The organism is Streptomyces sp. SCSIO 30461 (assembly GCF_037023745.1).
Lineage (GTDB): Bacteria > Actinomycetota > Actinomycetes > Streptomycetales > Streptomycetaceae > Streptomyces.
The window spans coordinates 2,100,001-3,022,746 of the sequence record NZ_CP146101.1 but is presented as its reverse complement, the minus strand read 5'-3'; the positions used below and the strand labels follow the sequence as shown (position 1 = coordinate 3,022,746).

General features: G+C 69.5%; 697 protein-coding genes, 1 tRNA gene, 2 rRNA genes, 62 pseudogenes and 1 riboswitch (2 of these 763 cut by a window edge). Of the genes and pseudogenes, 360 read left to right on the top strand and 402 right to left on the bottom strand.

What is annotated here, in order from left to right; genetic code table 11:
* From V1460_RS13315 to V1460_RS13290, 6 genes are all read right to left on the bottom strand, one after another.
* On the bottom strand, positions 1 to 212 hold the start of the coding sequence (locus tag V1460_RS13315) for a GMC family oxidoreductase (RefSeq protein WP_338673935.1). It extends 1,405 nt beyond the left edge of the window; 212 of the gene's 1,617 nt are visible here — the first part of the coding sequence; its start codon is at positions 210 to 212; the stop codon falls past the left edge of the window.
* Between the two features lie 14 nt (positions 213 to 226).
* On the bottom strand, positions 227 to 1,141 hold the full coding sequence (locus V1460_RS13310) for a cyclase family protein (protein WP_338678027.1): 915 nt from the start codon (positions 1,139 to 1,141) through the stop codon (positions 227 to 229).
* A gap of 14 nt (positions 1,142 to 1,155) precedes the next feature.
* Positions 1,156 to 2,541, bottom strand: a complete 1,386-nt coding sequence (locus V1460_RS13305) for a chloride channel protein (RefSeq protein ID WP_338673934.1) — start codon at positions 2,539 to 2,541, stop codon at positions 1,156 to 1,158.
* A gap of 64 nt (positions 2,542 to 2,605) precedes the next feature.
* Positions 2,606 to 2,884 carry an SHOCT domain-containing protein gene (locus V1460_RS13300; RefSeq protein WP_338673933.1) on the bottom strand — a complete coding sequence of 93 codons (279 nt, stop codon included), beginning with the start codon at positions 2,882 to 2,884 and terminating at the stop codon, positions 2,606 to 2,608.
* Positions 2,885 to 2,926: 42 nt separating this feature from the next.
* Positions 2,927 to 3,391, bottom strand: coding sequence for a DUF6325 family protein (locus V1460_RS13295; RefSeq protein ID WP_338673932.1), 465 nt, complete (start codon positions 3,389 to 3,391; stop codon positions 2,927 to 2,929).
* 122 nt (positions 3,392 to 3,513) lie between these two features.
* Positions 3,514 to 3,966 carry a GAP family protein gene (locus V1460_RS13290; protein WP_338673931.1) on the bottom strand — a complete coding sequence of 151 codons (453 nt, stop codon included), beginning with the start codon at positions 3,964 to 3,966 and terminating at the stop codon, positions 3,514 to 3,516.
* A gap of 20 nt (positions 3,967 to 3,986) precedes the next feature.
* Here V1460_RS13290 and V1460_RS13285 point away from each other — a divergent pair, with 20 nt between their 5' ends.
* Entirely contained in the window at positions 3,987 to 4,235 is a 249-nt protein-coding gene (locus V1460_RS13285) for a hypothetical protein (RefSeq protein WP_338673930.1), read from the top strand.
* A 16-nt stretch (positions 4,236 to 4,251) separates the two neighbouring features.
* On the opposite strand, the gene V1460_RS13280 is transcribed toward V1460_RS13285, so the two are convergent.
* The 4 genes from V1460_RS13280 to V1460_RS13265 all read right to left on the bottom strand — a co-directional run bounded on the left by V1460_RS13280 (position 4,252) and on the right by V1460_RS13265 (position 8,007).
* On the bottom strand, positions 4,252 to 5,094 hold the full coding sequence (locus V1460_RS13280) for an ATP-binding cassette domain-containing protein (RefSeq protein WP_338673929.1): 843 nt from the start codon (positions 5,092 to 5,094) through the stop codon (positions 4,252 to 4,254).
* The gene (locus V1460_RS13275) at positions 5,091 to 6,164 is read right to left on the bottom strand and encodes an ABC transporter permease (protein WP_338673928.1); all 1,074 of its coding nucleotides are present in this window, start codon (positions 6,162 to 6,164) and stop codon (positions 5,091 to 5,093) included. Before V1460_RS13275 ends, V1460_RS13280 begins: the two co-directional genes overlap by 4 nt.
* Positions 6,161 to 7,138 carry a sugar ABC transporter substrate-binding protein gene (locus V1460_RS13270; RefSeq protein ID WP_338678026.1) on the bottom strand — a complete coding sequence of 326 codons (978 nt, stop codon included), beginning with the start codon at positions 7,136 to 7,138 and terminating at the stop codon, positions 6,161 to 6,163. Before V1460_RS13270 ends, V1460_RS13275 begins: the two co-directional genes overlap by 4 nt.
* Positions 7,139 to 7,287: 149 nt before the next feature.
* A complete protein-coding gene (locus V1460_RS13265) occupies positions 7,288 to 8,007 on the bottom strand; it encodes a GntR family transcriptional regulator (protein WP_338678024.1) in 720 nt (239 codons plus the stop codon).
* A 208-nt stretch (positions 8,008 to 8,215) separates the two neighbouring features.
* On the opposite strand from V1460_RS13265, the gene V1460_RS13260 reads away from it, so the two are divergent.
* The gene (locus tag V1460_RS13260; RefSeq protein WP_338673927.1) at positions 8,216 to 9,220 is read left to right on the top strand and encodes a Gfo/Idh/MocA family oxidoreductase; all 1,005 of its coding nucleotides are present in this window, start codon (positions 8,216 to 8,218) and stop codon (positions 9,218 to 9,220) included.
* A 208-nt stretch (positions 9,221 to 9,428) separates the two neighbouring features.
* Here the strand turns inward: V1460_RS13260 and alc are convergent, their stop codons facing one another.
* Entirely contained in the window at positions 9,429 to 10,556 is a 1,128-nt protein-coding gene (alc, locus tag V1460_RS13255) for an allantoicase (protein ID WP_338673926.1), read from the bottom strand.
* 4 nt (positions 10,557 to 10,560) lie between these two features.
* The gene (gene allB / locus V1460_RS13250; RefSeq protein ID WP_338673925.1) at positions 10,561 to 11,898 is read right to left on the bottom strand and encodes an allantoinase AllB; all 1,338 of its coding nucleotides are present in this window, start codon (positions 11,896 to 11,898) and stop codon (positions 10,561 to 10,563) included.
* A 204-nt stretch (positions 11,899 to 12,102) separates the two neighbouring features.
* Between allB and V1460_RS13245 the strand changes: the two genes are divergently transcribed.
* Positions 12,103 to 12,936 (top strand): IclR family transcriptional regulator, encoded by an 834-nt coding sequence (locus V1460_RS13245; protein WP_338673924.1) that lies wholly within the window; start codon positions 12,103 to 12,105, stop codon positions 12,934 to 12,936.
* 21 nt (positions 12,937 to 12,957) lie between these two features.
* Here the strand turns inward: V1460_RS13245 and V1460_RS13240 are convergent, their stop codons facing one another.
* From V1460_RS13240 to V1460_RS13230, 3 genes and pseudogenes are all read right to left on the bottom strand, one after another.
* Positions 12,958 to 13,671 carry a class I SAM-dependent methyltransferase gene (locus tag V1460_RS13240; protein WP_338673923.1) on the bottom strand — a complete coding sequence of 238 codons (714 nt, stop codon included), beginning with the start codon at positions 13,669 to 13,671 and terminating at the stop codon, positions 12,958 to 12,960.
* A 515-nt stretch (positions 13,672 to 14,186) separates the two neighbouring features.
* Positions 14,187 to 14,705 carry a GNAT family protein gene (locus V1460_RS13235; protein WP_338673922.1) on the bottom strand — a complete coding sequence of 173 codons (519 nt, stop codon included), beginning with the start codon at positions 14,703 to 14,705 and terminating at the stop codon, positions 14,187 to 14,189.
* 460 nt (positions 14,706 to 15,165) lie between these two features.
* Positions 15,166 to 15,468, bottom strand: a pseudogene (locus V1460_RS13230) (DUF5955 family protein); the annotation flags it as partial.
* 298 nt (positions 15,469 to 15,766) lie between these two features.
* Here V1460_RS13230 and V1460_RS13225 point away from each other — a divergent pair.
* Together V1460_RS13225 and aceB are read left to right on the top strand one after the other, a co-directional pair.
* Complete coding sequence (locus V1460_RS13225) at positions 15,767 to 16,390, top strand: nucleotidyltransferase family protein (protein ID WP_338673921.1); 624 nt, start codon at positions 15,767 to 15,769, stop codon at positions 16,388 to 16,390.
* Positions 16,391 to 16,582: 192 nt separating this feature from the next.
* On the top strand, positions 16,583 to 18,214 hold the full coding sequence (gene aceB, locus V1460_RS13220) for a malate synthase A (protein WP_338673920.1): 1,632 nt from the start codon (positions 16,583 to 16,585) through the stop codon (positions 18,212 to 18,214).
* Positions 18,215 to 18,293: 79 nt separating this feature from the next.
* On the opposite strand, the pseudogene V1460_RS13215 reads toward aceB, so the two are convergent.
* From V1460_RS13215 to V1460_RS13185, 7 genes and pseudogenes are all read right to left on the bottom strand, one after another.
* Positions 18,294 to 18,617 (bottom strand): annotated as a pseudogene (locus tag V1460_RS13215) (oligopeptide/dipeptide ABC transporter ATP-binding protein); the annotation flags it as partial.
* A gap of 121 nt (positions 18,618 to 18,738) precedes the next feature.
* The gene (locus V1460_RS13210) at positions 18,739 to 20,919 is read right to left on the bottom strand and encodes a hypothetical protein (RefSeq protein WP_338673919.1); all 2,181 of its coding nucleotides are present in this window, start codon (positions 20,917 to 20,919) and stop codon (positions 18,739 to 18,741) included.
* A 245-nt stretch (positions 20,920 to 21,164) separates the two neighbouring features.
* Positions 21,165 to 22,568, bottom strand: coding sequence for an 8-oxoguanine deaminase (locus V1460_RS13205; RefSeq protein WP_338673918.1), 1,404 nt, complete (start codon positions 22,566 to 22,568; stop codon positions 21,165 to 21,167).
* Between the two features lie 188 nt (positions 22,569 to 22,756).
* Complete coding sequence (gene pucL / locus V1460_RS13200) at positions 22,757 to 23,704, bottom strand: factor-independent urate hydroxylase (RefSeq protein WP_338673917.1); 948 nt, start codon at positions 23,702 to 23,704, stop codon at positions 22,757 to 22,759.
* Between the two features lie 6 nt (positions 23,705 to 23,710).
* Positions 23,711 to 24,688, bottom strand: coding sequence for a 2-oxo-4-hydroxy-4-carboxy-5-ureidoimidazoline decarboxylase (gene uraD / locus V1460_RS13195; RefSeq protein ID WP_407077447.1), 978 nt, complete (start codon positions 24,686 to 24,688; stop codon positions 23,711 to 23,713).
* 100 nt (positions 24,689 to 24,788) lie between these two features.
* Entirely contained in the window at positions 24,789 to 25,127 is a 339-nt protein-coding gene (locus V1460_RS13190) for a helix-turn-helix domain-containing protein (RefSeq protein WP_338678022.1), read from the bottom strand.
* A 53-nt stretch (positions 25,128 to 25,180) separates the two neighbouring features.
* Positions 25,181 to 25,438, bottom strand: a complete 258-nt coding sequence (locus V1460_RS13185; protein ID WP_338673916.1) for a hypothetical protein — start codon at positions 25,436 to 25,438, stop codon at positions 25,181 to 25,183.
* A gap of 126 nt (positions 25,439 to 25,564) precedes the next feature.
* Here V1460_RS13185 and V1460_RS13180 point away from each other — a divergent pair, with 126 nt between their 5' ends.
* The 4 genes from V1460_RS13180 to V1460_RS13165 all read left to right on the top strand — a co-directional run bounded on the left by V1460_RS13180 (position 25,565) and on the right by V1460_RS13165 (position 31,155).
* Positions 25,565 to 26,434, top strand: a complete 870-nt coding sequence (locus V1460_RS13180) for a TIM barrel protein (RefSeq protein WP_338673915.1) — start codon at positions 25,565 to 25,567, stop codon at positions 26,432 to 26,434.
* A gap of 77 nt (positions 26,435 to 26,511) precedes the next feature.
* The gene (locus V1460_RS13175) at positions 26,512 to 27,429 is read left to right on the top strand and encodes a 2-hydroxy-3-oxopropionate reductase (RefSeq protein WP_338673914.1); all 918 of its coding nucleotides are present in this window, start codon (positions 26,512 to 26,514) and stop codon (positions 27,427 to 27,429) included.
* A 312-nt stretch (positions 27,430 to 27,741) separates the two neighbouring features.
* Complete coding sequence (locus tag V1460_RS13170; RefSeq protein WP_338673913.1) at positions 27,742 to 29,208, top strand: catalase; 1,467 nt, start codon at positions 27,742 to 27,744, stop codon at positions 29,206 to 29,208.
* A gap of 324 nt (positions 29,209 to 29,532) precedes the next feature.
* A complete protein-coding gene (locus V1460_RS13165) occupies positions 29,533 to 31,155 on the top strand; it encodes a phospholipase D-like domain-containing protein (protein ID WP_338673912.1) in 1,623 nt (540 codons plus the stop codon).
* Positions 31,156 to 31,576: 421 nt separating this feature from the next.
* Here the strand turns inward: V1460_RS13165 and gcl are convergent, their stop codons facing one another.
* On the bottom strand, positions 31,577 to 33,355 hold the full coding sequence (gcl, locus tag V1460_RS13160; RefSeq protein WP_338678021.1) for a glyoxylate carboligase: 1,779 nt from the start codon (positions 33,353 to 33,355) through the stop codon (positions 31,577 to 31,579).
* A gap of 329 nt (positions 33,356 to 33,684) precedes the next feature.
* On the opposite strand from gcl, the gene V1460_RS13155 reads away from it, so the two are divergent.
* A complete protein-coding gene (locus tag V1460_RS13155; RefSeq protein WP_338673911.1) occupies positions 33,685 to 34,497 on the top strand; it encodes a hypothetical protein in 813 nt (270 codons plus the stop codon).
* Positions 34,498 to 34,826: 329 nt separating this feature from the next.
* Here V1460_RS13155 and V1460_RS13150 read toward each other — a convergent pair whose 3' ends face one another.
* The 4 genes from V1460_RS13150 to V1460_RS13135 form a co-directional block, all read right to left on the bottom strand.
* Positions 34,827 to 36,455, bottom strand: coding sequence for an AMP-binding protein (locus tag V1460_RS13150; protein WP_338673910.1), 1,629 nt, complete (start codon positions 36,453 to 36,455; stop codon positions 34,827 to 34,829).
* Between the two features lie 159 nt (positions 36,456 to 36,614).
* Entirely contained in the window at positions 36,615 to 37,301 is a 687-nt protein-coding gene (locus V1460_RS13145) for a YoaK family protein (protein WP_338673909.1), read from the bottom strand.
* A gap of 172 nt (positions 37,302 to 37,473) precedes the next feature.
* Positions 37,474 to 37,998: a GNAT family N-acetyltransferase gene (locus V1460_RS13140; protein WP_338673908.1), complete on the bottom strand. Its 525-nt coding sequence runs from the start codon at positions 37,996 to 37,998 to the stop codon at positions 37,474 to 37,476.
* A gap of 81 nt (positions 37,999 to 38,079) precedes the next feature.
* Positions 38,080 to 39,621: an AMP-binding protein gene (locus V1460_RS13135; RefSeq protein WP_338673907.1), complete on the bottom strand. Its 1,542-nt coding sequence runs from the start codon at positions 39,619 to 39,621 to the stop codon at positions 38,080 to 38,082.
* 260 nt (positions 39,622 to 39,881) lie between these two features.
* Between V1460_RS13135 and V1460_RS13130 the strand changes: the two genes are divergently transcribed.
* On the top strand, positions 39,882 to 41,036 hold the full coding sequence (locus V1460_RS13130; protein WP_338673906.1) for a magnesium and cobalt transport protein CorA: 1,155 nt from the start codon (positions 39,882 to 39,884) through the stop codon (positions 41,034 to 41,036).
* Positions 41,037 to 41,258: 222 nt separating this feature from the next.
* Here the strand turns inward: V1460_RS13130 and V1460_RS13125 are convergent, their stop codons facing one another.
* Together V1460_RS13125 and V1460_RS13120 are read right to left on the bottom strand one after the other, a co-directional pair.
* Positions 41,259 to 42,377: a tyrosine-type recombinase/integrase gene (locus tag V1460_RS13125; protein WP_407077446.1), complete on the bottom strand. Its 1,119-nt coding sequence runs from the start codon at positions 42,375 to 42,377 to the stop codon at positions 41,259 to 41,261.
* A gap of 186 nt (positions 42,378 to 42,563) precedes the next feature.
* Entirely contained in the window at positions 42,564 to 42,875 is a 312-nt protein-coding gene (locus tag V1460_RS13120) for a helix-turn-helix domain-containing protein (RefSeq protein WP_338673904.1), read from the bottom strand.
* Positions 42,876 to 43,928: 1,053 nt separating this feature from the next.
* Here V1460_RS13120 and V1460_RS13115 point away from each other — a divergent pair.
* Positions 43,929 to 44,468: a nucleotidyltransferase domain-containing protein gene (locus tag V1460_RS13115; RefSeq protein ID WP_338673903.1), complete on the top strand. Its 540-nt coding sequence runs from the start codon at positions 43,929 to 43,931 to the stop codon at positions 44,466 to 44,468.
* Here V1460_RS13115 and V1460_RS13110 read toward each other — a convergent pair.
* The 5 genes from V1460_RS13110 to V1460_RS13090 form a co-directional block, all read right to left on the bottom strand.
* A protein-coding gene (locus tag V1460_RS13110; protein ID WP_338671464.1) for an IS3 family transposase occupies positions 44,465 to 45,699 on the bottom strand; the annotation gives its coding sequence in 2 pieces (ribosomal slippage) (positions 44,465 to 45,420 and positions 45,420 to 45,699; 1,236 coding nt in all). The genes V1460_RS13115 and V1460_RS13110 overlap by 4 nt on opposite strands.
* A gap of 191 nt (positions 45,700 to 45,890) precedes the next feature.
* On the bottom strand, positions 45,891 to 46,232 hold the full coding sequence (locus tag V1460_RS13105) for a PPC domain-containing DNA-binding protein (protein ID WP_338673902.1): 342 nt from the start codon (positions 46,230 to 46,232) through the stop codon (positions 45,891 to 45,893).
* 27 nt (positions 46,233 to 46,259) lie between these two features.
* Positions 46,260 to 46,490: a hypothetical protein gene (locus V1460_RS13100; protein ID WP_407077445.1), complete on the bottom strand. Its 231-nt coding sequence runs from the start codon at positions 46,488 to 46,490 to the stop codon at positions 46,260 to 46,262.
* Positions 46,491 to 46,586: 96 nt separating this feature from the next.
* Positions 46,587 to 47,075, bottom strand: coding sequence for an SAM-dependent methyltransferase (locus V1460_RS13095; RefSeq protein WP_338673901.1), 489 nt, complete (start codon positions 47,073 to 47,075; stop codon positions 46,587 to 46,589).
* A gap of 71 nt (positions 47,076 to 47,146) precedes the next feature.
* Positions 47,147 to 48,535 carry a Tat pathway signal protein gene (locus tag V1460_RS13090; protein WP_338673900.1) on the bottom strand — a complete coding sequence of 463 codons (1,389 nt, stop codon included), beginning with the start codon at positions 48,533 to 48,535 and terminating at the stop codon, positions 47,147 to 47,149.
* 188 nt (positions 48,536 to 48,723) lie between these two features.
* Between V1460_RS13090 and V1460_RS13085 the strand changes: the two genes are divergently transcribed.
* The 5 genes from V1460_RS13085 to V1460_RS13065 all read left to right on the top strand — a co-directional run bounded on the left by V1460_RS13085 (position 48,724) and on the right by V1460_RS13065 (position 51,748).
* A complete protein-coding gene (locus V1460_RS13085) occupies positions 48,724 to 49,218 on the top strand; it encodes a DUF6415 family natural product biosynthesis protein (protein ID WP_338673899.1) in 495 nt (164 codons plus the stop codon).
* Positions 49,219 to 49,354: 136 nt separating this feature from the next.
* On the top strand, positions 49,355 to 49,810 hold the full coding sequence (locus V1460_RS13080; RefSeq protein ID WP_338673898.1) for an ATP-binding protein: 456 nt from the start codon (positions 49,355 to 49,357) through the stop codon (positions 49,808 to 49,810).
* Between the two features lie 98 nt (positions 49,811 to 49,908).
* On the top strand, positions 49,909 to 50,334 hold the full coding sequence (locus tag V1460_RS13075) for a DUF6415 family natural product biosynthesis protein (protein WP_338673897.1): 426 nt from the start codon (positions 49,909 to 49,911) through the stop codon (positions 50,332 to 50,334).
* Complete coding sequence (locus tag V1460_RS13070; RefSeq protein WP_338673896.1) at positions 50,328 to 50,483, top strand: hypothetical protein; 156 nt, start codon at positions 50,328 to 50,330, stop codon at positions 50,481 to 50,483. Before V1460_RS13075 ends, V1460_RS13070 begins: the two co-directional genes overlap by 7 nt.
* Before the next feature lie 35 nt (positions 50,484 to 50,518).
* Complete coding sequence (locus tag V1460_RS13065; RefSeq protein ID WP_338673895.1) at positions 50,519 to 51,748, top strand: DUF6302 family protein; 1,230 nt, start codon at positions 50,519 to 50,521, stop codon at positions 51,746 to 51,748.
* A gap of 989 nt (positions 51,749 to 52,737) precedes the next feature.
* Here V1460_RS13065 and V1460_RS13060 read toward each other — a convergent pair.
* Positions 52,738 to 54,207: a peptide deformylase gene (locus V1460_RS13060; protein WP_338673894.1), complete on the bottom strand. Its 1,470-nt coding sequence runs from the start codon at positions 54,205 to 54,207 to the stop codon at positions 52,738 to 52,740.
* Between the two features lie 216 nt (positions 54,208 to 54,423).
* Between V1460_RS13060 and queC the strand changes: the two genes are divergently transcribed.
* The 29 genes and pseudogenes from queC (at position 54,424) to V1460_RS12915 (ending at position 82,884) form a co-directional block, all read left to right on the top strand.
* Complete coding sequence (queC, locus tag V1460_RS13055) at positions 54,424 to 55,134, top strand: 7-cyano-7-deazaguanine synthase QueC (RefSeq protein WP_338673893.1); 711 nt, start codon at positions 54,424 to 54,426, stop codon at positions 55,132 to 55,134.
* A complete protein-coding gene (locus V1460_RS13050) occupies positions 55,131 to 55,832 on the top strand; it encodes a 6-carboxytetrahydropterin synthase (protein WP_338673892.1) in 702 nt (233 codons plus the stop codon). Before queC ends, V1460_RS13050 begins: the two co-directional genes overlap by 4 nt.
* Positions 55,829 to 56,545 carry a 7-carboxy-7-deazaguanine synthase QueE gene (locus tag V1460_RS13045; protein WP_338673891.1) on the top strand — a complete coding sequence of 239 codons (717 nt, stop codon included), beginning with the start codon at positions 55,829 to 55,831 and terminating at the stop codon, positions 56,543 to 56,545. Before V1460_RS13050 ends, V1460_RS13045 begins: the two co-directional genes overlap by 4 nt.
* A complete protein-coding gene (locus tag V1460_RS13040; RefSeq protein WP_338673890.1) occupies positions 56,457 to 56,984 on the top strand; it encodes a DUF6884 domain-containing protein in 528 nt (175 codons plus the stop codon). The genes V1460_RS13045 and V1460_RS13040 overlap by 89 nt, the downstream gene beginning before the upstream one ends.
* The gene (locus tag V1460_RS13035) at positions 56,981 to 57,550 is read left to right on the top strand and encodes a phosphoribosyltransferase domain-containing protein (RefSeq protein ID WP_338673889.1); all 570 of its coding nucleotides are present in this window, start codon (positions 56,981 to 56,983) and stop codon (positions 57,548 to 57,550) included. The genes V1460_RS13040 and V1460_RS13035 overlap by 4 nt, the downstream gene beginning before the upstream one ends.
* Positions 57,551 to 57,601: 51 nt before the next feature.
* Positions 57,602 to 58,300, top strand: a complete 699-nt coding sequence (locus V1460_RS13030; protein WP_338673888.1) for a PIG-L deacetylase family protein — start codon at positions 57,602 to 57,604, stop codon at positions 58,298 to 58,300.
* Positions 58,300 to 59,004 carry a WbqC family protein gene (locus tag V1460_RS13025; RefSeq protein WP_338673887.1) on the top strand — a complete coding sequence of 235 codons (705 nt, stop codon included), beginning with the start codon at positions 58,300 to 58,302 and terminating at the stop codon, positions 59,002 to 59,004. The genes V1460_RS13030 and V1460_RS13025 overlap by 1 nt, the downstream gene beginning before the upstream one ends.
* Positions 59,004 to 59,603: a GTP cyclohydrolase I FolE gene (gene folE, locus V1460_RS13020; protein ID WP_338673886.1), complete on the top strand. Its 600-nt coding sequence runs from the start codon at positions 59,004 to 59,006 to the stop codon at positions 59,601 to 59,603. Before V1460_RS13025 ends, folE begins: the two co-directional genes overlap by 1 nt.
* 134 nt (positions 59,604 to 59,737) lie before the next feature.
* Positions 59,738 to 60,289, top strand: a complete 552-nt coding sequence (locus tag V1460_RS13015) for an SUMF1/EgtB/PvdO family nonheme iron enzyme (RefSeq protein ID WP_338673885.1) — start codon at positions 59,738 to 59,740, stop codon at positions 60,287 to 60,289.
* Positions 60,286 to 61,389, top strand: a complete 1,104-nt coding sequence (locus V1460_RS13010) for a glycosyltransferase family 4 protein (protein WP_338673884.1) — start codon at positions 60,286 to 60,288, stop codon at positions 61,387 to 61,389. Before V1460_RS13015 ends, V1460_RS13010 begins: the two co-directional genes overlap by 4 nt.
* The gene (locus V1460_RS13005; RefSeq protein WP_338673883.1) at positions 61,386 to 62,189 is read left to right on the top strand and encodes a reverse transcriptase domain-containing protein; all 804 of its coding nucleotides are present in this window, start codon (positions 61,386 to 61,388) and stop codon (positions 62,187 to 62,189) included. Before V1460_RS13010 ends, V1460_RS13005 begins: the two co-directional genes overlap by 4 nt.
* 20 nt (positions 62,190 to 62,209) lie before the next feature.
* Complete coding sequence (locus V1460_RS13000; RefSeq protein WP_338673882.1) at positions 62,210 to 63,583, top strand: glycosyltransferase family 4 protein; 1,374 nt, start codon at positions 62,210 to 62,212, stop codon at positions 63,581 to 63,583.
* Positions 63,580 to 64,404 (top strand): 5'-3' exonuclease H3TH domain-containing protein, encoded by an 825-nt coding sequence (locus V1460_RS12995; protein ID WP_338673881.1) that lies wholly within the window; start codon positions 63,580 to 63,582, stop codon positions 64,402 to 64,404. Before V1460_RS13000 ends, V1460_RS12995 begins: the two co-directional genes overlap by 4 nt.
* Complete coding sequence (locus V1460_RS12990; RefSeq protein ID WP_338673880.1) at positions 64,401 to 65,171, top strand: HAD family hydrolase; 771 nt, start codon at positions 64,401 to 64,403, stop codon at positions 65,169 to 65,171. The genes V1460_RS12995 and V1460_RS12990 overlap by 4 nt, the downstream gene beginning before the upstream one ends.
* A 63-nt stretch (positions 65,172 to 65,234) precedes the next feature.
* The gene (locus tag V1460_RS12985) at positions 65,235 to 66,545 is read left to right on the top strand and encodes a hypothetical protein (protein ID WP_338673879.1); all 1,311 of its coding nucleotides are present in this window, start codon (positions 65,235 to 65,237) and stop codon (positions 66,543 to 66,545) included.
* Positions 66,546 to 66,948: 403 nt separating this feature from the next.
* Positions 66,949 to 68,946, top strand: a complete 1,998-nt coding sequence (locus tag V1460_RS12980) for an ABC transporter ATP-binding protein (RefSeq protein ID WP_338673878.1) — start codon at positions 66,949 to 66,951, stop codon at positions 68,944 to 68,946.
* Positions 68,940 to 69,062 carry a hypothetical protein gene (locus tag V1460_RS12975; protein WP_338673877.1) on the top strand — a complete coding sequence of 41 codons (123 nt, stop codon included), beginning with the start codon at positions 68,940 to 68,942 and terminating at the stop codon, positions 69,060 to 69,062. The genes V1460_RS12980 and V1460_RS12975 overlap by 7 nt, the downstream gene beginning before the upstream one ends.
* Positions 69,063 to 69,174: 112 nt before the next feature.
* Positions 69,175 to 70,554 carry an MFS transporter gene (locus tag V1460_RS12970; protein ID WP_338673876.1) on the top strand — a complete coding sequence of 460 codons (1,380 nt, stop codon included), beginning with the start codon at positions 69,175 to 69,177 and terminating at the stop codon, positions 70,552 to 70,554.
* Positions 70,551 to 71,807 (top strand): methyltransferase, encoded by a 1,257-nt coding sequence (locus V1460_RS12965; RefSeq protein WP_338673875.1) that lies wholly within the window; start codon positions 70,551 to 70,553, stop codon positions 71,805 to 71,807. The genes V1460_RS12970 and V1460_RS12965 overlap by 4 nt, the downstream gene beginning before the upstream one ends.
* Before the next feature lie 56 nt (positions 71,808 to 71,863).
* Entirely contained in the window at positions 71,864 to 72,823 is a 960-nt protein-coding gene (gene hemC, locus V1460_RS12960; protein ID WP_338673874.1) for a hydroxymethylbilane synthase, read from the top strand.
* Positions 72,820 to 73,998 (top strand): NUDIX hydrolase, encoded by a 1,179-nt coding sequence (locus V1460_RS12955; protein ID WP_338673873.1) that lies wholly within the window; start codon positions 72,820 to 72,822, stop codon positions 73,996 to 73,998. Before hemC ends, V1460_RS12955 begins: the two co-directional genes overlap by 4 nt.
* A gap of 49 nt (positions 73,999 to 74,047) precedes the next feature.
* The gene (locus tag V1460_RS12950; protein WP_338673872.1) at positions 74,048 to 75,529 is read left to right on the top strand and encodes an NUDIX domain-containing protein; all 1,482 of its coding nucleotides are present in this window, start codon (positions 74,048 to 74,050) and stop codon (positions 75,527 to 75,529) included.
* Positions 75,526 to 76,794 carry a M15 family metallopeptidase gene (locus V1460_RS12945; RefSeq protein ID WP_338673871.1) on the top strand — a complete coding sequence of 423 codons (1,269 nt, stop codon included), beginning with the start codon at positions 75,526 to 75,528 and terminating at the stop codon, positions 76,792 to 76,794. Before V1460_RS12950 ends, V1460_RS12945 begins: the two co-directional genes overlap by 4 nt.
* 118 nt (positions 76,795 to 76,912) lie before the next feature.
* Positions 76,913 to 77,815, top strand: a complete 903-nt coding sequence (locus V1460_RS12940) for an NUDIX domain-containing protein (RefSeq protein WP_338673870.1) — start codon at positions 76,913 to 76,915, stop codon at positions 77,813 to 77,815.
* A gap of 32 nt (positions 77,816 to 77,847) precedes the next feature.
* A complete protein-coding gene (locus tag V1460_RS12935) occupies positions 77,848 to 78,576 on the top strand; it encodes a class I SAM-dependent methyltransferase (protein WP_338673869.1) in 729 nt (242 codons plus the stop codon).
* Between the two features lie 30 nt (positions 78,577 to 78,606).
* Positions 78,607 to 79,020, top strand: a pseudogene (locus V1460_RS12930) (NUDIX hydrolase); the annotation flags it as partial.
* Positions 79,021 to 79,891: 871 nt separating this feature from the next.
* Positions 79,892 to 80,431, top strand: coding sequence for a hypothetical protein (locus V1460_RS12925; protein ID WP_338673868.1), 540 nt, complete (start codon positions 79,892 to 79,894; stop codon positions 80,429 to 80,431).
* A gap of 3 nt (positions 80,432 to 80,434) precedes the next feature.
* Positions 80,435 to 81,550: an MAB_1171c family putative transporter gene (locus V1460_RS12920; protein ID WP_338673867.1), complete on the top strand. Its 1,116-nt coding sequence runs from the start codon at positions 80,435 to 80,437 to the stop codon at positions 81,548 to 81,550.
* Between the two features lie 29 nt (positions 81,551 to 81,579).
* Positions 81,580 to 82,884, top strand: a complete 1,305-nt coding sequence (locus tag V1460_RS12915) for an amidohydrolase family protein (RefSeq protein ID WP_338673866.1) — start codon at positions 81,580 to 81,582, stop codon at positions 82,882 to 82,884.
* Between the two features lie 23 nt (positions 82,885 to 82,907).
* On the opposite strand, the pseudogene V1460_RS36300 reads toward V1460_RS12915, so the two are convergent.
* A pseudogene (locus tag V1460_RS36300) lies at positions 82,908 to 83,102 on the bottom strand (transposase); the annotation flags it as partial.
* Positions 83,103 to 83,735: 633 nt separating this feature from the next.
* Here V1460_RS36300 and V1460_RS12910 point away from each other — a divergent pair.
* Positions 83,736 to 84,154 (top strand): annotated as a pseudogene (locus tag V1460_RS12910) (transposase); the annotation flags it as partial.
* A gap of 164 nt (positions 84,155 to 84,318) precedes the next feature.
* Positions 84,319 to 85,899: an ISL3 family transposase gene (locus V1460_RS12905; protein WP_338673865.1), complete on the top strand. Its 1,581-nt coding sequence runs from the start codon at positions 84,319 to 84,321 to the stop codon at positions 85,897 to 85,899.
* Between the two features lie 183 nt (positions 85,900 to 86,082).
* On the opposite strand, the gene V1460_RS12900 is transcribed toward V1460_RS12905, so the two are convergent.
* Complete coding sequence (locus tag V1460_RS12900; RefSeq protein ID WP_338673864.1) at positions 86,083 to 86,988, bottom strand: IS110 family transposase; 906 nt, start codon at positions 86,986 to 86,988, stop codon at positions 86,083 to 86,085.
* A gap of 443 nt (positions 86,989 to 87,431) precedes the next feature.
* On the opposite strand from V1460_RS12900, the gene V1460_RS12895 reads away from it, so the two are divergent.
* The 4 genes and pseudogenes from V1460_RS12895 to V1460_RS12880 all read left to right on the top strand — a co-directional run bounded on the left by V1460_RS12895 (position 87,432) and on the right by V1460_RS12880 (position 90,878).
* A complete protein-coding gene (locus V1460_RS12895) occupies positions 87,432 to 88,646 on the top strand; it encodes an IS110 family transposase (protein ID WP_338673863.1) in 1,215 nt (404 codons plus the stop codon).
* Positions 88,640 to 88,906 (top strand): annotated as a pseudogene (locus tag V1460_RS12890) (transposase); the annotation flags it as partial. The gene V1460_RS12895 and the pseudogene V1460_RS12890, both read left to right, overlap by 7 nt.
* 131 nt (positions 88,907 to 89,037) lie before the next feature.
* A pseudogene (locus tag V1460_RS12885) lies at positions 89,038 to 89,976 on the top strand (transposase domain-containing protein); the annotation flags it as partial.
* Positions 89,977 to 90,650: 674 nt separating this feature from the next.
* Positions 90,651 to 90,878, top strand: a complete 228-nt coding sequence (locus V1460_RS12880; RefSeq protein ID WP_338673862.1) for a reverse transcriptase N-terminal domain-containing protein — start codon at positions 90,651 to 90,653, stop codon at positions 90,876 to 90,878.
* Here the strand turns inward: V1460_RS12880 and V1460_RS12875 are convergent.
* A protein-coding gene (locus V1460_RS12875) for an IS3 family transposase (protein WP_338671464.1) occupies positions 90,875 to 92,109 on the bottom strand; the annotation gives its coding sequence in 2 pieces (ribosomal slippage) (positions 90,875 to 91,830 and positions 91,830 to 92,109; 1,236 coding nt in all). The two genes, V1460_RS12880 and V1460_RS12875, sit on opposite strands and share 4 nt — an antisense overlap.
* Before the next feature lie 32 nt (positions 92,110 to 92,141).
* On the opposite strand from V1460_RS12875, the gene ltrA (V1460_RS12870) reads away from it, so the two are divergent.
* The 3 genes and pseudogenes from ltrA (V1460_RS12870) to V1460_RS12860 form a co-directional block, all read left to right on the top strand.
* Positions 92,142 to 93,734: a group II intron reverse transcriptase/maturase gene (gene ltrA / locus V1460_RS12870; protein ID WP_407077613.1), complete on the top strand. Its 1,593-nt coding sequence runs from the start codon at positions 92,142 to 92,144 to the stop codon at positions 93,732 to 93,734.
* A gap of 257 nt (positions 93,735 to 93,991) precedes the next feature.
* Positions 93,992 to 94,585: a hypothetical protein gene (locus tag V1460_RS12865; protein WP_338673861.1), complete on the top strand. Its 594-nt coding sequence runs from the start codon at positions 93,992 to 93,994 to the stop codon at positions 94,583 to 94,585.
* A 13-nt stretch (positions 94,586 to 94,598) separates the two neighbouring features.
* A pseudogene (locus tag V1460_RS12860) lies at positions 94,599 to 95,155 on the top strand (transposase); the annotation flags it as partial.
* Positions 95,156 to 95,306: 151 nt separating this feature from the next.
* On the opposite strand, the pseudogene V1460_RS12855 reads toward V1460_RS12860, so the two are convergent.
* The 8 genes and pseudogenes from V1460_RS12855 to V1460_RS12820 all read right to left on the bottom strand — a co-directional run.
* Positions 95,307 to 96,813: pseudogene (locus V1460_RS12855) on the bottom strand (ISL3 family transposase).
* Positions 96,814 to 96,851: 38 nt separating this feature from the next.
* Complete coding sequence (locus V1460_RS12850; RefSeq protein ID WP_338678020.1) at positions 96,852 to 97,712, bottom strand: transposase; 861 nt, start codon at positions 97,710 to 97,712, stop codon at positions 96,852 to 96,854.
* Positions 97,678 to 98,259, bottom strand: coding sequence for a transposase domain-containing protein (locus V1460_RS12845; RefSeq protein ID WP_338673860.1), 582 nt, complete (start codon positions 98,257 to 98,259; stop codon positions 97,678 to 97,680). Before V1460_RS12845 ends, V1460_RS12850 begins: the two co-directional genes overlap by 35 nt.
* Positions 98,260 to 98,475: 216 nt before the next feature.
* Positions 98,476 to 98,781: pseudogene (locus tag V1460_RS12840) on the bottom strand (transposase); the annotation flags it as partial.
* Positions 98,782 to 98,887: 106 nt separating this feature from the next.
* Positions 98,888 to 99,589 (bottom strand): annotated as a pseudogene (locus V1460_RS12835) (ISAs1 family transposase); the annotation flags it as partial.
* A 203-nt stretch (positions 99,590 to 99,792) separates the two neighbouring features.
* Positions 99,793 to 106,176, bottom strand: coding sequence for an RHS repeat-associated core domain-containing protein (locus V1460_RS12830; RefSeq protein WP_338673859.1), 6,384 nt, complete (start codon positions 106,174 to 106,176; stop codon positions 99,793 to 99,795).
* A 457-nt stretch (positions 106,177 to 106,633) separates the two neighbouring features.
* The gene (locus V1460_RS12825; RefSeq protein ID WP_338673858.1) at positions 106,634 to 107,056 is read right to left on the bottom strand and encodes a hypothetical protein; all 423 of its coding nucleotides are present in this window, start codon (positions 107,054 to 107,056) and stop codon (positions 106,634 to 106,636) included.
* Positions 107,053 to 107,298, bottom strand: a pseudogene (locus V1460_RS12820) (IS5/IS1182 family transposase); the annotation flags it as partial. The gene V1460_RS12825 and the pseudogene V1460_RS12820, both read right to left, overlap by 4 nt.
* Before the next feature lie 69 nt (positions 107,299 to 107,367).
* Here V1460_RS12820 and V1460_RS12815 point away from each other — a divergent pair.
* The 4 genes from V1460_RS12815 (at position 107,368) to V1460_RS12800 (ending at position 111,053) form a co-directional block, all read left to right on the top strand.
* Positions 107,368 to 107,667: a transposase gene (locus tag V1460_RS12815; protein ID WP_338673857.1), complete on the top strand. Its 300-nt coding sequence runs from the start codon at positions 107,368 to 107,370 to the stop codon at positions 107,665 to 107,667.
* Positions 107,664 to 108,425, top strand: coding sequence for an IS3 family transposase (locus V1460_RS12810; RefSeq protein ID WP_338673856.1), 762 nt, complete (start codon positions 107,664 to 107,666; stop codon positions 108,423 to 108,425). The genes V1460_RS12815 and V1460_RS12810 overlap by 4 nt, the downstream gene beginning before the upstream one ends.
* A 113-nt stretch (positions 108,426 to 108,538) precedes the next feature.
* Complete coding sequence (locus V1460_RS12805) at positions 108,539 to 109,987, top strand: NF041680 family putative transposase (protein WP_338673855.1); 1,449 nt, start codon at positions 108,539 to 108,541, stop codon at positions 109,985 to 109,987.
* 283 nt (positions 109,988 to 110,270) lie between these two features.
* Positions 110,271 to 111,053 (top strand): IS5 family transposase, encoded by a 783-nt coding sequence (locus V1460_RS12800; protein WP_338673854.1) that lies wholly within the window; start codon positions 110,271 to 110,273, stop codon positions 111,051 to 111,053.
* On the opposite strand, the gene V1460_RS12795 is transcribed toward V1460_RS12800, so the two are convergent.
* Entirely contained in the window at positions 111,019 to 111,555 is a 537-nt protein-coding gene (locus V1460_RS12795) for a hypothetical protein (protein ID WP_338673853.1), read from the bottom strand. The two genes, V1460_RS12800 and V1460_RS12795, sit on opposite strands and share 35 nt — an antisense overlap.
* A 116-nt stretch (positions 111,556 to 111,671) precedes the next feature.
* Between V1460_RS12795 and V1460_RS12790 the strand changes: the two are divergent.
* Positions 111,672 to 111,809 (top strand): annotated as a pseudogene (locus tag V1460_RS12790) (IS3 family transposase); the annotation flags it as partial.
* 411 nt (positions 111,810 to 112,220) lie between these two features.
* Here V1460_RS12790 and V1460_RS12785 read toward each other — a convergent pair.
* The 3 genes from V1460_RS12785 to V1460_RS12775 all read right to left on the bottom strand — a co-directional run bounded on the left by V1460_RS12785 (position 112,221) and on the right by V1460_RS12775 (position 116,108).
* Positions 112,221 to 114,821, bottom strand: a complete 2,601-nt coding sequence (locus tag V1460_RS12785; protein ID WP_338673852.1) for a LuxR C-terminal-related transcriptional regulator — start codon at positions 114,819 to 114,821, stop codon at positions 112,221 to 112,223.
* 158 nt (positions 114,822 to 114,979) lie between these two features.
* Positions 114,980 to 115,585, bottom strand: a complete 606-nt coding sequence (locus V1460_RS12780; protein ID WP_338673851.1) for a hypothetical protein — start codon at positions 115,583 to 115,585, stop codon at positions 114,980 to 114,982.
* A 43-nt stretch (positions 115,586 to 115,628) separates the two neighbouring features.
* Complete coding sequence (locus V1460_RS12775) at positions 115,629 to 116,108, bottom strand: hypothetical protein (protein WP_338673850.1); 480 nt, start codon at positions 116,106 to 116,108, stop codon at positions 115,629 to 115,631.
* Between the two features lie 159 nt (positions 116,109 to 116,267).
* Between V1460_RS12775 and V1460_RS12770 the strand changes: the two genes are divergently transcribed.
* Positions 116,268 to 116,426, top strand: a complete 159-nt coding sequence (locus V1460_RS12770; RefSeq protein ID WP_338673849.1) for a hypothetical protein — start codon at positions 116,268 to 116,270, stop codon at positions 116,424 to 116,426.
* Between the two features lie 92 nt (positions 116,427 to 116,518).
* Here the strand turns inward: V1460_RS12770 and V1460_RS12765 are convergent, their stop codons facing one another.
* A complete protein-coding gene (locus V1460_RS12765) occupies positions 116,519 to 117,907 on the bottom strand; it encodes a pyridoxal-dependent decarboxylase (protein ID WP_338673848.1) in 1,389 nt (462 codons plus the stop codon).
* Between the two features lie 103 nt (positions 117,908 to 118,010).
* On the opposite strand from V1460_RS12765, the gene V1460_RS12760 reads away from it, so the two are divergent.
* On the top strand, positions 118,011 to 119,354 hold the full coding sequence (locus tag V1460_RS12760; RefSeq protein WP_338673847.1) for a PLP-dependent aminotransferase family protein: 1,344 nt from the start codon (positions 118,011 to 118,013) through the stop codon (positions 119,352 to 119,354).
* 38 nt (positions 119,355 to 119,392) lie between these two features.
* Here V1460_RS12760 and V1460_RS12755 read toward each other — a convergent pair whose 3' ends face one another.
* Positions 119,393 to 119,968, bottom strand: coding sequence for a hypothetical protein (locus tag V1460_RS12755; RefSeq protein ID WP_338673846.1), 576 nt, complete (start codon positions 119,966 to 119,968; stop codon positions 119,393 to 119,395).
* Positions 119,969 to 120,492: 524 nt separating this feature from the next.
* Positions 120,493 to 121,098 carry a hypothetical protein gene (locus V1460_RS12750; RefSeq protein WP_338673845.1) on the bottom strand — a complete coding sequence of 202 codons (606 nt, stop codon included), beginning with the start codon at positions 121,096 to 121,098 and terminating at the stop codon, positions 120,493 to 120,495.
* 470 nt (positions 121,099 to 121,568) lie between these two features.
* Here V1460_RS12750 and V1460_RS12745 point away from each other — a divergent pair.
* A pseudogene (locus tag V1460_RS12745) lies at positions 121,569 to 122,528 on the top strand (IS701 family transposase); the annotation flags it as partial.
* A gap of 39 nt (positions 122,529 to 122,567) precedes the next feature.
* Here V1460_RS12745 and V1460_RS12740 read toward each other — a convergent pair.
* Both V1460_RS12740 and V1460_RS12735 read right to left on the bottom strand, forming a co-directional pair.
* Positions 122,568 to 123,266: a hypothetical protein gene (locus tag V1460_RS12740; RefSeq protein ID WP_338673844.1), complete on the bottom strand. Its 699-nt coding sequence runs from the start codon at positions 123,264 to 123,266 to the stop codon at positions 122,568 to 122,570.
* Positions 123,267 to 123,361: 95 nt separating this feature from the next.
* A complete protein-coding gene (locus V1460_RS12735) occupies positions 123,362 to 124,741 on the bottom strand; it encodes a recombinase family protein (protein ID WP_338673843.1) in 1,380 nt (459 codons plus the stop codon).
* Positions 124,742 to 124,997: 256 nt separating this feature from the next.
* Between V1460_RS12735 and V1460_RS12730 the strand changes: the two genes are divergently transcribed.
* Positions 124,998 to 125,369, top strand: coding sequence for a hypothetical protein (locus V1460_RS12730; RefSeq protein ID WP_338673842.1), 372 nt, complete (start codon positions 124,998 to 125,000; stop codon positions 125,367 to 125,369).
* A 46-nt stretch (positions 125,370 to 125,415) separates the two neighbouring features.
* On the opposite strand, the gene V1460_RS12725 is transcribed toward V1460_RS12730, so the two are convergent.
* Positions 125,416 to 125,697 carry a hypothetical protein gene (locus tag V1460_RS12725; RefSeq protein WP_338671808.1) on the bottom strand — a complete coding sequence of 94 codons (282 nt, stop codon included), beginning with the start codon at positions 125,695 to 125,697 and terminating at the stop codon, positions 125,416 to 125,418.
* Positions 125,687 to 126,922, bottom strand: a complete 1,236-nt coding sequence (locus tag V1460_RS12720; RefSeq protein ID WP_338671806.1) for an IS701 family transposase — start codon at positions 126,920 to 126,922, stop codon at positions 125,687 to 125,689. Before V1460_RS12720 ends, V1460_RS12725 begins: the two co-directional genes overlap by 11 nt.
* A 561-nt stretch (positions 126,923 to 127,483) precedes the next feature.
* Between V1460_RS12720 and V1460_RS12715 the strand changes: the two genes are divergently transcribed.
* Entirely contained in the window at positions 127,484 to 128,776 is a 1,293-nt protein-coding gene (locus V1460_RS12715) for an ISAs1 family transposase (RefSeq protein ID WP_338673841.1), read from the top strand.
* Positions 128,777 to 128,848: 72 nt separating this feature from the next.
* Here the strand turns inward: V1460_RS12715 and V1460_RS12710 are convergent, their stop codons facing one another.
* From V1460_RS12710 to V1460_RS12685, 6 genes and pseudogenes are all read right to left on the bottom strand, one after another.
* The gene (locus V1460_RS12710) at positions 128,849 to 129,793 is read right to left on the bottom strand and encodes an IS701 family transposase (protein ID WP_407077612.1); all 945 of its coding nucleotides are present in this window, start codon (positions 129,791 to 129,793) and stop codon (positions 128,849 to 128,851) included.
* A gap of 83 nt (positions 129,794 to 129,876) precedes the next feature.
* A protein-coding gene (locus V1460_RS12705; RefSeq protein WP_338671464.1) for an IS3 family transposase occupies positions 129,877 to 131,111 on the bottom strand; the annotation gives its coding sequence in 2 pieces (ribosomal slippage) (positions 129,877 to 130,832 and positions 130,832 to 131,111; 1,236 coding nt in all).
* A gap of 65 nt (positions 131,112 to 131,176) precedes the next feature.
* A pseudogene (locus V1460_RS12700) lies at positions 131,177 to 131,437 on the bottom strand (transposase); the annotation flags it as partial.
* Positions 131,438 to 131,920: 483 nt separating this feature from the next.
* Complete coding sequence (locus V1460_RS12695) at positions 131,921 to 134,620, bottom strand: RNaseH domain-containing protein (RefSeq protein ID WP_338673840.1); 2,700 nt, start codon at positions 134,618 to 134,620, stop codon at positions 131,921 to 131,923.
* A 7-nt stretch (positions 134,621 to 134,627) separates the two neighbouring features.
* Positions 134,628 to 137,987 carry a hypothetical protein gene (locus V1460_RS12690; protein WP_338673839.1) on the bottom strand — a complete coding sequence of 1,120 codons (3,360 nt, stop codon included), beginning with the start codon at positions 137,985 to 137,987 and terminating at the stop codon, positions 134,628 to 134,630.
* On the bottom strand, positions 137,988 to 139,187 hold the full coding sequence (locus tag V1460_RS12685; protein WP_338673838.1) for a hypothetical protein: 1,200 nt from the start codon (positions 139,185 to 139,187) through the stop codon (positions 137,988 to 137,990).
* A 582-nt stretch (positions 139,188 to 139,769) separates the two neighbouring features.
* On the opposite strand from V1460_RS12685, the gene V1460_RS12680 reads away from it, so the two are divergent.
* Positions 139,770 to 140,792 (top strand): hypothetical protein, encoded by a 1,023-nt coding sequence (locus V1460_RS12680; RefSeq protein WP_338673837.1) that lies wholly within the window; start codon positions 139,770 to 139,772, stop codon positions 140,790 to 140,792.
* Positions 140,793 to 141,171: 379 nt separating this feature from the next.
* On the opposite strand, the gene V1460_RS12675 is transcribed toward V1460_RS12680, so the two are convergent.
* From V1460_RS12675 to V1460_RS12665, 3 genes are read right to left on the bottom strand one after another with little or no spacing between them, the layout of a single operon-like run.
* Positions 141,172 to 141,384, bottom strand: a complete 213-nt coding sequence (locus tag V1460_RS12675) for a hypothetical protein (RefSeq protein ID WP_338673836.1) — start codon at positions 141,382 to 141,384, stop codon at positions 141,172 to 141,174.
* A 40-nt stretch (positions 141,385 to 141,424) separates the two neighbouring features.
* On the bottom strand, positions 141,425 to 141,904 hold the full coding sequence (locus V1460_RS12670; RefSeq protein WP_338673835.1) for an ASCH domain-containing protein: 480 nt from the start codon (positions 141,902 to 141,904) through the stop codon (positions 141,425 to 141,427).
* A complete protein-coding gene (locus V1460_RS12665; RefSeq protein WP_338673834.1) occupies positions 141,901 to 143,940 on the bottom strand; it encodes a GNAT family N-acetyltransferase in 2,040 nt (679 codons plus the stop codon). Before V1460_RS12665 ends, V1460_RS12670 begins: the two co-directional genes overlap by 4 nt.
* A 479-nt stretch (positions 143,941 to 144,419) precedes the next feature.
* Between V1460_RS12665 and V1460_RS12660 the strand changes: the two genes are divergently transcribed.
* The 4 genes and pseudogenes from V1460_RS12660 to tnpC all read left to right on the top strand — a co-directional run bounded on the left by V1460_RS12660 (position 144,420) and on the right by tnpC (position 147,798).
* On the top strand, positions 144,420 to 144,944 hold the full coding sequence (locus tag V1460_RS12660) for a hypothetical protein (protein ID WP_338673833.1): 525 nt from the start codon (positions 144,420 to 144,422) through the stop codon (positions 144,942 to 144,944).
* A gap of 99 nt (positions 144,945 to 145,043) precedes the next feature.
* Entirely contained in the window at positions 145,044 to 145,250 is a 207-nt protein-coding gene (locus tag V1460_RS12655; protein ID WP_338673832.1) for a hypothetical protein, read from the top strand.
* A gap of 663 nt (positions 145,251 to 145,913) precedes the next feature.
* Positions 145,914 to 146,111 (top strand): annotated as a pseudogene (locus V1460_RS12650) (CorA family divalent cation transporter); the annotation flags it as partial.
* Between the two features lie 256 nt (positions 146,112 to 146,367).
* Positions 146,368 to 147,798, top strand: coding sequence for an IS66 family transposase (gene tnpC, locus V1460_RS12645; protein WP_338673831.1), 1,431 nt, complete (start codon positions 146,368 to 146,370; stop codon positions 147,796 to 147,798).
* Positions 147,799 to 148,043: 245 nt separating this feature from the next.
* Here the strand turns inward: tnpC and V1460_RS12640 are convergent.
* The 3 genes and pseudogenes from V1460_RS12640 to V1460_RS12630 all read right to left on the bottom strand — a co-directional run.
* Positions 148,044 to 148,196: pseudogene (locus V1460_RS12640) on the bottom strand (IS3 family transposase); the annotation flags it as partial.
* Between the two features lie 14 nt (positions 148,197 to 148,210).
* Positions 148,211 to 148,327 (bottom strand): annotated as a pseudogene (locus V1460_RS12635) (IS5/IS1182 family transposase); the annotation flags it as partial.
* A gap of 115 nt (positions 148,328 to 148,442) precedes the next feature.
* The gene (locus tag V1460_RS12630; protein WP_338673830.1) at positions 148,443 to 149,258 is read right to left on the bottom strand and encodes an FkbM family methyltransferase; all 816 of its coding nucleotides are present in this window, start codon (positions 149,256 to 149,258) and stop codon (positions 148,443 to 148,445) included.
* Positions 149,259 to 149,387: 129 nt separating this feature from the next.
* Between V1460_RS12630 and V1460_RS12625 the strand changes: the two are divergent.
* The 8 genes and pseudogenes from V1460_RS12625 to V1460_RS12590 all read left to right on the top strand — a co-directional run.
* Positions 149,388 to 149,618: pseudogene (locus V1460_RS12625) on the top strand (IS630 family transposase); the annotation flags it as partial.
* Positions 149,619 to 150,374: 756 nt separating this feature from the next.
* On the top strand, positions 150,375 to 151,454 hold the full coding sequence (locus V1460_RS12620) for a tyrosine-type recombinase/integrase (protein WP_338673829.1): 1,080 nt from the start codon (positions 150,375 to 150,377) through the stop codon (positions 151,452 to 151,454).
* Positions 151,451 to 151,777: a helix-turn-helix transcriptional regulator gene (locus tag V1460_RS12615; RefSeq protein ID WP_338673828.1), complete on the top strand. Its 327-nt coding sequence runs from the start codon at positions 151,451 to 151,453 to the stop codon at positions 151,775 to 151,777. The genes V1460_RS12620 and V1460_RS12615 overlap by 4 nt, the downstream gene beginning before the upstream one ends.
* A 30-nt stretch (positions 151,778 to 151,807) precedes the next feature.
* Positions 151,808 to 153,388, top strand: coding sequence for a hypothetical protein (locus V1460_RS12610; protein ID WP_338673827.1), 1,581 nt, complete (start codon positions 151,808 to 151,810; stop codon positions 153,386 to 153,388).
* Positions 153,389 to 153,556: 168 nt separating this feature from the next.
* Entirely contained in the window at positions 153,557 to 156,832 is a 3,276-nt protein-coding gene (locus V1460_RS12605) for a Tn3 family transposase (protein ID WP_338678018.1), read from the top strand.
* Complete coding sequence (locus tag V1460_RS12600; protein ID WP_338678017.1) at positions 156,714 to 157,070, top strand: transposase; 357 nt, start codon at positions 156,714 to 156,716, stop codon at positions 157,068 to 157,070. Before V1460_RS12605 ends, V1460_RS12600 begins: the two co-directional genes overlap by 119 nt.
* Positions 157,071 to 157,137: 67 nt before the next feature.
* Entirely contained in the window at positions 157,138 to 158,880 is a 1,743-nt protein-coding gene (locus V1460_RS12595) for an IS1182 family transposase (RefSeq protein WP_338673826.1), read from the top strand.
* Positions 158,881 to 158,901: 21 nt separating this feature from the next.
* Positions 158,902 to 159,804 (top strand): annotated as a pseudogene (locus V1460_RS12590) (IS3 family transposase); the annotation flags it as partial.
* Positions 159,805 to 159,957: 153 nt separating this feature from the next.
* Here V1460_RS12590 and V1460_RS12585 read toward each other — a convergent pair.
* Positions 159,958 to 160,251: a hypothetical protein gene (locus V1460_RS12585; RefSeq protein WP_338673825.1), complete on the bottom strand. Its 294-nt coding sequence runs from the start codon at positions 160,249 to 160,251 to the stop codon at positions 159,958 to 159,960.
* 182 nt (positions 160,252 to 160,433) lie between these two features.
* Here V1460_RS12585 and V1460_RS12580 point away from each other — a divergent pair, with 182 nt between their 5' ends.
* The 4 genes and pseudogenes from V1460_RS12580 (at position 160,434) to V1460_RS12565 (ending at position 164,834) form a co-directional block, all read left to right on the top strand.
* A complete protein-coding gene (locus V1460_RS12580) occupies positions 160,434 to 160,643 on the top strand; it encodes a helix-turn-helix domain-containing protein (protein WP_018571396.1) in 210 nt (69 codons plus the stop codon).
* The gene (locus tag V1460_RS12575) at positions 160,644 to 161,219 is read left to right on the top strand and encodes a Clp protease N-terminal domain-containing protein (RefSeq protein WP_338673824.1); all 576 of its coding nucleotides are present in this window, start codon (positions 160,644 to 160,646) and stop codon (positions 161,217 to 161,219) included.
* A 225-nt stretch (positions 161,220 to 161,444) separates the two neighbouring features.
* Positions 161,445 to 161,588 (top strand): hypothetical protein, encoded by a 144-nt coding sequence (locus tag V1460_RS12570; RefSeq protein WP_338673823.1) that lies wholly within the window; start codon positions 161,445 to 161,447, stop codon positions 161,586 to 161,588.
* A 119-nt stretch (positions 161,589 to 161,707) separates the two neighbouring features.
* Positions 161,708 to 164,834, top strand: a pseudogene (locus V1460_RS12565) (Tn3 family transposase).
* An 80-nt stretch (positions 164,835 to 164,914) separates the two neighbouring features.
* On the opposite strand, the gene V1460_RS12560 reads toward V1460_RS12565, so the two are convergent.
* Together V1460_RS12560 and V1460_RS12555 are read right to left on the bottom strand one after the other, a co-directional pair.
* On the bottom strand, positions 164,915 to 165,646 hold the full coding sequence (locus V1460_RS12560; RefSeq protein ID WP_338673822.1) for a hypothetical protein: 732 nt from the start codon (positions 165,644 to 165,646) through the stop codon (positions 164,915 to 164,917).
* Complete coding sequence (locus tag V1460_RS12555) at positions 165,643 to 166,809, bottom strand: RNA ligase family protein (RefSeq protein ID WP_338678016.1); 1,167 nt, start codon at positions 166,807 to 166,809, stop codon at positions 165,643 to 165,645. The genes V1460_RS12560 and V1460_RS12555 overlap by 4 nt, the downstream gene beginning before the upstream one ends.
* A gap of 133 nt (positions 166,810 to 166,942) precedes the next feature.
* Here V1460_RS12555 and V1460_RS12550 point away from each other — a divergent pair, with 133 nt between their 5' ends.
* The 3 genes from V1460_RS12550 to V1460_RS12540 all read left to right on the top strand — a co-directional run bounded on the left by V1460_RS12550 (position 166,943) and on the right by V1460_RS12540 (position 169,445).
* A complete protein-coding gene (locus tag V1460_RS12550) occupies positions 166,943 to 167,608 on the top strand; it encodes a recombinase family protein (protein WP_338673821.1) in 666 nt (221 codons plus the stop codon).
* A 62-nt stretch (positions 167,609 to 167,670) separates the two neighbouring features.
* The gene (locus V1460_RS12545) at positions 167,671 to 168,417 is read left to right on the top strand and encodes a recombinase family protein (protein ID WP_338673820.1); all 747 of its coding nucleotides are present in this window, start codon (positions 167,671 to 167,673) and stop codon (positions 168,415 to 168,417) included.
* 413 nt (positions 168,418 to 168,830) lie between these two features.
* Positions 168,831 to 169,445 carry a YdeI/OmpD-associated family protein gene (locus V1460_RS12540; protein WP_338673819.1) on the top strand — a complete coding sequence of 205 codons (615 nt, stop codon included), beginning with the start codon at positions 168,831 to 168,833 and terminating at the stop codon, positions 169,443 to 169,445.
* 72 nt (positions 169,446 to 169,517) lie between these two features.
* On the opposite strand, the gene V1460_RS12535 is transcribed toward V1460_RS12540, so the two are convergent.
* The gene (locus V1460_RS12535) at positions 169,518 to 170,498 is read right to left on the bottom strand and encodes a WYL domain-containing protein (protein WP_338673818.1); all 981 of its coding nucleotides are present in this window, start codon (positions 170,496 to 170,498) and stop codon (positions 169,518 to 169,520) included.
* Positions 170,499 to 170,614: 116 nt separating this feature from the next.
* Between V1460_RS12535 and V1460_RS12530 the strand changes: the two genes are divergently transcribed.
* A complete protein-coding gene (locus V1460_RS12530) occupies positions 170,615 to 171,556 on the top strand; it encodes an alpha/beta hydrolase (protein ID WP_338678015.1) in 942 nt (313 codons plus the stop codon).
* A gap of 74 nt (positions 171,557 to 171,630) precedes the next feature.
* Here the strand turns inward: V1460_RS12530 and V1460_RS12525 are convergent, their stop codons facing one another.
* On the bottom strand, positions 171,631 to 172,428 hold the full coding sequence (locus V1460_RS12525) for a recombinase family protein (protein WP_407077611.1): 798 nt from the start codon (positions 172,426 to 172,428) through the stop codon (positions 171,631 to 171,633).
* Positions 172,429 to 172,819: 391 nt separating this feature from the next.
* Between V1460_RS12525 and V1460_RS12520 the strand changes: the two genes are divergently transcribed.
* A complete protein-coding gene (locus V1460_RS12520; RefSeq protein WP_338673817.1) occupies positions 172,820 to 173,545 on the top strand; it encodes a dienelactone hydrolase family protein in 726 nt (241 codons plus the stop codon).
* A 19-nt stretch (positions 173,546 to 173,564) separates the two neighbouring features.
* Here the strand turns inward: V1460_RS12520 and V1460_RS12515 are convergent.
* From V1460_RS12515 to V1460_RS12500, 4 genes and pseudogenes are all read right to left on the bottom strand, one after another.
* Positions 173,565 to 173,834: pseudogene (locus V1460_RS12515) on the bottom strand (Tn3 family transposase); the annotation flags it as partial.
* A 133-nt stretch (positions 173,835 to 173,967) separates the two neighbouring features.
* On the bottom strand, positions 173,968 to 174,453 hold the full coding sequence (locus V1460_RS12510) for a hypothetical protein (protein WP_338673816.1): 486 nt from the start codon (positions 174,451 to 174,453) through the stop codon (positions 173,968 to 173,970).
* Between the two features lie 16 nt (positions 174,454 to 174,469).
* Positions 174,470 to 174,694, bottom strand: a complete 225-nt coding sequence (locus V1460_RS12505) for a hypothetical protein (RefSeq protein WP_338673815.1) — start codon at positions 174,692 to 174,694, stop codon at positions 174,470 to 174,472.
* Between the two features lie 193 nt (positions 174,695 to 174,887).
* Complete coding sequence (locus tag V1460_RS12500) at positions 174,888 to 176,141, bottom strand: hypothetical protein (protein ID WP_338673814.1); 1,254 nt, start codon at positions 176,139 to 176,141, stop codon at positions 174,888 to 174,890.
* Positions 176,142 to 177,169: 1,028 nt separating this feature from the next.
* On the opposite strand from V1460_RS12500, the gene V1460_RS12495 reads away from it, so the two are divergent.
* A complete protein-coding gene (locus V1460_RS12495; protein WP_338673813.1) occupies positions 177,170 to 177,511 on the top strand; it encodes an SCO0607 family lipoprotein in 342 nt (113 codons plus the stop codon).
* Positions 177,512 to 178,193: 682 nt separating this feature from the next.
* Here the strand turns inward: V1460_RS12495 and V1460_RS36295 are convergent.
* Together V1460_RS36295 and V1460_RS12480 are read right to left on the bottom strand one after the other, a co-directional pair.
* Positions 178,194 to 178,442, bottom strand: a complete 249-nt coding sequence (locus V1460_RS36295; protein ID WP_407077444.1) for a uracil-DNA glycosylase family protein — start codon at positions 178,440 to 178,442, stop codon at positions 178,194 to 178,196.
* A 605-nt stretch (positions 178,443 to 179,047) separates the two neighbouring features.
* Positions 179,048 to 179,882 (bottom strand): annotated as a pseudogene (locus V1460_RS12480) (NAD(P)/FAD-dependent oxidoreductase); the annotation flags it as partial.
* A 447-nt stretch (positions 179,883 to 180,329) separates the two neighbouring features.
* On the opposite strand from V1460_RS12480, the gene V1460_RS12475 reads away from it, so the two are divergent.
* The gene (locus V1460_RS12475; RefSeq protein ID WP_338673812.1) at positions 180,330 to 181,430 is read left to right on the top strand and encodes a glutamate--cysteine ligase; all 1,101 of its coding nucleotides are present in this window, start codon (positions 180,330 to 180,332) and stop codon (positions 181,428 to 181,430) included.
* On the opposite strand, the gene V1460_RS12470 is transcribed toward V1460_RS12475, so the two are convergent.
* Together V1460_RS12470 and V1460_RS12465 are read right to left on the bottom strand one after the other, a co-directional pair.
* A complete protein-coding gene (locus tag V1460_RS12470; RefSeq protein WP_338673811.1) occupies positions 181,411 to 181,989 on the bottom strand; it encodes a DUF2267 domain-containing protein in 579 nt (192 codons plus the stop codon). The genes V1460_RS12475 and V1460_RS12470 overlap by 20 nt on opposite strands.
* 253 nt (positions 181,990 to 182,242) lie before the next feature.
* Positions 182,243 to 182,680 carry an Hsp20/alpha crystallin family protein gene (locus tag V1460_RS12465; RefSeq protein WP_338673810.1) on the bottom strand — a complete coding sequence of 146 codons (438 nt, stop codon included), beginning with the start codon at positions 182,678 to 182,680 and terminating at the stop codon, positions 182,243 to 182,245.
* A 122-nt stretch (positions 182,681 to 182,802) separates the two neighbouring features.
* Between V1460_RS12465 and V1460_RS12460 the strand changes: the two genes are divergently transcribed.
* From V1460_RS12460 to V1460_RS12440, 4 genes are all read left to right on the top strand, one after another.
* Positions 182,803 to 183,465 carry a type III effector protein gene (locus V1460_RS12460; protein ID WP_338673809.1) on the top strand — a complete coding sequence of 221 codons (663 nt, stop codon included), beginning with the start codon at positions 182,803 to 182,805 and terminating at the stop codon, positions 183,463 to 183,465.
* Between the two features lie 240 nt (positions 183,466 to 183,705).
* Positions 183,706 to 184,032, top strand: a complete 327-nt coding sequence (locus V1460_RS12455; RefSeq protein WP_338673808.1) for a plasmid stabilization protein — start codon at positions 183,706 to 183,708, stop codon at positions 184,030 to 184,032.
* Positions 184,033 to 184,058: 26 nt separating this feature from the next.
* A complete protein-coding gene (locus V1460_RS12450) occupies positions 184,059 to 184,409 on the top strand; it encodes a PRC-barrel domain-containing protein (protein WP_338673807.1) in 351 nt (116 codons plus the stop codon).
* 873 nt (positions 184,410 to 185,282) lie between these two features.
* Positions 185,283 to 186,881 (top strand): MFS transporter, encoded by a 1,599-nt coding sequence (locus V1460_RS12440; RefSeq protein ID WP_338673806.1) that lies wholly within the window; start codon positions 185,283 to 185,285, stop codon positions 186,879 to 186,881.
* Positions 186,882 to 187,245: 364 nt separating this feature from the next.
* Here V1460_RS12440 and V1460_RS12435 read toward each other — a convergent pair whose 3' ends face one another.
* On the bottom strand, positions 187,246 to 187,737 hold the full coding sequence (locus V1460_RS12435) for a DUF4352 domain-containing protein (protein ID WP_338673805.1): 492 nt from the start codon (positions 187,735 to 187,737) through the stop codon (positions 187,246 to 187,248).
* A gap of 237 nt (positions 187,738 to 187,974) precedes the next feature.
* Here V1460_RS12435 and V1460_RS12430 point away from each other — a divergent pair, with 237 nt between their 5' ends.
* Complete coding sequence (locus tag V1460_RS12430) at positions 187,975 to 188,958, top strand: GlxA family transcriptional regulator (RefSeq protein ID WP_407077443.1); 984 nt, start codon at positions 187,975 to 187,977, stop codon at positions 188,956 to 188,958.
* 77 nt (positions 188,959 to 189,035) lie between these two features.
* Here the strand turns inward: V1460_RS12430 and V1460_RS12425 are convergent, their stop codons facing one another.
* The gene (locus V1460_RS12425) at positions 189,036 to 189,806 is read right to left on the bottom strand and encodes an alpha/beta hydrolase (protein ID WP_338673803.1); all 771 of its coding nucleotides are present in this window, start codon (positions 189,804 to 189,806) and stop codon (positions 189,036 to 189,038) included.
* Between the two features lie 101 nt (positions 189,807 to 189,907).
* Here V1460_RS12425 and V1460_RS12420 point away from each other — a divergent pair, with 101 nt between their 5' ends.
* Positions 189,908 to 190,432 (top strand): PadR family transcriptional regulator, encoded by a 525-nt coding sequence (locus V1460_RS12420; RefSeq protein WP_338673802.1) that lies wholly within the window; start codon positions 189,908 to 189,910, stop codon positions 190,430 to 190,432.
* Between the two features lie 132 nt (positions 190,433 to 190,564).
* On the opposite strand, the gene V1460_RS12415 is transcribed toward V1460_RS12420, so the two are convergent.
* Entirely contained in the window at positions 190,565 to 190,765 is a 201-nt protein-coding gene (locus tag V1460_RS12415) for a hypothetical protein (RefSeq protein ID WP_338673801.1), read from the bottom strand.
* A gap of 70 nt (positions 190,766 to 190,835) precedes the next feature.
* Positions 190,836 to 191,294, bottom strand: coding sequence for an NAD(P)H-binding protein (locus V1460_RS12410; protein WP_338673800.1), 459 nt, complete (start codon positions 191,292 to 191,294; stop codon positions 190,836 to 190,838).
* Between the two features lie 155 nt (positions 191,295 to 191,449).
* Between V1460_RS12410 and V1460_RS36290 the strand changes: the two are divergent.
* Positions 191,450 to 191,641, top strand: a pseudogene (locus V1460_RS36290) (ISL3 family transposase); the annotation flags it as partial.
* A 137-nt stretch (positions 191,642 to 191,778) separates the two neighbouring features.
* On the opposite strand, the gene V1460_RS12405 reads toward V1460_RS36290, so the two are convergent.
* Complete coding sequence (locus tag V1460_RS12405) at positions 191,779 to 192,570, bottom strand: DUF2785 domain-containing protein (protein ID WP_338673799.1); 792 nt, start codon at positions 192,568 to 192,570, stop codon at positions 191,779 to 191,781.
* 1,075 nt (positions 192,571 to 193,645) lie between these two features.
* Here V1460_RS12405 and V1460_RS12400 point away from each other — a divergent pair.
* Positions 193,646 to 194,167, top strand: coding sequence for a DUF2231 domain-containing protein (locus tag V1460_RS12400; RefSeq protein WP_338673798.1), 522 nt, complete (start codon positions 193,646 to 193,648; stop codon positions 194,165 to 194,167).
* 515 nt (positions 194,168 to 194,682) lie between these two features.
* Here the strand turns inward: V1460_RS12400 and V1460_RS12395 are convergent.
* The 6 genes from V1460_RS12395 to V1460_RS12370 all read right to left on the bottom strand — a co-directional run bounded on the left by V1460_RS12395 (position 194,683) and on the right by V1460_RS12370 (position 201,157).
* Positions 194,683 to 195,216 carry a DinB family protein gene (locus V1460_RS12395; protein ID WP_338673797.1) on the bottom strand — a complete coding sequence of 178 codons (534 nt, stop codon included), beginning with the start codon at positions 195,214 to 195,216 and terminating at the stop codon, positions 194,683 to 194,685.
* Positions 195,209 to 195,964: a GDSL-type esterase/lipase family protein gene (locus tag V1460_RS12390; RefSeq protein WP_338673796.1), complete on the bottom strand. Its 756-nt coding sequence runs from the start codon at positions 195,962 to 195,964 to the stop codon at positions 195,209 to 195,211. The genes V1460_RS12395 and V1460_RS12390 overlap by 8 nt, the downstream gene beginning before the upstream one ends.
* A gap of 220 nt (positions 195,965 to 196,184) precedes the next feature.
* Entirely contained in the window at positions 196,185 to 196,532 is a 348-nt protein-coding gene (locus V1460_RS12385; protein ID WP_338673795.1) for a hypothetical protein, read from the bottom strand.
* Positions 196,533 to 196,966: 434 nt separating this feature from the next.
* On the bottom strand, positions 196,967 to 198,694 hold the full coding sequence (locus tag V1460_RS12380) for a serine/threonine-protein kinase (RefSeq protein WP_338673794.1): 1,728 nt from the start codon (positions 198,692 to 198,694) through the stop codon (positions 196,967 to 196,969).
* 278 nt (positions 198,695 to 198,972) lie between these two features.
* Positions 198,973 to 199,575 (bottom strand): hypothetical protein, encoded by a 603-nt coding sequence (locus V1460_RS12375; RefSeq protein WP_338673793.1) that lies wholly within the window; start codon positions 199,573 to 199,575, stop codon positions 198,973 to 198,975.
* A 13-nt stretch (positions 199,576 to 199,588) separates the two neighbouring features.
* Positions 199,589 to 201,157, bottom strand: coding sequence for an alkaline phosphatase D family protein (locus V1460_RS12370; protein WP_338673792.1), 1,569 nt, complete (start codon positions 201,155 to 201,157; stop codon positions 199,589 to 199,591).
* Positions 201,158 to 201,591: 434 nt separating this feature from the next.
* On the opposite strand from V1460_RS12370, the gene V1460_RS12365 reads away from it, so the two are divergent.
* The 3 genes from V1460_RS12365 to V1460_RS12355 all read left to right on the top strand — a co-directional run bounded on the left by V1460_RS12365 (position 201,592) and on the right by V1460_RS12355 (position 206,220).
* Positions 201,592 to 204,282 (top strand): LuxR family transcriptional regulator, encoded by a 2,691-nt coding sequence (locus V1460_RS12365; protein ID WP_338673791.1) that lies wholly within the window; start codon positions 201,592 to 201,594, stop codon positions 204,280 to 204,282.
* A gap of 619 nt (positions 204,283 to 204,901) precedes the next feature.
* Complete coding sequence (locus V1460_RS12360) at positions 204,902 to 205,783, top strand: MEDS domain-containing protein (RefSeq protein ID WP_338673790.1); 882 nt, start codon at positions 204,902 to 204,904, stop codon at positions 205,781 to 205,783.
* Between the two features lie 128 nt (positions 205,784 to 205,911).
* On the top strand, positions 205,912 to 206,220 hold the full coding sequence (locus V1460_RS12355; protein WP_338678013.1) for an ATP-binding protein: 309 nt from the start codon (positions 205,912 to 205,914) through the stop codon (positions 206,218 to 206,220).
* A gap of 308 nt (positions 206,221 to 206,528) precedes the next feature.
* On the opposite strand, the gene V1460_RS12350 is transcribed toward V1460_RS12355, so the two are convergent.
* From V1460_RS12350 to V1460_RS12330, 5 genes and pseudogenes are all read right to left on the bottom strand, one after another.
* Entirely contained in the window at positions 206,529 to 207,956 is a 1,428-nt protein-coding gene (locus V1460_RS12350; protein WP_338673789.1) for an MFS transporter, read from the bottom strand.
* 54 nt (positions 207,957 to 208,010) lie between these two features.
* Positions 208,011 to 208,187, bottom strand: a complete 177-nt coding sequence (locus V1460_RS12345) for a hypothetical protein (protein ID WP_338673788.1) — start codon at positions 208,185 to 208,187, stop codon at positions 208,011 to 208,013.
* Between the two features lie 198 nt (positions 208,188 to 208,385).
* On the bottom strand, positions 208,386 to 209,252 hold the full coding sequence (locus V1460_RS12340) for a GNAT family N-acetyltransferase (protein ID WP_338673787.1): 867 nt from the start codon (positions 209,250 to 209,252) through the stop codon (positions 208,386 to 208,388).
* Between the two features lie 128 nt (positions 209,253 to 209,380).
* Positions 209,381 to 209,579: pseudogene (locus V1460_RS12335) on the bottom strand (RNA polymerase subunit sigma-24); the annotation flags it as partial.
* 102 nt (positions 209,580 to 209,681) lie between these two features.
* A pseudogene (locus V1460_RS12330) lies at positions 209,682 to 210,003 on the bottom strand (YciI family protein).
* A 408-nt stretch (positions 210,004 to 210,411) separates the two neighbouring features.
* On the opposite strand from V1460_RS12330, the gene V1460_RS12325 reads away from it, so the two are divergent.
* From V1460_RS12325 to V1460_RS12300, 6 genes are all read left to right on the top strand, one after another.
* Positions 210,412 to 211,308 carry a hypothetical protein gene (locus V1460_RS12325; RefSeq protein ID WP_338673786.1) on the top strand — a complete coding sequence of 299 codons (897 nt, stop codon included), beginning with the start codon at positions 210,412 to 210,414 and terminating at the stop codon, positions 211,306 to 211,308.
* 287 nt (positions 211,309 to 211,595) lie between these two features.
* Positions 211,596 to 212,192 carry a DUF3105 domain-containing protein gene (locus tag V1460_RS12320; RefSeq protein ID WP_338673785.1) on the top strand — a complete coding sequence of 199 codons (597 nt, stop codon included), beginning with the start codon at positions 211,596 to 211,598 and terminating at the stop codon, positions 212,190 to 212,192.
* Complete coding sequence (locus tag V1460_RS12315) at positions 212,189 to 212,908, top strand: DUF305 domain-containing protein (protein ID WP_338673784.1); 720 nt, start codon at positions 212,189 to 212,191, stop codon at positions 212,906 to 212,908. Before V1460_RS12320 ends, V1460_RS12315 begins: the two co-directional genes overlap by 4 nt.
* 132 nt (positions 212,909 to 213,040) lie before the next feature.
* Positions 213,041 to 213,805, top strand: coding sequence for a GntR family transcriptional regulator (locus V1460_RS12310; RefSeq protein WP_338673783.1), 765 nt, complete (start codon positions 213,041 to 213,043; stop codon positions 213,803 to 213,805).
* A gap of 132 nt (positions 213,806 to 213,937) precedes the next feature.
* On the top strand, positions 213,938 to 215,059 hold the full coding sequence (locus V1460_RS12305; RefSeq protein WP_338673782.1) for a TIGR03364 family FAD-dependent oxidoreductase: 1,122 nt from the start codon (positions 213,938 to 213,940) through the stop codon (positions 215,057 to 215,059).
* Positions 215,060 to 215,063: 4 nt separating this feature from the next.
* A complete protein-coding gene (locus V1460_RS12300; protein ID WP_338673781.1) occupies positions 215,064 to 215,759 on the top strand; it encodes a phosphonatase-like hydrolase in 696 nt (231 codons plus the stop codon).
* 64 nt (positions 215,760 to 215,823) lie between these two features.
* Here V1460_RS12300 and V1460_RS12295 read toward each other — a convergent pair whose 3' ends face one another.
* Entirely contained in the window at positions 215,824 to 216,210 is a 387-nt protein-coding gene (locus V1460_RS12295; RefSeq protein WP_338673780.1) for a winged helix-turn-helix transcriptional regulator, read from the bottom strand.
* A 144-nt stretch (positions 216,211 to 216,354) separates the two neighbouring features.
* On the opposite strand from V1460_RS12295, the gene V1460_RS12290 reads away from it, so the two are divergent.
* A complete protein-coding gene (locus tag V1460_RS12290) occupies positions 216,355 to 216,762 on the top strand; it encodes a RidA family protein (protein WP_338673779.1) in 408 nt (135 codons plus the stop codon).
* 198 nt (positions 216,763 to 216,960) lie between these two features.
* Here V1460_RS12290 and V1460_RS12285 read toward each other — a convergent pair whose 3' ends face one another.
* The gene (locus V1460_RS12285; protein WP_338678012.1) at positions 216,961 to 218,748 is read right to left on the bottom strand and encodes a lysyl oxidase family protein; all 1,788 of its coding nucleotides are present in this window, start codon (positions 218,746 to 218,748) and stop codon (positions 216,961 to 216,963) included.
* 663 nt (positions 218,749 to 219,411) lie between these two features.
* Positions 219,412 to 219,681: pseudogene (locus V1460_RS12280) on the bottom strand (ATP-binding protein); the annotation flags it as partial.
* Positions 219,682 to 219,902: 221 nt separating this feature from the next.
* On the opposite strand from V1460_RS12280, the gene V1460_RS12275 reads away from it, so the two are divergent.
* The 3 genes from V1460_RS12275 (at position 219,903) to V1460_RS12265 (ending at position 222,800) form a co-directional block, all read left to right on the top strand.
* Positions 219,903 to 220,127 carry a hypothetical protein gene (locus V1460_RS12275; RefSeq protein WP_338673778.1) on the top strand — a complete coding sequence of 75 codons (225 nt, stop codon included), beginning with the start codon at positions 219,903 to 219,905 and terminating at the stop codon, positions 220,125 to 220,127.
* 68 nt (positions 220,128 to 220,195) lie between these two features.
* Positions 220,196 to 222,304, top strand: a complete 2,109-nt coding sequence (locus V1460_RS12270; RefSeq protein ID WP_338673777.1) for an integrase — start codon at positions 220,196 to 220,198, stop codon at positions 222,302 to 222,304.
* Position 222,305: 1 nt separating this feature from the next.
* The gene (locus V1460_RS12265; protein ID WP_338673776.1) at positions 222,306 to 222,800 is read left to right on the top strand and encodes a hypothetical protein; all 495 of its coding nucleotides are present in this window, start codon (positions 222,306 to 222,308) and stop codon (positions 222,798 to 222,800) included.
* 154 nt (positions 222,801 to 222,954) lie between these two features.
* Here V1460_RS12265 and V1460_RS12260 read toward each other — a convergent pair whose 3' ends face one another.
* Entirely contained in the window at positions 222,955 to 225,303 is a 2,349-nt protein-coding gene (locus V1460_RS12260) for an FtsX-like permease family protein (protein WP_338673775.1), read from the bottom strand.
* Entirely contained in the window at positions 225,300 to 226,007 is a 708-nt protein-coding gene (locus tag V1460_RS12255; protein ID WP_338673774.1) for an ABC transporter ATP-binding protein, read from the bottom strand. Before V1460_RS12255 ends, V1460_RS12260 begins: the two co-directional genes overlap by 4 nt.
* A 214-nt stretch (positions 226,008 to 226,221) precedes the next feature.
* Between V1460_RS12255 and V1460_RS12250 the strand changes: the two genes are divergently transcribed.
* The 7 genes and pseudogenes from V1460_RS12250 (at position 226,222) to V1460_RS12220 (ending at position 233,676) form a co-directional block, all read left to right on the top strand.
* The gene (locus V1460_RS12250) at positions 226,222 to 227,526 is read left to right on the top strand and encodes a histidine kinase (RefSeq protein WP_338673773.1); all 1,305 of its coding nucleotides are present in this window, start codon (positions 226,222 to 226,224) and stop codon (positions 227,524 to 227,526) included.
* Positions 227,523 to 228,221: a response regulator transcription factor gene (locus V1460_RS12245; protein WP_338673772.1), complete on the top strand. Its 699-nt coding sequence runs from the start codon at positions 227,523 to 227,525 to the stop codon at positions 228,219 to 228,221. The genes V1460_RS12250 and V1460_RS12245 overlap by 4 nt, the downstream gene beginning before the upstream one ends.
* 292 nt (positions 228,222 to 228,513) lie before the next feature.
* Positions 228,514 to 229,912 (top strand): annotated as a pseudogene (locus V1460_RS12240) (ABC transporter ATP-binding protein); the annotation flags it as partial.
* A gap of 122 nt (positions 229,913 to 230,034) precedes the next feature.
* Entirely contained in the window at positions 230,035 to 231,759 is a 1,725-nt protein-coding gene (gene metG / locus V1460_RS12235) for a methionine--tRNA ligase (RefSeq protein WP_338673771.1), read from the top strand.
* A 2-nt stretch (positions 231,760 to 231,761) separates the two neighbouring features.
* Positions 231,762 to 232,313: pseudogene (locus V1460_RS12230) on the top strand (GNAT family N-acetyltransferase); the annotation flags it as partial.
* Positions 232,314 to 232,372: 59 nt separating this feature from the next.
* Positions 232,373 to 232,804, top strand: a complete 432-nt coding sequence (locus V1460_RS12225; protein WP_338673770.1) for a hypothetical protein — start codon at positions 232,373 to 232,375, stop codon at positions 232,802 to 232,804.
* 161 nt (positions 232,805 to 232,965) lie between these two features.
* The gene (locus tag V1460_RS12220; protein ID WP_407077442.1) at positions 232,966 to 233,676 is read left to right on the top strand and encodes an NADPH-dependent FMN reductase; all 711 of its coding nucleotides are present in this window, start codon (positions 232,966 to 232,968) and stop codon (positions 233,674 to 233,676) included.
* Between the two features lie 11 nt (positions 233,677 to 233,687).
* Here V1460_RS12220 and V1460_RS12215 read toward each other — a convergent pair whose 3' ends face one another.
* Positions 233,688 to 234,935: an FAD-dependent oxidoreductase gene (locus V1460_RS12215; protein ID WP_338673769.1), complete on the bottom strand. Its 1,248-nt coding sequence runs from the start codon at positions 234,933 to 234,935 to the stop codon at positions 233,688 to 233,690.
* Between the two features lie 162 nt (positions 234,936 to 235,097).
* On the opposite strand from V1460_RS12215, the gene V1460_RS12210 reads away from it, so the two are divergent.
* Positions 235,098 to 236,324, top strand: coding sequence for a cytochrome P450 (locus V1460_RS12210; protein WP_338673768.1), 1,227 nt, complete (start codon positions 235,098 to 235,100; stop codon positions 236,322 to 236,324).
* A gap of 224 nt (positions 236,325 to 236,548) precedes the next feature.
* A complete protein-coding gene (locus V1460_RS12205) occupies positions 236,549 to 237,484 on the top strand; it encodes a MerR family transcriptional regulator (protein WP_338673767.1) in 936 nt (311 codons plus the stop codon).
* Positions 237,485 to 237,501: 17 nt separating this feature from the next.
* Here the strand turns inward: V1460_RS12205 and glgX (V1460_RS12200) are convergent, their stop codons facing one another.
* Positions 237,502 to 239,664: a glycogen debranching protein GlgX gene (gene glgX / locus V1460_RS12200; protein WP_338673766.1), complete on the bottom strand. Its 2,163-nt coding sequence runs from the start codon at positions 239,662 to 239,664 to the stop codon at positions 237,502 to 237,504.
* 313 nt (positions 239,665 to 239,977) lie between these two features.
* Entirely contained in the window at positions 239,978 to 240,904 is a 927-nt protein-coding gene (locus V1460_RS12195; protein ID WP_338673765.1) for a MurR/RpiR family transcriptional regulator, read from the bottom strand.
* 415 nt (positions 240,905 to 241,319) lie between these two features.
* Between V1460_RS12195 and V1460_RS12190 the strand changes: the two genes are divergently transcribed.
* Positions 241,320 to 243,401 carry a SpoIIE family protein phosphatase gene (locus V1460_RS12190; protein ID WP_338673764.1) on the top strand — a complete coding sequence of 694 codons (2,082 nt, stop codon included), beginning with the start codon at positions 241,320 to 241,322 and terminating at the stop codon, positions 243,399 to 243,401.
* 147 nt (positions 243,402 to 243,548) lie between these two features.
* Here the strand turns inward: V1460_RS12190 and V1460_RS12185 are convergent, their stop codons facing one another.
* Together V1460_RS12185 and V1460_RS12180 are read right to left on the bottom strand one after the other, a co-directional pair.
* The gene (locus V1460_RS12185) at positions 243,549 to 244,004 is read right to left on the bottom strand and encodes an SPW repeat protein (protein WP_338673763.1); all 456 of its coding nucleotides are present in this window, start codon (positions 244,002 to 244,004) and stop codon (positions 243,549 to 243,551) included.
* Positions 244,005 to 244,109: 105 nt separating this feature from the next.
* Complete coding sequence (locus V1460_RS12180) at positions 244,110 to 245,021, bottom strand: DMT family transporter (protein ID WP_338673762.1); 912 nt, start codon at positions 245,019 to 245,021, stop codon at positions 244,110 to 244,112.
* A 429-nt stretch (positions 245,022 to 245,450) separates the two neighbouring features.
* Between V1460_RS12180 and V1460_RS12175 the strand changes: the two genes are divergently transcribed.
* On the top strand, positions 245,451 to 247,670 hold the full coding sequence (locus V1460_RS12175) for an FUSC family protein (RefSeq protein ID WP_338673761.1): 2,220 nt from the start codon (positions 245,451 to 245,453) through the stop codon (positions 247,668 to 247,670).
* A gap of 245 nt (positions 247,671 to 247,915) precedes the next feature.
* On the opposite strand, the gene V1460_RS12170 is transcribed toward V1460_RS12175, so the two are convergent.
* The gene (locus tag V1460_RS12170) at positions 247,916 to 249,247 is read right to left on the bottom strand and encodes a DUF6777 domain-containing protein (protein WP_407077441.1); all 1,332 of its coding nucleotides are present in this window, start codon (positions 249,245 to 249,247) and stop codon (positions 247,916 to 247,918) included.
* Positions 249,248 to 249,351: 104 nt separating this feature from the next.
* Here V1460_RS12170 and V1460_RS12165 point away from each other — a divergent pair, with 104 nt between their 5' ends.
* Complete coding sequence (locus V1460_RS12165) at positions 249,352 to 250,635, top strand: streptophobe family protein (RefSeq protein WP_338673759.1); 1,284 nt, start codon at positions 249,352 to 249,354, stop codon at positions 250,633 to 250,635.
* A gap of 1 nt (position 250,636) precedes the next feature.
* Here the strand turns inward: V1460_RS12165 and V1460_RS12160 are convergent, their stop codons facing one another.
* Together V1460_RS12160 and V1460_RS12155 are read right to left on the bottom strand one after the other, a co-directional pair.
* The gene (locus V1460_RS12160; protein ID WP_338678010.1) at positions 250,637 to 251,272 is read right to left on the bottom strand and encodes a hypothetical protein; all 636 of its coding nucleotides are present in this window, start codon (positions 251,270 to 251,272) and stop codon (positions 250,637 to 250,639) included.
* A 124-nt stretch (positions 251,273 to 251,396) separates the two neighbouring features.
* Positions 251,397 to 253,829, bottom strand: a complete 2,433-nt coding sequence (locus tag V1460_RS12155) for an FHA domain-containing protein (RefSeq protein WP_338673758.1) — start codon at positions 253,827 to 253,829, stop codon at positions 251,397 to 251,399.
* Here V1460_RS12155 and V1460_RS12150 point away from each other — a divergent pair.
* Both V1460_RS12150 and V1460_RS12145 read left to right on the top strand, forming a co-directional pair.
* Positions 253,811 to 254,121 (top strand): annotated as a pseudogene (locus tag V1460_RS12150) (DUF6328 family protein); the annotation flags it as partial. The gene V1460_RS12155 and the pseudogene V1460_RS12150 sit on opposite strands and share 19 nt — an antisense overlap.
* A 189-nt stretch (positions 254,122 to 254,310) precedes the next feature.
* Positions 254,311 to 254,676, top strand: a complete 366-nt coding sequence (locus V1460_RS12145) for a PRC-barrel domain-containing protein (RefSeq protein ID WP_338673757.1) — start codon at positions 254,311 to 254,313, stop codon at positions 254,674 to 254,676.
* 81 nt (positions 254,677 to 254,757) lie between these two features.
* On the opposite strand, the gene V1460_RS12140 is transcribed toward V1460_RS12145, so the two are convergent.
* The 5 genes from V1460_RS12140 to V1460_RS12120 form a co-directional block, all read right to left on the bottom strand.
* Positions 254,758 to 255,921 carry an XdhC/CoxI family protein gene (locus V1460_RS12140; protein WP_338673756.1) on the bottom strand — a complete coding sequence of 388 codons (1,164 nt, stop codon included), beginning with the start codon at positions 255,919 to 255,921 and terminating at the stop codon, positions 254,758 to 254,760.
* A gap of 49 nt (positions 255,922 to 255,970) precedes the next feature.
* The gene (locus V1460_RS12135) at positions 255,971 to 257,446 is read right to left on the bottom strand and encodes an NCS2 family permease (protein WP_338673755.1); all 1,476 of its coding nucleotides are present in this window, start codon (positions 257,444 to 257,446) and stop codon (positions 255,971 to 255,973) included.
* Between the two features lie 279 nt (positions 257,447 to 257,725).
* On the bottom strand, positions 257,726 to 260,167 hold the full coding sequence (pucD, locus tag V1460_RS12130) for a xanthine dehydrogenase subunit D (protein ID WP_338673754.1): 2,442 nt from the start codon (positions 260,165 to 260,167) through the stop codon (positions 257,726 to 257,728).
* Between the two features lie 5 nt (positions 260,168 to 260,172).
* A complete protein-coding gene (locus V1460_RS12125) occupies positions 260,173 to 260,829 on the bottom strand; it encodes a (2Fe-2S)-binding protein (protein ID WP_338673753.1) in 657 nt (218 codons plus the stop codon).
* A gap of 2 nt (positions 260,830 to 260,831) precedes the next feature.
* On the bottom strand, positions 260,832 to 261,722 hold the full coding sequence (locus tag V1460_RS12120) for a xanthine dehydrogenase family protein subunit M (protein ID WP_338673752.1): 891 nt from the start codon (positions 261,720 to 261,722) through the stop codon (positions 260,832 to 260,834).
* 294 nt (positions 261,723 to 262,016) lie between these two features.
* Between V1460_RS12120 and V1460_RS12115 the strand changes: the two genes are divergently transcribed.
* Both V1460_RS12115 and V1460_RS12110 read left to right on the top strand, forming a co-directional pair.
* On the top strand, positions 262,017 to 263,780 hold the full coding sequence (locus V1460_RS12115) for a PucR family transcriptional regulator ligand-binding domain-containing protein (protein WP_338673751.1): 1,764 nt from the start codon (positions 262,017 to 262,019) through the stop codon (positions 263,778 to 263,780).
* 528 nt (positions 263,781 to 264,308) lie between these two features.
* Positions 264,309 to 265,076, top strand: coding sequence for a hypothetical protein (locus V1460_RS12110; protein ID WP_338673750.1), 768 nt, complete (start codon positions 264,309 to 264,311; stop codon positions 265,074 to 265,076).
* A gap of 6 nt (positions 265,077 to 265,082) precedes the next feature.
* Here the strand turns inward: V1460_RS12110 and V1460_RS12105 are convergent, their stop codons facing one another.
* Positions 265,083 to 265,844, bottom strand: coding sequence for a metallophosphoesterase family protein (locus V1460_RS12105; RefSeq protein WP_338673749.1), 762 nt, complete (start codon positions 265,842 to 265,844; stop codon positions 265,083 to 265,085).
* 113 nt (positions 265,845 to 265,957) lie between these two features.
* On the opposite strand from V1460_RS12105, the pseudogene V1460_RS12100 reads away from it, so the two are divergent.
* Positions 265,958 to 266,686: pseudogene (locus V1460_RS12100) on the top strand (IS701 family transposase); the annotation flags it as partial.
* A gap of 387 nt (positions 266,687 to 267,073) precedes the next feature.
* Here V1460_RS12100 and V1460_RS12095 read toward each other — a convergent pair.
* From V1460_RS12095 to V1460_RS12085, 3 genes and pseudogenes are all read right to left on the bottom strand, one after another.
* A pseudogene (locus tag V1460_RS12095) lies at positions 267,074 to 267,346 on the bottom strand (transposase); the annotation flags it as partial.
* A gap of 198 nt (positions 267,347 to 267,544) precedes the next feature.
* Positions 267,545 to 269,191 carry an NAD-dependent malic enzyme gene (locus tag V1460_RS12090; RefSeq protein WP_338673748.1) on the bottom strand — a complete coding sequence of 549 codons (1,647 nt, stop codon included), beginning with the start codon at positions 269,189 to 269,191 and terminating at the stop codon, positions 267,545 to 267,547.
* A 418-nt stretch (positions 269,192 to 269,609) separates the two neighbouring features.
* Entirely contained in the window at positions 269,610 to 270,467 is an 858-nt protein-coding gene (locus V1460_RS12085) for a GntR family transcriptional regulator (protein WP_338673747.1), read from the bottom strand.
* Between the two features lie 105 nt (positions 270,468 to 270,572).
* Between V1460_RS12085 and V1460_RS12080 the strand changes: the two genes are divergently transcribed.
* On the top strand, positions 270,573 to 271,439 hold the full coding sequence (locus V1460_RS12080; RefSeq protein ID WP_338673746.1) for a (2Fe-2S)-binding protein: 867 nt from the start codon (positions 270,573 to 270,575) through the stop codon (positions 271,437 to 271,439).
* A gap of 463 nt (positions 271,440 to 271,902) precedes the next feature.
* Positions 271,903 to 272,964 (top strand): DUF2637 domain-containing protein, encoded by a 1,062-nt coding sequence (locus V1460_RS12075; RefSeq protein ID WP_338673745.1) that lies wholly within the window; start codon positions 271,903 to 271,905, stop codon positions 272,962 to 272,964.
* A 95-nt stretch (positions 272,965 to 273,059) separates the two neighbouring features.
* Here the strand turns inward: V1460_RS12075 and V1460_RS12070 are convergent, their stop codons facing one another.
* From V1460_RS12070 to V1460_RS12060, 3 genes and pseudogenes are all read right to left on the bottom strand, one after another.
* Positions 273,060 to 273,488: an ATP-binding protein gene (locus V1460_RS12070; protein ID WP_338678009.1), complete on the bottom strand. Its 429-nt coding sequence runs from the start codon at positions 273,486 to 273,488 to the stop codon at positions 273,060 to 273,062.
* 140 nt (positions 273,489 to 273,628) lie between these two features.
* Positions 273,629 to 275,011: pseudogene (locus tag V1460_RS12065) on the bottom strand (thiamine pyrophosphate-dependent enzyme).
* A gap of 28 nt (positions 275,012 to 275,039) precedes the next feature.
* Complete coding sequence (locus tag V1460_RS12060) at positions 275,040 to 276,488, bottom strand: protein phosphatase 2C domain-containing protein (RefSeq protein WP_338673744.1); 1,449 nt, start codon at positions 276,486 to 276,488, stop codon at positions 275,040 to 275,042.
* 396 nt (positions 276,489 to 276,884) lie between these two features.
* On the opposite strand from V1460_RS12060, the gene V1460_RS12055 reads away from it, so the two are divergent.
* The 3 genes and pseudogenes from V1460_RS12055 to V1460_RS12045 form a co-directional block, all read left to right on the top strand.
* On the top strand, positions 276,885 to 277,943 hold the full coding sequence (locus V1460_RS12055; RefSeq protein ID WP_338673743.1) for a helix-turn-helix domain-containing protein: 1,059 nt from the start codon (positions 276,885 to 276,887) through the stop codon (positions 277,941 to 277,943).
* 51 nt (positions 277,944 to 277,994) lie between these two features.
* Positions 277,995 to 278,477 carry a DUF456 domain-containing protein gene (locus tag V1460_RS12050; RefSeq protein ID WP_338673742.1) on the top strand — a complete coding sequence of 161 codons (483 nt, stop codon included), beginning with the start codon at positions 277,995 to 277,997 and terminating at the stop codon, positions 278,475 to 278,477.
* Positions 278,478 to 278,485: 8 nt separating this feature from the next.
* Positions 278,486 to 278,611 (top strand): annotated as a pseudogene (locus V1460_RS12045) (IS5/IS1182 family transposase); the annotation flags it as partial.
* A 95-nt stretch (positions 278,612 to 278,706) separates the two neighbouring features.
* Here V1460_RS12045 and V1460_RS12040 read toward each other — a convergent pair.
* The 3 genes from V1460_RS12040 to V1460_RS12030 form a co-directional block, all read right to left on the bottom strand.
* On the bottom strand, positions 278,707 to 279,441 hold the full coding sequence (locus V1460_RS12040; protein ID WP_338673741.1) for a pyridoxal 5'-phosphate synthase: 735 nt from the start codon (positions 279,439 to 279,441) through the stop codon (positions 278,707 to 278,709).
* A 285-nt stretch (positions 279,442 to 279,726) separates the two neighbouring features.
* Positions 279,727 to 280,851 carry a ribosome small subunit-dependent GTPase A gene (gene rsgA / locus V1460_RS12035; RefSeq protein WP_338673740.1) on the bottom strand — a complete coding sequence of 375 codons (1,125 nt, stop codon included), beginning with the start codon at positions 280,849 to 280,851 and terminating at the stop codon, positions 279,727 to 279,729.
* A 315-nt stretch (positions 280,852 to 281,166) separates the two neighbouring features.
* Complete coding sequence (locus tag V1460_RS12030; RefSeq protein WP_338673739.1) at positions 281,167 to 282,270, bottom strand: helix-turn-helix transcriptional regulator; 1,104 nt, start codon at positions 282,268 to 282,270, stop codon at positions 281,167 to 281,169.
* Between the two features lie 360 nt (positions 282,271 to 282,630).
* Between V1460_RS12030 and V1460_RS12025 the strand changes: the two genes are divergently transcribed.
* Positions 282,631 to 283,446, top strand: coding sequence for a VOC family protein (locus V1460_RS12025; RefSeq protein ID WP_338673738.1), 816 nt, complete (start codon positions 282,631 to 282,633; stop codon positions 283,444 to 283,446).
* Positions 283,447 to 283,613: 167 nt separating this feature from the next.
* Here the strand turns inward: V1460_RS12025 and V1460_RS12020 are convergent, their stop codons facing one another.
* Positions 283,614 to 284,003 carry a DUF488 family protein gene (locus tag V1460_RS12020; RefSeq protein WP_338673737.1) on the bottom strand — a complete coding sequence of 130 codons (390 nt, stop codon included), beginning with the start codon at positions 284,001 to 284,003 and terminating at the stop codon, positions 283,614 to 283,616.
* A 130-nt stretch (positions 284,004 to 284,133) separates the two neighbouring features.
* On the opposite strand from V1460_RS12020, the gene V1460_RS12015 reads away from it, so the two are divergent.
* Together V1460_RS12015 and V1460_RS12010 are read left to right on the top strand one after the other, a co-directional pair.
* Positions 284,134 to 285,156: an SPFH domain-containing protein gene (locus V1460_RS12015; RefSeq protein WP_338673736.1), complete on the top strand. Its 1,023-nt coding sequence runs from the start codon at positions 284,134 to 284,136 to the stop codon at positions 285,154 to 285,156.
* A complete protein-coding gene (locus tag V1460_RS12010) occupies positions 285,153 to 286,046 on the top strand; it encodes a hypothetical protein (RefSeq protein ID WP_338673735.1) in 894 nt (297 codons plus the stop codon). The genes V1460_RS12015 and V1460_RS12010 overlap by 4 nt, the downstream gene beginning before the upstream one ends.
* 26 nt (positions 286,047 to 286,072) lie before the next feature.
* Here V1460_RS12010 and V1460_RS12005 read toward each other — a convergent pair whose 3' ends face one another.
* Together V1460_RS12005 and V1460_RS12000 are read right to left on the bottom strand one after the other, a co-directional pair.
* Entirely contained in the window at positions 286,073 to 286,546 is a 474-nt protein-coding gene (locus V1460_RS12005) for an acyl-CoA carboxylase subunit epsilon (RefSeq protein ID WP_338673734.1), read from the bottom strand.
* Positions 286,547 to 286,553: 7 nt separating this feature from the next.
* The gene (locus tag V1460_RS12000; RefSeq protein WP_338673733.1) at positions 286,554 to 287,837 is read right to left on the bottom strand and encodes a cytochrome P450; all 1,284 of its coding nucleotides are present in this window, start codon (positions 287,835 to 287,837) and stop codon (positions 286,554 to 286,556) included.
* Between the two features lie 223 nt (positions 287,838 to 288,060).
* On the opposite strand from V1460_RS12000, the gene V1460_RS11995 reads away from it, so the two are divergent.
* The 3 genes from V1460_RS11995 (at position 288,061) to V1460_RS11985 (ending at position 291,066) form a co-directional block, all read left to right on the top strand.
* Positions 288,061 to 289,164, top strand: coding sequence for a type III polyketide synthase (locus V1460_RS11995; RefSeq protein WP_338673732.1), 1,104 nt, complete (start codon positions 288,061 to 288,063; stop codon positions 289,162 to 289,164).
* 115 nt (positions 289,165 to 289,279) lie between these two features.
* On the top strand, positions 289,280 to 290,503 hold the full coding sequence (locus tag V1460_RS11990; protein WP_338673731.1) for a cytochrome P450: 1,224 nt from the start codon (positions 289,280 to 289,282) through the stop codon (positions 290,501 to 290,503).
* On the top strand, positions 290,500 to 291,066 hold the full coding sequence (locus V1460_RS11985) for a cupin domain-containing protein (RefSeq protein WP_338673730.1): 567 nt from the start codon (positions 290,500 to 290,502) through the stop codon (positions 291,064 to 291,066). Before V1460_RS11990 ends, V1460_RS11985 begins: the two co-directional genes overlap by 4 nt.
* Here V1460_RS11985 and V1460_RS11980 read toward each other — a convergent pair.
* From V1460_RS11980 to V1460_RS11965, 4 genes are all read right to left on the bottom strand, one after another.
* A complete protein-coding gene (locus tag V1460_RS11980) occupies positions 291,041 to 291,400 on the bottom strand; it encodes a hypothetical protein (RefSeq protein WP_338673729.1) in 360 nt (119 codons plus the stop codon). The two genes, V1460_RS11985 and V1460_RS11980, sit on opposite strands and share 26 nt — an antisense overlap.
* 102 nt (positions 291,401 to 291,502) lie before the next feature.
* Positions 291,503 to 292,612, bottom strand: a complete 1,110-nt coding sequence (locus tag V1460_RS11975) for a HAMP domain-containing sensor histidine kinase (RefSeq protein ID WP_338673728.1) — start codon at positions 292,610 to 292,612, stop codon at positions 291,503 to 291,505.
* Positions 292,605 to 293,330, bottom strand: a complete 726-nt coding sequence (locus tag V1460_RS11970; protein ID WP_338673727.1) for a response regulator transcription factor — start codon at positions 293,328 to 293,330, stop codon at positions 292,605 to 292,607. Before V1460_RS11970 ends, V1460_RS11975 begins: the two co-directional genes overlap by 8 nt.
* Positions 293,331 to 293,462: 132 nt before the next feature.
* Positions 293,463 to 294,755, bottom strand: coding sequence for a YihY/virulence factor BrkB family protein (locus V1460_RS11965; RefSeq protein WP_338673726.1), 1,293 nt, complete (start codon positions 294,753 to 294,755; stop codon positions 293,463 to 293,465).
* A gap of 17 nt (positions 294,756 to 294,772) precedes the next feature.
* Between V1460_RS11965 and V1460_RS11960 the strand changes: the two genes are divergently transcribed.
* The 15 genes from V1460_RS11960 to V1460_RS11890 all read left to right on the top strand — a co-directional run bounded on the left by V1460_RS11960 (position 294,773) and on the right by V1460_RS11890 (position 308,472).
* Positions 294,773 to 296,437, top strand: coding sequence for an acyl-CoA dehydrogenase family protein (locus V1460_RS11960; RefSeq protein WP_338673725.1), 1,665 nt, complete (start codon positions 294,773 to 294,775; stop codon positions 296,435 to 296,437).
* A gap of 274 nt (positions 296,438 to 296,711) precedes the next feature.
* Positions 296,712 to 298,007: a GAF domain-containing protein gene (locus tag V1460_RS11955; RefSeq protein ID WP_407077440.1), complete on the top strand. Its 1,296-nt coding sequence runs from the start codon at positions 296,712 to 296,714 to the stop codon at positions 298,005 to 298,007.
* Positions 298,008 to 298,084: 77 nt separating this feature from the next.
* On the top strand, positions 298,085 to 298,657 hold the full coding sequence (locus V1460_RS11950) for a GNAT family N-acetyltransferase (protein ID WP_338673724.1): 573 nt from the start codon (positions 298,085 to 298,087) through the stop codon (positions 298,655 to 298,657).
* A 206-nt stretch (positions 298,658 to 298,863) separates the two neighbouring features.
* Entirely contained in the window at positions 298,864 to 298,947 is an 84-nt protein-coding gene (locus tag V1460_RS11945; RefSeq protein ID WP_315877410.1) for a putative leader peptide, read from the top strand.
* 125 nt (positions 298,948 to 299,072) lie between these two features.
* A complete protein-coding gene (locus V1460_RS11940; RefSeq protein ID WP_338673723.1) occupies positions 299,073 to 300,770 on the top strand; it encodes a nitrite/sulfite reductase in 1,698 nt (565 codons plus the stop codon).
* A complete protein-coding gene (locus tag V1460_RS11935; protein ID WP_338673722.1) occupies positions 300,767 to 300,994 on the top strand; it encodes a hypothetical protein in 228 nt (75 codons plus the stop codon). Before V1460_RS11940 ends, V1460_RS11935 begins: the two co-directional genes overlap by 4 nt.
* Positions 300,991 to 301,701, top strand: coding sequence for a phosphoadenylyl-sulfate reductase (locus V1460_RS11930; protein ID WP_338673721.1), 711 nt, complete (start codon positions 300,991 to 300,993; stop codon positions 301,699 to 301,701). Before V1460_RS11935 ends, V1460_RS11930 begins: the two co-directional genes overlap by 4 nt.
* Positions 301,701 to 302,285, top strand: a complete 585-nt coding sequence (cysC, locus tag V1460_RS11925) for an adenylyl-sulfate kinase (protein ID WP_338673720.1) — start codon at positions 301,701 to 301,703, stop codon at positions 302,283 to 302,285. Before V1460_RS11930 ends, cysC begins: the two co-directional genes overlap by 1 nt.
* Positions 302,282 to 303,220, top strand: a complete 939-nt coding sequence (cysD, locus tag V1460_RS11920) for a sulfate adenylyltransferase subunit CysD (RefSeq protein WP_338673719.1) — start codon at positions 302,282 to 302,284, stop codon at positions 303,218 to 303,220. The genes cysC and cysD overlap by 4 nt, the downstream gene beginning before the upstream one ends.
* A 2-nt stretch (positions 303,221 to 303,222) precedes the next feature.
* On the top strand, positions 303,223 to 304,563 hold the full coding sequence (locus V1460_RS11915; protein WP_338673718.1) for a GTP-binding protein: 1,341 nt from the start codon (positions 303,223 to 303,225) through the stop codon (positions 304,561 to 304,563).
* Positions 304,551 to 304,673 (top strand): hypothetical protein, encoded by a 123-nt coding sequence (locus tag V1460_RS11910; protein WP_338678388.1) that lies wholly within the window; start codon positions 304,551 to 304,553, stop codon positions 304,671 to 304,673. Before V1460_RS11915 ends, V1460_RS11910 begins: the two co-directional genes overlap by 13 nt.
* 121 nt (positions 304,674 to 304,794) lie before the next feature.
* The gene (locus tag V1460_RS11905) at positions 304,795 to 305,907 is read left to right on the top strand and encodes an aliphatic sulfonate ABC transporter substrate-binding protein (protein WP_338673717.1); all 1,113 of its coding nucleotides are present in this window, start codon (positions 304,795 to 304,797) and stop codon (positions 305,905 to 305,907) included.
* Between the two features lie 53 nt (positions 305,908 to 305,960).
* Positions 305,961 to 306,758 (top strand): ABC transporter ATP-binding protein, encoded by a 798-nt coding sequence (locus tag V1460_RS11900; RefSeq protein ID WP_338673716.1) that lies wholly within the window; start codon positions 305,961 to 305,963, stop codon positions 306,756 to 306,758.
* Positions 306,745 to 307,665 (top strand): ABC transporter permease, encoded by a 921-nt coding sequence (locus V1460_RS11895; protein WP_338673715.1) that lies wholly within the window; start codon positions 306,745 to 306,747, stop codon positions 307,663 to 307,665. The genes V1460_RS11900 and V1460_RS11895 overlap by 14 nt, the downstream gene beginning before the upstream one ends.
* A 6-nt stretch (positions 307,666 to 307,671) precedes the next feature.
* On the top strand, positions 307,672 to 308,472 hold the full coding sequence (locus V1460_RS11890; protein WP_338673714.1) for a sirohydrochlorin chelatase: 801 nt from the start codon (positions 307,672 to 307,674) through the stop codon (positions 308,470 to 308,472).
* Positions 308,473 to 308,552: 80 nt separating this feature from the next.
* On the opposite strand, the gene V1460_RS11885 is transcribed toward V1460_RS11890, so the two are convergent.
* Positions 308,553 to 309,170: a DsbA family protein gene (locus V1460_RS11885; RefSeq protein WP_338673713.1), complete on the bottom strand. Its 618-nt coding sequence runs from the start codon at positions 309,168 to 309,170 to the stop codon at positions 308,553 to 308,555.
* A 92-nt stretch (positions 309,171 to 309,262) separates the two neighbouring features.
* Entirely contained in the window at positions 309,263 to 309,736 is a 474-nt protein-coding gene (locus tag V1460_RS11880) for a hypothetical protein (protein ID WP_338673712.1), read from the bottom strand.
* A 179-nt stretch (positions 309,737 to 309,915) separates the two neighbouring features.
* On the opposite strand from V1460_RS11880, the gene V1460_RS11875 reads away from it, so the two are divergent.
* A complete protein-coding gene (locus V1460_RS11875) occupies positions 309,916 to 310,107 on the top strand; it encodes a DUF4236 domain-containing protein (protein ID WP_338673711.1) in 192 nt (63 codons plus the stop codon).
* 51 nt (positions 310,108 to 310,158) lie between these two features.
* Here the strand turns inward: V1460_RS11875 and V1460_RS11870 are convergent, their stop codons facing one another.
* Both V1460_RS11870 and V1460_RS11865 read right to left on the bottom strand, forming a co-directional pair.
* Positions 310,159 to 310,737, bottom strand: coding sequence for a DUF1697 domain-containing protein (locus V1460_RS11870; protein WP_338673710.1), 579 nt, complete (start codon positions 310,735 to 310,737; stop codon positions 310,159 to 310,161).
* 80 nt (positions 310,738 to 310,817) lie between these two features.
* Complete coding sequence (locus V1460_RS11865; protein ID WP_338673709.1) at positions 310,818 to 312,047, bottom strand: S8 family serine peptidase; 1,230 nt, start codon at positions 312,045 to 312,047, stop codon at positions 310,818 to 310,820.
* 853 nt (positions 312,048 to 312,900) lie between these two features.
* Between V1460_RS11865 and V1460_RS11860 the strand changes: the two genes are divergently transcribed.
* A complete protein-coding gene (locus V1460_RS11860; protein WP_338673708.1) occupies positions 312,901 to 313,755 on the top strand; it encodes an aminoglycoside phosphotransferase family protein in 855 nt (284 codons plus the stop codon).
* A 308-nt stretch (positions 313,756 to 314,063) separates the two neighbouring features.
* Here the strand turns inward: V1460_RS11860 and V1460_RS11855 are convergent, their stop codons facing one another.
* Together V1460_RS11855 and V1460_RS11850 are read right to left on the bottom strand one after the other, a co-directional pair.
* A complete protein-coding gene (locus V1460_RS11855; protein ID WP_338673707.1) occupies positions 314,064 to 314,801 on the bottom strand; it encodes a 3'-5' exonuclease in 738 nt (245 codons plus the stop codon).
* A 54-nt stretch (positions 314,802 to 314,855) separates the two neighbouring features.
* A complete protein-coding gene (locus V1460_RS11850) occupies positions 314,856 to 316,100 on the bottom strand; it encodes an SAV2148 family HEPN domain-containing protein (RefSeq protein ID WP_338673706.1) in 1,245 nt (414 codons plus the stop codon).
* A gap of 465 nt (positions 316,101 to 316,565) precedes the next feature.
* Between V1460_RS11850 and glgX (V1460_RS11845) the strand changes: the two genes are divergently transcribed.
* Positions 316,566 to 318,686: a glycogen debranching protein GlgX gene (glgX, locus tag V1460_RS11845; protein ID WP_338673705.1), complete on the top strand. Its 2,121-nt coding sequence runs from the start codon at positions 316,566 to 316,568 to the stop codon at positions 318,684 to 318,686.
* A 301-nt stretch (positions 318,687 to 318,987) separates the two neighbouring features.
* On the opposite strand, the gene V1460_RS11840 is transcribed toward glgX (V1460_RS11845), so the two are convergent.
* Both V1460_RS11840 and V1460_RS11835 read right to left on the bottom strand, forming a co-directional pair.
* On the bottom strand, positions 318,988 to 319,125 hold the full coding sequence (locus V1460_RS11840) for a hypothetical protein (RefSeq protein ID WP_338673704.1): 138 nt from the start codon (positions 319,123 to 319,125) through the stop codon (positions 318,988 to 318,990).
* Between the two features lie 225 nt (positions 319,126 to 319,350).
* Positions 319,351 to 320,934, bottom strand: a complete 1,584-nt coding sequence (locus V1460_RS11835) for an IS1182 family transposase (protein WP_338673703.1) — start codon at positions 320,932 to 320,934, stop codon at positions 319,351 to 319,353.
* A gap of 798 nt (positions 320,935 to 321,732) precedes the next feature.
* Between V1460_RS11835 and treY the strand changes: the two genes are divergently transcribed.
* Positions 321,733 to 324,066, top strand: a complete 2,334-nt coding sequence (gene treY / locus V1460_RS11830) for a malto-oligosyltrehalose synthase (protein WP_338673702.1) — start codon at positions 321,733 to 321,735, stop codon at positions 324,064 to 324,066.
* A gap of 111 nt (positions 324,067 to 324,177) precedes the next feature.
* Here treY and V1460_RS11825 read toward each other — a convergent pair whose 3' ends face one another.
* From V1460_RS11825 to V1460_RS11785, 9 genes are all read right to left on the bottom strand, one after another.
* The gene (locus V1460_RS11825; protein ID WP_338673701.1) at positions 324,178 to 326,580 is read right to left on the bottom strand and encodes a glycosyl hydrolase family 65 protein; all 2,403 of its coding nucleotides are present in this window, start codon (positions 326,578 to 326,580) and stop codon (positions 324,178 to 324,180) included.
* A complete protein-coding gene (locus V1460_RS11820) occupies positions 326,577 to 327,320 on the bottom strand; it encodes a beta-phosphoglucomutase family hydrolase (protein WP_338673700.1) in 744 nt (247 codons plus the stop codon). Before V1460_RS11820 ends, V1460_RS11825 begins: the two co-directional genes overlap by 4 nt.
* A gap of 306 nt (positions 327,321 to 327,626) precedes the next feature.
* On the bottom strand, positions 327,627 to 329,180 hold the full coding sequence (gene zwf, locus V1460_RS11815) for a glucose-6-phosphate dehydrogenase (RefSeq protein WP_338673699.1): 1,554 nt from the start codon (positions 329,178 to 329,180) through the stop codon (positions 327,627 to 327,629).
* A 3-nt stretch (positions 329,181 to 329,183) separates the two neighbouring features.
* On the bottom strand, positions 329,184 to 330,215 hold the full coding sequence (gnd, locus tag V1460_RS11810) for a phosphogluconate dehydrogenase (NAD(+)-dependent, decarboxylating) (protein WP_407077439.1): 1,032 nt from the start codon (positions 330,213 to 330,215) through the stop codon (positions 329,184 to 329,186).
* Positions 330,205 to 331,908 (bottom strand): glucose-6-phosphate isomerase, encoded by a 1,704-nt coding sequence (gene pgi / locus V1460_RS11805; protein WP_338673698.1) that lies wholly within the window; start codon positions 331,906 to 331,908, stop codon positions 330,205 to 330,207. Before pgi ends, gnd begins: the two co-directional genes overlap by 11 nt.
* Complete coding sequence (tkt, locus tag V1460_RS11800; protein ID WP_338673697.1) at positions 331,905 to 333,995, bottom strand: transketolase; 2,091 nt, start codon at positions 333,993 to 333,995, stop codon at positions 331,905 to 331,907. Before tkt ends, pgi begins: the two co-directional genes overlap by 4 nt.
* A gap of 231 nt (positions 333,996 to 334,226) precedes the next feature.
* Positions 334,227 to 335,066 carry a universal stress protein gene (locus V1460_RS11795; RefSeq protein WP_338673696.1) on the bottom strand — a complete coding sequence of 280 codons (840 nt, stop codon included), beginning with the start codon at positions 335,064 to 335,066 and terminating at the stop codon, positions 334,227 to 334,229.
* 154 nt (positions 335,067 to 335,220) lie between these two features.
* Positions 335,221 to 335,769, bottom strand: coding sequence for a DUF1707 and FHA domain-containing protein (locus V1460_RS11790; RefSeq protein WP_338673695.1), 549 nt, complete (start codon positions 335,767 to 335,769; stop codon positions 335,221 to 335,223).
* 64 nt (positions 335,770 to 335,833) lie between these two features.
* Entirely contained in the window at positions 335,834 to 337,207 is a 1,374-nt protein-coding gene (locus V1460_RS11785) for a GH1 family beta-glucosidase (protein ID WP_338673694.1), read from the bottom strand.
* A 114-nt stretch (positions 337,208 to 337,321) separates the two neighbouring features.
* Here V1460_RS11785 and treZ point away from each other — a divergent pair, with 114 nt between their 5' ends.
* On the top strand, positions 337,322 to 339,073 hold the full coding sequence (gene treZ, locus V1460_RS11780; protein WP_338673693.1) for a malto-oligosyltrehalose trehalohydrolase: 1,752 nt from the start codon (positions 337,322 to 337,324) through the stop codon (positions 339,071 to 339,073).
* 26 nt (positions 339,074 to 339,099) lie between these two features.
* Here the strand turns inward: treZ and V1460_RS11775 are convergent, their stop codons facing one another.
* The 3 genes from V1460_RS11775 to V1460_RS11765 all read right to left on the bottom strand — a co-directional run bounded on the left by V1460_RS11775 (position 339,100) and on the right by V1460_RS11765 (position 341,351).
* Positions 339,100 to 339,579 carry a GNAT family N-acetyltransferase gene (locus tag V1460_RS11775; RefSeq protein ID WP_407077438.1) on the bottom strand — a complete coding sequence of 160 codons (480 nt, stop codon included), beginning with the start codon at positions 339,577 to 339,579 and terminating at the stop codon, positions 339,100 to 339,102.
* 76 nt (positions 339,580 to 339,655) lie between these two features.
* A complete protein-coding gene (locus V1460_RS11770; protein ID WP_338673692.1) occupies positions 339,656 to 340,615 on the bottom strand; it encodes a hypothetical protein in 960 nt (319 codons plus the stop codon).
* A 112-nt stretch (positions 340,616 to 340,727) separates the two neighbouring features.
* The gene (locus V1460_RS11765) at positions 340,728 to 341,351 is read right to left on the bottom strand and encodes a nucleoside/nucleotide kinase family protein (protein ID WP_338673691.1); all 624 of its coding nucleotides are present in this window, start codon (positions 341,349 to 341,351) and stop codon (positions 340,728 to 340,730) included.
* A gap of 66 nt (positions 341,352 to 341,417) precedes the next feature.
* Here V1460_RS11765 and V1460_RS11760 point away from each other — a divergent pair, with 66 nt between their 5' ends.
* Complete coding sequence (locus V1460_RS11760; RefSeq protein ID WP_338673690.1) at positions 341,418 to 341,822, top strand: VOC family protein; 405 nt, start codon at positions 341,418 to 341,420, stop codon at positions 341,820 to 341,822.
* A 21-nt stretch (positions 341,823 to 341,843) separates the two neighbouring features.
* On the opposite strand, the gene V1460_RS11755 is transcribed toward V1460_RS11760, so the two are convergent.
* A complete protein-coding gene (locus V1460_RS11755) occupies positions 341,844 to 342,431 on the bottom strand; it encodes an RDD family protein (RefSeq protein WP_338673689.1) in 588 nt (195 codons plus the stop codon).
* Positions 342,432 to 342,656: 225 nt separating this feature from the next.
* Between V1460_RS11755 and V1460_RS11750 the strand changes: the two genes are divergently transcribed.
* A complete protein-coding gene (locus tag V1460_RS11750) occupies positions 342,657 to 344,348 on the top strand; it encodes an alpha/beta hydrolase (protein WP_338673688.1) in 1,692 nt (563 codons plus the stop codon).
* A 213-nt stretch (positions 344,349 to 344,561) separates the two neighbouring features.
* Positions 344,562 to 344,918 carry a hypothetical protein gene (locus tag V1460_RS11745; RefSeq protein ID WP_338678387.1) on the top strand — a complete coding sequence of 119 codons (357 nt, stop codon included), beginning with the start codon at positions 344,562 to 344,564 and terminating at the stop codon, positions 344,916 to 344,918.
* On the opposite strand, the gene msrB is transcribed toward V1460_RS11745, so the two are convergent.
* The 4 genes from msrB to V1460_RS11725 all read right to left on the bottom strand — a co-directional run bounded on the left by msrB (position 344,840) and on the right by V1460_RS11725 (position 348,188).
* Positions 344,840 to 345,253 (bottom strand): peptide-methionine (R)-S-oxide reductase MsrB, encoded by a 414-nt coding sequence (msrB, locus tag V1460_RS11740; protein WP_338673687.1) that lies wholly within the window; start codon positions 345,251 to 345,253, stop codon positions 344,840 to 344,842. The genes V1460_RS11745 and msrB overlap by 79 nt on opposite strands.
* A gap of 34 nt (positions 345,254 to 345,287) precedes the next feature.
* On the bottom strand, positions 345,288 to 346,742 hold the full coding sequence (murC, locus tag V1460_RS11735) for a UDP-N-acetylmuramate--L-alanine ligase (RefSeq protein WP_338673686.1): 1,455 nt from the start codon (positions 346,740 to 346,742) through the stop codon (positions 345,288 to 345,290).
* A gap of 50 nt (positions 346,743 to 346,792) precedes the next feature.
* On the bottom strand, positions 346,793 to 347,263 hold the full coding sequence (locus V1460_RS11730; protein ID WP_338673685.1) for an indole-3-glycerol phosphate synthase: 471 nt from the start codon (positions 347,261 to 347,263) through the stop codon (positions 346,793 to 346,795).
* Between the two features lie 118 nt (positions 347,264 to 347,381).
* On the bottom strand, positions 347,382 to 348,188 hold the full coding sequence (locus V1460_RS11725) for a pyrimidine reductase family protein (RefSeq protein WP_338673684.1): 807 nt from the start codon (positions 348,186 to 348,188) through the stop codon (positions 347,382 to 347,384).
* 37 nt (positions 348,189 to 348,225) lie between these two features.
* Here V1460_RS11725 and zapE point away from each other — a divergent pair, with 37 nt between their 5' ends.
* Positions 348,226 to 349,296, top strand: a complete 1,071-nt coding sequence (gene zapE / locus V1460_RS11720; protein WP_338673683.1) for a cell division protein ZapE — start codon at positions 348,226 to 348,228, stop codon at positions 349,294 to 349,296.
* Between the two features lie 66 nt (positions 349,297 to 349,362).
* Positions 349,363 to 349,788 (top strand): OsmC family peroxiredoxin, encoded by a 426-nt coding sequence (locus tag V1460_RS11715; RefSeq protein ID WP_338673682.1) that lies wholly within the window; start codon positions 349,363 to 349,365, stop codon positions 349,786 to 349,788.
* An 88-nt stretch (positions 349,789 to 349,876) separates the two neighbouring features.
* On the opposite strand, the gene V1460_RS11710 is transcribed toward V1460_RS11715, so the two are convergent.
* Positions 349,877 to 351,214, bottom strand: coding sequence for a S1 family peptidase (locus tag V1460_RS11710; protein WP_338673681.1), 1,338 nt, complete (start codon positions 351,212 to 351,214; stop codon positions 349,877 to 349,879).
* A 255-nt stretch (positions 351,215 to 351,469) separates the two neighbouring features.
* Between V1460_RS11710 and V1460_RS11705 the strand changes: the two genes are divergently transcribed.
* The 5 genes from V1460_RS11705 to V1460_RS11685 all read left to right on the top strand — a co-directional run bounded on the left by V1460_RS11705 (position 351,470) and on the right by V1460_RS11685 (position 357,454).
* Positions 351,470 to 352,180, top strand: coding sequence for a peptidyl-tRNA hydrolase (locus V1460_RS11705; protein WP_338678006.1), 711 nt, complete (start codon positions 351,470 to 351,472; stop codon positions 352,178 to 352,180).
* Between the two features lie 107 nt (positions 352,181 to 352,287).
* Positions 352,288 to 353,067, top strand: coding sequence for a DUF4142 domain-containing protein (locus V1460_RS11700; RefSeq protein WP_338678005.1), 780 nt, complete (start codon positions 352,288 to 352,290; stop codon positions 353,065 to 353,067).
* A 157-nt stretch (positions 353,068 to 353,224) separates the two neighbouring features.
* Positions 353,225 to 354,571, top strand: a complete 1,347-nt coding sequence (locus tag V1460_RS11695) for a DUF692 domain-containing protein (protein WP_338673680.1) — start codon at positions 353,225 to 353,227, stop codon at positions 354,569 to 354,571.
* Between the two features lie 7 nt (positions 354,572 to 354,578).
* On the top strand, positions 354,579 to 355,610 hold the full coding sequence (locus V1460_RS11690; RefSeq protein WP_338673679.1) for a TIGR04222 domain-containing membrane protein: 1,032 nt from the start codon (positions 354,579 to 354,581) through the stop codon (positions 355,608 to 355,610).
* 164 nt (positions 355,611 to 355,774) lie between these two features.
* Complete coding sequence (locus V1460_RS11685; protein WP_338673678.1) at positions 355,775 to 357,454, top strand: alpha/beta hydrolase; 1,680 nt, start codon at positions 355,775 to 355,777, stop codon at positions 357,452 to 357,454.
* A gap of 101 nt (positions 357,455 to 357,555) precedes the next feature.
* Here V1460_RS11685 and hemQ read toward each other — a convergent pair whose 3' ends face one another.
* Positions 357,556 to 358,269, bottom strand: coding sequence for a hydrogen peroxide-dependent heme synthase (gene hemQ / locus V1460_RS11680; protein ID WP_338673677.1), 714 nt, complete (start codon positions 358,267 to 358,269; stop codon positions 357,556 to 357,558).
* Positions 358,270 to 358,273: 4 nt separating this feature from the next.
* Positions 358,274 to 359,752: a protoporphyrinogen oxidase gene (gene hemG, locus V1460_RS11675; RefSeq protein ID WP_338673676.1), complete on the bottom strand. Its 1,479-nt coding sequence runs from the start codon at positions 359,750 to 359,752 to the stop codon at positions 358,274 to 358,276.
* Positions 359,753 to 359,889: 137 nt separating this feature from the next.
* Between hemG and V1460_RS11670 the strand changes: the two genes are divergently transcribed.
* Entirely contained in the window at positions 359,890 to 360,858 is a 969-nt protein-coding gene (locus V1460_RS11670; RefSeq protein WP_338673675.1) for a DUF4349 domain-containing protein, read from the top strand.
* Between the two features lie 63 nt (positions 360,859 to 360,921).
* Positions 360,922 to 362,304, top strand: a complete 1,383-nt coding sequence (locus tag V1460_RS11665) for an FAD-dependent oxidoreductase (RefSeq protein WP_338673674.1) — start codon at positions 360,922 to 360,924, stop codon at positions 362,302 to 362,304.
* A 523-nt stretch (positions 362,305 to 362,827) separates the two neighbouring features.
* Here the strand turns inward: V1460_RS11665 and hemE are convergent.
* Positions 362,828 to 363,907, bottom strand: coding sequence for a uroporphyrinogen decarboxylase (hemE, locus tag V1460_RS11660; protein WP_338678004.1), 1,080 nt, complete (start codon positions 363,905 to 363,907; stop codon positions 362,828 to 362,830).
* 110 nt (positions 363,908 to 364,017) lie between these two features.
* Here hemE and V1460_RS11655 point away from each other — a divergent pair, with 110 nt between their 5' ends.
* The 5 genes from V1460_RS11655 (at position 364,018) to V1460_RS11635 (ending at position 370,736) form a co-directional block, all read left to right on the top strand.
* Positions 364,018 to 364,662, top strand: a complete 645-nt coding sequence (locus V1460_RS11655; protein WP_338673673.1) for a DUF3000 domain-containing protein — start codon at positions 364,018 to 364,020, stop codon at positions 364,660 to 364,662.
* Between the two features lie 374 nt (positions 364,663 to 365,036).
* Entirely contained in the window at positions 365,037 to 365,699 is a 663-nt protein-coding gene (locus V1460_RS11650) for a response regulator transcription factor (protein WP_242330499.1), read from the top strand.
* A gap of 78 nt (positions 365,700 to 365,777) precedes the next feature.
* Positions 365,778 to 367,058: a ribonuclease D gene (locus V1460_RS11645; RefSeq protein WP_338673672.1), complete on the top strand. Its 1,281-nt coding sequence runs from the start codon at positions 365,778 to 365,780 to the stop codon at positions 367,056 to 367,058.
* A 257-nt stretch (positions 367,059 to 367,315) separates the two neighbouring features.
* Positions 367,316 to 368,542: an acetyl-CoA C-acyltransferase gene (locus V1460_RS11640; protein WP_338673671.1), complete on the top strand. Its 1,227-nt coding sequence runs from the start codon at positions 367,316 to 367,318 to the stop codon at positions 368,540 to 368,542.
* A 64-nt stretch (positions 368,543 to 368,606) separates the two neighbouring features.
* A complete protein-coding gene (locus V1460_RS11635) occupies positions 368,607 to 370,736 on the top strand; it encodes a 3-hydroxyacyl-CoA dehydrogenase NAD-binding domain-containing protein (RefSeq protein ID WP_338673670.1) in 2,130 nt (709 codons plus the stop codon).
* Between the two features lie 150 nt (positions 370,737 to 370,886).
* On the opposite strand, the gene V1460_RS11630 is transcribed toward V1460_RS11635, so the two are convergent.
* From V1460_RS11630 to V1460_RS11610, 5 genes are all read right to left on the bottom strand, one after another.
* A complete protein-coding gene (locus V1460_RS11630) occupies positions 370,887 to 371,960 on the bottom strand; it encodes an NlpC/P60 family protein (RefSeq protein ID WP_338673669.1) in 1,074 nt (357 codons plus the stop codon).
* Positions 371,961 to 371,981: 21 nt separating this feature from the next.
* Positions 371,982 to 372,464: a poly-gamma-glutamate biosynthesis protein PgsC/CapC gene (locus V1460_RS11625; RefSeq protein WP_338673668.1), complete on the bottom strand. Its 483-nt coding sequence runs from the start codon at positions 372,462 to 372,464 to the stop codon at positions 371,982 to 371,984.
* Entirely contained in the window at positions 372,461 to 374,371 is a 1,911-nt protein-coding gene (gene pgsB / locus V1460_RS11620; RefSeq protein WP_338673667.1) for a poly-gamma-glutamate synthase PgsB, read from the bottom strand. Before pgsB ends, V1460_RS11625 begins: the two co-directional genes overlap by 4 nt.
* Positions 374,372 to 374,376: 5 nt before the next feature.
* Positions 374,377 to 376,602, bottom strand: a complete 2,226-nt coding sequence (locus tag V1460_RS11615; protein ID WP_407077437.1) for a HAMP domain-containing protein — start codon at positions 376,600 to 376,602, stop codon at positions 374,377 to 374,379.
* 273 nt (positions 376,603 to 376,875) lie between these two features.
* Positions 376,876 to 378,084, bottom strand: a complete 1,209-nt coding sequence (locus tag V1460_RS11610) for a CapA family protein (RefSeq protein WP_407077610.1) — start codon at positions 378,082 to 378,084, stop codon at positions 376,876 to 376,878.
* Positions 378,085 to 378,359: 275 nt separating this feature from the next.
* On the opposite strand from V1460_RS11610, the gene V1460_RS11605 reads away from it, so the two are divergent.
* A complete protein-coding gene (locus V1460_RS11605) occupies positions 378,360 to 379,106 on the top strand; it encodes a hypothetical protein (RefSeq protein ID WP_338673664.1) in 747 nt (248 codons plus the stop codon).
* 380 nt (positions 379,107 to 379,486) lie between these two features.
* Here the strand turns inward: V1460_RS11605 and V1460_RS11600 are convergent, their stop codons facing one another.
* The 10 genes from V1460_RS11600 to ngcE all read right to left on the bottom strand — a co-directional run bounded on the left by V1460_RS11600 (position 379,487) and on the right by ngcE (position 393,068).
* Positions 379,487 to 380,650, bottom strand: coding sequence for a hypothetical protein (locus V1460_RS11600; protein WP_338673663.1), 1,164 nt, complete (start codon positions 380,648 to 380,650; stop codon positions 379,487 to 379,489).
* Positions 380,651 to 380,834: 184 nt separating this feature from the next.
* A complete protein-coding gene (locus tag V1460_RS11595) occupies positions 380,835 to 382,346 on the bottom strand; it encodes an amino acid permease (protein WP_338673662.1) in 1,512 nt (503 codons plus the stop codon).
* A gap of 167 nt (positions 382,347 to 382,513) precedes the next feature.
* The gene (dxs, locus tag V1460_RS11590; RefSeq protein ID WP_338673661.1) at positions 382,514 to 384,436 is read right to left on the bottom strand and encodes a 1-deoxy-D-xylulose-5-phosphate synthase; all 1,923 of its coding nucleotides are present in this window, start codon (positions 384,434 to 384,436) and stop codon (positions 382,514 to 382,516) included.
* 241 nt (positions 384,437 to 384,677) lie between these two features.
* Complete coding sequence (locus V1460_RS11585; RefSeq protein ID WP_338673660.1) at positions 384,678 to 385,973, bottom strand: ABC transporter permease subunit; 1,296 nt, start codon at positions 385,971 to 385,973, stop codon at positions 384,678 to 384,680.
* On the bottom strand, positions 385,970 to 386,758 hold the full coding sequence (locus V1460_RS11580) for an ATP-binding cassette domain-containing protein (RefSeq protein ID WP_338673659.1): 789 nt from the start codon (positions 386,756 to 386,758) through the stop codon (positions 385,970 to 385,972). The genes V1460_RS11585 and V1460_RS11580 overlap by 4 nt, the downstream gene beginning before the upstream one ends.
* A 277-nt stretch (positions 386,759 to 387,035) precedes the next feature.
* A complete protein-coding gene (locus V1460_RS11575) occupies positions 387,036 to 388,148 on the bottom strand; it encodes a substrate-binding domain-containing protein (protein ID WP_338673658.1) in 1,113 nt (370 codons plus the stop codon).
* A gap of 119 nt (positions 388,149 to 388,267) precedes the next feature.
* Positions 388,268 to 389,476: an ROK family transcriptional regulator gene (locus V1460_RS11570; RefSeq protein ID WP_338673657.1), complete on the bottom strand. Its 1,209-nt coding sequence runs from the start codon at positions 389,474 to 389,476 to the stop codon at positions 388,268 to 388,270.
* Between the two features lie 152 nt (positions 389,477 to 389,628).
* Entirely contained in the window at positions 389,629 to 390,588 is a 960-nt protein-coding gene (locus tag V1460_RS11565) for a carbohydrate ABC transporter permease (protein WP_407077436.1), read from the bottom strand.
* A 1-nt stretch (position 390,589) separates the two neighbouring features.
* The gene (locus tag V1460_RS11560) at positions 390,590 to 391,513 is read right to left on the bottom strand and encodes a sugar ABC transporter permease (protein WP_338673655.1); all 924 of its coding nucleotides are present in this window, start codon (positions 391,511 to 391,513) and stop codon (positions 390,590 to 390,592) included.
* 103 nt (positions 391,514 to 391,616) lie between these two features.
* Entirely contained in the window at positions 391,617 to 393,068 is a 1,452-nt protein-coding gene (gene ngcE, locus V1460_RS11555) for an N-acetylglucosamine/diacetylchitobiose ABC transporter substrate-binding protein (RefSeq protein ID WP_338673654.1), read from the bottom strand.
* 489 nt (positions 393,069 to 393,557) lie between these two features.
* On the opposite strand from ngcE, the gene V1460_RS11550 reads away from it, so the two are divergent.
* Positions 393,558 to 397,436 carry a GH92 family glycosyl hydrolase gene (locus V1460_RS11550; RefSeq protein ID WP_338673653.1) on the top strand — a complete coding sequence of 1,293 codons (3,879 nt, stop codon included), beginning with the start codon at positions 393,558 to 393,560 and terminating at the stop codon, positions 397,434 to 397,436.
* 162 nt (positions 397,437 to 397,598) lie between these two features.
* On the opposite strand, the gene V1460_RS11545 is transcribed toward V1460_RS11550, so the two are convergent.
* A complete protein-coding gene (locus tag V1460_RS11545; RefSeq protein ID WP_338673652.1) occupies positions 397,599 to 398,654 on the bottom strand; it encodes a helix-turn-helix domain-containing protein in 1,056 nt (351 codons plus the stop codon).
* A 162-nt stretch (positions 398,655 to 398,816) separates the two neighbouring features.
* Between V1460_RS11545 and V1460_RS11540 the strand changes: the two genes are divergently transcribed.
* The 8 genes from V1460_RS11540 to V1460_RS11505 all read left to right on the top strand — a co-directional run bounded on the left by V1460_RS11540 (position 398,817) and on the right by V1460_RS11505 (position 406,890).
* Complete coding sequence (locus tag V1460_RS11540) at positions 398,817 to 399,785, top strand: alpha/beta hydrolase (RefSeq protein ID WP_338673651.1); 969 nt, start codon at positions 398,817 to 398,819, stop codon at positions 399,783 to 399,785.
* A 92-nt stretch (positions 399,786 to 399,877) separates the two neighbouring features.
* Entirely contained in the window at positions 399,878 to 400,606 is a 729-nt protein-coding gene (locus V1460_RS11535) for a GPR1/FUN34/YaaH family transporter (protein ID WP_338673650.1), read from the top strand.
* A 90-nt stretch (positions 400,607 to 400,696) separates the two neighbouring features.
* Positions 400,697 to 402,589, top strand: a complete 1,893-nt coding sequence (locus tag V1460_RS11530) for an amidohydrolase (RefSeq protein WP_338678003.1) — start codon at positions 400,697 to 400,699, stop codon at positions 402,587 to 402,589.
* A 147-nt stretch (positions 402,590 to 402,736) separates the two neighbouring features.
* A complete protein-coding gene (locus tag V1460_RS11525; protein WP_338678002.1) occupies positions 402,737 to 403,336 on the top strand; it encodes a hydrolase in 600 nt (199 codons plus the stop codon).
* Positions 403,337 to 403,352: 16 nt separating this feature from the next.
* Positions 403,353 to 403,877 (top strand): DoxX family protein, encoded by a 525-nt coding sequence (locus V1460_RS11520; protein WP_338673649.1) that lies wholly within the window; start codon positions 403,353 to 403,355, stop codon positions 403,875 to 403,877.
* A gap of 58 nt (positions 403,878 to 403,935) precedes the next feature.
* Complete coding sequence (locus V1460_RS11515; RefSeq protein WP_338673648.1) at positions 403,936 to 404,787, top strand: alpha/beta hydrolase; 852 nt, start codon at positions 403,936 to 403,938, stop codon at positions 404,785 to 404,787.
* Between the two features lie 26 nt (positions 404,788 to 404,813).
* Positions 404,814 to 405,686 carry an alpha/beta hydrolase gene (locus V1460_RS11510; RefSeq protein WP_338673647.1) on the top strand — a complete coding sequence of 291 codons (873 nt, stop codon included), beginning with the start codon at positions 404,814 to 404,816 and terminating at the stop codon, positions 405,684 to 405,686.
* A 112-nt stretch (positions 405,687 to 405,798) separates the two neighbouring features.
* A complete protein-coding gene (locus V1460_RS11505; RefSeq protein WP_338673646.1) occupies positions 405,799 to 406,890 on the top strand; it encodes a hypothetical protein in 1,092 nt (363 codons plus the stop codon).
* Between the two features lie 162 nt (positions 406,891 to 407,052).
* Here the strand turns inward: V1460_RS11505 and V1460_RS11500 are convergent, their stop codons facing one another.
* The gene (locus tag V1460_RS11500; RefSeq protein ID WP_338673645.1) at positions 407,053 to 408,042 is read right to left on the bottom strand and encodes a helix-turn-helix domain-containing protein; all 990 of its coding nucleotides are present in this window, start codon (positions 408,040 to 408,042) and stop codon (positions 407,053 to 407,055) included.
* Positions 408,043 to 409,127: 1,085 nt separating this feature from the next.
* Between V1460_RS11500 and ltrA (V1460_RS11495) the strand changes: the two genes are divergently transcribed.
* Positions 409,128 to 410,885 (top strand): group II intron reverse transcriptase/maturase, encoded by a 1,758-nt coding sequence (gene ltrA / locus V1460_RS11495; protein WP_338673644.1) that lies wholly within the window; start codon positions 409,128 to 409,130, stop codon positions 410,883 to 410,885.
* 501 nt (positions 410,886 to 411,386) lie between these two features.
* Here ltrA (V1460_RS11495) and V1460_RS11490 read toward each other — a convergent pair.
* A complete protein-coding gene (locus V1460_RS11490) occupies positions 411,387 to 412,994 on the bottom strand; it encodes a ricin-type beta-trefoil lectin domain protein (RefSeq protein WP_338673643.1) in 1,608 nt (535 codons plus the stop codon).
* 166 nt (positions 412,995 to 413,160) lie between these two features.
* Positions 413,161 to 413,457: a transposase gene (locus V1460_RS11485; RefSeq protein ID WP_338673642.1), complete on the bottom strand. Its 297-nt coding sequence runs from the start codon at positions 413,455 to 413,457 to the stop codon at positions 413,161 to 413,163.
* 339 nt (positions 413,458 to 413,796) lie between these two features.
* Between V1460_RS11485 and V1460_RS11480 the strand changes: the two genes are divergently transcribed.
* Entirely contained in the window at positions 413,797 to 415,242 is a 1,446-nt protein-coding gene (locus V1460_RS11480; protein WP_338673641.1) for an MFS transporter, read from the top strand.
* Between the two features lie 298 nt (positions 415,243 to 415,540).
* Here the strand turns inward: V1460_RS11480 and V1460_RS11475 are convergent, their stop codons facing one another.
* From V1460_RS11475 to V1460_RS36285, 3 genes are all read right to left on the bottom strand, one after another.
* Positions 415,541 to 416,320 carry a DUF4239 domain-containing protein gene (locus V1460_RS11475; RefSeq protein ID WP_338673640.1) on the bottom strand — a complete coding sequence of 260 codons (780 nt, stop codon included), beginning with the start codon at positions 416,318 to 416,320 and terminating at the stop codon, positions 415,541 to 415,543.
* Positions 416,321 to 416,732: 412 nt separating this feature from the next.
* The gene (locus V1460_RS11465; protein ID WP_338673639.1) at positions 416,733 to 417,293 is read right to left on the bottom strand and encodes a peptidoglycan-binding domain-containing protein; all 561 of its coding nucleotides are present in this window, start codon (positions 417,291 to 417,293) and stop codon (positions 416,733 to 416,735) included.
* Positions 417,294 to 417,494: 201 nt separating this feature from the next.
* The gene (locus V1460_RS36285) at positions 417,495 to 417,800 is read right to left on the bottom strand and encodes a hypothetical protein (protein WP_407077435.1); all 306 of its coding nucleotides are present in this window, start codon (positions 417,798 to 417,800) and stop codon (positions 417,495 to 417,497) included.
* 90 nt (positions 417,801 to 417,890) lie between these two features.
* Here V1460_RS36285 and V1460_RS36280 point away from each other — a divergent pair, with 90 nt between their 5' ends.
* The 3 genes from V1460_RS36280 (at position 417,891) to V1460_RS11445 (ending at position 422,055) form a co-directional block, all read left to right on the top strand.
* Complete coding sequence (locus tag V1460_RS36280) at positions 417,891 to 418,619, top strand: sensor histidine kinase (RefSeq protein ID WP_407077609.1); 729 nt, start codon at positions 417,891 to 417,893, stop codon at positions 418,617 to 418,619.
* Positions 418,620 to 418,645: 26 nt separating this feature from the next.
* On the top strand, positions 418,646 to 419,929 hold the full coding sequence (gene eno / locus V1460_RS11455) for a phosphopyruvate hydratase (protein WP_338673637.1): 1,284 nt from the start codon (positions 418,646 to 418,648) through the stop codon (positions 419,927 to 419,929).
* Between the two features lie 797 nt (positions 419,930 to 420,726).
* Positions 420,727 to 422,055 (top strand): APC family permease, encoded by a 1,329-nt coding sequence (locus tag V1460_RS11445; protein ID WP_407077434.1) that lies wholly within the window; start codon positions 420,727 to 420,729, stop codon positions 422,053 to 422,055.
* A 115-nt stretch (positions 422,056 to 422,170) separates the two neighbouring features.
* On the opposite strand, the gene V1460_RS11440 is transcribed toward V1460_RS11445, so the two are convergent.
* The 6 genes from V1460_RS11440 to V1460_RS11415 all read right to left on the bottom strand — a co-directional run bounded on the left by V1460_RS11440 (position 422,171) and on the right by V1460_RS11415 (position 428,661).
* Positions 422,171 to 422,320: a hypothetical protein gene (locus tag V1460_RS11440; protein ID WP_338673635.1), complete on the bottom strand. Its 150-nt coding sequence runs from the start codon at positions 422,318 to 422,320 to the stop codon at positions 422,171 to 422,173.
* A gap of 84 nt (positions 422,321 to 422,404) precedes the next feature.
* Positions 422,405 to 424,225, bottom strand: coding sequence for an alkyl sulfatase dimerization domain-containing protein (locus V1460_RS11435; protein ID WP_338673634.1), 1,821 nt, complete (start codon positions 424,223 to 424,225; stop codon positions 422,405 to 422,407).
* Positions 424,226 to 424,964: 739 nt separating this feature from the next.
* Positions 424,965 to 425,354, bottom strand: a complete 390-nt coding sequence (locus tag V1460_RS11430; protein ID WP_338673633.1) for a transposase — start codon at positions 425,352 to 425,354, stop codon at positions 424,965 to 424,967.
* Between the two features lie 66 nt (positions 425,355 to 425,420).
* Positions 425,421 to 426,056 (bottom strand): phosphatase PAP2 family protein, encoded by a 636-nt coding sequence (locus tag V1460_RS11425; RefSeq protein ID WP_338673632.1) that lies wholly within the window; start codon positions 426,054 to 426,056, stop codon positions 425,421 to 425,423.
* Between the two features lie 738 nt (positions 426,057 to 426,794).
* The gene (locus V1460_RS11420) at positions 426,795 to 428,183 is read right to left on the bottom strand and encodes an IS1380 family transposase (RefSeq protein ID WP_338673281.1); all 1,389 of its coding nucleotides are present in this window, start codon (positions 428,181 to 428,183) and stop codon (positions 426,795 to 426,797) included.
* A gap of 295 nt (positions 428,184 to 428,478) precedes the next feature.
* Positions 428,479 to 428,661 carry a DUF5302 domain-containing protein gene (locus V1460_RS11415; protein ID WP_338673631.1) on the bottom strand — a complete coding sequence of 61 codons (183 nt, stop codon included), beginning with the start codon at positions 428,659 to 428,661 and terminating at the stop codon, positions 428,479 to 428,481.
* Positions 428,662 to 428,873: 212 nt separating this feature from the next.
* Between V1460_RS11415 and rfbH the strand changes: the two genes are divergently transcribed.
* Positions 428,874 to 430,175: a lipopolysaccharide biosynthesis protein RfbH gene (gene rfbH / locus V1460_RS11410; protein WP_338673630.1), complete on the top strand. Its 1,302-nt coding sequence runs from the start codon at positions 428,874 to 428,876 to the stop codon at positions 430,173 to 430,175.
* A 354-nt stretch (positions 430,176 to 430,529) separates the two neighbouring features.
* Positions 430,530 to 432,185 carry a ribosomal protection-like ABC-F family protein gene (gene abc-f, locus V1460_RS11405; protein WP_338678000.1) on the top strand — a complete coding sequence of 552 codons (1,656 nt, stop codon included), beginning with the start codon at positions 430,530 to 430,532 and terminating at the stop codon, positions 432,183 to 432,185.
* Here abc-f and V1460_RS11400 read toward each other — a convergent pair.
* The 10 genes from V1460_RS11400 to V1460_RS11355 form a co-directional block, all read right to left on the bottom strand.
* Positions 432,175 to 433,167, bottom strand: coding sequence for a Gfo/Idh/MocA family oxidoreductase (locus tag V1460_RS11400; protein ID WP_338673629.1), 993 nt, complete (start codon positions 433,165 to 433,167; stop codon positions 432,175 to 432,177). The genes abc-f and V1460_RS11400 overlap by 11 nt on opposite strands.
* 40 nt (positions 433,168 to 433,207) lie before the next feature.
* Positions 433,208 to 434,641 carry an NDP-hexose 2,3-dehydratase family protein gene (locus V1460_RS11395; protein ID WP_338673628.1) on the bottom strand — a complete coding sequence of 478 codons (1,434 nt, stop codon included), beginning with the start codon at positions 434,639 to 434,641 and terminating at the stop codon, positions 433,208 to 433,210.
* Positions 434,631 to 435,425: an alpha/beta fold hydrolase gene (locus tag V1460_RS11390; protein ID WP_338673627.1), complete on the bottom strand. Its 795-nt coding sequence runs from the start codon at positions 435,423 to 435,425 to the stop codon at positions 434,631 to 434,633. Before V1460_RS11390 ends, V1460_RS11395 begins: the two co-directional genes overlap by 11 nt.
* Entirely contained in the window at positions 435,422 to 436,015 is a 594-nt protein-coding gene (locus tag V1460_RS11385) for a dTDP-4-dehydrorhamnose 3,5-epimerase (RefSeq protein ID WP_338673626.1), read from the bottom strand. Before V1460_RS11385 ends, V1460_RS11390 begins: the two co-directional genes overlap by 4 nt.
* Positions 436,002 to 437,036, bottom strand: coding sequence for a dTDP-glucose 4,6-dehydratase (gene rfbB, locus V1460_RS11380; protein ID WP_338673625.1), 1,035 nt, complete (start codon positions 437,034 to 437,036; stop codon positions 436,002 to 436,004). Before rfbB ends, V1460_RS11385 begins: the two co-directional genes overlap by 14 nt.
* A 52-nt stretch (positions 437,037 to 437,088) precedes the next feature.
* Positions 437,089 to 437,994, bottom strand: a complete 906-nt coding sequence (gene rfbA / locus V1460_RS11375) for a glucose-1-phosphate thymidylyltransferase RfbA (protein ID WP_338677998.1) — start codon at positions 437,992 to 437,994, stop codon at positions 437,089 to 437,091.
* Between the two features lie 55 nt (positions 437,995 to 438,049).
* Positions 438,050 to 439,189: a DegT/DnrJ/EryC1/StrS family aminotransferase gene (locus tag V1460_RS11370; protein ID WP_338673624.1), complete on the bottom strand. Its 1,140-nt coding sequence runs from the start codon at positions 439,187 to 439,189 to the stop codon at positions 438,050 to 438,052.
* Entirely contained in the window at positions 439,186 to 439,632 is a 447-nt protein-coding gene (locus V1460_RS11365) for an FdtA/QdtA family cupin domain-containing protein (RefSeq protein WP_338673623.1), read from the bottom strand. Before V1460_RS11365 ends, V1460_RS11370 begins: the two co-directional genes overlap by 4 nt.
* A gap of 56 nt (positions 439,633 to 439,688) precedes the next feature.
* On the bottom strand, positions 439,689 to 440,945 hold the full coding sequence (locus tag V1460_RS11360; RefSeq protein ID WP_338673622.1) for a cytochrome P450: 1,257 nt from the start codon (positions 440,943 to 440,945) through the stop codon (positions 439,689 to 439,691).
* A gap of 63 nt (positions 440,946 to 441,008) precedes the next feature.
* The gene (locus V1460_RS11355) at positions 441,009 to 442,238 is read right to left on the bottom strand and encodes a macrolide family glycosyltransferase (protein WP_338673621.1); all 1,230 of its coding nucleotides are present in this window, start codon (positions 442,236 to 442,238) and stop codon (positions 441,009 to 441,011) included.
* A gap of 294 nt (positions 442,239 to 442,532) precedes the next feature.
* Here V1460_RS11355 and V1460_RS11350 point away from each other — a divergent pair, with 294 nt between their 5' ends.
* The 13 genes and pseudogenes from V1460_RS11350 to V1460_RS11295 all read left to right on the top strand — a co-directional run bounded on the left by V1460_RS11350 (position 442,533) and on the right by V1460_RS11295 (position 492,214).
* Positions 442,533 to 443,744 carry a cytochrome P450 gene (locus V1460_RS11350; RefSeq protein WP_338673620.1) on the top strand — a complete coding sequence of 404 codons (1,212 nt, stop codon included), beginning with the start codon at positions 442,533 to 442,535 and terminating at the stop codon, positions 443,742 to 443,744.
* A gap of 127 nt (positions 443,745 to 443,871) precedes the next feature.
* Positions 443,872 to 456,825, top strand: a complete 12,954-nt coding sequence (locus tag V1460_RS11345; RefSeq protein WP_407077433.1) for an SDR family NAD(P)-dependent oxidoreductase — start codon at positions 443,872 to 443,874, stop codon at positions 456,823 to 456,825.
* Positions 456,822 to 456,893: pseudogene (locus V1460_RS36275) on the top strand (polyketide synthase docking domain-containing protein); the annotation flags it as partial. The gene V1460_RS11345 and the pseudogene V1460_RS36275, both read left to right, overlap by 4 nt.
* Positions 456,885 to 462,683 (top strand): annotated as a pseudogene (locus V1460_RS11340) (SDR family NAD(P)-dependent oxidoreductase); the annotation flags it as partial. The pseudogenes V1460_RS36275 and V1460_RS11340, both read left to right, overlap by 9 nt.
* Positions 462,684 to 462,744: 61 nt before the next feature.
* Positions 462,745 to 473,835, top strand: a complete 11,091-nt coding sequence (locus V1460_RS11335) for an SDR family NAD(P)-dependent oxidoreductase (protein ID WP_407077608.1) — start codon at positions 462,745 to 462,747, stop codon at positions 473,833 to 473,835.
* 29 nt (positions 473,836 to 473,864) lie between these two features.
* Positions 473,865 to 478,697, top strand: a complete 4,833-nt coding sequence (locus V1460_RS11330; protein ID WP_338673616.1) for a type I polyketide synthase — start codon at positions 473,865 to 473,867, stop codon at positions 478,695 to 478,697.
* 242 nt (positions 478,698 to 478,939) lie between these two features.
* Positions 478,940 to 484,609, top strand: a complete 5,670-nt coding sequence (locus V1460_RS11325) for a type I polyketide synthase (RefSeq protein ID WP_338673615.1) — start codon at positions 478,940 to 478,942, stop codon at positions 484,607 to 484,609.
* Positions 484,610 to 484,623: 14 nt separating this feature from the next.
* Entirely contained in the window at positions 484,624 to 485,832 is a 1,209-nt protein-coding gene (locus V1460_RS11320) for a P450-derived glycosyltransferase activator (protein WP_338673614.1), read from the top strand.
* 94 nt (positions 485,833 to 485,926) lie between these two features.
* The gene (locus V1460_RS11315; RefSeq protein WP_338673613.1) at positions 485,927 to 487,234 is read left to right on the top strand and encodes an activator-dependent family glycosyltransferase; all 1,308 of its coding nucleotides are present in this window, start codon (positions 485,927 to 485,929) and stop codon (positions 487,232 to 487,234) included.
* On the top strand, positions 487,231 to 487,974 hold the full coding sequence (locus V1460_RS11310; protein ID WP_338673612.1) for a class I SAM-dependent methyltransferase: 744 nt from the start codon (positions 487,231 to 487,233) through the stop codon (positions 487,972 to 487,974). The genes V1460_RS11315 and V1460_RS11310 overlap by 4 nt, the downstream gene beginning before the upstream one ends.
* Positions 487,975 to 487,981: 7 nt before the next feature.
* A complete protein-coding gene (locus V1460_RS11305) occupies positions 487,982 to 488,656 on the top strand; it encodes a 4'-phosphopantetheinyl transferase superfamily protein (protein ID WP_338673611.1) in 675 nt (224 codons plus the stop codon).
* A gap of 31 nt (positions 488,657 to 488,687) precedes the next feature.
* Positions 488,688 to 489,884, top strand: a complete 1,197-nt coding sequence (locus tag V1460_RS11300) for a transaldolase family protein (protein WP_338673610.1) — start codon at positions 488,688 to 488,690, stop codon at positions 489,882 to 489,884.
* 236 nt (positions 489,885 to 490,120) lie between these two features.
* Positions 490,121 to 492,214 (top strand): helix-turn-helix domain-containing protein, encoded by a 2,094-nt coding sequence (locus V1460_RS11295; protein WP_338673609.1) that lies wholly within the window; start codon positions 490,121 to 490,123, stop codon positions 492,212 to 492,214.
* A gap of 358 nt (positions 492,215 to 492,572) precedes the next feature.
* Here the strand turns inward: V1460_RS11295 and V1460_RS11290 are convergent.
* Positions 492,573 to 493,283, bottom strand: a pseudogene (locus tag V1460_RS11290) (IS701 family transposase); the annotation flags it as partial.
* Between the two features lie 409 nt (positions 493,284 to 493,692).
* Here V1460_RS11290 and V1460_RS11285 point away from each other — a divergent pair.
* Both V1460_RS11285 and hflX (V1460_RS11280) read left to right on the top strand, forming a co-directional pair.
* The gene (locus V1460_RS11285) at positions 493,693 to 496,227 is read left to right on the top strand and encodes a glycoside hydrolase family 3 C-terminal domain-containing protein (RefSeq protein WP_338673608.1); all 2,535 of its coding nucleotides are present in this window, start codon (positions 493,693 to 493,695) and stop codon (positions 496,225 to 496,227) included.
* A 47-nt stretch (positions 496,228 to 496,274) separates the two neighbouring features.
* Positions 496,275 to 497,684, top strand: a complete 1,410-nt coding sequence (gene hflX, locus V1460_RS11280; protein ID WP_338673607.1) for a GTPase HflX — start codon at positions 496,275 to 496,277, stop codon at positions 497,682 to 497,684.
* Positions 497,685 to 497,766: 82 nt separating this feature from the next.
* Here hflX (V1460_RS11280) and V1460_RS11275 read toward each other — a convergent pair whose 3' ends face one another.
* On the bottom strand, positions 497,767 to 498,579 hold the full coding sequence (locus V1460_RS11275; RefSeq protein WP_338673606.1) for an AfsR/SARP family transcriptional regulator: 813 nt from the start codon (positions 498,577 to 498,579) through the stop codon (positions 497,767 to 497,769).
* 552 nt (positions 498,580 to 499,131) lie between these two features.
* Between V1460_RS11275 and ccrA the strand changes: the two genes are divergently transcribed.
* The gene (ccrA, locus tag V1460_RS11270; protein WP_338673605.1) at positions 499,132 to 500,475 is read left to right on the top strand and encodes a crotonyl-CoA carboxylase/reductase; all 1,344 of its coding nucleotides are present in this window, start codon (positions 499,132 to 499,134) and stop codon (positions 500,473 to 500,475) included.
* Between the two features lie 245 nt (positions 500,476 to 500,720).
* On the opposite strand, the gene V1460_RS36270 is transcribed toward ccrA, so the two are convergent.
* The 3 genes from V1460_RS36270 to V1460_RS11255 form a co-directional block, all read right to left on the bottom strand.
* Entirely contained in the window at positions 500,721 to 501,203 is a 483-nt protein-coding gene (locus V1460_RS36270; RefSeq protein ID WP_407077432.1) for a helix-turn-helix transcriptional regulator, read from the bottom strand.
* Between the two features lie 7 nt (positions 501,204 to 501,210).
* Positions 501,211 to 502,050 (bottom strand): AfsR/SARP family transcriptional regulator, encoded by an 840-nt coding sequence (locus tag V1460_RS11260; protein WP_338673604.1) that lies wholly within the window; start codon positions 502,048 to 502,050, stop codon positions 501,211 to 501,213.
* A 309-nt stretch (positions 502,051 to 502,359) separates the two neighbouring features.
* Positions 502,360 to 503,010 carry a ScbR family autoregulator-binding transcription factor gene (locus V1460_RS11255; protein WP_338673603.1) on the bottom strand — a complete coding sequence of 217 codons (651 nt, stop codon included), beginning with the start codon at positions 503,008 to 503,010 and terminating at the stop codon, positions 502,360 to 502,362.
* Positions 503,011 to 503,799: 789 nt separating this feature from the next.
* On the opposite strand from V1460_RS11255, the gene V1460_RS11250 reads away from it, so the two are divergent.
* Positions 503,800 to 504,801, top strand: coding sequence for a ScbA/BarX family gamma-butyrolactone biosynthesis protein (locus tag V1460_RS11250; RefSeq protein ID WP_338673602.1), 1,002 nt, complete (start codon positions 503,800 to 503,802; stop codon positions 504,799 to 504,801).
* Between the two features lie 17 nt (positions 504,802 to 504,818).
* Here the strand turns inward: V1460_RS11250 and V1460_RS11245 are convergent, their stop codons facing one another.
* On the bottom strand, positions 504,819 to 505,667 hold the full coding sequence (locus tag V1460_RS11245; RefSeq protein ID WP_338673601.1) for an SDR family oxidoreductase: 849 nt from the start codon (positions 505,665 to 505,667) through the stop codon (positions 504,819 to 504,821).
* Between the two features lie 137 nt (positions 505,668 to 505,804).
* Here V1460_RS11245 and V1460_RS11240 point away from each other — a divergent pair, with 137 nt between their 5' ends.
* Complete coding sequence (locus tag V1460_RS11240; protein WP_338673600.1) at positions 505,805 to 506,467, top strand: ScbR family autoregulator-binding transcription factor; 663 nt, start codon at positions 505,805 to 505,807, stop codon at positions 506,465 to 506,467.
* Between the two features lie 352 nt (positions 506,468 to 506,819).
* Here the strand turns inward: V1460_RS11240 and V1460_RS11235 are convergent, their stop codons facing one another.
* The gene (locus tag V1460_RS11235) at positions 506,820 to 507,614 is read right to left on the bottom strand and encodes a helix-turn-helix domain-containing protein (protein WP_338673599.1); all 795 of its coding nucleotides are present in this window, start codon (positions 507,612 to 507,614) and stop codon (positions 506,820 to 506,822) included.
* A gap of 266 nt (positions 507,615 to 507,880) precedes the next feature.
* On the opposite strand from V1460_RS11235, the pseudogene V1460_RS11230 reads away from it, so the two are divergent.
* Positions 507,881 to 508,045: pseudogene (locus V1460_RS11230) on the top strand (IS630 family transposase); the annotation flags it as partial.
* Between the two features lie 311 nt (positions 508,046 to 508,356).
* Here V1460_RS11230 and acnA read toward each other — a convergent pair.
* Entirely contained in the window at positions 508,357 to 511,071 is a 2,715-nt protein-coding gene (gene acnA / locus V1460_RS11225) for an aconitate hydratase AcnA (protein WP_338673598.1), read from the bottom strand.
* Positions 511,072 to 511,380: 309 nt separating this feature from the next.
* Here acnA and V1460_RS11215 point away from each other — a divergent pair.
* From V1460_RS11215 to V1460_RS11200, 4 genes and pseudogenes are all read left to right on the top strand, one after another.
* Positions 511,381 to 513,311: pseudogene (locus V1460_RS11215) on the top strand (TnsA-like heteromeric transposase endonuclease subunit).
* Positions 513,308 to 514,321 carry a TniB family NTP-binding protein gene (locus tag V1460_RS11210; RefSeq protein ID WP_338673596.1) on the top strand — a complete coding sequence of 338 codons (1,014 nt, stop codon included), beginning with the start codon at positions 513,308 to 513,310 and terminating at the stop codon, positions 514,319 to 514,321. Before V1460_RS11215 ends, V1460_RS11210 begins: the two are co-directional and overlap by 4 nt.
* Before the next feature lie 28 nt (positions 514,322 to 514,349).
* On the top strand, positions 514,350 to 514,988 hold the full coding sequence (locus V1460_RS11205) for a hypothetical protein (RefSeq protein WP_338673595.1): 639 nt from the start codon (positions 514,350 to 514,352) through the stop codon (positions 514,986 to 514,988).
* On the top strand, positions 514,988 to 515,650 hold the full coding sequence (locus tag V1460_RS11200) for a hypothetical protein (RefSeq protein ID WP_338673594.1): 663 nt from the start codon (positions 514,988 to 514,990) through the stop codon (positions 515,648 to 515,650). Before V1460_RS11205 ends, V1460_RS11200 begins: the two co-directional genes overlap by 1 nt.
* Before the next feature lie 206 nt (positions 515,651 to 515,856).
* Here the strand turns inward: V1460_RS11200 and V1460_RS11195 are convergent, their stop codons facing one another.
* Positions 515,857 to 517,080: an MFS transporter gene (locus V1460_RS11195; RefSeq protein WP_338673593.1), complete on the bottom strand. Its 1,224-nt coding sequence runs from the start codon at positions 517,078 to 517,080 to the stop codon at positions 515,857 to 515,859.
* A gap of 57 nt (positions 517,081 to 517,137) precedes the next feature.
* On the opposite strand from V1460_RS11195, the gene V1460_RS11190 reads away from it, so the two are divergent.
* Positions 517,138 to 517,716: a CGNR zinc finger domain-containing protein gene (locus V1460_RS11190; protein WP_338673592.1), complete on the top strand. Its 579-nt coding sequence runs from the start codon at positions 517,138 to 517,140 to the stop codon at positions 517,714 to 517,716.
* Between the two features lie 161 nt (positions 517,717 to 517,877).
* Here V1460_RS11190 and V1460_RS11185 read toward each other — a convergent pair whose 3' ends face one another.
* A complete protein-coding gene (locus tag V1460_RS11185; RefSeq protein ID WP_338672555.1) occupies positions 517,878 to 518,669 on the bottom strand; it encodes an IS630 family transposase in 792 nt (263 codons plus the stop codon).
* The gene (locus V1460_RS11180) at positions 518,558 to 518,998 is read right to left on the bottom strand and encodes a helix-turn-helix domain-containing protein (protein WP_198602818.1); all 441 of its coding nucleotides are present in this window, start codon (positions 518,996 to 518,998) and stop codon (positions 518,558 to 518,560) included. The genes V1460_RS11185 and V1460_RS11180 overlap by 112 nt, the downstream gene beginning before the upstream one ends.
* 156 nt (positions 518,999 to 519,154) lie before the next feature.
* Between V1460_RS11180 and V1460_RS11175 the strand changes: the two genes are divergently transcribed.
* The 3 genes from V1460_RS11175 to V1460_RS11165 all read left to right on the top strand — a co-directional run bounded on the left by V1460_RS11175 (position 519,155) and on the right by V1460_RS11165 (position 522,513).
* Complete coding sequence (locus V1460_RS11175) at positions 519,155 to 519,616, top strand: TnsA-like heteromeric transposase endonuclease subunit (protein ID WP_407077431.1); 462 nt, start codon at positions 519,155 to 519,157, stop codon at positions 519,614 to 519,616.
* Positions 519,617 to 519,832: 216 nt separating this feature from the next.
* Positions 519,833 to 520,222, top strand: coding sequence for a hypothetical protein (locus V1460_RS11170; protein ID WP_338673591.1), 390 nt, complete (start codon positions 519,833 to 519,835; stop codon positions 520,220 to 520,222).
* Between the two features lie 761 nt (positions 520,223 to 520,983).
* A complete protein-coding gene (locus V1460_RS11165; RefSeq protein ID WP_338673590.1) occupies positions 520,984 to 522,513 on the top strand; it encodes a UDP-N-acetylglucosamine 1-carboxyvinyltransferase in 1,530 nt (509 codons plus the stop codon).
* Between the two features lie 45 nt (positions 522,514 to 522,558).
* Here the strand turns inward: V1460_RS11165 and V1460_RS11160 are convergent, their stop codons facing one another.
* From V1460_RS11160 to V1460_RS11130, 7 genes and pseudogenes are all read right to left on the bottom strand, one after another.
* Entirely contained in the window at positions 522,559 to 523,179 is a 621-nt protein-coding gene (locus V1460_RS11160) for a hypothetical protein (protein WP_338673589.1), read from the bottom strand.
* Between the two features lie 357 nt (positions 523,180 to 523,536).
* Positions 523,537 to 523,968: pseudogene (locus V1460_RS11155) on the bottom strand (transposase); the annotation flags it as partial.
* Positions 523,969 to 523,996: 28 nt separating this feature from the next.
* Positions 523,997 to 524,236: pseudogene (locus tag V1460_RS11150) on the bottom strand (integrase core domain-containing protein); the annotation flags it as partial.
* The gene (locus tag V1460_RS11145) at positions 524,235 to 524,471 is read right to left on the bottom strand and encodes a hypothetical protein (RefSeq protein ID WP_338673587.1); all 237 of its coding nucleotides are present in this window, start codon (positions 524,469 to 524,471) and stop codon (positions 524,235 to 524,237) included. The pseudogene V1460_RS11150 and the gene V1460_RS11145, both read right to left, overlap by 2 nt.
* A 90-nt stretch (positions 524,472 to 524,561) precedes the next feature.
* Positions 524,562 to 525,320, bottom strand: a complete 759-nt coding sequence (locus V1460_RS11140; protein WP_338677997.1) for an IS3 family transposase — start codon at positions 525,318 to 525,320, stop codon at positions 524,562 to 524,564.
* 5 nt (positions 525,321 to 525,325) lie between these two features.
* Positions 525,326 to 525,652 (bottom strand): transposase, encoded by a 327-nt coding sequence (locus tag V1460_RS11135; protein ID WP_338673586.1) that lies wholly within the window; start codon positions 525,650 to 525,652, stop codon positions 525,326 to 525,328.
* A gap of 46 nt (positions 525,653 to 525,698) precedes the next feature.
* Positions 525,699 to 526,721: pseudogene (locus tag V1460_RS11130) on the bottom strand (transposase); the annotation flags it as partial.
* 177 nt (positions 526,722 to 526,898) lie between these two features.
* Between V1460_RS11130 and V1460_RS11125 the strand changes: the two are divergent.
* Complete coding sequence (locus V1460_RS11125; protein ID WP_338673585.1) at positions 526,899 to 528,083, top strand: IS4 family transposase; 1,185 nt, start codon at positions 526,899 to 526,901, stop codon at positions 528,081 to 528,083.
* Between the two features lie 406 nt (positions 528,084 to 528,489).
* On the opposite strand, the gene V1460_RS11120 is transcribed toward V1460_RS11125, so the two are convergent.
* The 4 genes from V1460_RS11120 to V1460_RS11105 all read right to left on the bottom strand — a co-directional run bounded on the left by V1460_RS11120 (position 528,490) and on the right by V1460_RS11105 (position 531,433).
* Positions 528,490 to 529,218, bottom strand: coding sequence for a cation transporter (locus V1460_RS11120; protein WP_338673584.1), 729 nt, complete (start codon positions 529,216 to 529,218; stop codon positions 528,490 to 528,492).
* Positions 529,218 to 529,553, bottom strand: a complete 336-nt coding sequence (locus V1460_RS11115; RefSeq protein WP_338677996.1) for a metalloregulator ArsR/SmtB family transcription factor — start codon at positions 529,551 to 529,553, stop codon at positions 529,218 to 529,220. The genes V1460_RS11120 and V1460_RS11115 overlap by 1 nt, the downstream gene beginning before the upstream one ends.
* Before the next feature lie 108 nt (positions 529,554 to 529,661).
* Complete coding sequence (locus V1460_RS11110; RefSeq protein WP_338673583.1) at positions 529,662 to 530,864, bottom strand: MFS transporter; 1,203 nt, start codon at positions 530,862 to 530,864, stop codon at positions 529,662 to 529,664.
* Entirely contained in the window at positions 530,861 to 531,433 is a 573-nt protein-coding gene (locus tag V1460_RS11105) for a Chromate resistance protein ChrB (protein WP_338673582.1), read from the bottom strand. Before V1460_RS11105 ends, V1460_RS11110 begins: the two co-directional genes overlap by 4 nt.
* Positions 531,434 to 531,736: 303 nt before the next feature.
* Between V1460_RS11105 and V1460_RS11100 the strand changes: the two genes are divergently transcribed.
* Positions 531,737 to 533,197, top strand: a complete 1,461-nt coding sequence (locus V1460_RS11100) for a lamin tail domain-containing protein (RefSeq protein ID WP_338673581.1) — start codon at positions 531,737 to 531,739, stop codon at positions 533,195 to 533,197.
* 131 nt (positions 533,198 to 533,328) lie between these two features.
* Here V1460_RS11100 and V1460_RS11095 read toward each other — a convergent pair whose 3' ends face one another.
* Positions 533,329 to 533,949, bottom strand: a complete 621-nt coding sequence (locus V1460_RS11095) for a TnsA-like heteromeric transposase endonuclease subunit (protein WP_338673580.1) — start codon at positions 533,947 to 533,949, stop codon at positions 533,329 to 533,331.
* 262 nt (positions 533,950 to 534,211) lie between these two features.
* On the opposite strand from V1460_RS11095, the pseudogene V1460_RS11090 reads away from it, so the two are divergent.
* The 3 genes and pseudogenes from V1460_RS11090 to V1460_RS11080 all read left to right on the top strand — a co-directional run bounded on the left by V1460_RS11090 (position 534,212) and on the right by V1460_RS11080 (position 536,621).
* Positions 534,212 to 535,041 (top strand): annotated as a pseudogene (locus V1460_RS11090) (IS5 family transposase).
* Positions 535,038 to 535,460: a hypothetical protein gene (locus V1460_RS11085; RefSeq protein WP_338673579.1), complete on the top strand. Its 423-nt coding sequence runs from the start codon at positions 535,038 to 535,040 to the stop codon at positions 535,458 to 535,460. Before V1460_RS11090 ends, V1460_RS11085 begins: the two are co-directional and overlap by 4 nt.
* Before the next feature lie 369 nt (positions 535,461 to 535,829).
* Positions 535,830 to 536,621 carry an IS5 family transposase gene (locus V1460_RS11080; RefSeq protein ID WP_338673578.1) on the top strand — a complete coding sequence of 264 codons (792 nt, stop codon included), beginning with the start codon at positions 535,830 to 535,832 and terminating at the stop codon, positions 536,619 to 536,621.
* Here the strand turns inward: V1460_RS11080 and V1460_RS11075 are convergent.
* The 3 genes from V1460_RS11075 to V1460_RS11065 form a co-directional block, all read right to left on the bottom strand.
* Positions 536,578 to 537,114 carry a hypothetical protein gene (locus V1460_RS11075; protein ID WP_338677994.1) on the bottom strand — a complete coding sequence of 179 codons (537 nt, stop codon included), beginning with the start codon at positions 537,112 to 537,114 and terminating at the stop codon, positions 536,578 to 536,580. The two genes, V1460_RS11080 and V1460_RS11075, sit on opposite strands and share 44 nt — an antisense overlap.
* A 112-nt stretch (positions 537,115 to 537,226) precedes the next feature.
* Positions 537,227 to 537,961, bottom strand: a complete 735-nt coding sequence (locus V1460_RS11070; protein WP_338673577.1) for a YoaK family protein — start codon at positions 537,959 to 537,961, stop codon at positions 537,227 to 537,229.
* A gap of 22 nt (positions 537,962 to 537,983) precedes the next feature.
* Complete coding sequence (locus V1460_RS11065) at positions 537,984 to 539,801, bottom strand: alkyl sulfatase dimerization domain-containing protein (RefSeq protein ID WP_338673576.1); 1,818 nt, start codon at positions 539,799 to 539,801, stop codon at positions 537,984 to 537,986.
* A gap of 1,095 nt (positions 539,802 to 540,896) precedes the next feature.
* On the opposite strand from V1460_RS11065, the pseudogene V1460_RS11060 reads away from it, so the two are divergent.
* Positions 540,897 to 541,982, top strand: a pseudogene (locus V1460_RS11060) (tyrosine-type recombinase/integrase); the annotation flags it as partial.
* Positions 541,983 to 542,805: 823 nt separating this feature from the next.
* Entirely contained in the window at positions 542,806 to 544,194 is a 1,389-nt protein-coding gene (locus tag V1460_RS11055) for an IS1380 family transposase (RefSeq protein ID WP_338673281.1), read from the top strand.
* A 370-nt stretch (positions 544,195 to 544,564) separates the two neighbouring features.
* Here V1460_RS11055 and V1460_RS11050 read toward each other — a convergent pair whose 3' ends face one another.
* The 4 genes from V1460_RS11050 to V1460_RS11035 all read right to left on the bottom strand — a co-directional run bounded on the left by V1460_RS11050 (position 544,565) and on the right by V1460_RS11035 (position 546,697).
* Positions 544,565 to 544,840 (bottom strand): hypothetical protein, encoded by a 276-nt coding sequence (locus tag V1460_RS11050; protein ID WP_338673575.1) that lies wholly within the window; start codon positions 544,838 to 544,840, stop codon positions 544,565 to 544,567.
* Positions 544,833 to 545,177, bottom strand: coding sequence for a hypothetical protein (locus tag V1460_RS11045; RefSeq protein WP_338673574.1), 345 nt, complete (start codon positions 545,175 to 545,177; stop codon positions 544,833 to 544,835). The genes V1460_RS11050 and V1460_RS11045 overlap by 8 nt, the downstream gene beginning before the upstream one ends.
* A 155-nt stretch (positions 545,178 to 545,332) precedes the next feature.
* A complete protein-coding gene (locus V1460_RS11040) occupies positions 545,333 to 545,956 on the bottom strand; it encodes a hypothetical protein (protein ID WP_338673573.1) in 624 nt (207 codons plus the stop codon).
* Positions 545,957 to 545,998: 42 nt separating this feature from the next.
* Positions 545,999 to 546,697 carry a transposase gene (locus tag V1460_RS11035; protein ID WP_338673572.1) on the bottom strand — a complete coding sequence of 233 codons (699 nt, stop codon included), beginning with the start codon at positions 546,695 to 546,697 and terminating at the stop codon, positions 545,999 to 546,001.
* Between the two features lie 175 nt (positions 546,698 to 546,872).
* Between V1460_RS11035 and V1460_RS11030 the strand changes: the two genes are divergently transcribed.
* From V1460_RS11030 to V1460_RS11015, 4 genes are read left to right on the top strand one after another with little or no spacing between them, the layout of a single operon-like run.
* Positions 546,873 to 547,058 (top strand): hypothetical protein, encoded by a 186-nt coding sequence (locus V1460_RS11030; protein WP_338673571.1) that lies wholly within the window; start codon positions 546,873 to 546,875, stop codon positions 547,056 to 547,058.
* 3 nt (positions 547,059 to 547,061) lie between these two features.
* A complete protein-coding gene (locus V1460_RS36265) occupies positions 547,062 to 547,481 on the top strand; it encodes a transposase (RefSeq protein WP_407077607.1) in 420 nt (139 codons plus the stop codon).
* On the top strand, positions 547,394 to 547,870 hold the full coding sequence (locus V1460_RS11020; RefSeq protein ID WP_338673569.1) for a transposase: 477 nt from the start codon (positions 547,394 to 547,396) through the stop codon (positions 547,868 to 547,870). The genes V1460_RS36265 and V1460_RS11020 overlap by 88 nt, the downstream gene beginning before the upstream one ends.
* Positions 547,821 to 548,255, top strand: a complete 435-nt coding sequence (locus V1460_RS11015) for a hypothetical protein (RefSeq protein ID WP_338678385.1) — start codon at positions 547,821 to 547,823, stop codon at positions 548,253 to 548,255. The genes V1460_RS11020 and V1460_RS11015 overlap by 50 nt, the downstream gene beginning before the upstream one ends.
* Positions 548,256 to 548,454: 199 nt before the next feature.
* On the opposite strand, the gene V1460_RS11010 is transcribed toward V1460_RS11015, so the two are convergent.
* The 3 genes from V1460_RS11010 to V1460_RS11000 all read right to left on the bottom strand — a co-directional run bounded on the left by V1460_RS11010 (position 548,455) and on the right by V1460_RS11000 (position 552,662).
* A complete protein-coding gene (locus V1460_RS11010; protein ID WP_407077606.1) occupies positions 548,455 to 549,393 on the bottom strand; it encodes a UDP-glucuronic acid decarboxylase family protein in 939 nt (312 codons plus the stop codon).
* A gap of 415 nt (positions 549,394 to 549,808) precedes the next feature.
* The gene (locus V1460_RS11005) at positions 549,809 to 550,582 is read right to left on the bottom strand and encodes a TylF/MycF/NovP-related O-methyltransferase (RefSeq protein ID WP_338673567.1); all 774 of its coding nucleotides are present in this window, start codon (positions 550,580 to 550,582) and stop codon (positions 549,809 to 549,811) included.
* A 568-nt stretch (positions 550,583 to 551,150) separates the two neighbouring features.
* The gene (locus V1460_RS11000) at positions 551,151 to 552,662 is read right to left on the bottom strand and encodes an NAD(P)/FAD-dependent oxidoreductase (RefSeq protein WP_338673566.1); all 1,512 of its coding nucleotides are present in this window, start codon (positions 552,660 to 552,662) and stop codon (positions 551,151 to 551,153) included.
* 409 nt (positions 552,663 to 553,071) lie between these two features.
* Here V1460_RS11000 and V1460_RS10995 point away from each other — a divergent pair, with 409 nt between their 5' ends.
* Complete coding sequence (locus V1460_RS10995) at positions 553,072 to 554,421, top strand: IS110 family transposase (RefSeq protein WP_338671540.1); 1,350 nt, start codon at positions 553,072 to 553,074, stop codon at positions 554,419 to 554,421.
* A 19-nt stretch (positions 554,422 to 554,440) separates the two neighbouring features.
* On the opposite strand, the pseudogene V1460_RS10990 reads toward V1460_RS10995, so the two are convergent.
* Both V1460_RS10990 and V1460_RS10985 read right to left on the bottom strand, forming a co-directional pair.
* Positions 554,441 to 554,650 (bottom strand): annotated as a pseudogene (locus V1460_RS10990) (hypothetical protein); the annotation flags it as partial.
* A pseudogene (locus tag V1460_RS10985) lies at positions 554,641 to 556,207 on the bottom strand (ISAzo13 family transposase); the annotation flags it as partial. The pseudogenes V1460_RS10985 and V1460_RS10990, both read right to left, overlap by 10 nt.
* A 353-nt stretch (positions 556,208 to 556,560) precedes the next feature.
* Between V1460_RS10985 and V1460_RS10980 the strand changes: the two are divergent.
* Complete coding sequence (locus V1460_RS10980; RefSeq protein ID WP_338673565.1) at positions 556,561 to 557,979, top strand: sodium:alanine symporter family protein; 1,419 nt, start codon at positions 556,561 to 556,563, stop codon at positions 557,977 to 557,979.
* A gap of 84 nt (positions 557,980 to 558,063) precedes the next feature.
* Positions 558,064 to 558,921: a GNAT family N-acetyltransferase gene (locus V1460_RS10975; protein WP_338673564.1), complete on the top strand. Its 858-nt coding sequence runs from the start codon at positions 558,064 to 558,066 to the stop codon at positions 558,919 to 558,921.
* Positions 558,922 to 559,219: 298 nt separating this feature from the next.
* Here V1460_RS10975 and V1460_RS10970 read toward each other — a convergent pair whose 3' ends face one another.
* Positions 559,220 to 561,481, bottom strand: coding sequence for an N-acetylmuramoyl-L-alanine amidase (locus V1460_RS10970; RefSeq protein WP_407077605.1), 2,262 nt, complete (start codon positions 561,479 to 561,481; stop codon positions 559,220 to 559,222).
* A gap of 428 nt (positions 561,482 to 561,909) precedes the next feature.
* On the opposite strand from V1460_RS10970, the gene V1460_RS10965 reads away from it, so the two are divergent.
* The 3 genes and pseudogenes from V1460_RS10965 to V1460_RS10955 all read left to right on the top strand — a co-directional run.
* Positions 561,910 to 568,014, top strand: a complete 6,105-nt coding sequence (locus tag V1460_RS10965; protein ID WP_407077604.1) for a DNRLRE domain-containing protein — start codon at positions 561,910 to 561,912, stop codon at positions 568,012 to 568,014.
* A gap of 129 nt (positions 568,015 to 568,143) precedes the next feature.
* Positions 568,144 to 568,509, top strand: a complete 366-nt coding sequence (locus V1460_RS10960) for a hypothetical protein (protein ID WP_338673561.1) — start codon at positions 568,144 to 568,146, stop codon at positions 568,507 to 568,509.
* A gap of 18 nt (positions 568,510 to 568,527) precedes the next feature.
* Positions 568,528 to 568,665 (top strand): annotated as a pseudogene (locus V1460_RS10955) (IS5/IS1182 family transposase); the annotation flags it as partial.
* 135 nt (positions 568,666 to 568,800) lie between these two features.
* Here V1460_RS10955 and V1460_RS10950 read toward each other — a convergent pair.
* Positions 568,801 to 570,354: an MFS transporter gene (locus V1460_RS10950; RefSeq protein ID WP_338673560.1), complete on the bottom strand. Its 1,554-nt coding sequence runs from the start codon at positions 570,352 to 570,354 to the stop codon at positions 568,801 to 568,803.
* Between the two features lie 712 nt (positions 570,355 to 571,066).
* On the opposite strand from V1460_RS10950, the gene V1460_RS10945 reads away from it, so the two are divergent.
* Positions 571,067 to 572,149, top strand: a complete 1,083-nt coding sequence (locus V1460_RS10945) for an alpha/beta hydrolase (RefSeq protein WP_338673559.1) — start codon at positions 571,067 to 571,069, stop codon at positions 572,147 to 572,149.
* A 312-nt stretch (positions 572,150 to 572,461) separates the two neighbouring features.
* Here the strand turns inward: V1460_RS10945 and V1460_RS10940 are convergent, their stop codons facing one another.
* Entirely contained in the window at positions 572,462 to 573,397 is a 936-nt protein-coding gene (locus V1460_RS10940) for an NADP-dependent oxidoreductase (RefSeq protein WP_338673558.1), read from the bottom strand.
* Positions 573,398 to 573,490: 93 nt separating this feature from the next.
* Positions 573,491 to 574,132, bottom strand: a complete 642-nt coding sequence (locus V1460_RS10935) for a DsbA family oxidoreductase (RefSeq protein ID WP_338673557.1) — start codon at positions 574,130 to 574,132, stop codon at positions 573,491 to 573,493.
* A 142-nt stretch (positions 574,133 to 574,274) separates the two neighbouring features.
* Here V1460_RS10935 and V1460_RS10930 point away from each other — a divergent pair, with 142 nt between their 5' ends.
* On the top strand, positions 574,275 to 574,931 hold the full coding sequence (locus tag V1460_RS10930) for a TetR/AcrR family transcriptional regulator (protein ID WP_338673556.1): 657 nt from the start codon (positions 574,275 to 574,277) through the stop codon (positions 574,929 to 574,931).
* Between the two features lie 226 nt (positions 574,932 to 575,157).
* On the opposite strand, the pseudogene V1460_RS10925 reads toward V1460_RS10930, so the two are convergent.
* A pseudogene (locus tag V1460_RS10925) lies at positions 575,158 to 575,409 on the bottom strand (transposase family protein); the annotation flags it as partial.
* Between the two features lie 661 nt (positions 575,410 to 576,070).
* On the opposite strand from V1460_RS10925, the gene V1460_RS10920 reads away from it, so the two are divergent.
* A complete protein-coding gene (locus V1460_RS10920) occupies positions 576,071 to 576,622 on the top strand; it encodes a methyltransferase domain-containing protein (RefSeq protein ID WP_338673555.1) in 552 nt (183 codons plus the stop codon).
* A gap of 399 nt (positions 576,623 to 577,021) precedes the next feature.
* Here V1460_RS10920 and V1460_RS10915 read toward each other — a convergent pair.
* Together V1460_RS10915 and V1460_RS10910 are read right to left on the bottom strand one after the other, a co-directional pair.
* A pseudogene (locus V1460_RS10915) lies at positions 577,022 to 577,348 on the bottom strand (transposase); the annotation flags it as partial.
* 8 nt (positions 577,349 to 577,356) lie between these two features.
* Positions 577,357 to 577,443 (bottom strand): annotated as a pseudogene (locus tag V1460_RS10910) (transposase family protein); the annotation flags it as partial.
* Positions 577,444 to 577,778: 335 nt separating this feature from the next.
* On the opposite strand from V1460_RS10910, the gene V1460_RS10905 reads away from it, so the two are divergent.
* Both V1460_RS10905 and V1460_RS10900 read left to right on the top strand, forming a co-directional pair.
* Positions 577,779 to 579,356, top strand: a complete 1,578-nt coding sequence (locus V1460_RS10905) for a DHA2 family efflux MFS transporter permease subunit (RefSeq protein ID WP_338673554.1) — start codon at positions 577,779 to 577,781, stop codon at positions 579,354 to 579,356.
* A gap of 154 nt (positions 579,357 to 579,510) precedes the next feature.
* Positions 579,511 to 580,857, top strand: a complete 1,347-nt coding sequence (locus tag V1460_RS10900) for a nucleotide sugar dehydrogenase (RefSeq protein ID WP_338673553.1) — start codon at positions 579,511 to 579,513, stop codon at positions 580,855 to 580,857.
* Positions 580,858 to 581,371: 514 nt separating this feature from the next.
* On the opposite strand, the gene V1460_RS10895 is transcribed toward V1460_RS10900, so the two are convergent.
* On the bottom strand, positions 581,372 to 582,298 hold the full coding sequence (locus V1460_RS10895) for an endonuclease/exonuclease/phosphatase family protein (RefSeq protein ID WP_338673552.1): 927 nt from the start codon (positions 582,296 to 582,298) through the stop codon (positions 581,372 to 581,374).
* A gap of 260 nt (positions 582,299 to 582,558) precedes the next feature.
* Here V1460_RS10895 and V1460_RS10890 point away from each other — a divergent pair, with 260 nt between their 5' ends.
* Complete coding sequence (locus tag V1460_RS10890) at positions 582,559 to 583,239, top strand: TetR/AcrR family transcriptional regulator (protein WP_338673551.1); 681 nt, start codon at positions 582,559 to 582,561, stop codon at positions 583,237 to 583,239.
* 166 nt (positions 583,240 to 583,405) lie between these two features.
* The gene (locus V1460_RS10885; protein WP_338673550.1) at positions 583,406 to 585,349 is read left to right on the top strand and encodes an alkyl sulfatase dimerization domain-containing protein; all 1,944 of its coding nucleotides are present in this window, start codon (positions 583,406 to 583,408) and stop codon (positions 585,347 to 585,349) included.
* Between the two features lie 362 nt (positions 585,350 to 585,711).
* Here the strand turns inward: V1460_RS10885 and V1460_RS10880 are convergent, their stop codons facing one another.
* The 8 genes from V1460_RS10880 to V1460_RS10845 all read right to left on the bottom strand — a co-directional run bounded on the left by V1460_RS10880 (position 585,712) and on the right by V1460_RS10845 (position 595,850).
* Entirely contained in the window at positions 585,712 to 587,256 is a 1,545-nt protein-coding gene (locus tag V1460_RS10880; protein ID WP_338673549.1) for an MFS transporter, read from the bottom strand.
* Positions 587,257 to 587,465: 209 nt separating this feature from the next.
* Positions 587,466 to 588,176 carry a GntR family transcriptional regulator gene (locus V1460_RS10875; RefSeq protein WP_338673548.1) on the bottom strand — a complete coding sequence of 237 codons (711 nt, stop codon included), beginning with the start codon at positions 588,174 to 588,176 and terminating at the stop codon, positions 587,466 to 587,468.
* A 126-nt stretch (positions 588,177 to 588,302) separates the two neighbouring features.
* Entirely contained in the window at positions 588,303 to 589,304 is a 1,002-nt protein-coding gene (locus tag V1460_RS10870; RefSeq protein ID WP_338673547.1) for a proline racemase family protein, read from the bottom strand.
* A 67-nt stretch (positions 589,305 to 589,371) separates the two neighbouring features.
* On the bottom strand, positions 589,372 to 590,274 hold the full coding sequence (locus tag V1460_RS10865) for a dihydrodipicolinate synthase family protein (protein WP_338673546.1): 903 nt from the start codon (positions 590,272 to 590,274) through the stop codon (positions 589,372 to 589,374).
* A gap of 109 nt (positions 590,275 to 590,383) precedes the next feature.
* Positions 590,384 to 591,853: an NAD(P)/FAD-dependent oxidoreductase gene (locus tag V1460_RS10860; RefSeq protein WP_338673545.1), complete on the bottom strand. Its 1,470-nt coding sequence runs from the start codon at positions 591,851 to 591,853 to the stop codon at positions 590,384 to 590,386.
* Entirely contained in the window at positions 591,834 to 592,148 is a 315-nt protein-coding gene (locus V1460_RS10855) for a (2Fe-2S)-binding protein (RefSeq protein WP_338673544.1), read from the bottom strand. The genes V1460_RS10860 and V1460_RS10855 overlap by 20 nt, the downstream gene beginning before the upstream one ends.
* Positions 592,145 to 593,419: an FAD-dependent oxidoreductase gene (locus V1460_RS10850; RefSeq protein WP_338673543.1), complete on the bottom strand. Its 1,275-nt coding sequence runs from the start codon at positions 593,417 to 593,419 to the stop codon at positions 592,145 to 592,147. The genes V1460_RS10855 and V1460_RS10850 overlap by 4 nt, the downstream gene beginning before the upstream one ends.
* A gap of 55 nt (positions 593,420 to 593,474) precedes the next feature.
* Positions 593,475 to 595,850, bottom strand: coding sequence for a collagenase (locus V1460_RS10845; RefSeq protein WP_338673542.1), 2,376 nt, complete (start codon positions 595,848 to 595,850; stop codon positions 593,475 to 593,477).
* 402 nt (positions 595,851 to 596,252) lie between these two features.
* Between V1460_RS10845 and V1460_RS10840 the strand changes: the two are divergent.
* Positions 596,253 to 596,678, top strand: a pseudogene (locus tag V1460_RS10840) (M24 family metallopeptidase); the annotation flags it as partial.
* 37 nt (positions 596,679 to 596,715) lie between these two features.
* Here V1460_RS10840 and V1460_RS10835 read toward each other — a convergent pair.
* Positions 596,716 to 597,114 (bottom strand): RidA family protein, encoded by a 399-nt coding sequence (locus V1460_RS10835; RefSeq protein WP_338673541.1) that lies wholly within the window; start codon positions 597,112 to 597,114, stop codon positions 596,716 to 596,718.
* Between the two features lie 84 nt (positions 597,115 to 597,198).
* Positions 597,199 to 598,329: an acyl-CoA dehydrogenase family protein gene (locus tag V1460_RS10830; protein WP_338673540.1), complete on the bottom strand. Its 1,131-nt coding sequence runs from the start codon at positions 598,327 to 598,329 to the stop codon at positions 597,199 to 597,201.
* A 157-nt stretch (positions 598,330 to 598,486) separates the two neighbouring features.
* Here V1460_RS10830 and V1460_RS10825 point away from each other — a divergent pair, with 157 nt between their 5' ends.
* Both V1460_RS10825 and V1460_RS10820 read left to right on the top strand, forming a co-directional pair.
* Complete coding sequence (locus tag V1460_RS10825; protein WP_338673539.1) at positions 598,487 to 600,154, top strand: AMP-binding protein; 1,668 nt, start codon at positions 598,487 to 598,489, stop codon at positions 600,152 to 600,154.
* Between the two features lie 81 nt (positions 600,155 to 600,235).
* Entirely contained in the window at positions 600,236 to 601,069 is an 834-nt protein-coding gene (locus V1460_RS10820) for a PaaX family transcriptional regulator C-terminal domain-containing protein (protein ID WP_338673538.1), read from the top strand.
* 8 nt (positions 601,070 to 601,077) lie between these two features.
* On the opposite strand, the gene V1460_RS10815 is transcribed toward V1460_RS10820, so the two are convergent.
* Entirely contained in the window at positions 601,078 to 603,387 is a 2,310-nt protein-coding gene (locus tag V1460_RS10815; RefSeq protein WP_338673537.1) for a bifunctional salicylyl-CoA 5-hydroxylase/oxidoreductase, read from the bottom strand.
* A 2-nt stretch (positions 603,388 to 603,389) separates the two neighbouring features.
* Positions 603,390 to 604,217: an enoyl-CoA hydratase family protein gene (locus V1460_RS10810; protein WP_338673536.1), complete on the bottom strand. Its 828-nt coding sequence runs from the start codon at positions 604,215 to 604,217 to the stop codon at positions 603,390 to 603,392.
* 253 nt (positions 604,218 to 604,470) lie between these two features.
* Here V1460_RS10810 and V1460_RS10805 point away from each other — a divergent pair, with 253 nt between their 5' ends.
* Positions 604,471 to 604,959: an ATP-binding protein gene (locus V1460_RS10805; RefSeq protein ID WP_338673535.1), complete on the top strand. Its 489-nt coding sequence runs from the start codon at positions 604,471 to 604,473 to the stop codon at positions 604,957 to 604,959.
* Positions 604,960 to 605,122: 163 nt separating this feature from the next.
* Here V1460_RS10805 and argF (V1460_RS10800) read toward each other — a convergent pair whose 3' ends face one another.
* The 8 genes from argF (V1460_RS10800) to V1460_RS10765 form a co-directional block, all read right to left on the bottom strand.
* Positions 605,123 to 606,136 (bottom strand): ornithine carbamoyltransferase, encoded by a 1,014-nt coding sequence (gene argF / locus V1460_RS10800; RefSeq protein ID WP_338673534.1) that lies wholly within the window; start codon positions 606,134 to 606,136, stop codon positions 605,123 to 605,125.
* A gap of 94 nt (positions 606,137 to 606,230) precedes the next feature.
* Positions 606,231 to 607,472 (bottom strand): arginine deiminase, encoded by a 1,242-nt coding sequence (locus V1460_RS10795; protein WP_338673533.1) that lies wholly within the window; start codon positions 607,470 to 607,472, stop codon positions 606,231 to 606,233.
* A 130-nt stretch (positions 607,473 to 607,602) separates the two neighbouring features.
* Positions 607,603 to 610,218: a polynucleotide kinase-phosphatase gene (locus tag V1460_RS10790; protein ID WP_338673532.1), complete on the bottom strand. Its 2,616-nt coding sequence runs from the start codon at positions 610,216 to 610,218 to the stop codon at positions 607,603 to 607,605.
* The gene (locus V1460_RS10785; RefSeq protein ID WP_338673531.1) at positions 610,215 to 611,684 is read right to left on the bottom strand and encodes a 3' terminal RNA ribose 2'-O-methyltransferase Hen1; all 1,470 of its coding nucleotides are present in this window, start codon (positions 611,682 to 611,684) and stop codon (positions 610,215 to 610,217) included. Before V1460_RS10785 ends, V1460_RS10790 begins: the two co-directional genes overlap by 4 nt.
* 112 nt (positions 611,685 to 611,796) lie before the next feature.
* Positions 611,797 to 612,702 (bottom strand): homocysteine S-methyltransferase, encoded by a 906-nt coding sequence (gene mmuM / locus V1460_RS10780; protein WP_338673530.1) that lies wholly within the window; start codon positions 612,700 to 612,702, stop codon positions 611,797 to 611,799.
* Between the two features lie 6 nt (positions 612,703 to 612,708).
* Positions 612,709 to 613,632 carry an LLM class F420-dependent oxidoreductase gene (locus V1460_RS10775; protein WP_338673529.1) on the bottom strand — a complete coding sequence of 308 codons (924 nt, stop codon included), beginning with the start codon at positions 613,630 to 613,632 and terminating at the stop codon, positions 612,709 to 612,711.
* An 83-nt stretch (positions 613,633 to 613,715) separates the two neighbouring features.
* Positions 613,716 to 614,198, bottom strand: a complete 483-nt coding sequence (locus tag V1460_RS10770) for a DUF6099 family protein (RefSeq protein WP_338673528.1) — start codon at positions 614,196 to 614,198, stop codon at positions 613,716 to 613,718.
* Positions 614,199 to 614,341: 143 nt separating this feature from the next.
* Positions 614,342 to 614,770, bottom strand: a complete 429-nt coding sequence (locus V1460_RS10765) for a nucleotide pyrophosphohydrolase (RefSeq protein ID WP_338673527.1) — start codon at positions 614,768 to 614,770, stop codon at positions 614,342 to 614,344.
* A gap of 193 nt (positions 614,771 to 614,963) precedes the next feature.
* Here V1460_RS10765 and V1460_RS10760 point away from each other — a divergent pair.
* Positions 614,964 to 615,622: pseudogene (locus tag V1460_RS10760) on the top strand (RNA-guided endonuclease InsQ/TnpB family protein).
* 101 nt (positions 615,623 to 615,723) lie between these two features.
* Here V1460_RS10760 and V1460_RS10755 read toward each other — a convergent pair.
* The 5 genes and pseudogenes from V1460_RS10755 to V1460_RS10735 form a co-directional block, all read right to left on the bottom strand.
* Positions 615,724 to 616,137: a cell division protein SepF gene (locus V1460_RS10755; RefSeq protein WP_338673526.1), complete on the bottom strand. Its 414-nt coding sequence runs from the start codon at positions 616,135 to 616,137 to the stop codon at positions 615,724 to 615,726.
* Positions 616,138 to 616,322: 185 nt separating this feature from the next.
* A complete protein-coding gene (locus V1460_RS10750) occupies positions 616,323 to 617,903 on the bottom strand; it encodes an IS1182 family transposase (RefSeq protein ID WP_338671414.1) in 1,581 nt (526 codons plus the stop codon).
* Positions 617,904 to 618,165: 262 nt separating this feature from the next.
* Positions 618,166 to 618,498, bottom strand: a pseudogene (locus V1460_RS10745) (potassium-transporting ATPase subunit KdpA); the annotation flags it as partial.
* Between the two features lie 56 nt (positions 618,499 to 618,554).
* Complete coding sequence (locus V1460_RS10740; protein ID WP_338673525.1) at positions 618,555 to 619,649, bottom strand: XdhC/CoxI family protein; 1,095 nt, start codon at positions 619,647 to 619,649, stop codon at positions 618,555 to 618,557.
* Positions 619,650 to 619,803: 154 nt separating this feature from the next.
* On the bottom strand, positions 619,804 to 621,387 hold the full coding sequence (locus tag V1460_RS10735; protein ID WP_338673524.1) for an alpha/beta hydrolase: 1,584 nt from the start codon (positions 621,385 to 621,387) through the stop codon (positions 619,804 to 619,806).
* 416 nt (positions 621,388 to 621,803) lie between these two features.
* On the opposite strand from V1460_RS10735, the gene V1460_RS10730 reads away from it, so the two are divergent.
* Positions 621,804 to 623,180: a transposase gene (locus V1460_RS10730; protein ID WP_338673523.1), complete on the top strand. Its 1,377-nt coding sequence runs from the start codon at positions 621,804 to 621,806 to the stop codon at positions 623,178 to 623,180.
* Here V1460_RS10730 and V1460_RS10725 read toward each other — a convergent pair.
* Positions 623,159 to 625,234, bottom strand: a complete 2,076-nt coding sequence (locus tag V1460_RS10725; protein ID WP_338673522.1) for a helix-turn-helix domain-containing protein — start codon at positions 625,232 to 625,234, stop codon at positions 623,159 to 623,161. The genes V1460_RS10730 and V1460_RS10725 overlap by 22 nt on opposite strands.
* A gap of 226 nt (positions 625,235 to 625,460) precedes the next feature.
* Here V1460_RS10725 and V1460_RS10720 point away from each other — a divergent pair, with 226 nt between their 5' ends.
* Positions 625,461 to 626,174 (top strand): 50S ribosomal protein L11 methyltransferase, encoded by a 714-nt coding sequence (locus V1460_RS10720; RefSeq protein ID WP_338673521.1) that lies wholly within the window; start codon positions 625,461 to 625,463, stop codon positions 626,172 to 626,174.
* A 2-nt stretch (positions 626,175 to 626,176) separates the two neighbouring features.
* The gene (gene pabB, locus V1460_RS10715) at positions 626,177 to 628,363 is read left to right on the top strand and encodes an aminodeoxychorismate synthase component I (protein WP_338673520.1); all 2,187 of its coding nucleotides are present in this window, start codon (positions 626,177 to 626,179) and stop codon (positions 628,361 to 628,363) included.
* A 152-nt stretch (positions 628,364 to 628,515) separates the two neighbouring features.
* On the opposite strand, the gene V1460_RS10710 is transcribed toward pabB, so the two are convergent.
* Positions 628,516 to 628,935 (bottom strand): TOBE domain-containing protein, encoded by a 420-nt coding sequence (locus V1460_RS10710; RefSeq protein WP_338673519.1) that lies wholly within the window; start codon positions 628,933 to 628,935, stop codon positions 628,516 to 628,518.
* Positions 628,936 to 629,139: 204 nt separating this feature from the next.
* On the opposite strand from V1460_RS10710, the gene V1460_RS10705 reads away from it, so the two are divergent.
* The 3 genes from V1460_RS10705 (at position 629,140) to V1460_RS10695 (ending at position 632,429) form a co-directional block, all read left to right on the top strand.
* Positions 629,140 to 629,532, top strand: coding sequence for a helix-turn-helix transcriptional regulator (locus V1460_RS10705; protein ID WP_338673518.1), 393 nt, complete (start codon positions 629,140 to 629,142; stop codon positions 629,530 to 629,532).
* Between the two features lie 29 nt (positions 629,533 to 629,561).
* A complete protein-coding gene (gene modA / locus V1460_RS10700; RefSeq protein WP_407077430.1) occupies positions 629,562 to 630,395 on the top strand; it encodes a molybdate ABC transporter substrate-binding protein in 834 nt (277 codons plus the stop codon).
* A 78-nt stretch (positions 630,396 to 630,473) separates the two neighbouring features.
* The gene (locus V1460_RS10695) at positions 630,474 to 632,429 is read left to right on the top strand and encodes an ABC transporter permease (RefSeq protein ID WP_338673517.1); all 1,956 of its coding nucleotides are present in this window, start codon (positions 630,474 to 630,476) and stop codon (positions 632,427 to 632,429) included.
* Positions 632,430 to 632,501: 72 nt separating this feature from the next.
* Here the strand turns inward: V1460_RS10695 and V1460_RS10690 are convergent, their stop codons facing one another.
* From V1460_RS10690 to V1460_RS10675, 4 genes are read right to left on the bottom strand one after another with little or no spacing between them, the layout of a single operon-like run.
* A complete protein-coding gene (locus V1460_RS10690; protein ID WP_338673516.1) occupies positions 632,502 to 633,734 on the bottom strand; it encodes a cytochrome P450 in 1,233 nt (410 codons plus the stop codon).
* Complete coding sequence (locus tag V1460_RS10685) at positions 633,731 to 641,689, bottom strand: amino acid adenylation domain-containing protein (protein WP_338673515.1); 7,959 nt, start codon at positions 641,687 to 641,689, stop codon at positions 633,731 to 633,733. The genes V1460_RS10690 and V1460_RS10685 overlap by 4 nt, the downstream gene beginning before the upstream one ends.
* Positions 641,690 to 641,736: 47 nt before the next feature.
* On the bottom strand, positions 641,737 to 642,834 hold the full coding sequence (locus V1460_RS10680) for a MupA/Atu3671 family FMN-dependent luciferase-like monooxygenase (RefSeq protein ID WP_338673514.1): 1,098 nt from the start codon (positions 642,832 to 642,834) through the stop codon (positions 641,737 to 641,739).
* A gap of 36 nt (positions 642,835 to 642,870) precedes the next feature.
* Complete coding sequence (locus V1460_RS10675; RefSeq protein ID WP_338673513.1) at positions 642,871 to 644,892, bottom strand: non-ribosomal peptide synthetase; 2,022 nt, start codon at positions 644,890 to 644,892, stop codon at positions 642,871 to 642,873.
* A 215-nt stretch (positions 644,893 to 645,107) separates the two neighbouring features.
* Between V1460_RS10675 and V1460_RS10670 the strand changes: the two genes are divergently transcribed.
* The 6 genes and pseudogenes from V1460_RS10670 to V1460_RS10645 all read left to right on the top strand — a co-directional run.
* On the top strand, positions 645,108 to 646,379 hold the full coding sequence (locus V1460_RS10670) for an MFS transporter (protein WP_338673512.1): 1,272 nt from the start codon (positions 645,108 to 645,110) through the stop codon (positions 646,377 to 646,379).
* Positions 646,380 to 646,500: 121 nt separating this feature from the next.
* Entirely contained in the window at positions 646,501 to 646,704 is a 204-nt protein-coding gene (locus V1460_RS10665) for a hypothetical protein (RefSeq protein ID WP_338673511.1), read from the top strand.
* Positions 646,705 to 646,818: 114 nt separating this feature from the next.
* Positions 646,819 to 647,616: a class II aldolase/adducin family protein gene (locus V1460_RS10660; protein ID WP_338673510.1), complete on the top strand. Its 798-nt coding sequence runs from the start codon at positions 646,819 to 646,821 to the stop codon at positions 647,614 to 647,616.
* Positions 647,613 to 648,359 carry a TetR/AcrR family transcriptional regulator C-terminal domain-containing protein gene (locus V1460_RS10655; protein WP_338673509.1) on the top strand — a complete coding sequence of 249 codons (747 nt, stop codon included), beginning with the start codon at positions 647,613 to 647,615 and terminating at the stop codon, positions 648,357 to 648,359. Before V1460_RS10660 ends, V1460_RS10655 begins: the two co-directional genes overlap by 4 nt.
* Positions 648,359 to 649,246 (top strand): alpha/beta hydrolase, encoded by an 888-nt coding sequence (locus tag V1460_RS10650; RefSeq protein ID WP_338673508.1) that lies wholly within the window; start codon positions 648,359 to 648,361, stop codon positions 649,244 to 649,246. The genes V1460_RS10655 and V1460_RS10650 overlap by 1 nt, the downstream gene beginning before the upstream one ends.
* Positions 649,247 to 649,392: 146 nt before the next feature.
* Positions 649,393 to 649,650: pseudogene (locus V1460_RS10645) on the top strand (IS1182 family transposase); the annotation flags it as partial.
* Positions 649,651 to 649,818: 168 nt separating this feature from the next.
* On the opposite strand, the gene V1460_RS10640 reads toward V1460_RS10645, so the two are convergent.
* Both V1460_RS10640 and V1460_RS10635 read right to left on the bottom strand, forming a co-directional pair.
* A complete protein-coding gene (locus V1460_RS10640) occupies positions 649,819 to 651,384 on the bottom strand; it encodes a glycoside hydrolase family 71 protein (protein WP_338673507.1) in 1,566 nt (521 codons plus the stop codon).
* A gap of 310 nt (positions 651,385 to 651,694) precedes the next feature.
* Positions 651,695 to 652,882: an LCP family protein gene (locus tag V1460_RS10635; RefSeq protein ID WP_338673506.1), complete on the bottom strand. Its 1,188-nt coding sequence runs from the start codon at positions 652,880 to 652,882 to the stop codon at positions 651,695 to 651,697.
* A 355-nt stretch (positions 652,883 to 653,237) separates the two neighbouring features.
* Between V1460_RS10635 and V1460_RS10630 the strand changes: the two genes are divergently transcribed.
* Complete coding sequence (locus V1460_RS10630) at positions 653,238 to 654,641, top strand: exopolysaccharide biosynthesis polyprenyl glycosylphosphotransferase (RefSeq protein WP_338673505.1); 1,404 nt, start codon at positions 653,238 to 653,240, stop codon at positions 654,639 to 654,641.
* A 125-nt stretch (positions 654,642 to 654,766) separates the two neighbouring features.
* On the opposite strand, the gene V1460_RS10625 is transcribed toward V1460_RS10630, so the two are convergent.
* A complete protein-coding gene (locus V1460_RS10625; RefSeq protein WP_338673504.1) occupies positions 654,767 to 655,735 on the bottom strand; it encodes a GDP-L-fucose synthase in 969 nt (322 codons plus the stop codon).
* A gap of 179 nt (positions 655,736 to 655,914) precedes the next feature.
* Here V1460_RS10625 and gmd point away from each other — a divergent pair, with 179 nt between their 5' ends.
* From gmd to V1460_RS10610, 3 genes are all read left to right on the top strand, one after another.
* The gene (gmd, locus tag V1460_RS10620; RefSeq protein WP_338673503.1) at positions 655,915 to 656,928 is read left to right on the top strand and encodes a GDP-mannose 4,6-dehydratase; all 1,014 of its coding nucleotides are present in this window, start codon (positions 655,915 to 655,917) and stop codon (positions 656,926 to 656,928) included.
* A gap of 264 nt (positions 656,929 to 657,192) precedes the next feature.
* Positions 657,193 to 659,931: a LamG-like jellyroll fold domain-containing protein gene (locus tag V1460_RS10615; RefSeq protein WP_338673502.1), complete on the top strand. Its 2,739-nt coding sequence runs from the start codon at positions 657,193 to 657,195 to the stop codon at positions 659,929 to 659,931.
* A 119-nt stretch (positions 659,932 to 660,050) separates the two neighbouring features.
* On the top strand, positions 660,051 to 660,773 hold the full coding sequence (locus tag V1460_RS10610; protein WP_338673501.1) for a hypothetical protein: 723 nt from the start codon (positions 660,051 to 660,053) through the stop codon (positions 660,771 to 660,773).
* Positions 660,774 to 660,924: 151 nt separating this feature from the next.
* Here the strand turns inward: V1460_RS10610 and V1460_RS10605 are convergent, their stop codons facing one another.
* Positions 660,925 to 662,034: a glycosyltransferase gene (locus tag V1460_RS10605; RefSeq protein WP_338673500.1), complete on the bottom strand. Its 1,110-nt coding sequence runs from the start codon at positions 662,032 to 662,034 to the stop codon at positions 660,925 to 660,927.
* The gene (locus V1460_RS10600) at positions 662,031 to 662,570 is read right to left on the bottom strand and encodes a WcaF family extracellular polysaccharide biosynthesis acetyltransferase (RefSeq protein ID WP_338673499.1); all 540 of its coding nucleotides are present in this window, start codon (positions 662,568 to 662,570) and stop codon (positions 662,031 to 662,033) included. The genes V1460_RS10605 and V1460_RS10600 overlap by 4 nt, the downstream gene beginning before the upstream one ends.
* 122 nt (positions 662,571 to 662,692) lie before the next feature.
* On the opposite strand from V1460_RS10600, the gene V1460_RS10595 reads away from it, so the two are divergent.
* On the top strand, positions 662,693 to 664,261 hold the full coding sequence (locus tag V1460_RS10595) for an O-antigen polymerase (RefSeq protein WP_338673498.1): 1,569 nt from the start codon (positions 662,693 to 662,695) through the stop codon (positions 664,259 to 664,261).
* Between the two features lie 108 nt (positions 664,262 to 664,369).
* Here V1460_RS10595 and V1460_RS10590 read toward each other — a convergent pair whose 3' ends face one another.
* From V1460_RS10590 to V1460_RS10580, 3 genes are read right to left on the bottom strand one after another with little or no spacing between them, the layout of a single operon-like run.
* A complete protein-coding gene (locus V1460_RS10590; RefSeq protein ID WP_338673497.1) occupies positions 664,370 to 665,743 on the bottom strand; it encodes a hypothetical protein in 1,374 nt (457 codons plus the stop codon).
* Positions 665,740 to 667,512, bottom strand: coding sequence for a lipopolysaccharide biosynthesis protein (locus tag V1460_RS10585; RefSeq protein ID WP_338673496.1), 1,773 nt, complete (start codon positions 667,510 to 667,512; stop codon positions 665,740 to 665,742). The genes V1460_RS10590 and V1460_RS10585 overlap by 4 nt, the downstream gene beginning before the upstream one ends.
* The gene (locus V1460_RS10580; RefSeq protein WP_338677992.1) at positions 667,509 to 668,717 is read right to left on the bottom strand and encodes a glycosyltransferase; all 1,209 of its coding nucleotides are present in this window, start codon (positions 668,715 to 668,717) and stop codon (positions 667,509 to 667,511) included. The genes V1460_RS10585 and V1460_RS10580 overlap by 4 nt, the downstream gene beginning before the upstream one ends.
* 269 nt (positions 668,718 to 668,986) lie before the next feature.
* Here V1460_RS10580 and V1460_RS10575 point away from each other — a divergent pair, with 269 nt between their 5' ends.
* Positions 668,987 to 669,463: an adenylyltransferase/cytidyltransferase family protein gene (locus V1460_RS10575; RefSeq protein ID WP_338673495.1), complete on the top strand. Its 477-nt coding sequence runs from the start codon at positions 668,987 to 668,989 to the stop codon at positions 669,461 to 669,463.
* Here the strand turns inward: V1460_RS10575 and V1460_RS10570 are convergent.
* Positions 669,426 to 670,166: a CDP-alcohol phosphatidyltransferase family protein gene (locus V1460_RS10570; protein WP_338673494.1), complete on the bottom strand. Its 741-nt coding sequence runs from the start codon at positions 670,164 to 670,166 to the stop codon at positions 669,426 to 669,428. The genes V1460_RS10575 and V1460_RS10570 overlap by 38 nt on opposite strands.
* Before the next feature lie 308 nt (positions 670,167 to 670,474).
* Between V1460_RS10570 and V1460_RS10565 the strand changes: the two genes are divergently transcribed.
* Positions 670,475 to 670,600 (top strand): hypothetical protein, encoded by a 126-nt coding sequence (locus V1460_RS10565; protein WP_338673493.1) that lies wholly within the window; start codon positions 670,475 to 670,477, stop codon positions 670,598 to 670,600.
* Between the two features lie 144 nt (positions 670,601 to 670,744).
* Here the strand turns inward: V1460_RS10565 and V1460_RS10560 are convergent, their stop codons facing one another.
* The gene (locus V1460_RS10560; RefSeq protein ID WP_338671528.1) at positions 670,745 to 672,094 is read right to left on the bottom strand and encodes an ISL3 family transposase; all 1,350 of its coding nucleotides are present in this window, start codon (positions 672,092 to 672,094) and stop codon (positions 670,745 to 670,747) included.
* A 472-nt stretch (positions 672,095 to 672,566) separates the two neighbouring features.
* Between V1460_RS10560 and V1460_RS10555 the strand changes: the two genes are divergently transcribed.
* Positions 672,567 to 672,893: a hypothetical protein gene (locus V1460_RS10555; RefSeq protein ID WP_338673492.1), complete on the top strand. Its 327-nt coding sequence runs from the start codon at positions 672,567 to 672,569 to the stop codon at positions 672,891 to 672,893.
* Between the two features lie 188 nt (positions 672,894 to 673,081).
* Complete coding sequence (locus V1460_RS10550; RefSeq protein ID WP_338673491.1) at positions 673,082 to 674,320, top strand: IS701 family transposase; 1,239 nt, start codon at positions 673,082 to 673,084, stop codon at positions 674,318 to 674,320.
* Positions 674,321 to 675,097: 777 nt separating this feature from the next.
* On the opposite strand, the gene V1460_RS10545 is transcribed toward V1460_RS10550, so the two are convergent.
* Positions 675,098 to 675,715 (bottom strand): transposase family protein, encoded by a 618-nt coding sequence (locus tag V1460_RS10545; protein WP_338673490.1) that lies wholly within the window; start codon positions 675,713 to 675,715, stop codon positions 675,098 to 675,100.
* Positions 675,716 to 676,205: 490 nt separating this feature from the next.
* Between V1460_RS10545 and V1460_RS10540 the strand changes: the two genes are divergently transcribed.
* The gene (locus V1460_RS10540) at positions 676,206 to 676,640 is read left to right on the top strand and encodes a hypothetical protein (protein ID WP_338673489.1); all 435 of its coding nucleotides are present in this window, start codon (positions 676,206 to 676,208) and stop codon (positions 676,638 to 676,640) included.
* Positions 676,641 to 676,702: 62 nt separating this feature from the next.
* Complete coding sequence (locus V1460_RS10535) at positions 676,703 to 677,731, top strand: hypothetical protein (protein WP_338673488.1); 1,029 nt, start codon at positions 676,703 to 676,705, stop codon at positions 677,729 to 677,731.
* A gap of 206 nt (positions 677,732 to 677,937) precedes the next feature.
* Here V1460_RS10535 and V1460_RS10530 read toward each other — a convergent pair whose 3' ends face one another.
* Positions 677,938 to 679,437, bottom strand: coding sequence for a hypothetical protein (locus V1460_RS10530; RefSeq protein ID WP_338673487.1), 1,500 nt, complete (start codon positions 679,435 to 679,437; stop codon positions 677,938 to 677,940).
* 165 nt (positions 679,438 to 679,602) lie between these two features.
* Here V1460_RS10530 and V1460_RS36260 point away from each other — a divergent pair, with 165 nt between their 5' ends.
* From V1460_RS36260 to V1460_RS10505, 5 genes are all read left to right on the top strand, one after another.
* Complete coding sequence (locus V1460_RS36260; protein ID WP_407077429.1) at positions 679,603 to 679,815, top strand: hypothetical protein; 213 nt, start codon at positions 679,603 to 679,605, stop codon at positions 679,813 to 679,815.
* 136 nt (positions 679,816 to 679,951) lie between these two features.
* The gene (locus V1460_RS10520; RefSeq protein ID WP_338673486.1) at positions 679,952 to 680,230 is read left to right on the top strand and encodes a hypothetical protein; all 279 of its coding nucleotides are present in this window, start codon (positions 679,952 to 679,954) and stop codon (positions 680,228 to 680,230) included.
* A complete protein-coding gene (locus V1460_RS10515) occupies positions 680,227 to 681,636 on the top strand; it encodes a putative T7SS-secreted protein (RefSeq protein ID WP_338673485.1) in 1,410 nt (469 codons plus the stop codon). Before V1460_RS10520 ends, V1460_RS10515 begins: the two co-directional genes overlap by 4 nt.
* 2 nt (positions 681,637 to 681,638) lie before the next feature.
* Positions 681,639 to 682,163, top strand: coding sequence for a hypothetical protein (locus V1460_RS10510; protein ID WP_338673484.1), 525 nt, complete (start codon positions 681,639 to 681,641; stop codon positions 682,161 to 682,163).
* 240 nt (positions 682,164 to 682,403) lie between these two features.
* A complete protein-coding gene (locus V1460_RS10505) occupies positions 682,404 to 683,090 on the top strand; it encodes a hypothetical protein (protein ID WP_338673483.1) in 687 nt (228 codons plus the stop codon).
* Between the two features lie 46 nt (positions 683,091 to 683,136).
* Here the strand turns inward: V1460_RS10505 and V1460_RS10500 are convergent, their stop codons facing one another.
* Positions 683,137 to 683,568: an ATP-binding protein gene (locus V1460_RS10500; RefSeq protein ID WP_338673482.1), complete on the bottom strand. Its 432-nt coding sequence runs from the start codon at positions 683,566 to 683,568 to the stop codon at positions 683,137 to 683,139.
* Between the two features lie 248 nt (positions 683,569 to 683,816).
* On the opposite strand from V1460_RS10500, the gene V1460_RS10495 reads away from it, so the two are divergent.
* The 26 genes from V1460_RS10495 (at position 683,817) to V1460_RS10370 (ending at position 717,193) form a co-directional block, all read left to right on the top strand.
* Complete coding sequence (locus V1460_RS10495) at positions 683,817 to 684,674, top strand: helix-turn-helix transcriptional regulator (RefSeq protein WP_338673481.1); 858 nt, start codon at positions 683,817 to 683,819, stop codon at positions 684,672 to 684,674.
* Positions 684,671 to 684,868 (top strand): DUF397 domain-containing protein, encoded by a 198-nt coding sequence (locus V1460_RS10490; protein ID WP_338673480.1) that lies wholly within the window; start codon positions 684,671 to 684,673, stop codon positions 684,866 to 684,868. Before V1460_RS10495 ends, V1460_RS10490 begins: the two co-directional genes overlap by 4 nt.
* A gap of 894 nt (positions 684,869 to 685,762) precedes the next feature.
* Positions 685,763 to 687,241: a sugar transferase gene (locus V1460_RS10485; protein WP_338673479.1), complete on the top strand. Its 1,479-nt coding sequence runs from the start codon at positions 685,763 to 685,765 to the stop codon at positions 687,239 to 687,241.
* A 73-nt stretch (positions 687,242 to 687,314) separates the two neighbouring features.
* Positions 687,315 to 688,631, top strand: a complete 1,317-nt coding sequence (locus tag V1460_RS10480) for a nucleotide sugar dehydrogenase (protein WP_338673478.1) — start codon at positions 687,315 to 687,317, stop codon at positions 688,629 to 688,631.
* Positions 688,621 to 689,886, top strand: a complete 1,266-nt coding sequence (locus V1460_RS10475; RefSeq protein ID WP_338673477.1) for a glycosyltransferase family 4 protein — start codon at positions 688,621 to 688,623, stop codon at positions 689,884 to 689,886. The genes V1460_RS10480 and V1460_RS10475 overlap by 11 nt, the downstream gene beginning before the upstream one ends.
* Positions 689,883 to 691,280, top strand: a complete 1,398-nt coding sequence (locus V1460_RS10470; protein WP_338673476.1) for a Wzz/FepE/Etk N-terminal domain-containing protein — start codon at positions 689,883 to 689,885, stop codon at positions 691,278 to 691,280. The genes V1460_RS10475 and V1460_RS10470 overlap by 4 nt, the downstream gene beginning before the upstream one ends.
* A complete protein-coding gene (locus tag V1460_RS10465; RefSeq protein ID WP_338673475.1) occupies positions 691,277 to 692,794 on the top strand; it encodes a Wzz/FepE/Etk N-terminal domain-containing protein in 1,518 nt (505 codons plus the stop codon). Before V1460_RS10470 ends, V1460_RS10465 begins: the two co-directional genes overlap by 4 nt.
* Before the next feature lie 3 nt (positions 692,795 to 692,797).
* On the top strand, positions 692,798 to 694,726 hold the full coding sequence (gene asnB, locus V1460_RS10460) for an asparagine synthase (glutamine-hydrolyzing) (RefSeq protein ID WP_338673474.1): 1,929 nt from the start codon (positions 692,798 to 692,800) through the stop codon (positions 694,724 to 694,726).
* A gap of 17 nt (positions 694,727 to 694,743) precedes the next feature.
* A complete protein-coding gene (locus tag V1460_RS10455; RefSeq protein ID WP_338673473.1) occupies positions 694,744 to 696,930 on the top strand; it encodes a bi-domain-containing oxidoreductase in 2,187 nt (728 codons plus the stop codon).
* Complete coding sequence (locus tag V1460_RS10450) at positions 696,927 to 698,960, top strand: alginate lyase family protein (protein WP_338673472.1); 2,034 nt, start codon at positions 696,927 to 696,929, stop codon at positions 698,958 to 698,960. The genes V1460_RS10455 and V1460_RS10450 overlap by 4 nt, the downstream gene beginning before the upstream one ends.
* An 8-nt stretch (positions 698,961 to 698,968) precedes the next feature.
* A complete protein-coding gene (locus V1460_RS10445; protein ID WP_338673471.1) occupies positions 698,969 to 700,489 on the top strand; it encodes a right-handed parallel beta-helix repeat-containing protein in 1,521 nt (506 codons plus the stop codon).
* A 1-nt stretch (position 700,490) separates the two neighbouring features.
* A complete protein-coding gene (locus V1460_RS10440) occupies positions 700,491 to 701,750 on the top strand; it encodes an O-antigen ligase domain-containing protein (RefSeq protein ID WP_338673470.1) in 1,260 nt (419 codons plus the stop codon).
* Positions 701,751 to 701,752: 2 nt separating this feature from the next.
* Entirely contained in the window at positions 701,753 to 703,024 is a 1,272-nt protein-coding gene (locus V1460_RS10435; protein WP_338673469.1) for a glycosyltransferase, read from the top strand.
* Positions 703,024 to 704,259 (top strand): class I SAM-dependent methyltransferase, encoded by a 1,236-nt coding sequence (locus V1460_RS10430; protein WP_338673468.1) that lies wholly within the window; start codon positions 703,024 to 703,026, stop codon positions 704,257 to 704,259. Before V1460_RS10435 ends, V1460_RS10430 begins: the two co-directional genes overlap by 1 nt.
* Entirely contained in the window at positions 704,256 to 705,083 is an 828-nt protein-coding gene (locus V1460_RS10425) for a glucose-1-phosphate cytidylyltransferase (protein ID WP_338673467.1), read from the top strand. The genes V1460_RS10430 and V1460_RS10425 overlap by 4 nt, the downstream gene beginning before the upstream one ends.
* Entirely contained in the window at positions 705,080 to 705,727 is a 648-nt protein-coding gene (locus tag V1460_RS10420) for a PIG-L deacetylase family protein (RefSeq protein ID WP_338673466.1), read from the top strand. The genes V1460_RS10425 and V1460_RS10420 overlap by 4 nt, the downstream gene beginning before the upstream one ends.
* A 48-nt stretch (positions 705,728 to 705,775) precedes the next feature.
* Positions 705,776 to 706,921, top strand: coding sequence for an NAD-dependent epimerase/dehydratase family protein (locus tag V1460_RS10415; RefSeq protein ID WP_407077603.1), 1,146 nt, complete (start codon positions 705,776 to 705,778; stop codon positions 706,919 to 706,921).
* Positions 706,909 to 708,192, top strand: coding sequence for a DUF4910 domain-containing protein (locus V1460_RS10410; protein ID WP_338673464.1), 1,284 nt, complete (start codon positions 706,909 to 706,911; stop codon positions 708,190 to 708,192). Before V1460_RS10415 ends, V1460_RS10410 begins: the two co-directional genes overlap by 13 nt.
* Before the next feature lie 5 nt (positions 708,193 to 708,197).
* Positions 708,198 to 709,508, top strand: a complete 1,311-nt coding sequence (locus V1460_RS10405; RefSeq protein WP_338673463.1) for a hypothetical protein — start codon at positions 708,198 to 708,200, stop codon at positions 709,506 to 709,508.
* The gene (locus V1460_RS10400; RefSeq protein ID WP_338673462.1) at positions 709,505 to 710,461 is read left to right on the top strand and encodes a glycosyltransferase family 2 protein; all 957 of its coding nucleotides are present in this window, start codon (positions 709,505 to 709,507) and stop codon (positions 710,459 to 710,461) included. The genes V1460_RS10405 and V1460_RS10400 overlap by 4 nt, the downstream gene beginning before the upstream one ends.
* Positions 710,458 to 711,690: a polysaccharide pyruvyl transferase family protein gene (locus V1460_RS10395; protein ID WP_338673461.1), complete on the top strand. Its 1,233-nt coding sequence runs from the start codon at positions 710,458 to 710,460 to the stop codon at positions 711,688 to 711,690. Before V1460_RS10400 ends, V1460_RS10395 begins: the two co-directional genes overlap by 4 nt.
* Complete coding sequence (gene rfbC / locus V1460_RS10390) at positions 711,687 to 712,238, top strand: dTDP-4-dehydrorhamnose 3,5-epimerase (RefSeq protein ID WP_338673460.1); 552 nt, start codon at positions 711,687 to 711,689, stop codon at positions 712,236 to 712,238. Before V1460_RS10395 ends, rfbC begins: the two co-directional genes overlap by 4 nt.
* Before the next feature lie 7 nt (positions 712,239 to 712,245).
* Complete coding sequence (locus tag V1460_RS10385; RefSeq protein WP_338673459.1) at positions 712,246 to 713,571, top strand: glutamate-1-semialdehyde 2,1-aminomutase; 1,326 nt, start codon at positions 712,246 to 712,248, stop codon at positions 713,569 to 713,571.
* 394 nt (positions 713,572 to 713,965) lie between these two features.
* The gene (locus tag V1460_RS10380) at positions 713,966 to 714,913 is read left to right on the top strand and encodes a VCBS repeat-containing protein (RefSeq protein WP_338673458.1); all 948 of its coding nucleotides are present in this window, start codon (positions 713,966 to 713,968) and stop codon (positions 714,911 to 714,913) included.
* 358 nt (positions 714,914 to 715,271) lie between these two features.
* Positions 715,272 to 716,549 carry a sensor domain-containing protein gene (locus V1460_RS10375; RefSeq protein ID WP_338673457.1) on the top strand — a complete coding sequence of 426 codons (1,278 nt, stop codon included), beginning with the start codon at positions 715,272 to 715,274 and terminating at the stop codon, positions 716,547 to 716,549.
* Positions 716,537 to 717,193 carry a response regulator transcription factor gene (locus V1460_RS10370; RefSeq protein ID WP_338673456.1) on the top strand — a complete coding sequence of 219 codons (657 nt, stop codon included), beginning with the start codon at positions 716,537 to 716,539 and terminating at the stop codon, positions 717,191 to 717,193. The genes V1460_RS10375 and V1460_RS10370 overlap by 13 nt, the downstream gene beginning before the upstream one ends.
* On the opposite strand, the gene V1460_RS10365 is transcribed toward V1460_RS10370, so the two are convergent.
* Entirely contained in the window at positions 717,111 to 718,619 is a 1,509-nt protein-coding gene (locus tag V1460_RS10365) for a glycosyltransferase 87 family protein (RefSeq protein WP_338673455.1), read from the bottom strand. The genes V1460_RS10370 and V1460_RS10365 overlap by 83 nt on opposite strands.
* A 336-nt stretch (positions 718,620 to 718,955) precedes the next feature.
* A complete protein-coding gene (locus V1460_RS10355) occupies positions 718,956 to 720,446 on the bottom strand; it encodes a SulP family inorganic anion transporter (RefSeq protein WP_338677991.1) in 1,491 nt (496 codons plus the stop codon).
* Between the two features lie 425 nt (positions 720,447 to 720,871).
* On the opposite strand from V1460_RS10355, the gene V1460_RS10350 reads away from it, so the two are divergent.
* Entirely contained in the window at positions 720,872 to 721,285 is a 414-nt protein-coding gene (locus V1460_RS10350; protein WP_338673454.1) for a MerR family transcriptional regulator, read from the top strand.
* Between the two features lie 65 nt (positions 721,286 to 721,350).
* Here the strand turns inward: V1460_RS10350 and V1460_RS10345 are convergent, their stop codons facing one another.
* The 3 genes and pseudogenes from V1460_RS10345 to V1460_RS10335 all read right to left on the bottom strand — a co-directional run.
* On the bottom strand, positions 721,351 to 722,148 hold the full coding sequence (locus V1460_RS10345) for a hypothetical protein (protein ID WP_338673453.1): 798 nt from the start codon (positions 722,146 to 722,148) through the stop codon (positions 721,351 to 721,353).
* Positions 722,149 to 722,201: 53 nt separating this feature from the next.
* Positions 722,202 to 722,378, bottom strand: coding sequence for a hypothetical protein (locus V1460_RS10340; protein WP_338673452.1), 177 nt, complete (start codon positions 722,376 to 722,378; stop codon positions 722,202 to 722,204).
* Positions 722,379 to 722,955: 577 nt separating this feature from the next.
* Positions 722,956 to 723,255 (bottom strand): annotated as a pseudogene (locus V1460_RS10335) (PucR family transcriptional regulator); the annotation flags it as partial.
* Between the two features lie 240 nt (positions 723,256 to 723,495).
* Here V1460_RS10335 and V1460_RS10330 point away from each other — a divergent pair.
* A complete protein-coding gene (locus V1460_RS10330) occupies positions 723,496 to 724,002 on the top strand; it encodes a hypothetical protein (RefSeq protein ID WP_338673451.1) in 507 nt (168 codons plus the stop codon).
* Between the two features lie 54 nt (positions 724,003 to 724,056).
* Positions 724,057 to 725,487, top strand: coding sequence for an SPFH domain-containing protein (locus V1460_RS10325; protein ID WP_338673450.1), 1,431 nt, complete (start codon positions 724,057 to 724,059; stop codon positions 725,485 to 725,487).
* 150 nt (positions 725,488 to 725,637) lie between these two features.
* Here the strand turns inward: V1460_RS10325 and V1460_RS10320 are convergent, their stop codons facing one another.
* From V1460_RS10320 to V1460_RS10310, 3 genes are all read right to left on the bottom strand, one after another.
* On the bottom strand, positions 725,638 to 725,826 hold the full coding sequence (locus V1460_RS10320) for a hypothetical protein (protein WP_338673449.1): 189 nt from the start codon (positions 725,824 to 725,826) through the stop codon (positions 725,638 to 725,640).
* 162 nt (positions 725,827 to 725,988) lie between these two features.
* Positions 725,989 to 726,600 carry a TetR/AcrR family transcriptional regulator gene (locus V1460_RS10315; protein ID WP_338673448.1) on the bottom strand — a complete coding sequence of 204 codons (612 nt, stop codon included), beginning with the start codon at positions 726,598 to 726,600 and terminating at the stop codon, positions 725,989 to 725,991.
* Between the two features lie 38 nt (positions 726,601 to 726,638).
* A complete protein-coding gene (locus V1460_RS10310; RefSeq protein WP_338673447.1) occupies positions 726,639 to 727,319 on the bottom strand; it encodes a class I SAM-dependent methyltransferase in 681 nt (226 codons plus the stop codon).
* 96 nt (positions 727,320 to 727,415) lie between these two features.
* On the opposite strand from V1460_RS10310, the gene V1460_RS10305 reads away from it, so the two are divergent.
* The 4 genes from V1460_RS10305 to V1460_RS10290 all read left to right on the top strand — a co-directional run bounded on the left by V1460_RS10305 (position 727,416) and on the right by V1460_RS10290 (position 730,500).
* Positions 727,416 to 727,757, top strand: coding sequence for an FAD-binding protein (locus tag V1460_RS10305; protein WP_338673446.1), 342 nt, complete (start codon positions 727,416 to 727,418; stop codon positions 727,755 to 727,757).
* Positions 727,758 to 727,782: 25 nt separating this feature from the next.
* Complete coding sequence (locus V1460_RS10300) at positions 727,783 to 728,472, top strand: class I SAM-dependent methyltransferase (protein WP_338673445.1); 690 nt, start codon at positions 727,783 to 727,785, stop codon at positions 728,470 to 728,472.
* Between the two features lie 314 nt (positions 728,473 to 728,786).
* Complete coding sequence (locus V1460_RS10295; protein WP_338673444.1) at positions 728,787 to 729,266, top strand: cation:proton antiporter regulatory subunit; 480 nt, start codon at positions 728,787 to 728,789, stop codon at positions 729,264 to 729,266.
* 4 nt (positions 729,267 to 729,270) lie between these two features.
* Positions 729,271 to 730,500, top strand: coding sequence for a cation:proton antiporter (locus V1460_RS10290; RefSeq protein WP_338673443.1), 1,230 nt, complete (start codon positions 729,271 to 729,273; stop codon positions 730,498 to 730,500).
* A gap of 398 nt (positions 730,501 to 730,898) precedes the next feature.
* Here V1460_RS10290 and V1460_RS10285 read toward each other — a convergent pair whose 3' ends face one another.
* From V1460_RS10285 to V1460_RS10265, 5 genes and pseudogenes are all read right to left on the bottom strand, one after another.
* Positions 730,899 to 731,798, bottom strand: coding sequence for a universal stress protein (locus V1460_RS10285; protein ID WP_338673442.1), 900 nt, complete (start codon positions 731,796 to 731,798; stop codon positions 730,899 to 730,901).
* A 470-nt stretch (positions 731,799 to 732,268) separates the two neighbouring features.
* A complete protein-coding gene (locus V1460_RS10280; RefSeq protein WP_338673441.1) occupies positions 732,269 to 733,144 on the bottom strand; it encodes a universal stress protein in 876 nt (291 codons plus the stop codon).
* Between the two features lie 569 nt (positions 733,145 to 733,713).
* On the bottom strand, positions 733,714 to 734,442 hold the full coding sequence (pflA, locus tag V1460_RS10275) for a pyruvate formate-lyase-activating protein (protein ID WP_338673440.1): 729 nt from the start codon (positions 734,440 to 734,442) through the stop codon (positions 733,714 to 733,716).
* A pseudogene (locus V1460_RS10270) lies at positions 734,439 to 735,014 on the bottom strand (glycine radical domain-containing protein); the annotation flags it as partial. The gene pflA and the pseudogene V1460_RS10270, both read right to left, overlap by 4 nt.
* Before the next feature lie 205 nt (positions 735,015 to 735,219).
* On the bottom strand, positions 735,220 to 736,086 hold the full coding sequence (locus V1460_RS10265) for a universal stress protein (RefSeq protein WP_338673439.1): 867 nt from the start codon (positions 736,084 to 736,086) through the stop codon (positions 735,220 to 735,222).
* A 343-nt stretch (positions 736,087 to 736,429) separates the two neighbouring features.
* On the opposite strand from V1460_RS10265, the gene V1460_RS10260 reads away from it, so the two are divergent.
* From V1460_RS10260 to V1460_RS10250, 3 genes are all read left to right on the top strand, one after another.
* Complete coding sequence (locus V1460_RS10260; protein ID WP_338673438.1) at positions 736,430 to 737,302, top strand: universal stress protein; 873 nt, start codon at positions 736,430 to 736,432, stop codon at positions 737,300 to 737,302.
* A 353-nt stretch (positions 737,303 to 737,655) separates the two neighbouring features.
* On the top strand, positions 737,656 to 737,895 hold the full coding sequence (locus tag V1460_RS10255; RefSeq protein WP_338678384.1) for a hypothetical protein: 240 nt from the start codon (positions 737,656 to 737,658) through the stop codon (positions 737,893 to 737,895).
* Between the two features lie 133 nt (positions 737,896 to 738,028).
* A complete protein-coding gene (locus tag V1460_RS10250) occupies positions 738,029 to 738,730 on the top strand; it encodes a CBS domain-containing protein (RefSeq protein ID WP_338673437.1) in 702 nt (233 codons plus the stop codon).
* A gap of 239 nt (positions 738,731 to 738,969) precedes the next feature.
* On the opposite strand, the pseudogene V1460_RS10245 reads toward V1460_RS10250, so the two are convergent.
* From V1460_RS10245 to V1460_RS10175, 15 genes and pseudogenes are all read right to left on the bottom strand, one after another.
* A pseudogene (locus V1460_RS10245) lies at positions 738,970 to 739,383 on the bottom strand (hypothetical protein); the annotation flags it as partial.
* Between the two features lie 216 nt (positions 739,384 to 739,599).
* A complete protein-coding gene (locus V1460_RS10240) occupies positions 739,600 to 739,794 on the bottom strand; it encodes a hypothetical protein (RefSeq protein ID WP_338673436.1) in 195 nt (64 codons plus the stop codon).
* Positions 739,795 to 739,986: 192 nt separating this feature from the next.
* Positions 739,987 to 741,510: a YfcC family protein gene (locus V1460_RS10235; RefSeq protein ID WP_338673435.1), complete on the bottom strand. Its 1,524-nt coding sequence runs from the start codon at positions 741,508 to 741,510 to the stop codon at positions 739,987 to 739,989.
* On the bottom strand, positions 741,507 to 742,460 hold the full coding sequence (locus V1460_RS10230) for a carbamate kinase (RefSeq protein ID WP_338673434.1): 954 nt from the start codon (positions 742,458 to 742,460) through the stop codon (positions 741,507 to 741,509). The genes V1460_RS10235 and V1460_RS10230 overlap by 4 nt, the downstream gene beginning before the upstream one ends.
* A gap of 34 nt (positions 742,461 to 742,494) precedes the next feature.
* Positions 742,495 to 743,496 carry an ornithine carbamoyltransferase gene (argF, locus tag V1460_RS10225; RefSeq protein WP_338673433.1) on the bottom strand — a complete coding sequence of 334 codons (1,002 nt, stop codon included), beginning with the start codon at positions 743,494 to 743,496 and terminating at the stop codon, positions 742,495 to 742,497.
* A gap of 64 nt (positions 743,497 to 743,560) precedes the next feature.
* Positions 743,561 to 744,784, bottom strand: a complete 1,224-nt coding sequence (locus V1460_RS10220) for an arginine deiminase (protein ID WP_338673432.1) — start codon at positions 744,782 to 744,784, stop codon at positions 743,561 to 743,563.
* Between the two features lie 305 nt (positions 744,785 to 745,089).
* Positions 745,090 to 745,236 (bottom strand): hypothetical protein, encoded by a 147-nt coding sequence (locus tag V1460_RS10215; protein WP_338673431.1) that lies wholly within the window; start codon positions 745,234 to 745,236, stop codon positions 745,090 to 745,092.
* Positions 745,237 to 745,531: 295 nt separating this feature from the next.
* On the bottom strand, positions 745,532 to 747,121 hold the full coding sequence (locus V1460_RS10210) for a multicopper oxidase family protein (protein WP_338673430.1): 1,590 nt from the start codon (positions 747,119 to 747,121) through the stop codon (positions 745,532 to 745,534).
* A 71-nt stretch (positions 747,122 to 747,192) separates the two neighbouring features.
* The gene (locus V1460_RS10205; protein WP_338673429.1) at positions 747,193 to 747,639 is read right to left on the bottom strand and encodes a DUF6153 family protein; all 447 of its coding nucleotides are present in this window, start codon (positions 747,637 to 747,639) and stop codon (positions 747,193 to 747,195) included.
* Between the two features lie 102 nt (positions 747,640 to 747,741).
* On the bottom strand, positions 747,742 to 748,077 hold the full coding sequence (locus tag V1460_RS10200) for a metal-sensitive transcriptional regulator (protein WP_338673428.1): 336 nt from the start codon (positions 748,075 to 748,077) through the stop codon (positions 747,742 to 747,744).
* Positions 748,074 to 750,875, bottom strand: coding sequence for a heavy metal translocating P-type ATPase (locus V1460_RS10195; protein WP_338673427.1), 2,802 nt, complete (start codon positions 750,873 to 750,875; stop codon positions 748,074 to 748,076). Before V1460_RS10195 ends, V1460_RS10200 begins: the two co-directional genes overlap by 4 nt.
* 302 nt (positions 750,876 to 751,177) lie before the next feature.
* A complete protein-coding gene (locus tag V1460_RS10190) occupies positions 751,178 to 751,444 on the bottom strand; it encodes a metal-sensitive transcriptional regulator (protein ID WP_338673426.1) in 267 nt (88 codons plus the stop codon).
* Between the two features lie 53 nt (positions 751,445 to 751,497).
* The gene (locus V1460_RS10185; RefSeq protein WP_338673425.1) at positions 751,498 to 752,400 is read right to left on the bottom strand and encodes a sulfite exporter TauE/SafE family protein; all 903 of its coding nucleotides are present in this window, start codon (positions 752,398 to 752,400) and stop codon (positions 751,498 to 751,500) included.
* On the bottom strand, positions 752,397 to 752,981 hold the full coding sequence (locus V1460_RS10180; protein ID WP_338673424.1) for a rhodanese-like domain-containing protein: 585 nt from the start codon (positions 752,979 to 752,981) through the stop codon (positions 752,397 to 752,399). The genes V1460_RS10185 and V1460_RS10180 overlap by 4 nt, the downstream gene beginning before the upstream one ends.
* A gap of 178 nt (positions 752,982 to 753,159) precedes the next feature.
* Positions 753,160 to 754,548, bottom strand: a complete 1,389-nt coding sequence (locus tag V1460_RS10175) for a rhodanese-like domain-containing protein (protein WP_338673423.1) — start codon at positions 754,546 to 754,548, stop codon at positions 753,160 to 753,162.
* A 906-nt stretch (positions 754,549 to 755,454) separates the two neighbouring features.
* Here V1460_RS10175 and V1460_RS10170 point away from each other — a divergent pair.
* The 8 genes from V1460_RS10170 (at position 755,455) to V1460_RS10135 (ending at position 763,274) form a co-directional block, all read left to right on the top strand.
* On the top strand, positions 755,455 to 756,948 hold the full coding sequence (locus V1460_RS10170) for a putative PEP-binding protein (RefSeq protein ID WP_338673422.1): 1,494 nt from the start codon (positions 755,455 to 755,457) through the stop codon (positions 756,946 to 756,948).
* Positions 756,949 to 756,979: 31 nt separating this feature from the next.
* Positions 756,980 to 757,975 carry a DHH family phosphoesterase gene (locus tag V1460_RS10165; RefSeq protein ID WP_338673421.1) on the top strand — a complete coding sequence of 332 codons (996 nt, stop codon included), beginning with the start codon at positions 756,980 to 756,982 and terminating at the stop codon, positions 757,973 to 757,975.
* Entirely contained in the window at positions 757,972 to 758,556 is a 585-nt protein-coding gene (locus V1460_RS10160) for a nicotinate-nucleotide adenylyltransferase (protein WP_338673420.1), read from the top strand. The genes V1460_RS10165 and V1460_RS10160 overlap by 4 nt, the downstream gene beginning before the upstream one ends.
* Before the next feature lie 2 nt (positions 758,557 to 758,558).
* Entirely contained in the window at positions 758,559 to 759,830 is a 1,272-nt protein-coding gene (locus V1460_RS10155; protein WP_338673419.1) for a CMP-5'-phosphonoformate--3-phosphoglycerate phosphonoformyl transferase, read from the top strand.
* Positions 759,827 to 761,017 (top strand): hypothetical protein, encoded by a 1,191-nt coding sequence (locus tag V1460_RS10150; RefSeq protein ID WP_338673418.1) that lies wholly within the window; start codon positions 759,827 to 759,829, stop codon positions 761,015 to 761,017. Before V1460_RS10155 ends, V1460_RS10150 begins: the two co-directional genes overlap by 4 nt.
* A 42-nt stretch (positions 761,018 to 761,059) precedes the next feature.
* Entirely contained in the window at positions 761,060 to 762,127 is a 1,068-nt protein-coding gene (selD, locus tag V1460_RS10145; RefSeq protein ID WP_338673417.1) for a selenide, water dikinase SelD, read from the top strand.
* A 134-nt stretch (positions 762,128 to 762,261) separates the two neighbouring features.
* Positions 762,262 to 762,834 (top strand): NUDIX domain-containing protein, encoded by a 573-nt coding sequence (locus V1460_RS10140; protein WP_338673416.1) that lies wholly within the window; start codon positions 762,262 to 762,264, stop codon positions 762,832 to 762,834.
* 110 nt (positions 762,835 to 762,944) lie between these two features.
* Positions 762,945 to 763,274 carry a hypothetical protein gene (locus V1460_RS10135; RefSeq protein ID WP_338673415.1) on the top strand — a complete coding sequence of 110 codons (330 nt, stop codon included), beginning with the start codon at positions 762,945 to 762,947 and terminating at the stop codon, positions 763,272 to 763,274.
* On the opposite strand, the gene V1460_RS10130 is transcribed toward V1460_RS10135, so the two are convergent.
* Together V1460_RS10130 and V1460_RS10125 are read right to left on the bottom strand one after the other, a co-directional pair.
* Positions 763,269 to 765,548: a WD40 repeat domain-containing protein gene (locus V1460_RS10130; RefSeq protein WP_338673414.1), complete on the bottom strand. Its 2,280-nt coding sequence runs from the start codon at positions 765,546 to 765,548 to the stop codon at positions 763,269 to 763,271. The two genes, V1460_RS10135 and V1460_RS10130, sit on opposite strands and share 6 nt — an antisense overlap.
* Entirely contained in the window at positions 765,538 to 767,487 is a 1,950-nt protein-coding gene (locus V1460_RS10125; protein WP_338673413.1) for a caspase family protein, read from the bottom strand. Before V1460_RS10125 ends, V1460_RS10130 begins: the two co-directional genes overlap by 11 nt.
* Before the next feature lie 44 nt (positions 767,488 to 767,531).
* On the opposite strand from V1460_RS10125, the gene V1460_RS10120 reads away from it, so the two are divergent.
* The gene (locus V1460_RS10120) at positions 767,532 to 768,890 is read left to right on the top strand and encodes a lipase/acyltransferase domain-containing protein (RefSeq protein ID WP_338673412.1); all 1,359 of its coding nucleotides are present in this window, start codon (positions 767,532 to 767,534) and stop codon (positions 768,888 to 768,890) included.
* Positions 768,891 to 769,169: 279 nt separating this feature from the next.
* Positions 769,170 to 769,280, top strand: a pseudogene (locus V1460_RS10115) (DNA-binding protein); the annotation flags it as partial.
* Here V1460_RS10115 and V1460_RS10110 read toward each other — a convergent pair.
* Positions 769,280 to 769,525: pseudogene (locus V1460_RS10110) on the bottom strand (helix-turn-helix domain-containing protein); the annotation flags it as partial. The pseudogenes V1460_RS10115 and V1460_RS10110 overlap by 1 nt on opposite strands.
* A 385-nt stretch (positions 769,526 to 769,910) precedes the next feature.
* Here V1460_RS10110 and V1460_RS10105 point away from each other — a divergent pair.
* The 7 genes from V1460_RS10105 (at position 769,911) to V1460_RS10075 (ending at position 780,594) form a co-directional block, all read left to right on the top strand.
* Positions 769,911 to 771,260 carry a transposase gene (locus tag V1460_RS10105; protein WP_338673411.1) on the top strand — a complete coding sequence of 450 codons (1,350 nt, stop codon included), beginning with the start codon at positions 769,911 to 769,913 and terminating at the stop codon, positions 771,258 to 771,260.
* Between the two features lie 1,281 nt (positions 771,261 to 772,541).
* Complete coding sequence (locus tag V1460_RS10100) at positions 772,542 to 773,117, top strand: hypothetical protein (RefSeq protein ID WP_338673410.1); 576 nt, start codon at positions 772,542 to 772,544, stop codon at positions 773,115 to 773,117.
* A 224-nt stretch (positions 773,118 to 773,341) separates the two neighbouring features.
* Positions 773,342 to 773,629: a hypothetical protein gene (locus tag V1460_RS10095; RefSeq protein ID WP_338673409.1), complete on the top strand. Its 288-nt coding sequence runs from the start codon at positions 773,342 to 773,344 to the stop codon at positions 773,627 to 773,629.
* 307 nt (positions 773,630 to 773,936) lie between these two features.
* Entirely contained in the window at positions 773,937 to 774,683 is a 747-nt protein-coding gene (locus V1460_RS10090) for a hypothetical protein (protein ID WP_338673408.1), read from the top strand.
* Positions 774,684 to 774,871: 188 nt separating this feature from the next.
* Positions 774,872 to 775,045 carry a hypothetical protein gene (locus V1460_RS10085; RefSeq protein WP_338673407.1) on the top strand — a complete coding sequence of 58 codons (174 nt, stop codon included), beginning with the start codon at positions 774,872 to 774,874 and terminating at the stop codon, positions 775,043 to 775,045.
* Positions 775,046 to 775,114: 69 nt separating this feature from the next.
* Positions 775,115 to 776,095 (top strand): hypothetical protein, encoded by a 981-nt coding sequence (locus tag V1460_RS10080; RefSeq protein WP_338673406.1) that lies wholly within the window; start codon positions 775,115 to 775,117, stop codon positions 776,093 to 776,095.
* A 17-nt stretch (positions 776,096 to 776,112) separates the two neighbouring features.
* On the top strand, positions 776,113 to 780,594 hold the full coding sequence (locus tag V1460_RS10075; protein ID WP_338673405.1) for a hypothetical protein: 4,482 nt from the start codon (positions 776,113 to 776,115) through the stop codon (positions 780,592 to 780,594).
* Positions 780,595 to 780,666: 72 nt separating this feature from the next.
* Here V1460_RS10075 and V1460_RS10070 read toward each other — a convergent pair whose 3' ends face one another.
* The 3 genes from V1460_RS10070 to V1460_RS10060 form a co-directional block, all read right to left on the bottom strand.
* Positions 780,667 to 781,179: an SMI1/KNR4 family protein gene (locus tag V1460_RS10070; RefSeq protein WP_338673404.1), complete on the bottom strand. Its 513-nt coding sequence runs from the start codon at positions 781,177 to 781,179 to the stop codon at positions 780,667 to 780,669.
* A gap of 246 nt (positions 781,180 to 781,425) precedes the next feature.
* Positions 781,426 to 782,754, bottom strand: coding sequence for a class I SAM-dependent RNA methyltransferase (locus tag V1460_RS10065; protein ID WP_338673403.1), 1,329 nt, complete (start codon positions 782,752 to 782,754; stop codon positions 781,426 to 781,428).
* 71 nt (positions 782,755 to 782,825) lie between these two features.
* Positions 782,826 to 784,874 carry an APC family permease gene (locus V1460_RS10060; protein ID WP_338673402.1) on the bottom strand — a complete coding sequence of 683 codons (2,049 nt, stop codon included), beginning with the start codon at positions 784,872 to 784,874 and terminating at the stop codon, positions 782,826 to 782,828.
* A 328-nt stretch (positions 784,875 to 785,202) separates the two neighbouring features.
* On the opposite strand from V1460_RS10060, the gene V1460_RS10055 reads away from it, so the two are divergent.
* Positions 785,203 to 785,871 (top strand): TrkA family potassium uptake protein, encoded by a 669-nt coding sequence (locus V1460_RS10055; RefSeq protein WP_338673401.1) that lies wholly within the window; start codon positions 785,203 to 785,205, stop codon positions 785,869 to 785,871.
* Positions 785,871 to 786,557, top strand: a complete 687-nt coding sequence (locus tag V1460_RS10050; protein ID WP_338673400.1) for a TrkA family potassium uptake protein — start codon at positions 785,871 to 785,873, stop codon at positions 786,555 to 786,557. The genes V1460_RS10055 and V1460_RS10050 overlap by 1 nt, the downstream gene beginning before the upstream one ends.
* 101 nt (positions 786,558 to 786,658) lie before the next feature.
* Here V1460_RS10050 and ltrA (V1460_RS10045) read toward each other — a convergent pair whose 3' ends face one another.
* The 8 genes from ltrA (V1460_RS10045) to V1460_RS10010 form a co-directional block, all read right to left on the bottom strand.
* Positions 786,659 to 788,008, bottom strand: coding sequence for a group II intron reverse transcriptase/maturase (ltrA, locus tag V1460_RS10045; RefSeq protein ID WP_338673399.1), 1,350 nt, complete (start codon positions 788,006 to 788,008; stop codon positions 786,659 to 786,661).
* Positions 788,009 to 788,644: 636 nt separating this feature from the next.
* Positions 788,645 to 789,394: a DUF3159 domain-containing protein gene (locus V1460_RS10040; RefSeq protein ID WP_338673398.1), complete on the bottom strand. Its 750-nt coding sequence runs from the start codon at positions 789,392 to 789,394 to the stop codon at positions 788,645 to 788,647.
* A 3-nt stretch (positions 789,395 to 789,397) separates the two neighbouring features.
* Positions 789,398 to 789,805: an OB-fold nucleic acid binding domain-containing protein gene (locus tag V1460_RS10035; RefSeq protein WP_338673397.1), complete on the bottom strand. Its 408-nt coding sequence runs from the start codon at positions 789,803 to 789,805 to the stop codon at positions 789,398 to 789,400.
* Between the two features lie 86 nt (positions 789,806 to 789,891).
* A complete protein-coding gene (locus V1460_RS10030; RefSeq protein ID WP_338673396.1) occupies positions 789,892 to 790,578 on the bottom strand; it encodes a response regulator in 687 nt (228 codons plus the stop codon).
* A gap of 71 nt (positions 790,579 to 790,649) precedes the next feature.
* Positions 790,650 to 793,202 carry a sensor histidine kinase KdpD gene (locus V1460_RS10025; protein ID WP_338673395.1) on the bottom strand — a complete coding sequence of 851 codons (2,553 nt, stop codon included), beginning with the start codon at positions 793,200 to 793,202 and terminating at the stop codon, positions 790,650 to 790,652.
* Positions 793,203 to 793,436: 234 nt separating this feature from the next.
* A complete protein-coding gene (locus V1460_RS10020) occupies positions 793,437 to 794,204 on the bottom strand; it encodes a DUF3710 domain-containing protein (RefSeq protein WP_338673394.1) in 768 nt (255 codons plus the stop codon).
* A gap of 1 nt (position 794,205) precedes the next feature.
* Positions 794,206 to 794,733 carry a dUTP diphosphatase gene (dut, locus tag V1460_RS10015; protein WP_338673393.1) on the bottom strand — a complete coding sequence of 176 codons (528 nt, stop codon included), beginning with the start codon at positions 794,731 to 794,733 and terminating at the stop codon, positions 794,206 to 794,208.
* Entirely contained in the window at positions 794,733 to 795,275 is a 543-nt protein-coding gene (locus V1460_RS10010) for a PaaI family thioesterase (RefSeq protein WP_338677990.1), read from the bottom strand. The genes dut and V1460_RS10010 overlap by 1 nt, the downstream gene beginning before the upstream one ends.
* A gap of 91 nt (positions 795,276 to 795,366) precedes the next feature.
* Between V1460_RS10010 and V1460_RS10005 the strand changes: the two genes are divergently transcribed.
* Positions 795,367 to 795,846: a DUF3093 domain-containing protein gene (locus V1460_RS10005; protein WP_338673392.1), complete on the top strand. Its 480-nt coding sequence runs from the start codon at positions 795,367 to 795,369 to the stop codon at positions 795,844 to 795,846.
* Between the two features lie 34 nt (positions 795,847 to 795,880).
* Here V1460_RS10005 and V1460_RS10000 read toward each other — a convergent pair whose 3' ends face one another.
* From V1460_RS10000 to V1460_RS09985, 4 genes are all read right to left on the bottom strand, one after another.
* Positions 795,881 to 796,852 carry a hypothetical protein gene (locus V1460_RS10000; RefSeq protein ID WP_338673391.1) on the bottom strand — a complete coding sequence of 324 codons (972 nt, stop codon included), beginning with the start codon at positions 796,850 to 796,852 and terminating at the stop codon, positions 795,881 to 795,883.
* Between the two features lie 12 nt (positions 796,853 to 796,864).
* Positions 796,865 to 797,161, bottom strand: coding sequence for a DUF4193 domain-containing protein (locus V1460_RS09995; protein WP_338673390.1), 297 nt, complete (start codon positions 797,159 to 797,161; stop codon positions 796,865 to 796,867).
* Positions 797,162 to 797,610: 449 nt separating this feature from the next.
* Positions 797,611 to 798,852, bottom strand: a complete 1,242-nt coding sequence (locus tag V1460_RS09990; protein WP_338673389.1) for a HAMP domain-containing sensor histidine kinase — start codon at positions 798,850 to 798,852, stop codon at positions 797,611 to 797,613.
* Positions 798,853 to 798,855: 3 nt separating this feature from the next.
* Positions 798,856 to 799,509, bottom strand: a complete 654-nt coding sequence (locus tag V1460_RS09985; protein WP_338673388.1) for a response regulator transcription factor — start codon at positions 799,507 to 799,509, stop codon at positions 798,856 to 798,858.
* A gap of 422 nt (positions 799,510 to 799,931) precedes the next feature.
* Between V1460_RS09985 and V1460_RS09980 the strand changes: the two genes are divergently transcribed.
* A complete protein-coding gene (locus V1460_RS09980; protein WP_338673387.1) occupies positions 799,932 to 800,105 on the top strand; it encodes a hypothetical protein in 174 nt (57 codons plus the stop codon).
* A 210-nt stretch (positions 800,106 to 800,315) separates the two neighbouring features.
* Here V1460_RS09980 and V1460_RS09975 read toward each other — a convergent pair whose 3' ends face one another.
* Together V1460_RS09975 and V1460_RS09970 are read right to left on the bottom strand one after the other, a co-directional pair.
* On the bottom strand, positions 800,316 to 801,116 hold the full coding sequence (locus V1460_RS09975; RefSeq protein WP_338673386.1) for an inositol monophosphatase family protein: 801 nt from the start codon (positions 801,114 to 801,116) through the stop codon (positions 800,316 to 800,318).
* A 67-nt stretch (positions 801,117 to 801,183) separates the two neighbouring features.
* Positions 801,184 to 802,335: a ferrochelatase gene (locus tag V1460_RS09970; RefSeq protein ID WP_338673385.1), complete on the bottom strand. Its 1,152-nt coding sequence runs from the start codon at positions 802,333 to 802,335 to the stop codon at positions 801,184 to 801,186.
* Positions 802,336 to 802,502: 167 nt separating this feature from the next.
* Here V1460_RS09970 and V1460_RS09965 point away from each other — a divergent pair, with 167 nt between their 5' ends.
* Together V1460_RS09965 and V1460_RS09960 are read left to right on the top strand one after the other, a co-directional pair.
* Complete coding sequence (locus V1460_RS09965) at positions 802,503 to 803,750, top strand: MFS transporter (RefSeq protein ID WP_338673384.1); 1,248 nt, start codon at positions 802,503 to 802,505, stop codon at positions 803,748 to 803,750.
* Positions 803,704 to 805,029, top strand: a complete 1,326-nt coding sequence (locus tag V1460_RS09960) for a D-arabinono-1,4-lactone oxidase (RefSeq protein ID WP_338673383.1) — start codon at positions 803,704 to 803,706, stop codon at positions 805,027 to 805,029. Before V1460_RS09965 ends, V1460_RS09960 begins: the two co-directional genes overlap by 47 nt.
* A gap of 5 nt (positions 805,030 to 805,034) precedes the next feature.
* Here the strand turns inward: V1460_RS09960 and V1460_RS09955 are convergent, their stop codons facing one another.
* On the bottom strand, positions 805,035 to 805,853 hold the full coding sequence (locus V1460_RS09955; RefSeq protein WP_338673382.1) for a hypothetical protein: 819 nt from the start codon (positions 805,851 to 805,853) through the stop codon (positions 805,035 to 805,037).
* A gap of 465 nt (positions 805,854 to 806,318) precedes the next feature.
* On the opposite strand from V1460_RS09955, the gene sepH reads away from it, so the two are divergent.
* On the top strand, positions 806,319 to 807,380 hold the full coding sequence (gene sepH, locus V1460_RS09950) for a septation protein SepH (RefSeq protein ID WP_338673381.1): 1,062 nt from the start codon (positions 806,319 to 806,321) through the stop codon (positions 807,378 to 807,380).
* Between the two features lie 90 nt (positions 807,381 to 807,470).
* Here sepH and V1460_RS09945 read toward each other — a convergent pair whose 3' ends face one another.
* Positions 807,471 to 808,325 (bottom strand): sulfurtransferase, encoded by an 855-nt coding sequence (locus tag V1460_RS09945; RefSeq protein ID WP_338673380.1) that lies wholly within the window; start codon positions 808,323 to 808,325, stop codon positions 807,471 to 807,473.
* Between the two features lie 234 nt (positions 808,326 to 808,559).
* On the opposite strand from V1460_RS09945, the gene V1460_RS09940 reads away from it, so the two are divergent.
* Positions 808,560 to 809,336 carry a VOC family protein gene (locus V1460_RS09940; protein ID WP_338673379.1) on the top strand — a complete coding sequence of 259 codons (777 nt, stop codon included), beginning with the start codon at positions 808,560 to 808,562 and terminating at the stop codon, positions 809,334 to 809,336.
* A gap of 107 nt (positions 809,337 to 809,443) precedes the next feature.
* Here the strand turns inward: V1460_RS09940 and V1460_RS09935 are convergent, their stop codons facing one another.
* The 4 genes from V1460_RS09935 to V1460_RS09920 all read right to left on the bottom strand — a co-directional run bounded on the left by V1460_RS09935 (position 809,444) and on the right by V1460_RS09920 (position 814,942).
* Positions 809,444 to 810,094 (bottom strand): thymidine kinase, encoded by a 651-nt coding sequence (locus tag V1460_RS09935; RefSeq protein WP_338673378.1) that lies wholly within the window; start codon positions 810,092 to 810,094, stop codon positions 809,444 to 809,446.
* Positions 810,095 to 810,185: 91 nt separating this feature from the next.
* A complete protein-coding gene (locus tag V1460_RS09930; protein WP_338673377.1) occupies positions 810,186 to 811,397 on the bottom strand; it encodes a nucleotide pyrophosphatase/phosphodiesterase family protein in 1,212 nt (403 codons plus the stop codon).
* Complete coding sequence (locus V1460_RS09925; protein ID WP_338673376.1) at positions 811,397 to 811,990, bottom strand: DUF5998 family protein; 594 nt, start codon at positions 811,988 to 811,990, stop codon at positions 811,397 to 811,399. Before V1460_RS09925 ends, V1460_RS09930 begins: the two co-directional genes overlap by 1 nt.
* A gap of 39 nt (positions 811,991 to 812,029) precedes the next feature.
* Positions 812,030 to 814,942: a GNAT family N-acetyltransferase gene (locus V1460_RS09920; protein ID WP_338673375.1), complete on the bottom strand. Its 2,913-nt coding sequence runs from the start codon at positions 814,940 to 814,942 to the stop codon at positions 812,030 to 812,032.
* Positions 814,943 to 815,030: 88 nt separating this feature from the next.
* On the opposite strand from V1460_RS09920, the gene V1460_RS09915 reads away from it, so the two are divergent.
* On the top strand, positions 815,031 to 815,312 hold the full coding sequence (locus V1460_RS09915) for an HPr family phosphocarrier protein (protein WP_338673374.1): 282 nt from the start codon (positions 815,031 to 815,033) through the stop codon (positions 815,310 to 815,312).
* 153 nt (positions 815,313 to 815,465) lie between these two features.
* Here the strand turns inward: V1460_RS09915 and V1460_RS09910 are convergent, their stop codons facing one another.
* The 4 genes from V1460_RS09910 to V1460_RS09895 form a co-directional block, all read right to left on the bottom strand.
* Positions 815,466 to 816,161, bottom strand: a complete 696-nt coding sequence (locus V1460_RS09910) for a GntR family transcriptional regulator (RefSeq protein ID WP_338673373.1) — start codon at positions 816,159 to 816,161, stop codon at positions 815,466 to 815,468.
* A 243-nt stretch (positions 816,162 to 816,404) separates the two neighbouring features.
* A complete protein-coding gene (locus tag V1460_RS09905; RefSeq protein WP_338673372.1) occupies positions 816,405 to 817,178 on the bottom strand; it encodes a M23 family metallopeptidase in 774 nt (257 codons plus the stop codon).
* A gap of 12 nt (positions 817,179 to 817,190) precedes the next feature.
* Positions 817,191 to 817,359, bottom strand: a riboswitch (cyclic di-AMP (ydaO/yuaA leader).
* 257 nt (positions 817,360 to 817,616) lie between these two features.
* Positions 817,617 to 819,020: a pitrilysin family protein gene (locus V1460_RS09900; protein WP_338673371.1), complete on the bottom strand. Its 1,404-nt coding sequence runs from the start codon at positions 819,018 to 819,020 to the stop codon at positions 817,617 to 817,619.
* The gene (locus V1460_RS09895; protein ID WP_338673370.1) at positions 819,017 to 820,372 is read right to left on the bottom strand and encodes a pitrilysin family protein; all 1,356 of its coding nucleotides are present in this window, start codon (positions 820,370 to 820,372) and stop codon (positions 819,017 to 819,019) included. Before V1460_RS09895 ends, V1460_RS09900 begins: the two co-directional genes overlap by 4 nt.
* 251 nt (positions 820,373 to 820,623) lie before the next feature.
* Here V1460_RS09895 and V1460_RS09890 point away from each other — a divergent pair, with 251 nt between their 5' ends.
* Positions 820,624 to 823,071, top strand: coding sequence for a DNA topoisomerase IV subunit A (locus V1460_RS09890; RefSeq protein ID WP_338673369.1), 2,448 nt, complete (start codon positions 820,624 to 820,626; stop codon positions 823,069 to 823,071).
* Between the two features lie 222 nt (positions 823,072 to 823,293).
* On the opposite strand, the gene V1460_RS09885 is transcribed toward V1460_RS09890, so the two are convergent.
* From V1460_RS09885 to V1460_RS09870, 4 genes are all read right to left on the bottom strand, one after another.
* On the bottom strand, positions 823,294 to 824,460 hold the full coding sequence (locus V1460_RS09885) for a GTP-binding protein (RefSeq protein ID WP_338673368.1): 1,167 nt from the start codon (positions 824,458 to 824,460) through the stop codon (positions 823,294 to 823,296).
* Positions 824,461 to 824,515: 55 nt separating this feature from the next.
* Positions 824,516 to 826,108 carry a cation acetate symporter gene (locus tag V1460_RS09880; RefSeq protein WP_338673367.1) on the bottom strand — a complete coding sequence of 531 codons (1,593 nt, stop codon included), beginning with the start codon at positions 826,106 to 826,108 and terminating at the stop codon, positions 824,516 to 824,518.
* Positions 826,105 to 826,686, bottom strand: coding sequence for a DUF485 domain-containing protein (locus V1460_RS09875; protein WP_338673366.1), 582 nt, complete (start codon positions 826,684 to 826,686; stop codon positions 826,105 to 826,107). Before V1460_RS09875 ends, V1460_RS09880 begins: the two co-directional genes overlap by 4 nt.
* A 183-nt stretch (positions 826,687 to 826,869) precedes the next feature.
* Positions 826,870 to 828,987: a DNA topoisomerase IV subunit B gene (locus V1460_RS09870; protein ID WP_338673365.1), complete on the bottom strand. Its 2,118-nt coding sequence runs from the start codon at positions 828,985 to 828,987 to the stop codon at positions 826,870 to 826,872.
* Positions 828,988 to 829,438: 451 nt separating this feature from the next.
* On the opposite strand from V1460_RS09870, the gene V1460_RS09865 reads away from it, so the two are divergent.
* Complete coding sequence (locus V1460_RS09865; protein WP_338673364.1) at positions 829,439 to 829,669, top strand: hypothetical protein; 231 nt, start codon at positions 829,439 to 829,441, stop codon at positions 829,667 to 829,669.
* Positions 829,670 to 829,824: 155 nt separating this feature from the next.
* On the opposite strand, the gene V1460_RS09860 is transcribed toward V1460_RS09865, so the two are convergent.
* From V1460_RS09860 to V1460_RS09840, 5 genes are all read right to left on the bottom strand, one after another.
* Entirely contained in the window at positions 829,825 to 830,655 is an 831-nt protein-coding gene (locus V1460_RS09860) for a serine protease (RefSeq protein ID WP_338673363.1), read from the bottom strand.
* A gap of 138 nt (positions 830,656 to 830,793) precedes the next feature.
* Complete coding sequence (locus V1460_RS09855; RefSeq protein WP_338673362.1) at positions 830,794 to 832,347, bottom strand: RNA polymerase sigma factor; 1,554 nt, start codon at positions 832,345 to 832,347, stop codon at positions 830,794 to 830,796.
* A gap of 491 nt (positions 832,348 to 832,838) precedes the next feature.
* A complete protein-coding gene (locus V1460_RS09850; RefSeq protein ID WP_338673361.1) occupies positions 832,839 to 833,795 on the bottom strand; it encodes a FadR/GntR family transcriptional regulator in 957 nt (318 codons plus the stop codon).
* A 381-nt stretch (positions 833,796 to 834,176) separates the two neighbouring features.
* Positions 834,177 to 834,938, bottom strand: coding sequence for an NUDIX domain-containing protein (locus tag V1460_RS09845; RefSeq protein WP_338673360.1), 762 nt, complete (start codon positions 834,936 to 834,938; stop codon positions 834,177 to 834,179).
* A 67-nt stretch (positions 834,939 to 835,005) separates the two neighbouring features.
* A complete protein-coding gene (locus V1460_RS09840; RefSeq protein ID WP_338673359.1) occupies positions 835,006 to 836,442 on the bottom strand; it encodes a DUF4192 family protein in 1,437 nt (478 codons plus the stop codon).
* 109 nt (positions 836,443 to 836,551) lie between these two features.
* On the opposite strand from V1460_RS09840, the gene V1460_RS09835 reads away from it, so the two are divergent.
* Both V1460_RS09835 and V1460_RS09830 read left to right on the top strand, forming a co-directional pair.
* On the top strand, positions 836,552 to 838,723 hold the full coding sequence (locus V1460_RS09835) for a RecQ family ATP-dependent DNA helicase (protein WP_338673358.1): 2,172 nt from the start codon (positions 836,552 to 836,554) through the stop codon (positions 838,721 to 838,723).
* 207 nt (positions 838,724 to 838,930) lie between these two features.
* Positions 838,931 to 839,557, top strand: coding sequence for a hypothetical protein (locus tag V1460_RS09830; RefSeq protein ID WP_338673357.1), 627 nt, complete (start codon positions 838,931 to 838,933; stop codon positions 839,555 to 839,557).
* Positions 839,558 to 839,717: 160 nt separating this feature from the next.
* Here V1460_RS09830 and V1460_RS09825 read toward each other — a convergent pair whose 3' ends face one another.
* The 6 genes from V1460_RS09825 to V1460_RS09800 form a co-directional block, all read right to left on the bottom strand.
* A complete protein-coding gene (locus tag V1460_RS09825; protein ID WP_338673356.1) occupies positions 839,718 to 840,347 on the bottom strand; it encodes a hypothetical protein in 630 nt (209 codons plus the stop codon).
* A 104-nt stretch (positions 840,348 to 840,451) separates the two neighbouring features.
* Positions 840,452 to 841,162 carry a ribonuclease HII gene (locus tag V1460_RS09820; protein ID WP_338673355.1) on the bottom strand — a complete coding sequence of 237 codons (711 nt, stop codon included), beginning with the start codon at positions 841,160 to 841,162 and terminating at the stop codon, positions 840,452 to 840,454.
* Between the two features lie 427 nt (positions 841,163 to 841,589).
* On the bottom strand, positions 841,590 to 843,317 hold the full coding sequence (locus V1460_RS09815) for a DUF4173 domain-containing protein (RefSeq protein ID WP_338677989.1): 1,728 nt from the start codon (positions 843,315 to 843,317) through the stop codon (positions 841,590 to 841,592).
* 296 nt (positions 843,318 to 843,613) lie between these two features.
* Positions 843,614 to 844,630, bottom strand: a complete 1,017-nt coding sequence (locus V1460_RS09810) for an ADP-ribosylglycohydrolase family protein (protein ID WP_338673354.1) — start codon at positions 844,628 to 844,630, stop codon at positions 843,614 to 843,616.
* Positions 844,620 to 845,303 carry a histidine phosphatase family protein gene (locus V1460_RS09805; protein ID WP_338673353.1) on the bottom strand — a complete coding sequence of 228 codons (684 nt, stop codon included), beginning with the start codon at positions 845,301 to 845,303 and terminating at the stop codon, positions 844,620 to 844,622. The genes V1460_RS09810 and V1460_RS09805 overlap by 11 nt, the downstream gene beginning before the upstream one ends.
* A 79-nt stretch (positions 845,304 to 845,382) precedes the next feature.
* The gene (locus V1460_RS09800) at positions 845,383 to 845,988 is read right to left on the bottom strand and encodes a YdbC family protein (RefSeq protein WP_338673352.1); all 606 of its coding nucleotides are present in this window, start codon (positions 845,986 to 845,988) and stop codon (positions 845,383 to 845,385) included.
* A gap of 134 nt (positions 845,989 to 846,122) precedes the next feature.
* On the opposite strand from V1460_RS09800, the gene V1460_RS09795 reads away from it, so the two are divergent.
* Both V1460_RS09795 and V1460_RS09790 read left to right on the top strand, forming a co-directional pair.
* The gene (locus V1460_RS09795) at positions 846,123 to 846,653 is read left to right on the top strand and encodes a TerD family protein (protein ID WP_338673351.1); all 531 of its coding nucleotides are present in this window, start codon (positions 846,123 to 846,125) and stop codon (positions 846,651 to 846,653) included.
* A gap of 42 nt (positions 846,654 to 846,695) precedes the next feature.
* Positions 846,696 to 847,847: a winged helix DNA-binding domain-containing protein gene (locus V1460_RS09790; RefSeq protein ID WP_407077602.1), complete on the top strand. Its 1,152-nt coding sequence runs from the start codon at positions 846,696 to 846,698 to the stop codon at positions 847,845 to 847,847.
* 48 nt (positions 847,848 to 847,895) lie between these two features.
* Here V1460_RS09790 and V1460_RS09785 read toward each other — a convergent pair whose 3' ends face one another.
* Entirely contained in the window at positions 847,896 to 848,657 is a 762-nt protein-coding gene (locus V1460_RS09785; RefSeq protein ID WP_338673349.1) for a GNAT family N-acetyltransferase, read from the bottom strand.
* A 151-nt stretch (positions 848,658 to 848,808) separates the two neighbouring features.
* Positions 848,809 to 849,366 carry a group II intron maturase-specific domain-containing protein gene (locus V1460_RS09780; RefSeq protein WP_338673348.1) on the bottom strand — a complete coding sequence of 186 codons (558 nt, stop codon included), beginning with the start codon at positions 849,364 to 849,366 and terminating at the stop codon, positions 848,809 to 848,811.
* A 613-nt stretch (positions 849,367 to 849,979) separates the two neighbouring features.
* Here V1460_RS09780 and V1460_RS09775 point away from each other — a divergent pair.
* On the top strand, positions 849,980 to 851,182 hold the full coding sequence (locus tag V1460_RS09775) for an IS110 family transposase (protein WP_407077428.1): 1,203 nt from the start codon (positions 849,980 to 849,982) through the stop codon (positions 851,180 to 851,182).
* On the opposite strand, the gene V1460_RS09770 is transcribed toward V1460_RS09775, so the two are convergent.
* From V1460_RS09770 to nrdR, 3 genes are all read right to left on the bottom strand, one after another.
* A complete protein-coding gene (locus V1460_RS09770; RefSeq protein WP_338673347.1) occupies positions 851,174 to 851,497 on the bottom strand; it encodes a hypothetical protein in 324 nt (107 codons plus the stop codon). The genes V1460_RS09775 and V1460_RS09770 overlap by 9 nt on opposite strands.
* Before the next feature lie 613 nt (positions 851,498 to 852,110).
* A complete protein-coding gene (locus V1460_RS09765) occupies positions 852,111 to 855,008 on the bottom strand; it encodes a vitamin B12-dependent ribonucleotide reductase (protein WP_338673346.1) in 2,898 nt (965 codons plus the stop codon).
* A 159-nt stretch (positions 855,009 to 855,167) separates the two neighbouring features.
* Entirely contained in the window at positions 855,168 to 855,689 is a 522-nt protein-coding gene (gene nrdR, locus V1460_RS09760; RefSeq protein ID WP_338673345.1) for a transcriptional regulator NrdR, read from the bottom strand.
* 534 nt (positions 855,690 to 856,223) lie between these two features.
* On the opposite strand from nrdR, the gene lexA reads away from it, so the two are divergent.
* On the top strand, positions 856,224 to 857,018 hold the full coding sequence (gene lexA / locus V1460_RS09755) for a transcriptional repressor LexA (protein WP_338673344.1): 795 nt from the start codon (positions 856,224 to 856,226) through the stop codon (positions 857,016 to 857,018).
* Between the two features lie 141 nt (positions 857,019 to 857,159).
* Here lexA and V1460_RS09750 read toward each other — a convergent pair whose 3' ends face one another.
* The 5 genes from V1460_RS09750 to V1460_RS09730 form a co-directional block, all read right to left on the bottom strand.
* Entirely contained in the window at positions 857,160 to 859,133 is a 1,974-nt protein-coding gene (locus V1460_RS09750; RefSeq protein WP_338673343.1) for an ATP-dependent DNA helicase, read from the bottom strand.
* Between the two features lie 74 nt (positions 859,134 to 859,207).
* The gene (locus V1460_RS09745; protein WP_338673342.1) at positions 859,208 to 861,100 is read right to left on the bottom strand and encodes an IucA/IucC family protein; all 1,893 of its coding nucleotides are present in this window, start codon (positions 861,098 to 861,100) and stop codon (positions 859,208 to 859,210) included.
* Between the two features lie 59 nt (positions 861,101 to 861,159).
* Positions 861,160 to 862,035: a GNAT family N-acetyltransferase gene (locus V1460_RS09740; RefSeq protein ID WP_338673341.1), complete on the bottom strand. Its 876-nt coding sequence runs from the start codon at positions 862,033 to 862,035 to the stop codon at positions 861,160 to 861,162.
* A gap of 18 nt (positions 862,036 to 862,053) precedes the next feature.
* Positions 862,054 to 864,000 (bottom strand): IucA/IucC family protein, encoded by a 1,947-nt coding sequence (locus V1460_RS09735; RefSeq protein WP_338673340.1) that lies wholly within the window; start codon positions 863,998 to 864,000, stop codon positions 862,054 to 862,056.
* Positions 864,001 to 864,066: 66 nt separating this feature from the next.
* The gene (locus tag V1460_RS09730) at positions 864,067 to 865,443 is read right to left on the bottom strand and encodes a diaminobutyrate--2-oxoglutarate transaminase family protein (RefSeq protein ID WP_338677987.1); all 1,377 of its coding nucleotides are present in this window, start codon (positions 865,441 to 865,443) and stop codon (positions 864,067 to 864,069) included.
* Positions 865,444 to 865,764: 321 nt separating this feature from the next.
* Between V1460_RS09730 and V1460_RS09725 the strand changes: the two genes are divergently transcribed.
* On the top strand, positions 865,765 to 866,973 hold the full coding sequence (locus V1460_RS09725; RefSeq protein WP_338673339.1) for a hypothetical protein: 1,209 nt from the start codon (positions 865,765 to 865,767) through the stop codon (positions 866,971 to 866,973).
* Positions 866,974 to 867,142: 169 nt separating this feature from the next.
* Here V1460_RS09725 and hflX (V1460_RS09720) read toward each other — a convergent pair whose 3' ends face one another.
* The 6 genes and pseudogenes from hflX (V1460_RS09720) to miaA form a co-directional block, all read right to left on the bottom strand.
* Entirely contained in the window at positions 867,143 to 868,636 is a 1,494-nt protein-coding gene (hflX, locus tag V1460_RS09720; protein ID WP_338673338.1) for a GTPase HflX, read from the bottom strand.
* Positions 868,637 to 868,789: 153 nt separating this feature from the next.
* Entirely contained in the window at positions 868,790 to 870,334 is a 1,545-nt protein-coding gene (locus tag V1460_RS09715) for a M1 family metallopeptidase (RefSeq protein ID WP_338673337.1), read from the bottom strand.
* 105 nt (positions 870,335 to 870,439) lie between these two features.
* Positions 870,440 to 872,551 (bottom strand): HD domain-containing protein, encoded by a 2,112-nt coding sequence (locus tag V1460_RS09710; RefSeq protein WP_338673336.1) that lies wholly within the window; start codon positions 872,549 to 872,551, stop codon positions 870,440 to 870,442.
* Positions 872,552 to 872,833: 282 nt separating this feature from the next.
* Positions 872,834 to 873,796, bottom strand: a pseudogene (gene dapF / locus V1460_RS09705) (diaminopimelate epimerase); the annotation flags it as partial.
* A 43-nt stretch (positions 873,797 to 873,839) separates the two neighbouring features.
* Complete coding sequence (locus V1460_RS09700) at positions 873,840 to 874,343, bottom strand: hypothetical protein (protein ID WP_338677986.1); 504 nt, start codon at positions 874,341 to 874,343, stop codon at positions 873,840 to 873,842.
* Positions 874,344 to 874,450: 107 nt separating this feature from the next.
* The gene (miaA, locus tag V1460_RS09695) at positions 874,451 to 875,392 is read right to left on the bottom strand and encodes a tRNA (adenosine(37)-N6)-dimethylallyltransferase MiaA (protein WP_338673335.1); all 942 of its coding nucleotides are present in this window, start codon (positions 875,390 to 875,392) and stop codon (positions 874,451 to 874,453) included.
* Positions 875,393 to 875,916: 524 nt separating this feature from the next.
* Between miaA and V1460_RS09690 the strand changes: the two genes are divergently transcribed.
* Positions 875,917 to 876,186, top strand: coding sequence for an antitoxin (locus V1460_RS09690; protein WP_338673334.1), 270 nt, complete (start codon positions 875,917 to 875,919; stop codon positions 876,184 to 876,186).
* A 177-nt stretch (positions 876,187 to 876,363) separates the two neighbouring features.
* Here the strand turns inward: V1460_RS09690 and V1460_RS09685 are convergent, their stop codons facing one another.
* Together V1460_RS09685 and miaB are read right to left on the bottom strand one after the other, a co-directional pair.
* Positions 876,364 to 877,146: a class III extradiol dioxygenase subunit B-like domain-containing protein gene (locus V1460_RS09685; RefSeq protein ID WP_338673333.1), complete on the bottom strand. Its 783-nt coding sequence runs from the start codon at positions 877,144 to 877,146 to the stop codon at positions 876,364 to 876,366.
* 34 nt (positions 877,147 to 877,180) lie between these two features.
* Positions 877,181 to 878,698 carry a tRNA (N6-isopentenyl adenosine(37)-C2)-methylthiotransferase MiaB gene (miaB, locus tag V1460_RS09680; RefSeq protein WP_338673332.1) on the bottom strand — a complete coding sequence of 506 codons (1,518 nt, stop codon included), beginning with the start codon at positions 878,696 to 878,698 and terminating at the stop codon, positions 877,181 to 877,183.
* 88 nt (positions 878,699 to 878,786) lie between these two features.
* Between miaB and V1460_RS09675 the strand changes: the two genes are divergently transcribed.
* The gene (locus V1460_RS09675) at positions 878,787 to 879,788 is read left to right on the top strand and encodes a TAXI family TRAP transporter solute-binding subunit (protein WP_338673331.1); all 1,002 of its coding nucleotides are present in this window, start codon (positions 878,787 to 878,789) and stop codon (positions 879,786 to 879,788) included.
* 19 nt (positions 879,789 to 879,807) lie between these two features.
* Here V1460_RS09675 and V1460_RS09670 read toward each other — a convergent pair whose 3' ends face one another.
* The 3 genes from V1460_RS09670 to V1460_RS09660 all read right to left on the bottom strand — a co-directional run bounded on the left by V1460_RS09670 (position 879,808) and on the right by V1460_RS09660 (position 882,490).
* Entirely contained in the window at positions 879,808 to 880,239 is a 432-nt protein-coding gene (locus tag V1460_RS09670) for a GNAT family N-acetyltransferase (protein ID WP_338673330.1), read from the bottom strand.
* 137 nt (positions 880,240 to 880,376) lie between these two features.
* Positions 880,377 to 881,774, bottom strand: coding sequence for a HAMP domain-containing sensor histidine kinase (locus V1460_RS09665; protein WP_338673329.1), 1,398 nt, complete (start codon positions 881,772 to 881,774; stop codon positions 880,377 to 880,379).
* Between the two features lie 14 nt (positions 881,775 to 881,788).
* The gene (locus V1460_RS09660; RefSeq protein ID WP_338673328.1) at positions 881,789 to 882,490 is read right to left on the bottom strand and encodes a response regulator transcription factor; all 702 of its coding nucleotides are present in this window, start codon (positions 882,488 to 882,490) and stop codon (positions 881,789 to 881,791) included.
* Positions 882,491 to 882,828: 338 nt separating this feature from the next.
* Between V1460_RS09660 and V1460_RS09655 the strand changes: the two genes are divergently transcribed.
* The 6 genes and pseudogenes from V1460_RS09655 to V1460_RS09630 all read left to right on the top strand — a co-directional run.
* A complete protein-coding gene (locus V1460_RS09655; protein WP_407077601.1) occupies positions 882,829 to 883,569 on the top strand; it encodes an amino acid ABC transporter ATP-binding protein in 741 nt (246 codons plus the stop codon).
* Between the two features lie 110 nt (positions 883,570 to 883,679).
* Positions 883,680 to 884,528: a glutamate ABC transporter substrate-binding protein gene (locus V1460_RS09650; protein ID WP_338673326.1), complete on the top strand. Its 849-nt coding sequence runs from the start codon at positions 883,680 to 883,682 to the stop codon at positions 884,526 to 884,528.
* Between the two features lie 85 nt (positions 884,529 to 884,613).
* Entirely contained in the window at positions 884,614 to 885,279 is a 666-nt protein-coding gene (locus tag V1460_RS09645; protein ID WP_338673325.1) for an amino acid ABC transporter permease, read from the top strand.
* Positions 885,276 to 886,187 carry an amino acid ABC transporter permease gene (locus V1460_RS09640; RefSeq protein WP_338673324.1) on the top strand — a complete coding sequence of 304 codons (912 nt, stop codon included), beginning with the start codon at positions 885,276 to 885,278 and terminating at the stop codon, positions 886,185 to 886,187. Before V1460_RS09645 ends, V1460_RS09640 begins: the two co-directional genes overlap by 4 nt.
* A gap of 192 nt (positions 886,188 to 886,379) precedes the next feature.
* Positions 886,380 to 887,981 carry an FAD-dependent monooxygenase gene (locus V1460_RS09635; RefSeq protein WP_338673323.1) on the top strand — a complete coding sequence of 534 codons (1,602 nt, stop codon included), beginning with the start codon at positions 886,380 to 886,382 and terminating at the stop codon, positions 887,979 to 887,981.
* 65 nt (positions 887,982 to 888,046) lie between these two features.
* Positions 888,047 to 888,378, top strand: a pseudogene (locus V1460_RS09630) (rhodanese-like domain-containing protein); the annotation flags it as partial.
* A 170-nt stretch (positions 888,379 to 888,548) separates the two neighbouring features.
* Here the strand turns inward: V1460_RS09630 and recX are convergent.
* The 5 genes and pseudogenes from recX to V1460_RS09605 form a co-directional block, all read right to left on the bottom strand.
* Positions 888,549 to 889,118 carry a recombination regulator RecX gene (gene recX, locus V1460_RS09625; RefSeq protein WP_338673322.1) on the bottom strand — a complete coding sequence of 190 codons (570 nt, stop codon included), beginning with the start codon at positions 889,116 to 889,118 and terminating at the stop codon, positions 888,549 to 888,551.
* An 8-nt stretch (positions 889,119 to 889,126) separates the two neighbouring features.
* Positions 889,127 to 890,254 carry a recombinase RecA gene (gene recA / locus V1460_RS09620; protein ID WP_338673321.1) on the bottom strand — a complete coding sequence of 376 codons (1,128 nt, stop codon included), beginning with the start codon at positions 890,252 to 890,254 and terminating at the stop codon, positions 889,127 to 889,129.
* 233 nt (positions 890,255 to 890,487) lie between these two features.
* Positions 890,488 to 890,730: pseudogene (locus V1460_RS09615) on the bottom strand (PaaI family thioesterase); the annotation flags it as partial.
* Between the two features lie 128 nt (positions 890,731 to 890,858).
* Positions 890,859 to 891,998: an AI-2E family transporter gene (locus V1460_RS09610; RefSeq protein ID WP_407077600.1), complete on the bottom strand. Its 1,140-nt coding sequence runs from the start codon at positions 891,996 to 891,998 to the stop codon at positions 890,859 to 890,861.
* Between the two features lie 243 nt (positions 891,999 to 892,241).
* On the bottom strand, positions 892,242 to 892,436 hold the full coding sequence (locus V1460_RS09605) for a DUF3046 domain-containing protein (RefSeq protein ID WP_338673320.1): 195 nt from the start codon (positions 892,434 to 892,436) through the stop codon (positions 892,242 to 892,244).
* Between the two features lie 79 nt (positions 892,437 to 892,515).
* On the opposite strand from V1460_RS09605, the gene V1460_RS09600 reads away from it, so the two are divergent.
* Positions 892,516 to 893,436 carry a hypothetical protein gene (locus V1460_RS09600; protein WP_338673319.1) on the top strand — a complete coding sequence of 307 codons (921 nt, stop codon included), beginning with the start codon at positions 892,516 to 892,518 and terminating at the stop codon, positions 893,434 to 893,436.
* A 23-nt stretch (positions 893,437 to 893,459) separates the two neighbouring features.
* On the opposite strand, the gene V1460_RS09595 is transcribed toward V1460_RS09600, so the two are convergent.
* The 3 genes from V1460_RS09595 to V1460_RS09585 form a co-directional block, all read right to left on the bottom strand.
* Entirely contained in the window at positions 893,460 to 893,768 is a 309-nt protein-coding gene (locus V1460_RS09595; RefSeq protein ID WP_338673318.1) for an AzlD domain-containing protein, read from the bottom strand.
* Positions 893,765 to 894,469 carry an AzlC family ABC transporter permease gene (locus V1460_RS09590; protein WP_338673317.1) on the bottom strand — a complete coding sequence of 235 codons (705 nt, stop codon included), beginning with the start codon at positions 894,467 to 894,469 and terminating at the stop codon, positions 893,765 to 893,767. The genes V1460_RS09595 and V1460_RS09590 overlap by 4 nt, the downstream gene beginning before the upstream one ends.
* 106 nt (positions 894,470 to 894,575) lie before the next feature.
* Positions 894,576 to 895,472, bottom strand: a complete 897-nt coding sequence (locus V1460_RS09585) for an AraC family transcriptional regulator (protein ID WP_338673316.1) — start codon at positions 895,470 to 895,472, stop codon at positions 894,576 to 894,578.
* Positions 895,473 to 895,528: 56 nt separating this feature from the next.
* On the opposite strand from V1460_RS09585, the gene V1460_RS09580 reads away from it, so the two are divergent.
* The 3 genes from V1460_RS09580 (at position 895,529) to V1460_RS09570 (ending at position 901,832) form a co-directional block, all read left to right on the top strand.
* Complete coding sequence (locus V1460_RS09580) at positions 895,529 to 900,151, top strand: ATP-dependent helicase (RefSeq protein WP_338673315.1); 4,623 nt, start codon at positions 895,529 to 895,531, stop codon at positions 900,149 to 900,151.
* Positions 900,152 to 900,179: 28 nt separating this feature from the next.
* Complete coding sequence (locus tag V1460_RS09575) at positions 900,180 to 900,983, top strand: DNA-formamidopyrimidine glycosylase family protein (RefSeq protein WP_338673314.1); 804 nt, start codon at positions 900,180 to 900,182, stop codon at positions 900,981 to 900,983.
* Between the two features lie 75 nt (positions 900,984 to 901,058).
* Positions 901,059 to 901,832 carry an SDR family NAD(P)-dependent oxidoreductase gene (locus V1460_RS09570; RefSeq protein WP_338673313.1) on the top strand — a complete coding sequence of 258 codons (774 nt, stop codon included), beginning with the start codon at positions 901,059 to 901,061 and terminating at the stop codon, positions 901,830 to 901,832.
* Here the strand turns inward: V1460_RS09570 and V1460_RS09565 are convergent.
* The 10 genes from V1460_RS09565 to V1460_RS09520 form a co-directional block, all read right to left on the bottom strand.
* Positions 901,780 to 902,031, bottom strand: a complete 252-nt coding sequence (locus V1460_RS09565) for a hypothetical protein (RefSeq protein WP_338673312.1) — start codon at positions 902,029 to 902,031, stop codon at positions 901,780 to 901,782. The two genes, V1460_RS09570 and V1460_RS09565, sit on opposite strands and share 53 nt — an antisense overlap.
* A 214-nt stretch (positions 902,032 to 902,245) precedes the next feature.
* On the bottom strand, positions 902,246 to 902,716 hold the full coding sequence (locus tag V1460_RS09560; protein WP_338673311.1) for a DNA starvation/stationary phase protection protein: 471 nt from the start codon (positions 902,714 to 902,716) through the stop codon (positions 902,246 to 902,248).
* 187 nt (positions 902,717 to 902,903) lie between these two features.
* Positions 902,904 to 903,287, bottom strand: a complete 384-nt coding sequence (locus V1460_RS09555; protein ID WP_019889909.1) for a helix-turn-helix domain-containing protein — start codon at positions 903,285 to 903,287, stop codon at positions 902,904 to 902,906.
* A 109-nt stretch (positions 903,288 to 903,396) separates the two neighbouring features.
* The gene (locus V1460_RS09550; protein WP_338673310.1) at positions 903,397 to 903,942 is read right to left on the bottom strand and encodes a CinA family protein; all 546 of its coding nucleotides are present in this window, start codon (positions 903,940 to 903,942) and stop codon (positions 903,397 to 903,399) included.
* A complete protein-coding gene (pgsA, locus tag V1460_RS09545) occupies positions 903,939 to 904,631 on the bottom strand; it encodes a CDP-diacylglycerol--glycerol-3-phosphate 3-phosphatidyltransferase (RefSeq protein ID WP_338673309.1) in 693 nt (230 codons plus the stop codon). The genes V1460_RS09550 and pgsA overlap by 4 nt, the downstream gene beginning before the upstream one ends.
* Complete coding sequence (gene rimO / locus V1460_RS09540; protein ID WP_338673308.1) at positions 904,628 to 906,151, bottom strand: 30S ribosomal protein S12 methylthiotransferase RimO; 1,524 nt, start codon at positions 906,149 to 906,151, stop codon at positions 904,628 to 904,630. Before rimO ends, pgsA begins: the two co-directional genes overlap by 4 nt.
* 342 nt (positions 906,152 to 906,493) lie before the next feature.
* The gene (locus tag V1460_RS09535; RefSeq protein ID WP_407077427.1) at positions 906,494 to 907,363 is read right to left on the bottom strand and encodes a helix-turn-helix domain-containing protein; all 870 of its coding nucleotides are present in this window, start codon (positions 907,361 to 907,363) and stop codon (positions 906,494 to 906,496) included.
* 191 nt (positions 907,364 to 907,554) lie between these two features.
* Positions 907,555 to 910,278, bottom strand: a complete 2,724-nt coding sequence (locus V1460_RS09530; RefSeq protein ID WP_338673307.1) for a DNA translocase FtsK — start codon at positions 910,276 to 910,278, stop codon at positions 907,555 to 907,557.
* 144 nt (positions 910,279 to 910,422) lie between these two features.
* A complete protein-coding gene (locus tag V1460_RS09525; protein WP_338673306.1) occupies positions 910,423 to 911,103 on the bottom strand; it encodes a response regulator in 681 nt (226 codons plus the stop codon).
* Positions 911,104 to 911,425: 322 nt separating this feature from the next.
* A complete protein-coding gene (locus V1460_RS09520; RefSeq protein WP_338673305.1) occupies positions 911,426 to 916,906 on the bottom strand; it encodes a HAMP domain-containing protein in 5,481 nt (1,826 codons plus the stop codon).
* A gap of 277 nt (positions 916,907 to 917,183) precedes the next feature.
* On the opposite strand from V1460_RS09520, the gene V1460_RS09515 reads away from it, so the two are divergent.
* Entirely contained in the window at positions 917,184 to 919,844 is a 2,661-nt protein-coding gene (locus V1460_RS09515; protein WP_338673304.1) for a SpoIIE family protein phosphatase, read from the top strand.
* A 70-nt stretch (positions 919,845 to 919,914) separates the two neighbouring features.
* On the opposite strand, the gene V1460_RS09510 is transcribed toward V1460_RS09515, so the two are convergent.
* The 3 genes from V1460_RS09510 to V1460_RS09500 form a co-directional block, all read right to left on the bottom strand.
* Positions 919,915 to 919,990, bottom strand: a tRNA-Thr gene (locus V1460_RS09510).
* Between the two features lie 233 nt (positions 919,991 to 920,223).
* Positions 920,224 to 920,340: ribosomal RNA gene (rrf, locus tag V1460_RS09505) — 5S ribosomal RNA — on the bottom strand.
* A gap of 79 nt (positions 920,341 to 920,419) precedes the next feature.
* Positions 920,420 to 922,746: ribosomal RNA gene (locus V1460_RS09500) — 23S ribosomal RNA — on the bottom strand; it runs 795 nt beyond the window's last position.

The window sequence follows — 922,746 nt, the reverse complement described above, 5'->3', positions numbered from 1 at the left end:
CGGTACTTGCCCTTGACGAAGACGGCCGTAGAGTCCCAGTTGTCGCGCTCCCGTGGCAGGTAGTCACCGCGCTCCAGCATCAGTACGCGCTTCCCGGAGGGCGCGAGACGGTGGGCCAGGGTGCCACCGCCCGCTCCGGTGCCGATGACGATGACGTCGTAGTGGTCGGCGCGGGGGGCGACGTGTCGGGCAACATGGGGGAAGGCGTTCATGACGGCCACCGTCCTCACAGAATCGCGATCGGGTTCACCGGCGAACCGGTGGCGGCGGGCAGCCGCAGCGGTGCTATCACGCACAGGAAGGTCCAGCGGTTGTCCTGTGCGCAGAGCGGGGCGAGCTCCTCGAACTGCAGGTAGTCCATCAGGTGCACGCCCATGGCATGGACGGCCAGGACGTGGACGGGGAAGGCGACACCCTCCACCGGGCTGGGGGCGGTGTCGTTGTTGCCGTCACCGCCGAGCACCGCGACCCGGCGTTCGGCCAGGAACTCCATGGCGTCCGGGTGGAGACCGGCGCGGGCCGACGACACGTCCCAGGCGCCGGTCTCACGGCGTCTGAGCCGGTGCCCGACCCGGACGAGCAGCAGGTCCCCCGGCCCGGCCCGTACGCCCTGCTCCACCTCGGCTGCCACGAGATCACCGGCTGTCACGCAGTCGCCGGGCTCCAGCCAGCGCACGCCTCTGAGCCGGGGAATGTCCAGCAGCACTCCGCGTCCCACGACGCCGTCCGCGACGAGATCGACGGTGAGCTCGGGGGCCCCTTCCGGTGTGACGGTGGAAGCGGGCACGTCGTTGTAGAGCGAACCGTCGTAGATGACGTGGCAGAGCGCGTCGAGATGGCTGTCGCAGTCTCCGTGGACGTTCATGGCGAACCGGTCGCGGGCGAAGTCCAGGCCAGGACCTCCGATGTCGTCCGTCTCCGGACCGGTCATGCGGTGGACGGCCGGTTCGGGGCTGTCCGGTCCGACCCTTGTCTCGACCGGCGCGGCGAGCGACACCGCGCGCCCCGAGACGACCTCCGCCGCCGCGGCCGTGATCCGGTCCGGCGTGAGGTGGTTCAGCGCGCCGCGCCGGTCTCCGGGGCCCTGCCGGGTCTGCTCGCGCAGCCGCTCGTAGAGAGTCCGGAACGCTTCCGGGCTCATGCGCGTACGCGTGCTCACGCCGCTCCCCGCACCCCGGCCGCCCGGTCCTGTTGTGCCGGTGGGGGGCCACCGGGGGCGACACCCGGTCCCGCCGGCAGGAGTTCGGTCACGACGAAGGCGACCACGGCGGCCAGGATCACCACCGGGATCATCGAGACGCTGCCGAGCAGCATCACCACCAGCACCACACTGCTGACCGGCAGCCGCAGCGCCGCCGCGGAAGCCGCGGCCATACCGACGGCCATTCCGGGGATGAAGCCGAGACCGGGCAGGGGTGCCGCGAGCACACCGGCCGCGGCGCCGAAGAACAGCGCGGGAAACACCGGGCCGCCCCGCAGACTGCCGAGGCAGAGTGCGTAGGCGGCGCCCTTGAACACCAGCACGGCGACCAGCGCGGCGATCCCGTACGACTGGGGGTGCGCCGACAACTGCACCATCGCCGCCTGTCCTGACGAGGCCACATCGGCGGGAGAACGGCCCGTGAGCAGCGTGTACAGGGCGGCGCAGACCCCGGCGCCCAGCGCGCACAGCACGGTCGTACGGACGGTGCGCGCCGCGACCAGGGCGGCGAAGTACCGGCCCACCGTGAAGATGTAGTGCACCACCGCGCCGATCACGGCGGCGACCAGCAGCGCCCAGAGCACATCCCCGGCGTCCAGGTGCGGGAACGGGCCGGACAGCTTGAGCCGCAGACTCGCCGTGTCGAGACCGGTCCAGCGGCCGAAGCCGGTGAACACCAGGGCGCCCACTCCGCTGGAGAGCAGCGCCGGAAGCATGATCGCGAAGAGCTGCGGGCCGCCGACGCCGATGACTTCCATCAGCAGGACGGCGCCGACGACCGGGTTACCGAAGATCGCCGCGATGGCGGCGGCGGCACCGGCCGCCCCGAGCAGGGCGGTGCTCTGCGGTGTGGCGGGTGCCCGGGTGAGCTCCCTGAACAGCAGGGCGAGACCGCCGCCCAGGGCGATCAGGGGTGCTTCGGGGCCGAGCGTCGCACCCAGTGGCAGACTCGCCACCGCGGCGATGACCACACCCGGCAACGCCTTCGAGGTCGATCCGCCGGGCTGGAGCCCGTAGGCGGGGATGTGGCCGCCGGCGCCCGGCAGTCGCAGGACGACCCAGGAGACGACGAGCCCGGCGATCGGAAGCAGCACCAAGGGCCACCACCAGGGCGGAATGGACCAGCCGAGCGTCTCCGGGAGGACGTCCCACACCAGGTGTTCCAGCTCGTGCAGCACCACGAGGAACCAGAACGCGATCAGCGACACGGGGATGCCGAGAAGCGCGGAGAACACCAGCGTCTTGCGATAGCTCGGGGTGCGGAGCAGTTCCCGCAGCCGGTCCGCCTCTTCCGGCTGGGTGCCGCCGGAGGCGGCAGCCCTGGGCCGCGGCTGAGTCATGGGGGTCGTCCCTTCCCGGCCCCCCGAGAGAGTTCGCGGTGTGCGCGTGGTGATGGCTCAGGTGTCAGGCGAGTACCTTCTGCTTCTCGGCGGCGAATTCCTCCTCGGTGAGCAGCCCCTGGGCTTTCAGCTCGCCGAGTTCCTTGAGCTTGTCGATCTTGCTGCTCATCTCGTCGTCAGGCGTGAGTGCGGTCGGCGGAGCTTCCGCCTGCTGCTGCTGTTGCTGCTGCTCGCCCTGCTGCGCCCAGCGGCCCTGCTGGCGCCGTGAGACACGGTTGGAAACCGCCGTGGCGGTACCCGCGATCACGGCGGTTCGGGCGACACCGCGGATGAGACCTGGCATGTTCATCTCCCAGTGGATGCGACGGTGTGCGGAGGTTCGGAATCAGGCCGCTGACGTCTCCTGGCCGGACATGCCGCCTTCTTCGACCGCGTCCAGCGAGGCGAGCAGCGCCTGGACCGGAATGCGTCCCCCGGCCACCAGCTGTGCACCGCTGCGCCGCATCGCCTGGGCGAGCGGAGCGGCCCAGGTGTTCTCGTACACGAGGACGGCGGCGGAGTTGCCCGGCTCGATGACTGCGCCCGCCTCGTCCAGATCGTCCTGGCCGAGCAGCCCCGACGAGACACCCTCGAACACGGTCAGGTCCACATCGCCGTCGATGTCGGACAGCTCCATGACCGTGAGGGTTCCGTCGGTCTCCTTGCTCACGAACAGCAAATCGAGAATACGAATGATCTGGCGATCGGCCAGATCGATGAGCAGGGGCAGGCCCTCGCCCGTCATACGGTTGCCGGGGAACTCCACGACCAGGTAGTCGACAGGTCCCAGTTCTTCGATGTCATCGATCATGACCACTCCTTGCCAACGCCTCAGCGGTCCGGGGCGGCTCGGTGGCCACGACGCGGCCGGTCCGGGGAGCACGGCACCCTGCATGCCATTGCAGCACTCGGCTGGGTGCTTCGCACCTTCGGTCAGCTCGTCAGTTGGTAGATGCTGTTGCCGGTCAGCCGCAGCCCGAGCAGCAGGCAGCCGAAGACGACGGCCGGGTCCTGGTGGCGCTGGAGCCAGGCCCGCGGCCGCTTCAGCCGGGCTTCGGCGACCTTGGGCGCGAAGATCATGTACAGCTCGGCCGCCAGCAGGCTCGCGCTCGCGAGCAGGCAGAATCCGAACAGAAACAGATACGTGCCGACGTGGGGCAGGTCGGCCTCGATGACCACGGTGACCGCCGCGGCCACCAGACCCCACGGTTGCAGGAAGAAGGCGAGACCGGCCACAGACCACGGTGAAGCGTGGTCCGGTCGGAGGTCAGGGACGGCTTCTCCCTGCCGGACGTCCGCTTCCGGCGCGGGGCGGGCACCCCCGCCCGGCGTGGTGGACGGCCCGTTTCCATGCCTACGGGGACTCGCCGCGCGCCCTCGTCTCACGGATCGAGGCGCGCTTCCCCGTGGCGACCCGGCTGACGACCCGTATGGTCGCCGCGGACATCTTCGACTCCGCCACACGCCTTGCCGCGCAGTGCTTCCTGACGGCGATCCCGCTGCTGTTCGTCGTGGGGTCGTTCGCTCCCGGGGGCGTACCCAACCGGCTCATGACCTCCGTACAGGCGGTCTTCGGGCTCACCGGCCCGGCTCGGGTCAGCCCCGGCGCGCCGCTGATGCGGGCGGCCGACGCCGGGAGGGCTGCCGCCGATTGAGGCGCGGAACAGCGCCTCAGTCGGCGTACCCGCCCGGCTGCTTGGGCCCGGGGGCACGCTCCAGTTCATGGCGAAGGTCGTCGAGTTCGCTGCCGCCCGCCATCTGGCGGGTGAGTTCGTCCAGTGTGATCTCCGGCTTCCCGTAGCTGCCCACCATCGTGCCGCGCTTGAGCAGCACGAACCGGTCGCCGACGAGATAGGCGTGGTGCGGGTTGTGCGTGATCAGTACGACACCAAGGCCGGCGTCGCGAGCGGCGGCCACGTACTTGAGCACGACCCCGGACTGCTTGACGCCGAGTGCCGCTGTGGGCTCGTCCAGGACCAGCACCTTGGCCCCGAAGTAGACGGCCCTGGCGATCGCGACACACTGCCGCTCGCCGCCGGACAGCGTGCCGATGGGCTGGTCCACGTCGCGCAGGTCGATGCCCATGCGCAGCAGTTCGGCGCGGGTCGTCTCACGCATCCGCCGCACGTCGAGGCGCTTGAACGGGCCGCTGCCCCTGGTCGGCTCCGACCCCAGGAAGAAGTTGCGCCACACCGGCATCAGGGGGACGACGGCGAGGTCCTGGTAGACGGTGGCGATACCCCGGTCGAGCGCTTCGCGCGGGGAACCGAGGGCGGTTTCCTCGCCCTCGATCGCGAAGGTGCCCGCGTCGTGCCGGTGAAGTCCTGCGATGATCTTGATCAGCGTCGACTTGCCGGCGCCGTTGTCGCCCAGTACACAGCTGATCTCCGCCGCGTTGACCTCCAGCGAGACCCCTTCGAGGGCTCGGATGTTCCCATAATGCTTGCTGACCTCGTGCAGTCGTACGAGAGCCGTCTGCGGAGCCTGGGCGGTCCGGGCACTCTGAACGGTCATGCGGTCGCCTCCGCGCGCTTGCGGACCCAGGCGTTGAGCAGGGTCGCCAGGAGCAGCATCGCTCCGAGGAAAAACGTGAACCAGTCCGGGTTCCACTCCGCGTACACGATGCCCTTGCTGGTCATACCGAAGATGAACGCGCCCACCGCGGAGCCGATCGCCGAGCCGTAACCACCGGTGATCAGACAGCCGCCGATGACGGCCGCGATGATGTAGATCAGCTCGTTGCCCACGCCTTCGCCGGACTGCACGACGTCGAACGAGAACAGCAGGTGCTGGCCGGAGATCCAGGCGCAGAAGGCCACACCCACGTACAGGAGGATCTTGGTCCTGTCGACCGGCACGCCGACCGCGCGGGCCGCGTGCGCACCGCCGCCGACGGCGAAGATCCAGTTGCCGAAACGGGTGCGCAGCAGGATCCAGGTGGCGACGGCGACCAGCGCGAACCACCACAGGATGGTGACCTTGAGCTCGACACCGCCGATGGTGAGCTGCGAGGCGAACAGCGCCTTGGCGGAATCGAAGCCCTCCATGTCGGCGATCGACTTCGTCGACACCGTGCCGCTGATCAGCTTGGTGAAGCCGAGGTTGAGGCCGGTGAGCATCAGGAAGGTGCCGAGGGTGATGATGAAGCTGGGCAGCCTGGTGCGGGTCAGCATGAGCCCGTTGAACACCCCGATGGCCAGGGTGACCAGCAGTGACACCAGCACGCCCACCCAGACGTTCGCCGTCATCTGATACGCGAACATGGAGGTGACCAGCGCGGAGCTGGTCACCATCACACCGGCCGACAGGTCGAACTCGCCACCGATCATCAGCAGTGCGACGGGCACGGCCATGATGCCGATGATCGAGGACGCATAGAGCACCGTGCCGAGGCTGGATGCCCGCAGGAAGCCGTCCGCGACGACGGAGAAGAAGAGGAACACCGCGGCGGCGCCCACGACGGCACCGAGTTCGGGCCTGCCGAGGAGCTTCTTCAGCGTCGAGGTGTGCAGCAGCCGTTCGTCGGCCGCGGCGGCGCCGGGCTCACGGGGCCGGTCGCGGCCGGGTGGCGCGGTCGCGGTCATCGGGTCCCCCGCTCGGCGTAGTCCTTCAGTTTGGCGGCGTCCGCGCCGGTGATGATCTGCGGTCCGGTCAGTACGGGACGGCCGCCGCCGAGTACATCGGCGTTGTAGCGGTAGAGCCACAGCAGGTCCACGGCCTCATAGCCCTGGAGATACGGTTGCTGGTCTACGGCGAAGCCGAGCTTCCCGTCCTCGAGCTCGGTGGCGACCTTGGCGTTGAGGTCGAAGGTGTCGACCTCGGCCTTGCTGCCCGCGGACTCCTTGGCCTGGACAGCGGCGGCGGCAAAGGGCGCGCCCAGCGTGACCACCGCGTCGATGGACTCGTCCGTCTGGAGCTTGGCCTCGATGGACGCCTGTACATCGGGCATGTTGGTGCCATCGACGTAGAGGGTCTCCATGGCGCCGCCGAAGGTCTTCCTGGCTCCGGCGCAGCGCTGCTCATGGCCGACGTTGCCCTGCTCGTGGATCACGCACAGGGCCCTCTTCCGGCCGCGCTCGTCCAACTCGTCGCCGACGGCCTCACCGGCGATGGTCTCGTCCTGGCCGATATGGGTGAGCGCACCGTAGGACTTGGACAGCTCAGCGCCGGAATTCACCGTGATCACGGGGATCCCGGCCTTGGTGGCCTTGGCCACGACCGCCTTCATCGCCTCGGGCTTGGCGAGGGTGACGATCAGGCCGTCGACCTTCTTGTCGATGTAGGAGTCGACGAGCTGCGCCTGCTGCTGGGCCTCGTCGCTGTTGGCGTAGAGGAAGTTGATGTTGTCCTTGGCTGCGGCCTGCTTGGCGCCGTTCTGGACGATGTCCCAGAAGGTGTCGCCCGCACCGGAGTGGGTGACCATGGCGAAGGTCCAGCGGGGGGTGCTGACGGCGGCTCGGCCCTCTGCCGCAGCCTGCTTGCGGGCGTCTTCGGCTCGCTTGCCGCCGGTCGCGCTGCACCCCGCGGTCGACACGCCGAGCGCCACCACCACCAGCATGGACCCGAGCGCGCGTACCCCCGCACGGCCTCTTGCCGACCCTGCCGCCTCTGTCGCCCTTGTCACGACGCCGCGCACCTCTCGTTCCGCTCGTGGTCCCCGATTCCGTACCCCAGCTGGTTCAGTATCCCTGAGGCACCGGATCGAACCTACGGGCGCACCAGAAGCTGGAAATCGAAGGCGTAGCGCGACGCCCTGAACACATGCGAGCCGAATTCGACCGCGCGTCCGGTGTCGTCGTACGTGGTGCGCAGCATGGTCAGCAGCGGCGCGCCGGGCTCCTCGGCGAGCTGCCCGGCCTCGTCGGCGGTGGCGGCCCGGGCCCCTACCGACTGGCGGGCGCTGTGCAAAGTGATCCCGGCCGCGCGCATCATCCGGTAGAGCCCGGTGGCTTCGAGACGGTCGGTGTCGAGCGGCAGCAGCCCTGCCGGAAGGTGGTTGCACAGGTGCGCCAGGGGTTCGCCGTGCGCGTACCGGAGCCGCTCCACCAGGTGCACCTCGCTCCCCTCCGGCACGCCGAGGGCGACAGCGACCTCCGCGGGGGCCGGTTCGATGGTGTTGCGGAGCACGGTCGTCGCCGGGCTCCCGCCCGCCGCGTCGAGGTCGTCGTAGAGGCTGCTCAGCTCCAGTGGCCGTCTCACCTGGCTGTGCACCACCTGGGTGCCCACACCTCTGCGGCGCACCAGCAGTCCCTTGTCGACCAGCGACTGAATGGCCTGGCGGACGGTGGGCCGGGAGAGGCCGAGTCGGCCCGCGAGCTCTATCTCGTTGCCGAGCAGGCTGCCGGGAGTGAGCGTGCCGAGCTCGATTGCCGCTTCCAGCTGCTGGGAGAGCTGGAAGTAGAGCGGGACCGGGCTACTGCGGTCCACCACCAGTTGGAGCGCAGTGGCCGCGCCCGTCACGTCCGCCGCGCCTCGGGGCGCTCGGGGTTCCCTGCGTCCACTGCGTTCACTGGGCTCTCGGGGCTGCTTGGGCACGCTGCGAGCGTAGTCGTGCGGCCTGTTGACGGGAAGTTGTGCAGTTCGATTGTCAGGACAAATGCTTGACATGGCTCCGAGGCGGCCCCACCTTGGGGCCATGCGCATCGGACTCATCGGAACCGGACGTATCGGCACGTTCCATGCGGGTGTCCTCAGCCGCCATCGCGAGGTCGGCGCCCTGGTGGTCGCGGACACCGACGCCCAGCGGGCGCGGGAGGTCGCCACCCGGATCGGCGCCACCGCGGCGCCGTCCGTGGACGAGGTCTTCAAGTGGGGCGTCGACGCCGTCGTGATCGCGTCCGCCACCGCGTCCCACGCCGACCTGATCGGCCGTGCGGCCCGCGCCGGATTGCCCGCCTTCTGTGAGAAACCGATCTCGGTGGACCTGGCCGGGACCCTGGGGGCGCTGCGCGAGGTGGCCGAGGCGGGCACCGTGTTGCAACTCGGCTTCATGCGCCGATTCGACGCGGGCTTCGGCAAGGCCCGTGAGCTGGTGCGCTCAGGCGGACTCGGTCGACTGCACACCGTCCGGGCGATCACCGCGGATCCCGCGCCGCCGCCCGCCGAGTACCTGCCGCTGTCCGGTGGGCTGTACCGCGACTGCCTCATCCACGACTTCGACATCCTGCGCTGGATCACGGGTCGCGAGGTCGTGGACGTGTACGCCACGGGCTCGGACGCCGGGGACGCGATGTTCCGCGCGGCGGGCGATGTGGACACCGCGGCAGCGGTGCTGACCCTGGACGACGGCACCCTCGTCTCGGCCACCGCCACACGCTGCAACGGGTCGGGCTACGACGTGCGCATGGAACTGTGCGGCGAGTCCGACACGGTCGTGGTCGGCCTGGACGACCGCACGCCGATCTCCTCGACAGAGCCCAAGGGCCCGCCGGCCGCCGACAGGCCCTGGCCGGGCTTCCTGGAGCGCTTCGCCTCGGCCTACGAGGCCGAGTTGGCGGCCTTCGTCCAGGTCGCCATCGGTGGACTCGGCAACCCCTGCGACGGCCGGGAAGCGCTGGAGGCGCTGCGTATCGCCGAGGCGTGCGAACTGTCGCGGCGGGAGCGCAGACCGGTGCGTATGGAGGAGATCCCGGGGTTGTGAAGCCCGGGATCCGACGGCCGCCGGATCCCGTCCGGCGCCCCGGCCCTGTAGCCGGTCTCATCCGGGATTCCAGCGCGCCCGACGGCAGGCACCGTCCGCGACGCCGCCCGGCGGCCGCCGGTCACCACGTGACAGCCGGCCCGAGTGTCGCGGGCGACTTCGACAGTGGGCATCGCCCTGCTCGGCATCGCGAACCGCGACCGGCGACTCAGTCCGCGCCGCCGAGTTCCTCGTGGCGGGCGGCCAGGGCGGTCGCACCCTGGTCGGTGAGGGACCCGAACAGCCGCAGTCGTGAGATTCCGCCGTCCGGGAAGATGTCGATGCGCGCATGCGTGCCGACGACCGGGGCGTCCAGCGAGAAACGGTGGTTGGTGTCGGGCTGGAGGCGGGTGCGGGGAAGTACCCGGGTCCACTCGCCCGTCTCACCGTCGCGCAGGGAGAGCTCGGCCCAGCCCGCGCTGTTGCCCTTGAGGTAGGCGGTGTCGATCTCGACCGCGCGGATCTCGGACTGCTCGACCAGGCGGTAGCGGATCCAGTCGTTTCCCTTGTCACGGCGCCGCCTGGTCTCCCAGCCGTCGTCCATCTTCCGGGACCTGCCCGGCTGAATGGTGTTGGTGGCCGGGGAGTAGAAGCGGTCGGATGCGTCCTCGACACGGCCGCCGTTCTCCAGCGCCACGACGTCGAACGTGCCGAGCACGCGCAGCCACTCGGGGTCCGGTACGACCTCTCCGTACACCCGCAACCGGGCGACACCGCCGTCCGGATGCTGGTTGAGGCGAAGGTGGGTGAATCGCTGTTCGACATCGACGGTGAAGCCGTTGGCGGCGTGGCCGCCGACCGGGGAGCGCGGGACGATGGTGGTCCAGGTGACGGTTTCGTCGACGAGGGCCTCGGGGGAGGGCGAGCCCGGTACGCAGGCCGCATCGACGGATACCGACTGCGGGTAGTTGCCGCGGAAGTGGGCGGTGTCGACCACGATGCCGCGCACCACGCCGGGGGCGCCGAGCCGGATCAGGGCCCAGTCGTGGTCGGTGTCGGTGGGGTGCGGCTCGTCGACTCCGGCACCCCGGCGGCGGCGGGTCTCCCAGCCGTCCATGATCTTGCCCTTGTGACCGAAGTGCTCCGGGTCGAACTCGGCGGCCCCGGGCTTCAGCAGATTCTCGCGTTCGGCGAAGAACTCGTCGTTGGCAGCGATGACGCCCGCGCCGAGTCCCCGGTCGGCGAGGTCGGCATAATGGCTGAACGGGAAACCCGACGGGCCGGGGCTACGGTAGTCGGCGTAGGGATCTCCGCCGCCGTAGGGGCTCGCGTCGCCGGTGAAGGACGGTATCGCCACTGTCTCAGGTGCTCCTTTCGATCAGCCGGCCGGACGGCTCGGCGAGGGTTCCGTTCTCCACGATCCGCCTGCCGCGCAGCCATGTCGATTTCACGACGCCGTGCAGGGTCCTGCCCGCGTAGGCCGTGACCTGGTTGCGGTGGTGGAGTTCGGCGGGGTCTACGGTGAAGGTCTCATCGGGTGCGAACACGGCGAAGTCGGCGTCGCGGCCCGCTTCGATGGCGCCCTTGCGGTCGAGGCCGGCGAGCCCGGCCGGCCCGGCGGACATCCAGCGCGCCACGTCCTCCAGGCCGTGGCCGCGTTTGCGGGCCTCGGTCCAGATGACGGGGAGGCCCAGCTGGAGCGAGGAGATCCCGCCCCAGGCGGTACCGAAGTCGGGTGTCTTGAGGTCGGTGGTGCAGGGCGAGTGGTCGGAGACGACGCAGTCGATCGTGCCGTCCGCGAGGCCCTGCCAGAGCACGTCTTGGTTGGCGGCTTCACGGATGGGCGGGCAGCACTTGAACTCGGTCGCCCCGTCGGGGACTTCCTCCGCGGTGAGGCTGAGGAAGTGAGGACAGGACTCGACGGTGATCCGTACGCCGTCCGCCTTCGCCTTCGCGATCAGCGGCAGTGCGTCACCGGAGGAGAGGTGCAGCACATGGACGCGGGCGTTCAACCGCCTGGCCTGCTCGATCAGCAATCCGATCGCGGTGTTCTCGGCGTCGCGCGGACGGGAGGCGAGGAAGCCGGTGTACGCGGGACCGCTGAACGCCGGCGCCGCCGCGAGGTGGTGCGGGTCCTCGGCGTGCACGATCAGCAGGCCGTCGAAGCCCGCGATCACGGCCAGGGAGCGGGCGAGCTGCTCCTGGTCGAGCTCCGGGAACTCCTCGACGCCCGACGGGGACAGGAAGCACTTGAAGCCGAAGACACCGGCATCGTGCAAGGCATGCAGATCGTCGGCGTTGTCCGGGATGGCACCGCCCCAGAAGCCGGTGTCCACATGGACCTTGGGCTCTGCCGTACGCTGCTTGGTCCGGAGATGATCGACGGTGGTGGTGGGCGGGAGGGAGTTGAGAGGCATGTCCACCAGAGTGGTGATGCCGCCCGCTGCCGCGGCCCTGGTGGCGGTCCAGAAGCCCTCCCACGCGGTGCGTCCGGGGTCGTTCACATGGACATGGGTGTCGACGAGGCCGGGGAGCACCACATCGTCCCCGAAGTCCTCGATGCGGGCACCGGCCGGGATCTCGGCGTCGTACGGCAGCACGGCGGCGATCCGTTCGCCGCGCACGACGACGGACGCGGCTCGGGTCCCTTCGGGGGTGACGACCCGTGTCGAGCGCACCACCAGATGCACGTCGGCCATCCACGCCTCCTCCGCAGAGCAGAAATTCAACGTTCTGTTGAAGAAGTCTTCACCCAGGACTCCACCCCGTCAAGGCCAGGACCTCGACATATCGCAGCTTGAAACTTCCGGCCACCGGAAATATGATTCCGAATAGTAAAAGCAAGGTGCCCAGATCGCCCGATAGGCTGGCAGCACGCCCGCCCGCCTGAAAGGACCGCCACCGTGCCGACGTCCAGCTCCAGCAGCACCTCGGCCGCCGACGCGGCCAAGCCCGCCACGAGCAACGGCGGAGGCGGCGTCCAGTCACTGGAGCGCGCCTTCGACCTGCTGGAGCGGATGGCCGACGCGGGCGGCGAGGTCGGCCTGAGCGAACTGTCGGCCAGCAGCGGACTCCCGCTGCCCACCATCCACCGGCTGATGCGCACCCTCGTCGCCTGCGGCTACGTACGGCAGCAGCCGAACCGGCGCTATGCGCTCGGCCCCCGGCTCATCCGGCTCGGCGAGTCGGCATCGCGACTGCTCGGTACCTGGGCTCGCCCCTATCTCGCACGGCTGGTCGAGGAGACGGGCGAGACGGCCAACATGGCGCTGCTCGACGGCGACGAGATCGTGTACGTCGCGCAGGTCCCCTCGAAGCACTCCATGCGGATGTTCACCGAGGTCGGCCGACGGGTCCTGCCGCACTCCACCGGCGTGGGCAAGGCACTGCTCGCCCACACTCCCCCGGAGGAAGTGCGGGCGCTGCTGGCCAGGACCGGGATGCCGGCAGCCACCGACAAGACGATCACCACACCGGACGCCTTCCTGGCCGCACTGGAGTCGGTCCGCAGAACCGGCTACGCGGTGGACGACAACGAGCAGGAGATCGGGGTGCGCTGCCTCGCCGTCTCGGTCCCCGACTCACCGACGTCCGCCGCGATCTCGATCTCGGGCCCCGCGGGGCGGGTGACCGACGCGGCCACGGAGCGGATCGTCCCGGTGCTCCAGGCGGCCGCACGGGAGCTGTCCGAAGCCCTCGCCAGTGCCGTGACCACGTCGGCGCCGCCGCAGGGCTGACCCCGGCGGCTCGGGTGGCGCTCAGCGCTTGCGCCCCACCACGAGCGCGGCGCGCGGGCTCCCATCACCTCTCCACCCCAGCCCGGTCAGCGGACGCAGCTCCACGTCGAAACCGGCCCGGGCGAGGTCGTCCAGCACTGCGCCGAGCGGAAAGGTGCGGTAGTACATCACGAACGGCGGCCGCCACACGGCGTTGCGCACCCGCATGGCGGCGTCGAAGCCGAGCATGGCCCAGTACGGTCGGCTACCCGGACGTGCGGGCGCCCCGATCGGGAAGGCGAAGAGACCGCCGGGCCGCAGCGCCGAATGGACCTGGGCGAACAGTCCGAGCCGTTCCCCGGGCAGGAAATGCCCGAACGCCCCGAAGCTCATGGCCAGATCGAAGACCGGCGCGAACGGCATGGCCCGTGCGTCGGCACGCACCCAGTCCACCGCCGGAAAGGCGCTCCGGGCCTCGGTCAGCATGCCCGTGCTGAAGTCGACGCCGACGACCCGGCCGTCGCACACCTCCCCCAGAACCCGCACGCCCGCACCGGTGCCGCAGCAGACATCGAGCCCGTGCCGGAACGGACCGAGCGGGTGGAGCGCCTGGAGCACCTCGTCGAGGACGCGCTCCGGGGTACGGAAGGAGGTCGCGTCGAACTTGGGCGCGAGCAGGTCGTAGCCGCGCTCGACGGAGGACAGGGCCTGGACGGCGAGTTCGCGCAGTGTGGGGCGCTCAGAAGTGGTGGACATCGGTTCCCAGCCTACGGGTTGACAACCCCGCACGGGCCGGAGGCGTCCTCCCGTGCGTGATCGACGAACTGGACCCCCACGGCTACCACCACACGGACGACACCGACGAGGAGTCGGTCAGGCCCGGCCCCCTGTGGCGCCACGCCCTGTGGGTGGTGGCGGTGGCCGCGGCCGGCGTGGGGCTCGCCTGGCTGGGTGCACGGTTCCATTTCGGGCCCAAGGAATATGGTCTGCCCAGCGCCGCGCCCGGCCCGGCTCTGCCCTTCCTCGCGGTCTGGACCATGGTCGGGCTGCTGTCGGCCGCGGTGCTGCGAGCCGCCGCCGCGAGGGTGCCGATATACGTGCCCGAGGGGATTGCCATCGGCACGACCCTGATCGGCACCCGCCTGACGCTCAGTTGGCGCCCCGAGGCGCCGACGGTCGCGCTGATGGCGGCTGCCGCACTGGTGGTGGCAGCCGCTTGGTGCTTCCCCCTCGTCCGGCGGCAGCAGCCTGGTGCCTCTGCCCGGTCAGGCTCACAACGGAATCCGGACATCGATGACCGGTCCGTTCGACGCGAGGGCGGGCGGCGCGTCAAGGCTCTCCAGCACATGCAGCATCGGCGCGTTGTCGACCGCGACGGTGGCCGTCAGCGTGTGATGCCCCTGGCTGCGGGCGACTGCGGCGGCATGGGCCGCGAGCGCGGTGCCGAGGCCCTTGGACTGCCAGGTGTCCTCGACCAGCACGGCCAGCTCTCCCACGCCCTGCCGGTCGGTGCGCATGACGCTGGTCATGGCGATGATGTGGCCGGTGCGCTGGTCCGGGGTGGTGACGAGAGTGGTGCCGCGCTTCGGGTCGCAGAGCAACCGCCAGCCGACGCGGGATAATTCAGGCTTTCCGGTGTGATACCGCCGAGCCCGGCTGTCGGGCGAGCAGCGTCGGTGCAGCGCCTGGACGGGCGCGAGATCGGCGGGGGTCATCTCCCTGGTGCGGGTGGCCGTGCCGTCGGTCAGGGTGATCTGGTGTCCGGTGCCACGGGCGATGCCGTCGGGCATGCCGACTTCTCCTTGCCTTGCGAACGCGATGGGTGTGCCGCGACCCCCCGTGTGGACGCCGTCCACGTCAGGCACATGAGAAGTCTTTTGCCGCGGCGAGGCCGACTCAAGCGGGGTTCACGCCAATTCGACTACTCTTCGCGCCCGGATCACTACCGTACGAGTGCGATGAAATCCGAGGCACGGGACGGCAACCGGCACCGGTCACCAGTCCCGGTCACGGACCCGTGGATGTTCGCAGCGGTCAGCGCGCGGGGCCGCCGCCCCCGCAGTCGTCATGCCGGCCGCCGCGATGGGTACCGCCGCCGTGCGCACCACTCCCGTGCGACTCCTCGCCGCCGAGATCACCACCGAGACCACCATCGCCGTTTCCATACGGGGCCTCACGGCCGGGCGAAGCGCCGCTGCCGTACAGCCGCCCACCGAGGTCGCCGTTCCTGTCGCCGTACAGCTCGCTGATGGGCTCGCCGAAGAGCTCCACCGCCCGGTGCACCCCACCGAGCCCGGGCGCGAGCACGCTCACCGAACCGAGCGAGCCCACGACGAGGAGCAGCGAACGGCGCAGCCGCCGACCTTCCGGCACCCCGCCGTCCACCATCGCGGCCATCGCTGCGAGCTCGTCCTCCGCGATGGCCCGGTCGGCGAACTCCGCCGGATACCCGGCGAGCTCACGGCGAAGCCGGGCGACGGCGGAGCGGAGCTCCACCACCCTCGGGTCCTCGCCGCTCCCTGTCACTCGCGACTGCCTTACGCTCCACAGCACCGCACTCCCCCTCGCACGCCTCGGTGTCCGGTTCATGACCCGCCGGACGGTGGTCAGACGTCTTGGGCCGCGGGCAAGTTAACGCCATCGGGCGTCGGCTTCGCCACTCGGGAGTACGAGTTTCAGCCCGATGTGTCCGCCTCGAGCACCTTGTGCCCTGCGGCGAGGTCGAGCGGGATGCGGTCAGACGGGTCCGGTTCAGAGCTGAAACCGTGCAGGCGATCAGCCCGACACCGCCGGCCAAGGTCGCCGAAGCGTCGCCCCGCCATCCGCGCCTTTGATGGGGTAAGCAGGAGCCATGGCTCACACCTCAGAGAAACCGCAGGTCGCAGGACTGGTCCTGGCCGCAGGAGGCGGGCGGCGACTCGGCGGCCGCCCCAAGGCACTACTGCGGTACCGGGGTCGCCCCCTGGTGGAGAACGCGGTGCGCGTGCTGCGCGCGGGAGGCTGCCGATCCGTGCATGTCGTGCTGGGCGCAGCCGCTGATCAGGTGCTGCGGGAGGCCGATCTGCCGGGCTGTTCCGTATCCGTCAACGCGGACTGGGAATACGGGATGGGCTCTTCGCTGCGCACCGGGCTCGACTCCCTGGCCGCGGCGGGCGGTGAGCCCGGCGCGGCCCTCGTCTCACTGGTGGACCAGCCCGGCATCGGTGCGGCAGCGGTCGCGCGAGTGGTGGCCGCGGGCGGCTCCCCTCCGGCACTGACGTCGGCGCTGGCGTCGGCGGCGTACGGGGGGAGGCGCGGGCATCCGGTGCTCTTCGGCTCCTCCCGCTGGGCGGCGGTGGCCGCGAGCGCCACCGGCGACCGCGGGGCCCGGGACTACCTGAGGGAGCATGAGGCGGAGATCACCCTCGTGGAGTGCGCGGATGTGGCCGAGCCGTATGACATCGACACTCCCGAGGACCTGGGGCACCTGGAGTGAGCGGGGTGGCACCGAGCGCCACATTGTGTCGACCCGGAGAATCTCGACATCAACAAAACATTGAACTTCCACTATGCGGTAACTAGTATCCACTGCTCAGAAGCATTCTCTGCCCCAAACGGGTCCGGAGAGCGCAGCACCAAGTCCTGGCACCGAGTGCCTTGCCGAGCTCGCTGAAGGAAGTGACCGCTCATGTCCGCACCAGCGCCGTCCTCGCCGGCCACCGTCGACGCCGAGCCGCTGCCCCGGCAGGAGGAGGTGCTGACCGAAGCGGCACTCACCTTCGTCGCCGAGCTGCACCGCCGCTTCACTCCCCGACGTGACGAGCTACTCGCACGCCGCGCGGAGCGGCGCGCCGAGATCGCCCGGACCAGCACGCTCGACTTCCTTCCGGAGACCGCCGGGATCCGCGCGGACGAGAGCTGGAAGGTGGCACAGGCACCGGCCGCGCTCAACGACCGCAGGGTCGAGATCACCGGGCCCACCGACCGCAAGATGACCATCAACGCCCTGAACTCAGGCGCCCGCGTCTGGCTCGCCGACTTCGAGGACGCTTCGGCGCCGACCTGGGAGAACGTGATCCTGGGCCAGCTCAACCTGATCGACGCCTACCAGCGCCGCATCGACTTCACGGACCCCGGCAGCGGCAAGTCGTACGCCCTGAGGCCCGCGGACGAACTCGCCACCGTCGTCATGCGCCCCCGCGGCTGGCATCTCGACGAGCGGCATGTGCGCGTCGACGGCCGCCCCGTGCCGGGTGGGCTGGTGGACTTCGGTCTGTACTTCTTCCACAACGCCAAGCGGCTGATCGGCCTCGGCAAGGGACCGTACTTCTACCTCCCCAAGACCGAGTCGCATCTGGAGGCCCGGCTCTGGAACGAGATCTTCGTCTTCGCACAGGACTACGTCGGCATCCCGCAGGGCACGGTCCGCGCCACCGTCCTGATCGAGACGATCACGGCGGCCTACGAGATGGAGGAGATCCTCTACGAACTCCGCGACCACGCCGCGGGACTCAACGCCGGCCGCTGGGACTACCTCTTCTCCATCGTCAAGAACTTCCGTGACGGCGGGACGAAGTTCGTCCTCCCGGACCGCAACGCGGTCACGATGACGGCCCCGTTCATGCGCGCTTACACCGAACTGCTGGTGCGCACCTGCCACAAGCGCGGCGCGCACGCCATCGGAGGAATGGCCGCCTTCATCCCCTCCCGCAAGGACCCCGAGGTCAACAAGGTCGCCTTCGAAAAGGTCAAGGCGGACAAGGACCGCGAGGCCCGCGACGGCTTCGACGGCTCCTGGGTCGCCCACCCGGACCTGGTCCCCATCGCGATGGCCTCCTTCGACGCAGTGCTCGGCGACAGGCCCAACCAGAAGGACCGACTGCGTGAGGACGTCTCGGTCGCGCCCGGCGACCTGATCGCGATCGACTCCTTGGACGCCCGGCCCACTTACGAGGGTCTGCGCAACGCCGTCCAGGTCGGCATCCGCTACATCGAGGCGTGGCTGCGCGGACTCGGAGCCGTCGCCATCTTCAACCTGATGGAGGACGCCGCCACGGCCGAGATCTCCCGCTCCCAGATCTGGCAGTGGATCAACGCGGGTGTGGAGTTCGAACACGACGGAAGGATCGTCCGCGCCACGCCCGAACTGGCCCGGGGGGTCGCCGCCGCGGAACTCGCCGCGATCCGTGCGGAGGTCGGCGATGACGCCTTCGCGGCCGGCAAGTGGCAGCAGGCACACGACCTGCTGCTGCGGGTCTCGCTGGACTCCGACTACGCGGACTTCCTGACGCTCCCGGCGTACGAGCAACTCGTCGGCTGACACCTGCGAGGCACGATGGTGCCGCCCTCCCCGAACCATGCGGCCCGGGGAGGGCGTCGTCGTATCCGGTCGTCCGGTCTCAGTCACCCGGGAAATGGCAGGCGACCCGCTGCTGCTCCCCCGGCACGCCGATCCGCAGCAGCGGCTGCTCGGTACGGCAGATCGCCGCCGCCTTCGGGCAACGGGGATGGAACGTGCACCCCGGCGGTGGCGCCGCGGGGCTCGGCGGATCGCCGGCCAGAGTGATGCGCTCCCGCTGCCGTTCGGCCACCGGGTCGGGCAGCGGTACGGCGGACAGCAGCGCCCGGGTGTAGGGGTGCAGCGGGCGGCCGTACACCGCGTGCTTCCCTCCGATCTCGACGATCCGCCCGAGGTACATCACCGCGACCCGGTCGCACACCCGGGATGGGCGGGACGTTCGAACAGCTCCTCCACGGGCGCCTGCTCGGCGGCCGGGTGTCCCACCGCAAGGGCCCTCTCCTGTAAGCGAGGGCACCTCCGGGCCCGCAACCGATCCGGTTCGGTCACAGCTCGGCGCGACGGACCTTCCTGTGCCTGCCGGCACGCCTGCCTGTACGCCTGCGCGGATTCCTACGGTCCGCCAAGGCCCTGGCCTCCTTCAGGACGTGCGCGGCCGGGTCCGTCACCGAGCTGTCCGGATGGCGGGTGCGTAGTTCGTCCAGGATGGGCAGGGCGCGGTCCGGGTCGGCGGCGGCGAGCGCGGAGATCAGCTCGGCCGGGCCACCCGGCCAGGCGGCTGCGGCACTGTCGAAGGCATCGAGCAGGGCGCGGCGCGGGCCTCGGCCGACATCCTCCTGTCCCCGCTCCGCCCCGACGTCCTCCCGGATGTCGGTGAACGAGGCGTCCCCGAGCTCGTCGAGCAGCACCATGGCTTCGGCGTTCAGGGGGACCTGGTCGGCCGGCGCCACTTCCCCGCGCGCGAGCAGCACCCGACGGGCATGGCCGCCGACCAACGGGTCGGTGAGAGCCGCCTTGAGCGGTGGCACGGGAACGGCGGCAAGGTCGAGACGCTTGACGAGCCCGGCGAGACCGCGGCCGGGCACGGCTGTGGGTACGGCGGCGAGGAGTTCACTCCAGGTCGCGTCATCGCCACCGCGCGCCGCGGCCCAGTCCGCCAGCACGCGGGCGGCGATCTGCGGGGGCCAGGCCTCGACCGCCGCGACGAGCGATGCCGCGTCCCACCCAAGGACCGCTCGGGCATCCGGCACTGCGACATGTCCCACTGACAGTGTGTGGCGTACCACGGCGCTGCCGAGCGGGGTGAGACCGAAGACATCACCCGTGCGGAAGACGCATCCGGTCGCGGCGAGCCGGTCGACCACCGCGGCGAGGGCGCGGGCCAAGCCGTCGAGCTCGGCGCGGTCGCTCTCGGTCAGCTCGAGGATGCCGGTCAGCTCGCCGAGTTCGGCGGGGGTCGGGGTCGTGTACGTGGCGGGTGCCGTGTCCGGGACCGCCAGGGGCGCGTCCTCCAGCACCGGGTCGTACCACCAGTCCATGTGGCCGGCCGCCTTGCGGGCCACGGAGTCCGGGGTGCAGCCGCGTTCGTAGAGGGTGTAGAGGATGTGAGCGGCGTCGAGTGCGTATGCGTCGCCGGGGTCGGCGTCGGCGGCGACCCGCTCCACCACCACTGCCAGGATGTCGGCACCCAGCTCGACCTGTTCGGCGGGGGTCCCCGCGCTCCAGACCGCGCTGCCCTGGCCGGGAAAGCCGCAGTGTTCGGCCAGTTCGCGCACGTCCTCGTCCCCAGCGGCAAGCGAGGCGGGCAGCGGGGCACCGTGCAGCAGGGCCTCGATCTCCGCGGGCGCGGGCAGTGCGGCCGGTGGAGGCAGCGGTACGTCGGATGCGCCGTAGTAATCGAGGTGCTCGTCGAGGAACCGGTCGGCGAGCACGGCGTGTGGCAGCGCTTCCGGGCCCGGTGCGAGGTGCTCGTAAGGGCCGGTGAGGGCCTCGTTCAGGCCGGTGGCAGTCCAGCGGTCGCTCAGCTCCCCGGCGAGGGACTCCAGTTCGTCCGCGAGCGCGTCTTCGGGCCGGTCGGCGGCCAGCACCTCCGAAGCGGGGAGCAGCGGACCGGCCCCAGAGTGCCCTTCGACGTCGTGGGCGAAGGCCTCCAGCAGGGCCTCGGTGAGCCGGGCGCGGCCGGCGAAGGTGGCGGTGGTGACATCAGCGCGGTGCAACGGCCCGGGTGGCGCGGGCCGGTCCGCGTGCGGTGCGGTGTCGAATGCGGCGAGCCAGGCATTCACGGCTCCGGAATCACCGGTGTCGACGCCGTCCGCGCGCAGCAGCGAGGCATACCAGCGCGGCCAGGTGAGATTGAGCGGACGACCCATGGCCTGCTCGAACTCCGGCACGAGTTCAGCGACCGCCGCGAGCAGCCGGTCGCGGCGCTTGGTGTTCAGCCGACCCGCTGCGCGGACCCGGTCGGCGAGAGCACCGAGGACGCCGGGTACGGCGGCGAGCTCGTCGGCGTCCGCGTGCAGCACCAGGGGCAGGTCCTCCAGGAGGACGCGGCGCAGCAGCTCGGGAGTCGGCTCGGGTACGCCGGCCCTGCGGTCCGCGCCGCGCAGGGCGAGCAACGCCAGCACGGCGTCCGTCGGGCGCGGGGGCAGAGCCACTCCCCTCTCCTGCCGCGCCCAGTCGAGGAAGTCGTCGAAGCCGGTGTTCAGGGCGGTACGGGTACGCGTCACCCGGGCAGCGTCGCAGCGTCCGGCGCGACCCGCCCGCACTGCCGCGTACGGATACGCCGATCGAGCGATGCGCGTGTCGTCAGCGCCGCCGCCGGGAGCGCGCACGCTCGGTGCGCGCTCCCGGCGGCGGCCGACCGTGGACCCCGCTCGGGTCCACGGCGCCCGGACGAGGGCCGTCCCCCTCGTCCGGGTGACCGGGGTGACCGGGCGGCCAAAAGGCCGGAGCGGTCGGACCGTCCGAGCCGTCAGGCTCCGGCGGCGATCCGCGCCAGCCGCTGGGCCTGCGCACGTGTGGAACGGGCGATGCCGTCCTCGTCGGCGTGCAGCAGGCGGCCGTTCTCGACCACGGGCCTGCCGTTCACGAGCGACAGGGTGACCGGCGCCGCCGCGCCGAACACGAGGGCCGTCACCGGGTCGGCGACGGAGGAGTGCGCCAGGGTGTCCAGCTTCCAGAGGACCAGGTCGGCCAGCTTGCCGGGTTCGAGCGAGCCGATCTGCCCTGCCCGGCCCAGCACCTGAGCGCCACCGTACGTACCGAGGCGCAGCGCCTGGCGGGCGTTGAGCGCGGCTTCCCGGTGCACCGCGCTGAGGCGGTTGATCAGCAGGGCGTTGCGCAGTTCGGTGTGCAGTTCGCCCGACTCGTTGGACGCGGTGCCGTCGACGCCGAGTCCGACCGGGACCCCGGCGGCGAGCATGTCCGGTACGCGGGCGATTCCGGCGGCGAGCCGGGCGTTGGACGACGGGCAGTGCGCGACGCCGGTGCGGGTGCGGGCGAAGGCCGCGATATCGGAGTCGTTCATATGGACGCAGTGAGCCATCCACACGTCCTCGCCGAGCCAGCCCGTCGACTCGAAGTAGTCGGTCGGCCCCATGCCGAACAGCTCATGGCAGAACTGCTCCTCCTCCACCGTCTCACTGCCGTGGGTGTGCAGGCGCACCCCCTTGCGGCGGGCCAACTCGGCTCCCTGCTTGAGCAGTTCGGTGGACACGGAGAAGGGGGAGCAGGGGGCGACGGCGATCTGTGTCATCGCGTCGAAGGAGGCGTCGTGGTGCTTGTCGATGGTCTCCTCGGTTGCGGCGAGCGCCCCTTCGAGGCTCTCGACGGCGAAGTCCGGGGGCAGCCCGCCGTCCTTCTCACTGCGGTCCATGGAGCCGCGGGCGAGGGTGAAGCGGACACCCATGTCGGACGCGGCGTGGATGATCGCGCCGGAGAGGTCGCCGGAGTCCTTCGGGAACACGTAGTGATGGTCCATGGCGGTGGTGACGCCGCCGCGCGCCATCATCGCCAGGGAGCCCTGGGCGGCGGAGTGCACCATCTGCTCGTCGATCCGGGCCCAGGTCGGGTAGAGCGCGACCAGCCAGTCGAACAGATTGTGGTCGGTGGCCAGGCCTCGAGTGATCCACTGGTAGAAGTGGTGGTGGGTGTTGACCAGGCCGGGGGTGACGAGGTGGCCGGTGCCGTCGATGCGGCGGACCACGTTTTCCAACTGCTCGGGGGCCTTGCCCGCTCCCACGGACTCGATCCGGTTGCCTGCGACGACGACATGGCCGTCGGCGTACTCGGTGTCGCCTGCGTCGACGGTCGCGACCGCGCAGTTCTCGATGACGATCCGCTCGATCGGCTGGTCAGGGGCTGCCGATGCTGCCATGGGGCTGTTTCCTCATGCTTTCGGTGGCGGAGCGGGCACGGCAGGGCCCAGGGGATTTGAGTGCCGGAGCGAGTCTCTCTGCCGCTTGGGCCCGCGGTGCTCCGGGTGCCGAGTTCATGGAGTTGGAGAACCTCTGGGAGTCCGGTGGCCCGGGCCCGACCCGCACGGGTACGGCCCGGGCTCCCCGCTCACAGGTTGGTCATGTCCTCCGGGATGCGCGCCTCGGCGCCGTCCCGCAGGATGGTGGCCTCGATCAGCCCGTAGGGCCGGTCGGCCGCAAAGTACACCTCGTTGTCGTTCTTGAGGCCGAAGGGCTCCAGATCCACGAGGAAGTGGTGCTTGTTCGGCAGTGAGAAGCGGACCTCATCGATCTCCGAGCGGTGATCGATGATCCGCGCACCCATCTGGTACAGAGTCTGCTGGAGCGACAGGGAGTAGGTCTCGGCGAAGGCTTCGAGCATGTGCTTCCTGGTCGCCGCGTAGGACTTCTCCCAGTTTGGCATGCGCTCGTCCTCGTCGCTCCAACCGAAGCGCCAACGACCGGACACCTCGGTCGCGAGGATGCGGTCGTACGCCTCCTGGAGGGTGGTGTACCTGTCCTTCACATAACCCCAGAACTCCGAGTTGGTGGAGTTCATGACGACCAGGTCCTTGAGGCCGGAGATCACCTCCCACCGCGAACCGTCGTAGGTGACCTGGGTGACCCGGGTCTCCTGGCCCTTGCGGACGAAGGAGTGCCTGACCTCGTCGGCGCCGATGAACCTGGAGTTGGCTTCGGAGGTCGCGATCCGCTCCCAGGCGTACTGCTCGATGCGGATGCGCGCCCGGCGGATCGGCTCCTGGGAGGTCACGAAGTGGCGGGCGAGGTGGATGCCGAACTGTTCCGCGGACTCGATGCCGTGCTCCTTGGCGAAGGCGAACACCGTGTTCTTGGTGGTGTCCGTCGGCAGCACGTTGGCGTTCGAACCCGAGTAGTGGACCTCGTCCATGTCGCCGGAGAGTGCGACGGAGACGTTCAGGTCCTTGATGTGATGGGTCGAGCCCTCGCGGGTGATCCTCACGACACGGTTCTCGGCCTTGCCGTACTGGTTCTGGCCCAGGAGGACGGGGCGTGCGGGTCGGGATCGGTCTGTCATTGTCTGCTAGCTCCCTCGGTAAACGGAGTAGCCGAACGGGTTGAGCAGCAGCGGTACGTGGTAGTGCTCGCCCGGATCGACGGCGAAGGTGATCGCCACTTCCGGGAAGAACGCACCGCTGTCCCGATTCGCGGGGGCGTCCTGCTGCGCATCGGCTTGCGGGTCGACTGCGGCTCCGGCCGGACCTGGTCGTTGTGCTCGTACCTGTCCTTGTCCGAGGAAGTAGTCCTCGGTCCCGAAGTCGAGACGTACATGGGTGGTGCCCTCCGGCAGGGCCGGGAGGTCCTTGCAACGCCCGTCCGCGTCGGTGGCCGACTTCCCGAGCGCCGCCCATGCGGCGCCGGAGCCCGCGCGGGCGGACAGGGAGACGGCGACACCCTGCGCGGGGCGGCCGATGCTGGTGTCCAGGATGTGCGTGGAGACCGAGGTGTGCGGGGTCGCTGCGGCGCTGGTGCCGGTGCTCATTCGGGTCTCCTCCTCCGGGGGCGATACGAGACGGGCCAGCCGGATGCGGTTGATCTTGCCCAGTTCGGCGCGGACGATCTCGCGCTCCTGCTCGGGCGAGTGGCCGATCCGCTCCCGGACGGCGTCCCGCATCTGCTCTCCGGTCCGGCCGGTGGCGCAGATCAGGAAGACATGGCCGAACTTCTCCTGGTAGTCCAGGTTGAGCTCCAGCATCTCGGCCCTGAGCTCTTCGGAGGCCCCGGCCATCCCTCGCTGCTCCCGAGCGGAGGTCGGGTCCCCGGGCTTCGGCCGTCCGATCGGCGGGTGCCCCGCCATCGCTTCGGCCAGGTCGTCCGCCGTCAGCTCCGCCATCGCGGCGTCACTGGCGCCGCAGATGGCCTCCGCGTCCGCGTAGGGGCGTCCGGCGAGCACCCTCCTCCCCCAGGCGGAGCTGGCACAGACCTCGTGCAGCTCAGCGACGACGTCGCTGTCCGCCGCGGTGTTCAACCGGGCCAGGCCCGGTGCGGGGATCGGGGACACGGGAGCCTCCGTGCGGTGCGTGAGACGGATTCACGGGATGCGAACAGCTAACGCCTCCCACCGGCACCACGTCAACACTTTGTTGAAAAACGGACCCGCCCTACTCGTCCTTGGCGCTGTTGTCCCGGTTCAGATAGTTGTAGACGGTGAAGCGGCTCACACCGAGCGCGCCGGCGACCGTCTCCACGCCGTGGCGCACGGAGAAGGCCCCGCGCGCTTCGAGGGTGCGTACGACCGACTGCTTCGTCTTGCGGTCGAGCGCCTTCAGCGGCATCCCGTGCGCGCGCTCCATCGCGGCCAGGATGTGGTCCAGGGACTCCGCGAGCTGCGGCAGGCGTACGGCGAGCACCTCAGCGCCCTGCCAGGCGAGTACGACATCGTCGCCCCCTGCCTGGTCCGGCGCGAGTATCCGCCCGCCCATGGCATCCACGAGGGGCATCACGGCGGTGACCAGCGGGTGGTCCAGGGGCACCGGCCGGCCCACGGGCTCGTTCACCGCTCGCTCCCCTCGTCCGCGATCACGCTGACCTGGAGCGACACACGAGTGGCACCAGCGCCCAGAGTCCGACGGAGCAGCGAGTCGACCGCGGTGAGCACCTCGTCCGTGCCGCCTTCCGCCGTATTGCCGAAAGGGCCGACGTCCACGGCGTCGAGGTCCGCCGACCGGATGACCTCACGGGCCACCAGGGCATGGCGTGGCGCCTCATCCAGGTCGAAGGGCTCGGTTGTGAACTCCACTCGCAATCGCATGCCCACACGTTAAGCCCAACTTCCGACCGTACTCACGACGGCCGACCCTTGACATCCCTCACCCATGAGAGGCAATCTTCCATTAAGCAGAAACAAACTTCCGCTATACGGAAGGAGCGTGTCCTTATGGCCCGCTTCCCCGAAGGCGCGGTCACGGACCAGCGCTTCGATGTGAATCTGTCGATCCTGTTCACCGAGTACCCGCTGCTGGAGCGCCCGGCCGCAGCCGCGGCCGCGGGTTTCACCGCGGTCGAGCTGTGGTGGCCCTGGACCGGGACCCCCACCCCCGACCAGAGCGAACTGGACGCTCTGCGCGAGGCGCTCTCGGACGCGGGCACCCAGCTGGTGGGACTGAACTTCTACGCGGGCGAGCTCCCAGGGCCCGACCGCGGCGCCCTGTCCGTACCGGGCGAGGAGTCCGAGCGCTTCCGCGCCAATGTCGATGTCGCCGCGGACTTCGCCGACTCGGTCGGCTGCAAGGCGCTCAACGCGCTCTACGGGAACCGAATCGAAGGCGTGGACCCCGCGGCCCAGGACGCACTGGCACTGGAGAACCTGGTCCTGGCGGCCCGCGCGGCCGACCGGGTGGGCGCCGTCTTGCTGGTCGAGACCCTCAACAAGCCGGAGTCCCCGCACTACCCGCTGGTGAGCGCCCCCTCCGCGATCGAGGTCGTGGACAAGGTGAACGCGGCGACCGGTCTGGGCAACGCGAAGTTCCTGCTCGACATCTACCACCTGTCGATGAACGGCGAGGACGTCGGCGAGGTCATCGCCGCTTACGCGACCAAGACCGGCCATGTCCAGATCGCGGACAACCCGGGCCGCGGCGCGCCCGGCACCGGATCGCTCCCACTGGCGCGGCATCTCGAAGAGCTGCGGACGGCCGGATACGACGGCTGGGTCGGCCTCGAGTACAAGCCGGGCGGCCTCCCGAGCGCCGGAGCCTTCGACTGGCTCCCGGCCGACGCCCGGGCCGTCCGCCCCGACAGCACCTGAGGCACCGTCGCCCCGCACCACCGCGGCACGCCCCGCACCCCACCTCGCAGAACAGCTTTCAGGAAAGGCATGGCCCCATGAGCACCCCCACGGACTCCCCCCGCAAGCCCCTGCCCAAGGTGGCCTGGATCGGCCTCGGCATCATGGGTTCTCCCATGTCGGAGAACCTGCTGAAGGCCGGATACGAGGTCACCGGCTTCACCCTGGAAAAGGACAAGCTCGACCGGCTCGCCGCGGCCGGCGGAAGGGCGGCGTCCTCCATCGCCGACGCGGTCGCCGGTGCGGATGTCATCGTCACCATGGTTCCGGCGTCCCCGCAGGTGGAGGCGGTCTGCTACGGCTCCGACGGCATCCTGGCCAACGCCCGCGAGGGCGCCCTGCTGATCGACATGTCCTCGATCACCCCAGGGACCTCCATCGACCTCGCGAAGGCCGCGGCCGACAAGGGCATCCGCGTGCTCGACGCCCCGGTCTCGGGTGGCGAGGCGGGCGCGATCGAGGCGGTGCTGTCCATCATGGCCGGCGGCGACCGGGAGGCGTTCGACGAGGCGCTGCCGCTTCTGGAGGCACTCGGCAAGACGATCGTCCTGTGCGGCCCGCACGGCTCGGGCCAGACGGTCAAGGCCGCGAACCAGCTCATCGTGGCGGTCAACATCCAGGCCTGCGCCGAGGCGGTCGTCTTCCTGGAGAAGTCGGGTGTGGACCTCCGGGCGGCCCTGGACGTGCTGAACGGCGGACTCGCGGGCTCGACCGTGCTGACCCGCAAGAAGGACAACTTCCTCAACCGGGACTTCAAGCCGGGCTTCCGCATCGACCTCCACCACAAGGACATGGGCATCGTCACCGAAGCCGCCCGCAGCGTGGGCGCCGCACTGCCGGTCGGCGCGATGGTGGCCCAGCTCGTCGCGTCCCTGCGCGCCCAGGGCGACGGCGGGCTCGACCACTCGGCGCTGCTGCGGGCCGTTGAGCGCCTCTCGGGCACGCAGACCGCCTGAGCCGCCTTTCCGGGACCAGGCCGTCTGGGCTCGGGGCCGGATCCTGAGCTCCCTTTCCCTACCCAGCCTCAGAGCCAGACCGAGAACCAGGCCCAACCCGGGCCCACCAAGCCTCCGGGCCGTGGCCGCACCGACAACTGTCCTGTCGCGCCCAGGTGCCGCCACGGCCCGGACCCCGCCCTCCATTTCAACAAAATGTTGACGCTGCCGCCGGGGCAAACCTAGGCTCCTGCCACGCCCCACTGCCATCGGAGGCTCCCTGGGTCCGCCCGGGCGCCACCCGATCTCCCGCACGGAAGGTCCTCCCGCCCTATGTCGAAGCGCGTGCTGACGACGGAGTCCGGTGCTCCCGTCGCCGACAACCAGAACTCCGCCACCGCGGGTGCCGGTGGTCCGCTCCTCCTCCAGGACCAGCACCTGCTGGAAAAGCTGGCGCGCTTCAACCGTGAGCGCATCCCGGAGCGGGTCGTCCACGCCCGCGGCTCGGGCGCCTACGGCCACTTCGAGGTCACCGACGACGTCACCGCGTACACCAGGGCCGACTTCCTGTCCGATGTGGGCAAGCGCACCGACACGTTCATCCGCTTCTCGACCGTCGCCGACGCCCTCGGCGGCGCGGACGCGGTACGCGACCCGCGAGGCTTCGCGCTGAAGTTCTACACCTCAGAGGGCAACTACGACCTCGTCGGGAACAACACCCCGGTGTTCTTCATCAAGGACCCGATCAAGTTCCCCGACTTCATCCACTCCCAGAAGCGCGACCCGTTCACGGGCCGTCAGGAACCGGACAACGTCTGGGACTTCTGGGCACACGCCCCCGAAGCAACGCACCAGATCACCTGGCTGATGGGCGACCGCGGCATACCCGCGTCGTACCGCCACATGAACGGCTACGGTTCGCACACCTACCAGTGGACCAACGCGGCGGGAGAGGCGTTCTTCGTCAAGTACCACTTCAAGACCGACCAGGGCATCCGCTGCCTGAGCTCCGAACAGGCGGCCGAGCTCGCGGGCCAGGACCCCGCCAGCCACCAGACGGATCTGCTCCAGGCAATCGAGCGCGGCGTGAAGCCGTCCTGGACGCTGTACGTGCAGATCATGCCCGCCGCCGAAGCGGCGGACTACCGCTTCAACCCGTTCGATCTCACCAAGGTGTGGCCGCACGCCGACCATCCGCTGCGGCGGGTGGGCCGGCTGGTGCTCGACCGCAACCCCGACAACATCTTCGCCGAGGTCGAGCAGGCGGCCTTCTCGCCGAACAACTTCGTTCCCGGAATCGGCCCTTCGCCGGACAAGATGCTCCAGGGACGTCTGTTCGCCTACGCGGACGCGCACCGCTACCGCCTCGGTGTCAACCACACCCGACTGCCGGTGAACTCCCCGCAAGGCTGCCCGGGCGGCACCGCCGACAACTACGGCCGGGACGGATTCATGGCCACCCGCAACGGATCCCGCTACGACAGGAACTACGAGCCCAACTCCCACTCCGGGCCGACCCAGACGGACACCGCGCTGTCGGCGCCGCTGGCCGTCTCGGGCTGGACCGGCACCCACGCCGCACCGGCGCACACCAAGGACGACGACTTCTTCCAGGCCGGGGAGCTCTACCGGTTGATGTCGGAAGAGGAGAAGCAGCGCCTGGTCGCGAACATCGCGGGCGGTCTGTCGCAGGTATCCCGTGACGATGTGATCGAGAAGAACCTGGCGCACTTCCACGCCGCCGACGCGGACTACGGCAAGCGCGTCGAGGAGGCGGTCCACGCTCTGCGCGAGGACTGAGCGAACACAACCGGACGAAACACAACCCGAGGAAACACAACCCCAAGACCGGACCGCGGCGGGTGCGAGCCAGTGCGGTGGTACGGGCCCCCACGTCCCCTTCCTGACCTGAAGGAAGGAGCGACGCAGAAGCCCACCGCCCCGCCGCGGTCCCAGAAGACGCCGCGCTTTCAAGCCATTTCGAGCAAATGAGAGCGCGCTTGCCCGTGCCCTGGATTCATCACTGAAAGTTCCCGACTGGTAACTTCTGTCGAGTTGATCAAGCTCCGTGCCTGATGTCACGGCCGTGAGCGACACCCCCGACTACTCGACAAGGAAGCGACCTTGGCTTCTGCCCGGCTCCGCCGCTCGACCCGTCTCGCAGCCATCACGGCGGTACTCGCCGCGACCGTATCGCCGCTCCCCACCGCCGCTCCGGCCCTCGCGGCCGAACCGTCCACCCCGCATCTCGACGCCATCGAGCGGACGCTGCGTGAGGTGTCCCCCGGCCTCGAAGGCCAGGTGTGGGAACGCACCTCGGGCAATCGGCTGGACGCCCCGGCCGACGACCCATCCGGCTGGCTGCTCCAGACACCGGGCTGCTGGGGTGACACCGGCTGCACCGAACGCTCAGGGACCCAGCGGCTGCTGACGAAGATGGCGGCGAACATCGCACAGGCCACCCGCACGGTGGACATATCCACGCTGGCTCCGTTCCCCGACGGGGACTTCCAGGAGGCCATCGCCTCGGGACTCAGGGCCGCCGCGGCGAAACGCGGGTCGGGCGACAAGATCAAGGTGCGGGTCCTGGTCGGGGCAGCGCCGCTCTACCACCTGAACGTGCTGCCGTCGAAGTACCGCGACCAGTTGGTCGCCAAGCTGGGCGACGCCGCAGACGACATCACGCTGAACGTGGCGTCGATGACGACTTCCAAGACCGGGCTGTCCTGGAACCACTCCAAGCTGCTCGTGGTGGACAGCAGGTCCGCCATCACCGGTGGCATCAACAACTGGAAGGGCGACTACCTCGACACCACTCACCCGGTGTCCGACGTGGACCTCGCCCTCACCGGCCCGGCGGCGGGTTCGGCCGGCCGCTACCTGGACCAACTGTGGTCCTGGACCTGCGGCAACAAGAACAACCTCACCAAGGTGTGGTTCGCCTCCTCCGGTGGCGGCGGCTGCATGTCGACACTGACCGGTACGACGCAGCCGGGCCCGACCGGTGACGTCCCGGTGATCGCCGTCGGCGGACTCGGTGTCGGCATCAAGGACCGCGACTCGTCGTCGGCGTTCCGCCCCGAGCTGCCGACCGCGTCCGACACCGAGTGCGGCGTCGGCCTGCCCGACCGCACCAACGCCGACCGTGACTACGACACGGTCAACCCGGAGGAGAGCGCCCTGCGCGCGCTGGTCGGTAGCGCGACCACCCATGTCGAGATCGCCCAGCAGGACATGAACGCCACCTGCCCGCCACTGCCGCGCTACGACATCCGGCTGTACGACGCGCTTGCCGCGAAGCTGGCCTCCGGAGTGAAGGTCCGTATCGTCGTCAGCGACCCGGCCAACCGCGGAGCGGTCGGCAGCGGCGGCTACTCGCAGATCAAGTCGCTCGACGAGATCAGCGATGTGCTGCGCGGCCGCCTGACCCGGATCACCGGTGACGGCGCGAGCGCGAACGCGGCCATGTGCGGCAATCTCCAGCTCGCATCGGCGCGCAACGCGGACAGCGCCACCTGGGCCGACGGCAAGCCGTACGCCCAGCACCACAAGCTGGTGTCGGTGGACGGCTCGGCCTTCTACATCGGCTCCAAGAACCTGTACCCGGCCTGGCTCCAGGACTTCGGATACATCGTGGAGAGCCCCTCGGCGGCGGCGCAGCTCGACGTCGAGCTGCTGGCTCCGCAGTGGAAGTACGCGCAGGCGACGGCCACGTACGACTACGCCCGCGGGATCTGCCAGGGCTGAACCGGCGTACCGCTTGACTTGCCCCGCACCGGGACCGCCGGTGCGGGACAAGCAGGCCCAGCCGGCCGGGCACAGGTCAGTCAGCCCGTCAGCCCGTCAGGGAAGTTTCCAGAACTGGCTTGTGACCAGATGGAAGACGACACACGCCGGAAGACGGTCACCGCGGCCACGGTGCCGAATCCGATGAGGTCGATCTTGGCGGCCGGTTCGTCGGGAGCCGGCCGCAGCCACCGTCTGAGCAGTGGGTTCACACGGTGGGGCATCGTCAGGAAGCGCCAAGTCGCAAAGGGCGCTTGAGCCATGGCCATTCGCCCTTCCGGTACGCAGCCGCCACCCGGGCCTGAATGGGGCGAGGTCCACTCCTTCGGCCCCGTCGTCGACCGCCCCGCCCGGCCGGCCGCCCGGCCGTCGGACAACCCACTCACACCTTCAGAGGTTTGATCGCTGTGGGCGCGTGCCAGGCCTCCGTGGCCAGTTCCTCGAACTCGGACACATCACTGATGTCCGCCGTTCGGCTCATCGCGATATTGGTGACCCGTTCCAGGATCGCCTCCACCACGACCGGCACCCGATGCTCGGCCGCCAGCTTCTTCGCCCTCTCCATCGCCGGCAGCAGTTCCTCCGGCTCCCTGACGCGGATGGCCTTGCAGCCCAAGCCCTCGGCGACCCGCACATGGTCGACACCGTAGGCGCCGAGTTCCGGCGCGTTGATGTTCTCGAACTCCAGGTTGACCTGGAAGTCGATGTCCAGGGCGAGTTGCGCCTGCCTGATCAGCCCCAGATACGAGTTGTTCACGAGGACATGGACGTATGGGATTCGATGCTGTGCTCCGACCGCCAGCTCCTCGATCATGAACTGGAAGTCGTAGTCCCCCGACAGCGCCACGACCTGCGCCTGCGGATCGGCCTTGGCCACGCCCAGAGCGGCCGGGATGGTCCAGCCGAGCGGCCCCGCCTGCCCGCAGTTGATCCAGTGACGCGGCCGGTAGACGTGCAGCATCTGCGCTCCCGCGATCTGGGAGAGCCCGATGGTGGTGACGTAGCGGGTCTCGGGCCCGAAGGCCTTGTTCATCTCCTCGTACACGCGCTGCGGCTTCAGCGGCACGTCGTCGAAGTGCGTACGCCGCTGCAAGGTGGCCTTGCGCTCCTGGGTCGAGCGGACCCATTCGGTGCGGTCGGGCAGCCTGCCCGCCGCCTCCAGCTCCCTGGCGACTTCCACGAACAGCTCCAGGGCCGCCCTGGCGTCCGAGGTGATGCCGAAGTCGGGGGCGAAGATCTTGCCGATCTGGGTGGGCTCGATGTCCACATGCACGAATGTACGGCCCCTGGTGTAGACATCGAGCTTGTAGCCGGTGTGCCGGTTGGCCCAGCGGTTGCCGATGCCGAGGACGAAGTCGGACTCCAGGAAGTTGGCGTTGCCGTAGCGGTGCGCGGTCTGGAGACCGGCCATTCCGGCGTTCAACTCATGGTCGTCCGGGATGGCCCCCCAACCCATCAGGGTCGGGATGACGGGTGTGCCGGTCAGCTCCGCGAACTCCACCAGCAGCTCGCTCGCGTCCGCGCCGATGACACCGCCCCCCGCGACGATCAGCGGCCGCTCGGACGCGAGCAGGTACGAGATCGCCTTCTCGACCTGGGCACGGGTCGCCGCGGGCTTGTAGACCGGCAGCGGCTCGTACGTATCCGGGTCGAACTCGATCTCGGTCATCTGGACGTCGATGGGCAGGTCGATCAGCACGGGACCGGGTCGGCCGGAGCGCATCAGATGGAACGCCTGCTGGAACACCCCCGGAACCTGCGCCGCTTCGAGCACGGTGGTGGCCGCCTTGGTGACGGGACCGGCGATGGCGGCGATATCGACGGCCTGGAAGTCCTCCTTGTGGATCACATGCGTCGGGGCCTGCCCGGTGATGCACAGGATCGGAATCGAGTCACCGCTCGCCGAGTACAGCCCGGTGATCATGTCGGTGCCCGCCGGACCGGACGTACCGATGCAGACACCGATGTTCCCCGGGGCGGTGCGGGTGTACCCCTCGGCCATGTGCGAGGCGCCTTCCACATGGCGGGCGAGGGTGTGGTCGATGCCGCCGCCCTCCTGGAGTGCCTTGTAGAAGGGGTTGATCGCCGCGCCCGGCACGCCGAACGCATGCGTGACGCCTTCGCGCTTGAGGATCTCAACTGCCGCTCGGGCGGCTGTCATACGAGGCATGAGGGGCTCCTGCTTCGGCCTGGCGGATCGGACTTCGTCGCGTTTTTTCATTTTCCGCAATACGGAATATAACTTCTGTTATTCGGAATCAAAGTAGGACGCATGAAGGGGGACGTCAAGGGAATGCGGACGGCACGGGGCCGCGACGCCCTGCCGGATGGCCGAAGTCCCTCCCCCAGGACTGACGCGTGGTGGACGATGGAACCCAGGAGGCGTGACCGACGTCACGAAGACGACAGAGGTGCACCCGAGGTATGTCCGATGCGCGCATGAGGCACGCACGAGGCACGACTGCGCCGCCCGAGGGGGGACGGGGAAGAATGGGAGATCAGGTACCGGTTCGCTGCCCGGTCTGCCGCCGTACGCACACCTTCGCGGCACCGGTCTATCCTTGCGCGTGCGGCGCTCCGGTCGCGCCTCCGCTGCTGCGCGGCGCACCCGCCCAACCGATCACCCACCGCACCTGGACCGAGGACTGGGTCACCGCCCGCTGCCAGAACTGCGGACGCCGGGACCAATGGCCGCAGCCGGAGCTCGGCTGCCCCTGCGGGACAGTGCTGCGGATACCGGTACGCCCGGTGACCTCACCCCCCAGACCCGCCGCGTCGCCCGCACCACCGCCCGTCCCTTCGGGACCTCAGGCGCCCCCGGTGCCCCCGTCGGTCCGGTCACCGGCAGCGGCGGAGGCCCGCGGCAGCCGGGCAGGGCTGCCCACACACATCCCCCCACCCTGCACCGCCCCCGCGCCGCGCCCCACCTTCCGCCCGGTCACGATCCGCACGGCTGACGACGCGGTGACCACGGCGGCGCTGTATCTGCGCTGGCTCGGCTTCGAGGAGATCGTCCAGCAGAAGGGCTGGTACGCCACCGGCCTCGCCCTGCGCGGCCCCGGCCTGGTCGCCCAGGTCGATCCCACCACACGTCCGGCCACGATGAGCGCTGTCGAATGTCTCTGGTTGAACGGGCTGAACGAGGATGCGGTGGGGATCTTCTTCTCGCTCGCGGGCTACGCGACCGAAGCCCGCGCTCGCGCGGACGACCTCGGCATCCCGCTGTTCGTCATGGATCTCACCGGCACACCGCAGCCGGTGAACGGCCCGGCGGACGCACTGCTGCCACCGGGCCGTTCCTGAGCCGGGCCGCACGGCGAGTGCGCCAGGTCGCGTTCGGCCCGCACGGTCTCCCATCCGCACCCGCTCCAGCACCTGGCACCGGCCGGCGAGCGCCCCCATGAGATGCAGCCCCGGTCGGCAGGCGGCGCGGACACGGTCAACTCCCGCGAAATCGGCGGACACCGTGCATCACGCGTGTCGGCCCCCTCCACACGGGGCGTCAGCTCGTCAAGAAAGAGCCGGAGTTCGAAGTCGCGCCCCGGCACGCGACCATCCGGCTTCGTCGCCTACGCCACAGGCGCCGCCCGCTCCTGAGCTGCACGGCACCCGCCCTGCCCCTTCGGGAACGCTCAGCCGTAGCGCTCCCGCAACTCCACCTTCCGCACCTTGCCGCTGACCGTCATCGGGAAAGCGTCCACGACCTCCAACCGCCGGGGGATCTTGTAGTGGGCGAGCTGCTCGCGACAGAAGCCGGCGACCTCGTCCAGTGTCGGCGGATCGGCGGGGTCGCGGGCGATGACGACAGCGAGGATCTCCTCCCCGTACCGCTCATCCGCCACGCCGACGACCTGCACGTCGGCGATCTTCGGGTGGACGTGGAGGAACTCCTCGATCTCGCGCGGGTACACGTTCTCGCCGCCGCGGATGATCATGTCCTTGATACGGCCCACGATCTGGACGTACCCGTCGTCGCGGATGACGGCCAGATCCCCCGTGTGCATCCAGCGCCCCGCGTCGATCGCCTCGGCGGTCTTGTCGGGCTCGTCCCAGTAGCCGAGCATCACGCTGTAGCCACGGGTGCACAGCTCCCCCGCCTCACCACGCGGCAGAGTGATCCCGCTGGCGGGATCGACCACCTTCACCTCGATATGCGGCAGCGCCCGCCCCACCGTGCCGGTGCGGCGCTCCAGATCGTCGTCACGCCGGGTCTGCGTGGAGACGGGTGAGGTCTCCGTCATGCCGTAGCAGATCGACACCTCCGCCATGTTCATCTCGGCGACCGCCCGCTTCATCACCTCCACAGGACAGGGGGAGCCCGCCATGATGCCGGTGCGCAGCGAGCCGAGGTCGTACGCGGCGAAGTCGGGCAGGTTCAGTTCGGCGATGAACATCGTCGGTACGCCGTACAGCGAGGTGCAGCGCTCCTGCTGGACCGCTCGAAGGGTGGCGGCGGGCTCGAAGGACGGCGCCGGGATGACGACACAGGCGCCGTGTGAGGTGGCGCCAATGTTTCCCATGACCATGCCAAAACAGTGATAGAACGGGACGGGAAGGCACAGTCGGTCGTGCTCGGTGTAACCGATCATCTCGCCCACGAAGTAGCCGTTGTTGAGGATGTTGTGATGGGAGAGGGTGGCACCCTTGGGAAAGCCGGTGGTGCCTGAGGTGTACTGGATGTTGATGGGGTCGTCACACGACAACTGCTCTTCCCGTCGGGCGAGTTCTTCTCGTCCCGCACCCACTGCCGACGCGAGGAGCTCCGCCCAGCTGTCGTCGCCGATGTAGTGCACGGACCTCAGTGCGGGGCACTCGGTGCGGACCTGTTCCACCAGTGCCCGGTAGTCGCTCGTCTTGTGGGTGAGGGAGGCGACCAGGATGCCGACACCGGCCTGGTTGAGGACGTAGGCGAGCTCATGGGCGCGGTAGGCCGGATTGATGTTGACCATGATCGCGCCGATCCGGGCGGTGGCGTACTGCGTCAGCACCCACTCGGGGCAGTTGACCGCCCAGATCCCGACCCGGTCGCCCTTGCCGACCCCGCGTGCGAGCAGCGCCCGCGCGAGCTCGTCCACGTCCGCCCCGAACTGCGCGTAGGTCCAGCGCCGCCCGGACGGCACATCGACCAGCGCCTCCCGTTCCGCGCACCGGGCGATCGTACGGTCGAGGTTGCGTCCGATCGTTTCTCCGAGCAGTGGAACGGAGCCCGTGCCGTGTGTGTACGAGAGCGCCCTGGCCGTCCCCGTGTCCTTCCCCGCCATCGCAGTTCCCTTCCCGTCATACCTCGTCGACTGCCGGGATCCTCCCCCGAGTGCTGCCGGAATATCAGCCCGTGAAGCCGCTCATCGGCGTCCCCGCCGAGGAGGGATCGCCGGTCGGCTGAGCTGTCGCCGATGCGCGCGGCCAGCCGATCGTCGACCTCATCGTCCGGGTCGGCGGCTGCGCGCGGCAAGCAGGGCACAGAGCATCAGCGCGACCGGTGGCACCGCCGCCCAGGCGGGTGCGGTTTTCAACAGCGCGGCGGAAAGGGCTGCGCCCACGATCAGTGCGCCGAACCGCACCGGAATCCAGATCTCCTGGCGGCCCGATCCGACCCCATTGACGATATAGGTGGCCATGGTGCCGGTCAGATAGGTGGTGGGGGCGGCGGCGTGGCCCGCAGCCACCATGGCGGTGGACTCGACGCCCATGGAGACGGCCGCCGCGAACTGGAGCAGGTTTCTGGTGACCCCGCGCGGTGCGCCGTCGAGGGCGGCCCAGGCCCCCGCGATCGCGACGAGAATGACGGTCGTCGCGATCAGGCAGAACATCACCCGTGGATGCCAGCGCCCTTCACGGATCTCGCTGCACCGGGTGACCCGGGCGGCCGCCGCGGCACCGACGCCGAACCCGGCCAGCGCCAGGGCGGCAGCGGTCACATTCAGGGCCTGTTGCTGCCCGATGGCCATACCCATCAGCGCGAGATTGCTGGTCATCACTCCGGCGAAGACACGGTCCAAGCCGAGGAAGGAGATCGTCTCCAGCGACCCGGCCGCCGCGACCAGAAGCGTCACCGCGAGCTGCAGCGAGCGGGGCGGCCCGGACGAGGGGTGGGCTGGCGGCTCCATGGCCCGCCATGCTAACGGTGAGGCGAGGTGTTGGCCGTGGTGACGAGGACGTGTCTGAGACGTGGATCATCAGACGTATCACTCTCCGGCAGGTATGAGACACGGGCATGGCGGCGCCGGCGGCGCCCGGCTCGTGACGAGCCCACCCGCGCGGAGGTCGTGGAGAACCGATTCAACGGCGAGGGTTGGGGGCGTTGGTGGCGTCGGACCCGTGGGAGTCGAGCCTGCGGAGGTACGACAGGCCTGGGCGGCCGTCGAGCTCTGTCTCGCCGACGACGCCGAACCCGGTGCGGGTGAGCACGGCCTGGGACGCCGGGTTGTCGAGTGTGGTCTCGGCCCTCAGTGGTGTCAGCCCGTACTCGCCCTCGGCACGCTGACACAGCTCCTGGACGGCCCGGGTGGCGAGGCCGCGGCCCGCGGCGCGCTTGGCGATGCGGTAGCCGAGTTCGGCCGCGCCGTCCGCCACGTCCACCAGATTGAGCCGCCCCAGGATCTCGCCTTCGGGGTCCACCAGCACGTGGAAGTAGCAGTAGCCTGCCGCCTGTTCGGCGAGCAGGGCACTGTGCCGCTCCTCGAAGTCTCGGAAGTAGTCGTCGCCCCGGTCAGGAACGGACGCGGCGAAGTAGGCCCGGTTCTCGCGCTCGAAGGCAAGGAGCGCGGGGGCGTGGTCCGGGCGGAGCAGCTGCAATTCGGGCATGTGGATCACTGTACGCACTCCGGCACGTACCCCATCTGCCGGGGCAGCTGGCTCCCGCCCGTAACTCCCCTATGGATGGCTTCAGTTCACCTGGCGTCCAGTGCCTTCCCAATATGGCTCACGAAGCTTGAACTTCTGGATCTTGCCGGTGGCGGTGCGCGGAATGGAGTCGCGGAACTCGACCGATGTGGGCGCCTTGAAGCCCGCCATGCGCTGCTTGCAGTGGGCGATGATGTCCGCTTCACGCACGGTGGCTCCCTCGGCGAGGACCACCAGCGCCTTGATGGTCTCCCCCCACTTCTCGTCGGGCACGCCGATGACTGCGACCTCCGCGACGGCCGGGTGGCTGAAGATGGTGTCCTCGACCTCGATCGACGACACGTTCTCGCCACCGGTGATGATGACATCCTTCTTCCGGTCGGAGATCGTCAGATGGCCGTCCCGCAGATCGATGGTGCCACCGTCACCGGTGTGGAACCAGCCGTCCTGGAGTGCCGCCGCTGTCTCGTCGGGCTTCTCCCAGTAGCCGTCGAGCACCACGTTCGACCTGGTGAGGACCTCGCCGGAGTCGGACACCCGCATCTTCACACCGAGCGCCGGAAGCCCGGCACGGGACAGCTTGTGCGCACGCTCCTCGGCGGGCAGGCCCACATCGGCGAGGCGGGTGCGATTGAAGGTGAGCAGCGGTGAGGTCTCCGTCAGGCCGTAGATCTGGGTGAACTCCCAGCCCAACTCTTCTCCCACCCGCTGGATGGTCCGGCTCGGCGGCGGGGCACCCGCGCAGACGATGCGCACCCGGTCACGGCCCGGAATCTCCCCTCCCCAGGTGGCCGCCGCGTCCAGCACCGCGTTCCACACCGCGGGCGCACCGCACATCAAAGTGACGCCGTGTGCCTCGACTCGGCGCAGGATCTCGGTGCCGTCGACCTTGCGCAGCACGACCTGCTTGGCACCGAGCCCGGCCATCACGAACGGCATGCCCCAGCCGTTGCAGTGGAACATCGGCAGGGTGTGCAGATAGACGTCCCGCTCCCAGGCACGGGTGTGCAACCCGAAAGTCAGGCCGTTCACCCAGATGTTGCGATGCGTGAGCTGGACACCCTTGGGGCGGGCGGTGGTGCCCGATGTGTAGTTGATGGTCGCGGTGGCGTCCTCGTCCGGCTGCGACCAGGGGCGCGGCTCCACCCCGAACCGCATGAGCTCCGCATCGGTCTGCTCACCGAGCACGAAGCGATGCTGTGCCTTGACCTCCGACAGCCCCTCGTCCAGCTCCGGGTCCACGAGGAGCACCGACGAGCCGCTCTGCCGTACGACGTAGTCGACCTCGTCCGGCTTCAGACGGAAGTTGACCGGCACGCACACCCGCCCGCTCATGGGCACCGCGAAGAGCAGTTCAAGCAGCCGCGCGGAATTGTGGCTGACTACGGCCACACGCTCGCCTTCACCGACCCCGATCGCATCCAGCCCCGCCTGCCAGGCGCGCACGCGCACACCGAGCTGCCCGTAGGTGGCGTCGGGCACCGATGGTGCCGGTTGGTCGAGTTCGTCGATCACACCGGGGCTGTCGGAGAACCCGAGCTCGGCCCGGTCGAGAAAGTCGGCGATGGTCATGGGGATCCGCATGGCGCTCTCTCCTACCTGCAATCACACAATCGCTGGTCGGGTACGAGCATCTCGCGTCCACACTCGAGCGCGGCTGGTGACGCAGGCCTTCCCCCGTAAGGAGCAGCAGTTCACGACACGCCGGCTTCGAGTGAGCCCGGTCCGATGACCAACGGCATCGCGGCGCGCCACGAGGGTCCTTGCGGACAGCCCATGTCCGCAATCCGACGCTCGTGTATATCCTGCTCAGACCGGGTACGCGATCACGGGAGGTGACCAGGATGTCCGAGCGAAGGGCCCGCCCCGACACGACCCCGAGGAAGCACGCCTGGCGCCGCCGGTTCACTCCGACAGGCGGTTCGGGCGGCTCAGCGCAGCATGCCCCAGGGGCACCCTCCCCGATCCAGAAAGATCAGGGGAGCATCGTCCAGGCCGCGCTCTACCGCGACGGCCGGCGCGTCTCCAGCCCCGATTCACTCGCCGAGACCTTCCGCCAACTACGCGAAGAACCGCGCGGCATGGCCTGGATCGGACTGCACCGGCCGACCGAGTCCGAACTGCTGACACTGGCCGAGGAGTTCGACCTCCACGAGCTGGCGGTCGAGGACGCGATGGAGGCTCACCAACGCCCCAAGCTGGAACGCTACGGCGAGACACTCTTCGTCGTACTGCGCGCGGCCCGCTACCTCGACGCGCAGGAAGAGGTCGACTTCGGCGAGCTCCATGTCTTCGTAGGCCGCGACTTCGTCATCACGGTCCGCCACGGCGCCGCCCCTGACCTCTCCTCGGTGCGCCGCCGCATGGAGGACGACCCGGAACTGCTGACGCTGGGCCCCGAGGCAGTGCTTTACGCCATCCTCGACGCGGTGGTCGACGGCTACGCCCCGGTGGTTGCCGGGGTGCAGAACGACATCGACGAGATCGAGACCGAGGTCTTCAGCGGCGACCCCGCCGCGTCCCGCCGCATCTACGAACTCTCCCGCGAAATGGTCGAGTTCCAACGCGCCACCCGCCCTCTGGTGGGCATGCTGCACGGCCTGATGGCAGGCTTCGCCAAATACGGCACGGACGAGGAACTCCAGCGCTACCTGCGCGACGTTGCCGACCACGTCACCCACACCAGCGAGCGCGTGGACGGTTTCCGCCAGGCGCTGGCGGATATTCTGGCGGTCAACACGACGCTGGTGACACAGCAGCAGAACGCGGAAATGCGAGCGCTGGCGGAAGCGGGCTTCGAGCAGAACGAGGAGATCAAGAAGATCTCCTCGTGGGCGGCCATTCTGTTCGCACCCACACTTGTGGGAACGGTCTACGGCATGAACTTCCAGAACATGCCGGAGTTGCACTGGGGCTTCGGATACCCCCTGGCCATCGGCCTGATGGGCGTCGTCTGCGTCAGCCTGTACTTCGTCTTCAAGCACCGCGACTGGCTCTAGCAGCCGACCGAACATAGATCAACTTTACATGTGCGAACACGATGAAACGGCTCCTCAAGCCCTCTGGGGAGAATCTGGGGAGAATGCGCCGCGCGCCGTACGAGCTGGCCTCCGCGCTGCCACGGTTGCGGAGGCCAGCGAAGGCCCCGCACCCTCACCGGCCCACAATCACAGAGCGTCACGAAATGGGCGGCACAGCATGGTTGCTGTGCCGCCCGTCGATCACGCCGTGACGAGGCTTCGGGGTGCGTAGTCGGGCACTGTGCCGAGCAGGGCGTCGATGGCGGCGCGCCCCTTGCCACCGGCCTCGGGCATGAAGTGGGCGTAGTGGTCGAGGGTGATGGTCGGACTTGAGTGGCCGAGCCACCTGGCGAGCGTGACGATGGACTCGCCGGCTTCGAGGAGGACCGAGGCATAGGTGTGGCGCAGGACGTGGAAGCCGTCCTTGCGAGAAGCCTTCCAGCGCCGCCCCTTCTCCTTCACGGGGATGACACCAGCGGCGGCGAGGGCCGGCTTCCACGCCTCGTCGTTGAACATGTTCGCCCGGATGGCGTTGCCGTATGTGGTGGTGAGGATCAAAGGAAAGGTCTGCCTCTCCCGGTCCGGCTCCGGGCCTCCCCACGGCAGCTCAACGTCCACGGCGGGTTGGTCGAGGAAGTAGGCAGCCAACTCCGTGGCCACCGACGAGGGCATGTCGACGACGCGCGTCTTGCCGCCCTTGGGTAGTGCGAAGTACAAGCGGCCGTAAAGCAGCTGGACCTGACGGCGCACGCGGATGACACCGCGCTCGAAGTCGATGTCCTGCGGCGAGAGCCCGAACACCTCGCCTTGACGCAGTCCACACCCCAGCGCGATGACGACTGCGATCCGGTATCGCCCGTTGATCACGTCTCGGACCCGCTGTGCTGTCGCCAGCGGCCACGCTTCGCGCTCCTCGTCCGGCGCCTTCGGCCAGCGCACCGTCTTGGCCCGCATCGGATTGCGCACGAGGCGCTTGTCGTCGATCGCGGTCTCAAAGATGTTCGACAGCGAGGTCAGGATTTGCCGCGCATACCGCGGAGAACATTCGCCTTCGAGCGTGGCTATGTAGCCGCGCAGGACGGTCGCCGACACATCTCTGAGCGCTACCGCGCCAAGGTGAGGGAGAATGTGGAGTCGTACGCGCTCGTCGATGCGCTTGATGGTGCCCGGAGCGCCGCGAACGCCCACTTGCCAGTGTCTGGTGACGAAGTCAGCCAGGCTGATGGTGCCGTCGCGCGGGTCGACGAACTCGCCCCGTTCGCTGTCGGTACCAGCCCGTCGAAGCCACGCCTTGGCGTCCTCCAGCACGTCGAACGACATGTCTCGGACCCCGGGAATTCCGGCAACGCGATATCGGGAACCCTTACCGTATCGGGTCGTGCGTTCACGCTTCCCGGAGACGGGATCCTTCTTCTTCTTGAGCCAACGATCTTCAATGTAGCCAGCCAAAGACATCCTTTCGGTAGGGGAATTTGAAATCGGAGCAGAGAGCCTGCCCGCGAACGGTCAAGCGACGGCAGGCGTCCTGGAACGGCGCCGAGGATTCACGTTCACAGGGTTGAGGGAGGCATTGCTGCGAGAATCCGCCTGCTCCTGTTGACGGATCCATGCATCGAGCGAATCAATCCGATACATGACACGTCCACATTGACCCATGCGAAAGCTCGGCGGTCCTTGACGCCGATGGCGCCAGACGTACAGAGTGCGAGGCGAGAGGCCGAGATACTCGGCTGCGTCCTTCACACTGAGGAACGCCCTGCGAACACCACCCGTCGCGTCTCGCTCGGCCGGAACGCCGGGGTTCGGATACGCGGACATACACGGTTCTCCTTGAAGTATTCAGATAGGTCGATTGAGCGATGCCCAGTTCGTAGCACATGTCATCAGCCGTCAGGTGGCCTATGACGCACTGCTATTGCCACGCCGGCACTTGCGATGCCGAGCACGGGGTTCGTTGCAATCTCGCGGATAGAAACGGGCAGGGGCTATCACGGATCGGCGCATAACACGGGTTCCTTGCTGAGGAACGGGGAGCGACAGATGCGGCAGCATCACCTCGCGCTGTGCGCGCCAGGACGACCGCGTGCCAGCAGCCCGCGCTGCCCACGACGGAAGCACTGCTGCAATGCCCGCGCCCGCTCTGGCCAACGCGAAGCCACCTGCGTTCGCCACGACTCCACCGCCAAGCGCAGCCGAAGCGAATACTTCAATGATCTCGAGGATCGCCGGTTTGGCTAACCGGCGATCCGCGGCTATGTTGCGCCCGACTCGGCGCGCACGACGCCGCAGCGCATGCACACCAAAGCGGCGCGCAGTCGCGCTGCTGCGGACTGTTCTAGGTTTGCTTGCTTCGCCGCGCCATTCCAGTCCGTTGCGCCCTCAACACGTCTGCCGTCGGCGAACCAACGTTGGATTGGGCTCCCTGCCCTCACTCAAGCCGCCCAGGCATGCTCGAAGTGGGGGCGGCAGGCCACCGCTCTGCAGATGCCCATCGAGCCCCTACCGCCATAGGTCGGCAATGGGCCACCAGCTGCCTCGCCGTCGGACACTGGCAGTCCTCCGCCCAGTACCGGACAAGGCTGTTCGGTACTGGGCGGAGGACGGGACCGACTTTGGCACCATCCTGGCCTTCTCCCGGGACCGCGACGCGGTCAGCGGCCCCGGGAGGCTCGTGGATCGAGCACCAGCCACATGGCCGGACGCAAGTCGCGCGTTCAACGATGGATGTCGGTGTCCTTGATGCTCATGGGCGTTTAGGAGTACAGACGCCGACTCGCTGCGGGCCTTCGCTTCCGCCCGTCTGGTCACTGGGAGTATGGGCGGGTGAGTGTTGATGTGTTGGGACGCTGGGTACCGGATCGTCCCGAGGATGTGGCCGCGTTCTTCGCCAAGGCGGACTTCCCGTGGTGGATCGCTGGTGGCTACGCGATCGAACTCGCGGTCGGCCGCGAGCTGCGCGCACACGGCGATCTCGACGTCCTCGTCCTCCGGCGTGACCAGGACCTCGTGCGTGAGTTGCTGGCCGACTGGGACCTGTACGTCGCGGACCCGCCCGGCCAGGGAAAGCTGCAGCCATGGCGTCCTGGAAAGATCCTTCGGCCGCCGCTCCACGACATCTGGTGCCGACGAAACGCGAAGGCGCCCTGGTCGATGCAGCTCATGCTTGACGAAGCCGAGGACACCCAGTGGGTCTCACGGCGCACCCCGGAGATCCGGCTCCCGATCGATCAGCTCGCGCGCACGAGCGAGACGGGCATCCCCTATCTCGCGCCCGAAGTGCAGCTCTTCTACAAAGCAAAAGCGACCCGTGACAAGGACCAGACTGACTTCGAAGCGGTACTGCCACTGCTCGACGCTTCAGCCCGCGTCTGGCTAGCTGTCAAGCCCCGGGTTTCGTGGAGTGTGAGTTAGCTGGTTTTCTGGAGTGACGCAGGGGGTTCAGCTGCGGAGTAGGCAGCCTCGTGCTCGGCCGGGGTGATGTGGCCGAGCTCGCCGTGGAGGCGGCGCTGGTTGAACCAGTCGATGTACTCGGCGACGGCGATCTCGATGTCGTTGATGCCGGTCCACGGTCCCTTGTTGCGGATCAGTTCGGCCTTGAAGAGGCTGTTGAACGCCTCGGCCAGGGCATTGTCATACGAATCGCCTCGTGAGCCGACCGAAGCCACAGCAGCCTCTTCCGCGAGGCGTTCGGTGTAGCGGATAGCACGGTATTGAACGCCGCGGTCCGAGTGATGCGTGAGACCAGTGAGGTCGGCGCCGGTGTGCCGGCGGCGCCAGATCGCCATCTCCAGCGCGTCGAGGGCGAGGTCGGTGTAAAGGGTGGTAGCGACCTGCCAGCCGACGACCATGCGGGAGAAGACGTCGATGACGAAGGCGGCGTAGACCCAGCCGGAGAAGGTTCTGATGTAGGTGATGTCGGCAACCCACAGCTGGTTCGGTGCAGTTGCGGTGAACTGCCTCTCGACCAGGTCGGCGGGCCGGTCGGTCTCGGGAGCGGGCCGGGTGGTGCGCGGGCTCTTGGCCCGGATCACTCCGCGAAGTCCTGCCGCCCGCATGAGACGTTCGACGGTGCAGCGGGCCACCTTGTGTCCCTCGCGGACCAGAGCGGCATGGACCTTGCGGGCCCCGTAGACCCCGTAGTTGTCGGTGTGGATCCGGCGTATCTCCTCGGTGAGCTCCGCATCGCGCAGGCTGCGGGCCGACGGCGGACGGCCCTGAGCGGCGTAGTAGGTGCTCGGCGCGATCGGCGCGTCCGTCTCGGCGAGGACGTCACAGATCGGCTGGACGCCGAACGTCTCCTTGTACTGGTCGATGTAGGCGACCTTCATCGCAGTGGACGGTCCAGCTCCGCGGCGAAGAAAGCCGAGGCGGACTTCAGTATCGCGTTCGCCCGTCGCAGTTCCTTCACCTCCCGCTCCAGTTCCGCGATCCGGGCGGCCTCTGTGCCCGTGGTCCCTGGCACGACGCCCTCGTCGGCCTCGGCCCGCTTGACCCACCCCCGCAGAGCCTCGGGGTGCACGTCCAGCTGGTCGGCGATGCGCTTGATCGCCCCGGCCCTGCCGACCGGGTCCTTGCGGGCCTCGACCGCCAGACGCGTCGCGCGTTCACGCAGTTCGTCGGGGTACTTACGGGGAGCAGCCATGATCGGCATCCTTCCGGGTCTTCGATGTCTCCATCAAACCCGGGGCGATTCAAGCGGACGCGATCAACGTAACCGCGCCCGACCACCCTTGGCTCCGTCAGCTCCTGCCGGTCAGCCACACGTAAGCAGCGGTACGTCGTAGAGGTCCGGGTTGCGAGGCCGGGTGATCGTGGGCGATGTGACTTCCACGATCAGGAGTGGCGGTGACAAGGTGGCTCGTCCTGCCGTCGGCCGACTGGGCTTTGAGGCAGGCGGAGACACTCGACGGTGGCCGGGTCGCGGGCGAGAGTGCCGGCCCCGAGCGCCTCGACGTTGGTGACGTACGTCTTCGCCCAGACCGGTGCGGCCGGGTCGGCGAGCTTCTCGCAGGCACCCACGATCTCCGCCTCGGCGAAGGCTCCGATGAACGAGGGGATGTAGCCCTGCCGTATGTCGTTGTCACGGCAAAAGGTGGACAACGCCTCGAAAAAGTCCTCACCGTGGTCGAAGGTGACGCCAAAGGTACGACCGACAGTCAGTTCGTGAGCACGCATGTGCGGGTGTCTCCTGGAGAGGTGGGTTCAGCGGGCGAAGGCGGTGGTGAAGGTCTCGCGGGCTGTCCCTCCGTCGGCACCTCGGGCGAGCAAGGCGTGCAGCAGGGGCCGCGCCTGGTACGGGCTGAGATCTCCGGCACCGATGAGCCCTCGGGCGAGGAGGTCCTCCTCGGATCCGGGGAAGCCATACGTGTCGGACAGGACTGGGCCGTTGCCGATGCGGGAGGCGAGGACCACGGGGATGCTGCAGGCTCGCATCACCGAACTCGAACAACAGAATCTCGGCCAACGCCTGCGACTTGAGGAGAAGGACGAGGACCTGTCCGATGAGCCTCCCGCCAAAGAACCCGGTTCCTACTTGGCGCGTCCAGCGGCGTCGCTCCAGTAACAAGGGTCGAGCATTTCTCCCGGCCACGCGGGCTGGTGTACCACGCCTCGGGGTCCCATCTGTTCGAAGTACGGCGCGAGGTCGAGTACGGGCGTTCCGTCGACGGCGTCGAGATCGGTGACCACCAGGTCCCGGCCTTCGACCTTGATCAGGCGTGGGTAGCTGATGGCCAGTTGGTTGGGGCGTCGGTGGTTGCGGTGGACGAAGGTACCGGTCGCCGGCCATTGCGGGTTTCCCCGTGGGCTTCGTGCGTGGAGCTGGACGTCTTCGGGGCGTGCCAGGTGGAAGCGCCATGTGACCGTCAGGTGGGAGAAGTCCTCGATGCCCTGGAGTGTTTCGAGGGGGTACGTGTCGTTGAGTCGGATGATCGATTCGACTCCGCCCTGGTAGTCATCCTGGACACGGGTGTGGCCGCCGACGACTGTCGCGATCGACTCGACCTCGTACGTCGCCATCGATGCTCGTTCCTCTCCCTGGTATCGCGTGTTCGGCTCTCTCCGACCGGTTCTTCGGGCCGGTTCTCAGGTCAGCCTATGGCGCGCAGCATGTCGCGCGCCCGGCGTTCGAGGTCGGCGACGTGGTGCCCCCCGCGTTGCCGGACGGGCGAGAGGTCGCTCTGTATGCGGACGATGACGTCGCGGGCGCGGCCGGACTGGACGCCGGCCATGGCATCGAGGGCTTGGTTCCAGGTGGCGCATGCCTCGTCGAGGCGGCCCTGCTGGACCTGGACAGCGCCAAGGTAGCCGAGGGTCACGCTGTGGGTACGGGCGTATTGCTGACGACGACGGGTGGCGACACTGCGCTGGAAGTGGCTCTCCGCGTCGGACGGCTGGCCCATGTCACGAAGCGCGCAAGCGGTCTCGTGAGCCAGGGAGGCTTCCTGGAAGAAGCCCACGCGACCGGGGGCGTCGTCGTTGTCGACGCGGGAGAGGTCCCGCTCTGCGCGGCTGATGGCTGCGAGAGTTCTGGTGCGGTCGCCGTCGGCCGCGAGGGCTCGTGCGTGGACGATCGCGAGCAGGGCCTTCTCCCTGGAGCTGGCCTGGCCGTAGTGACCGTGGGACATGGAGGCGTCGGCCAGGGCGAGTGCGCGGCGGGGGTGTCCGAGGTCCACGGCTTGGTGCGCCAGGGCGCGCAGGATGTGGCCGCCGAGTGGTCCGTCGTCGGCTTCGGCTGCGATGCGGGCACCCAGGATGAGGTAGCGCTGGGCGGTACGGTGCTCGGAGGCGTCGAAGGCCATCCAGCCTGCGAGGTAGGTCATCTCGGCAACAGCCGAGTATGTATCGCGGCGAAGCTGCTCCGTGCGGAACCGGCTGCCGAGCAGGGGCACCGCTTCGTCGCGGAGGTGACCGGCCAGGGCCGAGCGTCCGGATGCTCCACCGCGCTGTTGGTCCCGGGCGGAGTAGAAGGCCGCCAGGTCGCGGATGTCGTCGATATCGGCCTCGGTCACCTGCCGGGGCGAGATCGCTGGTCGCTTCGCCGCTGCGGCAGGAGCGGCTGCCCACCACGAGGCGGTGGGCAGAGCGAGGCCGGCGGCCGAGTACGCGGCAGTCGCCAGCAGCTTGCGTCGGTGCATATCGAGGTCGTCGCTTCCCAGCTCGGCCAGCACGGTCAGAGGGTCGACGCTCCAGTCGGCACCGCTGTCGGTTTGACCTGTAGTTTCACCTTCCAGCCCGAGGTCGGCCAAGGTGAGGCGGCGGCCAAGCCTGCGGGACAGCGTCTCGCGCAGGATATGAGGCGCTCTCCCGCTGGGCCGCGTCCCCTGAACCCACATGGCGATGTGCGAGCGGGAGATGGCTGCCAGGTCACGCACCCCAGCCTCTGCGGCTACCCGGGCGACGGCGGCGGCTGCTTGCGGCTGGGACCAGCCCGCTTCGCGCAGGAGCGCGGCGAGGGTGACGTTTCGCTCGCGGGCCATTGGCCGCCCCTTGGTTCGGAAATGATCTTTGACGCCTTTGACGGCCTCGGGGGCCGCGCAGGCATGCCCCGTTGCGGGAATTCACGGTTCGCTCAACGTATCCGCCGCATCACTCGGTTTGCAGGCATCTGTCGATACCGAGCGGCGACTTTCACTCAACTTGGCTTGACTCGAACAGGAGTTATGGCATGCGTCTCTCGCTGGTCCCCCGCTGGGAAGCCCTTCAGCGTGCCGGCCGGAGCGGTCGGGATCGCGTCACCGTCGAGCCGGGTTCGCGGCGAAACCAAGCGGAGGCTGCGGCGGAGACGGTCGCCCTGGTGCTGGACGAAGACTCCCGGCTGCCGGAGAGTGCCGCCGACGTGGAGGAACTCGTACGGCGCCTGCGCGGCCACATCAGCCAACTCGGGTTCTTGGCAGCGCGGGAAGAGCCGATCTTGTGGCGTGCGCGGCAGCTCGGCTCGCAAAGTGTGCCTGACGGCTACATGCCGAGCAGGGTGTATCTGGTCAGGCTCGCCGAAGCGACCCAGGAGCTGGTCGCGACCGTGCGCTCCCGCGGCACCAGCCCGGTGGAGTCCGCGCGGGGAAGACGTTGGGGAAAGTCGCGGCTCAACGCGCTGAGCGGCACGGTCTTCGCGGTCGCCATCGCCTGCTTGGTCTTGGCAGCGTCGCTGCCCCGGCCATGAGGGCGACGAGTGCCCTTCTGATCACGCGAACCCTCGAATCCATGACGTGGACGGTCGCCACCGACGCTGTCCGGCGCCCTCACAGCAGGGCGGTATCCACACTCCGGGCGGACATCCGAACATCCCAGAGGACGTGATGACAACGACTGCCGTACGGGCCGACTGCGCCCTGATGAGTTCCACGTTCCGGATCGCGAAACGCCCTCCGGACGAGGCCCCGCCGCCCGAGGACAGCAGGAAGGTCGGCGTGATCCGGAATCTGACCCGGCTGTGTCTGAGCGCCTCCGAGCTGGCGCCCGTTGCCGACGAGGCGATCCTGATCGTCTCCGAGCTGGCGACCAACTCCATCATGCACAGCGGCGGTCGAAAGATCACCGTCTCCATCTCGCTGCGCGACGGGTTCCTGCGCATCGACGTGCACGACGGCGTTCCCCGCCGTCACGCCCCAAAGCCTCAGCCGCCCAGAGATGTCGACGAACACGGCCGCGGCCTCATCCTCGTGAAGGCGATCGCGGAGCGCCGACGGGGCGGCTTCGGTGTCGAGGACGGCGGCGCCAGCACGTGGTGCGAGCTGAGTCTGGAGCCGTGTTGATGATGTACTCCGGCGTGCCGACTCAGACCACGGGCACCGGGCCGATACCCGTCCGCGTCAAGGACCCGGCCGTCCCGACAAGTCCGTGGTCTCCCCCGATGGAGGCACAGGGCCTCCTCCACCTGCTGGACAAGGTCCGCGAGTGGACGCCGGTGGACTGGGATGCCGTGTACGACGGCCTGGACACCGTCCTGAACAGCGAGGTCAGCCACCATGCCGCAGGCATCGGAACGCGCGACGAGCGCGGAGCGACCCCACCCGAGTACGACGATGCCGAAGACCTCACCCAGCGCTTCCGCGAAGCGCTGATGCAGCTCGTGAACCGTGGGCTGCGCGCCGGCGTCGACACGGCGCACCCGGACATCGCCAACCTGATCGAGGAGGCCCGCGCCCTGCGCACGCAGGAGATACCGGGTGACCGGTGGGAGGCTCTGGCGTTTCTCCGCAGGCTCGGACGGGTCACCCTGGCCCTCGCCGAACGTCTGGAGGAAACCGGCACCGTGAAGGGGTTAGCCGCATGCTGACCACCGACGCAGTCGCCGACCGGTTCCACAGCTACAGCGAATCCGCCATCGCCACCTACCTGCGGCTGCCCCCACAGAGCCCCAGTGCCACTGCCAAGTCGTCACCCATGCATGGCAGCTCCCACCGCACCGACTGGGTGATCACATGACACTGCTGCCCTCCATTCCAGACGGAGAACAGAGCATGCCCCACGCTGAACCCCCCGACCGGTCCGCAGATCAACGCGCTCTGATGGCGCGGCGGCTGGCGGACCCGACGCTGCTCGAACAGGCGGTGGAGATCGAGCTGGACGAGGACGGGTCAACCTGTCTGGCCGTTCCGCTGGGCGGGCAGCGGGTGGCCGGCCAAGTCACGGTTGCCGAGTGGGGGCAGGCCCTGCAGGTCCTGCTGGCTCTGGATGGCCGGACCAGCTTCCCGGACCTGCGAGACGCCAGCTACGGCGGCGCGATCAGCGGGCCGCGCACCATCCGGTGGGGCCTGCACACCAGGCATGCGGAGCCCCGTGAGCGTGCGGGCATGTGGGGCTTTCACGACGCCGGCGTGGAGGCGTACGCGACTGAGCGGACGTGGCGGGACCCGCGTATCCCCGTCACACCGCTCCCGGAGATACCGGCCGCCCCGACCGCGGGACGGATCTACGACCTGCTCCTCGGTGGGCACGACGCCTACTCGGCCGACAGGGAGCTCGTCCGCTCGCTGGCCCGTACCGACACAGAGGCCCTGGCCACCGTCGCGGTGATCAACCGCTTACACCCGACTGGCGTCGCCGCACGCCTCATCCATGCGGGCATTGATCAGTTCCTCGACCTGGGGTGCGGGCTCCCACAGCCCGGTCGCCGGTTCGGCCACACGTATCCCGCGCTGCACGACCTCGTGGCACGGGACGGGGGCAAGCCGCGGGTGGTCTACGCCGACTACGACAGGAGCCTCTTCGCAATCTCCCGGTTCGCGCTTGAGGAGCACCCCCTCGCGCCGGACTGGGTGATCGGCGACATCCGGCACATGAAGCGGTTCCTCCGCTCGGGGCGGGTGCGCCACCTCCTCGACTGGTCGCGCCCGATCGGGGTGCTCCTGCACGACGTCCTACCCTGCGTCGAAGACGACGTGACCGTCGCAGCGGCCTTGGAAACGCTCCGTGAGCATCTGCCCCCGGGTAGCGCCCTGTCCATCACCCATGCCGCCGACCTCGACGACGAGAACCCGATGACTCGGTTCGCCGAGTCGTTCCAGCGGGCGGGATTGACCTTCAAGCCGCGAAGCGCCGTCGCCGTCGAAGCGCTGTTCGGCGGCTGGCCCCTGGAGCCGCCGGGACTCGTACCCACGCACCACTGGCACCAGGACCATCCTGACGACGCTCTCGCTCCCCAAGCAGCAGGGGCGCTCGCCGGGCTGGCCTTCAAACCGGCCTGCTGACCCTGCCTGCCAGGGCCTGGTCGCTGGGCCAGGGCCGCGGAGCCGCTATCGCCGATACCCACCGATGAGAGGAAGAGCCGATGCCGATATCGAAGAGCCGGTGGATCAGCCTCGGTGCCCTGTTCGACGGGCAGACTTTCGCCGATGAGGCACCCTCACCGATCTACACCCGGGGCCTTGACCCCGCTCCGCCACCGCCACCCGGCCCGGCGGCCCCTGACGAGATCGCTTTCGCGGAGACCATGCTGCAGGCCGGCTTCCGGCCGCGGACGCGGTTTCCCGGAAACCGGTACTCGCCGTGGCCGAGCATCTGCGTGGCCTGCGGGGCGCCTCGCAGGCCGTCACTGGCGGACGTCGAACGCGGTGCGGCGGCATGCAAACACGACGCGAGGTCACGCCGTTCACGTACGAAGCGATGACAGGAAGCCGCCGCGCCGCTCGTACCTCGTACCCCGATCAGCCCCGCCTGGCATCCGCCGCGCGGACCAAGCACCCAGAGTGGAAGGACCATTGATGGCCCGCCCCCGACTCCGAACCGGTCGTTGGCGCCTGCCCCCTGAAGCTCAGGCTGAGCTGAACAGGCTGCGCAACATCGAACGCGTCATGAACCCGCCTCGGCGGACGTTCAAGGACAGACTCTGGTCATTACCGTCCCACATCGAGGAGTGGTGGTCCCAGCACGTCAGACACAGAGACCTGCACCGCCAGCTCCTCGCTATGGGCCAGGCATTCCGGGCGCGGGAACCACGATCGAGCGACTTTGACCCGGAGCAGGGCCTAAAGCGGCTCCAGCAGGACACGACTAGCCTCCAGGCGCCTGACGCTCAGTCGTTCGAGGGGCACCACCCGATCAACACGCCTTACGAGCGACCGCTGTGACCGAGCCGCAGGGAACACTCCGGAGGGCCAAGCTCCGCCGCGACACGAGCCTGCCAAGCCGCGGTCCGGCTCGGTGGTCGATCGAGTGCCGACGCCAGAACAGCCAGTGTTCATTGATAGGTCCAGTTCTGTCCGGTTCCGCGGTATTCCTCGACGGGGATCGGCTGGGTTCCGGGCTCCATGCGGGAGCGGTAGAGCTTGCCGTCGAGGTGGTCGACTTCGTGCAGGACCAGGCGCGCCAGTCCGTGGTCGAAGCGGGTCAGCCGGGGTGTTCCGTCGAGGTCGGTGTGGGCGATGACGATGTGGAGGGGGCGGGGGACGATACCTCGGACGTCGAAGAAGGACAGGCATCCTTCGTACTGTCGGTCGGTCTCTGCCGAGGACTCTGCCACCGTGGGGTTGAGCAGCACGATCGGGGTGGATCCGTCTCCGGGTGGGACGACGACGGCGGCGGCGCGGCCGATGCCGATTTGTGGGGCGGCGATTCCCATGCCCTTGCCGAAGTCGTGGAGTTCTTTCACTCGCGAGATCGCTGCGTCGAGTTCGTCTACGACGTGGCGTGCCTGTTCAGCCTCCGCCGGAAGATCGAAGGGCTGTGTGACGGTCTGGAGGAGGATGTCGCCTTCCTGGACGATGCCGGCGGCAGCCATGCGGGCGCTGGGGGTGCGGTTGTTCACGGGCTCGCCTTCTTGAAGGTGTTTGGTCTTCAGCCGCCACTCCATGCGGTATCGGGCGTGGAGAGGCGGGTCCAGGGTCGTCCAGGTGTAGACCGTGTGGTCGGCGTCGGCGGTCTGGGTGGGGGGTGTGCGCAGGGGTGCGTGGTTGGCGCTGAGGGAGGTTTCGGTGCCCCAGACGGTGGGGTGCAGTGCGGTGGGGAAGGAAAGGCTGACGGTCAGCTCGCGGGTGGGGAGCCGGACGGCTCGCTGGAACCAGGGGCCCCATTTGTCAGCAGTGACCGAATAGCTGTAGGTGATGGCGGCTTCCTGGCCCGGGTAGAGGGGGAAGCGGGTGCGCGCGTTGGCGAACTCCAGCCAGACCTCTTTGAAGGCGTCGCGGTCGTGCTTGACCACGCGTCCCATTTCCTCGTCGCCGCAGTGTGCTTCCAACTGGAGTTCTTCCCAGGTGAGGGGATGGGCCCGGTAGAGGGCGTTGGAGCGTTCTGGTTCGCCGGGGTAGCGGTCGACGGCGATGCGGATGAGGTAGCGGGTGATCGGCTCTGTGCCGGTGTTGCGAAGGCGTCGGTGCATCGTCAGGTGGTAGACCGAGCCTTCGTAGCGCAGGGCCGCGGCGTCCTCCAGGACCAGGATGCCGGCAGCGGGCGAGGTGTCCGCAGCTTCCGGAGTGGGCTGCGTGCCGCCGTCGTCGTCTTGCCACGCCTTCCAGATCTTGCCGCCCGCGTCGAGTTCCTTTTCGAGACGGCGGGCCAGGTCCGAGGAGCCGTGTTCCCTCCCGGATTCCAGATGGCTCACGTACGACGGCGAGATGGTCAAGCGGCGGGCCAGGTCCGCCTTGGACAAGCCGCGCACCTCGCGAAAGTGTTTCAGCTCGGCTGCGAACGGTGCTTCTCCCTGGCCCGGCATGTGCAGCCCCCCGTAAGTGAGTTCGCGGAATGCGTGAGTGAGCGCGGCTCACCGATGCCTCATCCTGCCCGCTTCGGGCTGACTGGTACCAGGCGGCGTCGAAGGTAGTCCGACCCCGCTCGTATGGCTGGCGGATTCCCTCGCCGCACAGCAGACCCAGGTCCACACAAACCATTGCCCCGGACAAGGTTCGGGGGACCTCGGAAGGGCACACCCATGCCTCGAACTACCGCACCGCGTCACGCGGTGCTCATCTTCTCCGGCGGCCTGGACAGCGCCGTCACGGCCTACAAGCTCCGCGACGAGGGCGTCGCCGTGAGCCTCCTCTCGTTCAACTACGGACAGCGCCACGTCAAGGAACTGGCTCACGCCGCGAGCCTGGCCGATCAGCTCGGCCTGTCTCACGACATCGTCGACCTGACGTCGCTGGGCCGGATCCTGGGCGGCTCCGCTCTGACCGACCCGGCCATCGAGGTACCGCACGGCCACTACCGCGCCGAGACGATGCGCAGCACGGTCGTCCCGAACCGGAACGCGATCATGCTGGAGATCGCGGCGGGCGCCGCGGTCGCGGCAGGGGCGGACGCGGTGGCGTTCGGGGCGCACTCCGGGGACCACGCGATCTACCCGGACTGCCGGCCGGAATTCTTCACCCTCATCGAAGCGTCCCTGCGGGCGGGAAATGAGGGCCACGTCGACGCCGACTTCCAGCTCGTCGCTCCGTTCCTGGAACTCACCAAGGCCGACATCGTGCGCGAGGGCACCCGCCTGGGCGTGCCCTTCGAGCTGACCTGGTCCTGCTACCAGGGCGGCGAGGTGCACTGCGGCGCCTGCGGGACGTGCGTGGAGCGCCGGGAGGCGTTCGACGAGGCCGCCGTGACCGACCCCACCGTCTATATGCGAACACCGAAGGGCATCGGGCGATGAGCAGGACCCAGCACCTCTTCCGGATTGGGAAGAACTTCCGCTTCGAAGCCACACGACGGCTCCGCGACGGCAGTTACAACGGCCACTCGTTCACCGCGGAGGCCGTGCTGTCCTCCAGGGTGCTCAGCCCGGAGGGATTCGTCGCCGACTTCGGCGACCTTGCCCCTCTCAAGCGGTACATCGACGATGCACTGGACCACCGGATCGTCAACGACTCCGTCACGGACGTCTCCAACGAGGGAATCTCCGAACACCTCTTCACGTGGGCACGCAACCACCTGCCGGCCGACATCGCCTCCGTGCTGGAAGAGGTCCGGGTCCGGACCGGGCGACCGCAGCCTCTCCCATCGGCAGCATTCGCCACCTTCGAGGCGTCGCACCGGCTGCACGGGCTACACGACAGACATCCATGCGGACGCCTGCACGGCCATTCCTACGTGCTCAGCGTGCCCATCTCCGCAGTCCCCCGGCTCGGGGCCGTACCCGTACTGCTACGGAACCACCTGCGAAGCGCCATGCACGGCAAGGTGCTGAACGAGGTGATCCCCGGAATGAATCCGACCTCGGAGAACCTCGCCCAGCACTTCTCGCAGTGGCTGATGGACCGGGCCATGGGCGTCACCATCTGGGGCGGCACGTGCCTGCGGGTCTCGGAGACGGAGACCAGCTGGGCCGAGTATGCAGGAGGCACGGCATGAGCGCAGTTCAGTCCTGCGGCATACGGGTTCGGGTCTCGGAGAGGTTCAGCGGCACGGTCCAAGGCGAGGGCCCCAGCACCGGGGTGCCCGCATGCTTCATCCGCCTCGCCCTGTGCAACCTCATCTGCTCGCCGTGCGACACCCCCTACACCTGGGACACCAGCCGGTACGACCTGCGCAGGGAGGCCCACTACGAGAGCGTCGAGGAGCTGCTCGCATGGGCCTTGGACCAACCAGAGGGCCTCGTGGTCATCACCGGCGGCGAACCGCTGATCCAGATGGCCGGCCTGACCGAGCTGGTCAAGGCGCTACGGGCGGCTGGGCGGACGGTGGAGATCGAGACGAACGGCACCATCGCCCCCTCCGAGGCTCTGGTGGCGGCCGGACCGTACTTCAACGTCTCGCCGAAACTGTCCCGGTTCGGAGCAGCCATGCCGGAGGAAAGGCGGCTGGTCCCCGATGTTCTGCGGGCGTTCGTCACCACCCGCCGGGCCCGCTTCAAGTTCGTCGTCTCCGAGCCGGCCGAAGTTGCTGAGATCGCCGCGTTGGAGGCGGCCCACGCGCTGACCGACATCTCCGTGATGCCTGAGGGCACCGACGCGGAAGCGATCCTCACCGGGATGCGTGTCCTGGAGAGTGCGGTACGGGAGCGGGGCTACCGGCTCGGCACCCGTCTGCACGTGCTGCTGTGGGGTGACGAGCGTGGCCGCTGAACACCCCACCCCAAACGGGTTGGTGGTCGTGGCGTGCTGCAAGGAGAAGCGGGTGACAACCGACCCGATTCCCGCGCTCGACCTGTACGAGGGGTGGGTCGTCCCGCTCGTCCGCGACAGGGTCACCGAGCGCAGCGGGCTGCGGGCTCGGGTCCTGGTGCTGTCGGCCCGGTACGGGTTGGTCACCGCTGACGCGCCGGTCTCCACGTACGAGCAGCCCATGACCGAAGAGCGGGCGCGCGTCTTGACCGGACCGACGTCTCAGGCCCTGCGCCGGCATCTGGCCCGATTCCCCTCCTCCGAGGCCCTGCTGCTGATGGAACCCCCGTACGCCAAGGTGCTCGGCCCGATCCCGGTGACGAGGACGTACCTGATCACCGACCCGATGGACCGCCGCATCGACATCCACGCCGTCCTCGACTCCTGGAGCTGGCCGTGACCACCCGCATCTTCGAGAACCACCGCGTCTGGCAGCTCGCACAGGACGACTTCCTCACCGCGGCATGCCTGATCGCGGCTCAGGAAGCCGAGCACGCACCGGCAGCCGTCCTGGGAATCGCCCGCGGCGGTGTCCCCCTTGCCGAGATCGTCGCCGAGCAGCTCGGTGTCCCGGCCGTCGCCGTCCGGGCTCGCCACAACGAGCCCGAGGGCATCCGGCAGGCCGCCACCGGCCGGGTTCTCCTCGATCACGAGCACAACCAGGACGCGTTCGCCTCGCTGCCCGCTTCCGCCCGTTTGCTGGTCGTCGACGACATTTGCGGCTCGGGGGCGACCTTGCGCGCGGTCGAGGACGTGCTCGCCGCCACAGTGAGCCCCTCCGAGGTCCGTACGGCTGTGCTCTGCCGTAACGAGGGCTCCCAGTACCCGCTCGACATCTGGGGCTGGGACGTCGCCGACTGGGTCCACTTCCCGTGGGAGCCCGAGCCGCAATCCGGCCGCATCGAAGCGCTGCCCCCGCTCACCGGTCTGCGCAGTCATTCCAAGCCGCCCGGGACCCGTGCCTGAGCGGCACCGTCTGCACCCGTCACCCTTCCACGGATCAAGAGGAGGCAGGCCATGTTCGGCCTGAACCCCGGCGACCGCGTTCTGGCTGTCGCCCCGCACCCCGACGACGAGACCCTCGGCGCCGGGGGCACCATCGCCCGCCTCACCACCGCCGGAATCGCCGTACACGTCCTGGCCGTGGCCTGCCTGACCCAGCCCCGGTGGGGAACCCCCACCGACAGCAGGCTGCGGCACGAGGAGTTCGATGCGGCCTGTGACGTCCTCGGCGTCAGCGGTCGGCGCATCGCCTGGAGCGACACCACCCAGGCCGGCGACCTCGCAGGTCACCTTGCGGAACTGGTCCACCTCATCGAGGCCGGCCCAGAGCTCTCCCTCGCCGCACTGGAGCCGGCCGCGCTCCTCATCCCCGCGGCAGGGGCCGTCCACCAGGACCACCAGGTCGTCCATCAGGCCGCCTACGCGTCGGCCCGGCCCAGCGGGGCGTTGCGGCACTGGCCGCCGATGGTCCTGGGCTTCCACGGCCCCGAGGACCACGCCTGGAGCCGGGAGCTCCCGCGCCCCACCGTGTGGGTCGACGTCACCAGCACAGCGGCGGTGAAGGACAAGGCGCTGGAGTGCTACGCCCGCGAGCTGCGCGATAGCGACCACCCTCGGTCCCTGGAGCGGATCCGGGCGATCGACTCCGCGACCAGGGCAGCCTGCGGCGCCGAGCGGGCGGAAGCGTTCGTCACCTACCGGATGGTGTGCTGATGGGCGGCGTCCTGGTTGCCCACCAGCCAGCCTATCTGCCCTGGCCCGGGTACTTCTCGCGGCTGACCGACGCGGACGAACTGGTCCTGTTGGACCACGTGCAGTTCACCGAACGAGGCTGGCAGAACCGCAACTACATCCGTGGTACCCCCGGACCTCTCAGGATCACCGTGCCGGTGCGACGCCGTTTCGGACAGCGCATCACCGACACCCGCATCGCCGACACCGCGTGGGCCGGGCGGCACTGGCGCAGCCTCGTCCAGACGTACGGGCGCGCCCCGTACTGGCCCGAGCACGGGGAGGCTCTCGGAGCCGTCTATCGGACGCCGTGGACGCACCTCGCGGACTTGAACGCGGCGTTGCTGAGGCTGCTGCTCGACTCGTTCGGTCTACCCATGGCAATGGTGCGCACCAGCGATCTACCCCCGGCGGGACGGCAGACCGACATGCTGATCGATCTGTGCAGACAGCGCGGCGCGACGCGACTGCGGGTGGGGACCGGCGCGCTGGCCTACCTCGACCACCGTCTGCTGGCCGACCGTGCCATCACCGTCGAGGTCGCCACGTACTCCCATCCCCCCTACGGCAGCGCGCCCGGCTGGCAGCCGGGCCTGAGCGCCCTGGACCTGCTGCTGCACGAGGGCCCTAACGCCGCTTCCATCCTCCGTGCCGGTGCACGGACCGAGACGAAGGACAGCGCCTGATGACGACCCAGGACACCCCCTTACCGGGCCCGCGCGTGAACGGCGAGAAGGTCGCCGACCTCTGCCGACAGCTCCTTGAGGCGGTGGGTGAAGACCCGGAGCGTGAGGGGCTGCAAGGCACCCCGGAACGGGTCGCCCGCTGGTGGACGGAATTCCTTGACCACGACCCCGGTCGCATGGACACCGTCTTCGAGGAGGACCTGCCCGCCGGCACCGACCGGGTGGTCATCGTGCGGGGCATCGTCGCCTGGAGCCTGTGCGAGCATCATCTGATGCCCATGAGGCTGGAGTTGACAATCGGCTACCGGCCTTGCGGAAGCGTGCTGGGCCTGTCGAAGTTCGCCCGGATCGTTGCCGCGCACGCGCACCGCCTCCAGCTCCAGGAGCGGATCGTCGACGGCGTCGCCGCGGACGTGGCCAAAGTGACCGGATCTGCTGACGTCGGGGTGGTCGCCGAAGGCACGCACCTGTGCATGAGCATGCGGGGTGTCCGCCAGGACCAGGCCCGTACCCTGAGCCACAGCCTCAGTGGCGCATTCGCCGACGGGGGCATCCTCGGGGGCGAACTCCTCGCGGCGGCCGGGGCCGGGCGGCGGTGAGCGGGTGCGCGCCCGGACAGGGCCGTCTTTCGCCGGAGGCAAGCCCGCGTGTGCTGGTGAGCGGGCCGGTTCTTCCTCCGGGGAACGTACCTGCTGCCCGGGACACCTCCACGGTAGCGGCAGAAATCGATCCGGTGGAGTGGATCCGCATATCCGGCGGCCCAATTCCGGCCGGGGAGTGGCACCCCGCCCAGGAGGCAGCCACGCTGTGGTGGGCCGCGGCACCCCTGGCGGTGGCCGGGATGCCGGTGACCGGCCTGACCCTGCCCCAAGCCGCCCAACTTGCTCACCGGTTCGGGGCGAGGGTCCCGACATCCGCCGAATGGGAGTGGATGGCCTCCGGCACCATCCGCCGCTTCCCCTGGGGTGACCACTTGCCCAGCCACCGGCACGCGAACCTCCGCGACCTCGGGCCCGGCCATCCCACACCGGTCCGGGCCTACTCAGCTGGCCGCACCCCGGATGGCCTGTGGGACGTGGGCGGCAACGTGTGGGAGTGGACGATGGCGCCGTGGCGCCGCGACCGCGTCGCCCTGCTGCGGGGCGGCTCCTACAACTCCCTTACTCAGTACGCCGAGTGCGCTCACGCCAACGACATCCCTCCTGGCATCGCCTCGCCGGGGATCGGGCTGCGGCCCGTCCGTGACACGGCCCCTACCTCGTCGACCCATGGAGACACTCCGTGAACATTGCCTTCGTCCTGGTCACCCACAATCCCGACGAGCCCGCCGGGATCGAGCGCAGCATCGCGGCCCTCGCCCTTGGTCTGCGCGAACTCGGCCACCGCGCCCTGATCATCGCCGCCGGTCCGTCCAACGCCGCCGACGGCGAGGACCTGCTCCGCCTGAACAGCCTGACCCTGCCCCGGCCCGCACTGGAGGAGCACCTCACCGCTCTCCTGGCCGATCCGGCGCCCGTGGCGCAGGAGATCCGCGGGCTTCTGGCCGGCCACACGGTCGATCTGGTGTGCTGGGTGGACGCGGTGTGGGGGCTGGGCTACCTCAGCCCGGCACCGGCAGGGACGGCCACCGCTCTGATGGTGCACGTCCCGCGCACCGACGCCCCCCTCTACCGGAGCCTGGAGCACCGCCCGGGCAGGGTCCTGACGGTCAGCGAATTCATGGTCGAGGAATTCGCCCGCGAGGGCGTAGATTCCAGCGCCTGGGCTGTAGTGCCCAACGCCCTCATGCACACGACGACGCCGCCTGCATCGGAGGGGCGAGAGGCGCTGCGCGAGCGCGGGCCGGTGCGGATCGTGGTCCGGGCCGAGCCGCACAAGGGCGTCGCCGAGCTCTTGAAGGCGTATCCCGCCGGGCTGGGCAGGCCGGTGCAGATCGTGCTGGCCGAGGCGGGATTCGAGTACTGGCCGGGCATGCAGAACGAAGTGGTCGTCGAGTGCCGGGCCCTTGCCGCCGGTCTACCTGACGTGGAGATCCTTCCGGCCCTGCCTTGGCAAGAGGTCCCGGGCTTCCTCGCGGGGGCGGCCGTCACGGTCGTCTCCTCGACCAGCCCGGAGACGTTCGGGAACGTCGCCGCGGAGGCCCTGTCCGTGGGGACACCGGTGGCCGGTTACGGGCTCGGGCATCTGCCGGCCCTCACCGGCACCGCTGGCCGGATGACCCCTCTGGAGAGCGGTCCCGACGTCCTGTGGGAGGCCGTCGTGAGCCTGCTCGACGACCCAGCGGCCTACCACGAGGCATCCCTCGCCGGACCGGGCCAGGTTGCCGCCCACACCCCGGCTGCCGTCGCCCGCACGTTTCTGGCCGCCACCGGGCTGGCCACGTGACCGAGCGAACGGCGGCGCACTCGCTGATGCGGCAGACCGTCAGCGAACTGGCCCTGAAGCGCGCCGCACGCCAGTGCATGGGACGCAGCGGCTCCCCCGGTGCCGACGGCATGACCTGGAAGACCTTCCGCCAAGACCTGACGGCCCGTATCGAGGTGCTGTCCGCGGCTCTGTCCGACGGAACGTGGTGCCCCGGGCCGCTGCGCATCAAGGAGTTCGAGGCTTGGGGCAAACGGCACACCGTCACGATCCCCACAGTCACCGATCGGATCGTCCACCGGGCTCTGCGCAACGCGATCGAGCCCGTTCTGGAGCGAGACGCCTACCCGCCCTGGATGTTCGGCTGGCACCGGCGGGCGGGGCGACCCCTCGCGGTCGCGGCAGCGGCTCGCCACCTGAGCGCCGGTCTGCCCTGGGTCGCCGACATCGACGTCGCCGCCGCCAGCCGCGGTGTCGCCTTGGAGGATGCGGTGGCCTCCGTCGCCCGCTTCGTCCACGACGGCAGCGTTCTCACGCTCCTGCGGCGCATCGTGACCGCGCTGCCCGCCCCGCTCGCGCCCGGCAGCGGGTTGAGCCCGATGCTGACCAACCTCCGGATGACCCCCGTCGACCAGCAGCTGACCGGATGGACGGCCGTGCGGATGACGGATAACTACACCCTGTTCGCCGCCACCGACGTCGAGGCAGACGCCGCCTACCGCCACCTGACCGGCCTGCTCACCGCCCACGGGATGGAGCCGGCACCGGCGAAGTCGAAGATCTGGCGGCCGAATCCGGAAGACCTCTACGCCGCAGGCTGACGCACAAGGAGGAGCCCTCGTTGTCCACGACCAACGCACTGCTGTACTGCGCCGTGAACGGCATCGCCAACAACACCAACGGCATCGGCCGCCAGGCCAAGACCTTCCTGGCCACCCTCGCCCGTCACTACCACCGCATGAGCGCTCGCGTCGGCGCCTTCGCCCCGTACCTCGCTGTCCCCGAGCCAGGCCCAGCCACCTGGGGGTACAACGAGGGCGACCTCCGCTACGCCCGCCGCGTCGTCGAAGGGCTCGGCGGCGAGGTGATCACCCTGCCCTACGACACCCGCCGCCCCTTCTGGCAGCCCGAGACCTGGCGACGGCTGTCCGGCGAAGCCGCCCGCGCCGCCGGACAACTCGCGGACCGGTACGACAAAGTGCTGGCCATCGGCATCGACACCCCCTTCGCAGGACTCGCCCAGCACACCCACCCCGGTGTCAAGATCCTGCTGGCCTTGTTCTCCACCGCCCGCATCACCGAACGCCCCCACCCCGACCCCGGCCGCATCGCCTGGGAGGAAGAGGGCATCGCCGCCGTCAACCTCCACCCCAGCGCCTGGGTCGCCGGCATCGGCGACTTCCTCAGCCGCCATCTGAAGGACCAGTACGGCCTCGACCCGGCGAAGCTCCGCTCCTGGCCCTCCGGACTCCACCTCACCGGCCCCGACCTCACACCACCCACCAGCACCGAAGCCGCACGCATCGTACGGGGGCTCGGCATCCCTGCAGACCGCCCGATCGTCGCCGCGGTCGGTCGCACCGATCACACCAAGGGCCTCGACGTCCTCATCGAGGAACTCGCCCCTCTGCGTGACGAGGTGCACCTGGCGATGGTCACCGTCCCGACCGATGACGACCGCGCCGTCCTCCTGGACTCCTACCGCGCTCGCAGCGCCGAGCTCGGGCTCAGCGCCACCATCATCGGCCGATACGACCGGGACATCCCCCGCGCGTTGGCCGCCTGGCCCGGCACCTGCGCCATGGCCGTCCCCAGCCGCGGGGAGACCCTGGCCAACATCGTCTTCGAGACCGCCCTGTGGGCCCAGCACACGGGAGCCGTCATCCTGGCCCCCACCATCGACGGCTTCCCCGAACAGATCACCGACGGCCACAACGGGCTGCTCTACGACCCCGCCCCCGGCGCCCTGACCGCCGGCCTGCGCCGGGCACTCGCCCTCACCAGCGACGAACGGGCCCGCATGCGCACCGCCGCCCACCGCAAGGTCATAAGCGAACGCGACGCCGCCGAGCACCTCGCGTCGCTGCTGGCCGCGTTCTGGCAGCCGGCCGCCACCCCGGTGGCTAGACTCCTTGGTCGTCCGGCAACGGATGCCCGTACGCCGCGGTCACAGGCACCCACCAGCACGCACCACCCCCTGGAGGCCATGCCATGACCGCTCTCCTGCTTGTCGACGGCCACTACCTCCTCCACCGCGCATGGTTCGGATTCGCCGCCCGCATCACCAGCCGTGACAAGACCGCCGACCGCACGGGTGTCTTCGGCTTCACCGCGCTTCTGCGCAAAGCCCAGGCCCAGCACGCCGAAGGCTTCGAGATCTTCGTGGTCTTCGACGCCGAGGACGGCTCCCAAGCCCGGGCGGGACAGGACGGCGGCTACAAGGCTCAGCGGCCCAATCCGGACCCCGGCCTCATGGAGTCCCTGTCCTTGGTGAAGAACGCTCTCGACCACAGCGGCGTCCGGTGGATCGAGGAGGAAGGCTGCGAGGCGGACGACGTCATCGCCACCCTGGTCACCCGCGCCCGCGCAGACGCACGTCCGGTCGACATCATGACGTCCGACAAGGACTACATCCAGCTCCTGGGCGACCCCAGCGTGCGCCTGTTGAACACCGGCCTCGCTCAGGAGCGCCGCTACACCGCCAGCGAGCACGTCCATCCCCGCTACAGCGTTCTCGCCGAGCAGTGGCCGGACTTCCGTGCGCTGATGGGCGACCCCGCCGACAACATCCCCGGCATCCGAGGCATCGGCGCCAAGACCGCCGCCCGGCTCCTGATTGGCGGACGCCAGCTTGAGAACATCCCGCCCGACGAGCTGCGCGCGCCCTGGACAAGGCAGTGGTCACAGGCTCTGCGCTGGCGCGAAATGATCAAACTCGACACAAAGGTCGAACTCCCCGACCACCTCCTCACCGCCGCGCCTGCCGCACCGCTACCCAAGGCCGCGGACGTCCTGGAAGCACTGGACCTGTGGTGACCATAGCCAAGATCGCGATATGGGACTTCGACGGAACGCTCGGCCACCGTCGGCACGGCACCTGGGCCGAGAGCCTCCTAGAGGTCCTGGACGTTCAGGAGCCCGGCCATCCCTGGTCCTTCCCTGAGATGTTCGACGCTCTCGCCACCGGCTTCCCCTGGCACGCCGCGCACGCCCCCCACCCGCACCTGTGCGACCCCGACGCCTGGTGGGACCACATCACCGCCGTCATCACCAAAGCCCTCACCCGCCTCGGTATATCCCGCCCGTACGCCGCGGCGGCAGCGACCCGCGCCGCGTACACCGACCCCAGCATGTGGAGCCTGTACCCGCAGGCTCTGTCCGTTCTCGACCAGCTCACCGCGCTCGGCTGGAAGCACGTGCTCCTCTCCAACCATGTCCCCGAACTCCCCGCGCTCCTGTCCGCCCTTGGCGTCGACACCCGGTTCCAAGCAGTCATCAACTCCGCCGCCAGCGGCTACGAGAAGCCGCACCCCCAGGCTTTTCGCCTCGCCAAGGAAGCCGCCAGCTCAGCACGCCGCCTCGTCATGATCGGCGACAACCCCGAAGCGGACGTCGCAGGAGCACGCCATGCCGGAATCGACGCCATATGGGTACGCCGCAATCAGCACACCGATACACCTGACCTCGACGCAGCCGCCCACATCCTCTTGGACCCCGATCTCCTACGCAGTCAACCGCATCCGGCCCTGCACGAGGTCCCTCCACTCAGCACAACCACAACGAGACCACTGCCAATCCGGTAGCCTCGCTGACGTCCGCACCGCGGAAGCCCGGTAGCGCCCCGGCCCAGGCGCGCCGGAGCCACCGTGCACGACACCGCCCCAACCTCCTTGCAAGCCGAGTGCCTTGCTGCCTTCAGCGCCCTTCGCGCCGACATCAACCTGAACGCTGAGACGGCGATCGAGCTCGGGGAGGGCTGCAACCACTTCCTTCCCTCCCCGGATCTCGCTCGCTACCTCTCCACTCTGCTGGACCGCTTCATCCGCGACGGAACGCTCTCCGCCTATTCCGGCTGTCGCGCACCCGGCACCAAGGCAGCGATGGCCGAACTGCTGAATCATCAGCTGAACACGCACCTCAACGCATCGGACATCTTCTTCACCCGCGGCGGCACCGAGGCCATCAACCTGACTATCGGCCACCTCGCCGAATCCAGCCACGGCCTTGTCCTGCCCCTGCCCAACTACTACGCCTTCGACCAGAGTGCCCTCCGCTGGGGAGCGCCCGTCACCGCGTACTACCGGCATGACGGTGCCATCCATGCCACCGGCGCGGACCCCGCCCGCCGAACCTGTCTCGTCGAGGTCCTCCCCAACGGTGTGACCGGCGCTCGTCACGCCCTGCCGCATCAGCTCGGCACGGACTTCACGCTCATCGACGTGCCCTTCCAGATCGGAACCGCCGGCCCTCAGCCGACGGCGATACTCCGCGACCGCGTCAGCGCCATCAACCTGGACAGCGCCGCCCTGATCCTCACCGCCTCGAAGGACCTCTCGCTGCCCGGCCTGCGCGCGGCCGTCGTCGTCACCAGGAACAGAGCTTTGCTGGACCACCTCGGCCGCGACCGGTTCGAGCGGATGGCGACAGGCGGCGACCCTGTCAGCGAGGTCGTCATGCTCTTCTACGCCTCCCTTCTCACCGTCCTGGACGCCCCCGTCGAGCAGACCGGCAAGCTGGTGCAGGTCGCGCAGGACTGTGTCCGTCGCGCAGGTCTGCCGGAACTTCCTGACGAGGAGACGTACCGCCGTGTCCGCAACCACCTCGCCGCCATGAGCAAACGCTTCCGCCGCAATGCCCGCGCGCTCGAAGCCTCGCCGCTGCGGCGCATCACCGGCCTGGATCCGTCTGCAGGCTATTCCACCTTCGCCGAACTTGGCACACCACAGGAAGACTTCCTCGCCTGGGTGATGCGCTGCGGCAAGGCCGGGCTCCGGCTCAACCCCGCCGTCGTGCACGGCGGCACCTCCGCTGCGTGGGAAGCACTCCATCCAGGAGGTCAGCTCTTGCGCATCAACCTCTCCGAAGAACCCTCTTTCCTGGACCACGGGATGGCTCTCCTCGGGCGCCACGCCGGCCACCCTGCCCCCAGCAGACAGCAGAGACCTGACCTGCCGTGAAAAACCGCTCGATGAGAGTCAGCTCTGCGTACCCATCCGACGACGTGCTCGGCGTTTCGGCCAACCGCGTCTCGACACCAGCCCTTACGGCACAAGGGTCGCTGCATCGCACATGTTCGCGATCCGCCCAAGCCCAAGCCCTGTAGACCGACTGGATTACGTGCGTTCGAAACCCGGAGCGCGTCGTTAGTCCCGGCGTCCCCCTCCCGTCCGGCAGCCCATACCGGGCCGCCGCACCCCTTCTCCCTCTCGGAGGCACCATGTTCCCCCTGCCCGTCCGCCATCCGGTCCCGCTCGGCAATCTGCCGTCTGACCCGCACACACATGGAATCCCACCCCTGCTCACAGGGTCGCTCGCGACCGTGTCCGGCTGGGCATCATGCCGGGCTCCGGGGAGGTCCGCATGACGCAGACACCCACCGAGAAACCCGAGCCCGAAGTCTCCGCATCCGAACAGTTGCTGTTCGGCGGTGAACTGGCGTACGACATCGGCTGGAACCGCCACCAGGGCGCCTGGCTTACCCTGGACCTGTGGGCGATGGCCCGCTCCCTGCCCAAGCTCATCGCCACCGCGGTGCGGCTCTCCCACAAGGCCGACCCCCGAGCCCTGCGGACGGTGTGGACGGCCGAGGTCGGACGTGGCATCACGCAGGCTGTGGGGCTGGTCGCGGTCAACGCGGTACTCGGGCATCTCCTGACCGCGGGGTCTACCACGGAGCGGCTCACCCAAGCGGTGCCCGCTCTGATCGCCGTAGCCGTCGCGGGGCTGCTGGGGTCGCTGCTGCAGTCGGCTTCCACCGCCGCGACCGGCAGCCTGGAACCGAAAGTCCAACGCGTGGCGACGGAACGGTACCTGTCGCGGGTGGCGCGGGTGGAGTTGTCGGCGATCGAAGACGACGAGTTCCACCGCCTGCTCGATTCGGCTGGTTACGGGGCGGAGTCCGCGCGGCGGATGGTGAAGTACTGCACCTCGGTCCTCAACTCGATGATCTCGCTGATCGCGGCGGCTGGTGTGCTGACCGTGCTGCACTGGACTCTTCTGCCGCTGCTGGTCGTGATGACCCTGCCGAGCGCCTGGAGTTCGCTGACGATCGCCAAGATGCGCTACATCAGCTTCCACCAGTTCGTCCAGCACGCCCGCGCCGGACAACTCCTCGGCCGGTTGCTCATCGACCAGCAGGCCGCGGGTGAAGTGAGGGTCCACGACGTCGGCCCGTTCCTGCTGACCCACTTCCGCGGCATGGCCCAGACCAGCGAACGGGAAGCCACCCGGCTGGCCCGAGCAGCCGCCCGCAAAGGACTGGTCGCGGACGGCGCGACCGGCATCGCCACCGTCGTCACCTACGGGGTGCTGGGCCTGCTGCTGTGGAGTGGTCATATGAATCTCGCGGTCGCCGGCACCGCCGTACTCGCCATCAGGACCGGCTCCGCCAGCCTCGACCGACTCGTCCTGCAGATCACCGATCTGCATCAGGAGGCCCTGTTCGTCGCGGACTTCGAGAAACTCTGCGCCGAGGCCACCGACCGCGCCATCCCCACCACCGGCCGGGACCTCCCCGCGCACATCGAGGAGATCCGCTTCGAGAACGTCACCTTCACCTACCCCGGCAGCAGCGGCGAACCTTCACTGCGCGAGGTGGACGTGACCATCCCGACCGGGAAGATCATCGCCCTGGTCGGGAGCAACGGCAGCGGCAAGAGCACCCTGGTGAAGCTGCTGTGCGGCCTGTACCAGCCGGACGAGGGCCGAGTGCTGTGGGACGGCGTCGACACCCGGGACGCGGACCGCGCACAGCTCTTCTCACGGGTGGCCATGGTCGCCCAGGACTTCTACCGGTGGCCCTTCACCGCCCGCGTCAACATCGGCATCGGCCGCAGCGACGCACCGATGGACGACACCACCATCGGCGCCGCCGCCGACTACGCCGGCGCCGACGAGGTACTGGCCAAACTCCCGCGCGGCCTTGCCACCCTGCTCGCCCGCGGCTACAGGGGCGGCCATCAGATCTCCGGCGGCCAGTGGCAGCGCATCGGCATCGCCCGAGCCCGCTTCCGCGGCGCCGAGGTACTGATCGTGGACGAACCCACCAGCGCCTTGGACGCGGTCGCCGAGCAGCGCGTCTTCGACCAGATCCGCAACCTCGCCGGCGAAGGCCAGACGATCATCCTGATCACCCACCGGCTGCACTCCGTCCGCCACGCCGACCTCATCTACGTCCTCGACGACGGCCGCATCGCCGAGGCCGGCAGGTTCGAGCAGCTCATGGACCCGATCACCGGAACCGGCGCGTTCCGCGACGCCTATCTGCTGCAGTCCCGGGCCTACGAGCACACCATCCCGCACCAAGCCGACGGCACCAGCCGCGACACCACAGCCTCACTGGGAGGCCCCACATGCTGAGCGCCCACATGACCGGCTGGCAGACGTTGATGCCACCCCGGGCCTTCTCCCAGCTTGGCGCCCTCGAACGAGCCCGGCGTGGCCAGGGCCCCGCCTACCTGCTCACACACACCTGACGGGTGGGTGCATCCATGACCACCCAGTCCGAAGAGGCGCGTACGGGCGGGCACCGCACGCCGCCGTGGACGTGCTCGACCAACACCCGGCCGAGGCGGAAGGGGATGCTCCGTGACCGCCTCACCTGAAACTGCCGTCCCGTCAGCGTCGCTGTGGCAGCATCGGGACTTCCGGCGCTACCTGACCGGCCAGACCGCCAGCGTGGCCGGCAGCTCCATCACCGCGATGGCCTTGCCGGTGCTCGCCGTGCTGGAGTTGGACGCCACCACCGCCCAGGTCGCCTGGCTGGCGTTCCTCGGGCAGCTCCCATCCGCATTGCTGGCGCTGCACGCCGGTGCGCTCGCCGACCGGCACTCCAAGCGGCGCCAGATGATCACCGGTGACCTGGTCAGTGCCGCCGTACTGGCAACCGTGCCCCTGGCTGCGGTCTTGGACGCGTTGACGTTGACGCAGCTCATGGTCGTCGCCGCGGTTCAGGGTGCCGCTGCCGTGGTGCACGACGCGGCGGCGATCAGCCTCCTGCCGAAGCTGGTCGACCGCTCGCTCATCCAGCGGAGCAACAGCCGCGTAGGTGCGCTGTTCGCGATCGCGGCGACCGGCGGTAGCAACGCCGGGGCAGCCTTGACCGCCCTACTGGGTCCGGCCCGCGCACTCCTGGGCGACGTGGCGTCCTACCTTCTCAGCGCCTGGTTCACCGCCCGTATCCAGACACGAGAGACCACCCCCGCCGCGCGAACCCAGAAGCACCGACTGCGGACAGAGATCGCCGACGGTTTGCGCTATGTGCACGCCGACCACCGGCTGATGGTGCTGACCTGGGTCAACGCGACGACGTCGCTGGCCCTTGCGCTGCTGAACACGCTGTGGGCCCTGTACCTGCTGCGGGTCCTGCATCTGAGCCCGACCGCCTTCGGCGTGGTCCTCGGGGTGGGCGCCCTCGGCGCAGCCGCCGGCGCGCTTGGCGCCCCGGTCGTCGCACGCCGGTACGGCCCGGGCCCGATGATGCTCGGCGCACTCGCCCTGACCCCGCTCACCCAAGTCCCCCTGCTGGTCGCCTCCCCGGGCCGGGCCTGGGAGGTCGCGATCGGCGGCGCGCTGTTCCTCCAGCTCGCATGCGCGGGAGCAGCGGGAACCACCCAAAGGTCGATCCGGCAGCTCATCACCGAGGACCGGATGCAGGCACGCATGCAAGCCGTCAGCACTTGGCTCACCTCGGGCGCCCGGCCGTTGGGGGCCGTACTCGCCGGCGGGCTCGGCACCTGGGCCGGGGTACGACCCGCACTGATTGCCGGTACGTGCCTCCTCGTCGTGCCCCTCGTCGTCTTGGCCCGCTCACCGCTGCGCGACATGCGTGACATGCCCGACCCACCGCACGGGCCGGACGAGACGGCACCCACCACCGCAGATCAACCACCCACCAAGGCCCTACCAGCTCCCACGTCCGCTGGGGACGACCTCCGGGAGCGAGCGATGGACGGAGGCACCTCTTGACACAGCCGACCACGGGCGCTGAGGCGGCGGCTCCGCCGATGCCCCCACCGCACGGCGCGACGGACACCACGGCAGCCCGCGCGGCGATGGTCACCCGCCTGGAAGAGGCCGGACATCTGCGCCCTGGCCCGGTGCGCGAGGCACTGCTCGCCCTGCAACGTGAGGTGATGCTCCCGCACGCATACGTCCGGGTCAGCGGCCCCGGCGCGGACCCCATCGACTGGCGCCTCCTGGACGGCTCCCACCCCGACGACCAGCAAGAGTGGCTCGACATGATCCACAGCGACGCTTCAATCCTCCTCCAACGCGACGGCGAGCCCCTCGACTCCCTCCCCCGCGGGCCGGTGACCGGCGGCCACATGACCTCCATGTCCACCTACACCCCCGCCACCGTCGAAACGCTTCAGACGCTGGAGCTCGCGGCCGGGCAGAGCTACCTGGAGCTCGGCCCCGGCCCCGGTGTCTCCCTCGCGCTCGCCGCCACCATCACCGGCCCCGGGTTCGCCACCGGCGTGGAGCGGGACGGCCACATGGCCGGCTTCGCCCAGCGGAACCTGGACCGCCTCGGCGTCGGCGCGGTGGTGGTCGAGGGCGACGCGCTCGATGGCCACCAGGCCCGGGCACCGTACCTGCGGATCCACTCCGGCATCGGCGTGCCCTGCGTCCCCAGGGCGTGGGTGGAGCAACTCGCGCCTGATGGGCGGCTTCTGACGACACTGGTGACCCGCACGCCGAGCTGGCCCGGGCAACTCCTCGTCACCCGCAGCCCGGACGGCAGTGTCCAGGCGGTGCTGCGGGGCAGACCGCGCGGATACCGGCCCCTGCTCGGCTACCGATGGCTCAATACCTGGGATCACCGAGCCCGCATCAAGGCTGTCCCCGGCACGGCACGGACCACGCGGCTGACGCCCCCGCCGGACGACGCCTACGGATTCTGGCTTGCCTGCGCCTACCTCGCCCCTGGTCTGGTCCGCAACTTTCAGGCCGAGACGATGACCATCGTCGCGCCGGACGACGACTCGTGGGCGATGGCCGGCCCGGGCGACGGCACCGTACGGATCCATGGGCAGCGTGACGTCTGGGCCGAGCTCGAAGAAGTGCACGCCCGTTGGGAGCAGGCCGGTCGACCGGAGACCTACCACGTCGATCTCACCGACGGCGCCGGTCTCCAGCACGTCACCTCCGGCCCCGGACCACGTGCCCTGAGCTGGGCACTGCCCGCGCTCGCCACCATCCCCCGGCAGGCGCCATGACCATGCCTGCCTACAGAGACCACACCGCTCAAACCCACCGCAGTCAGGAATTGCCCGTGCCGCCCTCCACAACCACCACCCAGTTCCGGCTGGGCACCAGGCCCAGTCCCATGGCCATGGAGCAGACCGGCCGGGTCGAGACCGAACTCCGCGCCCGCTATCCGGAGATCGACCTCCGCGTCATCAAGATCACCTCGCAGGGCGATGTGCACCGCGGCCCGCTGGCCGACATCGGCGGGAAGGGCGCCTTCACCCGCCGCGCCGACGAGCATCTCCTCGCCGGCCATGTCGAAGCCACCGTCGCGTGCGCCAAGGACGTCCCGGGCCCACACGACCGGGCCCCGGGTATCACGGTCGGCGCCGTCCTGCCGCGTGAAGATGTCCGCGACGCCCTGGTCCTGCCAGCCGGCCACCCACTGGCAACCCTCGACACCCTGCCGCCCGGCACCCGCGTCGGCACCAGCGCACCCCGCCGCGCAGCCCTCCTCGCATCCCTCCACCCGCACCTGGTGCCCGTCCCGATCCGCGGGAACGCCGACACCAGGATGAACGCGCTCGACTCCGGGACGCTTGGCGCCGACGTGATGATCGCCGCCCTGGCCGGACTTCGACGCCTCGGGCTCACCGACCGGGCTTCGCAAGTCCTCGACCCCACGGTGTGGCTGCCCGCGGCGGGGGCGGGCATCGTCGTCATCGAGCACCGCACCGACGACCACCAGACCCGTGACCTCCTCGCACCGCTCAGCCACACCCCCACCCGCGCGATCTTGGAGGCCGAGCGCTCCGCCCTGGGCGCTCTGCACGGCGGCTGCCTGACCGCCGCTTCCGTGCACGCGGTCCTCGAAGAAGAGTCCGGCCGCCTCACCGTGCACGCTGTCGTCCTGGACCCCACCGGAGGCACTCCCCTGCGCACGGTCACGACCGGCGAGGTGTCCGACGCCACCTCACTCGGAACACGAGCCGGGCATCAACTGCTGCATGCTGGCGCGGACAGGCTTCTGGGAGGACCCCGATGAGCGATCCCTCAACCGCCGGAGACAGCCAGTCCGACTCGAAGACCGCGGTGTTCCCTCCGCCGAGCGGGCACCACGACCAGGCGCGGATGCGGCAATCTCACACAGCTGCGGCCCGGCACGCGGCGTGGCTCGGCGCTGCCGCGATCATCACCGACGAGGTCGGCCGTGTCCTGCTGGTGCACCCCACCTACCGCACGGACGACTCGTGGCTGCTGCCCGGGGGCGTCGTCGAGCCCGGTGAACACCCGCACGTCACCTGCCGGCGCGAGATCATCGAGGAACTGGGCCTGGATCTGCCCCTGTCGGCCGTGCTCGCCGTGCACTCCTTCTCCCAGCACCACCCAGACCTCCGGCCAGGCGCACCCTGCCCCGGCGAGGTCCGGTTCGTCTTCGACGCAGGAGCCATCACCCCCGATCAGGTGGAGGCGATCCGCCTGCCGCACGAGGAGCTGTCCGAGTACGCCTTCCTCGAAACCCGGGACGCGGTAGAACGGCTGCGCCCCGTGGACGGACAGATCATGCTCGCCGCCTACCGTGCCCGGCTCGGAAACACCGCCACCGCCCACCTCGCCGACGGCCGGCACATCCTCGACGTCCCGGCCCTGGACCGGCACGACGTCCATGTCCGCTACCGGCCCTTGTGGGACAGCCCTCTCCACCGCGGCCCCGTCCCCGACCGGCTGCCCGTGCAGCAAGCCTGGGCGTGGTGCTTCGTCCCCGACGGCCGCGTCGTCGTGGTGGCCGATCCCGGCCCTCGGGGCGCGCTTCCGATGCTGCCCGGCGGCACCCTGGAGAGCACCGATGCGACGCCCGAGGACACCCTGCGCCGCGAAGCCGCCGAGGAAGCCCAACTCACCCTGGCAGACCCGGTACGCCTGGGCTGGGTGCTGGACGCCACCGGCGAGGTCTACGGCGGCGTGGGGCCCAACGCCCGGCTCCGCCTGGCCGCCCGGGTCACCGCTATCGGCCCGGCGGCCGTCGACCCCGCCACCGAACGCCCCTTCGCCCGCCTGCTCGCCACCCCAGCCCAGGCAGCCGCCCTGCTGGGCTGGGGCCCGCCCGGAGCCCGGCAAGCCCAACTCGCAGCAGAGACGGCACGCGAGCGGTGGGGCCTGCCCCTCGCTCGCCCCGCCGCCGTCGAGGAGATCCCGGCGGAGGGGATGCGGCTGAACTGACCCGACCGCCCCGCCTCGTTCCGCTCCATGACCCTCTGAGGTAGCCGCCATGCCGTTGTCGCACCACCACATCCGCACCACCATCGACGCCTACCTCGCTCGCCACCCTCACGAGCGCGAGCAGCTCGGCGCCCTCTTGGACGCCCTTGACCGAACGGGCGACGAGATCGCCAGCCGTTCCACCTTCACCGGGCATGTCACCTGCGGCACGATCGTCGTCGACCCGCTCGGCCGCGTCCTGCACGTGCTGCACCTGGCGAGCGGGAAGGTCCTCCCCCCTGGCGGACACACCGAACCCGCCGACGACTCCCTGGCAGCAGCGGCACTACGGGAGCTGCACGAGGAGACCGGGATCCCGCCCCGGGACGTCACGCCGTGGCCCGGCTACGAGACCGTGCCACTCGACATCGACATCCACGACATCGACGCCCACCCGGGCAAAGGCGAACCCGGACACCGCCACTTCGACCTGCGGTTCCTCTTCCGCCTGCACACCGCGACCGAGGTACCAGTCGTGCTGCAGGAAGAAGAGGTCGGCGGAATCGAGTGGCGGCCCGTGGACCGGGTGACCTCCCCGACCCTGCGCGAGAAGCTGCTCAAGCTCCCGCCCGTAGCCGCACGGGCGACGGCCAACGCCTCCGCCCTGATCTACAACGACCGCGGCGAGTACCTACTCCACCTGCGCGACTACTTCCCCGGCCGGATCTGGGAACCGGGCATGTGGTCCCTGCTCGGCGGCGGCAAAGAGCCCCAGGACGCCACCCTGGAACACACCGTACGGCGCGAACTGGCCGAGGAAGCCGGCCTCGACCTCGCCGACCTCACCCCGTTCGGCACCGAATACGCATCCGACGCCGGCGAGACCGTACCCATCGCCATCTACGCCGCCCGCTGGAACGGCGACCCGCGCGAACTCCACCTGACCGAAGGGGTGATGCTCGCCTGGTTCACCCCCTCAGACCTCCACCGCCTACGCATCGCCGACACCACCAGCGACCTCGTACGGCGCCACGCCGCCAGCCGCCCGGCCGGCACCGCGCCCCGGAGCGGGCCCGAACCCGAGGAGAAACGCCTGGCTTCGCCTCACGGCACGGTCCCCAACATCATCGGCGTCCACCTCTACCTGGAGCGGCCCGACGGTACGGTGCTGCTAGGGCTGCGCCACCCCGACTCCGCATTCGCGCCGTCCACCTGGCACGTCCTGGCCGGCCACTGCGAGCAGGAGAACGCCATCGCCTGCCTGATCAGGGAGGCAAGCGAGGAAGCTGGCCTACACATCGAGCGTCAGGACGTCGAACTCGTCCACGTCGTCCACCACATCGGCAAGCCCAAATACCCACCCCGCATGGGCCTGTTCTTCCGCGCCCGTACCTGGCGCGGCGAGCCGACACTGCGCGAGCCGGACAAGTGCACCCAGTGGAGATTCTGGGACCCCGCCGCGCTCCCCGACGACCTCGTCCCCTATACCCGACTGGCAATCGGGAAGATCCAGAACGGTGAGTTGTACAGCGAGACGGGCTGGCCCACATGACCGGCACACCGAGCGTCGCACACCGTCGTCTGTCCCCTGCGACTGCGGTCGGCCGCGAGGACTCCCGCCTCGTGGTGATTCGCGGCAACTCGGCGTCGGGCAAGTCCAGTGTGGCCCAGGGTCTGCGAGATCACTACGGCCGCGGTGTCGCGATCGTGGGCCAGGACGTGATCCGTCGGAACGTGCTCAGGGAGCACGACACCGCGCGCGGCGCCAACATCGCCCTGCTGGGCAAGATCGCACGCGAAGCCCTGGACGCCGGCTTTCACGTCGTGCTCGAAGGGATCCTGTACGCCGACCGCTACAGCCACATGATCATGTCTCTCGTACGGGACCACCGCGGCATCTCCCGCTGCTACTACCTGGACGTACCGCTGGAGGCGACGTTGGTCCGGCACGCGTCGAAGGCGGATGCCGCGTACCTGGAGGAGGTCACCGACAGCCACCTCGCCTCCTGGTACCGCGAGCTGGACCTGCTGCCCGGCGGTCTGGAGACCGTGATCCCGGCCGACAGCACACTGCAGGACACCACCGCGCGCATCCTCCACGAAACCGGCCTTGCCCCCACCTCCCCCATCCCGCCACCGCAGCGCAAGCCGTCACAGGGAGACTCGATGAACCCTCTGGTGCTGATGTCCGATCCGCAAGTCGCCGCGAGCCCCGTGCGCGAGTGCGGGGAACCGCTCGTCGACGTGCGGGACCACAGCTTCCGCGTCGATCCCCGCAAGCAAGATCCGCTGGGCGCGTTCGCCCACGTCCGCGAAGGCGTCCTGGCCCGATTGAAGCACGCCCGCTCGCTCCTGCCCGCCGGCACCGACCTGCTGTTCATCGAGGGCTACCGGCCGCTTTCCCTCCAGCAGCGCTACTTCACCGAGTACCGCGACGAACTGGCCACCGCTCACCCCGACTGGACACCTGAACAGCTGCACCAGGCCGCCAGCCGGTACGTGTCGCCACCGGAGATCGCGCCCCACTCCGCAGGCGCGGCCGTGGACGTCACCCTCGTCGACCAGGACGGCCACGAACTCAACCTCGGCACCCGTGTCAACGCCTCCCCCGAGGAGAGCGACGGGGCCTGCTTCACGCATGCTCCGAACCTCAGCGATCAGGCGCGCCACCATCGCACGCTGCTGCTCAACGCGATGGAGGGCTCGGGTTTTACGAACTATGGGACCGAGTTCTGGCACTTCTCGGTGGCGGACCGGTACGACGCACTGATGCGGCAGGAACCGCACGCACGCTACGGCCCGGTCGAACTGCCCTAGCACGACGGCAGCCTCGCCACCCACTCCGATCCGAAATCGCAGGAACGCGGCCACCGCCGCCTGGCCCGATTGCGACCCCGAGACCGCAACGGACGCATCGCGTCGAACGGAGGAGCGTATGCCTGACCACATCCAGCAGGCGATCCCGGCCGTCCCGAGCCGAGCGGCTGGAGACGAACCGCCCGAGCATCACATGCGCCTGCTCGGGCGGTACTACCGGCAGGTGGAAGCAGGGCGCAAGACGATCGAAGTGAGGGTGGCCACCCCGAGCAAGCGCGCCGTCGGCGTCGGCGACACGGTCGTCTTCCACGACCGGGATAGTGGGCGGGAACTCGACGTCATCGTGCAGCGGATCACCCCGTATCCCTCCTTCGAGGACCTGCTCAGCTCGGAGGACATCGCGCGCATCGACCCGGACGGGCCGCCCGGAGAGCTGCTCGCCAGCCTCCGCAGCGTCTACCCGTCGGCCAAGGAAGCGCTCGGCGTTCTCGCCTTCGCGTTCGACCATCGCCCTGCCCGGCCCGGCCGCCCGATGCCGATGACGGCCGAGGAGTACGCGCAGACCGTCCCGCACCACATGGTGTACGGCTGCCTGTACATTCGCGACGAACGCGACCGGCCGGTCCAGCTGCGCTCGGTCTACGGTTCGAGACTCTGGCAGTTCCCGGGCGGCAACCTGGACGTCCCGGGTGAGGATCCGTTGCAGACCGCCCGGCGCGAGGCGGTCGAGGAGACGGGCCTCGAACTCGGTCTGGACTCGCCGAAGCTGCTCCTGACGCACTTCCTGCACGCCGGGCCCCGGCTGCCGCTGAACAAGGTGGGGCTCGTCTTCGACGGAGGGCGGCTGAGTGCCGAGCAGCTCGGCCGGATCCGTCTCGATCCCGCCGAGCACGACATGTGGGCCGTCCACGACCTCGCGACCTGGCAGGAGCTGATGGCACCGCTCGCCTTCGCCCGCCTCGACGCCATCGAACGAGCCCGACGCGGCGAGGGCCCCGCGTACTTGATCACGCACACCTGACCCGTCGAACACTCACCAACCAGGAGGCAACCGTGCCCGCCGAGGACATCAACATCCGGGCTTGGCAGCTCTACGGCCAGCGCCAACTGGCCCGCGCCTACACCCCGCCTATCCCCGATCGGCTCGGCTGGACGCCCTGGGAAGGAGTCGGACCGGGAGCGGAAGTCCTCGGTGACGTCACGGGAAGACGCGTCCTGGACATCGGCTCCGGAGCCGGCCACCACGCCGTCCACCTCGCCCGGGCCCACGGAGCCCGTGTCACCGGGATCGAGCTGTCCCCGACCCAGCACGAACGCGCCGTCGGGGCCCACGCGGACGTTGACGGCGTGGACTTCGTCCAGGCTGACGTGACCGAGTACCTTGCCGGAGCCGAGCCGTTCGACGCCGCGTACGCGATCGGAACGCTCGCCTTCATCGACCCGCACCGCTCACTGCCCGCACTACGCGACGGACTGCGTCCCGGCGCCCCACTGATCCTCTCACTCCTGCATACCGACCTGCACGGCCGCGGTCCGTCCGCGGAAGTGGCGCCGCGCGAGCAGATGATCCTTCTGCGCGACGACCCGCCCCTGCCAACCCAGGTGTGGGTCCTTGCACCGCAGCTGTGGGAGGACCTGCTCACCGAGTACGGCTTCCGCGCCGAGGCAATCGACCTGTACCCGCACCCTGACGAGAGTGCCAGGGTCATCCAGCAGCTCATCCGCGCCCGGCGCCTTCCCGACCGGCCGACGCGCGTGTCCAGCCGGCCCCGCAGCACCTGAGCGCCGGCCGCCCACGCGGCCGTCGGCGTCGGAGCGATCCTGGTCAGCGGGCAGGGAATCCTGCTGGGCCGACATCGCCGCGGCACCCTCGAACTGCCCGGCGGAAGCGTGGAGGCCGGGGAGTCCTTCCAGGACGCGGTCGTCCGAGAACTCGCAGAGGAAACCGGCTTGGCCGCCCGGACCGGCGACGTCGGGCTTCTGGGCACGCTCGTCGACCACGTCGAAGGTGTCCTGCGGGTCACCGTCGGCGCCCTCGTCCACACCTGGCAAGGGCAGCCGATCACGCAGCCGGGCGAGAGCGTCGGGGACTGGGCGTGGTACCCACTCGATCAGCTCCCCGACGGCCTGTTCGTATGCAGCGCCCAAATCCTCACCGCCTGGCGGCCCGACCTGCCCATCGACCACCCGCCAGCGCACTTCACCGCCTTCGCCCCAGCCAAGTAGGCGGCGCATTGTCACAACCGCCGGCACAGATGCCCTCCCGCGGCACGACGTAGGTACCGCGCTCCGGTAGCACCGCACGTCCGCTCACCATCAAGTTGGACTGCTCCGCGTAACCAACGAAAGCCGTTCGGGGCGACCGACGACGCCGCGACCCTTCCAGGTGCGCAGGCTGATCCGCCCGTCTTCATAGCGTAGGACCTACACCGCATCAAACGGATCATCACTGGAGCGGCGGTACATTTCGACACGGCGAACTCCTTAATCACACGACACCCCCGATTCACCCGATACCACACCCGATTCACCAAGAGGTTTAGTTCAAATCTGCACCGCATAGCGCACAGGTTTGAGCCAGGACGTCTCAGATCCATAACGGGGCCATACACGGCCGCCGATAATCGGACACCTGCGGCAAGCCGCAAACATGCAGGTCAGCTGGCGATCCGATCCCGAACTCGGTCCGATTTGAATCGCTTTGGAATCATGATCAATTGCAGGCACGTGTGAATTGATACACATGTTTCCAGCCATGGCTGGTGTGTAGGTTTCGACTGCGTCCAGGTTCCCTGCGACCTCATTGAAGCGCTCTCGCGTCCAATCGCTCGCTTGTTTCAGCGATTTCGAGCGACCCCAACCCTGAGAGACGGGTGCGGGGACACACGCCGCCATCGCGGTCCGCGGTCGTTCCAATGCTGGGAACAGGACGTCATCAACGGGGGAACTGTGCCGCTCGGCTCCAGGGGAGCCGTCTCTGCAGGCTTGAAGGGGATAGTCAATGTTGTCGGGGAATCGCGGTCGCGACGGGGCGGGGTCCAGTTCGCCTGTCCAGCGGCGGGCGGGGCGCCGCTGGCGCGCCGCCGGGGATCGGACGGTGGAGCGTGACCTGCACCGCCGGCTGCGTCGTGAGCTGCGCGACCTGGGTGCTCAGTCACCCTTGGATGTGGAGGAGTTGGTCAGGGCGCTCAGCGTGAGGCGTGGGCGTCCGATTTCCCTGCGTCCCTATGCGCTGGAGAGGCCGGGGCCTTCAGGGTTGTGGGTCGACACGGCTGATATGGACATCGTCTTCTACCAGCAGGAGACGACCCGGCTTCACCAGCAGCAGATCATTCTCCATGAGATCCTTCACATCCTCGTCGCCGAGTGGGAGGAGAACGGGGAGGAGGCTGCGGAAGAGCCGGTGGACGGCTTCATCGAGCGCTGGGCCGCGCTCATCCCGGTGCTCGATCAAAGGCTTATCCGGCGAATCGCCCGTCGTTGCTCGTATACAGACAGGGTGGAGTGTTCGGTCGAGCTTGCGGCGACGATCATTTTGGAGTGGTCCTCGGTGGTCGATGCTCTTCCGCCTCTTTCGGATGACCCGGAGGTCCGCCGGGTACAGGCGGCGCTGGGCGACCGGCGAGGGTGGTTGTAAGCCATGGCGCCATACCTCCTGCTCATCATCTCCGTTGCCTTCGCGTGGAGGCTCTATCTGTGGTCGCGTGCCCCTCATGACGCTCCCACCCGGTCGGTGGCCCTCACGCTGCTGGCCATGGGACTGTCGAACGCGGTAGCCGGTCTGGGACGAGCCACCGACCTGGACGCGATCATCGGGCACGACATGGTGAAGCTGGTCGAGAACCTGCTGTTGTTGCTCGCGTGCTTCTTCCTGATGTGCTTTTACCTCCATTCGTCCGTCGGGCGAGCAGCGCGGCGTCGCGCTCGGGTGGAGGGGGTGGTCGTTGCCGTGGTCGCAGTGGCGATCACGGTTGCGGTGTTGAGCGCGCCTCATGGGGCGTTCAGCGAACCGTTTCGCACGGTGGACATGACGATCCCCCAGGTCGCCTGCTTCTATCTCGGCGCCGGCCTGTATATGACGTACGTGATTGCGTTGGCCGGACGGTGGTCCGCCCGCTATGCCCGTATGTCGAGTCGCCCTCACGCCACGGGACTGTGGGTGGCCGCGATCGGTCTCAGTGCGCTGGCGGTCGCCTGTGGTGTCCGCGCGGTCTTCGTCGCTGTCCGTTGGGGCGGGGGTGCCGTGCCGGGACCACTCTCCACCGGGGCGGCGGCTTTGGTGATGCTGTCGAGCCTGCTGTTCGTCACGGGTGTCACCTATTCAGGTGTCCGTGCGAGGGTCACCGCCGCGCGGTTGTGGTTGCGCCGGCGCCGGGATCACCGTCGACTGGAGTCGCTGTGGCAGTTGCTGATCGAGGTCTATCCGGAGAACCAGCTGCCGCCCGCGTCCCGCACGAGGTGGGATCAGTGGCGGGCCCGTGGTGTGCATCGCCGCTACCACAGGCGGATCGTGGAATGCCGTGACGGACTGGTTGATATCAGCCCCTACCTGCTGAGCGAAGAGGATGAACCCGGCCTTCTGCGCCTGGATCCCACGGAACTAGCCAGACGACTGCGGCATGCCTCCGCCGCGATCCAGCACGGTGCTCCGGTCCCGGAGCGGGCAGTGTCTTTGGCAGTGCCGCAAGGAGACGACCGGGACTCGGACGTCGGCGAGCTGATCGCCGTGTCCGAGGCGCTGCGGCTGACCACCTGACGACAGAAGCACAAAGGGGAAGCGAGAGCATGCTGATCACCGCCGACCGGGTCCTGACCGGCTCCGGAACGTATGTGGAGGACGGTGCTGTCCTCATCGAAGGTGACGCGATCACCGCCGTCGGGCCGCGGACGCAACTGGTGGCCCACTCCGACGCGGAAGGGGAGGAACTCACCTTTCCCGGTGCCACGGTGATGCCCGGCCTCATCGACTGCCACGTGCATCTCGTGTTCGACGGCGGCACCGAACCGTTGGCTGCCTTCCATGAATCGAGCGACGAAGAACTGCTGCACGGCATGCGCCTTCGTGCGGAGCAGCTCTTGTCGAGTGGGGTGACGACGGTCCGTGACCTCGGGGACCGCAACGGCTTGGCCCTGCGCCTCAGGCAGGAGATCGACCAGGGCGTTGCCGTCGGCCCTCGCATCGTGGCCGCGAGCACGCCCCTGACCACGCCAGGAGGACACTGCCACTTCCTCGGCGGTGAAGTCTCCGGCGAGGCCGCCATCCGTGAATTGGTGCGGCGCAACCTGGCGTCGGGTGCCGGAGTGATCAAAGTGATGGCGTCCGGGGGCGGCCTGACGAAGGACGGGCCGAAGAGCTGGCAGAGCCAGTTCTCCACAGGCGAGCTGCGGGCCCTGGTGGACGAGGCACATCGGGCCGGAGTGCCGGTGGCCGCGCACGCCCACGGGGCGGACGGCATCGCGGCGGCGGTGGACGCCGGCGTGGACACCATCGAGCACTGCACGTGGATGACGGAAGACGGCTTCGGTCTGCGCCCTGACGTCTTGAACAAGATCGTCGATCAGGGCATCGCGGTCTGCCCGGCCGTGGGTCCGCACTGGCGGGCGGCGGCGCGTGTCTTCGGTGAGGAGCGGACGAAGATCTTGTTCGGGCAGGTGCGGACGATGGCCGAGGCGGGCGTCCGGCTGATCGCCGGCACCGACGCCGGCGTGCAGCGGACCGGGTTCGGCGGGTCGCTCGCCGGGGCGCTCGGCTTCTACTCGCACGTGGGCATGCCGGCTGACAAGGTCGTCGACATGGCCACCGTCCGCGCGGCAGAGGCGCTCGGTCTCGGCGAGTCGACCGGCCGGATCGCGCCCGGGTTCCGTGCCGACCTGCTCGTCGTGGACGGCGACCCGCTGGCCGACCTCGAAGCGCTCAAGCAGATCCGTGCCGTGATCACGGCAGGGCACGTGCCGGAATTGGCCAGCGGGATCATCTCTTGTGCGAAAAACTTCGTCGCCTTGCGGAGAATGTCCCGTTCGGTGGCGAGTTTCTGCATCTCCTTGCGGGCTGCCGCCAGCTCCCGGCGCAGGGCCTCGTTCTCGGCCTGAAGCTCCTCGGCCGTCGGCGGGGAATCCACCGTGCTCTTCTCCGTGCTCGTCGTGCTGCCCCCGCCGTGGCGGGCCCGTTCGGCCCGCACCCAGTTGCGCAGCGTCTCGCGGCTGCCCCCCAGGTCCTTGCCGATGCCCTCGAAGGTGTGGCTCGGGTCCGACAGGTACAGCGCGACAGCGTCCGCCTTGAACTCGGGCGAGTAGACCTTCATCACCATAAAGATGCCTCCTACCCGGCCCCTGGCGGGGCCGGGCTCAGAGGTGTCCACCACTCGGGGACAGGTCCCGGCCGGTGGGAGGAAGCCGCACTGCCCGAACCGCCTGGCGTCAGCGGCCGGCGACGGACCCGGAACGATCATGGACGATGATGCCAGCGGACGCCATCCCCGCCCCTCCGAACAACGCACCCATCGTGACCAGCACCACGATTACCTTACGCATGATGAACCCACTCTCCTCGTCAGAAGCCCGGCACGAAGCCTGGGCACTCCACAGGTCCACAGGCTCCGAAGAGTTCCCCCTCGGGCCGCCGGACCGCCTTGTGGACCCCACCCTCTGGCCCGGCAACCGGTGCAGGTAGAGCAACATTGACTCATCCGGCACGACAGCACCCCGGCGAGCAGACACGAACGCCGCCTCGTAAACAGGCCATATCAAGAGCAAGAGGCCTATACCCACCAAGCGGTCCCAACCGGCCTGGAACCCGGTGCTCACCTCCTTCTCGTTCGGGAGTGTCTAATCAACGGCGGATCTGTTGATCATGGAGACGCCAAGTGAGTGAGATGACGATCGAGCACGAGTCCGTGGCTGAGCCGGTCGGTGCGGCCACGACGGACGAGCAGTTGATCGCGATGCTGGTCGACCGGGCCCGGAGCGAGGGTCTGCAACTGACCGGCGAGGGCGGGCTGTTGCAGCGGCTGACCAAGCGAGTGCTGGAATCTGCGCTGGAGGGTGAGATCACCGATCACCTCGGCTATGAGAAGCACGAGGCGGCCGGGAAGAACAGCGGCAACAGCCGTAACGGCACCCGGCGAAGACAGTGCTGACCGATGTCGGCCCGGTCGAGGTCAGGGTGCCCAGGGACGTGGCCGGCAGCTTTGAGCCGCAGATCGTGAATAAGCGGCAGCGCCGGCTGACCGGAGTGGACGAAATGGTGCTGTCGCTGTCCGCGAAGGGCCTCACGCACGGGGAGATCTCCGCGCACCTGGCCGAGGTCTACGGGGCCGAGGTGTCGAAGCAGACCATCTCCACGATCACCGACATAGTGATATCCGGGTCCCCGGTGGTCGTGACCCAATCACTGACTGATGTCGGCGTACACGTGAACGTGGCCCTGGCAAGATTTTCGTGAAGTCGGGGTGTGCCACCGTGCGCCGGTGACGCTCCGTCACTTGTGGCGGGACTGTCGTCGAGTGTGATGACCTCGTACGGATTGTGTCTCCGCACCTCGATGTGGTGCGGGTGGAGCGGGTGTGGGTGGCGGGCGGCGTGGTCCGCGTTGCGGCCTCCACGCGTGAGACGACGGTGGCCTGTCCGGATTGCGGCCGCGGTTCCGCGCGGGTGCACAGTCGCTACTGCCGCTCCCTGGCCGATGTCGCTGTCGGCGGGCGTCCGGTGCTGATCGAACTTTCCGTGCGGCGGCTGTTCTGCGACAGCCCGCGCTGCGACCGGCGGACGTTTGCCGAGCAGGTCGACGGACTGACCAAACGCTACCGACGCCGGAGCCCGCTGCTGCAGCATCTGGTGGAGATGACCGGCGTGCTCCTCGCCGGCCGCGGCGGCGCCCGGCTCCTGCAGATCCTGAAGGTGCCGCTGTCGCGGACCAGCGTCCTGTTCCACCTGATGCGCTTACCACTTCCGCCGGCTGCAACCCCGCGGGTCCTGGGCGTGGACGACTTCGCGCTGTACCGGGACGTCTACGGCACCCTGCTGGTGGATGGCGAGACGCGGTTGCCGATCGAGCTGTGGGAGGGGCGCGACGCGGAGCAGGTGACGGCCTGGCTGCGGACGCACCCCGGTGTCGAGGTGGTCTGTCGGGACGGGTCGCTGGTCTACCGCCAGGGCATCACCGAGGGTGCCCCGGAGGCGGTGCAGGTCAGCGACCGCTTTCACCTGTGGCAGGGGCTGTCGAAGCGGGTCGGGGACATCGCCGCCGCCCACCGCGGCTGTCTTGCCGCCGCGGTACCCGAGCCTGAAGCAACACCATCACAGGACGAACCTGTGGGACCGTCCAACCAGGCCGATACCCCGGCCCGGCGCCACGCGAAGCGGCTGTTCGAGGCGGTGCACGCGGTGACCGACACCGGCCGATCGATCAACGCCGCAGCCCGCGAGACGGGCTTAAACCGGCGCACCGTGAGCAAGTACGCCCGGGCAGCCACCTGGCAGGAATGCGTACGAACCAGCCGGCCCCGCCGGCCCACCAGCCTCGACCCCTACCTGGACTACCTGCGACAACGCTGGGAGGAAGGCGAGCACAACGCCACGGTGCTGCACCAGGAACTCCTCGCCAAGGGCTACCGCGGCCACTACCAGCGGATCAAAATGGCCGTCGCGCCGCTGCGCCGCGGCCTGCCGATCGACACGCCGCGCGAGCGGCCTCCCTCGCCCCGGCAAGTCGCCCGATGGATCACCACCACACCCTCCCGACGGAGCCTGCATGCCTCCGAGCAACTACGCCGGCTGTTCGAGCACTGCCCGGAACTGGACTGCACCCACGATCTGGTGCGCCAGTTCGCCGCCATGCTCGACACCCGCGACGCCGCCCCGCTGCCGGCCTGGCTCGAACACCTCACACGCTCCCGCCTCCCGCCCCTGGCGGGCCTGGCCAGCGCCATCCGGGAGGACCAGAGCGCGGTCGTGCAGGGCATCACCACCCCGTTCAGCTCCGGCGTCAACGAAGGCCGCATCACCGACCTCAAACTCCAAAAACGGATCATGGCCGGCCGCGCCGGAGTCCCACTCCTCCGCCACCGCGTCATCCACATGGCCATACTCCGACGCCACTACCAATAACAGAGCGTCACCGGCGCACGGTGGCACACCCCGACTTCACGAAAATCTTGCCAGGGCCACTTCAGGTCGTACCCCGACAACTGACGTCCTGCTGGGCTGTCCTTGCTTTGATCTGTCCGACCGCCGGGGCCCGGTTCCCAGGGCTCCGGTCGGGCTTCCGTGACTTCATAGCGCCTCTGTGTGTCAAGCCGCCTGAGCGAGGGGGTTCCGTTGGTCTCGCTTCATGATCCGGTAGACCACGTTGGACAGCCGTCGCTTCAGGGCCCGCCGGGCCTCGGACGGTGTCTTTCCTTCGCTGATCTTGCGGAGGTAGTAGTCCTGCCCGCGTCCGCCGTCGCGGATCTGGCAGACGGCGATGGTGTGCAGGACCGAGTTGAGCGCGCGGTTGCCGCCGGTGTTGAGTCGGTGGCGGACGTTGTTGCCGCTGGAGGCGTCCAGGGGCGCGCTGCCTGTGTAGCTGGCGAAGTGGTGCTCGGTGGGGAAGCGGGTGACGTCGCCGACGTGTCCGAGGACCTTGGCGGCCAGCACGGTGCCCAGACCCGGGAGGCGGGTGAGCGTGGTGCGGGTCGCGGCCAGCGCCTCGCGCATCTGGATCTCGTTGTCCTTGACCAGTCGGTCCAGGCGTCGCAGGTCGGCCAGCAGGTCGCGGGCTATGTCGCGGCGGCAGTTGTCCGTGGCGGTCACGGGGCGGATGCCCTTCATCGCGGCGGCGGCCTTGTCGGCGGACAGGCCGGTGGCCACGCCGCCGGGCAGCAGGTCGCGCAGGACGGCGTGGAGCCGGTTCAGAACACGGGTGCGCTCGTGGACCAGGTCGTCACGCCGCTCGGTCAGCAGCCGCAGGATCGTGGTCTGATCTTCGGCGGCGACCTGTCGCAGGTCGGGGCGGAACAGGGCGACTTGGGCGACGTGGCGGGCGTCGGCCTCGTCGGTCTTGCGGTTGCCGCCGGTGGCCAGCATCCGGGCCCGCGCCGAGAGCGTGGCCGGCACGTCGACCACGTGCTCGCCCGCGGCGGCCAGCTGCTGGGCGAGGGAGCGGCCGAGCCCGCCTGCGCCCTCGACGGCGAAGCGCCGCTCGGCCACTGCTCGCACCAGGTCCTGAGCTGCCGGAAGGTTCCGGCGTTGACGACGAACCGGCGCCGGGCCAGCTGGTGACCAGAGGCGTCGACGGCGACGGCGGTGTGGGAGGACTTGTGGGGGTCGATACCGATCAGGATCACAGGATGGCCTTGCACTCGACGGGACCGGGGAGGGAGTGCGGTGGGCATCCTGACTTGAAGTCACCGTGTCGTCCTCATGCCTCTGTCGAACCACACCGCGCGGGTGTCGGCCGGCGGCGGCACGCTATGAGAGAGCCAGCCCAGCGGCGGCAAGGAGCACTGCGGGCCCGTGCCGACCGACACCCTGGACGCTACGGCTGCAGACCGAGCATCTGGGTCCGATTCAACAAGTCAGGAGCCTGGCAAGAGGCCCCCTGACTGTCCTGTCTGCCCTTTCCGGCCGGAGCTACCTTCGGCAAGGAAGGCATCTCCAGCATGACAGGCACAGAGGCTGCGGACACGAGGGACCAGTTCGTGGTCGGCGGGGTGGACTCGCACGCCGACACCATCCACGTCGCCGTGGTGACCGACCGGGGCGGGCACCTCGCCGACGCCCAATTCCCCACCAACGCTGCTGGATACGCCGCCGCGATCGTCTTCCTGGAGGCCCACGGCACCGTCGCCGCCGTCGGCGTGGAGGGCACGTCCTCGTACGGCTCCGGCTTCACACACGCCGCCCGGCAGGCCGGCCTGGCCGTCGTCGAGGTCAACCGGCCCGACAAGGCCGAACGGCGCAGGATCGGCAAGTCCGACCCGATCGACGCATACGCCGCGGCCCGCGCCGTCGTCTCCGGACGCGCGACCAGCGCTCCGAAGGACGGGGCCATCGTCGGGATACGCGCTCTGCAGACCGCCGCCCGCTCGGCGATCAAGGCCCGCACCGCGACGCTCAACCAGATCACGCACCTCCTGATCACCGCCCCCGACGCCATCCGCGCCAAGTACAGCGCATTGTCCGGTGACAAGCGCGTCACCACCCTTGCCCGGCTCCGGCCGGCCAGCGACCCCGCGCACTCCCCGCTCCTGACGGCCCTGCGGACGCTGGCCAAGCGGGTCCAGAGCCTGACCGAGGAACACACGGCCCTGACCGGGGAGCTCGACCAGCTGGTCACCATCCTCAACCCAGGCTTGCGTGCCGCCTATGGGGTGGGTCCGGACACCGCCGCCCAGCTGCTGATCACCGCCGGTGCGAACCCGGCCCGCCTTCGCACGGAGGCTTCCTTCGCCGCCCTGTGCGGCGCGGCACCCGTCCCCGCTTCGAGCGGGAAGACGAACCGGCACCGGCTCTCCCGGGGCGGCGACCGGGCGGCCAACGCCGCTCTCTACCGCATCGCGCTCGTGAGGATGGCCCGATGCCGGCGCACCCGCGAGTACGTCGCCCGACAGACCACCGCCGGACGCACGAAGAAGGAGATCATCCGACTGCTCAAACGCGCGATAGCCCGCGAGGTCTTCTGGCTCTTGACCACCCCGGTCCAAGTCCCCGAGATCGCGGACCTCCGTCCGGCCCGGCAGACGAAAAACATCACTCTCACCGCCGCCGCCAACCACTTCGGCGTGTGGCCCGCCGTCATCTCCAACATCGAACGCGGCCTCCGCCGCGACGACGCCTTCGCCGATGCCTACCGCCAGTGGCTCACCGCCGCTTGACCGACGATAGGAGCATCAAGGTGATGGAGGGCATGGCCGAATGGCAGAACCGCCCACTGGACCGCGTCTATCCGGTCCTGTTCGTGGACGCCATCAACGTCAAGATTCGGGATGGTCAGGTCGCGAACCGGCCGATCTATGTCGTGATGGCCGTCACGGCCGAGGGCACCCGCGACATCCTCGGCATCTGGGCCGGCGACGGCGGCGAGGGCGCGAAGTACTGGCTGCACGTGTTCACCGAGCTGAAGAACCGCGGCCTGGACGCAAGGCCGCGGAGTTAAGCGCCGGGACCGTCCGTCAAGAGGGTGATCTCGCTGTATGCGGCGGATGTGGCAACGGGACCTCTGGTAGGTGAGGGATCGACCAAGATCTACTCGCCGAAGAGGTCCCGTTGACCAGCCAGTGTGCCACCACCGTGCCCGAACCCCATGGACGTGAAGAAGAACTCCTTCTCGCGCCGGGCCACTTGGGAGACCTGACTCGGTATCTTCCCGTTGAACTCGTCGATGCGGTCCTGGAGGAGAGCCGGGTCCTTGAGCGTCGGCGGCGTCTCCTTCCGTCACGCGTCGGGGTGTACTTCATCCTGGCCCTGTCCCTGTTCCCCGCGCTGGGCTATCTCCGGGTATGGGACAAGCTGACGGCCGGACTCGCGAGGCGGAACGCAAGCCGGCCGAGCGAGAAGGCCCTTCGTTGTCTGCGACGGCGCCTGGGGCCGGCTCCGCTGAAGGCACTGTTCGACGTGGTCGCCGGCCCCATCGCGCAGCCCACCACCCCAGGCACCTGCTACCGACGCTGGCGAACCGTCGCCTTCGACGGCTGCAGTGCCATCAAAGTCCCCGACTGCGAACGGAACCGGGCCTGGCTGGGCAAAGTCCAGGCCCGACTCGGCTGGGCCGGATACCCCATGATGCGCCTGATGACACTGTGCGAGACCGGCACCCGCGGGCTCCTCGGGGCCGAGTTCGGGCCGACGAATGAGTACGAGGCCGCGTACGCCCGCCGACTGCTGCGGTTGGTGAACGCCACCATGCTCGTCCTCGCCGACCGCGGCTTCGACGCGGACGACTTCCTGTCCGACACGGCGGCCACCGGCGCGCAGTTCGTCATCCGGATCACCGCCCGACGTCGCCCGGCCATCTTGGCGGTGCTACCCGACGGCTCGTACTTGACACGGATGGGCACGCTCAAGCCGCGGGTCATCGACTCGACGATCACCATGAGCACTGCGACCGGAGAGACGCTCTGTGAGCAGTACCGCATCGCCACCACGCTGCTGGATCACCGCCGCGATCCGGCCGAAACCCTGGTCGGGCTCTATCACGAACGGTGGGGTGCGACACGAAGTCGCACGAGATTGAGTGAACTACCTGATCGGAGGATCGACTTGATGTCGACAGCGTAGTTCCGGGCCAGTGCTCAAGGCCCGTCCCCACTTCGACATGCGTCGCCGGTAACGGCGGGGTGTGGAGCTCGAAGGAGAAGCCCAAGGGCCCCCGTGCCATCCGGGGATTACAGGCAAGGGGAAGACCGGACGGGTGAACGCAAGTGAACCCCTGATGATGCTTCGTGATCGTGGGCCCCGCCGATGGACTGCTCCAGCGGGGTGCAGGACTGGTCGCTGAGAAGCGGCAGGCGCCGGCTGAAGACCCAACGTCAGCCGGGAGAGCATCGCCGTCCCGGAGTTTAGGGGGCACCCACCCCGGTCGTATCTCACTCGTGTGGAACGTGGAAACCCCGCTGGGGTCCGGACGCGACAGCGTCCGGTCAGCCGACCGTAAGGAAGGCCCAACTCCCCAGCGGGCACAGGATGACCCAAGAAGCCAACGCCGGTCGCCGAAAGGCAGCGGGAAACCGGGGCAGATGACCAGCGCCTCCGCTGGTCGCCTCGCATAACCGGCCGGATACGGGCTCAGCCCGGACCCGCAAGGGTGCTGACGTGGGTCAGGTGGGCCTGTGAGGACCGGATGACCATCAACGCTGAAACCGAAGGGCAAGTTGGACACCGTGGCGACAACATCTCCCGTGGCGGACACCGTCCAGGACGACAGTGCCGTCACGGCGAACGGACCTGAGGACGACATCACCGACTGGCAGTCGATCGACTGGCAGGGCGCGGAGAACGAAGTACGGCGGCTGAGGCAGCGGATCTTCACGGCATCGCAGGCAGGGGACCTCAAGAAGGTCCGCAATCTCCAGAATGTCAAGCCCCGGGTTTCGTGGAGTGTGAGTTAGCTGGTTTTCTGGAGTGACGCAGGGGGTTCAGCTGCGGAGTAGGCAGCCTCGTGCTCGGCCGGGGTGATGTGGCCGAGCTCGCCGTGGAGGCGGCGCTGGTTGAACCAGTCGATGTACTCGGCGACGGCGATCTCGATGTCGTTGATGCCGGTCCACGGTCCCTTGTTGCGGATCAGTTCGGCCTTGAAGAGGCTGTTGAACGCCTCGGCCAGGGCATTGTCATACGAATCGCCTCGTGAGCCGACCGAAGCCACAGCAGCCTCTTCCGCGAGGCGTTCGGTGTAGCGGATAGCACGGTATTGAACGCCGCGGTCCGAGTGATGCGTGAGACCAGTGAGGTCGGCGCCGGTGTGCCGGCGGCGCCAGATCGCCATCTCCAGCGCGTCGAGGGCGAGGTCGGTGTAAAGGGTGGTAGCGACCTGCCAGCCGACGACCATGCGGGAGAAGACGTCGATGACGAAGGCGGCGTAGACCCAGCCGGAGAAGGTTCTGATGTAGGTGATGTCGGCAACCCACAGCTGGTTCGGTGCAGTTGCGGTGAACTGCCTCTCGACCAGGTCGGCGGGCCGGTCGGTCTCGGGAGCGGGCCGGGTGGTGCGCGGGCTCTTGGCCCGGATCACTCCGCGAAGTCCTGCCGCCCGCATGAGACGTTCGACGGTGCAGCGGGCCACCTTGTGTCCCTCGCGGACCAGAGCGGCATGGACCTTGCGGGCCCCGTAGACCCCGTAGTTGTCGGTGTGGATCCGGCGTATCTCCTCGGTGAGCTCCGCATCGCGCAGGCTGCGGGCCGACGGCGGACGGCCCTGAGCGGCGTAGTAGGTGCTCGGCGCGATCGGCGCGTCCGTCTCGGCGAGGACGTCACAGATCGGCTGGACGCCGAACGTCTCCTTGTACTGGTCGATGTAGGCGACCTTCATCGCAGTGGACGGTCCAGCTCCGCGGCGAAGAAAGCCGAGGCGGACTTCAGTATCGCGTTCGCCCGTCGCAGTTCCTTCACCTCCCGCTCCAGTTCCGCGATCCGGGCGGCCTCTGTGCCCGTGGTCCCTGGCACGACGCCCTCGTCGGCCTCGGCCCGCTTGACCCACCCCCGCAGAGCCTCGGGGTGCACGTCCAGCTGGTCGGCGATGCGCTTGATCGCCCCGGCCCTGCCGACCGGGTCCTTGCGGGCCTCGACCGCCAGACGCGTCGCGCGTTCACGCAGTTCGTCGGGGTACTTACGGGGAGCAGCCATGATCGGCATCCTTCCGGGTCTTCGATGTCTCCATCAAACCCGGGGCGATTCAGAAACTAATGCTCCGCTCCCGCTCCAACACGCTGGTGAGCGTGCGGCGGGTGACGGAGATCAACGCTGGCCGCAAGACGGCAGGGATCGACGGCCGGGTTGTCCTGCTGCCCCAGGGGAAGGCCGAACTGGCCGACTGGATGCAGCACCGGGCAGCGCCGTGGAGACCCTTGCCCGTCAGGCGGGTCTATATCCCCAAGGCCAATGGCCGTCAGCGCGGCCTCGGAATTCCCGTGATCATCGACCGGTGTCTTCAAGCCGTGACGCTGAACGCGCTGGAACCCGAGTGGGAGGCACGGTTCGAGCCGAGATCCTATGGATTTCGTCCCGGCCGTGGCTGCCACGACGCGATCGGAGCGATCTTCCTGGCCGCCAAGGGCAAGAGCCCGAAGCGCCAGTGGGTCCTTGACGCAGACCTGGCAGCGGCGTTCGACCGCATCGATCACGACCGCCTCATGGCCTCGATCGGACAGTTCCCCGCCCGGGGGCTGGTCGAGCAGTGGCTCAAGGCGGGAGTACTCGACCGCGGCGTTCTCGCCCCGACCGAGGAGGGGGTTCCGCAAGGCGGGATCATCTCCCCGGCGCTGATGAACGTGGCCTTGCACGGGATGGAAGAGGCTGCCGGAGTCCACTACCGGCTCACCGGCCCACGGGCTGGTGAACTGGCAGTCGGCTCGCCGACTCTGGTCAGGTACGCCGACGACCTGGTGGTGCTCTGTCACAGTCGTGACGAGGCGCAACAGGTCAAGGAGCGGCTCGCCCGGTGGCTCAGGCCCCGGGGTCTGGCCTTCAACGAGGACAAGACGCGCATCGCGCACCTCGACGAGGGCTGCGACTTCCTGGGCTTCACCGTCCGCCGCTACCACGGCATGCTGCTGATCAAGCCGAGCAAGGCATCCGTGCGACGGATCCGGGCACGGCTCGCCGCCGAGGTGCTGGCCCTTCGGGGGCAGAACGCGGCGGCGATGATCGCCAAGCTCAACCCGATCATCCGGGGCTGGGCTGCCTACTTTCGGGGAGTGGTCTCCAGTGAGGTGTTCGCCTCGCTGGACAACCATGTGTGGAGGCTGGTCTACAAGTGGGCCCGCCACACACACCCGAACAAGCCGAACGGCTGGGTGACCTCCCGGTATTTCGGCCGGTTCAACGAGTCCCGGCAGGACCGGTGGGTGTTCGGTGACCGCGAGAGCGGCCGCTACCTCACCAAATTCGCCTGGACCAGGATCGTCAGACATCAACTCGTCGTCAAAGGGGCGTCCGTGGACGACCCGGCGCTGACCGAGTACTGGGCCTCGCGGCGACGCAGGAACAAGCCCCCGCTCAGCACGCGCCTGCTGAGTCTGCTCCAAGGACAGCACGGCCGGTGCCCGCTCTGCGGAACGCTTCTCCTGCACGCCGACCAGCAGCCGCAGAGCCCCCAGGAATGGGAGCAGTGGCTGCGGGCGATCCGGACGGCGGTACGCGCAAACGCGCTCACCGCCGAAGCGGACGGAAGCCAGTCCGACGATCCCGTCGCCTTCCGACTCACCCACGTTCACTGCCACCGCTGGCGCGGCGGCAGTGAACCACGCTGACCAGCCATTCTGGCTGCCCGTGGGCCTTCAGGGCCTGCTTGAGCCGGATGCGGTTAACGCCGCCCGTCCGGTTCTGAGGGGGGTGCGGCGCAGCAATGCGCCGCACCTACCCGACAACACGAATCGGCCTATTACGCGCTTCGGTACACGCTGCAGCACGGACTCGTGCTGCGCTCACAGGATCCCGCGGGCCTGGAACAGGAACTGTGGGCCCAGCTGACCATCTACCAGATCCTGCGGACGGCCATGGCGACGCCGTGGAGTCCCGCCCCGGGACCGACCCGGACCGCGCCAGCTTCACCATCGCCTTGGAGACAGCCCGCGACCAGCTCGTCCTCGCCAGAGCCGACGACCAACTCACCGGACAGAGCCTGCTGGTCGGCCGGATCGGAACGGCCCTGCTCATGGGGCTGCTTCCACCACGGCGCCTTCGTACCAGTGCACGCGCCGTGAAGGCGGGACGCAACCGATATCCCACCAGACCTGCCGAACTCAGACCACGACAGAGCAGGAAGATCACCGCACTGACCGTGGCTCTCCGCTCCGCACCCGCATGTCCACCCGAACCGCCGGAGAGGCAACCTGAGGACCTACGCAAGGCAGTCGCGGGCATCCGCCCCATGGGAGCCGGCAACAGGAACAGAGTCTTCCATCTCATGGCTGCCGATCCCGAACGCGCCTGGCGCCCACGAGAAGTCACCCTCGCGCTGGGTATCCACAGCACGAGGAGCTTCGCAACCCAGATGAGCCAGTGGGCCGCCGAGGGCCTGCTCAAGAAGATCGCCTACGGGACATACACACTCGCCGACGCATGGAAGACGACCCTCTTGACGGACGGTCCCGGCGCTTAACTCCGCGGCCTTGGGCCTGGACGACGTGCTGATGCTGGTCTGCGACGGGCTCAAGGGCCTGCCGGAGGCGGTGGAGACCGTCTGGCCTCGCACGATTGTTCAGACCTGCGTGGTTCACCTCCTGCGCAACAGCTTCCGTTACGCGGCCCGCCAGGACTGGGACAAGGCCGCCAAAGCACTCAAGCCCGTCTACACCGCCCCGAGCGAGGACGCCGCGGTGGAACGGTTCGGGGAGTTCCAGGACGCCTGGGGCCGGAAGTATCCGGCGATCATCAAGCTCTGGGAGAACGCCTGGGCCGAGTTCGTGCCCTTCCTCTCCTTCGACGTCGAGATCCGCAAGGTCATCTGCTCGACGAACGCCATTGAGAGCGTCAACGCTCTCATACGCAAGGCCGTGAGGGCCCGCGGACACTTCCCCAACGAAGCCGCCGCCCTCAAGTGCGTCTACATGGCACTGATGAGCCTCGACCCGACCGGCAAGGGCCGCAAGAGGTGGACCATGCGCTGGAAGGCCCCCTCAACGCGTTCCAGATCGCCTTCGAGGGCCGGCTCACCCCGGCCAACAACTGAACCTCAACAACCAAGATCAGCCGTTAAATTGACACACCCGGAGCTGGTGGCGCGCTCGGCGTACTCGTTCCTCGGGGTCGACCGAGTGCCATGCCGGGGTCTGTCAAACGAGCGGCTCTGGCCCGTAGTCGGTGGTGACGTCGGGTAGCCATCAGGGCAGGAGGATGCGGTGGCGGAGGAGGTCGAATCCGGCGCGTCCGTGCATCTGTCTCATGATCCTCTTGGTGCGAGTGTTGACGCCCTCGGTGCGGCCGTTGTGGTACGGCAGGGTGAGGCCGGCGTCGACGGCGGCCCGGTCGATTTCGAGGCCGTTGGTGAAACTGTGCAGGTGGGGCAGTGCGCCAGCGCGGGCGGTGGCGATCCACTCGGTGAGTTTCACGTCGTTGCCCTCGGCCGGTTTCAGCAGGGCGGCGAAACCGTGTACGAGACCGGCGAGCGCGGTCATTTCCGGGCAGGCCGCGGCGATCTCCTCCAGCAGGGTCGTTTCCTTCGGGCGCAGATTCTCGGGGTCGGTGAGCAGGAGCCGGCTGGCGTGGCGCGGGGTGGTGACGGGGCGGTTGCCTTCGGCGCGGCCCTGGTTGAGGTAGCGGACCAGCAGGTTCGCGCTGCCGGTGTAGCCCAGTTCCCGGATCTCTTCGAGGAGGTGGGTGACCGGGACGGCCGGCTCCTCAGCTCGACGACGGCGCAGGTGGTCGCGGTAGGGGTCGACGAGGGTGGGCCGGTAGGCGGGAGCGATGCGCAGGGCCTGGGGTTCGGGCATGCGGGCGTAGCGTTTGACGGTGTTTCAGGGCCACGCCCAGGCGGTGGGAGCAGTCGAGCAGGCCGACGCCTTGGCCGAGGAGGTCGTGGACCTTGTTCCAGCGCTCGCGAGTGGTCTGCTCACGCACTCCGCCGGGACGGGGCGGGTTGATGGTGGCCCAGCAGCCGGCATGCGCGCGGACTTCGAGCTGGACCTTGTCACAGAGGTTCCGCCAGAGGTGCCATCGGTCACTGACCTGCACCGCATCGGGCAGAGCCCGGCGGACTGCTTCGGCATAGGTGGCCGAGCCGTCCCGGCAGACGACCTCGATCCCGGCATGTTCGCTCAGCCAGGACTCCAGTGTGGCGGCCTCGCGGTCGGGCAGGACCGCGACGCGCCTGCCGGTCTCGGCATCCGTGATGATCGTGGCGTAACGATGGCGGCGACGCAGAGCGAAATCGTCCACGCCGATCACCCGCGGGACCGCCTGCCGCGGCAACGGCAAGCGTCGCAGATGACGCAGCGTGGTGCTGCGTGAGACGGGCATGGCCAGCAGACCCCCGAGGCGTGCGGCCGCCCGGCCGCATAACTCCCGTGCCACCTGGGATATCTGCTGGGCAAGCCGCACCGTGCGGCGCTGATGACGCTCCAGCAGGCCGGGAATCTGCTCGCGGAAGGTCTGCCGCCGACAGCCCAGGACCGGACAGACCAGCCGCCGCACACGCAGGCGCACGACGACCGGGCGGCCATCGACCGGCACGTCGGCCAGTGACCGGCGGTGATAGCCGTGCACCTTCGCCGTCGGTATCCCGCAGACCGGACACGGCACCGCCACATCCCGAGTGCGAGCCGTGAGCACGACCGCGTCACCGCCGTCCGTCACGTCCTCGACAACCAGTGCGGACAGCCCGGAAAACACCGTCCCCCATAAGGTAGTTGGCATCCAACACCGTTGCGTTAGCGCCGTGAGCGGCTGTTGAGGCCGTGGGCGAAGAACGCGACGGTGGTGTGGACGGTGTAGTTCTGGGCCTTCTGGGGGTGCTGTCCGGCGTTCGGTCCGTACTTGCTGGTGGGGTTCTTGCGGGTGCGGGCCTTCACTCGTTGCCGTCGGTGGGCGGGCAGGAGGTCGCTCAGGGCGGCGTGGCCGATCGTGCCGACCAGGTCGATGGGGGTGCCGGGGAAGATTCCATGGCCGGCGGTGACGGTGTTGGTTGCGGCGGCCAGCAGGACGGTGAAACTGATCCGTTCCCTGGGTACTTCCGGCCGTCCGGTCAGGGCGTCGTCGCTGGCGCGGATCAGGGCCTGGTAGGCGGTGAGCAGGGCGTAGACCTCCTGGTCGAGGCCGTCGGTGCTGCGGGAGCGCAAGACGCGGCCGTCGAGCATCGTGGCTTTGATCGAGAAATACGTGGTTTCCGCCTGCCACCTGCGGTGATATAGATCAACGAGCTCGGCGGCCGGGAAACGGACGGGGTCCAGCAGATTGGTGATCAGCCGCCACTGCTCGGTGCGGACGGTGCCATCGGCCAGGGTGACGGTGACGGTTGCCTCGATCACGCGCACCGGCAGCAGCACCGGCAGGACGCCGTAGCCGATGCGGGCGATATAGGAGCCGTCGCCCAGGTGCCCGGCGGGGGTGGGGACGCGGCGGGCCCCGGAGCGCACCAGGAACCGCGCCCCGCTCTGATGGACGGCATCAAGGAACTCGTTGCCATCGAAGGCCGTGTCGGCCAGCAGGAGCATCGTCTGGTCCAGGGAGGACAGAAGCCGTTTGGCATAGGGGAGTTCACCCTCGGACTCCGGTCCGAAAGCGGCGGCTATGAGCGCGCGGGTGCCGCACTCGACCAGGGCCAGCAGCCCGCAGGAGCGGATAGCCGAACTCCAGACCCTCCCCGGCCCGTTTGGGGTAGCGCCAGGTAAGCGTCTCGTCGTCGGGGGTGTGCAGCAGGGTCCCGTCGACGGCCACCGTGCGCAGGCCCCGCCAGAAGGACCCCTCCTGCCCAGGGCGGGCGACGGGCCCGGCAAGCGTCTCGAACAGACGCCGCAGAGGCGCGGCCCCCACCCTGCGCCTGGCCCGCGTCAGCGAGGAGACCACAGGACACACCAGGGCAAGCGGGGTCAGCGCGGCGGTCAGCTTGGACCACACCGTGCGGTACGAGCGGTGTTCGAACAGCGCGAGAGCGAGCACGAAGTACACCACCACCCGAGAAGGCAGCAGCCGCAGGCGCTTCTCGCGCCGGCCGGTCTCCTCCAGCACCGCGTCCACCAGAGCGAAGTCCACTATCTGGGTCAACTCCCCCAGATGACCCGGCGCGAACACACCCCGGGCTGTCTCGATCGTGGACGTGATGACAGACTTCTCCTGCAACGGGACCCCTGACCTTGATCGACTTTCTTCGCCGATCGTTGATCTATCAGGTGGTCCCGTTGCGCTGTTCAGCAGGGCTTGACGTACAGCTCAGAGGCCAAACGCAACGGTGTTGAGTTGGCATCCATCACGAGATCATGATCAAGGGCAGCTACCCGGAGTCACCACCGACTACGGGCCAGAGCCAAACGAGCGGTGTAACTGAGGTGGTTGGGGCTACTGACGAGCTGCGGAGAGCCGGCCGTCGAAGGTGATGTCGAAGGCGTTCAGGGCGGTCTTCCAGCGCATGGTCCAGCGGGCCTGGCCCTTGCCGGTGGGGTCCAGGCTCATGATGGCCATGTAGACGCACTTCAAGGCGGCTGTCTCGTTCGGGAAGTGGCCGCGGGCCTTGACCGCCCGCCGGATCCTGGCGTTCACGGACTCGATGGCGTTCGTGGTGCAGACGATGCGGCGGATCTCGGTGTCGAACCGCAGAAACGGTGTGAACTCCTCCCACGCGTTCTCCCATAGCCGGACGATCGCCGGATGTGCGCCGCGGTTGGGCGACTTGCTCGGCCCCGGCGAACTCGACCCATGCCGGCACGTCGACGACCTTGATCGTGCGAGTGGTACGGCGTCTGTGTCCTCGGTCCGTCCTGGTGACGGCGGGTATCGAAGTCCAGGGGAGCGCCTTGAGCTGTGCGTACAACGACTTCTGATTCGCCTTCACGGTCAGGACGTAGTCTCCTCCGGCCCCGACCACCACAGCCGCTGTGTCGTGCTGGGTGTGCAGTGCGTCCATCGTGACGACCACACCATCGAGGGCCAGGAGTTGGAGCAGTTCCCGGGCGGCGGGGATCTCGTTGCTCTTGTCGCCCACCGCGACCTGACCGAGCACCGCGCCGGACCCGTGCGCGAGGGCGGCGACCAGATGCGGGGCCGTGGAGCTGCCGCCGCGTGCGCCCCGGACCGTCTTGCCGTCGATGGCGATCACCCTGCGGCCCGCGACACGTGCGGTCCTGGTCAGGGCCCAGACTCCCAGCACCGCATCGAGACGGTCCGCGTCGAGGCGGGCGAACAGGCGCCGCAGTGTTGATTCGTCCACCCCGCCCCGCTCCAGGCCCAGCCGTTCCAGCGCGACACGTCCCGCGTCCCGGGCCCACTCCCCGATCGCGGTGAACCCCCGGGCTCCGGCCACCACCGCGCACACCGCCACCGCGATCAGAGCACCCACCGGGTGCCGGACACCGCGTCGACGGCGCGGATCAGGTATCCCGGCAAGCAGTTGGACGAGGAGCTCATGAGCCGGGGCAGGGGTGCGAACAGGCGCAGGGATGAGAGACGATGGCATGGCGCGGGCGTGATCCCCTGGTCGGACGGTAAGGCGTAGGAACCTCCATCCAACCGGACCGGACCACGCCCGCGCATCTCTTCCGCCCCGCAAAACCCCATGTCACAGGGCTGCAGAACGACTTTCCCGGGACCCTGCCTCTATGCCGTCGACCGAATTCACTACGGCTGCGCTCCCGGCAGACACTAGGAGTTCAACCTGAGCTACTTTTCAATAAGCTTCTTGGTGGCGGCAATCGCCGCTTGGACTTGACCATGGTATTTCCAGAACGCTTCCATCGATTCGTAGCCAAGCGATGAAGCCCACTCGCTCAGGTGGCTTCCCGGGATTGGATCAATTCGCGCCATTTCACTCTCGAGATTTAGAAGAGCCTCCTGAAGGGTGAATACTCTGTTGATCGCCTGGTCCAGTTCTGCGGCAACCGCTCCATGGACCCCGTCAGTTCGCTCAATCACTCTCGCCAGCCTCTCCGAGTGACCTTGCACCATCGGCAGATGCACCTGCACTTCCTGCACTGCGTTCGCAACCTTTTGTGCCGTCTGCTGGCATTTCTCGGGGTTGGCGGCGCACGTGGCGGTGGCTCCTTCGGTGACGACGACCGCCTCGCCAGCGCCTAGCAATCCTGCGCCAGCCAGGATCTGGTACCCCATTCTGATTATCGCGCCGCCGAGGAAGACGCTGAGTCCTGCGGACATCGTCACAACTGCGCCCCTGTTGCGGCTGTCTTCTTGGCACTGCTTGTCGCACGGGCCGAGGTCACCCCACGCGAGTAGTTCGCCCGAGTAGCACTCGAGGGTGGAGCGGCACCAGCCGAGGTTGTTCTTGGCTTTGAGTTTTGGGATGGCCAGACCGTGTGCGTCAGATCGTGCGGGGAGTTTGCCTTCGATGGTGCGGTTGTACCACTGGAGGGTGGTGCTGTTCTGCAGTGCGTTCTGGCTGTGTGTGGAGAGTCCTGCGTGGCCTCCGCTTGCGTAGGCGTTGCCGGCGGCGAGGAATTCGTCGAATCCGGAACTGCCGGAGCTTCCGTTGGTGCCGCCGGTGCTGAATCCGTTGCCCCATGAGTCGCGGTATCCGGTGGGGTCGGTTCGGTTGAGGGGGCTGTTGTGGACGTAGGTGTAGGGGTTGTCGGCGGGGGTCGCGAGGGGGTCGGGGGTGAGGAAGAGTTGGGCCTGGGGGTCGTAGACGCGGCCCTTCATGTTGATCAGGCCTGCGGTGGTGTCTGTTTCGTGGCCGGTGAACTGGCGGGTGACGCCGTTGGCGGGTTCGAGCGGAGCGGGTGTGTTGTCTGCTTTGATCGCGTTGCCGAAGGGGTCGGTGAACAGTCGGTTCTGGATGACTCCTGCGCTGTTGGTGACGGCGGTGGTGGAGCCGAGGGGGTCGGTGAGGGTGTATTCGACTTCGGTGACGGTGCCGTTGTAGGTGGCCTGGCCGATGGGTCCGTCGGGGCTGTTGAGGTAGAAGACGTGTGCTGCTTTGGTGATGCCGTTCTTGGTGCTGGTGCGGTGTTCGTAGAGGCCGGGGACGTAGAGGGTGCTGCCGGTCGGGGTGGTTTCTACGATCTTGGTGCCGAAGGCGTCGTAGCGATAGGTCGTCGTGACACCGTCCTTGGTGATCTTCTTGGGCAGGTCGAAGGACGTGTAGGTGGTGGTGCGGCCGTTGCCGCCGGTGATGCGGCCTTGCGTGTCCCAGGTGTTGGACTGTGCGGGCTTGCCTGCTGGCTGGGTCGTGGTGCGGACGTTGGGGCCAGCACCGTTCTGGCCGTGCTGGAAGGTGTGGGTGGGAGTGCCGCCGGCCTTGATCGATTCGAGGTTGCTGAGGGTGTCGTAGGCGTAGTCGGTGGATTTCGTTGCCGTGCCAGAGGTGACGTCCCAGTCGGTGAGTTGCTGGATGCTGTCGTAGGCGTAGGTTTCTGTGCGCTTGTTGACGGAGTCCGTTTTGGTGTGGACCAGGCCGTCGTCGTAGTAGGTGTAGGTGAGGTTCTGTGCCGCGGTGGTGGGGGTGGTGACAGTGGTGTTGTGGAGTCGGCCGGTGCCACTGGTCTGGTAGGTGTTCTTGAGGGTGAGCGGGCCGTTTGTGGCGCCGTACTGGGCGGTTTCCAGTGCCTGGTTGGCGTGGCGTGCCGTGACGGTCCACAGGGGTTTGACGGCTGCGGCCTCGGAGATGGTGGCGAGGTTGCCGGCGTTGTTGTAGCCGTTCTTGACTGCGTAGCGGGAGCGTCCGGGGCTCTGGGGGTAGTAGAGGGTGTCCGGGCGGCCTTGGGAGTCGTAGGTCTGGTCGGTGCTGTAGGTCGTGTTGGTGCTCAGGTCGGTGTAGTCGGTGCCGGTGTCCCGGCCGTTGCTGTCGTAGCGGTATTCGGTGCGGATGTTGTCGGGGCTGGTGGCCTTGGCGAGCTTGCCGATGCCGTTGGCCGCGGTGTCGTACTCGAAGGTGCTGGTGCCGTCCTCGCTGGTGGTCTTGGTGGTGTAGCGGCCGAGGTCGTCGTAGTCGGCGTAGGTCGTGGTCTTGTTCCCGGACCGGGTCTGCGTCTTGACCTCGCCGGTGCCGTAGTAGGTGGTGCTGGTCAGGCCCTTGTTAGGGTCGTCGATGCTGATGGTCCGGCCCCGGATGTCGTAGCCGTAGGTGGTGACGTTGTTCTTGTGGTCGGCTGCCGTGCGCAGCAGTCCGAAGGGGCCGTAGTCGTAGCTGGTGGTGATGGCCCGGGACCGACTGGGGTCGGTGTGGCCCTTGACCACGGACTTGACCTGACCGTCCTGATTGGTCGTGGTCGTGGTGGCGGCGCCGGTCGGGCTCACGGTGCGGCTGGTGAAAAAGGTATGGGTGCTGGTGGTGGTCTTGCCGTCCGGGAGAGTGGTGAGCGTGGGCCGGTCGAGGCTGTCGTAGGCGTACTGGGTGGTGCCGCCCGGGGCGGGCAGTGTGGTCCGTGCGGTGCGTCCCAGGGTGTCGTAGCGGGTTTGGGACTGCAGTTGCAGGGTGCCGTCGAAGCCAGTGGCCCGCGTCTCCAGGGAGCGTCCGGTGGCGTCGGTCGATGCCTTGCTGGTATGCGGGCCGGTGACCGACACCGTGGTGGTGCCGTTGGTGCCTCCGGCGGTGTCCGGCCGGTTCGAGTAGGTGATCGAGGTCGGCGTCTGTCCGTCCGGTGCGATGTGCACAGGGCGGCCGAGTTCATCGAACTGTGTGGCGGACTGGACGCCGTCGGCGTTCTGGGTGGCCACTGTCACGCCGAGCGAAGGCCACACGGCGTTCCACGTCGAGGGGCGGTACTTGGCCTTGTCACGCTGGGACCAAACCTGGGAGGGGTAGATCTCTTCGTCCGGCTGCCCCGGCAGCAGCGGCTTGTACTCGGTTCGGGTGACCTTGTCCGGCAGGCCCGCTGCGCTGCGGGTCTCCTTGCGGACGACGCCGAGGTCGTCGATGCCGTAGGTGGTGGTCTCCGCGAGTGCGTCGTTGAAGCCCATCTGCTGCCAAACCGTGTCCAGTCGGCCCAGGTCGTCAAAGTGCCGTTCGGTGATACGGGTCACAGCAGGCATGCCGTTGGCCGGGGTGGAGGTGACGCTGTGTTTGGTCGGCAGGCCGGTCAGCCAGTCCTGCACGCGGTCTGGTGAGGGGTCGTAGTCGGTCCGGACGGTCTCGGAGGAGCCGCCCTTGACCGCACTCGTGCTCTTCCACTGGTTGCCGTAGTCGTCGTGGGAGGCGGTGAAGTCCGTGCGTTTCAAGGGGGTGGACGGCTCGCTGATCCCGGTGATGTGCGAGGGAACGTTCGTCCCGACCAGGGAGTCCCAGACGATGGAGACGTTCTGTTCCCACTCGGCGGTGTAGCCGTTCTCGGGGAACACGGCGTAGGTGTCCGGGGTCGCGGTCTTGTTCAGGTATCGCAGCTCGTAGTTCTGGTGGGTGCGGGTCACCCTAGCCTTGACGGGTGTCTTCGGCTCGCGGCGTGCATCGTCGCTGTCCAGGATCGGCACCGCCGTGGTCACCACGTCGGGCATCCCCGTATAGGGGTGGAGCCTGTTGTTGACCCGGGTGCGGTGCTTGTAGGTGTACTCGGTCTCCATCGGGCGCTGCTTGTCCCAGGTCCGCATGGAGCTAAAGCCCAGGAATCCCTGGCCTCGGGTCTCGAAGACCGGGTCCTCGAACGCGTACTCCATGATGTAAGGGGCGGCGGAGGCCTGGTCGGCCACATGGTCGCGGGAGTCGACCCGGCGCACAACGGTCATCCCCCGCCGGTCGCAGTGCAGCGGGTAGACGCAGGCCCCGGGCGGCGTCTCCAGGTGGTCCGTCCACACCTTCGAGTACGTCACGTGTTGGCGGTCCCAGGCGGTGCCCTCGTCCCGTACCGCGGTCAGCTTGTCTTCGGGCGTGGCACCCTGGACCAGCAGGGTCAGTCGGCCGCCTTCCGCGCGCAGGATGTCGGCGCGTCCGTCACCGTTGAAGTCCCCCACATTGGAGGAGGGCCTGCCGGTGTTGTTGACCAGTATCCCGCCGTCCGCGGCGATCTTCGAGGTCCCGCTGTCGCTGAAGCGGCCGTCACCGAACGAGATCAGCGTGTACGTCCCCGTGGTGTCGAATGCCACCAGGTCACTGCGGCCGTCGTTGTTGACGTCCGCCGACTGCACAGTGGCGTACTTGTCGTGCGGAATCGTGTCGAGCTGGCCGCTGACAGAGGTTGCCATCAGGCCGTCGCCCGTGCCCCACAGCAACACGGCCTTCTGCGTCCATCCGCTCCCCTTGGGCATCACCGGGAGCATCAGGAAGTCCTCCACATGGTCGCCGTTGAAGTCGCCCGGAACGGTCCGGTAGTCACCGCCGGCAAGTTTGGGATGCATCACCCGGTACGCCGTTCGGTTGATGTCCGCGCCCGAGGAGCCCGGCTGAAGACCGGGCTGGCCGTTCTCGTCCAGGGACAGCACAGCGATATCGCCGAGACAGTTCCCTGCAATTTCTCTCTGTTGGCCGGAGAACGAGGCCTTTCCTTCACCGTTCGGGTCGACCACCGTGCCGGGGCAGATGGAGTTGAGCATGGTGGCCATCGGGGGCCCGAAGGATCCCGCCGTGTTGATCCGCACCATGTACGTGCCGGAGGTCGGGTTCTGCGCCAGCAGGTCCAGCAGGCCGTCACCGTTGAAATCGGCCAGCAGCTCGTTCCCCGCGTAGCTGTCGACCGTGATGCCGGTGTCGGCGAAACGGGTCTGGTTCCTGTCCCAGGTGAGGACCTTGCTCTTGACGTTGCCCTTCGAGCCGTCCGCTACCAGCAGGCTGACCGCGCCGTCACCCTTGAGATCGAAGGGGCGGTTGCCGCTGAAACCTGCCGGCCACACCGGGTCGTTCTGCAGGCTGTACACCCATGACAGCGGGGCGACCCCCCCCTGGTTGCTCCTGGCACCGAAGCGCACCTCCTTTGCACCGGTGGGGCTGCCGATCAGGGCGTCGTCGCTGCCGTCACCGTCCAGATCCATCACTGTCACAGACGGTGGCTGCTGACCACTTGCGGGGCCGATGTCGCGCGTCGTGAACGACGGTATGGGATTCGTGTCCCGAGCACTGTCCCAGCCGAAGGTCTTCGCACGCAGGCACCCGGAACCGCTCTTTCCGCACTTCTTAACAGACGAGAGCAGGCTGCGCTGGGACGGGCTGGTGGTGTAGCCCAGCGAGTACCGCCACACCAGCTCCGTCGCGGCCGGGTTCGGCGCGAACATGCTGATGTGCTTCAGCCGTTTGGTCTGGGCGAACTTTACACCGCCCGAAAAAGAGAAGGACGTGTCGCTGCGGTCCTCGTACTCGAACGCCACACTCCGGTGCGCCGACAGCTCCGGACTGCCCTTCTTCGAGTGCGACGTGTACTCGATCCGGTGCGGCAGGTAACTGTTGCCCGCAGTCGCGTCACTGCTCGTGTGATAGCGGTACTTCACGAGGTTGCCGGACCGGTCTGCCTCGGTGTCCAGCAGCCAGATCACCCGCGGCGTGCTCTTGGCCATGGGGGTACGCCACTCGTCGGGCGGCGGCGGCTGGTTGGGGACCGGCGAGGTATTCTTCTGCTTCTCGCGGTACACCTTGCTGCTGGCACGAATCCCGGTGTGGGCCAGATATGTACGGACCCGTCCGTCCTTCAGCTGGACCGTGAACTTGTCGGGCCCGCCCGTTTCCTGTTTCACATTCGCCGGGTCGGTCTGCGAGACAACCTTGTCAAAACCGTCCCGTTCGACCCGGAATTCGGCGTTCGCCTTCGGGACCGCACCGCCTGCGGCCCCGAGCTGCACCAGCCTCTTGCCATCCAGACAGAACTGGTCCGACCAGCCGTAATGCACACCATGAGGCGCCTTCGCCCCGTCGGACAGCTGCGCAGGGCAGCGCGTGATCGAGGACATCGCCCCCGCCACCGACCAGCCCACGCCCGCCTCACCGGCCCCGGCAGAGCTGGAGTACTCAAGAGACACCCTCGGCTGCATCCCGGCACGGCCCTGCGGGACATCCAGCGGAATCGAGTACGCCATCTCACCAGCCGGCGTCACATGCCATTCGCCGGGAAGATAGCCCGTGCTGTCCTTGCCGGGCGTGACGGGTTGACCGGGAATCCTCATCGCCTCGGGCAACGCCGGAGGCGTATTCGGATCCTCAGCCGCCGATGCTATACCCGGCGTCCAGGTCAGACTCGTGGCGACCAGCGACGCAGTAACCAGCCACACCACCCCCCCAGGGCCGAATAGCCGCAGCCGCCGATTCCTCCGCGTGGCACCTGACTGAGTCAAATCCTGTCCTTGATGGTCGCGCACGGCCGATTCCTTTCAATGAGCCCTCGGGCGCACCCTTGCACCCCACCGAGACGCCTCGTTAGAGGAATAAATACTCGGTTTCGAAAATGAACGTTTCTTCGCGGTCATGGTCATGGTCATGCAGGGCCCCGGCGTTTGCCCGGATCGCCCCGGCCTGGGTCGGTTGATCATGCTGGCGGGCCCCGGAAGGACGACGACGCCTCAGAGTGCGGTTCGCGCCGTGATGCCTGTTTCGCGATGAGGTCTGGGTGAGGTGCCCTGCTCGGTGGGCTGATGCTCAAGGGTGGGGCTGTGTGAACAGGCCGGTCTCGGGTTCGGTGAGGATGCCGCGGTCGACCAGGTGTTTCAGCTTGGACCGGATGCCCTCGGTGTTCTTCGGCAGGATCGGCAGGTCGAGGGCCTCGCAGATGTCGCGGGCCCGCATCGGATGGCCGGTGTCGGCGAGGGTCGTGAGAATCTGCTGGTAGGCGGGGTGTTCTGGCACCTCGGCGCGGAGTGGGTCGTCGACCGGTGCCGGTGCGGGGAGGCTGAGGAGGGTCTTGCGGGTGATCTGCAGATGCTCGCTCTCGGTTTCGAACTCGCGTAGGCGTGTGGTGAGTTCGGCGATCTGGTCCCGGAGTCGGCCAGCCTGCCCGGCGACCTCGCTCTCCCGGGCCTCGACGTGGGCCAGTACGGCCTTGAACTGGGGGATCTCGCTCACGCGTTCCTCCAGGAGGGAAGGGTGGTGCCGGTGAGGCGGCGGGCCATGACCGACGTCATCGCCCAGAACACCCGCGAGCGGGAGGAGGCGAGCCGGTGTTCGTAGTCACGCACGAGACGGCGGTAGAACATCAGGATCCCGTTCGTCTGCTCCACGATCCACCGCTTGGCCTGCGGGACGAAGCCTTTGTCGGCCGGGTTGCGCTCGACGATCTCGACGTCTATGCCCAGGGTCTTGCCGTGGTTGAACCTTCACCTTGATCGTGGACACCTGGAGACTGGGACCTGAGGTTCCAGAGGAAGTAGCACCAGGTGGGAAGCAAGTACACGAAGCGGTACACCGCGGAGTTCAAGAGGGACGCCATTGCGCTCGTCGACTCCACGGGCAAGACGGTCACCGCCGTCGCCCGGGAGCTCGGCATCAGCTCGGAGTCCCTGCGCGGCTGGTACCGCCAGGCCAAGGCCGACCGTGGCGAGGGCGCCCCGGGAGAACTCACGACCGCCGAGCGCGAGGAGCTCAAGCGCCTGCGTCGGCAGAACGCCGAGCAGGCCCAGACGATCGAGGTCCTGCGAAAAGCCGCGGTCTTCTTCGCGAAGGAGAGCGATCGGTGAACGAGACGTATGCGTTCATCGAGGCGGAGAAGACCACCCACGGCGTCGCTTTCCTCTGCCGCCTGCTCAAGGTGGCCCGTTCCTCGTTCTATGCCTGGCTCGCCGCAGCAAAGCCCCGGGCCGCCCGCCGGGCCGCCGACCAGGCCCTGGTGCACGAGATCACCGTGATCCACGTCGGCTCGCGCCAGACCTATGGTGTCCCGCGCGTCCATGCCGAACTGCGGCGTCTGGGACGGGCGGTGAACCGTAAACGGGTCGCCCGTCTCATGCGCGAGCACGGCATCCAGGGCGTGACCCGCCGCAAGCGCCGTTCGCTGACACGAGCGGACAGGAAGGCCAGGCCGGCCCCGGACCTGATCGGCCGCGAATTCCACGCCGAAACGCCCGGCACGAAACTGGTCGGCGACATCACCGCCCTGCCCACCGGCGAGGGCTGGCTCTACCTCGCCTGCTGGCTCGACCTGGCCACCCGCGAGGTCGTCGGCTACTCGATGGCCGATCACCACCGCGCCGATCTCGTCGTCGATGCACTTGACATGGCCCACGGCCGCGGTGGATTGCAACCCGGCTGCGTGATCCACAGCGACCGCGGCAGCGAATACACCTCGACCCGATTCCAGGACCGAATACGGGAGTTGGAACTCCGCCAGAGCTGCGGACGCACCGGGTCCTGCTTCGACAACGCCGCCGCGGAGAGTTTCTGGGCCCTGCTCAAAGAAGAGATCGGCACCCGAGTCTGGTCTGAGCTTGATGTTTAACCTCGCAGGTCACCCGACCTGCTGATCTGCGGTTTTTCAGGGGACAGCGGAGACGGCCGTTCTCCACGCTTCGAGATGTCGAGTAACGAAGCACGAGAGAACGGCCGCTGCCCATGAGTGTCCCCGTCGACGCGCCCGCAGGTGACGCGTTGGGTATCTTGTCCCGCTTTCGGGTTGAGTTCTACGACTGCCTCTACTCTCGCGCGGACGCGCTCTTCGACCTGACGGACGCCGTGCTGTGTGTGGACGGTCCGGTGGTCTCGCTGCCCGAACTCACGCTGCTCGCCGAGCATCCGCGCGGGCACGGCGCGATGTACGGCGCGTTGAACAACGGCTGGCTGGAGCCGACCCGGCTGCGTCGGCTGCTGGCCTCCACCCCGCTGCCGAGGGCCGCCGACGGACGGATCGTCCTCGCGGTCGATGTGAGCAACTGGCTGCGCCCGGACGCCCCCACCAGCCCGGACCTGCTGTTCTGCCACGTCTACGGACGTGGCCGCAGCTCGGACCAGATGATCCCGGGCTGGCCGTACTCGATCGTCGCCGCCCTGGAGACAGGACGGACCTCCTGGACGGCGGTGCTGGACGCGGTCCGGCTGGGCCCGGCCGACGACGCCATCGCCGTGACCGCCGCCCAGCTCCGGGAAGTCCTCGTGCGCCTCGTACAGGCCGGGCACTGGCAGCCCTGGATGCCGGACGTCCTGATCGTGACGGACGCGGGCTACGACGTCTGCCGCCTCGCCCACCTCCTGTCCGACCTGCCCGTCGAGCTCGTCGGCCGGCTGCGCTCGGACCGGGTCATGCTCCGCGACGCCGGCCCCCGCCGCTCCGGGCCGCGCGGCGGGCAGCCGCGCAAACACGGCGGCGTCCTTACCTTCGCCAAGCCGGACTCCTGGCACAGCCCCGACGCCACCACAACAAGCGACACCACGCGCTACGGCAGGGCCGAGGCCCTGGCCTGGGACCGGATGCACCCCCGGCTGCAGGCCCGCGGCCCCTGGCTCGACCACGAGGGTGAACTCCCTTTGATCCACGGCACGTTGATCCGCCTGAAGGTCGACCACCTACCGGGCGACCACGATCCGAAGCCGGTCTGGCTGTGGTCCTCGCGCACCGGCATGACCAGCACAGACATCGATGTGCGCTGGCAAGCGTTCTTGCGCAGGTTCGATCTTGAACACACCTTCAGGTTCTGGAAACAGACCCTGGGCTGGACCACGCCGAAGGTCCGCGACCCGGCCGTCGCCGACCTATGGACGTGGCTGATCATCACCGTTCACACCCAGCTCCGTCTCGCCCGCCCCCTCGCCGAGGACCTCCGCCGCCCCTGGGAAAGACCACGCCCGGCACACCGACTCACCCCCGCCCGGGTCCGCCGGGGGTTCAGGCACATCCGCGCGACCACCGCCCGTCCCGCAGCCGTGCCGAAACCCTCAAGACCCGGACCAGGACGACCTCTTGGCTCAAGAAACCGCAGACCGGCTACTCGCTACGAGCCCGGGAAGACCGTGAAGCGCCTCGAAACTCGAACAGAACATCTCCGCTCAAAACGGGAGCAATGTTAAATATCAAGCTGAGAAGCCGTTGTCGTACCGATCATGGTGGACGTCGGTTCGACGGGGACGCCTCGGTCGGGTGATCTGTGGCGGGTGTGCGCATGAAGGCAGGGCCTCCTGTGCAGCTCCGGGTTGTTGAAGACGCCGAGCTGCCCAGGAGGCCCTTGTGTCGCAGTCTTGCGTTTCCGTGTCCGTGTCGTCCAACTCGGCTGCCCGGTCGTGTGACTGCCTCGCGCACCGGTTCGGGAACGCGGGGGACCATGCGGACCGCGAGCCCAGGTATCCGTCGGACATGTCGGACGCGGAGTGGGCGGTGGTCCGCGACGCGCTGCCGGTCCCGGCGTGGCTGGAGGGCCGTGGCGGTCAGCCGGAGGGCTACTGCCACCGGCAGATGCTGGACGCGGTGCGCTACACGGTCGACAACGGCATCAAGTGGCGCTCCATGCCGGTCGACTTCCCCGCGTGGGACCGCGTGTACGCCTTCGCGCGCCGGTGGGGCGCGACCGGGCTACTGGCCGAGCTGCACGACCGGCTCCGAGGCCGGGTCCGTGAGGACGCCGGCCGCGATCCGGAGCCGACCGCGGGGATCATCGACTCGCAGTCGGTGCGGGCCGCCGCCACCGCGCCCGCGTCCTCGCGCGGATACGACGCGGGGAAGAAGGTGGCAGGGCGCAAGCGGCACATCGTGGTCGACTGCCTTGGCCTGCTCCTCGCGGTGATGGTCACCACCGCCGGCGTCCAGGACCGGCACGCGGCCGTGCCACTGCTGCGGCGCCTGCACGACCGCTACAAGAAGATCAGCCTGGTGTGGGCCGACGGCGGCTACGCGGGAGCCCTGATCTGGTGGGCGAAGCAGAAACTCCAGCTCACCGTGCAGGTCGTCAAGCGGTCCGACGACGTCAAGGGGTTCGTGGTGCTGCCGCGCCGCTGGATGGTGGAGCGGACGCTGAGCTGGTTGTTCCGCTCGCGACGACTGGTGCGCGACTACGAGACGCTGCCCGTGGTGCACGAGCAGATGGTGCTGTGGTCGATGACCATGCTCATGAGCCGGCGCCTCGCCCGCCGGGGAACGTGAACCGGCCCGGCACCGGCTCGGTCAGCCATCCCCGCGTCACCAGCCGCTTCGCCCGGTGCCGCACTGCCTCGACACGCGCCGGTGTCGGCTCCAGACCGAGTCCCGCCGCGATCTCCTGACAGCCCGTCGCCGAACCGCCGTCCGGTCCGACCTGCTCGGTGACCACCCGCATGATCTCCCGGTATCCCTCCGGCAGGGTCTGCGGATCCGATCCCGGCTGCCGCACCGGCACCACCCGACCCCCGACCGAGGCCGCCACGGCGGGTCCTGGCTCCTGCTCCTGCACGTCATCTGGGGCCTCCACGACAGCCGGCTCCCGCGGGGCTGTCGGCGTCGCGGAGAGCACCTCGCCGACCCGCTGCCGCGCGATCACCCACTCCTGCCAGCCCGTCTCCGCCTCCGCGAGCAGAGCCAGGACCCGGTCGGCCTCTGCCCGCAGCACCTCCACCCGCTCCCGAGCAGCCAGCTCCCGCTCTTCCAGCAGACCTACGACCGACGCCATCCAGCACCTCCACCGACGAGACAACCCGACGGTTCGAGACTGCCTCACCGAAGGCGACACCATGCCTGAACTGCGGAAACTCATCGTTCACGTTCGGTACGACAACGGCTTCTGACCGGGCCACCGCCCGTGCCGACGTCTTCGATTTCATCGAGACGTTCTACAACCGGCGCCGGCTGCGCAGACACAAGGTCTTCGGCTACCTCACCCCGACCGAGACCCGCCAACGGCACCGACACACCCTCGCGGCATAACCATCGAGTGTCCAAGATCACGGGGAAGCTCCATGGTGTCTCCGCCACCCACTTGCTGTGCAGCCACCGCTTGGCCCAGGCCAGCAGGCGCCGTGGCCCGTCAGGCTCGCCTCGATCCGGATCGTTCCGACCTGCTGGTTTGGTTCCGGCTCGACGGCGGTGGCAGTGTGGACTTGTGGGGATCGACACCGAGCAGTATCACGGGACCGTGTTCCTCACGGTCGGGGGACAGGGGAGCCACGGCCGACACGCCGACTTCCGGAACCGACCGGCCGGGACACGCCTCTGTTGAGTCAGACCGCGGACGGACACCGGACCGTTGACATATGCCGGGAGAGCCAGCCCCGCAGAGTGGCAGACGGTTCATGTGTCACCGGTGCCGCACACGTCCTGCTCGGGCCTCGGCGGGTGTCAGTCGGGACTGTCGAGAGCGGCGGCGAGGTCGCGGCGGGTCGTGACGCCGAGCTTGCGGTACACGCGCTGCAGGGTGTTGTCGACAGTTCTGGGCGAGAGCGCCATCTCGGCGGCGATCTCCTTGCTGCTCACCCTGCGCGAGGCGCGCAGCGCCACTTCGCGTTCGCGTTCGGTCAGGGGGTCGCCCCAGGTGTGGAGGGTGGCCAACTGAGGGGTGATCGCTCCCTGGAGTCGTTGCCGTTCCCGGTGGGCGACGGTTTCCGCACGCGGGGCGAGGCGAAGGTCGCCGACGGCACGGAAACGGTCGGCAGCGAGGCCGGCGCTGTCGGCTGCGAGGCCGTGGATGCCGAGGTCCGCCAGGTAGCGGGCGGCGTCGAGCAGGCGGTCCGGGTTGCGGCTGGCGACGGCGCGCGCGTAGGTGGCGCGGGCCTGGGCGAGGGGTCCTTGGATGCGTTCGGCCAGGGCGCAGAGGGGTTCGGCGTGGCGGGGGGACCCCAGGCGGACGAGATCGGTGAGCAGGAGGAGCCGTGAGGCGTGCTGGCCTGCTGCCTGGGCGCGGTGGGCCGCTGTTTCGAGCACGTTCCGGGCTTCGGTGAGGCGGCCTTGGGCGGCGTGCAGCCAGGCTTCGCCCAGGAGGTCCTCGCCTGCCAGGAACCCCGTGCGGGGGTGGGTGTCGGCGGTGGCGAGGGCTTCGGCCGCGGCGGTTGTGTCGCCGAGGACGGCATGTGCGGCCGCCAGGTAGGAGTAGGCCAGGCGCAGGATGCGGGTGTGTCCGGCGGTTTCGCTGATGGCGATGGCGTCGGCGTAGTGGCGCCGGGCATTGGCCATGCGTCCGGCGGTCCAGGCACAGCGTCCGCGGTGGAAGGCGAGCCAGGTGTCCCGCAGCGGGTTCGTCTGCGGCTGTTCGGACTGGCGGAGCGCGTGTGCCTCGGCTTCGTCGGGGTGGCCTAGTTCCGTGAGGGCGGCCACCTGGAGGACGAGGTGGGTGGAGTGATGGAAGATGCGCGGGTCGAGGCTGTCGAGGTGGGCCCGGTGGAGGCGTTCGGTCGCTTCGAGGGCGTCCTGTGCCCGGCCGGCTGCGACCAGGGCGATAGCCCGCATGCTGTCGGCGATCATGCGGGAGCGCGGGGTGCTCGGTCGCTGCGCGAGGGAATCGAGGAGGGTGCGACCGGAACGTGGGTGCCCGGCCAGCAGGAGGATGCTGGCCGCCGCCTCGGCCAGTGCGGTTCGCGCCTCCTCGCCGGTCATGGCGGTGCGGGCACGGCGGGCGACGGCGAGAACCTCACTGGTGGGTGCACCCGACCAGAACAGGTTGATCATGGTGGTGAGTGCCGCGTCGACCGGTTCCCCGGTGCCGGGCGCGCTGCCGGGTAGGGCTGCGGAGGTACGCAGGCAGGCGTCCGCCGCCTGCCAATCACCGTCGTGGAAGTGGGCCTCGCCCCGCCACAGTTCGGTGGAGGGTGTGGTGAGGTTCTGGGGCAGTGCGTCCAGCAGGGCGATGACGCTCGCGTGGTCGCTCCCCGCGCGCGCCGCACCGGCCGCGCGGATGAGGAGGTCGGGGTCGGCGCAGCCGGCCGCTGCCTGCAGCCGGGTGGCGAGCAGGAGGTCCTCGCTGCGGCGGGCGCCGTGGCGGTGGATCCGCTCGGCGTGCGTGCGCAGGATGTGACGGCGGCGCAGGAGGGGGATGCGGGCGCGTCGTACGGCGGCTAGGAGTGGGTCCGTCAGGGTGGCGGTGGCACGGCGTCCGCTGAGATCGATCTCGATCAGGTCGCGTTCCTCCAGGCGTTGCAGGACGGGGGGTGCGGCGGATTCCGCCAGATCGCCCAGGGCGACGGCGCCGGCGAGGGCCAGCAGGTCCAGGGCGTCCCCGGCGTCGCTTCCGGCCCGGTCCATCCGGTCCTCCAGCAGGATCCGGAGCCGGGGTGTGAGTGCCGGGGCTCCGGCCATGCGCCACAGCCGGCCGTCGTGGTGGAGCCTCCGGGTGTCGCGGAGTCCGTCGAGCAGTTCGACCAGGTTGCGGATGTTGCCCTGGCTTAGCTGGTGTAGGCGTTTGAGGGTCACGCTGTCGGTGTCGGATCCCAGGAGACCGCGCAGGAGGTCCGCGGTCTGCGCGCGGTCGAGGGGGGCGAGTTGGAGGCGGGCGATGTCGTCGCGGCGTTCGAGGTCGACGACGAGGGCGGGCCGGACGTCGCCGTCCCGGACGGTCGCCAGCAGGAAGGCGTCGTCCTGCTGGAGGAGCGCGCGCAGGGCCTCGGTGCCGACCGGACGTACCAGGTGGATGTCGTCGACGAGGAGGATCGGGCGTGGCGTGCCGGGTGCGGCCGAACGCGGCAGGAGGGCCGTGGCCCGTTCCGCCGGATCCGGCGCGGCGGGGCCGTCAGGGGCCGTCAGGGCGACGCGCGTGGTGTGGTGCCCCCGTGCGCTGGCGGTACGTATCAGATGATCGGCCAGCCTGGATGCCCCCGTTCCCGAGGGGCCGTGAATGACCAGTCCCCGTACATGCGGGTCGGCCAGGGCGGTGTCGAAAGCCTGTACTTCCGACGATCGTCCGATCAGGGGTCGTGTCCAGGACAGGGCAGGAGACACAGGCATCCCCATGGTGGCATTACCTTTCGCCGTTCGGAGAGGCGCGCACGGCAGGACCGGATGGTGCCCGGGCGGCGCAGGGCCGGGTCGCAGGACTGAGGTCACCCGGTCGCGGGGTCCGGGCCGCGGCGCGCCTCGGGCGTCGGCCGGCGGAGAGTACCGAGGAGCCTCTATGTTGGCGACCATAGCAAGGCACTGGACCAGCGGTATGGTCCAATCACATGACGAAAGACTGGTCCAGTTCGGGGTTCGACCTGCATATCGAAGTCATGCCGGGCCCGGAGGCCAGCAGCCCCATTGCGGAGCCGCAGAAAACATAACTGTGAGAGTTCTTCTGCGGCCCGGGATGGGTTGCTGCCAGGCTCGGCGCTCGTGATCCGGCATGACTCGAAACATAACGGGGCGACGGGGCCGGCCTGCGTCGTCGAGCCGATCGGGCCGAACCACTCCAGCGGACGCGGCACCTTCCTGCGCCGCCTGTTCCCACCCCGGAGGTCTTCGCCCGGGATCGACAGCGTCACCCACACCCCCTCCTCGGCGCCCACTTCCTCCGCGTCCTCGGCCCACATCATGAAGCGGCTCACGACTTGGCCGATCCGGCCGTTCTGCGCACTTCCGGGCTGGGCGACGCGCCGGTGATCGCCGACCCTCGGAGCCTGCCGGCGGTTCAGCTCCAGGGCCTCCTTCTCCGGCCACAGGCAGCACTCGTCAATGCACTCGCAGCCGACGAGTGTCCGCTGCCGGTGCCGCTCATCGTCAAAGTGCAGACAGCTCAAGGGGATTCCCTCTCCTTTCCCTCCTGGACCGGCAGGCCGCTGCTCACAGCCCGGCGAGCATGTCGAGAAATGAAACTCGCTGGTCGAGCGCGTCGTGCTCGTACCACAGGATGCTCACCTCGCCAGCAGCCGGGATCCACAGGATCGGGTCTGGGTACTCGTTCGCCAGAACGGCCCCGTAGCCCTCAAGGTCTGCGGACAGGCCCTCGATCAGGTCCTTGAGGTACTCCGTGGTCTCCTCGTCGATCTCGTCCTCAATCGGCTCAAGGCACACCTGTCGCAGCACCCGGTTGATCGGCTGCACGACGAGGACGCCCTCGCGATCGGCGATGGGCAAGGTACTGCGGCCGCCGTTCAACGAATAGAAGTTGTCGAAGGCCGCCCAGGCGCGGATGCACTCAGGTGCAGTCCGCCCGTCGGGGAGCACGAGCTCACCGGCCCGCGGATGAGGTTCGGCGTCTTCATCACCTCCGGAGGCCCGCAGCCGGGCTACGGCAGCTTCGATCACGCTCTCGTCGGACATATGACGTCACCTCAACTGCCTCGATCGTCTCGACAAACCGGGGCGAGACCGCCCCGCGCTGCTTCTGAATCCGCTATCGACCAGCACCTCCGGTCAGACACTGGTTGACCTCTGCAGACGACCACGCCAGCCTCGGGACCACCGGTACGGCGGACATCGATGAGATTGATCTGCCGTGGACGGCTCGCGGCACAGTTCGTCCGTCGGCTCTCTGACGAGTACAACCACACCCGCCTGCACAAACACCCCGTCTACGGGTACGTCACCCCACTCGAAACCAGGGCACCGGCGACACAGGACCTCGCCCCCGGAGCGTAACCACCTGATGTCCACGATCAGGGGCGAACTTCACGTCCTTCCCAGTACCCGCAGCGTTTGGCGGAGAGCGTCGGGCTGGGGTGGGAACTGTCTCACAACGCGGGCAGTGCGGCGTGCAACGCCGCGGCCACTCGCCGGGCGTCGGCTTCGGTGGTCCGCCAGTTACTGAAGGCCGCCCGCAGCGCGGGCACACCGTCGAGGGTGGTGGGGGTGAGGAAGGCATCGGCGGCTAGCTGTTCGGCGAGTGCGGCGAGCCGTTCGGTGGTGGGGTTGTAGGCCAGGGTGAAGCAGACGACATTGAGACGGACCGGTGCGAGGAGCCGCAGGCCGGGTGCGCTCTCGACGGCGTCGCCCAACACACGGGCGCAGTCGACGCACCTTTCGGTGATCTCGCGGTGCCCGTCCCGGCCGTAGGCCCGCAGGGTGAACCATGCCGCGAGAGCGCGCAGGCGGCGGGAGTTTTCCGGGGTGAGGTGGGCCACGTCGGGGGTGTACCCGAGCGGGCCGAGGTAGGCCGCCGCGTTCTGGAAGACGCGTGTCTGCAGGTCGGGGCGGCGGGTGAACTGCACGGCGCTGTCATAGGGAACGTTCAGCCACTTGTGCAGGTCGATGCAGATCGAGTCGGCGAGGCCGAGGCCGTCCACCAAGTGGGTGTGTTCGGGGGACAGGGCGGCAAAGGCGCCGAAGGCCGCGTCCACGTGCAGCCAGAACGAGTAGCGCTCGCGCAGCGCGACGATGGCGCGCAGGTCGTCGAAGTCGGCAGTGTTGACTGTACCTGCGTTGGCGACCACGATGCATGGCCCGTCACTCTCGCCTTCGGCGAGAGCGTGCTCTAGGGCCGCTAGGTCGACCGCTTCCCGCCCGGGGCGGGTAGGCACACGTACGAGGGACTGGCGTCCCAGACCGAGCATCGACAACCCCTTGGCCACGCTGGAGTGCGCGGCCCCTGACAGCACCCGTACGGGTCCGAGCGCACCCGCACCATGCTCAGCCGGTGAAACGCCCTGCTGTTCTCCGAGCCATTCGCGGGCGATGGCGAGGCCGACGGTGTTGGACATGGTGGCGCCGCTGACAAAGGTCCCGTGGTGGTCTTCGAACAGGCCGAACAGGGTCCGCAGCCAGCCGATCGTCTCTCGCTCCAAGTGCTGTCCGGCCCCGTCCAGGGAGGACATCGCGTTCTGGTCCCAGGTCGCGGTCAGCCAGTCTCCGGCCAGTGCGGCTGGCGTCACGCCGCCGGTGACGAATCCCAGATAGCGCGGTCCGGCGCTTGCCGAGAGGGCCGACTCCCAACGGGTGGCAAACTCGTCCATCGCTGTCTGCAGTCCTACTCCCTGTGCGGACAGAGGGGCCGGATCCGGCAGCGGCGCTGCAGGAACGACCTCTCGGTCCGAGATTTCCTTGAGCAGGCCGACGGCGTGTTGACGAACAGTCTCCAACAGGAGCGGCAGTCCGTCGCGGTCGGCGGCAAGGCGTGGGTGCACGGTATGCCTCCTTCGTCGTGTGGTCACGACTGTATGGAGCCCACTGCTCCGATGACTGGTCCAATTGTGGAAAACTGGACCAGTGCGAATAGGAGGCGATCAGTTGGTTCAGGCCTTGGGCCCATGGCGGAATGCCAAGGCGCCGCTCAGCACAGCACTGGCTGATGCGGTACGGGCGGCGCTGCTCGATGGCCGTATCCGTGCCGGGAGCGAGCTGCCCGCTGAGCGCCGTTTGGCTGCGGCTCTGGGCGTGAGCCGTGGGACGGTGACGGCCGCCCTGGACCGGCTGCGCGATGCGGGATGGGTCCGCACCCGGCACGGCAGCGCCAGCACCTTGCAGCTCCCCGCCGTCGCCACGCAACGCTTTGCCCCTCTCTCGGCAACGGGCGAGGCCGGGGATCTGATCGACCTACGCCGTGCCGTTCCCGCTGCGCCCCAGGAGCTCTACCTGGATGCGACCAAGCGAGCCGTCGAGCGGGCAGGACCCCTACTGGCCGAGCACGGCGAACCCGGACCGGGCATCGCGGAACTACGCAACGTGATCGCTGCCAGATACAGCCGTGAGGGGACCGCGACACGACCTGAGCAGATCCTTATCACCAACGGCGCCCGAGCCGCACTGACTCTCCTCGCAGCGCATTTCCGGCCTCGCGTGGCAGTGGTGGAGACCCCGACGTATTTCGATGCGCTTCGGGTGCTGAGAGTACCTGGAACGAATCTGATCGGCTGCCGGGTCACCACAACAGGCTGGGACCTGGACCAATTGCAGGACGCCTTCGCTGCCGCGCGCGGGAACCTCGCGTACTTGGTACCGGACTTCCACAATCCGACCGGAGCGCTGATGTCTCCGGACGTCCGCCGGACCGTGAGCCGACTGGCGACCGAGCATCAAGTGACTCTCGTGGTGGACGAGACCATGCGCGACCTCGACCTCAGTGACCGACCTGTTCCCGCCCCCCGTATGCAGGGAGCGCTGCTGATCGGTTCAACCAGCAAGTCCATCTGGGGCGGACTGCGCATCGGCTGGATCCGAGCCTCCGCCTCACTCATCAGGAATCTGCAAGAGCATCCTCTGGCCGGACCGCTGTCCCCGCCCCCTATGCAGCAGCTCGTCGCTGCCGAGCTGCTCGGCGATCTGGAACCGGTGCTTGACCGGCGCAGGCATGAGTTGCGTCAGCAGCGCGACCACCTTGGTCACCTGCTTGTCACCGCCGGCAGGGGCCGTTGGCATTTCGCCCTCCCGCCCGGCGGGCTCGCCCTGTGGCTTCGGCTGACCACCGCCCTCGCCGACACGATCGTGGAACGAGCCGGCCGGAACGGGGTCGCACTCGCGGCAGGTCCACGCTTCGCGGCCGACGGTACCCTCGTCCACTATCTGCGTGTGCCCTACACGCCGCCCCACCACGTACTTGATCAGATCGCCGCCGTTCTCGACGACGCCTGCTGAAGCAGGGCATATGTGGTGAGCGCCGCACGATACCCGGATCAGGAGTGGACCAGGCGGCACCGCAGTTGGACGACCACTTTCGCCGCGGTTCGAGCAGCAGCCGTATCGCCCACCTCGGCAAGCCGGCTGGCGAAGATCTCCAGTGCTGCCACGCTGCCGGACAGATCGGTGCCGTTGCCCCACTCGTCCCAGCGATGATACGCGGCGAGCATCTTGCGGATGGAAGCGACCAGCCAGCCGTGGTCGTGTCCGGGATCGAGCCGCATGGCGCAGGAAGCCAGTACGTCCAGCCCCCAGATCCCGTGGCGGAAGGTCTCCAGGTGACCAATACTGTTGCGCGGAGGTGCACCCGATTCCTTTGCGCCGACCAGCAGTTTGCGCAGCACTACCCCGTCGACGAAGGCCTCGGCCGCTGCGCTGCCCTCGGCCGAGCCAGACAGAACAAGGGAAGCATTCGACAGATCGATCAGGGTGTGACGCAGCGGTTCGTATGCCTCGTAGGCTGGTGCAGCGCAATACTCGAAGGCGGCTTGCCGGACACGGCGCCGCGCAGTGGCGAAGTCGCCCGACCGATAGGGTGCGAACAGGTCGTCCTGCCTCGTGACATGTGCCATTGGATGCCTGCTCCTCGCTGCCGGGTGTGCTGCCACGGGTGACTGTGCGGCGCCTTCGGGAAGTCAGTCGGTCTCGACGTAAGCGACCAGGGCGAGCGTTCCGAGGGCCGTCGAGACGCACAGATCCGTACGCCGTCCCGGCGGCGCTCGCGGGTCGAGCCGTGTTTCGCGGGGTCGCACATCAGCTCCAGCGAGTACGTGCCGGTCCGCGAGCTGAGGCCATGGCCCCGCAAGGTCCAGGGCGTACACTGGACGGTCCTGCGCCGGTGCGTCCCACATGACAGCCCAGTCGTCCGCTCTCGCCAAGCGCCGGCAGCAGGAGCAGCGGGTCGCCGCCAGCCGAGCCGGCCACCGGCTATGCCAGGTGGATGCCGCTCACTGCGAGGATGTGACGCCCTATCATCCGGCGGCAGTACGCGCAACGGTGTGGACGGTGCTCGCAGGGCTGGATGCGCGTCGGCCGAGGCGGCGGCTCAGAGCGCCGACGGCGGCGCCTCCCGCGGCCTCGCCCAGCTCTCCGGGGCCTACTTCCGCGGCCTGATGACAACGGCGCAGTGGACCTGCACGTCGTCGATCAGGAACGGTTCCGTGTTGTCGTCCCAGTCGTTGACGACGAACGAGAGGGTGACCGTCTGCGCAGTGGGACGGCGCATCGATTCAGGCAGGGACGCTTCCTCGGCCACATACGTCGGGCTCTTATCCTTGTTCGTGTAGTACCGCAGCTGGTGGTTCTGCCCGCTGAAGTCCGACACGTGCACCGTAAGCTCCCGGAACCCGTTCGAGGGCAAGAAGTCGGAACGCATCTGGAAACTCAGCCGGCCGGAGCAGTAGGCCGGCAGGACGAACACCTGCTGCAGCACCTCGTCCTGGTCGGCGCCGTGCCCGCCCAACTCGGCCACGCCGCTGCTGCCGCCGGCCCCGTAGGCGCCCACGTGCCGGATTATCGCACCGCCCCAGGCGGCCCAACCCGTATCGCCGTTCTCGAAGTTGCCGTTGACCAGAACCGGGGCGGGCCCCTCCGCGTGTGCGACGGACCCGGTGCCGGCGAACACCACCGCCGCCAGACCAGCCAGCGCCGCACGGTAATGGTTCTTCACTGATGCTCCGTTCTCGATCTCGTGGTAGTGCACGTGAACGTAAACCCCGCAGCGCATCGCTGTCCGGAGTAAAATCTGCTCCTTCCGGTGAAGTTTCCTCGTGATCTCGGACACTCTGCCGTTCGAGGGCGGGCCGTCGCGTGACGCTGCGGGGTGCGCTGGGGTTCCACGTCTCCCGGGGTGGTGCGGTCCTCTCCTCTCCGGTTCTCGTTGGGGTGGGTGCTGGTGGGTGCTGGTGGGTCAGGTGGCGGCTGAGCGGTCGGTCAGCCGCCGCCAGGCGGTGGTGAACGCGTTCGCCCTGGGCCAATGCCCGGAAGTTAAGCGGAAACGCCGCAGGTCAAATCGATGGGGTTGGGGAGCTTGTAGCTGCCGGGGCTGGTTCGTTCGAGGATGCCGTCGTACCCAACGGCATAGCTCGTTAATACTGCAACCGCATGTGGCGTGACGGTAGGCGTTGTCGCTCGTTGGTCGGACAGTGTGATCAGTCGCTGACGGTTGAGCAGATCGAGTCGTGGTCCGAAGGGATAGCGGGGTTGCATGCCCGGTTCGGGCATCGTTTTGGCAGGTCGGAGCCGCGCGATCGGGCTCTGGACTATCTCAGGGGCCTGCTGGCGCCCTTGGAGAAGAAAAACGGATGGACGCTGGCGGAGCAGGTCGGCCAGCTCCGTCCGGACGGTGTGCAGCGCCTGCTGAACCACTCCGAGTGGGACGAGGACGCGGTCCGCGATGATGTCCGAGACTTCGTGGTGGAGAGCATCGGCGCCAAGGACGGTGTACTCATCGGGGACGACACCGGCTTCCTGAAGAAGGGCACCAGGTCAGCCGGTGTCCAGCGGCAATATTCCGGTACCGCGGGCCGCACCGAGAACTGCCAGATCGGCACCTTCCTGGCCTACGCCTCCGCCAAGGGACGGGCGCTGATCGACCGGGAACTCTATGTCCCGAAGTCCTGGACGGACGACCGCGACCGCTGCCGGAAGGCGGGGATCACCGACGAGGTGCCGTTCGCCACGAAGATCGAGCACCTCAAGTGGATGCTGCAACGCGCCATCGACGCGGCGGTACCGTTCGCCTGGGTCACCGCGGATGAGGCATACGGGCAGGTCGAACACTTCCGCACGTGGCTGGAGGAACGCCGGGTGGCATATGTGCTGGCCACCAAGGTCAACGACACCGTCACCACCGCCGACGGTAGCGATGCCCGTGTGGACGAGCTGATCGCCGCGCTGCCCAAACAGGCGTGGAAGCGGATCTCGGCCGGAGCCGGCGCCCACGGCCAGCGGCTCTACCACTGGGCACGCGTCGCCATCGGGCCCGTCTGGGACGGCGGCTTCGGGCACTGGGTTCTGGCCCGCCGAAGCCTGACCGATCCCACCGAGATCTCCCACTACGTCTGCTACGGACCTGTCACTTCCCGGCTGAAAGACCTGGTCAAGACCGCCGGCGCCCGCTGGCGGGTGGAGGTGCGCCACCCGTAGTGCTCCCCATATCGGGATGGTCTTTCATGGCTCTTGCCTCTCGGTGTCGTTGTGGGGTTCGGGTGGGATCGGGGCCTGCCAGCGGGTTTTTGTGTGATGGCCGCGGGGCAGGTCGCGCAGTGCGCGGAGCCGCTGGATCTCTGCGGCATCCGCTCGGATGATCCGGAATCGCAGGCCGGGGCGCCTTTCCGAGGTGATCCAGCCGCGGTAGATCCAGGAGTAGACGGTGTTGATGGGCAGGTCGAGTTCCGCCGCGAGCGTCTTGGCGGTCCATTGGTGCGTAAGCAGGTCCGGGGCGGGGGTGCGGCGGTGCCCGGGGACGCGGATGCCGTGGCGGATCAACAGGTTGCCGACCTGCTCGGTGGTGAAGCGGGTGGTGCGTTTGGGCGGCCGCAGCCCTTCGGCGTTGAGCTGTGCGGTGATCTGGCCGACGTTCAGCCCCTGACCGGCCAGATCGGTCAGCCGCTGCAGCAGGTGCGGGAAGTACGACAGCTGGTCGTAGCGCAGGACCGGTCGCACCGCCCGGCTGTGGGTCTCGAATCCTCCGGCCCAGGTGATCGTGACGTCGACCAGCTCGCTGTGGCCGACCACCGCGACGGTGATCCTCTCGATCAGCGTGCGCAGGAGCTCCTTGCGTTCGGTCGTCGTGACCTGCGGATCGGCCCACAGCCGGGGAAGATCGGCTGCCAGGGCGTGGACGGCGTCCCGCTCGGCGGCGCTCAAGGTTGCAGGACGGGTCTCGGTGAATCGCTGGTAGTCGGCCTCCAGTCGGGCCTGCTCGGCCAGCGCGGTCTCCCAGTCTTTCTCCAGCTGCCGTACTACCAGGCGGTTTTCCGGTTCTGCCAGGCGGTATTGGCGGGCGCTCGCTCGGCGGCGAGTCTGGCCCGCCCCACCCGCTGGCGCCACAGCGTCTCCAGCACTGCTCGCTCGGCCTCGGCCTGCTCAGCGGCTTTGAGTGACACCTCCACGGCGGCCGGCCGCACTGCGGCCAGGACCTGGTCGACCACGTGGGCGTCCAGGGCCGGGCCGGTGATGGTCTGGCATGGCTGTCCGGTGCCGTAGTTGACCGGGTAGAACGCGCAGGCATACCGGTGGGTGAGCGGGTGGGGTCCGTGCCGGTGGTAGCGGGAGGTCATCTTGTGGCCACCGCAGAGGCCGCAGTGCAGCAGCCCGGCCAGCAGCGCCGATCCGCCGCGCGGGGCGCCGGGGGCGGCGGCCGTGTTCCGGTTGGCCTCAAGGCGGCGCAGGTTCGCGGCGTACTGCTCGGCGCTGATATAGGCCGGCATTCGGTCCGGCAGCAGCACGTGCCAGGAGTCCATTGCGGTCACCACCCGCCCGGTCGAGGGCCGTCCCGGCTTGCGGCGCCGGACATCACTCTGCCGGCGCCCGTAGGCGTAGTATCCCGCGTAGATCGGGTTGTGCAGCATGTTCTGCAGCGTCTCGCGGGTGGGACGGCGCCAGGTCAACTCGCCCTTGTCCGCCCCTGATGCAGAGCGCACCGGCAGCTGCAGGTCGTGGGCGACCAGGTAGCGCAGCACGCCGTTGAGGGTGCCGGTCCTCGCGAACGTGTCGAAAACCAGCCGCACCACCGTGCGGGCCTGCTCGTCGGGTTCAAGCACAACTTCCCCCGACGGGCGGCGCCAGTAGCCGATCGGAGGGCGGATGGCCAGCTCACCGCGTTCGGCCTTGGCCATCTTCCCGCCCTGCATCCGCTGCCGGATCAGATATAGTTCCGCCTCCGACATCGTCCCCTTCAGCCCCAACAACAGCCTGTCGTTGTAGTACGAGGGGTCGTAGACGCCATCGGGGTCGGCCAGCAGTGCACCGGACAGCGAGCACAACTCGATCAACTGGTGCCAGTCGCGGCCGGTGCGGGCCAGCCGGGACATCTCCACCCCCAGCACCAGCCCGACCCGGCCCATGGTCACCTCGGTCACCAGTTTCGCGAAGCCGGGTCGCGTCTCGGCCACCGCCGCAGACTGCCCGAGGTCGTCATCGATCACCTCGATGCGCGAGCGGGCCCAGCCGAGCGCGACCGCCCGTTCGACCAGCGCGTACTGCAGCCGCGTCGATTCGCCGTGCTCAGCGACCTGCTGACGGGTGGATTGCCGGACATACACCACCGCGGCCCGGTCAAGCGCCTCAGCGCGGATCTTGTCCTGGGACCGGCCCCACGGCGGCGGGAAGGTCGCGGTCATCGTGGTCCCCCCGTCGACTGCGAGCCATCGCTGCCCGAGCCGCCCAGGCCGCCAGCAGACGCACCGCCACGATCTTCTGCTCGACCGGCAGTCTTGCCCAGACCGGGGTCAAGGGGGGCAGTCGTCGGGGTCGGACACCGCTCCGCACCCCCTGCCGCATCGCCTCGCCCCCGCAGCCGATCGACCAGCGCGACCAGGCGCAGCAGGGCATCTACCTGGATTATCGCCAACTCCGCCAAGTTCGAACCGTCTTGGGGTGCTTCACCAGTGGCGCACTGAGGACGACTTCCAGGATGCGAAGGAGATCTGCCACCTCGACAAAGGCCAGGTCACCTGCTGGAACTCCTGGCACCGCTGGAGCGTGATCGCCATGGTCACCCACGCCTTCCTCGCCACCGCCGCAGCCCTCGAACGCACAGCCCAGACCACCCGGAACGACCCCGCCGAAGCCGACCTCGTCCCCCTCAGCAGCCACGAACTCCTCCGCCTGCTACGGGCCCTGATCCTGCCACCGCCCCGACGAGACCGCGAACACCTCCTGTGGTGGTCCACCTGGCGCCGCCGCCATCAACATCACGCCCGCCTCTGCCACCGGCGATGGCATGCCTACGCCGACACCACACCATGATCAGAAACCACGCCAGCGGCTATCTACAGCTGCCGTGTTTGACCATTCAGTCGTAGATCGGGGTGCTCGCTGTAGTTCGGGGTGGGATTGGTGGTGGCCGGGCCGCCGTACTCTCGCTTGCCCGGGCTTGGTTGCGGCGCCGGTGGCAGGCCCGGGCGAGGGCCTGGTGGCAGCGTCGCCACCATGACCAGTGCAGGCCGCGCCGGATCCGCTCCGCCTCCGGAATCCGAGGAGTCATCAGCGCCACGAGGCGGGCGATCTCGAAGGCCGTCAGCGTGATCGGGACGATGCCCGCGAAGCCGACGGGGCTGGTGAGGTCAGCCCGCACCCCCTGTGTGGGCCTCGTCGGCTTCCTCGCCCTGGTCACCTCGTTGCTGGTCGGCGGCCTGCACCGCCAGGAACGCGGCGGCCAGCTGGGCCAGGCTCACATGCCGGTACCACCCGTGGAAGTGGCGTACCTCGTAGTCGGCCATGCCCGCCGCGGACTTCGCCAGTTTGATCGCATCCTCCACCCGCCAGCGGGCGCCGGGGACCAGCACCAGCTCCTCCACCGGTACCTCCTCCGGCCCCCAGCCCAGGTAGTAGTCCTTCTCCTGGGGACTCTCGGGGCGGCGCCGGGCCAGCAGCCAGCGAGCGAGGCCGCTTCCGGGCTCGGCGTCCGGGGCGGGGATCCTGCGCACCCACCACTGCCAGGTCCGCGACTCCAGCTGGGAGGGGCCGGCGGGCAGGTCGACCCACTCATCCTCGACTGCGTACCGCTCCACGAGTCGGGCCAGATGGCGCCAACCGGGGCGGGGCAGCACGCTCTGGTTGGCCTGGACATTGACCACGTACGGCAGTCCGTGCTCTTCAAGGGTGCGGCGGAAGGTGCCGTCGCGTCCGTAGACCTCGTCCGCGGCCACCCACACCCGCCCGGCCGGCAGGTCCGGCAGGATCCGGGCGATCATCCGCTCGGCCAGGCGTGGCTTGACCGCGAAGCCGACCTCGTCGGGAATTTTGGCCACGCGGCAGCGGGGCCGGTCCTCCGTCCACTCCCGCGGGAGGTACAGCTCCCGATCGATCAACGCCTGCCCCGCGCCGGTGGCCCACGCTGCCATCACCCCGATCTGACAGGGGAAGACCCCGCCCAGCGCACCGGAGTACTGCCTCGCCACCCCGGCCGAGGCCCGGCCCCGCTTGGCGAACCCGGTCTCGTCGACCACCAGCACCCCTGCCCCACCCGGACCGGCCCCGACCCCGCCGTCCTCCAGCCCCGCTACCACATAGCGGCGGGTGAAGTCCCGCAGCTGGTCCGCATCCCACACGGCACGGTCCAGCAGGTGCTGCTGTCCCCAGGGGGAGGGTTCACCGATGTACTCGGAGATCTGCCAGCCGTTCTTGCGCGACAGCGGGGCCAGCAGGCCACGGACGCACGCGGCGGCCCGGCCCCACAAATCCACGCGCGGGAAGATCCCGTTGACCTCTAGCAACAGGTCCTCAAGCCGATCGGCGACGCCTTCGGCGCACTCCCGGTCCGTGACGACCGGCGGGATGTCCAGTAACTCCGCCTTCATAAAGGGCAGTTACCCGCCACAGGGGATCGACGAACTACAGCGAGCACCCCGATCTACGACTGAATGGTTTGAGGAAGGTGTAGTTCCGGGCCAGTGTTCAGGGCCTGTCCCCGCCCCGGCGTGCGTTCCTGGTAACGGGAGGGTGCGAAGCCCGGGGGAAAAGCCCAAGGATTCCCGTTCCATCCGGGAGTTACAGGCAAGGGGAATGAGTGGACGGGTGAATGCGAATGAACCCTTGGCTATGCCTCGTAACTTCGACCCCCGTCGATGGGATGTTCCAGCGGGGTACAGGACTGGCCGCTGAGAAGCGGCAGGCGCCGGCTGGAGAGAAGCAGTCAGCCGGGAGAACACCGCCGTCCCGGGGTAGAGAGGGCACCCACCCCACTCGCATCTCGCTCATGCAGAACGTGGAAACCCCGCAAGGGTCCCGGTCAGGGCCCCGGCGTGTGCCTGGCTCATCCCGGTTTGAGTTTGTTGATCGCGGTGGCGGGCCCCGGAAGCGGGTGAACACGGCACCTGTGGATCATGGAGTTTCTACGCTGCAAGATCCACGAAGGTGCCGTGTTCGTTCCTCCATCATCCCCTGTCACTGCTCCCCTCTCTTCTCCGCCCCGCCTGGAGGCCCTCGCCTCAGGTGCCGTGCGGGACCAAGTCCGCAGCCTGGTCGCCGGGTTCGAGTCGGTCACCGACCCCCGAGGAGCCTGCGGGGTGCGCTACCGGCTCTCCTCCCTGCTGGCCCTGGTGGTCTGCGCGATGACACCGGCGGGCCACGACTCCATCACCGCGGCAGCGGAGTGGTGCCAACGTGCCACCCCCGAGGAACTGGCCGCCTTCGGCCTGCCCTACCACCCGCTCCTCGGCTGCTACCGGGTCCCAAGCGAGAAAACCCTGCGCACCGTCCTGGGGCGTCTGGATCCCGGCGAGATCAGCGCGGCCGGCTACGACCACCTCCGGCCTGTGCTGTCCGCCCAGCCCCACCCGACACCGCTCATGCCCAACGGCGGCATCGAACGCGAACAGCGCCGCGCGCACCGGTCCGCCGTCCTCGCCGAACCGGTGCGCTCCCGACGCCGGGCCCTCGCAGTAGACGGCAAGTGCCTGCGCGGCGCACGCCGCCCAGACGGCAGCCGGGTCTTCGTCCTCTCCGCCGTCCGGCACGGCGACGGCACCACCCTCGCCTCCCGCGAGATCAGCGCGAAGACCAACGAAATACCGGAGTTCCAACCCTTGCTCGACCAGATCGACGACGCCGACCTCGCCGGGGCCGTCGTCACCGCCGACGCCCTCCACGCCCAACGTGACCACGCCACCTACCTGCACAAACGCGGCGCCCACTACCTGCTGACCATCAAGAACAACCAGCGGGGCCAGGCCCGTCAACTCCATGCCCTGCCCTGGAAGGACATCCCCGTGATCCACCGCGACGACGCGCGAGGGCACGGCCGCCACGAGCAGCGGATCGTCCAGGTCGTCACCGTCGCGGGCCTGCTCTTTCCGTACGCGGCCCAGGTCCTGCGTATCAAGCGCCGTCGCCGTCTGTACAGCGCGAAGAAGTGGTCCAGCGAGACCGTCTACGCCATCACCGACCTGCCCGCCGAAGAGGCGAACGCAACCGAGATCGCTTCATGGGCTCGCGGGCACTGGACGGTGGAAAACACCGTCCACTGGGTCCGCGATGTTGTCTTCGACGAGGACAAGTCCCAGGTCAGAACCCGCAACGCGCCCGCCGTACTCGCGGCCGTCCGTGACCTGATCCGCAGCGCGCTCAAGCTCGCCGGATACGTCAACACCGCCGCCGGACGCCGAGCCCATACCGACCGCCCCCGCGTCCTCACTCTCTACGGCATCACATGATCAAACCGGACGAGCCGGGCAAACGCCGGGGCCCTGCCAGTTCCCCCTAATACTCCAGTGCGGTTTCGTGATCTATCCAGCAGGTTCGTCGGCGGAACGTCGTCGGTAGTGGCTGTGTCGGGCTGTTGCCTGGTGGCGTCTGCGCCAGATTGACCATTGCAGCAGCCTGGCAGCGGTCGCGGTCGGCGGGCTGAGGAGGACGGTGAACAGGTGGCGGATCTCCGGGACGGTCAAGGAGATGGCTTCGCTGTCGCGGGCTGGGCGGTGCGGACGGGTGGACCGTTTCGGTGCCGTGCTGGCGGCGACGGCGGTCAGGAAGGCCAAGGCGAGCATGGCGAGCGTGATGTGGCGATGCCATGAGGTCCAGTTGCGGACTTGGTAGTGGTCGAGTCCGACCTGGCCCTTGGCGGCCTGGAAGCACTCCTCGACGCTCCAGCGGACACCGGCGACGCGGACCAGCTCCGCAAGGGTGACTGGGATGGGTGACCAGCACAGGTAGAAGGCGAGTTCACCGGTCGTGCGGTTGCGGCGGATCAGCAGGTGGCGGTGGTTGCCGCTGCCGATGTGGACCCAGGCCCAGTCGTGGTAGCGCGGGCCTTTCGCGCCGTTGCCCGCGCTGTGCCGCTGCCAGGCCGCGGCGGGCAACCGTCCGGCGACGGTGTCCGCGCGGACGGCGGTGCGGCCTGAGTTGATCAGCACCCGCGTCGAGCAGGCGACGGCCATCACGTATCCGGTTCCGCGTGCTTCCAGGGCGGCGCGGAGCTGTGGGTCCTGCCCGTAGGCTTCGTCGCCGGTCACCCATGGCGCCTCCACCCCGGCGTCCAACGCGGCGGCGATCATCTCCCAGGCCAGGCTGGGCTTGGTCGCGAACCGGACCTCGTCGGGTATGCCAGCCGCCTGGCGGCGCCCGGGATCGGAGCACCAGGACTGCTCGGGCAGGTAGAGCCGGCGGTCGACCAGTGCCCGTCCCCGGCCGGTGGCGTAAGCGAGGAAGACCCCGACCTGGGAGTTCTCGATGCGCCCGGCGGTGCCGGTGTACTGCCGCTGAACGCCCGCCGAAGCCCGGCCCTTGTCAAGCCCCGGGTTTCGTGGAGTGTGAGTTAGCTGGTTTTCTGGAGTGACGCAGGGGGTTCAGCTGCGGAGTAGGCAGCCTCGTGCTCGGCCGGGGTGATGTGGCCGAGCTCGCCGTGGAGGCGGCGCTGGTTGAACCAGTCGATGTACTCGGCGACGGCGATCTCGATGTCGTTGATGCCGGTCCACGGTCCCTTGTTGCGGATCAGTTCGGCCTTGAAGAGGCTGTTGAACGCCTCGGCCAGGGCATTGTCATACGAATCGCCTCGTGAGCCGACCGAAGCCACAGCAGCCTCTTCCGCGAGGCGTTCGGTGTAGCGGATAGCACGGTATTGAACGCCGCGGTCCGAGTGATGCGTGAGACCAGTGAGGTCGGCGCCGGTGTGCCGGCGGCGCCAGATCGCCATCTCCAGCGCGTCGAGGGCGAGGTCGGTGTAAAGGGTGGTAGCGACCTGCCAGCCGACGACCATGCGGGAGAAGACGTCGATGACGAAGGCGGCGTAGACCCAGCCGGAGAAGGTTCTGATGTAGGTGATGTCGGCAACCCACAGCTGGTTCGGTGCAGTTGCGGTGAACTGCCTCTCGACCAGGTCGGCGGGCCGGTCGGTCTCGGGAGCGGGCCGGGTGGTGCGCGGGCTCTTGGCCCGGATCACTCCGCGAAGTCCTGCCGCCCGCATGAGACGTTCGACGGTGCAGCGGGCCACCTTGTGTCCCTCGCGGACCAGAGCGGCATGGACCTTGCGGGCCCCGTAGACCCCGTAGTTGTCGGTGTGGATCCGGCGTATCTCCTCGGTGAGCTCCGCATCGCGCAGGCTGCGGGCCGACGGCGGACGGCCCTGAGCGGCGTAGTAGGTGCTCGGCGCGATCGGCGCGTCCGTCTCGGCGAGGACGTCACAGATCGGCTGGACGCCGAACGTCTCCTTGTACTGGTCGATGTAGGCGACCTTCATCGCAGTGGACGGTCCAGCTCCGCGGCGAAGAAAGCCGAGGCGGACTTCAGTATCGCGTTCGCCCGTCGCAGTTCCTTCACCTCCCGCTCCAGTTCCGCGATCCGGGCGGCCTCTGTGCCCGTGGTCCCTGGCACGACGCCCTCGTCGGCCTCGGCCCGCTTGACCCACCCCCGCAGAGCCTCGGGGTGCACGTCCAGCTGGTCGGCGATGCGCTTGATCGCCCCGGCCCTGCCGACCGGGTCCTTGCGGGCCTCGACCGCCAGACGCGTCGCGCGTTCACGCAGTTCGTCGGGGTACTTACGGGGAGCAGCCATGATCGGCATCCTTCCGGGTCTTCGATGTCTCCATCAAACCCGGGGCGATTCACCTTCTTCACGAAACCGGTCTCGTCCACGATCAGCACCGCGCCGTCGGCGCCGAGGTGTTCGACAGCGTATGCGCGGACATCGTCGCGGACTGCGTCGGCGTCCCAGCGTGCGTAGCGCAGCAGCCGCTGCATCGGCCCCGGCCGCGCATGACCGGCCTGTTCGGCCAGCCGCCAGCAGTTCTTCCGCTCGACACACGACAGCAGCCCGAACAGATAGGCGCGGGCACTCGCCCGGGGCTCAACTCGGCCGAAGCGGCCCGCGATCCGGGCCATGGCCTGGTCGAACATCTCCCGCCAACGGGCAGGGTCTACCCTATGGTCCGCGGCCACCGCACGATCTTCGTTTGTCCACACACCAACCGATGATCACGCGGTGGCCGTACCCGTTCCCAGCCGGGTCCGCAGCAAGATCGCGAAACCAGACTGGAGTACTAACCGAGGATTCTCTGAAAGATGGCTACTCCACCGCCACGTGCAACCCATCCGTCGAAAGGCGCCTCGCGACAAGGAACCCCACGGAACGCACACGCTTCAGCCCCGCTCGTGGGCAGTGAAGTCGCTGGCCACACAGATCAATCTGGGCTGGCCCCAGAGCACCTGACCGCAGCCGTCGCCCCGAGCCTGCCATCATCCAGGCGCTCGAAATCGACCCGGTGGTCCATGGGCCAGCTCAGGAAAAAAACCGTGGCCCCTCAGTGTCGTGGCGGACGACAGATCTAGTGAAGCTTCCCCTGAAAATCAGGAAAATGGGTTCAACTACTCGATGTACTCCTCCATGAGTCGTGCCAGGTGCAGCAAGTAGGGCAGCCGGGTGTGCGCTTTGGTGTGCATGTGGCAGCGGCGCAGCCCGTTCACGTAGGCAGCGAGATCGACGGCCTTGTCAGCGGGCTGCTTGAAGGACACGTGGATCTCCAGCGACGTGGGGTTGGCCCCGTGGCGAGTGAGGTCGCCGTCGTCCCCGAAGTACTTCGAGACGGACTTGGCCAGCTGATGAGTGTCCGGGCGAGGGTTGACGGCCAGATAGGTGCGATCGTTCCAAGGGATCAACCCGGAGTACCGCCCCCATTCGTAGGGGAGAACATCGTCGTTGCTCTCTGTCTCCGGATCGTCCAGCGGGTTCATTCCGAAGGCGAGGGGGATCTCGTCGGAGTCATCGTTGATACGGACGATACGCAAGCCAGGCAGGGTAGCTGGGGTGCGCCGAGTGGCGGGATCGACCGCGCTGCAGTCGATGCCCGGTGGAACCATCGCGTCAGGGCAGATGTAGTCGTTCTGCAGCCACGGCCAGATTTCCGAGTTGCGCAGCGTCTGAGCGCGTACCACCAAGAGCCGTTCGGCGCTGCTGTCCAGGGCGAGAGCGTGAGTGAGAAAGGCGGCGAGGGACGCACGGTCCCGGGCCCGGATACGCCCACGGCCTTCGACCAAGGCGCGGGGCAGGTCGACCAGGGGCATGGGGGCTTCGTGCGGATGGCTGGTGGTGGGGGCGAGTTGGGCGGTTGTGGTGCCTTCCGTGGTCGCGCGCAGCAGGACAGGGACGAGGCCGCCACGTGCGCGTGCCAGGTGCATGGCGGTGAGCTCGAAGGGGCCAACGATGTTCCGTGGGCGGGGCAGCAGAGGCAGGTGTCCTACGGACCGGAGGATGTCGCGTACCGCGGAAGCGGCGCGTTCGACATCGTCGCAACGGATCTGGGAGTCCTGGAAGGGCTTGGCTCCGTCCTTCTTAGCGTCTGGTTTGGCGGTACGGGTCACGGGGTGCAGGCACTGCACGTGACGTCGCAACGTCGGCAGGACCTTCTTGAGCAGAGCTTTCGGGTCGTCCTGATGCGCAGCCGTGAAGGAGACGGGCTTGCCGATTTCCATGAGTGAGCCGGTCAGCTGGCCGTCGTCCGGGAGTGCCTCGCGCAGGGCGCGGGTCCGCTCTTCGTGGTGGCGGCGCCGGGTCTCGCTGCGTTCTTCCGGTGTGCTCTCGGTCGGCCAGGGCATGCCGGAGACCAGGGTGCCAGGGTTGAACAGACTCAGTTGGATCTCGGTGTCACCGCGGTAGGTGTGAACTTCGCGTCCGGCTTCGTTCCGCTTATCGGCGTGGGTGTAGCCAAGCAGCCCGGTCAGGGCCAGGTGTACGGCCTCATAGGTGCGGGGGGCGGTGTGCCCCAGCTCGAGGCGGTGCATCGCGCCCGGAACGGCGGCTTCGAGGCGGGGTGCGCGACGCTGCGGGATCTTGCCAATGGAGTCGACAGGCTCAAGGTGCAGACCGGACAGCACTTCTTTCAGCTGCTCGAACAGAAGCAAATGGTCGATCGGCTGCAGACCCGTCTCGGCAGGGTGGCCGTCGGCCTTGCGTCCCGTTTCGGCATCTGGTTCGTCCAGGAGGTACGTGTAGCCAGTGCTGTGCAGCAGTAGTGCGACGGGATCCTTCGAGCTGTTCTCATCACGGCCCAGCCCGTTGTGAGCGCGGGGGTTGGCGCGGACGGCATTCGGATCTGGGTACAGGTGCGGAGTGGGCAGGGAGGGGACAATGCGGGCGATGCCGGGGGTCCAGCGCCAGCCCATGTCGTCCCCGCGGCCGGTGACCAGGACAGGTGCCCGGAGGAACTGTGCCCTCTCAATGCCACTGAGCACCCCGTCGGGAGTGTAGAGAAGGACGGTGGCGCTCGGTGGCTTGTCCGGGTTGCGGCGCGGGATGTAGACGGGTGTGGTGCCACCGAAGCGGGTGATGTGCGGGGTGACGCGGATGATGAGCCGATCATCGTGCGGCATTGTCCTGACGCGGAATTTGGTCTGGTGAGTCCACAGTCCGTACGCGCCGTCGTCGTCGGTGAGTTCGCGGGCCGGCCAGAGGTAGACACTGCGTTCGCCGCGCTCTCCGATCGGGCCGAGGACTGCGGTCTCGTTCTGCTTCTGCCCGGGAAGCTTCCATTTGTTGTCGATCCACTGGGTAGCGAGGTAGGACGCGAGGAGCTGGTAGACGTGCGTACGGGGCCGTGCTGTGCCGTTGGGAGCCTTGCCGTGGCCCAGCAGGTCGAGCGTGGTCGAAGTCCATTCCAGTGGGAACGCGGCTTTGACAAGGGAGAACCAGTCGACGTCGCTTTGGTGGGGCGCGACCTCGGTGGCAATCCACGCTTCCAGGGCAAGCTGCAGGGGCAGTTCGTTCTCGGGCGGGTGTACTGCGTGTAGCCAGGTGTCAGCCTCGAGGTCGCTGCCGACGGCGAGTACGCCCGAGCCTACGCACTCCACCAATTCGCGCAGCCCTCGCGTCGGCAAATAGGGAGAACGGTTCTTGGGCTTGCTGCTCCAGGCCCGCTGAAGGCGGGGCAGGAGCGAGCGGGGGAAGGGGGCCGTCTGGAGTGCAAGTGGGAGTGCTTTGTCCGGGACGGCAGTGAAGGCGGGAGTCAGGATGTTCCCGTAACGAGGTGGTGCGGGCTTCTTGGTGCCGGAGTCACTGTCGGTTTCGGTCACGGTCGTGTCATCCCCAGTCGATGTTCTCAAGAAGGTTGGCGAGCAGTCCCCACACGGCTGTGTGGATCGCGTGCTTGACTCGCGCCTGGGCATCGGCGCCAGGTCCCGGCTCGCCAAGGAGTTCGCGCATCAGTGCCCGGCCGGCGATCAGGACGCTGGTGCGGTCCGTGTCGAGGGCGGAGTCGCGCGGGTCGGCGGCGCGGGGGGCGAATGCTGCGTCGAGCAGGTAGACGCGGACGGGCACGTTGCCGCGGATTCCGCGGCCGGTGGTCTGGTAGAAGGAGTGGAACTGGTCTGCAACGAAGGCCCGGCGCAGGTCTTCGGTGGGCAGAGTGCGGAAGGTCAGCGGGCGGTCCATCATTCCGCCCCAAGTCGCGTGGGCCTTACGGATGAGTGCACGGACTTCCTGGGTGGGGTTGGTGTCGGGTACGTCGCAGCGGACGGGATCGAGCAGTCTGGCCATGGCCTGCGAGTTCAGTACCGCCAGAGGAAAGGACAGGTCGTCCGGTGGCGGGTGGAGGCGCGCCAGATAGAAGATGGGGTAGATCGCAGCGACGCCACGGGCGTTGAGCATGTTGTGCGCGCGGCCTACAGATCCTTCGGCTGCTACCATCACGGTCGCCTGAGTTGTGGGGAATTCCGCGATGCGGCGGTGCGCGAGGCCGTATGGCCCCGGAGGCTGGCTGTCGGGGACTACGTGGCAGGCCGTCACGGTGGTGCGGGTGTTCATGTAGTGGGCGCTGGTCTCTGCGTCCTGTGCGCTGAGGACCACGAAGAGGGCCCGGCGCCGGTCCTCGTCCGCGCTCTGGAGCGCCTGTTCCAGCAGCGACATGGTGGCGCCTGGGTCTGGGGTGCACACGGCGTCGGTCATGGTCCGCACCGCGTTCTGCCGCGCCTGGCGGCCCCCGGCCCCCGAGACGTACACGCCCCGTTCGTGGCCGGGCCGCCTCCGTGGTCGGAAGAGCAACCTGCTGGCGCGCAGCGCATCCGCGCATTCCGTGGGCTCGCGCAGAATCAGCGACGGCAGGATGTCGATGTGGTATCGCGCGGAGTACGGGTCGTAGCTGGTCGCGGAGGTGAGCAGAACATGCGGGCCCTCCACGCCTTCACAAGCCAACATGTCGTGCAGGTGATAGAGCAACCAGCGGCCCACACCGCGCAACCACAGCACGTCCAGGGAGCCGCCGCTACTCTTCCGGCTGGGTGTCCACTGCAGCGCCATCATGTTGCCCATGGGCAACTCCGGGACGAGGGCCCGCAGCTCGGGGTGGGGCTGATGGGCAAGGACGCTGCCGCCCATGGACAGCGGCATCACCTCTCGGAGGGTCTCCTGCATGGCTGACAGCTCGAAGTACGACGTGGTCACGCGGGCGGCCCAGATGCCGGCGATCAGCAAGCGTGCCAGTTCTGCTCGGCGGGCGAGCATCCGGTCCGGGACCCTGGGCGGTTCATGCTGCGTCAGCCACTCTTCGGCTACCTCTTGAGCCGTGCGCTGGACGGCGTAGCCGGCGGTCATGGAGTCGATCAACTCAGCGATGTGGCCCGGAGGTGCGTCGAACGGCGCGTTGGTCAGCTCGGCGAAGAAGGCGTCGAAGTACTGCTCGGCCGCCTCCCATTGTTCCGAATCCTCCCCACGCTCGGCGTGGTCCTCGATTCCGTGCAGAAGGCGAGCCAGACGAGTCAGCAATGTGTGTCCGCTAAACGGGCCGTCGTCCACGGTCTCGGCCAGGGCCTCCTTGGCTGCTTCTCTCGCCTCTGCCGTCTCGCCGGCTGGCAGCATCAGCAGGGGTAGAAGTCCGGCCAGCGCCTGCGAGTGGTACGTCGCGTACCGCTGAAATCGCTGCCCATGCTTATGGGCCACGGGCCGGTACCAGGTTGTCGCGAGACCTTCGTGCCAGGCCACCGCGATCCGGCTGCTCCAGCCATCCGGCTGAGTCAGCGGCTCATGGTGCAGGAACTTCGTGTCGAACTGGCTCATGACCTGGTCGGCCTCGTCGACGACCAGCAGGTCCAGCTCATGCTGAACGGCGGTGATCCAACGGGCTGTGTACGCCGCGGGCTCGGCAGCGCTGGCCAGGAGTGCGGCAGGCGTGGTAACCCACACCTGCGCGTCGGGCACGCCACGCGCGGCGTTCTGGAACGGGCATACCGGCAGCAGGGGACAGTCCACCCGCTCCTTGCGCTTCGTCGCCCCGACGACACGGAGTTCGTTCCGACAGGGACGGTCTTCCGGCGACAGGGGCTCGGCGACCGGGCCCGAGGGTTCGAGGAGCATCTCCAGGGGACACAGGTCCGTTGTGAACGACGCGGTCGCATCCACCTGTGACGGCAGCGGCGCCACATCTTCCCCGTCACCGACGTACAGCAAGTCGTCCCAGTACCGCGCCAGATGCTCGTCGCGCGTGGAGCGGCCGATGAGCGGTACGGCCCGGATACCGAGGGCCCGGAAGAAGCGAACCTTCGCCAGGGCGTTGCCAACCGACGAGACGAGGTAACCGATCTTGAGGCCGCGATCGGCCGCGATCTTCACGAGGATGTCGTTGAAGGTGGTCTTTCCGGAGTTCATCAGACCGACGACCTGAGCCACACCGTCGATTCCGAACACCCCGAGTCCGTCACGGAGTTCGCCCGCCTCGGCGTCGACTCTCGCGAAGACCATGTTCTCCAGTCGGCCGGAGAAGTTCTCGTCGCAGTACCGCGGATCGCCTTCGAGTAGACGGTCCATCTCCTTGGCGGCCTGCTTGAGGTCGTCGTCGGTCACGTTCGGGAACGGCACCCGTGTGCGCCGTTCCTTGGGCTGCAGGAGCGACATCGTCGTCGGCAGGGCAACCCAGTCTGGAACGCGCAGGCGTTCCTTCTTGCCGTCGTGACGCCGGAACCAGAGAACTGCGCCCGCCGGAGCCGGTTCGCGCACCGTGCTCACCTCGTAGGGCACGGGATCGTGCAGCGCGGCCCGGTATGCCTCAGCCCTATCAGGAAGCACTGCGCTGCCCCGCGCACGGAAGACACTGCCATGCACCACTCTGCGGGCTTCTGGGTCTTCCAGCTCGAACATCCGCAGATGGGGTGGGAGTTTGCAGTACTCGTTAAGGCGGACCTTCCAGTCCCCGCCTCGGGCCGTGGGACCCATGCGGCGACGGAGGTTGCGCACCATCGGGTCGGTGGCCGGGCCCGCGCTCAGATAGCCGTCCAGCACCTTGCGCAGCACCGTGGCCGACTGCCCCGGCATGTACTCGGTCAGGAAGTACAGGCCCAGCTCCACACGGAAAAACACGCGGAGATCGAGCGGCTGCATCAGCGGCTCCAGGCCCGTGGCCTTGGCCTCCTTCTCAAGCCGGTCGCTCCACGCCGAGATATCCCGAGCCATTCAGCCGCGCTCCGACGCACGCCGAAGAACCGCAGCGATGAAGTCCCTCTCACCGACGACCTCAACGCCGTGTACCCGGCCGTCCATGGCGCCTTCCAGGTCGGCGACGTAATCCCGCGTATCGAACCGATGCTGGGCGAGCACCAGGAAGCGGCGGCGCGCGTCAGCCCGCCGGTCCCAGCGGAAGTTCCGCCCCAGCAGCGCGGCGCTTGCGTGATCCTTCACATCGGCGGCCCACCACTCGCCCTCTCCGATGCGGCCGGTGCCGTCCCAGTCGATCGCCAAGTCCACAGCGTCCATGCACCACCACGGGTACACGAGCTTCCCCAGCGCAGGCCGTACCGCATCGAAGACTCGGCGCTCTGCCAAGCCCGGATCATGGAAGAAGCGGCGAACGGCCTGGCGCTGTACATACAGCTCGGACATCGTCTCCACGGTCCGCCGTGCAGCCTTGCCAACGCACCCCGGAGTGCCACAGAGCACATGCTTGTCCGGCAGCAGTGGGTTGTCGCATCCGTCGCACACGTCCAGCGCCGTCGGCCCTGGGGCTGGACGATGCTGATAGGCGTGCAGAAACCACTCCTTCACCCACGGCTGGCCGTGGGAATTCTTCGCCGGAAAGCGTCGAATCAGAGCCGCGAGATCCAGATCGGAGGCAACCGCATTGTCGATCAGGAAGCCGCGCAGCCCCACATAGTTCTCCTGCACCTTGGCTTCGTTGCCGGCGTTGCGATCAGCCGTGGACATGAGGAGCTCGAAGGAACGGTTCTCAACCAGTTCGGCCTCGGGATCCTTGGCCATGGCCAACCGAGCGGCCTCGTCGGCGAACGCCGAGGGGCGGCCGTCCTCCACGAGCCGGAGCCCCCTGTCGCTCTCGCTAATCCCCAGGACTAGCGGCCACTGCCCGAGCGGCCGCGTGCACCAGGCGAAAACGTCCATGTGGGTGGGCAGCTGAGCCATCCCGCTCTCCAGGGCCCGCCACCACAGACGGTTCAGACCGGCGTTCCATGCCGAGGGCAGGCCCACGCTCCCCACGCCGAGCAATGGAGTACTCCACAGCGCTCCGTGCTGGTCCATCTGGATGCGCGCGAGCCCAGCCGCCAGCAGTTGCACGGTCATGTAATCGTCCGACAGGTCAGAAGACACCTGCGCCAGGCGCGCCGACCGCGATGCGTCCGTCCCGACGTCCCCAAAGAGCACGTTCTGTCCCCTCGATGGCCATTCTCGCGACGGATAGTAACCACACGTGATCAACAGGTCCGCCAACGTGACACGGAGTTAGAACCCCGTGTCGCCATGTCAGGCTTAGGGTGACCACGCCACCAGCGGAGCGAGCCTGTCACCCGATCGATGCCAGCCGCCTCTTAGCTGCGTTGACGCAGTTATGGCATACGCACCTCGACATTCATCCTGGCTACCTGGCCGAACACAGCGGTTGGTTGTCGCGGAGGTAGTAGAGCTCGTTTGTCAGCAGCACCGCCCACCGGTCCTTCGTGGGAGAGATCCACATGCCGAAGCGGCCCGTGCCGGGGCTGTGGTGTGGTCGAGACCTACGTCCGCAACGCGTTCCGCGAGCTGGCGTTCAACTGAGGCACCCGGCCGGCTTCGTCCGGGAGATGAAACTACCTCGCCCGGGCGCCTGCGGCCCCAGCATGGTCGGCGTCCGGACGCAACAGAAGCCTGCGGGCCGTGCCTGGGATCGCTTTTCATCGCCTGACCATTGGGCCTTGCCCCTGGCCGATCAGCAGCCCCATTGTCAGTGCCCTCGTACACAATCAACTCATGTGGGAAAACTCTCCGTTCCCCATGCCGGACGGTGCAAGGATCACCGACCGCCAGGGAGACCAGTACAAGGTGAGCGTCAGCATTCCGTCCGACGCGGATGGGTTCTTCGGGCGCCAGTGCCCGGAGTGCTCGATGCTCTTCCGCGTCCACGGCGACGACTACGCGGCCCTACCCGATGAGCTTCGGCTCTGGTGCGTGTATTGCGGCCACAACGCGGACCACGGGGACTTCTGGACCGACCAGCAACGCGAGCGAGCCATGGAAGCGGCGCGAGCTCTGGGTGCGCAGATCGTGCATCAGGGTCTCACGAGAACGCTCCGCAAGACGCGGAACTCCTCACGTCGTGGCCACGTCTCGGTGTCGTTCCGTAGCCGCCCCCGGTATCCCCGCCCCCTGCCCGAGATCGACGAAGAGCGGCTCGCGCGTACGCGGACGTGCGCGGGATGCGAGATCCGCTACGGAGTCTTCGGCGAGCACCGCTACTGCCCCTCGTGCGGTCGGCTGCCGGCGGCCATCGTCGCCTTCGACGCCCTGCAGGCGGAGACCGCCCGTCTCGACGCACTGGCCTCGCTGCCCGACGAAATCCAGGCCGCACTGCGCGAGCAAGGCGTGTTCACCCGCAGTTGGGTCGACACGATCGAGAACGTCGTGGGTGTCGTAGAGGCACTCGGCTCCTCGGTGTTCCATGAGCACGTCACGGACGCGGAAGAGCGGCTGCGTGGCAAGGGGAGCATCTTCCAACGGCTGGACGACATGGCAGACCTCCTTGTCTCGGCTGGCTTCCCTGACGTACGCGGTCCGGTGGGGTCGTCCGCCTGGCAGCGGCTGCTCCGGACCTGGGCGGCTCGCCATGTCTTCACCCACAACGACGGTGTCGTCGACGAGAAGTACCTGCGCCGGGTGCCCGCTTCCAGAACCTCTGTCGGCCAACGGCTCGTGATCTCGGATGCCGACTGCAGGGAGGCGGTCGGCGATGCCACCGCGCTGTGTCGAGCGCTCGTGGACATCAGACCCCGGTAGGCCCGACCTTCTCTCGCGGAGCGGTTCTTGTCGCCAGGATGGCTGCCGCGAAGGAGCTTCCGCTCAGGGCGAGGAACAGTCCGGCATAACCGCCGAGCGCGCCGGCGAGGGCGGCTCCGGCCCAAGGGGGTGAGGGCGGCGGCGACGCGGCCGGGGCTGTGAGGAGGCGGAGAGACGGCCGTAGTGGGTGGTCCCCCAGCGGTCGATGAGGGCGGTGGCCTGGAGGAGGGTGCGGTTGCCCGTACGACTCCTACGAGGACGGAGAGCACGACGAGGAGTGGGATCGGGCCCTGGACCAGTGCGAGGGTCGTGGTGGTGCCGCCGAGGGCGATCAGGGCGGCGGTTCGGGTGGTGACGGTGTGCAGGTGGCGAGGGTGGCCTAGAGGGTGCGGCCGAGGGCCTGGCAGGCGCCGCCGAGGCCGAGTGCCCACGCGGCTGTGGTCGGGCTCGCGCCGCGCTGTTCGAGGAGCGGTACGAGCCCGATGACGGCGGCGTACATGGCGAAGCCGGAGAGGGTGAATGTGGTGGCGAGCAGGACGAAGGGCCGGCTGCCTGCTGGTCGGGGCCATCGGCTCCGGCGTGGGGTTGGCAACGCTCTTGGCCCTGCTGCTCAACGCAAGCCCTGAGCAGACCTACGCCAGCGCCAGGTCGTTCAATGCGCCCTGAAGCGCCGCCCCGGTCACCGGTGCCGCCTCAGCGACCTTCCGGAGGTCTTCACCGGTCAAGTATCGGTAGCTCTGCGGCGGATGGAACGATCCGGAGGCTCGCAGCGCGGCCAGGGGTACCGGGGTCTCGAAGGTGATCGGTTCTTCGAGTGACAGACCGCTGGCCTGCGTAGCTCCACTCATGTACTCGTCATACTCACGCCGACTGATCCCGGCGGACGTGCGGCTCGCGGACCAGACCTCCCGAGGGGAGGCCACTTGGACCGAGACGATCCGCGCCATGCCCACGATGGCCATCGTGGGCGCGGTCGCGTACAGGAGCACGGGAGTCCCCGGTGGGGCGGCGACGCGCTGCCGGCGGACCTCGACCGTCTTGGTCCCAGCCAGGATCGCCGTGGCAAACCGAGGGTGGACGGACAGCAGCATCGCGCGCTCCGGATCACTCACGTCTTTCGGTGCCCCTCTTCGTACATGGCCTGGAACAGCGCGTTGCTGATCTTCGACAGCTGCATCGGCGGTACCCACCGTAGCCCCAGCCCCTTGGCCAACGCGATCACTCGTGCATGCGTCACCTGTACGGGAAAGATCTCCGTGTCCGAAAACCTCAACGCCATGGCCTTGCCCGACACATCGGCTGCGGCACGCACTTCGGCGTGACCATATACGCCCAGGTGTTCGAATCGCGAGAAGAGGGTGTCAGGGTCATCGATGACCACCTCGTCGAGGCGCGAGCAACCGATGACCATCTTGCCCTGCTGCCCGGAAGTCCCCTCGCTGACGTACCACAGGATCCGGGCGGGAACGCTCTCTCCCCGGTGCCCGGACGAGCGGTAGTAGACGTGCTCGCGGCTGATGCCCAGTACGTCGTCCCGGGGAACGAGCATGGCCGGAACGTCGAAGAGCTCCGTGGACCAGCGCGGCTTGATGGGCGCGATGAAGGAGGGCAGGGCCGTGTCGATCAGTTTGGCCGGCCACCACACCCGCTCGGCCATGCTCGCGATCTCGGGCGACACGCGATCATCTAGCCGTGGTGTCGACCGCGTCATGCGTCCCGCGATCTCCGCGGCCTTCGCCGAGACGGCTTCGGCAGGTCCGCAGACGTCGACCAAGAGTGCGGTGAAGCCTCTCTCGTCCTCGGTGAAGCCGTCGGTGCCGGCAGCCGCCATCGCCGTCGGCGACAGGAACGGATCGGTGATACGGACCGCCTGCGCCCCTCGCTCTCGGCCGAGCCGCTTGAGCATGAACAGCAGTTGCCGTGCAAGTGTCTCCTCCAGCGGGTGCGATGCCGTGCGGAGGAACGCGACGTTCAGGGTGCGGCCGTCCATGGCCCAGACGTAGAGGGCTACCGGATGCCCCTCTCCGTCCCGAAGCAGCTCCCTGCGCCACAGCACCCCGTCATTGGCGAGGCTTTTCAGACGCTCCGCGAAGGCCGTTCCACGGTCGCCCTCGGCTTGGTCGAAGAAGGCGACCAGCTCTCCTTCACTGCCTGACGCGATCTCCTCGGCGGAGAAGGCAGTGCCCATGAGATCCGCAGGACGGTACACCTGGGCCTGGCGCAGTTCGTCCACATGCAGCGTGACCACGGCCGGGGAGACGACCTTGACCCTTGCAACGTCCCAGGCGATATCGGCAAGAGCCGCCAGTGCGGGATCGCGCGTCACCAGCACCTGGAGGCCGGCACACGACGTCTCGGCCACGTAGCGCAAGCGGGCGCGCTGCCGACCGTCGAGGGGGACATCAGGCAGCTCCTTCCTCGCTGCCGCAGCCAGCTCCTCCAAGCGGATGGCCACGGCAGCACTGTCGGGAGACAGTGACCGCAACTCGACAAGCCCCGCACGCTGATGGTTGCGCGCCTCACGCTCCTCGACATCACGCACATCGTGCAGAAGCTGTGGCGTGAACGCGAGCTCCATCAGGTCGGCGAGCCATCCCGCTTCGAGAGCACGCGACTCCTCAACAGCGCGCTCCGCTCCCGTACCGCGCAGCCCGGCGAACACGCCATGGTCGACGGTCACCACCAGCAGCGCATCACTCTGGGCCTCGGTGAACAGATCCTCGTGGCCCAGGTCGAGCCACCACGTGTCCAGCGTCTCCTTGTCTTTACCCCGCCCCAGGCTCTCACCCTTGGGAACAAAGCCCAGCGCTGTCCACATGCCGCTGAGCCCGTAGTCGCGCCGGCACTTCGCACGAATACCGAGCCGATGAGCGTGCCGCACGCGGATCGCCTCGATCAGCTCACGAGCAACACCCTTGCCTCGGTGCTCCTCGGCCACGCACAAATGCGCAAGACGCACATACAGACTCCGCTTAGGCAGCCCGAAGAGGGCGTAACCGACGACCTCCTCGTTATGCACGGCCACCAGCAGGCCGTCGTCCTCGGCGTGCTTACGGTAGGCAGGTGGCGTGAGCAGACCCAGATACTTCGTGTATCGGTCGCCCAAAGCGATAACCGCGCCCAGCAGCTCCGACTGTTCCGCAGACACCGGCAGCACTCTGATCGCCATGTTCCCCCTCCGGTTCTCTCAACCGACAATGCCCCAGGACGGCATACTGCCCAACAGCGTCAGTGCCGAGCCACTGATTGATGAAAACCGGCTGACTGGCGGAAAGTCATCTGCTCTTGTTTCGTGCGGGCGGGTTGGCGGGCAGTGGTGAAGTTCGCGCCTGGCGGCGGCCTGACCAGCACCGGCGGTTGCTCGCCGGCCGCAGCCATGGCCCACTTCAGAGCGGCTCTCACCGCCGCATCACGCGAGCCCCCGGGGCTGGCCTCGGAGCGCAAGCGACACAGCCCCCAGCGACTCCTGTGACCGCGAATCCGATCAACCGTCCACAGCTCTGCGGTGGCCGGACTCTCTGGGCCAGTACGCGCCCCGACGGTCACTCATGGGCAGAATCCGCAATTTGGTTGACCAAGACCGTTCCTCTCCGCGGCCGTGTGGACCCCGCTTCTACGCTGGCCGTCATGCGCCAAGCCGAGTACCGGAGCAGCGGGGTTCCGCTGGAGGAGTACGAACTCACCCGCGGGGACCACCGCCGTCAGAAGCAGAGCGAGGAGATCAGCGAGTCGGTTCGGCGTCAGGTCGAGGAGGACGACGCCAAATGCCGGGCAGACCCGGCAAGGGCGGAGCGTCGCCGCCAGGCGTTCGAGAACGTCGCGAAGCTGATGCAGTCCTTCAAGAAGGCCGACCACGAGATCATGCGGTGGCGTGTCCGGCTGTACTGCGGCCACATCATCGAGACGGAGGCGCACTACACGTACACCGACCCCCTCTCGGCCGGGTCATACGGCAGACGATGCTCTGAGTGCGGGGAAGACCGGCAAACAATCGTGGCCTTCGAACCCATCGGACTGCGTGGCGAGCCACCGGAAGCAACAGAAACCCGACCTCCGCCGCCCCCGAAGAAGCCGACACGAGCCGAACTCGAACGACGCGTTGCGACCCTCGAGAAGGAGAACGAACGCTTGCGCGCGAAGCTCAGTCACTGAAGGCCCCGCCCGATGCCACCGGGCTGACTCGCCAGTAGCTCACGGAGGCCGAGCTGACGGCAAGCGACATGGCGCCACGCCGCTCGACTGACGGAGTACGTGAGCGCCGTACGCACCCGGGGCGAGGCCATGCCCCCAGGCCAGACCAGGACCGAAGCCGAAGCCTGGATCGACTGGGCAGCAGCCCGCGTGGAGCGCCTCGACCCACTGAACACACCGCCCCGGCTGCCCGACATTCCCGAGCCACGCCCCGACGACCTGAAGCCCTTCCTCGGGCACTGGAGCCCCTACGGCCCCACCTTCTGAGCGCCTCTCCGCCACACGTCCGGCCCGCCGAAGTACGGCGGCAGCGCGCCTGCCGCCGCAATCAGCGGCGCCGGAACCCGGCGGAATTCTCTTCAAGGTCCCGCAAAGCCAGTCCTCGGGAGCGCACCTCCCAGCCAGCGAGCCCCTGCACGATCAGTCAGGTGACACCCCGTCAGAACGAGCGTCACGAGCGTCATTTCAGCGTCAAGATATCGCCCACAACGCCCACAACGCACATAATGTGCACGGGTAAAACCGCAGGTCAGGAGCCCTTCGCGGCCGGTTCGAGGAGGGCGACACACTCCACGTGGTGGGTCATCGGACAGACGTCGGCTTCCGGCGGGGCGGGTTCGAACTTGAACCCTGCTCAAGCAGCGTCAGACTCATGCCTTGCGCTCGACCGCTCGGCGCCAGGCTTCTGCCCTGCCCTCGCAGACAGTCACTCAGCGTGCCCTTGGCGGCGCCTCCGGTGGCATGACCTCCCGTGCCACCGCAGCCCGCCGCAACGACACTTTCTGGGGAGAGTCTGGGGAGTATCGACGGACCTGGGGAGCGCGTGGGGAGAATCGACCGCGTAACGCAGCACGATCCCGAAAGACGCTGAAAGACGCATCTGCGCAGTTCAGGGGTGGGTACGGCCGTATCGATGCAGGTCAGCGCCACCAGGTAGACAACTTCAAGAAGATCTCCTCGTGGGCGGCCATTCTGTTCGCACCCACACTGGTGGGAACGGTCTACGGCATGAACTTCCGGAACATGCCGGAGTTGCACTGGGGTTTCGGATATCCCCTGGCCATCGGCCTGATGGGCGTGGTCTGCATCAGCCTGTACTTCGTCTTCAAGCGCCGCGACTGGCTCTAGCAGCCGACCGAACATAGCCTAACTTTACACATGCGAACACCATGAAACGACTCTGCAAGCCCTCTGGGGAGAATGCGCCGCGCGCCGTACGAGCTGGCCTCTGCGCGGCCACGGTTGCGGAGGCCGGTGAAAGGTAAGCATTCAGAAGGTTGTTCGTGCGTCCGTCTCCTGATGATGTGACAGGTGCGGGGCGGGTGCGGCAGGATCCGGGGTCATGTCGTCTGCTCTGGAGTCTGCGTCGTGTGAGGATCTCCTCGTGCTGATCGGATTGCTCCAGCGGCAGGTGGCGGCCGCAGAGGCGCGGGTTGAAGCGGCAGAGGTGCAGGCGGCCGAACTCGCGGTGGCCAACGAGCGGTTGACCGCTCGGGTGGCGGAGCTGGAGCGGCGTCTTGGCCGGAACTCGGGCAACTCCTCGATGCCGCCCTCCTCGGACACCTTCGGGCGGCCGGAGAAGAAGCCGCAGCCCAGGAGTGGACGCAAGCGAGGCCGTCAGCCCGGCGCCGACGGGTCGGGCCTGGCCATGACCGACAAGCCCGACGCCACCGAGGACCATGTCCCGGCGGCCTGCAGCGGCTGCGGAAGCACACTGGACCAGAGCGACAGCGTCAGCTTCGAGCGGCGCCAGGTCCGGGACATCCCCCTGTCCACGGTAAAGATCACCGAGCACCGGGCCCACCGCTGCCGGTGTGCCTGCGGCACGGTCACCGCCCAGCCGATGCCCGGGCATATCGCCGGGTCCCCGTCCTCCTACGGTCCGAACCTGCGCGCGCTCGCCGTCTACCTGCTGGTTTTCCAGCACATTCCCGTCGAGCGGACCGCGCAGCTGATCAAGGACGTGACCGGGGCGGAGGTCTCCACCGGCTGGGTGGCCTGTCTTCTTCCCGAGGCCGCCGACCTGGTCGCGGACTCCGTGAACCTGATCAGGGCCTTGCTGGTGATGGGGCACATCCTGCACGCGGACGAGACCACCACCCGTATCGGCTCGTTGCGGCGCCGGCTGCACGTGGCCTGCACCGACTTCCTCACCCTGCTCCACCTCGCCCCGCGTTCACGCGCCGGTGCCGACGCGGGCGGGGTGCTGCCCAACTACCGCGGCGTCCTGGTCCACGACTCGCTGTCCCTGTATGCGGGCTACCCGCACCGCACCCACCCGTTGTGCGGCGCCCATCCGATCCGTGAACTGACCGCCGCCGAAGAGGACTTTCCCCACCAGAAATGGCACCAGCAGATCCGGTGGGCCCTGGCCGGGCTGAACACCCAGGCGACGCGTGTACGTACCGGTGAGATCGGGGAGATCACCCCCGAGGCCCTGCTGCTGCACCTGGACGCCTTCCACCAGGGCATCACCGTCGGACTCTCCGAGCACCCCCGAGCGCCGGGCCGCAAACAGTCCCCGGGCCGCAGCCTGCTCGAACGGCTGCGGGACCCGGCCCACTCAGTCCTGCACTTCGCAGACGACCCCCGGCATGTGCCCTTCACCAACAACTGCGGCGAGCGGGCGCTGCGACCGGTCAAGACCCAGCTGAAGATCTCCGGCTGTCACCAGTCCGAGACCGGTGCGAGGGCCTGGCTCGCTGTGCGCTCCTACCTCGACTCCGCCCGCAAACACGGGCTGAGCGCCTTCAAGGCCATCCACCGCGCCTTCACCGAAAACCTCTGGATGCCCCCGATCGAGCAAGCCGCCTGACCAGCACGTCTCACATACCGTTACCGGCCAACCGCATTCCTCCTGAATGCTTAACGGTGAAAGGCCCGCACCTTCACCGGACCACAATCACAGAGCGTCATGAATCGGGCGGCACAGCAGGGTTGCTGTGCCGCCCGTTGGTCACGCCGTGACGAGGCTTCGGAGGGGGCAGTCGGGCACTGAGGCGTCCCCCGGAGTGTGGACACGAGGGTTCATGCTGCGAGTGTGAGTGTACGTGTTCTCTGCTATTGCTGTTCGAATTCGGCTGGTGAGAGGTAGTTGAGGGCTCTATGGCGTCTGCGGGCGTTGCAGTAGGTGAGCCACTGGAAGATCTCCAGCCGCGCCTGGCGCATCGTCGAGAACCGCCGTTGGTGCATCGTTTCCCCCTTCAGCCCCTGCGGGGGTCGCCTCAGACCGCGTCCGCACCCTCGCGCCGCAGCACCGTCACCAGCTTCCCGAAGGCACGCGGGCTCAGCCCGGCGAACGGGACTATCCGGGACGACTCCGACGCCGTGATCACACCAGCCACACCAAGATCATCTCACCTGTGACCAGCAGTTACGGGACAACCTTTACCTCACCGCAGCCGAGACCCGACAGCGGCACCAACGCGACCTCGCGACATAACGAACGAGTGTCCACGATCACGGGGAAACTTCATGGGACGCCAATGTTCGAGAGGCGTACACCATGTAGCGGTCGGTTCCCACGAAATCTGGTTCCTGAGCAGCCGTAACCTGGAATCCATGACCGATGAGCAGGGTGATGACCGTGCCGAGGCGCCCCCAAGTCGGAAGTCCGGGCCCGTCATGGATCTCTGCTGCCACTTGTAGGATCAGAGGCCAGTGACGTTCTCGAATGCCTTGCAACACGTCCAGCTCCGACCGCTGAACGTCGATCTTCAGCATGTCGATGCGTTCTATGCCCTGCTCGTCGATCACGTCGGACAGGGGGCGCTGTCGGCAGACGTACTCCTCCGACGCCAGAGGTGGCCCCGCGAGTTCCTCCGCCGCAACGGGCCGTGCCCCCGTGTCGCCGGTCCGGCGTTTCCTGCCCTCGACCGTGCGCTGGACGATATCCCTGTCTGTGGGCTCATCGGCATATATGGCGCGTGTGGACAAGGCTGAGTGACGTGGGTAGTAAAGAAACGGAACCTCCTGGTCGGAGTCGGACAGTCCGTGGTTGAAGAGGCGTGCCCGCACTCCATATACGCCCAGGTTGTGCCGCAAATTTGCGAACGCAGGAGGGAGCGGTTCGAACGCAAATACCGATGCCGTCGGGCACACCGCGTGCACGAAGAGGGAGAAGATCCCGACGTTCGCTCCGACGTCGAAAACGACGGAACCATTCGGCAGCATCAACCCGTAGCGTAGATAGGTCCGCCGCGTGAAGATTTCACGATAAAGAAACTCCACCTCGTCCGGGCTATCGCCCGCTATTCGATCCGGATCGACGTGCATTCACATCGCCCTCCTAGTGTCCTGAGTCGGTAATCGTTGGTGATTGTAGGGTTGAGGAATGCCGGGTCCGAAGCCGTTGCCGTTGGAGTCCCGACCGTGAACGCGGGGTGCTGCGAGGCTGGTTGCGCCCCCACCTCCGCCTCCTGGCTCAATCTTGTCGAGCGCTGGTTCGCCGAGCTGACCTGCTGCAAACTCCGCTGATCGGCCCACCGCAGCGTCGTCGAGGTGGATCGGGACATCCGCCGCTGAACCAACGAGTGGAACAAGAACCCCAAGCCGTTCGTGTGGACCAAGACCGCAGACGAGATCCTCGAAAACCTGGCCGCATACTGCACACGAACTACCGACTCAGGACACTAGCTCGAGAGTCACAAATTCCATTTCACTGGGCGCGACCAGCCTCCCTATCGTCCGGCAGATTGACCTAAGGGCTGTCCCGTAATCCTCGGCGGGCGCGCGACGACAGCTACGGCACTCCCCCTGGCTTCGCCGGGAGGTGCCCCCACGCTGCGTTGTCGAATCGCCCGAATACGCCCAGCATGAGGGCGACCCTCCGCCTTGCGTTGCGTCCCCTCGGCCCCAAGGGCCGGGGGAGACCCCATACACCTGACGCCGTGCGCTGATGCACCGCGGATTACGGGACAGCCCTTAGGAGCAGAAGAACGCGCAGCAGCCAGACTCGACCATGCCTTCACTGTACGCCCATGCGGCTATTTGATCAGAAACTTAGCCTCGCCGTTTCACTTGGTGCGGTGCCGGGTTCTGTCCGGTAATGCGAAAGTGCCTTCTGAGCTGCAATGCCGGTGAGTTAGCGAGTTCGTGCAGGTCGGGTGGGGTGCTTGGTGACTCTGAGTGTGTAGTGGACGTTACTGGGAGTGCGGGGCTGGTCGCGTTTTCTGACCTCGAAGGTGTTCTTGGACGGCTTCTTGATGCGTTGGCACTGTTGTGCGACATCCCGCGAGTTCCCCTGAGCCCCGCTGAGCTCTTGCCCCCGTGGCCAGGGGGTTCTTCCTCCTTCGAGTGCTCTGTGACCTTGTGACGTAACTTCGTGATTCTTGAAGCGTTCTCACCTCGTCCGACTGATCCGCAGTCGGGCCGAAGGCGAGGGGGCTCGGGTTGGCGGCGCTGGCAGTCGTACGGGACCTGCGTGAGCACTGGGCGCCCGCGTCGGCGGAGGAACTGGAGCGGTTCGAGACCGACGTGCTGTCCGGGTTCGTCCTCGCGCGGGCCTCGGCGGGGCTGGCGGACGGCACCATCCGCGGCGACGTCGGGCACCTGGAGCAGATCCGGACCTGGTTCGGCCGGCCGCTGTGGGACATGGAGCCCGGCGACGCCGACGCATACTTCGGGAAGGTCCTGCGGAACTCACCCAGCGGCACCCGCCTGGCCAGGTCGCAGGCGCTGACCACGTACTTCATGTTCCTGGAGCTGCGGCACAAGGTCGAGCTCCACCGCATGACCGGTCGGGTGGTCGAGTGCCCGATCGACGAGATGAACCGGCCGCGCGGGGCCAAGGACGCGGCACTTCGGATCCCGCCGAGCGAGCCGGAAGTCGGGACCCTGTTCACCGGCTGGGGCGGCGAGCTCGCCACTTGCCGCAAGTTCACCCCGACCGCCCGGAACTACACCGCGGCGAAGGTGATGTCCCAGGTCGGCCTGCGGGTCAGCGAGGCGTGCAAACTCGACCTGGACGACGTCAAGTGGAACCTGGGCCGCTTCGGCAAGCTCCACGTGCGTCACGGCAAGGGCGCCCGCGGCTCGGGCCCGCGTGAGCGGATGGTACCGCTGATCAACGGCGCCGACCGCACGCTGCGGTGGTTCATCGAGGATGTCTGGGGTCAGTTCGACGACGATCACACCCGTCCCGGCGCCCCGCTGTTCCCCTCCGAGCGCAAGAACGCAGACGGAACGGCGCACCGAGTGGGCGACGATGCCCTGCGGAGCGGGCTCAAGAACGCGGCCAAGGCGCATCTGCCGGGCTGGGGCGAGCGGCTGACACCCCATGTCCTGCGGCACTTTTGCGCGTCCCAGCTCTATGAGAACGGGCTGGACCTACTGGCGATTCAGGAGGTTTTGGGACATTCCTGGATCGCCACGACGATGCGGTACGTCCACGTCCAGCAGACCCGGGTCGAGGACGCCTGGGCCGCCGGGACCCAGCGGGCCGCGAAGCGGCTGGAAGGACTGATCCGATGAGGTGGAACCTGCGGCTGACCGCCGCGAACAAGGGTATCTGGAAGGCGTCTGAGCTCCAACGGGGCCTGGCCGAACACGGGTTGGTGATCTCGGCGGGGAAGATGTCCGGGCTGTGGTCCGGCCAGCCGGTCTCCCTCAAGCTGGAGGACCTGGACGTCATCTGTGTCGTCCTCGGCTGCGAGATCGGCGACCTGCTGATCCCCGAGCCGGACAAGGTCGCCCGCCCCGGCGAGGAGGCCGGCCAGCAGGCTGCCGCTGTCGGCGCCCCCGCCCCGGCGGTGGTCCCGCGGCGGCGGGACGGCCGGTCGTTGCCGCCGCGGTGACGACGCGGTTGGTGCGAGGGCGGTAACTCCATGCTGGAGCCGAAGAGTTGTCCGCACTGCCTGGGCTGGGGACTGCTGTTCATGCGGCGCTGCGGAGGGTGCTCCTCCTTCGCCCGTCCCGGTTCGGACGGCCGATGCGTCGGTTGCGCGGGATACGGCCCGCTGCGGAAGGGGTACTGCCGGCTGTGCTGGTGCCAGGCGCGTACGGATGCCGCGGCCGCCGGGGCCAGGGCGGAGTCGTTGCTGCCGGAGCTGCGGCATCACCAGCTGTTCTTCGCGCACATGGCCCCGTTGTGGGAGCGGGTCCCGCGAGCCCGGCAGCCGAAGTACGAGCGGCGGGGACGCCCCCGCAGGCCTGATCCCCCTCCGGCGTCACCGCCCGGTGGCTGGCTCCAGCCCGCTCTGTTCGATGTCTGCCGCGACTTCACCCGTATCGACCCCGACCAGCACACGGGCCCGGACAATCCCTGGCTCGCCTGGGCGAGGCACACCGCCCACCGCCTCGGCGAGGTCCGCGGGTGGCCTCGCAAGGTCCGCTTCGGCGTCGACCGAGCCCTGATCATCTTGATGTCCCGGCACATCGGCGACGATGTCGTGCGCCATTCCGAGCTCTATCCAGCCCTGCGGCCACGTCGGCTGAACATGGAGCTGACCATCGAGGTCCTCGATCACGTCGGGGTCTTCCTCGACGACCGGACACCGTCGTTCGAGCACTGGCTCCAGCGCAAGCTCGACGGCATCGCCCCCGGCATCCGCCGCGACGTCGAGCACTGGATCCGGCTCCTGCACGACGGCGGCCCTCGCTCCCAGCCCCGGGACGAGGCCACGGTCTGGAACTACCTCAACCGCGTCCGGCCCGTGCTGATCGACTGGTCCGGCCGCTACGACCACTTGCGTGAGGTGACCCGAGACGATGTCCTCGCCCAGCTCGATGCCCTGCACGGCAGTCAGCGTCAGCACACCCTCATCGTGCTGCGGTCCTTGTTCGGTCGGGCCAAGAAGAGCGGCACCATCTTCAAGAACCCGACCGGCCGCATCCGCGTCGGACAGCGCGAGAGCGGCATCATCCAGCCCTTGGATCCCGAGCACATCGACAACTCGGTCGCGGCGGTCACCAAGCCGGCGGACCGCCTGGTCCTCGCCCTCGCCGCAGTGCACGCGGCACGGTCCGGGGCCATCCGCCGCCTCCAGCTCGACGACCTCGACATCGGCAACCGGAAGCTCACCATCGACGGCCGTTCCCGACGGCTGGACGACCTCACACTGCGTGTCGCCCGCGAGTGGCTGGAGTTCCGTCGGCGCCGCTGGCCCGACACCGTCAACCCGCACCTGCTGATCAACAAGATCACTGCCCTGGGAACCGGACCGGTGAGCCAGGTCTCCCTCACCGCACCGCTTCGCGGCCAGGCCGCCACCCTGGAACAGCTCCGCGTCGACCGGCAACTCGAAGAAGCCCTTGCCCACGGCCCCGACGCCCTCCACCTCGCCGAGGTCTTCGGCCTGGACGAGAAGACCGCGATCCGCTACGCGAACTCCGCCCGCGCCATCCTGGAACGGCCGCTGGAAACCGACCCCGCCACTTCACCACGAACCCACGGGTCCACCCCCTAACACCAGGCCATCGGACCCTCGGGTTCCCGCTGAAGAACCTTCAGTTTCCGCGAACTCGCGGGGGTCCGGGGGTATCGCCGAGATACGGGTCAAAGGGGCAATGAGTTGATCTTGAGGCCCTGAGCGCCCGTCGCCCGTCACCCATTCGGCTCAGTGTCGTTGGTGGTGATGTTGAGCGTCGTCTGGGCCCGGGGCGGGAATGTGACCTCGATCGAGCGGACCGCGTATCCGCGGTTCAAGCGGCTGATCACCGCGCATGAGCTGCATCTGTTCTTCTCGCCGACTCGCGATGAGCTTCAGTGGGCGGCCGATGCCACGGATGGTGACGAGCATCTGTTGGCCCTGCTGCTGATGCTGAAGGCGTACCAGCGCATGGGCTGCTTTCCCGCGCTGGAGGACGTGCCGGAGCAGGTGGTGGAGTTCGTACAACGGCAGGTGGAGCTGCCGGAGGGCACGCTGCCGGTGTACCGGGCGGAGCGGACCGCCAAGCACCACCGGGGCCTGGTGCGCAAGAGGGTCGGCGTGACGTACGACCAGGGCGAGGCCCGGCGGATCGCCGAGTGGTCGATCCGCAAGGAGGCCGAAGCGAAGAACCGGCCGGCGGATCTCATCAACATCGCTCTGGAGAAGGTCGTGGAGGCCGGGCTGGAACTGCCTGGGTTCTCCACCTTCGACAAGATGGCCTCGAAGATTCGCACCGAGGTCAACGCCTCGATCTGCGCGGGCATTCACGACCGCATGAGCCCGCTTCAGCGGGCCGAGCTGCTGCGGCTGCTGGAGGAGCGCGACTCGGACGGCACTACGTTGTTCAACCGGCTGAAGAAGCCCTCCAAGGGGCCGACCTGGTCGCATTTCAAGTACCTGGCCAAGCGCCTGGACTGGCTGGACGAGCTCGGCGACACCTCGGTGTGGATGGAGTCGGTCGCCACGGGGAAGGTCACCGACTTCGCCGGGGAGGCGGACGCGGCGGACGCCTCGGAACTGCGTGACTACGCGCCGATCAAACAGATCGCGCTGATCGCGTGCCTGACGCACAAGGCGAGGATGCGGGTCCGGGACGACCTGGCGACGATGTTCTGCAAGCGCGTCGCGACGAAGATCAAGAAAGCCAAGGAGGAGCTGGAGGAGATCCGGCTCGCCGAGCGGGAGATCGTTGAGGCCCTGATCGGGAACTACCGCACGGTGCTCAAGAACATCGACGACGGTGGCCCCGCCCACCAGGCCGTTGAGAAGGCCGCGGCCATGACCGCCGAGATCCGCCATGCCCTGGACGGCCTGGACGACGAGGCGCCGGTGGACGAGGTCGCCCAGCGGCTGGGTGGGAAGGTCTCCCCGGCAGTCCTGGCGATGGCCAAGGCCCTGCTGGTGCAGGCCGGCGGGCTCGGCGCCGTCACGAAGGCGGTGGAGGAACTCGGCGGGTTCGACCAGCAATACAAGCAGATCGAGAAGGTCTCCGCCCATCACGGCAACTTCTGGGAGGTCCTGCTGTACGGGCAGATCGGCCGGGACCGCGCGGTCATGTTCGACCTGGCCGAGAAGCTGGAAATCACCGCCACATCGGACGACCGGACGGTGCTGGACGCGCTCACGCACGCTCAGCGGCACCAGAGTGCCCGCGGCGAGTACATCACCGCCTTCGACGAGGAGGGCAAGGAGGTGGACATCTCCTTCGCCACGCAGAACTGGCGCAAGGCCGTGGTCGACAAGACCCGTACGGGGCAGTTCGTACGCAAGCACTTCGAGGCGATGGTCTTCACCGCGCTCGCCGAGGAACTGCGCACCGGCGATGTCGCGGTGGTCGGCTCGGAGGAGTACGCGGACTGGTCCAAGCAGCTGCTGGACTGGGAGGTCGTGAAGGAGAAGCTGGGCTCCTACCTGGTCGAGGTCGGCCTGTGCGAGGAGGGCGAGACCGACGGGTTCGACGCAGCCTGCTTCCGTCGGCAGCTGGAGGACAAGCTCACCGCGGCCTCCGCGGCGGCGGACGCTGGGTACCCGGACAACGAGGGCCTGGTCATCGATCCCGAGACCGGTATCCCGTCGCTGAAGCCGCACCGCTCGGAGGGACAGCGGCCCTCGGCGAGGCGACTGGAGCAGGAGATCAAGGCCCGGATGCCGGAGCGCTCGCTGATGGGGATCGTGGCGAGGACCGCGTACTGGGTGGACTGGTGGCAGCGCTTCGGCCCGGCGTCCGGCAACGAGCCGAAGCTGGAGGACCCCTTCGGCCGCTACGTCATCACGACCTTCGTCAAGGGCACCAACATGGGCCCGTACGAGGCCGCCCGGCACATCCCCGGAGTCTCCGGCCACGAGCTGGCGTACACGGCGAACCGGCACTTCTCCATCGTGCTGCTGAACGAGGCGATCGCCGACCTGGTCAACGCGCACGCCCGCCTGGACATCTCCCAGGCGTGGGGCGACGGCACCACGGTGGCCGCCGACGGCACCCACATGGACACCTACCTCGACAACCTGCTCGCCGAGACGTCCGTCCGGTACGGCAAGCCGGGCGGAATCGCCTACCACCACATCTCCGACACCTACGTCGCACTGTTCACGCACTTCATCCCGTGCGGGGTGTGGGAGGCCGTCTACATCATCAAGGGCCTGCTGAAGAACTCCTCCGAGGTGAAGCCGACCACCGTGCACGCGGACACCCAGGGCCAGTCCCAGCCGGTGTTCGCGCTCGCGCACCTGCTGGGCTTCGACCTCATGCCCAGGATCAGGAACTGGAAGGGCCTTACCTTCTACCGGCCCAGCAAGACCACCGAGTACGTGCACATCGACGCGCTGTTCGGCGAGAGCGGCAAGAACGTCATCGACTGGGACCTCATCGAGTCCCAGTTCCGCCACCTGATGAAAGTCGCGGTCTCCGTACGCGAGGGGGCCATCTCCTCATCCACGCTGCTCAAGCGACTGCGTTCGGGCTCCAAGAAGAACGCCACCTACGCCGCCTTCCGCGAGGTCGGCCGCGTGATCCGCACCGTCCAGCTGCTGCGCTACCTCTCCGATCCGGCGCTTCGCCGACGGGTGACCGCGGCGACGAACAAGACCGAAGCATTCAACGGCTTCTCGCAGTGGATCGGCTTCGGCAACCGCAGCATCATCGCGGACAACGACCCGGTCGAGCAGGAGAAGGCGATGAAGTTCAACGCCCTGCTCACCAACGCGGTCATCTTCCACAACACCCTGGACATCGCTGAGATCGTGCGGCAACTGCTGGAAGAGGGCTGGACGATCGAGCCAGAGGACGGGACCTGTCCCCGAGTGGTGGACACCTCTGAGCCCGGCCCCGCCAGGGGCCGGGTAGGAGGCATCTTTTATGGTGATGAAGGTCTACTCGCCCGAGTTCAAGGCGGACGCTGTCGCGCTGTACCTGTCGGACCCGAGCCACACCTTCGAGGGCATCGGCAAAGATCTGGGGATCAGCCGCGAGACGCTGCGTAACTGGGTGCGGGCCGAACGGGCCCGCCGCGGCGGGGGCAGCACGACGAGCACGGAGAAGAGCACGGTGGATTCCCCGCCGACGGCCGAGGAGCTTCAGGCCGAGAACGAGGCCCTGCGCCGGGAGCTGGCGGCAGCCCGCAAGGAGATGCAGAAACTCGCCACCGAACGGGACATTCTCCGCAAGGCGACGAAGTTTTTCGCACAAGAGATGATCCCGCTGGCCAATTCCGGGCCGTGACCTTCAGGGCCTTCGGAGCGTTCGGGCACGGTGCGGTCGTCTTGTCGTCCCCGGCCGCATGGGAGTCATGGTGTCCGTGCAGCCGAAGCCTTGGCCGGAGGTACCGGAGGACACCGCGCGTGTGGCCCGGCTGGCCGCGCGTCGGGGTGAGGTGCCGCTGGCGATGCGCGTACGGGACAAACTCGGAGAGTTGTTCGCGGACGCGGAGTTCACCGAGGCGTTCGGCACACGTGGGCGGCCCGGGTGGTCACCGGGACGACTCGCCATGGTGACGGTGTTACAGATGGCGGAGAACCTCTCGGACCGGGCCGCGGCCCATCGGGTTCGTTTCGACATCTCCTGGAAGTACTGCCTGGGCCTGGGGCTTGACGAGCCCGGGTTCGACGCCTCGGTCCTCTCGGAGTTCCGCACGCGCCTGGTCGAACACGGCCTTGAGGAGCGGGTTCTGGATCTGCTGGTGGCCCGTCTCCGGGTAGAAGGGCTGGTCAAGGCGGGAGGAAAACAGCGGACCGACTCCACGCAGGTGGTGGCTGCGGTGCGGGAGTTGAACCGGCTGGAGCTGGCCGGAGAGGCCGTGCGGGCGGCGCTGGCGGCACTCTCCGCCGCAGCTCCGGGCTGGCTCGCCGCCGTGGTGGACGTTCCGTCGTGGGAACTGCGTTACGGACGCAAGGTCGATGAATCGTGGCGTCCGCCGTCGTCGAAGGCCAAGCGTGCGGCGATGGCGCTCGAATTCGGCAGGGACGGGTTGGGTCTGCTGCAGGCTGTCTACTGCGTCGGCTCGCCGGGATGGCTTCGAGAAATGCCCGCGGTGCAGGCTCTGCGACAGATCTTGGTGCAGAACTACCTGGTGGTGACCGATCATGATGGCCGGGAGGTGGTCAAGCGGCGGGAGGCGGACGCGGAAGGTCTGCCGCCCGGCAGATCGCGACTGACCTCTCCGTACGATCTCGATGCCCGCTACGGCGTGAAGGACGAGAAGTTCTGGGTCGGCTACAAACTGCACGTCAGCGAGACCTGCCTGGAACCCACCGCCGACTCGACCACAGCGCGCGGGAAACCGCAGACCGTGGCCGCGGTCCCCAACCTGATCACCCACGTGGAGACCACCGAAGCGACCGTGCCGGACATCCGACTCGTTGAGCCAGTCCATCAGGCACTGCGACGACGCGATGTGCTTCCCGGCGAGCACTACCTCGACTCCGGATACGCCAGCGCGGCCATGGTCGTTGACGCGCGGAAGGATTTCGGTGTGACCATGGTCACGCCACTGATGGCCGACGTGTCACGGCAGCAGCGGGAGAACCTCGGCTACCGTCGCGAGGACTTCATCGTGGACTGGGACAACCGCCAGGTCACCTGCCCGCAAGGTGCTGTAAGCCAGTACTGGCATCCCTGCACTCGCCGCGGGGACGCCATGATCGCGGTCCGCTTCGATCCGGCCGACTGCGACTCGTGTCCCACCCGCACGCTCTGCACCACCGCCGTCGGCAAACGCTACGGGCGGCAGATCGCACTCCGCCCTCGCGAGGTCCATGATCTGATCGAGGCCCACCGCGGCTCCCAGGACACAGACGGCTGGCGAGCCAAGTACGCCCTCCGCTCCGGGATCGAGGGAACCATCCATCAAGCCGTCCACGTCACCGGCAACCGTCGCGCGCGCTACCGAGGGCTGGCCAAGACCCACCTCGAACACGTCTACAGCGCCGTCGCCCTCAACCTCATCAGGCTCGACGCCTGGTGGAATGGCAGACCTCTCGACCGTCAGCGCACCAGCCACCTCACTCGCCTCGGCATCGCACTCGCCGCTTGAGTCGAATTGGCCAGCGGGATCAGAGATGACCTGGTGACCAGCCGCTTCCAGTTCATCGAGGACCACCACCGCGCCTGGAGCGTGAAGCGGTTGTGTCACGTGCTGGAGGTCGCCCGCTCCAGCTTCTACAAGTGGCGGGCGGGCCGCCAGGCCCGTGCCGCGCGTGAGCGGGCCGATACCGCGCTCGCGATGCGGATCAGGGCCGTGCACACCGAATGGGACGGCACCTACGGCCGCCCCCGCATCACCGCCGAGCTCCGAGACGAAGGCGAGCCGGTGAACCACAAGCGCGTCGGACGGGTCATGCGGAAGTTCGGCATCGCCGGGCTGCGGCTGCGCAAGCGGCAGGTCACCACGGTGCCCGAGCCGTCCGCCACCCGAGTGCCGGACCTGCTGGGGCGTGACTTCACCGCGAGTGCGCCGAACACCAAGTACGTCGGGGACATCACCTACCTGCCGGTGGGCGACGGCGAGTTCCTGTATCTGGCGACGGTGATCGACTGCTTCTCACGCCGCCTGGTGGGCTGGTCGCTCGCCGACCACATGCGCACCTCGCTCGTCACCGACGCACTCCGGGCCGCCGAAGCGACCCGCGGCAGCCTGGCCGGCGCCGTCTTCCACAGCGATCACGGAGCCCAGTACACGTCCCGCGAATTCGCCCATTTCTGCACAGAGTTGGGAGTGCGGCAGTCCATGGGCGCGATCGGTACGAGCGCGGACAACGCACTCGCCGAGTCGTTCAACGCCGCCCTCAAACGCGAGACGCTCCGTGGCGCCCGCCGCTTCGACGGAGCCCACGACTGCCGCCTGACGGTCTTCCGCTGGACCACCCGCTACAACACCCGGCGACGGCACTCGGCGAACGAACAAAAGGCACCGAACGTCTACGAACAGCAGTCAGCTACCCTGACACTCGCTGCATAACAACACGAACAGGTGTCCACTCCGCGGGGTCAAGGCCCGACCTGGCCCACATCTCGCCGTACCTGACCGAGCACATCAACCGGTTCGGCGAGTACAGCACGCACGAGCTCGGCATCCAGCCCGACGTGTACGACCCGAAGCTGGACGTCGACTTCACCCAGCTCCGCGACGAGAACGTGACCGCCGAAGGCTTCGGTCAGGCCGCCTGAGCACGCCCTCCGCCGGCCTGACGTTCTTGCGTACGCGTTCCTGTTCCAGGGAGTGCTTGACGGTCTGGGCTCCAGGGATGACCGCTTGGAAGAACTCGACGCCCATGGCCGCCGAAGACTTCCCCTTACGCCAACAGATCCAGTCCCGGCGCTCCATCCACAGCAGGAGACGGTCGGCGAGCAGCAGAGCCGCACTCAGCGCGACGGCTCCTCCCATGACCTGCCACACCCTGTCCATGGCGGTTGAACTCCCGAGATCTATGTGCTGTTCCTGCATGGGGCACAATCCCGCCGCTGGCGGCTTTCTCTCTGTACCGCCGGGCTCTGATCACGAGCCTGGTCGAGATCTTCGCCCGGGGCAGATTCCACTCCTGTCAATCTAGGTTGACAAGCGGGTGGCTGTCAATCTAGATTGACAGCATGACCGAAGCAACGGATCTCGCCGAGCGGGCGGGGGATCGTGACCCCAGGGTCGGGCTGCGGGCGGTGGCCGCGCTGCGGCGCCTGCTCGAACAGCTCGAGGCCGTCCAGGTGCGCAGTGCGCGCAACCAGGGCTGGTCCTGGCAGGAGATCGCCGCCGAGCTCGGGGTGAGCAGGCAGGCCGTGCACAAGAAATACGGGAGGCAGTAAATGTTCGAGCGGTTCACGGACGGCGCCCGCGCCGTGGTCAAGGGTGCGGTGGGGCGGGCCGAGCAGCGCGGTGACGCGCAGGTCGAGCCCGGGCATCTGCTGCTCGCGCTGCTCGACGCGCAGGACACCAAGGGGGCGTTCGCGCTGACGGCCCTGGGTGTGCGGCGTGAGGCTGTGATGAGCGGGCTCAACGAGGCGCGGCGGCGCGGTGGGGTCTCGGCGGCGGACGCCGAGGCGCTGGCCGGGCTCGGGATCGACGTCACCGAGATCGTGTCGCGGGTCGAAGAGGCCCATGGCGAGGGTGCGTTGGCGCGCGGCGGCCGGCCGGCGGGGTGGCTGCGCCGGGCGGGGTCGGGGCACCGGCCGTTCACCAAGGAGGCGAAGACGATCCTGGAGCAGTCCCTGCGGGTGGTCCTGGCCCGCAAGGAGAAGACCATCGGCGACGAACACCTGCTCCTCGCGATGACGGCACGGCCCGGTGTCGTACGGGATGTGCTCGCCGGGTGCGGGGTGACCTTCGACGGGGTGGAGCGGGTCCTCGGGCAGGGCAACGGGGGTTCGGCCAAGGCGGGTTGAGCGCCGAGGCCAGGTCGGGGATGCGGCTGGCGAAAGCTCCGCGCCAACGGGAATCTCCACGAGGGTGCCGCTTCCCGGCCCTCACGCTTCGTGCTCGCAGAAATGAGTAGTTCTGAGAGACCGGAGCCCCCTGCCGGACCGTGTCCGGTTTGCCCCTGATCCTCGTTCTCACAACCTCTCGCAAAACAGCTTTCGCACAAAGCCCCTCGCGATAGGTTCTGCGACATGCCCCAGCTCGCTGAACCGGCCACCGCCGTCGAACAGTTCGATTGCCCCACCTGCGAGGTGCCCGCTGGAAGCACCTGCCGCACTCGCGGCGGCAAGGTCGCCCCGAAGTACCACACCCCGCGCTTCATCGGGTGTGAGTAGTTGAGGTACAGAAAGTGCCGCTGAGATTGATCTTGATCGGCTAGCACACTTGCCCGGGTCCTCGCTGGGGTTCCCGCAAAGATCGTCGGGCGGGCGTCGGCGATGGCTACGGTCCGGCCGTGCCGGTGGAGTTTCTGACTGATGAGCAGGCCGAGGCGTACGGGACGTTCACCGAGGTGCCCACGCGCCCGGAGCTGGAGCGGTTCTTCTTCCTCGATGACGACGACCGTGATTTGATCGCGCTGAGGCGTTCGGACGCGCACCGGCTGGGGATGGCGGTGCAGATATGCACGGTCCGCTACGTCGGCCGGTTCCTTGGTGACGACCCACTCGCGGTGCCGTGGGAGGTCGTGGAGTACCTGGCCGGGCAGCTCGGCATCGCCGACGCCTCGTGTGTGAAGCGGTACCCCGAGCGTCGCAGGACGCCGTACGAGCACGCTGATGAGATCCAGCAGCGGTTCAAGTACCGGGACTTCACCGACCGGAAGTGGGGGCGGGAGTTCCGCAGCTTCCTGTACGGGAGGGCGTGGACGCACGCCGAGGGTCCGGTGGCGCTGTTCAACCACGCGGTGACGTGGCTGCGGAAGAACCGGGTGCTGCTTCCCGGTGTCTCGGTGCTGACCCGGCAGGTGTCGGAGGCCCGTGCGGCGGCCGAGCGGCGCCTGTGTGGCCCGGACAGCGAACAGGGCCGATTCTGCGATCGCGCCCCCGCTGGCGGAGCTGCTGGCGGTGCCGGAGGGCAAGCGGGTCTCGGAGCTGGAGCGGCTGCGCACGCCGCCGGTGAAGACGACGGGCACGGCGATGGTGCGGGCCATGGAGCGGGTGGAGGAGATCTCCGCCTTCGCGCTGGGGCGGGTGAACGTGTCGCGGGTGCCGGTGAACCGGCTGTCCGCGCTGGCCCGGTACGGACAGCTCAGCAAGGCGCAGACGATTCTGCGGGCGCCGGAGCCGCGGCGGACCGCGCTGCTGACGGCGGTGGTGCGCCAGCTGGAGGCGCAGGCGGTCGACGACGCGCTGGACCTGTTCGCGGTGCTGATGGCGAACCGGCTGATCAGCCCCGCGCGGCGGGCGTCGGACCGCGAGCGGCTCGCGATGCTGCCGCAGCTGGAGAAGGCGGCCCGGATCCTGGCGCAGGCGTCGAAGATCCTCACCGAGGAGCTTGACCTGGTGGCCGAGCACGAGGCGGACCTGGACGTCGCCGCGCTGTGGGCGGCGGTGGAGGAGGCCGTGCCGCGTACGGCGGTGGCCGGCGCGGTGGCGACCCTCGAGGCCCTGGTGCCCGAGGACGACGGCTCGGCCGAAGCCGCGATGCGCGAGAAGCTGGCCCTGCGCTACAACACCGTGCGCCCCTTCCTGTCCCTGCTGGGCGAGTCGGACGCGCTGGGCGCCGCCCCGGCCGGGCGGCGTATCCTCAAGGCCGTTCGTCGCCTGCCCGCGCTGGCCCGGCGCCGGGTCAAGGACCGGCCGCTGCTGCCCCGCGAGATCGACGCCGAACTGGTGCCGGCGATGTGGAAGCGCGCGGTGTTCTCCAACGCCAAGCTGCCGCAGGGCGCGGTCGACCGCAACGCGTACGTGGTGTGCGTCCTGGAGCAGCTGCACCGCGCCCTGAACCGGCGCGATGTGTTTGCCTCCCCGTCGAACCGGTGGGCGGACCCGCGCGCCCGGTTGCTGGACGGTCCGCGGTGGGAGGCGATGCGCGCGGACGTGCTCGCGGGCCTGTCCCTCACCGAGGACGCCGAGGGGCACCTTGCCCAGCTCACCAGGGGGCTGGACGCGGCGTGGCGGCAGATGGCCGACCGTCTGGAGGAGGCCGGCGCCGAGGCGAAGGTGGAGATCGTCGTCCCCGAGGGCGGCGGACGCGCCCGCCTATCGGTGGACAAGCTCGGTGCGGTGGGCGAGCCGGAGTCGCTGACCTGGCTCAGGGCCACCACGGAGGTGATGCTCCCGAGAATCGACCTGCCGGACCTGCTGTTCGAGGTCCACTCCTGGACCGGGTTCCTGGATGCCTTCGGACACGTCTTCGAGCGGCGTACTCGCATGGAGGGCCTGCTCGTCTCCCTGGTCGCGCTGCTGGTGGTGGAGAGCTGCAACATCGGCCTGACCCCCGTTCTCGACCCTACGATCAAGGCGCTGACCCGCTCGCGCCTGTCCCACGTCGATCAGAACTATTTGCGCGCCGACACCATCGCCGCGGCGAATGCCGCGCTGATTGCCGCCCAGTCCCGCATCGAGCTGGCCCAGATGTGGGGCGGCGGGCTGCTCGCCTCCGTCGACGGCCTGCGGTTCGTCGTCCCCGTCAAGAGCATCAACACCGGCCCCTCGCCCAAGTACTACGGCTACAAACGGGGCGTGACCTGGCTCAACGCCGTCAATGACCAGGTCGCCGGGATCGGCGCGATGGTCGTGCGCGGCACTCCGCGCGACAGCCTCTATACCCTGGACACGCTGCTGAACCTCGACGGCGGGGTGAAGCCGGAGATGGTGGCGACCGACAACGCCTCGTACTCCGACATGGCCTTCGGCCTGTACAAGATGCTCGGCTTCCGCTTCGCCCCGCGCTTCCGCGACCTGGCCGACCAGCGGTTCTGGCGGGCCGACCTGCCCGACGGGGAGGCGCCGGCCGCCGGGTACGGGCCGCTGGAGGCCGTTGCCTGCAACAAGGTGAACCTCAAGCGCATCAAGACGCACTGGCCGGACATGCTCCGCGTCGCCGGGTCGCTCATCACGAACCAGGTCCGAGCCTATGACCTGCTGCGGATGTTCGGCCGCGAGGGCCACCCGACCCCGCTGGGGGCCGCGTTCGCCGAGTACGGGCGGATCGACAAGACCATGCACCTGCTCGCCCTGGTCGATCCCGTGGACGACACCTACCGCCGCTTGATGAACCGGCAGCTGACCGTGCAGGAGTCCCGCCACCGTCTGGCCCGCGCGATCTGCCACGGCGGCCGGGGCCAGATCCGCCAGGCCTACCGCGAGGGCCAGGAGGACCAGCTCGCCGCCCTCGGCCTGGTCCTCAACGCCGTCGTGCTGTGGAACACCCGCTACCTGGACGCCGCCGTTACCCAGCTCCGCGCCGAGGGCCACGACATCAAGGATGAGGACGTCGCCCGCCTCTCCCCGCTCAAGGACCGGCACATCAACTTCCTGGGCCGCTACCGGTTCAACATTCAGGCCAGAAAGACCGGCCAGGGCATGCGTCCGCTGCGTGACCCAAACGCATCCGAGGACGCCAACGACATGGAATAGGAGGCGAGAGTGTCGTCCAGGCTCACAGGACAGCGGAAGGGCCGCCGCCCGTACGGTTTTTCCCAGTTGAGATAGTTACTCTACTTCGTCCATGACGGGCAGTACTCGATGTGAATGTCCTGCCCTTCGCGCAGATCCAGGTCCGGCCAGTACAGCTGGCGGCAGACGTGGTAGTTGCAGCTTCCTGAGATGTACAAAGGACCAGCGGCGGCAGGGGGGCCTTCCTGCGTCACGGTGAAGAAGTGGCGGGCTGACTCCCGGAACGCCAAGGCGCTCCCGGTGAGGAACAGTGTCTCGGCGTGGACACGCTGACGGAGTACATCGTGGTTGTCACGGCGGTTCATGGTCCGGTAGTCGATGTCATCGTCGGCAGGCAGGTCAGTGTCTGGCACCCGGGCGGTCTGTGGCGTGAAAGGGGCATTGCCTGCGGTGATCTTCTGGCGTATCTGCTTCCAGCGGGAGGGTGGGAACTGCAGGGAGTGGTGGCAGAGGACCATGTCGAGCGGTAGGTCCCGGCGCTGCTGCTGATGCCAGTCGACGTTCACCCCGGGGGCGGGCGGGGTGGCGCGCATCGGTAGATAGACCAGGGATCGTGGAGACCGTGCGGCCAGGAGCCACAGCGCGCCGATACGCTGGCCGTCCGTCTTGTCTACGTAGATGTCGTAGTGATGGCCGGTGTCGTAGAGGGCACCGTTGTGCAGAGGTACGGCCGGGCGGATCACCCGAAACTGCCCGGCCCCCAGCCGCACCTGCTGGGTGATGATTCTTACCCGTCGTGCCTCGTCGCTGAGGCGGCTATCGGCCGCCCTCATCTGACTGGCCGGGTGGCGCGGTAGGACTGGCGGTCCTCGGCGTCGAAGACCGCCAGGGAGCGTGCCCCGGGCCGAAGCGCTTGTTCCAGAGCGTGCAGGAGTGCGTCCGGTAGTCCTCCCAGGGCCTCGGCTAGCTCTTCCGCGACGTCCCTGGCGATCTCCTCCGCCACAGCCTCCACGGGAGTGCTCGGCCCGAGCTTGCTGATCGCGGCGGCCGCGCGAGCGGGAGTGAGAAGCGCCGATGCCTGCACCAGAAGCCAGGCGGGAACCCCTGCCGCTCCTTGCGGCGGTGGCAGGTAGGGGCGTGCGCCGTCGAAGCGCTCATCCTCAGCGAAAGCCTCCTGCTTCACCTTGACCAAGGGACGCGTACCGGCGTCGGCAGGATCAGCCTCTCGCCATTCACCGGCCGGCTTCAGGACGTAGCCCTCGGCAAGGTTGTCCACCAGTTCAGGAAGCCCGAACAGGGCCGGGACCCTGGAAGGGAAGGCACGGGGCAGCTCCTGGAGCCGGTTCAGCACGCCGCATCCGAGAGCAGGAGCGCACATAAGCCCGGCGGCCACCGCGGCTTCGCGCAGGGCACGGTCAGAGATCCAGCAGCGCCCCCCGGCCGTTTCGACCGTGGCGTCGAACGGCAGCCAGTGCAAGCCGGGTGCGTACCACACGCCTGTCTGCACCGGCTCGGCTCCGGCAACGGCAGGAACGTCCGGGTGCGGGTAGCATCCACCGGCCAACTCGCCGTAGACCGTCACCACCGCAGCATCACCCCATTCGCTGCGCAACGCCGAGGCGAAACGGGCCACTGCCACCGACAGCTCCGGCCAGACCCGGCTCACCCCGAAAAAGCCATCCAGCGCATCGTCGCCCAGCAGCTCACGACGCTTGGCCGGACGAACCCCGGCATCGTCGCAGACTATAGCGAAATGGGCCCCATGTACCTTTTCCACCGCAATCCACTCCCGGACTCCGGACATGCCGAGCCGCTCCCTCGCGGAGATTTTGGGATACGGCCGCAACGCGGGACCCGCAGACGCAGTGTCGGACACAGGAAGGATCTTCGCCGTCCGCCCAGCCCTGGGCAACAGAGATTCACGCTCGCACTTGTCTGGCAGGTGCAGCCCCGCAGGCTGTCCACGCGGCAGCAGCAGGCACACAGGGATCGACATCTTCAAGAAACCATCGTTTTCTGAAGATCCTCCCGCACGACCACCCGGACCCCTCGCAGCCTTCAAAAACCCCTTCAAAAACCAGGGGTGTTCAACAACCTTCGACCACCGTTTTCTGTCATGATCTGGGGTCATGACCGCCCCCGAATTGACCGAACCGGGTCTCCTCGTCGCCGAGCCGCTCGTCCGCACCGAGATCAAGATTGGATACGCCCGGGTCTCGACCAGCGGGCAGAAGCTCGAACGGCAGCTCGACGCGCTCACGGCCGCCGGGTGCCGGAAGATCTTCGCGGACAAGAAGTCCGGCAAGAACGCGCTCCGTCCCGAGCTGAAGGCGTGCCACGCCTTCCTCGACCCCGGCGACACCCTCGTCGTCCCGAGCCTGGACCGCTACGGCCGCAGTCTCCAGGACCTCATCAACATGGTCGCCGAACTCCGCACCCGCGGCATCGGCTTCACCTCGCTGCACGAGAACCTGGACACCACCACCCCCGGCGGCCGGCTCGTCTTCCACGTCTTCGCCGCCCTGGCCGAGTTCATCCGCGAACTCATCGTCATCGGCACCAACGAGGGCCTGGTCGCCGCCCGCGAGCGGGGCCGGGTCGGCGGACGCCCCAGCGTCGCCACCGAGGAGATCATCCGCGCCGCCCGCGACCTGCTGCCCGACCCCGGCCGCTCGATCACCTCGATCGCCAAGCTCCTCGGCGTCTCCCCCGGCACCCTCTACAACCACATCCCCGACCTGCGCGAGCTACGCGCTGGCGCCGTGCCCCGCCAGATCGGAGCGCCGACGAAGTAGACCGGCTCCAGCAAGATCAATCTCAGCGGCACTTTCTGTACGCCAACTACTCGCACCCGTTCATGCTCGTCCCCCAACTCCGCGCCGAGCTCGAAGTCCGCACCCCCGCCGACCGCGGCCCCGGCCGCGCGTGGGAGATGGGCCCGGCCATCGACGCCGCGACGCCCGAGGCCACGATGAGACCCACAAGAGTGGGGTACGCGAGGTGCAGCACCGCCCAGCAAGAACTCCAGAGCCAACTCGACGCCCTGGCGGAAGCCGGGTGCGACCCGGTCTTCTCCGAGAAGATCAGCACCCGGATCAAGGTCCGGCCCGAGTTCACCAAGGCGATGGACTTCGCCCGCACCATCAAGAAGGCCGTCCCCCACCAACAGGTGATCTTCACCGTGCACGAGATGAAGCGCCTGGGCCGCGGCGCCGCCGAACTCCTGGCCATCGCCGAGGACCTGCGCCACCACGACATCCAGCTCGAACTCCTCACCGGCCCCCTCCAAGGGGTCTACGACCCCTCCGGACACGGCGCCGCCCTCTTCGCCTTCTTCGCCGGCATGGCCGAGTCCGAGCGCGAATACATCCGGGAGAAGTCCCTCGAAGGCCAGGCATCCGCCCGCGAACGCGGCCGTCACGGCGGACGCCCCAAGGTCGTCGACGACGACATGGCCGACTACGCCCGCAGCCTGCGAGCCAACGGCGCACCCGTCCCCGAGATCGCCCGCAAGCTCGTCATCACCTCGGGCAAGAACCAGGGCAAGCGGCCCTCGGTCGCCACCGTCTACCGCATCCTCGCTGAGGATGAACCGGACAGCTGAACAGACGGAGACACTGCCAAGATCAACTCATTGCCCCTTTGACCCGTATCTCGGCGATACCCCTGTCGGTGGCGGCGGGTCGGGAGGAGGGCGGCCAGCAGGGCTTCGGCGTAGTCGCGTGACGTCCGGTTCGTGATCATCCTCACAAGTGCGTTCCTCGGATGCGAGGCGGGTCGCGATGACGTCGTGGTAGCCGAGGGCGTCGACGACGGGGCGGGCATCTCCAGGACCCACTGTGGCGGATCGCTCCGGTCTGGACGGCGGCTGTGGGGACACCGAGGTCGTTGAGCCGACCGGAGAGGTCAGCCGTTCTTCACGGTGGCGTCGGCGAGGGCGAGCCAGGCCGACATCGACGCCGCGGGCTCAACGAGTCACCCCGACAGGTCGCACACCGGGTTGCGGCATAACCTGCGGTGGTGACCGGAACCGAGCTGGATGAGTTGATCGTCGCTGACGGCGCGGCGCTGCGCGCGTGGCTGCTGGACAACCACACCACCTCTCCTGGCGTGTGGCTCGCCCTGACCAGGAAGGGCGGCACCGTTACCACGCTGACCTGGCAACAGGCGGTCGACGAGGCACTGTGCTTCGGCTGGATCGACGGGCAGGCCCGCAAGCGCGACGAGGAGAGCTCCTGGAGGCGGTACACCCCGCGCCGACCCCGCAGCGTCTGGTCCCAGCGCAACGTCGCCAACGTGGCCCGGTTGGAGGCGGCCGGCCTGATGCAGCCCGCCGGCCGCGCCGCGGTCGACGCCGCGAAGGCCGACGGGCGGTGGACGGCCGCCTATGCGCCGGCATCGGAAGCGGATGTCCCGGCCGACCTGCGAGCCGCGATCGCCGCCGACCCAGCGGCGCAGGCGATGTTCGAGGTACTCACCAAGACCAACCGCTTCGCCCTCATCAACCGGGTCAATGCCGTCAAGCGGGCCGAGACGCGCACACGGAAGATCGCCGAGTGCGTGGCGATGCTGGTCCGGCACGAGACGATCCACCCGCAGAGAGCCAGGCCAGCGGACCCGCCGGCGTCGTGACCGGGCTCCTGCCGGAACGGACAAACCCAGCCTATTGAGCGGAACTGTTCTCGATGCCCTGCCTCGTCCACTTCAAGACGGGTGAAGGTCTCCGCTGGTGCGCGGCTGGCCGTATCGTTCGACGAGGGCGTTGCCGATCGAGGCCAGGTGGTCTCGGACCCCCGGAGGGCCGGTCACCTCGACCCATTCGACCAGCCCGGAGAGCTCGCCGGCGAGGATGTACTCATTGGGGCCGCGGATCACGACCTCGATGCGGCCATCGGTCGTGGAACCTCCCACGTCGAGCCGGTCGCCGAGCGCCATCCGGAGTACGCCTATCCCGTCGGGTGTGCATACCGCCTGGACCTCCAGCGGCGTTCGTTTGCGATCGACCTCTTTGGCGATCTCATTCCAGCTCTCGGCAAGGTCGAAGTCCCCGGGTCGGTGCACAGGGTCGCCGGTCGGGTCGGCGGACGACACGCGGTCGATCCGGAAGATCCGTCGGCCGGTCTCGGTGTTGGAGACGAGATACCACACAGGACCTTTGGCGACGATGCCCAGCGGGTGGACGATTCTCCGGGTTTCGACGCCTTTGCTGTCGACGTAGCCGAGCGACACCTGGACGCCGCTGATCACCGCGTCCTGGAGTTCGTCGAGGAAGCGAGGCGGCCGGTGCTCGATCCGGCTCGCCCCCCATCGCTGCGGGTCTACGACCAGCGACGACGCTGCTGCCTCGGCCTGCACCTGGAAGGGCTTCGGTAGAGCATGGACGAGCTTGCGCAGAGCTGCTTTCATCGCCGGCGTCGCATCCGAGGCCGGACCGACAGCCAGGAACAGGGCGCGTGCCTCACTGGCGGTCAACCCGGATAGGTCGGTACGAGCGCCGCCCACGAGGCGCCAGCCGCCGCCTCGGCCCTGCACGGAGTACACGGGCACCCCGGCCATGGCCAGGGCGTCGAGGTCACGGCGGGCGGTGCGCTCGGAGACGTCCAGCTCTCGGGAGACCTCTGCGGCTGTCACCTGCTCGCGCCGTTGGAGCAAGAGCAGTATGGCCACCAGCCGATCGGATCGCATACTGACAAAACTCTCATAAAAACCGGTCATGGGGTGACCGGTTTGGGTGGCAAGGTCGCAGCATGACCTCATCGGGGAGGTCAACCGCCAGCGAACGCCCCCAGAGAGGAAATGCGGTGTTCAATCAAGCAGATTTTCCCGAGCCCACCCTCATCCAGGTCAACGGTGTGGAGCTCGAAGTCTTCGAGGCAGGCCGGGAAAACAAGGGCAAGCCCATCGTGCTCTGCCACGGCTGGCCGGAGCACGCCTTCTCCTGGCGTCACCAGATGCCCGTCCTCGCAGCGGCTGGCTACCACGTCATCGCACCGAACCAGCGGGGTTACGGCAACTCATCCCGCCCGACCGAGGTGACGGACTACGACATCGAACACCTGACGGGTGATCTCGTCGCGCTCCTGGACCACCATGGCTACGAAGACGCCACCTTCGTCGGCCATGACTGGGGTGCGTTCGTCGTCTGGGGACTGACCCTGTTGCACCCCGACCGGGTGAACAAGCTGATCAACCTGAGCCTGCCTTACCAGGAGCGCGGAGAAACGCCGTGGATCGAGGTCATGGAAACCTTCCTCGGTGGCGACTTCTACTTCGTCCACTTCAACCGGCAGCCGGGCGTCGCGGACGCCGCATTCGATGCCAACACCTCCCAGTTCCTCCGCAACCTCTACCGGAAGAACGTGCCCCCCGCACCCCCTGAGCCGGGCATGGCATTTATCAACCTCGCCAAGGCGGAAACGCCACTCGGTGAGCCCATCATGAGCGACAGTGACCTGGCCGTCTACGTCTCCGCGTTCGAGACGTCGGGATTCACGGGCGGCATCAACTGGTACAGGAACCTCGACCGCAACTGGCACCAGCTGGCGGGCGCGGACCCGATCATCAAGCAGCCCGCCCTCATGATCTACGGCGACCAGGACTTCGCGATCCCGAGGTTCGAAAGACTGGCAGAGTTCGTGCCCAACGTGGAAGTGGTCGGCCTGGACTGCGGTCACTGGGTCCAGGAGGAAATGCCAGAAGAAACCAACCAGGTGATTTCGGAATGGCTGGAACGGCAGAGCTAGTGTCCTGTGATCCGGCTCGTATCACCTGAAGGCGGAGTTCTCGCATCACGCCGATGACAAATGGGCTCGCGAAATCAACTCTCGCCGGTTGTTTTGGGTGCCCAGCCGACCGGTGACCTCCCGTGGTCTCCGGCGGCGTATCGGCTCCAGGTGCCGCCGGTCTCGTTGCGGAGGCGACTGGTGGTCTTGTTGTGGTAGCCGAGAGCGTTCGCAACGACAGGTGCGGGCAGTTCGAGGAGTTGCTGTCGGATGGCGGCGCCGCGGGCGGCGGCGATTGGGATTCCGACCTCGTTCAGGAGCGCGGACAGGTGGTTGGGGCCGAGCGGCTGGCCGGTCCGGCGGCCGGGGAAGAACCAGCGGGACGTCGGGTTGGTCGCGGTGTTCATGTTGCCGCGGTTCGTGATGTGCTCCAGCAGCAGGGCGGAGACCGGCGCCGGGACGGGCGAGGGTGGCTCACCGAGTCGTAGCAGCACGGCGTCGCCGTTGCGGATGACGTCGTCAAGAGTGAGCCGGACGACGCGGCTCAGCGGTTGTGCGTAGAGAAGAACGATGACTCCGGCGACGCGGAGTCGCATCGGTATCTCCGTGTCGATCAGAAGTCTGCCAGGGCGGCGAGGCGTTCGTCTTCGCTCAGTGCGGGCCGGCGGGAGATCTTCATTGTGGGGATGGTCAAGGAACGTCTGGCGGGCGGTGAGGTCCATCGAGGAGAACGCGCCGTCGTGGATGCGCAGGGCGAGACGGTCACGGTGGAGCACTTCGAGGACGTCGAGGATGTGTTGGTTGCCCCGGACGAGGCGGAACATCTCGGAAATGTGCACGGTGTCGCCTGGCCGCGCGTAGTCGCGGAGCTTGCCGAACTTCGGGCGCTCCAGGGGGTGGAGGCGGCTGGAGGTGCCGGCCTCCTCCTCGAAGACGGTGGGGTCCTTGATCCCGGCCTCGGCGAGGACGGTCCTGGCGGGCGGTCGACTGCTGGTCGGTCGAGGCCCGCTTGTAGATCAGGTTGGCCACCCGGGGCCCCTTTCTGACGGAGGAACAGAACCTACCCGTCGTTAAACCCTGTCATCAATGGCCATCGGATCCGATTGGATTCACGCCGCCCCGAGCCCCGAAATTCCCGGGTCCATTGGACGCACGCGGCGCCTGTCGTCATTCGATCGTTTGCCGACAGGCAGCAGGCGCGTCCGGGTGTTGTAGTCGGGACAGCTGTCTGCCATCGGTGAACGCCACCCCGAGCGGGCGCAACGGTCATTACCGTCCAGACTCATGACAACGATTACGACGCGCACGGTCGAGTATCCGGCCGACGGTTTGACGATGATCGGGCACCTCGCGCTCCCGGCCGGTGTCGACCGCCGACCCGCGGTGCTGCTCGGACCAGAGGGCACGGGGCTCAGCGACGTCGAGCGCCGCCGAGCCGATGCCCTCGCGGAGCTGGGATATGTAGCGCTGGCCTTCGACCTTCACGGTGGGCGCTATTTGGGGGACCCCGAGGAGATGCTGGCCCGCTGCATGCCGCTGCTCGCCGACCCCGACCGGATGCGAGGCATCGGCCACGCGGCGCTCGACGTGTTGCGCACCGAACCGCGAACCAACCCCGACCGGATAGCCGCCGTCGGCTACGGCACCGGGGGCGCCATCGCGCTGGAACTCGGGCGCGACGGCGTCAACCTGCGCGCGATCGCGACAGTCAACGGGCTGATCACGAGCCGACCGGGCGAGGCGGCGCGCATCCGCTGCCCGGTATGGGCCGGGGTCGGGTCGGAAGACCCGATCATGGCGCCCGCCCAACGGGACGCGTTCACCGCAGAGATGCAGGCCGCGGGCGTCGACTGGCGCCTCGTGGTCTACGGAGGAGCCCTGCACGCCTTCCACCATCCACTGGTCGATCACACCGTGCGTCCCGGCGTCGGCTACCACCCACGGCACGCACAGCGAGCCTGGCGTGACGTCGTCGCTCTGCTCGCGGAGTGCCTGCCCGTTACGGATTGATCCGATCGGCTCCCGATACTTACTCCTGCCCGCTGTCGTCTTCTTCGTCCAGCTCTGGGGCATCCGGGTCGCGCAGCGGGCGCAGGGCGCCGGCAGCCGGGGTCGAGGCAGTGAAGCTGTAGCAGCCGAGCAGGTTCAGGTTGCGGTGCTTGAGCGGGGAGAGCCGGGCGATGTCCTCGTCCCGGATCTCGTGGCCCTCGGCTTTCAGCTGGGCGACGGCGGCGTCGATGTAGCGGGTTGTCCAGAGCACGACGGCGTTGAGGACCAGGCCGAGCGCGCCGAACTGGTCTTATCCGAACTAGCTCAGCTCGGCGGTGGGTCTGCCTGCGAGCCGTCGTTCACCACGGAAGGTAGTCGTGAAGAAGCTGGGTGGACGGGTTCTGTCGGGCGTGTCGTGCACGTCGGCCGCGCGCTTCGTGGTCTTACTGGGAGAACGCGTAGGTCCGGACGGGGTCGAGGTGCAGTTCGAAGGGCCCGAAACAGTCGGCCGCGAGGGTAGCGACCGGAGCGGCGCAGGGGCAGGCCCGGTTGAGTCCCTCGTCGCCTGTCGGTCCGCAGCACCCACTGCTGTTCTCCCAGTTGGGCAGTGGCTGAAGGCCAGCGGCGTCATCAGGGTGCACCAGCACTGTGTGTCGGCTGCCGGCCGAGATGACGAAGCCTTCTTCACGGCCGACCACAGGTCCGCGCGACTGAGCCGGCTTCGGGTCCTCCTGATCGTCCTGCACGACGTAGGGAGGCCCCCAGGGCTCGGGATCGATCGCGTAGTAGCCCCGCGGAACGGTGGAAGGCGCCCGGCGTGTCTCCTTGTCCCGGTCACGCTCGTCATCGGAGACGTCAGGGGCGGCGGCAAGCTCGGCCAGCTCCGGCGTGATCGCGGTGCCGCACTTGGAACAGAGGAAGACGGTCATCCCCTCGTTGTAGTGCTCAGGACTGCCCCTTCGCATCCTCGTTTCGCCGCTCGGAGTCGATGCGCGCGACGACGCCACGGAGATCGGGCATGCCCAGGTGGACGGTGGTGTGCCGGGCCGCGAGGTCGCGCATGGCGGCGAGCTTCTGCTCGGTGGCGGCGAGGCTGGCCTCGATCGCGGCGACCTCGCCGAGCCATCCCTGTTCCTCGGCCTCCTGGAGCCGGTCGAGCCCCCGGCGCACGCCACGGGATTTACCACGCCCACGGCGCGCGCCGAAGGCGCGCTGCGCTGCTGACCTGTGATTGCCTCGCTCACCGGTTCGGGAACGCCGGGGACCGGCCGTACAGGCGCCCGAGGTATCCGTCCGACATGAGCGACGCGGAGTGGGAGTTTGTACGCGATGCCGGTCTCAGGTCGGAGGTGCGTGGGGTGGGTCAGAAGCAGCCCGGTCCGCTGGTGGGGTTGACGCAGCTGTTGTAGCCGGATCCGCCGTCGTTGGTGTCGGTACCGGGACCACCGTTGAGAGCGTCGTTGCCGGAACCGCCGAAGAGGGCGTCGCTGTCGCCGCCGCCGAAGAGGGCGTCGTTGCCGTTGCCGCCCTCGACACGATCGTCGCCGTTGCCCCCGATAAGGACGTCATTGCCGTCATCGCCGCAGATCAGGTCGTTGCCACCGCGACCGTCGACCACGTCGTTCCCGGCGAGAGCGAAGATCACATCGTCGCCCGGGGTACCGGTCAGGTTGTCGTCGCGGTGGGTACCGGTGATGGTGGGCGTGGCGGTCGCGCAGGTGGGGGGCGGCGGGTCGTAGGTGATGGTCACCTTGACCTGCCCCGCGGCGGTGTCCGAGGTACCACCTGTGGGGACGCGATTCGATCCGCCGCCGCCACCACCGGGGCCGTAGGAGGGAGGGATGCTCCTGATGAAGTTGCAGCCTCCCCCGCCACCTCCACCGAACCAGCCGCCTCCACCTCCGCCCGCCCCGTAGGCGCCCCCGCCGGTGCCGCCGGCACCGGCCGCGCCCGGAGTGCCTGATGTACCGCTGGCAGGACATACGGCTCCGGCCGTGCCGCCGGCTGTCTGGGTTCCGCCGCCGCCGCCCTGGCCGCTGTCCGTTCTGCTGCCGCCGGCCTCCCCGGTGTCTCCGGCGTCTCCGCCGGTGGCCTCCGGGTTGAGGATACTGGAGATGCTGCCGCTTCCGCCGCCGCCTCCGCCGCCCGCGACGATGAGGCGGGGGTCGGTGGCGGGGACGCCGGTCAGGGTGCAGCCGGGGCTTGCCGAGCTGCAGGTGCGGACATCGCTGGAACCGCCGCCGGCACCACCTGGCAACGGCCCGCCGCCAGGGCCCTCACCCGTGCCGACGTTGACAAAAAGGGTGGTCGTGCCCGGCGGCACGATGACGGTGCCCATGACGGTGGCGCCGTTGCCGCCTGCACCACCGTTGGGCCCGTTTTGGCCCGCGGCGCCCGTCGCGGTGACGGACAGTCGGGTGACGCCGGACGGGACAGTGAAGGGCTGGTCGGCGCCCACGTCGAAGGTGACCGTCACGGCCGCCGCAGTAGCGGGCGTTGCCGTGGGCACCACCAGTGCCGCCGGCAGTGCCACCGTGGCGAACAGGACGGCAGCGCGCCTGGCCGCCGCCGGGCGCCGCAGCTCACCCGCAGCTCCCGCGCCACATCGATGGAACATGGCATGTTGCAGGGTCGGTCTCACGAGACTCCTCGACAAAGAGCGCGGCATTCAGAACGTGCCACGGGCGTCGGCCGGTGTTGAGGCCCCTGCCGGCACCGTCCGACGATCAAGCCACACACACCCTCTGCGGCCATACAGGCACACCGTCATACCGCCCGCGATCCACCGATCAGACGCTACCGACCTCGTCCCCCTCGGCGGCCACGAATCCCGACGAGACCGCGACCACCTGTTGTGGCGGTCCACCTGGAGTCGTCGCCATCGATACCATGCCCGCCTCTACCACCGCCGATGGCACACATACGCCGACACCACACTATGATCAGAAGGCCCGGCAGCAGCAGCTGTCTACGGCTGCCGTGTCAGTGAGAGCGCGGCTCTGTCGGGGTCTTGGAAGCCGGGTGTCATTCGGTGGTGCGCCATCCTCGTGTCCGCGGGATCTCCACCGATGGCATTCGCGAACGGCGGAAGACTCGCCGGTGCAGCGATGCACTCCGCCGGACGGCTACCGCCGTGCCATCGAGGCGCACCGCCAGGCCGCCCGGCCGTCGAGGGTGGACCCAGCCATCGCGGAAGCGGTGGAGCGGCAGACCGCCGCGATGCGGGAGCTGAGCCGCCGTGCATTCTCCGAGCCGGACGTCGCCCGGGACAACGCGCCCGCTTCCCTCGAGGCCATCCGGGCACAGTGCCGTCGCCAGGCTGGGGCCACCGAGGCCGCCGTCCTGCGCCGGGCCCGGCAAGAGCGCGCGGCCGGAAGTAAGGGTCAGTTCGTTCTTCCCCAGCTGAGGGTGACCGCGTCGATCTCGCCGCGGTCCGGGTGGAGGGTCTGGTTGTGCCAACGCCAGGACAGGCGAAGTCGTCAGTGGGTGAATGGTTCTCGGATCGGATCGCGTTGGGAGTGCTGACGCGCCCTGGAACGGAGGCACATTGAGCAACCTCACCAGCCTCGTGTGAGTACGCGTACTCAGGGCGCGGCGGTGGTCCTCCGGCGAGAGTGGGAGCACACCGAACGACTGGAGAGAGTCATGAACACCCCCCGCCCCACGGGCCTCGCCGCCGCTTCCCTCCCCGGAAGCGTCCGCCTCGCGGCCGCCGTCCTCACGAGCGTGGCCGCGGTGGTTGCACTCACCGGATGTTCCGGCTGGGAGTACCGGGAGTATGTGTGCTCGCGTGGCGAGTATCCCGTCCTGTCCGTGGGGGGAACCGGTAGCGCCTGCGTCTCCGACGGGGAGGAGCCCCCGGCGGGATACGCCCGATACCCGCAGGGCAAGGTGCCGCAGGAGGTCGGCGACACGTGGGACACCTATTGGGACACCCACACCCTGGACAAGGACGGCAAGATCATCGACGCCCCTGAGGCGGGCTGACCGGGAGAGGTCCGGCGCGGCCGAACGGCGAGGCCCTCGCGGATCCCGCGAGGCCGACGCCCTCGTCCTGGCGGACGCGCCTTATGGTCCCGGCCTAGAAGAATCATGAGGATCTTCGGTTCTGGCCCCGCCGCGTGAGCGGCGGGGCCAGACTCTTGTGCGCCCAGCATGGGCGGTTGCTTGGGGGTGGAAGTCCCCTGGGGGAAGAGGTGGTGCCAACCCCGAGCCGGAGGCAAGGGCGTCATCGTGAGGTGGGGTCTGGAGGAAGCCCAGCTGTGCATCTCGCGTCGTGCCGTGTGGACCGCACGTCTCAACGCTCTACTGGCTCGGGCGCCCGTCCAGGTGCTGCACGGCGACCTGACCGCACCCGTCACCGGCCGCACTTCGACCTCATCCTCACCGATCCGCCCTACGTCCCGGGCTCGGGTGCACCGCCTCGCCGAGGCCCGGCTCTGGCCCGGGAGACCGGTCACGACGGACGGCTGGTCGTCGACTGAATCTGCCGGGACGCACCCCCACTGCTGAAGCGCGAGGGCCATCGCGTAGCGGCGTGACGCGCGGAACGCGCTGCGCCGACATCGCGGGCACCTCGGTCCTCTCCACTTCTCGTTCGTCGCTCATGGACTTCACAGCCGTTCACGTCTTTGGGGCACGGTCAGACGCGCCGTCAACTCTCATCACGCTATCCGCCAGGGGACTTCCCCAGGGCCTGCATTGCGAGGCACAAGTCCGCCACGAGGCCCGGGCAGACAGCGTCACGGTCCTCGGCGGTGGCAGAGGTCTGCTTCGGGTCGATCCCTGCGTCCTCCAGCGCACGCGTCAGAACCTTGCCGGCCGGGCCGATGAACGAGTGCCCCTGGCGGCCCTCCTGGTCGCCCGGTTGCTCTCCGACGATCAGGACGAGCGCGGAGCGCTCTCCGTCGCCGAACACGGGGCAACCTGGGCCTTCAGCAGGTGTCCGGCGTAGGCCCGGAAGTCCCGCGCGTCGTCCGGGCAAGAAGGGTGTGGGGTCGTACAGCTGCTCCGCGGTGATGTCATCATCAGCGGTACGGACCACCACACCGCCCGATTGAGCCCCCGTCCGGGATTCCGTCGTGGCCGCGCTGCTGGAGACGCTGGTCCCATCCATCTCTGACGTGCTCCGCTCACGTGCCGAGCCTGGTTGTGCGACGACCTCGACCGTGTCAAGACTGAGCCGCACACCTGACAACTGCCCACCTCCACCATCGCCCCATAGGTGCGCACCGCCATTGCCCTGCTCCAGAGGTCCGGAGACAGCCACCGGAAGAGGCGGTCGCCGCCACGGATGCCACCACGGCGGCGACCCGGAACCGTTCACTGCCCTGTTCCGTAGCAAGTGGCGGCACCAGTGGTCGGTGCGGTCGCAGTCCCCCGCCCGCTGCGCTGAGCTCGCGAGGACCGCGTCGTGGTACTGGTCGATGGCGACGCGGTCTCCTGATCTGATGCCGGTGTAATCATCGCAGCCGTGGTTCACGGGGCTGCGGCATTGAGGGGCGACCACGCTCGCCGGAACTGTCAGCCTCCGTCGATCGCGGTGCGGGCCCGGACCTCGTCCGGGGCAAGGTAGTGGTCCGTGTACTCGAAATCACGTAGCGTCCCCGGCTTTTACGTCTGAAAGCCGGTTCGCACGAAGTCGTCGCCGGCCACGGCGTTCAGAAGTCAATTCGTCATCACTCGAGTCCTCGCGGCGCCGGTGCGCAGCGCCGCCCGGTCGTACCCGCGGGCCACGGCCTGAGCGGGTGTCCCGCGCAGGTCTATGCCGAGCGGCCGCGAGACACCATCGAGGCCACCGAGATCCACGACCAGCCCGAGGTCCTTATGGACGTACGGACGCGTTGGCGCGCCCGTAGCGACATGACCACGTTGTCGGCGGCAACCTTGCCCTGACGCTCCGCGTGCTGCGCGGTGGGCGGGCACACCGAACTGTTCTCGCCGTTGGCGAGGTCGGGCACGGCGGCCGCGTCACCGAGCGCGAACACGCCATCTGCCCCGGGCACACGCAGGTCTGCGGCGACAACGAGCCGACCGCTCTTCGCCGTCTCAGCGCCCAACGTGGCGACAAGCGGGCTCGCGGCGACACCAGCCGTCCAGATGAGGGGGCGGCAGGGCAGCACGCGCCCGTCAGTGAGTGTGATGTCCTCGGGGCCCGCCTCGGCGACGCGGCCAGCTTCCTCATGCCACGGCCGTGCTGCGCCAGACCCGGGATGTCGAAAGTGCCGGTCACGCTCCCTGGCGCGAGCACAAGGTGATCGTAGGACTGGTTCACAAGCTCCCCGGTGGTCTTCCGGATCACGCAGACCTTGGCCCGGGAGCCGACGCCCACCGCGCCGACGATCACAATCCTCGGTCGCGCCATGGTGTCCGTCCCTTCTCAGGTGTACGGGTCCCCGGCATGCCTTCCTCGACAGGCCGTTCCATGCATGCGGAAAGCGGAGCGGATACCTCCGAAGGGGGCTTGGGCGCCGCCATGGGCCCCGAACAGCCCCCTCTCGAGGCGAGAAAGTGCCCCATCAGTCGCATTCACATGCTGGAGAATCCGCTTTCTCGGCGACGGTGAGCACGGACTGCCGCATGCACCCGAACTTCCCAGAACAGAAGACCCCGGTTCCCGGCCCCGCAGGGTGATTTGGCGCCGCGCAACACCCTTTTCGGCATTCGACGGCAACGTGACCTCCGTGGGTACGAGGTGCGAGCACCACGAGCGAAGGGCCGGGGGAGAGACATATGTGAGGAGGCCGGGGGCTCAAGGCTGCCACTGCGCGTGCCGACTGGTGAAAGAGCTGAGCGGAGGTCGGTCATGATTCGGACTGTGGGCGTGGAAGAGGAACTGCTCCTGGTCGACGCCGAGAGCGGGGAGCTACAGGATCTGTCAGCAGCGGTCCTGGCTGCGGTGTCGCACGAGGCGCTGCGCGGCGGAAACAACGGAGTCTTTCAGGCTGAACTGCAACGCCAGCAGCTGGAATTCGCCACAAGTCCCCGGAAGACCATGGATGATCTTGCCGCCGAGGTCCGACGGTGGCGGGCTGAAGCGGCCCACCGCGCAGAGGCCATGGGCGCGGCCGTGGCCGCCCTGGCCACCTCCCCGCTACCCGTCACCCCCTCACTGGGCTTCAGCGAGCGCCACCGCTGGATGGGTGACAGGTTCGGCTTGACCGCTCAGGAACAGCTCACCGGCGGGTGCCACGTGCATGTGTCGGTGGTCTCCGACGAGGAAGGCATCGCGGTCCTTGACCGTATCCGGCCGTGGCTCGCCGTACTCCTGGCTCTGAGTGCGAACTCGCCGTTCTGGCAGGGCAGGGACAGCCAGTACGACAGCTACCGCAGCCAGGTCTGGGGGCGCTGGCCCTCCGCCGGCCCCACGGAGATCTTCGGCTCGCCAGACGTATATCACCGGCTGGTTCAGACGCTGCTCGACACTGGAGTGCTCCGCGACGAGGGAATGGTCTACTTCGACGCCAGGCTCTCCAAGCGCTATCCCACGGTGGAAATCCGCGCAGCCGATGTCTGCCTGGATGCTTCCACGACGGTCCTGCTCGCAGCCTTGGCGCGGGGGCTCGTGGAAACCGCCTCCCGGGAATGGGCCACGGGCGCGCAGCCTGACCGGCACCATGTGACGACTCTCCGGATGGCTTCCTGGCAGGCAGGCCGCTACGGGCTTGACGGTCAATTGGTCCACCCCTTGACGATGCGCCCCGCCCCTGCGGAAGCCGTGGTGCACGCGCTCGTGGACCACGTACGCGACGCGCTCCATGATGCCGGAGACCTCGCGCTTGTGCAGGAAGCGATTACCTCGCTGCTGACCACCGGAAACGGCGCCCGCGTGCAAAAAGACCTGCTGGAACGAACCGGGAGCCTCCGCGCCGTGGTCAAGGAATGCGTCAAGCGCACGCAAACGTAATTGTACATAAACAGGGCACAGCACTTGCATATCTGCATTTAGAGTGAAAACAACCTCTTAGAGGGCGCTTACCCGGGTTAAGGGCAGTATGTGGCTTATTTAACTGTCCCACTTTGATGCGGTTCAGCCTGTAAATGAGTTCGCTGCGTCCGAAGAGGAGGGCGTAGACCGGTGGGAGCTGGGTGAGGATCCGGTCGATCAAGACGTTGTCGACGGTTCGGTTGACGACGCGCAGGACAGAGCCGGTGTCCCAGCGGGTGGTGGCGCCTGTGCCGCCCGTGAGGGTGGTGAGTTCGTTGACGAACTCGCATCCGGTCAGCGGTGTGGCCGCGGGAATCTGCGCGGTGAAGACAAGGGCTGCCTCGAGGGGCAGGTGGGCGGCGAACTCGACGCGCTCCTCTCCGGTGACCTGCCGGCCCAGGACGGTGAGCACGGTCCGGATGACCTTTTCGGCCCCCTCCCTGGTTGGGTACACGCCTTCGTGTCGCACTGCTTCGACCAGGTGCTCGAATGTCGTGCCTGCCGTAGTCGGGGTGTAGACGTACGGGACCGTCGTCATGGCGACGGGGATGACCTTCCTGCTCAGGATGGAGTTATCGCGTTGCTTATGACCGCAAAGAGCACAGCCACACCCACGCCGGTGAGACGGAAACCGGATGTCACGTCAATGGGGCAGTGGGAAGCGGCGCCGACGCATGCTCGGTGATACCGCCTGCTTGTATGCGGAACGTATTGCGGAACTCGTCGCGGAGCGGAGAGCCGGACTTGAAGGGGGCAGCGCCCGGCCCTCCGCTGTCCGTGACCTTCCGAGGTCAGCCGCTGATCTGCTTCGGCGTGGCGTCGGCAGCGCCGACGGTGATCTTGCGCGGCTTAGCGCGTTCCGCGATCGGGATGCGCAGGGTGAGTACGCCTGCGTCGTAGTCGGCCTTGATGTGCTCGGTGTCGAGGGTGTCGGCGAGCATCAGCTGTCGGGAGAAGACCCCCAGGGGCCGCTCGGCGAGCTCCATCTGCACGCCGTCGGGCTTGGCGACCGGACGGCGCTCCGCTTTGACGGTCAGCATGTTCCGCTCGACGTCGATGTCGATCGCGTCTGCGGTGACACCGGGCAGGTCGAGTGCGATCACGTAGTCGTCGCACTCGCGGTAGGCGTCCATCGGCATGGTGGACGGTCGTGACCATGTGCCGGATGCGCCCAGGAGCTGCTGGGTGAGCCGGTCGAGCTCACGGAACGGGTCGGTGCGCATCAACATCGGAAAACACCTCCAGTGAGTCAGGCAGTGACTGCCAATGCGCTTCACTTGCCACCCGTTGTAGCATGTCATCGAAACGATGACAACAACACAGGTCATCAGGTTGACGACATGGAGTCAGGATGTCGAAGAGCGAACAGCCGCTGCCTGTCGCCCCCGCCTCATTTCTCGCCGCTACGGCGGCATTGACCGCCATAGACGGAGCCGTACGGGCCGCACACGCGGCGCCAGGCGAACGTCCTTCCGTCAGCGCCCCGGTCGGCGCCGAACAAGCTCTGGCTGCCCTGCTGCTTCTGCGAGAAGTCCGCGAGCAGCTCGCGGGCTGGGAGAGCGACCTGATCGAGACGGCGCGCGCCGCGGGTGCGAGCTGGGCCGAGTTGGCCGGCCCCCTGGGGGTCACCAGCCGCCAAGCGGCCGAGCGGCGCTACCTGCGCCTGCGGCCCGGCGCCGCCGGTAGTACCGGTGAGCAGCGGGTTCGGGCCACCCGCGACAGTCGGGCAGCGGACCGAGCCGTAGCGGTCTGGGCCCGTCAGAACGCCGGCACCCTGCGCGGGCTCGCCGGGCAGATCACGGCCCTCGCCGACCTCCCGCCTGAAGCCGCCGCCCCCGTGGAGCGCCTCCTGGACGCTCTCGCCGACAACGACGCCGCCGCACTGACAGGCCCTCTTGCCGAAGCCCTCCCCCACCTGTACGAACACTCCGACATCGCGGACCGCCTCGGCAATGTCACCCACCGCATGGGCAAGCTACGCCAGGACAGCACCGACCAACGCCGCTCCACCTGAATGGCTACCCGTGACGGGCGGGCGCCCGGACAGCGCGAGACCGGGACGGCCTGGGCATCCGCCAACGGCGACAGGCTGAGACCGGTGGCCCGGTCGACGTTCGGCGGTGATGCGGCGACGCCGTCTGGATGGCGGCCTCGGTCCGATGGGTGTGGAGTGTGGAGGGGCTGAACACCGCGTGCCGGGGAAGGCGCTGTGGTGAGTGAACCGTCCGACCTGTATTCGAAAGGATGAGACGTCATGCCGGCTGGATCCAGTAGGAAGCGCGAGCGGCAGTACGAGCACATCAAGGACAGTGCCGAGAAGCGCGGCATGTCCGAGGGCCGAGCGAAGGAGATGGCGGCCCGCACGGTCAACAAGGAGCGTGCACGGTCCGGGGAAGCGAAGACGTCCAGCAAGACCTCCACCCGCGATCCGCTGTCCGCTTCCCAGCGCGGCGGGCAGCGCTCCCACTCCGGCGCTCAGGGCCTCACCAAGGACCAGCTGTACGCGGAGGCCAAGAAGAAGAACATCGAAGGCCGCTCCACCATGAACAAGCAGGAACTGCGCAACGCCCTCGGCCGCTGACCTCCCGCGATGCGGAAGTCGTTCACATGAGCTTCGACATGTGGGCCTACCACCCGGAGTCGCACCACACCCCTGGCATGATCCTCATCGGCTACACCGTGATGGCGACCGACGGAGAGATCGGCACCGTCCACGAGGACATCGAGGAACCCGGCTCCACCTACGTGGTCGTCGACACCGACCCGTGGACCTTCGACACGCCGGTGCTCCTGCCGGCCGGCACCATCATGCGCGTGGACCGCCACGACAAGACCATCCTCGTCAACCGCACCCGGGACGAGATCAGGCACGCCCCCGCCTACGACCCGAAACAGCACCACGACGACAGCCCGTACCGCGACCGACTCGCCGACTACTACCGCCCCTTCTACTCCTGACCCGCGCGGACGGTCCGCCCGCAGACGAGCACACACTGCAGATGGGACCATCCCGGGCACGTTGGTGTACCCGGTCGGGCCGTGTCCGCCGGGTTTCGCTGCAGTTGGTTTATCCAGCGGCCTCCAGGGGGTCGAGAGTGACCCGGTAGCCGAGTTCGTTGAGGCGGGTCACGGCCCCCCTCCGTCTCCTTGGCGAAATACGCCGCTGCCCGCCGCAGGATCTCCCGCTCGAGCTCCCACTCCTTCTCCGCCTTGCGCAGCCGGCCGTTCTCCGCGCGCAGCCGGGCCAGTTCCTCATCCCGGCTCTCCGCACTCTGCTCGCCGTGGCCATGAGCGGCCCGCGTCGCAGGCCTGGCAGACCCGGCTCCGCAGCGTCTCGCCGGTCGCCCCGACATCCGCCGCAACCGCCGCGTACGTGCGCTTCCCGCCCGCCGCGCGGTACAGCGCGACAGCGCCGTTCCTGAACTCCGCCGGATACGGAGACCATGTCCCACCAAGACACCTTCCCTTGGATCTGACAAGATCGATTGTCCGAGTGTCCACGTCACGGGGGTCGCCTCAGGGGTGGGCTGACCCCTGCGGGGCGTCAGCGCCGGGAGACGGTACGGATGCAGGCGGCTGAGCTGCGACAACTGGCCGTTGGAGACCGCAGACCAGCTGTCGCTGGCCGCGCGTCGGCCGGTCACGGCCTGTCTCGTCCGGGTTTTGGCGGGCGGGGGGACCGGCGGACCGCCTGGACGCTGCGTAGGGCACGTCCCCCGCAGTCCGCCTGACGCGAGATCATCAGACGCTGCTGCAAAATACGGAGGGATTCCGGCCACACAGCATGTCGTGATCGGGTATCTCATGGGCTAGTTTGCGACAGTGCGTCATATGGTTCGTTTGCCAGGTTCGTCCTGGACCGGCGTTCAGGTGGTGACCGTTACCGGAACAGGGCTCGGCCTGTTCATGGTTTTGCTCGACGCGTTGATCGCGAATGTGGCTCTGCCTGATATCCAACGGGATTTCGGTGTTGGAGAGTCGGGCCTGCAGTGGGTGGTCGCGGCGTACTCCATCGGCATGGCCGTCTTCATCATGGCTGGGGCTACCGCGGCAGATCGCTTCGGGCGTCGACTGGTCTTCGTGGCGAGTGTTCTGGTCTTCACGGCCGCGTCCGTGACCGCGGGGCTGGCTCCCGGGCTCACTTCCCTGGCGGTAGCCCGCGCGGTGCAGGGCATCGCTGCCGGGACGGTGACCGTCGCCTCGCTCGCGCTGGTCAGTGCCGCCTTCCCTGAACACAGGCAGCGCGCGAAGGCCATCGGGCTGTGGAGCGGAGTGGCCACCGTCGCCCTGGGGCTGGGGCCGGTGGCCGGGGGAGTCCTGACCGAGAGCGTCAGCTGGCGGGCGGTCTTCCTCGTCAACGTGCCCGTGGGGGTGGTGGTGCTGGTCCTCACCCTGGGGCACGTGCCGGAGTCACGTGAGGAGCATCCGCGAGGGTTCGACTGGGGCGGGCAGGCCTTGTTCGTGGTGGCCATGGGCTCGTTGGTGTACGCGCTCATCCAGGGCCAGAAGGCAGGCTGGGCGTCACCGTCGATCCTCACCCTGCTGGCCGTCGGCGTGACGGCACTCGCGGCCTTCGCCCGTTACGAGTATCGCAGCCCGAGCCCGATGACGGACGTGCGGTTGTTCGGCAACCGGCCGTACGCCGTGGCCATGGCCACGCTCTTCTCATCGTACTTTGCCTCATACGGCATGCTCCTGATCACCACCCAGTACTTCCAGAACGTCGAGGGCTACTCGCCGGAGACAGCAGGGCTGCTGATCCTGCCGTTCGCCGTCACCAACATGACGCTCGCGCCGGTCTCGGGGTGGCTGACCGCACGGTTCGGGCCCCTCCGGGTGGCCAGGGCCGGTCAGACCCTGCTGGTTACCGGGCTGGCCGTCGTCGCCCTGGGCATGCCTGCGACCGTGTTCCTGGTCGCGCTCGGCTTGCTCTTCACCGGCGCGGGGGTCGCCCTGGTCGTCACCCCGGTGACTGCCCTGGCCATGAGTGCGGTGCCGCTGGAACGCGCCGGAATGGCCTCGGGCATCATGAGCGCCCAGCGGGCCATCGGCTCGGCCTTCGGCGCCGCCGTCCTCGGCAGCGCTCTTGCGATCTGGCTGGGCGCCACGCTCAACGACACTCTGCGCGATGCCGTTCCGGCGGATGAGGCTCGCCGGGCGCTCAGTGACCAGATCATCGCGGAGGCCAACCCTTATGCGTACAGGGCCGAGGTCGGCCCCGGCAGACCGCTCCCCGCCCTCACACCCCGTCAGCGTGAGGCCATCGTGGAAGCGGCGAAGCACGACTTCATCCGGGGCTGTCAGCTCGGCATCGGTATCGGCACCGCCCTGTGCGCCATGACCACGGGGATGCTGTGGACCACCCCCACCGGCCACAACACGGGTACCCCGGGCGAGGGCGCATCCGCAGGCGCGGGACCTTCCGACTGAGGTTCTCCAAACCGAACGGTGTTTCTGGGTTTTTGGGGGTTCAGCGGCGGGGCGGCGGAGAGCCGCCCGTCGAAGGTGATCTCGAAGGCGGACGGCGATCCCGCGATACCCGGTCCCACATCACCGACCCGCGGCGGGACTGACGCCGTGCTCGCGGTCGGCCGGCGCGTCGTCCGCGATCGGCGGACGGTCTCGGTGGGCCGGGCATCGTACTGGCGGAGGGCGGATGCTGGACACACCCGGGGCTACTTGAAGACGTCCAAGGAGCCCGGAATCTGCACCGACCGGGGGCGCTGGAAGGCACCATGCCGGGGCCGCTGAACAAACGTCAGGGCCACCGATGCCGAGGTCCGGCGGACTGCGGTCAGCCAACCGTGGCGCGGACCGGGTCGCCGAGGATGCCGTCGGTGTACGTCACGTACCGAGCGGTGAAGTCCCCTTTGCCGGTGATGGTGCCTGAAGCCTTCTCCCCTGGCGCGAGTTTGACCGTTTCGATTTGGTTCTTGTCGACGGCGAGGGCAGCCCTGTGCTTGGTTCCGGTGGTGTCGGTGAGGGAGAAGTACAGCGGGTTGACGCTGATCTCCTTGTCGCCGTTGTTGCTGACAGTCACCAGAACGCTGGTGTAGTCGCCGCCGTCGTGCAGGACGCCTGGAGTGAAGGCCGTCTTCCTCGCGACGAGATCGACCGGTCTATCCCCCTCCGCCGGCTGCTCGCTCTTCGGGCCGTTCTGTGCCGGGGCGGATGATGCGGCCTTCCCGGAGCCGCTGTCCGGGGAGTTCCGACCCACGGTGGGTCCGCAGGCGGTCAGAGCCAGCACCGCGAGGACGGCAAGGAGGGCGGGACCTGTCTTCTTCATTGAGATGGTTCTCCATTCAGCGCCACGTTGGGACGGAGCCCCGTGGGCGGTTGATCTTGACTCGGCAGGATGATGGAACGTCGGAATCCCTCTGGCGGGCTCTGCCGCGGCAGAGCTCGGGAAGAGTGATCGTTTGCCTTCCGTGGTACTAGCTTCCGAGGGGCCCACGCCTCTGACCAGTGGAGGAAGCGACACCGTGCGCTAAAATCCCGTCTTGTGAGGGGGAGGCGGCATGTCGTGGCGGTGGCAGTGACAGACGGCGCCCCCACCTTCGAACTCGCCGTGCCCTGCGAGGTCTTCGGCACCGACCGCAGCGACATCGTCGCCCCTTGGTACGAGCTGCGCCTCTGCGCAGCCGAGCCGGGACCGATCCGCACCAGCGCCGGGCTTCGCCTCGACACGTGCTACGGCCTGGACGACCTCGTGGACGCAGACACCGTCGTGGTCACCGCCTCCTCGCTCCGGGTGCAGACCACCCCGCCCCAGCCGCTGGTCGACGCGGTGCGCACCGCCCACGAAAGAGGCCGGCGCATCGTTGCCCTGTGCAATGGAAGCTATGTCCTTGCAGCAGCCGGGCTGCTGGACGGGCGGCAAGCCACCACACACTGGATGAACGGACTTGACCTCGCGGACCGCTACCCCAGCATCGGGTACGACCCGACCGTGCTCTACGTCGGAGACGACACCGTGTTCACCTCGGCCGGTACCGGGGCCTCGATCGATCTATGTCTGCACCTGGTGCGCCACGACCACGGCTCGGCGGTGGCCAACGAGGTGGCCCGGCGCATGGTCGTCCCGCCTCACCGCGAAGGGGGACAGACCCAGCACTCCAGGCCGCTCACTGCGCTCCCCGAGGACAGCGGTCTTGGAACCGTACTGGAGTGGGCTCGAGAACGCCTGCACGAGCCGCTGACCGTGGCAGGGCTCGCCCGCGAGGCACATGTGAGCGAGCGCACCCTCGCCCGCCGCTTCCGCGAGACACTGGGTCTCACCCCGCTGCGATGGATTCTCCAGGAACGGATACGGCTCGCCCAGGAGCTGCTGGAGACCACGGACGAGCCCGTCGAGTCGATCGCCCGGCGTACCGGATTCGGTACCCCGGCCAACTTTCGGCACCACTTCGGACGGCTCACCTCCACCTCTCCCCGGGCTTACCGCAATCGCTTCCGGAGCCGAGGCCCGGGTCACACCCCCTCCGGCAGCGCACCCGAACCGGGCTGACCACGCATGCAAGTCCAGCGCCCAGCCGGTCGCCGTCCGCACGGTCGCTGCCGCGACCAACCGGGCGACCACCGCCGTCACCGGCCGGCCAGCGCGTCGGCGGTGGCCTGGGCGAACGCCTCCGGGTTGTCGAACATGATGTTGTGGCCGCACTCCGGCACCGCCCTGAGCACCACCCCCGCGGCCTCCAACTCCGCCGCGCCCGCCGGGACACCGTCCGCCTGCGGGTAGAGGAAGGTGCGCGGGTGGGGCAGCCCGGCCAGCTGTTCGCGCAGCGCGGGCACCGTCCCACGCCCCCGGTGCACCGTCGTCCGGTACAGCGCCTCGCGGCCTGCCAGCCGCATCGTCGCCCACCACACCGGTCCGACCCGCGCCTCCGTCTCCGCCCAGCCGTGCGCCAGGAACTCCTGCTCGGTGTAGCTCGCGATGCCGCCGCTCCCCGGGGTCGGCATTGGCGGCGCCGGGTCCAGGACCGAGTCCACCAGCACCAGCCTCGACACCAGCTCCGGGTGACGCGCCGCCAGCAGGATCGCCACCGCGCCGCCCAGGCTGTGCGCGACCACCTCCGCGCCGCTCACACCGGCCGCGCGGAGCGCGAGGGCCACGGCATCCGCGTGCTCCTCCATCGTGTAGTCGAAGTCGGCCGGCCGGTCGCTGATGCCGAAGCCGAGCAGGTCCAGCAGCAGCGAGCGGTGGCCGACCAGAAGCGGATGCGCGGCCGCCGCTGCCCAGTACGTCGGCGAACTGGCACCGAGCCCGTGCAGGTACAACCGGGTCCGCGGCCCACTGCCGGGAACCTCGATCCACCGGATCAGGTCGCCGTTCGGGGTGACGGGGGCATGGCGCATGGCGGACTCTCCTTCGGTCGCGGTCTCGAGTCCCACCATACATCGATTCCGAGGTATATCGTAACCGATGCATTTGGACGGCAGTCTGACAGCATGGCTGCATGCTCAAGCTCGCGATCCTCGGATTCCTCTACGACCAGCCGCTGCATGGCTACGAGTTGCGCCACCACCTGGCCGCCCTCACCGGACATGTGCGACCGATCAGCGACGGGACCCTCTACCCCGCGATCAAGCGCCTCGAATCCGACGGCCTGCTCGTCCGCGAAACCGAGCCTGGCAGCGCGGCCGCCCCACGCCACACCCTGCACCTGACCGCCGCCGGGCGCGACGCCCTGCTCCACCACCTGCGCACGCCCGAGCAGTTGGACATCAGCGACGAGAACCGCTGGTTCACCGTGCTGGCCTTCCTCCGCCACCTCGACGACCCCGCCGAGCAGGCCGCCGTACTGCGCCGCCGCCTTGCCTTCCTGAACGAGCCCGCCAGCTTCTTCTACGCGGACGGCCGACCGCTGCGCGCCGAGGACCTCTCCGACCCGTTCCGCAGCGGGATCCTGCGCATCGCCCGCGCCACCACCCAGGCCGAACTCAGCTGGCTCACCGACACCTTGGCCGACCTCGACCGGTGACCGACTCAGCGCCCGCTCTGCGGGCAGATCCCGCCGTGTCGGCTGCGGTTCGACGGCGTGCTCCACACCTGGAGCTTCGCCCTCTACCTCGCCAGTCGAGGCGGTTACCAGGACAACTTCCTACCCACCGGCCTACCCTCCGGCAGCCCCGAAGAATGCCTGGACTGCGCCTGCGGCCTCTACCTCGACGGCACGCCGGCCTGGGACGGCGAGATTGGTGACCACCACCTGCGCGGCGATCGCGCGGTGGGACCAGGTCGACTCCGGGTGCGGGGGCGCGCTGGCGGCGTGGGCTCGTTGCTGTGTGAGTTGTGCGAGGGCTGCTGCGAGCACGGAGTGAGGTGCGCGGCCCAGCGGTGGCCAGTCGGCCCTCGCCGAGCGGGGCAGTGATCCGCCCATCGCCCTACGGCGCCGCGAGCGCGCCCAGCAACTCCGCGTACAGGCCGTTGCGCAGGATTGTCCAGTCCATGGTGCCGTCCTGGAGCCGACGCTCGGTCCAGCGGTGTGGCAGCGCGTAGGGAAGGTGATCGCCGTCAGCGCTCAGGCTCGTACAGACGACATGGCTCACGCCGGCCTTCTCGGCGGCGCCGTGCCGAGCCATGACGGTGCCGCCCTCGCCGTGGCCTGCGGAGATCAGCAGCACCTCCGCACCCTCGAAGCCCCCGGCGAGGGTGCTGGGCTCGTCGAAGTCGATGCGGCGGACCGGCAGCGGCGCCTTGAGCTGCTGAGGGTCGCGCGTGCCGAGGGGCAGTTGCGGCGACGAGCACGAGGACTGCGGGATCCGGTGAACAAGTGGGCTCCAGTGCCGTGCCGACTGCGACGGGGACAGCTTGACCTGAGGCGACCCCCGTGACGTGGACACTCTGACTATGGATCTCGCAGATCCAACCTCGATTCGTCAGTGGGGTTCGGTCGCTGATCGGGTCGGCGGTTCACCCTGTTTGTCCCTCGTGGTCGCGAGTCGGGCCGTCGCGTCACGTTGCGGCTGCACCGGGTTGGACGTCACGGAGGTCGCCTCAGCACCGCTATGCCACCGTGATCATCGACGCCGAGGCCCATGAGCGGATCGACATGCTGCCCGATCGCACGGCCGACACGCGGGAGGCGTGGCTGCGCGAGGGTCCGGGCGTCGAGCTCGTGTGCATCGGCGGCTCTGCCGCCTCACATGTCCCCGAGGACCGACTGCCGGCCGCCTCGGCGGTTCAAGTCGTCTCGCCGGTGCGACCGGAATGTAGGAAAGATCGAGGCCTTCGCCGTCGTGGCCGAGTGTGGTGGCGCTGTCCCCCAGGCACCGCGGCACGGGGAGTGCGCGACTCTGCATGGTCGTCCGCGACGGTGAGCCACACTCATCTCCTGACGATCCTGTCGAGAGCGGCGGCCAGCTGTGTCTTGACCGCATCACGGTGGTGAAGGGCGATCGGCGCGGACTCGGGGCTCGGCCGAAGGCCCCGGTCCGCGAAGACATAGAGCATGCGCAATGTGCGTAGGCAGTTGCTGAGGTGTGCGGGAACGGGAGTCGTGATCCGGTCGGCCCCGAAGTGGAGGCCGATCGGTTCCAACCATTCGGTCGCGTCGTTCTCGTTCATGTCGGAGCGGGTGAGGATACGGGCGATCGCCCTTGCCAACCGATCGTCCTCCAGTTGTTCGAAGACGTAGTCGGTATGAGCGGTCAGTCGCGCCGCCGCAAGGTCCAGCATCCGCACCGGGTCCACCTCCGGGTGGCATCCCAACTGGCCGAGCAGGTCCGCTCCATGCGCGACGGCGTGCAGCCAGCCCAGTTCCTCGTCAAAGCCGCGCAGTTCCGTCTCCGCCGGGTACCAACGTGAGAACGCTTCCACCCAGTCGGCTTTGAAGTCTCCCGCTTCCACGAGCATGTCGAGGACCAGCGGGGCGAAGGTCCGAGCCTGGATCTCCGGATCGAGGAAGCGGGCAGCCATCTCGTCCCCGAGCGCCAGCCGCCGGGGCTCGTCGATGACCCCCCGGGCTATCCAGGTCGCCAGCACCGTGTGCGGGGCCCCGTCCCGGATCTTGGGATCGGCATCGGCCAGGGCTTGGGAGAGTTCTCGCACCAGATGACCCATAGGGGGGTGCGCGGGTACCGCGCAGTCGGCGGCTTCGATGCTGGACCAGTCGATCATGACGGCAGAGTAGGCATGCGGCGATAAGCTCGGCCACCGCATTTTCGGCGCCTCCAGTTCGTCGCGACGCACGCGTACACCGGGGCGGGCGGGATTCGCCTCAAAGATCAACCGGTGGCCGTTCGTCTGTGCGGGCGCCATCCCGATGCCGGAGCAAACCCCGGATCAGGTCGAACCCATACCACCGCTTCCCTGGACGTAACCGCGACGTCCCGTGGTACGGACGGGCCGAGGCCAGCTGGCTGGAGGCCGCACGCAGCGCGTCCGACAGCTGATCGAGATCTGCTCGACCGTGTGCCGCTGCTTGCATGGTGCGGTTCAGTCCGCCTTCAGAACGACGTCGATCACCGTAGGAGGCCAGGTCGTGCCCGATGAGCACCTTCGCTCCAGACTTCGATCACCAAGGCCAGAGCCAGACGTGGAGTAGCAACGCGGATCACTACTGATGCACCGTCAGAGGAGTTGCGTCCAGCCGTCGTCGGAATCCGGACCGGAGTGATCGGGCGCATCGAACCCTACGTAGACACAGGATGTGCCGCGTCCGTCCGGCTCCAGCTCGTATGGTGGCGCAGGACGGACTGCGCGGCCACCACGGCGCTTGTCGCCCGCCCTGCCGGGCGCGGTGCCAAGCCACTTCGCCGAGGCTTCCTCTGGACGGACCGTGATGCTGTGCCGGCTCCGCAGGGCTCTCTGCGTGTGGGCCCGTGACGGCGTCCGCGCCGTCGCACGGCACGGACGCCGCAGCGGCCCACTGACGGGGATGCCCGCGGACCCCGCTCCCAGTCGGATGGTTCGCCCAGGAACCGGACCATTTGCGGGCCGCTTCACCCAAGTTGGCAGCACGGTCCGTCACCACCGAAAGTGAGACAGAGCCGACGGAACCGTGTAGCTGCCTGGACAGACGACCCTGAACCTCGACTGAGGGCCCCAGCCCGATCCATTCCACCCCCATACGGCCCACTTCATCCAGAGGGTGAAGTGGGCGGCAGACTGGATTAGCCTGCTCCGCCCCGGGGCACATTGCGGGCGGGCTCAGGCATGCCGCCTGTGCTCTCTGCTTCGGAGGTGTCCGGCTGTGTTCCCCGACGTGATCAATGGAATCCCCGCGCACGCCCTGTATGTGCACGCCGTCGTGGTTCTGCTCCCGCTGACAGCCGTGCTGCTGGTGGTGTCGGCTCTGTGGCCGACCGTGATGCGCAGGTTGGGCATCTCTCTGCCCGTCCTGGCCCTGGTGTCGCTGGCGCTGGTCCCGGTGACGACCAGTGCCGGAGAGTGGTTGGAGCAGCGCGTGCAGGAGAACGCTCTCGTTGAGCGGCACGCCGAGCTGGGGGAACAGCTCCTGCCGTGGGCGGCCGGTCTCTTCGTCGTGACCGTCGCGGTCTGGTGGGTCTACCGGCGCGCCATCGGGAACGGTCCGACCGACCTTCGCGTCTCATGGCCACCCATGGGGGCGGTGAGCGTTCCGCTGTGGATCGCCGCCGTCGTTCTGGCTCTCGCCGTCGGGGCCGGCACGATCGTGCAGGTCTACCGCATCGGTGACTCCGGCGCCCAGGCCGTCTGGCGCAATGCCCACACGTCCTCCGCCCAGCGCGGGTGACCCCTCCACTGCCCAAACAGACCGGGCATCGTTGCCGGAGCCGCCTTCACGACACCCACTCGAACGCGGCTATCGACGCGGCCGGATGGCGGTGCGGGTAAGGTCCGTTGGCGGTCAACCACCCTGCGCCGACGCACCGTCCGCTCCGCCTTCGGGGGTCACCCGTACTGCCGACCAGGGCTCGGCGCCGGTAGGAGCCGTGATCGCTGGTCGTACGAACTCACCGTGTTCCCCACCACGCCGACCTCACAACTCACCATCGCCGCTTGGCAGATCAACTGCATCGGATGTCTCTTTCCCAGGTCCTGACGTCGCTGCCAGGCACGGCGTCAGGACCGCCGCCGTCCTGCTCGTCACAGTCGGCGACGGCACCGGCTTTGGAACGCCCTACCGAACTCCACGACGCCTTCGTCTCCCTGGCCTGCGGCCTCATCTGCTGGCGACGCCTCAAGAAGGCACGCTCATGGTCGTGTCACGAGCTCCTAGCCGGTGGTCGCTTGGAGTAGGGCAGCGACTCAGGAGGACCCGCCGTCGGCCATGAACTCCACCTGTACAGCATGGTCGTGTTGATGGCCTGGCAGGAATCGGATCAGATCGGCCAAGGTGATGATCCCTCCGATCGCCCGTTGTCCCTCACGATGCAGCTCCGAAGCCGGAATGTCGAGGATGGTGGTGCGGAGTCCGCTCTGGGCCGCGGAGAGCCGGTCCAGTGCCTCTGCCAGGCAGACGGCGCCGTAGGCCGCGACCCTCTCCTCGTCCAGGGGATCGAAGGGGATCAGGCAGGGAGGCCCTCCGTCGGCGAGGAACTGGTGGACGCGCTGCGCGAAGACCTTCGCGGAGTCCGTGAGATGCCCGGCGACCTCTCTCGCCGTCCAGTCCAGCTCCCTGCCGTAGGCGGGGAAGTGACCGGCCCCGGACAACCGCCGACGGTCGGCGCCGCAGAGGACGGCGTCGCCGCGTCCGGCGGCTTCCAGCACCTCCAACGCCGCGCGCACCCTGTTCATATGACCACTGAGGTCGTGGACCGTCCGCGTGACGAGATCACTCATCCGCCCACTCCTCGCCGACCCGCCGCAGCGACACGACACCGGATGCGCAGTCCCTTGTCAGCCAGCGCCTCATGCCGGCGTACCAGACGGCTTCGGCGAGATGCCGGTATCCCGGCGCCGACGGGTGGTATCCGTCGCCGTCGGCCATTTCCCTGCCCCATTCGCTGCTCGCGGAGAGGAGGGACATGACGTCCGCATAGGGCACGCTCCTAGCCTCGGCCAGGACCGAGAAAGCCTGACTCAGGCCTTCCAGCCTCTGCCGGTGACCGACGTCGGCGACAGGAGTCGGCGACACCACCAGGGTGTCGATCCCGGCGCTCGCCGACATACGCAGCAGCTCGTCCAACGCCGCCACCGACTCGGAGGCGGCGGACCGTACGCGCCCCCCTTCGAGATCCGCGTCGTTGATCCCGCCGCTCACTACGAGACGGCCCCGCACCGGATACGGCAGCCGCACCAGAACTTCGGAGAACCTCTCCGCGATCATCGGCATCGTCTGTCCCCGGACGCCCAGGTTGTAGCTCGTGAGGTCGATCCCGGCGCCTGCCGCAAGCCCCGGCATGCGCCCGACCCACCCGCGTTCCGTCGGGTCGCCCACCCCCAGGACGAGGGAGTCGCCCAGGAAGCAGACCCTCCGGCTCGCGGTCGAATCGGGCCTGATCGCATCGGTGTCCGGTCGCGATCGTCTCCTGCGCCGCCGGTCGGCGGGCCCGCCGCACACCGTCACGGCTGAGGTCTCTTCACACATCCTCGTCCTCGGTTCCCAATTCGTGAGTAGGCGGTTCCAGCTCGGCCCGGAGTGGGCTGCTGGACTGTCGAGATGAGCTGGGTTCGTGGTGGTCCCGTGGGCGCCGGGCTGACCCCTGTGGGTTTCCGGGTCCGTCGAGGCCCTACGAAAGAACGGTGGCGCCCGGCGTCTTCGGGCCACCGCGAAACTCAGCCCGGCGTCCCGCGACGGGGTAGGGCGCTCAGGGGCAGGAGTAGGTGAACTCGACGGCTGCCGGGAGCGTGCCCGTCGGCGCGTCGATCACGAGCTCCGCCCTGGCCTCGTGGCTTCCTCGCCCGTGGAAGGTCCACAGCAGGTGCAGCCGCGTCTCCCGCTGCCCCCGGGGGACCGTCTCGCGCAGGGTGCCCGACGTGCTGCCGTCGCTTCGCACCCAGCGGTAGACGAGGGTTCCGGCACGCCCGTCGGTCCGCACGACGCCGACGATGTCGGCCGTGCCCCCGCAGGTCGGTCTGGTGGCCGCGGCAGCAACGGACACCTGCTCGACGGTCATGGGCGGAACGGGGCGCTGCCCGAGGAACCAACCGGTCACGGCGACAAGCGTGACGGCGGCGAACGCGTACCCGCTAAGGCCCCTGGAAACGGTAGCCACGAGCCCCGCGTCCCCCCGTCCGGACCGAAGCTCGTCATCCCGGGCCGGGCGGTGCCCGGCGGCTCCCGGCACCGGGCCCGGCCGACGGGGCGTGGTGCCGCGCAGGGTGTCGTCCGGACTGCCCATGGACTTCAGACCATCGGCCGACGGCGAGGTCGCCGTGACTGCGGGTCGGCCGGCCCACGGCAGCGGCACTGTGGGAACCGGACCGCCGCCTCCTGGGCCCGTCGGAGCGGCGTGTGGCGTGTCCGGGGCCGTGAACCAGGCTTCGTCCAGAGCCGTCGCACTGTATCCGTCGCCACCCGCCTCGCCGCGGAGGCCCTGAGCGCCGTGCGGCTCCGAGTCTCGCGTGAAGCCGGGTCCGGGGAACACCGTCATCGGACGTCGCACCTCTGGGTCACGATCTGCCGGAAGGTTCCGCCGCCACCGGATGCGGGACTTGTCGCGGCGACGCCCCAGTAGCAGGCGTTGTCGCGGAAGCCATGGGCGGCGGTGACGGTGTAGGAATTCTTCCCGCTCAGCCGGAAGGTCTGCGAGGGGCCATCCTGAATACCGATGGAACCGTCTCTGGACGAGGCGTACCAGGTGACGGTGAGGCTCACGGGCCCGGTCCCGCTCGTCACGACCACGATGGAGGCGGACGCCGTCGTGGAGCCCGACTGACGCAGCTCCGCGACGGACACCGAGGTCACCACGACGGGCGGCGGGGCCGGCGGGGCGGGCGGGGCACTGGAGGCGGGCGAAGTCCCGGCCGTCTCCGGCGTGGACGTCGGCACCGTCGTCGAATCCGGTGCGGCAGGCGGAGTCGAGCCTGTGTCCGACAGCGGAGCCTCCCCCTGGGACAGAGCACCCTCGGCATCCGGCGTACCCGCCGACGAGCGTGAGGTGGACGCCGACGGCGAACCGGACTGCGATGGTGAGGCCGTCGTGGAATGGCCTGGCGATACCGATGACGTGGCCGACTCCGCGCCCGGCGCGGGAGTCCCGGTGGTCGGACGGCCCGCCGCTCCCGGCAGAGCGCTCGTGGTGGCGACGGCTGCTCCCGCAGTCGTCGGACCGCCCTCGTCAGCGCCCTGCGTCACAAAGGCCAGTACCGCCGTGAGCACCACCCCGGCGCCGGCCAGCGTGCCCCGCAGGCCGTATCCGCGCCGCCCACCGGACCGCCCCGGCAGCTCGGTGTCGGCCAGCACGGTGGTGGCCGCCACGGTGGTTCCGGTCGACGGCCGGAGATCCGCGGCGAGGTCCGACAGGAGCGGGCATGCCAGCGCCGCCAACCTGCGTCGCCCCTCCTCCTCCCAGTCCTCTCCGTACGCCGTCGCGGCGACCTCCTCGAGTTCCGCCACAAAGGCTGCCGCCGTCTCGGGCCGCTGCTCCGCGTGCTTGGCCAGACCGCGAAGGACCAGCGCCCGGAAAGGCTCCGGAACCCTGTCGGCCGGGATCTGTGCGCTGATGTGCTGAACAGCCAGTTCCAGGGCGGTCCCACCGGCATACGGGTACTCGCCCGTCAGGCACTCGAAGAACGTGGCCGTCGCCGCGTAGACGTCGGTAGCCGGAGAGGCCGGCAGACCGTGCCACTGCTCCGGCGCCATGTACAGGGGAGTCCCCGCGACACCAGGTGCGGCGCCCTCGCGCACCGCGATTCCGAAATCGACCAGCTTGGAGGTCCCGTCCCCGGCCACCAGCACGTTCTCGGGCTTGTAGTCCCGGTGGACCACGCCGGCCCGGTGCGCGGCGGCGAGACCGAGGAGCGACCCCTTGAGGACGGTGAGCGCGGCTTCCGGGCCTGTCGCGCCCTCCCGTCGCAGCAGGGTGCGCAGAGAGACGCCGACCACCAGCTCCATCACGATGGCGGCTCCCTCGGGGGCCTCGACGTACTCGTGGAGGCCGACCACGTAAGGGGAAGCGAGGGTGGCCAGCAGCCCGGCCTCGTTCCTGAAGTCGCGCACGAAGCCGGGGTCCGCCCGCAGTGCGCCGCTGAGGTACTTCACCGCCACCGGAGTCCCGCTGCGTTCGTGCACGGCCTGCATCACGCGGCCGCTGCTACCGGACCCCAGCTCTCCCGACTCCGAGTATCCGGGGACCACCCACTCCTGCACGTGCACGCACTCCTTCCTTCGGGACGACCGTGAGGGGCCCACCCCTCCACGATCGTGATCTATCCGTTACATGGCCGTTCAGTGCAGCGCACCCGTCCCGACACTTCGTCCCCGGCGGCGCCGGCGACCCGGTTTCCCTGGCCCGGGGCCCTTGGCCGTCCCGGTGGGCTGGAGCCCCGACCGACCCCGGATCGGCCCGCACCCGCGCCGTCCGTGCGACGCCCCCGGCCTCGCCTGCGGTCCTCTGGCAGGCGGAGGGCCTCAGGGACGCTCAGAACGCTTCCTCACCACATACGGTGCACCGCGATGCGGACCTGGAACTCGCCCCCCTCGCCGACGAAGGTCCGGGTGTAGACCGCGGTTCCGTCGGGGTCGGGTATGTCCCGCGCGAGGCTCGCCGCGGTGAAGGCGAACTGCTGGGTCTGGATGTGGTTGTCGAACACCGGGTCCTCCGAGTACAGCGCCACGGAGAAGTTCAGCGGGGCCGGGGTGCCCATCCTGTTCTCGGACCAGGCGTCCCCGTCCCGCGGATTCAGGTCACCCGTCCTGTTGACGTGGACTCTCTTGGGTGCGATCACCCGGGAGTAGTGGTCGAACATCGCGGTGTCGCCCGGATCCAGGTCTCCGACCGTGTCGGTGTACATGACGTTGTTGCCCCCCGGTGCGGTGTCCACGACCTTCGCGTAGATCTCGTCCTCGTACCAGTCGGTGGCACCGGTCTGATCGATGCACTTCACCCAGTCGATCTCGAAGAGGTATGTCCGGTTCTCCGGCGGTATCGGGTCGGCCGACGCTGGGCCGGCCGTGGTCAGGCCCAACAGGAGCGCAGCCGCAGCCGACAGGCCGGCCGTCTTCCGCCGGCGGGTGGATTCCGTTGCTGAGTTCACTGGAAGGTTCCTCTCACCAGCTCGTGTTGGAGAAGTTGTGTTGGCCGGCGATGATGTCCGCGGACTGGAAGATCCGGTCCGGTTGCGCGGCGCGGGCACTTACCACCTCGGTTCCCCGCCACTGGACGTGGATGCGCTGGGAATTGATGTCGAGCTTCGTCCAGCCCCGGCGCCGGTGGTACATGTGCAGCGGCAGGTAGTTGAGCGCGTCCTCCAGCTCATACCAGTCCCCCTCCAGATCACCACCGGACGTGATGGAGGAGCTGATGATTTCGGGGGCTCTGGTATCAAGACGTTCAACAAGGGCTTCGACGACGCTGTCGGCACCGCCGAAGTGGACGTCACCGGTCAGCACGACGGGGTTGGCCACCTCCTTGTCGATCCATTGTCTGACCACCCGGCGGCGTTCTGCCCGATAGCCGTCCCATGAGTCCGATGCCTTTTCCGTCCCCGGCCCTCCGTTCACCCAATGGGCCATGACGACCTGGTTGACCAGCAGGTCCCAGCGGGCCCCGCGATAGCTTCGGCCCAGCGCGGACAACTGGTCCGGCCCGAGCATGTAGCGGTTCTCCTCGTTCCTCCTCCACTTGTCCTGACGCGAGCGGAACTGCCGGGTGTCGAGCAGGTGGAAGTCCGTGAGCCGACCCCACTGCAGGGTCTGGTAGCTGTTCGGCATGAGGCTGCGAGCCGGCTTCATCATGAAGGGCAGGGGGGTGTTCTCCCAGTGCGCCTGCAGGGCGTTGTGCCGGCGTTCCCAGAAGGTGCCCGGGCCGCTGTTCGCCGCCCCGTCCTCCAAGTAGTCGGGCGTGCTGCCGGCCCAGTCGTCGTCCACCTCGTGGTCGTCCAGGGTGAGGACCATCCCCGTGGAAGCCCGCATCGCCTGCTCCTGGCGGTCCGCACGGTACTGGGAGTGCCGCAGCCGGTAGTCGGCCAGCGTGAAGCACTCCCCTGCGGGCAGATGGCTCCTCGCCTTGGAGCCGTAGCCGGGGTTGTAGGAGTCCGCGTAGGTGAAGTCGCCCGTCGCGATGACCACATCGACCTCGTGGTCGGCGATGTGCTCGTAGCAGTGGAAGAAGCCGTGCTCGAAGTTCGCGCACGAGATGACGGCGGCCGTCATCGCGGATGGGTTGCTGTTGGCGGCGGGGGCCGTCTTCAGCCGCCCCACCGTGGACCGCCAGTTGCCGTACTCGAACCAGTAGAACACCGCCGTTGCCTGGGGGAGCGCGGCCACCTCGACGCGGGCGCTGTGCCCGTTGCGGCTCAGGGCGTACGCCGTTCCCTCGGCGAGGACGCCGCTGCCGTCGCGGTTCCGTGCGACCTTCCAGCGGACGGGGATGTCCCCGTCGGGCATGCCCGCTCTGCCGTCGCGGGCCAGGGGGAGGATGGCGAGCCTCGTCCAGATCACGTTCCTCAGGGGGCTGCTGGCCACCCCGAACTGGAAGGGGTTGATGTTGAACGTCGGCTCGATCACCGCCGCGGAGGCGGAGCCCTGGAGGATTTCGGTCCCCACGAGCCCTGCCACCCCCACGGCGGCGGCAACTCCCGCCCCCCGGAGGAAGCGCCGTCTGTCCAGTGCACTCACACTGTTCTCCCGTCAATGATCATGGACCGTCCGACGAACGGATCCACTGCGTGCTAGGTAGGTCGGGCCGGTCGAGCGGATCACCGGCGCAGCACGAGGGCGGAAGGTGAGGACATGCCCCTTGGTGGTCGCCTCTCGATGCCGAGATTGCCGCCGTACCTCGCACCGGCATGAGGAGGCCGGTGCCCGTGCTCCGGCCTCGCCGCTCCGGCGGAGCGGTTGCTGAAGCCATGATCCGCACCGCTCGGCGGCGAGCGGGAGAGCAACAATTCCCTGTCCTGCGTCCCGTGCGCGCATGCCGCGGACTCCACTCGCCCATGCTGCGCAAGGAGGGGTTCGTCGCCTCGCCCATCGGTCCGGTTCTCCCTCGAACCTCGCTGGTCGTCCCGAGGCCTGCTGTGGCATGCTGCGGCTGAACGGGAGAAATGATCTGCATGACTGTCTACGGCACACGGGATCGGGGCCATGCCGCGCCCGGCGGCGCGGCATGGCCGTTCGTCGGCAGGGAGGCGCACCGCAGGACCGTCCTGGATGCCGTGGACGATCCGGCGGTCAGAGGAATCGTCGTGGAGGGGCCGTCCGGGGTCGGCAAGTCCCGTTTGGCCGAGGAGTGCTACACCGACGCGCTCCGCTCGGGACACCGGGGTGGCCGGGCGTTGGCCACCGTACATGCGCGCGAGATTCCGCTGGGCGCCCTCGCCCACCTCACTGCATCGAACGCCGTGCCCGTCGATCCGATGTGCGCCTACCGCGGCGTGCGAGCGGCACTCGGCTCGGGAGCGGGCCGCTTCGTGCTGTTCGTGGACGACCTCCATCACCTGGACGCCACTTCGATGTTCGTGATCGGCCGCCTGCTCGACGCAGGCGAGGCGTTCCTGCTCGCGACGTTCCAGGAGGGCGTGCCCCGCGCCTGCTCCGTCTCGGTCCGGGAGCGGCTCGGCACGCTGTCCCGGGTCGAGCTGGGCGACCTCGACATGGCCGGAACCCGTGCCCTCCTTGAGCACGTGCTGTCCGGTCATGTCGCCGAGCAGACCGTGCGGCATCTGCACGGGACCAGCGGTGGCAACTTGTTGTACCTCTACGAGTTGGTCTGCGGCGCCCTGGCCCGCGAGTGGCTCGTCCACGACGGGGAGCTGTGGCGGGCGACGTGCCCTGACGAGTTCGGCACCCCGCGGCTCACCCGGCTGGTGGAGGAACGGCTCGCCGTGGCGGGGCCGGCGGGGCGCACGGCCCTTGACCTGCTCGCGCTGGCCGAGCCGGTCGGCGTGACCGAGTTGCGGGCGCTGGCGGGGGCCGAGGTCCTGGAAGGCCTGGAGGCGTCGCACGCCATCCGGGTGCATGAGAACGGCCGACGCCTGAGTGCGACTCTGGCGCACCCGGTCTACGGGCAGGTGCTGCGCGCGCGGATGGGCGCGCTGCGACGCCGCCGCCTTCTCGGGGAGCACGCCGAGTGGGTGCGGGAGCGCGGCGTCCGGCGCAGCGGGGACCTACTGCGGGTGGCCGTCTGGGAGGCGGCGGTCGACATCGCGGAACCCGGACTGCTGACCCAAGCTGCGGGGCTCGCCCGTCGCTGCCACGACTACCGGCAGGTCATCGCGTTTCTCAGCTCCCTGCCGGAGGACCAGCACTCGCCGACCACGCGCCACATGCTGGCGGAGAGCCACTTCCAGCTCGGCGACTGGCGGCAGGCGGAGGCCACACTGCGACGCCTGACCTGTTCGGCCCCCCGGGGCGAGGACGAGACCGCGACCGCGACGCGGACCAGGATGCTGAACCTGTTCTGGGCGGGCGAGCCGATCGCCGAGGTGCTGCGGATCGGGCGGCAGGCCCGTGCGTGGCTGGTCGCGCCCGCCGAGCGGACCGTGCTCCGCGAGGTGGCGGGAGCCCTGATCGCCGTGTCCGGACACCCGCGGGCCGGTCTGGCGCTGACGGAGCAGGCGCTCGGTCAGGAGGACGGCAGCGGCTCTCCGACCGTGGTCCTGAGCATGAGGGTCCTGGCTCTGACGGCCGTCGGCCGGGCGGCCGAGGGGCTGGAGACCGCCGACAGCTGCGAGCGGAGCCTCCTCTCGGCGGACCAAAGCGCCCTCTCGGTGCACCGGCACGCGGTGGACATCCTTCGCTTGTACGCCCTGGTGGAGCTGGGTCGGTTGGAGGAGGCGGAGGCACTCGCCGGAAGAGTGTCGGCGGCTGCAAGCGTGTCGACTCCGCTGACCGCGACCTGGCTCGCCTTCCACCGCGGCCGGTGCGCGTGGGCCGCGGGACGGGCGGCCGATGCCCGCCGCTACTTCGCGGAGGCCGTCGCGTCCTCGGAGTCAGCCGGGCACACCAAGATCCTCTCCCTCGCGTACTCCGGCGTCGCAGCCGCCGCTGCGGCCCTCGGCGACGAAACGGCAGCGGCGCGGGCGGTGGGCAGAGCGGCAGACCACCCGCCCTGCGCGCTCCTTGCAGGGGAGGAGCGGATCGGCGAGGCATGGCTGCTGGCGCTACGGGGGAACTTGACCGCGGCACGGGAGGTGCTGCGCCAGGCCGTGCGAGGGGCACGCGCCGCCGGCCAGACTTCGTCGCGCACCCTCCTGCTCACCGATCTGGCGCGATTCGGCCTCGCGGACGAGGCAGCCCGCGAATTGCGGTCCCTCTCGGACGCGCTGGAGGGCGCATTCGCCCCGGCACGTGCCGAGTTCGCCGCCGCCGTTGCCGCCGGGGACGCAGACCGGCTCCTCTCCGTCTACGCGGTGCTCAGCGGTATCGGAGCCCACATGCTGGCTGCGGAGAGCGCCTCTCACGCTGCGGCGGTGCTCCGCGGCGACCGGCGGCATCGCGCCGCCGCCGAGGCCGATCGAATGGCGCAGGCCGCCACGGCTCGGGTCCAGGGGACGCTGCCCGGTGCGTCCCGCGATGGACACTCGCTGCTGGGCTCCTCTCTCACGGAGCGAGAGCGCGAGGTCGCCGTCCTCGCAGGGCGCAGGCTCTCCAGTAACGAGATCGCCGAGCGACTCTTCCTGTCCCGCAGAACGGTCGACAACACACTCCAGAAGGTGTATCGGAAGCTCGGCGTGGGCAGCCGACGGTCACTCATCGAGGCGCTCCGAACACACGAGGATCCTTCCGGTCCTGATCAGGCCTGAAGTCACCCGGCCGCACCGCACCCTCACCCGCCTCCAAGAGGTGTGATCACCTGGTTCCCGTTCTGGAGGGCCGCGTCTCCGGCGTCCAACGCGGGATCCCACCGAGGCGATCCGCAGTGCTCAGCCTTGCACGATGAGCGACCGGATGTGCGGCATCGCGTTCCCGGGGCCGGCTACGCCGAGTAGGGCCATGACTGCCGACAGCCCCACCGACACCAGCATCTCGCCCGGAGCGCACCACCCATCCGGTCACCTGACAGCCCATGCCGCCGACCGAGGTGGCAACAACCTGCAGCCGGGACTCGGCCTCCAGCCCCGCCCCAGCCTGGGCTCGACGGCTTCATAGCCGGCACCGGCCTCACCCTCGACGAGCCCACGTCACCCTGACAAGCCGAAGCCGGTAAGTGGCGAGCGCCGGCTTCGATACCTCGCCGTTGAGGGGCTCGCGCGGTCTCGCTTTCAGGTCGTCAGACCGGCCATGTCAGCATCGGACCAAATTCCATCAAAAGGCGTCCAACACCCCTCTCCTGGCGAGTCGCACTGTACCGTCACTGTCTCCATCACGGCCGTACCTCTGCTGCGTTGAGCCGGTGATGCCGTCGGACGAAAGGAGGTGGCCATGACTGTTCCGGTGGATGCCCGCACCTTGGCTGTGGAACAGATGGGCCTAGGAGACCACGCCTTCGCACACTACGCGGACAACGAGATGCGATGGGGTGTGCTGGGAGTCTTTGCGCAGCTCGGGCTTGCGCGCAACGAAAAGGTCATCGTGATGGCGGACCCCCGCGTTCCGCACGATGAAGCGTTTGAGAAGTTGTTTCCTCACGGGGTCCTCGAGACGGCTCGGGAGAGCGGTCAGCTGCAGTTCACCAGCATGCGCGAGCTGATCCATCCGCACCGGTCCTTCAGTGCCGAACGGCAGATGTGCCGCCTTCGGGAAGAGACCCAGCAGGCTCGGTTCGATGGCTACGGCGGACTTCGGTCCATCATCGACATGGCGTGGGTGGACGACCTGGGCATGGACGTCGAAGGCGTCATGCACCGGGAGACGCATGCGGAAAGCCTCTTCGCTGACCGTACGTACGCCGAGATCTGCACGTACGACCGGCGCAGCTTCGCTGAGGAGACGGTGGAAGCGATGCGGGTTGGCCATCCGGTAGCGCTCCTTGAGAAGCCGGGAGAGTTCGGGGCCTTCCACTCCGACTTCGGTTTGCGGCTCGTGGGGGAAGCGGACTGGGCGAATCAGGATCAGTGGAGTCAGGCCGTGCAGGCAGCCCTCAGCCGGTCGCCTGCCGATCGCTCTCTACTTCTCGACCTCACCCCGGTTTCCTTCCTGTCGGTCACGTGCGCGGCGAATGTGCTGCGCCAGGTCAGAAGGGCCAGCCCCCGTCAGCGGGTGGAGGTCCGCTGCTCCCCGTTCCATGCGGAGATGTTCCGCCGCATCGGATCCACGGCAGTCGACACCCTGGTCCTGACCGAGGCAGAGGGGGCCATGCGTTGACGTCACGGCCGCTCCCTGCCCGGGCTCGGGAAGAAGTCCTGGCCGCAGAAGAAGTCCTGCTCAACAGACGGTTTCATGCCGCAGACTTGGTCGCTTTGCGCACACGCGTCGACCAAGTCGCAGCGTTCATGGGACTCAACCAGCGACGGCGTGCCGAATTTACCCTGGCCGTAAACGAGGTGGCGAGTAACTCCTTGCGGCATGGTGGGGGTGCGGGCACGCTCAGGCTCTACCGGAGTGCCGACAGCCTGTGCTGCCAAGTCACCGACAGCGGAGCCGGGTTCAACGATGACGTCATTCCTGGTGCCGTGCCCGAGGTCGAGACTTCCGCCGGACGTGGGCTGTGGCTCGTCCGCCAGATCACCGACCGGTTGGAAGTCACCGAGAACACTGTCGGCGCAGACGTCACCTTCTCCGTACGGCTTGACCGCACATAGCGATCCAATCATCCGAGTGCCGAAAGCCGGCAGCGAGGACTTCCTCCCCTGCCCCTCCGGCTGCTCCCACTGAAGCTCCACCTCCACCGGTGGGAACGCGTCGACGTGGCGCTGCAACTCCTCCGCCACCGAGGAGGGCACGTCGACGGTGCGGGTCTTCTCGCCCTTCGACAGAGTGAAGTACTGCCTCCCGTTGATCACGCGGACCTTTCAGTGTCACCGGCGCCGGCGCGTTCGCCGAGAAGGATGCCTGCTCGCAGGGCACCCCGACGCCGCGCGCTGATCCACCGCGGATTGCGGGACAGCCCTTAGCTGGAGTCCCCGGGCGTCGACCGGGCCGGGGCGCGGGCCAGGCGGAGCAGCAGTGCTCCTCCGAGCAAGGCGAGCGCGGCCGCGGAGCGCAGTACCGTCTCGATGGCCGCGCCGTCGGAGGCCGCACGGGACGACGAGCCGCTGAGGAGCTCCAGCACTGTCGAGGCGACGGCGACGGCCAGCGCGCCGAGCAGGACCAGGGACGTCAGCACGAAGCCGGACGCGGCGGCGAGGCGACTCTCCGAGACGTGCGACTGGGTGGCGACGTTCGTCAGGGCCCAGCCGAGGCCCAGCCCGACGCCGACCACGGCGAAGACCACCACATACAGGCCGAGCGGCGTCGACCAGGTCAGGGCGAGCAGTGAGGTGCCGCTGAGGAACATGGCGATGGCCATGAGCACCTCGGGCCGCCACCGTTGCGCCAGGTGCCCGGAGAAGTAGCTCGCGGTACCCGCGCCAATCGAGAGCGCAAGGAAGATCAGCCCGGCGGTGAACGGCGACAGGCCACGTGCCTGCTGGAGGTAGAGCGCCGAGAGGACGGCGACCAGGCAATAGACGACGTTGGACAGGGACCCCGCGAGGGTGATGGTGACGAAAGGCCCGTTCCGCAGCAGACCGAGGTCGAGCAGCGGTTCCGCGCTGCGCCGCTCGATCCGGACGAAGAGTGCGAGCAGGGCGGCTCCGACGAGGAAACAGCCCCATGTCGCCGGGGAGACCCAGCCCCATCGCTCTCCCTGGTCAACGCCGAGCATGATCAGCGTCAGACCGCCCGCGATCGCCGCCGCGCCTGGCAGGTCGAGCCGCCCGGAGGCGTGGGTGTCCCGGGTCTCCGGGACGTAGCGGAGCATCAGGAAGACGGCGACGGCGCAGATCGGCACGTTGAGGAAGAACACCGCACGCCAGCCGACGTGCTCGGCGAGTGTCCCGCCCACGAACGGCCCCAGGGCGGTGCCCACTGCGCTGAAGGCCAGCACCGTGCCGACGGCCCGGCCCTGCCGGTCGTCCCGGAAGTAGCTTGTGACGACAGCGACGGCGACCGGGAAGATGAAGGCGGCGGTCACACCCTGCACGACCCGCCCCGCGACCAGCCAGCCGGTGGACGGTGCCAGGCCGCACAAGACCGAGACGGCGCCGAAGCCGACGAGTCCAGCGACGAGCGTCCGCCGGCGGCCCTGGACGTCTGCGACCCGGCCTCCGGTGATCATGAAGGCACCCAGGGTGAGCATGTACCCGCTGACCAGCCACTGCAGGTCGGTGGTCGGTTCACTGTAGTCCCGGGCGATCACAGGAAGCGTCAGGTTGAGCGCGAACCAGTCCATCTGCACGAGCAGCATGGACAGCGCAGCCGCCATGATCACGGATCGGTCCCGGCCGGTGAACAGGCCGGTGGCGCGCGTGGCGCGATTCCCCGAAGGAACCTTCATCGCTCGCCTCGATTCACACCCCTCGCTCATCGTGGCATCTCCCCGCCCAGGCTGCTACACGACCTCGCAGGAGCCGGACGAACCACAGCCGATCATCGTCGCCGTCCACACCGCCCGGCGCGCCACCTGGACCACCGGCGACCTGGCCGTTGCCCGTTCGTCGACGAGCTGCTCGCTCATCCGCCGCCACACCCGCACCGCCACGGCCAGCTCGTCCCGCTCGGCCCGCACCTCGGACAGCTGCTTGACCAGTTGCTCTTCGATTTCACCAGCTCCGCGCGGCGCGCGGTGATCCGCTTATGCACCTCGGGATCCACCACGCGTCGCAGCGTACGAGCGCAACCCGAGACGGCGGTTGAGAAGCCGCAGAACCCGCACCTGACGGACGATCTACGCCCCAGGCTGCCGCCTTACCGAGCAGCCCCGGCGTCAGGCCGTCCGGATCCGGTCCCGCACCTGCGGCCGCACCTCGAACCCGGCAGCCTTGTACGTGGCGACACCGCCGACGTTGGAACTCGGCGTGCACACACGTACGCTCGACGAGCCCATCTCCCGCAGCGCGGCCGCCCCGGCCGCGGTGATCGCCCGACCGTAACCGCGACCGCGGTGGCTCTCGTGGACGCCCATCGGCTCGACCAGCCCCGGCTTTCCCGGGCCGGCCGACCACACCGTCACCACCGCCGCCACACTGCCCTGGTCGTCATAGGCGCCCAGGCAGCGAGCGTCGGCGTAGAACGGTCCCGCCGACATCGCGTGCCAGTATTCGCGCGTAGGCCGCGAGGTGTTGAACGCCGACCGCAGGACGTCGGCGAAGTCCTGCGCCTGCTCCGGGCCGATCGACTTGATCCGCACGCCGGGGTCCTCCACCGGCTCGGTGAGGTCGCGGAAGAGCGGCGTCCACGGCTCGTCGACGCCCCAGCCCTCCTTGCTCAGCAGGTCGTGGAGCAGCAGGCCCAACGGCGCCTCGACGGACACAGCTCCTTCCGGCAGCACGCCGCGCTCAGGCAACGAGAAGTCCTCGACGAACCGCCGCGCCAAGTCCTCGTCCTGGAAAGCGTCCGGAGCGACCGTCATCCGCACCAGGGTCGGCGAGTCGAGCATCCCGACCGCGATAATCCGCCCGTCCCGACTCCAGGTCCGGACCAACGCGGCCGTCTCGGCCGTTCCGAACCGGTAGTTCCAGCCGATGTCCCCGGAATGCAACTGCATCGGCGCTTCGTCGTACTGCCACTCCCGCAGCGCTGCTATGGCCTCACGTACCCCGTCGACGGTCGGCGTACCCAGCACAATAGTCATAGCCGGGATCAGACACTCCAACCCGGAGGTCCGCAACCGACTAACCGGGCCGGCCGCTGCTCCCGCAGCGGCCCGACCAAGAGCCTTTGCTTCCGCAACAGCCCAGCAGCGTCGGTTCCCCCGTTCCGCGCGCCACGCGGTGAGGCGTCAAGTGCCGCGAGCGCCGCCGGCCCGCGGGGGTCCTTCGGCTTCACCGACGGCGACGGCACGGTTGAGCCGGACGAACGGGCTGTCGGTCAGGCGCGCGGGTTCGTCGTACCACTCGACGATCTGCACCCAGTCGGTCTCCTGCGTGGTTGGCGCGTCGGCGTGGAGTGCCGCGATGGCGGGACGGCGTCCTCGCCCGCCGCGAAGCCGGCTTCGCGGCGGGCGAGGACGGGGAGCACACTCGGCTGAGGCTCCTGAGCAGGGCCTCGTCCATCGCTGACGTCACTCGGCGATGGTGGGCGGCACGGCCAGGAACGGGCGTACCTCCAGCCACTCGTGGATCGGCTTGCCACCCGCTCCAGGGGCGGCGGAGAGTTCCTCGGCCAGCTCGACGGCGCGCTCGTAGCTGTCGACGTCGATGACCATCCGACCGGCGTTGAGGTCCTCGGTCTCCGCGAACGGTCCGTCGGTCACCGGGGGGCGCCCCTCACCGTCGTAGCGGACCCACGCTCCCTCAGGGGCGAGCGCCTGACCGTCGACGAACTCGCCCGTCTTCTCCAGCCGGGGCGCCCCGGTAGTGCTTCAGCGGCAAGTACTTGGCCATCGTGTTTCACCTCGGCACTCGTGCGACCCGTTGTGGTTGCGTTCACCACGGGGCCGGAGCCGGGCGCGGGTTCTCGACATCACCGGCCGACGTTTTCCCGCCTTCTCGTGGATGGCTCCCGGACACCCGTCGGCACACCTGGTGACGGGACGCGACCGGGCCGACGTGCCGCGTGATCCGGACACGGTAGGACGCGGCGGCTCGCGTCCTCGGGCGCCCCGCCCGTGGCGATCGGGCGGTCCCGTCCGGGGCGTGGCGCCGTCGCGGGTCCCGATCTGCTGAAGGCCGTCCGCGTCGCGATACGGTCGTGCCGGTGTTCCGTGCCGGGGCCGTGGCGGCTCGGCGTAGGCCGGTCTTGAGATCAGATCCGCGAAGGCGGTCGCATGGTGCCGATTCGATCGAGCAGTCGTGGCTGACGCCGCATCACAGGCGCGACGGCGCGTCGCGCAGGTGCGGGACGACCCGGACGGACGCTACGCGCTGGCGCGGGAGTTCTATCGGCTCGCCACAGGGCCTCGCCGCCGGTACGGCCATGCAGAGCTGAGTTTCACGCGCTGGTCGCTGGCTCGCGGCGTGCTCGCGCCGGAATCCGCCGACCCGCCGGGCAGCCCTTGGTGGCGCTCCGTCAACGAACGCCTGCTGCGCGACAAGACCGAGGCCCACCTGCTGTGCGCCGGGGGCTCGGGCACGGCAAGTTCCCGAAGCGTCGAGTCCTGGGTGAGGTTCGTCCGCGCGCCCTCACCGGGTCGCTGGTACCGCGCCCACAACGCCAGCATCGTCGCGGGCTACCTGGAGCACGAGGACCTGGCCGCGGCCGAACAGCAGGTGGAGCGGTTCATGATGAACGTGGCGCTGCTCCGTGTCCTGTTCACGCACGCGATGCTGGTGCGCCCCGGACTCGCGCTCGGCCCGCTGGCTCCGTTGGGTCCCCTGCTGGCCGACCCGCGCCACCGGAGCGTCCAGATGTTCCTCGACCTCGGCCGGTCCTTCCCGCCCGACTACCCGGTGAGCGCGCCGGTCGAGGAAACCGTCCTCGACGAGCACCCGCTCGCCCGCATGCTCGACTACGGTCTGATCGCCCCGCGGCTGCCCGCGCTCTACGCGTTCTCCGCCATGTCGCTGGGGCAGCCCCGGCTGATGTCTCTGCTGGACGACGGAGTCCCCGCCTACGCCTGGCCGCACGCGGACCGGCCGATCTGGTACATCGGCAACACGGGTCCGCACCTGCGCGCGATCGCGCGGGCCAGCGGCGTACGCCTGCGCTGGCAACCGTCTCCGTTCGTCCGTCGGGGACCCGGCTGCTGACAACGTGGGTGCGCTGCCTCACGCTTCACGGTCGGCGGCGAACTACGGGAGGCGGCCTTCGCGCTGTGGCGTCGGCGGCCGCGCGGTTCCCCCGTCTTCTCCGAGACCATCGTCGTGGACGCCGCGCCCGCCGGGCACTGCGGGTGCCCCGAGGTGCGGGGCCAGGACGTGACCGCTCCTTCGAGTGAGCGCAGGGGAGCCTTCCCGGGAGCACCGGCCGAAGATCGCTAGCGTCGGGGGCGGCCTGTTCGCCAGGTCCACGAACCAAGACGCACATGGAGATGAGCATGCGATTCGTCATCAGCCCGCTGGTCGCGGGTACGGCCGTGGCAGGACTCGCAGCGTCACTCGCCCTCCCGTCACGTGCCGCCCCCGCGGAGACGACGACGGCGGCCCAAGTCACCTCGGCGAGCAGCCCTCATGCCGTGATCGACGAGCCGATCATCAGAGGTGAGAAGACCTGGGACTCCGAAAAGCTCGGGCGCGGGCACGTCACCACGGCGGTGAGGTACCCGATGAAGCCTCCGGTCGGGGGTGACCACCACCCGGTGTGGATGAACTGCGACGGCGACGTCTACGACGAGCCGGTCCCCGATGTGAACGCCGTGCACTCACTGGAGCACGGCGCGGTGTGGGTGACGTACAACGACAGGGCCCCGGCGGCCGAGGTGCGCAAGCTCGGGGAGAAGGTCGGCAGGACGCCGTACACGATGATGAGTCCGGTCCACGACCAGACCGGGGTCATCATGCTGACCGCCTGGGGCAGGCAACTGGCGGTCGGCAGCGCGGACGACCCGCGGGTGGACCGGTTCCTCACCACATACGTGCAGGGCCCGCAGACGCCCGAGCCGGGTGCCACGTGCACGGGCGGGCTGAGCGGGTGAAGCGGACCTGGACGAGGGCTCGCGGGCTCGCCGCCACGGCCTGCGCCCTGCCGGTGCTGCTGTTCGCGTCCGCGGGCGCGGCCGGGGTCGCTTCCACGGCCACGGACGACGAGCGTCACCCGACCGGGCACGGCGGCCCGGTGGCCGCCCCCGCGCCGGACTCGCCCGATGCGGGATTCGCCCGGGACATGGCCGTCCACCACCAGCAGGCGGTGGAGATGTCCTTCGTCGTCCGCGACCTCACCCGGGACGAAGAAGTACGGCGGCTCGCCTATGACATCGCCAACACCCAGGCCAACCAGCGCGGCATGCTGCTGGGGTGGCTCGACCTGTGGGGGCTGCCGAAGGCCGCGCCCGGAACGGCACCCATGGCCTGGATGACGGCTTCCGGCAGCAGTGCGGGCGACAGCGGTCATGGGGAGAACGACGATCGTGGTGGTCATCGGCACCGTGCCGGATCGCTGATGCCCGGCATGGCGACCCGGGCGGATCTCCGACGATTGGCGACGGCGAGCGGGGAGCAGGCCGAGGTGCTCTTCCTGCGGATGATGACCGCCCACCACCAGGGCGGGCTCGCGATGGCACGGGGCTGCGCGGACCTGTGCGCCGTGCCGCAGGAGAAGGCCCTCGCCCGGAAGATGCTCGACGCCCAGCGGTCGGAGGCGGAGACGATGGCAGAGATGCTGGCACGGCGGAACTCGGCACGACATCCCTGACGTCCGTCCTGCGGCCGAGCCCAGGCGTCAGCCCCGACGTTCCGGTGGGGCCGACTCCCGCGGCGTCCCGCCGCGGCGTGCTCGGCACCCACGGGAGACGCACCGTACAGACCGGTCTGCGACGATCGCCGGGTGGAGAAGCACAGTGGTTCCAGCCAGCCCGGCGCCCCCGTTCGCTCCGGCATCCCCGAGCACGGCCGCATTCCGAAGTACTACATGGTGAAGGCGAAGCTCGCCGCGCTCTTGGACGAGCTGGGGGAAGGGAGGCTGCTGCCGACCGAGCGCGATCTCGCCGTCGGCTACGAGGTCTCGCGGGAAACCGTGCGCCAGGCTCTGCGCGAGCTGCTCCTGGAGGGGCGGCTGCGCCGGAAGGGCCGCGGGACTGTGGTCGCCGGGCCCAAGCTGGAACAGCCGCTCGCGCTTGCGAGCTACACGGAGGGAGTACGCCGGCAGGGGCTCGGGCCGGGTCGGACCCTTGTCTCACTGGAGCGGTTCCCCTGCTCGGAGGCGCTCGCACCCGAGGTCGACACGAAACCCGGCGAGCCCGTCTGGCACATGGAGCGCGTACTGCGCGCCGACGACGAACGGGTGGGGCTGGAAAGCACCTATGTCGCGGAGTGCCGTGTTCCGCGCCTGGACAGTGACTTCGATCCGGACTCGTCGTTCTACGCCTATCTGCGCGACCGGCTCGGAATCGCCGTCGGCGACGCGGACGAGCGGATCGAGACGGTGCTGGCGACACCGCGCGAGGCCATGCTGATCGGCACGCCGCCGGCGTTGCCGATGCTGCTGCTGCACCGCGTCTCACGAGACACTTCCGGACGGCCCCTGGAACGGGTGCGCACGCTCTACCGGGGCGACCGGTTCAGCTTCACCACGCGTCTGGGCCCCCAGTAGTCGGTCGGTCCCGCAAACCACCCGTTATCATCACAGGATGATAACGGGTCTGGTCCAAGCTTGGCGGGTCGTTCACCGTCCGGATGCCCGGCGGATCGGAGAGAGTCACCGGGCACCAGGAGCGTGAATGCCATGAAGGTGATCGTCGTAGGAGCCGGCGTGGTGGGCACCATGCACGCCTGGCAGGCCGCCGAACGCGGCCATGAGGTCGTCCACATCGAGCGCGAGGCGGAGGCGCGGGGGGCCTCGGTCCGCAACTTCGGACAGATCTGGGTCAGCGGACGCGCAGGCGGCGTGGAGCTCGACACCGCCCTGCGGGCCCGGGAGCTGTGGGAGGCGATCGGCGCCCGCGTCCCGGGGATCGGCTTCCGGGCGACCGGATCGCTCACACCCGTGCGCGGGGCATTGGAGCACGCCGTCGCCGAGGCCGCGGTCTCCCGCGCGGACGGCGGAGCCCGCGGCTACCGACTGCTCACGGCCGCCGAAGCCCGGGCCGCCAACCCGGCGCTGCGCGGCACGTTCGACGCCGCCCTATGGTGCGGGCGGGACGCGGCGGTCGAGCCCCGTGCGGCCCAACTCGCCCTGCGCCAAGCACTCCTGAGCAGTGGCCGGTACACCTTCGTCCCACACCGCGAGGTGCGGGACGTCGTGGGGGAGAACGCGGTCCGCGACGACCACGGGGACGTCCACACCGGCGATGCCGTCGTACTGTGCACCGGAGCCTCGCTCACCGGTCTGGTCCGCGAGGTCGCAGGGGAGGTCCCGGTGCGCCGGGTGCGGCTCCAGATGATGCAGACGGACCCGCTCGGCGAACCCCTGACAACCTCCGTCGCCGATGCCGACTCGTTCCGCTACTACCCGGCGTACCGATCCCCCGCCCTCGACGCCCTGAACGCCGGGCAGCCGCAGGACCCGACTGCCGCCGCCCACAGGATGCAGCTCCTGATGGTCCAGCGCCTCGACGGCGGACTGACCATCGGCGACACCCACGAGTACGAGCAGCCCTTCGCCTTCGACACCCTCGAAGACCCCTATGAGCATCTCGCTCGCGTCGTCCAGTCCTTTCTCGGCCGCCCGCCGCCCCGCATCCGCCGCCGCTGGGCGGGCGTGTACGCACAGTGCACCGACACCAGCCGCGTCGTCCACCGCCAGCAGGTGCGCGACGGCATCTGGCTGGTGACCGGGCCCGGCGGCCGCGGCATGACCTGCTCCCCCGCCATCGCCGAAGCCACTGCGACCGAACTGGGCTGGTGAACCCATGAGCACGCACACGACCACCCACCCACTCGACCTCGTCGTCCTCGACATGGCCGGCACCACCGTCGCCGACGGAGGGCTGGTCGAGCTGGCCTTCAGCTCGGCCGCGGAACGCCTCGGCGAGGACCCGGCAGGGATGATCGGCCATGTCCGCGCCACCATGGGCGAGTCCAAGATCACCGTATTCCGGCACCTGTTCGGCGGCGACGAGGAGCGGGCCCAACAGGCCAACCGCGCCTTCGAGGAGGCATACGGAGAGCTGGTCTCCCAGGGCCGCATCACGCCCGTCCCCGGTGCCGCCGAAGCCATCGCGGCCCTTCGTGATCAGGGCAGGACGGTCGTCCTCACCACCGGCTTCGCCCGGGTCACCCAGGACGCCATCCTCGATGTCCTCGGCTGGCGCGAACTGGTCACCCTCACCCTCTGCCCCGCCGACGCGGGCGGCCGGGGTCGCCCCTACCCCGACATGGTGCTGGCCGCCTTCCTGCGCACCGGCGCTGTCGATCACGTCCGGCAGGTCGTGGTCGCCGGCGACACGTCCTACGACATGCTCAGCGGCGTCCGCTCCGGCGCCGGGCTCGTGGCCGGTGTGCTCACCGGCGCCCACAGCACGGAGGCCCTCACGGCGCACGGCGCCACCCACGTCCTGCCCTCGGTCGCCGAACTCCCCGCACTGCTCAAGGAGAGCGCGAGGTAGGGTCTTCCGTCCATGGGACGCCGGGCACCGATCCGCCCTCTCGGGCGGCATCGCGCACACGCCTTCACCGGCTTGTGTCGAAGTGACGGCGGGAGGCTTCGATCTCCCCGAGGAACCGGTGGGTCCAGTCGCACAGTCCGTCGATCGTCACACGCAGCGCCCGGCCCGGTTCGGTCAGCGTGTACTCGACCCGCGGCGGAACCGTGGGATGCACCTTCCTGTCGACCAGACCGTTGCGCTCCAGCATGCGCAGGTTCTGGGTGAGCATCTTGTGGCTGATGCCCTGGATGCCATCCCGGACCTCGCTGAAGCGCAGTGTGCTTTCGCCCAGGGTTTCGATGATCAGCATCGCCCACTTGTTGGCGACGTCCGAGAAGATCTCCCGCGCCAACGAGTCCGCCCGCGTGAGGTCGGCGTCCTCGTCCGAGCCGCTGAACTGCTTGGTCACCATGAGGTACCCCAGTCACTGAAAAGTGCGTTCTTCCACGTCAGTGCTCAGTCTCCTACGGTTTCCGAGTAACCGGAAGAGACCAAGGCTTCCGCACGACTGCCGGAAGCCGGCCCGTGTGCTCTCATGAGACGAGGAGACGACAGCATGCCCATCACCCTGGTGGACCCCAGCGGACTGCCCAAGATCGACGCCTACCGACAGGTGGCGATAGCGACCGGTTCGAGGCTGGTCTTCATCGCCGGGCAGGTCGCCTGGGACACCGAAGGAGCCACGGTCGGCGAAGGCGACCTCGCCGCACAGGTCGAGCAGTGCTACCTCAACGTCGCCACCGCCCTGGCAGAGGTCGGCGCGTCCTTCGACGACGTGGCGAAACTGAACGTGCATGTCGTCGACTGGACCCCCGAGAAGATGCCTCTGCTCATGGAAGGCGTCACCCGGGCGCTCGCCAAGCTCGGGACCACCGCCGCGCCCCCGGCGACCCTGCTCGGCGTCGCCGCGCTGGACGTGCCCGAGCACCTGGTCGAGGTCGAAGCGACCGCGGTCCTCGGCTGAACAGGCGCCATCCGATCGAGGTCGCCCGCGCTCGCGTGGCGGCACAACACAAGAACGGGTGGCACAGCGCCCGCTGTGCCACCCGCTCCCTCAGGTGAGGACCGGACTCCCTGCGTCCCGCTGCCTCGGAAGGCGGCTCACACACCGCGCCCTTTCGGCGGACACGGTGGTCCTACCACAACCCTCTTGGTGATGTGCTCAGTTGGCGTCGACAAGGTCGTGCGGGGGGACCGTCACGGTCCGCTTGCCGGGCTCGCCACCGAGGACGACCTTGCGCAGGGCACTGTTGTTGTCGAGGTTGGTCTCCTTGAGGCGCTTGGCCGGGTTGGCCAGCACCTGGATGTAGTAGGTGCCGTTGGGCACGTCCGTGATGTCGAACGACTGACCCGGCAGGTCCTGCGTGTAGGTGTCACCGGAGCCGACGTCCAGCACCTCGCGGACGGAGATGGAGTTCTCCTGACCGCAGGCGGTGGCCAAGTCGGTGTTGTAGGGGTGCCAGTTGGCGTTCTTCACCGTGTAGTCGACGGCGTCGGTGTTGGCCAGGCAGAATGCCTCCTTGCCGCTGCGCACCGCTTCCTTCTTGTCGGCCTTCAGCAGCCGGTAGCTGGCGAAGTCGGTGAAGTGCCAGTGCACATGGCCGGGACGCGGGTCCCACTCCATGGTGCCGGTCGGGGTGTAGCCGACCTGCTTGCCCCTGGCGTCGTAGAAGTACTGGAAGGCGTCCATCTTGGCCTTCCCGGGCGAGCGGAAGCCGTCCACCACGAGCTGAGCCGGGCCGGCGTTCCACACATTGGCGCTGAAGGCGAGGTAGTCCCTGCCCGGGATGTTCTGGTCACCGTCGCTGATGGTGATGCCGTAGGCCGGCAGCGAGCGCAGGTCGGGCTTGGGGACGTCAGGGACGGAGGGCTTGCCGGTGGGCCGCTTGGACTGCGGCTTGACGGCGGGCGCCTTGCGTGAGCCGTCGGTCTGTCCGGCCGCGTCACCGGCGCGCATGCCGGCACGCGTGACCTGCAGTTTCTTCAGCGCCCACGGCAGTGCCGGCGGCGCTGCCTTCAGCGGCCCGTGGCCGACGTTGTAGGAAGGACCGGCGCCGCTGGTCACCGGCGCGGCTGCCTGAGCGCGGGTCGGAGCGTGCCCAGGCCCGTGACCGGAGTGACCGGCCGGGGCCTGGGGGGCGGCGCCGTGACCGGAGTGACCGGAGTGAGTCTGGGAGGCGGCGCCGTGACCGGAGTGCTCACCGGTGGCGGCCGATCGGCCGGCAGGCCCGCCCGGTTCCTCCCAACTGCGCTCCTGGACGGTGACCTTCACCGTCGCCGGCTTGTCGGCGATACCGAAGAGGTCCCGGTACTTCTTCGCGACCCTGATCTTGGCCGTGTACGTGCCCGCGGCGAGCTTCACCGGCTGGGTGTAGGAGCCGGCATAGGTGTTGGCCGCCCACCCCTTCTCGATGCCCCACACGGAACCGAGGGTGAAGGCGTTGGTGGGGCAGCTCTCCGGATACTTCGAGGTGGAGGGCGCATCGGGACGGACCCGCCCGCTCGCGTTGTTCGGGCAGAAGTTCTCCTTCCGGCTGACGACCTTCTTTCCGGCCTTGTCGGTGATGGTGACCTCCGCGAAGCCGGGCAGCCCGGAGAAGTCCTTCACGGTGCCCTTGGGCAGGGTCTTGGTCTTGGCCTTACCGCCCTCGTACACGGTCTGGGTGATGGTCACCGGGTCCTTGTAGGACTTCCGTGTCACCTTCAGCTCCAGCGGTCTTCCCTCCGCGGTGAGGTAGGTGCCCAGATCCAGGTAGACACCCGGCTCCTCTTTCCAGGAAGTGAGCGTGACCGAGTCGGTCGCCGCGATGAGATTCAGCTTGGGCCCGGTCGCGGCCGTGGCCTCGTCAGGTGCGGCCGCTATCAGACCGGCCGTCACGGCTATGGCCGCTACAGCCGTGGTACCGGCGAGCAGCGGACGCCGCAGCCGGGTGGTGCGCGTGGTGGTCATCGGTTCCCTCGTCCTCCGGGTGCTGTGGGAAGGGAGCGGACAGCGGGCCGCCCGGCACGACAGGTGAGGACGGTTCGACCGCCCGACCGGTGCGAGGAGCGGCTCCCGCTGCGCCCGTGCGAGGAGAGGAGGAGGCCGCGTACCAGGTTGTCCGGACAGCCGAACTCTTCGGAATGTTGGCCGAATAGCGCCGCCGTGGTGGAAAACCGACTGCTGCCACCAGCAGTGCGCCCCATCCGGGACCGTCGGCCGCGGTGGAAGCGGAGGGGCCATCACCCGCGCGGCCGCCGGGCCTTCACACCCGCCGTGCCTCCGCGCCTCCGTGCCTCCGCGCCTCCGCGCCTCCGCGCCGAACGAACCCACGTACCCGGCCCGGGGCACAATTGCGCGACTTCGCGGGCATCCCCCGGCCACCGGGCCGGCTGCCGACCGGATGTCTCGTCGGTCGGCCCCGCGCCCGGTCGGCGGTCGGTGCGGCCCAGTCGGGCTGCTGGCGAGCTGCCTCCACGGGTGGACGCGTTCGACCGGGGCATCGAGGACGGGACGAAGCTCGTGCTGTGGACGTGCGACGGACAGTCGAACCGGAAGTGGCGTGTCGAGTAGCCGAGTGGACCGGTCGCCGGGTGGCCGGCCCGTCCGCGGGCTGCCGGGCGGGAGCCGCTGCCAACTGCCCTCGCCCGGCACCAGCCGCCCCGCCTTGCGGTATTCACGGCGGGCGCCTTCCAGCAGATCGGCGGTGGTGACCAACTCACCGCGTCCGGCCACCGCATACGCGTCGGTGACGACGGCGCTGCGGATCGATCCCCCGGCGAGCTCGAAGCCCTTGGCGCACTGCTCCGGGTCCGTGTCGCCGGCGCAGGGCACCCGGGCGAGGCTGTGGCGCCACAGGGCCGGCCGCTGCTCCGTGCCGGGGAACGGGAAGTCGACCACCACGTGCGCTCACTCCCTGACCGGCGTCTCGCACACACCGGCCCCCGGCCCACCGCGAGCCTTGGGCTCACGGCGGGCAGCGCGACTCCGTCGTCGAAGCCGGGCAGATCGCGTGGCTGGGCGAGTTCGACGGCGCCGATCAACTGGCCGGGGTCCACGGTCCGGCCGGGCAACCGTGTCCGGCCCGGCCGTGGGTGTGTCTCCTGTGCCCGCTGGCGGTGTTCTTGCCACGTCATGCGGCGAACCTGCTGCGGCTGAACGCCTTCTTCGCGCGGCAGTTCCGGCAGATGCCCACGGAGAACTTCGTCCGGGTCTTCGGTCCGTACGCCGACCGTCTGGGCAACGAGATCCTGCCGAAGCTCTCCGCCGAGGCCAAGGTAAAGGGAGAACGCGAGGTGGCGGACGACGACACTGATCTCCCGCTGAGGCCCGAGGAGGCCACACTGTGACGTCCCATCCCGTACCTGGACACCTCTCTCGTCACCGTGGGCCATCCTCGGTCTTCGCCCAGAGTGATGTGTGTGAGATCGCCGGGCTGCGGCTGGTCGATGGCGCATCACGCCCGCGGTTCGAGCAGGACCGTTGGGTGTTCTCCGGCCTCGCGGACGCACACCGGATGATGTCCGACCACGAACAAATCTGGAACTTCACCTGGATCGCCAATCCGCGATGGAGGGTCGTGGCCAAGGAGATCCTGCTGGCGATGCTGGCCCCGCAGTACGAGGCGGTGCTGGAGTGCTCGCATGCGCTGCGGGCCGCCCGTTCTCCCCGGACCTGTTTCAACTTCCTGCAGCGATACACCGAGTGGTTCAACTGGCTCACCAAGCAGGGGATCACGGCTCTGGAGGATGTCACGCAGGAGATGTGCGAACGATACCTGGAGCACTACTCGTGGAGCGTCCCGGTCCGCGGGCGGCCGAGGCGACGTCTCGAACCGTACTCAACCGTGGCGCATGTCCGGATCCTCAAACTGATCGCCCAGTACAAGGAGCTGCTGTCCAGTGACAGCTACGAAACCGGGTTTGTCCCGTGGAGGGGGAAGACCGCCACCCAGGTCGTCGGCTACAAGTCGAAGGGGCCGAACCTCACACCACCCGTGCCGGACTCCATGCTGCAGCCGCTGTTGGCCACCTGCCTGTACTTCGTCAATGAAGTGGGGCCGCATCTGGCAGACCTGATGGACACGGCGCGCACCTCCCGAGCGGACACCACGGCGTCGGGCAGCATCACCCTGGCGCACCTTCCCGCTCTGCGGCAGATCCTGGCCCTCATGCGGGCCGATGGCGAACCGCTGCCCGCCGTTGATGATGTTCAACTGCGGAAGCGGTCCACGCTGGAACAGGAGGGCCCTCTGAAGCGCCTGGGGTGGGAAGCACTCGCCCGGACCGTCGGCGCCCGCAGATTCGGAGACGACGCGCGTCGGCGAATGATCCCGGAGCTGATCACGCTGGCCGCCGAGGTCGGCTTCGAGCCGCCGCTGGCCCGGCAGGCCGCAGCCATCCCGCGCCTGGTGGACGGCGAACTGATTCCGTGGACATCGCCGTTGGCCGAGGGCGATCTCGTCTTCATGGCCGACCATGCGGTAACTGCCTGCCTGGTGGTGACCTGCGCGCTCAGCGGGATGCGGACCAGCGAACTCCTGGAAATCGAGGCAGGATGCCGGCTCCCTGCTGTCGCGACGCCCGGGGGTGGCCGCCGGTTCCGGCTCGCCAGCCGCCTGATCAAAGGGCAGAAGTTCGGGGGAGTCCCCGACGAGTGGGTGGTCATCGAGCAGGTGGACCGGGCTGTGGCCCTCGCCGAACGCCTGGTGAACCGGCCCGCCGGTGAGGCACTGTTCGGCACCATCGACCTGGCCGGCCGGTTGAAGAACCTGCGTGGCTGGCTGGAGCGAACCGGCAATCGGGAGCGCTGGGGACTCCCGGTCCTTCCCCAAGGCCCGCTCAACGCCAGGATGCTGCGACGGACGCTGTCCCTGGCTATCGCGGAGCGTCCGGGAGGTCTGCTGGCGGCGAAGATCGCCCTCAAGCACATCTCGGTGGCCACCACGGAAGGCTATGCCGCTCGCCCCGGCGGATCCCAGCGACTGTTCCATGCCGAGATCGAGGAGGCCGAGGAAGCCCATCACGTGCAGCTGACGGTGCAGGCATTCCGCGATGTCCAAGCAGGCCGTATGCCCGCCGGTCCCGGTGCACGCGGCCTGATCGAGGCATTCCACCACGTGGATGCCCAGCTGAAGGACGCGGCCGGCACAGACCCGAAGGTCCTCAAGGACGACCGTCACCTGGAGAATCTCCTGCGGAAACAGGCCAAAACGCTCCACGTCGGGCCTGCCAACTTCTGCTGGTTCCGTGACCCCTCGAAGGCCCTGTGCCTGCGCCTGGCCGGCACGCCGAATGCGACCAAGCCGCTCGTCGGCATGTGCGACTCGGCTCGCTGCCCCCAGGCCACCCACCACCCCTGCCACCGTCCCGTCTGGGCCGGACAGGCCACCGCGATTGATGTGTTCATCGAGAGCCCTCGGGTGGCCAAGGGCGAGAAAGCACGGCTGGTACCCGAGCGCGATCGCGCCCTGCGGGTCGTCGCCGAGATCGACGCCGCGCAGGCCGCGTCCGTTGGAGAGGACTGAGATGGCCCGGCTCACCGAGGAGACCAAGACCCGTAACGAGGCCGCGATCCGGGCTGCTATGGAGCGGATCTTGAGCGGGAGCCTGCCGCCCGGCGGAAGGGCGGACCTCAAGACCCTCGCCACCCTGGCCGGGGTGACCCGCACCGGCTTCTATCCCAAAACGAACCGCGATGGCACCACCAGGCCTGGCGCCTACCAGCATCTCGCCGAGGAGTTCGAACGGCGACTCAGGGAGCTTCGGGACGCCGGAGAGATCCTCGATCCCCGAGTCGCGCAGATCGATCGGCTCAAGAAGGAGAACGCCGAGCTGAGGAGGCGAATCGGCGCCCGCGACGAGCAGCTGGCGGAATTGACCGATTTCAAGACCTTGGCGATCTCTCGGCTGGCCGCCCAACACGACGAGATCGAACGTCTGCGCAAGCAGGCGGCAGCCAATCACAAAGTGCGCCCACTGCCCGCCCCGAGCAGCACCGCCCCCTTCGGCTCGTGCAGTTGACACCGACGGGCGGAAAAGCTGGGCCCATGGCTTGTCCCTTCCACCCGTCTCTGCTGGTCGTACACGCTCACCTCCTTGATGAAGGCCGGTAGCCAACCGACCCCCACCGCTCCTTGCGGTGGGGGTCGGAGGCACGACCTCTGACCCTGACCTCCTATTCGGTGCGCAGGGCCGCGGCGGTTCGAGCCCTGGCGGCCCAGCCGGCGGGCAGGAGCGCGCCCAGGGTGGCGATGAGCAGGCCGCCGAGTGCGAGCGGGAACAGTTCAGCTCCGTGGTAGACGGCGATGACGGAACCGGGAAGGCGGAGCCCCACGCTGTCGCCCATCGCGGGGATGACCCAGCCGTGCAGGGCCACACCCAGCGGCACGCCCAGAGTGCCGGCGACCAGTCCGGTCACGACGACCGAGGTGAGGACCATCGCGATGGTCTGCCGGGGGGTCATGCCGAGCGCCTTGTGGACACCGATCTCCCGGACGCGCTCGCGGGTGTCGAGCAGCACGCCGTTGAGTACGCCGAGCGCGGCGACGGCGACGAGCATCAGCGTGAGGATCGCGGACAGCGCGTTGAGCGTGACGACCATGTCGCTCCCGGCGTCGAGCCCGCCGGCTCGGGCGGTGACACCCAGCGGTGCCAGATCCTTGTTCAGAGTGTCGACGTAGGCGGAGACATCGGTGCCTGATGTGACCGCGATGTGATGGCTCGTCTCCGTCAGGTCGGGATGTGCGGCCGTGAGGGTCGAGGCGTCGGTGAAGACCTGCATGCCGTCGTTGCGGGGGTCGAGGACCTCGCCGACGATCCGGACCATGACCGGCTCGGCCAGGCCGTTCAGGGTGACGGTGTCGCCGATGCGGGTGCCGGTGGCGGCCAGGAAGGGGGTCGGGACCACGGCCTCGCCGGGCCTGTCGATCCAGCGGCCCGAGACCATCGTGTAGCCGCCCCAGGAGGCGTCGCCGGTGAAGGCGTTCACGTCGATGGTGCCGGTCAGGCCGGACACGGTCGCCCGTACCGTCGCGGCACTGTAGTACTTCCCGGTCCCGGCGGCGGCCTCGATGGCCGCGGCGACCGCAGCGGGATCGGCCTCGGGCTGCTTCTCGGGGCCAGCGCCTTGAGGGCCGAAGTCCGGCAAGGGCGCGGGCACGACGACATCGGCCGCGTCGTGGGCCCTGGCTTTCATCACCTGGCCGAGCGAGGCGCCCATCCCCACGGTGAACGTAACGGCGATGGCGCCGAACAGGATGACGGTGCCCATGGCCAGCGCGCGGGCGGGCCGAGCGAAGGGCCGGGCCAGGCCCAGGGCGACCGGCTGCGGCAACGGCAGGCGTCCGGCCAAGCGGGCCGCCCACCGGCCGAGCCCCGCCGAAGCGGAACACCCGACGGCGAGCGCATCGACCGTACGCAGCCGCCCGGCCCGCCAGGCACTCGCGCACGCGGTCGCCGCCACCAGGCCGAGCACCCCGGCGATCACCGCCAGGTCGACCCAGGGGGTGATGGCAAGGGAGGAGGTGCCGTAGACCTCCTCGGTCTCGGCCAGTACGGGGACGGCGAGCAGGTGACCGGCGAGGACACCGAGAGCCGTGCCGACGGCGGCCGGGATCAGCGCCTGGCCCACGTAGGCCCGCACGACCTGGAACGGGGTGAAGCCGACGGCCTTGAGGATGCCGATGCGGCGCGTTCCCGTGCCGACGGCCGAGGCGACGACGTTGCCGACGATGAGCACCGACATGACCAGGCCCAGAGCGCCGAACGCGATGAGGAACGGGACGTAGACGGCGGTGTCGCGCTCGGCGGTCTCCTTGACGGTGAGCCATGACTGTTCACCGACGGCCGTTCCTGGCGGCAGGGTTTTAGTCACTGCCTTGCCGCCCGCGGTGATCTGAGCGACGGTGCCCGCGTCGGTGAAGCGGTAGAGCATCTGGTAGCCGCCGCTACCGGGCGCGGTGAGCGCCGGCATCTGGGACGGAACCACCCAGGCGTCAGCGGTCTGCGTGACCGAGCGGGCCACACCGACCACCGTCAGTGTCGGACCGCCGGACAGCTCGGGGAAAGTGATCTTCATCCCCAGGGTCGGGAAGAGCGAGGAGTCGGCGGACAGCACGATCTCGCCGGAGCGCGTGGGCCACCGCCCGTCGAGCAGCGCCACCTCGTCCACATTCCGGCCGGGATTGCCCCGGCCAACCACGGTCATCGGCCACCCGGGGCCCGCCCCGTCCGACTGCGGGGTGACCGTCACCGTACGGAACGGCCCGGCCGCATCACTCACCCCTTCGGCGTCCTTGGATCTCGACAGCTGCCCGGCGCTCACCTTGTCCGCGTCGAACTGCACGGACAGATGCGCGCCGTGCTGCTGGGCGAATGCGTCGTCGAAGGGCGCGCCGGAAACCACGAGCAGCGATCCGCCGAGGACGGAGGCGGCCACCGCCATCATCGTGGCGAGCCCGATCACCAGCGTCTGCACCCGGCGTCGTCCCACCCCCGAGCGCACCACCTTGCCGAGTGCGCTCATCGGACGGCCTCGGGGGCGGCGGCCCGCGACCGGACGTCTTCGGTGATCCGGCCGTCGGTGATCCGGACCGTATGGTTCGTGCAGGACCGGGCCAGGGCCAGGTCGTGGGTGACCACGACGATGGTCTGGCCCTCGGCATTGAGGTCGGCGAGCAGCTTGCTGACGTCCTGTCCTGCAGCCGTGTCCAAGGCCCCGGTCGGCTCGTCGGCCAGGAGAAGCGCCGGCCGGTTCATCAACGCCCGGGCCACCGCGACGCGCTGCCGCTCGCCGCCGGACAGTCGCCCCGGATAGGAGCGGGCGTGCCGGTCGATGCCCAGCAGTTCCAGGAGTTCCGCCGTCCGGCGGTCTGCCTCGCCACGTGCCATACCGGCGAGGCGCGCGGGCAGGACGACGTTGTCGGTGACGGTCAGATCGTCGAGCAGATTGAAGAACTGGAAGACCAGGCCGATCTTCGACCGCCGGTAGAGCGCCGATCCGGCTTCGCGCAGCTGGTCCACCCGCACCCCGTCCACGGTGACGGTTCCCGTATCGGGCCGGTCCAGGCCCGCGATCAGATTGAGCAGCGTGGACTTGCCGCTGCCGGAAGGGCCGAGGATCGCGACGGCCTCGCCGGACTGCACGGTCAGTGACGCGTCGTGCAGGGCGGGCGGGCCGTCGTCGTATCGTCGGCTCACCTCGCGCAGTTCGATCACCGGCACGGTCATGAAAGGCTCCTTGGGTACGGCCAGTTGGCTGCGTGAACGCTAGGAGCGGGCCCGGCCCGCACGCGTCGCCCGCCCGAACCCATTGCGGTACCGCACTCGGATGAGCCCCGGAAACGTCATCCCTGCGATGTAGGCGGGCGATGTACCCGGTGCGGTGGGAATGACCGCCGGGACGGACTCCGCGGGTTCGCGCGGCGGCGACAATGATCCGGTGATGGACGCACGTACGACGCTGGAGTGGCTGCGGGAAGCCGCTGGCCAGACGGTCCGCGACGCCAGGCTTCCAAGCGGTCCACCACTGCGGCCGACCCTGCGCGCCCGGCAGTTCGACGCGCTGGTGGCACTGGCACTCGGTATCGCCACCGTCTACTACGGCATCGACAACGCCAATAACGTCGTGGTGCGTGAGATCGCACCCGGCGTGGAGATCGTCATACCGCGCCCGTCGGGCCCCAGCGGCCTGGCCTTCATGGTGACCCTCGCAGTTATCGCCTCGGGTGCCCTGGCGCTGCGCCGCCGCTACCCGGTCGCCGTGCTGTGCGTCGTGACGGCCGCGACGCTGGCGACACCGCAGAGCGTTCTGCGGCTGACCTTCTACGCGTTCATCATCGCCGTCTACAGCGCCGCCGTGTACAGCCCGTACCGGGTGGCGACCCTGGCGGCGCTGGCGGTGTCGGTCGTCCTGGTCGGCACGTCGGGGAACTCGGTGACACCGATCGTCCCCAACGAATACATCGCCCTGCTGATCCTGGTCCCGATGGCCGTGGCCGCCATCGGCCTGCGTACCTGGAAACTCCGAACCGACGAGGGCCGCACCCGGCTCTCCGCCCTGGAACGCGAACAGGCCGAGGCGCTGCGCCGGGCCGTCGAGCATGAGCGGGCCAGGATCGCCCGCGAACTGCACGACGTCGTCACGCACAACGTCAGCGTGATGATCATCCAGGCGGGCGCCGCCCGCAAGATCATGAAAACCTCCCCCGAGGAGGCCGACGAGGCGCTGCTAGCCGTCGAGGCGGGCGGCCGGGCGGCCATGACCGAGCTGCGCCACGTCATGGGACTGCTCACCATGGCCGACGAAGGGGAGGGGACGGACGGAGGTGCGGACCTGGCCGATACGGCGGCGGAGCTGACCCCGCAGCCCGGCCTGGACCAACTGGAAACGCTGGTCGGACGGGTCCGGGACACCGGATTGCCCGTCGGCCTGACCGTGACCGGCCCGCCCCGTCCCCTCCCGCCCGGCCTCGAACTCGCCGCCTACCGTGTGGTCCAGGAAGCTCTGACCAACACCGTGAAGCACGCGTCCGGCGCCACCGCCGCCGTGACCGTCGAATACGGGCCGGAACGGCTCCGGGTGGAAGTCACCGACACCGGTGGACACCCGGGCGCGGGCGCCGGAAGCGGCCGGGGCCTGATCGGCCTGCGCGAGCGCCTCGCCGTCTACGACGGAACCCTGAACGTCGGCCGACGCCTGACCGGCGGCTACCGTGTGGAGGCCCTGATCCCCTTGGAGACACCGTGACCGAGCCGCTGCGTGTGCTCCTCGCCGACGACCAGACCCTGGTCCGCACCGGATTCCGGTTGATCCTCAGGGCCGATGGCATCGACGTCGTCGCCGAGGCGACCAACGGAGCCGAAGCGGTCGAAGCGGTCCGCCGTACACGTCCCGACGTGGTCCTGATGGACGTCCGGATGCCCGAGATGGACGGCCTGGAGGCCACCCGCCGCATCCTCACCGGCGCCCCCGACAAACCCCGCGTCATCATTCTGACCACCTTCGACCTCGACCGATACGTCTATGCGGCGCTGTCCGCCGGGGCCAGCGGCTTCCTCCTCAAGGACGTCACCCCCGAGCAACTGACCGCGGCCGTCCGCACGGTCCGTACCGGCGACGCACTCCTCGCGCCCGCCATCACCCGCCGCCTCGTACAGAGGTTCACCCAGCGCGGCAGCGACACCGCCGCCCTCCATCGCGACCTCGCCTCGCTCACCCCACGCGAACTGGAGGTCCTCAGCCTGCTGGCCCGAGGACTGAGCAACGCCGAACTCGCCACCCACCTCCACCTGGCCGAGGCGACCGTCAAGACGCACGTCGCCCGCATCCTCGCCAAGCTCGGCCTCCGTGACCGTGTCCAGGCCGTCATCGTCGCCTACGAGACGGGCCTGGTCAGCGTCGGCGCAGGCGAGGCCGCCCAGCAGTCCACCGAGCAGACGTAGACCGAAGCCGAGACTTGGGATCAGCAGCCGGAACCTGGGCCTGTCACGGTAGTTCGCGCCTCCGAGCGGTCATACAACGGTCGCCCGATGTCCGCGTTCGCCGCGGTGCGGGGGGGCAGGCACAGTCGGCAGCACGATGCCGAGCTGCGATGCAGGCTGTCCTGCCGTGTAACCTTCGTCAGCAAGTCGGCCGATAGGGACACGATGCCACTTCGGAACGCGACACGAACCGAGGCCCCGCTCCTGCCGTAATGCGACACGACCTGTGTGGGACACAGCGCCTGCAACGACTAATCCGGCCTTGTTGCCGATGCTGCTGCTGATCGCCGCGCCGCGGGGCTGGGGGGGCGATGCGGGTCGCGCAGGAGCGTTATGTGTCCGTGATGGCCTGGGTCGAGCATGTACGGGCCAGTCGGCTGATCGGCAATCTGCTCACGGACCGCGACGCGGCCCAGGAGGTGCGCATCCACGCCGTGGGGCCCTTCCTGCTGGACCGGTACCGGGAGATGGCCGAGAACGCGGAGACCGAGCAGAAGCGCCTCGCCAACGACAAGGCGCTGACCGAGCTGGTGGCCGCCGCTCTGTCGGGTGTCGCGATGGCGTTCACCTACGGGGTGATGGCGTGGCTGATCCTGGCCGGACACATGGAACTCGCGGTCGCCGGCACGGCGGTGATCGCCGTCAGGTCGGGCTCTGCGAGCCTCGGCGCGCTGGTGATGAACATCAACGAGATGCACGAGGAGTCGCTGTACGTCCAGGACCACGACCGGTTCCTGCGCGAGGCGGCCCGGCACACCATTCCCCGGGACGGGGCCGACCTGTCCGTCAGGGTCGGCGATGTGGTGCTGGACAAGGTGAGCTACCGCTATTCCGACCGGGTCGAACCCGCACTGGACGGGGTGTCGCTGACCGTGCCGATGGGAGCCGTGATCGCGGTGGTCGGTGAGAACGGCTCCGGCAAGAGCACCCTGATGAAGGTGCTGGCCGGACTGCTGCTGCCGCAGGACGGAAGTGTCCGCTGGGGCGGGCAGGAGCTGACCTGTCTCGACCGCTCCCAGGTGTTCGGGCGGGTGGCGCTGCTCACCCAGGACTTCCAGCGCTGGCCGATGACTGCCGCCATGAACATCCGGATCGGCCGCCCGGAGCGGGCGGCTTCCCCGGAGGAGCTGGAACCCTCGGCGGAGTACGCGGGAGCGGGCTCCCTCATAGCGAAGCTGCCGCAAGGCCTTGCGACCCTGCTGGCTCGGATGTTCCGGGGGGCGTCCGAGCTCTCGGGCGGTGAATGGCAGAAGATCGGACTGGCCCGTACCCACTGGCGGGCTTCGACGGGGGCGGCCGACAGCATCCTGATCGTGGACGAGCCGACGTCGGCGCTGGACCCGGAAGCGGAGATCGAGGCGTTCGACCGCATCCGCCGTCTCGCAGGGCGGCACCGCGCCGTCGTCCTGGTCACCCACCGGATGTCCGGTGTGCGCTACGCCGACACCATCCATGTGCTCAGTCAGGGTTGCCTGGTGGAGTCCGGCAGCCACGCCGAGCTGATCGCGGCGGACGGGCGCTATGCCGCGATGTTCCGTACCCAGGCCGCGCAGTACGCGCCGGCCCCGGAGACGGCACGGCCCCCCGCCGCGGTGCCGGCACCGGGGCCGGGGCCGGCGCAGAACCAGGCTCCGGCACCCGAGCCCTCATGAGTACCGGAAAACCCGCAGGAAGGCGGCACCCGCGGTTCGATACGATGACGGCGGTTTCCCGACCCAGTCCGTCACTCCGCGTGACAACCCTTCGCACAGACCATGAAATGGAGCATCCGAGGATGGCTCGACACCTGATCACCAGCGCGCTTCCCTATATCAACGGGATCAAGCACCTGGGCAACATGGTCGGGTCGATGCTTCCCGCGGACGTGTACTCCCGCTATCTGCGTCAGCGCGGCCATGACGTGCTCTACATCTGCGCCACCGACGAGCACGGCACCCCGGCCGAGCTCGCCGCCAAGACGGCGGAGCTCTCCGTCGACGAGTTCTGCGCACAGGCCCACGACGCCCAGAAGGCCGTGTACGACGGCTTCGCGCTCGCCTTCGACCACTTCGGACGCAGTTCCTCGCAGCAGAACAGGGAGATCACCCAGCATTTCGCGCGCAGGCTCCACGAGAACGGGTTCATCGAGGAGCGTGCGATCCGCCAGGTGTACTCGCCGGTCGACGGGCGCTTCCTGCCGGACCGCTATGTCGAGGGCACCTGTCCGCACTGCGGCTACGACAAGGCACGCGGCGACCAGTGCGAGAACTGCACCAGGGTCCTCGACCCGACGGACCTGATCGACCCGCGCTCTGCGATCAGCGGCTCCACGGAGCTGGAGGTGCGCGAGACCAAGCACCTGTTCCTGCTCCAGTCCAAGCTCCAGCACGAGGTAGAGGAGTGGGTCGCCCGGCATGAGGAGCAGTGGCCGCAGCTCTCCTCGTCCATCGCCCGCAAGTGGCTGACCGAGGGCCTGCACGACCGCGCGATCACCCGCGACCTGGACTGGGGCGTCCCGGTACCGGCCGACACCTGGCCTGAGCTGGCCGCCGAAGGCAAGGTCTTCTACGTCTGGTTCGACGCCCCGATCGAGTACATCGGCGCGACGAAGGAGTGGGCGGACGCGGCCCAGGACGGCGAAACCCGTGACTGGAAGTCGTGGTGGCACGAGGCGGACGACACCGTCCGCTACACCCAGTTCATGGCGAAGGACAACGTCCCCTTCCACACGGTGATGTTCCCTGCCACCGAGCTCGGTGTGCGCGAGCCGTGGAAGAAGGTCGACGTCGTCAAGGGCTTCAACTGGCTGACGTACTACGGCGGCAAGTTCTCCACCTCACAGCAGCGCGGTGTCTTCACGGACGCGGCCCTCGAAGTACTCCCCGCCGACTACTGGCGCTACTTCCTGATCGCCAACGCCCCGGAGTCCGACGACTCCTCCTTCACCTGGGAGCATTTCACCGCCACGGTGAACAAGGACCTGGCCGACACCCTGGGCAACTTCGTCAACCGCGTGCTGTCGTTCTCGCGCAAGCGGTTCGGCGACGAGGTCCCGTCCGGGCACGACGCCGCTGCGGCGGAAGCGAAACTGGGCGAGGAGATCGCGCGGCTGCTCGCCGAATACGAGGAGCAGTTGGAGGCGCTGCAGTTCCGCAAGGCCGCTTCGGCACTGCGTGCCCTGTGGTCCGCGGGCAACTCCTACCTGGAGGAGAAGGCCCCCTGGCTGGAGATCAAGACCGATCCGGACGGGGCCGCACTGACACTGCGTACGGCGATGAACCTGATCCACTTGTACGCGGTGGTCTCCGAGCCGTTCATCCCGGCCACGGCAGCGGCCATGCGGGGATCCTTCGCACTGGAGGCGGACACCGCGACCTGGGTGAGCCCCGAGCAGGCGAGGGCCCTGGACGGTGTCCCGTCCGGGACCGCCTTCACCGTCCCGCCGGTGCTGTTCGCGAAGATCACGGAGGAGGATCTGGAGTCCTACCGCGCCCGCTTCGGCGGCGCCGAAGGCGCCTGACGGTGTACTCCGTTCCCCTCGGTGACGACGGGGCCGAGCTGCGCCCGCTGGAGCCGTGGCAGGCGGAGGAGTTCCTCACCCACATCGACCGCGGACGGGAGTTCATCGGGCAGTACAACGGCCTGCCCGATGCCGTACAGGACCTGGAGTCGAACGGAGCCTTCCTGCGGGCGTACGCGGAGAGGACCGCGGCCGACTCGGGGCGGATCCACGGGATCTGGGCGGATGGCGCACTCGTCGGCGGTTTTCTGCTGCGCAAGTTGGACATCGAGCAGCGCACCGCCGAGGCAGGCTGCTGGCTGGAGCCGTCGGCAGTGGGGAAGGGCCTGGTGACCAGGGCGGCGCGGCTGGTCATCGACTGGGCCGTGGAAGTACGGGGCGTCCACCGGGTGGAATGGTGGGTCTCGCCGGACAACGCGCCCAGCATCGCGGTGGCCCGCAGGCTCGGGATGACCAAGGACGGTGTCCTGCGCGAGAGTTACCTGTACCGGGGGAAGCGGCACGACGAGGAGATCTGGTCGGTGCTTGCACCCGACTGGCGGCTCGCCAGAGCGATCTCGCCATGCCGATCCTGGCCCTGGCGATCTCAGGATCCCCCAGCCTCGCCGGTCTGGTGGGGGCGGCCCGGTACGCCCCGTATCTGCTGCTGAACGCGCTCGCGGGCGTGCTCATCGACCGGTGGGACAGGCGACCGGTGATGATCGTCGCCGACCTGGGGCGCTGCGCCGTGCTGGCCACCGTGCCGATCGCCTACGCCCTCGGTGGACTGACGGTCGCTCATCTCGCCCTCGTCGCCTTCCTGGAAGGTGTCGGGCATGTCTTCTCCGCGGTCTCGCATCTGTCCAACAGCGCCTTCCGCACCCTGTCGTTCGGTGCCGAGCCGCTCGGTCTGGCGCTCGGCGGCACCCTGATCGCCGCCGCTGGGTCACGGGCGGTCTTCTGGGGCGCCGCGGCCGGGCTCGCCCTCGTACTGCTCGGCGGGGCCTGGGCCTGGCGGAACGCGCCCACGGCACGTGGGCCGGCTGCCGGTCAGGGCCCCCGGTGACCGACGGGGCGGCCTTGCGGAGCCATCCCTGGCGGGCCCGGCATGGTAGGCCGGTTCCGCCTGGACGGCCACCCCGGCGCCCCGAGGTGATCCGTGCGGGGAGACGAGGGAGCCTGGAGTGAGAGTCTCCGAGTCAGAGACGGGAAAGGCGTGATCCGACCATGACTGACTCCGCCCCCACCCAGCCCACCCCGGACGGCAACCGCTTCCCGCCCCCACCCCCCGTCGGCCGCGCGGGCCTGCGGGTGTTCGTGCTCTCCGGCTCGTCCCGCACCGGCTCCGTCAACGAACTGCTGGCCGCGTTGGTCGCACGGCTCATCGCACAGTCGGGAGCCACGGCTGACCTCGCCAGTCTGCGCGAGTTCAGCGTGCCGCCGTACGACGGTGACGACGAGGAGGCCACGGGTCTCCCGCCGGGCTCGGTGTCGCTCCGCGACCGCATCGAGGCGGCCCACGCCCTTGTCGTCTCCTCTCCCGAGTACAACGCCTCGGTCCCCGGCACCGTCAAGAACGCCGTGGACTGGGTCTCCCGCTTCCGGCCTCAGCCGTTCAAGGACAAGCAGACGCTGCTGGTCTCGGCCTCCCCGTCCATGGTGGGCGGCAACCGGGGCCTGTGGGCCCTGCGGGTGCCCCTAGAGCACCTCGGGGCTCGGGTCTACCCCGGCATGTTCAGTCTCGCCGCCGCGCACCAGGCCTTCACCGTGGACGGCCAGCTGAACGACCGCGGGCTCCAGGAGCGCTTGGGGACCACCGTGGACTCGTTCCTGGACCTGGTGGAGGCGGACATCAAGTACCCGTGCGTGCAGCACCGCTGGTACGAGTTCCTGGGCGACCGCAGCAGCGACCCGGTCACCGAGCGCGCCGAGGCTTGACGAAAGGCGGCTCAGGCTCGGGCTCGCGGGGGTACGGACTCCGCGGGCGGGCGCTCGCGGAGCGCCCCGTAGGCGAGGAAGTACGCCGGCACCTTGTTGAGCCGGTGGGAGGTGGTGATCAGCTCCGTGGCACGCGCGGCCGCCGCGGCGCCGCCGAAGGGTGGTCGCCCGGCCAGCACCGGTTCGATCACCGCCCGGTGGGCGATCCGCTGGAGGCCCTGGGTGAGGACCGTGGTCGGCATGCGGCGGCACTGGACGGCCCGCACCTCCCGGAGGCCGACCGTGCCGTCGCGCAGCGGCCCGGCGAGGTGCCGGGCGGCGGCCACGGCGTCCTCGACGGCGAGGTTGATGCCGATGCCGAAGACCGGTGACATGGCGTGCGCGGCGTCCCCGATGCACAGCAGGCCCGGACGATGCCAGCGCCGCAGCCGGTCGAGCCGTACGTCGAGCAGCTTGACGTCGTCCCAGGTGCTCAGTGCGTCCACGCGGTCCGCGAGCCAGGGCACTGCAGAGGCGAACTCCGCCTGGAAGCGGTCGAGTCCCGCGGCGCGGCGGGGACCGTCGGTGCCCTTGGGGATCAGCCCGGCGCACTGCCAATAGTCCCCACGGTCGATCAGGGCGCTGAAGAACCCGTCGCCGACACCGCCCACGAGCCCATGCGGATCACCGTAGCGCCGGGGCAGCCGGAACCACCAGGCGTCCATCGGGCACATGAAGCGCCGCAGCCCCAGCTCGGGAAGTGCGCGGGCGAGTGAGCCCCGGCCGTCGCAGGCGACGGTGAGCGCGGCACGCAGTTCCCCGGTGCGGCCGTCGGAGGTGCGGTAGCGCACTCCGGTGACCCGGCCGCATTCATGGAGGAACGTCGTCGCCTCGGTGCTCATCCGCAGCGAGAAGGAAGGCTCGCGCCCGGCTTCGTCGGCCAGCAGGTCGAGCAGGTCCCACTGCGGGACCATCGCGATGTAGTTGTACGGGCCGGGCAGGGCGGCGATATCGCCCACGGTGACGAGCGAACCGTCACTGCCGAGAGGCAGTTGGACGGTGGACACCCGGCGCTGGGGCAGCCGGGCGAACCGCTCGGCCAGTCCGAGGTCGTCCAGCAGGGAGAGCGTGGACGGGTGGACGGTGTCACCGCGGAAGTCACGCAGGAAGTCGCCGTGCTTCTCCAGCACCGTGACGCGCACACCGGCCCTGGCCAGCAGCAGGGCGAGGACCATCCCCGCGGGTCCGCCGCCCACGACACAGCACGTGGTCCGCTCCATCGCCGCCGTCCCCTCGTCCGTGTGTACGCCTGCCGGCCCGTCCCCGGATCAGGCCCTCTGACACATATACCCCGGCTGCCCTCAAGCCACTATTGAACATTACCAATCTTCAGAATATTGTGAATGTACGCATACGAGCGTCCACGCATCAGGGAGGCAGCCATGACCCAGCAGCCCGTCCTTCTGCCCTACGCCGATCCGGCCTTCGTCGCCGACCCCTTCCCGCTCTACCGCGAATTGCGCGAGCAAGGCCCGGTGTGCCGTGCCGTCCTCGGCGGCGGCGTGGAGGCCTGGCTGGTCACGGGATACGAGGACGGGCTGGCGGCCCTCTCCGACCCGAGGCTGAGCAGCGATGTGCGCGATGCGAGCGACCCTCGCCTGCTGGAGCAGCTACCTTCCACCGAACGCGAGTCGATGCTGAGCAACATGCTCCGCAGCGACCCGCCCGACCACACCCGGCTGCGCCGGCTGGTGTCGAAGGCGTTCACCGCACGCCGGGTGGCCGGACTGCGGCCCCGGGTCCAGGACCTCACCGACCGGCTGATCGACGACATCGCCCCGACCGGCCGCGCCGATCTGGTCCGCGACTTCGCCCTGCCCCTCCCGGTCACCGTGATCAGTGAACTCCTCGGAGTGCCCGTGTCCGACCGGCATGACTTCCAGCGCTGGACCGACGACATGGTCCTGCGCCGGGCGGAGGCACCGGATCCGGCCGTGGTGGACGGAGCCTGGCAGCAGATGCACGCCTATCTCACCAAGCTCATGGAGACCAAGCGGGCCCGTCCGGGGGACGACCTGCTCAGCGCGCTGATCGCCGCCAGGGACGAGGAGCAGCGGCTGGAAGAGGTCGAGCTGATCGCCATGTCATTCCTGCTGCTGGCCGCCGGGTACATCACCACGGTCAATCTCATCGGCAGCGGCATCGCCGCGCTGCTCGCCAACCCCGACCAGCTCGCCCTGCTGCACCAGGAGCCCGAGCTGCTGCCCGGCGCGATCGAGGAGTTCCTCCGCTACGACGGTCCGGTGAACCCCGGCATCGCGCGCTTCGCTCGTGAGGACGTCACCATCGGCGGTGTGGCGGTACCCCGCGGTGCCACCGTGCTCATCGCATCGGCCATCGCCGACCGCGACCCGGGTCGGTTCCCCGCACCGGACCGGCTGGACATCACTCGGCGCGACAACGCCCATCTCGCCTTCGGGCACGGCATCCACTACTGCCTGGGGGCGCCACTCGCCCGGCTCGAAGGCCAGATCGCCATCGGCACCGTACTGCGCAGGCTTCCCGACCTGGCTCTCGCAGTGCCGCCCGGTGAACTGCGCTGGCGGCCGGGAGGGTTGCGCGGCCCCGTGAGCCTGCCGGTCACCTTCACCGCCGCAGGCCGCGCATAGCCGCCCTCGACCGCGGGTACGCGCGCCGTGGTTCGCGGTGGCGGCTCGGTTCGTGGCGGCGGGCTCGGGCGGCCCACCCAAGTGGTTCGCCCGAGCCACCCCTTCCCCCGTGCACCGACTGGACCACGCCCCCGTCCGCCAGCCGGTCGTGTGAGGCCGCGGAGGTGTCGCGACCTGACGTTACGTACGCTAAAACCTCCCGTGCACTGGAGGTTCAAGGGGTAGTGAAGCGAATCACATGGACCATCGGCGAGCTGGCGCAGCACACCGGTCTTTCGGTGAAGACCATCCGGTACTACTCCGACATCGGACTGCTGCCCATGGCGGAACGCAGCGGCGGCGGCCACCGTCGCTTCGAACCCGAGGCACTGGAGCAACTGCGGCTGATTCAGCGGCTGAGAGCCCTCGACACCCCGATCGCGACCATCACCGAGGTGGCCACCGGTGAACGCGGCATCGGCGATCTGGTGGCCGACGAACTCGGTCTGGTCCAGCGGAAGCTGACTGAGCTGCGCTGGCGCGAGGCGACTCTGAGAGCTCTTGACGAGTGCTCAGGACCCGAGCGACTGCGTCGACTTGAGGTACTGGCACGCGTGCAGCGGCTACCGGAGGCCCATGGCGACCTCGTGCACTCGTGGCAGCGGACGATCCCGTCGTCCATACCGGCCCGGCTGGTCGACCGCATCATCGCGCAGGCCGTACCGGATCCACCAGGCGACCCGACCGCCGAAACCGCGCTCGCCTATGCCGAGTTGCACGCACTGACCGCGCATCCGCAGTTCCCCGTGTACTGGGTCTGCCCGAACGTACGCGACAAGGCCTCGCTGTACTCGGCGTTGCTCGACGCATCCGATCTGGCCGACGTGTTGGTCGCCGCCGGTGAGCCGCCACAACCCGGCGAGGCCCTGGACCGCTTCTCGGTGGCGTGCGCACGCTCCCGCCACGAGAACGACACACCGGGCTTCCGGACCTTCATGGGAGCGCAACTGCGGGGCACCATACCGCTGTTCCAACGCTACTGGCAGCACGTCGCCACACTGTCCGGCCAACCAGGACCCAATCTGGGGATCACGCACTGCTGGCTGGTCGAGGCACTCACCACTTCGACCGGGGTCGGTTCCTTGTCCGACGGCGGACCTCAGGTGGCGTTCCAGGTCTAGCCGTTCTGTCCGATGGGTCAGTCAGCCACGCCGCCGCCCGCTCGGCGACCGACCGTGGGCCGATCGCGTACCAGGACGAGTGTGCCGCGCGCCTCCACCGTGACCCGGGCACCGGCCTTGACCACTGTCTCGTCGGTGTCACCCGCCGGTGCCGCGGTGTCCACCTCGACCGACCAGCTGTCACCGTGGGTGTGGTCCGGCAGGCTGAAGTCGACCGGCCCATGATGGCTGTTGAGCAGGACGAGGAACGTGTCATCGGTGATCGGCTCGCCGAACGCGTCCGGTTCCGTGATCGCGTCCCCGTTCAGGAGCACACCGATGGCACGGGCGTCAGGACGCGCCCAGTCCTCCGCTCGCATCTCCTCGCCGTCCGGACGCAGCCACAACAGGTCCGCGATGCCGCTACCGTCGCTCTCGCCGCGGAAGAAGCGACGCCGGCGCAGCACCGGATGGCGCGCCCGCAGCCGCACCAACCGCTGGGTGAAGGCCAGCAGTTCCCGCCGCTCGGGGTCCAGGTCCCAGTCGACCCAGGAAAGCGGGTTGTCCTGGCAGTACGCGTTGTTGTTGCCTTGCTGGCTGCGGCCCAGCTCGTCACCATGGGCGATCATCGGCACGCCCTGGGAGATCAGCAGGGTGGTGAGGAGGTTGCGCTGCTGCCGTGCACGCAGCTCCCGCACGGCGGCGTCGCAGGTGGGCCCTTCGGCGCCGCAGTTCCACGAGCGGTTGTGGTTCTCGCCGTCGTTGCCGTCCTCACCGTTGGCCTCGTTGTGCTTCTCGTCGTACGAGACGAGGTCGCGCAGGGTGAAACCGTCGTGCGCGGTCACGAAGTTGACGCTCGCCCGCGGTCTGCGGCGGCCGTCCTGGTAGAGGTCGGACGAGCCGGTGAGCCGGGACGCGAACTCCGCCAGCGACGAGGGCTCGCCGCGCCAGAAGTCCCTGACCGCATCACGGTAGCGGCCGTTCCACTCCGACCAGAGCGGTGGGAAGTTGCCGACCTGGTAACCCCCCTCGCCGAGATCCCAGGGCTCGGCGATCAGCTTCACTCTGCTGATCACCGGGTCCTGCTGCACCAGGTCGAAGAAGGCGGAAAGCCGGTCCACCTCGTGGAACTGCCTGGCGAGAGTGGCGGCGAGGTCGAAGCGGAAGCCGTCCACGTGCATCTCGGTGACCCAGTAGCGCAGCGAGTCCATGATCAGCTGGAGCACATTGGGATGCCGCATCAGCAGGCTGTTGCCCGTGCCGGTGGTGTCGTAGTAGTGACCGCGGTCGCCGTCCACCAGCCGGTAGTAAGCGGCGTTGTCGATGCCCTTGAACGACAGCGTGGGGCCGCGTTCGTTGCCTTCGGCGGTGTGGTTGTAGACGACGTCGAGGATGACCTCGATGCCGGCCTCGTGCAGGGCCTTGACCATACTCTTGAACTCGGTCACCTGCTGGCCGCGGCTACCGGTGGAGGCATAGGCGTTGTGCGGTGCGAAGAATCCGATGGTGTTGTAGCCCCAGTAGTTGGACAGCCCGAGCTGCCGCAGATGCCCGTCCTGGACGAACTGGTGCACAGGCATCAGCTCGATCGCCGTGACCCCGAGCGCGGTGAGGTGCTCGATGACCGCCGGGTGCCCGATCCCCGCGTAGGTGCCGCGGATGGCATCGGGCAGTCCGGGGTGGGTCCGGGTGAGGCCCTTCACATGGGCCTCGTAGATCACGGACTCGTGGTACGGGCGGCTGGGCGGCCGGTCGTTGCCCCAGTCGAAGAAGGCGTTGGTCACCACGGACAGCGGCGTGTGGCCGAGGTTGTCGCTGCTGTCGGGTACGTCCGGTTCACCGGCTTCGCCGGGCCGGTCGAGCCGGTGGCCGAACAGCGAGGGATGTCCGTCGATCTGCCCGTCGATGGCCTTGGCGTAGGGATCGAGGAGGAGTTTCGCGGGGTTGCAGCGGTGGCCCTTGCCGGGTCGGAAGGGCCCGTGTACCCGGAACCCGTAGCGCTGCCCGGGTTCCACCCGCGGTAGGTAGCTGTGCCAGATGAAGCCGTCGACTTCGGTCAGCGCGAGACGTTCTTCGGCGCCTGCGTCGTCGATCAGACAGAGCTCGACCTTCTCGGCCACCTCCGAGAACAGGGCGAAGTTGGTGCCGGTGCCGTCGTAGGTGGCGCCGAGGGGGCAGGGACGACCGGGGCGAGTCTTCACCTCGGTGACCGTAGCCCGTTTCCCGTCCGCCGCGGATCACCGGCTCAGCGTGTCTGGGTCAGTGTGTCCCCGGACAGCCGTCAGCCGGGCTGTACGGCCCGGTGGCCCCGGCCCAGGGGTTGACCGAGGCCACCGGGTCGGGCACTCCGAGGGGAGCGGAGTGCCCGGAACAGAACACCGTGGGTCCGACGAGGAGGAGTGCCGTCCGGGTGCCAGGGACAGTAAATAAATATACTGCCAAGTAAGCAAGCGTATGAAAAATTTCATGCTGACTGATGGCTGAAAACGCCCATGCCTTCGCGCTCTCGGCCGGTCAGTCCTCCAGGAAGAAGTCGTGCTGCTCTGCTGCCTGCTCGTACTGCTCAAGGCGGGTTTGCGTGCGCTCCGGGTCGGCGTCCGCCATGGCTTGGAGCACGGCGGCGGAGAGCACACCCGGCGCCGCGTACGAATCGAAAACAAGGCGTGATCCTGTTGCCGCGGTGAGGGTCACATCAGCCTCGTCGACGAGCGGACCCAGCGTGAGATCCGTGATCAGAGCCGTGCGGAGCCCCGTACGGCGGGCAGCCCGAACCGCTGCCAGGGTCTCCTTGGCGTGCCGCGGCATCGCGAACGCGAGCACCCAGGTGCCGCCCGCCTCCCGGGACTGGAGCAGTGCGTCATAGGCCACGCTGCCACCGCGGGAGACCAGCCGCACATCCGGGTGGATACGCCTGGCGGCGTACGCGAAGTACTCCGCGAGCGAGGCGGAGATACGCAGACCCAGGATCGTCAAGGGTACCGATTGGGCCAGCGCACGACCGAGGGCGAGCACCTGGTCGGGGTTGGCGAGCACGCGGCGCAGGCTCTCCAGATTGGCGATCTCGGCGTCCACGGCCGCCTGGAGTTCGTTGCGGCGGTCCGCCTCGCCCGTGTCCTGGGCACCCGCCACGGCGCTCAGGGCGATCGGCTGGAGGGCTTCACGGAGCGCGGGATAGCCGCTGAAGCCCAGCGAGGAAGCGAAGCGGGTGACGGAGGGCTGGCTGACCCCGACTCGCTCCGCGAGGTCCGTGATGGACAGGAACGCGGCCTCGGTCAGATGGTCGGTGATGTACTGCGCGATGCGTCGCTGCCCCGGAGACAAGCGGTGACCGCCGAACAGCGCACGGACCTTGTCCGCCGGGGACGGTTCCGCGTCCGGGGCATGCCGTCCCGGTGTGATCGCGGAGGCCTGTGCCCGCGCCTGCTGCTGTCCTGACGGCACCGTGTGCCTCCTTCATGTCCCATTCGTGCTCAACATAGCGCCCCCGGCTGTGGCCTGGGGCGGGCGACGGAAGGTGATCGCCCCGCGCGCAGGGGGTCACAGGGCCTCGATGTCTGCGCACCGGACCGGTCGGCGGACCTGCGAGGTCGGTCGGCGGACCTGCGAGGTCGGCCGGTGGGGCTGCGGGGCTGCGGGGCTGCGGGGCTGCGGGGCTGCGGGGCTGCGGGGCTGCGGGGCTGCGGGGCTGCGGGGCTACGGGGCTGCGGGAGCCGATCGGGGGAACTCTCCGAGGGTTACGGCCCTGTCCCGATCCGTGCGCGGGGGGTGCGTGTCCATGGTCGCGGGGGGAGTATGGAACGCGCGCGGTCAGGGGGACGGTAGGAGCACGCCGTGACGGCGGGAGGAGCTGCTGGGCATGGGTGGCACGGACGGGTTCTCCGCTGGCCCGGCACCGGTCGGCCAGATGGAGTTCGGGCCTGCCCCGCCGGGAGGTCTGCTGGACGTCCTGCGGATGGCGGCGATCGTGCTCGACTCCGAGGGGCAGATCGCCCTGTGGAGCCCGCAGGCGGAACAGCTTCTGGGCTACACGGCGGAGGAGGCACTGGGCCAGTACGCGGCCCGGCTGCTGGTGGCCGACGAGCACGTCGACCTGGTGGTGCATCTGTTCGCCCAGGTCATGGGCAGCGGTGAGAGCTGGGCCGGGGTCTTCCCGATCCTGCACAAGGACGGCGGAATCCGGTACCTGGAGATGCGCAACATGCGCCTCCAGGACGTAGACGGCGGCTACTACGCCCTCGGGCTGGCCACCGAGCAGTCCACGCTGCGCCGGGTCGAGCGAGACCTCGCGCTGTCCGTGCGCCTGGTGGACCAGTCCCCCATCGGGCTCGCGGTGCTGGACGTCGATCTGCGCTACGTCGCCGTCAACGCCGCGCTGGAACGGATCAACGGCGTCCCGGCCGCCGAGCAGATCGGCCGCCCGGCCGGCGAGACCCTGCCGTTCCAGGACGACGGCACGATCGAGGTCTCGATGCGGAAGGTCCTGGACACCGGCACGCCGGTGCTGGACCGGCAGGTCGTCGGGCGTACCCCGGCCGAGCCCGACACCGAGCGGGCCTGGTCGGTCTCCCTGTACCGGCTGGAGGACCCCGGAGGACGGATCCTCGGCCTTGCCGCCTCGGTCGTGGACGTGACCGACAGACACCACGCCGCCAAGGCCGCCGAGCGGGCCCGGCGGAGGCTGACGACGATGGCCGACGCGGCGGTACGCGTCGGCACCACGCTGGACCTGCGGCAGACGGCGCGGGAGCTCGCCGACATCGCGGTGCCGGAGCTCGCCGACATCGCGGCCGTGGATGTACTGGACTCGGCCGTCGAGGGCCGCCGGGAACAGATCCCGGCAGGCGGCCGGGCGGTGATACGCGCACTCGCGGTCACCGTCGCGGAGCCGACACCCGCGCTACAGGCGGCCGACCAGCCCGGTGAGCTGGCCCGGTACGACGCCGCCCGGCTGGTCACCAGGTGCGTGCGGACGGGCACCCCGGTGGTCATCCCGCATGTGGACGAGGACGATCTGCTCAGCATCGCGCGCGATGCCGACGCCGCCGTCCTGCTCGCCGAGGCGGGAGTGCACTCGTATCTCGCCGTGCCACTGATCGCACGGGGTGAGGTGCTCGGGGCGCTCGACCTCAAGCGGTTCCGCAACCAGCTGCCCTTCGACTCGGACGACGTGCTGCTCGCCTCCGAGCTGGCCGCACGGGCGGCCGTGTGCATCGACAACGCACGCTGGTACCAGCAGCAGCGCAACACCGCGCTGACCCTCCAGCGCAGTCTGCTGCCCCAGCAGCCCCCACCGGTGACCGGCCTGGAGGTCGCCTCCCGCTACCAGCCGGCCGGTGCCGCGAGCGAGGTCGGCGGCGACTGGTACGACATCCTGCCCCTGAGCGGGGACCGGACCGCGCTGGTGGTCGGGGATGTGATGGGCAGCGGGATCAATGCCGCGACCGCGATGGGCCAGTTGCGCACGGCCACCCGCACCCTGTCGGCGCTCGACCTCGATCCGGCGCAGGTGCTGCGCCACCTCGACGACATCACCATCGGTCTCGGGTCGTACATCGCCACCTGCCTGTACGCGCTCTACGACCCCCACCAGGGCCACTGCACGATCGCAGCCGCGGGGCACCTGCCCCCGGTGCTGGTAAGGCCCGAGGGTCCGCCGCAACTGCTCGAACTGCCCACCGGCGCACCGCTCGGCGTGGGCGGGGTCCCGTTCCGCGCGGTGACCGTGGACGTCGATCCGGGTGATCGCCTCGTGCTCTACACGGACGGGCTGGTGGAGACCCGAGACGAGGACATCGACGCCCGGCTCAACGTGCTTCTCGGACTGCTCGACGGGCCCCGTGCGGGCCTTGAGGAGACGTGCGACCGGCTGCTCGAGTCGCTTCGCGCCGGGACCGATCAGGACGATGTGGCACTGCTGATCGCGCATGTGAAGGAGTGAAGCCTGCCGCCGGGGCGACGCGTCGGCTCACGCGGAGGTGCCGGGGGACGCCGAAGGCCGCGGGGCCGCGGACCAGGAAGTGGTCCGCGGCCGGGGCGCCGAGGAGGCCCGGGAGCTTCCGAGGGCCACGTCAGCGGGGGCGGTACGTCAGCGCAGCGAGCCCAGACCGCCGGAACGGCGGCCACCGGTCGCGCCACCGCTCATGGCGGCCATGGCAAGACCCAGGCAGAGCGCCAGGGCGCCGACGATGACGTTGTTGACGATCGTGCGCGCGGTGGCGACACCGCCGGCGACGACCCACGGGCTGATGATCGTCCATGCACCGATGGCGATGGCGCACCACGCCATGGCGTGCGTCCGCTCATATGCCGAGCCGACACCGCTCATGCACAGCACATAGGCGACGCCGGTGATCAGGTTGGTCACGGCCAGCGTGGTAAGGCCGTTGAACCCGGCTATCCAGGGCGATGCGGCGAGGTAGAGGCCTGTGAGCAGGGCCAGTGTCTCTATCGCCTGGGCACGCGGGGTGGCAGTCGCGCGTTCGAATCGAGCGCGCATCTCCGCGAGGTCGGGGTGTTGTTCGATGCTCGGGTGTGTGGTCATGGTGGGCCGCCTCCTTTGGGAGCCTGGCGTGACCCTTTCACCTGCAATGAAACGCTTTCTATGCCGTTTTGGCCAACTCTGGCCGACTTCGCCCGGGACTCGGACTCACGGCGGCGGCTGCGCGGCCGGGGCGGGGGCGTCGGCGGTGTCGTCGGGGGCCACCAGATCCTGGGTGAGCGGGATCCGGGCGAGGGCCACCGCACCCAGCCCGATCAGCGCGAACCCGAGCAACTGAGGCAGCAGCCACCAGCCGGAGCGGACCTGCTCCTCGTAGACGACGACACCGAGGGCGAGGCTCACCATCGCGTCGCCGAGGGTGATCGCGGGCTGGGAGGCGACCAATGGGCCCGCCTGCATGGCGTTCTGGAGCAGGAAGAGAGCCGCGACGCCGGCTGCCGCGAAGCTGTAGGTCTGCCAGGCGGTGAAGAAGGCCACGGCCCCGTAGTCGTCCAGGATGTGCGTGGCCTCCTTCATCAGGGCAGCCGTCAGGGCGAAGCAGATGGCGGTGGCGGTGCCCAGGCAGGCGGCGCGGGTCCGGCCCTCCGGGCGGCGCAGCGCCACGGCGGAGAGCACGGCCACCGCCGCCACGCATCCGATGAGAGCCGGCAGCCAGCGGTCCAGCGGGACGTGGGTGCGGTTTCCCGTGGGGGCGAGCGCCGCCATGGCGATGCCGAGTCCCACGACCACGCACGCCACGGCGATCCAGGCGCTGCGGGCGAGATGGCGGCGCATCAGCAGCGAGGCGACGATCAGGGTGAGGGGCAGTTCGAGGACGAAGAGCGGCTGGACGACCGTCAGGGGACCGGTGTTGAGGGCCAGTGCCTGGCAGAGTCCCGCGACGATGACGGCGACGATGCCGGCGAGCCACACGGGCCGCCGCAGCAGGTCGAGCATCAGCCCGGCGCGAAAGCCCTGGGAGCTCGGCACGCTGGTCGCGGCCTTGCGTTGGAGCACGGTGGCGATGGCGTTGCTGAGCGCCGCGGCGAGCGCGAATACCACCGGGACGAGCAAGTACACCGTTGGACCTCCTGATGACCGCCTGACCGCCTCATCAACTGATCGCCTGAGCGCTGTCCGCCCGCTTGTGCCTGCCCGCTCTCTGTCGTCCGACCGCCTCCTGACGCCCGCCCAGGCAACCGGGCCCGCCCGTACCTCAGCCGGCGTCCCGCCCCGTACCCGCTGCACCATGGTCGCCCCGCCCCCCGCTCACCGCGATCCGGGCTCGCCCGGTCGCGTCCGCACCCCCGATCCACACCCCCGATCCGCACCGCCGACGCAACCACCGCCCGGGTGATCGTCCGGGCTGCGGAGGTGTCGGGCCCGACACACAATGGGATGCGTCCCGGCCCACGGCGCCGCTGCGGCGCCGCCGGCGGAGAGGAATGTGCCCATGCGCGCTGAGTCGGCTCCGGCCGTGAGGACGCGCGCGGTCGGCGAGGCCTCGCCATGACCGGGAAGAGCGAAGCGGAACGCACCGAGATCGTGCACCGTGCGATCCGGGTGACGGTCGCCAGCAGCATCGGCTTCTACGTGTTCCTCTACGCGCTGCCCCGGCCGCAACCCGAACTGGCGCTGTACGCGCTGTTCGCGCCGATCGCACTCGGCGCGCTCTCCCCGATCCCGGGGTCGGGCCGCCAGCGCTCCGTCGCGATGCTCAAGGCACTGCCCGTGGGGCTGCTGCTGGTCACCCTGGGCACGCTACTGGCGGTACACACCTGGGCCGCGGTGCTGGGGATGCTGGTCGTCGGCTTCTGCCTGGCCTTCTCCGCGGTCGCCGGTCCACTGCCCGCCGGAGCCGCTCCGGGACTCCAGCTCTTCTACATCCTGGCGTGCTTCCCGCCCTATGCCCCCGACACCCTCGTGCTCCGACTGGCCGGTCTCGCGGTGGGCGTGCTGCTGCTCGCCGCCTTCGAGGTGGTGATGCTCCCCGCGCCCGCGCCGCCCGGCTACCGGACGCGGCTGGCAGACGCCCTCGACATCGCCGCCGCCGCCGCCGCCAACCCCACCGCGATCCCGCCCGAGCGGCTCCGCGCGACCGGTCAGGAGTTGAGGTTCTCCAAACTGCCGCCGGCCGAACGACCAGCCGGCCCCGGGCGCCGCGACCGGGCCCTCGCGCAAGGAAGCAACGCGGTCCGCCGCCTCCTCGACCAGCTCGCCCGCTACGGCGAGACGAACCGCGAGTCGAACCGCGCCCCGGCATCGGACCGGGTGCCTGACTCGGACGCGACCGCACCGGTCCAGGAGACGAGGCAGTCCCCGGGTGCCAGGGAACTCGCCCGCACCTCGTGCGACACCCTGCTCGAACGCGTCTCCCGGCTGTGCACCGAAACGGCGGCGGCCCTGCGCGAGGGCCGTCCGCCCGCGCTCACCGGCACGCTCGCGGACGCCATGACCGACTTCCAGTCGCTGCGGATCAGGCAGGCGATCGGGCCACCGGGCGGCGTACCGTCGGTGCCCCTGCTGCGTCGGCAGGCGCTGGTGCTGGGCGTCGCCGAGACCGCGCGGATCGTGGAGACCTCCATCCAGGTGGGTCTCGTGGGGCGCATGACGGAACCGATCCCCCCGCAGGAGCTTTTCTGGTACGCGGACATGAGCACCTCGCGCCTCTGGGCCAAGCGCCTGCTGGGGAACATGACCCTGCACTCGGTGATGTTCCAGAACGCGGTGCGCATCGCCCTGGGCCTCGGCGCCGCCCGGCTCGTGGCGGGATCGCTGGACCTGGCGCACGGGTTCTGGGTGCTGCTCGCGGTGCTGACGCTGGGCCGTACCACCGCGGGAGAGACCTGGTGGACGGTCCGTCAGGCACTGCTCGGCAACCTCGTGGGAGCGGTGGCCGCCGGGGCGCTGCTCGTGGGCTTCGGCCAGCACTCCGTGGCGTACGCGATCGTGTTCGTGCCCGGTATGCTCGCCGCCTTCGCACTGGGCCCCATGCTCGGGATCGCCTGGTCGCAGGCGCTGTTCACCTTGGTGGTGGCCTGTGTGTTCGCCCAGATGGCGCCCGCGTCATGGCAGCTCGCGGAGGAACGGATCATCGACATCGTCACGGGCAGCATGATCGGACTGCTGTGCGGACTGATCGCCTGGCCGGCCGGTGCCCGGCGTGAGGTGCGCCGGACCATGGCGGAGCTGCTGCGGGCGTACCGCCCACTGGTCACGGGCACCGTCGAAGTACTGCTGGCCGTCCCGCCCGGCGCCAAGCCGCCGCCTTCGACGCTGCCGGCCCTGCACCGGCTGCGGCTCGCGGAGACGGCGTACGCCCAGTTCCGCAGCGAACCGCCGCTCTCCTCCGGGCCCTACGCCGACTGGCACGGTGTGCTGGTCGCGACGGAGCACCTGCTCCTCGGTGCGCTGTGGCTGCCGAAGATCGACCTTCCGGTGGTGCCGGTCCCGTACGAGGCGGCGAGCTGGGCCCGGGACAGCGCAGCCAGGCTGGGCGAGACCAGCGACCACATCGCCGAGCTGGCCGCCGACGACAACGCATGTCATCGGACCATGGACACCACCCGCGTCCCCGTGCCTACCGACGATCGTCCGCTGCCCATGCTGATCGACCTCGAAGTGTGGCTGAACAGCCTGCTGGCGCAGCTCTCCCGGGTCGAGCCGACGGTCGAGGCCTCGATGCGTCCCCGGCGTGGCCGCGGCGACGAGGGCCGTACTACGGTCTGATCAAACGCGTCGGCACCTCGGGGTGCCGCCAGGACCATCGAGACTCCGAGCAGGATCATGGACAACCGTTCGAGATCTACTCGGAACGATGGAACCGGCATTCCCGTCGGGATGTCGCCACCAGATGGCGCGAGCGGTAGGGCCGTGGCGCAAGCTGGGGTCACCGCCCCGCGGGGGTCGGGCTCGGCCCAGCCGACGAGGTGCCGGTCCTGGGCCGAGGCGGGCGCATCCGTGCGATCGGGCCATCAGGGCGCGGGCGAGGACTCCGGGGTGACCGGCCCGCCGTCGGGGACGCCGGTCGGCGGCTCGATCGGTGGTGTGCCCGGAGGCGGGGTCTCCCGCTGCTCGGGTTCGCCGTCCGACGGCCGTGGTGTCGCCGGGCCGTCGGACGGATGCGACTCCCGGCCGGAACCCTCGCTGGGCGGCGTGGTCGGCGGGCAGCCCGGGGCGCCGTCACCCGGTTCGCAGGTCGCACTCACGGGGCTCTCCCCCGGGCTGGTGGCCCGGGGGGAATCCGGCGGCTTTCCGGTCGGGGGCGAATCGTCGCTCCGCACCGGCTCGGGGACCTCGGTCGGGGTGGCGGGGTCCTCGGGAGGCGCCACCGACCTGTCGTGGGCACCGGTGCCGGCGCGCTCACGGGAGAAGTACGTGTCGTCCCCGAAGTCCAGCACGACGAAGGCGTCCACGGTCCGCGACGCGGGCCGGACGGTCACCACCCGGGCCTGGTCGAATCCGGACCAGCTCGTACCGGTCCGCTTCGGATCGCCTTGGACCTCCACGGGCGGTGACAGGGGGTTGCCACAGGCGCAGCGCACCCGTGGCAGCCCCCGCTCGTCGACGAGTACGGCCGTACCGGCTTGCAGAACGGCCTGGTAGGCGGTCGCCTTGCCGTCCTGGTAACCGTGGTTGGTGACCCGGGTGTCCAGCCTCAGCCGCAGGGAGGTCATCGCGCGCAGGCGGGTCGCGACGGCGGACGGCTCGATGCCAAGGGCCGCGGCGAACGCGCGGTTCTTCTCGGGCTGGGCGGCGAGGAACCGGATCTGCTTCTCCGTGTCGCAGCTCGCGGTGGCACGGGCGCCGCCGTAGAGGGCGGGTGTCGCGCCGTCCACCACTCGCACCAGGGTCCGGGACGGCGACCGGGTGACCCCGCCGGTGTCCGATGCGGGCAGGCCGGCCGGCGGGGCGTCCACCGTGCCGTTCGCCGTGGAGGCGGTGAACGGGTCGGGACCGCTCTCGTTCGCCGGTTGCATGAAGATCTCGCCCGGTGCCGCCGTTTGGCCGCCACGGGTGAGCACGACGGCGAGCACGACGGCCGCGACGACCGCCGCGGTGAGCGTCGCGAGCTTGGGAACGGACCGGTACCAGGCTTCGCCACCGCCCCTCCCCTCCCCCGCTCCGCCCCCTCCGCCGGTGCTGCCACCGCTACTCGGCGGGCCACCACCGGGCGGGCGGGATCCGCCTCCGCTCGGCGGCCCGGCGGGCGGCCCCGAAGGCGACCGCGACGGCGCTGAGTCCCGGCCGGAAAGAGGACCGGTGGGAGGCCCTTCGGGTCGGCCGGGAGGCGGCTGGTCGCTCACCCTCCCATTTCTGCCCCGGCTCCGCACCGCCTGCAAGCCGTAGCCGTACGCGATCGGCCGCCTTTGGCGCGCGCCTGCCCGGCACCGCTGCTTACGGTGGCACCGTGAGCCAGCACTCAGCCCCCCGGAGCGGCCTCGGCCGATCGGTCCGGGGCTGGGCCGAGGCGCTGGCCGCGGCCTTCGCGGGACTGGTCACGATGATCATCATCGCCGCGCTCGGTCTGTGGGTCGCGGGCACCGTGCCGCCCGGGGGCGCCTTCCCCCGAGTCGTGGCCGCCATCGTCGTCATGGCGGCGGGCGGTACCGTGCAGTTGTCCGGGGACGCAGGGGTGATCGCCGAGACCCGGGCCGAACTCAGCATGACGCCCCTGTCCGTGAGCCTCGTCGGCGCCTTGGTGATCGGCTGGCTCTTCCTGCGTCCGCTGCGGCACCGCGCCGTCGCGGGAACGGGCGAGCTGCTGCTCCGCTTCGTCCAGCTGGCGGTCTTCTGGCTGCTGGGGCTCGTGTGCCTGGCCGCGGCAGCCCGCGAGACCTTCGAGGTCTCGCTGGGCGACTCCCCGCTCAGCGACATCGGGGACCTCTTCGACGCCTCCCCCCGCGTCGGCTTCGCCGCCGGTATCGGGCCCACGCTGCCGTACGGCCTACTGTGGCTGGTCGGCGTCGTCGCGGTGGCGCTGCTGGTGTCACGGCGGGCCCCGCTGCCCGCACGGCTGGTGCGCTTCCAGGAGTCGGTGCGGCCGGCCGCGTTCGCGATGCTGTCGCTGCTGCTCGCCTATGTGGTCATCGCTCTGTGCGCCGGTCTTGTCGCCGCCGCGACGCAGGGGCACGCGGGGCGGACGTTCGCGGTGATCCTGCTCGCCCTGCCGAACCTGGCGTGGCCGGCGCTCACCCTGGGAATGGGCGCCTCCTGGGACGGCACGGTCAAGGGCCCGCTCGGACTATCGCTGCCGCACGAGCTGGAAGAGGTGCTGCGTACGCCCGGTGGTTCCACGCTCAATCTCTCCACGCTGTCCGAACGCGACGGCCGGGCCTGGTGGCTGCTGGTGGCCGCCGTGGTGCTGGTGGTCGGTGCCGCGTTCCTGATGGCCCTACGATCGCCCGCCGGTGTCAGGACCTGGCAGCACGCCGGCCGGATGGGCGTCGCGCTGGTGCTGACCGTGCTCGTCGTCTGCCTGCTGGCCCGCGTCACCGCACGGTACGACCTCTCCGTCATCGGGATCGGCGACATCGAGGGCCTGGGCGGCGAAGTGTCCCTGCAGCCGCGGCTGTGGGGTGCGCTGGGGCTCGCCCTGGTCTGGGGGCTCGCTGCGGGGCTGATCGGATCGGTGCCGGCCGAGTCCGTACGCCGCCGCGCCGCCGCACGGGCGAAGGACGACGGCCCGCGATAGCTCAGCCGGGGTCGCGGTCGCGGTCGGCAGACATGGTGCCCTCGCGGCTGACGATCTGTGTGGGCGGCCGGGTGGGCCGTCCGTCGCCTTCGCCACCTTCATCGCCCGCGCCGCTGTCACCGCTTCCACCACCGCCGCCCTGCGGGGAGCCTTCCGTGGCGAACACGGCCAGATGCCGACCGTCGCAGTACACCCAGCGCTCATGCTCGGCCTCGTACAACCACATCGCCTCACCGTCGACGACCATGCCCACCCGCATGCCCTGGGTGGCCCTGCGGAAGGCCTCCCCGTCCGCATGCTCCCCCGCCAGGTCGTCCACCGCGCGCCGGTAACGGGCCAGCAGTTCCGCGGCACGTGCCAGCAGGGGCCGCGGATCCGCCGTGCGGGCGAGCGGCTGCCCGGCCGGTGGCGGGGACTGCGGCACCGGGACCAGCAGCCGTCCGTCGACCCAGGCGGACCATCCGTTGGCACACAGCACACGTCCCCAGTCGCCGCGCCGGTCGAGCAGTTCCACCGGCAGGAAGGGGTCGAGGGGCGCGCTGGGCCGGGCGGCGTCCGGGCTCTCCCAGGTGGGCAGCCCGTCACCGGGGACGACATGCGTCGGCCGGAAGCCGGGCACGGTGTCGAACTCTGTCATGCCAGTCATATCAGCCATGTCAGCTCAGCTCGGCCGGGTCGGCACGTCGGCACGTCGGCACGTCGGCACGTCGGCAGCACGATCCACCGGAGTCTCGGAAGGCACCGTCCGTCGCATGCTTTCACTACTTCCGCATGACCTCGGGTTCATGGCGCCGGAGCAGCCTCGCGACCACGAACCAGAGGAACACGCAGTACACCACCATCACCGCCATGTTCTGCGCCCACAGCTCGGCGGAGTGCTCGAAGAGGGGATCGTCGGTGTCGGGGCCCTGGACGATACGGGCGATGTCCACGGTGTCCGCCATGGCGGCGAAAGCCCAGCGGGCCGGGACCAGCCAGGCGATCTGCTCCATCACCCGCACCCCGTCCAGCTCCAGCAGCGCCCCGCAGAACACGATCTGGACCATGGTGAGGAGGACCAGCAGCGGCATGGTCACTTCCTCCTTCGGCACCAGGGCGGAGATCACCAGGCCCATCATCATCGAGGTGAAGGACAGCACCGCGACGGCCAGCGTGATCTCGACCAGCGGTGGCATCAGCACCCCCTCGCCACCGGGGGCGCTCAGATCCACGCCGAGCAGGGCGACGAGGGTGAGCACCACGGCCTGGGCGATCGTGATCACGCCCAGCACCACGACCTTGGACATCAGATACGCGGATCTGGACAGCCCTACGGCACGCTCGCGCTGGTAGATGACGCGTTCCTTGACCAGTTCGCGCACCGCATTGGCCGCGCCGGTCAGCACCCCGCCGACGCACAGCACGAGCAGGGCGTCGAGCGCGGTCTCCTGGGTGAACTTGCTGCCTGCCAGTCCCCGAGCCATCGCGCCCATGCCGAACGGCAGGACGATCATGATGATCAGGAAAGTGCGGTCCGCGCTCAACACCGAGGCGTAGCGGCGCACGAGCGTCCGCAGTTGGGCGAACCAGCTCTGTGACTTGGGTGGTGGCGCCACATCCACGGACTGCCGGTCCGGCTCGGCCCTGGGCTGAGCCGCCGCGCCGATGTACTGGTGGTAGTACGAGGACGCCTGGTACTGGCCCGCCCAGTCGCGGCCCCGGTCGTTCTCGAACGCCTCGAAGGCCACGGGCCAGTCGTCGAAGCCGAAGAACGGCAAAGCGTCATCGGGCGCGCCGAAGAAGGCGATCCGCCCGCCCGGTGCGAGCACGAGCAGCCGGTCGCACACATCCAGACTGAGCACGCTGTGCGTGACGACGATGACCGTGCGGCCGTCGTCGGCGAGCCCTCGCAGCATATGCATGACCGAGCGGTCCATCCCGGGGTCGAGTCCGGACGTCGGTTCGTCGAGGAACAGCAGCGAGGGTTTGGTGAGCAGTTCGAGTGCGACGCTGACACGTTTGCGCTGGCCGCCGGAGAGGGTGTGGATCGGCTGGTCCGCGCGCTGTTCGAGCCCGAGCTCCTGGATGACCTCCTCGACCCTGGCCTCACGCTCGGCGCGCGCGGTGTCCTCGGGGAAGCGCAGCTCCGCAGCGTACGACAGGGCCCTGCGCACGGTCAGTTGGAGGTGCAGGATGTCGTCCTGCGGTACGAGTCCGATACGTCGGCGCAGTTCGGCGTAGTCGCGGTAGAGGTCGCGGCCGTCGTAGAGGACCGTGCCGTGGTTGGCGGGGCGCAGCCCGGTGAGCGCGTTGAGCAGGGTGGACTTCCCGGCGCCGCTGGGACCCACCACCCCGAGCAGGCACTTCTCGCCGACCGGGAAGGAGACGTGGTCGAGCAGCAGCTTGGTGCCGCGCTTCCCGTCGGACACCGAGACGGCGAGGTCCTGGACGTCGAGCGAGACCTCGCCGTAGTCCTCGAACTCCTGGAGTTCGTCGCCGACGAGGCAGAAGGTGGAGTGGCCGATGCCGACGATGTCCGCGGGGGTGACGGCCGCGCGGGTGATGCGCCGGCCGTTGAGATAGGTGCCGTTGTGACTGCCGAGGTCCGCGATCTCGTAGCTGCCGTCGGGCAGGGCCCGCAGTTCGGCGTGCCGGCGCGAGACGATGAGGTCCTCGATGATCAGGTCGTTTTCCGGCGAGCGGCCGATCCTGACCGTGCGGGTCGGCAGCGGCCGTACGGTGGTGGGCTGCCGGAACGTACCGGTGGCGGCGGGGCGCCGGGGTGCGTCCGGTGACGGCGCCGGTGCGGAGTAGGGACCGGTCGGAGTGACCGGAGCGACCGGCGTGAGAGGAGTGGCCCCCGCCGGCTCGGGTGGCTCGGGAGGGGCCGCCGGTCCGGTACCGACGAGGACGGCACGCGGACCGTCCTGTGGGCTGCCGAAGCGTATGACGCTGCCGGGCCCCACGCCCGATGCACGGATACGCCGACCGTCGGTGTAGGTGCCATTGGTGCTGTTCTCGTCCTCCAGCGTCCAGTGGTCCGCCTCGGTCCTGAGCACCGCGTGGTGCCAGGAGACCCTGACGTCGTCGATCACGACGTCGCTCAGCGGGTCCCGCCCGACGTGGTAGACCCGGCCCGGGCTCATCAGCGTCGAGCCCCGGTCGGTTTCGATGACCAGCTCGGGCGCTGTGCGCGCTGCGGGCCGCTCAGCCATGCCCCCGATTTTATCTTTGGGGCTTCCTTCACGCAGGCCACGGAGGACACGACAACCACCGCGAGACGGAGGACGAGCGAGCTGACCGTCGCTGGCAGGAACTCATCCAGGAGATACGAGTCACGCAGACGGGTGTCCAGATCCTCTTCGGCTCCTGCTCACGGTCGTGTTCACCCCGGCCTTCCAGAAGCCGGGGCAGACCGACAAGACGATCTACATCACGACGGTCATCCTGGGTTCGCTGGCCACCGGTGCTCTCATCGGGCCGGTAGCGCTCCGAGTCTCCGGCCGAGTAGAGGCGTCGGTGTCCTCCCCGAATACCGGGGCAGACGAGTGAGGACGGCGAGAGCGGCAGGCCTGGCGCTGACGCGGGAACACCGCGGGGCGGCAGGGCCCGTTCGGCGGATACGTCGGATCCACCCCGGACTTCGACAGGACACATCGAGGCAGGCAGTTGCTTCGTCCACAGGAAGGATTTGGCGTGAGTGAGAGGTGGAGCTACAAGTCCACGGCCGGCCACCTGGCAGGCACCGACCTGACCGGCTACGAGGTCGAGGCCGCCGACGGCGCCATCGGCAAGGTCGACAAGCATTCCGACGAGGTCTCCGACGCGTACCTGGTGGTGGACACCGGTGTGTGGATCTTCGGCAAGGAGGTCCTGCTCCCGGCGAGTACGGTGACCCGCGTCGACGTGGACGAGCGCAGGATCCACGTCGACAGGACGAAGGACCAGATCAAGGGCGCTCCGGAATTCCACGAGGACAAGCACCTCGGCGACATCGGCTACCACGAGGCGCTGAGCGCGTACTACGGCTTGGGCGGTCCTTTCGGCGGACGTATCGTCTGACCCGCTACCGCTTTCCGGCCCGAAGCCCCCGGCCGGGCTTCCGGTCGTATCGGCTCAACGGCTGGACCGGGCCGCGGCCGCTCAGGCCACGGAGCCGACGGCCGCGACCACTGCGGCGCGCGTGCGCGGCGCGTCGTGGTGGATCGGGGTGTGCGCGCCGGCCAGTGGGACACCGCTGCCGCCGCGTCGGTCCGCGACGATCTCGGCGGCGATCGACAGAGCCGTCTCCTCGGGAGTACGTGCTCCGAGGTCGAGGCCGATCGGCGAGCGCAGTCGGGCGATGGCGGCCTCGGTGACCCCAGCCTCGCGCAGCCGGCGGTTGCGGTCCTCATGGGTGCGGCGCGAGCCCATCGCGCCGACGTAGGCCACGGGGAGGGTCAGCGCCGACACCAGCAGGGGCACGTCGAACTTGGCGTCATGGGTCAGCACACACAGCACGGTACGGCTGTCGACATCGGTCGAGGCCAGATACCGGTGCGGCCAGGCCACGACGATCTCGTCGGCCTCGGGGAAGCGCTGCCCGGTCGCGAAGACGGGGCGGGCGTCGCAGACGGTCACGTGGTATCCGAGGAACTTCCCCACCCGCACCAGCGCGGACGCGAAGTCGATGGCCCCGAAGACGATCATGCGCGGCGGCGGCACACTCGACTCCACCAGCAGGGTGAGTGGCTGCCCGCAGCGGGCACCGTCCGCGCCGATCGGGATGGTGCCGGTACGGCCGGCGTCCAGCAGTGCGCGGGCCTCGGCCGCCGCGGTGCGATCCAGTTCGGGATGGCCTCCGAGGCCGCCCTCGTAGGAACCGTCCGGGTGCACCAGCAGGGCACGCCCCACGAGGTCTGCAGGCCCCTCGGTGATCCGGGCGAGGGCCGCCGCCTGCCCCCGCGCCGCCGCGGACAGCGCGTCCGCGAGGACCCGCCGGGCGGCGACGTCGGCCACGCGTACCGGGGTGACCAGGATGTCGATGATCCCACCGCAGGTCAGGCCCACCGCGAAGGCGTCGTCATCGCTGTAGCCGAAGCGCTCGAGCACGGTCTCGCCGTCCTCGAGCGCCTGGCGGCACAGCTCGTACACCGCGCCCTCCACGCACCCCCCGGAGACCGACCCGATCGCGGTGCCCTCGCGGTCGACGGCGAGTGCGGCTCCGGGCTGCCGGGGCGCGCTGCCGCCGACGGCCACCACGGTGGCGACGGCGAAGTCACGTCCCTGCTCGACCCACCGGTGCAGCTCAGCGGCGATGTCCAGCATGTCGGTCTCCTCGGGTCTGCGGGCTGCGTGCGTAGGGCTCGGTGCGGGGTCAGTGGACCCCGAACCAACCCTCGATCGGGCTGAGGGCGAAGAAGACCACGAAGATCGCGGTCAGGCCCCACATGAAGGCGCCCACCTCGCGGCCCTTGCCCTGGGCGACCTTGATGGCGACGTACGAGATGACACCGGCGGCGACTCCCGGGGTGATGCTGTACGTGAACGGCATCAGCACCACGGTGAGGAAGACCGGGATGGCGACCGATGGGTCGTTCCAGTCCACATGCCGGGCGTTCTGCATCATCATGGCGCCGATGACCACCAGGGCCGCGGAGGCGACCTGCGGCGGCACGATCGCCGTGAGCGGGGTGAAGAAGAGGCAGGCCGCGAAGAACAGGCCGGTGACGACCGAGGCGAGACCGGTTCTGGCACCCTCGCCGACACCGGTGGCCGACTCCACGAAAACCGTCTGGCCCGAGCCGCCCGCGACACCGCCGATGGCACCGCCGGCACCGTCGATGAACAGCGCCTTCGAGAGTCCGGGCATCCGTCCCTGGTCGTCGGCGAGCTTGGCCTGGGTGCCGACACCGATGATGGTGGCCATCGCGTCGAAGAAGCCCGCCAGTACCAGGGTGAAGACGATGAAGCCGACCGTCATCGCGCCGACGTCGCCCCAGCCGCCGAAGTCCACCTGGCCGAAGAGCGAGAAGTCGGGCATGGAGACCGCGCTGCCGCTCAGCTCCGGCGGGGACATGTTCCACGCCTTGGCGTCCAGACCGGCGACATTGTGGACGACCACCGCGGCGACGGTGCCGACGACGATGCCGATCAGGATCGCACCGGGTACGCGGCGGGCCTGCAGCATGAAGATCATCAGTAGGGTGACGCAGAAGATCAGTACCGGCCAGCCGGAGAGCACACCGCCATCACCCATCTCGACGGGCGGCCCGAACTCGGCGCCGTGGCCGACGAAGCCCGCCTTGACCAGACCGATCAGGGCGATGAAGAGGCCGATTCCCATGGTGATGCCGTGCTTCAGTGGCAGCGGTATCGCGTTCATCACCAGTTCGCGCAGTCCGGTGACGACCAGCAGGCAGATCACCACGCCGTACGCCACGCACATGGCCATGGCCTGCGGCCAGGTCATCTGGGGCACCACCTGCGAGGCGACGACACCGGAAACGCTCAGCCCGGCCGCCAGGGCGAGCGGGACCTTGCCGATGAAGCCCATCAGCAGGGTGGTCGCGGCAGCGGCGAAGGCGGTCGCCGTGATGAGGCCGGGCTGCCCGAGCACGTTCCCCGCGGCGTCCTTGCCGTTCAGGATCAGAGGGTTGAGCAGGAGGATGTACGCCATCGCCATGAAGGTGGTGGTGCCGCCGCGCACTTCGCGTGCGACGGTGGATCCTCGTTCGGAGATGTGAAAGTACCGGTCGAGCCAGGACCGCCCGGCGGCAGGGATCTGCGAGTCGGAGCCCGCGTCCTCCGTATCCGCGGCGGTGGCCTTCGGCTCCACAGATGACTGGGTCATGGTTGCCTACTCCCAAGGTTCATAGGGGCACCCGCGAACGGCGTGGAAGCCGGGGGAAATGCGGGATTTGGGATCTTGCGTTGGCTGCACGACCCGGGGGACGGCCCGAGACGAACGAACGACGCTGCTCAACCACTGGGCGGGGGTGACCGCGGGGCTGCGTACCGCGAGCGGTGGCGGTACGGGTCCTCCGGCGGCGCGGGCGCGTGGACTGTGGCGTACCGGGAGGCACGCACCGTCCGGAGGGTGCCAGGCCGTGGCACGGCCTGGCGACGGCTGTCAGGTTCCGGTGAGGTGCTCTGGCCGCACCGGTGTCCTGTTCAGCTCGAGTCCTGTCGCGTTCCTGATCGCCGCGAGGACGGCCGGGGTGGACGACAGAGTCGGGGCTTCGCCGATGCCGCGCAACCCGTACGGGGCGTGCTCGTCGGCGAGTTCGAGCACGTCGACGGGGATGGTCGGCGTGTCGAGGATCGTGGGGATGAGGTAGTCCGTGAAGGAGGGGTTGCGTACCTTCGCGGTCTTCGGGTCGACGATGATCTCCTCCATCACCGCCATGCCGAGGCCCTGGGTGGTGCCACCCTGGATCTGGCCGACGACGGAGAGCGGGTTGAGCGCCTTGCCGACATCCTGGGCACAGGCCAGTTCGACCACCTTGACCAGGCCGAGCTCGGTGTCCACCTCCACCACCGCGCGATGGGCGGCGAAGGAGTACTGCACATGGCCGTTGCCCTGGCCTGTGCGCGGATCGAAGGCCTCGGTGGGGCGGTGGCGCCATTCGAGCTCGACCTCGACGGCCTCGTCCTCCAGCACGTCCACCAGATCGGCGAGCACCTCGCCGCCGTCGGTGACGACCTTGCCGCCTTCGAGGAGCAGCTCTGCGGTGGCCCAGGCCGGGTGGTACGAGCCGAACTTGCGGCGGCCGAGCTCCAGGACCCGCTCGCGCACGGCCTCGCAGGAGTTCCTGACCGCGCCTCCGGTGACATAGGTCTGGCGGGAGGCCGACGTGGAACCGGCCGAGCCGACCCGGGTGTCGGCCGGCTGGATCGTCACCTGGGTGACGCCCAGTTCCGTGCGGGCGATCTGGGCGTGCACGGTGACACCGCCCTGACCGACCTCCGCCATCGCGGTGTGCACGGTGGCGACGGGCGCGCCGCCCACGACCTCCATACGGACCCTGGCGGTGGAGTAGTCGTCGAAGCCTTCGGAGAAGCCGACGTTCTTGATGCCGACGGCATAGCCGACACCGCGTACGACACCTTCACCGTGGGTGGTGTTGGACAGCCCGCCGGGCAGCGCGCGCACGTCGGCGCCCTCGGTGGTCACCCACTGCTGCTCGGGTGGCATCGGCATGGCCTTGACCCTGCGGAGCAGTTCGGCGACCGGTGCCGGGGAGTCGACCCGCTGCCCGGTCGGCAGCAGCGTGCCCTGCTCCATGGCGTTGATCTGCCGGAGCTCGACGGGGTCCATGCCCAGTTCGGCCGCGACCTTGTCCATCTGGGCCTCGTAGGCGAAGCACGCCTGGACCGCGCCGAAGCCGCGCATGGCGCCGCAGGGCGGATTGTTGGTGTAGAGCGCGATGGCCTCGATGTCGACGTCTTCCACGATGTACGGGCCGACGGAGAGGGAAGAGGCGTTGCCGACGACCGCGGGGGACGCCGAGGCGTAGGCGCCGCCGTCCAGCACGATCCGGCACTTCATGTGGGTGAGCTTGCCGTCCCTGGTGGCGCCGTGCTCGTAGGACAGCTTCGCCGGGTGGCGGTGGACGTGCCCGAAGAAGGATTCGAACCGGTTGTAGACGATCTTCACCGGCTTGCCGGTGCGCAGCGCCAGCAGACAGGCGTGGATCTGCATCGACAGGTCCTCGCGCCCACCGAAGGCGCCGCCGACGCCGGACAGCGTCATACGGACCTTGTCCTCGGGCAGGCCGAGCACCGGGGCGATCTGACGCAGGTCCGAATGCAGCCACTGGGTGGCCACGTAGAGGTCGACGCCGCCGTCCTCGGCGGGCACGGCGAGACCGGACTCGGGGCCGAGGAAGGCCTGGTCCTGCATGCCGAAGATGTACTCGCCCTTGACGATCACGTCCGCGCGCTTGGCGGCCTCGTCGGCGTCCCCGCGCACGATCGGCTGGCGGTGGACGATGTTGGGGTGGGCGACATGCCCGGCGTGGTGGTCGTCGCGGCCCGGGTGGAGCAGGGGCGCGTCGGGCGCGGTCGCGGAGGCCTCGTCGGTGACGACGGGCAGCTCGCGGTACTCGACCTTGATCTTCGCGGCGGCCCGGCGGGCGGTCTCCGGGTGGTCGGCGGCGACCAGGGCGACCGGCTCGCCGTGATGGCGTACCACGCCGTTGGCGAGGACCGGGGTGTCCTGGATCTCCAGACCGTAGTTCTTCACATCGGTCGGCAGGTCGTCGTAGGTGAGTACGGCGTGGACACCGGCCTGGGCGAGTGCCTCGGAGATGTCGATGGACACGATCTCGGCGTGGGCCACGGTGGACCGCAGAATCTGGCCCCACAGCATGTCCTCGTGCCACATGTCGGACGAGTAGGCGAACTCGCCGGTGACCTTCAGGGTGCCGTCGGGGCGCAGGGTGGACTCGCCGATGCCGCCCTTGGTCGGGGAGCCCTGGGTGACCTTGGTGGGAGCGCCTGCCGGGGCGGTGGCCGCCCGGGGGCTCGCGGTGGCATCGGGAGTCGCGGTGACTCGGGGGTTCAGCGCCATGGTGCTCAGACCGCCTCTCCCTGACGGGCGGCCGCCAGGCGGACCGCGTCCAGGATCTTCTCGTAACCGGTGCAGCGGCAGAGGTTGCCGGACAGCGCCTCGCGGATGTCCGCGTCGGAGGGGGAGTCGTTGCGCTCCAGCAGCTCGTCCGCGGCGACCAGCAGGCCCGGGGTGCAGAAACCGCACTGCACGGCTCCGGCGTCGATGAACGCCTGCTGGATGGGGGCGAGCTCGGTGCCCTCGCCGGTCTGCGAGTCGGTGCCGCGGGCGCTCCAACGGTGGGCGTCCTGGAGGGACGTACCCGGGTTACCCGAGGTAGCAGTCGTACCCGCCTCGGTGCCACCGCACGTACCGGAGCCTGCGGAGGTGCCCGCGTCGCCGCAGGCGCCCGTGGCGCAGGAGGCGCTGCGCTGCTTGGCGAAGTCGGCGAGGCCCTCGACGGTGACGACGTCGCGCCCCTCGGCCTGTCCCGCGGCCACCAGGCAGGCACATACCGGGACGCCGTCGAGGCGGACGGTACAGGAACCACATTCGCCCTGCTCGCAGGCGTTCTTGGAGCCTGGGAGGCCGAGCCGTTCACGCAGTACGTAGAGGAGGCTCTCGCCTTCCCATACGTCGTCGGCTTCGTGACGGCGCCCGTTGACGGTGAAGTTGACGCGCATGATCAGGCAGCTCCTTCCAGCGTGCGGCCGGTGCCGCGGTACTGCTCCCAGGTCCAGCCGAGGGTGCGGCGGGCCATGATGCCGACCGCGTGGCGGCGGTACCTGGCGGTGCCGCGGACGTCGTCGATCGGGTTGCAGGCGCCCGCGGCCAGCTCCGCGAACTGCTTGGCGACCGAGGGGGTGATGATCCTGCCGCTGTCCCAGAAGCCGCCTTCTTCCAGCGCGGCGTTCAGGAACTCCTCGGCGGCCTTGGCGCGCACCGGGGTCGGGGCGGCCGAGCCGATGCCGGTGCGCACGGTGCGGGTCTCCGGGTGCAGGGCGATTCCGAAGGCGCACACCGCGATGACCATCGCGTTGCGGGTGCCGACCTTGGAGTACTGCTGCGGGCCGTCGGCCTTCGTGATGTGGACGGCCCTGATCAGCTCGTCCGGCGCGAGGGCGTTGCGCTTCACCCCGGTGTAGAACTCGTCGATCGGGATGCGCCGGGTGCCGCGCACCGACGCCACCTCGACCTCGGCGCCGGCGGCCAGCAGGGCGGGGTGGGCGTCACCGGCGGGCGAGGCGGTGCCGAGATTGCCCCCGACGCCGCCGCGGTTTCTGATCTGCGGGGAAGCCACGGTGTGCGAGGCGAGCGCGAGGCCGGGGAGCTCGGTCCTGAGGTGCTCCATGATCCGGGAGTACGGCACGGATGCGCCGAGGCGGACGGACCCCTCACCCACTTCCCACTCGGACAGCTCGGCGACGCGGCCCAGGTCCATGAGGTACTCGGGGCGCCGGTGGTCGAAGTTGATCTCGACCATGACGTCGGTGCCACCCGCGATGGGCACGGCCGTGGGGTGCTCGGCCTTCGCGGCGAGCGCCTCCTCCCAGCTACTGGGGCGAAGGAAGTCCATGAGCGGCTCTCTTCTTCGTGATTCGGTCGTTCTCAGGGGCTGGGTACGGCCGGCCCAGGGCACAGGCGTTCGGTTCCTGTCGGTTCCTCAGCGCGATGTCGCACCAGTACACAAGCAGCGTCCTCGGCGAGTGCAGTCACCGAAACCATGAAGGAGTTGGCTGGTGGGCACCCTGGTCTTGTAGATTCGAACGAAAGGTGGGCCCCGGTAACCTCCCCGCTTTCCTCCTGAAACCGGGGGCGCTGCCTCCGGATCACCCCAACGGCCACAACGAGACAGATCGGCGGCGACGAGATGCGGCTGCGCGCACTGCTGGAGACCGACGCGCTGGGACTGCGGCTGCTCGGCGGTGACGACGAGCTGGACCGAGGCGTGCGCGGCGTGATGACGACCGACCTGCGGGACCCGAGCCGCTATCTGTCGGGCGGCGAACTGGTCCTCACCGGTCTGGCCTGGCGCCACGCACCCGAGGATTCCGAATCCTTCGTCCGCATTCTCGCAACAGCGGGGGTCGCGGGTCTAGCGGCGGGCGAGGCGGAGCTGGGCGACATCCCCGACGACCTGATCGAGGCCTGCCGACGGCACAAGATGCCGCTGTTCGCGGTCCACGAGTCCGTTGCCTTCGCGACGATCACCGAGCATGTCGTCCGCCAGGTCTCGGGCGAGCGCGCCGGAGACCTGGCCGCGGTGGTGGACCGGCACCGCCGGATGATGACCTCGGGCCCCGCGGGCGGCGGCCCGGATGTGGTGCTCGACCTACTCGGCACCGACCTGGACCTGCGCGCCTGGGTACTCTCGCCCACCGGTCGGCAGATCGCGGGCGCGGGTGAGCCGCTGCCTCAAGAGGTCAGCGCCACCCTCGCGGGTGAGCACCTGGCGGCCAGCCGCGGCGGACGTCGCGCCCCCTACCGCGCGACCGTTGAAGGCTCAACGTATTCGCTCTTCCCGATCCGCAACACCGGACGGGCCGCAGGGACCGCGGCACGCGAGGACACGAACCTCCGGGACCCCCGCGACATCCGGGCATCCGTGCTGTCCGACTGGCTGCTCGCCGTCGAGGCGGACGCGTCGGACTGGCCCGCCGCCCGGCTGGATCTGCTCCAGGGCGTCACCCAGCTGATCGCCGTGGAACGCGACCGCCGCGAGGCGGCCCGCACGGTACGCCGCCGCCTCGCCCAGGAAGTACTCGAACTCGTCCAGACCGGGGCCGCACCCCCCGAGATCGCCGCCCGGTTGCGGGTCGCCGCACCCGTGCTGCTCCCCGGACTCGGGGCGGCCCCGCACTGGCAGGTCGTGGTCGCGAAGGTGGAGTGGGACGAGACCGGCGGCGCGCCGGTCGAACCCGGCCCGGTGGCCCAGTCACTGCTCGAGGAGATCCTGGTCGACCCGGCGACCACGGGCCCGGACTCGGCCGACCGTATCGCCGTCGCCCACAGCGGCGACGAGGCCATCGCCCTGGTGCCGCTCCCCGCGGTCGCCGCGACGGCGGGCCCCGACGAGGCGGACGGGTCGGCGGGCGACCTCCTCGAAGGCCCGGCGGCCGACGTCGGCACCAGCAGCGCGGGCCTGCACGCCGACGCCCTCCTCGCCGCCGTGCTCGCCCCGCTGTCATCGGGCCTCGACGGCGACGGCCGTCTCACCCTCGGCGTCAGCGCAGCCGTCCACTCCGCCGAGGGCCTCCGCGGCGCCCTGGAGGAAGCCCGCCACGCCCGCCGTGTCGCCGCCGCCCGCCCCGGCCGTGTCTGTGCGGCAGGCCACCACGAACTGGCCTCCCACGTCCTGCTCCTCCCGTTCGTCCCCGACGACGTCCGCCGCGCCTTCACCGCACGGCTGCTCGACCCCCTGCGCGACTACGACGAGCGCCACCGCGCGGAGCTGATCCCCACCCTGGAGGCATTCCTGGACTGCGATGGCTCCTGGACGCGCTGTGCGACGCGGCTGCATCTGCATGTGAACACACTGCGGTACCGGGTGGGCCGGATCGAGCAGCTGACGGGGCGTGACCTGTCCCGACTGGAGGACAAGCTGGACTTCTTCCTCGCGCTGCGGATGAGCTGAGGGTCCGCCTCGGGCGGGTCCCCCGATGGAGTGGGGAGCCGGCGTTCGGGCCGTGGGACGCGGGCCGACGCACCACGCTGCTGAGCACGACGTGGAAGGAGAACCACATGGTGCATCAGCCGCCGAACTGCCCTCACTGCCCTGCCCACACACTGCTGTGGAAGGACACTTCCCGCACCGCGCCCGGCCACGATGACCGATGGCAGTGGTACTGCTGCGGATGCAGGGGGCGTTGGGCACCGACCGCCGAACAAAGACTGCGGCTCGCCCTCGGGACGCCGCGGAAGCCAAGCCACGCCATGCGCTGACGACGACCGCGCCGGCACGAAGCCGACGATCCACGACACTTCCCACCCGCGGCGCGCGGCGCGAGGGATGCCCGCTTTTGTGATCTTGATCGACCGGAACCGAGCGTTTGTGAACTGATTCACCAGAGGGCTTGGCCAGGCGTACCCATCCATGCTGAGATTCGGTCTGTCCCAACAGCACAATGGCGCGCTAGGGGAGGGCAATGTGGCGTATACCGCCATGTCTGGTTCCGGAACCACCGCAGGTGACGAGCCGCTCCAGACCGCGGTGTGGCGGCTGCGTTCGCGCGGCTGCTGGACCGACGCGGCGGCCCTGCTGGCGCCTCATCCCTCGTCTCCGGCCCTCACCCTGCAGCGCACCGCGCTGCTGGTGGAGCGGTGCCTGTTCACCGGATCCGGCTGGGAGGACGCCGATGACGCCCTGCGCACGGCGGAGGCAGCGGCGGGCAGTGATGACGAGCGCGGTGCGGCGGCTTGCGAGCGGGGCCATCTCGCCTACGCGTCGACCGTGCTGGGCGTACGGGACCGGGCGGACGAGGCCAGTGCGGCGCTGGGCAGGGCCGCCGCGCTGCTCGCACCGGATGCTCCCGGGCGGGCTCTGCTGCACTTCCGGCGGGGACTGGTCGCCGAACACCTCGCCGACTCGCCGCAGTCGGCACGCGCCGCCTATCACCGCGCCCATGCGGGAGCCGTCGCCCAGAACGACACCCTGCTGCTCTCCTGCACCTGGCGCCATCTCGCCGCGCTGGCGCTGCGGGACGGTGAACTGACCGAGGCCCGCGAGGGGTTCAGGGAGTCGCTGCGCATCCGCGAGGAGCTGGGCTATCTCGTCGGCACGGCCCCGGCACTGGCCGCGCTCGCCGACACCGAACCAGAGCCCGAGGCGGGACGGTTGCGGGCCGAGGCGGGGCGGCTGTTCCGGTTGCTGGGGGGCGTACCGACCTGGCTCGCCGAGCAGTTGTCACCGCCGACCGCGCCTGCGGCCTGAGCACGCTCACCCCGCCGTGTCACGCCCGTCTCGCGGCGCGAGGACCGCCCAGGCATCGTCCTCGGTGGCCCTGGCGTTGAGGAAGTAGTCGGCCCACTCCCCCACCTGCTCGAACGTGGAGTCCGCGACGACGCTCGCCATCGCGGCCGCCACGTCCATCGGCGTACGCCGCAGCCCGACACCCGGGCCGAGCAGCGCCCAGTGCGCTCCCGACCTGCCGTATGGCATGCCCACACTGCCCGGGTTCACCACCAACAGGCCCGCGGCGAGACGAGTGAACGGCATGTGGGTGTGGCCGCAGACGACCGTGGTGACCTGGGGGTCGACCTCGGCGAGCACCTCCGCCCACCGCGCGGGGTCCGAGTCGACCAGGACCACCTCCTCGTCGGAACGGGGAGTGGCATGGCAGAAGAGCACCCGGCCGAGCCCATCGACCTCCAGGATGAGCGAAGTCGGCAGCCCTTCCAGGAAGTCGACATGCTCCTCGCGAAGGCCTTCGGCGGCCGATTCCCCGATGGGGTCGGGAATGGAGACGCGCGACCCGCGCCGGAACTCGACGAGTTCGCGGTCCGCGTTGCCCCTGATCCACGCCACGCGGTCGCCGAGGCCGAGGAACCGGTCCATCACTCTGGCGGACTGGGGGCCGCAGGTGATGTCACCGGTGAGCACGATCAGATCGGCGGCGGCCACATCGGGCTCGGCCAGCACCGCCTCGACCGCAGGCAGCACGCCATGGACGTCGGAGAGTACGGCTACACGACTCAGCATGCCGACAAGTATTCAACAGCCCTTTCCCTTAATACTGCAACCGCATGTGGCGTGACGGTAGGCGTTGTCGCTCGTTGGTCTGACAGTGTGATCAGTCGCTGACGGTTGAGCAGATCGAGTCGTGGTCCGAAGGGATAGCGGGGTTGCATGCCCGGTTCGGGCATCGTTTTGGCAGGTCGGAGCCGCGCGATCGGGCTCTGGACTATCTCAGGGGCCTGCTGGCGCCCTTGGGGAAGAAAAACGGATGGACGCTGGCGGAGCAGGTCGGCCAGCTCCGTCCGGACGGTGTGCAGCGCCTGCTGAACCACTCCGAGTGGGACGAGGACGCGGTCCGCGATGATGTCCGGGACTTCGTGGTGGAGAGCACCGGCGCCAAGGACGGTGTGCTCATCGGGGACGACACCGGCTTCCTGAAGAAGGGCACCAGGTCAGCCGGTGTCCAGCGGCGATATTCCGGTACCGCGGGCCGCACCGAGAACTGCCAGATCGGCACCTTCCTGGCCTACGCCTCCGCCAAGGGACGGGCACTGATCGACCGGGAACCCTATGTCCCGAAGTCCTGGACCGACGACCGCGACCGCTGCCGGAAGGCGGGGATCACCGACGAGGTGCCGTTCGCCACGAAGATCGAGCACCTCAAGTGGATGCTGCAACGCGCCATCGACGCAGCGGTACCGTTCGCCTGGGTCACCGCGGATGAGGCATACGGGCAGGTCGAACACTTCCGCACGCGGCGGGAGGAACGCCGGGTGGCATATGTGCTGGCCACCAAGGTCAACGACACCGTCACCACCGCCGACGGTAGCGATGCCCGTGATCAGGTAGTTCTGCACGGTGATCTTCCGCAGCACCTGGACCGCGGGCAGTTGACGCAGCCAGGCCGGCGCGGCCGCCTGGTAGACCGCCCGCAGCAAGGCCACCGCGTCGCGGCCGTAGTCCAGTGCGAGCTGGTCCCGCTGGGCCTGGGAGCCGGGCGGACGCCAGGACTCATCGATCCGCCGCCCGCAGCGGCGGTTCCACTCACCGGTTGCCAGGGCCTGCGCCACCCAGTCGGGGGCCGCAGCGGACAGGGCCTCCAGCGTGGCCCGCACCGTCTCCCCGGCCAGCTCCAGCCGGTTCAACTCCCGCACCGCCGCCGGCACATGGGTGGAATCGGTACGCTGCTTGCCTCCTGCCTTGACCAGGCCCTTCTCCTTCAACGCGGCCAGCAGCAGATCCAGCACACGCTCCTCCAAGCCGTGCTCGACCACCCGGGTACGGAACTCCGACAGCACCGACGCATCGAAACCGACGTCCTCCAGCTCCAGACCCAGGCAGTACTTCCACGACAAGTCGAACCGGACTCTGTGCGCGGAGGCACGGCCGGTCAGGTTCTCCGCCTTCTGCAGCACGGTCACCATCGCGAGGCGCCCCGGCGACCAGCCACGCCGGCCCCTGCGGCCGAACGCCTCGGCGAACTCCGCATCCGCGAACAGCTCACCCAGCTCGTCCCGCACCCGCATCGCCAACGGCAGTGCCCCGCGTCCTGCCATGGCCCGTGCGACCCGCGCCGTCGCCTCGGGGACCTCGGGCCACTCCTCCGGCCGCAACGACACCACACCACCCCCGGCAACCGGGAACGACAAGACCGGCCACCACAGTGCCAACGCCATCCCCCGACCCCAGGACACGACATTTGGCCAGCAGGATCCAGGGTCAGCTCATCGGTGTGCCCCGTGCCGGTCGTCGGCCACGGGCCCGTAGACAGGTTCCCACATGGCGTCCCGGACGGCCTGCACCGGATCGTCGAGTTTGGCGGCGGCCACCTTGTCCTCGACGGCCGCTTGGATCACTGCCAGCGCGATCGTCGCCGACGAGGCGCGCAGGTTCTCCACCGGTGGCAGTAGCGGGCCTTCCTCGCCGGGCTGGTGGACCTGTCCGGCGACCGCCTCGGCGGCGGCCCGCAGCATGCGCGGGGTCACCCGCTTGGCCTGGGACACCACCACACCGAGGCCGAGCCCGGGGTAGACCAGGGCATTGTTGCCCTGGCCGATGACGTGCCGGACCCCGTTCAGCTCCACGGGGTCGACCGGGATGCCGGTGACGCACAGGGCCCGGCCGTCGGTCCAGGCCAGCAGATCGGCGGGCATCGCCTCTATCCGCTCGGTGGGATTGGACAGCGGGAAGATGACCGGACGGTCCACGTGCCGGGCCATCTCGGCCACCACGTCCCGGGTGAAGGCGCCGCGCGCGGTCGAGGTACCCACCAGGATCGTGGGCTGCACGTTCTTCACGGTCGTCAGCAGGTCGATCGGGCCGCCCGTGACCCAGCCATTGACCTCCGACGCCGGCCGGGCATAGCCTTGCTGGTAGTCCCGCAGATCTTTCATGCTGTCCAGCAGCAGCCCCTGCCTGTCGACCAGCCAGACGCGCCGGGCCGCCTCCTCCTCGTCCAGGCCGTCCAGGATCATGGACTCGCGCAGCTGGTCGGCGATGCCCACACCGGCCGTACCGGCGCCGAACACCACCACCCGCTGGTCACGGAACGGCACCTTGGTGACCTTCAGGGCCGAGATCGCCGCGGCCAGGGTGATGGTTCCGGTGCCCTGCATGTCGTCGTTGAACATCCGGTAGTTCTGGCCGTACGTCTCCAGAATGCGCCGGGCATTGCCCGGACCGAAGTCCTCGAAGTGCAGCAGGGCGTTGGGATACAGGGACGAGGCCGTCTCGAGGTACGTCCGGACGAACTCGTCGTACCGCGCACCGCGCACCCGGCTGTGGCGCGCGCCGAGGTACAGCGCATCGTTGAGCAGATTCTCGTTGTCCGTGCCGACGTCGAGCACCACCGGGATGCAGCGGCCGGGGTGGAGCCCGGCTGCTGCCGTGTAGACCGCGAGCTTGCCCACCGAGATCTGGACGCCGTTGACTCCCCAGTCGCCGATGCCCAGGATCTCCTCGGCGTCGGTGACCACCAGCAGGTCCACCTCCTCGGGGCCCAGCCCGAGCGCCTCGAACGACGGCCGTACGTCCTCCGGCCGGTCGATCGACAGATACACCCCACGAGGACGACGGTACTCATGGCTGTACTTCTTGATCGCCTCGCCCACGGTCGGGTCGTAGACGATGGACAGCATCTCGGACAGGTGGTCCGTCAGCAACCGGTAGTACAGCACCTCGTTCCGGTCGTGCAGCTGCTCCATGTAGACGTTCTTGGCCAGGTCGTCCGGCTGTCGGCACAGCTGCTCGTAGGCACGGCGTGCCTGCTGCTCCAGGGTGAGCACAGCGTCGGGCAACCGTCCTACGAGCCCGAGACGCTGGCGCTCCTCCGCCGTGAAGGCGGTCCCGCGGTTAGTCAAGGGGTCACTCATGACCTGGGGCATCCCGGTACGATGCATTTCCGGCACTCCTGCATCAAGAGATCATTTCTCCCCCTAGTGTCTCGTGTTCCGTTGATGTCATGCCAGTTGACGCCACGCAAGGCGCTGACCAGCACCTTCAGGTCGAGCGCGAGTGACACGAAAAGAATCACGAGACACAAGGGCAGGGTAACCCCCCACCCCCTGGCTCGCATCCGCAGAGCCTGATCACGGGGCGTAATCAACGGCTCGACCTCGCAGCACGCCACGAGTGGCCACTGCCCGAATCCAACTTCCATGACCCCCGGCCCACGCCGCTTCTACACCGTCCGAGTCGACCGCTGGTGGCTGCTGGACGTCGACCGCTGACTCCTCGACAAACAACGACCAGCGCTTCGAGGTCCCCTCCAAGCCCTCACCTCACCCGGCTTCAGCAGTCTGCTCCCGCGAAGTGCTCCCGCACCAGTGCGCCCACCACATCCAGATCCTGGTCGATCAACGCGTCAAGCAGCGCGGTGTGTTCGGCAGCGTCGGCAATCAGCAGGGCGCGCGGTGGCGGCTGAGCGGCGGAGTCGACGGCGGCGCGGGGGGCGAGCAGCGGCCACTGGGAGCGGCGGTGCAGTTCGTCGGCGATGGTGACGAGTCGGCCGTTCCCTGCGAGGGAGAGGACGGCACGATGGAAGGCACGGTCCGATTCCGCGTAGACCGCGCGGTCGCCGGTGGCGGCCGCCCGTGCGGTGGCGTCGGCGAGCGGGCGCAGCTCGCTCCAGCGGGCGGCGGGGACGGTCCGGGCGAGCCGCAGGACGACGGGCACCTCGATCAGGGCGCGGACCTCGGCGAGCTCGGCCAGCTCGCGGGCGTCGCGTTCGATGACTCGGAAGCCGCGGTTGGGGACGACCTCCACGGCGCCTTCGGTGGCCAGCTGCTGCATCGCCTCGCGTACGGGGGTGGCGGAGACGCCGAAGCGCTCGGCCAGCGCAGGGGCGGAGTAGACCTCGCCCGGGGTCATCTCACCGCCGACCAGGGCCGTACGCAACGCCTGGAGGACCTGGCCGCGCACGGAATGGCGGCGCACGGCCCTGACGGGGGGACGCGGCCCCGGGATGTGCCCGGCGACAGGGGCGCCGGGGGCCGTGGGCTCGCTGTGCGTGTGTTCACCGCGCACGCCGTCGGCTGCTTCACTCGGGGACCCCGGCGGACGCGTCGCGGAAATACCGCGCGCTCTGCGCTGCTCCACTCGGGATCCTCCTCGGCGTCGGCCTGGTGCGAGCCCGGCACATACCCACATACGCTGACACCGGGACTGGAAGCCCCCAGTGTAAAGGGGCAAGCACCAGCCGAATCGGATAAGGTTAGGCTAACCTACCAACGATCGCGATTCGGTGGTCCGTCCATGACCGTCTCCCACGCAGTCAGCCCCGGCGCTCAGCCCGGGGTCACGGCTGCCACCGCCGGGACACCCGTCACAGCCGCGTACACACGGCTGACCGAGGTGTTTCCCGGACTCACGATCCAAGAGCTCGCGGACGGCGAACCGACCCCGCGGGATGGCGGCTGGGTCACGGCGGCCGACCTCGCGGCCGGCGGACCGGCGCTCGATGCCTTCCTCGCCTGGGACAACGCCCAGGTGCTGCGTGACTACGGCCGCCAGGCACGTCCCGACGTGGTCGCCGGCTTCGGGCTGCACCGGTACGCCTGGCCCGCCTGCCTGCTGATCACAGTGCCGTGGTTCCTGCACCGGAGGGTACCGCGGGTGCCCGTCGAGGACGTGGCCTTCCAGCGCGGCCTCGGCCGGATGACCGCCCGGGTGCGCGAATTCGCCTGCCTGCCCGTCGACCCCGCCGCCACCCACCCGGGAGCCCGTGTCGTCGCCGACGAGGAGGCTCTGCGCACCGAGGTACGGGACGCGGTCACCGAGCACCTCGCCCCCGTACTCGAAGGCATCGGCCCTCGGATGCGGCGGGGCAGGCGCGCCCTGTGGGGCATGGCGACCGACGAGGTCGTCGAGGGGCTCTGGCACATCGCCCATCTGCTGGGGGAAGAGCAGCGAGGCATCGCGGAGCTCGAAGCGCTGCTGCCGGGCACGGTGAAGCCGTACGTCGGAACGCCTGGCTTCCGTGACCTCATCCGCCCAGACGGGACACCGCTACCCACCCGCGACCGGGCGAGCTGCTGCTTCTTCTACACCCTCCGGCCCGATGACACCTGCCTCACCTGCCCGCGCACCAGCGACGCTGACCGGCTGCGCAGGGCCGGGTAGCCCGCGCACCCGAGTGAGCCGACCATGGGCAGGAGCCCGGATGACGGTCGGCTCACGACGGGCCGCCGCTCACGTGATACGCGCCCGGCCAAGGCATGTCACACCCCCCGCCGCACCGGATCTTCTCGCCCCGAGACCGAAGCGCACCTGACCGGCACGAACTCTCCACCGACTCCACCCCGGACACCGTTGCGTCACACGGCGGCCTCGGGGCGAGGCGCGCATCCGGCACGAGCGGGGGCGGCCGAACCGGAACGATCACTTGGCGTTCGAGTGATCGAACTCATGTCCACACACACAGAAGCGTTCGAATAGTACGTACCTATTTGTCATCTATTCGTCTACGGCTGTGCCTCGATGGCGTTCTCTTGCCACAAAACACCCTGCCTGTAACGGGACTTCGGCCAGTATGACGCCCGAAAGGCCCTACCGCGGTGCAGTAGCAAGGATGCAAGGGACCCCGATGAGACTGACCGACATAGCGCTGAACTGGCTGCTTCCGGGTGGCGTGCTGCTCGCGGGCGCCGTGGCGGTGGCGGTGCTCGCGCGCGCCAAGCGTGCCGGCAGAGGCTCCGCAGCCGAGGACTCCTGGGAGCGCAGCGAGGAGCGCAGGCGCCGCAAGGAAGCGATCTACGGGACCGCTTCCTACGTACTCCTCTTCTGCTGCGCGGCAGTGGCCGCGCTGCTGTCCTTCCATGGACTGGTCGGCTTCGGCCGGCAGAACCTGAACCTCTCCGGAGGCTGGGAGTACCTGGTGCCGTTCGGCCTGGACGGCGCCGCGATGTTCTGTTCGGTGCTTGCCGTACGCGAGGCCAGCCACGGCGACGCCGCCCTCGGCTCCCGGTTGCTGGTGTGGATGTTCGCCGGCGCCGCGGCCTGGTTCAACTGGGTGCACGCGCCACGCGGACTCGACCACGCGGGCGCCCCCCAGTTCTTCGCAGGCATGTCGCTGTCCGCCGCGGTGCTCTTCGACCGGGCGCTCAAGCAGACGCGCCGGGCAGCGCTGCGCGAACAGGGACTGGTGCCGCGCCCGCTGCCGCAGATCCGGGTAGTGCGCTGGCTACGGGCACCCCGCGAGACCTTCGGCGCCTGGTCGCTGATGCTCCTCGAGGGCGTACGCACACTGGACGAGGCCGTGGACGAGGTGCGAGAGGACCGCCGCGAGAAGGAGCGGAACCGGCTGCGCCGACGTGAGCAGGACAAGCTGGAGCGAGCCAGGCTCCGGGCGCTCAACCGACAGCACCGCGCGTGGAACCGGGCCCGTGGCGGGCGGCAGGTGGACGTCACCGCGATGGGCGGCTCGGCGGGCTCCCCACCGGCGGCCGTAGGGTCATCAGCGGAGCCTGCCCTATCCGAGACAGGACAACTGCCCGCTCCCTCCCGGCCCTCCCTTCAGGCCGTACGAACCACTGAGGCCCGCACCCCCGTCACGGTCGACCTGACCGCCGAGGACGACACTCAGGCGCTGCCGCGGCTGGACTCACTGGAGCGCAAACTCCAGGATCTCGAGCGGCAGTTCGGCTGAGGCTGTCCCGCAGTCTCCGATGGGACGGTGCGCCGGGCACCTGCCTCGGCTGCCCGGTCAGGAGGTGTGACCGCCGACCGGGCCGAGGCACGCCGTCACTTCCTGGCACCGTCCAACTCGAACCACACCACCTTGCCCAGGGCGTGGGCTCGCACCCCCCAGGCATCCGCCAGGTTCTGCACCAGTAACAACCCCCTGCCGTGCGTGCTGTCATCACCCACGGCAGGCACCGGCAGATGCGGATCCGCCACTCCGGTGGTGAAGTCCCGCACCTCGACCCGCAGCCGGGCGGGCGCGACGGTTGCCGTGACCACCGCGCCCTCGTCGGTGTGCACCAGCGCATTGGTCACCAGTTCACTGATCAGCAGCTCCGCCACGTCGGCCGAGCCCGATTCGCTCCAGTCGCCGTGCCCCAGCAAATCGCGCAGCGCGCGTCGCACTTCGGGCACGGCTCGCAGATCCGACCTGGCCACTCTGCGTCGCAACTGGGCGGGCTCGGACCTTCCCTGACGCCTCGTCATCATCCCCCACAGCACGTCGGAACGGTCCCTTCGTCTCGCCCTGCTCGCAGTCCGAGCAGGCACCCCGAAATGCATGCCCCGCCTCTGAGCCGCCAACGCATGCGAATTCACGGGGCGTGATTGCAGAGGTACCCTCCGTTTCGTCAAGGACGCGGTACGTTCCGCAGATCGGAACGAGCCATCTGCACCATCCGGCCGACACCACCCTCCAGCACGATCTTGCTGGCGGAGAGCGCGAAACCTGTGGCCGTCTCGGCGCGGATCTTCGGCGGAATGGACAGCGCGTTGGGGTCGGTGACGGTATCCACGAGGGCGGGACCCTTGTGCGCGAAGGCCTCCCTCAACGCCCCGGCGAGCCGTTTCGGCTCCTCCACCCGCACACCGTGGACACCAGCCGCACGGGCGATCGCCGCGAAGTCGGGGTTGCCGTAGGCCGTCCCGTACGGAGGAAGTACGGCCACCAGCATCTCCAACTCCACCATACTCAGAAAGGAGTTGTTGAAGAGCACGACCTTCACCGGCAGGCCGTACCGGACGAGGGTGAGGAAGTCGCCCATCTGCATGCTGAATCCACCGTCACCGGACACCGACACCACCTGCCGGTCCCCGTCGATGAACTGCGCGCCGATGGCCTGGGGCAGCGCATTGGCCATCGAGCCGTGGCTGAACGAACCGATGATCCGACGTCGCCCGTTGGGCATGAGCTAGCCCACACATCGCACATCTCGGTGTCCACAGTGCACACCGCGTCATCCGCAGCGAGTTCATCGAGCACAGAGGCCACGTACTCGGGATGGATCGGAGTGTGCTTGTCCACCGTGCGGGTGTACGCCCTGATGACTCCTTCGAGTGCGTCGGCGTACTTCCTCAGCATCTTGTCGAGAAAGCGCCGGTCGTTCTTCGCGCGTACCCGCGGAGTGAAACAGCGCGGTGTCTCACGTACATCGCCCCAGACTGCGAGGTCGAGCCCGGACCGGCGGCCGAGGCGCTCGGGCCGCACATCGATCTGGGCGACCCGGACGTCGTCGGGGAGGAAGGCGCTGTACGGGAAGTCCGTGCCGAGCAGGATCAGCAGATCGCACTCATGGGCGGCCTCGTAGGCGGCGCCGTAGCCGAGCAGTCCGCTCATACCGACGTCGTAGGGACTGTCGTACTGATCCACTCCTTGCCGCGAAGCGCATGACCGACAGGTGACTTGATGCGCTCCGCGAACTGCATGACCTCGGCGTGCGCGCGGGCCGTTCCCCTACCACGGAAGAGGGTGACACGGTCGGCCTCGTCGATCATGCGGGCCCGGGTCCGCGGGAACCGGCACAGGCGGCGAGCCGGTCGGTGATCTGTGCCTCGGCGCCGGCGGCGAAAGCCGCGGTCTCCTCCTGGCTCACCTGGATCCAATCGATGCCCGGGGTGCGCCGGACGGCGTCGACGGCAGGGTTGAGGCTGTCGTCGACGACTCCGTACGGTCGGCGCACACCGGCCCGGACGAGCGTGTCGACGAACTGTTCTGCGACGTTCTGCTTGACCATGGGTCCATCCATCCCACGGCCGGTACCCTCACGCCTCCCAGACCGCGCAGGCCGTACGGTCGTCGGCGTAACCCTTCACCCTCGACTGGATGTCGGCGAGGTAGGCGGCGAGTCCGGGCGGCGCCGATCCGGACCAGCGCCGGGCCAGCCGATCGGTCAGGGCCGGTTCGCCGCGCAGCGGATCGGCGAGGCCCGCGCTGCACAGCAGCAGGGTGTCGCCTGGGCGGGCCACGGAGGCGCGGAAGCGGAAGGGCTCGGCCGGCGGCGGCACTGGTGCGTCGATATGCGGCGCCGGTGGTGTGGCGATGCCGAGGTCCATGGTGAGCCGGTCGCCATCGGGTGTCTCCGACGGCGGGGACGCCGGAGACCGCGGGGGCTGCGTCGAGGGTACGGAGCCGTAGCCGGCCACGGGCTCCCCGGGTGCTACGGCAACCTCGGGTGCCCGCGGGTCGAGGTCCTGCCAGACGCCGTCCCGCAGCCGGAAGAGCCCGCCGTGGCCGACTCCGAAGAACACCCGGGTACGGCAGTCGGGGTCAGCCGACAGCAGCAGACAACGCAGTCCGGCCGTGTACTCGTACGCAGGCACGTCCAGTTCTCCTGCGCGGGCGCGGAGCTTGCCGAGGGAGCGGTCGGTGAGCCGGTGCAGTCCTGACTTGAGGTCACCCCGGCGGCCGGTGCGGATGTCGTCGGCCAGCCGGGCATGACTGCGGCCGACGGCCGACCCGATCCAGCGCGAGAGGTCCGCCGCGGCGAGATGTGTCCGCTCACCGGCGCGGGCACCGGTGGCCACGGCCACCAGCACCAGGGCTTCCGTGCCGCTGCCGAAGCGCGCGGTCAGCAGGACGTCGCGGCGGGGTTCACCGCGGAAGCGCGCGGAATCGCCGCGAACGGACGCGGCGCGCAGCGTGTACGTGCCGTACGAAGCCCCGTCGAGCACGGTGTCAGCCGCGAGTGCGTCGAGTTCGTGGGGGTCGGCGGGTGGCAGCGCGGTGGGCTCGGGGCTGTAGGTCGGCGGACCGTCACCCACGTGGCTGACCGAGGGGCGTACGGACGGGTTGTCCCGGGGGGCGGGGACGGTGTCGGCCGCGCGCCCCGTCCCGAAGCCGGTGGCGACGGGGCGCTGCTCCGGTGGTACCGGGGTGCCGGACAGCGCGCCGGATGGGGACTCCCAGGGGGCGCGGGCGCCGGGCAGCAGTGAGTCCCACCAGGCTCCGGGGCGTGCCGCACGGGGCGAGGCGGGCGCGGAGTCGGGCGCGGGAAAGGGTTTCGGCGATGCCGATGTCGTGGGCATCGACGGACAGGCGTCCGAGGATGCCACGGAGCCGGGTTCGGAACCGACCGTGTCCACCGCGGACGCGTACCGGTCGTCGACCGTGTCCCCCGCCGAGGATGCGGGACCGGTGTCCGGGGCGGACGCATCGTACAGCCGATGCCACCAGTCGTCGGCGAAAGCGGGTGTCTCCCCCTGCTCACTCATGGCTTCATTGTCCACCGCGAGCCCCGGGCGAAGGCGGGTCAACGGGAGAATTTGTCAGAACAAGTGAAGGAACAGGTATACGAATAAATGTACCTGGCAAGCCGTCATGGAACACGCTGACCTCACCCCGGTACGAAGTGGCGTATACCGCAGGAAGGGGGAATCGATGCCTCGTGGGATCCAGATACCGAGGTGGCCCTGGGTCCGGCCCACGACGGTAGGTCAGGCCCGGGGTGCCGGGGATGATGTACGTGGCAGGTTCGCGTGGCGGCCGGCCTGCGTCTCGTCGCGCCCGCTCGCCCGCTCGCCCGCTCGCCCGCGGCAAGGGGAACCGGGACAAGGGGGACAAGGGGACAAGGGGACAAGGGGAATGATCAGGTCCGGGGAGGGGTCTGGGTGCTGGGAGCAATAGGAATCGACGCGAGGCAGGAGTCGGCGTATCGCGCCCTGGTGGCGCTCGGGGCGGCTGAGGTCACCGATCTGGCACACCGGCTGGCGCTGCCCGAGGGGGACACCGAGAGCACCCTGCGCCGACTGGAGCGGCAGGGTCTCGCGGCGCAGTCGTCGGCCGGCGCGGGCCGCTGGGTGGCGGCGCCGCCCGCGGCCGCCCTGGGAGCACTGCTCACCCGGCAGCGCCAGGAGCTCGAACAGGCGGAGCTCGCGGCGGGGCTGCTTGCCAAGGCGTACCGCACGGAGGCCGCGGAACCGGCAGTGCACGACCTGATCGAGGTGGTGACGGGGGCAAGCGCGGTGGCCCACCGCTTCCGCCAGCTCCAGTCCGGCGCCACCACCGAGGTGTGCGCGCTGGTCACCGGGCAGCCGGTCGCTGTGACGGGCACGGACAACGAGGAAGCGCAGGTACACGCCGCACGGCGCGGCGTCGCGTACCGGGTGGTGATCGAGCGCGATGCGCTGGCCAGGCCCGCCGGAGTGACCGAGCTGGCCGCCGCGCTCGGGCGCGCGGAGCAGGTGCGCGCCGCGGAACGGGTGCCGACCAAGCTCGTGATCGCGGACCGGGCGCTGGCCATGCTCCCGCTCGCCGAACGAGGGGCGGAGCCGGCGGCCCTCGTGGTGCACCCGAGCGAACTGTTGGAATCCCTGTTGGGCTTGTTCGAGACGGTGTGGCGGGAGGCCATGCCACTGCGGCTCGGTGTGCATGCCCAGGTGACGGAGGACCAGGCACCGGGGCCTGACGCCGTGGACCTGGAGATCCTCTCCCTGCTGCTCGCAGGGATGACGGACACCAGCGTGGCGAAGCAGCTGGATCTGGGACTGCGGACGGTGCAGCGACGGGTGAGCGGGCTGATGGAGCTGGCGGGGGTGACGACCCGTCTGCAGCTGGGGTGGCACGCGTACGAGAAGGGCTGGATCGCCCGTGGCCCAGAACCGGTCAGGGCGCCGGAGTCGGGGGCCGGATCGGCGCCGCGGTGGGGACCGGCGCCGGGGACGGGCTGACGCCGCGCCCCACGACCTGCGGCGGCGGAGCCGCTCCGGCACCCTTGGCAGATGGTGGCATGGCAGCTCGTCCTGGTCGGCATGGTGATGCTGCTCGGCCTGCTCGGGGTGCTGGTACCGGGCGTTCCGGGCAGTTGGCTGGTCTGGTCCGGGGTGCTGTGGTGGTCGGCGCAGGAGCGGACAGCGTCGGCCTGGTGGCTGCTGGTCGGGTCAACGGCGCTGCTGCTGATCACTCAGATGGTGGTCTGGCAACTGGGCCCGCGCCGGATGCGAGGTGTGGGGATCACCCCCCGGATGGCGGTGTTCGCGGGCACCGGCGCACTGATCGGTTTCGTGGTGGTCCCGGTCGTGGGGGCGGTGGCGGGTTTCGTCGGCGGGGTCTACGGCTCCGAACGGCTGCGACTCGGCGGGCACGGCGACGCGATCACATCGACACGCACGGTGATGCGCGCGGCGGGGACGAGCGTACTGGTGGAGTTGCTCGGCTGTCTGCTGATCGTCGCGGCCTGGGCGTGGGTGGTGGTCGCGAGCTGAGCCGGATGGACCGAGGGCATGACGGCATCGACGCCTTCTTCGACCTCGCGGACACGATCATCACGGTGCGCGGCCTGATCCGCCGCGGGTGGACAACCCACCGCTGGGACGGCAGCCCGGGGCGACACCCGTGAGCACAAGCCCGTGAGCACCACAAGCGCGCTCAGCCCCGTGAGGTCGGGAGGCCGAGCCCGTCGGCCGCTGGAGCACGGGCAGAGGCCATTTTCGTCTACGCCCAGAGCCGCTGGCGAGTCCAGGCGGTGTCGGTGCGCCGGTAACGCAGCCGGATGTGGCGGCGCTGGTCGTCGGCCTGCCAGAACTCGGCTTCCCGGGCGGTCAGGGCGTACAGGGTCCAGTGCGATGCGACCAGGTCGGGCTGGGCGGCGAGCCGCTCCTGTGAAGCGCGCAGGAGCGTGGCGGCGCCGGCCGGGTCGTCCAGGACCTGCGACTGCCTGGCCAGCAGTGCCTCGGCCCGCGCCACCGGGGACCGGGCCAGGAAGTCCGCTGCGGAGCGCCGGGCCCCGGCCGAGGCGGCGGGTCCGGTGATCCGGATCTGACGAGCCTGCATCGGCCAGTAGAACACCATGGCCGCGTGCGGATTCTCGGCGATCTCAAGGCCCTTGCGGCTGGTCGCGCTGGAAGCGAAGTACCAGCGGCCGGCCGCGTCCACGTCCTTGCACACCAGCATGCGGGCGGAGGGCCGCCCCCGTACGTCGGCGGTGGCCAGTGCCGCGGCGTGAGGGGACGGGACCCCGGCGTCGATGGCGGCGAGCAACCAGCGAACGAACAGTGCGACCGGGTCGGCGGGGACATCCTCGGGATCGAACACCGGCACCGGGTCCGCGAACACCGGCAGGGAGCGCAGCAGAGCGTACATGTCGCGCCCGTCAACGCCCTCGGCAGCGGTGGGGCCCTCCCGATGCACTGTGTCGCCGACCGATCCGGCGCCATGGTCGTCCTGCATGCTGGCGGCCCTTCGACGTGGTTACGACGGGTCCCGCCCATGATCCCAGCAGCTCCGCTCCCGCCGCACCTGGAACAGCAACGCCCGGAGCAGGTAACCGACCGGAGCCGAGATCCGGCCCACCAGCCTCGATGACAGGCAGACACAGACCGGCCCCGACCGACTACACAGCGTTCGCAACGGCACGTCCCCAAGACCCATGCCTGCCTCCCATCCCCCTCGTCTCGGACCGCCTATCCGCGCGAGCTCTCAGTGCGGGCAGGGCGCGACCCTGCCCCTACCGGCTCAGCGCATGTGACCCCGCTTGGCCTGCATGTTCGCGCGGCCCTCCGCGCCCTTCAACTTCCAGTCGCGGCGGATCTCCGCCCGCAGCCGCGCATCGGTCTTGGCGACGATGCGCTGATTCTCCCGCAAGAGCTTGCGGTAGCTCTCCAGGCGGCGCTGCGGCAACTGCCCGTCCTCGATCGCGGCCTGTACGGCGCACCCCGGCTCCACCTCGTGGGCGCAGTCGTGGAAACGGCACTCTTCGGCCAGGTCCTCGATCTCGGAGAAGGTCTGCCCGATGCCCGTGCCGGAGTCCCAGAGCCCGACGCCCCGCAGCCCGGGGGTGTCGATGAGCACCCCGCCACCGGGCAGGGCGAGCAGATTGCGGGTGGTCGTGGTGTGACGGCCCTTGCCGTCCACGTCACGGGCTGCCTGCACCGTCATGACGTCCTCGCCGATGAGCGCGTTCGCCAGAGTGGACTTGCCGGCGCCCGAGACACCGAGCAGCGCGCTCGTACCGCCGGAGACGACGGCCGAGAGCACCTCCATTCCCTCGCCCGTCAGCGCGCTGACGGGCAGGACGGTCACTCCCGGGGCGATTGCCCGGACATCGGCCTCAAGATGCGAACAGGTGGTCTCGTCCGCGACCAGGTCCGTCTTGGTCAGTACGACGACCGGCTCGGCGCCGCTCTCCCAGACCAGGGACAGGAAGCGCTCGATCCGGCCAAGATCGACCTCGACGGCGAGCGACACCGCGATGATCGCGTGGTCGATGTTGGCGGCGAGGATCTGGCCCTCGGAGCGCGTGGAGGAGGTGGAACGGACAAGTGCCGTGCGCCGCGGCAGATAGGCGCGCACATAGCGCGGCGTACCGTCCGCGTCGAGTACGGCCCAGTCACCGGTGCAGATCACGCGCAACGGGTCGTGCGGGGTCACGAAGGCGGTGTCGGCCCGGACGACTCCATCCGGGGTGATGACATCGCACTGCCCGCGGTCGACCCGTACGACCCTGCCGGGCACCAGGCGCTGTGCGAGGTGCGGACCGAACTCCGCGGCCCAGGCTTCGTCCCAGCCATAGGGAGCGAGGGCGTGCGCGGTCTCAGAAGTGATGGTGTCGTCGAACGAGTTGAACGAAGCGTGGAACAAGGGGAAGCCCTTCGAAGGGTGGCCCCGGCAAGCTGCGCGCTCTGCGCGCTGAGTGTGTCTGTGTGTCAGCCGGAGGCCACGGAGGTGGAAGCGGTGATGAACTCCTGAGTGCGGGCAGCGCCCGTCAGCGTGACGGTCATCAATGTCCTCACCTCCTGCTTCCTCAACGATCCGGCTTGTCCGAACAGGTACGGCACGATGCCGTGTCACGGACAGGTGGAACCATAGCCCGGCGCCTCATGCGGCACCACCGCATTTCGCGGGCCCGTGACGCCGATGCCCGATCGCCGGTCCCCGGTGCCGGCACCGACGCCGCTACGGGAGGGATCCGGCCTTCTCGTCCGTCCCCCGGTCGCGCAGGACGAACGTCACTCGCTGGAGGGTGAGGCCGTAGCTCTGGTGCGCCTCCGTGATCACGTGGGCGTCCACGACTCTGTCCACCCGGGGGTCCCGGAACCGGCGTGCCGACTGGTTCATGGCGATGTCGCCGTGGTCCGCGATCCACGCGGGTGTCTGCCGGTAGGCGCGGCGCAGTTCCGGGCGTTCCCGGATCTCCCGCTCCATGCCCCTCAGCCGCGGGTGGTCCGGGAACTGCTGGATGATCGCGGCGAAGTAGGCGAGCGTCGGCATGAGCCAGTCCTCGAACCAGGCGTCCCGGTCGCCTGCGCCGAGGATCAGATAGGAGTCGGGGTGGAAGAGGGTGTAGCGCAGCGCGTTGCGGAACGGGTGGGCGCTGACGTGCGGGCGCACATGCCGGAAGATGTCCCAGTAGGTCCGGTTGTGGATCACGACGTCGACGCACTCGGTGTGGGCCATCGACAGGTGCCCGATGCCGTCGATCAGCTCCTGGTAGAGAGCCATGTCCGGCCTGCGGCGCAGCTCGCTCGCCAGCGGCGCCGGCGGGAGCTTGCCTGTGAGCACATAGAGGTCCTTGCGGTTCTCGCCGCTCATGTGGAGCGCCTCGGCGAGGCGCTCCACCTCGTGTGTCTCCAGCCGGTAGGCGCGGGCCATCCAGTTCCGCAGCGACTTCGGGGAGATGCCCAGCCGGTTCGCCAGCTCCTTCCAGGTGAGCTCCTCGGCCTTGAGCAGCCGTCTCAGCAGCGCGACGATGAGAGCGTTCTGCGCACCCGGCTCCCCGGCCGCCGGGATCCGTTGTTCGGGGAGCGGCGTGGTCGGACGGGCGTTCCCCGTCAACAGCGCGAGCGCACGGCGGTCATCGGCGCCCATCTCCAGCGCGTCGGCCAGCCGCTCGGCCTTGGCCACCGGAAGCCGGTGGGCGTGCCTCAGCCAGTAGCGAAGCGAGTTCGGCGCGATGCCCATCTCGTCCGCGAGCCGGCGCAGGGTCAGGCCCCTCGCCTTCGCCGACCTGCCGACCAACTGCGCCACCATGGCGTTGCACGCCTCAGGCCCGGCCCTCACCGCTGATTCCACATCCGACCTCGACGTCCGGGTCACGGCCCCGGCGCCTCCCCCCTGTGCCGACGTCCCCTCAGCAGGATCACGGGCCGGTTCAACAGCCGGCCTCGCCCTACCTGATCTCGAACACTTTACCGACCGCGCGGGTCACAGACTCGGAACCGCCGGCGGATGTGAGGGCCGCCTCGATGTCCTGGCAGGGATCCGGGTCGATGCCGGTCCGCTCCGAGCGGCGGCTGCGGTGGCGGGAGCGCCGATTGTGCTGAAAGGTGTGAGGGAGTGGATACCTGTGCGAGGGTGCCCGGATTGAGGTGAGCAGCCTTGGCGACCACAGCGCGTGGGCTTCAGGGCACGCCCTGCTGGGTGAGCCTGCGAACCCAGGACATCGGTGTCGCGCAGGCGTTCTACGGATCCGTGCTCGGCTGGGAGTTCACGCCCGGTGTGCAGGGGCAGGGGGTGTATGCCGTCGCGCTGGCCAACGGTCTGCCGGTGGCCGGGCTCGTGGAGTCCACGCGGACCATGGGCGTGAAACTGCCCGCGGTCTGGACCGCGCATTTCGCCGCGGACAGCGCGGACGCGGTGGCCGCTCGGATCAGAGAGCGGGGCGGCACGGTGGCGGTGGGCCCGATCGCTTTCGGCCGAGGGCGCAGTGTCTGGGCGGCCGATCCTGGCGATGCCCTGTTCTGTGTCTGGGAGGGGCATGTCGACTCCGGCTGGCACGCCGGGCGCCGGATGAACGCCGTGGCGTGGCTGGAGCTGCGTACCGGGGACCCGTTCGCCGCAGCCTTGTTCTACGGCGAGGTGTTCGAATGGGACTCATGGGCGCCTGACCGTATCGATGTGCGATACGAGCACGACAGGGTGATGCTGTGCGCCGACGGCCAGGCGGTGGCCGGGATCTACGGCGGCGTGACAGAGGCTCAGGACTCGGTGGTCCGTCCGCAGTGGCATGTGCACTTCTGCCGTTCCGACGTCGACGCCGTGGTCGAGCGAGCCGGTGCCGCGGGCGGCTCGGTGGTCTGCGCACCCGAGGACACTCCGCTCGGAAGGACCGCGACACTGAGGGACCCCGAAGGGGGCCTCTTCCATCTCACCTCCGGGGAGCGGCAGTCGCCGGACCAAGGGCTGTCCCGCAGTCCCCAGCGGGCGCACGACACCGGCTACGGTGCTCCCCCCTGACTTCGCCGGGAGGTGCCCCCACGCTGCGTTGTCGAATCATCCGCATACGCCCGGCATGAGGATGGCTCTCCGCCTTGCGATGCGTCCCCTCGGCTCCAGGGGCCGGGGGAGACCCCATACATCCTGACGCCGCGCGCCGATCCGCCGGGCATCACGGGACACCCCTTTCAGGGGCCGCCCCCCTGAGGATCGCGCGCCGACGCGTCGTGTTCCAGCAGGCCGACCAGCGTGGGGACGTGGCTGGCCTCGACACTCTTCACCGATGTGACCAGCGTGACGGGACCTCCGGCGGCCAGTTCGCACAGGTGCGCGAAGGCCTGTGTCGCTGCGCCCGCTTCGAGCTCCCGCCGATAGCGGGCGTCGAACTCCGCGTAACGGGCAGCGTCCTTGTGGTACCAGGTACGCAACTCACCCGAGGGGGCGACCTCCTTGAGCCATTCGTCGATGGCCGCCCGCTCCTTGGACACACCGCGCGGCCACAGCCGGTCGACCAGGACACGGACGCCGTCACCCGGCTCCGGACTGTCGTAGACCCTGCGCACGGTGATGTCGCCCATCCCGTCAGCCTGATGCGCCGGACGCCGGTGCGCAAACTCGGCACCGCCCCCCATCTCGTCGCCTTGACGAAAATCAGGGAAACCCTTTATCGTCATCTGGACGATAATCAAGTCACGAGGGGGGCCACCCATGGCCGACATCACCCGGCGCCTCGGCTGGCGCCATCTGCGATGCGCGCCCACCGCCCATGTACGCCACCACTCCCGCGGCAAGGTGGCCCACGACGGCCCCGGGCTCAGCTTCTGGTACCGCGCGCTGACCGCCGCGCTCTCCGAGGTCCCGGTGGACGACCGCGAGTTGGCCATGACGTTCCACGCCAGGACATCAGACTTCCAGGACGTCGCGGTGCAGTCCACGGTGACCTACCGGATCAGCGACCCGGCCGCTGCCGCCACCCGGCTCGACTTCTCCATCGATCCCGACACGGGCACCTGGCGGGGCACCCCGCTGGAGCAGATCGCCACCCTGCTCACCGAGAGCGCACAACAGCACGCACTCGACGTACTCGCCCGTACCCCGCTTGCCGCCGCCCTCGCCGACGGCGTCACCGCCGTGCGTGAACGCATCTCGCGGGGCCTCGGCACGGAGCCACGGCTGACAGCGACCGGCCTTGAGGTCGTCGCCGTACGGGTGATCGCCCTGCGACCGGAGCCCGAGGTGGAGCGTGCCCTGCGCACCCCGGCGCGTGAGCAGATCCAGCAGGAGGCCGACCGCGCCACCTACGAACGGCGGGCCGTCGCGGTCGAACGCGAACGCGCCATCGCTGAGAACGAACTCGCCAGCAAGATCGAGCTGGCTCGCAGGGAAGAGCAGTTGGTGGAGCAGAACGGCGCCAACGCCCGCCGCGAGGCAGAGGAGAGCGCTGCCGCCGACGCCGTACGCGCCGAGGCCGAGGCAGCCCGCAGGGTGCGGCTGGCACAAGCCGAGGCGACGGCGGCCCGTGAGACCGGCGAGGCACGGGCCACGGCACAGGCGGCCTGGCTGCGGGTGCACGCCGAGACCGGGTCCGAGACCCTGCGGGCGCTGGCCGTCACCCGGCTCGCCGAGAACCTGCCCCGCGTGGACAGCATCACCCTCTCGCCCGATATCCTCACCGGCCTGCTCGCCAGGCTGGGCAGTGGGGAGCGTCCGCACGACGAGGAGGAGCGGTGAGTCTCGCCCCGCGTGCGGTACTGGTGCACCGCACCACCGAGTACGAGGAGCTGCTCGTTCGCCACGGGACCCACGGCCAGGCGGAGTTCTTCCTCTCATCGCGCGGCCGGAGCATCGCGGAGGTGGTCGAGCGCCACCAGCGCACCGCGCGCGCTCTGCGCGATGTCGCGGCGGCCGTGCCGCTGCGCTGGCGCCAGACCCGGGTGGAACGCGCCGACCTGGACCGCTTCCTGTTCGCGCCGCAGGACGTGGTGGTCGTGGTCGGCCAGGACGGTCTGGTCGCCAACACCGCCAAGTACCTCTCGGGCCAGCCCGTCGTGGGCATCGACACCGACCCGGGCCGCAATCCGGGTGTCCTCGTCCGGCACCGGCCCGCCGACACCGGTCGACTGCTGCGCGACGCGGCACTCCGAGGCGGCGGTACGGCGGACGAGCTGACCATGGTGGAGGCGGTCGCCGACGACACCCAGCGCGTAGTGGCACTGAACGAGATCTACCTCGGCCGCCCGGGACACCAGACCTCCCGCTACCGTCTCGACCTCCGGGAAGCGGTGGAGCCCCAGGCCTCGTCCGGGGTCCTGGTCGGCACCGGCACCGGCGCCACCGGCTGGCTGCGATCGCTCTGGCTGGAGCGCGGCTCCGCCACCCCGCTGCCCGGGCCCGCCGAACGCCGGCTGATCTGGTACGTACGGGAGGCATGGCCCTCGCCCGCCACCGGGACGTCCTTGGTGGAAGGCACCCTGGCCGCAGCGGACCGGTTGGCACTCACCGTGGAGTCCGACCGGCTGGTGGCCTTCGGCGACGGGATGGAGTCCGACGCGATCGAGCTGACCTGGGGTCAGACGGTGCGGCTCGGGGTGTCGGACACCTCGCTCCGGCTCCTCGTCTGACGCGGCGGGACCGGCTTGAGCAGCAGTCAGCGGCTTCCGGGGTCGAACGCCGTCACCGTCCGGTCCCGTACCCGCCAGGAACCGCAGGGGTGCAGACCGCCGCCCCAGGCGCGGTCCCAATGGGCCCGGCAGGAGAGATGGCTCCGCCCCCCGGCCCGGGCCGTCCCCCGGTGGCCGGCGACCATGGTGAGCACCGCGAGCAGGGCGGCCAACTCGGTCTCGTCGGGGGTTCCCCGCACGATCCGGACGTCGACACCGTCACAGGCCGGCACATCGGCGTCCTGATCAGCGGTCACATCACCGTCCGGCGCCTTGGCGGCTCGGCCGGGCGGCCCCTCGGCCACGTCGCCGGGCGGCACCTCGGCGGCCGCACCGTCCGACCGCCAGCGCACTTCGCCGGACGGCAGCTCGGCCGCTCCACCACCCGGTTCCTCGACCGCTCCACCGTTCAGTCCCACGGTCACTCCACGATTCGGGTCGACGCACACCTCACTGCTCATGGCCGCCTCACCAGGTCACCGGCAGGACCTCGGGGCCCCGGATCAGGCCGCCCCGCTGCCAGGTCATGTCCTCGGGCGGCCCCGCGAGCGCGAGGCGCGGGTACCGCTCAAGCAGCGCTCCGATCATGATCTCGGACTCCATCCGGGCCAGCATCGACCCGACGCAGTGGTGCGGGCCGTATCCGAACGACAGATGGGCCATCGGGCCGCGGTCCAGGTCGAGGACCTCCGGGGCACCGAAGACCGCCGGGTCGCGGTTCGCGGCGAGGTACGACGAGTAGACCGCATCGCCGCGCCGGATCCGTACGCCCCCGATCTCCAGATCCTCGGTGGCGATCCGCGGGATGCCGACGCCGTTGCGGTGCGGGATCCAGCGCAGCAGCTCGTCCACGGCCTGCGGGAGAAGCCCAGGGGCGGCCCGCAACCGGGCCAGTTGCTCCGGATGGGTGAGCAGTGCGTACACCATGTTCGCGCTGTTGTTGCGTACCGCGTGAGCGCCGCTCACCAGGATGGCCGTCGCCAGTGAGACGGCCTCGTCCAGGGTGATCTCCCCCTCCTCCAGGGCGGCGGCGAGGACTCCTCCCAGGTCGTCGGCCGGTTCGGTGCGGCGCCGTTCGATGAGGGCGACGACCACGTCGCGCACCGTGCGCTGGGCCTTCTTGCTGCGGGCCGGGGCGGGCCGAGGGGTCATGATGACGTCCGCCCAGGAGGACATCCGCTCCCGCTCCTTCTGCGGCACCCCGAGCAGGTCGCAGACGACGGAGAGCGGAAAGGGACCGTGCAGGTGCTCCATCAGGTCCGCGGGCGGCCCCTGCCGTTCCATCTCGTCGAGAAGGCGGTCGACGGTCCGCTGAGCCATTGGCCTCAGCCGCTGCATGCTCCGGCCGGTGAAGGCACGGGCGACGACGCTGCGCATGGTGGTGAGCCTGGGCGGGTCCGCGTAGTTGAGTGCCGCGTGCTTCGCCGCGATGGCGTGCGGCGAACCGCTGGTGACCTCGCGGTCCACCAGGGCGGCCCGGCTCAGCCGCGGATCCGCCGATGCCTGCTTGACGTCCTCGTAGCGGGTGGTGAGCCAGGCGGTGCCGTCACCGAACGGGAGCCGGATACGGGCGACCGGGGCATCCCGGAGCAGTCCGGCGAGAAACGGGTCGAATTCCAGGGCCCGGAAGTCCTCGAGTGTCCATTCGTGGACCGTCTCCTGCTGTCCGTCCCGCCGTACCACCGCTCCGGTGAACGGACAGCCCTCGGCGCCGGTCGGAGCCCCGGGCACGGGCTGGGGTTGTGACGTCATGGAGTTCATCTCCCAGTTTGTGAACGCGCGCGCGAAGCGGGTCACATGCAGTAGACCGACAGCGTCCCCGCCAGGACCCCATCCCTTCCCGATTGCACGGACATCGGCTCGGACACGCCTTTGGATCACCCTTTCAGCGCAACCGGGAGGGGATTCCCCGGCGCGCGCGACCGCATGTCGTCGCTGATCCTTTTGGAGGAAGGTGAGAGAAGGGCAGCACCTCATGGCCACTCTGTGTAAACCCGCGGTGTCCGTGCCCGAGCACGTGATCACCATGGAGCAGACCCTTGATCTGGCGCGGTCCGTTCACGCGGACCACCCGGAACTCCCCTTGGCGCTCCGCCTGATCCAGAACACGGGGGTGGAGAAGCGCCATCTGCTGCGGCCGATCGAGGAGACGCTGCGGCACACGGGCTTCGAGGCACGCAACGCGTTCTACGAAGCCGAGGCCAAGGCGCGAGTACCTGCGGTCATACGGCAGGCACTGGCCGACGCCGAACTCCACGCCTCCGACGTGGACGTGATCATCTTCGTGTCGTGCACCGGCTTCATGATGCCGTCGCTCACCGCGTGGCTGATCAACACCATGGACTTCCGCACAGACGTGCGACAAGTCCCCATAGCCCAGCTCGGTTGTGCCGCCGGCGGTGCCGCGATCAACCGGGCTCACGACTTCTGCACCGCCTACCCCGAGGCCAACGCCCTCATCGTCGCCTGCGAGTTCTGCTCGCTGTGCTACCAGCCCACCGATGTGAGCGTCGGCAACCTCCTGTCCAACGGCCTCTTCGGGGACGGCCTCGCAGCCGCGGTGGTACGCGGCCGGGGCGGACTCGGAGTGACCCTGGAGCGCAACGGCGCATATCTGGTCCCGCACACCGAGGACTGGATCGCCTACGACGTCCGCGAAACCGGCTTCCACTTCAAGCTGGACAAGCGAGTGCCCGGAACCATGGAACCGCTCGCACCGGCTCTCAAGGAGTTGGCCGGCCAGCATGGCTGGGACGTCACAACGCTGGACTTCTACATCATCCACGCGGGCGGGCCACGGATCCTGGACGACCTGAGCATGTTCCTCGGCGTGGACCCGGAGGCCTTCCGGTTCAGCCGGGCGACACTCACCGAGTACGGCAACATCGCGAGCGCGGTCGTCCTGGACGCCCTACGGCGTATGTTCGAGGAGGGCGGCACCCCGGACACGGCCCGCGGCATCCTCGCAGGCTTCGGCCCCGGCATCACCGCGGAGATGGCCCTCGGCCGCTGGAGCATCCCGGACGGGAAGACCCCTCCGTCACGCGGACTCCAGCCACAGGTCCAGTACGGGTACTGACTGACCGGCCGCTGGCCGATTCCGATGTCCGCAGGGCCTGGTCTCCGGTCACCGGACTCCCCCACGCCCCTGCCACGGCAGACCCAGCTCCTCTCCCCCACGGAGGCACCGAACGATGCACGAAGAGACGACGACCGCCATCGACGACTCCCGCCCGCCAGTCCGCTTCTGGCCCGTCGACGACCTGTCCGGCGTGGACTTCGACCCGGTGCTGGCCGAGCTGATGCGGGAGGGCCCACTGACCCGTATCCGGCTCCCCAACGGGACGGGCTGGGCGTGGCTGGCGACGCGTCACGAGGACGTGCGCATGGTGACGAACGATCCCCGCTTCAGCCGCAGGGCGATCGCCGAGCACGACGTCACCCGGCTCCTTCCGCACTTCATCCCCGTGGCCGGGGCGGTGGGATTCGAGGATCCGCCGGACCACACGCGGCTGCGCCGAGCCGTCGCCGGCGCGTTCACCACCCGAGGTGTGGAGCGGTTGCGCTCCAGTGCCCAGCTGATGCTGGACGAGCTCGTGGACGGGGTGCTGTCCGACGGCCCGCCGGCCGATCTGACCGAGCGGATCCTCGCCCCCTTCCCACTGGCCGTGGTGTGCGAGCTGATGGGGGTGCCGGACGCCGACCGCCCGCGGATGCACGAGTGGACCGGCCTCATCCTGTCATCGGCCGAGGGCGCCGAGCGCAGCGAGGAGGCCAAGACCCGCATGTGCGCCTACTACGCCGAGTTGCTGCGGCAGCGACGGGTCGTGGGCGGCGAGGACGTGACGGCTCTGCTCGCCTCTGCCATCGCCGACGGCGGGATCAGCGAGAACGAGGCGGTCGGACTCGCCCTGCTGATCCAGATAGGCGGCGAGGCGGTCACCCACAACACCGGGAACATGCTCTACATCCTGCTCACCCGACCGGAGCACCAGGCCCGGCTGCGGGACGAGCCGGAACTGCGTTCCACGGCGATCGACGAGCTGCTGCGCTACGTCCCCCACCGCAAGGCAGTCGGGCTGTCCCGGATCGCCAAGGAGGATCTGGTGGTGGCGGGTCACGAGATAAGGGCCGGCGAACCGGTATACGTCTCCTATCTGGCAGCCAACCGCGACCCGCAGGTCTTCTCCGACCCGGAGGAGATCGTGCTCGACCGCAGCCCGAACCCCCATGTGGCCTACGGATACGGCCCGCACTACTGCCTGGGCGGCCTGCTGGCCCGGCTGGAGGCCGAGCTGCTGGTCTCCACGCTGCTCGACCGCTTCCCCCCTCTTCGGCTGGCGGTGCCGGCGAATGAACTGGGCTGGCGGCCCGGCGCCGCGATCCGCGGGCCCGAGAGATTGCCGGTGATCTGGTGACCGCACACATCAGGGCACCCATCGGCGCCGACGAGTACGCAGAGTCCCCCGACGGTCTGCTGGTGCCCACGGGCCACGGCCGGACGCTGAACACGGCCGCCCAGCAGGTGACGTTCAAAGTGACCGGGGAGCACTCGCGGGTGGCGTCCAGCTTCGAGGTCGTGGTGCCGCCGGGCTTCGACGTCGGCGCCCATGTGCACACACGCAGCGAGGAGCTCTTCTATGTGCTCGAAGGCGAACTGGACGTGCTCGCCTTCGAGCCCCGGATACGGACACGGGACGACTGGCGGCACTGGGAGTCGCCTTCGGGGCGCCGCACGGTGCGCGCGGAGCCCGGCACGGTCATCGTCGTACCATCCGGCTGCCCGCACGCGTTCGCCAACCGCTCGGACGAACCGGCGAAAATGTTCTTCCAGGCTTCTCCGCCGCCCGACCACGAGCGCTATTTCGAGGAGCTCCTGGAGATCCTCGACTCGGGCGGCCCGCCCGACCACGAGGCGATCGCCGCACTGCGCGCCCGCTATGACATCGAGCAGATCACTCCTCTGCGGCACGACACCTGATGCCCGCCCCGTGAAGGCCCGTCACCAGGTCGAAGAGCGCGGCCTCATTGCCCGCGAATCCCGCTGTCGCGAGAGCCAGATCAGCCTCGGCCATGGGGGCGAAGAGCGCCGGCGACCCGGGCCTCGTGGTCGATCCGGCGGTCACGGGGGTACCTGGCGGCAGCGGCGGGCCCGGAATCGCGGGCAGGCCCGGGGACAGACACGGACCCGGCGGTACGGGGGGATCGGTGAGTGCGGGGGCATCGGTGAGTGCGGCGCGCACGGCACTGAGCAGCCGGAGATACGCCTGGGCCGCCGCTCGTTCGCGGGACGACATCGCAGTGGTGGCACTCATCGGTGGGCCTCTCCTCTCGGATGGCGCGTCAGCGCACTGGCACGGCTGGTCCCACCCTGCCCCACGGCACTGACAACGCCCCCCGCCCCGGAGCCTCCCCCGCTATCGCGCGGCCGGTAGCGTCACCTCGAAGCGGCAGCCGCCGAGCACGTTGCGTACATCGGCTCGGCCGTCGTGCGCCTCGACGATGCCCCTGACGATCGCAAGTCCCAAACCCGCGCCCGCGGGAGGCGTCCGGGCCTCACTGCCGCGCCAGCCGGTGTCGAAAACCCTGGGCAGATCCTCCTCCGGGATACCCCCGCAACCGTCGGTCACGGAAAGGACCACACTGCCCTCCCGCCGTTCCGCCGCCACCGCGACCGTCCCGTCGGCCGGTGTCCGCCGGATCGCGTTGACCAGCAGATTGGCCAGCACGCGGGTCATCTCCTTCCCGTCCACCTCCACCGGTACGGCCTCGACCTGAGCCCCGACCAGGCGGACCCCGTGTTCACGGGCCAGTGGGTCGGCCCCGGCCAGGGCCTCGCCGACGAGGTCATACACCGACATCCGGGTGGGGGAGAGCGCCAGCGCACCGGCATGGATCCGGGAAAGCTCGAAGAGGTCCCCGACCATGCCGTTGAGCCGGTCGACCTCGATGCGTATCTGCCGGAAGTACCGCTCGGGGTCCTGGACCACGCCGTCTTCCAACGCCTCGGACATCGCGCGGAGGCCGGCGAGCGGGGTGCGCAGGTCGTGCGAGATCCAGGCGACCAGCTCACGCCGCGACGTCTCCAGGGCCTGCTCCCGCTCCCGGGAGGCGGCCAGCTTGCCGCTGGTCGCCGCGAGTTCGCGGCTCAGTTCCGCGAGCTCGGCGGTCGCGCCGCCGCCCGGCGCGGAGAAGCTGCCCGCGTCACCGAACGAACGTGCCGCTACCGTCAGTTCCCGGCTGCGGGCCACCACCCAGCGACCCAGCAGCAGCGCGGTGGCGAGGGACACCACGGCGGCCATCGCGACCACCATCGTCACCACGGTCAGATCGTGTGAGGACAGGAACATCGCCTGCGCGACCGCGAGAGTCCCGGCGAGCATCGCGACCACGGTCACCGCGGCGACGACGGTCAGCGACACGGCGACCGAGCGGTGCCTGAGCAACCGCAGCACCCACGCGCCGGCCAGTCCCGCGACGGCGGCACCGAGGAATGCGAAAAGCGCGATGAGCAGCAGATCACTCATCCCCGGCACCTCCTCGCGGCGCTTCGGTCTCCGCCGACGGCACGTCGAAGCGGTAGCCGAGGCCCCAGACCGTCTGTATCAGCCGAGGCCGAGCCGGGTCGTCCTCGATCTTGCTGCGCAACCGCCTGACGTGGACCGTGACGGTCGACAGGTCCCCGAACTCCCAGCCCCACACCTCCCGCATGAGCTGCTCACGGCCTATCGCCTGTCCCGGATGGCGCATCAGATGGGCGAGCAGATCGAACTCGCGCATTGTCAGCGCCAGTTCCTTCCCGTCCTTGGTGGCGCGGCGGGCGGCATGGTCCAGGGTGATGCCCGCGCGGTCGAGGGGCGGTTCCTTGGCCCGGTCCGCCAGGGCACCGGCCCGGCGCAGTACCGACTCGACCCGCAGCACCAGCTCGCGCGGGCTGAACGGCTTGGTCACGTAGTCGTCGGCACCGACCTCCAGGCCCAGGATGCGGTCGTCCTCGTCGCCGCGGGCCGTGAGCATGATCACCGGGATCGGTCCGCCGCCGCGGAGCCTGCGGCACACTTCCAGTCCGTCCATGCCGGGCAGCATCAGGTCCAGGACGACCAGATCCGGCCGGCGTTCCGCCGCGGCGTGCAGGGCTCCGGGCCCGTCGGCCGTCCGCCGTACGGTGAAGCCCGCGCGTTCGAGATAGCCGGTGACGACCTCGGCGACGGTCGGGTCGTCGTCGACGACCAGGATGTTCTGCATGGTTCCAGTCTGAGCCGCCCGCCCCGGCCGAGGCACACCGGCGCCCCTTACGGTTCCATGACGGCTCCGGGCGGGGCCGAGCGGATGCAGTCCTCGGCTCGGCAGCGGCGGCTTCGGCCCGTCCGCTGCCGTCTATCCGCTGCAGCTGCCGTTGCCGTTTCCGGCGCCCCCGCCGCTGCTGCCGTTCCCCTCGCCACCGGTGCCGTTCCCCTTCCGGCCGGTGGCGCTGTCCTTGTCCGTGCCGCCGTGGTCCCTGCCCCAGTGCTCCCAGCCGGTGTGCAGCCTGGACTTCACGTCGTCCGGGGGAAGGAACTTCGACCAGCGCTCCGGAAACTCCGACGGCATGGTCCCGTCGTTGTCCCCCAGGCCGTCGTCCTCGCCTTCGTCGTCGTACGCGTCCTGATCGGCCCGATCGTCCTGCTCCGCCGCCGCGGCCTGGGCCCGCGCCACCAGCTCGGCCGCGTGGGCCGCGCGCACTCGCTCGTTGGCGGCCCGCGCGGCAGCCGCCGCGGCCGACGGCCAGACGCGGTCGATGGCGGCGTTCACCGCGGCGCCCACCAGGACCGCGAACGCGGAGATGCCGATCCACAGCAGCACGGCGATGGGCGCGGCGAGTGAGCCGTAGATGGTCGGGCCCTCGACGGTGCTGGTGAGGTAGATCCTCAGCAGGAAACTGCCGAGCACCCACATCGTGAGGGCCACGAGCGCACCCGGGATGTCCTCCACCCAGGGCGAGCGGACCGGCACCGAGACGTGGTACAGCGTGGTCAGGAAGGCGATGGAGAGCAGGATCACCACCGGCCAGTACAGGACGGTGACGACCTCCGTGCCGAAGGGCACGAACTCCACCACCCTGTCCGGTCCGACCACCGCGAGCGGCAGCACCACCGCTCCGATGAGCAGGGCGATGAGGTAGAGCAGGAACGCGAGCAGCCTGGTGGCGACGATGCCGCGCTGCCCGTCGAGGCCGTACATGACGGTGATGGTGTCGATGAAGACGTTCACGGCCCGCGATCCGGACCACAGGGCGATCGCGAAACCGATGGAGATCACGTCGGGGCGGCCCACCCGGGTGACGTCCTCCAGCAGCGGCTTGGCCACCTGGGTCACCCCGCGGTCGGAGAGCACTGTGCCCGACGCGTGCAGGATGTTCTCCTGGATCGAGGCCACCGTGGTGGTGTCGGTCCAGTCGTCGACGTATCCGAGCAGTCCGAGCATGCCCAGCATCAGCGGCGGCAGTGACAACAGGGTGAAGAACGCCGCCTCCGCCGCGAGACCGAGGATGCGGTACTCGATGCAGGAGTTCACGGTGTCCTTGAGCAGCAACCAGACCAGCTTCCGCTTCGAGACATTGCGGTAGAGGACCTGGACCCGGTGGAGACGGCCGGAGGAGCGCCGCTCGGGTGTTTCGTTTGCTGCCTGCACCTCCTTACCGTATCGGCATGGCGACCAGCACCCGCACCGTGACCAACCAGGCTCCGCCCCTGGTGGGGTACGACGTCTTCAGCTCGGACCGCGCCCTGGCCGAGGCGGTGGAGCGGCATCTCGCGCACCTGCCGGCCGATACCGTCGGCGAGGTGCGGCAGGACCTGGAACTGCTGGGTCGGACGGCCGGTTCGTCGCAGGCGCAGCGGTGGGGCGAGCTGGCCGGTGAGAACCCTCCGGTACTGCGCAGCCACGACCGCTACGGCAACCGGATCGACGAGGTCGAGTTCCATCCGGCCTGGCACCGGCTGCTGGGCAAGGCGGTGTCGTCGGGGCTCACCGCCGCCTGGGGGCGGCCCGGAGGTCACGTACGGCGTGCGGCCGGATTCCTGGTGTGGTCGCAGGTGGACGGCCAGGGCTGCCCGGTGTCCATGACCCACGCCGCGGTGCCCGCGCTGCGCTCCGATCCGGAGCTCGCCGCGCGGTGGGAGCCCCTGCTGACCTCCCGGACGTACGAGGAGGGCCTGCGTCGGCCCGCCGAGAAGGCCGGGGTCCTCTTCGGAATGGCCATGACGGAGAAGCAGGGCGGCAGCGATGTCCGGGCGAACACCACGAGGGCGCGGGGGCTGGCCGCTGACGGCGAGTACGAACTGACGGGACACAAGTGGTTCTGCTCGGCGCCGATGAGCGACGCCTTCCTGGTGCTCGCGCAAGCGGAGTGCCGAGGTGGGCCGGGGGGCCTGACGTGCTTTCTGGTGCCTCGGGTGCTGGATGACGGTACCCGGAACGTGTTCCGCGTCCAGCGGCTCAAGGACAAGTTGGGCAACCGGTCGAACGCCTCGGCCGAGGTCGAGTTCGACGGGACCTGGGCCAGGCGGGTCGGCGGCGAGGGGCGCGGGGTGCGCACCATCATCGAGATGGTGGCGGCGACCAGGTTGGACTGCGTCATCGGTTCGGCGGCGCTCATGCGGCAGGCGGTGGCGCAGGCCGTGCACCACTGCGCGCACCGCGGCGCCTTCGGCGGCAAGCTGATCGACAAGCCGCTGATGCGCAATGTGCTGGCCGATATCGCTCTTGAGTCGGAGGCGGCGACGGTGCTGGGGATGCGGCTCGCGGCGGCGGCGGAAGCAGCCGACGGAGGGAACGCGGCCGAGCGCGCGCTGCTGAGGATCGCGGTACCCGCCGCCAAGTACTGGGTCACCAAGCGCTGCACTCCGCTCACGGCCGAGGCCCTGGAGTGCCTGGGCGGCAACGGCTACGTGGAGGAGTCCGGGATGCCGCGGCTGCTGCGCGAGTCCCCGCTGAACTCGATCTGGGAGGGCTCGGGCAATGTCCAGGCGCTGGACGTGCTGCGAGCGCTGCGTCGTGAGCCCGGCGCGCTGGACGCGTATCTGCGGGAAATCGGGCGGGCGCGGGGCGCCGACCACCGGCTGGACGCAGCGATCAAGGGGATGTTGACGGAGCTGGCCGATCTTGAGACGGCCGAGGTACGGGCACGGCGCCTGGTGGAGCGGATGGCACTGGTGCTCCAGGGCGCACTGCTGGTGCGCTGGGCGCCGCCGGAGGTGGCGGACGCGTTCTGCGCCTCACGGCTGGGTGGGGATTGGGGTGCGGCGTTCGGCACGCTGCCGCATGGACTCGATCTGGCGGCGGTGGTGGATCGCGCCCGGGTCCGTTCCTGATACGCCGGTGGTCCGATATTCGCGGATGTTCCAGTTTTCGCGAGTGGTCCGGTGTCCGCGGCACTCGCCCGGGCAGGTCTCACCAAGCCGAGGGTGGTGCTGCGCCGACACGGCACCACCCCCTGCGCACGTCACCCTCACGCATGGGACAGCGGGCCACCAGAGTTGCAGATGGTTGCAGACAGTTGCGGAAGATATGCGAAGCGGGTCTCCGGGCCGGGGCGCGAACGGCAGGATAGCCCCTGAAGGGACGGGCTCCAAAGGGGGGTTGGCATTGCGGAACTCGGCTCTCGACATCACCCGGCTCGCCACCATGGACGCCGCGCACGCGACCCGGCTGCTCCATCAGGTGCGCGCCGCGATACTGGACGGCCGGCGCCCGCCGATCGCACCACGCCCGGTCATCGACGCCTCCTGGCGGCGGATGTTCCGGCTGGGCCTCGACCCCGACCGGGACACCAGCAGTGTGCTTCTCGCGCGGGACGAACTGGAGCACCGGCGCCGGGCGACGGCGCTCGGGGAGACCATGGAGACCCTGAGCGGGGGCCTGGTTTCGATCGCCGACGCGTCCGTGCAGATCATGGTGGTGACGGACGCCCAGGGGCGGGTGCTGTGGCGGGCGGGCAACGCTGGCGTGATCCGCCGGGCCGACGCCATCTGCCTGGAGGAGGGCGCGGCGTGGAGCGAGGACTGCACGGGCACCAACGCCATCGGAACCGCGCTCGCCGCGCAGCGCCCGGTGCAGGTCCACTCCGCCGAACACTTCGTACGGACCCTGCACAACTGGACGTGTGCGGCGGCGCCGGTGCACGACCCACGCGACGGGCAGCTGCTGGGCATCGTGGATGTGAGCGGCCCCGCCTCCACCTTCCATCCCGCGACGCTCGCCCTGGTCGACTCCGTGACCCGGCTGGCCGAGGCGGAGCTCAGAGAGAGACATCTGCGGACCGTCGAGCGGCTGCGTTCGGTGGCCGCTCCGATCCTGTGCCGGTTGTCGGGCCGGGCACTGGCCGTCGATCCGCACGGTTGGACGGCGGCGGTGACCGGAATGGCGCCGCTGGACCGGCTGCCGCTGCCCAAGTCGTTCCGGGCCGGGCGGGTCTGGTTGCCCTCACTCGGCATGTGCACCGTCGAACCGCTCCCCGGCGGCTGGCTGGTGCGACCCGACACGACGGAGCCCGGACCGGATGATGAGCCGGTGAGCCGGGTGGTGCTGGATCTGAGCCGCCCGCGCCGCTGGACGGTCGAGGTCAGCGGGCCTGCCGGGAGCTGGGCACAAGAACTCAGCCCACGCCATGCCGAGCTGCTGTTCGTGCTGGCCACCCACCGGCACGGGCGCACGGCGGCGCAGCTGGCGGCGGACGTGTTCGGCGACCCGACACGCACGGTGACGGTTCGCGCCGAGATGTCACGGGTGCGGAGGACTCTGTCGGGGGTGCTGGCACACCGCCCGTACCGCTTCGACGAGGGCGTACAGGTGGAAGTGGTGCGCCCCGTGAACCCGGCCGACCTGCTGCCGCACTCGTCGGCGCCCGCGGTCGCCGGGGAGCGGCGGCAGGCGCCCGCGTAGCCGACGGCCCGCCGGCCCGCCCCGGAGGCGTTCGGAGCCGTTTGGACCCCGGGCCGCGGCGTGGTTCCCTGGCGGTCATGAGCATCACCGTGACCACCTGGTCCCTGGAGCAGACCTCTCCCGACGACCTCCGACCGGCAGCCGAGCCCGGCGCCGATGTACGGATCGTCCGGGCGGAGGTGCCGTCGCCCGAGTTCAGCCGCTACCTCTACACGGCGGTCGGCGGGGACATCCGCTGGACCGACCGGCTCGGACTGACGTACGCGCAATGGGACGAGATGCTCCGCAGGCCGGGGGTCGAGACCTGGGTGGCGTACGAGAAGGGGACGCCCGCGGGGTACATCGAGCTGGAGGCCCAGGGCGAGGGTGTGGTGGAGATCGTCTACTTCGGGCTGATCCCGGCATTCCGGGGGAGGCGGATCGGCGGCCACCTGCTGGCATACGGCACGGCACGCGCCTGGGACCTGGCGGACCGCTGGCCGGGGCTCGCGCCGACGAAGCGGGTCTGGCTGCACACCTGCTCCGAGGACGGCCGGCACGCGATGGACAACTACACGCGTCGCGGCTTCGCGCTGTTCGACACCAAGGTCGCGGAAGAGCCCGATGTCGCGATGCCCGGACCTTGGCCCGGCGCCGCCACGGACGCCTGAGAACCCGGTGGCGTCCCTGGCGGCACCGGGACGAGGCCGCCAGGGCCGCTGAGGCTCCCTGGAGGCGGCGCGCGGCGCGGCTCACCGGGAGGGCGGGCTGTCCCGGCTGGGTGACCCGGGACACACTGTCTCGCGATGCGGGACAGTGATGTCCATATTATGGATAACGGTGGACTGGTTCCAAAGCAGCGTGCCACGCTTCCGTCATGTCTCGAGCTGGAATTGCCTTGGTGAGTCGGCGGCACGTCGATCTCGGCCGCATGTCCAGCGCCATGTGTCCGGCGCGCTGACGACCCAGCACCGCCGCGATCCCGAGATATCCCCGCTTCCTGCGCAGCGCTGCGCCACACCCTGGTCGGTGTTGCCCGAGCGCAGGTCAGAGCCGCCCTCCCGCAGTCCCGAAGGACGTATCGTCATGGCCGCCACCCCCGAGAAGCCCGCCACCGCCACGCCCCGCCGCAAGGCCGGTCGCCACCGCGGCGAAGGGCAGTGGGCCGTTGGCCACTTCACGCCGCTGAACGGCAATGAGCAGTTCAAGAAGGACGACGACGGTCTCAATGTGCGGACACGCATTGAGACGATCTACTCCAAGGCCGGATTCGACTCCATCGACCCCAGCGACCTGCGCGGCCGGATGCGCTGGTGGGGTCTCTACACCCAGCGCAAGCCCGGGATCGACGGCGGCAAGACCGCGATCCTGGAGCCGGAGGAGCTGGACGACGAGTACTTCATGCTGCGCGTGCGGATCGACGGCGGGCGGCTGACCACCCAGCAACTACGGGTGATCGGCGAGATCTCCGAGGAGTTCGCCCGCGGCACGGCCGACATCACCGACCGGCAGAACGTGCAGTACCACTGGATCCGGATCGAGGACGTGCCCGAGATCTGGCACCGGCTGGAGGCCGTCGGCCTGTCGACCACAGAGGCCTGCGGCGACACCCCGCGCGTCATCCTCGGCTCACCGGTGGCGGGCATCGCCGAGGACGAGATCATCGACGGCACCCCCGCCATCGACGAGATCCAGCGCCGCATCGTCGGCAACAAGGACTTCTCCAACCTGCCCCGCAAGTTCAAGTCCGCGATCTCGGGCTCCCCGCTGCTCGATGTGGCCCATGAGATCAACGACATCGCGTTCGTCGGTGTGAACCACCCCGAGCACGGCCCCGGATTCGACCTCTGGGTAGGCGGCGGACTGTCCACCAACCCCAAGATCGGTGTGCGGCTGGGCGCCTGGGTGCCGCTGGACGAGGTCCCGGATGTCTACGAGGGCGTCATCTCGATCTTCCGCGACTACGGCTACCGTCGGCTGCGCACCCGCGCCAGGCTGAAGTTCCTGGTCGCGGACTGGGGTGCGGAGAAGTTCCGCCAGGTGTTGGAGGACGAGTACCTCAAGCGCGAGCTGCTGGACGGCCCGGCACCCGAGCAACCCGTACAGCAGTGGCGTGACCACGTCGGTGTGCACCGGCAGCTTGACGGCCGCTACTACGTCGGTTTCGCACCGCGCGTCGGCCGGGTCGACGGCACCACACTCACCAAGATCGCCGAACTGGCCGAGCGGCATGGCTCCGGCCGGCTGCGCACCACGGCCGAGCAGAAGATGCTGGTGCTCGATGTGGACGAGCCGCACCTGCAGTCGCTTGTCGCCGGGCTCGAGGCGCTCGACCTGCGGGTCACGCCCTCCCCGTTCCGGCGCGGCACGATGGCCTGCACCGGCATCGAGTTCTGCAAGCTGGCCATTGTCGAGACCAAGGCGCGCGGCGCCTCGCTGATCGACGAACTCGAACGCCGTATCCCCGACTTCGACGTGCCGATCACCATCAACATCAACGGCTGCCCGAACGCGTGCGCCCGTATCCAGGTGGCGGACATCGGTCTCAAGGGGCAGTTGGTGCTGGACGACAACGGCAACCAGGTAGAGGGTTTCCAGGTGCACCTCGGCGGCGCGCTGGGCCTGGAGGCCGGCTTCGGACGCAAGGTCCGGGGGCTGAAGGTCACGTCGGCCGAGCTGCCCGACTACGTCGAGCGCGTGCTGCGCCGCTTCCAGGAGCAGCGCGAGGACGGCGAGCGCTTCGCCGCCTGGGTGGCCCGTGCCGGCGAGGAGGCCCTCTCATGAGCGAGCGCGCCGCCCCCTTCTACTGCCCCTACTGCGGTGACGAGGACCTGCGTCCGAGCGAGGAGGGAGGGGGGTCCCCCCACACGAAGCGAAGCGGAGGTCACGGGGGAGGAGCCTGGGAGTGCGCGGCATGCAACCGGGCCTTCCGGCTGAAGTTCCTCGGGCTGCTCGCCCGGGGCGTGCGGCAGACCCGGGCGGACCACACGGGAGGGGACGGGATATGACGACGGCCGAGACGGTCGGCACCGAGGAAGAGCTCAAGGCCATCGCCGAGCAGGCCGGCCGGGACCTCGAAGACGCCTCCGCCCCGGAGATCCTGACCTGGGCGGCGGAGACCTTCGGTCCGCGCTTCTGCGTCACCTCCTCCATGGAGGACGCGGTCGTCGCGCATCTCGCCGCGCGGGCCAGGCCCGGAGTCGATGTGGTCTTCCTGGACACCGGCTACCACTTCGAGGAGACCATCGGTACCCGGGACGCCGTGGCCGCCGTGATGGACGTCAACGTCATCACCCTCACCCCGCGCCTGACGGTGGCCGAGCAGGACGCGGAGCACGGCCCGCGGCTGCACGACCGCGACCCCGACCTGTGCTGTGCGCTGCGCAAGGTCAAGCCGCTTGAGGAGGGCCTGACCGGATACGACGCGTGGGCGACCGGACTGCGCCGGGACGAGTCCCCGACCCGGGCGAACACCCCGGTCGTCGGCTGGGACGAGAGGCGCCGCAAGGTGAAGGTGTCCCCCATCGCCCGCTGGACACAGGACGACGTGGACGCTTATGTCGCCGAGCACGGGGTCCTCACCAACCCGCTGCTGATGGACGGTTACGCCTCCGTCGGCTGCGCCCCCTGCACCCGCCGCGTACTGGAGGGCGAGGACGCCAGGGCCGGCCGCTGGGCGGGCCGCGGCAAGACCGAGTGCGGGCTGCACGGCTGATGAATGCGACCGGAACGACAACGACGGCCGACGACCAACAGGAGAAGCACGTGACTGGGGCCACCATCTGGCTCACCGGGCTGCCGAGCGCGGGCAAGACCACGATCGCGTTCGCGCTGGCGGACCGGCTGCGCGCGGACGGGCGATGTGTCGAGGTGCTCGACGGCGACGAGATCCGCGAGTTCCTCTCCGCGGGCCTGGGCTTCAACCGCGAGGACCGGCACACCAACGTGCAGCGCATCGGCTTTGTCGCCGAGCTCCTCGCGTCGAACGGTGTGCAGGTCCTGGTGCCGGTGATCGCTCCGTACGCCGACAGCCGCGAGTCCGTCCGCAAGCGCCACGACGCCGAGGGCACGCCCTATGTCGAGGTGCATGTCGCGACTCCGGTGGAGGTGTGCTCGGTACGCGACGTGAAGGGCCTGTACGCCAAGCAGGCGGCGGGTGAGATCAGTGGTCTCACCGGGGTGGACGACCCGTACGAGGCGCCGGAGTCCCCGGACCTGCGGATCGAGTCGCACACCCAGACGGTCGAGGAATCCGCCGCGGCGCTCTACGCACTGCTGACCGAGAAGGGACTGGCATGACCACGAGTGTCGACATCGCGAGCGGTGCCACCGGCAGCCCGTACGCGCTGACGCATCTGGACGCTCTGGAGTCCGAGGGGGTGCACATCTTCCGCGAGGTGGCGGGTGAGTTCGAGCGGCCGGTGATCCTCTTCTCCGGCGGCAAGGACTCCATCGTGATGCTGCATCTGGCGCTGAAGGCGTTCGCGCCCGCCGCGGTCCCGTTCTCGCTGCTGCACGTGGACACCGGGCACAACTTCCCCGAGGTCATCGAGTACCGCGACCGCACGGTCGCCCGACACGGTCTGCGGCTCCACGTCGCCTCCGTGCAGGACTACATCGACGCGGGCAAGCTTCGCGAGCGCCCCGACGGCACACGCAATCCGCTCCAGACCGTGCCGCTGACCGAGGCCATCCAGCAGCACCGCTTCGACGCCGTGTTCGGTGGCGGGCGGCGTGACGAGGAGAAGGCCAGGGCCAAGGAGCGGGTGTTCTCGCTGCGGGACGAGTTCTCCCAGTGGGACCCGCGCCGTCAGCGGCCCGAGCTGTGGCAGCTCTACAACGGCCGGCACGCGCCCGGTGAGCATGTCCGTGTGTTCCCGCTGTCCAACTGGACCGAGCTGGACGTATGGCAGTACATCGCCCGTGAGGGGATCGAGCTGCCCGAGATCTACTTCGCGCACGAGCGCGAGGTCTTCGCACGGGGCGGCATGTGGCTGACCGCGGGCGAGTGGGGCGGCCCCAAGGACGACGAGACGGTGGAGAAGCGGCTGATCCGCTACCGCACCGTCGGCGACATGTCCTGCACCGGCGCGGTCGACTCGGACGCCGCCACCCTGGACGCCGTGATCACCGAGATCGCCGCTTCCCGGCTCACCGAACGGGGTGCCACCCGCGCCGACGACAAGCTGTCCGAGGCCGCGATGGAAGACCGCAAGCGCGAAGGGTACTTCTAGAGATGACCAGCCCCACCAAGCAACTGGCCGAGGAGCTGTCGGCCACCACCCTGTTGCGCTTCGCCACCGCCGGATCCGTCGACGACGGCAAGTCCACACTGGTGGGACGACTGCTGCACGACTCCAAGTCGGTGCTGGCAGACCAGCTGGAGGCCGTCGAGCACGCCTCCCGCTCCCGGGGCCAGGAAGCGCCTGACCTGGCGCTGCTGACCGACGGACTGCGGGCCGAGCGAGAGCAGGGCATCACGATCGACGTGGCGTACCGCTACTTCGCCACGGCTCGGCGCCGGTTCATCCTCGCGGACACCCCGGGACACGTGCAGTACACCCGGAACATGGTCACCGGCGCCTCCACGGCCGAACTGACCGTGATCCTGGTCGACGCCCGCAACGGTGTGGTCGAGCAGACCCGCCGTCACGCCGCCATCGCCGCGCTGCTGCGGGTGCCGCACGTCGTGCTCGCCGTCAACAAGATGGACCTGGTCGGCTACCAGGAACCCGTCTTCGCCGCCATCGCCGAGGAGTTCACGGCGTACGCGAGTGAGCTGGGCGTTCAGGAGATCACGGCGATCCCCATCTCCGCACTCGCCGGTGACAACGTGGTGGACGCGTCGGCCAACATGGACTGGTACGGCGGTCCGACGGTGCTTGAGCACCTGGAGACGGTGCCGGTCAGCCATGACCTCACCTCCTGCCATGCCCGATTCCCGGTGCAGTACGTGATCCGGCCGCAGACCGCCGAGCACCCCGACTACCGGGGCTACGCGGGCCAGATCGCGGCGGGTACGTTCCGGGTCGGCGAGAGTGTGACGGTGCTGCCCTCGGGCCAGACCTCGAAGATCGCCGGGATCGACCTGCTCGGCAGGGCGGTGGATGTCGCCTGGACCCCGCAGTCGGTGACGCTCCTACTGGAGGACGACATCGACATCTCGCGCGGCGACATCGTCGTACCGTCCGGTGACGCCCCCGCCACCACCCAGGATGTGGAGGCCACCGTCTGCCATGTGGCCGACCAGCCGCTGGCGGTGGGTCAGCGGGTGCTGCTGAAGCACACCACCCGCACGGTCAAGGCGATCGTCAAGGACATCCCGTCGAAGCTGACGCTGGACGACCTGTCCCAGCACCCGGCGCCCGGGCGGCTGGTGGCCAACGACATCGGCCGGGTGAAGGTCCGCACCGCCGAGCCTCTCGCGCTCGACTCCTACGCGGACTCCCGCCGCACCGGATCGTTCCTGCTGATCGACCCGTCCGACGGCACCACCCTGGCCGCAGGCATGGCAGGCGAGTCCTTCGCCACCACCAAGGCCACCCCCGTCCAGGACGACGACGGATGGGACTTCTGACCATGTCCACCATGGCCTGCTTCTACGCGACATTCGCCAAGGAGGGCGGCCGTGTCGGCAGTGGCTCCCTGGGCGCGGGCACGGGCGGGGTGACGCGATGTGTGCGATGACGTATGCGCACTGCCTGCGCGCCCGCACCTCCCGCGTCCCCTACCGCCGACGAAGACGCCGACATCCCGGCCACGCCCCGTGAGTGCGTGACCGCCGGGCCTCCGAGAGGAACCGCCTCCCGTGCCTGCCACCACCCGAACCAAAGCCCTGCGCCGCGGCGTCGCCGTCGCTGCCGCCCTCCCGCTGCTCGCCGTGGCGCTCACCGCCTGCGGCTACGGCTCGAAGGCCGACGACAAGAAGACCGAGGTGGCGGCGGAGGGCAAGAAGCTCTCAGCGGACACCGTGAGGATCGGCTACTTCCCCAACCTGACGCACGCCACCGCGCTCGTCGGCATCCAGGAAGGGCTGATCGCCGAGGAACTGGGCGGCACCAAGGTCGCCACCCAGATCTTCAACGCCGGCCCATCCGAGATCGAGGCCCTGAACGGCGGCTCGATCGACATCGGCTTCATCGGTCCCTCCCCCGCCGTCAACGCCTATGCCAAGTCCAAGGGCCAGGCGCTGCGGATCGTGTCCGGCTCCGCTTCCGGTGGTGTGAAGCTGGTCGTCAACCCGGACAAGATCAAGAACCTGGACGACGTCAAGGGCAAGAAGATCGCGACCCCGCAGCTCGGCAACACCCAGGACGTGGCATTCCTCAACTGGGTCTCCGAGAAGGGCTGGAAGGTCGACGCCCAGAGCGGCGAGGGCGATGTCTCCGTGGTCCGCACGGACAGCAAGGTCACTCCGGACGCCTATAGGTCCGGCTCGGTCGACGGAGCCTGGGTGCCAGAGCCGACCGCGTCCAAGCTGGTCGCCGAGGGCGGCAAGGTGCTGCTGGACGAGACCTCGCTGTGGCCGGACGAGAAGTTCGTGATCACCAACGTCATCGTGTCGCAGAGCTTCCTCAAGGAGCACCCTGACGTGGTCGAGGCCGTACTGCGCGGCACGGTGAAGACGAACGCCTGGATCAAGGCCAACCCGGACAAGGCCAAGGCGTCGGCGAACGCCGCGCTGAAGGAGCTCAGCGGCAAGGAGCTGGCGCCCGAGGTCATCGACCCGGCCTGGCAGTCGATCCAGATCACGGACGACCCGCTGGCCACCACCCTGCAGGCGCAGGCCGACCACGCAGTGAAGGCCGACCTGCTGGACGAGCCCGAGTTGGGCGGTGTCTACGACCTGACGCTGCTCAACAAGGTGCTGAAGGCCCAAGGGCAGCCCGCCGTGGCCGACGCCGGACTCGGCACCCGGTAGCAGCACCACCGCCAACGCCCCGCTCCCGCTCCCGCTCCCAGGAGGTGACGACCATGGCCACCACGCTCGCCAAGGCCGCAGACGGTACCGCCGCCACGGTGGTGTCGCACGCCGCCCGTATCGCGCATGTCTCGAAGTCCTTCGCAGGACCGGCCGGACCGCAACTCGTACTGGACGACATCAGCCTCGATGTCGCCCCGGGCGAGTTCGTCACCCTCCTGGGAGCCTCCGGGTGCGGAAAGTCCACTCTGCTCAATCTGGTGGCCGGGCTCGACCGGCCGACCGCGGGGTCCATCGAGACCCCCGGCGGCCGGCCGGCTCTGATGTTCCAGGAGCATGCCCTCTTCCCGTGGCTGACCGCGGGCAAGAACATCGAACTCGCCCTGCGGCTGCGCGGGGTGCCCAAGTCCGAGCGCCGGGACGAGGCGGAGCGGCTGCTCGGTCTGGTCCGGCTCGGCGGTGCGCACCGCAAGCGGGTGCACGAGCTGTCCGGCGGTATGCGCCAGCGGGTGGCGCTGGCGCGGGCGCTGGCGCAGGACAGCGATCTGCTGCTGATGGACGAGCCGTTCGCGGCGCTCGACGCGATCACCCGCGACGTGCTGCACGAGGAGCTCACCCGTATCTGGCGCGAGACGAACGTCTCGGTCCTCTTCGTCACCCACAACGTGCGCGAGGCCGTACGCCTCGCCCAGCGCGTGGTGCTGCTGTCGTCGCGGCCCGGCCGGGTCGCGCACGAGTGGCGGGTCGACATCCCCCAGCCGCGCCGTATCGAGGACGCCGCCGTCGCCGAGCTGTCCGTCGAGATCACCGAACAACTGCGTGGGGAGATCCGCCGCCATGGCCAGCACTGACACCGAGCACGGGCCGGCCACGGCCACCGGCGACGCGGTGGTCCGTAAGACCGACGACTTCGCCGGGCTTGAGGCCGGCCTCGACGCCCTCGACACCGTACAAGCCCATCGCACCCCCATCCGCCAGGTGCTGTTGCGCAAAGTGCTGCCGCCCGTGCTGGCCGTCGCACTGGTGCTCGCGGTGTGGCAGTCGCTGGTCGCGCTGAAGGTCACCGACGACTACAAGCTGCCGCCGCCGTCCGCGGTATGGGACAGCGTGTCCGACATGTGGCTGCACGGAACCCTGCTCGAAGTCGTCTGGACCAGTGTGTCGCGCGGCCTGCTCGGCTTCCTGCTGGCCCTGGCGATCGGTACACCGCTCGGTCTGCTCGTGGCCCGGGTGAAGTTCGTCCGCGCCGCCATCGGCCCCATCCTGTCCGGTCTCCAGTCGCTGCCGTCGGTGGCATGGGTGCCGCCCGCGGTCATCTGGCTGGGTCTCAACGACTCCATGATGTTCACGGTGATCCTGCTCGGCGCCGTGCCCTCCATCGCCAACGGGCTGGTGTCGGGCGTGGACCAGGTCCCGCCGCTGTTCCTGCGGGCCGGACGCACCCTCGGCGCCACCGGGCTGAAGGGGACCTGGCACATCGTGATGCCGGCCGCGCTGCCCGGCTACCTGGCCGGGCTGAAGCAGGGCTGGGCGTTCTCCTGGCGCTCACTGATGGCCGCCGAGATCATCGCTTCGTCGCCTGAACTAGGCCTGGGTCTGGGCCAGTTGCTGGAGAACGGCCGCAACAACTTCGACATGCCCGGGGTGTTCCTCGCGATCATCCTCATCCTGATCGTCGGTATCGCCATCGACCTGCTGATCTTCAGCCCGCTGGAGCGGTGGGTGCTGCGCAGCCGCGGGCTGCTCGGCCGGAGCTGATCCCCCATGCACGATCCCGTACTGCTGGTCATCGCCCACGGCAGCCGCGACCCGCGGCACGCCGCGACCGTGCCCGCCCTGGTGCGGCGGGTGCGGTCGCAGCGGCCCGGGCTGCGTGTGTCCACCGCGTTCCTGGACTTCAATGCCCCGTCCGTCCCGCAGGTGCTGGAACGAATGGCGAACGACGGGGTGCGGGATGTGGTGGCCCTGCCGCTGCTGCTGACCCGCGCCTTCCATGCCAAGACCGACATCCCGTCGGTGCTCGACGAGGCCCGGGTGAGGCATCCGCGGCTGCGGATCGTCCAGGCCGAGGTGCTCGGCCCGTCGCCGCTGCTGCTCGACGCGGTGGAGCGGCGGCTGTACGAGGCCGGGCTCGACCCTGCCGACAAGCGCTCGACCGGCGTCGTACTGGCCTCGGCGGGCTCATCCGACCCGGAGGCGATCGCAGTGATCGCTGAAATGGCGCGGGAGCTGCGGCACACCGGTTGGTGCGCCGTGCGGCCTGCGTTCGCCTCCGCCGCTCTGCCGCGCACCGAGGACGCGGTGCGCGCGCTGCGCGCCGAAGGAGTGCGCCGGGTGGCGGTCGCACCGTATGTGATCGCCCCCGGCCGGCTTCCGGACCGGATCGCCGACGGCGCGGGGTGCGCGGGCGCGGACGTCCTCGCGGATGTCCTCGGCGCATCACCCGAGCTGGCCCGACTGCTGATCCAGCGCTTCGACGAATCCCGGGCGGCTGCCCGACTGCCCCGGCTCCCGCTGCGGGCACGGACACCGACGCGTGCGGCGGTGCGTGCGACGGGGGCTTAGGTACTGCCCGGGCCGCTCAGCGGTGGTGGTCGGAGGATGCGGCATCCGGCCCCGACCGCCGAGCCGGGCACCCGCCGCGGTCAGGCGATGCTCAGCTCGCCGGTCCTGGTGCGCTTCAGCTCGAAGAAGTCAGGGTGGTTCGCGAGCACCCGGAAGCTGTCGAAGAGCTTGCCCGCCTCCTCACCGCGCGGGATGGAGTTCAGCACCGGCCCGAACCAGACGGCTCCGTCCACATGGACGGTCGGTGTGCCGACGTACCCACCTGACACCGGGTCCAGACCGGCGTCATGGCTGCGGCGCACCGCGTCGTCGTGCGACTCGTCGTACGCGGCTGCCGCCAGCTCGGCCGGCAGCCCGGTCTCCGCCAGGGCCTCGGCGATCACCGCGTCGAAGTCCTCGTTCTTCTGCTGGTGGATCCGGGTGCCGAGAGCGGTGTAGAGATCGCCGAGCACCTGCTCGCCGTGCTGCTCGGCGGCGGCGACCAGGACCCGGACGGGTCCGATGGTCCGGTCGATGAGTGCGCGGTAGCCCTCGGGAAGCTCGTTGCCCTCGTTGTGGAAGTAGAGGCTCATGGGGCGGAAGTGGACATTGATGTCGCGCTGCTGCTCGACCTCCAGGATCCAGCGGGAGGTGATCCAGGCGAAGGGGCAGGCAGGGTCGAAGAAGAAGTCGACCTGAGCGGTGTGATCGGTGGTCATGGGGACGACCCTAGAGGCTGGAGTGACCCAGGGCCACGGGCCATTCAGCCACCGCTTTCCCGGGCCACCGGGGATGCTTCCGAGGGCCTTCCTCAACGCCCGGGGCGATGCGGTGCACGCACCTCGACGAACCGGCGGCCGCCCCTTCCCCGGTAGATCAGTGCGTCCCAGCCGAGCCGGTCCAGGATCCTGGCGCACTCGTCGAGTGCCGCGGGCTCACCGGACGGGGCGCCGCCCCCCGGAGGCCCCAGCCACTCGACCGCGACGACCCGGGGCTCCTGGTCCTCTCCGTCAGCGCTCCGGACGCGGTATCCGGTTTCCACCCGCCGTCCCGACGCGTCGACCGCGGACGGCGGTATCCCGGCCGCTTCGAGGGCGAGCGCCACGGACCGCACCATCCGGTGGTGCTCCCAGGGTGCCGGGGCGGCCTCCGGCACGGCGGCGCCGGTGCCGGTCAGGCGCCGGATCCGGAGCAGCCCGTCGAAGGCGACCCGAACCTCGGCAGCCCGTGCCCGCACCGCGTGCTCGTCAGTGGCCCGCGGTGGGCCGTCGCCGTCGTCGTACATGGGACCGACGATAGGGCCCGCCCCTGACAATCCCCGCTGGCCCATCCGGAGGAGAAGCACGGGGCGTCCGGGAGCGGGCCCCGGGAACAGGACATGTCTGCCCTGCGGTGACAAGGCCGTGGCAGTCCGGTGACAGCGGTGCCGGGTTTCTCACGCACCATGACGGCAAGGAGGCCGATATGTCGATCTATTACCACAAGCGGATCACCATCATCCCGAAGCTGCTGCATCTGAACCTGAGCGACCGCGGGTGGTCGCTGAGCCTGGGCACCCGCCGGGCTCATGTCACCCGGCACAGCGGTGGCCACCGCAGTGCGTCCGTGCGGCTGCCGGGCGGATTCAGCTGGCACCGGAGCTCCCACCGGCACTGAGGCACGGGGACTCCCACCGGTATCCGGAAGCCACGCCCTCCCCTGGCCGATTCAGCCCCGATCGTCCCCGGCCGCCGCATCCGCGGTCATCTCAGCCAGCTTGACGACCGTGTTCCAGTTGCGGCTGGTCGCGACGACCCCCTTGAACAGGCCCGGCCTGGCAAGTTGTTGGGCGAGCTTGGAGCGACCCAGACCGTCGGGCGCGTAGAGGTAGAGAGCACGGTCACCGAGCCGGAACTCCTCCGGCAGACGGGCGGCCGTGTCGATTCCGGCGAGCCGCTCCGGGTCCACCCGCTCGGAGAAGTAGGTGACGTGGAGTTGCCTGCCTTCGATTTCGGCGGCGGGGAAGGGGCAGTCGTCCACGATGGCACGCAGATACGCCGCCCCGCGGACCAGGCAGTCGACGGTGAAGCCGAAGTGCCCATCGATCGCCCTCTCGATGTCGGTGGCGAGCCGCCGCTCGTCCCGTTCCGGGCTGGTGAAGACGGCGTTCCCGCTCTGGAGGTGGCTGCGGACGCCGCCGTGGCCCAGTTCGGTCAGCAGTGTGCGGAGATCCGCCATCGGGACCTTGCGGTGTCCGCCGACGTTGATTCCCCGCAGCAGCAGCGCATACGGATATGTGTTCGCCATCGGCACACCATAGGACGGCCACCATGCCCCGTGGGGGAGGGCACGGCGGCCGTCCGTTGCGGTCCTACCGGGTCAGGCGATCACTCGACGACCTTCAGGAGCTTGTTGGGCGTACCCTCGCTCGGGTTGCTGATCTTGTCGGGCGTGGCACCGTCCGTCAGGGCCTTGGCGACCTGCTCGGGGGTGGCGTCCTGGTGTCCGGCGAGGTAGACCGCGGCGGCGCCGACGACGTGCGGGGTCGCCATCGATGTGCCGGAGATGGTCTTGGTGCCCTCGTCGCTGTCGTTCCAGGAGGAGGTGATGTCCGAGCCCGGAGCGTAGATGTCCACGACGGAACCGAAGTTCGAGAAGTCGGACTGCTGGTCGTCCTTGGTCGACGAGGCGACCGTGATGGCCTCCTCGACCCGTGACGGGGACCCCTGGCCCGCGTCGCTCGACTCGTTGCCCGCGGCGACAGCGAAGGTGACACCGGCGGCGATGGCCTTCTGGACAGCCTCGTCGAGGGCGGGATCGGCGCCGCCGCCGAGGCTCATGTTGGCGACGGAGGGGCCCTCGTGGTTCTTGGTCACCCAGTCGATGCCGGCGACGACCTGCTCTGTGGTGCCGGAGCCGTTGTCGTCGAGCACGCGCACGGCGACGATCTTCGCCTTCTTGGCCACACCATGCGACGCCCCGGCTATGGTGCCCGCCACATGGGTGCCGTGGCCGTTGCCGTCGTCGGCGTCCTCATCGTTGTCGATGGCGTCGAAGCCGCTGGTGGCCCGGCCCTCGAAGTCCTTGTGCGTGGTGCGGACTCCGGTGTCGATGACATACGCCGTGACACCCTCACCGCCACCGTCGGGGTAGGTGTACTTGCTGTCGCCGGCCGTGTCGGCCTGGTCGATCCGATCCAGGCCCCAGGACGGCGGGTTCTCCTGAGTGGCGTTGATGGAGAACCTCTTGTTCTGGACGACCTTCGCCACGGCGGGGTCGGCGGCGAGGCGCTTGGCCTCGGTCTCCGAAAGCCCGCTGGCCGAGAAGCCGTTGACAGCCGATGAGTAGTTGCGCTCCAGCTTGCCGCCGTACTCCTCGGCAAGGTCCTGCTTGTCGGCCTTGGCGCTCATCGCGCTCTTCTGGCCGCTGTCCTTCAGCAGGACGACGTAGCTTCCGGCCACTGCGCCTTCGGCGTTCGCGCCGTAGATCTTGCCCTCCGCAGGAGCGGGGGCGGCTCCGGCGAACGAGGCGCCGAATACGGTCACTCCTGCGGCGGCGGCCACGGCACTGATGGCCGCGGTCAGCTTGATCCTGCTCGCGCGCTTGTGAGTTGCCATGAAGAGGGATCTCCTCGTCATCTTTTGTGGGGGGATTGGCCTCCGAACGGAAGTTCTCCGGAGGTCGCTTCGAAACACTGACCGATTGACGGGCTCAGTTCAAGAGGTTCATGCACCTGTGACTTACTCAACAAGCCTTGGTAATGGGATATCCACCACGCCCCCTCAATTCGGACGCGAACCCTCCCAAATTCTTTACGTGTTACGTGGACTGGGTCTCGTTACAGCCAATCGGCGACATCAGGGCCGGCCGGACGCGGTCCCAGCTCGACACAAACACCCGTGTATCGAGGGGGCGCAGAGGAGCTTCGAGCGGGTACACGAGTCCCCTCGATTTCACTTGGGCGGCACGGAAGCCCTCCCCCATTCACCAAATGTGTTGATTCTGAAACGATTTCTCCGAGCCCTGTGGCGGTCGGGTCCTCGCTGACGACGAGCCGCTCACGGCGGCAAGGCACGGAGCCTTCGCGGCCAAGCGCCCTCCCTCACCGGACGTGGCGCCTGCTTCGGTCCGGGACGTGGACATGGTCGGAACGGCCCCGCGGGGCGCGCGAGCACCATCGACAGGGCCGGTCCGGCGAGCAGGACCAGACCCGCCGCCGGAGTTCCGAGCAGCATGCGTCACCCGCGCGGACGGCTCGCGGTACCGGGCGGCGCCTGGCCATCGCCCGCCACCGGAATCCTCTCGGCATGATGTGACGTCACGAAGTCCTCCCACACAGCCGGAGCCGCTGTCACCGCCTCGACACCGTCAGATGCCTTCGATCGCGCCGATGCTGACTTTTTCTGACAATCCCTCTATGTCAACACGCGCGCTGTCCACCCCAAGTGCGGCAATGCCACAATTCGTGCCATGGACGAGAAACACGCACGGTCGGTGCTCGCGGCGGTGGGGCTGCCTCCGGGGCAGGCGGAGCTGCTGGCCTTTGGAGAGAACGCGGTCTTCGCGTCCGGAGACGTGGTGGTCAAAGTCGGACGGAGCGCCGAGCTGCTCGATCGCGCCGAGTACGAGCTGGCCGTCGCGGAATGGCTGGAACAGGCGGGCGTACCCGCCGTACGGGCGGCGGAGCCGAAGGCCCTGCTGGTGGAGGGCCACCCGGTGACCCTGTGGCACCGCCTGCCCCGGGCGGTACGACCCGCCGAGCCTCGCGACCTGGCACCGCTGCTACGGCTGGTGCACTCGCTGCCCTCCGCCCCGATCCCGCTGCGGCGCCGAAAGCTGCTCGACGGGGTGGAGCGCTGGCTGAGGCTGGCGGGGCCGGCGGTAGACCAGGCGGACGCCGACTTCCTACGAGAGCGCCGGGACGGTTTCGCCGCCGCTGCGAGCGAGCTGACGCCTCGTCTGCCGCCCGGCCCCATCCACGGCGACGCTCTCCCCCGCAATGTCCATATCGGTCCAGACGGTCCTGTGCTGACCGATCTGGAGACCTTCTCCGCCGACCTCAGGGAACATGATCTGGTCGTCCTGGCACTCGCCCGCGACCGCTACGGGCTCGACCCGGCGGCCTACGAAGCCTTCACCGCGGCCTACGGCTGGGACGTACGCGACTGGCCCGGCTGCGCGGTGCTTCGGGGCGCCCGGGAAACGGCCGGCTGCGCCTGGATCGCCCAGCACGCCCCGACCAGCCGTGTGGCGCTGGAGGAATTCCGGCGCCGGGTGGACTCATTGCGGAGGAACGACCCCGAAGTCCGCTGGCACCCTCTCTAGCGCGGTAATCAACGTTCACCCCGTCGCGACTCCCCCAGAGCTTCGCCTGGGAGGTGCCCCCGGGACGGCGCTCCCCCTGGCTTCGCCGGGAGGTGCCCCCACGCGGCGTTGCCGAATCAACCGAGCAGGCTCGCTAGGAGGGGCGATCCGGCTGGAGACCCCACCTCCCTCGCCCCCGAACCGCCCGGGAAACCCCATGCACCGGACGCCGCCCCTTCACGGGCAAACTTGCCCGACGCGGCACTGGTGCAGCAGGATGACGTGCTGTCATTCGGATCACCGGAGCCCGGAGGTGTCGGACACAAGCCTCAGACAGGCCCCACCCCGGTGAGCGCTCGCACCGGCCAGGATCCGTCCACCACCGCGTCAGGGGTGCCCTTGCGTCGCAAGAAACCCTGGAAGTCCGCCGCCCAGTCGGCGTACCAGCGGATCTGCCGGTTGTGCAGCTCCGCCGGGTCGACCGCCGCCACCGAGGCATGCCGCTCCGCTATCGCGCATGCCACCCTGACCGCCGCCAGCGCGTCCGCCGAGGCTTCATGTGCCTCCTCCAGCACCACTCCGTACTCCGCGCAGACCGCTTCGAGGTTGCGCTTGCCTCTGCGGTAGCGATCGACGGCGCGGTCGATCGTGTAGGGGTCGATGACCGGGCCGATCCCGGAGCCCTCCTGGCCCTCGGCCAACCGCTCGGCGAGCGACGGCAGACCGTGGCGGGCGAGCTCGGCGGAAAGCAGGGTCAGGTCGAAAGCGGCGTTGTACGCGACGACCGGGACGCCCGCCTTCCAGTAGTCCGCCAGCGTCACGGCGATCTGCTCCGCCACCTCGCTCGCCGGGCGTCCCTCGGTCGCCGCCCGCTCGCTGCTGATCCCGTGGATGGCCGACGCCTGCGCCGGGATACGTATCCCCGGGTCAGCGAGCCAGGTGCGCCGCCGGGTCGGTCGGCCCGCCTCCACGGCGACGACCGCCGCGGTCACGATGCGTGCGTGCAGCGGGTCGGTGCCCGTCGTTTCCAGGTCGAAGCCGACCAGCGGCTCATGGTGCCACGCCATGCGGTGCCCCCTCGTCTGTGGTACGTACGGAACTCTCGCACGTGGCACTGACAGTCAGGACACCGGTCGGGAGTCGCTCCACACCGACTCGAATTCCTCCCGGTAGGTCTGGAACAGACCGTGCTCGCTCTCCTGGCCCGACCTCACCACGGCCGGCCGGCCGCCGCGCAGCACCAGCACCGGGGCTTCCATGCCCCGGGCCCGGCGCAGGTAGGACTGCACGACCGCCAGCCCGTCGGGGCCGTCGCCGTCGACCAGGTAGGCGGTGAAGCGGGGCGTCTCGTCGAACACATGGATCTCGAAGGCCCCGGGGTCGCGGAGTCTCGACCGAACCCGCCGCATGTGCAGGATGTTCATCTCGACCGAACGGCCCAACTCGCCCTTTCTGACGCCAAGTTCCCGCTCGCGGCGCTTGATCGCGCTGCTGGCGGGGTTGAGGAAGAGCAGCCGCACCCGGGCGCCCGCCTCCGCCAGCCTCACCAGTCGCCGCCCGGAGAAGTTCTGCACGAGCAGGTTGAGGCCTATCCCGACGGCGTCGAGCCGCCTGGCGCCACCGAAGAGGTCCTCGGCCGGCAGCTGCCGCTGGAGCCGCACCCGGTCGGGATGCACGGAGACCACGTCCGCGTAGCGGTCGCCCACCAGGTCCTCGACCGCGTCGACCGGCAGGCGGTCGGCGGACGGCACCCCGGCCCCACTGCCGAGGATCTCCAGCAACCGGGCCGAGGCGCGTTCGGCCTGGGCCAGTACCGCCTCGTTCAGCGCCCGGTTGCGGGAGACCACGTTCCGCGCCACCTCGAGCTCGTCCAGCGCCAGCTCGACTTCGCGCCGCTCGTCGAAGTAGGGCTCGAAGCACGGCCAGTGCTGGACCATCAGTTCCCGGAGCTGGGGAAGGGTGAGGAAGCTGAGCACATTGTCGTCGGCCGGGTCGAGCAGATAGCCCTTACGGCGCGAGACCTCCCGTACGGCGACGGCCCGCTGCACCCACTCCTGCCCTGCCGGGCCCGCCGCGGCCACCACCCAGTCGTCGCCGTGCACCGGCTCGTAGACGGGCATGAGCACGGCGGCCACCACCGCGCGCAGCCGCTGCTCGACCAGATTCAGCCAGACGTAGGCACGCCCGGCCCGCTGGGCGCGGGTGCGTACCTCGCTCCAGGCCTCCGCGCTCCAGTCCAGTTCTGGTCCGATGTGAGATGTCATCTCGACCGGCCTGGCGAGCGATACCGCGCCGGGCGGGACATCGGCCGAGTCCCCCTCGTGACCTGTGTCACCGGGGGGTAGCTCCAGCCCTCCCGAGCTCACCCGCGCACCGCCTTCCCGCTCCCCTCCAACGATCAAGGAAGAGTACTCCGCCCGTGGGACGCGGTGCATCCGGATCCCCGGGGACTTTTCCCAACTCCTCCGCACCAAGGCTCCGTTCTCCGTGATCGGATCACCTGGAGTGAGGTGATTCATAGTGATTGCGCCCCCTGGTGACACCGTCGGTGCGCCCCGGCGCACCCCCGGCGCGTCCCCAGCAGCCCTCACGAACGCGCGGCAGACCGGGCGGATCCGGCTCCCCGCACGGGCGACACGCAGAAACGCGGTGTTGACAAGGTCACCGGTTTGGAGTCAGCGCCTTTGGGTATGTTTTCGCGGATTTACCCGCTCTTGAGAGATGGTCACCCGGTAGCACCGCGGTAAGTCCTAGGAGCTCGCCCCACTTTCGGGGAGGATCTGCCCGAAGTGGTCCCCCGCACCCGGATCAGAAGTGGAAGAGTCGCATCTATGCAGGTCTGGCCGGGACAGGCGTATCCCCTCGGCGCCACCTACGACGGCGCCGGCACCAACTTCGCGGTCTATTCGGAGGCCGCGCACCGTATCGAGCTGTGTCTGCTGCACGACGACGGCTCGGAGACGGCGGTGGAACTCCGTGAGACCGACGCGTTCGTGCGCCACGCCTATCTGCCGGGCGTGATGCCGGGGCAGCGGTACGGCTTCCGGGTGCACGGACCGTACGCGCCGGAGCGGGGGCAGCGGTGCAACTCCGCCAAACTGCTGCTCGATCCCTACGCACGGGCGATGAGCGGACGGATCGACTGGGGCGAGTCGGTGTACGGCTACCATTTCGGCCGCCCCGACTCGCGCAACGACCTCGACTCCGCTCCCCACACGATGGCCTCCGTCGTCGTCAATCCGTACTTCGACTGGGGTGACGACCGCCCGCCGCGTACGGACTACCACCGCACCGTCATCTACGAGGCCCATGTGAAGGGCCTGACGATACTGCACCCGGCGCTGCCGTCCGAGCTCCGCGGCACCTACGCGGGGCTCGCCCATCCGGCGGTGATCTCGCACCTCACCGAACTGGGTATCACCGCACTGGAGTTGATGCCGGTACATCAGTTCGTGAACGACAACCGACTCGCGGACTCGGGGCTGAGCAACTACTGGGGTTACAACACCATCGGATTCTTCGCCCCTCACAACAGCTACGCCTCCTGGGGCGACCGCGGTCAACAGGTGCTGGAGTTCAAGTCGGCGGTCCGGGCGCTGCACCAAGCGGGCATCGAGGTGATCCTCGACGTGGTCTACAACCACACCGCGGAAGGCAACCATCTGGGCCCCACCCTGTCGTTCCGGGGCCTCGACAACGCTTCGTATTACCGGCTGTCCGAGGACAAGCGCTACTACACGGACACCACCGGCACCGGCAACTCCCTGCTGATGCGCTCCCCCCACGTGCTCCAGCTGATCATGGATTCACTGCGCTACTGGGTGACCGAGATGCATGTGGACGGCTTCCGCTTCGATCTCGCGGCGACCCTGGCCCGGCAGTTCCACGAGGTGGACCGACTGTCCTCGTTCTTCGACCTGGTGCAGCAGGACCCGGTGGTCAGCCAGGTGAAGCTGATCGCCGAGCCCTGGGACGTCGGCGAGGGCGGATACCAGGTGGGCAACTTCCCGCCGCTGTGGACCGAGTGGAACGGCATGTACCGGGACACCGTGCGCGATCTGTGGCGCGGACAGCCGCGCACGCTGGCCGAGTTCGCCTCCCGGCTCACCGGATCGTCCGACCTCTACCAGAGCGACGGCCGGCGTCCGATCGCCTCCGTCAACTTCGTGACCTGCCATGACGGGTTCACCCTGCGGGACCTGGTCTCGTACGACGAGAAGCACAACGAGGCCAACGGCGAGGGCAACCGGGACGGGGAGAACCACAACCGCTCGTGGAACTGCGGCGCGGAGGGCGACTCCGACGATCCCGGTGTGGTGGAGCTGCGGAGCCGCCAGATGCGCAACTTCATCGCCACTCTGATGCTGTCCCAGGGCGTACCCATGCTCAGCCACGGCGACGAGTTCGGCCGCACCCAGTGGGGCAACAACAACGCCTACTGCCAGGACTCCGAACTCTCCTGGGTGCACTGGCCCTCGTCGACAGAGGAGGAGCCGGGCTCGCTGCTGGCCTTCACCCGGGCGATGGTGTGGCTGCGCCGCGACCACCAGGTGTTCCGGCGCAGACGCTTTTTCCACGGGCGGCCCGTGGAGGGCACCCATGACGAGCTCTCCGACATCGCCTGGTTCACCCCGGACGGGGTGGAGATGACTCACCGGGACTGGCAGGCTGCCCATGCGCGGGCGCTGACGGTGTTCCTCAACGGTCACGCGATCTCCGAGCCCGGGCCGCGGGGTGAGCGCATCTCGGACGACTCGTTCCTGCTGATGTTCAACGCGAGCGGCGGCGACCTGGACTTCGCGGTGCCGGTCAACCACGGCCGACAGTGGCAAGTGCTGGTGGACACCGCACGACCGGACGGGGTGCCACCGGGGCAGGGGCCGAAGGTGGCGGCCGGCGAGCGGGTGCGGATGATCGGGCGGAGCCTGGTGGTGCTGCGCCGCCCGGCCTGAAGAAGCTGTGTCACATCCTCTTTTCACAGCTCACGGCGATCTGAAGCCGGCAGTGCTCCTGTTTGCCGTTCGATCGGGCGTCGGTGGTCGCCGTTCCGAGCGGCACCGGCGTGGGGGTCCTCAGGCGGCTGCGGGGAAAGGGTGCGGCGCCTCGGTCTGACGACGGGCGTTTCAGGACACCGGCCTTCGCCCAGCGTGCGAGGTGCCCGAACACTGCCCTGGCCGCCGCGGGTGAACTTCCCGCCGGTCGCGACGTTCACCAGCTTCAGCGCCGGTGCGGGCACCACCGCGATCGCCACCGCTACCGGGTTGCTGCCGACGGTGACGGCGTCCACGACGGTGTTGTCGGGGCCTGGATCACCGACACCGTACCGTCGCCGGTGTTGGCGACGTAGGCGTAGGTGCCGGGCGGGACGGCGTGCGCGGGCCGCGCAGACACGTGGGCAGGGTCAGACCGGCCACCAGGACCAGTCCGGCCACTAGGTGACTGGTGTTAAGCGGGTCGTCCTGGGCGTGCGGTGTCGCCGTTGGGGGTGTCAGGGTCGTGGTTGCTGGCTGGTGGTCGGGCGGCGTGTGGGCGGTTCGTGGCCGTCGTGGGGGCTGTTGAGGGCTTGGCACGGCCGCGTGCGGGTCGTTTGCATGGTCCAGGGCGCCCTCGGGACGGTCAGCCGGCGGCGACCGCCCACTTGTCACTGCCTGTGGACATGATTCCGAGCACGCCGAGCCGCGCGACGTTGACGGCGGCGGCCAGCAAGGAGAAGTCGGCGGCGATCTTGGCCCGGCCCCGCACCCGGGCGCGGCGTCCGCCGTGTCGCCGCCGCATCAGGTGGGCGATCTTGCGTTCGACCTTGGGGCGGGTGGCCCGGTAGGCGGCCAGCCAGACGGGGTCCGCACTGCGAGCCCGGCCCCGGGCCAGGTGTTCTTCGTGAGGGCCGATGGTGATGACGCGTCCGTTCCTGGCGGTAGTGCACTGCGCCGCAAGGGGGCAGGCGGCGCAGGCGGTCTTGAAGCAGGCCGCCCCACCGCCATCAGACTTCGGGCGGATCGCGGCGGTCATCTGGTTCGGGCAGGTGACCTGCCCTGCCTCCAGATCGATGGTGAAGGCGTCCTTGGAGAACCGCCCACCGGGCGCGTTGGCCGCCTGCACCTTGACCATCACCCGGGCGCCCGCGTCGTCCAGCTCGGCCAGCAGCGGCCCGGTCCCGTAAGCGGCGTCGCCGTAGACTTCGGCCCGCGCCTGGTCTGCCTGCTCGGCGGCAGGTGGTTGGAGAACGTCGGCGAGCAGGTCGGCGGCGGGCTCGGCATCGCCGGCGTTGCCCGCCGTGACCTCGGTCGCGGTGATGACCTCGCTGTCGGGTTCCTCGGCCACATGACCCTTGTAACCGTCGAAGGACCGGCGGACGGTCTTGTGGCCGTGCCGGGCCTCGGGATCAACCGTGGAGATGACCCGGTCCGCGGCCACCTTGCGGGCGATCTTGAAGACGCCCCCGTCCTGCTCCAGGTCCTGGCCCAGCACGGTGGCCAGCAACCGCGCGGCCTGGCCCACATCCCCGGGCACGGCCCGGCCGTCCAGCACGGTCAGCAGCGCGAACCCGTCACGGGCCCGCGAATCGATGAGGGCTTCCCGCTCGGCCGCGTCCGTCCAGTCGATGACCGGCTTGTCCGTGCTGGTGTAGGCGTCCCCGCTGGAGATCACCGCCCGCAGCTCGGCCCGCAGCACGTGATCGGCCGCCCGCAGCAGGCCGCGGATGGCCGAACGGATCAGCGTGATGGTGTCCTGCGTGGCCACCGCGTCATAGATCGGTGCCGAGTCCAGCACCCTCCTGCGGCCGACCAGTCCGGCCTGTGCAGCAACCTCTACCGTCCGCTCGAAGATCCGGTTCGGCCGGGCGGAAGCGGCAAGCCTCGCCCGCATGTCGACCAGCACGGTGTGCACGAACCCCGGATGGTCGAAGTCCAGCCCGCCGGCGGCGTACTTCCAGCGCACATCGAACGCGAACCGCTCGACCGCCTCGCGATCGGACAAACCCTCCAGACGCTGCAGGACCATCACGACCGCCACGATCATCGGCGGCACCGACCTGCGGCCGTCCTCGGCGAACAGATCGGCGAACATCTCATCGGGGAACAACGCCCGGCACTCGCGGTGCAGCACCGCGTAGATCGAGTTCGGCGCCAGCCGACCCTCGCAGAAACCCACTGTGGAGGAGAGCAACCCCGGCTGCATCGGAGTCCGGCCCACTGCCATCGCTCAACCTCTCCCCACACCCAGCGACCAACACCCCGCAGCCTGACACAGGACGAAGACCCAGCGCGAGCTCACACGATTAACACCAGTCACCTAGGGCGTGTTGCGAAAGTAGCTCCGCCCGCCCGCAGGGCGGGGCCTGCGGCGTCTGGTGCGTGCGATCGCAAAGCGGAGGATCATCCTCGTACCGGACGTACGTGGATGACTCCGACAACGCAGCGAGCGTGCGTCCCAGACGTCGCGGGTCAGGAGGGACTTTCGCAACACGCCCTAGGCCTCGGAAGAGCCCGGCCCGTCCCCACCGCGGCAACCGCGACCGCGACGAGGAGAGCCCCGACGGTGGTGGCGGGAGAGCGGAGTCACCGCCCCGCCCAGAAATATGACAGACTGTCACACAATCCCCCAAACGAGAAGCGGAAGGCCGACAGGCGGCGACCCGGCACCCCGCCGTACGGCCACCGCCGGCTCGGACACGACACACCCGCGGGGCCGCCCGAACGACCCGGAGGCCACGCATGGCTCGGCGACCCGTCCGATTCTCAACACCCCCCACCACCCCACCCCGCACAGACGCGCACGCAAACAGGTGACGCCCCCGACCAACCGCGCCCCCGCCAGCGACCAAGGCGACCAGAGCCACGCACCGATCCACAGAGCTTTCCTCATACAGGACTCAGGAACAGCTCCTCAGCACACACGAACGGTTCTTTGGTCGTATCAGGTGAACGTGTCCGGCTTCGGCCGACCCCCGCCACGCGGGATGTCACAGACCGCGCCGATGCGGGTACGTACGTTCGCATGACGCCCACCGCCACCTACCGGCTCCAGTTGCAGCCCGCCTTCCCCTTCAGGGCCGCCGAGGAAGCAGTGCCCTATCTCGCCGGCCTCGGCATCTCCCATCTGCACCTGTCACCGGTGCTGGAGGCGGTGCCGGGCTCGGAGCACGGCTACGACGTCGTGGACCACTCCCGGGTGCGGGAGGAACTGGGGGGTGAGCAGGGACTTCGGTCACTGGCCGCCACCGCGCGCGAGCACGGCCTGGGGCTGGTGCTCGATATCGTGCCCAACCACATGGCGGCATCGCCGCGGCACAACAGGCCCCTGTGGGAGACCCTGCGCGAGGGGCCGGAATCACCGTACGCACGCTGGTTCGACATCGACTGGTACGCCGGCGGCGGCAAGGTGCTGCTGCCGGTGCTGGCCGGGCGGCTCGGGGACGAACTCGGCGCGCTGCGGGTCCGGGCAGGGGAGCTGCGCTACGGGGACGAGCACCGCTTCCCGCTGCGTGAGGGCACCGAGGGCCTGCCGCTGCCGGAACTTCTGGACGCCCAGTGGTACCGGCTCGGCTGGTGGCGCCTGGCCCGCACCGAGCTCAACTACCGGCGCTTCTTCACCATTTCCGAACTGATCGGGGTCCGGGTCGAGGACCCGGAGGTGTTCGGCGCCACCCACGCCAAGATCCTCGAACTCGTGCGGGACGGTGTGGTCGACGGACTGCGGATCGACCATCCGGACGGGCTCGCCGACCCGGAGGGGTATCTGGTCCGTCTGAACGAGGCGAGCGGCGGCTGCTGGACCGTGGTGGAGAAGATCCTCACCGGTCCCGAACGGCTGCCGTCGTCATGGCCGGTCGCCGGGACGACCGGCTACGACGCGCTGCACCGGATCGACGGGGTGTTCACCGACGCGGACGGGTGCGGCGAACTGCTGCGTGTCTACCGGGACTTCGCCGCACCCGCGGGAGACCGGGGCGGCTACTGGGGCGCCACGGCCCGCCGCGCCGCCTACAAGGTGCTGATCCACGAGCTGGTGGCGGAGACGGAGGCACTCGCCAGGCTGGCTGAGCGGGTGTGCGCCGCGGACCCCGGCCTGCGCGACCACGCGCCGTGGGCGCTGCGTACGGCGATCCGGGAGCTGCTGGTACGCATGCCGGTCTACCGGACCTACCGAACCGGTGGCGACGGGGTGCTCACGGCCGACCTGGCGCTGCGCGCCAAGGCCGTGTTCACGGTCCCCGAGGAGGCGGACGCCGTGGACGTGGTGCGGGATCTGGCGCTGGGCTCCGGGCGGACCGGGGACGGCCCCGAGCAGTCGGCGTTCCGGGCCCGGTTCGCCCAGACCTCGTCCGCGCTGCGCGCCAAGTCCGTCGAGGACACCGCCTTCTACCGGTACGTGCCCCTGCTGTCCGCCAACGAGGTCGGCGGGGACCCGGAGCACCCGGCGGTGTCCCCCGGGGACTTCCATGCCCACTGTGTCCGGATCGCCCGGGACTGGCCCGCCACGGGCACGGTGCTGTCCACCCATGACACCAAGCGCAGCGCGGACGTACGGGCCAGGATCGCGGTGCTCTCCCAGTGCCCGGAGCGCTGGCAGCAGTTGCTGGCGACCGAGTTGTCGCCGGTGGCCGCGCCGGATCGCCAGATGGCGTGGGTGGGCTGGCAGACGGCTTTCGGCCTGGGCATCCCGCGTGAGGACCGGATCGGGCCCGCCCTGCTGAAGTCCGCTCGGGAGGCGGGGCTGCACACCAGCTGGACCGAGCCCGATCCCGGGTACGAGCGCGCGGTGGAGGAGTTCGTGGCAGCGGGCCCCGCCGGGCCGCCGTTGCACTCCCTGGCGGTGTTCACTCGGGGACTGGACGAGCACGTCCGGGCGAACGCCCTGGGCTCGGCGCTGGTGCAGCTCACCATGCCGGGGGTGCCCGAGCTGTACCAGGGCACCGAGCACCGGTATCTGGCCCTGGTCGACCCGGACAACCGGGAGCCGTTCCGGGAGCGGCCACCGGACGAGAAGGCGGAGCTGACGCGTGCGGCGCTGGCGCTGCGGCGCCGGCGGCCCGAGGTGTTCGGCGTATCGGGCGGCTACACGGCCCTGGCGGCCACCGGACCGGCGGCGGAGCACTGTCTGGCGTTCGGCCGCGCGGGCGAGGTGGTGACGGCGGTGACCCGGCTCTCGCTGAGGCTGGACGCGGCGGGTGGCTGGGGCGGCACGTCGCTAGCGATTCCGGAGGGCCGGTGGGCCGATCTGCTCAGTCCTGGACGGGAGTTCGCCGTAGGCGGAGAAGACGGCGTATCCCTGGAGGAGCTGTTCGCCGATCGGCCGGTGGCTCTGCTGGAGCGGATCGCGGGGAGCTGATCCGGGCGGTAGGCATGCGGCGGGCGGGGCAGCCGTGGACTTCCTCCTTGGGGAAGTCCACGGCCCGGCTCCGCTCGAACCCCGCCTCCGAGTCTCGGCCCCCGCCTTCGCTCAGCCGCCCGCCTCCCCGCCGACGGCCTCCATTCCGCCCATCCGGTCGGCCGGGCGGCGCCCCTTGGGCTGCTGCGGCTCCGGCTGGACCGGCGCCGGCGGCAGCGGCAGCCGCATCGGCTCACCGGCCTTCACGGTGAACAGCTCACCATGGTGCAGCAACGTGAGCGGCTCCCCCTCCGTCAGGGTGTAGTGCGCCCCGGAGTGCCGGATGTCCACCCGCAAGGCACGACCGCGGATGAGGACCGTGAACTTCACACCGGTCAGCGCCTCCGGCAGTCTCGGCGCGAATCCGAGACAGCCCGGCTTGCCCTCCCCCGCGGTGTGGTGGTGGCGCAGCCCGCCGAAGCCGATCACCAGGGCCATCCAGGTCCCCGCGAGGGACGCGATGTGCAGTCCGTCGCGGGTGTTGTGCTCCAGGTTCTCCAGGTCCATCAGGGCGGCTTCGCCCAGGTAGTCGTAGGCCAGCCGCAGATGTCCGGTCTCAGCGGCCAGCACGGCCTGGCAGCAGGCCGAGAGCGAGGAGTCCCGCACGGTCAGCGCCTCGTAGTAGGCGAAGTTGTGCGCTTTCTGCTCAGCCGTGAAGTCGTCGCCGCAGGTCGCCATGGCGAACACCAGGTCCGCCTGCTTGACCACCTGCTTGCGGTAGAGGTCGAAGTAGGGGAAGTGCAGCATCAGCGGATACTGCTCGGGGCCCGTCGACTCGAAGTCCCAGCGCTGGAAGCGGGTGAAACCCGCCGACTGCTCGTGCACCCCGAGCGTGTCGTTGTACGGCACGGCCATCCGGGCGGCGGCATCCCGCCAGGCGGCCGTCTCCTCCTCGTCCACGCCCAGTTCCTCGGCACGGTCGGGATGCAGGGTAGCCGCCTCGGCAGCGAACCGCAGGTTCCGCCGCGCCATCAGATTGGTGTACAGGTTGTCGCGGGCGATGGCGCTGTACTCGTCGGGGCCGGTGACCCCGTCGATGTGGAAGACCCCTTCCGCGTCGTGGTGGCCGAGCGAGCGCCAGAGCCGGGCGGTGTGCACCAGCAGCTCGAGTCCCGGCCCACGCTCGAACACCTCGTCACCGGTGGCGTTCACATAGCGGGCCACGGCGTAGGCGATGTCGGCGTTGATGTGGAACGCGGCGGTGCCCGCGGGCCAGTAGGCGGAGCACTCGGCGCCGGTGATGGTCCGCCAGGGGAACGCGGCTCCCTGGAAGCCGAGCTGATGTGCCCGGTCCCGGGCAGCGGGCAGGGTGGCGTGGCGCCACGCCAGCACGGGGGCGACGGACTGGGGTGCCGTGTAGGTCAGCATCGGCAGCACGAAGGACTCCACGTCCCAGAAGGAGTGCCCGTCGTAGCCGGTGCCGGTCAGGCCCTTGGCCGGGATCGCCCGCTCCTCCCCGCGCGCGGCGGCCTGGAGCACATGGAAGAGGGCGAAGCGCACCGCCTGCTGGATCTGCGCGTCGCCGTCCACCTCGACATCCGCGCAGGACCAGAAGTGGTCCAGATAGGCGCGCTGTTCGGCGAGCAGCCCGTCCCAGCCAGTGCTGCGGGCCGCGGCCACGGCGGCGTGCACCTGGTCCTGGAGCGCGGTCAGCGAGCGCTCCGCCGACCAGCCGTACCCCACGAACTTCACCAGCCGCAGCCGAGTGCCGGGGGCCAGCGTGGCGGTGACCGTGAGTCTGCTGACGTCCGGTTCGCTGCCCGCGGACCAACTCGTCCCCTCGGGGCCCTCGATGATGTGATCGGCGCCGGCGGCCACCCGCTGGCAGCTGTTCCTGGTCCGGTGCACCAGCCGCAGCCGGGTGTCGCAAGCGAAGTCCTCTTCCGACTCCAGCGGGGAGTCGATCGCCGCGGCGACCCGCGGATCGCCGGTGTCCTGCGGGATCGCCTCGTTGGCGATGAGTTCCGACTGGACGGCGACGGTGGACTTGCCGTTGAGCACCTCCACTTCGTAGGCCACCGCGGCGATGGCCCGCTGGGTGAAGGACACCAGTCGCTGCGAGGTGATGCGTACGGCACGCCCGGCGGGCGTGGTCCACTCGGCGGTGCGGTAGAGCACTCCGGTACGGAAGTCCAGGACCCGTTCATGCGAGGTGAGCTCGCCGTACCGCAGATCGCAGGGGTGGTCGTCCACCAGCAGACGGATGATCTTTCCGTCGGTGATGTTGATCAGTGTCTGGCCGGACTCGGGATAGCCGTATCCGGCCTCCGCGTAGGGCAGCGGATGCAGCTCGTGCACACCGTTGAGATACGAGCCGGGGAGTCCGTGCGGCTCCCCCTCGTCCAGATTGCCGCGCCAGCCGATATGGCCGTTGGACAGGGCGAACACCGACTCGCTCTGGGCGATCAGGTCGAGGTCCAGCTCGGTCTCGCGCAGGCACCAGGGTTCGACCGCGAAGGCCGAGTGGGTGATCAACGCGACTCCAGCAGTTCGGAGAGGTCCTCCACGACGATGTTCGCTCCGTGCCGCCCCAGCTCCTCGGCCTGGCCGGTCCGGTCGACCCCCACGACGAAGCCGAAGCCCCCCGCCCGCCCTGCCTCCACACCCGCCAGGGCATCCTCGAAGACGGCCGCTGCCGCAGGCTCGACGCCGAAGGCGCGGGCGGCGGTCAGATAGGTGTCGGGGGCGGGTTTGCCACGCAGGTGCCGCTCCCGGACGATGATCCCGTCGATACGTTCCTCGAACAGGTCCTCGATGCCGGCGGCGATCAGCACATCGCGGCAGTTGGCGCTGGAGGAGACCACCGCGCGGTGCAGACCGGCGTCCCGGGCGGCGCGTACGTAGGCCACCGAGCCCTCGTACGCCTCGACGCCCTGTTCGTGGATACGACGCAGCACCATCCCGTTCTTGCGGGTGCCCAGACCGTTCACGGTCTCCTTGTCGGGGCCGTCGTCCGGCGTGCCCTCGGCCAGTTCGATTCCGCGCGAGGCCAGGAAGGTGCGGACGCCGTCCTCACGGGGCAGTCCGTCCACGTACTGGTCGTAGTCGCGGACGGCGTCGAACGGCTCGAAGGGCACGCCCTCCCGCTCGGCGCGGGTACGCAGATAGTCGTCGAACATCTCCTTCCACGCGGCGGCGTGCACCTTCGCGGTACGGGTGAGCACACCGTCGAGGTCGAACAGACAGGTGCGAACGTGATCCGGTAGACCGAGCATGCATCCGAGGCTAAGGGCTGTCCCGTGGTCTCCGGTGGATCACGCGCGGCGTCGGCTGCGGCACTCGCCCGCCGGTGGGCTCCCTCGGGGAAACCGGCGGTCCGCGGCGGGGGCGGTGTGCCCGGGGTCGCGGGTACGACCCCGGGCGCACCGCTTCGGTCCGTTGCGGTCCGCCGGTCCCCGAATCCGCAGGTACTTCGACGCGGTCCGGGAGACGTTCTCCCCCACTCGCACACAGCAGGGATAAGGCGCCCTCACCGCCGGGGCGGGCGGTGGACACCCCGGCGGCTCGGCGCGGTCGGACCGTCAGCGGTGGTCCGGCAGGCTCCAGTGGTACGGCTCGATCAGCCGGTCGATGCTCTCGGGTCCCCAGGAGCCCGGGGAGTACGTCTCCACCGGGCGGGGGTGCTCCAGGAGCGGAGCGGACGCCGCCCACAGGCGCTCGATCCCATCGGCGCGGGTGAACAGCGACTGGTCGCCGAGCATCGCGTCCAGGATGAGGCGCTCATAGCCTTCGAGTGCGTACATCGAGTTGAAGGAGTCGGCGTAGTCGAACACCATCTCCGCCTCGTCCAGGCGCATCGCGGGTCCCGGCTCCTTCACCAGGAAGCGGATGCCGACCCGGCCGGGGTCGGCGAAGTCGATCAACAGCTCGTTGTTGCGGCGCTCGCCCGCGAAGTGGCGGGCGCCGATCGGGAACATCCGCAGCGCCGGTTCGCGGAACCCGAGGGTGACGACATGCCGGCCCTCGGCAAGCGACTTGCCCGAGCGCAGATAGAACGGCACTCCGGCCCACCGCCAGTTGTCGAGCTCCACGCGCAGGGCGACGAACGTCTCGGTGTCGGACTGGGGGTCCACCCCGGGCTCGTCGCGGTAGCCCTCGTACTGGCCGCGGACGACATGCTCCGGGTCCAGTGGCCGCATGGTCTCGAAGACCTTGGTCTTCTCGTCGCGCAGTGCCTTGGCGGTGAGGCTGGTGGGGGGTTCCATCGCCACGAAGCCGAGCAGCTGGAAGAGATGGGTGACGATCATGTCCCGGAACGTGCCGGTGCCCTCGAAGAACTGCGCGCGGCCCTCGATACTGAGCTTCTCGGGCACGTCGATCTGCACATGGCTGATGTGGTCGCGGTTCCAGACCGGCTCCAGGAAGCCGTTGGCGAACCGCAGCGCGAGGATGTTGTCGACCGACTCCTTGCCGAGGAAGTGGTCGATGCGGAACACCCGGGACTCGTCGAAGACGGAGTGGATGGTGGCGTTCAGGGCCTGGGCCGATGCCAGGTCGGTTCCGAACGGCTTCTCCACGATGACCCGTCCGTTCTCGGCGAGACCGGTCTTGCCCAGCACCTCGATGACGGACGGAAATGCCTTCGGTGGCACGGCGAGATGGAACAGGCGCCGCGGGGATCCCCCGATGGCCTGCTCGGCGTTCCTGACGGCCGCGAGCAGCGGTGTCGGATCGTCGGGGTCCTCCGCGCCGAAGCTCAGGGTGTCCTCGAACCGGTGCCAGTCCTCGCCCTCGGGCTTGGAGCTGCCGAACTCGGCCACCGCCTCGCGTGCGTGTTTGCGGAACTCGTCGTCGCTGAGCGCAGCCTGGGAGGGGGCGGTGCCGACGATGCGGTAGCGGGTCGGCATCAGCCCGGCCTTGGCGAGGTGGAACAGACCGGGCAGCAGCTTGCGCTTGGCCAGGTCGCCGGTGGCGCCGAACAGCACGATGACATGGTCCTCGGGTACCTGGAGGCCGCTCGCCGAACGGTTCTCGGGCTGGTCGGCCGTCGTCTCGTTCGCCGACCCGCCCTCCTTCCCCCCGGCCGCCTGGCCCGCGGCCTGGTGCTCTTCCTGTGTGTGTGCCGGACCGGACATCACTCACCCCGCCTTCTCGGCGTGACCGCCGAACTCGCCACGCATCGCCGAGAGCGCCTTGTCGGTGAACTCGCCGAGCCCGCGCGACTCGTAGCGCTGGATCAGCGCCGCGGAGATCACCGGCGCCGGCACGCTCTCGTCCACCGCCGCCAGCACCGTCCAGCGGCCCTCGCCGGAGTCGGAGACCCGTCCCGCGAACTGGTCGAGCCCCGGCGAGCGGGCCAGTGCGTCGGCGACCAGGTCGACCAGCCAGGAGCCGACAACCGAGCCACGCCGCCACACCTCGGCGACTTCGCCCACGTCGATCGTGTACGGGTAGGCCTCGGGCTCGCGCAGCGGGGCCGTCTCGGCGTCGACGGTGCGGCTGGTGAGTCCGGCGTCCGCGTGCTTGATGATGCTGAGGCCCTCGGCGATGGCGGCCATCATCCCGTACTCCACGCCGTTGTGGACCATCTTCACGAAGTGGCCCGCCCCATTGGGTCCGCAGTGCAGATAGCCGTCGGGCGCGGTGCCGTCGGTGCGGGTTCGGCCTGGTGTCGGCTCGGCCAGTCCCTTGCCCGGGGCGATGGTGCGGAAGATCGGGTCAAGCCGTGCCACGGCCTCGTCGTCGCCGCCGATCATCAGGCAGTAGCCGCGTTCCAGGCCCCAGACGCCGCCGGAGGTACCGCAGTCGACGTAGTGGATGCCTCGTGGGGCCAGCTCCTGGGCCCGGGCCATGTCGTCGCGGTAGTACGAGTTGCCACCGTCGACGACGGTGTCGCCGCTGGCGAGCAGCCCGGCGAGTTCGTCCAGCGTCTTCTGCACCACACCGGCCGGAAGCATCAACCAGATGTTGCGTGGCTGTTCCAGCTTGCCGACGAAGTCCTGGAGGGAGGTGGCCGCGGTGGCGCCCTCGCCTTCGAGCTCCTTGACGGCCTTGGTGTCCAGGTCGAAGACGACGCAGTGATGGCCGTCGCGCATCAGCCGCCGCACCAGGTTGGCGCCCATCCGGCCGAGTCCGATCATGCCGAGTTGCATGGGTGTGTCAGTGGTCATGGCCGACCCCGTTCTCGTGACCGTTCCGATGCCCGTTCCCGTGCCCGTTCGGGCGGCCGCTTCCGTGGCCGTTCTTGAGGGCGCGGTAGTGGCGGATGAGTGCGTTGGTGGACGAGTCGTGGTGCAGTTCCGGCTCCCGTTCGGCGGTGAGTTCCGGGATGATCTCGGCCGCCAGGACCTTGCCGAGCTCGACGCCCCACTGGTCGAAGGAGTCGATGTTCCAGACGGTGCCCTGCGTGAACACGTTGTGCTCGTAGAGCGCGACCAGCCGGCCCAGCACCCGGGGTGTGAGCTTCTCCGCCAGTAGCACGGTGGACGGCCGGTTGCCCTCCATCACCCGGTGCGGCACGACCTCGGGGGCGGTGCCCTCGGCACGGACCTCCTCCTCGGTGCGGCCGAAGGCGAGCGCCTGGGCCTGGGCGAAGATGTTGGAGGACAGGATGTCGTGGTGGTCGCCCAGCGGGTTGAGGCTCTTGCCGAAGCCGATCAGGTCGACCGGGATCAGCCGGGTGCCCTGGTGCATCAGCTGGTAGAAGCTGTGCTGGCCATTGGTGCCCGGCTCGCCCCAGTAGACCGGCCCGGTGTCGTAGTCCACCCGCTCGCCACCGAGGGTGACATGCTTGCCGTTGGACTCCATGGTGAGCTGCTGGAGATAGGCGGGGAAGCGGCTCAGATACTGCTCGTACGGCATCACGCCGACCGTCTGGGCACCGAAGAAGTCCGCGTACCAGACCGCCAGCAAGCCCATCAGCACGGGCAGGTTCCGCTCCAGCGGAGCGGTGCGGAAGTGCTCGTCCATGTCGTGGAAGCCGGCGAGCATCTCACGGAACGCCTCGGGGCCGATGGCCAGCATGGTGGACAGGCCGATGGCCGAATCCATCGAGTAGCGCCCGCCGACCCAGTCCCAGAAGCCGAACATGTTGTCGGTGTCGATACCGAAGGCGGCGACCCGTGCCGCGTTGGTGGACACGGCCGCGAAGTGTCGGGCGACGGCCTCCTCACCGAGCCGGCCCACCAGCCAGTCCCGTGCCGAATGGGCGTTGGTGAGGGTCTCCAGGGTGCCGAAGGTCTTCGACGAGACGATGAACAGGGTCTCGTCGGGTGACAGGTCGTGCAGCGCCTCCACGAGGTCGGTGGAGTCGACGTTGGAGACGAAACGGAACGTCATGTCCCGGCTGGTGTAGTGGCGCAGCGCCTCGTACGCCATCACCGGGCCGAGATCGGACCCTCCGATGCCGATGTTGACGACATTGCGGATCGGCTTCCCGGTCGCGCCCCGCCACTGCCCCGAGCGCACCCGCTCGGAGAACGCGGCCATCCGGTCCAGCACTCCGTGGACCTCGGCCACGACATCGGTGCCGTCGACGGTCAGGGAGCTGCCACGGGGCATCCGCAGGGCGATGTGCAGTACGCGCCGGTTCTCCGACACGTTGATGCGATCGCCGCGGAACATCTCGTCCCGGTGGTGTTCGAGGCGGGACTCGCGGGCAAGGTCCAGCAGCAGCCCCATGGTCTCGTCGGTCACCAGGTGCTTGGAGTAGTCGAGGTACAGCCCGGCCGCCTCGGCGCACAGCCGCTCGCCGCGTACGGGGTCGTCGGCGAACAGCGACCGCAGATCACGTGCGGCGATCTTCTCGCGGTGGCGTTCCAGCGCCTGCCATGCGGGGCGCTTGCGGAGCAGTGTGGCCGTCATCGGGTCATCGCCTCCTTCCTGCGTGCGAGCACTTCACGCGCTGTCTCGGTCACCCGCTCCGGGGTGAAGCCGAACTTGGTCAGCAGCTGTTTGAGCGGCGCTGAGGCGCCGAAGGTGTGCATACCGATGAGAGCGCCGCCGTCGCCGACATAGCGGTCCCAGCCGAAGGTCGACGCCTGCTCGATACCGACCCGTGCGGTGATGTGCGGTGGCAGCACTCGGTCGTGGTACTCCTTGGGCTGACGGTCGAACAGCTCCCAGCAAGGCATGCTGACCACCCGCGCCTGGATGCCGTGGGAGGCCAGTTCCTCCCGGGCGGACAGCGCGAGATGCACCTCCGAGCCGGTGGCCAGCAGGATCACGTCGGGCTCGCCCGAGCCCGACGGCACGTCGGCCAGTACGTAGGCGCCCAGGGCGACTTCGGACGCGGCGCCGAAGCCGGACCCGGAGCGGTCGAGGGTGGGCAGGGCCTGGCGGGAGAGCACCAGCGCGGCCGGCTCATGGCGCAGTCCGGCGATCAGCCGCCATGCCTCGGTGACCTCGTTGGCGTCGCAAGGGCGGAACACCAGGAGACCCGGCAACGCCCGCAGTCCGGCGATCTGCTCGACCGGCTGATGGGTGGGGCCGTCCTCGCCGACACCGATGGAGTCATGGGTGAAGATGTGCACCACCGGGATCTCCATCAGCGCGGACAGCCTGATGGCGGCCTTGGCGTAGTCGGAGAAGATCAGGAACCCGGACCAGTACGACCGCAGCTTCGTCAGCGCCATGCCGTTGGCCACGGCGGCCGAGGCGTGCTCCCGTACACCCAGGTGGAGATTGCGCCCGTACGGCTCGTCCGGCTCGGAGTCACCGGCTCCGTCGAAGGTGAGCCGGGTCTTGGTGGACGGGGCCAGGTCCGCGGACCCGCCGATGACCCAGGGCACCCGCTCGGCGAGGGCGTTGAGCACCTGCCCGGAGGACTCGCGGGTGGCCAGCCCCTTGGGGTCGGGGGGAAATTCGGGGAGCTTGCTGTCCCAGCCGTTCGGAAGGTCGCGGCGCTGCATGCGCTGGATCTCGTCGGCGAGTGTCGGCCAAGCCGCCCGGTACTCCTCGAACCTTTGTTCCCAGGCGCCGCGCAACTCGGCGCCCCGGGCGCCGATGCCCTGCTCGAAGCGTGCACGGACCTCGTCGGGGACCCAGAACTCGCGGTCCTCCGGCAGTCCGAGGAAGCGCTTTGCCGACCGTACGCCTTCGGGTCCGAGCGGCGAGCCATGGGCTTTGGGCGAGTCCTCGACCGGCGAGCCGTAGCCGATGTGGCTGTGCACCAGGATCAGGGTGGGCCGCTCGCTCTCGGAACGGAAGCTGTGGAAGGCCCGGTCCACCGCATCCAGGTCGTTGGCGTCGGCGACGGTGGTCACGTTCCAGCCGTAGGCCAGGAAGCGCGCGGCGACGTCCTCGGTGAAGGCGATCCCGGTGTGGCCCTCGATGGTGACCCGGTTGGAGTCGTAGATCCAGCACAGGTTGGACAGCTGCTGGTGTCCGGCGAGGGACGCCGCCTCGGAGGCGATGCCCTCCATCATGCAGCCGTCACCGGCGAGGGCGTACACATCGAAGTCGAAGAGCGTGAAGTCGTCGCGGTTGTAGCGGGCGGCCAGCCAGCGACCCGCCATGGCCATCCCGACGGAGGTGGCGACACCCTGCCCCAGCGGCCCGGTGGTCGTCTCCACGCCGCTGGTCCAGCGGTATTCGGGGTGTCCGGGGCAGCGGGAGCCCAACTGCCGGAACGACTTCAGGTCGTCGAGGGTGACGGCGGGGCGCCCGAGTACCTCGTAGTCCGGGTCGACCGCCTGTACCCCGGCCAGATGCAGCAGGGACCAGAGCAGCGTGGAGGCGTGCCCTTCGGAGAGCACGAAACGGTCCCGGTTGGGCCAGATCGGGTCCGCGGGATCGAACCTCAGGTACCGCTGCCAGAGCGTGTACGCCACGGGCGCGATGCCCATGGGCGTGCCCGGGTGCCCGGAGGCTGCCTTCTCCACGGCGTCCATGCACAGGCCGCGGATGGTGTTGACCGACAGCGTGTCCAGGTCGATGTCCAGGGTGGTCATATGCGCTCCCGTTTCCGGCAGGTACGGCGGGTACCCGGGCTCGGCGAGTGGTGCGGGCTTGGGCGATACGGTGCGGGCGGGGCACCGGGCGACGCGCGTCCGGGCGCTCCCCGCCCACCGCACGGCATGGACGGTCCTCTTGCCAGCCTGACCGGAAGCACTTGCTCCGGTCCTCACCCGCGAGGGGTGAACAGGCCGGAAGCGTCGGCGTCGGCCATGGCTCAGGGTGACTCAGACGTGCGGTACGACGGCTACCGGGCAGGCGGCGTGGTGCAGGACGGCGTGCGCTACGGAACCGATGTGGGAGCCCCTGGCCGCACGGCGGCCCACCACCACCAGCGAGGCGCCGGCCGCAGCCTCCACGAGCCGGTCGGCCGGACGGCCCGGTGTGGCGTCCTCGGTCACCTCGACCCCCGGAAACTTGTCCCGGTAGGGGCGTACCGCCGCGGCCAGCTCCGCCTCCCGCTCACCGCGTACCTCGGCTTCCCGGTGATGGAAGGCAGGAGCGTGCCAGGTGTGCAGGATGTGCAGCGGGACGTCGTGCTTTGCCGCGAAATCGAAGGCGAACTCCAGCAGCTCGCCACCCCCGTCCCCGTGTCCGGTGTCCAGACCGACGACGACCTCTCCCCCTTCGGGGCGGCCTCCCTCGCCGTAGCCCGGCCGGACCAGCACCACAGGGCGCTTGGCGTCCGCCACGACCTCCTGTCCCACCGAGCCGACGATGAACCCGGAGGCGCTGCCGAGCGCGGACGACCCGAGCACCAGCAGCTCCGAGTCGGAGCCCACGTCCACCAGCAGCCTGGCGGGGGCGTCCTCGGTCTCCTCAGGCGATGTGCCGACCCCGGGGCTGCGGGTACGAGCCCGCTGCTCCGCGGCCGTCAGCAGGCTCCGGTCCTCCTCGGCCTGCGCCTCCCGCGTCGGCCTCACGCCCTGGAGCCGGTGCTCCTCCCAGCGCGACGCGTACACCAGGCGCAGGCTCGTGCCCCGCAGCGCGGCCTCGTCGGCTGCCCAGTCCACGGCCGCCATGCTGTCGCCGGAACCGTCCACTCCCACAGCGATGGGTAGGGACATGGTGGTCCTCCTTGCCTCGGGGCACATGCGCAGCGCCGTCACGGACCACCGCGCACAAGGACGCCTCATCACGAAGCTACCGATGAGCGGCGGGCGCCGCGATTCAGAGCTTCACGGAACGTGAGCAGGGTCCGAGGGCAGGCGCCGGCGAGGTTCAGCGCGCCGCGAGGCGGAAGCTCATCCGGCCGAAGCCCACGACGTCCCCGGCCTGGACCACGACCGAGCCGGTCACCCGCCGGTCGTTGACCGTGGTGCCGTTGGTGGAGCCGAGGTCGCGCAGCACCCACAGGCCGCCGCGCAGCGACAGTTCGGCATGCAGCCGGGAGACGGACTCATGGCTGAGCCGCAGCCCGTTGGACGGGTCGCGGCCGATGCGCAGGGGGTACGGTCCGGGTTCGGGCAGCAGCAGCGGGGGAAGTCTCTCCGCCTGCCAGGCGCGGCCGAGTCGAACGGAGAGCGCGGAGACCCGGCCGACCGCGCCGAACAGCTTCTTGGCCAACCGGCCCTCGGTACGCAGATCCGCGGTGAGTGCCCGCAGTTCGTCGGGGGTGCTCGCCACGAGGGCGAGCTCCACCCGTCGCACGAACGTGTCGTGGGACAGCCTGCCTTGGACCGCGCCCTCCCGGAGTCTGCCCAGTGCACGGTCCCGTTCCGCGTCTGAGACGCGGGCGAGGTATGTCTGGAACTCGAAGGAGGACGTCACACAGCCGATTGTCGGGCCGGATGCCCCGGGGTGTCCAGAAGCGGCGGTGCGGTGGACGATCCGGTCAGCGCCCCGCGCGCTGGGAGCGGATCAGCTCCCGGTACCACGCGTAGGACGCCTTCGGGGTGCGCTCGAAGGTCTCGTAGTCGACATGGACCAGTCCGAAGCGCTGGGACGCCCCCTCCACCCACTCGATGTTGTCCGTCAGCGACCAGACGAAGTAGCCGCGTACGTCCACGCCCGCCTCGATCGCCTGGTGCAGCGCCCGCAGATGTCCGTCCAGATAGGCGATGCGGCGGCTGTCGTCGATGCCGTCGTACGAGCATCCGTTCTCCGTGATGTGGACGGGAGGCAGCCGGTCCCCGTAGCGGTGCCTGAGCGAGACGAGGAGTTCGCGCAGTCCGTCGGGGACCACGGGCCAGCCGAATTGGGTACGCTCCGCGCCCTCGACCTCGCGGAGCCCGAAGGGCAGTCCTTGGGGCATTCCGAGACCGGAGTACGAGGCGAGGGCGTCCGGTGTCGGGGCGCCGACCCGCATGGGGCTGTAGTAGTTGATGCCGTACCAGTCCAGGGGCTGGGAGATCACTGTGAGGTCCTCGGCGACCGGCCCGGGCATCAGGCCGTCGAAGCCTTCGGGGTAGCGGCCCGTCAGCAGCGGGTCGGAGAAGAGCCGGTTGGTGAGGATGTCGTAGGTCTCCGCGCCGGTGCGGTCCTCCTCACTGTCGCTCGCGGCGTGTACGGGTGAGTGGGAGACCGCGAGGCCTATGTTCGCTGCGCCCGCCGCACGCAGGGCCTGCACGGCGAGGCCGTGGGCGAGCAGTTGGTGGTGGGCGGCGGGCAGCGCGTCGAAGAGGAGCTGTTCTCCGGGAGCGTGCTCGCCGAGCGCATAGCCGAGCAGGGTGACCTCGGCGGGCTCGTTGACGGTGATCCACATGGGTACGCGGTCGGCCAGCCGTTCGGCGACGGCGGCGGCGTACTCGGCGAAGCGTGCGGCGGTGTCGCGGTTCAGCCAGCCGCCCGCATCGTCCAGGGGCAGCGGGGTGTCCCAGTGGTAGAGGGTCGGGGCAGGCGTGATGCCGTGGGCGCACAGCTCGTCCACGAGGCGGTCGTAGAAGCCGAGCCCGGCCGGGTTGGCGGCACCGGCGCCGCCCGGGATCACCCGGGGCCAACTGACGGAGAAGCGGAAGGCACCGGCGCCGAGCCCGGCGAGGAGGGCGACATCCTCACGGTAGCGCTCGTGGAAGCCGGTGCCACGGGCGGCGTCGGCGCCGTCCTTGATGCGGCCCGGCTCTGCGGCGAAGGCATCCCAGCCGGACGGGCCCTTGCCTTCGGCGTCGGCGGCCCCCTCGGTCTGGAAGGCGGACGCGGACGCTCCCCACAGGAATCCCGGCGGGAAGAAGGGCAGCGCGGCGGCGGGCGGAACGGGCTGCGATGTCATGGCCCGGACCCTAGTACCGGCGGGTAGCCGTCCTCCAGACCCGGGAACTTGTCAGGATGGATGCGAATGCCACCGATGCGGAACTGACGGACCGACACGACAGGGGATACGCCAGTGCTGTTCGAGGTGTGGGCGCCGCACGCCCGGGACCGGGTCGTGCTGTGGCTGGACGGTGTGCGGCAACCGATGGACCGCGATCCCGGACGCGGGGGCTGGTGGTCCGCGGATGCCGAAGCGGCCGACGGCGCGCGCTACGGCTTCCTGCTGGACGAAGGACCGCTGCTGCCCGACCCGCGTTCGCGGCGCCAGCCCGACGGCCCCGACGGGCCGAGCGCTGTGGTCGCCCCGGACGCGTACGCCTGGAACAGCGGCGACTGGCCGGGCCGCGGCCTGGCGGGCGCGGTGCTGTACGAGCTGCACGTGGGCACGTACACCACGGAGGGCACGCTGGACGCGGCAGCGGCCCGGCTGTCCGAGCTGGTGGAACTCGGCATCACCCATGTGGAGCTGATGCCGGTGTGCCCGTTCCCCGGGGTGCACGGATGGGGGTACGACGGGGTGGCGCCCTGGGCCGTACACGAGCCGTACGGCGGCCCCATGGCGCTCAAACGCTTTGTCGACACGGCGCACGGTCTGGGGCTCGGGGTGGTCCTGGACGTGGTGCACAACCATCTGGGGCCCTCAGGCAACCATCTGCCATCCTTCGGACCGTATCTCACGGACACCCACCACACGCCGTGGGGCGCGGCGATCAATCTGGATGCCCCCGGCTCGGACGAGGTGCGCGCCTATCTGGTGGGCAGCGCGCTGGCCTGGCTGCGTGACTACCGTGTGGACGGACTGCGGTTGGACGCCGTCCACGCCCTCGTGGACAACCGCGCGCTGACCTTCCTGGAGGAGCTTTCGGCCGCTGTGGACGCCTTCGGCGCCGACGCGCACAGGCCGGTGTTCCTGATCGCCGAGTCGGACCTGTGCGATCCGCGGACGACCACACCGCGCGAGGAGGGCGGGCTCGGGCTGCACGCCCAGTGGAACGACGACTTCCACCATGCCCTGCACACAGCCATGACGGGCGAGTCCCGGGGCTACTACGCGGACTTCGCCCGTGCCCCGCTGGCCGCGCTCGCCAAGACGTTCGGTCATGTGTTCTTCCACGACGGGACGTACTCGGCCTTCCGGGGGCGCACCCACGGGCGCCCGGTGGAACTGAGCCGCACTCCGGCACACCGCTTTCTGGGGTACATCCAAACCCATGACCAGGTCGGCAACCGGGCCATGGGCGACCGGCTGTCCGCGCGGCTCTCCCCCGGGCGGCTCGCGTGCGCGGCGGCGCTGGTGCTGACTGCGCCTTTCACCCCGATGCTGTTCATGGGCGAGGAGTGGGGGGCGTCCACGCCTTGGCTGTACTTCACGGACCACACCGACCCGGAGCTTGCCGAGGCCGTACGGCAGGGCAGGCGGCGGGAGTTCACCGGGCACGGCTGGTCCGCCGACGACATCCCGGACCCGCAGGAACCGGCGACGCGGGAACGCTCCTGCCTGGACCGCGGCGAGCGCGACCGGGAGCCGCACGCCCGGCTGCTGGCCTGGTACCGCGAGCTCATCGCACTTCGCCGCTCCCAGCCGGACCTGTCGGACCCTGATCTGGCGGCGGTGCGGGTCGCCTACGACGAGGAGGCGCGCTGGTTCGTGTTCCGGCGCGGGGACCTCAGGATCGCGGTCAACCTGGGCGAAGCCCCGGCGGTGATCCCGCTGGGCGGGGGCGAGGCCGGGGTGCTCGCGGTGTGGAACGGGGTGCGGGCTCCGGGGCCTGACGGGGTGCTGGAACTGCCGGGCGAGTCGTGTGTGGTGCTCGTGGGCGAGTAAGGGTCCGGGAGGTACCGGACCGTGCTTCAGGCATCCCGGTAACGGTCCCGGGCCTCGGGGAGCTTCCGGCGACCTGCTGGCCGGTAGCCGGCGACGGCTCCGGCACCGGAGCTCGGAGTGCAGACGATCGCGCTCGAAGAGCCCGGCTCCCGGAGTGCGGCCGCCGCGGCGGGGGCGCCCGGCTCCCGGAGTGCGGCCGCCGCGGCGGGGGTGATCGCCGTACCGTGGCCATGACGGCGGTGTTCACGGTGCACGCCCGTCGGTTCGAGCAACCCGGGCCTGCCGGGACCGGCCGACCATACCGTCACCGCCGCCACGGCGGCGCCGTGGTCGTCGAACGCGACCAGACACCGGGCGTCCTGGTAGGGCAGCCCTGCCGCCATCGCGTGCGGGCGCTCGTCCGTGAACCTCGCCCCCTCCCGGGCCGCCCGTTGTGCGGCGGTGAGCACATGCGCCCGCTGCGGACCGACGGCGGCGATCCGCGTGCCCGGCGCGGGTGTTCCCACCGTCGGACGGGGCCGGTGCTTCGCATCCGTCCGGCGTGCTGCGCCGCTCGCGTGGCGCAGCACGACCGGGCGAGGGTCAGTCCGCTCCGGGGCCCCGGCCGATGAGCCGCTCCAGCAGGTCCTGGAAGTCGCCGTTCACGACGATCCGCAGTCCCTCGCCGTCCTCGGTGCGGTCGCTGAGCTGGGTGAGCGTGCCGTCGCGCCACCAATACACGTACGGGGTGATCGCACCGGGCGTGTCGGCGTATCCGGAGGCCGCGAAGGCGGCCATGCCGTTGAGCGACGGAATGATGCCGGCGTCGCGAATGACATGGAACGCGACCTGGTGCCGGAAGGGCAGGGCGACGAGCGCACCGTCGGCGGTGATGTGCCGACCGCTGATCTGGTGGGCGAGCGTGTCGAGCGCGAGGACCCGGCTGGCGGTGTAGAACGAGTCGCCGACAACCACGTCGAAGCGCATACCGCCCGCGTCCTCGACCACCTCATGGCCCTCCACCGGAAGGCCGCGAAGGTTCGCCATCGCGCGTTCCCTGAGTTCCTCGATCCGTCCGAGCGGCTCAAGGGCCTCGTCGGTGAGCATCATGACGCTCTCGGGGAGGTCGAGAGCGAGGACCTCACACAGTCCGGGCGCAAGGTGCCGCGCGTAGCCGAAGGCGCTGGGATCGAGGCCGTCCGAGCCGATGACCCTCGGGTAGAGCTGCGCGCGGATCTGCTCCGGTGGCAGGGTGTCCAGGGCCGACGGCGCGTCCATGGTGCGCAGCACCGTGGTGACATGCCCGCGGATCACCTCGGGCCACACTCGGGGGCCGCGGTCGTCGTTGTGGCAGACTGCCGCGAGATTGCCGAGTCCGAACTGGCGGCCGGAGCTGTCGGTCACCACATCGGAATAGACGGTGACCTCGAGGCCCTGCTCGGCGAACGCCTCCCGGACCTGCCCGCGGAAACGCGCGGCCTCGCCGACCGAGAAGAACGCGAACTCCTCGTCGCGGGGCACGTCGTCCCCGTCTCTCCTGGGTCCTCGCCGGAACAGCCCCACATCAGCCCCCGCTCATCGTGTGGTACTCGGTTTCCCGCGTGTGCTCTGGTTTCGAGCCTACCGATCCCCCGGCCGGGCGCGCTCTGCGGGTACCGTGCCTGCCCCGCCCCGCTCAGTCCATCCGTACGGTCAGATGGGCCCGATGCCTGCCGTGCGCGATCAGACGGGCGTTGGCCTCGTCGGAGTCCGTTACCCAGCGCTCGGCGCCACGGCGCTCCTTGCCGAAGCGCACATGCCGGTCGACCAACCGGGGCAACCGCCGCCGGTCGTCGAGCTCCAGGTACCAGACCTCGTCCAGCAGGCCGCGGATCCGGGCCCAGGGCCCCTCGTCGTGGAGCAGGTAGTTGCCCTCTGTGATGACGAGTGGGATGCCCGGCCCGACCGGGATGCTGCCCGCCACCGGCTCCTCGATCTCGCGCCGGAATGCGGGCGCGTACACCGTGCCGCCTTCCCCGGCCCCTCTGAGCCGGGCCAGCAGCGCGATGTACCCGGCGGCGTCGAAGGTGCCGGGCGCGCCCTTGCGGTACGCCAGTCCAAGCCGCGCCAGCTCTGTCTGCGCCAGATGGAACCCGTCCATGGGTACGAGCACGGCGGACCCGTCCAGTCGCGCCACCAGCTCCCCGGCGAGCGTCGACTTGCCGGCTCCCGGCGGCCCGGCGATCCCGAGGATCCGGCGCCCTTCGGCCCGGGCCAGGCGCCTGGCCCGGGCGGTGAGTTGTTCGATCGCGGGTTCCATGGCAGGCATTGTGCCCGCGTCCGGGGATACTGGGCGCTCCCCGCTCATCCTCGGCAAGGAGCACCCATGTCCACGCAGCGGCGCCGTGTCGCCCTGGTCACGCTGGTCGTCCGCGACTACGACGAGGCCATCGCCCACTACCGGGACGCCCTCGGTTTCACGCTCGTCGAGGACACGGACCGGGGCAACGGCTCACGCTGGGTGGTCGTCCGCCCCGGGGACGGCGGTGGCAGCGATCTGCTGCTCGCCAGGGCGGCGGGCGATGAGCAGCTCGCCGCCGTCGGTTCGCAGACCGGTGGCCGTGTGGGCTTCTTCCTGCACACCGACGACTTCGCCCGCGACCACGCCCGGATGGTCGCCGCAGGGGTGCGCTTCCTGGAGGAGCCCCGCCGTGAGCTGTACGGCACGGTTGCGGTGTTCGAGGACCTTTACGGCAACCGGTGGGATCTGCTCCAGCCCGCGGAGGCATGAGCGGCGAGGCGCCGCGACGTCTCAGGGCTTGCGGACCTTGATGACGACGGTGCTGCACACCTTGTCGGCAAAGGTCTGGTGCTTGCCGTCCCACAGCGGCCACAGATAGCCGATGTAGCACGGCAGTCCGTCGAGGACATGCGCCAGTTTGCGGACGAACGCCATTCCGAAGCCGAGTGTGCGCCCATCAGCCTCGCGGTGCAGGCTGATCCCGAGGACGCGCTTGCCGATCGTCTGCCCGGTGCTGCCTTCCCGGTAGAGCTGGAAGAAGGCCATGCCGACGGCATACAGAGCGCCGACCGCGAAGAGGGCACCGGGCTCGGCCGTGGCCGGGTCGTCGCTGAGGGCGAGGTCGATCAATCCGAGCGCGTACATGGGACCCGCGATGATCAGGGCATCGAGCAGGTAGGCACCGACACGTCGGCCCCAGTGGGCCAGCGTGGGCATTCCGCCGGGCATGCCGGGGTACGCGCCGTACGGCTGCTGAGCACCGTAGGCAGGGGGCTGCTGGGGGTAGCCCTGGGGAGCGCCCTGCTGCGGATAGCCGTGACCAGGCCCGCCCTGCGGAGGCTGCTGGGAGTAGGGGTTGTTCGGGTCGCCAAAGCTCATGGGTGAAGCCCTTTGTCGGTTCCTGACACGGCGGTCCGGGCGGAGGGACGACCAAGCGATCCGAGCGGTCTCCCCCTGTGGTACCGCGCACTGCGCCCGACATCGTGGACGTACGTTCGACCGCTTGTCCAATCGGACTCCTGCCGCGTCCCACCCCGTCGCGTCCTGCCGCCATTTGGCGGCAGGACGGTTGCGGGTCCGTCAGACGTGCCATGGGATCGACGCATGCACATACCCGGAGCGATATCCGGCCGCGGGCGTTGTGCCGTGGTCACCCTCGCGGCGGTGCTCTGCACGGCGATGCATTCCGGGGCGTTCGCCCCGACGCACACCCCACCCGAGCACTCCCTGGCCGGAGGACCGGTCCCCCCTCCCGTGAACGGTCCCTCCCTGGACTGGAAACCCTGCCCCGGAGCACCCGGCTTCGAGTGCGCCGCCGCCTCCGTACCGCTCGACCACCGGGCTCCGGGCGGGCGGGCGATCGAACTGGCCGTCATCAAGCGGAAGGCGACCGACCCCGGGCACCGCGTCGGCACCCTCTTCTACAACCCCGGCGGCCCCGGCAGCTCGGGGACGGAGGATCTGCCGCTGTCCTACGAGCTCTTCCCCGAGGAAATACGCCGGCGCTTCGACATCGTCAGCTGGGATCCGCGCGGAGTCGGATCGAGCACGGCCGTGAGGTGCTTCGACTCCCCGCAGGAGGCCTACGAGTGGGCGGCGCGGAACGCGGGCGGATTCCCGGTCGGCGCACAGGAGCGCGAGGTCTGGTTCGACGGGTACACCGATCTGGCCAGGCGCTGCGAGAAGCGCGACCCCGAGCTGTTGCGGCATGTCTCCACCGCCGACACGGCCCGCGATCTCGACCGGTTGCGGGAGGCCGTGGGCGAACAGCGGCTCAGCTACTTCGGGGTGTCCTACGGAACGCTCCTGGGTGCGACCTACGCCAATCTCTTCCCCGGGCGGGTCCGCGCCATGGTCCTGGACGCCAACATCGATCCCGAGGCCTGGTTCGACCACGGCACGAAGATCGAACCGCCGCTGACCATGTTCCAGCGCACGGACGCCGACCTGGGCGCCGCCGCGACCCTGCGGCAGTTCCTGGACCTGTGCGGGCGGACGGACACCGAGCACTGCGCGTTCTCGGCGGGCAGTCCCAGCGCGACCCGGGCCAAGTACGAGCAGCTGCTGCGGCGGCTCGAACGGCGACCCGAGAGCGAGGGGGTCGAGCAGGAGGGATGGACCTACGCCGTCACCGTCGGCACCACGTTCGAGCACCTCTACACCGTCGACCCGTCGTGGACCGAGCTCGCGGAAGTCCTCGAGGATCTCTGGCAAGGGCGCACCCCGGACGAACCTCCTTCCCCGCCCGCCCCGGTGCCGTACCCCGGTTTCGAGCAGATCGAGGCGATTCGCTGCTCGGAGAGCCCCAACCCCCGTGACCCACTGCGCTATCCGTCACTCGCCGACTTCGGCTACCGCCGCGCCGGCGACCTCGGACGCCTCATCCCCTGGTCCACTTCGGCCTGCGCCGTCTGGCCGGCATCGGCCGCCGACCCGTACCGGGGCCCGTGGAACCGGCCGACAGCGCCGCTCCTGGTGGTCAACTCCACCTTCGATCCGGTCACTCCGCACCAGGGTGCCGTGGCCATGACACGGGAGCTGGCCAACGCCCATCTGCTCACCATCAAGGGGTACGGGCACTCCGCACTCACGAATGTCAGCCTCTGTGCGGACGAGTACGAGAGCCGCTATCTCATCGACGGCACCCTGCCCCCGGCCGGGACCGCCTGCACCCAGGACATTCCCCCCTTTGCTCCCGTGAATCCGATCGAGCCCGAGGGCGGTCTCGACACGGGCGGCGGTGGGCTGGCGAAGGGCGACCGGGTTCCCTCGCGTGCCGGTGCCGCGACCGGATAGGTTGCCGGGAAGCCCGCGGCGTCCGGTGCATGGGGTCAGCCCCGGCCGTACCGGGTGTACTCGGGTGATTCGACAGCGCAGCGACGTGCCGTGCCGGACGTCTTGAGCCGCTGTCCCCACACGGTCACAACACTGGTGTCCCCGAGCGGCGACAGCGGCCGACCGCGCCTGGAACACGAGGCCGGGCAAAGGGGAGGACCGGCATCGACCACCGTGGAACCAGACCGCCCGTCGACGGCCGGTGCCCTGGCAGGCGGCGGCGCGCCGTCCGCCGAGTCCACGGCCCCGGGTGCGCCGTCGGCCGGGAACACGCTCGCCGGCTCCTGGCGGCTGCTGCGGGACCCGGTGGTCGTCACATCGGCCGTCGCGTGCCTACTGCACCTGCCGTGGTTCCGGTTCGTCGCCAACAGCGGTGGTGACGTCGCCGCCCAGGACGCGTGGGCCTCCGACCACACCTCGCGGATCATGCCCTCGGCAGGACGGCACCTGGGTCAGCTTCCGCTCTCGTCCGGCTCCAGCCGCAGCGAGATGGAGTTGATGCAGTACCGCTGGTCCGTGGGGGTCGGGTAGCCCTCGCCCTCGAAGACATGCCCGAGGTGCGAACCGCAGCGTGCACAACGCACTTCGGTGCGGACCATGCCGTGGGAGCGGTCCTCGATGAGCTCCACCGCGTCCGAGTACTTCGGGTCGTAGAAGGACGGCCAGCCGCAGTGCGACTCGAACTTGGTACCGGAGGTGAAGAGCTCGGCGCCGCATGCCCGGCAGGAGTAGACGCCCTTGGTCTTGGTGTTCGTGTACTCACCGCGGAAGGCGGGCTCGGTACCGGCCTCCCGGAGCACCGCGTACTCCGCCGGGCTCAGCTCCGCACGCCACTGCTCGTCCGGCTTCTCGACGTCGTACGCCATGCTCGTTCTCCCTCGTCTCGGGTCCTGGACGGACTCACTCGGACAACTGGGCCAGGATCAGTGGACCGAGGTCCGTCACGTCGCCCGCGCCCATCGTGAGAACGAGATCACCGGGCGCCGCCATTCCCGCGACGAGGCCGGGAACAGCCGCCTTGTCGGGCGCGGGGGTCACACGGGCACCCGCGGCGGTCGCGGCGTCGGTGATCAGGGCGCTGGTGACACCCGGGATCGGGTCCTCACGGGCCGGATAGATGTCCAGGACCAGGGATGCGTCGGCGAGGGCGAGGGCTTGGCCCATCTCGACGCCGAGTTCCTGTGTGCGGGAGAAGAGATGGGGTTGGAAGACCACGAGCAGCCTGCGGTCGCCGGCGGCGGCTCGCATGGCCTCCAGGTCGGCGGTCATCTCGGTCGGGTGGTGCGCGTACGAGTCGATGACCTGCACACCGGCCGATTCGCCCTTGAGCTGGAGACGGCGGCCCACGCCGGTGTACGCGGTGAGGGCGGTGGCCAGGTCGACGGGGGCGATGCCCATCCGGACGCCGGCGGCGAGGGCGGCGGCGGCGTTGTGGGCGTAGTGGCGGCCCGGGACGGAGACGGTGAAGGTGATCTCGCCACCACCGGCGCCGCCCGCGCCCACACCCGTCGCCTTGTCCGTGTCGGCACCCGTCACGACGCCTTCGGCCAGGGCGACGGTGACCTCGCTGGTCATACCCTTCGGCCGGATCGCGAGGATCCGCACATCGGCCGCCTCGTCCTCACCGACCCGCACGATCGTCAGTTCCTCGCGGGTCGCGACCCGGGCGGCCAGCTCCCGGGCGCCGGAGTGCTCGCCCACGACCAGGGTGCCGTTCCGCGGGATCTTGGCGACGAACGCCTCGAAGGACTCGTGGATCTCGTCCATGGATGCGTAGTTGGCGTGGTGGTCGAGCTCGACGTTGAGCACGATCGCGACCTCGGGGTCGTACTTCTGGAAGCTTCGGTCACTCTCGTCGGCCTCGGCGGCGAAGAGCTCGCCCTCGCCGTGCCGGGCGTTGGTTCCGGGCCCGGCGAGATCTCCGCCGATCGCGTACGAGGGGTCGAGGCCCAGCTCGCTCAGGGCGACCGCCAGCATGGAGGTCGTGGTGGTCTTGCCGTGCGTACCGGCCACGGCGATCGTGCGGGTACCGTGCATCAGCGAGGCGAGCGCGTCGGAGCGGTGCACGACGGGAACGCCGAGTTCGGCGGCTCGGGCCAGCTCGGGATTGTCGGCACGGATGGCGCTGGAGACGACCACGCAGGAGGCGTCGTCGGCGAGGTGCTCCGCAGCGTGCCCGATGTGCACGGTCACCCCGAGCGCGCGCAGGGCGTCGGCCGTGGCCGACTCCTTGGCATCACTGCCTGCGACCTTCGCACCGCGCTGAGCGAGGATCTTGGCGATCCCGGACATTCCGGCGCCGCCGACGCCGATGAAGTGCGGCCGTTGCATGGCGCGGGGGATGCCGGGTGCCATCTGTGTGTCTCCAGAGTGCGATCAGAGCGGGTGCCGTACGAATGCCCAGCCTATTCGCTGTGGGCGAAGAGCTTGAGCACCGGTACACCGACCTTGTGACGGGCCCGGGACGCCCAGTCCCGGTGGAAGAACTCCTCCACGTAGTGCGGTGCGGTCAGCACGATCACCTCGTCGGCGCCGGATTCGTCCACGATGGTCTTCAGCGCGTCCAGCGGATGGTCCTCGACCACCTGGCCGACCGCCTCGCTCCCGGCCGCCCGCAGTGCCGCGAGCGAGTGCTCCAGGGCGATCTCCGCGGGCTTTCTCGCCTCCTTGCCCTCGGGTTCGTCCCCTTCTCTGACCGCGTCCTTGAGTTCGCCCATGGCGACATCGTCGATGGCACGCAGCAGGAAGTCCGCCTGGTCGCCTCGCGGCTGCATGAGCACGATGAACGAGACGGGCTCGTCCGCGTGCAGGGTGGTGACGAAGTCCACGTCCACGGACGTGAGTGGCTTCTCGATCATCAATACGCTGGTGAACACTTCAGGCGCCCTTCTGCGTTCTGCGGAAACCATCCTTCCCCGTGTTCGCACGGGGTCCGTGAGTAATAGTGCCCGCCCGGGGCAAACCGGAACGAAAAACGCCCGCTACCTGTCCGGTCTATCCGATCCTGCGGTAGCTGGTGAAGAGGAACCCGTCCTCTTCCAGCAGCGATGCCAGCCCGAAGCGCCGCGGCACCGCCACCGACGGCCCGCCCGCGATCCGCTGGGCGTCCCCAGCGGTCAGCGTCGGGGACACGGTCAGGCACAGTTCGTCCAGCACATCGGACGCGATGAACTGGCCCAGCAGCCGCGGACCGCCTTCGGTGAGCAGCCGCCGCAGCCCTCGGTCGGCCAGGGCCCGGACGGCGCGGGCGGGGTCGACGCCGGTGCCGTCACCGGCGACCACCACGTCCACGCCCGCCGCGCGGGCGGCGTCCATCCGGTCGGGCGGCGCCGTGGCCCCGGTCAGCACCAGGGTCGGCACCTGAGGGGAGGCGTACAAGGGCAGGCTGAAGTCCAGATCGAGGCCGGCGCTGACCACGGCCACGGCAGGGGCGGGCCCCTGCCCGGCCGCCGCTCTGCGCTGCGCGAAGGCCTCCCGGGCCCTGGCCGGGCGGTAGCCCTCCTGACGTACCGTTTCCGCTCCGACGATCACCGCGTCCGCCAGCGCCCGCAGGGTGCCGAAGATCCGCATGTCCATCGCGGAGGAGAGCGGCTGCGAGCGCCCCTCGTGCTGGGCCGCACCGTCCAGGGAAGCGACCATGTTGCCGCGCAGCCACACGCCCTCCGTACCGTCACCGCGGGAGCCAACGCCCGGGTAGGCATAAGCCTCCGCGAGCTCGTCGAGGCTCCACTCACGGTCGGCCGGGCCGGCGGACCCGGCGGACCCGGCGGTCGGGTCGGTCACAGGGAACAGACGTCGCATGACGTGCAGTCTGGCACGGCCCGTAGAGTGGTGAGCTGTGTCGACCAGTCCCATAACCGAAGCGGCCCCGCTCTCCCTGTGCGCGCGTGAGCCCCATGTACCCGCCGACCGACTGGTCGCGGAGATGGTCCCGCCGCCGCGTTTCGACGCGGTCCGCTTCGACACCTACGTACCCGACTCCGATCAGCCCAGCCAGAGCGAGGCTGTCTCGGTGCTGAGCGCGTTCGCCACGGGCCTGGGCGGCGCGCACGCCACCGGGTCGGGCCGGCGGCGCTGGTTCGCGAAGAAGCCCGTCGCTCAGGCGGCACCGCGCGGGGTCTATCTGGACGGCGGCTACGGAGTCGGCAAGACCCATCTGCTGGCCTCGCTGTGGCACGCCACACCGGCCGAGCCGTCCCTCAAGGCCTTCGGCACCTTCGTCGAGCTGACCAATCTGGTCGGCGCGCTCGGCTTCCGGCAGACGGTGAGCACCCTCGGCGGGCATCGCCTGCTGTGCATCGACGAGTTCGAGCTGGACGACCCGGGCGACACCGTGCTGGTGTCGACCTTGCTCGGCAAGCTGGTGGACGCGGGTGTCGCGCTCGCCGCCACCTCCAACACACTCCCGGGAAAGCTCGGGGAGGGCCGGTTCGCGGCTGTCGACTTCCTGCGGGAGATCCAGGGACTGTCGGCACACTTCAGGCCGTTGCGTATCGACGGCGAGGACTACCGCCACCGCGGGCTGCCCGAGGCCCCGCCGCCGTTCACCGACGAGCAGGTCACCAGGACGGCACACGCCACCGGCGGCGCGTCGCTCGACGCCTTCCCCGAGCTGCTCGACCATCTGGCACGGGTCCATCCGAGCCGTTACGGAGCGCTCACGGACGGAGTGCGTGCCGTCTGCCTCACCGATGTGCGGCCGGTGCCGGACCAGTCGACCGCGTTGCGGCTCGTCGTGCTCGCCGACCGGTTGTACGACCGCGAGGTGCCCGTGCTTGCATCAGGGCTGCCGTTCGACCGGCTGTTCAGTGACGAGATGCTGAAGGGTGGGTACCGGAAGAAGTACTTCCGGGCCATCTCGCGGCTCACCGCGCTGGCCAGGGACGCGAAGGGGCTTGTCGGCCGGTAGACGCCCGCGGGTTCCAGTAGGTTGAAGCCAGTTGGACCGATTCACTGGCTGGAGAAGGGATCCATCATGGCCACCACGCGTCAGGCTCACACCGTCTGGGAAGGCGAGTTGCTCAAGGGCTCGGGCGTCGTCACCTTCGACTCGTCCGGCATCGGCGACTTCCCGGTCTCTTGGCCGTCGCGCGCCGAGCAGGCGAACGGCAAGACCAGCCCCGAGGAGCTGATCGCCGGCGCCCATTCGAGCTGCTACTCCATGGCCCTCTCGCACGGTCTCACCGGCGCGGGCACCCCGCCCACCCGCCTGGAGACCAAGGCCGAGGTCACCTTCCAGCCCGGCGAGGGCATCACCGGAATCCACCTGTCGGTCACCGGCGAGGTGCCGGGCATCGACGAGGCAGCGTTCCAGGCCGCGGCCGAGGACGCCAAGAAGAACTGCCCGGTGAGCCAGGCCCTGACCGGCACGACCATCACCCTGAGCGCCAAGCTGGCGTAGCGGCCGCGTTCACCCGCAGACGGACGGAGGGGCGGCCCCGGGCACTGTGTGTGCCCGGGGCCGCCCCTCCCCCTTCCTCAGCCGCGCCTCAGCCGTGCTGCTGCACCGCGCCGCCGTCGCCGGCCCCTCCGTCGCCGGCGGCGCCGCCATTGAACGCACCGCCGTCACCGCCGTCGCCGATGCCGCCGTTCTCGGCACCCGCGTCACCCGCACCGCCGTCGCCGATGCCGCCGTTCTCGGCACCCGCGTCACCCGCCCCGGCGTCCGCCGCACCACCGTCGCCGATGCCGCCGTTCTCGGCACCCGCGTCACCCGCGCCGATCTGGGCACCGACCGCGGCGAGCGCCGTGGTCACCGGCTGGAAGAAGGTCTCACCACCCTGGGTACAGTCACCGCTGCCGCCCGAGGTGAGTCCGATCGCGTCACCCTCCCTGGTGAACATCGCGCCACCGCTGTCACCGGGCTCCGCACAGACATTGGTCTGGATGAGCCCGGTGACGGTGCCCTCCGGGTAGTTCACGGTCGCGTTCAGACCGGTGACCTGCCCGTCGCTCAGGCCCGTGGTGCTGCCCATCCGGAAGACCTCCTGGCCCACGGCCGCCTCGGCGGCCTGGTTGATCTCGACCTGCCGGCCGTCGCCGAGGTCGACCGAACTGGCCGCCTGTGTGTTCGGGTCGTCGTAGGTGACGAGCGCGAAGTCGCCCTCGCCGGGGAATACGGCCTCCTGGACCGTGCCGATGGGGGCGCCGCCCTGCTGATCGGACCACTGCTCGGCCGCCACACCGCAGTGCCCGGCGGTGAGGAAGCCCGGCTGACCGTCCTGGGTGGTGACGTTGAAGCCGAGCGAGCAGCGGGAGCCCCCGCCGAAGATGGCATCGCCGCCCTCGACGAAGGCCTTGAACTCACCGGAGGACTTCCTGATCCGAGCCATGCCGTCACCGAGCGAGTCGACGGCCGTCTCCAGCTTGTCCCAGCGTGCTCCGGTCACCGTGCGGTCGGCGGTCACGAGGATCTGGTTGGTGCGGGGGTCGATGGACCACGCCGTACCCGGCACGGCGGCCTTGTCGGACAGCGACTCGGTGGCCGCCTTCAGCGACGTGACGCTGTTGCGCACACTCCTGGCGACCGCGCCGGCCTTCTCGACCCGGCTGTTCGACTCCGCGTCGTCGCCGACGACATTGACGACGAGCTGCTGCTTGCCCGCGTCGTAGTAGGCACCGCCGTAGGAATCACCGAGCTGCCCGCCGAGTTGCCGGAGCAGCTCCGAAGCGGATGCGGCGCTCAGCTTTCTGGGTGCTTCCGACGGATCCCCCTCGCCGGACTGCGAAGCGTTGGCGTTCGGCAGCAGTATGGCCGCTGCGGCGATGCCCACCGCCCCGGCTCCAGCGAGAATGGCCTTCCGCTTGGGTATTCGCCTGTGACTCAACTCTTCGCCTCCTGGGGGTGTTGCGGACTGGGTCGCTCAGTGGGGACGACCCGGGGACGCGTCCGGCCCTGAATACGGACGGAGGCAGCGGTTCCGTTCAGCAAAGCGCCGAGAAAATGTTTTTGACGGTGCGTCACGGAATATCGTTCCGGACATCGACTGGATGATCACGAGTCATCCGTCGCTGATCGATACCGACCGATATTTCGGTAAGGTTCGTCGCCTCGCGCGGCTGGCAGACTTGGACAGGTGAACATCAGCAGCTCCCCCGGCAGCCCCTTCCGTCACGAGCCGACCGCCCGCGACGAAGCCCCGCAGTTCGTCCTTCCCCTGGTGGCCCGGATCGAGAAGACCGCTCCGCCGTCCCGGACCGACGCGCTGGAGACCGCGGCGCGCGCGGTGCTCGTGATGCTCAGCGACGAGCGGTCGCTGGGCGACGGCGAGTGGGCGCAGTCGATGCGCGACTGGCAGGACGCCCGCATCCGCAAGGTGGTGCGGCGGGCGCGCGGCACCGAGTGGCGCAAGGCGTCGGCACTACCAGGAATCACGGTGACGGGCGAGCAAGCGGAGGTGCGGGTGTTCCCGCCGGTGCCACTGGACGGCTGGCCACGGGAGCTGGTGAAGCTCCAGGTCTCCGGCACCGAACTGGAGGACCCCGAGGTAGCGGAGACTCACACCGAGCGCCCCGGCGCGGCTGTGATCTGGCTCAACCCCGCGCTGGGCATGTCGACCGGCAAGGAGATGGCCCAGGTGGGTCACGGGGCCCAGCTGCTGTGGTGGGACATGCGCGAGTCCGAGCAGACCACGTGGCGCGCGGCAGGCTTCCCGCTGTACGTACGCACCGCGCGTCCCGAGCAGTGGGCCGGACTCACGACGAGCGGTCTGCCGACCGTACGGGACGCGGGTTTCACGGAGATCGCGCCCGGCTCGATCACCGTGGTGGCGAGCCATCCGCAGTTCGCCTGAGAGCTTGTGATATCCCGCAAGATCCGTTTGAACAAACAGCGCCCCCGCTGCGTACCCACCGGTACTGCCATACGCAGACACGCACAACCGCTGGGGAGGAACACTTGCTGCGGCGCATCAACGGGACAGCACTCATCATCGCGGCCCTGGTCGCCACGGTGGGCGCGCTCGCGTTCCCCGTCTGGTCCTACGCGGACCGGTCCGGCACAGGCCAGGCCAATCTGAACGCGTCGTCCGTGGCGACCCAGTGGGGGCCGCTGACCGCGACCGACCGCGACTTGCTGGTGAAGGTGCGACTGGCCGGACTCTGGGAGCTGCCGGCCGGCCAGCAGGCGATCGAACGCGCCCCCAGCGAAGCGATCAAGGAGGCGGGGGACCACCTCGTCGTCGGCCACACCGATCTCGACGAGCGTGCCCGCGACGTGGCGGCAAAGCTCGGCGTCGAGCTGCCGAACCAGCCCAACGAGCAGCAGCAGGGCTGGCTGCGGGAACTGTCCGCGGCAAGCGGGCAGGAGTACGAGTACAAGTTCGCGAACCTGCTGCGCAACGCGCACGGCAAGGTCTTCTCCGCGATCGCCATGGTCCGCCACACCACCCGCAACACGCTGATCAGGCAGCTCGCGAGCGACGCCAACCAGACCGTGCTGGACCACATCACCATGCTGGAGGCCACCGGCAAGGTGGACTTCGACGCGATCGCCAACGAGGCAGCGGCCGGTGCCACCGCCAGCCCGACCGGCCCGCCGCCCCCGGACGGCAACCTGCCGCCCGCTCCCGCCCCGGCCACCCCCTCGAACCCCGGTGAGGCCACATCGAAGCCGTCCACGCAGCCGGGAGCGCCGACCGCGGTCAACACCAACCGGCCCGCGCCGGGCACCCAGCAGTAGCGGGACACGTCCCCGCGGTGCGTCGCTCCGCTGAAGCCGAGGTTCCGGACGCCTTCACGCGTCCGGAACCTCAAATCAACCTCTGAACGTCTCCTCCTCTGGGTTCGGCTCGGTCCCGCCGGGCCATGACCCCTGCACACGCAGCGGAGGGGGAACCATGAAGAGGATCGAAAGGCTCGGCACCGGCATCGGCTGGCGCCCCGAGATCGCGGACACCGTGGAGCGGTTGCCGGGGCTCGACTGGGTCGAGGTCGTGGCGGAGAACGTCTGCCCCGGCCATTTGCCGGACTCTCTCGTGCGTCTGCGGAAGCGCGGCGTCGCGGTGGTCCCGCACGGTGTCGCACTGGGCCTCGGCGGCGCCCAACGCCCGGACCCCACGCGTCTCGCGTCACTGGCCGAGCGTGCCGAGGCACTCGGCTCCCCGCTGGTGACCGAGCACATCGCGTTCGTCCGTGCCGGAGGCCCTCTCATCGCCTCTCCCGGCCTGGAGGCCGGGCATCTGCTGCCCGTACCCCGCACCAGGGACGCCCTTGCGGTGCTCTGCGAGAACGTGCGCATCGCCCAGGACTCGCTCCCCGTACCGCTCGCCCTGGAGAACATCGCCGCGCTGTTCTCCTGGCCCGGCGAAGAGCTGACGGAAGGCCAGTTCCTCGCCGAGCTGGTGGAGCGCACAGGCGTACGACTGCTGATCGATGTCGCCAATCTGCACACCAACCACGTCAACCGCGGCGAGGACCCGCTGGCAGCGCTCGACGAGCTGCCCGTCGAGGCCGTCGCGTACGTCCATGTCGCGGGGGGCGTCGAGCGCGACGGTGTCTGGCACGACAGCCACGCCCATCCGGTGCCCCGCCCGGTCCTGGACATCCTCGCGGAGCTGCGCCGCCGTACCGACCCGCCGGGAGTGCTGCTCGAACGGGACGACGGCTTCCCGCCGCCCGACGAACTGGCCGCCGAACTGACGGCGATCAGGCAGACCCTGGAGTCCGCCGCGGTAGCGGCCCCGGCAGGCGGCACACGGCCGAAGGAGGGCGCCGGGACCCTGCACGCCGCCGCCCCGGCGCCTGGTCCCGATCCCGCTCCCAAAGCCACGGACGACGCGGCGCGTACGCGACTCGCGCTGGCGCAGGCGGCCCTGCTCTCCGCGCTGGTCGCCGGTACGCCCGCGCCGGAGGGATTCGACGCGCCGCGGCTGCGGGTGCAGAGCCGAGCCCTCGCCGCCAAGCGGTCCGACGTGGTGGCCAAGGTGGCTCCCGAACTCCGGCAGATCCTCGGCAGCGGCTACCGGGCCGCGTTCCTCGCCTACGCCCGTAGCAGGCCCATGACGGGCGGATACCACCGCGACGCGCTGGACTTCGCCGAGCACCTGCTGATCGCAGGGAACCCGCAGGACCCGGCCGCCCGGCGGCAGCTCACGTACTGGTGGCAGGACCGGGCCGGCACCCGGCCGCCTCGCCGCACGACCCGGATCGTACGGGCGGCCCGTGCCGCCCTCGTCAGGAGGTGACTCCCGGATGCTGACTTTCCTCGCGCTGCTGGTGGACACCGCCATGGCCGTCTCATCAGTACTGCTGATCAGGGGGTTCACCAGGGCCCGTGGCCGCGGACCGGCCGGGCCCGTGTACGACGTGATGGAGGTGGCCTTCCTCAACGGCGGGCCCGCCCGTGTGGTCGATACGGCGCTGACCACCATGGCGACCGACGGACGGATCGCCATCGGCGGGCCCGGGATCATCGCCGTACGGCAGGCCGTGGCGTACCACCCGGTGGAGCAGGCGGTACTCCGGGAGGTCGCGGCGGCACCCAACGGGGCACTGCACCACCTGCGACTGGCCGTGATGCGCGGCTCCGCCGTGCAGGCGATCGGCGACGGCCTCGCCGCCCGCGGTCTGATGGCGGATCCCCGTGCAATGCGCCCGCTGCGGCGCCATGCCGGAATCCAGACGGGTTGCGCCTTCCTCCTGTTCCCCGCCGGGATCGTGCTGATGGTGCTCCAGTACACGGCCTTCGAGGGGCATGCGGGATCCTTTCCATTCCTCGTGGCGGTGCTGCCCGCGATCTTCGGGGGCTTCCTGGTCGGGGCCATCTGCGCGGCCAAGGCGAACCGCAAGGTGACATCTGCGGGCAGACGGGCCGTGTACGAGTACCGGCGGGCCCACGCGGGCGCCGGGGACACGGCCCATCTGATCGCGTTGAACGGACTGCGCGCGATTGCGGACCCGGTGCTCCAGAGCCAGTTGACGACGGCCGCACGGCTGGGGCGGAGCAGGCGGTCCCCCGTGGAGGTCGGCGTGGGGTCCACGCTGCTCATGGAGGACATCGTGTGGTGCGCCTCGTCTCCTGACGGGGGCGGCTCGGGCGGCGGCGGCTGCGGCGGCGCGAATGGCAGCTCCTGCGGCGGAAGCGGTGGTTGCAGCGGTGGGTGCGGGGGCTCGTCCGGTGGTGGTTCGAGCTGTGGGGGTGGTGGTGGTTCGAGTTGCGGAGGCAGCAGCTCCAGCTGCGGAAGCAGTAGTGCTTCGAGTTGCGGAGGCAGCAGCTCGAGTTGAGGCAGTGGAGGGGCGGCGGTTGACAGGTCGTCATGGCACCCGGCGGACCGGCGACCCGGGAACTGGCGCATCGGGGTCATTGACGCCGACACCTGACAGCGGTGCTTTACAAGCCGCTCCCCTCCGGTTTCCCTTCGTTCCACGGCGGTACGAAGGGAAACACGATGAGCGTACGAGTGTGGCGCGGAGCGGTCGGCTCGCTGGTCCTTTCGGCCCTCCTCACCGCACCGGCCGGTGGCGCCACCCTCCCCGGCGTGACCGGAGCGACCGGAGCAGGCCTGGCGGGCGGGACGGCCAAGGCTGGCAACCCTGTTGAGGACGCCGGCGTGCTCACCGCCGCCACCCGGGCCCAGGCCGCGGGGATCCCCTTCGGTCCCTGTCCCGCCGTCGAGCGGCTCCCCGTGTATGTCGAGTGCGGCACGGTCGACGTACCGGTCGACTACGCGAGACCGCTGGGCCGTCAGATCCCGCTCACCGTGAGCCGGGCCAGGGCCGGCGGACCCGCCACCGCCCGCCAGGGCTCGCTCGTCTACAACCCGGGCGGCCCCGGCGGTTCCGCCATGTACTTCCCCAAGGCGTCCCAGTGGCCGGAGTGGAAGCGGATCGCTCAGGCATATGATCTGGTCGGCTACGCCCCGCGCGGCGTGGGACGGTCCGCACCGTTGTCCTGCCAGGACCCGGCCGACTTCACCAAGGCACCCACTCAGGCCCCGACCACGCCGTCGGAGTCGTACAAGCGGGAGCGGATCGCCCGCGCGAAGGCGTATGCCCGCGGTTGCGCCCGCAGCGGAGGGTCGGATCTCCGGCATCTCAACTCGCTGAACAACGCACGCGACTTGGAAGTGCTGCGGGCGGCGCTGGGCGAGGAGAAACTGACCTTCGTCGGGTCCTCGTACGGGACGTACCTGGGGGCGCTGTACGCCGTGCTCTTCCCCGGACGCGTACGGCGCATGGTGCTGGACTCGGTGGTCGATCCGTCGCCGGACAAGATCTGGTACCGCAACAACCTGGAGCAGTCGCTGGCTTTCGAGAGCCGCTGGGCGGACTTCCGCGCCTGGGTGGCCCGGCATGACGCCGTCTACGGCCTGGGCAGCACCGCGGCCGAGGTCCAGCACAGCTACGAACTCGCCCGCGCCCGGGTCGCGCTTGAACCGGCCGGGGGCAAGGTGGGGCCCGAGCAACTGCGTTCTGCGTTCCTGCGGGCCGCGTACTTCGACGACTACTGGCCGCGCCGGGCCGCCGCCCTCGCCAAGTACCTGAAGGGCGACTCGAACGACCTCATCGCCGTGGCCACGCCGGATCCGGCGGACGCCGCGGAGGAGGAGAACGGCAACGCCGTCTACACGGCCGTAGAGTGCAACGACGCGCCATGGCCCACGGACTGGAAGGTGTGGGACCGCGACAACACCGCGCTGGCACGCCGGGCTCCGTTCGAGACCTGGGCCAACGTGTGGATGAACCTGCCGTGTGCCTACTGGCCCGCGCCGCGGCAGCAGCCGCTGGATCTGCGCATGGCGCCGGGGGTCCTCCCGTCGCTGTTGATCCTCGCGGCCGAGCGGGACGCGGCGACGCCGTACCCGGGTGCCCTGGAGATGCACCGGAGGATCGGCGGTTCGGTGCTGGTCACGGAGCGGGACGCCGGTTCGCACGGCATCGTCGGCGGCACGAACACCTGCGTCAACGGGCATGTGGACGCGTATCTGCTGACGGGCAGAACACCGGTGGAGGCCGGGACGCCGGTGCGGCGCGCTTCATGCGCGCCGCACCCGCAGCCGGACCCGGTGTCTTTGGAGCAGCGCGCGGTGGAGCGTGAGCGTACCCGCGCTCTGCCGCCCGCTGTCTGATCTTCCGGGTCAATGGGGGTGGGCCGCCCGGCGGAACGGCTCACCCCAGGTCGTCGGGGCGCCCCGGCTACCACGGGAACGCCCGGGTCACGGGGCGGAGCTCAGGCCAGCCCGGCCACCAGCTCCGCCACGCTCTTGCGCCGCCCGGTGTAGAAGGGGACCTCTTCGCGGACGTGCATCCGTGCCTCGGAGGCACGCAGATGGCGCATCAGGTCGACGATGCGGTACAACTCGTCGGCCTCGAAGGCGAGGAGCCACTCGTAGTCGCCGAGCGAGAACGAGGCGACCGTGTTGGCGCGCACGTCCGGGTAGCCGCGGGCCATCTTGCCGTGGTCCGCGAGCATCCGGCGGCGGTCCTCGTCCGGCAGCAGGTACCAGTCGTACGAGCGCACGAACGGGTACACCGAGACATAGTTGCGCGGCGTCTCGTCGGCGAGGAACGCCGGGATGTGCGACTTGTTGAACTCGGCGGGACGGTGCAGGGCCATGTTCGACCACACCGGCTCCAGAGCACGGCCGAGGCGGGTGCGGCGGAAGAGGTTGTAGGCCTCCTGGAGCTGGTCCGCGGTCTCCGCGTGCCACCAGATCATCAGGTCCGCGTCGGCGCGTAGTCCGGACACGTCGTATGTCCCGCGAACGGTGACGTCCTTGGCGGCGAGCTGGTCGAACAGCTCCTGGACCTCGTCGGCGTATCCGACCCTGTCATCGGGCAGCACGTCGCGCAGCCGGAAGACTGACCACAGGGTGTAGCGGATGACCTCGTTGAGGTCCTTCGCCTTCTTACCGGCGTTCGGGATCTTTTCGGGCGCACTCATAAGCCTATTCTCGCCCGTCCCGGACAGTGCCCCGCACCAGGGGTGCCGTGGCGATGATCTCTTCCGCCGCTCGCCGGCCGCTGCCGACGCAGGCGGGGATGCCCACACCGTCGTACGCCGCGCCGCAGACCCGCAGCCCGGGGAGCTTCGCCACCGCGTCCCTGACCCGGGCGACCCTGCTCAGATGGCCGACCGGATACTGCGGAAGGCCCCCGGTCCAGCGGGTGACCCGGGTCGCCACCGGCCGGGCGGTGAGTCCGATGGCCTCGTGGAGATCCGCCAGGGAGACATCCACGAGTTCGGAGTCCTCGCGGTGCAGCTGCTCCTCTTCCCCGTAGCGGCCCACGGAGGTGCGCAGCAGGAACAGGTCGGGGGCGCCGTCCGCCACCCAGCTCCACTTCCGGGCCGAGAAGGTGGAAGCCTTGATCGTGCGGCCGTCGACGGGCGGTACGAGGAAGCCCGAGCCTTCCGGGAGCTGTCCGGCCAGGTCGGAGCGCCGGAAGGCCAGGGTGATCAGCGCCATCGAGGCGTACTCGACGCCGGCCAGTTCTGCGGCGGCCGCCGGGGACTCCGCGGCGAGCAACGCGGACGCGGGTCCGGCGGGCGTGGCGAGCACCACCGCGTCGGCCACGAGCCGCCACTCGTCGGTGCGGACCAGCCAGTACTCAGGGGTGCGGCTGAGACCGACCACCCGGGCGCCGGTGCGGATCTCGCCGCCCTGGGCCCGTACGGCGTCGGCGACGGCGAGCGGAAGGGTGCCTACACCTCCGTCGATGCCCATGAAGACGGGGCCTGTCTCCTGCCGCCGGGCGGCACTGCGCTGGACCGCCCGGACGGCGTCCTGGAGCGAGCCGTCCGCTTCCCGGACGGCTTCGAAGAGCTGGGGCACGGCGGCGCGCATGGAGATCCGGTACGCGTCGCCCGCGTACACCCCACCGAGCAGCGGCTCGACCAGCCGGTCGACCACTTCGCGGCCGAGGCGCTGGGCGACGAAAGCACCGATGGCCACGTCGTCGCCGAGGTCGGCGGGGGGCAGCTCGCGTTCCCGCTCGATCCGGGCGAGGCCATCGGGGGAGAGCAGTCCGGCCAAGGCATCGGCATCGCCCGGTACCCCCATCACATGGCCCTTGGGCATCGGGCGCAGTGCGCCGCGGGTCCAAACGGACGCGGTGGCCGTGGCCGGTGCCTGGAGGCGCTCGCCGACGCCCACCGCTCTGGCGAGGTCCACGGCCTCCGGCCGGCGGGCGAGCATGGACTCGGCGCCGAGGTCGACGGGCGCTCCGGCGATCTCACCTGCCAGGAGTTTGCCGCCCAGCCTGCCGGTCTCCTCCAGCAGGGTCACCCGGAACCCCGCGGACAGCAGCCGGTGGGCGGCGGCGAGCCCGGCGATACCGCCGCCGATGACGACGACACGGCCCGGCTGCCCGGCCGCGGTGGCCGTCCTCGTCCGCGCATCCCTGTCGGCGTTCGTGTGCCCACTCATGTGCCCACTCTCTCAAACGACGCGCCGGGGACCGCAACGAGTCCTGACCGTGACCGCTTCGGGACCGTGGAACGGCAACCCGCTCCCCCGCCCGGCACGTCGAACTGTCAGCAACCACCACCACCTTGGGGGACGACATGCGTGTACGGCGTCATACGGTCGCGGCGGCGCTGCTGACCGCCTCACTCGCGCTCGCGGGCTGCAGTGCGTCCGACGGCTCGTCCGGGGACGCGAAGTCGGCGGCGAGGCATGGCGCGGCCGATGCGGCACCCGGCCGCGGGCCCGCGGCCGAATCCGGGTACGCCGCCGCGTCGCCCGCCCCGGGAGCGCAGCGGGACGGGACGGCGAAGAAGCCCGCGGCGGGGACGCACATCATCCGCACGGCCGAGCTGTCGGTGGAGGTGAAGGACGCCACCAAGGCCCTGGCCCGGGTCCGAACCACCGTGGAGACCGCGGGCGGCCACGTCGCGGACGAGACCACCGAGCGCGTCGACGACACCCGTGTGGCCTCGCGCATCGTGCTGCGCGTCCCCCAGGACCGCTACGCCTCGCTGCTCACCGACCTCGAAGGCTCGGGAAAGCTGCTCTCGCGCAAGGCGGACGCGGAGGACGTCACCGACCAGGTGGTGGACGTGGAGAGCCGGATCGCCACCCAGCGGGCGAGCGTCGCCCGGGTGCGGGCCCTGATGGACCGGGCGGAGAAGCTGGCCGATGTGGTGACGCTGGAGGGGGAGCTGAGCAGGCGTCAGTCCGAACTGGAGTCCCTGCTGGCCCAGCAGGCGTCACTGAAGGACCGCACGTCGATGGCGACGATCACGCTGTCGCTGTCCGAAGCGTATGACGCGAAGCCCGCGGTCGAGGACGATCCGGGTTTCCTGGATGCTCTGAAGGGCGGCTGGGACGCGCTGGCGGCAACGGTGCGCTGGATCGGTCTCGTCCTCGGCGCCGTGGTCCCGTTCGCGGCCGTCGCCGCCGTGCTCTACGCCCTGTGGCGCCTGCTGGTCCGGCCGCTTCGGCTGCGCCGCCGCCCCGGAACCGCGGCCGCTGACGCGCCCGCCGGGCCCCAGTACCCGCTCTACCCCGGGAAGTCGGAGCAGCCGGAGTAGCCCCGGGGACCCGAGCATGCCGAGGGGGACTGAACGGGCCCGCCGCCCGTAGCGTGTTCCGTCATGGAACGACTGGTGGTCATCGGCGGCGACGCGGCGGGCATGTCCGCCGCGTCTCAGGCCCGCAGGCTCAGGGAACCGTCGGAGCTGGAGATCGTCGCCTTCGAGCGGTCCCGCTTCGCCTCGTACTCCGCCTGCGGCATTCCGTACTGGGTCGGCGGCGATGTGCCCGGACGGGACGAACTGATCGCGCGCACCCCCGGCGAACACCGGACGCGCGGGATCGATCTGCGGATGCGCACCGAAGTGGTGGAGCTCGATGTCGAGCGGCACGGCGGTGGCCGTGTCAGGTCCCGTGACCTGGAGTCGGGCGCCGAGTCGTGGTCGGACTTCGACAAGCTCGTCATCGCGACCGGCGCCCGCCCGGTACGCCCCTCGCTGCCCGGAATCACCGCGCCCGGGGTGCATGGTGTGCAGACCCTGGAAGACGGCCAGGCGCTGCTGGACACGCTGTCCCGGTCGGCGGGGCGGCGGGCCGTGGTGATAGGTGCCGGATACATCGGCGTCGAGATGGCAGAGGCGCTGCTCAAGCACGGCTACGAGGTGACGGTCGTCAACCGCGGCGAACAGCCCATGGCCACCCTCGACCCCGACATGGGCCGGTTGGTGCACGAGGCCATGGACGGCCTCGGCATCACCACGGTCAACGACTCCCCCGTCACCGCGGTCCTCACCGGTCCTGACGGCCGGGCGCGCGCGGTCGCCACCGACGACGCCGAATACCCGGCCGACGTCGTCGTGCTGGGCATCGGGGTGGAGCCAGAGACGACGCTCGCACGGGCGGCGGAGCTGCCGCTCGGGGCGCACGGGGGGCTGCTCACCGATCTGGCGATGCGGGTACGCGGCCATGAGCACGTCTGGGCGGGCGGCGACTGCGTCGAGGTGCTGGACCTGGTCTCGGGCCGGGAACGACATGTCCCGCTCGGTACGCACGCCAACAAGCACGGCCAGATCATCGGCGCGGGTGTCGGCGGAGGCTACGCCACGTTCCCGGGGGTGGTGGGCACGGCCGTCAGCAAGGTCTGCGATCTGGAGATCGCCCGCACCGGGCTGCGTGAGAAGGACGCCCGCGAGGTGGGGCTGCGCCATGTGGCGGTGACGGTCGAGTCGACCAGCCGCGCGGGCTACTACCCGGGTGCGGCTCCGATGACGGTCAAAATGCTCGCCGAGCGCGGCACGGGTCGGCTGCTCGGGGTGCAGATCGTCGGCCGCGAGGGCGCGGCCAAGCGGGTGGACGTCGCTGCGGTCGCCCTCACGGCAGGGATGACGGTGGAGCGGATGACATCCCTCGACCTCGGCTATGCCCCGCCGTTCTCACCCGTCTGGGACCCGGTCCTGGTCGCAGCGCGGAAAGCGGTGGCGGCGGTCCGGGACGCCGGGTACTGACCACGGACGGACACGGACGGCCCGCCCGACCCCTCCCGCACCGGGGAGTCGGGCGGGCCTCCGGAGTCCTGTCGGCGCAGGGTCGGTCGCGAGTCGTCCTCGCGGTACCGTCCGGACTCGGCGACCGCGCGGTTCAGCCGGTGCTTCAGCAGGCCCGACAACGGCTTCTCCACCAGGCGGTGCACCAGGTAGGCGAGCACCAGCATGCCGGCGGTGAGCAGCCCGACCAGCAGATAGCCGGGTACGTACGGTTCCAGGACGCCGATGGCCTCCCAGCCGATCTGCTCGTGCAGCAGGTACAGCGGGTAGGTGCTTGACCTCGGGGGCGACCGACCAGGTCCCTCCCCACGCCATGTAGTGGTACGCGACCACCATCAGGGCGGCGAGCAGCCGCAGTCCGTCCAGTGCCGCGATCCGCCCGCGCCGGGGCGCCGGTCTGCGCTGCGGCGCCGGCTCCTGTTGCTGCTGCGGCAGAGTCAACGTCTGGACATCAAGCGGCATAAGGAGCGGCCCCCTGGGATCGTCAGCGCGCGGTCCGGCCGTGCACGTACTCCACAAGCCGGGTCAGGGCATCCGGGGCGGTGGTGGGCAGAACACCGTGGCCCAGGTTGAAGATGTGGCCGTCGAGCCCGGTCGCGGCATCGAGTACCTCGCGGGTCTTGGCCTCGATCGCCTCCGGCGATGAGAACAGGACGGCCGGGTCCAGGTTGCCCTGGAGCGCCCTGCCGGGGCCGACCCGGCGCGCGGCCTCGTCCAGCGGGACCCGCCAGTCGACTCCGACGACATCCGCACCCGCCTCGCCCATCAGGCCCAGCAGCTCGCCGGTGCCGACACCGAAGTGGATGCGCGGCACACCGTAGCCCTGGACGGCCTCGAACACCTTGGCGGACGCGGACATCACCGAGCGCCGGTAGTCCGCGGGGGCGAGCGCCCCCACCCAAGAGTCGAACAGCTGTACCGCCGAAGCCCCGGCCTCGATCTGCACCTTCAGAAAGGCCGCGGTGATGTCGGCGAGCCGGTCCAGCAGATCGGCCCACAGCTGCGGGTCACCATACATCAGGGCCTTGGTGTGCTCATGGTTGCGGGACGGGCCGCCCTCCACGAGGTAGCTGGCGAGGGTGAACGGCGCTCCGGCGAAGCCGATGAGCGGGGTGGCGCCGAGCTCGCCGGTGAGCATGCCGATGGCCTCGGTGACATAGGCCACGTCATCCGGGGTCAGCTCGCGCAGCCGGGCGAGGTCCTCACGGCGGCGGATCGGCTCCGCGACGACCGGGCCGACGCCCGGTTTGATGTCCAGGTCGATCCCGATGGCCTTGAGCGGAACGACGATGTCGCTGAAATAGATCGCGGCGTCGACCTTGTGCCGGCGCACCGGCTGGAGTGTGATCTCGGTGACCAGCTCGGGCCGCATGCAGGACTCCAGCATCGGGATGCCCTCGCGCACCTTCAGGTACTCCGGCAGCGAACGCCCTGCCTGGCGCATGAACCAGACGGGGGTGTGCGGCACCTCCTCCCGACGGCACGCCTTGATGAAGGCGGAGTCACGGGTGGCGGCGGCGGCCGGGCTCGCGAGCCGGGTGGCATCCGGGGCGGCGGGAGTCAGGGGAAGGTCATTGGCGCTCACGCCCAGAATCTTCGCATGTGGGCGCGAGCAGCACGCCCAGCCGGGTGTCCTCCCTGCACGCGGCTCCCGTTCCGCTTACTCTTCCCCGCATGGCTGCGGCTCAGGGACAGTTCTCCGATCATTCCGACGACGCGGAGCGGAACGCCCTCCCGCACGCGTTCCGCCAAGCAGTGGACGCCTTCGCAGCCGCCCGGCTCCGGCCGGAGATCGAGGTGGAGCGCACCCGCCCGCCGCAGCGGCTCGCCCCGCACGCCCACGCCCTGGAGGCAGCCGTCGTCGACGACGGTGAGGACCTCGCGGACGGCCGTCTGGTGCTGCTGCACGACCCAGCCGGGCACGACGCCTGGAAGGGCACGTTCCGACTGGTCACGCTGGTGCGGGCGGAGCTGGAACCGGAGATGGCGGCGGACCCGCTGCTGCCCGAGGTGTGCTGGTCCTGGCTGACGGGCGCGCTGGAGGCGCGCGGTCTGTTCCACGGCGAGGCGGGCGGCACGGTCACCCGAGCGGGCTCGCACTACTTCGGCGCCCTCGCCGAGCGCCGCCCCGCGACCCAGATCGAGATCCGGGCGTCCTGGACCCCGAGCGAGGGCCGCGACGGCGTCCCGGACACCGCTGCGCATCTGGCGGCCTGGTGCGATCTCCTGTGCCAGGTGGCAGGTCTGCCGCCGTCGACTCCCGACGCCTCCGCCGGCGTGGTCTCCCTCCCCCAGCGCCGCGGCCCCCACGCACGCTGAGGGCCGTCCCGTCCGCCCCCAGCCCGGCGAGGTCAGCGCGGCACCCGGCGACCGGGACATCCGGGCGCGCCCGCCCCCAGCCTTCGCGGGCCGGTCCGGCAGCGTGAATGGCTCGGCGGGGGCGCGGCGGCCGCGTGCCGGGTGGGCCGCCACCACACCGCACCGCCTATGCGGTCCCTTCCCGCGTACCGGCCTGCCTGCGGGTGGCAACACCGCGCAGGTGTCTGAATTGCCGGAATTGTTACTCACCAAATCGTGATCATTCCCTAAAGGCGCGCGAGATTGCTGCCGAAGAGGTGGTGACCCTTCAAGCACGGTTCGCCCCGGCTTCATCCCCCGAGCCGGCCCCGTCCCCCCACCTTCCAGGAGGCCTGGTGTCCGTTCTCCTCGAGCAGCCCGCAAGCCTGGTCGCCTACCGCCCGAACAAGCCGACGGCCATGGTCGTCGTGGCCGACCCGCGCGTCCGTTCCACCGTGACCCGCCATCTGTGGGCCCTCGGAGTACGTGACGTCATCGAAGCGTCGTCCATCGCGGAGGCCCGCCCCCGCGTCGGCAACCCTCGCGACATCTGCGTGGCCGACGTCCACCTGCCCGACGGCTCCGGGCTCACCCTGCTTTCCGAGACCCGTGCGGCCGGCTGGCCCAACGGGCTGGCGCTCTCCGCGGCCGATGACATCGGCGCCGTGCGCAACGCCCTGGCAGGCGGGGTCAAGGGATATGTCGTCACCGGCACCCGCACCAATCTCGGCCACCCCACCCGTCCCGGCGCCGCGCCCATCGGCTCGGCAGCCGCCCGGCTGCACCGCCGCCCCCCCGGCGCCCCGAGCCACCCCGGCGGATACCGCGAGCTGTCCGGGCGCGAGGTGGAGGTGCTCCGGCTCGTCGCCGAGGGCCAGTCGAACAAGGCCATCGGAGTGTCGATGGGCCTTTCGGCCCTGACCGTGAAGAGCCACCTCGCCCGGATCGCGCGCAAGCTCGGCACCGGCGACCGGGCCGGAATGGTGGCCGTGGCGCTGCGTACCGGCATCATCCACTGATACTTCCGCAAAGGGCTGCCGCCCGTCGACGGAACGTTCCGTCGACGGGCGGCTTCCGTTCACAGATACCCTTGACAGGTGACCGACGCCCAAGAGACCGCAGCAGTTCCAGACCTGCGTACCCCCGGGGGCGGCCCCCCGGACGACGGCCTCACGGTCGATGGGGCGCCGATCCCTCTACTCGAGCCGCGCGAGGGCATCCCGCCGGTACTCTCGACGCCCGAGGAGCTCGACTCCGTCATCGCCTCGTTCGCCGCCGGGAGCGGACCGGTGGCCGTGGACGCCGAACGCGCGTCCGGCTACCGGTACGGCCAGCGGGCGTACCTCGTCCAGCTGCGCAGGGAAGGCGCGGGCACGGCCTTGATCGACCCGGTCGGCTGCGGCGATCTCTCCGGTCTCGACGAGGCACTGGCCGGGACCGAATGGATCCTGCACGCGGCCACCCAGGACCTGCCGTGCCTACGGGAAATAGGCATGGTGCCGAGCCGGCTCTTCGACACCGAGCTGGCCGGACGGCTGGCGGGCTTCCCCCGGGTGGGACTCGGCGCGATGGTCGAGTCGGTGCTCGGCTATGCGCTGGAGAAGGGCCACTCGGCGGTGGACTGGTCGACCCGTCCCCTGCCTGAGCCCTGGCTGCGGTACGCGGCACTCGATGTGGAACTGCTGGTGGACCTGCGGGACGCCCTGGAGAAGGAGCTGGACCGTCAGGGGAAGCTGGAATGGGCCCGGCAGGAGTTCGATGCGATCGCCTCGGCCCCGCCCGCCCCGCCGCGCAAGGACCCCTGGCGGCGCACCTCGGGCATGCACAAGGTGCGGCGGCGGCGGCAGATGGCGGTCGTGCGAGAGCTGTGGACGGCCCGCGACAAGGTGGCGCAGCGGCGCGACGTCTCGCCGGGCAAGGTACTGAGCGACGCGGCGATCATCGAGGCCGCCCTCGCCGTGCCCGTGAACGTGCAGGCGCTGACCGCACTGACCGGCTTCGGGCACCGGATGGGGCGGCGCGCACTCGAACAGTGGCAGGCTGCGATCGACCGGGCACGGACCCTGTCGGACGCCGAACTGCCGCAGCCGGGGCAGCCGCTGGCCGGTCCGCCGCCCCCTCGCTCCTGGGCCGACAAGGATCCCGCCGCGGCGGCCCGCCTGTCCGCTGCCAGAGCGTCGGTCTCGGCTCTGGCCGAGCAGCTGAACCTGCCTCAGGAGAACCTGATCACACCGGACACGGTGCGCCGGGTCTGCTGGGAGCCTCCGGTCGCGGTTCCCGAGGAGGTGTCGTCCGCCCTGCGCTCGTTCGGCGCGCGCGAGTGGCAGGTCGAGCAGGTGACCCCTCTGCTCACCAGGGCCCTCTCCGCGCAGCCCTGAGGCCGCCGCGGTCACGCGGCCACCTTCGGACCTCGGCGCGGGGCGATCCTGCCCACCCCGCGCCGCGGGTGCTCTGAGGCGCGGCCGAGTCCGGCGATCCGGTCCGCAGGTGCGCGACCACACCGACACGGTGTGACCTTCGCCGCTCCACGCTCCAGGTGTGGGCATCACAGTTACCCGCAAGTAGCATGAGGGCAAGCGTGCGCTTAGCCGCGCATGCGCAGCAGTGCCATCCCGCACCCTGGAGGAGAGCCATCGTGCCTCGTACCGTCAGGGACGTCGTCTTCGTCGACGGCGTCCGCACCCCGTTCGGCAAGGCGGGCCCGAAGGGCATCTACAACGAGACCCGCGCCGACGATCTCGTCGTGAAGGCCATCCGGGAGCTGCTGCGCCGCAACCCGGATCTCGACCCCGCGAAGATCGACGAGGTCGCCATCGCCGCGACCACGCAGATCGGCGACCAGGGTCTGACCATCGGCCGTACCGCCGGCATCCTCGCGGGGCTGCCGCAGTCCGTGCCGGGCTACTCGATCGACCGCATGTGCGCCGGCGCGCTGACCGCCGTCACCGCGGTCGCCGGCGGCGTCGCCTTCGGCGCGTACGACATCGCCATCGCAGGCGGCGTCGAGCACATGGGCCGCCACCCGATGGGTGAGGGCGTCGACCCGAACCCGCGCTTCGTGTCGGAGAAGCTCGTCGACCAGTCGGCCCTCTTCATGGGCATGACCGCCGAGAACCTGCACGACCGCTACCCCACCATCACCAAGCAGCGCGCCGACGAGTACGCCGTGCGCTCGCAGGAGAAGGCCGCCAAGGCGTACGCCAACGGCAAGATCCAGCAGGACCTGGTGCCGGTCTCGGTGCGCCGTACCAACCCCGAAGCGGGCGAGACCGGATGGGGCCTGGTCACGGCAGACGAGCCGATGCGACCGGGCACCACGTTCGAGAACCTCCAGGGCCTGAAGACGCCGTTCCGCGTCCACGGCCGCGTCACCGCGGGTAACGCCGCAGGCCTGAACGACGGCGCCACCGCCTCGCTCATCGCCTCCGAGGACTTCGCCCGGGAGAACGACCTCCCGGTCAAGATGCGCCTGGTCTCGTACTCCTTCGCCGGCGTCGAGCCCGAGGTCATGGGCTACGGCCCGATCCCGGCGACCGAGAAGGCCCTCGCCCAGGCCGGTCTTTCCATCGACGACATCGGCCTGTTCGAGATCAACGAGGCCTTCGCCGTCCAGGTCCTGGCCTTCCTGGAGCACTACGGCATCGCCGACGACGACGCCCGCGTCAACCAGTACGGCGGCGCCATCGCGTTCGGTCACCCACTCGCCTCCTCCGGCGTCCGCCTGATGACGCAGCTGGCACGCCAGTTCGAGGAGCAGCCCGAGGTCCGCTACGGCCTCACCACGATGTGCGTCGGCTTCGGCATGGGCGCCACCGTGATCTGGGAGAACCCGCACCACAAGGACGCCGGAGGCAACAAGTGAGCGAGCGAACCATGGAGACGTGCAGCATGAGCGAGTGCCTCACCCAGCGAAGCGAGGTTGCGGCATGAGCACCACCGCTGAGCTCCTGAAGGGCGCGGCCGAGTTGTTCCCGGACGAGGTCGTCACCCAGGCGCACGTACGCCACCTCGATCTGCCCGGCGGCGCGGGCAAGTTCGCCCTCATCACGCTGGACAACGGCTTCGACCACACCAAGCCGACCACCTTCGGCCCCCAGTCGCTCGCGAACCTGAACGTCGCGATCGACCAGGTCGAGAAGGAGGCGTCCGAGGGCGCCATCGTCGGTGCCGGCATCACCGGCAAGCCGTTCATCTTCGCCGTCGGCGCCGACCTCAAGGGCGTCGAGCTGCTCAAGCAGCACTCGGACGCGCTGGCCATCGGCAAGGGCGGCCACGACGTCTTCAAGCGGCTGTCCGCGCTCGCCGTCCCGACCTTCGCGTACTACAACGGCGCGGCGATGGGCGGCGGTGTCGAGGTCGGTCTGCACTGCTCGTACCGCACGGTCTCCAGCGCTGTGCCGGCCTTCTCGCTGCCCGAGGTCTTCCTGGGCCTGGTCCCGGGCTGGGGCGGCTGCGCGATCCTGCCGAACCTGATCGGCGCGGACAAGGCCGTCTCGGTGATCATCGAGAACTCGCTCAACCAGAACAAGCAGCTCAAGGGCAAGCAGGTCTTCGAGCTCGGCATCGCCGACGCGATCTTCGAAGGCGCCGACTTCCTGGAGCAGTCGCTGATCTGGACCGCGTCCGTCCTCAAGGGCGAGATCGCGGTGGAGCGCGCCGAGATCGACCGCGGTGAGGCCTGGGACCAGGCCGTCGCCCGCGGCCGGTTCATCGCCGACTCCAAGGTGCACGGCGCGGCCCCGGCCGCGTACCGCGCCCTGGACATCATCGAGGCGGCCAAGGAGGGCGACCTCCAGAAGGGCTTCGACGCCGAGGACGCCGCCCTCGCCGACCTGATCATGGGTGGCGAGCTGCGCTCCGGAATCTACGCCTTCAACCTGGTGCAGAAGCGCGGCAAGCGCCCGGCCGGTGCCCCGGACAAGAGCCTGGCCCGCCCGGTCACCAAGGTCGGCGTCGTCGGCGCCGGCCTGATGGCCTCTCAGCTGGCGCTGCTGTTCCTGCGCCGCCTCGAGGTGCCGGTGGTGCTCACCGACATCGACCAGGAGCGCGTCGACAAGGGTGTGGGCTATGTCCACGCCGAGATCGAGAAGCTGCTGGGCAAGGGCCGGATCAACCAGGACAAGGCCAACCGCCTCAAGGCGCTGGTCAGCGGTGTCCTGGACAAGGCCGAGGGCTTCGCGGACGCGGACTTCATCATCGAGGCCGTGTTCGAGGAGATGACCGTCAAGCAGAAGGTGTTCGCGGAGGTCGAGGCCGTCGCCCCGGCGCACGCGATCCTCGCCACCAACACCTCCTCGCTGTCGGTCTCCGAGATGGCCTCCAAGCTCCAGCACCCGGAGCGTGTGGTCGGCTTCCACTTCTTCAACCCGGTCGCGGTCCTGCCGCTGCTGGAGATCGTCCGCGGTGAGCAGACCGACGACGCCTCCTTGGCCACGGCCTTCGGCGTCGCCAAGAAGCTGAAGAAGACCGCGGTGCTCACCAAGGACGCCCCGGCGTTCGTCGTGAACCGCATCCTGGTCCGCTTCATGGGCGAGATCCAGAACATCATCGACGAGGGCACCCCGGTCGCCGTGGCGGAGAAGGCGGTGGAGCCGCTCGGCCTGCCGATGTCCCCGCTGGTGCTGCTGGAGCTGGTCGGCCCCGCCATCGGCCTGCACGTCTCCGAGACCCTGAACCGCGCCTTCCCTGAGCGCTTCACGGTCTCCGCGAACCTGAAGGCGGTCGTCGAGGCCGGCAAGCGCGGCTTCTACGTCTACGACTCGGGCAAGCCGGAGCTGGACCCCGAGGTCGCGGCACTCCTCCAGCAGGGCGACACCGTCCTCACGGAGGAGCTGGCTCGCGCCCGTGTCCTGGACGCGGTGGCCGAGGAGATCGGTCTGATGCTGGAGGAGGGCGTCGTCGCCGAGGCCCAGGACATCGACCTCTGCCTGATCACGGGCGCCGGCTGGCCCTTCCACCTGGGTGGCGTGACACCGTACCTGGACCGTGAGGGTGTCTCCGAGCGCGTCAACGGCAAGAAGTTCCTGCCGCAGGGCGTCGCGAGCGTCCCCGCGTAAGGCACAGCGCACAGCGGCGAACGGGCCGTACGGGATCGCGATCCCGTACGGCCCGTTCGTGTTGTCGCCGGCTGCGGGAGGGAAAGACGACGGCGGCCGCACCCGGGCTTTCCCGGGTGCGGCCGCCGTCGCGCTACGAGTCGGACCTGACTAGAGGCGCTTCGCGCTGCGCAGGGTGGTCGCGTAGTACCCGTTTCCGTCCAGTCGCGAGGTACCGCCCTTGTCGCCGATCGTCGGGCCGTTCACTTCCTCCCGGCTGGAGATGAAGATCTTGTGCCCGTCGCCGTCATGGCCGAGGTACATGCCCACATGGTCGAGCCGGTCCTTGGTCCGGGCGTCCAGCTTGAAGAAGACCAGATCGCCCGGCTGGAGCACATCGATGGACTTGGGCCGGTCCTTGGCCGCGACGCCCTTCAGCGGAATGACGTCGGCGCCCAGCTTGGAACGGGCCATGCCGTTCGCGGTGCGGGGCAGACCGTCCCCGGTCGTGTCCGACGAGGCCAGCGGATAGCGGACCCGGTAGCCCCAGACCAGGCGCATATAGCCCGAGCAGTCGACGGAACGGGCGCGCTTGTCCTCGGGCTGCTTGCTGGTGCCGTCACGGAAGGTGTACGGGATCATGAGGTAGTCGTAGAAGTCCGACAGCTCCTCGCGCAGGTCGTTGCCCGCGCTGCCGTTCGGGTTGAGCGGACCGAAGCTGGCGTCGCCCGCGTAGGAGGTGCCCTCCTCGTCCTTCTTGACCGGAGCACCCTCGATGTACTGGAAGGCGCTGGCGAAGATGTCGTCCTCCTCGCTGCCGAAGAACTCCTTGAACCAGTCCTTGAACCACTTCTCCTTCTCGGCGCCCTTGCGCCAGGTCTCCGGCATCAGCCGCACCCAGTCCTCGGTAACCACACGCGACTTGGTGTTGGCGGCCTCGGTGAAGGTACGGCTGGGGCCCTTGAGAGTGGCGGTACGGGCGCGGTCGGTGAAGGTCGCGAGAACCTGCCCGCCCTCGCCCCGCAGCACCGACCGGTCCGGGTTCTTCAGGCGCTCCCAGGTCTGCTTTCCGCTCACCTGCCCGGTACTCGACTCGAGCACCGGGGAGTCCGTGACGGCCTGGACCGCAGGCGCCTTGGCCTGCTCCTCCTTGCGTAGCTCGACGGTCAGATAGGCACTGCCGGCGAGCAGGGAGATCACCACCGCCGCGTGGACGACGGCGCGGGACTTCTTCTTGGCACTCATGAGGTCGACTCCGGTGGACGGTCAGGCGGACGGCATGAAGCCGAGGAGGATCCCGGCGGTGAGGACGACGTAGGCCATCAGCGTCACCGAGCCGGTGGCCAGCAGCGTGGGGCCCTTGGGCTGGCGCACCAGCTGGTAGGCGATCAGGCCGGGGACGATGAACCCGAGCGTCTGGTTGCTGTACATCAGCGGGAACTCGATGGAGAGCACGATCATCAGCGAGGCCTGGAGGATCACACCGGTCAGCACGACCGCGGCGAACAGGCGCTTGCCGTAGAGGATGACGTAGCGCTGGAGCAGCAGGGTGCACACGTAGGTGAGCACGGTGACGCCGACGACCATCGCGGCGCGCTGCAGGTCCTCGACGAGGGTGAGCGCCAGCCAGCCGGGGGTGATCATGCCGCCGGGCGAGAGGTTGGTCGTCAGATAGCAGACCAGGGAGAAGAGCAGCCCGAGGGCGATGCCGACCGCGGCGATCTCGGGGGTGAGGACGGAGGGGATCAACGGGGCTCTCCTGAGCTGTACCACTGCTGGGGGTCGTCGGTGGAAGGGGTGACGGGCGTCGGCGGCACACGGGGCTCGAACAGCCCGCGTGGCTCCTCGTTCCGGCGTGCGGCGGCCCACGATCCGTCGGGCTGCGCCGAGGCACCGTCGCCGTACCGGGGCTCTCGGCCGTCCGGACCCGGCAGGTGCGGCACACCGGCGTAGGACTGCGGGTCACCGGACGGCAGCGCCGCGTCGTACGCGGCCGGCAGGTGCGGCACACCCGCGTAGGACTGCGGGTCACCGGACGGCAGCGCCGCGTCGTACGCGGCCGGCAGGTGCGGCACACCCGCGTAGGACTGCGGGTCACCGGACGGCAGCGCCGCGTCGTACGCGGCCGGCAGGTGCGGCACACCCGCGTAGGACTGCGGGTCACCGGACGGCAGCGCCGCGTCGTACGCGGCCGGCAGGTGCGGCACACCGCCCTGCGGTTCGCCGCCGTGGGACGGGTCGGCGTGCTGTACGGCGTCCTGAGGCGCCCAGTCGCCGCGCTGCTGGGGCACGGCGCGCCGTACGGTGTACCGGTTCTCGTACGACTCCGGGTACTGCTGGTACGGGTCGATACGCGGCGCGTAGAGCTGCATCGTCTCGCTGTGCTCCGGATGCGCCGGCGCCGCCTGCAGACCGGGCTCGTCCGCTGCCGGCTCGGCGCCGGTGGGCTTCGGGGAGGCTTCGCCTGCTGCGCTCTCGTCGGCCGGGAGCTCCGCCAGGTGCTCCAGGAGTATCTCGCCCTGGCCGTGGATGTTGCCGATGGCCACGAGCGAGGAGTCGGGGCCGAGGTGTCCGATGAGTTCGTGCATGAACTCCTCGCCGTCGCGTCCTTCGCCGCCGAGGTCGACGGCGCGGTCGCGCCACTCGGCCGGGATCGCGTCGATGGCGCTCTTGGCCGGGTGGCCGATCACGAACACCTTGTCCGGTTCGAGGTCCGGCACGATCTGGCCCATCTGACCGTTGCGCTCGACACGGTCGGGACGGCAGTTGATCACCACGTTCAGCGGGCGGTTGATCGCGCCGAGGTCGAGGAGCTGGTTGATGTTCATCAGCGTCGACTCGGGGTCGTTGGCCGCGAAGACGTTGGCGAAGCGCAGCTTCTTGCCGTCCTGGGTGACATACCGTTCGACGGACAGCACGCCCGGGTCCGGCGGGGCGTCGTACATGCCCTGGAGCGCGGTCTTGCGGTCCACGCCGAGCAGGTCGGCGACGACCAGCGCGATCGCCACGTTCTCCTTGAAGGTGAACCAGCTGAAACCGCGCAGCTCCTCGTCGGTGACGATCTCGGGGTCCGCGTAGATCAGCTGGCAGTCACGCTTGTCGGCCTCCTCCTGGAGAACGTGGAAACGTTCCTTCTCCGCGGTGACGCAGATGCCGCCGTGCGGCATGGAGCGGGACAGCGAACGGCCGATGTCGTCCAGCGTCGGGCCCATCTCGGCGACGTGGTCCTCACGGACGTTGCACAGCACGCCGATCGTGGAGCGGATCAGCTTGGACTGGTTGATCTCCTGGAGGGCGGGCATGACAGCCATGCACTCCATGACCAGCGCGTCGGGGTTGTACGCGGCGGCCCGGCGGACGATGCCGATCTGCTCGACCACGTTGGCGATGCCGAACTTGCGGTAGACGGGCTCCTCGGTCGCGTCGGGGTGGATGAAGCGGGCGGCCGTACCGGTGGTCTTGGCGACCGTGGTCAGTCCGCCGCCCCGGAGGGCTCCCGCACACAGCCGGGTGATGGAGGACTTGCCGCGGATGCCGTTGACGAGCACCCGGGAAGGGATGTTCTCCAGATTGGCGAAGTGCCGCCGCTGTTCGATGATCCCCGCGATCAGCAGGATGACGCTGCACGCCACCAGCACTACGTAGAGGAAGAGCACGGTCGTCAGTTCCTTCCGGCGAGGGAGGTCATGCCGTCGCGCTTGCGCTGCTGTCCCGGCAGCTGCTGCCGGATCAGCTCAAGGCTGCGGACGACGGCGCCCACCTCGTCGTGGTGGCGCGGATACAGAACGGTGCGGCGGTCTCCGTCCGCGAGCGCCTCCGCCTGGTCGGCGAGGGCGCGCAGCGGCCGGATCACGATGATGTGGAGCCAGCCCAGGCACGCCGTCGCAGCGGTGACGCCGAGCAGACCCGCGAGTACCGTGAGGTTCTGGCGGTGGTACTCGGGGATCTTCAGACCGGATGCCGGTTGCCAGCTGACGACGGTCCAGCCGAGGGACTTCGCCGCACCACCGCCCGCGAAGGGAGCCGCACCGGCGATCTGGATGTCGTCGCCGTCCCGGAACAGCACACCGCTGGGCCGCGTACTCGTGCCGGCCTTCCGGTTGGCTCCGTTGGCCAGCCCTTCCAGACGGGCGCTCGGCAGCTTCTCGAAGGCGAAGTAGCCGTTGTTGCCCGCGAGGACACGGCGCTGCGCATCCACCACCCGCACCTCACCCAGGCCCGGCCGCTTGAGCAGCGAGTTCAGGAAGTCGATGCGGAACTCGCCCACCACGGCAGCGCCCTTGCGGCCGTTGACCTCGGCGGTGCCGATGATCACCGGCTCCTTGCCCGTGTCGAGGACGCGGATCTGATCGCCCGACGGGCCCTTGCCCGGGGTGGTGTGCGGTTCGCCGCCCGCCTGGGCGAGCACGGTGCCGTTCCCGTCGAGGACGTACATCGTCTCGTACCGCAGGTGCTGCGCCATGGTCCGCTTGAGGACCTCGGTCATCTGGTCCGGCTTGGTCCGGTCGCCGAGCAGGGCGGCCACCGACATGAGGTCGGCGTGGCCCTCGTTGAGCGCCCTGCGCACCCGGTCGCTGAGGGTGTCGGTGCGCTCGCGCTGGTCGTTCACGATCTGCTGCGGCACCACGACGGTGTCGCCGGCCCGGTTGAGCACGAGCAGGAGCGGAGCGGACCAGGCCAGCAGGAGCACCGCGCAGACGCCGAGCAGGAGCCGAGCGCCGAGGCGCCGGCGCCGGGGTGTGGCCGGAGCCTCGGCCGGTTCGCCCTGGAGCTGCCGCCGCAGGCGTTCGAGAGCGGCGCCGATCCGTGCCGCCTCGCCGTAGCGGGGCGAGGTGACCGGGCGGGTGAGGTCACCGCGACTGAGGCGCCGGCTCTCCAGGAACAGGCGGATCAGCGGGCGCTGCACGGTGCCGATCAGGAATGCCACGGTCACGCCTCCGATGAGGAGCAGCGCGCCGGCGGCGGCCAGGCCGAACACCGGGCTGCTGGTCACCGTGGGGTCCTCGCCGACCTTGACCATGGCGACGACGGTGAGACCCAGGCTGGTCGCCACGGTCGACTCACCGGCCGTGGGTCCCGCGAGGGTGGCGTATCCGGCGATGGAGCGGTCACCGAGGTAGCGGCCGCCTGTGAGGCTGCCGCTGACGCCGAGGAACCCGCCGGCACCGGGTTCCTTGGCCTTGACGGGGTGCTCCCGGGCCTTCTGGGCCACGGTCTTGGCGAAGGCCTTCAGCTCGCGCCTGGACTCGGCGGCCTCATCGCGCTCGTACTCGGACTTCACCTGCTCGGGCTCGGGGATGCCGTCCTGGCTCAGCACGGTGCCCTGCTGGTCGAGCACGGCGATGGAGCGGAAACCGCCGAGGCTGATCCCGGGGAACTTCAGCCCGCTGGACGCGACGAGGAGCTTCTGCGGCTGCCCCTGCCAATGCAGCACGGCGAAGGCGAGCAGTCGGGTCTCGCCGTTCTGGAGCCGGACCATGCGCGGTGCGAGACCGTTCTCGTCGCTGAGTTTGGAACGGTCGATCGCGGGCAGGGGGACGTTCTCGCCGCGTGCGGCGAGGAGCTTGCCGGTCTTGATCTCGACGACGGCCGTGCCCAGCCACTTCTGGTACACGTTGCCCAGCTTGTCCAGGACGGCGTCCGCCGGTGCCGGGTCGGCCGCGTTGAAGAGCTCGGCCGTACGCGTCAGGTCGGTGACGCTCTCGTCGATGGAGGCGCGCAGGCCGATGGCGCCGTCCTCGGCGAAGTGCTGCTGGGACGTCATGACGGCTTGGGGCACGCGGTCGCTTCCGACACGGCCGAGAGAGAGGGCGGTTATGCCCGCCAGAGCAAGGAGCAGAACAGACAGTACGGCGATAGGCGGACGTATTCCACCTATCAAGGACATGTCAGCCCTTCGGCGGACCTTATGCCGCCGCTTCGCGGTCGAAGCGGCCAAGACGGAGCACCTCATCCTTCGAGAGTCATGGAGATCCGGGCACGGAACCCGGATGTGAAACCCGGAGCGAAACCTGGACACGGGGCGCAGCGGCACCCTCGGGTCGGGCACGGCTCAAGCCGCATGGCGCCCCTCCAGGAGCCACGCATGTCAGACAGGAACCACGATCAATCGGTTGTACGAATTCGATGTGATCAAGAACACGAGCGGGCCATGGCAAGGTCAGTCCGGAAGAGCCTCCAGGGGTACGAGGCCGTCCTTCACCGCCCCCCGGTTCAGCATCGTCCCCTCCGTGCGCTCGAACGCCAGGCGGTAGCGGGCGATCTGCTCGTCACCGAGGCCCTTGCGATCACGCAGGGTGGCGGCGATGTCGATGAGGCGGTAGTCCTTCACCGCGCCTTCGGGCAGCTTGCCCGACTCATCCGGATCCGGTGGAATGTCCACGAACGTCGGCACATACTTCGCCTGCACGTCCCACTTGCCGCCACGCTTGGCGAACTCGAACCAGCCGATGACACCCTCCTCGGTCAGCCCGCTGGGCACGTCGTGCCGGGCGACCTGATTGCCGAGGCCGTAGGCGATCCAGGTTCCGTCGACCTTCTCCATCGGCTGCACCACGTGGGCGTGATGGCCGATGAGCAGGTCGACACCGGTCTCCTTGGCGATCCTGCGACCGAGCTGGAGCTGCGATCGGCTCGGGTTCGGCCAGTGCTCACGCCCCCAGTGGAGGCTGAGGATGACGACCTCGGCACCGGCGTCACGCGCTCTCTTCTCGGCGGCTGCGATCGCCTTGAACTCGATCTCGTTCGCGAGCCAGGGCTTGTCCTTGGGGACCTCGAAGTCGTTGAATCCGAGAGCGAACGAGAGCTGGGCGACCTTGACGCCCTTGACGTCGACGATCATCGTCTTGGCCGCCTCCGCCTCGGTCCGGTACGACCCGGTGTGCTTCAGGCCCGCCGCGTCCAGCGCGTTCAGGGTCTGCACGACCCCGTTGTAACCGTGGTCGAGCACATGGTTCGAAGCGGTGGAGCAGGTGTCGTAGCCCACGTTCTTGATCGTCGTGGTGATCTGCGGCGGAACCAGGAAGGTCGGGAAGCCCTCGAACGGCCCCTCGGGCTTGCCGAGCACGGGCTCAAGGTGGCAGATCCCGAGGTCCGCCTTGCTGATGACGGGCTTGATCCCGGCCATCAGCGGGTCGAAGTCGATCCCGCTGACGCCCTTGCCGGTCTCCTTCGCGTCCTTTTGGCCCTGCTCGATGAGCTGCGGGTGGATGAGGATGTCACCGGCGGCGGCGACCGTGAAGGTGGGGCTGCCACTGTCCGGAGCCGCCTTGGCGTCGTCCGAGCCGAACGGTCCGCAGGCGGCGGTACCGGACAAGAGGACAAGGGTGGCGGCGGAGGCCGTCAGCGACCGGTGCGAGAAGCGTTTCATCACCTGGATATCTTTATACAGCTATGACGATCAACCGAACCAAGACGGTAACAATTGCGGCAACTCTGCTCATTGCGGTCGCCGTCGCACTGACTCTGCTACTGACGGGTTGGACCAATGGCCTTGACTCAACGGAGAGTACAGGGCCGGGGAGTGGCGGCACCAACCGTCTTGGCGGCCGAGCTGCGGATCTCGAGCGGCGAGTAGCCGATTTCACATCCCGGTTCCGTGAGGACAGCGGGTACCGGCGGCCCAGCAGCAAAGAACGCGAGGCCGTGGCCGAGGGCGTGGCCCTGCTCGTCGACGGACAGCGTTCGCGGGCCGAGCAGCGGCTGTCCGACGTGGACTTCACCATCCGCACGATCACGGACGGCTCGGCCGGCCGGCAGTACGCGGAGATCGCCGACCGCAGCGAGGACGCACGGTCGCCCCGGGGCTGGGGCCGGGTCTATGTCGATCTCTCCGCCCCCCTGCGCTGGTCGGTTCAGGTGCCGCACCCGCTGGCCGACCGGCGCACCGAACTGCTGGGGGTGAACGTACTGAGAGGGGCCCCCGGCGGAGTGCTGGTGATCGCGGGAGCACACCGCGCGGCAGGGAAGGGGGACGCCGCCGACGTGGCGCACCGCACCGACAGCGTCTTCGACGCCATCTGCGACGAACTCGCCGAGCGCGGGATGCCTGCCGTCCAGCTGCACGGTTTCGCCAACGACTCCGCGCCCGAGCACGATGCGATCGCATCCACCGGCAGCGGCGATCTGGCGCGCGCCGAGGGTCGTGTGCTCGCCGACGCGCTGCGCGACCGCGGCTTCGCGGTGTGCAGGGCCTGGACCCGTGACTGCCCGCTGGAAGGACGCAGCAACGTCCAGGGCCGCAAGGCGGAGCGGGAGGACGCTCCGTTCCTCCACGTCGAGTTCAGCAATTCCGTACGGACGTCCCCGTCGCGTGCCGCCCGCGCGGCCGAGGCCCTGCGGGCCGTGACCGGGACCTGGGCCGTCGCCGCACTGCCGCCGCGCTCTCAGTAGAGCCGAGCCCCGAGCCGTCCCGAGACCCGAAGGGCACGGGCGGGCGGAAGCGCCGCCCGGGACGGCACGCTGTGCCCTGCTCGGGGAGGGAGACCGGCGACCTCAGGGCTGGGGAGCGGTGGCCGCGGAGGTGAGGAACGGCGCCCGAAACCGGCTCCACCCGGGTCGAAGCCGGTTTCGCGGCGAGCTCCACTTCGTGGCGCGCGGGGCTGGGACGGTCGAGGGACGGATGCATGAGGACGCTGCCTCCGATCGACACGACATGGTCGGGTGCGGGTCCTCCGGGCGCCACCCCAACGGCGTGCCGCAGTCCCCCGAGAGGCTCCGTCGCTCTCCCACCGGCGACGCGCCGACACTGATGCGACGGGAGCCGGAGTGCGTCACGCTCCCCGGGCGACCCTCCACTGTTCCATCGCCAGCCCGGACTCCGCCTTCTGCCGCGTCACATGCAAAGAGCCGTCCGCGCCGAGTGCGGCCAGCACCACCCGGCCGTTGCCGTCGATCGCGAGGGCGGGGACACCGACGCACGGCTCGCCCGTGCTGGTCCACACCGCGCCCGCCGCCTCGTCCTCCGTCGGATACGCGGCCAGAGCCGGACGCCCGTCCTTGCCCCGCTGGACCAGGATCGTGCAGTCGACACCGTCCACCGGGGTGCGCAGCATGGCGACCGGCCCCGTACCGCCCGCGCCGCCCAGGGAGACCGGGGCCATCCCCTCACGCCACACGTGCACCGCCCCCGTGGCTGAGTCACGCCAGGCGTGACTCAGCCTCTCCCGGCCGGTGCGCTCGGAGCTCATCGAGTTCTCGGCGGCGGTGGCGTCGATGTCGTCGGCGCGCTCGAACTTCACGCCAGGGGTCTCCTGCGTCCACCGCATGACCGCGTCGGCGGTCGGCGCGAGGACCTCCATGTGCCCGTGGTCGGTGAGCGAGGCCGATGGCACGCCCAGCATGCCGCGGCCCTTGAGGTCCGCCCACGCGTTCCACTTGCCGTTCGCCGCCTGGGCACGTCCGCAGACACCGCCGCCCGCGTTGCGCACGAAGACATGCAGCAGGCCCGACGCGTCCACGGTCGCCGCGGGAAGACCTATGGACGCCGCCAGCTCGGGCCGGTGCAGGTACGGGGTGGCAAGCGCGTACCACTCGCGCATGGGCCGACCGGACTGGTACTGGATGGCCTGCACGACGTCCGTGGCCATCTCGCCGCCGGGCAGGGGCCTGTGCCGCAGCCCGACGAGCTGGACGTATCCGTCGGCGTCCTGGGCGATCGCCAGATAGGGCAGCAGCCCCGGTGCGGGGAAGAGCTCGGGACCGATCCAGTCGTCCGCACCGGCCTGTGCCTCGGTCCAGCGCAGGACGCCGTCTGCGACCGGGGTGTACGCGGTGAGCCGGCCGTCCTTGCCGCGCAGAAGCCAGCCGGTGGTCGGCGGCAGCGACGGGTCGACCGGTAGCGACAGTGCCGTGTGCACCGTGCGGCGGGACTGGTTCCCGGGCCCCTGGGCTTCGCCCGTGCTTCGCTTGGATCTCCGCACAGACCGCCGTGCCATCGCCCGTTGCCACCTTTCCCAAGCGCCTGTTCAAGCGCGTGATTCACGTGACGATAACACCTGGCGAAGCCCGTGTTTCGCGACGATGACCGGTCCGGTGGCCGACGCGAAACACGGGCTTCGTGAGGGTCTGGTCGAGCGGGCTTCGTGAGGGCGGCCTCGGTGACCGGTCAGGACGACCCGTTCAGTACTTGGCGTCCCTGCCTTCCTTGCCCAGGCGGCTGTGGCTGCGGCCGTAGAGGAGGTAGACCGCCACTCCGATCAGCATCCACACGGCAAACCGGAACCAGGTCTCACCCGGAAGGTTGAGCATCAGCCACACCGTGGCCGCGACCGAGACGATCGGCAGCAACGGCACCCACGGGGTGCGGAACGAGCGGTGCAGGTCGGGGCGGGTACGGCGGAGCACGATCACGCCGATGGCCACGAGGACGAAGGCGAAGAGCGTGCCGATGTTCACCAGCGTCGCGAGTTCGTTGATGCTGGTGAAGCCGGCGACGACCGCGATGACCACACCGAGGAGGATGGTCGGGCGGTACGGGGTGCGGTACTTCGGGTGGGTGACCGAGAAGAAGCGGGGCAGCAGCCCGTCGCGGCTCATGGCGAAGAACACCCGGGTCTGGCCGAGCAACAGGATCAGACACACCGTGGTGAGGCCGACGGCGGCGCCGAAGCTGATGATTCCGGCGTAGAAGGGGTGCCCTACGGCCTTGAAGGCATCGGCCAGCGGCGCGCTCACCGACAACTCGCTGTAGTGCTGCATACCGGTGACCACGATCGAGACCGCCACGTACAGCACGGTGCAGATGAGGAGCGAGCCGAGGATGCCGCGCGGCATGTCCCGCTGCGGGCGCTTGGTCTCCTCGGCCGCGGTGGCCACCACGTCGAATCCGATGAAGGCGAAGAACACGACGGACGCGGCGGTGAAGATGCCCATGACGCCGAAGTTGGTCGGTTCGTAGCCGAACAGCAGCTGGACCAGCGGTGCGTCCCAGCCGGAGATGCCGCCGGGCGGGGCCTCCGACGGGGGGATGAACGGCTCGTAGTTGCTGCCCACGACGAAGAAGAGGCCGGCGATGATCACGATCAGGACCACGGTCACCTTGATGGCCACGACGACGGCGGTGATCCGGGCGGACAGCTTCATCCCGACGACGAGGATCACCGTCAGCACGAGGACCAGCAGGAAGGCGAGGACGTCGAAGGTGCCGCCGGGTGCGTCCGGCCCTTCGAATACGCGTGGCAGATGCCAGCCCGCGTGGTCGATCAGCGAGCGCACATAGCCGGACCAGCCGACCGCCACCACCGCAGTCCCCAGCGCGAACTCCAGGACGAGGTCCCAGCCGATGATCCAGGCCACCAACTCGCCGAGCGAGGCGTACGCGAACGTGTAGGCCGAACCGGCCACCGGGACGGTGGAGGCGAACTCGGCGTAGCAGAGGGCGGCCAGCGCACAGACGATTCCGGCGGCGATGAAGGCGAGCGCGGTGGCCGGGCCCGCGTTCTCCTTGGCCACCTTGCCGGTGAGCACGAAGATGCCAGTGCCGATGATGACGCCGACACCGAAGACGGTCAGGTCCCAGGCAGAGAGGGACTTCTTGAGCGCGTGCTCGGGCTCCTCGGTGTCCCGGATCGATTGCTCGACCGATTTCGTCCGGAACAATCCGGGATCTGGCGACTTCTGATCCGTACTCACCGGCGTACCTCCGTGCCCATGGCTGTATGCCCATGATCGAGAGGGGGGACGAGACCCCGCCCGCCCTCATACGCCGTTTCACACGAAAGGGCCGGTCGAACCCCCTTACGGGTGGTCCGACCGGCCCAATGTCCTGCCGAGTGCGGTGCGCGGCCTCAGCGCCGGCGTCAGTCCCGGGCGGCCTGCCTCGCCTCGGCCGGTTCGTCCTCGAGACGGCCGTCGAGCTTGGCGACGAGGCCGGTGACCTGGCGGGCGATGTCGGGCGCCGTCAGACCGATCTCGGCCATGACCTCCTTGCGGGAGGCGTGGTCGAGGAAGCGCGGCGGGATGCCGAAGTCGCGCAGCGGCAGGTCGACACCCGCGTCACGCAACGCCTGGGACACCGCCGCCCCGACACCACCGACCCTGATGTTGTCCTCGACGGTGACCACGACCCGGTGCTCGTCGGCGAGCGGGGCGAGCGCCTCGTCGACCGGCTTGACCCAGCGCGGGTCCACGACGGTCGTGGAGATGCCCTGCTTGTCGAGCAGGTCCGCGATCTCCAGGCACATCGGCGCGAGCGCGCCGACCGACACCAGCAGCACATCCGGACGCTCGGCGCCCGGCCTGCGCAGCACGTCCATGCCGCCGATCCGGCCCACGGCCTGGACCGCGGGGCCGACCGCGCCCTTGGAGAAGCGCACCACCGTCGGCGCGTCCTCGACCTGGACGGCCTCGCGGAGCTGGGCGCGCACCTGATCGGCGTCGCGAGGGGCGGCGATCCGCAGGCCGGGGACGACCTGGAGGATCGACATGTCCCACATACCGTTGTGCGAGGCGCCGTCGGTGCCGGTGACGCCCGCGCGGTCCAGTACGAAGGTCACCCCGCACTTGTGCAGCGCCACGTCCATCAGCACCTGGTCGAAGGCGCGGTTCAGGAAGGTCGCGTATACCGCGAAGACCGGGTGCAGGCCACCGGTGGCGAGACCGGCGGCGGACACCGCGCCGTGCTGCTCGGCGATTCCGACGTCGTACACCCGCTCGGGGAACGCCTTGGCGAACTTGTCCAGGCCGACGGGCTGGAGCATCGCCGCGGTGATCGCCACGATGTCCTCGCGCTCCTTGCCGAGCGCGACCATCTCCTCGCCGAAGACGGAGGTCCAGTCCAGGCCTGAACTGGCGATCGGCAGTCCGGTGTCGGGGTGGATCTTGCCGACGGCGTGGAACCGGTCCGCCTCGTCCTGGAGGGCCGGCTGGTAGCCGCGGCCCTTCTCGGTGAGGCAGTGCACGATGACCGGGCCGCCGAACCGCTTCGCCCGGGTGAGCGCGGACTCCAGCGCGGTGATGTCATGGCCGTCGATCGGGCCGACGTACTTCAGGCCCAGGTCCTCGAACATGCCCTGCGGGGCGATGAAGTCCTTGAGACCCTTCTTGGCACCGTGCAGGGTCTCGTAGAGCGGCTTGCCGAGAACGGGGGTGCGCTCCAGGATCTCCTTGCCCCGGGCCAGGAAGCGCTCGTAGCCGTCGGTGGTCCGCAGCGTCGCCAGGTGGTTCGCCAGGCCGCCGATGGTCGGGGCATAGGAGCGCTCGTTGTCGTTGACCACGATGACGAGCGGGCGATCCTTGGCGTCCGCGATGTTGTTGAGCGCCTCCCAGGCCATACCGCCGGTGAGGGCGCCGTCGCCGATGACGGCGACGACATGGTCGTCCTTCTTCAGGACCTCGTTGGCCTTGGCTAGGCCGTCGGCCCAGCCGAGCACCGTCGAGGCGTGGGAGTTCTCGATGAGGTCGTGCTCCGACTCGGAGCGCGCCGGGTAGCCGGAGAGGCCGCCCTTCATCTTCAGCTTCGAGAAGTCCTGGCGGCCGGTCAGCAGCTTGTGCACATAGCTCTGGTGGCCGGTGTCCCACAGAACCCTGTCTCTGGGCGACTCGAAGACCCTGTGCAGGGCGATGGTCAGTTCGACCACACCGAGGTTGGGGCCGAGGTGACCGCCGGTCTTGGACACGGCGTCCACGAGAAAAGTCCGGATCTCTGCGGCCAGCTGGTCGAGCTGCTCCGGGCTGAGCCGGTCCAGATCCCGAGGTCCCTTGATACGGGTAAGCAATGCCACCCGTTCCTCCTTGCGTGTGAGCTGGTCGAGCATGCCGATCCGCCGAGTCTAGTGTTCCGCTCCCGGCGGCAGTCATCGGGCGGTGTGTTGCGCGTCCCTCCATTCGGTGGGCCTGCCCACGAACGGCTCAACCCGGTGACGGACGGGGTCGCCGCTGTCCGCGTATCGCTACCCGCGTCCTCGGATGAACACGCGGAAGTGCCCGGCACCGGTTCCGGTGCCGGGCACTGTGTGAGCGGCGTTACGCGCGGCCCGCGGTCTTCTGCGTCTTGCGTGTGACCGAGTCGATCACGACGGTGGCGAGCAGCACCCCACCGGTGATCATGTAGACCACCGGGGTCCTGATGCCTTCGAGCGCGAGACCGTATTGGATCGCGACGATCACCAGGGCGCCGAGCAGGGCGTTCCACGTCCGGCCGCGTCCGCCGAAGAGGCTGGTGCCGCCGATGACGGCCGCCGCGATGACGTTCATCAGCAGGTCGCCTGTACCGGCGCTCTGGTTGGCGGCCGCGATCTTGGAGGCCCAGAACAGACCGCCGACCGCCGCGAAGAACCCGGAGAGCGCGAAGACCGAGATCCGGACCGCGGCGACGTTGATGCCGGCGCGGCGGGCGGCCTCGACGCTGCCGCCGAGCGCGAAGATCCTGCGGCCGTAGGCGGTGCGGCGGAGCACGAAGTCCGTGATCACCAGGATGGCGAGGAACAGGACGAAGGCCAGCGGCAGGCCCTTGTACTGGTTGAACATGAACGCTGCGCCGAAGGCGATGACGGCCAGCAGCACCGTGCGCAGCACGATGTCGGACACCGGACGGGACGGGACCCCGACGGCCGCACGGCGGCGGTTGTCCAGGAACGACGTCACGAAGAACACCGCGACCGCGGCGGTGGCCAGTCCGTAGGCGGCGGCCACGTCGGAGAAGAAGTACGTGGTCAGTTGACCGACGGCGCCTTCGCTGTCCAGGTTGATGGTGCCATGGTCACCGAGGAGCTGGAGCATGAAGCCCAGCCAGAACAGCAGACCGGCGAGGGTGACGGCGAACGCCGGGGCGCCGATCTTCGCGAAGAAGAAGCCGTGGAGCGCGCCGATCGCGGCACCGGCGGCGAGGGCCACGAGGACCGAGAGCCATTCGTTCATCCCGTGGCTCACGGCCATGACCGCGACGATCGCCCCGGAGACACCGCTGACCGAGCCGACCGACAGGTCGATCTCTCCGAGCAGCAGCACGAAGATGATGCCCACGGCCATCGTGCCGGTGCCCACCATGGTCACGGCGATGTCCGAGATGTTCTTCGCGGAAAGGAACTCGGAGTTCAGGCTCTGGAAGACGATGGCGATGATGACCAGGCCGATCACGACCGGGATGGAGCCGAGGTCACCGGCGTGCAGCTTGCGCTTGAACTCGGAGAAGTAGCCCGCGAGGCCCTGCTCGCGTACCAGCAGCCGAGGGTCGACCGCGGTGACCGCGTCATGGGCGGCGTCCGGGTTCACTACCTGGTGTCCGCCGCCGTGTCGGCCGGAGGTCTTGTGGGTGCTCACTTCTGCGCCTCCGAGGTGCGCGCCGCACGACGGGTCACGGCGTTGTCCGTGGCGCCGGTGATGGCGGAGATGATCTCTTCCTGCGAGGTGGACTTGACGTCGAAGACGCCGTTGTTCCGGCCGAGTCGGAGCACGGCCACCTTGTCGGCGACGGCCTTCACATCGGCCATGTTGTGGCTGATGAGGATGACGGCGTGGCCGCGCTCCCGCAGCCGCTCCACGAGGTCGAGCACCTGTGCGGTCTGCTCGACGCCGAGCGCGGCGGTGGGCTCGTCGAGGATGACGAGCTTGGGCTCACCGAGCATCGAGCGGGCGATGGCCACGGTCTGCCGCTGACCGCCGGAGAGGGAGGCGATCGGGATACGGACGCTGGGGATGCGGATCGACAGCGTGCTCAGCAGCTCACGGGAGCGGCGCTCCATCTCGACCTCGTCCAGCACACCGCGCTTGCGCAGCTCACGGCCGAGGTAGAGGTTGCCGACGACGTCGATGTTGTCGCACAGCGCGAGGTCCTGGTAGACGGTCGCGATACCCAGGTTCTGGGCGTCGTGCGGCTTGTGGATCGCGACCGGCCTGCCCTCCCACTCGATGACGCCCTCATCGATCGGGTGCACTCCTGCGATCGTCTTGACCAGCGTGGATTTACCGGCGCCGTTGTCGCCTACGAGGGCGACCACCTCGCCGGCATGGACCTCAAGCTCTACGTCGGTGAGCGCCTGGACGGCACCGAACCGCTTGGAGACCCCGCGCAACGCCAGCACGGGCGTAGCCAACACGTGAACCATCTCCTTCGCCGCCTGACCGGCGGGGCAGCCGCGCCTCCCGGAAGGCCAGGTGGTGCGGTGGGTCGAGCAGAATCAAGTATTCAGAAACAACCGGAAGCAAGCAGGCCGGAAGCATGCGGAAGCATCGAGCAGAAGCGTTTCTGCTCGGTGCCCCGCCCCTATAGCGGGACTGGACTGGGGCGGGGCACCGGGCAGGCTTCCGGCGGTCCCTGGGTCCCTGGCCTGGGCTCCGCGTCTGGACTCCGATGGTCCGGACGCCGGCCGGGACTCCGGGGGCCTACTTCAGGCCGGCCGCTTCGCAGGCGGCCTTGTACTTCGCGGTGCAGATCTCGTCGATGGTGTAGATGCCGTCCTTGAGCACGGTGTCCTTGATGTTGTCCTTGGTCAGCGAGACGACCGGGACGAGCACGGCGGGGATTCCGGTGTTCGTGGGGCTGTCGACCCGGGCGGTCTCCACGTCCGTGAGCTCCTCGCCCTTGGCGAGCCGCACGGCCATCTTGGCGGCGGCGGCGGCCTCGGGGGCGTACGGCTTGTAGACGCTCATGTACTGCTCGCCCGCGACGATCCGCTGGACACCGGCAAGCTCGGCGTCCTGGCCGGTGACCGGCGGGAGCTTGGTGAAGCCGCCGGCCTTGAGTGCGGTGATGATGCCGCCCGCCATGCCGTCGTTGGCGGAGTAGACGCCGATGATCTTGTCCTTGCCGAGAGCAGAGATCGCTGCCTCCATGTTGGAGTTGGCGTTCTCCGGCTTCCACTCCTTGGTGTCGTACTCCTTGCCGATGTTGACCTTGCCCTCGAACTCGGCCTTGGCGCCCTTCTTGAAGAGGGCGGCGTTCGGGTCGGTGATGGCACCGTTCATCATGACGATCTGGCCGTCCTTGGCCTTGTCGCCCAGCGCCGCGAGGAGCGCCTTGCCCTGGACGTGGCCGACCTCTTCGTTGTCGAAGGAGGTGTACGCGTCAATCGGACCCTCGGCGAGACGGTCGAAGGCGACGACCGGGATACCGGCCTCCTTCGCCTTCTTGACGCTGCCGGCGATCGCCTTGGAGTCGACCGCGTCGATGATCAGCGCGTCCACCTTGTTGGTGATCATCGTCTCGACCTGCTGGGTCTGGAGCGTCGCGTCCTGCTTGGCGTTGGCGTAGACGACCTCGGCCTTGCCGTTCGTGAGCTTGCTGATCTCCTCTTCGATCAGCGGCTTGTCGAACTTCTCGTAGCGAGCGGTCTGGTTCTCCGGGAGGAGCAGACCGATCTTGAGGTCGTCACCCTTCTTCTCGCCCGCGCTGTTGGCGTTCTCCCCGGACTCCTTGGCGCTGCCACAGGCGGCGAGGGACACGGCCATGGCGGTGGCGGCGATGGCCACGGCGGCACGACGCATCTGCGTGTTCATTCAGAAACCTCCCTGACGAGGCCGCGTCGCGCGGCCGAGGTGGCTGGAAGTCAACTCGGGCGCCTCTCCGCCGTCAAGGAGTAAATCCTTAACGAGATGACAACGGTGCCATTCGTTATCTAAGTGAAGGCAGGCGCACCCACGGAGAGCGCACTGCCAGAACCATCCATAAGCGTAGAATCACCCATTTCACTGAGCACGAGGGCCAGCGCTCCCAGCACCTCGGCCCGGCTCCCCAACGCCCCGGGCAGCAGCGAGAGCTGGCGGGCCGCGCTGGGAATCGCATAACGGGAGACGGACTCCCTGATCGGCGCGAGCACCAGCTCTCCCGCTTCGGCGAGACTGCCGCCGAGTACGACCCTGGTCGGATTGAGCAGGTTGCACAGGTTCGCCACCCCGCTGCCGATGTGCCGCCCGACGTCGGCGATCACCCTGCGGCAGCCCGGATCGCCCTCGCGCGCGAGCTGCACGACCCGCTCCATGGTCAGATCGGGACCGTGGCCGGGCTGGAGCAGCGGCAGTACATACCGGGCGGACGCGAAGGTCTCCAGGCAGCCCCGGTTGCCGCAACGGCAGACGGGCCCCGACTCGTCCAGGGTGATGTGCCCGATCTCTCCCGCCGTACCGCCTGGGCCCCGGTAGATCTGGCCGTTGATGACCAGTCCGGCACCCACACCGCTCGCCACCTTGATGTAGGCGAGGTCCTTCACTCCCCGGCCGCTCCCCCAGACCAGCTCGCCGAGCGCGCCGAGGTTGGCGTCGTTGTCGACGTACACCGGCACCCCGAGGCGGCGTGAGAGCTCGGCGCTGGGGTTTATCCCGGTCCACCCCGGCAGGATCGAAGTCGACCCCAGCGTCCCGGACTCGACATCGATCGGACCCGGCACACCGAGTCCGACCCCGATCACCTTGTCCGCGCTGATCCCGGTGTCCGCGATCAGGCGTCTGACCAGTGCTTGCGCCCGCCCGAAGCCCTCCTCGGACGAGGCGTCGACATCGAGCGGCTCGGACTCCTCGGCCAGCACCTGATGGGCGAGGTTTCCCACGGCGACCCGCAGATGGGTGTGGCCGAAGTCCACCCCGACCACGATCCCGGCGTCCCCGCTCAGCGACACGCTCCTGGCCCGCCTGCCGCCCGCCGAGGTGGGGGTCACCTCGACCGTGCCGCCCTCCTTCAGTTCGCGAACGATGTTGGAGACCGTGGCGGCGGACAGGCCGGTCGACCTCGCGATCTCGGCCTGAGTGAGCGAACCGGCCATGCGCACGGCACGTACGACGCGCTCGAGATTCGCCCGATGCAGAGACGTCTGCGACCCCGGAGTCTCCATCGACTCACACACTCCCGCTCATTACTCCAACATGTGAACTCTAAGGGGAGCCTTTGGGGCTGCCCCCCGTCAAGACCTGAGCGCATGCGGGAACTCCTCGGGCACCCGCTGTGACGGGACGCTGCGCCACCGTCCACGGACCGGCCGGAGCCCTACTTCAGGGCCCCCGCGGTCAGCCCCGCCACCACCTGCCGCTGGAAGACCACATACGCCGCCAGCACCGGCAGCATCGCCATCACCAGTCCCGCGAACAGGCCCGACCAGTCGCCCTTGTACCCCTGGCTCACCGCCAGCTGCACCAGCCCCTGGGACAGCACCTTCTGGTCCTGATCGGTGTTCAGCACCGTCGGCAGCATGTACTGGTTCCACTGGCCCAGGAAGTTGAAGATGCCCACGCTGATCAGCCCGGGCTTGGCCATCGGCAGCATGACCTGGAAGAACGTACGTGCGTGCGAGGCTCCGTCGATCAGGGCAGCCTCCGCAACCGAAGTCGGCAGCGTACGGAAGAAGGCGGTCAGGAAGAACACGGTGAACGGCAGCGAGTACGCGATGTAGACGAGGATCAGACCGTGGATCGTGTTCAGGAGCTGGATGTTGTTCATGACGTAGAACAGCGGGACCAGCGCCAGCATGATCGGGAAGCTCATACCGCCGATGAAGAGGAAGTAGATGAAGCGGTTGCCCGGGAAGTCGAACCGGGCGAGGACGTACGCCGCCATCGAGCCGAGCAGCAGCGTGCCCACGAGGGAGCCGGCGACCACCAGGACCGTGTTCAGGAAGTAGTCGCTCATATGCGCCTGGCTCCAGGCGCGGGACCAGTTCTCGAAATGGAGCCGGTCGGGCAGTGACCAGGGCGAGCTGAAGATCGCGTTGTCGTCCTTGAAGGAGGTCATCACAGCCCACAGCAGCGGCAGGACGACCATCAGGGCCCAGAGGATCAGCATCCCGTGCGAGAAGACGTTGAGGACCCTGCCGTCGCCTCGGCGCGGCCTCGGCCGCGAGGGCGTGCCGGGCGCAGCCGGCCGGCCGGTCTTCGCCACCTGCGGCAGGGTGGACCCAGCAGCACCGGCGGGAGGAGCCACTGAGGTTTGCGAGGTCTCCGTCATCTTCACGTCAGTACTCCAGACGCTCTCGTCGGCCCAGCTTCATCACGGCGGCGGCGAACGCCAGCGTGACGACCAGCAGGGCGACGCCGATCGTGGTCGCGTAGGCCGCCGCGCCATCACGGAACGCGGACTGGTACACGTACAGCACCATCACCGTGGTCGAGTAGTCGGGGCCGCCCGGCCCCGTGGTCATGATCTGCACCACCGCGAAGGACTCCGCGCCGAGCGCGAGGATGCCCATGTAGACCCAGCCGGACTGGATGGTGTCCCACAGCAGCGGCAGCGTGATCCGGAAGAAGGTGGTGAACCGGGTCGCGCCGTCCAGCAGCGCGGCCTCGTAGAAGTCCTTCGGGATGGACGCCATCGCCGCAGAGAAGAGGACGACGAAGAAGCCGACCGTGGACCAGACGAGGACCGCCATCACACACCACAGGGCGAGTTCCGGGTCGCCCAGCCACAGGGGCTGGATGCCGCCCAGACCGATCGCCTTGAGCGCGGAGTTGATCGCCCCGCTTTCGGGGTTGTACGCGAACTGGAAGAGCAGGGCGACGATCGCGATCGACAGCACCTGGGGGAAGAAATACGCGATCTTGTAGAAGGAAGAGCCGCGCACCCCGGAGACCGCGCCTCCCCTCCGGTGCCGTCCGCCGACATTGATCATGAAGGCGAAGAACAGCGCGAGGCCGATCGTGGCCACCGGGAGCAGCAACGCGAACACCAGACTGTGCTGGAGCGACTTCCAGAAGATGTCGTCGTCCCACATCCGGGTGTAGTTGTCGAAGCCGACCATGGCGAAGTCCGGGCTCAAGCCGGTCCAGTCGGTGAAGGAGTAGAAGATCGACTGGACGAACGGCCAGATGACGAAGAGCGCGTAGAGCGCCAGGGGGGCCGCCAGGAACCCCACGATGAAGCGGTTCTTGCCGTGCTGCATGGTTACCGACCCCGATCCTGCGGGAGTGTGCCGCCGCTGGTGCCGAGTGCGCCGTGTGCTCCCGGAGCCGCCCCCACATCGCGTCTCCGGGAGCAACGGCCGCTCACTGGTGCTTGTACTTCTTGACGGACGAGTCCTGGGCCGCTTTGTCCGCGAAGCCCTGGATCTTGCTGATCGCTTCGGCCGGGGTGAGGCGTCCGGCCATCATCTCGCCCAGGCCAGCCACACCGATCTGCTCCTTCTGGAGCTTGACGTACCAGTCCTGGAGGCGTGGGTTGACAACGTTCTCCCCGGCCGTGGCGAGGGCGGCGACACCCGACCTCAGACCCGGTGTCAGCGCGATGCCGTCGGTGCCGCCGTCGAACGCGGTCAGCGACTTGACCTGCCGGGTGAAGTTCTTCGATGACGCCTCGCCGAGCATGATGCGCAGTTGCTCCATGCCACCCTCGACGTTCTTGGCGTTCGCCGGGACGATGAAGGGCTCGCCTCCGGAGGCCCAGATGGTGCCGAACGGCATCGCGTCCGACGCGTCGAGACCGGACGGCGCGGCGACCGCGAGGTCGAAGTCCGCGGGCATGGTGCCGGCGGCCTCGTTCTCCACCCAGGAGCCGTTGGGGATGAACAGCGCCTTGCCCTTGGTCCAGGCGGTCTGGGACTGGATGTGGTCGAGGCCGGGAGTGCCCTTGAGGATGTAGCCCTTCTTGTAGAGCTCGTAGTACGCCTCGAACGCGGACTTGACGGCGGGGTGCTTCCAGGCGTTCGGTTCCAGGTTGTCGATGGAGTCCAGAACCTCGCGACCACCGATCTTCGCGATGAACGGGTAGAGCGAGAAGGGGAGGTAGTACGGGTGCTTGCCGGCGTACGTCCAGCCGGCGATGCCCTGCTTCTTCGCCTTCTCGCAGAGGGCGAGCATCTCGTCCCAGGTCTGCGGGTACTGCGAGTCGAAGCGGTCGAGTGCGCTCGCCGAGTACCAGACGCCGTAGACGGTGTAGGCGTAGTAGAGGATCCAGACGGGTGCCCCGTCGAACTGGCCCATCTCGACGATTCCGGGGCGGAGGGTGTCGCGCACCTTCCTGCCCGGGTTGTCGAACGAGGGCGCGTCGAGCAGCGGGGTGAGGTCGGCGAGCTGCTGCTTGCCGACGAGCACGCCCATGTCCATCTGCTCGGCGCCCGAGTTGTCGATGAGGTCGGGCGGGGTCCCGCCGTTGAAGCGGGGCTGGAGCTCGGACTGGATCTTCTGGGTTGCCTTGTGGGTGACCCGGGGCGCCTTCGGGAAGGCCGCGTTGTACTTCTTCTGGGCGTCGATGGCGTACTGCTGGCCGAAGCCGCCGTCGAAGATGACGACTTCCAGGGGGGCGGTCTCGTTGACACCGAGTGGGTTGGCCCTGGTGACCTTTCCCTTCTCGACCTTGGAGCCGCCGGCGCCGCCGGTCCCGCTCGCGCAAGCGGACAGGAGGCTCATCGCCGGAAGGGTGACCAGGCCGATCGCCGCGCTGCGTTTGATCAGTCCACGGCGGTCGATACCGCCGTTCGGGTGGCCGGAGGTGGATCCCATGCTCAAGTCCTCGCCTTCTCCAGGACTCAGGCGGTGTACCGGTCGCCCGTCTCATCGTCTGAGGCGAAGGGCCCCGCCACCGCGGTCTTTTGCCGAAGCTGGGTCGTGCAGGGGGTTCAGGGGGCGGCGGGAGCGGGAAGGACGCCCGGCTCGCCACCGCGGTGCGTTCGTTCGGGAGGCGGACGCCGACAGGTATAGTCCACTTGCGGTCGACCGAGCAAGATCGAAAACAGGTTTGACCGCCAGACTTTCCCGATCTGAGATCTCACGGATACGGGAGCACCACCCGAGCCCTTCCTCTCTGCCTCTCTTCGCCGCTTCCACCCCTCGATCATTCACGATCAAGAATCTCATCGAAACGGCCGATTTCGAACCTGCCACACCGTCAACACCCTTGACACCGTGAGGCACTTACCTCCCTACTGGAGCCTGCGCACTCAGACTGACAACGTTGTCCAAATTCGCTCCCGCGAGGAGGAAAGCGTCGGCATGCGGCCCAGATCCAGCTCTCGGCACAGACGATTCCGCGCGGCCGCCCTGGTGGCGGCCACCGCGCTTCTGGTGGTGACAGGGCAGCCGGCAGCCGGCGCGCTCCCCTCCCAACCCACTTCTGCAACAACGGAGTTCAGCACATCCTTCGAAGCGGACGAAGCCCAGCCCGACTGGCGCAGCACCGTGGAGACAGGGCCCGGCGGAAGCAAGCGGTCGTCCGGCGTCGACGGCGGCTACGCCTCCGGAATTCCGGGCAATGTGACGGACAAGGTCATCGGACTGCGTGCCAGCGGCGAAAACGGCGGAGCCGGTGAGGTCAAGGAGAATCTGGTCGATCTCCAGCCCGCCACCAAATGGCTGGGATTCCAGTCCAGCGCCTGGATCGAATTCGACACGGACACCCCGGTCAAGGTCGTGAGATACGCGCTGACCTCGGCCAACGACTTCGCCGCCCGCGACCCCAGGGACTGGTCGCTCAAGGGCTCGTCCGACGGCAGGGATTGGAAGATCCTCGACACCCGCACGGGCGAGGCCTTCGACCAGCGCTTCCAGACCAGGACGTACGACATCGACGCCGCCGCCACGACCGCGTACGCCCACTACCGGCTGGAGATCACCGCGAACAACGGCGCATCCGACGCCACCCAGTTGGCCGATGTGCAGTTCTCCGACGGCGACACCGGCACCCCGGTCCCCGAGGACATGCGCAGTCTGGTCGACCGGGGGCCCGGGGGTTCCCCCACCGCGAAGGCGCACGCGGGTTTCACCGGCAAGCGCGCACTGAGGTACGCGGGCACCCACAAGACGGACGGCCGCGCGTACTCGTACAACAAGGTCTTCGACGTCGACACGGCCGTGCGGCGGGACACGGAGCTGTCGTACCGGGTCTTTCCCTCCATGGCGGAGACCGACCTCACGTATCCCGCCACCCAAGTGGCCGTGGACCTGGCCTTCACCGACGGCAGCTATCTCAGCGACCTCCGCGCGGTGGACTCGCACGGCGGGCTGCTGACGCCGCAGGGCCAAGGCGCGGCCAGGCGGCTGTACGTCAACCAGTGGAACCAGGTCACCGCGCGGATCGGTGCCGTCGCCGCCGGCAAGACGGTGGACCGGATCCTGGTGGCGTACGACTCCCCCGCCGGCCCCGCGAAGTTCCAGGGCTGGATCGACGACATCAGGCTGGCCGCAGCGGCACCCGTGAAACGGCCGGCGCGCCTCTCGGACTACGTCTCCACGGTGCGCGGCACCAACTCCAGCGGCTCGTTCTCGCGCGGCAACACCTTCCCGGCGACCGCGGTACCGCATGGCTTCAACTTCTGGACCCCGGTCACCAACGCGGGCTCGTTGAGCTGGCTGTACGAATACGCCCGCGCCAACAACGCGGACAACCTGCCCACCGTCCAGGCGTTCAGTGCCAGCCATGAGCCGAGCCCCTGGATGGGCGACCGGCAGACCTTCCAGCTCATGCCGTCGGCGGCGGACGGCACACCGGACACCTCACGCACCGCCCGGGCCCTGCCGTTCCGCCATGAGCGGGAGACCGCGCGTGCGCACTACTACGGGGTGACCTTCGAGAACGGCCTCAAGGCCGAGATCGCCCCGGCGGACCACGCCGCGATGATGCGATTCACCTATCCGGGTGAGCACGCCACGGTGCTGTTCGACAATGTCACCGAGCAGGCCGGACTCACTCTCGACCCGGCGACCAGCTCCTTCACCGGCTACTCCGACGTCAAGAGCGGCCTGTCCACGGGCGCGACACGGCTGTTCGTCTACGGAGTCTTCGACGCACCCGTCACCGCCTCAGCGTCGCAGGGCGTGAAGGGCCATCTGCGCTTCGGCGCCGGAGCTGACCGCACCGTCACGCTGCGGATCGCGACCTCGCTCATCAGCGTCGACCAGGCGAAGCAGAACCTGGCTCAGGAGATCCCGGTGTCAGCCGACTTCGACACGGTCAGGGACGCCGCGCAGGACGCCTGGGACAACATCCTCGGCCGAGTCCGGGTCGAAGGGGCGACCCACGACCAGTTGGTGACGCTCTACTCCTCGCTCTACCGGCTGTACCTGTACCCGAACTCCGGCTTCGAGAGGGTCGGCGGGAAGGACGTGTACGCCAGCCCCTTCTCACCGCAGACCGGCCCCGACACCCCGACCCGCACCGGGGCGAAACTGGTCGACGGCCGTGTCTATGTCAACAACGGCTTCTGGGACACCTACAGGACCACCTGGCCCGCGTACTCCTTCCTCACCCCGGGCAAGGCGGGCGAGCTGGTCGACGGCTTCGTCCAGCAGTACCGGGACGGCGGCTGGATCTCCCGCTGGTCGTCCCCCGGCTACGCGGATCTGATGACCGGCACCTCGTCCGATGTGGCTTTCGCCGACGCGTACGTGAAGGGCGTACGGGGCTTCGACGCCGAGACGGCCTACGAGGCGGCGCTCAAGAACGCGACCGTGGCACCGCCTCACCGGGGCGTGGGCCGCAAGGGCATGGAGACCTCGCCGTTCATCGGTTACGCGTCGACCGAGACCCACGAGGGACTTTCCTGGACGCTGGAGGGCTGCCTCAACGACTACGGCCTCTCCCGGATGGCCGATGCCCTCTTCAAGAAGACGCACAAGCCACGCTACAAGGAGGAGTCGGCCTACTTCCTCAATCGCGCACGCTCCTATGCGACCCTGTTCGACTCCGAGGCAGGCTTCTTCCAGGGCCGGAACCCGAAGGGCGACTGGCGCGTCCCGGCGAACCGGTACGACCCCCGGATCTGGGGCTATGACTACACCGAGACCAATGGGTACGGCTATGCGTTCACCGCGCCCCAGGACTCCCGTGGCCTGGCCAACCTGTACGGCGGCCGGGCCGGGCTCGGCAAGAAGCTGGACACCTACTTCGCGACGCCGGAGACCGCCTCGCCCCAGTTCGCGGGCTCGTACGGAAGCGTCATCCACGAGATGACCGAGGCCAGGGATGTCCGGATGGGCATGTACGGGCACTCCAACCAGGTGGCCCACCATGTCCCCTACATGTACAACGCGGCCTCCCAGCCGTGGAAGACGCAGGAGAAGGTACGCGAGGTGCTGTCCCGCCTCTACACCGGCAGCGAGATCGGGCAGGGCTACCACGGCGACGAGGACAACGGCGAGCAGTCCGCCTGGTTCCTTTTCTCCGCACTGGGCTTCTACCCGCTGGTGATGGGCAGTGGGGAGTACACCATCGGCTCTCCCCTGTTCACCAAGGCCACCGTGCGGCTGGACAACGGCCGGGCGCTGGTGGTGACAGCCCCGCGCAACAGCGCCCGGAACATCTACGTCCAGGGGGTCGAGGTCAACGGCCGGGCATGGCACTCCACCGCACTCCCGCACGAGCTGCTCGCGCGCGGCGGCACACTGGAGTTCACGATGGGCGCCCGGCCCTCGCGCTGGGGTACGGGGAGCGGGGCCGCTCCGGTGTCCATCACCCAGGACGACAGGGTGCCCGAGCCACGGCGCGACACGATCAGCGGCACCGGCCCGCTGTTCGACAACACCTCCGCCACGGAGGGCGCACTGGACGCGTCGACACCCGTGGAACTGCCGGTCGCAGCCGGCACCCGAGCGGTCCAGTACACCCTCACCTCGTCAGCGAAGGGCACGGCGCCGGCGGGGTGGGTGCTCCAGGGTTCGCATGACGGCACCACGTGGACCGATGTGGACAGGCGGTCGGGTGAGTCGTTCGCCTGGGACCGGCAGACCCGGGTGTTCACGGTCGGACGACCGGGGACGTTCGAGAGATACCGGCTGCTCCCTGCCGCAAGGGCGTCGCTCGCGGAGATCGAACTGATCGCCTCGCGCGGCGGAGCAGCACCTGGGCTCCGAGGCGTGTCCGCGGCTGTCCCGTGAGCGGCTGCAGCCGATCCGGGGTGAGGGCCTCGTCGCGATCAGGGGGCAGCGCGGTCCGAGGACCCAGCCCCTGACCGGGTTGCCGGTGCACGCGGTGGTGGCGGTCGCGCCCACGCATGGTCGGAAGCCAGCGGGCGTGCAGCCCAAGTCGCTCTGAAACGATCATTGATTGGTTAAGGAAGTTCGGTGGCGACGCCACTCGCTCGGGGTGGTCCCATAGGCTGAGCGGAAGCGCCGGGTGAAGTGGCTAGGGCTGGTGAAGCCGCACCGCGCCGCCACGGCAGAGACCGGAAGTGCAGCGTGGCGGGGCGAGGCCAGGAGTCGGCACGCCGTTTCCAGCCGCTCGGCGATGAGCCGCTGTTCGAGCCGGATGCCCGCGCGTGCCAGTACCACGTACAGCTGCCGTTTGGAGATGGCGTGGGCTGCGGCGATGCGTTCCGGCCCGAGGTCGGGGTCGGTGAGGTGACGGCGTGTGTACGCCATGATCCGGGTCACCAAGGAGTTGTCCATGGCTTCTCGAACCCGCAAGTCCCGCTCGTCGTGTGCAGCCGAGGTCAGCAGGGCCCGTACGAGATCGGTGGTGGCGTTGGCGAGGGCGCCGGCGCCGGGGTCCGTTTCGAGGCGGCCGGGGTTTCGGAACAGCGAGTGCAGGTGCCCGAGCAGCAGGTCGTGTACGGGGCTGGAGCGGAGACGTACCGAGGCCCGTGTCACGGTGTCGACCGGCAGGCCGAGATGCTCCGCGTCGATGGTGAGGGCCTGTGAGGCACCATGTCCGGACCAGCCATAGGTGCGTGGGGCGAGTTCGTGGAAGACGCAGATGTCCTGCGGCCCGAGGGCGAACCGGGTGCCGGCCTGTTCGGCGCGGTGGATGCCTTGGGTCTGGAGCGAGACCGATACCACGGGACGGTCCCGGTGGTGACGGACGTGTCTGGCCGTGCGCCGGACCTCAAGCCCGGAGCTTCGCACGTCGAAGAGGTCCAGGCCGCCCACTCGCCAGCCTTCGATGCGGGCGCTGATCCCCGCCTCGCACTCCTCGTGGATGATCTCGTTCGGCACGGAGTTGTCCGTCATCGCGTGGTGAAACGCGTCCGCCCTGTCGCGTGGCGTGAAGTCGTCCAGGTCCAGCAGCAGCACGAACCAGCCCTCCAGCGCGGTCTCCGGGTGCGGCGGCGCCCATCCTCCCGGTGACACCGGGCCGGCGGTTGCTCTCCCGTGCACGGGTCTGTTCCTTTCGTGTCCGCGCGGTAGCGCAAGCCCTGCGCGGAGGGGCAGCAGGCAAGCACTCACAGGCAACCGGTCCCCGCGCTCGGCCTTTAGCTTCGGACGTGCGCCGCCTTGCCCCGGCGGCGCGCACCCTTGATCCGCAGAGAGGTCCGATCCGTGACTGACCAAACATTCGTCGCGCCGGTTCTGGAACCCCAGGCCGCCGCCTTCGCCGAAGCGACCGCCTCGCCGCCGTTCCTGTTCCAGCTGCCACCGGCCGAGGGCCGCAAGGCCGTCGAGGACGCGCAGTCCGGCGACGTGGAGCTCCCCGCGATCGACGAGGAGTGGGTGACCGTCGAAGGCGGCCCGACCGACGAGGTCCGCACCAGAATCGTGCGGCCCGCCGGCGCGCAGGGCGATCTGCCCGTGATCGTCTTCGTGCACGGCGCCGGCTGGGTCTTCGGCAGCGCCCACACCCACGACCGGCTGGTGCGCGAACTGGCCGTCGGAACCGGCGCCGCCGTGGTCTTCCCCGAGTACGACCTCTCCCCGGAACACCGCTACCCCATCGCCGTCGAGCAGGTCTGGACCGTGGCCCGCTGGGTCGTCACCGACGGCACCGCGCACGGGCTGGACGCCACCAGGATCGCGGTGGCCGGCGACTCGGTGGGCGGCAACATGAGCACCGTACTGACTCGGCTCGCCAAGGAGCGCGGCGGCCTCACCCTCGCCCACCAGGTGCTGTTCTACCCCGTCACCGACGCCGGCTTCGACACCGGCTCCTACCACCAGTTCGCCGAAGGCTACTTCCTGCGGCGCGACGGCATGCAGTGGTTCTGGGACCAGTACACCACCGACGAGAACCAGCGCGCAGAGATCACCGCCTCCCCCCTGCGCGCCTCCGTCGAGCAGCTCACCGGCCTTCCGCCGGCGCTGGTGATCACCGCCGAGGCGGATGTGCTGCGCGACGAGGGCGAGGCGTACGCCGCCAAGCTGCGGCAGGCCGGTGTCGAGGTGACCGCCGTCCGCGTCCAGGGCGTCATCCACGACTTCGTCCTGCTCAACGCGCTGCGCGGCACCCAGGGCGCCGAGGTGGCCATCACGCTGGCCATCGCCACCCTGCGCAAGGCCCTCGCCGCCCACTGACCCCCAGGGCAGCCGGTGGGCGGGGACCAGCGCGCCACTACGAGCTGGGACCCCAGTCTGTGGCGGCGCCTGCTCAAGCCAGAGGAGACCTCATGGCCACCAGCGACACCTCTCCTGAGGGGCCCGCGGCCCCGATGCGGCCGGCCGAAGGCCGCCACCACGAACCCGACCTTCGTGGCATGACCCGCATCACCCTGCGGCCCATCGCCTCACCGATGCCGCTCGGCTTCTACACCGTGGCGATCGCCTCGACCATCGTCGGCTGCCTCCAGCTCGGCCTGTTCGAGGACGGCGCCGAGCGAGCCGTCGCCCTCACCGTCCTTCCTGCGTTCGCCCTGCAACTCCTGGTGGGATTCCTCGCGTTCGGCGCCCGGGACGTCCTGGCGGCGACCCTGATGGCCTGCTTCTCCGGGATGTGGCTGGCCAGTTCGCTGGTCCTGGCCACCCAGCCGCCGGGCGGCGCCCGGGTACTGGGCGTACTGAACCTCTGCTTCGCCCTCTTCGCCCTGCTGATGGCCAGCGTCGCCAAGCCCAAGCGGGCGCTATGGCTGGTGCTGTGCACTGCTGTGCCGCGCTTCGCGGTGGCTGCCGCCGCCAACCTGACCAGCGTGCACTGGCTCGCCGGCGTGTCCGGCGCGCTCGGCCTGCTGCTGGCCGCGGTCGCGATGTACGCCGCCTTCGCTCTGATGCTGGAGGACATGCGGGGCCAGGAAGTGCTGCCGATCGGCCGCAGCGGCCCCGCCCACCAGGCTGTGCACGGCGACCTGACGGTCCAGCTCCGCAACCTGGAGCGCCACGCCGGCGTCCGCCGCACCCTCTGAGCCGCACCGGCCGAGAGCAGCACCCGGCCGGTGCGCTCCACCCCTTGCCGTGTCTCCAACTGCCGCGACTTTGACGAGAGCGAGACCTCCATGCCCACGATGCCGGTCGGCGGCGTCACCCCTATAGCCGGGGCCGCAGAGGGCGCCGACGTCGTCCTGCGCAACGCCAGAATCCACACCGGCGACCCGTCGCGTCCCGCCGCCACCGCACTCGCCGTCCACGGAGGCCGCATCACCGCGATCGGCGACGACGCCGAGGTGGCCGCCCGCGTCGGACCCCGCACCAGGGTCATCGACGTGCTTGGCCGCCGGGTGGTCCCCGGCCTGAACGACTCGCACCTGCACGTCATCCGGGGCGGCCTGAACTACGTCCTGGAGCTGCGCTGGGACGGCGTCCCCTCGCTTCGACAGGCGCTGGCGATGCTGCGCGAGCAGGCCGGACGCACGCCCAAGGGGCAGTGGATCCGGGTGGTCGGCGGCTGGTCGGCCGAGCAGTTCGCCGAGCGGCGGATGCCCACGCCCGCGGAACTGAACGAGGCCGCCCCCGACACCCCGGTGTTCGTGCTGCACCTCTACCAGTCGGCGATCCTCAACCGGGCCGCCGTCCAGGCTGCGGGCTTCACCCGGGACATCCCCGACCCGCGCGGCGGCCAGATCGTCCGCGACCGTGACGGCCGCCCGAACGGCGTGCTGCTGGCGGCGCCGAGCGCGCTGATCCTCTACTCCACCCTCGCCGCCGCACCGACCCTCGACGCGGCGGACCGCAAGGTCTCCACCCGACACTTTCTGCGCGAGCTCAACCGCTTCGGCCTCACCTCCGCCGTGGACGCCGCCGGCGGCTTCCAGAGCTTCCCCGACAACTACGCCACCGTCATTGAACTGGCCCGCGACCGCGAGCTGACCGTGCGGATCGGCTACCACCTCTTCCCACAGACCGCCGGGCAAGAGCTCGCCGACCTCACCCGCTGGGTACAGAGCGTGCGGCCCGGCGACGGCGACGAGTGGCTGCGCCTCAACGGCGCGGGGGAGAACCTGACCTGGGCCGCGGCCGACTTCGAGAACTTCTCCGAGCCCCGCCCCCAACTGGCGGCCGGGTACGAGGACGAGTTCGAGCAGGCCGTCCGGCTGCTGCTGGAGCACGACTGGGGGTTTCGCCTGCACGCCACCTACGACGAGACGATCCGGCGCGACCTCGCCGTCTTCGACAAGCTCGCCGCCGAGGGCCACTTCCCCGGCGGCAACCGCTGGCTCTTCGACCACGCCGAAACGGTCACCCCCGGCAGCCTGGAGCGGATCGCCGCACTCGGCGGCGCGATCAGCGTCCAGAACCGCATGTCCTTCCAGGGTCAAGCCTTCACCGACCGCTACGGCCCGCAGGCCGCAGCCCATACCCCGCCGCTGAAGGAGATGCTCGCCTGCGGCATCCCGCTCGCGGCCGGCACCGACGCGACCCGCGTCTCCTCCTACAACCCCTGGGTCGCCCTGCACTGGCTGGTCACCGGCCGCACCATCGGCGACCTGGCCCTCTACCCGCCCGACCGGCAAGTTTCTCGCGAGCGCGCCCTTGAGCTGTACACCCGCGGCGGCGCCCGGATCACCGGCGAGGACGACGTCAAGGGCGTCCTCAAGGAAGGCTGGTACGCCGACTTCGCCGTCCTCAGCCACGACTACTTCGCCGTGCCCCCGGAGGACATCGCGCACATCGAGGCCGTCCTGACCGTCGTCGGCGGCCGGATCGTCTACGCCGTCGGCGAGTACGAGGGTCTCGACGAAGCCCTCCCGCCGCTCAGCCCCTCCTGGAGCCCGGTCGCCCGCTTCGGCGGCTACCAGGCCGCCTCGCCCCCGTCGGCGGGAGCCCGCCAGGCCGACCTTCTGGCCGAAGCCGTCGCGGAAGGCGAGCAGCACCGACAGTGGCGAGCCACGCGCGGCCTTGCCGCACCCCAGCAGCCGCCCGCCACCCTCGACCCCTGCTTCGGTCCCTGACTCACCCCGGCGGCGAACCCGCCCCTTCTCGCACCGCCTCACCCACCGTTCACCCCGTGAAAGGAACCACTCGTGTCGGACTTCAACTTCGACCTCGACGCCGTCACCGCCGCACCCAGCCGTGACCTGCTCACCCCCGACAACGCCATGATGCTGTTCGTCGACCACCAGCCGCAGATGTTCTTCGGCGCCGCCAGCGCCGACCGCGTCACCGTCATCAACGCCACCGTCGGCCTGGCCAAGGCCGCCAGGGCGTTCGACGTCCCCGTCGTCCTGTCCACCGTGGCCGCCGCCTCCTTCTCCGGGCCGATCCTGCCGCAGCTGCGCGAGGTCTTCCCCAAGCACGACATAGTCGACCGGACCTCCATGAACGCCTGGGAGGACGAGGCCCTGGTGGAAGCCGTCAAGGCGACCGGCCGCCACAAGATCGTGCTCAGCGGCCTGTGGACCGAGGTCTGCCTGGTCCTGCCCGCCCTGTCCGCACTCAGCCAGGGCTACGAGGTGTACGTCGTCGCCGACGCCTCCGCCGGCGTCACCCCGGCCGCCCACGAACACGCCATCCAGCGGATGACCGCCGCCGGAGCTGTCCCCGTCACCTGGCTTCAGGTGCTCCTGGAGCTCCAGCGCGACTGGGCCCGTACCGAGACCTACGCCGCCACCACCGACGTGGTCAAGGAGCACGGCGGCGCCTACGGTCTGGGCATCGTCTACGCCCACACCATGATCGACCCGCACGCCGCCGGCTGACCGGAGCCCTTCGACCATGGACACCAACACCGGACTGCTCCTGTTGCGTCTCCTCGCGGGTCTGCTGATCGCCGCTCACGGTGTGCAGAAGGTCAGCTTCCTGCTCGGTGGCAGCGGACTGGTCGGCGGTACCGAGGAGTTCCGGCACGACGGCTTCCGCGGCGGGGCGCTCACCGCCCTCGCCGCGGGAGCCAGCCAGATCGGCTCCGGCCTGCTGCTGGCCGCAGGAGCCCTCACCCCGCTCGCCGCCGCCGGGACCATCGGCGTGATGACCGTCGCGCTCACCGTCAAGTGGCCCAACGGCCTGTGGGTACAGCACGACGGCTACGAGTATCCCCTCGTCCTCATCGGCATCGCCACGGCGCTTGCCCTCACCGGGCCCGGCCGCCTCTCCGCCGACCGCATCCTGAGCCTGCCCCACTGGCCTGCCTGGTCCGCCGCGGCCGCGCTGGCCGCGGGCGTCGCCGGCGGCCTCGGCGTGCGCGCCCTGCTGCACCACCCGCCCACGCCCACGCCGAAGGCGCCGCCGAGGTCCCCGTGACCGCACCCGAGCACAACGCGCCTACGCCCATGCCCCTTCTCCGTAAGGATTCTCGATCATGACCGGCCGTCCGCTGAGCCGACGACATACCCTCAAGGGCGCCGTCGGCGCCGCCGCCGCCCTCACCGTCGCCTCGGCCACCGGGGCCCCGCCTGCCGCGGCGTCCGAGGGATCCGGCGCCGAGGCGACCGGGGCCGCGAAGGCGACCGTGGTCCTGGTCCATGGCGCGTTCGCCGACGCAGCCAGCTGGAACCCCGTCACCGAGCGGCTCCAGCACCAGGGCCACCCGGTGATTGCCGCAGCGAACCCGCTGCGCGGCCTCACCCACGACGCCGCGCAGGTGACCGCCCGGCTCGCCGCCATCCCCGGCCCCGTCGTCCTGGTCGGCCATTCCTACGGCGGGGCCGTCATCACCCAGGCCGCCGCCACCGCGCCCAACGTCAAAGCCCTCGTCTACATCGCCGCGTTCATTCCCGACGTCGGAGAAGTCCTCGGCGAACTTGCCGCCCGCTTTCCCGGCTCCCAGCTCGACGCCGCCCTTACCCCCGTCCCTGTTCCCGGCCCCGACGGCTCCACCACCATCGATCTCTACATCCGCCCCGAGCGCTACCACGATGTCTTCGCCCAGGACGTGGCCCGCTCCACCACCTGGACGCTGGCCGCAGGACAACGCCCGCTCAGCGCCTCCGCGTTCACCGACCGGGTCGGCGCCGCGGCCTGGCACTCGGTGCCGTCGTGGAACCTCATCTCCACCCGGGACCGGGGCATCGTCCCCGCACTCCAGCGGTTCCAGGCCGCCCGCGCCCGGTCTCGAACCATCGAGGTTCCCACCTCCCACCTGCCGATGCACAGCAGGCCCGACGCCGTCGCCGCCCTGATCCGCTCCGCCGCCCGCACCGTCAACCCCTGACCCACGCCACCTTCAAGGAACCAACCGTGTCCAACCCCGCTCCCACCCCGTCCACTGCACGCGACCTCGCCCAGGTCGAGGCCGCCAACGCCACCGGCCGAGTCCCCGTCGTCTTCATCCACGGGCTGTGGCTGCTGCCCACCAGCTGGGACCGCTGGGCCACCCTCTTCGAGCAGGCCGGCTTCGCCCCGGTCCTGTCGGGCTGGCCCGACGACCCGGACACCGTGGAGGAGGCGCACGCCCACCCGGAGGTGTTCGCGGGCAAGAGCGTGGGCCAGGTCGCCGACCACTTCTGCGACCTGATCGGCCGCCTGGACCGCAAGCCGGTGGTCATCGGCCACTCCTTCGGCGGACTGATCACCCAGATCACCGCCGGACGCGGCCTGTCCCAGGCATCGGTGGCCATCGACCCCGCTCCCTTCCGAGGCGTGCTGCCGCTGCCGCTGTCCTCCCTGCGCGCCGCGAGCGCCGTGCTCGCAAACCCGGCCAACTACCACCGGGCGGTGCCGCTGACCTTCGACCAGTTCCGCTACGCCTTCGCCAACGCCGTCAGCGAGAAAGAGGCGCTTGAGCTGTACGGCACGTTCGCGGTGGCCGCCCCTGGCGAGCCGCTCTTCCAGGCCGCCGCGGCCAACCTCAACCCCTGGACCGAAGCGAAGGTCGACACCCACGCCGCCGGCCGCGGACCGCTGCTGATCATCTCAGGGGAGAAGGACAACACCGTTCCCTGGGCCATCGCCAACGCCGCCTACAAGAAGCAGGCGCAGAACGAGCACGCCGTCACCGCGATCACCGAGATCCCCGGCCGGGGCCACTCGCTGACCATCGACAGCGGCTGGCGCGAGGTCGCCGACACCGCACTCACCTTCATCCGCCGCTTCGCCGACCCGACCACCTGAGACTCCCCCGACCGCAACCGACCATGCCGGGACCGCCCCGCACCGGCCGCCCCGCCCGCAACACCTCCCGCGATGCGCGCCGACGGCCGACCAACCATGACAAGGAGAACCGATGGACCTGCCCCAGTTCCCCCCGGCAGCCGCCAGGCGACCGGGAGTACGGCACGTGGCGCGCCTGCCGCTGGTGGCACTCACCACCCTCACCCTGCTTCTGACCACAGGGCTCACGCCCGCGGCGGCGACAGAAGGGCAGTGGCTCAACGAGGGAGGCCCAGCCCGCTCCCCCGAGGCCATGGCCTCCGACTGGTTCCGCGGCGACAACTATCAGTTCGTCCGCGGCGAGGACAACCAGATCTGGTGGCGCTACGCCAACGGCAGCTGGCGCGTCATGCCGGGCGACGGCCGCACCCACCACCGACCCGACGTCACCATCATCGAGGACCAACTAGGCCCCCACCTGGTCGTCTTCCACACCGGCGACAACGGCGAGGTCTATTACAGCATCCTGGGAGGCGCCGCCGGAAACATCTGGTCACCCTGGGCCCAACTCGGCCACGTCGGCACGAACCGCGGCATCTCCGCCGTCGGGTATCGCGACAGCGCCGTGCTGTCCACCGTCGTCGGCGACCGGATATGGGTCGCGCGAATGACGATGTCCAACGGCCGGGTCACCATCGGGCCGCACTGGAGCCCGCAGACACAGCCCCGCGTCTTCACCGCCGCCACCTACGTCCACGCCCCCCTGATCACCAACGACGGCGTGTCGGTCGCGCACGAGGTAGAACTCATGGACGCCATCGTCGGGCGGGACCGCAACGTCTGGATCTCCCACACGAGTCCGGACAACCTCACCAACGCCACCTACACCGCCGTGCCCGGCAACGCGCAATGCGAGTCCGTGGGCCTGGGCCGCGGCGGCCCGGAGCAGCCGGTCACCGACCGCAACAATCCGGCCTGGCGGGCACAGCGGAACGTGACGCTCGGCTGCATCAGCCCCAATGACCACCAGCTCTACCTCAACCGCTCCACCGACGGCGGATACACCTGGCAGGGCTGGAACCACAGCACAGGCGGCCCCTCGCCCTCCGACGCCGCCCCGGCGATCGAAGGCGCTCCCGGCGGCGAGGTCTTCGCCAGCATCTCCTGGGGAAACGACACCGCTCCCTTCTCACGGCACATGGTGGTCAACAAGCGCGTCCTGTGACCCCGTCTTCGCTCCGCGACCAGCCGTCCGTGGAGCGGCGGGCTCCTTCGGCCACGGCCACCGATCCGGGACAGACCCCGCCGGACGGGTACGGATTCCGCCCGCACACCCGCTGTCGGGCAGCCCGGACCGGCTTCCTATTCCGCCCCCGTAAGCCCCAGGTCACGGGTCGAGGGCACGCGGGCTCCCGCCGCTGCTGGAGTGCAGCGCCCGCCAGTCGCCGGGGGTGATTCCGAAGGCCCTCTTGAAGGCGCGGCTGAAGTGCGCGGCGTTCGGGAAACCCCACCGGTACCCGACAGCGGCGATCGACCGGTGCCGTGCCGAGGCGGACGCGAGTTCCGTGCGGCAGCGTTCGAGTCGCTGCGACCGGATCCATTCGCCCAGGTGCACGCCGTTTCGGGACAGGACTTTGTACAGCTGGCGAAGCGAGACGTGGTGGTAGGCCGCGACACGAGCCGGCGTCAGGTCGTGATCACCGAGGTGGGCCCGGACGTAGTCCATGACCCGCAGGCACAGGGTCTCGTCCGCAGCCTGGAACGCTGTGCGGTGGTCACCGAGCCGGGCCGTGATGAGAGCACGCAGCAACTCTATGCCCGGTCTGCCAGCCGCCTCCAAATCGTGGGTGGGAGACGCCGCGCCCCGGGCTTGCTGGCGGGCGATGCGCCGCAGGCACATGGCCGTGAGGTCGGCCAGCGGGTCCCGGCGGTCGAACGGTACCGCGGTTGCCAGCTTCAGCGTCCCTTCCGGTAGGGCGAGTTCGGCGCGCGGGATGCGGAAGTAGTGCTGATGGATCCCGTCCCTGTTCAAGAGCGTGTAAGGGCGGGTGGTGTCGTACAGCGCCAGATCGCCGGGCCGCAGCACAACCTCCCTGCCGTCCTGCACGACCATGCTGCTGCCGGTGACCTGCAGTCCGACGAACACGCTCGGCTCCATGTCGTCCCGGGCGAGTGCGGGAGTACGCCGAACAACGGTGGCATTGGCGCGCACCGAGCAGACAGTCAACGGCCCGACACGGCTGATCACCCCCGCAGTGCGGATGAGCCGCGGATCGGGCTGATGGGTGATCTCCACCCGCACCACACTGCTCCAGATCGCCTCGCGAATCGCCTCCGCCCGCTCGCCAGGCACCATGACCGTACTGTCGATCAACATTTGCTGGTCGCCTCCCCCTAGCGCCGCTCTACAAGCAGGCACTCAGGCAAAGTCAAACGGGTGGCAGCACCGGTGACAAGGCAGGACCGGACTGATCGCTCCAGCGAGAACCCGGCCGAGCGCTCGTGCTGGCCGATCTTGGTTGCCGAGATGTCCGGGTGCGTGCTGGTCCTGTTCCTGAATGCCTGTGGGAGCGGGTCGCCCCGTTGCCGCCGCCTGCGCCTGAACCACCCGGGCCATCGGGAGGTGCCCGGCTCAGCATGTACGCCTTTCGAACCGGTATTGCCAAGCACGATGTCCCGGTTGAGACCGTGGGCTACTCAGGCGTCACGGCCTGGCGTCGCCCGCAGGGCTGGACGTCTGCCACTACCATCTACGAATCTCATTCTGAAACGATCAGGTGCGACACGAGGTCGCTCCAAGTAAGTAAGGACAGCCAGATGAAGGAGGTATCGATCGGCTGAGCTTCGGGCCAGTGTCCAAGGCCCGTCCCCGCGCTCACGTGCGTCGCTGGCAACGGCGGGGTGCGGAGCTGAGCGCTCAAGCCCAAGGACGCCTCGGCCATCGAGGCGACACAGGTGAGGGGAAGGCTGGACGGGCGAACGCGAGTGAACCCCTGACGACGCCCCGTGATTTCAAGACCGCGCGATGGTAAGCAAACGGCGGTCACAGGACCCGGTGCTGTGAGGCACCGAGCGACCCTCAGGAAGCTGAGACTTGAGGGGAGGACACCGCTGGTCCCGGGGCAAAGGGGGCGCCCACCCCAGCCGCGTCTTACTGGTGCGGAACGTGGAAACCCCGTCGGGGTCCAGGCGAAGAGCCGGTAGGCCGACCGCAAGGAGAGCTGAACTCCCCGGCGGGAGAAGGATGATCCAAGAAGCGAAGGCCGGTGGGCCGAAAGGCCAGAGGAAACCGGGAGAACGGGACCTTCACCCGCTCCCGCATAACTCGCCGGATACGGGCCTTGGTGGTCCGGCCCGAAAGGGAGCCCACGTGGATCAGGTGAGCCTTTGAAGTCACCGCTGCAAGGACGTCAGAACCGAAGGACAAGTTAGGTACTGGAGGCGCGAATTGGGGGCACGGTCTTGGCTGAGCCTTCGGCGGCTGCGGTGAACGGACCGGAGGACGAAATACTCGACTGGCACAGCATCGACTGGGCCGAGTGCGAGGAGAACGTACGGCGACTGAGGCAGAGGATCTTCAAGGCGACGCAGGACGGGGACCTGAAGAAGGTCCGCAACTTGCAGAAGCTCATGCTGCGAAGCCGGAGCAACACGCTGGTCAGCGTGAAGCGGGTGACGCAGCAGAGCAGTGGTCGCAAGACCGCCGGCATCGACGGGGAGCGAGCCCTCACCCCTGCGGCGAGGGGGAAGCTGGCGGCCGAGATCCATCGGTCGTCCCAGCCCTGGAAGGCCAGGCCCGTCAAGCGCGTATTCATCCCCAAGAGCAACGCGAAACAGCGACCGCTCGGCATCCCGGTCATCCGTGACCGTGTGCTCCAGGCCCGCGTGAAGAACGCGCTGGAGCCCGAGTGGGAAGCGCGGTTCGAGCCGAGATCCTACGGCTTCCGGCCCGGCCGCAGCTGCCAGGACGCGATCATGGCGATCTTCCTGACGGTGAAGGGCAAGTCCTCGAAACGTCAGTGGGTGCTGGACGCGGACCTGTCAGCGGCGTTCGACCGCATCGACCACGACCACCTGATGACCTCCATCGGCCAGTTCCCCGCCAGGGACCTGATCCGGGGCTGGCTCAAGGCGGGAGTGGTCGACCGAGGTCGATTCGCACCGACGGAGGAAGGAACTCCTCAAGGCGGTGTGATCAGCCCGCTGCTGATGAACGTCGCTCTGCACGGGTTGGAACAGGCCGCAGGGTGCCGATACAGAGTGGTGCGAGCCGGGCGAGAACCCGGCGCATCCCCAGGCACTCCCGTGCTGGTGAGATACGCCGACGACTTCGTGGTGCTCTGCCACGACGAAGCCCAGGTGCACCAGGTCAGGACCCGGCTGGAGGACTGGCTGAAGCCGAGAGGTCTTCGCTTCAACGAGGAGAAGACTAAGGTCGTCCACCTCGACGAGGGATTCGACTTCCTCGGCTTCACCGTCCGCCGGACGGGCGGCAAACTGATCATCAAACCGAGCACGGCGGCCTGCAAGAGGCTCCGGGAGCGGTTACGGACCGAGGTGAAAGCCCTTCACGGGACCAACGCCGAGGCCGTACTGCGCAGGCTCGTCCCGATCGTTCGCGGTTGGTCGGCCTACTACCGGGCGATGTCCTCCACGACGACGTTCGCGTCGTTGGACCACTACATGTGGCGCCTGACCTGGAACTGGGCCAGGCGAGGCCATCCCAAGAAGTCAAGGTACTGGGTCGTGGACCGGTACTTCGGCAGGTTCCACCCGTCCAGGCAGGACCGATGGGTCTTCGGCGACCGCGGCAACGGCGCCTTCCTGCCCAAGTTCTCCTGGACCGGCATCGTCCGCCACCAGCTCGTCAAGGGCGGATCGTCTCCAGACGACCCCGACCTGGCCGGGTACTGGCGGGACCGCCGCCGCAGGAAAGCGCCGCCGCCGATGGACAAGACGAGTCTTCTCCTGGCGGTCCGGCAGCAGGGGCTCTGTCCCCTCTGCAAGCAAGCGCTGATCGCCGGAGCCGAGTACGAACCGGACAGTCCACGCGAGTGGATCAACTGGTTCGCGGCCTCGAAGAAGATGCTCCACAAGCATCACTTCACCTACCGGCGCCACGGTGGCTCGGACGAGCGGAACAACCTTCGCCTCGTGCACTCCGAGTGTCATCGCCAGCACCATGCGGGCGACGGCGAACGGACCACATCAACCTGCTGACCTGCGAAGCCCACGTGGCTTGCTTGAGCCGGATGCCGGGATGACTGGCACGTCCGGTTCTGAGGGGGCCGGGTCACGGCAACGTGATCCGGCTACCCGACTAAGGGCTGTCCCGTGATCCGCGGTGGATCAGAGCGCGGCGTCAGGTGTATGGGGTCTCCCCCGGCCCTTGGGGCCGAGGTGTATGGGGTCTCCCCCGGCCCTTGGGGCCGAGGTGTATGGGGTCTCCCCCGGCCCTTGGGGCCGAGGGGTATGGGGTCTCCCCCGGCCCTTGGGGCCGAGGGGTATGGGGTCTCCCCCGGCCCTTGGGGCCGAGGGGACGCAACGCAAGGCGGAGGGTCGCCCTCATACCGGGTGCATTCGGGCGATTCGACAACGCAGCGTGGGGGCACCTCCCGGCGAAGGCAGGGGGAGTGCCGTAGCTGTCGCCGCGCGCCCGCCGGGGATTACGGGACAGCCCTTAACCTCACAGCCGGCTTGACCGTGCTGGCCGGGTGGTACCTACGCGGGCCCGACCGGCCGCGCCGCCCAGCGTTCGGAGTCCTCTGCGGAGCTCTTCTTGATCACCAGAGGCAGCTCCTCGCCGGCGGAAGAGTTGATGGGGACGACGACCTGGTCGGGTCGCGGCTGGGACCGGATTGCCCCGTTCTCACCGATGTCAAAGGTCATCCGCGCTCGCTTCTCCGGGTCGTCGGAGGCGCAGGGACGGATGCCGACGCCTGCGGCCTCATCGTCGACTTTCAGGCAGAAAGCGGGATCGGCCATGTTGTGCAGGTGTCCGTCGGTGTCGAAGGTCCATCGCTGGGTCGCTCCGGAACTGCACGGCGCAGCAACGGCATTGACACGCTTCTGCACCACTTGGTTCTCCACGTCGAGGCAGAGCCCGGTGGCCGCATGGACGATCTGAGAGGTCTCACCGGTGCGTACGGGTACGGGAGGCGTCGGGCCCGGAGCCGCGGTTGCCGCCCCCGACGGTGTTCCAGCGGAGCGGGAGGGTGCGGTGGGCGGAGCCAGACCGGCCGATCGGCTCGGCTGCGAGCGCTCAGGACCGCTGAGGTCCGAGATCTCGGGCACGGCGTCGTTGACGGCCACTGCCGCCACAGCGATCACGGCGGCAATGCCGCTGACGGCTCTGATGGTCCGGCGTCCCGGAACAGACTGGTACGCGGGTACTGGTCGGGCTGGATCCTTCAGAGGATCACCCGTCAAAGCGACTGTGTCGAGCCGCGGCTTCCGTCCGTCCGCCAACGCAGGGCTGTGCCCGGGAGGGCTCGCGTCGTCGATTCCGTGCGCCGCGGCCCGCCCGGTGTAGGCGGCGCCACCCCATACCAACAGGCCCTCGGCCAGAAGGGTCTGCGGATTCCCGTACAGCTTCGCGAGGCTGGACAACAGGACGCCGCAGTCGGCGCAGCCGACCAGATGCGCGGCCAGATCAGGATGCCTGTACGCGTCCCGAGCTTGCGCGGCGGCATCGGTGATGCGGCTGAACCCCCGGCAGTCCGGGGTACCACGGCGCGACAGATGCTCTTTCAGATAGGCGTCCCGCATGGCGACCAGCGCCTTGGCGGTGAGAACCGGGACGGAGCCCGGCGTAGTGCCCAGGTGGGTGGCGACTGAGGAGGGCGACTCGTCGTCGACGACCGCGTACCACAAAGCCGCCCTCAGCCGCTCCGGCAGCTGGCAGAAGGCTGCGATCATGACATTGGGCGTCTCGGACACGGCGGACGGGCCTGCCGTCTGTGCCCATGTCAGGAAGTCGGGCCGCAGATGTTCCCGTCGGCTGTCCGCGGCCCAGGCCAGTGCCGTCTCGCGTACGTGCGTCAGCACGTGGTGACGCCATGTCCCGGATGGATCGACCCCGTCACAGACCTCCCTCATCGCATGGAGGAACGCTTCGTCGGCGAGCTGCTCACCGGTCGGCGCGCTGGTGGTGTACAGCCTCGCATAGTCCACGGTGGCGGGCAGGTGTCTGCGCCGCAGCTCCCGGATGGCCGGTTGGTCGGCCGGGGTGCTGGCTCGCAGCCACTCGATGACATCGGTCTCCGGCAGGAGTTCGTGGACGACCGTCCCCGTGTGAAGGTTCTCGTCTTCTCTGTCCGAACGGGTCACCACAGGCCTCGCCTCCCGCATCGCACGCGCCGGGTGGGCAGAACCCACAAGGCGTGCGGGCGTCATCTCGCGGCTGAGCCAGCGCCCAGCCGGAAGGGGTCTCATAGAAGGGACACAGGGTTCATACGGAACTGGCGTGTGCGTCGTTCACCCTTTCCGTGATCTGCTACCCGAGACGTATGCGGGACGGAGGTATGAAGTTCCCCCGTGGGTGCCTCAGCTTGGGAACGGCGAGCTCGTCGGTCCCGGCCCTCGTGGCCCGCTCGCGCGTGCGGTAGCCGGTTGCGGTGGTTGGCGTGTTCCTCGTCGACCTGCCCGTACTCCTCGTTGCGGAGAGCGTCGGCTCCGCGGACATGAGCGCGTCGGCGAACGCCTTGACCATCGAGCGCAGCAGGTCCGGACTCGCCGAGGCGGGATCGTTCTCGGCAAGGTCGCGCAGGGGCGGACTGCCGGGTGCGGTCATCGTGCTGATCTCCTTCGAAGACTCGGTCGGCTTGAAAGATCAGCCGGCGGCCGTTCAGCTATGCAGGCACCATCACGATGTCGGAGCAAACCCCCGGATCAGATCGAACCCATACGCCACTTCCGTGGACGCAGCCTCACGGGTCTGGAGCCCGATCAGCGGAAAACCGACGAGGCGCGTCCATGGACTCACGGAGAAATACACCACGGATTACGTGGCGAATGCCTCTGCACGGCACCCCGGCTTTGCATATTGAGGAGCCACGCCATGAACCGCCGGTCCGTCCACGTTCGGTCGAGAGTGGACGGACCTTGTGAACAGCCTTACGGGAGAGTGCCCATGGACTCCGACAATCAGCATGGAAAGCGCCTGCCGGGCGACGTGACCTACAAGGGCCTGCATGAGGGTGGGTCCCGGCCGGTGCGTCCAGGGTTGACGCTGATCGCCTCCTCATTGTGCATCTTCGTCGTGCAACTCGACTTTCTGGCAATGAACCTGGCACTGCCGCGGATGGCCTCGGACCTGGGTACGAGCGTCACGGATCTCCAGTGGGTGATCAGCGGCTACATGCTGGCCCTGGCCGCCGCGTTGATCCCGGGAGGCAGACTCGGGGACATCCTGGGCCGCAGGCGGATGCTGGGCATCGGTCTCGTCATCTTTTCCCTGTGCTCACTCGGCGCGGGCCTCGCCTCCACTTCCGGCGCCGTGATCGTGATGCGGATCGCCCAGGGTGCGGGGGCAGGAGTCCTGTTCCCCCTTGCCATCGCCGTGATCACCGACGCCTATCCACCAGAACGGACGATGCGAGCCATCGGGAACGCCTATGGGATCGGCGCCCTGGCGCTGGCACTCGGTCCCGTCTTCGGTGGTGGAGTGACGGAGCTGCTGAGCTGGCGGGTGGTGTTCTTCGTCAACGTCCCGATCGGTGCGGTTGCCATCGTCATGGTCCTCGCCGGGGTGCGCGAGTCACGCGACACCACTGTGCCCCGCTCGGTCGACCTGCCGGGTCTGGCGACGGTGACCCTTGGCATCGCCGCCGTAACGCTCACGGTGGACCGCCTACGGACCTGGCCCGCCGGGTTGACCGCAGGTGTCGCGACTGCCGGAGGGCTGCTGCTGATCGGATTCGTCATGAGAGAGCGGGTGGCGCGTTGGCCGCTGGTCGCACTCGACCTGTTCCGCAACAGGCCCTTCCTGATCATCACGCTGATGGCGACTGTTGCCAACGTCGCCCTGATCGTGTCCACGTACGGCGTCACGGTCTACCTCCAACAGGTGACCGGACGTACACCTCTCGACGCCGGCGGAGTCTTCCTCGCCGTCTCCGTCGCCGCGGGGGTGGCCGCACCGCTCTCGGGGCCGATCGGCGAACGCTTCGACGTCCCGCGGACGATGAGCGTCATGACTCTGGTCGGGTCGGCGGGCCTGTTCCTGGTCTCGCTGGGCGGCAGCCTGTGGTCCTACGTTCCCGGTCTCGCCCTGATCGGATTCGGGTACGGCATGGGGTGGACGATGGGGAGCAGCGGGACCCAGTCCGTCGTCCCCCCCTCGCGCGTCGGGCAGGCATCCGGTGTGGAACTCGCCATCGTGATCGGCATCGCGGGCATCTGCGTCGCCTCAGCGGCTACCTTGATCGAGATTCGCGCCGCCACGACCGGTCTCGCGAGGGCGATCGAAGAGGTCCTGCGGTGGATCGCGGTCGGCAGCGCCGTGGCCGCGGTCGCCCTGGGCGTTGTCGCCACCCGTGTGACGCCCCCGACGCAGGCTCCAGGGGCGCCTCGGTGACATCCACCGCCTGCACACCGTGCAAACCGGGTGCTGTCACGTTGTCTGCCGTGTGATCACCGGCGGTGTGTCGGGGCGTGGTGGGCTCGGGTTTCGGCCCTCGGCCAGGCCACGGTGGACAGACCGATGCTGCCGGTGCGGGCCTTGTGCTGGTTGCGGCTGCCGGGCGGACGTCCGGGGCCGGGCTTGCCCGGTTTCGGTGAGGCTGCGGGATGGGTCGGAGGCTGTCGCACGACTTGCTCCCGGTGAAGTCAAGAGCGCCCTCTTGGCGTGCGACTCATGAGCTTGTTGAGCGAGGCTAGAAGTCGTGCACTCTGGAAATGTCGGTCGGTTCGACTCTGAGCCCACCCCTGAAAGGATCATCCATTGCCGCGATGACGAAAATCATCAAAGCCAGTGTCGTACTCACCATGAGCGAGATAAGGATATGCATCCCGACCGAATTCACGGGAAGCAGGAAGATTGACCCGAGGGTTGAGATCGCCCCGACGAAAACAATCATCCACAGCACGGAAGGGATGGTTCTGTTCACCTCGTCCAGTCGCGCGAGTCGCGCATCCAGAAAGTCTCCGTAAGCCGACAGCATCTCCTGCTTGACAGCAATTTCCGCGTTTGTGGTGGGCTCAAATCCGTAAAGCGCATTGAGGAACTCGGAAACCTCCTGACTGCAAAGGGGGGTCGGGTCGACACCTCGCTCCTGAGCTGGCCACTCCTTTTTCAGTACACAGGAGATGTATGAACGGGTGGAACTTTCCATACGCTCCCTGAATGGCTCCGGGAATGCCTCGACGAGACTGAGGGAATGGGCGATTTCGTTAGCCTCGGCCTGTACTGACGAGGAGGCTGTCGAATAGTCTTCATAGCTCGCAACAATGATCAAGGCAATGAGAAGTCCGTAGAACACGATGACGGCATTACTGAAGACCTGGCAGATATCCCCCCACTTCGGCTCCCTGCTAATGGATTCCATCAGGCACTTTCGCGCCACCAGCGTCCCCAGCAGCGCGAATGAACCGAAAGCCAGGATGGAGACGACGGCCGAAAGCCAGAGAGGTAGATCATAGAAAGTGTTGATCATTTTTTTCCTCGGATGGGAATGAGGGAGCCCGCTCGAATATGATTCCCTAGCCTCGATCTTTCGTGACGGTCCGTCGGCTTCTAGGCGGGCCGTTTCGGCTGTTCGAGTTGGTGATGGCCGGACTGATGGCCCGGCTGTCGCGTCGGGTTCCACGGCTCCGGTCGGGGTGATGCTGCTGGTTGGGCGGAAATGTGCTGGTCAGCCGGGGGTCGAGAGAACTTTGAGCCGGGCCAGGGCATCGGTGATCACGTCGGTTCAGGGCTGGTGACGTGCAAATCCCAAGCCACTCCATCTCCGGCGGAGCCGCGACGATCGCCGCTGCCGAGGCGCCGGCCCTCGTGAGCGCCGTCGTCGAACTGGCGCCGTTCACCCGCAAGGTGGAGTACTCGCTGAGCGGCCTGGGCGTGTCCCGCTACCCCGTCGCCGCGGTGACGGGTGAGCCGGGCCCGAGGGGCTCGCCCGGCATCACCTCGTGGCCGGTGACGCGTGTCTTGTCGCCGGCCACGACCAGGCCGGCGGGTTCGACCGTGCCCGTCTGCGGCACGCCGAGTTTCTTCTGCCGGCGCTTGACAGCCGCTGCGGTCTTGTCGGTGTACTCCTCGTCGGCAGTGAAGCCGGTGTATCCGAGGGCGGCCAGTGCACGTTCCATCTCAGGGCCTTTCGTGCCGGGGCGCAGTGCGCGGTAGAGCGGGGCGCCGCCGTAGACGATAGGGACGGGCCGCCCGTCGGCCTTGAAGGCGTTCTGGCCCTGCGCGACGGTGGCGCCGGGTTTCGGCATCCAGGTCACGGTGCCCGATACGCCGCTCAGCAGGGGCTGTTTGTCGCCGTAGCCGAGGCTGCCGGTGACGGTGCCCTGGCGGGCGAGGTCGGAGCGGGTCACGGTGGCGGTCACCGGTGGCAGGCCGCTGCCCTTGTCGGTTTTCCCGCCGTCGTCGCCGGCGCCGTACGCCACCACCCCGACGGTCCCCGGCACGACCGCGACAGCAACCGCGACGAGGGCGACGACGGTGCGGGGGCGGCGGACGCGTGGCGGCCCCTGCGGCGTGCCGTCGGGAGATGTGTCCGGCGGGTTGTGCGCGGGTGTCTGTGCTGGGTCCGCAGGAACGGGGAGGCGGTCGGTGCGGTCCGGCCGGTCGTCGGTGGTGCCCGGTGTGTGTCATGCCGTCGCCGCCCGTCACCGCTGGGAGGCGGGGTTGACGTCCTTGCACTTCTCCGCAGCGGCCCGGAGCTCGTCCATGCTCTTCGTGGCGTTCTGGTCGACCGGCATGCCCCCTGTCTCCGGGTCGGGGTCCGGGGCGTCGTAGCCGTTGGCGCGCAGGCACTTGACGTACTCGCGCATCTGGGCGAGCTGCTTCGCGTCGGGCTTGGTGTCCTGCGTGTCCTGCGCGGTGGGTGCGAACTCCTTGCACGCCGCGAGCGCGGCCTCCGCCTCTTCGGGGGCCCGCCGTGCCCGGCCGACCTCGCCGCGCTCACTCGTCACACCGCTGAGTTGCACCGACCGCAGGCGGACGCGGCAGGCATCGGCCTTCGGTTGGAGATCCGGCCGGCAATCGCCTCGGGCAACGCCGTAATGGTGGAGCGCATCATCCACAACCTGCTGGAGAACGCGGTCCGTTACAACGGGCCGCACGGTTGGGTCCGCCTCACCACCGGCACCGCCCCGGACGGCGGCGCCGCTCTCACGGTCGAGAACACCGGCCCCGTGGTCGCGGACCAAGACGTCGACGCGCTCTTCCAGCCCTTCCGGCGCCTGGCAGCGGAGCGCACCGACTCCGAGCGGGGCTCGGGCCTCGGACTGGCAATCGTCCGGGCCATCGCGCACTCCCACGGCGGCGAGGTCACGGCTCATCCGCGCAAGCCGACAAGTCGTCACTTCCCGTGCTCACCAGGCGAACCGCCCGCCTCGGAACCTCAAAGACCCTGGATCACACCTGAAGGATCAAGGTCGGGGGAGCGTGTGGTTAGATTGCGACAGCGCGGCCACCTGAAGCCGTCGCGCGGGGGGGTAGGGGGCAAAGACCTTCAACGGGGAAGGTCGCATTCGTTTCTTGTTCAATTGCCTGGGTTCCATTACGGGCGCGTGTGGAGGTACCGGAAGTCGTCCGGACCTGATCCCGTTCGTGATGCGCCGAGATTCCTCATGAATCGATCGGGGCGGAGCTCTGTCACCCGCAGTGCAGACAGCATGGTCGGCGGAATCTCTTGCGGATTCTGCGGGCGACAGGCGGGTGCGACTCGGCGAGGAGTGCCTCCTGGTGCGCCGCGGCAGCAATGCCGTGCGGTGACTCATCCGGCATGAAATGCGGGACACAGCGTAGGAGTGGAATGTCTGAGATTACCAGCGTGTTCGCACGCGAAATCGTCGACAGCCGTGGCAATCCCACTGTCGAGGTAGACGTTCGCCTGGCCGACGGCTCCCTGGGCAGGGCCGCGGTGCCCTCCGGTGCCTCGACTGGTACCCGGGAAGCGGTCGAACTCCGCGACTCCGACCCCGCCCGTTTCCGCGGCAAGGGCGTCACACGCGCGGTTGCCGCAGTGAACGGAGAAATCGCGCAGGCGGTGCAGGGACTTCCGGCCGAAGCGCAGTCCACCGTCGACCGGCTGATGGTCGAAATCGACGGCACGGAGAACAAGGGCCGGCTCGGCGCCAACGCGACGCTGGGCGTGTCGCTCGCGGTCGCCAAGGCCGCGGCCGCGTCGCACGAACTGCCCCTGTACCGCTACGTCGGCGGCACTTTCGCGCATGTTCTCCCGACTCCGATGATCAATATCATCAACGGCGGCGCCCACGCCGACAATGCGCTTGATTTCCAGGAATTCATGATCGCGCCGGTGGGCGCGGCCTCGCTGGCCGAGGCCGTCCGCACCGGCTCGGAGGTCTTCCACACCCTGCGGGACCTCCTCCGCGCCGCCGGACACAACACCAACGTCGGCGACGAGGGCGGTTTCGCGCCTGATCTGGCCACGGCGGACGAGGCGCTCGAGTTCATCGTCAACGCCATCGAGAAGAGCGGTTTCCGGCCCGGCCGCGACGTGGCGCTGCTGCTGGACCCCGCCTCCTCCGAGTTCTACCGTGACGGGGCCTACCACTACGCGGGCGAGAACCGCGTCCGGTCGGTCACCGAGCACGCCGACTACCTCGCCGACCTGACGTCCCGATTCCCGATCGTGTCGATCGAGGACGGCATGGCCCAGGACGACTTCGAGGGCTGGAAGTACCTCACCGGCGCCATCGGCTCCACCTGCCAGCTGGTCGGCGACGACGTCTTCTGCACCAACGTCCGCCTGCTGCAGGACGGCATCGACCGGGGCATTGCGAACTCGATCCTGGTCAAGGTGAACCAGATCGGCACCTTGACCGAAATGCTGGACACCGCGAACACGGCCTTCCGCGCCGGCTACGCCGTGGTGATGTCGCACCGCTCGGGCGAGACCGAGGACACGACCATCGCCGATCTCTCGGTAGCCCTCAACTGCGGCCAGATCAAAACGGGTTCGCTGTCGCGGGCCGACCGGACGGCCAAGTACAACCAGCTGATCCGGATCGAGGAGGAGCTGGGATCCGAGTCGGTCTACGGCGGAGCGAAGTTCTTCAGCGGCATCAGCTGAACGGGGGAGCCACGGCCGCGGTCGTCGTGCACGGAAAGAAATGTAGAGAATGAGCATCCTCGTACTCCACAAATCCAACGCCAGCCGTCGCGGTCACCTGGCGAAAGCCGCAGAGTACGCGAAGAAGAACGGGGACCGGCTTCTTCTCGTCGTGAAGGACCCGACCTGGGAGAAGGAGTTCGCCGACGTCGTGGTGTCGGTGGACACCACGGACATCGAGGCCACGGTCGCCGCGGTGCGCACACTCTCGGCGGCCGAGCCGGAACCCATCCGGGCCGTCGCGGCGTTCGTCGGGCACAGCGTGCCCGCGGCCGCCGCGGTCGCCGCCGACCTGGGACTTCCCTTCGTCGGCGAACAGGTGGCGCGCACGGTGCGCGACAAGTACGCCATGCGCGAGGTCTTCGCCTCGGGGAACGTGCCGCAGCCGGTCTACGGACCGGCCCGGACCCTCGACGAGGCCGTGACGCAGGCCGCCCGTATCGGCTTCCCGCTGGTGCTGAAGCCGCTCATCGACAACGACAGCGGCTACTTCCGGCGGGTGGACGACGTCGCCGAACTCACCGGGCATTTCCCGGTGGTGCAGCGCGGCGCCTGGTCCGGGATCGCGCACAACCTGCTCTATTCCTGGACGGCACGAACGGCTCCAACCCCGGCCACAGACTGCCCGGTGAGGAACACCAAGAAGATGCAGGGGCCCGCCACCGGCAGCCTTCGGCGACTGGGCTGTTCGGCGGCACCCGGGTCGGCTGACCGTGCCGTCGGCGCCCCGCCCGCAGCTCTGCTGGCACCCTGTCAGTATGTCCGACCCGGCCGCCGCGATGCCCCGGGCCGAGCTGACCCCCCGAGACGTCACGGTCATGGTGGTCGGCATCGTCCTGGGCATCGGCATCTTCAGGACGCCCTCGCTCGTCGCCCAGTACTCCGCCGACGAGACCGTCTTCATGTCCCTGTGGCTGCTGGGCGGCCTCTTCACCCTGGCCGGAGCGCTCTGCTACGCCGAACTGGGTAGTGCGCACCCGGACGCGGGCGGCGAGTACGCCTTCCTCCACGCGGCCTACGGGCCCCGCCTCGCACTGTTGTTCGCCTGGGCGCGGTGCACGGTCATCCAGCCGGGCGCCATCGCCGCCGCGGCCTTCGTCACGGGCGACTACGCGAACGTGCTCCTGCCGCTGGGCCGGTACGGTCCCGGCGTCTACGCCCTCGCCTCGATCCTCCTGTTCACCCTGGTCAACCGGGTGGGAACGAGGCCGGGGAAGACCACCCAGAACGTCATCGGGGTGGCCGTCGTCCTAGCCGTCCTCGCCATCGTCGTCTCCGCGTTCCTCACCACCGGCCCGACGCCCCGTCAGGGCACCCCGCAGGACACGACCTGGGCCGGGATCGGCCTGGCCATGATGTTCATCCTCCTGACCTACGGGGGCTGGAACGAGGCCGCCTACCTCTCGGGCGAACTGCACGACGCCCGCCGCACCATGGCCCGGGCCCTGATCGCCGGCGTCCTGATCGTCATCGCGGTGTCCCTCGCGATCAACTTCGCCTATCTGCGCGTGCTGGGACTGGACGGCATCCGCGACTCCGACGTGGTGGGGGCCACGATGATGCGCGCCGTCGCCGGCAGCACCGGCGAGGTCGTGATGAGCGTCGTCGTTGTGTTGTCCGCCCTCACCACGGTCAACGGACTGATCATCACCGGCTCGCGCTCCTACTACGTCCTCGGTCGCGACCTCGGGGCGCTGAAGTCCGTCGGCCGGTGGCGGGAGCGCGGCTCGACCCCCGCCAACGCGCTCGTCCTCCAGGCTGCCGTCTGCGCGGCCCTGGTCGTCTTCGGATCCGCCACCCGGGCGGGCTTCCGGTCGATGGTCTCGTACACCGCGCCGGTGTTCTGGTTCTTCATGCTGCTGGTGGCGCTGTCGCTGTACGTCTTCCACCATCGGGGGACCGGTGGTAGACACCCCTACCGGACGCCGCTGCACCCTGTGACTCCGGCGTTCTTCGCCCTCGCCTGCCTCGGGGTGCTCTGGTCCAGCCTCCTCTACGCCGGCTGGGGCTCGGTCCTGGGCGTGGCGGTCCTCCTAGTCGGCACCCCCCTGCTCCTCGTCCGGACCGCCGGCTCAGTCTCTGGCTGATCTCCCCAGGCCGCTCGGCTCTTGACGGCGTCCGCTCGTCGGCACCCGCCGGGCCGACCAGTGTCATGTGCCTTACCACCCAACGGGTGTGTCATGAGAAGTTGCCGAGAAGACCTCATTGTGCCAGCGCGGCCCGCAAGCGCAGATCAGCCCGCGGGAAGATCCCGCCGACCTCCACCAGCAGGTTCTCCAACTGATCGGAGAACTCCTCGGCCCGCTCCCGGTCCGTGACCTCCGGCAAGATGTCCAGTAACTCCGCCTTCATGAACGGTAGTTACCCGCACGCAGTGATCGTGGAACTACAGCGAAGCCGCTGATCTCCAACTGAAGGGACAGACCTCCGAGCTCGCTACGGCGTGACGATGGCGAAGTTGAAATCCGGGGGGTCGAGCAGAGCGAGAAGCGTGGTGAGGACGGCACGGTCCCCGTCGACGGTGGCTCCGTCGGGGATGGCGTGAGTGGTAGCCATCTGCCACAGTTCGGTCGCGGTCAAGGTGAGCGTCACAGCAGCTGTACTGTTCGAGGAGAACTCGTCGGGGGAGAGTTGATGGTGAGTGAGCGCCCCGTTGGCAAGAGTCAAGCGCCAGGTGCCTTGGCGGTCACGCACCATTACATCCACGGTGAGGTCGTGCTGCCAGGAGCGAGGGCCATCGATCCGGACTGAGAGGATATCCAGGAGTTGCTCGGTGGTGAGCGCAGGAGCGAACTTGACAGCCCGCCGAACCACTGGAGGTTGTCGGCCCTCGCGTAGTTCTTTGGCGCCAGTGAGGAAAATGTTTCTCCATGGGCCGCTCTCGGCCCCGTATCCAAGTTTCTCGTAGACTCCTGAGAGTACCTCTCTGGCGTCCACATTGTCTGGATCTGCGAAAACCGCGTGGTTCAGCAATGTGGCGGCGAAACGCAGATCGCCCTTTTCGGAATAGTCCTGGGCGCGTGCGATAATAGCGCGGAGACCCCCGTAGTCTTCCACGTAGCGTCGCGCCGTCTCCGTGGGTGGATGCTCCCACAAGTGGGCCGGATTTCCGTCGTACCAACCCATGTAGCGCTGGTAGATTGCTTTCACGTTGTGGCTGAGAGTGCCGTAGTAGCCGCGCAGCCGACTCTTTTCGAGTTCGGGTGGCAATTGCAAGACCTCGGCGATCTCGATTCCGGTCAAACCTTTGTTCATCAGCCGCACAGTCTGGTCATGCATGAACGCGTACAAATCGCGTTCCCGTGACAGAAACTCGGTGATGTTTGCGGCTCCCCAGGTGGGCCAGAGGTGCGAAGCGAAGAGCACGTCTGCGGAAGGGGCGAAGCGCGTCAAGGCTTCGCCGAGGCTGCGGGACCAGGCGTGGGCGTCACGAACGAGGGCACCCCGCGGAGTGAGCACGTTGTGCATGGTGCGGGTGGCGTTTTCGGCCATGCATAGGGCGCGGTAACCGGGGAGCAGGAAGTGCATCTCTGCTGGCGCCTCGGTATCTGGGGCCAACTGGAAGATGAAAGGAACACCGTCAATGGTTTCCTGTTGCCCTGTGTGTGTGACGTCCAGGCTAGGCAGCACCAAGCTCGCGGAACCCTCGGACAGAGTGGTGCCGATACCGCTGCTGACCAACCCTCTGGGGGACCTTTCCAGACAATTTCCGAACATGTAATCGGAGCGACGAGCCATAGCGGGACCGACATGCACGTTCTCGCTGACTGCATGCTCGGTGAATTTCGCAGGGGCCAATACCGGCACATCACCGCGTCCATCTGGAAGGATACCGAACGCGCCACCGTAGTGGTCGGAATGGCTGTGTGTATAAATCATACCCGTTACAGGGCGGTCGCCGCGGTGTTCCCGGTACAGTCTGATCCCGGCAGCGGCTGTTTCCACGCTCAGCAAGGGGTCGACTACGATTACACCTTCAGTTCCTTCGATGAATGTCAAATTCGAAATATCAAGGTTCCGCACCTGATACACGCGATCAGTAACCTGAAACAAGCCGGCCTTTGCACAAAGCTTTCCCTGGCGCCAGAGATGGGGATTCACAGTGTCCGGGCACTCGCCATTCTCCAAGAAAGAGAATGAACCAGCGTCCCAGGCCGTATGGCCTTCAGTTGTCATAATCGATGCCGAGGGAGGCGGAGCGATGAATCCGCGTTCCGCGTCACTAAAATCCTGCGTGTCTTCGATGCCTGCGGTCATGAGGGGAATAATACGCCGAAATGAGGAAGTCGAGTTCCTGTTGAAGTGGGAACTCGAAAACTTCACCCAGGTAGAGGAAGAGCGGCGCTGCTGCTCAATTCAGAGCACCTCGCGAACACGACGGCCGCACCACCAGGCCTCTCCGGACGTACTCGAGGACCTCCGAAGGGCGGGAGCCGCCAAGGCCGAGGGCGCGCCTCCTCTGTCACAGGCGCAAGTCGACGGGATCGTCGCCATCCTGCGCCAGCGCAGGCTCTCAGGCCAGTGCACGTCATGGACGCGGAGCGCCACACCGGACGGCTGGGGGCCGTGGGAGCGGTACTCGGCACCCGGCCGGCACGGGGTGCGGTCACGCTCCTCTCGCGTTCACGCTCGCCCAGTGCTGCAGCGTGAGGCCTCTTGCCTGGTCCTCCCTGATCACGACCGAGACGAACCCCAATGGGGATGGCATCGGCGATGCTGGTGATCACCCTCGGCTTCGGGACCGGCGTCATCGCCCGGACCAGGCCGCAGTCCATGGAGTGGACCACGGCAACCGGAGATCGCCTCGGCGCTACTCACCTCCGCCCAGCACCTCGGCGTCGCCCCCGCCTCGCGATCCTGGCGAGCGTCGCCGCTGCAGTCAACGACGAAACTGCTTCACGCAGAGACTTCCCCTACTCGCTGTGATCGGGGAAATCGAGTCGCTCTTCCCCAAAGCCGTGCCACCCTCGAGTGAAGTCAAAGTGGGTCTTCGAAGTTAAGCGGTGCGGAGGTATCCGCGGGCTCGTCGTGTCGTGACGCAGCGTGTCCGTAGACGCTGACTGTCAGCGTTGCGGAACCCGAACGCGTTGCGGGCGACGAGCTTGATCACGCGGTTGATGCCCTCGCTCTTGGCGTTGCTGTGACCGGTGTCGATGGACGCGGCGATTTCGAGCCACCAGCGGTCGACGGTGGCGGCGAGGGTGCGAACTTCGGGGATGCCTGAGTCCGCGCACCAGGTCAGGAACTTCCATCGGGCATGGCCTACTTGCTCGCGGTCGGCTCCGGTGCGGGCCAGGGCAAGGATGGTGCGCAGGCTCTCCTTGGCGATCCACGCGGTCAGCAAGATCTGTCCGATCTTCCCTTCGTCGAGCGAGGGGTTCCACATCTTCGCGAACTGCTCGTCGGTGACGACCGGTCAAACCCGTCTTCCGCCGCCTGGCGTGACGTGACGTCAGCGATGCCTCCACCGGACGGCCTCAGCCGTCCGGTCCACCACCCACGCGGTCGCCGGTACCACCGCCAGCGCGGTGCACCAGCCGCCGATCACGTCGGTCGGGTAGTGCGCGCCCAGGGCGACCTGCGCCCAGCCCATGGAAGCCCCCGCGATCAGCGCCGCGGCGAGTGCGAGCGAGATACCGGCCGTCCTGCCGAGGCCGATCCGGCCGACCGCGAGCAGCGCCACCACAAGGGCGAGCGCGGTGACGAAGGCGGTGTGCCCACTCGGGTAGGACAGGTGCCCGTCGTGGATGGTGCGTCCCACCAGGGGCTTGAGCAGCGTCGCCGTCCCCACGGTCACGCCGGTGCCGGCGACGACGAGCACCGCAGCGCGAGGACGGCGAAGCAGCAGGCAGCCCGCCACGGCGGCGACAACCAGAATCGCCGCTCCCACGGGCTCCCCCAGGAAGTCCACGCCCAGGGCGACGTGGCGCGACCGCGTCCCCACACCGTCCACCATCGCCCCGACCCGTGTATCCGCCATGGCGGATTCGCTGTCGTCGGCGTACAGCACTCCGAGCACGACGACCACCAGCGCGGCGAGGACCGCGGTCACCCCGAGCCACCCGCGCAGCGACGGGGGCAGCACCATCGGCCTCACATCCGATCGGCCCGCGGTGCGTTCACGTGACCGGTACACGGGTTTTCGGATCTCGACTCCTCAGCAGAGCAGGGCTGCAGTTCACACCGACCGGCGGGCAGCGTGGGACCAGCGGCTTCCTGCCGCCCCTGTTCCGGGCCCCCTTGAAGGCTGTCCGGCCGGGACAACGCTACCCGCCGCACACCGCGCCCCGAGGTCCGGCGGGGGAAGTAGACAGGACGGTCGGGAGGCCGTCGGTCCACCCGGGAACGTCGACGCCGCGGCCACCGTCCCAACGCTGTGACGCGAGGCGTCCCCGCGGCCCGGGAGGGCCGGGAGGGCCGGGAGGGCCGGGAGGGCCGGGAGGCGGAGGGCCGGGAGGCGGAGGGCCGGGAGGCGGAGGACCGGGAGGCGGAGGACCGTCCTCATACTGGGCGTATTCGGGCGATTCGACAACGCGGCGTGGGGGCACCTCCGGCGAAGCCAGGGGGAGTGCCGTAGCTGGGGACACCTCCCAGGCGAAGCTCTGGGGGAGCGCCGCGCGCCCGCCGGGATTGCGGGACATCCCTTAGGGGACAGCCCTTGGGCTGAACCTGGATCCACAGGGCCGTATTCGATGAGTGCGGCTCTGTGATTTTCGGAGCGGATTCGGGGGCGTTCCTGCTGGCGGGCAGGAGTGGTCGCCGGGTGGCCGTCCCGGTGGCGGGGTCTCCGAGGTCCTTGGTCGTGGGCGGGCAGGCGTCCGGGTGGTCAGGTTCGCAGGCGGTGGCCGACGGCCGTCCACAGGTCGCTGAAGGCCTCTCGCCAGGGCCAGTGCTGCGGCAGGTGCCAGGTCAGGGTGCGTGCTCCGGCTGCCAATCGGGCTGGAACCGCGATGAGTTGGCGGCGGATGGTGCCGGTGCGGGCCCGGGCGTGGAAGGCCGAGGCGAGCGCGCCCAGCGCCCGGGTGAGGTTGTGGGCGAGGGCTGCCAGGGTCAGCCAGGCCGCGTTCGCGGTGAACTTCCCCGAGGGCAGGTGCCCCAGGGCCGAGTCCTCAAGATCGGCGAAGACCTGCTCGACGATCGCGTGGCGGCGGTGATCGGCTTCTGCCTCGACCAGCGGCAGCACCTGGTCGGTGAACACCGCATGGAACCGCCAGACAGTGAACAACTCACCCTGACCGTCCAGGACGTGGGCGTCGTTCAGGCGCTTGACCCGGCGGACCAGCAGCCGGGCGGTGGCGTGGTAGCGCTTGGCCTTGCCGGTGAACGCGGTGTACTCGACCTCGGCGACCTCCGCGTCCGAGATCCACCGCTGCTCGTCCTTGTCCCAGATCGCCTTCGGGTACTTGATCGCCGTCCAGGCGTCCTCGGGAACGGTGGCGATCAGCTCCCGGATCTTCTTGCGCTGCGCGACGGCGAAGGAGAACCGCGCGCCTGCGCGGCGGCAGGCGGCGACGACCTTGTGGGAGAAGAACGCCGAGTCGCCGCGGACCACGATCGTGCCGGTGGCGCCCATCGCCCGCACCGCCTTGATCGCCTCGGCGATCAGCGAGGCCGCGCCCTTGGCGGAGCCGGCCGAGCCCTTGCGCAGGCGGGTGGCCACGATTACCGGCGCGGCCAGCGGAGTGGAGGCGGTGACGATCTGGAAGTGCAGGCCCCTCACCTTGGTGTAGCCGTGCTCGGCGCCCTGCTTGGCCGCCCCGTAGACCTGCTTGACCTTGGAGTCGATGTCCAGGTGCACCACCTGGTCGCCGCCGGGCAGCAGATTGCAGTGTCCGGCGAGGTTGCAGGTGAACGCCCGTGCCGCCGACTCCAGTTGACGCACGTGACCCCAGGAGAACGCCCGCAGAAACGTGCCCAGCGTCGACGGGGCGCGAACTCCGTCGAATGCCCTGGCCACCGCCCCGTGCCGCAGCACATCCGTGTCGTCGATGCTGTCCGCTCCGGCGAGCATCCCCGCCACCAGCGACATCACCTTCGCGCCGACCGCTGCCCCGGCCCCGTTCGCAACACCCTTGAGCCGCACCTTCGTGACAGCCAGGTCCGGCAGGCCGCACCGCTCGGCCAGTCGGACCGCCGGAGCCAGCCCACCGTACGCGAGGAGATTCGGGTCATCGAACGCCGCGAAGGTCGCTGCGACGGTATGGGAAGATTTCACTTACGACGTGCCTTGTCTTGCTGCGGGCTGGAAGCGTAGAGAACTCCCATCCTCGCAGGTCACAGGGCACGTCTTCTTCGTTGGGCTGGCACCGCGCAGGCACCGCTCGGTGGATCCAGGCTGAACCGGCGTGACTGAATGCCGAGCGAATACCCAGAAGTCATCGAGCCGTTCTCCGTCCATCCTTGAGCGGAAATTGAGCGAACCGGGCGAACATAAGAGCGGAACGCATGAAAGAGGGCCGCCGTGATCCCTCGGACGGGATCGCGGCGGCCCTGTGAAATGCCTACGCGGGTCAGCCTGCCTTACGTCGGAAGCTCTGGTTCTGATGGGCGGGCCCACTGGAGCCGTTGATCTTCAGTCGCGCCTCGTGGTGGGCCTGCTGGGACCTGGCGTTGCGGGACTTGCGCTCCAGAGCCTCACGGAACTTGCGCTTGGCATCGGTCTCAGCAGCGTTGTCTTCCGGCGTATTCGTCATGCGTTACCTCCTGAGCATGTTCTAGAGCGATTTCAGTGTGGCATCCGAGCGCTCGGCTGGCGAGCCGCGTTCTCTGCCGAGCGAAGAGTTTTCGCCACACGCCGAAATTCCTCCCTGACCTGACGAAGTCGAATGGTGCTCTGACGATTCGATGTGCTTCCCCGGTCTAGGCTCACGGTTCCGTCAGCGGTGCCATCAGAAGGGTAACGACCATGGGCGAGACCAAGGACCGGATCGCGGAGCTCGTCCGTGAGTACCACCGGGAGCAGGCCCCAGGCCCGTTCGTACCCGGAGTCTCCCCGGTACAGGTCTCCGGTGCCGTGCTCAGCGAGGAGGACCGGCTGGCACTGGTCTCCGCGGCGCTCGACATGCGGATCGCCGCCAGCGTCAGCTCGCGCCGCTTCGAACGGGACTTCGCCCGGTTCATCGGCACCCGCAAGGCGCATCTGACGAACTCCGGTTCCTCCGCGAACCTACTGGCCCTCAGCTCCCTGACCTCCCCGCAGCTGGAGGAGCAGCGCCTGAAGCCGGGCGACGAGGTCATCACCGTGGCGGCGGGATTTCCGACAACGGTCAGCCCGATCCTGCACAACGGATTGGTGCCGGTCTTCGTGGACGTCGAGCTGGGTACGTACAACACGACCCCCGAGAGGATCGCGGCCGCCATCGGCCCGAAGACCCGCGCGATCATGATCGCGCACTCCCTGGGCAACCCGTTCAAGGTGGAGGAGGTGACCCAACTCGCCCAAGAGCACGGCCTATTCTTCATCGAGGACAACTGCGACGCGGTCGACTCCACCTATCGGGGCAGGCGTACCGGCTCCTTCGGCGACCTGGCGACCACCAGCTTCTACCCGGCGCACCACATCGCGATGGGTGAGGGGGGCTGCGTCCTGACGAGCAACCTGGCGCTGGCGCGGATCGTGGAGTCCTTCCGCGACTGGGGTCGCGACTGCTGGTGCGAACCGGGCGAGGACAACCGCTGCATGAAGCGCTTCGACCAGCAGATGGGGAAGCTGCCGCACGGCTACGACCACAAGTACATCTTCTCCCACGTGGGTTACAACCTGAAGGCCACCGACCTACAGGCGGCTCTGGGCCTGAGCCAGCTGCAGCGCGTCGGCGAGTTCAGCACCGCCCGCCGCCGCAACTGGGCGCAGCTGCGCGCCGGGCTCGACGGACTGCCGGGTCTGATGCTCCCGGAGCCGACCCCGGACAGCGACCCGAGCTGGTTCGGCTTCCTGATCACGGTGGCCCCCGACGCCGCCTACACCCGGGCAGCGCTGGTGGAGTTCCTGGAGTCGCGGCGCATCAACACCCGTCGCTTCTTCGCGGGCAACCTGACCCGCCACCCGGCGTACGCCGAGAAGCCCCACCGCATCGCCGAGCCGCTCGTCAACAGCGACCTGATCACGGACCAGACCTTCTGGATCGGCGTCTACCCGGGCATTACCGAGGAGATGGCCGACTACGTGATCGGCTCCGTCCGCGACTTCACCACCGGCGTCCACTGAACCCGACCGCGTCCTGGTCCGATGGACCGGCATCAGGTCGGTCCCTCCCACCGCGACCGGTCTCGGCCGGTCGCGCACCGGACCGCGGCCCCGCACCGACGGCCGCCCGAACGAGCCGCCGGACAGCGGTCCGTGCGGCGGGCGATGACACCGCCGCCCGGGGCACGGCGTCGTCTTGCGGAGGGAGCCCGTTCGGAAGATCCTCGGCGGGGGCGCCGACGGGTTCGGGCCCGTACCTACCTCAGGGAGGCGCTCTGCCACCGACAACCCCGCAACGCTCGACCCCGTCAAGCAGTTTACGGAGGGCGCGGTCACCGCTCTCCGATCCGCACCACCAGGAGTACGCATATGCGCATGTCCTCACCCGCCGCATCACGGGTGCATTCCCAGCTCTCGCTGGAAGAGATCACCAAGCGGTACGACGAGCACGTCGTACTCGACCGGGTGTCCCTCACTGTCAAGCCCGGTGAGAAGGCCGGTGTCATCGGTGACAACGGTTCCGGCAAGTCCACCCTCCTCCGGCTCATCGCCGGGGTCGAAGGCGTGGACAACGGCGAGGTGACCGTCACCGCTCCCGGAGGCATCGGATACCTGCCGCAGCGCCTCGACATGCCGGCCGGTTCCACCGTCAGAGATGTGCTGGACCGCGCCTTCGCCGACCTGCGCGACCTGGAGAGGCGGCTCCACGAAGTCGAGGACGCGCTGGTGGACGACGACCCGCAGCTCCTCGCCGCGTACGGGGACCTGCTGGCGGAGTTCGAGGACCGCGGCGGCTACGAGGCGGACGCCCGGGCGGACGCGGCCCTGCACGGGCTCGGCCTGCCCGGCCTCGACCGCGACCGCCCGGTGGACACCCTCTCCGGCGGCGAACGCTCCCGGCTGGCGCTCGCCGCCACCCTGGCCGCGGCCCCCGAGCTGCTGCTTCTGGACGAGCCCACCAACGACCTGGACGACCAGGCCGTGGACTGGCTCGAGAAGCGGTTGCAGGACCACCGCGGCACCATCGTCGTCATCACCCACGACCGCGCCTTCCTGGAGGCCGTCACCTCCGCGATCCTGGAGGTCGACCCGGACCGCAAGACCGTGAACCGCTACGGCGACGGATATCAGGGCTACCTCACCGCCAAGGCCGCCGCCCGTGCCCGCTGGGAGCGGGAGTACGAGGAGCACCTCGCCGAGATCGCCCGGCAGGAGACCCTCGCGGCCAACGCGGGCCGGATGCTGGCCACCATCGCCAAGAAGGGGCCCTGGGCCTTCAGCGGCTCCGAGCACCACCGCGCCCGGTCGTCCTCTTCCTCCACGTCCAGCAAGGCCCGCAACGCCAACGAGCGGCTGAACCGGCTACGCGCCAACCCGGTGCCGCAGCCGCCCGATCCACTGCGCTTCACCGCCTCCATCGCGGTGGGGGACGAAGCCGCCGCGGCCCCGGAGGGACCCCTCACCGAGGTCGACGGCCTGCGCGTCGACGGCCGCCTCAGCATCGGCGGGCTGTCCCTCGCCCACGGCGAGCGGCTGCTGATCACCGGCCCCAACGGCGCGGGGAAGAGCACCCTCCTGCGGGTGCTCGCCGGCGACCTGGAGCCCGACGCCGGCACCGTGCGGCGGGCCGAGCGGATCGGCTGGCTGCGCCAGGACGAACTGCCCAAGCATCCCCGGCGCTCGGTGCTCGCGGAATTCGCCGATGGCCGCCCCGGCCACCCCGACGAATTCACCGGACAGCTGCTGTCCCTGGGCCTGTTCCGCGAGTCCGAGCTCGACCTTCCGGTCGGTTCCCTGTCGGTGGGCCAGCGCCGCCGTATCGACCTGGCCCGCCTGGTCACCCGGCCCGTGGACCTGCTGCTCCTCGACGAACCCACCAACCACCTGTCCCCGCTGCTCGTCGAGGAGTTGGAGCAGGCGCTGGCGGACTACACGGGGGCGGTCGTGATCGTCACCCACGACCGGCGGATGCGCAGGGCCTTCCAGGGCTCGCATCTCGAACTGAGCGACGGAGCCCCTGTCACCGGCTGACGTGGACCGCCACCGCGCCGATCTCGTCCAGCAGCCCGGCCTGCCGCCGCGATTCCTCACCGAGGAGCGACAGGGCGGGCTGCTGCGCGTCCGGTACGCGCACGGCCGCGGCGAAGAACCGCAGCACGGCCTCGAAATGGTCCTCCGCGGGCACCCGGATCTCCGTGTGCCCGGTACCGGTGGCAAGCCGGACCACAGACTCGTGGCCGGGCGCCGTCGTGTACACATGGTCCACCGACAGGGTGCCCTCGCTGCCCTGGATCTCGTACCAGGACCGGTAGTGGTGCTCCATGCCGAACCGGATCTGCGCGGTCGCCCCCTCCGGAGCGGACAGCAGCACGGCCCCTGCGAGATCCACGCCGTGCTCCTCACTGACACGCAGAACCGCGCCGGCGACGCTGAGGCCGCAGCCGAGGAAGCGCAGGGCGGCCCGTAGCGGATAGACCCCGTTGTCGAAGAGCGCCCCGCCGCCGGTCCGCGGGTCGTAGCGGGTGTCCCCCGGTGGTCTCGGCGGGATCGTGAACGCCGCCGAGACGGCGCGGAGCTCGCCCAGGGCCCCGTCCGCCAACAGGCCCGCGACCCGCCGCTGTGTGCCGTGGTGGAGGAACATGAAGTTCTCCAGCAGGACGAGGCCGCGTTCCCGCGCCAGCCGGTACAGGGCCGCCGCGTCGGCGCCGTTGGTCGCGAGCGGCTTCTCCACCAGGACGTGCTTGCCGGCCCGCAGGGCGCGTTCGGCCCACACGGCGTGGTGCATGGTGGGCAGGCACAGATAGACGGCGTCCACATCGCGGCGCGCGAGCAGGTCCTCGTACGACGGCGCGGGGACGCCCCCGAAGCGGTCCGCGAACCCCGCGGCCCGCGCGGGGTCCCGCGCGGCCACGGCGGCCAGTCGCAGTCCGGGGGTGCGGAGCAGGGCCGGCAGGGTGCGGCGCGCGGCGATGTCGCCGCAGCCGAGAAGGCCGAAGCGCAGGGGTGCGGGCATGACGTCCTCGGGGGGTGCGGGCGGCCGGGGCCGGGACCGGTCAGTACAGGGTGTGGGCGCAGGCGACAAGCGTGCGCAGTTCGACGTTGAGGTAGTTGCCGTGCGCCAGCAGCTCGGTAAGCTGGGCGAAGGTCAGCCAGGCGTAGTCCTTCGGGACTTCCTCGGGGAAGTCGTCGGACACCTCGGTGATCGCGTACCGGTTCTCCGCGTGGTAGAAGCGGCCGCCTTCCTCGGACTGCACCGCGTCGTAGTGGAACCGCACCTTCGGAGCAGCCAGCACGTCGGCGAGGAACGGCGGATACGGCTCGGTCCCCGGGCCCGTGTGGTCAGCCGGGCGGCAGTGCACCGTGGGCGCCAGCTCGGCGACGTTCAGGTGCCCGACGTCCACCCGGGCCTGCACCAAGGCGTGCAGGGTGCCCCCGATCCTCTTCACGATCAGGGCCATCAGGCCCGGCACCTGGGGCTGGATCAGGGGCTGGGTCCAGGAGGCGACCTCGCGATTGCTCGCCGAGACGTCGGCGCCGATCACCCGGAACCTGCGGCCGCCGGAATGTCCGATCTCCTCGTCCGTGAACTCCCAGCCGTCTTCGGCGACCTCGGAGAGGGGAACCCGGCGCTGGACCAGCCGGCGCACCGCCCGAATGCCGGTCAGCCAGCTGAGGACCTCGGACATGCCGTGCACCGAGGGGGCCGACAGGTCGTGGAAGGAACGCAGCACCGGATCGGAGTCCATGCCGACGGGCTCGGCGCCCGCGGTGGGCAGGCAGGCCAGGATGGACCGGGTGTCCATGTTCACCACGTTGTCCAGCCGCAGCAGACACAGCAGCTGACCGAAGGTCAGCCAGCGGAAGTCCTCGCCGATCTCGCCGATCTCGGTCTGGCCGTCGATCTCCACGATCATGTTTCGGTTGCGTTTGGCGAGGAACCAGTCGGCCTGTTCGGATTGGAGCACGTCCACGAGCACCCGTGCCCGACCCCGCTCCAGGAACAGGTCCAGGAACGGGATGCCGCGGCCCTGGTGGACCCCGGTGAAGTTGCTGCGCGTGGCCTGCACGGTCGGGGAGAGCTGGAGCATGTTGCGGTTGCCCGGCTCCATCTTGGCCTGCATCAGGAAGTGCAGGACCCCGTCGATCTCCTTCACCACGATCCCCAGCAGGCCGACTTCCGGCTGCACGATGATCGGCTGCTTCCAGCCCCGCTCCGGAAGCCCGTCGGCGGTGACGTGCAGTCCCTCCACGGCGAAGAAGCGGCCTGACTCGTGGCACAGGTTGCCGCCGTCGCCGAAGTACCAGCCCCGCAGCGCGGCGAACGGCACCCGGGTGACCCGGAAGCTGCCCGCGCGGGCTTGATCGGCCAGCCAGCCCGGCACCCGGTCGACGGGCATGGCCGCGCTGTCGGGGGTTCGGGCCGATGTGAGCAGGCGCCTCGCGGTGTCCGTGCGGTCCCCGGCCCGTGGCACGGTGTCAGCGAACATGGTCCAGCGCCTCCTCGATGATGTGGCAGACGGATTCCAGGCGGTCGTTGAGGAAGAAGTGCCCGCCCGGAAGCACGTGCAGCCCCACCAGCCCCCCGGCCACCTCGGACCAACGCCGCGCGTCCTCGACGGAGACATTGGGGTCACGGTCCCCGGTGAGAACCGTCAACGGCACGGGGAGCGCCCCGGCGCGGTGCCGGTAGGTGCCCGCCATTCCGTAGTCGTTGCGGAGCGCCGGCAGCACCATCCGCAACAGCTCCTCGTCCTGGAGCACTACCGGGTCGGTGCCCTCCAGGGTGCCGATATGGGCGATCAGTGCCCGGTCGTCCAGCAGGTGCGCGGTGTCCGTGCGCGGTACGGTGGGCGCGCGGCGGCCCGATACGAACAGATGCACGGGCGCTTCGCCCAGCTCGGCCAGCCGACGTGCCGTCTCGTACGCGAGGGTGCCGCCCAGGCTGTGCCCGAACAGGGCGACCGGGTGGCCGGTCCACTCCCCCAGTTCCGGCAGCACCGCCTCGACCAGGGCGTCAACGGTCTCGACGAAAGGCTCACCGCGCCGGTCCTGGCGGCCCGGGTACTGCACCGCCAGCACCTCGATGCCGGCATCGGCGAGGCCGGCGGCGAGGCCCAGGTAGGCCGTGGCCGAACCGCCGGCGTGCGGAAAGCACACAAGACGAACGGCCGGGTCCACGACGGGCCGGTAGCGGCGCAGCCACACGCCGGAAGGGGAAGCGGGTGGGTTCTGGGCGGATGCGGCGTTGCCGCGGGTGGCGGGTACGGTCACGGCCGGATCAGCTCCTCGCGCAGCGGTGCGTAGCGCGGCAGCCGACCGGATGCCACGACCTCGGCGAGGGAGGGCGCTGCGGCATCCTTCGCCGAGCGGATCGGGGGCCCGTCGAGCTCCCACGGCAGATCCAGCCCTGGGTCGAGCGCGTCGACGTCGACCATGGCCCCGGGTGCATACTCCGCGGACAGCAGGTAGTTGACGCAGGTGCCGTCCTCCAGTGCGAGGAAGGCGTGGCCGATGCCGCCGGGCAGGTAGAGGGCTGTGCCTTCATCGGCGTGGAGCCGGTTCACGGCGTACCGGCCGAAGGCCGGCGAGCCCTCCCTGAGGTCGACCATGACGTCGAGGATCGAGCCCCTGACGCAGGTGACCAGTTTGCCGGCGTCGGCGGGCACGTCGTTGCAGTGCAGCCCGCGCAGGACGCCGCGCCGCGAGACGGAGTTGTTGACCTGGCGCACCTCGAAGGGCAGCCCGGTCGCCGCCGTGAGCTCGCTGTGCTTGGCGGCCTCGTAGAAATGGCCGCGCTCGTCCTCGAACCGCTCCGGCAGCAGCCGGTACGTACCGGGGACGGCCGTCTCATCGATACGCACGGGCACCTACCGGCTGCTCGACGGGTGCGGCGGGCCTCGGGAGCGCGGCGCGCTCCTTCAGCCGTTCCCACCAGGCGCGGTTCTCCCGGTACCAGGTCACCGTGGCGGCCAGGCCCTCCGCGAAGGGCACCCGCGGTTCATAGCCAAGCCCGCGGGAGATCTTCGAGGTGTCCACCGAGTAGCGGCGGTCATGGGCGGCCCGGTCGGCGACGCCGTGCACCGCCGACCAGTCCCGGCCGCACAGCGCCAGCAACTGTTCAATCAGTTGACGATTGGTCAGCTCCGTGCCACCGCCGATGTTGTAGACCTCGCCTGGCCGGCCCCTCTCCGCGACCAGGGCGACACCCCGGCAGTGGTCGTCCACATGCAGCCAGTCGCGGCTGTTGAGGCCGTCGCCGTACAACGGCACATCGAGCCCGTCGACCAGGTTGGTGGTGAACAGGGGGATCGCCTTCTCCGGGAACTGGTAGGGCCCGTAGTTGTTGGAACAGCGTGTCACGCACACCTCCAGCCCGTGTGTGCGGTGGAAGGCCAGCACCAGCAGGTCGGAAGCCGCCTTGGAGGCAGCGTAGGGGGAGTTGGGCCGCAGTGGATGGTCCTCGGGCCATGAGCCGGAGTCGATCGACCCGTACACCTCGTCCGTGGAGACATGCACGAAACGCGCCACCTCCGCCTCGACGGCCGCCTGCAGGAGGGTCTGGGTGCCGAGCACGTTGGTACGCACGAACTCCGATGCGTCGGCGATCGAGCGGTCCACGTGCGACTCGGCCGCGAAGTGCACCACCAGGCCGGTCCCGGCCATCAGCCGTCCGACCAGCTCCGTGTCGCAGATGTCTCCGTGGACGAACTCCAGAGCCGGATGGTGGCGGACCGGGTCGAGATTGGCGGGGTTCCCGGCGTAGGTGAGAGCGTCCAGCACCACCACCCGCGACGCCTCAAGGCCCGGGTAGGCCCCGGACAGCAGTTCTCTGACGAAGTGCGAGCCGATGAAGCCCGCACCTCCGGTCACCAGGACGCGCATCTCCAACAGGCCTTTCCGAGAATGGGGGTGGGGCGGGTGGACTTTCGGGGGGTCAGGCAGCCGGGGAGTCGGCGGCGGGCCCGTCGGCGGCGGCACGGCGGGCGATCTCCCGCACGTAGTCGCCGTAACTGGAGGCGCCCAGGTCGCTGCCGAGGGCGAAGCACTGTTCCGGGCCGATGAAGCCCATCCGCAGGGCGATCTCCTCCACGCAGGCGATCCGCTCGCCCTGGCGCTGCTCCAGCAGCTGCACGTACTGACCGGCCTGCAGCAGCGAGTCGTGGGTACCCATGTCCAGCCAGGCGAACCCGCGGCCCAGCTGATTCAGCCTTGCCCGGCCCTGGGCCAGGTACTCCCGGTTGACGTCGGTGATCTCGAGCTCGCCGCGCGCCGACGGGGTCAGCCCGCGGGCGATGTCCACCACGTCGTTGTCGTACAGGTACAGGCCCGTAACCGCGAGGTTGGAGCGCGGCTTGACCGGCTTCTCCACCATGGAGACCAGGTTGCCCTCGGAGTCGACCTCGCCGACCCCGTACCGCTGGGGGTCGTTGACCGGGTAGCCGAACAGCTCACAACCGTCCAGGCGAGCCGCGGCCTGCGCGATCAGCTGGGAGAATCCGGGACCGTGGAAGACGTTGTCCCCGAGGATCAGCGCCACGGGGCTGTCGTCGATGTGCTCCTCGCCGATGAGGAAGGCCTCGGCGATGCCGCGGGGCTCGTCCTGCTGGGCATAGCTCAGGCGGACGCCGAGCTGCTCACCGTCTCCGAGCAGCGCGCGGAACATCTCCAGATGGTTCTTCGCGGAGATGATCTGGATGTCGCGGATACCCGCCAGCATCAGGACCGACAGCGGGTAATAGATCATCGGCTTGTCGTACACGGGCAGCAACTGCTTGGACAGTGCACCGGTCAGCGGGCGCAGCCGGGTGCCGCTGCCGCCGGCCAGGATGATGCCCTTCATCGGGCGTCGGGAGTCGGGACTGCCGAGCGCCGAGGGGCTCGGGATCTTCGGAACGTCAGACATGGCTGTTCTCCGTGGCATGACGGACCGCCGCGATGACGGTCTCCGCGTCCTGGGCGGTCAGCTGCGGACCGATGGGCAGACTCAGCACCTCCGCCGCCAACCGCTCGGAACGCGGCAGCGGTCCGGGCACGGTGCCCGCATAGGCGCGGGAACGGTGGACGGCGACCGGGTAGTGGATCAGGTGCTCCACTCCGGCATCGGTCAGGGCCCGCCGCAGTTCCTCGCGGTGCGTGGTGCGCGGTACGTACTGGTGCCAGACGGGCTCCGCCCAGGACCGGACGGCCGGAGGGGTCACCCCCGGCAGTCCGGACAGGCCTTCTGTGTAGCGTGCGGCGATGACGTTCCGGCGGGCGTTCCACGCGTCGAGGTACGGGAGCTTCGCCCGCAGCGCCGCCGCCTGTATCTCGTCCAGCCGGGAGTTGGTGCCGCGCACCTCGTGCTCGTACTTCTCACGGGAGCCGTAGTTGCGCAGCAGCCTGATGCGCTCGGCCAGCTCCGCGTCCGAGGTGACCACGGCGCCGCCGTCGCCCAGCGCGCCCAGGTTCTTGCCCGGGTAGAAACTGAACGCCGCCGCGTACCGCGAGCCTATCCGCCGGCCCTTGTAACGGGCCCCGTGCGCCTGGGCCGCGTCCTCCACGACCGGGATACCCCGGGGCGCGGTGACGGCCTCGATCGCGTCGAGATCCACCGGGTGCCCGTACGTGTGCACCGGCATGACCGCCTTGGTCCGCGGGGTGATCGCGGCGGTGAGGCGGTCCGGGTCGATCAGGTAGGAGCTTGCCTCCGGCTCCACGGGGACCGGGCGTGCCCCCGTGGCCGACACCGCGAGCCAAGTGGCGACGTACGTGTGCCCGGGGACGACCACCTCGTCGCCCTCGCCGACGCCCAGTGCCCGCAGTGTCAGTTCCAGGGCGTCCATGCCGCTGCCGACACCGACGCAGTGGGCGTTCTCGCAGTACCGGGCGTACTCCTCTTCGAACGCCTCCAGCTCGGGGCCGAGGAGGTAGCGCCCGGAGCGCGAGACCCGCAGCAGGGCGGCGTCGATCTCGGCCTGCACACCGTCCATGGCGTGCAGGTCCTGGAGGTCGTAGAAGGGGACGCGCGCCGCACGCGCCACGGTCGGAACCGTCACAGTCCACTCCTCGCATCCCGCAGGAACTCGTCGTAGTCGCGGTAGTAGTCCGACTCGTCGTAGTGCAGCGAGGCCAGGACCACGCTGACCGCGCCCTCCGAGAAGTCGCTCAGGTTCCGCCACACCATCGGCCCCACGTACAGGCCCCGGCCGGCGTCGTCGAGGCGGAACTCGGTCTGGTTGAACCCGTCGTCCACCGTGATCGTGAAACTGCCGTGGACGGCGATGATGAGCTGCTCCAGCGCCCGGTGTGCGTGTCCGCCGCGGGACGAGCCGGTGTCCAGGTCGTGCAGGTAGTACACCCGCTGGATCGGGAAGCCCACCGTCCATTCGGACTCGACGACGGACAGGTTGCCCCGTGCGTCGTTGTGCTGCTCCAACTCGATGAAGGCGCAGGGCTTCAACCTGCCCACCTTCGGTTCTGTGGTGATGCTCACCGACATTGCGATCGCGCTCCCTGGTTGCCCTGCCCGGCCGGTGCCTTTGAGGCGCGGCTGGTTCAGCCGCGGACGACGGAGACCGGAAGGTGCCGGGCGGTCAACTGATCCGCCTCGTAGAACTCCGCGTTGTCGAGGTCGACCGTGAACGACGGGAAGGCGTCGAAGGCCAGATTGAGGAACACCTTCGCCTCCATACGGGCCAGGAAGGCGCCGAGGCAGTGGTGGATGCCGTGGCCGAAGGCCATGTGCTTGTTCGCGGTCCGGCGGATGTCGAAGGTGTCGGGCTCCGTGAACTGCGCGGCGTCGCGGTTGGCGGAGGCGCTCCAGGCCGTGACCATCTGGCCGGCCTTCATCGGGACGCCGAGGATGTCGGTGTCCTCCTTCAACAGCCGGAAGATGTTGTTGAAGGGGCTGCGGTAGCGCAGGACCTCCTCGACGGCACCCGGGATCAGCGAGCGGTCGGCCCGCAACTCCGCCTGCGCCTCCGGGTGCCCGTCCAGCACGATGAACAGGTTGCTGAGCAGGGTCGCGCTGGAGATATGGCCCGCCGTCAGCAGCAGGGCCACGATGTTGACGATCTCCTCGTCGGTGAGGCGGCGCCCGTCGACCTCGGACTCGATGAGGCCGCTCATCAGGTCGTCGGACGGCTCTGCCCGCTTCTCGGCGATCTTCGCGTACAGATACGCGGCCCACTCCTTGATGGCCGGTCCCATCGTCTCCGCGAAGTCGTCCGGGAGGTTGGGGTACTCCATGCCCTCGTTGTTGAGGATGACGTCGACCCACTCGCGGAACAGGTCCTGGTCCGAAGCCGGGACACCCAGCAGCTCCGCGATCACCGTCACCGGCAGCGGGTACGCCAGCTCGGTCACCGCGTCGATCTCGGTACGGTCGCCGAGGTCGTCGAGCAGCTTGCGGGCGAGCTCCTCGATGCGAGGCTCAAGCGCGGCCATCCGGCGGGGGGTGAACGCCTGGCTGACCAGCTTGCGCAACGGGCCGTGCTTCGGCGGGTCGATGCCGCCGAAGGTGCCCGGACCCATCAGCAGCGCCAGCTCCTCCGGCACCGGGAAGACCGGTGAGAAGTCCGAGGAGAAGATCTGCGGGTTGGTGGAGACCGTGTTGTAGTCCTCGTACGAGAACACCTGCCATGCGAAACGCGTCGAGTCCCAGAAGACGGGGGCCTCGGCGCGGCCGCGCGCGAACCACTCCAGTAGCTCCTCCGCGTTGGCCTTGGCGGGTTGGGCCAGCGGGTGCGGCGCCTCGGTCTCCGGGGTGTCGGCGTCCGCGGCGTCCGCGGCCTCGGCGATCTGTGTTGTCATGTCGGCTTTCCTCAACTGAAGTTCGGCAAGAAATCTGAAGGGACGTCGGACGGGCGCGGCAGTTCAGCCGGCGGCTGGCGCCGGCACAAGGAGCCGCTCGATCGCGGCGGCGGCCGCGGCGGGACCCCCCGCGGACTCGATCTCCTGCCGCAACCACGCCACCCGCGTCGCGACCGACTGGTCGGCGGCCAGTGCGAGCACGGTCTCGCGGACCTTCTCCGGGGAGATGTCCTTGCGCAGGATCTTGGCGCCCACGCCCAGCTGCTCCACCCGGGTCGCGGTCGCGTGCAACTCCGCCATCTGCGGCACCGAGATGACCGGGACGCCCTCGGACACGGCCTGGAGCACGGTGCTCGTACCGCCGTGGTTGATCATCAGGGACGCATGCTTGAGGACCGCGCCCTGCGGCACGAAGGAGTGCACCCGCACGTTCGGAGGAAGCTCACCGAGACCGCCCTCCGGGATGCCGCCGGCGTGCGCGATCACCACATCCCAGTCGAGGTCAGCGAAGGCGTCGACGCAGGCGCGGAAGAACTCCGGCTGCTTGTTGTACAGAGTGCCCAGGCTGACCAGCGCGAGCGGACGCCCCGTCGCGGGTGCCTCCCAGTCGCCGTGGAAGCTGTTGTCGCTCGTGCACGGGCCGACGAAGTCGACCTCTTCGCCGAAGGTTTCGCCGGCGTACTGGAACGCACGCGGCAGGTAGACCAGGGCGGGACCCGAGTGCACGTCCTCCGCGAACTCCCCGATGCTCTTCTCCACGCCGTGCTCCGCCAGCAGCTCTGCGATGATCCCGAACAACTGCCCGGTCTCCGGGTCCTGCTGCTGTTCCTCCGCCGTGTCGACCGGCGGGTGCAGAGACCAATGCTCGTTGGCCACGTAGGTCGGCGTACTGCGGATGACCGGCACGCCCCACTTCGCCGCGAGGATGGCCCCGCTCCAGAACGAGGACGGGTCGCACACGAACACGTCAGGACGGCCGTCGGCTTCGAAGTGCTCCTCGAACTGCCCGAGCGTCTGCTGGGTGAGCTCCAGCATCCACTTCATCATGTTCACGAACTCCTGCTGGTCCGTGTACTCGGCGGAGTCCTGCTGCGGCACCATCGTGGCCAGGAAGCGGTCCTGGTCCATCGCGTAGGGGATGAACTCGGCCCCGGTCGCGAGGACCCGCTCGGCGTAGTTCTCGGACAGGGCGTAGCTGACCCGGTGGCCGCGTGCGACGAGCTCCCGCGCAACGGACAGTGTCGGATTGACGTGGCCGGCCGCGGGGAGAATGAAGAAGGCGATATGCGCCATCGGGGCAGCCCTTCGAGGAAAAATGGATACGACTTGTCGATACAGCGGCAAATTAAGGTCAATTACTTGCAGGGCGCAAGGCGGGACTTGACACAGTCATCCGCAGTTCTCCGGTCGAGCCGACCACTGCACACAAGCTCAAACCACTGTCGCGCGACGCTCGAATACCGCTACATTACGGCTTGAATTTCCTGCTCAATTCGCGAGGACTTGACACACTCAAAAACCGCGCCGATGGCAACGGCGCGGTGCCGATGTTGAGTGTCAGCGTCCGCGTACAGAGGAGATTCAGCCATGACTTGCCCTCAAGCCGCCGCCGGATCCGTCCGGGCGTACCCGTTCGGCGACCGAGTAGACCTCGCACTCGCCCCCGCGTACGCCGAACTCCGGGCCGGTGAGCCCGTGGCACGGGTCCGCATGCCTTACGGCGGCGAGGCATGGCTCCTGACGCGGCACGCGGACGTGCGGAAGGCCTTGGCCGACCCCCGGTTGAGCATGCACGCGGGCGCCGACAGGGATGTGCCCCGCGCCGCCCCCCGCGGCCTCGACTCCATCGGCCTGATGGGCATGCCCCCCGAGGCCCATGCCCGACTGCGCCGGCTGGTGTCCCGGGCCTTCACCGCCCGCCGGGTGGCCGCGATACGCCCCCGCATCACCGAGATCTCGCACGCGCTCGTCGACGACCTGATCGCCGACGGCGGGCCGGCCGACCTCGTCGAGAGGCTCGCGCTGCCCCTGCCCACCTCGGTCATCTGCGAGATGCTCGGCATCCCCCATGCGGACCGGCACATCTTCCGGACCTTCACCGAAGCCCTGATGTCCGCCAGCCGCTACACCGACGAGCAGGTCGGCCAGGCAGCCGAGGAGTACGCCGACTACCTGCGCGGATACGTGGCCAAGCGGCGCGCACAACCCGAAGGCGACCTCCTCAGCGCCCTCATCGAGGCCCACGACGAGGGCGGGCGGCTCACCGAGAACGAACTCCTCATGCTCACCGGCGGCATGCTCATCGGCGGCCACGAGACCACCGCCAGCCAGATCGCCGGCCATGTCCTCGTCCTCCTACAGGACTGCAGCCGCTACGAGCGGTTGTGCGCCCGCCCCGAGCTGGTGCCCGCCGCCGTGGAGGAGCTGCTGCGCGTCGTCCCCCTGTGGAACAGCGTCGGACCCACCCGCGTCGCCACCGAGGACGTCGAGATCGGCGGCGTGACCATTCGTGCCGGCGAGGCCGTCGTGTACTCCCTCGCATCGGCCAACCACGACGAGACCGTGTTCGCTGACGCCGCCGGTGTCGTTCTGGACCGGGAGCCCAACCAGCACCTCGCCTTCGGACAGGGCCCGCACTTCTGCCTCGGCGCCCCGCTGGCCCGAGTCGAACTCCAGTGTGCCCTGGAAGCCCTCACCAGCCGCCTGCCCGGACTGCGCCTGGCCGTGCCCGCGGCCGAACTCGCCTGGCACCGCGACATGCTCGTGCGCGGGCTCGTGGAGCTCCCCGTCACGTGGTGACGGAGCCCTGGCAGCCTTGCTCCCCCCGGCCCTTCGGGCCGGTACGACCGGACGGGCCCGAGAGGCCTTCCGCCCCTTCGAAATGCTTGTGGATTTTCCGCACCTCATCTCTGGCTATGGAGAATTAATGACCCCCAAGACCGGTGAACAACTCGTGGGTGCTAACGACATAGCCGTCGTGGGGATGGCGTGCCGCCTGCCAGGAGCCGATTCTCCCGAGAAATTCTGGCAGCTCATCCGAACGGGAAGCCACAGTGTCGCCAGGCAGGATGACGGCACCTGGAGGGCCGCTCTCGACAACCACGGCGAATTCGACGCTGAATTCTTTGGGATGAGCCCGGAGCAGGCCGCCGCGACCGATCCGCAGCAGCGCCTCGTGCTCGAACTCGGGTGGGAAGCCATGGAGCACGCCGGGATCGTCCCCGGCCACCTCTCCAGCAGCCGCACCGCCGTCTACGTCGGTGTCGCGTCCGACGACTACGCGATGCTCGCCCACGACACCGGGCGCACCGGCGGCTACAGCGCGACCGGTCTGCACCGGGCCATGACCGCCAACCGGCTCTCGTACCACCTCGGCCTGCGCGGCCCCAGCATGACCGTCGACACCGCCCAGTCCTCCTCGCTCGTGGCCGTCCACCTCGCCTGCGAGGGACTGCGCCGCGGCGAAAGCGACCTCGCCGTGGTCGCCGGTGTGAACCTCATCCTCTCCGACCGCAGCACCACCACCATGGAGCTGATGGGCGCACTCTCACCGGACGGCCGCTGCCACACCTTCGACGCCCGAGCCAACGGCTACGTACGCGGCGAGGGCGGCGCCTGCGTCGTCCTCAAACCGCTGCGGCAGGCGCTCGCCGACGGTGACCGTGTCCACTGCGTCATCAAGGGCGGCGCCGTCAACAACGACGGCGGGGGCCCCAGCCTGACCACCCCGAGCCAGGACGCCCAGGAGGCCGTCCTCCACGAGGCCTACGAGCGTGCCGGCGTCCGCCCCGAGGACGTCGGCTACGTCGAGCTCCACGGCACCGGCACCCGTGCCGGGGACCCCGTCGAGGCCGCGGCCCTCGGCGCCGTCCTCGGCACGGCCCGCGCCTCCGGAACCCGGCTCTCCGTCGGTTCCGTCAAGACCAACATCGGCCACCTCGAGGGCGCCGCGGGCATCGTCGGCCTCCTCAAGGCGGCGCTCGCCGTCCGTGAGGGCGAGCTCCCGCCCAGCCTCAACTACGCCACTCCCCATCCCGACATCCCGCTCGACGCGCTGAACCTCAGCGTCCAGACCGAGCTGCGGCCCTGGCAGGGGGGCGAGGCTGACGGCAACCCGCCGCGCCGGGCGGGCGTGTCCTCCTTCGGCATGGGTGGCACCAACGCCCACGTCATCATCGAACAGGCCCCAGCACCCCAGGCGGTCGAGCCCGCCACCCACAGCCTGCCGGTCCTGCCCGTCGTCGTCACCGCCCGCACCGCGGAGGCCCTGCGTGAACAGGCCGCCCGGCTCAGTGCCCGGGTCGAGCACAGCCCGGAGCACCGGCTCCTGGACATCGCGTGGACCCAGGCATCCGCCCGTACCGTCTTCGACCACCGCGCGGTGGTCGTGGCGAGCGACCGCGAGGAATTCCTGACCCGGCTGGAACGCTCCGCCATCCACGGTGTGGCGGGCACTCCGGGCCGCACGGTGCTGGTGTTCCCCGGACAGGGAACCCAATGGACCGGCATGGCCGCCGAACTCCTCGACACCAGCCCCGTCTTCGCCGACCGATTCCACGAATGCGCCAACGCACTCGCCCCCCACATCGACTACGACCCCACCGAGATCCTCCGCACCCACGCACCCCTGGACCGCGCCGACATCGTCCAACCCATCACCTGGGCCGTCATGGTCTCCCTCGCCGAACTCTGGCACCACCTCGGCATCACCCCCGACGCCGTCATCGGCCACTCCCAAGGCGAAATAGCCGCCGCCACCGTCTGCGGCGCACTCACCCTCAACGACGCCGCCCGCATCATCGCCCTCCGCGCCAAACTCATCACCCACCACCTCACCGGCCACGGCACCATGGCCTCCATCCCCCTCCCACCCCACACCATCCAGCAACACCTCACCACCACCCCCTACCACCAACGCATCACCATCGCCGCCACCAACGGACCCAACAGCACCATCATCGCCGGCGACAACGAAGCCATCACCCACACCATCACCACCTACCAGAACCAAAACATCCGAGCCCGCCACATCCCCGTCGACTACCCCTCCCACTCCACCCACGTCCAACACATCAAAAACCAACTTCTCGACGCACTCACCCCCATCAAACCCCGCCCCTCCCACACCCCCTTCTACTCCACCGTCCACGCCACCCACATCACCGACACCACCACACTCACCCCCGACTACTGGTACCAAAACCTCCGCCAAACCGTCCGCTTCGAAGAAACCATCCGACTCCTCCTCGACAACGGACACACCACCTACATCGAAACCAGCGCCCACCCCGTCCTCACCACCGGCATCCACGAAACCACCGACACCACCCCCCACCACATCACCACCACCGGCACACTCCGCCGCAACGAAGGCGGACTCCAACGCCTCCTCACCTCAGCCGCCCACCTCTTCACCCACGGCACCAACATCAACTGGACCAACCTCTTCCACCACACCAACCCCCAAACCATCAACCTCCCCACCTACCCCTTCCAACGAACCCGCCACTGGCTCACCCCGGATGGGAGCGAGGAGCGGAACCTCCCGGCCCCGGCCGAACCCACCGAGAGCCTGCTCATACGCGAGCTGCGCGGCCGCTCCGCGGACGACCAGCTCAAGCATGTGCTGGAACTGGTGCTCATCCACGCCGCCGACGTGCGCGGCCGGGCAACCGGCGAATCGATTCAGCCCGAGAAGTCCTTCAAGCAGCAGGGCTTCGAGTCCGTGACCGGCATCGAGCTGCGCAACCGGCTGCGGGCCGTGACCGGCCTGAATCTGCCCACGAGCCTGATCTACGACTGCCCGACCCCCCTGGCCGTCGCCCACCTGATCCGCGACACGGCCGCCGCCGATGCTCCGGCCTCGCTGCCCGCGGCCGAGGTCCGTCGCGAGCAACCGGACTTCGACCAGGACGACGCCGTCGCGATCGTGGGGATGGCGTGCCGTTTCCCTGGTGGGGTCGGTTCGCCGGAGGCGTTGTGGGAGTTGGTGTCCTCGGGTGCGGACGCGGTGTCGCCGTTCCCGACCGACCGCGGTTGGGACGTGGAGTCCCTGTTCGATCCCGAGCCGGGTGTTCCGGGGCACTCCTATGTGCGTGAGGGCGGCTTCCTGCACGAGGCGGGCGAGTTCGACGCGGAGTTCTTCGGGATCTCGCCGCGCGAGGCGGTGGCGATGGACCCGCAGCAGCGGCTGCTGCTGGAGACTTCCTGGGAGGCCCTGGAACGCGCCGGCATCGATCCCCTCTCCCTGAAGGGCTCCCGCACCGGCGTGTTCGTCGGCGCCATGACGCAGGAGTACGGCCCGCGGCTGTACGAGGACGCCCAGGGCTACGAGGGCTATCTGCTCACCGGAAGCACAGCCAGCGTCATGTCAGGCCGCATCTCCTACACGCTCGGGCTCGAAGGACCCGCTGTCACCGTGGACACGGCCTGCTCGTCCTCCCTGGTGGCGCTCCATCAGGCGGCCCAGGCCCTGCGCGCGGGTGAGTGCGACCTCGCCCTGGCGGGCGGCGTCACCGTCATGGCGAGCCCTGGCATGTTCGTGGAGTTCTCGCAGCAGCGGGGTCTGGCCACTGACGGACGGTGCAAGGCGTTCGCGGAAGGCGCCGACGGCACCGGCTGGGCCGAGGGCGCGGGCGTACTGCTGGTCGAACGACTCTCCGACGCCGTCCGCAAGGGACACCGCGTGCTCGCCGTCATCCGCGGTTCGGCGGTGAACCAGGACGGCGCCAGCAACGGACTCACCGCCCCCAACGGCCCATCCCAGCAACGCGTCATCCGTGCCGCCCTCACGAATGCCGGACTGGACACCACCGACGTGGACGCCGTCGAAGCCCACGGCACCGGCACCCGACTCGGCGACCCCATCGAAGCCCAAGCCCTCCTGGCCACCTACGGCCAACGCCCCGCAGGCACACCCCTGTGGCTGGGTTCGCTGAAGTCGAACATCGGACACGCCCAAGCCGCCGCAGGTGTCGGCGGAGTCATCAAAATGGTGATGGCGATACAGAACGGCCTGCTCCCCAAGACCCTGCACATCGACACCCCCTCCTCGCAGGTGGACTGGAACACCGGCCAAGTCGAGCTGCTCACCGAACCCCGCACCTGGCCCGACACCGGACGCCCACGCCGCGCCGGCGTGTCCTCCTTCGGCGTCAGCGGCACCAACGCCCACGTCATCCTCGAACAGGCCCCAGCACCCCAGGCGGCCGAACCCGCCACCCACAGCCTGCCGGTCCTGCCCGTCGTCGTCACCGCCCGCACCGCGGAGGCCCTGCGTGAACAGGCCGCCCGGCTCAGTGCCCGGGTCGAGCACAGCCCGGAGCACCGGCTCCTGGACATCGCGTGGACCCAGGCATCCGCCCGTACCGTCTTCGACCACCGCGCGGTGGTCGTGGCGAGCGACCGCGAGGAATTCCTGACCCGGCTGGAACGCTCCGCCATCCACGGTGTGGCGGGCACTCCGGGCCGCACGGTGCTGGTGTTCCCCGGACAGGGAACCCAATGGACCGGCATGGCCGCCGAACTCCTCGACACCAGCCCCGTCTTCGCCGACCGATTCCACGAATGCGCCAACGCACTCGCCCCCCACATCGACTACGACCCCACCGAGATCCTCCGCACCCACGCACCCCTGGACCGCGCCGACATCGTCCAACCCATCACCTGGGCCGTCATGGTCTCCCTCGCCGAACTCTGGCACCACCTCGGCATCACCCCCGACGCCGTCATCGGCCACTCCCAAGGCGAAATAGCCGCCGCCACCGTCTGCGGCGCACTCACCCTCAACGACGCCGCCCGCATCATCGCCCTCCGCGCCAAACTCATCACCCACCACCTCACCGGCCACGGCACCATGGCCTCCATCCCCCTCCCACCCCACACCATCCAGCAACACCTCACCACCACCCCCTACCACCAACGCATCACCATCGCCGCCACCAACGGACCCAACAGCACCATCATCGCCGGCGACAACGAAGCCATCACCCACACCATCACCACCTACCAGAACCAGAACATCCGAGCCCGCCACATCCCCGTCGACTACCCCTCCCACTCCACCCACGTCCAACACATCAAAAACCAACTCCTCGACGCACTCACCCCCATCAAACCCCGCCCCTCCCACACCCCCTTCTACTCCACCGTCCACGCCACCCACATCACCGACACCACCACACTCACCCCCGACTACTGGTACCAAAACCTCCGCCAAACCGTCCGCTTCGAAGAAACCATCCGACTCCTCCTCGACAACGGACACACCACCTACATCGAAACCAGCGCCCACCCCGTCCTCACCACCGGCATCCACGAAACCACCGACACCACCCCCCACCACATCACCACCACCGGCACACTCCGCCGCAACGAAGGCGGACTCCAACGCCTCCTCACCTCAGCCGCCCACCTCTTCACCCACGGCACCAACATCAACTGGACCAACCTCTTCCACCACACCAACCCCCAAACCATCAACCTCCCCACCTACCCCTTCCAACACCAGCACTACTGGCATCAACCAACCACCCCCACCAACACCACCACCCACCCCACCGACACCTGGCGCTACCGCACCACCTGGAAACACCTCCACCACACCCAAACCCCCACACTCAAAGGCCGCTGGCTCCTCGTCATCCCCGAAACCCTCACCAACACCGAAACCACCCAACTCGCCCAACTCGCCCAACAAACCCTGCGCGACCACGGCGCCACCGTCGAACCACTCATCGTGAACCCGGCCGCAGCCGACCGATCCCTGCTAAGAGCCCGACTCGCCGAAACCACCGACCGCCCAGAAACCGAACCACTCACCGGCATCCTCTCCCTCCTCGCCCTCACCCAAGGCACACACCCCGACCACCCAACCGTCCCACTCGGCCTCGCCAGCACCCTCACCCTCACCCAAGCCGCCGCCGACGCCGGCACCGAAGCCCGCCTATGGGCCCTGACCCGGCAGGCGGTGGCGGTCACGCCCGGAGAACTGCCCGAGGACTCCGGGGCCCAGGTGTGGGCCTTCGCCCGGGTCGCCGCGCTCGAACTGCCCGCCCTCTGGGGCGGGGTCGTCGACCTGCCCGAGCAGCCCGACGCCCGCGCCTTCGACCGGATGGCGGCCGCTCTCGCCCAAGGCGGCCGCCCCGGCGCCGAGGACCAGATCGCCGTCCGCACCTCCGGCAGCCACGGCCGCCGGGTGACCCGCGCCGGCCGGCCGGCCCAGGCGTCCGATGACCCGCGCTGGACCGCCCGTGGCACCGTCCTGGTCACCGGCGGCACCGGCGCCCTCGGCGCCCACGTCGCCCGATGGCTCGCCAGAACCGGCGCCACACACCTCGTACTGACCAGCCGCCGCGGCCCCAACGCACCCGGCACCACCGAACTGACCCGCGAACTACACGCCCTCGGCACCGAAGTCACCATCGCCGCCTGCGACGTCTCCGACCGCGACGCCATCGCCGCCCTACTCGAAGCCCACCCACCCACCGCCGTCTTCCACACCGCAGGCGTGCTCGACGACGGGGTGATCGACTCCGTCACTGCCGAGGCCTTCCGCGGGGTGCGGGCCCCGAAAGCCGAAGCGGCGCAGCACCTGCACGAGCTCACGCGCGAGCGGGGCCTGGATCTGGACGCCTTCGTCCTGTTCTCCTCCGTCACCGGCACCTGGGGCAACGGCGGCCAAGCCGCCTACGCCGCCGCGAACGCCGCACTCGACGCGCTCGCCGAGCAGCGCCGGGCCGACGGCCTGCCCGCCACCTCCGTCGCCTGGGGCCTGTGGGGCGGCGGCGGCATGGCCGTGGGCGCAGGTGAGGAGAGCCTCGGCCGTCGCGGCATCCGGGCCATGGACCCCGACGAGGGCATCGAGGCCCTGCACCGGGCCCTCGATCTCGGCGACACCTGCGTGACCGTCGTGGACGTCGACTGGGCCGGCTTCGCGGCGCACACCGGCGCGCTGCGTCCCGGGCCGGCCTTCGACAGCGTTCCCGAGGCCCGTCGCGCCCTGGAGGAGGCGCGGCAGCAGGCCCTCGCCGGAGCAGCTGCCGGCTCGCCCGAGGGACTCGGGCAGCGGCTCGCCGGGCTACCCGAAGCCGAGCGGACCCGGGTTCTGGTCGAGCTGGTCCGCGGCGAGGCCGCGGCGGTGCTGCGGCACGCGAGCACGGACGCCGTCCGCGCCGATCGGGCGTTCAAGGACGCCGGCTTCGACTCCCTCACCGCGCTGGAGCTGCGCAACCGCCTCGCCGACGCCACCGGCCTGCGCCTGCCCGCCACCGTGGTGTTCGACCGTCCCAACCCGGGCGTACTCGCCGCGTACCTGCTCGGCGAACTCCTCGGCGGCACCCCGGCCGGGGCTCCCGAGGTATCCGCCGCCACCGTCCGCCCTGCCGACGCCGACGACCCCGTCGTGATCGTGGGCATGGCCTGCCGCTTCCCCGGTGAGGCTGACACTCCCGAGGCTCTATGGGACCTGGTCATGGACGAGCGCGACGTCATCGGCGCCGCGCCCGTCGACCGCGGCTGGAACCTCGACGAGGTCTACGACCCCGACCCGGATTCGGGTCGACGCGGCACGACATACGTCCGCGAGGGTGGCTTCCTGCACGAGGCCGGTGGTTTTGACGCGGAGTTCTTCGGGATCTCGCCGCGCGAGGCGGTGGCGATGGACCCGCAGCAGCGGCTGCTGCTGGAGACCTCCTGGGAGGCCCTGGAACGCGCCGGCATCGACCCGCTGACCCTGCGCGGCTCCCGCACAGGTGTGTACGCGGGCCTCACCCACCAGGAGTACGCGTCCCGCCTGCACGAGGCCTCCGAGGAGCACGAGGGCTACCTGCTCACCGGGAAGTCCGCGAGTGTGGTCTCCGGCCGCATCTCCTACGCGCTCGGGCTCGAAGGCCCGGCCATCTCCGTGGACACGGCCTGCTCGTCCTCCCTGGTGGCGCTCCACCTGGCGGCCCAGGCCCTGCGCGCGGGTGAGTGCGACCTCGCCCTGGCGGGCGGCGTCACCGTCATGGCCGCCCCCGGCCTGTTCGTGGAGTTCTCCCGCCAGCGCGGCCTCGCGGCCGACGGCCGCTGCAAGGCATTCGCCGACGCGGCCGACGGCACCAGCTGGGCCGAGGGCGCGGGCATGGTGGCCGTCGAGCGGCTCTCGGACGCCGTACGCAGGGGGCACCGCGTGCTTGCGGTGATCCGTGGCGACGCCGTCAACCAGGACGGTGCGAGCAACGGACTGGCTGCCCCCAACGGGCCAGCACAGGAGCGCGTCATCCGTGCCGCCCTCACGAATGCCGGACTGGACACCACCGACGTGGACGCCGTCGAAGCCCACGGCACCGGCACCCGACTCGGCGACCCCATCGAAGCCCAAGCCCTCCTGGCCACCTACGGCCAACGCCCCGCAGGCACACCCCTGTGGCTGGGTTCGCTGAAGTCGAACATCGGACACGCCCAAGCCGCCGCAGGTGTCGGCGGAGTCATCAAAATGGTGATGGCGATACAGAACGGCCTGCTCCCCAAGACCCTGCACATCGACACCCCCTCCTCGCAGGTGGACTGGAACACCGGCCAAGTCGAGCTGCTCACCGAACCCCGCACCTGGCCCGACACCGGACGCCCACGCCGCGCCGGCGTGTCCGCGTTCGGCGTCAGCGGCACCAACGCCCACGTCATCCTCGAAGAACCGCCCGTACGGGAGTCGGCAACGGAGCCCGCGGGCAGCGAACTGCCGGTCGTCCCACTCGTGGTGACCGCCAAGTCGGCCGCCGCGCTCAGGGCTCAGAGCGAGCGGCTGCGGAACCACCTGGAACGCGAGCGCGACCACGGCAGGGAACCACGCCCCCTCGACATCGCCTACTCACTGGCAACCACCCGCCCGATGTTCGAACACCGCCGCGTCACCCTCGGCACCACCACCATCGAAGGCACAGCAGGCACGCCGGGCCGCACGGTGCTGGTGTTCCCCGGACAGGGAACCCAATGGACCGGCATGGCCGCCGAACTCCTCGACACCAGCCCCGTCTTCGCCAACCGATTCCACGAATGCGCCAACGCACTCGCCCCCCACATCGACTACGACCCCACCGAGACCCTCCGCACCCACGCACCCCTGGACCGCGCCGACATCGTCCAACCCATCACCTGGGCCGTCATGGTCTCCCTCGCCGAACTCTGGCACCACCTCGGCATCACCCCCGACGCCGTCATCGGCCACTCCCAAGGCGAAATAGCCGCCGCCACCGTCTGCGGCGCACTCACCCTCAACGACGCCGCCCGCATCATCGCCCTCCGCGCCAAACTCATCACCCACCACCTCACCGGCCACGGCACCATGGCCTCCATCCCCCTCCCACCCCACACCATCCAGCAACACCTCACCACCACCCCCTACCACCAACGCATCACCATCGCCGCCACCAACGGACCCAACAGCACCATCATCGCCGGCGACAACGAAGCCATCACCCACACCATCACCACCTACCAGAACCAAAACATCCGAGCCCGCCACATCCCCGTCGACTACCCCTCCCACTCCACCCACGTCCAACACATCAAAAACCAACTCCTCGACGCACTCACCCCCATCAAACCCCGCCCCTCCCACACCCCCTTCTACTCCACCGTCCACGCCACCCACATCACCGACACCACCACACTCACCCCCGACTACTGGTACCAAAACCTCCGCCAAACCGTCCGCTTCGAAGAAACCATCCGACTCCTCCTCGACAACGGACACACCACCTACATCGAAACCAGCGCCCACCCCGTCCTCACCACCGGCATCCACGAAACCACCGACACCACCCCCCACCACATCACCACCACCGGCACACTCCGCCGCAACGAAGGCGGACTCCAACGCCTCCTCACCTCAGCCGCCCACCTCTTCACCCACGGCACCAACATCAACTGGACCAACCTCTTCCACCACACCAACCCCCAAACCATCAACCTCCCCACCTACCCCTTCCAACACCAGCACTACTGGGCACCGACCTCGCCCGCGGGCGTCGGCGACGCCGCGGCCGCCCGCTTCGGCATGGTGTGGGAGGACCACCCGCTGCTCGGCGGTGCCCTGGCGGTCGCATCGACCGGCGAGACGGTGTTCGCCGGGCGGATCTCGCTCACCGATCACCCGTGGATCGCCGACCACGCCGTCCGCGGTCGGACCCTGCTGCCCGGCACGGCCTTCGTCGAACTCGCCCTGCACGCCGCCGCCGCGACCGGCTGCGCGACCGTGGAGGAACTGTCCCTGGAGGCCCCTCTCGTCCTCGACGGCCGACACGCCGCTCAGATCCAGGTGCGAGTGGATGCCGCCGACGGGCAGGGCCGCCGACGGCTGACCTTCCACTCCCGTCCCGAGGGCGCCGCCGGTGCCGAAGAGGCCGCGTGGATCCGGCACGGTGAGAGTGTCGTCGTGCCCGCTCCCGCCGCCGCGCCCGTGGCCGCCGACTGGGCCGGGGCCGCCGCATGGCCACCCGCCGGAGCCGAGCGCATCGAACCGGTCGACGTCTACGGGCAGTTCTCGGACCTCGGCTATGAGTACGGCGAGGTCTTCGCCGGTATCGAGGCCCTCTGGCGTGGCGACGGCGAGGTCTTCGCCCAGATCCGGTTGCCCGCCCGGGCCCAGGCGGACGCCGGCGGCTACGGCGTGCACCCCGCGCTGCTCGACGCGGCCCTGCAGCCCTGGCTGGCCGGCGGGCTACTCGATGTTCCGGACGGCTCCGTGCTGCTGCCGTTCGCATGGCAGGGCATCACCCTCCACGCGGCGGGCGCGGACGCGCTGCGCGTACGCCTCAGCCCGGCCGGCGAAGGCGCGGTGCGTCTGGAGGCCACGGACCTCACCGCGGCACCCGTCCTCACTCTGGACGCCCTCGTCATGCGGCCCCTGGCGCAGGACGGCCTGGACGCCCTGCTCTCCGCCGCCGGCACCGACCTTCCCCTCTATCGCGTCGCTTGGGAACGGCCCGCCGGGAGCCCGGCGACCACACCACCGACCCGGCTGGCGGTGCTCGGCGCCGACGACTTCGGCCTCGCCGCGGCGGGCTGTGCCGAGGTCGGGGTGTACGCGGACGCGGCGGCCCTGCGCGCCGCCGTGACCGCGGGCGCCGCCGTACCGGACGCGGTGGTCGTGCCCTTCCCGGCCGACCCGGGTGCCAGGCCCGAGGACGTACATGACCTCGCCTCACGGGGTCTTGCCCTGATGCAGGACTGGCTCGGCCATGACGGTCCCCTCGCGACGGTCCCGCTGACCGTGCTGACCGGGCAGGCTCTCGCCGCCGTTGCGGACGACACCGCGGCCGGGATGGCGGGCGCCGGGCTCTGGGGACTCGTACGCTCCGCCCAGACCGAGCACCCGGGCCGGTTCGTGCTCGTCGACACCGACGGCACGCCCGCCTCGGCGCGCGCGCTCCCCTCGGCCCTGGCCACCGGCCAGCCCCAACTCGCCCTGCGGGCAGGCAAGGTGCTCACCCCGGCCCTCGCCCCCGCGAGGGCCGCCGAGACCGCAACCGGCGTGACGGGAAGCATGTGCGCCCCTGAGGGGACCGTGCTGGTCACGGGGGCGACCGGCACTCTCGGCCGACTGCTCGTCCGCCACCTCGTCACCGCCTACGGAGCCCGCCGACTGCTGCTGGTCAGCCGCAGCGGCCGGAACGCCACCGGGGCCGGCGAACTGGAAGGGGAACTGACCGCGCTCGGCGCGTACGTCGAGATCGTCGCCTGCGACACGGCCGACCGCTCCGCGCTCGCGGCCCTGCTGGCCGGCATCGACCCCGCGCACCCGCTGACCGCCGTGATCCACGCGGCCGGTGTGCTCGACGACGGAGCGCTCACCGCCCTCGACGCCGAGCGGCTGGACGCCGTACTGCGGCCCAAGGCCGACGCTGCCCTGCATCTGCACGAGCTGACCCGCGGCCTCCCGCTGTCCGCGTTTGTGCTGTTCTCGGGTGCCGCCGGGATCCTGGGCCGTCCCGGCCAGGCCAACTACGCCGCCGCCAACACCTTCCTGGACGCCCTGGCCCAGCACCGCCGCGCCATCGGGCTGCCCGCCGTCTCCCTGGCCTGGGGTCTGTGGGGCGAGGCCAGCGGCATGACAGGGCACCTCGCGGCCACCGACCTGCACCGCATGCGGCGCTCCGGCATCGCGCCCATGAGCAACGACCAAGGGCTCGCCCTCTTCGACCGTGGCATCGCGGACCGGGGCGACGCTTTGCTCGTACCCCTACGCCTGGACACCCCGGCGCTGCGCCGCGAGCAGGCCGCCAACGGCCCCGACGCGGTTCCCGCCCTGCTGCGTGCCCTGGTCCCGGCCCCCGCCACCCCGCGGGCCGCGACCGGCGGCATCGCCACCCGCTCCGACGAACGCGACGCGCAGACCCTGACACAGCGTCTGGCCCCGCTCGACGCCGCCGCGCGCGGTCGGCAGTTGCTGGCCGTGGTCCGGGCCGAGGTGGCCTCCGTACTCGGCTTCGCCGGGCCCGAAGCGGTCGAACCGACACGCGCCTTCCGCGAGATCGGCTTCGACTCGTTGACCGCGGTCGAGCTCCGCAACCGGCTCAACGCCGTCACGGGCCTGCGCCTGGCCGCCTCCGTCGTCTTCGACCACCCCACCGCCCAGGCCATCGCCGAGCACATCGGCGATGAGCTGAACGCCGCCGCCGGCGGCGGCCGGGAAGCGGGCGAAGCCGCCCTTGCCGGACTGGAAGCCCTGGAAGCGGCCGTGGCCGGGCTCTCCGAAGACGACATCCGGCGCGAGATCGTCCACCGGCGGCTCGCCGCCCTGGTCTCCGCCCTGGGCGGGACTCTGCCCGCCACCCCCGAGCCGGCGCTCGAACTCGCCGACGACGACGCACTTTTCGCCTTCATCGAGGAGCAGCTGTGACCGGAAGCGCCGCCAACGACGCCAACGACGCCAAGGTCCGTGACTACCTCAAGCGCGTCACCGCGGAACTCGTCGCCACCCGCACCCGGCTGCGCACCGCCGAAGAGGCGGCCGAAGCCGCCCGGGAGCCGATCGCCATCGTCTCGATGAGCTGCCGGCTCCCCGGCGGGGCCGACACCCCCGAGGCGCTCTGGAAGCTCCTGGAGTCCGGCACCGACGCCATCTCCGCCCTGCCCGAAGACCGCGGCTGGGATCTGGCGGCCCTCTACGACCCGGACCCTGACGCGCACGGCACCAGCTACGCCCGCGAAGGCGGCTTCCTCCACGACTGCGCGGACTTCGACCCGGAGTTCTTCGGGATCTCCCCGCGCGAGGCCCTCGCCATGGACCCGCAGCAGCGGCTGCTGCTTGAGACCTCCTGGGAGGCCCTGGAACGCGCCGGCATCCGCGGTGACACCGTGCGCGACAGCCGAACGGGCGTGTACACGGGCGTCATGTACGACGACTACGGCGCCCGCGTCCCGCACATACCCGGCGGCCGGCTCCCCGACGGCCTGGAGGGCTATCTCGTCAACGGCAGCGCCGGCAGCGTCGCCTCCGGCCGCGTCTCCTACACCTTCGGGCTGCGCGGCCCCGCGATCACCGTCGACACCGCCTGCTCCTCCTCGCTCGTCGCCGTTCACCTCGCCGCGCAGGCCCTGCGGGCAGGAGAATGCGACCTCGCGCTGGCCGGCGGCGCGACGGTCCTGTCCACGCCGACGATGTTCATCGACTTCTCCCGGCAGCGCGGACTCGCACCGGACGGCCGCTGCAAGGCCTTCTCCGACGGCGCCGACGGCACCGGCTTCGGCGAGGGCGCCGGCATGCTGCTCCTCCAGCGACTCTCCGACGCCCGCCGTGAAGGCCGTACCGTCCTGGCCGTCATCCGTGGCTCAGCCGTCAACCAAGACGGCACCGGAGCGGGCCTCACCGCCCCCAACGGCCCCGCACAGCAACGCGTCATCCGTGCCGCGCTCGCGAATGCCCGGCTCACATCCGACCAGGTCGACGCCGTCGAGGCGCACGGCACCGGTACCAAGCTGGGCGACCCCATCGAGGCGCAGGCGCTGCTCGCCACGTACGGCCAGGGCCGCTCCGCCGCCTCTCCGCTGCTGCTCGGCTCCCTCAAGTCCAACATCGGGCACACACAGGCCACCGCGGGCGTCGCCGGCCTCATCAAGACCGTGCTGGCCATGCGGCACGGCGCGCTACCCCGGACCCTGCACGCCGACGTACCGTCCACGCGGATCGACTGGTCGGCCGGTGCGGTCTCCCTCCTCACCGAGCACACCCCCTGGCCCGAGCGGCCGGGCGAACCCCGCCGGGCCGGGGTGTCGGCCTTCGGCGCCAGCGGCACCAACGCCCACGTCATCCTGGAGGCGGACCACGCCTCCGCCGAAGCAGCCGCGGGCGTGGACATCCGGTCCTCCCCCGGCACCGCCGCCGCCCCCGAACACACCACCGAACCCGCCGCGGGCACCCCGGCTGCCGACACCCCTGCCGCGGGCATGGCAGCCCCCGCGGACCGGGAAGACCCGGCGGACCGGGCGGACCGCCCGGCCGCCGGGCCCCACCCGGACTCCGGCACCCTCGCCTGGGCCCTGTCAGCCCGCGACGAGACCGCCCTGCGCGCCCAGGCCCGTCGGCTCGTCGACCACATCGCCGCCGACGACCGCGCCGGAAACCCGGCCGATCCAGCCGCTGTGGCCTCCGCTCTCGCCCACCAGCGCACCGCGTTCCCGCAGCGGGCCGTCATCCTCGGAACGGACACCGCGGAACTGCTGCGCGGAGTCGAGACCCTGGCCGCCGGAGAGGGCGGCGACCCGTCCCGTATGATCACCGGCCGCGCCGCCACAGGCCGCCGCACCGCCTTCCTCTTCACCGGCCAGGGCAGCCAGCGCCCCGGCATGGGCCATGAACTATACGAATCCCAACCGGAGTTCGCCCGCAGTCTCGACCGGATCTGCGCCGCCTTCGCCCCGCACCTGCGGCGCCCGCTGCGCGAGGTGATGTTCGCCCAGCCCGGTTCGCCCGATGCCGCGCTGCTCGACCGCACCGAGTACACCCAGCCCGCGCTGTTCGCGCTGGAAGCCGCCCTGTACGCGCTCGTCACCTCCCGCGGCCTGCGCCCCGATGCCGTGACCGGTCACTCCGTCGGCGAGATAACAGCCGCCTATGTCGCGGGGGTGTTCACCCTCGTCGACGCGGCCCGCCTGGTCGCCGCCCGCGGACGCCTCATGGGCGAGCTACCCGAGGGCGGCGCCATGGGCGCCATAGCCGCGAGTGCCGATGAGCTAGCGCCCCAACTCGCCGGCCGGGAGACGGAACTCGACCTCGCAGCCGTCAACGGGCCCGCCGCTGTCGTCATCGCCGGGAACGCGGACGCCGTCGGCGAACTGGTCGGGCACTGGAAGGGCCGAGGTCGCGCCGCCAAACTCCTGAAAGTCAGTCACGCCTTCCACTCGCCCCACATGGACGGCATGTTGACACAGTTCGAAACGATCGCTCGCGGTCTCGCATACCGCCCGCCCAAGATTCCTGTCATGTCGAACCTGACCGGAGAAATCGCCGTCGGCGATGCGCTGTGCGACGCGGACCACTGGGTCCGCCATGCGCGCCGCCCGGTGCGGTTCCTCGACGGTCTGCGCGCCCTGCGCGCAGAGGGCATCGACACCTTCGTCGAACTCGGCCCGGACGCCGTGCTCACGGCGCTCAGCCGCACTCTCCTCGACACCGACGAGCCGGACTCGCGGCAGGCAGGCGCGGCCCCCGTCACCCTCTCCGTACTGCGCCGCGGCCGCCCCGAGGACTCCGCTTTCGAGCAGGCCATGGCCACCGCCCACGTGCACGGTCTGCTGGTGCCCACCGCCCCCGTTCCCGGGCCCGGAGCCGGCACAGCCCTCGCCGGCCGGCTGCCCACCTACGCCTTCCAGCGCAGCCGCTTCTGGCTCGACGCCCCCACCCCGCGGGCCCCGCTGGCCGCCGCCGGCGTCGCCCCTGCCGAGCACCCCCTGCTGGCCGCCACGGTCGAACTCCCGGACTCCCAGGGCACGGTATGGACGGCCACGCTGTCCACCCGCACCCACCCGTGGACGGCCGAGCACACCCTCGCGGGCCGTCCGGTAGTGCCCGGCACGGCCCTGCTCGAACTCGCCCTGACCGCCGCCGGCGAGGGCGGCGTCGCGGAGCTCGCCTTCGAGAACCCGCTCGTGCTCCCCGAGGACGCGCCCGTCCGGCTGCGCCTTTGGCACGGCCCAGCCGCCGCCGACGGCACCCGGCCCATCGCCGTCCACTCCGCTCCGGCCGACGACCGTGCCGCCGCCGACACCGGCTGGGTCCTGCACGCCACCGGCCACACCTCGCCCGAGGCAGGGCCGTCCGCCACCGATCCCGACCTCACGGGCCTTACCGGGACCTGGCCGCCCGAGGGCGCCGAACCCGTCTCGATCGAAGGAGAGTACGAGCGGTTCGTCGCGGCCGGCATCGGCTACGGACCCGCGTTCCAGGGCCTGCAGGCCGCCTGGCGGCTCGGCGACGACGTCTACGCGTATGCCGTCCTGCCCCAGCCCGAGGCCGCCGAGGCACCTGGGTACGGGCTCCATCCCGCACTCCTCGACTCCGCCCTGCACGCCGTCACCGCCACCCGCGAGGGCGCCCACGGGCTCGTCCCCTTCGCCTGGACCGGCGCCACCCTGTACGCCGCAGGCGCCGACGCCCTGCGTGTCCGGATCTCCCCCGCAGGCCCCGACGCCGTCGCGGTCACCGCAGCCGACCCCGATGGCCGCGCCGTCTTCGCCGCCGGCTCCCTGGCCATGCGCCGGATCTCCGCCGCCCGCGTCGCCGCCTCCGGCACCGGGCCGCTGCTGCGGCCCACCTGGAACCCACTGCCCGCCGCACCCGCCGGCAGGGTGTCCGCCACCGCCGTCCAGTCGACCGACTGGTATCTCCTGGACGACCACGACCCGGCCTTGGCCGAAGCCCTGGCCGACGCCGGTGCGCGCGTGAGGCACTGCGCGCCGCACGACCTGGACGGCATACGGGCCACCGACGGCCGCGCCGTCCAGGTGCTCGCCGACCTGCGGGGAGCACGAGACCCGCACGAAGCCGGGGCCCGCGCTCTCGCACTCGCCCAGGCCTGGCTGGCCGCCGAACACCTCGCCGCGGCCCGCCTGACCCTGCTCACCCACGGCGCCGTGGACTGCGCCGGTCCCGTCACCGACCCCTCGGCTGCGACGGCCTGGGGCCTGCTGCGCTCCGCCCAGACCGAGCACCCCGGCCGCTTCGCCCTCGCCGACCTCGACGGCGCCCCTGCCTCGTACGCCGCCCTGGCCGCTACTCTCACCCGCGGCGACACGACCGGGCAGCTGGCCCTGCGCTCCGGGGTTCCGCACGCCCCGGCCGTGGTCCGCGCCGCACCCGCAGCGGAACCCTCCACCGGCACCGTCTGGAGCTCCGAGGGCACCGTGCTCGTCACCGGCGGCACCGGCAGCCTCGGCGCCGCCGTCGCCCGCCATCTGGTCCACCGGCACGGCGTACGCCGGCTGCTGCTGACCAGTCGGCGCGGCGCGTACGCCCCCGAGGCGGCCGCACTCGCCGCCGAACTCACCGAGGCCGGAGCGACGGTCCGTATCGCCGCCTGCGACGCCGCCGACCGCGAGGCTCTCGGCACACTCCTGGCCGAACTGCCCTCGGCCCACCCGCTGACCGGCGTGGTCCACACCGCGGGCGTCACCGACGACGGTCTGGTCACCGGCCAGAACGCCGACCGCCTCGCCGCCGTACTGCGGCCCAAGGCCGACGCCGTCCGCGTCCTGCACGAGCTCACCCGCGACCTGGACCTCGACGCGTTCGTCCTCTTCTCCTCCGCGGCCGGGCTCATCGGCAGTGCGGGCCAGGCCACCTACGCCGCCGCCAACGCCTACCTGGACGCCTTCGCCTCCTGGCGGCGCGCCCAAGGCCTGCCCGTCCTCTCCCTCGCCTGGGGCCCCTGGGCGGGTGAGGGCATGGCCGGCGAACTCGCCGGAGCCGACGCCGCCCGGCTGCGCCGCAGCGGACTCGTCTCCCTCCCGTATCCGGAGGCCCTCGCCCTCTTCGACGCGGCCTGCACCCGCGAGGAACCGGTTCTGCTGCCGTTGCGCATCGACCCCGCCGCGGCCCGGGACACCGGCAGTGCCCGGCCTGAGGTCCTGCGCACCCTCGCCGGACCCACCGCCCGCCGCCCGGACGCACGCACCCCGCAACCGGCCGCAGGTAGCGCAGCCACACGGCCTTCGGAGCTCGCCGGATTCGCCGACAGGGTCGCGGTCCTGCCCAGGGCCGAACGCGCCGCGTTCCTCCTCGATCTCGTACGCACCGAGGTGGCGGCCGTACTCGGCCACACCGGCCCGGCCGAGATCGCCGCCGCCCGCAACTTCAAGGAAGCGGGCTTCGATTCGCTCACCGCCGTGGAACTGCGCAACCGGCTCACCACGGCCACCGGACTGCGGCTGACGGCGACTCTGGTTTTCGACCACCCGACGCCCCTGGCCCTCGCCGATCACCTCGACGGGGAGCTGCCGGGAGCCGAGGCGTCCGTACTGGCTCTGCTCGACCAACTCTCCGAGGCCGCGGCTCAGTCCGTCCTCGACGAAGGGGCCCGGCAGACCGTGGCCGGCCGCCTCGAAGCACTGCTCGCCGACCTCGGCACCGCCGCCGCGACCCCGGCCGGGCACATCCCGGAGCCGGGCATCCCGGACACCGGCGATGTCACCGCGCTACTCCATTCCGCCTCCGACGACGAGCTGTTCCAGATGCTCGACAGCGGCTTCCGCACCGCCTGAAGCCCGGCACCGACACCTCCAGGGGAGAGCTGTGTCCGCTAAAGAAACCCACAACGACGCCATCGGCAACGAGGGCAGGCTCCGCGACTACCTACGCCGGGCCATGGCCGAGCTGCACGAGACCCGAGAGAAGCTGCGTGCGGTCGAGGAGCGCGGCAGCGAGCCCGTCGCGATCGTGGGGATGGCGTGCCGTTTCCCTGGTGGGGTCGGTTCGCCGGAGGCGTTGTGGGAGTTGGTGTCCTCGGGTGCGGACGCGGTGTCGCCGTTCCCGACCGACCGCGGTTGGGACGTGGAGTCCCTGTTCGATCCCGAGCCGGGTGTTCCGGGGCACTCCTATGTGCGTGAGGGCGGCTTCCTGCACGAGGCGGGCGAGTTCGACGCGGAGTTCTTCGGGATCTCGCCGCGCGAGGCGGTGGCGATGGACCCGCAGCAGCGGCTGCTGCTGGAGACCTCCTGGGAGGCCCTGGAACGCGCCGGCATCGATCCCCTCTCCCTGAAGGGCTCCCGCACCGGCGTGTTCGTCGGCTCGATGTACCACGACTACGGCACCGACCGGACCGCCTCCGGCGAGGACGCGGGCGGCTACGGCGGTACCGGCACCTCCGGCAGTGTGGTCTCCGGCCGCATCTCCTACACGCTCGGGCTCGAAGGACCCGCTGTCACCGTGGACACGGCCTGCTCGTCCTCCCTGGTGGCACTCCATCAGGCGGCCCAGGCCCTGCGCGCGGGTGAGTGCGACCTCGCCCTGGCAGGCGGCGTCACCGTCATGTCCACACCTGCCACCTTCGTGGAGTTCTCGCAGCAGCGGGGTCTGGCCACTGACGGACGGTGCAAGGCGTTCGCGGAAGGCGCCGACGGCACCGGCTGGGCCGAGGGCGCGGGCGTACTGCTGGTCGAACGACTCTCCGACGCCGTCCGCAAGGGACACCGCGTGCTCGCCGTCATCCGCGGTTCGGCGGTGAACCAGGACGGCGCCAGCAACGGACTCACCGCCCCCAACGGCCCATCCCAGCAACGCGTCATCCGTGCCGCCCTCACGAATGCCGGACTGGACACCACCGACGTGGACGCCGTCGAAGCCCACGGCACCGGCACCCGACTCGGCGACCCCATCGAAGCCCAAGCCCTCCTGGCCACCTACGGCCAACGCCCCGCAGGCACACCCCTGTGGCTGGGTTCGCTGAAGTCGAACATCGGACACGCCCAAGCCGCCGCAGGTGTCGGCGGAGTCATCAAAATGGTGATGGCGATACAGAACGGCCTGCTCCCCAAGACCCTGCACATCGACACCCCTTCCTCGCAGGTGGACTGGAACACCGGCCAAGTCGAGCTGCTCACCGAACCCCGCACCTGGCCCGACACCGGACGCCCACGCCGCGCCGGCGTGTCCTCCTTCGGCGTCAGCGGCACCAACGCCCACGTCATCATCGAACAGGCCCCAGCACCCCAGGCGGCCGAACCCGCCGAGGACGAGGCACCCACCCGCGAGCTACCCGTCATCCCCCAGATCGTCACCGCCCGCTCCAAACCCGCGCTCAGGGCTCAGAGCGAGCGGCTGCGGAACCACCTGGAACGCGAGCGCGACCACGGCAGGGAACCACGCCCCCTCGACATCGCCTACTCACTGGCAACCACCCGCCCGATGTTCGAACACCGCCGCGTCACCCTCGGCACCACCACCATCGAAGGCACAGCAGGCACTCCGGGCCGCACGGTGCTGGTGTTCCCCGGACAGGGAACCCAATGGACCGGCATGGCCGCCGAACTCCTCGACACCAGCCCCGTCTTCGCCAACCGATTCCACGAATGCGCCAACGCACTCGCCCCCCACATCGACTACGACCCCACCGAGACCCTCCGCACCCACGCACCCCTGGACCGCGCCGACATCGTCCAACCCATCACCTGGGCCGTCATGGTCTCCCTCGCCGAACTCTGGCACCACCTCGGCATCACCCCCGACGCCGTCATCGGCCACTCCCAAGGCGAAATAGCCGCCGCCACCGTCTGCGGCGCACTCACCCTCAACGACGCCGCCCGCATCATCGCCCTCCGCGCCAAACTCATCACCCACCACCTCACCGGCCACGGCACCATGGCCTCCATCCCCCTCCCACCCCACACCATCCAGCAACACCTCACCACCACCCCCTACCACCAACGCATCACCATCGCCGCCACCAACGGACCCAACAGCACCATCATCGCCGGCGACAACGAAGCCATCACCCACACCATCACCACCTACCAGAACCAAAACATCCGAGCCCGCCACATCCCCGTCGACTACCCCTCCCACTCCACCCACGTCCAACACATCAAAAACCAACTCCTCGACGCACTCACCCCCATCAAACCCCGCCCCTCCCACACCCCCTTCTACTCCACCGTCCACGCCACCCACATCACCGACACCACCACACTCACCCCCGACTACTGGTACCAAAACCTCCGCCAAACCGTCCGCTTCGAAGAAACCATCCGACTCCTCCTCGACAACGGACACACCACCTACATCGAAACCAGCGCCCACCCCGTCCTCACCACCGGCATCCACGAAACCACCGACACCACCCCCCACCACATCACCACCACCGGCACACTCCGCCGCAACGAAGGCGGACTCCAACGCCTCCTCACCTCAGCCGCCCACCTCTTCACCCACGGCACCAACATCAACTGGACCAACCTCTTCCACCACACCAACCCCCAAACCATCAACCTCCCCACCTACCCCTTCCAACACCAGCACTACTGGCATCAACCAACCACCCCCACCAACACCACCACCCACCCCACCGACACCTGGCGCTACCGCACCACCTGGAAACACCTCCACCACACCCAAACCCCCACACTCAAAGGCCGCTGGCTCCTCGTCATCCCCGAAACCCTCACCAACACCGAAACCACCCAACTCGCCCAACAAACCCTGCGCGACCACGGCGCCACCGTCGAACCACTCATCGTGAACCCGGCCGCAGCCGACCGATCCCTGCTAAGAGCCCGACTCGCCGAAACCACCGACCGCCCAGAAACCGAACCACTCACCGGCATCCTCTCCCTCCTCGCCCTCACCCAAGACACACACCCCGACCACCCAACCGTCCCACTCGGCCTCGCCAGCACCCTCACCCTCACCCAAGCCGCCGCCGACGCCGGCACCGAAGCCCGCCTATGGGCCGTCACATCCGGCGCCGTGGCCGTGTCCCCGGCCGAGTCCCCGTCCCCCGTGCAGGCCCAGATCTGGGGCCTCGGAAGGGTCGCAGCCCTCGAACTCCCCGTCTGCTGGGGCGGACTCGCCGACCTGCCGGCCACCGCCGACGCCCGCGCCTTCCAGCAGCTGGCCGGCGTCCTCGCCGCACCGGGCACCGACGACCAGGTCGCAGTCCGCAGCTCCGGCACATACGGCCGCCGCCTGGTCCAGGCGCCCGCCGCACCGGCCGCCGTACGGACCCGCCCGCGCGGCACCGTCCTCGTCGTCGGCGACATCGCCGCCGTGGCGGGACCCCTCGCCGGCCACCTACTGGACGGTGGCGCGGAGCGGATCGTCCTCTCCGGGCTCACCGGCACTCTCGCGGACGAGATCGCGACCCCAGGCGGCCCGCTCGCCGGGCTCGCCGACCGCACCACCGTGGTCCCGTGCGAGCTCGACGACCAGGAGGGGCTGCGCGCCCTGCTCGCCGCGCACACCCCGTCCGCGGTCTATGTCGCGCCGCCGACAGCCCCCCTGACCACCCTCACGGAAACCACGATGGAGGGCTTCGCCGCCTCCATCGACGCCAAGACCGGCCTCGCCACCCGCCTTGACGCCCTGTTGGCGGACACGGAACTCGACGCGTTCGTCGTCTTCTCCTCCGTCGCCGGTGTCTGGGGCGGCGCGGGCCAGGGCGGGTACGCGGCAGGCACGGCGTACCTCGACGCACTCGCGGACGGCCGCCGCGACCGCGGGCTGCCCGCCACCTCCGTGGCCTGGACCCCCTGGCAGGACGTCGCCGCCGGCCCCGCCGCCGAGCAGCTGTTCCGCACCGGCGTGTCCTTCCTCGACCCCGAGCGCGCCCTCGACATGCTCGACGGGATCGTGGCTCGCGGCGAGACCGGCATCACCGTCGCCGACATCGACTGGGAGCGCTTCGAGCCCGCGTACACAGCGGCCCGGCCCTCGGCACTCCTCGACGAACTGCCCGCCGTGCGGCGGCTCCGGGCCGCCGAACGGGCGGCAGCGGACGAGCGGGACACCACCGGCCTGGCGGCCGTCCTGCGTGACAAGTCCGACGAGGAGCAGCAACGCGAACTGGTGCGCCTCGTACGCACGCACGTCGCCGCCGTGCTCGGCCACGCCACCGGCGACGGCATCGCCCCCGACCGGGCCTTCAAGGAACTGGGCTTCAACTCGGTCACCGCGGTCGAACTGCGCAACCGCCTCCGGGAGGCTACCGGGCTGAGCCTGGCCCCCTCGCTCGTCTTCGACCACCCCACCACCGCGGCCGTCGCCCGGCACCTCCGGGACCTGGCCAGCGGGGTCCAGGAGCCGGACACCGCGGCCCCGTTCGTCACCGCCCCCGCCGGCGGGGACGGCGAACCCATCGCCATCGTCTCCATGGCCTGCCGCTTCCCGGGCGGCATCAACACGCCCGACGAGCTGTGGCATCTCGTGGCCCGCGGAGGCGATGCCATCACCGCCTTCCCCACCAACCGCGGCTGGGACCTCGACGGGCTGTACGACCCGGATCCGGAGGCCCAGGGCCGCACGTACGTCCGCGAGGGCGGCTTCCTCCACGAGGCCACCGACTTCGACCCCGAGTTCTTCGGCATCTCGCCCCGCGAGGCCCTCGCCATGGACCCGCAGCAACGGCTGCTGCTGGAGACCTCCTGGGAGGCCCTGGAACGCGCCGGCATCGACCCGAACGTCCTGCGCGGCAGCCGCACCGGAGTGTTCGTCGGCACCAACGGCCAGCACTACATGCCGCTGCTTCAGAACGGCGAAGAGGACTTCGACGGCTACCTCGGCACCGGCAACTCCGCCAGCGTCATGTCCGGCCGCCTCTCCTACGTCTTCGGCCTCGAAGGCCCCGCTGTCACCGTCGACACCGCCTGCTCGGCCTCACTGGTCGCCCTGCACCTGGCCGTCCAGTCGCTGCGCCGCGGTGAATGCGGAATGGCCCTGGTCGGTGGCGCCACCGTCATGTCCACCCCGGAAATGCTGGTCGAGTTCTCCCGCCAGCGCGTCATGTCACCTTCCGGGCGCTCCCGGGCCTTCGCGGCCGGGGCCGACGGGGTCGCCCTCGGTGAGGGTGCCGGCATGCTGCTCGTCGAGCGCCTGTCCGATGCCGAACGCAACGGACACCCCGTGCTCGCCGTCATCCGCGGCTCCGCCGTCAACCAGGACGGTGCCAGCAACGGACTCACCGCCCCCAACGGCCCATCCCAGCAACGCGTCATCCGACAGGCCCTGGCCGATGCCGGACTGCGCCCGGAGGACATCGACGCAGTCGAGGCACACGGCACCGGCACCGAACTCGGCGACCCCATCGAGGCGCAGGCCGTCCTGGCCACCTACGGCGACGCGCGCCCGGCCGGCGATCCACTGTGGCTCGGATCGGTCAAGTCCAACATCGGCCACACCCAGGCCGCCGCCGGCGTCGCCGGCGTCATCAAGATGGTCCTCGCGCTGCGCGGCAACACCCTGCCCCGGACCCTTCATGTGGACGAGCCGACCCCGCGGGTCGACTGGAGCGCCGGAGCCGTGTCCCTGCTCACCGACGACGTGCCCTGGCCCGAGCGGGCAACCCTGCGCCGCGCCGCAGTCTCCGCCTTCGGTATCAGCGGTACGAACGCCCACGTCATCGTGGAGGAGGCACCGCGCCCCGACAGCACGGCCGGCACCGCCGACGACGGCGGTCAGGGCGGCGTCGAGGACACCAACTGGTGGGAAGAGGTCACCGTCCCGCTGCTGTTCTCGGCCCGCTCCGAGTCGGCGCTGCGCGCCCAGGCCGCCCGGCTGCGCGCGGGGCTCGTCGAGCATCCCGGTATGCACCCCGCCGATGCCGGCTACACCCTGATGACGGCCCGCTCCCGCTTCGAGCACCGGGCCGCCGTCATCGGCGAGAGCCGCGAGGAGCTGCTCGACGCCCTCAACTCCCTCGCCCAGGACCGGCCGCACCTGGCCGTGCTCCGCGGCACCGCCGGGCCGAGCGACCGCATCGCGTTCGTCTTCCCCGGCCAGGGGTCCCAGTGGCCCGCCATGGCCGAAGGGCTGCTCGACCGCTCGCCGGCCTTCCGCGAGTCCGCGCAGGCCTGCGACACCGCTCTGCGCTCGTACCTCGACTGGTCCGTCATGGATGTGCTGCGGCAGGTGCCCGGCGCGCCGGCCCTCAGCCGCGTCGACGTGGTCCAGCCCGTGCTGTTCACGATGATGGTGTCCTTGGCCGAGGCCTGGCGGGCCATCGGGGTCCACCCCGACGCCGTCGTCGGCCACTCCCAGGGTGAGATCGCCGCCGCCTGCGTCTCCGGCGGCCTCTCCCTCGACGACGCCGCCCGCATCGTGGCCCTGCGCAGCCAGGCATGGCTGACGCTGGCCGGCAAGGGCGGCATGCTCGCCGTCTCCCTGCCCGCCGAGGAGATCCGGCCCCGCCTGGAGCGGTTCGGCGACCGGCTGTCCGTCGCCGCCGTCAACAGCCCCGGCACCGCCGCAGTCGCAGGTGATCCCGAAGCCCTCCGTGAGCTCCTGGAGGAGCTCACGGCCGAAGGTATCCATGCCCGCGCCATCCCCGGCGTCGACACCGCCGGGCACTCCGCCCAGGTCGACGCCCTCAGGGACCACCTCATGGAGGTGCTGGCGCCGGTGTCCCCGCGCACCGGGCAGATCCCCTTCTACTCCACGGTCACCGGCGGGCTCCTCGACACCGCCGCCCTCGACAGCGCGTACTGGTACCGCAACATGCGCGAGCCCGTCGAGTTCGAGCAGGCCACCCGCTCCCTGATCGCCGACGGCTACGAGGTCTTCCTGGAGCCCAGCCCGCACCCCATGCTCGCCACCTCCCTGCAGGAGACCGTCGCCGACGCCTGCGGCCGGGCCGCCGTGCTCGGCACCCTGCGCCGGGAGAAGGGCGGCGCCCGCTGGTTCGGCGCCGCGCTCGGAATGGCCCACATCAGCGGGGTCGAGATCGATGCCGATGCCCTGTTCGGTACCGACTCCCGCCATGTCGACCTGCCCACCTACCCCTTCCAGCGCGAGCGTTACTGGTACCACGCCCCCGCTCGCCGCGGCGATGCCGCCGGCATCGGCATCCGCGAGGCCGGCCACCCGCTGCTCGGCGGGGGGGTCGAACTCCCCGAGTCCGGCTCGGTGGTCTACACCGCCCGGCTCGGTTCGGACACCCAGCCGTGGCTGGCCGACCATGCCCTCATGGGCACGGCCCTGCTGCCCGGCGCCGCCCTCATGGACCTCGCCCTATGGGCCGGCCGCCAGCACGGCTGCGACCGTCTCGACGAGCTGATCCTGCAGGCACCCGTGGTCCTCCCCGACAACGGCGCCATAGAACTCAGCCTGCTCGTCACCGCCGCCGACGAGGCAGGCAAGCGCACCCTCACGGTCCACTCCCGCGAGGCCGGAGTGGACCCGGGCTCCCCGTGGCGCCGCCATGCGGAGGCCGTCGTCGCCTCCGTCGACGGCGGGCCGGCTCCTGCCGCACCCGCCTCGGCTGATGGGGCGTGGCCCCCGGCGGCGGCCCAACCCGCCACCGGCACCGACCCCGAGTCCTTCTACGAGCAGTTCACCGGGCGCGGCTACGACTACGGCCCGCTTTTCCGGGGCTTCCGCGCCGGTTGGACCGAGGGCACCACCGTCCACGCCGAGGTGGCACTCCCCCAGCACGCCGACGAGACCACCGCCGGCTTCGGGCTCCACCCCGCGCTCCTCGACGCCGCTCTGCAGGCCATGAGCCTCGGCTCGTTCTTCCCCGAGGACGGCACGGCCCGCATGCCGTTCGCCGTCCGCGGTGTCCGCCTGTACGCCGAGGGTGTCGCCCGGCTGCGCGTCAGCATCTCCCCCGCCGGCGCCGAGGCCGTACGCCTGCTGTGCACCGACGACACGGGCCGGCCCGTCCTCGCCGTCGACGAGCTCGTAGTGAGGACCGTCTCCGACGAACAGCTCACCGCCGGCCCAGCGGGCGGCAGCAAGCGCAACGGCTCCCTGTACGAGGTCGACTGGCAGCAGCTGCCCGTCACCCAGGCCCTGCCCGTACGCCGGATCGCCGTCGTCGGCGAGGACCATGCCAAGATCGCCACCGCGCTGGAGGCCACCGGCAACGCCGGCGAGTGGTACCCCGACCTGGAGGCGCTGTTCGAGGCCGTATCCGTCGGACAGGCACCCGACACCGTCGTCGTGTCCTTCCCCCACCTTCCCTGCCCCGACGCGCGGTCCGCGCACACCACGGCCCACCGGGCCCTGGACCTCGCCCAGGCATGGCTGGAGCACGGCAGCGCCCTCTCCGGCACCACGCTCGTGCTGGTGACCCGCGGAGCCGTCGCCGCGGGCGGCGACGACGAGCCCGGCGACCCGGCCGCGGCCACCCTCTGGGGCCTGGTCCGCTCCGCCCAGTCCGAAGAGCCCGGCCGCTTCGCTCTGCTCGACGTGGACACGGACTCCGTCAACGTCACCGCCCTGACCGCCGCCCTCGCCTGCGGCGAACCCCAGGCAGCCGTCCGCGGCAGCGCCGTCCGCGTCCCCCGGCTCGTCCGGACGGGCGCCGACGGCGCCCGCGGCGACGTCCTCCTGCCGCCCGCCGAGAGCACCTCCTGGCGGCTCGCCACGAGCGGCACCGGCACCATGGAGGGCCTGCGCCTCGCCGCTGCGCCCGACGCCCTGGGCGAACTGCTGGAAGGGCAGGTACGCGTTTCCGTGCGTGCCGCCGGCCTCAACTTCCGCGACACCCTCATCGCTCTCGGCATGTACCCCGGCGACGCGGCGGTCATGGGCGCCGAAGGCGCGGGCGTCGTCACCGAGGTCGGGCCCGGTGTGACCGGACTCGCCCCCGGCGACCGTGTCCTCGGCATGTGGACCGGAGGATTCGGCCCCTACGCGATCGCCGACCACCGCATGGTCGCCCCGATCCCCACCGGCTGGACCTACGCGGAAGCGGCCTCCGTACCGGCTGTGTTCCTCACCGCCCAGTACGCCCTGACCCGCCTGGCCAAGGCCGAACCCGGCCAGAGCGTGCTCGTGCACGCCGCCGCGGGCGGCGTGGGCATGGCAGCCCTCCAACTGGCCCGCCACCACGGGCTGACCGTGTATGCCACGGCCAGCACCGGCAAGTGGGACACCCTGCGCCACCTCGGCCTGGGCGACGAGGCGATCTCCGACTCCCGCACCCTGGGCTTCGCCGACGCGTTCCTCACGGAGACCGGTGGCGACGGCGTGGACATCGTCCTCAACTCCCTCGCCGGTGAGTTCGTCGACGCCGGCCTGCGGCTGCTCCCCAGGGGCGGCCACTTCCTGGAGCTCGGCAAGGCCGACGTACGCGACCCGCGGCGGATCGCCGCCGACCACCCGGGCACCGTCTACCAGGCCTTCGACCTGGTGCAGGCCGGGCCGGAGACCGTCGGTGAGATGCTGCGCGAACTGCTCGCGCTCTTCGAGGCGGGAGTCCTCGTGTCGCTGCCGATGACGACCTACGAGATCCGGCACGCCCGTGAGGCCTTCCGCGCCCTCAGCCAGGCACGTCACACCGGCAAGCTCGTCCTCACCCTGCCACCGTCGTTCGGGCCGTACGGCACCGTGCTGGTCACCGGCGGCACCGGCACCCTCGGCAGCGCTGTGGCCCGCCACCTGGTCGCCGAGCACGGCGTACGCCATCTCGTACTCGCCGGCCGCCAGGGCCTGGAGGCCGATGGCGCCCCCGAACTGGCCGCCGAGCTGACCGCTCTGGGCGCCGAGGTCGCCGTACGGGCCTGCGACGCGGGCGACCGCGAACAGCTCGCCGCGCTCCTCGCCGCCATCCCGCGGGACCAGCCGCTGACCGGCGTGGTCCACACCGCCGGCGTGCTCGCCGACGGCACGCTCCCCACGCTCACCCCCGAGGTCCTGGACACCGCTCTGCACCCCAAGGTCGACGCCGTGCTCAACCTGCACGACCTCACCCGCGACCTCGATCTGTCCGCCTTCATCATGTACTCGTCCTCCTCCGCCCTCTTCGGCAGTCCCGGCCAGGGTGGCTACGCGGCGGCCAACGCCTTCCTCGACGCCTTCGCCGGCTACCGCCGCTCCCTCGGCCTGCCCGCCGTATCCCTCGCGTGGGGCCTGTGGTCCAGCAGCAGCCGCATGGCCGAGCATCTCGACCAGAGCGGAATGCACCGCCGGCTCGCACGCGGCGGCATCATGCCGCTCACCGACGCCGAAGGGCTCGCGCTCTTCGACTCCGCGCAGACCGTCGACAACCCCCTGCTGGTCCCGATCCGGCTCAACCACGCGGCTCTGCGCGCCGCGGGCCCGGTCCCCGCCTTCCTCAGCTCGCTGGTCGACGGCGCGGACACCCGGTCCGGGCGGCGCGCTCAGGAAGGTCCCGCCGAGACCCTCGCCGACCGGCTCGCCGGCCTGTCCGCCGAGGGCCAGGCGGAAGTCGTCCTGGAGGCCGTACGGACCCACGCCGCGGCCGTGCTCAACCACGGCGGGCCGGAGAGCATCGTCGTCGACCGGGCGTTCAAGGAACTCGGATTCGACTCCCTCACCGCCGTCGAAATGCGCAACAGGCTGGCCGCGGCCACAGGACTGCGTCTGGCGGCCACCCTGGTCTTCGACCACCCGACGCCGGAGGCACTCGCCGCGCACCTGCGCCGCGAACTGGCGGCGGAGGGGGCCGCGGCCGCTCCGGCGGCCCCGGACGCTCGTGGGACCTCCGTCATGGCGGAACTCGACCGTCTGGAGGCCTTGTTCGGCACCCTCGCCGGACAAGCCGCCGACAGTGCCGTCACCGACGAGACGGCACACAAGGAGATCGCCAACCGGCTCACGGCCCTCGCCGGCCTGTGGGGCGGTATCGGCAGCGGATCCGGCGGCACACATCTCGCGGACTCGGAGGGGGAATCGGTGGCCGCGTCCATCGAGGACGCCGAGGACGACGAGATCTTCGCATTCATCGACGAGCGGTTCTGAACCGCACAGCACGTGACGGGTGACGAGACATGGCGAACGAAGAGAAGCTCCGCGAATACCTGAAGCGGGCCACGACCGAACTGCACCGCACCAGCGAGCGCCTGAAGGAGTTGGAGGCACGCGCCAACGAGCCGATCGCGATCGTCGGCATGGCCTGCCGCTTTCCCGGCGGCGTCGACTCCCCCGAGGACCTGTGGGAACTCCTGTCCGACGGCGTCGACGCGATCTCGCCCTTCCCGGGCGACCGCGGTTGGGACGTCGAGGGGCTCTACGACCCGGACCCGGGCGCGGCAGGCCGCTCGTACTGCCGTGAGGGCGGCTTTCTGCAGGCCGCAGGAGCCTTCGACCCGGCCTTCTTCGGGATCTCGCCGCGCGAGGCGGTGGCGATGGACCCGCAGCAGCGGCTGCTGCTGGAGATTTCCTGGGAGGCCCTGGAACGGGCCGGCGTCGATCCCCGCTCGCTGAAGGGCTCCCGCACCGGCGTGTTCGTCGGCGCCTGGGACGGCGGGTACACCTCCGGGGTGCGCGACCCCTCCGCGGAGTTGGAGGGCGACCTGCTCACCGGCGGTGTGGTCAGCTTCACTTCGGGCCGCATCTCCTACACGCTCGGGCTCGAAGGACCCGCTGTCACCGTGGACACGGCCTGCTCGTCCTCCCTGGTGGCACTCCATCAGGCGGCCCAGGCCCTGCGCGCGGGTGAGTGCGACCTCGCCCTGGCAGGCGGTGCCACCGTCATGTCCACACCCGCCGTCTTCGTCCAGTTCTCCCGCCAGCGCGGCGTGGCCGCCGACGGCCGCTGCAAGGCCTTCGCCGAGGCCGCCGACGGGTTCGGCCCCGGCGAAGGTGTCGGCATCCTCCTGGTGGAGCGGCTCTCCGACGCCGTCCGCAAGGGACACCGCGTACTCGCCGTCATCCGCGGCTCGGCGGTGAACCAGGACGGCGCCAGCAACGGACTCACCGCCCCCAACGGCGCCGCCCAGCAGCGCGTCATCCGACAGGCACTCGCCGACGCCCGGGTCACCGCCGCCGACGTGGACGCCGTCGAAGCCCACGGCACCGGCACCCGACTCGGCGACCCCATCGAAGTGCACGCGTTGATCGACACGTACGGCAGTGCTCACACCACCGAACGGCCTTTGTGGTTGGGTTCGTTGAAGTCGAACATCGGACACGCCCAAGCCGCCGCAGGTGTCGGCGGAGTCATCAAAATGGTGATGGCGATACAGAACGGCCTGCTCCCCAAGACCCTGCACATCGACACCCCCTCCTCGCAGGTGGACTGGAACACCGGCCAAGTCGAGCTGCTCACCGAACCCCGCACCTGGCCCGACACCGGACGCCCACGCCGCGCCGGCGTGTCCTCCTTCGGCGTCAGCGGCACCAACGCCCACGTCATCCTCGAACAGGCCCCAGCACCCCAGGCGGCCGAACCCGCCGAGGACGAGGCACCCACCCGCGAGCTACCCGTCATCCCCCAGATCGTCACCGCCCGCTCCAAACCCGCGCTCAGGGCTCAGAGCGAGCGGCTGCGGAACCACCTGGAACGCGAGCGCGACCACGGCAGGGAACCACGCCCCCTCGACATCGCCTACTCACTGGCAACCACCCGCTCGATGTTCGAACACCGCCGCGTCACCCTCGGCACCACCACCATCGAAGGCACAGCGGGCACTCCGGGCCGCACGGTGCTGGTGTTCCCCGGACAGGGAACCCAATGGACCGGCATGGCCGCCGAACTCCTCGACACCAGCCCCGTCTTCGCCGACCGATTCCACGAATGCGCCAACGCACTCGCCCCCCACATCGACTACGACCCCACCGAGACCCTCCGCACCCACGCACCCCTGGACCGCGCCGACATCGTCCAACCCATCACCTGGGCCGTCATGGTCTCCCTCGCCGAACTCTGGCACCACCTCGGCATCACCCCCGACGCCGTCATCGGCCACTCCCAAGGCGAAATAGCCGCCGCCACCGTCTGCGGCGCACTCACCCTCAACGACGCCGCCCGCATCATCGCCCTCCGCGCCAAACTCATCACCCACCACCTCACCGGCCACGGCACCATGGCCTCCATCCCCCTCCCACCCCACACCATCCAGCAACACCTCACCACCACCCCCTACCACCAACGCATCACCATCGCCGCCACCAACGGACCCAACAGCACCATCATCGCCGGCGACAACGAAGCCATCACCCACACCATCACCACCTACCAGAACCAGAACATCCGAGCCCGCCACATCCCCGTCGACTACCCCTCCCACTCCACCCACGTCCAACACATCAAAAACCAACTCCTCGACGCACTCACCCCCATCAAACCCCGCCCCTCCCACACCCCCTTCTACTCCACCGTCCACGCCACCCACATCACCGACACCACCACACTCACCCCCGACTACTGGTACCAAAACCTCCGCCAAACCGTCCGCTTCGAAGAAACCATCCGACTCCTCCTCGACAACGGACACACCACCTACATCGAAACCAGCGCCCACCCCGTCCTCACCACCGGCATCCACGAAACCACCGACACCACCCCCCACCACATCACCACCACCGGCACACTCCGCCGCAACGAAGGCGGACTCCAACGCCTCCTCACCTCAGCCGCCCACCTCTTCACCCACGGCACCAACATCAACTGGACCAACCTCTTCCACCACACCAACCCCCAAACCATCAACCTCCCCACCTACCCCTTCCAACACCAGCACTACTGGCATCAACCAACCACCCCCACCAACACCACCACCCACCCCACCGACACCTGGCGCTACCGCACCACCTGGAAACACCTCCACCACACCCAAACCCCCACACTCAAAGGCCGCTGGCTCCTCGTCATCCCCGAAACCCTCACCGGTTCCGAGACCGAGCTCATCGCCGCCGCCCAAGCCACCCTCACCCGCCACGGCGCCCACACCGAAACCCTCACCCTCAACCCACACAACACCAACCGCCACACCCTCACCGCACAACTCACCACACACAACACCGGCAACCCAACCGAACCCCTTGACGGCATCCTCTCCCTCCTCGGTACCGATGGGCGCTCGCACCCCGAGCACCCCGAACTGGCCCTCGGCGTGCTCGGCACCACCGTCCTCGCGCAGGCGGCAGCCGACGCCGGCCTCACCGCGAAGCTCTGGACCGTCACCCGCGGTGCCGTCGCCGTCTCCCCCGGCGAACGGCCCGGTTCCGAAGGCGCCCAGGTCTGGGGACTCGGACGCGGTATCGCTCTGGAGCACCCCACTCTCTGGGGCGGCCTGGTCGACCTGCCCGGGACCCCCGACGAGCGCACCTGGCAGCGGCTGGCCGCCGCCCTGGCGGGCACGGCGGACGAGGACCAGATCGCCATCCGCGCCTCCGGCAGCTACGGCCGCCGACTCGTCCCGGCCGGCGGGACCCCAACCCGCCGTACCTACACGCCCCGTGGCACCGTCCTGGTCACCGGCGGCACCGGCGCCCTCGGCGCCCACGTCGCCCGATGGCTCGCCAGAACCGGCGCCACACACCTCGTACTGACCAGCCGCCGCGGCCCCAACGCACCCGGCACCACCGAACTGACCCGCGAACTACACGCCCTCGGCACCGAAGTCACCATCGCCGCCTGCGACGTCTCCGACCGCGACGCCATCGCCGCCCTACTCGAAGCCCACCCACCCACCGCCGTCTTCCACACCGCGGGCGTGCCGCACTCGGCCGCCTTCCTCGACACCGACGGCGGCTCGCTCGCCGAGGTGTACGGGGGCAAGGTCGCCGGCGCCCTGCACCTGCACGAACTCACGCGCGAGCGGGGCCTGGATCTGGACGCCTTCGTCCTGTACGCCTCCGGCGCGGGCGTGTGGGGCAGCGGTGGCCAGAGTGCCTACGGCGCCGCGAACGCCGCACTCGACGCGCTCGCCGAGCAGCGCCGGGCCGACGGCCTGCCCGCCACCTCCATCGCCTGGGGCCTGTGGGGCGGCGGCGGCATGGGCGAGGGCGCAGGTGAGGAGTTCCTCAGCAGCCGCGGTCTGCGCCCCATGGACCCCGTACGGGCCGTGGCGGCCCTGAGCCGGGCCCTGGACCGCGACGACGGCTGCGTCACACTCGCCGACATGGACTGGCCGCTCTTCGCCAAGGGGTTCACGACGTTCCGGCCCAGCTCCCTGATCCGCGACCTGCCCGGTGTACGCGAGTCCGGCGCGGACGGGTCCGCCACGGCGACCGGTGGGGAGTCTGCCGGAGCGGAGGCAGACGGGCTGCTGCCCGCCCGGCTCGCTGCCGTCGACCCCGCCGAACAGTACGAGATCGTGCTCGACGAGGTGCGCGGCAGCGTCGCGGCCGTGCTCGGCCATTCCGCACCCGACGACGTCGACCCCGAAGAGCCCTTCAGGAACCTCGGATTCAGCTCCCTGATCGCGAGCGAGCTGGCGATCCGGCTCAGCCGTGTCTGCGGCCGCAAGCTGCCTCCCACCCTGGTCTTCGACCACCCGACGGCCGCCGCCGTGGCCAACCATCTGACCGAACTCCTGCACCCTGCCGCCGAAACCGCCGCAGGGGGCAGCGGCACCCCCGATGAGCGGCGGGTCAGGACCGCCCTGGCCACGCTGCCGTTGAGCGTGCTGCGCGAGGCGGGTCTGCTGGACACGCTGCTCGCCCTGGCGTCCACGGAGCCCGGCATGGCGGCGCCCGATGGGCGCACACCTCACGGCGGGTTCAACGGGGCGGACCGGACCGGCGCCGTCGTCGGGATGGACGACCTCGGCCACGCCGCCGCCCTCGACGAACTCGACCGCCTCGACGACATCACCGCCCTTGACGAACTCGACGCGGACGCGCTGATCGAGCTGGCACTACGCGATGCGACCTAAGGGCTGTCCCGTAATCCCCGGCGGGCGCGCGACGCCTGGCACGCACGCTCGCTGCGTTGCCGGAGTCATCCAAGTACGTCCAGTACGAGGATGATCCTCCGCCTTGCGATCGCACGCACCAGACGCCGCAGGCCCCGCCCTGCGGGCGGACGGAGCTACTTTCGCAACACACCCTAAGCCGCGCCCGACCCGGCAGCCACGATGCCGCTGCTCCGCCCGACCCGCCCAGAGAGGTACCCCTGATGGCCATGTCATCCGAAAAGCTCATGGAGGCGCTGAGAACCTCGCTCAAGGAGACCGAGCGACTGCGTCGGCGCAACCGGGAACTGGCCGCAGCCGCCCGCGAGCCCGTCGCCGTGGTCGGCATGGCCTGCCGCTACCCCGGCGGAGTCGACTCCCCCGAGGCCCTGTGGGAGCTGGTCTCCTCCGGGACGGACGCCATCGCGCCCTTCCCCGAGGACCGCGGCTGGGACCTCGAGGGACTCTACGACCCGGACCGTGAGTCGCAGGGCACCACCTACTGCAACCAGGGCGGGTTCCTCGCCGGCGCCGGGGACTTCGACGCCGCGTTCTTCGGGATCTCACCGCGCGAGGCCGTCGTCATGGACCCCCAGCAGCGGCTGCTGCTGGAAGTGTCCTGGGAAGCCCTGGAGCGCACCGGACTGGACCCGCGCTCACTGCGTGGGTCCGGCACGGGCGTCTACATCGGCGCCGCCCACGCCGAGTACGCCACCGACCTGGACCGAGTCCCTTCCGGTTCCGAGGGCTACCTGCTGACTGGAAGCGCCGACGCCGTTCTCTCCGGCAGGATCAGCTACGCCCTCGGCCTCGAAGGCCCGGCCATGACGGTGGAGACCGCATGCTCCTCGTCGCTGGTCGCCCTGCACCTGGCTGTCGCCGCGCTGCGCCGCGGGGAGTGCGGTCTGGCTCTGGCCGGCGGCGCCGCGGTGATGCCCGACGCGGCCGCGTTCGTCGAGTTCTCCCGGCAGAAGGGCCTCGCGGCGGACGGCCGCTGCAAGGCCTTCTCCGCCGACGCGGACGGCACGGGCTGGGCCGAGGGGGCCGGGGTGCTCGTATTGGAGAGGCTCTCCGACGCACGCCGGGCCGGACGCAACGTGCTCGCCGTCATCCGCGGCTCCGCCGTCAACCAGGACGGTGCCAGCAACGGCCTCACCGCCCCCAACGGGCCATCCCAGCAACGCGTCATCCGCGCCGCCCTCGCCGACGCCCAGCTCGATCCACAGGCCGTCGACGCCGTCGAGGCACACGGGACCGGCACCATGCTGGGCGACCCCATCGAGGCGCAGGCCCTGCTCGACGTCTACGGACAGGGCCGCGAGGCGGACCGGCCCCTGTGGCTCGGCTCCCTCAAGTCCAACATCGGGCACGCGCAGGCCGCCGCCGGCGTCGGCGGGGTCATCAAGACCATCCAGGCGATGCGCAACGGGCTGCTGCCCAAGACCCTGCACACCGCCACCCCCACCCCGCACGCCGACTGGTCCTCCGGGCAGGTACGGCTGCTCACCGAGCCGGTGGCCTGGCCGGCAGGCCGACGCCCGCGCCGCGCCGGGGTCTCGGCCTTCGGAGTGGGAGGAACGAACGCCCACGTGATCGTGGAGGAAGCGGCGGGAGCCGCCGACGGCGCCGACGCCTCGGACAGGGCGTCCGCCGGGACCCCGGCGACCGCGGCGAGCGCCTCGACCGACACCGTCCCCGAAGGCGGGCGGGACCCCGAGGGCCCCGTCGCCTGGTTCCTTTCCGGCCGCTCCGCCGAAGCGCTCCGCGCCCAAGCCGACCGGTTGCGCACCCATCTCGCCGGACCGGCCGCCACCGGCGCCACCGCCGAGGCCGTCGGGCACGCCCTGGCCGTCACCCGCACCGCCTTCGAGCACCGGGCCGTCATCATCGGCGACTCGTACGCGGAACTGGCCCGTGGCCTCGACCGTCTGGCCGATGGCGCCCCCTCGCCCGCCGTCGTCACCGGCGTGCGCCGCCGCGAGGCCAGAACCGCCTTCCTCTTCACCGGACAGGGCAGCCAGCGCCCCGGCATGGCCCGCGAACTACGCGCCGCCCAACCGGTTTTCGCCCAGGCCCTGGACGCTGTCGCACAGCGGCTCGACCCATACCTCGGCCGCCCGATCACCGCCGTGCTCGACGCCGCGCCGGGCACCCCCGACGAAGCCCTGCTGCACCAGACCCAGTACGCCCAGGCCGCCCTCTTCGCCGTCGAGACGGCCCTGTTCCGGCTGCTGGAGCACTGGGGCATGCGTCCCGACATCCTCATCGGCCACTCCGTCGGCGAGATCACCGCGGCCCACGCGGCAGGCGTCCTCGACCTCGACGACGCCTGCGCCCTCGTCGCCGCACGCGGTCGGCTGATGCAGGCCCTCCCGGCCGGTGGCGCGATGCTGTCCGTACGGGCCTCCGAGGACGAGGTCCACGAGATCCTGGCCGGTCACGAGGACGCCCTCGCCGTCGCCGCCGTCAACGGCCCACGGTCCGTGGTCGTCTCCGGCACTGAGACCGCCGTCGGGCAGGTGTCGGAACTGCTCGCCGAACGCGGCCGAAAATCCAAGCGGCTGACGGTCAGCCATGCCTTCCACTCCCCGCTCATGGACCCCATGCTGGCGGAGTTCCGTGCCCTCGCCGACGGACTCTCCTACCGCGCGCCCCGGCTTCCCGTCATCTCCAACGTCACCGGCCGACGTGCCGCCGGCGATGACCTGCGCACCGGCGCCTACTGGTCCGGGCACGTCCGCGCCGCCGTCCGCTTCGCCGACTGCGTGCGCACCGCCCGTGACCTGGGCGCGGCCACCTTCGTCGAGCTCGGCCCCGACGGTGTGCTCTGCGGTATGGCCCAGGAGGTCCTGTCCGCGGTCGACCCCGGCGCGGAGCCCGCCGTGATGGTTCCCGTCCTGCGCCGCGGTCGTCCCGAACCGGCCACCCTGCTGCGGGCGGTGGCCATCGCCGCCAGCCGCGGCGCCGCCATCGACCGCGGCCGGCTGTTCCCCTCCGCCCCCGACCGCCCGGTATCGCTGCCCGTGTACGCCTGGCAACACCGCAGGTACTGGATCGCCCCCACGCCGCGCCGGCGGGCCGACCGCGGACCCGCCACCGGCCCCCGCCGCCACCACATCACCTGGAGCCCGCTGGCCGCCTGCGCGAACCCGGGCACCGTCCCACCACTGACCGGCACCTGGCTGCTGGTGGAGCCCTCCGGGGCGGCTGCCGACCCCGCCACCGCCGACCGGGCCGAGCGGGCACTGCGCGCCCGCGGCGCCCATGTCCGCCGGCTCCAGGTCGACCCCGAGCAGGCCGACCGGGCCGCACTCACCGCGGTCCTCGCACCACAGGCGCCCCAGGCCTCCCCTGCCGAATCGCCCGCCGGTGCCCAAGGTGACACAGCCTCAGCCGTGGAGGGGGTCCTTTCGCTTCTCGGCGCGGATGATCGAGAGCGGCCCGGCACCGGACCGGTCCCGGCCGCCGTCCGAGCCACCCTGTCCCTTGTCCAGGCGATGGAGGAGACATCCATGACCGCCCGCCTCTGGTGCGCGACCCGGGGGGCCGTGACCACGTCCCCCGGCGAGCGGCCGCGGGAGGCGGCGGCACAGCTCTGGGGGCTCGGACGCGTCGCCGCGCTCGAACTCCCCGCCCTGTGGGGCGGACTCGTGGACCTGCCCGAAGCGGGAGCGGACGCCGTGGCCGGGACCGCCGCCACCCCCAGCCCCTTCGCAGGAGCGGACGCCGTGGCCGGCGCCGGGATCGCCGCCGCCACCCCCGTCGCCTCCGGGGAGGACGAGGCCTGGCGACTCCTGGTCGAAGCACTCGGCGGCCCCGAGGACCAAGTGGCCGTGCGCGGCACCGGCCTGCTCGGACGCCGGCTCACCGTCGCCCCCGCGCCGCGGGTCCATGCCCCCTACCACCCCCGAGGCAGTGTCCTGGTCACCGGCGGCACCGGGGCCCTCGGCGGCCACCTCGCCCGCCGGCTCGCCCGTGAGGGCGCCGAGCACCTGCTGCTCGTCGGTCGGCGCGGGGCCCGAACCCCCGGCGCCGCGGACCTTGAAGCCGACATACTCGCCCTCGGCGCCAAGGTCACCTTCGCCGCCTGCGATGTGGCCGACCGCGATGCCCTGGCGGCGCTCCTGGGACAGATCCCCGCCGACGCCCCACTGACCGCCGTCTTCCACGCCGCGGGCGTCCCCCAGATCAGCCCGCTCACCGAGACCGGCCCCGCACTCGTGTCCGAGGTCTACTCCGGGAAGGTCGCCGGTGCCCGGCACCTCGACGAACTCACCCGGGGCTTCGACCTCGACGCCTTCGTCCTGTACTCCTCCGGCGCGGGCGTCTGGGGCAGCGCGGGCCAGTGCGCCTACGCCGCAGCCAACGCCGGTCTCGACGCACTCGCCGAGCGCCGCCGCGCCGACGGTCTGCCCGCCACCTCCGTGGCATGGGGGCTGTGGGGCGGCGGCGGCATGGGCGACGGCGAGGGCACCGAGTACCTGCGCCGCAGAGGACTGCGCCCCATGGACCCGCAGGACGCCCTCACCGAGCTCTTCCGCGCCATCGCCGACGGCGAGGCCCAGGTCACCGTCACCGATACCGACTGGGAGCGGTTCGCCCTCGGGTTCACCTCCCGGCGGCCCAGCCCGCTCATCTCCCCGCTGGCCGCCCTCGCCCCGGTCCCAGGTGCGGACCCGGGCCCAGCCTGCCGCGGTGCGGCCGGCGGCGACGGAACCCCGGGGGTCCCTCTGCGGCGCGAGCTGCGCGCCGAACTCGCCACCCTCGGCCCCGACGAGCGCGCCGCCGCAGTCCGGGCCCTGGTCCGCACTGAGGCCGCCACCGTGCTGGGCTACGAGAGCCCCGACGAGGTCGCCGCCGACGAGCCCTTCACCCTGGTGGGGTTCGACTCCCTCGGCATCGCGGAATTCCGGCGCCGACTCAGCGCCGCCTCCGCCACCGACCTGCCCCTGGAGACCTTCTACGACCACAACACCACGGACACGCTCGCCGCCCACCTGCTTGACCTCCTGCGGGACCCGGTCGACGCGACGGGCTCCACGGCCACCGGTACCGCCGACGACACCACCCTGGTGTCGGTGTACCGCTGCGCGGTCGCCGACAGCCGTGGGGCCGAGGCCGCCGAGGCCCTCGGTGCCGTCTCCGCCCTGCGCCCGGCCTTCGACGACCCCGCGCGGCAGCCCGTGACCCCGATCCGGCTCGCCGATGGTCCCGCCGGTGACCTGGGCCCGCTGCTCATCGCGGTCACCGGCACCGCGGCCGTCTCCGGCCCAGCCGAGTTCGCCGCGTTCGCCGCCGCCCTCGCCGGCCGCCGGACGGTCACCGCGCTGCCCCAGCCCGGCTTCAGGCCCGGTGAACTGCTGCCGGGCACCATCGAGACGCTGTGCGCCACGCATGCCGAGGCCATCGCGCGGTACGCCGCCGGGCGGCCGTACGCCCTGGTCGGTCATTCCGCCGGAGCCAACGTCGCCCACGCGCTCACCAAGCATCTGGAGGCCCGCGGCACCGGGCCCACCGCCCTGGTGCTGGCCGACATCTACACCCCCAGTGCCCCCGGTGCGATGGGCACTTGGCGGGACGTCATGCTCCGCTGGGCGATGGACCGTACGGTCATAACGCTCGACGACACACGGCTCACCGCCATGGGCGCCTTCCACCGGCTGCTGCTGGACTGGGTCCCCGAGCCCACCCGCGCCCCGGTCCTGCACCTGCGGGCCGGCGAGCCCATGGCCGCGTGGACCGACCCGCTGACGGACTGGCGGTCCGTCTGGGACGGCGCCCACACCGTCATCGACGTACCCGGCAACCACTTCACGATGATGACCGAGCACGCTCCGACCACCGCGCGCAGCGTCGATGCCTGGCTCGATGTGCTGACCGGCGGTGACCGATGATCAGGAGTCGCCACATGACCTCCGGGCCGCTGACCGACCACCCCGGCGGCGAGACCGCCCTCGCGGGCGCCCAACGGGCCCGCAGGAACCAGCTCACCCGCGCCGCCCAGTGGTTCGCGGGCATCCAGAACGACCCCTACGGACTGATCCTGCGCTCCGGCGCGGAGGACCCGCGTCCCCACGAGGAACGCGTCCGCGCCGAGGGGCCGCTGTTCCACAGTGCGCCACTCGGCACCTGGGTGACCGCTGACCGCGCCGTCGCCGAAGCGATAGTCGCCTGCGACGCCTTCGACGGGCCCGGTACGGGCCCGGATGACGCCGCCGACGACGGGCTCCCGTACCGCAGTGCCCTGCTCGCCGTGGACCGGGAGGCCGCTGCCCGCCTCGCCCCCCTCGGCGGCTCGATGCTGTGGACGGCCGGGGAGGAGCGCGTGGAGAAGCGGGCGTGGGAGTCCAGCCGCTCGATCCTCGCCGGGCTCGGCGAACGCTTCGACCTCGCCGAGGACTTCGCGCGCCATCTCGTCGGCCGTGTGCTCGCCGGGCAGCTCGACCTGCCCAAGGCCACCCAGGAGCGGTTCGCCCGCACCCTGACCGGCTGCCGGCACGCCCTCGACGGACTGCTCTGCCCCCAGCCCCATGCCGTGGCGCGCGCTGCGGAGCGGGCCGAAGCCACCCTGGCCGCGCTGCTCGCCGAAGGGCTCCACCAGAACGGGGCGGACAGTGCCCGGGCCGACAGTGCCCGGGCCGCCTCGATCCTCGCCGTCAGCGCCGCCGAGACCACCGCCGTGCTCATCACCAACGCCGTGCGCGGGGTCCTCACAGAGCCCGGCGCCTGGCAGCGGCTGGCCGACGACCCCGCCTTGGCCGCCGAGGTCGTCGAGGACACACTGCGCCACGCCCCGCCGGTCCGGCTGGAGACCCGCACCGCACGCACCACCACCGTTCTCGCAGGCACCACACTGCCCGCCGGCAGCCACGTCACCATCCTCGTCCCCGCTGTCAACCGCGATCCGAAGGCGCCCACGGACGCCGCTCCCTTCGGGCTCCCCACGGACCTGCACTTCGCGCTCTCGGGCCGGTTGGTCAGGGTGCTCGCCCGCGCGGCGCTCGGCGCGCTCGCCGAGTCCCTGCCCACCCTGCGCACGGCCGGCGAAGAGGTCACGCGGCTGCGCTCGCCGGTCCTGGGCGCCCCCGCGAGCTTCCCCGTCGCCAGGGCGGCCTGATGGCGGGCCCCGGCGTTGGCGGCCGTGCAGACGGCCGCCAACCCAGAAGACCACGACCCCGACCGCAACGAGCCAGCCAAGGGCGGACGATGCCATGCGCGTCCTGATCACGTGCTTCGCGCACAACACGCACTACTACAACCTGGTACCGCTGGCCTGGGCGCTGCGCGCCGCCGGGCACGAGGTCCGGGTGGCCAGCCAGCCCGCGCTCACCGAGGTGGTCAACGGCTCCGGACTGACCGCGGTACCCGTCGGCGACCTCGACTCGATCATCGAGCTGATGACGCAGATCGGCGGCGATCCCACCCCCTATCAGGTCGGCTTCGACTTCGCCGAGACGGTCACCGAGCCGATCGGCTGGGAGCACGCACTCGGCCAGCAGACCATGATGACGGCCATGTCTTTCGCGCCGCTCAACGGCGACACGACCATCGACGACATCGTGGCATTCGCCCGTGCCTGGCAGCCCGACCTGGTGCTCTGGGAGCCCTTCACGTACGCCGGTCCCATCGCGGCGCACGTCACGGGCGCGGCCCACGCCCGTCTGCTGTGGGGCCCCGACGTGGTCCTCAACGCGCGCCGCCAGTTCCTCGAACTGCTGGCCGCGCAGCCCGAGGAGCGCCGCGAGGACCCGATGGGCGAATGGCTGGCGTGGACCCTCGAACGCTTCGGGATCACCCCCGACGCCGCCACCGTCGAGGAGATGGTCGGCGGGCAGGCCACCATCGACCCGGCGCCCGCGAGTCTGCGCATACCTGTGCCCGGCGAGCTCCTGCCGATGCGCTACGTCCCCTACAACGGCCCTTCCGTCATACCGGACTGGCTGCACGCCCCGCCGGCACGGCCGCGCGTCTGCATCACCCTCGGGGTCTCCGCCCGCGAGACCTTCGGCCGCGACGCGGTGTCTTTGGAGGACCTGCTGCACGCCCTCGGTGACATCGACGCCGAGTTCGTCGCGACCTTCGACGCGACCCAACTCGACGACCGCGACGCCCTGCCCGCCAACATCCGCGTCGTCGACTTCGTCCCTCTGGACGCCTTGCTGCCGACCTGCGCCGCGATCGTCCACCACGGCGGCGCCGGAACCGGCTACACCGCCCATGTGCACGGCGTACCGCAGATCATCGTGGCCTCCCTGTGGGACGCCCCGCTCAAGGCCCGCATGCACGAGGAACATGGCGCCGGCATCGACCTGCCGCCCGAGAAGCTCGACGCCGCATCCCTGCGCGAGGCGGTCATCCGGGTCCTCACCGACACCTCGATCACGGCGGCCGCGCACCGGCTGCGCGACGAGGCCCTCGCCGACCCCTCCCCGGCGGAACTCGTCCCGGCCCTCGAACGCCTCGCGGCCCGCCGGGGCCCTACGCACACCGCACACCCCAGCCGAGGAGAGACGACGTGACCACCACCGAAGCCCCCGCGAACAGCGGCTACGCGGGCGGCGTCGCCCGCCTCTACGACCTGGTCCACCAGGGAAAGGGCAAGGACTACGCACGCGAGGCGACGGACCTGGCCGCCCTCATCGCCTCCCGCGCGCCCGGCGCCCGCAGCCTCCTCGACGTGGCCTGCGGCACCGGCCTCCACCTGGAGCATCTCAACGGCGCCTTCGACAGGGTCGAGGGCGTGGAGTTCTCCTCGGACATGCGGGACATAGCGGTCCGCCGCAACCCGAACGTGCCCGTGCACCTCGGCGACATGCGCGACTTCACGCTCGACACCGCCTTCTCCGCCGTCACCTGTATGTTCAGCTCCATCGGCCACATGCGTGACCAGGCCGAACTCGACGCGGCTCTGGCCCGCTTCGCGGCCCACCTCGAACCGGGCGGTGTCGTCGTCGTCGAACCCTGGTGGTTCCCCGCCACGTTCACCCCCGGCTTCGTGGGCGCGTCCATCACCGAGGCGGAGGGCAAGACCATCTCCCGCGTCTCGCACTCGCGGCTGGAGAGCGGCGCCACCCGCATCGACGTGCACTACCTGATCGCCGAGCCCGGCCAGGACATCACGCACCTCTCCGAGACCCACCTCATCACCCTCTTCACGCGCGACGCCTACGAGCGGGCATTCGCCCGCGCCGGCCTCGCCGTCGAGTTCCAGGAGGGCGGCCCGTCCGGGCGCGGCCTCTTCATCGGCACCCGGGAGTGACCCCCGTATGATCCAGGAGATCCTCCCGCCCGGGACGGTCTCGGTCGACACGGTCGGGGACTTCCCGCGGGAGCTGCTCTTCGCGGCGGAGCTGGCCCTGATCCGCGACGCCGTCGAAGAACGGCGCCGCGAGTTCGCCACGGTCCGCGTGTGCGCCCACCAGGCGCTCGTCGCCCTCGGGTGGGCGGCCGAGCCGGTGCTCACCGGCCGCCGCGGCGAGCCACTGTGGCCCGCCGGCACCATCGGCTCCCTCACCCACTGCGAGGGCTACCGGGGTGCCGCCGTGGCGCCCGCCGACCGCTGGCGGGCGCTGGGCATCGACGCGGAGCCGCACCTGGCGCTGCCGCCCGGCGTGGCCCGCGAGGTCACATCGGCCGCAGAACGCGAGCAGTTGCGCACGCTCGCCCACCGGCACCCCGGCACCTACTGGGACCGGCTGCTGTTCAGCGCCAAGGAGTCCCTGTTCAAGGCCTGGTCCCCGCTCACCCACCGGACTCTGGACTTCGATTCCGCTGACCTCGAACTCCATCCGGCTTCCTGGTCGTTCACCGCCCGGCTGAGAGTCCCCGGACCGGTGCTCGACGGCCAGACCCTGACCGAGCTGGCCGGCCGGTGGACGGTGGCGGAGGGACTCCTCCTGACCGCTGTCGCCATCCCGGGCCCCCGCCCGGCACCCCTCTGACGCCATCTCCCAGGGACAGGCAGGATTCGCCATGCTCGCCACCTCTGCCCGATCCGCCGCGGATTCCGCCTTCCACCACCGCCTCGCCGGCGAGCAGGTCACCCTTCACTTGGAAGGCTGCGACCGCCGCACGGCGGCCTCCGGGGAGCTGGCCGGACTCGTCGCGCTCGGGGCAGTCACCGGGGCCTCCTGGCACCCCGCGCGGACCGCCTTCACCCTGCGCGAAGACCGCTCCTACCGCGCACAGTTGCACGACCTCGCCCTCCTGGAAACCCCCGCGGGGCCCGCCCTGCGTGTCCTGCTCGCCCACGACGGCCGGCTGATGTGCGAGGCCCTGCGCCCCGTCGCCGAAAGCACCGGCGGCCGCGACGGGTTCGCGACCCTGCCGCTGCCCCCCAGCGGGGACCGGGACACCCTGCTCGCCGAGGCACGGACCCTGCGCAGGGCCGTGGACCGGCCCAACCTCCTGGTCGGCATCACCGTCGCCGATGCCTCCGGCAGCTCGGCCCGTACCGTCGCCGACTGCCTCGCCGAAGGGATCGGGGTCAACGCGCAGCTCGTCCTCAGCCCCGCCGCCTGCCGCACGGTCCTGCAGGCCTTCCTCACCGGTTACGAGCGGGCTCGCGCCGCCGGCCGGGACCTCTCGCACACCGGCGCCATGGCCACCCTCCCGCTACGGCTGCTCGCCGACGGGATCGACGCCCGCCTGGCCCGCCGTCCCGGCGCACCTCCCTCCGCCGGGCGCCGCGCCGCCGCGGCCCTTGCCCGGCAGTGCTACGAGGAGTACGAACGCACCTTGGGGGACTCGCGCTGGCGCTCCCTGGTCGCCGACGGTGCCCGCCCGTTCCGCCTCGCGTTCTCGGCCGCGTACACCTCGCACACCGCAGACCTCAACCGGGGCGCCACCCCCCGCCACGACCTGGTCGGCCCCGGCCTCGCCCTCGCCGCCGACCGGGAGGGACTGGACGCCTTCCTCTCCGCGCGGCGGCTCGGACCCGACACTCTCAGCACCTCGGTACGCCCCGCCGGGTACGCGACCGCGCTCCCTCACCAGCACCCGGTCCGCGATCTCCACCACCCGGACCTCGCCACCGTCGGAACGTGCCTGCGCCACGAGGCGGGACGGCTCGCGATCCGGCAGAAGAACGCCCTGTGCCGCTCCTGGGACACCGTGCTGGCCGAGCTGTCCCGCTTCCCACACGCCACCCGCGACCTCCCCCGGGGGTGAGCCGATCAGCTCAGGGAAAGGGAACGCCGACACTCAAGGTCGTGGAAGCACACCGCGGTATCCCCGTGTGCCCCGCCCATGGTGACGCGGTCACCGCACCCGCCGCGGCCCGACCCGCCGGAGGGCTGCCGGAGGTCCACCGGAAGGCGAACGGAAGGCGGTTGACGCTCCGTCGGCGGTCCGGTTACGTTCCCCAGGATGTCAAGATCAGACCGATTCGTCCGTTGGGGGCTGGGATGACAAGGGAGGACTCACAGACCGGAAGCGAGGTCCTGCGCATCCTCGAACTCCTCGCGAGGGAGGCGCCGGCCCACGCGTACGAGCAGCTCGTCGCCCAGGCCTGCCGCTCCGGGGCCGCACGCCACCGGATCGACCAGCTGACGCAGGCCAAGGGTCTCGCCTTGGAGGTCAACTCCCTCTTCGACCGGCGCCGTCAGCGCGAGGCCGAACTCGCCGCGCTCGTCGACACCGCCCTCGACCTCACCGAGCCCCGCCGACTCGACGCCACCCTGCGCCTGATCACGCGCCGCGCCCGGCTGCTGCTCAACACGGACCTCGCCTGTACCGCCCTGGCCGACGAGGCCACCGGAGATCTGACCGTCGGCGTCGCCGACGGCGCCGTCAGCGCCCGCACGACCGGCCACCGCATACCCGCCGCCGCGCTGCCCGGCGGCCCGCCCGGCGAACTACCGGGCCCGTTCTGGACCGCCGACCACCTCAGCGGCGAGCCGTCCGGTCACACCTCCGCGCTCGAAGACCTCCTGCAGGCCGAATCCCTACACGCCGTGCTCGGAGTACCGCTGCGCGCGGGCGACCGCTGCCTCGGCTTCCTCTACGTCGCCGACCGCGGGATACGGCACTTCACCCCCGACGAGGTGGCGCTCATGTGCTCCCTCGCCGACCTGTCCGCGGTCGCCATCAGGACAGCCCGGCTGCTGGAGACCGTGCAGGCCGCGAACACCGCGCTGGAGGAAGCCGGTACACGAGCCCGCGCCGGACTCAGCGACGCCCTGCGCGCCAAGGACCTCCAGGACGACCTGGTCCGGCTCGTCCTCGACGGGATCGGCATGGACGAACTCCTGGCCCGCGCTGCCGCCGAGCTCGGCGGCAGCCTGTCCGTCTGGGGCCAGGGAGGCGAGCGCCTCGGGGGACACGGCCGCACCCCCCGCCCGGACAGTGCCGAACTGGAGCGCGTGCGGCTCAACGCCGCGGCCACCGGCATCACCTGCGCGCTGACCGGCGGCACCCTGGTCGTACCCCTGTCCGTCCGCTCCGAGGACGTCGGCTCGCTGCTCTTCCATCCCGACGAGACGGCCGGCACCGGGACCGACCCCGAACCCAGCGAACAGGTCCTGCTCTCCTACGCGCGCACCGTGTCCCTGCTCCTGGTCATGCAGCGCTCCACGGAAGCCGGCGGACAGGCCGACGACGACCTTCTGGAGGACCTCGTCACCTGGGACGGCCCCGCCGAGGGACTGGCCCGGCGCACCCGCCGGCTCGCGGCCCGCCTCGAACGCCCCCATGTCGTGGTCGTCGCCCGCCCCCAGACCGAAGCCAGGGACCTGGTGGAAAGCTGGGCCGCCGGCCACGCCCGCCGCCACCGCGGCATGAAGACCCTCCAGGGCGACCGGCTCACCCTGCTCCTGCCCGGGGACGACCCGGCAACCTGCGCCGCTCTGGTACGCGAGCAACTCGCCGAGGCCACCGGCGTCCTCGTCACCGCAGGCGCCGCCCCGGTCACTCAGGGGGCGGACGCGATACGCCGCGCCCATCAGGAGGCCGTCCGCTGCCTGGACGCCCTCATCGCGCTCGGCGGCGCCGGACGCTCCGCCGCCGCCCGCGACCTCGGGTTCATCGGCATGCTGCTCGCCGACGACCACGACGCCTCCGGGTTCGTCGAGCGCGCCCTCGGCCCGCTGATCGACCACGACGCCGAGCGGTTCAGCAACCTCGTCGAGACCCTCGACGGCTGGTTCTCCGCTTCGGGCAGCCCCACCCGTGCCGCCGAACTCCTCTACGTGCACCCCAACACCGTCTCCCGCCGTCTGGAGCGCATCACCCAGTTGCTCGGCCCTGACTGGCAGCAACCGGAACGCTCACTTGACCTTCAACTCGCCCTGCGCCTGCAGCGGGCGCGCATCTTCCACGACCCCTCACCCGACGGCCTCCGGTCAGGGGAATCGGAGCCGCCGGGCCGCGACCGCAGTGTGCCCCCGGGCCCAACAGGCGTACCGCGTGCGCCAGTGACACGAGCGTCGCGTGCCGATGCCAGCCGTGGTACGAGCGCCCCTCGAAGTCCAGAGCCCCTACAGGCAGGCTCGTGCCCGTGAAGTCGGCGTCGGCCCGCCCGATCAGCCTGCCGAGCCCCAGCAGCGCGCCCCGGCTCGCACCGGCCAGGTTGGTGAGCCACAGCTCCGACACCTCGCGGCTGTTCGGCGACCACATGCCCACCAGCGTCAGTGGGGCGTCCGGCGGCAGCACCCGGCCGAGCCCCTGACGCATCCGCGGCACCGAAAGACCCGGCACCCGTACGGGGAGCAGGGACACCAGCGAGGTCTTCGGCAGCCCCGGGCCCGCCGGCTCGAACCACTCCACCGGCCGCCGCTGCGAACGCGCCAGCTCCGCCAGCCGCCTCGCCGGGGCCGACACGGACCGGCTCGCCCCGCCGGACAGGGCCGGGGCCAGCAAACCGGTACCGCCGCCGATCCGCAGCACGAAGGACAGCCCGGCACGTGAGAAGGCCTCCACCACCGGCGGCACGGCCTCCTCGCGGGCATCCGTCACCACCGGCAGCCGGGTGATCCCCCAGCCCGCCGCCTCCAGCACCATGTCGAGCGCCAGGTCCTCCGCGGAACCGGCGTCCACCGATTCGGGTATCGCCGCCCTCCTGCGCATCTCGGCGTCTTCGAGCCAGTCGCCGGACAGCGACAGCCGCCAGTTCACCGGGGCCGCCGCCGCTCCTGACGCCAACCACAGCCCGTAACCATGTTGGCTGTTGACCATCTGCCCCAGCTGAGGGACGAACCGGCGCCCCACTCCCACCGAATGACGGCCCGTCTTCGGAATCACCAGTGGGCGCACCACCCACGCCTTCGGCGCGAGCAGGCGGTCCATGCGTCCCGCCAACTCCGCCCGCAGGGGGGACCAGTCCCATGTCGAACAGCTGATGAAGTGGTGCAGGCTCTGCTCCGCCGAGCGCTCGCCTGTGCTCGCGGCCAGGTTGCGCATGGTCTTGCGGCCCGGGGTGTGCAGCAGCCCGTTCACATACAGCTCACCCTTGTGCCGCTGGTCGCGGCGGCGCAGCGAGGACAGCACCGACGCGACCAGGTTCCGCGACGCGTCCGCCGCCGGCTCGTGCAGCGGGTTCGGGGCTTCCACGGCCTGGAGAATGGCGCTCATGACGCTCCTCGGGGTCTCGGCGCCCCGGAACTCGCCGGACCGGGGCCGCATCGCTGGGACCCCTCCACCGTCCCCGGCAAACCAGTCGCGGCCCAGGTAGGCCGGAAACACACTTCCCGGCCCGTGTCGCCCCCGCCCCCCGGACGCCGCGGCGTCCGCCCCGCACCGGCCGCGGATGGTGGTCCCGCCACCACCGCCGACGCCCCGGGCCCCAGCAAGTGCCCCCGGCAACGCCCGTGTCCGCTCTCCTCAAGCGATTCTCAAGCGCCCGCGCCCAGGTATCACGGAACAGAACCACCGAACTCCGTAGAGTGTGACGGGCCCACCTCGCCTCCCGCGGCCGGCTCCGTGAGCGTGGAGGCACGCGCACCATGCGCGCGCACCAACGCACCGATCAACAGGAGGCCGCATGCCGTCCCGCACGTCGGCGGAGCGCACGACCCGCCGCCGGACCGGACTCCGGAGCAACTGGAGCAGACGCCGGGGCCGCACCTCGCGTCTGATCGCCCTCACCGTGGTCCTGCTCTGTACGAGCGGTCTGCTCACCACGGCCGAGGGCACCGCCGCACCGCCCGCCACGGAAGAGGGCACCCCGCGTGTCCGCGACCTCGTCGCACGGATGACCCTCGACGAGAAGCTGTCCTTCGTCCACTGGACGGCCGGCCCCAAGGGCGGTCCGCTGGCTCGCGGCGTCGGCTATCTGCCCGGCGTACCACGCCTGGGCATACCCCCGCTCCAGGCCGCCGACGGACCGACCGGCCTGCGCATCAACGGCAGCCGCGCCACGGCGATGCCCACACCCACCGCGCTCGCCGCCACCTTCGACGACGGACTCGCCACCGCCTACGGCAAGGTCCTCGGCCATGAAGGCCGCGCCCTGGGCCAGGACGTGGTCCTCGCCCCGATGGTCAACAACATCCGCGTGCCGCACGGCGGGCGCAACTTCGAGACGTTCAGCGAGGATCCGCTGGTCACCTCCCGCACCGCCGCCGCCGAGGTCAAGGGCATCCAGAGCCAGGGCCTGATGGCCACGGTCAAGCACTTCGCCGGCAACAGCCAGGAGACCGAACGCTTCACCGTCGACGCGACGATAGACGAGCAGACCCTTCACGAGACGGAACTGCCCGGCTTTCGCAGTGCCGTCGAGGCGGGCGCGGCATCCCTGATGTGCGCCTACAACGGTGTCAACGGCACCCCCTCATGCAGCAGCGACCAGCTCCTGCGGCAGGTCCTGCGCGAGCAGTGGGGCTTCAGGGGCTGGGTCATGTCCGACTGGCTCGCCACCAAGGCCACCAGCGACATCACCAAGGGACTCGACCAGGAACTGGGTCTGGAGATGGGCAAGCCCACCGACCCGGTCCCCGACGCGAGGCACTTCGGTGCCGCCCTGAAGTCCGCCATCGCCGCCGGCACGGTCCCCGAGTCCGCGCTCGACCGCTCCGTGACCCGCATCGTCGGCCAGATGGAGCGTTTCGGCCTTCTCGACCCCGCCGGGGGCGACCCGCGGCCCGTACGCGACGCCGAGGCCGGCAGGGACATCGCCCGAAAGATCGCCGAGAACGGCGCCGTCCTGCTGCGCAACACCGACACCGGCGGCCGCCGCACCCTCCCGCTCACCGGAACCGCCGCCACGTCCCTCGCCGTCATCGGTGACAGCGCCAAGCACCCCAAGGTCTCCGGTCTGGGCAGCGCGCATGTCATACCCGACTCGGCCGGGTCCCCGCTCGACGCGCTGCGCGAGCGCGCCGGCGAGAAGGCAGAGATCACCTACGAGCCCGGCATCGACCGGCTCGGCACCCCGCTGCCCGAAACCAACCTCAGCCCCGTCTTCCGGAACGGCAAGCAGCTCGATCCCGGCGGCGACCGCCGGTTCTACGACGGCACCCTGACCGTCCCCGCGGACGGCGACTACCGCGTCGGCGTCCGCGTCGACGGCGGCCTCGCCATCCTCCAGGTCGAGGGCCAGGACCCCGTCTACGCCGCCGACTCGTTCAGCGAGACCACCAGCGTCGTCCTCAAGCTCACCAAGGGCGCCCACAAGCTCGCCATGAGCGGCTGGGCATGGCCCGACCGACCGCTGTCCGTGGACCTGACCTGGGTCACCCCCGAACAGGCGGACCGGAACAAGGAACGGGCCGTCGCCGCCGCTGCCGCCGCGCGCACCGCCGTCGTGTTCGCCCAGGACGAGGGCTCCGAGGGCTGGGACCGCCCCTCACTGTCCCTGCCCGACGGCCAGGACGAGCTGATCGCCGCCGTCACCAAGGCCAATCCCAACACGGTCGTCGTCCTCAACACCGGCTCATCCGTACTGATGCCCTGGCTCAACTCCACGGGTGCCGTGCTGCAGATGTGGTACCCGGGCCAGGAGGGAGCCCAGGCCACCGCCGCACTCCTGTACGGGGACGCGAACCCCGGCGGCAAGCTCACCCAGACCTTCCCCGCGACCGAGAACAGCCACCCGATGGCGAACAGGCCCGAGCGCTTCCCCGGCGTCGCCGGCAAACAGGAGTACAACGAGGGCATCCACATCGGCTACCGCTGGTACGAACAGCAGGGCGTGACCCCGCTGTTCCCCTTCGGGCACGGCCTGTCCTACACCTCCTTCACCTACCGCGGCCTGGCCGTCGAGCGCACCGCCACCGGCGCCACCATCCGCGTGAACATCCGCAACAACGGCAACGTCACCGGCAAGGAGGTCGTGCAGGTCTACCTCGGCCCCGCTGCCCAGGTCACCGCCCCGCAGGCCGCCAAGAAGCTCGCCGGCTACACGAAGGTCACCCTGGCCCCCGGCCAGGAGAAGCGCGTCGCCGTCACCATCGACGCACGACAGCTCCAGTACTGGAACACCGCGCGACACGCCTGGCAGGACGCCAGGGGCGCCAGGGGCGTCATGGTGGGTTCCTCCTCGGCGGACATCCGCCTCACCGGCCGTCTCGCCTCCTGATCCTCCCCGCCGCCCGCCCGACCCCCCACCCCAGTGAGAGGAAACGCATGACCGCGAACCACGAGTCCATCCCCGCCCCCAACAGTCGCATCGGCGCCGCCGACGCCATCGACACCACCGAGGACACCGGACTGCGCCACGTCGCAGCCCTGTCCACCGAACTCCGGGACGTCGTCGAGGTCGAGCAGCGGCAGGTCCGCCTGGAGCGCGTGGTGCTCGTCGGCGTGTGGACCTCGGGCACGGTCGCGGAGGCCGAGAGCTCCCTCGCGGAGCTCGCCGCCCTCGCCGAGACCGCCGGTGCCCTTGTCCTCGACGGCGTCATCCAGCGCCGCGACAAGCCGGACCCGGCCACCTACATCGGCTCCGGCAAAGCCAAGGAGCTGCGCGCCCTCGTCGAGACCACCGGTGCCGACACCGTGGTCTGCGACGGCGAGCTGAGCCCCGCCCAGCTCGTCCGCCTGGAGGAGTTCGTCAAGGTCAAGGTGGTCGACCGGACCGCCCTGATCCTCGACATCTTCGCCCAGCGTGCCACCTCCCGCGAGGGCAAGGCGCAGGTCGCGCTCGCGCAGATGCAGTACATGCTGCCGCGGCTGCGCGGCTGGGGCGCCTCGCTGTCCCGGCAGATGGGCGGCGGTGGCGGGGGCGGCGGGGGCATGGCCACTCGCGGCCCCGGCGAGACGAAGATCGAGACGGACCGGCGTCGGCTGCGCGACAAGATGTCCAAGATGCGCGGGGAGATCGAGGAGATGAAGATCGCCCGCGACCTCAAGCGGCAGGAGCGCCGACGCAACAGGGTCCCGTCGGTCGCGCTCGCGGGCTACACCAACGCGGGCAAGTCCTCGCTCCTCAACCGTCTGACCGGCGCCGAGGCCCATGTGCAGAACGCCCTGTTCGCCACCCTGGACCCGACCGTGCGTCGCAGCGAGACGGCCGGCGGGCGGGCCTACACCCTGGCCGACACCGTCGGCTTCGTTCGGCACCTGCCGCACCAGCTCGTCGACGCGTTCCGCTCCACTCTGGAGGAGGTCGCCGAGGCCGACCTCATCCTGCACGTGGTCGACGGCTCGCACCCGGACCCGGAGTCCCAGATCGAGGCCGTGCGCGCGGTCATCGGCGAGATCGGCGGCGCCGGCGTTCTGGAGCTGATCGTCGTCAACAAGGCCGACACGGCGGCGCCCGAGGCTCTCGAACGGCTCAGGCAGGCAGAGCCGACGGCGATCGCCGTGTCGGCCCGGACCGGAGAGGGCATCGAGCACCTCCTCGCCCGCATCACCGAGGAACTCCCGCACCCCGACACCGAGGTGGAGGTGCTCATCCCGTACACGGAGGGGCACCTGGTGGCCCGCATCCACGCTTCCGGCGAGGTGCTGGCCGAATCCCACGAGGAGACCGGCACCCGTCTGAAGGCCAACGTGGACGCCCCGCTCGCGGCTGACCTGGCCGCCTACGCGGCCTGACCTCGGGCGGGAGAAGCGTGAGCGCCCTTGCCCGCCCCCGTGGGGGCGGGCAAGGGCGCCATATGGCGGGACGCCGTGCGTCCTACGCCGCGTAGAGGTCGAACGTGGAGGTGCGGCGCGGCCCGGAAACCACGTCCAGGGCGGGGTCCACCGTGATCATCGCCTGGTGCAGGCGCTGGAGCTGTGGTGAGGGCTCCAAGCCGCGCTCGCCGACGAGCCGGGCGCGCAGGCGCCGGTAGACATCGAGCGCGGTCGTCTGCCGGCCGGAGCGATAGAGCGCCACCATGGCCTGCGCGTGCAGGCCCTCACGATGCGGATGCCGGGCTATCAATTCAGCCAGCTCGGTGATGAGTTCAGCGTGCCTGCCCATACACAGGTCGACGTCGACGCGGCGCTCCGTGGTCACCAGCCGGCTCTCCTCCAGCCGCATGAGTTCGATCTCCAGGATCGGGCCGACCTGAACGCCGGCCAGCGCCGGCCCCTTCCACAGGACGAGCGCCTTCCGCAGCAGGCCGGCGGCCAGCTCGTCCCGACCGTCCTCGAAGGCGCTGTGGCCCCTGCCAGCCAGCGCTTCGTACTCGTGGGCGTCGACCGCCTCGGGAGGCATCCGCATCAGGTAACCGCCGTGGCGGGTGGCGAGCACCTCCCCGGCTCCGCCCGGCCCCGTGCTCGTGCCCAGCCGTCGGCGCAACTGGAGGACACAGGTCCGCAGGGCGGTGCGGGCGTTCTGCGGGAGCTGCGTCCCCCAGATTTCCTCCATGAGCGTCGGTACGGGAATCACCCGTCCCGGATACAGGGCGAGAAGAGCCAGGATCTGGCGCAGCTTCCCGGTCGTCGGCACAATCGAACCCCCGTCGACCTCGGCACTCAACGGACCCAGAACCTGAATCCTCATGGTTTTCCTCCGCGCATGGTCGAGTTCGCATCGAATTTCAGCCTTCGACGCACGAACGGTAGCGAAGTGTTGAGAGCCGTCTCGAAATCCTCAAGCAGCTGTCGAGCCGGTCTCCAACTCCCGGCCGGCAATCGAGGAATCGCCTGGTAGATTTCACACAAGACCTCAACTCAGGTGTCACATCGGGCCACCGCGAGAAAGCCGCACACCGGCGCATGGGGCGGTGACGGGGCCCACGGATGAGCCGTTGACGTCGGAGGCGGTGACGGCGCCCAGATCGCCGTCGACCGCCTTGACAGGCGGAGACGAGCCACTACCGAAGGCCCCGCGTGCGTCACGGGCGCATGGACGCCGTCCGATTCCGTCCGCGAATTCCACCGACCTCTTCGGTCGGGGGTGGATTGCTTCGCGCGTTCTCTGCGAACGACCGACATCGCCTGATCAAGCCCCGGCAGAAAAGCAGGGGAATGCGCCGGAAAAATAGGGGTATCTCGGTTCCGGAAATCGACCTAGCCTGGCCGGAGAAGCCCCCCTACTCGCAAGGGATTTAACGTGGACGAGATCGTCAATGCCCTGATCGCCGAGGACGTGGCGCCGGCCGACGTCGCGGCCCTGCCGCTACCCGAGTCGTACCGGGGCAACGTGGTGCGCCGGGACGAGACGGACATGTTCGAGGGGATGGCCTCCGCGGACAAGGACCCTCGCAAGTCCCTGCACCTGCAGGACGTGCCCACGCCGGAACCCGCCCCCGGCGAGGCGCTGATCGCGGTGATGGCGAGCGCCGTCAACTACAACACCGTGTGGAGCTCCATCTTCGAGCCGCTGCCCACCTTCGGGTTCCTGGAGCGCTACGGGCGCCTCAGCGACGCCGCCCGGCGCCATGACCTGCCGTACCACGTACTGGGCTCGGATCTGGCCGGCGTGGTGCTGCGCACCGGCCCCGGGGTGAACCGCTGGAAGGCCGGCGACCGGGTCGTCGCGCACTGCCTGTCCGTGGAGCTGGAGTCCGCCGACGGACACGACGACACGATGCTCGACCCCGAGCAGCGCATCTGGGGCTTCGAGACCAACTTCGGCGGCCTCGCGGAGCTGGCGCTCGTGAAGGCGAACCAGTTGATGCCCAAACCGGAACACCTGACCTGGGAAGAGGCCGCCAGCCCCGGCCTGGTCAACTCGACGGCTTACCGCCAGCTCGTCTCACGCAACGGCGCCGGCATGAAGCAGGGCGACAACGTCCTGATCTGGGGCGCCGGCGGCGGCCTAGGCTCGTACGCCACCCAGCTCGCCCTGGCCGGCGGCGCCAACCCCGTCTGCGTGGTCTCATCCCCGGAGAAGGCGGAGATCTGCCGGGCCATGGGCGCCGATGCGGTCATCGACCGGAACGCGGAAGGCTACAGGTTCTGGAAGGACGAGGCGACCCAGGACCCCCGCGAATGGAAGCGCTTCGGAAAACGCATTCGGGAGCTGACCGACGGCGAGGACGTGGACATCGTCTTCGAACACCCGGGCCGCGAGACATTCGGCGCCTCCGTCTACGTGGCGCGCAAGGGCGGCACCATCGTCACCTGCGCCTCGACCTCCGGTTTCCGGCACGAGTACGACAACCGCTACCTGTGGATGTCACTCAAGCGCATCATCGGCTCCCACTTCGCGAACTACCGTGAGGCCTGGGAGGCCAACCGCCTCATCGCCAAAGGCAGAATCCACCCCACGCTCTCGAAGACCTACCCCCTGGAGGCGACCGGCCAGGCGGCGTACGACGTCCACCGCAACCTCCACCACGGAAAGGTCGGCGTGCTCGCACTCGCGCCGCGCGAAAGGCTCGGCGTACGGGACCCGGAGCTGCGCGCTAAGCACCTCGACGCCATCAACCGGTTCCGTACACGGGAAGACTGAAAAGGCCTCCGGGAACGGCCGCGTCGAGCACCGTCCCGTGATGCCGGGTCGATCAGCGTCGTGGGTGTCGGCCACACGGGAGTCTCCGGCCCCTGCGGTCGAGGCCGGGAGTGGCTCCCGCCGTGCCCGCAGGGGCTTGTGGCACAGGTACTCGGCAGCCGCGACCGGTCGCCGTCGGGCGCACTGGGCCGCGAGCACCAGAGGGGTTACGTGAGTCCACAGGCGCGGTAGGGCCGGGAGTTCGGTCACCGCCCGACCGCGGGGGCACGACGGTTCCCGCTCTCGCGGAGCGCTGCGCCCCCGTCCCCGGCGCCGTCGTCGGCGGCCCGCCACAGGGCCGCGAGTTCGACGCGGGACCGCACAGCGAGCTTGCGGTAGACACGGGTCAGGTGCTGTTCGACGGTACTGGGGGTGACGAACAGGCATGCCGCGACGGCACGGTTGGTGAAACCCTCCGCGACGAGCCCCACGACCCGGCACTCGGCCCGGCTGAGCACGGCCACGGCCGGACCGCTCCCGGCGGGCACCCCCGCCGAGGGGCCGTCGCCGGAGGACGGAGCCCCCTCGGCGACTGCCACGGCGCCGGCGTTCTCGCTCAGCCTTGAATCGGCTTCGCCGTTGCGGCACGGCGTCGCGGCACCCCCGTGGGCGGGACGCCTGCGGGCGCGTTCCGGCCTCTCCTGCATCTCGATTCCCTCCAGGCCCGCGGGGCGTGCGGACGTGGTCACGTTGCCCTCAACCCGCGTGGACGAGGCGGTCGTCGGCGTTCTCGGCCGCGTCGACGACGTTCTCAGGGGCGGCCATCAGGATGGCGCGCTGCAGTTGGCGCAGGGCCGCGGAAGGCTCCAGGCCCAGCTCGCGGACGAGGGTGACACGCAGCCGCTGGTAGACGTCGAGGGCCTCGCCACGGCGGCCAGAGCGGTGCAGAGCGAGCATGAACTGCCCGTGCAGGTTCTCGTGGGCGCGGTAGCGGCTGACCAGGACGGTGAGTTCGGCGAGCAGCTCGCGATGGCGGCCGAGGCGCAGGTCCGCCTCGATGCGCCGGTCGAGCGCACAGAGCCGGATCTCCTCCAGCCGCCGGGTCTCCATGTCGAGCTGCACCCCGTTCTGCACATCGGCGAAGGCGGGCCCGGACCACAGCGACAACGCCTCGCGCAGCAGCCGGGCCGCGCCCGCGAAGTCGCCGGCGTCCATCGCCCGGTATCCCTTGCCGGCCAGCCGGTCGAACTCACGGACGTCGCTGGTGCCGTCGTTGCTGTTGAGCAGATACCCGCCGGGCAGCGTGACGAGCACGTCCTTGGCTGTGCGCCGCGGCCCGGCCCCATCCTCCTCCGCACCTTGCTCCAGCGCCGTGGCGATCAGCGCCCTCAGCTGCAGCACATAGGTCTGCAGCGTCGTCCGAGCACTGCGCGGGGGCTCCCCCGCCCAGAGCTCCTCGATCAGCGCCGAGACGGGGACCACCTGGTCTGCGTGCAGTGCCAGGAGTGCCAGTACCTGACGGGGCTTGGAGGCGGTCGGCGTGATGGAGATCCCGTTCTCCCGCACCGCGAGTGCGCCCAGTACATCGATGTCCACGCCGTAACTCCCCCTGGCTGTCCGTGGATTGAGGCTCGGCCTACGCCGCACGATCAGTAAAAAACAGGACCGGCGGTTTGTCAACGAGAAACCGACCGCGCCGTTTTTACCGTCTCCCCATCCAACACAGCCTCAAATACGATCCTGAACTGCATAAATGAGCAATTCATCCATGGAGCCCACACTTCCGCACAGCGGTCGATCCCTCCAGAACGGTCACACGGAAGCCTGAAAACAGACCACCAGGTCTCCTCGGACGCAAGGCCCCGACCTCCCGCTCGGCCGTGCGGAAGACCGGACCCGGGAGCGCTACGGCGCAACGACACCACCACACCAGGCACCTTCGGCCTTGAGGTCCGCCAGCAGGCCGTCAGACACGACCGCCGGAAGCAGCAGCAACCAGAACCGGGTGATCGTGGCGCCCGAGAGCCACTCGGCGTCCCGGGCCCCGAGCACCTCCAGCCCCACGGTTGCGGAGACCACGGCGTTCACCGCGTCCGACGCCGTCACGCCCGGGCGCAACTCGCCGTCACCTTCGGCCTGCAGGACCTTCTCCCCGACCCATCGCCGCCACCATTCGCGCAGGTCGACGCGCACCGGGCGGGACACCTCTCCACTCAGCTCGAAGCCGACCCGCAGCACCACGTCCTCGCGCAGCGCGCGGGCGAGCCGGTGCGTGACGTCGACCAGGAGCTGCACACGGCTCACCCCACGAGGGGGCACCACACCGGCGACGGACAGCAGCCGGGTCAGCGCCGCCTCCTCGACGGCGTCCGTCAACGCCGCCTTGTTGACGAAGTGATGATGCAGTGCCCCCTTGCTCACGCCCGCAAGCGAGCTGATCGACGTGAGCGAGGCCAGCGCGAACCCCTCCCGGTCGAACACCTCGGCCGCGGACCGGATCAGGGCGTCGCGCGTACGCACCGCGCGTTCCTGTTTGACCATCAACTGCTCCGTCACTGGAAGGCTGGTTAGCGCGCCCGCAGAGGGCAGGCAGGGCCGGAAAGCCGCCATGAAGCCGACCGGGGGGCCGCTCGCGACGGCACCCCCGATGCCGCCCCTCACCACCACACCCGAGCCCTCCCCACCATGCGACGTGCTCCGAACTCCCGAACCTTAACAAACCGCTTGCGCGGTTTTTGCCGTGGAGTCCTCGCCGCCACCCCGGGTCAAGCGAAAGTCAGGTCGAAGAACCCGCCCTGGGGGCTGCCTCACAATCCCCAGTGGATCAGCGTGCGGCGTCGGACGTATGGGGCCTCCCGGCCCTCCTGGGCCGAGGGGACGCATCGCAATGGCGGTGCGACCCCCGGCGGAGCCAGGGGGAAGCCACCCTCATACCGGGCACATTCGGATGATTCAACAACGAAGCAAGGTTTCGCGGACCCCCGGAGGGGGCCCGGGAGCCCACACCGCAGTCGGGGCACCCCCCCAGGCGAAGCCCTGGGGGGGGGTGCCCCGACTGCGGATCACGGGACAGCTCCCAAGCACCGGTGCCCAGCCTCGACATCCGCCATAGAGCAGCGCTCGAATCCCCCTCGACCCGCCCAGAGAAGGGGCACCTCCAGGGTCGGGGCGGATCAGCAGCGAGGCGGACCCTCCTCCGACCAGGGAAGACCGCAAACAGAAGAAGGCGCTCCGCTTCAGGCGTGAACGGAGGCTCGCATACCGCTAGAAACTAAACCGGCTGGTATGTATCTTTCGGGCCAAGGGCCCACGGCCCGTCTCGTCCACGCAGCTCAGGGGGAGCCAATGTCTGCGAGTACGTTCCGCGTTGAACGCCCGACGATCGCCGCCCACCGGGCCTCCATCGCGGTGGAACCGCGGTCCGGCCTTTTCGGACTGCACCATGCGACCCTGACGACGACCGTCCCCAAGGAGTTGGTGCACCGCACGGCCGTCGCGGAGGTCATGCTCACCGACTGGCTGCGCGAGGACGACACACGTTTCAGGGTGGACGCCCAGTGGCCCCGCAGTCACAGCTTCTTCACCCCCGTCGACGGGGAGCACCACGACCCGCTCATGGTTGCCGAGACGATCCGTCAGATCGGATCGCTCCTCGGGCACGCCGAGTTCGGCGTGCCGTTCGGCCACCAGTTCCTGCTGCGGGAGTTCGGCCTCACCGTCCACCCGGAGCACCTCGGGGTGCGCCATACCCCGGCCTCCCTCGACATCGACGTCACTTGCACCGAGGTCAAGCGACGCGGTGCCGACCTGTCCGGACTGACCTACGAGTGCGCCGTCCGCCGTGAGGGGCGGCTTGTGGCCACGGGCCGGACCTCCTTCACCTGCATCAGCCCGAGCGTCTACGAACGGGTGCGCCCCAAGCGGGTGTTCGACGTGGATCACCGCCCGCTCCCCTTGACCGCGCCCATGGCGCCGCAGAGCGTGGGGCGCACCTCTCCGGGTGACGTGGTGCTCTCCCCCATCGGGCACGCCACCCGCTGGCAGCTACGGCTCAACACCCGCCACCCCGTGCTGTTCGACCACCCGGTCGACCACGTCCCGGGAATGCTGCTGCTGGAAGCCGCCCGGCAAGGCGCGGCCGCCGCCCTGAATCGTTCCTCTCTCCTCCCGCTCGGCATCGACGGTGACTTCAAGCGATACGCGGAACTCGACGAGCCCTGCTTCATCGAGGCCGAGCGGCTCAGACCAGCCTCGCCCGGTCAGGCCGAGCGGGTGCGCGTGACGGGCCACCAGGGCGGAGACCTCGTCTTCTCCTCTGTCGTGACGGCGGCTCCGGACCCCGACTGACCACGGGCCGCGGCCACTCACCCCCCGGCGAACGCCGTGAGGTGATCCCGGGCCCAGGTCTCGAAGGAGCTCGCCGGCCTGCCGGTGAGCTCCGCGACCGTGCGCACCACTCCCGCCTTGGCCCCCTCGCGCTGCCGCCGCGCACTGTGCAGGAGCGCCTCGACCACGGGAGCGGGATGGCGTCGCGACCACAGGACACGCGCCTGGTCCGGGGCCAGTTCCTCGAAGCGGACCGGGCGGCCCAGCAGTTCGGCGAGCCGGTCCGTCTGCCAGACCGCGCTGACCGCCTGCGGGCCGGTCAGCGTGTAGGCCCTGCCCTGGTGCCCGGGCTCGGTGAGCGCGCGGACCGCCACGTCGGCGATGTCACGCGGATCCACACAGGCGTTGACCGACTCGCCGTACAGGGCCCGTACGACCCGCTCGGAGCGCAGAGAGGGCGCCCAGGACAACGAGTTCGACATGAAGGAGCGCGGACGCAGCAGCGTCCACCCCATTCCGGAGACGCGCAGGAGCTCCTCGGCGTCGCGCTGCCAGCCGGTGATCAGGTCATCGGCCAGCACGTCCTCGACCGCGGCGGCGGAGAGCTTCACCACATGGCCCACCCCAGCCGTCACCGCGACGTCCACGAACCGGGCGTCCTGATCACCACCGACCTCGTTCGTGACGAGGAACGCGCTGCGCACCCCGCGCATGGCCCGTTCCAGAGCCGCCGGGTTGCCGTAGTCACCCCGGACGATCTCGGCACCGGGTGCTGCCCCCACCACACGCGAGGGGTCCCTCGCGAGGACGCGTACGGAGGCTCCGACGGGCAGTTGGCGCATGACCTCCCGCCCCACGGTTCCCGTGGCGCCGGTCACAAGGATCATCGGGAGCCTCTCAGCGCTTGTACATGCCCAAGCCCGCCATATACAGGCTTGTATCGCGGTTCACGCCCTGTAAGATACGGACTAGACGGTTTGTATACGGAGCCTATCCAGGTTCGTCAAGCACATGGAGAACCACCGTGGCGGAGCAGGAACGGGCCATCCGTACACGTCGCGCCATCCTGCTGGCAGCGGCCAGGGTCTTCGAGGAGCGCGGCTACCAGACAGCGACCATCTCCGAGATCCTCTCCGCGGCAGGTGTAACCAAGGGCGCCCTCTACTTCCACTTCCAGTCGAAGGACGAACTGGCGCAGGGCGTACTGGCCGCGCAGGACCAGAACCTCGTGATCCCCGACCGCCCGAGCAAGATCCAGGAGATCGTGGACATCGTCTCGCTGCACACCTACCGGCTGCTGACCGACCCCATGGTCCGGGCGGGCGTGCGGCTCACGATGGACCAGTTGGCCCATGGCCTCGACCGCAGCGGCCCGTTTCGCAGTTGGGCCGTCCCGGTCCGGGAACGGCTCGAGAGAGCCCAGGCCCAAGGCGAGTTGCTCCCCCACGTCGTACCGGCCGAGACCGCCGACATCATCGTGGGAGCGTACGCCGGCATCCAGTCCATGTCCCAGGCGCTCAGCGACTACCAGGACCTCGTGGTCCGGGTCTCCGCGCTGCTGCGGCACCTGCTGCCCAGCATCGCCCACTCCTCGGTCCTGACGGCCACGGATATCTCCGAGAGCCGCGGCAACCGTGTGTACGAAGAGGCTCTGCGGCACACCGAGACCCTCACCGCCACAATCTGACGTCCACTCACCGATGTCGCGGCACCCTCACCCGCGCCGCCCGCTCCGCCGGCCCGTGACCGGCGGGGCGTCCTGTGGTGCCATCAGACAAGGGCGAACGGCACGCCGGTGCCACGCGTCAAGGTCGGCGCGGGCTGGACACCGTACTCCCGGATCACGGGGTCGGCGGCCTCTCCGGCGGTACCCGGCCGGAGAAGCCTCCCGCGACACACGGGGTGCGCTCCGGCCGTACGAGGACACCGTCGGCGGGCGTGAACGGCTCGCCATGAGATCGGCTGGGTTCACGCCGAGTTGAAGGAGTCGAGGACGATGGCGGCAACGACATCCGGATCGGGCAGGCCGTCAGGGTCGATCAGCCATTGGACGATGAGCCCGCTGAGCAAGACGTAGCAGAAGGCACCCGCCTGCTCCGCGATCTCCGAGTCCGCGGCCGGGTCAATCCGAGGAGCTGCTGCGCCAGTTCCCGGCGGGCCCCGATGACGGCGGCGCGCAGTCTCCGCTGGGTCTCCGGGTCGTCGTCGGCGCGGGCGATCAGCTCGAAGGACGCGGCGAGCAACCCGCGGTAGCCGGAGAACGAATCGACGGCGCTGGCCCAGCTTTGCGCGATCCGTTCCCGAACCGGATGCCGGGGAACGTCCCGCAACCGCGCGTCCGACGTGGCCGACCACCCTTCCAGGCCATCGAGCAGGGCGGAGTCGAGCAGTGCGTCCGTGGTGCCGAAGTGGTAGCCGATGGCCGAAGTGCTGACCCCGGCGGCCGCCGCGACGTCTCGCGCCCGGGTCCTCGCATATCCCTTTCGGTCCCACATGAGCGACCACATGGCGGTCGTCGCCACCCCGACCAGGTGGAGGCACCGATGTTCGCGGACAGGGGCCCGGCCGCCGTCGAGAAGGCCCTCGTGACCGCCTTCCCCGAAGGCACACCCATCGCCCGGGGGACCCACCTGGTCGATGACCGACTCCTCAGGCCCTCTGTCACGCCGGAGCTGGCGCCTCACTGGAGCCTCATGCGCCAGGCGGGCGGCGAGTCCGGCGAGCGGCGGCAGATCGAGGTCGTCGACGACGAGGCGACGTTCCGGGTACTCACCCGGCCGGACCTGGTCCGCCCGGGAACGCACGGCGCTCGAGGACGGCCGCATCCTGGCCATGGCCCACGAATACCTCCAGAGCGACCGCATCGCCTCCGCCCCGCACCGCGAGGCCCGTCCAGCGGGACCGGAAGGCCTGGGGCATCTGGTGCTGCGGACGGGCTCACCGGCTCGCGACTCCCCCAGAGCTTCGCCTGGAGGGTGCCCCTGGCACGCACTCCCCCCGGCTTCGCCGGGCTAGTGTCCTGCGCCGGGAATTCGATCAAGATATGAAGTGAGGCGTTGAAGGATCTCGTCGGCGTCCTTCGTCCAGACGAAGGGCTTCGGGTTGTCGTTCCCTCCCGCGGCGCGGCTGGCTCTCCAACGTCGCCTTCAGCGCCCCCGAACACCTCATCCAGCGCATCCGACACGGCCTGCGGCGCATCCAGTACCGCAGCCACCTCATAGACGGCTGCCTCGCCGAGACCGACCTGACCATCAGACCCGGCTGACCGGCCACGACAACACGAGTTGAACCTCAGTAGGTGGCTGGGTCCCCGACCTCACCACTCTGATCACCGACAGCTACGCCCCGCCGGTCCCAACACCGCTAGCGGCGCTCATTCGCCACACGCTTGCAAGGACAGAAGAACCCCGCACCTGGTATCAGATGCGGGGTTCTTCGTCGTCGTAGGATGCGCAGCTCCGCTCCGGGAACAGATCGCGTGCGATCATGGTCGCAGGCGCGTCGTCTGCCCCGTCGAGCACGAGCGCCCTGCCCCCGCGCGCGAGATGCAGAGGCAGGGCGCTCGTTCACGTCAGGTCAAGAACCGGCGAGTTGGCGCAGCACGTACTGCATGATGCCGCCGTTGCGGTAGTAGTCCGCCTCACCGGGGGTGTCGATGCGGACCACCGCGTCGAACTCCACACCGGTGTCCGTGCTGACCTTGACCGTGCGGGGCGTGGTGCCGTCGTTGAGGTCGGTCACGCCGGCGATGGAGTAGACCTCCTCACCCGTCAGGCCGAGGGACTCCGCCGTGGCGCCCTCGGGGAACTGGAGCGGGAGGACGCCCATGCCGATGAGGTTCGAGCGGTGGATGCGCTCGTAGGACTCGGCGATGACGGCCTTGACGCCGAGGAGCGCGGTGCCCTTGGCGGCCCAGTCGCGGGACGATCCGGAGCCGTACTCCTTGCCCGCCAGCACGACGAGCGGGATGCCCTGGTCGATGTAGTTGCGGGAGGCGTCGTAGATGAACGAAACCGGCGCGTCGGCCTGGGTGAAGTCGCGGGTGTAGCCGCCCTCGGTGCCCGGCGCGATCTGGTTGCGCAGGCGGATGTTGGCGAACGTACCGCGGATCATGACCTCGTGGTTGCCTCGGCGCGAGCCGTAGGAGTTGAAGTCACGACGCTCCACACCGTGCTCGGTGAGGTACTTGCCGGCCGGGGTGTCGGCCTTGATCGCACCGGCCGGGGAGATGTGGTCGGTGGTGACCGAGTCGCCCAGCTTGGCCAGTACGCGGGCGCCGGTGATGTCGGTGACCGGGGTGGTCTCCATCGTCACGCCCTCGAAGTACGGGGGCTTGCGGACGTAGGTCGACTCGGCGTCCCACTCGAAGGTGTTGCCGGTCGGGATCGGCAGAGCCTGCCACTGGGCGTCGCCCGCGAAGACGTCCCGGTAGGACTTGCTGAACATGTCCTCGCCGATGGCGTTGGCCACGACGTCGTTGACCTCGGCCTCGGAGGGCCAGATGTCCTTCAGGTAGACCGGGTTGCCCTCGGTGTCGGTGCCGAGCGCGTCACGGGTGATGTCCACCTTCATGGAGCCCGCGAGGGCGTAGGCCACGACCAGCGGCGGGGACGCCAGGTAGTTCATCTTGACGTCGGGGTTGATCCGGCCCTCGAAGTTCCGGTTGCCGGAGAGCACCGAGGTGACGGCCAGGTCGTGCTCGTTGACGGCCTTGGAGACCTCCTCCGGCAGCGGGCCGGAGTTGCCGATGCAGGTGGTGCAACCGTAGCCGACCAGGTTGAAGCCGACCTTGTCGAGGTACGGGGTCAGGCCCGCCTTGTCGAAGTAGTCGGTGACGACCTTGGAGCCCGGGGCGAGGGTGGTCTTGACCCACGGCTTGCGGGTCAGGCCCTTCTCGACCGCCTTCTTGGCCACGAGCGCGGCGGCGACCATGACGTACGGGTTCGAGGTGTTGGTGCAAGAGGTGATCGCGGCGACGGTGACGGCGCCGTGGTCGATCTCGTAGGTGGAGCCGTCGGGGGCCGTGACCGTGGTCGGGCGGGACGGGACACCGTTGGTGGACGCCGGGGCGTCGGAGGCCGGGAAGGACTCCTTGCCCGCCTCGTCGGCGTCGTCCACGTAGTTGCGTACGTCCAGGGCGAACTGCTGGGCGGCGTTCGCGAGGACGATGCGGTCCTGCGGCCGCTTCGGGCCGGCGATCGAGGGGACGACGGTGGAGAGGTCGAGCTCCAGCTTCTCGGAGAAGTCGGGCTCGGCGGCCGGGTCGAGCCAGAGCCCCTGCTCCTTGGCGTACGCCTCGACCAGCGCGACCTGCTGCTCACTGCGGCCGGTCAGGCGCAGGTAGTTCAGGGTCTCGCCGTCGATCGGGAAGATCGCGGCGGTGGAGCCGAACTCCGGCGACATGTTGCCGATGGTGGCGCGGTTGGCGAGCGAGGTGGCGGCGACACCCTCACCGTAGAACTCCACGAACTTGCCGACGACGCCGTGCTTGCGCAGCATCTCGGTGATCGTGAGCACCAGGTCGGTGGCGGTGGTGCCGGGTGTGAGCTCACCGGTGAGCTTGAAGCCGACGACGCGCGGGATGAGCATGGAGACCGGCTGGCCCAGCATGGCGGCCTCGGCCTCGATACCGCCGACGCCCCAGCCCAGCACGCCGAGGCCGTTGACCATGGTGGTGTGCGAGTCGGTGCCGACGAGGGTGTCGGGGTACGCCTGACCGCCCCGGACCATGACCGTACGGGCGAGGTGCTCGATGTTCACCTGGTGGACGATGCCGGTACCGGGCGGCACGACCTTGAACTCGTCGAAGGCGGTCTGGCCCCAGCGCAGGAACTGGTAGCGCTCCTTGTTGCGGCCGTACTCCAGCTCCACGTTCTGGCCGAAGGCGTCCGGGGTGCCGAACTTGTCGGCGATCACGGAGTGGTCGATGACCAGCTCGGCCGGAGCCAGCGGGTTGATCTTCGCCGGGTCGCCGCCGAGTTCCTTCACGGCCTCACGCATGGTGGCCAGGTCCACGACACAGGGCACACCGGTGAAGTCCTGCATGATCACGCGGGCCGGCGTGAACTGGATCTCCTGACTCGGCTGCGCCTGCGAGTCCCAACCGGCGAGGGCCCGGATGTGGTCGGCGGTGATGTTGGCGCCGTCCTCGGTGCGGAGCAGGTTCTCCAGCAGGACCTTGAGGCTGTAGGGAAGGCGGGCGGAGCCCTCGACCTTGTCCAGCCGGAAGATCTCGTACGACTCGTCGCCCACGCGCAGCGTGCTGCGGGCGTCGAAGCTGTTCGCCGACACGACAGTCTCCTTTTTCCATGTGCGCGTACGAACCGCAATCCTGCCGCCTGTGGCCGCCCTCGATCCGCTAAGGTAAGACTTACTTAGGTCAGCCTTACCGGCGGTCGCGATGTACGAGGGGTGCGGTACGCCTTCTCACAGATATCTCGATGTCGAGATAACTCTAGTACATGACCGCCGACCGGTCATGCCCGGACTCCTCTTGATCTCTCGCAGCGAAGGTTGAGCGTTGTCACCGAAGGTTGGTGACCGCTAGTTTTTCTCACCGAAGGTTGAGTGATCGTTTGCGGCTGACTGTCTGGGGAGACGGTGGGGGAACCGGTACACGCGTACGGCGATCCTGCTCTGGGTGCCTTTGAACTGGACTTCTTCGATAGCGGTCAGCGTCGTCGCACCGCGTTGGGCTCCGGGTGGGGTGTCCGGTTCGAGGACGTACCGCCCGTGCGCGGGTTCCGGTGGAACAAGGGTGACCGCAGCTTCGCGGGCTGGTACTACGCGGTGACCACGGGCGGCCATGTGGGCTATGAGTCGTGGCTGGAGCGGGACCGGCTGATTCTGCTGGACTTCGCCCCGGACGTGGTGGGGATCGCCTCGCAGCCGTTCTGGCTGCACTGGCGCGAGGGGGAAGAGAAGCGGCGGCACGCGCCGGACTACTTCGTACGGCTGGCCGACGGACGCGCCCGCGTGGTCGATGTCCGGGCTGAGGACGCTGTCGACGAGCGGACCGCGGAAGCGTTCGCCGCGACTGAGCGGGCCTGTTCGGCGGTGGGTTGGGAGTTTGCTCACGCCGGTGTCTGCGGGAGAACGGCGAGACGGTGGAACTGCCGTCGCAGTCGACCCTCTACCGGCTACTGGCCAAGCTGACCTACGGCAAACCGGTCTCGGCGACGGCCCGCAACCGCCGCTCGCGCGCACACGGAGCGAAGACGCCGTTCGGGCAGTGGACGGTGTTCGCGCCGGGCGAGGTGGTGCAGATCAACTCCACCCCGCTGGACGTGCTGGTCCGCCTGGACGACGGGGTGGTGGGCAAGGTCGAGCTCACCGGCATGATCGACGTCGCGACCAGGACGGTGCCCGCGGCGGTGCTTCGGCCCACCACGAAGTCGGTCGACGCGAGTGTGCTGCTGGCCCGCACGCTCACCCCCGAGGTGATGCGGCCGGGCTGGGCAGACGCCCTGCGGATGTCGAGGTCGGTGCTGCCCTATCGCCGGCTGCTGGACATCGACGAGCGCCTTGAGCACGCGGCCGCGAAGCCGGTGATCGTGCCGGAGATGATCGTCTGCGACCACGGGAAGGTGTTCATCTCCCGAAACTTCAAGGCGTCCTGCCGATTCCTGGAGATCGACTTCCAGCCCACGCACAAGGCGTCCCCGTTCCAAAAGGGGCACGTGGAGAAGATGCTGGACTCCGTCGGCACGCTCTTCGCGCAGTTCGTCGCCGGCTACACCGGCCGCAGCACCGACCACCGCGGCCGCAACCTGGACAAGCAGCCCCTGTGGTCGCTGCCGGAGTTGCAGGAGCTTCTCGATGAATGGCTCGTCGGCAAGTGGCAAAATCGCGAACACGACGGTCTGCGTGACCCGTTACACCCGAGCCGCTCGTTCACGCCGAACGAGAAGTACGCCGCGCTCGTCGAGGCCTGCGGCTATGTCCCGGTCGCGCTGAGCGCCGAGGACTACATCGAGTTGCTGCCGTCGACCTGGCGGGCGGTGAACGACTACGGCATCAGGATCAAGCGCCGCACCTACGATGCTCCGGGCCTGATTCGCCGTCAGCACTCCGGCGTCGCGGAGAAGAAGGGGCTGTGGGAGGTCCATCACGACCCTTACGACATCTCCCGGATCTGGGTACGCAATCACCACGGTGAAGGCGAGTGGATCGAGGCGACCTGGAAGCACCTGCGTCACGCCCCGGTTCCCTTCGGCGAACTGGCCTGGGACCACGCCGCCCAGGGCCTGCCCAAGGGCACTGAGGCGGAGATCGCGGAGGCCGCCGCAGCTCTGCTGACGCGGGCCCATGCGGGTCCGGAGCAGGGTGGGGCGGGCAAGTCGAAGAAACGTACACGGCGGGAAAGACAGGTGGCCGCCCGCACCAAGGCGACCCCGCCGGTTCCCACGCCGGCGCCTGTCACCGAGCCCGACCCGGCTCCTGAAGCCGAGGCGGAGGAAGAAACGCCGCTGGCCAAGGTGATCCCGCTGGGCCTGTTCGATCCTCTCGCCGACCCCTGGAAGCGTTCATGACCGCACCGTACGGCCCGCTCGCCCCCTTCGCCAACGGTCCGCGCGAGCCCGAGCGGCATCTGACGAGCCTGTCCGGCTGGCGATCCTTCGTCGACGATCAGCCCGTCATACCCGCGCTGCTGAGTGCGGCCGAGCGGGCCGCACTCAGCCCGGCGGAGCTGACCCGCTACGACGAGGACCGCCTGGACCATCACACCCGACTGCTGGTGGTGGCGACGTCAACCGTCCAGCACACCGTCACCTGCGGCCGCCGCCTGGTCCTGCTGAACCGGCACGCGGTCAGTGCCCGGTGCGGGTTGATCGTCTCCGGTCCGGCCGACACGGGGAAGACCACCGCGATCACCCAGCTCGGCCGGGCCCACGAGCTCCTCGACCGGGCCCGCCATCCCGGGGTGAGTGACCGCATCCCGGTCGTCTACATCACCGTCCCGCCCGCCGCGACGGCCCGGATGGTAGCGGTGGAGTTCGCCCGTTTCCTCGGCCTGCCGGTCCGCGTCCGCTCGAACATCACCGACATCCTGGAAACCGTCTGCGGCGTCCTCACGGACGCCCGCGTGGGCCTGGTCCTCGTCGACGAGCTGCACAACATCTCGCTGACGACCAGGTCCGGCGCCGAGGTCTCCGACACCCTGAAGTACTTCTCCGAGCGTATTCCCGCCACGTTCGTCTACGCAGGGATCAACGTCGAGCGGGCGGGGCTGTTCGACGGCACCCGCGGCGAGCAGATCGCCGGACGTTTCACCCTCGTCCCCACCGCGCCGTTGCCCTACAACACGGAATGGCAGGGGCTGGTGGCCACCTTGGAAGACTCGCTGCGGCTGCACGACCACCAGCCCGGCAGCCTCATCGCTCTCGATCGGTATCTGCATGACCGCACCGACGGCATGATCGGCTCCCTGTCCCACCTGATCAGAGGCGCTGCCCTGGACACGATCCTGACCGGCAGCGAGAAGATCACGAAGGAGAGTCTCCAAGCGATCCCTTTTGACCACAGTTCGGAATCCAGCTGACCGCCGCGCAGAAAGGCACCGCCCCACCATGTCGTCCGGCATCGCCGACGAACGTCCTGCGGCTCCGCTTCCCATGCGTGTCCGTCCGCACCTGGGCGAGAGCACCGAGAACTACATCAGGCGCCTGGCCAAGGCCAACCACCTTCGGCCCAGTGCCCTGCACGCGATCGCCTGCGGTCCGCCCAACTGGACCGGAAAGCCCCGTCTCGACCGCCTCGCCGTCCTCACCGGCCATTCGGCCGACCACCTCAACCTGGCCCTGACGGACGCCGTCGTTCCCCGTCGGCGGACCACCGTCACCGGCCAGTACCAGCGACTGCCCCGGGGCACCTACCTGCTCTATCGAGCCATCCGCAAGGACGCGGAAGCCGGTCTCTCGCTGCGGCATCTCGCCCAGCGACACGGCGTCAGCCGGCGCATGATCCGCGCGGCCCTGACCGCCGTGATGCCGCCCGCCCGTGAACGCCCGAGCCGCTACCGGCAGACCCCGGTCATCGCCTCGGTCCGGCACATCGTCATCCCGATGATCATGCAGGACGTCAGCGCGAAGGACATCTGGAAGACGCTCATGGACGACCACGGCATCTCGATCTCCTTCTCCACGCTCAACGCCTACGTCCGCAACCAGCGGACCGGCTACCGCGATCCCACCCCACCGGCCTGCTGATGCCATCTGCCGACTACCGTCCACTGGTCCGGCTCCCCATCCAGGTCCGTCCCGTCGCCGGAGAACGCGCGAGGTCCTTCATCGCGCGTCTGGCCGCCGCCAACCATCTCAAGGCCGACCACCTGCGGACCTTTCTCTGCGAGCCGCCACTTCACCGCGGCCACCCCAGCTGGAGCCGCCTGGCCGCCGTGACCGGCCGCGACCCCGACGCCTTGCGCGAGATCCTCGACCGCACGCACTGCGCGGAGTGCGGCAAACCCACCCTCGGCATCAGTCACAAACAGACCTGTTCACAGGCCTGCCGGCAGAAGGCCTACCGGCGGTGGCACCCGAAACCGGACAAGCAGCAGACCATGACCTGCCAGTTCTGCGGAAAGAAGCTGATCATCGCCGTCCATGGAGAGACGCGTCGGTGGTGTTCGGCAGGCTGCCGTCAGAAGGGCTACCGGCAACGGCAACGCGAACGAGCCGAAGCTCTGGCGACCCAGCCCACCTGCGACGAGTGCGACACGCCACTCGGCCCCGGCAGCCGACGGCGCTGGTGCTCGAAGATCTGCAGCCACCGGGCCTACATACGTCGCCGGATCGAGCGGGGCGAATCCCCACTGCCGACACCCGACCCGAAGGCACCGCCCCGAGAACAGCCGACGACCTGCGCATAATGCTCGGGCCCCCTGCAGCCGGGACGCAAGAACCAAATACGCCTCACATGCTCAGCGACCTGCCGCACCAAGCTCTACCACCGGCGCAAAGCGGAGCGATTCACCCAAGAGCCCTCGAACCACGAAACAGCCGACCCATACTCGGTGTTCAGTGAGAGTCGCCGCGTCAAACAGCGAGGTCATGCTCGTTTCCTCTCCGGGACAGCTCAGCCTTTCCCCTGAGAACACTCAAGCGAGGTCGTGCTGTCCGCAGACGAGTTGGCAGTTGCCGACGGGATCGCGAAGAAGGCCAGTGCTGCGAGGACCGCCACACTCGCTGCGAGCGTCAAAGCGCCCGGAAGAGACCAAGTCACGATTGGTCCGGCAACCGCTGCCCCCAGGGCGAATCCAGTGATCTTCAAGCTGGCGCCGGTGGTGAAGATCTGGCCGCGCAGGTGATCCGGGGCTTCCCGGTGACGAACTGCGAACAAGGCAGCCAGCTGAGGGCCTTCACCGATCCCCGCTACGAGTACGGCCACGATGAGCACGAAGGGTGACCCCACGGCGGCCAAGGCCAGCGCGGCAGCCTGGACAAGGGCACTGACCCAGATGATCGTGTCGGGGGCGACTGCACGCGGAAACCGGGCGAGTACGGCGTTGGCCGCCAGGGCGGAGACCGCCGCGCAGGAGAGCAGCACCGCGCCGCGGCCGGCTCCGCCCAGGACGCGCTCGCCCAGGAGCGGGATGCACGCCGTCAGCATGCCCTGGGCGACACAGGAGACAACCGAGCTGAGGGTCACCCGGGCCAAGAATGGCCTTCCGACGATGATCCTCGTTCCAGCAGCAAGGTCGCTGATCACCGAGGTCGTCTGAGCGCCCCGCGCCCGACCAGGACGAGTGGGCAGTATCCACGCGGCGGGCAGCGCCAAGGCGATGAGCACCACGGAGACCACCACGGCCGACGAAGCTCCCAACGCCTCCGCCACGCCACCGGCGAGAGCCGGACCGGCGAGACTCGCCACACTGAACGTCATGGCATCGAGCGCGTTCGCCTCCGGCAGGCGGTCGCCAAGCGCCAAACGCGGCAGCTGGGCCGTCCATCCGCCCGACAGAGCCGGCCCCAGCAGCCCCGTCACCACGGCGATCAGCATCGTGACACCGAACGGCAACCAGCCCAGTCCTACGAGAATCATCCCCAGCCCCGCCGCATACAGGACGAGAGCCCCGGCCAGCAGGCGCCCCGGCCGTCCTGCCCTGTCGAGGAGCACCCCGAGCACCGGCCCGCCCACGGCAGCAGAGATCGTGAGGCCCGCAAGCAGCAACGACGCTTCGACGGCCGATCCGGCCACGGCAAATCCTGCCAGCATCAGCGCCGGTCCTGACATCTCGTCCCCGGCACGAGCTGCCACTGCTCCGGCGAGATACAAACGGAGTGAGTAACGCCTTCTCATCCACAAGACTTTATGGAGGTAACTCAAAACTCAGCAAGATGCGTTACATTTCCATGGATGCTCTCCAACAGCGACGACTGGTCCACCCGGCACTCCGTGCTGACTACGGCTCGCCGGGCAGCTGCCCTGATCAACGCTCTCGCTGACGACCGTCCCGACCCGGCCGGAGTCGCCGACGTGCTCCGCGAGTACGGCGAGACCGACCCCATTGACCTCACCACCCTCGATGTCGCCGGGATGCGCGCAGCCGCCGCCCTGCTGCGGCAAGTCTTCGCCGCCGAGCACGCCGATGACGCCGCGGCCACCCTCAACCGCCTCCTGCAGGACCACACCAGACCGCTCCGCCTGACCTCGCACGGCGGCAGCACCCCCTGGCATCCCCACCTCGACCACGACGACAACGCACCCTGGGACGAGTGGCTCCTCGCCTCGTCCTGCATGGCCCTGACCGTCCTCGTCTGGGACCGTCAACGCCCGCCCGGCAGGATCTGCGCATCACCCAGCTGCCAGGACGTCTTCATCACCCAGGGCAGCGGTCCGGAACGCCGCTACTGCTCCCGCCGATGCGCAACCCGCGAACGAGTCGCAGCCCATCGACGCTCCCACTCCGCCGACCAGTCGAGCGACATTGAGTAGGGCGCACAGGATTCACCGCGACATCACTCAACCTTCGATGAGAATCGCTCAACCTTCGCTGCGACAGAACACCTCTGTCCGCTGTCATCCAATCGAGGCGTTTGACAGCGAACCCAGGCGTTTCGGCTTCCTTGCCAGCGAACCTAGTAGATTGTCGCGGCTTAGTTTTGCTGTGTGGTTGGGTAGAGGTGGCGTAGTTTCACGCGTGCGTCGTCGGTGGTGAAGTGCCAGTCGACTTGGCGCTGGTTGCTGTTGGTGTGCTGCTGCCAGGCGGCGAGTTCGGTGTTGAGCACGGTGAGGTCGTCGATGCGGCGGTCCAGGCACTGGCGGGTGAGCGCGGAGAGCTCGATCTCGGCGATGTTGAGCCAGGACCCGTGTTTGGGGGTGTGGTGGATTTCCAGGCGCTGGGCCAGCGCGAAGGCTTTCCCCGGGTCGAACGCCTCGTAGAGCGAGGCGGTGGTGTGGGTGTTGAGGTTGTCCATCACCAGCACGACCGTGGCGGCGTCGGGATAGTCCACGGTCAGCAGGTGTTCGACCTGGTGCGCCCAGTCGACCTTGGTCCGGCGGGGCTGGGCATCCACGCGTCGCCATCCGCGCAGCGGTTCAACCCAGCAGAAGATCGAGCAGGTCCCCGAGCGGACGTACTCGTTGTCCTCGCGGCGGTCACGGCCGGGCCGCGGGGGAAGCGGATCGCGGACGTGGCCGAGCAGCTGGTACGGCTTCTCGTCCATGCACACCACCGGACGCGCCGGGTCATAGGGCCGGGCATAGACGGCCAGCACGTCTTCCATCCGGGCCGCGAACTGCGCGTTCGCTCGTGGCGGGATGGTCCAGCACTTCTTCAGGTGAGGACGCAGTTCCGTTTTTTTAAAACCCGGCCGATCGTGGAGTGGTCCAGGTTCGGGATGTCCTCGATCAGCGCCACGTGCCTCTCCAGCAGGCGCAGCGACCACCGGGCATGGCCCTTGGGCGGTGTCGAGCAGGCCAGCGCGATCAGCCTCGCCTCGACCTCACCGGTCACCGGGGAGGGCACCGGGGGGCAGGCGCGTTCCTTCCGGCCGACCGTGGCCCACACATCGCCGCCGGTCTCCGCGTACCGCTTCGAGACCAGCCGGACCGACTCGCACGACACCCCGACCCGGTCCGCGATCACCGCCCGCGGATCGACCTCGCCGACCGACGTATCCAGCGCGAGCAACACCCGCGCCCGTCTGATCATCGACGCGCTGCGGACTCCCGTCGTGGTCACCCGCACCAACGCCTGACGATCCTCAGCACTCAAGGCAACCGGATACTTCTTTTGTGACGACATGGCACCCCCGCCCGGCCGAAGTGAAGCGACGAGGGGAGACTGCCCGACCGTCAACTCCACCAATCAGAGCCATACTTAGGTGCGACAATCTACTAGTCGTACGAGGGGACGTACTGGGGGTGGTGGATGGCTGTACCGGCCAAGGTGGATCTTGCGGAGCCATACGTTGAGCTGTCGTATGTGGATGCAGGACGGGAGTGTCGGCGGCGTCCGCTGCTGGACTGCGTGACGGCTCGGTTCGAGGACGTGGCCGCAGTACGGCCGTTTCGCTGGTCGCGTGGTGAGCGTCACTTCTCGGGCTGGTACTGGGCCGCGACGACCGTCCGGCACGTCGGTTTCGAGTCGTGGCTGGAGCGGGACCGGCTTGTGCTGATGGACTTCGATCCCGAGGTGGTGGGGATCGCCTCGCAGCCGTTCTGGATGCACTGGCACGACGGCGAGCGTGAGCGTCGGCACGCACCGGACTACTTCGTACGCCGCGCGGACGGCTCTGCGGTGGTCGTCGATGGCCGCGCCGATGAGCGGATCGAACCGAGGGACGCGGAGGCGTTCGAGGTGACGCGCCGGGCCTGCCGTCAGGCGGGATAAAGCTTCACAAGGCCCGTCGTCGGCGGCCCAGACGGTCCCGCAAGACCTCCGCTGCCGGCCGCTGAGCGCTCAGATGTGCCGAGGCTCGGTAGTTGTCACCGACGGCACCGCATAGGCTGCACAGAAACCAGGTCTAAGCAGCCGGACTGTCACCAGAGAGGCGCTGGAATTGTCACACATAGCCGATCGCTGGTCTTCCTGTTACCGGGGCGCAGTATGACTCGCGACGACCTCATCGCCATGCTCCGCGAACAGACGCCGGCATGCGGGCCTGCACGTGACGCCTTGATCGCCGGGGCTGACTTCGTCGTCTGGGACGGCCTGGTCCCGGCCAACCGGCACGCGGGCGTCTTCCGGCGTCGAATGCACCACTCCTTGAAGCGTGGCCACACGATCGATGGCCTGGCCGACAGCGTCGACATCCTTCTGCGAGCCGGGGAAGAGCCGCTTCGTACCGGATCCATCAACGCGGTGGACAGGTCATCCTGGTTCTTGATCTTCCTGAACTCCACGGCGACAGCAGTGGTGGCCTGCTGCGGCGGACGCCGACCCACCGCCGGGGAGCCGGCCGACACCCCCGAGTCCGGCGCCCAACCTCGCAGGTGACAACAAGCCTGCCTATGTGACAACTATCGCGCTTTGGCTCATCAGACTTCGATGAGATCTACTCAGTCTTCGGTGAGACGGGACATCCATCTGCGCCGCCCTCTCGCGCTGGCCACCGCGCGGGTCCCGCCTGGCCCCGAGGGATCGCACGTCGCCCCGCCGAGGTCAAGCACGCAGGTCAGGGCATTGCGGCAGCGACCCGCCCCACCGGGGGCACCGCCGCCAGGAGGCAGGAGACTCCGGCACGGCTCGGACGCGCGCCCGGCAGTGCAGGCCGGCGAGCGGCGGGCGGGACGGAAGGCGTCGCCGGGGCGCCACCACTGCGAGACCTCGACCTCGACCGCTCCACTCCCCGGCACCAGGTCCTGGAGGATCTCTCGCCGACGGCGGGAGCGGCCGCCGCATGAAACCCCCTCACTCGTGCCGCCTGAGCTCCTTTCAGCCCCGAATCGCGGCCGGGGCGTCCGCGAGCAGCCCCCGGGTACGGGCTCGTCGCGTTCGGCGGGCATCCGGCGCCACGGCCGGTCGCACTGAACGCGGCGACCGGGGAGGTCGCACGGCTGCCGCACGCGAGGGCGATGGCGCGCCATAGGTTCGCCGCCGGGACGGCCTGAGCGCCACCCGGCAGCAGTCGCGACTCACCCGAACAGACCACACCTTTTGTACGAGTTAATGGAGTAATGGAGCATCAGAGGAGAGCATCACCCGTATAGCTCACCCCCATTGGACGACTCATCTCATATCTGAGATAGCCTTCCGCTATGGCAGACGACTACCTCGTACGCATCGGCAAGCTCATCCGTGACGCCCGGCAGCACCGCGGCTGGACACAGACGCAGCTCGCCGAGGCGCTCGGTACCAGCCAGAGCGCTGTCAACCGCATCGAGCGCGGCAATCAGAACATCAGCCTTGAGATGATCGCCCGCATCGGCGAGGCACTCGACAGTGAGATCGTGTCCCTCGGGTACTCCGGCCCGATGCATCTGCGCGTCGTCGGTGGACGCCGACTGTCCGGCGCCATCGACGTCAAGACCAGCAAGAACGCCTGTGTGGCGCTGCTGTGCGCCTCGCTGCTCAACAAGGGCCGCACCGTGCTGCGCAGGGTGGCCCGTATCGAGGAGGTATACCGGCTCCTCGAAGTCCTGAACTCGATCGGGGTCCGCACCCGCTGGATCAACGGCGGTACCGATCTGGAGATCGTGCCGCCCGCCACCCTTGACATGGACGCCATCGACGCCGACGCGGCGCGCCGGACCCGGTCCATCATCATGTTCCTCGGCCCGCTGCTGCACCGCCTGGACCGCTTCCGCCTCCCGTACGCGGGCGGCTGCGACCTCGGCACCCGCACGATCGAGCCCCATATGATCGCCCTGCGCCGCTTCGGACTGGACATCACCGCCACCGAGGGCCTCTACCACGCGGTGGTGGAACGCTCGGCCGGCCCCGAGCGCCCGATCGTGCTGACCGAGCGCGGCGACACCGTGACCGAGAACGCACTGCTCGCCGCCGCACGCCACGACGGTGTCACCGTCATCCGCAATGCCTCGTCCAACTACATGGTCCAGGACCTGTGCTTCTTCCTGGAGGCGCTGGGGGTACGGATCGACGGAGTCGGCACCACGACCCTGACCGTGCGCGGGGTTGCCGACATCGACGTGGACGTCGACTACTCACCCTCCGAGGACCCGGTCGAGGCGATGAGCCTCATCGCCGCCGCCGTCGTCACCGAATCTCAACTGACCGTGCGGCGAGTGCCGATCGAGTTTCTGGAGATCGAACTCGCGGTCCTCGAGGAGATGGGCCTGGACCACGACCGCACGGCGGAGTACACCGCCGACAACGGCCGTACCAGGCTGGTGGACCTGACAGTGCGTCCGTCCAAGCTGGAAGCACCGATCGACAAGATCCACCCCATGCCTTTCCCCGGCCTCAACATCGACAACGTGCCGTTCTTCGCCGCGATCGCCGCCGCAGCCCAGGGCAAGACCCTCATCCATGACTGGGTCTACGACAACCGCGCGATCTACCTCACCGACCTCAACCGCCTCGGCGGCCGCCTCCAACTGCTCGACCCCCACCGCGTCCTGGTCGAGGGCCCCACCCGCTGGCGCGCGGCCGAGATGATGTGCCCGCCCGCACTGCGTCCCGCCGTGGTCGTACTGCTGGCGATGATGGCGGCCGAGGGCACCTCGGTGCTGCGCAACGTATACGTCATCAATCGCGGTTACGAGGATCTGGCGGAGCGCCTCAACTCGGTGGGTGCGCAGATCGAGATCTTCCGCGACATCTGATCGGTAGGAGTGTCGCGCCCCTAGGAGATGAGGGGCACGACACTCCTAAATGCCTGCTGACCTGCTGTTACACACTTGCGGGACCCTCCATTGATCATCGCTGTTTTTCATCACCTTGTGCAACACGCGTGCAAGATGATCTCGAATGGTTGATGGTGCGTCAGAGATGTCTGAGTATCCGTCAGCCTTTACGGACCCGAGGCCATCGAAAGTGTGCAGCACCTCGTAGGCTGCGACCGCGCCCTCGTCGACGAGCAGGGACACCGCCTCGGTGAGGACGGCCTCAGCGCTGGGCTGGGCGAGCACCTGACGAGTGCGGTACGGGCCGTAGCCCGTAACACCGTAGCCCCACACCTGCGTGGCCACGAACGCCTCTGCCCAGCTCTCGGACTGCTCCGCGGCCCGGACCGCGGCCACGACCTCGGCTCGGCTCACCGAGGCCGAATCGGCCGCCGCCCGGTCGGCAAAGGTAGTGGGCCAGGGCGTTACGGCCATCCAGGTGGATGGCGCGTACGGGATGGTGTGAGGGCCACTTCCGTTCGCGTACCGCTGGCCGCGCTCCGGGTCGGCTAGCCACTGCCCCAGTGACTCCACCGCGCTTGTCGGCAGCAGCAATTCGAGCATCGTCTCATCGAGCTTGTCCGCCTGCCTCTGGTCGTACCTCATGGCTGTCGTCGCCCCCCATCTCCTCATGTGACGCGTCATAGTGGCATGTAGCGGTGACTGAGGCGCCACGCCGACCCCCTTCAGTTGGAGATCAGCGGCTTCGCTGTAGTTCGGGGACTGGTGGGTGGTGGTCGTGCTGTGGGGTGTCCGGCTTCGCGGGCGCGGTTGCGCCGCCGGTGGCAGGCGCGGGCGACGGTCTGGTGACAGCGTCGCCACCATGACCAGTGCAGGCCGTGGCGGATCCGCTCGGCCGGGGCGGGCTGGGGTGAAGCGTGCCGAGCTTGGCGTCGGGCACCCCGGTTGCTCAGGGGCCAGTCGAGACGGCCTTCGGAAGGTGGGGGAACCTCAGCTTGATATTTAACATTGCTCCCGTTTTGCGCGGAGATGTTCTGTTCGAGTTTCGAGGCGCTTCACGGTCTTCCCGGGCTCGTAGCGAGTAGCCGGTCTGCGGTTTCTTGAGCCAAGAGGTCGTCCTGGTCCGGGTCTTGAGGGTTTCGGCACGGCTGCGGGACGGGCGGTGGTCGCGCGGATGTGCCTGAACCCCCGGCGGACCCGGGCGGGGGTGAGTCGGTGTGCCGGGCGTGGTCTTTCCCAGGGGCGGCGGAGGTCCTCGGCGAGGGGGCGGGCGAGACGGAGCTGGGTGTGAACGGTGATGATCAGCCACGTCCATAGGTCGGCGACGGCCGGGTCGCGGACCTTCGGCGTGGTCCAGCCCAGGGTCTGTTTCCAGAACCTGAAGGTGTGTTCAAGATCGAACCTGCGCAAGAACGCTTGCCAGCGCACATCGATGTGAACCGCCCCGGGTTCGGTAGAGATCTCAGATCGTGGTGATGACCTGGGGTTTCTTGAGTTCGGTGTAGTAGTTGGCTTCGTATTCGACGGGCGGGATGTGCCCTATCTCACCGTGGAGTCGGCGGTGGTTGTACCAGTCGATCCACTCGGCGGTGGCCAGCTCGACCTGGGAGAGCGTCCTCCAGGGGCGCTGGGGCTTGATCAGCTCGGTTTTGAACAGGCCGATCGTGGACTCCATCAGGGCGTTGACGCTCCTATAGCTGTCAACTGGCTGTATTGGGTGTCTGTGGAGCAGGTCGGAGCAGGTGGTAGACCTCGCGTATGACGTAGCGCTTGAGGCAGCGGATGATCTCGCGTTTGGTCTTGCCTTCGGTGGTGCGGCGGGCGACGTAGGCGATCGTGGGCTGGTGGTATTGCATCCGGACGATGACGGTTCGGTAGATCGCTGCGTTCAGCTGTCGGTGGCCGCCGTGGTTGATGCGGTGCCTGCCGCTGGTCACGTCCGTCCGGCGGCAGCGCTTGCTGCGTGCCCGGCCAGGCGGTCGACAGATCAACGCCAGGACACCCGCGGGGTCAGTCGCAAGCAAGAGTCAGACCACCTCGGCCGGGGCTACCCGATCCTTGCGGGATCCGGTGCGAGAAGACTGACAGTCGTAGGCGTCACCGACGGATCCGATGCTCGCCGCGATGCCGGCGGCGTCCAGGTGTTCGGCGAGGCGGAAGCTCGTGTACTGCGACCCGGCGTCCGAATGATGTATCAACTCCCCTGGCTGGACGGGGTGTTGGTCGCGGTCGCGCTGCCAGATCGCCATCTCCAGGGCGTCCAGTACGAACACCGTCTCCTTCACCGTGGCGGCCGACCAGCCCACGATCCGGCGCGAGGAGGTGTCCACGACGAACGCGACGTAGACGACGCCGGCGAAGGTCTTCACGTGCGTGAAGTCGGCTACCCAGCAGCGGTTCGGGGCGCCGGCGACGAAGTCGCGGTCGACCAGGTCCGGGGCCCGCTCGGCCTGTCCGCCGGGGATCGTGGTGATGACGCGTTTGCCGCGCACCGCGCCCTGGATGCCGAGCTCGCGCATCAGGCGCTCGACGGTGCAGCGGGCCGCCGCATGTCCCTGCCGGTTCAGCTCGCGCCAGATCTTCCGGGCCCCGTAGACACGGTAGTTGGACGTGTAGACCTCCTGGATCCTCTCCTTGAGCTCCTCGTCGCGCACGGAACGGGCAGAGGGAGTTTCGAGGCGTTTCTTGTGGGCGTAGTACGTGGAAGGGGCGATCTGGCAGTCGTGTGCGGTGAGCGTTCTGCAGATCGGCTCGACGCCGCCGAAGCGGTCCCGGTACTCGTCGATGAACGCTACGAGCGCGTGTGTGGCCGGTCGAGCTCGGCCGCGAAGAAACTCGCCGCGGCCTTCAGGATCTCGTTCGCCCGCTTCAGCTCGGCGCTCTCCTTCTTCAACGCCTTGAGCTGGGCGGATTCCTCCGTCGTCGTCCCCGGCCGCGTCCCCGCGTCGATCTCGTACTGCTTCACCCAGTTCCGCAACGTCTCGCGGGAACCGATGTCGAGCTTGTCCGCCACCGCCTGCAGGGCGGCCGTCTCGTTCGGGTAGTTGTCGCGCACCTCGGCGACCATGCGCGCCGCGCGACGGCGCAGCTCAAGCGGGTAACGGGAGGGTCGTGCCATGACTCAATCCTTTCACGGAATCGAGTCTCTACCTGACACGGGGCGGTTCAATGTCTGTGCTGGTCATGCCGGTGCGCGAGGACCACAGCCAGACCGGCTTCGGATCGTGGTCGCCCGGTAGGTGGTCGACCTTCAGGCGGATCAACGTGCCGTGGATCAAAGGGAGTTCACCCTCGTGGTCGAGCCAGGGGCCGTGGGCCTGCAGCCGGGGGTGCATCCGGTCCCAGGCCAGGGCCTCGGCCCTGCCGTAGCGCGTGGTGTCGCTTGTTGTGGTGGCGTCGGGGCTGTGCCAGGAGTCCGGCTTGGCGAAGGTAAGGACGCCGCCGTGTTTGCGCGGCTGCCCGCCGCGCGGCCCGGAGCGGCGGGGGCCGGCGTCGCGGAGCATGACCCGGTCCGAGCGCAGCCGGCCGACGAGCTCGACGGGCAGGTCGGACAGGAGGTGGGCGAGGCGGCAGACGTCGTAGCCCGCGTCCGTCACGATCAGGACGTCCGGCATCCAGGGCTGCCAGTGCCCGGCCTGTACGAGGCGCACGAGGACTTCCCGGAGCTGGGCGGCGGTCACGGCGATGGCGTCGTCGGCCGGGCCCAGCCGGACCGCGTCCAGCACCGCCGTCCAGGAGGTCCGTCCTGTCTCCAGGGCGGCGACGATCGAGTACGGCCAGCCCGGGATCATCTGGTCCGAGCTGCGGCCACGTCCGTAGACGTGGCAGAACAGCAGGTCCGGGCTGGTGGGGGCGTCCGGGCGCAGCCAGTTGCTCACATCGACCGCGAGGACGATCCGTCCGTCGGCGGCCCTCGGCAGCGGGGTGGAGGCCAGCAGCCGACGCAGCCGGGTCGGCTCCAGCCAGCCGTTGTTCAACGCGCCGTACATCGCGCCGTGCCCGCGCGGATGCTCGGCGAGCAGCGTGAGTTCGGGCAGCGAGACCACCGGACCGTCCACACACAGCACGGCGTCCGTCAGGTCGAAGAGCGCGTCCGCGCGAGAGTAGAGGCAGTCGTAGAACTCAACCCGAAAGCAGGACAAGATACCCAACGCGTCACCTGCGGGCGCGTCGACGGGGACACTCATGGGCAGCGGCCGTTCTCTCGTGCTTCGTTACTCGACATCTCGAAGCGTGGAGAACGGCCGTCTCCGCTGTCCCCTGAAAAACCGCAGATCAGCAGGTCGGGTGACCTGCGAGGTTAAACGCAATGCCGTTGACATAGGTTGCTGATGGTGGTTCAACGGATACAGGGGGTGGTGTCCGTGGCTGTTCGGCTGGTGGACCGTGTGGTGTTGGGAGACCTGACGGCGGTTTATCCGCCGGAGTTGGTGGATGTGGTCCTGTCCAAGACGGAGTCGCGGGAGGCCCGGGTCCGGCTGTTACCTGCGCGGCTGATGGTGTACTTCATGCTCGGCAAGGCGTTGTTCTCCCCGGATCCGTACCGGGAGGTGCTGCGCAAGCTGGCGGAGCCGGCCCGGCGGGATGGCGGGTGGGGTGGGTGGCGCATCCCGGACAAGGCAGCGGTTTTCCGGGCGCGGAAGAACCTCGGTGTCGCCCCGTTGCGTGAGCTGTTGGCACAGGTGGGGCCGGGAGTGGCGGACGAGTCGACGCCGGGGGCGTTCTGGCGGGGACTGCGGTTGATGGCGATCGACGGCACCACGCTCGAGGCGGCCGACACTGCGGCCAACGAGGAGGCGTTGGGTCGGCCGGCGGCCCGGACGGGGGGACCGTCGGGGTACCCACTGGCCCGGGTGGTGGCGCTGATCGAGTCCGGGACGCATGTGGTCACCGATGCCGAGGTCGGGCATTACCGGTCCGGTGAACGGGGCCTGGCGGCCGAGCTCGCCCGCAGCCTGCGGCCGGGGATGCTGGTACTGGCAGACCGGGGCCTGCCCGGGGTGCATCTGTGGAAGCAGCTCGCGGCAACCGGCGCCGACCTGCTGTGGCGGGTGCCCAAGCTGTGGAAACTGACACCCGAACAGGTCCTCGCGGACGGTTCGTGGATCGCCACCGTGCACGGCGGCCGGGGCCGCAGCAGGCAACCGGTCCAGGACGTGCGCGTCCGGGTGGTCGAGTACGTCCTGGACGATGCCGGCCGCGCCCCGGACGAGCACTACCGACTCGCCACCACGCTCATGGACCCAACCGCGGCCCCAGGCCGGGAACTGGCCGCGCTGTACGCGGAGCGGTGGGAAGCGGAGACCACCCTGGCCGAATGGAAGACCACCCAGATCGGCTCCGGCAACGTGCTGACCAGCAAGAGCCCCGACCTGGTAGAGCAAGAGATCTACGCGCACCTGGCCGTTCACACCGCACTGCGGTCCCTGATGCACACCGCAGCCCTCCACCACGCCACCCCGATCGATCCCGACCGGCTGTCCTTCGCCGCCGCCCTGCGCGCCGCCCGCCGCAGCGTCACTTCGCTGACCGGCGCTTTTCCCCCCTGAGCACCTGACCGCCGAGATCACCCACTTCTGCACCGAGCTGTGGCAGGAAATCAACCCACCCCGACGGCTGCGGACCGTCCTACGCCAGGTCAAACGCAAGATGTCCAAGTTCCCAGCCTGGAACCCCGGCCGTCCCAAACCTGTACAGCCGACCAGGACGTCACACCAAGCAGTCAAGATCATCCCAGCCGTGAAACCGCCACCGGATCCCTAAAGTCAACGGCATTGAGGTTAAACATCAAGCTCAGGTCGGTAGCAAGCCGTTCAGTCTCACGATCGGGGCACTTCCTCACGGGCTCGTCTGATTGAGCGTGGTGGTGGGCTCCGAAGAATGGGTAGTGCTCAGCTTCGGGTGCGTATGGGATTGGCCGAACTTCGGCGCCACCTAAGCTCGTTCGCAGCGTGGCTACGGACAGCAGGAGCATCCGGGGCGGCAGCCGCACGCGTCCGCCTTGGCGACCGGTTCGCCCCTGGGTGCTGCGGCGGGTACCGGAGCCGCGCAGCACCCCTTCCCCTCCCAGGCGTCGCGGCCTTCCCTGACCGCGATGGCGGCGATGACGAGGGCGGCGATGGGGTCGGCCCAGGACCAACCGAAGAGGCTGTTGGCGAGGAGCCCGACGAGCAGCACGGCGGAAAGGTAGGTGCACAGGAGGGTCTGTTTGGAGTCCGCGACGGCGGAGGCGGAGCCGAGTTCGCGGCCGGCGCGGCGCTGGGCGGCGGAGAGGAAGGGCATCACGGCCAGGGAGAGGGCGGCGAGGACGATGCCGACCGTTGAGTGTGCGGCCTCGCCCGTGCCGGTGAGGGCTCGTACGGACTCGACGGCGACGTAGGCGGCGAGGGCGAAGAAGGAGACCGCGATGATCCGGAGGGTGGTCTTCTCGCGGGCCTCGCGTACGGCGTTGTCGCGGGCGGAGAACTGCCAGGCGACCGCGGCGGCGGAGGACACCTCGATGATCGAGTCGAGGCCGAAGCCGATCAGGGCGGTGGAGGAGGCTAGGGTGCCGGCGGTGAGGGCGACGATCGCCTCGATGATGTTGTAGGTGATGGTCGCGGCGACCAGGAGGCGGATGCGCCGGGTGAGTGCATCGCGGCGGGCCGGGGACGGGCCCAACGATATGGATATGTCGGCGGCCATCAGCAGCAACCCTTCCCGTCGGCGTCCGGGCAGGTACGGTCCGCCTCGACGGCGACCACGGCGGTGCGAAGGTCGTCCAGCGCGTGGCCGAGGCGCTCGTCGGCGAGTTCGTAGCGGGTACGGCGGCCGTCGGGGACGGTGACGACCAGGCCGCAGTCGCGCAGGCACGCCAGGTGGTTCGACAGGCGGGTGCGGGAGATTCCGAGCGTGTCGGCCAGGTCTGCGGGGTAGGCGGGAGCCTCCCGCAGGGCGAGCAGGATGCGGCAGCGGATGGGGTCGGCGAGCGCGCGGCCGAATCTGGCCAGCACTTCGATGTCGGGGGCGATGGTCAGCACAGCCATGACAGTACACGATATCCTGAATCCAAAGGTAGATGGATTCAGGATGCCGTGACTCTCGGGATGGTTGGGGCTCCTGCTCGCGGAGCCCGTGCCGGGGTGCGCTCAGGCTTGGGCTTGTGCCCCGGCCTCGGGTGCCGGTGTGGTGCGGCGCGCGAAGGCGAGGCCGGCGCCGAGGGCGGTGAGGAGAGTGAGGGCCGCGTAGCCGTAGCTGAGCGTGGCAGCGGTTGCGACGGCGGCGACGAGAAGGGGGCCGCCAGCGTCGCCGAGTTCCCGGCCGAGTTCGGCCGCACCCATGGTCTGCCCCATGCGCTCCTCGGGAGTGCTGGTGGCGAGGGCGGCGAAGCCGAGGGGGGTGATGAGGCCGGTGCCGACGCCGATCAGAGCGGCTGAGGTGAGGACGCCCACGAGTCCGGGCAGCATGGCGCAGGCGAGGCCGGCGGCGGTGAGGGCCAGGCCGGCGGTGAGGCCGGTTCCGGTGGTGAGGCGGCCGTTGTCGAGGGCGCGGCCTGCGGCGGGTTGGACGAAGGCGGCGGTGGCGGCGAGGACCGAGACGGCGGCGCCGGTGGCGATGGTGCCGAGTCCGGCTGCGGCGCCGGTGACGGGCAGGAAGCCGACGCCGACAGAGAGGGCGGCGGTCGCGGCGGCCAGGGCGGCGGTGGGGCCGAGGAAGACCGGGTCAGCCAGGCGTCGCGCGAGGTCGAGGACGGTCTGCCGCTGCTTGGGCAGGGGCGGTGCGGCCGGGACGGCGACGGTGGCCCAGAGGGCGACGGCGGCGCCGAGGGCGGCGAGCACGACGAACAGGAGGCGCAGCCCGCCGGCCCAGACCAGGAGGCCGCCGAGGAGCGGGCCGAGTGTGTAGCCGATGGACTTGTAGAAGCCGTAGCTGCCGAAGGCCCGGCCGCGCTTGGCTGAGGGGTTGAGGCGGGCGACGAGCGCGGAGGCCGAGGGGGAGAAGGCGGAGGCGGCGGCGCCCTGTCCGAGGCGGGCGGCCCACAGCCAGCCGGAACTGTCGGCTATGGCGTAGAGGGCGGAGGCGGCGGCGAAGGCGACGAGGCCGCCGACGAGGACGGGTTTGGCGCCGATCCGGTCGGCGAGGGTGCCGAAGACGGGCTTGAGGATGACCTCGGCTCCGTCGTAGAGGGCGAGCAGTCCGCCCAGGACGAGCAGGGAGGTGACGGCGTCGTCGGAGAAGCCGCCGAGGTTGGCGGCGATGCCGTGCGCTCCGGACGCGGTGGTGAAACCGGCCGCGTACAGGGGCCACATGCGGCGCGCGGGCGGCACTTCGGTGGGCGTGGTGGCGGTCATCGGGGGTCCCCCGCGGTCTCGTGCAGGGCGGCGAAGACGCGCTCGGCGTAGTCCTCGCAGACGGCGGCGCAGGTCTTGAGCCGGGCCGCGGCCTCGGCGGCCTCGGGGGCGCCGAAGACGTCACGCGCGGTCAGGTCCCGGTGCCAGCGACGTAGCCGCTCCAGGGACTGTTCCTCTTCCTCCAGTTCGGCCAGGGTGAACTTGGCGTTGCGGATCTCCTTGGCGATCTCGGCCTCGAACTTCCCGCAGTCGGCGAGGAACTCGGCCCAGTCCGCCGACCGGGCGGCGTTGAACAGCTCTCGGAAGCGGGCGGCGTCACCCGGACCGCGCCCCGTGGCGTTGAGGCTGAGGGCCTGCCCGCCGGCCTTCTCGGTCAGCTCCAGGGCTCGGGCGACGCCACCGGCGAAAACGGGCACGTCGGGCACAGCCCAGACGCCCTGCCCGATCGACAGCGCGCCGATGCGGCGCAGCTCGCGCCAGACGGCGACCCGGTGGCGGGACGGTTCCGCGGGGATCTTGACGACGAGAACGAGCCACCGCTCGTTCGACGCCGATTCAGTGTTCGACACGTGGGGAAATGTAGCAGTCGTTACATTGTCTTGTGTGTTCCGGTGGTCGGCTGCGGCTCAGGGAGGCGAGGAGGGGCGCGAGGCCGCGGTTCAACGGATTCGGTCTGTACGAGATATGGCGTACCGTCCGGCGGTCGTGCACACTGCGCAACGCGCGTAGAAGTGACATGCGGAGGAAACCTTCCGGTCCCCCGCATGCAACCCGGCGCGCCTAGAACTGTCCTGCCGCCACGGAGTGTTCCCCCCGCACCCCCCGGTGCGGTGCTCCGCGAACCGTCCGCAACCGCTCGCGAAAGGCCCCCCATGTCACCTCGTCACATACCTTCCAGACGCCCACGCCGTACCGCCGCGCTCGGCGCCGCCTTCCTGGCCGCCGCCGTGACGCTGGCAACGCTCACCACCGCCCCCGCGGCGAAAGCCGCCGCCACGGTTCCGTCGCAGGGATCCCCGACGCACCTCGACGTCGGCAACTGGAACGTCGAGTGGTTCGGTGCGCCGGACCTCGGCCCGACCGACGAGGCGCTGCAGCAGCAGAACGTCCGCGACGTCATGGCGGGCGCGGACATGGACGTGTGGGGCCTGTCCGAGGTCGTCAGCACCTCGGCGTTCGACACACTCGTGGCCGGCATGCCCGGGTACACCGGGGTCGTGGCCAACGACCCGATCGTGACGAACGGCGCGCAGTACTACTCGGACTTCGGCGACACCGAACAGAAGGTCGCCCTCGTCTGGCGCTCCAGCATGGCCACCCTGGTGAGCGCGAAGGTCATCCTGACCGGCCAGAACAGCAACTTCGCCGGCCGCCCGCCGGTGGAGTTCACGCTGCGCGGCACGTTCGACGGTGTCACCCGGGACCTCGTCTTCATCGTCCTGCACGCGAAGGCAGGCTCCACCCAGGACGCGTGGAACCTGCGCAACCCCGCGTCGCAGGCCCTCAAGTCCTACCTCGACACGACCCACCCCGCGCAGAACGTCTTCGTCATCGGTGACTGGAACGACGACGTCGACACCTCCATCACACCCGAGAAGGCATCGCCCTACGCCAACTTCGTCAACGACACGGCCCGCTACACGTTCCCGACGCGCGCCCTGTCGCTCGCCGGCGTGGCATCGACGACCAGCTACCCGGACTTCATCGACCACCAGCTCACCACCAACGAGGTGCAGGCGAAATACGTCGCCGGCTCGGCGACCGCCTTCCAGCCCCAGCCCTATGTACCGAACTACGCGACGACGACCAGCGACCACTACCCGGTACTGGCCCGCTACAACTTCGTCCCCGGCGGTGGCGGCGGACCCGCCAACGTCATCATCAACGAGGTGCTGGCCAACGAACCCGGCAGCAGCACCGCCGGCGAGGCCATCGAGATCGTGAACACCGGTGGCACGGCCGCCAGCATCGCCGGCTGGACCGTCCAGGACGGGTCGGCAGCGCGACACACTTTCGCGGCCGGCACGACGCTGCAACCCGGCAAGGCCATCACCGTGTTCGGCGCCAGCTCCGCGATCCCGGCTGGCATCGTGGGGGTGGCAGCCAGCACCGGCGGCCTCAACCTGTCCAACAGCGGTGACCAGGTCATCCTGCGCGATTCGGCCGGAGCGACGGTCCAGTCGATGACCTACTCCTCGAGCCAGGCGAACTCCGACGGGGTGTCCCTCAACCGGAGCCCCGACGGCTCGGCGACCGGCGGCTGGGTCAAGCACGACACCATCAGCTCACTGACCCGCTCGCCCGGCCAGCGCGCCGACGGAACGGTGTACTAAGCCCCGACCCACCAGCCTGACTTCGACGTGACCGTTCAGCGGAGTTCGGGCTGTTCGGCACGTGGAGGGCGTGCGGGAGCCGTTTGTCTGCCCAGAGCTTCCACATGCGCACAGGTCTCTGGCCATCGTGGTCAACGGGCCCGGCCCGGGGAAGGCCCGATACGGCTTTTCCCGGGCCGACCGCAGCCACCCGTCGTCGGTGGCGTGCCTTCTCGCACAAGGGCCGCTTCCGGCCGGGAAGGTCGGGGAGCTGCAAGGATGTGGTGCGGACGAACTCCATGTAGCAGGGTGCGCCACGGGAGCTCGTAGCTCCAGCCGTGGGCGTCAGCGAGCTCCCGTGTCCAGCCACTCGTCGCCACGACAGCCGGCAGTTCCCGCCGGCTTTGGGGTTTCACGTCGACGATCACCGGACCGCTGGTGGTCAGCAGGAGGAAGTCCGGCACGTGCCTGCGGATCTCGCCGTCGACCACCGCCTTCAAAAGGAATGGCTGGGCAACGATGTGCCACACGAGGTGATCGAAATCGGCGTACAAGAGCCGGGCGAGTTCGAGACGGGACTCGTAGACCACGTGGTCGCGCATCGTGGAAGACCAGTAGGTGCCGGAATAGTGCTTCTGCCCCTGATACCAACGAAAGGGCCGCCACGGGGCGGCTGTCTGCAGGCGCGAGACGGACGCGGCAGACCAAGGCTCATCTTCGAGGACGCTGCCATCCGGAAGGCGGATGCTCACAGCCGCATCGGACAGGTCCATACGCCCCCTCACAGCCAAGACGCGCGCCTACAGGCCCAGCGTTCTACGATGATGGGGTGCCTGGAAGCGCTCAGACCTGGCGGCACTCGAACGAGTGACGCTTCTGAAGTGCGCGTCTCAGGTACGTGGCCAAATGGCCACACGATGGCTGGTTGGTCTGAGAGTGCGGTTCGCGCCGTGATGCCGGGTTTGGTGTCGCTCGATGGGGTGACGTTGGAGCATGTCTGCCGGTCAGGCGTTCGGGGTTCGCTTGGGTGGCCGGATGAGTGACCGCAAGCCGTACCCGAGTGATCTCACCGACGAACAGTGGCAGTTGGTCGAGCCCGTGATCAGTGCCTGGAAGGCCGAGCACCCCTCGGCCACCGGTCACCAGGGTAGATACGCGATGCGGGAGATCGTCAACGCGATCCTCTACCAGAACCGCACCGGCTGTCAGTGGCAGTACCTGCCGCACGATCTGCCGCCGAAGAGCGCGACGTACTACTACTTCGCCGCCTGGCGCGAGGACGGCACCGACCAGACCGTTCACGACCTCCTGCGCTGGCATCTGCGCGAGAGCCGGAAGCGATTAGCCGACCCGAGCCTGGTGGTCCTGGACACCCAGAGTATCCACGCGGCTGTCGGTGTCCCGGCCGGTACGACGGGCAAGGACGCCTCGAAGAAGGTGCCGGGCAGGAAGAGATGCCTGGCCGTGGACGTGCTGGGCCTCGTCGTCGAGGCCGTCGCCCTGCCGGCGTCCGCGCACGACAACACCGCCGGCATCGCCCTCCTGGACGGCGTGGCCGCGCAGACCGACACCGTGCGCAAAGCCCTGGTCGACCAGGGCTTCAAGAAGAGCGTCGTCGACCACGGCAAGACCCTGGGCATAGACGTCGAGATCGTCGAGCGCAACCCGGCCGACAAAGGCTTCGTCCCGCAGGCCAAGCGGTGGATCGTGGAGCAGACGAACGGGATCCTGATGTTCTACCGCCGTCTCGTGCGTGACTACGAACACCGGCTCGCCTCCTCCCGCTCGCGGGTGTTCTGGGCGATGACGTCGGTCATGGCCGCCGCCTCACCGGCACCACCCTTCCCTCCTGGAGGAACGCGTGAGCGAGATCCCCCAGTTCAAGGCCGTACTGGCCCACGTCGAGGCCCGGGAGAGCGAGGTCGCCGGGCAGGCTGGCCGACTCCGGGACCAGATCGCCGAACTCACCACACGCCTACGCGAGTTCGAAACCGAGAGCGAGCATCTGCAGATCACCCGCAAGACCCTCCTCAGCCTCCCCGCACCGGCACCGGTCGACGACCCACTCCGCGCCGAGGTGCCAGAACACCCCGCCTACCAGCAGATTCTCACGACCCTCGCCGACACCGGCCATCCGATGCGGGCCCGCGACATCTGCGAGGCCCTCGACCTGCCGATCCTGCCGAAGAACACCGAGGGCATCCGGTCCAAGCTGAAACGCCTGGTCGCCCGCGGCATCCTCACCGAACCCGAGACCGGCCTGTTCACACAGCCCCACCCTTGAGCACCAGCCCACCCTACCGAGCAGGGCACCTCACCCAGACCTCATCGCGAAACAGGCATCACGGCGCGAACCGCACTCTGAGATCTGGCCAGGGAAGCTGAGTAGCTGTTGTCGTACCGATCTTGGGGTTTGTCGATCGAACGGGAGTCCCGATTGGGTGGTCGCGGGGTACTCGGTGCATACGAGCAGGGCCTCCTGAACAGCTCGTTGGTGTCGAATCACCGAGCAACATCAGGAGGCCCTGGTGCCGCAGTGTTCCGTGTCGATGGCCGGGCAGTCCAGTTCGGTCGCCCTGAGTGTGACTGCTTGGCTCACCGGTTCGGAAACGCCGCCGACAACGGGACGCGGCAGCCGCGTTATCCGACGGACATGACGGACGTGGAGTGGGCAGCGGTCCGGCCGTTGCTGCCGGTGCCTGGCTGGATGCGCGGTCGGGGTGGCCAGCCGGAGGCGTATTGCCACCGGGTGGTACTCGATGCCATTCGCTACCTGGTCGACAATGGCATCAAGTGGCGGGCGATGCCGGCGGATTTCCCGCCGTGGGACCGGGTATATGCGTTCTTCCGCCGCTGGCGCGACCACGGCATGGTCAAGGAGTTCCACGACCGGCTGCGCGCCAAGGTCCGCGAGAGGCAGGGGCGTGACGCGGAGCCGACAGCCGGTGTGATCGACTCGCAGTCCGTCAAGGCGGACGCCGTCGTCGGGTCGGACAGCCGCGGGTTCGACGGCGGCAAGCTGATCAACGGGCGCAAGCGGCATGTCGTGGTCGACACGCTCGGTCTGCTGCTGGGCGTGATGGTCACCGCCGTGGACACCGGCGACCGCACCGCCGCCCAGGTCCTGCTTGAGCAGGTGGCCGACGCGCACCATCGGCTCGCCCTGGTTTGGGCCGACGGCGGCTACACCGGCAGCCTCGTCGAGTACTGCCTGGCCACGCTCGCGCTGATCCTGGCCATCGTCAAACGCAGCGACGACCAGAAAGGGTTCGTGGTGCTGCCCAAGCGGTGGATCGTCGAGCGGTTCTTCGCCCACCTGATGCGCACCCGCCGCCTGGCGCGCGACTTTGAACGCCGCACCACCAGCGCCGAGGCGATGGTCTACTGGTCGATGACGTTGCTCATGACGCGCCGCCTGGCCCGCTCACGCCCGCAGCCAGCGTGAACCGGCCCGGCGCGGGCTCGGCCAGCCAGCCGCGCGCGACCAGGCGTTTCGCCTTCGACCGCAGTGCCTCCACCCGCGCCGGCACCACGTCCATGCCGAACGCTGCGGCCATCTCCTGGCAGGTCAACAGCCCTTGACCGAGCCGGGCTCGGTCCGCGAGCACCTGCAGGATGCGCTGGTAGTCCAACGACAGCACCGACCAGGACAGCCCCTCACGCCACACCGGCACCTGCGACTTCGGCTTCACCGCATCCCGGGGCGCCGACGGCGTGTCCGCATCCCGCACATCCGGGGTGATCTCCGTGTCGGCGATGTCGCCGCCGTCCGGAGCCAGCACCGTATCGACCCGCCTGCGGGCGATCACCCACTCCTGCCATTCCAGCTCGGCCACGGCCAACTCAGCCTGGATGCGATCGGCCTCCTCACGCAGCTCGTCCATGCGACGACGAGCACCCAGCTCACGCTGTTCCAACATCCCAACCACCGACGGCATCCACGACCTCCCGGGGAGCGACAGCACGACAGGCCACTACTCCCACGGGATCTCCGACCCTACGCCCGACCAGCGGAAACGCAGCCCTCAAGTCCGGAAAGACAACAGCTTCTCACCCCGAGGTGTCGTCGATCGTCCCCCGTCCGGACAGGTCGGCGTGCACGATAGTGGCTGCTGCGGCCGTCAGCGCGACGGCGGCGATCGCATGAGCGGTGGAGTACGACCAGGTCAGCGTTACGGCAGCACCTCCCGCGGCCCCCAGCATGTAGGCGAGGAAGACCAGGGAGAGCAGCCGCACACCACGACGGGCGGCTCGTCCGCGGTCCTGGACAGCACGGGTGATCAAGGCGACCAGGGTGCTGGTCAGGGTCGTCGTTGACACCCCTTGCAGAGCGATCCGCGCCGCGTAGAGGCTCTGTACTCCCATGGCGGCCGCGATGAGCAGCACGGGCACCTGATGGGGAGCGGCGGTGGCTGCGGCGGCCACGAGCAGGGCCGCTTCCACGACGAGCAGGAACCAGCGGCTGGCCGCCAGCGCCCGCCATGCCCTGCCGAGCCCCCGAAGGCTCTGGTGGCCGAGCACGGCCGCCAGAAGGACTCCGGCGCAGAATCCGCAGATCGAGGCCAGCGGGCCGCTTGTATCGGCCACTGCCCGCCCCAGGTCCGGGTGGTGCAGAGAGCGTTCGGTGAGGCGGGCGGCGAGGAACACGGCATTGCCGGTCTGGTTCGCGACGAAGACCCGGCTGGGCCCCGTGTACGCGGCGGCGTCCACCCAGCCTGCGACGGCGGTAAGCAGCACCATCAGGCCCTTCAGTGGCCCGACGAGACCGGGACGCTTCCCGAGCATGGTGAGAGCGTCGCCTTGGGGGTCAGGGGGTGACGATGTCGAAGTGGGGGTTCGGGGTGTCCAGGAGCCCCAGGAGGCGCCGGAGTGCACCGGGATCGCCCTGGGTGGGAATATCTTCCTGGGCACCGTTGGCGAGTGCGAGGAGTTGGAGTCTGGTCAGGGTGAGGGTGGTGTGTGCGTCGCCGGCGGGCGGCTGGCCGGGCGGTGTGCTGCGGTGGGTGAGGGCGCCGTGGGAGAGCGTCAGGCGCCACGTCTGCTGCTCATCCGTCACCCGCAGGTCCAGCACCAGGTGTTCGTCCCAGGCTCGGGGGCCGTCGACGCGGACAGCCATGGTGTCGAGGATCTGGTCGACGGTCAGGGCTGCAGCCATCCGGGAGTGGAGGGTGACGGGGGCGGGACGGCAGATCAGTTCCAGGGCGCCGGTGAGGTAGATGTTGCGCCAGGTGGCGTTCTCGGCGCCCTGGCCGAGCCGTTGGTAGACGGAGGCCAGGGCTTCCCGCGCTTCGACGCAGTCCGGTTCGGCGAAGACCGCGTGGTTGAGAAGCGTGGCGGCGAAGCGCAGGTCGCCCTGGGCCGCGTACTCCCGGGCGCGAGCCGTCACCGCGGCGGAACCGCCGTAGTCGGCGACGTAGCGGCGGGCCAGATCGACGGGCGGGTGCTCCCACAGATGTGCGGGGTTGCCGTCGTACCAGCCCATGTAGCGCTGGTAGATCGCTTTGACGTTGTGGCTCACCGACCCGTAGTAGCCGCGTACGGACCGGATGGCCTCGAGCGACGGTGGCAGCCTGACCTGCTCGGCGATCTCGGTACCGGTCAGCCCTTTGTTGGTCAGACGTAGCGTCTGGTCGTGCAGATAGGCATACAGGTCCCGTTGGGCCGTGAGGAACTCGGCGATGGCATCGGTCTCCCAGGTGGGCCAGTGGTGGGAGGCGAAGGCGACGTCCGCCTCCGGGGCGAACAGGTTCAGTGCCTCGTCGAGGTAGCGGGCCCAGAGGCGCGCGTCGCGGATCTCGGCGCCGCGCAGGGTGAGCACGTTGTGCATGGTGTGGGTGGCGTTCTCGGCCATGCACAGCGCGCGCCGCTCCGGCAGGAGGAAGTTCATCTCCGCCGGGGCCTCGGTGTCCGGCGTGAGCTGGAACACGAGCCTGACGCCGTCGATGACCTCTTCCTGCCCGGTTCGGGTGACGTCACGCGTGGGCGGAATGAAGGTGATGGTGCCCTTGGAGACGGCCATACCCAGACCACAACCGACCTGACCCGTGGGGGACTCCTCCAGCAGAATGCCGTACATGTAGGACGCGCGACGGGACATCGCGGGGCCGGCGTAGACGTTCTCACTGACCAGGTGCTCGGCGAATCCGCGCGGGGCGATCACCGGTACGTCACCAGCGCCGTCGGGTAGTACACCGCCCGCTCCGCCGCAGTGATCGGTGTGGCTGTGGGTGTAGATCACCGCGGTGACGGGGCGCTCGCCTCGATGAGCGCGATACAGGGCGAGTGCGGCCGCGGCCGTCTCGGCGGAGATGAGCGGGTCGACGACGATCACACCGTCGGTGCCCTCGATGAGAGTCATGTTCGCCAGGTCGAGATTGCGGACCTGATACACACCCTCGGTAACCTCGTAAAGGCCCTGTTTGGCGCAGAGCTGGCTCTGACGCCACAGACCGGGATGCACGGTGTCCGGGCAGTCGGGGGTGTCGAGGAAGGCGTACGCGTCGGAGTCCCAGACCACCTGCCCGTCCTCATGGGTGATCCGCGCAGGGGACAGCGCGGCCACGAAACCGCGGTCGGCCGCGGTGTCGTCACGGAGCCATGGATCGTGGCCGGAGCGTCTCGTCATGCCCGCATGCTAGGGATGTGGCCCGACCGCAGGACTCTGGCACGAGAGGGGTGGATATGGGTTCACCCGTCTCACCCACAGTCAGCACACTCCTCGCCGGGTCCTGCGGGTCGGTGAGCCAGTGGACGACGTCGGCGTCGGTCATCCGGATCGCCTGCGTTTCGCGGGCGTCGCCGCCCGTCCACGATCGAGCGGATCGAGCAGAGGGTACGGAGACACATCGCTCCCCAATCTCGGTGCTCAGCCGCTCAACGCCATCGGCGCGGAAGCCCTGCGGCACTGGAAGAAGCGGCTGGAGAAGGACCTCGGTCCGACCTCCATCCGTCTGGTTTGGGCGACGCTCTCCAGCGTCCTCCAAGCCGCAGTCGAGGACCGTCGCCTCGGACGCAACCCATGTCGGTCGAGCACGGTCGGTCCTCCGCCCGCCGCACCCGGCAGGGTCGAGGCGTGGCCGCCCGAACGGGTCTTGGCGGTACGGGAGGCCCTGCCGGATCGCTACCGGCTCCTCCTCGTGATCGGAGCAGGTCTCGGGCTCCGCCAAGGGAGGCACTCGGTCTCTCATCGGACGACATCGACTTCGAGAAGGAAGTCGTGCATGTCCGGCGGCAGGTCAAGATGGTGCGGGCGAAACTGTGCTTCGCGCTCCCCAAGGGCGGCAAGGTCCGGGACGTGCCGCCGCCATCCAGCGTCGCCCGGGCATCCGGCAGCACAGGGAGCAGTTCGCGCCGGTGCCGGTCACGCAGCGTGGCCCGTAGCCCGCCGCAGGCCCAAAGGCCCAGAGCTGCCGCCGCACCCCATCCCGCCCCGCTAAGTAGCAGGTCAGGCGGCGTGCGGCGGCACTCGCGCATCAAATGTCGCGGAAGAGACCAGCGGACGCGGTGACCTGCGGGGGCTTGCTGACGTAGGTCGTTGACCTGCGTGAATGCCCTTTCGGTTGTTTCACGATCGTGCTGCCTGATGCGGCCGGAAGTCCCAGGAAAGTCCCAGAGAACTCCCACGGGCAGGAGCCACTCTCTCGGCTCTGTACAGGGCATACGGGTGCGCTGTGGGCTGGTGCTCGTAGATCGACGGTCTGACCCGAATGAACGGCAACGCGCACTCCTTGAGCGCGGCCTCCCCATCGCCGCGGCCGACAGCACCGTCGGCGACTACCTCACGTACTGGTTGAACAACGTCGCCGTTCACCAGCTCCGCGAGAACACCCACACTCGCTACGCGGCCTGCGTCCGCCTCCATCGCATCCCCGGCCTCGGCAAGAAGAAGCTCGCGCGGCTCACCGCACGCGACGTACGCGCCTTCCTCGACGGGCTCCGCACCACCTGCCAGTGCTGCACTCAGGAACGGGATACGGCCCGGCGTTCCTGCTGCGCCATCGGCCACTGCTGCGCCAAGACGCTGTCGCCGCTGACGGTGACCTACGTCCATTCGGTCCTCAAGTCGGCCCTGGAGCACGCCGTCCGCGAGGACGAACTGCCGCGCAATGTCGCCCGAAACGTCAAGACCACCGCGCCCCGCCCCGGACGCTTCCGGCCCCTTACCGCGGCTGAGGCCCGGCAGTTCCTCCAGGCGGCCAGCGATGACCGGCTCCACGCGCTGTACCGACTCGCCGTGCGCACCGGGCTCCGCAAGGGCGAACTCCTCGGCCTGCGCTGGGAAGACCTCGACCTCGACGGTGGCACGGCCAGCATCCACCGCTCCCTCCAACGCACCTGCACCAGCGGCCTGACCGTCCTGCACACCAAGACCCGCGCTGTCGAACGCCGCATCGCCCTCCCCACCGAGTGCATCCACTCGCTGAAGAGCCACCAAGAACGACAGCACGAAGAGCGCCAGGCCGCCGGAATAGGCTTGACGGACAGCGGGCTCGTCTTCACCCCGACCGGCAGCCCCCTTGACCCCGCCAACCTCACCCGCCGTTTCGGCCGCCTCCTCAGCCGGGCAGGGATCCGCCGCATCCGCTTCCATGACCTTCGGCACTCGACTGCGACCCTGCTCCTGGAACAGGGCGTTGACCGCGTCGTGATCAAGGAAATCCTCGGCCACGCCCACATCGGCGTCACCGCCGGCGTCTACGCCCACGTACGGCTCCGCCTGCAACGCCAAGCCATCGACGCCCTGGGCAACGCCCTCAGCCTGACCGACGGCGACCGTGACGACCCACCCACCGCAGCAGTCGTCCGCTGGCGTTGCCGTCAAACGCCACAGGAGTCCCGCCGGAATTTCCTTCCGACGGGGCTTCTCGATTCCCTCAGATCTCTTATCGGGACGCTTTACTGGCTTATAGATCCCTGGCCTGATGCCCCATTGTCGTGGACCGAAAACAGGGCGCTCTCAATCGCATCACGAAGACGCGGACGCGCGTTTCCTGCGTCAGCCTTTCCCAGCAGGATCGGAAGGAATTCTGAATCCGGGTAGCCATCTCCCTCAGCATCCTTCATGGCCCACACTTGCAGCCAGATGGCGATCATCATCTCGTTGCAAGCTCGGGCTTGTTGCAGTGCATCCGAACTTCCCTCCGAGAAAATGAAGCGCGCCGATATCCCCAGCCGGTGCCCCAAGGCCAGCAGGAACACTTCCTTGGACTCCGACTCCAGGACCGCAAGCACTCGATCTCGAATATTCATTGATCCATGTCCCAGAAATCCTCGTCCGTCATTGGTTGGCTGCTGCCATAGGGTTCGCGAGGCAAGGAATCGACATCGTATCCGCGGTCCCGCAGGACCTTGATCCGAGTGTTTCCATTCGCGATCGTCCCGTCCGGCTTCACTCTCAGCGCCTCCTTCGCCCCTGACCTCAAGGAAAAGAGGATATCTTCCGTGTCTTGCTTGCCCCAGAAGTCCAGCGAACTCTTATCGAGTGAGCTGTCAGGGTGCAACGACTTCAGCCTGGATCCACCGAGCGGTGCCTGCGCGGTGCCAGCCCAACGAAGAAGACGTGCCCTGTGACCTGCGAGGATGGGAGTTCTCTACGCTTCCAGCCCGCAGCAAGACAAGGCACGTCGTAAGTGAAATCTTCCCATACCGTCGCAGCGACCTTCGCGGCGTTCGATGACCCGAATCTCCTCGCGTACGGTGGGCTGGCTCCGGCGGTCCGACTGGCCGAGCGGTGCGGCCTGCCGGACCTGGCTGTCACGAAGGTGCGGCTCAAGGGTGTTGCGAACGGGGCCGGGGCAGCGGTCGGCGCGAAGGTGATGTCGCTGGTGGCGGGGATGCTCGCCGGAGCGGACAGCATCGACGACACGGATGTGCTGCGGCACGGGGCGGTGGCCAGGGCATTCGACGGAGTTCGCGCCCCGTCGACGCTGGGCACGTTTCTGCGGGCGTTCTCCTGGGGTCACGTGCGTCAACTGGAGTCGGCGGCACGGGCGTTCACCTGCAACCTCGCCGGACACTGCAATCTGCTGCCCGGCGGCGACCAGGTGGTGCACCTGGACATCGACTCCAAGGTCAAGCAGGTCTACGGGGCGGCCAAGCAGGGCGCCGAGCACGGCTACACCAAGGTGAGGGGCCTGCACTTCCAGATCGTCACCGCCTCCACTCCGCTGGCCGCGCCGGTAATCGTGGCCACCCGCCTGCGCAAGGGCTCGGCCGGCTCCGCCAAGGGCGCGGCCTCGCTGATCGCCGAGGCGATCAAGGCGGTGCGGGCGATGGGCGCCACCGGCACGATCGTGGTCCGCGGCGACTCGGCGTTCTTCTCCCACAAGGTCGTCGCCGCCTGCCGCCGCGCAGGCGCGCGGTTCTCCTTCGCCGTCGCGCAGCGCAAGAAGATCCGGGAGCTGATCGCCACCGTTCCCGAGGACGCCTGGACGGCGATCAAGTACCCGAAGGCGATCTGGGACAAGGACGAGCAGCGGTGGATCTCGGACGCGGAGGTCGCCGAGGTCGAGTACACCGCGTTCACCGGCAAGGCCAAGCGCTACCACGCCACCGCCCGGCTGCTGGTCCGCCGGGTCAAGCGCCTGAACGACGCCCACGTCCTGGACGGTCAGGGTGAGTTGTTCACTGTCTGGCGGTTCCATGCGGTGTTCACCGACCAGGTGCTGCCGCTGGTCGAGGCAGAAGCCGATCACCGCCGCCACGCGATCGTCGAGCAGGTCTTCGCCGATCTTGAGGACTCGGCCCTGGGGCACCTGCCCTCGGGGAAGTTCACCGCGAACGCGGCCTGGCTGACCCTGGCAGCCCTCGCCCACAACCTCACCCGGGCGCTGGGCGCGCTCGCCTCGGCCTTCCACGCCCGGGCCCGCACCGGCACCATCCGCCGCCAACTCATCGCGGTTCCAGCCCGATTGGCAGCCGGAGCACGCACCCTGACCTGGCACCTGCCGCAGCACTGGCCCTGGCGAGAGGCCTTCAGCGACCTGTGGACGGCCGTCGGCCACCGCCTGCGAACCTGACCACCCGGACGCCTGCCCGCCCACGACCAAGGACCTCGGAGACCCCGCCACCGGGACGGCCACCCGGCGACCACTCCTGCCCGCCAGCAGGAACGCCCCCGAATCCGCTCCGAAAATCACAGAGCCGCACTCATCGAATACGGCCCTGTGGATCCAGGTTCAGAGGCGGATCGCAAGGGCCAGAATTGTGAACGAGGATCGGAGTCTGCCCCGCCAGCACATAGTACGTGTGCTACGCGGTACCCCTCTATCTGCTTCATCGCTGGTCAGAGTGGGTTTTGCGTTCCGCTGGCATCCGTGGTTGTGCGTGGAAAACCGTGGTTGTTGCCGTCGCTACTGCCGTCAGGACGTACGGGTGGTGGAAGGGTCGCTACTGCCAGGCGCCAGGTTCCGCGCGGAGGGTGGCGCGGGTGGTCCGGTGGTAGAAGTCGTGGCCGGTCTCGGCGCAGTGCTCGGCGATCCAGCGGGTCAGTTCGTCCTCGGCGTGGAGTTCGCCGGAGGTGGCGCCGCAGTCGTGGTCTTCGCCGGTGACGCAGACGGTTGCGAAGGTGGGCAGAGTCATGGGGTCCACGACGGCGGTCACGTGGTACTCGCGGAAGCGGTAGCACCTGCGGACCGGGGTGCCGGTGGTTGCCGGGTCAGGCATGCTGCGACGCCTCTTCCTGCGGGTCCGGGATGCGCTGTCCTCGCGATTCGGCCACCCGGAGCGCGTCGGTGAGGGCTTCGGCCAGTCGGGAGGCGAGCCAGCGATACTCGGTGGCCGACAGAGCTCGCGCACCGGGGGCCAAGACCTCGCGGGCGTGTTCCAGCAGGTCTTCGCCCATGCCGAGTTGGATGGCTTCGATGCTGTCGGCGAGCGTGGACAGGTAGCCCCTGCCGTCGGTGCTGAGATAGCAGGGGTTCCCGTCCGGGGAGGGTGGCCCAGGGAAGTAAGCGGGGCCGGCCAGCCCCGCTGCCGCGTCGTACAGTTCCCTGCGTCCCATGCGGTCCGCGTCGCTCCTGGGTTTGGTCACCGTGCACCCCCGGCTGGGTCGCTGATAGGGACACGGTGACCGTAGGAGCTGACTGGCTGTCACTTCATGTATGAGTCAGGACAGTTCGCGACGCAGGGTGTACGAATTGCTGCGCTGCATGGTAGCTATCCGACGACGCCCAGGTAGGAGGCCATGTCGCGCATCTCGGCGGTGAGGGTGCGCTTGCGCTTCTTCAGGACCTCCTGCATGGTCTCGGCGGCCACGTGCTGATGTCGGAGCCACTGGGAGGATGCTCGGCGTACTCCGGTCAGTTCGTCCATGGCCGCGGTCAGGTCGCCGGTGCGGGCGTGGGCGCGTGCGACGTCCATGCGGTGGCGGTTCCAGTTGTCGTCGCTCGGCCGCCCTGTGCTCTTCCACGCCTTGGGCGACAGGGTGTCCTCGCCGGCCTTGCGGACGACGGTACGTGCGTCCCCGACGACCATGGCGTCCTCGACGCCCTTCATGCCGACGGTCAGCGGGCCGAAAGTCGTCCAGTGCCGGAAGAACGAGCCGGTGTGCTCCCGTCCTACCGCTGATGCCGCTGTGGTGGCCACGCGGTGGTAGTGGCTGGCCTCCTGGGGGCGGTTGTTGCGGCCTGCGGCAGCCGCAGCCCGTAGTGCCAGCCAGCCCCACGCCGCGCATTCGTCGGGGGTCGCCCTGGACAGCCTCGGCTCGACCGTGTCGGCGGTCTGGGCGGCAAGGGTTTCCGCTTCGTCAAGTCGGCCTTGGCGCAGGAGCAGCCAGCACATGCCGATCACGCCGGATGCTGCGGTGGTGATTGGAGCGCACTCCTACGACGTAGCCCAGGCGCCCAGCTCGCGGCAGGCGCCACGCAGCTCCCGCCCTCCGTAGACCTCGTCCCCCAAGAAGAACGAGGCGGGTATGGCTCCCGGCCCGACGGCGGCGCGGAGCATATCCGCCGCGAGCTGGGGCTTGGTCGCGAAGCACAGCTCGTCGGGCACGTCGGTCAGCTCGCGGCGTTCCTCGTCGCCGGCCCATTCCCTGGTGAAGTACAGGCGCCGGTCGGCCAGGCAGTGCCCTCGGGGCGTGGCGAAGGTGAGGTGCACGGCGACCTGGCACAGATCGACTCCGCCGATGGAGCCGGAGTACTGGCGGGCCGCACCGACCGCGCCGGTTGAGGACTTCGCGTCCCCCGTCTCGACCGCGATCAGGACCCCGTCGCCGTCATCGAGCAGGTCCACGGCCCAGGCCGCCGTCCGATCGAGCACCGCCTGCTCGTCCCACACTGCACGGGACAGAAGATGGTGCAGGCGGTGCGGGCCCCGTTCCCCGATCGCTTCGGCCGGGCTCCAGCAGTTGACGTCCTCGAGCTCCATCAGCATGCCCCGGGTCATCCGGGCGAACGTCTCGCGGGTCTCGGAGCGGGCGAAGCAGTCAGCTACCGAGGCCAACAGGCTCCCGAACGCGATGCCATGGCCTTCGTGGTCTATCGTCGTCGAAGCGGCCGTCTCGTTCTGATCTTGGGTCACACCACGTCATGATCGGGACGGCCGTACGCATGCCCGCACCCACCCCCATCACGGCGCTGACCAGCCGCGATGAACTCTGGAAGAGCTATCTACAGCTGCCGTAGCAGTCCCTTCAGTTGGAGATCAGCGGCTTCGCTGTAGTTCCACGATCACTGCGTGCGGGTAACTACCGTTCATGAAGGCGGAGTTACTGGACATCTTGCCGGAGGTCACGGACCGGGAGCGGGCCGAGGGGTTCTCCGATCAGTTGGAGAACCTGCTGGTGGAGGTCGGCGGGATCTTCCCGCGGGCTGATCTGCGGTTGCGGGCCGCGCGGTGCATCCGGGGCCTGCTCTCCCCGGTGTCACGCAAGAACGGCTGACAGCTGGCCGAGTACGGCGGAGACGCCGAGCCGTGGGGGCAGCGGCATCTGCTGGACCGCTCGCGCTGGGACGTTGATGAGCTGCGGGTTTTCACCCGCCGTTACGTCATCGACGGCCTGGACGACGGCGGGAGGGGCGCCGGGCCCGGCGGAGCGGGAGTGCTGGTGGTCGACGAGACCGGCTTCGCCAAGAAGGGCCGGGCCTCGGTCGGGGTGGCCAGGCAGTACTCCGGCACGCTCGGCGGGGCCTTCCCGTGCCAGATCGGAGTGATGGCCGCCTGGGCCACCGGCCGCGGGCAAGCGCTGGTCGACCGGGAGATCTACCTGCACAGGGAATGGGCCGGGGACCGGGCCCGCTGCGCGCCGCGCATGTCCCCGACAGCGTCGGTTTCGCCACCAAGCCCCGTCTGGCCGAGCGGATGATCGCCCGCATCGTTCCCGACCTTCCCGAGGGCCGGGTGTGGGTGGCCGCTGACGAGGTCTACGGACGCGACGGCTCCTCCCGCGCCTTCCTGGAGGAGAACCATCTGCCCTACGCGGTGAATGCGCAGGCCAACCACACGGTACTGCCCCGTCCCGGCTGGCGGCACGCCGCGATGCAGGTGGAGCGGCATACCGCCGAGGACGACTGGGTCACCCTGCCGGCCGGCCCCTCCCGGCTCGACTCCCGCGTCTGGCAGTGGTGGGTACGCCGTATCCCCGACCCCGACCCCGACCCCGAGACCGCCCCCGAGACCGCCCGAGACCGGCGACGGGGCGTGGGTGCGGTGGTTCATCGCCCGACGGCGACCGGAGACACCCACTCAGCGTGACTACTACGTGGCCTGGGGCCCGCCCGAGACCACCGTGGAAGAGCTGGTCCGTGTGCCCGGGGCCCGCTGGCGGGTGGAGGAAGCGATCAAGCTCGCGAAGTCGGCCGCCGGGATGGCCGACTACGAGGCGCGCTCCTTCCACTGCTGGTACCGGCACATCACCCTGGCCCAGCTCGCGGCGGCCTTCCTGGCCGTCCAAGCCGCGGCCGCCCTGCGCGACGACGCGGAGCCCGCACCCAGCCCCGAACGCATCGCGGAGATCCTGCACACCAACCTGGACGCGCCCGCGCACCACACAGGGGGAACCTCGCCGAACCCACCAGCCCTACCGGCACCGTCCCCATCGCGTTCACGGCCTATGAAATCGCCCGGCTGCTGTCGGTGACAGCACCCCAGCCCGCCCCGGCCGAGCGGATCCGCCACGGCCCGCACTGGTCATGGTGGCGACGCTGTCACCAGACCGTCGCCCGCGCCTGTCACCGGCGACGCAACCGCGCCCGCGAAGCCGGACACCCCACAGCACGACCACCACCCACCAGTCCCCGAACTACAGCGAAGCCGCTGATCTCCAACTGAAGGGACAGTCAGGGCGTATTCGCCAGGGTGTTCCGGAACCAGGAGACGGTGCGCGCGAGGCCGTCGGTGAGGGGCGTGCGAGGAGCCCAGCCCAGATCCCGGCGGGCGGCTGAGATGTCCGGTCGGCGCTGCTGGGGGTCGTCCGGTGGTCGCGGCACGTAGGTCAATGGGCTCGAGGATCCGCAAATCTCACGGATCGCCAGCGCGAGTCGGCGCACGGTCACCTCTTCGGGATTGCCGAGGTTGACCGGTCCGGAAACGCCCGCTTTCAGAGCGAGTACGAGCCCTGTCACCAGGTCGTCCACGTAGCACAGCGAACGGGTCTGGCTTCCGTCACCGGTGACCGTCAGTGGCAGGCCGGCCAGAGCCTGCGTGACGAAAGTGGGAACGGCCCGGCCGTCGTCGCCCATCCGCGGGCCGTAGGCGTTGAAGATCCGCACGATGGTGGTACGCACACCATGGGTGCGCCTGTAGGCCATCGTCATTGCCTCGCTGAAACGCTTGGCCTCGTCGTAGACGGAGCGCACGCCGACCGGGTTGACGTTGCCCCAGTAGCTCTCGGGTTGGGGATGTACCCGGGGATCGCCGTACACCTCGGAGGTGGACGTCAGTAGGAACGCGGCATCGTGGCGGCGAGCCAACTCCAGGGCGTTACGGGTGCCGTACGAGCCCACCAGCAGTGTCTCTACCGGCAGCCGCAAGTAGTCGCGGGGTGAGGCGGGGGATGCCAGGTGGCACACCACGTCGACCCTGCCGGTGATCTCAAGACCCACAGATACGTCCTGGCGCACGAAGTGGAATCCGGCGTGGTCGAGCAGGGATGCGATGTTCTTGGCATGGCCGGTAGACAGATTGTCCACGCAAAGGACGTCGTCGCCACGCGACAAAAGTCGTTCAGACAGGTGCGAGCCGACGAAACCCGCGCCACCGGTGACCACTGCTCGCACCACTTCTCCGCCTTTCCCATGGCTGTCCCGGACACGCTGCTCTGCCCTCCCGCCCGTATGTCGTGGCTGCGGCCGGGGAATTGCCGCCCGTGCCTCGAACCCGGCACTCAGCAATGGCTCCGCTCGTGGCGTCGGAACCGTCGGCAGGTCGCTGCCCCGGATCGCGCGACACCCAGGTCTTCCCACGACGCCGTCCTTGAGAGGGCTGCCAGGAGCGCCACGCTGGCGGCGTTCGCGGGTCTTCGAAGTTAAGCGGTGCGTGCGTACATGACAGCCGTTGACGGGAGTGCTGGCGCGGCGCGGCGTCTATATGGCAACTGCCCGGAGTGGCTCCTGGTCTACTGTCGCCGAGATGGCATGGCCATGTTGCACCGCTTACGTTCGCGCTGGGCTGCCGGGCCATCAGGTGCCTTTCTCATTTCATCTCTACAGAAAAAGACCGGGAATCAGACGGTGGATCGAGACCGAGCGGCGGCTTCGGCCCCACCATGACACCCTTGATGAGGAATCCGCCGCTCGCGTCGCAGGCGACAACACTTTCTGGACGTCCGTCAAGGAATTCGTCCATGGCTTTTGTTGCCCCTGGGGTTAGATTTGCGCCATAATCATCACATACGAGGACGCCTCCTGGATTAAGTCGGTCGTAGAAGAACTCCAAACTAGCCTTCGTGGGCTCGTAAAGATCTACGTCTAGGTGCACGAAGGAGAAGGTGAGCGATGCCACGTCGGGGAATCGGTCCGGGATCCATCCTCTATGGAACCGGCATATTCCTCGGTAGGCACTGAGGTTATCGGCGACCACTTCCTGGCTCGCTTGAAAATCCCCCTCTCGCCAACATTCCCCATCGAAGGAGCCCGGCTCGCTGATACCTTCGAAGCTGTCGAAGAGGTGGTGTCTCTTATTGAGATCCGAACGGTGCGCCAGGAATGAGCAAATAATCCATGAAGTGCTGCCTTCCCACACTCCACACTCGGCGGTGTCTCCATTGATTCCTTCAGTAAGGCGAATGAGCTGTGATACCATCCAGCGCTTACTCTTCCTTACTATTGAAGCTTCAGAGGATGTCGCCCCCGGCGGCAATTCTTCCCCGGTTAGGCGGAAGCGCTGCAGAAAAGACGTGAAGTCTGGATCGTCCCGCCAATCCGGTCGAATCAGTGCCATTTTGCGATACAGTTCACTTGAACTCATCCATTACCCCTTCTCGGCTTTTGCCGTCAATACCCAAGAAGAGACTGTAATTCATTGCAACTTTCAGGCTACACCTGGGGTTAGGATAAGGCTATTGCAAAGTCGGATGATCTTGTCGGGCTGCAGGTCAGGGCAGTTTCAAGTTGCATCATCAGGATCGAGGGCCGTCATCTGTGGCGCAGGAAGCACACCCACGGCGCGTAAACATTCAGTTGGTACTGAGGTTGAACTCGCGATAGCGGGCGGGTTGGTCATGGCGGTTCGATGAACAGGCCGGTCTCGGCGAGGCAGCCGTCAAGCAGGTGCGGGCGGTACTGGATCTTCTTCAGCATTGGCCTTAGTGTGCTCGGTGGCGGGGTGCGCATGATGGTGGAGCGGCCCACGTCTCGGTTGTCGTAGTGGATGACTTAGAAACCGCGCTCTACGAGGCCATCGAGGAATACCGGGGGCCAGCAGGTTAGATCTTCCGCGAGTCCGGAGATCAAAAGCAGGGCTTCATCGCTGGGACTACCGCGCGCGCGATAGCAGACGTGCATCCCGTTGGAGAGGTAGGCATATTGGTCGGTGCTCATGGTGCCGGCACCTCGGTGCAGCCTGATCTCGATGCGCGGGCAGCGGGAGAAGAAAAATGGAGGGCTGAGTCGGTGATGGGGCCCTTGCGTAGGAGCTTCCAGTCGGTCTTGTAGTCCTTCGACATTTCCCACGGCGCCGCAGGGCCTTGCCGGGGCATGTGGTCGACGGATCGTTGGACATAGCCGGCAGTCAATTGCATCATCGGCTGGTTGGGCATGTCCGGATCTACGACTGGCCATACGGTGTCGTATCCGTTGGCGTCCATGTAGGAGACGAGCCTGCAGAAGTACTCGCACAACAGGCCGACCTTCAGTGTCCACGAACTACTCTGATAGCCAACCGCGAAGGCGAAGTTGGGTACCCCGCTGAGCATCATGCCGCGGTAGACGACGGTTTCGGCGAGCTGAATTTGCCGGCCTTCCACACTCAACTGCACACCACCCAAAAGTTGCAGATTGAACCCCGTTGCGGTGACGATGACGTCCGCCTCCAGCTCCTGACCGGAGTCCAATAGAATCCCACGCTCCGTGATTCTGGAAATACAACTAGTGACGACGGAGGCGGATCCATCACGTATTGCACGAAACAGATCGCCATCCGGAACGATGCACAGTCGCTGCTCCCAAGGGTCATACGGCGGGTTGAAGTGCTCATCCACCGGAAACCCCGGAGGGAGCTGCTTTGCGTTGATCCTCCGGATCAGGCGCCGTGCGGCCTTGGGGAAACACCGACACCACCGATACAGTCCGCTCTGCAGAGCTATATTTTTTCTCCGCGTCAGAGCGTAGCCACGTTCCTCACCGAATAGTCTCATCAGAAGATGAGCGACCCAGTCGCGTTCAGGAAGTGGAAGGATGTACGTTGGTGTGCGTTGCAGCATGGTGACGTGCGCAGCTGTTCGAGCCATGACTGGTACGAGAGTGACTGCGGTAGCACCGCTTCCGATCACCACCACCCGCTTGCCAGTGAAGTCGATGTCATCAGGCCAGCACTGTGGATGAACAATTTGGCCGTGGAACCTCTCCCGCCCCTTGAAATTCGGCACAAAACCCTCGTCGTACCGGTAGTAGCCGCCCGCATCGAAGATCCACTGGGCGCTGAAGACGAGGCGCTCGCCCGTATCGGTACGCTCCACCTGCACCAGCCAGCGGGCATCCTCACCGGACCAGTCGGCGCGCAATACCCTGTGGTGGTAGCGGATGCGGTTCTCCAGGCCGTTCTCCTTGACGGTCTCTCGGAGATAGGCCAAGATCCGCGGCGCGGAAGCAATCGACTCCTGGCCTCGCCAAGGCCTGAACTCGTAACCGAACGTATACAGGTCGGAGTCGGAACGTATGCCTGGGTAACGAAAAAAATCCCATGTCCCGCCACATGCCCCCCGGGCTTCCAGAATCGCGAAACTCTTCGCGGGCTGCTCGGTGACGAGGTAGTGGCCGGCGCCGATGCCAGAGATGCCAGCACCGATGACGAGAATGTCTAGGCTATCCACGACGGGGAGGGAAGACATATGCGACTCCTAAGGCCTTGCCCCTACTCGGGAGTCCCCCGTCTTCCAGAGGGCGCAGACGGAGACGCCGAGCGCTACGGAATATGAATCAAGGATATGGCGAAACGGCGCAAGGCGCGCGAACTGATGAAAGGCCACCGAGCTGTTTCCAACCTCAGTTTGAGCAGGTCAGCCCTTCTGGTCCCTGTCGGGGAACGCCTTGCCGGCGTGAAAACATGATCGCGGCGCCCGCTCGCCGACTCCGGTTGCTCGTTGGGACACCAAGCCCGTAGGTCAGTCTGGTGCAGGGGCCGCTGCGGGGCCTTGCCTTGTTGCCGTAGAGCACGCCGGTCAGATTTCGTCTTCCCCGTGGCCCCTTGGGGCGGGCGCCGCCTGTACGAACGGAACGAGGGGGAAGGGGCACGCGCCCGTGGCGGAGACGGATGCCGAGGAGAGCGAGCAGGGACCGGAGCTGGTGGAGCGGGTCGCGGCGATCGATATCGCCAAGGCATCCGGGATGGTGTGCACCCGGGTGCCGCACGAGGACAAGCCCGGCCGGAGAGTACAGCGTGTGTGGCACGTGGCCGCGACCAGCGGCGCCATCCTGGATCTCGCGGACCACCTGATATGCCAGGGCGTCACCCGGGTGGTCATGGAAGCGACCTCGACGTACTGGAAGCCGTTCTTCTTTCTCCTGGAGGCGCGGGGGCTTGAATGCTGGCTGGTCAACGCGCGTGACGTGAAGAACGTGCCTGGCCGCCCGAAGACCGACAGGCTCGATGCGGTGTGGCTGGCCAAGCTCGCCGAACGCGGCATGCTCAGAGCCTCGTTCGTGCCGCCAAAGCCGGTGCGGGAGCTGCGGGACCTGACCCGTTCCCGCGCGGTCCTCACCCACGAGCGCACCCGGCACAAGCAGCGCGCGGAGAAGCTCCTGGAGGACGCGCAGATCAAGCTGTCCTCGGTGATCTCCGACATCTTCGGCGTCTCCGGCCGCGCGATGCTCGAGGCGCTGATCGCGGGCGAACGCAGCCCCAGGGCCCTGGCCGACCTGGCACACGGCACCATCAAAGCCAGCCCCCAGGCCCTTCAAGAGGCACTGGCGGGCGGGTTCGAGGAACACCACGCGTTCATGCTGCGGATGCTGCTGGACACCGTCGACTACCTCACCATGCAGATCGACAAGCTCACCGCCCGCATCACCACCCGTCTCACCGAGCTGTCCACGACCCACGACGACAGGGACGGTGACAGGGACGACGACCGGCCCGGTCAGGGCATGCTGATGCCGCTGACCGACGTCGAGCGCCTGGACGAGATCCCCGGGGTGGGACCGGCCACCGCCCAGGTCATCCTCGCCGAGATCGGCACCGACATGAGCGTGTTCCCCACCGCCGACCACCTGGCCTCCTGGGCCCGCCTATCCCCACGCACCTTCCAGTCCGGCCCGAAGAACACCTCCGGACCCGCCGGCAAAGGCAACCCCTGGCTGCGCGGAGCACTCGGCGAAGCCGCCATCTCCGCCGCCCGCACCGACACCTTCCTCGGCGCCCGCTACCGCCGCATCGTCAAACGCCGAGGCCACCTCAAAGCACTGGTCGCCGTCGCCCGCTCCATCCTGGTCACGGTCTGGCACCTCCTGAACGACCCCACCGCCCGCTACCGCGACCTCGGCCCCGACTGGCACACCAAGAACCTCGATCCCGCCCGCAAGACCCGCGACCTCGTCCGCCAGCTCACCGCCCTCGGCCACGACGTCACCCTCACCCCGGCAGGCGCCTGACACACCACCGCACCGCCCCTCAACCCCGTCGGCACAGCCCCAGGGGCCACATCGCCATGCCCGTCGAACCCCCGAGTTTTCCGGTCAGATGCAGGGTGAGGATGACCTGGACGAGGCTCGTGATACGGGTGGTGCTGCAGCAGAGCTTGCGCAGGAGCCGCCAGGTCTTGAGGGTGGCCATGGCCTGTTCGACGAGCGCGCGGATCTTCGTGTGCGAGCGTCCGTCAGCTGCCGGATCTCGCCGGTGGCCTCGCGGATGGTGTCCTTGCTGACGGTGAACAGGCGGGCGAGCACGGCGGGTGACAAGCCAAGGCGTTGGTGCAGCACGGTGGCCAGGACGCGGTCGGCCAGGTCCGGTTTGGCTTTGCGGCCGCCGCCCGGCGCCGGATGCCGCCGTCGCGCCGGATGGTGCGGTCCGGCGCGTGCAGCGCCTGCCAGGGGGCGGTCAGGGCCTCGGTCAGCCCGGCCAGTGCCCGGTGCTGGTCATGCCGGTCAGGGCGGGGTGCGACAGGGCCTCACGGTCGAGGCCGACGGTCGGTCCGCCGGGGTTCGCCGGCTCGATGGGCCGGGGGTGCACGGTGTAGTTCCACTCCCCGTGGAGGCATGGCCGGTCAGCGGCACCGCGTTCAGCTCGGCGTCGCTCACCTTCACCCCCGTGGGATAGCGGCCGGGGTCCAGCTCGGCATGGACCGTGAGCCCTGTGCGCGTGGTGGTCGCGGCGATGCTTTGCACGACGACCTCGTAGCTGGTCAGCGGGCAGCCGCGCCAGTTCATCGTGATCGCGGAGAACAGCCGGTGCTCCACCTTGTTCCATTTCGATGTGCCCGGATGTGCCCGGAGGCAGGTGACAGACGGTGACGGCCAGGCTGGCCTCGGCGGCGAAGGCCGCGAGTTCGGTCTTCCAGGCCCGGGTGCGGTAGCCGTTGGAGCCGCTGGCATCGGCGGTGATCAGCAGTCGGGTGGCGCCAGGGTAGTCGAGGCGTCCTTGCTCATTCCACCAGCGGCGGATCGACTCGATCGCGAAGGCGGCGGTGTCGTGGTCGCATCCGACGCTGACCCAGCCGGTATTCGCGGTGATGTCGTAGATTCCGTAAGGGGCGGCCCGGCCGAGCTCCTGATCGGGGAAGCCATGGGTGTCCACCCGCACCGGATCGCCCGTCCGGCGCCACTGGCGATCCGCGTTCTTGAACTGGCCGATGACCTCCTTCTCTTTCGTGTCCACGCTGACCACCGGCTCTCCGTCCGCCTGATGCTCCTTGGCCTGGTCGTTGATGTACCGGAACTGCGCGTCCCGGTCCGGGTGCTGAGCCCCCTCAAGGGTCTTTACGTTGGCCTGCAGGCTGAAGCCGTTCTCCCGCAGCAGCCGGCCCACGGTCGGCGCCGAGGTGGCATGCCCCCGCCGCGTCAGCTCCCCGGCCAGGCATCGCAGCGACTTGGTCGTCCACCGCGGCGGCGACATCGGATCGCCCCGTTCGTCCGACTCGACCAGGGCCAGCAGAGCCGGAACGAGCAGCGGGTCAAGCTCCTCGGCGCTCTTGCGACCGCCGCCGTCCCGCCGGATCCGGCCATCGGGCAGGGGGTCCTCACCGCCCTCCAGCTCGAAGACCCCCTTGCGCACCGTTGTCTCGCTCACCCCTGCGGCACGCACGACGGCCCGGACCCCGCCGTGCCCCAGCAGCCGCGCCTCGGTGGCCAGCGCCAGCCGCTGCTGCCGCTCATTCAGATGAGGGAACAACACACCAAATCTCAGGGCAAGTTGGTCACGAACCTCGCTCGGTATGCGCAGACCACACCAACGACGGAGCGACCGCGAAGCAACGTGTTGATTCTTTACGAGCCCTTAGTTAATCAAACCCCACCGGCCCCGGAAGACGCTCTCCCAGGTCGAGTTGGCCACCACCGAATAGGTCGACTGGTACAACACCACCGAAGACGCCACGGTGAGATAGGCCATGTCCCACCCGTCGAAACGAAGCCAGCTACGACACCGAACCCACGAAACCCCAGGTCACGACCACAACCTGAGATCTCCACCGAACTCGGGGCGGTTCAAACCGTGCGTGAGCCGCAATCCGTACGGCGCCGGGTGGTACGTGTCGATGAGCCGACTCGGGTGGTTCGCTGCATCCAATAGGCGTCATGGACTTCATCCGGCAGAGCCTCATCGGGCCGATCAGCGAGTTTCTCTGGTCGTATCTTCTGGTCTACTTGCTGATTGGCGCAGGTCTCTACTTCACCTTCCGCACCCGATTCATCCAGATCCGCCTCTTCCCTCTGATGGTGCGCCAACTATTTCACAGCGGGCATGCCGACGGAGGCATCTCCTCGTTCCAGGCATTCTGCGTCGGGCTGTCGACGCGTGTGGGGACGGGGAACATCGCCGGCGTGGGTATCGCCCTCACGCTCGGCGGTCCTGGAGCCATCTTCTGGATGTGGGTTGTGGCCGCTCTCGGCATGGCGACCGCGTTCGTGGAGGCCACCCTGGCCCAGGTGTTCAAGGTGCCCGCAGAGGACGGCTCGTTTCGCGGAGGCCCCGCGTTCTACATCGCCCGCGGCCTGGGTGCCCGGCGGGTCGGAGCCTTGTTCGCCGTCGTTCTCATCGTCACCTTCACTCTGTTCAACATGGTGCAGGCCAACACGGTCAGCGACGTGCTCCGAGGCGGTCACTCGGTAGGTGCCCAGTGGACCGCGCTCGTACTCATCGTCTTCGCCGCTCCCGTCCTGTTCGGCGGTGTTCGGCGGATCGCCCGCGCCATGGCGTACCTCGCCCCTGCGATGGCCGCGGTCTACATCATTCTGGCCCTGGCAATCATCGCTATGAACCTGGCAGAGATTCCCGGTGTGTTCAGCCAGATCCTCAGGTCCGCGTTCGGGCTCGATCCGGCGCTGGCCGGTACGGCAGGAGGGCTGAGCGCGGCACTACTCAACGGGGCCAAGCGCGGGCTGTTCTCCAATGAGGCAGGCATGGGCAGTGCCCCGAACGCCGCCGCGACCGCCACCACGCCGCACCCCGCCCGGCAGGGGCTGATCCAGTCCCTGGGGGTGTTCGTGGACACGATGCTCGTGTGCACGGCCACTGCGCTGATCATCATGGTGGGCGGGGAGGAGGTGTACGTGCCCGGTCAGGACAGCACACTCACGGGGGCGGCGCTCACACAGGCCGCCATCGCATCCCAGTTCGGTACTGCCGCGACATGGCTGACGACCCTGCTGGTCACGGTGTTCGCCTACTCCTCGATCGTCGGTAGCTACTCCTACGCAGAGGTCAACCTGTCACTCTTCCACGTGGGAAAGGTCGCACTGACCTCCTTCCGCCTGATCACACTGGCGGCGGTCGGCATCGGGTCGATCCTGGCCCTCGACGTGGTCTGGGAACTCGCAGATGTCGCGATGGCGGTGATGACACTGATCAACCTGCTGGCCATCGGTTTGCTGGGAGGTTGGGCGTTCGGGCTGCTCCGGGACTTCGACCGCTCCCGTCGCGAAGGTCGGGATCCTGTCTTCACCGCGGAGGGAAACCCGGACCTGCCCCGCCCTCTGGACACCGAGGTCTGGTGAGAATCCCATCTCAGACAAGCTCCGGTCCGGGCGCAGTACGATGACACATGGCACCTCGGTGATCGAACGGACGGAGAACCCGTCATGGACATCACGCTGAGATCGGCGAATCCGGAAGACATTGCCGCATGCGCGCATCTCTGTTACGACGCGTTCCTGTCCATTTCCGAAGCGCACAACTTCCCGTCGGACTACCCGACCGTCGATTCGGCACTGTCCCTTGTGGAGTATCGAGTCAGGCATCCAGAATTTCTTACGGTGGTTGCCGAGGCGAAGGGCCGGGTGGTCGCCTGCAACTTCCTCGACGAGCGATCGACAGTCTTCGGGGTGGGTCCGCTCGCAGTGGTGCCGGATATGCAGAACAAAGGGATAGGAAGAAGTCTTCTGGTCGATGCCGCGCGGCACACCAAGGAATCCGGAGCCGCGGGAATGCGGCTGACGCAGACTGCCTACCACAGCAGATCGTTCTCGCTGTATACCAAGCTTGATTTCCGCGTGCGCGACGTGCTCGCGTGTATGCGGGGGACCTGCTCGAAGGCCAAAGTATCCGGCCACGACGTGCGGTCTGCCACCGAAGCAGACCGGGAGTCCTGCGACGCCCTGTGCCGGCGCACCCATGGGCACGACCGGTCACGGGAACTGGACGAGGCCGTTCGACAGGGCACCGCAGTGGTCGTGGAACGCGGCGGTCGAATCACGGGCTATGCCACGGATCTGAGCTTCCGGGGTCATGCGGTGGGCGAGGACAACACCAGCATGAAGGCCCTCATGTCGAGCGCAGGGTCGTTCGGACATCCCGGAATACTGGTCCCGTTGAGCAACGGAGATCTCACTCAATGGTGCCTGGAACGCGGACTCCGCGCTGGCGACCTTCACACCCTCATGAGCAGCGGTATGTACCAAACACCGAAGGGACCCTACCTGCCCAGTGCGCTCTTCTGACGCGTATCGGCCTCGATCGAGTTGATTGCCCTCGAACGACCGCGATGCGCCCTTGAGCTGGGCCCGGACCTCACCGCACAGACCCACGCCCCGGGCAGCAGGCACTTGCCGGTGTTGTCGGGCTTCCTGGCCGCCTGCCACCACCGGCGCCGCTTTGACATGGCCTCGGACGCCGCCTACCACGGCCGAGCCCTGCGCGATCTTTCCATGCCGCGTCACCCACCACCCCCTCAACCGGCGCCGCTGCCGTGTCTGATATCCGCGGCACTCGCGGAAACGGCCCGGGCGGGCCTGTCGGTTACTTGAGGTAGACGAGGCCGTCGGTGGTGATGGTCGGGCGTCCCTTGGTGCCGACCACGACGATCTTGATGGCGTGCTTGGCGCTGGTGGTCCAGGTCTTGGTCCAGATCGCGTCGCGGTACTTGGTGGTGGACGACTTCAAGTCCACCACGGCGGCTTTGACACCGTCGACATAGACGTACGCCTGTCCGGAGCCGGAGGCGCGCGAGACCACCCAGGCCGCCGAGCGTCCGGTGAAGGTCCAGGTCAGGCTCGCGTTCTTGGAAGAGCTGGAGTACGACTTGCCGCCCAGGTAGCTGCCGGAGGACCTGGTGGACCAGGTGCCGGACCTGGTGGCCGAGGTCTCCTGCAGGATGGCCGGGGTGCCGGTGACCGAGGCTGTGGCGGTGTTCCCGGCCCGGTCGTAGGCGGTCATCTTCCAGGCTGCGGCCTCGCCGGACTTCGCGGTGTGGGTGGCGCTGGTGGTGGTCGGCCCGTACGTCTTGGCCACCGGTGCGGTCAGGCGTACCTCCTTCAGCGATGCGCTGTCGGTCGCCCTCCATTTCAGGGTGATGGGGGCGGCGGCGGTGTTGACGGTGCCGGTGCGCAGGGCGAGGGACGGCTTGGTGGTGAACGTGGGGGCGGTGGTCTCGGCGATCACGGTGGCCGCCGTGGAGATGGCGGTCTTGCCGGACTGGTGGACGGCCCGGACGCTGATCTTGTGGGAGCCGGCGGCGAGAGTGGCCTTGGCGGAGGTCGCGGTGTCCGCGGTCGTGGCGGCTAGCTTGCCGTCGACGAGCAGCTCGTAGCGGGAGATGAGCGAGGTCGGGGTGGTGGCCGACCAGTTCACGGTGACGGAGGCCTTGGTGTAGTACGTCGTGCCGGATACCCCGGCGCCGGTGATCGACTTGATCGCCAGGCCGGTGACGGGCCCGGCGGTCCAGGAGCGGAGCGTGCCGAGCTGGGTGTACAGGGCGTTGCCGGGGCACTGGGTGTTGTAGCTGTCGCGATGGCCGTGGACGGTCGGGAAGGACAGCCGCGCACCGCCGGCCCAGGTCTTGCCGGAGTAGTTCCGGCCACCCGCGCCCGCGGTGAGCGTGGTGGTGCCGGTCGGGTCGACACCGTACTGGCCGAGCTTCCACGCGGCGATCCGAGCGACGGAGGTCATGGCGGCCTGCGAGGGTGCGGTGTCGGTGTAGGTGCCCAGGACGGAGATGCCGGTGGTCTCGGAGTTGAAGCCGTAGGCGTGCGCGCCCATCACGGGCCGGTCGACGCCGCCCTTGCGGCCCTCGTAGATCGTGCCGCACTTGTCGACGAGGAAGTTGTAGCCGAGGTCTTTCCAGCCGAGCTGTTTGACGTGGTACGCGTAGATGCCGCGCACGACCGCCGGGGCCTGCTCGCAGGTGTAGGAGTTCGACTCGGCGGTGTGGTGCACCACCACCGCCTTGACCTTCCCGCCGGGCAGATAGCCCGGCTCCTCCGGGCTGATCGACTCATCCGCACCCCAGCCGGCACGCGACGTGACAGGGGGCTGCGGCATCGTGGACGGAGGTGCCGGCGGCACGCTGACCGTCGGCGTGGGACTCACCGTCGCCGCGGAGCCGGAAGGAGACTGCGAGGGGGAATCGCTCGGCGTCTCGGACGCGGCCGGCGGCTCGCTCGTGGCAGGCTCGGTGGGAGTTTCGCTGCTCGGCGAAGCCTCGGGCGTTGTCGTGCCCTGAGAAGGCTCGACTGCTTCGGACGGCGATCCCGTGGGCGTCGGCTGGGTGGTCTCTTCGACGGCGAACGCCGCCGGTTCGATGCCGGTGACCTTGCCGCTGCCAGGGTCGATCATGTCCAGGCGCAGACCTGCGGGAAGCCTGGCCGACGTCGCCCCGTCCCCCGCGCGCATACGGGCCTCGACGCCGTTCGAGGACCCGACCCATGCGGGCTCGGTGCCACCACGTGCGGCGCCGCTCTCGCCCTGACCGGTGTCGCCTTCGAGCTGCAGCCAGTTCGACCACTGCCCTGACTTGGTCGAGCGTGTGCGGACCTCGACCTTGCCGGTGACGCGCATCGACGGATCGGTCCACGTCACGCCCACCATGCTGAACGGGTCGGCCTCTCGCTGAGCCAAGCTCGCTGACAGGCCGTCGTCACTCGTTGCCAACTGGGCTGTGCGGGCATGCGGTTTGACCGGGGCCGGTTTGCGATCGTGCTGGATTCCGCTTTCGGGGTAGCCGGTCGCTCCCTGGAAGACGAGCACTCCAACCGTTGCCGCACCAACCGCGGCAGCCGTCATCCCCATCCGACGCCGCTTCACACTGCCCGCCCCTCATGTTGACTCAAAAGCGCACAACTGGGGCACGATTTTGAGACACCCCACCCGATGTCTGGCGAAAACATACACCCTCGCGGGTGAAGTGTGTGAGCTGGCGATGGAGAACGTGTGCAGCACGGGCCCATAGGGGCAGATACCTCCGGATTCGCATCACGAAATGATGTAGATGCCCTTCCGTCGAAGGTCGTCCATGCCGGTAACAAGCGCGCTTGAGATGATTTAGGGCCTTTTCGATCTCTGTACTTTCACACAGGCACTGCACAGGTAGTGCCCATGTGTGAAGAAGAGACCGAGAAATCATGACGATTCACAGACCCACGCCTGTGGGGCGGGGGCGGCTCTGGTCCGGGGGGAATCTGCGCTACATAGCGGGCAGCCTCACCCTGGCCTTGACCGTCACCCTGCTGGACGGCGCGGGTGCCGCCGCTGCACCACGAACCCAGGCACCGGCCGCACCGAAGAAGCCAGCCGCCACCCAGGCGGCGGACATCCCGTCAGCCCGTGTCGCGGCGCGGTTGTCGGGGAAGCGGGTCGAGGCGCTGTCGGAGCGCACGGAGACATCCACGACCTGGGCGAACAAGGACGGTTCGCTCACGACCGAGCTGACCGCCGGCCCTGTCCGGTTCCAGGACGACACGACTGTCGGGGGCTGGCGCGATGTGGACCTGGACCTGGTCAGCCATACCGATGGTGTGGAGCCCAAAGCTCACCCCCGTGGCCTGAAGCTGGCGGGCAAGCGTGGCACTCGGGCCGCATCCCTCAAGGCCGCCCAGGCGTCCAAGGCCGTCGACCTGGTCACCCTCGGCGAGGGCGATGAGCAGATCACGCTGCAGTGGAAGGGCGGACTGCCCGCACCGAAGCTGGACGGCACGCGCGCGGAATACGTGAACGCCGTGCCCGGCGCTGACGTCGTCGTCGAGGCGACGCGTACCGGTTTCGAGCAGTTCGTCGAGATCAGGCAGAAGCCTGTCGCCGAGGGCTACACCTACACCCTGCCGCTGAAGACCAAGGGCCTGAAGGTCAAGCAGCAGACGGACGGCAGCGTGCTCTTCACGGACAAGAAGTCCAAGAAGCAGGCCGTCATGCCGGCACCGGTGATGTGGGACGCCACCGTGGACAAGGTCTCCGGTGAGCACACCAACCGGGTCAAGGTCGCCATGAAGGTCGTCAAGACCAAGGGCGGCGTGGACCTGGTCATCACCCCGGACGCGAAGTTCCTGGCCGACCCGGCCACGAAGTACCCGGTGACGGTGGACCCGTCCACCTCGTCGCTGGGCAACGTGTTCGACACCTACGTTCAGCAGGGCGAGACCGTCGACTGGTCCACCGACACCGAGCTGGACCTCGGCAACCCCGGCACCGTGAACGGCAACGGCACACCGCGCACCGCCCGGTCCTTCATCTCCTGGAACACCGAGCCGATCCGGGACGCGCTGATCACGGACGCCAAGCTGTCCCTGTGGAACTTCCACTCCGCCAACACCGACTGTGTCGCCTACCCGTGGGAGGTCTGGTCCACCGGAGCCGCCTCCACGTCCTCCCGGTGGACCGCGCAGCCGGCCTGGACGGCGAAGAAGGCCACCTCCACCGAAACCAAGGGCAACCCCGCCTGCACCTCGGCCCCGGACGGCTGGATCAACGCCAATGTGACCGCGCTGGTACAGGAGTGGGCCTCCGCGAAGGCCACCCGTGGCCACATGGGCCTGCGCGCCTCCAGCGAGACGGTGGTCGCGCAGTGGAAGCGGGTCAACTCCGCCAACGCCGCGTCGAATCCGCCGAAGCTGGTCGTCACCTACAACTACCGGCCCAAGACCGGCACCAAGCAGGAGGCCGGTCCGCCGTACTTCTCCTACAGCGGCGACGATGTGGTGAACACGGTGACGCCGACGCTGCGGGACACGTTCGTCGACGCCGACGGCGACAAGGTCAACGGCACCTTCGAGGTGCGCGACTCCGTCACCGACACCCAGGTCGGCAACTACCTGGTCTCCCCGTACGTCCCCTCGGGCCAGGCCGCCTCGGTGACCGTGCCGGCCGGGGTGCTGACCAACGGCAAGACGTACAAGTTCCGCACCTCGCCGTATGACGGTGCGCACTACAACCTCGGCTGGTCGGCGTGGAAGACCTTCACGGTCGACGCTGCCGCGCCGTCCGCCCCGACGTCGATCACGTCGACGGACTACCCGTCGAACGCGTGGGTCAAGGGCGCGGGCCAGGCCGGCACGTTCACCGCCACCCCGAACGGCACGGACCACAACTGGCTCGAATGGTCGCTGGACGGCGTGACCTGGAGCAAGGTCGCCACCGGCGGCTCCACCGCCGCCAGGGCCATCAGCATCAGCCCGCCCAAGGACGGCACCCACACTCTTCAGGTGCGTCAGGTCGACAAGGCCGACAACAAGTCGGAGGCGATCGAGTACACCTTCCACGCCGGGCCCGGCGGGTTCGTCCAGCCGGACGCCGGTGAGCGCACCGCGCGCCGACTGCCCCTCGTGGCCGAGGCTGACGGAGCGAAGTACAACGCGGTGTCCTTCTCCTGGCGCCGCTCCGAGGCCGATCCCTGGCAGCCGATCCCGGCCGGCCAGGTGACCTCCGGCGGCACGGCGCTGACCGCGTGGCCGGTGCCGCTGACCGGCGGCAAGAACGCCCCGCTGGTGTGGAACACCACCGACACCGTCAATCCCGACGGCAGTATCCAGATCAAGGCCGACTTCACCGGCCCGAACTCCGCGACGGGGGGCACCCAGCCGCTGAACGTGGTCGTCGACCGCAACGCCTCCGGCGCCGCCGCCCAGGAGATCGGTCCCGGTTCAGTCAACCTGCTGACCGGGGACTACACCTTGTCCGGCGCCGACGCCTCGGCGTTCGGCCTCTCCGCCGGCCGGACCGCTTCCTCCCGCAGGCCCGCCGTGCAGTCCGAGGGCCAGTTCCCGATCTTCGGCAAGGAGTGGACCAGCGGTGTCGTCGCCGACACCAGCAACTCCGGATACGTCGAGATCGTGAAGGTCTCCGACACCGCCCTGTCGGTCGTCCAGCAGGACGGCAGCTCGATCGGCTTCACCGCCGACGCGGCGAAGACCTCCTGGATCCCGGAGACGGGCGCCGAGGAGCTGACCCTGAAGGGCGCCTTCACCGGCACCTTCACCCTCACCGACACCGAGGGCTCCGAGACCGTCTTCGCCAAGCCGGCACCGACGGCGACCACCTGGGTCGTCGACCAGTCCAAGCTGAACGGCCTGACCGTCAGCACCACCGGTGTGGTCTCCGAGACCGTTACGGTCAACGGCAAGGTCCTGGCCCGGCCGAAGCGGATCGTCGCCCCGACCTCCGCGGCCACCACGGCCATCTGCGCGTCCACACCGTCCACCCGCGGCTGCCGCTCGCTGGAGTTCGTCTACGCCACCGCCACCACCGCCACCACCGCCTTCGGCGACATCAGCGGCCAGGTGAAGGAGATCCGCCTGTGGTCCACCGAAGCCGGCGCCACCGCGGCGACGGCCAAGACGCTGCAGAACTACCTCTACGACGATGCGGGCCGACTGCGCCAGACCTGGAACCCGCAGATCAGCCCCGCGCTGAAGACCGAGTACGGCTACGACAGCGCCGGCCGCGTCACCCAGTTGACCACGCCCGGCCAGCTGCCGTGGAACTTCACCTACGGGAAGGCGGGCAACGCCGCCACCGCCGGTGACGGCATGTTGCTCAAGGTGTCCCGATCCGGCCTCCAACAGGGCACGGCCGATGTCGCGTCGGGCACCAACACCACGAGCGTCGTCTACGACGTGCCGCTGACCGGCACCGCCGCCCCGCACAAGCTGGGCGCGAGCGACGTCAAGGCATGGGGCCAGACCGACGCCCCGACCGATGCCACCGCGGTCTTCCCCGGCGACTCCGTTCCCGCGTCGAACTCCGGCTCCGCGCTGACCTCCGCCGACTACAAGCGGGCCAGCGTGCACTACCTCGGTGTCTCCGGCCGCGAGGTCAACACAGCCGAGCCGGGTGGACACATCACCACCCAGGAGTACGACCGCTTCGGCAACACCGTCCGCAAACTGAGCGCGGGCAACCGCGCCCTCGCCCTCGGCACCGCCCCCGGCGCCGCCGAGACCCTGCGCGACCTGGGCATCGCCTCGCTCTCCGGAGCCGAGCGCGCCGAAGAACTGTCTTCGCTGTCCCTCTTCAGCGACAACGGCATCCGCGAGCTGGAAACCTTCGGCCCGCTGCACCGCGTGGAGCTGACCGAGGACCTCAAGGAGGGCACCACCGTACTCGTGGCCGGCGGCTCCTCCGTCCCGGGCCGCGAGTGGACCGTCCACGAGTACGACGAGGGCCGCCCCACCGACGGCACCGCCGTCGTCAAGGACCAGGTCACCATCGCCGTGACCGGTGTCCGAGTCCGCAGCTACGACTCGGCCATGGGCGAGAAGCGCGTCAACGAAACCCAGTACGACTGGACCAAGGGCCTGCCGACTCTGTCCATCGAGGACTCCGGCGGCCTCAACCTGACCACTTCGACCGGCTACGACGACCAGGGCCGCGTCACCAGCCAGAGCCTGCCCGGCAGCACCGGCAACGACGCCGCCACCCGGATCACCACCCACTGGTCCGCGACCGGCACCGGCTGGTGCCAGGGCCGTCCCGAGTGGGCCGACGCCGTCTGCTGGACCGGCCCCGCCGGTGATATCACCGGCGGCGGCACCAACCCGGCCGAGCTGCCGGACACCACCTTCGAGTACGGTTTCTACGGCCAGGTCACCAAGAAGACCGAGACGGCCAACAACGCCACCCGCACCACGGTCACCACGTTCGACAGCGCCGGACGCGAGGCGAAGAGCACGATCACCGGCCCCGGCCAGGCCGTGCCCGACGTGACCACCGAGTACGACCCGGCCACGGGTCTGGTCGCCAAAACCACGTCCACCACCGGCGGCACCATCACCAAGGCCTACGACAGGCTCGGCCGCCAGATCTCCTACATCGATGCTGACGGCGGTGTCACCACGACCGAGTACGACCTGCTCGACAGGCCGGCCAAGGTCGCCGACAACGCGCCCTCGAACGTCACGTACACCTACGACCACACCGTCGATCCGCGCGGCCTGCTCACGAAGGCCACCGACTCCGTCGCCGGTGCCTTCCAGGCTGGCTACGACGCCGACGGCTCCGTCACGAGCGAGAAGCTGCCCGGCGGCTACACCCTCAAGCAGGCCCTGGACACCACTGGTGCGACCACCAGCCGCACCTACACGCGGGACAGCGACGGCACGGTCGTCTACGCGGACACCGTGACCGAGTCCGTCCACGGCCAGGTCACCAGCCACGCCGGCTGGTCCGACCAGACCTACCGCTACGACCGCGCCGGTCGCCTCACCGCGGTCCAGGACACGGTGGACACGGTCTGCACGCGCCGTACGTACACCTTCGACGCGCGCAGCAACCGCAAGTCCCTCATCACCGCGGCCGGTGTCCCCGGCCTCGACTGCCCCACTGCGGGAGGCACCACCACCAACCACACCTATGACAGTGCCGACCGCCTCGTCGACGCCGGATACGTCTACGACGCCCTTGGCCGTACCACCTCCCTGCCGGGCAGCACGGTCGGCTACTACGCCAACGACCTCGCCCACCAGCAGACCTCCGGCGGCAAGCGCCAGATCTGGCAGCTCGACTCGGCCATGCGCTTCCGCTCCTGGAAGGTCGAGACCGGCAGCGGCAGCACCTGGACGCAGACCGCGTCCAAGCTCAACCACTACTCCGGCGACGGCGACAGCCCCCGCTGGATCGTCGAGGACACCGCCAGCGGCGCCCTGACCCGCAATGTCGCCTCGGTGTCCGGCGGCCTGGCCGCCACCACCGGCAAGACCGGCGACATCGTCCTGCAGTTCACCACCATCCATGGAGGCGTGGCCCTCCAGCTCCCGCTGGACACCAGCAAGGCGCCCGTCGTTCTGGATGCCGACGAGTACGGCACCCCCCGGATCGGCCAAGCGGCGACCCGCTACAACTGGCTCGGCGCCAAGCAGCGCTCCTCCGAGACCCTCACCGGCCTCACTCTCATGGGCGTTCGTCTCTACAACCCCACCACGGGACGCTTCCTCTCGATCGACCCCGTCTACGGCGGCGGGGCCAACGCCTACGGCTACCCGGCGGACCCGGTCAACAAGTACGACCTCGACGGCCGGAAGGTTCAGGCCAAGTACAACAAGAACTCTCGGAGTTGTTCCGTCTGGCGGGGCAAGTGCGAAATCAAGATGAGCAGGACCCGCGCCTGGAAGGCTTCCTGGGACATCATCGGAGGAGCCACTGCCTGGGGCGTTTCCGCGGCCTTGCTCGGCATCGCCAGTGCCGGAATCCTGGCTGCCGTGATGTCGATTCTCGCGGGCGTCGCCACCTGGGTGGCGGTCAACATCCAACGAGTTCTCTCGTCCTACCCGAATCGTGGAGTCAAGATCACCGTCTGGGTCTACGGAAGGATCTCCATCACGCGCCAATGATCTAGCCTGACACTGCTTTTCCCGGCGGGAGGCGCGTCCGCGCCTCCCGCCGGGAAAAGCCACATATCAGGGCACGCCATCGAAGAGTTCTCGCAGGCGGTACATAGAAAGACCCAAGGACTGATTCACATGCCAGCACCCGCATTCATCTATATACTGCCCTGGCTCTTGGCAGCGATTCTGTTCATCGCAGCGGAGGTCCGCGACCGCACGTCCCGCAAGCGCAGACCGCCGGAGGGAGCCCCCAGCCCGCTTGAAATCCAGTGGATCTCGGCAGGCATCTTTGTCGGCGGGGCTCTGATCGGGTCGATTCTCGGAGGTATGGCCGGTTCCGAATTCCACGTGACATGGGTTGCCCTCTACACCGTTTCTTCCCTCGTCGTGTTCATCGCGCTCACGAGGATCCTGGGACGATCGCCGGGAGTGAAGGCGAGTGCGATGCTGGCCGCCTTGTCCGCTGTCGTCTCCTTCCTCCTCATGAGCGCTGGCGCGTGAGAAGCCGTTGTCGTACCGATCACGATGCACCGCCGCCTCGCCCGCGACTACGAGACCTTCACCGCCAGCTCCGAGGCCGTGATCCACATCGTCTCCATCGACAACCTCAGCAAACGCATAACGGTCGAGACCACACCGACCTGGCGAGGAACCTACCAGGGCATAAGCGGCAATCCACCTAGATCAAACGCCCCCTCAGAAACCGAGGAGTTATTTATCGACAGCTCCCTGTCACCCGACGAGGAACTCCGTTCGACTCGCAAATTCCAAGATCGGATGAAATTCGGCTTCTCAGCCCTGGCCTGACGTGGGGAAGCGTCTCCAACTGAGGGCGAATGCTCCTGCCAAAAGCACCACGGCGGTTCCCAGAGCAATCCGGATGCCGCCGATGAAGTCCTTGTCGGCAGCACGGACGATCGCACGATCCTGACCAGGAAGGAGATACGCAAGCGGGCGGCCAGGCCCGATGAAGGCCGGATGGGCATGCGGGTTCGCGCCGTCGATGATCGCTGACGCGACCGCCCGGCGTACCGCGCGATCAGGCACCTCGGCCGTGAGGCTGCCCGGAAGCGACAGGCTCAGCCAGGCTGCGAGAATTGACCCCAGGAAGGCAACGCCGAAGATGCACCCCATTGACCGCTGTAGATTGACGAGGCCCGCCGCCATGCCGGCGCGATGCTCGGGGACATGCGTCATACCGAGAACCAGCAGCGGCGTGGCACAACCGCCGGATCCTGCGCCGAACAGTGCCAGACCGGCCAGCATCACGGGCAACATACTCCCCAAACCCGCCGCGGTTACGAGCAGTCCCGCGGTCACGGCTCCCAGACAGGCCAGTGTCGGCCAGCGGGGACCCCACCGAGCCACGGCCGCGCCCGCGAGCAGCGAGGCCGACCCGAAGGCCACCGGGACCGGGAGGATCAACATCCCTGTCAGCAGTGGGGAGAAACCCTGCACATTTTGGAGGTACTGCGTCATCAGGATCAACACCCCGAAGAAGCAAGACATCACGAGGAAGTAGACCACCAAGGCCGACCTGTATACGGGGTCGCCGAACAGGCTGAGATCGATCAGCGGGACCGCGGCCCGGCGCTCGAAGTGGACGAACAATCCCATGCACGCCGATGCGCCCAGGAGCCCTGCCCAGATCGCCGCAGACGTCCACCCGGCCCGTGGTGCTTGGATGACCGCGAATGCCAGCAAGGCGACCGCCGGGATGAAAGTCACCTGTCCGGGCCAGTCCAGCCGGGGCGCCTCTGGATCCCGCGACTCCATGACGTAAACCCACGTGAGCACGGCGACAGCCGCACCCACGGGAACGTTCACGGTGAACACACTCCCCCAGTCGAAGAACTGGACCAGGACACCCCCCAGCGTCGGAGCCACGGATGCACCGACCATCCCCACGGCCATCCATACGGCGATCGCCTTCGTCTTTCCCTTCGGATCGGGGAACGCCGCGCTCAGTAGGGCAAGCGACAAGGAGGTGACAAACGCTGCTCCCACACCCTGGATGACCCGCAACGCGGTGAGTGCCGTAAGACTCGTCGTAAGTGCACAGAGCGCAGAGGATACGGTGAACACCACAACCCCGGCGAGAAAACCGCGCCGGCGGCCATAGCGGTCACCCAGTGAGGCAGTGCTCATCAGCAAGGCGACCATTCCGAGGCTGTACCCGGCGACAACCCACTGAAGTCCCTCCTCGCCCGTCTTGAACGCCTCCTGGATGCTGGGCAGCGCCACATTGACAATATTGACGTCTATGAACACCATGAAAATTCCGAGTCCCGTTGCCGCGACAGTCATCTTCTGGTGTTTCGTCATCAGAGGGACGGCTTCCGTCATGTAGTCGATTCTGACTGGGCTCCATCAGGATTCAGGCGCGATTCGTCCGTTTGGCCTACGAGTTGTACGGGGTGGTCGGCTCACACTCGTCCGGACGAAAGGCGAGTCTTCAAAGTTGAGCGGTGCTGGTTCGGCTTGCTGAAGCGACGTCACGCTCCGCGTGGGGTCGGGCAGCTTGGCCGTGGACGCAAGTTGCCCGTGATCCTGTGTGATCATTTCCGTTTCCGTGCCCTGGCCCCAAGGTGAAACTTGGTCTGAGGTTCTCGCCGCGGAGTGGACACCCTGAGAATGGATCTTGTTGGTCCAGGAAGGGATGTCCAGATGGGACGGAAGTCTCCGTATCCGGAGGAGTTTCGCAGGGACAGCCCTTAGCCGGGCCAGTGTCCCCTGCGGCGCACTCCGAGCCCACTGCCCGATCGCCGCGTACGACCGCGCGCCCGCCACCACGGCGGACGCCAGCGATCAGCAGCACCGCCACGAAGGGGTGACGTACTCCCCGGCGATGGCGCGGGGCCGGAAGTCTGACCAGCCGTTCAGCCAGCGACATCCCCGAACACACTTCCATCGAAGGCGACTTGACGAGACATACGGTGGCAGACTGACGGCACATCGGGGCTCCGGTTCTGAACGGCGACTGGCAAGGCCATCCGTCCACAACGAGAGCCCCGATCTGTTCGTAGCGGTCCTCATTCACCGTAGAAGGAACAGCACCATGCCTCAACTATCGAGCCGCTCCGTCGACGCTTCCCCGGCGACCCGACTCCGCAAGGGAGTCCTCCGCCTGCTGTTCCGGCTGCCGGAGGGCGTCAAGCGCCGAATCGCCGGCCCTGCCGTGCGGATCGACGGCCGGGAACTCGCCCTCGACGCCCAACTCCTGATCGCGCTGAACAAACGGCAGGGCACCGTCCGCCTGGTGGTCGGCGACTCCCCGGACAAGACCCGCGAAGCCGTCCGGAGCCATCAGCACATCCTCGCCGGGCCCCACTACGGCACCGTCATCGACCGCGACATCCAGATCGATACCCCGGACGGCGAGATCCTCGCCACCCTCCACACTCCCGCGGGCTACCCCGCCCCCTCCCCGTTGCTGGTGTTCTTCCACGGCGGCGGCTGGGTCATCGGCAGTCGTGCCGAATACGCTCCCCTGACGCGCTTCCTTGCCCACCACGCCGGGGTGCGCGTGCTGTCCGTCGATTACCGGCTGGCCCCGGAGCACCCCTTCCCGGCCCCCTTCAACGACGCACTCGCCGCCTTCGAGCACGCCCACGCCCACGCCGCCGAGCTGGGCGTCGATCCCCAGCGGATTGCCGTGGGCGGCGACAGCGCCGGAGGCAACCTCGCGGCAGCCGTTTCCCAGGCCGTGATGAAACGGCAGGGCCCCCGCCCCTCACACCAGTTCCTGTTCTATCCGGCCACCGACCTCACTCGGCGCTATCCCTCCCGTGAACGGCTCGCGAACGGCTTCATGCTGACCGACGACGACATCAAGTGGTTCGAGAACCACTACGCGCCAGCCTCCGCCGACCGCTCCGATCCCCGGCTGTCCCCGCTGCTCGGGGAGGCTTCCCCCGGGATCGCCGCCGCCCATGTCTTCGTCGCGGGCTTCGATCCCCTGCGCGACGAAGGGGAGGCGTACGCGACCGCCCTGGAGAAAGCCGGGGCAACAGTGACCCTGGACCGGATGGACGACCTCATTCACGGGTACCTGAACTTCTACGCCTTGGGCCCCCGCTTCCGGGCCGCCGCCCTACGCGCAGCGGAAGCGATCCGCACACACCTGAGCGAAAGGAATTGACGCCCCAACCGCGAGGGGCCCCGCATCAGGGTGTTCTCTTTCGCCGGGTGGCGGGAGTGCGGCGGGACTTCGATCGTGCGGGGTCGGTCTCACGGAGACCGCTCCTCGGGCGTACGACAACGTCGCAGGTAATGGCAGCGGCGAGGCAACCACCGAGAGTGATCACCGAGTATGCAGCCGAGTAGTGGGACCTCGAACTGGACGACTTCTTCCTGACTATCGGACACCGGTCGGCCGAGTCGAGCTCCGCCGCCGCATGCGTGACTACGTACGCGGGCTGCTCGCCACTGCTCGCCCCTGTTCGGGCGCGGGTCAGGCTGGGATGCGGATGACGGTCTTGCCGCGGGCGCCGCCGCGTTCCACCTTGCGCAGGGCGTCGGCGGTCTCGGCGAGGGGGAAGGTCGTCTCCAGCAGTGGCTGGAGCTTGCCGGAGGTCACCAGGTCGGCCAGGTGGGCCAGCTGCTCGCCGTGCGGGCGCATGTAGAAGGTGCGGGCGTCGACGTTCCACTCGGTCTTCTTGGCCTCGATGTCGGTGATGGGGACGATCGAGACGAGCGTTCCGCCGGGCTTGAGGACCCGGAAGGAGCGGTCCTGGGTCGGCCCGCCGATGGTGTCGAAGACGACGTCGATGTCGGAGAGGATCTCGTCGAAGTTCTCGGCGCGGTAGTCGATGACCTGGTCGGCGCCCAGGCGGCGGACGAGTTCGATGCTGTCGGCGCCCGCGGTGGCCACGACCTCGGCGCCGAGGTGCTTGGCGAGCTGGACCGCGACGGAGCCCACGCCGCCGGCGCCGCCGTGGATCAGGACGCGGGTGGCCGGCCCGACTTGCGCCTGCTCGGTCAGTGCCTGCCAGGCGGTGAGGCCGGCCAGGGGCAGCGAGGCCGCTTCCTCGAACGAGAGGGCCTGCGGCTTGGCGGCGACCAGGGACTGGTCCACGGCGACGTACTCGGCGAAGGCCCCGCCGATGCGAGGGTCGACCCGGGCGAAGACCTCGTCGCCGACGGCGAACCCGGTCACCTCCGCGCCGGTCTCGGCCACCATGCCCGCGAGTTCGTTGCCGATGACCAGGGGTTGGGTGAGGTCGCCAGCGCGCATGAAGCCCTTGATGATCAGGTGGTCGACCGGGTTGACGCCGGCCGCCCGGGCCTTGATCAGCACGTCGCGCGGGCCGACGGAGGGTGTGGGGACCTCGGTGACCGTCACGACGTCGTCGATCGGGCCGTACTGGTTGATGACCGCTGCCTTCATGGCGAACTCCTTGATCATTACTTTGGGTGGTGCCGAGCCCATGGCGGTGGTGCCGTACCCCGGGACGTGGCGTCGAGGCGGGTCGGGGTGCTGCTAGACGGTGGCGGCCGAGATCGTTCCGTCGGCGACCTTGGTGAGGACTTCGAGGATCAGTTCCGGGCTCTGCGCTCCCTGGAGCACGACCTTGCCGTCGAAGACGAAGGTCGGCACAGCGGTGACACCCACCTCCACCGCCTGGGCCAGCTCGGCGCGGACCTCTTCGGTGCCCTCCCGGGAGGCGAGGAAGGCCAGTGCGGCGTCGCGGTCGAGTCCGGCCGCCGCGGCGACGTCCGCGAGGGTGGTGCGGTCGCCGAGGTCGCCGCCGTTGGTGAAGTAGTGGGCCAGCAGACCCTCCTTCACCTCCACCTGGCGTGTGTGGCGCGCGGCGTGCCAGAGCAGCCGGTGTGCCTGGAAGGTGTTGGTGGCGAGGGCCTCCTCCAGGCGGAAGGTGAGGCCTTCGGCGGCGGCGGCCTGGGTGAGGGGGCCGAAGATGGTGTCCGCCGGGCGCCCGAACTTGCGTTCGTAGACCTGAGCGGAGGGCTCCGTCGTCTCGGGGGCATCGGGGTTGAGCTGGAACGGACGGTAGACGACCTCGACTTGGTCGGCGCCGGGGAAGGCGGCCAAGGCCTGCTCGAACCGGCGCTTTCCGATGTAGCACCACGGGCACACCAGGTCTGAGTAGATCTCGACTTTCACGTTGCTCCTGACAAGATTCCTACGGGTCGCCCACCCCTGCCTCTCCGACAGTTCGGGACCGATCGTTCCGTAACTTAGCACTTATGAAACGGACGGTCCAATACTTGCTGCCTCGTCGCGCCCCGTTCGCTACGGTGGAGCCATGGCCAGACCACGCACGTTCGACGAAGAAGCGATCCTGGACCGCGCGATTCTCCTCTTCTGGCGCAAGGGCTACGAGGCCACAGCCATGAGCGACCTGGTGGAGGATCTCGGCCTGGGACGCAGCTCCATCTACGCGGCCTTCGGCGACAAACACCAGCTGTTCGTGCGCGCGCTGACCCGCTACCTGGACCGCCAGGACGCCCTACTCGCCACCGCCCTCGACGCGGACGGCCCCGCCCTCGGTCAGCTGCGCGATCTCCTCGGGCGACTGCTCGCTACGGACGAGGTCTGCGGCCCCGCAGGGTGCTTCAGCGTCAACAGCATCGCCGAACTGCTCCCTCACGACGGCGAGGTCGCACGCCTCGCACAGCGCAGCCTGAGCCTCGCCGAGCAGGCGTTCACTCGGCAGCTCGAACGCGCCGCGCACGACGGCGAACTCTCCACGGCGATCACCCCGCACAGCGGCGCACGGCTCCTGCTCACCCTGATCCAGGGCGTGCAGATCATCCGCAAGGCCGACCCCGACCCCGCACGCGCCGCCGCCTGCCTGGACTCCGCCTTCGCCCTCCTGACCGGGAAGGCCACGCCCCTCGAACCGGCCGGCACCGCGTTCGACGTGGGTCCCCGCCCCCTCGACGGGGTCCACGCCGGGTAAGGCGGGCAGCAGGAAGATGGGGATCGCCGAGGTGAGCCCGAAAGGGGCCACTGGGTGACTCTCGAAGCTTTCGGTTTTCTGTCCTGGGAGGTTGCCGGATGGTCGGGCAGGGCTTGTGCGGCTGCTCTGCGGAGTGCGTGACCCGGTTCGACGGATCCCGGCCCACATGCGCGGACCGCGCCGGGAGGAGCCGCAGGGCCGGGGCTCCGTCGTTCTCGCGATCGACGGTGGAAACGATCCGCCGGATCGTCGACCCGCCCGGTGCGATCCGTGCGTTCAGTGAGGTCAGCAGACGTGCGCCAAGCCGGGCCAGTGTCCCCTGCGGCGCACTGCGAGCCCACTGCCCGATCGCCGCGTACGACCGCGCGCCCGCCACCACGGCGGACGCCAGCGTCAGCAGCACCGCCACGAAGGGGTGACGTACTCCCCGGCGATGGCGCGGGGCCGGAAGTCTGACCAGCCGTTCAGCCAGCGACATCCCCGAACACACTGCCATCGAAGGCGACTTGACGAGACATACGGTGGCAGACTGACGGCACATCGGGGCTCCGGTTCTGAACGGCGACTGGCAAGGCCATCCGTCCACAACGGGAGCCCCGATCTGTTCGTAGCGGTCCTCAAGTACATCGTCACCACGCCGTGACCAGCATCTTCACCCGCCCGGCAGGACTTTGAAACAGCCCTGCCAACCGACCCCACCGATCAGCAACCCTCAAGATCTCCGGCTGTAGCTCTCGGACTCCGCTGACCAGCGCAGACCCAGGGCTTGATCAAGTTCCCTGGCCGACGGATCCGGGCTGAGGCTGTAACATATAATACGAGCATCTATCGAAGTTCTACGGCATTGCGGTCGGCACTTCAAAGCAGTAATCAATGGAGTACGAAACTGCCGAACTTTGCCGCATCGAATAATGTCGACTGTCAGCTTGCCGTCAAGGACGAACTCACGCAGCGCGAACCACATCCCGTGGGTCCGGTTGCCGCCCACCAAGGAAAACCCCAATCGCATCGCACATGTCAAGGGGGTCCTCGTCTTGGCCAGCGCCAGAAACAGCAAGCCGGCAAAGACTCGCGGTAGCTCGCGAACCGCAAGTATGCCGCATATTACCCGATACAGCATGTACAAGCGGTTGAGGTCCGTGATCGCCGACGTCAGCGACCAGCACGATGCTGCCGGGATGTCTGTGCTGGCCATCGGGGATTCGTTGCAGCTGGCTCACCAGCTAGGTCTCAGTGCCGCCGGCATCACGAAAGCCGACTATCCGGAATTCAATATCCTCTCGCTGCCGATGACCGATGACAGTTTCGATGTGGTGCTCAGCGATCAGGTTCTGGAACATGTGGCAGGCGACCCGTTCGTCGCCGTCCGTGAGAGTGTCCGAGTGGCGCGGCCTGGCGGCTACATCATCCACACGACGTGCTTCTTCAACTCCATTCACTATGCACCCGGCGACTTCTGGAGGTTCACGCCGGACGGACTCCGCCTGCTGTGCAAGGACATCGCGGAGCCCGTCGAGGTCGGTGGCTGGGGAAACCTCACCCTCATCCCGATCACCGGCCTGGGGCTGCGCTTTCGGCCGGTCCCCGCATCGCGCTGGCACCCGTTGCACTGGGCTGCGGTACGCAACAACCCGCTGTGGCCGGTCAGCACATGGCTCGTGGCCCGAAAGCCTGCTTTCGCTGCACCCTGACCTCGATCTTGCATGAGGGTCCGTCAGCTTGCTGACGGACCCTTTCGGCTCGTTCGGGGCGGAGGCTCGTGCAGGTGGGCAGGCTGATTGCCCGGCTATCGCGTCGGGTGGGCGCCGGGTTCCACCGCTCCGGTCGGGTGGTGCTGCTCGTGGGGACGGGATGCTGCTGGTCAGCCGGGGTTCGGTAGGGCCGTGAGTCGTTGCAGGGCTTCGGTGATCACGTCGGTCCGGGGGCCAGTGCCCCGCGAGACGGAGGATGCGGCGTCGCCCGGTGGTGATGAGCTGGGCGGCGGCGGAGAAGAGACGAAGCCGCAGGCGGCGGGCCCCAGAGGCGGGCATGGCCGGTGAGGGCGAGCATCGGCATCCAGGCCAGCAGGTCCAGGGCGATCTGGACGATCGCGCCGCGTCACCAGCCAGCTTCCATACGTGTTCGCGTACTCCGGACCGGGCCCTGCGCAGCGCGGTCAGGGCCCGCTCCCCGCCTTGGGCGAGCGTGTCGATGAGCCGGGAGACCTCCGGATCGGAGGCCATCGGCCCGAACGCGTCCGGCTCCGCACGCAGCATGCCCACGCCCCCAGGCAGTCCCCGCCCAGCGCGACCGCGAGGGCGACGTCCAGGAGGACCTTCCCCGGGCCGTGAACCGCCCGCGGCTTGCGCCACGGGGCGAGCGCGGTGGATATCGCCTGATTCAAGTCCGGTCTTGCGGATCGTCTCCGCCGGCGGCACGGCCCCTGCCTAAGGGCTGCCGTGGTGCCGACGCCGAACCCCGCGGCGAGCTGGGCGTAGGTGTGTCCCATCCGCAGACGGGCGAGGGTGAGCAACTGTCCCGATGGGACAACACCGGTCTCATCCACAAGCTCGGCCCCGGCCTCTATGCAGCCACAGCCTGGACCTCAGCCCCCCGCCACCAGCACGAACAGGCTAACTACCCGGCCTCGGGGCGGGGCCCGAGGGTCCCTGCCCCGTCACCACACCCGCTGACCAGCCCATTTCACCCTCCAGCACAGGATGAAAGAGGTTCAATCAGAGTGAGACGGCATAGGCGGCCCACAGGTCCGCCACATCCTGGACGCGAACCCCATGAGTTTCCGATCAATAAGATGTGATGGTGCGTTACCAACGGAAACAGGCGCGTACTCCGTGGACGCGAGATCAGGTGGCGACGCTGGTAGCCACCGGGATCGGTCTGTTCATGGTGCTCCTCGACGGGGTGATCGCGAATGTGGCACTGCCGGAGATCCAGCGGGATTTCGGTGTAGGTGAGTCCGGCCTGCAGTGGGTGGTCACCGCGTACACCATCGGGATGGCCACCTTCATCATGGCCGGAGCCACCGCGGCCGATCGCTTCGGGCGAAAACGCCTGTTCATCCTGAGTCTCACCGCGTTCACCCTCACCTCCCTAGCGGCAGGTCTGGCCCCAAGCCTCACCGGCCTGACCCTCGCCCGGGCGCTACAGGGGGTCGCTGCCGCGACACTGAGCGTGACATCGCTCGCCCTGGTGAGCGCGGCCTTCCCCCAGAAGGGCGAGCGGGCGAAGGCCATCGGTTTGTGGATGGGCGTGGCGAACGTAGCCGGCGTTCTGGGACCCACGGTCGGTGGTGTCCTGACGGAGACCCTCAGCTGGCGGGCCGTCTTCGTGATCAACGCACCCATTGCCGTGCTCGTACTGGCTCTGACGTTCTGGCGTGTCACCGAGTCCCGCGGAGAGCGTCAGCGCGGATTCGACTGGGGTGGCCAGCTCCTCTTCATCGCGGCCATGGGATCACTGTCCTATGGGATCATCCAGGGCCAGGAGGATGGCTGGGGGTCGACACTGATCCTGACCCTGCTGACCATCGGCGCGACCTGCTTGGCAGTCTTCGCCTGGTACGAGTTCCGGATGCCCAGCCCGATGATGGATGTCAGGCTCTTTGGCAACCGGATCTATGCCGTGTCCATGGTCACGATCTTCTCAGCATTCTTCGGCGTGTACGGAATGCTGTTGATCATCACGCAGTACTTCCAGAACATCGAGCGCTACTCACCGGAACTGACCGGGCTGCTGATCCTGCCGTCAGCCCTGAGCTTGATGGTGTTGTCACCGATCGCCGGTCGCCTTGCCCAGCAATTCGGTCCCCTGCCGGTCGCCAGGATCGGGCAGCCCCTCCTGTTCGTGGGGCTCACGACCATCGCCCTGGGCATGCCCATCTCGGCTTCCGTAGTCGCAGCGGGTCTCTTGCTCACGGGCGCGGGTGGGGCTTTGGTCGTCGCGCCGATCACCACCTTGGCCATGACCGCAACGCCAGCGGACCGGGCCGGGATGGGGTCGGGCATCATGAGCGCCCAGCGGGCCGTCGGCACCACCTTCGGATTCGCGGTCACCGGCACCATCCTGGCGACCTGGGTGGGCAGCACACTCGACGCGTCCCTGCGCGAGGCGATCCCCGAGGCCGCAGTTCGCCGGGCAGTCGTCAGCCAGATCGTCGACGAGGCCGACCCCTACGCCTACACGGCCGAGGTCAGCCCCCGAAGGCCGCTTCCCGCACCCACGCCCGCCCAACGCGAGGAGATCGTGAGTGCGGCGAGACAGGACTTCATCGACGGCAGTCGGCTCGGCGTCGGTGTCGGCGCGGCATTCTGCGGGATAACCGCCGTACTCCTCTGGACGGGCACCGGCACGGGGCAAGGCAATCAGAAGCCGGCTTCCGGCGGGAGGCGCGGAGATGCAAACGCCCCGCACGGTACGGGTGAGTGACGCGTCCACTCGCCGGTCGGCACCCTTGATGGACAGGGGCGCGGCTCACTCGTATGAGCGGTAGGAATTGGACTCTCTGTCAGTTCCACGGGAGATTGAGGTGCGCGTATTGGCGTGGGGGCATGGGTTTGGTCCAGCGGGTTGTGAGGCAGGAATGCGGGTCGCGGTTGTCGGACAGGGTTACGTGGGCGTGACCGGAGCGGTGGCTCTTGCCTCACACCGTCATCGGGTGACGGGCATCGAGCAGCAGCCGGGACGGCTGAGGTCTCTTCATGCCGGCCGCGCCCCGGTGGTGGAGCCTGGCCTGCAGCAAGAGCTGTCCCTGGCGCTGGAGACGGGGCGCCTGCGCTTTGCCGAGAGTCTCGCCTCTGCCCACGCACACGAGCCGTTCGACGTCGTGCTGATCACCGTCGGAACCCCACCGGCCGAGGACGGCTCCGCGGACCTGTCGCAGGTCACTGCAGCGGTGACGGAGGCCGCCGCCTTGCTGCCCGCGCCGATCGTGGTGCTCAAGTCGACCGTGCCCCCCGGTACCAGTGACGCCTTCCTCGATGCCTTCCCACAGCTACGGCAGCGCTACGCCTACAACCCTGAGTTCCTCAACCAAGGCAGCGCCTTGGACGACTGGAGCAGCCCGGCGAGGGTTGTCGCCGGAGTCTGCTACGAGCCGGTGGTGCGGGTGCTGCGCGAGCTCTACGGGTCGCCAGCCTGCCCTTGGGTGATCACCACGCCAGTAAGCGCGGAGCTGGCCAAGTACGCCAGCAACTCCTTCCTCGCCATGAAATTCAGCTTCGCCAACGAGGTGGCGCGGCTGTGCGGGGGGCCGGAGACGAACGTCGACGACGTCCTACGCGCCGCCGGCTGCGACCCGCGGATCGGGCATGCCTTCCTGCAGCCGGGCCTGGGTTTCGGGGATTCCTGCCTGCCCAAGGACACCGCTGCTCTTCAGCGATGGGCCGACGACCTTGGCGTGGCGACCCCGCTGCTGGACGCGGTCATCGAGATCAACCGGACCCAGCCCCTGCTCGTCATCGACACGCTGTGCACCGAACTCGGTGCCGACCTCGCCAGCAGCCAAATCGCCGTCCTGGGAGCACGCTACGAGCCCTGGAGTGATGGCATGCTCGCCGCGCCCAGCCGCACGATCATCCCTCAGCTCGTCGACAGGGCGGCAGGTGTACGGATCTGGGAGCCCGCCATCGCCGGGGAGGAACTCGGCCGGCTCTTCCCCGGCGCTCTGGCATACACCGATATGCGCAGCGCGATCCAGGGCGCTCGGGCGGTGGTGGTACTCACCGAATGGCCCGAGATCATCGAAGCCGACTGGGGTGAACTTGTCACCCAGCTCGCCGCCCCCGCGATGATTGTGGACGGCAAGAACTGTCTCTCTCCTCAGACCATGGCCGGCCTTCCTGTGGCCTACCACAGCACTGGCCGACGCCTCCCGGTTCGCATCGGCATCCGTCCGTCCCCCGGTGTCGACGATCCCGTAATCATGTGACGGACGCCAGTCGGCGGTTCGTCCTGTCCGGGCAGCACGGAGGAGCAGATGCTCCACGCCGATTCCCGGGTGCCTTCGCGTACGCCGATGACGGGCATCCCCACCAGGTGCGCGCCGCCCAGGAAGCCGACGTACGAGGGGAACGAGGTGAGGATCACGTCACGAGAGTCCTTGCACAGCGTGCGCATCACCAGAACCATCGCCTCCTGGCACCCAGCGGTCACCAGGACGGATTCGGCGTCCGTGGTGATCCCCTCGTCGATCTCGAGATGTCTGGCGCATCCACGTCTCGCACTGCCCGGAACGGTCTTCGTCGATGGCAACAGGTCGGCACTCCACACTTGGTGAAGGGGTTCACCACACGGAGGGGCGGCACCGCGGGAATCGGGAGAGCGATGACCGAGGGATGTTCCGGAATGACTCGGTCCTGGGTCAACCGACAGCGAAAGCGGGCGGTGCCTTCCGGGGTTCACCGCCCGCCTCCGTGACAGCCCGTGGTGTCTCGGCTCGTCGGCTACCGGAGGGTGTAGGTGAACCGGGCGGTCGCCGGGTGGTGGTCGGAGAGCGGATCACCGCCGGAGTCGAGGAAGGACGCGTACTCGTTGTTGTAGTACGTCGCCTTCAGCTCGATACCAGACCCGCTGCGGTAGAAGATCTTGTCGATGACCTCGCAGGAGGTCTCCGTCTTGCAGGTCTTCGCGTTGTCGTCGACGTCCGGGGTCTTGCCGCCGTTGATCAGCTCCACCCAGGCGTCGGTGAAGCCGTTGTCGTCCCGGAGCTCGCGGATGATGTCGCCGGAGCGGGTGTAGCGGCTGTTCATGTCGCCCATGACGATGACGGCGTTGCCGGCCGAGTGCTTCCGGATGTACTCGGAGAGCTGCCGCGTGTTGTCGCGTCGGACGCGCAGTTCCTTCTCGGAGCCGGACCCCGCGTTCATATGGGCGTTGTACAGGTCGAGCTTCGCACCACCCGGCAGTTCGAGCTGGACATAGCTGAACCCCTTGGGGGTCAGGCAGTTGGTGCCGGTGCACTTGTCCCAGCCCTCGCGGTCCAGGTTGCTCTGCTTGAAATCGGTGAACGAGTTCAGGCCGTCGGAGAACGGCACTCCGAATATCCAGCCCTTGGCCGAAGCCTTGGTCCGGTAGGGGTGCTCGTCGTACTTGCGGAGGTCGTCGTCATAGGCGAAGTCCTCCTGGACGTTCACCACGTCGTAGGCGTTGAGCCGCGGCGAGATGAGCTTCGTGTTCTTGTCCGGATTGCTGCCGGACAGCGGCTCGGGGAGGCCCGCGACGTTGTAGGTGAGGACGTTGAACGTGCCGGTCACCGACTGGGACGAAGCACCGGCCTGCGCCGCGGGCATCGTCGCCATGGCCGTTGCCGCCGAAACCACGGCGACGGCGATGACGGCGCTTCTGCGCTGGGTACGAAGTCTGGACACCATCTTGCCCTTCGGGGGTTTTCCGCCGGAATGCTTCCGGAACGGATGCTGACACGAGCAAACACTGCCTGCTCATCACCGTGGCGGTGATGAACTTGCCTACGAGTGAAGCAATATGACGGTGCATCGGGAGTTTTGTAAACCGTTCGGCGTAGCTGCCTCCAAAGGTGCCGACCGACGCCCGACGCATGACGCCGGACCCGCGGGAGGGGCCTGGCGCGGGCTCGGACGGCGGGAGTGTAGCGGCTGAGACCATGTGCCACGTGAACGCACGAGACGAGCGAGACGAACCGCCCACCGGAGCCCGCGCCACACGCGGGACGGGACGGCGGCCCCGGTGGCGGCGCGACCCCGAGCGAACCAGTGCGCTGCTGCTGGACGCGCTGCTGGACCTGGTGGCAGAGGGTGTGCGCAAGCCCACCGGCAAGGCCATCGCGGAGCGGGCAGGAGTGTCGGAACGCACCGTTTTCGTCCACTTCGCCGACCGGGAGGCGCTGTACACGGCAGCCGCTGAGCGGCAGGCGGAGCGCTGGCGGGCGCTGGCGGAACCGGTGCCACCCGGGCACGCCACGGCGTACAAAGTGCGCGTCCTCGTGGCACAGCGGGGCCGGATGTACGAGCGGATGACGCCGATCCGCAAGGTGGGACTGGCCCTTGAGCCGGACTGGGCCGGCCTGCGCCGGGTGATGAGCCGGGGTGACACCTGGCTGCGGGACGACCTGGCACGGACTTTCGAGCCGGAGCTGCGGCGGATGCCGGGAGCACGCCGGGCGGGCGGACTGCTCGACTCCCTCGAGGCCGCCTTGTCCTGGGCGGCCTGGGACCATCTGCGCAGTCGGCGGGGCCTGGGCGAGGCGGCGACCCGCTCGGCGATGGAGCGGACCCTGCGTGCGCTGCTCGGCGACCCGCCGGACGCGGCAGCGGCCCCGGCGTCGACGCCCTGAGCGGCACAGTCGGTGATTCACAGGCAGAACCTGCGTCACACATCTTCTTTTGATGCACTCCAACTGCAATAGTGGCGCCCCGCTCTTGTTGCAGTCCTACTGCACTACGGTCCGGCTTCGCCCACCGGGGACCTGGCCTGATCCTTGCGAGAAGGGAACGTGCACCATGACCTCGATGGACCGGCGCGGCTTCGTCGCCGCAGCGGGTGCCGCGACTGCGGCCGTCGCACTGAACCCGCAGACCGCCCAGGCGTACTCCGGGCAACTTCACGCAGGCGCCGTCTCGGCGACGCGCACCGACGGTCTCCCCCACGACGACAGGCAGGACTTCAAGGACGCCGACCGCGGCTTCATCGCGGCGTTCACCGGTGGTGCGATCAAGAACAAGGCCGGTGCCACCATCTGGGACACGGACGCCTACGCCTTCCTCTCCAAAGCGGGCGACACACCGCCCAAGAGCGTCGACAAGAGCCTCTGGCGACAGGCCCGACTGGTGGCCAGGCAGGGCCTGTACAAGGTCACCGAGCGGATCTACCAGGTCCGCGGTCTCGACATCTCCAACATGACCATCGTCGAGGGCGAGACCGGCGTCATCGTCATCGATCCGCTGATCTCAGCCGAGACCGCGGCCGCAGCACTGGCGCTCTATCGCGCCCACCGGGGAAACCGCGCCGTCAAGGGAATGATCTACACCCATCCGCACCTCGACCACTTCGGCGGCTGCCGCGGGGTGCTGCCTGATGGCGGCCCCGGGATTCCCGTACTCGCGCCCCGGGGCTTCATGGAGCACGCGGTCAGCGAGAACGTCTACGCCGGTCCCGCCATGGTCCGTCGGGCCTCCTACATGTACGGCACCCTGCTGCCCAAGGGAGCCGACGTCCAGGTCGGCTGTGGACTCGGGCTCACCGTCTCGGACGGAACGGTCAATCTGATCCCTCCCACCCAGTACATCAGCGCCACCGGTCAGGAAGTCACCGTCGACGGGGTGCGCATCCAGTTCCAGATGACCCCGGGGACCGAGTGCCAGGAGGAGATGAACTTCCTCTTCCCCGATCTGCGCGCGGTGTGCATGGCGGAGAACGCCACCCACACCATGCACAACATCATCACCCTGCGCGGAGCCCAGGTCCGCGACGCCCACGCCTGGGCCGGCTATCTCACCGAGGCCATCAGCCTGTACGGGGGCAAAGCCGATGTCGCCTTCGCCTCGCACCACTGGCCGACATGGGGCAACGACAGCATCGTGGAGCTGCTCGGCCAGCAGCGGGACCTCTACGGCTATCTGCACGATCAGACGGTCCGTCTGATGAACAAGGGAATGACCGGGTCGGAGATCGCGGAGACGCTCAGGCTGCCGCCCGCGCTGGAGCGGGCATGGGCTGTCCGCGGCTACTACGGCTCCGTCAGCCACAACGTCAAGGGGATCTACCAACGCTACATGGGCTGGTTCGACGGCAACCCCGCCAACCTGTGGAGGCACCCTCCCGTCGAGGAAGCCCGCCGGTATGTCGCCTGCATGGGCGGTCAGGGCGCGGTGCGCTCCCGCGCCGAGCAGTACGCGCGCAAGGGCGATCTGCGATTCGCCGTCACCCTGCTCAACCACGCCGTGTTCAACGACCCCAAGGACACCCGGGCAAAGCGCCAGCTGGCCGAGGTCTACACCAGACTCGGCCACGCGTCCGAGAACGCCGTGTGGCGCAACTTCTATCTGACGGGTGCGCAGGAACTCACCAAGGGCGTCGGCAAAGCGAAGGGGCAGGCGTTCGGCCCGGACGTGTACGCGTCACTCACGATCGGACAGCTCATCGACGGCATGGCCGTCCGGATCAACGGCCCCAAGGCATGGGGCCTGAAGCTGGCAGTCGACTGGCATATCGGCGACGACTACTGGCACCTGGTGCTGACCAACGGAGTGCTCACCTGGACCAGCGGCACCAAGCCCGGCCCGGCCGCCGGACTGACCATGACGATGACCAGGGACCAGTTGCTCGTCATGCTGCTCACCAAGTCGACCAAGGGCATCACCATGACGGGCAATCCGCTGCTGCTGGTCACACTGATGGCGGTGCTGGACGAACCGGACATGCACTTCGCCATCGTCACCCCCTGACCCCCGGCCGGGTCGCCCCGGCACGCGGGGCCGACCGCCATCCACCGGCGGCCGGCGCGAGGCGCGTTCCCGGTGCTGGGCCGCCGGCTGGGGCGTGTTGCGAAAGTCCCTCCTGACCCGCGACGCCTGGCACGCACGCTCGCTGCGTTGCCGGAGTCATCCACGTACGTCCAGTACGAGGATGATCCTCCGCCTTGCGATCGCACGCACCAGACGCCGCAGGCCCCGCCCTGCGGGCGGACGGAGCTACTTTCGCAACACACCCTGGACCGGTGTACCCGCGTTGGCCGCGAAGCCGCTGCCGCAGGCCGCGGCGATGTTCGAGGCGTCGAGGATGGTGGCCGACAGCTCAACCGGTTGACTCATGGGCTTCCGCTGCCGCGGCCGTTGAGGCGTTCGATGTCGGCAGGGCCGAAGCGGACCACGAACAGCGCGATCAGCGCGGCTACCGCCGTGAAGACGGCAGCGACGGCGAAGACGGCCGTCGCACCGGAGGTGAGGACCGCGTCGGCGTAGGGCGCCGGGAGTCGGCCGGTGTGCGCGTAACCCAGCTTCTCCGCGGGGGTGGCCCGGCTGAGGAAGACCGGAGCCTGAAGGGCCGCCTCCCGGCCTGCGGCCGCACCGAACACCGTGACCAGTACGGCGAGCCCGAGCGAGCCGCCCACCTGCTGGTGCGCGTTGAGCAGACCGGACCCCGCACCGGACTCCCCGGCCGCGACGCCGGAGAGCGCTGTCACGGTGATCGACACGAACTGCAGGCCCATGCCCAGGCCGAACACCAGCATCGGCCCCAGAAACGCACCGGCGTATGTCGAATGGGCGTCGACACGGGTCAGCCAGATCAGGCCGGCCGTCGCCAGCAGGGCACCGGCGACCAGGAAGGGCTTGGGCCCGTACCGGGGCAGCAGCCGCGCCGTGGTCCGCGCCCCGACCACGATGATCGCGCTGACCGGCAGAAAGGCGAACCCCGCCTGGAGCGGGCTGAATCCCAGCACGTTCTGCACATGGAGGGAGAGGAAGAAGAACATGCCGAACATCGCCGCCGCGAAGCTCAGCATCATCGCGTAGGTCCCGCGGCGGTTGCGGTCGGCGAACAGTCGAAGCGGGATGACCGGCCGTCTGGAACGGCGCTCGACCAGGGCGCACAGACCCAGGGTCGCCGATGCCAGCGCGAACGACGCGATCGTCAGCGAGTCCGACCACCCGCCCCGTGCCGCCCGGATGAAACCGTAGACGAGCAGCACCATCCCGACCGTGGCGGTGAGCGCGCCCGCGATGTCGAAGGTGCCGGACTGGCGCCCGGACTCCCTGATCCATCGCGGCGCGGCGAGGACGGCGAGCATTCCGATCGGCCCGTTGACGAAGAACACCCAGCGCCAGTCGAGCCATTCGACGATCACACCGCCCGCCACCAGACCGAGTGCTCCCCCGGCGGCGGACACGGAGGCGAAGACACCGAAGGCCCGATTGCGCTCGGGGCCTTCGGAGAAGGTCGTACTGATCAGGGCGAGGGCGGTCGGGGAGGCGACGGCGGCGCCCGATCCCTGGAAGGCGCGGGCGGCGAGCAGCGCCCCCGCGCTCTGCGCGAGCCCCGCGGCCAGCGAGCCCGCGACGAAGAGCAGCACTCCACAGACGAAGACCCTGCGCCGCCCCAGGATGTCCCCCATCCTGCCACCGAGCAGCATCAGCCCGCCGAACGCGAGGGTGTATGCGCTGACGACCCACGACAGGTCGGTGGTGGAGAAGCCGAGCGAGCTCTGGATGTGCGGCAGCGCGACGTTCACGATGGTGATGTCGAGCACCACCATCAGCTGGCAGGACGCGATGACGAGCAGCGCCAAGGCGCTCCCACCGTCCCGCGCCGGGGCGGTGGACCGCGCTGCTGGGGCGGATCTCGGGCTGGTCATGGCGTGGTGCGGGGCCCGGCGGGCGTGCATGGCCGGGGTCGGCGGGCGGGGCCGGTGGCTCCCGGCCGACTACCGGTGAGAGGCCGGGAGCCGGTGGATGCCCCCGCGCCTGTCACTTCGACCGTAGGCCGCGGCAAGGGCCGCCGCGAGTCGGCGGCTGTCTTGCCGACGTCTTCGCGGGTGGAGCGCCTGTGATCGCCGGGATCGGGTCAGCGGCTGCCGCGGAGGTGCCGCGGCCGGGGTTCCACCGGTTCGTCCCGGGCCTGGGCCCAGAGGGAGCGGACATGCCCGAGGTGGCGGGCCATGCACTCCTGCGCTCCCACCGCGTCACCGGCGCGCATCAGATCGAGCAGTTCCACGTGCTCCTCCGCCGACGCGACCAGCTGACCGCGCTCGTCCAGCCTGGTCAGCCCGTACAGCCGGGAACGCTTGCGGAGGTCTCCGACCGTCTCGACCAGTCGCTCGTTCCCCGCGAGGGAGAGCAGGCCGAGGTGGAAGCGGCGGTCCGCGTCCAGATACCCGATGAGATCGTGTTCCCGCGCACGCGTCACGATCTCATCGGCCACCGGCCGCAGCTCTTCGAGCTGCTCCACCGTCGCGATGTCGGTGACCTTTCCGATGGTCGGCACCTCGATCAGCGCACGCAGCTCGGTGTACTGGTCGAGGTCCCGCTCGCTCACCTCGGTGATCCGGAATCCCTTGTTGCGGACCGGTTCGACCAGGCCCTCGCGCGCGAGGTCGAGCATGGCCTCGCGCACGGGTGTGGCGGAGGTGCCGAAATCGGCCGCGAGCCCGGGAGCGGAGTACACATGGCCGGGCCGGAGCTCGCCTGCCACAAGAGCGGCACGTAGTGCGTGGGCGACCTGGTCACGCAGCCGCGCCTGGGCCGTGATCAGGGTGAACTGCTTTGGGTCGCCCATGGCATGCCTCCGTGAATCCGCGAAGAGCCAGAGTACAATGTGACGTTTGCTCGGCGGGGCCCTGCCATGGCCTGCACTGCTGTCCGGCACGCATCGCTGTCACGGCCGGCGTCGCTGTCGTGGCTGTCACAGGAGGAAGCCCCCGGGGAACGGATCGGACGGGTCGAGGAAGTACTGGGCCGTGCCGGTGATCCAGGCCCGGCCTGTGATGGTGGGTACCACGGCGGGCAGTGCGCCGACGGTGGTCTCCCCGACCAGCCGGCCGGTGAACTCCGTTCCGATGAAGGACTCGTTGACGAAGTCACGGCCGACGGGCAGCTCACCCCTGGCGTGGAGCTGAGCCATCCGGGCGCTGGTGCCCGTGCCGCACGGGGAGCGGTCGAACCAGCCCGGATGGATGCCCATGGCGTGCCGGGACCGTACGGCGTCGGAGCCGGGGGCGGCGAGATAGACGTGCTTGACCCCGGCGATGAGTGGGTTCTCGGGGTGGACGGGGCGGTCGGTGGCGTTGACGGCGTCCATGACGGCGAGTGCGGCGGCCAGCAACTCGTCCTTGTGGGCGCGGTCGAAGGGGAGCCCGAGGGCGTCCAGGGCGACAATGGCGTAGAAGTTGCCGCCGTACGCCATGTCGTAGGTGATCGAGCCGTGGCCGGGCACCTCGGCCTTGCGGTCGAGGGCGAGGCAGAACGCGGGCACGTTGGTGAGCGTGACCGACCGGGCCGCCCCGCCCTCCACCCGCACATCCGCCGTCACCAGTCCGGCGGGAGTGTCGAGGCGGACGGTGGTGACCGGCTCGCTGACGGGCACCATTCCCGTCTCCACCAGGACGGTGGCGACACCGATGGTGCCGTGTCCGCACATCGGAAGCACCCCGGACACCTCGATGAACAGCACACCGTAGTCGGCGTCCGGCCGGGTGGGGGGCTGGAGGATCGCGCCGCTCATCGCGGAGTGGCCGCGCGGTTCGTACATGAGCAGGGTGCGGATGTGATCGAGGTGCTCCGTGAAGTACGTCCGCCGCTCGGCCATGGTGGCACCCGGGATCACCCCGGCACCGGCGGTGACGACCCGGGTGGGCATGCCCTCGGTGTGCGAGTCGACGGCGTGGAAGACATGGCGGGTGCGCATACGGTCCCTTCTTCTCCTCGGTACAGCTGCGGGCATCGGCAGGTCGTCGGTCCAGCCGGCCGACCGATCAGCGGTGGCCTTCGGCGAGCGCCTTCTCGGTGGCCGCCCGCACGGCCGTGTCCTGCTCCGGGTCGAGGGAGCGGCGCGGCGGACGGGTCGGGCCCCCGGGGCGCCCTGCGAGGTCCATGGAAAGCTTGATCGCCTGCACGAACTCGGTCTTGGAATCCCAGCGCAGCAGTGAATGCAGGGACTTGTAGAGCGGTAGCGCCACTTCCAGGTCCCCGCCGACGGCGGCGTGGTAAAGGTCCGCACACACCCGGGGCAGCGCGTTGGGGTATCCCGCGATCCAGCCGACCGCACCGGCCACGGCCAGTTCGAGCAGCACGTCGTCCGCACCGATCAGCAGGTCGAGCCCGGGTGCGAGTTCGGCGATCTCGTAAACACGCCGCACATCGCCGCTGAACTCCTTCACGGCGACGATGCTCTGCTGGGTGTGAAGCCGGGAGAGCAGTCCGGGGGTGAGATCGACCTTGGTGTCGTGGGGGTTGTTGTACGCGACGACGGGCACTCCTGAGCGCGCGACCTCGGCGTAGTGCGCCAGCACCGTCGCCTCGTCCGCGCGGTAGGCGTTGGGCGGCAGCAGCAGCACGGAACCGGCGCCGGCTTCGGCCGCCTGGTCGGCCCAGCGGCGCGACTCGGCGCTGCCGTAGGCGGCGACCCCCGGCATCACACGGCTTCCATCTCCGGACGCGTCGATGGCGGTACGGACCACACGGGCGCGTTCGTCGTCGGTGAGGGTCTGGTACTCGCCGAGGGAACCGTTGGGTACGACCCCGTCGCAGCCGTTGGCTATCAGCCAGGCCACATGGTCTGCGTAGGCGTCGTAGTCGATGGAGAGGTCGTCGCGCAGCGGAAGGGCGGTGGCGACCATGATTCCGTGCCAGGGGCGGGTACGAGGTGCGAGTGCCATATCCAACTCCTCTTGTACGGTGTGACATTGCATAGGTGGGCGGTTGTCGGTGTCAGCGGATTCGCTCAGGTCGATACGGGTGCGGGTGCTACGCGTACACCGGCGTGCGTCAGGGTGGATCCGGTGGCTCGGCGAGATGGCCCAGCGGGACCGGACACGACAGCGGGCGCCGGTGCGCACCGGGCTCCGCCGCCAGGCCGGAACCGGTCAGACAGGCCACGGCAGGGCCACACATGCGCCCCTGGCACCAGCCCATCCCGGCGCGCGTGAGCAGCTTCACCGTCCGGGTGTCATGCGCTCCGAGCCCGCCGACCGCCTCCTTGATCAACCCGACCGGGACCTCCTCGCAACGGCACACCGCGGTGGCGTCGGTGAGCCACCCGGTCCAGCCGGGGCCCGGACGGTGAGCGGCGGCCATCAGATCCGCGAAGGCCCTCAGCCGGGCACGGCGTACGGCCGCCCGCGCGATGTCCCGCCGGGGGCCATCGGGAGTGCCGTGCAGGTCACTTGCGATCGAGCGTCCCGCCAATTCTCCTTCCACCAGGGCGAGTTCGACTCCGCCGATGCCACCGGTCTCGCCCGCCGCCCACACCCCCGCCACCGAGGTGCGTTGTCCACCGTCCACACGCAGCGCCACACCGCCGTCGGGAGTGGGGCGGGTGGCGCAGCCGAGTTCCATGGCGAGTTCGAGTTGCGGCACGAGACCGTGCCCGACGGCAACCGCGTCACAGCGAACACGCCGGTCGCTGCCCGGCACCGGACGCCAGCCGCGGTCGAGCCTCGCCAGCGTGACGGCCTCGACCCGCTCGGCGCCGTGGGCCGCGATGACGGCGTGCCGGTTGAGCACCCGCACACCCCGTCTCAGCAGGGCACTCGCGTGAACCGCCGCTTCGGCGAGCTTCCCGGGGACCCGCAGCAGTGTGGGCCATCGGCGGGCATAGGCGGCGTAGCACGACGCCTCGGCGACTACGGGGACCTTGGCCCCGGCCGCCGTGAGCGATCCGGCGACGGCGAGCAGCAGTGGCCCGCTGCCCGCGACGACGACGCGCCGACCGGGGAGCACCAGACCCGACTTGAGCATGGCCTGCGCGGCTCCGGCGCCGATCACTCCCGGCAGGGTCCAGCCGGGGAAGGGAAGGTGACGCTCATAGGCTCCGGTGGCCAGAAGTACGGCACGAGCGTGGATCAGGACGGGCCGCTCCTCCTCCACACGGGTACCCGCCAGGGCGTGGAGCCGCCAGCCAGGCATACCGCCGTCCCCGCCGGCGCCCTCGGGGACCACCGTCCAGACGTGATGGGCGGGGAAGTACCGGATGCGGCCCGCTTCCCGCAGCGCGCGCAGCCTGCGTTCCAGATCGGCGTAGGCGCTCCAGCCGTGATGCAGTGCCTCCGGGCGTCCGGCTCCGAGTGCGGCTGCGGGCTGACGGTAGAACTGCCCTCCCGGCCGCTCTCCCGCGTCGAGCAGCGCCACTCGCAGTCCCAGCTCGGCGGCTGTGACAGCCGCCGCCAGACCTGCGGGCCCCGCGCCGACGACCGCCGACTCGTATGGACCTCCGGCGTCACACGGCGAGGTCGTCATGGCCGGTGCCCTCCTGTGTGGTGATCGCGTCGCCCGGGCGCGCGGGCACCAGGCATGCCCGTTGGTTGGGGCGGCCGTTGACGGTGGCGAGGCAGTCGTAGCAGGCGCCGATGCCGCAGAAGACCCCGCGCGCCGCGCCGTTCACACGGGTGGTACGCCAGGAGAGAATGCCCGCGGCCCAGAGCGCCGCCGCGACGGTCTGCCCGGGAAGCGCTCGGACGGAGCGTCCGTCGAAGGTGATCTCGTACGGGGCGCCGGGTTCCGCCCGCACCAGGGACGCCGGGGTTCTGGTCACAGCGCCGCTCCTCTCTCGTCGTCGGGACGATCCGGCCGATCCGGACTGATGGGGTCGCCGGGGTGGCCGGGGTCGTCGGGGTGGCCGGGTCGGCGGGAGCCGGGCGCAGCCCGTTCGCTGAACCGGTCCGGCCGGAACGGCTTGAGATCCAGTTCCTGTTGTCCGCCTCCCAAGACGCCGGCGATCAGCAGCCCGGTGGCGGGCGCCAGTCCGATGCCGGCACCCTCATGTCCGCAGGCGTGCAGCAGGCCGGGCACCCGCGGGTCGGGTCCGATGACCGGTAGATGGTCGGGGAGATAGGGCCGGAAGCCGTGGTAGGCCCGCAGCACCCGAAGGTCCGCGAGTACGGGAAACAACTCCCGCGCCTGTCCGGCGAGTCGGCGCAGTGCTTCTCGGGACAGGCTCCGGTCGAAGCCCACCCGTTCACGGGTCGCGCCGATCAGGACCGGTCCCGCCGGGGTGCCCTCGACGACAGCGGAGGACTGGAGAGCCGCTGAGCCGCTGGCGACATCGGCGATGTAGTCGGCGGCGTACACCTTGTGGCGTACGACGCGTGGCAGTGGTTCGGTCACCAGGACGAAGCCCCGCCGGGGCAGTACGGGCAGCTCGGTGCCCGCGATCCTGGCGACGGCTCCGCCCCAGGTGCCCGCGGCGTTGACGACGGCGGGGGCGAGCAGCCCGCCGCGGGCGGTGCGTACCCCCCGGACGGCGCCGTCGGGTGCGGTGAGCACTCCGGTGACTTCCTCGCCCAGCCTGATGACAGCGCCGTGTTCACGTGCCGCGGCGAGCAGCCGGGCCGCCGCCCTGGCGGGCTGGATCTGCGCGTCCTGGGGGTAGTGGAAGCCGCCCGCGAGTCCGGGTGCGAGATGCGGTTCCAGCTCGTGGAGCCGGTCGGCGGGGACTTCGCACGCGGTCACACCGGCACCTCGCTGCCGTTCGGCGAAGGCACGCAATGCGCCGAGGGCGGTCTCGTCGGGAGCCACGACGAGACCGCCCTTGGGTTCGTACTCGGTGTCCGGCGGGAGGACCTCGGCCAGTTCACGCCAGAGCCTGACGGACAGCAGCGCGAGATCGAGTTCCGGTCCCACCTCCTTGTCGGACACCAGGAGGTTCCCTTCCCCCGCACCGGTGGTGCCGCCCGCGACCGATCCGCGGTCGACCACAGCGACGGCCAGACCGGCGCGGCCGGCGTAGTACGCGCAGGCCGCGCCGACGACACCGGCACCGATGATGACGGCGTCCAGGAGGCCATGGGACTGGGCATTGGACACGACAGTAATATGTCACATGTCATGCGCGCGAGGAAGAGATGCCGCCGACCAACACTCAGCTGCGCAGCGGCCCTTCACACTGGTAGGCCGAGGTACCGGCACGCCCGTTGGACCAGATCTCCACCGGTCCGAAGGAGCAGTTCATATCGGCGAGGTTGGGCGAAGCCGGCGCCGAGCGGTCGAGGATGAAGTAGTCGACCGTCTCGGACATGTCCTTGAACACCAGGTCCGGGTTGCCCGCGTCGGAGAGATTGGCGGTGATCCGGCCCGTGCAGGTGAAGCGCCGCTTGCCCGGGTCGCCGTTCTCGGTACAGGCCGGGTCTCCGTACATGGCGGTGGCGAGGGCCGTGCGGACCGCCTCCGCCGAGGTCTGGGCGAGCCGGTCGTTGGTGATGTACGAGGTGTCGGGCACGAACAGGTCGTCCACCTTGGCGATCTGCGCGTCCAGGAAGGCGTCGTACGCCCGCTGGACGGCGGGGTCGCCACCGAGGCGGCTGCGCCAGGAGTCAAACCCTGCGACATCGTTCCTCCGCAGATACCCGTACATCTCCCGCAGCAGCGAGGGGCGTTCGGTCCACAGGAACTCGAAGAACGTCCCCGCGTAGTCGTAGAAGCGGAAGCCGTCGCCGTCGTAGGTGGCGTGCAGCAGCTGGTTCACGCTCATTCGCGGACCACCGGACGCCGTGTCGTCGATGACGCCCTGCACAAGGGACTTGCGGACCGCGATGCCGTTGTCGCGGGTCGCCCCGTCGAAGAACTCCGCCGTGCCCTCGTCCATCGCGGTGGTGCGGTCGCCGCTGTACCAATCACCTTCACCGAAGTAGCCGGGAACCGCCCAACGGCCGTTGAGGTAGTGCGTGTACTCGTGCCGGAAGAGCTCCTCGAGGGTGAGCGAGGAGTCCTGCGGCACCCGGCGCTGGTACGTGTAGAAGGTGGCGCCGCGCTCGATGTAGATGCCGCCGTTCTCGGTGCCCATTCCGGTGAGGATCGGGTGGTGGACCTCGTAGTCGGAACGCGAGGCGTACAACACGATGTTGAGCGAGGTGTTGGTGTCGCCCGCGAGCGGCTGCTCGGTGCCGAGCACCCGGTGGAACTGCGCCTTCACCTGCTTGCTCGCGTAGTAGAGCTGGTCGACGGTCGCCCGGTCGAGCGCGGTGCGGACCTTGATGGCGCCGTTGTCGTAGCTGAAGGTGTTCGGGAAGATCCGCCGCTCGATGTCCTCCTTGCACACCCCATACGGTTTGCAGGCCTGGTAGAAGCCCAGCCAGCCGACGAGTGCCGCCCAAGGGCGGCCGCCCTTGCCGAAGTTGGACTCTGCGACCGGGAGCAGCGAGCCGAGGTCGGGCACGATCCGCTCCTTGAGCGCCGCCACCTGACCGAAGCGTCCGTACTCGCTGAGCGCGTCGCGTACGACCCACTCATTGGGGGTGCCCTTGAGATGGGTGTAGTCGGCGAAGGCGCGGAAGGCGGCCCGGTAGGAGGCGTTCTGCATGACGACGTTGTGGAACGCGGTGTCGTTGTTCCCGGGGTAGACACCCAGGTAGTTCACGGAGAGCGCGGCCAGCGCCGCACCACCCCATGAGGGGTCGTCGTACTGCCCCTTGTGGTACTTGTCCATCGTCGCCAGAACCTTCTTGACCAGCCCGAGCTGGCTGTGCCGCAGCCCCGGTGCACTGCCCGCGTACAGCGCTTCGCGCAGGGTCTCGGCATTGGTGCGGGTGACCTGGAAGGTGCGGGACGCGGTGCCGAAGTCGTTGACGGCACGCCGCAGGACCTCGGTGGTCGGGATGTCGGTGATGTCGATCTCGGGACGCGAGAAGTCGTGGTAGGCGACCGCGTGGAGGTAGGTGAACATCTCCAGCAGATGCGTGCCGTTGCGGCCGTCGTGGCGGGCGGCGAGCCAGGAGATCCGGCGGCCGACGGTCTGGACATGGGCGTCGGACATGACAGGCACCAGTCGGGCGTCCCAGGTCCAGACGAGGTCGCGGAGGCAGCCGTCGGCCGTGACGGCGGGATCGGCCAGGAAATCGGCGAACTGCTGGGGGTTCAGCCCGGTGACGCCGTCGAGCGTGCAGGGCACCCCGGCGGCGGTGCGGGCCGTCGCCGCACGGGACCTCACTCCGCTCCCCATGCCTTGCCGTCCCGGGACGCGCCCATCGGCGAGCTCGCCGGGCGCGGAGGCGGGCGCCACGGAGCGCTTGGGTGCTTCGACCAGGCGTTCGACCTCGTCATGGGGGTTCGGGGCGCGGGTGGGCGCCGGGGCAGGAGCGGGACGCGCCGCCGCCGGGTGACCGAGCTGGGTCGCGGCGGCGGTCGGGACGGTGGGCGCCAGCAGAGTGATGGCGAGGCCACCGGCGACGGCGCCGGTGAGCAGTGGCCCGCGCAGGGCCGCGGGCACGGATATGGGCAGCACGGATCTTGGCTTTGACACCGAGAGCTCCTGATGTGGGAGGTGATGGGGCGTGCGGCAGTGCGGTCACCGCGAACCGCCGTGGCGTGGAAGGGGATTGGCCGAACCGGACGGCGCGATGTGACCCGTAACATAGTAATGTGAAATTGCACTGACAAGGCCTCAGTGCGACTCTGTTTCCAGGGAGCCCGTATGTCCGAGAACGTCCCCCGCCCCGGCGCCCCCGGCCCCGAATACCCGCACCGGCGTCCCCGCCGGCACCCGCTTCGGCCCGGCGACGGGCAGTCACGATCTCGCGGTGTCACCCGAGTTCGTCGCTCTCATGCGTACGGGATGGGCGCCGAGCCCGTTGCCCGTGGATGCTCGGGTACCCGCCCATGACGTCACCCCGGCACGGCGGGAGCGGCTCTCCGCACTCTTCCCCGGGCGGGCATCGCCGCGCTCAGATCCGGTTCGCGGTTCCGTGACTTCCACGGCGCCTGTATGCGGGTGATCGCCGACGGCCTCGCGGAATGGGGCGTGCTCAAGCACTCCGACGGCGATCTGCACCGCCGCTACACGCTGTGCGGCAGCGGCCATATGCTCGGGCTCGATGTGCACGACTGCGCGTCGGCGCGCGCCTCGGCCTATCCCGACGGACTCCTGGCGGAGGGGCAGGTGCTCACGGTCGAGCCCGGACTCTGCTTCCAGCCGGACGACGAGACCCTGCCCGCCGAACTGCGCGGTATCGGCGTACGCATCGAGGACGACCTGGTCGTCACGGCGGAAGGGGCCAGGCTGATGTCGGGTGCGCTGCCGCGCACACCGGACGCTGTGGAGGAGTGGATGGGCTCACTGCTCGAAGCCTGAGCCCGACACGGCACCCGGGACGGGGCGCGCCACCGGACTACGGCAGCACCGCGATCCCGTCGATCTCCACCAGCGCCTCCTCGTCCCAGAGCCGCACGATCCCGATCACCGCCATGGCCGGGTAGTCCCGCCCGGCCAACCGGTGCCAGACCTGGCCGAGTTCGGACGCGTGGGCGCGGTAGTCGGCCACGTCGGTGACATAGACGGTGACCCGGGCAAGATCGTGCGGTGTGCCACCGGTGGCGGCCAGGGCGGCGAGCAGGTTGGCCAGGGCCGTCTCGAACTGCTCGGTGATCCCGGCGCCGGTGATCCTGCCATCGGCGTCGAGGGCCGTCTGACCGGCGAGGTACACCACCCGGGAACCGGTCGCGGCGACGGCGTGCGAGAAGCCGGTGGCCGGGGAGAGACCGGGCGGGTTGATGCGTTCGAGACTCATCGAGTGCCCTTCGTCGTCATCATCGGTATGACTCTTCTACAGGTCACCGCTACCACGCTCCCCTCTTCTCCGCGCCCCTCTTCGCTACGGCTCACCGGGGCTGCGCCGGTACAGCTCCTTCGCGATGATGCCGCGCTGGACCTCGCTCGCGCCCTCGTAGATCCGCGGTGCGCGGACCTCCCGGTAGAGATGCTCCAGCAGATGACCGCGCTGGAGCGCGCGTGCGCCGTGCAACTGGACCGCCGTGTCCACGACGTATTGCGCGGTCTCGGTGGCGAACAGTTTCGCCATCGCCGAGCGCTGCGGGACATCCGCGGCGCCGGAGTCGTACGCGCAGGCCGCCGCGTACACCAGCAACCGGGCCGCCTCCGTCCGGGTGGCCATCTCGGCGGCCTGATGGGACACGGCCTGGAGATCCTTGAGCGGGCCGCCGAAAGCCGTGCGGTGCGCGGTGTGTTCGAGGGTGGTGTCGAGCGCCGCCTGGGCCATGCCGACGGCGAAGGCCCCGACGCTGGGCCGGAAGAGGTTGAGGGTGTTCATGGCGACCCGGAAACCGCCGCCCGGTTCTCCGAGCAGGTCGTCGCGGCTGACGGGTACGCCGTCGAAGCGCAGGGCGCCGATGGGGTGCGGGGAGAGCATCTCCAGCGCGCTGCCGCTGAACCCGGGCCGGTCGGCGGGCACGAGGAAGGCGCTGATGCCGCGCGCTCCGGGCGCCTCACCCGTTCGGGCGAAGACGGTGCAGAAATCCGCCTCGGGGGCGTTGGAGATCCAGCGCTTCTCCCCTGTGAGGCGCCAGCCGTTCCCGTCCGGCGCTGCTTCGAGGGCGAGTGCCGCGGCGTCGGAGCCGGCATCGGGCTCGCTCAGCGCGAAGGCCGCCACCGCGCGGCCCGCGACGACCTCGGGCAGAACGCGCTCACGCTGAGCCGGTGTGCCCGTCTGGAGTACCGGATAGCTGCCGAGCCCCTGGAGCGCAAGGGCGGTCTCGGCCTCCGTGCAGCCATGTGCCAGTGACTCCCTCAGCAGGCACAGGTCGAGCGCACCCGCGTCGCTGAACAGTCGCTTCAGCAGGCCAAGTTCGCCGAGTGCGGCGATCAGCGGGCGGTTGACCCGTCCCGGCTCCCCCTGCTCGGCGAGCGGCCGCAGCCGCTCCGCTGCGAGTGTGCGCAGCTCGGCGCACCAAGCACGCTGTGCCGGATCGAGCGAGAATGCGGACATCCGATCGCCTACTTCCTGCGGCCTTGGCCCAGAGCCCGGTACGACCGCGCCGCACCGTGCGGCCCGTCCCCGGGGAAAGCACAGTATCGCGGACTGTTGACTGTCGTCACCCACACGCTACGCTCGATGCGCGACCCCACCACGACAAGGGGCGAACATGGAGCTGTCACCCTCGGCCCACCTCGACACCTTCGCGCGCGACCATCTGCCGCCCGCGGAGCAGTGGCCCCGGCTGCTGCTGGACGCACCCGGACCGCACCGGACGGACGGGTCGGACGACCCGCCCGAAGCGCCCGGGCCGCAGTATCCGGCGCGGCTCAACTGCGGTGCGGAGCTGCTCGACGCGACGATCGACCGGTACGGAGGCGACCGGCCCGTCTTCCGCGACGGGGCCTCTGGCGCAGTCTGGACCTACGCCGACCTCCGCACGCGGGTGGACCGGATCGCACAGGTGCTGACGGCTGAGCTGGGTGTGGTGCCCGGGAACCGCGTGCTGCTGCGCGGGCCGACCACGCCCTGGCTGGCCGCCTGCTGGCTGGCCGTGATGAAGGCGGGCGCGGTCGCCGTCACCGTACTCGCGCAGCAACGGGCCAGAGAGCTCGCGACCATCTGCGAGATCGCCCGTGTGGAGCACGCGCTGTGCGATGTCCGCGGCGTCGACGAGCTGGTGAAGGCGGAGGTGCCGGGGCTGCGGATCGCCACGTACGGCGGGGACGCACCGGACGACCTGCTGCGGCTGGCGGCCGGGATGCCGGACACGTACACCGCCGTCGCGACCGCGGCCGACGACGTGGCGCTGATCGCCTTCACCAGCGGCACGACGGGGCGCCCGAAGGGGTGCATGCACTTCCACCGGGATGTGCTGGCGGTCGCCGACACCTTCTCGGCGCAGGTGCTGCGGCCCACGCCCGACGATGTCTTCGCGGGCAGTCCGCCGCTGGGCTTCACCTTCGGTCTCGGCGGCCTGGTGATCTTCCCGATGCGCTCAGGGGCATCGGCACTGCTGCTGGAGCAGGCAGGTCCCAAGCAGTTGCTTCCCGCCATCGCGGAGCACCGGGTGTCCGTGCTGTTCACGGCTCCGACCGCGTACCGGGTGATGCTGGACGAGCTGGCCGGGTACGACGTGTCCTCGCTGCGCCGCTGCGTGTCAGCCGGGGAGAACCTGCCCGCGGCCACCTGGCAGTCCTGGTACGAACGCACGGGTCTGCAGATCATCAACGGCATCGGCGCCACCGAACTGCTGCACATCTTCATCTCGGCGGCGGACGGGGACATCCGCCCCGGCACGACCGGGCTGCCGGTGCCGGGCTGGGAGGCCCGGGTCGTGGACGCCGGGACGGGTGTGCCGGTACCGGACGGCGAGCCGGGGCTGCTGGCGGTGCGAGGTCCGGTCGGCTGCCGCTATCTGTCCGATCCTCGCCAGCAGGTGTACGTGCGCGACGGCTGGAACCTCACCGGAGACACGTACGTCCGCGAGCCGGACGGATGGTTCCGCTATGTCGCCCGCGCCGACGACATGATCATCTCGGCTGGATACAACATCGCCGGGCCCGAGGTGGAGGACACTCTGCTGGACCACCCCGACGTGGTGGAGGCGGCGGTGGTCGGGCGGCCCGACGAGCTGCGCGGCCACATCGTGGCGGCATACGTGGTGCTGCGCGACGGTGCTGAGAGCGGCGGCGGCATGGAGACGGCACTGCGCGACTTCGTCCGGGACCGGCTGGCTCCGTACAAGTGCCCACGCGTGATCGTCTTCCTCGACGCCCTGCCCCGTACCCCCACCGGCAAACTGCAGCGGTTCCGGCTGCGGGACCCGGCGCCGTGAGCCGTGCTCCGGTGGAAGCGGTACTCCGGCGACGGTAGGCGTGCTTCATCGGACGGGGCCAGTCGGAACTAGAGTGATCACGTGGCCGAACAGCACACCCCCCGATCCCTGATCGTCACCCTGTACGGCGCGTACGGACGCGAGACAGCGGGCTCGCTCGCCGTCGCCGAGCTGATCCGGCTGCTCGCGGCAGTCGGCGTGGACGGGCCATCGGTACGCTCATCGGTGTCCCGGCTGAAGCGGCGCGGGCTGCTGGTGGCCGAGCGCACGGCCGGCGGGGCAGCCGGATACGCCCTCTCGCCGGATGCGCGCCAGCTGCTGGACGACGGCGACCGGCGCATCTACGACCCGTCGGCGCCGAAGCTCGCCGACGGCTGGGTGCTGGCGGTGTTCTCCGTACCGGAAGCGGAACGCCACAAGCGGCATCTGCTGCGCTCCCGGCTGGCGAGACTGGGCTTCGGCACGGCCGCCCCGGGCGTCTGGATCGCACCCGCCCGCTTCCAGGAGGAGACCGCGCACACGCTGCGGCGGCTCGGGCTCGCCCCTTATGTCGATCTGTTCCGGGCCGAGCACCTGGGCTTCGCCGCGACGGCCGACGCCGCTGCCCGCTGGTGGGACCTGGCGGCGATCGCCAAGCAGCACGAGGAGTTCCTCGATGCCCACGGCCCGGTGCTGCGGGCTTGGGAGACGCGGCTGGACACCCCGCCCGACGCGGCCTACCGGGACTACCTGCTGGCCCTGGACTCCTGGCGCCGACTGCCTTACGCGGACCCCGGGCTGCCCGACGAGCTACTGCCGGCCGAGTGGCCCGGCGGCCGCTCGGCCGCGGTGTTCATGGGTCTGCACGAACGGCTGAGGGACGCCGGTGCGCGGTTCATGACACAGGCTGAGCCGCCGTCCACGACGGCGGGGTGAGGCGCGGTCTACGACGGCAGGGTGAGGCGCGGTTTCGGCGCGTCGGTACGCCCTGTGGGCGGTTTGCGGCTGCCGGCGCGGTACGGCAGCGGCCAGGGCGCCGCCGGCCCTTGGTAGCTCTGGTCCGCCGCGGCGTGCAGGGTCCAGTGCGGGTCGTAGAGGTGGGGCCGGGCCAGGGCGCACAGGTCCGCGCGTCCTGCGAGCAGCAGGGAGTTGACGTCGTCCCAGGAGGAGATGGCGCCGACGGCGACGACCGGGACGCGCAGGGCGTTGCGGATCCGGTCGGCGTACGGGGTCTGGTACGAGCGTCCGTACTCGGGGCGTTCATCGGGCACGACCTGCCCGGTGGAGACGTCGATGGCGTCGGCGCCGTGCGCGGCGAAGGCGCGGGCGATCTCGACGGCGTCCTCGGCGGTCGTACCGCCCGGGGCCCAGTCGGTGGCGGAGATGCGGACCGTCATCGGGCGGTCGTCGGGCCAGACCGCGCGTACGGCGTCGAAGACCTCCAGCGGGTAGCGCAGCCGTCCGGCGAGCGTGCCGCCGTAGCCGTCGGTGCGCTGATTGGTGAGCGGCGAGAGGAATCCGGACAGCAGATAGCCGTGGGCGCAGTGGAGTTCGAGCAGATCGAATCCGCTGTCGGCGGCGCGCCGGGCGGCCTCGGTGAACCGGTCGCGGATCGCGGCCAGTCCGCCCTGGTCCAGCTGGTGCGGGGTCTGGTTGACGCCCGGCCGGTAGGGCAGCGGTGAGGCGGCGACCAGCGGCCAGTTCGCGTCGGGCAGCGGCTGGTCGATGCCCTCCCACATCAGACGGGTGGAGCCCTTGCGCCCGGAGTGGCCGAGCTGCACACCGATGGCGGTACCGGGTGAGCGGTGATGTACGAAGTCGGTGATCCGGCGCCAGGCCGCGGCCTGCTCATCGGTGTAGAGGCCCGTGCAGCCGGGGGTGATGCGTCCTTCGGCACTGACGCAGACCATCTCGGTCATCACGAGCGCTGCGCCACCGAGCGCCCGCGAGCCGAGGTGCACGAGATGGAAGTCCCCGGGCATGCCGTCCTCGGCGCAGTACATGTCCATGGGTGAGACGACCACCCGGTTGCGCAGGGTGAGCCCGCGCAGTCGCAGGGGTGTGAACATCGGCGGGGTGCCGGGCGGGCAGCCGAAGTCCCGTTCGACGGACTCGGTGAAGCCGGAGTCACGCAGCCGCAGGTTGTCATGGGTCACACGGCGGCTGCGGGTGAGCAGGTTGAACGCGAACTGGCGGGGAGGCTGGTCGAGATACGTCCCCAGCTCTTCGAACCAGCGCAGACTGGCGGCCGCGGCGCGCTGGGTCGACTCCACCACCGGGCGGCGTTCGGCCTCGTACGCCGCGAGCGCCTCCGTGATGCCGGGCTGCTCCTCGATACAGGCGGCGAGCGCGAGCGCGTCCTCGACGGCGAGTTTGGTACCGGACCCGATGGAGAAGTGCGCGGTGTGCGCGGCGTCCCCGAGCAGCACCGTGCTGCCGTGCGACCAGTGTTCGTTGACGACCGTACGGAAGGCGATCCAGGCGGATTTGTTCCCGCGCAGGGAACGTCCGCCGAGTGCATCGGCGAAGATCTTGGCGCAGCGCTCGGCGGACTGCTGCTCGTCGCACTCGTCGAGCCCGGCGGCCCGCCAGACCTCCTCGCGCATCTCCACGATCACGGTCGACTCGGCCGACGCGTACGGGTAGCCGTGCAGCTGCATCACTCCGTGCTCCGTCTCGGCGATCTCGAAACGGAAGGCGTCGAAGGCGAAGTCGGCGGCGAGCCAGATGTAGCGGCAGCGGTGGTGGGTGATGGAGGGCCGGAACACCTCGGCGTGCGCGGCGCGGGTGAGGCTGTTGACACCGTCTGCGGCGATGACCAGATCATGGCTCGCGGTCAGCTCGGCCACCGGCGGCGCCTCCGCCCGGAAGCGCAGCCGTACACCGAGTGAGGTGCAGCGCTGGTGCAGGATCTCCAGCAGCCGCCGCCGCCCGAGCGCGGCGAAGCCGTGGCCACCGGAGGTGAGGGTCCGGCCGCGGTGGACGATGTCGATGTCGTCCCAGCGGACGAACTCGCCCTGGAGCGCGCGGTAGACGGCGGGATCGGCATGCTCGATGCCGCCGAGCGTCTCATCGGAGAGGACGACGCCGAACCCGAAAGTGTCGTCGGGCGCGTTGCGTTCCCAGACGGTGATCTCCCGGGCCGGGTCCAGCCGCTTGAGCAGCGCCGCCGCGTACAGCCCGCCGGGTCCACCGCCGACGACGGCGATCCGCAGCGGTGCGGCGGGCCCGGGCGGTCCGGCCGGTGTGCCCATGCTCAGCACCCCCGCCAATTCGGGGCGCGCTTCTCGGTGAAGGCGGCGTGGAACTCCGCGTAGTCCTCGCCGTTCATCAGCAGTGCCTGTGTCGCCGCGTCCAGCTCGATCGCGGCGGCCAGCGGCATGTCGAGCTCGGAGGTCAGCAGCGCCTTCGTCTGGGCGTAGGCGAGGGTGGGTCCGTCGGCGAGCCGGCGGGCGAGGGCCGCGGCGGCCTTGTCCGCCTCGCCTTCCGCGGTCAGGTCGCTGATCAGGCCGATGCGCTCGGCTTCGACTGCTCTGACGGGCTCGCCCAGCATCAGCAGCCGGGTGGCGTGGCCGAGGCCGACGACGCGTGGCAGCAGATACGCGGCGCCCATGTCACCGCCGGAAAGACCGACCTTGGTGAAGAGGAAGGAGAACCGCGCCGTCGGATCGGCCACCCGGAAGTCGGCTGCCAGCGCCAGGACCGCTCCCGCGCCCGCGGCGACGCCGTGCAGGGCGGCGATCACCGGGAAGGGGCACTCGCGCAGAGCCCGGACCACCTGGCCGGTCATCCGGTTGAAGTCGAGCAACTGTGCGGTGTCCATGGCGAGGGTGGCGCCGATGATGTCGTCCACATCGCCCCCGGAGCAGAAGCCCCGCCCCTCCCCGCCGAGCACCAGGGCCCGTACGGAGCGTTCCCGGGAGAGCTCGGCAAGCAGATCGCGCAGGTCGGCGTAGGCGCCGAAGGTGAGCGCGTTGAGCTTCTCCGGGCGGTCGAGGGTGACGGTGGCAACCCCGTCCTGCCTGGTCAGCCGCAGATGGTGCCATTCCTCTGTGCGTGGCGCTGAGCTGGCAAAGGGGCTCATGGGGTGGCCTCCCTCGGGGCTGCCGGGCGGTTGCCTGCCCGTCGAAGTTATCACTCATGCGTGACTTCCGTCATGACTGCGCGATAGGGGAGGGCCCGACATGCCGTCACATGGTCGCAACTCGGCAAAGGTCCCGTATCAGCTCAGGCACGAGACATGGGCAAAACGCCCATACGGGTCACAGGCTCTTGTATGGCCTCCGTATGTTGACTGCTGCATCAGCAGTACGGAGCACTGCGAACGGACCCCTGCCTTGCGTCACGCCCCCGCCACCGCGGAGACCACGGCCGCCGTCTGCCGACGGCTCGCCCTCCCGCACTCGACGGCCGCCGTGCCGCTGGCGCGTGCGCTGATCCGCTCTCTCCTCGGCGACTCCGACACACCGGCCGACCGCGACACCGCCGAGCTCCTCACCGCCGAGCTGGTCGCCAACGCGGTGGAGCACACCTCCGGCGACGAGCCCATCGAGCTGGTCGTGGAGCTCCGCTCCACCGGCTGCCAGGTCGAGGTCCACGACCCCGACCCCGTACCTCCCGGCGGCCTGTCCGCCCCGGAGCGCGAGCCCGACCCCTGGCAGGAGCACGGCCGCGGCCTGTTCCTCATCCGCACCCTCAGCGCCGCCTGCGGCCACCGCCGCACCGCCCAGGGCAAGGCGGTCTGGTTCACCCTCCCGACCGCTCCCGCGGCGACCCCGGTCGTACCGTCGGTCCCGTCGCCGCGCACTCCGCCGACCGGGTCGTAGCCGCACCGCGAGCCGGCCACCGAGCCCTGCCGGGCGTGCAGCCTTCCACGGGGCCCGGCGACAGCGCGGCCACTACTTCCGCACCGCCGTCATCGGGGCCGGGAAACAGCCCGGCGAAGGCGCCAGAGGCGGCGCGAGCATCAGACGCCGGGATTGCCGCGGGTCATTCGCCGGGCGCGGCGAGCGTGGCCACCAGCACCGCCTTGATGGTGTGCATACGGTTCTCCGCTTGATCGAACACCACCGAGTGGGACGACTCGAACACCTCGTCCGTGACCTCCAGTTCGGCCAGACCGTGCCGCTCGTACATCTCGCGGGCGACCTGTGTGCCCAGGTCGTGGAAGGCCGGCAGGCAGTGCAGGAACTTCACCTCGGGATTGCCGGTGGCGCGCAGCACGTCCATGGTCACCGCATACGGGGCGAGGGCGGCGATGCGCTCATCCCAGACCTCCTTCGGCTCCCCCATGGAGACCCATACGTCGGTGGCGACGAAGTCGACTCCGGCGACGCCCTCCGGGATGTCCTCGGTGAGAGTGACCTTCGCGCCGCTCGCGGCGGCGAGGGAGCGGGCCCGGGTGACGACCTCGTCGGCGGGCCAGTAGGACCGGGGTGCGACGATGCGGACGTCCATGCCGAGCAGTGCGCCGGTCACCAGATAGGAGTTGCCCATGTTGAAGCGGGCATCGCCCAGATAGGCGAAGGCGATGGGCTCCCCGCCGCCCTTGGAGCAGTGCTCGGTCATGGTCAGGACGTCGGCCAGCATCTGCGTGGGGTGCCAGTCGTCGGTCAGGCCGTTGTAGACCGGCACCCCCGCGTACTCCGCGAGCTCCTCGACGGCCGCCTGGCCGTCCCCGCGATACTCGATCCCGTCGAACATCCGACCGAGCACCCGGGCCGTGTCCTTGATCGACTCCTTGTGGCCCAGCTGGGAGCCGGACGAGTCGAGATACGTCGCGGACGCACCCTGGTCCGCCGCGGCCACCTCGAAGGCGCAGCGGGTGCGGGTCGAGGTCTTCTCGAAGATCAGGGCGATGTTCCTGCCGCGCAGTCGCTGCACCTCGACACCGGCCCGCTTGGCGGCCTTGAGCTCGGCGGCAAGCTCGACGAGACCGCGGAACTCATCCGGGGTGAAATCGAGCTCCTTGAGGAAGTGGCGGCCTGCAAGGTGTGTCGCCATGGTGCCTGCTCCTGGGTCGCGCATACGAGGGACGGTATTACATTGGAAGTCTATACGATACCTCGCATCACTATGCGGGCCCCGGGTGGTCGGCTCAGTCCGCTGCGTCCCGCTCGATGGGACAGCTCATGCAGCGCGGGCCCCCGCGCCCCCTGCCCAGCTCCGAACCGGGAATCTCGATCACCTCGATACCCTGCTTGCGCAGATGGGTGTTCGTCGTCACGTTGCGGTCGTACGCCACCACGACGCCCGGCTCGACTGCGAGCACATTGCAGCCGTCGTCCCACTGCTCACGCTCCGCTGCGTGCACATCCTGCTTCGCGGTCAGCACCCGGATGTCCTTCAACCCCAGGGCCGCCGCAATCGCACTGTGCATCTGCTCCGGCGGATGGTCGCTGACCCGCAGCCCCACCCCGTGTTCACCCTCCGCGGGTTCGATGGTGTACGAGCGCAGCATGCCGAGCCCGGCGTACTGGGTGAAGGTGTCGCGGTCGACCATCGTCATCACCGTGTCGAGGTGCATGAACGCCCGGGCCTTGGGCATGTCGAGCGCCACGATGGTGCGCGCCGAACCCGCGGCGAACAGCCCGCGCGCCAGCATCTCCACCGCCTGCGGGGTGGTCCGCTCACTCATGCCGATCAGCACCGCACCGTTGCCGATGACCAGGACGTCCCCGCCCTCGATGGTGGAGGGGTAGTCGTCCTGGCCTTCCGACCAGTGGTGGAAGGGGCCCGCCTGCGGACCGGTGAACAGCGGGTGGTGTTTGTAGATCGCTTCGAAGTGGACCGTCTCCCGTCTGCGGGCGGGCCAACGCATCGCGTTGATGGACACACCGTCGTAGATCCAGGCAGAGGTGTCGCGGGTGAAGATGTGGTTGGGCAGCGGGCCGAGCAGGAAGTCGTCGAGGTCCATCACATGGAAGCGGACGGAGGAAGGCTCGCGGTGCCCGGCGAGGAACTCCCGCTTGGTCATTCCGCCGATCAACGCCTCGGTCAGGGCGGCCGTGTCCATCGCGTCGAACGCGTCACGGAGATGATCCGTGGCCAGCGGACCGTACTCCTTCTCGTCGAAGACACGGTCGAGCACCAGTTTCCGGGCAGCCGGCAGTTCAAGCGACTCACACAGCAGGTCGCCGAAGAGATGGACCTCGACACCGCGGTCCCTGAGCACATCCGCGAAGCCGTCGTGCTCCTGGCGCGCGCGGCGGACCCACAGGAGGTCGTCGAAGAGCAGCGCGTCCTTGTTGGAGGGAGTGAGACGCTTCAGTTCCAGATCGGGGCGGTGGAGTATGACCCGGCGCAGCCGCCCGGTCTCGGAGTCGACGTGGAATCCCATGGAGGAAACGTTCCCAGACGGCTTTGGTTTGCGCCCCCAGGGCACGTGAACTCGCGGAATTCTTGTCGATCAGTACGAGTCGACGGGTCCGGGGGCGGAAAGGTTTCCCGCCCCCGGACCCGTGCGCGGCTCACAGCCGGGGGTCCACCGGCTCCGACTCAAGCGCCAGCACCGCGAACACGGCCTCGTGGACCCGCCACAGCGGCTCCCCATCGGCCAGCCGGTCCAGCGCCTCCAGTCCCAGTGCGTACTCGCGCAGCGCCAGCGACCGCTTGTGGCCGAGTGTCCTGCCGCGCAGCCGGGTCAGCTGGTCCTCGCGCGTGTACTCGGGGCCGTAGATGATCCGCAGATACTCCCGTCCGCGGACCTTGATCCCCGGCTGGACCAGTCGCCCCTTGTCGTCACGCACCAGCGCATCGAGGGGTTTGACGACCATGCCCTCGCCACCGGCCGCGGTCAGCTCGAGCCACCAGTCGGTACCGGCGCGTACGGACTGTTCGTCAGCGGTGTCGACGACGATGCGCCGGGTGGTCAGGAGCAGCCCGGAGCCGGTGGCGGCGTCGGCCGCCGCCAGGCGGTCCAGCCAGGCCAGTTGTGCGTCGTGCGGGACCACGGCCAGTGAGCGGCCGTGGGCGGCGAGTATCTGGAAAGGAGCGAAGCGCACGCCCTCCAGGCCATCCGTGGTCCAGCAGTAGCGGCGATAGGCATCCGTGAACGCCTCGGCCGCCTCGGCACGTTCACGCTGCCGCTCGAGGAGCCCGCCGAGGTCCACTCCGCGTGCCTCGGCGGCTTCCAGGGCCGCGGTGGCCCCGGGGAACACCGCGCCCGAGGCGGCGCCGACGGCCGCGTACTGCTTGCGCAGCAGACCGGACGCCTTGAGGGACCAGGGCATCAACTCACCGTCCAGCAGCAGCCAGTCGGTCTCCAGCTCGTCCCACAGACCGGCGTCGCCGATCGCGGCACGCAGGCGCGCCAGCACCTCCTCGGTGACCCGGGGGTCGTCGAAGAAGGGGCGGCCGGTGCGGGTGTGCAGTGCGCCGGTCGCGCCTTCCACACCGAAGCGGGCACGGGCCGCGTCCGCGTCACGGCAGACCAGCGCGACCGCGCGCGAACCCATGTGCTTCTCCTCGCACACCACCCGCCCGACGCCGTCGGCCCGGTACTGGGTGAACGCCTCTGCCGGGTGCTCCAGGTAGCCCGCCTCCTGGGAGGTGGCGGTCGGTGCCATGGTCGGCGGCAGATAGGCGAGCAGCCGCGGGTCGACCGCGAACCTGCTCATCACCTCCAGCGCGGCCGCGGCGTTCTCCTCGCGCACAGCGACCCGGCCCATCTGGCGGGTCTCCACGACTCGGCGGCCGTGCACATCGGCCAGGTCCAGCGGGCGGCCCTGGTGTCCGCCGGGTGCCTCGCCGGCGAGCGGCCTGGTCGGCTCGTACCAGACCTGCTCAGCGGCCACGTCCACGAGTTCACGCTCGGGCCAGCGCAGGGCGGTCAGCTTGCCGCCGAAGACGACGCCGGTGTCCAGGCAGATGGTGTTGTTGAGCCAGGACGCCGTGGGCACGGGAGTGTGGCCATAGACCACGGCCGCCCGGCCCCGGTAGTCCTCGGCCCACGGGTAGCGCACGGGCAGGCCGAACTCGTCGGTCTCACCGGTGGTGTCCCCGTAGAGCGCGTGCGAGCGCACCCGGCCTGAGGTGCGGCCGTGGTACTTCTCGGGCAGACCGGCGTGGCAGACCACGAGCCGGCCCTCGTCCAGGACGTAGTGGCTGACGAGTCCCTCGATGAACTCGCGCGCCTGCTCACGGAACTGCGGGTCCACCGCGTCCTCGCGCTCGAACTGCTCGATGGTCTCGGCCAGTCCATGAGTGCGCCGGACCTGGCGGCCGTTCAGCCAGCGGCCCAGTTTGTTCTCGTGGTTGCCGGGCACGCACAGGGCGTTGCCCGACGCCACCATGCCCATCACCCGACGCAGCACACCGGGGCTGTCGGGTCCCCGGTCCACCAGGTCGCCGACGAACACGGCCGTGCGGCCGTCGGGGTGCTCCCCGTCCTGGTAGCCGAGCTTGGCGAGCAGGGCGTCCAGCTCGGAGCGGCAGCCGTGGATGTCGCCGATGATGTCGAACGGTCCGGTCAGGTGCCGCAGGTCGTTGTAGCGCTTCTCCGGTACGACCCGCGCCGACTCGACCTCGGCCACGCTGCGCAGGACGTGCACCTTGCGGAAGCCCTCGCGCTCCAGGCCGCGCAGGGAGCGGTGCAGTTCACGGCGGTGGCGTGCGACGACATGGCGTGGCATGCCGGCCCGTTCGGGGCGCGCCGCGTTTCGCTCGGCGCACACGTCCTCCGGCAGGTCCAGCACGATGGCCACGGGGAGCACGTCGTGCGCCCGGGCCAGCGCGATGAGCTGGCGGCGGCTCTCCCGCTGGACGCTGGTGGCGTCCACGACGGTGAGCCGACCGGCGGCGAGGCGCTTGCCCGCAATGTAGTGCAGCACGTCGAAGGCGTCGCCGCTGGCGCTCTGGTCGTTCTCGTCGTCCGCGACCAGGCCCCGGCAGAAGTCCGAGGAGATGACCTCGGTGGGCTTGAAGTGCCGCTGGGCGAAGGTGGACTTGCCGGAGCCGGTCGCGCCGACGAGGACCACGAGCGAGAGGTCGGGTACGGACAGGGCGCGGGAGGTGCTGCCCGTGTCCGCACTGCTGTTGTTGCCGTCGTCCGCGCCGGTGGTACTTCCGGTGTCACGGATGTTCATGCCGCCACCTCCTTCTTCTCCGTCTGCGTGGTCATGGTGAACACCGCCATCTGGGTCGGTGCGCCCACCTCGGGATCGTCGTCACCGACACCGAGGTGGCTCACCTCGTAGCCGTGCCGGTGGGCGACCCGGGCCGCCCATTGCCGGAACTCCTCGCGGGTCCACTCGAAGCGGTGGTCGCTGTGGCGGACATGCCCGGCGGGCAGGCTCTCCCAGCGCACGTTGTACTCGACATTCGGCGTCGTCACGATCACCGTACGGGGGCGGGCCGAACCGAAGACCGCGTACTCGAGTGCGGGCAGCCGCGGCAGGTCCAGGTGCTCGATGACCTCACTGAGCACGGCGGCGTCATGGCCCGCGAGCCGCTTGTCCGTGTACGTGAGTGAGCCCTGGACCAGGCTGATCCGGTCCGACTGGCGCTCTCCCATCCGGTCCAGCCTGAGCCTGCGCGCGGCGATGGTGAGGGCTCGCACGGACACGTCCACACCCACGACCCGGGTGAACCTGCTGTCCTTCAGCAACGCCTGCACCAGCTGGCCCTGTCCGCAGCCCAGGTCGAGCACGGTGGCGGCGCCCGCCTCGTGCAGCGCCCCCAGGATCGCCGTACGCCGCTGCTCGGCCAGCGGGACGGGACGCTCGTCGGTGTCGGTGGTCTCGTCCACGGCGTTGTCGACGTCCTCGACCTCGAGGTCGTCGCTCTCGGCCAGCCGCACCAGTTCGAGGCGCTCCATGGCCTGACGGGTCAGACCCCAGCGCCGCGACAGATAGCGGCTGGTGATCAGCTTCTGCTCGGGGTGCTCGGCAAGCCAGCCGTCACCGGCCCGCAGCAACTTGTCGACCTCGTCGGGGGCGACCCAGTAGTGCTTGGCGTCATCGAGCACCGGAAGGAGGACGTACAACTGCCGTAGTGCGTCGGCGAGCCGCAACTCGCCCTCCAGCACCAGGCGCACGTAACGCGAGTCGCCCCACTCGGGGAATCTCTCGTCCAGCGGTACGGGGGCGGCGTCGACCGTGCTCCAGCCGAGCGGCCCGAACAACTTGCGCACCAGCTCCGTCCCGCCGCGCGCGGGCAGCGCCGGCACCTCGATCCGGAGCGGCAGTGGAGTCGCGGCCCGCTCCGGCAACGCCGAGCACACCCCGCGCAGGGCGCTCTTGAAGACGGTACTCATGGCGACGGACAGCAGCGAGGACGCGGCGTACGGCCGATCGTTGACATACTGCGCCAGCGCGGAATCCGGCGCGCCCCCGCGCCCCTTCCCCCTGCCGCGCCGCACCAGCGCCACGGGATCCACCTCCAGCAGCAGCGCCGCCGTGCAGCGCTCGGCGGTGGCCTCGGGGTAGAGGACGTGCGCGGTGCCGTGGGAGGTCGAGAACGTCTGCGCCTTGTCCGGGTGCTTGTGCAGCAGAAAGCCCAGGTCGGTGGCAGGACGCTCCGGGGTGCCGGTGGTGGAGATCGTCAGGAACACGTGTCCGAGTATTGTCGGTTCGGAGCCGGCCCACCAGGCGTTTTCCACGGTACAGCCGCGAGGAGCGATCATGCGGTCGCGGCCGTCGCAGCTGACGGTCAGGCGCAGGGCCCTACCGGCCTCCGACGACGCCCGCCAGCACGGCGACAAGCTCCGGGCCCACGCGGCAGCAGCCGCCGATGAGCCGGGCACCTGCCGACTGCCAGCCGCGGGCCTTGGCCGGGTCGAAGGTGGCGCGGCCGTACCAGCGGCCCGCCGCGGCGTCCCAGCGCTCGCCGCTGTTGGGGTAGACGACGACCGGCTTGTCCGTCTCGCGGGCGGCCAGCTCCACAGCGCGTTCCGCGTCGGCGGGATCGCAGCAGTTGACGCCGACGGCGATCACTTGGTCGTTCCCGGCGGCCAGGGCGAAGGCGGCGGCGAGGTCCTGGCCGGCCCGGGTGCGCTCGCCCGCCACGGTGTACGAGAGCCACAGGGGAAGCCCGGTGTCACCGGCTGCGGCGAGCAGGGCCTCGGCCTCGTCCGTGTCGGGCACGGTTTCCAGGGCGAGGGCGTCGGGCCGGGCTGCGGCCAGGGCCTGGATACGGGGGCGGTGGAAGTCCGCCAGCTCCCGCACGGTGAGCCCATAGCGGCCCCGGTACTCGCTACCGTCCGCGAGCGCGGCGCCGTACGGACCCACCGATGCCGCCACCCACACCTCGCGCGGCACACCGGCCGCTGCGGCGCGGGCCAGTTCCACGCTGAGGGCCGGCAGTGCGGCTGCTCTGGAACGGCTCAGGCCACGGCGGTCGAAGCCCCCGGCGGTCGCCTGATAGCTGGAGGTGATCAGCACGTCCGCGCCCGCCCGCGCATACGCCGTGTGCGCGGCCTCGATCTGCTCGGGGCCGTCTGCGAGCAGCCGCGCCGACCAGAGTTCGTCGGACAGGTCGCAGCCCTGCGCCTCCAGCTGGTTGGACAGGCCTCCGTCGAGCACGAGCGGCCGTTCCGCGAGGGCGGCGGCAAGGGCGCGGACGGGCTTCACCGACGCTCAGCCCAGTCGGCTCTGGACCTGGGAGGCGATCAGTTCCAGATGGTCGAGATCATGGAGGTCCAGGATCTGGAGATAGACCCGGGAGGTTCCGATCTCCGCGTACCGGCCGAGCTTGTCCACGACTTCGGCCGGCGATCCGGCGAGTCCGTTGGTCTTGAGCTCGTCGACCTCGCGCCCGATGGCGGCGGCACGGCGGGCGACCTCCGCGTCGTCCCTGCCCACGCAGACGACGAGGGCGTTGGAACAGCGCGGCTCGTCCGGCTCACGACCGGCTTCAGCGGCGGCGGCCCGCACCCGGCCGAACTGGCGCTCGCTGTCCTCGATCGAAGCGAAGGGGACGTTGAACTCGTCGGCGTAGCGAGCGGCCAGCCGCGGTGTGCGGGTCGCGCCGTGGCCGCCGATGAGCACCGGGATCTTGTCCTGGGCGGGCTTGGGCAGTGCGGGCGAGTCCTCCAACTGGTAGTGGCTTCCCCGGTAGGTAAACGTCTTTCCGGGTTCCGTGGCCCACAGGCCGGTCACGATGGCCAGTTGCTCTTCGAGCCGGGCGAACTTCTCCTTGGGGAAGGGAATGCCGTATGCCTTGTGCTCCTCCTCGAACCACCCCGCCCCCAGTCCCAGCTCGACCCGTCCACCGGACATCTGGTCCACTTGGGCCACCTGGATGGCGAGCACCCCCGGCAACCGGAACGTACCTGCCGTCATCAGGGTGCCGAGCCTGATCCGCTTGGTCTCGCGGGCAAGGCCCGCGAGGGTGATCCAGGCGTCGGTGGGCCCAGGCAGTCCGTCGGCCGAGCCCATGCTCAGATAGTGGTCGGAGCGGAAGAAGGCATCGAATCCGAGGTCCTCGGTGGCCTTGGCGACGGCCAGCAGGGTGTCGTAGGAGGCCCCTTGCTGGGGCTCGGTGAAGATACGCAGATCCATGCCTCCATCCTGCACCTCCGTCCGCGTTTCAACCTTCCGGCGGCCCCGTGCCGCCCTCGGGTGCGTCCCCGCGGCATGCGGCATCACGGCGGTCTGGTGGCCGAGTCGGGACCGACCCGGCCGCGCTCCTGCGGGGAGAGTCTTCGAAGCATCGCCTGCACCCGGTCACCCGACTCGTCCGTGGCGTCGATGGCTTCGATGCACTGCCAGTACAGGCCCTCCTCATCCGTCGCGCAGGCGACCCCGACCAGTGCTATGCCGACCTCACCGAGCAGGGTGCTCAGCAACGTCAGCGCACGCGGCGGATCGGAGACTGCGGTGAGCTGCGCCGCACGGGGGCCGGCGGTGTGCAAAAGCCGCACGTCAGGCGGACTGCCTCCGCGTCCACCGCCCTCGCCGAGTGCGCGTGCCTCCCCTCTCAGCTCCTTGGGGCCGCACAAGGCCAGTTGGCTGCCGATCGCCTGCGCGAGGGCCTCTGCCTGCCATGCCTCCGCCACCACCTCCGCAGCGTCCCGGCAATGCGCGAGCGCTAGTCGGCCCGCCGCGATGAGTCGCTCCGCTTCCATGTACGCCGCCCCCGTTCATACGACTTCCCTCCACTGAGTCACTACCCAGAGTGAAGGCACTCCAAAGGAAACGCCAGGGGAATTCGGAAATCTGTGGACAGGAGACCGCTTGTGGATAGATCATTCACTCCGTAGAGTGACGATCAAGCTCCCGATGAACCGTCGCCTGAGCGCTCGGCACCGGTACCCTCGCCGTCCGAACCCACACCATCGGAACGCTCACCACCGGAACTCCCGGTGGTCGACCGTTCCGCGGCGGGGAAACGCAGCTCGTTCCGGTCGATCTTCGCGGCGAGCGCGCTCAGCGGATCGATCCCGAGCACCTCGCAGAACTGGAGCAGATAGGCGAGGACATCCGCGACCTCATCGGCCACCCGATGCGCCTTCCCGGGGTCGTCCATGACCCCCGCGGACTCCTCCGGTGTCAACCACTGGAAGATCTCCACGAGTTCCGCCGCTTCGACCGTAAGGGCCACCGCCAGGTTCTTGGGGGTGTGGTACGGCCCCCAGTCACGAGCCGCGGCGAACTCCACCAGCCGGCGTTGCAGTGCTTTCACGTCCAGTTCCGTCACGGCACAGGTCTACCACCGCCACCCCTTCCAGCTCCCGCGCGAACGCCCCGCTCCCGCTCACCGCACCCACGAGACGAAGAGCAGGCCAACCGCTCGCCGACGATGCGCGGTTCAGGTTCGGCCTGCACCGCGAGGTCAAGCCGGACAGGGCCCGCCACGCCCGAGACGGTGCAGCGGAAGGGGGTGGGCCGCGTTGATCCGTGCGTGCAAATGCCTGATGCTGCCCACCGTGGGCCAGGCCGCCGCGCTCGGCGAGATGCTGCGCGATCACTGCTCGCTCTACAACGGCGCGTTGCGGGAACGTCGAGACGCCTACCGGCACGCCTCGAAGACGAGTATCAAGTACGGGCAGCAGTCCGCGCAGCTCAAGGAGATCCGGGCGTTCGATCCGGAGCGTCAGGGCCGCTGGTCGTTCTCCTCACAGCAGCCCCTGCCCGCGACCGGCAGCGTGGTCGGCATCGACATGGGCATCGCCTCGTTCCTCACCACGTCCAACGGTGAGCACGTCGCCAACGCCGCGCCGAAGCCGAACCCCGAACAGCCGGGCGGCTTCCTGCCCAACGGGTCCGCCGCCAAGGCCGGGTTGAACCGTTCGATCTCGGTTGCCGGCTGGGGGGGTGTTCCTCGCGATCCTGAATGCCAAGGCTGAGAGTGCCGGACGGGAAGTGATCGCCGTGGACCCCCGCGACACCTCCCGAACCTGCCCCGAACGCGGGCACATCGCCAAGGAACCGGCCCACACAGGAGAAGTTCCACTGCGTGGGCTGTGGCCACCAGGCACACGCCGACGTTGTCGGGGCACTCAACGTTCTACGGGCCGGGCTGGTCCGTCGCGAAGCCGCACCGGCATAGCGAGAAGCCCCCGCCCCTCAGGTGAGGAAGGAGTCACAGACCTTCAGCACGCTCGACCAGGGACCGTGCCCGCTCAACCGTCCACAGCAGGCGGAGACCGCCTATCCGTGCGGTACGGCCGCAGCAGCCACCCCGTCGACCTCCGTGCCGTGCGGAGCGAGCAGGAAGACGTTGCGGTCGACCCGGTGCATCGCGCTACCGAGCCCGAAGACCACGCCGCTGCTGAAGTCCAGAATGCGCTTGGCCACGTCGGGGTCGGCACTCGTCAGATCCAGCAGCACCGGGATCTGCGCAATGAGGCGCTCGGCGACCTCCCGCGCGTCGGCGAACACCTGCACCCTGAGCACCACCATGCGGCGCTGCTCGGCCTCCGCGACATAGGCTTCCTCGTAGCCCCGCGGAATCGTGCGGTGGTCCACTCGCGACGGCCACTCGTTGCGACCGCGCAGTGGGACGACCTGGGCCAGGCCCTCCCACTGCTCGTCGGTGACGTCGTACCTCTCGTACCTGCTCATGGGGACCATCCTGGCGCCCCTCACCCGTTCGGCCCAACTCCGACACGGGTTGTCGCCACACCACTTCGTCCGCTCGTCGGTTCGTCACTTCGCCATGATCTGCTTCAACGCGATGTTCGGCTAGAAGGCTGCTGAAAATCTTGTTGTGGGGGCGGTCCGCCGGTGGCGGGGCCGCCCTCCGTGCTTCACGGTGTGGCCGGGGTCAGGGTCCAGGTGCCGTCGGCGGCCACTTCGAGGCCGAGGTTGACGAGCCGTCGGAGGTTGAGGGCGGCGGCTCGGTTGCGGAGCCAGGTGTCGTTCTTGAGGGTGCCGAGGTAGCGCAGTCTGCGGTTGCCTTTGGTGGTCAGCCAGGCGATGCCGCGTTCGACGGGTGGCCGCCAGCGGCGGTAGGTGTCTTTCCAGGCGGGGTCGGTGGCCTGGGCACGGGCGTCGGCCAGGCGCTGGTGCTGGGGGTGGACTTGCAGGACGCGGCCGGTCTTGGAGGTGGTGCAGCGTTCGCGCAGCGGGCAGCCGGCACACAGCTTCTTGAACTGAGCCTGCCGCAAGCCGGTCTTCCGGGGCTTGCCGAGGGGGACGATGTGCCCGGCAGGGCAGGTGACCTGGCCGTTCTCGGTGTCGATGTGGAAGTCGTCGCTGGTGAAGCCGCCGGGCACGGCCGCGCGAAGCGGGGGTGGTTTGAGGACGGCGTCGTGGCCCTGCTGTTCGAGGTGGTCGCGCAGGTCGGCGGTGCCGTAGGCGGAGTCGCCGAGCACCTCGCACGGCTCGTCCTCGGCGGCGAGGAGGTCCTCGGCGATCTTCGCCTCGTGGTTCTCGGGGCCGCAGCCCGCGGCGAGGGCGACCTCGGTGAATAAGCCGGTCTCCGGCTCGACGGCGACGTGGCCCTTGAAGCCTTCCTGGTGGCGGGTGCGGTTCTTGTGGATGTGCCTGGCCTCGGGATCGACGGTGGACACCACGCGGTCGCGGACGGTCCCCTGGGTGATGCGCCAGCGCCCGTCGCGCCCGTCGGAGCCCTCGGCGGGCTCCACATCCTGGCCCGCGACCAGCGCCAGCAGGCCGACCGCGTTCGCGGCCCGCTCGCCCAGCTCCTGCTCGGGCAGGCGGCCCAACAGGTTGAGCGCGTCCGTGACCAGCGCGTCCACCAACCCGGCGCGGGCCTGCTCGTCGTCCCAGGCGATCTTCGGCTTGCCCGGGTCGGTGTAGTCGTGAGCGGTGCAATGCCCGGCGGCGACGCGGCCGGCGCCGGGGACCTCGCGGATCACCCGGCGGATCGCCGAGATCAGCTGGGTGACCGTGTCCTGGGTGGCCACCGCGTCGTCGAACACCGTGGAGTCCAGCGCGCGGCGCCGCTTCCCGCGCAGGATGCCGGTGGCGGCCACGACCTCCTTGACCCGGGTGAAGATCCGCCCCGGATCCGAGGACCGCTGCAGGCGGCGCCGGAAGTAGGTCAGCAGCGACGGGTCGAACGCCGTGTCGTTCAGCCCCAGTCCGCACGCCGCCTTCCACCGCAGGTCGCACCGCAGCTCCAGCACGGTCTCCACATCCGAGGTCCCGAACAGGCTCTGCAGCACCACCGCCGTCGCCAGCACCTGCGGCGGCAGGCTCGGCCGCCCGTTGGCCGAGGGGTACATGTCCGCGAACATCTCCGGCGGCAGCAGCCGCTCGCGGTGCTCGGCCAGGAACGCGAACACACTCCCTGCCGGGATCAGCTCCCGGCAGGTCTCCCACACATCCGGCCCGACCGTCTCCCCGGCCCATTCCCCCTGCACACACAGCAGTCTGGCCCCGCGGGGCCACCCGCGGGGCCCAAACCCGAGATTTTCAGTGATCTTCTAGGGCGTGTTGCGAAAGTCCCTCCTGACCCGCGACGCCTGGCACGCACGCTCGCTGCGTTGTCGGAGTCATCCACGTACGTCCAGTACGAGGATGATCCTCCGCCTTGCGATCGCACGCACCAGACGCCGCAGGCCCCGCCCTGCGGGCGGACGGAGCTACTTTCGCAACACGCCCTAAGGCAGCTTTGGCCTGCTTCTCCCTGACGGCCTCCTGAGAGGCCACCGCACCGCCGTTCCACCGCTGGGAGCCGCCCATGAACCGGCCGACCTCGTGGATGCCGGCGAAGCTCCGGATCGCGCCGAGCGCGACCAGCACGATCGCGCCGACGATCGAGACCGGAAGCAGGGCAGGGACGGTGCCGCGCACCGGATCGGCCCAGAAGTTGCCCAGTTCACCGGAGCGGGACCGGGTGAGGTCGCGTACCAGGGCCACGGCCGCGGAGACGAGGTTGAAAGCCTGGTCCGGGTCGATCGAGGCGAAGCCGAGCGAGCCCGGCAGGCTGCCCCGGACGCGCTGCAGCAGATACACGGGGCGCCACCCTCCCAGGGGGCGTCCCGGGCGGTCGGGGGCCCATCATGAACAGGTCAGGGATGGATCGCCCCCGACGTCGCCGTCAATGGCGCACCACTGCCGCCCCAGCGCAGGGCGATGATCTCCGCGGCCACGGAAACCGCCACCTCCTCCGGTGTACGGGCTCCCAGGTCCAGTCCGACGGGTGAGCGCAGCCGGGCCAGTGCCTCCTGGCCGAGACCGGTTCCGCGAAGACGTTCCAGCCGGTCGTCGTGGGTGCGACGGCTGCCCATCGCGCCGATGTAGGCGGCGGGGCGACGCAGGGCTTCCTCCAGCAGCGGTACGTCGAACCTAGGATCGTGTGTCAGTACGCAGATGACTGTGCGGGAGTCGGTCTCGGTGGCGCCGAGATAGCGGTGCGGCCAGTCCACCACGACCTCCACGCCTTCGGGAAAGCGCCTGGGCGTGGCGAAGACGGGTCGCGCATCACAGACGGTCACCCGATAGCCGAGGAAGCCGCCGATACGGGCGACGGCGGCGGCGTAGTCGATGGCGCCGAACACGAGCATCCGCGGCGGCGGCGCGAACGACTCCAGGAACACGGCGACACCGTCCTCGCGGCGCTGCCCCTGCGGACCGTAGTGCCGCGTCACGGTGGCACCCTGGGCGAGCTCTCCGCGGGCGTCCGCGGTGACGGCGGTGTCGAGGCCGGGCGTACCGAGCGTGCCCGCGGCCTCGTCGGGCCAGACGGCCAGCGCGGCACCGCGCTGCGCCGGACCGTCCGTCACCACCGCCAGCGTCACCGGGCGGTGGGACAGTACGGATTCGGCCACGGCGCCGAACACCGTCTCGGCTTCCCGGGACACCCTGCGTACCAGCACGGTGATCTCGCCGCCGCAGGTCAGTCCCACGGCGAAGGCGTCGTCGTCGCTGTAGCCGAAGGTCCGCAGCCGTGGCTCACCGTCGGCGATGACCTCGCGGGCGAGCTCGAACACCGCCCCTTCCACACATCCTCCGGACACACTGCCCAGGACCTCGTCGTCAGGGCCTACCGCCATCGCCGCGCCGGGTCCACGCGGTGTGCTGCGGTTCACGGCGACGACGGTGGCCAGGGCGAAGGGCCGGCCCGCCGCGTACCACCGGGCCAGCGCCGGCAGAATCTCGCGCATCGTCCGCTCCTCCCACGAGGGTCCCGGCCTCATGGTCCATGGTCCGCTGCCGTGGCTCCCGCCGCGACGCGGCCGGGCGGCGAAAGACACGGAAGAACGGAAGAAATGAAGGGCGGGCCCGATAAGGACCCGCCCCTCCTCCGATTTCAAGGCGTCACATGGTCGCCTTGGGTGTGGCGTGCGGTGTGCACGTCACATCGGCGCTGTCCAGCTTGCCGCTGAGCAGGTAGGTGTCGACGCGGTCGTTGACGCAGGGGTTGACCAGACCGGTCACCCCGTGCGAGCCGGCATCCTTCTCGGTGATCAGACGCGAACCCTTGAGGCGCTTGTGCAGCTCGACGGCGCCGTCGTAGGGGGTGGCGGCGTCGCGCTCCGCCTGCACGATGAGCACCGGCGGCAGGCCCTTGCCGGTACGCACCTGCACTGGGGTGTGCTGCTTCGTCGACCACGTGGCACAGGGCAGGTTCATCCAGGCGTTGGCCCAGGTCATGAACGGATTTTCCTTGTGCAGACGGGTGTTGTCGCGGTCCCACTTCTTCCAGCTGGTGGGCCACTTGGCGTCGGCGCACTCGACAGCGGTGTAGACGGCGTTGCTGTTCTCCGCCGAGATGTTGCCCGCAGTGTCCGACATGTCGGGGGCGGCGGCGGCGACCAGCGCCTGAGTGTCACCCGCGAGGTACTTGCTCCAGGTCTGGGCGATGGGCGCCCAGGCGGAGTCGTAGTACGGAGCGCTCTGGAAGAAGCCGATGAGTTCGGCCGGGCCCACCACCCCACCGAGGGGCTTCTTCTTGGCGGTTGCCCGCAGCCCGATCCACTGCTGCTCGACCTTCTCCGGGGTGTCCCCGATGTGGAAGACGGAGTCGTTCTTGGCGACCCACGCCTTCCAGTCGTCCCAGCGGGTCTGGAACGCGACGTCCTGGTCGAGGTTCGCCTGGTACCAGACCTTTTCGCGGGATGGGTTGACCACGCTGTCGACGATCATACGCCTAACGTGGCTCGGGAAGAGCGTGGCGTAGACCGCGCCGAGGTACGTGCCGTAGGAGACACCAAGGAGGTTGAGCTTCTTCTCGTGCAGGGCGGCCCGGATGACATCCAGGTCGCGTGCGGTGTTCGGCGTGGTCATGTGCGGCAGCATCCAGCCGCTGCGCTCGGCGCAGCCGTCCGCGTACTCGGCCGCGAGCTTGCGCTGTGCGCGCTTGTCGGCCTCGCTGTCCGGCACCGGGTCGGGCTTCGGAGCCTTGACGAAATCCTGCGGGTCGACACAGGAGATGGGCGTGGAGTGGCCGACACCACGGGGATCGAAGCCGACGAAGTCGTACGCCTTCGAGACCTTTGCCCACAGAGGGTTCCTGTTGGTGACCCTGGTCGGGAAGCGCATCCCGGAACCACCGGGGCCACCGGGGTTGTAGAGCAGCGCGCCCTGACGCTCCTCTTTGGTGCCCGTGTTGCCGATTCGGTTCACAGCGATCTTGATCTGCTTGCCGGTCGGGCGTGCGTAGTCGAGCGGAACACTGACATAGCCGCACTGAATGGGCTTGGCGAAGCCCCAGTCCTCCGGGCAGACAGCCCAGTCGATGCCCTTGGCTGCCGCGCGCGCCGCCGCGATCCGGACACCGTGCGCCTCGGACGTTCCGTGGCCACGGCTTTCGGCGGTGGCCGCCGGTGCCATGATCGCGCCCGCTATGAGGCTGCCCGCGACCAGCGTGCCGGCCGAACCCAGCACTGCAGTGCGTCTCACCTGGAACCCTCCCCTGATGGTGTGGAGTTGTACCGGGTGATCCTTTCGCGCGAGGCGTGGTGCGGAATAGGTCGGACTTGCGTTCTTTGCCGAACCCATAACCGGTGAGGAAAGTACCGCTGAGCGGTGCGCGCCCCGCGGGCACGCCGTGCGGACCGACGCACTGCCGGGCCGGCGCGCGGGCCGGGCGACTCGGTCGGGCGCCTCGGGCCCCGGCACCTCGGGCCACGCGGAATCGCCCCGGCACCTCGGGCCACGACGAATCCGCACCGGCACCTCGGTCCGGGTGGTGGCGGGACGACCGTACGGAGGCCGAGCCAGGGGGCCGGCGCACCTCGCCACGGAGTCCGGCGGCGGCGAGGCTGGAGCCGGCGGACAGGTGCCGCCGTGGAGAGCGTGGTACCGGAGGGAGCACTGTGATCGCGCCATGTGCCGAGGAGGGACCCGAGCGGGAGAGACCGCCTCGTGCCCGGCTGCGGCTGCTGGCCGACCAGCCTGGCGAGGCGTCACGGGACGCCGGTGGCGCACGGCCCACGCCGGACACGGACAGATGGGAAGCGGCCTTGGTGAAGGATCTCGCTGCCGTGCTGTTCGCCTCGTTCGCGAGGAAGGACCAGCGGGAGAAGGGCGAGCAGTACCTGCACGGGCTGCTGAGGGCGCACGGACGGAAGTCCATCCGCCGTATCGCCGCTGCGGTCGGAGGAGCGGCCGCAGAGCAGAGTCTGCACCACTTCGTCTGCAGCTCCACCTGGGATTGGATGCCGGTGCGGGAGGCACTCGCCAGCTATACGGAGGAGGCCCGTCCGGCCCGGGCGTGGGTAGTGCGGTCCATGGCGATCCCCAAGGCGGGCGAGCACTCGGTGGGAGTGGACCGGATGTTCGATCCGTGCCTGGGGCACTCCTTCCGCGGGCAGCAGGCGTACGGGGTGTGGCAGGCGTCGGAGACGTTCAGCACGCCGGTGCACTGGCGGCTGCGGCTGCCGGACACATGGGTACGGGACGACGGGAGGCGTCGGCGCGCGGAGATCCCGGACGGCATCGGCCCGCAGTCGGACGAGGAGTGCGCGGCGACGGCTCTGCTGGAGTCGATGAGCGCATGGCGGTCGCTGGCGCGGCCGGTCGTGCTCCACCCGCACATCAGCGATCTCCCTGCCACCATCGGCCGGTTCACCCGCGCCGGGATACCGGTCATCGCGCAGGTCGCTGACACGGCCGCCGCGTCCCCGCTCACGGTGCGCGCACCCGCGCTGCCCGGATACCGCGGCGGTCCGCGGAGCGCGCGGGCGATCCTGGAATCGGTCAGGGGCCTGCGCGACACGGTCGAGTGGACCGACCTGGCAGCGCCGTCGTTCGACCGCCGCACCTCGATCGCCGTCGCCGTCCCCGTGAGCCCCGCACCCGGTTCGTACCCCGCCGGGGCCGCGGACGCCGCCGCGCACCCCGCACGGACCGCACTGCCCGGTTCACGGCGCGGCGCGAACGCCGTGCGCGGTGGCGGTGAGCTGACGCTGCTCGGGGAGTGGGCCGATCCACGGCAGGCGCCGGTGGCGGTCTGGGCCACCAATATGACGTCCGTACCTGCGGGCGCGCTGCTGAGGTTGACCAAGCTGGCCGACCGCACGAGCAGGGATCTGGCGGACGTGGGGGAACACGTGGGGCTGAAGGACTTCGAAGGGCGGTCTTTCCGAGGCTGGCACCGGCATCTCACCCTCGCCTCGGCCGCGCATGCCGTTGCCGCGCTCGCGGGACGGCGCGACCACCGTGCGACGGGCTACGCTTCGCGGTCGGCCTGAGCGCGCCGGGTCTCCCCCGGCCTTCGGTACACCGCGTCCTGGGCGCGCCTGAGGCGCAGCGCCAGCTGGATCTCCAGCGCCCGGGCGGGCTCCTGCCAGTGCGGACCGAGCAGTTCGGTGATGCGGTCCAGTCGCCGCGCGACCGTGTTGGTGTGCACATGCAGTTGCTGCGCCGCGCGGGTCGGACTGCCGCCCGCTGTGAAGTACGCCTCCAGGGTGCGCACGAGGTCGGTGGAGCGCCCGCTGTCGTAGTCGAGCACAGCGCCCAGGGCGTTGTGGACGAAGGCGTCCGCGTCATGGTCGTCGGAGAGCAGCAGTCCGAGGAAGCCGAGGTCCTCGGGTGATGCCGTGCCACCGGTGCGGCCGAGTGCGACGAGGGTGTCGAGGCATCGGCGTGCCTCCTGGTACACCTTGCCGACCGCCGACAGCTCGGAGGTCGGACCCGCCGAGCCCACCGAGACCGGCTGCCCCAGCAGCGGCGACAGCTCCCCGGCCGCCGCGCGTGCCGCCGCCGACGCGTCCGTACCGGGGATGAGCAGCACGAGGCAGTCGCCGCGCACCGTCTTGAGACCGCCGTGCCGGTACGCATACGAGGACGCCCATACGGCCGACTCGCCCTGTTTGCCGCCCTCTGGGCGCACTATCAGCACCAGGTGCTGTCCGCCTGGGTCGATACCGAGCCTGCGGACGCGCTCCGAGAGTCGGCGCGGAGACTCCGGTGCGCCGGCGAGCAGTTCCTCGAGGCATTCGTCGCGCGCGGGGCCCGCCGCTGCCCCGGCGCTGTGCCCGAGCAACAGGACCAGCGCGAGCGTCTGAGCCGTTGCGTACAGCAGCCCTTTGTCCTCTTCCGTCAGGGCGTCGAGTGCGGCGGCCGGTGCAGGGTGCGACGCGGCTGACGCGGTGGCCTGTGGGGAGCGCGGGGCCGGTGCGAGGTCAGGTGCGCGGTGCTGGGCCGGCACCACCGGTCGCCGGAACAGCAGGGTGCCTGGCGCCTCGACTCCGGTGGTGACATGGGTGACCCACGCCCCGGAGCCTCCGTCGCCGCTCACCCTCACGGGCGCCCCCGCGGCATGGGAGTCGACCAGTGCCCGGACCACCGATGCCGCGCCGGGTTGCGGGAGTTCGCCGGTGGCGGCCAGTGTCCTGCCCTCCGCGTCCCGCAGTACCAGGGTGCCGTCCAGGGCTTCGGCCGCCGCCTTGGTGACGTCGTGCAGCGCACCGCCCTCCAGGACCAGGTCCATGAGCCGCTTCTGGGTCGCGGTCAGGCGGTCCGTGCGGGCCAGGGCCGAAGTGAGGCGGACATTCTCCGACTGCACGTCGGCGAGCCCGGTCTCGATTCGGGCTCTGCGTCTGGTCGCCTCGATCGCGGATGCCGACAGCACAGCGAGCGACCGCATCAGACTGACCTCGTCCGGGGTGAAGTGACGGATCTCGCGGGACGCCCCGTACAGCGCGCCGATGGCCGCGCCACCGTGGATCAAGGGCACGGCGAGCACTGCGTGCAGCCCCTCGGAGCTCACGACCTCGTCGATGTCCGGGGAGTGGGGGAACCGACCGTCGGCCAGGTAGTCGGCGGTCCAGAAGGGTGCCTGCTTGCTCTGGGCGTACTCACCGAGGCCGAATCCCGGGTCCAGTTCGAGTCCGACGCTCAGTGCGGTGGTCTCGCCGTCGGACTTGTGCACGTACGAGCCGCCACCGGGGAGGCGCAGGCTGACATAGGCCATGTCGAAGTTCAGCAAGCGCCTGGCGTGGCTGGTGATCACATGGAGCAGCCCGTCCAAATCATCCGTGCACGAAGACAGTTCCTGTGTGGTGTCGACGAGCGTGGCGAGCCCTGCTTCACGTCTGCGCCGCTGCTCGGCGGTGGCACGGACATCGAGGGCGAGTCGCACCGCACGCTCCAGCATCCGCAGCCGCTCCTGGGGCAGCGGATGCTGTCGTGCCGTCCGCAGGAGTTCGTCGAAGCGGCTGGACGGTGCCTCGCGGGCGAGGAGTTCGAGGACGGCCAGCGCGTCGGAGTCCGAGGACCCGTCGTCCGGGTTCACCGTGCTCATCTGGTGTCCCCCAAACAAGAGTCAAGATCATGCACTTGGAGCCTAAGTTCCGTGTTTGCGATGGTCAAGCGGGGTTTCCGGATCCGGGCCCAGAAGGTGTGCCGCGAGCACCTCCGTGCTGGGGTGGTGTGGTGCTCAGAGCACCTTCCAAGGTATACCCGGCTGGGAAACCATGGCTCGGGGTGTCGGCACACGCGGCACCCCATCGTTATGCAAGGGGGCGGGGATGACGGAACACGGGAGCTATCTCAGGTCGCTGGAGCGAAGCAGACAGTCGCTCACTCGTGAGGACAGGCCGGATGTCTTCGCCATGGCCGACAGGGAATGGGATCTGCTTGACGGTGTGTTCGCTCCGCCCTTCTCGGCCACGACCGGGGTCGCTCTGGACGTCCTGGGTCTGACCGGGGACGATGAGCCCCGCTACCGCTCCGGGGGCTCGTTCCTGGAGATCGGGGCGGGCACCGGCATCATCGCGGTGTCGGCGGCACTGGCCGGCTGCGCACGTGTGGTCGCGGCGGATATCAGCAAGGCGGCGGTACGGAACACGGAGCTGAACGCGCAACGGCACGGTGTCGGCGACCGGTTGAGGGCAGTGCACAGCGACCTGTTCGCGGGACTCGACCCGGCCGAACGCTTCGACACCGTCTACTGGCATTCCAACTTCGTGCTGGCGCCAAGGGACTACCGCTACGAAACGGAGCACGAGGCCGCCTACATCGATCCGGGGTACCAGGCGCACCGGCGCTATCTGGCCGAGGCACCGGGGCTGCTGACCGAGGGCGGTTCGGCGCTGCTCCAGTTCAGCGACCGGGGCGACCTGGATCTGCTGCACGACATGGCCGACGCCTGCGGACACGAGCTCGTGGTCCGGGACCGGCGTCGCTTCCTCGAAGGCAGCGGCGAGGAACTCGAGCACATCCTGTTCGAGATCCGGGGCTGACCGTGCGCACCCTGCTGATCGACAACTACGACTCCTTCACTTACAACCTCTGCCACCAGATCTCCGAAGTGAGCGGGTCCTGGCCGGTCGTGCTGCGCAACGACGACCCCGGTTGGCACCGCGGGATGCTGGAATCGTTCGACAATGTGGTGATCTCGCCCGGGCCCGGAAACCCCGCGGTCGCCACGGACTTCGGGATCTGCCGGGAGATCATCGAGCACGTGCCGATCCCGCTGCTGGGAGTGTGCCTCGGGCACCAGGGGCTCGCCCTGGCCCACGGGGCCAGGGTGTCGCGTGCGCCGGAGCCTCGCCATGGGCGCATCTCCCCGGTGACCCACCGGGGTACGGGCCTGTTCGCCGGGCTGCCGTCTCCGTTCGATGTGGTGCGCTACCACTCGCTGGCGGTATCGGACCTGCCCGATGAGCTGGCAGCCGTCGCCTGGGCCCCGGACGACGGAGTCGTCATGGCGGTGGAACACCGGGGGCGGCCGATGTGGGGGCTGCAGTTCCACCCCGAGTCGATCCTCACCGACTACGGGCATGAGCTGATGGCCAACTTCATGCGGCTGACCCGGGTGTGGAGGGGCGCACCGGCATCCCGGGATACCCAGCCGATTCGGCACGTCGAACGGGCCGAACAGGCCGAACAGGCCGAACGGGCCGTTCGGGCGATGACCTCCCGAGAGGCCGTGACGGATTCACGACAGACCTCACCCGCACGCCACTTGCGGGTCCTGGCCGAGGCGCTCCCGACCCGCTGGAACGACGAGGTGGCCTTCGACCGCCTCTTCCGCTCGGGGCCATACGCCTTCTGGCTCGACAGCGGCGCACCCGACGCCTCGGACACGGGTGACCCGGCCACCACCACGGCCGGCCGATTCTCGATGATGGGAGACGCCTCCGGCCCACTGGCCCGGGTGGCGAAAGCCGACGTCTCCAGCCGGACGGTCACCGTCCGATCCGCCCACGACACCCAGGTCGTCTGGGGCGCCTTCCTCGACTGGCTGGACGCGGACCTACGGTCCACCCGCACCGAGGTCCCTCCGCTCCCCTGCGACTTCGCGCTCGGCTGGGTCGGCTATCTGGGCTACGAGCTCAAGGCCGAGTGCGGGGGCGAGGTCGCGCACCGCTCCGACGACGCCGACGCGGTCATGGTGTTCGCCGACCGCGCGGTGGTCTTCGACCACCTCAGCAGGACGACGTATCTCCTGGCCCTGACCGAGGGCGGCGACGAGAGCGCAGGCCGGGCCTGGCTGCGCAGCACGGCGGATGTCCTCGAATCGGCGGCGGGCGTCCCTGCGGCGCCCGTGACCGCCGGAGGGGGCGACCACGGGAGCACGGCGCTCTCCGAGATCCGGTTGCGGCACGACCACGAGGCCTACCTCGCGCTGATCGTCCGCGCCCAGGAGCAGATCGCGGCGGGTGAGACGTACGAGGTGTGTCTCACCAACATGGCGGAGGTGCGGGGCACGCTCGACCCCTGGGAGAGCTACCGGCTGCTGCGCCGCCACAGCCCCGCGCCGTACGGAGCCCTGCTGGGCTTCGGCTCGCTGGCGGTGCTGAGCACATCCCCCGAGCGCTTCCTCCGGGTCGGCGCCGACGGAACCGCCGAGTCCCGCCCCATCAAAGGCACCCGGCCGCGCGGAGCGACGGCAGCGGAGGACGCCGCGCTCGTCACGGAGCTGCGGACCGACGAGAAGGACCGCGCCGAGAACCTGATGATCGTCGACCTGGTGCGCAACGACCTCGGACGGTGCGCAGAGAGCGGCTCGGTCGAGGCCGGCGACATCTTCCGGGTCGAGACGTACGCGACCGTCCACCAGCTGGTCAGCCCGGTCCGGGCCCGGCTGCGAGCCGAGCGGACCGCCGTGGACGTGGTGCGCTCCTGCTTCCCGGCGGGGTCCATGACCGGGGCGCCGAAGATCCGGACGATGCGGATCATCGACGGGCTGGAGGCGGGTCCGCGTGGTGTGTACTCGGGGTCCATCGGCTACTTCTCGCTGACGGGTGCCGCCGATCTGAGCGTGGTGATCAGGACCGCCCTGGTCGCACCCGACCGGGTGCGCTACGGAGTCGGCGGTGCGGTGATCGCGCTGTCCGACCCTGCGGCCGAGTACGAGGAGACGGCGGTGAAGGCGGGGCCGCTGCTGGCGCTGACGGGGCGCGGATTTCCCGCGGCCGTGCGCTGACGACCCGGGGAAGGGGCGGCCTTCGAAGGCTGGGCATCACCGACTGCCGCCGTCCGGGCCCGGTCACCAGGCCCGGACGGCAGCCACCGGGACCGCCGTCCCCACCTCCCCTCACGCCCGTTCCTGAGCCCCTCGGGCATGCCGAGTCCCGCTCAGTCCCGGGCGAGGGAGATCTCGGTGGACTTGATGAGGGCCACCACGGGAGTACCGACCGTGAAGCCCAGATCGGCGACGGCCTCCTTGGTGACTGCGCTGGTCAGTTCACCCCCGTCCACGCGCAGCCTGACCGCGGCCATCGCACCGCCGGTGACGATGTCCGTGATGAACCCGGGCAGTTGGTTGCGGATGCTGACCCCTTCGACGGGCCCGGTGGCCAGCGCCACCTCGGTGGACTTCACCAGCGCACGCACGGTCGAACCTTCGGCGAGTCCGAGGTCGCGCACCGCGTCGGCGGTGATGGCGGCGATGATGTCCTGACCGCCGTCGAGGCGGACCTTGACCGCCGCCATGACCTCGCCGGAGGTGACGCTGGTGACGGTGCCGGGGATCTGGTTGCGGATGCTCAGGCTCATGATGGACGCGCCTTCGGTTGCGGAAGTACCTGTCCCCGGATGTAACCAGGGGTATCGGCCGGGGCGCCCCAGGCGCACCACGTAGCAGTCACAGCCCCTCCGCTTGGCACATCCTCCAATCCCCCATGGGGGAGTTTGGCATCTGCACTGGATATCTCCGTGATCACTTGCAGATGCCAGGAATACGGACCTACGGTGTGGCATATGCAGTCCTACACCATCGGACAGGCAGCCCGCCTGCTCGGCGTCAGTCCCGACACCGCGCGACGCTGGGCCGACGCCGGCCGAGTCGCCACCCACCGCGACGACAGCGGGCGCCGCCTGATCGACGGCCGCGCTCTGGCCGCGTTCTCCATCGAGATCGGCCAGGGCGGCAGCGGCGACGACGTCTCCTACACCTCGGCACGCAACGCCTTCCCCGGCATCGTCACCGCTGTCAAGCTCGGCGATGTCGCGGCGCAGGTCGAGATCCAGGCCGGCCCGCACCGTCTCGTCTCACTCCTGACCCGGGAGGCCGTGGAGGAACTGGGCCTGGAAGTCGGCATGCAGGCCACCGCCCGCGTGAAGTCGACCAACGTGCACATCGATCGCATCTGACCCTCAGGCAGTCCAGGGAGCTTCTCCTGATGTCCCCACCCTCGCGTTCCTCCTCGCGCGCCGCCGGAATCCGCACCGCCGCGTCCGCGGCCGCCACTGCCGCCGCCCTGCTCATGGCGCTGACCGCCTGCGGCGGCGAATCGGACCAGAACGCGGGCGCTCCGGGCACCGCGTCCATATCGGCCTCCACCGCACCCAAGGGCGATCTGACGGTGCTCGCCGCTTCCTCGCTGACCGATGTCTTCAAGAAGGCCGGCGCCGCGTACGAGAGGGGGCATCCCGGCACCAGGATCACCTTCTCGTTCGCCGGCTCCCAGGAGTTGGTGTCCCAGGTGCAGCAGGGCGCTCCCGCGGACGTGCTGGTCACTGCCGACTCCAAGAGCATGGACAAGGTGCGGGCGGACACCGGCACTCCGGCGGTCATCGCCAAGAACCGCCTGGTGATCGCCACCGCAGAGGGCAACCCGAAGGGGATCGGCGGCCTGAAGGACCTGGCCGACAGCAACCTCAAGGTGGTGCTGGCCGCTCCCGAAGTCCCGGCGGGCAAGTACAGCAACCAGATCCTCGACGCCCAGAAGATCACGGTGAAGCCGGTCTCCTTGGAGCCCAACGTCCGCGCGGTGCTGAGCAAGGTCGAGCTCGGCGAGGCCGATGCGGGCCTGGTCTACAAGTCCGATACCGAAAGCGCTCCGGACAAGGTCGACGCCGTGGCGATCCCTGACGCTCAGAACGCCATCGCCCGGTATCCGGCGGCGACTCTCAAGGAGTCGAAGCACGCCGAGGCGGCAGCGGCGTTCGTCGCCTGGCTGTCCACTCCCGAGGCGCGGAAGATCCTCCAGGACGCGGGCTTCCAACAGCCGTAGCAGGCGGCTGCGGAGCACATGGCGACGGAGCACGCAGCGCGTGCCGGAAGGCGAGGGGTCAAGCATGGGGTACCGGCGATGAAATGGATCAGCGGGGGCGCCCCCGGGCGTCCCCGAGCGCCCCTCGCCCTGGCGGTGCCGGCGCTGGCCGCCGTCGCGTTTCTGCTGCTGCCACTGGTCGCGATCCTGGTACGCACCCCGTGGGGCGAGCTGACGGACCATCTCACCAGCCCGGACACCACCGAGGCACTGACGCTTTCGCTGATCGTGTCTTTCTGGGCACTCGGCATCTCCCTGGTGCTGGGGGTACCGCTGGCGTGGCTGCTGGCTCGGGTGCCGTTCCCCGGCAAGGCGTTCGTTCGCTCGCTCGTCCTGCTGCCGATGGTGCTGCCGCCCACCGTCGGCGGTGTCGCGCTGCTGCTCGCTTTCGGCCGTCGAGGACTCATCGGGCCCTGGCTGGAAGAGAGTTTCGGCATCACGCTGCCCTTCCACACCTCAGGCGCCGTGCTCGCCGCGACCTTTGTCGCCATGCCGTTCCTGGTCATCAGCCTGGAAGGAGCGCTGGGCGGGCTGCGACCGCGCTACGAGGAGACCGCCGCCTCGCTCGGCGCATCTCCGGTGCGGGTGTTCTTCAGCGTGACCCTGCCGATGGTGGCCCCCGGGCTGGTAGCGGGTGCGGCTCTCACCTGGGCGCGTGCGCTCGGTGAGTTCGGCGCCACGATCACGTTCGCGGGCAACCTGCCCGGTGTCACCCAGACGCTGCCACTGGAGGTCTTCCTGCTGCTGCAGGACGAGCCGGAGGCGGCGACCTCGGTCTCCCTCCTGCTGCTCGCCATCGCGATGGCGGTGCTGATCGCCCTGCGCGGTCGCTGGAGCGGCACACCGGTCGGCGGGGAGCGGGCCCCTGGCTCCATGGCGCCGGACGCCGACGCGGAGCAGCCGCCCCTCCCCGCGACCGGGTCGGACCCGGATCCCACACCAGCGCCGGAAGGCAGCGGAGGATGGGCGCTGCACTCGGAGTTCAGCGGCTTCACCCACCTCGTCCTCGATGCCGAACCGGGCACGACGATCGCCGTCGTCGGCCCCAACGGTGCCGGGAAGACCACCCTGCTGCGTGCCCTGCTCGGGCTCACGCCCCGCGCACACGCGCGGCTCACCCTGGGCGGTACGGATGTCACCGGTCTTCCCCCGCACCGCAGGACGGTGGCCTGGGTGCCCCAGGACAGCGCGCTCTTCCCACACATGACCGCACTCGCCAACACCGCGTACGGTCTCCGGGCCCGGGGCATATCGCGCGCCGAGGCTCGCCGAGTCGCACAGGACTGGCTCGACCGGCTCCAGGTGGGCCACCTCGCGCACCGCAAATCGGCACAGCTCTCCGGTGGACAGGCCGGGCGGGTCGCCCTGGCCCGCGCCCTGGCCACCCGCCCCCGGCTGCTCCTCCTGGACGAGCCGCTCGCCGCACTCGACCAGACCACCCGCGCCCATGTGCGCCACACTCTGCGCAGGCATCTGGAGGGCTTCGGCGGGGTCTGCCTGATCGTCACCCACGATCCCGTGGAAGCCGTCTCACTCGCCGACCGGGTGCTCGTGCTCGACGGCGGTCGCGCCCTCCAGGACGCCCCTCCCAACGAGGTCACCCGGCATCCCCGCTCCCCGTGGGTGGCCCGGATGCTCGGACGCAACGCCTGGCCGGGCATCGCGACCGCCGACGGGCTGCGCCTCCCGGACGGCGGGACGCTGGTCGTCGCAGAACCGCTGCCCGAGGGATCCGAGTGCCTCGCCGTGATCGCACCCGAGGCGGTGTCGGTCCACCGCGAGCGGCCGACCGGCAGCCCACGCAATGTCTGGCCGGGTACGGTCCGCGAAATCACCGCCAGCGGAAGCCGGTTGCGCATCCTGATCACGTCAGGGCAGGCGCCGGACGTCATCGCCGAGATCACCCCGGCGGCAGCGGCCGATCTGGCACTCGCCGACGGTGTGCGGGTCTGGACCAGTGTGAAGGCGACCGAGGTCACGGTCGTACCGCTGTGAGGTCCCGGACGGCGGGTGCCCGGCCGTCCAGCGGGCCTCCGAGCGCCACACGGATACGCGTGCGACCGCCCCTCACCGCCGCGCCGACGTGGTCCAGACGATCGGCAGGGAGACCAGCCCCGTCAGGAAGTTGGAGTACACGCGCCGCGCTGGTCCGGCCGCCGCCATGGTGCCCACCAGCTGACGCAGGTCGTCCAGTACGGCGCCGATCTCGGCGCGGGCGAGGAAGGCGCCGAGGCAGAAGTGCGCCCCGTAGGCGAACGTGAGATGCCGGTTCGGCTGCCGGGACAGCAGAAGCCGGTCCGGGTCGGCGAATGCGTCGCCGTCCCGGTTGGCGGAAGCGTTCCACAGGGTGACGATGTCCCCCTTCTTGATGGTCCGGCCGTGCAGGTCGACGTCCGCTCCCGCGGTGCGCCCGGCGTGCAGGGTCGGTGTCGTCCAACGCAGCACCTCCTCGACGGCGCTCTCCGTGGCGGTCCGCCCGGACCTGAACGCCTCCCACTCGGCGGGTGCGTCCAGCAGCGCGGCCACGCCTCCCACGAGTGCGAGGCGGGTGGTCTCGTCGCCGCCTAGTATCAGGCTGTAGCAGTTGAAGACCACCTCCTCGTCCGTCAACCGCCTGCCCTCGACGGTGCACTGGGTGAGGAGACTGACGATGTCGTCGCCGGGATTCGCACGCCGCCGCGCGGCGAGGTCGGAGAAGTACAGCAGGATCTCGCCTTTGGCCACCCACGCGTTCTGCCGCAGTGCCTCCTCGCTGTGCGAGCCGAGGGCCGATGAGGTCATGTCGAGCAGTTGCCGCCGGTCACGGGGCGGTACGCCCAGCAGGTCGCAGATCGCACGCAGCGGCAGCAGCCCGGCGATGTCGGTGGCGAAGTCGCACCGTCCTCGTTCCAGGAACTCGGTGACCAGATCACGGGAGGCCACGCGGATGCTGTCGACCACTCCGGACAGCGACCGTGGGGAGAACGCCTTCATCAGGGCGCCGCGCAGCGCGGTGTGTCGGGGGCCGTCCATGAGGGGGAGCATCATTCCGGCCGCGGAGTCACCGCCGGTCAGGAGGGTGTCCAGCACATTGCCGCGATCCGAGCGGAAGCGCTGGGTGTCGCGGTAGGCAGCGGACACATCGCGGTGGCGCGTCAGGACCCAGAAGCCGGGGCGGGCCCCATTGGGCGGCTGCCAGTGCAGTGGCTCCTTCTCACGCAGACGGTGCCACAGTGGGGTGAGGTCCCGCTCGGCGTGCGAGGCGGGATCCGCGAGGTCGACCTCCGAAGGATCGGTGTCTTCGTACTGTCCGCCGTTCATGCGCAAGCCCCTCCCTCGATGGGCTCGACGCCCTCGGCGGCTCCGGCTCCGGCTCCGGCGGCGTCGGCAGTGGCGGCCTCTTCGAAGTGGTCGGCCAGATGGGCGAGCGCCCCGGTCCAGCGGTCGGCCAGGTCGTCGACCTGGTGCTGCTCCAGCAGCCCGGACGCATACGCCCAGCTGATGTGCAGCTCGGGGCCGCCCTTCCGCTGAAGCGCTACGGCGGACACCTCCAGCAGGTGGGTGAGCGGCATGTCCGGGTCCCCGCCGCTGCCTACCGCAGCGGCTTCGGGCGCGAGTGACCAGTCCGTGTCGTCCGGACTCTCGAACCTGCCGAGGTAGTTGAAGAGGATCTGCCCCCGGGGCAGCCGCTCCAGCACGGGTGCGGTGGCCGGGTTCAGATGGCGCAGCAGACCGTAGCCGAGTCCCTTGTCCTGCATGGTGTCCAGTTGGTCCCGTACGGAGCGCAGGGCGTCGTACGGGGCATCGCTCCGAGTGTCGAGGCGGACGGGGAACATGCTGGTGAACCAGCCGACGGTGGTGGAGATGTCCGGCTCGTCCGCGGGGTCGTCCGCCAGCGCTTCACGGCCGTGGCCCTCCACATCCACCAGGAACGGCGCGGTGTTCCTCGGGAAGTACGCGGCGCGCCAGCCCCGTAGGGCGAGGCCCAGTGCCGCGAGCAGCACTGTGTTGACACCGGTGCCGAGACGGGCGGGCAACCGGGTCAGCAGGGCTTCGGCGCGGTCCGCCGTCAGCACGCGGGAGATGGTCTCCTGGGTTCTCAGGACATCGCGTCCGGGCAGCACGGCGGCACCGTCGAACAGTTCGCCCGCTCCTTCCAGCACCGTGCTCCAGTAGGGGAGTTCGACGGAGCGGTCGAGTGCGTTCTTCTCCAGTCGACCACCCCACTCCGGGAACGAGGCCGCGGGCCGCGGCGGCTCGGCCGCCGGCTGGGTCCAGGCACCGCGCAGGTCTTGGAGGAGGATCCGCCAGGAGACACCGTCCACCGACAGATGGTTGATCAGGAGAAGCAGGCGTCCGGGGTTCCCGGGGCCCGTGTCGAACCACACGGCCTGGAGCATGTTCCCGGTCTCCGGTGCGAGCCGCCCGCGCGCCAGATCGACCTGGACGCGCAGTGTCCGCTCCCACTCCGCCTGCACTCCATCGATACCGGTGCCGGTGCCGTCGACCGGCACCCGGGCGATGCGTCCGTCCACCGTGACCGCGCCGCGCGGCAGGATGTCGAGCCGCCATTCCGGGGTGCGCCGCAGGCGCATCCGCAGGGTGTCGTGGCGGTCGAGCAGCGACTGGAGTATCGCATGCAGTCTCGGCAGCTCCAGGTCGGCAGGAGTGCGGACGAGTACGTACTGGTGGAAACCGTCGACCGGGCCGCCCCTGTCCCGCTGCCAGCGGAGGATGGGAGTGAGCGGTACGGGACCGGTCGGCTCGGGTCCGGTGAGCGCGTCGCCGGGATTCGCCGTCGCCGGGGCGGATGCCGTTTCCTCCGCGGGCTTCGCGGTCTCGGCGCCGGGCTTCGCCTTGGGCTGCCGCAGTCGTGCGTGTGCGGCCAGTGCCTCGACGGTCCGGTGGCGGAACACCTCTCGAGCGGTGATCACCACGCCCTTGGCGCGGGCTCTTGACACCAGGCGGATCGAGCTGATGCTGTCGCCGCCGAGTGCGAAGAAGTCGGCATCGACACCGACCCGCTCACGTCCCAGCAACTCGGCGAACAGACCACACAACAACTCCTCCACCGCACCGACCGGCCCCCGCGACCGACCCCCCTCCCCACCATCAGCCCCACCGCCATCCCCACCAGGCACCGGAAGCGCCGCCCGATCCACCTTCCCATTCGGCGTCAAAGGCAACCCACCCTCCAACACCACCACCGAAGGCACCATGTAATCCGGCAGCACCTCCCCCACCCGACGCACCAACACCCCAGCCAAACCCACCACATCCACACCCGCGACCGGCACCACATACCCCGTCAACCGACGCTCACCCAGCCGATCCTCACGCACCACCACCACCGCCTGACCCACCGCCGGATCAGCCTCAAGCGCCCCCCGCACCTCCCCCAACTCGATCCGGAAACCCCGCACCTTCACCTGATCGTCAACCCGCCCGACAAACTCCAACTCCCCCACACCGGACCACCGCACCAAATCCCCCGTGCGATACATCCGCTCCCCCGAACCCACAAACGGATCCGCCACAAAACGACCCGCCGTCACACCAGGACGACCCACATACCCCCGAGCCACCCCCGCACCACCCACATACAACTCCCCCACCACACCCAACGGCACCGGAACCAAACACCCATCCAGCACATACACCCGCGTATTAGCCAACCCACACCCGATCGGCGGCACACGCCCTTCGCCCCGGCCCACGGGCGCGGCCAGCGACCAGATGGTGGTCTCGGTGGGTCCGTAGACATTGATCACCTCGCGCGCCCGATCGGTGAGCTCGGCGGCGAGCCTGGCGCCGAGCGTCTCACCGCCCACCAGTACCCGCAGTCCTCGGACGGCCTCCGGAACGCTGTCGACGACCACGGACCACAACGACGGGGTCGCCTGCATCACCGTCACGATGTGCCGCTCGATCAGCCGGGCGAGTGCGAACGGGTCCTTCGCCTCGTCGGATCCGGCGATGACGACGCATGCGCCTTCGCGCAGTGGCAGCAACAGTTCGAGGTGCGCGATGTCGAAGGCGACGGTGGTCACGGCGAGCCATCGGTCGTCTCGCGCAAGGGGCATCCGGTCGCACATGGCGTCCAGCAGGTTGGTGAGGTTCCGATGCGTGACGGCGACGCCCTTGGGCCGGCCGGTGGATCCGGAAGTGTGGATCGCATAGGCCAGGCCGTGCGGGTCGGTCCGGACCTGTGGCCCGCCGACCGATGCGTCGTCGTCCGCCGGCGCGGCAAGTCGGGACGCCGTCTCGGGGTCGTCCAGTGCCAGCCAGCCGTCCTCACCCACCGCCGCACGCGTGGCGCGGTCGGACAGAACCAGCACAGGCGAGCCGGGGCGCGCGCCGGACAGCACCGCCGCGATCCGCGCCCTGGGGTGCCCGGGGTCGATGGGGAGGTAGGCGGCACCGGACCTGTGTACGGCGATGAGGGCGACAAGCAGGTCGAGCGAGCGTTCCATGGCAACGGCTACAACCCGTTCGGGCCCGGCGCCCCGTGCGCACAGATACCGCGCCAGGCGCCGGGACCGGGTGTCCAGCTCCCGGTAGCTGAGCGAGTCGCCACCGCAGACCGCCGCGACGGCGTCCGGGGTCTCGTCCGCCCACTCCCGCACCCGTTCGGGCACGGTCCGGGCGCTCACCTCGCGGGCGTGGCCGCTGCCCGATTCCAGCATGTGCGTGCGCTCACCCGAAGAGATGAGGTCAAGACGTCCCACGGGGCGGGCCGGATCGGCCGCCGCCGCCGCGAGGAACAGTTCGAACCAGCCCGCCATGCGTTCGGCGGTGGCACGGTCGAACAGGTCCTGGGCGTAGACCAGCCGCCCCTCGAGACCGGTGCCGGTCTCGGTGATGTCGAAGAGCAGGTCGAAGGCGATCGACGGATACCGGTCGTCCGTCGCCGGCCGCACCGCGTCAAGTCCGGGCAGGTCCACCGTGGCCGCCGCGTTGTTCTGCAGGCTGAGCATGGTCTGGAACACCGGGTGGCGAGCCGGGGTACGGGGCGGGTTGACGGCTTCCACCACCTTCTCGAACGGCACGTCCTGGTGGTCGAGCGCGGCAACCACCTCGGTGCGCGCCCGGTCGACCAGCGCGCCGAAGTCCGGTTCGCCGCTCACGTCGGTCCGTATGACGACGGTGTTGACGAAGCAGCCGACCAGCTCGTCCATCGCGACATCGGTACGACCGGCGACCGGGCTGCCCACCGCGATGTCGGTGCCCGCGCCGAGCCGGTGCAGGAAGGCAGCGAGTCCCGCGTGCAGCACAGTGAACAGGCTCGCCCCGTGCCGCCGGGCCAGCCCTGCGAGCCGCCCGTGGTCGTCGGCTCCCAGCCGCAGCGCGACGGATTCCGCCCGGTGCGACGCGGTGGGCGGCCGGGGCCGGTCGGTGGGCAGGACGAGCTCTTCGGGGAGACCGTCGAGCCTGCGCCGCCAGTAGGCCAACTGCCGCGCACAGAGGCTGTCCTCGTCATCGGCCGAACCCAGCACCTCACGCTGCCACAAGGTGAAGTCGGCGTACTGCACCGGAAGGTCGTCCCAGTCGGGCGCCGCACCACCCGCGAGCCGCGCTCGATAGGCCACCGAGAGATCCCGCAGGAACGGCCCGGCCGACCATCCGTCGAACACGATGTGATGGATCGTCACCAGCAGGATGTGTTCGCTGTCGTCAGTGGCGAGCAGTCGTACCCGCAGCGGTGGTTCCGCCGTCAGGTCGAAGGCCTGCCCCGAAGCCTCGGCCATGGTCCGCGCCAGCCGTCCGGGCTCGACCCGGTCGACGGGCAGCTCCAGTCGGGAGGTGACAGCGGGGGAGTCGAGGTCGAGGACGTGTTGGTGCGCGGCGCCGTCCACGACGGGGAAGACCGTACGCAGGCTCTCGTGGCGCCCTGCCACGTCCCGCAGCGCGGCCCGCAGCGCCTCCGTGTCCAGCTCGCCGGTCAGCCTCAGCACCGTGGTGATCGTCTGCGGTTCCCCGTCGGAGCCTTCGGAGAGTTCGCCGTGGAACCAGAACCGCGACTGGGAGAAGGACAGCGGCAGGCTCTCCGGGCGGATGGGCCATGGCTCCAGCGAGGTACGGGAGGGCGCCGCAGTGGCGAAACGGGCGGCGAGCTCGGCCGGTGTACGGGCCTCGAAGATCGTACGCATGTCGATCTCGGCGTCCAGCTCGGCACGGAGGCGGCTGACGAGCCGGACCGCGAGCAGTGAGTGGCCGCCGAGTGCGAAGAAGTCGGCATCGACACCGACCCGCTCACGTCCCAGCAACTCGGCGAACAGACCACACAACAACTCCTCCACCGCACCGACCGGCCCCCGCGACCGACCCCCCTCCCCACCATCAGCCCCACCGCCATCCCCACCAGGCACCGGAAGCGCCGCCCGATCCACCTTCCCATTCGGCGTCAAAGGCAACCCACCCTCCAACACCACCACCGAAGGCACCATGTAATCCGGCAGCACCTCCCCCACCCGACGCACCAACACCCCAGCCAAACCCACCACATCCACACCCGCGACCGGCACCACATACCCCGTCAACCGACGCTCACCCAGCCGATCCTCACGCACCACCACCACCGCCTGACCCACCGCCGGATCAGCCTCAAGCGCCCCCCGCACCTCCCCCAACTCGATCCGGAAACCCCGCACCTTCACCTGATCGTCAACCCGCCCGACAAACTCCAACTCCCCCACACCGGACCACCGCACCAAATCCCCCGTGCGATACATCCGCTCCCCCGAACCCACAAACGGATCCGCCACAAAACGACCCGCCGTCACACCAGGACGACCCACATACCCCCGAGCCACCCCCGCACCACCCACATACAACTCCCCCACCACACCCAACGGCACCGGAACCAAACACCCATCCAGCACATACACCCGCGTATTAGCCAACCCACACCCGATCGAGGGTTTGGTGTCCCGGGCGGCGGTCGGCTCCGGGCGGAAGCGGTGCGAGGTGGTGAAGGTGGTGTTCTCCGTCGGTCCGTAACCGTTGGTGAGCAGGGTGCCGGGAAAGTCCTCCAACATCTGCCGCACGGCTGCGGGTGACGGCTCCTCGCCGCCGACCCAGATGTGCCGCAACTGCCCCAGGGCGGGGCTCCGCTGCGCAACCAGGGCGCTGAACAGCGAGGCGGTGAGGAAGGCGCTGGTCGCCCCGTGCCGGGCGACGGCCTGCTCGACGGTCTGCACGGCGGACTCGGCCCGCGGCGCGACCACGACGGTGCCGCCGCCCAGCAGCGGCACCCAGATCTCGAAGGTGGAGGCGTCGAACGAGTGCGGCGAGTGCGCCAGTACGCGACGGTGGGTGCCGTCGGCCCAGCACGGGTCCGCACAGAGCGCGAGGATGTTCCGGTGGGTCACCAGCACGCCCTTGGGACGGCCGGTGGAACCGGATGTGTACATCACATAGGCGGCGCCCTCCGCATGGATGCCGGGCAGGCCACCGATCGGCTCCGCGTCCGCCGTCGATGCCGTCGGCACGGGATCGGTGACGTCCAGCACCGTGAGGCCGTCGAACGACCGCGCCCATGTGCCCGCCCGCTCACGCGCGGACAGGTCAGTGAGCAGCAGGCAGGGCCGGGACTCTTCCAGGATCGCCCGCAACCGCGGGTCCGGGCTCCGCAGGTCGAGGGGCAGATACGCCGCGCCGCTCCTGAGCACGGCCAGCAGGGCGACGACCAGGTCGGCAGAACGCTCCATCGCCACGGCGACACAGCGCTCGCGTGCCGCACCGGACCCCCGGAGCACCTCGGCCAACCGCCTGGACCGGGCTTCCAGCTCCGCGTAGCTGAGCGAGACCCCACCGCACAGCACCGCGATGGCGTCGGGCGTCGCGGCGGCCTGCTCCTCGAACCGGATCGGGACTGAGCCTTCCGGTACGGGGTGCACGGGACCCCGCCCGGCGTCGAGCAGGGACTGCCGTTCGGCGTTGCCCATCAGCTCCAGATGCCCGATGGGCTCCGCCGGGTACCGCACCGCGGCGATCAGAAGCCTCTCGTAGGCACGGGCGATGCGGTCGGCGGTGCCGCGGTCGAAGAGGTCCTCCGCGTAGACCAGCCGTACGTCGAGCCCGCCGTCGGTCTCGGTCGCATCGACGACCAGGTCGAAGGCGACCGCACGGTCCCGCCCCTCGGTCGTCATTCGAGCCTCGACACCCGGGAGGTGCACGGCGGCGGTCGCGTTGTTCTGGAGCACCAGCATGACCTGGAACAGGGGGTGCCGACCCGCGGAGCGCGCCGGGTTGACGGCCTCCACGACCTGCTCGAACGGCACATCCTGATGGGCGAGAGCGGACAGCACATCGGACCGCACATGGCGCAGCAAGTCGCTGAAGGACGGATTCGCCGACAGGAGACCGGCAGCGGTCCGGACCACCACGGTGTTCACGAAACAGCCGACGAGGTCTTCCAGTCCGGTGTCGGTACGCCCCGCGACCGGGCTGCCCACCGGGATGTCGGACCCCGCGCCGAACCGGTGGAGCAGCGTGGCGAGACCCGCGTGCAGCACCATGAACAGACTTGCTCCGTGCTCCCTGGCAAGCTCCTGGAGCCTGCCGTGCACCCGTGGGCCGACGCGGAACGGGACGACGCCGGCGCGGTGCGACGCGGTGGGCGGCCGGGGCCGGTCGGTGGGCAGGACGAGCTCTTCGGGGAGACCGTCGAGCCTGCGCCGCCAGTAGGCCAACTGCCGCGCACAGAGGCTGTCCTCGTCATCGGCCGAACCCAGCACCTCACGCTGCCACAAGGTGAAGTCGGCGTACTGCACCGGAAGGTCGTCCCAGTCGGGCGCCGCACCACCCGCGAGCCGCGCTCGATAGGCCACCGAGAGATCCCGCAGGAACGGCCCGGCCGACCATCCGTCGAACACGATGTGGTGCACCACGACCACCAGTACGTACTCGTCGGGCCCGGCCGAGAGCAGTTCCGCCCGCAGCGGCAGCTCCCGCCCCAGGGCGAAGGGGCGGTCCGCAGCGACGGCAATGGTCCGTTCGACGTCCGCGGCCTCGATCCGGCGGACCGGCAGGGCCAGGCGCGCAGCCGTGTCCCGGGGATCCAGGATCAGCTGCCGGGGCTCGTCGTCCTGGGCGGCAAAGAGCGTGCGCAGGATCTCATGGCGTCCCACCACATCCCGAAGGGCATCGGTGATCGCCGATACGTCCAGCGCTCCGGACATGCGGAGCACGACCGACGCGTTCAGGGACGCGTCCCCGCCGTCCACCTCACCCTGGAACCAGAAGCGCAGCTGCGAAAAGGACAGAGGGATCATGTCGTCCGGGCCTCCAAGCCTCAGAGCCTCAACGAGGAAATGCGTGGTCAGGCGAATACTTCGCGTAGTTCGTTCAACTGCCGCAGGCCCTTGAGCACGGTCGCGGTGTCCACTCCGAAGTCGATCAGGCAGGCGATCTCATCGACCCCGATGTCACGCAGGCGCTCCACGATCACGCGCGCTTCGTCCACGGTGCCGAAGAGTCCGCGCTCTTCGACATAGGTGTCGAAAGAGCGGGCGACAAGGAATTCGATGTCCTCCTCATCGAGGGCGTCGGCTTCGATAACGATGTCGTCGCCCGGTTCTGCGTCGGGATCGGAATGGGGATGCGAGCCTGGGTCGTCATTTCCCAGCGAACCGGTGACCAGGTCGAGTGAACTCCTCAGGTAGTCACGGAGGGGTCCTCGTACGGCCTCCCTCACCTCCGCCCGGTCCTGCCCCAGCAGGGTGTGCAGCATGAGGACGACATGGCCTTGAGCTCCACCATGGGTCTCGCGGTGCACCCTGTGGTATTCGGCGATCTTTCCGGCCAGTTCACCGATGCCCTGGCGGAGGAGGTGGGTGAGTATTCCGGCACGGCTGGTCGCCGCGGCGCGGAAGGTGTCCGCGTCGCCCGCACTGGTGATCCAGACCGGCAGCTCCGGCTGCACGGGCGGTGGGTAGATCCGCACCGAGGCCGGATTGCCGATCCCGTCGACCACCTCGTGGCAGCCGCCGCGCCACAGGGCGCGGACCTGTTCGACCCGGTCAAGGGTGACGCGCTTGCGGTCCTGGTAGGAGCTGCGGCTCAGGGCGAAGTCCACGGGGTGCCAGCCCGAGGCGAAGGAGACTCCGACCCGGCCCCCGGAGAGGTTGTCGACCACCGACCACTCCTCGGCGATCCGGAGCGGGTGGTGCAGGGGCGCGACCACGCTGCCGGCCCTGATGGCGATGCGCTCGGTAGCGGCGGCAAGCGCCGCACCCACCACAGCCGGGTTCGGGTACAGGCCGCCGAACGCGTGGAAGTGCCGCTCCGGGGTCCAGACGGCGCGAAAGCCGTGCTGGTCGGCGAACCTCGCTCCCTCCAGCAGGAGTTCGTAGCGACCCGCGTCGCCATCCGGGCAACTGACGCTGTCATCTGCGAAGTAGAAGAGACTGAAGTCCATGTGGTCCCCCGTTTCCGTCGGTTGGCATTCAGCCGGTCAGCCGGCGCCTCGCATCCGCCGTAGCGTCGGCCGCGCCTTCGGGGCGGTGTCGAGCCGCTCCACAAGGTCGGCCACCGTGGGTGCGTCGTAGACCACCTCGACCGTGATTTCGACGCCGAACACCGCACGAACCCTGCTGACCAGCCTGGTCACCAGCAGCGAGTGGCCGCCCAGGTCGAAGAAGTCGTCATCGATGCCGATGCCTGCCGCCCCCGGCGCCGCCTGGGCACCCAGCAGTTCCTCGTACATCCGGCACAGCGCCTCCTCCCGGGGGGTCCGCGGCTCGCGGCTGGCGCCACTCGAGCCGATCTCGGGCGGGAGCAGGGCGGCACGGTCCAGCTTGCCGTGCGGTGTCAGCGGGAAGCCGTCGAGTACGACCACGGCCGACGGCAGCATGAACGCCGGCAGGAACGCGGCCGCGCGGCGGGCCACGGACTCCCTGAGCTGTGCGGTGGCACCGCGTACCGGACTGCTTTCCGGCACCACGTAGGCGACGATCCTCCGGTCACCGCGGCCGTACTCATGTATCACCACCGCGGCCCCGGTGATCCCGGGATGTGCGGCGAGCACCGCCTCGATCTCACCCGGTTCGACCCGGTAGCCGCGTATCTTCACCTGCTCGTCGGCGCGTCCGGCGAACTCCAGATCGCCGTCGCCGTTCCATCGGGCGAGATCACCGGTGCGGTACATCCTCGTGCCCGGGGCACCGTACGGGTCGGCGACGAAGCGCTCAGCGCTGGTCGCGGGCCGGTTCAGATAGCCGCGGGCCAGACCGACGCCCGCGATGTGGAGCTCGCCCACGGCTCCGGCAGGAACCGGCCGCAGCCGTTCGTCGAGCACATACACACGTGTCCGGCGCACCGGGCGCCCGATCGGCGGCGGTTGCGCTGAGCCGGTCAGCGCATCGCTCATGGTGGCGCAGACGGTGGTCTCGGTGGGCCCGTACGCGTTGATCATCGTCCGTCCCGCCGACCAGCGGCGCGCCAATTCGGCTCCCAGTGCCTCACCTCCGACGACCAGGTTGCCCACCGAGCGCAGGGCGTCCGGTGACAGCACACCCAGCACGGCCGCGGGCACCGCGAGATGGGTGATACGCCGCTCGTCCACAAGCCGGTGCAGCTCCGGTCCGGGCCGCAGGCTGCGGGCGGGCGCCATGACGAGTGTGGCGCCCGAGGAGAACGTCATGGCCACCTCCCAGAAGAACGGGTCAAAGCTGGGAGAGATGAACTGCAGTACACGCGAAGCCACTTCGACCGCCAGCGCACTCCGGAGGTGGGCCGCCAGATTGGCGAGTCCGGCGCGGGTCACCACCACGCCTTTGGGATGCCCGGTGGATCCCGAGGTGTAGATCACGTACGCGGCACCGGCGGGATGCAGCGGGCCGTGCCGTTCGGCGTCCGTGAGGTCGGCCGCCGAACGGCGGCGGGATTCGGCCTCCTGCTCGGGGGTGTCGAGGCACAGGAGAGGCACGGGGGAGAGTGCGGAGGGTCCGGACAGTGCGGTGGTCACCGCGGAAGACAGCGCACTGTCCACGGTGGTGAGCACCATGCCGGGCCGCGCGTCACCGATCATTCGGGTGATGCGCTCCGCCGGGTACTCGGGATCCACCGGGAGATACGAGGCTCCGGTCTTCATCACGGCCAGCAATCCGGTCAGCAGCGCGACCGATCTCGTCGCCGCGGAGGCGACGACCGCCTCCGGCCCCGCACCACACCCGACCAGCAGGCGGGCGAGCCGGTTCGCCCCGGCGTTCAGCTCGCCGTACGAGACCACCTGGCCCTCGAACTCCACCGCCGGGGCGTCCGGAGTCCGCTTCGCCCAGTCCTCGAAGCATTCCAGCAGGGCGGGGGTACCGGTATCCGCCTCGCATTCCCCGCCGATGGGTAATCGTTCAAGACCGAAGGAATCCACAGGCGCGGAAATCGCGGCGCGGTCCGCACATGAGGCCGCGGACTCGACAGAACGCCCTGAGGCGCCGCGCGAATCACCACCCACGAACGACTCCTCGCTTTGATCCATGAGATCCCCATTTCGACACCGGCACGCGTTTCGCGGTGCCTTCCACGAGGACCAGTGGGTTTGTCCGTACCTCATCGCCACAGCAGTGCGTTCGACACGATTCAGCGGCCGATCCTAGGCGCGCGACGGTCTGTTTTCACAGTGTTGCAGACAGTTGTGTGATCTTGCTAACGTAACCCGTCCACCGCGCAGGCTACGAAGGACCTGTTCTCGCTATGACTTCACGGGAGAGCGCACGGCCGACACGATTAGGCGGACTCTGGGCCCACCGCAACTTCCGTTCCCTGCTGATCGGGGAGACCGCGAGCAGGCTCGGCATGAACATCACCGCGGTGCTGCTCCCGCTCCTGGCGGTCGACACGCTGCACGCCTCGCCCTGGATGATCGGCCTGCTGACCGCCGCCCCATGGGTGCCCTGGCTGGTCATCGGACTTCCCGCCGGCGCCTGGGTGGACAGACTTCCACGCCGCAGCATCATGCTGTGCTGCAATCTCATCTCGGCTGTGCTCCTCCTCAGTGTGCCCGTCGCATGGTGGCTGGACGCACTGAACATCTGGCATGTGCTGGCGGTGGCCTTTCTGACCGGTACGACTGCCGTGTTCTTCTCCACCGCCTACTCGGCCTATCTGCCGTCCCTGGTGGACAAGGCCGATCTGATGGAGGGCAACGCCAAGCTGCAGGCGGCGGAGCAGACCACCAGGGTCGCGGGTCCCGGCGCGGGTGGACTCATCGCCCAGTTCGTGGGAAGTGCCACCGGACTGCTCTTCGAGGTGTTGTCGTTCCTCGTCTCGACGGTGTGTCTACTGTCCATCCGCGCCGTCGAGTCCCGCCCCGCCCGTCAGCCGAGACCGATACTCCGTGAGATAGCCGACGGCCTGCGCTTCGTCACGGGCGACCGCTATGTCCGCGCCATCACCGTCTTCGGCGCGGCGCTGAACATGGCGCTGGCCGGCTACCAGGCCACGCAGATCGTCTTCCTCGTCCGCACCGTAGGCGCCTCCCCGAGCCTGGTCGGCATACTGATGGCCTTCGGCGGCGTCGGCGGCATCCTCGGCGGTCTCGCCGCCGCACGGCTGTCCCGTCGCCTCGGCACGGCACGCGCTCTGCTGTACGTGCAACTCGTGGCGGCACCTTTCGTCTTGCTCATCCCCCTCACCCACCAGGGCTCGCGACTGGCTCTCTTCGCCATCGGGTCCACCATGATGATGGCCGGTGTGGTGGCCTGCAACGTCATCATCGTGAGCTTCCGGCAGTCCTACTGCCCGACGGACCTCATCGGCCGGGTCACCGCCACGACGATGTTCGTCAACTTCAGCACGATCCCGGCGGGCGCGCTGCTCGGCGGTGCGATGAACACGTTCCTGGGGCTGAGGCCGACGATGTGGGTGGTCTGTCTCGGCCTCTGCGCCACGAGCTCCATCCTGCTCTCACAGCCCCTGCGGGGACTGCGGGATCTCCCCATCTCGCAGCAGGTGCCGGCGGCCTGAGGACTCGCGGCGCCGAGGCGGACCCGGCGGCCTCAGCTCCCGCCGAGCGCACCGACTCCACCCACGTCCCGCCGAACGGCGTCCCGGCCACGCATGGAAGCAGAGCCCCGCGCTCGCCGTCGTGCCCATGCCCCTCGCCGAGCGGCCCGTCCGAATCGGGTACGAGAGGACGTCGACCGCCCGGCGCGGGGCGAGCCGGCTCGCCCCGCGCCGGGCGGAGTGCCACAAGGCCCTATCCGAGCAGATCAGCACCCGGATCAGGGTGAGGCCGGAGCTGGAGAAGGCGCTTGCGCCGGCCCGCCAGTTCAAGGAGGCCGCCCCCTGAGACGCCGGTCGTCTTCACCGTGCACGAGCTTCCACACCCTTGTTACGCGTCGGACGGACGCATAACATGCGTCCACCCGACGCGTTTCATTCGTACTTCCGAGGAAGGCTCGCCATGACCGACATCACCAGTGCGTTCCGGCCGGAGCAGCAGGACCTCGAGTTCGCTCTCCCACCCCGCTTCGACGATCCCGCAGACGAGAGGGAGCACCGCAAGCAGCGGCTTGCGGGGGCCTGCCGGGTCTTCGGAAGGCTCGGCTTCGCCGAGGGTGTCGCCGGGCACATCACCGTGCGCGACCCGGAGTTCCCCGATATGTTCTGGGTCAACCCCTTCGGGATGTCCTTCCGCCACGTGAAGGTCTCCGACCTGATCCTGGTTGACCACGAGGGCACCGTCCGGCACGGGCGGAGACCGGTGAACAAGGCCGGGTTCGTCATCCACTCCGCCATCCACCGCGCCCGGCCCGACGTCGTCGCCGCCTGCCACGCCCACGCGGTTCACGGCAAGGCTTGGTCGAGCCTCGGCAGGGTCCTGGACCCGATCACCCAGGACGCCTGCGCCCTCTACGAGAACCACGTGGTGGTGCGCGACGGGGCGGGTGCGGTCGTCATCGAGGAGGATTCCGGAAGGCTGTTGGCCGAAGGACTGGGAAGCAAGCGCGCGGCGATCCACCAGAACCACGGCGTCTTCACCGTAGGCGAGAGCGTCGACGAGGCCGCCTGGTGGTTCATCACCATGGAACGCAGCGCTCAGGCGCAACTCCTGGCGGAGGCAGCCGGGACCCCCAGGCTCATCGGCCCCGAGGCGGCGCGCCATACCCGGGAGCAGACCGGTTTCCCGCTCGCCGGCTGGTTCTCCTTCCAGCCGTTGTGGGACGAGATCATCCGCACCGACCCCGACCTCTTCTCATGACGGGCTCGTCCGCGTCCGCGCCGGACGCCAAGGGGGGTGGCCAGGACCTGGTGGTGGGGTCAGCCGGCTGGTGGAAACAGCGCTACTCCGCACGAGCGGGGCGGCGCCCCCGGGCAGGCGGCCTCACTCTCGGGTCGATCATGGACGTGGCTCTCGAAATCGCCGATCGTGAGGGCCTGGATGCCCTCACGATGCGAGCCGTCGCCGACCTCTTGGACGTACGGCACACCTCGCTGTACCGGCATGTGGCCAGCCGCGATGAGCTGCTCGTGGAGCTGGTCGACCACATGCTCGGCGAAGTCGCCCTCCCGGAGCCGGGCCCTGACTGGCGGGTCGGCACGGAAGCGGGGGCCCGTGAGTACCGCCGCGTGATCCGTGCGCACAAGTCCCTCGTCCCTCTGATACCCCGTGGCCAGCTCCTGGGCCCGAATGCCCTGCGAGCCCGGGAACACGGCCTGAGGCTGCTGACGGAGGCCGGATGGCCGCCCGTGCAGGCGGTGCGGATCTACCTCACCGTGACCCACTACGTCGTCGGTGCCGTGGTGCTGGACAGCGGCGGCGCGGCCCGCACCGCCGGGCAGCGTGCCGCCATGGCCGACCTGTTCGCGTCCCTTCCCGCAGGCCGGCACCCACTCGTCACCGCGCACTCCGCACTCCTCGGAGGCCCGGACGGTGACGAGGAGTTCGACTTCGGCCTGCGGTGCCTCCTCGACGGCATCGCCGCGCAGGAACGGAGCCTTTGATGGCCGACACAACCATGCAGACCGCCGATCAGTGGTACGCCGGCGGCACACGCCTCACCCTCAACGGCCGCGCAGGCAGCCACGAACTGTTCGTCCGTCAGGACGGCCCTCCCAACGGGGCACACGTCACACTCCTGCACGGGTTTCCCACGTCGTCCCACGACTGGTCGGTCACCGCGCCCGCACTGGCGGAGTCTGGGCACCGGGTCACCACCCTGGATCTCCTCGGCTTCGGGCACAGCGACAAGCCTCGGAAGCACATGTACTCGCTCCTGGAGCAGGCCGACCTGGTGGAGGACCTCTGGTCGCTGCTCGGCATCGGCGACACCGCGCTGGTCGCCCACGACTACGGAGTCAGCGTCGCCCAGGAGCTTCTCGCCCGCAACCCCCAACGGATCACCGCCATGGCCTGGCTCAACGGCGGCCTCTATCCCGATCTCCATCGCCCGATCCGCATCCAACGACTCCTGCACAGCCCCCTGGGTCCACTGCTCGCCCCGCTCATCAGCGAACGCGGCTTCCGCGCGTCAATGCGCCGCATCCTGAACCGGCCCGTCTCCGACCTGGACCTGCACGCCATGTGGAACTGCGTAGCGCACGACCGGGGTCATCTGCTGGCGCCGGGCCTGCTCCGCTACATCGACGAGCGACGCATGCACCAGGCCCGGTGGATCTCGGCCCTGGAGACGCGCCAGGGCCCCACCTTGTTCGTCTGGGGACCGGACGATCCCGTCAGCGGAGCCCACGTGCTAGCCCGCATCCGGGAGCGCATGCCCCACGCGACCGTGACCGAACTCGCCGGCCCGCCTGCTGCCGGTCACTACCCGCAGGTCGAGGCACCCGACGAGACCGTGTCCGCCCTCCGGGCGTTCTTCGGCTCCCTCTGAGCCTGACTCTGTCAAGGATCTTGGAGTGTCCCGGTGCGGCGGCGAGATCAACGGGCATGCTCGGGGCTGTTCGTGGACCGATGCGGTTGCCCGATGTCGCTCCGTGCCCGTTCTGGTGAGCGAATCCCGTCTCTGACCGTGCATTGATGGCACGGGCGAGCGACCCGGGCGGTACGACGGCGATGTGGGTGGGGGACCGCCTCGGCGGGCTGTGGTGTGGCGAGGACTTCGCCGACCGGTACTCGCACGATGGCCGCCCCGGCCTCTCGCCCACCCAGCCGGCCACCGTCTGTGTGCTGCAACTGCTCGGCTTGGCGGACCGGCAAGCGGCCGAGGCGGTCCACTGCCGACTCGATTCCACCTACGCGCCGGCCATGGAGCTGGACGATCCCGGCTTCCACCACAGTGTGCCGGCCGACTACCGCGAGCGCCTCGCCCCGGGCGATCGTGCCGACCGTCTCCTCGACCTCGAGCGCATGAAGGAGGCCGTTACGCGAGCGCACCACCTGGCGCACCGACTCAAGCTGAGAGCGGGGGCCGGAACCGGCCCCGGGCCCCCGCCCGAACTTGGGTCAGCGCCTGCTGGACACGCCGTAGTACTGGAGGTCCTGCACGGTGGCTGCGCGCCGCGCCGGATATCGGGTCGTGACGGCGGCGACCGTGGCGCCCCCACGCCTGGCCACGACCTCGGTGCGGCCGGGGCTCAGCGGAAGGCCCCGGGCGTACGGGCCGGCCGGAGCGCCATAGGTATGGGGCACAGTACCCACTCGCACATCGAGCGTGGCGGGTGCGGTCAGGAAGGTGAATACCTCCACCTGGTCGCTCGCGGGTGCGGTGCCCGGCCGGGGGCGCATCCGCACGGGGTGGGTCGCGGTGTCGGCGCCGGACGTGAACTGCACTCGGGAGGTGACGTAGACGGTGTCGCGGACGATCCGAGGCCACACCCCCGTCTTGAAGCGAGTGAGGTAGTAGGAGGATATGTCCAGATAGGTATGGCCGTTGTGCAGTGAGGGGGCGAACTGGGTACCCTCCGAATAGTCGTTCCAGGTGGTGAGCTGCACCCAGTCCGCCCCGTCGGTGATCGCGTGGTTCCAGGTCGAGCGCAGGGTGGCTGTGTTGCCCGCCTCGTCGTAGATGCCCTGGTTGGGTCGGGCGTCCTGGACGGACACGGCCTGCATCCACTTCTTGCCCAGCGAGTGGGCGAGTCGGATGTCGCCGGGGACGCCGTCCTGCTGGGTATGGCTGCGGTTGCCCCAGGACGAGAAGACCTCGCTGATCGGTGCGAACCGCTCGGCGTTGGCGCGGAAGTCCAGGAAGACCGGGACCAGTGCGGTGCCGATGCCGTGCTCGCCGAGCCGTCCGATCACCTGGCTCCACCATGCTGGTTCCCGGGCCTCGGCCTTGAACGGGGAGACCACGAGGCGCCCGTCGGCCAGCCGGTACGCGGAGGGGGAGGCGGCGAGCGCGGCCAGTTCGTCGGCCAGGGTGCGGGGGTCGGTGTCCAGGGACGCCATGTCAGGCATCAGCACGACGCGGAACCCCGGGTCGACGCGCTGCGCCGCGCGCAGCAGCAGTTCGACGCGCTCCCGGTTGGTACCGGTCAGGGAGAGGATGTCGACGGTGAACCCGTCGATCCCGGCGTCACGGGCGGTCCTCACTTCCCTTTCCAGGTTGGCGAGTCGCCAGTCTCCGCCACCGGGCTGCACGGGCAGCGGCCGGTCCCGCAGCAGTCCACCGTAAGCCGTGTGCTTGCCCTTCTCCCCTTCGGCGGTGAGGTAGTTGCGGTTGTAGTAGTCCCGTGCGGTGGGCTCGTTGTCGAGCGAGAGCGGGTAGGGCGGGAAGTAGTGCGCGAAGACGAGGCGCGGGCTGCTGCGCAGTTCCTCGGTGGCCGGCAGGTCGAAGGGCAGCACCGGACCCGGCGCCACGGCCGGTGCGGTGGTGGGCTCAGGGGCGGGCTCAGGCTCGGTGGGCTCCGGGCTCGGCGGCTCGGAGGGGGACGCGGCGGGGGACGCCGACGGCTCCCGGTCGGGGGCCGGCTCGGTGGCGGCCGGACTCGGCCGAAGGGCGTGAGGCAGGGGCTGCTCCCGGTCACCGGCGAGACCGACACCGGCGCCGAGCCCGATCAGTAACAACCCCAACAGGGCTCCGATCGTGGCGCGTCGTCTTCGCTTGGACGGCCTTCGGTGATGATGGGCACGACGAACCGGGTGTTCCGACATGGGTGTCCTCCGTGGACGCGGGCGTAGGTCCCGGAGCACAGGACCAGACGCTGACAAGCATGGCCTGCCGGCCGGTGAACGCACTAGCGAACAGGCCACTGTGGCGACAACACGCCATCGTCGCCATACGACTCACGACGCTCCCCATCCGCGGCCCACCGCAGTGCGTTCGGCACGTCTCAGTGCGGCATGCCTCCGTGCGGCTCGTCACGTCTCGGCGTGTCTCGGCTCACTGCGCCGTGGCGCCGAGCCGGTCGGTGTTCTCGTGGGTCTCCATGTAGACGTCGAGGGAGTCCTCACGCATGGCCTGCCAGAGCTCCGCGCCTTCGCCGCTGTCCAGCAGGACCACGGACTGGCCGGAAATCATGTCGGTCCCCTTGGTGGGAGCGTTCATGAACACCATCGAACCGGGGCGCACGTTCCTGTTGTCCCACAGCAGCGCACGCAGGTCGGTGTCGCTGAGCCGGTCGTCCACGCTCACCGCGGCGGTGAGGTAGTCCAGCACCTCGGTCGCCTTGGCCGGGTTGGAGAAGGTCGAGGGGCGCATGACCTTCCCGAGCAGGGTGCGCAGGAAGTACTGCTGGCGATGGGTGCGGTCGAAGTCTCCGCGGGGCAGGTTCTTCCGCTCGCGTACGTAGGTCAGGGCCTCGCTGCCGTTCATATGGCGGCCGGCGCCGTCCACGACGAGGTCCACTCCGCCTACGGCGTCGGTGAGTTCCTTGAAGCCGTCCCAGTCGATCACGGCGAGGTGGTCCACCCGCACCTTGGTCAGCCGCTGCACCGTGTCGATCAGCAGCGGCGGACCGCCCCAGGAGAACGCCGCGTTGAGCTTGGCCTTGCCGTGTCCCCGGATGTCCACCCAGGAGTCACGGGGCAGTGAGACGACATACGCGCCGGAGTGGTCGGCCGGGAGATGGACCAGCATCATCGTGTCGCTGCGTTGGGCCCCGTACTTCCACTGGGGAGCCTTGGCGTCGCGGCCCGTGGTCGGCAGGTCGGAGCGGCTGTCCACACCGACGAGGAGGAAGGTCTGGCCGCCGCGCGACGGCGCGGGCTGTTCGGTCTCGGGGAGCGTCGTCGGGAAGACACCGGATATGCGGTCGACCCTGCCGGTGTAGTGGTCGACGGTCCACCAGGCGATCCCACCCACCATGAGCAGGCCGACCGCCAGCAGCGTCATCGCCCCGATGAGCACTCGGCGTGCGCGGCTCCTGGGCTTCTTGCGGCCTCGGCTGCCCGCTCCGGTCGTCCCGGCGGCTTCCCCGCCATCCCCGGTGGCCGTCCCACCGGTCCCGGGCGCCGTTCCGGTGGCGCCCCTGGTGCCGGATTCGTCCGACTTCACGGCGGCAGCCGGGAGCATGTCCGTCGCTTCGCTCCGGTCCGTCATCGCGGCATCAGCCGCCTTTCTGTCCCCCACCACGCACTCCGGAATCGTCGGAGTGCGTCCCCTTCCCCGTCGGGCGCACACTGTAGCCAGCATGTTCGAGGTTCGTACAGGTTTCCGCGAGGTTCGGTGACCCGACTCTCCCCGCCCGCACATCGTGCGGTTTCATATGCCCCATTACCAGTCGGTCACGTTCACATAAACGCGCCCATGTGCGCAATAGTTTGCCGTACCGTTCACCATCGTGTCACATGTTCGATGAACAGATGTTCGTGACATCGGTGGCTCACGCCACCGGACGTGCCTGGGGGGGTACATGTGGGATGTTCAAACCGCTGATTCCGATCGATCAAGCGAGGCACGCCACCGAGCGCGCCCCTCACAGTGGATGGGGCGCAAGTCCCGGTGGTATCTGCCCGCTTCGCTGATCATCGACCTCAGCGGTGCCGGAGTGCCGGTCGGGCTGATGCTGTACGCCGCGCACCAGCCGTGGGCCGTGCCGAGCGGCGTCGTCGCGGGGCTCGCCTGGGCCGGCGTCCAGCTGTTCCGTACGCGCTACGAGGCGCGGGCCATCGGCGAGGACCGAGGCGCGCTCCCCGTGCTCCACGACTGGTTCATCCTGCTGGGGGTGCTCGCGGTTGCACACACAGCCATGGGGGTTCGACTGCGCGCGCCGCTGTGCCTGGCCGCGCTGCTGCCCGCCCTGCTGCTGACGCTGATCTGCCGCAAGGCGGTGCACCGCCATCTCGCGGCCAAGCGCCGCAGGGCGCAGGCAGTGGTCAAGGTGCTGGTGGTGGGCGAGCCCACCGCCGCGGACGATGTGACCGCGCACCTCGCCGCCCGTACCGACCACCCGTATGTCGCGGTGGGCGCCGTCCCCGTGGGAGACGGTGAGTGCGGCTCCGGCATCCGTACCGGAAAGCGGCTGGCGGCGGCCACACCCGACTCCCCCGCGGAGGACTCCGAGCCGGTCGTGGGCGCGGTGCGGGGGCTCGGCGCCGACCTGGTGTTGGTCGTCCCGGGCGCCACGCTCTCCGGCGAGCGGCTGCGCCGCCTGTCCTGGGGCCTGCACGACGCGGGGATCGAGCTGTTCCTCGCGCCGGGCCTGGTGGAGGTGTCCGTCAAGCGCCTGGAGACCGGATCAGCCGGCGGTATGTCGCTGCTGCGGGTGGCTCCGCCGACGAAGGAGGGCGTGCAGCCGCTGCTCAAACAGGTGCTGGACCGCAGTTCAGCCCTGCTGGGTCTGCTGCTGCTGGCTCCGCTGCTGCTGCTGATCGGAGCGGCGGTGAAGGCGTCGTCGTCGGGTCCGGTGTTCTATCTCCATGAGCGCATCGGACTGGGCGGACGTCCGTTCGTGATGTGGAAGTTCCGCAGTATGCGGGTGGGCGCCGACAGCGAGAAGGCCGAACTGGCCCAGGAGAACGAACACGACGGCCTGATGTTCAAGATGCGCCGCGACCCCCGGGTCACCCGGGTCGGCCACTGGCTGCGCCGCACCTCGCTGGACGAACTGCCCCAGCTGATCAATGTGCTGAAGGGCGACATGTCCCTGGTGGGTCCACGACCGCCGCTCGCCGACGAGGTGGCCCGCTACACGCCCGTCGAGTGGCGGCGACTGACCGTGCGGCCGGGGATGACCGGGCTGTGGCAGATCAGCGGGCGCTCCGACCTGTCCTGGGACGAAACCGTCCAGCTCGATCTCAGCTATGTCGACAATTGGTCGTTCACGAGTGATGTGGACGTCATGGCCCGTACGTTCCGCGCCGTCGTCGACGGCCGCGGGGCGTACTGAGGACGGCGCTCGTGACCGCCCAGCGTCCCGGCGCGGTCGCCGCGCCGGGACCCGGTGACGGCGACCACTCCCGAAGCACCTCCCGCGACCGCGGCTCCCCCCGTGACCGCGCCCGGCCGGTTCCGTCAGCTGCCGGAACCGGCCTCGCGGCCGTCTTCGAACCCCCCGCGCCAGTGCGCGTAGGTGGCGGCGATGCCGTCGCGCAGCGGGATCGCCGGCTTCCAGCCGAGCCCCGCCAGCCGGGAGATGTCGAGCAGCTTGCGCGGGGTGCCGTCGGGCCGGGTGGTGTCCCAGGCGATCCGTCCGGTGAAGCCGGTGACATCGGCGACCGTCGCGGCCAGTTCCCGAATGGTGAGGTCGTTTCCGCAGCCGATGTTGACCGGCTCGTCGCCGTCGTACGAGCGCAGCAGCAGCGCGCACGCCGCGGCGAGGTCGTCCACGTGCAGGAACTCGCGGCGCGGGGTGCCGCTGCCCCACAGCACGACCTCGTCGCGGCCGGCGGCCGCCGCCTCGTGGAAGCGCCGGATCAGGGCCGGCAGCACGTGCGAGGTCTCCAGGTCGAAGTTGTCACCGGGCCCGTAGAGGTTCGTCGGCATGGCGCTGATGTACGACGCGCCGTACTGGCGCCGGTACGACTGCACCTGGACGATGCCGGCGATCTTCGCGAGCGCGTACGCCTCGTTGGTGGGCTCCAGCGGGCCGGTCAGCAGCGCGTCCTCGGTGATGGGCTGGGGGGCGTGCTTGGGGTAGATGCACGACGAGCCCAGGAAGAGCAGCCGGCCCACCCCGGCGGCGTGCGCCCCGGCTATCACGCTGAGCTGGATCTGGAGGTTCTCCTCCAGGAACTGCACCGGCTGCGTGCTGTTGGCCATGATTCCGCCGACCTTGGCGGCGGCGAGCACCACGGCGTCGGGCCTCATGTCGGCCAGTTCGGCGGCGGTACGCGCGGCATCGCGCAGATCCAGTTCGGCACGGGTGCGGGTGAGCACCTCGTGCCCGTCGGCGGAGAGCCGGCGGGCCACGGCGGAGCCCACCAGGCCACGGTGGCCGGCGACGAAGACACGGGCACGTTCGGGCAGCAGCGATGCGGTCATGGGCCGGATCATGCCAGGCGTTGCGTGATCCGTACGACCGCATCGGCATTTCAACAGAAATTACCGGTACTTCGCAGGATTCCAGAGATACCAGGATTTCACGGCAAACAGCCCGTGCACAGCGGGCGCACGAACCGGATCCGGCCCCATGGCGGGTCCGGCATGGAGGGGAACATCACATGACCAAGACCGCGCTGATCACCGGTGTGACCGGCCAGGACGGCTCGTATCTGGCGGAGCTGCTGCTGTCGAAGGGCTACCGGGTGCACGGCCTGGTGCGCAGGTCGTCCAGCTTCAACACCGAGCGGATCGACCACATCTACCAGGGCCCGCAGGAGGCCGAGCGCAGCTTTGTGCTGCACCACGCCGACCTCTCCGACGGGGTGGCGCTGGTGAACCTGCTGCGCGACCTCCAGCCGGACGAGGTGTACAATCTGGGCGCGCAGTCGCATGTGCGGGTCTCCTTCGACGCGCCGCTCTACACCGGTGACGTGACCGGCCTGGGCGCGCTGCGGCTGCTGGAGGCCGTGCGGGCGAGCGGGGTGCAGACGCGGATCTACCAAGCGTCGTCCTCGGAGATGTTCGGCTCGACGCCGCCCCCGCAGAACGAGGGCACCCCCTTCCACCCGCGCAGCCCGTACGGCGCCGCGAAGGTCTTCGCGTACTGGGCCACGGTCAACTACCGTGAGGCATATGACATGTTCGCGGTGAACGGCATCCTGTTCAACCACGAGTCCCCGCGCCGCGGCGAGACCTTCGTGACCCGCAAGATCACCCGCGCTGTCGCCCGGATCAAGGCCGGCCTCCAGGACCGCCTCTACCTCGGGAACCTGGACGCGGTCCGCGACTGGGGTTACGCGCCCGAGTACGTCGAGGCGATGTGGCGGATGCTTCAGCACGACGAGCCGACCGACTACGTGGTGGCCACCGGGGTCCCGGCCACGGTACGGGAGTTCGTGGAGACCGCGTTCGCCCATGTCGGGCTCGACTGGAACGACCACGTCCGCTACGACCCCAAGTACGAGCGCCCCAGCGAGGTCGACGCGCTGATCGGGGACGCCTCCAAGGCGCGTGAGCTGCTGGGCTGGAAGCCCACCGTCCTGGTGGAGGAGCTGGCACGGATCATGGTCGAAGCCGATGTGCGGCAGGTGGCGGACCAACTCGCGGGCGCCTCGGTGCGTATCGACCGCTGACGCGGCGGCGGATCCACCGCTGCCGACGTTCGACGGAAACGTCACGCACGGCGACCTCCAGTGACGGATGTGTTGTCCGGCACCATGAGATCGCTGTGAAAACGTTTAAATTGCACATCGGATGAGTCAAATGCATTCCGCGAAGTGACATGCACTCGTAGAGTTCGCGCGCAAACATGTTCATACGCCCGCTCCGACCGAGGAGGCCTGGCGGGCGCATCAAGGGCAGAGAGTCCGTCAGCGGACTCAGAAGCCGGGGGGTTCATGCACAGAAGAACAAGAGGGCGGCTCAGCGTCGCCCTCGCACTGTCAGTGGCGGCAGCGGCGGGCGTGGGCGTGCTCACGGTCCTGCCGCAGTCCGCGAACGCGATCACCTCGCCCGTCGCCTTCACCGCCGACGACCTGCCGACCTGGCAGACCAACGGCATCGTGTGGACCCTGGCCGAGGCGAACGGCACGGTGTTCGCGGGCGGCACCTTCTCGCAGGTGCGCCCGCCGGACGGGGAGAGCGGCAACGCGCAGGACGCGCTGAACTTCGTCGCGCTGGACGCTGCGACCGGCGACCCCACGTCCTGCAAGCTGTCCTTCGCCGTTGACAGCGGCACCGCGACCGTGCGGGCCCTCGCGGTCTCGCCGGACAAGAAGACGCTCTACGCGGGCGGCTACTTCGGCTCGGTCAACAACGTGCCGGTCAGCAGTCTCGCCGCCATCGACATCGCCAGCTGCACGCCCAAGGCGAGCTTCCGCCCGAGTGTCCCCGCCACCGTGCGGGCGCTCGCGGTCACCGGGGACACGGTGTACCTGGGCGGCGACTTCACCTCGGTCGGCGGCGCCGAGCACGAGCGCTACGCGGCGGTGGACGCCACCAGCGGCGCCGTCAAGCCGTTCCAGGCCGATGTGGACGAGCCCGGCCGGGCTCTCGCGGTCACCCCCGACGGCAAGAACGTGATCCTCGGCGGTGACTTCTTCACCGTCAACGGAGCGAGCTCGCACGCACTGGCCGTGGTCGACGCGACCACGGGCGCCAATGTCCGCACCTACCCCGGCTTCATCGAGAGCAGGTCGGTGGTCAAGGCGCTCGACACCGACGCCACGGGCTTCTACACCGGCAACGAGGGCACCGGTGGCGGTGTGTTCGACGGCCGTATCGCGCTGGACCTGTCCACGATGAACCAGCGCTGGCGGGACACCTGCCTGGGCGCCACCCAGGCCGTCGAGTCGTACGAGGGCGTGCTGTACAGCGCCTCGCACGCGCACGACTGCGCCAGTGTCGGGGAGTTCCCCGACGGCCGCCGGCGCCACCTGCTCGCGGAGCCGACCACCGGCACCAACAAGCTGGGCTGGTTCCCCGACACCAACGACGGCCTGGGCGAGGGCATCGGCCCGCGCGCCATGGTGGTCTCCCACACGTCGGACAACAAGTACATGTGGGTCGGTGGCGAGTTCACCACCGTCAACGGCGCGGCCGCCCAGGGCCTGACCCGCTTCGCCTCTTCCCCGGACACCGGGGCGCCGACCGTGCCTTCGGTCAGCGGCGAGGCCGTGAGCCCCACCGAGGCGCGGGTCCGCTGGCGTTCGAGCTACGACCTGGACGACAGCAAGCTGACGTACAAGGTCTACCGCAACAACGGCTCGACGCCCGTGTACACGGTCGACGGCGACTCCGTCGAGTGGTCGCGTCCGCAGCTGTCGTACACCGACAAGAACGTCACCCCCGGCTCCACCTACACCTACCGGGTGACCGCCACCGACGCCGCGGGCAACGCCTCCGGGCTCTCGTCCACGGTCACCGTGACGGTGCCGACCTCCGCCCAGAACTACGCGGCGCAGGTGCTGGATGACGGCGCCAACATGTACTGGCGCTACGACGAGTCCACCAGCCCGTTCATCGGCGACAGCTCGTCCGGCAACCAGAGCGGCGTCCAGGTCAACGAACCGTCGCTGCGCCAGACCCCGGCCGCCGTGACGGGCGCGTCCACCGCGATGGGCTTCAACGGCACCAACGAGTGGGCCTACAGCGAGAAGCAGGTCGCGGGGCCGAGCCAGTACTCGGTCGAGACCTGGTTCAAGACCACCACCACTCGGGGCGGCAAGCTGGTCGGGTTCGGTGACCGCACCCTCAAGCACAGCGCCAACTACGACCGGCACGTCTACATGCGCACCAACGGTCAGCTGATCTTCGGCGTCTACACGGGCACCACCCGCACGATCACCTCGCCGAACAGCTACAACGACGGCAAGTGGCACCATGTCGTCGCCACCCAGGGCTCGTCCGGGATGGTCCTGTACGTGGACGGCGTCCAGGTGGGCACGCTCGCCGAGACCGGCAACCAGAGCTACAACGGTTACTGGCGCATCGGCGGGGACAACCTCAGCTCCTGGCCGAACCGTCCCACCAGCTACTACTTCGCCGGTCAGATGGACGAGACGGCGATCTACCCGTCGGCTCTGAGCGCGTCCCAGGTGCAGAAGCACTACTCGCTGGCCTCGGCCGTGGCCGACACCGTGCAGACGGTCCGGGCGGCTGAGGACACGTACGTCAACGCCAGTGCCGCAAGTGCCAACTACGGCACCTCCACCTCGCTGGCGGTGCGCGGCACCTCGGCGTACGAGTCGTACCTGCGCTTCGACCTGCCGGCGGCGCCGGCCGGGACGGTGCTCAAGAGCGCGCGGCTCACGGTGAAGACCACCACCATGAGCAGCGCGGGCAGCGCGGACGAGATCTCCGTGCGGCCGGTCACCGGAAGCTGGACGGAGTCGGGCACCACCTATGCCTCCAAGCCGACCGTCGCCGGGACCTCGATCGGCACCCTGACCGGGATGACCGAGTTGTCGTCGCTCTACTCGACGGGACTCGACACCGATGCGCTCTCCCCGGCCCTGGGCGGCAGCTACAACCTGGCGCTCACCAGCACCGGAGCGGACGCGCTGTGGCTGTGGTCCGCCGAGGCTTCGGCCGCGGAGAACACGCCGCAGCTGGTGCTGACCTTCGGGGCGCCGTAACCTCGCCGCCTCTCGTGCGGGCCCGCACCTCCGTGCGGGCCCGCACACCCCTCCGGGCCCGCACCTCCGTGTGGGCCCGCCTCCATACCCCGGGGCCCGCCGCCCCCGCAGGAGCCACCATGCACACTCGTACCACTCGGCTGACCCTGCCCGTCAGGTCCGCCCGGCGCGGCGCCGTCGGCGCCGCCGCCCTCATCGCGCTTCTCGCACTCACCGGTTGCAGTTCGGACGGCGACACGGAAACGAAGGCGAAGGCCAAGCCCACCCAGAGCGCCGCCGGCAAACCGGCCGCAACCACGCCCGACTCCCAGTCGAGCCCGGCGCCCGAGGCAACCAAGGACTCCGCGTCCAAGGGCCCGGTCCTGCCCGACGCCAAACTCACCCCGGCGACCGGCACCTTCACCACCAAGGAGAAGAAGTACCTGAGCGGCCGGGTGCCCGTGGACATGGACCCGGCCGCAGTGCTCCAGACCGGCCAGGAAACCTGCCAGCGCATCGAGCGCACCGCCGCCCACGACAAGAACGCCGCGATCGGCGCGATCATCGCCGGAGACCTGCCGGAGGCCGAGGCCGCGATCAAGCAGCTGTGCCCGAAGCAGCGGCCACTGCTGGACGCCGCGGAGACCGGATTCCCGGGCGGCACCCAGAAGAACCCGGAGCCCGGCACCTACCAGGCCCTCACCACCGCCGAGGGCTGCACCTGGCAGGCGCTGGGAGAGGGCGGCGGCGTGCTGGCGGCCGGACCCGGCACGGGCGCGGGCAAGAAGAAGGTGATCGCGGAGGTCCCGTCCGGGACCCGTTCATTCGTCTCGACGGGCTGCTACGCCTGGCTTCCCGCGTAGTTCCGCACCAGGTCCAGGCGGTCGCCTGGGTTCCCCCTCGCCCGGTCGGGCGAGGGGGAACCCCAGCGGCATTGCGCTGTTGGCGATCTGGACGGTGAGGGTCAGGGGCGGGTAGTCGGCGCCGGGGGCGAAGACGGGATCACGCTCGGGATCACACGCGCTCGTAGACATCGAGCAGCGTGCCGATCACCGCGTCCATCGAGAACGTCTCGGCCGTGAGCTTGCGGGCCGCGCCGGATGCGGCCTGGCGCGCTGACGGCTCCAGCAGGTCGAGCACCGCGGCGGCGATGCCGTCGGAGCCGGTCATCACACGGCCGGCGCCGGCCCGGACCACATCACGTGCCAGGCCATTGGACTCGGTCACCACGACCGGGGTGCCGACTGCCATCGATTCCAGGACCGACATCGGGAACGGCTCGTCGACCGAAGGCAGTACATAGACGTGCGCCCGGCGCAGTTCCTCGGTCATCTGCGTCCCGGTCAGCGGCCCCGGGCAGCTCACCCGCCCCCCGAGTCCCAACTCGCCGATCCGCCGGCGCACCGCGCCGAGTTCCCCCTCGTCGGGCCCTGCCACCACGATGGTGGCGTCCGGATACCGGGCGAGGATCGCGGGCGCCGCCTCCACCAGATCCACCGGCCGCTTGCGGGCCTGCAGGCGGGCCGCGTACAGAATTCGCGGGCTGCCTTGCGGGGCGGGCCCCTCGGGCTGCGCGGGCACGCCGTTGACCAGGTGGACGGCCCGGTCGAGTCCGGCTCCACCGACCACCGCTTCCAGGTCCCGCAGCTCGCGGCTGGTGAGATGCAGCACCGCACGAGCCCCGCGCAGCACCCGGCGCACCGCGACCGCGTCGAGCAGCCGGGCCGACAGCCGCTCGCTGGGGTCCACCATGCCGTGTGTCTGGAGGACCAGGGGCTTTCCGGCGCGCAGTGCGGCGAGCGCGACCGGCAGGGTCACCAGATCACGGGCGAGATGCACATGGACGACATCGGCGTCCCGTACGAGGCGGTGTGCCCCAGCGAGCAGAGCGGGTGAGGTGATACCGCTGAAGCCCAGCGGCAGCACCCTGCGCGCCCGGTAGAGCCGGGCGGGCACGCCCTCGATCTCCTCGGGCAGCGGCAGCGCAAAGCCGTCCGCAAGCGCGGTGAGGCGTGCGTCGTGGCCGCGTTCCCGCAGCCCCTGGCAGAGGTTGAGCGCGACCCGTACCGGGCCGCCGAAGGCGTGCGTCGTGCTGTGCAGGGTGACGGTGTGCAGCACTCTCATGCCGGTTCCTCCACGGGCCTGCGCCGGTTGTCGGCGGTGTGCAGAGTCAGCTCCGGAAGGTCCTTGTGGAGCACGGCGCCCGCACCGACGACGGCGCAGCGGCCGACCTTCACCCCGGCGAGCACGGTGGCGCGGGTCGCGATCCAGGCGCCGTCGTCCACGGTGATCGGCGCATTGCGGTAGCGGAAGTCGGCGGCGCGGTGGTCATGGCTGCCGGTGCAGAGCAGCGCCTCCTGCGACACGCACACATGGGCGCCGATGGTGACCGGCTCCAGATTGAGTATCCAGGCGCCCTCGCCGATCCAGGTGTGGTCGCCGACCGTGAGCTTCCACGGCCACAGCACGCGCACGCGGTGCCGGATGAGCACTCCGGCGCCGATCTCGGCACCGAAGGCACGCAGCAGGGCCGTCCTCACCCTGGCCGGGGTGAACCACGCCATGAAGACCGTGTTCATCACCGCGAACCAGAGCGCCTGAACGATTCTGCTTCGCCCCTTGTCGTATCCGGCCAGAGTGAAGGCCGGGAGATCACGCATCGATCCACCCCCAACGGCGTCCCCCCAGGACGCGACTTCGCCACACTGTAGTAGCTGGCCGTTCACCTCACACAGGGCGCCGGTAGACTGCGGCGGGGATCGTTACTCGGGGGCGGGGCGCCATGACGCAGCAGAAAGACCGGGGCTCCACTGCCCCGAGCGCCACAGCGGTGTCGCCCGCGGCACATGCGCCGGGCGCTCGGGCACCAGGTGCGCGGCAGCAGGGGCAGGAGCAGGAGACGCGCGAGCGCACCGTGACGCGCCCGTTCTCACCGCGCACACTGCTCTCGCGCGCGCTGTCGGTCCCGCTCGTGCTGGGATTCTCGGTGTTCCTGCCGCTGCTCGTACTCATGCAGCCGGGCACGGGCCCGCGCGACTCCGCTCTGTGGACACAGCTCGCGCTGACCGTGTATTCGGGCCTTCGGCTGTCGGCGATGGTCCTCACAAACCGCCGCAAACTGCTCGCCGGTTCGTTCTGGCTGTTCGTCTACATGGCGATGGGGGTGGCACCGTTCGTCCAGGCCGTGCTGGGGCGCACACCCACCCCGGTGGTGGGACCGCGCAGCGATCTCACCGAGGCCGTGGCACTCGTCCTGATCGGCTGCGTCGCCTTCGACATCGGCTCCCTGCTGGCCCGCCAGCGGCCTGGCCGCGAAAGGGACGAGGGGCTGCGCACGGCGCTGGTGCACCGCCGCCGCCTGTACCTGCTGACGCTTGCCGCCTTCGCCGGCTCTGCCCTCCTCGTGATGAAGCTGGGTGGCCCGGCGGTCTTCTTCACCAGCCGTCAGGAGATCATCAGCAGCGTCCAGGACGCGGGGCTCTCCCAGGCGGACTCGCAGGCGGGTCAGGCCATTGTGCGCGGGTTCGGCACCGTTCCCGCCCTGATCGCCTGGCTGGCCTACACCCGGTGGCTGGTGACCTCGCGGCATGCGCGCCGCTCCGTGACGGTCATCGCCTCCTGGCTGGCGCTCGCGGGGCTGAACGCGGTGGTCAACAACCCGATCTCGAATCCGCGCTTCTGGTTCCTGACCGTGCTGTTCTCGCTGCTGTTCACCGTCTTCCCGGTGAGCGCGGCGTTCTACCGGATCGCGCTGAGTCTGGGCGTGATCGTGGCACTGATCGTCTTCCCGTTCTCTGACCGGTTCCGTTACGACGACGACAACTACCGTCCGCTGGAGACCACGTCCCCCCTGGAACCACTGACCATCAAGGACTACGACCAGGTCGGCATGTTCGCCAACACGGTCACCTACGAACGGTCGGGGCGCGGCCACACCTACGGCCGCCAGCTGACGGGTTCGGTGCTGTTCGCGGTGCCCCGGTCCATCTGGGCGGACAAGCCCATGGACACCGGGGTGATGGTCGGCGAGTGGATGGGAACCGTCAACACCAACCTCTCCTCGCCGGTGTGGGCCGAGCTGTGGATCGACTTCGGCCCGGTCGGCATGGTGGCGGGGTTCGTGGGGCTGGGCTACGCGGCGGCCCGGGTGGACCGCCGCTATGCGCGGCGGGCGGTGCGCCGGTCGCCACCGGGCAGTCTGATCGCGCTCACGGTGCCGCTGATCGCCGGATACTCCTTCATCCTGCTGCGCGGACCGATGCTACAGGCGTCGGGGCGGGTGGCGATCGCGGTCTGCTGCATCGCGCTCATCACCACGTTCCGGCAGGACCGGGCGACCGGGCTGCGCTGACCGGCGAGCGGGCCGCAGGGACCGGCGAGCGGGATGCGCCTGCTCGGCGACCGCGGTGCACCGCTCGACTCGGCGACGGAGGCGTTGCGTCGCCCGTCAGGCAGCCCGTCAGCCCGCAGGAACGGCCGGAGCGTCCGCGGCAGCGGACCGCTCCTCCGCCACGGGCGCCCGGACGACACGGGCAGCGCGGATCCAGGCCGCAACCGCCTTCAGCGCGGAGCCCGCTGCCAGACCCCAGGCGGCGCCCAGCGCGGACCCGGTCAGCAGGTATCCGCCGAGCATGAGCACCACCGAGAGCAGCGAGAACACCACCTGCACCGACAGGGTGGAGCGCGGGCTGAGCACCCGGAGGGTCACCAGGGCACAGGTGCCCAGGCCCATCACCGCGTACTGGGCGCCCGTGGCCGGAAGCAGGGAAGCCGCCGACTGCCAGGTCTCACCCAGCAACTGGCGCCCCACACCGTCCGGCAGGGCGTGGAGCACCAGCCCCCAACCGAGACCGACGGCGCAGAGCACCAGCCCGAGGAAGGCCGCCGCTCGTGCGGTGGCCCGACGGCCATCGAAACGATTCAGCAGCGGCGGCCCGAACGCGTTGACCGAGTTGAACAGCACGTTGAGCGGACCGAAGAGGGTGCTGGCCCCGCGGAGCGCGCCGACCGCGAGCGGAGCGGCGAACAGACCGAGGCCGAGCACGGCGAGCTGGCTGGACGCGTTGCCCACGGCGAACTCCACGGCGAAGCGCCGGCCGAGGTGCCCTCTGCGCGCGTACGGCCGCAGATCCGTCCGGGTACCGCGCACATGCGGCCACAGCAGCCGCAGACCGAGCAGCAGGGCGGGCACGGCCGACAGCCCCCAGACCGCGACGAGCAGCCCGGGAGCGGTGTGCTGCGGCTGGAGCAGCAGCGCGGGCACCACGCACAGCAGGCGCAGGGTGTCGGTGACCAGTGCGAGACCGGGCCGCCGCAGTGTGGAGAACGCGTACCGCAACACGTCCTGCACCAGTACCAGCGGCAGCACGATTCCCAGCGCGAGGAAGGCTCCGCCCGGTCCGGTCGAGCCGACGGCGGCGGTGACCGTGCCGGCCACGGCCAGCAGCACGCCGCAGGCGGTGGCGGCGAGGCCGGTGAACGCGACCGCGGAACGGCACGCGGCTCCCGTGGTGGCGGTGTCACCCCGGGTGAGGACGACGACCTGTCCCGCGTACGCCGTGTTGAGGCCCAGCAGCACCGTGAAGGTCAGATAGACCATCGAGAAGGCGGCGAACCCGTGCGCGGTGGAGACCCGCGCGGCGATGACCAGGACGGCGATGTTGGTGAGACTGGACGCCGCCTGGTCGAGCACGGAAGCGACCGCTGCTGTCGACCGCCGCGAGCCGCGCCCGGCGGCCGGCACGCCCGGCTCGGGCGCAGTGGGCCGATCGGCCGCCGTGGGCTGATCGGGTGCCGGGTCGGACGCACCCGGCGGCCCCCCGGGCACGGTCACCGGTCTCCCGGGCGCACCGTGCGCAGTGCCATGGTGCTGCTGGGGTCGGTCTGCGGGTCGAACTCGGGCTCCGGCAGAGCCTCGCGTTCGGCGCGGGGCAGGGGCGGGGCGGGGCGGTCCGCCGGGCTCCCGGCCTTGCGCCGCCGGTTGCCGCCGACGCTCCCACTGCCGCCACCACTGCTGCCGCCCTCCCGCGCAGCGGAAGCCGTGCCACCGCGCCGCGACTCGCTGTGCGTCACCGCGCCGAGCACGGTACCGCCGGCACCGACGATCAGCTCACGGATGCGCATGAGGTCGGCCCGGTGCACGGTGCGCGGGTCGCAGACGATGAGCACCCCGTCGACGCGGTCGACCAGCGCCAGGGCATCCGCGTAAGCGAGCACCGGCGGGGCGACGACCACGACCGTCGCATCGGGATCGTCGGCCTCGGTGATCAGCTGGGTGACCCTGCCCGAAGTCAGTGCGCGCGGGACGTTGCGCACCCGCTCACCCGGGACGAGACCGAAGACCCCGGACTCCCCCGCGTCGACCACGAGCCGGTCCCGGCCGGGCCATTCGCCGTCACCGGCTTCGCCGTGCCCACTGTCGCCGTACCCGCCGCCACGGCTCCAGCGGGGCCTGGACATGGTGGAGACGTCGAGCAGGTCCGTCAGCGAAGGAGTACGCAGATCGGCTTCGATGAGCAGCACGTTCTTGCCGGTCTCCGCGAAGGAGGCGGCGAGGTTGGCCGCCACCGCCGCACTGGTCTCCATGGAGCCGCGCGGGGCGACGACGAGCAGGCGTCGCCGGTCGGCGAACTTGTCGTCGTAGGCGAGCCGGAAGGCGATCGAGCGGTACTCCTCGGCGGCCCGGGAGTCCGAACGCCCGACCTCCAGTGCGTCGACCGAGCCGCGCGGCAGCGCGCCCAGGACGGGGCCGCGCACGGCTCGGGCCACATCCCCGGCCGAACGCGGCGCGGGGTCGAACACCAACCGCACCCAAGCGGCCAGCAGCCCGAGGCCCACACCTGCCAGACCGCCCATGGCGAGCGCGAGCGGCAGGCCAGGACCGTCGGGTGAGGTGGGCGGGGTGGCGGTGCGGATCACATTGCCGGGAGTCATGTCGAGCGTCTTCAGGCTGGTGATCTTGGAGCGGAGTTCGGTGATGCGGTTGAGCAGGTTGGCCTGCTGCGCGTAGGCGGAGTCGGCGCGTGCGCCGTCGGGCAGCCCCTTGATCTCCTTGGACAGCTCGTCGTTCTGCTTGGCGATCGGATTGAGCTGGTCCTGGAGGCTCTTCACCATCGTGTCGCGGCTCTTCGACCACTGCTCCTTGCTCAGGTCGATGTACGCCTCCGTCAGTGCGTTGGCGCGCCGTGCCGCCTCCTCCGGGTCGGCGGCGTTGTAGGTGAAGTGCAGCACCAGGGTCTGCGGCGGAGTGGTGACCTGGAGCCCGCTCTGGAGCTGCTCGACCTCGTCCTCGCCCATTTCCAGCGCCTTCGCGGCGCGCTCGGCGACCTTGCGGCTGAGCGCCGTCTGACGCTCGGACCCCATGTTGATCGCCTTGTCGAGGGAGAGGGTCGGATTGAAGGGGTCGCTGGAGGGGGCGCGCAGGACGACATCGGTGGTGGCCGCGTAGCTGTCGGCGCCGGTGATGCCCAGCCAGGCACCGGCCAGCAGTCCCACACCGATGCCGCTCGCGATCAGCCAGCGATAGCGCAGCAGTTGGCGGAACTGCTCGCGCAGCTGCTCCGGCTCGTCCTCCGCCCGGATCGTGACGTGTGTCTGGCTCACTTCCCAGGGCCCCCCATCGCCTCGTCGATCAGCGCGTCGATCCGCGCGAGACCCGCTTCCCGTGACAGATGGGCCGCCACATGGCGCGGTCCCGCCGCGCCGAGCTCATCCGCCATCCCCGGGTCATCGGCGAGTTTACGCACCGCGGACAGCAACTGATCCGGATCCTCGGGTTCCACGAGCAATCCGGCACCGGATCGCAACACCTCGCGCGCGGTGCCGCCCTCAGCGGCGACGGAGGCGACCACGGGACGACCGGAGGCGAAGTAGGAGGTCAGCTTGGACGGCACGCTCATGTCGAGCACCGAGGCCCGTTGGGTCACGGCGAGCACATCGGCGGCAGCGAGCACATCGGGGAAGTCCTCGTCGGAAACCGGAGGCATGAATTCCAGGTTGGGCAGCCCCTCGGCCAGCCCTGCGAGGTGCTCGCGCTGGTTGCCGTCGCCCATCAGCACGATACGGGTCGCCGGATCACGGCGGGCCGCCTCCACCAGCACCTCCAGGCCCTGCTTGAGGCCCATGTTCCCGGAGTGCACCACGACGGTCTGCTCGGGCCGCCAGCCGAGGCGCTCCCGGGTGTGCGCGCGGGATGCGGTGGGTGCCCCTATGTGCGACCAGTTGGGCACCAGACGTATGCGCCCGGGATCCACCCCCATGGCCTGGACCCGCTCGACGAACGTCTCGTGGATCACACCGACGAGGGTGGCCCGCCGCAGCACCCACGACTCCGCCCGTTCGGCCAGCTCCGCCGCGCGGCCTCCACCGCCCTTGATTCCGGACTGCGCGGCGGCGGCGCCCATGAGGTCCTGGACGACGGGCACGTAGGGGACACGCTGCCGGGCCGCGATCCGCGCCCCCAGCACGCCCCCGGCGAGGCTGGGCAGCTGGGCGAGGACGGCGTCGAGCCGACCGGTGCGGGGCGGCGCGACAAGGCCATGGGCGAGGATCGACCCCTCGAACATGCCCCGGCGCAGCGCGCTCTGCCGCGGCGGGACGGTGTGCAGGCGGCGGTGCACGGTGACCCCGGCACGCCGCTCGGTGGCCCGCCACACCTTGCGGTACGCCGGGTCGATCTGCCAGGACGGGTAGTGCGGAAGCCCGGCGAGCACATGGGTGTCATGCCCGCAGCTCGCCCAGTGCTCGGCGATACCGGTGGCGTACGGGCCGATCCCGGTGTGCTCGGGCGCGTAGTTGGTGGACACCAGCAGCAGCCGTCGCCGCCCGCCGTCCCCGCCGTTGGTCTGTGTCACGGTCACGCGGCGAAACCTTCCCCCCGGCCGCCTGCCTCGGCAGCCTCCCCAGTATGTTCACATCCCACGAGACCCCCCTGATCCCGCATGCTGCTCGGAAGTGAACCAGGACGCACCCAATTGTTCACTCTCCCCGCACCCAGCATGAACGCTATCGTCAAATTCTGCGCGCTCCTGTCAATGGATGCGCGCGGGGGGGACACCAACGAACAAGGGGGGCATTTGTGCCATCGAGCAAGCGGTACCGCGTGGGTTACGCACCAGGCGCCTACGACCTCTTCCACATCGGGCACCTGAACATCCTGCGCCACGCCCGCGCCCAGTGCGACTACCTGGTGGCGGGTGTGGTCTCGGACGAGATGGCCGAGATGGCCAAGGGCAGGCGGCCCATGATCCCGCTGGTCGAACGACTGGAGATCGTCCGCAGCATCCAGTACGTGGACGCCGCGTTCGTCGAGACCGTGCCGGACAAGGTGGAGACCTGGAAGCAGGTCCGCTTCGACGTGCTGTTCAAGGGCGACGACTGGCGGGGCACGCCGAAGGGCGAGCGCCTGGAGCGGGACTTCGCCGCCGTCGGTGTGGACGTCGTCTACTTCCCGTACACCGTCCACACGTCCAGCACCCAGCTGCGCCGCGCCATCGACGCCCTGAGCGCACCGAGCCTCAGCGACGAACTACGGACAGCTCCCGGAACCATTTAGCGAGGAAGGCGGCGAGGAACAGCGCGGCGGCGACGCCGAGCCCGGTGTACGCCCACCGGAAGGCGACGCCGCCGCCGAGCAGCAGGAACACCAGGCAGAACACCCCGTGGTCCACGGGCAGCAGCGCCACCGCCCGCAGCGTGGACGGGCCTGCCCCCTGCCCCGGCGCCGCCTTGGGCTTGAGCTTCTCGGTGAGCAGCCCGCCGAAGAACGTGACGACGGCGGCGAGCTGGAATGCCAGCGGCACCAGCAGCCAGCCGTCGGACGAGGTCCCGAAGTGCTCGGGATACCGGTAGAAAGCGATCAGCACCGCGATGTGCAACGCGGTGAGCTTGGCGCAGTCCACCACATGATCGAGCCACTCCCCGGCCGCACTTCCGCCGCCGCGCAGCCGTGCCAGCTGCCCGTCCGCCGAGTCGAAGGCGAACCCGACCGCCAGCCCGAGCCACACCAGCAGCCCCACCCCCCAGCCGGGCCGCGCGAGCGCCACCGTCAGGACAGCCGCGAAGCTGAAGGCGGCGCTGATCAGGGTCACCTGGTTCGGAGTGAGCCCCACCCGGTAGGCACCGGCAGCGAGGTACCGGCCCGCGGGCCGGTTCACGAACCGCGAGTACAGAGATACACCTTTTGCACTCTTCTGTGCCGACTTCAACCGCGTCAGTGCCGACGCCTCGCCGGCCGCCTCAATAACAGTGCTGCTCATCGATCCCCCAGGGCCTCATGCCTTGCCAGTGACTCCCCCGCCCCGCATCATCCCAGGTGGGAAGGCGCAAAAACGAACCGCCGGAAAACTGACCGGAAACCAGGGGTGTCGTCCCCACCGCGAACCCGGCGAATGCAGGCGTCAGGGTGACCGCGGCGTAGCGGCGATCGTGTCGAGGGGGCGGTTCTGAAAGAGTCGTTCCTCGCCGGGTGAGGGGCCTGCCAGGGTCCACCTGCACGGGCTGGGATGCACTGGCGCATCCGACTTCGCGCACGTCGCCACCCACTTCGCCCAGCGCTCAGGACGCTGTGCAGGACGTCTACCTGAACATGTACCGGCGGTGGGATTTCCTCATAGCCGGGCAGGGTTCCCTGACCTCCTACGGCCGCACCGCGGTGAAGCGAGCGGTCATCGACCAGGGCGTAGTCGCGTGACGTCCGGTTCGTTCCGGGAACACCGCAGAGCTGATAGTTCGTCATAAACCGGGCCTTCGAAGTTAAGCGGTGCGGCATGGCCATGCCAATGCGACGGTCGTCGACCGGGAGGGCGGTCAGGCCAGTCATTGCGGGTCTTCGAATTTAGTGGGGGTGCGCCTGCCGTCGGCTCCGGCGGGTGGTCGCACAGCGTGAGCGTAGGCGCTGGTTGGCGCGGTTGCGGAAGCCGAAGGCGTTACGCGCTTCGAGCTTGATGAGGCGGTTGTTGCCTTCGGAGGCGGCGTTGGTGATGCCGGTGGTCAGGTAGGTCTCGATGCCGTCCCACCACTGCTCGATGGTCTCGGCGAGGGTGAGGAGTTCGTGCAGGTGGGCGTGGTCGGCGACGTGGGTGAAGAAGCGGTGGCGGGCGGCGGAGATCGCGGAGCGGTCGGGGGCGTGGTGGGTGCGGCTGACGGCCAGGCCGAGGAGGTCGCGCAGGAGTTCCTTGGCCTGCCAGGCCGCGTGGATCTGCCGGCCGTAGGTGCCCATGTACTCCAACTCGGTCTTCAGGAGGAGGCGTTGGTCTTCGGTGAGGTCTTCTTTGTTGCGGCGCAGGAGTTTGCGGACGGTGTAGATGCCGTCGCCCTTGCGGGCCCGGCGGCCGTGCTGCCGCCAGGTGAGGCGTCGGCGCAGGTCGGCGAGGTGGCGCTGGGCGAGTTGCACGATGTGGAAGCAGTCGACGACCACGGTCGCGTGCGGCAGGGCACGGTGGACGGCGGCGCGGAAGGTGGAACACAGGTCGATGGCGACGTAGCGCACCTGTGCCCGCCAGGATGCGGGCTGGGAGCTGAGCCAGTCGGCGACCGAGGTGGCGTTGCGGCCTTCGACCTGCCCGAACAGTCCTTGCCCGCCGATCACGTCGACGAAGCCGATGTGCCAGGCGTCCGCGACCAGTTCCCACTTCTGCGTGGCCGGGTTCTGGGCCCAGACCGGCTTGCCCCGCCGGGTCTCGTCGATCCCGACCGCCTCGGTCGCGGGCGGCGTCTCGGGCAGGACCGTCGCGGCGTAGTCCTCGAAGCATCGCTGCACGATGGGCCAGCTCAAGGACAGGTCGCGGCCGGCCTGCACGACGGTGCGGGATCCGTCGCAGACCGCGGCCCCCGCCGCCCGGCGCAGGGCGGTGGTGGTGCGCATCCCGGCGGGCACCGCGTGGATCGCCTCGGTGAACGAGCCGCGCTCGCACGCGGGTTCGGCGCAGTACCAGCGTGCCTTGCGCCACCGGATACTCACAGGGCGTCCACCGCAGGGCAGGTGCCGGGGCCGGGTGGTGCGGTAGTCCTTCAGCCGGGTGGCGAAGACCCCGCACGAGGGGCAGGCCCGGGCGGAGTCCTCGCTCGTGACCACGTACACCGTCGAACCGCCCGCCCCGTCGTCCTTGACCTGCGTCACACTCACCCCCTCCAGCCCCAGAAGTCGCGTTGCCGCTTCGTTGATGCCGGTATCGTCGCTGTTCAAGCCCGTGGGGTTTCATGATCGGTTGCCTAGACAACAACCATGATCACGAAGGCCCGCGGGCTCCTTGCGTCCAGGGCGCCCGCACCCCAACCACCTCACACAGCGTGACCGGCGAGCGCGCCCGTCACCGCCGCAGCCCCACTAAATTCGAAGACCCGTCATTGCACGAGCAGCGCACCGCGTCGGCCGTCCGCCCGGAAGCTGTCATGTACGCACGCACCGCTTAATACTCCAGCTGTAGATCGTGATCTTGCTGGGGGCGTGATCGAGAGCCTCAGCTGGCCGATGTGCGTGTTGTGCTGAGGGGTCTGGGGCGTTGGGCCAGTCTTGAGCCCGTCGGGACCGTAGCAGTGGGCCCGCGCCCCAGGTGTCGGTGGCTGCACGTACGGTCTGCGCATGACTGATCAGTGGTGGGTGGGCGTGCGTCAGCGGCTCGTGGTGGCGGGTGCAGGGCCTTCCGGCAGCAGGGTGTTTGGGGCATTGGGGCACAGGTGGAGAGGACTTCGACGACATCGAGGACTTCGACGACGCCATCGAGGCTTGGGACGAGCGGTGGGAGGCCATCATGTTCGCCCCGGAGCGCACCGCCGGCGCCATCGTGATCTCCCACCTGGGCTGCGCCCAGAGAGAATGGCTGATCATCAACGGCAGCCACCGTGGCACGATCTGGTCCGATTGCCGGGTGGACGACGTCGACCTCGCCCCGCTGCTCGACGACGACGGTACGCCGGTGACGTTCGCCCGCTGGTACACCGACTGGCTGGAGAAAGCCGAGCGCACAGCCCTGTCGGCACCGTAGGCCCATCGGCCTGTGCTGTTGAGCGTTACGGTGAAACGGGCTAAGCAGGGCCCTCAGCCAAGGTGGGCCGGTGTGGAGACGGGTGCGGCCACCGTTGATCATCGTGACTTGTGTGGAGTAACGATGAGACGGTGGCCGCAGGTCACAGCATAGATCCCGTCCGTTGGCGGGATGCGTTCGAGGTGGCCATGGGCCGGATCGCGGGCCGGTTCGTCCGGGTCGAACCACGGATGCGGGCCGGGCGGTTGGTGCTGGGCCTGCTGGCGGACCTGCCGCGCAAGAACTGCTGGACGATCGCGGAGTGGGCCGGGGAGGCCAGCCCGCACGGCATGCAGCATCTGCTGTGCCGAGCCGTTTGGGATGCCGACGGCATCCGTGACGACGTGCGCGAATACGTCGTCGAGCACCTCTATGACGAGGCCGCGGTCCTGGTTGTCGACGAGACCGGCGACGTGAAGAAGGGCACCCACACGGTCGGGGTCCAGCGCCAGTACACCGGCACCGCCGGCCGGATCGAGAACTCCCAGGTCGCGGTCTACCTCGTCTACGCCGGGACGCGCGGGCACGCGGCGGTCGACCGGGAGCTGTACATCCCGCGCTCCTGGACGTGCGACCCGGACCGCTGCCGGGCAGCCGGACTCGGCCAGGACACCGTCTTCGCGACCAAGCCGGAACTGGCCCGCACGATGATCGAACGATTCCTGGACGCCGGACACCACGTCGGCTGGGTCACCGGGGACGAGGTCTACGGCGGCAACCCAAGACTCCGTACGGCTCTGGAGGAACGCGGCATCGGCTATGTCCTCGCGGTGGCCTGCTCGGCCGAAGTGCCCACCGGCGCAGGCAAGTTCCGCGCCGATGCCCTGGCGGCGAAGGTGCCGAAGCGGGCCTGGCAGAAGCTCTCGGCCGGACACGGCGCGAAGGGGCAGCGATTCTACGACTGGGCCGTCATCGACCTCGCCGAGGCAGCCCCGGGCCACCACCAGCTGCTGATCCGCCGCAACCGCAGCACCGGTGAACTCGCCTACTACCGCTGTCACTCCACCACGCCGGCATCCCTGGCCACCCTGGTCAAGGTCGCAGGTTCCAGATGGCGGGTGGAGGAGACCTTCCAAACAGAGAAGGGACTGGCCGGGCTGGATGAGCACCAGGTCCGCCGCTACCCCTCGTGGGCCCGCTGGGTCACCCTCGCGATGCTGGCCCACGCCTTCCTCGCCGTCGTCCGCGCCGACGAACACGCACACCGACCCACGCCGGACGACCTGATCCCGCTGTCCTGCAACGAGATCTGCCGCCTGTTCATCGCGCTCGTCGTCCGGCCCGTCCTCGACGCGGCCCACCGGCTTGCCTGGTCCGACTGGCGCCGCCGCCACCAGGCACGATCACGCACCAGTCACTACCGGCGGCAAGCCGCATCCCAGACATGAAGATCACGATCTACAGCTGGAGTATTAACTTCGAAGACCCCATAAACCGGGCGTCACGCGACTACGCCGAAGTCTTGCCACCGGGGGCACCTCAATCTCGGGAACTCGCGCGAACCCTGGATCATTCCCGGCCGATCGCGAGAACGATGGAACTCTGCCTGGTCACTACCCGGATTCAGGAAGACAGCGACCTCCGCCACTCCCTTCCTCCACCTGGTACCCGGCGACGGACGGCCAGCGGACCGTGAGCACCAGGGATTCCTCTTCCGCGTACCATGAATGATTCAACCCGTTCCATAGAACATAGTCACCTCTATTGGTCAGCGTCGTGCTGTGTTCCGGAAAATCGATACGAAATCGGCCGGTGACAAGAAGGACGAATGCGGTGCGACCCTCATGGGAAACCCATGCCGCACGCTCATCTCCGCAGGGATGCTGGACCCACTGAATCTCGACGGAATCACTGTGCCGGGGGTCCGTAGCCTCCATGAAATGGCCGACCACCCATCCCCGCTCCAACGTGGCGTCTCGACCCACGTTGCCTGAATACACCTCTGCTGCACACATGGGACCCATGGTACGGATGTGCGATCTACCGGCAACTCAAGTTACTATTCAAGTTATTACAGTAGGCGACCTCGTCAGAACGGTTCAGGCCGCGGCGGGCCAGGGCCCAGCGGTGGTGGCTCGGGAGATATCAGCCGGGTATGTGAAAGAGATCCTCATGGTCTTCAGCGCTATGATGGATGACCTCGGCGACTCGCTATCAACTCCGCATTACCTCGCCAGTTGTACGGGAGAAGCACGGCCGCGGAAAGTACAAGAAGAAAGTGCGCGAGAAGAAGCGTCCCCACGAGATGGCCACCCTCTACCCAGGGCTCCGGCAAGGTCGTTGATCAGGCTGTCAGGGCTCTTCTCGCTCACCGCGACCTGGCCCAGCACCGCCCCGGACCCGTGCGCGAGGGCCGCGACGAGGTGCGGGGCCGGGGAACCGCCGCTGCGTGCACCGCGGACGGTCTTGCCGTCGATTGCGATCACCCTGCGGTCCTCAACGAGTACGGCCCTGGCCAGAGCCCAGGCGCCCAGCACCACATCGAGCCGGTCCGCGTCAAGGCGGGCGAACAGGCGTCGCAGCGTGGATTCGTCCACGCCGCCGCGTTGCGGCCCCAGCCGCCCAAGCGCGGCGGCTCCCGCGTCCCGGGCCCATTCCCCGATCGCGGTGAACCCCCGGGCTCCAGCCACCACCGCGCACACCGCGACCGCGATCAGAGCGCCGACCGGGCGCCGGACCCCGCGCCGACGGCACGGATCAGGTATCCCGGCGAGCAACTGGACCAGGAGCTCATCTTCCGGGACGGGCGTGCGAACAGGCGCAGGAATGAGGGACGATGACATCGCGCGGGCGTGATCCCCTGGTCAACTTCCGGCTCACCCACAGCCACCGCGCGACCTCCGGCGGCTTGATCTCTCGCTCGAACAGCTCAGCCGCCCGCATGCGTTCAGAAAAGGTCAGCCTGACGAGCCGAAGTCAGTATCCCGTCCTGCGCGTGCTGGCCGGTCGAGTTCGAACAGCGCCTGATCACATCACGTACTCTGTCACTCGCCGCATGAAACCCGGTGTCCACTCCCGGGGATCAGCCTGAGCCGGAAACGCCTCCACGCGGGTGAACTTGTCCGGCGGCTGCTCAGCGGGGTATGTGATGTGATCATGGTCTGCGTAGCCTGCGCTCAGGTAACCGCCTCTCTGCGGTCCCGCCCCCATTCCTCTGTGTGATCAAGCGAGGTCGTGACGGTGAGAAGAAGTCTTGTCATCAGCCCCCTTGTCGCCGGTGCGGCAGCAGTGACGCTGGCTTTCCCGGTCCCTGCTTCGGCAGAGGACACTCCGGTGACGGTCCAGGTCACCTCCGGAACGCTCAACATCGTTGTGCCGACCGAGTCGGTGAACCTCGGTACCGTCGCCGTCAGCAGCAGCCCGCAGACGGTCGACAGCCAGCTGGGCAATGTGACCGTGTCGGACGGTCGCGGAGGCACCGCCGGATGGACGGTCACCGCCAACGCGGTGGACTTCACCGGACCGCAGAACATCTCCGTGTCCGCTCCTGGCTCCAGCAGCTACACCAGCCCGCCGGCCTCAGTCAGTGGCACCGCCACCGTCACCCCCAGCGACCTTTCCCCGCTGTACCCGCCGGGGCCTGTGCAGACGGCCACCGACGTGAGCGGGATCAACTCCGCCACGTGGAACCCGACGATCTCCCTGACCATCCCCGCCAACGCCCTGGCGGGCAGCTACAGCTCCACGATCACTCACTCCGTCTCCTGACGGACACCATAGAAAGCGCCTGACCATTCAGGCACACGGACAGCAACGACGGCAGGGACCCTGTGCGCAGGTTCTTCACCCTCACGGCGCTGGTGGTTGCGGCTACCGCTCTGGCCACCAGCGCTTCAGTTCCCCTATCCCGCGCATCAGGCCAGGAGCAGCGCCCGGATCCCGCGGGCGCCGGCAGTATCGGGGTACGGCTGGTCGACGTGCCGGCGGACTTGGTCGACGATCCCCGGGCCAGGCAGTACGTGATCGACAACTTGAAGCCCGGCATCACGATCCGTCGGTCTATCGAGGTCGTGAACGACTCGGATTCGGCCCAGCGTATCGCGCTGTACTCCGGCGCCGCCGACATCAAGCGCGGGTCCTTCGTCGGCGCCGCGGGAAGCACCGGCAACGAACTCACCAGCTGGATCACGCTCAGCAAGCCCAGCCTCGACATCCCGGCCCACTCGACCGCCCGCAGCGCCGTGACCATCGCGGTCCCCAAGGACGCGGCCCCCGGTGAGCGATACGGCGTGGTGTGGGCGCAGGTCAGGGGTCACGACACAGGCGAGGGGATCGCCCTGGTGAACCGTACGGGCATCCGTGTCTACCTCTCGGTGGGCGGCAATAATCCACCCCAGCCGAAGTTCGAAGTCAACACGATGACGGCGGCCCGAGACAGCGGCGGCCGGGCGGTCGTACAGGCCCAGGTGCACAACACCGGTGGACGGGCCCTGGACTTCACCGGCGACATAAGCATGAAACGGGTATCCGGAAGCCTCAGCGCGGGCCCGTACCCCGTCCGGCTGGGCATCAGCCTCAAACCTGGCCAGTCCGAGCCCGTCACCGTCACCGTCACCGACACGGTGGAAAACGGCCCCTGGGATATCACCCTCCGGCTGAAGAGCGGACTGCTCGAAGAGACCCACAAGGCCCGGATCACCTTTCCCACCGGACCCGGCATCGCCGGAGCGGTCCCGTCCCGACTCGATGACGACGACGCTCCCACCCCGATCCTCCTCGCCACGGCAGCTGCCCTCGTTCTGTTGTTCAGCGCATGCCTCGGAGTCGTACGCTTCACCCGCCGACGAAAAGAACCATAGAAACACTGAAGTTCTCCCAAGACCGGGTGGTTTCCGACTTCGGCTCGTCAGGGCGACGCTGGGTCATCGTGGGTCAGGCCGGTGCCGGCTATGAAGCCGTCGAGTGTGTCGGGCCGGTCACGACCCGATTCCGACGCCGAGACAGGCGGCCCGCATGTGCGCCCGCCCCCGGCTGGTGCCGGGGGCGGGCAGTGGGGTCGGCTGTGTCAGCCGAAGCAGTTCGGGACGGTGCCGGCGCTGCCGTCGCAGTTGGTGGGTACGTTGTCGATGATCTTGACCTTGCCGTTCGTGAGGACCGTGCCGTCGTTCTGGATGCCGCCTGCAGGCCCGTCGGAGATGTTGCCCTTCACCTTCGAGTCGGTGAGGGTGACCTGGCTGCCCGGGTTGACGAAGATGCCGCCGCCGGTGGCATCGTTGCCGGGAGCCTGGTTGCCGTTGACCTTCGAGTCACGGATCGCCACCCCTGCCTCGAAGTCGTCCAAGTCGACGTAGACGCCGCCGCCGTCGCTGTTCGTCGAGGCATTGTCGGTGATCTTGCTGTCCTCGATCGTCGCCGGTGCTGTGAGGTTGAGGCCACCGCCACCCCCGTCGGTGGCGGTGTTGTTCTTGACGGTGCTCTGGCGCAAGAAGAGCGAGCCGTACTGGTTGTAGATGCCGCCGCCGTAGTAGCCGAGGTTGTGGGTGAGGGCGCTCTTCTCCACCTCGGTCACACCGCCGTAGTTGTTCAAGGCGCCGCCGTAGAAACCGTAGTTGTAGGAGAGGTAGCTCTCGCTGATCTTGGTCGTGCCGTACTCGTTGACGATGGCCGCGTAGCCGTCGGAGACGTTGCCGGTGACCTTGGTTCTGCTGATGTCCACCTTGCCGTAGTAGCTCGAGACAGCCGCGCCCTCGGTGCCGAAGTTCGTGTCGAGGGTGCTGTTGCTGATGGTGGTGATGCCCTCGTTGTAGACGCCGCCGCCCTCGTAGCTGCTGACATCGCTGACGGTGTTGTTCTCCAGGGTGACGTGATCGAGGTCGAGCCGCCCCCCAGACCTTACGTTGACTGCGCCACCGTGGTCCTCGTCGGCCTTGCCTCGGGTGATGGTGAGGTGGCGGAGTTTCAGGTCGCCGCCGGCTTCGACCTCGAAGATCCGGAAGTCGTCAGCATTCGCGGCGCGCGCAATGGTCGCTCCGTTGCCGATGATCGTGATCCGCTGAGTGATCGCCGGCAGGCCGTTGCCGTCTTGATTGGCGGTGAGCGTATAGGTGCACTTCTCCGCCAACTCCAGGATGCTGGGGCCCGAGACCTCGTTCGCCTTCACGATCGCCGAGATCAGGCCGCTCGGGTCACACTCCACGGACCTGGTCTTGTCGTGACCTCCCTCGTGCGAGCCACGGCCGCGGTCGCCGGCGTGGTGGCCGCCCCTCTTCGACTTGCCATGGCCGTCCGAGCCCTTGCCCGTACTCTCCTCGCCCTTGGACCCGGAGCCCGGCCCCTTGCCTCCGTGGGACCCCTTGCCCTGGGAATCCGCCCGGTCGTCGTCCTTGGCAGCAGAGGCCGGCTTCGCCTCCGCTGAGTCTGCGTGCGCGGCTACGGCCGTACCGCCACCGCCGACCATCGTGGCGAAACCGGCCGCGGCGAGAACGGCGACCTTCCAGTGACGACTCAGCGTCGCGGTCTTCGCGCGGGACGTGCCGTCCGTGCTCGTGCCCTGTGATCCGGACATCGACGGTGCTCTCCTTCTGTGTGACAAGCCGTCACGCCCCTTCGCGGGGAGGGGCGAAAGTAGGGGCATCGAATCACAAAGAAGGGTGTAAATCAGACAATAGCCATATCATGGGCGTGTCGGCTGCCTGGGGCTCAAGGGCGGGTGTGGCCGGAGGAACGCGGGGTGGCGTATGTGCTGGCCACCAAGGTCAACGACACCGTCACCGCCTCCGCCTCCGCCTCCGATGGACAGGACGGCCGCGTGGATGAGCTGATCGCCGCGCTGCCCGAGCAGGCGTGGAAGCGGATCTCCGCCGAAGCCGGCCGGTTGCGGTATTCGGGGTGGAGGGCCGCTGGTAGGCCCATTCGACGAGCAGGGTCCGGCCGAATGCCGTGAAGGTTCTGCGAAAGGGGGGAACCCGCCGCCGTAGGCCCGCCGGGCCGTTGGATAGCGTACGAGGGGCAGGATTTGACCTGCGCCTTTGCCAAGACTGGGGGAACACGGCGCCATGGGAGCGGGCTTCAAGGTAGACGTGTCCGAGCTGGACGGTCTCGTCAGGGAACTTCACCGGAGTCAGGACGAGATGCGTTCGGCACTGAACGCGCTGCGTGACACCGGACCGAAGACCACTGGGAGCAAGGAACTCGACAACGCCTGCGACGAGTTCCACGACAGTTGGGACGACGCGATATCCAAGATCGCCGAGGGCACCCGAGCCATCGAGGACGGCCTGAAGAAGACCCGGGACACCTACGAACAGGTCGAAACCGCACTGCGTGACGGCTTCGCCGGGAAGGGCGATGCCCGATGAGCGACTCCTACCCCTCACTGGGCTTCGACCCGGCCCCGGGCAACACCGGAAACGTGGACTCGCTCGCCGCCCGCACCAAGAAGGCCGCGAACGCCCTCGACAACGCGCAGAACAGCATCAAGCGCCTCACGGGGAACGTGAGCTGGGCCGGTGACGCCGCCTCCGCGTTCTCGAAGAAGGTCGGCGAGCTGCCCCGCTACCTCAAGGACAGCCAGGAGGCGATGAGTACGGCGTCATCCGAGCTGACGAAGTGGCGCGGGGCCCTGAGCGACTACCAGAGCACGGCCCGCACCTACGAAGTCCAGGCCAAGCGGGCCAAGGGGCAGGTGACGACCGCGGAGAAGAGCAGGGACGCCGCGACGAACCGCTACAACCAGGCGGCCTCCGACCCCGCCTACCGGCTCAGCGGCCAGTATTTCACCGGTCCCGCGCTCCAGGACGCCCAGAACAAGATCGACGCGGCCAACACCCGCCTCCAGCAGGCCGACGACGACCTCTCGGCTGCCTCAGCCCGACTCGAACAGGCGGAGCGCGAGCTCGAAGAGATCATCAAGAACGCCGAGCGACTGCTCGAAGAGCATCAGGCACAGGCCCGCGGCGTCGCGGATCGCCTGCGCAAGGCGAACGACAGCGCACCCGACCCGGGTTTCTGGGAGCGCCTGGGCGACCAGTTCCAGAAGCTCGGCCACGCCATCCAGGAGTGGTGCGCCCGGAACAAGGACCTGCTCAAGTCCATCGGCGACTGGCTGGGCAACATCTCCGCCGTCCTGGGCATCCTGTCCCTGTTGACCCTGTGGTGCCCGCCGCTGTCCGGCGCCCTCGCCCTGGCGGGTGCCGCGCTCTCGGCGGGCGCGCTGCTCGCCCACGGCGCCGCCAAACTGGGCGGGGCGGACGTCAGCATGCTGGACCTCGCGGGGGACGCCCTCGGCGTCATTCCGGGAGTCGGATTCGCGAAGACGGCTGTCACGGGAACGGTCAAGGTCGCCGTGGGTACGGTGGACACCGCGGCCGGCGCCGTCTCGAGGGTCGACGACGTGCAGAAGGTGATGCGTCTGAACCGCCTCGTCGGCGAAGGGGTCGCCGACGGGTCGAACTTCGCACGGGAGGCCGGTCGGCTGCGCTCCGCGGCCGAGGGCCGCATCTTCGAGGCCACGGGCGCCGGAAACAAGCTGCGTCTGGCCTGGGAGAACTCGGTGGCGACTAACCTCGGCTCCCAGATGGCCGAGAAGGGACTCAGCGCCACCATCAACCGCATTCCAGGACTGCGGGACATGGACTCCCTGCGGTCGGCCATCCGCGTCGACGACTCGCTTGACCCACTCTCCTGGTGGTCGAAGGGCCCGCTGCTCGCCACGCAGATACCCGGCGCCGCGACCGGCATCTACGACAGCATCACGGGAGACTGAGCATGGCCGCCACACCCCACCGCACGCCGGCCGCCGATCCGGTGGTGCCCCACCAGTCGAGGCTCTGGCTGCTCGTCTGGTTCGTCGTGCAGTGGCCCCTCATCCCACTGGACCTCGCCCTACGGGTGGTCTGGTTCACCATGCTCCTCCTCGGCAACGGCAGTTCGGACGATGTCGCCGATGTGCGGGAACCTCTCAGGCGGTTCCTCTCACCGCGCGTTCTCCTGCTCCGTCTGTCACACGACGCGTCTCGTCACGAGGCCGCCATGAATCACAGATTCGCGCGATTCGCCGAGGATATCCGTCGCAAGAAGTTCCGTTGGCGCACATGGGCGCTGCACGAGACCGGGAACAAGGTGCACCCCGACGGACACGCGTACGGCCTCGTCCTGTACCCCCGGGAGATCCAGGGCGTACCGCTGAGCACGCTGCAACGCCTGGCGTCGGCACACGGACTTGTCATCGACGTGCCGTCCGACCTCAAGAACGGTGCGGGCCTCCTCGGTATGCACCCGGTGGAGTCATGACAAGCGGACCCACAGCCGCCGGGCCACCGCCACGGCCTTGTGGGCACGATGCCAGGAGACCCAGGGCGTATCGCTCAGCACACCGCGACGCCTCGCAACCGCGCACACGCAGCACTCGGACCCGCGGCCGCACGCGCGCTCGATACGCCTTCGGGCCCGGGTGCCGGTGCCTGTGCGACCCTTCGCTCCGTTCCATCTGAGAGATTCACAGTGACCCATCCCGCTGCCGACACTCATCCCGTGACGACGGAAGCCCCCACCACCGGGCCGCGACTGCTCCTTGACATACCCGGCGGGTTCTACTCCCTGGGCCTCGACCTGGAGGGCGAGGAACGCCTGGAGCAGCTCTGGACCATCGCGGAGAGGGTCTGGCCGACCGGGACCGACTTCCAGCGTGAAGTCTCCTTCCACGCCTATCGCGAGATGGCCGACCACGCCCTCGCCGAGAACTCGTTCTACGCCGGCTTCTGTCTGGACGAGGCTCCCGACGGCCGCCTCACCACGGCCTCGCTGTTGGCGCGCCTCGACCCGATGGAGGAGCCCGACGCGGAGCTCTCGGCCCGCAGTCTCTTCGAGGCGCTCGCCGCGAACGACAACAACACGGTCTCGGACATCCGGGTGCCGGTAGGACCCGGGGTCCTCGTCCTATGCGGCCTGGAGTGGCGGTCGGACCCGTCGGACGACACAGCCCCCTCGCTGCCGATGGCAAGGGCGGATGTCTACCTGCCACTTCCCCGTATGCAGCGCCTCCTCGTACTGAGCCTCACCACACCTTCGCTGCCCGACCTCCCCTTCTACGTCTCGCTGCTGTCCAGGACCGCCCACGAGTTGACGGTCACCAGTGAGCCGGCGGCCGCCGACGACCCGGGCAGCGCGAGCGAGCAGACCAGGTCGGCCACGGAGCAGGTCAGGTCCGACTTCGGGTAGCCGAAGCCACCCACGGCACGTCGGGATCGGGTCGCGACGGCACGGATCAAGCGGTGACTCCCGTAGCTGAGGGCGAGGCGGGGATCGCGTACTCAGCCCAGACCGTCTTGCCCGGACCGTCGGCGCGCGGGTGCCAGTCCCAGCGGTCGGCGAACGCTGACACCAGGAGCAGACCCCGCCCGCCGTCCGCGAATCCCGGATCGGGCAGGGTGCCCGGGCGAGGGGGCACGCGTTCGGCGCGGGTGTCGGTGACCTCGACACGGGCGAGCGGCTCGGGCGCGTGCGTGAGGTGGAGGCGGCAGTGGAAGTCCCGGCTGGGTACATGACCGTGACGTACGGCGTTGGCGGTCAACTCCCCGACGATCAGGACGATCTCGTCGTGCGGGCCGGTGCCGTACAGGATGCCCCACTCGTTCAGGCGAACGCCGACCAAACGCCGGGCGAGCCTGGCGCCGCGAGGTGTAGATGTGAACCTCATGGCGAATTCGTGCGCGAACGGATCAGGCCTGTTGGTCAAGTGCCCGGCGACCCGAGCGGATCGAGTGTTGCCGCCGGGGCTGCGGAGGAAGCTCGTCATGGGTCACTACGCTCCTCCGCGTTGCGTAACGTGACCAGCGGTGACGCGCTGACGCTGATCGGCTGTACGCGAGACGTGGGCGCCGGTACGAGAAGCGCGGCGTGACGGACGCCCACGCATGGGCGTTGGTCCGGGGAGGCGGTGGGTAGATGACGGTGGAGAACGAGCCGGCGGCGGAAGCCGGCACGGACGGGCAGACTCCGGACAGGTCCGGGCAAGGTGTGGTGACGGCCTTCGGACAGAGCTTGAAGACACTGCGGGTCCGGGCGGGTATGCAGCGCGAGGAGCTGGGCAAGCGGCTCGGCTACTCGGCTTCGACCATCGCGTCATTCGAGCAGGGGCGGCGCATCCCACCGCCCCGGGCGATCGACCAGGCGGACGAAGTACTTCGGGCAGACGGCCTGCTGACGCTGTGGAAGGAGCAGGTGGAGCAGGCGCAGTACCCGGTGTTCTTCCAGGGGATGGCGCAGCTGGAGAAGCAGGCGATCGAGCTGCTCATGTACGACACACGCGTCGTCAATGGCCTGCTCCAGACCGAGGAGTACATGCGTGCGCTGCTCGCCATGCCGCGGCCTCCGCTGGATCAGGAGACGATCGAGCAGCGGGTGACCGCACGGTTGGTCCGGCAGGACATCTTCGACCGGCGACCGGCGCCACTGCTGAGCTTCGTGCTGGACGAGGCGGTGTTGCGGCACCGGTACGGCGGTAAGCACGTGCTGCGCGGCCAGTTGGAACAGCTCCTGCTGATCGGGCAGAAACGCAACGTCGAGATCCAGGTGATGCCGATCGATTGCGAGGACAACGCGGGTGTAAGCGGGCCGTTCACAGTTGCGACCCGCAGGGACGGCAAGAAGTTCGTGTACACCGAGGCGCAGAACACCAGCACGCTTGGGACCGACCCGGAACAGACAGTTCTCGCCGCCGCAACCTATGGGATCATCCGTTCACAGGCTCTCACACCGCGAGAGTCGCTGGAGTTCATCGAGAAGTTGCTGGGAGAGCTATGAACAACGCCGAGCCCCTCGCCTGGTTCAAGAGCAGCCACAGCGGACCTGAAGGCGGTCAGTGCGTAGAGGTCGCGGCCGGTTCGAACGCCGTGCACATCCGGGACTCCAAGACCACCTCCGGGCCGACCCTCCAGGTATCGCCCGAGGCATGGACCGGGTTCATCGGACTCGCCGCTTCGGAGCAGTACATCTGACCGTTGTACGTCATCGAGAGCCCTGCCGCCCTTCTCTCACGGCAGGGCTCTCGCACAGCGCGGCACAGGCGCACTGGACTGCCGTTCGATGCACCGCAAAGGTCGTCTCCGCCGACCGGAGACGCCCGCATGCCGCCCCTCCCCGCCGCGCAACAGGCGGGTGGTGGCCGCCCCGATACCGCGACCCACCCCCCCCTTGCGGGTGACAACTCACCCCCCTGCCAAGGAAGTTACGGCTCCCTGGGGATCGCAATACACATCCGAGCCCAGAAGCTCCGGTGTGCGGCCGACGGCTTTGAGACAAGTGCCTCGGACGCCCACGGCTGCACACCGTAGTGCACGACCCGCCGCCGGTCGTCACCGAAGCGGGCACCACAGGAGGCCTGTCGCAGCTCACCGCTGACCAGAGCGCTGCAGCCGCACCCGGGGACCGTACGGACCTCCGGCACTCGCGGTGGTGTCACAACACCCAGAGTGGTCGACACCCCATGGATCCAGCCTCAAAGCTTGAACACAATTTGCACACATCCTCTCTCCATACCGGTCTCGATGGTCTAGATTGATCGTGCTTCGGCGCTCGAGCACGAGGCGACCAATGACGATCTTCAGGTCCGGCGCTACGTAAAGCCAGCAGTAGCGTCCCCCGGCCGCCAGCCGTGGGATCGATCGATTTCCGGAGTCCGAGAATGCCTTGGTGCGGGGAGCGCCCGGGATTCGAAGGCTTCCGGCGCACCTCGAAAGTCTGGCAGGGCATGCGAGTCCGCTGCCGCCAGGGTGGGTTTTTTCCAGTACCTCTGAAATAGCCGTGTTGTGATGCGCGGGGGCGGGGGCCCCAAGCGCGGGGGGCACGGTGTTGGGCGCACACGTCGAAACACTGGGGACCTGGGGGGTTCTGTGCGGCAAGGGGGATTAGTCAGCCCGTTTCCGTCGGCGCGCGGGCGTCCGGCGGACCGGGCGATCAGCCGGCCCGCGATCGATTGGGAACAGCGGTACCGCCGTACCGTGATCATCAGCGACACCCTGGCCACCGCCTTCGTGGTGGCGGCGATCGGCAACTTCTTCGGGGCCCGGGACGCGGCCGACTGGCATGAGAAGTGGGGAATTCTCGCATTCGGCACCGAGTTGCTGGTGCTGGGCGCTCTTGCGGTGAGCCGATCGTGGGCTCCGGCCGTGCTCGGCCAGGGCGCTGAGGAATTCCGCCGCCTGGGACGCTCACTGTTCATGGCGACCGTCGTGCTGGCGCTGGTCGGGATCGCTCTCACCTCGCGGAACATCAAGCTCTGGATCTTCGTCGCGATCCCCGCGATCGCCCTCGTCTGCATGACCGCGCGGTATCTGCTGCGTATCCGGCTGCACAAACAGCGGATGGCCGGACGGTGTCTGCGACCGGTGCTCGCCGCCGGGAGCCTGGCCACCGTGCACGACCTGATCACCCGGACGCGCAAGTTCCCGCACCTCGGCTGGCGGGTCGATGCGGTGTGCACAACGGACGGTCTCGGGCTCGAAGGTGACCAACTGGACGGCGTTCCGGTCGTCGGCCGACTGGCGGACGCCGCCGGCCACGTCCGGCGCGGCGGCTACCGTGTCGTCGCGGTCACACCGGACCCGCACTGGTCACCCGACCGGCTGCAGCGGCTGGCGTGGAACCTGGAAGGCAGCGACGCCGAGATGGTCGTGGCGCCGGTTCTGATGGAGGTGGCCGGTCCGCGGCTGCACATCGACGCGGTGCTCGGGATCCCACTGCTGCGGGTCAGCATGCCCACCTTCACGGGGGGCCGCCGGGCGGTCAAAGGAGTCGTCGACCGGATCGGCGCGGTGATCCTGCTGGTGCTGTTCGCGCCGCTGATGGTGTTCGTCGGACTGCTCGTCCTGGTGGACAGCCGGGGTGGGGCGTTCTACCGCCAGCGCAGGGTCGGCAAGGACGGCCGTGAGTTCACCATCCTGAAGTTCCGCACCATGGTCGCCGGGGCACACGGGGCACGTGCCGAGTTGGCCGAGCGCGACGAGGGCGCAGGTCTGCTGTTCAAACTCCGCCGGGATCCTCGGGTGACCCGGGTGGGATCGGTGCTGCGCCGGTACTCGGTCGACGAGCTCCCGCAGCTCTTCAACGTGCTCACCGGATCGATGTCGCTCGTCGGTCCGCGGCCGCCGCTGCCGGAGGAGTCCGCAGCGTACGGCCCGGACATCCGGCGGCGGCTGCTGGTCAAGCCCGGACTCACCGGTCTGTGGCAGATCAGCGGACGCAGCGACCTTTCGTGGGAGGAGGCGGTGCGGCTGGACCTGCGGTACGTGGAGGACTGGTCGCTGGCGCTCGACACAGTGATCTTGTGGAAGACGCTGCGGGCGGTGCTCCAAGGGCAGGGGGCCTACTGATGTACGGGAGCGGTCGTCCGGTCGGCACGCGGACGGCAGGCCGAAGGGGCCTGCCTGGGGGGAGGAACGAGTCATGAGAATCAGCGTCTTGGGGCTCGGCTACGTGGGCTGTGTGTCGGCCGCGTGCCTGGCGAGCCTGGGTCACGAGGTCATCGGGGTCGACGTCAACCCGGTGAAGGTCGACCTGGTCAACGACGGCAAGGCCCCGGTGGTGGAGGAGCGCATCGGTGAACTGGTCGCCGAGGTCGTGGCGAAGGGAGCATTACGCGCCACCGGTGACGTCCGCGAGGCCGTCATGGCCAGCGAGGTGTCACTGGTCTGCGTGGGCACGCCGTCGGAGCCCAACGGCAGCCTGTGCACCGCGTACCTGGAGCGGGTAACCGAGCAGATCGGTGCCGCGCTCGCGGATCGCCGCGGGCGGCACACCGTGGTGTTCCGCAGCACCATGCTTCCGGGCACCTGTCTGAACCTGTTGGTACCGATTCTGGAGAAGTCCGTCGGTGGCACGGCCGGGGTGGACATCGGGGTCGCGGTCAACCCGGAGTTCCTGCGCGAGGGCACGAGCGTGCGGGACTTCTTCGACCCGCCCAAGACCGTCATCGGCGAGCTCGACCCGGCGAGCGGCGATGTGGTGGCGGCGCTGTACGACGGCTTGCCCGGCGAGGTGTTCCGGGTACCGATCCCGACGGCCGAGGCGATCAAGTACGCGGACAACGCGTTCCACGGCCTCAAGATCGGCTTCGCGAACGAGCTGGGCGCGGTGTGCCAGGCGCTCGGAGTGGACTCGCACCAGGTGATGGACGTGTTCACGGCCGACCGCAAGCTGAACATCAGCCCGGCCTATCTGCGACCCGGCTTCGCCTTCGGTGGCTCCTGTCTGCCCAAGGACCTGCGCAGCCTGGTCCACGCGGCGCGGCGGGCCGACATCTCGGTGCCCATCCTCGCCCATGTGCTGCCCTCCAACTCCGCGCATCTGCAACGCGCGGTGGAGCTGGTCGAGCGCACCGGCAAGCGCCGGGTGGGCCTGTTCGGGCTGTCCTTCAAGCCCGGCACCGACGACCTACGCGAGAGCCCGCTCGTCGAGCTGGCGGAGAGGCTCTTCGGCAAGGGTTACGACCTGCGGATCTACGACGCCAACGTGAGCCTCTCCCGGCTGCTCGGCGCGAACCGCGAGTACATCGAGACCCGGCTGCCGCACCTCGGGCAACTGCTCGCGGACTCCGTCGAAGAGGTGCTCGAACACGCCGAGGTGTGCCTGGTCGGGACCAGGGATCCGGCCGTGCTGTCGGCGCTGCCCCATGGCGGCGGCCCGGTGATCGTCGACCTCATCCGCCTCCCCGACGCCGAGGCGCGCCGGGCCGAACCGGGGTACATGGGCCTTGCTTGGTGACACGACCAGTGGCGACCGGCCGGACCGGCGCGCGCTGATCCTGGTGGAGAACCTGTCGGTGCCGTTCGACCGACGGGTGTGGCAGGAGTGCACGACCCTGCGCGACGCGGGCTGGACGGTGCACGTCATCTGTCCTCAGGGAGAGAAGCGGGACACGGAGCCGGAGGCGGAGATCGACGGGGTGCGGATCCACCGCTACCCGTTGCGCGCGGCCACCGGAGGGCCGGCCGGCTATCTGCGGGAGTACGGATCGGCGTTGTGGCACACGGCCCGGCTGGCCCGGAAGGTCGGCCCGGTCGATGTGGTCCACGCCTGCAATCCGCCCGACCTGCTGTTCCTGCCGGCACTGTGGCTGAAGCGGCGCGGGGCGCGGTTCGTCTTCGACCAGCACGACCTGGTACCCGAGCTGTACCTCTCACGGTTCGGCCGCGGTGAGGATCTGCTCTACCGCGGCGTGTGCGCGCTGGAACGGCTGACCTACCGGGCCGCTGACGTCGTGCTCGCCACGAACGAGAGCTACCGGGACGTCGCGGTGAGCCGTGGCGGCCGGCGGCCGGAGGACGTCTTCGTGGTGCGCAGCGCGCCCGACACCGACCGGTTCCGGCCGGTGCCGCCCGAGCCGGAGCTGAAGCGCGGCAAGCCCCATCTGCTCTGCTACCTCGGTGTCATGGGCCCGCAGGACGGCGTCGACTACGCTTTGCGGGCCTTGGCGAAGTTGCGTGACGAGTTCGGACGGACCGACTGGCACGCGGTGTTCGTCGGCGGCGGCGACACCTTCGACGCCATGGTGGAGCTGTCCCGGCGGCTCGGGCTCGTGGAGCAGGTGGAGTTCACCGGGCGTGTCCCGGACGCCGATCTGGTGCGCTATCTGTCCACCGCTGATGTGTGCCTCTCCCCCGACCCGTGCAATCCGCTCAACGACGTGTCGACCATGAACAAGGTCCTGGAGTACATGGTGATGGGCCGGCCGATCGTCTCGTTCGACCTCCGGGAAGCGCGCGTCTCCGCCGCTGACTCCGCCGTCTACGCACCCGCCGACGACGAGTCCGAGTTCGCCAAGCTCATCGCGCTGCTGCTGGACGATCCGGAGAAGCGGGCCCGGATGGGCGAGATCGGCCGGGATCGGATCAGCGGGCCGCTCTCCTGGCGGAACTCGCAGGCGTCGCTGCTCGCCGCCTACACCGCCGCGTGCCGTGACCACGCTCCGGTGTCGGCCGACGGCCCGTACCGGTCGGGGAAGAGGCCGCGCCGTTGAGCGACGACACGATACGCCTGGTCTCGATCGGGCGGATTATCCGTCGGCGACGGCGGCTTCTCACCATCCTCGCCGTGGTGGGCGCGCTCGTCGGCTACGGCACCTCCCTGCTGTTTCCGCCGCGGTACACGGCATCGGCGTCGGTACTGCTGCCGGGGGCCTGGGAGGAGCGCGAGCTGCTGACCCAGACGGAGATCGCGACCAGTTCGGTGGTGGTCGACCGGGCGGCGGCCACGCTGGGCTGGACCGGGGTCGGCGGGAGCGAGCTGCGGGAGCGGGTGAGCGCCCGAGCCGCCGAGGGGAACATCATCAGGATCTCGGGCACGGCCGACACCCCCGAGCACGCACAGCGGCTCTCCGACCAGGTGGCCCGGGATTTCGTCGCGTTCGCCGCGCGGGTCTCGGGCGACAACACCGACCCCGACGCAGCGGAGCGGCCCGAGGCGCTGCGGCAGCTGGTGGTGCAGACCAGCCGCCGCATCACCGAGCTGGCCGAAGCGGCCGATCCTGGGCGGACCGTCGAGAGTGTGCAGACCCGCACCGAGCTCGCGAAGCTGCGTATCGCACTGCAGGAGGCCATCAACAAGCTCGACCAGGTGGACCCGTCTGCCGACAAGGCCAGCATGGTCGTGATGGGTCCTGCGGCCCGTCCGGAGGGCGAGGCGCCGCCGACGAGGGCCCAGCTCGTCGCCGCGGGGGCGCTGCTGTTCTTCGTGGCCGCGGTCATCGGGCATCTCACCGCCGCCCGGATGAGCCGACGGCTGCGCACCGAAGCGGAGATCGCCGCGGCGCTGGGCTCGGCGCTGCTCGGCACCGTCGACGTACCCGGTGAACGGTCCGCGCACCGGCCGCAGGACCGCGGCGCACGGGCCCGGATCCGCCGGCTGCTGGGCACCGAAATGCGGTGGGACCTACCCGTCCCGCGGATGTCCGGCGACGAGGCGGACAGGCGGATCCGCTACCGGCGGGTGTGCGACCGCCTCCGGGAACAGCTGCCCGACGCCCGGCGGCTGCTGGTGGTCGTCCCGGACGGCGACGAGATCGCCCATCGCGCCGCCGGGCAGCTCGTCGCCGAGGCCGGGAGCGATCCCTCCCCGGGCTCGTCCGGCGGCGGACACCCCGTGCTGCGGGAGGTGGGGGTCTCCGTGTCCCGGCCGATGGTGCCGGACCGCGATGACGAGTCGGGGGTCCTGGTGGTGCTCTGCGCGGGCAGCCGGACCGCGGCGGAGCTCGCGGGCATTGCCGAGGCGTGTGCGGACGCCAGGCACGAGGTCGTCGGCATCGTCCTGTCCTGCGCGGTGCGGGTGGGTCCGACACGTTCCGCCGGTCGTGCCCGGCATACCGCCACACCTGCGCTCGCCGTCGGCGGCGACGCGAGGGGAGGTTCGGAGTGACGACGAGTACGTCATCGGAGTCGTCGGCCGCCGCTCCGCTGCTCGACCTGCGGGGTCTTGTGGCGGGAGTGCGCAGGCGCCGCCGCCTCTGGTGCTCGATGGCGTTGCTCGGGATGCTCGCCGGTGCGGCGGTGGCGGTCCTGCTGCCGCCGCCGCCGACCGCGGTGACCAAGGTGCTCGTCGCACATCAGGAGGACCAGCCGAACGACCCCGGAACGCTGATCCGCACCGATGTCGCGCTGCTGCAGACCACCCGGATCAGCAGCAGGGCCCTGCAGTCACTCGGGTCCGCGGAGAAACCGGAGGACTTCATGGAGGACTACGGGGGCATCGGCCTGACCAACAACCTGCTGCAGATCGACGCGAGGGGCGGCAGCGACGCGGAAGCGGTGGCCCGCGCCAAGGCGCTGGCCGACGCCTTCGTCGCAGACCATGTGCGGCGGATACGGGATGCCGCGGACGCCGAGGCGAAGACCCTGCTCGACCAGCGCGACCGAATGCGGGACGAACTCGCCCAGGTCAACAAGGCGATCGGCGACGGATCGCGGGACAGCGGGCCGAAGGCGTCGGCGAACCTGGAGACGCTCTTCGCCCGCCGTGCCGAACTCACCTCCCGGATCACCGACTTCGGCCGGCGCGCGGCGGAGGCGCAGATCGGCACCCCCCGGCTCATCGCCGGCACCCAGATCGTGGACGCCCCGCGCGCGGTGCGGCACTCCCTGCCCAGGGCCGCCGCCACCAACGCCGCGATCGGGCTCGTACTCGGGCTCGTACTCGGGCTCGCGGTGGCCGCGGTCGGCACGGTGGTGGCGGACCGCCCCGTGCTGCGCCGGGAGATCGCGGCGAACCTCGGTGCATCGGTGATCGCGGAACTGCCTTGCAGGACCGTCGGTTTGTGGCAGCGCCGACGGATCCGGGCGGCACGGGACAGGCTCACCACGTCCCTGGCCCGCACCGTGCGCGGTGCCGCGGAACCGGTGTCATTGCTGGAACTTGGCTGTGCGCGCAGCGCGAGTGACATCGCCCTGGATGTCGCCGCGGCATTGGAGGCGAACGAGCCCGTGGTCGTCATCGACGCGCTGCCCGGTCGGCAGCTCGCCGACCGCCGCCCGAAGGAGGGCGGCCCCACCGTGATCAGCGGCGAGCAGGCCGCGACCGATCCGCCGCAGCGCCGGCTCGGCGTCGGCTCGGTGGCGCCCGGCACGGCGTGGACCGACCTGCGGTACCTCGGCACCCAGACCGTGCTCGTCGTGCGCGCCGGGCACGCCGCCGCCGCGTGGCTGCACACCGTGGCGCGGCAACTCGCGGACCAGCGCATCCCCGTGATCGGTGTGGTGCTGATCGACCCCGATCCGCGTGACCGGACCGACGGCACGCTGTGGGACGGGCTGCACACCGCGCTGCGCGGCCAGAGCGAGCGGCCGGCGCGACAGAGCGGGACGGGCCGGCACCGGTCGGAGCGCCTGCCGATGCGGGCCGCGCGCGTCCCGAGAAGCGACCAGGAGGCGCGGTAGGACATGTGTGGCATCGCAGGCACATACCGGTGGCCGGACGGAAAGGCCGCGGCCGACCGGCTCACCGACACCCTCGCCCACCGCGGTCCGGACGGGGCGGGCCGTTACAGCCACCCCGTGGGCGACGGCGAAGTGCACCTCGGGCACCGCCGACTGGCCATCATCGACCTTTCCGAGACCGGCGCCCAGCCGATGGTCTCGGGCGGCCTGGCGCTGACGTACAACGGCGAGCTGTACAACGCGCCGGAGCTGCGTGCCGAATTGGCAGCCGCCGGGGTGCGCTTCCGCGGTACGTCCGACACCGAGGTGCTGCTGGAGGCCTGGCGGCGCTGGGGCACGGACTGCTTACCCAGGCTGCGTGGCATGTTCGCGTTCGGGATCTTCGACGAGCGAACCGGCGAACTGGTGCTCGCCCGCGACCAACTCGGCATCAAGCCGCTCTTCCTGCTCCGGCGCGGCGAAGGTCTGGTGTTCGCGTCCGAGCTCAAGGCCCTCGCCGCCGTGACCGGCGGGACGCTGCGGGTGGACCATGCGGCGCTGGTGGCCTCGCTGCTCTACTACTGGGTTCCGGACTCACGGTGCGCGTACCGCGAAGCGGAGAAACTGCCGCCCGGGAGCTGGCTCCGCTGCCGACCCGACGGCCGGGTCGAGCGCGGCCGGTTCTGGCACCTCAGGGAGGTCGCCGCCGAGGCACGGGAACGGGCCCGTTGCGGCGAGCAGCCGGATGTCGCCGCCGCCGTCGAGGAGTCGGCCCGGCGCCACCTGCTCGCCGACGTACCCGTGGCGACCTTCCTCTCCGGCGGCCTCGACTCCAGCTATCTGACCGCGCTGGCGGCCCGTGACCGACCCGGGATTTCCGCCTACACGATCGGGTTCCGCGCCGAGGACGCCAGATTCGAGGCGATGCCCGACGACCTGCGCTACGCCCGGCGGGTGGCCGAGCGTTTCGGAGTCGACCTGCGTGAGATCGAGATAGCCCCGAACGTGCTCGACCTCCTGCCGCAGATGACGTACCACCTGGACGAGCCGATCGGCGACCCCGCCGCGATCAACACCTTCCTGATCTGCTCGGCCGCCCGGGAGGCCGGGGTGAAGGTGATGCTCTCGGGGATGGGGGCCGACGAGCTGTTCGCCGGATACCGCAAGCACCTGGCCAATCTGATCGCGCTGCGCTACCAGCGCGTCCCGCGGCCCCTGCGACGCGGTCTGTCCAGCGCCGTGGACCGACTGCCGGTCGCCACGGCCCGCCGGGGGTACCGGTCGGTGCGGTTCGCGAAGCGGTTCCTCTCCTTCGCCGATCTGCCGGAGGAGGCCGCGTTCCGGCGCAGCTACACCATGTACGACCGGGACGAGCTGCTCGCCCTGGTCGATCCGGACCTGGCCGGGACGGTCGACGACGTGCTGACCGAGCACGCGGACATCTACCAGGACAACGACCTCGACGACTTCGTCAACCGCATGTGCCTGGGCGACGCCCGGATGTTCCTGCCGGGTCTGAACCTCGCCTACACGGACCGGTCGAGCATGGCGGCGTCGACCGAGGTGCGGGTGCCGTACGTGGACGTCGAGGTGGTCAAGGCGGCCTTCGCCGTGCCCGGTGACCGCAAGATCACCGGGCGGCAGGGCAAGGCCGTCCTCAAGGAGGCGGCGCTCTCGGTCCTGCCAAGGGAGATCGTGTACCGGCCCAAGGGCCTGTTCAGCGCACCGCTGCGCGCCTGGATGAGCCGGGATCTGGCACCGCTGGTGCGCGAAGTGGTGCACGACGGTGTGCTCGTCGGTTCCGGGCTGCTGCGCCGTGACGCGCTGGCGCGCATGGCCGCCGAGGACGCCGCCGGGCAGCGGGACTTCTCCAAGCATCTGTGGCACGTGCTGACCCTCGAGTACTGGTACCGCGGCGCGACCTCCGGGTCCGGCCGGAACACTGCGGCATAGAAACAAGGGGACTTCGGGTGAAACAGGTCGTACAGAACTACAAGAGCGGCGAGCTGGCGGTGCTCGACGTGCCGGTGCCCGGGTGCAAGCCGGGGGGTGTGCTGGTCCGCAGCGCCTATTCGCTGATATCCACCGGTACCGAGCTCATGAAGGTCTCCGAGGCCGGTATGTCGATGCTGGGCAAGGCCCGGTCCCGGCCGGACCAGGTGGCCAAGGTGGTCCAGAGCGTGGCCACCAACGGGGTGCCCGCCACCTACCGCAAGGTGATGGGCAAGCTGGACTCCTACACCCCGCTGGGCTACTCGCTGTGCGGCGTGGTCGAGCAGGTCGGCAGCGGCGTGGACGATGTGAAGGTCGGCGACCTCGTGGCCTGCGCCGGCAATGAACACGCCCTGCATGCCGAGCTGAACTGGGTGCCCAGGAACCTCTACGCCCCGGTCCCGGACGGTCTGGCGCCGCGGCATGCGGCCTTCGGCACCGTCGGGTCGATCGCTTTGCAGGGCGTCCGCCAGGGCGAGCCGCAGCTCGGCGAAGTGGCACTGGTCATCGGCCTCGGGCTGATCGGGCAGCTGGTGGTGCAGCTGCTGACCGCATCGGGGGTTCGCGTCGTCGGGGCCGACCCGGACCCGGTGCGCTGCGGGCTCGCCGAGGATCTGGGCGCGGTGGCCTGCGGCGACCCCGGCTCCACGGCCGTGGAGAACGCCGTCGCCGAACTGACCGGCGGGCACGGCGTGGATCAGGTGTACCTGGCCGCCGGCGGCAGCAGCAACCAGCCCGTCGAGCTGGCCGCGCGGCTCTGCCGGGACCGGGGAAGGGTCGTCGACATCGGCAAGTGCCGTCTGGACCTACCGTGGAACGCGTACTACGAGAAGGAGCTCGATGTCCGCTTCTCACGCTCGTACGGTCCCGGACGCTACGACCCGGAGTACGAACTCGAGGGCCGGGACTATCCGATCGGCTATGTGCGCTGGACCGAACGCCGCAACCTGGCGTGCTTCCTCGACCTGGTCGCCCGTGGCCGCGTCGACGTGGAGCCCCTGGTCTCCCACATCGCCGACTTCGATGACGCCGTCGAGACGTACCGGCGCCTGAAGGACGGCGACCTGAAGGCCGTGGCGGTGCTGTTCCGGTACCCGGAAGAGGCGGGTGAGACCCAGGCCCCCGCGGTGGCCGTGCCCGCGGTACGGCGCGGCAGCCGAGTCGCGGCCCCGGCCGGGTCCGCCAGGCAGCCGGTGCGGCTGGCGTTCGTCGGCGCCGGGAACTACGCGACGTCGATGCTGCTGCCGCACCTGGCGGGGCGTGACGGTGTCGAGTTGTCCACGGTCGTCACCACGACGGCGCTGTCCGCGGCCAACGCGAAGCGGAAGTTCGGATTCGGCGGTGCGACCACCGATCTCGACGCCGTGCTCGGCGACGAGTCCGTCGACGCGGTGTTCGTGGTCACCCGCCACAGCTCGCACGCCGAACTGACCCGAAGGGCGCTGCTGGCCGGCAAGGCGGTCTTCGTGGAGAAGCCGTTGGCACTCACCGAGGGCGAGTTGGCCGACGTGCTCACGGCGGTGGAGGAGTCCGGAAACGACCGGCTGCAGGTGGGCTTCAACCGCAGGTTCGCGCCGCTGCTGCAGGAGGCCAGGAAGCGGTTCGGCGACCGGACCGGGCCGGCTAGCGTCCGCTACCTGATCAACGCCGGCCGACTGGAGCACGGCAGCTGGTACCTCAGGCAGAACACCGAGGGCTCGCGGTTCGCCGGTGAGGGCGGGCACTTCATCGACACGGCGAGCTGGCTGCTCGACGCCGACCCGGTCTCGGTGTACGCGGTCGCCGCGTCCGGCGGCGAGGACCTCCAGGTCGTGCTGAGCTATCCGGACGGGTCCACCGCCACCATCAGCTACGTCACCAGCGGTGCGCCCGGCTTCCCCAAGGAGACCCTGGATCTGGTCGCGGACGGCAAGGTGCTGCGGCTCGACGACTTCGTCCGTGCCTCTGTCCACGACGGCCGCCGCAGGCGGTGGGTCAGTTCGCGTCTTCCCAAGGCGCGGGACAAGGGCCAGTCCGCCGAGCTGGCCGCGTTCGTCAAGGCGGTGCGGACCGGCGGGGCGATGCCGGTGCCGCTGGAATCGATCGCCGCCACCACCGCGGCCACCCTCGCCGTGCGGGCCGGGCTGGCCGGCGGGGCGCCGGTGACGTTGGGCAGGGCGCGATGAGTGTGAGCGCCGGGAGTCCGGGCTGGTACCTGCGGCGGCTGTCCCGGATGGGACCGCTGGAGGTCGGCGGCCGGGTGGCCGACGCGGTGCGCAGGCGGCGGTGGCGGTCGGCGCCCCCGGACGGCCCGAATGTGACCGGCGCCCGGTTCACCGCGCCGCTGCCCGCAGGGGCGATCGCCGCGGTGCCACCGGACGCCGCGAAACGTCTCATCGCCGATGCGGACCGCCTGATGGCGGGGCACGCCGAGTACTTCGGGGTGGAGCGCGACGACCTGACCGACCCGGACTGGTCGTACGACCCGAAGACCGGGCGCCGGGCGCCGGGCGGCTACGCCTTCGACGTGCCGTACCGCGACGAGGAGACGGTCGGGGACATCAAGCAGATCTGGGAGCTGTCCCGGCACCAGTACCTCACCGTGCTCGCCGCCGCATACGCGGTGAGCGGGGACGAGCGGTACGCCGAGCGAGTGGCCGAGCACCTGCGGTCCTGGTGGGCGGCAAACGCGCCGCTGCGCGGAGTGCACTGGACCAGCGGCATCGAGCTGGGGATCCGGCTGCTGTCCTGGGTGTGGATCCGCCGACTGCTCGACGGCTGGCCGGGCGCGGCCGGGCTGTTCGAGGAGAACCCGGCGGCACTCCACCAGATCTGGCACCACCAGCGCTGGCTCGCCGCCTTCCCCAGCCGGGGATCGTCGGCGAACAACCATGTCATCGCCGAGGTCGCCGGACAGTTCGCGGCGGCCTGCGCGTTCGGGTGGTTCCCCGCGTCGGCGCGCTGGCGGGCCGACGCGCTGCGGTCGCTGGAGCGGCATCTGCGCGGTAACACCTTCGGCTCCGGACTCAACCGCGAGCTCGCCACCGAGTACCACGGCCTGGTGCTGGAGCTCGGCCTGGCCGCGCTGGCCGAGGCGGATGCCACCGGTGTGCCGGTCCCCGCGCCGGTCCGGCTGGTACTGCTGCGGATGACCGACGCGCTCGCTGCCATCGTGGACAACCGGCTGCGACCACCGCGCCAGGGGGACGCGGACGACGGGCACGGTCTGGTCGTGGACGGAGCGGGCACCGACCGCTGGGGCTCGCTGCTGGCCACCGGGGACGCCGTGTTCGGACGGCTCGACTGGTGGCCGGCCGTGACCGGCACCGATGTGCGCACCCCGTTGCTGACCGCGCTCATCCGGCCGTACGCCGACAGCGGCACCGCACCGGCCGTGTCCCGCCCGGCGAGCCGACCGGCCCACTTCGCCGACGCGGGCATGACCATCCTGCGCGGTCCGGAGGAGATCTGGTGCCGCTGCGACGGCGGTCCGCACGGCTTCCTGTCCATCGCCGCGCACGCCCACGCCGACGCACTGTCCGTGGAGGTCCGGCACGACGGGGTCGATGTGCTCGCCGACCCGGGGACGTTCTGCTACCACGGGCAGCCCGAATGGCGGCGGTACTTCCGTTCCACTCTCGGTCACAACACCCTGCAGTTGGACGGCGGTGACCAGTCCGTCTCCGGCGGCCCGTTCCTGTGGACCCGGCATGCCCGCAGCCGTGTCGTGGTCGCGGACCCATCCGGCACCGCAGACGGGGGAACGGTCCGCTGGTGTGCCGAGCACGACGGCTACCAGCACTCCGTGCACCGTCGACGAGTGGAACTGAGCTCTTCCGCAGGCGAGTTGAGGGTGGTTGACGAGGTGCGCGGCCCGCACCGGACCGTGCGTCTGGCATTCCACCTCGGCCCGGCGATCACCGCGGACCTGAAGGGCAGCCGGGCAGTGCTCACCTGGACCAGGGACGGCGATGTCCGCTCCGCGGAACTCGATCTCCCCGAGGAGCTGCGCTGGCGGGCGCATCGCGGCGAGAGCGATCCCCCACTGGGCTGGTACTCCTCCGGCTTCGGGCGCAAGGAACCCGCCACAACGCTGGTCGGCACCTGTTTCGCCGACGGCTCCGGGCTGTCGGCGGAGTTCACCACCGTGCTCAGGTTCGGCGGCACGGTCCTTTCGTTCGGATCAGCCCGGCAAGATCCAGACGAAAGGCGCTAGGGGGACGCGTGGGGATCAAGTGGCGGCACTGGGCGGTGTCCGCGGCAGCGCTGGCGCTGACCCTCCCGGCGGCGACCGGCTGTGAGAGCACGCCGGACACGCGGCCGACGCCGACCGCCGCGCCGTCCACGTCCGTGCCCCGGGTGTGCGCCGACCCCGCTGCCGGGCCGGCGAAGGCTCCGGCAGGGGCGGTCACGGTCGATCCCGCGGTGGCAGGTGACCTGGCCGCGAAGACCAAGAGCAGTCCCCCGAACACCACGTTCTGGCTGCGGCCGGGAAAGCACAGGCTCGCGTCGGACCGCTACGCCCAGGTCATCCCCAAGGAGGGGAACAGCTACCTCGGCGCGCCGGGCGCGGTGCTCGACGGCCGGAAGACCAACCAGTACGCGTTCGGCGGCACCGCCCGCGACGTCACCATCCGCTACCTGACCGTGCAGGGATTCGTCGCACCGCACGACGAGGGCGTGGTCAACCACGACTCGGCCGACGGTTGGCTGATCGAGCACGCGACGATCCAGAACAACTCCGGCGCCGGGCTGATGGCCGGTGCGGGCCAGCAGGTCCGCGCCAGCTGCCTGCGCGGCAACGGCCAGTACGGCATGAACGCGTACAAGGCGGGGGGCACCATCAGCGGCCTGGTCGTCGAGGGCAACGAGATCACGGGCAACAACAGGGACGACTGGGAGCGGCGGCGGCCTGGTTGCGGCTGCACCGGTGGCGTCAAGTTCTGGGCCGTCAACGGCGCGGACGTACGCGGCAACTGGGTGCACGACAACCGCGGGGCCGGCTTGTGGGCTGACACCAACAACAACGACTTCCGCATCGAGGACAATGTGCTCGAAGCCAACGACGGTGCCGCGCTGATCTACGAGACCAGCTACAACGCGGTCATCCGGAAGAACACGATCCGGCGGAACAACTGGGTCGAGGGGCGCAGGCACGCCGACAGCGGCGACAACTTCCCGTTCGCGACGGTCTACCTGTCCGAGTCCGGGGGCGAACCACGGATCCGGGCCCGCACGGACAAGATCGAGATCTATCGGAACGTGCTGGAGGACAACTGGTCCGGGATCACCCTGTGGGAGAACGCCGACCGGTTCTGCAACAGTCCGGCCAACGCCTCGTCCGGTCAGTGCACATTGCTGGTGAAGGACACCCGCCGCTGCGCACAACCGGCGATCGCCACCGCACCGCTGTACGCCGACTGCCGGTGGAAGACCCAGCGGGTGGACATCCACAGCAACCGCTTCGTACTGGACAAGTCCGTCGTCCTCTGCACGGTCAAATGCGACCGGATGGCGGTGCTGGCCAACTACGGCACCTATCCGGACTGGTCGCCCTACCAGGGCGAGCGGGTGGCCGACGCGATCACCCGCGAGCAGCACAACCGGTGGCACGACAACGTCTACCTCGGGCCATGGAAGTTCGTCGCCCACGACCCGAGCCGGATACTCGACCCGGGGCAGTGGCAGGCCGCGCCGTACCAGCAGGACGCGGGCAGCACCTTCCGCGCACGGGAAGGTGGTTGAGATGGCCACCGACCATGTCGACCACACCGACCACACGTCCCACACATCCAAGGCCGTAGGTGCGGCCTGGGGTCTGCTGATCCTCAACACACTCGGCTCCGCCGGGGCGAAGACCATCGTCCCGCTGCCCCGCTCCCTCATCCAGATGGTCACCATGGGCGCGCTGGTGGCGGCGTTCGCGCTGGCACTCGCGGTCAATCTCCGGCTGCGCATCCGGCCGAGCGCCTTCGTGTTCCTGCTCACCCTGCTACTGGTGCCGAGCGTGTTGGCCAGCGCGAACCTGGAGTCCGGGTTCGGTGCGCTGTTCCGCTGCGCCCGGCTGGCGCTCTTCGTCGGCACACTGTGGCTGCTCAGCCGGTGGTGGGACGGCGGCCTGACATTCGTCCGACACCACATCCGGGTCTACTTCGTGGTACTCGGATCGGTGGCCGCCGGAGCGGCAGTCTCCCCTGGCGCCGCCATGCCCGAGCTCTACGGCGGACGGCTGGTCGGCGCGTTGTGGCCACTCACCCCGCCGCAGATCGGACAGTACGCCGCGGTGATCACCGGGCTTGCCGTGCTGCTCCTCCTGGGCCGCCGGACCAGCGGGGGCAGTGCCGCGCTGGTCATCGTGCCCGCACTCGTCCTGCTCGCGCTGACCCACACCCGGACGGCCACACTCGGACTGCTCATCGGACTGACGCTGGCGATCGGCTCGCTCATCCTGACCAGCGCCGCCGCCCGCCGGTTCTTCGCCTGGGCGGTGCTGTGCACCGCGGTGGCCGCGGTGGGGTTCGGCTCCGCGCTGCAGGCATGGTTCCTGCGCGGGCAGAGCCAGGAGCACTTCACCAGCCTCACCGGGCGGGCCAAGGTATGGGACGCCCTGCTGGCAGCACCCCGGACGACCTCGGAATACCTGTTCGGCGCGGGACTTGGCGACAAGTCGTTCGGGGGGCTGCCGATCGACAACAGCTGGCTGGCGGTCTACCACGAGCAGGGCGTGACCGGGGTCGCCCTGGTGGCGGCGATCATCATCGTGCTGGGAGGCGTGGCGCTGCTGCGGCCGCCATCGCTGTCGAGGGCCTGCGCGATCTTCCTGATCAGCTACTGCGCGATCGCGTCGTACACCGAGGCCGGGCTGGGCGACGCCTCGCCGTATCTGCTGCATCTGGCCGTGGCCGCCTCACTGCTGGCGGCACCCGCCACGCGCGGGCCCCTCCCGGCGCCCGTACTCCCCCGACAACGCGGCCCGCGAAGGGCCCGGAGAGCGGAGGTGATCTGAGCATGCATGTCTTCGTGGTGCACAACCGCTACGCATCGGCGCAGCCGAGCGGAGAGAACAACGTCGTCGACCAGGAGGTGGCGCTGCTACGCGGAGCCGGCCACCAGGTCGAGTCGTTCGAGCGACGCAGCGACGACATCGCCGCCCGGTCCCTGCTGGGCAAGGCCGCGGTGGCGCTGACGGTGCCGTGGAACCCGGCGGTCCGTGCGGAGCTCGCCGCGCGGCTTCGCACCGAACGGCCGGACGTGGTGCACGTCCACAACGTCTTCCCGCTCCTGTCACCGGCGGTGCTGGCGGCCTGCGCCGACGCGGGCGTGCCCGCCGTCGCCACACTGCACAACTACACCCAGATCTGCCCGCCCGGCACGCTGCAGCGGGGCGGCCGGCCGTGCACCCAGTGTGTCGGGGCCGCGCCGCTCCCCGCCGTCCGGCACGGCTGCTACCGGGACTCCCGGCTGGCGACGGTGCCGCTCGCGGTCAGCCTGTCGGTCAACCGGAGGCGATGGTGGTCCGGCGTGGAGCGGTTCTTCTGCATCTCCGCCGCACAGCGCGACGTCCTGGTGCGGGCCGGCATGCCGCCCGAGCGGCTTGCGGTGAAGCACAACTTCGTACCCGACCCGGACGACCGCCGATCGGGCGCCGGCGAGCATCTGCTCTATCTCGGCAGGCTCGCCGAGGCGAAGGGCGTGCGGCTGCTCATGGCCGCGTGGGAGGAGATCGCCGCCGGCGGCGGTGTGGGCGTGCCGCTCGTGGTCGCCGGAACGGGTCCGCTGGAGGGCGAGGTCGCCGCCTGGGCTGCCGGCCGGGACGACGTGCGGTACGTCGGTCTGTACGACCAGGACGAGTGCCGTAAGGCCATCGCGCGGTCGGTCGCCGTGGTGGCTCCTTCGACCTGGCTGGAGGCTTTCGGCCTGGTGGTCGTGGAGGCGATGGCGGCGGGGGTCCCGGCGGTAGCCGCCGGTCACGGCGCCTTCGTCGAACTGGTCGAGGACGGTGTGACCGGGCTGCTCCACCGGCCGGGCGATCCCGCATCACTCGCGGCCTGCCTGCGCCGGATCACGGCCGAGTCGGCCCGCAACCGGGAGATGGGCCGGGCGGCCCGGCGCCGTTACGAGCAGGACTTCAGCCCGGACGTCGGGCTGAAGCGCCTGGTGGATGGGTACCGCACCGCGATCGCGGGTCGGTCAGGCGGCGGGGACAGCCCGTCGCCGTCAAGGGAAAGAAGCACTGGCTCGTCGCGGGGGAACCCGGGCGAGCGGGATGGGGGCAGTTGATGACACGATGCCGACTCTGCGGCTCGGCGGCGCTGGCGAGCGTGGTCGATCTGGGGGCGACCCCGCCGTGTGAGAGCTTCCTCGCAGCGGACGAACTGGACCGACCCGAGCCCACGTACCCACTGCATCTGCGGGTCTGCACCGACTGCTGGCTCGCGCAGCTCCCTCCGCTGATCACTCCGGAGGAGACGTTCAGCGAATACGCCTACTTCTCCTCCTACTCGACCTCCTGGGTGGAGCACGCACGCACATTCGTCGCCGACGCCGTACAACGGCTGGGTCTCGGCACCGACGCCTTCGTGGTCGAGGTCGCGAGCAACGACGGGTACCTGCTGAGGCATGTGGTGGACCGGGGGATCCGCTGCCTGGGCATCGAGCCGTCGGTGAACGTCGGCGCCGCGGCGCGGGACGCCAGTGTGCCCACGCTCACGGAGTTCCTGTCCCCGGACACCGGCTCGGCCGTCCGCGCCGAACACGGCCCGGCGGACCTGGTCGTGGCCAACAACGTGTATGCGCACATCCCCGACGTGGTCGGGTTCACCCGGGGGCTGCGCGCTCTGGTAGCCGACGACGGCTGGGTCTCCATCGAGGTGCAGCACCTGCTGACCCTGATCGAGGAGAACCAGTACGACACGATCTACCACGAGCACTTCCAGTACTACACCGTCGCGTCCGCGATCCGGGCGCTGGAGAGCGGCGGACTCACGCTCGTGGACGTCGAGTCGCTCCCGACACACGGCGGATCCATCAGGCTGTGGGCCCGGCCTGCCGAGTCGGCCGGCAAGCCGAGTCGCAGGGTCGCCGACGTGCTGGACCGGGAGAAGTCCGCAGGGCTGCGGGAGCTCTCCGGGTACACCGAGTTCTCCGCCCGGGTGGCCACGGTGCGCCGGGACCTGCTGCGGTTCCTCATCGAGGCGGCCGAGCGCGGTGAGTCGGTCGTCGGCTACGGGGCACCGGGCAAGGGCAACACCCTGCTCAACCACTGCGGCATCCGGCCCGACCTGCTCCCTTACACGGTCGACCGCAACCCCTACAAGCACGGCAGGTTCACCCCCGGCACCCGCATCCCGATCCTGCCGCCCGAGCAGATAGCCGCCGACAGGCCGGACTACGTCCTCGTCCTCCCGTGGAACCTGCGGGACGAACTGGTCGAGCAGCTGTCCTTCATGCACGCCTGGGGCGGTCGACTGGTGTTTCCCATACCGGAACTGAGCATTGTCGAGGTCAAGCCATGAAGGTCGTACTGTTCTGCGGCGGCTACGGGCTGCGTATGCGCAGCGGGTCGTCCGACGACATGCCCAAGCCGATGGCGATGGTCGGCCCGCGGCCGCTGATCTGGCACGTCATGCGCTACTACGCGTCCTTCGGGCACACGGAGTTCATCCTGTGCCTCGGATACGGGGCCCACCACATCAAGGACTTCTTCCTCAACTACGAGGAGACCACGTCCAACGACTTCGTACTGCGGGGCGGGCGGACCGAGTTGCTGTCCACCGACATCGCCTCCTGGACGATCACGTTCGTGCAGACCGGCATCGAGTCGCCGATCGGGGAGCGGCTGCGCCGGGTGCGCCACCACCTGGACGGCGACGAGATGTTCCTCGCCAACTACGCCGACGTGCTCACCGACGCCCCACTGCCGGAGATGATCGACCGGTTCGCCCGGCGCGACGCCGGGGCATCGATGATGGTGGTGCCGCCGCAGTCCTCCTTCCACTGCGTGGACCTGGGCGATGACGGTCTGGTGGGGGGCATCACCGCGGTCAGCGACATGCCGCTCTGGGAGAACGGCGGCTACTTCGTGCTCCGTCAGGAGGTCTTCGACCACATCCCGGAGAACGGGGACCTGGTCGCCGATGGATGCGCCCAACTGGCCAAGCGAGGAAGGCTGGTGGCGTACCAGCACCGCGGCTTCTGGAAGCCGACCGACACCGTGAAGGAGCGCGCCGCCCTCGACGACGCCTACGCCCGCGGCGACCGTCCGTGGGCGGTGTGGGAACGGGACGGCGCGGCGGCGAGCGCCGTGGCCGGCGGGGACGCCTTCGGAGCGAGGGCGTGATCCGGCTCGGGGCCGGGTCCCTGGACCGGCTCGTCGCGGTGGGCGCACACTGCGACGACATCGCCATCGGAGCCGGCGGCACGCTGCTGACGCTGTGCCTCGCGCGGCCCGGCATCCGCATCGACGTCCTGGTGCTCTCAGGCGGTGGCAGTGCTCGGGAGCAGGAGGAGCGGGCCGCGCTCGCCGCCTTCTGCCCGGGTGCCGATCTGCGGCTGACCGTGCTCAAACTGCCGGACGGTCGGCTCCCCGCGCACTGGGAGGAGGCCAAGGCCGCTGTCGAGGAGCTGCGCGCCGGGACAGAGCCGGAACTCGTGCTGGCACCGCGCACCGATGACGCGCACCAGGACCACCGCGGCCTGGCGAAACTGATGACCACCGCATTCCGCGACCATCTCGTGCTCGGCTACGAGATCGTCAAGTGGGACGGCGATCTCGGCCGTCCGGCGGCATACCAGCCGTTGTCGCCGGAGATCGCCGAGCAGAAGGTGCGGCTGCTGCAGGAGCACTACCCCTCGCAACGGCACCGGCCATGGTACGACCGGGAGGCCTTCATCGGCCTCGCCCGAATCCGCGGAATCGAATGCCACACGCGCTACGCCGAGGCGTTCGCCGTCGCCAAACTCACGCTCAATCTGGGGGGATGAACCTTGCGCGTACTACTGACCGGGCACCAGGGCTACCTGGGCTCCGTGATGGCCCCGGTACTGACCGCCGCCGGGCACGAGGTCGTCGGTCTCGACGCCGGCCTGTTCGCCGACTGCGTCCTCGGGCCCGCGCCTGTGGATCCTCCCCCAATCGGCGCCGGCGCGCCTATGGGCGGTACCCCCACCCCAATCGGCGCCGGCGCGCCTATGGGCGGTACCCCCACCCCAATCGGCGCCGGCGCGCCTATGGGCGGTACCCCCACCCCAATCGGCGCCGGCGCGCCTATGGGCGGTACCCCCACGGGGCATCGGGTGGACCTGCGCGACATCACGGCCGAACACGTGGCCGGGGTGGACGCCGTGATCCACCTCGCGGCGCTGTCCAACGACCCGCTCGGATCGCTGGCGCCGGAGCTGACCTATGACATCAACCACCACGCATCCGTGCGGTTGGCCCGGCTGGCCCGCGACGCCGGAGTGCGGCGCTTCCTGTACGCGTCGACCTGCTCGGTGTACGGCGCCGCCGGCGGCGGTGACTCGGCGGACCTGGTGTCCGAGGACGCCCCGCTGCGCCCGGTGACGCCCTACGCGGAGTCCAAGGTGCGGGTGGAGGACGACCTGCACGCCCTGGCCGACGGCGACTTCAGCCCGGTCTACATGCGCAACGCCACCGCTTTCGGCTACTCCCCCCGGCTGCGCGCCGACATCGTGCTGAACAACCTGGTGGGCCACGCGCTCCTGTCCGGTGAGGTGCTGGTGCTCTCCGACGGCACGCCCTGGCGCCCGCTGGTACACGCCGCGGACATCGCGAAGGCCTTCACCGCCGCGCTGACCGCGCCGCGGGATTCGGTGCACGACCGGGCGTTCAACATCGGCAGCGAGGTCAACAACGTCACCGTCGCCGAGATCGCCGAGCAGGTCGCCGACGCGGTGTCCGGCTCGAAGGTGGTGATCACCGGGGAGACCGGCGCCGACCCCCGGTCGTATCGGGTGGACTTCTCCCGGTTCCGAGCCGCGGTGCCCGGCTTCGACTGCGAGTGGACCGTCAAGCAGGGCGCGCTCGAACTCGCCGACGCCTACCGGAAATACGGGCTGACCTCGGAGGACTTCGAACGGCGCTTCACCCGGCTTGCCGTGCTGCGCGCGGCGTCCGAGGCGGGCACGGTCGACGGCACCCTGCGGTGGCGCCGATGACCGCGGTCGGCGCGCAGATGTACACGCTGGTGGAACGGCTGTACCCGTTGTGCCGGAGCATCACCGGCGACGGCGTGCGCGCCACCCTGGAAATCGTCGGCGAGCACATTCCTCTGCGGGTGCACGAGGTGCCGACCGGGACTCGGGTGCTCGACTGGACGGTGCCGCAGGAGTGGAACATCCGGGACGCGTACATCGCCGACAGCTCAGGTCACCGGGTCGTCGACTTCGCCGCATCCAGCCTGCACGTACTCGGCTACAGCGTGCCGGTGTCGGCGACCATGCCGCTGGCCGAGCTGCGCGGGCATCTGCACACCCTGCCGGACCACCCGGCCTGGGTGCCGTACCGCACCAGCTACTACGAGCCGGAATGGGGGTTCTGCCTGGCCCAGGAGACCTTGGACGCGCTGCCGGACGGCGAGTACGAGGTGCGCGTCGACTCCACGCTCTCCGACGGCCACCTCACCTACGCCGAGCACGTGGTGCCCGGGCAGGTCGCCGACGAGGTGATCGTCTCCTGCCATGTCTGCCACCCCTCGCTGGCCAACGACAACCTGGCCGGCATCGCGGTTGCGACGTTCCTGGCGCGTTCGCTGGCGAAGCGGAGGCCGTACTACACCTACCGTTTCCTGTTCGCGCCCGGCACCATCGGGGCGATCACCTGGCTGGCCCGCAACGCGGAGCGGATGGACCGGGTCAAGCACGGGCTGGTGCTGGCCTGCGCCGGCGACTCGGGCCAACTGACGTACAAGCAGAGCAGACGTGGCGACGCGGAGATCGACCGGGTGCTGCGGCATGTGCTGGCCGCCTCCGAACGCCCGCACCGTATAGCCGAGTTCACTCCGTACGGCTACGACGAACGGCAGTTCTGCTCACCCGGGTTCGATCTCGGCGTGGGCTCGCTCAGCCGGACCCCGTATGCCGGCTACCCCGAATACCACACCTCGGCGGACAACCTGGACTTCGTGTCCCCCGAGGCGATGGCGGACACGCTCGCCCTATGCCGCGAGGCGTTCGCCGTGCTGGACCGCAACCGGCGGTTCGTCAACCTCAGCCCCTACGGCGAACCGCAGTTGGGCCGACGTGGTCTGTACGACTCGCTCGGCGGACGGAGCGACGCCAAGCAGGCCCAGATGGCCATGCTCTGGGTGCTCAGCCTCTCCGACGGCGACCACAGTCTGCTGGAAGTCGCCGAGCGGTCGGGGCTGCCGTTCGACACCGTCGCCGACGCGGCCGACGCCTTGCACGGCGCCGGGCTGGTCAAGGCCTGACGCCGATGACCACCGAGCGGGAGAAGGCGAGGGCATCGGCGGCCCCGGCCGGGCACACCCGGCGGGCCGCCAAGCGGGCCGTGTTCGGCCGGTTGTCCTGGGGGCTGGCCGACCAGGCTGCCTCCAGCATGACCAACTTCGCGGTGGGGATCTATGTGGCCCGCTCGCTCGGGCCGGCCGCGTTCGGTGTGTTCAGCCTGGCCTGGGTGACCTACGGAGTGGTGCTCAGCGTCTCCCGCGGGCTGGCCACCGACCCGCTCGTGGTGCGCTTCAGTGGCGTGCCGGACGGCTCCTGGCGCGGGGCGGTGGCCCGGTCGTCGGGTACCGCACTCGGTGTCGGTGCCGTCATCGGCGCCGTGTGCCTGGTCAGCGGACCGGCTCTCGGCGGCAGTGTGGGACCCGCGTTCACCTGCCTCGGCGTCATCCTGCCCGGGCTGCTGCTGCAGGACGCCTGGCGGTACTCGTTCTTCGCCGCCGGCACCGGGCGAAAGGCGTTCGTCAACGACGTCGTGTGGGGCCTCGCCCTCGTCCCGGCCATGGTGGTGGCCGCCCGGGCGGGCAGCGTGGCCGCCTTCGTGCTCGCCTGGGGCGCATCCGCCGCGGTGGCCGCGGTGTACGGCTGCTTCCAGTCAGGGATCCGGCCCCACCCGACCGGAGCGCGCGAGTGGGTTCGCGAGCACAGCGACCTGGGCTACCGCTATCTGGTCGAGAACACCTGTGTCAGTGGCGCCGGCCAACTGCGGGCGTACGGGCTCGGCGCGCTCGTCGGGGTCAGCGCGGTGGGGGTGGTCCGAGGCGCCGAGCTGCTGCTCGGGCCGTTCCTCGCCGTGCTGATGGGGCTGTCCCTGGTCACCGTCGCGGAGGCGGCACGGGTGGTCCGGCACACCCCGCACCGGCTGGGCGCCTTCTGCCTCCTGCTGGGCGGCGCGCAGGCCGCCGCCGCGCTGCTCTGGGGGGCGGCGCTGCTGCTGGTGCCGGACCGGTTCGGGGAGTTCGCACTCGGCGGCGTCTGGCACTCCGCCTCGGAACTCATCGTGCCGGCCACGCTCGGCGTCGCGGGCGCCGGACTCGGTACCGGCGCGGCGGCGGGGCTGCGCGCGCTCGGCGCGGCCCGGCGCAGCCTGCGCTGCCAACTGATCGCCTCCGCCTGCTATGTCGGCGGTGGACTCGGCGGGGCGGCCGTGGCAGGCACGGTCGGCTCGGCGTGGGGCGTCGCCGCCGCGACCCTCTGCGGCTCGGCCGTGTGGTGGCTGCACCTGCGGTCCGCCGTACGCGAGCACCACCGCAACCCGATCCATGAAGTGAGGACGCCATGACTGCCTCTCGCCGTATACCCCGGCTGAGCATCGGTCTGCCCGTGTACAACGGCGAGGAGTACCTCGCCGAGGCGCTCGACGCCCTTCTCGGACAGACCTACGAGGACTTCGAGCTGGTCATCTCGGACAACGCCTCGAACGACGGGACCCAGGACATCTGCCGCGGGTACGCCGGGAAGGACTCGCGCATCCGGTACATCCGGCTGCCTCGGAACATCGGCGCCGCGCCGAACCACAACTACGTGTTCACCGAATGCCGCGGCGAACTGTTCAAGTGGGCCTCGCACGACGACCTCTACGCCCGGGACCTGCTGCGTCGCTGCGTTCAGGCGTTGGACGAGCGGCCGGACGTGGTCCTCGCCCACTCGGGACAGGCCGTCATCGACGGCACCGGCCAGGTGAAGGTCCCGTACGACTACGGGCTCGCGACCGACTCGCCGCACGCCCCGGAGCGCTTCCGCAGTCTGCTGTTCGAGCCCGGCGGCGACGACTTCTACGGAGTGATGCGGGCGGACATGCTGCGCCGGGTGCAGCCCCACGGCAGCTACCACCACGCGGACCGCACATTCGTCGCCGAGATCACCCTGCACGGGCCCTTCCACCAGGTGCCGGAGCTGCTGTACTTCCGCCGCGACCACCCCACCCGCGCCGAGCGGGCGAACCCTTCCAAGCGCTCCCGCTGCGTCAACCTGGACCCGCGCCGGGCAGGCCCGCTGCACCCGACGCCCCGGCTGCTCGCCGAGTACGTCTGGGGCTTCGTCGCGGCGATCCGGCGGGCGCCGCTGTCCCCCGCCGACCGGCGCGCCTGCCATCGCCACCTGGCCGCGTGGATGACCAGCCGGGTCAGGCCGGGCGCCGGCGAGCGGGTCGAGGACCGCGCACCGGTCGACCCGGCCCGGCTCGCCGTCTCCGTCGACGCTCTCGTCGCCGGCCGTGAGGGGAGGCGGGCTTGACCTCAACGGACCGAAACCCGGTTCGCGTCGGGCTGTTCGGCCTGCTCGGCTCCGGCAACCTCGGCAACGACGGGTCGCTCGAAGCCGTGCTCGGATACCTGCGCGCCGAGCACCCTGAGGCGGTCGTGGACGCTCTGTGCGGGGGACCCGAGGTCGTCGCGGCCCGGTACGGGATACCCGCGAGGCGGCTGCACTGGTATCGAGGGGAATACCGGACCGCGTCGCGTGCGGGCGCGATCGCGGCGAAGGGTCTGGGCAAACTCGCCGACGTCGTCCGCACCGCCGCCTGGGTGCGCCGGCACGACGTGGTGATCGTGCCGGGCATGGGCGTCCTGGAGGCAACGCTTCCGCTACGGCCGTGGGGCTTCCCGTACTCGCTGTTCCTGCTGTGCGCGACAGGGCGGCTGATGCGCACCCGGGTGGCGCTGGTCGGCGTCGGCGCCGATGCGATCGGCAACCGGCCGACCCGGATCCTGGTGCGCTGGTCGGCTCGGCTGGCCGCCTACCGGTCGTACCGGGACGCGCTGTCCCGCGACGCGATGCGGGCGATGGGCGTGGACACCGCGCGCGACGAGATCTACCCGGATCTGGCGTTCGCCCTGCCGGCGCTTCCGGCGAGCGCGCCCTCGCGTCCGTCGGGTCTGGTCTGCGTCGGAGTGATGGACTTCCACGGCGGCGACGACGACCGCGCCAGGGCCGATGAGATCCACCGGCGCTACCTCGAAGGGACGATCCGCTTCGTCCGCGCGCTGGTCGGGGACGGCAGGCCGGTCCGGCTGCTCACCGGCGACGAGGTCGATGTGCCGGTGGTCGAGGCGATCCTCGACGCGGTGGACTCACCGCTGGTCACCGCTGCCGGGGCGTCCTCGCTGACCGACCTGATGAAGGAGACGGCGGCCGCCGACACCGTGGTGGCGACCCGCTACCACAACCTGGTCTGCGCGCTGAAGGTCGGTACGCCCACGCTCGCGCTCAGCTATGCGGCGAAGAGCGACGCGCTCATGGACCGGATGGGGCTCGCCGCTTACTGCCACCCGGCTCGCGAGGTCGACGCCGAGCGGCTGCTCGTCCAGTTCCGGGAGCTGGAGCGTGGATCGGCGGAACTGCGGCTGACCCTCTCCGAGCGGAACCTGACCGCCACCCGGTGTCTGGAGCAGCAGTTCACCGCCTTGACCACGGCGCTGTTCCCGGCGACGGGACACACCCGTGAAGTGAGGGAGACTCCATGAAAGCGACCGAAGTCCCGGCGATCGCCGGCGCATATCTGTTCGAGCCGGCGCCGTACGCAGACGAACGCGGCTTCTTCTGCCGCACCTTCGACGCCGATGTGGTCCGCTCGGTCGGCCTCGACCCCGGCGCCTTCGTCCAGGACAGCGTGTCCCGCTCGGTCCGTGGCGTACTGCGCGGACTGCACCTGCGTTCCGGCGCCGGTGAGGCCAAGCTGGTGCGGTGCTCGTACGGGAGGATCTTCGACGTCGTCGTGGATCTGCGGACGGACTCGCCGACCTACCGCAATGTCGCCTCCTTCGAGCTGTCCGGCGACACGCAGACGACCCTTTACGTCCCGGCGGGGTGCGCGCACGGCTTCCAGGCGCTGACCGAGACCGCCGACACCTCGTACCGGATCGACCGCCCGCACGATCCGGCCGAGGACGTGACGATCGCCTTCGACGACCCGGAGCTCGCCGTCCCCTGGCCGCTGCCGGTCACATCGATGTCCCGGCGGGACCGGGAGGCGCCGAGCCTCGCCGCGGTACTGAAGCAAGAAGAAGGGTGAAGTTCGCGTGGACACCGAAGAGTTCCTCCTGCCCCGGTCGCGGACGGCGAACGAGCGGCTGCACGCCCTGGTCCCCGGGGGCGCGCACACATACGCCAAGGGGGACGACCAGTACCCCGAGGACCTGGCCCCGGTCATCAGCCACGGCCGCGGTGCCCGTGTGTGGGACGTCGACGGCAACCGCTATGTCGAGTACGGCTCCGGCCTGCGGTCGGTCAGCCTCGGCCACGCCCACCCGCGTGTGGTCGAGGCGGTGCGGCGGGAAATCGACCGCGGCAGCAACTTCGTCCGGCCGTCCATCGTGGAGGTCGAAGCCGCGGAACGCTTCCTGGCCACTGTGCCGACAGCCGAGATGGTGAAGTTCGCGAAGAACGGCTCCGACGCCACCACTGCCGCGGTGCGCCTCGCCCGCGCCGCCACCGGGCGCCCGCGGGTGGCCGTCTGCGCCGACCATCCGTTCTTCTCCGTCGACGACTGGTTCATCGGCACCACGCCGATGTCCGCCGGTGTCCCTGCGGCGACCGACGAGCTCACCGTGGCGTTCCCGTACGGGGATCTGGCAGCCACGGAGGAACTGCTCAGCCGACACCAGGACGAAGTAGCCTGCCTGATCCTCGAACCCGCCACGCACACCGAGCCCCCGCCCGGGTACCTGGCGGGTCTGCGTGAACTCGCCGACCGGCACGGTTGTGTGCTGATCTTCGACGAGATGATCACCGGCTTCCGCTGGTCCGAAGCGGGCGCCCAGGGCCTGTACGGCGTCGTCCCCGACCTCTCCACGTTCGGCAAGGCGCTGGGCAACGGATTCGCCGTCTCCGCGCTGGCCGGGCGCCGTGACCTGATGGAGCGGGGCGGGCTGCGTCACTCCGGCGACCGGGTTTTCCTGCTGTCCACCACGCACGGTGCGGAGACACACTCCCTGGCAGCCGCGATGGCCGTACAGACCACCTACGCCGAAGAGGGAATCACCGAGCGGCTGCACGCCATCGGCGAGCGGTTGGCCGCCGGTGTCCGCGACGCCGCGGCGGGCATGGGCGTCGGCGACCACATCGTCGTCCGGGGCCGCCCCAGCAACCTGGTCTTCGCCACCCTCGACGAGAACCTGCGGCCGTCTCAGCAGTACCGCACCCTGTTCCTGCGCCGGCTCCTCGCAGGCGGGGTGCTGGCCCCCTCGTTCGTGGTGAGCAGCGCGCTCGACGACACCGACATCGATCACACCGTCGATGCGGTCGCCCAGGCGTGTGCGGTGTACCGCAAGGCACTGGACGCCGCCGACCCCACTCCCTGGATGGCCGGACGACCGGTCAAACCCGTCTTCCGCCGCCTGGCATGACGTGACGTCAGCGATGCCTCCGCCGGACGGCCTGGTCAAGGGCGTCGGAATCGGTCTTCCACCGCCAGCCTAACCGACACCGGGCGCGGCAAATCTCCGTTGGCCAGAAGGAGTTGTCACTCCGTGAGTCCGGTTCCTGATCGCATTCGGTGCCGAACCACAGGGTGTCGCCAGCGCCGCGCTCACGATGCATCGTGGATGACACCGCCGCTGGAACCTCGAACCGGGCCACGCCGTGTCATCGAATCGGCACCCTTCCCGCCCCGCAAGCCCTCCCACCACCCGGCAAGGGGGCAGACGCTCTCGCGTATACGTCTTGGCTTAGTCTGTTGGACCTAGGGCGGAACGTCCGGCTCGTGTCAGAACGCCTGATCCGGCCTGCCCACTCGCAGGCATGAGGTACCACGTGCCCGGCTCCTCCCCTGACCATCCGGAGTTCCTTTTGCAGCGATTTACCCACCGCCGGCGGGGTCTCGCCCGCCTGGCCACCGTGGCCACGGCCCTCACCCTGTCCGCCACCGCCACCGGTACCGCCGTCGCCGACGCCCCCTCGGCATCCGGTCCGACAGACGGCACGGCCCCACGCGCCGCCGAGGCCGCGCTCAAGCCGACGCCCACCGCGCCGCTCTTCATCCTGAGCGGGATCCTGCCGTCGGGTCAGATGTACGCCTACCTCCCCAACGGAACCGGCGGCTTCGACACCCGGTCGGGCGCCTATGTCTGGAAGGGCCTCAAGTACGCCGTCTCGGTGGACCCGGACCTGACGGGGTACCAGGACGGCGCGTACCACGTCATGTCCAACGGGGTGGTGAACCTGTGGCGCGGGGGGAACCTCAAGCAGGTGGCCACCGGCTGGCAGCAGTACACCAGCGTCCTGTCGCCCGGCACCCTGGCCCGCGCAGCCCACCCCGACCTGCTGGCCCGCGACCGGCAGGGTGTCCTGTGGCGCTACCAGACCAGGGCGAACGGCACGATGGCGCCGCGCGTCAAGGTCGGCGCCGGCTGGAACCAGTACTCCCAGATCACCGGGGTGGGCGACTTCTCAGGCGACACCAGGCCGGACATCGTCGCCCGCGACGCGCAGGGCGTGCTCTGGCTGTACAAGGGCACCGGCGACGGACGCAAGCCGTTCGCCCCGCGCATCCGGGTCGGCGGTGGCTGGAACCAGTTCAACAAGCTGGTAGCCACCGGCGACGTCGACGCCGACGGCCGCAGCGACCTCCTCGCCCGCGACCCCAAGGGGGTCCTGTGGCTCTACAAGGGCACCGGCAAGGCGTCCGCGCCGTTCAAGGCCCGCGTCAGGATCGGTGCCGGCTGGCAGCAGTACCAGAACCTGTTCTGACCTGACTGAGCTCCGGTTGCCGTCCGGCTCGGCTCCCTGCACGTGCGGCGACCGGCCGCACCGCGGCTCGGCCGACGGGGCGGTGCGGAGGAGATGGGGTGGCCGCACGCCGAGTCGAGGCGCCGGCCGCCTGCGAGACGGTGCGGGGCGAAGCACGGCGCTTCGCCCCCGCCGTTCAGCGAACAGCCGCCGTCCGACTTGTGGAAGAAACCGTCGAGACGTGCCGCCGGGTCTGGCGTCCGCCCGCCTGTGTCGCCTTGCATGGGCTGGGCTTCTGTCACCGATCATGCCGGGACCTGGGGGGCACGATGCGCGATGAGGCGGTGCGGTACTTTCACCGTCCTGGAGGAACCCCGCCATGAACGTCGCCGTCTGGGCAGCCGTACGGCGGCGTCCCAGCCGTTTCCTGCTCTCCCTCTGGCCCCTACGCGCCTGGGGCTTCCTGCTCAGCGGCACCGTGCTGGGGGCCCTGCTGCTCGTGCTGCTGGCCGCACTGCTGTTCGCGGGGATCGGCCTGTCGGTGTTCGGCGTCGGGCTGGTCCTGCTGACCGGGGTTGCGGTGATCGGGATTCCGGTCGCGGCGCTGGAACGACGGCGACTACGGCTCGTCGAGCCGGTCCCGCTGGTGGACCCGCACGGGGCGCTACCGGGGACCGGTGCCCTGCGCTGGCTGCGCACCCGGTTGAAGGAGCGCGCCACCTGGCGGGAGCTGTCGTACACGCTGGTGTTCGCCGTGGTGTTCGCGGCAGCCGGCCTCGGCTTCACCGCCCTGCTGTCCCTGTCCGCCATGCTGCTCCTTACCCCGGTCATCGTCTGGGCCATCGCACCGGACACGGTGATGCTCGTTCCCGGACAACCCGTCTCCGACCCTGTCGGCGCGCTCCCCGGGACCCTCACCGGTCTGGCGGGTCTGGTGCTCGCCGCATACGCGGGCGCTCTGCTGGCCGGTGCCCAGGTCAGGGTGGCCCAGTTCCTGCTCTCCGCCCGCGAGGAGGACCTCCGCAGCAGGGTCATCGAACTCACCCGGTCACGAGCCCGGCTGGCCGACGCCTTCGAGGCCGAGCGACGGCGCATCGAACGGGACCTGCACGACGGTGCCCAACAGCAGTTGGTGGCGCTGAGTATGACGCTGGGTCTGGCCGAACTGGAGCTTCGGGAACAGGACTCCCCCGCTCTGCCGCTGATCGCCCGTGCCCGGGGAGAGGCCCGGCTGGCCCTCGACCAACTGCGCGACCTGGTCCGCGGCATCCATCCGCAGGTGCTCACCGACCACGGGCTGGCCGCCGCGGTCGCCGAACTCTCCCTGCGCAACCCGATACCGGTCACGGTGGACATCGAACTTCCGCGGCGGTTGGCCGCCCCGGTGGAGAACACGGCGTACTTCACCGTCACCGAGGCACTGGCCAACGCCTCCAAGCACAGCGGCGCGGAAGCGGTCGCGGTGCGCGGACGACTGGAGGGCGATCAGCTCGTGCTCGTCGTGAGCGACGACGGCCGCGGAGGGGCCGATCCCTCCGTCGGCTCCGGTTTGCAAGGATTGGCCGACCGTGTGGCGATTCTGAAGGGCAGGCTCACCGTGACCAGTCCCATCGGCGGACCGACCGAGCTGCGGGTGGAGGTGCCGTGCTCCGCGTAGTGCTCGCCGAGGACGCCGTGCTGCTGCGTGCCGGACTGGTGGAACTCCTCTCCCGGGCCGGCCACGAGGTGGTGGCCGCCGTGGGCGAAGCCGGGGAGCTGGCCCGCGCCGTGGACGCGGACCGCCCCGACGTGGTCATCACGGATGTGCGGATGCCCCCCGGATTCCGGGACGAGGGGTTGCGCGCGGCACTCGAACTGCGCGTGCACCATCCTGGGCTGCCGGTCCTCGTGCTCTCCCAGTACATCGCCACGGCCTACGCCAACCAGTTGTTCGGCGGGGCATCGGCGGACGGAGGAGGCCTCGGCTATCTCCTCAAGGACCGGGTGGGGGAGGTCTCCGACTTCCTCGACGCCCTGGACCGGGTGGCAGGCGGGCAGACGGTCATCGACCCGGAGGTGATCCGGGTGCTGCTGCGGGCGTCGGAGAAGCCGCTGCTCCGGCTGACGCCGCGCGAGAGGGAGGTACTCGCGCTGATGGCGGAGGGCCTCAACAACCAGGCCATCGCGCGGCGGTTGACGATCACGGAGGCTTCCGTGGTCAAGCACTCCGGCAACATCTTCATGAAACTCGACTTGGACCCGGCCGAGGGGAACCGGAGGGTACTGGCGGTGCTGGCGCACCTGCGCGGCGAGCAGCCGTAGCGGACCGCCCGCACGGACTGCGGGGCATGAGTGCCGTGGCGGAAGCGGACAGTACGGCCCCCGGGTGAGTAGCGGTACGGTCCCGTTCCGGCCGACCGTCACCATCGGCCGGAGCGGGCGCCCCGGCCGATACCGGATGTCCGGGCGGACCCGGAAGCGGCGTGTCGGCGTCCGTCGCCGGACGGTGACCCACCCGCCGTCGTACGACAGCGCCCGTCTTCGGGCTCGGGGCCAGGGCGTCGGCGCGCACCAACCGCGACCACACTGCGAGGAGGACGGGCAGGGCGAGGTAGCCGAACCGCCCGGCGGGGGCGAGCAGAAAGGCGAGCGAGAGGCCGATGGCCAACCGGTCGGCGGCCGCGACCAGGTCGCGGGGCGGCCGAACGCAGAGGGAGACCCCCACCACGAGCCCGCCGGCGAGCAGCAGCCCCATGGCCGCGTACCAGCCGGACGGGATCAGGTCGGCGAGGAGACGGCCGGGCATCGGGCTGCTCGCCGGGGTCCTGAACTCTCCGCGTCCGGTGGGGAAGGCCAACACCTGCTCGGCCATGGCCCGAGGGGAGAGGAGTACACCGGGCAGCACGGCCGCGACTGTGCCGGCGAGCGCGACGCCTCCGGCGCGCAGGGCCGCCCGCGGCCCGTCCCGGTGGGCAAGCAGTGCCATGACGACAGGGACAGCGGGCCACGCCGTCCACTTCAACGCGCACGCCGCCGCCAGAACCGACCCGGCGGCCATCGGCCGGTGCCGGGCCGCGAGGGCGAGGGCGAGACAGAGGAGACCGGCGAGCGGCAGGTCCACCCCGCTCACCGCGACCGGCAGAGCGACCACCGGAGAGGCGATCAGCGCGCCCACAGCGGTCCGGTACGGAACGCGTTCGCTCCTGCCCCCGGTCCGGGCGGCGGTCCCGAAGGCCCGCCGCCCGGCCCACAGGCAGCACAACAGCACGGCCGCGCACCACAGTCGGGCGTCGCCGAGCAGGCGCGCGACGGCGTCGTCCGCACCCAGGGCCGCCTTGGGGATCCCCAGCAGTGCCATGCCCGGCAGATACGGGTTGACCTCGATGACGGAGCGCGGGTCGTCGAGGTAGGGCGTCGCCCGCTCCAACAGGAGCCGGCCGGCGCGCTCGATGACCTCGACCTCGCTCTGGGCGGCCCCGCACGCCAGCAGGTACAGCGTCGGCAGGACGACCGCACCGGCGAGCGCGGCGCCGACCGCGGCGGTCCGGATCCGTGCCCGGTCCGGCCCGAGGGTGATTCCGGCCGCGGCCAGGTAGCCGACCGCTGCGCAGGTCCCCCAGACCCGGTGGGTCCCAATGGCGGATACAAGAGGAAAGGCCGCTGCCCAGCCGGCGGCGGCGGTCCAGCCGACCGTCCACAACAGCCTGCGGTTCGGGGGGTTTTGGACGACAACTCGATGAATCAGCACCCAGCCATTGCATCGACTGACGCTCTCCGGGTCATGACAGCCAGGTCGAGGGCTGATGGTCGGGTTTGCCCGACCATCAGCCCTCCGAAGGAACTCAGAGCGCGGGATGTGGCGTTCTGCTGCGCACGGCGGGGCTGCACGGTCACAAGTACGCCATCGATGCCATGCTCTGCGCCACCGCCCTCGCCCAGCCCGGCCCAGCCCGGCCCGGCCCGGCCGCGTCACGATCCTGGCGTCCGACGTCGAGGACATCGCCATGCTCACCACCGACCGTCCCCGCCTGACCGCCGAGAAAGCCTGATCCGTCGACGAGGCCGGCCGGTACGCCCTTCCTCGTCAGTGACCGGCGGCGAGTTCGCCGCTGAGCTTGCCGTGCAGGTGGGCGCTGGGCGTGTTGAGGCCGGTGATCTCGACGGTCTTGCCGCGCTGGGCGTACTTGGTCTCGATCGCGTCGAGGGCGGCGACGGAGGAGGCGTCCCAGATGTGCGCCGAACTCAGGTCGATGATCACCTTGTCCGGGTCGGTGGCGTAGTTGAACTGGCCGACGAGGTCGTTGGAAGAGGCGAAGAACAGCTCGCCGGTGACCCGGTAGACGACCGTCGTGCCGTCGGGGTCGACCACGGCGGTGACCTCGGCGAGGTGAGCGACTCGCTTGGCGAAGACGACCATGGCGGTGATCGAGCCCAGGACAACGCCGATGGCGAGGTTGTGGGTCGCCACGACGGCCACGACGGTGATCACCATGACGGCGATCTCACCGACGGGCATCCGCTTGAGGGTCTTCGGGGCGATGGAGTGCCAGTCGAAGGTCGCGAACGACACCATGACCATGACCGCGACCAGGGCCGCCATGGGAATGTCGGAGACGACCGGGCCGAAGACGATGCACAGCACCATCAGGAACGCACCGGCGAGGAAGGTCGAAAGGCGGGTGCGGGCGCCGGAGACCTTCACGTTGATCATGGTCTGGCCGATCATGGCGCAGCCGCCCATGCCGCCGAAGAAACCGGTGACGATGTTGGCGAGGCCCTGTCCGATCGACTCTCGCGTCTTGTTCGAGTGGCTGTCGGTGATGTCGTCGACCAGTTTCGCGGTCATCAGCGACTCCATCAGGCCGACCAGCGCCATTGCGAACGCGTACGGGGCGATGGCCGTCAGGGTGTCCAGGGTGAACGGAACGTCGGGCAGACCCGGCACCGGGAGGGACGAGGGCAGCTCACCCTTGTCGCCGACGGTCGGCACCGCGATGGCCGCACCGACGGTGATCACGGTGAGGATCACGATGGAGACGAGCGGGGCGGGGACCATGGTGGTGATCTTCGGGAAGAACACCATGAGTGCCAGACCGCCGACGATCAGCGGGTAGACGGCCCAGGGGACGTTCCGCATCTCGGGGACCTGAGCCATGAAGATCAGGATGGCGAGGGAGTTGACGAAGCCGACCATCACCGAGCGCGGGATGAAGCGCATCAGCCTCGCCACCCCGAGCGCGCCGAGCACGACCTGGAAGACGCCGGCCAGGATGACGGCCGCGATCAGGTAGCCCAGGCCGTGCTCGCGGTTGAGCGGGGCGATGACGAGGGCGACCGCGCCCGTGGCGGCGGAGATCATCGCTCGCCGGCCTCCGACGATCGAGATCGTCACGGCCATCGTGAACGAGGCGAACAGGCCGAGCGCGGGATCGACACCGGCGATGATCGAGAACGAGATCGCCTCGGGGATCAGTGCGAGGGCGACAACCAGGCCGGCCAGGACCTCCATGCGCCAGACCTTCGGATCGGAGATCCAGTCGGGCTTCAGGCCACGCAGGCGCGCGACCGGGGACACAGGAACGGCAGCAGAAGACAAGGGAGACGGAACCTGTCGTACTCGGGCATACCCCGTTCGGCAGGCCGGGGCGTGCGGGAGGACGCGGTGGAGCCGGGTCGGCGCCCCGCGGGCGGCTCCATGAGTGCGGAACCGGAAGATCGAATGGTGGCGGAGCAGGCCCGTGCGGTGGCTCAGGGGCTCACGTCCGGGGGCGAAGCCTCACGGCGGGCAGACGGCGGCGCCGGGCATCAGGAGCTCGCGCACGCTTCTCTCCTGCAAGAATCGGGACTTCGCCGGGGGCGGCATCGGCCCCGGCACGGCATTGGCAGGGCTGCGGTACGCCGCCCTGCCATCAGCAACTCTACCCTAACGTTAGGGTAGAGACCGGCGGTGCCCGCTCGGCCCCGACCGGCAGTCACGAGAAGGGCCAGAGGATCACCGGCGTGGACGGCAAGCACATGCAGATCGGCGAGGTCGCCGCTCGGACCGAGCTGTCCCTGCGTACGATCCGGCACTACGAGGAGGCCGGCCTGGTCGCTCCCTCCGCCCGTTCCCAGGGCGGCTTCCGCCTCTACACCGAGAACGACGTGGCCCGCCTCATGGTCATCCGCCGGATGAAGCCGCTCGGCTTCACACTTGATCAGATGCGCGACCTGCTCGAAGCCACCGACCGCCTCGACTCGGATGACGAACTCGACGCCGCCGAGCGCGAAGCCCTCCTGGGACGCGTCCGCGCCTACCAGCAGGCCGCCGCCGAGCAGGTCGGAAAGCTCCGCGTCCAGATGGCCCGCGCCGAGGACTTCGAAGCCACCCTTCGTACCCGGCTGGAGGCACCTTCGGTCACGGCGGGTTCCTGAGAGGGCGCCGCCCGCTCGCCTCGTCGACTGCCAGCGAGCCACGGCAGCTTCCGTTCAAGGGGTGTTCAGGACCACCCTGAAGCACGTCGGGTTGTTCGGGTTGCAGACGTGGCGGTTGGTGCCCCACGGGCTCTTCTTGAAGACCGGTTCGTCGTCGTATATCGGATCGGAGCCCTTGTCGTGAGGGGGCGTGCGTGACGGCCCCGTTCGCGGTCGGATTTCCAGCGCAGGTACCGGTGGACGAGCGGGACCATGGCACACCAGGCCAGGATCTCGGCGACCGGCCCGAGCCCGGACAGGGCGGCCAGGACAAGGGCCGGCAGGGGGCAGAGCGCGGAGCCGAAGGCCCACTTCGTCCGGAACACCAGCACGGCGGGGATGCCGTACGTCGCCCAGGTGCGGGCACGGGCGAGCGCGGAGCCTCCGGTATGCAGGAGGAACACGCCGACGGAGGTCATGGCAAGGACGAAGGCCGTGATGAACACCGCCTCGCCCTCCGGGGTGTCCGCTGTCTTCTGGACTGCTCCGTCGCGGGCCACGGCGACGGTGTAGTCGCGCCACAGAGTGAGGGTCACCTCGTCGCCCGGGGTGAGGTGCTGGAGGAGCGGGCCTGCACTTCCCATATCGATCTCTTCGGGCAGCCCCGGGGCTGCCCGCAGGCGGAGGGTGAACTCCTCGTGCTTCGTTTCGTCCCGGATGACGACGCCGGCCACCTGTGCCGTTCTGGCGTGAAGGCAGTTCTCCGTCGGCGCGGGGACGCTGCCCGGGCATGGCCTGGCCTGGAGATAGCGGCGCTCGTCCGCCACCGTCTCGGGCACTGCGGCGAGTCCGGCGGCCGAGACCGCGAGAACGACGAGGCCCATGAGCGCGGCGGCACCTCCCCATGTCCGGTGCCAGATGGTGCGGCTCCGCGGGCTCATGCCCTGGTGGCCCGGCGCTCGGAGAACCAGGCGCAGGCGAAGCTGAATGTGGCGCACCAGAAGAGCGGGGCGGCGAAGTCCTTGCTCCCGGCGATGGTGAAGACGGTGCCGAGGGTGGCCTGGAGGAGGCCGAGGAGAACGAAGTTGGTGGCGGCGCGGCGCTGGGAGTTCATGGTTCCCCGGGGAAGGTCGTTGAGGTGTACCGGCCGGCGGGCCGATCAGAGGTAGTAGCGGAGCAGGGTGGCCGCATCGACGATGCCGAACACGTGCGGCCGGTCGTCGTCATACTCGACGACCAAAACGACAGAGCTGCCGGAGCGCTCCATGAGTGCGGCCATGTGAACGGGTGAGGCATCGGGGTTCACGACAGGCAGCAAGGGCGGTCCGGGCGGCGAGCCCGGACAGCAGGACCGTGACAAGCAGCGCAGCCCCGAAGACAGCGACGAGCACCACTACGGAAGCCCCCGATCGACAGAAGAAGACACGCGTCCCTCGTTCGCCGACCAGACTTCCCGGCACACCGCCACGGACCTTACACGTTCCGTACGCGACGTCGACAGGTCCTTGACGCGCACCCGATCACGCTCCTGGTTGCCGATCCCGGCAACATTCCGAGACCCAAGGCTCTTTCGGCGCCGGGCGGGCTGATGGGACAGCGCGCACTCTCCGAGCCAGGAGCGCCGGGCAGACCGGTCGGCAACCGGTGCCCCCTGCCCGGAGCCCTCGACCCCACCCTCTCTGCCCCTCGCCTACTGCTTCCTCGTAGGAGTGGACGACCCCTCTGGGTCCGGGCTGGGGCCGGCCGATGGCTGCCCGGCCGCCGCCGGTGGCGGCATACGCCTGTAGGGCGAAGTAGGCCAGGACGTCGTCCTGGTCGCCGGGGGCGATGCACACGATCCGGCCGCCCTTGGTGGTGAGCAGAACGTGCCGGTCGCCGAACCTCCCGATCAGGGCCCGCTCGACCTCCTGCGGGACCGGGTCGGCCTCTCCGTACGCCTGCGGGCCGCGGGCGACGGCGACGGCGTGGGAGAGACGCAGACCGGAGCGTTCGGGCAGTGCCGACCAGATTTCCCGGCTCACCAGCGGTGATCCTGGTGGGCGGGGATGCGCTGTGCGGGCTTCCGCCGCCCGCGGCAACTTCAACGGTGCGATGACGGCCGAGTGCTGTGCGCGTAAGGACGGCATCAAGAGCGCGTAAAGACTGCCGAAGTACGGCAATGAACTCATGTGCGGTGCAGTGCCACGATGCCCCCGACGGCGGAAATAGCCCGGCAGCCGAGGGAGCGGGACATGGTCTGGTTTCTTGGTCTCGGCATCGGAGGTCTGGTGCTGCTGGTCCTGTCCCTGGTCTTCGACGGGGTGTTGGAGGGGGTCCTCGACGGTTTCGGCGGGGGGCTGGACGGGTTTCTGTCGTTGCCGGTGATCGCCGGGTTCGTGTCAGCCCTCGGTTTCACGGGGGCGATCGTGCTCGGCACCACCAGTACGGGGGCGGGGGGCGCCACCGGTGCGGGCGTGGTCACGGGGGTCGGCGTGGCCTGGCTGACCTGGAGGTTCAGCCGGGCGTTCATGCGCGACGGTTCCGCGCCCGCACCACGGGGCGAAGATCTGACGGGGACTTCGGGCGCGGTCGTGACGGCGATCCCTGCCGGCGGTTACGGCGAGGTGCTGCTGCATCTCGCGGGCCAGCCGGTGAAGTACGCGGCGCAGGCCGACGCGCCGGTCGCCCGCGGCACCGAGGTGTGGGTCGAGTCCGTGCTCTCGCCGACCGCGGTGACCGTCCGCCCCGTCGAACGCTGACCACTTGTCGGCTGCTGTTCTTCACCGTTCGTTCTGATCGAAGGGGGTCTCGTCATGAGCCCTGTCCTCACCTCTGTGGTGGGCATCGTCGTCCTGGTCGTCCTGCTCGGCCTCGTCGTCATCACGCGTTACAAGGTCGCCGGCCCCAGTGAGGCGTTCATCATCACCGGCCGGCGCGGCAAGAGGACCACCGATCCGGCGACCGGACGGGAGTACACGGACAACAGCGGCCAGAAGGTCGTGGTCGGCGGCGGCGTGTTCGTCGTGCCGTTCGTGCAGCAGAAGTTCAGCCTCGATCTGTCCAGCCGGCACATCCCGGTCGCCGTGCGGGGCGCGGTCACGCTGCGAGGTGTGAAGGCGAATCTCGAGGGTGTCGCGATCGTGAAGGTCGGCGGCACCGAGGACTCGATCCGGGCCGCGGCCCAGCGGTTCCTGATGCAGCAGGACGGCATCGTCGGCTTCACCCAGGAGGTCCTGTCCGGTGCGCTGCGGTCGATCGTCGGCCGGATGTCGGTGGAGGACGTCATCCGCGACCGGGCCGCCTTCGCCGGGCAGGTCGCCGAGGAGGCCGAGGCGAGCCTCTCCGGCCAGGGCCTGGTCCTCGACGCCTTCCAGATCCAGGACATCACCACCGAGGGCTCCTACCTCGAAGACCTCGGCCGGCCCGAGGCCGCCCGTGCGAGGCAGGAGGCCGACATCGCCGAGGCCGTCGCCCGCCGGGCCGCCGAACAGGCCCGGCTCAAGGCGGAGGAGGAGATCGCGATCGCGCAGCGGACCCTCTACCTGAAGCAGGCCGAGATCAAAGCGCAGACGGACGAGGCCACCGCCCAGGCGAACGCCGCCGGTCCAATGGCCGAGGCAGCGCGTCAGCAGGACGTTCTCAGCGAGCAGGAGAAGGTCGCGGCCCGCCAGGCGGCACTGACCGACCGCCAGCTCGACACCCAGGTCCGCAAGCCCGCCGACGCGGCCCGCTACCAAGCCGAGCAGGAGGCGGAGGCCCGCAGGGTCGCCCTGGTCAAGGAGGCCGAGGCCGCCGCCGAGCGCGCCCGGCTGACCGGTGAGGGCGAGAAGGCCCAGCGTGCGGCGCTGGCCGAGGCGGTCCGTATCGAAGGCGAGGCCCAGGCCGCGGCCATCGGCGCGAAGGGCTCCGCGGAGGCCGAGGCCATGCGGAAGAAGGCCGATGCCTTCGCCCAGTACGGCGACGCCGCCGTCCTGCAGATGCTCGTCGAGGTCCTCCCGCAGGTCGTCGCCAAGGCCGCCGAGCCGCTCGCTGCCGTCGACAAGATGACCGTCATCTCCACCGACGGAGCCAGCCGGTTGACCCGTACGGTCACGGACAACGTCGCCCAGGGCATGGAGTTGCTGTCCTCCGCCACCGGGGTCGACCTCGCCTCGCTGCTCCAGGGCATCACCCAGAAGAAGCCGACGCCCGAGACCGCAGTGACTCCAGCGGCTCCCGGCACGCCGGTCGAGACCACCTCCTAAATGACGTTGTCAAGCCGCCGTTGCGACTGGGAGTGCGCCTTGGCGGCACCGTCCGTCACAGCGCCGAGTCGTCGTGAGACGCCGGGCGGCCAGGTAATGCGAACCATCTGGTGCAACCGACTGAAAGCCGCCGAGTAGCCGAGGGGAATCTCACCAGCGGTCGGCCGGTGTGCGGACTTCGAGCTCGGCGCGGAGTTGGGGGACGTGCATGAAGCGGGGGGTGTGGTACTTCGGGGCGACCTTGCCGCCGCGGGTGCGGCAGGTGCTTCCGGCGGGCACTTCACAGGTGGGGCAGTCGAACTGTTCGACGGCTGTGGCTGGTTCGGCGAGGTCCGGCATGTCGCAGAACCAACGCGAGGGGCTTTGTGCGAACGCCGTTTTGCGAGAGGTTGTGAGAACGGAGATCAGGGGTGAACCGGACATGGTCCGGTGAGGGTCTCCGGCCTCTCAGAACTACTCATTTCTGAGAGCACGGAGCGTGACGGCATTCACCGGAGGTGATCAGGGGGCTGGGTCGGTCGGTAGGTGGGCGGCGACGACGCGGCGGAAGAGGGCTTGGACGGCGGTGGTGATGTCGGTGTCTGCCGGGGTGTGGTGGCAGGGTCCGGTGTAGGCGTGACTGAGGAAGTCGGCGGTGAGTTCGGGGTCGGGGACGTCGAACTCGCCTGCCGCGTGGCCTTGGGCGAGGAGGGTGACGAGCAGGTCGCGGGCGGCGGTCATGGGTTCCTCGCCAACGGTGCCGCCGGGTTCGTGGAAGAGCCGGTGGTAGAGCTCGTGGTGGTCCTGTTCCGCGGCGACCCAGGCGGCGACGAGGCCGTCGAGGCGTTCGGTCCAGGTCAGCCCTGGCTGCTTCAGGAGGGCCGTGGGCCGCTGGAGCATGCGGTCCCACATCTCGGCCTGGAGGGCGGCCAGGAGTTCCTGTTTGGAGTCGAAGTAGAGGTAGACCGTGCCCTTGGCGACCCCGGCGCGGGCGGCGACCTTGCTGACGGTCAGCGCCTCGTAGCCGTCCTCCAGGAGCAGGGCGGCGGTGGCGTCGAGGATCTGGCGGCGGCGGACGTCCGGGGGCTGGAAGCGGCCGGTGGGTTGGGCGGGGGCGGACTGGTCCGCGGGCACGGTCCCTCCTTCGTCGTCAGGTGACTGACCGGTGTCGGTCAGCCGGTGCCCTCCAGGGTGTCATGCGGCTTGCGGGCGATGACGACGACCGCGTGGTCCTCGCTGGGGTGCTGGATCCGCGGGACGACCTGCCGTTCAGCGCGCACGATGTCCAGGCCGAGGCCGATGAAGGCCTCGGTCAGTTCGGCGAGGGTGGCCAGGTCACCGGGCTTTCCCCAGTCGCAGGCCTCCTCGTCCCACTCGCCGAGGGCCAGGATCCCGCCCGGGGCGAGGGCGGTGGCCAGGGTGGCCAGGGTCGCGGTACGGGCGGGGCCGCGGGGCGGCAGCGCGTAGGAACTGAGGGCGAAGCCGTAGACGGTCTCTGGCTGCCAGACGGCGCTGTCGGCGACGGCGAGATCCACCCAGTCGTCCAAGCCGCGGGCGCAGGCACTGGCGCGAGTGGAGGCGATCGCACGGGGGGCGAGGTCCACGCCGGTGACGCGCCAGCCGCGTTCGGCGAGCGCGAGGGCGTTGCCTCCGGCGCCGCAGCCCAGGTCCAGGGCCCTGCCCGGCGGGAGGCCGTCGGCGGGGGCCAGGAGCGCCAGGTCGGGGGCGGCGGTGTCGCTGCCGTCGCCTGCGTAGAGGTCGTCCCACGCCGACTCCGGGTACGAGGCGGCCTCGGGTCCGTGGGTGTGGTTGCTGTCCTGCGTGTCGCAGGCGCGTCCGGTGGTGTGGGTCATATTTCCTCCCGCGGGAATGAGATCGAGCGAATGACCGTTGGTCAGTAGTATGACCGTCGGTCATTCGATTCCGTCAAGTCCCCTCGGAGGCATCCCATGGGCCGCACCACCCAGTACGACACCGTGATCATCGGCGGCGGGCCCGCAGGCCCGACCGCTGCGCTGACCCTGACCCGCTACCGGCAGCGCAGCCTCGTCATCGAGTCCCCCGCCCCGCCGCGGAATGCCGCCTCCCGCGGTGTGCACGGCCTGATCGGCCTCCTGGAGGGGGCCACCCCCGACGAGCTGCGCTCCCGCGCCTGGGAGGAGCTGGACCGCTACGGCCTGGCCACACGGCTCGACGCCACGGGCGACCTCACGGGCAGGACCTGGGAACAGGGAGCCGTCCCCGCCGTCGCCGCCGGAGCCGACACCATCCACTTCGCCCACCTGGCCTGACGGCCCCGACCCACCGGAGCCCTCCGTGCCCGAGCAGGACTTCACCGACTACATCGACCGCATCGGCGGCCACCTCGGCGACCGCACCACCCTCTACCAGGCCGTCGCCTCCCACACCGGAGCCCGCCGCGTCCTCTACCCCGGCAGCTACCTCGACCTCGCCCCCTCCTACCACTGGCCCGACGTCACCTACCTCGACGCAGACGCCCGCGCCCGAAAGGCCTTCCAGAGCCCCGACGCCACCACGCTCGCCACCCGGCACAAGCACTACGCCGAACAGCCCCGCATCGTGTTCGTGCCCGGCGACTACACCCGCACCCTCAAGGATCTGCCCACGGCCGAGTGGGATCTGGTGATCTCCCTGTACGCGGGCCCCGTCTCCGAACACGCCACCCGCTGCCTGCGCCCCGGGGGCTGGCTCCTGGTCAACAACAGCCACGCCGACGCCGGCCTCGCTCACCTCGACCCCCGCTATCGGCTCGCCGCCGTCCTCCACCACCGCTCCGGCCGCTATCGCCTCACCACCGACGACCTCGACCGCTACCTGCAGCCCGCACGCCCGCCCCACCCCACCCGCGAACAACTCCACGCCACCGGCAGGGGCACCTCCTATACCCACCCGGCCACCGCCTACCTCTTCCGCCTCGACCCCACACACGCGAACGGTAGACCCGGCCCGGAATCCCACCAGAACCCGGCAGGCCGACACCTCTGACCGAGCCCGTACGTGCCAGGCGCCCGCGCGGGGAGAGCAACGACCCCGCCCGGGCGCCTGGCACGTTCACCTCAACGCTCGTACTCGTCGTCCTCTCCGGCGTCGCGGCCGTCGCCGTCGAGGAGGTCGTTCACCCTTCCGTCGGGACCGCTCGGCCCTGTCGGCCCATGCGCGACGACAGGAAGAGTCAACCAGTGGGCTTCGCGGCCGAGACCGGTGCTTGAGCTGCCGTCCGCGGATGCCGATTAACCAATGCACAACAGTCGGGTGCCGAGTCGTACGACGCGGCTTCAAGACGGACGGGATGGGTTCGGGTGGACGTCAACGAGGTGCTGCTGCCCGGTGTGGGGCTGCTCTACGAGTTCGTCAACCGGGAAGGCGACAGGATCGGTGTGGTCGCGCAGCGCTCGGGGAACTTCGAACTGGCGGTCTACGGAGAAGCTGACCCGGACCAGGCGCGGGCCGTCTTCCGGCTCACCGGCGAGGAGGCCGACGTCCTCGCCGAGATCCTCGGCGCACCACGCATCGCCGAGCGGTTCGCGGATCTGACCAGGGAGGTGCCCGGCCTCAGCGCTGGACAGGTCGAGGTCCCCGCCGGCACCCCGTTCGTCGGCCGCGCGCTGGGAGAATCCAGGGCACGGACACGGACGGGCGCGTCGATCGTGGCGATCGTTCGTGATGAGGAAGTCATTCCCTCCCCGGGTCCGGAGAAGGTCCTGAGTGCCGGGGACGTACTGGTGGTGATCGGGACCCGAGAGGGGATCGCCGCGGTGGAACAGCTCGTGCGGGGCTGAGCGGATGCGCATCTCGGTCGCCCTGCTGCTGGAGCTGGGCGTCATCCTCACCTTCCTGAGTCTGCTCGGCGCGCTGGCGCGACGCTTCGCGCTGTCCCCGGTCCCTTTGTACCTCCTGGCGGGCCTGGCACTGGGCGAGGGAGGAATCGCTCCGGTCCCGGCAGCCGGTTCGTTCGTGGAGACCGGTGCGGGCATCGGGGTCGTGCTGTTGCTGCTGGTGCTCGGTCTCGAGTTCACGGTGCCGGAGTTCGCGGTCAGTCTGCACCGTCACCTGCCCTCGGCATGGGTCGACCTCGTGCTGAACGCGACCCCCGGTGCGGTGGCGGGATGGCTCCTCGGACTGGGCGCCGGAGGAATGCTCGCGCTCGCCGGGGTGACCTACATCTCCTCGTCGGGCATCATCGCCCGGCTCCTGGGCGACCTGCGGAGGATGAGCAACCGGGAGACTCCGGCAGTGCTGTCCGTTCTGGTGCTGGAGGATTTCGCGATGGCCGCGTATCTTCCGCTGCTGGCCGTCGTGGCCGCCGGCGGCACATGGCAGCAGGCCCTGCTGGGAGTGCTGCTGGCCCTGGGTGCGGTAGCGGCCGCCCTCACCATGTCCTACTGGTGGGGGCATCATCTGGGGCGACTGCTGTCGGACCCGGACGCGGAGCAGCTGTTGCTGCGCGTCCTGGGCGTGACACTGGTCGTCGCGGCCCTCGCGGAGGCCGTCCACGTCTCGGCGGCAGTCGGCGCCTTCCTGGTCGGGCTCTCCCTCACGGGCGAGGCGGCCGACCGGGCACGGAAGGTACTGAGCCCGCTGCGAGACCTGTTCGCCGCCGTCTTCTTTCTCGCCATCGGCCTGTCCATCCCGCCGGAGTCACTGCTGCCGGTACTTCCGGTCGCCCTGCTCCTGGCCGTGGTCACCGCCGTGACGAAGGTGGGGTCCGGTTGGTACGCGGCACGCCGCGAGGGCGCGGGACGCCGGGGACGGCTGCGTGCGGGAACCGCGCTCATCGCCAGGGGCGAGTTCTCCCTTGTCGTCATCGGCCTCATGGGCGCCGGCCATAACCGGCTCGGCGCCCTCGTGGCCGCCTATGTCCTCCTGCTCGCCGTGACCGGCCCCGTCATCACCCGATTCACCGGACCGCGTCCCTCCGCTGTGAAGCGCTCACCACGCCACGGCACGCCCGTGCCCTCGTCCGGAAGACGGCGCCGTGGCGGTAGCCCGGCGGCGGAACCCAGTCGCCGTTAAGGCCCGGAGCACAAGGTCCCGGCGGCGCCGGGGGCAGCAGGGCCCAGCTGCCCGGTCGAGGCCCGGCCGCCGCGGAACGAGCAGCCCGCGAAGCGGAACTGCGCAGCCTTCCCGTTCACTTGGCACACCCCTGGGCCTTGCAGCCGTGCTTTCGGCCGCAGGACGTGACGGACTCCTTGTGCTGGCGTCCCGCGCCCACTGGCACAACGGAGTCGTAGGAGAACCGATCGGTCACGGCCAGGACGGTCGGTGTCCCGGCCGTCGGCCCTCCCGTTCGGAGGACACCGGTAACGGTCTCGGTGATCCGCTCCGCGAGGCCGTTGGCCGTTCGACCACGACGGACGCTTCCCCCGGACAGCCCTCGCCCGGCCGGCCGCGTGGAGCTGGAAGAGCTCGCTTCAGTCGTGGGCGATGACGGCGACGGGTGCGGTGGCGTGGTGGAGCACCGCGTGGGTGACGGCGCCGATGTGCGAGCCGAAGGGGTTGCGGCGTACGCGTCGGCCCACGACGACGAGGGAGGCGTCGCGGGAGGCGTCGATCAGAAGGGTGGCGGCGCTGCCCGGGCGGGACGCCTCGACGACCTCGACGTCCGGGTACTTCTGGCGCCAGGGACGCAGGGTCTCGGCGAGTGCATCGGCCCTCTGGCGGGAGAACTCCTCGTGGTGCTCGAAACCGGAACCGACGGTGTAGACGGCGTAGGGCCACGTGTCCCAGGCCCGGACCGCGTACAGGGCGGTCTTCCGGCGCTGCGCCTCCTCGAAAGCGAAGGCGATGACGGTGTCGTCGGGGTTGTCGAGGCCGAGGACGACGGGCCGGAACGCGGTGGCGGCGGACGGAACGCCGGCAGGGTCCGTGACGTGCTCGTCGGCGGCCTGTTGCCCGGCACGTACCAGGACCACGGGCGCCTCCGTCCGGGCGATCACAGCCTGTCCGACGGAACCCACCAAAAAACCGCCGAGCCCGCTCAGCGCCCGGGACCCGAGGACCAGCAACTCCGCGTCACGGGCGGCTTCCACCAGGACCTCGGCCGGCGTCCCTGTACGCTGCTCGGCACTCACTTCGACATCCGGGTGGCGCAGCCTCAGCCCCTCGGCGGCCTCGCGGAGGATCCGCTCGGTCCAGTGCTGGTGGGTCTCTTCTCCCAGGAGCGGTGCCTGAGCCACCGGCTCCGGCACCGGCACCCACACCTGGACCAGCCGAACCGGCAGTTCACGCAGTTTCGCCTCACGCGCCGCCCACTCCGCGGCGGCCCCGCTTTCGGCGGATCCGTCGATTCCTACGGTGATAGTGCGGGCCATGTCTCCTCCTGCTCCTGGGTCGGGTGTTGCGGCTCCAGCATCGCGTTCGGCAGGTTCTCGGCGGAGGGGCCATCGGTCCCCCGCTGGGGCCGGTCGGCCCCAGCGGGGGACCGATGGTGTTGCGCAGTGTCCGTTGCCGCGACGACCGAACGCGGGTCCGACAGGCACAGAGCCGACGACGGCAACGCCGTCACCACGGTGCCCGCAGCACGCGCCCGATACCGCGTATGCCCGACGTGAACGACCGGTCCGCCCAGGATGCGCCGATCGCGCGGGAGGCGGGCTCGGCTCGGGCCGACCGCGACGTGACGGCGAAGGTGAGGGGCGAGCCCCGCCGGCCCACACCGGGAACGCGCCGAGGTGTGTACACACGGGCAACGAGGGCTCAGGACTGTCCCCCGCGCTGTGTCTTCTCGGGTGTCCGGCGACGACGAGCGGTCGCGCATGACGAGGGGGTGCGGGCGGCGGCCCTACCTGGGGGGACAGTCGTGAGGCACGACAGCCACGGGGGCTGTGGCATGGTGCAGAACGGCGTGGGTGACCGGGCCGAGGCGCCGCAGGCCCTCCTCGTGGCTGCGCCGCCCGACGACCACCAGGTCGGCACGGGCGCTGTTGGACAGCAGGACCTCGGAGGCCGAGCCGATCTCGAAGTGCTCGATGACCTCCACCTGGGGGTACTTGTCGCGCCACGGCTTGAGGGTGTCGGCCAGGATTTCCCTGTTGATCTGCTCCAGACCGTTCGCCTCGTCGACCAGATACAGCGAGCCCGGGCTCCAAGCGAGGGCCGTCGGGATGCTCCAGGCGTGTACGGCACGCAGCGTCGCTCCGCGTTCGGCCGCGGCGGAGAAGGCGAACTCCAGGACCGAGTCACCGATCTGCCCGGGTTCGACACCGACCATCACTTCCGTGGCCTGCTGAGGCGCGCCGGGGTTCGGCTTTCCGACCATGACGACCGGCCCGGCTGCCTGGCGCAGCACCTTCAGCGATACGGAACCGATCAGGTATCCGGTCAGGGTCCCGTATCCGCGTGACCCCAGCACCAGCATGTCGGCGCGTGCGGCCTCGGCGAGGAGGGCGGGCACCGGGTCCTCGCCGAGGAGCTCGGTGGTGACGTCCATGGCCGGATGCTGCCCGACCACGCGGGACCGGGCCTCGTGGAGCATGTTGCGCACCCACCGCTCCTCGGCCGTCCGGTCTCCGACGTACACCACGTCGGTGGAGCGCCAGACCCAGGCATGGACAAGTCGCAGGGACGATCCCCGGCGCTCAGCCTCCCGCGCCGCCCAGTCCGCCGCCGCGGCGGCGTGGTCGGTCCCGTCCAGTCCTACGGTGATGATGCCAGACATGTTGCCTCCCGATGTTGCTGCTGAGAGCGGGGCCCAGTGGACGTGATGACGTGAGCTTCACACGGGGCCGGCGTACGGCATCGGGGCCGATCGTCCCTCATGCGAGCCTGAACAGCCCTGGTTGTGCTGTCCGCGCCCCGTACCGGTCTCCGGCCGCGGTGGATGCCGTGATCGCCGGAAGGGCCGCCCCGGGAAGCTGATGTCCCATGGCAGCGGTGACGCCCGGCCCGGCGGTCTCTCTGTCCGCGTCGGCGGGGGTGCCACGCGCTCGGAGGCGGGGATCACTGTCACCGGAGACGTGCCGCGCCACAACCGCAACCCGTCCGTGAGCGTGCTCGCTTCACGCAGTGCCCGACTGACGTGGTGGCCGGGGTCGGCGGTTGCAGAGGCGTATCCGGCAGCGACCGCAGCGGCTCAGCCGTGGACGACTCTGAGCCCTACCGCGCGAGCGGGGCGGCTTCGAACGCGTGGGCGCTCAACCGGTCGCGCGGCCGACCGAGATTGCCGGCCTCGGCCGACGGCATCGGAGCGGCCGCAGGCGTACAGAGCGGGCAGGGAATGCCGGTGCCTCACAGTGCTCGGAGTCCGTGGGCGCGGAACTGGTCGCGCACGCGGTCGACCAAGGCTCGGTCCGGAACGGGGTTGTCCCGGAGGAGGAAGGGGATGCCGAGCGCGTCGTACTTGGGTGCGCCGAGTTTGTGGAAGGGAAGGACGTCGACCCGGTCGATGTTGTCCAACTTCGTCAGGAAGCCGGCGAGGCCGTCGATGGCCGTGGGGTCGTCGGTCCAGCCGGGGAGGAGGACGTAGCGGATCCAGGTGGGGACGCCCAGTCGGTTCAGCCGGGTGGCGAAGTCGAGAGTCGGGGCGAGGCGGCCATTGGTCAGACGGCGGTATGCCGCGGCGTCGAAGGACTTGATGTCCAGCAGGACGAGGTCGATGTCGGCCAGGAACGCGTCGTCGGCCCTGCTGCCGAGGGCGCCGGACGTGTCCAGGGCGGTGCGCAGGCCGAGTTCCTTGCACCGCCGCAGCACTTCGGCGGTGAAAGCGGGCTGGAGCAGGGGCTCACCTCCGGTGACGGTCACTCCTCCGCCGGCCAGATCGGTGAACCGGCGGTACCGCTCGACGCGGGTCATCACCTCGTCCACGGTGACCTGCTGCCCGTCGCGCAGGTGCCAGGTGTCGGGATTCGCGCAGTACAGGCAGCGCAGCGGACAGCCGCTGAGGAAGAGGACGAACCGGGTTCCGGGTCCGTCCACTCCGGTGGACAGGTCCCAGGAGTGGATACGGCCGGTGGTCATCGCGCACCATGGAACGTGCGGTTGATGACGTCGAGCTGCTGTTCCCTTGTGAGCCGGACGAAGTTGACGGCGTACCCGGAGACGCGGATGGTCAGGTCCGGGTGGTTCTCCGGGTGCTCCATGGCGTCCTGGAGTGTGGCCCGGTCGAGCACGTTGACGTTCATGTGGAAGCCGCCCGCGGCGGTGTAGGCGTCGAGGATCCCGACCAAGTGTCCCGCGCGTTCCGCCGGATCGTGTCCCAGGCCCTCGGGGGTGATGGTGGAGGTCAGGGAGATTCCGTCGCGTGCCTGGTCGTAAGGGATCTTGGCGACCGAAAGGGCGGACGCGACCATGCCGTGGCGGTCGCGGCCGTTCATCGGGTTGGCCCCCGGCGCGAAGGGCGTGCCGGCGTTGCGGCCGTCGGGGGTACTCCCGGTGTGCTTGCCGTACACGACGTTCGACGTGATGGTGAGCACCGACTGAGTGTGTTCGGCGTTGCGGTGGGCGGGGTGACGGCGCACCTTGGCCATGAAGGAGCGGACCAGCTCGACGGCGATGCCGTCCGCGCGGTCGTCGTCGTTCCCGTAGGCCGGCCTTGTCATGCCGGGCCCACAGGGCAGGTGGACCTGGTGGCGCCAGGGACCTCCCGCCCTCCCCAACGGGTCACGCGGCGCCTTTCGTCGTCCTCGCCGAAAGAGGCGGGGAGTTACCCGTTTGAACGGATCGGCTGCCCAGCCCGCCCTGGGCGGACGCCGGACACACGGGCGGCGTCGACGTGCGTCGCTCAGCCGTACCCGTTCAGTCGTGCGGTACGACCGCGACCGGCGCCAGGCAGTGGTGCAGGACCGCGTGGGTGACGGACCCGATGTGAGTGCCGATCCGTGCCCGGCGGACCCTGCGGCCCACGACGACGAGCCGGGCGTCGTGCGACAGCTCCATCAGGTCCTGCGCCGGCCGGCCTTGGCGGCAGTCGCGCACCACCGCCACGTCCGGGAACTTCTCGGTCCAGGGGGCCAGCGCCTCGTCGAGCGCCCGTCGCGTGTCTTCGGCGACCTCCGTCATGAGCAGCGGCGGTATGCCGACCAAGTCGGGTCCGTAGAGCGCCGGGACGGCCCACCGGTGCACCACGCGCAGTCCGCAGCCGTACCGGTCCGCAGCGGCGAAGCCGAAGGCGAGCAGCTCGTCGACGGCGGCGGACACGTCCAGACCGATGACCACCTCCCCCGTACGCTCCTCGGACTCCAGGGGGTCGTGCGGGCGGACAAGGACGACCGGGCGCCGCGTGCGGGCGAGCACCGCCAGGGAGACCGACCCTGTGAGGAATCCCGCCAGGCCGCCCAGACCACGGGAGCCGAGCACCAGCAGTTCCGCTTCCTCGGCGGCAGCGCACAGCTCCTCCACCGAGTCGCCTGCCACCCACGTCGCCTCGACGTCCAGGCCCGGGTGGCGGCGCCGCAGCCGCCTTTCGGCGGTGGCGAGCGTGCGCTCGCCCCATCCGCGTGCCGTCGCCGGGTCGACCAGACGCGTGCGCGGGTCCTCGTCGATGCTCCATGCCCGGAGCAGCCGCAGCGGCACCGCGCGGCGCAGTGCTTCCTGGGCGGCCCACTGCGCGGCGGTGAGGCTTTCCTCGGATCCGTCGAGGCCGACGGTGACGGTGCGGGACATGGGGACTCCGTGAGTCTGGCGGCCGGGAGGGCCGGATGCGGCATACGCGGGCTGACTTCAGGGGCCCGAAGATCACCGTCCGGCGCTCCGGGGCGTTGCTGGGCGGGCCTGCCCCTCCACAGTGATCAGCCGGGACGGCGCGCACAGGGGGCCGGAGGTCCCTGCTGTGGGCCAGGAGGCCTCACGGCCGCGCATCACCGGCCAGGCGGCCACGACGCCGTGACCGAACGGCAGGGAGACAGGGCCGATGGGCCCTCGGCGGACCACCGCCTCCTCACGGAGGCTGGGGACAGGAAGCACAGCCGAAGCGGCCATGCCCGTCGAACCATATGGAGGCACCCTCATGACCAGCGCCATCACCGTAGGAGTGGACGGTTCGGCGGAGAGCCTCGCAGCGGCGGACTGGGCGGCACGCGAAGCGGAGCTGCGCGGGATGCCGCTGCGTATCGTGCACGCCTGGCTCTGGCAGCCCCTGGACGTCCCCGTCGTCCAGGACAAGGAGACGCAGGCCAAGTCCGCCCTCGCTGTGCTCCGCGAGGCCGAGACTCACGTCGCCGGCCGCCACCCGGCTCTCACGGTCACCGCCGAGATGGTCCAGGACACCGCGGTCACTGCCCTGCTGAGGGAGGCCGAAGCAGCCGAGATGCTGGTATTGGGTTCGCGGGGGCACGGGGCGTTCGTCGGCTTCCTTCTCGGCTCCTACGGTCAGCAGGTGATCGCCGCGGCGAAACGGCCCGTGGTGTCCGTGCGCGCCCGCGACGGTCGGACGCCTCGGGCGGAGGGCGGCGAGATCGTCGTGGGCCAGCAGGGCACGCCGGAGGACAGCGACGCGGTGCTCGGCTTCGCCTTCGAGGAGGCGGCCGCACGCGGCGCGGCCCTGCGTGCGGTACGGGCCTGGAGCCTGCCGCCGGTCTTCGCCTACAGCCCCGGCTCGATGCTCCTCGCGGACGAGGCCGGAGGGCTGGAGCCGTTCGAGAAGAAGGCCCTGGCAGAGGCGCTCGCCCCGTGGCGAACACGGTTTCCCGACGTCCCGGTGACCGAGCACGTCGAGATCGGCAGCGCGGGACAGGTACTGCTGTCCACCGTGTCGGACGCGCAGTTGCTCGTGGTCGGCCGACGGACGCGCTGCGCGTCCGTCGGTACCCGCATCGGGTCGGTCGCCCACGCCGCCCTGCACCATGCCCCCTGCCCCGTCGCTGTCATACCGCACGACTGACAGCCTCCTCGTGGCGGGGACTTGTCACACGGCCGGTCCCCGCCATGAGAACGACACCGCGCGGACCGCCGAAGCAGCGGCCTCCCGGTGAGGAACACGGGCCGGGCGAGTTGGCTGACTCAGCAGGAGTCCAGGACACAGCAGTCGCCTGCCCCCAGGAACGCGCATCAGTCCACCCGGTTGCTCATGACACCGACGACCGCGGTGTTGGCCGGGTGACATCTGGACGCGCACTGGCATCGTTCACGAGAGCACGCGGCAGGTGACGTCCGAACCCGAGTCGAAGAGACATTCACGACAAGTGCCCGTCCAGACGTCGCCTGGATCGAAGCGCGAAGGAGCCCGGCGGCCTGTTGCCGAGCTCCTTCGCGTTCTTCATAAGCCGGGAAGTGCCGACCGCGGCCTGCTCAGCTCTGGCGGAGCACCAGGCAGTGGCTGTTTCACCGGTTCGCATCCGTGTGTGGGACCGGCGTCAGCCCCGCGGGCGGCCTTCCCGCGCGGTCTACGAGACCCGGCCGCTGTCGTCCGTCAACGAGTGCATCGACGAAGTGCTCGACGGCCGGGTCAAGGCACGCATCGTCTTCGACATGTGAAGCACCCCGGCCCCCCGCGAAGTGCTCACACCACATCCGCGCCCCCGAGACCCGTTCCACCACTGCGGGGGACAAAGGCCGTGATGCCGTGGGCGGCGGGCGAGAGCTACTCAGGCGAATGGAGACGAGAACCGTGGTGAAGCACCGGACGGTGGGCGAAGTGATGACCGGCGAAGTGGTCCAGGCACACCCCGGCACTTCCTTCAAGGAGCTGGCCCACCTGCTTACTTCCCACCACATCAGCGGTCTGCCGGTGGTGGACGATGACGACAAGGTCATGGGCGTGGTCTCCCAGACCGACCTCACCCGGCGACAGGCGGCACTCGTCCGGACCGGGTCCGGCCGGGACCGCGTGCTGCGGGCCCTGAGGCGGATCGCTCACGCGCGACCCACCGCAGGACCGGCGCTGACGGCCGGCGGGCTGATGACCAGTCCCGCGGTCACCGTGCATCCCGAGCAGCGTGTGGTCGACGCGGCGCGCATCATGGAGCGCCGCCACATCGACCGACTGCCCGTGGTGGACGAGGAGGACCGTCTCATCGGCATCACCACACGCCGCGACCTCCTGCGCGTCTTCCTGCGCACCGACGAGGAGATCCACGAAGCCGTGGCCGGTGTGGTGTACCCCCTCGGTCCCGCACACGACGCCGGCAGGCTTCACATCGATGTCCGGGACGGGATCGTCACCATCGAGGGCGTCGCCGGACCGGAGATCAACACCACGGCTCTGGTTCGGGCCGCCTGGCGCGTCGACGGCGTCGTCGGGGTGGTCAACCGGTTGACAGCCGACAGGCGAGACGACTCGCCTGCGCCGCGCAGGCCCCCTTCTCCTTGAAGATGCCCGGGAGGCGGACGGAGGGGTACGGAGCCGATTGCTGCACAGCCGGTCGAGCTGCACCACAGGCGTACCGCGCCCGGCGTTCGAGTGCGCGGCATCTGGCGGCGGGCCTGCTGAACTGTACGCAGGCAGGGCGGCGACGGCGCTCTGTCCGTGCCGCGGGTCGGGTGAAGCCGTGCCGGGGTGCTGCGGCGGCCTGTCGAAACATTCAGCGTTGCACGATTCGGACGGTGGGACTATGCCGAATGTCGGCCGTTGCTCCAGCTCCAGTCGGTTGCTTCGGGCAGGTCGGTGCCGTGTTCACGGATGAAGGCGTGGTGGTGGGTGCGGGCGTCGGCCATGGTCTGGCGCATACCCACGACTCGTACGGCAAGGCCGGGCACGCGGTCGATCACGTCCATGACGAGGCGGTAGCGGTCGAGGTCGTTGCGTACGACCATGCCGAAGGGCGTCGTGGTGGTGCCCATCTCCTTGTAGCCGCGTACGTGCAGGGTTCGGGTGGCCGGTGCGGCCGCGAGAATCTCCTGGGTGAGGACGTCACCGGCGCAGGCCAGGACGACATCCGAGCCGTGGGTCCCGTCCTCGGTACCTGCCCATTCCCACACGCCGGCTTTGCGGGCGCAGTGGGCGCGGGCGTCGTCGAGGGAGAGCCGGTTGCGCCGCGCCCGCCGTGCCCCACCGCGGCCGACCAAACGGCATGACAACGACAACAGCCCCGACGCCGGGCGTGGCGCCGAGGCTGTCACCGCACCGGTCCTGCCGTCGGGCGGCGGGCGGCGGGCGGCGGGCGGCGGAACAAGCTCACCTGCCGTCAGGCGCCTTGGGCCCACCGCTGGGAAGGATGGCGCCGGTGTGGACCCGCGGACTCACGACGTCTTCCCGGAATGGGAGTCATGGCCGTACATGTGCGTGGCGGCGACCAGGGCGAGCATGCCGACCGCCATCATGATCAGTCCCACCAGGGGGCGGTCAGCGCCCTCCCATTGCCAGTCGACGGCGAACACGAGTATCGCGCCGAGCCCGATCGATGTGATGGCTCCGATGGCCAGCAGTCCGGGCATGGGCCCACCTCCTTGAGCGGCTGATGGGCACCCTGCCCCTGCCGGATCACACTGTCGCCGAACAGGAGTGCGGCGCCCAGGGGCCTGATGGCCCGTCCGGCACAGCCATGAGGCCCGTACCGCGGTGGACACAGCGGTGGGCCGGCGGGCCGAGTGCATCGGTTCCGCCGGCCGGGGACATCAGAACCGAACTCAGCTCACGGCCGCGCCGAGCGCCAGGAAGCCGGCGACCGTCACCAGCAGCATGCCCATGAGGGGTGCCATGAAGCGCAGGTACTGGTCGTAGCGGACCTTGGCCAGGGCGAGGCCGCCCATGACGACGGCGGAGGTGGGGGTGATGAGGTTCACCCATCCCGAGGCCGACTGGTAGGCGGTGACCACCAGGGCCCTGCTGACTCCGGCGAAGTCGGCCAGCGGCGCCAGGATCGGCATGGCGAGGGCCGCGTGGCCGGAGGAGGAGGGGACGAAGAACGCCAGGGGGAGGTTCACCCCGAACATCAGGACGGCGAACACGCTGGAGGACGTGCCGGACACCGCCTCGTGCAGGGCGTCGAGGATGGTGTCGGTGACGCTGGCGTTGTTCATGATGACGGTGACGCCCCTGGCCAGCATGACAATCATCGCCGCGCCGATGAAGTCTCCCGCTCCGGCGGTGATGGCTTCCGCGGTGCCCTTCTCCCGTAGTTCTCCGATCAGCCCGACGAGGATGGCCGCGACGATGAACAGGGCGGCGAGCTCGGGGAAGTACCAGCCGAGTGTGGGCAGGAAGGTGATGTGCAGATCGGCCCAGGGGACCACGGCGAAGATCATGAAGAGGAAGGTGGCCGCGAAGAGGCCCAGGACGATGCGCTGACGACTGGTCAGCTCCACCTGTCCGCCGCCCTCGGCCTGGAGGCGGTTGTCGTCCTCGGTGAACGGTGTCAGGGAGCGGGTGGGGTCGGCTGTGATGCGGCGGGCGTAGCGCAGCACGTACGCGGCCGCCAGGGCCGTCAGGCAGGCCCACATCGCCAGACGGAGCAGGATGCCGTCTCCGGTGCCGATGCCGGCACTATCGGAGGCCACTCCGGTGGCGAACGGGTTCACGGTGGAGGCGAGGGTGCCGACTCCGGCGCCGACCATGATGACGGTCGCGGCGACCATGCGGTCGTAACCCAGGCCGAGCATCAGGGGGATCATGAGTCCGTAGAAGCCGAGGGTCTCTTCCGCCATGCCGTAGGTGGTGCCGCCGAGGGAGAACACCGCCATGAGGACGACGAGCAGCATCGCCCGGTGGTGGCGCAGGCGTTGGGCGAGGCGGGCCACTCCGGCGGTGAGAGCGCCGGTGCGCATGGTGACGGTGATGAAGGCGCCCACGGCCAGGATGAAGAGGAACACTCCGGCGGCGCCCGCGAAGGCGCCGGTGGTCCCGGGTGTGGTGAGACCGCTCTGGGCGTCGGTGACGCCGTACAGGCCGTTGACGGGTGCGAGGAACAGGTCCTTGAGGCGCTCCCAGAAGCCGGTGGTCACCTCCACCGGCCGGTAGGTGCCGGGGATGGGGCTGCCGTCCTTGGTTTCGTAGCGTCCGGCGGGGAGCACGAAGGTCAGGGCCCAGACCGCGACGGTGACCGCTATGAGGACGGTGAACGCGGAGGGGAAGGCGAAACGCCGTCTCGCCGGCGCGGTGCCGGCATTGTCGGCGGCGGGCTCGGGGGCCACGAGAGGTGTGTCGAGGCTCATGTCAGGTCCTCATGGGCGTCGGGGCGGCGGTCGAGGTCGCGGCCGGTGGGTGTGACGACGGTGCCGGAGGTGCCGGCGAGGATGGTGCGGGCGTCCTGGAGGGCGCCGATGGCGGCCGTGCCGCCCGTGAGTTCCACGAACCGGCACACGGCGTCGACCTTGGGACCCATCGTTCCCGCCGGGAAGCTCAGGGTTCGGAGCGCTGCGGGGGTGGTCCGTCCGATGGGTTCGGCGTCGGGGGTGCCGTAGTGGAGCGAGACGTGGGGGACGTCGGTGAGCAGCAGCAGGGCGTCGGCGTCGAGCGCCTCGGCCAGGAGGGCCGCGGTGAGGTCCTTGTCCACCACCGCTTCGACGCCGGTCAACTGCCCCTGCTCGTCACGGATGACCGGTACGCCGCCGCCTCCCGCGCACACGGCCACCGCTCCCGACTGGAGCAGCAGCCGGATGAGCCGGGTCTCCACGACCCTCTGGGGGCGGGGCGAGGGGACGACGCGCCGCCAGTGCGTGCCGTCCTGTTTGACCGTCCAGCCCCGCTTTCCGGCCAGGCGTTCGGCTTCCTCCTGGTCGTAGACGGGGCCGACGAACTTGGCCGGGTCGGCGAAGGCCGGATCCGCTGCCGAGACGAGGGTCTGATTGAGCAGGGCGCACACCTGGCGGCCGGGCAGGGCGTTCTGCAGGGACTGCAGGAGCCAGTAGCCGATCATGCCCTGCGTCTCCGCGCCCAGCACGTCGAAGGGGTAGGGGCTGGTCAGGGAGGGGTCCGCGGCGCTTTCCAGGGCGAGGACGCCGACCTGGGGGCCGTTGCCGTGGGTGATCACCAGCTCGTGTTCGCGGGCGAGCGGGGCGAGGGCCGCCACGGCGGCGCGGACGTTGGCGAGCTGTATGTGGGCGTCCGGCCGCTCCTCGCGCCGGAGCAGTGCGTTGCCACCCAGGGCGACGACGACACGCATGAGTGTTCTCCAGGGGATGGGGGGGCCGGTGGGGTCAGTCGGCGAGGGTGGCGACCAGGACCGCCTTGATGGTGTGGAGCCGGTTCTCGGCCTGGTCGAACACGATGGAGTGCGAGGACTCGAAGACCTCGTCGGTGACCTCCAGCGCGGTCATGCCGGTGCGGGCGGCGATCTTCGCGCCGACGGTGGTGTCGCTGTTGTGGAAGGCCGGAAGGCAGTGCATGAACTTCACCCGTGGGTTCCCCGTCGCCTGAAGGACGGCGGAGGTCACCTGGTAGGGCTTGAGCAGGGCGATGCGTTCGTCCCAAAGCTCCGGCGGCTCACCCATCGACAGCCAGACGTCGGTGTAGAGGAAGTCGACCCCGGCCACGCCTTCGTCCACGTCCTCGGTGAGCGTGATCCGCGCGCCGGTGCCCGCCGCCACCTTGCGTGCCTCCTCGACCACGTCCAGTGCGTTGTGCAGGGCGCTGGGGCCGATCATGCGTACGTCCATGCCGAGCATCGCCGCGGTGATCAGCAGCGAGTTGCCGACGTTGTTCCGTGCGTCCCCCAGGTAGGCGAAGGACACCTGGTTCAGCGGCTTGTCGGTGTGTTCCCACATGGTGAGGATGTCGGCGAGGGACTGGGTGGGGTGCCACTGGTCGGTGAGCCCGTTCCACACCGGCACGCCGGCGTACTGGGCCAGTTCCTCCACCAGGCGCTGGTCGCTGCCCCGGTACTCGATGCCGTCGTAGTAACGGCCCAGAACCCGGGCGGTATCCTTGACCGATTCCTTGTGGCCGAGCTGTGAGCCGGCGGGATCGAGGTAAGTCACGTGTGCGCCCTGCTGATGGGCGGCCACTTCGAACGCGCAGCGGGTGCGGGTGGAGGTCTTCTCGAAGATGACGGCGATGTTCTTGCCGCGCAGCCGCTGCTCCTCGCATCCGCTGCGGCGGGCTGCCTTGATTTCCGCGGACAGTTCCAGCAGGTGGCGGAACTCCTCCGGGGTGAAGTCGAGTTCCTTGAGGAAGGTGCGCTGGTTCAGGTCGACGGGCATGCTCGAACTCCTGGGTGCGTGTCAGAGGTGTGAACGGGGTGGATGCTGAGGACGCCAAGGTGCGTCAGGCGGCTTCTCGTTCGATGGGACAGCTCATGCACCGCGGGCCGCCGCGGCCTCGGCCGAGCTCGCTGCCGCGCACGGTGATGACCTCGATGCCGTTCTTGCGCAGGTATGTGTTGGTGGTGACGTTGCGCTCGTAGGCGACGACCACTCCGGGCTCCATGGCAAGGACGTTGCAGCCGTCGTCCCACTGCTCCCGCTCGGCGGAACGCACGTCCTGGCTGGGTGTGAGCACGTTGATGGACGGAAGGCCCAGGGCGTCCGCGATGGCCTGGTCCATGTGCTCGGGCGCGTGGTCCGTGATCTTCAGCCCCTGCCCGCCCGTCCCAGGTTCGATCGTGGCGGTCGGCAGCATGCCCAGGCCGGCGTAACGGGTGAAAGTGTCACCGCTGACCATCGTCATCACGGTGTCCAGGTGCATGAAGCTGCGGCGCTTGGGCATGTTGATCGCCACCACCCGCCGGGCGGAGCCCGCGGCGAACATGCGCAGTGCCAGGTTCTCCACCGCCTGCGGAGTGGTGCGCTCACTCATGCCGACGAGCACGGCGCCGTTGCCGATGACGAGAACGTCGCCGCCCTCGATGGTGGCGGGGTAGGTTCCCTCGCCGTCGGTCCACCGGTGGAACTCGCCCTTGTCGAAGAGGGGATGGTGGCGGTAGAGCGCCTCGAAGTGGACCGTCTCCCGGCGGCGGGCCCGCTTGCTCATCGGGTTGACGCTCACACCGTCGTACACCCAGCACGATGTGTCCCGGGTGAAGAGGTGGTTGGGCAGCGGGGCGAGGAGGAAGTCGTCGGGCGCCATGGCATGGAGACGGACACTCGGTATGGTCCCGAGGCGCTGCCGCAGTTCGCCCTTGGTGACACCGCCGATGAGGCACGCGGTGAGTGCCGCCGGCTCCAGGGAGTCGAAATACGCGCGGAACCGGTCGGTGGCCAGGGCCCCGAACTCCCGCTCGTCGAAGACCCTGTCCATGATCAACTGCCGAGCGGGGGGCAGTGCCAGCGTCTCGGTCAGCAGGTCCGCGAAGAGATGGACACGCACTCCACGGTCGCGCAGCGTGTCGGCGAAGGCGTCGTGCTCCTCGCGGGCGCGCTTGACCCACAGCACGTCGTCGAAGAGGAGCGCGTCCTTGTTCGTGGGAGTGAGCCGCTTCAGTTCCAGGTCCGGCCGGTGCAGAATGACCTGTTTCAGACGGCCGGTCTCGGAGTCGACGTGAAAAGACATGAGATCCCCGTGAGGTCGGTTCGAAGTGCCGCGGAAGCAGGGCACATGACGTGCTCCCCGGCCTCAGCGCGACGCCCGGGGAGCACTTGAACCCTGCCACTGACGTCCGTCGGAACCGGGCGGCAACGGTCCTTGGCGGCAGGTCATGCGGTACCCGGCGGCGAGGACCTGTTCGGCCGGGACGCAGGGCCCTTCGGCTCTGGGGTCTGGCGGGCGGACGCGCGCAAGGGATGCGCGATCTGCGTTGCTCGGGCAGGCTGGTCGGAGCGTTCCCGGCGGCGGCTTGACCGGCACCTGTGGTTTCCTCACCTGCCGCAGCCATGGCCCACTTCAAAGCGGCGGGGCTCGTGAGCGAGGTTGTCGGCCGAGCGGGTGCGGGTGGCGTGGACGTGCCGTTTGATGTCCGCGTTCAGTAGTTCGTCGGGATTCAGCTCCGGGCTGTATCCCGGCATCAGGGCAGCTCGATCCGCTGGTGGACGACAGCTCCGCTGATCAGACCTGCGCCGACGAAGTAGCCGACGTATCAGTCCGGCCGAATCGGCGGCACGAGGAACCCCGCGATGGACGTCATGAACGACGACAACGAGTCCGCCGGGCACCTGCCGGTGCAATCTCGGCTCGCACGCCTGCGGCAGTCGGCCCGAAGGGCGCGCGGCGCCGCCGCTTGAACGCCGCTCGCCTCTCTGACCGAGTCCCGCGGCGGTGACCGGACGGCACCTGATCGACGCGTGCCGTCCGGCCGCGAGGTCATGACCGGTAGGCGATGTTCGTCATCATCCCGGCCTCACCGTGGTAGGCGTTGTGGCAGTGCAGCATCCACTGGCCAGGGTTGTCGGCGTCGAAGAAGACGGACAGCGTCTTCTTGGGCAGGATGATCGCGGTGTCCTTGCGCGGGCCCAAGTCGCTGAGCTGGTAGGTGTGGCCGTGCAGGTGCATCGGGTGCCACATGGTGGTGTCGTTGACGAAGTCCAGCCGCACCCGCTGCCCCTCCTCGACCAGGATCGGGTTGGCGTCCGGGGTGGTCATGTCGAACGGCTTGCCGTTGATGGCCCAGTTGTAGTGCATCATGCCGCCGGTGAGCTTGATCTGGTGCGTGACATCGGCCTTGGCGGACTTCAGCCGCACGTCGTCGGCAGCGCGGAGCCGGGACGCGGTCATGATCAGGCCGTCGAGTTCCTTCGGCCGTACAGTCGCCGACGGGGCAGTGCCGGAGCCGGTACGGACCAGGGCCAGGCCGCCCGCGTTCTTGCCCTCGGCCGCGGCAACCAGGGGGAAGACGCCGTCGCCGAGGGTGACCAGGATGTCGTAGCGTTCGCCCATGCCGATGAGCAGGGCGTCCACCTGCTGGTGCTGTACCGGGTAGCCGTCGGTGTGGGTGATGGTCAGCTTGTGGCCGCCGAGCGCGACCCGGTAGGCGGTGTCGGAGCCGGCGTTGATGATCCGCAGCCGCACCTTCTTCCCGGGCTTGCCAGTGTAGACGTCGGGGTCGGCCGGAATGCGGCCGTTGATCAGGTGGTACGGATACTTCACGTCGCCTGCGTCGCCGCCGAGCAGGTCACTCTCGGCGCCCATGAGCATGAACCTCGACGACATGCCGCCCGACGAGGAGGACGAAGACGGGGACGCCGCGCCCTCACCCGTGTTGTGCATGTCGTGGCCCTCCATGCCCGGGCTGGAGCCGCCGCCCATGTTCATACCGCCCATGCCCTGCCTGAGTTCGGCGAATATTTCGTCGGGGGTGCCGGTGACGCCGTCGACCCAGTCATCGAGGACGACGACCCATTCGTCGTCGTACGCCAGCGGCTCGCGCGGGTCCTCGACGATCAGCGGGGCGTACAGGCCTCGGTCGAGCTGGACGCCGACGTGCGGGTGGAAGAAGTACGTGCCGGGGGTGTCGGCGATGAACCGGTACGTGAAGTTGGCGCCGGCCCGTACCGGAGTCTGGGTGACGGGCGGCACACCGTCCATGTCGTTGCGCAGGGTGATGCCGTGCCAGTGGATCGAGGTGGTGGTCTTTCCGGGCAGTTGGTTGGACAGTTCGGCGGCCAGGGTGTCCCCGGCGGAGAGCCGGAGCTCCTTGCCCGGGGTCCGGCCGTCGAAGGCCCAGGTCTTGGCCCTGATGCCGCCGCCGAGGTCGAGCACTGCGGGCGCGGCGGTCAGGGTGGTCTTGTGCTCCTTGCCGGTGCCTGCCCGCTTCTTCTCCGCGCGGGCGACCTGGGAGCCGGAGGGGCTGATCAGGGCAGGGGTGCCGGCGGGGTTGCTGCAGGCGGCGAGCGCGCCCGCGCCGGCGGCGCCGAGTCCCGCGAGCAGGACCGAGCGTCGGTTGATGCTGTTCATGATGTGAGCCTCTTGTTCGAGCTGCGTATGGGGTCGCTGGCTTGACGGCACACGGGTGCCGTGGGCGCGGCCTAGATGCGCAGCTGGGAGAGGACCGACAGGTCGGGCGGGGCGCGGCCGATCGCCGCGGCGGACACCGGCCGGGCGTCGGCCCGGTCCGGGTCCGTCGACGGCCCGGCATGATCCTGCGGCGGCACGGGGAGCTTGACCGCGTCGGCGTTCACGGTCGCGCAGTGCTGCATGCCCAGGCTGTCGCAGGCGCCGTGCGGCGAGCTGTGAGCGGACTGACTCGCGCCGGGCACGTGCGTGTGGACGGTGGCGGAGCCCATCGGCATCGCGTCGGCGGACGAGGGGGCCATTTCCGGCATGGAGTGCCCGGTATGCGTGGCGGAGGGCGCGGAGGTGAGGGCGATCGCGGCGATCTCATGGTGGACGAGCACGGCCAGGGCGGCGCACAGGACGATGACGGCGCCGCGCGCCCAGCGCATGGCACCCGTGAGAGCCTTCTGTGTCGCCATCGCCTCCACCCGGGCTTTGCTCTCCGAGCCCCGTGAGTGGGAACTCGCCGCGCTCAATATACCCCCGCGGGGTTTCCCTGGCCCTGTGGGTCTGGGAGGCGGTCACAGACGCAGTGTGCGGCGCAGGGCGAGGGCGAGTTCGGCCAGCTTCTCCTCGCCCGCTGCCGGATCCGATCGAGCGGCGTCGGTCACGCAGTGCCGCAGGTGGTCGTCGAGCAGGCCGAGGGCGACTTCCTGCAGGGCTCGGGTGACGGCGCTGATCTGGGTGAGGACATCGACGCAGTACCGGTCGTCGTCGACCATGCGGGTGATCCCGCGGACCTGGCCCTCGACCTTGTGCAGCCGGTCGAGGTGGTCGCCCTTGTGGTCGGCGTAGCCGTGCGGGGCCGTGCCCGGTGCCGGGTCCCGAGTGCCTGGGTGGTCGGGGATGGCGGTCATCTACCCTCACCTCCCTCATTTGTCCCGCCTGCCGCAAGTGCGCGATAGCGGTCCGGGTCGGCGTCGAAGGCTGCCGCACACTGGGCGGAGCAGAGGAAGCAGGTGCCGCTGGCGGTGTCGCGCCGTTCGGCGGCGGCAGCTGGGTCGACGCGCATGCCGCACACCGGGTCCACCGTGATCGCCTCGGCGCCCCGCTGGTGGTCTTTCCCGGCCACGGGCTCAAGGTGTGGCCGCCTGCCATCACCCGCTGCGGCGTGGGCCGGGGCCCGGTCGGCAGCGGATTCGACCCGAGGCTCGACAGGCTCCACCGCGGCTGGCAGCAGTGGCGGCGCATGCCAGCGGCGCAGGCGGGAGGCGTTGGTGACCACCGACAGGGAGGACATGGCCATGGCGGCTGCGGCGATCATCGGGCTGAGGCGGATGCCCCAGACGGGGTAGAGGGCGCCGGCGGCGAGGGGGACGCCGACAGCGTTGTAGACGAGGGCGAAGAACAGATTCTGACGGATGTTGCGCATGGTGGCCCGGGAGAGGCGGATGGCGGTGACCACTCCGGGCAGGGAGCCGGAGATGAGGGTGACGTCGGCCGCTTCGATCGCGACGTCGGTACCGGTGCCGATCGCGAGACCGACATCGGCGGCGGCGAGAGCGGGGGCGTCGTTGATGCCGTCGCCGACCATGCCGACCGTGCGGCCCTCCGCTTGGAGGCGGCGGATCTCGTCTGCCTTGTGTTCCGGCAGCACCTCGGCCAGTACCCGGTCCACGCCCACCTGGGCGGCGATCGCGGCGGCGGTGCGGGCGTTGTCACCGGTGATGATGACCACGTCGATGCCGAGCCGCTGCAGAGCGGCGATGGCCTGGGCGGAGTCGTCCTTGACGGTGTCGGCGACGGCGAGGACACCGGCGTGTCGGCCGTCGACGGCGGCGAGGACGGGGGTCTTGCCCTGGGCGGACAGCTCGGCCGCGACCGGGGTGAGGGCACTGGTTTCGATACCCGCATCCGAGAGCAGCCGGGCAGTGCCGACCAGCACGTCGTGTCCGTCCACCACGGCCCGTACGCCCTTGCCGGTGACGGAGTCGAAGCTCTCCGCCGCACGCAGTGTGAGATCCCGTTCCCGGGCTCCGGTCACGATCGCGCCGGCGAGGGGGTGCTCGCTGTCCGCTTCGGCCGCCGCAACCAGCGCCAGCAGTTCGTTGACCTGGAAGCCGTCGGCCGCATGCACGTCGGTGAGGACGGGCTTTCCCGCGGTGACGGTGCCGGTCTTGTCCAGGACGACGGTGTCGAGCTTGTGCGCGGTCTCCAGCGCCTCGGCGGAACGGATCAAAATGCCCGCCTGGGCCCCCTTGCCGGTGCCGACCATGACCGACAGCGGGGTCGCAAGGCCCAGCGCGCACGGGCAGGCGATGATCAGTACCGCGACCGCGGAAACCAGGGCGAGCGTCAGGGCCGGGGTGGGGCCGACGGTGAACCACAGAGCGAAGGTGACAATCGCGATGGCGATGACAGCAGGCACGAAGTAGGCGGAGACCGCGTCGGCGAGCCTCTGAATGGGCGCCTTGGACGCCTGGGCCTGCCGCACCAGGCGGATGATCTGCGCGAGCATGGTGTCGGCGCCGACCTTGCTCGCGCGTACCCGCAGGGAGCCGGTGCCGTTGACGGTCGCGCCGATCACCGTGTCCCCGGCCCGTTTGGTGACTGGCATCGGCTCGCCGGTGACCATCGACTCGTCCACGGCCGAGGAGCCCGACAGCACCTCGGAGTCGACCGGGATCTTCTCCCCGGGCCGGATCACCACCGCGTCGCCGACCGCCACGTCCTCCACCGGGATCTCGGTCTCGGTGCCGTCGCGGATCACCCGGGCCGTGCGGGCCTGCAGGCCCAGCAGCGCCCGGATGGCTTCGCCGGTGCCGGCCTTGGCGCGGGCCTCCAGCAGCCTGCCCAGCAGGATCAGGGTGAGGATCACCCCGACCGCCTCGAAGTACACCTCGCGCACGTCCTCGGGCAGCAGACCGGGGGCGAGCGTGACGATCAGGCTGTATCCGTACGCGGCCGTGGTGCCCAGCGTGATGAGGGAGTTCATGTCCGCGCTGCGGTGGCGCAAGGTGAGCCAGCCTGTCAAGTGGATGGGCCAGCCGGTGTACAGCATCACCGGGGTGATCAGCGCCAACTGCAGCCAGTGATTGAGCATCCATCCGGGCACCCAGCCGGCGCCGAACAACTCGTGGGCCATGACGGCGAAGAGCACCGGGGCGGTGAGTACGGCGCCGACGGCGACCCGGCGCGTCAGGTCCGTGATCTCCGCGCGCCGCTCGGCGGCCGCCTCGGCCCCGGGCCCTCCATCGCTGGTAGGTCCCGCAGGGGTGGCGGCGGTAGCCGTTTCCTTACCGTCTCGGTCCGGGGTGACTTCCGTGGCGCCGGAACCGTCCGCCGGTTCGACCAGCAGCGTGCCGTGGATCATGTTCATTCCGCAGGCGAACCCGAACGTTCCGGCCTGGTCAGCATCGACCCGTACGGTGGTGCGAGTGAAGGCTGGCAGCCCGGCGCTGACACGCAGGTCGGGGAAGACGACCCGGTTGGTGCACTCGCCGCTCTCCTGCCGGTCGAAGACCAGTTCCACCGGAATCCCCTGGCGGACCCGGATGACATCGGGGCTGTAGCCGCCCCGCACCGTCACATCGACCCGCTGTACCCCGCCCTCGAGGTGCGCGGTGCGGGCCCGGCGCGGGCCGAAGAAGAACCACCCCATGCCGGCGATCAGCACGGCGGCAGAGATCACCACGATGACATCGGCGACACCCATGGCAATGACCTCCCTGCGTGTTCACTCCCTCCAGCCTCGCCCCTGGCTACCCCAACCAGGTAGGGGCTGAATGGTCCCGTATACAGGGGACCGAGCGGCTTCCGCCTTGCGATCGCACACCGAGGGCCGGATGGACCGATGGCGGTACCGATGGCGGTACCGATGCCGGGAGCGGCGGCGGAGAGAGGACGCCCGCGAGCAGGCGCCGGCCGAGGAGGGCCGGCGGAAGCCGGGCGCGCACGCGTCCGCCCGTAGGGCGAAGCCACGGCGGCCGGCGGATTTCCGCCGGCCGCCGTCGCGTGTCACGCGAGCGTGAGGAAGAGTTTCTCCAGTTCCTGTTCGCTCATCGGGGTCGCGCCTTCCTCGCTCTCGGCGAGGCACTGGCGCATTCCGCTGGCGATGACCTTGAAGCCGGCCCGGTCGAGGGCGCGGGAGACGGCGGCGAGCTGGGTGACGACGTCCTTGCAGTCGCGACCGGCTTCGATCATGGCGATGACGCCTGCGAGCTGCCCCTGGGCACGGCGCAGCCGGTTGAGGACCGCGGTCGCCGCTTCTTCTTCTACCTTCACCGGGCCCCTCCTCGTCGACCGCCGACTCAAGGATACCCCGTGGGGTATGACACTCAGGAGTGTGCGGCCGGATCTCGGGAGCCTACCTGGGGCGGATTCATGTCGGTACGCGGACGGCGCGCCCGTGCGGTTGCCCAGGCCACGGCCACGGCCGCAGCCGCGGCCAGTCCGGCGCCGGTCCAGGTCAGGGGGCTGGCCCAGACGGCGTGCGGCAGTTGCTGGCCGAGGACGAAGACACCCATGACGACGACGAACCAGCCGAACGCCTTGCGGAGTGTGTCCTGGGGGATGCGTCCGGCGAAGCGGCTGCCGATCAGGCTGCCGACGACGGCCGCGGCGGTCACCATCAGCGCGAGGTTCCAGTCGATCCGGACGTCGGCGAGGTGACCGGCGAGCCCGGAGAAGGACTTCATGGCGATGACCAGGAGCGAGGTGCCGACGGCGACGCTCATGGGCAGTCCGCCGAGCAGGGCGAGGGCGGGGACGACGAGGAATCCGCCGCCGGAGCCGACCAGGCCGGTGACAGCGCCGACGACGAGGCCCTCGGCGATGACGTGCTTGACGGGGAGCTCGCGGTGGACGGGCTTGGCCGCCTTCGCCTTGCCGGACTTGCGGAGCATGGCGGCGGCGGTGGCGAGCATCATCAGCGCGAACGCGATGAGCAGTGCGGTGCCGGGGATGTACTCGGCGAGTCGTCCGCCGCCATAGGCGCCGACCATGCTGACCGCGCCGAAGATCAGACCGGTGCGCCAGCGCACCCGGCCCGCGCGAGCGTGCGGGACGAGCCCCACGAGGCTGGTGGTGCCGACGACGAACAGCGAGGTGGCGATGGCCTCCTTGGTGTCCACCCCGGCCAGGTAGACCAGGATCGGCACGGTCAGGATGGACCCGCCGCCGCCGAGTATGCCCAGGCTGACCCCGATCAGGACGGAGGCCACGAGGACGAGGGTGATCACGAGCGGTCCCGCAGGGAGGCGATGACCGTACGAATGTCGGTGCGCGGGCCGCGGTTGTAGGGCAGCTTGGACAGCAGCATGCCCATGGCACAGGTGTTGCTGAGCGCGGCGAACGTCAGCCCGGCCCCGATGGCGGTGCCGATCAGGTGCACGCCCGGCACGAGCAGGCCCACGACGCCGGTGACAAGCACGATCGAACCGGCGATCAGACGGACCTGGCGTTCCAGGTCCCAGCGCGCCTCGCCCCGGTTGACCGGAGCCCCGGCCGCTTCCCAGGCCATCATGCCGCCGTCCAGGACGCGCAGGTTGGGCAGTCCGGCCTCGGCGAGCGCCTGCTCGGCCTGGGCGGCGCGGGCCCCGGATCGGCAGACGAGGACGACGTCCTGGTCGAGGTGGGCAAGGAGTTCGGCGCGGTGCTCGCGCAGGGTGTCGAGCGGGACGTTGTAGGCACCTGGGATGTGGGCGGTCCGGAACTCGCCGGCGGTGCGTACGTCCAGGAGGCGCGGACCGCGTCCGTCCTCGATCAGCTGCTGGAGGGCGGCGGGGGTGAGGCGCGCGATACGGGAGGCGTCGGTCGTCATGAGAACTCCGTCGTGGTGGGGCGACCCCGCACAGAAATACACGGGGTGAGGCATCTGGGAGGTCAGGGGCGGGCCGGTGCCCGCGCGAGGAGGGCCCGTCAGGGCAGAGGGCCTCCCCGCGGGGGGCGCCGGTGGTTCGTCGCGCCCGGGAAGGGCCGGCTCGTGGGGCGGCGGCCGGTCAGGCGGTCGCGGGGGTGTTCAGTAGCGCCCAGGCGGCGTAGCCGCCGAGGATGTCGGAGACGTCGGTGAAGCCGTGGTGGCGCAGCAGGCTCGCAGCGATCGAGGAGCGGTGGCCGCCCGCGCAGTGCAGGACCAGGGGCCGGTCGCGGGGAACCTCGTCCAGGCGGCGGGGCAGCTCACCGAGGGCGATGTGAAGGGCTCCGTCGATGAAGCCGTGCTCGCCGCGCTCGCCGCAGTTGCGGACGTCGATGACGACCGGCGGGTTGCCACCCTCCAGTGCGGTGCGGACCTGGGCGGCGGTGAGGCGGCTGGCCGGAGTGACCTCCGCGGCCAGATCGGTCAGCGCGTCGCCGGGGGAGCGCAGATAGCCGGCCACGCGGTCGAAGCCGATCCGGGCCAGACGCGTGACGATCTCCTCCTCGCGATTCTGCGGGGCGATCACCAGCAGATCCATGTCGGCGGGCAGGACGGTTCCGGCCTGCTCGGCGAACCGGCCGTCGGCCGGAACGTTGACCGAGCCGCTCAGGTGACCGGCGGCGAACTCCTGCGGGTCACGGACGTCGACGACGACGGCACCGGAGGCACGGAGGCCGACGAAGTCCTCGACGCTCAGCGGCCGGGGAGCGGCGGCCGGGTCGAACAGCCCGCGCTCCTTGCGGTTGAGCTCGGCGTCGAAGGCGAAGTAGCCGGGAGCCGCGGACTGGCCGGCGGCCACGATTCCCACGAAGTCGGCCTGTGACATGGGCACGCACGCGTAGTTGGTGGCCCGCTGCTCGCCGATGGTCGACTGCTTCTCCGTGGAGAGGTTCTTGCCGCAGGCGGAGCCGGCGCCATGCGCGGGGAAGACCCGAACCTCGTCCGGCAGGCCCATCAACTTGTTCTGCACGCTGTCGTGGAGCATGGCGCCAAGTTCCTCGGCGGTCACACCGACGGAGGCGAGCAGGTCCGGGCGGCCCACATCCCCGATGAACAGGGCGTCGCCGGTGAGCACGCCGTACGGGACGCCGTCCCTGCCGTGCTCACGGACAAGCACACTGATCGACTCCGGGGTGTGGCCGGGTGTCTCCATGATCTCCAACGTGACGTCACCGAGGCTGATGGTCTCGCCGTCGGCAAGGTGGCGGATGGGGTACTCGGTCTCGGCGCGACGGCCGTAGCCGATCCACGAGCCGGTCTCGGCCGCCATCTCCAGGTGTCCGGCGACGAAGTCGGCGTGGAAGTGGGTGTTGATGACGCCGACCACGGCGAAGCCGTGGGCCTCGGCGTCCGCCAGGTACTCCGAGACGTCCCGGCGGGGGTCGACGACCACGGCCTGGCCGGTGGTCTCGTCGGCGATCATGTAAGACGCCTGCGAGAGGCAGTCGAGGTAGTACTGGGCGAAGAACACGGAAACCTCCGTAAGAGATGGCTCTGATACCCCTGGGGGTATTTGAGAGGTCAAAAGGTGACCCGCTCCCCGAAGGGGCGGGCGCGTGAGCGAGGAAGGTCAGACCGACCTCGGGGCGGACCCCGTCACCACCGGGCGACCGATGTCGACCCGACCCCGGGCCCCGCCGGCGACGGAAAGGGCGTCCAAACCGGCGACGGCGAGCCGGTCCGCGGCCCACCGACCGCGGTTGCCGCTCGCACAGATCACGTACATCTGCCGCCCCTGGACACATGAGGTGGAGCGACGACCGGGACGGACAGCGGGGCGAGTCGCTCACCGGGCACATGTCGCGCCCGGCACTCCTGCGACTCCCTCACTCCGACGGCGACGGCGCCTGCACCCCAGGCGGCGGCAAAGGCTTCCGGGTCCTTTTCACGAGTCATGGCGGGATTCCCTTCTAGATACCCCCCCGGGTATTACACCATCGACCATAAAGGGCCACCTTCGCGCTTGTCAAATACCCCCCTGGGTATCGGATCGCCATCGACTCCCCCGAGGCACGGAACAGACCCGCCCGAACGCCGGCTGGACGCGCCATATACCTCCATGGGTATACGGGAGGAGAGTGGAACCCAAGCCGACCGCCGAGCTGACCGAGGAGGACTTCGAGGGCACCGGCACGGGCTCGGAGATCGTGCTGATCGACTCTGGGCCGGGTGACACGGACCCGCCACATGTTCGGCCCCGTCTATGCCGCTCACCGTGACGCGGCTATGCCCGCTTCCAACTCAAAGAACCTCAGAAACTCGGAAAATCGCGAAACTACTGCGCACGCCCCATTTGCCGGGCATCATCTAGGGACCGTGACGCGTCCGGGAACCAGGCACGCACGGTTCGAGGAAGGGGGGCAGGGTGCCCTCGGCCATGATGCGCGCCGCCCGCCTTTTAGCCAGACATGAGACGACGCCGGTGCTGCGCGCGGCAGCCGGCCGGGCCGTGGCCCCGGCGGGCGCGGTGCCGGTTTGTTCCGGCACCGGTGTCGCGCCGGACTGCGCGAGCGGGGTGCTATGCACGACCTCAGCCGAGTGCGCTTCCGCAGTGAGCTCGGGCACTCCTTACGTGTATGCCCGCCCGGTGACCAACGCAGCCGACATGCCTGTCGCGGCGAACGCCGCGGCTCTGCTCACCGCCAGTGGAGGTACGACGAGCCACGCTGCGGTGCTTTCCCGGACATGGGAGAAGCCCAGCGTGGTGGGCGCCGGATTCACCCTGGGCAACGGGACGCTGATCCTGCCGGACGGCGACGCCCTGCCCTCCGGCGAGTGGGTCACCGTCTGCGCAACGACCGGAACGGTGTGGCGGGGGCGACTGGAGCGGTACGAGGACGAGGGTGCGCTAGACCTCGTACGCAGGTTGAGCGATGCAGCCAAGACCTTGGCCGTCCTTCCCGGACCGGCGGTGTACGCCAATGCCGACACCCTCGCGGAGACAGAGCGCTGCACGGCGCTCGGCGCGACGGGCGTGGGCGTGGCCCGATCCGAGCACATGTTCTTCGGCGCGGACGAACTTCCACAGCTGCGTATCGCCCTGTGGTCCGATCAACCGGCTGAACGGCAGACGGCATTGGCTTCGCTGCGCGCCCTTCTGACGGTAAAGTGCCGCGCGCTGATGACCGGCTGCCCGGGCAGGAGGCTCGCCGTCCGTCTTCTCGACCCGCCTGCACACGAGTTCGCCGCGCCGCAGGACATGGCGCGCCTGCGGGAGCAGAATCCGATGATGGGTGTACGGGGAAGCAGGCTGGGCGTGCTGCGTCCGGACCTGTACCGTACGCAGGCTCAAGCGATCGTCGAGGCCCATCTCGCACTGCCTCTCGCCCAGCGCAGCCGGCTCGCGATCCTGCTGCCCTTCGTCACCACAGGTGCCGAGGCCCGCGCTGTCCGTCAGGCCCTCGCCCTGCCGTCGGATGTCACCGTGGGGGCGATGGTCGAGACTCCGGAAGCGGTGTTCCGGGCCGCCGAAATCGCCGCCGAGGTCGACTACTTGAGCGTCGGGACCAACGACCTCGTGCAATTCTCACTCGGGATGAGCCGCGACGACGTCGCCACCACGCTGCTGCCCGCGTATCTCTCCCAGCGACTGCTCGACGAGGACCCGATGACGCACCTCGATCATTCCGCGGGGACCACGGGGCTGATCCGGCTCCTGAGGGGCATCGTGCCGGACACCTCATGGGGCGTCTGCGGTGAACACGCCGCCGACCCTTCGTCGCTGGCAGCACTCCTGCCCCTTGATCCGGACTACCTGAGCGTGAGCGCTGCCGGAGTGCTGTCCGCCCGCATCGAGGTGGGACGCCACCGAGCACGCGGTCTGCTGAAGCCGGACGAACAGGTCACCGCGCACAAGGGCGGCCGTGAATGACCACGCGGGTTCGCGAAGGGGAGCGACGGACATGAATGGTCGTCAGCGGCCCAGCCGCTACGTCTTCTCCTACGTCAACCCGGACACGGACGGCGTGGGCGGTTCCCTCGCATACGCCGAATGGGCCTGTCATGTGGGGGCGGAGACCTACACGCCCGTTCTGTGGGGAGCCCTGGACGCCGCCACGCGGACGGCCTTGCGGCATTACGCGGTACAGGCGCCCTCCACGCTGGACAGCCTTCCTCCGGACTGCCGCGTTGTCCTCGTGGACACCCACCATCTGGCTCAGCTGCCGGCTCGGTTGGATCCACGGCAGGTCGTGGAGGTCATCGACCATCATCCTCACGGGGACACCGCCGCCTTCCCGAACGCGCGGGTGCAGAACGAAGCGGTCGGCGCGGCGGCGACCCTCGTCGCCGAGCGATTCGACGGGGCCGGCATCCTGCCTTCCCCGCCCGTGGCCGGGCTCCTGGCCTCCGCCATCGTCTGCAGCACATGGAATCTGACGGCCCCGTCCACCTCGGACCGCGATCATCACGCCCTCGACCGCCTGCGTAGAGTGACGGATTTCCCGGCTGCCTTCGTCAAGGAACTGCTGGCGGCAATGGACCACGCGCCCGCGACGCACGACACCACCACCTTGCTGTCCAGGCACGCCAAGCGGTTCCGCTTCGGTGCCGAGGGCGACAGCCATGTGGTGATCGTGCAGATCGAGTGCTCCCGACCGACGGCGGTCACCGAACGCGGCGACCTCCTGGACTCGATCCGTGCGATCGCCCGGCGGGAGGACGCCGACCACTGCTTTGTGTCTGTCGTCGGCCTTGTCGAAGGCATCACTGTCGTCGTCTGCCCCGAACCCCGTACCCGGGCGCTCCTGGAGCGGGTCCTGGACCTCAGGTTCGTCGACGATGTCGCACGGGAGAACCGCCTCATGCTGCGCAAGACGGACTACGTACCCCGGCTGGGCGCGCACTTCGGCCGCCCGGACGGACCTGGTGAACAGATCGTCGTGAGGAGTGATGCGTGAGCGAAGACAACGGCGCCGGAGCCAAGGTGGAACTCGGCATGGCACACGGCCGGTTCCAGATCTTCCACAGGGACCACTTACGCTACGTACTCGCCGCCAAGCGGCGGTGCCACCGCCTGCTGGTGGGAATCACCTCACCGGACCCCGCCGAGGCGCCTTTGGAGCGGACGGCACCCCATCGCAAGGACCCGGCCGCGAACCCGCTCACATACTACGAGCGCATGACCATGATCTCGTCATGTCTGTACGCCGACGGACTCAGCGGGCACGAGTTCGACATCGTCCCCTTCCCCATCGAGTCGCCCGGGGAACTCGCCAACTACGCGCCCCTGGACGCCGTACACTTCCTGACGGTTTACGACGCCTGGGGAGAGGAGAAGACCGCGCGATTGCGCGGGCTAGGTTTCCACACGGAAATCCTGTGGCGCTCCGCCCACAAGGAGATCTCCGGTACCCGGATTCGCGCGGCCATGGCCGCGGGGGAAGGCTGGGAGCACCTGGTGCCCGTCGCCACCCGCGACTTCCTCGTAGCGCACCGCATACCGGCCAGGGTCGCCTCGCGGACGACAGCAGCGAGGTGAGCATGGCCAAGGTCTACGTGATCGTGCTGGACGGTGCCGCCGACCGACCGGTGGCCGCTCTCGGCCAACGCACTCCCCTGGACGCGGCACGGACACCCGCCCTGGACGAACTTGCCCGTCAGGGACGGTCGTCCCTGATCACCGTCATCGGGGAGGGAATCTGGCCGGAGTCCGACTCCGGCGCGATGGCACTGCTGTCGTACGACCCGCTCCTCCAGTACACGGGACGCGGCCCGTTGGAAGGGTACGGGCTCGGCATGGTCCGCGATGACGGCCGCACCATCGCCTTCCGGGTCAACTTCGCCAGCCGTGACGAATCGGGCGGCACCCTGGACCGGCGCACGGCACGCGGACTCGACGACGGTCGGCTTCAGGCTCTCGCAGCGGCCGTCCGCGATCAGGTATCGCTGGCAGATCTGGGAGTGTGCTTCGATCTGTTCGCGTTCAACCGGCACCGCGGCATCCTGTCGTTCACCGCCGAAACAGGCGAGCTGTCCGGGCAGGTCACCAACACCGACCCCGGTTTCCGCAACGTCGGCCCCTTCGGCTTCCCGGTCCCGGGCTTCGACCCCCGACCGCTGCCCGCCCGCCCCCGCACCCCGGCTCCGGCGGCGGTCCGCGCGGCCCACGTCGTCAACGCGTTCGTGGAGCGCTCCTCCGCCGTCCTCCGCTCTCACCCCGTGAACCAGGAGCGGCTCGCCTCCGGGGACATGCCCGCCAACCTTCTCCTGGTCCGGGACGGCGGCGACCCACCGAAGTCCTTGGCCTGGTTCCGGGAGAAGTTCGGCTGCTCCCTGACGATCATGGGCCAGATCCCCGCAGAGCGGGGCCTGGCCGAGCTCATGGGCGCCGAGTTCGCCTACAGCATGCCGGAGCCCGGGGAGTCGGAGGCCGTCTACCTGGACCGAGCCGTCCGCCAGGTCCTCGATGCCGGCACCGACGTGGTCTTCCTGCACCTCAAGGGACCCGACGAGCCGGGCCATGACAATCGGCCGCACGACAAGAAGCAGGCCATCGAACTCATCGACGGCAGTTTTCTGCGCCCCTTGCTGGACGCTGCCGGTCCGCAGGACGTCATCGCCGTCACCTCTGATCACGCCACCCCGTGCGAACTGGGCATTCATTCCGACGATCCAGTGCCCGCGCTGGTCCGCGCCCCCGGCCTCGAATCCGATGGCACCACCCGGCTGACCGAGACTCAGGCGGCACGGGGCGGCCTGCCGGTCGGGCGGGCGGTGGATCTCATGCGCTTCCTCATGAAGGTCCGGCCGTGACGCCGCCGGGTATCCACGACGTAAAGGTCCGGGCCATCGTGAACAGCGGTGGCGGAGTGGCCGCCGAGGCGGAACTCGTCCTGAGCGACGGGACCATCGGCCGTGGCTCCGCACCTGTGGCCATCAAGCCGGGCCGCCGGGAACGGCCGGTGACCGACTACCTGCGCATCGGTTCCCCTCCGCCTGTGGACGTGGTCAAGGCCCTCTCAGCACTCTCGGACCGAAGCCGTGACGGTCAGGAAGCCGTCGATGCGTGGCTCGACGGACAACTACCGGTCCTGGGCACCGATGTGGCCCTGGCCGTCTCACTCGCCTACGCGCGCGCGGCCGCAACAGCGTCCGGCCGGTGGTTGTACAGCTACTTCGCGTCGCTGTCGCGAACCGAGCCGGCCTTTCCTGGTCTACTCGCGGCCGTCGTCTCCGGGGGTCTGCACCGCCGCGGCCACGGAGTCCCCTTCCAGCAAATCATGTTCGCCACCGAGCGGCTCGGCCCCGGCCAGGCCATCCCGCTGATCCTGGAGGCGTACAGGCGGGCCGAGCGTCTGTTTGAGGCACACGGGCTCCTTCTCGGCCACTCCGCCTCCGGCGGCATGCTGCTGGACTCGGCGGATCTCTCACTGACCCTCGGCCTGCTCAGCGAACACCTGGAGCACACCGGAGCCGGGGCCGGGCTGTCACTGGCCGTCGACGTCGCCGCCGAGCACCTGTGGACCGAGGACGGTTACCTCCTGGGAGAACGCCCTCTCGGCCCCGAGAGCGTGATGGAGCGGATCGCCGATCTGGCCACCCTCTATCCGATCACCTTCGTCGAAGACCCGTTCACAAGCGAACACTCGGTGTGGTGGGCGCGCCTCAGAGAGCGGCTCCCCCATCACGTGGCTGTCGTCGGGGACGATCTCTACGCGACCAACCGCGCCTACCTCGACCCCTCCCTGGCCGACGGAATCGTCCTGAAGATGAATCAGGTCGGGACCGTGAGCGCCGCCCTGCGGACGTCGGTCCAGGCAGCGGCGTACGGCATGTCCCAGTGCGTCTCCCACCGCTCGCTGGAGACGGAAGACACCTCGGTGGCGGACCTCGCCGTAGGGGTGGCCGCCCGCTGGCTGAAGATCGGCGGGCCGCGACGCGGCGACCGGACCGCGAAGTACAACAGGCTGCTGCGGTTAGAGGAGGCTCTCCGTGCTTGAGCCGTGCCGTGGCTGAGGGACAGGTATCCCGAGGGGGTGGACATGGAGAAGAACGGGGCCGGATCCGTCGACCTGCTGGAACTGACAGCGGCCGGCGGCTGCGGATGCAAGCTGCCACTGGATCTGATGGGGCAGTTCATGACCTCGTTGAGAGGGCTGATCGGCGCTGCTCCCACGTCTGACGCGGTGAAGGCCGACAGCAGCCACCGCGACGACGCCGCGCTGTACGAAATCGCGCCGGGCAGACTCCTGGCCGTCACGGCCGACTTCGGTACTCCGGTCAGCTCCGACGCGAAGGTATGGGGGCGCATCGCTGCGCAGAACGCTCTGTCGGACGTGTACGCGATGGGAGCACGTCCGCTGCTCGCCCTCAGCATGCTCGCACTGCCGAGGCATCTGGGGCTCGATGTGATGTCCGACCTGACGGCAGCCGCCGTGGCCACACTCGCGGAGTCCACCACCCCGTTGGTGGGGGGTCACACGGTGGTGTCCGAGGTACCGATGTTCGGGCTGTGCGTCGTGGGGGAGGTCCTTGCCGACCAGGCCCTGCTTCTGGGCAACGCACGTCCGGGACAGGTGCTGATCCTCACCAAGGCGCTCGGTACGGGCATCGTCATCGCGGGCCGCAAGGCGGGGGTCGCGTCACCGGCGCTGGTGCGGATGGCCGAAGAGCTGATGTCGGCGTCCAATCGCGCGGCCGCCGAGGCCGCGGTGCGATGCGGCATACGCGCCGCGACGGACGTCACCGGGTTCGGCCTCATCGGCCATCTGCTGAACATGTTGTCCGCTTCGGGGTGCGCCGCCGTCGTCCGCGCACATGCGGTGCCGGTCATGGCCGGCGTGGCCGATCTGCTCGACACGCACGGCGTCGTGCCGAACAGCGGCGAACGCAACCTGTTCGCGGTCGAGGACCGGACCACCTGGTCCGACGTGGCCTACGGCATGCGGCTGATTCTCTCCGACGCACAGACGTCGGGCGGGCTGCTGCTCGCCGCCGACGGATCGGCGGCCGACGCGTTCATGGCGGCGAGCGCCCGCGACGGCATTCCGGCCTCGGTCATCGGCATGGTGACGGACGGGCCGGCCGGCACCCTCGAGGTCCGGGGATGAGCCTCGGCGGAAGGCACGAACGGGACCGAACCGCGTGCCACTTCACTCGTTGCACCGGTCGGTCCTCCCTGCCAAGGAGCAGCCACCTGTAAGACCCTTGCACCATTCGCAATCACACAGAGGAGCAAGTGTTCATGACCATTCCTCAGGACCTCACGGAGCGTCGCGTCTTCTCCGGAAAGCTGGGCGAGGTCGTGCACGTACCGCAGCCGGACGGTCGCGTGTTCGAGCGGTTCCGGCGTCCGCCAGGCGTGCGCATGGTGATCGTCTCCGATCGCGGGATTCTTCTGACGGAGGAGTACCGCGAGGAGACGGGCGGGGTGGACCTGCGGCTGCCCGGAGGCAAGGTGTTCGACGACTACGAGAGTTTCGCCGCCGCCCGAGCGGCGGGAAGCATGACCAGGGCTGCGGAGGAGGCGGTTCTCCGTGAGGCCCGGGAGGAAGTGGGCCTCGTCGTCACCGACCCCGAGCTGATCACGGTCGCGCAAGCCGGAGCGACTGTCGAGTGGGACCTCTACTACTACCTCGTACGGGAGTTCACCGAGGCCGTCGAGGGCGCTCGACCGGAGGAAGGCGAACAGATCGAACCCGTGTGGCTCACCCCCAAGGAGATCTCGGAGGCCATCCAGCAGGGACGCATGTCGGAGTGGCGCAGCGTCGGCGTCCTGCTGGGTCTCGTCCTCCCCCGGGCCTTTCCGGAATCGTGACGACAAAGGGCCGAGGCGCTCCGCAACCTCCTGAGGCGATCCCGGCGGCCTCCGGTGCGGCAGCGCCCCGTTTCGCCGAGAGCCGTGATCCCTCGTGGAGTCACAAGGCAATGGACCTCCTCAAGGAGGGCCTGCTGCACGGCCAGGCCCGACACGCCCCGCACCAAGTCGTCGTGACGCACGTCTGGGGTCACTGCCCCCGGTGCAAGCACCGCATCGACGTCCTGCAGACGCACCATCCCGCATCGGTCCGCGAGCACGGCCCGCCCTCCGGGCCGTCCGCCGGGGGTGAGCAGCACGCTCCCCGAAGGAAGGAGACGTTCGTTCTGGCCGTCGCGTGCGCGTGCCCAGCCGGCCTCCACCCGGGGGCGCCCGAGGCCGGTGGGTGCGGGGTCTCGTTCCGGATCGAGGTGCCCTTCATGAACCAGGACGGTTCATGACTGCGACGGCCGAGCGGTGAACTCTTCGGAGGCCGGCCGTGCGGAGGGGAACAGGGTCACTGCCAGGACGCCACGATGGGTGGCCACGGTCAGCGTGCGCTCGTGCAACGCGAGACCTGTGCAGCCGGTCAACGGCATGACGATGTGGGACCCGTTGCGCGGGTCCCACAGCCGGACGGTGCCGTCCTGGCTTCCGGTGACCACCAGCAGCCCCCGCTCGGCTCCGTCACCGACCGCGACCGCGTACACCGAGCCGCCGTGCCCCTCAAGGACGCGCACCGATTCACCGCGGCGCAGGTCCCATACCCGTACGGTGCCGTCGTCGCCGCCGGTGACGGCCACCGGCGTTCCGTCCATCGCTCCGCACGCCACCGACCGCACCCAGTCGCTGTGGCCGCGGAGCACCAGAGGCGGGCCGTCCCCGTCCCTCAGCGGCCAGGCACGGACCGTCCCGTCGTCGCAGCCGGCCACCACCAGCGGAGCGTCCGGCCGGCCTCCCGCCGCGACTGCGTACACCGGCCCTCCCGGACCCGCGTCGAGTACGCGGACGGCCGCTCCGCGGCTCAGGTCCCAGATCCGAACGGTCCCGTCGTTGCCCGCGGTCAGGCCGAGCGGAACGTCGTCGAGACGCGCCAGGGCCACCGAGCGAACCCAGTCGGTGTGTCCTTCCAGGACGTGCAGTGGCAGTCCGTGACGCAGATCCCACATGCGTACGGTGCTGTCGTCACCGCCGGTAAGGGCTATCGGCGTACCGTCCATCTCCCCCGCCGCCACCGACCGCACCCAATCGGTGTGTCCCTGGAGTTCGCGCAGCAGGTGGCCGTCACGCGCGTCGCAGACCTGCACCCGGCAGTCGTTGCCTCCTGTCACCACCAGGCAGCGGTCGCCATCGTGGACCGTGGCCACCGTCCGCTTCCATTCGGGCTGGCCGGACCAGTTGCCGGACGCCTCGTCCTCGGACAGGTCCCACACCCGCACGGTGCAGTCGTAGCTGCCCGACACGGCGACCGGAATGCCGTCCAGCGTCCCCAGGCTCACAGATCTGACTCCCCCGCTGTGCCCTTCCAGAACCCGCAGCGGAGTGCCGTCGGACACGCTCAGCAACTGCACGGTGGTGTCGTAGCTACCGGTGAGCATCGCCGCATGCCCGCCGGCCGCACCCATGCCGATGGAATTCACCCCGTAGGTGTAGCCGTCGATCACGCGCAGGGGTGTGGTCCCCTCGCCAAGGTCCCACAGCAGGATGCGGGTGTCGCCGCCGCCCGACGCGAACACCGCCCGGCCGTCGAGCCGGCCCACGGCGACCGAACGGACGGGACCGGTATGTCGGCGGAGGGTCCTCAGCAATGTGCCATGGTGCAGGTCCCAGATGCGCACCGCGCCGTCGTGGCTCCCCGCGACCGCCACGGTGACATCGCGGACATGGCCGAGCGCCACACATCGCACCCCGTGGGTATGTCCCTCCAACACCCGGACCATCCCACAGGTGTGTTGGTCCCACACCCTGATCGTGCCGTCGTCACTGCCGGTGACGACGACAGGCCGGCCTGCCACATAACCGAGCACCACGGTGCGCACGCCATGGGTGTGGCCTTCGAGCACATGGGTCTGGGCGCCCGTGCGCAGGTTCCACACCCGGACGGTGCCGTCGCCCCCCGCGGACAGTACGGACGGGGCGTCATCGAAGAGACCGAGCGCGACGGAGTTCACTCCCTGGGTGTGGCCCTCCAGAACGCGCAGGGCAACGCCGTCACGCAGGTCCCAGATACGCACGGTGCAGTCGCCGCTGCCGGTCGCCGCCACGGGCCGGCCGTCCAGGTCGCCGAGAGCCACGGCGTACACGGCGGCGGTGTGACCTGCCAGAACCCTGTGATAGGCAGTCGGTTCGACCCGGGACCACAGCGGCCACCAGCATGCGTCGGGCCGCTCGGGCAGCCCCAGGGACCCGCCGTGCTCCAGCGCGGCCAGCGCCAGGACTGCGGCCCGTTCCCCGGGCTCTTGGCCTCGCAGTTGGTGGGCACAGCGCAGAAAGAGGCGGGCGCTGTCAGGCAGCGCCGGGTCCAGCCCCGCCCCGAGACTGTTGGCCAGCACCTCCGGTTCGGCCGCCACCAGGAAGTCCACGTCACCGGCCAGCTCGGTCAGCACCCCTCCCGCACGGGCGTGCAGGGCCAGGTAGTGGGCGGTGTACGCGTTGGCGTGTTCCCAACCGTCGGCCGCCGCCAGCCCGTGAAGGCACCGAGCGATAGCTCGCTCCAGGTCCGCCTTAGTCGTCATCGCACATCACCTCGCTGAGATAGTCGGCGATGGCTTGGTGGTAAAGACGGAACACCGCCTGCCCGTCCTCGGTCGCCTCGGTCAGGTACCAGCCCGCTTCACGGATGATCCTCGCGACGTCCGAGTCGCGGTACGCCCGGCCCGAGCGGGCCAGTTCGGTGGCCAGCGCCGACCAGATCTGCCGTCTGGGAAGACCGCGGCCACGGGTGAACGCGAGCGGGGTCAGCACTTCGCGCACCATGACGTGATCATCGAAACGCTCCAGGTCACGTGCGAACACCTCGTGCAGACCGGCATGGCCCACGTCGCTGGGCAGTCGGGTGTGCCAACCGGGTTCGTCGACCGTCCGCTCGTCGAAGCCTTCCAGAACGCGCAGCGCGAACCGGGCGTAGAGGAAGACTCTGCCAGCCTGTTCGGCGACCTCGCGGGCGGCGGTGGCCCGGCGTTCGGGCGTGCTCCACCGTCCTTTCAGCCGTTCATCGACATAGTGTGCGATGTCGTCGGCCGTGGCAGGGTCGGCGCTCAGATCGAGGATGTGGAAGGAGCCGGTACGCGGTCGCAGCGCCGCCACCAGCGGGCCCGGGTCGTCCGGAGTGGCATCGAATCGGCCGTCCCGGTCACGCCGTGTGCCGACGACCACACGGCATCCCTCCAGGCTGCCGATGGCCCGCAGCACGTCACGGGCCACGAACTCCTCCTCGCCTCGCTCGGACTCGTCGAGGGCGTCGGCGAGGATCGTCACGCGCCGGCCGGAGTCCGCGAGTTCCAGCACCAGGTCCCGCGCCGGACTGGCGGAGTCCGCCAGATCGATGCCGAGTTGCCGGGCGATGTCCGTGGCGGTGTCGTCGACTCGCCGGTTCTTCAGGTGGGACACGGCATCGAAGCAACCGACCTCCGGGCGGGTGTCAGGATCCCCGTCGAGAATGCCGAGAGCCCGGCAGGCCGGCTGGGAGTACAGATCCGCCAGTACGGCGAGGCGGCCGATGAACGCCGACTTGCCCGCGCCGGGCGCCCCGGTGACGACGTGCACACCTCGGTCGTGGGTGGCCAGCCAGGACACGATCTCTCGCGACATCTGCTGTCGGCCGGTGAAGAACCATCCCACGTCGTTGGCGTCGGTGCTCGCCGCCTTCTGCAGGAAGTGTTCGCGGTCGGCGGGCGGCAACCTGCGCAACAGTTCGCCGAGTTCCACCGATCGGGCCGCCGCGTCCGCCCGGTAGCGCGGATTGGGCACGATCTTCAGCCCACTGCGCCCTGCGACCTCGGCGCATTGTTCGTCCTTCAGCCGTTCCCGGAGTTCATCACGCAGTTCGTGCAGTGTGACGAACTCGTCGCCGTCCTTCCAGTGCCCCTGCTCCGACCCTTCCGCCAGGGCCGACAGCAGCGCCTTGACGAACGATCCGCTGTAGCAGCGCTCGTGGTGCAGACAGGACACCAGAACACCCAGGTCCATCGTCGGCGCGGCCTGAGCGGCAGCGACCTGGGACAGCGCCTGCTGCACCTGTGAGGCCGCGAACCCTGCGTGGCACACGTCGAGCATGACCAGTGCCTTGGACGCTCCGCTGTTGAGGATCTGCTCGACGAGGTCGTCCGCGCTGATCGACTTTTTTCCGCCGTACGGCGGGTGGGGCGGGCTGGAGGCCGTGAGGATGTGGTGACGGCCGTGGTGCAGCCTGCCGTGGCCGGCCAGGTACAGCACCAGCGGAGCGCCGTTGTCGAACATCCGGATGCCGTCCGACCAGTTCTCGACCGCGTCCCGGATCACCGTGGCGTCGGCCGCGGCCAGGCCTCGGCACCCGGCCACCGGCGAGAACCCCCACTGGCGGAAGAAATCCTCGACGCGGACCGCATCGGTCAATGCCTCGGGAAGGTCCGAGTGCGCGCTTTCGCGGTAGTCGATCCCGAGAGAAAAGACTGAGCCTCCGTCACGCGTGGTCACAGGATGGAATACTGACACAAACTGCCCGGAGCGGAGGCCAAGTTGTGCAGCACCTCGCAGCCGATCTCGTCGTCGTCCTCCCCGGCATCCTCGGGAGCACGCTGAGCCGGGGCCCCCGTCAGATCTGGGGATACCGTAGTGTGGCCCGGCTGGACCGGCTCTCCGACCGGCTGACACAGGATTTGGCGTTGCCCCCGCAGGCGTTCGACGATCCGGAGCACGGGTTCAACGACGGCGCCCGTCCTACCGGCACCCTGCGGACACTCGGCATCATTCCGGGCTTTCTCAGTGTCGACGGCTACGACCGACTGCTGGCAAGACTGCGAAGGGAACTCGCGCCCCTAGGGCCGGAGTCCGTCATCGAGTTCCCTTACGACTGGCGGCAGTCGAATGTCTTCACGGCACGTCGACTCAAGGCCGTGGTCGAACCTCTGTTGCTTCATCGCAGACGACGTTTCCCGGCCGCCAGACTGGTGTTCGTGGCCCATTCCATGGGAGGCCTGATCGCCCGCTACTACGCGGAATGCCTTGACACGGAGAAGCTGACGCGCCGGATCATCACCATCGGTACGCCCTTCACGGGCGCGGCCAAGGCGCTGGCCGTCCTGGCCAACGGCTACGCGTCGCTGGGCCAGCGACGCTTCCATTTCGGCGAGTTGGTGCGCTCTCTCCCCTCGGTCGCCGAGTTGCTCCCCGCCTACGCCTGTGTCGGCCCCTCCCCCGACATCCTGCGTCCGCTGACCGACACCGCGGTGCCCGGGCTGCCTGACGTCTGCCGGCAGCGTGCTCAGCAGTTCCACCAGCAGATACGAGCGGCAATCGCCGCGAACGGGGACGAACGCCCTTCCTATCACGCCTTGATGAGCTGTCATCAGAAGACGGCTACGTGGGCGTCGGTCGGTGACGAAGTGCTCCTCCATTCCCCGGAGGACCTGTTCCAGCGTGGCGACGGCACCGTCCCGCGGTGCTCCGCCGCGCCCCCGGAATGGGGGGACGACGCCGCATCGGTGTTCGTCTCCGGGCGGCATGCGTCTCTGCAACAGCAGCGCCATGTCGTCCTTCAAGTACACGGAATCGTCACCGCCCGGCCCCGGCGCCCGATGGCCGCGATGGACGAGATCGCCGTCGAGGCTGAGCCATGGGTCGCGCCCGGCGAAAAATGGTCGGTGCGAGCAGAGTCCGTCGAAGGCTCGAACGGCCTGGTACTGACCGTTACCGTGACCGATCCGTCCAATGACGAGGTCATCGCCCAGGCACCGGTTCGGCCACGGGGAGACGGCACGCACACCGCTGCACTGCGCCTGGATCGGCCGGGGGCCTTCCGCTGGACCGTTCACACGGTTCCCACAGCGGCCACACCAGTGGAACCCGTGAGTGACGCGCTCCTCTGCGTCGACGCCTGACGCCTCCTGGCCGGTGCAGAACAAGGCGTGGCTGCCGGCCCGCGATAGCGTGTGCGAGGGCGCCCCGTCTTCACGACGCACCAGCAGCCCGAACCCTTCGCCGGGTTGTAGTCCCGCAGTCGCGGTGCGCTTCCGCGGCGGCCGCCCCCGCCAAGTCGGTGGGCGAGGAGATCCAGGCCCTGCGCGACGAACTCCACCAGGCCCGGCGGCAGCAGGGCTCGGACCGGGCGGACGCCGCGTGACCCGGACTTCCCCGCGGTCCCGGGCGGCACCCTCGTCCTGGACAGCGACGGACTGGCGAAGGCCGTCCTGCGCGACTGCAAGGTGACTGCCTGGCTCGCCCTCGCCCGCGCCGACGATCTCCGGGTCATCACCTTCGCGGCCACCCTGCCCTTGTACTTCGGGTAGAGCGAGTCGAAGCCGTCGGCATTGAAGTTGTGCAGGACGTCGCGGACGCGGTCCGGGCTGGTGAACGTCACCGTCGCGATCTTGTCGACGGGCATGCCCTGCGCGGACAGCAGCACCATCTGGGCCCGCCGCCAGGTCACCACTGACCCGCTGCCCCGACGGATGATCCGCAGCAGCCTCTGGCCCTCATCGTCGTCGATCTCCCGCACCCGAACACGTTCAGCCATCAGGACAGCATGGCCGACGCGCGCCGGTCCCGGCCCGAAGGCGGACGCGCGTCACAACGAGGCGAACGTTGTCTGATGCGGCACTAGTCAACGTACACTGCCACGTCTGACCCGACCGACCGCGCACAACGCCCGTGCGTTCGTCGGCGAGGCGCCCCTCGGCAACCGGCAGACCGGCTGTTGCGGACGTTACGGCGCGCGGTCGGCGACGACGGTTTCCACTTCGAGGTCGCCTTCCCCGAGCAGCCTTCGCGGCGGCGTCGCTTGTTCGGACCGCGCCGGTAGGTGGTTGGTGCGCGGGGGCCGAACTTCGGTGCCCACCCGGATGGGTGACGGGCTGGGTGTTCGTGCCCGCGGCGGACCAGGGCCTCGGCAGCCTCGGGGTGTGGCGATTGCGCCCGGGGAGGGGAAGCCGATGCCGGCGAGTGTGGTGGTGCCCGCGTCGTTGTCGGCGGTGCTGGGGAAGCTGTGTGTGTTCACCGCGCCGGGGTTCACGACGTTCACCGCGATGGTGACCGGGCTGGTCGCGCAGACCGGGGCCGGCACGGTGACCGGGATGCTGACCGGGGCGGGCCTGGCCCAAGCTTGGCCGCACGACCGGGCCCACGCCTTCTTCTCCCGGACGCGCTGGAACGTCGACATCCTGGGGATTGTTCTGGCCCATCTGATCGTCAGTACGCTGCTGCCGCAGGGCGCGGCGATCACGGTCGCGGTCGACGACACCTTGTTCAAGCGGAGCGGGAAGAAGGTGTTCGGTGCCGCGTGGCAGCACGACGGCGCCGCCAAAGGCCCGAAGCCGGTCGGGCGCGGAACATGCTTCGTGGTAGTCGGGGTCGTCGTGGAACTGCCGTTCCTCACCCGGCCGGTGTGCCTGCCGGTGATGGCCCGGCTGTGGCGGCCGAAGACCGGCCCGTCGAAGGTCGAGCTCGCCGCGTCGGCGGTGAAACTGCTGGCCGTGTACCTGAACCGGCCCCTGCACATGGTGGCGGACGCCCCCTACCACGGCAGGGCCCTGCGCCACCTGCCCGAAGCGATCACCCTCACCACCCGGCTACCGGCCAGCGCCGCGCTGTTCGACCTCGCACCGCCACCGACCAACAAGCGCGGCCGCCCCCGCCTCAAGGGCGCCAGGCTGGGCACGCCCGCCGAACTCGCGGAGACCGCCACATTCACGACCACACGCGTCGCCCGGTACGGCCGTACCGACCAGGTCCAAATCGCCGAGGTCCGCTGCCTTTGGTACGGCTCCTTCCACACCCAGACCGTCCGCGTCATCCTGATCCGCGACCAGGACACCGCCACCGGCTACGGCCTGGCCCTGGTCACCACCGACCTCGCCACCCCCACCGCGGCCCTGGTCACGCGATACGCCTGGCGGTGGTCCATCGAGACCGCCTTCGCCGAAGCCCGCACCCTGCTCGGCGTCGGACAAGCCCGCCACCGCTCCGAGAGCGCGGTCCGCCGCACCGTCCCGTTCGGCCTGTACTGCTACTCGATCACCGTCGTCTGGCACGCGTTGCACGGCCACCATCCCAGCGACGCCGCCGACCACCGCGCATGGGCCCCCTGGTACACCACCAAGACCGACCCGTCCTTCGCCGACATGCTCGCCAAGCTCCGCCGCGAGATCACCGCCGCCCGATTTCTCCCCGTCACCCCAGGCCAGCCGACAGGCGCCGAAATCCAGGCCGTCCACCAAGCCTGGGCCCAAGCAAGCCTCCAACACACAGCCTGATCACACCGACCCCGCGAGAACAGCGAAAGTCGAGTGACGACAGTTCAGCGGTCAATACCTCCCTGGGCACATGGTCCCCGGTGTGCATACGGGCGAACAACGTCAGAGACAGCGTGGACCGGTCCGCAGATGCCTGGCTGCTCTGATCCGATGGCTGACCACCGAGGAGAGGCCGCTTCGTGAACCTCGGCATCCCAAACACTCGGCCGCGATCGACGCCTTCATCCCACGATGCGAGAACGCATCATCCCTGCAGCGAGTTGCAGTGTGATCGATGTCACATCGTGACGCAGTGTGGCCTGGGCCGTCGCCAACTCCCACCAACTGGAACTTGAGATTGATGCACGTGTGGCCGAAACAGATTTCTGAAGTGAGTCAACACTAGGGAATGTTGCTGAACATCAGCAGTGCCTAACCAACTCCAGGTCGAGGGGGTGGGCGACCGGCTGAATTCATGCACCCCAACAGTTAACCTTCACGCCCTAATGGCCGAAATTCGCTCACGCGCCGGCACGCCTCACCCGAAACGCAAAAAACACATCGTATCCTGACGATTTGTCGCGTATGTCAATGGTCGGGGTAACTGCCAGTCACCCCGGAGCCATGCAAAGCCCAGCGGAAACGATCACGATTCTTTGCGTCGGGTAATATGTTTGCTCAGATTACGTCCACTACCTAGTGTGAGGCTTGACGCCCCGAACCTGCGACTCGCGCTCGGGGGATTGCCTCGTCGAATTGGCACTCCTGCGGGGGGAGGAGATGACGTGGTTGGGCTCGATGGCATCGATTTAAGGCTGAAGGGTGTATCCCTGTCGCTTGTCGGACGCATGGTCCTGGTTGAGGAAATCGCATAAGCAAGGCTGCCGCAGTTGTGACTTGTGCAGTGAGTATTGACTTTCCTGTACCCAACCGGATCGCTTTCGACATCGACCACAGGCCCGCTATGCCGGGAGCATTCAACTCTGGCTTCAGAATTCCGTGAACTCTGGCTACGGAGCCTGGGTACCGCATCATGCCTCCACTTGTAGAGTAGGGCTGTTCTCGCCCTTATGCCTTGAAATAGGTCGAATAGCGCCGCCTCATGGAATACTGATCGGCCCTTGGCGGGAATGGCTACGCGCGAGGACCACGACAGGTGGCGTTCACGCTCACTTATGCGGCCTTTCACCGCCGCCACAACCCACTCATACCGCCGAGTGCAGGGGTAGCGAAACCGCGAGGCCATGGCCACCGCCTGTACGCCACTTAACTGACTGGAAAACAAAAACGCAAGGAACATTTATGCATACAGCCTCTAAGCTCGGAGTCTTTACCGTTGCTGCTCTTCTCCTGGGCGGTACGGTGCTGGCGAGTACGGCGAACGCCGCCGACAAGCCGGTTCCGTCGAACAAGTCCGTCGAGATTGTGCAGTTCGCCGGTGGCCAGGGCCACGGACTGGCCTTGGACAAGAACGCGCCGGAAGGTACGAAGGAGACGCTGGAGTCCAACACCCTGGCTGCTGCCGCCACGGCGAACGTGTGCGGCGCGGGCTACACCATCTCTACCGGAGCATGGCGGTACGGCACCAACGGCACCACCTACACCTGGACCAACGGCACCTCGACCGGAGGCTCCTACTACGACAAGCCCATCTGTGCCGTGTTCTTCAACGACACAGGCTCCACTCGCTACATGGGCGTCCGTCTAAACGACAACTACACTTCCACCGCTGCTACCCAGGACTTCGGCTCCTACAGCACCTACGCCGGGCCCGTCTATCAGAAGCGCGGCTACTGCGGCACGGTGTACTCCTACATGAAGTCTTCTAGCGGCGCCGTCGTCATCGACAACGTTCAGACGGTCGGGTCCTGCAATTGATGAATAGGGATATGGAAGGAAGCGCTCGGACCTTCGTGGTCCGAGGGCTTCCTCTTCTCGCTGTCATGGTAATGATATGCGGGTGCTCCGGTTCTGGTCAGCCTGTGAACACACAACCCGAGCCTCATCCTTCAACTCGTGTGTCGGTGGCTGCCTCAGAAACGCCGCCTGTTCCGCAGAAGACTGATCCCACACCGTCATTTCATGATGAGGGATCCACTCGTGTGCTCACCTACGGCGATGTAGAAGTACGCGCAACACCGAATGCAATTGGTGTATATACGGCCATCGCTGTCACCAATACGAACGACAAACCGGCCAGCTACCAGATCAAAATCAGCATCGCCGACGGCGAAGGCTGGGTCGCCTACAACAACTTCCGGATCCAGAACGTGCAACCGGGAGCCATAGGACGTGACGCCACCGTGATCGGAGGAAAACATCTCGGTCCGATTCCCCAGCATCCGAAAATCTACGTTGACGAGTACACCCCCACAGTCAGCGACAGATAGGTGTGCTGTGTCCGCGGGGAGTGAACCAAGCCCCCAGCGCTCGGCTTGGCCTGGCTTGTTGCTGAGACACGATCGTATTGCCTGACGGGCCATGGCCATTCACTCCCTCACGACGTGTCCAGTTTCCGAGTCGGTTTCATCGCAGCACGGCATATGACCGGTCGCCTTGTGCTGGGGTCGCGTTCAGACTCCGCCGAGGAAAGCCCGGCGGCTGAGATCCCTCCGGCCAGCGACAACCCCGGAGCGGATCGTCCGTCCCAACCTGAGGAAGAGTGTGAAAAGGAAGAGATCGACAAGACCTTTGCGGGTGCCGGTCGTCGTCGCTGTGGCGACAGCACTGGCGATACCGCTGACCACCCCCGCGAGAGCGGCCGAACCGTCGCCCCCAAAGGCTGCCGCCCAGTACCAGGCCCCGAAATCCCAAGACGTCCACAAGCCGGAATCCGTCGCTCCCGGGAACCGGACCGAGCTGCTGGGCTCCCACTACAAGCAGTCCGCCGACACCGCGTTCACCACCTCCGGTGATGGAACCGGCTTCCACCTGCTAGTCGCCGACGAGGCGACCGGGTACGCGTGGAAGACCGCGGCAACCCTGTCCGAACCGCGCTTCGAAACCGACACCTGGATCGGTAGCTCGTGTCTGACCGCCTCCGGGAACCGCGCGGCCGTGGCCTACGCACCTCGCACCTTCACCAACAAGCCGGAGCTCATGGCTCGTGGCGCGTTCGCCGCCGTGGTGGACCTGACGACTGGCAAAGTCACCAAGTTGCCGCTCCAGGCATCCTTGGCCTACTTCAACCCCGGGTGCGGCGCGGGAGAAAAGGCCGTGTTCACCCAACTCTCCTACGAGGATAACCACGCGCAGCAGACCCGCCTGATCACCGTCGACGCCGCCACCGGCAAAGCCGGTGTCCCGGTCGTGTGCAACGGGCAGGTCTCCTCCGCCGTCCCAGTGGACGGCGGCGCCGTCGCTGCGCACGGCAACCGTGTCGTCAAGGCCAGCGCCAACGGCAAGTTGACGGAGATCGCCCGCACCACACAAACCCCGTTTTAATTCACCATCGACAAGGACGGCGGTCTGACCTACATCGACCGTACCCAGTCGAAGAACACCAAGAACCCGTCCACCGGTTACGCGCGGCATCTCGCCGCCAGCCAGCTCCGGACCAGGGGCGCCAAGCCCACCACGGTCGCCTCAGGCGCGCCGACGGGCTGGATCTGACCGCCACCGGCAGCGGCACGGTGTTCATCACCGGCAAGGCCGAAACGAAGGGCGATCTGCCCGCGACGGTGAAGAATCCCGGTGGCCTCCCCAAGGGGGCACACCTCTCCAGCCACGGCCATGCCGCGGTCACCACCGCGTGGGCGGACGGCAAGGACTCCCGAATCCGCCCGGAGGAGGCGCTGCGCCGCTGAGCGTGAGGAGCGCGGCTGGCACGCGCCACGCACGTGGACCACCTCATGTCACGTAGAGAAGGAAGACCCATGCACGTCCTCAGGCGAGCGACCGTCGCCACCACTGTCATGCTCGCGGCAGTCTCGCTCGGTGCCTGCTCCTCGTCCGGATCGGCATCCGACTCGGCGAAGGACAAGGCCCCGATCGACCGGGCTAACTGGCCTGCGGAGGTGCCCACTTCCGGGCTGGTCAAGGGCCTGGAGCTGCCGCTTGAGTCCTACCTGCCCTCCTACGCGGATCAGGTCGCCGTCGACACCGCGCTGCGCACCCTGCAGACGCGGTGCATGTCCGAGTACGGGCTGACCGTCGATCTGCCGCGTCCCGGCGTGAACCCGCCGCCCCACAGCAACGCCGTCTCGATCGAGCGGCGTTACGGCCTCAGCGACCGCGCACAGGCACAGAAGTACGGGTACGGGCTGCCGAAGGAGCTGACCCGGAGCCTCGCATCCGTCGAGGAGGGGCTTTCAGGCATCGAGGTGGAGGTCCTGACCGGGCGGAAGAAGCCCGAGTTCGCCCCGCCCAAGGGCGCCAAGGTCAGCGACGGCCATTTCGGCAGGGTCCCGGAGCCCGCGCGCGCCGAGCACAACGGAAAGAAGCTGCACGAGGGCGGCTGCGCCGGCTGGTCGAAGCGGCGGCTCAAGGTGAACGAGGAGGATGCGGGCTTTGTCTCCGGGCTCGCCTCGACAAGCCTCTCCGAGTCCCGGCCGCTGAAGCCGGTCGAGAAGGCTCTCAAGAGCTGGTCGGCCTGCATGAAGGACAAGGGCCGCAAGGCCGCCGATCCGTACCGGGCGATGGAGCAGGGCTACGCCGACGGCGACGGCACCACCAAGAACGCGATCGAGCTCGCGCTGGACGACATCGACTGCAAGGAGCAGACCCGTCTGATCGAGGTCTGGTTCAAGGAGGAGTCGGCCGTCCAGAAGCGGCTGATCAAGGAGAACAAGGACCAGCTTGCCGCCATCAAGAAGCGCATGGGCGAGGTCCTTGCGGCCGCGAAGGCAGTCAAGTAACCAGAGAGGGAACACAGTTGAGACAGATCCATATCCGTCTGCGCGTGCCGATCACCCTTGCGGTGACCACCGCGCTGGCGATACCGCTGAGCCTGCCCGCGCAGGCCGAGGAACCAAAGCCGCCCAAGAGCGCGGCGCAGGGGTGGAGCGACACCACCCAGCAGCAGAAGAAGCTCTCCCTGGAGCCCTCCGCGATCCCCGCGAAGGACCGCGCCGGCCTGCTCGGCAAGGGCTACGAGAAATCCGCGGACACCGCGGTCACCACGACCGGTGACGGCACCGGCTTCCACCTCCTTGCGGGCAAGGAGAAGGACGGCTACCAACTCCAGACGGTGGCCAGTCTGTTCGAGGACGGTTTCGCCTCGGACACCTGGATCGGCAACCACTGCGTCACCGAGTCCGGCAAGTACGCGGCCGTCTCGTACGCGCCGCGGATGTTCACCAACAAGCCCGAGCTGATGGTTCGCGGTGCCTTCACCGCGGTGGTCGACCTGACCTCGGGCGAGGTCACCAAGCTGCCGTTCCAGTCGTCGCTCGCCTACTTCTCGCCCGGCTGCGGCCAGGGCGATCAGGCGGTGTTCACCCAGCTCACCCATGACGGTGACGATAAGCAGCAGACCCGTCTGATAACCGTCGACGCGGCCACCGGCAAGGAGTCGAAGCCGGTCACGCTCGCCGGCCAGATCACCTCGGCGATCCCCACCGACGCGGGCATCGTCGCCGCCCACGGCAACAAGCTGGTACGGATCAACGGCGCGGCCGAGAAGACCCTGGCGTCCACCACCACGGTGCCGTTCCAGATCACCGCCGACACCGACGGCGGTATCACCTTCATCGACCGCGAGTTGGACAAGAAGGCGTCCGACGAGCCGGCCGCCTGGGCCAAGCACCTGGACCGTACGAAGGTGAGGCAGGGCAAGAAGGCCGAGCCCGTCACCGTCGCCTCCGGCGGGCTGCACGCCTGGGACCTGACCCGCTCGGCACGCGGCGAGGTGTTCGTCACCGGTGACGCCACGTCCAAGGCCCTGCCCAAGCGGGTGCACAACCCCGGCAAGCTCCCCAAGGGCGCGGCGATCTCCAGCCACGCCCAGGCGGCCCTGACCACCACCTGGTCCGATGGGAAGACCACCCTGGTCAACCCGGAGGACGCCGCCAAGCCGCGCCCCGCCCGTACGGCCCTGCGCGTGCTGGACTCGGGCAATTCCGTAACCCTCGACCTGCGCCCCGGCGTGCACCGCGTGGGCGACGAGGCACAGGGGCACGCCCTGTCCCCCGCTCTGCCCACCGGCGGCCCGGTCGACTCCGGCCCGGACATGGGCAAGAAGAGCACAGACGGCCTGTCCACGCAGACCGTCCGCACCCAGGCCCTCACCGCGCAGGCCGACAACCCGAGCGAGGGCACCGGGGAACGCTACTGCGCGGTGGCCCGCAACGACGTGAAGAAGCAGGCGTTCCAGCCCACTCCGCGCCAGGTCGAATGGGCCGTGGACCAGGCCGTCGTCGGCGAGCTGAACTTCTACCGGTCACCGAACTGGAAGAACACCGGTACCGGCGGCTACCAGCCCCAGGGCCTGTTCCCGCCGACCGTGCTCGCCGGTGACCCCAACGGCACCCTCGACAACGAGGACCCGGACGTCACCGACAAGTGGCACATTCCCGCGCAGGTGATGCTCGGCATCACCGCGCAGGAGTCCAACATGTGGCAGGCCACCCGCTTCGCCGTGCCGGGTGTCACCGCCAATTCCCTGATCGGCAACTACTACGGTGTCGACTACGCCGCCTCGGGCGAGCAGCTCGACCCCTGGCGCATCAACTGGGCGGACGCCGACTGCGGTTACGGCATCACCCAGGCCACCGACGGTATGCGCCTGGCGGGCAGGACCAAGCCGGGCGAGACCGCTCTGTCGACGCTCGCGCAGGAAGCCGTCGCCCTCGACTACACGGCGAACATCGCCGCCGGTGTGCGGATCCTGTCCGAGAAGTGGAACCAGACCTACAACGCCGGGATGAAGATCAACGGCGGCCACCCCAAGTGGATCGAGAACTGGTTCTTCGCCCTGTGGGCGTACAACTCCGGCTTCTACAACACCGCGGACTCCCAGGGCCACTGGGGCGTCGGCTGGACCAACAACCCGGCCAACCCGCTGTGGAAGGCCAACCGCGTCCCCTTCCTGCAGAACGCCACCAACCCCGCCGGGGACGACTACAGCCACGCCGCGCACCCGCAGGACTGGCCGTACCAGGAGAAGGTGATCGGCTGGGCGGCCCGCCCGATCTCGGCGATGTTCGCGCCCGGCGACTTCAAGGCCGGCTACCGCGCCGCGTGGTGGTCCACCAGCGCGGACCGATCCAACGCCAAGCCGCCGGTTGACCTGTTCTGCAACGGGTCGAACTACTGCGACCCGTCCAAGATCGGTGACAACGACTCCAACGACCAGGGCATGGGCGCCTGCACCGCCGACTCGGGCGACAGCGACACCAACCCGCACTGGCTGCACTGCTGGTGGCACGAGGAGATCACCAAGGACCAGTGGAAGGACTGTGAACGCCTCGCCGAGTGCGGAAACGGCGTGCACCGCTTCACCACGTCCTACGGCGAGCAGCCGGACGCCGGCTCATACCCACCGAACTGCTCCATCGGGTCCCTGCCCGCCCACACCTTGGTGGTCGACGACCTGCCCGACGGCACCATCCCCGCGGGAGCCGACGGCAGCCGCGGATGCGGTGCGGTGAAATCCAGCGGCACGTTCAACTTCACGTTCGTCCCGTGGGACACCCAGATGGATCTCACGCATGACGGGACGGACAACCCGACCACTGTCACCACGTATCCGGGGAAGATCGACACGCACCAGATCGGCGCGGGCTACGGCAACCACTTCTGGTTCACGCACACCCGCTCCCCGGAGTCCTATCCGGGCAACGCCTACCGTATGAAGGTCACGGGTACCTGGAAGCTGAACGCTCCGCTGACCAACACGACCCGCCAGGCGAAGATCTACGCGCACATCCCCGACCACGGGGCGCAGACCACCAACGCCGTCTACCGGATCCAGACACCCGAGGGGGAGGTGGAGGCGCCGATCTCGCAGACGGCGAACCAGGCCAACAAGTGGGTGGACCTGGGTGCCTACGAGTTCGGTGACCAGATCCCGGAGGTGCAGCTCGACAACTTCAACGGCGGCAGCGGGTCGGCGGACATCGCCTTCGACGCGGTGGCGTTCGTGCCGGGCACGTACAACGGCACGAAGCTGACCGGCAATATGACGGTCGACCCGACCGCTCCGGACCCGGCGCCGGTCGAGCCGAACGAGGACATCACCGACGGCCTCTTCTCCGCGGCCGGCAGCTCCCCGGCAGACACCGCCACGGCGGCGCCGAGGGCTATGGCCGCCACGAGCACCGCGTCATGCTCGACGGTCAACCACTCCCTCAGCCGCAAGCGCACCACCGCCTGTATCCACAGCGACTACGCGATGACGGAGATGTTGCACGGCGTACCGACCGGAAACGCGGCCTTCGACCTCTACACCACGTACTACCTCGACCCGCGTAGTGCCGAGTTCTCGCAGGTCACCACGATCCGGCTGAAGTTGATGGACGGTGCGGTGAGCACCGCTACCTTCGACTACGAGGCCAAGTGCCGCGGTTACTGCGTCGTCACCAGCGTCGACTGGAACGGGTCGAAGACCTTCGCCAAGGGCGACACGCTCCTGCGGACCGTTACTGCGCGGTTCAAGTGGACGCCCAGCGGCACCAAGAACACGATCACCCCGTACATGTCTTTCGGCGGTAAGGTCAACAGCGCTACGGTCGTGAATCCGTCCGAGTTCGAGAGCGCCAAGCTGGACATCCGTTGCGACACCGAGGTCTCCGGCGCGGGTACCGGCTGTGTGTTCTCCGGCTACAAGCCGACGTATGTCATGAACTCCAAGAAGTTCCCCGGGGCCGCGGCACACATCGACATGATGTGGCGCAAGACCAACATCAAGTGGGGCCAGCGCAGCAGCAGCAAGCCGCTCACCTACCTGGGCAACAAGATGTCCGTCGACGGTTCCGGCAAGATCCAGTCGGACCGCAACCGTCAGCTCATCTGCGCCAGGCAGTGGAAGGCCTACAGTGGCACCGGTGACTTCAGCGACATGTGGAGCCTGGAGTCAGGCACGCCACAGACCGACTTGAAGAGCTGTGATGAGTTCGTCTTCGCCAACGCGGCCCAGAGCGCCGGAAACTCCGCGGGCCCCAACCCCGTCGCCTACAGCGGCAAGGAGTGTGTGCAGACGTACCTCCGGCGCAACGCCGACGACACCATGACGCTCCATCTCCGCCCGGATGCCACGGCACCGACGTGGAAGGAGCCGTGTGGCCGGTCCTCGATGTCGAACTGGCAGAACACCCAGTCGATGCGGCCGTTCGGCGCCTTCATCAAGGAACAGCGCTTGATGGAGGACGACGACTACTGGCTCGACCTCGACGGATTCACCGCACCCACTCCGTAACCGGACTATGAGAAGTGCCCCCCGGCCGTTCTTCGGTGCCGGGGGGCACTTCTGTTTCACGGCGGCGCGGCCTCACGACCAGACAAGTCGCCCATCGACAACGGAACAGACCCGATGGTCCCCCGCGCCGATCCTCGTCAGCATCTCCGCCACGGAGTCGAAGTAGTGGGCCAATGACGCGTACTCGCCGGTGATCGTGGGCTCACCCACGAACCATCTGCCGATACGTCCGTCCGTCGCATCGATGAACTTCCCCGTCCAGGCGTCCTGATCCGACAGGAACGGGATCCACTCCTCGCGCCATTCGTCCCCACCGGACAAGGGGTGGTTCGCGTGGAGCTTCTCCATCGCCCGGATGCCCAGAAAGAAGCTCCCTTCGTCCGGGAACCCGGCGTAGCCGCAGCAGGCGACGTCGTCGTCCACATCGTCCTCGGGAAGATCCAGGTTGTTCTGCAGCAGCCACGCCCGCAGTTCCTGAGGCAATGAGACACCCATGCGCTCCTCGGCGGCCGCGAGCATCCGCTCCGGGGCCGGGCCGGGCAGGTCCGCGTGATCGGCCGGAGCATGCTCCCGGAGGAGATTCATTACGCGGGACCAGCTCTCCACCACACTCATTCCCTGCTGCCCCTCTCTGCACGGATTCGCTATGCCACTCAACGGGCTCACCCACTGTAGCCGGATGGCGATTCCCCGCCTGTGACTGACCGTCAGAGGCGACCTCCGGCGTGCGTCAAACGTGCGTCAAACATGCGTCACGCGCGTCGGATTTGCGTCAAGATATCGCCCGTAACGCACGTAGCGCACATAACGCACACTCGGAGAAACAGCAGGTCAGCGGCCCTTCTCAGCAGGCTCAAGAATCACCACGCACTCCACGTGGTGCGTCATCGGAAACAGGTCGAACGCCCTCAGCGTCCGCGGCCTGTAACCGTGTTCGCCGAAGTACGCCAAGTCCCGTGCCAGTGCCGCCGGGTCGCAGGCCACATAAGCGATACGGCGGGCGCCGAGGCTGGAGACGTACTCGACGGTGGTGCGGCCCGCGCCCGCGCGAGGGGGGTCGAGGACGACGAGGTCGGCCTCGGTGATTCCGGTGCGTGGGAGGACGGACTCGACCTTGCCCTGCTCGATGCGGACCCTTGGGAGGTCCTGGAGGTTGTGGCGGGCGTCCTCCACCGCGCGCTTGCCGGACTCGATGCCCAGTACCGCGCCCTTATCGCCGACGCGCTGGGCGATGGCGCCGGCGAACAGGCCGACGCCGCAGTAGAGGTCGAGGGCCGTGTCCCCCTTGCGCGGGAGCAGGCCCTGCATCACCGCCTCGACGAGGGTCTGGGCGGCCTTCGGGTGGACCTGCCAGAAGCCGCCCATGCCGACGCGGTAGGTCCGGTCGTCGGCGCGTTCACGAACGAAGGGGCGGCCGTGGACACGGTGGATGCTGCCGTCCCTCTCGTGGACGCGCAGGACCGAGACCGGCTTGTCCAACTCCACGATCGGGAGCCGGGCGCCGGGGCGCGGGGTGAGGATGACCTGGCGGTCCTGGGAGCCGGTGGCGGCGATGGCCTCGATCGAGGCCATACCGTCCCAGGTGCGCTGCTCGATGCCGAGTTCGGTCACACCGGGCGCTGCGATCATGCAGTGGTCGATCGGCTCGACCTCGTGGGAGCGGTGGCGGCGTAGTCCGGCCCGGCCGGAGGGGGTGACGGCGTACTGGACGCGGGTACGCCAGGCAGGCACCTCCCCTGCGGGCAGTTTGTCTCCCTCCGCGGGCATCACCGTGCCGTCCCAGCCGGCCTCCTCAGGTGTGAGGCCGGCAAGGCGCTTGAGCTGCTCCGCGATGACCTCGCCCTTGAGGCGGCGCTGTGCGCCCGGCTTGGCGTGCTGCCAGTCGCAGCCGCCGCATTTTCCGGGGCCCGCGAAGGGGCAGGGCGCCTGGACCCGGTCCTTGGACGGCTCCAGAACACGAACCGCGTCGGCACGCAGATAGCGGGAGCCCTCTTCGCCCTCGGTGACGCGTGCCACGACCCGCTCGCCCGGCAGGGCGTGCCGGACGAACAGCACCTGGCCCTCCGCCGTGCGGGCGATGCAGTGGCCGCCGTGTGCTACGGGGCCGATCTCGACCTCGTACTCCTCCCCGACGAGCGAAGACTCAGGTGCGTTCTGCATGGCGGGGAGGACTCCAAGGGCATGGGGTGCGGCTGCGACAGCCCACCAGTCTACGTGGCTGCGCGGGGGCCTCAGGCCTTGGTGCTGGGCTCCTTGGGCGCCTCGTTCACGGGGCCGCGGCGCACCGCGCCCGGGGCGTTCCAGTCCTGGCGCCTCTTGGCCCGCGCCTTCGCCGCCTCCGACGACTGGAGCTGGTACGGCACCGAGGTGACCATGACACCCGGGGTGAACAGCAGCCTGCCCTTGAGGCGCAGCGCGCTCTGGTTGTGGAGCAGGTGCTCCCACCAGTGGCCGACCACATATTCAGGGATGATCACACTGACCGCGTCACGCGGACTCTCGCGGCGCAGGTTCTTCACATACTCGATGATCGGCCGGGTGATCTCACGGTAGGGCGAGTCGAGGATCTTGAGCGGTACGTTGATGCCGCGCCGGTCCCACTCCGCCTTGAGGGCCTTGGTCTCCGCCGGGTCCACGTTGATGCTGAGCGCCTCAAGGCGGTCGGAACGCATCAGCTTGGCGTAGGCGACGGCCCGCAGCGTGGGGCGGTGGACCTTCGAGACGAGCACGATGGAGTGCACCCGGGAGGGGCGGGCGGTGTCGTCGGTCGGCTCGTCCGGGGCGGCGATCTCGTCGGCGACGCGGTCGTAGTGCTTGCGGATCGCCGTCATCGTCCCGTAGAAGATCACCATGCCGAGCAGGGCGACCCATGCCCCGTGGGTGAACTTGGTGCCGAGGACGACCACCAGCACCAGGCCGGTGAAGAAGGCGCCGAAGGTGTTGATCGCGCGGGAGCGGATCATGCGGCGCCGCTTGGCGGGGTCGCGCTCGGTCGCCAGATGGCGGTTCCAGTGCCGCACCATGCCGGTCTGGCTGAGGGTGAAGGAGACGAACACGCCCACGATGTAGAGCTGGATCAACTTGGTGGAGTCGGCTCCGTAGACCCAGACGAGCAGGATCGCGGCGCCCGAGAGCAGGACGATGCCGTTGGAGAAGGCCAGCCGGTCGCCGCGGGTGTGCAGCTGGCGCGGCAGGTAGCGGTCCTGGGCCAGGATCGAGCCGAGGAGCGGGAAGCCGTTGTACGCCGTGTTCGCGGCCAGGAACAGCACCAGGGCGGTAGCGGCGGCGAGCAGGACGAAGAAGAACGTGCCGCTGCCGAAGACGGCGGCCGCGACCTGGGAGATCACCGGGTTCTGGACGTAGTCGGAACCGACCGGGGTGCCGTTGCGGATCAGGTCCTGAGCCGGGTGTTCGGCCATCCTCACATCCGTGGCTATGGCCAGGCCGATGATGCCGCAGAACATCGTCACGGCGAGCGCGCCCATCAGCAGCAGCGTGGTCGCGGCGTTCCTGCTCTTGGGCCTGCGGAAGGCGGGGACACCGTTGCTGATCGCTTCGACACCGGTGAGCGCGGCGCAGCCCGAGGAGAAGGCGCGCAGCAGCAGGAAGACCATGGCGAGGCCGGCCAGTCCTTGTGCCTCGGGCTTGATCTCGAGGTCGGCGGTCGGGGCGCGCATGGTGTCGTCGAGGACGAGCCCCTTGAAGGCGCCCCACGCGATCATGATGAAGACGCCGGCGACGAAGACATACGTCGGGATGGCGAAGAGCTTGCCGGACTCCTTGACGCCCCGCAGGTTCATCAGCGTGAGCACCACGATGATGCCGATGGCGCAGAACACCTTGTGCTCGACCACGAACGGGATCGCGGAGCCGAGGTTCTCCACGCCGGATGAGATCGACACGGCGACGGTGAGCACGTAGTCGACCAGGAGCGCGCTGGCGACGGTGAGGCCGGCCTTGGGGCCGAGGTTGGTGTTCGCCACCTCGTAGTCGCCGCCGCCGCTGGGGTACGCGTGGACGTTCTGGCGGTACGAGGCGACGACCGTGAACATCAGGACCACGACGGCCGCTGCGATCCACGGGCTGAAGTGATACGCCGACACACCCGCGATGGAGAGGACCAGCAGCACCTCCCCCGGGGCGTACGCCACCGAAGACAGCGGGTCGGAGGCGAAGACGGGGAGTGCGATGCGCTTCGGTAGGAGCGTTTCTCCCAGCCGGTCGCTGCGCAGGGCCCTGCCGATCAGGATCCGTTTGAGCGGGTCGGTCAGTTTAGGCACGCAGAGGATCGTAAGGGCTCCGTATGGGGGACGCCCACTCACGGTCCCGTCCGGGCGCGTATCGGCGTCCGAACGCCACGTTGTGGTGGTGACCTGGTACGCAGGGCTACAGAGCGACCCTTGGTTCCGGGCGCGTACGCGCACACCGGTGCGTCGATGCGTTGGGATGGGTACCGCGGATGAGGGCAAGCGGGTAGCCGCGTCATAAGCTCGTCAAGAGCTGCGCCGGGTGCTGTTGCCCCGGCCATGGCCCAGCAGAGCCGAGAGAGAAGAGTGACCAGGGTGTTTGCGCAGGTCAGCCGGTTGACCAGGACTGCGGGGTAGATAGGTGCACATTGTCATCATGGGCTGCGGCCGGGTGGGGGCGGCACTCGCGCAGACCCTGGAGCAGCAGGGGCACACGGTCGCCGTGGTCGACCAGGACCCCACCGCCTTCCGTCGTCTGGGCTCCGGGTTCGGTGGGCGCAGGGTGACCGGTGTCGGCTTCGACCAGGACACCCTGCGCGAGGCGGGTATCGAGGAGGCCGGTGCCTTCGCGGCCGTCAGCAGCGGCGACAACTCGAACATCATCGCGGCGCGGGTCGCACGGGAGATGTTCGGCATCGAGAACGTGGCGGCCCGGATCTACGACCCGCGGCGCGCCGAGGTCTACCAGCGCCTGGGCATCCCCACCGTGGCCACAGTCCGGTGGACCGCCGACCAGATGCTGCGGCGGCTGCTGCCGTCCGGCGCCGAGCCGCTGTGGCGTGACCCGAGCGGCGGTGTGCAGCTCGCTGAGGTGCACACGTCACCGGCCTGGATCGGGCACAAGATCAGCAAGCTGCAGGAGGAGACGGGCGTGCGTGTCGCGTTCCTCACGCGACTGGGGGAGGCCGTGCTGCCGACGTCGCAGACGGTCCTCCAGGAAGGCGATCTGGTCCATGTGATGATGCGCACGGACGAGATCGAGAAGGTCGAGGCGGCGTTCGCCCAGGGTCCTGAGGAGGCCGGTCACTGATGCGGGTCGCGATTGCCGGGGCCGGCGCGGTGGGGCGTTCCATCGCGGGCGAGCTGTTGGAGAACGGGCACGAGGTGCTCCTGATCGACAAGGCGCCCACCGCCATTTCGGTGGAGCGGGTGCCGCAGGCGGAGTGGCTGCTGGCCGACGCCTGTGAGATCACATCGCTGGATGAGGCCGCCCTGCAACGGTGCAATGTCGTGATCGCGGCGACCGGTGACGACAAGGTCAATCTGGTCGTGTCGCTGCTGGCGAAGACCGAGTACGGCGTGCCACGCGTGGTCGCCCGGGTGAACAACCCCAAGAACGAGTGGCTCTTCAACGAATCCTGGGGCGTGGATGTCGCGGTGTCGACTCCTCGTCTGATGTCGGCACTGGTCGAGGAGGCGGTGAGCGTCGGGGACCTGGTCAGGCTGCTGCGTTTCAGCCACGGCGACGCCAACCTGGTGGAGCTGACGCTGCCGCCGGAGTCGGCGCTCGCGGGTGTTCAGGTCGGTGATGTGGCCTGGCCCGAGGACACTTCCCTGGTGACCATCATCCGCGGGTCCCGGGTGCTCACCCCGCACGGCGAGGAGACGCTGGAGCCCGGTGACGAGCTGCTGTTCGTCGCGGCGCAGGCCCGTGAGGAGCAGTTGGAGGACCTGCTGTCGGTACGCCGGGGGGACCCGGATTCCTCCAAGCGCTGACGCGACTCGCCGGCGCGGGCGCGTGATCGGATCGAGTAGGAGGGACGGGTCGCCCGTCCCTCCTCTCACACCACCGGACATGCGGGCCCGCATCCGGCGGTTCATCGAGCTGATCTCAGCCGTTGCCAGGTCGGCTTGAGCATGTGCAGACCCAGGTCGTCCCAGTAGGAGGTGGGCAGGGCCCGCTGGAGAACGACCGAGCCCGCGATCCGCCAGTACCCCTTGCTGCTGACCGCCCATTCACGGGCGGACCGCTCAGGGATCCCGAGCGCGCGCAGGTTCCGGCGTCTGGCCGCGTAGCGCTTCCATTCCTTCCAGCGGATCTGCCGCATCCTGCGGTGCAACCACTTGTCCAGCTCCTGGAACACCTTGGGGGTGTCCGCGAGCTGGAAGTAGCCCATCCAGCCAGTGGTGAAGCGGTTGATCTTCGCGATGCGTTCATCCATCGCGATACTCCACCGGCGCGAGCTCAGCTCCTTGATCCGCACCTTCCAGCGCGCGAGCGCCTTCGGATCGGCCCGGACTCTGACCTTCCCGCCCCGGACGAAGTAGAAGCCGAACCCCAGCATCGTCATGACGGAAGCTGGGACCACCTTCGACTTGTCCCGGTTGACCTTCAATTTCAGCCGCTGCTCGACCACGGTCGTGACCGAGTCGAGCACTCTGTGGGCGGCTCGTCTGCTCCGCACGAAGACGCGCACGTCGTCGGCGTAACGCACGAACCGATGACCGCGCTTGAACAACTCCCGGTCGAGGTCGTCGAGCATGATGTTCGACAAGACAGGCGAGAGCGGGGAGCCCTGCGGGGTCCCTTCCTCGCTCGGCTGTCTCACGCCGTCCACCATGATCCCGGCGTCCAGATACCGGCGAATCAGCCTCAAGACCTGGCGGTCACCGACCCTGCGCGCGACCCGTGCCATCAGGACATCGTGCTGAACCCGGTCGAAGAACCGGTCCAGATCAAGGTCCACGACCCACCGGTGACCGTCCTCGATGGCCCGCCGCGCGACCCGCACCGCCTGATGGGCGGACCGGCCGGGACGGAACCCGAAGGACGACCCCGAGAACTCCGGGTCGAAAATGGGCACGAGCACTTGCGCGATGGCCTGCTGGATCAAGCGGTCCAGCACCCGCGGCACCCCCAGCATCCGCTCGCCGCCGCCAGGCTTGCCGATGATCACCTGACGGACCGGCGCCGGCCGGTAGGTGCCCGCGTCGAGTTCACCCCGCACAACGGGCCAGTTGACGAGCAGCCACGGGCGAAGTTCCGCCGTGGTCATCCCGTCCACCCCGGGAGCACCCCGGTTCATCTCGACACGGTTGAGCGCCGCGAGCAGGTTCTCCTTCGAGAGCATCCACTCCCAAAGCGAGGACTCCTGATCGCGGTGAACGTCCTCCGTGGAGTGCGCCGACCGGCCACTGCGCTCCGCCGGGGCACTTCCGGAATGCACCGGTCCCTCCCCGGTCGGCACCGCCGAAGCGGTATTACTGCGGTCCACGTGACCGGCACGAGCAACCACCACATCACCCGTTCCACTCGATGTTCGGCCCTTCCCAGCCCGCCGTCCACGCGGCTCATCCCGGCTGGTACTACGGCCTCTGCTGACTTCTGCCCGGTCAGGCAGCACCTCCCGGCACAACCCGTCGGCGCGGCGACATCTTCAGCACAACCGACACCCGGACAGATCTCCCCAGGTAAGAACGATCAATGTCCCCAGATCCCCGCCGCGTCTACGCACTGGCCCTCTTGGCAGTGACGGGCATCGTCGTCCGTAGCCGACTCACCCAGACCAACACGCCTCATACGCGGTTCGTGTTCCTCGGTACCCAGGTCTCGCCTCGGGCTTCCTCCAGACCCCACCTCACGATGACGCCCTTGCCTCCGGCTCGGGGTTAGCACCACCTCTTCCCCCAGGGGACTTCCACCCCCAATCGATCGCCCATGCTGGGCGCACTACGGCGAGCGGCCCGGGGACTCACGTCCCCGGGCCGCTCCGCGTCCGGTGCCTCCTGCGGCTGACGCGTACGGGACGAGTGCGAGTACGCCCCGGGGCGAAGGCCCCGGGGCGTACTCGCGGCGAAATGACCTACAGCTCGTGGTCGCCGCGCGAGGCGGCCTGGCGCTCCTCCTCGGCACCCTCCGTGCGCTCCCGCTCCTCCATCTCCGCGAAGACGTCGATGGGCGGCGGGGCCTTCGCCAGGAAGACCCAGGTCAGATAGACCGCGAGCAGGAACGGCGGGATCTTCAGGGCGATCAGCACCCAGCCGAACTCGGTGGTGTCCGCCCACCAGTAGAGCGGGAAGAGGATGGCGCACTTGGCCAGCAGAATCAGGCCCCAGGCCCAGCTGGCCTTCGCGTACGCCTTCTTGCGGCCCGGGTTGCGGGTGCGCCAGGAGAGGTTCTCCTTGAAGACCGGGCCGAGGATGAGGCCGATCAACGGCACGCCTGCGAGGGCCGTGATGATGTACGCGAGTCCCAGACCCAGGGTGTACAGCATGCCCGGCAGGTAGAAGTCCTTGGCGTTGCCGGTCATCATCGCGAAGACCACGCCGAAGGCCACCCCGAAGACCCCGCTGAAGGCGTGCTTCACGGTGTCCCTGCGGATCAGCCGTACGACGACGAGCAGCAGCGAGATCGCCAGCGCGGCGATCGCCGCGATGTGCAGGTCCTTGTTGATCGTGAAGATCGTGACGAAGAGCAGTCCGGGCAGGACCGTCTCCACCATGCCCCGGACCCCGCCGAAGGCCTCGAACAGGGCCGCTTCGGTGACGGCCTTGCTGTGCTCCGGGCCGCCGTCTTCCTGGTCCTGCGCGGTCGGCTTGTCGAGGGACGTCACCTGCTACTCCTGTCCGAGCGGTCGCAGCTCGTATTTCGGGTTGAACAGCACACGCCGACCGTGGCTCATGGCGATCCGGCCCGAGGCGATCATCCTGCGGCCCGGCTCTATGCCCACGATCGAACGTCGGCCCAGCCACACCACGTCCAACGCGGCGGAGCCGTCGAACAGCTCCGCCTCAAGGGCCGGGACTCCGGCCCTCGGCCGCAGGGTGACCGTGCGCAAGGTACCAGTCACCTTCACGATCTGGCGGTCCCCGCAGTCGGAGATGCGCGTACAACCCGTCGCCTGAGAGTCCTCCCGGAGCTCCTCGGACTCAAGGTCCTGCTGGGAACTCGACAGACGGTCGAGCATCCGGCGGAAGCGGCCGGCAGGTTTGTCGCCATTCCCGGATCGAGACGCAGCACTCATACCGAAAGCGTACCGGGGAGCCCTGGCCTCCCCGTCATGAGCCGATCATGGCCGCTTCCGGCCCGCGCGCGCCGCACTGCGGCGGCTCAGCGCTCGAAGCGGTATCCCATCCCCGGCTCGGTGAGGAAGTGCTCGGGGTGCGAGGGGTCCGCCTCCAGCTTGCGCCGCAGCTGTGCCATGTAGACCCGGAGGTAGTTGGTCTCGGTGCCGTACGAAGGCCCCCACACTTCTTGGAGCAGCTGCTTCTGGCTGACCAACCGCCCCGTGTTGCGTACCAGGACCTCCAGGAGGTGCCACTCGGTCGGGGTGAGGCGCACGTCCTTGCCGCCGCGATTGACCTTCTTCGCCGCGAGGTCGACGGTGAACTGCCCGGTCTCGACCACGGCGATCCCGTCATCACCGCCACCGACCGGCTCGGCCCTTCGCACCGCGGCGCGCAGCCGTGCCAGCAGTTCGTCCATCCCGAACGGCTTGGTGACGTAGTCGTCGGCTCCGGCGTCCAGCGCCTCCACCTTCTCGTCCGAGGTGTGCCGCGCGGAGAGCACGAGGATCGGGACGCGCGTCCAGCCGCGCAGGCCCCTGATCACCTCGACTCCATCCATGTCCGGCAGCCCGAGGTCGAGGACGACGACATCGGGATGCCGGGCGGCGGCGAGCTGGAGCGCCGTGGCACCATCGGGGGCCGCGTCGACTTCGTACTTGCGCGCCTTCAGGTTGATCACGAGGGCGCGTACGATCTGCGGCTCGTCGTCCACCACAAGCACTCGGGTCATCGGTGCCTGCCTTTCGTCTCTCGTCTGCTTGTTCATGCGGCCGACCGATTCGGCCGATGAGGTCGACCGGATCAGCCGGTCGTCCGGACGGAGAGCTCGGGGGCCACAGGAGTGCCTCCGGGCGCCGCCCGGAGGGTCAGCACCATCGTCAGACCGCCACCCGGTGTGTCCTCGGCGGCCAGGCAGCCGTCCATGGCCTCCACGAAGCCCCGGGCCACGGCGAGACCGAGACCGGCGCCGGCACCACGCGGTGCGTCACCGTAGCGCTGGAAGGGCTCGAATATCCGCTCCTTCACCTCGTCGGGCACCCCCCGGCCGCGGTCGGCGACCCGTAGCTCGACACGGTCGCCCAGCGCGCTCGCGGACACCATCACGGGGCTCGCGTCGGGGCTGTACTTGGCGGCGTTCTCGACGATGTTGGCCACGGCACGCTCCAGCAACCCCTTGTCGACCCGCACCATCGGCAGCGTCTCGGGGATGTCAAGGCCGACCGCGGACTCGGGGATGCCGACAAGGGCCATCGGCACGACCTCGTCCAGGTCGATGTCGCGGATGAGGGGGGTGACCGTGCCGGTCTGGAGACGGGACATGTCGAGCAGGTTGCCGACCAGGTGGTCCAGCCGGTCGGCTCCGGTCTCTATGCCTTCGAGCAGCTCGGCGCGGTCCTCGTCGGACCAATCGACGTCATCCGAGCGCAGCGAGGTGACGGCCGCCTTGATTCCGGCCAGCGGGGTACGCAGGTCATGGCTGACGGCGGCGAGCAGCGAAGTGCGGATCTTGTTGCCTTCAGCGAGCTTACGGGCCTCCTCGGCCTCGTCGATGAGCCGTTGGCGGTCCAGGACCACCGCCGACTGGGCGGCGAACGCGCCGAGGACGCGGCGGTCCGCCGCGGGCAGCACCCGCCCTGACAGCGCGAGTGCCATATGGTCGCCGACGGGCATGTCCACATCCGCGTCCTCGGGCCGGGCGGCGGGCGCGGGGCCGACGCTGCCCGCGCACTCCCAGGGCTCCACATCGCCTGAACGCTCCAGCAGTGCCACCGACTCCATGCCGAAGGTCTCCCGCACCCGCTCCAGAAGCGCGTCCAGCGTGGTCTCGCCGCGCAGCACGCTGCCCGCGAGGAACGAGAGGATCTCCGACTCCGCGCGCAGCCGGGCGGCCTGGTGGGTGCGCCGGGCCGCGAGGTCCACGACCGAGGCGACCGAGATGGCGACCGCCACGAAGATCACTATCGCGACGATGTTCCGGGGGTCGGCGATGGTGAAGAGGTGGAAGGGCGGGGTGAAGTAGTAGTTCAGCATCAGCGAACCGACCGCCGCCGACGCCAGCGCGGGCAGCAGCCCGCCGATCAGCGCCGCCGCCACCGTCAGGGCCAGGAACAGCAGCATGTCGTTGGCGAGGCCGAGCTCCGTCCCGCCCTGCTGGATCCGGATGAGGAGGAGGGCGAGCAGCAAGGGGCCGGCGATGCCGACGAGCCAGCCGGCGATGATCCTGGAGCGGCCGAGCCGGGCACCCCGTGCGACCGGCAGTCCGCGGCCCTTGGCGGCCTCCTCATGCGTCACGATGTGCACATCGAGGTCGGGCCCGGACTCCCGGGCCACCGTCGCACCGACGCCGGGGCCGAAGACGTACTGCCAGGTCTTCCGGCGCGAGGAGCCGAGCACGATCTGGGTCGCGTTGACCCCGCGGGCGAAGTCGAGCAGAGCGGCGGGGACGTCGTCGCCGATCACATGGTGGAACGTGCCGCCCAGGTCCTCCACCAGGGTGCGCTGGACCGCCAGCTCCTTCGGGGAGGCCGACGTCAGCCCGTCGCTGCGCGCGACGTAGACGGCGAGGATCTCGCTCCCGGAGCCTTTGGCAGCCATCCGCGCGGCCCGGCGGATGAGGGTCCGCCCCTCGGGGCCACCGGTGAGTCCGACGACGATCCGCTCGCGGGCCTGCCAGGTGGTGCGGATGTTGTGCTCGCCGCGGTACTGCTGGAGGTACTCGTCCACCCGGTCGGCGACCCAGAGCAGCGCGAGCTCGCGCAGCGCGGTGAGGTTGCCCAGGCGGAAGTAGTTGGACAGCGACGCGTCGATCTTGTCCGGCTGGTAGATGTTGCCGTGCGCCATCCTGCGGCGCAGCGCCTGGGGCGCCATGTCGACCAGCTCGATCTGGTCGGCACGGCGGACGACCTCGTCGGGTACGGTCTCCCGCTGGCGCACCCCGGTTATCGACTCGACGACGTCACCGAGTGACTCCAGGTGCTGGATGTTGACGGTCGAGATGACATCGATCCCGGCCGCCAACAGCTCTTCGACATCCTGCCAGCGCTTGGTGTTCCGCGAGCCCGGCACATTGGTGTGGGCCAGCTCGTCCACCAGTGCGACGGCGGGTCGGCGCCGCAGCACCGCGTCCACGTCCATCTCCGTGAAAACGGTGCCCCGGTAGGCCAGCTCCCTGCGCGGGAGCTGTTCGAGACCGTGCAGCATGACCTGCGTCCGGGGACGGTCGTGGTGCTCCACGAAGCCGATGACGCAGTCGGTGCCACGCTCCACCCTGCGGTGCGCTTCGGAGAGCATCGCGTACGTCTTGCCCACGCCCGGTGCCGCGCCGACGTAGATGCGTAGCCTGCCGCGTGCCATGGCCTCATTGTCCTTCGATGACCGCCCCGGCGGGCGGCTGCGTCCACAGCGGACACCTGATGAAGCTACATCCATGAAATCCGCCGAAACGGACATCATGAGATGGCCATGGGCCCATTGACGCGATTCTGACGCAGTCGCGAGCGCTCGTGTGAACCCGGGCCGCACACGCCGATGGGCCGCACACCGCGAGCGGTGTGCGGCCCATCGCCACTGTCCGAGCTGCCTGACGCGTCAGCGCACCTCGGTGATCTCGGGTCCTCGCTGGAGCTGTCCCATCCCGCCGGAGAAGCGGGATCCTTCCTGCTCCTCCTGCTGGACGCCCTCCGGCACCATCTGGGCGTCGTTCGGGAGCTTGAGGACGATCGGATCGCGCGGCGCCATCGGGCCTTCGCCGCGGACGACGACCGTCTCCCGGAAGATCTGCTCCAGCAGTCCGGCTGCCTCGGGCTGTACCGCTCCCTGCCCGGAGATCACACCGCGCAGGAACCAGCGCGGTCCGTCGACACCGACGAAGCGGACGAGCTGGACGCCCCCGGTGCCGTCCGGCAGCTGCACCGGCACCTGCGCCCTGAGCTCCCAGCCCAGCGGGCCCTCGACCTCGTCGATGACACCTCCCTGCTGGGTGATGCCGGTGGCGATCTCCTCGCGGACCTCGCCCCAGATGCCTTCCTTCTTGGGCGCGGCGAACGCCTGAAGCTGGACAGCGCTGTCCTGCAGCACGACCGTCGCGGCGACGATCGCGTCGCCCGCGACCTCCACCCGCAACTCCATGCCCTCGACTCCCGGCACGAAGAGACCGCCGAGGTCCACTCGGCCCTCGCCGGGCTGGGGCGTCTCGGAGATGTCCCAGGGCCCGTCGGGCCTGGGCTCCGGCGGAAGGCTCACCCGGCGCGCTGCGTCGTCCTCAGCCGCGTCCTCCGTGTCGAGCTCGTCGACGACCTGCTCGGCCTCGCCCGCCACCTCATCGGCGGAACCGCTCTTCTTGCGACGTCCGAACACGTCACTGTCCTTCCCGGTCGGATACGACCGAAGCGTATCGATTCCCACCCTGTACGCCATCCACGCCTGACCCGCCCACGGCGGTGTGACCACCGGTGGACCCGAAGCCCCCCTCGGCCCGGGCCGATCCGGGAAGCTCCGCCACCTCGTGGAAGCGCACCTTCTCGACCTGCTGGACGACCAATTGGGCGATCCGGTCGAACCGCTCGAACCGCACGCTTTCGCGCGGGTCCAGATTGACCAGGATCACCTTGATCTCCCCACGGTACCCGGCATCCACCGTCCCTGGGGCATTGACCAGGGCGACACCGCACCGGGCCGCCAGCCCGGAGCGCGGATGCACGAAGGCCGCGTACCCGTCCGGGAGGGCGATGGCCAGCCCCGTGGGCAGGACCAGCCGCTCCCCGGGCGCCAGCTCGGCACTCTCCGTGGTCACCAGATCGACACCGGCGTCGCCCGGATGTGCGTACGCCGGGATCGGCACCTCGGGGTCCAAGCGCCGGATCAGTACGTCGACGGGGTTGTGCATCAGGGGTTCACCTCGAAGGCGCGGGCGCGCCTGACCTGGTCGGGATCGGCCATGACGGCCTGGATCTCCTGCGGGCGGCCGTTGTCGACGAAGTGGTCGACCTTGACCTCGATGAAAAGCGCTTCGGCGCGCACGGCGACGGGGCCCTCCGGGCCGCCGATCCGGCCTGTGGCCCGGGAGTAGATCTTCCGGCCGCTGACCGCGGTGACCTCGGCCTCCAGGAACAGCACGGTGTCCACCGGTACCGGCCGGACGAAGTCGGTCTCCAGCCGCCCGGTCACCGCGATCACCCGCAGCAGCCAGTTCAGCGAGCCGAGCGTCTCGTCGAGCGCGGTGGCCAGCACGCCGCCGTGAGCAAGGCCCGGGGCACCCTGGTGGGCGGGGCTGACGGTGAACTCGGCGGTGAGACTGACGCCTTCACCCGCCTTCGCCTCCAGGTGCAGCCCGTGTGGCTGCCCGCCACCGCAGCCGAAGCAGTGGTCGTAGTGCGCGCCGAGCAGCTCGCCGGGGGCGGGCGCTTCGGGGTGCCGTACCGGTGGTATGGCGTCGCCGGGAGGGGTCAGTGCAGTACTCACAGGCGCAGACCTTACCCGCGCGGGTAGCCACAGGTCGCGCCGTGCCAAGCTTGGGTTCATGCAGCCCTCCGCCGCCGCCCCCGACTCGCCCGCGACGCCGTCCTACGACGAGCGTCTCACCGCCCCCCGGTCCTGGTGGGCGATCACCGCCCTGGCGGCCCTTTCAGGTGGCCTGGTGCTGCTCCCGCTGGGCCCGGTGGCCATGCTGGCCGGACTGATCGGGGTGGGCGCGCTCGCGGCCGCGGCAGTGAGTTCCTACGGGTCGGCGCGGGTCCGGGTGGTGGCCGGTTCGCTGGTGGCCGGTGACGCTCGGATCCCGGTCGAAGCGCTCGGTGAAGCGGAGGTGCTGGACACCGATGAGGCCCGTGCCTGGCGCTCGTACAAGGCGGATCCGCGCGCTTTCATGCTGCTGCGGGGCTATGTGCCGACGGCGGTGCGGGTGGCGGTCACGGACCCCGATGACCCCACGCCGTACGCATACGTCTCGACCCGGCACCCGCAGGCTCTGGTGGACGCGCTGGACGCGGCACGGGCCTGACCTCCGACTGCGCACGGACGTCGGTTCCGTCCGGTCAGCCGTTCTCCAGCTCCCTGCGCAGCTCCGGCGGAAGCTCGGGGGGCAGCTCGCCCGTGGGCTTCTCCAGCCGCGGCAGCTCGGGCAGCGCATCCCAAGGGACCTGGTGCTTGCGCAGGTCCTTCCTGATGTGCTCGGCGAGCTTTCTGGTGTCACGCCTGTTCATCACCGCGCCCACGGCGGCACCGATCATGAACGGCATCACGTTCGGCAGGTTGCGGACCATGCGCTTCATGATCTGCTGGCGCAGCTCGCGCTTCATCTGGCCGCCGAGTGCGGCATTCATCGTCGTCGGCTTGGTCACGTCGATGCCCCGCTCCTCGGACCACGAGGTCAGATAGGCGGTGGCGCGCTCCCTGACGTTGCCCGGCGGTCGCAGACCGTAGACCTCGTGCAGCTCGGCGACGAGCTTCAGCTCGATCGCGGCGACACAGACGATCTCCGTGGCCAGCTCGGCGGGCAGGGCGGGCGGCACGGGCAGCATCGCCGCCGCACCGACTCCGGCGCCCACGGTGGAGCTGGCGTTGGCAGCTCCCGCGATCAGTTTGTCGGCGATCTGGTCGGGGCCGAGCCCTGGGAAGTGGGCCCGGAGCGTGGCGAGGTCGCGTACCGGGACACGCGGAGCGATGTCGATGACCCGGTCGGTCAGCAGGCCCAGCAGGGCCTTGCCGGCCTCGCCTGTCCTGCGGACGCCGCTCCTGACGGCGTCCAGCCGCCGGTGCCGCGACACGGGCACCGGCTGTCTGGTGGCCTCGAGCGAGGCCGGGAGGCCCCGCTCGTCGTCACGTGCGTCACCCGGGGAAGGCGGGTGGCCGGCATGGCCGTGACCCGCTGCATGGGGCGCCGCAGCACCCTCCCACGGCTCCGGAGCGTCGTTCCGGGTGTGCCCGGACTCCGGAGACCCCGAGGCACCCTTGCGTCGGAAGCGGTGCTTCCCGAAGGGCTTCCCGGAAGGTGTCCCGCCAGCCACGGCAGCTCTGCCTCAGTCGCAGTCGCGGCAGATCGGCTGGCCGTTCTTCTCACGGGCCAGCTGACTCCGGTGGTGCACCAGGAAGCAGCTCATGCAGGTGAACTCGTCAGCCTGCTTGGGCAGCACCCGGACGGCCAGCTCCTCGTTGGAGAGGTCTGCTCCGGGCAGCTCCAGACCTTCGGCGGCCTCGAACTCGTCGACGTCGACGGTGGACGTCGACTTGTCGTTCCGACGAGCCTTGAGCTCTTCGATGCTGTCCTCGTTGAGATCGTCATCGGTCTTACGTGGGGTGTCGTAATCGGTTGCCATGTCGCTCTCCCCCTCTGGGTGTCTGCGGTGTCTCCAGCGCACGTAACGCGTGAGAGGCCGGACTTGTGCCCGACCTGAGGCGGAGATTTTGCCTCACATCAAGGTCTGTTACTCAATCGACACCCAACCGGACCCCTCAAGAGTGATCAGGTTGGATGGCGATCGGGACCGTACACGGTCTTGAGGTCGCACCACATAGGCGCCACCCCGTGTACTTCCCGTGATAGGGACCCCTGAAAACCAGGACTTTTCCCGGCTTTCCGCGGGTTTTCGCTCACGGAGCGTAGACGGCCGGAAAACTACCTCTGTGAGCGATCACACACGCGGCCCGGGGGGTTGAGTCCCGAAAATTCCGCGTAAAGCGAACAGGGGTGTTCTCCCGTCCAGCAACGCGCCATGCAGCGAAGCGCAGGCTTCGGCATCGCTGCCGCCGTCCCGCACCGGCCGTGTCAGACGGGCAGGGTCACCCGCATCACGAGGCCGCCGCCCTCGCGCGGCTCCGCGATGATACGGCCCCCGTGGGCACGCGCCACGGACCGGGCGATCGACAGGCCGAGACCGACTCCCTTGTCGCTGCCGGTGCGCTCCTGACGCAGCCGCCGGAAGGGCTCGAAGAGGTTGTCGATCTCATACGCCGGGACCACAGGACCCGTGTTGGACACCAGCAGCACCGCCTGGCCGTGCACGACCTCGGTGGTCACGGCCACCCAGCCGCCGCCGTCGCCTTCCGGGACGTTGTAGCGCACGGCGTTCTGCACCAGGTTGAGGGCGATCCGCTCCAGCAGCACCCCGTTGCCCTGGACGACCGCGGGTGCCCGCCGCCCGCGGAACTCGATGCCCTTGGCTTCGGCCTCGCCGCGCGCCTGGTCGACGGCCCGGGTGGCGACCTCGGCGAGGTCGACCGGTTTGCGCTCCACGATCTGGTTCTCGCTGCGCGCGAGCAGCAGCAGGCCCTCCACCAGCTGTTCGCTGCGCTCATTGGTGGCCAGCAAGGTCTTGCCGAGCTGTTTGAGCTCTTCACCGGCACCGGGATCGGAAAGATGGACCTCCAGCAGGGTGCGGTTGATCGCCAGCGGTGTGCGCAGTTCGTGCGAGGCGTTGGCGACGAAACGCTGCTGGGCAGTGAAGGCCCGCTCCAGCCGCTCCAGCATCTCGTCGAAGGTGTCGGCCAGCTCCTTCAGCTCGTCGTCCGGGCCGTCCAGCTCGATACGCCGGGACAGGTCGGAGCCCACCACACGGCGCGCGGTACGCGTGATCTTCCCGAGCGGGGACAGGACCCGACCCGCCATCGCATAGCCGAAGGCGAACGCGATCACGCTCAGGCCGACGAGGGCGAACAACGAGCGGGTGAGGAGCTCGTCCAGGGCGTGCTGGCGCTGCTGGTTCACGCAGGAGTTCACGAGCTGGTTGAAGATCTCGGTCGAACTCGGCGGGGCGTCGGGGAATTTGCATACCTCGCTGCTCACCTCACCCTTCTCGATCTTGAACGGCAGTTCGCTGTCCGGCTGCAGCGCCTGCGCGGCCAGCAGGTAGATGATCAGGAGCAGCAGGATCCCTGCGATCAGGAACATCCCGCCGTAGAGCAGCGTGAGCCGTATCCGGATGGTCGGCCGGAACCAGGGGCTCGCCTGCTCACCGGGGGCCCAGGTGGGCTTCGGGGGCGCCGCGGGGGGCGCGGGTGCAGCGGCCACGGGTCAGATCCGGTAGCCGGAGCCGGGGACCGTGACGATCACGGGCGGCTCACCGAGCTTGCGGCGCAGGGTCATGACGGTGACCCGTACGACGTTGGTGAACGGGTCGGTGTTCTCGTCCCAGGCCTTTTCCAGCAGCTGCTCGGCCGACACGACCGTGCCCTCGCTGCGCATGAGCACCTCCAGTACGGCGAACTCCTTGGGGGCGAGCTGGACCTCCCTGCCGTCGCGGAAGACCTCGCGGCGGTTGGGGTCCAGCTTGATTCCGGCACGCTCCAGTACCGGGGGCAGCGGCACCGTCGTGCGGCGCCCGAGGGCGCGCACACGGGCGGTCAGCTCGGTGAACGCGAACGGCTTGGGAAGGTAGTCGTCCGCACCCAGCTCCAAGCCCTCCACACGGTCGCTGACATCTCCGGACGCGGTGAGCATCAGCACCCGGGTCGGCATGCCGAGTTCCACGACCCTGCGGCAGACGTCGTCGCCATGGACCAGCGGGAGATCGCGGTCGAGCACGACGACGTCGTAGTCGTTCACCCCGATGCGCTCGAGGGCCGCGGCGCCGTCGTACACGACGTCCACCGCCATGGCCTCCCGGCGCAGCCCGGTGGCCACCGCATCGGCGAGCAGTTGCTCGTCCTCGACCACGAGTACGCGCACGTGGCTGGTCCTTCCTCTGGATCCCGGTCCCGAGCACCCGCCCCATGACGCCGACCATGCGCGACCGGACGCGACCGGGCGTGACGGACATGTTCTGGGCAGGGGTGCCGTAGTGGACGCACTGACTGTGTCCCTCCATCCTGCCCCCTTACGCGCGTAAACCGGATGTAAGTCACGAGGTCCCTCGTGGGCCCGGGTTCAGGCGGCGGGAACGGTCCGGACAGGGCGTCCGGGAATTGTCGGGATTCCCTGAACAGTTGAGGTTTCCCGACGGGTGAGCCTGGGGAGGACGAGGTCACACCCGCGATCACGCCATGTACGTGGCTTGCCACACCCCGCTCTCTGTCCCCCAGGGAAGGGGCGTGATCAACCCGCCGTAGGCACACCCCCGTGCCATCGACCCACGACGAGGGGGCGCGACCATGGACGCATTCACCACAGGACTCCTGCACCGCATCAGGACCACGGAAACCGACCTCACGCGGGCCCGCGAGACGGGCGACGACTTCCTCGCGGAGGTCGAGCAGGCCGAGCTGGACGACCTGCATCGGCTCGCCGCCGAGCACGGCGTGGAGGTCGGCGCCGCGCGCGCCTGACGCCCACGGGTAGGGCCGAGGGCCCGGCATCGCGACACCATCCGCGATGCCGGGCCCTCGCGCGCGTGCGGGTGTGCGCCGGACCGGGAGCAGGCGTCCGTGCCGGGCGGCGGCCGGAGTACCGGACAGACCGGGGCTGCCGCGCCGGGCGGGAGCAGGAGCCACCGCGCCGGGCAGGGGCTGCCGCTCCGGATGGGACCCGGGGGCGGCTCAGTCGTGCCAGGCGCCCAGCTCTTCGAGCAGGAGCTGCAGCGGTTCGAAGACCCCCGGGGTGGCCGCGACCGTCAGGTCACCGGAAGGCCCCTCCCCCGGGCGGGCGCCGGTGAGGACGCCCGCCTCACGCGCGATGAGATCACCGGCCGCGAGGTCCCAGGCGTGCAGTCCGCGCTCGTAGTAGCCGTCCAGACGGCCCGCGGCGACGTCGCAGAGGTCGACGGCCGCCGAGCCGCTTCGCCGGATGTCCCTCACCCGCGGGATCAGCCGGAGGGCGACCTCCGCCTGGTGGCTGCGGACGGAGTGGACGTAGTTGAAGCCGGTCGCGACCAGCGCCTGGTCCAGCTGGGGCGCCGGCCGGCAGCGCACCCGCCGCTCGCCGCAGTGGGCCCCTCGGCCGCGCACGGCGTGGTACGTCTCACCGCGCATCGGGATGTCCACGACCCCCACCACGGTCTCGCCGTCCCGTTCGGCGGCGATCGAGACCGCCCAGGTGGGCAGGCCGTACAGGTAGTTCACCGTGCCGTCCAACGGATCGATCACCCAACGCACCCCGCTGGTACCGGGTGCCGATGCGCCCTCCTCGCCGAGGAAGCCGTCATCGGGGCGCCGTTCGGCGAGGAATCCCGTGATCAGCTTCTCCGCCGCGATGTCCATCTCCGTGACGACGTCGATCGGGCTGGACTTGGTCGCGGCGACGGCGAGATCGTCCGGCCGTCCGTCACGCAGCAGTGCGCCCGCACGCCGTCCGGCCTCCTGGGCCAGGGACAACAGTTCGTCGAGCAGGGGGTCGGTCACAAGGTGCTCCCTCATCGGTACGGGTGCCCGCAACGACACGGACGCGCGTGCCACGCGGGCGGACGGCTCAGGCGTACGGGCTGTCGGCGCCCGCGGCCGCGGGCCGTTCCGAGCGAGCCGGGCAGCAGCCGATCGGGCAGAGGTCGTGCGACGGCCCGAGCGCACCCAGCACGCATCGCTCCACCACCGCGCCCCGCTCTGTCGCCGCCCGCTCCAGCACCAGGTCCCGTACCGCCGCGGCGAACCGGGGGTCCGCACCCACCGTTGCCGAGCGGCGCACCGGTAGTCCGAGCTCGGCCGCCTTGGCGGTGGCCTCGGTGTCCAGGTCGTACAGCACTTCCATATGGTCCGACACGAAGCCGATCGGGACCATCACGACCGCCGGCGCCCCGGCCCCGTGGAGCTCCTCCAGGTGGTCGCAGATGTCCGGCTCCAGCCAGGGGATGTGCGGCGCCCCGCTGCGCGACTGGTAGACGAGCCGCCAGGGGTGCTCGACACCCGTCTCCTCGCGCACCGCTCCTGCGATCACGCGGGCCACGTCGAGGTGCTGCTTCACATACGCGCCGCCTTCCCCGTGCTCCCACGCGGGTCCGGACGCGTCCGCCGCGGCGTCCGGGATGGAGTGGGTGGTGAACGCCAGCCGCGCCCCGGCCCCGAGCTCTTCGGGAAGGTCCGCCAGCGCGGCGAGGACACCCTCCACCATGGGGCCGATGAAGCCCGGGTGGTTGAAGTAGTGCCGCAGCTTGTCCACCCGGGGCAGCGGCAGCCCCTCCGCGTCCAGTGCGGCGAGCGCGTCGGCCAGATCCTCCCGGTACTGCCGGCAGCCCGAGTACGAGGCGTAGGCGCTGGTGGCGAGCACCGCGACGCGCCTGCGCCCGTCCAGCACCATCTCGCGCAGGGTGTCGGTCAGATACGGCGCCCAGTTGCGGTTGCCCCAGTAGACGGGCAGGTCGAGACCGGCGGCGGCGAAGTCGGCGCGCAGCGCGCCGAGCAGGGCGCGGTTCTGGTCGTTGATCGGGCTGACCCCGCCGAAGAGGAAGTAGTGCTGCCCGACTTCCTTCAGTCGCTCCTTGGGGATGCCGCGGCCCCGCGTCACGTTCTCCAGGAACGGGACCACGTCATCCGGACCCTCGGGGCCGCCGAACGAGAGCAGCAGCAGGGCGTCGTAGGGCGCGGGGTCGGGCGGAGCGGTGTCCAGGGTGTCCAGCTGTTCGGCCATGATGCCGATCCTCCCACTCCGGCACCGTGCTCCTCTCCCCTGCCCAGGGTCCCACCAGGGCACCCACGCTGGAGTAAGGGTTACCTAACACGTAAGCTGTTCCAGCCGCCCAGACGCCTTACGGAGCGCCCCGCGCCCGTCCACTCAACCACCCGACGGAGCGCCCCGTGCCCAGCCCCTACCGCGCGATATTCGCCCACCCCGGCACCATCGCGTTCTCCACCGCCGGGTTCCTCGGCCGTATGCCGCTGTCCATGATGGGCGTCGGCATCGTGGTCATGGTGTCCCAGCTGACCGGGCGCTACGGCATGGCGGGGGCCCTCTCCGCGACACTCGCGCTCTCGGCGGCGGTGCTCGGCCCGCAGGTCTCCCGGCTGGTCGACCGGCACGGCCAGCGGCGGGTGCTGCGTCCCGCACTGCTGGCGTCGGGCGCCGCGGTGGCGGGACTGCTGATCAGCGCCCGGCAGGACGCTCCCGACTGGGTCTTCTTCGTGTTCACCGCCTGCGCGGGCTGCATCCCCAGCGTCGGTGCGATGACCCGGGCCCGGTGGGCCGCGATCCACCACGGAATGCCGGAGCGCCTGCACACGGCGTACGCCTTCGAGTCGATCGTGGACGAACTGTGCTTCATCGTGGGCCCGATCGTCTCCATCGGGCTGTCCACCATCTGGTTCCCAGAGGCCGGTCCGCTGATCGCCGGGGTGTTCCTGGTGATCGGCGTGCTCTGGCTGACGGCGCAGCGCGCCACGGAACCCCCGGTGCATCCGCGCGAGGAGCACACCCGCGGTTCGGCGCTGCGCTCCCCCGGCCTCCAGGTGCTGGTGGTGACGTTCGTGGCGATGGGCGCAATCTTCGGCTCGGTCGACGTGGTGACGGTGGCCTTCGCCGACGAGCAGGGCAGCAAGGCGGCGTCCAGCCTGGTTCTCGCGGTCTACGCGCTGGGCTCCTGCCTCGCCGGGGCGGTCTTCGGGCTGTTGCGGCTGAAGGGCGAGCCGTCCCGCAGATGGGTGCTGGGCGTATGTGCGATGACCGTGAGTATGATCCCCCTCCAACTGGCCGGGAATCTCGTGACCCTGGCCGTGTCGCTCTTTGTCGCGGGCCTGGCCATCGCACCGACGATGGTGACCACGATGGCCCTGGTCGAAGCGCACGTACCACGCACCAAGCTGACCGAGGGCATGTCCTGGACGGGCACCGGCCTCGCGGTCGGTGTGGCACTCGGCTTGTCGGCCTCGGGGTGGATGGTGGACGAGCACGGGGCAGGCGCGGCGTACGCGGTGCCCGCCGTGGCGGGAGTGCTCGCGGTCGTGGTCGCGTTCCTGGGGTACCGCCGGCTGCGGAGGCCGGTGCCGACGCGGGAGGGGCAGCATGACGGGCACAGCCACGACCAGCAGCACGGGGAACGCGTGGCGTAACTGGGCGGGGACGGTGACGTCCCGACCGGTGCGGGAGGCCACCCCGGCCACCGCCGATGAGCTCGCCGCCGCCATACGCTCGGCGGCCGAGGACGGGCTGCGGGTGAAGACGGTCGGCACAGGCCACTCGTTCACCGCGATAGCGGCGACCGACGGCCTGCTGGTACGACCGGACCTGCTCACCGGCATCCGCCGGATCGACCGTACGGCGATGACCGTGACCGTCGAGGCGGGCACGCCGCTCAAGCGGCTCAACGCCGCGCTCGCCCGTGAGGATCTCTCCCTCACGAACATGGGCGACATCATGGAGCAGACGGTCGCCGGCGCCACCAGCACGGGCACCCATGGCACAGGGCGCGATTCCGGGTCGATCGCCGCACAGATCAGAGGGCTTGAGCTGATCACCGCGGACGGTTCACTGCTGCGCTGCTCGGAGAAGGAGAACCCGGAGGTGTTCGCCGCAGCCCGGATCGGGCTCGGCGCCCTCGGCGTCATCAGCGCGATCACTTTCGCGGTGGAACCGCTCTTCCTGCTGACAGCACGCGAGGAACCGATGACCTTCGATCGGGTCACCGCGGATTTTGACGAACTCAGCACGGAGAACGAGCACTTCGAGTTCTACTGGTTCCCGCACACGGACAACTGCAACACCAAGCGCAACAACCGCAGCGCCGGCCCCGCCGCACCGCCCGGAGCGGTGAGCGGCTGGTTCGAGGACGAACTGCTGTCCAACGGCCTCTTCCAGATGATCAATTCACTCGGGCGGGCGGTCCCGGCGACGATCCCGCCGATCGCCAAAGTGGCCAGCCGCACCCTGTCCGCCCGTACCTACACGGACATCGCCTACAAGGTCTTCACCAGTCCCCGCAGGGTGCGCTTCGTGGAGATGGAGTACGCACTGCCGCGGGACGCCGCGGTCATGGCGCTGCGCGAGGTCAAGGCCATGATCGAGCGTTCACCCCTGCGCATCAGTTTCCCCATCGAGGTCCGCACCGCCCCGGCCGACGACATCGCCCTGTCGACGGCGTCGGGGCGCGACAGCGCCTACATCGCCGTGCACATGTACAAGGGCACGCCTTACCACTCCTACTTCACCGCGGTCGAGCAGATCATGACCGCGCACGGCGGCCGGCCGCACTGGGGCAAGATCCACACCCGGGGCGCGGAGTACCTCACGGGTGTGTACCCGCGGTTCGGGGAGTTCACCGCCCTACGCGACCGACTGGACCCCGGACGGGTGTTCGGCAACGACTACCTGCGGCGGGTCCTGGGCGACTGAGGCCGTCACCGGAGAGTCGATGACGCCGTGTCACCCGGTTCGTCCTGCGCGGGCTCACCGGCCGACGGCGGCAAGGGGGAGCCTCCTCCGTCCGGGGAGGCCGACCGGGTCGGGGCCGGGGACTGCGACGGAGAACCGGTGTCACGGTCACCCGGTGCCGGGCTCGTGGAGCCGCTCTCACCCCGCCCCGGACCGGTGTGGTCGCCGGAAGGACCGGGCGAGGAGCCGCGTCCATCGTCCTGCCGCCGCCGCTCCGTCGCCCCGTCCGCCGGAGGCGTTCCGTCGTCCGCACCGCCACCACCGCCACGCCCCGCGCCGCCGCCAGAGACGACCGACCCCACCGTCGTACCCCCTCCGCCGCTCAGGTCCCGACCGACCGCCACCTCGTATGCGGTAATACCGACCATCGCCACGACGAACACGACCACCGCGGCCGACAACGGCCGCTTCCAGCCACGCAACCGGGTGCCATGGACGGTCGGCTCGCCGAACTGCCCTTCGGGCCGTGCTTCGCGAGGGGGACGGTGCGACCGGCGTGGACCCGGTCCGGCCCCCGCCGCGACATCGCGTATCTGTTCGCCGGTTCGCCGGAAAAGGTGCTGGAGCACGGTGGCACCACACGTGGCGACGACGCTCACCACACCCGCTCCGACGATGGTTCCGTAGACCCCGAGGCGGGAGGCCAGCACGGCCGCCGCAACGGCCGCGAGTGCGCTGCCCGCCACCTGGGGAACGCTCAGATCGAGCCGATGCTCCTTGTGTTGTGCCGTTCTCGGCTTGTCGCCGTCCGGCTTCGGATCGATCTCCAGCCTCTGCTTACCCATCTGCCCCACCATGCACCAAGATGGGACATAAAGGCGAAACCGATGATTCCACTTCCGGGAATCCTGTGAAGATTGATACCGGCCGTTTTCGGGTAGACGACTCAACTCCCGCACTCCGCCATAAGTTCGGCGGCGCGGCGGTCCACCCCCGTGGCCCGAATGGAGTACTGTGGCGAGCCCTGGGACCGGTCGCCTCACGGGTGCCCGGACCTCGGGAGGGGGCCGAAAAGCGGCACTCGAAACCGGCGGCGCCGCGGCACCGCACGGTGGCCTGTTGTCCAGCGTGACGAAATCCGTCACGCTGCGTTGCAGACAGGTAACCGTGCCATGACGGCGATCAGGGCCCGTGCCCGACACGCCGGGCAACTCGGCAAGGTTGTGGCAGGCTGCACCCGGGCAGGCCACACTCGACTAGCGGAAGCAGCGACGCACGTGACGTCGGCAGGCACCACCCGGGAGGTCCCCATGCCCGAACTGCGTGTCGTGGCCGTCTCCAACGACGGCACACGACTGGTGCTGAAGGCTGCGGACAGCACGGAGTACACGCTTCCCATCGACGAGCGGCTGCGCGCCGCCGTCCGCAATGACCGCGCCCGCCTCGGCCAGATCGAGATCGAGGTGGAGAGCCACCTCCGGCCGCGCGACATCCAGGCTCGCATACGAGCGGGTGCCTCCGCGGAGGAAGTCGCACAGCTCGCCGGAATCCCGGTCGACCGCGTGCGTCGGTTCGAAGGCCCCGTGCTGGCCGAGCGCGCGTTCATGGCGGAGCGTGCGCGCAAGACGCCCGTGCGCCGCCCCGGGGAGAACGCCGGCCCCCAACTCGGCGAGGCGGTGCAGGAGCGGCTGTTGCTGCGCGGCGCCGAGAAGGACTCCGTGCAGTGGGACTCCTGGCGCCGCGACGACGGCACCTGGGAAGTACTCCTCGTCTACCGGGTCGCGGGGGAACCGCACTCGGCGTGCTGGATGTACGACCCGCCACGGCGGCTCGTCCAGGCCGTGGACGACGAGGCGCGCGCGCTGATCGGCGAGACGGACGACGCGCTCGCCGTCGCCCAGGAGCCGACCTTTCCCTTCGTCCCGCGTATCGCGCGACTGCCCCGCGACCGGCCGCTCGACCGTGGTATGGACCGTGCGCTGGACCGCGCCCTGGAGCGGCCCACCCCGGTGCCGGCCGCCGGTGAGCCGGAGGAGAGCGGGCGCGACTCCCTGACCAGCCTCCTGGAGGCGGTTCCGAACTTCCGCGGCGACATGGTCGTGCCCGAGCGTCCGAGCCCGGTCGAATCGCCCGCCGGCGACCCCGACGAGGAGGCCGAGGCCGAGGAGCCCCCGGCCCCCGCCGCCTCCGCCGGTGCCGGCTCGGCCTATGCGGACGTCCTCATGCCCCGCGCGGTGAGCGGGCACCGTGATCGCCTCACGGGCACGACCGACCGCCAGGCGGAGGCGGACGGTGTCCGTCCCGGCCGCCGCGCGGCCGTGCCGAGCTGGGACGAGATCGTGTTCGGGACCCGGCGCAAGAAGCAGGAGTAGCGACCTCTGGGCCCCCGCCCACCGTGCCGTTCACACAGGGCCCGTACCGATCTCCGTACGGGCCCTGCACACGCGTGTCGGCTCACGCGACTACTGCGGGTCGGGTCCCGTGGCCACCGGCCTGCTCTCGTCAGCCGACCACTCGGACCATGAACCCGCGTAGAGCGCCGCCGGAATGCCCGCGATCTCCAGCGCCAGCACCCCATGGGCACCGGAGACACCCGATCCGCAGTAGACACCGACCTCCATGCCGTCCGCCGCGCCGAGCCGCTTGAAGCGGGTGGCCAATTCCTGCGCCGGGAGGAACGTCGTGGTGCCCGGGGTGACGTTCTCCGTCGTCGGCGCCGAGACCGCGCCGGGGATATGGCCGCCCACCCGGTCGATCGGTTCGACGTCACCGCGGTAGCGCTCGGCCGCTCGCGCGTCCAGCAGCACCCCGGATCGCGCCAGCGCCGCCGCCGCATCCGCGTCGAGCAGCCGCAGGGCACCGGGAACCGGCACGAAGTCACCCGGCTCGGGATCAGGGGTCTGTGTGCTCAGCGGACCGCCCCAGGCCGCGAGACCGCCGTCGAGTACGCGGACGTCTCCGTGCCCCGTCCAGCGCAGCAGCCACCACGCCCGTGCCGCGGCCCAGCCCTGGCCTCCGTCGTACACCACGACCGGGGTGGCCACGGACACGCCCGCCCGCCGCATCACCGCGCCGAAGGCCGCCACATCCGGCAGCGGATGTCGGCCGCCGGCCCCTGGCGCACCGGCCAGCTCGTTGTCGAGATCGATGTAGACAGCACCGGGAATGTGCCCGGCACGGTACTCGGCCCGTCCGTCGAAGGGAGGGGCGCCCGCCGCCTTGGCCAGGCTCAGCTGCCAGCGGATGTCGAGCAGCACCGGCGGTCGCGGACCGGCCGACTCGCTCAGCAGTTCTGATGCGGTGATGATGGGGTTCATACAGCCATCCTCGCGCAGGGCACGGGCACGGCGTGCCCCTTACGGCGACGGAGGGGATGGGCCATGCCGAAACGGGCATCCTCCAGGGAGATCCACGGAAGAGCGGCGCGGCCGGGCTACGCCGCGCGCCGCGTGGTGCAAGCATCTGGAGGGGGCACCGGGCTGCTGCCCGGCAGGGCTCGTTCCCAGCCCCACGCCGTACGACCACGACGATGGTCCGAGGAGAGGGTGACGATGACGACCGAGGCGACTCGGCGCCCGCCCGGCACGCCCTGCTGGGTGAGCCTGATGGTGCACGGGCTTTCCGCGACGCAGGACTTCTACCGGGATCTGTTCGGCTGGGACTTCGCCCCCGGACCGCAGCCCTTCGGACCGTACGTCCGAGCCCTGATCGACGGCAAGGAGGTGGCGGGAATCGGCCAGCTCCCGCCCGACCGCCATCTGCCGATCGCCTGGACGCCCTACATGGCCACCGACGACGCCGACGAGACGGCCGAGCAGATCAGATCCTGCGGAGGCACCGTCGGCGTCGGGCCGCTGGACGCGGCCGACGCGGGCCGTATGGCGATCGCGGCGGACCCGGAAGGCGCCGTGTTCGGCATCTGGCAGGCCGCCGCGCACACCGGCACCGCCCTGTTCGGCACGCACGGCACACCGGTCTGGAACGAGCTGGTGACCAGGGAGACTTCGGCGGTCAGCAAGTTCTACCAGTCGGTCTTCGGCTATGACGTGGAACCGGTCGTCTCCGCCGAGTTCGACTACGCGACCCTGCATCTGGAGGGACGCGCGGTGGCCTCGCTGCACGGTGTCGGCCATGCCCTGCCACGCGACCGGGGCTCGCACTGGATGACCTACTTCGAGGTGGAGGACACCGAGGAGGCTGCGGCCCTGGTGCGGAACCTGGGCGGTCATGTGCTGCACGAGCCCCGCGAGGGCGGCAGCGGCCGGCTGGCGACGGTGGCGGACCCCGAGGGCGCGGTGTTCACGATCGTGCGGTCGGCCGAGCCCTGATGGGCGCCGGGCGCCTCCCCTCGCCCTACGGAGTCGCGCCTCGGAGGCGGGCCGGGCACCGTGCCACTCCCCCAGGACCGCATACCCGGGGGATCGCGAACGGCGGCTCAGCCCGGGGTGACCGGCAGCACGTCAGGCGACAGTGCCGCCGCTCGGGCCGCCGCCCCGGTCATCCGCTTGCGGTGGTGGCGACGGCACAGCACCTCGTACCCGACGAGCTCAGCGGCCCCGCCCACGTCGCCCACCACCACCTGTTCGCCCTCGACCACCATCTCGCCGCCCACCGTGCGCGCGTTGTGGGTGGCGCGGGCCCCGCACCAGCACATGGCCTCGACCTGGAGCGTCTCGACCCGGTCGGCCAGTTCGATCAGCCGCTGGGAGCCGGGAAAGAGCTTCGTGCGGAAGTCTGTGGTGATACCGAAGGCGAACACGTCGAGTTCCAGGTCGTCCACCGTCCTGGCCAACTGGTCGATCTGCTCAGTCGGCAGGAACTGCGCCTCGTCCACGATCACGTAGTCGACCTTTCCGCCCCGCGACATGTGCTCGACCACGTACGCGTAGAGGTCCAGCCCGGGCGTGGCCTCCACCGCCTCCGTCACGAGTCCGAGACGGGAGGAGAGTTTGCCCTCGCCCGCCCGGTCGTCGCGGGTGAAGATCATGCCCTGGAGGCCGCGCGCGGACCTGTTGTGCTCGATCTGAAGAGCGAGGGTGCTCTTTCCGCAGTCCATGGTTCCGGAGAAGAACACCAGCTCGGGCATGAGGAAGCGACGACCTTTCAGGTCTGGGCGGGTCAGGTCTTGGCAACGGACGGGCAGTGGGCGCGGACGCGGTCGGTGCGGGCGGCGCGTCTCAGGAGCGTACTTCGATCAGCGGAACGAGTTGCTCCACAGGCGTCATCGAACCGTGCATGCCGACCATCGCCGACTCCCGGGGCTCGTTCACGGACGCGGTGATCACGACATCGGCGTGCGCCGCCGCGACGACATCGCCGATGCGGCCGTACACCCGCTCGTCCACGTGTGGTCCGAACCAGCCCGCCGAGATGGCCTCGTCACGACTCGCGACCCAGAAACGGTCACCCAGCACCTCCCGCCAGACGGCGAGCACATCGGACTCGGCGCCGGGCACCGCGTACACATGGCGGGCCCGGCCCTCGCCGCCGAGCAGGGCGACACCGGCGCGCAGCTCCCAGTCCTCATCGAAGTCGATGCGCGACTCCTCGTCGAACGGGATGTCGATCATGCCGTGGTCGGCGGTCACGTAGAGCGCCGTACGCGGCGGAAGCTGCTCGGCGAGGCGCTGCACCAAGCGATCGACGTACATGAGCTGGCCGCGCCAGGCGTCGGAGTCCACTCCGAAGCGATGGCCCTTGCCGTCGACCTCGCTGTAGTAGGTGTAGACGAGCGACCGATCGGCGGCGGCGAGCTGCTCGGCCGCGAAATCCATCCGCTCCTCGCCGCTGAGCCTCCCGTGAAACGTTCCACCACTCAGTGCGATCTTGGTGAGGGGGGTGTCCTGGAAGCCCGGTGACGACACCTGGGCGGTGTGCACACCGGCTTCGTGGGCGAGCTGGAAGACGGTCGGATACGGCTGCCAGACCCGCGGGGACGTCCAGGGCGTCCAACGCAGCTGGTTCATCAGCTCGCCGGTCTCCGGGTTGCGGGCCGTGTAGCCGGGCAGCCCGTGCGAGCCGGGTGGCAGACCGGTGCCGAAGGAGGCCAGCGAAGTCGCTGTGGTGGAGGGGAAGCCCACGGTGATCGGCCGACCGGTACCACCGCGGGAAGAAGCCAGCAGCGAGGTCAGGAACGGCGCCTCCGCCGGGTGGGCCTTCAGCTGCTCCCAGCCGAGGCCGTCGATCAGGAAGACGCAGTTCCGGTCGGCGGGCGCCAACTCCGTGAGCGTGGAGTGCGTTCCGGGCACGCCTTGGCCCGCGACGATGGTCGGCAGCAGATCGGCGAGGGAGCCACTGCCGTAGGCGGGTGCGGCGGCGGTATCGAGTGCGAGCGGCTCGCTCTCGCTGTACCAGTGGTCACCGGGCCTGGCGGAGTCGGGCAGGACCATCAGCGCGCGGCGGTCGTGGCGGCCGTGGCCTCGGACAGCGCCTGGGCGAAGGCGAGGGTCTGCCGGACGGCGTCCGGGCCGTCACCCGCCTCGCTGACCCGCAGGCTGAGATCGTCCGCCGTGGAATTGCCGGTGTAACCGTGGTCCGCGTCGCAGTTGGGGTCCCCGCAGGCGGCGGGCTCCAGATCGATACGGGAGACGGCGCCCCAACCGATGGTGAGCACGACCTCGCGAGGCAGAGTGCCGGGGGTGTACGCCTCCGGGTTGGCGACGACCCGGCTGACGACGACCGAGGAGATCCTGTCCAGCTTGACGGACTCGGTGGAGGTTGTGGCGTACGGCGTCGGAGAGCTGTTGTCGGCGGCCTGCTCGTCGGTGTGGCTGACCACGAACCGGGTCGCCGTCAGCACCAGCACGGTGACATGGCGGCGGACCTCATTGGAGTCGAACGTGGTCTCCTGATGGACCAGGTACGACGCGATCTGCTCACCGCCCACGGCGGCTTCCACCGCCTCGGCCACGAGAGCCGGGTAGTAGCCGCTGCGCTCGATCGCCGTGCGCAGCCCCTGGGTCGTCGTACCGGTCTTCGCCATGGGCTCCATCCTACGGGGCCCCGGGACCCTGGAGTGCGCTCAGTAACGGGGGAGCGTGCGCGGGCCCTGGTCGCTTCGAGGCGGCGGTGGGGCCAGCCGGACGGTGGCGCCGAGCACGGAGAGGCCGTGCTGGGCCACGACGACCGGTTCCAGGCCGATGCCGACCACCTCCGGGTGGTCGTCCACCAGTCGCGACACCCTCAGCAGGAGCTCTTCGAGAGCGCCGCTGTCCACCGGCGCCGAACCACGCCAGCCGAAGAGGATGGGGGCGGTCCTGATGGAGCGCACGAGCTCCGCCACGTCGCGGTCGGTTGCGGGAACCAGCCGGTGGGCGGTGTCGCCGAGCAGTTCCGTGGCGGGTCCGGCGAGCCCGAACGACAGTACGGCTCCGACGGCCGGATCAATGGCGGCGCGTACCACCGTGTCCACACCTCGCGGGACCATCGCCTGCACGACCGGCCTGAGCTCGGCGGGCCCGCCCAGCGTCGCGGTCAGCTCCGCATACGCCTGTCGTACCTGGTACTCGTCGGCGAGATCGAGCCGCACGCCCCCGAGGTCGGGGCGGTGCCGCAGATGCGGTGCCATGGTCTTGAGCGCCACGGGGTAGCCGAGTTGGGCGGCGGCGCGTACGGCGGCATCGGGGCTGGGAGCGGGGACGGTGGTCAGCACGTCGATCCCGTAGTACGCGAGGAGCGCGCGTGTGTCGTGATCGGTCAGCGTGACTCCGAGCGCCCCGCGGGCCTGATCCATCAACCGGGCGACGAGGGCCGCTGCCCCGTCCTCGTCGATGCCATCGAACTCCGGCACCTTCCCGGGACGCGCGGCGTCCCGCCGCCACTGGGCGTACCGCACGGCTTCGGCAAGGGCTCTTACGGCACGCTCGGCAGCGGGGTAGGCGGGGATACGGGGCATGGCGGGGAGCACCGGCGCGGCGGCCGGTTCCGGGCCGTGCCCCCGGTCCCCGTCCCGTACGGCGGTGTCCTGCCGCATGGTCTCTCGCCGCACGGCCCCGTCCGCCGCCAGCGCCCCGGGAGCCGCATCGGCACCGGGGGCGGTGGACGGGCGCGGCGGTGCCGAACTCGTCGCCGCCGCCAAGGCGTCCGCCAGACCGCCCAGTTCGACGTGGACCACGAGGACCGGCTTGGGCGGGGAGGACTCCGCCGCCTGACGCAGCGCTCCGGCGAGCACCTCGCCGTCGCCCGACTCGGTCGCCCCGCCCTCGCCGACCCAGGGGATCGCGTTGACGACGACGGCGTCGCACGCCGGGTCCTTCATCGCCTCGGTGAGCGCCTCGCGGAAGTCGTCCGGGGTCGCCGCCGTCGTCAGGTCACGCGACGGAAGTGGCCGCAGGCCCTCCGCCAGGCAGGCGTCGTAGGTGAGCAGCCCGAGCGATTCGGAGTTGCCCAGGATCGCCACCCGCGAGCCCCCGGGCAGCGGCTGCCCGGCAAGCAGCAGACCCGCGTCGACGAGCTCCGTGACCGTGTCGACGCGGATCACCCCTGCCTGGGCGAGCAGCTCGGACACAGTGGCGTACGGGATGCGGGTGGAAGGCACCGCGTGACCGGGGGGCGCGCTCCCGCTGTGCCGGGCGCCCCGCACCACCACGACGGGTTTGGCGGCGGCGGTGCGTCGGGCGAGGCGGGCGAACTTCCGGGGGTTGCCCAGCGATTCCAGGTACAGCAGCACCACGTCGGTGTCGGGGTCCTCGTACCAGTACTGAAGGAAGTCGTTGCCGGAGACATCGGCCCGGTTGCCGGACGAGATGAAGGACGACAGTCCGGCACCGCGTCGGTGCAGTCCGCTGAGCAGGGCGATGCCGATCGCGCCCGACTGGGTGAACAGTCCGATCCGGCCCCGGGCCGGTGACTCGGGGGCCAGTGAGGCATTCAGCCGGACCCCGTCGGCGGTGTTGATGATCCCGAAGGCGTTCGGTCCGATGATCCGCATGCCGTACCTGCGCGCCTGGCGTACCAGTTCCCGCTGCCGCTCGCGCCCTCGTACGCCGCTCTCCGCGTAACCGGCGGTCAGGACGACCAGCCCCTGCACTCCGTGTTCGCCGCAGTCCACGACGGCTTCCGGCACCCGTTCGGCGGGGACCGCCACCACTGCCAGGTCGACGGGCTCGCCGATGTCCGCGAGCGTACGGAAGGCGGGCACACCTTCGATCTCGTGGTCGTCCGAGCCGTCGGGGCCCTCCAGCGGCAGAGAGCGGTTCACGGCGTACAACCGCCCGGTGTAGCCGGATTCCAGAAGATTGCGCAGCGCGGCCCGACCCACTCCGCCGGGCACCCGGCCGACGCCGATCACCGCCACCGAACCCGGTGCCAGCAGACGCTGCACGGAGCGCGCCTCCGCGCGCTGTTCGCGGGCTCGCTGGACGGCGAGTGACCGCGCGGTCGGTTCCAGATCCAGCGTCAGTCGGACGGCTCCGTCCTCGAAGCTGCGCTTCTGGGTGTATCCGGCGTCGGTGAAGACCTTGATCATCTTGTTGTTCGCCGGCAGCACTTCCGCCGCGAACCGACGGATGCCGCGCTCACGGGCGACCGCGGTGATGTGTTCGAGGAGCGCCGACGCGACACCCCTGCCCTGGTGCGCGTCCTGGACCAGAAAGGCCACCTCCGCCTCGTCGGCGGGTGCCGACGCCGGCCTGCCGTTCGCGTCGATACGGTCGTAGCGCACGGTCGCGATGAACTCACCGCCCACCGTCGCCGCCAGGCCCACCCTGTCCACGTAGTCGTGGTGGGTGAACCGGTGGACGTCCTTGGTGGACAGCCGAGGGTAGGGCGCGAAGAAGCGGTAGTACTTGGACTCGTCCGACACCTGCTCGTAGAAGTTCACGAGCCGTTCGGCGTCCTGCGTGGTGATGGGCCTGATGCGCGCGGTGCCACCGTCGCGCAGCACCACGTCGGCTTCCCAGTGGTCGGGGTACACGTGGTCCGACGGGGTCTGCATGGCCCCAAGACTACGGCCCGGGTCCCGGTCGCGAAGCAAGGAAGGCGGGTGCAGTCTGAGGACACCCCCAGACTCAGGAGGCATCACCATGGCTGAGCGCCGCGTCCAGGTCGGCTGGGCCGAAGGCCTGCATGCCCGCCCCGCTTCGATCTTCGTCCGCGCCACCACGGCCGCGGGCATCCCGGTCACCATCGCCAAGGCGGACGGCAGCCCGGTCAACGCCGCTTCGATGCTGGCGGTGCTCAGCCTCGGCGCGGAGGGTGGCGACGAGATCGTGCTCGTATCCGACGCGGATGGCGCGGAGGCCGTGCTGGACCGGTTGGCGAAGCTGGTCGCCGAAGGCCTCGAGGAACTCCCCGAGACCGTCTGATCACCGACCTCGCGAGAAATCGACCGGGCACACCGCATTCGGAAAACCGAGAAACCGAACCAAGACGAAGACTCCGGATCAGGTGAATAGAATCAACACCTGGGCCACTCCAGAAAATCCTGAGCGCACCTCTATTTGTATACAGAGCGCGTGTTAATGGCGGACACTTGCCGTGTTTACGGAATGTTGCGAAACCCTCACCGCTGAACCGTGCGGCGCGAGCGGAGCGATACGCAGCCGGTACCCCCTGGTCCCCCGCTCGGCGTGCGCCGCGGTGAGCGCCCGCGCCCGCTCCGCGTCACCGCGGGCCACCGCGTCCACGATCGCCCCGTGCTCGGACCAGCACTCCACCGGCTGGGTCGGCTGCTCGACCGCGTACATCCAGGCGATCTTGTGCCGCAACTGGGTGAGCAGGGTGATGAGCCCGGGGCTCACGGACGCCTGAACCAGCGTCTCGTGGAACCATCCGCCCAGTGCCCGCAGGTCCTCGCCTTGGCTGTGGCGCGCTCGCTCCTGGCCGAGCCTCACCAGTCCGCGCAGCACCTTCAGATGGGCCTCCGTGCGCCGCCGCGCGGCCCGGGCGGCACCGAGAGGCTCCAGGAGCGCGCGGATCTCCAGCAGATCGGCGGCCTCCTGCGCGGTGGGCTCCGCGACGCACGCTCCGGCATGCCGCCGCGACACCACGAAGCCCTCCGACTCCAGCGTGCGCAGCGCCTCACGCACGGGGACCCGCGAGACTCCGTAGCGACGGGCCAGCTGCTCCTCGGCGAGCCGGCTGCCTCGCTCGAAGACCCCGGACACGATGTCGTCGCGGATCGCCGTGCATACCGAACGCGCGGGAATGCGCATACCGAACCTCCGCAGTAATCCCCTGCATCTGCCACATCCGCTCGAATTCAAGCGGCATCCGAGTCGAGCAGCCGACCAGTCAGGCGATGCCCTTCGGTGACTCTATGACAATGGGCGGGAATTTCCGATGGCCTGCCTTGATCCATGGATATTTTTTGGCCGGAAAATACCGAAGGCTCCGGCCGGTCTCGATGACCGGCCGGAGCCTTCGGACTCCGCGCGCCGTGGGACAGCGCGCGGAGGTCAGAGCTTGACGCCGTGGCCGCGCAGATAGGCCACCGGGTCGATGTCGGAACCGTAATCGGAGCCGGTGCGGGCCTCGAAGTGGAGGTGCGGGCCGGTGGTGTTGCCGGTGGAGCCGGACAGCCCGATCTGCTCACCCGGGGTGACCCGCTGGCCGACGGAGACGCTGATGGACGAGAGGTGGCCGTACTGGGTGTACGTGCCGTCGTTCATCTTGATCACGACATTGTTGCCGTAGGCGCCGCCCCAGCCCGCCTCCACGATGGTGCCCGTGCCGACCGCGACGACCTTTGTCCCGGAGGAGGCGTGGAAGTCGATCCCGGTGTGGCTGCCCGAGGACCAGACGGCTCCGCCCGAGTGGTAGTCCGTGCTGACGTAGGACCCGGCGACGGGGAGGTTGTACGACAGCAGGCGCTTGCGCTCGGCCTCTCGGGCAGCGCGCTCCTCGGCGTCCCGGGCGGCCTTGACCCGGATCTCGGCGTTGCGCTTCGCGTCCGCTTCGGCCTTGGCCTGGGACGCGGCGAAGTCGGCTTCTTCCTGCTGGACGTCGGCCTGGGCGCCGACCTGCTTGGCGAGCATGTCGCCGGCGACGACCACCTGGTTCAGGCCGGTGTCCTCGACGGAGAGGCTGTCCGGCTCGGCGGCGAGCGCGGGTGAGGCGAGTGCTCCGACGACGCCGGTGGTGGCCAGCGCGGCGGCTCCGGCCACGCCCGCGCGCTTGCGCGACAGCCGGCTCGGACCACGATGCTTCCCGGTGGCACGGGTGAACGCCATGAAGTGGCTTGTCCTTTCCTTCCCTCTCGCCTACCGGGTTAGCTGACGGGTTCGGAGCAGGAAGGTCTCCTACGGCCCCCCTCCGCGCAGGTGTGCGAAGGCGTTCCGATTCACCCCAGGGGACTTGCGGGTCCCCGGCTCCCCAGGCTCGCGCCTGACGGGGACTCGGCGATCGCTGCCCGTTGCCGCGGGTGCGGCGCGTGCAAAGGTCGGACAGCGCAGAAGACGCTAAGCCGATCTTCCGTAAATCACCAAACGGTCACGGGATTTTGTCGCGTATCCCACAGCACAGACAGGCAGCCTCTCCAGCAAACCGGACAAACGTTAAACAGGCAGCGAAAAGGGCCCCGTTGGCGTACCCATGCCCAACGGGGCCCTTCCTCGCACTCACTCGCCGCGGCCTCTCGGCTCCACGAGCGGCGCCTCAAGGACGGTCAATCAGCCCGTGACAACTGTCACTTCACCGAGGCCCAGGGCCTTGACCGGCTCCTCGATCTCCGCCGCGTCACCGACGAGGACCGTGACGAGGCGATCCGCGGGGAAGGCGCTGACGACCGCGGCGGTCGCCTCGACGGTGCCCGTCGAGGCCAACCGGGCGTAGAGCTGTCCCTGGAAGTCGTCCGGAAGGCCCTGCTCGACCTGGTCGGCCAGGGTGCCGGCGACGGAGGCGGCCGTCTCGTACTTCAGCGGGGCTACACCCACCAGGTTCTGCACGGCGACATCGCGCTCGGCATCCGTCAGCCCCTCGGCGGCGAGCGTACGCAGCACAGTGAACAGGTCCTGGAGGGCCGGTCCGGTGTTCGGCGTGTCGACGGAACCGCTGATGGCGAGGGTGGCCGCGCCGGTGGCTCCGCCCGGAGACGCCGGGGCGGCCGAGCGCAGCACCTGGGCGAACGCCCGCACGCCGTAGGTGTAGCCCTTCTCCTCACGCAGTACACGGTCCAGGCGCGAGGTCAGCGTGCCGCCGAGGCAGTAGGTGCCGAGGACCTGGGCCGGCCAGACGCTGTCATGGCGATCCGGTCCGACGCGGCCGATGAGCAGCTGTGTCTGGACCGCGCCGGGGCGGTCGACGATCACGACACGACCCGTGTCGTCGGCGGTGATCGGCGCCATGGCGCGAGGCGCGCCCGCACTGCCCGTCCAGGCACCGAGGGTGTCGGCGAGCACGGCGTCCAGATCGACGTCCGTGAGGTCGCCGACGATCACCGCCGTGGCCGTGGCGGGCCGGACATGGGCCTCGTAGAAGGCCCTGACGGCCGCGGAGTCGATGCGCTCCACGGTCTCCTCGCTGCCCTGGCGCGGGCGCGACATCCGCGAAGACGCCGGGAAGAGCTGCTTGGACAGCTCCTTGGCACCGCGGCGAGCCGGGTTCGCCGTCTCGTGCGGGATCTCGTCGAGGCGGTTGCGGACGAGCCGCTCGACCTCGCTGTCCGCGAACAGCGGGGCCCGCAGTGCCTCGGCGAGCAGTCCCATGGCCTTCGCCAGCCGGGAGACCGGCACTTCGAGCCCGATACGGACGCCCGGGTGGTCGGCGTGCGCCTCGAGCGTCGCGCCACAACGCTCCAGCTCGGCGGCGAACTCCTCCGCCGAGTGCTTGTCGGTGCCCTCCGAGAGCGCCCTGGCCATGATCGTGGCGACGCCGTCGAGGCCGTCGGGCTCCAGGTCCAAAGGAGCGTCGAGGAAGATCTCGACGGCCACCACCTGCTGGCCGGGACGGTGGCAGCGCAGCACGGTCAGCCCGTTCCCGAGCGCCCCGCGCTCGGGCGCAGGGAAGGCCCACGGCCGGGCGTCGCCGGGCTGGGGCTGCGGGTGGAATTCCATGGTCACGGCAGCCTCGGTCACTGTCCGGCTCCCTCTGCGTCGTCAGCGTCGTCGTTGTCCTCTGTCGCGGCCGCCGCGGCGGCGGGCTCGTACACCAGCACCGCGCGGTTGTCCGGGCGCAGCCTGGCCTGTGCGACGGCCCGCACTTCCTCTGCGGTGACGTCCAGGACCCGCGAGACGGCGCTGAACGCCAACTGCGGGTCACCGAACAGCACCGCGTAGCGGCACAGTTCGTCGGCGCGGCCCGCGACGGTGCCGAGCCGGTCGAGCCACTCGCGCTCCAGCTGGGCGTGGGCGCGCTCCATCTCCTCGGCGGTCGGGCCGTCGGCGGCGAACCTGGCGAGCTCCTCGTCCACAGCGGCCTCGATGTCGGGCACCTCCACACCACCGGAGGTCTTCACGTCCAGCCAGCCCATCGACGGCGCCCCGGCCAGGCGCAGCAGACCGAAGCCCGCGGCGACCGCCGTGCGGTCACGGCGCACCAGGCGGTTGTGCAGCCTGGACGACTCGCCTCCGCCGAGCACGGTGAGCGCCAGGTCGGCGGCGTCGCACTCCCGGGTGCCGTCGTGCGGCAGCCGGTAGGCGGCCATCAACGCACGGGCGGGAACCTCGTCGACGATCTCCTCACGCAGCTGCCCGCCGATGGTCTCGGGCAGCGAGCCGTCACGCGGCGGCTGCTTGCCGTCGTGCGAGGGGATGGTTCCGAAGTACTTCTCGATCCAGGCGAGGGTCTGCTCGGGATCGATGTCACCGACCACCGAAAGCACCGCGTTGTTGGGCGCGTAGTACGTACGGAAGAAGTTCCGCGCGTCCTCCAGGGTCGCCGCGTCCAGGTCGGCCATCGAGCCGATCGGGGTGTGGTGATAAGGGTGGCCCTCGGGATAGGCCAGGGCGGTCAGCTTCTCGAACGCCGTACCGTAGGGGACATTGTCGTAGCGCTGACGCCGCTCGTTCTTGACGACGTCCCGCTGGTTCTCCATGGACTCCTCGTCGAGCGCGGCGAGCAGCGAGCCCATGCGGTCCGCCTCCAGCCAGAGCGCGAGCTCCAGCTGGTGGGTCGGCATCGTCTCGAAGTAGTTGGTGCGCTCGAAGCTCGTGGTGCCGTTGAGCGAACCGCCGGCCCCCTGCACGAGCTCGAAGTGGCCGTTGCCCGACACCTGCGCGGAGCCCTGGAACATCAGGTGCTCGAAAAGGTGAGCCAGCCCCGTACGACCCTTGACTTCGTGACGGGAGCCGACGTCGTACCAGAGGCAGACCGCGGCGACCGGGGTCAGGTGGTCCTCGGAGAGCACCACCCGCAGGCCGTTGGCCAGGCGGTGCTCGGTCGCTGTCAGGCCGCCGGAGCCGGCCTGCGCTGTGGCCGTGTGACCCATGGGCATGTGGTCCCTTCGATCGCGATTCGGTAGTCCTGCTCGTCTACCTGCCTATGCACAGCCACTGTATGCAAGCCCGCCGACACCTGGCGAAGTTCCCGGCAGTTCCCCCTCGGTCACCGGGTGTGGTCACGAGGGCCGCCGAAGAGCCCGGGGCCCGGGTCGAGGTCCGCGTTGTCGGCGGTACGGTCCACAATGGTCCGCATCAGTTCCCGTCCATGGTTCATGTTGGTGAAGGAGCCGCAGCAGCGATGGCCCGCCGCAGCACGAAGACGCCGCCGCCCGACGACTTCGAGGAGAGGATCCTCGACATCGACGTCGTCGACGAAATGCAGGGCTCCTTCCTCGAGTACGCGTACTCGGTGATCTACTCCCGTGCCCTGCCCGACGCCAGGGACGGGATGAAGCCCGTCCACCGCCGGATCGTCTATCAGATGAACGAGATGGGCCTGCGCCCCGACCGTGGGTACGTGAAGTGCGCCCGGGTGGTCGGCGAGGTCATGGGCAAGCTCCATCCGCACGGTGACGCGTCGATCTACGACGCCCTGGTGCGGATGGCCCAGCCCTTCTCCATGCGGCTGCCGCTGGTCGATGGCCACGGGAACTTCGGCTCGCTCGGCAATGACGACCCTCCGGCCGCCATGCGGTACACGGAGTGCCGGATGGCCGACGCGACAAGTCTGATGACGGAGTCGATCGACGAGGACACGGTCGACTTCTCACCGAACTACGACGGACAGGAGCAGGAGCCGGTCGCACTACCCGCCGCCTTCCCGAATCTCCTGGTCAACGGCGCCTCCGGGATCGCGGTCGGTATGGCCACGAACATGCCGCCGCACAATCTGAGCGAGGTCATCGCCGCCGCGCGCCACCTGATCCGGTACCCGGGCGCGGACCTGGAGACCCTGATGAGGCATGTCCCCGGGCCCGATCTGCCGACCGGTGGCAGGATCGTGGGCCTGTCCGGGATCAGGGACGCCTATGAGACGGGCCGCGGCACCTTCAAGATCCGTGCCACGGTGGCAGTCGAGAACGTGACGGCCCGCCGCAAGGGCCTGGTCGTCACCGAACTCCCCTTCACCGTGGGCCCGGAGAAGGTGATCTCGAAGATCAAGGACCTGGTCGGCTCGAAGAAGCTCCAGGGCATCGCGGACGTCAAGGACCTCACCGACCGCGAGCACGGGCTGCGGCTGGTGATCGAGATCAAGAACGGCTTCATCCCGGAGGCCGTCCTGGAGCAGCTCTACAAGCTCACGCCGATGGAGGAGTCCTTCGGCATCAACAACGTGGCGCTCGTCGACGGACAGCCGCTGACCCTGGGCCTCAAGGAGCTGCTCGAGGTCTATCTCGACCACCGCTTCAATGTGGTGCGGCGGCGCAGCGAGTTCCGCCGCGGCAAGAAGCGCGACCGGCTGCACCTGGTCGAAGGCCTGCTGGTCGCTCTCCTCGACATCGACGAGGTCATCCGCCTGATCCGCTCCAGCGAGAACTCCGCGCAGGCGAAGGAGCGCCTCATCGCGCACTTCTCCCTCAGCGAGGTGCAGACCCAGTACATCCTCGACACCCCGCTGCGGCGGCTCACCAAGTTCGACCGGCTGGAGCTGGAGAGCGAGCGCGACCGCCTGACCGCGGAGATCGAGGAGCTGACCCGGATCCTGGAGTCGGACGCGGAGCTGCGCAAGCTGGTCTCTTCGGAACTGGCGGCGGTGGCGAAGAAGTTCGGCACCGAGCGACGCACGGTGCTGCTGGAGTCCTCGGGCGCCCCCGCTCCTGCCGTCGCCTCCCTGCAGGTGGCGGACGCCCCCTGCAGGGTGCTGCTCTCCTCCGCCGGGTTGCTCGCCCGCACCGCCACGGCCGAGCCGTGGCCGCAAGGCGACGGCAAGCGCGCCAGGCACGATCTGATCGTCTCCGCGGTCGCCGCCACAGCACGCGGCGAGGTGGGGGCCGTCACCTCGGCGGGGCGTCTGCTGAGACTCTCGGTGATCGACCTTCCGCAACTTCCCGATTCGGCTTCCGCGCCGGCACTTTCCGGTGGTGCGCAACTGTCGGAGTTCCTGTCACTGGAACCGCACGAGTCGGTGGTCTGCCTGACCACACTCGACGAGGCTTCCCCCGGGCTGGCACTCGGCACGCTCCAGGGTGTGGTCAAACGGGTGGTGCCCGACTACCCGGCCAACAAGGACGAGCTGGAGGTCATCGCGCTGAAGGAGGGCGACCGGATCGTGGGTGGCACCGAGCTGCGTACCGGCGATGAGGACCTGGTGTTCATCACCTCCGACGCCCAACTGCTGCGTTTCCAGGCGTCGCAGGTCAGGCCGCAGGGTCGACCGGCCGGTGGCATGGCCGGCATCAAGCTCGCCGAGGGCGCCGGGGTGATCTCGTTCACCGCGGTGGACCCGGCGTCCGATGCAGTGGTGTTCACCGCGGCGGGCGCCACGGGAGCGTTGGACGACTCGGTCACGACAGCGAAGCTGACCCCGTTCGACCAGTATCCGCGCAAGGGCCGGGCGACCGGGGGTGTGCGTTGCCAGCGCTTCCTCAAGGGTGAGGACGTCCTGCTGTTGGCCTGGGCCGGCGCGGCTCCCGCCCGTGCTGCGCAGAAGAACGGCACGCCTGCGGACCTGCCGGAGATCGATCCGCGCCGCGACGGCTCCGGCATCGCCCTGGCGAAGCCAGTGGCCGCGTTGGCAGGGCCCTAGGTGTGTTCACCACGAGCGTTGTCAACAAGGCTGGGTCTTCATGGCGAAGACCTCCGGTGTGGTGGAGGTGTCCGGGCTCCACACCACACACGGAGGTCTTCGTGTCCCCCACCGTCTTGCCCGACTGACAGTTCGCGGCAGACGGATCCTGGCCGAACGGGTTCCCGCACCGCACACCGAGCCTGGAACCGGCCGCACCGCACGGGGTCCCCGGGCGATGAGCTACGACAGGTAGTCGTCCGGCTCACTCACTTCGGCGCCGGAGGCGTCGGCCGGTCCGGGGACGTACCGCAACAGGGCCCACAGGGCGTGCTGGTCCGGGGCGTCCTCGGGACCACCCACACAGACGGCGTCGAGTCCCTCGATCAGCGACCCGGTGTCGATGCCGGACCCGATGAGGACCAACTGGGTTCCAGGCTCGTCGGCTCCGGTCCGCTGCCAGGGCTCCGGGTGGAAACGCAGGAATCTGCCGACGGAGTGGACGGTGTAACGGTTGGCGGGGTCGACTGCGCCGAAGTCCACGTGCCCCTTGATCCGGTAGAGCCCGTCGGGACGTGAGTCGAGGAAGTCCAGCAGCCTGCGAGGGTGGAGCGGCCGGGTGGCGGCGAAGGAGACAGTGTCGTAGGCGGCGTGCAGATGGGCGCCGGAGCCGTGGTGTCGGTGGGGGACGTCATGGTCGCCGCGGTCGTGTTCGTCGGCGTCCTCACAGCTCTCCTCGATGACGTCCTCGAACGACAGCTGCCCGACGCGTTCTCCGCGCGGGCGGCACTCGAACAGCAGCGCGGGGTCGATGCGACCGTAGACCGTCGGGAGCACGGCAGCCCCGTCGGCGAGAGCGGTGATCCGCTCCCGCAGTCGTTCCCCGTCAGCGATCCGGTCCGCCTTGTTGAGCACGACCAGATCGGCGATCGCGAGGTGCCGTTCGATCTCAGGGTGCTTCGCCCGTGTCGCCTCGAACTCGGCCGCGTCGACGACCTCGACCAGGCCGCCGTACACGATCCGCTCGTTCTCACTGGCCAGGATCATACGGACCAGTTCCTGCGGCTCGGCGAGACCGCTCGCCTCGATCACGATGACATCGACCCTCGCCGCGGGCCCGGTGAGTTTGTCCAGGAACACATCAAGTTCACTCGCGTCGACGGCGCAACACAGACAGCCGTTGCCCAGCGACACCGTGGAGTCGCCAAGCTGACCGGCCACCGTCATGGCATCGATCTCGATCGACCCGAAGTCGTTGACGATCGCGCCGATCCTGGTCCCGCCGCTGGCCTTCAGCAGATGGTTGAGCAGTGTGGTCTTGCCGGATCCCAGAAATCCCGCGAGGACGACGACGGGGATCTGAGGCTGGCTCAACGCGGCTCCCTGGGGGCTTCGGCACCTATCGAGCATCCCAGGATACGGGGCGGACCCGGGGGTCCGCCCCGTGCCGAGCCGTGCGCCGCCCTCAGACCGCACCCGCCCCGGTCAGGGCACGCACCTCCGTCTCCGCGTACTTGGTCTCGTCCGGGGGCTCGGAGGACGTGACGGTGCCGATCCAGCCCGCGAGGAAGCCCAGGGGAATCGAGACCACACCGGGGTTCTGCAGGGGGAAGACTTGGAAGTCGACACCGGGGAACAATGCCTCCGGGCTTCCGGACACCACCGGCGACAGGACCACGAGCAACACTGCCGGGATCAGCCCGCCGTAGACGGACCAGACCGCGCCGCGCGTAGTGAAGTTCCGCCAGAACAGCGCGTACAGGAGCACCGGGAGGTTGGCCGATGCGGCGACGGCGAAGGCCAGTCCCACCAGGAACGCCACATTCAGGTCACGGGCGATGAGGCCGAGCGCGATCGCAACCGCTCCGATGCCCACCGCAGCGAGCCGGGCCACGCCCACCTCGCTGCGCTGTCCGGCGCCGCTGCGACGCAGCGAGGCGTACAGATCGTGGGCGACCGAGGCTGAGGACGCGAGGGTGATTCCGGCGACGACGGCGAGAATCGTCGCGAACGCCACCGCCGCCACCACGGCGAACAGCACGGTGCCTCCGGTGGAACCCGGACCGCCGCCGAGTTCCTGGGCGAGGAGCGGAACCGCCGTGTTGCCCGCGGCGTTCGAGGCGCGCACCTCGTCCGTGCCGAGGATCGCCGCGGCACCGAATCCCAGCACTATCGTCATCAGGTAGAAGCTGCCGATGAGCCCGATGGACCAGACGACGGAGCGGCGCGCGGCGCGAGCGGTCGGCACGGTGTAGAAGCGCGACAGGATGTGCGGCAATCCGGCGGTGCCCAGCACCAGTGCGAGCCCGAGGCTGATGAAGTCGAGGCGCGCAGTCCAGTCACCGCCGTAGCGCAGTCCGGGAGCGAGGAAGTCTCGTCCGTGGCCGCTCTGCCGTGCGGCGGAGTCGAGCAAGGCGTTGAAGTCGCCGTGGAAGCGCGCCAGTACGAGCACGGTGAGGGCTGTGGCACCTGCCATCAGCAGCACGGCCTTCACGATCTGGATCCAGGTGGTGGCCCGCATCCCGCCGAAGGACACATAGATCACCATCAGGGCTCCGACCCCGACCACGGTCCAGGAGCGTGCCGACTCACTGGTCTCGCCGAGCAGAAGGGCGACCAGACTGCCGGCGCCCACCATCTGTGCCACCAGATAGAGCACGGACACGGCGACGGACGACGTGCCGGCCGCCATCCGTACCGGTCGTTCCCTCATGCGGGCGGCGACGACATCGGCCAGGGTGAACCGTCCGCAGTTTCGCACGAGTTCGGCGACGAGGAGCAGCACCACCAACCAGGCCACCAGGAAGCCCACGGAGTAGAGCATTCCGTCGTAGCCGTAGAGGGCGATGAGGCCGGAGATGCCCAGGAACGAGGCCGCTGACATGTAGTCGCCGGCTATGGCGAAGCCGTTCTCCATGGGCGAGAACAGTCGTCCGCCGACGTAGAACTCCTCCGCCGAGCCACGCCGATGGCGCCCCACCCAGGTGGTGATACCCAGGGTGAGCGCGATGAAGGCGCTGAACAGCAGCAGCGCCAGCGTCTGGTGGTCGCCGTTCAACGCCCGGCCCTCCCTGATGGCTCCGCGCCGCCCCGGACGGGTCGCACCGGGCCCGAGGATCCGTGGTCCGCCCCGTCCTCGGTCGCCGAATCGGTGCCGCTTCGCAGGTCGGCCTCGCGTGTCTGGTCGAAAACCGTCCAGCGCAGATCGAGGGCCGCACGGTCCCTGCGCAGCCGGGCATGGCGGGCGTAGGCCCAGGTGAGCAGGAAGGTGGTGAGGAACTGCCCCAGGCCGGCCACCATCGCCACGTTGACCGCCCCAGCGACCGGCTTCGCCATCAGCGCGGGTGCGGTGGTGGCGGTGATGACGTATGCCACGTACCAGGTGAAGAAGACGAGTGTCGCCGGAATGACGAACCGCCTGTAGCGACTGCGCACCTCCTGGAAGGCCGCGCTGCGCTGCACTTCCCGGTAGATGTCGGCTGGTGCGCCGCGATGCTCCCGAAATCCGGCCCCCGGAGGCACGCTCGCTGCGGGCAGGCCCGCACTGTCGGACTCGCCCCAGCCGAAGGCCAACGCGTCGTACCACGGGTCGTCGATGCGCACGGCACCGCCTTCCCGGCAATCCTGCTTCTCCACGCTCAGCTCTCTCCCTGTCAGCGAACCATCGCGGTCGCTGGCCCCCACCAGAATGGACAGAACGGGGAGATCCCTGACTCTTCTCTCTTCCTCTTCACCCCATTAGGTGACGGATGCCGGGATTCCGCCAGGTTGGTGACCGGAGCGGCAGGGTTGGAAGCGCCGCCCGGTCAGGGCTTCGAGTCAGGCGTCGATGCGCGAGCGGTCGAGCGTCGCCGCGCTGCTGGTGATGAACTCCTTGCGTGGGGCGACGTCATTGCCCATCAGCAGGTCGAACACCTGCTCAGCGGACTCCAGATCGCCGATGTTGATCCGGCGCAGCGTGCGGTGCCGCGGGTCCATCGTGGTCTCGGCCAGCTGGTCGGCGTCCATCTCACCGAGGCCCTTGTAGCGCTGGATCGAGTCCTTGAACCGGATGCCCTTGCGCTGGAACTCGAGGAGCGTGGAGCGCAGTTCGTTGTCCGAGTACGTGTACACGTACTTGTCCTGGCCCTTCTTGGGCTGGACGAGCTCGATCCGGTGCAACGGCGGGACGGCGGCGAAGACCCGGCCTGCCTCGACCATTGGCCGCATATAGCGCTGGAAGAGGGTGAGCAGCAGGCAGCGGATGTGGGCTCCGTCGACATCGGCGTCGACCAGGAGCACGATCTTGCCGTAGCGGGCGGCGTCGATGTCGAAGGTGCGGCCGGAGCCCGCTCCTATGACCTGGATGATCGCTCCGCACTCGGCGTTCTTGAGCATGTCGGAGACGGATGACTTCTGGACGTTGAGGATCTTGCCCCGGATCGGGAGCAGCGCCTGGAACTCGGAGTTGCGGGCAAGCTTGGCCGTGCCGAGCGCGGAGTCACCCTCGACGATGAAGAGCTCGCTGCGGTCGACGTCGTCGCTGCGGCAGTCGGCGAGCTTGGCCGGCAGCGAGGACGACTCGAGAGCCGTCTTCCGCCGCTGGGCCTCCTTGTGCTGGCGGGCTGCGATACGCGTACGCGCCGCGGCGACGGCCTTCTCCAAGACCGCCCTGGCCTGCGCCTTGGCATCGCGCTTGGTCGAAGTCAGGAACGCCTTGAGCTCCTTGGCCACGACATTGGCCACGATCCGGTTTGCTGCGGATGTGCCCAGCACTTCCTTGGTCTGGCCTTCGAACTGCGGCTCGGCGAGCCGTACGGTGACGACCGCGGTGAGGCCTTCGAGGGCGTCGTCCTTGACGATGTCGTCCTCCGCGACCCTCAGCAGCTTGGCGGAGCGCAGCACCTCGTTGACCGTCTTGGTGACGGAGCGCTCGAATCCGGTCACATGAGTACCGCCCTTGGGGGTGGCGATGATGTTGACGAAGGACTTCAGCGTGGTGTCGTAGCCGGTACCCCAGCGCAGGGCGATGTCCACCCCGAGCTCGCGGGTGACCTCGGTCGGCGTCATATGGCCTCGGTCGTCGAGGACCGGGACGGTCTCCTTGAAGGTGCCGCTGCCGGTGAGGCGCAGGACGTCGCAGACCGCCTTGTCCTGGGCGAGGTACTCGCAGAACTCGCTGATGCCGCCGTCGAAGCGGAAGATCTCCTGCGACTTGCCCTCGCCCTCCAGGTCGCGCTCGTCGCGGACGACGATGGTGAGCCCCGGAACGAGAAAGGCGGTCTGGCGGGCGCGCTGGTGCAGCGTCTCCAGGGCGAGCTTGGCGTCCTTGAGGAAGATCTGCCGGTCGGCCCAGTAGCGGACACGGGTGCCGGTACGGGTCTTGGGCACCCGCTTCCCTTTGAGCAGCCCGTTCGCCGGGTCGAAGGGACTATCGGGCCCCGACTCGGTGAACATGCCGGGGACACCGCGGCGGAAGCTGATCGCGTGCGTGGCACCGCTCCGGTCGACCTCGACGTCGAGGCGGGACGACAGCGCGTTCACCACGGAGGCGCCGACGCCGTGCAGACCGCCGGAAGCCGCGTACGAGCCGCCGCCGAACTTGCCGCCGGCGTGCAGTTTGGTCATGACGACCTCGACACCCGAGAGGCCGGTCTTCGGCTCGACGTCGACGGGGATGCCCCGGCCGTTGTCCCGGACCTCGACCGAGCCGTCGTGGTGGAGGATCACCTCGATGTGGTCGCAGTACCCGCCCAGGGCCTCGTCCACCGAGTTGTCGATGATCTCCCAGAGGCAGTGCATGAGACCACGGCTGTCGGTCGACCCGATGTACATGCCCGGGCGCTTGCGAACCGCCTCAAGCCCCTCGAGGACGAGCAGGTGCCGCGCGGTGTAGTTGGAACCGTCACGGTCTGCGGTCAGCAGCGCACTGGACGGCACTGACATTTCGGCGGTCACGCGGTTCGCTCCTCGCTGAATTCTGGATCTGGCCCCTGTGGGTAAAGGCCGGGCGTCGTTCACCGGTCAGAGGGTACCGAGGCCTGGTAGAGCCGATGTAACGCCACCCTCCTGATGACTCATGCTAGTCCAGAGTCGCATGCGTGTTCGATCCCTCGTTCGGGTGACGCGCACATCACGTTCCCTTTGGCGCATGAACCATTTAGGCTCCGGGCACGTCCTCAACAACAAACCGGCAAGCCAGCCGGGAGGAACCATGAGACAGACAAGCAAGCAAGCGAAACCGTAAAGCGAAGCAATACGGCACATTCGCCGCCAGCCAGTCGGCAGCCAGCCACCTCGAAGCACCGCCAAGAAGAAGTTTCCAGGAAAAGGCCCGAGCGGGAACGTTTTCGGCCTGGTTGGATGTTGACCCTGGTACGACAGCTCGTCGAGCTAGAGAAGAGGCGACGTGACTACTGTTCTGACCCCCGCGAGCCCACTGACGGCCGCTGACCGTTGCGACCGCTGTGGCGCCCAGGCGTACCTGCGCGTCGTCCTGACCAGCGGTGGTGAGCTGCTCTTCTGTGCTCACCACGGGCGCAAGTTCGAGCCGGAACTCAAGAAGATCGCCGTTGAGATACAGGACGAGACCGACCGGCTGACGGCTGTACCTGCCAGCGCCGGCGAAGACGAGCGCTGACTCTCACGTCCTACGACGAGCCAAGGGCCGGTCCAGGACCGGTCGATGGGTGGCCGCCCCTCACGGAGGGGCGGCCACCCGCTCTCATGCCCGCTTCCTCCGGGCTCTTCCCGGCCCCGGCACCACGCACCTCCACGCGGTGGCCGCGCGAGCCGTCACAGCCGATCGGCCACTGACGGCATGACCGCGGATACCCGGGTGTAGACACCGGGGCTGTCCGCCCTGCCGCAGCCGCTTCCCCACGACACCAGCCCGATGAGAAGGCCGTTCGCCACAAGAGGCCCTCCGCTGTCGCCCTGGCACGCGTCGTGACCGCCGTTCGCGTCCCCCGCGCACACCATCGTCACGGGCTCATAGCGCCCGATCGGGACGCCGGGGTACGCCTTCGCGCATGCCTCGTCCGCCAGGACGCGAACCGGCGCGGACCGCAGCTCGATCGCGTAACTGCCCGCTCCGGTCGTGTCGCCCCAGCCGTAGACCGACGCGGAGCCACCGACCGTGTACGCGGCGTCGCCCGCCTTGGCCGGCCTGATCACATGCGCCGCCGGCAGGGCCTTGGCCAACGTCACCACAGCCATGTCATAGGTGTTGGTCTTCGGGTCGTAGCCCGGGGCGATCCGCACTTCCCGGACGGCGACCTCCTGCCCGCCCGTCCCGAGGAGGTTCTCCCGGCCCGTGATGACACGGAGGTCCCGGATCTGCTCGACGGGAGCACCCAGCACATCCCGGCTGAGGCAGTGGGCCGCCGTGAGCACCTTCGTGGGCGCGACGAGGGCGCCGCCACAGAACTGACCGGCCCGCGTACCTCCGAACAGGCTACGGCTGGACAGGGCGACGACCCACGGGCTGTCAACGGACCGCGCCGGTTTGCCACCGATGATCACACTGTCGGCAGCCACCGTGGAGGGGTGACCGAGCGGCATCAGGACCGTTGCCGCCGCGAGGGCCAGGGCTGCTGTCAGTGCTCGGGCGAATGGGCGGCGCATACCGTCTCCTGACTCTCCGGTGTTCTCCGTCCACCCAGAGTCAGACACCCCGCGAGGGCCCGCACTCTTTGCGCCATGCCCGAAGGGCCCGGTCCCCGTGGTCTCGGGGAAGCCGGGCCCTTCGGGCATGTCTGGCTACTAGTCGAGGTAGTCGCGCAGCACCTGCGAACGCGAGGGGTGCCGCAGCTTCGACATGGTCTTGGACTCGATCTGGCGGATGCGCTCCCGAGTGACGCCGTAGACCTTGCCGATCTCGTCCAGCGTCTTCGGCTGACCGTCGGTGAGGCCGAAGCGCATGGAGACCACACCCGCCTCGCGCTCCGACAGGGTGTCGAGCACCGAGTGGAGCTGCTCCTGGAGAAGCGTGAAGCTGACGGCGTCAGCCGGCACGACCGCCTCGGAGTCCTCGATCAGGTCACCGAACTCGCTGTCGCCGTCCTCGCCCAGCGGGGTGTGGAGGGAGATCGGCTCGCGACCGTACTTCTGTACCTCGATGACCTTCTCAGGGGTCATGTCGAGTTCCTTGGCCAGCTCCTCCGGGGTGGGCTCGCGACCCAGGTCCTGGAGCATCTGGCGCTGCACACGCGCAAGCTTGTTGATGACCTCGACCATGTGCACCGGGATGCGGATGGTGCGGGCCTGGTCGGCCATGGCACGGGTGATCGCCTGCCGGATCCACCAGGTGGCGTACGTGGAGAACTTGTAGCCCTTGGTGTAGTCGAACTTCTCGACGGCGCGGATCAGACCGAGGTTGCCCTCCTGGATCAGGTCCAGGAAGAGCATGCCTCGGCCGGTATAGCGCTTGGCCAGCGAGACGACGAGCCGGAGGTTGGCCTCCAGCAGGTGGTTCTTGGCGCGGCGCCCGTCCTCGGCGATGATCTCCAGCTCGCGCTTGAGTTTCGGGGCCAGCTTGTCGGCGTTCGCCAGCTTGTCCTCGGCGAACAGACCGGCCTCGATGCGCTTGGCGAGCTCGACCTCCTGCTCCGCGTTGAGCAGCGGGACCTTACCGATCTGCTTGAGGTAGTCCTTGACCGGGTCCGCAGTGGCACCGGCCGCGGCGACCTGCTGCGCAGGGGCGTCGTCCTCGTCCTCGTCGGAGAGGACGAAGCCGGCGTTCTCGGCGCCCTCGGGCTCATCGGCGCCACCCTTGCCGGGCTGCGCCTCTTCGAGGGCCTCGTCCCCCTCGAGCAGCTCGTCGGGGTCGTTCTTGGCGGCGGTCTTCTTGGCCGCGGCCGTGGTCTTCTTGGCGGCGGTCTTCTTCGCCGCCGTCTTCTTGGCGGCGGTCTTCTTCGCCGCCGCCTTCTTCGCGGGCGACGCGATCTCGTCAGCCGAGGCATCGGCGGTGGCCGCCGGAGCCGCGGTGGCGGCGACGGTCTTCGCCGTGGCCGTCTTGGCCGCGACCGTCTTGGTGGCGGTGCGCTTCGCCGGGCTCTTGGCTGCGACGCTCTTCCGTGTGCGCTTGGGCGACTCCGCGGCACTGACCATCAGCGTCACACCCTCTTCCTCGAGGATCTGGTTGAGGCTGCGCAGAACATTCTTCCACTGGGTTGGCGGAATCTGGTCAGCCTCGAAGGCCCGACGCACGTCATCGCCGGCGATCTGCCCATCAGCCTTTCCCCGCTCGATGAGCGCCATCACAGACTCGGACTCGGCGATCTCCGGCGGGAGCGTACGGGATGTGCTGGCCGACACGAACAACCTCTCGGAACGATGGAAAACGGCTTCCGGCCCCGCCCATGTTCGGGCCGGAGCCGACGACCACCGGTTGGGGATGCACCGGCGGCGCGGGCTGAGCCTCAGGGAGACGACAGCGCCATGAACGGCGCCTGCATTCCCTCCTCGGCTGTCACCTCTTAGGTCATCGCACTGTTTCGATGAGCGTTACGCCCATTACGCGTGGCCCGAGTCACACCCCATTTGCGACAAAACGACTAAAAGGGGTGTTGCCCGGCAATAGCCTCATCCGTATCGCACGCGGCTACCGCCACCTTCCCCCACTTCCCCGCAGCCGGTGCCGGAAACCCCGGACGCCCTCTCGGGGCGATCACTTCCGGCCGTTCCGGCGAATCGCGCCGGTTCCACGCCGGTCACGGCGCACGGACGCGAAGCCTACGATCGTGTCGCCGGACCCGAAGGCCCGGCGACACACGATGGGGCGTCCGTCGCCCCAGCCGGATCGGCGGTCAGTGCTCGCGCGGGGCAGGCACGACCCGGTCCACCTCCGGGTGGACGGTGAGGAGTTGACGCATGGCCGCCTCGGCGCCGTTCGCATCGCCTGCGGCGAGCGCGTCGACGATCCGGGCGTGATGGGCCAGCGACGCCTCGGAGGGGCGGTCACACCCGGCGGCGGGGCCACCCGACACCTGGAGCGCCGACGAGACGATGCCGGACAGGTGCTCCAGCATGCGGTTGCCGGCGACCTGGATCAGCAGGGAGTGGAACTCGGCATCGGCTCGGGTGAAGGTGATGCCGTCACCCTGAGTGAGCGCGTGGTTCATGATCTCGACCATGTCGGCGAGACGCTGCTGCACGTCCTCCCTCCCGTGACCGGCGGCGAGACGGGCGGCGAGCGGTTCGATGGTCCAGCGGAGCTCGGTGAGCTCACGGCGCTGATCGTCACGCTGCGGACCGAAGGCGCGCCACTCGATGATGTCGGGATCCAGGAGGTTCCAGTCGCTCACCGGACGGACACGGGTTCCGACGTTGGGGCGGGCGCTGACGAGGCCCTTGGCCTCCAGGACCCGGAGCGACTCCCGGACGACGGTCCTGGAGACCTCGAAGCGCTGACCGATCTCCTCGGGAACGAGGGGGCGGTCTGCACCGAGATCCCCGGAGACGATCATCTGGCCGAGCTGCTGGACGAGTTGGCCATGGAGCCCACGACCCCGGCTGCCCGTCGCGCGGCGCCCGACCGCGCGGCCCAGTTCGGCTTCCGGAGTGTCCCAGGCTGCTGGGGGCCCGACACGGTCGGGGCGGTCGACACCCGGAGCGTCCGGGTAGGGGTATCGGCCGAGTTCGCCCGGGCCGACGAGGCCGGACTCGGCGGGGCGGGCGGCGGTCATCATGGTGTGCGCAAGGGTACTCACGCATCCTTTGTCGGCGCGCCCCGAGCAGCCCTTGAGGTCTTTGGTGAAAAGCACACGAAAGGGTGATCACCGCCCTCGCCGCAATTGACGACTTATCAGGAATAAACGGTCACACATGGGGTAGTTGCACGGCGCACCGCACCTCCAGACCGCGCCGTCCCCTCACAGCAGCGCGACAACTTCATTGAGACAAGGCGGAGTTACCGAAGACCGATGCCCTGGCGATGCGGCTCCGACAAGGATGCCAGGGAGAGGCGGCGGAGGGATTCGGGCGCCTCAACCGAAGCAGGAACCGCCGGAGTTCTTCCCCTCCTGGGCCACAATCCGTCGGCTCGGACCGGAGCCGCCCTCAAGACGGGGTCCACGATCCCGTACGGCGGCCCCAGGACGCCGCGACGAAGCCCGCCGAGCGCGCGCACTCCCCGAGGCGCCGATTCAAACCTCGGGCCGCAGCATGGGCGGGTTCAGCAGAGTCGCCCCGCCTGCCCGGAACAACTGCGCGGGACGCCCGCCCTGACGGGTCGTGGTCCCGCCGGCAGGGACCAGGAAGCCCGGAGTGCCCGTCACCTTGCGGTGGAAGTTCCGTGGATCCAGCGCGACTCCCCACACCGCCTCGTACACGCGCCGCAGCTCACCCACCGTGAACTCGGGCGGGCAGAACGCCGTGGCCAGCGAGGAGTACTCGATCTTGGACCTGGCCCGCTCGACACCGTCCGCGAGGATCCGATCGTGGTCGAAGGCCAGCTGGGCGGAGGGCTCGTCCCCGCGTCCGCCGTCCTCCGGGTTCAGCAACGTCTCGACGGGCGCCCAGCGCGCGCTGTTCGCGTCACCGCCCGCCCGGGGCGCGGGGAGATCCGGTGACAGCGCGAGATGGGCCACGCTCACCACCCTCATGCGGGGGTCGCGCTTCGGGTCTCCGTAGGTGGCCAGTTGCTCGAGGTGCGCGCCATTGCCCGCGTCCGGCGAACCGGGATCGTGGACACACAGCCCGGTCTCCTCGACGAGCTCCCGCGCGGCTGCGGCAGAGAGGTCCTCATCGGCCCGTACGAACCCTCCGGGCAGCGCCCAGCGCCCCTGGAACGGCGACTCTCCGCGGCGCACCACCAGTGCGCAGAGGGCATGGCGGCGTACGGTGAGCACGACCAGGTCGACGGTGACGGCAAACGGCGGGAAAGCCGACGGGTCGTAGGGTGGCATGCCGCGATCATAGTCGTCTTCCTGACGATAAACACTCCCTTCGTGATCCGGATCCGCGCACTCCTTCTCAAGAGCTCCGCTCTCGGTCGCCACCGGGTTCGATACCGGAGCCCCTCCGACTGCCTCGGACGGGAACGCCTCTCCGGTCACGGCGCTCAGCCCCCTCCCGAGAGGCAGGTGCGGAGCGCCGCCGAGTCCCCTCGACCGCACCAGGTGTCGCGGGATTCCCGCGGCCTTCTCCCCTCCGCCCGGTCTTCCGCACCGAGGTCCTCGATCGCGCGGGCCCCGGCTCACCTGCCTCAGCCTCCGAGGCCGTGTGCGCGGGCCCCGCCTCCCCCGCGTCGTCCGCATCCGGATCCGCGTGCTCGCGCAGACAACGGCGCAGCTCTTCCGGATCCAGTCCGTCGTTGCACGCCTGGTGGAGCAGCCGGGCGAAGAGATAGTCCGGATCCGCGCGCAGCGAGAGACCGAGCGCGACCCTCGCCGCGGGTTCGTCGCCGGTCGACCACGCCACCCAGCCCGCCAAGGCCAGCGGCACCGCGCCATACTCCCCGTACGCTCCGACGCAGCGGCGGGAGAGCGCCCGCCACAGACGCAGGGCGTGGTCGGCCTCCGGCCCTTCCATCCAGCCGGCGGCCCTGTCACGGGTCTCCCGGTCCTGGAGCCCGAGTACCACCGAAGCGGCCTCATCGTGCGTGATCAGCTTGTCGTCGTGTGCGTCGGCTTCGATCCATGAGGTCCGCGCGGAGGGCTGAGCCGCAAACCGCTCCATCAGTGTCCTTGCCAGCCGCAGGGTCTCCGCGCGGACCCGCTCCCTGGATCCTTGCTGAGCGATTCCGGCCAGCAGCGCCGATGCGGCACTGTCCAGAGCCAGTCCCTGCTCGGCCGCCACGGATGTCCGCAGCGGTTCGAGCCGCGCCTCCAGGTCCTTCAGCGAGCCTCTCACCCGGATGCCCACATAGGCGGCGGCCGCGGCCATCACGGACGTGCCCGGCATCGACACGACCGTCCCCTCCACCGGACAGCAGCGGACGTCGGGGCAGCAGTAGGACCAGAAACGGCCGTCGGAGAGGCACAGGGCCTCGTACACCGGCACGTCGTGCGAACCGCAGGCGGTCCGCAGCCGCTGCGCGAACGGCCGGAGCTCCTCCATCACCTCACGGCCCGTCTGCCCTGCCGACGGGTCCCGGCAGAGGAAGACGATGATGCCGTCCGGCTTCGCCTTGCGCTGCCGACACGCGTCGACCAGGCATTCGGCAACCTGATCCGCCATCGGCGGCCACTCGTCCCGAGAGGCGGGGATCCCCACTCTGAGCCTCCCCCCGAAGCGTCCGGGGCTGCCGTGCAGCGCCACCATGACCACGGAGTTCGTCGGGTGAAAACCCATCAGATACGGGAGGGCGTCGACAAGCTCGGCGGGCCCCCGCAGGGTGACGGGATGATCGTCGGCAGGGCCCTGAGCGTCGTCGGACGCGGGCCGGTTCGGTTCGTTGGTTTCTCGCATGCCTTGACGGTCCCGTGATCAAGCCCTCGCCGCCAGCCTTGTGGATAACGTTGTCCACAGGTCGGCGCCTCGTTCGCGCGATGTCGGTGCCATCGGGTTGCATGGGTACATGACCAACGCAGACCGCGCAGATCTCAGGGCCTCGGCGGACTCCGTCCTGGCCCGTCTCGTCGGGGACGCCACCGGTGCCGCGAGGCTCCGCGAGGACCAGTGGCGGGCGATCGAGGCACTCGTCGCCGACAAACGCAGGGCACTCGTGGTGCAGCGCACCGGCTGGGGCAAGTCCGCCGTGTACTTCGTCGCGACTTCGCTGCTGCGTGAGCGAGGCGCCGGTCCGACGGTGATCATCTCGCCGCTGCTCGCGCTCATGCGCAACCAGGTGGAGGCCGCGGTCCGCGCGGGCATCACCGCCCGGACCATCAACTCGTCAAACCAGGAAGAATGGAAAGAGATCCAGGATGAGATCGCATCCGGGGCGGTCGACGTGCTGCTGGTCAGTCCGGAGCGGCTCAATTCCGTGGACTTCCGGGAGCAGATCCTCCCCGGACTCGCGGCCGGCACCGGACTGCTCGTCGTGGACGAGGCGCACTGCGTCTCCGACTGGGGCCATGACTTCCGGCCCGACTACCGCCGTCTGCGCACCATGCTCGCAGACCTGCCACCGGGTGTTCCGGTGCTCGCCACCACCGCGACGGCCAACGCCCGGGTCACCGCCGATGTCGCCGACCAACTGGGCACGGGTGTGGGCACGGACGCGCTTGTGCTGCGCGGACCGCTGGACCGGGAGAGCCTCAGCCTGAGTGTGCTCCAGCTTCCCGACGCCGCCCACCGCCTGGCGTGGCTGGCGGACCACATCGATGAGCTTCCGGGGTCGGGGATCATCTACACGCTGACGGTCGCGGCGGCCGAGGAGGTGACGGCCTATCTGCGGCACTGCGGACACGCCGTGGCGTCCTACACGGGGCGCACGGAGAACGCGGACCGGCAGCAGGCCGAGGACGACCTGCTCGCCAACCGGGTGAAGGCCTTGGTCGCCACCTCGGCGCTGGGCATGGGCTTCGACAAACCCGACCTGGGATTCGTGGTCCATCTCGGTTCCCCCTCCTCTCCCATCGCCTACTACCAGCAGGTGGGCCGGGCCGGTCGAGGTGTGGAGCACGCGGAGGTGCTGCTCCTGCCGGGGAAGGAGGACGAGGCGATCTGGCAGTACTTCGCGTCCGTGGCGTTCCCGCCCGAAGAGCTCGTGCGCCGGACCCTGGATGTGCTGGCGCAGGCGGGCCGGCCGCTGTCGCTGCCCGCGCTCGAACCCATGGTCGAGCTGCGGCGCACGCGTCTGGAGACCATGCTCAAGGTCCTCGATGTGGACGGCGCGGTGCATCGGGTGAAGGGCGGCTGGACTTCGACGGGGCAGCCGTGGGAGTACGACGCCGAGCGGTACGCGTGGGTGTCCCGGCAGCGGGAGGCCGAGCAACAGGCGATGCGGGACTACGTGTCGGGGGTGGGCTGCCGGATGGAGTTCCTCCGCAGGCAGCTCGACGACGAGCAGGCGGCACCGTGCGGACGCTGTGACAACTGCGCCGGGGCCCGTTTCGACGTCTGCGTGTCCGACGCGGCACTGCAGGCGGCGCGTGGGGAGTTGGGCCGCCCTGGTGCGGCGCTGGAGCCACGCCGGATGTGGCCGACGGGACTGACCGCTGTGGGAGTGGACCTGAAGGGACGCATCCCTGCCGGAGAACAGGCCTTCGCCGGGCGGGCACTGGGACGCCTGTCGGACATCGGCTGGGGCAATCGGCTCCGGCCGATGCTCGCGTCCCAGGCTCCGGACGGTCCGGTGCCGGACGATGTGCTGAACGCGGTGGTGTCCGTGCTCGCGGACTGGGCCAAGGGTCCGGGGGGTTGGTCCTCGGGCGCTCAGGACGCTCCGCCTCGTCCGGTCGGCGTGGTCACGGTCGCCTCCCGCAGCAAACCCGTGCTGGTCGGTTCTCTCGGCGCCCGAGTCGCGGAGGTCGGTCGGATGCCGCTGCTCGGCACGGTCGAATACGCCGCCGGTTCCGAGGAGAAGCCCGTCTCACGCACCAACAGCGCCCAGCGCGTCAGGGGCCTGCACGACGCGCTGACCGTGCCTCAGCCACTGGCCGCAGCGCTCGCATCGGCAGGTGGGCCGGTGCTGCTTGTCGACGATCTCTCGGACAGCGGCTGGACCCTCGCGGTCGCCGCGCGGTCGCTGCGCCGAGCGGGAGCCGCAGGAGTGTTTCCACTGGTACTCGCCATATCCGCATGAGGGGGCCCGGTCTGGGCAAGCGAAGGATATGAGCGTCATACCCGTCTATTCCAGTCAGCGGGCTCAATTGCTCGTTGCCGCTCGCCCGTAGGCCAGGAAGAATTGGGATCGTCCCCGCGCGGCCCGTTCGTGGTCCGGATGGGTTGTGTCGTGGCGCGTCCCACCGAACCCTGCCCGCTCTGTGCGCGCGTATGCGAAGGGAGGAACGTGACCTTCGGATTCGCCTCGTCCCCAACCGCTCCGATCAACGGTGCGGCCGACTCACCCAGCCGTCTGGCCCGGATGCTGGAGCCCGCCGAATGGGCCGCAGCCGGTATACCCCTGCTGCGCAACCCGCGTGAGGTTGTCAGCGGCCTTCACACCCGTCACCTGCCCACACCGGCCACGGCGATCGTGGCCGTGCTCGATCATGAGGAGAGACTCACCGCCAGCGCCTCGTTCGCCCGGCGTCCGGCACCCGCCGACGGCTGGGACTTCCGCAACGCGCTCCTGGCGCATCTGCGCCGGGTGATACCGCACGATCTGCGTCGGCGTACCCCGGCCCGCACTGCCGTGCTGCTCTACTGCCGTGACGGCGACGAGCGGTGGACGGAGGAGGACGGAGCCTGGATGTGGGGTCTGCGTGACGCCTGCACGCTACACGGGCTGCGCTGCGGCGCGTACATCACACTGACGCGCGGCGGGTGGCAGGTGCTCGGGGAGGGACGCGGCGGCCGCCGGCCCAGCTCCGAGTCCCCGCCCGATGCGTTCGGCGGCACGACCAAGCCGGGGGCACTCCCCCTGCGTGCCGCCAGCGGAGCGGCGGAGATACTCCGCCGCACGGCCGCCCGCTGAGTTCACGGAACATCGACCGCCGGCGCGGACCGCGCCTTCGGGAAACCGCTCCCGGACTCCCGCTGTTCTCGCCTTCGGCGCGGCACACGTCGTAGCGACCGGCCGTGACTGGCACGGCCGGCCGGACATGCCCGCGCCACCGCTTCCCGGCGGCGCGGACTCAGACGCCCGCGCCGAGAACGGCGTTGACGCGTTGCGGATCACCGCAGACGATCAGTAGCGATCCCGCGCGGTCCAAGGCGGTGGGCAGGGCACGGGCTGCTTCCTCGTCGGTGCCGCCGTTGACGGCGACCACGACCACCGGCCGGGCAGTCGCACGGTCGGCGGAGGCGGCGTCCGCATAGAAGACGTCGTCCCGGGCATCGTGCTGGGCCCAGTAGGCGCCTTCACCGAAGGACAGCTCGTGCTCCGCCCAGGGGTGCTGCTCGCCCGTGGTGAGCACGAGGACGTCCGCCGGCGCACGACCGGAGTCGAGCAGCAGGTCGACCGCCTCGTCCGCGGCGTCGAGCGCACCCGCCGCCGGAGCGGGGATCAGCTGGATCTGCGGCACGGAACGATTCTCTGCCTGGGGCGAAGCAGCCGTGGCGGCCTGGCTCGGGGATCCGTGCGCGCGCGGCACCGACGGTGCGGGCCTTGCCGGGCCGGGGCCCGGACGCCCGGGACGGGGGGATGCCGCGTTACGCGGACCGGGTACGGGACGGGGGGTCGACGCGGTACGGCCGGTGGCCGGTGTCACGCGGGGACCCTGGGCGCTCTCGTGAATCTGAGGCTCCTCGGGGATGAGAGGCATGGGATGATATCTATCAAACGCCGGTGCGCCTGGCAGCGGCGGGTGGGCACATGAGTGCGATCCATGGGGTCGGCCACGCCTCACAGCGCCGCCGACCGGTCCGGTCAGAAGTCGAAGCCGAGTTGGCCCTCACTCTCCAGGACAGCCGCCGCCCCTGCCGGGACGCGGACCTTCTTCAAATGACGCCACCGCGGCAGCCCGTCGAGAAACGCCCAGGACAGCCGGTGGTACCGGGTGGGGCCGCGCTCCTCCAGTGCCGCCTTGTGCACGGGAGAGGGGTAGCCGGCGTTGTCGGCGAATCCGAAGCCTTCGCACACCGGCTCCATCCCGAGTTCGGCCATCATCGCGTCTCTGCGCACCTTGGCGATCACCGAGGCGGCGGCGACCGCCACACAGGACCGGTCGCCCTTGATGACCGTGCGGACGCGCCAGGGCAGCCCGAGGTAGTCGTGCTTGCCATCGAGGATCACCGCGTCGGGACGGACCGGCAGCCCGTCCAGCGCCCGCACGGCGGCGAGCCGGAGCGCCGCGGTCATACCCAGCTCGTCGATCTCCTGCGGACCGGCGTGCCCGAGGGCGTGCGAGGTGACCCACTGCTCCAGTTGCCCAGCCAGCTCCGCACGGCGCTTGGGACTGATCAGTTTGGAGTCGGTGAGACCGGCGGGAGGCCTGCGGAGTCCCGTGATGGCGGCGCAAACCGTGACCGGCCCTGCCCAGGCCCCGCGCCCGACCTCGTCGACTCCCGCGATGATCTTGGCACCGGTGGTGGCCCGGAGCGATCGCTCGACGGTGTGAGTGGGTGGTTCGTACGGCATGGCGCCAGTCAGCGTACGCCGCTCCGACTGGTCGCGACACCCCGGCTGTCGATCTACGGATCACCCAGGGCCGGAGCGAGCCCATGATTCGCTTTCGCGCACGCTGGCGGGGCCTCTCGAATGCGCCGGGATCACCTCGCTGACGAAGCTTTCCATGACGCGTGGCCGTAGCGACCCCGGACTCGATTCCCTTGCCTTACTCCCGAATGACATCGAGCGGGAGTCGCAAGGCGAGCCCGGCGACCCCGTCGGCGAGCGTCTCGCGTAGACACTCGGCAGCGACCTCCCCGTCGCACTCGTGAACCGAGGATCAGGGAACGTTGCCGGACCCAGGCCACAGGTCCGCGCGGGCCGGGCCGCGCCGATCGTGAAGTCGGCGCAGGAGAGCAACGATTGAAGGCGGTGCGGGCGGTCCGGGTGAGCGCCGTCAGTCCATTCCGGTGCCGGGGTCGTATTGGGACTCATCCTCGTACTCGTCGCCGTGCGAGTCGCGTTCGCCCACCGGTGACTGCCGGCGAACGCTGCCCGGGCAATGGGAGGTTCCGGCTTCGACCGGGCGCTCGCTGAGGATCGCCCTGGCCCGGGCCTGGCTCCAGCTGATCGCGTACCACGGGCTGTCCGTCCGCTCCAGGTCGCTGGCGATTCCGGAGAGCGCGCAGGACCGGACGGGTTCGGGCAACCGGTCCAGGGCCGGTACGGCGTCCGCTGACAGGCCCGCCAGATAGCCGACGTCGATCTTCCCGGTCTCCTCGTGACGCTGCACACCGCGCTCGGCGATCAACGCGTCAGGCGAGACGAGCCCGAACGCGAGCACCGCTGCCACGGCGCTGCCCACGATCGCCCGCGGCAGCCAGCGGCCACCCAGGAGTCCCGCTCCGATGATCAGGATGATCACCAGCCCGAGCCACAGCTCCATCGCGGCCACGGAGACCCTCAGCCGGGTCAGCCCGTACGCGTCGACGTAGAGATCCATCCTGCGCAGCGCCGAGGCCACCACCACCAGCGTGAGCAGGCACAGCGTCCCCAGCACACCGCGCACCAGGGCGCGGTCGCGTGAGCCGCCCCGTGGAGCCCAGCGCAGCGCCAGACCGATGACGATGAGCACGAGCTGGGTGGCCCAGAGCAGTTGCCAGAAGCCCTGGCGCGCGTACTCGGCATAGGTCAGTCCGGTCTCCCTCAGCACCTTGTCGTAGCCGCCGAAGAGCACGGCGAGCTGAACCGCTATGAAGGCCGCGAAAAGCAGATTGAGCACCATGAGCGGAACCGCCCACTCGAAACGGCCTCGGGGCTTTCCGGCCCGCACGGCCACCCGGTCCCAGCGGAGCGGGGCAGCCGCCGCACGCGCCATCGCAAGGGCGGTGAACAGGCCCACGACGAAGAGGAAGAACCGCCAGGGGCCGTCGACCAGGGACACATCGGGGATCAGCTCTCCGAGCAGATCCGCGAAAGCGGCGTCCGCACCGGCGAACAGCGCCCCGAACACGACGACCAGGCCCACCGCCACGGCGATGGTGCGGACCACTGGCCCGGAGCGGCCACGCGCTCCGTACCGCTCGCGCACCCCGCGCCAGCCCCAGGCCGTTCCGGTGGCCAGCGAGTCGAACAGACCGGCCGGGGCGAGGAGTACGCCGGACCACCTGCGCCCACCGTGCAGAGCGATCGCACCAGCCGTGATCGCAGACACGACCGCGAGGAAGGAGGGCCAACCGGCGTCCGACAGCGCGGGAACGGCAAGGAGGGCCGACACTCCGACGATCCAGGCCACGGTCCAGGGGCGGGGCCTGCGACCGGCGGCCCGCGCGGAGAAGTAGGCGGCGAGCGCGGCCGGTACGGCCACGATCAGCAGATTCGGCCCGAGCCCATCCCCCAGCAGCAGCGCGCTCAGCAGCGCGGCGGCGAGGACGCACCACAGGGTCGCCGCGCGTATGGGAGCAGGCGCGGCCGGTCGGATGCGCGCGAGCAGCGGCTCGGGACGCCGCACCGGAGGCGGCCAGGGTCGCCCGGGTGGAGGCCAGGCGGCTGCCGGGCCGTGCCCCGTACCGGCCGCGGACCGAGGGCCGGGCGGCCCGGTGGGACCGGCCGGGGCTGCGGCGGGCGTTCGTGCCGAGGCTCCGGAGCCGCTCGGGGCGGCGGTTGCGCCGTCCCCGACCGGCATCCCGGCACCCTTGCGGTCATCCGGCGCCGGTTCGGCTCCAGGCTGCCTGGACGGTACGTCGGACACGGGTCCCCCTCCCGACCGGCACCTCTCCCACCGCGTGGGTGGTACGACGGTCCCGGTACATCACTGACGCCCGACTCTGATGATCAGCTGATCAGCCGGGGTGTGGCCGAAGGGTAACCCTCCGATCAGCCACGACGTCAGACGCGTGGGTCAGCCACTCGCACGCTGTGGCAAGATCGTGACACACCCTGTGCCTCTGTGCTCCCCGGCCGCGGCCGCGTCCGGACCGGTCAAGCCCGGCCCGTGGGGAGCCAGGACGGCAGGGTCTCGGTGCGCTCCAGCCAATGGGCGGGCGGGGCTCCGGACCCGGCCGCGGCGACGATGCCGCCCGCGATGGCGCAGGTCGTGTCCACATCCCCGCCCACCTGGGCGGTTGTCCAGAAAGCCTGCTCGTAGTCGCCGAGTGCACGGGCAGCCGACCAGAGTGCAAACGGCACCGTGTCATGCGCGCTCGTACGGCGCCCGCTGCCCAGGACGGCGGCGACCGTCGCAGCGTCGCCGTAGTCGAGCATGTCGCGCGCTCGGCGCAGCCCGGCACCTACCGCGCTGCGCGGCACGAGGGCCACCACGCCATCGAGCAGGTCGCCGGGGGTGGGCGGCCCGGAAGGCGAGGCGACCAGCGCGGCGGCCGCCGCGACGGCCATGCTGCCCACGACGGCCTCACGGTGCTGGTGCGTCGTGTAGGACGAGATCTCCGCCTGGTGTGTGGCCTGCTCCGGGTCATCGGCGTACCACGCGCCGAGGGGGGCGATCCGCATCGCCGAGCCGTTGCCCCACGATCCCTGGCCGTTGAACAGTGCCGAGGCGAGTTCACGCCAGTCGCCGCCCTCACGGACCAGCCGGAGCATCCGGTTCACAGCGGGCCCGTAGCCGCGGTCGAAATCATGGTGCTCGGCGAACGAACGCGCGAGCGCGTCCTGGTCGACACGCTGGTGCGAGACCAGCACCGCCAGCACGGAGCAGGCCATCTCGGTGTCGTCGGTCCACTGCCACTGCCCGTCCGGCAGTTCGCACCGCTTCAGTAGCGGATAGTTCGAGGGAACGAAGAACTGGGAACCCAGGGCATCTCCGACGGCCAGCCCGCGCAGGCTGGCCAGGGCACGGGCGAAACGCCGATCGGGATCATGAGTGACGGCGGAGTCACCAACGGTAGCGTCGGCATCACCGGCCCTGGCGGCGCCGGAGTCAACGGATGCGGACGCCTCGGCGGAACCGAGGGGGTTGTCAGGGGGGAGGTCAGCGCTCATCGCACGGCCACTCTATCGGGTGGTCCGCATACGACTCGGGAACACACCAGCGCTCGAAGGGCCGGTCCAGTGTGTACCGCCCGTCGTCCCCGAGCAGCAACATCCGCGTCTCGCCGTTGTCCGGGTTGGACAGCGACTCGAATTCCGCGACCGTCCAGTGGAACCACCGCATACAGAACAGCCGCATGGTCAGCCCATGGGTGACGATCAACACGTTGGGCGGATGATCCGGCGCTTCGAAGCTCCGGTAGAGGCTCTCCAGGAACGCTCCCACCCGGTCGTAGACATCGGCGCCCGACTCCCCCTGCGGCAGGCGGTAGAAGAAGTGCCCGTATGCGTCGCGGTAAGCCTTCTGCAGCCGCACATCGTCCCGATCCTGCCAGTTTCCCCAGTCCTGCTCACGCAGCCTGGGCTCCTCTCTGACCCGTACGAGCCTCGGGTCGAGATGGAACGCCTTGTAGGTCTGATGGGTCCTGCGGTAGGGCGAGACATAGACGCTGATCCGGTCGTTACCGAAGAGCTCACGCAGATGCGAACCGGTCTCCTCCGCCTGGCGCCATCCGCGCTCGGTGAGTCGCAGGGCATGGTCGGGCTCACGCTCGTACACGGAGTCGTCGGCGTTTCCCTCCGACTCGCCGTGCCGGACGAGAACGATGCACCGCGGTCGCGCCATACGACAAACACTAGATCGATGGGTACGGCACCGCCGCCGCGCCTGCTGTTCCCGCCCGGCGCCCCGGCGGTCCATCGCCTCAGACCGTCCAGGAAGCCTCGAGTTCCACGACGTCGCCGGTGAGCGCCGCGATGTCCACCTCTGTCTGCGCTCGCAGCGAGAGGCGCTCCACCCGCTCGACGCGGTACTTGCCGTGCTCGGCGGCCGACTGCCACATGGACAGCACCAGGAACTCGTTGCCCGGCGCCTCGCCGAAGAGGCCCCGCACCATTCCCGGCGACCCCGCCATCGCCGGGTTCCACACCTTCTCCTGCATCAGCGAGAAGTGCTCGACCCGGTGCTCGTGCACCCGGCAGTGGGCGACGCGCACCACATCGGCATCCGTGAAGCGGGGCTCGAAGCCCGTCTTCACATCGAAGCGGTAATCGAAGATCTTGGCCTGAGGGTCCTTGAACGTCCCGGACTGCGCCACCGCAAGCCGGTCATGCGAGCGCGCCATGAACGAGTCGTAGAACGCACGCGTCTCCCAGAACGCGAAGACATGGGCGACACCCGGCCGCCTACGACTCCACCCTCCGCCTTGTCCCCGGAATCCCGGCTCACCCAGCAGCCCCGCCCACTTTCGCTGCCCCCGCTCGAACCCCCGACGGTCCACCACGGTGCAGCGAATCCACTTGACCAGCACCGCGCCATCGTACGGCGCCCGACGTGGCGCCGGTCACGTTCCGACGAGACCTCCTCCCAGTGAGCGTGACAACATGGGTTCGTGCAAAGGATGTTGACGTATGGGACGGTCCGGGAAGAAGAAGGGGAATCAGAATGAGCAGCCTCAGCAAGGGCCTCGGCAAGGTCCAGGTGACGCTCAAGTGGGATCCCAGTGCCCTCGGCACGGCGGCCACCGACCTGGATCTCGTGGCGGCGACCTACCGGGCGGACGCGCCACACGGCTCCCCTGCGTATCTGGTGCACTTCGGCAGCCGCTCCCCCGACGGCACCATCACCCTCAACCGGGACAGCAAGACCGGTCAGGGGTTCGGTCCGGACGAGGTCATGACCCTGGAGCTCGATCGCCTCGCCGACGAGTACACGCGGGTCGTGATCGGCGTCGTCATCCAGCAGCACGGCAGCGAGAGGGTGTTCGGTGACATCGCGAACACCGGTGTCCGGATCCTCGACGGGCATGTGGAACTCGCCGCCGACGACCTGTCCGGCGTCCCCGGCGCCACCGCCGCGACGATCGCGGAGTTCACCCGCGACGGCAGCGGCGCATGGCGGCTGCGCACCGCCGTCCGAGGCTTTGTCGCCGGTCCGGCCGAGTTCTCCGATCTGATGGGTGCCGCACACGCCTGAGCTCCCGGCGGCATCACATCTGGGGCAGAATCACACGATGTGATGATCTCCGCGCGGGAACTCAACCGGTCGACTCTGAGCCGTCAACTGCTCCTGGAACGTGCGCCGCTGACCGTACTCGACGGGGTACGGCACGTGGTCGCACTCCAGGCGCAGCACCCGGCTTCGCCCTATGTGGCGCTGTGGAACCGGCTCAGCGGTTTTGACCCGGCCGCCCTGGACGCTCTCTTCACCGCACGCTCGGTGGTCAAGGCCACCCTGATGCGCATCACCCTCCATGCCGTGCACATCGATGACTATCCGGTCTTCCGCGCGGCGATGCAGCCCACGCTGCACGCGGCCAGGCTCGGCACGCGTTTCACCGCCGGAGGGCTGACCCCCGCGGACGCCAACGCGCTGCTCCCGGAACTGCTCGCCTTCACCCACCGACCGCGTACCGCGACCGACATGAGGACATGGCTCGCCGAGCGGGCAGCAGGCGAAGGGGTCCCGGACGCCGTGCGGGCCGCGGACAGCACCTGGTGGGGGCTGAAGGGATACGCTCCGCTGCATCACGTCCCCATGGGTGGGCCTTGGTCATTCGGCCCACGGCCGTCCTTCGTCGCCGCCGGTCCGGAGGCTCCTGCTACGGATCCTGAGGCGGCACGGGGTTCCCTGCCGAGCCTCATCGTGCGATACCTGTCGGGGTTCGGGCCCGCGTCGGTGGCGGACATCGCACAGTTCGCCCTGGTGAAGCGGCCGGCCATCCGGGAGGCGCTGCGCACTCTCGACGATGCCGTCGAAGAGTTCCAGGGACCGGACGGCGCAACGCTGTTCGACCTCCCCGGTGCCTCCAGGCCACCCGCCGAGACACCCGCACCGGCCCGGCTCATGGCGATGTGGGACAGCGTCCTGCTGGCGTACGCCGACCGCAGCCGAGTGATCCCCCCGGCCTACCGCCCGCTGGTGATCCGGCGAAACGGCGACGTACTGCCCACCCTGCTGGTCGATGGATACGTCGCCGGGGTCTGGCGCCAGGTGGACACCGGTATAGAGGCCACCGCCTTCCACACCCTGCCGGACGCCACCTGGGATCGGCTCTCCGCCGAGGCCCGTTCCCTGACCGCGCTGCTCGCGGACCGCGATCCAGCGGTCTACGGCCGATACCACCACTGGTGGGCCGGACTCCCCGAGGCCGAGACCAGGCTGCTGTGACCGGCGGACAGACCGCGTTCCGCCGGTTCGTCGCAGTGGCCTCACGGCTCAGACGCGTTCGAACCAGTGCGTCCGGCCTACGACGGAGAAGCCGCGGCGCTCGTACCAGTGCCGCGGCCAGTCCACCGCGTCGGCGAGCAGGAACCGGGTGCCGCAGCCCGCGTCGGCCGCCAGCCGCAGCGCCGAGCCCAGGACGGCATCGGCATGACCGCGCCGCAGATGCGCCTCCGAGGTGACCAGGTCCTCGATCTGCGCGATGCCCGTGGCCGGGTCCACGTAGAGGTCGGCCCAGGAGGCGACCTCGCCCTCCTCGGTACGGGCACCGATGAAGTGCACGGCATGCGCACCGCGCCGACGCGCCTCGCGCCGGTCGACGAGCTGGCGTACCACCTCGTCCGCGACGTCAGGGAGAAAGCCCCGCCAGCTCCGAGTGAGGGGAGCGCGTAGCGTGTCCAGGTCCACTTCCTCCGCGGTTCCCCCCGGCGGCACCGACCCCGTGTGCAGCATGACCACACCAGTGGAGTGCGCGTATCCGGCGCGGATCAGCGGCCCCGCGCATGCCGTTCCGGCTTCGTCACCGAGGACGGAGATCATCCGGTGCGGCAGATGTCCCAGTGTCTCTTCCGCGATCGCCGGCAGCGCCTCCGGGTCGACGTGCGAGTCGATGACGACCTGGTTGTCCGCATGGGAGTGGGCGAAGGCGTCGTCGTATACGGCGAAGCCACCCGGCACGTCGACGGCATGTGCGGCGCGGCGGCGGGCGAACGCGGACACGAAGGCGTTGATCCGCCGGACTTCTGGGCCGGTCATGGAGCGAGCGTAGGCACCCACGGACCGTCACCGCACCCGAATTGGTCCCCGGTGCGGTCCTGTCCGGGACCAGGGAATCGAGTAGGAGGGACGGGTCGCCCGTCCCTCCTCTCACACCACCGGACATGCGGGCCACGCATCCGGCGGTTCATCAAGCTGATCTCAACCGTTGCCAGGTCGGCTTGAGCATGCGCAGACCAAGACCCTCCCAGTGAGAGTTGGGCAGCGCCCGCTGGAGGACAACCGATCCCGCGATCCGCCAGTAGCCCTTGCTACTGGCCGCCCATTCCCGAGCAGCACGCTCACCGATCCCGAGCGCCCGCAGGTTACGACGTTTGGTCGCGTACCGTTTCCATTCCTTCCAGCGGATCTGCCGCATCCTGCGGTGGAGCCACTTGTCCAGCCCCTGGAACACCTTGGGGGTGTCCGCGAGCTGGAAGTAGCCCATCCAGCCAGTGGTGAAGCGGTTGATCTTCGCGATGCGTTCATCCATCGCGATACTCCACCGGCGAGATGTCAGTTCCTTGATCCGTACCTTCCAGCGCGCGAGCGCCTTCGGGTCGACCCGGATCCTGACCTCCCCGCCCCGGGCGAAGTAGAAGCCGAAGCCCGGCATCGTCATGACGGAAGCTGGGACCACCTTCGACTTGTCCCGGTTGACCTTCAGTTTCAGCCGCCGCTCGACCACGACCGTGACCGAGTCGAGCACTCTCTGAGCGGCTCGCCTGCTCCGCACGAAGATCCGGAGATCGTCGGCACCCCCAGCATCCGCTCACCGCCGCCAGGCTTCGGGATGATCACCTGACGGACCGGCGCCGGCCGGTAGATGCCCGCATCGAGTTCAGCCCTCACTTCGGGCCAGTGCACCGCGACCCACGACCTGAGTTCGGCCGTGGGCATGCCGTCCACTCCGGGAGCACCCCGGTTCACCTCGACACGGTTGAGCGCCACGAGCAGGTTCTCCTTAGAGAGCATCAACTCCCACAAAGAGAGTTCCCGTTCGTGGTGAGCGTCCTCCGTGGAGTGCGCCGACCGGTCACTACGCTCCGTCGACGGCTTCGCCGGGGGCACCGGCTCTTCCCCCCCGTTACCTTCCTCGTGGCTCCGCAATGGGGCTACCGGCCTTCGGGTCCGGCATGACTTCCCCCCCTTGTTGTTGATGATCCGGGGGGTGGTGTCACCGGGCCCGGAGGCATCGACGGACCGCTGATGAGGGGCTTGAGCACCGGCTTCACCCGAGCCGGAAGAGCTCTCCGTAACGTGGATGTGGCAGCTCGGTGCCCAGGCAAGGCCGGACGAAAGCGTGATGGAGGGGCTGGCACGTGATCGACACCGGCGACATCGACGTCTTCCTCGGCCTGGACGTCGGCAAGGGCGAACACCACGCCACCGCCGTCACCCCGGCCGGTAAGAAAGCGTTCGACAAGCGCCTGCCCAACACCGAACCCAAGCTCCGTGAACTGTTCGCGAAACTCCAGGCCAAGCACGGAACGGTGCTGGTCGTGGTCGACCAGCCCGCCTCGATCGGCGCCCTGCCGCTGGCGGTCGCCAGGGACATGGGCTGCCCGGTCGCCTATCTGCCGGGGCTGACGATGCGGCGGATCGCCGACGTCTACCCGGGCGAGGCCAAGACGGACGCCAGGGACGCGTTCATCATCGCCGACGCCGCCCGCGCGATGCCCCACACGCTGCGGGCCATCGACGGCGAGGACGAGACGATCGCCGAACTGGAGATGATCGTCGGCTTCGACGACGACCTGGCCGGGGAAGCGACCCGGGTCGCCAACCGGCTCCACGGCCTGCTCACCCAGATCCATCCGTCGCTGGAACGGGTCCTGGGACCGCGGTTGCAGCATCCAGCCGTCCTCACCCTGCTGGAACGGTTCGGATCCCCGGCCCAAATACGCAAGGCCGGACGCCGACGACTGGTCACGCTGCTGCGGCCGAAGGCGCCACGGATGGCCGAACGGCTGGTCGAGGAGATCTTCGCCGCGCTGGACGAGCAGACCGTGACCGTCCCGGGGACCGAGGCGGCCGCGCTGATCGTCCCGAGCCTGGCCGGATCACTGGCCGCCGTCCTCGACCAGCGCAAGTTGCTGGCCGGGCGGATCGAGGAACTCCTGGAGGACCACCCTCTTTCCAAGGTCCTGACCTCGATGCCGGGCATCGGCGTCAGGACCGGAGCCCGCATCCTGATCGAGGTCGGCGACGGCAGCACCTTCCCCACCGCCGGCCACCTCGCCGCCTACGCCGGACTCGCCCCGGCGACCCGCAGTTCGGGCTCCTCGATCCGCGGCGAACAGCCATCCCGGCGAGGAAACAAGCAGCTCAAACGAGCCTTCTTCCTCTCCGCGTTCGCCGCCCTGGGCGACCCCGCGTCCCGGGCCTACTACGACAAGAAGATCGCCCAGGGCAAGCACCACACCCAGGCCCTGCTCTGCCTCGCAAGGCGCCGGGCCGACGTCCTGTTCGCCATGCTCCGCGACGGAACCTTCTACGAACCTCAACCCGCCAGGTCAGCTTGAATCAGCGAGAGCCTGGCGGGCCTCGGTCCACACCCGCTCGAACTCCTCCGCGGAGATCACGGCCGCCTCGGGCTGGTCCTGCCAACCTTCCATCGGACCTTCGGCAAGGACCCCGAACTGCCGTTCATAGCGGAACATGGCGGCGAGATCGGCATGATCACGCAAGTGCAGCACCTCTTCCAGAGAGGCCGCCGTCACCGGACGCGAGTCCTGCCTCCGGACCTCGACCTGTCGTGCTGCCCAGCCTTCGTCATCGGCCTCGAAATACAGCCACAGATCTTCGTCCTCGTAGTAGGTGCGGAACCACGTCGTCATGCCGCCATCCTGGCCCAGGACCTTGACCGAAGAGATAGGGGCCCCCACGGCACCGCCGAAGCAGTTTTGCTGCGATCACCGTGACCAGCACGAGCAACCACCACATCGTCCGTTCCACTCGATGTTCGGCCCTTCCCAGCCGCCGTACTCATCCCGGCTGGTACTACGGCCTCTGCTGACTTCTGCCCGGTCAGACCGCACCTTCCGATGCAGCCCGTCGGCGCGGCGACACCTCAGCACAACCGACACCCGGACAGATCTCCCCAGGTAAGAACGATCACTGTCCCTGGATCCCCGCCGCGTTTTCGCACTGGCCTTCTTGGTGGAGACGGGCTTCGCCTTCCGCAGCAGACTCACCCGACCAGCACGCCTCATACACGGTTCGTGTTCCTCGGTACCCAGGTCTCGCCTCGGGCTTCCTCCAGACCCCACCTCACGATGACACCCTTGCCTCCGGCTCGGGGTTAGCACCACCTCTTCCCCCAGGGGACTTCCACCCCCAAGCAATCGCCCATGCTGGGCGCACAGCGGGAGAGGGCGCCGGCCTCGGGCCGGCACCCTCTCGGACGCTCAAAGACGCGTCAGCCGCGGTTCCCCTCGACTTCCCGCGATATCAGCTGCAGCCGCTGGTCGAGCCGCAGCCCTCGCAGATGTAGCAGGAACCGGCCCGCTGCATCTTCGTACCGCAGGAGAAGCACAGCGGGGCGTCCGCGCTGATGCCGAGCTGCATCTCGACCAGTTCCGCCGAGGTGTGCGCCTGCTTGGGGGCGGGGACCTCGGCCTTCGGGGTGGCCACAGCCTTCAGGGGCTCCTGCCGGCGCGGGGCGGACTGGGCCAGGCCCTCGACGTCGACCTCGGACTCGTCGATGGACTGCTCGTACGAACCCGTCTCCAGGTGACGCTGGCGCTCCTCCGCGGAGTGGATGCCGAGTGCCGAGCGGGTCTCGAAAGGCAGGAAGTCGAGCGCCAGGCGGCGGAAGATGTAGTCGACGATCGACTGCGCCATCCGCACATCCGGGTCGTCCGTCATGCCCGCCGGCTCGAAACGCATGTTGGTGAACTTGGAGACATAGGTCTCCAGCGGCACGCCGTACTGGAGGCCGACCGAGACGGCGATCGAGAAGGCGTCCATCATTCCGGCGAGGGTCGAGCCCTGCTTGGACATCTTCAGGAACACCTCGCCGAGACCGTCGTCCGGGTAGGAGTTCGCGGTCATGTAGCCCTCGGCGCCACCGACGGTGAAGGAGGTGGTGATGCCGGGACGGCCCTTGGGAAGGCGCTTGCGGACCGGGCGGTACTCGACGACCTTCTCGACCGCGGTGCGGATGGTCTCCTCGGCCTTCTCGGTGATCGCCTTCTTCTCCTCCTTCTTCTTCGCGGAGAGGGGCTGACCGACCTTGCAGTTGTCGCGGTAGATCGCGAGCGCCTTGACGCCCAGCTTCCACGCCTCGAAGTAGATCTCCTCGACCTCTTCGACGGTCGCCGACTCCGGCATGTTGACCGTCTTGGAGAGCGCGCCGGAGATCCAGGGCTGGATCGCGGCCATCATGCGGACGTGGCCCATCGCGGAGATGGAGCGCTCGCCCATGGCGCAGTCGAAGACCTCGTAGTGCCCGGACTTCAGGCCCGGAGCATCGATCACGTTCCCGTGCTCGGCGATGTGGGCGACGATGGCCTCGATCTGCTCCGGCTGGTAGCCGAGCCGGCGCAGGGCCTGCGGCACGGTGCCGTTGACGATCTGCATCGAGCCGCCGCCGACCAGCTTCTTGAACTTGACCAGCGCAAGATCGGGCTCAAGGCCGGTGGTGTCGCAGGACATCGCCAGACCGATGGTGCCGGTCGGGGCGATCACGGAGGCCTGGGAGTTGCGGAAGCCGTTCTTCGCGCCGAGGCGGACCACGTCTTGCCAGGCCTCGGTCGCCGCGGCCCAGATCGGGGTGTCCAGATCGTCCATGCGGACGGCCGTGGTGTTGGCGGCGGCGTGCTGCTTCATCACCCGCTGGTGCGGCTCGGCGTTGCGGGCGTAGCCGTCGTACGGCCCGACGACCGCGGCGAGCTCGGCCGAACGGCGGTAGGACGCGCCGGACATCAGCGAGGTGATGGCACCGGCCAGGGCACGGCCGCCGTCGGAGTCGTAGGCGTGGCCGGTGGCCATCAGCAGCGCGCCGAGGTTCGCGTAGCCGATACCGAGCTGGCGGAAGGCGCGGGTGTTCTCACCGATCTTCCGGGTGGGGAAGTCGGCGAAGCAGATGGAGATGTCCATCGCCGTGATGACGAGCTCGACCACCTTGGTGAAGCGGTCGATGTCGAAGGACTGGTTGCCCTCTCCGTCGTCCTTGAGGAACTTCATCAGGTTCAGCGAGGCCAGGTTGCAGGACGTGTTGTCCAGGTGCATGTACTCACTGCACGGGTTCGAGCCGTTGATCCGGCCCGACTCGGGGCAGGTGTGCCAGTGGTTGATGGTGTCGTCGTACTGGATGCCCGGGTCGGCACAGGCCCAGGCGGCCTCCGCCATCTTGCGGAAGAGGGACTTGGCGTCGACCTCCTCGATCACCTCACCGGTCATCCGGGCGCGCAGCCCGAACTTCCCGCCGGCCTCGACGGCCTTCATGAACTCGTCGTTCACACGGACCGAGTTGTTGGCGTTCTGGTACTGGACCGAGGTGATGTCGTCACCGCCGAGGTCCATGTCGAAGCCCGCGTCGCGCAGCGCGCGGATCTTCTCCTCTTCCTTGACCTTGGTCTCGATGAAGCCCTCGATGTCGGGGTGGTCGACGTCCAGGATGACCATCTTGGCGGCTCGGCGGGTGGCGCCTCCGGACTTGATCGTTCCCGCGGAGGCGTCGGCGCCGCGCATGAAGGAGACCGGACCGGAGGCGTTGCCGCCGGAGGACAGCAGCTCCTTGGAGGAGCGGATCCGGGAGAGGTTCAGCCCGGCACCCGAGCCGCCCTTGAAGATCATGCCCTCTTCCTTGTACCAGTCGAGGATCGACTCCATGGAGTCGTCGACGGACAGGATGAAGCAGGCGGAGACCTGCTGGGGCTGGGGCGTGCCGACGTTGAACCACACCGGCGAGTTGAAGCTGAAGATCTGGTGCAGGAGGGCGTGGGCGAGCTCGTGCTCGAAGATCTCCGCGTCGGCAGGCGAGGAGAAGTAGCTGTAGTCCTCACCGGCCTTGCGGTACGTCTTCACGATGCGGTCGATGAGCTGCCTGAGGCTCACCTCGCGCTGCGGAGTGCCGACCGCACCCCGGAAGTACTTGCTGGTGACGATGTTGACCGCGTTCACCGACCAGAAGTCGGGGAACTCGACGCCGCGCTGCTCGAAGTTGACCGAGCCGTCGCGCCAGTTGGTCATGACGACGTCGCGGCGCTCCCACACGACCTCGTCGTACGGATGCACGCCGGGAGTGGTGTGGATGCGCTCGATACGCAGACCCTGCCGGGCCGCCGCGGCCTTGCCGCCCTTGGCTCGGGAACCCCGTGCCGGGCCGCTCGTCGTCTCTGTCATGCCGCCTCCCATATACGGGCGAAAACGCCCTGAAGTGCCCAGATCTTCCCGTGGCACAGTTTCTGTCTGATGCCATGGGCGCCGCGCCGCGCACGGCGTCCATGGCAGGTCTTTGCCGCTCCCGCGGCCGGTCGCCGCCCTTCCCTCGGGCCGCCGCGATCAGTCAGCGGCGGCGGTGGGCACCGGGCCCACCGCATGGGGTACGGGCACACCGGGCCCGCGCTCCCGCGCGGACGGCCGCTGCCCGCGGAGCTCGGCGATGGCGGCCTCGAAGTCTTCGAGCGAGTCGAACGCTCGGTAAACGGACGCGAAGCGCAGGTATGCGACCAGGTCGAGTTCCTGCAAGGGGCCGAGTATGGCCAGTCCCACGTCGTGGGTGGTCAGCTCGGCACTGCCGGTGGCGCGCACCGCTTCCTCGACACGCTGGCCGAGCTGGGCGAGGGCGTCCTCGGTAACCGGCCGCCCCTGGCACGCTTTGCGCACACCGGAGATGACCTTGGTACGGCTGAAGGGTTCGGTCACCCCGCTGCGCTTGATCACCATCAGCGAGGCGGTCTCCACCGTCGTGAAACGACGGGAGCAGTCGGGGCACTGGCGGCGACGCCGGATCGACGTGCCGTCGTCGGTGGTCCTGCTGTCGACGACACGGCTGTCCGGGTGCCTGCAGAAGGGGCAGTGCATGGCTCCCAACCCTCCTTCACGACACGACCGAATAGCCCCGACAGGAGGTGTCCACCCCCTCGAAGCAGCCACAAGCATAGGCGATCTCCCAGGGCTCGAATCACCCGGGACCACAACTTGTGGGTGGCGACCCCAATCCAACCACTAGATCTGGGGTTTGACCGCCTTTCCCCTGAGAGCGCGTGTCGCACAGAGGAGACATCGCGCACGGCGGGGCAAAAGGGCATACGGACCGAGCCGGGAGACCACCGGCCGCCGCTCAGGAGAAGAGGCGCGCCACTCGTAGACAGCCCGCCGGAGACGAGCCTACGGGAGTCGCGCGTCTCCCCGGTTTCCGGGCACGCGGATGACACACTGGAAGCACATCCGGATCCCGCGCGACCGCAACCAAGCCGCGGCGCCCGACATCCATACACCCGGACACGTGTACAGGTACGGTCAATCGCGTTTTTTCACTCGAACGTGTGTTTGGCGCAACCTTTCGAAAGCAACTACCGTTGTCCAGCTAGGGAGACCATTTCGAGAGGGGCCGACGTGACCACCACCGCAGACAGTGCCACCATCACTGCCCAGGACCGCTCCCAGAACCGATTCGAGCCGGTGCATGCCATGAACGACGCAGCCACGCCTCCCGAAGGGGCGGACCCCTCGCGACCCACGCGCTCGCTGCCCGGCCGACCTCCGGGCATCCGCGCGGACAGCACGGGCCTCACGGACCGGCAGCGGCGGGTCATCGAGGTGATCCGTGACTCCGTGCAGCGTCGTGGTTACCCGCCGTCGATGCGGGAGATCGGCCAGGCGGTAGGACTGTCCAGCACCTCGTCGGTCGCCCACCAGCTGATGGCTCTGGAGCGCAAGGGCTTCCTTCGCCGCGACCCGCACCGCCCCCGGGCCTACGAGGTGCGCGGCTCCGACCAGCCCGCCGCACAGACCACGGACACCAGCGGCAAGCCGGCCGCCTCCTACGTGCCGCTCGTCGGCCGGATCGCCGCCGGTGGCCCGATCCTCGCTGAAGAGTCCGTCGAGGATGTCTTCCCCCTCCCCCGGCAGCTCGTCGGCGACGGTGAACTGTTCGTTCTGAAGGTCGTCGGCGACTCGATGATCGAAGCCGCGATCTGTGACGGTGACTGGGTGACGGTGCGCCGTCAGCCGGTCGCGGAGAACGGCGACATCGTCGCCGCGATGCTGGACGGCGAGGCCACGGTCAAGCGCTTCAAGCGCGAGGACGGGCACGTCTGGCTGCTTCCGCACAATGCGGCGTACCAGCCGATTCCTGGTGACGAGGCCACGATTCTCGGCAAGGTGGTGGCGGTGCTTCGGCGAGTGTGACCCCACTCGCCGACTCTGACCGGCCCCGGGACCCACTGCGCCGGTCCCGGGGCCCAATCGTGTCGGTCCCTGCCTCAGGCAGGGACCGCTTCGTCTTCATCCGGTCGCGCCAGCGGTGGGGCGCTCAGCCGGTACCCGCCCTCAGCGCCCCTCGGCCTTCGCTGTCGCGTCGATGGCGGCCAGTGAGCGACGCACCTGGTTGCGGTCCGTGGTGTACCAGAAGTCGGGCAGGGAAGCCTTGAGATAGCTTCCGTACCGCGCCGTGGCAAGCCGCTGGTCGAGTACCGCGACCACACCCTTGTCCCCCGTGGCCCGGACGAGGCGGCCGGCCCCCTGTGCCATCAGCAGTGCCGCATGGGTCGCGGCGACGGCCATGAACCCGTTCCCCCCTGCGTCCTCCACCGCTTTCTGGCGCGCGCTCATCAGCGGATCGTCCGGGCGCGGGAACGGGATCTTGTCCATTACCACCAACTGGCAGCTCGGACCCGGCACATCGACCCCTTGCCAGAGGGACAGCGTGCCGAACAGACACGTCCCGGGGTCGGCCGCGAAGTTCTTGATCAGCTCGCCAAGTGTCTCCTCGCCCTGGAGCAGGATCGGAAACTCCGGAATGCGGGAACGCAGCTCCTCGGCCGCGAGCTGGGCGGCACGCATCGAGGAGAACAGGCCGAGCGTGCGGCCCCCGGCTGCCTGGATCAGCTCGGTGAGTTCATCGAGCATGTCCTCCCGGCCGCCATCACGCACGGGGCGGGACAGATGCTTGGCGACATAGAGGATCCCCTGCTTGGGATAGTCGAACGGCGACCCTACGTCGATGCCTTTCCAGACGGGCAAATCGTCGCCTTCGACGCCCTCGGGCGCCAACCCGAGCGAGGCGCCCACGCCGTTGAAGTCTCCGCCAAGCCTGAGCGTCGCCGAGGTGAGGACGACGGAGCGGTCCGCGAAGAGCTTCTCGCGGAGCAGCCCGGAGACAGTGAGCGGTGCCACGCGCAGGGAGGCACCGAAGCGGTCGTGCCGTTCGTACCAGACGACGTCGTACTCAGAACCGAGGGTAATGCGCTCCGCGACGTCGTGCACGGACTCGACCGAGGCGAGCGCCTGCTTGCGCACGGCGTCCTCGTCCTGCACCGCCTTGTCACGGGTGGACCCGATGGCGGAGATGACCGTGCGGGCCGCGTCACGCAGAGCCATCAGCGCATAGCCGAGGTCTTCGGGGATCTCCTCGAGTCGACCGGGCAGCGCGAGCTCCATCAGCCGTTCGAAGCCCTCGGCGGCGGTCTGCAACTGGTCGGCGGCCTTTTCGTCGACCAGCTTGGCGGCTCTGCGTACCGCGCGGTTGACCTGACCGGGGGTGAGCTCGCCCGTGGCCACACCGGTCACCCGGGACACCAACTCATGTGCCTCGTCGACGATCAGCACTTCGTGCGAAGGCAGCACGGGAGCACCCTCGATCGCGTCGATGGCGAGAAGCGCGTGGTTCGTCACCACGACTTCGGCGAGCTTGGCCCGCTCCCTGGCCATCTCGGCGAAGCACTCGGCCCCGTACGCGCACTTCGAGGCCCCCAGGCACTCCCGGGACGACACGGAGACCTGGGACCACGCGCGGTCGGACACGCCCGGCGTGAGGTCGTCGCGATCACCGGTCTCCGTCTCGTCCGCCCAGTCACGCAGCCTTAGCAGATCCTGGCCCAGCTTGCTGGTGGGAGCGGCGGCCTCGAACGGGTCGAAGAGCCCGTCCTCCTCTTCCTGGGGCACGCCCTCGTGCAGCCGGTGCAGACACAGGTAGTTGGACCGGCCCTTGAGCATGGCGAAGTCCGGACGCCGTCGCAGCAGCGGGTGCAGCGCGTCCACCGTCCTGGGCAGATCGCGCTCCACGAGCTGGCGCTGGAGCGCGAGTGTCGCGGTGGCCACCACCACACGCTCCCCCTGTGCCAGGGCCGGCACCAGATAGCCGAGGGACTTTCCGGTGCCGGTGCCGGCCTGGACGAGCAGATGGGAGCCGTCGTCGACGGCAGCGGCCACGGACTCGGCCATCGTGACCTGGCCAGGCCGCTCGACCCCGCCGACAGCGGTGACCGCGGCGTGGAGGAGCTCGGGGAGGGAGGGTTTCGTCATAGACCGTCCACCCTACGGTGCGCCACTGACAGCGCGGGAACATACCGGCACGGCCATGCCCCCGCCCGACGGCGTCATCCGGCGGCGAGCGGGTTGGGCACCAGTCCGTGCATGGCGGCATGCGGGCGTTCCGAGCGGTCGCGGTAGCCGTCGAGGTGCAGCCGGTTGCGGTTGAGGCAGAGGCGCGCGATACACGGGGTGAGCAGATCGAACAGCTCGTAGCGGTCCTTGAGCTCCGGGAAACGCTCCTGGTGGCGCAGGATCTCGGCTCGTACCAGTGCCCAGAACTCGGTCTCCGGCACTCCGAGCTGCTCCTCGCACAGCGGGGCGAGAAAGCGGAAGACGCCGACGAACAGACCGGAGTGGATGAACTGGGTGAGGAACTCCGGCGTCTCCGTCAGCAGGACCGCCCGCACCTCGTCCGGCATCGAACGGTGCTCGGGCAGCGGCTCGGCGCTGACGTTGACGTCGTCGACGAAGTCCTTGATCGCGAGGCGTACGGGGACGTCGTGCGCGTCGAAGACCACGATGGCGTTCTCCCCGTGCGGCGAGAACACGGTGCCGTAGCGGTAGAGGTAACGCAGCAGGGGCGGCAGCAGCGCGGCGAACAGGCGCCGCAGCCAGACGGCGGGGGCGAGCGTCGAACGCTCGACCAGCTCGGCCGTGAAGGCGCGCCCCCGCGGATCGGTGTGGAGTAGGGATGCCAGGGTGCGGGCCCGCTCCCCGGGCGGCAGGCTCAGCGGTTCGCGCCAGATGGCACCGAGCAGCTCCCGGTACTGGTATGGCACGTCCGGCAGTCGGTCGTACAGCGGGTGCTCGACTGTGACGGACGCGACCTCACCGAGCAGGATCACCCCGCAGTCGTCGCGCAGAAAGGTGTCGTCGTCCCGGATCGACCGCACCCAATCGGTGACGGCGGGGGCGGCGAGAGTACGTTCGGTCGGCAGTCCGCGCCAGACGAGGGTGTTGAGGACGGACAGTGGAAGCTTGACCGTGTGCCGGTCGGGGCGGCTGGTGTTGAGGAAGGTGCGGATGGACTGCTGGGGCAGCCGCAGGTCGGAGTCCGTGGTCAGCGGCACGATGTCGCCGTTCGCGACGGACGGGGCGTAGAGCGGCAGCACCACGTGCTCCCACTGCCAAGGGTGCACGGGGAGGAGCAGATAGCCCTCGGGATCCCGGCCGCGCGCATGCAGCTCGGCTGCGAACGCCACACGCACCTCGTCGTCCAGCTCCTTCGCGTAGAGCACGTCGGGGGTCGCCAGTCCCGGCACCCCGCGGTAGACGGCGAGTTCGGTGCTGACGGCGATCCAGGGCAGCCGGGTCTGCCTGCGCGCTTCGGGAGCCCAGCGGGCGGCGTCGTCGGCTGAGAAGCCGATGCGGCCCTTGTTGAGGACAAGCCAGGGGTGGCCGGTCTGATGGCCTTCGAGCGACGCGTAATCGAGATCGGCGAGCAGGGCCGCGGGGAGGGACTCGTGGGCGAGTCGGCAGTCGGCTGCGAGGGTGGTGCTCAGTTCACGGATGAGATGGCCCAGCGTGGCACCGTCGAGGCCGAGGAGTTCGCGTGCGGCCACGAGGAACCGCAGGGGATCGCCGAACGGCAGCCCGTCGAGCTCGATCGAGTCAGGCGCCACGCGCCAGCTGCCGTACGCCCCCCGCCTCGCCCGGAAGGTGAGCCGTTCACCGCAGTCGAGTCGGAGGCGGTAGGCGTCGGCTCCCCCCTGCGGCTCGCCTTCAGGGGCCTCGACGCGGGCTTCGGCGGGTGCCTGAGCGCGAGTGCCGGGGCTTGGACGGCCGGCGGTCGGACGGCTGACGAGGAGCGGCGCGACGAGACCCTCGTAGGCGAACTCGGCGATCATCTTGGCCAGCATGCGGCAGGCCGCGTCACGCCAGATCGCCTGGTCCAGCTCGGCCGGGGCGTAGAGGGAGGGAGACGCGTCGGAGTCTGAGGTGGCGGGGGACTGCGGCACGGGGTCTCCTCGGGTGGAACCTATGCGGGACGAGCGGGCTATGGGGTTTGGCGGACGGTTCACAGCAGCCTGGCCAGTGTGCGTTCGCGGAGCATGAGTGCGGCTCGCTTACCGGGGAGGTCCACCTCCGCGGCGAAGCGGAAACCGGCGCTCAGGAACGCCGAGACCGACGGAGTGTTGCGCAGGTCTGGTTCGGCGACGACTCGTGCGCAGCGGGGGCGGTTGTCCAGGATCAGTGCGGTGGCGGCCCGCAGCAGAGCGGTACCGACTCCGTGCCCCCGGTCGGCGACTCCTCCGATGAGCAGATGGATGCCGGTGTCATGTGGCCGGGCCGGATAGTGTCGGGCCAGGGGGTCGAGATCGGCCCGGTAGATTTCGAAGTAGCTCATGGGTGCGCCGTCCAGGACACCGAGGCAGGGGATGCTGCGGCCGTCGCCGTCGACTTGGGCCCGCAGATGGGCGCTGGTGACGGGATCGGGGCCGGACAGTTCCCAGAAGGCTGCGACCGCCGGGTCGTTCATCCACCCGCTGATCAGCCTCAGATCACGATCGACACTGACCGGGATCAGCTGGAACGAGCCGAAGGGTGTGGCCAAGGCGCCCCAGTGGGCCGGCCCGTCGAGCAGGTCCTCGCGCGGGGGTCTGCCGCCGCCGCTCGGGGCTGCTTCCCCGTGGTTCGGGTGTGCTTCCGCGTCGCGCAGGGGCGCTGCGCCCTCATCCCTCTCGCTGGTCTCGAACAGCGCGAGGAATTCGCCGGGCAGCCGCAGGTCCAGGGTGTCCTCGCAGCCCGCTCGGGATTCCGGGCCGGTCTGCGCCCGTCCGGCGACGGGACCGGCACCGAGGCTCGTATCGGGCCTGGTGCCGGACCCGGTGCTCGGCGCGGTACCGGACCCGGTGCCGGAATCCGTGCCGGTGCTGGATTCGGTGGGAGGCATGGGAGATGTCCTCAACCCTCAGAGGTGGAGGGGGTTGCTGATCGTCACATAGACGGACTGGGTGTCCACTGGGCCCACGAGTTCGTCCAGTCCCTGGAGTCGCGTGAGCAGATTCGCCTTGCAGCGCAGTGTGCTCGCCTCCAGCAACTGGCCCGGGAGCGGCGAGCCGAGGTCCGTTGCAGAGCCGAGGAACCGGCGGAACGCGGCGATGAGGACGCGTTCCTCGGCGAGGCGCTGCGCCCCGAAGGAGCCGACGAGTCCGAGTACGTTGTTGATGCCGAGGTAGTAGGCGAACCGCTCGTCGGTGACGGCGTCGCTGACGAAGGTGTCGCTGGCGTCGCCGATGCCGGGCAGTCTGCTCGACAGCGCCGCGCGGTGGGACTCACGGAAGTAGTAGCCCTGGTTGTCCCGATAGCGCCCGCCGACAGGCCAGCCCTCGGGGTCGAGGATCACCAGGGTGTTCTGCTGGTGGGCTTCGAGGGCGATTCCCACGGTGCCGTCCAGCCAGAGCACGGGGCGGACGACGTATCGGAGGTAGCGCAGGAACCACTCTGCGGAGACCGCGCTGACGGGACGCCTCAGGCGGCCTGACAACCGGTGCACGATGTCGGCGAGACGCGAGTGCGTCCCGGCACGGCCGGGCCATGGCCGGGGCGCGGTGAGCCCGGCGACGCAGACGGCGTCGTCGCCGGGGCCGAAGGGGTTGTGGCGCAGCACGACATCGAGTCCGGTGATCGGTGCGCCCTCCTGGTCGTCCACGGCGAGCCAGGCGGGATCGCGGACGACGTCGAAGCCGGGGTGGGCGCTGCGCCACTGTGCGGCCAGACCGCCGCGGAGCAACCGGTGGACCTCCACTCCGCGGTGGAGTTCCTTGCGGAGGTTCTCGCGCCGGGAGTTGGTGATCCGCAGGCCGAGCGAGAGTTTGAGCATCGTGGGGACGCCCGGCCGGTGAACTGTGCGCACCGACGAGGTCGGGTGCCAGTCCTCGCCCCCGGGGCCGAGGTCGTGGAGCAGACCGGCTTCGATGAGCGCGGCTACGGCCGGACGCCGGACCACCTCGCGCGCCTGCCAGGGGTGGAGCGGCAACGCGGCGGTGCCGGGGGGAAGTCCGAGGCCCCCGGCGAGCCGCTTGGTGAGCTGCTCGGCGGGTACGGCACGTCCTTGCTCGGTCCAGGCGGAACCGGTGGCGAGGACACTTCGGTCGACCGCCATCCAGTGGAGCGGGAAGGAGCCGTGCAACTCGGGGGAGTACCGCCGGTTCTCGGCCTCGGAGAGTCCCTCCCTGCTCTTGGGGGTGGGGTGCAGGGGATGTCCGAGCACCAGCGACTGTTCGGCGGTCAGGAACGGGTCGGCCTCGGGCCGTGGTCCGGGGCGCAGCCTGCGCTCGGCGATGAACTCGGCGGTACGGCGCAGCGAGTCGGCGACCCTGCCGACGAGTTCGGCGCCGCTGGCGGCCTGGGTGTCGGGGCTGCCCTGTTCGCGGGTGAGCAGTGCGGCCACGGTCACGGCGTCCACCCGTGGGGCAGCGTCGGGTGCCCCTTCCAGAACCGGTGCCCCGAATCGGTGCCAGCCTGTGGCGGACCAGTAGCGGACGGGGACGTGCAGGGCGGTACCGCTGGCAGGGAGCGGAATGCGGAGCGTCGGGCCGTCCGGACGGGACAGGCCGGTCTCCCTGACCCAGCAGCGCAGCAGATTCTCGACACTTGCGGAGTCCGCGGCGAGAAGTGGATCGCGCTGGTCCAGTGGGTCCGTGCTGTCGTCCAGGTGCTCCGGGTCCCGCGGCGGATCGGCGGCGTACGGCTGCTGCCGACCGGGTGACCGCGTGGCTCGGGGCCCTGCGGCTTGTCGCGGCAGCGTCGGCGACTCGACGGCGACTGCGACGCGCGGTCCTGACTGCACGCCGGGGCGGTGGGGGGCTGGGCCGTCGGGCTCGGGAGCGCCGGGTGCGACGGGAGTGGAGTTCACAGTGACTTCCTTGTGCTGTCATCCGGGGATCATCGGGACGCGAGCCGTCCGCGGGAACACCCGCGATCAGTTCGACGGCCCGGTGGCGTTCCGGCGGTGGGGGGAGCCGTCGGCAGCGGCGAGGGCGTCGGCGAAACGGTCGAGGACCGCGGCGGCCTGTTCGTCGGTGAGGGTGAGCGGGGGAAGCAGCCGTACCACGCCCGCGTGCCGCCCCCCGATTTCCACGATGAGCCCGCGGCGCAGACACTCCCGCTGGACGGCTGCGGCGAGGGCGGGCGCGGGCGGCGGGGCAGTGGCGCACGGATCGTCGGTGTCCGGGTCCACGAGTTCGACACCGATCATCAGGCCACGTCCACGCACATCGCCGATGCAGGTGTGGGTCGCCGCCAGCCCCTGGAGCCGACCGAGCATACGTGCCCCGAGAGTGGCGGCGCGCTCGGCCAAGCGGTGTTCGCGCACATAGGCGAGTGTGGCGGCACCGGCCGCCATGGCGAGCTGGTTGCCCCGGAAGGTGCCGGCATGTGCTCCCGGTTGCCAGGTGTCGAGGTCGGAGTGGTACACGATGACGGCAAGCGGGAGCGAGCCGCCGATGGCCTTGGACATGACCATCACATCGGGGACGATGCCACTGTGCTCGACCGCCCAGAAGGCGCCCGTACGCCCGACTCCGGTCTGCACCTCGTCCGCGATCAGCGGGATGGAACGCGTGGCTGTGATCTCACGCATCCGGCGCATCCAGGCGTCCGGGGCCGGGATGACCCCACCCTCCCCCTGGACCGGTTCGATGATCAGCCCGGCGGGAGCGGGGATGCCGCCCTTCGGGTCGTCGAGCAGGGTCTCCGTCCACCGGGCCGCCAGCTCGGCGCCCCGCTCGCCACCGGTCCCGAACGGACAGCGGTAGTTCTGCGGGAACGGGAGCCGGGTCACCCGCCCCTCCGTGGCACCGCCTGACGCGTCGAGCGCTCCCGCGGTCATTCCGTGGTAGGCACCGGTGAACGCGAGCAGTCCGGCGCGGCCGGTCGCCGTGCGGACCAGCTTGATGGCCGCCTCGACCGCGTCCGTTCCGGCCGGGCCGCAGAACTGGATGCGGGCGTTCTCCGCGAATTGACGCGGCAGGGTGGCGAACAGCTCGGTGGTGAAGGCGTCCTTGACGGGCGTGGCCAGGTCGAGCACATGCAGCGGGGCACCCGAGTCGAGCACCTTGCGAATCGCTTCGAGGACGACGGGATGATTGTGGCCGAGTGCCAGGGTACCCGCGCCCGACAGGCAGTCCAGGTAGCGGCGACCGTCGGCGCCCTCGATCGTCAGGCCCCTGGCCCGTACGGGAACGATCGGGAGTGAACGCGCGTACGTACGCGCCGCCGACTCTCGGAGCGACTGGCGGCGGAGGATCACCTCCTGCGCGGCGGGTTGCGCCGGCAGGGCGGATTCCGCCACGTCCACGTCCACGTCCACGGGTTCTCCTCCTGGTCCTCCCGCTGACATCTGTGCGTCCACATCGATGCCGAGCCCCGCACCGCACGACGCGGCGGCGCTGAACCCTGACCGTGTGTCCCTCGTGCGTACCAACGACGGTGAAACCAATGGATCACGGGCATTCGGAAGATCGTTACGGCCCGGAACCGGGCCCCGGCTCCCGGCCGTCCCCATGGACACCGGCATAGTGGGGGCCGTGCTTCCGCCCCCCGCACCCATTGCCGGACCGTGTGGCGGGAGTTCGTCCCGGCAGGCACCCAACTCATGAAGTCCCAGGGGGATCACGACATGCGACTCAACCGCCCGGCCTTCGCAGCTCGCCGCGGGAGGAACGCCGGTCGCAGAACCCCGGTTCTCGCGGCGACGGCGCTCGCGGCCGCGCTCGCGCTCACAGCGACTGCCTGCGGCCCGAGCGAGGACAACGCGGGCGGCGGCAGCAGCCCCACCGTCGCGTCCTCGTCCGACGGCAAGATCACGATCCCGGACGACCTCAAGGACCGGCTCAAGGCGCACGGCATCGACCTGGACAAGTGGCGGAACGGCGAGTGGAAGGACTGGGACAAGGAGACCTGGCTGCGTGAGGCCAAGGACTTCGTCAATCCCATCATCGAGGACCTCTGGGACCCGGACCGGATGCGCAATGCCGATCAGCCCGACCGGCCGGTGGAGGACGGGGACGTCTCCGGTGACGACGGGATCACCGATCCGACCCCGGACCCTGTGCGCGCGCGGGAGGTGAACACTCCGTACCACGGCAACGTTCCGGAAGCGGGCAAGGTGCTCATGGACGGCCCCAAGGGCGCGATGGTCTGCTCCGCGACCGTGGTGAAGGACCCGGCCAACCCCGGCAAGTCCAACATGGTGTGGACCGCCGGCCACTGCGTGCACGCGGGCAAGGAAGGCGGCTGGTACCGCAACATCGTCTTCGTACCCTCCTACAACGACAGGGCCAGGTCGGGCGAGGTCACGCGTGAGGAGATCGCTCCCTACGGTGTGTGGTGGGGCGACTGGGCCCGGACCAGCGACCAGTGGATCGCCGAGGGTGCGACCAGCGGCGGCAAGGGCGCCCCTTATGACTTCGCCGTGATCCATGTGACGCCGGAGAAAGGCGGAAGCGGGAAGTCACTCGAGGAGACGGTCGGTTCGGCGCTCCCGGTGGAGTTCGCCGCACCCGCCGTGTCGAAGATCGGCGGGATGACGGCGACGGGCTACCCGGCGGCGGCGCCGTTCGACGGTGAGCGGATGTACCAGTGCGCGGACAAGCCCGGCCGGCTGTCCCTTGAGGCGGACCAGCCGACGATGTACCGCATCGGCTGCACCATGACCGGTGGCTCGTCCGGTGGCGGATGGGTCGCCGAGGGCAGCGACGGCAGGCCCGCTCTGGTGTCGAACACCTCCATAGGCCCGGTGACTGCGGGATGGCTGGCCGGCCCGCGGTTCGGCCCCGAGGCCAAGGCCGTGTACGAATCGGTCAGCGAGAAGTTCGCGGGCCGCTAGTGGTGCTGTGACCGGATAGGTTCACCGGCTCGCGACTCCCCCGAGAGCTTCGCCTGGGAGGTGCCCCCGGCACTGGGCCGAGTCCGACGAAGGCCCGGTCCCCTCGGTTGCTCCGAGGGGACCGGGCCTTCGTGCTGCCGTGCGCGAGTCCGGTGGAAGGTGTCGCGCGTCAGTGCGCCGCCGGGGTGTACGGCCCGAGGGCCGCCGCCAGTTCCTCATGCACGCGCGCCTTGATCAGCGTGCCCTCGGGGGTGTGCTCCTCGGACAGCACCTCGCCGTCCGCGTGCACCCGCGAGACCAGAGCACCCTCCGTGTACGGGAGCAGTGCCTCGATCTCGACCTCGGGCCTGGGCAGTTCGGCGTCGATCAGCTCCAGCAGCTCGTCGATTCCCCTGCCCGTACGGGCGGACACGGCGATCGCATGCCGCTCGATGCGCAGCAGGCGCTGCAGCACCAGCGGATCAGCGGCATCCGCCTTGTTGACGACCACGATCTCGGGCACATCCACGGCGCCGACATCCCGGATCACCTCGCGCACCGCGGCGAGCTGCTCCTCGGGAGCGGGGTGAGAGCCGTCGACCACATGGAGGATGAGATCGGACTCGCCGACCTCCTCCATGGTGGAGCGGAAGGCCTCCACGAGGTGGTGCGGCAGATGCCGCACAAAACCGACGGTGTCGGCCAGCGTGTACAGCCGGCCGCTCGGGGTCTCGGCCCGGCGCACGGTCGGGTCCAGGGTGGCGAACAGCGCGTTCTCCACCAGGACTCCGGCTCCGGTGAGCCGGTTGAGCAGTGAGGATTTGCCCGCGTTGGTGTATCCGGCGATCGCGACGGACGGGACCTTGTTCCGGCGGCGCTCCTGCCGCTTGATCTCGCGGCCCGTCTTCATCTCCGCGATCTCCCGGCGCATCTTCGCCATCTTCTCGCGGATCCGTCGCCGGTCCGTCTCGATCTTGGTCTCACCGGGTCCTCGGGTGGCCATACCGCCACCGCCGCCGCCACCCATCTGCCGGGACAGCGACTGACCCCAGCCACGGAGCCTGGGCAGCATGTACTGCATCTGTGCCAGCGCCACCTGCGCTTTGCCTTCACGGGACTTGGCGTGCTGGGCGAAGATGTCGAGGATCAGCGCGGTGCGGTCCACCACCTTGACCTTGACGACGTCCTCGAGGTGGATCAGCTGGCCGGGGCTGAGCTCACCGTCGCAGACGACGGTGTCGGCTCCGCTCTCGGCCACGATGTCCCGCAGCTCGTTGGCCTTGCCGGAGCCGATGTACGTCGCCGGGTCCGGCTTGTCTCGGCGCTGGATGACGCCGTCGAGCACGAGGGCACCCGCCGTCTCGGCGAGGGCGGCGAGCTCCGCCAGCGAGTTCTCCGCGTCCTGCACGGTCCCGGAGGTCCAGACGCCGACCAGCACCACTCGCTCGAGGCGGAGCTGGCGGTACTCGACCTCGGTGACGTCTTCGAGTTCGGTGGAGAGCCCGGCGACGCGCCGCAGCGCGGCCCGGTCGTTGCGGTCGAACTGTTCGCCGTCCCTGTCCGCGTCGACCTCGTGGCTCCAGGCGACGTCCTCTTCCATCAGGGCATCGGCTCGAAGGCTCTCGGTGCGGCTGGTGTCCGCGAAGCTCTGTGCGTCCTGGGAAGGGGATGAAGAGGAGGTCATTGGATCCTTACGTAGATGGGAACGAACGCCAACGATCGTCACAACGTGTGACCACGGGGGAAAATTCCCCGCCGATCGCCATGTCGATGGTCGCACGGTGCCCTGGCGGCCGTCACCCCGGTTTCGCGCGGCTGCCACGGCACCCGGCCGCGGCTACTCGCCTGCCTTCGCGGCGCCCTCGGGTTTCGCCCCCTTCGCCGCCTTCTTGGGCTGGGGCGCCTGGCCGGGCCGCGTCGGCTTCACCGTTCGCTCGGCCGTCGGCGTCTCGCTGCGCCAGTCCGGGTGGCCTGGCATGCTCGGCGTCTTCGCCGCGTACAGCCAGCTCCGGAGGAAGGCGGAGAGATCCCGGCCCGCGGCCTGCGAAGCCAGCCGGATGAAGTCCCGCGTGCCGGCGTTCGCGTCCCGGTAGCGGCTCACCCATGCGCGCTCCAACCGGTTGAAGGCGTCGTTTCCGATCTCCTGGCGCAGCGCGTAGAGCACCAGCGCGCTGCCGTCGTAGACGATCGGGCGGAACAGCCCCAGCTGCTGGCCGCCTTTCGCGGGCTTCGGCGCCGCCGGCGGCCCGCCCGACGCCCTCCAGCCGTCGGAGCGGGTGTACGCGAGCCGCATCCGCTGTTGCAGGGACTTCTTGTCGTGCTCTTCCGCGTACACGGCCTCGTACCAGGTGGCGTGCCCTTCGTTGAGCCAGAGGTCGGCCCAGGCCCGCGGGGTGACGCTGTCGCCGAACCACTGGTGTGCCAGCTCATGAACCATGATCGAGTCGACGTACCACCTGTCGCGCTCACTCCGCGTGAACAGCGCACGTTCGAAGAGGGAGAGGGTCTGCGTCTCCAGTTCGAATCCGGTGTCGGCCTTGGCGACCAGCACGCCGTAGGTCTCGAAGGGGTAGGCCCCGACCTTGCTCTCCATCCACTCGATGTGGCCCGGGGTGCGCTTCAGCCAGGGTTCGAGGAGTGCGCGGTCCGGCGTCGGCACGACATCCCTGAGCGGCAGCCCGTGCGGTCCCGCGCGATCGATGACGGTCGACCGCCCGATGCTGACCTGGGCGAGTTCGGTGGCCATGGGGTGGCGGGTGCGGTAGAGCCAGGTGGTGTTCGAGCCGGTGGTGCTTCTACCCTCCGGCAGTCCGTTGGCCACGGCGGTGAGTGTGGACGGCGCGGTGATACGGAAGGTGAAGGCGGCCTTGTCTGCCGGGTGGTCGTTGCAGGGGAAGACCCGGTGGCCCGCGTCGGCCTGGTTCGCCATCGCCAGCCCGTCCGTGGTGCGCACCCACCCTCCGGCGCCCCTGGGACTGCGGGGGTCGCTGGTGTGGGTGACGGTGATGGCCAGCTTGCGGCCCGCGTCGACAGGCCGGGCGGGAGTGAGCACGAGGTCCTCGCCGACGGTGGTGAACTGGGCTTCCGCGCCGTTCACTTCAGCGCTCTTGACGGTCCCCCGGCTGAAGTCGAGGTTGATCCGCTCCAGGCGCGTGGTCGTCCGGGCGTCGATCTTGGTGACCGCATCGAGAGGCTCGGTGTTCGTCCCGCCGTAGACGAACGCGATGTCGTAGGAGATGACGTCGTATCCGGGATTCCCCAGATGTGGGAAGAGCGGGTCACCGATGCCGAGCGGCTCGGGCGCGGAAGGAGCTGAGGCCAGCAGGGTGGCCGCGGCCGCGGCGAGCACGGCGGCACGCAGGCGTCGTGAGGTGAACAGCATGCACCACCGCTACCAGGGTGGTGCTCGTGTGCGGCGACGGCGCGCTCCCTGCCCACTCGAACGGGCTTTGTCGCACGCGGCGGGCACCACGGCGGCGGGCCGGTGTCAGACCCGGCTCACGTCGTAGACCCCCGCGACATCGCGCATGGCACGGATCAGGGCGGGGAGCCCGGCCGAGTCCGGCAGCTGGAGCGTGTACGTGTGCCGGACGCGCTGTTCACTCGGTGGTTCGACGGCCGCTGAGACGATGGCCGCGTCGGCGGTGGCGATGACCTCGGTGAGGTCGGCCAGCAGCCGGGTCCTGCCGAACGATTCGACGACGAGGGTGACCCGGCACTCCGACGCATCGCCCCAGCGCACGCCGACCGGTTCCCGTCCGAGCGCCCGCATCCGGGCCACGGCGGGGCACTCGGCCCGGTGGACGGTCACGGTGCCGCCGCGTACCGGGAAGCCGGTGACCGCGTCGGGGGGTACGGGTGTGCAGCAGCCCGCGAGACGTACGGGCGCGTCGGGCAGATCGGTGACCGCGTTCGCCGCGGCGCGACGCCCTCCGCTGAGGGCCCCGGGCGGACGGGCGGTGGAAGCGGTGGGCTTGCCCACACCGGGGTGTTCGGCCAGCCACTTGCTGATCGCGATCCGCGCGGCGGGGGTGCGCGCGTGGTCGAGCCAGTCGGATGACGGCCCGGAGGCACCGTCCTGGGCGAGCAGCAGCTGCACGGTGTCGCCATCGCCCAGTTCGGTGCCGAGTGTCACGAGGCGACCGTTGACCCGGGCTCCGATACAGGCGTGTGCCGCCTCGCCGTATTGCGCGTAAGCGCCGTCCACGCAACTCGCGCCCGCCGGCAGACCGAGGGTGCCGCCGTCGGTGCGGAAGACGGTGATCTCCCGGTCCTCGGCCAGTTCGGCCTGGAGGGAGGTCCAGAAGGTGTCGGGGTCGGGTGCTGACTCCTGCCAGGCCAGCAGCCGGGACAGCCAGCCGGGGCGGGTCGGGTCGGCGCGCTCCCCGTCGGGTTGCTGCGGGTCGCCGGTCTCAAGCGCGCCGGTGGTACCGGGTGCCGCAGCGGAATCGGTGCACTCGGTCGCCGCCGCGTAGGGGTTTCCGAGGGCGATGACACCGGCCTCGGCGACCCTGTGCATCTGGTGGGTGCGGATGAGGACTTCGGCGACCGAGCCCTCGGGCCCCGCGACCGCGGTGTGCAGCGACTGGTAGAGGTTGAACTTGGGGGCGGCGATGAAGTCCTTGAACTCCGAGATCAGCGGGGTGAAACAGGTGTGCAGCTCACCCAGCACGGCATAGCAGTCGGCGTCCTCCGCGACGAGCACGAGGAGCCGTCCGAAGTCCGTGCCACGCAGTTCGCCGCGTTTGAGGCGGATGCGGTGCACGGAGACGAAGTGCCGCGGCCGGATCAGCACTTCGGAGGGGATCCCTGCTTCGCGCAGCACGGCCCGCACGCGCACGGCGATCACGTCCAGTGCGTCGCAGGCGTCGCCGTCGCCCTCGATGAGCGAGCGAGTGCGCTCGTACTCGTCGGGGTGGAGGATGGCGAACACCAGGTCCTCCAGCTCGGACTTGAGGGCCTGCACGCCGAGGCGCTCCGCGAGCGGGATGAGCACATCCCTCGTCACCCGTGCGATGCGGGCCTGTTTCTCGGGGCGCATCACGCCCAGGGTGCGCATGTTGTGCAGCCGGTCGGCCAGTTTGATCGACATGACCCGCACGTCGTTGCCGGTGGCCACGAGCATCTTGCGGAAGGTCTCTGGTTCGGCCGCCGCACCATAGTCGACCTTCTCCAGTTTGGTGACTCCGTCCACGAGATAGCAGACCTCGTCGCCGAACTCGGCGCGCACCTGCTCCAGCGTCAGATCGGTGTCCTCGACGGTGTCGTGGAGCAGGGAAGCGGTCAACGTCGTGGTTTCCGCGCCTAGTTCGGCGAGAATCAGGGTGACGGCCAGCGGATGCGTGATGTACGGCTCGCCGCTCTTGCGGAACTGGCCGCGGTGCGATGACTCGGCGAGCACGTACGCCTTGCGCAGAACGGCGAGATCGGCGTCGGAGTGATGCGCGCGGTGCGCCTCGGCGACATGGCTGATGGCGTCGGGCAGCCGGTCCCGCGCGGTCGGCCCGAGCAGCGCGGCACGGCCCAGCCGACGGAGGTCGAGCCTGGGTCGGCCGCGCCGGCGACTGGGAGCGTCGGGTTTCGGGGCCTCTGCGCTCATGGCGGCACCTCCGGCAGCGTCGACCGGCGGTGGGACGGGCAGGCTTGCCCGCCGGGCCGGTGCTTGATGCTACCGAGCCCACCACGTGGCGGAGTCCCGCTCTCGCTCAGCGTGAAACGGATCACCCATTCGAGCGAAGCTCGGGGCGACGCCCGTTTGCGCCGCTCCGCCTCGCTCATCGTCATCGAACGGACGGGGGTTCCCGTCGCGGGGAGGTTCACGGCGGCCCGGTCGGCCTCCGGTCAGTGGTCCGACCGGCCGCGGATCAGTGGCCGGCCAGGCCAGCAGGGCAGGTGCGATCCGGCCCTCGGCCACGATCACCGCGGGGCCGGTCATCTCGATCTCACCGTCCGGGCGCTCCGTGATCGTCAGGGTGCCGCCGAGCAGGTCGACGGTGTACGTGACGGGGACGCCGGTCGCGGACGGGTCGGCGCCGTCGCGCCGCGCCGCGGCCACGGCGACCGCGCACGCCCCGGTACCGCAGGCACGGGTCTCACCCGCACCGCGCTCATGGACGCGCATCGCCACATGACGGGGCCCGCGGTCCACGACGAACTCGATGTTCACCCCGTCGGGGTAGACCGACGAGGGCGCGTGGACCGGCGTGGAGCGCAGTTCGCCCGCGTGGTCGAGATCCTCGACGAACACCACCGCGTGCGGGTTGCCCATGTTCACATTGCGCGAAGGCCAGGTGCGGCCGCCCACGGTGACCGCGGCCTCGTCCTCCGGGAAGCGGGCACGGCCCATCATGACCGTGATGTCTCCCGGGGCGCTGCCGCCCGGCGCGGGCTTGGCGATGTGCACCTGCTTGACTCCCGAGCGGGTGGCGATCGCCAGGTCTCCCGCGCCGACCAGACCCGCGTGCTCCAGGTAGCGGGCGAACACCCGCACACCGTTGCCGCACATCTCGGCGACCGACCCGTCGCCGTTGCGGTAGTCCATGAACCACTCTGCCCGGTCGGCCATCGAGCGGGCCTCGGGATGGGCGGCCGACCTCACCACCCGCAGCACCCCGTCCCCGCCGATCCCGGCCCGTCGGTCGCACAGCCGGGCGACGGCGGCCGGGGACAGGTCGATGACGCCATCGGGATCGGGGACGATCACGAAGTCGTTCTCTGCGCCGTGGCCCTTCAGGAAGGCGGGCGACGCCGTGCTCGCGGTGGTCTGAGCTGAGGTCACGGTCTCAATCGTACGGTCCGGATACGGCGCGGCGTACGGCGGCCGGATCTCGCTCCGGCGGTTCATGGAAGGGGGTCGTCCTTCGATCCGTGACCCGGGCTCGGCCGGTTCAGCGGAGTCTGGCCACCCGCCACACCGCCAGCACCACCAGCGCTGCGGTGACGGCGGTGTACAGCGCGATCGCCCGCCAGTCGGGCCGCTCACCGGAGCCGCGCGCCGGGAGCCCGGGCCAGGTGTAGCCGACCCGGCGTGCCGCCATCAGGCTCCAGCCCGCGGCGCAGCCGCTGATCAGCAGGCCCAGCATCGCGACGACGGCGCCGCCGTCGCCCGAGCCGAAGGCGAGCGGGAAGGCGAACATCAGCGAGCCGACCGCGGCCAGACCCACGATGGGCGCGAGCTGCCAGATGCGCAGTCTGCGCTGCGGACGGAGCTCGACCTCGACCTCGGCGCCGACCACGACTCCGACCGACGAGTCGTCCGCGGGCAGATCAAGCCCCGGCTCCAGATCCGGGTCCAGGTTCAGCGCATCCTCGGGACCGTCCGGGCTCAGGCGCGCCGCGCCTTCCTGGGTGTCCCGGAATCCGTGGTCTCTCTCGCGAGGGCCGGCCTCCATCGCCACGCGCCCTCCCAACTCGGACTCCACTGGTGGATCGATGCTTGATGATGGCACGACCCCGGGCGTCGGAATGACGGGCGGCGCGTCCCGATGCCATCACGTGATCAGGCTGTGACCGCTCGTTCGACCAACGCCAGGGCACGGTCCATGAGTTCCCCGCGGTCCGCGGCCGCGCCACTGAGCCAGTTGACACGCGGGTCGCGGCGGAACCACGAGTCCTGACGGCGCGCGAAACGCTTGGTCGCGCGTACGGTCTCGGCCCGTGCCTCGTCGTCGGTGCACTCGCCGGTCAGCGCGGCGAGCACCTGCTGGTAGCCGAGTGCCCGGGACGCGGTGAGCCCCTCGCGCAGGCCCCGCGTCTCCAGGGCGCGCACCTCGTCGACGAGCCCCGCGTCCCACATACGGTCCACCCGCAGGGTGATCCGCTCGTCGAGTTCCGGGCGGGCGACGTCCACGCCGATCTGGACGGTGTCGTACACCGACTCGTGCCTGGGGAGGTTGGCGGTGAAGGGCTTGCCGGTGATCTCGATGACCTCGAGCGCGCGGACGATGCGGCGTCCGTTGCCGGGCAGGATCGCCCGCGCGGCGTCCGGGTCGGCAGCGGCCAGCCGTGCGTGCAGTACGCCCGGGCCGCGCTCTTCCAGCTCGGCTTCGAGCCGGGCGCGTACGACGGGATCGGTACCGGGGAATTCGAGCGCGTCGATGGTTCCCCGCACATACAGCCCGGAGCCGCCGACGAGGACGGGCGTGCGGCCGTCGGCGAGCAGCCGGTCGATCTCCGCACGGGCCAGCTTCTGGTACTCGGCGACGCTGGCCGTCTCCGTCACCTCCCAGATGTCGAGGAGACGGTGCGGTACGCCGTCCCGCTCCGCGAGGGTCAGTTTGGCGGTGCCGATGTCCATTCCACGGTAGAGCTGCATCGAGTCGGCGTTGATGACCTCGCCACCGAGGCGCTGTGCCAGGTGAACGCCCAGATCGGACTTTCCGGCCGCGGTGGGACCGACGACGGCGATGACCCGCGGTGCGGGTGCTGCTGCACTTCTCACCGGCCCAGTCTCGCAAACCTCGCCACGTGTCCCCGAACGAGTTACGTGACGGCACGTTCGGCCGGGTCGTTCCGGTTGCGAGGTTTCGCGCGCCGGTTTCGAGAGCCGGCGCTCCCCAGGGCTTCGCAGAGCGCCCCGGACAGCGCGGAATCCCATCCGCACGAGTACCCTATGGAGTAGATATGAGCGTTTTTGCCAGGTTTCGCCGGAACGGTAGGGGAACTGCCGAGGCGTCAACCAAGGAGGGCGCAGGCAGCACTCCGGTAGCCGAAGCCGCACCCGACTCGGCATCCGCATCCGACTCCGCGTCCGGTCTCGGCTCCGGAGGCGAGGGCGAGGCGGCGGGGGTGTCGTCATCCGATGGATCCGATGGCGCCGCATCGGAGGGAGTTCCCGGACCGGCTGCCCAGGCTTCCCCCGCCGGGGAGAGCGTGGAGATCCCCAAGCAGCAGTCGGCCGATGAGGCCGCCGACAACGAAGCCGGCGAGATCGCCCGGAAGCAGACCCACGAGCGAAGGTGACCCATGGGCATCCTGGACACTCTGAAGGCCAAGCTCGCCCCGGCCAAGGACAAGGTCTCCGACTTCGCGCACCAGCACGAGGACAAGATCGACAAGATTGAGCAAGGCCTGGAGAAGGCCGCGGCGAAGGTCGATCACCGGACCAAGGGCAAGTACCACGACAAGATCACGTCGGGCACCGGCAGGGCCAAGGAGGCGCTGGATCGTCTGGCCCAGAAGGAAGGCCACGCGGACCCGGAGGCGCAGGCGCCGGGCAACATGCCGCCTTCCTGAGAGACCGGGGGCGGCACGGGGCGCGCCGGCAGGACGGGGACGCGTGGCAGGGCCCGGGATGCCGAGCGGGAACGCGCGGCGAGCGCGGGAGCGTGACGGCGGGCGGACGCGGAGCGGGAGTTGCTCCGCGTCCGCCCCTCGGCGTGCTGCGTCGAGCCGAAGAAGGTGCCGGGACAGCTACGACGCCTCTGCCGCGCACGACCACGCGGCCACGAAATAGCCGACACCGTAGGGGGCGTCCTCGTACAGCAGCCGCCCCGCGGGGTCGCTGCCACCGGCGGCGCCGGCGAGCACCTGCCAGGGCGCGCGTCCCACCGCCTTGAGCTCACCGGCGAGCGAGGCGTCGATCGCCATGAGTGCCGCGGTATCGGCCGTGCCCAGCGCCCGGGCGGCAGCGGCATCGAACGCGGCGGCGCGTTCGTCCAGATACCCGGGGGCCTTCAGGGCCCGGCAGGCGCTGCCGTCCCCCATGACCAGCAAGGCGGTACGCGACCGACCCACGGCGAGCCCGCGGCCCGTCTCGGCGCACAGCTCCGGCGACAGCAGCGAATCGACGGCGAGCCCCTCCACCGGCGCTGCGGCCCACCCCGCGCGGTCGAGCAGCCACGCGGCGACGGCCAAGGCCACCGGAAGCCGTCGCCCATGGCGCCCGTGTGCCGCCTCGGAGTCGGCGGGCGCGTCACCGTCTTCGCCGAGCCGCCCCCCACCGGGCCCGCCGAGACGTACGCCGGTGTCGACGCCGTAGCCGCCGAAGGAGCCCGGAGTGCCCTGGGGGTACGTCCCGGCCTCGCCGGGACCGGCCGGGCCGATGACCACCAGTCGATCGGGGCGGACCGCGGCGAGCTCTTCGAGTGCCCGCCCGCAAGCGGCCCGGGCCGTGTCCAGTTCGGGTGCGGCTCCCGCGGCCACGTCGGGTACCAGAAGCGGAGGACAGGGGCAGACGGCAGCGGCGACCAGCATGATCCGCAGCCTAGCCCCTGCCCCGCTGAGTCCGTCAGCCGACGGAGCAGCCACCTGTGGCAGCCGGAAGCGGGGCCGGGACACCGATCGTCGGGATGCCCAGCATCACGCCGGCCGGCTGGTCCTGGGCGGCGTTGCGCTTCTCCCAGGCGTCGCCGGCCCGGGTACGGCGCACCTCGGTGGTAGGCCCCTCGGCGAGCAGGTGGTGCGGGGCGGCGTAGGTGATCCCGACGGTGACCACGTCACCGGGCCGCACCTCGGCCTCCGGCTTGGTGAAGTGGACGAGGCGGTTGTCGGGTGCCCGCCCGGAGAGCCGATGGGTGGCGCCGTCCTTGCGCCCTTCGCCCTCCGCGACCATGACCTCGAGGGTCCTGCCGACCTGCTTCTTGTTCTCCTCCCAGGAGATCTCCTCCTGGAGCGCGACCAGCCGCTCGTAGCGGGCCTGGACGACCTGCTTGGGGATCTGGCCCTCCATGTCGGCGGCCGGGGTACCGGGCCGCTTGGAGTACTGGAAGGTGAATGCCTGCGCGAAACGTGCCTCACGCACGACGTGCAGGGTCTCCTCGAAGTCCTCCTCGGTCTCGCCGGGGAAGCCCACGATGATGTCGGTCGAGATCGCGGCGTGCGGAATCGCCGCGCGGACCTTCTCGATGATCCCGAGGAAACGGTCCTGGCGGTACGAGCGGCGCATCGCCTTGAGCACCGTGTCGGAGCCCGACTGGAGCGGCATGTGCAGCTGCGGCATCACGTTCGGCGTCTCCGCCATGGCCGCGATCACGTCGTCGGTGAAGTCGCGCGGGTGCGGCGAGGTGAAGCGGACCCGCTCCAGTCCCTCGATGGCGCCGCAGGCGCGCAGCAGCTTGGAGAACGCCTCACGGTCACCGATGTCGGAGCCGTAGGCGTTCACGTTCTGCCCGAGCAGGGTGATCTCCGACACGCCCTCGGCGACCAGCGCCTCCACCTCCGCCAGGATGTCGCCGGGACGCCGGTCCTTCTCCTTGCCGCGCAGCGCCGGGACGATGCAGAACGTGCACGTGTTGTTGCAGCCCACGGAGATGGAGACCCAGGCCGCGTAGGCGCTCTCACGGCGCGTGGGCAGTGTGGAGGGGAACGCCTCGAGCGACTCGGCGATCTCGACCTGCGCCTCCTCCATGAGCCGGGCGCGCTCCAGCAGCACCGGCAGCTTGCCGATGTTGTGGGTGCCGAAGACGACGTCGACCCAGGGCGCCTTCTTCACGATGGTGTCGCGGTCCTTCTGGGCCAGGCAGCCGCCGACGGCGATCTGCATCCCGGGGTGGGATGCCTTCATCGGGGCGAGCCTGCCGAGGTTGCCGTACAGCCTGTTGTCGGCGTTCTCCCGCACCGCGCAGGTGTTGAAGACGATCACGTCCGCTTCGCCTTCGCCCGCGCCGTCGGAAGCCCGGACGTATCCCGCGTCCTCCAGCAAACCGGACAGCCGCTCGGAATCGTGGACGTTCATCTGACACCCGTAGGTGCGGATCTCGTAGCTTCGCTTGACGTCCACTGCCTGGCTCCGGTCGCTGCTGGTCATGCCTAAAGAGTAGGCGGTGCCGGGCACGCCCTCTGCCGCGCGGGCCCGGCCTGGCCATCATGGGCGGCGAACTGGCAGGATCGCGACCATGTCCCGAGCGTTCCCCCGCCTCACCCGCCGCCGCGCCCTCCAGGGTTCCGCGGCGCTCGCTGTGGTGTCCGGGCTGCTGCTGTGGTGGCTGCTGCCGTTCGGCGAGAGCACCCCCAGCGGGCGGCTCACCTTCAGCACGGGCGTGAAGAGCGGCGTGTACCAACGGTACGGCGAGCTGCTCAAGGGCGCGCTGGCCCGTGATCTACCCGAAGTCGAGATAGACCTCCGGGTCAGCGAGGGTTCGCAGCAGAACCTCGCTCGTGTGGCGGCAGGCGAGGCCGACTACACCATCGCCGCCGCGGACGCCGTGGCGACATACCAGCGGGACGCCAGGCCCGGGGCTCAGCGGCTGCGTGCCTGCGCAAGGCTGTACGACGACTACGTGCAGCTCGTGGTACCCCAGGGCTCCCGCGTCGAATCCCCCGCAGACCTGCGCGGCATGCGCGTCGGTGTGGGCCAGCCCGGCTCCGGGGTCCGGCTGATAGCCGAGCGGGTACTGACGGCGGCGGGCCTCGACCCCGCCGATGGCATCGAGCCCGTTTCAGCGGGCATCGACACCATGCCGGACCTGCTGGAAGGCGGGCGGTTGGACGCCTTCTTCTGGTCCGGCGGGCTGCCCACCAGCGCGGTGCAGTCGCTGTCCGAACGCCTGCCCATCCGGCTGGTCCCACTCGACGACAAGTTGGTCGACAGGCTGCCGGACGCGGGCTCCATCACGCGGTACTACCGGTCGGCCGTGATCCCCGCCGACGCCTATCCGCACATCCTCGGTGGATCCGTCCAGGTGCAGACGGTCGCGGTGACGAATCTGCTGGTCACCACCACGGACGCCGACCCGGAGCTGACCGAGAGCATCACCCGCACCGTGATCAACAGCCGGGACCGGATCGGGCACGAGGTGCACCCCGCCCAGCTGGTGGACTTCAGGACGGCCATCTACACGGATCCGCTGCCGCTGCACGAAGGCGCCAGCCGGTACTACCGCTCGACCAAACCGTAGGTCGTACGCGGGCGGCAGCTCACTGCTCGCCCAGAACCATCCACTTGTCCGGCTTCGACATCGGCTCGAAGCCGATCTTGGCGTACACCTCGTGTGCGTCGGCGGTCGCCAGCATGACGCGGCGCAGCCCGCAGGGGGCGAGGTGGTCGCGGACTGCGGTGACCAGGGCGCTGCCCAGGCCCTTTCCACGGACCTCGGGCGCGATGTAGACATCGCACAGCCAGGCGAAGGTGGCCAGGTCGGTGACCACACGCGCATAGCCGGTCTGCGCACCGGACGCGCGGTCGTAGAGGCCGAAGTTGAGGGAGCCGGCGATGGCCGTGTCCTGCTTCTCCCTGCTTCGGCCGATGGCCCAGTACGCGTCCTGCGAAAGCCACCGGTGGATCAGCGCGGAGTCGAGGCGGGCCGGATCGGTGGATATCTCGTAGCCGGTGAGGCGGTCTGTGTGCATGAGCGCATCCAAACACCGCGCCGTGCGCGCGTGCGAGTGAATACGAGTGAACAGGGGTGGCTCTGCCAGCGGTGGCCGGCCCCTCGCTCAAGAACGTCCGGACCACGAGCCGCCTACGACCGGGGTGCCGCGTCGCGCTACCGGTCCGATGGGGGCGTACGCGGCACCGTGAGCGTCACCCGCAGACCGTGCGGTTCGCTGTGTGCGTAGGCGATTGATCCCCCGGCCGCCGCCAGGAGTGCGCGGGTGATGGAGAGTCCGAGGCCGGAGCCCTTCACGTTCTGGTGACGGTTGCTGCGCCAGAAGCGGTCGCCGACCCGTCCCAGCTCCTCATCGGTGAGGCCGGGCCCCCTATCGGTGATCACGATGGTGGAGGTCTCCCCGTCCGCCGACACGGCGACGGTGACCGCCTCGCCTTCGGGTGTGAACTTCACCGCGTTGTCGATCACGGCGTCGAGCGCGCTGGAGAGCGCGATGGGGTCGGTCCAGGCTGTCACGGCGCTGCCGTCGCAGTTGAGCCGTACGCCTTTCTCGTCGGCGAGCAGTCGCCAGGCGGCGACCCGCTCGGCGGCCAGTGCGCCGACATCGGTCAGCCTGAGGTCCGCCGACGCGTGTTCCGCGAGCGCGAGGTCGAGCAGATCGTCGAGCACCTGGGCGAGCCGCTTGCCCTCGGTGCGTACGGAGGCGATCTCCTCGTTCCCCTCGGGCAGTTCGAGCGCGAGCAGTTCGATGCGCAGCAGCAGGGCGGCGAGGGGGTTGCGCAGCTGGTGGGAGGCGTCGGCGACGAAGGCACGCTGCTGCTCCAGCACCTCTTCGACGTTGTCCGCCATCTCGTTGAACGAGCGTGCCAGCCGTCGCAGCTCAGGGGGGCCGCCGGAAGCCGCCACGCGTGAGTTCATCCTGCCCGTGGCGATGTCGTGGGTGGCGGCGTCCAGTACCCGCACCGGTCGCAGCACCCAGCCGGTGAGCCGTACGGCGGCTCCGACGGCGACGAGCATCGCCGCCGACTCCCCGGCGATGATCACCAGCCATCCGGCCAGGATCCGCGAGCGCAGTTGCCCGGTGGGAGAGTCGGTGACGACGACCGCGACGACATCGCCTTCGCGTACCACCGGCGAGGCGACCACGAGACGCGCCTCGTCCTGCCACGGCCACACCTGGGGCGGGTCATGGCTGCGCCGCCCGAGCAGCGCCTCACGGAAGGCACGGCGCCCTTCGCCTTCGTCGGGTATCCCCCAGGCCTCGGGGGCGCAGGCCATGGCGACCTCGCTGCGGTAGAAGACCCCGGTCCGCATTCCGTACACGTCGTGGTAGCGGGCCAGCTCCTCCACGAGGCGTTCCCTGCGCTCGTCCTGACGGGGCACCCCGTCCGTGACGAACTGCGCCTGGGCGGCGAAGCGCGCGGTGTCGTCGAGGCGGTCGACGACGACGTTCTGCTGCTCTGCCGCTGCGAGGCTCACGGCGAGCGGGAAGCCGAGGGCGAGCAGCACGGCCGCCATGAGGACGATGAGGAGAGGGAGAAGGCGGGTACGCAAGAGGGTCTGCGGCCTTACGCGGCGGGCGCGACCAGGCGGTACCCGACGCCGCGCACGGTCTCGATCAGAGCCGGCATCCGGAGCTTGGAGCGCAGCGAGGCCACATGCACTTCGAGAGTGCGCCCCGTGCCCTCCCAACTCGTGTGCCACACCTCGCTGATGATCTGCTCACGTCGGAAGACCACACCGGGGCGCTGCGCGAGCAGCGCGAGGAGGTCGAACTCCTTGCGGGTGAGCTGGACGACCTCTCCGTCGACGCTGACCCGGCGGGTGGGGAGTTCGACCGTGACGGGACCGAGCGTCAGGGCGCGATCGGCGGCGGGAGCCGAGTCCTCACCGGACACGGTTCGTCGGCTGACGGCATGGATGCGTGCGAGCAGCTCGCCGGTGTCGTACGGCTTGACGACGTAGTCGTCGGCGCCGAGGTTGAGCCCGTGGATCCGCGAGCGGACGTCCGAGCGAGCGGTGACCATGATGACCGGGGTGGTCGTGAGCTTCCTGAGCTTTCCGCAGACCTGGTAGCCGTCCTGGTCGGGCAGCCCGAGGTCGAGCAGGATCACACCGAACGGCGGCTTCCGCCCGTCGGTCACCGGCAGCACGGCCTGGAGCGCCTCCTCGCCGTTGCGGGCGTGGGTGACGGTGAAACCGTGCCGGGCGAGCACCGCGGACAGAGCGGCGGCCACATGGTCGTCGTCCTCTACGAGCAGAAGTCTCACTGGCCTCCCTCCGGTGGTCATGGCCCGGCTCCCGATCCCTCGACGTCCGGATCAGGTCCTAGCTCTGGCGTGTGTACACCGCATGAACGCTGATCACCGCCCGGTGAGTCAAGGGGTGACCCCTCACTCCGACCCATCCGTTATCCACCCGGTACGACATTCATGATTGCGTTTACCCTCAGTGTCCGGCAGATGCCGTATCGTTATCCTCAATTTCAGCTCAGATGTACTGACGCTGGTCGGACGGTGTGCCTAGGGTCCTCTCCAACCGAGGAGGACGGAGCAAGAAGCCGATGAGCGGAGTTTCAGTGACCAAGGGCGTTCAGGACGCCGCACCCATGGCAACCGACCTGGTCGTACTGAGCAACGTCAACAAGCACTTCGGCGCGCTGCACGTGCTCCAGGACATCGACCTGACGATCTCGCGCGGCGAGGTGGTCGTCGTGATCGGGCCCTCCGGGTCCGGCAAGTCCACGCTGTGCCGCACGATCAACCGCCTGGAGACGATCGATTCCGGTGTGATCACGATCGACGGGAAACCGCTGCCCCAGGAGGGCAAGGAGCTCGCCCGGCTACGCGCCGACGTGGGCATGGTCTTCCAGTCGTTCAACCTCTTCGCACACAAGACCGTGCTGGAGAACGTCATGCTGGGCCAGACCAAGGTCCGCAAGACGGACAAGAAGGTCGCCGAGCAGAAGGCGCGCCAGCTGCTCGACCGGGTCGGTGTGGGCACCCAGGCCGACAAGTACCCGGCGCAGCTCTCCGGTGGCCAGCAGCAGCGTGTCGCGATCGCCCGGGCGTTGGCGATGGATCCGAAGGTGATGCTCTTCGACGAGCCCACCTCCGCCCTCGACCCCGAGATGATCAATGAGGTGCTCGAGGTCATGCAGCAGCTCGCACGGGACGGAATGACCATGGTCGTCGTCACGCACGAGATGGGCTTCGCACGCTCCGCCGCGAACCGGGTGGTGTTCATGGCCGACGGCAAGATCGTCGAAGAGGCCGCGCCCGAGGAGTTCTTCAGCAACCCGCGCAGTGACCGCGCCAGGGACTTCCTGTCGAAGATCCTGCACCACTGAGCAACTTCACCGTTTCCAGTTCTCAGTTCTCAGTTGTCGATCAGCTGATCGCCGGTCGCCTCAGCACCTCCAGACCGCTTCAAGATCGCTCAAGCCAAAGGGAAGTCACCATGAACGTTCGCAAGGTCACCGCCGCCTCGGCCGTCGCCCTCTCGCTCGCCCTCGCGGCCACCGCCTGCGGCGGCGGCAAGAAGGACTCCGCCGGCGGGAACGGCGGAGACAAGGGCGGCAAGATCACCATCGGCATCAAGATCGACCAGCCCGGTATCGGCCTGCAGACCCCGGACGGCAAGTACACCGGCTTCGACGTCGACGTGGCCAAGTACGTCGCCAAGGAACTCGGTTACGAAGAGGGCGACATCGTCTTCAAGGAGACCAAGAGCGCCGACCGTGAGACCGCCATCGAGCGCGGCGACGTGAAGTTCATCGCCGCCTCCTACTCGATCAACGACAAGCGTCTGGCGAAGGTCGACTTCGCGGGTCCCTACCTGCTGGCCCACCAGGACATCCTGGTCCGCGCCGACGAGACGTCGATCACCAAGCCCGAGGACCTGAACTCCAAGAAGCTCTGCTCGGTCACCGGCTCCACCTCCGCGCAGAACGTCAAGGACAAGCTCGCCCCGAAGGCCCAGCTCCAGGAGTACGGCGGCTACTCCGAGTGCCTCACCGGCCTGGAGAACAAGGTCATCGACGCGCTCACCACCGATGACTCCATTCTCGCCGGCTACGCCTCGCAGGAGGCCTTCAAGGGCAAGTTCAAGCTCGCCGGCTTCAAGATGAGCAACGAGAACTACGGCATCGGCCTGAAGAAGGGCGACGCCGAGCTCAAGGACAAGATCAACAAGGCGCTCGAGAAGATGGTCGCGGACGGCTCCTGGCAGAAGGCCGTGGACGCCAACTTCGGTCCGGCCGGCTACAAGAACGAGCCCGCGCCGAAGATCGGCAACATCGTCAAGTGACTTCGGGGCTGACAGGGCGCGCCGCCGCTGAGCGCGGCGGCGCGCCCGGCCCATCCCACACGCACACGCGGAAGCGCGGGAGATCGTGTTCGACTTTCTTGATATGGACAAGCTTCTGGGGGCTTTCTGGGTGACGGTGCAGCTCACCGTCTACTCGGCCCTCGGCTCCCTGATATGGGGAACCTTGCTGGCCGGCATGCGGGTCAGCCCGGTGCCGCTGATGCGGGCCGTCGGCACCGCGTACGTGAACGTCGTGCGCAACATCCCGCTCACCGTGGTCATCCTCTTCGCCTCACTGGGTCTGTACTCGACCCTGGGCATCGCGCTGGGCGCGGAGACCACCGAAGTGATCAACTTCAGGCTGGCGGTGCTCGGGTTCATCGCCTACACCTCGGCATTCGTGTGCGAGGCGCTGCGGTCCGGGATCAACACCGTGCCCGTGGGACAGGCCGAAGCCGCCCGAGCCCTGGGGTTGAGCTTCACCCAGGTGCTGCGGCTCATCATCCTTCCGCAGGCCTTCCGGTCGGTCATCAACCCGTTGTCCAACGTGTTGATCGCGCTGACCAAGAACACCACCGTCGCCTCGGTGATCGGCGTGGCGGAGGCCTCGTACCTGATGAAGGAGTGGATCGAGACCTACGCCGCCCTGCTCCCGATCGCCGCGGTCTTCGCATTCGGCTTCATCTGCCTGACGCTGCCGACCGGGCTGATTCTCGACTGGGTGAGCAGGAAGGTGGCGGTGAAGCGATGACTTCCGTTCTCTACGATGCCCCGGGGCCCCGCGCCAGGGTCCGCAACACCCTCTACACCGTCCTCTTCACCGTCGTACTCGGCGCGGTCGGGTGGTGGGTGTACGACGGTCTGAGCTCCAAGGGCCAGCTCGACTGGATCAAGTGGTCGCCGTTCCTCACGAGCACCCAGCCGTACACCGCGTTCATCTGGCCCGGTCTCCAGAACACCCTTCTGGCGGCCTCGCTCTCGCTGGTCATCGCGCTGCCGCTCGGTGCGGTCTTCGGTATCGCCCGGCTCTCCGACCACCGGTGGGTCAGGGGCGTCGCGGGCTCGGTCGTGGAGTTCTTCCGCGCCATCCCCGTGCTGATCCTGATGCTGTTCGCCAACGCCGCGTACTCCGACTTCACCGACATCAGCCCGGACGTCCGTCCGCTCTACGCCGTGGTCACCGGTCTGGTGCTGTACAACGCCTCGGTGCTCGCGGAGATCGTCCGGGCGGGCATCCTGTCCCTGCCCAGGGGCCAGACGGACGCGGCCAAGGCGATCGGCATGCGCAAGGGCCAGATGATGCGGCATGTGCTGCTGCCGCAGTCGGTGACGGCCATGCTCCCGGCGATCGTCAGCCAGCTGGTGGTCATCGTGAAGGACACCGCGCTCGGCGGCGTGATGCTCAGCTTCGCCGAACTCCTGTCGTCGGTCCGGCCGATGAGTGCCAACTACGGTGCCAACACGATCGCCTGCTTCACCATCGTCGCGATCATCTTCCTCGCCCTGAACTTCGCCCTCACCTCGGCGGCGAGTCGGCTGGAGCGCAAGCTGCGGCGCGGGAAGAAGAGCACCGGCACGGTCGTTCACATCGCGCCAGGCGGCGGCCTGGAGCCCGTGGGACCGGGCCAGGTCGACGGCACCGATGGCCAAGGCACCTGACCGACCATCACGCAGACTGCTCACGAAGGGCGGTGACCCGCGGGTCACCGCCCTTCGTCGTGTCGCCGCCTCCCGTGGTCGCTTGACGGGGACACCAGCAGTGGGTTGCATACGTTCTGTGATCGTGCACCGGGCTTCGGCCAGTCCCTCTCCCTCCTCTCCTCCGTCCCAGCAGGCCACAGGAGCCGCGCCGTGGACCCGGTGATCGTCGTCGGCGCGGGCCCGGTCGGGCTCGCGCTGTCCCTGGCGCTGGCCGCTCAGGGCGTCCCCTCGGTGGTGCTGGACGAGGGCACGGGGAAGGACGAACCGCGACCCGCGCGTACGGTCGTGCTGCGCGCCGACACCGCGGCGCTGCTGGAGCGCCTCGGCTGTGCCACGATCCGTGACGAGGGAATCCGCTGGACCGGCTGGCGGTCGCGGCGGCGCAAGCAGGAACTACGGGCGGTGGCACTCGGCGGGGACGAACTGCCCGGGCCGGTGCACATTCCGCAGCACGCACTGCTGCGGGGGCTGCGCGACGCCATCGCGGAGACCAGGCGTGTCACAGTCGCCACCCACAGCCGACTCGACACCCTGGAGCAGGACGGCACCGGTGTCACCGCGCACACCCGCGGTCCCGGGGCGACCTGGTGGCGCGGGAGCCATCTGGTGGGCTGTGACGGTTCCCGGTCGACGGTGCGCAAGCTCATCGGCGTCCGGTTCCCGGGGCGTACGTCGGTGGAGCGGCATGCCGTGGCCGTGCTGCGCACCGAACTGCCCTGGCCCGGTGAGGCAGTACTGCACCGGCTGCCGCCGTGGCGCTCGGGCGGCGAAGAGGTGACCGCCCGGCCGCTGCCGGACGGGGTGTGGCGGCTGGACTGGCTGCTGCCGGCCCGCAGCGAGCTGGTGACCCCGGAGGCGCTCGTGTCGCGGGTACGGGACACCCTGGCCGGCTGGTGCGACGGTCCCCCTCAGTACGACCTCGTCGACACCGGGGTCTACACCCTGCACCACCGGCTGGCCCGGAGCTGGCGGGTCGGCCGCGCCTTCCTCGCCGGAGACGCGGCTCATCTGCTCGGCGCGGTCGGCACCCAGGGGCTCGATGAAGGACTGCGCGACATCGACAACCTCGCCTGGAAACTGGCGTTCGCCTGGCATCACGGCGCGTCGGAGGCCCTGCTCGACAGCTACCAGGCGGAACGGCGGACCGCTGTCGCCGCCCGGCTGCGGGCCGCCGACCAGTCGCTGCCGATACTGCGCGGCAGCGGCGGCCTGCGGACGTACCTGCCGGGTGCGGCGCGCGGGCACGATGTCCTGCTGACGGACGCTCACCTGGGGCTCGGGGCGCTGGGTGCGCCTCCCGCGTACCCCAACTCCCCTCTCGCGCCGCCGCACACCGATACGCACACCTCGGTCGGCACGCCGTTCGGGGCTCCGGTGGCCGACACCCGGGTGACGGCACCGGACGGCACGAGCGTCTGGCTGAGGGACCGACTGGGGCAAGGGCGGATGCTCGTGGTGCTGGTGGCACCCGGGACCGGGGTCTGGGACCGGCGGCACTGGATGAGCGCCGGGGTGATGCCACGGCTGGACTCCGCCGTGGACGAGCTTCCCGTGCGGGCGGAACTCCTGGTGGCCGAGAGCTACCCGGGAGCCTCCGCGCACACCGTGCTCCTGGTACGGCCGGACGGGCATCTGGTGGCGGCCTTCAACGGGGTGCGGCCGGATGAGCTCCACACGGCGGCCGACGCGGCACGCGGCGGTGCCGCGGAGCCCTCGCAGGCGGGTGCGGGAAGCCCCGCCGGCCTGGGTTGACCAGACTGCGGACCTCGAGTGAGGTGTGGAGACCCACGGTGTACTCCGGAGCGTGACCGACAGCGATGTGCGCCTGTGGCGGTCTGGAGCGGATGGGGCCGCATGAGGCATTCGCCGCTGCGGCGAATGGGGCGCTGCCGGTCGACACCCGCTATGCGGCGCTGCGCGACCGGGATGGGCTGATTCCGGGCGCGCTGGTGGTCGAACGCCATGAACTGGAGTGGCGGCTGGACCCCCTGGGCGGCCATCGCGTTCCCGAAGCCACCAGCAATGATCTGCGGGTCATCGTGGTCTGCCATGAGGGATACGCTTCGTCGCTCGCCGCGGACTCGCTCCAGCGGCTGGGGCTGCGACGTGCGACGGACTGGTGGGCGGCTTCCAGGCATGGCGAGCAGCGGCCTGCCGGTGCGGGCCCCGAGGGCGTGACCACCGGGCACGGACCACTCGGGCCGTCTTGTGTACCTGCCACAGGCCCTGTGGGTACGGCCGCCCCCCGCGGGGCCGTACCCAGGCGGGTCCGCGGAGCCTGACCCAGGGTCGCGGTGGGCCGGCCCGACCGGCCACCGCTCAGTACAGGCCCTCGCCCAAGTCCTCGACGTCCTCGCCCTCTTCCTCCAGGGCTTGGCGGACCACCCGCAGCGCCATGCCTTCGGGGTATCCCTTGCGAGCGAGCATTCCGGCAAGGCGTCGCAGTCTGCGATCACGGTCCAGACCGCGCGTGGCCCGCAGCTTGCGGTCCACCAGCTCGCGGGCGGTGGTCTCCTCCTGGTCCATATCGAGCCGTCCGACCGCCTGGTCGATCAGCTCCGGGTCGACGCCCTTCGTGCGCAGCTCGCGGGCAAGGGCGCGGCGGGCCAGACCTCGCCCATGGTGCCGGGACTCCACCCAGGCGTCCGCGAACACCGCGTCATCGATCAGGCCCACGTCCTCGAAGCGGGACAGGACCTCGTCGGCGACGTCTTCCGGGATGTCCCGCTTGTGGAGCGCGTCGCGGAGCTGCCTCCGCGTGCGCGGGGTCCCGGTGAGCAGGCGCAGACAGATCGCCCGCGCCCGCTCAGCCGGATCCTTGGGCGACAACTCCTTCTCGGCCCTCGACGAGTCGGGGCTGTCGCCCGGCCATTCGGTGCGCCGGGTCACAGACGGACTCAGCTCTTCGCCGTGGCAGCCGCCTTGGTGGCCTTTGTCGCCTTAGTCGCCGGCGCGGGCACCGACTTCGCGGGCTCATCGGCCGCAGCACCCGCCCCGTCCGCGCCCGGCTCTGCCGACGGGGAGGCGGGGCTGACTCCGACGCCCAGCTTCTCCTTGATCTTCTTCTCGATCTCGTCGGCCAGGTCGGGGTTGTCCTTCAGGAAGTTACGCGCGTTCTCCTTGCCCTGGCCGAGCTGGTCGCCCTCGTAGGTGTACCAGGCACCTGCCTTGCGGACGAAGCCGTGCTCCACGCCCATGTCGATCAGACCGCCCTCGCGGCTGATGCCCTGACCGTAGAGGATGTCGAACTCGGCCTGCTTGAAAGGAGGCGCGACCTTGTTCTTGACGACCTTGCAGCGGGTGCGGTTGCCCACCGCTTCGGTGCCGTCCTTGAGGGTCTCGATACGGCGGATGTCGATACGCACCGACGCGTAGAACTTGAGCGCGCGGCCACCGGTCGTGGTCTCGGGCGAGCCGAACATCACGCCGATCTTCTCGCGCAGCTGGTTGATGAAGATCGCAGTGGTCTTGGACTGGTTGAGCGCACTGGTGATCTTCCGCAGCGCCTGGCTCATCAACCGGGCCTGGAGGCCCACATGGGAATCACCCATCTCGCCCTCGATCTCGGCCCGCGGCACGAGCGCGGCGACGGAGTCGATCACGATGAGGTCGAGAGCCCCGGACCGGACCAGCATGTCGACGATCTCGAGCGCCTGCTCGCCGTTGTCGGGCTGGGAGAGGATCAGATTATCGATGTCGACGCCGAGCTTCTTGGCGTACTCGGGGTCGAGCGCGTGCTCGGCGTCCACGAAGGCGACCTGACCACCGGCCTTCTGCGCATTGGCCACGGCGTGCAGGGTCAGGGTCGTCTTACCCGAAGACTCCGGGCCGTAGATCTCCACTACACGGCCGCGGGGCAGGCCACCGACGCCGAGCGCGACATCGAGCGCGGTCGAGCCGGTCGGGATGACCTCGATGGGTTCCTTCGACCGCTCACCCATGCGCATCACGGCACCCTTGCCGAATTGCCGTTCAATCTGTGCGAGCGCGGCGTCAAGCGCCTTCTCGCGGTCGGTTCCTGCCATGGGTTCCACCCGGGGTGTCTGAGTCGATCGCTTCACGTCAAAGACGCTATCCCCTGCCACTGACAATGCGCCTCAACGTCCGTCCAGCCTGTGGAAAACCCGGCGAAATCCCCCGGGATTCCACGGCCGACTCCCCCATCAGAATGGATGTTCGATTTTTGTGTCAAGCGCCGACCGGGCGCAGCGTGCCAGGGTCCCAGGACGGCGCCGGGGGCTCCGGGCCGCGGCGGGACTCACCGCGCGGGCATCTCCACCCGGATCGCGTCTGCTGTCCGCCGGCGACGAGCCCCTCCGTTCGCCGTCACCCTGGATGCCGTACACCTCCGGTCGGCAGACGGTCAGAGTGCGTCCGGACTTCAGGACCGTACCGATCGCCTCGATGTGGGTGCCGACGGCGGGTGCGAGAAGGTTGATCTTGTATTCGACGCCGAGGACTTCGGACCCTCGCCGAGCAGCGTGAGCGCCGCGTAGCCACCGACACGAGTCCGGGGACATCGACGCACCCTGGTCCAGGCCGGCTCTGCGCGACCCAGCACCACCTCCTGCTCGACCGGGGCCGGGCTGAGCCGCTCAGCCGCACGGGCCGGGCACCGCCGGATACGGGTCAGGCGCTGTCCCTCGGCGCAGGGGGCTGCTCCCTCCGGGCACTCAGCGCACGCTGGAGCCGGGCCACCACCGCTTCACCGTGGCGGCGGTGGCCGTGCACCCGGGGGTCGTCCGTGACGTCGTAGCGCTTCACGTAGGCCCCGAGGAACGCCTGCAGCGTCGCGACCGCGGGGATCGCGATCAGCGCGCCGACCGCACCCAGCAAGGCAGTGCCCGCGATCACCGAGCCGAACGCCACCGCGGGATGGATGTCCACGGTCCTGGCGGTGAGTTTGGGCTGCAGCACGTAGTTCTCGAACTGCTGGTAGACGAGGACGAAGCAGAGCACCCACAGCGCATACCAGGGGTTGACCGTGAACGCGATCAGCATCGGCAGGGCTCCCGCCAGATACGTACCGATCGTGGGTATGAACTGCGAGACCAGGCCCACCCACACGGCCAGCGCGGGTGCGTACGGCACACCGAGCAGCGCCAGCAGGACGTAGTGCGCCACACCGGAGATCAGGGCCATCAGACCCCTCGAATAGAGGTAGCCGCCCGTCTTGTCGACCGCGATCTCCCAGGCACGCAGCACCTCGGTCTGCTTCGACGGCGGCAGCACGGAGCACAGCGCCCGCCGCAGCCGCGGCCCGTCCGCCGCGAAGTAGAAGGAGAAAAGGAAGATCGTCAGCAGTCTGAACAGCCCGCCGAGCACGGTCGCCGAGACGTCGAGCACCCCGCTGGCGCTGTTCTGGACGTACTTCTTCAGCCAGTCCGAGCGCAGCAGACTGTCCTGGATCGCGACCCGGGACAGTTCGGTGTGGAAGGTCTGGTTGATCCAGTTGATCACCTGGTCGAGGTACTTGGGAAAGTCCTCGACCATGTCGACTATCTGGCCCGCCAGCATCGAGCCGAGCAGCACGACGAATCCGACGCCCGCCAGCATCACCACGAAGAAGACCAGGAAGGTGGCGAGGCCCCGCCGTATCCCGCGCGCCGCCATGCGGCCCACCACCGGCTCGATCGCCAGTGCGAGGAAGAAGGCGATCAGGATGTTGATCAGCAGTCCGACGAGCTGGTGGAAGGCCCAGCTGCCGAACTGGAAGCAGGCATACAGCGCGAAGGCCAGGACCATGGCCCGAGGAAGCCAACGAGGCATCCGAGCGCTCCCGGCACCGCCGGCACTCACCGGTACCGCTCCCGTGCCCGCACCGGGGTCGGATCCGATGGCCGTCCCCGCGCTGTGTTCCGTTGTGCTGGTGCCGGGGCCGGTGCCGCCCGCGCCGCCTGACGAGGCGGTCAGCGGCTCTTCGTCCCGGACTGTCTCGTCAGTCGATGCCACGGGGCAAGTCTCGTCTACCCGCGCGACAACCGGACCACCGCCTGTGGAAAACTGCGCGACTCACCGCTTCTCAGCCGGTATCCCCATGGCCGAGCAGACCCCGCGCCAGACGTCCTTCGTCTCCCACCCCGCGGCCAACGCCTCGTGCACGGTTCGGCCACCGAGCTCGGTCATCACATGGTCGCGCGCGAAGGAGTCGGCATACGCGGCACCGAAGTGCTCTTCCATCCGCTCCCAGAAAATCGTCAACCGCATGAGGCCAGTATCCCGCCCTTGAGAGTGCAGCATCACCGGTCCGCCCTACCGCGGTACGTCAGAGCCCTACGGTCTGAGCATGGCTGGAACTCCCCTCGCGAGAGCCGAGCGCTTCATCTGGCTGACGGCCCGCGTTCTCGAGCAGCGGCGGTTCGCATACCACTTCCTGGGCGCGGGCGCGGATCCCGTGGAGGCGGCGCTGTCCGCCTATCTCAACGAGGACGGCGGGTACGGGCATGCCCTCGAACCCCACCTCCGCGGACCCGTCAGCCAGCCGCTGCACACCGCGCACGCGCTGTACGTCCTGGACTCGATCGGCCGCTGCGGCGGGCTGCGCGCCGAGCGGATGTGCCGCTATCTGACCAGTGTGGCCACCAAGGACGGTGCTCTTCCCGCGGTCCATCCTTCACAGCGCGGCTATCCCACAGCCCCGTACGTCCCGGTCACCGACGAGCCCAGGAGCGAGCTGCGGGCGACGGGCCCTGTCGTCGGACTGCTGCACCTCAACCAGGTGTGGCATGCCTGGTTGTTCCGGGCGACCGACTTCTGCTGGGCGGCGGTGGAAGCGCTGGGCACCTGCCACCCGCACCCGTCCCCGGCGCACGACATCCAGGCGGCGGTCGCCTTCCTCGACAACGCCCCGGACGGGCCGCGCGCCGCGGCAGCCGCCGACCGCCTGGGCCGTCTCGTACGCGAACATCGGCTCGTGATGCTCCATCCCGCGCGAGAGGATGACGGCGCTGCCGCCACCGGTGACCTCCCGGACCGGCGCCACTACCCGTACGACTACGCACGTGTACCGGGCTCCCTGGCACGGCGCTGGTTCACGGACGAGGAGATGGAACGCTCGCTCGACCATCTCGCCGGACGGCAGCGGCCCGACGGCGGCTGGCCTGCCCGCCGGGGCTCATGGACTCCCGGCAGCGCTCTCGAAGAACGCCCCATCGCCACGATCGAGGCGCTGCGGACGCTGAGGGCGCACGGGCGCGCGGTGAGCTAGTAGCCCGTTCCCCTTACGGCGACTCAGCCGCCTAGCGCGCGCACACCGGCGGTGACCAGCACGGCTGCGGCGACGACGGCGAGGAACGGCGCGCGCAGCACCAGGGCGATCGCCGCCGCAACCAGACCGGCGGCCCTGGCGTCGACGGCCAAGGAGCTGCCGCTGCTGAACGTCTGCTGAGCGGTGAGCGCGGCCAGCAGCGCCACGGGGAGCAGCGCGGAAAGGCGCTGCACAAGGGGGCGTTCCAGAGCTCCGGCGGGCACCAGCAGACCAGCCAGCTTGACCAGGTAGCAGCCGACGGCCGTCAGCCCGATGGCGATCCAGACGTTCATCGGTCGGCGTCCTTCCGCTCCGTGTTCTTCCCGTTGACGAGCCCACGGCCATGGAGCCAGAGGACGGTCGGGGCCGCGAGCGCGGCGACCAGTACTGGCGCTCCGGCAGGGAGCACCGGTAGCAGCCCGAGTCCCAGTACCACGGCGAGTCCCGCGACCACACGCTCAGTGGTCGTGCGCAGCATCGGGGCGAGCAGTGCCAGGAACACCGCGGGTCCCGCCGCGTCCAGCCCCCAGGCGCTGGTGTCACCGATCGCCTCCGCGCCCAGTGCACCGAGGAACGTCGTCAGGTTCCACAGCACATAGAGGGTGAGTCCGGTGGCGGTGAAGCCCAGCCGTGCGGCACGCCGTGTCGGCTGGGACAGGGAGACAGCCGTGGTCTCGTCGATGACCCAGTGCGCGGCGAAAGGGCGTACGGAACGCGGCAGGGCCAGCAGTTGGGAGAGCCTGAGCCCGTAGAAGGCGTTGCGGGTGCCGAGGAAGAAGGCGCCCGCAGCGGCCGCGAGCGGGTTGCCACCCGCGGCGAGCGCGCCGACCAGGGCGAACTGGGATGCACCGGTGAAGACGAGCAGGCTGAGGGCGCAGATCTGGGCGAGGTCGAGTCCCGCCCCTGCCGCGGTGGCGCCGAAGGCGAATCCTGACAGGCCGACGGCGAGGCCCACTCCGAGTGCGTCCCGCACCACGGCGGAGTCGGGCTTCACCAGCTGATCGGTCGCTGAGCCGCCGGTGGATATCTCTACTGATGCTGTCTGTTCTTGCTGTTCTTGCTGTTCTCGCACACCGTGGACGTTATGGGACCGCCTCACTTCAGGTCTTGTACGTTCTTGCGCGCCTGCCGTCTCCTCGTCTCAGCCCGCCGCCACCTCGTCTCGCACTCGGCCCGTCGACCCCTCGTCCCCGCTGGTAGGCGCCGGGCGGTACTCCGACGATCCGGGTGAAGTGCCTGTTCAGGTGCGGCTGGTCGGCGAACCCCACCAGCGCGGCGGCCTGAGCCGGAGCCGCGCCCGCGTCAAGCAGTCGCCGCGCCCGGCGGACCCGGGCGTCGGTGAGCCAGGTGTGCGGCGGCATGCCGTAGCGCTCGCGGAAGGCCCGCAGCAGCGCGAACTGGCTGGTGTTCAGCTCGAAGGCGAGGGCCTGGAGGGTGGGCGGGCTGTCCATGCGCTCCTCCAGCACCGCGCGGGCCCGTGCCGCGTCGTGTGCGCCCGCCGTGAGCGGGGCCCGCGCGGGGAGACTGCCCCCGTGATCGCGCAGCAGCCGCGCCACCATGATCCGCAGCAGGCTGTCGGCGGCGAGGACGTCGCCTTCCTCCGCCGCGCGGTGCACCTCGCGGATCAGCCGGGCGGCGTGCGGGTCGATCACATGGGCCACCCCGAAGCCCGGAGTGCCCTTGATCGTCGTCGTCTCCGCGGCGATCTCGGCCACCACATGTGACGACGGGTAGACGGTCGAATACACCCAGCCCTCGCTCACCCCGGCTCTGGCGGTGTGCGGCACTTCGGGATTGATCATCACGACCGATCCGGGACCGGCGTGGACGACACCGCCCGGAAGGCCGACGTCCTCGACGCCGCGGGTGATGGTCCCGAAGACATAGCCCTCGTGGCTGTGGCGGGGAAAGGCGTGGCGTACGTACCGGGCGCGGAGCAGGTCGATTCCCGGAAGCCGCTCCGGCTGCCAGTACCGAGCCCACTCACCCTCTGCCATACGCACATTCTCGCAGGTCCGGGGGATTGTCAGTGGGGCGGTGCACGATGGGTGGCATGGTCGGCAACGCACTCGACAGCTTCGCCCCCGCGACTCGCGGCTGGTTCACGGGTGCGTTCCGCGCGCCCACGGACGCCCAGGAGGGTGCGTGGCGGGCGATCGGGCAGGGCTCGGACGTCCTGGTCGTCGCACCGACCGGTTCAGGCAAGACCCTCGCCGCATTCCTCGCCGCGCTCGACGGTCTGACGTCCGCCCCTCCGCCCGCGGACACCAAGAAGCGCTGCCGTGTGCTGTACGTATCCCCGCTGAAGGCGCTTGCGGTGGACGTAGAACGCAATCTGCGCAGCCCGCTGACCGGGATCCGCCAGGAGTCGGTCAGGCTGGGGCTTCCGGAGCCGGAGGTGCGGGTCGGCATCCGCTCAGGGGACACACCGGCCGCGGAGCGCAGGGCGCTCGCCACCCGGCCGCCGGACATCCTCATCACCACGCCCGAGTCGCTCTTCCTGATGCTGACCTCGTCCACGCGCGAGGCGCTCACGGGCATCGAGACGGTGATCGTGGACGAGGTGCACGCGGTGGCGGGCACCAAGCGGGGCGCCCATCTCGCCCTGTCCCTGGAGCGGCTGGACGAGCTGCTGCCGCGCCCGGCACGGCGGATCGGCCTGTCCGCGACCGTCCGGCCGGTGGACGAGGTGGCTCGCTACCTGTCCCCGCAGCGCAAGGTGGAGATCGTCCAGCCGCCGTCCGGCAAGGAGTTCGACCTCTCCGTGGTGGTCCCCGTCGAGGATCTCGGCGAACTCGGCGGCTCCCCCGCGTCGGAGCCGGACGCCGCCGGTGAGAAGCCGTCGATCTGGCCCCATGTCGAGGAGCGCATCGCCGATCTGGTCCAGGCGCACCGCTCGACGATCGTCTTCGCCAACTCCCGTCGGCTGGCCGAGCGGTTGTGCAACAGGCTCAACGAGATCGCATACGAGCGTGCCACGGGCAAGCCGCTGCCCGATGGCGCTCCCCCGGCCGAGATCATGGCGCAGTCGGGGGCCGCCCTGGGCGCGCCGTCGCTGCTCGCCCGCGCCCACCACGGCTCGGTCTCCAAGGAGCAGCGTGCGCTGGTCGAGGAGGATCTCAAGGCGGGCAGGCTGCCCGCGGTCGTCGCCACCTCCAGTCTCGAGCTGGGGATCGACATGGGTGCGGTGGATCTGGTCGTCCAGGTCGAGTCCCCGCCGTCCGTCGCCTCCGGCCTGCAGCGGGTGGGCCGGGCGGGCCACCAGGTGGGGGCTGTCTCCACCGGCGTGGTCTTCCCCAAGTACCGCGGTGACCTGGTGCAGGCGGCCGTGGTGACCGAGCGGATGCGCGGCGGCTCGATCGAGGCCCTGAGGATCCCCGCCAATCCCCTGGACGTGCTGGCGCAGCAGTTGGTCGCGATGGTTGCGCTGGACACCTGGCAGGCCGATGAACTGCTGGCTGTGGTGCGGCGGGCGGCACCCTTCGCCTCGCTTCCGGAGTCGGCGTTCACGGCGGTGCTGGACATGCTCGCGGGCCGCTATCCGTCGGACGCGTTCGCCGAGCTGCGGCCACGGGTGGTGTGGGACAGGATCGCCGGGACGGTCACGGGGCGACCGGGCACCCAGCGCCTCGCGGTCACCTCCGGTGGCACCATCCCCGACCGCGGGTTGTTCGGAGTGTTCCTCGCCGGGTCCGACCCCAGGAAGGGCGGCGGGCGGGTCGGTGAGCTCGACGAGGAGATGGTGTACGAGTCCCGGGTGGGGGATGTCTTCACTCTCGGCACCACGTCCTGGCGGATCGAGGACATCACGCGTGACCGAGTCCTGGTCTCGCCCGCCCCGGGGGTCCCCGGCCGGCTGCCGTTCTGGAAGGGCGACCAACTCGGCCGTCCGCTCGAACTGGGGCGTGCGGTCGGCGCGTTCCTGCGGGAGATCGGCGCGCTGTCCGAGGAGGATGCGCTGCTTCGCCTGCGCACGGCCGGACTCGACGCTTGGGCCGCCGGCAATGTGCTCGCCTATCTCGACGAGCAACGCCGTGCCTGCGGCCATGTACCCGACGACCGCACGATCCTCGTGGAGCGCTTCCGGGACGAGCTGGGCGACTGGCGGGTCGTGATCCACTCCCCGTTCGGAGCCCAGGTCCACGCCCCCTGGGCGCTGGCACTCGGTGCCCGGCTCGCCGAGCGGTACGGCATGGACGCACAGGTGATGCACGCGGACGACGGCATCGTGCTGCGGCTGCCCGACGCCGATCTGATGGGGCTGGATCTGCTCGACCAGGACCCGGTGCACCTCGACACCTCCTACGACGGCGACCAGGCGCCGGTCGGAGCTGCTGACACCGTCTTCGACAAGAGTGAGATCGCTGAGATCGTCACCGACCAGGTCGGCGGTTCCGCGCTGTTCGCGTCGCGGTTCAGGGAGTGCGCGGCACGCGCCCTGCTGCTTCCGCGCCGCAATCCGGGCAAGCGGACCCCGCTGTGGCAGCAGCGTCAGCGCGCGGCACAACTTCTCCAGGTGGCCGGCGAGTTCGGCTCGTTCCCGATCGTCCTGGAAGCCGTCCGCGAGTGCCTCCAAGATGTCTTCGACGTCCCGGGCCTGACGGAGCTGATGGGCGACATCGACTCCCGTCGGGTCCGGCTGGTCGAGGTGACCACCCCCGAGCCGTCCCCGTTCGCCCGATCGCTCCTCTTCGGGTATGTGGCGCAGTTCCTGTACGAGGGCGACTCACCGCTCGCCGAGCGGCGTGCCGCCGCGCTCTCCCTGGACTCCAAGCTGCTTGCCGAGCTGCTCGGCCAGGCGGAGCTGCGCGAGTTGCTCGACGCCGACGTGTTGGGCGAGCTGGAGCGGGAGCTCCAATGGCTGACGGAGGAGCGCGGGCTGAAGGGCGCGGAGGGCGTCGCCGACGCACTGCGCGTGCTGGGGCCGCTGACGGCCGCCGAACTGGCCGAGCGCGGCGCGGACCCCGGCTGGGCGGAGGAGCTCGCCGCCTCACGGCGCGCCATCCGGGTCCGGATCGCGGGAGCCGACCACTGGGCGGCGATCGAGGACGCCGGGCGTCTGCGGGATGCCCTGGGGACGGCGCTTCCGGTGGGCGTCCCCGAAGCGTTCACCGAGCCCGTCAAGGATCCGCTGGGCGACCTGCTGGCCCGCTTCGCCCGGACCCATGGCCCGTTCACCTCCTCGCAGGCGGCGTCCCGGTTCGGTCTGGGCTCTGCGGTCACCGACGGAGCCCTCCAGCGTCTGGCCGGGACCGGACGGGTCGTCCAGGGGGAGTTCCACCCCTCGGGGATCGGCCGGGAATGGTGCGATGCGACCGTGCTGCGGCGTCTGCGGCGCCGCTCACTCGCGGCGCTGCGCGAGGAGCTGGAACCGGTGCCGCCGGCGGCCCTCGCGACCTTCCTGCCCCAGTGGCAGCACCTGGGGAGCAGCAGTCTGCGCGGCATCGACGGACTGGCCCGCGCCATCGAGCAGCTCCAGGGCGCTCCCGTACCGGCCTCCGCACTGGAGAAGCTGGTCCTGCCGTCCCGAGTGGTGGGCTACTCCCCCGCCCTGCTCGACGAGCTGACCACCACCGGCGAGGTCGTATGGGCCGGAGCGGGCTCGCTGCCCGGCAAAGACGGCTGGGTCTCCCTCTACCTCGCCGACGCGGCACCGCTGCTGCTTCCGCCGCCGCACCCCGTGGAGCTGACCGCTTTGCACGAGTCCGTGCTCACCGTCCTCTCCGGCGGCTACGGACTGTTCTTCCGGCAGATCGCCGACCAGGTCCGTGCCACCACCCACCCTGACGCCACCGATCCCCGACTCGCCGACACCCTCTGGGATTTGGCCTGGTCGGGACGGCTCACCAACGACACTCTGGCGCCGCTGCGCGCCTTCCTGGGGTCGGGTCGCACGGCCGGGTCCACAGCGCACCGGGCCAAGCGCACCGTTCCGCGGGGACGCTACGGCTCGCTGACCGCGTCCGCGCGCCCCGCCTCGCGCACGGGGCCGCCGACCGTCGCCGGGCGGTGGTCGCTGCTCCCGCCCGCCGAACCGGACGCCACCCACCGTGCACACGCGCTGGCGCGCACCCTGCTCGACCGCCATGGCGTGGTCACCCGGGGCGCGGTCGCGGCCGAAGGGGTCGAGGGCGGGTTCTCGGCGACCTACCGGATCCTGTCCGCTTTCGAGGACAGCGGACAGGCCCGTCGCGGCTATGTCGTCGAGGGGCTGGGAGCCGCCCAGTTCGCGATGGACGGGGCCGTGGACCGGCTGCGTGCCGCGTCCTCCGCCCGTGACCGCGCCGGTGCCCACACGGCGGCTCGTGCGACCGTGCTGGCGGCGGCGGACCCGGCGAACGCCTACGGAGCCGCGCTCCCGTGGCCCGAACCCCCGACCGGAGCGGGCCACAAGCCCGGACGCAAGGCGGGCTCTCTGGTGGTGCTGGTCGACGGCGAACTGGCGCTCTACATGGAGCGCGGCGGCAGGACCCTGCTGTCCTGGGCGACCGAACCGGACGCTCCGGTGCTGCGCGCTGCCGCCGAGGCACTCGCCGAGGCGGCACGGGCGGGCGCGCTCGGCTCGGTCACGGTCGAGCGGGTCAACGGCGCCGCGGCACTGACCTCTCCCCTGGCGCGGCCGTTCGAGGAGTCCGGCTTCCATGCCACCCCGCGCGGGCTGCGGCTGCGTCCCTGAGCCCTCGCGCTTCGCGCATCATGGACACATGCCCGAAGGAGACACTGTCTGGCTGACCGCGCACAAACTGCACGAGGCGCTGGCCGGTCGCGTGCTGACGCTCTTCGATCTCAGGGTGCCGCGGTTCGCCACCACCGATCTCACCGGACGGGAGGTGCTGGACGTCACCCCACGCGGGAAGCACCTGCTCACCCGTATCGAAGATGGGTTCACGCTGCACTCGCATCTGCGGATGGACGGCTCCTGGCGGGTGTTCGCGGCGGGGGAACGCCCGCGCGGCGGCCCAGGGCACCAGATCAGAGCGATTCTCGGCAACAGTGAGCACGCCGCGGTCGGCTATCGCCTGCCGGTGCTGGAACTCCTGCGCACGCAGGACGAGGCGCGGGCCGTGGGGCATCTGGGCCCCGATCTCCTCGGCCCGGACTGGGACCCCGGTGCCGCCGAGCGCAATCTCCTCGCCGACGCCGCCCGGCCGCTCGGCGAGGCTCTGCTCGATCAGCGCAATCTGGCAGGGATCGGCAATGTCTACAAGTCGGAGCTGGCCTTCCTGGCCCGCTGCACGCCCTGGCTCCCGGTGGGCGAGCTCCCCTCCGGTGTCCCGGCGCGCCTCGTCGCCACGGCCCAGCGTCTCCTGGAGGCCAACAAGAACCGCTTCGAGCGGCGCACCACACCCGGCGAACGCCGCACGGAGCAGCGCTTGTTCGTATACGGCCGGGTGGGCCGCCCGTGTCTGCGCTGCGGCACCCTGATCCGCAAGGCGGGGCAGGATGAGCGAGTGACCTACTGGTGCCCTCGCTGCCAGTCCGGTCCCACGGGACCGGCTGACGCCTGACCTCCGAGATCCGCAGGCATGGGCACCACCCCCACCAGTTGACGCCTCGTCAGATTCGGTCATACGTTCACCGGCATGGCCCTCACGGCGTACGACCTCACCGGCCGCAGTGCGTTCGTCACCGGCGCGGCGAGCGGCATCGGCCGCGCGACCGCCGTCCTTCTCTCCCAGTCCGGTGCCACCGTGCACTGCGCCGATGTGGACGAGAAGGGTCTCCTCGAGACACTGAGCCTCATTTCGAGCACCGCGAGCGCCCGCAACACGGCGCACGCCCATGTCGTCGACGTCAGCGACCGGTCCGCCGTCCAGGCCGCTGTCAGCGCCGCGGGTCCGCTGCACATCATGGCCGCGATCGCCGGGATCATGCATTCCAGCACCGTCATGGAGACCCGCGACGAGGATCTCGACCGAGTGCTCGCGGTCAACTTCAAGGGGGTGCTCTACGCATGCCAGGCGGCAGCCCGCGGAATGATCGAGGCGGGCATCGCGGGCTCACTCGTCACCATGGCCTCGGGGGCGGTGGACACCGGCAATCCGGGGCTGCTGTGCTACGGAGCGGCCAAGGCGGCCGTCGTACAGCTCACCAGAACCCTGGCCGCGGAACTCGGGCCTTACTCCATTCGGGCGAACAGCATCGCTCCGGGCTGGGTCCGCAGCGCCATGACCGACCGCCATGACGAGAGCCTTCAGCGAAAGGCGGAGGCCGCCATGGTCCGGCTGACTCCGCTCGGCAGAGTCGGCGAGCCCGAGGACGTCGCACACGCCGTCCTCCACCTCGCCTCTGACGCGTCGTCGTTCATGACGGGTCAGATCCTCCGGCCGAACGGGGGCGTCGCGATGCCCTGGTAGCCGTCGTTCCCCCAGCCCCCTCGGCACCATCGGTCCGCGACGCCGCATGCACCGGCAACAGGCTGAGCCCCCACCCGCCCGCCGCCACTGCCCCCTCGACGAGTCCCGCATGCTCCGGCGCCAGCGCCAGCCGCAACACGGCCCACCACCACAGCGCGCCCAGTACGAGCGCCGACAGCAGGACCCATCGCCTTACCATGGCCGCCTCCTCCGGTCGACGCTAGACCGGACCGATCACTCGGCGGGAGGGCGCACAGGTTGCACACCGGGCGCAACCGCAGCGTATGTGCCAGGCGCCCCGGGGCTGCTCACGACGGGCTATGCGCCCGCGCACGCCGCTCGCGGCCACCGGGGCCCACTTCTCGACCGCCCGCGCCATTACGCGCAACCCTCCTGGGCCGCCCGCGGCACTGCTAGGCGCTCTCCGCCTGGAACATCCAGGCGTGCTTCTCAAGGTCGGCAGTGAGCTGGATCAGGATGTCCTGGCTCACCGGGTCGGGCTCGTCCGTGACCTCGATACGCTCCCTCATCTTGGCGATCACGGCACCCAGCGCCTTGACCATGAAGGCGACCACGTCCGCGTCCTGGGTGTACCCCTCCGGGACCTTGCCGATGGCGCTGGAAGACGCCACGGTGCCCGCCCGCCCGTCGGGTGAGACCCCGATCGCCGAGGCTCGCTCCGCCACGACGTCGGAGTGCTGCCGGGCGGTCGCGACGACCTCGTCCAGTTGGAGATGCACGGAGCGGAAGCGCGGTCCCACGACGTTCCAGTGGACCTGCTTCGCCACCAGGGCCAGGTCGACCAGATCCGCCAGCGCGCCCTGGAGCGCCTCTCCCGTGACCTTGCGCTCCTGACCGGACAGCGCACTCTTCACCACAGACATCCGAGACCTCCCACGAGACGTACGGCACCGCTTCCCACCATGACACAAAAGGAGGAAAAGCGGATCGAAACGGTCACTCAGTGCAGCCTTGGCGGCCTTTCACTGAAACAATGGAGCCCCGGCCGAGTACCCACTCGACCGGGGCTCACACGTGGAGATCCGGGTGCTGACGCCTGCCGCAACGCCCTCAGGCGGCGACGACGTCCACCGCCTCCGCGGGCGCCTTGATCGTCACCCGCTCCGTCGGCACACCCGCCACCGACGTCACAGAGACGGAATTGAGCATCGGGCGTACCGGTGCGGGCACCGGCTCGCTCGCCGCTGCCGACTCGGCCAGTTCGGCGAGTGACAGCTCGTCGCTCACTTCCCGCATGAGCTCGGACATCCGTACGTCAAGCGCGTCGCAGATCGCGGAGAGCAGTTCGGAGGAAGCCTCCTTCTGCCCCCGCTCCACCTCTGAGAGATAGCCGAGCGATACTCGGGCGGACGAGGAGACTTCGCGCAGAGTACGGCCCTGGCGCTGGCGCTGCCGACGCAGCACGTCACCAAGCAGGCGACGGAGCAGAATCATCGGTGGCTCCCTCCTCGGACCGCGTAGCCGCATCCTTCACGCCCCACCGTACCGCCTCGCGCTGCGGCCGTGCGGGGAGCGATGACGTGTTCACTCAGGGCTGCAAACATCAAGTCCCCCCGTTCTGTTCCGTATCCTGTGCCCGCCCATTCTCCGAGAGTTCGCCGGAGAGAAGCTCAAGCACGCTCCGTACACTCTCTCTACGGATTTCCGCACGGTCGCCGTTCAACCGCAGTGAAACCGCTTTCCGCGTTCCGTCCGGTCTCGCGACGGCCACGAAGACCGTCCCCACGGGCTGCCCGTCCTGCGGCTCCGGCCCCGCGACCCCGGTGGTCGCGATTCCCCAGCCGGCGCCGAGGCCGGTCCTCACTCCTGCGGCCATCTGCGCCGCCACATCGGGGTCGACCGCGCCCCGCAAGGCCAGCAGCGCGGAGTCGACTCCCAGGAGATCGCGCTTCACGGCCGTCGCGTACGCCGTCACGGACCCGCGGAAGGATTTCGATGCCCCCGGGACCGCGGTCAGCTCGGCGGCCACCAGTCCACCGGTCAGGGACTCCGCGACGGCCAGGGTCTCGCCGCGCTCCGCGAGCAGCGCCAGCACCCGGGCGCCGACACCGTCGAAGACGTCGTCCGTCGCGCCGGGATCCGCCTTCATCGCGCGGTCTCCGAGGTGTCCTTCCGGTCGCCGACCCGCGCCGCCGCCCGCTCGGCGGCGAGCCCCCTGCGCCGCAGGACCACGGCCTGCCGTATGTAGTCGAGTCCCGTGACCACCGTGAGGACGACCGCCACGGCCATCACCCACCAGCGCAGGGTGGCCAGCGGCCCGGTCAGCGCGAGAACGTACATGCCCACCGCCGTGCCCTGGGCCAGCGTCTTCATCTTTCCGCCGCGGCTGGCGGGAATCACCCCGTGCCGGATCACCCAGAAGCGCATCAGCGTGATCCCGAGCTCACGGAAGAGGATCACCCCCGTGACCCACCAGGGCAGGTCCCCGAGCGCCGAGAGGCAGATCAGACCCGCCGCCATGATCGCCTTGTCGGCGATAGGGTCGGCGATCTTCCCGAAGTCCGTGACCAGGTTGTACGTACGGGCGAGGTGGCCGTCGAACAGGTCGGTGATCATGGCCACTGCGAACGCCGCCCACGCCCAGGCACGCCAGGCCGGGTCATAGCCGCCGTTCTGGAGCAGCAGGATCACGAACCCCGGCACCAGCAGCAGCCGCACCATGGTGAGGATGTTCGCGATGTTCCAGAGGCTGGCCTGGTTGACGGCAGCGGCACCCAGCTTGCCCCCGGGCGCAGGCCTGCCGGTCCCGCCCGCCGCGGACGCCGGGACTCCCGTCATCTGGCTACCTCCTCACGCCGCTCCGACACGACCTCGGCCACCAGGTCGACACCCTCGGTGCCCACGACCTTCGCCTCGACCATACGGCCGCGCACCAGGCCGTCGGCAGCCGTGAAGATCACCTGGCCATCGGTCTCCGGAGCCTGGTGTGCGGCGCGGCCCACAGCCGCGTACTCGTCCTCGTCCAGGACGTCGTCCGGATCCTCGCTCCCGGCCCCGTCGAACACGGACTCGACCAGTACCTCCAGGGTCTCTCCGATCCGCTCCTCCGCACGCTGGGCGGTGAGCTCCTCGGCGAGCCGGGACAGCTGCGTGAGGCGCTCGTCCACGGTGTCCTGGTCCAGCTTGGTCTCATACGTGGCGGCTTCGGTGCCCTCCTCGTCGGAGTAACCGAACACCCCGATGGCGTCCAGCCGCGCGGCCGTGAGGAAACGCTCCAGCTCCGCGAAGTCGGCCTCGGTCTCACCGGGGAAGCCCACGATGAAGTTCGAGCGCACGCCGGCCGTCGGCGCCTTGGAACGGATCGTGTCGAGCAGTTCCAGGAACCGGTCCGTGTCCCCGAAGCGCCGCATCGAGCGGAGCACACCCGGGGCGCTGTGCTGGAAGGAGAGGTCGAAGTACGGCGCCACCTTCTCCGTCGAGGTGAGCACGTCGATCAGACCGGGGCGCATCTCGGCGGGCTGGAGATAGCTGACACGGATCCGCTCGATGCCGTCCACCGCCGCGAGCTCCGGCAGCAGCGTCTCCAGCAGGCGGATGTCGCCGAGGTCCTTGCCGTACGAGGTGTTGTTCTCGGAGACCAGCATGATCTCCTTGACGCCCTGCTCCGCGAGCCACCGGGTTTCACCGAGGACATCGCCGGGGCGGCGGGAGATGAAGGAGCCCCGGAACGACGGGATGGCGCAGAAGGAGCAACGTCGGTCACAACCGGACGCCAGCTTCACGGAGGCGACGGGGTTGGTGTCCAGCCGCCGGCGCAGCGGTGCGCGCGGGCCCGAGGCCGGCGCGAGGCCCTCCGGCAGGTCGGCCGGCACGTTCTCGGGCTCCGGGGCCTGGGCGTGACCGGGCAGCGCGACCGCGGTCGCCTGCCGCTCCGCCGGGCTGATCGGCAGCAGCTTGCGCCGGTCGCGCGGGGTGTGCGAGGCGTGGATGCCGCCGCTGAGGATGGTCTGGAGCCGGTCGGAGATGTCGGCGTAGTCGTCGAAGCCGAGCACACCGTCCGCCTCGGGCAGCGCTTCGGCGAGCTCCTTGCCGTAGCGCTCGGCCATGCAACCGACGGCGACGACGGCCTGAGTGCGGCCGTGGTCCTTCAGATCGTTGGCTTCAAGGAGGGCGTCGACGGAGTCCTTCTTGGCGGCTTCGACAAAGCCGCAGGTGTTGACGACGGCGACGTCGGCGTCGGCGGCTTCTTCGACGAGTTCCCAGCCGTCCGCTGCCAGGCGGCCTGCGAGCTCCTCCGAGTCCACCTCGTTACGGGCGCAGCCAAGAGTGACAAGGGCGACGGTACGGCGTTCGGGCATGGGCTCAAGACTACTTCGTCCGAGCCCACGCCCGATCCGCGAGGCCACCGGGGGCGGTGCTTCCGAGGATCTGCACAGGGATCGACCCGGGAACCGGCGGGGTGCGAGGCGTACGGACCGGCGGGGTGCGGACCGGCGGGGTGGGCACATGCCCGTAAGGCCTACGCGACCCGGCGGAGCGGGTACCGACCGCCCCCGGTATACGAGCCGGATCCGGATGTGCGTGGCGGAGCGACGCGCGGGGCCGACCGCACCAGCGGATCGGCCCCGCGCGGCTCCCGTCCGACGGGCGGGGCCGCGGGCGAGCAAGGGAGCCAGGCGAGCCCCTGCCGTGGGCGCGGCTCAGCCGACCTCGGGGTCGCCCTTCGTGTAGGCGAGACGCTCGACCTGACCGAGCTCGAACTTGTCTTCGACCTTCTTGCCGTTCACGAACAGCTCGATCGCCCCGGCGTTGCCCAGGATGAGATCCAGCCGCTCGTCGTCCTGGAAGGTCTTGGAATCCCCTTCGTTGAGCAGGCCGTCGAAGAGCAGCTTTCCACTTGCGGACTTGGCGGAGATCCAGCTCTTGTCACTGACGGCGGACACCTTGACTGTGACCTTGTCCTGCGGCACCGCGGCGATCGCGCTCTCCGATGCGTCCGGCTTGGCGGGCTCGGGCTGCTTGGGCAGCGGCTGCGCCGGCTGCTGGTTCGCGGGCGGCCTAGGGCTGGTCTTGGCCGGAGAGGCGCCCTCGGCGACGTTCTTGGTGATCTTGGCCGTGTCATTGTCACTGAAGAGCGTGAAGGCGGCGAAACCGATGACGGCGACGATCGCCGCGACCATCGCGGCGGTCCAGTTCGGGCGCCTGGGCTCTGGGCGGATACGTTCCGCCTCGAAGAGCGGCGCGGCGGGCGTAGGCGACGGCCTGCCGCCGTGTTCGGCGTCGTACTGCGCGACCAGCGGGGCGGGATCGAGTCCAACGGCGCGGGCGAGCGTCCCGATGTGGCCTCGCGCGTACACGTCGCCACCGCAGCGGGAGAAGTCGTCCTGTTCGATCGCCTGCACGATGGGGACCCGGACACGGGTGGAGGTACTGACCTCGTCGACGGTCAGGCCTGCCACGCTACGGGCGTCTTGCAGCGCACGACCGATCGAAAGCCGATCATCTTCGATCGAAGACCGGTCCTCCGCAATCGAAGGCCGGTCGTCTTCGGGGGAGTTGCCGATGGACACGAGTGCGCCTTTCGAGCGTGTAACCACCTGCTGGAGGTTCAGTCTAGGGGTGGTACGAAAGGGTGGGGCAACCGGGCGGATGCCGTTTGTACGCCATCAGAATGGCCGGACAGCGGGAGGGTGGGACAAGGGGCTCCTCGCCCTCTCTCCAACTTGACGTATGACCAAGTGAAACGGTTGCCTCACTTTTCCTACGGGTGAGCCTCCCCCCGTATCACTGCCAGCACTCCATCCAGTTCGTCCGGTTTCACCAGCACATCGCGCGCCTTCGAGCCCTCGCTGGGACCCACGATGTTCCGAGACTCCATGAGGTCCATCAGCCGGCCCGCCTTCGCGAAGCCGACCCTCAGCTTGCGCTGCAGCATCGAGGTCGAGCCGAACTGCGTCGACACCACCAGCTCGGCCGCCTGGCAGAGCAGGTCGAGATCGTCGCCGATGTCCTCGTCTATCTCCTTCTTCTGCTTGCTGCCGACCACCACGTCGTCCCGGAAGACCGGGGCCATCTGATCCTTGCAGTGGCGGACGACCGCGGCGACCTCCTCCTCGGTCACGAAGGCACCCTGCATACGCGTCGGCTTGCTCGCCCCCATGGGGAGGAAGAGCCCGTCGCCCTTGCCGATCAGCTTCTCGGCACCCGGCTGGTCGAGGATGACCCGGCTGTCGGCGAGCGAGGAGGTCGCGAAGGCGAGCCGGGACGGCACATTGGCCTTGATCAGACCGGTGACGACATCGACGGACGGCCGCTGGGTGGCCAGCACCAGATGGATGCCCGCCGCACGGGCCAGCTGCGTGATGCGGACGATGGAGTCCTCGACATCCCGGGGGGCGACCATCATCAGATCGGCGAGCTCGTCCACGATCACCAGGAGATAGGGGTACGGCTGGAGCTCGCGTTCGCTGCCATCGGGCGGGGTCACCTTGCCGCGCCGCACCGCCGCGTTGAAGTCGTCGATGTGCCGGAAGCCGTAGGCGGCGAGGTCGTCGTAGCGCAGATCCATCTCGCGCACCACCCATTGGAGTGCCTCGGCGGCCCTCTTGGGGTTGGTGATGATCGGTGTGATCAGGTGCGGGATGCCCTCGTACGCGGTCAGCTCGACCCGCTTGGGGTCGACGAGGACCATCCGCACGTCCTCGGGGGTCGCCCTGATCATCACCGAGGTGATCAGGCAGTTGATACAGGAGGACTTGCCTGAACCGGTGGCACCGGCGACAAGGACGTGCGGCATCTTCGCGAGGTTGGCCATCACATAGCCGCCCTCCACGTCCTTGCCGAGCGCCACCAGCATGGGGTGGTCGTCACCCGCGGCGTCGGCGAGCCGCAGCACGTCGCCGAGGTTCACCATCTCGCGGTCGGTGTTGGGGATCTCGATACCGACAGCCGACTTGCCCGGGATCGGCGAGATGATCCGGACATCGGGGCTGGCCACGGCATAGGCGATGTTCTTGGTCAGCGCGGTGATCCGCTCGACCTTGACCGCAGGGCCGAGCTCGACCTCGTAGCGGGTGACGGTCGGGCCGCGGGTGAAGCCCGTGACGGCCGCGTCGACCTTGAACTCCCCGAAGACGTTGGTCAGCGAGGCGACGATCGCGTCATTGGCGGCGCTGCGGGTCTTTCCGGGACCACCGCGCTCCAGCAGGTCCAGCGAGGGCAGCGCGTAGGTGATGTCGCCGGACAGCTGGAGCTGCTCGGCCCGCGGGGGCAGCGGAACCGACTCGTCGGGAGCCGGCTTGGTCAGGTCCGGTACCGCCTCGCGCGGGATCGGCGGCTGCTCCGTGCGCGCCCCCGGGACGGGCCCTGCGGCGCGCTCCCGTTCCGCGCTGAGATCCCGGGTCAGGTCGGCGACGACCGGCGACGGCGGCATTCCGCCCAGCACGGCACCGTCGAGGGCGGCGGCTGCCGCCGCGGCCACGTCGATGGCGTCCATGGGGCGGCCCGTGCCGGGTCGCGCCGGGGTACCGCCCGACTGCCGCCGTCGCGAGAGCGCGGCTTCCTCGGCATCGGCGTCCGCTGCCGAGCCGGACGCCCGACGACGCGGGGCTCGCGGGGCCGAAGCGTCGCGCCACTCGTCGACGGCACGGTCGTCCGCTTCGCCTGCCGCACCTGGCTCGTAGGGCGGCTCCAGGATTCCGAGCCTCACGCCGAGCGCGCGCAGCCGCCGCGGGATCGCGTTGACCGGTGTCGCGGTGACGACCAGCAGCCCGAAGACGGTCAGCAGTACCAACAGGGGCACGGCGAGCACCTCGCCCGTAGCGAAGACCAGCGGCCTGGAAACACCCCAGCCGATGAGTCCGCCGGCGTCTTGGACTGCCTCGGCGCCGTCACCGCGGCCCGGCGAGCCGCAGGCGATGTGGACCTGGCCCAGCACTCCGACGACCAGCGCGGACAGACCGATGACAATACGGCCGTTGGCCTCGGGCTTCTCGGGGTAGAGGATCAGCCGCACGGCGACCGCGGTAAGCAGTATCGGTACGAGCAGATCGAGTCGGCCGAAGGCTCCCGTGACAAGCATCTCCACGAGATCCCCGACCGGGCCGCGCAGATGGGACCAGGTCCCCGCGGCGACGATCAGGGCGAGTCCGAGCAGCAGGAGCGCGACACCGTCCTTGCGGTGGGCCGGGTCCAGCCCCTTGGCTCCACGCCCTATACCGCGCAGCATCGCGCCGACCGCGTGCGCGAGCCCCATCCACACAGCACGCAGCAGCCAGATGACGCCCCCGGTGGGATTCGGGGCGGCTTTGGCGGCGGTCTTCTTGGCCGCCTTCTTCGGGGGCGCCGGCTTCCGGGCCGCGGTCTTCTTGGCCGGTGCCTTCTTGGCGGATGCCGCCTTCTTCGTGGCAGCGGTAGTACGGCCGGCACGCGGCTGCGCGGTGCCCGCCGTGCCCTGGGAACCCTTGCCGGACGTACGAGAGGCCATGATGGTGAGGTTACCGGTGTGACCGGCGCCGGACACGCGTGCCCACCGCTTCACCCTTTCGTGTCGCCCCTGCTGTGTACGGAAACTGACGCCCGTTCAAACGAAATGCGGACGAACTCCGCACTCAGGACCGTCGAAGGTGGGTCAGTTCTGCGAGGGAAGAGTGGGAGTGCCGCTGCCCGTACCAGGCTCCAAGGCGTCCAGCGCTCTGCGAAGCCCGGTGAGCTTGCGCTCCAGATGTGCGGCGGTGGCGACGGCGGCGGCATCCGCCGATTCGTCGTCGAGCTGCTTGGACAGGGCTTCCGCCTGCTCCTCAACGGCCGCGAGGCGCGCGGAGAGTTCGGCCAGCAGCCCTGCGGGCTCCTTGGTGTCACCAGCGCCAACCTGGCCGCCCTCCAGCTGAAGCCGGAGCAGCGCGGCCTGCTCACGCAGCTGGCAGTTCTTCATGTAGAGGTCCACGAAGACGGAGACCTTCGCGCGAAGCACCCAGGGGTCGAACGGCTTGGAGATGTAGTCCACCGCGCCTGCGGCGTAACCGCGGAAGGTGTGGTGCGGGCCGTGGTTGATCGCGGTCAGGAAGATGATCGGGATGTCACGGGTCCGCTCACGTCGCTTGATGTGCGCGGCGGTCTCGAATCCGTCCATGCCCGGCATCTGGACGTCCAGGAGGATGACCGCGAAGTCATCCGTCAGAAGCGCCTTGAGCGCCTCTTCTCCTGACGATGCGCGGACCAGTGTCTGATCGAGCGCAGAGAGGATGGCCTCCAGCGCCAGCAGATTCTCCGGCCGGTCATCGACCAGGAGGATCTTGGCCTTCTGCACCATGCCTCGCCCTCCTCGCCCCGGCTTGGGGTCACCCCGACCCGAAGGGCCAGGGTAAGCACCGGGCGCCGCCCCAGAGGGCGACTCCGTTACGTCGCCCATCCTTGTGCCGGTCATGGTAGCCGCACCCCACCCATCGCCACACCCTGTCACCGCGATGTCACTGTGTCCGTAGCAGAAACGCCGCAGGAGACCAGAAGGTTCCCCGAATCCCGCCTCCTCACACACCCGGCGACAGCCAGTCAGCAGCCCGGGGGACCAGCGGAACGCGACCGGGCCCACGATCCCCCGGATCCGGACCGTGGGCCACGGGAGCCGGACGCCGTCACTTGCCGCGCATCCACTGTTCCATGACCGTGAGCAGGTGGTCGGGGTCGACCGGCTTGGTGACGTAGTCCGAGGCACCCGACTCGATGGCCTTCTCCCGGTCGCCCTTCATCGCCTTCGCGGTGAGGGCGATGATGGGAAGGCCGGCGAACTGCGGCATTCGGCGGATCGCCGACGTTGTGGCGTATCCATCCATCTCGGGCATCATGATGTCCATCAGGACGACTGCCACGTTGTCGTGCTGCTCAAGGACTTCGATTCCCTCCCGGCCGTTCTCCGCGTACAGCACTGACAGCCCGTTCTGCTCCAACACGCTGGTCAGCGCGAAGACATTGCGGATGTCGTCGTCCACGATGAGCACCTTCTCGCTGTGGAACTCGAAGGTGCGGCCCGCCTCCTGCGACCCGTCCTGCGGCTGACCGTTCCACGACTCCCCCGCCGCCCCCGGCTGCCCGGGGAGCGCGGCCCTGAGATCGGCGCCTCCGAGCGACTTGCGGCGGCGCCTGAAGAGCACCGCGGGGCCGGACTGCGAATCCCCGCCCGACGATGCCTGGGCACCGGGATGGGGCGCCGCACCGCTCGCCTCGATCGCAGCCGGATCGCCGCCCGCGGCCTGCTGCTCGTCGAATCCAGGAGTGAGCTGCGCATAGCCCATCGGCAGTTCACTCGGCAGATACAGGGTGAAAGTGGAACCGCGCCCTGGTTCACTCGCCGCGTGGATCTCGCCACCGAGCAGCCTGGCGATTTCCCGGCTGATGGAGAGACCGAGACCCGTGCCACCGTACTTGCGACTGGTTGTGCCGTCCGCCTGCTTGAACGCCTCGAAGATCACCCGCATCTTGCTGGCCGCGATCCCGATCCCGGTGTCGGTCACCGAGAAGGCGATGAGATCGCCGTCGGCCTCACGAAGCGTCCCCGCCTCCAGCAACTGCTCGCGGATCGACTGCGGCACATCGCTGTTCGCCAGCCGGATGACGAGTTCGACCGATCCGGCGTCGGTGAACTTCACCGCGTTCGACAGCAGATTGCGCAGCACCTGGAGCAGCCGCTGCTCATCGGTGTGCAGCGTGGTCGGCAGCTCAGGCGAGACCCGCACCGAGAAGTCGAGCGCCTTCTCGGCGGTGAGCGGCCGGAACGTCGCCTCCACGTAGTCCACCAGCTGCACCAGCGCGATCCGGGACGGACTGACGTCCATCTTGCCCGCCTCGACCTTCGACAGATCGAGGATGTCGTTGATGAGCTGCAGGAGATCGGACCCCGCGCCGTGGATCGTCTCGGCGAACTCCACCTGCTTGGGGGTGAGGTTGGTCTCGGCGTTGTCGGCCAGCAGTTTGGCCAGGATCAGCAGCGAGTTCAGCGGGGTGCGCAGCTCGTGCGACATGTTCGCCAGGAACTCCGACTTGTAGCGCATGGAGACGGCGAGCTGCTCGGCCCGCTCCTCCAGCACCTGCCTCGCTTCCTCGATCTCGGTGTTCTTCACCTCGATGTCGCGGTTCTGCTGGGCGAGCAGCTCGGCCTTGTCCTCCAGCTCGGCGTTCGACGACTGGAGTGCCCGCTGGCGGTTCTCCAGCTCCGCGGACCGCTCGCGCAGCTGCTCAGTCAGTTCCTGCGACTGCTTGAGCAGCAGCTCGGTCTTCGTGTTGACGCTGATGGTGTTGACGCTCGTCGCGATCATCTCGGCGATCTGGTTGAGGAAGTCCCGCTGGATGTGCGTGAACGGCTGGAACGACGCCAGCTCGATCACTCCCAGGGTCCTCCCCTCGAAGAGCACCGGCAGCACGATCACATAGGCGGGCGGGGCCTCGCCGAGCCCCGATGAGATCTTCAGATAGCCCGGCGGCACACTGACCTGGATGGTCCGCTTCTCCTCCGCCGCCGTACCGATCAGGGTCTCTCCCGGCCGGAACGACGTGGGCATCGCACCCGTGTAGCCGTAACTCCCCCGCATCACCAGCTCGTACGCGCCGCCGTCGACGTGCGAACCGAGGTCTCCGCCACCCGTGGGCATCGCCACGAAGAACGCGCCGTGCTGCGCCGTGACCACCGGTGTCAGCTCGCTCATGATGAGCGACGCGACATCATCGAGGTCCCTGCGTCCCTGCATCAGACCGGAGATACGGGCCAGGTTGCCCTTGAGCCAGTCCTGCTCCTTGTTGGCGAGGGTCGTGTCACGCAGGTTGGCGATCATCGTGTTGATGTTGTCCTGGAGGACCTGGATCTCGCCGGCGGCGTCCACGTCGATCTTGAGGTTGAGGTCACCGCGAGTCACCGCCGTGGCGACGGCCGCGATCGCCCGCACCTGACGGGTCAGGTTCCCGGCCATCTCGTTCACCGACTCGGTGAGGTCGCGCCAGGTGCCGTCGACGTCCCTCACCCTCGCCTGGCCGCCCAGCATGCCGTCGGTACCCACCTCCCGGGCCACCCGGGTGACCTCTTCGGCGAACGACGACAGCTGGTCCACCATCGTGTTGATGGTGTTCTTCAGCTCCAGGATCTCGCCGCGGGCGTCGATGTCGATCTTCTTGGTCAGGTCGCCCTTGGCGATCGCGGTCGTGACCGTGGCGATCTGACGCACCTGGCCGGTCAGGTTCGACGCCATCGAGTTCACCGACTCGGTGAGGTCCTTCCATGTGCCGGACACCCCGGGCACCCGCGCCTGACCGCCCAGCTCGCCCTCCGTGCCCACCTCACGGGCCACCCGCGTCACCTCGTCGGCGAACGACGACAGCGTGGTCACCATGGTGTTGACCGTGTCGGCGAGTTCGGCGACCTCGCCACGCGCCTCGACCGTCACCTTCTTCGTCAGATCGCCGTTCGCGACCGCGGACGACACCCGCGAGATGTTCCGCACCTGGCTGGTCAGATTGGCCGCCATGGTGTTGACGTTGTCGCTCAGGTCCTTCCAGATGCCGGTGGCGCCCCTCACCCGAGCCTGGCCGCCGAGGATCCCCTCGGTGCCCACCTCACGGGCCACCCGGGTCACCTCGTCGGCGAAGTTGGACAGCTGGTCCACCATCGTGTTGACGGTAGTCACCAGTTCGAGGATCTCACCCTTGGCATCGACGGTGATCTTCTTCGACAGATCCCCCTTCGCGACCGCCTTCGTCACCTCGGCGATGTTGCGCACCTGCGAGGTGAGGTTGTTCGCCATGAAGTTGACGGACTGGGTGAGGTCCTTCCATGTGCCGGAGACACCCTGCACCTCCGCCTGGCCGCCGAGGATCCCCTCGGTGCCCACCTCACGGGCCACCCGGGTCACCTGGTCGGCGAACGACGACAGCTGGTCCACCATCGTGTTGAGGGTGTTCTTCAGCTCGAGGATCTCGCCCCGTGCGTCGACATCGATCTTCTGCGACAGATCACCGCGCGCCACCGCCGTTGCGACCTGGGCGATGTTGCGGACCTGCGCCGTAAGGTTGCCCGCCATGCCGTTCACGGAGTCGGTCAGATCACGCCACACACCGGCGACGCCCTGCACCTGTGCCTGGCCGCCGAGCCGGCCGTCGGTGCCCACCTCACGGGCCACCCGGGTCACCTGGTCGGCGAACGACGACAGCTGGTCCACCATCGTGTTGATGGTGTTCTTCAGCTCCAGGATCTCGCCCCGTGCGTCGACATCGATCTTCTGCGACAGATCACCGCGCGCCACCGCCGTCGTCACCTGGGCGATCTGACGGACCTGCGACGTCAGGTTCCCGGCCATGAAGTTGACGGAGTCGGTGAGCTCCTTCCAGGTGCCGGACACCCCGGGCACCCGCGCCTGGCCACCGAGCCGGCCCTCCGTACCCACGTCACGCGCCATACCCGTGACCTGGTCGGCGAACGAGGAGAGCTGCGCCACCATCGTGTTGACGGTGTTCTTCAGCTCCAGCATCTCCCCGGCCACATCGACCGTGACCTTCTGCGACAGGTCACCGTTCGCGACCGCCGTCGTCACCTGCGCGATATCCCGCACCTGGCCGGTGAGGTTTCGGAACGCCGTATTGACCGAGTCGGTCAGGTCCTTCCACGTACCCGCCGCACCCGGCACCTGCGCCTGACCGCCCAGCCGGCCCTCGACGCCGACCTCGCGGGCCACCCGGGTCACTTCCGAACCGAACGACTGGAGCTGGTCCACCATCGTGTTGACGGTGTTCTTCAGCTCCAGCATCTCCCCGGCCACATCGACCGTGACCTTCTGCGACAGGTCACCGTTCGCGACCGCCGTCGTCACCTGCGCGATATCCCGCACCTGCGTGGTGAGGTTGCGGAACACGGTGTTGACCGAGTCGGTCAGGTCCTTCCACGTACCCGCCGCACCCGGCACCTGCGCCTGACCGCCCAGCAGCCCTTCGGCGCCGACCTCGCTGGCCACCCGGGTCACCTCGTCCGCGAAGGTGCGCAGCGTCTCGGTCATCTGGTTGATCGTCTCGGCAAGCTGCGCCACCTCGCCGCGCGCGCTCACCGTGACCTTCTGCGACAGGTCGCCGTTGGCCACCGCCGTGGTGACCTCGGCGATGCCACGCACCTGGGAGGTCAGATTGCCCGCCATCGTGTTGACGGAGTCCGTGAGGTCCTTCCACACTCCGGCGACACCGGGCACGGTCGCCTGACCGCCGAGCTCGCCCTCCGTACCCACCTCACGGGCGACCCTCGTCACCTCGGACGAGAACGAGGACAGCTGGTCCACCATCGTGTTGACGGTGTTCTTCAGCTGGAGCATCTCACCGGCCACATGGACGGTGACCTTCCGCGACAGATCGCCCTTGGCGACCGCCGTGGTGACGAGAGCAATGTCACGTACCTGGGCCGTCAGCCGGTACGCCATCGTGTTCACCGAATCCGTGAGATCCTTCCACGAACCGGACATACCTCGCACCTGGGCCTGGCCGCCGAGTTTGCCCTCGGTGCCGACCTCAAGCGCGACCCTCGTCACCTCGTCGGTGAACGCCGACAGCTGGTCCACCAGGTTGTTGACGGTCCTGGCCACCTTGAGGAACTCACCACGCAGCGGACGCACCGCGCCGTCAGGCCCGTCCGCGGTATGCGAGCGCAGCTCCATCCGCTGCTCCAGGTCACCGTCGGCGACCGCCGACAGCACCCGGCCGACCTCCGAGACCGGCCGGGCCAGATCGTCCACGAGCGCGTTGGACGCCTCGATCGCCGCTGCCCAGGACCCCTCGCAGGCGCCGGGCTCCAACCGCTCGGTGAGCTTTCCCTCACGCCCCACGACACGCCGAACGCGTGCGAGTTCCCCTGTGAGGTGCAGATTGCGGTCGGCGACCTCGTTGAAGACCGCCGCGATCTCGGCCATGACGTCGTCGCCCGAGACCGTCAGCCGCTTGCGGAAGTTTCCGTCCCGCATCGCGGCCAAGGCCGCGAGAAGCCGGTTCAGAGCCGCGGTGTCCACCGCTGTCGTTCCGCCCCGTGGCTGGCTTTTCCGGGACTGTCCGCCTTGCGCGCGCGTGCTCGTGCCACGCGCAGCTGCACCAGACTCCACCGTGTCCCTCCCGCAGGGGTTACGTCATGCTCGGGCTGTCTCAAGGAATGGTTCCCAGTGTTTCACCGCAGCCGAACCAGGCCATAACAGTTCGGCAGCTTCGCATAGCGTCCCCACACCCGGAGGGCGGAAACGGCCGCGACCGGCATCCGCTCGGACAGCGAAGGTAAGTAACCTGGCATCCGGCTGTCCAACCACCCCGGTCGCCCGGCAGAGGTGGTGAGACGCGAGGACCGCGAGGACAACGACCGGGCACCGGGAGGGGCAGGCACCGACCATGGCAGAGCCGGGCGTCGAGACGCGTACGAAGAGTTCTGTGATCACCGCGCGGGCGGCTGCCAGCTTCGATCCCGTCGGACGGTCGGTCGCCTCAGCCCGCGCCTTCGTCCGGGACACCCTCCAGGGCTGGGGTTACGCCGAAGTCGTCGACGACGCGGTGGTCCTCACCAGCGAACTCGTCACCAACGCGGTCATCCATGCCGGCACCGCAGCGGACGTGCTCTGCCTGCGCACCCCGGACGGCGTGCGGGTCGAGGTCGGCGACCGATACCCCGAACGTGAGATCCCCATCCAGGGCGGTGGCCGAACCGTCGCCCACCCCGATCGTGAGAACGGACGCGGGCTGTTGCTCTGCGCGGCCCTGGCGACACGATGGGGCGTCGAGTACTCGGCCGCCAGCAAGCAGGTCTGGTTCCAGCTCGACCTGCCCCAACGCCCGGTCGGCACCCGCTCCGCGGGCCCTGTGCTCCCCATCGATCTCCTCCCGGTCTCAGACGAACGAGTCAGAGTGGCCGTGGTCCAGATCGACCGCAACGGCGCCATCGGTTCCTGGAACGACGACGCTCAGCACCTCTTCGGATACGTGGCCGACCAGGTGGTCGGCAAACCGCTCGGCGACATCGCCGCCTGGCCGCACACTCCCGGAATCGGCACCGGAATCGCCGAAGCGCTCCAGCTGTCGCGCTGGGAAGGCAGCTACGGCATCCGCGACATCGACGGCCGGGTCGTCGCGGTGTACGCCTCACATCTCCGGGTCCGCGACACCCGTGGCGAGGCCTCCACCGTCTGCCTCCTCGTCCGCGACTACGAGCGAGCGGTCATCCAATCGCCGGTACGCATGTCCTCCAGCGACGGCACCGGCACCGAAGCCCGCAACACCGACCCCTTCGAAGTGTTCATCGGCTCACCGGCACCGGACGATCTCGACGGGCTACTCCAGCGCACCGTGGAGCGCGCCCGTGACATGCTCGACGGCGACTCCGCCTTCCTGCTGCTGGCCACTGACGACGAGACGGAACTCGAGGTCCGGGCCACCACCGGGCTTCCCTCGGCTCGCCAGCGTTTCGCCCGCGTGCCCGTCGAGGCGGGCACCGGCCGCTACGGCTCCGCCCGGATGCCGGCCGTCCACGAGGACCTCAGCGCCGTCCCCGGCGCCGTGCCCCTCCTCGACGGCACCGGAATGCGCTCCGTCGTGACCGTTCCCCTGAAGGTCGAAGGCCGGCTCACCGGCTCGCTCGGTGTCGCCACGGAAGCCGAGAGCCGCTACTCCAACGAAGAAGCCCTGCGGCTCCAGTTCGCCGCCGACCGCATCGCCCTCGCAGTCGAGTCCGCCAGGCTCGGCGAGCTGGAGAGACTCCGCAGGGGCTCACTGAGCTTCCTGGTGGAGGCGTCCGACCTGCTGGCGGGCACCCTCGACCGCGATCAGACACTGGCCCTCATGGCGCAGATGACCGTACCGACTCTGGCCACCTGGTGCGCCGTCTACACCATCGCGGATCAGTCGTCAGAGCCATATCTCTCCTACGTCCTGCACGAGGACGAGGAACGTATCGACGGCCTCAAGGCACTCCTCTCCAAGATCCCCCCGCCGGTTCCGGAGCCCACCCCCGGTGCTCGCGTGTGGAACGCTCCGGCCGACGCCGCTCACCTGGCAGCGTTGCGCACCTCCATGCGCGAACTCGGGATGACGGCGGCCTCCCTGCCCTCGGCAACGGGCATCGGTACCAACCTGGCCACGGCCTCCACGGTCGGTGGCGAGACTGTCGTCCTGCCCCTGGTCGCTCGCAACCGCGTCATCGGCATGCTGACCCTCGGCAAACCGTCCGACGATCACTTCCGGCAGGAGATCCTGGAGCTTGCCGAGGACCTCTCACGCCGTGCGGCGCTGGCGCTCGACAACGCCCGGCTCTATTCCGAGCGCACGGCCATCAGCCAGTCGCTCCAGCGCAGCCTGCTTCCTCCGAGCCGTCCCGAAGTGCCCGGCCTGGAAGTAGAGGTCATCTACCGCGCAGCGGGCGAAGGCAACGAAGTCGGCGGCGACTTCTACGACCTCTTCCCCATCCGTGACGGCGTCTACGGTTTCGCGATCGGCGACGTCTGCGGTACGGGCCCCGAGGCCGCGGCCGTCACCGGCCTGGCCCGGCACGCTCTCCGCCTCCTCGCCCGCGAGGGCTTCGGTGGCCCTGCGGTGCTTGAGCGGCTCAACGCGGCGATTCTCGACGAAGGAGCCCGAAGTCGCTTCCTCACCCTGCTGTACGGCGAGCTGCGGCCTCAGGAGGACGGCTCAGCTCTCCTCAAGGTCGTCTGTGCCGGCCACCCGCTGCCACTGCGGCTACGGCAGGACGGCACAGTGGAGCCGGCCGCCGAACCGCAGCCGCTGCTCGGTGTGATGGAGGACCTGGAGCTCTACGAGCAGGACATCGTCCTGGAGCCGGGCGATGTCCTGCTGTGCGTCACCGACGGTGTCACAGAACGCCGAGAGGGCACACGCATGCTCGGAGACGACGGTCTCATGGACGTGTTGACCACATGCACCGGGCTCACGGCCGGAGCGGTCGCGGCGCGCATCCTGCGTGCGGTCGAACGCTTCGCGGCGGAACCGGCGTCGGACGACATGGCGATCCTCGCGATGCGGGTGCCCGAGCCGCAGAAGAGCTGAGCGCGCCGGCCTGTTGGAAGCCTGACATGCGAAAGGCCCCCCGCCTCAAGGCGGGGGGCCTTCGTATTGCTGGAGCCCCCAAACGGAATCGAACCGTTGACCTTCTCCTTACCATGGAGACGCTCTACCGACTGAGCTATAGGGGCCTGTTGCTGTGCGGATTCCCGCGCGACAACAAGCAGAAGCATACACCGAACTGGAGACCTTTCAGAACCACCAGTCCCACCGGGCACCGGCCACCCCACCACCCACATCGCAGCCCGGTAGCCGTGCACGACCGGCTCTTTACTGCCGATCCACAGTCGGACCAGTCACGGGAGTAGAAGCGCAGAAATGCCTCAACCCCCGGACATGGTCCGGGGGTTGAGGCTGAAGAATTGTTCGGCGGTGTCCTACTCTCCCACAGGGTCCCCCCTGCAGTACCATCGGCGCTGAAAGGCTTAGCTTCCGGGTTCGGAATGTAACCGGGCGTTTCCCTAACGCTATGACCACCGAAACACTATGAAGATATCCAACACAAACCAGCAAACGGCCTGTTCGTTACTTCAGAACTAACACAGTGGACGCGAGCAACTGAGGACAAGCCCTCGGCCTATTAGTACCGGTCAACTCCACACGTTACCGTGCTTCCATATCCGGCCTATCAACCCAGTCGTCTACTGGGAGCCTTACCCCATCAAGTGGGTGGGAGTCCTCATCTCGAAGCAGGCTTCCCGCTTAGATGCTTTCAGCGGTTATCCCTCCCGAACGTAGCCAACCAGCCATGCCCTTGGCAGGACAACTGGCACACCAGAGGTTCGTCCGTCCCGGTCCTCTCGTACTAGGGACAGCCCTTCTCAAGACTCCTACGCGCACAGCGGATAGGGACCGAACTGTCTCACGACGTTCTAAACCCAGCTCGCGTACCGCTTTAATGGGCGAACAGCCCAACCCTTGGGACCGACTCCAGCCCCAGGATGCGACGAGCCGACATCGAGGTGCCAAACCATCCCGTCGATATGGACTCTTGGGGAAGATCAGCCTGTTATCCCCGGGGTACCTTTTATCCGTTGAGCGACGGCGCTTCCACAAGCCACCGCCGGATCACTAGTCCCGACTTTCGTCCCTGCTCGACCCGTCGGTCTCACAGTCAAGCTCCCTTGTGCACTTACACTCAACACCTGATTGCCAACCAGGCTGAGGGAACCTTTGGGCGCCTCCGTTACCCTTTAGGAGGCAACCGCCCCAGTTAAACTACCCATCAGACACTGTCCCTGATCCGGATCACGGACCCAGGTTAGACATCCAGCACGACCAGAGTGGTATTTCAACGACGACTCCACAACCACTGGCGTGGCCGCTTCAAAGTCTCCCACCTATCCTACACAAGCCGAACCGAACACCAATATCAAACTGTAGTAAAGGTCCCGGGGTCTTTCCGTCCTGCTGCGCGAAACGAGCATCTTTACTCGTAGTGCAATTTCACCGGGCCTATGGTTGAGACAGTCGAGAAGTCGTTACGCCATTCGTGCAGGTCGGAACTTACCCGACAAGGAATTTCGCTACCTTAGGATGGTTATAGTTACCACCGCCGTTTACTGGCGCTTAAGTTCTCAGCTTCGCCCCACCGAAATGGAGCTAACCGGTCCCCTTAACGTTCCAGCACCGGGCAGGCGTCAGTCCGTATACATCGCCTTACGGCTTCGCACGGACCTGTGTTTTTAGTAAACAGTCGCTTCTCGCTGGTCTCTGCGGCCACCCCCAGCTCACCGAGTAAATCGGATCACCAGACGTGGCCCCCCTTCTCCCGAAGTTACGGGGGCATTTTGCCGAGTTCCTTAACCATAGTTCACCCGAACGCCTCGGTATTCTCTACCTGACCACCTGAGTCGGTTTAGGGTACGGGCCGCCATGAAACTCGCTAGAGGCTTTTCTCGACAGCATAGGATCATCCACTTCACCACAATCGGCTCGGCATCAGGTCTCACCCTCGACAAGAGACGGATTTGCCTATCTCTCGGGCTACACCCTTACCCCGGGACAACCACCGCCCGGGCTGGACTACCTTCCTGCGTCACCCCATCACTTACCTACTACCACCTTGGATCAGCGGCTCCACCACTCCGAGATTGTCCGAAGACGCACCCGACGGCTTCACGGCCTTAGCATTAATGGATTCGATATTGGGCGCTTCAAAGCGGGTACCGGAATATCAACCGGTTGTCCATCGACTACGCCTGTCGGCCTCGCCTTAGGTCCCGACTTACCCTGGGCAGATCAGCTTGACCCAGGAACCCTTAGTCAATCGGCGCACACGTTTCCCACGTGTGTATCGCTACTCATGCCTGCATTCTCACTCGTGAACCGTCCACAACTCGCTTCCGCGGCTGCTTCACCCGGCACACGACGCTCCCCTACCCATCACAGTCCCCGTTAGGAGTACATACTGCAATGACACGACTTCGGCGGTACGCTTGAGCCCCGCTACATTGTCGGCGCGGAATCACTTGACCAGTGAGCTATTACGCACTCTTTCAAGGGTGGCTGCTTCTAAGCCAACCTCCTGGTTGTCTCTGCGACTCCACATCCTTTCCCACTTAGCGTACGCTTAGGGGCCTTAGTCGATGCTCTGGGCTGTTTCCCTCTCGACCATGGAGCTTATCCCCCACAGTCTCACTGCCGCGCTCTCACTTACCGGCATTCGGAGTTTGGCTAAGGTCAGTAACCCGGTAGGGCCCATCGCCTATCCAGTGCTCTACCTCCGGCAAGAAACACACGACGCTGCACCTAAATGCATTTCGGGGAGAACCAGCTATCACGGAGTTTGATTGGCCTTTCACCCCTAACCACAGGTCATCCCCCAGGTTTTCAACCCTGGTGGGTTCGGTCCTCCACGAAGTCTTACCTCCGCTTCAACCTGCCC

Coding starts and splice junctions, on each gene's coding strand:
- V1460_RS11050 (WP_338673575.1), bottom strand. CDS start 544,840: ATGCCTGACCCGGCAACCACCGGCACCCCGGTCCGCAGGTGCTACCGC.
- V1460_RS12260 (WP_338673775.1), bottom strand. CDS start 225,303: ATGAGCGCACTCGGCAAGGTGGTGCGCTCGGGGGTGGGACGACGCCGG.
- V1460_RS11305 (WP_338673611.1), top strand. CDS start 487,982: ATGATCCAGGAGATCCTCCCGCCCGGGACGGTCTCGGTCGACACGGTC.
- V1460_RS09980 (WP_338673387.1), top strand. CDS start 799,932: ATGGACGCATTCACCACAGGACTCCTGCACCGCATCAGGACCACGGAA.
- V1460_RS11520 (WP_338673649.1), top strand. CDS start 403,353: ATGGACACCAACACCGGACTGCTCCTGTTGCGTCTCCTCGCGGGTCTG.
- V1460_RS12350 (WP_338673789.1), bottom strand. CDS start 207,956: ATGAAGGTTCCTTCGGGGAATCGCGCCACGCGCGCCACCGGCCTGTTC.
- V1460_RS11915 (WP_338673718.1), top strand. CDS start 303,223: ATGACCAGCCCCACCAAGCAACTGGCCGAGGAGCTGTCGGCCACCACC.
- V1460_RS12255 (WP_338673774.1), bottom strand. CDS start 226,007: ATGACCGTGCCGGTGATCGAACTGCGCGAGGTGAGCCGACGATACGAC.
- V1460_RS09515 (WP_338673304.1), top strand. CDS start 917,184: ATGGCAGAGCCGGGCGTCGAGACGCGTACGAAGAGTTCTGTGATCACC.
- V1460_RS11505 (WP_338673646.1), top strand. CDS start 405,799: ATGGACCTGCCCCAGTTCCCCCCGGCAGCCGCCAGGCGACCGGGAGTA.
- V1460_RS11610 (WP_407077610.1), bottom strand. CDS start 378,084: ATGAAACGCTTCTCGCACCGGTCGCTGACGGCCTCCGCCGCCACCCTT.
- rimO (WP_338673308.1), bottom strand. CDS start 906,151: ATGCCCGAACGCCGTACCGTCGCCCTTGTCACTCTTGGCTGCGCCCGT.
- V1460_RS10220 (WP_338673432.1), bottom strand. CDS start 744,784: ATGTCTTTTCACGTCGACTCCGAGACCGGCCGTCTGAAACAGGTCATT.
- V1460_RS12005 (WP_338673734.1), bottom strand. CDS start 286,546: ATGAGCAGTGAGGTGTGCGTCGACCCGAATCGTGGAGTGACCGTGGGA.
- V1460_RS11855 (WP_338673707.1), bottom strand. CDS start 314,801: ATGGCGTGGCACCATGAGCCGCTGGTCGGCTTCGACCTGGAAACGACG.
- V1460_RS09610 (WP_407077600.1), bottom strand. CDS start 891,998: ATGCCTCGTTGGCTTCCTCGGGCCATGGTCCTGGCCTTCGCGCTGTAT.
- V1460_RS12535 (WP_338673818.1), bottom strand. CDS start 170,498: ATGCGATCCGATCGGCTGGTGGCCATACTGCTCTTGCTCCAACGGCGC.
- V1460_RS13270 (WP_338678026.1), bottom strand. CDS start 7,138: ATGCTGGTGGTGGTGGCGCTCGGCGTGTCGACCGCGGGGTGCAGCGCG.
- V1460_RS12605 (WP_338678018.1), top strand. CDS start 153,557: ATGTTGAGCGTCGTCTGGGCCCGGGGCGGGAATGTGACCTCGATCGAG.
- V1460_RS11515 (WP_338673648.1), top strand. CDS start 403,936: ATGACCGGCCGTCCGCTGAGCCGACGACATACCCTCAAGGGCGCCGTC.
- V1460_RS11110 (WP_338673583.1), bottom strand. CDS start 530,864: ATGACCGCCACCACGCCCACCGAAGTGCCGCCCGCGCGCCGCATGTGG.
- V1460_RS10210 (WP_338673430.1), bottom strand. CDS start 747,121: ATGAACAGCATCAACCGACGCTCGGTCCTGCTCGCGGGACTCGGCGCC.
- V1460_RS12155 (WP_338673758.1), bottom strand. CDS start 253,829: ATGGCTGAGCGGCCCGCAGCGCGCACAGCGCCCGAGCTGGTCATCGAA.
- V1460_RS12285 (WP_338678012.1), bottom strand. CDS start 218,748: ATGACCACCACGCGCACCACCCGGCTGCGGCGTCCGCTGCTCGCCGGT.
- V1460_RS09770 (WP_338673347.1), bottom strand. CDS start 851,497: ATGACGACGTGGTTCCGCACCTACTACGAGGACGAAGATCTGTGGCTG.
- V1460_RS12020 (WP_338673737.1), bottom strand. CDS start 284,003: ATGGGCGACATCACCGTGCGCAGGGTCTACGACAGTCCGGAGCCGGGT.
- V1460_RS13075 (WP_338673897.1), top strand. CDS start 49,909: ATGGAGGCACAGGGCCTCCTCCACCTGCTGGACAAGGTCCGCGAGTGG.
- V1460_RS11560 (WP_338673655.1), bottom strand. CDS start 391,513: ATGCAGCACGGCAAGAACCGCTTCATCGTGGGGTTCCTGGCGGCCCCC.
- argF (WP_338673433.1), bottom strand. CDS start 743,496: ATGCCCGTCGACCTGAACCAGCGCACCTTCCTCAAGGAACTCGACTTC.
- V1460_RS13095 (WP_338673901.1), bottom strand. CDS start 47,075: ATGGCGACGTACGAGGTCGAGTCGATCGCGACAGTCGTCGGCGGCCAC.
- selD (WP_338673417.1), top strand. CDS start 761,060: ATGGAGAAGAACGGGGCCGGATCCGTCGACCTGCTGGAACTGACAGCG.
- allB (WP_338673925.1), bottom strand. CDS start 11,898: ATGGCCGACGTGCATCTGGTGGTGCGCTCGACACGGGTCGTCACCCCC.
- V1460_RS36280 (WP_407077609.1), top strand. CDS start 417,891: ATGGTGGAGCGCATCATCCACAACCTGCTGGAGAACGCGGTCCGTTAC.
- V1460_RS12755 (WP_338673846.1), bottom strand. CDS start 119,968: ATGGCACATGTCACGAGGCAGGACGACCTGTTCGCACCCTATCGGTCG.
- V1460_RS09845 (WP_338673360.1), bottom strand. CDS start 834,938: ATGCCACCCTACGACCCGTCGGCTTTCCCGCCGTTTGCCGTCACCGTC.
- V1460_RS10885 (WP_338673550.1), top strand. CDS start 583,406: ATGACCTCGATGGACCGGCGCGGCTTCGTCGCCGCAGCGGGTGCCGCG.
- V1460_RS11835 (WP_338673703.1), bottom strand. CDS start 320,934: ATGGCAGTGGGCCGGACTCCGATGCAGCCGGGGTTGCTCTCCTCCACA.
- V1460_RS11210 (WP_338673596.1), top strand. CDS start 513,308: ATGACCGCACCGTACGGCCCGCTCGCCCCCTTCGCCAACGGTCCGCGC.
- V1460_RS12580 (WP_018571396.1), top strand. CDS start 160,434: ATGACCGAAGCAACGGATCTCGCCGAGCGGGCGGGGGATCGTGACCCC.
- V1460_RS13185 (WP_338673916.1), bottom strand. CDS start 25,438: ATGCGATTGCGAGTGGAGTTCACAACCGAGCCCTTCGACCTGGATGAG.
- V1460_RS12160 (WP_338678010.1), bottom strand. CDS start 251,272: ATGACAGAGTTCGACACCGTGCCCGGCTTCCGGCCGACGCATGTCGTC.
- V1460_RS11360 (WP_338673622.1), bottom strand. CDS start 440,945: ATGACAACACAGATCGCCGAGGCCGCGGACGCCGCGGACGCCGACACC.
- V1460_RS09765 (WP_338673346.1), bottom strand. CDS start 855,008: ATGACAGAGACGACGAGCGGCCCGGCACGGGGTTCCCGAGCCAAGGGC.
- V1460_RS10755 (WP_338673526.1), bottom strand. CDS start 616,137: ATGAGCAGGTACGAGAGGTACGACGTCACCGACGAGCAGTGGGAGGGC.
- V1460_RS11250 (WP_338673602.1), top strand. CDS start 503,800: ATGTCTGCGAGTACGTTCCGCGTTGAACGCCCGACGATCGCCGCCCAC.
- V1460_RS13175 (WP_338673914.1), top strand. CDS start 26,512: ATGAGCACCCCCACGGACTCCCCCCGCAAGCCCCTGCCCAAGGTGGCC.
- V1460_RS10450 (WP_338673472.1), top strand. CDS start 696,927: ATGAGTGTGAGCGCCGGGAGTCCGGGCTGGTACCTGCGGCGGCTGTCC.
- V1460_RS09575 (WP_338673314.1), top strand. CDS start 900,180: ATGCCCGAAGGAGACACTGTCTGGCTGACCGCGCACAAACTGCACGAG.
- V1460_RS09995 (WP_338673390.1), bottom strand. CDS start 797,161: ATGGCAACCGATTACGACACCCCACGTAAGACCGATGACGATCTCAAC.
- V1460_RS10650 (WP_338673508.1), top strand. CDS start 648,359: ATGGCCGACACAACCATGCAGACCGCCGATCAGTGGTACGCCGGCGGC.
- V1460_RS12720 (WP_338671806.1), bottom strand. CDS start 126,922: ATGAAGGCGGAGTTACTGGACATCCCGCCGGTCGTCACGGACCGGGAG.
- queC (WP_338673893.1), top strand. CDS start 54,424: ATGCCTCGAACTACCGCACCGCGTCACGCGGTGCTCATCTTCTCCGGC.
- V1460_RS11075 (WP_338677994.1), bottom strand. CDS start 537,114: ATGCCGTCGGTGGTTGGGATGTTGGAACAGCGTGAGCTGGGTGCTCGT.
- V1460_RS11635 (WP_338673670.1), top strand. CDS start 368,607: ATGAGCACCACCGCTGAGCTCCTGAAGGGCGCGGCCGAGTTGTTCCCG.
- V1460_RS11900 (WP_338673716.1), top strand. CDS start 305,961: ATGGCCACCACGCTCGCCAAGGCCGCAGACGGTACCGCCGCCACGGTG.
- V1460_RS13145 (WP_338673909.1), bottom strand. CDS start 37,301: ATGGAGCCGCCAGCCCACCCCTCGTCCGGGCCGCCCCGCTCGCTGCAG.
- V1460_RS10790 (WP_338673532.1), bottom strand. CDS start 610,218: ATGAACATCCGTGACACCGGAAGTACCACCGGCGCGGACGACGGCAAC.
- V1460_RS10980 (WP_338673565.1), top strand. CDS start 556,561: ATGGACTTCATCCGGCAGAGCCTCATCGGGCCGATCAGCGAGTTTCTC.
- V1460_RS11820 (WP_338673700.1), bottom strand. CDS start 327,320: ATGCTCGGTCTACCGGATCACGTTCGCACCTGTCTGTTCGACCTCGAC.
- V1460_RS10835 (WP_338673541.1), bottom strand. CDS start 597,114: ATGAGTCTCGAACGCATCAACCCGCCCGGTCTCTCCCCGGCCACCGGC.
- V1460_RS10495 (WP_338673481.1), top strand. CDS start 683,817: ATGACGGTGGAGAACGAGCCGGCGGCGGAAGCCGGCACGGACGGGCAG.
- V1460_RS10310 (WP_338673447.1), bottom strand. CDS start 727,319: ATGACCCACACCACCGGACGCGCCTGCGACACGCAGGACAGCAACCAC.
- V1460_RS10655 (WP_338673509.1), top strand. CDS start 647,613: ATGACGGGCTCGTCCGCGTCCGCGCCGGACGCCAAGGGGGGTGGCCAG.
- V1460_RS12190 (WP_338673764.1), top strand. CDS start 241,320: ATGGGTGGCACGGACGGGTTCTCCGCTGGCCCGGCACCGGTCGGCCAG.
- V1460_RS11395 (WP_338673628.1), bottom strand. CDS start 434,641: ATGTTCGCTGACACCGTGCCACGGGCCGGGGACCGCACGGACACCGCG.
- V1460_RS10795 (WP_338673533.1), bottom strand. CDS start 607,472: ATGGGATTCCACGTCGACTCCGAGACCGGGCGGCTGCGCCGGGTCATA.
- pgsA (WP_338673309.1), bottom strand. CDS start 904,631: ATGACGGGAGTCCCGGCGTCCGCGGCGGGCGGGACCGGCAGGCCTGCG.
- V1460_RS12105 (WP_338673749.1), bottom strand. CDS start 265,844: ATGCTGAGTCGTGTAGCCGTACTCTCCGACGTCCATGGCGTGCTGCCT.
- V1460_RS12360 (WP_338673790.1), top strand. CDS start 204,902: ATGACTGTTCCGGTGGATGCCCGCACCTTGGCTGTGGAACAGATGGGC.
- V1460_RS10425 (WP_338673467.1), top strand. CDS start 704,256: ATGAAGGTCGTACTGTTCTGCGGCGGCTACGGGCTGCGTATGCGCAGC.
- V1460_RS13240 (WP_338673923.1), bottom strand. CDS start 13,671: ATGTCCACCACTTCTGAGCGCCCCACACTGCGCGAACTCGCCGTCCAG.
- V1460_RS10340 (WP_338673452.1), bottom strand. CDS start 722,378: ATGAACTCCCAGCGCCGCGCCGCCACCAACTTCGTTCTCCTCGGCCTC.
- V1460_RS09935 (WP_338673378.1), bottom strand. CDS start 810,094: ATGCCCGAGCTGGTGTTCTTCTCCGGAACCATGGACTGCGGAAAGAGC.
- V1460_RS11000 (WP_338673566.1), bottom strand. CDS start 552,662: ATGTCTTCCCTCCCCGTCGTGGATAGCCTAGACATTCTCGTCATCGGT.
- V1460_RS11950 (WP_338673724.1), top strand. CDS start 298,085: ATGAGCATCACCGTGACCACCTGGTCCCTGGAGCAGACCTCTCCCGAC.
- V1460_RS09595 (WP_338673318.1), bottom strand. CDS start 893,768: ATGAACGTCTGGATCGCCATCGGGCTGACGGCCGTCGGCTGCTACCTG.
- V1460_RS12550 (WP_338673821.1), top strand. CDS start 166,943: ATGACCGCCCCCGAATTGACCGAACCGGGTCTCCTCGTCGCCGAGCCG.
- rfbC (WP_338673460.1), top strand. CDS start 711,687: ATGAAAGCGACCGAAGTCCCGGCGATCGCCGGCGCATATCTGTTCGAG.
- rfbH (WP_338673630.1), top strand. CDS start 428,874: ATGGGCGAGACCAAGGACCGGATCGCGGAGCTCGTCCGTGAGTACCAC.
- V1460_RS12060 (WP_338673744.1), bottom strand. CDS start 276,488: ATGAGTGAGCAGGGGGAGACACCCGCTTTCGCCGACGACTGGTGGCAT.
- gmd (WP_338673503.1), top strand. CDS start 655,915: ATGACCAAGACCGCGCTGATCACCGGTGTGACCGGCCAGGACGGCTCG.
- V1460_RS11750 (WP_338673688.1), top strand. CDS start 342,657: ATGCACATACCCGGAGCGATATCCGGCCGCGGGCGTTGTGCCGTGGTC.
- V1460_RS10960 (WP_338673561.1), top strand. CDS start 568,144: ATGCCAGCACCCGCATTCATCTATATACTGCCCTGGCTCTTGGCAGCG.
- V1460_RS09860 (WP_338673363.1), bottom strand. CDS start 830,655: ATGCGCCGCCCATTCGCCCGAGCACTGACAGCAGCCCTGGCCCTCGCG.
- V1460_RS11870 (WP_338673710.1), bottom strand. CDS start 310,737: ATGGCGAACACATATCCGTATGCGCTGCTGCTGCGGGGAATCAACGTC.
- V1460_RS10290 (WP_338673443.1), top strand. CDS start 729,271: ATGCGCATCTCGGTCGCCCTGCTGCTGGAGCTGGGCGTCATCCTCACC.
- V1460_RS13060 (WP_338673894.1), bottom strand. CDS start 54,207: ATGCCGGGCCAGGGAGAAGCACCGTTCGCAGCCGAGCTGAAACACTTT.
- V1460_RS09750 (WP_338673343.1), bottom strand. CDS start 859,133: ATGACGAAACCCTCCCTCCCCGAGCTCCTCCACGCCGCGGTCACCGCT.
- V1460_RS09715 (WP_338673337.1), bottom strand. CDS start 870,334: ATGCTGTTCACCTCACGACGCCTGCGTGCCGCCGTGCTCGCCGCGGCC.
- gnd (WP_407077439.1), bottom strand. CDS start 330,215: ATGACCACTGACACACCCATGCAACTCGGCATGATCGGACTCGGCCGG.
- V1460_RS13260 (WP_338673927.1), top strand. CDS start 8,216: ATGCGCATCGGACTCATCGGAACCGGACGTATCGGCACGTTCCATGCG.
- V1460_RS11190 (WP_338673592.1), top strand. CDS start 517,138: ATGCTCTCCAACAGCGACGACTGGTCCACCCGGCACTCCGTGCTGACT.
- V1460_RS11325 (WP_338673615.1), top strand. CDS start 478,940: ATGGCCATGTCATCCGAAAAGCTCATGGAGGCGCTGAGAACCTCGCTC.
- V1460_RS11445 (WP_407077434.1), top strand. CDS start 420,727: ATGTCCGACCCGGCCGCCGCGATGCCCCGGGCCGAGCTGACCCCCCGA.
- V1460_RS11100 (WP_338673581.1), top strand. CDS start 531,737: ATGTCACCTCGTCACATACCTTCCAGACGCCCACGCCGTACCGCCGCG.
- V1460_RS10880 (WP_338673549.1), bottom strand. CDS start 587,256: ATGACCAGCCCGAGATCCGCCCCAGCAGCGCGGTCCACCGCCCCGGCG.
- V1460_RS10200 (WP_338673428.1), bottom strand. CDS start 748,077: ATGACCGCCATCCCCGACCACCCAGGCACTCGGGACCCGGCACCGGGC.
- V1460_RS10500 (WP_338673482.1), bottom strand. CDS start 683,568: ATGAGGTTCACATCTACACCTCGCGGCGCCAGGCTCGCCCGGCGTTTG.
- V1460_RS13090 (WP_338673900.1), bottom strand. CDS start 48,535: ATGGCCCGCGAGCGAAACGTCACCCTCGCCGCGCTCCTGCGCGAAGCG.
- V1460_RS12340 (WP_338673787.1), bottom strand. CDS start 209,252: ATGACTATTGTGCTGGGTACGCCGACCGTCGACGGGGTACGTGAGGCC.
- V1460_RS11885 (WP_338673713.1), bottom strand. CDS start 309,170: ATGACCACCGATCACACCGCTCAGGTCGACTTCTTCTTCGACCCTGCC.
- V1460_RS13205 (WP_338673918.1), bottom strand. CDS start 22,568: ATGGCAGCATCGGCAGCCCCTGACCAGCCGATCGAGCGGATCGTCATC.
- V1460_RS09885 (WP_338673368.1), bottom strand. CDS start 824,460: ATGCTCGATAGGTGCCGAAGCCCCCAGGGAGCCGCGTTGAGCCAGCCT.
- V1460_RS10815 (WP_338673537.1), bottom strand. CDS start 603,387: ATGGGCACACCGGCCGGACCGCCCGGGCCCGCCGCACCGCTGCGGATC.
- V1460_RS12320 (WP_338673785.1), top strand. CDS start 211,596: ATGCGATTCGTCATCAGCCCGCTGGTCGCGGGTACGGCCGTGGCAGGA.
- V1460_RS11535 (WP_338673650.1), top strand. CDS start 399,878: ATGGCCACCAGCGACACCTCTCCTGAGGGGCCCGCGGCCCCGATGCGG.
- V1460_RS10895 (WP_338673552.1), bottom strand. CDS start 582,298: ATGGTGTCCAGACTTCGTACCCAGCGCAGAAGCGCCGTCATCGCCGTC.
- V1460_RS12575 (WP_338673824.1), top strand. CDS start 160,644: ATGTTCGAGCGGTTCACGGACGGCGCCCGCGCCGTGGTCAAGGGTGCG.
- V1460_RS09820 (WP_338673355.1), bottom strand. CDS start 841,162: ATGCCGTACGAACCACCCACTCACACCGTCGAGCGATCGCTCCGGGCC.
- V1460_RS10415 (WP_407077603.1), top strand. CDS start 705,776: ATGGCCCCGGTACTGACCGCCGCCGGGCACGAGGTCGTCGGTCTCGAC.
- V1460_RS10280 (WP_338673441.1), bottom strand. CDS start 733,144: ATGTCTGGCATCATCACCGTAGGACTGGACGGGACCGACCACGCCGCC.
- V1460_RS12460 (WP_338673809.1), top strand. CDS start 182,803: ATGTCGAAGAGCGAACAGCCGCTGCCTGTCGCCCCCGCCTCATTTCTC.
- V1460_RS12015 (WP_338673736.1), top strand. CDS start 284,134: ATGGCCGACATCACCCGGCGCCTCGGCTGGCGCCATCTGCGATGCGCG.
- V1460_RS11670 (WP_338673675.1), top strand. CDS start 359,890: ATGCGTGTACGGCGTCATACGGTCGCGGCGGCGCTGCTGACCGCCTCA.
- V1460_RS10285 (WP_338673442.1), bottom strand. CDS start 731,798: ATGGCCCGCACTATCACCGTAGGAATCGACGGATCCGCCGAAAGCGGG.
- V1460_RS12125 (WP_338673753.1), bottom strand. CDS start 260,829: ATGCGCGTCAACTTCACCGTCAACGGGCGCCGTCACGAAGCCGACGAC.
- V1460_RS12545 (WP_338673820.1), top strand. CDS start 167,671: ATGCTCGTCCCCCAACTCCGCGCCGAGCTCGAAGTCCGCACCCCCGCC.
- V1460_RS13050 (WP_338673892.1), top strand. CDS start 55,131: ATGAGCAGGACCCAGCACCTCTTCCGGATTGGGAAGAACTTCCGCTTC.
- V1460_RS11365 (WP_338673623.1), bottom strand. CDS start 439,632: ATGTCGGTGAGCATCACCACAGAACCGAAGGTGGGCAGGTTGAAGCCC.
- V1460_RS10380 (WP_338673458.1), top strand. CDS start 713,966: ATGAGGTACCACGTGCCCGGCTCCTCCCCTGACCATCCGGAGTTCCTT.
- V1460_RS12440 (WP_338673806.1), top strand. CDS start 185,283: ATGGTTCGTTTGCCAGGTTCGTCCTGGACCGGCGTTCAGGTGGTGACC.
- V1460_RS09815 (WP_338677989.1), bottom strand. CDS start 843,317: ATGCCGGTCGGGGACGGCGCAACCGCCGCCCCGAGCGGCTCCGGAGCC.
- V1460_RS11300 (WP_338673610.1), top strand. CDS start 488,688: ATGCTCGCCACCTCTGCCCGATCCGCCGCGGATTCCGCCTTCCACCAC.
- V1460_RS09895 (WP_338673370.1), bottom strand. CDS start 820,372: ATGGGTCACACGGCCACAGCGCAGGCCGGCTCCGGCGGCCTGACAGCG.
- V1460_RS09550 (WP_338673310.1), bottom strand. CDS start 903,942: ATGAAGGCGGATCCCGGCGCGACGGACGACGTCTTCGACGGTGTCGGC.
- V1460_RS12570 (WP_338673823.1), top strand. CDS start 161,445: ATGCCCCAGCTCGCTGAACCGGCCACCGCCGTCGAACAGTTCGATTGC.
- V1460_RS11980 (WP_338673729.1), bottom strand. CDS start 291,400: ATGAGTGCCACCACTGCGATGTCGTCCCGCGAACGAGCGGCGGCCCAG.
- V1460_RS11165 (WP_338673590.1), top strand. CDS start 520,984: ATGGCAGACGACTACCTCGTACGCATCGGCAAGCTCATCCGTGACGCC.
- V1460_RS12680 (WP_338673837.1), top strand. CDS start 139,770: ATGTGGGAAAACTCTCCGTTCCCCATGCCGGACGGTGCAAGGATCACC.
- V1460_RS11685 (WP_338673678.1), top strand. CDS start 355,775: ATGAGCGTACGAGTGTGGCGCGGAGCGGTCGGCTCGCTGGTCCTTTCG.
- V1460_RS10685 (WP_338673515.1), bottom strand. CDS start 641,689: ATGATCCCTCTGTCCTTTTCGCAGCTGCGCTTCTGGTTCCAGGGTGAG.
- V1460_RS10260 (WP_338673438.1), top strand. CDS start 736,430: ATGACCAGCGCCATCACCGTAGGAGTGGACGGTTCGGCGGAGAGCCTC.
- V1460_RS10400 (WP_338673462.1), top strand. CDS start 709,505: ATGACTGCCTCTCGCCGTATACCCCGGCTGAGCATCGGTCTGCCCGTG.
- V1460_RS09890 (WP_338673369.1), top strand. CDS start 820,624: ATGGCCCGCCGCAGCACGAAGACGCCGCCGCCCGACGACTTCGAGGAG.
- hemQ (WP_338673677.1), bottom strand. CDS start 358,269: ATGAGTGCGCCCGAAAAGATCCCGAACGCCGGTAAGAAGGCGAAGGAC.
- V1460_RS10170 (WP_338673422.1), top strand. CDS start 755,455: ATGATGCGCGCCGCCCGCCTTTTAGCCAGACATGAGACGACGCCGGTG.
- V1460_RS13070 (WP_338673896.1), top strand. CDS start 50,328: ATGCTGACCACCGACGCAGTCGCCGACCGGTTCCACAGCTACAGCGAA.
- V1460_RS12735 (WP_338673843.1), bottom strand. CDS start 124,741: ATGACCGCGACCTTCCCGCCGCCGTGGGGCCGGTCCCAGGACAAGATC.
- V1460_RS10660 (WP_338673510.1), top strand. CDS start 646,819: ATGACCGACATCACCAGTGCGTTCCGGCCGGAGCAGCAGGACCTCGAG.
- V1460_RS11425 (WP_338673632.1), bottom strand. CDS start 426,056: ATGGTGCTGCCCCCGTCGCTGCGCGGGTGGCTCGGGGTGACCGCGGTC.
- V1460_RS11045 (WP_338673574.1), bottom strand. CDS start 545,177: ATGGGACGCAGGGAACTGTACGACGCGGCAGCGGGGCTGGCCGGCCCC.
- V1460_RS12785 (WP_338673852.1), bottom strand. CDS start 114,821: ATGGGGATGCCTGTGTCTCCTGCCCTGTCCTGGACACGACCCCTGATC.
- V1460_RS09925 (WP_338673376.1), bottom strand. CDS start 811,990: ATGGCGAAGACCGGTACGACGACCCAGGGGCTGCGCACGGCGATCGAG.
- V1460_RS11760 (WP_338673690.1), top strand. CDS start 341,418: ATGTCCACGCAGCGGCGCCGTGTCGCCCTGGTCACGCTGGTCGTCCGC.
- V1460_RS12775 (WP_338673850.1), bottom strand. CDS start 116,108: ATGTCCGACGAGAGCGTGATCGAAGCTGCCGTAGCCCGGCTGCGGGCC.
- V1460_RS12085 (WP_338673747.1), bottom strand. CDS start 270,467: ATGTGGGTATGTGCCGGGCTCGCACCAGGCCGACGCCGAGGAGGATCC.
- V1460_RS09915 (WP_338673374.1), top strand. CDS start 815,031: ATGGCTGAGCGCCGCGTCCAGGTCGGCTGGGCCGAAGGCCTGCATGCC.
- V1460_RS13180 (WP_338673915.1), top strand. CDS start 25,565: ATGGCCCGCTTCCCCGAAGGCGCGGTCACGGACCAGCGCTTCGATGTG.
- V1460_RS11890 (WP_338673714.1), top strand. CDS start 307,672: ATGCACGATCCCGTACTGCTGGTCATCGCCCACGGCAGCCGCGACCCG.
- V1460_RS12295 (WP_338673780.1), bottom strand. CDS start 216,210: ATGGTGACCAAGCAGTTCAGCGGCTCGGACGAGGACGCCGACCTCACG.
- V1460_RS12450 (WP_338673807.1), top strand. CDS start 184,059: ATGAGCTTCGACATGTGGGCCTACCACCCGGAGTCGCACCACACCCCT.
- recA (WP_338673321.1), bottom strand. CDS start 890,254: ATGGCAGGAACCGACCGCGAGAAGGCGCTTGACGCCGCGCTCGCACAG.
- V1460_RS13190 (WP_338678022.1), bottom strand. CDS start 25,127: ATGCCCCTCGTGGATGCCATGGGCGGGCGGATACTCGCGCCGGACCAG.
- V1460_RS13045 (WP_338673891.1), top strand. CDS start 55,829: ATGAGCGCAGTTCAGTCCTGCGGCATACGGGTTCGGGTCTCGGAGAGG.
- V1460_RS12465 (WP_338673810.1), bottom strand. CDS start 182,680: ATGTTGATGCGCACCGACCCGTTCCGTGAGCTCGACCGGCTCACCCAG.
- V1460_RS12070 (WP_338678009.1), bottom strand. CDS start 273,488: ATGATGACGAGGCGTCAGGGAAGGTCCGAGCCCGCCCAGTTGCGACGC.
- V1460_RS12175 (WP_338673761.1), top strand. CDS start 245,451: ATGACCGGGAAGAGCGAAGCGGAACGCACCGAGATCGTGCACCGTGCG.
- V1460_RS12220 (WP_407077442.1), top strand. CDS start 232,966: ATGACTGACTCCGCCCCCACCCAGCCCACCCCGGACGGCAACCGCTTC.
- V1460_RS12555 (WP_338678016.1), bottom strand. CDS start 166,809: ATGTCGATCCCTGTGTGCCTGCTGCTGCCGCGTGGACAGCCTGCGGGG.
- V1460_RS11990 (WP_338673731.1), top strand. CDS start 289,280: ATGCACGAAGAGACGACGACCGCCATCGACGACTCCCGCCCGCCAGTC.
- V1460_RS11970 (WP_338673727.1), bottom strand. CDS start 293,330: ATGCAGAACATCCTGGTCGTCGACGACGACCCGACCGTCGCCGAGGTC.
- V1460_RS10435 (WP_338673469.1), top strand. CDS start 701,753: ATGCATGTCTTCGTGGTGCACAACCGCTACGCATCGGCGCAGCCGAGC.
- V1460_RS12995 (WP_338673881.1), top strand. CDS start 63,580: ATGACCGCTCTCCTGCTTGTCGACGGCCACTACCTCCTCCACCGCGCA.
- V1460_RS12915 (WP_338673866.1), top strand. CDS start 81,580: ATGCTGATCACCGCCGACCGGGTCCTGACCGGCTCCGGAACGTATGTG.
- V1460_RS10810 (WP_338673536.1), bottom strand. CDS start 604,217: ATGAGCCCCTTTGCCAGCTCAGCGCCACGCACAGAGGAATGGCACCAT.
- V1460_RS12265 (WP_338673776.1), top strand. CDS start 222,306: ATGGCCCGGCTCACCGAGGAGACCAAGACCCGTAACGAGGCCGCGATC.
- V1460_RS10510 (WP_338673484.1), top strand. CDS start 681,639: ATGGCCGCCACACCCCACCGCACGCCGGCCGCCGATCCGGTGGTGCCC.
- V1460_RS10775 (WP_338673529.1), bottom strand. CDS start 613,632: ATGGATCTGCGTATCTTCACCGAGCCCCAGCAAGGGGCCTCCTACGAC.
- V1460_RS11245 (WP_338673601.1), bottom strand. CDS start 505,667: ATGATCCTTGTGACCGGCGCCACGGGAACCGTGGGGCGGGAGGTCATG.
- V1460_RS11630 (WP_338673669.1), bottom strand. CDS start 371,960: ATGAGTGCCAAGAAGAAGTCCCGCGCCGTCGTCCACGCGGCGGTGGTG.
- V1460_RS09835 (WP_338673358.1), top strand. CDS start 836,552: ATGACCAACGCAGACCGCGCAGATCTCAGGGCCTCGGCGGACTCCGTC.
- V1460_RS11275 (WP_338673606.1), bottom strand. CDS start 498,579: ATGAGGATTCAGGTTCTGGGTCCGTTGAGTGCCGAGGTCGACGGGGGT.
- V1460_RS10900 (WP_338673553.1), top strand. CDS start 579,511: ATGCGGGTCGCGGTTGTCGGACAGGGTTACGTGGGCGTGACCGGAGCG.
- V1460_RS12800 (WP_338673854.1), top strand. CDS start 110,271: ATGTCGGACGCGGAGTGGGCGGTGGTCCGCGACGCGCTGCCGGTCCCG.
- V1460_RS10215 (WP_338673431.1), bottom strand. CDS start 745,236: ATGCCGGGATACAGCCCGGAGCTGAATCCCGACGAACTACTGAACGCG.
- V1460_RS11095 (WP_338673580.1), bottom strand. CDS start 533,949: ATGGACCTGTCCGATGCGGCTGTGAGCATCCGCCTTCCGGATGGCAGC.
- V1460_RS11785 (WP_338673694.1), bottom strand. CDS start 337,207: ATGACATCGCAGCCCGTTCCGCCCGCCGCCGCGCTGCCCTTCTTCCCG.
- V1460_RS11320 (WP_338673614.1), top strand. CDS start 484,624: ATGACCTCCGGGCCGCTGACCGACCACCCCGGCGGCGAGACCGCCCTC.
- V1460_RS12000 (WP_338673733.1), bottom strand. CDS start 287,837: ATGACGTCACAACCCCAGCCCGTGCCCGGGGCTCCGACCGGCGCCGAG.
- V1460_RS11345 (WP_407077433.1), top strand. CDS start 443,872: ATGACCCCCAAGACCGGTGAACAACTCGTGGGTGCTAACGACATAGCC.
- V1460_RS10945 (WP_338673559.1), top strand. CDS start 571,067: ATGCCTCAACTATCGAGCCGCTCCGTCGACGCTTCCCCGGCGACCCGA.
- V1460_RS10870 (WP_338673547.1), bottom strand. CDS start 589,304: ATGCGCACCCGCCATGTCTTCCACGCCGTCGACTCGCACACCGAGGGC.
- V1460_RS09945 (WP_338673380.1), bottom strand. CDS start 808,325: ATGAACCCCATCATCACCGCATCAGAACTGCTGAGCGAGTCGGCCGGT.
- V1460_RS11530 (WP_338678003.1), top strand. CDS start 400,697: ATGCCCACGATGCCGGTCGGCGGCGTCACCCCTATAGCCGGGGCCGCA.
- V1460_RS09825 (WP_338673356.1), bottom strand. CDS start 840,347: ATGCCTCTCATCCCCGAGGAGCCTCAGATTCACGAGAGCGCCCAGGGT.
- V1460_RS10165 (WP_338673421.1), top strand. CDS start 756,980: ATGAATGGTCGTCAGCGGCCCAGCCGCTACGTCTTCTCCTACGTCAAC.
- V1460_RS11315 (WP_338673613.1), top strand. CDS start 485,927: ATGCGCGTCCTGATCACGTGCTTCGCGCACAACACGCACTACTACAAC.
- V1460_RS10940 (WP_338673558.1), bottom strand. CDS start 573,397: ATGAAGGCAGCGGTCATCAACCAGTACGGCCCGATCGACGACGTCGTG.
- V1460_RS11400 (WP_338673629.1), bottom strand. CDS start 433,167: ATGCCCGCACCCCTGCGCTTCGGCCTTCTCGGCTGCGGCGACATCGCC.
- V1460_RS12940 (WP_338673870.1), top strand. CDS start 76,913: ATGCCTGACCACATCCAGCAGGCGATCCCGGCCGTCCCGAGCCGAGCG.
- V1460_RS09530 (WP_338673307.1), bottom strand. CDS start 910,278: ATGGCCTCTCGTACGTCCGGCAAGGGTTCCCAGGGCACGGCGGGCACC.
- V1460_RS11005 (WP_338673567.1), bottom strand. CDS start 550,582: ATGAGTTCAAGTGAACTGTATCGCAAAATGGCACTGATTCGACCGGAT.
- V1460_RS10695 (WP_338673517.1), top strand. CDS start 630,474: ATGAAATGGATCAGCGGGGGCGCCCCCGGGCGTCCCCGAGCGCCCCTC.
- V1460_RS12945 (WP_338673871.1), top strand. CDS start 75,526: ATGACCGGCACACCGAGCGTCGCACACCGTCGTCTGTCCCCTGCGACT.
- V1460_RS11235 (WP_338673599.1), bottom strand. CDS start 507,614: ATGGCCAGGATGCGGCCGTCCTCGAGCGCCGTGCGTTCCCGGGCGGAC.
- V1460_RS10050 (WP_338673400.1), top strand. CDS start 785,871: ATGCGGGTCGCGATTGCCGGGGCCGGCGCGGTGGGGCGTTCCATCGCG.
- V1460_RS10860 (WP_338673545.1), bottom strand. CDS start 591,853: ATGACGACCTCGCCGTGTGACGCCGGAGGTCCATACGAGTCGGCGGTC.
- V1460_RS09650 (WP_338673326.1), top strand. CDS start 883,680: ATGAACGTTCGCAAGGTCACCGCCGCCTCGGCCGTCGCCCTCTCGCTC.
- V1460_RS09675 (WP_338673331.1), top strand. CDS start 878,787: ATGTCCCGAGCGTTCCCCCGCCTCACCCGCCGCCGCGCCCTCCAGGGT.
- pgi (WP_338673698.1), bottom strand. CDS start 331,908: ATGACGGCCACACTGCTCCGCAAGCGCCCCGCATGGCAGGCGCTGGAA.
- V1460_RS11695 (WP_338673680.1), top strand. CDS start 353,225: ATGAAGAGGATCGAAAGGCTCGGCACCGGCATCGGCTGGCGCCCCGAG.
- V1460_RS12500 (WP_338673814.1), bottom strand. CDS start 176,141: ATGTTCCATCGATGTGGCGCGGGAGCTGCGGGTGAGCTGCGGCGCCCG.
- V1460_RS09940 (WP_338673379.1), top strand. CDS start 808,560: ATGACGACCGAGGCGACTCGGCGCCCGCCCGGCACGCCCTGCTGGGTG.
- V1460_RS12110 (WP_338673750.1), top strand. CDS start 264,309: ATGTCTGGTTCCGGAACCACCGCAGGTGACGAGCCGCTCCAGACCGCG.
- V1460_RS10950 (WP_338673560.1), bottom strand. CDS start 570,354: ATGACGGAAGCCGTCCCTCTGATGACGAAACACCAGAAGATGACTGTC.
- V1460_RS09725 (WP_338673339.1), top strand. CDS start 865,765: ATGCGACTCAACCGCCCGGCCTTCGCAGCTCGCCGCGGGAGGAACGCC.
- V1460_RS10430 (WP_338673468.1), top strand. CDS start 703,024: ATGACACGATGCCGACTCTGCGGCTCGGCGGCGCTGGCGAGCGTGGTC.
- pucL (WP_338673917.1), bottom strand. CDS start 23,704: ATGACAGACCGATCCCGACCCGCACGCCCCGTCCTCCTGGGCCAGAAC.
- V1460_RS13155 (WP_338673911.1), top strand. CDS start 33,685: ATGGGAGATCAGGTACCGGTTCGCTGCCCGGTCTGCCGCCGTACGCAC.
- V1460_RS10550 (WP_338673491.1), top strand. CDS start 673,082: ATGGGCCGGATCGCGGGCCGGTTCGTCCGGGTCGAACCACGGATGCGG.
- V1460_RS10440 (WP_338673470.1), top strand. CDS start 700,491: ATGGCCACCGACCATGTCGACCACACCGACCACACGTCCCACACATCC.
- glgX (WP_338673705.1), top strand. CDS start 316,566: ATGCAGGTCTGGCCGGGACAGGCGTATCCCCTCGGCGCCACCTACGAC.
- V1460_RS11065 (WP_338673576.1), bottom strand. CDS start 539,801: ATGACGAGACGCTCCGGCCACGATCCATGGCTCCGTGACGACACCGCG.
- V1460_RS09710 (WP_338673336.1), bottom strand. CDS start 872,551: ATGAGCGCAGAGGCCCCGAAACCCGACGCTCCCAGTCGCCGGCGCGGC.
- V1460_RS09655 (WP_407077601.1), top strand. CDS start 882,829: ATGGCAACCGACCTGGTCGTACTGAGCAACGTCAACAAGCACTTCGGC.
- V1460_RS10690 (WP_338673516.1), bottom strand. CDS start 633,734: ATGAACGGCGGACAGTACGAAGACACCGATCCTTCGGAGGTCGACCTC.
- V1460_RS10265 (WP_338673439.1), bottom strand. CDS start 736,086: ATGTCCCGCACCGTCACCGTCGGCCTCGACGGATCCGAGGAAAGCCTC.
- V1460_RS11940 (WP_338673723.1), top strand. CDS start 299,073: ATGGCCGCCACCCCCGAGAAGCCCGCCACCGCCACGCCCCGCCGCAAG.
- zwf (WP_338673699.1), bottom strand. CDS start 329,180: ATGTCCGGTCCGGCACACACACAGGAAGAGCACCAGGCCGCGGGCCAG.
- V1460_RS11295 (WP_338673609.1), top strand. CDS start 490,121: ATGACAAGGGAGGACTCACAGACCGGAAGCGAGGTCCTGCGCATCCTC.
- argF (WP_338673534.1), bottom strand. CDS start 606,136: ATGGCGACACACCTTGCAGGCCGCCACTTCCTCAAGGAGCTCGATTTC.
- V1460_RS09580 (WP_338673315.1), top strand. CDS start 895,529: ATGGTCGGCAACGCACTCGACAGCTTCGCCCCCGCGACTCGCGGCTGG.
- V1460_RS11575 (WP_338673658.1), bottom strand. CDS start 388,148: ATGAACACGCAGATGCGTCGTGCCGCCGTGGCCATCGCCGCCACCGCC.
- cysD (WP_338673719.1), top strand. CDS start 302,282: ATGACCACGAGTGTCGACATCGCGAGCGGTGCCACCGGCAGCCCGTAC.
- V1460_RS13310 (WP_338678027.1), bottom strand. CDS start 1,141: ATGAGCCCGGAAGCGTTCCGGACTCTCTACGAGCGGCTGCGCGAGCAG.
- nrdR (WP_338673345.1), bottom strand. CDS start 855,689: ATGCACTGCCCCTTCTGCAGGCACCCGGACAGCCGTGTCGTCGACAGC.
- V1460_RS10740 (WP_338673525.1), bottom strand. CDS start 619,649: ATGCGCGAGATTCTGCCGGCGCTGGCCCGGTGGTACGCGGCGGGCCGG.
- V1460_RS12805 (WP_338673855.1), top strand. CDS start 108,539: ATGAGTGTCCCCGTCGACGCGCCCGCAGGTGACGCGTTGGGTATCTTG.
- V1460_RS10180 (WP_338673424.1), bottom strand. CDS start 752,981: ATGACGACCGACGCCTCCCGTATCGCGCGCCTCACCCCCGCCGCCCTC.
- V1460_RS09960 (WP_338673383.1), top strand. CDS start 803,704: ATGACGGGCACAGCCACGACCAGCAGCACGGGGAACGCGTGGCGTAAC.
- V1460_RS09905 (WP_338673372.1), bottom strand. CDS start 817,178: ATGGCGTTCACCCGTGCCACCGGGAAGCATCGTGGTCCGAGCCGGCTG.
- metG (WP_338673771.1), top strand. CDS start 230,035: ATGGCTCGACACCTGATCACCAGCGCGCTTCCCTATATCAACGGGATC.
- V1460_RS11485 (WP_338673642.1), bottom strand. CDS start 413,457: ATGACCGCACCCGGCAGTCCGCCCCTGCGCGACCTTGCCGAGAACGAT.
- V1460_RS11795 (WP_338673696.1), bottom strand. CDS start 335,066: ATGTCCCTACCCATCGCTGTGGGAGTGGACGGTTCCGGCGACAGCATG.
- V1460_RS12040 (WP_338673741.1), bottom strand. CDS start 279,441: ATGCAGGACGACCATGGCGCCGGATCGGTCGGCGACACAGTGCATCGG.
- V1460_RS12405 (WP_338673799.1), bottom strand. CDS start 192,570: ATGATCGACTGGTCCAGCATCGAAGCCGCCGACTGCGCGGTACCCGCG.
- V1460_RS09910 (WP_338673373.1), bottom strand. CDS start 816,161: ATGCGCATTCCCGCGCGTTCGGTATGCACGGCGATCCGCGACGACATC.
- V1460_RS10135 (WP_338673415.1), top strand. CDS start 762,945: ATGGACCTCCTCAAGGAGGGCCTGCTGCACGGCCAGGCCCGACACGCC.
- V1460_RS09740 (WP_338673341.1), bottom strand. CDS start 862,035: ATGCCTCCCACCGAATCCAGCACCGGCACGGATTCCGGCACCGGGTCC.
- V1460_RS10600 (WP_338673499.1), bottom strand. CDS start 662,570: ATGCGTGATCTCCCGGCCTTCACTCTGGCCGGATACGACAAGGGGCGA.
- V1460_RS10865 (WP_338673546.1), bottom strand. CDS start 590,274: ATGGCACTCGCACCTCGTACCCGCCCCTGGCACGGAATCATGGTCGCC.
- V1460_RS11195 (WP_338673593.1), bottom strand. CDS start 517,080: ATGAGAAGGCGTTACTCACTCCGTTTGTATCTCGCCGGAGCAGTGGCA.
- V1460_RS13135 (WP_338673907.1), bottom strand. CDS start 39,621: ATGCGGATCCCCATGACCATCGCCGACTTTCTCGACCGGGCCGAGCTC.
- V1460_RS13300 (WP_338673933.1), bottom strand. CDS start 2,884: ATGCCAGGTCTCATCCGCGGTGTCGCCCGAACCGCCGTGATCGCGGGT.
- V1460_RS12290 (WP_338673779.1), top strand. CDS start 216,355: ATGCCCATCACCCTGGTGGACCCCAGCGGACTGCCCAAGATCGACGCC.
- V1460_RS09605 (WP_338673320.1), bottom strand. CDS start 892,436: ATGCGGTTGACGATTTTCTGGGAGCGGATGGAAGAGCACTTCGGTGCC.
- V1460_RS12770 (WP_338673849.1), top strand. CDS start 116,268: ATGAGATTGATCTGCCGTGGACGGCTCGCGGCACAGTTCGTCCGTCGG.
- cysC (WP_338673720.1), top strand. CDS start 301,701: ATGAATGCGACCGGAACGACAACGACGGCCGACGACCAACAGGAGAAG.
- V1460_RS12470 (WP_338673811.1), bottom strand. CDS start 181,989: ATGACGACGGTCCCGTACGTCTACACCCCGACTACGGCAGGCACGACA.
- V1460_RS12120 (WP_338673752.1), bottom strand. CDS start 261,722: ATGGACTTCCTTCGCCCCAGTAGCTGGGAGGAGGCGCTCGCCGCGAAG.
- V1460_RS13120 (WP_338673904.1), bottom strand. CDS start 42,875: ATGTCCGCGTATCCGAACCCCGGCGTTCCGGCCGAGCGAGACGCGACG.
- V1460_RS11960 (WP_338673725.1), top strand. CDS start 294,773: ATGGCGACCAGCACCCGCACCGTGACCAACCAGGCTCCGCCCCTGGTG.
- V1460_RS12420 (WP_338673802.1), top strand. CDS start 189,908: ATGCTCAAGCTCGCGATCCTCGGATTCCTCTACGACCAGCCGCTGCAT.
- V1460_RS11435 (WP_338673634.1), bottom strand. CDS start 424,225: ATGACCGCAGGCATCGAAGACACGCAGGATTTTAGTGACGCGGAACGC.
- V1460_RS11330 (WP_338673616.1), top strand. CDS start 473,865: ATGGCGAACGAAGAGAAGCTCCGCGAATACCTGAAGCGGGCCACGACC.
- V1460_RS10005 (WP_338673392.1), top strand. CDS start 795,367: ATGCAGCCCTCCGCCGCCGCCCCCGACTCGCCCGCGACGCCGTCCTAC.
- V1460_RS12050 (WP_338673742.1), top strand. CDS start 277,995: ATGGTGGCATGGCAGCTCGTCCTGGTCGGCATGGTGATGCTGCTCGGC.
- V1460_RS10725 (WP_338673522.1), bottom strand. CDS start 625,234: ATGAGCACGGTGAACCCGGACGACGGGTCCTCGGACTCCGACGCGCTG.
- V1460_RS10770 (WP_338673528.1), bottom strand. CDS start 614,198: ATGGAAGCGGAGCGACTCATCGCGGCGGGCCGACTAGCGCTCGCGCAT.
- V1460_RS11930 (WP_338673721.1), top strand. CDS start 300,991: ATGACGACGGCCGAGACGGTCGGCACCGAGGAAGAGCTCAAGGCCATC.
- V1460_RS10480 (WP_338673478.1), top strand. CDS start 687,315: ATGAGAATCAGCGTCTTGGGGCTCGGCTACGTGGGCTGTGTGTCGGCC.
- V1460_RS09790 (WP_407077602.1), top strand. CDS start 846,696: ATGATCTCCGCGCGGGAACTCAACCGGTCGACTCTGAGCCGTCAACTG.
- V1460_RS10625 (WP_338673504.1), bottom strand. CDS start 655,735: ATGACCGCATCGCTGCTGCCCGAACGTGCCCGTGTCTTCGTCGCCGGC.
- V1460_RS10240 (WP_338673436.1), bottom strand. CDS start 739,794: ATGCCCGGACTGCTGGCCATCGGAGCCATCACATCGATCGGGCTCGGC.
- murC (WP_338673686.1), bottom strand. CDS start 346,742: ATGGCACCCGGCATCCCCCGCGCCATGCAACGGCCGCACTTCATCGGC.
- V1460_RS10530 (WP_338673487.1), bottom strand. CDS start 679,437: ATGTCCGGATCACAGGGCACGAGCACGGACGGCACGTCCCGCGCGAAG.
- V1460_RS13085 (WP_338673899.1), top strand. CDS start 48,724: ATGCGTCTCTCGCTGGTCCCCCGCTGGGAAGCCCTTCAGCGTGCCGGC.
- V1460_RS09560 (WP_338673311.1), bottom strand. CDS start 902,716: ATGTCTGTGGTGAAGAGTGCGCTGTCCGGTCAGGAGCGCAAGGTCACG.
- V1460_RS10705 (WP_338673518.1), top strand. CDS start 629,140: ATGCAGTCCTACACCATCGGACAGGCAGCCCGCCTGCTCGGCGTCAGT.
- V1460_RS11895 (WP_338673715.1), top strand. CDS start 306,745: ATGGCCAGCACTGACACCGAGCACGGGCCGGCCACGGCCACCGGCGAC.
- V1460_RS09600 (WP_338673319.1), top strand. CDS start 892,516: ATGGCTGGAACTCCCCTCGCGAGAGCCGAGCGCTTCATCTGGCTGACG.
- V1460_RS12425 (WP_338673803.1), bottom strand. CDS start 189,806: ATGCGCCATGCCCCCGTCACCCCGAACGGCGACCTGATCCGGTGGATC.
- V1460_RS10405 (WP_338673463.1), top strand. CDS start 708,198: ATGACCACCGAGCGGGAGAAGGCGAGGGCATCGGCGGCCCCGGCCGGG.
- V1460_RS13140 (WP_338673908.1), bottom strand. CDS start 37,998: ATGCCCGAATTGCAGCTGCTCCGCCCGGACCACGCCCCCGCGCTCCTT.
- V1460_RS10490 (WP_338673480.1), top strand. CDS start 684,671: ATGAACAACGCCGAGCCCCTCGCCTGGTTCAAGAGCAGCCACAGCGGA.
- V1460_RS10345 (WP_338673453.1), bottom strand. CDS start 722,148: ATGGGCCTCGTCGTTCTCGCGGTCTCGGCCGCCGGACTCGCCGCAGTG.
- V1460_RS11715 (WP_338673682.1), top strand. CDS start 349,363: ATGGCCACCACGCGTCAGGCTCACACCGTCTGGGAAGGCGAGTTGCTC.
- V1460_RS10515 (WP_338673485.1), top strand. CDS start 680,227: ATGAGCGACTCCTACCCCTCACTGGGCTTCGACCCGGCCCCGGGCAAC.
- V1460_RS11975 (WP_338673728.1), bottom strand. CDS start 292,612: ATGAGTGATCTGCTGCTCATCGCGCTTTTCGCATTCCTCGGTGCCGCC.
- V1460_RS10100 (WP_338673410.1), top strand. CDS start 772,542: ATGCATACAGCCTCTAAGCTCGGAGTCTTTACCGTTGCTGCTCTTCTC.
- tkt (WP_338673697.1), bottom strand. CDS start 333,995: ATGACCACCCTGGACATCGACCTGGACACGCTGTCGGTCAACACCATC.
- V1460_RS10070 (WP_338673404.1), bottom strand. CDS start 781,179: ATGAATCTCCTCCGGGAGCATGCTCCGGCCGATCACGCGGACCTGCCC.
- V1460_RS11765 (WP_338673691.1), bottom strand. CDS start 341,351: ATGGAACCCGCGATCGAACAACTCACCGCCCGGGCCAGGCGCCTGGCC.
- V1460_RS12390 (WP_338673796.1), bottom strand. CDS start 195,964: ATGTGTGAAGAGACCTCAGCCGTGACGGTGTGCGGCGGGCCCGCCGAC.
- V1460_RS10970 (WP_407077605.1), bottom strand. CDS start 561,481: ATGACGGCTGCCGCGGTTGGTGCGGCAACGGTTGGAGTGCTCGTCTTC.
- V1460_RS12435 (WP_338673805.1), bottom strand. CDS start 187,737: ATGAAGAAGACAGGTCCCGCCCTCCTTGCCGTCCTCGCGGTGCTGGCT.
- V1460_RS10630 (WP_338673505.1), top strand. CDS start 653,238: ATGGGGCGCAAGTCCCGGTGGTATCTGCCCGCTTCGCTGATCATCGAC.
- V1460_RS11475 (WP_338673640.1), bottom strand. CDS start 416,320: ATGATCAACACTTTCTATGATCTACCTCTCTGGCTTTCGGCCGTCGTC.
- V1460_RS12955 (WP_338673873.1), top strand. CDS start 72,820: ATGAGCGATCCCTCAACCGCCGGAGACAGCCAGTCCGACTCGAAGACC.
- V1460_RS10320 (WP_338673449.1), bottom strand. CDS start 725,826: ATGCCGGACCTCGCCGAACCAGCCACAGCCGTCGAACAGTTCGACTGC.
- V1460_RS10720 (WP_338673521.1), top strand. CDS start 625,461: ATGACGGAACACGGGAGCTATCTCAGGTCGCTGGAGCGAAGCAGACAG.
- V1460_RS13305 (WP_338673934.1), bottom strand. CDS start 2,541: ATGACTCAGCCGCGGCCCAGGGCTGCCGCCTCCGGCGGCACCCAGCCG.
- V1460_RS11570 (WP_338673657.1), bottom strand. CDS start 389,476: ATGGAGACTCCGGGGTCGCAGACGTCTCTGCATCGGGCGAATCTCGAG.
- V1460_RS12660 (WP_338673833.1), top strand. CDS start 144,420: ATGCGCCAAGCCGAGTACCGGAGCAGCGGGGTTCCGCTGGAGGAGTAC.
- V1460_RS09810 (WP_338673354.1), bottom strand. CDS start 844,630: ATGAGCGCTGACCTCCCCCCTGACAACCCCCTCGGTTCCGCCGAGGCG.
- V1460_RS11040 (WP_338673573.1), bottom strand. CDS start 545,956: ATGTGCTGGCTGCTCCTGCGCCAAGGCCGACTTGACGAAGCGGAAACC.
- V1460_RS10680 (WP_338673514.1), bottom strand. CDS start 642,834: ATGGACTTCAGTCTCTTCTACTTCGCAGATGACAGCGTCAGTTGCCCG.
- V1460_RS12980 (WP_338673878.1), top strand. CDS start 66,949: ATGACGCAGACACCCACCGAGAAACCCGAGCCCGAAGTCTCCGCATCC.
- V1460_RS12140 (WP_338673756.1), bottom strand. CDS start 255,921: ATGCTGGACATCGCCGCTGAGCTGCACCGGTGGGTCGAGCAGGGACGT.
- V1460_RS11500 (WP_338673645.1), bottom strand. CDS start 408,042: ATGTTGATCGACAGTACGGTCATGGTGCCTGGCGAGCGGGCGGAGGCG.
- rfbA (WP_338677998.1), bottom strand. CDS start 437,994: ATGAAGGGCATCATCCTGGCCGGCGGCAGCGGCACCCGGCTGCGCCCG.
- V1460_RS09640 (WP_338673324.1), top strand. CDS start 885,276: ATGACTTCCGTTCTCTACGATGCCCCGGGGCCCCGCGCCAGGGTCCGC.
- V1460_RS11525 (WP_338678002.1), top strand. CDS start 402,737: ATGATGCTGTTCGTCGACCACCAGCCGCAGATGTTCTTCGGCGCCGCC.
- V1460_RS12630 (WP_338673830.1), bottom strand. CDS start 149,258: ATGCACGTCGATCCGGATCGAATAGCGGGCGATAGCCCGGACGAGGTG.
- pucD (WP_338673754.1), bottom strand. CDS start 260,167: ATGGCGCTGAACCCCCGAGTCACCGCGACTCCCGATGCCACCGCGAGC.
- modA (WP_407077430.1), top strand. CDS start 629,562: ATGTCCCCACCCTCGCGTTCCTCCTCGCGCGCCGCCGGAATCCGCACC.
- V1460_RS12520 (WP_338673817.1), top strand. CDS start 172,820: ATGACAACGATTACGACGCGCACGGTCGAGTATCCGGCCGACGGTTTG.
- V1460_RS12075 (WP_338673745.1), top strand. CDS start 271,903: ATGAGACTGACCGACATAGCGCTGAACTGGCTGCTTCCGGGTGGCGTG.
- V1460_RS10670 (WP_338673512.1), top strand. CDS start 645,108: ATGACTTCACGGGAGAGCGCACGGCCGACACGATTAGGCGGACTCTGG.
- V1460_RS12455 (WP_338673808.1), top strand. CDS start 183,706: ATGCCGGCTGGATCCAGTAGGAAGCGCGAGCGGCAGTACGAGCACATC.
- V1460_RS11070 (WP_338673577.1), bottom strand. CDS start 537,961: ATGCTCGGGAAGCGTCCCGGTCTCGTCGGGCCACTGAAGGGCCTGATG.
- V1460_RS09585 (WP_338673316.1), bottom strand. CDS start 895,472: ATGGCAGAGGGTGAGTGGGCTCGGTACTGGCAGCCGGAGCGGCTTCCG.
- V1460_RS10030 (WP_338673396.1), bottom strand. CDS start 790,578: ATGACCCGAGTGCTTGTGGTGGACGACGAGCCGCAGATCGTACGCGCC.
- ngcE (WP_338673654.1), bottom strand. CDS start 393,068: ATGGGATCCACCTCCGGCCACCCGAACGGCGGTATCGACCGCCGTGGA.
- V1460_RS10570 (WP_338673494.1), bottom strand. CDS start 670,166: ATGAGCAGCACTGTTATTGAGGCGGCCGGCGAGGCGTCGGCACTGACG.
- msrB (WP_338673687.1), bottom strand. CDS start 345,253: ATGGCGTACGACGTCGAGAAGCCGGACGAGCAGTGGCGTGCGGAGCTG.
- V1460_RS12690 (WP_338673839.1), bottom strand. CDS start 137,987: ATGGCTCGGGATATCTCGGCGTGGAGCGACCGGCTTGAGAAGGAGGCC.
- V1460_RS11665 (WP_338673674.1), top strand. CDS start 360,922: ATGGAACGACTGGTGGTCATCGGCGGCGACGCGGCGGGCATGTCCGCC.
- V1460_RS09670 (WP_338673330.1), bottom strand. CDS start 880,239: ATGCACACAGACCGCCTCACCGGCTACGAGATATCCACCGATCCGGCC.
- V1460_RS09700 (WP_338677986.1), bottom strand. CDS start 874,343: ATGGAGGCCGGCCCTCGCGAGAGAGACCACGGATTCCGGGACACCCAG.
- V1460_RS11615 (WP_407077437.1), bottom strand. CDS start 376,602: ATGTCCTTGATAGGTGGAATACGTCCGCCTATCGCCGTACTGTCTGTT.
- V1460_RS09525 (WP_338673306.1), bottom strand. CDS start 911,103: ATGGTGCAGAAGGCCAAGATCCTCCTGGTCGATGACCGGCCGGAGAAT.
- V1460_RS13130 (WP_338673906.1), top strand. CDS start 39,882: ATGTCCGAGCGAAGGGCCCGCCCCGACACGACCCCGAGGAAGCACGCC.
- V1460_RS11860 (WP_338673708.1), top strand. CDS start 312,901: ATGGACGAGAAACACGCACGGTCGGTGCTCGCGGCGGTGGGGCTGCCT.
- V1460_RS11550 (WP_338673653.1), top strand. CDS start 393,558: ATGCGGCCCAGATCCAGCTCTCGGCACAGACGATTCCGCGCGGCCGCC.
- V1460_RS11580 (WP_338673659.1), bottom strand. CDS start 386,758: ATGGTTCACGTGTTGGCTACGCCCGTGCTGGCGTTGCGCGGGGTCTCC.
- V1460_RS11120 (WP_338673584.1), bottom strand. CDS start 529,218: ATGGCCGCCGACATATCCATATCGTTGGGCCCGTCCCCGGCCCGCCGC.
- V1460_RS12115 (WP_338673751.1), top strand. CDS start 262,017: ATGCGGCTGCGCGCACTGCTGGAGACCGACGCGCTGGGACTGCGGCTG.
- V1460_RS12300 (WP_338673781.1), top strand. CDS start 215,064: ATGAGCACGCACACGACCACCCACCCACTCGACCTCGTCGTCCTCGAC.
- V1460_RS11440 (WP_338673635.1), bottom strand. CDS start 422,320: ATGAAGGCGGAGTTACTGGACATCTTGCCGGAGGTCACGGACCGGGAG.
- treY (WP_338673702.1), top strand. CDS start 321,733: ATGACGCCCACCGCCACCTACCGGCTCCAGTTGCAGCCCGCCTTCCCC.
- V1460_RS13025 (WP_338673887.1), top strand. CDS start 58,300: ATGGGCGGCGTCCTGGTTGCCCACCAGCCAGCCTATCTGCCCTGGCCC.
- hflX (WP_338673607.1), top strand. CDS start 496,275: ATGACCGCGAACCACGAGTCCATCCCCGCCCCCAACAGTCGCATCGGC.
- asnB (WP_338673474.1), top strand. CDS start 692,798: ATGTGTGGCATCGCAGGCACATACCGGTGGCCGGACGGAAAGGCCGCG.
- V1460_RS12135 (WP_338673755.1), bottom strand. CDS start 257,446: ATGACCCAGTCATCTGTGGAGCCGAAGGCCACCGCCGCGGATACGGAG.
- V1460_RS09555 (WP_019889909.1), bottom strand. CDS start 903,287: ATGATTCTGCTCCGTCGCCTGCTTGGTGACGTGCTGCGTCGGCAGCGC.
- V1460_RS10610 (WP_338673501.1), top strand. CDS start 660,051: ATGCACACTCGTACCACTCGGCTGACCCTGCCCGTCAGGTCCGCCCGG.
- V1460_RS10875 (WP_338673548.1), bottom strand. CDS start 588,176: ATGGGCGACCCAAAGCAGTTCACCCTGATCACGGCCCAGGCGCGGCTG.
- V1460_RS09970 (WP_338673385.1), bottom strand. CDS start 802,335: ATGGCCGAACAGCTGGACACCCTGGACACCGCTCCGCCCGACCCCGCG.
- V1460_RS10035 (WP_338673397.1), bottom strand. CDS start 789,805: ATGAGTGCTGCGTCTCGATCCGGGAATGGCGACAAACCTGCCGGCCGC.
- V1460_RS10195 (WP_338673427.1), bottom strand. CDS start 750,875: ATGGGTGTCGCCGATGTCATCGTGGTGATCTCTGCCGCCGTGCTGATC.
- V1460_RS11080 (WP_338673578.1), top strand. CDS start 535,830: ATGACGGACGTGGAGTGGGCAGCGGTCCGGCCGTTGCTGCCGGTGCCT.
- V1460_RS10205 (WP_338673429.1), bottom strand. CDS start 747,639: ATGGCGACACAGAAGGCTCTCACGGGTGCCATGCGCTGGGCGCGCGGC.
- V1460_RS11350 (WP_338673620.1), top strand. CDS start 442,533: ATGACTTGCCCTCAAGCCGCCGCCGGATCCGTCCGGGCGTACCCGTTC.
- V1460_RS13170 (WP_338673913.1), top strand. CDS start 27,742: ATGTCGAAGCGCGTGCTGACGACGGAGTCCGGTGCTCCCGTCGCCGAC.
- V1460_RS09955 (WP_338673382.1), bottom strand. CDS start 805,853: ATGGGTAAGCAGAGGCTGGAGATCGATCCGAAGCCGGACGGCGACAAG.
- V1460_RS11655 (WP_338673673.1), top strand. CDS start 364,018: ATGGCTGCGGCTCAGGGACAGTTCTCCGATCATTCCGACGACGCGGAG.
- V1460_RS11865 (WP_338673709.1), bottom strand. CDS start 312,047: ATGGCAACTCACAAGCGCGCGAGCAGGATCAAGCTGACCGCGGCCATC.
- V1460_RS11135 (WP_338673586.1), bottom strand. CDS start 525,652: ATGGCACGACCCTCCCGTTACCCGCTTGAGCTGCGCCGTCGCGCGGCG.
- V1460_RS10710 (WP_338673519.1), bottom strand. CDS start 628,935: ATGAGCCTGAGCATCCGCAACCAGATCCCCGGCACCGTCACCAGCGTC.
- V1460_RS10235 (WP_338673435.1), bottom strand. CDS start 741,510: ATGAGCCTCGACACACCTCTCGTGGCCCCCGAGCCCGCCGCCGACAAT.
- V1460_RS12250 (WP_338673773.1), top strand. CDS start 226,222: ATGGACGCACGTACGACGCTGGAGTGGCTGCGGGAAGCCGCTGGCCAG.
- V1460_RS11725 (WP_338673684.1), bottom strand. CDS start 348,188: ATGCGACGTCTGTTCCCTGTGACCGACCCGACCGCCGGGTCCGCCGGG.
- V1460_RS11020 (WP_338673569.1), top strand. CDS start 547,394: ATGGGCCGGGGACCGGGCCCGCTGCGCGCCGCGCATGTCCCCGACAGC.
- V1460_RS10080 (WP_338673406.1), top strand. CDS start 775,115: ATGCACGTCCTCAGGCGAGCGACCGTCGCCACCACTGTCATGCTCGCG.
- V1460_RS10025 (WP_338673395.1), bottom strand. CDS start 793,202: ATGGCACGCGGCAGGCTACGCATCTACGTCGGCGCGGCACCGGGCGTG.
- V1460_RS10605 (WP_338673500.1), bottom strand. CDS start 662,034: ATGAGAGTGCTGCACACCGTCACCCTGCACAGCACGACGCACGCCTTC.
- V1460_RS12185 (WP_338673763.1), bottom strand. CDS start 244,004: ATGACCACACACCCGAGCATCGAACAACACCCCGACCTCGCGGAGATG.
- gcl (WP_338678021.1), bottom strand. CDS start 33,355: ATGACAGCCGCCCGAGCGGCAGTTGAGATCCTCAAGCGCGAAGGCGTC.
- V1460_RS10975 (WP_338673564.1), top strand. CDS start 558,064: ATGGACATCACGCTGAGATCGGCGAATCCGGAAGACATTGCCGCATGC.
- V1460_RS12395 (WP_338673797.1), bottom strand. CDS start 195,216: ATGAGTGATCTCGTCACGCGGACGGTCCACGACCTCAGTGGTCATATG.
- V1460_RS10615 (WP_338673502.1), top strand. CDS start 657,193: ATGCACAGAAGAACAAGAGGGCGGCTCAGCGTCGCCCTCGCACTGTCA.
- V1460_RS09570 (WP_338673313.1), top strand. CDS start 901,059: ATGGCCCTCACGGCGTACGACCTCACCGGCCGCAGTGCGTTCGTCACC.
- V1460_RS11430 (WP_338673633.1), bottom strand. CDS start 425,354: ATGTGGAACCCCTCGCTCGACGAAGGGAAGATCGGACAGATCTTGCTG.
- V1460_RS13235 (WP_338673922.1), bottom strand. CDS start 14,705: ATGCCCGACGGCATCGCCCGTGGCACCGGACACCAGATCACCCTGACC.
- V1460_RS12895 (WP_338673863.1), top strand. CDS start 87,432: ATGACAGGCACAGAGGCTGCGGACACGAGGGACCAGTTCGTGGTCGGC.
- V1460_RS10930 (WP_338673556.1), top strand. CDS start 574,275: ATGGCCAGACCACGCACGTTCGACGAAGAAGCGATCCTGGACCGCGCG.
- V1460_RS10305 (WP_338673446.1), top strand. CDS start 727,416: ATGGGCCGCACCACCCAGTACGACACCGTGATCATCGGCGGCGGGCCC.
- hemG (WP_338673676.1), bottom strand. CDS start 359,752: ATGAGTGGGCACACGAACGCCGACAGGGATGCGCGGACGAGGACGGCC.
- V1460_RS09840 (WP_338673359.1), bottom strand. CDS start 836,442: ATGCGAGAAACCAACGAACCGAACCGGCCCGCGTCCGACGACGCTCAG.
- V1460_RS13100 (WP_407077445.1), bottom strand. CDS start 46,490: ATGCGAGCCTGCAGCATCCCCGTGGTCCTCGCCTCCCGCATCGGCAAC.
- V1460_RS09685 (WP_338673333.1), bottom strand. CDS start 877,146: ATGCTGGTCGCCGCTGCCGTCTGCCCCTGTCCTCCGCTTCTGGTACCC.
- hflX (WP_338673338.1), bottom strand. CDS start 868,636: ATGACCTCCTCTTCATCCCCTTCCCAGGACGCACAGAGCTTCGCGGAC.
- V1460_RS11415 (WP_338673631.1), bottom strand. CDS start 428,661: ATGACGAATACGCCGGAAGACAACGCTGCTGAGACCGATGCCAAGCGC.
- miaB (WP_338673332.1), bottom strand. CDS start 878,698: ATGACCAGCAGCGACCGGAGCCAGGCAGTGGACGTCAAGCGAAGCTAC.
- V1460_RS10065 (WP_338673403.1), bottom strand. CDS start 782,754: ATGCAGAACGCACCTGAGTCTTCGCTCGTCGGGGAGGAGTACGAGGTC.
- V1460_RS13125 (WP_407077446.1), bottom strand. CDS start 42,377: ATGTCGTTCGACGTGCTGGAGGACGCCAAGGCGTGGCTTCGACGGGCT.
- V1460_RS11690 (WP_338673679.1), top strand. CDS start 354,579: ATGCTGACTTTCCTCGCGCTGCTGGTGGACACCGCCATGGCCGTCTCA.
- V1460_RS13225 (WP_338673921.1), top strand. CDS start 15,767: ATGGCTCACACCTCAGAGAAACCGCAGGTCGCAGGACTGGTCCTGGCC.
- abc-f (WP_338678000.1), top strand. CDS start 430,530: ATGTCCTCACCCGCCGCATCACGGGTGCATTCCCAGCTCTCGCTGGAA.
- V1460_RS12615 (WP_338673828.1), top strand. CDS start 151,451: ATGAGGTGGAACCTGCGGCTGACCGCCGCGAACAAGGGTATCTGGAAG.
- V1460_RS10545 (WP_338673490.1), bottom strand. CDS start 675,715: ATGTCATCGTCCCTCATTCCTGCGCCTGTTCGCACGCCCGTCCCGGAA.
- V1460_RS12950 (WP_338673872.1), top strand. CDS start 74,048: ATGCCGTTGTCGCACCACCACATCCGCACCACCATCGACGCCTACCTC.
- V1460_RS12215 (WP_338673769.1), bottom strand. CDS start 234,935: ATGGAGCGGACCACGTGCTGTGTCGTGGGCGGCGGACCCGCGGGGATG.
- V1460_RS09795 (WP_338673351.1), top strand. CDS start 846,123: ATGAGCAGCCTCAGCAAGGGCCTCGGCAAGGTCCAGGTGACGCTCAAG.
- V1460_RS10825 (WP_338673539.1), top strand. CDS start 598,487: ATGGAGCTGTCACCCTCGGCCCACCTCGACACCTTCGCGCGCGACCAT.
- V1460_RS13030 (WP_338673888.1), top strand. CDS start 57,602: ATGTTCGGCCTGAACCCCGGCGACCGCGTTCTGGCTGTCGCCCCGCAC.
- V1460_RS13275 (WP_338673928.1), bottom strand. CDS start 6,164: ATGACCGCGACCGCGCCACCCGGCCGCGACCGGCCCCGTGAGCCCGGC.
- V1460_RS11205 (WP_338673595.1), top strand. CDS start 514,350: ATGTCGTCCGGCATCGCCGACGAACGTCCTGCGGCTCCGCTTCCCATG.
- V1460_RS13150 (WP_338673910.1), bottom strand. CDS start 36,455: ATGGCGGGGAAGGACACGGGGACGGCCAGGGCGCTCTCGTACACACAC.
- V1460_RS12495 (WP_338673813.1), top strand. CDS start 177,170: ATGAACACCCCCCGCCCCACGGGCCTCGCCGCCGCTTCCCTCCCCGGA.
- V1460_RS12795 (WP_338673853.1), bottom strand. CDS start 111,555: ATGGCGTCGGTCGTAGGTCTGCTGGAAGAGCGGGAGCTGGCTGCTCGG.
- V1460_RS11160 (WP_338673589.1), bottom strand. CDS start 523,179: ATGAGGTACGACCAGAGGCAGGCGGACAAGCTCGATGAGACGATGCTC.
- V1460_RS10675 (WP_338673513.1), bottom strand. CDS start 644,892: ATGGATCAAAGCGAGGAGTCGTTCGTGGGTGGTGATTCGCGCGGCGCC.
- V1460_RS11170 (WP_338673591.1), top strand. CDS start 519,833: ATGACTCGCGACGACCTCATCGCCATGCTCCGCGAACAGACGCCGGCA.
- dut (WP_338673393.1), bottom strand. CDS start 794,733: ATGCACAACCCCGTCGACGTACTGATCCGGCGCTTGGACCCCGAGGTG.
- V1460_RS11875 (WP_338673711.1), top strand. CDS start 309,916: ATGTCGATCTATTACCACAAGCGGATCACCATCATCCCGAAGCTGCTG.
- V1460_RS12355 (WP_338678013.1), top strand. CDS start 205,912: ATGGGACTCAACCAGCGACGGCGTGCCGAATTTACCCTGGCCGTAAAC.
- V1460_RS09930 (WP_338673377.1), bottom strand. CDS start 811,397: ATGGTCCTGCCCGACTCCGCCAGGCCCGGTGACCACTGGTACAGCGAG.
- V1460_RS09805 (WP_338673353.1), bottom strand. CDS start 845,303: ATGGCGCGACCGCGGTGCATCGTTCTCGTCCGGCACGGCGAGTCGGAG.
- aceB (WP_338673920.1), top strand. CDS start 16,583: ATGTCCGCACCAGCGCCGTCCTCGCCGGCCACCGTCGACGCCGAGCCG.
- V1460_RS13105 (WP_338673902.1), bottom strand. CDS start 46,232: ATGCGTGCTCACGAACTGACTGTCGGTCGTACCTTTGGCGTCACCTTC.
- V1460_RS09565 (WP_338673312.1), bottom strand. CDS start 902,031: ATGGTAAGGCGATGGGTCCTGCTGTCGGCGCTCGTACTGGGCGCGCTG.
- sepH (WP_338673381.1), top strand. CDS start 806,319: ATGCCCGAACTGCGTGTCGTGGCCGTCTCCAACGACGGCACACGACTG.
- V1460_RS13080 (WP_338673898.1), top strand. CDS start 49,355: ATGACAACGACTGCCGTACGGGCCGACTGCGCCCTGATGAGTTCCACG.
- V1460_RS12610 (WP_338673827.1), top strand. CDS start 151,808: ATGCTGGAGCCGAAGAGTTGTCCGCACTGCCTGGGCTGGGGACTGCTG.
- V1460_RS12585 (WP_338673825.1), bottom strand. CDS start 160,251: ATGGACAGGGTGTGGCAGGTCATGGGAGGAGCCGTCGCGCTGAGTGCG.
- eno (WP_338673637.1), top strand. CDS start 418,646: ATGTCTGAGATTACCAGCGTGTTCGCACGCGAAATCGTCGACAGCCGT.
- V1460_RS10325 (WP_338673450.1), top strand. CDS start 724,057: ATGAGCCCTGTCCTCACCTCTGTGGTGGGCATCGTCGTCCTGGTCGTC.
- V1460_RS11030 (WP_338673571.1), top strand. CDS start 546,873: ATGAAGGCGGAGTTACTGGACATCTTGCCGGAGGTCACGGACCGGGAG.
- V1460_RS11175 (WP_407077431.1), top strand. CDS start 519,155: ATGGCTGTACCGGCCAAGGTGGATCTTGCGGAGCCATACGTTGAGCTG.
- V1460_RS11945 (WP_315877410.1), top strand. CDS start 298,864: ATGTCTCGAGCTGGAATTGCCTTGGTGAGTCGGCGGCACGTCGATCTC.
- V1460_RS12595 (WP_338673826.1), top strand. CDS start 157,138: ATGGTGTCCGTGCAGCCGAAGCCTTGGCCGGAGGTACCGGAGGACACC.
- V1460_RS11935 (WP_338673722.1), top strand. CDS start 300,767: ATGAGCGAGCGCGCCGCCCCCTTCTACTGCCCCTACTGCGGTGACGAG.
- V1460_RS10330 (WP_338673451.1), top strand. CDS start 723,496: ATGGTCTGGTTTCTTGGTCTCGGCATCGGAGGTCTGGTGCTGCTGGTC.
- V1460_RS12560 (WP_338673822.1), bottom strand. CDS start 165,646: ATGAGGGCGGCCGATAGCCGCCTCAGCGACGAGGCACGACGGGTAAGA.
- V1460_RS10595 (WP_338673498.1), top strand. CDS start 662,693: ATGACGCAGCAGAAAGACCGGGGCTCCACTGCCCCGAGCGCCACAGCG.
- V1460_RS10140 (WP_338673416.1), top strand. CDS start 762,262: ATGACCATTCCTCAGGACCTCACGGAGCGTCGCGTCTTCTCCGGAAAG.
- V1460_RS09690 (WP_338673334.1), top strand. CDS start 875,917: ATGGGCATCCTGGACACTCTGAAGGCCAAGCTCGCCCCGGCCAAGGAC.
- V1460_RS11355 (WP_338673621.1), bottom strand. CDS start 442,238: ATGGCGCATATCGCCTTCTTCATTCTCCCCGCGGCCGGCCACGTCAAT.
- V1460_RS12305 (WP_338673782.1), top strand. CDS start 213,938: ATGAAGGTGATCGTCGTAGGAGCCGGCGTGGTGGGCACCATGCACGCC.
- V1460_RS09785 (WP_338673349.1), bottom strand. CDS start 848,657: ATGACCGGCCCAGAAGTCCGGCGGATCAACGCCTTCGTGTCCGCGTTC.
- V1460_RS13280 (WP_338673929.1), bottom strand. CDS start 5,094: ATGACCGTTCAGAGTGCCCGGACCGCCCAGGCTCCGCAGACGGCTCTC.
- V1460_RS12365 (WP_338673791.1), top strand. CDS start 201,592: ATGACTGTCTACGGCACACGGGATCGGGGCCATGCCGCGCCCGGCGGC.
- V1460_RS11600 (WP_338673663.1), bottom strand. CDS start 380,650: ATGGCACGGCGGTCTGTGCGGAGATCCAAGCGAAGCACGGGCGAAGCC.
- V1460_RS11200 (WP_338673594.1), top strand. CDS start 514,988: ATGCCATCTGCCGACTACCGTCCACTGGTCCGGCTCCCCATCCAGGTC.
- V1460_RS11880 (WP_338673712.1), bottom strand. CDS start 309,736: ATGTACGACGACGGCGACGGCCCACCGCGGGCCACTGACGAGCACGCG.
- V1460_RS10830 (WP_338673540.1), bottom strand. CDS start 598,329: ATGTCCGCATTCTCGCTCGATCCGGCACAGCGTGCTTGGTGCGCCGAG.
- V1460_RS12510 (WP_338673816.1), bottom strand. CDS start 174,453: ATGACCGTCTTCCTCTGTTCCAAGTGCGGCACCGCGATCACGCCGGAG.
- V1460_RS11910 (WP_338678388.1), top strand. CDS start 304,551: ATGGGACTTCTGACCATGTCCACCATGGCCTGCTTCTACGCGACATTC.
- V1460_RS12090 (WP_338673748.1), bottom strand. CDS start 269,191: ATGAGTGACCCCTTGACTAACCGCGGGACCGCCTTCACGGCGGAGGAG.
- pflA (WP_338673440.1), bottom strand. CDS start 734,442: ATGACCACCGGCCGTATCCACTCCTGGGACCTGTCCACCGGAGTGGAC.
- V1460_RS10230 (WP_338673434.1), bottom strand. CDS start 742,460: ATGCGTGTCGTCGTCGCCCTGGGTGGCAACGCACTGCTCCGGCGCGAG.
- V1460_RS11285 (WP_338673608.1), top strand. CDS start 493,693: ATGCCGTCCCGCACGTCGGCGGAGCGCACGACCCGCCGCCGGACCGGA.
- V1460_RS11995 (WP_338673732.1), top strand. CDS start 288,061: ATGGCCACTCTGTGTAAACCCGCGGTGTCCGTGCCCGAGCACGTGATC.
- V1460_RS11480 (WP_338673641.1), top strand. CDS start 413,797: ATGGACTCCGACAATCAGCATGGAAAGCGCCTGCCGGGCGACGTGACC.
- folE (WP_338673886.1), top strand. CDS start 59,004: ATGACGACCCAGGACACCCCCTTACCGGGCCCGCGCGTGAACGGCGAG.
- V1460_RS10130 (WP_338673414.1), bottom strand. CDS start 765,548: ATGACGACTAAGGCGGACCTGGAGCGAGCTATCGCTCGGTGCCTTCAC.
- V1460_RS12475 (WP_338673812.1), top strand. CDS start 180,330: ATGATTCGGACTGTGGGCGTGGAAGAGGAACTGCTCCTGGTCGACGCC.
- V1460_RS13065 (WP_338673895.1), top strand. CDS start 50,519: ATGCCCCACGCTGAACCCCCCGACCGGTCCGCAGATCAACGCGCTCTG.
- V1460_RS12975 (WP_338673877.1), top strand. CDS start 68,940: ATGCTGAGCGCCCACATGACCGGCTGGCAGACGTTGATGCCACCCCGG.
- V1460_RS12210 (WP_338673768.1), top strand. CDS start 235,098: ATGACCCAGCAGCCCGTCCTTCTGCCCTACGCCGATCCGGCCTTCGTC.
- V1460_RS13295 (WP_338673932.1), bottom strand. CDS start 3,391: ATGATCGATGACATCGAAGAACTGGGACCTGTCGACTACCTGGTCGTG.
- rfbB (WP_338673625.1), bottom strand. CDS start 437,036: ATGCGCGTCCTGGTGACCGGAGGTGCGGGCTTCATCGGCTCGCACTTC.
- V1460_RS12920 (WP_338673867.1), top strand. CDS start 80,435: ATGGCGCCATACCTCCTGCTCATCATCTCCGTTGCCTTCGCGTGGAGG.
- V1460_RS09920 (WP_338673375.1), bottom strand. CDS start 814,942: ATGCAGACCCCGTCGGACCACGTGTACCCCGACCACTGGGAAGCCGAC.
- V1460_RS10375 (WP_338673457.1), top strand. CDS start 715,272: ATGAACGTCGCCGTCTGGGCAGCCGTACGGCGGCGTCCCAGCCGTTTC.
- V1460_RS10155 (WP_338673419.1), top strand. CDS start 758,559: ATGGCCAAGGTCTACGTGATCGTGCTGGACGGTGCCGCCGACCGACCG.
- V1460_RS11755 (WP_338673689.1), bottom strand. CDS start 342,431: ATGAGCTTTGGCGACCCGAACAACCCCTACTCCCAGCAGCCTCCGCAG.
- V1460_RS12080 (WP_338673746.1), top strand. CDS start 270,573: ATGACCGTCTCCCACGCAGTCAGCCCCGGCGCTCAGCCCGGGGTCACG.
- V1460_RS12600 (WP_338678017.1), top strand. CDS start 156,714: ATGAAGGTCTACTCGCCCGAGTTCAAGGCGGACGCTGTCGCGCTGTAC.